The following is a 922746-nucleotide window of genomic DNA, read 5'->3' as shown; positions in this document are numbered from 1 at the left end:
TTTGCAGCAATAATGTGTACGCGTAGAAGTTTCATCCGCGCACCAGCTTAAATTTCATTGATTTCGCATTGTCATCGAAGAACTGCTTGAAACCAGATTTTTTATCGGCAAGCAGCCTGAAAAGTTCTTCCTTGAGTGACTCGTAGTCGCGAGAAGCCACTTGACTGAGCTCTTCGAACGTAAAGCCATCTTTCGGCATTTGGCCAACGATGTCTGACAGCTGATCCTTGGATGCGGACTTCAACAGCGCTCTCCTCAACGGCTTTTGATTCTTTGCAATGGGCTTTTGATTCGCCGCCATAACCGCGATGCGTTCGAGCATTTGACTGGCGGGTTCATCCGTCAGGTCTTGCCGCACCAATTCGCCACGAAATGCTTTTGCGAGTAACGCAGGGATCAATCCTTCAACCTGCGCGCTAGCGTTTTTATACTTAGCTTCAAGCGTATCAGCCAGTACAAAGAGGGATTCAACACGACGGACGATTTCCGCCTGTTCGTCGGCGGGAGGAATAGGTAGCAAAAAGTTACGGCATTGCGTAAGTGAAATGTTTGACTGACCGGCAGAGCCTCTTGTCTCGTGGGCGATTTCGGCAATGTTTGAACCTTCACAAAGAACGCAATACAACCAACCCGATGAAATCCGTTCGTTCGGTCTGAACAATGTAATCGCTTGGTTGATATTCCATTCCGGATACGTATTGGGAACGACAGCCACCTTTCCAAGCGGCGGCCCCACTATGTTCATCAACACATCTCCTGGGATAGCGAGCGACTTGGACATCGAACCCATGTGAATTTCATGCGTTATGTACTGAGGTTTGTAGTCGAAGGATACCTTCTGATTGACGATGTTATAAACCTTCAGAAAGGGTATGCCTGTCTGGGAAAACCCTTCTCGCGGTGTACCGCCACTTTGAACTTTCGAGCAAACATCCGCCGCACGTTCATGGGGCCATGCTGGCGGTAACCCGCTTCGCCACTCTTCAGTTAACGCCCCACTTCTGGCGGATGTTAAGACTGCCTGCCTGAAGCGCTTAAGTAACGATGGCACGCAATCTAGTACGCGGCGGCACGCATCAATACGGATCAGCAGAGCATCGAGCTTATCGGCGATACGCTTTTGCTCAGCAAGCGGAGCCAACAGAATGGGCGTTTCCCGCAGCTTAGGCTGCGAAAGATTGCGCATAGATTCACTGGTTCCGGTAGCTTGGGACTCCATGTGCATACGTGCACCGTGCGACCGCAACGCCTGTAATAGGTATCGAGGATCTACAGCTTCCCGCCTGTACAGCACGCGCAGGATTTTGTCCGGAAGCATTAGATACTCGTAGTCGCTATCAACTAATACTGGAGCGCCAACCAGAGCGGAAGTATTCGCCCGCGAAATTAGTAAATCACCAGCACGAACTATTTCGTGCTGTAGGGGAAGGTCAGCGGGGAAAAGCGCTTTATTCTTTTCTGGTTGAAAGCGCCCCCATGTCACTGCGCTGATCTTTAACACACCAAATTCGCCTTTTTGCGCAGGCGTACCTGAAGCTTGAAGACTCCTACCTGTCTCAAAGCCATTGATAAGCTGCCCCAAAGTACACTCAGTCCAACCCGGTGGCAGCCTGATCACGCCTCAACCTCAAATAGATCCTCGCCCAATTCAGCCAGGATTCCGCGCAACTCGTCCAAGGCCAGTTCTAATGCCTCCATTGCTTCACGCGCAAGCACAGCCGGTTCAGGTAGAACTTCACTTACCCCCTCGCTTTCATCCTTCAGCCATGCAAGATCGAGATTGTCCTCTCGAGCTGCAATCCATTCACGGCTGAATACGCGCCAACGCCCTAGCTCGCCCTGATCCTGACGTCTGGCCAAGCTTGCTGGCTGGCCCCACGGGTCGTCGCCAAAGGCCGACTCGAACTCCGCGAAGTTTTCGCGCGTAAGCTGAATGCGTTTGCCATACTGCGGCATATTGGTTCTTAAGTCGTATACCCACACTTGCTTAGTATTGGCCCTGTCCTTCTTACCGCGAGTAAAGAACAACACATTCGTCTTAACTCCTTGGGCATAAAAGATGCCTGTAGGTAGGCGCAGAATAGTGTGCAGATTGCACTTATCCATTAAGTCGCGTCGGATCTCGGCGCCCACATTGCTTTCGAACAGCACATTGTCGGGCAACACCACCGCAGCACGACCACCCGGCTTCAGCGAGCGCACGATGTGCTGCACGAAGCAGAACTGCTTGTTGCTGGTTCGGAAGGTGAAGTCAGTACGTGTAGGTAGGCCGCCCCCCTTTTTGGTACCAAAGGGAGGATTGGTCAAAATCAAGGTAGCGCCACCCTTGGCCAAGGCCTCACCATCGGGCCCCAGTGTGTCGCCATAATGGATGCCTCCATCCACAGGGCCGCTATCACCAGCACTCTCAATGCCGTGCAGCATGAGGTTCATCAATGCCAAGCGGTGCGTATCCTGCACATGCTCCATGCCGAAGAATGTGGCACGGCGCAGCTTACGCTGCTGGGACTCGGTGAGCGCGTCAAAGTCGTGGTGCTTTTTCAAGTAATGGTGCGCGGCAATTAGGAAACCACCAGTTCCGGCAGCCGGATCCTGTATACGATCGCTCAGCTTCGGCTGCATGACCGACACCATGCTATCGATCAGCACACGTGGAGTGAAATACTGTCCTGCGCCACTTTTTTTCTCGTTGGCGTTTTTTTCGAGAAGGCCCTCATAGATGTCACCTAGACCCTCTTGGCGGGCGCTGTACCAGTCGATCTTGTCTATTTCGGTAACCAAGGTGGACAGCGTAGTTGGTTTATTTATAAAACTACTAGCATTGGTAAAAATTTCTTTAACCAGCGGCGAGCCATGGCTACCCAAGCGAATCAACGTGACTTTATAGAATTCAAGGCGCTCCAGGGCGCTATGCGCTAGCAAATCAACCCAGTGGCATTTTGCAGGCAGCTGGCTCGCCTGGCCGGTCTCGTCTGCCATTTTCAGAAACAATAAATAAGTGAGTTCGGTGACGTACTGATGATATGTCACCCCGTCATCCTTGAGGACGTTGCACAGGTTCCAAAGCTTGCCGACAATGTCTTGGGTAGTCATACGAAATAAACTGAGAATAAAGCAACGAGCAACCTAAACAGGCCGCCAGCTGGGCAGGGATTTGTCGCCAAAGGCATAGTTGAAGCTTCCAAAGGTTGCAGCTAATGCCCGTCGAATATTTTGCCCAGAAGCGCTAAACCACGGCCAAGGGGCGTACCTATCGAAATCGCTCAGCGGTGGACGGTCGAAAAGGAGATGACCTGCTCTGAACAGCAATTCTCTTAAAAAGAGCTTGCTATAGCAGCCTGAAGTGTCTCAGTTCTGCCGAAAAATTGAAACAAGTGGCACAGATCACAACCAATTTCACTCGCTTTTGGCTCTAACGTGCGCCGACCCATCGTAAAGCCCGAAAGCAGCGCCTGAACGCACCTCAATACCGCTCGACTTCCGCCTTTAATCGAACGTTTCAGTCCGCAATCGGCACGATGATGAGCATGAAAGAACTGCCACCAGCGTGTCCTATCTCCTGGGCAAAGGGGTTATTTCCCTGTCACACCGGAGGTTTTATACCGTGGAGCGGTCATAGATCGTTGCGGTGCGCGTTGTGAACGGCCGGGTTGCGGAGCAAGTCGCTCGTATACTGGCTTCCTGGACGTCCATCATATACTGAGCGTTGAAGTCAGTGATCGAGTTTCAAACTGCGTTGCACTGCCATAGGGATGCACATTTCTCGGCGGATAGAGAAAGCTTGAACGACTCATTGCTCGTGGTCGCACGGCATCGACGCTAGTAGCCGTTGCATGCCTCAGCAATTGCCAGCATTCATCAGCATGTATGCCCACGTGTATGCCTAACCGAAACAAAACCAGCCACCCCCTTGCAAACGGGTGCCGCAGAGCTCAGTTCAAACGACGCCTGGGGGGCACCATATGTAGAAATGAGAAAGCCTCAGTCCGCAGGGGGCTGGGGCTTTTTTGTGGGCGCTGTATTTAGGGCGTCTAGCCGGAGTTGGTCGAGCCGCATCCGACCCGCAAGCAAAATATCGGCAATCACTCTTGAAAATGCCGACGCTTCTCGCTCCGAAGGCTCGGTTCTCACTACAAAACAAAAAATCGTGGAGGAGCGGCCTTCAATTGGGCTTGTTTATGAATTTGGTGGCGGCTGAATGTAAACGATTTGCTTATCTCGCCCCACTAACAAGCCGATGATAAGGAAGATAACTCCTAGGAAGAAGCCAACAAACCCTAGAAAGCCACTCACCAAGGTGCCACCGATGGCTGCTCCTGCCGCTTCCGCGCCCGAGTGAGCACCACTAATGGTGGCGATATGGCTACCCGTGAAAATGATACCGGATAAGGGGAGCATGAATGCAGCGATGCCTGAGGCGATTAGAAGTCGACGCCATGCCTTGCCAGGAGTGGGAGCGTAAACAGCTATGGCTGCTGCAATGATCCATGTTACGAAGAAAGCAATGACTCCTTTCAATCCGCTAACACTTGGCGATGCTGCGATTGCGATAACTACGAGCATCGAAACAAGAATGGCTAATATTAAACCTCCAACCAACCCTGCAAGAACCTTCATCGTGAGCTCCTTTTATTTGACGAGGCACTGAATATGCTCTTGTGCTGTATAGCAGCAGAACGCCACTGCTGCCATGCCGGGCGAGCTACTTGAGAATGCAGTTGTTCGGTTTAACCAAACAACTGCTACTGATAAAAAACCGCCGAAGCTGTTTTTGCGTTCTGTCCCCCCGGTCAAGACCTTATCGTCCTCGAAGTCGCCGCCTTCAGAATCATCCCTCTTCCGGCTGATTCTGAAGAAAATCCCTACGACTCTCGGAGGTTGCAGGAGATCAGCCTGCACGTTACCCTTCTGCCGTCGCTGCCAATTCAGCGACCGGGCTTGGTAACCCGAGAGTTAAGCGCAACAGCGCCCTCATTCAGATTTGCAGGCGTTTTTTTATGCCCGCAATTTTGAGTTATGGCGGCTGTGCGTGGGACGTCTTCGGGCGTGCCGGATTCCTTGACTCCCGGTTTACCAACCTGCGCACAGCTGCCACCCATTCGCTTGGTAACGAAAAAGTGGCAGTTCCTCGTCAAGGAGCTAGACCATGCGCAATATAAATCCGTACGAAATTAGGCTTATCCCTCACCGCGATTTCGAATCGCGCCCCCACCGCACCTCCGTCAATGGAGGTGGCAAATGACTGAACACTCAGAAGCAAAAACCATCGGCTACACGCCCTGCCTCTACTGTGCAGACGATCCGCTGTTTCATGTCAGCGCTGGGGTGCCTATTAGCAAAGCATTGGCGCAAGCGTCCGACCTGTTGTTCTTGGCCAAGTCGTTTGCTGAGGATGCTGCTTACGCGAAAGACACCGACCGCCACGCGTGGGCCGCGCATTATCTGACTGCGATGGGTAAGGCAGTGATTGATGATGTGGTGAAAGTTTTGACGCAACCACCGCAGGCGGCGACGCCACAAACCGCAGAATAGCGGCAACTCACCCTTGAATTGCGCCCCGATTTTTCGGGGCCTCCAAAACTGCCAGATGTGAGCGGAGGCGTGTTGATGCTGAGCTCTGGCGTCTACCTCTCATGCAACTGCATAGCCGTGCAATAGCAGTGGTCAAGCATGCGCCCGGTGTTGGTCAGAGCTTGGCGCAAGTTTCCAGATAATCAGTGACGGCCTCTTCAAATGCATTTCGAAGCTCCTGCACCGACTCGCCATGAAACCCAACGACATCTCTAATACCAGCAATACGGCCCACAAACAGGCCATCTTCCTGGCTGTATTCAATTCGGGCGGCATAGCCTTTGTAATTCATTACGTTCATGCCGTGACTCCTGCTTGTTCAGGGAAAGCCCGCGCATCACGAATCTGGTAGGGCTTTGCTTTCTTGTCCGGGTATGGTCAGTGAAAGATCCCGACCACACCGTTCAGCTCAAAGCGTACCCGGGACCCACCGCGATTGGTAAGGCGGAAAATCCCAGGCAACAAAAAACCCCTGAGCAGTCTCAGCACCGAAGCGCATCAACCGACAGGGGCCGTGTTGTGGGCGATTGTAAGGGTTGAGGACTTCTCGTCAACCGCCGGTAGGCACTGGTGATCCAGTCAAGGTAGAGGCAACCGTCAAGGAAAACTTGACAGTTCAAATCGCTGCCTCGCGTCAGGTCAGCTGCGTCACTACCAATGATCATCGCCGTAACAAACCATTTCTTGGGTAGTTTCTTGGGTAGTTCTTAGTAGTTCTTGGGTAGTCGGCGGCATTGCTGCTAGCGCTCCCCCCCACACCTGTTGCGTAAAACACGCATAAACACACCTTGATGAACTCCAGATCAAACAGCGTTTCTTTAATGGTAAAAAAACTGTCGAAGCGGTTTTCTCATTCTGTCGTCCAGTCAAACTCGTCGTAATCATCATCCTCTTCGTCCTCGACCACTTCATCATCAAGAACGTCTTCCTCAAGCGCTTCTTCTGCCTGCTTCGCCAGAAGAAACTCCTTACGACTCTCAGTCACTGCTCGCCGTAATTCCTCACCCTTCACCGGGCAGTTGAGCATTTGGGCGATGCGGTCGATTTTTTTTGCCACGGCATCCTCCAACGCATCGGCTATAGGCCGATAGTGCGCGCTTTCGGGTGTCGATGCCAAATTTGCCGACCGCTGTTCACCTCATTTCTTCTGCAAATCCTTGAGTCGGGCCGTGAGGTTTTCCTTGGGGAAGCGCTTGTGCAATGTCGCCATCAGCGCCTCGGCGGCTTGTGTCTGACCGGTCTCTTGCAGGCGTATCACTTCATGTAATTGATCATCCAGTGACTTGGCCGGCGCGGCTAAGCGTTTGCTGATTTTTGCTTCGTCAGCCATTTCGCTATTGATCGACTCGCGCTGCAACGGTGCAGAAAACTCCACCATTGGCGCAGCTGGCGCGGGCGCGGACATAGCACCGGCCGGTGCAGCCTGGGAGCGAGCAGCGGGTTCATTCGCTTCAGCGGCTTCCTGCTTGGCAACCGGTGCAGATGCTTTTGGCGCAGGGGCAAAGTCATAACTCGGCAGTTGCTCCGGCGTGCGTTGTACCAGCGCCAGCATCAGGGCCACGCCAACGAGGCTGGCGAATGCCACTTGCCAACGGGGTTGTTGGCAAGCGCGGAGCCAGCGCTGCCACAGGTTCGGCTTCGGTGTGGGGGCTTCGCGATGGGCCGTTGCGAGGATGAAGGCGTCGAGATGCGCCGGTGGTTCGCCGCTGCTGTGATCGCGAAAATGCTTGAGCACTTCATCGTCGGGCGATGGCGGTGTTTGTCGGGCGTCAGTCATGTCAGTACCTCCTCGGCCAGCAGCCGACGCAGTTTTTGCTGGGCGTAGCGCAAGCGGCTTTTAACGGTTTCCAGCGGTGTTTCGGTAAGGGTGGCGATCTGCGGCAGGTCGAGGTCGCCGTGGGCGCGCAGCAGGAACACTTCGCGCTGGTCGGCGGGCAAGGTTTGCAGGGCGGCTTCGAGGCGTTGGCTGTCGCGGCTCAGGCTCAGCAGTTGTTCGGGGTCGGCCGCGTCATCGATCAGGGCGTGAGCCTGTTCGTCATAGCTGTCGTGCAAGGGGTTGTGGATGCCGTGTTTGCGCCAGTGATCGATCAGTCGGTTGCGGGCAATCTGGTAGAGCCAGGTACGAAAGTTCGCCCGGCCTTGTGGCTGACTGGTGCTGCGGATCAGGCTCAGCCAGGTTTCCTGGTACACCTCTTCGGCCAGTTCGGGCTTGCCGCTGAGGCCGAGGAGGAATCGATAAAGGCCCTGACGGTGGCGGGCGTACAAAACTTCGAACGCCGGCCCGTCGCCCGAGCGATAACGCGCCAGCAGCGATTCATCGCTGCTGGCGGTTGAGCTGATTTCAGGATCGGACATGTCAGTGCTGGCCTCTTTCACTCTATCCGGTTGTCGTTGGGCTGTTGATTCGAGGCGGTCGGGGCCCGCAGGCTTTGCGCCAACTCCACCAATTGCACGAATTCACTGCGCAGGCCGAATTGATCATCGCCCCGTGCGCCACGGGCCAGGGCTTCGGTGTCTTTCAGGCTGAAATTACCGGTATAACGCCCGTCCTTGAGCTGCTGGGAAAAGGCCGCGACGGCGGCAGCAAAGCGCAGATCATCGCTGGCGGCCGAGAGTTTGCCGGCCTCACCCTTCAGTATTGGCCGCTCGCTCAAGCGACTGTTCCCACCTTCCGGCAACTGATAACGCACTCGCAGCATCGCCATTTCCCCGGTTTTTGCGGAAACATCGGCCCCAGCATTGCCATAGCGCAACGGCTCCAGCCAGCCCTTCTCGCCCTTGGGGACAATTTCATACAACGCGGTCACCGTATGCCCTGCGCCGATTTCTCCGGCGTCGATTTTGTCGTTGCTGAAATCCTCGCGTTTCAAGGCGCGATTCTCATAACCCAACAGCCGATATTCGCTGACCTGCGCCGGGTTGAACTCCACTTGCAGCTTCACGTTTTTCGCCACCACCGCCAAAGTCGAACCGAGCTGATCCACCAGCACTTTGCGCGCCTCGCGCAGGTTGTCGATGTAGGCGTAGTTACCGTCGCCAGCGTCGGCCAGTTGTTCCATCAGGTGTTCATTGTAGTTATCCACACCAAAACCCAGGGTGGTCAGAGAGACGCCGGTCTTGCGTTTATCCACAGCCATTTGCTTGAGGCTGTCGAAGTCGCTGATGCCGACGTTGAAGTCACCGTCGGTGGCCAGCAGGATGCGGTTGATGCCTTTGGGGATAAACGCCTGCTGGGCCATTTGATAAGCCAGTTCGATACCCGATGCTCCGGCGGTCGAGCCGCCTGCGGTCAATCGATCGATGGCGGTACGAATTTTCGCTTTTTCCCGTCCGGAAGTCGGCTCCAGCACCACGCGAGATTCTCCGGCATACACCACCAGTGAAACCCGGTCCTGCTCGCGCAGTTGATCCACCAGCAATTTCAGGGTGCTTTTGACCATGGGCAAGCCTTCGCGCCGGTCCATCGAGCCAGACACGTCCACCAGAAACACCAGGTTCGCCGGGGCCAGTTCCGCCACCGCGCGATCGGATGCCTTGATGCCGATACGCAGCAATCGGGTATGCGGGTTCCACGGTGATGGCGCCAACTCGGTGGTCACGCCGAATGGCGAGCCATCGGTGGGCAAGGCGTAGTCGTAAGGGAAGTAATTGACCATTTCTTCCAGCCGCACCGCCCCTTCGGGAGGCAAGCGCCCCTGATTGAGCAAGCGCCGGACGTTGGCGTAAGCGCCGGTGTCGACATCGGCACTGAAGGTCGAGACCGGTGCTTCGGCCACGCTGTGAATCGGGTTATCGGCCAGCGCCTGATATTGCTCCCGCTGCTCATCCCGATAGCCCTGTGGATAAGCCTCACCGGCCGGCATGGGCGCGAAAGCGACCGACGGTGCCGGTCGCGCGCTGCGCTTGGCCATCGCGGTATCTGCCATGATCGCCTCGCTACGCACCAACGCTTCAGTTTTCAGCGCCTCTTGAATCGGTGGCGCAACCGCTGCCGGGCTGTTCGTCTCAGAGTCTGGCGTGGATGAAGCGCCGCAACCGGCAACGGCCAGCAACAACCCGGCGGCGAAACCCTGGGCGGCCGGGCGGAGGTAGTGCAGAGGGAGGGACATGGGGGCTGACCTCAGGAGGAAATTGACTCATTCATCCTCTGAGACGGACAGCCCGGCAGGTTCGGGTTAATCGCCGGAAAAAATCTTCAGCGGTGATAACGCCGCACCACGCTGCTGTTTTTCAGCACATGGCCTTTGATTTGTTCCATCAGCTGCGCGCGGGTCAGGCCGGCAGGCAAGGCGTCTGGCGCCAGGTCCAGGGCGTAAAGCTGGATGATGTAGTGATGGGAGCTGTCGCCAATGGGCGGGCAAGGGCCGATGTAACCGGTGGTGCCTTTGCTGTTGCTGCCGCCCACGCCTTCGAGGGCGGATTTGGCACCGACACCGGCCGGGATCTGACGTGTCGCGGCCTTGATCCCGTAATGAATCCAGTGATCGACACCCAGGCCTTTCTGACCGTCCGGATCGTGCATGACGATGGCGTAACTGAGTGTGCCGGGAGGGCCGGCGTTCCAGCTCAGGGCCGGGGACTGGTTCTTGCCGCCGCAACCGCTGGCATCGCTGGCCGCCGCCGACGTGAACAGACGATTGTCCGAAACGCCGGGAATGCTGAGGGTGAAACGCTCCTGGGCCTGCGCCGGAAACTGCACGCAAAGGGCGACTGCAACGGCCGCCAGCCAAGGGTTCAAAAAGGTCAATCGGGTCATACCGGAGCACCTTGTGCGGGTGAGGCCGTCGTCGGCTGGCAAACTATAGCCGGACCGTTCGTGCGCTGGCAGCAGAATTGGCTGAACCTGGGAATAAGCGCCAAACTCCTAAGTGAAACACTTGCCAGGAGATCGATCATGGCCCTGCATCGCGTTGCCCGTTTCGCCGATGTGCCCCAAGACCGTGGCCTTGAAGTCCGGATCGATAAGACGAAAATCGTCTTGCTGCGGCTCGGCGATCAATTGCGCGCCTATCAGGGCAAATGCCCCCACGCCGGGGCTCCCTTGGCCAAAGGTGCGCTGTGTGAGGGGCGGCTGATCTGCCCGTGGCACAAGGCAGCGTACCGGCTCGAAGACGGCGCGTTATGCGAGCCACCGTCCCTGGACAGTCTGCGACGCTACCCGCTTGAAATCCGCGACGATGAGGTCTGGGTCGATGACCAGCCGATGCCCACCGCGAGCACCCCACCGGCGGACGATAAGCGAACCTTTGTGATCATCGGTGCCGGTGGTGCAGGTACGGCTTGTGCGGCGGCGCTGCGGGAGAAAGGTTTCGGCGGCCGGGTGGTGTTGATCGACCGCGAGTCCGAGGCCGGTTACGACCGTACGGTATTGAGCAAATTCGTGATTGCAGGCGAGATGCCGCCGGACGAAGTGCCACCTCTGCGGGATGAAAATTTTTATCAAGAACAGCGCATTGAACGGATAAACAGCGATGTGATGGGCCTGGATGCAGAGAACCGGACTCTGCGCCTGGCCGATGGTCAATCGTTGAGCTATGACGCCGCCGTGATTGCTACCGGCGGCATACCCAAAACCCTGTCGCTGCCTGGCGCCGATCTGCCGCAGGTATTCGTGCTGCGTTCGAAGGCACAGGCGCAGCGGATTCTGACGAGTGCAAAACCCGGTCAGCGGGCGGTGATTGTTGGTGACAGTTTCATTGCTCTGGAGTCCGCCTCTTCCCTGCGTCAGTACGGCCTGGAGGTCACCGTCCTGGCCCGCCATGCCATCCCGTTCGAGGCGCACTTCGGCGATGCCGTCGGCAAAGCGATTCGTGCCCTGCACGAGGCCAACGGCGTGGTGTTTCATACCGATGGCGAAGCGGCCCGGATCGAAGGCGCAGGCAAAGTCGAAGCAGTGCTGCTGGACAATGGTCAGCGCTTGCCGGCGGATCTGGTGCTGGTCGGCATTGGCGTCACCCCGGCAACGACCCCGTTTGCCGATTTGCCCAAAGAAAAGGATCTGTCGTTGAAGGTCGACGGCGGGATGCGCGTGACCGACGGGCTCTGGGCCGTTGGCGACATTGCGACCTTCCCGCTCAACGGCCAGCCCCAACGGATCGAGCACTGGCGCCTGGCCCAGCAACAGGCGCGGATTGCGGCGGCGAATATGCTCGGCGGCGATGAGCGCTACCTCGATGTACCGTATTTCTGGACCTGGCACTTCGGCAAAAACTACGACTACCTCGGTCACGCCCAGACTTGGGACGAGGTCGAGTTCAAGGGTGACCCTGACCATCCACCGTTTATCGGCCTGTTTGGCAAAAACGGCGTGGTGGCGGCGGCCGTTGCCTGCGACCAGGAGAGGGCCATGGCAATGCTTGCCGAACGGATGAAACAACCGCTGTCGGTGGATGAGGCGTGGCGGCTGATTCGGGATGTTGGCTGACCGACATCTTCCGCATTCCCCCGTAGGAGCTGCCGCAGGCTGCGATCTTTTGATCTTTGGCATTTTCAAAACCGCTGAAAATCAAAAGATCGCAGCCTTCGGCAGCTCCTACATAGAGCCGGCCATGCAATGCACTGAATGACACAACAGGAACATACTAGGCTCATACGTGGCTCATTGGCTCGCGGTTGTCGTCATCTTCGGCTGGCAGGCGGATTACCAGCGGATGCTCCAGCGGCGCCAAAGGCGGCGGTAGGTCAGCCGGGGCGACCGGGATGAAGTGCGTAACGACATGGCTGACATCGCCATCCTGATCGTTATGAATGGTTATCGAGCCCGGCGTGCGCAGTTTCGCCAATCGGTCGCCAGTCAGCTTGAAGCTTTTGCTGAGCCCCTGATCATCCACCGCCGGCGCCGGCAAACGGCGCTGGGCGAAGCTCTTGCTTTTGCGCTGTTGATAACGCGCCCATGTGATCAGGATCACCGCGTTCAACAACGCCACCCACAGGTAAATCTGCAACGTGCCGAGGGCGTCGAAAAACGACGCATCGATGCGCGGACCGGCATGGGTATCGATCAACGGCCACAACCCCCGCACCAGTAAATACAGCAGACCGATCCAGGCCAGCACGGTTAAGAAGACATCGATCACGACCAGAAAGGGCCGCTGCCGGGTTCTGATGATTTTCATTGGATGACTTCCTCTTCATCGTCATTCAGCGGCTTGATGCCCCGGTCCGGACTGACCCAACGCGCGCGCTTCTGATGTTGACCGAACAGCACTTTCGGGAAGCTGACCAGGGTGGTAAGCAGGCTGATGAACCAGAACACCAGCGGATACCAGACCACCCAGAACATGGTCTTGCCGAGGCCCTTTTCGTAACGGCGATCGATCAGGATGCTGACGGCGAATTGCACCAGGCAGACCACCGCCAGCAGCAGCCCGGTAAACGCCGGTGGCATCAGGTGATCGACGGCAATGGCGGGCGGCATCTCGATGAATTTGCCGACACCCCAGAAAATCACCGACAGCAGAAAGGTGAAGGCCCAGCCGGTGGACAGGCAGTATTCGAACAGCAGCGGCCAGAGGTAACGATGGCGGTATTGCCAGATGCCACGGATGTTTTTGAACAGCACCTCGGCGCCGCCCTGGGCCCAACGCAGACGCTGTTTCCACAGGCCGCCGAGGGTTTCCGGCATGAGGATCCAGCACAATGCGCGGGGCTCGTAGAAAATGCTCCAGTGATCCAGTTGCAGCTTCCAACTGATGTCGATGTCTTCGGTGATCATGTCCGGGCTCCAGTAACCGACCCGGTTCAGCGCCGTGCGACGGAAGGCGACAATCACTCCGGAGACGGTAAAGATCCGCCCGAACACCCGTTGGGTGCGCTTGATCAGCCCGATGATCGACGAGAACTCGCCGACCTGCACGCGGCCGATCAAGGTCGAACGGGTGCGGATTCGCGGGTTGCCGGTGACGGCGCCGAGGCGCGCGTTATCGAGCATCGGCGCCACCAGGTATGCCGCGGTGTTCGGCGCCAGCAGCGCATCACCGTCGATGCACACCAGATACTCGCTGCGCGCCGCAATGGCGCCCATGCGCAGGGCCACGGCCTTGCCCTGGTTCTCCGCCAGGTGCAGCACCCGCAGACGCGGATCCTGCAACGCCAGTGCATCGAGCACCGCGGCGGTGTTGTCCTTGGAGCCGTCGTTGATCGCAATCACTTCGATGTTCGGGTAATGCTGGGCCAGTGCCGCGTGGATGGTATCGGCCGCGTTGTCGCCTTCGTTGTAGCAAGGGATCAGGATCGAGATCAGCGGTTCGCCGGCCAGCGCTGGCGGCAACGTATCGTCCTGCCACGGCCAGTGCCGCTCCCAATGCAGCCAGAAATACAGGCCGCCGGCGATCCACAACCCCGACATGAACAGTGGATAAAAGAACACGAAGTCCATCAGGAATTGCCCGGTGAGCAGAAAGATCAGCCCGAGGGGAACCCCAAGGACGATCGCCAGAACCAGCAGGGCTAGAAGTCTGTCCAGCATGTTATGGATTCCACTTGTTGGAGAGCGCGGGCCGCACGGTTTTCAGGTCCGGCTGGTTCTCGAGGAAGTTGTCCGGGTAGTAGCCAAAACTGGTGGCGCCCTGACGCTTGAGGCGGCCCATCCACTCAGCCAACTGTTCGCCGTCGATGTCGGCGTCGGTATTTTTCGTCCAGTCACGGGCCTGCAATTCAAACACCGTGCGCTCGAGTGCGCCGGGGCGCGACTTGACCGTTGCCACCAGCGTTTCGAGCCAAGGGCCGGATTGTTGGCGGCTCTGTTTTTCCATGAATGGCATGGCCATCGGCGCCGTCCAGTCGTAGGCGCTCAGGAAGTCATCGAGGTTCTGCGCGAACCACGCTTCACTCTCGGGGTTGAGCATTGGCTCGGCGAAAATATTGCGCGCCGTTTTCACTTGCGGGCCACGAATGGCGCGAACCTTGGCGGTCAGTTCGTGAGTGAAATCGATCAGGTAGCGGCTCTTGAATCGCGTCCAGCGTTGCAAGGTGGCCGGATCGTCACGCAGGGCGGCAATCGAACCCGGCAGACCGTTGGCGGCATAGACCTTCAGGGCTTCGGGGCCGGCGTCTTCGAAGTCCGACAGCACCGCGTCATCGTGATAGAGGACGCCGTCGACCGAGGTCAGGCGCGCCATGTCTTCGTAGATTTCACCGATGATGCGCCGCACGTTCGGGTCGAATGGCGACAAGCGTTTGTACTGGTCCGGATCGATCGAGGTGACGCCGCTTTTCGGGTCCCAGCGAGTGACCCGTGGCAGCTTCGAATCCAGGGCAAAACTCAGCACCGGCATCCAGGCATAGACTTTGACCTGAGCCCGAGTGCGCAACTGCCAGGCCACGCGGTCGAAGATATCGGCGCGCATCGGCAGGTGCCGGTTGGGGAAATACAGCGAGTGCACCAGGCCATCGCCGGCAGGGTCGGCGAAGGCTTGCAGAAACACCGTATTGGCGCCCATGTCAGCCATGCGCTGGATCAGTTTGCCGAGGTTGATTTCCTGTTGGGCCGGGTCCGGGTCGTAGACGTTGTCCAGGTCCACATGCACCACGCGCATCGGCGATTCGGCCTGCACCGAGACGATGCTGTTGGCGAAGTGCTCACCATCTGGATCGGAGGCCACCAAAAAGCGCGGGCTGCTCATCAGGTTGTCGAGGGCATCGAGGCCGTCTTCCAGAGTCAGGGCCATCTGATAGCCCTGTTCGTTGATCACTTGCAGCGAGGTGCCGTCCGCCGCGCCGTACGGCCAGACCCAGACACGGGGCTTGTAACCGGTGACCTTGCGGATCTTCTCCGAGATGGCCGCCACGTCGGCGCGCATCCGGGCCTGGAATTGGGCTTCGGTTTCATAGCGACCGCTAGCCGCGTCATAGCGCCGGGTCGCGGCCGCCGGTTGCAGGTTGCCTTGCGGGTTGGCCAACACGCCTTTGTGGCTAGCGTCGGTGTGGGCGGCGATTTCCACCAGGCCGGATCGGGAAATCTCGCGGATCTGCTCCCAGGTCAGGAAGTCCGAACGCTTGCGCGGTGTGCCGGCGAAATCCACCGGCTGGTTCAGCGGCGTATCGATCCATACCCCGACCGGCGCCAGCAAGGCGGGCCAGTTATAGGCGCGCAGCACCGGCAACACGCGGGTGTAGAAGCTCGAATAGCCATCGTCGAAACTCAACACGATCGCCCGTGGCGGCAGCTCGGGGCCGCCGTTGCGCGCGGCCATGATCTGGTCGACGGTGACCGGCTTGTAGTTGTTCTCCCGCAGCCAAGCCAGTTGCTCGAGCAGACGCTCGGTGCGCACGGCCACCACCGCCTGATCGGGGTCGCGGTCCTCGACGTCGTGGTAAGAAATCCCCAATACGTGATTTTTTGGCCACGGCTTTTCATTGGCCGGCATCGGGCGTTCGGACGGCGGTGCGAAGGCCGGGGCTTGCTGGGCACAGGCGCTGATCAACAGCGCTCCCAGCAAAAGGATGAAACGCGAAATAAAAGGCATCTTCAAACTCTTCTAGAAGCGGTAAGTGAGGTCGACGAGCAGGCGCAGATCGGTTTCGCGGTCGCCGTCATAAGGCCGGTTGATCACGCTCAGCAGGCCGCCCACCTCGAATACGTCGTTCCAGCTGTAGCGCTGGCCGTAACCCAACAGGCCGACGCCGCCGGTGCCGTGATCGCGCTGGCTATAAGTGCCCGCACCGGCCTGGAATTGCTGGCTCCAGGAGGTTTCGTAGCGGTGGTAGAGCACGTGATTGACGTTCACCGTCGGCAGCACGCTGAAGTCGGATTTGGGGTTGAAATACGGCACGTCGTCGGACTTTGAGTTACGGCTGGTGCCGACCTCCAGGCCGAGGTCGACCTGCAACCCCGGCGCGCGGTAAACACCCTCGCGACCGGTGAGCAAGGCTTCGACACGGTTGTTGCCGTCGCTGAAGTGCGAGGGGCTGAGCGCCAGTCTCCACTCACGGCTCTCATTGGCGCGCCAACGGATGAAACCGCTGCCGCCGTTGGCGGTGATGTCGCTGTTCAAGGCTCGCAACGGCGTTTGCGCCGACAGGTATTCGAGACTGCCGCCGTACTGCCAGTGATCGTCGATGTCTCGGGCAATCGCCAGGCGCGCGCCCTGTTTGTCACCGAAGCCATAGGAATGGTTGGAGACTTCCGCCTCCAGGGTCATATCGCGAGTCCGGCGTTCTAGCCCGACGCGCTGAAAACGATGGTGGCCGGTGCCTTCCTGGAAGTCGCCGGTGGCGTAACCGGCACCGACGAACACGCGCCAGTCTTCATCGATAGGTGGGCTATACAGCGTGGTTTCGAGGCCGAAATCGCGACTGCCGTTGACCGCCCCGGCGTCGTCGTTGCCCCCGCCATAACTCTTGCCTCCGTAGGCCTCCACCCGCAGCTCGGCCATGTCATGGACCGCACGTTGGCGCTGCAAACGCTGGACCTGACGGTTGTCCGGAAAACGCGCGACCACATCGTCGGTCAGCGCATTCATCTGCCGCCATTCCTGCAAGTCCATGGCGGTGTGACCTTGCGCAACTTCCAGCCCGATGTCCCGCGGCGCCATGCTCTCGGTTTCCTTGAGCTGATTCTCGGCGCGCCGTGGCCAGTCCCGGGCCAGGTACAGATCGGCCTGGGCCAGACGCAGGCCGAGGTTGCCCGGGGCCTGATCCACCAGCGTCTGCAAACGCTGTTCGCCCGACGGCAGATCAGCGCCGTAGGTGCCGGCCTGGGCGGCGAGTTGCTGCGCGTCCATCCATTCATCGTTGGGATTGCCCACCGGCAAGCCCTTGAGCTCGATCCGTGGCTTCTGGGTCTTGGCCAAGTCCTCGGCGACCTGACGTGCTTCATCGGCCTTGTCGCTTTCGAGCAAGGCGTAATAGAGCGCGGTACTGTCTTCCAGACGGTCGCCGACGTCGGCATCCGGCGCGACCAGCACCTGACGATACAAATCAGTGGCGATTTCTGGCTGACGCTGGTCCAGATAAGACGACGCCACCCAACGCAGGGCATAGGTCGGAATATTCACGCCTTCGGCGAGCAATTTCTGGTATTCGGCGATCACATCAGCGGTGCGCGCGCGGGCCTTGAGGGCGCCCATGCGATCGATTCGCCAGCGGATGACGTCATCGTGGGCCTGAGGATCCGGCGTCCAGGTCGTCAGCAACTGGTCGTAATCGGCCAGAGCCCGATCAGCGATCAGATAACGTTCTTTTTCGCTGCGGGTGGCCAGCTCGGCCAAACGCACGCGTTCTGCGGCCAAGTCACCTTCAAGGCGGCGCAACGTGACCGGATCCAGCAACCCCGGCCGCTGACGCGCCAGGCGCAAGGCCGGTTCCGGCAGGCGGGCGCGTTGCAGGGCAATCACGTATTCCCGAGCGACGTCGGGCTTGCTGCCGGCGCGGACGAAGGCCTGATCGTATTCAAACAGCGCGTCGTAGATGGCTCCGGCGCGGGTCAAGGCGTAGGCCAGGGCCAAGCGGCGGGAAGGGTCATCCGGTTTCGCCGCCACCAGCGCCCTGGCGCGGGCAACCGCTTCATCAGGTTTACCGGCATCGGCCTGGGTCATCGCCAACCCCAGCTGCAGGTCGGCATTTTTCGGGTCAAGGGCCAGGGCCTTGTTGTATACCTGGGTCGCCGAGTCCCAGCGCTTGAGGTTGCGATAGGCACGCGCGGTGGCGGTCAGGGCCTGAACCGGCAGCGCCCGGTTGTGCCCCTGGGTTTCATAAACCCGAACCACTTCAGCGTCCAGACCTGCCCAGCTGGCGATCTGCAAGTGATCGCTGATCTGGCCGGTGGTGGCCTGGTTGACTGGCACCTGGCGCAATACAGCCAGCGCAGGCGTGTAGTTGCCGGCTCGTGCATCGCGAACCATTTGGTCATAAGGCGTATCGGCGAACGCCAGCACCGGCCACAGCAATTGGCCGCACAGGGCAACGCGAAACAAGGGGCGTAAACCACGATGAATAAAGGGACCAGCAATACACGGCATTCGTCAGCATCCTTACATGGCCAGCCGGGTCGCAATGTCCCCTTGCCCATTTGTAGCGGAAAGCCGGATCGAAAGACCCGGCCAGGCTTTATCGACGCAATTTTGCATGCAAGCGAAGTCAACTATTCAGAGCACAATAATTGTTCAGATTCGTGATGTTCAGGCCTTCTCTGGTACCAGTCAGCCAAGCGCAGCCCCTGTGCGAGCCTGCTCGCGATGACGGCGGTACATTCAGCATCAATGTTGGCTGACCCGCCGCTATCGCGAGCAGGCTCGCTCCCACAGAGGTTGCAGTGTTCATGTTCTTGACTGACAGGGCATCAGGGCCTCCTTCCCCCTCACCTCCTTTCGAAACCCCAGACAGCAAAACGCCCGGCGTCTGCGTGTTGCAGAGGCCGGGCGTTGCGGTGAGGCCTGCAGTTTTACTGGATGCTGACGTCGCCCGTGCCGCCAAGTTTGCTCATCACGAAGCCGACAAATTCTTCGAGGGTCATTTTCTGGCCGTTGAAGTCCACCTGATTGTTGGCGTAGTGCAGCTTGGTGACGACGTTGTTACCGTCCAGTTTCGCCAGTTGGGTGCCCACCGCCATGCTGCTGAACATGTCGGCGGTTGCGCTCGCCTGATCGGCAATGAGCTTGGCGTCGGTCTGGCCGTCGATTTGCGACTGCACGGTGAGCACGTCAACCAGCATTGGCTTGGACACCAAGAGGTTGAAGTCCAGCAGCGCAATCAACTGCTTGACCAACTGGTCTGGCGGCAAGTCCATGGACTGCGGTTTGGTCAGATCCAGCACCAGGTTGGCGCGGCTTTCGCCGTTGGTGGTGTTGAACGAGAGGTTTTCCAGAGCCACCTGGGGACCTGCGGCCAGCAGTTTCTCCAGGCCGGTCTTGACCTGCGCCTCTTCGGCCGGGGTCAGGTTCAGCTCCGGCGCCGGTAGACCGGCGGCAGCGGCTTCAGTGGCGGCCTTCTCGTACGGTTGCAGTTTGGTCTGGTAGATCTGCATCAGCGACATCGTTGACGGGATGTCGAGGTTTTTCAGGCTCATGGCCATTTGTGCAGAGCCGATAACCTTGCCGTTCAAGGACACTTCACCGACCTTGTAATCGGCACGCCCCGAAGCGTTGGTGCCCGATTCCTCGGTCTTGTTCTTCATTTCAAAGTTCTTGACGCCGAGTACCGACTGCTTGGCCCCGAAGGTGGTCTTGCTGTGGGTCAACTCGACGGTGTTTTCGCCGGTGTAATAGCCGTACGTGCTTTTGTTCAGGTTACTGGCCACGGTCAAGCCGTTGAGCTCGACCTGCACCGGGGTCTGATCTTCAGCCACGGTAGTCAGCTTCAGGCTGTCCATATAACCGTCTGCCTTGACCTTTTGCGCCTGGGCGCTGGCGGCTACATCGAGTTTCATACCGGAAAAGGTCAGATTGGATTTGTCATCCAGTGCGGTTTCCAGCGGCAGAAACTCGAGGGTGCCCTTGGTGGAATTGTCGTAGCCGATGTTAACCACGCCTTTGACCGGGGATTTGTCCTTGGCGGCAGCGAACCACTTTTCGGTCAGTGGGGTCTTTTCCAGCTCGTAGTGACTGGTCGCCAGGACCGGCAACCACTTCAGCGACACCAGACGCGAGAACGGCAGCGGACCGTGTTCGATGCGGTCGACGAACAGCAACTCGACCGGTGCTTCACCAAACATTTCGCCCTCACCCTTGAGGCGGTAGTGCGCGGTGCTGCTGAACACATGGCGATCCAGCGACACCAGTTCCAGCGACGCCGTGCCGTTGGAACCAGCCAGCGCGACTTGCAGCTCTTTGTTGGCGTCGGTGATCGAGGTGTTCAGCACCCCATCGAGTTTGCTGCCGGTGTACCACGCACCGCCGGCACTGATTGCACCGATGGCCACGACAATTCCTAGAAGCACGCCTGCTGATTTATTCATGAAGTACCCGTTCAATGTCCGTTGCTGAAAGTGTGGTCGTCTTCCCTGAACCCATGGCGGGTCGCGGTCACGACTGCGCTGAAAGTGGGATGGAGATTAGCATTTGCGCCGCAAAGCGGCTCAATGATTAAAGGTGAAAGAGTGTCTATGGGATATTGCTGCTTGTGGCCAACTGGCAAGGGTTGAGAGTTTCGGCGGTCATTCGATCGCCTTCGCGGGCAAGCCTCGCTCCTACAGGATTTGTGTCATTTGCGAAATTTGCGCACGACACAAATCCTGTAGGAGCGAGGCTTGCCCGCGATGGCGTCAGTCCAGCCAACCTCAATTCACGAATACTGCACTTCAATTTCATCAAGCTGATGATCAAAGCTTTTGAGCCGCGCCGTCCACGTATACACCAGCACTTCAAAATCCCGATTGATCACCGCCCCGCCGGTCACTTCCGCGCGCGGGTCGCAGAAATCCAGCTGATAGCGTTCACGGGCCATGGCGTTGGCGACATCGGACAGCTCTCGCGCATTGTTGAGCCAGTGCCACCCTTCATCGGCCACTTGCTTGTCCAGCGCCAGGCATTGTTTTTTCAAGGTTTCGAGGCTTTTTTCCAGCGGCGTGCCGGTGAGTTCGCCCATGACTTCCTGGAACGTGCGCCCCGGTTGCCAGTAACTGCCCCAGAAATACCGGTCGAACACCGTTTCGACGCGACGCAAAGCCACCTTGGTGTCCCAGATCAGCACCAGGGTCTTGCCTTGTTCAAGTTGTCGCTTCTTGATGCGCTGGTTCTGTAATGAAGCCCAGGCGACCACCACGATAGCCATCACGGCGATCAACGCCGCCGCGCTGTCGAGGAATATCAGCGCCGTGTCGAGCTGGTGGGCCAGCATGACGCCGTAGAAATAGGTGGCCGACAGCAAAACCAATGCCGCAATGGCGCACCAGAAGCCGGGAGCGTAAGGGTTTTTCATTATTAGATCCCCATGATCAACGCAAGCCTTGATCGACGGGTTCGCCACGCGCCCCCATCAAGTCAAAGCATAGCAACGGCCTCAGGGTTTGCCGGGGTGTGACCCTTGCGTTCGTCCGCTTTCCCGACCGCCACCCAAAGCAAGGAACAAATCGTTCTGGCTCATGGCGACTTGGGTATGGCCGAGGCCAGTTGCGCCGTACGTCGGGTCGACGCTTGAGCAGCAGCAAAAATAGGAGAGGTCTGAGAACTATCAGCGTTTCTTGGCTCGGTCGTACACATCGCTGCGTTCGCGCTTACCAATCGCCACCACAGAAACGACTACGCGCTCATCAAAAACTTGATACACAAGCCTGTATCCCGATGACTTCAATTTGATTTTGTAGCAATCAGGCATCCCATGCAGGGAGTCGGAAGGGATTCGAGGCAATTCAAGTCGTTCCGCCAATTTCTTTTTGAACTGCTCACGCAATGTATGCCCCAGCTTGTCCCACTCCTTGCGTGCGGAGGGCAGGAATTCAAGCTTATAGGTCATCCAGGTTTACCGGGACCGGCTTTTCATTTCTACGAGAGCGAACAATTTCCGCCAACTCGAAGTCATCGAGGCGCTCCATCATTTGCTCGAAAACATCGGCCGGAACCATGTATCCCATCACTCGGTTATGGTTCAGCACTGCCACAGGCCCACCGTGAGCACCGCTCAGAACTGCAGATGGGTTTTTCTTCAACTCAGACACGCTAACCGCCATGTCGGCCAGAACACTTTGCATAATTAAGACCTCAATTGAGGTCTTGATTCTGGTCTATTACCTGTTTCTGAGCAACCCTGGAAAAAGCTGACAAATTAAGTTTTTACTCGGATTTTTTTACCATTCACCAGTTTTTTTACATTTCGCCATTTTTCTCCAGATTTTTTTACACCCCCCGCCCCTTCCTCAGCAGCACATCCAGCTGATCCACCACCTCAGCCCAATCCGCATCATCCAGAATCTCCTCACGCAGCAGCTCTGCCTGGCTCTCGTTCCAGAAGAACGCGTCCGCCAGGTGCAGTTCGGGCTTGAGTGGTGAATGGGTGGCGATGAATTTATCAATGCTTTCGGCGTCATCCGGCAGGCCGAGTTGTTTGAACAGGGATGGGAGGCTGTGGGTTGGGGATTCCATGTCTGGTTCCTTCTTGATGGCTGAATGGGGTGACCGCTGCGCGGTCAATCGCGAGCAGGCTCGCTCCCACAGTTGATTGCGTTTCAATGTGGGAGCGGGCTTGCCCGCGATGACGGCAGTTATGTCGACTGCTATGCCGACTGACTCAACTCGCACACCTCGGCATGCGGCACCATTTTCAGAAATTCCGGCACGCTCATATGTACCAGATTGCTGTGGTTGCCGGCTTCGAGGTAGATGTCTTTCTGCCGGGTCAGCAGTGGGTCGATGACCATGTCCATTCCATAAGACTCGCCCAGTGCAGGCACGGCACCGCGTTCGCAATCGTCGAACAGGTGCGGCAGGTTGCTTTCACGGGTGACTTGCCATTCGCCGCTGCCACGTACTTTGCTCAGGTCCAGGTGACGGCTGGCGGGCAGTACGGCCATCAAGTAGTGGCCGTGGCTGTCGTCAAGAATCACCGATTTGGCGACCCGTTCGGCAGGAATGCCCGCGAGCCGAGCCGTTTCAAGGCTGCTGGCCGAGTGCGGGTGAGAAACGATGTCATATTCGCAGTGAGCCTTGTCCAGGCTGTTCTGCACGGTTTTTGCCATACGCATGATGCACCTCGGTGTCCGCAGCAACGAATCACGGACGATGGTTAACTTTTTTGTCTCCATTAAAAGTCTAGGCCCACCGAGGGGTTCCGACGGGAAATCCGCCCGTCGGACGCTTTCGACAACGGGTCAAAATTCATACCAATGCAAGGTCAACTAGACTTGTATACAGAGCCCTGAACGGCTCGCGGACGGATGACTCTCCCGGAGGGTCAAGTGAACATGCGTTGCTGTGCAATTGCGCTGTTGCTGGCCCTGAGCGGACCGGTTTTCGCGGCGGACACTCTCGTGGTGCTGGTTCCCGATCCCCTCGGGCTCTGGTTGATCACCTTCGGCATTGCGTTTCTGATCGCCGAGGCGGCCTTGCCCAATTACGGCGTGGTCGGCTTGGGCGGCCTTGTGATGTTCGTGATTGGGGCGGTGATTCTGACTAACGCCGAAGTCCCTGTTCCGTTGATGATCGGCTTGGGACTGATCAGCGCACTGCTACTGATTTTCCTGGTGATCCGCGCCTTGAAAACCCGACCGCGCCGCAACGTCAGCGGTGACGCCGAAATACTGGGCGCCGTAACGCCGATAACGTCGTTGCAGGCCGGTAACGCTTATATCGGCTGGGTGCACCTGCAAGGCGAGCAATGGCAGGCAATGAGCGAAACACCGCTGCAACCGGGTCAACAGGTCCGGGTAGTGGCACGTAAGGGTCTACTGCTGGAAGTGGTCGCGGCTGACGCGGCGCCCGTATGAACAATGATGGCGGAGAATAGTCATGGGTCTGCAACTGGGTTTTGCCGCGCTGCTGTTACTGCTGATTGCACTGGCGGGGTCGACCTTCCGCATCCTGCGCGAATACGAACGCGGCGTGGTGTTCCAGCTCGGACGCTTCTGGCAGGTCAAGGGCCCTGGCCTGATCCTGCTGATTCCAGTGGTCCAGCAAATGGTTCGCGTCGACCTGCGTACCGTGGTGCTCGACGTACCGCCGCAAGACGTGATCACCCGCGACAACGTCTCGGTCAAGGTCAATGCGGTGCTGTATTTCCGCGTGCTCGATCCGCAAAGGGCGATCATTCAGGTCGAAGACTTTCTCATGGCCACCAGCCAACTGGCGCAGACCACGTTGCGGGCGGTGCTCGGTAAACATGAACTCGATGAATTGCTGGCCGAACGGGAACGGCTGAACGTCGACATCCAGCAAGTGCTCGACGCGCAGACCGATGCCTGGGGCATCAAGGTGGCCAACGTCGAGATCAAGCACGTGGACCTCAACGAATCGATGATTCGCGCCATCGCCAAGCAGGCCGAGGCCGAACGGGAACGTCGGGCCAAGGTGATCCACGCCGAAGGCGAGTTGCAAGCCTCGGAAAAACTCATGCAGGCGGCTGAAATGCTCGGCCGTCAGCCGGGGGCCATGCAACTGCGTTACATGCAGACGCTGAGTTCGATTGCCGGGGACAAGAGTTCGACCATCGTCTTCCCGCTGCCGATCGAGTTGCTCAAGGGGATGGCGGACTTGTCGTCAAAATCTTGAGGAAATAATCTGCCGGCACAAAAGATCGCAGCCTTCGGCAGCTCCTACAAAAGCTCGGGGTACTCCTGTAGGAGCTGCCGAAGGCTGCGATCTTTTTCCAATGCCTCATAAGGCTCCCGCGCCCACTGATTCACCCGATCACGAAGCAGCACCGAGGCCTCTCGACGCTTGTCATCGCTGTCACCAACAAACCCCTGCGACGGCTGCTTGGCATGTTGCCCCACCGTCGCAAACACCTGCTTGCGCTGCTCGACATCCAATGCAAAGAACGTTGCCAACCGCCCCGCCATGGCCTGCGGCAGTTCGCTGTAGTTCACCGCCAGGCCGCCAAACGCCCGGCATTGCGTCAATCCCTGCGCCAGCAACCGCCCCAACCGCCGGGCGATGTAATCCTCACGGCCGCTGAACGGAAATTTCTCATCCAGCATGCTCGCCCCGATCATCCCCGGCACCATGTGCGTGCCCGGGCGACGCAGATGCGAAACGGCGATTTCCAGTGGATCGCGATAAAGAAACAACCACGGCGTTTCGGGGAAGCATTCGCGCAGTAACGGCAGTTCACCTATATTCCAGGCGTCGAGTTTGATCACCAGCCGTTGCTCCACGCCAAGCCGACGTTGCCCGTAAGCAGACAGCACCCCTTTGATGGCAGCACGGCGCTCGATGGCGGGCAAATCACTGCGCAACAACGCATCCAGCGGCGGTGGCTCGCTGACGACAATGTGGCTGTCGAGTTGCGCCAGCATCTGGCTGATCAGGGTCGAGCCACAACGGGAAGCATGGAAGATAAACGCACTCGGGGCCAGCCCAGGGCTGCAAACCTGCCAGTCAGCGAGGGTCGACAATGCAGATTTCCGGCGAAACGCCTGATTGAACGGCAGTCGCAGCGCGTCTTCCACGGCCTCACGAAAAAACGGCTGATGCAGCGGCGTGTCACCGAACCAGCACCAGTCGACTTGCCATTGCCCGGCCTCTTGCCACACGCGAATCGGCAACCAGCCTTCAAGGCTCAGGCGCTCCATTGTTGATTCCATTGACGGCGACCGTCGCGCATCGCTGCGCGCAGTTCTTCAGCGGTGAACGCAAGTCCACGCTCGGCGGACAGTTCCAGGGTACGGACGATAAAGGCTTCGTTGTCCTGCAACCCCTGCAAGGACTTGCACAGCTGCGGATCGCTGGCCACCAACGCCTGGAACTGCGCTAAAGCGTCATGACCGATTTGTGGCGACGGCGTGGTTGCCAACCCGTCGAGAATCGCTTGCTCCAGCCAGGTATCGGGCCGGCAATCGAGCACCAGATGAACCCGTGCCCGGATATCGCGATTGTCCACGCGATGCGGCCGCGACAGGTCGAGAAACCAGCATTCGCCAGCGGCCATCGGCATGCGCTGGCGGTCCAGCAGAAAGTCCACTCGGGGTGGACTGAGCAACGGGATATGCAGACGCAAGTCAGCGTCTGGCGCGCCCAGGTCATAGTCGCGATGTTCATGGATACGCCCGCCCGGGCCGAGCCGCAGCAGACGCGCGCAGACGATCTGCAGCGGCAGATCCCGCAGCCCTTGCTGCCATCGAGCATCTTGCAGCCAAGGCGCACGCAACAGCGTCTCGCCGCGACCGGGCGACAGTTCAGTCAAGGCATCGGCCGCGCAAATCAGTGCCACGCCGCTCCAGTCGCCAGCGTAATAATCGCTATTGAAGTGACTGAGCCAGTCGCCCTCGCCAATCGCCGTCAGTGCCTGCAACAGCAACGGTAAATCCACCGTTACCGGCAAGCGGGAGAAGGCCGGCCGACTCATCGTTTCGGCAGCACCGCGCATTCGCCGAGCCAGGTCAGCAAACGGTCGAGACAGGCCTCGACCGACTGCGCGCCTGTGTCGAGCACCAGCGACGCGCATGGCGGTGGTTCGTAAGGCGCGGAAATACCGGTAAACCCCGCCAACTCACCCCGTCGAGCCCGGGCGTAATGACCTTTGGGGTCACGCTGTTCACACACCGCCAACGAGGCGCTGCACCAGACTTCACGGTAATCCTCCCCCAATCGTCGGGCGAACAATTCACGCAACTCCACCAAAGGCGCGATCATCGCGAGGATGACGATCTGCCCGTTTTCGACCAACAGTGCCGCGAGTTCACTGGCGCGGCGGATGTTTTCCAGGCGATCGCTGTCGGTAAACCCCAAATCGCGATTGAGCCCGACCCGCAGTCCGTCGCCATCGAGCACCACACTCTGCACGCCGTGCTCGAACAACTCGGCGTGCAGCGCCTGGGCCAATGTTGACTTGCCCGCGGCCGGCAAACCGGTCAGCAAAATTGCCGTGCCGCGATGGCCGTTGCGGGTCTCCCGTTGGGCGCGGCTGATGCTCGCCGTCGGCGCCAGCAGATTATTGGACCGGGGCATGGGCCACCGGCACTGAGATGTTGCCCGCCGCCCAGGCCTCTTCGCGATTGGCCAGGGCCGTGGCGATGGACTGGACTTCGGTCGATTGCACTTCGTCCGGCAGCGGGTCGAGACCGGCGCTGGCGAAGATCTGCCCGTAAGCGTTGCGCAGGTCGGCGTAAGACAAGTCGCGTCGCAGATCGGCCTGCAAGGTGTTCAGCTCGCCCTGGATCAGGTCCAGTTCGCCCAGCCCGGCCGCCTGATAACGATTGCGCAGCTGGCCGACGATTTGCCCATCGATGTCTGACAGTTGCTGATTGGTCTTGAACTGCCGCATCGCCTCGCGATAGTTGGCGTTGGCCACGTAAAGCTGCGCCAGTATGGCAATCGACATCGCCTGCCTGCGCGCCGCGGCGACTTCTTCACCGGCCTTGGCAACGTCAATCGCGGCGGGCGCGGAAATCACATTGAACAGGTTCCAGGTGACTTTCACCCCATAATCCGCCCAGCCCTGCTCCACCAAAAACGAGTTGCTGTCGTAATGCCCACCAGCGGCAAACTCCAGCCCCGGCAGCAGACGCAGCATGGCTTTGCGGGTTTCGGCGGCGCTGATCCGGGTCTGGTAGTCCTGCTCGCGCAACTCCGGCCGACTGGTCAGGGCTTCCTGTTCCAGGCTGGCGAGATCGACGTTGAGTTCCGGGATGACGTAATCGTCCTGGGTCGCCAGCGTCAGCTCGGTGCTCAGCGGCAGGTTGATCAGGGTCGCCAATTCGGTTTTCGCCAACGACAGTGCGCGGCGTTGTTCTTCCAGTTGGCGGGTGGCTTCGATCAGCGAGCGTTGATAGCCCAATGCCTGAATCGGATCGCCAATACGCTGCTCGCTCATGCTCTGGCTATTGGTGCGAGCGGTTTCGACCCGGACCATGAGGCTGTCGATCTGTTTGAGCAAACGTTCGGCGGCCATGGCTCGCCAATAGGCCGAGCGCACGTCCTGCACGATGGTGTTGATAACCTTGCGCCGACGCTCCTGGACGATCAGTCGCTGGTCGCCCTGTTGCTTGGCGCTGATGTAGCTGACACCAAAGTCGAGCACGTTCCAGACCATGGTCAGGTCCGCCACTTCACGGTCACGGTCCTGGGAGGTCGACGGTTCCAGGGACTGGGCCCCGGTCTCGACGCTCTGGCTGCTGGAGGCGCTGACGTTGTTACGCCCCACGTAACCGGCGTCCAGCGCCATGCGCGGCAACATGTCGAAGCTGGCGAGGTCGAGTTGGCGCTTGGCCAAGGCCTCTTCCATGATCTTGAGCCGGCCTTCGAGGTTGTATTTCACCGCCCGGGCCATGGCCTGGTGCAGGGTCAGCGGGCCGCTGAGAGGCTCCTGCCCCTTGTACATGTTTTGCAGATCGCTTTGGGCGCGCTGTTGGCTGACGCTGCGTTCGATCGGTTCACTGGTGACTGCACACCCGCTGATCGCCAGCGCCAGCAGGCTGGCGCCGAATAACTTCTGACTTCTCTTCATCCTTGGAGCCCCCGGGTGCCGCCCTGCTTTAATGGTTTTTTCAGGCCTGCATTTCACTGATGCCGACCTGGTGCAAAGCCGCGGCCAGGCTTTCGATCTGCCGCTGCTCGGTGTCCTTGAGTTGTTGCAATTGCTGACCAAGACTCGGTGCGCCAAACACGCCGCGCAGCCCTTGGGAAGCATCTCCCATCCTGATTGAGTTATGGCCGAAGGCGTTCAGCGAGTCCCCCTCGTTGCCCGTGTCCTGATTGAACAAATTTGACAGCGTGCTGCTGCCAAAGACCCCGCCGTCGCCGCCGCCAAAACCGAGGAAGCCGTGACCTGAGCCATCGCCACCGTTTTCACTGCTGCTGAATACCTGCGCGATAAAGCTAGGCGTCAGCGCCCCGTGGCTCATGAAAATATCGCCCAAAGGCCGAATGCCGTTGCCGATCACTCGCTGTTCAAACAGCGGGGTAAAGGTCAGCGGCGAGCCGAGATCGCCAGTGGGCGCAGTGAAGATGATCGGTTGTAATGGCACGTTGGGCAGATCGGGCACGCTGACAGGAACCGTGACCCGGAACTCGGGTTCCGGCGGCACCACGACAGGCGGGGACGACGGTGCAACGACCGTATTGATCGCATAGCTGTTCGATAGGCTGACACCGCTGCCCGTGTTGCCTGCTGAATCGCTGACGCCAGCGACGTTCAGGCTGATCGCATTGTTGCCACTGCTGACATTCGCGTTCGGCGTCAGGGTCGCGGTCCAGGTTCTACCGCCATCGCTGCTGCTCAAACCGGACAAGCTGCCGTTCGCCACGCTGACGTCGGACAGGTCGAAGTCACTCACTGCTTCGTTGAAGGTGAAGGTCACCAATGAGGTCTGGCCCACGCCCAGGTTCGGGCTGGCAACCACCACCGTGGCCGTCGGCCGTTCGCCGTCGATGGCGTAGTTGTTGGATACCGCGACGCTGGCGCCGATGTTACCCGCCAGGTCCGTCACGTTGCTGGTGTCCAGTGCAATGAAATTGCTCGGGTCGGTGATGCTCGCGGTGGGAGTGAACGTTCCGGTCCAGGTCTTGCCGCCGTCGCTGCTGGCCAGATTGGTCAGCTCGCCGTTAGTGACGCTCAAGTCCGACAAATCGAAGTCGCTGACCGCCTCGCTGAACGTGAAGGTCACCAGCGTCGTCTGGCCAATGCCCAGGTTCGGGTTGGCAACCACGATGGTGACGGTCGGGCGGGCCGCATCGAGTGCGTAGTTGTTGGAAATGGCGATGCTGGCGCCGGCATTACCCGCCGCGTCGAGCACATTGCCGGTGTCGAGCAGGATCAGGTTGGTCGCATCGTTAAGGCTCGCGGTCGGTGTGAGTGTGGCGGTCCAGGTCACACCGCCGTCGCTACTGGCCAGGTTGGACAGCACGCCATTGGCCACGCTGAGGTCCGACAGGTCGAAACCGGACACCGCTTCGCTGAAGGTAATGGTCACCATGGTGGTTTCACCAATGCCCAGCTTATTGTCCGCCACCACAATGGTCGCGTCAGGGCGAACGGTATCAATCGCGTAGTTGTTGGAGTCGGTCACGCCGACGCCGCTGTTGCCCGACGCGTTGGTCACACCGCTGTTGTTCAGGCTGATCAGGTTAGTGGTGTCCGTCACGCTGACCGCAGGTGTAAAGGTCGCGGTCCAGGTCACGCCACCATCGACGGACGAAACGTTGCTGAGGGTGCCGTTGGCTATTGTCAGGTCAGCGTTGTCAAAACCACTGACCGCCGAGCTGAACGTGATGGTGACCAACGAGGTTTCCCCGACCTTCAGCGCATTATCGGCAACCACGATGGTCGAGGTCGGCACTTCGGTTTCCACCACATAATTGGCCGAGTTGGTGGTGCCAGACCCGGCATTGCCGGCCAGGTCCGAGATGCCGCCGTTGCTCAACGTGATGAGGTTGCTGGTATCGGTAATCCCGGCGGTCGGGGTGAAGGTCCCAGTCCAGATGATGCCGCCGTCGCTGCTGCTCACCGCGCTCAATGTGCCGTTGGCGATACTCAAGTCAGCGTTGTCGAAACCCGTTACCGCCTCGCTGAAGGTGATGGTCACCAGCGCGGTTTCGCCCGGTTTCAGGGTCGTGTCGCTCAGCACGATAGTGGCGGTCGGGCGTAGGCTGTCGATGGCGTAGTTATTCGAATCGGTGGTCCCGGTCCCCGTGTTGCCTGCCCCGTCGATCACTCCGGTGTTGTCCAGGGTAATCAGGTTGGTCGAGTCGGTGATGCTCGCCGTCGGCGTCAGGGTGGCGGTATAGGTGATGTTATCGCTGGTGCTCAGATTGCTCAGGGTACCGTTGCTCACGGTCAGGTCTGCGGTGGTAAAACCGGTCACCGCCTCGGAAAACGTGATGGTCACCACCGAGGTTTGACCTACCGCCAGCGCCGCGTCCGCGACCACGATGGTGGCCGTCGGACGCACGGTGTCGATGGCGTAGTTGTTGGAATCGGTGGTGCCGCTGCCGACGTTGCCCGAGCCGTTTTGTACACCGCTGTTATCCAGGGTGATGACGTTGCTGGTGTCGGTGATGGCAGTGGTCGGCGTGAAGGTCGCGGTCCAGGTAATGCCGCCGTCGCTGCTGCTCACGGCGGTCAAGGTGCCGTTGGCGATGGTCAGGTCGGCGTTGCTGAAACCGATCACCGCTTCGGAGAAGGTAATGGTCACCAGCGAGGTTTCACCGACGCTCAACGCAGTGTCCGCGACGACGATAGTGGCGGTCGGCAGCACCGTATCGATGGTGTAGTTGCCGGAGTTCGTGGTGCCGCTGCCGGTGTTGCCGGCCAGATCGGCCACACCGGTATTGGCCAGGGTAATGACGTTGCTCGGGTCATTCACGCCGACGGTTGGCGTGAAGGTCGCGGTCCAGGTGATGCCGCCGTCGCTGCTGCTCACGGCGGTCAAGGTGCCGTTGGCGATGGTCAGGTCGGCGTTGGTGAAACCGCTGACCGCTTCGCTGAAGGTGATGGTCACCAGCGAGGTTTCGCCCGCTGTCAGTGTTGTGTCGGCCAGCACAATCGTGGCGGTCGGGCGGACGGTGTCGATGGCGTAGTTGTTGGAATCGGTGGTGCCGCTGCCGGCGTTGCCCGCCAGATCCGCGATGCCCGTATTGTCCAGGGTGATCAGGTTGGTGGTGTCGTTGATGCTCGCGCTCGGCGTGAAGGTCGCGGTCCAGGTGATGCCGCCGTCGCTGCTGCTCACCGCGGTCAGGGTGCCATTGGCAATGGTCAGGTCGGCGTTGGTGAAACCAACGACCGCTTCACTGAAGGTGATGGTCACCAGCGACGTTTCGCCGATTCTCAGCGCCGTGTCCGTCACCACGATGGTTGCCGTTGGCCGCACGGTGTCGATGGCGTAGTTGTTGGAATCGGTGGTGCCGCTGCCGGCATTGCCCGAAGCGTTTTGCACACCGCTGTTATCCAGGGTGATCAGGTTGGTGGTATCGGTGATGGCGTTGGTCGGTGTGAAGGTCGCGGTCCAGGTGACGCCGCCGTCACTGCTGCTCACAGCGCTCAAGGTGCCGTTGGCGATGGTCAGGTCGGCGTTGCTGAAACCGCTGACCGCTTCGCTGAAGGTAATGGTCACCAGCGACGTTTCACCGATGTTCAACGCATTGTCGGCGACCACGATGGTGGCCGTCGGCAGCACCGTATCGAGGGTGTAGTTGCCGGAGTTGGTGGTGCCGCTGCCTGTGTTGCCGGCCAGATCGGCCACACCGGTATTGTTCAGGGTGATGACGTTGCTCGCATCATTCACACCGACGGTTGGCGTGAAGGTCGCGGTCCAGGTGATGCCGCCGTCGCTGCTGCTGACCGCGGTCAAGGTGCCGTTGGCGATGATCAGGTCGGCGTTGGTGAACCCGCTGACCGCTTCGCTGAAGGTGATGGTCACCAGCGAGGTTTCGCCCGCTGTCAGTGTTGTGTCGGCCAGCACAATCGTGGCGGTCGGGCGGACGGTGTCGATGGCGTAGTTGTTGGAATCGGTGGTGCCGCTGCCGGTGTTGCCCGACAGATCAGCCACGCCGGTGTTGTTCAGGGTGATCAGGTTGGTGGTGTCGTTGATGCTCGCACTCGGCGTGAAGGTCGCGGTCCAGGTGATGCCGCCGTCGCTGCTGCTCACCGCGGTCAGGATGCCATTGGCAATGGTCAGGTCGGCGTTGGTGAAACCAACGACCGCTTCACTGAAGGTGATGGTCACCAGCGACGTTTCGCCGATTCTCAGCGCCGTGTCCGTCACCACGATGGTTGCCGTTGGCCGCACGGTGTCGACCGCATAGTTATTGGAGTCGGTAGTGCCGCTGCCCACGTTACCGGTGGCGGCAGCCTGCACGCCGGTGTTGTCCAATGTGATCAGGTTGGTCGCGTCGGTAATGCTGACGGTCGGGGTGAAAGTGGCGGTCCAGGTGATGCCGCCGTCACTGCTGCTAACCGCGGTCAATGTGCCGTTGGCAATCGTCAGGTCGGCGTTGGTGAAACCGGTCACGGCCTGGTTGAAGGTGATGGTCACCAGTGACGTTTCACCGATTCTCAGCGCATTGTCGGCAACAACGATAGTGGCGGTCGGCAGCACCGTATCGAGGGTGTAGTTGCCGGAGTTGGTGGTGCCGCTGCCTGTGTTGCCGGCCAGATCGGCCACACCGGTATTGTTCAGGGTGATGACGTTGCTCGCATCATTCACACCGACGGTTGGCGTGAAGGTCGCGGTCCAGGTAATGCCGCCATCACTGCTGCTCACCGCACTCAGCGTACCGTTGGCGATGGTCAGGTCCGCGTTGGTGAACCCGCTGACCGCTTCGCTGAAGGTGATGGTCACCAGCGAGGTTTCGCCCGCTGTCAGTGTCGTATCGGCCAGCACAATCGTGGCGGTCGGACGCACCGTGTCGATGGCGTAGTTGTTGGAATCGGTAGTGCCGCTGCCGGCGTTGCCCGACAGATCAGCCACGCCGGTGTTGTTCAAGGTGATCAGGTTGGTGGTGTCGTTGATGCTCGCGCTCGGCGTGAAGGTCGCGGTCCAGGTGATGCCGCCGTCGCTGCTGCTCACCGCGGTTAGGGTGCCGTTGGTAACGGTCAGATCCGCGTTGGTGAAACCGCTGACCGCTTCGCTGAAGGTGATGGTCACCAGCGACGTTTCGCCGATTCTCAGCGCCGTGTCCGCAACCACAATAGTGGCCGTCGGGCGTACGGTGTCGACCGCAAAGTTGTTGGAATCGGTAGTGCCGCTGCCGGCGTTGCCCACCAGATCCGCCACGCCAGTGTTGTCCAGGGTGATCAGGTTGGTCGCGTCGTTGGTGCTCGCGGAGGGTGTGAAGGTCGCGGTCCAGGTGATGCCGCCGTCGCTGCTGCTCACCGCGCTCAAGGTGCCGTTGGCGATGGTCAGGTCGGCGTTGGTGAAACCGCTGACTGCTTCATTGAAGGTGATGGTCACCAGTGAGGTTTCGCCGACTCTCAGCGCATTGTCCGTCACCACAATGGTTGCGGTTGGACGAAGCGTATCGATCGCATAATTGTTCGAGTCGGTGGTACCGCTGCCGGCGTTGCCCGCCAGATCCGCTACGCCGGTGTTGTTCAGGGTGATCAGGTTGGTCGTGTCATTGACGCTCGCGTTCGGGGTGAACGTGGCGGTCCAGGTGAGGCCGCCGTCGCTGCTGCTGACCGCCGTCAAGGTGCCGTTGGCGATGGTCAGGTCGGCGTTGGTGAAACCGCTGACCGCTTCGGAGAACGTGATCGTCACCAGTGAGGTTTCACCAATTCTCAGCGCGGTGTCCGTCACCACGATGGTCGCCGTTGGCCGCACGGTATCTATGGCGTAATTGTTCGAATCGGTGGTGCCGCTGCCGGCGTTGCCCACCAGATCGCTGACCCCGGTATTGTCCAGGGTGATCAGGTTGCTCGTGTCAGTGATGCTCGCGCTCGGCGTGAAAGTCGCCGTCCAGGTGATGCCGCCGTCGCCGCTGCTCACCGAGGTCAAGGTGCCGTTGGCAATTGTCAGATCGGCATTGGTGAGATCGGTGACCGCCTCGTTGAAGGTGATGGTCACCAGGGACGTTTCGCCGACTTTGAGGGCCGTGTCGGTAAACACGATGCTGGCGGTCGGGCGTACGGTGTCGACCGTGTAGTTATTGGAGTTGGTGGTGCCGACGCCGGCGGTGCCCAGACCGTTTATCACCCCGGTATTGTCCAGGGTAATGACGTTGGTCGTATCGGAAAGACTGGCGGTCGGCGTGAATGTTGCCGTCCAGGTAATGCCGCCATCGCCGCTGTTTACCGCCGTCAACGTGCCGTTGGCGATGGTCAGATCCGCATTGGTGAGACCGGTCACCGCCTCGGAGAAGGTAATGGTCACCAGGGACGTTTCGCCGATGCTCAGTGTGGTGTCAGCGATCACAATCGTCGCGGTCGGCGGTGGCGAATACGCGGTGTTGAGTACACCACCGTCGTTGTAGATGGTCGCGACAGAGGTCGGCGAGGTGCCGGTTGTACCTCCGCCCTGCGCGGTACCGCCGGCACCACTGGCCGCGGCATTACCGGCCAGGGCCGCGAAGTTGGCGGCTGTGATCAGCAGCGTGCCTTTGTTCCAGATCGCACCGACGCCACGGCCACCAATGCCGCCATTGCTGGCATTGCTACCCTGACCACCGCCACCGCCACCGCCGCCACCAGCGCCGATGTTGTTGCTGATGGTCGACGTGCCGACGATGGTGATGGTGCCGCTGCTGGCGTTGTAGATCCCGCCCACCGCGTTGCCGCCGGCGCCACCCACCTTGTCCCAACCGGCCCCGCCGCCACCGCCGCCAATGGAAAGCGTGCCATTGGTGGCCGATGCACCGTTACCACCGTTGCTGTAATTGGAAACGCCTATGCCGCCAGCCCCGCCAGTGGTGGTACCGCCGCGACCGCCCATGTGGGTGGCGTCATAACCGCCGCCGTAACCACCAACACCGCCGCCGCCCGCCTGGCCGCCCAATGTGCCGGTGCCCGGCCCTGCCGAACCGCCATGCCCGCCGCCCTGGCCGCCCAAACCGCCGCCACCGCCACCGCCACCGCCGTAAAAAGCGCCGGTGACACCGCCGCCCCCGCCGCCGCCGGAAGCAGCGTTGGAGGTCACGGTAACGTTGTTCAGGGTCAGAATCCCTGCGTTGAAAATCCCCCCAGCCATCGAGCCCGTGGCACCGTAGCCTCCGTTGCCGCCCGTGCCCGACACCAGGCCGCGGGTGATCACCAGGCCATCGAGGGTCACGGTACTGCCAGCCGAAACTTCAATCACTCGGGTCTGATACTGACCATCGAGAATCACGTCAGCCGCACCGTCGTTGTTCAAGTCGCCATCAACGGTGATGTTCTTGTTGATTAGCAGCTCGGACGTCAGCTGCACCGTCATGCTGCCGTTGAAGGTGACAATATCGCCGTTCTGCGCCGAGGCGATGGCCGCGCGCAGCGAACCGACGCCCGTGTTGGCGTTGTTAGTGGCGGTCCAAGTAGCCAGACCCCACTGATAGTCGGTCATGGCCGTGGTCGAGAGGACGTTGGCGCTTTCGATGTTGCCAGTGGCGATTTCCAGATCCCAGTCGCCACCGAGCCCGGTGCGATCGCTGGAGGCGGCCACATCGCGGCCGGTCAATTGAGCCAGCGAGTCGATAAAATTCAAGCCGCGCTCGCCGTCGGCGGTATAGCAGCCGTAAATCAGGATGTCGCCGCCAACGTTTATGTCCTTGCCAATTTCCGCCAGCACCGCGCTGCGGTCCGCGACGTTGTCGGCAGACAAGTAGCTGTTGCCCAGCCACAAATCGCCCGCATTGCCGTGAGCAATGATCTGCACCGAGCTGATGCCCTGATGGCCGTCCAGATAGTCAGCGATTTGTTGCAGGCCATCTTTGCTGGCATCCAGCTGAACCACCTGGGTACCGGGAGCAATACCCTGAAGCAGACTGCCAGCGTCCTTGACCCGCGAATCGACGAACACCACGCTCTGCCCCGGCACCGCGGCGGGTGCTGACGCCGGTGTGGCATCGGCCTGGCCGTGGGTGTCTTTGCTGGCGACCGGTTGATCGGCTGTCGGTGCCTTGACCACCTCGGCGGTGGCATGGCTGTCGGCCTGGGCAGTGTCGGCGACCGTGGCGGCCACCGCGCCATCGAACAGCATGCGCGGCTCCAGGGACATGATCATTGGCGAGGCCAGCGCTCGTGCGCCTTCGGTAACCCGCGACTTGCCTTTGCTCCACCACATGCTGCTCACCCGGACTCGAACTTTCTGAGGCATCAATGAAAACGCCGCGATCAACTGATCGCGGCGTCGGCCTTCATACGAATGACATTGGCGGCGCTGGCTGAGCCATCGAGCCAAAAAGACAACTCGGCGTACTGCTTGAACAGGTCCGGCGGCAGGATCGTTCGCCTGGATTGCAATTGGACCTTGGCCTTCACCTTATGCAGCCCCGAGAGACCGAGCGCCTGGTCGAATTCCGGGGCGTCGTAGGCCAAATGATCGAAATCATGTTCGAACCAGGGTTCGCCGATGAAGTTGTAGACCAGGCGCATCACCCGCTCAGGCGCCTGGCTCAGCAGGTCGTAATCGATGATCAGCAACGAATCGGCGTGTTCGCCGTAATAGGCTTCCTTGAGGGCGGCCCAGGAAAACCCCACCAGCCGATTGCGCTGGGCCAGGGTTTCGCAGCGGCTATAGACCGTGTTGCGTTCGACCGCATCGCCGAACAGCTTGGTGTTTTCGAAGGGGTTGGCGCGGTACAGGCGCTCGATGCTGTCCATGACCCAAGCGACATTGCGCACGCAGGCAATGATTTTGGCTTGAGGGAACAGATCGCTGATCGCCGGCAGGCGCGAACTCCACAGGCGGTTCGTGTCGAACACCACCGGTTTGTCGGCCTTGTCGGCGTAGTAAGAATCGAACAGGCCGCGCAACAGACGGCGACGCAGGTCGGTGTCGATCACCGCACCGAATTCGCTGCCGGCGCTGCACTGTTCCAGAACACCGGAAAAGAGCGCACCCACGGGGCTGGTCATGCCGGCATGAAAGCGCGGATTCTGCAAAAGAATGGCAGAAAGCAGGGTCGAGCCTGAGCGCGGCAAGCCGGAAATAAAGTGAAAGTGCTGCATCCATTCACCCGTCGTAAGTCCTTTTGTATGACGAGCGTAGACCATGAATGGTGTTGCGACTAGTGGTGCTTTGATATCAAATCTGAGCTAAATCGACTGAAAAAACGATTGATATAACCGGCTGAAAGATGAATCGATTAAGCCTGTTAACACGACCTACTTCAGCACAGACAAGCGTGCCCTGGGCGCCTCCCGCCCCGGTTTCACTCAGGCGTTGCCAATCCTGGGGCAAAGGCGCGACGATTCGGTCGCCGGGGGCGAAGTGCTGGTTCACATAGCTGACCATGACACTGATCTGATCGCCGGTATCCACCGTGGCATTGTTTTTCAGCCCCACCAATTCGACGCCGACAAACAGCATCAGTACAGCCAGCGCCACTACCTTGAAGTCCGCGTACAAACGATCGATGGCCAGCGCCACAAGCATCGGCAAGCCCAAGGCATAAGCGCTCAGGTAGCGTTCGATGAATACCGGCGATATGAACGACACCGCAAATACCAACAACAACGGGAGAACGGTGTAGATCAGCGCCAGCACACTGCCACGGAAAACACTGCGATCGCGCGCCAGCGCCACGCCCGCCAGGCCCAGCAGCGCCAGTGGCAACGCAATAAAAATCAGTGTGGGCAGGTTCTCGCCATCGTCCTGGATCAGGAACGACCAGATCATTGAAGGCAGTGAGCCGAGCGTGACGGGCGCCTCCCACCCCACGTCGCCATTGGCTTTGAGCTGATCCATGTGCTGCACCAGATCGAACAGATTGGGCAGCCATGGCAGGTACAACGCCACAATCGCCATGTTGGCCAGCCACCAGCCAGAGCGCTGAATGTGCCGCAATCGATAGCCTGGCTGCACACGGATCAGTCCCAGATACAACCAGTGACACAGCACGCAAAACGCCGTGAAGTAATGGGTGTAGAACGCCGCACTCATCAGCAGAGTATAAATCACCAGGTAACGTGTGCTTTGCGGCCGCCTGATCCAATACATCAAGGCGATCGTGGCACCGATCAGCCACAGCCCCAGCAACGAATACATGCGCACTTCCTGGCTGTAATGTACCGCCGTGGGCAGCAGCGCCAGCAGGACCCCGGCCAGCAACGCGGCACGGCGGGTAGCGAGCAAGTCCACCAACCAGACGCCGAGCCCCACCGTGACAATCCCCGGCAGCGCACTCAGGCTGCGAATCGAAAAAATGCCATCTCCGAACAGGTCGATCCAACCGTGCAGCAGCATGAAATACAGGGGTGGATACACATCATGAGCCGCGTGCTCCCAGATCCCGGCCAGGGAATACTGGCTCAGCAACAGGCTGGACCCTTCGTCGCCCCGGATCGCTGCCGCCGTCAGGTGGTAAAAACGCACCAGCGTGGCCAATACCAGGATCGGCAACAGCCAGTGCTCCCGCGCCCATTGCAGCAAGCGACGGGCAGCCGCCCACGACCCCGGCATCGCATGCGGGTCCTGAGTATCGCCCAGCGGTGTTTCTCTGCGCGCCTCCATTACCTCCCCTTGCAACGGCCATGTGAAAACCGAAGCTTCCCCAGCACTGTAGGACAGGCGAGAGCCCGACGTCGATGCTGGCCTTGCGACGGACGACGTCCGGCAATCATTCCGATCAGCGTCTACGCTTTGGCGTGGCGTGACCCAGCCACGGAGATGAAAGGAGACGGCTGATCAGCGCGAACTGCCGGATAACCGGGCCTGCAACGTGACGTATCAGACACTAACCTGAGGGATGAGGAACCATGGAAGTATTCATCGGCACTATTCAGTCTTTCGCCTTTAACTTCGCGCCCAACGGCTGGGCCCTGTGTAACGGCCAGACGCTGAGCATCGCGCAATACAACACAGTTTTCGCACTGCTGGGAACCTACTACGGAGGCAATGGCACCACCAATTTCATGCTGCCCAACCTGCAAGGTCGCATGCCGGTCGCCATGGGCAACGGCCTGGGCCTGACCCCGCGCGTCATCGGCGAAGTTTCCGGCACCGAGAACGTCACCGCGACCATCAATAACCTGCCCAACCACACCCACGCCTTGTCCGGGCTCACCGCCACCACCACCCTGCAACTGGCCAGCCCGGCGAGCAACCCGGTCACCAACCCGACCGCCACCAACGCCTACATCGGCGCCTCCGGCGGCGGGCCGGGCTCGGCGAGTATTTACTCCGATCAGCAAGGTGCTGCGGCCGTACCGCTCAAGGGCGTGGCCACTACGGTAACGGGGGAAATCTCGTCCGCCGGCAACGGCTTGCCCATGGAGGTGATGAACCCGTTCCTGGTGCTCAACTTCAGCATCGCCCTGAACGGTCTTTTCCCTTCGCGCAACTGAGGGTCTGGCAGGGGGATGCAAATCCCCCGGCCACACTTTTGCTGATGGAGTGATGCCATGCTGCAACAGGTTCAAAGCCAACACTTTCAGGCACTGCTGGGTAAGACGGGGACGCTGCGACTGCCCGATGGCAGTGAACTGCCGATCCATATCGACACCCTTGCAGAAACGCCCCGCTCACAGCTGCCAAACAGCGAGCGCATGCCGTTCAACGTCGAGTTCAATAGCCTGCAACCCACTGACTTTGTCGATGGCTTGTGTGTGATGGAATTGCCGGAACTGGGCCGGGTAGAAGATATTTTTGTTTCGCGAGTACCGACCATGGGGCGTGATCCGCAACTGGGGTATTTCTACATCGCGTTCAACTAAAGAGCGACGCCTATTGCCTTATGTAGGAGCTGCCGCAGGCTGCGATCTTTTGATCTTGCTCTTTCAAGATCAAAAGATCGCAGCCTGCGGCAGCTCCTACGCCAGATTGTGGTGGGCTCGACCCCGGGGCTTGCCCCTCGCCATAGACCCGCTCTACTCAGTGAGCCTGACCATGCCACGGCACCAGTTTGCGTTGCAGGGCACGCAGGCCCATTTCCATGGCGAAAGCGATCAGCGCGATCACCAGAATCCCCAGCACCACCACATCGGTGACCAGGAATTGCGCGGCCGATTGCACCATGAAGCCCAAACCACTGGTGGCGGCGATCAACTCGGCGGCCACCAATGTCGACCAACCCACACCCAGACCAATCCGCACGCCGGTCAAAATGTCCGGCAAGGCACTGGGCAGAATCACATGCCGAATCAGCTGCGCCCGAGTTGCACCCAACGACTGGGCGGCGCGCAATTTCGCCGGGTCGACGGTGCGTACGCCAGTGGCGGTGGCAATCGCGATCGGCGCGAAGATCGCCAGGTAGATCAACAAGACTTTCGACAACTCACCGATGCCGCACCAGATCACGATCAGCGGCAGATAAGCCAGCGGCGGAATCGGGCGATAGAACTCGATCAGCGGATCAAGAATGCCGCGAGCGATGCGGTTGTGGCCGATGGCGATGCCGACCGGCACGGCGGTCAGCACGGCGAAGCCCAGGCCCAGGCCAATACGGCCAAGGCTCGCGCCCAAATGCTGCCACAAGGTCGAATCCATGTAGCCGGTGGTTACCAGCAGCCAGCCTTTTTGCAGCACGGCGGAGGGTGGCGGCAGGAACAGCGGTTCGATCAAACCTGTGGCCGTGACGGCCCACCAAATGGCAACGAGAGCGACCAGCGTCAGCGCGCTGATCCAGCGCGTGTTCAAACTGCGACGCAGCGCAATGACCGTCGAGCCCGACTTCACCGTATCGGCGGGAATTTCATAGGTGCTCATGCGCGCTCCTGCCGCTGGACGCCACTGCGTTGGGAGAACACTTTGGCGAGCACGTGTTCGCGGGTTTCGATAAAGCGCGGATCCGACTTGATCGAGCGAGCCGACTCACCGGCGGCATAACGCTGACCGAAATCCAGGCTCAGACGCTCGACGATTTGCCCGGGGTTGGGCGCCAGCAGAATCAGATCCGTGGCGAGGAACACCGCTTCTTCAATGTCGTGGGTAATCAGGAACACCGGTTTGGCGGTGCGCTGCCAGACTTGCAGCAACAGCTCCTGCATCTGTTCGCGGGTGAAGGCATCAAGGGCACCGAAGGGTTCATCCATCAGCAAAACCCGAGGGTCTGCTGCGAGGGCGCGAGCGAGGCCGACACGTTGTTTCTGCCCGCCCGAGAGCTGCCAGATTCGGCGATTTTCGAAACCGCAAAGGTCCACCATCGCGAGCATTTCCCGGGCACGGATTTCGCGTTTGTCCCGGGCGATGCCAGCCAGTTCCAGACCGAAGCCGACGTTGGCCAGCACGTCCTGCCAAGGCAGCAGGGCGTCGTCCTGGAACACCACGCCGCGCTCGGCGCTCGGGCCTTTGACCGGCACACCGTCAAGGGTGATGCGCCCGGCGCTGGGTTCGACGAAACCGGCAATCAGGTTCAACAGCGAGGTCTTGCCACTGCCGGACGGGCCGAGGGCAACCAGCAACTGCCGGGGTCCCAGGCTCAGGGAAATATCCGCCAGCACAGGTTCCGCTGCGCCGGGATACTGTGCGCAGATGCGCTCCAGCTGAAGCAAAGCCATCGCGGTTAACTCCCGATCAATTGGTGATGTATTTGGCGCTGACGTACGGCGCGTAATCCGGCAGCACAGCCTCGACCTTGCCCTGTTCCTTGAGGAACACCGCGGTGTCGGTGATGGCCTTGGTGGTCGGCGCGCCGAGGGTGAGCACCTGATCAGCCGCGAGCGGGAAGACGTTGCCTTGCAGCAGCAATGGAATGTCGCTGGCCTTGGCACCGGAGAGCTTCACCAGTTTGTCGACGTTGCTTTGGTTGGCGAGCCAGGCTTTTGGATCTTTGCGGTAGTCGGCGTAGGCATCGAGGGTCACTTTGGCGAACGCGGTGACGATTTCCGGGTGCTTCTCGGCGAAATCCTTACGCACGATCCAGGCATCGAAAGTCGGTGCGCCGAACTTGGCCAGTTCGCCCGAGGTGATCAGCACTTTGCCGTTCTCCTTGGCCACGCCGAGGGCCGGGTCCCAGACGTAGGTGGCGTCGATATCACCGCGTTTCCATGCAGCGATGATTGCTGGCGGCGCGAGGTTGAGCACGGTGACTTTCGATGGGTCGATGTTCCAGTGTTTCAGCGCGGCCAGCAGGCTGTAGTGGCCGGTGGAAACGAACGGTACGGCGATTTTCTTGCCGATCAGGTCTTGCGGGGTCTTGATCCCGGAACCGTCTCGCGCAACCAGCGCTTCGGCGGCGCCGATCTGGGTGGCGATGAGGAAGGTTTCTACCGGAACTTTGCGGGTGATTGCCGCCGTCAGGGGGCTGGAACCGAGGTAACCGATTTGCACATCGCCGGAAGCGATGGCGGCGATGATGTCGGCGCCGCTGTCGAATTTGCGCCAGTCGATGGTGGCGTTGGTGGCTTTTTCGTAGGTGCCGTCGGCTTGGGCGACTTTGGCCGGGTCAACGGTGGTCTGGTAGGCGACGGTCACATCTGCCGCCTGAGCCAGGAAACTCGCCGAAGCCAGGAATGCGGCGGCCAGAAGGCGAAGAGGAGAAGTCAGTTTCATCGGGAAAGCTCCTTGTCAGGCGACCGAGAGTCGGCGTGAAAAGGAGACTAAATGATATAAGAATACGAAAATAAATAACTTTTTCGAATTATCTTATGAGCGGAAAATTCTAAAGATCAAAAGATCGCAGCCTTCGGCAGCTCCTACAAAGGTAGCCCGTGGATCCAAAATTGCGTGGTGCGGGCAAAAAAAATCGCAACCTTGGCACCGTCCAGTAGGAGCTGCCGAAGGCTGCGATCTTTTGACAGGCGCCGCTTAGTTACTGATCGCCAGAATACTCGCCTGATACGACCCGACAAACACATCGAAATCGCCGACTTCGTTCTGTTCCAGCTCCACCTGCTGAGCCAGCGACGAACGTGCCAACTCTTCAAATCTAGCTTGTTCTTCGCCTGAAAGTGGCTCGCTGCGGAAAAACTCTGCATGCACCTGACTCTGACGCAAGGAGAACTGAGCAAAGCTTTCCTTGTGCTCGGCCATCGCCGCCAACACCTGAGCCGATGGCGTCAGGGACGGGTCCTTGACCTTGGCCAGCTGTGCGTCCAGTGCTTTGCTGTGAGTTTCGCCGCCATGGCTTTGGTCCAGTAACGCCGCCAATGGCGCAATCTTTTCCAGCAATTCGCTTGCCCATTCCTTCAGGTCTACCGGGTGCCCGTCGCGTTGCAACTGCAGGCCCGGACGACGACCTTCCTTGACCACGCTGAGGAAGTTCGACGTCGCATTGCCGCAGCTGGTGCTGGTCAGCAACGGGCTGTCGTTCAGCGCGCAGTACAACAGGAACGCATCAAGGAACCGCGACTCGGTGAGGTCGATGCCCATCGGCAGGAACGGGTTGATGTCCAGGCAACGCACTTCGACGTACTGAATGCCGCGGGCCACCAGCGCCTGGATCGGCCGTTCGCCGGTGTAGGTCACGCGTTTCGGACGGATGTTGGAGTAGTACTCGTTTTCGATCTGCAGGATGTTGGTGTTGAGCTGAACCCACTCACCATCCTGGTGTGTTCCGATCTCGACGTACGGCGGATACGGCGTGGCCACGGCTTTGCGCAGGCTGTCGGTGTAGCTGGTCAGATCGTTGTAGCAGGGCGTCAAACCGGCTTGGGCGTTGCTCTGGTAACCCAGGTCACTCATGCGCAGGCTGGTGGCGTACGGCAGGTATAACGTGTCCGGGTCCAGTTGTTCCAACTGATGCGAGCGACCGCGCAGGAAACCGGCGTCCAGCGCCGGCGAAGCACCGAACAGGTACATCAGCAGCCAGCTGTAGCGACGGAAGTTGCGGATCAGCGCGATGTAGGCCGACGACTGATAGTCGCGGTCGGTGCCGTCAAAGCCTTCAGCCTCTTTGAGCAGGGGCCAGAGCTTTTCCGGCAGGGAAAAATTGTAGTGGATCCCGGCGATGCACTGCATGGTCTTGCCGTAACGCAGCGCCAGGCCCTTGCGATAGACGTACTTGAGCTGACCGATGTTGGAGGTGCCGTAATAAGCGATCGGGATGTCTTCCTCGGCCGGCAACGGGCACGGCATCGATGGACTCCACAGGTACTCGTTGCCGAGCTTGCTGTAGGCAAACCGATGGATCTTATCGAGGCTCGCCAGGGTATCCGCCGGGTCTGGCAGGGCCGGCGTGATGAATTCCAGCAGCGACTCGGAATAGTCGGTGGTGATTTGTTCGTTGGTCAGCGCGGAACCCAAATCTTCCGGGTGCGGCGTTTGCGCCAGGCGCCCTTCGTCTGTCACGCGCAGGCATTCACGTTCGATGCCGTGAAGGCACTGTTCGAGCAGAGAGAGGTTAGCGCGCTCGCCGAGCAGAGCCAGGCGGCGGTTGAGAAGTTCGCTCAAGTTGGATTCCTTCACGCGTCAGTCGCCCCAATATGGGGGTGGGCAAGACGGTCTACAAGGGTGAAGTTAAAACTGGCGTTTTCGCCTGGTTTTGAGCCTGACAGGCCATATGCCGATTATTCAAGAACCGCACGATCCCTGTGGGAGCGAGCAGGCTCGCTCCCACAAGTTTCTTAGCGCCGAAATTAACTCAAATTGATGGCATTCATCTACAGGACAGCGAACGTGCCTTGTGCTTTTGCGACGAGTTTGTCGCCTTGCATCACGTCGGCTTCGACCACCAGCGTGCGCCGGCCCGGATGGATCACCCGTGCCGTGCACATCACTTCACCGTCGGCGACGGCGCGGATGTAGTTGATCTTGCACTCGATGGTTGCGCTCTGCTGGTCAAAGCCGTGGGTGCTGGAACAGGCCAGCCCCATGGCAATGTCCACCAGACTGAACAAAGCCCCGCCATGCAGCTTGCCGCCGCGATTGCGCAGTTCTGGCTCAAGCCCCAGGGCGACTTGCGCCACCCCGGTTTCCAAGCTGTGCAAGCGACATCCCAGCAGCTTGAAAAACGCGCTTTCGGTCAAGCCGGCCGGGATCTCCATCAGCGTTTTTTCAACTGTTTGGCGTTAGCGAACAGCGAGGCCATGGCGTTGTTGGCCGGGGCTGCTGCCGTGGTTTCCTTGCGCGGTGCAGTGTTCTGGGATGGGCGTGGTGCCGAACCCGGACGCGCGCCACGGGCACCGTCGATTTTCTCGCCTGGGGTGTCGCTCATGCGCATCGACAGGCCAACGCGTTTGCGCGGGATGTCGACTTCCATGACCTTCACCTTAACCACATCACCGGCCTTCACCGCTTCGCGCGGATCCTTGATGAACTTCTCCGACAGCGCGGAAATATGCACCAGACCGTCCTGATGCACGCCGATGTCGACGAAGGCGCCGAAGTTGGTCACGTTGGTGACCACGCCTTCGAGGATCATCCCCAGTTGCAAGTCCTTGAGGTCTTCGACGCCTTCCTGGAACTCGGCGGTCTTGAACTCGGGACGCGGGTCGCGACCGGGTTTTTCCAGCTCTTGCAGGATGTCGGTGACCGTTGGCAGACCGAACGTTTCGTCGGTGTACTTCTTCGGATCGAGACGCTTGAGGAAGCTCGCGTCGCCGATCAGCGAGCGAATGTCGCGATCAGTTTCAGCGGCAATGCGCTGCACCAGCGGATAGGCTTCCGGGTGAACCGCGGACGAATCCAGCGGGTTGTCGCCATTCATTACACGCAGGAAACCCGCAGCCTGTTCAAAGGTTTTTTCACCCAGACGCGCGACTTTCTTCAACGCCGCACGGGTTTTGAACGCGCCGTGCTCATCGCGGTGGCTGACGATGTTCTGCGCCAGGGTCGCATTGAGGCCGGAGATGCGCGCCAGCAGCGCCACGGAAGCGGTGTTGACGTCGACGCCCACGGCGTTCACACAGTCCTCGACCACCGCGTCCAGGCCGCGTGCCAGTTTCAGCTGCGACACGTCGTGCTGGTACTGGCCGACGCCGATGGATTTCGGATCGATCTTCACCAGCTCGGCCAGCGGATCCTGCAAACGACGGGCAATCGATACCGCGCCACGGATCGATACGTCGAGGTCCGGGAATTCCTTGGAAGCCAGTTCCGACGCCGAGTACACCGATGCGCCGGCCTCAGAGACCATGACTTTGGTCATCTTCATGGCTGGATATTTTTTGATCAGCTCAGCGGCGAGCTTGTCGGTTTCACGGCTGGCGGTGCCGTTGCCGATGGCGATCAGGTCCACCGAATGCTTGGCGCACAGGGCGGCGAGCACGGCGAGGGTCTGGTCCCACTTGTTGTGCGGCACGTGCGGGTAAACCGTGGCGTGATCCAGCAGCTTGCCGGTGGCATCGACCACGGCGACCTTGCAACCGGTGCGCAGGCCCGGGTCAAGGCCCAGGGTGGCGCGCGGGCCGGCCGGGGCCGACAGCAGCAAGTCGTGCAGGTTGTGTGCGAACACGTTGATTGCTTCGGTTTCTGCGCCGTCACGCAGCTCGCCCAGCAGGTCGGTTTCCAGGTGGGTGTAGAGCTTGACCTTCCAGGTCCAGCGCACTACTTCGCCCAGCCATTTGTCGGCGGCACGGTTCTGGTTCTGAATGCCGAATTGCTGACCGATCATGCCTTCGCACGGGTGCATGGTGCCCGGCAGTTCATCGCCGACTTTCAGCGCGGAGCTGAGAATGCCTTCGTTGCGGCCACGGAAAATCGCCAGCGCGCGGTGCGATGGCATGCTTTTCAGCGGTTCGTCGTGCTCGAAATAGTCGCGGAACTTGGCACCTTCCTCTTCCTTGCCGGCGATCACGCGGGCACTGAGGGTGGCTTCCTGCTTGAGGTAGTTGCGCAATTTGTCCAGCAGGCCGGCGTCTTCGGCGAAGCGCTCCATGAGGATGTACTTGGCGCCTTCAAGGGCGGCTTTCACATCAGCCACGCCTTTTTCGGCGTTGATGAAACGCGCGGCTTCGGTTTCAGGGTTCAGGGTCGGGTCGTTGAACAGACCGTCGGCCAGTTCGCCGAGGCCGGCTTCCAGGGCGATCTGGCCCTTGGTGCGGCGCTTCTGCTTGTACGGCAGGTACAAGTCTTCGAGACGGGTCTTGGTGTCGGCGAGTTTGATGTCGCGTTCGAGTTGCGGGGTCAGTTTGCCCTGCTCTTGAATGCTGGCAAGGATGCTGATCCGCCGTTCGTCGAGTTCTCGCAGGTAGCGCAGACGCTCTTCCAGATGACGCAACTGGATGTCATCGAGGCTGCCGGTCACTTCTTTCCGGTAGCGGGCGATGAAGGGCACCGTGGAGCCTTCATCGAGTAGCGCGACGGCCGCTTCGACCTGTTGTGGGCGTACACCGAGTTCCTCGGCGATGCGGCTGTTGATGCTGTCCATAAAACCACCTGACAAATTGTGAAAGCAGGCTCGCAGGCGCAGAGATAAAGGCTCGGCGAGTCTGGTTGAGCGGCCTGACGTGCGCCGCTACCTGAGCCAACAGGCTTCCCGTTGACCCGTGAAATCGAACAATTACTGCCGGCGCCATGAAAAAAAAGTGGCTGCTTACAGTAACGATCAGATGTTGCCTGACACAAAAGGCCGCGCATTATAACCAGCGTTCTATCCATTCGGGGCATCGCGGGTTGTAGGCACAATGCCCGGTTTTCTGGCGGTGAAGGAAAAATCTGCTAACAATGCACACGGTGCGTATAACGGCAGCTACGCCATAATGCGCGCCGAGATCAAAGGAGCATCCAATGAGCAGCACTGCAAACATTGCTGAAGGCGAAAAAATTCTTATTGTTGACGACGATCCCGGGTTGAGCAGCCTGCTGGAGCGCTTTTTCGTCAGCAAGGGCTACCGTGCCCGCGCCGTCCCGAACACGGAACAAATGGACCGCCTGCTGGCGCGTGAAGTGTTCAACCTGGTGGTCCTCGACCTGATGCTGCCCGGCGAAGACGGCCTGACCGCTTGCCGCCGCTTGCGCACGGCGAACAATCAGATTCCGATCATCATGCTGACCGCCAAGGGCGATGAACTTAGCCGCATCAAGGGCCTGGAACTGGGCGCCGACGATTACCTGGCCAAGCCGTTCAACCCGGATGAGCTGATGGCTCGGGTCAAAGCGGTTCTGCGTCGTCAGGCGGCACCGGTGCCGGGCGCACCGGGCAGCGAAGACGAAAGCGTGACCTTCGGTGACTACGAATTGTCCCTGGCCACCCGCGAACTCAAGCGCGGCGACGAAGTGCATATGCTCACCACCGGTGAGTTTGCGGTGCTCAAGGCGCTGGTCATGAACGCGCGTCAACCACTGACCCGCGACAAACTGATGAACCTGGCCCGTGGCCGCGAATGGGATGCCCTTGAGCGTTCCATCGACGTGCAGATTTCCCGTCTGCGCCGGATGATCGAGCCCGATCCATCCAAACCACGCTACATCCAGACTGTCTGGGGCGTGGGTTACGTGTTCGTTCCGGATGGCGCCGCCACGAAGTGATCGGTGATTTGTAGGAGCGGGTCTTGCGGGCAAGGGATCAGATGACCTTTCCCGCAGACCCGTGATCCGCAATATGCGAGCATGCTCGCTCCTGCAAGTATGTAGCGGTTACTCATGAAAACCCCTGTTTGGTTCCCCCAGAGCTTCTTCTCCCGCACCCTGTGGCTGGTGCTGATCGTCGTCCTGTTCTCCAAGGCGCTGACCCTGGTTTATCTGTTGATGAACGAAGATGTGCTGGTGGATCGCCAATACAGCCATGGCGTCGCCCTGACGCTGCGTGCCTATTGGGCCGCCGACGAAGAAAACCGCACCAAAATCGCCGATGCCGCGACCCTGATTCGGGTGGTGGGTGCCGGTGTGCCGGAAGGCGAACAACACTGGCCTTACAGCGAGATCTACCAGCGCCAGATGCAGGATGAACTGGGCGCCGACACCGAAGTGCGATTACGCATGCACTCACCGCCGGCGCTGTGGGTGCGCGCACCCAGCCTGGGCGATGGCTGGCTGAAAGTGCCGTTGTATCCGCACCCATTGCGCGGCCAGAAAATCTGGAATGTGCTCGGCTGGTTCCTCGCCATCGGTCTGCTGTCCACCGCCTCGGCGTGGATTTTCGTCAGCCAGCTCAATCAACCGCTAAAACGCCTGGTCTATGCCGCGAGGCAACTGGGCCAGGGCCGCAGCGTGCGCCTGCCGATCAGCGATACACCGAGCGAAATGACCGAGGTTTATCGCGCCTTCAACCAAATGGCTGAAGACGTCGAACAGGCCGGCCGCGAGCGAGAACTGATGCTGGCCGGGGTCTCCCACGACCTGCGCACGCCCCTGACCCGTTTGCGGCTGTCCCTGGAACTGATGGGTGCCCACAGTGACCTGACAGACGACATGATCCGCGACATCGAAGACATGGACGCGATTCTGGATCAGTTCCTGGCATTCATTCGTGACGGACGTGATGAGTCGGTGGAAGAAGTGGACCTGAGCGATCTGGTTCGCGAAGTTGCCGCGCCGTATAACCAGAACGAAGAGAGAGTGCGCTTGCGCCTGGAACCGATCCAGCCGTTCCCGCTACGGCGGGTGTCGATGAAACGGTTGCTGAACAACCTCATCGGCAATGCCTTGCATCACGCCGGCAGCGGCGTCGAAGTGGCGGCTTATGTGTCCGGGGATACCAGTGCGCCGTATGTGGTGCTGAGCGTCATGGACCGTGGAGCGGGAATCGACCCGTCGGAGCTGGAGGCGATCTTCAACCCGTTCACCCGTGGCGATCGGGCCCGGGGTGGTAAGGGGACCGGGTTGGGGTTGGCGATCGTGAAGCGGATCGCTTCGATGCATGGCGGGAATGTCGAGCTGCGCAACCGCTCCGGTGGTGGGCTGGAAGCGCGGGTGCGGTTGCCGCTTGGGTTGATGTTGCCGCGGGATGCGGTCTAACGGCTTTAAAGATCGCAGCCTCGCTTCGCTCGACAGCTCCTACGGGGGATCGTATTTTCCTGTAGGAGCTGTCGAGCGAAGCGAGGGTGCGATCTTTTCAGACTCACCCCTTCCCTTTGGTCCGAGTCATATTCGGCCCGCCATTCTTCTCCAGATGCTCAATAATGATCCCCGCCACGTTCTTCCCGGTGGTGGTTTCAATCCCTTCAAGCCCCGGCGACGAATTCACTTCCATCACCAGCGGGCCATGGTTGGAGCGCAGGATATCCACCCCCGCCACCGCCAACCCCATGACCTTCGCCGCTCGCAACGCAGTCATTCTTTCTTCCGGTGTGATCTTGATCAGGCTCGCACTGCCACCGCGATGCAGGTTGGAGCGAAACTCCCCCGGCTTGGCCTGGCGCTTCATCGCCGCGATCACCTTGTCGCCGACCACGAAACAACGAATGTCCGCGCCGCCGGCTTCCTTGATGTATTCCTGAACCATGATGTTTTGCTTCAGGCCCATGAAGGCCTCGATCACCGATTCCGCCGCCGTGGCCGTTTCACACAGCACCACACCGATGCCCTGAGTGCCTTCCAGCACCTTGATCACCAGCGGCGCCCCGTTGACCATCTCGATCAAGTCGGGAATGTCATCCGGAGAGTGGGCAAAGCCGGTGACCGGCAAACCGATCCCCCGACGCGACAGCAATTGCAGCGACCGCAGCTTGTCTCGCGAACGGGCAATGGCTACCGATTCGTTGAGCGGAAACACCCCCATCATTTCGAACTGGCGCAGCACCGCGCAGCCGTAAAACGTCACCGATGCACCGATCCGCGGAATCACTGCATCGAAACCCTCCAGCGGTTTGCCACGGTAGTGGATCTGCGGCTTGTGGCTGGCAATGTTCATGTAGGCGCGCAAGGTGTCGATCACCACCATTTCATGGCCACGCTCTATACCGGCTTCGACCAGACGACGGGTGGAATACAGACGCGGGTTCCGCGACAGCACAGCGATCTTCATGCAACACCTGTGGAGAAGGTAGATACCGGGAACACCGGCTTGTCTTGTACATATTTAATGCCCGGATTGACCACCAACTGGCCGTCGATCAGGGCTTTGGAACCAAGTAACAGGCGATAGCGCATGGACTTGCGGCAGGCGAGGGTGAACTCGACCCGCCAGACCCGATCACCGAGGGCCAGGGTGGTGCTGACCACATAGCGCATCTGCGCGTGGCCGTTGGAGCTTTTAATGGTTTTCCTCGTTACCAGCGGGGCTTCGCAGCGCCGGTGCCGCAGTTGCACCACCGTGCCCAGGTGCGCAGTGAAGCGCACCCACTGTTCCCCGTCGCGCTCGAATGGCTCGATGTCGGTGGCATGCAGGCTGGAGGTGCTGGCGCCGGTGTCGATTTTTGCCCGAAGGCCAGCGACTCCCAAATCCGGGAGCGCCACCCACTCGCGCAGACCGATAACGGTCAAATGGTCAAATGTCTTCAAAAGTGCTCAACCGGCAAAAACCGCTCAGACCGCGTGCGGCCGAATTCGCGGTATTCACGCAGAATAATGGGTAAAAGGCGACAGTTATCTACTGCCCGAATTTCCATCCCTCAATGTGCGGGGAATGCCTGCATTCTAATCCACAGCGTGGTGATTCATGGCACGACAGAAACGGTAGTACAGTTCATCGATATTTCAGAATGAGGTCATCCAATGGCACAAAAAAGCGAAGAGGACGACAAGGTCCGTCTCGATAAATGGTTGTGGGCCGCGCGTTTTTTTAAAACACGTGCCTTGGCCAAGGCCGCGATTGAGAGTGGCAAGGTGCATTGCCGGGGCGAGCGCTGCAAGCCAGGCAAGGAGCCGAGGGTCGGCGATGAGTTTCAGATTCGCACCGGCTTCGAGGAGCGCACGGTGGTGGTCCAGGCGCTGTCGATTGTGCGCCGTGGCGCGCCGGAGGCTCAGGCGCTCTATGCTGAAACCGAGGCCAGCATTGCCAAACGCGAAGCGGCTGCGGCCATGCGCAAGGCCGGAGCATTGGGCGTGAGCACCGATGGCAAACCGAGCAAGAAGCAGCGCCGGGATCTGTTCAAGTTTCGCGGTAACAGCAACGACGAGTAGTGATCGCCGTCGGGCACAGACTTGCAATCGCGCACCTGTGCAGCCATATGGGTGTACTCGACAGCGGCCAAATGAAAATACCGTTCGTCGAAAACCGAGGTTTGACCTTGCTTGGAACAACCCCGGATTGTTCATAAAATGCCCTTACGGCTGAACGTTGCCCGCCCAGAAATGCGGAAATGACGCGTTTTTTCTTTTTTGTCACCCTTTCAGATACCCAGACCTATGACCCATCTATCGGATAACGACTACACCCAACGCTTCATCTTCGATGACAGCGACACCCGCGGCGAGCTGGTTGGGTTGGAGCGTAGCTATGCCGAAGTCCTCGCCAAACACGCCTATCCGGAGCCGGTCGCACAACTGCTGGGCGAGTTGATGGCAGCGGCAGCGTTGCTGGTTGGCACCTTGAAGTTCGATGGCTTGCTGATTCTGCAGGCCCGTTCCGAAGGCCCGGTGCCGTTGCTGATGATCGAGTGCTCCAGCGAGCGCGAAATTCGTGGCCTGGCTCGTTACGAAGCCGACCGGATTGCCCCGGATGCGACCCTCGCCGACCTGATGCCCAATGGTGTCTTGGCGCTGACCGTCGACCCGACTCAGGGCCAGCGCTATCAGGGCATCGTCGATCTCGACGGTGAAACCCTGGCCGATTGCTTCACCAACTACTTCGTCATGTCCCAACAAACCAATACCCGCTTCTGGCTCTATGCCGATGGCCGTCGTGCCCGTGGCCTGTTGCTGCAGCAACTGCCTGCCGACCGTCTGAAAGACGAAGAAGAACGCGCCGCCAGCTGGCAGCACATCACCGCCCTGGCCAGCACGCTGACGGCCGATGAATTGCTGAGCCTGGACAACGAAACCGTGCTCCATCGTCTCTACCATGAAGAGCAAGTGCGCCTGTTCGATGTGCAGAAACTACGTTTCCGTTGCAGCTGCTCTCGGGAACGCTCGGGCAATGCGCTGGTCAGTTTGGGTCTGGAAGATGCTCAGAAGCTGGTCGTCGAACATGGCGGCCGTATCGAGATCGATTGTCAGTTTTGCAACGAACGTTACCTGTTCGACGCAGCCGATATCACCCAATTGTTTGCTGGTGCAGGGGTCGATACGCCGTCAGATACCCGTCACTAAAACGTTTCAGCGCAGGTAAATTCACTGCTTAACGCCGGAATAACGCCGTTCTGACGGGAGGACCCTACACTTTTTGGGCTTTTCTGGCATAATCCGGCCCACTTTTTTCGCGGTAGTAGTGCACGACTTTCTACTACAAAACGTTTGGAGCACTCGGCCACTGGCCGACGGGGAACCTCATGACGCAAGCCAATAACGCCGTGTACACCGATCTGAGTGTTGATGATCTGGTTAAAGAAGCCCTGAATCGCGGTGAAGGCGAGCTTGCCGATACCGGCGCGCTGGTTGTTCGCACCGGTCACCGTACCGGCCGTTCGCCAGTCGATCGTTTCATCGTTGAAGAGCCCACCACCCAGGACGCCATCGCCTGGGGCCCGATCAACCGCAAGTTCCCGGCCGACAAGTTCGATGCCCTGTGGGCTCGCGTCGAGGCCTTCAACAACGCGCAAGAGCATTTCGTTTCCCACGTGCACGTAGGTGCTGCCGAAGAGCACTACCTGGCCGTGAAGATGACCACCCAGACTGCCTGGCAGAACCTGTTCGGTCGTTGCCTGTTCATCAACCCGGCCCAGTACAACCCGGCTGGCCGTGAAGAGTGGCAAGTTCTCAACGTTGCCAACTTCGAGTGCGTGCCAGAGCGTGACGGCACCAACTCCGATGGTTGCGTGATCATCAACTTCGCCCAGAAGAAAGTGCTGCTGGCGGGCATGCGTTACGCCGGCGAAATGAAGAAAGCCATGTTCTCGGTGCAGAACTTCCTGCTGCCGGCCGCCGACGTGCTGCCAATGCACTGCGCTGCCAACATCGGCGAAGCGGGAGACGTGACCCTGTTCTTCGGTCTGTCGGGCACCGGCAAGACCACCCTGTCCGCCGACGAAAGCCGTTACCTGATCGGTGACGACGAGCACGGCTGGGGCGAGGGTGTGGTGTTCAACATCGAAGGCGGTTGCTATGCCAAGTGCATCGACCTGTCCGAGAAGAACGAACCCGTCATCTGGAAAGCCATCAAGCACGGCGCAGTCCTGGAAAACGTGGTGCTGGACGACGCCAAGAAGGCTGACTACGCCGACGGCAGCCTGACCCAGAACAGCCGCGCCGCCTACCCGCTGGAGCACGTCGAGAAGCGTTCCGAGAAGAACCTCGGTGGCGAGCCAAATGCTGTGATCTTCCTGACCTGCGACCTGACCGGCGTCCTGCCACCAGTCTCGATCCTCAGCGAAGAACAAGCGGCCTACCACTTCCTGTCCGGCTACACCGCTCTGGTGGGCTCGACCGAAATGGGTTCCGGCAGCGGCATCAAATCGACCTTCTCCACCTGCTTCGGCGCACCATTCTTCCCGCGCCCGGCCGGCGAATACGCAGAACTGCTGATCAAACGCATCCGCGGCTTCGGCTCCAAGGTCTACCTGGTCAACACCGGCTGGACCGGCGGCGGCTACGGCGTCGGCAAACGCTTCAACATCCCGACCACTCGTGGCGTGATCGCAGCGATCCAGAGCGGCGCGTTGGTCGGTGCCGAGACTGAGCACCTGGACACCATCAACCTGGACGTGCCACTGGCCGTACCGGGCGTTGAGACTGGCCTGTTGAACCCACGTAACACCTGGGCTGACAAGGCTGCTTACGATGAAGCCGCTAAAGCACTGGCTGGGTTGTTTGTTGAGAACTTCAAGAAGTTCGACGTGAGCGACGCGATCAAGGCTGCTGGGCCGAAGTTGTAAGTATCGGTAGTGGTTTGAGGTAAGAGAAAGCCGCCCTTTGAGGGCGGCTTTTTTGTGGGCGCGATTCGGACCATCAGAAATACAACTGCCATTATTCCAGCTGAAAAAGCGTTAAACAGCCAGAATAATGCCACTTACGCGTTCGAGCAGATGCCTTCCAACTCCTGCGTATCCCACCGTTGGACCTTGATCGCTCGATAGAGCATGCCAATAGTCAACGGCACCTTGTCACCGCGCCCCTTCGCCCGACGCTTGAGAAACACATCAAACCCTTCCGGCTGAAAGTAGCGATAGGCGTCGTAGTCCACGAAGTCGATGGCGAACTGTTCCTCCAATGCTTCCATCAGATGTCGCGCATCAGCGCCGTCGCAGCCTAGGTCGAAGTTGATCGAGGTGGTGAGGCTGATGGTTTTGCGTTCGGGTAGGCCGAGTTCTTCGTGCAGCAGCTGCATGAGCAGGTGCATGGTGTGGTCGTCGGGGAAGTTGGGGCCGAGGTTCATGATGGCGTCCAGTTGGAGAAAAGGCTGGCGCTGATGCGCTCAGCGCCCCCTTTCAATTAACGAGCGGTTGAGTCGACCTGTCGGAGAGTTCTTGTAGCCTTCAAAATTTAGGGTGATCCGGCGGTTGACCTAGTCATGGCCATTGTTGTCTCGCATGCAGTATCCGCATTATTTCTACCGTTTCAGCCAAGACCACATAGACCATAACGTAATTTGGTGTGGCGACTATTTCATGAGTGCCAAGAACTATGCCCTTTCTATAAAGCTTTGGTTGCTGGCCCGCTTGCTCTGCTTTGAGCTCAAAGACTTCGTCTAAAGCAATGGCCGCATCAGGGTTGTCCTGGCAAATATAATTCATGATGTTGTCCCGGTCAGTCATCGCCGAGGGACGCCAAACTACCTGCATCAGCGGGCTCGTTGACGTATGGCGTCACGTTTGGCAGCAAAGATTCGGCGTACCTCTTCGTCGCTTACGCTTGGCCTGGGATCATCAATGCTGGCCTGAACCTGCTTCTTGAACCACTCCTCGTAAGCAGCGGCTTCGTGAGCGTGCTTCATTGCCTCGGAACGGTCAGGGCGAGAATAGGTTTTTACTTGTAGAGGGTCATAGCCCGATGTATCGACATTGAAATGACTGATGCCTATTCCTTGCAAATAGATCACTAGGGTTTCGAGTCGCTTAAATAGGCGAATTTGCTGGCTGCGTTGCGCCGCCAGGGAATGTGTCTGTGATCCATGTTGAACTTGAACCGCCCACCCACCTTGCTTGGCAAAAATGTGAGTGGCGTTAACAGCGCCGCTTTCAACCAGTTTGACGAGCGCGGTGTGATCGATCGTTTCGGTTGTCATAAGAAGGAGCCCATGGCTGATCAGTGGCTCACATGCTACGCAATCAATAATAGTTTGCAATCTTCTGCCTCCATTAAGGATGTAGGTATTTGTATCCTTTTTGTGGGCAGCCAGCGCAGAGTGAAGCTGGCATGCCCCATGACCACGGTGTCTTAGGATGGTGCTTTCCAGCCCATCATGCGTTGCTGGGCGACTTTAAGCAGGTCGCAGCCGTCCTGTGTCAGTAAGTAGATCGCGTGGGTGATGTGCGGAATGTCTTCGACGTCACCGTGTTTGAAGCATTGGCAATGCAGGGTTTGGAGCAGGTCGCTGGAGGCTCGGATGCGCTGGAGGGCGGCTTCGAGAATGTCCTGGGGGTTTGCCTCTGTATCGATGATCAGGGGCGGGGAATCGGTGAGGTTGGTTTGCAGCGGAAGGTAACGATCGTTTGTAGACAGAGTCCATGTTTTCATTGGTTTTAGCCTCAAATGCATCAGGAAGAACCGCCACCGCCGTGACCAAGCGATGGGAGGCGGACTGTGTTCGGGTTGGTCAACCGATGAGGCTCACATCCCGGCACGCCCGAGGGCGTCCCAAACACAGCCACCATATAGCGTGCAGGCACTTGAAGTGCCGGCAGCATACAACGGACGCGTAGATATGAGCCATTCGGGTGACCAAGCCCGAGTCGCTGATTTGGCAGCGACGGTCACGACTATAGGTGCGAGCCACTGGGCAGCGATAGACGACAAGGAGTCCCCGCTTGTAGGAACCGGATGAGCCTTGGCTAGGCCGTTTCTATAGGAATTTTCCGCGACGCAATTTCTCGTATTTTTCCGCCATCCCGCGCCATCACCTCAACAAATATGCTGATACGCCGCAACATCCAGCACGCTGGTCGTCAGCCCAGTCGCCGGCGTGTAGATCGTGCCTTTCACCGCCGAGAAGTTGACCCCTTTGCTGCCCAGTGAAACGTAGCGTTCGCCTTGATCCAGTTCGGTGAAGTAGGTGTAGGAGTAGTTGTGCATCAGCCGGTACTTCGCTTCGGCGTCGACCATGGCTTTGCCAAGGTTCTCCAGATCGGCGTGGGTCAGGTTCAACGACTTGTCCAGTTGCACGCCCCAACGCTGGAGGCAGACTTCGGCAAAATGGCGGACGAACCGGCCTGGCTCGGCCAGGGTTTTCGGGCCGCTGACGCCGTCGGGGGAGGCGTTGCCTGCCACGGTGGCGTGACGACCGGGTATGGGGTAAATGTGGGTTTGGGTGCCGATGGCAGTTTGCGGGATGACGCAGCAGAAGCCTTTCGAGCGTTCGTCCCGGGCATAGAAACCTATATATTCTTTGACGTTGGCACCGAGTTTGACTTTGTCGTCCTGGAAGTTGCTAATGCCAGGCACCGGATCAATCGCAAAGATATTCACCGGAATGTTTTTAAGTGCGGTGTCCTTGAGCATGGCGTTGGCCAGCATGTGGCAACTAATGCCGCCGCGGCTCCAACCCACCAAATTAACCTGCGTAGGAATAACACCGTCCTTGCGGAAGGTTTTAATGATCTGTTCTTGCAACGCCTGCTGGGTCACGCTGCGATCGCCATAGTTGTATTTGCGCCAGAACCACGAGCCTTGAACTTTCACGTCTTCGATGGGGATGCCGGCCGCTTTGAGGCGGTTGTATTCTTCTTCGGTCAGTTGCTCGCGCTGCCAGTCACACTGGCCTTTGATGATGTTGATCGCATGCTGGACGTTTTGCTCCCAGCCTTTGCCGAACAGTGTGCCGCTGAGACCGTACTCCTCGGATTTGGTAAAGAGATCGTCGGCTTGCAGATTACCGCTGCCGGGACCATCGACCACGATCCATTCGGCGAACTCCCTGCCTAGATGGTGGGAGGCAAGTGTCGATACCAGTTCGCCATCCCAGTAATTTTCATTAGTGGTGTCGAATTTAGTTGAGCCGGTGCCGCAGAAAAAAATAGATAATACAGTCATTTGTGTTGCCCTTGTTTGATGTAAGAGCTGGCACGCTAGTTTGTATTGTTTGAATGGTGAAGTGATTAGTTGTTGCTGTTTTTGTGCGAGGTGTTAGTTGTTGTTTGAAAGTATTATTTGATGAGTTGTTTGGCGGTTTCAAGAAGTTGGCAGCCATCCTGGGTCAGCAAGTAAAGCGCGTTGACGATATTGGGAATGTCTTTCACGTCGGCCTGTTTGAAGCACAGGCAATAGAGTGTTTCGAGCAGGTCGCTGGCGGCGCGGATGCGTTGCTGGGCGGCGTCGAGAATCTCGTGAGGATTGGCTTGGGTGTCGATGACCAGCACGGGGGGTTCGCTGTAGCTGGTTTTGAGCGGGCGATAGCGGTTGGTTAACGGTTGGAACGTGTTCATCGAGGTCAGTCCTGTGGGAAATCGGGCAGGCTCGCCGGCGGGCCGACACAGTGTTTTCAGCCGAGTCGGAAACTATAGAGGGCGGCAGCGAGGCGTCGCAATAAGACGTAAATGGACGGGTTTTGTAGGGGGTTTACCGGCGCTATCGACCTTTGCCTACGCACGTTCCGACTATTTTTTAAGCTTTTCCCCCGAGAGGTCGATATTCCTACGGGATTGTCAGGCGTGGCGCACTGAACCTCCGTAGGGTGCGCGCCAGATTTTGTAGGACGTTTCGAAACGTCTGAGTCGACTCTTAAAGGGAATTAGGTATGCAATGGCTACGTATGGCCTCGATTTTGTTGTTATGGGCCGGTGTTTGGCGGATCGCGGGCGCTACCGATGCGGGTCATTCGCTGGCTCTTGAACATACCGGTTGGCCCGATGCCCTGACCACCCAGGCAGATGTCGACACTGCATCCCGCGCCGAGGTGTTGATGGTGGGCAAGGCGCTGCTGGCCAGCGAAGCGCTGGATGAACAGGGTCTGAAACAGCGACTGGGTGTGCAGGCTGTGAAGCTCAAATCGGTCAGACAAGTGCGTGACGGGTTGTGGGATCGGTTGCTGGTCACCTACCGCAATGCCAGTCAGGACTGCGACGGCGAACTCTTCTGCCCACGTGTGCGCAACGTCGCTGATTTGCGTCAGTTGGCGGCGGCGTTCACGGGCGAAATCAGCCCGGCTTATGCAGTTTGGGCGAGCAAGAGCCGAGTGTTTCATGAGCAGGCGCTGGATGAGCAGTTGCGGGTGGCGGTGTTGGTGCCATAGCCACCCGACATGGGTTAATGATGACTAGGTCTGTGAGGCGCCGCCCAGAGTTGTGGGCGTAGCGAGGAGCGGAGGTTCGTCAGGGAGCTTCATGCACCCGCTCAGCAGCAGAGATGCAAAGACAAGGACAATGGGTAAAAACTGAGTGTATGGCATGGTTGTTCCTTCATAAGAATCCGCGTGCGGGCGTCCTGCCTTGATGAAAACTTCGCGGATGATGGTTTTTCTCGGGGTGAACCTTACCGGCTGACAGGGGCTGATGTCAGGGGGGCAAAGTGCCTCGTTTGTTTCAATCCGTGGCGAAGGAATCAATGGGGTGACGCTGTATCATCCAGTATCGTTTTTACCCCCGACCTTTTCTCGACCCGCTGCGTTCGCCAGCTAGGCTTTGGGCTTCGCAGCGGTCAACGGAGTGACAGCTTATGCACAACACCCTGGAACAGGTTTTCGGTTACCCACAGTTTCGACCCGGCCAGGAGGCGGCGGTCAGTGCTGTGTTGGCCGGGCGCTCGGCGGCGGCGATTTTCCCGACCGGTTCGGGCAAGTCTCTTTGCTATCAACTGCCGGCCTTGTTGCTGCCGCACCTGACGTTGGTTGTGTCGCCCCTGTTGGCGTTGATGCAGGATCAGTTAGCGTTCTTGCAGCGCCACGGCATTGCGGCGGGCAGTATCGATTCGGCCCAGAGCCGCGATGACGCCAGCGATGTGATGGCCCGGGCAAAGTCCGGCGAGCTGAAGATTTTGATGATTTCCGTGGAGCGCCTGAAGAACGAGCGCTTCCGCCATTTTTTGCAGCAGGTGCCGATCTCGCTGCTGGTGGTGGACGAGGCCCACTGCATCTCTGAATGGGGCCATAACTTTCGCCCCGATTACCTCAAGCTGCCGGACTATCAGCGCCAGTTCAACATTCCTCAGGCGCTGCTGCTGACCGCCACCGCGACGCCCAAGGTGATCGCCGACATGCAGGCTAAATTCGCCATTGCCCCTGAGGATGTGGTGACGACCGGTTTCTACCGGCCCAACCTCAATCTGTTGGTGGAACCGGTACGCGGCCAGGACAAGCGACGACGCCTTGTCGAGTGGATGAGCCAGCGTCCCGGCCAGCCGAGTATTGTCTACGTCACCCTGCAGAAAACCGCCGAGCACATCGCCGAACATCTGGGGCGCAATGGCATTCAGGCCGAGGCCTATCACGCCGGTTTGCCGCACGAACAGCGCGAAGCAATCCAGCGGCGGTTCATGGGTGGGCAATCCAATTGCATCGTCGCCACCATTGCCTTCGGCATGGGCATCGATAAAAGCGATATCCGCAACGTGGTGCATTTCGACCTGCCTAAATCCATCGAAAACTACAGCCAGGAAATCGGTCGCGCCGGGCGTGACGGGCAGCCATCCGATTGCCTGGTGCTAGCCAACCGCGACAGCCTCAACGTGCTGGAAAACTTCGTCTATGGCGACACGCCGGAACGGGACGGCATTCGTTGCGTGCTCGACGAGTTGCAAGCCACTGCGCCCGAGGGGCAATGGGAGTTTCTGCTGGGACCTTTGGCCGATCAGAGCAACATTCGCCAGTTACCGCTCAAGACTTTGCTGGTGCAGCTGGAACTGCGCGCAATGATCGCCCCGCGTTATGCCTATTACGCCGAATACCGCTTCAAGTATTTGCAGGAACCCGAAGCATTGCTTGCCCGATTTGAAGGTGAACGAAAGGACTTCGTCTCGGCAATCATCCAGACCTCCAGCCGCGCACGGACCTGGGCCACGGTGAATTTCGATGCGCTGTATGAGCAGTATTCCGCCGAGCGCAGTCGGGTGGTCAAGGCGCTGGATTATTTTCAGGAAAAGGGCTGGGTCGAGGTCGAAAGCAAGCAGATGACCGAGGTCTACAGCCTACTGCAAGCGGACTTTGATTCCCAAACCCTGAGCGCTGAATTGCACGCCTACTTCACCCAACACGAGCGCACCGAGATCGCACGGATTCACGCCATGCTCGATCTGTTCGCTACCGACCACTGCCTGGGTTACCGCCTGGCCGAGTACTTCGGCGACGATCACGCACCCCGGCAGTGTGGGCATTGTTCCGTGTGTCACGGTCACGTGGCGCGATTGCCAGCGCCACCGGAATTGCCGGAGCTTGTGGATAAAAATTTCGAGGCGCTGTGTGGTGATTTTATCCACAGGCACGAGCAGCACACGGGGAGTGCTCCATCGGCAGAGCGCGTCACGCGGTTTCTGTGTGGGATCAGCGTGCCGCTGTTTACCAAGCTCAAGGCGCGCTCGATTCCGGGGTTTGCGGCGTTGGAGGATTATCCATATGCCGAGGTTCGGGGATGGGCTGAGGCGAACCTCTAACGTGTAGGAGCTGCCGAAGGCTGCGATCTTTTGATCTTTGGCGGTGCTGAAATTACCGAAGATCAAGATCAAAAGATCGCAGCCTTCGGCAGCTCCTACAGGGGGACTCAAATTTTCGACGTGCATCCATCCCCTGAATGTCGCTCATCACAGGAATAAACTTCAAAAAAGCCCGGCGCCTGACTATGGTGAGGACTGTCTTTGGATCGCTAACAAGAGAACAATCATGAGCCAGACACCGTTCGATATTCAGCGCGCCGCCGTGATCGGCGCCGGCACCATGGGCCGTGGCATTGTCATGTGCCTGGCCAACGCCGGGGTGCCGGTGCTATGGGTCGATAACAATCCGCAGATGCTTGAGCAAGCGCTGACCAGCGTGGCTGAGACTTACGCCCACAACGTGCGTCAGGGGCGGATCGATCAGGCCGAGGCGGATGCGCGCATTGCACGGGTAACGGCGGCTGCCGATTACGCAGCGATCCGCGATGTCGATCTGGTCATCGAAGCGGTCTACGAAAACCTCGAGTTGAAACAGAAAATCTTCCGCGAACTCGACGGCGTGATGAAACCTGAAGCGATTCTGGCCAGCAATACCTCGGCACTGGACATCGACGCGATGGCTGCTGTCACTCGCCGTCCGCAACAGGTCCTGGGCCTGCATTTCTTCAGCCCGGCGCACATCATGAAATTGCTGGAGATCGTGCGCGGCGCCCAGACGGAGCCGGCGGTACTCGATGCAGCCTTGGCCCTGGGCCAACGCATGGGCAAGGTCAGCGTGGTGTCGGGCAACTGTCATGGCTTCATTGGCAACCGCATGCTGCATCCGTACGTGCTCGAAGCGCGCAAGATGCTGCTGGAGGGCGCTTTGCCTTATCAGGTGGATGCGGCGCTGCAAGATTTTGGTTTCGCCATGGGGCCGTTCCGCATGTACGACGTGGTTGGCATCGACCTGGAGTGGCGCGCTCGGGAGTTGGCTGGCAAAGGCCAGGATGCGCCGGAGGTTCAAGTGGACAACCGCTTGTGCGAGCTGGGGCGTTTTGGTCAGAAGAGTGGCGATGGGTATTACCACTACGAACCGGGCAGTCGTCAGGCTGAGCACGATCTGGAAGTCGATGCGCTGGTGCTTGAAGTCAGCGAAGGGTTGGGGTTCCAGCGTCGCGAGATCGGCCCTGAAGAGGTTCTGGAGCGTTGTTTGCTGGCGCTGGTCAACGAAGGGGCGAAGATTCTTCAGGAAGGTATCGCGGCATCGGCGCATGACATCGACCTGGTCTATCTCAACGGTTATGGCTTCCCGGCGGACAAGGGCGGGCCGATGGCCTGGGCGGATCAGCAAGGGTTGGAAGCTATTCATCTGCGGTTGTTGCAGCTTGAGACCAAGCAGGGCGATCACTGGGCGCCGGCGCGGTTGATTGGTGAACTGGCGGCAGAGGGGCGAGGGTTCGCTGACATGTGATTTTATGTGGCGTTTGTGAAGGTCCCTTCGCGAGCAGGCTCGCTCCCACAGTTGATCTTCATTGATCACAGGTTTTGTGTACGACCGAGATCCAGGGTGGGAGCGAGTCTGCTCGCGAAGGGGAACGACGCGGTTTCACTTTAAACTAGCCATTCACCCCCAGGAACTGACGCTGATGTCCAACCCGATGCCCCAACGCACCGACTACCCGCACTTCCAGCCCATCACCACTCGCTGGCACGACAATGACGCCTACGGTCACGTCAATAATGTCACCTACTACAGTTTTTTCGATACGGCGGTAAACACCTACCTGATCGAAGTCGGCGGCCTGGATATCCATGACGGCGAGGTGGTGGGTTTTGTGGTGAGTTCGGCCTGCGACTACTTTGCCTCTATCGCTTTCCCGGACCGGATCGAGATCGGCCTGCGGGTCGGCAAGTTGGGCAACAGTTCGGTGCAATACGAATTGGCGGTGTTCAAGACAGGTGAAGATGATGCCTGTGCGGCGGGGCGCTTCGTGCATGTGTTCGTGGATCGGGGGTCGAATCAGCCGGTGGCAATTCCTGCCGGATTGCGCGGGGCGTTGGAGCGACTGGCGATCTGAGAGGCAAAAAAAATCGCAGCCCGAGGGCTGCGATTTTTTGATCTACCGGTAAACGAGGCGATTCAAGCCTCAGTCGCGATAGCGATGTTTATGCTTGCGATGGCCATAGGCATGACCACGACCTGGATGGCCGCGACGGTAGTAACCACGATCGTCATCATCATAACCACGACGATAGCGACGATCATCGTCGTCATCGCTCTTGTTGCCCATGTAGTTACCCAGCGCGCCACCGGCGCCGCCACCTGCTGCGGAGCCGATCAGGCTGCCGGTGGTGCCGCCCACGCTGCGGCCGACCACGTTACCGCCTGCTGCGCCCAACGCACCGCCAATGGCTGCTTCGCCACGGCTGCGTTTGTCTGCGCCGACTGCGCTACCACCCGCGCCGCCCAGGGCCGCGCCAATGGTTGAACCTGTATTGCCGCCTAACGATTGACCGACGACCGAGCCAAGAACCCCGCCCAATGCGCCGCCCACACCTGCTTCGGTGGTGCCGCCTGCAGAAGCGAAGCCACTGACCAGGCCAAGGGACAACAAGAGAATCGAGGAGAACTTCATAGAGGAACCTCAAGGGGATGACGGCGCGATCCTGAGGCTGTGTCATGGTTGTGACAATAGAAATCCGACGAGTAACACGACTTGAGCACAATTCTATAAGTTACTGTTTTTTGGGCGGAACTTAAGTGTTTTTCGCCGGTCTTTAACTACTTCGCAAAGGCCGTTTTGATACAGAAACGGCCTTTTTTGTGGGCGATTGGAAAGTGCGGACCGGAAGAATTTGGTGAATGCTCTACCGCCATCGCGATCAGGCTCGCTGCTACAGTGGAGTTTCGGTCGAACACAAATGCTGTATCCACTTGAAGACCGCGATGGGGCCAGATCAGACACCGCAGAACCTACCGCTGCATCCCCCACCGCTTCACCGTCACCCGCTCCAACGAATCAAACACCAGGTTCTCCACCAGCAACCCAATCAGGATCACCACCGCTAACCCGGCAAACACCTTGTCGGTATATAGCTCATTACGATTCTGGAAGATGTACCACCCCAAACCACCCTTGCCACTGGTAGCGCCAAACACCAGTTCGGCGGCGATCAGCGTACGCCAGGCGAAGGCCCAGCCGATTTTCAGCCCGGCAAGAATCGACGGCAACGCGGCCGGGATCAGGATGAACAACACGAAACGGATGCCCTTGAGGCCGTAATTGCGCCCGGCCATGCGCAAGGTTTCCGAGACACCGAGAAACCCGGCATAGGTGTTCAAGGCCAACGCCCAGAGCACCGAATGCACCAGTACAAAAATCAGGCTGTTCTGCCCCAGGCCAAACCACAGCAGCGCCAGCGGCAACAGGGCAATCGCGGGCAACGGGTTGAACATCGAGGTCAGCGTGCTCAGCAAATCGCGACCGAACCGGGTCGACACCGCCAGCGTCGTCAGGACAAACGCCAGAACGATGCCAATCAGGTAACCCTTGAGCAAAACAACCAGCGAAATCCACACCTTGCCCAGCAGTTCGCCGCTGAGCAGGCCGTCCTGCAGCGCGCTGGCGGTTTGCAAAAAGCTCGGCAGCAGCAGGTCGTTGTTCTGATATCGGGCAACGGCCTCCCAAAGCACCGCGAGCAAAATCAGGATCAGACTTTTACGCAGCCAGCCCTGCTGCCAGAGGCGCTGGCCGAGCGGTAATTCACGCTCCAGCGGTACGCTGGTCAGCGGCTGCAAAACAGTTTCGTACTCTTTACGCACAGATGATGAATTGCTCATCGGGCAATCCTCCAATGGCTCAATACGCGATGCGAATGTCGGCGAAATCCAGCGCACGCTCGGTTTCCGGCGACTGACCTTCATCGAACAACAGCCGATGAATCCGCCGCGCCGATTCCTGGAACGCCACGCCCCCCAAGCTGTGCAAGTCGTATTGATGGCTGTGGACTTCCGCCCGCACCCGACCCGGATGAGGCGACAGCAGCAAAATCCGGTTGCCCACCACCAACGCCTCTTCGATGGAGTGAGTGACAAACAGCAGCGTGAAACGCACCTCCTCCCAGAGCAGCAACAACTCTTCCTGCATCTTGCGTCGGGTCAGCGCGTCGAGGGCGGCGAAGGGCTCGTCCATCAACAGGATCTTCGGCTGCATCGCCAAGGCGCGAGCAATGGCCACGCGAGCTTTCATGCCGCCAGACAAGGTATGCGGATAGGCATCGGCAAACGCCGCCAGACCGACTTTGTCCAGATAGTGCAGCGCCCGCTCTTCAGCCTCTTTGCGCTTAAGGGTTTTGGAAGCGAGCAGCGCAAACATCACGTTCTGTTTGACGGTTTTCCACGGTGGCAGTTGATCGAACTCCTGGAACACCACGATCCGGTCCGGCCCTGGCGCATCGACCCGCTGGCCTTGCAGGCGAATCTCACCCTCACAGGGCGGGATGAACCCGGCAACGGCTTTGAGCAACGTCGACTTGCCGCAGCCCGAAGGACCGAGCAGCACAAAGCGGTCCGCCGGATCGATCTCGAAACTGACCTGATGGGTCGCTCGAACCACCCGCGCAGGCGTGCGGTATTCCAGGCTGACCTGGTCGACCGACAGCAGCGCTTGAGCTGCCACGATCGGTTTGCTGACCGTGTGGCCTTGCAAAGGGGCGTTCATGTCGGTCAGCTCCCTTGCAGCGGTTTGGTGTCTTGGAAGAAGTAGTCCTTCCACGAATCCGGTTTGTTTTTGATCGCACCGACGCGGAAGAGGAACTCGGCCATCGGGTAGGTGTTTTTCGGCGTGATGCTGAACTCGAACTGCGGGTTGTCGATGATTTTCAGCAACGCCGCACGATCGATTTTGGCCTTGGTGACGCGGATGTAAGTGTCGGCCGCCGCACCTTTATCGTTCTGCGCAAACTCGGCTGCTTCGGTCAGCGCGGCGATGAAGGCTTTGTAGGTTTTCGGGTTCTCGTTGCGGAATTTCTCGGTGGCGAACAGCACCGTCGGCGAGTTCGGACCCAGCAAGTCATAGGTGTTCAGCACCACATGCACGTTGGGGTTTTGCAGCGCCTGATCCTGGAACGGCGGGTTGGAGAAGTGCCCACTCAACTCGGTACCGCCGGCGATCAGTGCCGCGGTGGCATCCGGGTGCGGAACGGCGATGGTGTACTTGTCGAGGCGATTGAATTCCTTGTCGCCCCATTGCTTGGCCGCCGCGTATTGCAGGAAGCGCGACTGCACCGAGACCCCGACCGCCGGCACCGCAATGCGGTCCTTTTCGGTGAAGTCGGCGATGGTTTTGACCTTGGGATTATTGCTCACCAGGTAGTAAGGGAAGTTGCCCAGGGAGGCCACGGCTTTGACGTTTTGCTTGCCGTGGGTGCGGTCCCAAATGGTCAGCAGCGGGCCGACGCCGGCTCCGGCAATGTCGATGGAACCGGAAAGCAATGCATCGTTGACCGCAGACCCACCGGAAAGCTGGGTCCAGTCGACCTTGATGTCGATGCCTTCCTGCTTGCCATACTTCTCGATCAGGTTCTGATCGCGCACCACGTTGAGCAGCAGATAAACGATGCCGAACTGTTCGGCGATACGGATTTCACCTTCGGCGCGAGCCACGGTCGGCGCTACCAGGCTGCCGGCGAGCAGGCTGAAACCCAGGCCAATGGCCGCAGCCAAGGGTGCAAATGGAACACGTTTGGACATGGGAATTCTCCGAAATCAGAAAGGCGCGTCGCCCTGGATGGTGGTGCGATACAACTTGCGGCGCAGATGACTGGGGCATCCGGCGGCGAGGTGAATCAGCGAACGGTTGTCCCAGAACACCAGGTCGTGGGCCTGCCATTGATGGCGGTAAATGTTTTGCGCCAGCACGCTGTGGGCGTAGAGCTCGTCGAGCAATTGTTTGCTCTCGTCTTCCGGCAAACCGACGATGCGGGTGGTGAAGCCCTCGCTGACGAACAACGCCTTGCGCCCGTTTTCCGGGTGGGTGCGGACGACGGGGTGAACCACTTCGGCAACCTGAGCGAGTTGCTCCGGCGTCAGGGTCGGGCGCCAATTGCCTTCGAATTTGCTCTCGCTGTAACGCGCGGTATAGGAATGCGCGGCCGAGCGCCCTTTGACCGCTTTGCGCAGTGCTTCGGGCAGGCTGTCCCAGGCTTTGTGCATGTCGGCGAACAGCGTGTCGCCACCTTCGGACGGCAGCTCCTGGGCATGCAGCATCGAGCCCAGGCTCGGCAGTTCTTTATAGGACAGGTCCGAATGCCAGAACTTGCCGGCGTCACCGAGGCCAATGGATTGGCCGTTCTCGATGATGTTGGAAACGATGAGAATTTCCGGATGCCCTGCCAGCAGGAACTGCTTGAGCACGTGAATCTGCAACACACCGAAACGGCGGCTGAAGGCGATCTGCTGTTCGGGAGTAATGCGCTGGTCGCGGAACACCACCACGTGATGATCCAGGTGCGCACGATGGACACGGGCGAAGTCCCGGTCGTTGATCGGGCGGGACAGGTCCAAGCCGATGATTTCAGCGCCGACGGCGCCGCTGAATGGGCGGATTTCGAAGGATTGCGACGCGATGGCGGCGACGCTGGTTGACACAGGCTTTGGAGAAAAAGAGACAGCTGACATAAAAATCACTCCCACGCACAGCGCGCTCAAGGGCGCGCATCGATCAGAAACTCACGGAGGTCCCGTGTTGGTTCGTGTCGTGCGGCGCGCCGATTGGTCGGCAGGTACGCAGGGGAGTGACTTTATAGGTATAATAATTGAAATTTAAATACCGTTAGCGAATAACGATATGGCCGGAAAATCAAAAGATCGCAGCCTTCGGCAGCTCCTACAGATGTGCGCGAAACCCTGTAGGAGCTGCCGAAGGCTGCGATCTTTTCAGACTCCCCCGCAAAACTACCGCTCGTGCAACGCCTCGGCCCGAGCCCGAATAATCGGCTTGAGCAGATAACTGAGCACAGTCTTCTTGCCGGTAATGATATCCACCGACGCCACCATCCCCGGGATGATCAACAACGGCTTCTCATCCGTCCCGAGGTGGCTGCGCTCTGTGCGCAGTTTGATGATGTAGTACGTGGTCTTCTTGTCTTCGTCAGTGATGGTGTCGGCACCGATCTGCTCCAGCTTGGCTTTCAGGCCGCCGTAGATGGTGTAGTCGTAAGCCGTGAACTTCACCGTGGCGTCTTGCCCCGGGTGCAGGAACGCGATGTCTTGCGGACGAATTTTGGCTTCCACCAGCAAGGTGTCATCCAGTGGCACAATCTCCACCAGATCGCTGCCCGGCTGGATCACGCCGCCGATGGTGTTCACCAGCAACTTGTTGACGATACCGCGCACCGGCGATGTCACCAGCGTCCGGCTAACCCGGTCTTCCAGGGCCTTGCCAGTGGCTTGGGCCTTGTTCAGATCGGTGCGTGCTTCGTTGAGTTGGGTCAGGGCTTCGCTGCGGAATTTGCCGCGAGTCTCGTCAATCTTGCGCTGCACTTCCTTGATCGCCGATTCGGCCCGAGGAATCGCCAGCGTAGTGGCGTCCAGTTGGCCGCGGGTTTCGACCTCGGCACGCTTGAGTCGCAAAACCTCCACCGGCGACACCGCGCCCTGAGCCACCAACGGCTCGGACATGTTGATTTCCTGACGTTGCAGCGACAACGCGTTGCGGTACTGAGACTGTTTGGAGGTGAACTCACGCAGCTCTTGCTGACGCTGGATCAACTGCTCTTTCAAGCCACCGATTTCATCGTACAGTTGCTGACGACGGCTGATGTACAGCGACTCTTCACTGGCAGCCTGAGTAGGAACAGCCTTGAGCACGTCGGCGGGGAAGTTCAGCGCACGGTCATCGACCTCGGCGCTCAAGCGCTCCACACGCAGCAGCATCGACAGCCGATCGGCTTCGGTTTCACCGACATTGGAGGCAAACCGTGTATCGTCCAGACGAATCAGCGGCGCGCCAGCCTCGACGATCTGCCCTTCGGTGACGAACAACTCGGAGACAATACCGCCCTCAAGGTTCTGGATTTTCTGGATCTTCGACGACGGAATCGCCTTGCCGTCGCCCTTGGTGACTTCATCGATCACCGCAAAGTTGGCCCAGAGCATCAAGAATACGAAGAAGCCGATGATCGCCCAGATCGTCAACCGCACCACGCGCGGGGCGTCTTCGATCAGCGCTTTGTTGACCTCGGGAAGGGGCTGGCCTTGCAGCGATGCGGAGCCTTTGAAGTAGCGGCGGATGGAATCCTTGACCCCGGACTTAAGCAACACTGATCTGCCCCTTCTTCAACGCTTCCATCACGGCGGCTTTCGGGCCATCGGCGAGTATCTGCCCACGGTCGATCACCAACAGACGATCCACCAGCGACAACAGCGAAGCCCGGTGCGTTACCAGCACCACGGTCTTGTTCTCAACCACCGCAGCGAGGCGTTGCTTGAGGCGTTCTTCGCCGGTGTTGTCCATAGCGCTGGTCGGTTCGTCCAGCAACAGGATCGGCGGGTTGAGCAGCAGCGCTCGGGCCAGGGCGACGTTCTGACGCTGACCACCGGACAGGTTCTGCCCACGCTCACCGACTTGCAGCTCATAACCTTGCGGATGCAGACGGGCGAATTCGTGGACGCCGGCCAGTTCCGCGGCTTGCAGCACCAATTCGTCTTCGACATAGCGCGCGCCCGAGACCAAATTGTCGCGCAGGGTACCGGCGAGCAACTGGATGTCCTGGGGCACGTAGCCGATGTTGTGGCGCAATTCGCTGACGTCGATCTGACGGATATCCACACCATCCACCAGTAGCGCGCCGTCGTCCGGCTGATAGAGGCCCACCAGCAGTTTGGCCAGGGAGCTTTTGCCCGAGCCGCTGCGACCGATGATGCCGATCTTCTCGCCGGGCTTGATGATCAGGTTGATGTTCTTCAGCGCGGGGTTCTGCTGATCCGGGTAAGTGAAGCTCAGCTGACGGCATTCAATGGCGCCTTGCAGCACTTTGCGGCTCAGCGGGCGCTCGTCGAAATTGCGCTCCTGGGGCAGCTCCATCATCTGATCGACCGAGGTCATGGTCACGCGGGCCTGCTGGTAGCGGGTCAGCAGGCCGGACAACGAAGCCAATGGGCTGAGGGCACGACCGCTGAGCATGTAGCACGCGATCAAACCGCCCATGCTCAGGTGGCCGTCGATGATCTGGTACACGCCGAAGACGATCATGATCACCCCGGCCAGTTGCTGGATCAGCAAGGTGATGTTCATCGCCAGACCGGACAGCATTTTCACCCGCAGCTCGAGGCGGCTGAGGGTGCCGATGGTCTGCTCCCACTGATACTGGCGTTCGCTTTCGGCGTTGTTGACCTTCACCGCATCGAGGCCGGCGAGGGTTTCGATCAGGCTCGACTGACGCTCGGCGCCCAGGGCCATGGTTCGTTCCATGGTCGCCACCAGCGGCTTCTGCAAGGCATAACCGATCAGCAAGGCAATCGGGAACGCCAGCACCGGAATCCACACCAGATGCCCGCCCAGAATCGCGATGACCATGAAGATCAGCAGCGTAAACGGCAGGTCGATCAGGCTGGTGAGGGTCAGCGATGCGAGAAAGTCCCGCAGGCTCTGAAACTCATGGATGTTCTGGGCGAAGCTGCCAACACGGGCCGGGCGGTATTTCATGGCCATGCCGACGATGCGCTCGAACAGCGTCGCGGAGATGATCAGGTCGGTTTTCTTGCCGGCCAGGTCCAGGCACAGGCTGCGCAGGCTCTTGAGGATCAGGTCGAACAGATAAGCGCCCGTGATGCCGATGGCCAGTACCCACAGGGTCGACTCGGCCTGGTTCGGCACCACGCGATCATAGACATTCATCACGAACAGCGGCGCGGCCATGGCAATGATATTGATCAGAAAACTGGCGGCGATGGCGTCGGCGTACAGCCAGCGCGAACGCTTGAGGGTGTCGCGAAACCACGAACGCGCGCGCGGGATCAGCGTGCCGTGGTTAACGTCGAATTTATGTTGGGGTTGGGCGAAGAAGACTTTGCCGCTGTAATCGTCGGCCAGCAGTTCACGGCTGACACAGACCTCACCACCATCGCTTTCGCTAAGCAGCAGGCGGGCCTGGTCTTCAGCGTGCCAGCCGAGCAGCACCGCGCTGCGACCGTCCTTGAGCAGTAACAGCGCCGGCATGGCAATCGCCGGAATCTGCTCCAGCTTGCGTTGCAGCACCCGCCCTTGCAGCCCGGCGCGAGCGGCCGCGCGGGGCAGCAGTTCGACGCTCAGGCGTTGTTTGGGTAACGGCAGGCCGGTGGTCAGCATCGCGGCGCTGGCCGGTTTCTGGTGCAAAGTGCAAAGGGCTAGCAGGCCGTCCAGTAACGGATCGTCATGCAGCGCGCGCGGATCATGAATGAGTTGAACTCGACTGACTTCTGATTCCACGCTCGACACTCTTGGCTAACGATTAAAATGAGGCAGGACTCAATTCATCCCGGGCAACTGAACCTTGGGCTTCACGTCGTTTTGCACAACGGATGCCAACGGTGCGACTACGCCCTGACTTTTGAGCAATTCGCCCATGGTCGCCTTGATTCGGTACTGAGTAAATAACTGAATGTTTTTGATCTCGGCCAGCCGACGGGAAGCGCTGAACAGCTCGTTTTCACTGTCGAGCAGGTCGAGCAAAGTGCGTTCGCCGAGGCTGAACTGCTTCTGATACGCGCTACGTACGCTGGTGCTGCGATCGACATATTGCTGGGCGATCGGCACTTGAGCGTTGGCGTTGTTCAGAGCATTCCAGGCCAGGCCCAGTTCTTCGTTCAACACACGCAGGGCATTGTTGCGAATATCCAGCGCCTGGTTCGACAAGTAGGACTTGGATTCCAGATCAGCCTTGTTGCTGCCACCGGCGAACAAATTGAAGCGCATGCGCAGCATGGCCTGCCATTCGTTGCTGTGACCGTTCTGACCGTCGAGATCGTTATCGGCGCTGCGACCCAGTTCGGCATCGAAGCGCGGATAGAAGCTCGACTTGGCGGCTTCGTACTGTTTCTCGGCGGCAGCGATATCGGATTCGGCGGAGCGCAGGATCGGGCTATTTTCCAGCATCTGCGCCCGGGCTTCATTCAGGTTGGCCGGCAACAACGCCATGAAATCGGCGGGCCGCTCCAGTTGATCGGGCATCTGGCCGACGGCGCTGAGGAAGTTGGTTTCGGCATCGGCCAGATTGGTCTGTTCAGTGATCAGGTTGTTGCGGGCCTGGGCCATGCGCGCGTCAGCCTGATCAAGGTCGGCGCCGCTGCCGACGCCGCGCTGGGTGCGCAATTTGATCTGGTCGAGAATCCGTTCGTGGTTCTTCAGATTGTCTTCAGCCAGGCGCACGAATTCGCGGCGAGTCAATACATCGAGATAGACCTGAGCGACGGTCAGCCCGGTACGTTCCGACGTGCCCAGCAAGGAATAAGCGCGGGAATTAACGGTGGCTTGTTGACGCCCTACTTCGCTGGACGTCGCAAAACCGTCAAATACCATCTGCGACAGACGTAAACTTGACTCGCTACGGTTCAACGTTTCCCAGTGGTTATTGTTGCCAGCGGCGCGGGTGGTGACGCTGTCAGTGCCTTCGCGACCGTAACCACCGAGCAGATCGACCCTCGGCAAGTATCCACCTTTGGCGGCCTTTAACTGATAATCCGCGGCCAATCGGCTGTTAACCCCTGCCTGAATTTCCGGATGAACATCCAGCGCCTGCTGCATGGCCTGCGGGAGGCTTTGCGCCTGAACAAAGCTGGCGGCAAGGGCGAAGGGTAGAACCTTGAACAGGTGCAAACGCATAGTTGGAATTTCCCGGGACTTCTTGTCTTGAATCACTGCAGAACGTGGCGCTGCATCGGATGATGGCAACCGGAATGACCGTATGTCGGAAAGTTCAAAATCGGAACTGGATCACACGCTGCAGGACAGGTCGCCGTTTAAATATCAATGTGACATTACTGGGACGATTGTTTAGGATGGCTCCCCTAAGGTCAATAGTTTGGCATAAAGTTAATTTCGAAAAAATATAGCCAAATTATTGACGATTTACGCGTCAAACTTATGTAGCAAATATCTTGAAAGTACGTCCAGCCCCGATCGGCGATCACGCCGCGCGGTCCATGGAGGTCAACTGAACGTGACACCCGGAGAGTCTTCAATGAGCAGTGTTGTTGCCATCGTCAAAAGCATTGTTGGTCAGGTTTTCGCGGTGTCGCCAGAAGGCATCCGCCGCGTACTCGTTGAAGGCGACCGGTTGTTGGTCGGCGATCAGGTAGACACCGGTGCCGCCGGCGCCATTACGCTCGAACTGGCTGATGGCCGGACCCTGGACCTGGGCCGCGACACTCAGTGGAGCGGCAGCGATCCGGATTCCAGCACCGACCTTGCGCAAGCCACTGCACAAGCCGCGCCATCGGTTGACGAATTGCAACAAGCCATCGCCGCCGGTGTCGACCCGACCACCGCTCTTGAAGCCACCGCGGCCGGCCCTACGGCTGCGAGCTCAGGCGGCGCTGCCGGTGGTGGCCACAGCTTCGTGGCCCTGGAGGCAACCGCTGCCCGGGTCGACCCGACTATCGGCTTCCCGACTGAGGGTCTCGCCACTGCCGCGCTAGCAATACAAGACACCACCGGCGGCCAGACTGCCGACACCAGCGCCAATGCCCTGCGCGAATCGACCCTGAGCCTGAGCGCCACGCCGACCATCACCGAGGCCGGTGGCGTGCTGGTTTACACGGCGACCCTGACCCAGGCGCCGCTGACCGACCTGACCATTACCCTGTCCAATGGCTCGGTGATCGTGATTGCAGCCGGCCAAACCACCGGCACCGTCAACGTTCCGTTGGCACCGAACGACACGGTTTATAACGACTCGACCCAGATCAACGTGACCGTCATCGGCACCACGGGCGGCAGCGGTATCGTGGTCACCCCGCCGACCGTTCCGGCCGTGACCCAGGTCACCGACACCGTCGACACCACCACCGTCACACTGTCAGCGGGCTCGACCGTCACTGAAGGTGGCCAGATCACCTACACCGCGACATTGACCAACCCGGCGCAGACGCCGGTCACCGTCACCTTGTCCAACGGTTCGACCATCACCATCGCCGCCGGCAACACCACCGGCAGCGTCAACGTTCCGACGCCGGCCAACGACGTCTATAACAATGGCAGTACCGTCAGCACCACGATTACCGGCGCGACTGGCGGCAACTTCGAAAACCTGGTGCCGAATCCAACCCCGGCCGTCACCACCATTACCGATTCCGCCGACACCACCACCGTCACGCTGACAGCGGGCTCGACCGTCACCGAAGGCGGTCAGATCACTTACACCGCGACCCTGACCAACCCGGCGCAGACACCAGTCACCGTCACCCTGTCCAACGGTTCGACCATCACCATCGATGCCGGCCAGACCACCGGCAGCGTGAACGTTCCGACGCCGGCCAATGACGTCTACAACAATGGCAGCACCGTCAGCACCACGATCACCGGGACTACCGGTGGCAACTTCGAGAGTCTGGTGCCGAACCCGACTCCGGCGGTCACCACCATTACCGATTCGGTCGACACTACCGGCCTGAGCCTGACCGCCACCGGCAGCGTCACTGAAGGTGGCCAGATCACCTACACCGCGACCCTGACCAACCCGGCGCAGACACCGGTCACCGTCACCTTGTCCAACGGTTCGACCATCACCATCGAAGCCGGTAAAACCACGGGTTCCGTGAACGTCAACACCCCGGCCAATGACGTCTACAACAACGGCAGCACCGTCAGCACCACGATCACTGGCGCTACCGGCGGCAACTTCGAGAACCTGGTACCGAGCACCACGCCTGCCGTCACCACCATCACCGACTCGATCGACAATACCGGCCTGAGCCTCAGTGCCACCGGCACCGTCGTCGAAGGCGGCCAGATCACCTACACCGCCACCCTGACCAACCCGGCCGGCACGCCGATGACCGTGACCTTGAGCAACGGCTCGGTCATTACCATCGAAGCGGGCAAGACCACCGGCAGCGTGACCGTCGATACGCCGGCCAACGACGTCTACAACAATGGCAGCACCGTCAGCACTACGATCACCGGCACCAGCGGCGGCAATTTCGAACAACTGACCCCGAGTACCGAGCCGGCGCTCACCACCATTACCGATTCGAAAGATGACACCGGCCTGAGCCTGTCGGCGTCCACCGAAGTGGCCGAAGGTGGTCAGATTCTGTACACCGCGACGTTGACCAACGCCGCCGGGACTCCGGTCACCGTCACGTTGAGCAACGGCGCCGTGATCACCATTGCCGCTGGCGCGACCACCGGCAGCGTGAGCGTCGATGCGCCTGCCGATGATGTTTATATAGATGCCGGCAAGGTCGAAGCCACCATCGCGGACGCTGTCGGTGGCAACTTTGAGAACCTGGTGACGGACCCGCTGGCAGCGGTCACCGAGGTGACTGACACTCTCGACACTTCGACGGTTAATCTGACGGCGACGTCTACTGTCGCTGAAGGCGGGACCGTGGTTTACACCGCGTCCGTCAACGCACCGGTCACCGGTTCGCCAGTGGTTGTCACTCTGTCCAATGGCCAGACCATTACTATTCCGGTTGGATCGAGCAGCGGTTCTGTCAACTTCGTTGCGCCAAACGATGCGCTGGCCGGTGGCAGCTCGCTGAGCGTCAAGATCGACGATGCGAAGGGCGGTAACTACGAGAAGCTGGAAGTTGACGGCAAGTCGGCTGATACCTCGGTCACTGACACTGCGGACACCACCAACCTGTCGCTGACCGCCAGCGGTTCGGTGGATGAAGGCGGTCAGATCACCTACACCGCGACCCTGACCAATGCGGCCGGTACACCAGTGACCGTGACCTTGTCGAACGGCGCCGTGATCACCATCGAAGCGGGCAAAACCACTGGTTCCGTGACTGTCGATGCGCCGAAGGACGACGTCTACAAAGACACCGGCACCGTCGAAGCAACCATCAAAGGCGCGACCGGCGGCAATTTCGAGAACCTGGTCGCCAGCGATACACCGGCGGTGACCACCGTCAACGACACCATTGATACCAGCACTGTTTCGCTGAGTGCCACTTTGAGCGTCGCCGAAGGCGGCACCGTGGTTTATACCGCGTCCGTGTCGGCACCGGTCACCGGTTCGCCAGTGGTTGTGACCCTGTCCAATGGCCAGACCATCACCATTCCAGTCGGATCGAGCAGCGCTAGCATCAACTTCACCGCGCCGAACGATGCCCTGACCGGTGGAGGTTCACTGAGCGTCAAGATCGACGATGCCACCGGCGGTAACTACGAGAAGCTGGAAGTCGACGGCAAGTCGGCGGATACCTCGGTGACCGACACTGCGGACACCACCAACCTGTCGCTGACTGCGACCGGTGCCGTGGATGAGGGTGGCCAGATCACCTACACCGCAACCCTGACCAATGCGGCCGGCACACCAGTAACCGTCACGCTCAGCAACGGTGCTGTGATCACCATCGAAGCGGGTAAAACCACCGGCTCCGTGACCGTCGATGCGCCGAAGGACGACGTCTACAAGGACGCCGGCACCGTCGAAGCGACGATCACAGGTACGACCGGCGGTAACTTTGAGAAGCTGATCACCAGCGATACGCCAGCGGCGACCACTGTTAACGACACTATCGACACCAGCACCGTTTCGCTGAGTGCCACCGCGAACGTCGCCGAAGGCGAAACCGTGGTCTACACCGCGACGGTTAATGCACCCGTCACCGGTTCGCCAGTGGTCGTCACCCTGTCCAACGGTCAGACCATCACCATTCCGGTCGGATCGAGCAGCGCTAGCATCAACTTCACCGCGCCGAACGATGCCCTGACCGGTGGAGGTTCACTGAGCGTCAAGATCGACGATGCCACCGGCGGTAACTACGAGAAGCTGGAAGTCGACGGCAAATCGGCGGACACCTCGGTTACCGACACCGCGGACACCACCAACCTGTCGCTGACCGCGACCGGCACCGTGGATGAGGGTGGCCAGATCACCTACACCGCAACCCTGACCAATGCCGCTGGCACACCAGTGACCGTCACCCTGAGCAACGGTGCCGTGATCACCATCGAAGCGGGTAAAACTACCGGTTCCGTAACCGTTAATGCGCCAAAAGACGACGTCTACAAAGACGCCGGCCAAATCGAAGTGACCATTAAAGATGCCGTAGGCGGCAACTTCGAAAACCTGGCGACCAATCCGGCAGCGGCGGTCACCGAGGTGACTGACACCATCGATACCAGCACCGTTTCGCTGACTGCCACTTCGAGCGTCGCCGAAGGCGGTACCGTGGTTTACACCGCGTCCGTCTCCGCCCCGGTCACCGGCTCGCCGGTGGTTGTCACCCTGTCCAACGGCCAGATCATCACCATCCCGGTCGGCTCGAGCAGCGGCTCTGTCAACTTCGTTGCTCCAAACGATGCCCTCGCTGGTGGCGGCTCCCTGAGCGTCAAGATTGACGGCGCAACGGGCGGTAATTACGAGAAGCTGGAAGTCGACGGCAAATCGGCGGACACCTCGGTGACTGATACCGCTGACACCACCAACCTGTCGCTGACCGCGACCGGTGCCGTGGATGAAGGCGGCCAGATCACCTACACGGCAACCCTGACCAATGCGGCCGGCACACCAGTCACCGTCACCCTGAGCAACGGCGCCGTCATCACCATCGAAGCGGGCAAAACCACCGGCTCTGTGACTGTCGATGCACCGAAGGACGATGTCTACAAAGACACCGGCACCGTCGAAGCGACGATCACAGGTACGACCGGCGGTAACTTTGAGAAGCTGGTCGCCAGCGATACGCCAGCGGTGACCACTGTTAACGACACCATCGACACCAGCACCGTTTCGCTGAGTGCCACTTCGAGTATCGCTGAAGGCGGGACCGTGGTTTACACCGCGTCCGTGACTTCTCCAGTCACCGGTTCACCGGTGGTCGTCACCCTGTCCAACGGCCAGACCATTACCATCCCGGTCGGCTCGAGCAGCGGCTCTGTCGACTTCGTTGCACCGAACGATGCCCTCGCTGGTGGCAGCTCGCTGAGCGTCAAGATTGACGGCGCAACGGGCGGTAATTACGAGAAGCTGGAGGTCGACGGCAAGTCGGCGGATACCTCGGTGACCGATACCGCGGAAACCACCACCCTCAGCTTGAGCGCGACGGACTCGGTCGCTGAAGGCGGTTCCATCGCCTATACCGCGACCTTGACCAATGCGGCCGGCACGCCGGTCACCGTGACCCTGTCGAACGGCGCTGTGATCACCATCGCCGCCGGTGCGACTACCGGTTCTGTAACCGTCGATGCACCTAAGGACGACGTCTACAAAGACGCCGGCCAGGTCGAAGTCACGATCAAGGATGCCGCAGGCGGCAATTTTGAGAACCTGGTGACCAACCCGGCGGCTGCGGTTACCGACGTCACCGATACCATCGACACTACGACGGTCAACCTGACCGCGACGTCTACCGTTGCCGAAGGCGGCACTGTGGTTTACACCGCGTCCGTCTCCGCCCCGGTCACCGGCTCACCAGTGGTCGTCACTCTGTCCAACGGCCAGACCATCACCATCCCGGTCGGCTCAAGCAGCGGCTCTGTCAACTTCGTTGCGCCAAACGATGCGCTGGCTGGCGGCGGCTCCTTGAGCGTCAAGATCGACGATGCCAAGGGTGGTAACTACGAGAAGCTGGATGTCGACGGCAAGTCGGCCGACACCTCGATCACCGATACCCAGGACACCACCACCCTCAGCCTCTCGGCGACTGACTCGGTGGCTGAAGGCGGCTCGATCGTTTACACCGCGACCCTGACCAATGCGGCCGGTACACCGGTGACCGTGACCCTGTCGAACGGCGCGATCATCACCATTGCCGCCGGTGCGACTACCGGCAGCGTGACCATCGATGCGCCGAAGGACGATGTCTACAAAGACGCCGGCCAAGTTGAAGTCACCATCAAGGAAGCCGCAGGCGGCAACTTCGAAAATCTGGCGACCAACCCGGCGGCTGCGGTCACCGAGGTGACCGACACCCTCGACACCTCGACCGTGAACCTCACTGCAACCAGCACTGTGGCTGAAGGCGGCACCGTGGTTTACACCGCGTCGGTCTCTGCTCCGGTGACCGGCTCGCCGGTGGTTGTCACCCTGTCCAACGGTCAGATCATCACCATTCCTGTCGGCTCGAGCAGCGCCAGCGTCAACTTCACTGCGCTAAACGATGCCCTGGCCGGCGGCGGCTCCCTGAGCGTGAAGATCGACGATGCCAAAGGCGGCAACTACGAGAAACTGGAAGTCGACGGCAAATCAGCCGACACCTCAGTGACCGACACCGCTGACACCACCAACCTGTCGCTGACCGCGACCGGCACCGTGGATGAAGGCGGCCAGATCACCTACACCGCGACCCTGACCAATGCGGCCGGCACACCAGTAACCGTCACGCTTAGCAACGGCGCCGTGATCACCATCGAAGCGGGTAAAACTACCGGCTCCGTGACCGTCGACGCACCAAAGGACGACGTCTACAAAGACGCCGGCACTGTCGAAGCAACCATCAAAGACGCGACTGGTGGCAACTTCGAGAACCTGGTCGCCAGCGATACCCCGGCGGTCACCACCGTCAACGACACCCTCGACACCAGCACTGTTTCGCTGACTGCCACCTCGAGTGTCGCTGAAGGCGGCACTGTCGTTTACACCGCGTCCGTGACTTCGCCAGTTACCGGTTCGCCGGTGGTTGTCAGCCTGTCCAACGGCCAGACCATCACCATCCCGGTCGGGTCGAGCAGCGCCAGCGTCAACTTCACCGCGCCGAACGATGCTTTGGCCGGCGGTGGTTCACTGAGCGTCAAGATTGACGGCGCTACGGGCGGTAACTACGAGAAGCTGGACGTCGACGGCAAGTCGGCGGACACCTCAATCACTGATACCCAGGACACCACCACCCTCAGCCTCTCGGCGACTGACTCGGTCGCCGAAGGCGGGTCGATTGTTTACACCGCGACCTTGACCAACGCCGCTGGCACGCCAGTGACCGTCACCCTGAGCAACGGTGCCGTGATCACCATCGCTGCCGGCGCCACCAGCGGTTCCGTGACCATCGATGCGCCGAAGGACGATGTCTACAAAGACGCCGGCCAAGTTGAAGTCACCATCAAGGAAGCCGCAGGCGGCAACTTCGAAAGTCTGGCGACCAACCCGGCGGCTGCGGTTACCGAGGTGACTGACACCATCGATACTTCGACCGTGAACCTCACTGCAACCAGCACTGTGGCTGAAGGCGGTACCGTGGTTTACACCGCGTCCGTGACTTCTCCAGTCACCGGCTCACCAGTGGTCGTCACTCTGTCCAACGGCCAGACCATCACCATCCCGGTCGGCTCAAGCAGCGGCTCTGTCAACTTCGTTGCGCCAAACGATGCGCTGGCTGGCGGCACCTCCCTGAGCGTCAAGATTGACGATGCCAAGGGCGGCAACTACGAGAAACTGGAAGTCGACGGCAAATCAGCCGATACCTCAGTGACCGATACTGCGGACACCACCAACCTGTCGCTGACCGCGACCGGCACCGTGGATGAAGGCGGCCAGATCACCTACACCGCGACCCTGACCAATGCGGCCGGCACACCAGTAACCGTCACGCTTAGCAACGGCGCCGTGATCACCATCGAAGCGGGTAAAACCACCGGCTCCGTGACTGTCGACGCACCGAAGGACGATGTCTACAAAGACACCGGCACCGTCGAAGCGACGATCAAAGACGCGACTGGTGGCAACTTCGAGAACCTGGTCGCCAGCGACACCCCGGCGGTGACCACCGTCAATGACACCCTCGATGCCAGCATCGTTTCGCTGACTGCCACTTCGAGTATCACTGAAGGCGGGACCGTGGTTTACACCGCGTCCGTGACTTCGCCAGTCACCGGCTCGCCGGTGGTTGTCACCCTGTCCAACGGCCAGATCATCACCATCCCGGTCGGCTCGAGCAGCGGCTCTGTCAACTTCGTTGCGCCAAACGATGCCCTCGCTGGTGGCGGCTCGCTGAGCGTCAAGATCGACGATGCCAAAGGCGGCAACTACGAGAAACTGGAAGTCGACGGCAAGTCGGCGGATACCTCGGTGACTGATACCCCGAACACCACCAACCTGTCGCTGACCGCCACTGAATCGGTGGCTGAAGGCGGCTCGATCGTTTACACCGCGACCCTGACCAACGCCGCTGGCACGCCGGTCACCGTGACCCTGTCGAACGGTGCAGTGATCACCATCGCTGCCGGCGCAACCACCGGCAGCGTGACCGTCGATGCGCCGAAGGACGACGTCTACAAAGACGCCGGCCAGGTCGAAGTCACGATCAAGGATGCCGCAGGCGGCAATTTTGAGAACCTGGTGACCAACCCGGCGGCTGCGGTTACCGACGTCACCGATACCCTCGATACTTCGACCGTGAACCTCACTGCAACCAGCACTGTGGCTGAAGGCGGCACCGTGGTTTACACGGCGTCCGTAACCTCACCGGTCACCGGCTCACCAGTGGTCGTCACTCTGTCCAACGGCCAGACCATCACCATTCCGGTTGGCTCAAGCAGCGCCAGCATCAATTTCACCGCGCCAAACGATGCCCTGACCGGTGGCACCTCCCTGAGCGTCAAGATCGACGATGCCAAAGGCGGCAACTACGAGAAACTGGAAGTCGACGGCAAGTCGGCGGACACCTCGGTGACTGATACCCAGGACACCACCAACCTTTCGCTGACCGCGACTGGGACCGTGGATGAGGGCGGCCAGATCACCTACACTGCCACCCTGACCAACGCCGCCGGGACTCCGGTCACCGTCACGCTCAGCAACGGCGCCGTGATCACCATCGAAGCAGGTAAAACCACCGGCTCCGTGACCGTCGATGCACCAAAAGACGACGTCTACAAAGACGCCGGCACCGTCGAAGCAACCATCTCCACCGCCACCGGTGGCAACTTCGAAAACCTGGTGCCAAGCACTGCCCCAGCAGTAACCAGCATCACCGACACCCTCGACACCTCGACCGTCACCCTGAACGCCACCGCTTCGGCAACTGAAGGCGGTACCGTCACCTACACCGCGACTGTCGGTGCGCCCGTGACGGGCAGCCCGGTCACCGTGTCCTTGGCCAACGGCCAGACGATCACCATCGAAGTCGGTAAAACCACCGGTACCGTGACCACCGCCGTACCGAACGACGCATTGGCCGGTCATGCTCCGCTGACCAACTCGATCACCAGCGTCAGCGGCGGCAACTACGAGAACCTGGTGGCGGATAAAACGCCGGTCAGCACCACCGTGACCGACACCATCGACACCACCAACCTCAGCCTGAGCGCGACCAACTCGGTCGCCGAAGGTAGCCAGATCACTTACACCGCGACCCTGACCAACGCCGCCGGCACTCCGGTGACCGTGACGTTGAGCAACGGCGCCGTGATCACCATCGACGCCGGCAAAACCACTGGCACCGTGACTGTCGATGCGCCGAAGGACGACGTCTACAAAGACGCCGGCCAAGTCGAAGCAACCATCTCCACCGCCACCGGCGGCAACTTCGAAAACCTGGTTACCAGCAACACCGCTGCGGTCACGACTGTCACCGACACGATCGACAAGACCGAAGTCAGCATCAACGGCAGCACCTCGGTGACCGAAGGCCAGACTGCCAGCTACACCGTTAGCCTGACTCACCCGGCACAGACCGAAGTGACCCTGAAAATCGTCTACAGCGGCACCGCCGCCGACGGTTCGGACTTCACCGGCGTGTACACCGTGAAAATCCCGGCGGGCGCCAGCAGCGCGAACTTCAACGTCGCGACGCTGGACGACAAGCTCACCGAAGGCACCGAAAACTTCGTAGTCAAGATCGACTCGGCCACCGGGGGCAACTTCGAAAATCTCGCGGTCAGCACCACCAACGGCAGTGTCAGCACTTCGATCATCGACAACGATGCCGCGCCGGTCCTCGACCTGGACGCCAACAACTCCAGCGGTGCCACCGGGGCCAACTACAACGTGACCTTCACCGAAGGCACTACCGGCCAAGGCGTCTCAATTGGCGACACCGACCTGAAAATCACCGACCCGGACAGCACGATGCTGACCGGCGCGACCATCGTGCTGACCAACCGTCAGCCGGGCGATGCGCTGAACCTGGGCAACAGCGTCAATGGCATCAGCATCAACGCCAACAGCCAGGACGGCACGGTCACCCTGACCCTGTCGGGCAACGCGACGCTGGCCGACTACATGCAGCAGATCAAAAACATCAGCTTCACCAACAGCAGTGAAGATCCGAGCACCGTGCCGCGGATCATCACCGTGACGGTGACCGATGGCAGCAACTACTCCAACACCGCGACCACCACCGTCAACGTGGTGGCTGTGAACGACGCGCCGACCGCCGCACCGGTTAACGTCACCGGCACCGAAGACACCCCGCTGATTCTCGGCTGGTCGACCTTCGGCGTCAGCGATGTCGACAGCGCAACCGCCAACCTGGGGGTGAAAATCACTCAGCTGCCGGGCGACGGCAAGTTACAGTACCTGGACGGTGCGACCTGGAAAGACGTGGCGACCAACCAGACCGTCAGCAAGGCCGATATCGACGCCGGCAAGTTGCGCTTCACGCCAGATGCCAACGAATCGGGCATCGATGGTTACGGTGGCAGCGGCCTGGGCAACAAACAGGCTGACTACGCGCAGATCAAGTTCCAGCCCACCGACGGTCAACTGCTGGGCAACACCGGCACGGTGAAAATCGACATCACACCGGTTGCCGACGCGCCATCCCTGAGCGTCGCGGACAACAGCGTCAAGTCCACCGGGCTGATCAAGGAAGTCTGGACCGGTCTGTCGGGCCTTGGCACCGATGGCAGCGGCGCATCTTCCAGTACGCTGAAATCGGTCATCGACGGCGCGGGTACACCGAACTCCAGTGGCACCGTGACCAATGTGCAGTCCAACGGCAGTGTCACGGCCGGCACCGCCTCGAAAACCTCTGGCCTTATTTACCTCGAAGCCGGCAAGACGTACACCTTCAGCGGTACCGGTGACGACAGCCTGTTGGTGACCATCGGCGGTAAAAACGTGGCCGCAATCACTTGGGGCGCGGGCGGTAACCTGAACGGTTCGTTCATCCCGACCACCAGCGGTTATTACACCCTGGACATCTACCACCACAACCAGAACGGCCCGGGCAGCTATGACGTCAACCTGTCGGTCAACGGCGGTGCGGCGGTCGACTTGAGCAGTGCCGGCGTGCCGCTGTATACCGGCGTGGCGGATCTGGCCGCTTCTGGCGTGACGGTTTCCGAACTGCACGGCAGCAATGGCGAAGGCTACTACGACGGCTACAAACTCAACGAAGGCGCCGAAGGCACCAGCGTTCACCTGTCCGCGATCAAAACGGCACTGACCGACACCGATGGCTCTGAAAGCCTGAGCGTGAAGATCAGCGGCATACCGGCGGGCTCGGTGCTCACCGATGGCACGGGCCATACCTTCACCGCCACCACGACCAATGGCGAAGCCAACGTCACCGGCTGGAACCTCGGCACGCTGACCGTTACTCCGCCGCCGTACTACAACGGCCAGTTCACTCTGACTGTCACCTCGACGTCCACCGAAGTCCAAGGCGGTTCGGCACCGAGTACCGCGCAGATCCCGGTCACGGTGTACCCGTCGGTCTATAACGCGGTGACTGCCACTGCCGCCGACGACACCATCACCGGTACCAACGGCAACGACATCATGATCGCCGACATCGGTGGGCTGACGGTGGTGCCGGGCACCAACTACAACATCGCCTTCATGGTCGACAGCTCGGGTAGCATGAGCCCTTCTTCGATCAGCGCCGCCAAGGATTCGCTGACCGCGGTGTTCAACACCCTCAAGCAAAGCATGGGCGGCAACTCCGGGACAGTGAACATCTTCCTGGCGGACTTCGATAACCAGGTCAACAAATCGGTGTCGGTGAACCTGAATGACCCGAACGCTCTGACCTTGCTCAAATCCGTGCTGGACTCGATGTCGTCCGGCGGCGGCACCAACTACGAGGACGTGTTCAAAACCACGGCCAACTGGTTCCAGAGTGCCGATGCGATGGCCAACACCGGCGCGAAGAACCTCACGTACTTCATTACCGATGGCAAGCCGACCTACTACCAGAGTGGCGAGCAAACCAACCCGACCTTGTTCGGCAATGTGAGGCTCGATGACGTCATCACCACCACCAATTACAAGTTGGGGCAGACTTATTCCGACTACCTGGACAGCACTCACTACCTGACCATCGACAGCGCCGGCAACGTCACGCTGCAGACTCAGCAAAAAAAGGGCAACTGGCACAGTTCTGAACTGGGCACTCTCCATGCCGAGGGCAACGGCACCTATGAGCTGTCCTATCGCGATGGCACCGGCTACAGCACCGATTCCACCGCCATCGACAACTCCTCCAGCGGCTTCGCATTGCTGAGCAACGTGTCGACGGTGGAAGCGATCGGCCTGAACACAGACGTCACCCTCGGCGACCTCAAGCCGTACGATTCGGATCAAACGCCACAAACCAACATCGACCCGAAAGACCTGGCCAACTCGATCATCGGCCATACCGAAGCGACGATGCCGGGTGCCGACACGGTCAACGGCGGCGACGGCAACGACCTGCTGTTCGGCGATCTGGTGAGCTTCAACGGCGTTACCGGTGAGGGTTATCAGGCCATGCAGGCGTTCGTGGCCCAGCAGACCGGCGTCGATGTCAGCAAAGTCACCACCAGCAACGTGCACCAGTACATCACCGAGCATTACACCGAGTTCGACGTCTCTGGCGCCCACGATGGTAACGACACGCTGCTGGGTGGCGCGGGCAACGACATTCTCTTCGGCCAGGGTGGCAATGACCTCCTCGACGCCGACAAGGGCAATGACATCCTGCTCGGCGGCAGCGGCAATGACTCGTTGATCGGTGGTCAAGGCAATGACATGCTGATTGGCGGTTCGGGTGCCGACACCTTCATCTGGAAGGCTGGCGATACCGGCAGCGACGTGATCAAGGACTTCAAAGCCAGCGAAGGCGACCGCATCGACCTGCGTGATCTGTTGCAGGGCGAAACCGGCAGCACCATTGATAACTTCTTGAAGATCACCACGGTGGATGGTGTGTCGTCCCTGCAAGTCAGTTCTGGCGGCAAGTTCAACGGCGCCGACGCAGCAGCGGCCGCCCCGGACGTGACGATCAAACTGGAAGGCAACAATTGGTCCAGCGCCAGCATCAACTCGTTGATCGCCGGCAGTGACCCGACCATCAAGGTCGATCACAACAACAGCTGATCAGCAGTCTGACGGCCGCCCAAACCGGGCGGCCGTCACGTTTGCGCCCACCTCACGGGTGACGATTTCGTCGTCGCACCGCATACTCGCCTGCGTTGGCCTATGCTGCTGACAGCACGACGCTGGTCCATTTCCGAGGGATGCTCAATGTTTTACGTGCAACGCGATGCGCAAGGTCAGTTAGTGCGCGTGGAAGCCACGGCCTACGCCGAGGCCACGGAAACGCTGCCGGCCGACCACCATGAAATCCAGGCCTGGTTTGCCCACGAAGTGGTTGAGACCAGCCTCAAGCAGCTCAAGCAGAGCGACCTGGAAATGATCCGGGTACTCGACGACTTGATTCAGGTGCTGACCCAAAAAGGCGTGATCCGCGTTACCGACCTGCCGGCCGCCGCGCAGGCCAAGCTGATGGACCGGACCCAGGCCCGTGAAGCGTTGGGCGGGTTGAGCCAGTTGATCGATGATGATGAGACGGGGTTGATCTGAATCCCCGGTAAAGCAAAAGATCGCAGCCTTCGGCAGCTCCTACAGGGGTACGCATTCCTCTGTAGGAGCTGCCGAAGGCTGCGATCTTTTTTTTTCGCGTCACCACAATGCTCTGAATTACACCTCGGCCCGAGCCTGCATCTGCGGCGACTCAAGGTGATCCAGCGCCCGTTCCACCAACAACTGCACGCCATCGGCCATTCGGCTGAGGGCCAAGGCGACTGAGCGCCGTGAGCCTTCCACATCGTCCGCCAGGTCGGCGGCGATGGCGCTGATGGACAGCAAGTCTTCGGAGGCGTTGGCCAGAAGGGCTTCGGTGTCGATGTCGGGGGAGACAGTGAAGAGGTGGCCTTTGCGGGGCTCAGGCGGATTTGGAGTTACTTTGAACATAAGAAATACCCTAAACAGTAAGTTGGAGCCGTCACCGTTCGCTTGCACGCGAATAGGGTGGCGGCCGTGCGCAGGTGTGCAAGACCGGGACTGTTTAGGACACCCAGCAGATCCGAGGATCTCCTGCGCGCAGCCGCCATAAAGCAGTGAACATCGAAATGCTCATTGAGAGGAATGGCAGCACGCTACCTAAACAGTTTGGTCGGACTTGCACGTCCGTGTCACCGATTATTCAGTGACAAAGCCAGACTAGCCCTGAGTTTTGGCCAAAACAAGTTCACCAAAACCGCTACAACTTGAAGGAAATCTCCTAGGACTTTGCTACCGGAATAATCGGTGTCTGCACTGGCGCCATCGCGAGCAGGCTCGCTCCCACAGGGATCGGAGGTGAAGCAGGATTGTGGTACGACACAATTTCACTGTGGGAGCGAGCCTGCTCGCGATGACGGCATCAGTTTCACTGCCAAGGCTTAGGCTCACCAAACAACTGCCCCTGAACCCCATACAACCCCATCTCACGAATCACCGCCAACTCCCCTTCGGTCTCGACCCGCTCGGCAATCAGCGGCAAATCAATGCTATGCGCCGCCCGCTGAATCGCCTCGATGAACAGACGCTTGTCACTCTCCTGATCAATCGCCCGGATGTAACTGCCGTCGATCTTCAGATACGCCAACCCCAGCCGCGCCAGATTGCCGATCATGCTGAAACGTCCACCAAAACGCTGCAGGCTCAGCGAGAACCCAAGTTCGCGCAGACGCCGCGTCAGCTGCTCCAGCACTGCTTGCTCGGGCAATTGTTCTTCGCCGATTTCCAGGGTCAGTCGTTCCCCGAGATTCGAATGCTGACGCAGGATCTCGAACACTTTGTTCAGCGCCTGCGGATCCGCCAGTGTCGCCGAAGACAGGTTCAGCGCCAGCGACTCTTCATGGTCGGCCATCTGTTCAAGCACCAGTTCCAGCATCAAACGGTCCAGCCGCGCGGTCCAGCCGAAACGCTCGAGCCACGGCAGGAAACGCCCGGCGGGAATGGTCTGACCTTGCTCGTCGAGCAGACGCGACAGCACTTTGTAATGCAGCACCACCTGCGTGTCGTGGCTGGCCACCACCGGCTGGAAGTACAGCTCGAAACGCTGCTGATCCAACGCCTGATCCAGCAAGGTGTGCCAGGCATGGTGGTCATCGCCAACCCGGGCCGATGCACTGTGATCGAGGCACGCCCAGCTCGGTTCGCCCTGACTTTCCGCCTGGGCCAGTGCCTGATCCGCCAACCCGATCACTGCTTGTGGCGAGTCGCCATGGGCAAACGGCGCCAGCCCGATTGAAGCCACCGACGCCACGTCCGTGGCGCCCGTCGCATGCAGGCTCGCCAAGGCGCTGTCGAGGTTACTCGCCAGTTGCAGCGCTTCTTCGCGCACCAGCCCCGGCGCCAGCACGGCGAACTCACCGCCACGAATGCGCGTGACGAGGTTCTGGGTTTCCGGGTACTTGGCGCACTCACGGGACAACTGCTCGCCAACCGCTTTGAGCAATTCGTCAGTGCGCTGACCGCCCAGCCGCTGGTTCAAACCAGCCAGATCCTTGACCCGCAACAGCAGCAAATAGCCGGAACTGGCCTGCTCGGCATTGCTCACTCGCGCGTTCAATTGCATTTCGAAATAGCGCCGGTTGGCTAGGCCGGTCAGGTTGTCCTGATAGGATTCGGCCCGCAGTTTTTCACTGCGTTCAGCCTGTTCCTGGAACAGCGCCTTGAGCTTCTCGACCATCTGGTTCATGGCCTGCACCACCCGCCGCAGTTCCGGGGTGCGCGGCAGTTCCGGCAGGCTGAGGAATTCGCGGCGAGCAATGGCGTGGGATTGCTTGACCATGTAATCGAGCGGCTTCAGTTGCCGACGCAGCAACAACGCGCCCAGCACCGCACTCACCGCGCCGCAGATCAGCAGCCAGCCAAGGCTGCCCAATGCGCTCTGCCACAGCTTGGCCAACGCGAACATCGGATGGCTGACCACCTCCACCCGCGCGGCCTGTTCCCAGCCACGGCTGACAAGCGCGTCGCCACCGGCCGGTTCCAGGCCGATCAGTTTGACGAACCAGTCCGGCACGTTGGTGACCGCCGGGATGCCGCTGCGCTCGACAATTGTCTTGTCATTGGTCAGATCGACCACACGGATGCTCGCGTAATAACCGCTGTCGAAGATCGAACTGACCAGCAGCTCGACCATCGCCGGGTCATCGATGTTCGGTGTCAGAGACAGCGCCAACGCCGTGGCTGCGTCCTGGGCATGGGAGCGCAACTGGTTGACGTACTGGGTACGCGAGCTTTCCAGACTGACCATGAAGCTGCCGGTGAAGGCGACCACCAGGAACAGACAGATAGCGATCAACAGCTGTTTGAACAAGGACATCTGAGCGCGTGCTCCTAGTTAGTCGTCTCGACCGGAAAACCTTCGGCCTGCATTTTCTTCAACACATCCTGCCAGCGGGACAGGCGTTTGGTGTCTCCGACCTTTTTGTTGCCCTTGGCACCCGGCAACCACAACCCTTCGGCATTGAAAGAGTAGACCGGCAGCAAATCGGTTCGCTGGCTGGCAGGCTTGATCCCGTCGATCAGGCTGTCGAGCACCAAAGGCATGGCCTCGGGGCTCGAATAGTAGGTCAGCACCATGTGCGCGCGGTTCAGGCGCAAAGCCTTAACGTAGGTGATACGCAGCTTGTCACTGGAGACACCGAGATGGCGCAGGCTGAAATACTTGGCGATAGCGTAGTCTTCGCAGTCGCCAGCGCCTTTCCATAAGCCTTCGATCGGCGTTTCCCAATAATCGACCTCGTGCCACAGGTCGATGTCTTCTTCGTAGCGCATCTGCTTGTTGAAGAACCGGTTGACCACGTTGAGCTGTTCCAGCTCGCCAATCTGCTTCTGCGTGGCCAGCAATTGCTGCCAGGCATCGATGCGCTGCTGCCCTTCACCCAAAGGCCCGTACAATGCCTGCGCGCGGCGGCTGATCAACGAAAAATCCCAGTCGGCATGCAGCCCGCCGAGCATGACGCCGGCCAGCAGCAGCGCGCAGCCTAGCCAGCGCAAAGTCCGAGGGATCGCGAAACGTACCGCCAATGCGAGGCATCCAGGGTAGGCAGGTGGAAGTCGGTTGATGGTGCAGGTTAGCCCGGTAAAAAACAATGGCACGGTGAGATCACCGTCAGCACGCTAGACTTTAAAGTAATGCGATCTTTTGCCCGTTTGACAACCTGTCAGCCAGTCACTAGGGTCCATTTGGATCCAGAATTTATCAGCCAATCAGGGTGCGTTTGTTGTGACACAGAAGCCTAGCCCTCTCAGCAGTATCAAGGTCAACGGGCCGATTCCCGCTCATCTGGCACGCTCGGTGATCGAAGAAACCCTGCGCGCGGCCATCCTGGACGGACGCCTGCCGCGCAGTACCGCCCTGCGCCAGCAGGAACTGGCTGACCTGTTCGGCGTAAGCCGCATGCCGGTGCGCGAGGCATTGCGCCAGTTGGAGGCGCAATCACTGCTTAATGTGGTCCCGCACAAAGGCGCCGTGGTGGCCCCGCTGATCGACAACGATGCGGTCGAGACCTACGCCTTGCGCTCGGTGCTGGAGTCATTCGCTTTGCGCCTGTCCATTCCGCTGCTCGATGACAGCGACCTGGCGCGGGCGGCCCAATATATCGAGCAACTGGAAGCGCAAACCGATTACTCCGAGATCGGCAAGCTCAATCGGCTGTTTCACATGTCGCTTTACCACAAGGCACCTAACCGCAAGCTTCTGGGCCTGATCGAACGCGAGCTCAATGAAGAAGAGCGCTTCCTGCGCTTTCATCTGTCGTCCATGGGGCTGGGTAAACTCACCCAAGACGACCATCGCGCACTGCTCGAGGCCGTGATGGCCAAAGACATCGATAAAGCGGTTGCGTTGCTGGAGCAGCATCTGGAAAAAGCCTCCGCCACCATGCGGCGGTATCTGGAACAGACGAAACGTTGATCGCTCGCCGGCGACCTGGCCGGCGTATCACTTCCTTACAATATTCCCCCTCTCCATCTCCGCTCTTGCCTGGCGCGGCGAAGCCGTGCGCGCAACCGGTCGCCGCCATCAGTTCAATGGCACTGCCATTGATTTAGGCTCACTCTTGCGTTTATCGATTCAAACAGACCAAAAGAAGTCAGCGCCTGACAGAAAACCAGGCGAATCGAAGCCAATACGCAAGGAGCGGCGCCAACAGGCGGGATAATCGGAAGTCCGACCGATGTCCCGCCCATAAAACATCAAATCTTGATTCCCTGTTCCCTGAAGTGCTCTGAGTGAGGCATTCACTCAATCTATTCAATTCTGATGAATACAAATCGGAAGGAGCCACTTCGCCTGAATAAAACTTATATAAAAAGTTTTATAAGGCCACTTCATGCCCAATAAACCACCCACTTCAAATAATTAAAATATCGCTTGCCGCCTACTTGTTTCGTGTATTAGTTTTTTCTTCGTCGAGCCGTTATCGACCGCTCCTGCTTCCGGAAAATCCCCACCAGGCAAGACCTGCAAGGCCGGCACGGGCATTCAGAGCGAATATTTAAACAACTTTGGTACTCCATGGATTTCGGTTCAAGCGCCCGCTCGTCTTTATAAAAAAGCGGGTGACCTTGCCGCCAAACAACATTGATGAGGTCGTTCATATGCAGCCCACCAAAGAACAACTTTTTCTGAAAAAACACGAACTTGGTCAACACCCTGTTTTTTCCGAAATAACATCAATTAACTTATTGCGCCGTTTTATGGAAAGCCATGTTTTCGCCGTGTGGGACTTCATGTCCCTGACCAAACGGCTGCAACGTGAACTCACTTGTGTCCACCTGCCCTGGCTGCCGCCGGCGGACCCGCAAGCTGCACGCCTGATCAACGAAATCGTGCTGGGCGAAGAATCGGATGACCGCCCGGGGGCGGGGTATTGCAGTCACTTCGAACTGTATCTGGACGCCATGCGAGAGGTCGGCGCGGACACCCGGGCCATTGAGCGATTCATCGCGTTGCAACAGGAGGGCGTTAGCCCCGAGACCGCGCTGGACAGTGTCGAGGTTGAACCGGCGGCGGCCCGGTTCGTTCGCCAGACCCTGCACACCGCCCTGCACGCCCCGGCCCACAGTGTGGCTGCCGCGTTCGTGCATGGTCGTGAGAGCGTCATTCCGCAGATGTTCCAGCGCATGCTGGATGCCTGGGGCATTGGCCTGGATCAAGCCCCGACGTTTCGTTACTACCTGCAACGGCACATCGAAGTCGATTCCGAAGACCACGGCCCGGCGGCGGAAAAACTGCTGGCACGGCTGATCGATGGCGACCCGCAGCGCGAAACCGAAGTGCTGGCCGCCGCGCTCGCCGCTGTCCAAAGCCGCGCCGCCCTGTGGGACGGCTTGCGTCAGAGCATGACCCAACCAGTTGCGCAGGTGACGCCATGAACGCCGTCCACTACCAATCCTTCGCTGACGCCTGGGAAAGCCGCGCCACGATCCGCACCCGGCCACGGCGCCGGCTCGAAGACGACGACAAACTGATCTTCCCCATGAGCCGCCAACCCCTGGTCCACAGCCAGACCTTTCTCAGCCACTGCCCGCAGCTGCGCGACTTTGTGCTGGTGCAGAGCCTCTACAAGTTCATCAACGACGTGGTGATTTTCGAGACCGAGCTGGTGGACAACACCGCCCGCCGCATCGCCAAGAACAGCTTCGGCATTGAGTTCCCGTTCGCCTGCCGCTACGACGCGATGACGGTCGTGGTAGACGAGGATTACCACGCACTGGTGGCAATGGATTTCATGCAGCAGACCATCGACATGACCGGTATCGCACCGATCCCGTTGCCCATGCAGATCGAACTCAGCCGCGCGATACCGGCGACGCTGGCCCAGGCACCGAAGCACCTGCTCAGCGCCGTAGAGCTGATCTGCATCGCCATTGCCGAAAACACCGTAACCAATGAAGTGGCGGCCTTCGCCCGGGACGATTCGGTCAAGGCTTCGATCAAGGGTTTGATGGCCGACCACCTTATGGACGAGGGGCGTCACGCCGGTTTCTGGACGCGGCTGGTGCAGATTTACTGGCGCACCGCCCCCGAAGAGGACCGCCATGCGATAGCGCGATTGATGCCGGGTTTCATCGCCCAGTATCTGGCGAGCGATCTGCAGCAGGCGTTCGATTTCGAGCTGATCGCTCACCTGTCCGTCGATGAATCGGTACGCCAGTCGCTGCGTGAAGACGCCAGTGCGCTGGCCTACCCCATCAACCGGTTTCATCCGCTGGTGGGCAACATCACGCGCTTCTTTCGCAGCAGTTCGATGCTCGCCTCCCCCTGCGTGCGCGATGCCTTGGCCGATTACCTGACCCCTTGAGGATCCGTCCATGAGACGCCTTGAAATTGCAGTGTCTGGCAGCAGCCAGGCAATGGCTGATCTGACCCTTGAACTTGAACTGCACGGCCATGGTGTCGTGCGTATTGAATCGCCGGCCAGTCACGGCCCGGTGGATTTGTTGATCGACGACGGAACGGCGCCGTGCGACGGCGTCCAGGCCCGGTCTCGCCTGGAGGTACGCGTCTCACTCGATGCCCTGGCGGACGAGACGTTGCCGCAGCCGGTGGTGGTTTTTCGCGACGGTGCGCAGCGACTGTTATGGCGGCAGGTTATCGCTCCTGAAAGCGGCGGCAACGGCCAGTCCCTGCGCCTGCGCACACTGGCAGCGGTCGTCGAAAGTGGCGCACGGCTGGTCAGCCAGTTTTCCCGGGATGAGGCCTGTTTCGATCATTGGCCCACGGCGGAGGTCGGCGCTGCCGAGTCACTATTGCATGGGCTTGATGCACTGGAGATGCTGGCCTTCGAACACCGCCTCAATGCGCCTGCGGTGCCGTGGCTGCTGGCCGCCGCCCAAGTGCCGGTGATGCACAGCATTGAGCAGCGCATGCTCGATGACGCGACGCAACCGGCCCTGTGGGTCGATGGTTTGCTCGTCGATTACAAGTCCTTACGCAGCCTGGCGCTGAGCTTGCAACAACCGATGCTGGACGTGCTGCGCCATCGCGGCGTAACCGACCGCCCGGTGGTGATCGGCGTGTGCCTGCCCAAGTCGCTGCAACTGTACGCGGCGATTCTGGCGGTACTGGGTTGCGGCGCGGTGTACCTGCCGCTGGACCCGCAGCATCCGGCACAACGTCGGCGCTTCATTCTGGAAAACGCCAACGCAGACCTGCTGTTGCACGACGGCGCCAGCGAGTTGGGCGACGTCTCGCTGCCGATGCTGGACATTCGCCGTCTGCCTTCGCCCAAGCCCGGCCTCCCGGCCTCGCTGATCCGCCGCACGGTGAACATCGACGAACCGGCCGTGGCGATCTACACCTCCGGCACCACCGGCCAGCCCAAAGGCGTGTTGCTCAGCCATCGCAACCTCAGCCATTTCTGCGCTTGGTACGCCGACCATGTCGGGTTACAGCGCAGTAGTCGGTCGTTGCAGTTTTCCACCATCAATTTCGACGCGTCGCTGCTGGATATCCTGCCGACCTTTATCCACGGTGCGCGACTGGTGGTGCCCAGCGACGACCAGCGCCGCGATCCACAGCAATTGGTCGAGTTGATTCGCGGGCAGCAAGTGACCCACGCCTTCCTGCCACCGGCGCTGCTGAGCGTCATGCCGCTGCAAGCACCGCTGGGCCTTGAGCACTTGATTACCGGTGGCGATGTCTGCGAGCCGTTCGTGATCGCGCAGCTCGCACCGCAATGCCGATTCCACAATATTTATGGCCCGACCGAAACCACGGTGTTGGCCACCACGCGGCAATTTTTCGTCGGCGATAGCAATCGCAATCTCGGCATCCCCATCGCCAATGCCCGGGTGTTGATTCTGGATGAGCAACTGCAACCAGTGCCTCAAGGCACACCCGGCGAGTTGTATATCGCCGGGCCGGGCGTCGGCCTGGGTTATCTGAACGACCCGGCGCTAACGGCGGCGCGCTACCTCAACCTGACGCTGCCCAACGGGCAGGCGTTGCAGGTTTATCGCACCGGCGATATCGGCCAGTGGACCGACGACGGGATCGAGCTGAGTGGCCGTCGTGATAACCAGGTGAAGATCCGGGGCTTTCGGGTCGAGCCCGAGGAAATCGAGCATTGCCTGCGCGAAAGCCAGCTGTTTCGTCAGGTGGCAGTGGTGGTCGATGAACGGCGGCGGATCCTGGCGTACCTGGTTCACCCCAGGGAAGAGCAGCCCGGCACCGCCCTCTCGGCCTTGCGCGAGCATGTGCAAAACGCGCTGCCCGGTTACATGCACCCCGGCGCCTACATTGAACTGCCACGCCTGCCTTACACCAGTAACGGCAAGGTCGATCGACGGGCTCTGCTCGCGACATCAATACAGGTCCAGGTCGCCAGTCAGCGGCGCCAGCCGCAGAACCCGTTGCAGATGCAATTGCGCCAGCTGTGGGCCGAATTGCTTGAGCTGCCGGTCGAGGAGATCGCCACCGATGAAAGCTTCTTCAACCTGGGCGGGCATTCGATTCTGCTGTCGCAGCTGCTGCTGAGCATCCGCCAGGTGTTCGGTCGCAGCCTGTCGATCAATCGCTTCATCGAAGCGCCCACGTTGCTGACCCTCGCCAAGCTGCTCGATGGCCCCGAGCAAAGCGCAGCTTCGACACTCAGCCCCCAGGCCTTCATCGATGCCGCAGCCGAACTCAACCTTGATCCGCTGCCGGTCAGCCAGTGCGGTGATGTGCATAAAGTGCTGGTGACCGGCGCCAACAGCTTTCTCGGGGTACACATCGTCGAGGCTTTGCTGGCCTGGGGCGCCACCGAGGTCGCGTGCCTGGTGCGCGAATCCGGCGGACAAAGCGCGGCCGAACGTTTCGCCCAGGCCCTGCGGGATAACCGTCTCACCCATCTGGACCTGAGCCGGGTCAGCGTTTACGCCGCCGACATCACCCAACCGCAATTGGGTTTGCCGGACGACGTTTACGCACGCATCGACCGCACCTTCGGCGCATTGGTGCACAACGCCGCCAACGTCAATCACGTCCTCGATTACGAGTCGTTGGCGCGGGATAACGTCGAGCCGATTTTCGAGTGCCTGCGACTGTGTGAAGGGCGCAGCAAGAAGATCTTCAACTTCGTCTCGACGCTCTCGGCGTCCAGCACGATTTCCGACGATGGCCGAGTCCTGGAATTGCCCGCCGCGCAGACACCGCCGATCTACATCAAGAACGGCTACAACCTGTCGAAATGGGTCGGCGAGCGGATCCTCGAACGAGCGCGGGAGCGTGGGGTGCGGGTCAATCTTTATCGCCCCGGCAACATCAGCTTCAACAGCCTCACCGGCGTCTGCCAGCCCCACAAGAATCGCTTGATGCTGATGCTCAAGGGCTCGATCCAGCTCGGCCAGGTGCCGGAATTGGCGCTGAATTTCGACCTGATGCCGGTGGATTTCCTCGCCCGTTTCATCGCCTTCCACGCCAGCCGTTACCAGGCCGAAAAAGCCGTATTCAATCTGCACAACCCCGAGCCGCTGAGCTGGAACGCCTACGTGGCGCCATTTCGCGAGACCGGTCGGGAATTCGCCATGGTCAGCGTCGCCGACTGGCAGCAGCAACTGAGCCGCGTCGATAGCGAAAACGCGCTGTTTGGCGTGCTGGGTTTCTACCTCAACGGCTTCGAAGAAGACATCGGCGACATCTCGATGATCGGCCACGACAACGCCCAGGCCGGCGTGCGGCAGATGGGCGCGCACTACCCGGAAAAATCCCCGGCGCTGCTGCGGCGCGGCTGCGACTACCTCAAAGAAATCAACTTCATCTGATTCACCCTGACCCTGCACGGAGCAAAACCATGAATACTCTGCAACCCGATACCCTGATCAAAAATCCTCACGGCTGCCACGTTGTGTCTTCGGTGGAAGTACCGGCCGATGCGGCGAAAGTCTGGGCGGTGGTCGGTAACTTTGCCGGCTTCGATCGATTCATTCCGGCGCTGTCGCACATCGAGATGACCGGCGAAGGCGTGTCGTCACTGCGCAAGAAATTCTTCAAGGACGACAACCACCTGGTGGTCGAGCAGCTCAACTCTCGGGACGACCAGGCACTGAACATGACTTGGACCCTCATCTACAACACCTTGGGCATAGGCAATTTGTGGGCGGCGATGAGGGTGGAATCCATCGGCGCAGACAAATCGCGGGCTATCTGGACCATCATCGCTGAACCGGCTCAGGGCGGTGCCGAAGCCCTGCCGGGGTTCAAGGATTTCCTTCAGGGGTTTGCCAATGATGCGATGGGGAACGTGTTGAAGCTGTTTGTTTAAGGCTTCAGTTCAGCGGTGACTGGTACACCGCTATCGCGAGCAGGCTCGCTCCCACAGGGGTTCTCAGTCGTTCACAAATGTTGTGATCACGGAAAATTCTATGTGGGAGCGAGCCTGCTCGCGATTGAACGATAACGCGGTAGAGCTGACCTCAATCAGATCTTGAAACTATCAACCAACTGCTTCAACCGATTGGCCTGCTGGGACAGCGCATCGCAATCCTTCAATGTTTCATTGAGGTTGGCCACGCTCTGCTGGTTCAACAGGTTGATCTGGTTGACGTCGACGTTGAGGGTTTCCACCACAGCGGTCTGCTCTTCGGTCGCTGCGGCCACCGACTGGTTCATGCCGTCGATTTCGCCGATGCGCTGGGTCACGCTGACCAGACGCAGGCCGGCCTGGTTCGCCACTTCGACACTCTGCTCGCTGGATGCCTGACTGGCATTCATCGTGGTCACCGCTTCGCGAGAACCGATCTGCAGCGAGCTGATCATCTTGTGGATCTCTTCCGCCGACTCCTGGGTGCGATGAGCAAGGTTACGCACCTCGTCCGCCACCACCGCAAAACCACGACCGGCCTCACCGGCACGGGCCGCTTCGATGGCCGCGTTGAGCGCCAGCAAATTGGTCTGCTGGGAAATACCTTTGATCACATCGAGAATGTGGCCGATGTTGTCGGTGCTCGCGTTCAGGGTTTCGATCTGCGTGCAGGACAAGCTGATTTTCTGCGACAGCTCGGTCATGGCCAGGATGGTTTTTTCCACCACCTGACGACCGTCATCGGCCTGCTCGCTCGCGCCGCTGGCGTGTTGCGAAGCATCGGCGGCGTTGCGGGCGATTTCCTGGGTGGCGGCGCCCAATTGGTTGATCGCCGCAGCCACACTGTTGGTGCGGGCGCTTTGTTCGTCGGAGCCGACGATCGAAGCGTTGGACGATGCCATCACCCGTTGCGACAGGTCATGAACCTGACGGGTCGCCGAGGACACTTCGCAAATCGACGCGTGAATCCGCTCCACAAACTGGTTGAAAGAGCCGCCCAACTCGCCGAACTCGTCTTTGCTTTCTACCACCAGACGCCGGGTCAGATCGCCCTCGCCCTGAGCGATGTCCTGCATCGCACGACCCATCGTGGTCAGCGGACGCATCAGCACGCTGATCAGCAGACTCAGCAGTACTGCAATGGCGGTCACGGCGATGAACATCGCGATCAGCGCCGAGGTGCGGAACTGGCTCAGTGGTGCGTAGGCCTTGGCCTTGTCGATCGACAGACCGATGTACCACTCGGCATTTGGCAAACCACTCACCGGCGTGAACGAGAGGATGCGGTCCTGCTTGTTCAGTTCTACTTCCTGATTGCCTTTCCCGATACGGACACTGGAGCCCGGATAGATGTCTTTCAGGTTCTTCATCACCTGATCCTTGTCCGGGCTGACGATCACCTGACCGTCGGCGCTGACGAGGAACGCGTGACCGATGCCACCGAAGTCCACCGAGTTGATGATCTTCACCAGGGTTTCGAGACTCAAGTCGCCTCCGACGACGCCCAGCAGTTCGCCTTGCTTTTTCACCGGCATGGCGATGGTCACCACTAACCCGCCGACCGCTGCCATGTAAGGCGGGGTCAGCATGGTCTTGTCGGCGACCACGGCTTGTTTGTACCAGGGACGCTGACGCGGATCGTAGCCGTCCGGCATCTTCGCGTCAGGGCGCTGGGTGAACACACCATTGGCCTGCCCGACGTAGGTGAACTGGAAGTTCGAGGTGAGGGCAGGTTGATCGACCAGCCCCGGCAAATCGGCATTGGCGCCTTGATGAGCGACGTTCTGCGCGAGATTTTCCAGGACCAGCACCCGGCCGCTCATCCAGTTCTGCACGCTGCTGGCGGTCAGCTCGCCGGCTTGCTCAACGGATGACTCGAGGTTTTGCCGAATGGTGTTTCGCTGCAAATAGTCGTTGTACAAAGTGAACAACGCAAAAGCCAGCACCACGACGCCTGAAGCGGCCAGCAGGATTTTATGGCTGAACTTGAGATTCATTTCATGGGCTTCTTATGCAAAAAGTGGGGATGCGTTCCGGTTTCAACATTCCATGTAACCGTGCAGACGGCATTCTTGGGCCGCTCTACTTTGGTGCACGCATGTCTCACCAATCTGTCGGCACGAGCGAGAGAAATCTTAGGGATTTGTACGAAACCCGTCAGATACCCGCCGAACGGCGTGCTAGAGCGCCCAAGTAGGGGTGTTTACTGACGGTTGCTCGAACGGCAGTTGCAAATTTTCCGACCCTTGATGACAATGCGACTAATTATCATTTGTGACGTCGGGCTGTCGCGTTCATGTCTTCACCTGAGTTTGCAGTACAGGCGCTTTACAGCAGCCATCACGGGTGGCTCAACACGTGGCTACGTGCGCGATTGGGCAATGCAGCCGATGCGGCGGATCTGGCTCAGGACACGTTCGTCCGGCTGCTGCAAAGAACCGAACGCCTGGAGCTCAAGGCCCCCCGCGCTTTTCTACGAACCATTGCCCGCGGCCTGGTGATCGACCATTGGCGTCGAGAGGAAATCGAGCGTGCCTACCTGGAAACCATCGCCCATTTGCCTGAGGCCGAAACCCCGAGCGCCGAGGCGCGGGCATTGGTGCTCGAATTGCTGGAAAGCATCGCCCGTATGCTTGAAGGCCTGAAGCCGAAAGTGCGTCAGGCATTTCTGCTGGCCCAGTGCGAAGGACTTACCCACAAGCAGATCGCCGAACACATGGGATTATCCCTGCGTTCGGTGGAACGCTATGTGGCTGACGCGCTTTATCACTGCTATGTGCTGCGGTATGAAGCGTGATGCCTGCGGATAACTCAGCACTGAACCGCCGCGGTGCGCCGCATCAGCAGGTGGTTAAACAAGCCATCCATTGGTTGCTGCGCCTGCGTAACAACGCGACCAATCCCAGACTGCGCCAACAATGCGACGTCTGGCGGGCGGAACACCATGAACACGAACTAGCCTGGCAACGGGTGCAGTCCCTGCAAGCCGAGTTGAGCAGTAATCTACGCGCGGTGCCCGGCGCTCAAGTCGCTTTCAATACTTTGGAAAACAGCGCACAGGGACTCGGGCGGCGCCAGGCATTGAAGCTGCTGTCGGGCGCATTATTGATGGGTTCGGCGGCATGGCTGGGCAAGGATGCGATCGGCTGGCAACAATGGACCGCCGACTTCGCCACCACAACAGGCGAGCGACGCGGTTTCCAGTTACCGGATGGCACGCGCCTGGAGCTCAACACCGCCAGCGCGGTGGATCTGGACTACACCGCGCGGCAGCGCCTGATCAAACTGACTCGCGGCGAGATCGTCGTGACGTGCGGTGGGGCAAGTGAAGGGGTTTCGTTTGATGGACCGTTGCGGGTGCAAAGCCGTCACGGTGTGTTCGAAAGTGTGGCGGCGCGCTTCATTGTTCGTCAGGACGCCGACTGCACGCAGCTCAGCGTCACCAGCGGCGTCGTCGCAATCCATTCGCCACGGGCCGCCGATGGCCTGCCGATCCACGTGCAGGCCGGGCAGAGTTATTTGATCGATCGGAGTCGAGCGCAGTTGGCACCGCCGCAGGACATGGATGCGGGGGCCTGGGTGGATGGCCTGATCGTCACCCGCAACATGCGCCTCGGGGATTTCATTAATGAAGTCGGACGTTACCGTCCCGGCTATCTGACCTGCGCGGCCGACATTGCCCACTTGCGGCTGTCCGGGGTTTTCCGTCTCGAAGACACCGACAAACTACTGGCCATCCTGCCGCAAACCCTGGCGGTGCGACTGCGCTATCGCACTCGCTATTGGGTGACGCTGGAGCGGCAGGCCTGAATTATTTTTGGCGGGTTTTCTGAACAAGTCCGGCTTAGTCAGTAAGCACTTCAACTCTGCCTTCAGCGACTTCCTACGGAAACCTACAATGACTGTGCGCGCCATCAGTAAGAACCCTCTCCATTTCGCCGCGGAATCGGGCGTATTGCGCCACGCCATCCGCGCGGCGCTGTTCTCGACCGCATTGGGTGTCGGCCTGCTGCCGACACTTGGCGTTGCAGCACAGGGCAGCGAAGCCAGTAGCCACCGCTACAACATCGCCGCCGGCTCCTTGAGCGATGTGCTCAACCAATTCGCGCGTCAGGCGGGCATCACGCTGTCGACGACTCCGGCTCAAACTCAGGGCCTTCAATCGCCGGGATTACAGGGCGACTATTCGGCGGATCAGGCGTTGAGTCATTTGCTCAACGGCACAGGGCTTGTGGCCGTCAGTCAGGATGGCAGCAGCTATGTGCTGCGGCCCGTCGCTGAAACCGAAGCCCTGGCGCTGCCCACCACCGACATCAAAGGCTTCGCCCTGGGTAACGCGCTGGGCAGCATGGATGGCTACAACGCAACGCACAGCCAGATCGCCACCAAGACCAGTACCGCGCTGCTGGAAACCTCACAAAGCGTGTCCGTGGTGACCCGCGAGCAAATGGACGACCAAGGCTCGCAAACCGTGTCCCAGGCGATGCGCTACACCCCGGGCGTGCTGACCAACCCTTACGGCGCGACCCACCGTTACGACTACGTGGCGATGCGCGGTTTCAACGACGGCTCGGTGGATAACATCTATCTCGATGGCCTCAAATCCATGGGTGACAGCGGCACCTACAGCACCATGCAGGTAGACCCCTATTTCCTCGAACGAGTCGATATTCTCAAAGGGCCGTCGTCAGTACTCTACGGTCGCAGTTCGCCGGGCGGGCTGGTGGCGTTGACCAGCAAGAAACCGTTGTATGAGCCCTATCATCAGGTCCAGGCCACGGTGGGCACCCAAGGTCAGCGCGGCATGGGTTTCGACTTCAGCGGGCCGGTGGATGATGACAAGCGCATCGCCTATCGCCTGACAGGGTTGGCGGATCAGTTCGACACACAGTTCGACCACAATGAGGAAAAGCGCTTCGCCCTGGCGCCGACGGTGAGCATCGATTTCACCGAAGATACCTCGCTGACGCTGCAAGCCTATCTGCAACACGATCCCGACGGCGGCTATCACGGCGGCGTCCCGGCCGATGGCACGATCCATCAGCGCAACGGCAATCGGATCTCCCCCAACTTCTTCGAAGGCGAGCCGGGCGTTGATGGCTTCCAGCGAGATCAACAGTCCTTCGGTTATCAGTTCGAACATCGCTTCAACGACGTCCTCACCGCTCGGCAGAACTTCCGCTATCTCGACTCCAAGGTGAAGATCGATCAGGTTTATGCCTATGGCTGGACCACTCCCACCAGTAACGAGTTGAACCGCTATTACACCGGCGGCGACGAAAAGCTCCACGCCTTTATCGTCGATAACATGCTGCAAGCCGAGTTCTTCACCGGCGCAACCAAACACACCGTGCTGATGGGCGCGGACTACCAGCGGCGCAAGACGGTCGTCGACTGGACCAGTGGCGGTCTTGCGCCGATCGATGCGTTCAATCCGGTGTACGGCAATTCGGCCATCGACTTCTACAGCCCGACCAGCTATCTGCGGCGCCTGGAACAGACTGGCGTCTACCTGCAAGACTTGATCGAGATGGATAAGTGGCGCTTCTCTTTGGGCCTGCGTCAGGACTGGGTTGAAACCTCCGATGAAAATCGGCTGGCTGAAGCGGGACGCCCTGTAGGCACGGAAATCAGTGACAAACGCACCAAGCTGACGGGCCGAGCCGGGGCGTTGTATCTGTTCGATAACGGTATTGCGCCGTACATCAGCTACTCCGAGTCGTTCAACCCGAACTCCTACGCGGACAGCGCCGGCAATCCTCTGGCACCGACCGATGGCACCCAGTGGGAAGTGGGCCTGAAGTACCAGCCGCCAGGCACCGACAACTTGTTCACGGCGTCGCTGTTCCGCATCGATCAGGAAAACCTGGCGACCAAACTGCCGCAGGAAAACTTCTATCGCGCTGTAGGCGCCGTCCGCTCCCAAGGTCTGGAACTGGAAGCGCACATGCAGCTGACCGATAACCTGAAAGTCCTCGGCAGCTACACCTTCACCGACATCGAGTATTCGAAGTCGATGATCAGTACGTTGAGCACTGCAACCGACGTGATCGAAAACAAGGGCAACTCACCGACTCAGGCGCCACGTCATATGGCATCGGTATGGGCGGACTACAAGTTCGACAGCGCAGCACTTGATGGCCTGCGTCTGGGCGGCGGCGTGCGTTATGTCGGCTACAGCTGGGCCGATGCGGAAAACACTCTGAAGGTGCCGTCCTACACGCTGTTCGATGCGTCTGTCGGCTATGACTTGGGCAAGGTGGGCTTGAAGGGCGTGGACGTACGTTTGAATGCGAACAACCTGACCAACGAGTCCTACGTGGCCTCCTGTGCCAGCCTGAACTTCTGCTACCTGGGTGAAGAGCGCAACGTCGCCGCTACCGTGAGCTACCAGTTCTAACGACTCGTTATCCAAAAAAGCCAGCCCCTGAATTCAGGGGCTGGCTTTGTCGTCTCTGCAGGAAAATTCCATGCGTGCATTTCTGGTTTTACTTCATCGCTACATTGGTTTGGCGACTGCGTTGTTTCTGCTGATGGCGGGGCTTACGGGCAGCATCCTGGCGTTCAATCATGAGCTGGATGAGTGGCTCAATCCGGGGTTTTATTCAGCGTCTGCCGAAGGTCAGCGTTTGCCGCCCGGTGCTTTGGTCGACAAGCTGCAAACGGAGCATCCGAGGCTACAAGTCTGGTACATGGAGTACCCGTCAGAACAGGCTCATACCGCATTGCTGGCTGCGGTACCGCGTAATGATCCTGCGACCGGAAAACCTTTTTCCGAGCCCAATCAGGTGTTCTATCTGGACCCGGTCAATGGCGAGCAGAAAGGGCAGCGGTTCTGGGGAGAATGCTGCTTTCAGCGGGAGAACTTCATTCCGTTCATTCTGGAGTTTCACTACAACCTGGTCCTGCCGAATAACTGGGGATTGTTGTTAATGGGACTGGTCGCGATCGCCTGGGTTGTCGATTGTTTCATCGCGCTTTGGCTGACGCTTCCACGTGGGAAACCGTTCTGGAAGAAATGGTCGACGGCCTGGAAGATCAAGGGTGGGCATGCCTACCGGCTGAATTTTGACCTGCATCGGGCGGGTAGGTTGTGGCTTTGGTTGTTGCTGCTACCGATTGCGGTCAGCAGTGTCGCCATGAACCTGCCGAATCAGGTCTTCAAGCCTGTGGTTTCACTGTTTTCGCCGATTGAGCCGAGCGTTTACGAGGCCCGCGGACGCATGCCTGCTGAGGAGTTGGGAGTTACGCGGCTGAGTTATCAACAGGCTTATGAACGTGCGTTACAGGAAGGGCAAAAGCTAGGGCTGACCGCTGCAATCGGGGAGTTGTATTACAGCTTTGAGTACAACTTTTATGGGGCAGGGTTTGGGCAGCATGATACCGAGGCCCATGGAAAGTCCTGGCTGTTCTTCCATGGCACGGATGGACGTTTATTGGGGCAGGAAATCGCAGGACAAGGCACCCTGGGAGAGCGTTTTTATCGGCTGCAATTGCCGATACACGGAGGGCGGATCATTGGGCTCACCGGGCAAGTCATGATCGCGGTGCTAGGTGTTTTGATTGCAGTATTGTCAGTGACGGGAATCTATATCTGGTGGCGCAAGTTGCTGGCTCGAAGGAGTAGCAAGGCACGTAAGAGCAGGATGTGCCCCATTCCAGATTGAGGTTTCTATAGCCCAGAAAGACAAAACCCCTGTCTGCATAAGCAGACAGGGGTTTCGGAATTCAATCTTGACGATGACCTACTCTCACATGGGGAAACCCCACACTACCATCGGCGATGCATCGTTTCACTGCTGAGTTCGGGATGGGATCAGGTGGTTCCAATGCTCTATGGTCGTCAAGAAATTCTGTGACCAGCCCGTTACAGCGGTAACGTGCCAGCAAAATCGGTGACTTCTACTAAAACAAAACCCCCACCTGCATACGCAGATAGGGGTTTCGGAATTTAATCTTGACGATGACCTACTCTCACATGGGGAAACCCCACACTACCATCGGCGATGCATCGTTTCACTGCTGAGTTCGGGATGGGATCAGGTGGTTCCAATGCTCTATGGTCGTCAAGAAATTCGGTAGCCAGGTCGTGGGCCCTTGCGGGTTCACGCTCCAGCGAATGGGTATGCGATAGTTTGGTGTTTTGTGAGTATCTCGAACTTTCGGTTCGTTTCGTCTTCACACACCGCAATCTGGTGCCTCTTCAGGTCAGCAAATTGCTTGGGTGTTATATGGTCAAGCCTCACGGGCAATTAGTATTGGTTAGCTCAACGCCTCACAGCGCTTACACACCCAACCTATCAACGTCGTAGTCTTCGACGGCCCTTCAGGGGACTCAAGGTCCCAGTGAGATCTCATCTTGAGGCTAGTTTCCCGCTTAGATGCTTTCAGCGGTTATCTATTCCGAACATAGCTACCCGGCAATGCCACTGGCGTGACAACCGGAACACCAGAGGTTCGTCCACTCCGGTCCTCTCGTACTAGGAGCAGCCCCTCTCAAATCTCAAACGTCCACGGCAGATAGGGACCGAACTGTCTCACGACGTTCTAAACCCAGCTCGCGTACCACTTTAAATGGCGAACAGCCATACCCTTGGGACCGGCTTCAGCCCCAGGATGTGATGAGCCGACATCGAGGTGCCAAACACCGCCGTCGATATGAACTCTTGGGCGGTATCAGCCTGTTATCCCCGGAGTACCTTTTATCCGTTGAGCGATGGCCCTTCCATACAGAACCACCGGATCACTAAGACCTACTTTCGTACCTGCTCGACGTGTCTGTCTCGCAGTCAAGCGCGCTTTTGCCTTTATACTCTACGACCGATTTCCGACCGGTCTGAGCGCACCTTCGTACTCCTCCGTTACTCTTTAGGAGGAGACCGCCCCAGTCAAACTACCCACCATACACTGTCCTCGATCCGGATAACGGACCTGAGTTAGAACCTCAAAGTTGCCAGGGTGGTATTTCAAGGTTGGCTCCACGCGAACTGGCGTCCACGCTTCAAAGCCTCCCACCTATCCTACACAAGCAAATTCAAAGTCCAGTGCAAAGCTATAGTAAAGGTTCACGGGGTCTTTCCGTCTAGCCGCGGATACACTGCATCTTCACAGCGATTTCAATTTCACTGAGTCTCGGGTGGAGACAGCGCCGCCATCGTTACGCCATTCGTGCAGGTCGGAACTTACCCGACAAGGAATTTCGCTACCTTAGGACCGTTATAGTTACGGCCGCCGTTTACCGGGGCTTCGATCAAGAGCTTCGCGTTAGCTAACCCCATCAATTAACCTTCCGGCACCGGGCAGGCGTCACACCCTATACGTCCACTTTCGTGTTTGCAGAGTGCTGTGTTTTTAATAAACAGTCGCAGCGGCCTGGTATCTTCGACCGGCGTGGGCTTACGCAGTAAATGCTTCACCCTCACCGGCGCACCTTCTCCCGAAGTTACGGTGCCATTTTGCCTAGTTCCTTCACCCGAGTTCTCTCAAGCGCCTTGGTATTCTCTACCCAACCACCTGTGTCGGTTTGGGGTACGGTTCCTGGTTACCTGAAGCTTAGAAGCTTTTCTTGGAAGCATGGCATCAACCACTTCGTGTTCTAAAAGAACACTCGTCATCAGCTCTCGGCCTTAGAATCCCGGATTTACCTAAGATTCCAGCCTACCACCTTAAACTTGGACAACCAACGCCAAGCTGGCCTAGCCTTCTCCGTCCCTCCATCGCAATAACCAGAAGTACAGGAATATTAACCTGTTTTCCATCGACTACGCTTTTCAGCCTCGCCTTAGGGACCGACTAACCCTGCGTCGATTAACGTTGCGCAGGAAACCTTGGTCTTTCGGCGTGGGTGTTTTTCACACCCATTGTCGTTACTCATGTCAGCATTCGCACTTCTGATACCTCCAGCAAGCTTCTCAACTCACCTTCACAGGCTTACAGAACGCTCCTCTACCGCATCACCTAAGTGATACCCGTAGCTTCGGTGTATGGTTTGAGCCCCGTTACATCTTCCGCGCAGGCCGACTCGACTAGTGAGCTATTACGCTTTCTTTAAAGGGTGGCTGCTTCTAAGCCAACCTCCTAGCTGTCTAAGCCTTCCCACATCGTTTCCCACTTAACCATAACTTTGGGACCTTAGCTGACGGTCTGGGTTGTTTCCCTTTTCACGACGGACGTTAGCACCCGCCGTGTGTCTCCCATGCTCGGCACTTGTAGGTATTCGGAGTTTGCATCGGTTTGGTAAGTCGGGATGACCCCCTAGCCGAAACAGTGCTCTACCCCCTACAGTGATACATGAGGCGCTACCTAAATAGCTTTCGAGGAGAACCAGCTATCTCCGAGCTTGATTAGCCTTTCACTCCGATCCACAGGTCATCCGCTAACTTTTCAACGGTAGTCGGTTCGGTCCTCCAGTTAGTGTTACCCAACCTTCAACCTGCCCATGGATAGATCGCCCGGTTTCGGGTCTATTCCCAGCGACTAGACGCCCTATTAAGACTCGCTTTCGCTACGCCTCCCCTATTCGGTTAAGCTCGCCACTGAAAATAAGTCGCTGACCCATTATACAAAAGGTACGCAGTCACCCAACAAAGTGGGCTCCCACTGCTTGTACGCATACGGTTTCAGGATCTATTTCACTCCCCTCTCCGGGGTTCTTTTCGCCTTTCCCTCACGGTACTAGTTCACTATCGGTCAGTCAGTAGTATTTAGCCTTGGAGGATGGTCCCCCCATATTCAGACAAAGTTTCTCGTGCTCCGTCCTACTCGATTTCATGACCAAGAGATTTTCGCGTACAGGGCTATCACCCACTATGGCCGCACTTTCCAGAGCGTTCCGCTAATCTCAAAGCCACTTAAGGGCTAGTCCCCGTTCGCTCGCCACTACTAAGGGAATCTCGGTTGATTTCTTTTCCTCAGGGTACTTAGATGTTTCAGTTCCCCTGGTTCGCTTCTTAAGCCTATGTATTCAGCTTAAGATACCTAACTTATGTTAGGTGGGTTCCCCCATTCAGACATCTCCGGATCAAAGTCTGTTTGCCGACTCCCCGAAGCTTTTCGCAGGCTACCACGTCTTTCATCGCCTCTGACTGCCAAGGCATCCACCGTATGCGCTTCTTCACTTGACCATATAACCCCAAGCAATCTGGTTATACTGTGAAGACGACATTCGCCGAAAATTCGCGATTAAACTCACAAATTTTACCTTAGCCTGATCCACTACCAGTGAAAGTAGTGTTCAGTCTATCTTTCTATCACATACCCAAATTTTTAAAGAACGATCTAGCCAAAGACTAGAAATCAACATTCACCATCGTCACGATGGAATGCTCATTTCTAAGCTTTCAACAAACAGAAGCAGTAGTGGTGGAGCCAAACGGGATCGAACCGTTGACCTCCTGCGTGCAAGGCAGGCGCTCTCCCAGCTGAGCTATGGCCCCGTATTTCTACAGGCGTTTCCCACACAAAATTGGTGGGTCTGGGCAGATTCGAACTGCCGACCTCACCCTTATCAGGGGTGCGCTCTAACCAACTGAGCTACAGACCCAATTTCGAGCTACTAAGGCCGACCTCACCCTGCTCTTAACCACGAAGCATGGGGTGCGCTCTAACCAACTCAGCTACAACCTGATACAGGCTGCTTCTTTATCGTCTTCTTCAATGAATCAAGCAATTCGTGTGGGAACTTATGGAGCAGCTGATGTCGTCGATTAAGGAGGTGATCCAGCCGCAGGTTCCCCTACGGCTACCTTGTTACGACTTCACCCCAGTCATGAATCACACCGTGGTAACCGTCCTCCCGAAGGTTAGACTAGCTACTTCTGGTGCAACCCACTCCCATGGTGTGACGGGCGGTGTGTACAAGGCCCGGGAACGTATTCACCGCGACATTCTGATTCGCGATTACTAGCGATTCCGACTTCACGCAGTCGAGTTGCAGACTGCGATCCGGACTACGATCGGTTTTCTGGGATTAGCTCCACCTCGCGGCTTGGCAACCCTCTGTACCGACCATTGTAGCACGTGTGTAGCCCAGGCCGTAAGGGCCATGATGACTTGACGTCATCCCCACCTTCCTCCGGTTTGTCACCGGCAGTCTCCTTAGAGTGCCCACCATCACGTGCTGGTAACTAAGGACAAGGGTTGCGCTCGTTACGGGACTTAACCCAACATCTCACGACACGAGCTGACGACAGCCATGCAGCACCTGTCTCAATGTTCCCGAAGGCACCAATCCATCTCTGGAAAGTTCATTGGATGTCAAGGCCTGGTAAGGTTCTTCGCGTTGCTTCGAATTAAACCACATGCTCCACCGCTTGTGCGGGCCCCCGTCAATTCATTTGAGTTTTAACCTTGCGGCCGTACTCCCCAGGCGGTCAACTTAATGCGTTAGCTGCGCCACTAAGAGCTCAAGGCTCCCAACGGCTAGTTGACATCGTTTACGGCGTGGACTACCAGGGTATCTAATCCTGTTTGCTCCCCACGCTTTCGCACCTCAGTGTCAGTATCAGTCCAGGTGGTCGCCTTCGCCACTGGTGTTCCTTCCTATATCTACGCATTTCACCGCTACACAGGAAATTCCACCACCCTCTACCATACTCTAGCTCGTCAGTTTTGAATGCAGTTCCCAGGTTGAGCCCGGGGATTTCACATCCAACTTAACGAACCACCTACGCGCGCTTTACGCCCAGTAATTCCGATTAACGCTTGCACCCTCTGTATTACCGCGGCTGCTGGCACAGAGTTAGCCGGTGCTTATTCTGTCGGTAACGTCAAAACAATTACGTATTAGGTAACTGCCCTTCCTCCCAACTTAAAGTGCTTTACAATCCGAAGACCTTCTTCACACACGCGGCATGGCTGGATCAGGCTTTCGCCCATTGTCCAATATTCCCCACTGCTGCCTCCCGTAGGAGTCTGGACCGTGTCTCAGTTCCAGTGTGACTGATCATCCTCTCAGACCAGTTACGGATCGTCGCCTTGGTGAGCCATTACCTCACCAACTAGCTAATCCGACCTAGGCTCATCTGATAGCGCAAGGCCCGAAGGTCCCCTGCTTTCTCCCGTAGGACGTATGCGGTATTAGCGTCCGTTTCCGAGCGTTATCCCCCACTACCAGGCAGATTCCTAGGCATTACTCACCCGTCCGCCGCTCGCCACCAGGTACAAGTACCCGTGCTGCCGCTCGACTTGCATGTGTTAGGCCTGCCGCCAGCGTTCAATCTGAGCCATGATCAAACTCTTCAGTTCAAACATCTTTGGGTTTTTAAGAAACCCTAAACTTGGCTCAGCAATCGTTGGTTACATCTTTGATTTCTCGCGGAGTAACTTGTGATGCTGATAATCTTGTTGACTATCAGTCTGACTCCACAAGCACCCACACGAATTGCTTGATTCAGTTGTTAAAGAGCGGTTGGTTAAGATCTTTCGTCTCAACCGAGGCGCGCATTCTACAGCAGCCTCTGTTACTGTCAAGCGGTTATTTTCAGAAGTTTTCAAAGTTTCGCTTGGGAATCTTCAACAACTTCAACCACTTGCGCTTCCGATCTCTCGTTAGCGGGAGGCGAATTCTACAGCGTTACTCGCTGCTGTCAACACCTCTTTTTCTCCGCTTTCGACCGAGAAGATCGAACCGTCAATAAGGCGAAAACACACTGCCTTACCGACTCCTTCTGGCTTCGATGAACTGAAGCGTAACCGCTGCCGAAAACTGCGTAACTCTTTGTTTACCAAGGAGTTTTCCGTTTCGACTGCGCCGGAAGTGGGGCGAATTATAGACCTCCAGAATCTGCCGTCAACCTCTAATTACGCTTTTCTATCAATAACTTGCGGAACGCCGGAAAACTGCGCATTCCCCTCTATATAGGAGAGCAAAACCAGCCCTGCTATATAGAAGGAATGCTCAGAGCACTCCAGACGCCTTGAACCCAGCAACGACTCCGGCATCCAGACCCAACACCCGCTGCAGAACCTCCAGCGTGTGCTCACCCAACAAAGGAGGCGCACTACGGTACTCCACCGGCGTCTCGGACAGACGTATCGGGCTCGCAACCTGCGGCACCATCCCGGCCAAAGCATGAGGCAGCTCAATAGCCAACCCCCGCGCCTGAACCTGAGGATCGGCAAACATCTGAGCCAGATCATTGATCGGTCCGCATGGCACGCCTGCCTGCTCCAGCTGCACCACCCACTCAGCAGTAGTCTTGAACACGGTCACCTGACGAATCAGCGGAATCAATACTGCTCGGTTAGCCACCCGTAATTTGTTGGTCGCAAAACGTGGATCATCCGCCCACTGCGGCTGACCAGCCACCTGCGCAAACTTGCGGAACTGCCCATCATTACCCACAGTGAGGATGAAGTCGCCATCGGCTGTAGGAAAGTCCTGATAAGGCACGATATTCGGGTGAGCGTTGCCCAGGCGTTTAGGCGCAACGCCTGTAGTCAGGTAATTCATCGCCTGATTGGCCAGACAAGCCACCTGAACATCCAGCAATGCCATGTCTATATGCTGACCGCCACCGCCCTGATCCCGATGAGCCAAGGCCGCCAGGATCGCTACCGTTGAATAGAGACCGGTCAAAATATCTGTCAGCGCCACACCGACTTTCACCGGACCCGCGCCTTCATCGCCTTCGGGACGACCGGTCAAACTCATCAGACCGCCCAAGCCCTGGATCATGAAATCGTAACCCGCACGCTTGGCATACGGACCTGTCTGACCGAATCCAGTGATCGAGCAATAGATCAGCTTCGGATTAATCGCCCTGAGCGACTCATAGTCCAACCCATAAGCCGCCAGACCACCGACCTTGAAGTTTTCAATGAGGATGTCCGACTTCGCCGCCAACTCACGCACCAACTGTTGACCCTCTGGCCGCGTGAAGTCGATGGTCACTGATTGCTTATTGCGATTGGCGGACAAGTAATAGGCCGCCTCGCTGGTGTTCTCGCCATAGGCATCTTTAAGAAACGGAGGCCCCCAGGCGCGCGTGTCATCGCCATTGCCCGGGCGCTCGACCTTGATGACTTCGGCGCCAAGGTCCGCCAGGATCTGCCCGGCCCAAGGCCCGGCAAGCACCCGCGATAAATCCAGTACCCGTAGATGCGAAAGCGCGCCCATGACCGTTCTCCTATTAATAGAACGCCTGGATGCCGGTCTGCGCGCGACCGAGGATCAGTGCGTGGACGTCATGCGTACCTTCATAGGTATTCACCACTTCCAGGTTGACCAGATGCCGAGCGACACCGAACTCATCGGAGATGCCGTTGCCACCCAGCATGTCGCGCGCCATGCGAGCGATGTCCAGGGACTTGCCACAGGAGTTGCGCTTCATCATCGACGTAATCTCGACGGCAGCAGTGCCTTCATCCTTCATACGACCCAGACGCAGGCAGCCTTGCAGCGCCAGAGTGATTTCGGTCTGCATGTCAGCCAGCTTCTTCTGGATCAACTGTGTGGCCGCCAATGGACGACCAAACTGCTTACGATCCAGGGTGTACTGGCGAGCGGTGTGCCAGCAGAACTCGGCAGCGCCCAGCGCGCCCCAGGAAATGCCATAACGCGCCGAGTTAAGGCAGGTAAAAGGACCTTTCAAGCCCCGGACATCCGGGAAGATGTTCTCTTCAGGGACAAACACGTTATCCATGACGATCTCGCCGGTGATGGATGCACGCAGGCCAACCTTGCCATGAATCGCCGGAGCGCTAAGGCCTTTCCAGCCCTTCTCCAGAACAAAACCACGAATGTCGCCCGCGTCGTCCTTGCCCCAAACCACGAACACATCGGCGATCGGGCTGTTGGTGATCCACATTTTGCTGCCGGTGAGGCTGTAGCCGCCTTCCACTTTACGTGCACGAGTAATCATCGCGCCCGGGTCGGAACCGTGGTCAGGCTCGGTCAGACCGAAGCAACCGATCCATTCACCCGAGGCCAGCTTCGGCAGGTACTTCTGCTTCTGTGCTTCGGTACCGAATTCGTTGATCGGCACCATGACCAGCGAGGACTGCACGCTCATCATCGAGCGATAGCCGGAGTCGACACGCTCGACCTCACGGGCAATCAGACCGTAGCTGACGTAGTTAAGGCCGCTGCCACCGTATTGCTCAGGAATGGTCGCACCCAACAGACCCACTTCACCCATCTCGCGGAAGATCGCCGGGTCGGTCTTCTCATGACGGAAAGCTTCGAGAACACGCGGCGCAAGCTTCTGCTGAGCGAATTGCTGAGCCGTGTCGCGAATCATGCGTTCTTCTTCAGTGAGCTGTTGATCCAGCAGCAGGGGATCGATCCAGTTGAAGCTAGCTTTACCGCCCATGAGTGAGTCCTCTCGAATCGGGTCAAATAACGTGGAGTGATCCTAGGCCGGGTTTGGCTTCACGACAAACGAGGATTTTGCATACTGTTGTGCTAATTTCTCACTCCATAACGTCGCAAAAATAGCCTATATGCGATGTATTAGTGAGGTTGACGTACATGCGCAGGAAGATCCCCAGTACAACCGCCCTGATCAGTTTTGAAGCTGCAGCGCGCCACGAGAGCTTTACCAAGGCCGCCCAGGAACTTTCCCTCACGCAGGGAGCGATTTGCCGACAGATCGCCAGCCTTGAGGAGTTCCTCAGCGTCGAACTGTTCCGACGCTCGCGGCGCGGAGTGAAGCTGACGGAGGCCGGGCTTTCCTACAGCCGCCGAGTGGCCACCCAACTCGACGCGGTTGAACGGGACACCTTGTCAGTGATGGGCCAGCAAGGCGCCAACGTGATCGAGCTGGCGGTGGTACCCACCTTCGGCACTCAATGGCTGTTGCCGCGACTCAAGGATTTTCAGCACAAACATCCGGAAGTGACGGTCAACCTCACCAACCGCACCCGCCCCTTCCTGTTTGCCGACACCGACTTCGACGCCGCGATCTATTTCGGCGACGCCGACTGGCCGGGTACCGAATCCCACAGGCTAATGGGCGAAAATCCGATGCCGGTGTGCAGCCCCACGTTACTGGGCAAAAAAACCAACCTGAGCCCCAGTGAAATCGCCGAACTGCCCCTGCTACAGCAGACCACACGCCCTTATGCCTGGCGCCAGTGGTTCAACTCTCAAAGCCTGAATATCCCGCGAGACATGACAGGGCCGCGTTACGAGCTATTCTCCATGCTTGCTCAAGCTGCAATGCACGATATGGGGATCGCGCTGATTCCACCGTTCTTGATTCAGCGCGAATTGACAGAGAAGCGTCTGGTGATTGCCAACGCCCAGGCACTATCGAGCATCAAGGCCTACTACCTGATGATTCCCGAGCGAAAGGTCGAATCAGCCTCTTTAAAGGCATTTCGCGATTGGCTGGTGAATCAGGCACAAGGCTACAGCCTAGAAGGATAAAGGCTCACACTTATTAGCTGACCACGTAGTCAGGAAAACAAAAGCACTACAGATATAAGTATTTGTCGCATATTGGCAGACTGTACTGAGGAGTAGCACAAACGTCCTACAAAGGCCTGAATACGTGGCCTTGAGCCTCCATTGGAAGGCAATGACACCTCATTCACCGTGCCGATGTGTAAATTCTTGAATTTTGGACAGAATCCTCACAAGCCACGGCCTGCAAGGGATCGCACCGATCGGTGCGACATTCGGTCACGGGGTGACTTGTAGTTAATTTTCCGTCACCCGTCATAATCCCTTGAAGGGCACAAAGTTCGCCTGCAAAATGCCGCGCCCCGCCCTGATTTAGCGGGATCGTGCTGATCGGCCGCCCCAGCCGCACCATCCGAAGTGCCTGGGTTTACTCAATAAGATCACGCAGGAGATTTGACGTGCACATTGGTGTTCCTCTCGAAACCCAGACGGGTGAAACACGGGTTGCTGCAACCCCGGAAACCATCAAAAAGCTGATCGGCCAGGGTCATAAAGTCACTGTGCAAAGCGGCGCCGGTATTAACGCCAGCGTTGTCGACAGTGCTTATGAAGCGGTAGGCGCGACCATTGGCAGTGCCAATGATACATTTGGCGCAGAGCTGATTCTCAAGGTGGTCGCCCCCAGCGACAGCGAACTGACGCTGATAAAAAGCGGCACCGTTGTGGTGGGCATGCTCAATCCGTTCAGCAATGAAACCATTGCCAAGCTGGCTGAGTGCGGCATTACCGCTTTCGCACTGGAGGCCGCGCCGCGCACCTCCCGCGCTCAGAGCCTGGATGTGTTGTCCTCCCAGGCAAACATCGCCGGTTATAAAGCCGTGTTGTTGGCCGCCCACCACTATCCTCGCTTCATGCCGATGCTGATGACCGCTGCGGGTACCGTGAAAGCGGCACGTGTGCTGATTCTCGGTGCTGGCGTGGCCGGTTTGCAGGCGATTGCCACGGCGAAACGTCTGGGTGCAGTGATCGAAGCGTCTGACGTACGTCCTGCGGTAAAAGAGCAGATCGAATCCCTCGGCGCCAAGTTCGTCGACGTGCCTTACGAAACCGATGAAGAGCGCGAATGCGCCGTCGGCGTCGGCGGTTACGCACGCCCCATGCCTGCCAGCTGGATGCAGCGCCAGGCCTTGGCCGTGCACGAGCGCGCCAAGCAGGCTGACATCGTCATTACTACTGCACTGATCCCGGGCCGCAAGGCGCCGACGCTATTGAGCGCGGAAACCGTGGCACAGATGAAGCCAGGCTCCGTGGTCATCGACCTCGCGGCCGCTCAGGGCGGCAACTGCCCGCTGACCGTGGCCGATCAGGTCGTGATCGAGAATGGCGTGACCATTTGCGGCCCGACCAATCTGGCCGGCGCCGTCGCGGCCGATGCTTCGGCACTGTATGCACGCAACCTGCTGGACTTCCTGAAGCTGGTCTTCAACAAAGAAGGCCAGTTTGAAGTGAACCTCGAAGACGACATCGTCGCCGCGTGCCTGATGTGCCGCGACGGCCAAGTCATCCGCAAAAACGCCTAAGCAGGGATTCAGACGATGGAAGAGCTTATCTCCCCCGGTATCTACAACCTGATCATCTTCGTGCTGGCGATTTATGTCGGTTATCACGTGGTATGGAACGTTACACCTGCACTGCATACGCCGTTGATGGCAGTGACCAACGCCATTTCAGCGATTGTGATCGTCGGCGCCATGCTGGCGGCCGCGTTGACCGTGACCCCACTGGGCAAGACCATGGGCACCCTGGCGGTGGCTCTGGCGGCAGTGAACGTGTTCGGTGGTTTCCTCGTAACTCGCAGAATGCTTGAGATGTTCAAGAAAAAAGCCCCGAAAGCCGTAAAAGAAGAGGCGCCCAAGTAATGAGCATGAATCTGGTAACGACGCTCTACCTGATCGCGTCGATCTGCTTCATCCAGGCGCTTAAAGGCCTGTCACACCCGACCACATCGCGGCGCGGCAATGTCTACGGCATGCTCGGCATGGCGTTGGCGATCCTCACCACGGTCGGCCTCATTTATAAGCTGGGTGCGGAGCTTTCTACTGCGGGCATCGGTTACGTCATCGTCGGTCTGCTGGTTGGCGGCACCGCCGGTTCGATCATGGCCAAGCGCGTTGAAATGACCAAGATGCCGGAACTGGTCGCCTTCATGCACAGCATGATCGGTATGGCCGCAGTGTTCATCGCCATCGCGGCGGTGGTCGAGCCGCAATCGCTGGGCATCGTCAAGGAACTGGGGGATTCGATTCCTGCCGGTAACCGCCTGGAGCTGTTCCTCGGCGCTGCCATCGGTGCAATCACCTTCTCTGGTTCGGTGATCGCGTTCGGCAAGCTGTCGGGCAAGTACAAGTTCCGTCTGTTCCAAGGCGCACCCGTACAGTTCAGCGGTCAGCACAAGCTGAACCTGCTGCTGGGTCTGGCGACGCTGGCACTCGGCATCACCTTCATGCTGACCGGCAATCTAAGCGCGTTTGCTCTGATGCTAGCCCTGGCCTTCGTGATGGGCGTGCTGATCATCATCCCGATTGGCGGTGCAGACATGCCCGTCGTGGTGTCGATGCTCAACAGCTACTCCGGCTGGGCAGCAGCGGGAATCGGCTTTTCGCTGAACAACTCGATGCTGATTATTGCCGGCTCGCTGGTGGGCTCAAGCGGTGCGATCCTCTCGTACATTATGTGCAAGGCGATGAACCGCTCCTTCTTCAACGTACTGCTCGGCGGTTTCGGCAATACGGCAGACGCTGCCGGCCCGGCAGGTTCGAAGGAAGCCCGCCCGGTGAAATCCGGCTCGGCCGACGATGCGACCTTCCTGCTGACCAACGCCGACACCGTGATCATCGTTCCAGGCTACGGCCTGGCGGTCGCTCGGGCACAGCACGCTCTGAAAGAGCTGACCGAGAAGCTGACCCATCGCGGCGTGACCGTGAAGTACGCGATCCACCCGGTCGCCGGCCGCATGCCTGGGCACATGAACGTACTGCTGGCCGAGGCCGAAGTGCCTTACGACCAGGTGTTCGAGATGGAAGACATCAACTCCGAGTTCGGTCAGGCCGACGTGGTGCTGGTGCTGGGTGCCAACGACGTGGTTAACCCGGCGGCCAAGAACGATCCGAAATCGCCGATTGCCGGCATGCCGATTCTCGAAGCGTTCAAAGCCAAGACCATCATCGTCAACAAGCGCTCGATGGCCAGCGGCTACGCCGGTCTGGACAACGAGCTGTTCTACCTGGACAAGACCATGATGGTTTTCGGCGATGCCAAGAAAGTCATCGAAGACATGGTTAAAGCCGTCGAGTAATAATCTTCGGCAACCTGAACGCCCCGACTCGTCGGGGCGTTTTTGTTTGTGGCTGTTACCGATCCTGTAACGGTGTTTTGTCTGAAAGGCCCAGAATAGACAGGCCGAATGCGACCTTGGTAGCGGGACGGACACTGATCAAATTCACTAGACTGCGTACCTTGCTTCCGTTGCCCGAGATAACAATCCATGTACCGTGACCGTATTCGCTTGCCTTCGTTGTTGGATAAGGTGATGAGCGCCGCCGAGGCTGCCGCTCTGATTCAGGACGGCATGACCGTCGGCATGAGCGGCTTTACCCGAGCCGGCGAAGCCAAGGCTGTGCCTCATGCCCTGGCCGAGCGTGCCAAGGTCGCGCCGCTGAAAATCACCCTGATGACCGGTGCCAGCCTGGGCAACGACCTCGACAAACAACTGACTGAAGCCGGCGTACTGTCGCGACGCATGCCGTTCCAGGTGGACAGCACCCTGCGCAAGGCGATCAATGCCGGCGAAGTCATGTTCATCGACCAGCACCTGTCGGAAACCGTAGAGCTACTGCGTAACCAACAACTCAAGCTACCGGACATCGCGGTGATCGAAGCCGTGGCAATCACTGAGCAGGGCCATATTGTGCCGACCACCTCGGTAGGCAATTCGGCCAGCTTCGCGATTTTCGCCAAGCACGTGATCGTCGAGATCAACCTGGCGCACAACCCGAATCTCGAAGGCCTGCACGACATCTATATCCCGACCTACCGGCCGACCCGCACCCCGATTCCGTTGGTGAAGGTCGACGACCGCATCGGCAGCACCGCCATCCCGATACCGCCGGAAAAAATTGTCGCGATCGTGATTACTAATCAGTCTGACTCGCCGTCCACTGTCTTGCCGCCGGACAGCGACACACAGGCCATCGCGGACCACCTGATCGATTTCTTCAAACAAGAAGTGGCTGCCGGTCGCATGACCAACAAGCTCGGCCCGCTGCAAGCCGGTATCGGCACTATCGCCAATTCAGTGATGTGCGGCTTGATCGACTCGCCGTTCGAAGAACTGACCATGTACTCCGAAGTGCTGCAGGATTCGACTTTCGACCTGATCGACGCCGGCAAGCTGAGCTTTGCTTCCGGCAGTTCGATCACTCTGTCGAGCCGGCGCAATGCCGATGTGTTCGGGAATCTGGAGCACTATAAGGACAAGCTGGTCCTGCGCCCCCAGGAAATCTCGAACCATCCCGAAGTAGTGCGGCGCCTGGGCATCATTGGCATCAACACTGCGCTGGAGTTCGACCTGTACGGCAACGTCAATTCCACCCACGTCTGCGGCACTCGGATGATGAATGGGATCGGCGGCTCCGGCGATTTCGCGCGCAATGCGCACTTGGCGATCTTTGTCACCAAGTCGATTGCCAAGGGCGGCGCGATTTCCAGCGTGGTCCCCATGGTCAGCCACGTCGACCACACAGAACATGACGTGGACATTCTCGTGACCGAAGTAGGTTTGGCCGACCTGCGTGGCCTGGCACCGCGTGAGCGCGCCAGGGTCATCATCGACAACTGCGTTCACCCGGACTATCGACCAGCCTTGAATGACTACTTCACTGCCGCTTGCGCAGTCGGCGGGCATACCCCGCACATCCTTCGCGATGCCCTGAGTTGGCACATAAACCTGGAAGAAACCGGGCGCATGCTGGCGGTGTAATTGATACAGATTGCAGCTGACGCAAACACAGTTTCGTCAGCTTGCGGTGACAACGCTCCATCACGTCAAAAACTGTACTGCTGTACCGGTCTTTTCCTACGGCATTCACCTACCTTTTGCGTTGAAATGATCAAAAACGCACCTGTTTAGTGCGCATAGGTACAGTTGCCTCAATTTCGACCAGTACACTGCCTTTTAACAGTTAACTGGTCTCTCACAATACAGGTGAACTGTATCTACAGAGACTGGCCAAACGGGAGGATCATTGGCATCAGTTAAACCACTACCTAATCCCGCCATAAGCGGAAGGATGTCAACCATGGAACGTACACTCAGTTCCGAACTGTTCTTCGAAGATACTGCTGCAAAAACCCAGGCTTCCATGCCTCTGCGCGTTATCGCCAACCTGATGCTGTGGCAGCGCCGCATCTCCAGCCGCCATCAATTGGCTCGCTTGGATTCGCGTCTGCTGGCTGACGCAGGGATTAGCGAAGCACAACGCTACGAAGAGCTGAGCAAGCCGTTCTGGCGCTAAGTTAGCGTCGCTGGCTCTGATCCTCCGGATCCACCGCCAGCAACCCGAATTGAACAAACAAAACCCGTCGTGGGAAACCACGACGGGTTTTGTCGTTTTGGAGCGTTCACATTGGGCCGTACAGAAGACATAACCCTCAATAGGTACAGTTTATACATTCAATAAATTGAACCAGTACAATTTCATCGGAGTGTGTCTGGGCCACAGGCGTAGGCTCGAACCCGACGGTTGCTGGGCCAACTCAATGATCAACAGCTCTCGGATCTGGGCATCAGCCATGCCGAGCGCCTCAACGAAGTGGACAAACCATTCTGGCGCTAATTTCCTCCCTTGGCAGACAGGGCTGTTCTAACCGATATGCACAGGCCTAATATCCAGATAGAACGTGGCGATCGCTTTGCGACAGGCGTCTGATCCTGAGCCACTTCTAAATCGGTCTATCCAAAGGAGCTACCCCATGTCCCGTCTTCGTTTGCTCAGCGCTGCCGCCCTGCTCGCCGTTGCTGCCAATTCCCACGCCACCAGCTTTATCGTGACCACCGATTCCATTGTCGGTGGACTGAAGGCGTCCTCTGACGCAACGTCGGATGTCTCGTCTTCCTTTCGCGACGATAAAATCGTCCGTGCAGCCCGTGACGATGCCGCTAGCTTCGTTGCCAGTGAAGGCGCCATTCGTGGTGTGAAACTGGAAAGTGCTCTCGGCCATATCCGCCAACAGGCTCCACAACTGAATGCGACCGACGCACAGCTGGCCCAGGCCATCCTGACGATCTAAGCGACAGCTCTGAAGCGGGGCACGCCCTGATGCTGATCAGTTAAACGCAACCCGTATGGGAGCGGGCTTGCTCGCGAAGGCGTCGCACATCCAACATTGATGTCGCCTGACAGACCGCTTTCGCGAGCAAGCCCGCGCCTACAAGTGTCCCAATGTTTCGGCGCTGGCTCTAGCCCGGGCATTGCGCTAGCCTTGGGACTCGCTTTTAGCTATCGAGTCTCATGCGTTTTCTTTCAAGTATTTCGATCACTGCGGTTTTTCTTGCGGCTTGCTGGTCGGGTTCGGCCCATGCCTTCGATGCTTTCAACCTGTCTACGCAAGGCACCGTGGCCAGTGGTTATGCCACCAGCATGGTGACCTCCGCGCCCTTCGACCATAAACTGCTGATCGCCGCCCGGGATGACGCTGCCGCGTTCATTGCCAGTGACGGTCAACTGCGAGGATCACAACTGGAGGCCGCGTTGATTTACCTGCGCCGGACCCAGCCAAAACTTCACGCCAGCGACCTTGAACTGGCGCAAGCAATTCTCGTCCAATAGTTATCCCTTGTTCCTCCGGAGTCGTTCCATGCGTAGCCCGCTGATTGCTGCCACCCTTGGCCTGCTGTTGTTGGCCAATGTGGCCCAGGCGCAAACCCTGGTAGCCACCAGTAACATCATCATTCGTGCTTCCGAACGCACGCTTGATTTCACTTCCGACACCACCACGTCCATCCGCGATTCGAAGATCGTCCGTGAAGCCCACGACGATGCAGCCAGTTTCGTCGCCAGCGAGGGTGAAATCCGTGGTGCGCACCTGGAAGCGGCCTTCGACACCTTGCGCACTCGCGTGCCGGAAGCCCGCGACGCCAGTGATCAGGTTCTCGCCGAAGCCATTCTCGCACTGTGAAGTCGCTCGGCGCCTGGCTGCTGGCCGGGGTTGTGTTGCTGCTTGGCAACACAGCTCAGGCCAGCCTGCAACTACGGCTCAAGACCGACGGTCTGAGCCCCGCGCAACAGCAGGCCAGTCAGGCGCTGCTCGATGAAGCCATGCAGGCGTTACCGCCGCGCTTCATCGAGCAACTGGACCGGCGCATTGACGTCGGCTGGACCGACGACATGCCGAGCGATGCTTACGGCCAGGCATCACTGGTGTCCGAACTCGACCTGAACCGCAATTTGCTCGCCAGCCTCACCAATGGCAGCGCCGCGACCCAAAAAACGTATCGTCCCCACGGCACCGTCCGCCGGGAAATGCTCGCCACGGTGTTGCACGAACTCACCCATATTTATGACCGTGCGCGTCTGTGGCCAGACGCCGAGCGCACGCTGATCCAGCGCTGCAAGCAACGTAACAACAGCTCCGGGCTGATCGGCATCCCCGACCAATGCCGTGGGCAGACGGAGCGACGCTGGACCCTCAGCGATGACCCTCGTCTGCTGGATTTGGCCGGCTGGCCGCAATACGTCGGTCGGCGCGGCGAGCGCGAACAACACAACCGGCAGATTGCCCGCAGCCCGGACATCTACGAGACGAGCAGCCCGAAGGAGTTCGTCGCGGTCAACATGGAGTACTTCCTTCTCGACCCAAGCTATGCCTGCCGTCGTCCTGCGCTGTATCGCTACTACAAAGAACATTTCGGCTGGGCGCCCGCCGCCAAAGACACATGCGCCCAATCATTCGCCTTCCTCAATGCGGGTAACGACTTCGCCAAGCAGCCTCTGGGTCAGGTCGATCCGGAGCGGGTTTACGCGGTTGACTATCTACTGGCAGAAGCCAACCAGAACTGGGTCAGCCGCTGGGGTCACAGCATGCTGCGACTGGTGATCTGTGCACCGGGTCGGCCACGTGGGCCGGATTGTCGACTGGATCTGGATCAGCATCTGGTGTTGTCCTACCGCGCCTTCGTCGGTGACCTACAGCTGTCGAGCTGGGATGGACTGGTGGGTAAATATCCGTCGCGCCTATTTGTCTTGCCGCTGGCCCAGGTGATCGACGAATACACCAAAACCGAACTGCGCAGCCTGGCATCGGTGCCGCTGAACCTGTCGCACAGCGAGGTCGAAGACGTGGTGGAACACGCCGCGGAAATGCACTGGAGTTACGACGGCAACTATTTTTTCCTGTCCAACAACTGCGCGGTAGAAGGCCTGAAATTACTGCGCAGCAGCACCAACAATGCGCAACTGGTCGGCCTCGACAGCATCATGCCCAACGGTTTGCTGGAAGTGCTCAAGGGCCGCGGATTGGCAGACACCAGCGTGCTGGATGATCCCCGCGAAGCACTGCGCCTGGGCTATCGCTTCGACTCCTTCCGCGAGCGTTATCAAGCGATGTTCGAAGTGCTGAAAAAGCATTTACCGATCAAGCAGGACAAGGTCGAGGACTGGCTGTCCTTGAAAGCTGAAGAGCGTCGCAAATGGATTGATCAGGCTGATTTGCGCACCAGTGCGGCGTTACTGCTGCTGGAGCAGGCCAGTTTCCGTCAGCAGATGGTGCTGGCCCAGGACGAAGTGAAGCAACGTTATCTGGGCGCTCGGGAATTGAAGAATGGCGGCATGGATAAGGCCAATGCGACCTTGCAGGAGATTCTCGCCAACAGCGGCTTCCTCAGCCGTCCGGCCGAACTGCTCGGCAGCACCGGTGGTTATGGTTTGCCGCAACCGAACGAGTGGACGCGTCTGCAGTCGGAAAGCAACCTGCGCCAGAAGCAGCTGCAAGCGCTGACCGGGGATCTGGACAAAGAAGTCAGAGCACTGCTCGAACCGAGCCGTGCCGCCGAGATGGCCGCCAACGAAGCCAACCTGAAGCAGGTTGGCGAACATTTGCGCAAGCTGCACAAGGCCGCGGGTGGGTTGGAGTTGCCCTGAAAGCAAAAGATCGCAGCCTTCGGCAGCTCCTACAGAGGTATCGCATTCCCCTGTAGGAGCTGCCGAAAGCTGCGATCTTTTTGTGGGCTCCAGAACGTAGTCCTGAAGCCCTCGGTCTTGCTGTTTAGTCTGTGCCGCGAGGCTCTAATTCCTCTGTATCAGGAACTTTACCTTCAGCTGACCCGTGCTTTACGCACGCCTTCGGACAAGGCTGCGCACAAGCTGAGTACGCCCTCCACAGCCTGATCCGGTGTTGAGGCATTAGCGATGTGATCGATCAGCGCCGACCCCACCACCACACCGTCAGCCAGACGCGCGATGGACGCCGCTTGCTCTGGAGTACGGATACCAAAACCGATGCTGATCGGCAGATCGGTATGGCGACGCAGACGGGTGACGGCTTCTTCGACATGTTCCAGAGTCGCCGCGCCCGCACCGGTCACACCCGCCACCGACACGTAGTAAACAAAGCCGGAACTGCCGTTCAATACAGTCGGCAAGCGCACGTCATCAGTCGTCGGAGTGGTCAGGCGAATGAAGTCCAGGCCCGCCGCCTGTGCCGGGTCGCACAATTCACCGTTATGCTCGGGCGGCAAGTCGACCACGATCAGGCCATCAACACCGGCCTCTTTGGCTTCAGCGATGAAACGCGGCACGCCGTACATGTGAATCGGGTTGAAGTAACCCATCAGCACCAGCGGCGTCTCGCTATTGCCTTCGCGGAACTCGCGAACCATTTGCAGGGTTTTCGCCAGGTTTTGTTTGGCGCCCAAGGCACGGATGTTGGCCAGTTGAATCGCCGGGCCATCGGCCATTGGATCGGTGAAGGGCATGCCCAACTCGATCACGTCGGCACCCGCTCCCGGCAAGCCTTTGAGGATCGCCAGAGACGTGTCGTAGCTCGGGTCGCCAGCGGTCACAAAGGTCACCAGGGCGGCGCGGTTCTGTTCCTTGAGTTCGGCAAAACGCGTTTGCAGGCGGCTCATCAGTGTTTCTCCTGCTTGGATTGCTCTTGTTGAGAGTGTTCCATGTGGTGCATCACGGTCTGCATGTCTTTGTCGCCACGCCCGGACAGGTTGACCACCATCAGGTGATCTTTCGGCAACGTCGGTGCGCGTTTGAACACTTCGGCCAAGGCATGGGCGCTTTCCAGTGCAGGAATAATCCCTTCCAGACGGCAGCATTTGTGGAACGCATCCAGGGCTTCGTCGTCGGTCACCGAGGTGTACTGGACGCGGCCGATGTCATGCAACCAGGCGTGTTCCGGGCCGATGCCCGGATAGTCGAGACCGGCGGAAATCGAGTGAGCGTCGATGATCTGGCCATCGTCGTCCTGCAACAGGAACGTACGGTTGCCGTGCAGCACGCCTGGCACGCCGCCGTTCAGGCTGGCCGCGTGCTTACCGGTTTCGATGCCGTAACCGGCTGCTTCGACGCCGATGATCTCAACGCTCTTGTCATCGAGGAACGGGTGGAACAGGCCCATGGCGTTGGAACCACCACCGATGCACGCCACCAGGCTATCAGGCAGACGACCTTCCTGGGCTTGCAACTGCTCACGGGTTTCCTTGCCGATGACCGCCTGGAAATCACGAACCATGGCAGGGTACGGATGCGGGCCGGCCACGGTGCCGATCAGGTAGAAGGTGCTGTCGACGTTGGTCACCCAGTCACGCAAGGCTTCGTTCATCGCATCTTTGAGGGTGCCGGTGCCGGCCACCACCGGGATCACTTCAGCGCCCAGCAGCTTCATGCGAAACACGTTGGCTTGCTGACGTTCGATGTCGGTGGTGCCCATGTAGATCACGCAATCGAGGCCGAAACGTGCGGCCACGGTGGCGGTCGCCACGCCGTGCATGCCAGCGCCGGTTTCGGCAATGATGCGCTTCTTGCCCATGCGCCGCGCCAGCAGGATCTGGCCGATGCAGTTGTTGATCTTGTGCGCGCCAGTGTGGTTCAGCTCTTCGCGCTTGAGGTAAATCTTCGCGCCGCCGCAGAACTCTGTCAGACGCTCGGCGAAATACAGTGGGCTTGGACGTCCGACGTAATCACGCTGGAAGTAGGCCAATTCTTCTTTGAACGCCGGATCTTCCTTGGCCGCCTCGTATTCGCGGGCCAGATCGAGGATCAACGGCATCAGGGTTTCGGCAACGTAACGGCCACCGAACGCGCCGAACAGGCCGTTGGCGTCGGGGCCGTTGCGCAGATTAGTCTGGGTCATGGGTCGCTCCAGTGGTATTCGAGAGGTGACGATGGGGTTCACTCTACCCCTGACATCCCGCACTGAAAACCGATAAGATCGCCGCAACCTGTCAGGAAAACTCACAGATACCATGAGCCACGACCTTCCTCCGCTGAACGCCCTTCGCGCCTTCGAAGCCACTGCCCGCCTGAACAGCGTCAGTCAGGCCGCCGGACAGCTGCACGTCACTCATGGTGCGGTCAGCCGACAGCTCAAGGTACTGGAAGAACACCTCGGCGTGAGCCTGTTCATCAAGGATGGGCGCGGCCTGAAACTCACAGATGCCGGTGTCCGTTTGCGCGATGTCAGCGGCGAAGCCTTCGAGCGCTTGCGCAGCGTTTGCGCCGAATTGACCCAAAGTACCGCCGATGCGCCGTTCGTGCTCGGCTGCTCGGGCAGCCTGCTGGCGCGCTGGTTCATTCCGCGTTTGGGGCGGCTCAATGCGGATCTGCCGGATCTGCGTTTGCACCTGTCGGCTGGCGAAGGCGATCTCGATCCACGGCGGCCCGGCCTGGACGCTTTGCTGGTGTTTGCCGAGCCGCCATGGCCGGCGGACATGCAAGTTTATGAACTGGCCAGCGAACGCATCGGCCCGGTCATGAGCCCACGATTCGTCGGCTACGAAAGGCTGCGGAACGCACCGGCAAACGTCCTGCTGACCGAACCCTTGCTGCACACCACCTCACGTCCGCAAGCCTGGCCGAGTTGGGCACAGCAAAGCGGCCTCGACGCCAAGGCGCTGAGGTACGGTCAGGGTTTCGAGCATTTGTATTATTTGCTGGAGGCGGCAGTGGCCGGGCTGGGTGTGGCCATCGCGCCTGAGCCGCTGGTGGCAGAAGACTTGAAGGCCGGTCGCCTGGTTGCGCCATGGGGTTTCTGTGAAACCCCGGCGCAACTGGCGTTGTGGCTACCCAAGCGCGCCGCGGACGGGCGCGCTCGGCAATTGGCGCAGTGGCTTAAAAACGAACTGCGCCAGGCATCTTAATTACCGCGTTTGCACAGCAGATAGGCCGCCAAAAGACCCAGCGCACCGACTGCGACACCGGCTGTAGTCCAAGGGTGTTCCTGGGCGTAGTCACGTGTCGCGATCCCGGTTTCACGGGTTTTGACCTTGACCTCTTCATAGGCATCGGAGAGCAGATGACGCGAATGCTTCAGCGCGTTCTCGGCGTTGATTTTCAGCGTTTTAAGGGTTTTACGCGATTCGTCCGAGGCGTCGTCCTTCAGGCTTTCCAACGATTTCAGCAGACTCTCGATCTCGGCTTCCATGCTTTGCAATGAGGCTTTACGTAACGATGTGTTGGCCATGGTAAATCTCCTGCATTGTTTGAGTTGCGTGTGTTGGTTGGGACTTCAGGGGTTTGAGAAAGTGCAGTAAATCTGAATTCCCCTCGAATTGGTCGACAGAAGAAATAAGAAAAATCACTGCTAGGCTGTATTTCACACCCTTAGGAGAACGCCATGACTGACCATCACACCTACAAGAAAGTCGAGCTGGTCGGCTCATCCACAACCAGTATTGAAGACGCCATCAACAATGCCCTGGCCGAAGCCAACAAAAGTCTGAAGTACATGGAATGGTTCGAAGTGACCGAAACCCGCGGGCACATCAAGGACGGCAAAGCTGCACACTTCCAGGTGACGCTTAAAGTCGGATTCCGGATTGCCAGTAGCTGAGCTTAAGCTAGTCTTCTGAACTTGCGCGCCGGCCGAATGCCATAGGGAATGGCAAAGCGCTACGTGGTGAGTGCATCCGGCCGATAGCTGGATGCGCTCCCCCTATTGATCCGACCAGGGAGTGCACCCCATGAAGAAGTTTATTTTGGCGATAGGTTTGTTGAGCCTTGCGGGAACAGCCTTTGCCCAAGGCAAGTCGTGCGACGAGCTGAAAGCCGAAATCTCAGCGAAACTGGATGCCAAGGGCGTTTCTAATTACACCCTGGAGATCGTCGACAAAGGCGCTGCTGCTGACGGAAAAATCGTCGGCACCTGTGAAAAAGGCTCCAGGCAAATCGTCTACAAACAGGGCTGACCGCCCTCGAAAATGAAAAAGCCGACGCAATGGCGTCGGCTTTTTTGTAGGCGCTGCTTCGTCTCAGCCCTTCATGACCTGCGCCAGCAACTCATAGGAATGCAGGCGATCGGCATGTTCGTACAGGTCACAGGTAAAAATCAGCTCATCGGCCTGCGTCTGTTCGATCAGCACTTCCAGCTTGGCGCGAATTTTCTGCGGGCTGCCGACCATGGCAAGCCCCAGGAAATCACCGACCGCTTCTCTCTCATGGGGCAGCCATAGCCCATCCATGGTCTTCACGGGCGGGCGTTGCACCAGGCTTTGGCCACGCATCAACGCCAGAATTCGCTGGTAGACCGAAGTGGCCAGGTAATCGGCCTGCTCATCAGTGTCTGCAGCCACCAGTGGCACGCCGAGCATCACGTAAGGCTTATCCAAAACCGCTGAAGGCTTGAAGTGGTTGCGGTAGACGCGAATCGCCTCATGCATGAAGCGCGGTGCGAAATGTGAAGCGAAGGCGTAGGGCAAACCGCGCTCACCCGCCAACTGCGCACTGAACAGGCTCGAACCCAACAACCAGATCGGGACATTCGTGCCGGTACCCGGCATGGCAATGATCCGCTGGTCTGGCGTACGTGGGCCGAGGTAGCGCATCAGTTCAGTCACGTCTTGCGGGAAGTCATCGGCACTGCCGGAGCGCTCACGGCGCAAGGCGCGAGCGGTCATTTGATCGGAGCCAGGCGCACGACCCAGGCCCAGATCGATCCGCCCCGGATACAGGCTTTCAAGGGTGCCGAACTGCTCGGCGATCACCAGTGGCGCGTGGTTGGGCAGCATCACGCCCCCCGAACCGACACGAATGGTCGAAGTGCCGCCAGCCAGATAGCCCAGCAGGACCGAGGTCGCCGAACTGGCGATCCCGTCCATGTTGTGGTGTTCGGCGACCCAGAAGCGGTTGTAGCCGAGTTTTTCCACGTGCTGCGCCAAGTCCAGGGAATTATGCAGGGACTGGGCCGCACTGCCGTTCTCCCGCACGGGCACCAGATCCAGGGTCGAGAACTTGATATCGGATAGTCGTTTCATAAACCTGCTTCTCCAATGGGTAAGCAGGTTTTTTCACGAACGAAAACCTGCCGAGTCTATAAGCGTGTTCTATGCAATGAGGGCATATACCCGAGTTTCAATAGAAGAGACAAAATTCCTACGCAATTAGAAGACTGATCAGATGAGGTGAACTTTGCCGGACGGTCTATCCTCAGAACCCTGGTAACCGAAAACCACGAAGGTGTGACGTTTCGCACCGGATCTTGAGGAGGCAGACATGGCTATCACAAAGAAAGCATCGGCTCATTGGGAAGGTGATCTGAAAACCGGTATCGGCTCGATTTCCACGGAAACCGGCGTTCTCAGAGACGCGCCCTACGGCTTCAAGGCCCGTTTTGAAGGCGGTAAAGGCACCAATCCGGAAGAGCTGATCGGCGCGGCTCACGCGGGCTGTTTCTCCATGGCGTTTTCAATGATTCTCGGCGAGGCCAACCTTAAGGCCGACAGTATCGACACCAATGCCGAAGTTACCCTGGACCAGGTAGACGGTGGCTTTGCAATCACAGCGGTAAAGCTGATTCTCAAGGCGAAAATCCCCGGGGCGACCCAGGCGCAATTCGAGGAACTGAGCAATAAAGCCAAAGAAGGCTGCCCGGTGTCCAAAGTGCTGAATGCGAAAATCAGCCTGGATGCGACGTTGGTCAGCTGATAGTGGGTTGATACGCTAGCTGAGATCGCAGCCTTCGCGGGCTCCCTTGCGCAGGTTGCGGTCTTTTTTTGTCCTGAAACATAACCTGACTGACAAAACTGTGGTCGAATAAATGACAGCAGCTTCAGCGCATCACCATGCGCGCTGCCTTAAGGGAGCTTCAACCATGAAACGTTTTGCCTTGGCGGTTATCTGTTGCACGCTGGCCACATCGGCCCTCGCGGCACCGAAATCCTGTGAGGAACTCAAGGCCGAGATCGAAGCCAAGATCCAGGCCAACAACGTCTCGTCCTATACCCTGGAAATCGTCACCAACGACGAAGTGCACGATCAAAACATGGTCGTCGGCTCATGCGAAGGCGGCACCAAGAAAATCATCTATCAAAAAAATGATCGCTGATTCGTCTCACATGACGCAGTTGGCCAGCCGATCTTCGGCGACAATTTCCCGCTTGGCATTGTAAAGCCGGGCGCTGGGGGTGAACGCTATAGAACGCGCTTCCAACAGGTAGCGTTGGCCGGCCTCGAAATGGTCGTAATTGATGGTCAGGTAGCACAGCCGCTCCAGCGGAGCATTCATCAAGCCCGAGCCACCACCAAATACTTCAAAATCGAAACGTACTCTCAGTTCATGGCTACCCGGGGTGACCTGGAAGTAACGCCCGTCGCTCAGCCGCTGATTGTCCAGCCGATCGGCCATCAGCAGTTTCCCGCCGGGGCTCGGCGTAGCGAAGTCGACCCAGGCCATCTGCGGATTGACCGCCGGTAACGGACTCGTGCAACCGACAAAGGCGCCTGCAGCGAGCAACAGCAACAACCTGCGCATGATGAATTTCCCAAGGACTGATCATTCAGCATAGCGTCGATCAAGTACGTTGGCAGCCTGCCGGTGTGCCCTGTCCAATCACTTTTCGCTGTTGATCATAGAGCTTCGCCCACGGCCGAAAGCCGATATACCCCGCTTGCAGCTGATACCGCTGACCGGCGTTGAAGTCCTTGAATTTCACATTCAACTGGCAGTCGCGCCACAGCGGCTCGGCGTCGGGGCCAATGTTGGTCGGCTGGACAGCAAACAAGTAGCGAACCGTCAGCTCATGGCTACCGGGCTGCACCTCGAAGTAACGCTTGTCGATGGAAGCCTTGTCATCGACTTCTACCGCTTGCAGCGCGGTGTCTTCCTGCCGTGTATCCAGATCGATCCATGCCTGTGAAGGATCAGGGGTGGGTAGTCCAGCACAACCGGCCAGCATCAGCAGGCCTCCCGTCAGCATCAACTTGCGCATAGCGGAGCTCCAATAGGCGGGATAGTCTTGCGGGCAGACTTTCCAGGGATGATTCATTGTGATCAGGCCGCGTCCAAGCCTTGGGTTACTTGATCGCGTTTTACGCATTTTGTTTCCGGGGATGTTTCTTTTGTTATTTAACGGCTGCACCAGCATCAGCTATTACGGCCAACTGGCCAGTGGTCAGTTGCACTTGCTGCGAGCACGGGAGCCGGTTTCCAGTGTGATTGCCGATCCCGGTCGCGATCAGCAATTGCGCGCGCATCTGGCCCAATCACAAAAGGCCCGGACATTCGCCAGCCAACACCTGCACCTGCCGGACAACCAGAGCTACCGCCTGTATGCCGACATAGGCCGACCGTTTGTAGTCTGGAACGTCTTTGCCACGCCGGAGTTTTCGCTGAAGCCGCAGAACCATTGCTTCCCCATCGCTGGTTGCGTCGCCTATCGCGGGTATTACAGCCAGAGTGCTGCCCGCGGTGAGGCCGCTTTGCAACGATTGCAAGGTATGGACGTGTCGATTGGCGGCGTCGAGGCCTATTCGACGCTCGGTTGGTTCAACGACCCGATCATGAGCTCAATGATGGGTTGGGGCGACGAACGGTTGGCCACGCTGATTTTCCACGAACTCGCCCATCAACGTTTTTATGTGAAAGACGACACCGAGTTCAACGAGTCCTTCGCCACCTTCGTCGAGAAGGAGGGCACTCGTCAATGGCGTGCATTCCGTGGCCTGCCACCGGATAACCGAGCGTTGGAGCAGCAACGCGATCAGTTCATCCAATTGGTTCTGGACGCCCGCAAGAGACTGGAACAGCTTTACGCCTTGCCGCTTCCTGCCGAGCAAATGCGCGAGCGAAAAGCAGCAGAGTTCGAACAATTGCGCCGTGAATACCGGACGCTACGCGACAGCCAATGGGCGGGGAACAAACGCTACGATGCCTGGATCAACACCCCGATGAACAATGCCCGGCTGTTGCCGTTTGGTTTGTATGACCAATGGGTGCCGGCGTTTGCCGCGCTATTCAGACAGGTCGAGGGGGATTGGGTGAGGTTTTATGCGGCGGTGGAGAAATTGGGCGCGTTACCGGTCGGGGAGCGTAAGGCGGCGTTGAAAGTGTTGGCCGGATCAGCGAGTCCCGGTGGCTGAGCGGGCCTCTTCGCGGGCAAGCCCCCACATTAGATCGGAGTATGCCAATGCCCTTTGGCAAGACATAAAACCCTGTGGGAGCGAGGCTTGCCCGCGAAGGCAATTCAACTAACGCTGCAAAAACGCCTGATGCATCTCTTCCAGCGTTTCAAAGTGATACGCCGGTGCTTCGGCGCTCAACTCTTCCCGGCTACCAAACCCATAACCCACCGCCGCTGCGTCCAGTCCATTGCTGCGTGCGCCGATCAGATCGTGTTTACGGTCGCCAATCATCAGGGTATTGGCCGGGTTCAGGCCCTCTTCGTTCATCAAGTGCGCAATCAGCTCGACCTTATTGGTTCGCGTGCCATCCAGCTCGCTGCCGTAAATCACTTTGAAATGCTTGGCGAAGTCGAAGTGCCGGGCGATTTTCCGGGCGAAAACCCATGGCTTGGAAGTCGCGATGTACAGCTGTCGCCCTTGCCCACCGAGGGTTTCCAGCAGCGGCGTGACGCCGTCGAACATGCGGTTCTCATACAGGCCGGTGACCTTGAAGCGCTCGCGATAGAAATTCACCGCTTCCCAGGCCTTGGGCTCGTCGAAGTCGTAGAACTGCATGAACGCCTGCAACAACGGCGGACCGATGAAGTGCTCGAGCTTGGTCAGGTCCGGCTCATCGATCCCCAGTTTGCCCAAGGCGAACTGGATGGAGCGGGTAATGCCTTCGCGCGGGTCGGTCAGCGTGCCATCGAGGTCGAACAGTACGGTTTGGTAATGCATGAAAATTCCTGAGCAATAGCGAGACACTTTCCATTATCAAGCGGCTTAGAGTTGGTCGTAGCCTTCGGCCAGGTGCAGATCCTTCAGCTTCACGTAGTTCTCCGCGCTGTAGGTGAAAAAGGCTTTTTCCTTGTCAGTCAGCGGCCGGATCTGTTTCACCGGGCTACCAACATAGAGGAAACCGCTTTCCAGGCGCTTGCCCGGGGGTACCAGGCTGCCAGCGCCGATGATCACATCGTCCTCGACTACCGCGCCGTCCATGACGATGCTGCCCATGCCGATCAGAATCCGGTTCCCCACGGCGCAACCATGAAGCATGACTTTATGCGCGATGGTCACATCGTCACCGATCAGCAGCGGGAAGCCATCGGGGTTGAATGGTCCGGCGTGGGTAATGTGCAACACGCAGCCGTCCTGCACGCTGGTGCGTGCACCGATTCGGATGCGGTGCATGTCTCCGCGGATCACTGTCAGCGGCCAGACGGAGCTGTCTTCGCCGATTTCGACGTCGCCGATCACCACCGCCGAGCCGTCGACAAAGACGCCTTTGCCCAGCAGCGGCGTGTGGTTCTGATACTTGCGAAGGGTCACGATAGGCTCTCTCTCTTTTGCTGATAGCTGCGGTGAGCGTCGATTGTAATTAAGATGGGGCCATGTTTCTTCCCGCATGTTTTCCAGCCAAGGTGCCAACCGTGAGCGTGAACAACCCTCTTCTGCAGTCCTACGACCTGCCGCCGTTCTCGGCGATCCGTGCCGAACACGTGCAACCGGCCATTGAAAAGATCCTGGCTGACAACCGCGCTGCCATCGTCGACATCCTGAAAATCCAGGGCAAACAACCGACCTGGGCCGGCCTGGTGCTGGCGATGGATGAACTGAACGATCGTCTGGGCGCCGCCTGGAGCCCGGTCAGCCATCTCAATGCCGTGTGCAACAGCGCCGAGTTGCGCGAAGCCTACGAGTCCTGCCTGCCGGCCCTGAGCGCCTACGCCACCGAGCTAGGCCAGAACCGTGAACTGTTTCAAGCCTATGAAGCGCTGGCCAACAGCCCTGAGGCCGCCGGTTTCGATGTGGCGCAGAAAACCATCCTGGAACACGCTTTGCGCGACTTCCGTCTGTCGGGTATCGACCTGCCTGAAGCCGAACAAAAGCGGTACGCCGACGTGCAAAGCAAACTGTCGGAGTTGGGCAGTCGCTTCTCCAACCAGTTGCTCGACGCCACCCAGGCCTGGACCAAGCACGTCACCGACGAAGCCGCCCTCGCCGGCCTGACCGAATCGGCCAAGGCGCAAATGGCCGCCGCCGCGCAAGCCAAAGAGTTGGACGGCTGGTTGATCCCCCTGGAATTCCCGAGTTACTACGCGGTGATGACCTACGCCCAGGACCGCGCCCTGCGTGAAGAAGTCTATGCCGCCTACTGCACCCGTGCGTCGGACCAAGGCCCGAATGCCGGTCAGAATGACAACGGCCCGGTCATGGAAGAAATTCTCGACCTGCGTCAGGAACTGGCAAAACTATTGGGCTTCACCAGCTTCTCGGAGCTGAGCCTGGCCACCAAAATGGCCGAGTCCAACGATCAGGTGCTGAGTTTTCTGCGCGACCTGGCCAAACGCAGCAAGCCATTCGCCGCCCAGGATCTGCAACAGCTCAAGGCCTACGCCACCGAACAAGGTTGCCCGGACCTGCAAAGCTGGGACAGCGGTTTCTACGGTGAAAAACTTCGCGAACAGCGCTATAGCGTCGCCCAGGAAACCCTTCGCGCGTACTTCCCGATCGACAAGGTGCTGGGTGGGCTGTTCAGCATCGTCCAGCGCCTGTACGGCATCGAGATCGCCGAGCTGAAGGGCTTCGACACCTGGCACCCGGACGTTCGCCTGTTCGAAATCAAGGAAAACGGCCAGCACGTCGGCCGGTTTTTCTTCGACCTGTATGCCCGCGCCAACAAGCGCGGCGGGGCCTGGATGGACGGCGCCCGCGATCATCGCCGCACGATCAATGGCGTGCTGCAAAGCCCGGTGGCGAACCTGGTGTGCAATTTCACCCCGGCCGACAGCGGCAAACCGGCCCTGCTGACTCACGATGAAGTGACCACCCTGTTCCACGAATTCGGTCATGGCCTGCATCATCTGCTGACCCGCGTCGAGCATGCAGGCGTGTCTGGCATCAACGGCGTCGCCTGGGATGCGGTCGAGCTGCCAAGCCAGTTCATGGAAAATTGGTGCTGGGAGCCGGAAGGTCTGGCGCTGATTTCCGGTCACTACGAAACCGGCGAGCCGTTGCCTCAGGATCTGCTGGAGAAAATGCTCGCGGCGAAGAACTTCCAGTCCGGCCTGATGATGGTCCGCCAACTGGAGTTCTCGCTGTTCGACTTCGAACTGCATGCCACCCACGGCGACGGCCGCAGCGTGCTGCAAGTGCTCGAAGGCGTGCGTGACGAAGTCTCGGTCATGCGTCCGCCGGCCTACAACCGCTTCCCCAACAGCTTCGCCCACATCTTTGCCGGTGGTTACGCGGCGGGTTACTACAGCTATAAGTGGGCTGAAGTATTGTCGGCCGATGCCTTCTCGAAATTCGAAGAAGACGGCGTGCTCAATGCAGAGACCGGTCGCGCCTTCCGCGAAGCGATCCTGGCGCGGGGCGGTTCTCAGGAACCAATGGTGCTGTTCGTCGACTTCCGTGGCCGTGCGCCATCGATTGACGCACTCTTGCGCCATAGCGGCCTGAGTGAGGACGCGGCAGCATGAGTGAGGAATCTGTGATTACCAAAAAACGCTTTATCGCCGGGGCGGTCTGCCCGGCCTGCAGCGAGCCGGACAAGTTGATGATGTGGAGTGAAGACACCGTTCCGCATCGCGAGTGCGTGGCCTGCGGTTATTCCGACACGCTGAATGAACAAGGCCTGTCGGTGCCCAAGGAATTGGGCACGCGGGTCAATACTTCGGCATTGAAAGTGCCAGATGCAAAGGTTCAGGCAGTGCAATTCTTCCCGAACCCGAAGCTGAAGAAAAAGCCAGACGAGCAACACTGAATTCTGGAAATCACCTTCCACTGCGCAATGCAGTGGGAGGTATTACTTACTCGACATGGGCCGATTTGAACCAGTTCTTCATCGAACAACTGGCAAACGGATTGGTGCTGCAATCACCATTGGCCAGCGCCGTACGAAGTTTGTCGATATCGGCCTGCATCATGTAACGCACACCATCCTTGAAATGCGTGCTGCCACCAAAGCCGCCTTGGGTCATTTCGTTCAGGGCATCTTCCTTGCTCCAGCCTTGCACCACCACCCGGTACATCGCGGCCATCAGGCCAGTGCGGTCCGAGCCGTGTTTGCAGTGCATAAGCACCGGCCCTTTTGATTCGGCAGTTTGAATCGCACGCAGCACCTTGAGTACATCCGCATCATCCACATGATTGGTGCGATAAGGCAGTTGTACTTGAGTGATACCGGGTGCGGACAACCAGCTTGAGTCCGGTTCGGGCAGGAAGTTGATTACAGTCCCGACGTTGAGTTTTTCCAGCAATTGCACCGCGCCAGCGTCAGGCAATGCGCTGCGATAGAGCATCGGGGACATCTCAAAGAGATTGTGTTGCATCTCCACTGGTTGAGCCCACTCCGCAGGTCGGGGCAAGGAGCTGTCGTCAGCGAGAGCTAACGTCAGGTTGAACAATGAGACCAGCGACAAACACATCGCAGATATATAACGCGCTAGAGGCATGTTTGGGTAACTGTTCAGGAAGAGGTGGGAAGATGGCACCCAGCTTCAGTCCTGAACGGTCAAAGGTCTGTGAGCTGACCGTCAAAGAAATGTGAATCAGTCTTTTGAAGTTGCGTTGGTGGGAAATCCAGGTTTTATCCGCCAACTCGGTTTATCTTCAGTACTTAACCAACGGCTACTTGCAATCACGCCGCTAAGCATTAAATAAAACAAACCAATCCTGCATGAACTTTCATGCAGGCCTGGCACTATAAAGTCAAGGATTTACAATACTGGAATAAGCCTTGGCCAAAGCCAACAGTTTTTCCTTGTCGTCGCTGTCGATATCACCATCGCCGTCCACATCGCTGTTGACCGACTTTATGCTGAACGACCCGCCGCCATCGCTGGAGACGGCTTCTACGTAGACCGAATCGACCAAGGCCTCTGTCTGTACCTCGTTGACCTCATCCCAACCCAACTCTTTACGGGCAAGTTGCATCGATACTCGCGCTTGTTGTGGATCGACAACACTGGGGGCCAGTAATTGCAAAAAGATACCACGCTGATTAAAAAACGACATAAATTAATTCCTTTTAATAAGTATCCACGAGACTTCGTGTGCAGTCGATAATACTGAGCTTATTAATTTCAGACTATCCGTTATATATTTCATCGAGTTGCAGCAAGATGCAATTATTGAACAGTTAATGCAGACGTTCGATGCTGATCAAATGCTCAGGTGCCGAACGGCACTGGCCGCTTTTCTCTGCCTCGTTTACTGTATGTACATACAGTAAAGAGTATCAATCGATGAACACTCCCCTGCCACCCCGCGGTCGCGGCACCGCCACCAACCCGCACAATCGCTTCTCGCCCAATCGTTCGGTGGCCGAGGATGACGGCTGGTATCAGGAAGCGCCGATCACCCAAGGTACCGAGGTGCGCATCGAGACGGCAAAAACCATCATCACCCGCAATAACTCGCCAGACCTGCCGTTCGATCGCTCGATCAACCCCTATCGCGGCTGCGAGCATGGCTGCATCTATTGCTATGCACGGCCCAGTCACGCCTATTGGGATCTGTCACCGGGGCTGGATTTCGAAACCAGACTGATCGCCAAGACCAACGCCGCCGACGTGCTGGAAGAACAACTGTCCAAACGCGGCTATCAATGCGCGCCGATCAACCTGGGCTCCAACACTGACCCTTATCAGCCGATCGAGCGCGAACACAAAATCACCCGTAAAACCCTGGAAGTGCTGCTGCGTTACCGCCACCCGGTGACCATCATCACTAAAGGCTCGCTGATTCTTCGCGATCTGGACTTGCTGGCTGAACTCGCCGAGCAAAGGCTGGCGGCGGTAATGATCAGCCTGACCACGCTGGATGATGAACTCAAACGCATCCTCGAACCACGTGCCGCGGCGCCCAAAGCGCGACTGCGGGCGATCCGGGTGATGCGCGAGGCCGGTATTCCTGTGGGGGTCTTGTGTTCACCCATGATTCCGATGATCAACGACAGCGAACTCGAAAGCCTGCTGGCCGAAGCTCATGCTGCGGGTGCCCAGAGTGCGGCCTACATGATGCTGCGCTTGCCGCTGGAAGTGGCGCCGCTGTTCGAAGAGTGGCTGGCCGCCCACTATCCTCAGCGTGCAGCTCATGTGTTGAGCCTGATCCGCCAGAGCCGTGGTGGCGAGCTTTACGACAGCCGATTCGGTGCCAGAATGCGCGGTGAAGGGCCGTTTGCCGACCTGTTGGCGCAACGCTTTGCCAAAACCATCAAGCGCCTGGGGCTCAATCGTCGGGAAGGTTTCAATCTGGATTGCGAATCCTTTTGTCCGCCGGGCCGCCAAATGTCGTTGATTTAAGGACAATTGGCCCTATGGTTGAGTAGTGAACACGACACCGCGTTTCGCGCCGGTCACGTTTTTTGTGACCTGGAACACTCGTTCTAGAGCGTTTTATTCAGTTTGAGTTAAGTTTCAACGGCTACCTTGTTCATCGAGTGACTGACGGGTCTGGCTCTTCGACCTGGATGTTTTTTAAACAGCCACTGGCTTCACATCGGACAAAACGGGAAAATTCCCCTGACTCCGCCAAAGAGGATGAATCATGAGTGACAAGGATAAACAGCCGTTGGCTGCGTCGGCTTCAGCCCAACCGGAGGCGGAAACCGCCGATGCAGCGCTGCAGCATATTGTTGACGGCTTTTTGCATTTTCATCACGAGATCTTTCCGCAGCAGGAAGAACTCTTCAAAAAACTCGCCACGGCCCAGCGGCCTCGGGCGATGTTCATCGCGTGTGCCGATTCACGCATCGTTCCCGAACTGATTACCCAAAGCGCTCCCGGCGACTTGTTCGTGACCCGCAACGTCGGCAATGTCGTGCCACCTTATGGGCAAATGAACGGCGGTGTTTCCACGGCCATCGAATACGCGGTGCTGGCCCTCGGCGTACAGCACATCATTATCTGCGGGCACTCTGACTGTGGCGCCATGCGTGCAGTGCTCAACCCGCAGAGCCTGGAAAAGATGCCGACGGTAAAGGCCTGGCTGCGTCATGCCGAAGTGGCGAAAACCATGGTTCAAGACAACTGCCATTGCACGGATGAAAACGAGAGCATGCACATCCTCACCGAAGAGAATGTGATTGCTCAGTTGCAACATTTGCGAACGCACCCATCAGTGGCCTCGCGCATGGCAAACGGTCAGCTGTTTATCCATGGTTGGGTCTACAACATCGAAACCAGCGAAATCCAGGCTTACGATGCGGATCAGGGTTGTTTCCTGCCGCTCGATGGCAGCCATCCCATTCCGGTGGCGACGCCCAAAGCGCGCTTCTAAATCCTCCTAAGTATGGTTTAGCCGAGGCTGCCGATCTGGCGGTACGGCTTTGCCACGCCTGAAAAAAACTCCGGGAGAGTCACAATGCGTGCCGCTCAACTAAAAGCTGTTCTGCCACGGGAGCTGCTGGCTTCGGTGGTTGTATTTCTGGTCGCCCTGCCCTTGTGCATGGGCATCGCCATCGCCTCGGGGCTGCCGCCGTCCAAAGGCCTGATCACCGGCATTATCGGGGGCCTGGTGGTCGGCTGGCTTGCCGGTTCGCCGCTGCAAGTCAGCGGCCCGGCAGCGGGTCTGGCGGTATTGGTGTTCGAACTGGTGCGCCAACATGGCATTGCCATGCTCGGGCCGATCCTGCTGCTGGCGGGTTTTCTGCAATTGGTGGCCGGGCGTTTGAAACTGGGTTGCTGGTTTCGGGTCACCGCTCCAGCGGTGGTGTACGGCATGCTCGCCGGGATTGGGGTGCTGATCGTGCTGTCACAGGTGCATGTGATGCTCGATGCCGTGCCCAAGCCTTCGGGGCTGGATAACCTGGCAGCCTTCCCCGCTGCGCTGATTCAGGCTTTGCCGTCGTTTGGCTGGCAGGCGGGTTTGCTCGGACTGTTGACCATTGCCGTGATGTGGCTGTGGGAAAAATTCCGCCCGCACTCCCTGCGTTTCGTTCCCGGAGCCTTACTGGGGGTTGGTCTGGCAACGGTCGCCAGCCTGGTGCTCGCATTGCAAGTCAAACGTGTGGAAGTTCCGGCCAACCTGGCGGAAGCCATCGATTGGCTGCGCCCGGCGGATCTGCTCAACCTTGCAGACCCTGCTTTGCTGATCGCTGCCTTCGCCGTGGCCTTTATTGCCAGCGCCGAAACCCTGCTCTCGGCCGCAGCCGTCGACCGCATGCACAATGGCCAACGCTCGGACTTCGACCGCGAATTGTCGGCGCAAGGTGTGGGCAACATGCTCTGCGGGTTGCTCGGTGCGCTGCCGATGACCGGGGTGATTGTGCGCAGCTCGGCCAACGTTCAGGCCGGCGCCACCACCCGACTGTCGACGGTGTTTCATGGCCTGTGGTTGTTGGCGTTCGTGTTGCTGCTATCGAGCGTGCTGCAAAGCATTCCAGTGGCAAGTCTGGCAGGCGTCTTGGTTTATACCGGTTTCAAACTGGTGGACCTCAAGGCTTTTCGCGGTCTGGGTCGTTACGGCCGGATGCCGATGTTCACCTATGCGGCGACCGCTTTGGCAATCATCTTCACCGACCTGCTGACCGGCGTGCTGATCGGCTTCGGCCTGACACTGGCCAAACTGGCCTGGAAGGCTTCGCGCCTGAAAATCAGCCTGATCGATCTGCCGGCGGACGGAGAGATGGAGCTGCGACTGGTGGGGGCGGCGACCTTCCTCAAGGTACCGGCGCTGACCCAAGTGCTGGGGAGCATTCCCGCAGGTGCAACGGTGCATGTGCCGCTCAATAACCTGAGCTACATCGATCACTCGTGTCTGGAGTTGCTTGAGGAGTGGGGCCGGGCCAATGCGGCGAAGGGTTCGAAGCTGTTAATCGAAGCACGGGGGTTGAAGCGCAGGCTTGAAGGACGGTTACGTACCACAACCGGAGTAGGCTCAGCCGCTTAAGCCACTTGTAAGAGCGAGCGGTGCGGCGATCCGACTTGCCCGCGAAGGCGGCGTGTCAGTCGACATCAATGTTGAATGTCACGCCGCCTTCGCGGGCAAGCCTCGCTCCTACAGGTATTGCATAGACTTAGGCCGCTGGCTGATCCAGCTCAAGGCCCACGCCCAATTGGCGCGACAGGCACGGCCAGCGCTTCCACGCAGCACCGGTGTCCGGGCTGTTGAGTTTCTCGCGGTAGGCCTCTACCGACTCCAGCGCGAAACTTTCATCGTTAAGCATCTCGTCCACAGCGTGATGCACCGCCTCATCCAGTTGATTGGCAAATTCCTCGCCGATCAGTTGGTGGGCAATCAGGTTGGCAACTGTCATGTCCAAGGGGATCAGTGGCTGGCCAAAATGCTTGATGTACAGATCGTTGACCTCTTCGACCAACCGATGCGCCAGATAGGCTTCGTCCAGCAGGCTGTCCAAGCCCACGTGACCGGCCATGATTGCCGGCGGCTGGAGGAAAAACTGCTCGGCGATTGTCAGCACCGGCTTGATCTGCGATTCGATGCCCGCTTCCCTGGCAACTTCATTGGCTGCGTCCAGCAGGTCCGGCACTTGTTCTATATACGCGGCCACAAAACGCGTCATTACGCCGTTGGCATCGACATCCGGCAATTGGATGGCGGAGTGAAGGTGCGGCAGTTGGGTTTCCAGTTGTCGAGTTAACAGGCCGGTCTCGGCCTCGTGTTGTTGGGCTTTTTGGATCTGCTCGCGCAATGCGGCGGTGTTCATGAAAACTCCAGGAAACAAGGCAATGAAATAGGGAAGACATAACTTAGCTGGCTTATGAAAAAGCCTAAGACGCATTTGTCATAATTATTTCATCCTTGAGACATCTACGTTATATCGATTTGCCACCACTCGTCTGCATCCTTCTCCATTCGTGACATGGAACGCAAGTCCAACCTGTTTCAGTCGATTTACGTCATCGCATTGCGAGGTGGCAGTCGCTGTCTATACTCGGATCTGAATGGAGTTAGCTGATGACGCCCGACTGCATATGCAGCAAGGCTCGGCGATTCAAGTTCGTAGTCTGAAAAAGCCGCTCCCTTGCCGCAGGTGAAAGCCGGCGGGATAAAAAGAACTATAAGGGGAACCCGCAATGATGCGACATCCACATGTCTGGATGGGCCTCCTGTTGTGGTCGATTTTCAGTCAGGCGCAAGCGGCCTGGACTGTGAATATGGCGCCTGGAGCGACTGAAATCAGTCACGCAGTATTCGACCTGCACATGACCATTTTCTGGATATGTGTAGTGATCGGCATCATCGTCTTCGGCGCCATGTTCTGGTCGATGATGGTCCACCGCCGCTCTACCGGGCAGGTGGCCGCAAAATTTCATGAAAGCACCACCGTCGAAATTCTCTGGACCATCGTGCCCCTGCTCATTCTGGTGGCCATGGCGGTTCCCGCAACCGCCACCCTGATCCAGATGTACGACAACACTGAGCCGGATATCGATATCCAGGTCACTGGTTACCAGTGGAAGTGGCACTACAAGTACCTGGGTCAGGACGTCGAATTCTTCAGCAACCTGAACACCCCCGCCGATCAGATCAACAACAAGGAAACCAAGGGCGAGCATTACCTGCTGGAGGTCGACAAGCCGCTGGTGCTGCCGATCGGTGCCAAAGTGCGCTTTCTGGTGACTTCCGCCGACGTCATCCACTCCTGGTGGGTGCCGGCCTTCGCGGTCAAGCGCGATGCGATCCCGGGCTTCGTCAATGAATCCTGGACCCGTGTCGAAAAGCCCGGCATCTACCGTGGCCAGTGCGCCGAACTGTGCGGCAAGGATCACGGCTTCATGCCCATCGTGGTCGAGGTCAAGGAAAAGGCCGATTACGAAACCTGGCTGGGCGAGCGCAAGGCGGAAGCTGCGCAGCTCAAAGAGCTGACCAGCAAGGAATGGACCCTCGACGAGCTCAAGGAGCGCGGCGACAAGGTCTATCACACCACCTGCGTGGCCTGTCACCAGGCTGAAGGCCAGGGCCTGCCGCCGATGTTCCCGGCACTCAAGGGCTCGAAAATCGCCACCGGGCCGATCAAGGATCACCTGAACATCGTTTTCCACGGCAAGCCCGGCACCTCCATGGCGGCGTTCGGTAAACAGCTGTCGGAAGTCGATATCGCAGCAGTCGTGACCTACGAGCGTAACGCCTGGGGCAACAACAAAGGCGACATGGTCACCCCTAAAGAAGTGCTGGAGCTGAAACAGGCGGAAAGCAAATGACCCGGTTAATTGCGCATGTAAGGAACCGCTCGGGGCATGAAGCCCCGGCCCGCCCAGCCCATCCGTTTGCAGGAGACAGGACATGACTGCTGTAGTCGATGACCATGTTCATACCGGCACCGCCCACGCCCACGGCCCCGCCAAAGGCCTGATGCGCTGGGTGCTGACCACCAACCACAAGGATATCGGCACGCTGTACCTGTGGTTTGCGTTCTCCATGTTCCTGCTGGGTGGCTCGTTCGCCATGGTAATCCGTGCCGAACTGTTCCAGCCGGGACTGCAAATCGTCCAGCCGGAATTCTTCAACCAGATGACCACCATGCACGGTCTGGTGATGGTGTTCGGTGCGGTGATGCCGGCTTTCGTAGGCCTCGCCAACTGGATGATCCCGTTGATGATCGGCGCGCCGGACATGGCCTTGCCGAGGATGAACAACTTCAGCTTCTGGCTGTTGCCGGCAGCATTCCTGCTACTGGTATCGACCCTCTTCACCCCTGGCGGCGGGCCGAATTTCGGCTGGACCTTCTATGCCCCGCTGTCGACGACCTATGCGCCGGAAAGCGTGACGTTCTTCATCTTCGCCATCCACTTGATGGGGATCAGTTCGATCATGGGGGCGATCAACGTGATCGCCACCATTCTCAACCTGCGCGCCCCCGGCATGACGTTGATGAAAATGCCACTGTTCGTCTGGACCTGGCTGATCACCGCGTTCCTGCTGATTGCAGTGATGCCCGTGCTGGCCGGCTGCGTGACCATGATGCTGATGGACATCCACTTCGGCACCAGTTTCTTCAGTGCCGCCGGTGGCGGAGACCCGGTGTTGTTCCAGCATGTGTTCTGGTTCTTCGGTCACCCCGAGGTGTACATCATGATCCTGCCGGCCTTCGGTGCCGTCAGCTCGATCATTCCGGCCTTTTCGCGCAAGCCATTGTTCGGCTACACCTCGATGGTCTACGCCACGGCGAGTATTGCGTTCCTGTCGTTCATCGTCTGGGCGCACCACATGTTCGTGGTCGGCATTCCGCTGGTGGGCGAGTTGTTCTTCATGTACGCAACGCTGCTGATCGCGGTGCCCACCGGGGTCAAGGTGTTCAACTGGGCCAGCACTATGTGGCAAGGCTCGCTGACCTTCGAGACGCCGATGCTGTTCGCCGTGGCGTTCGTCATTCTGTTCTCCATTGGCGGGTTCTCCGGGTTGATGCTGGCCATCGCCCCGGCGGACTTCCAATACCAGGACACCTACTTCGTGGTCGCGCATTTCCACTACGTACTGGTGCCAGGGGCGATCTTCGGGATCTTCGCCTCGGCCTACTACTGGCTGCCCAAATGGACCGGCCACATGTACGACGAAACCCTCGGCAAGCTGCACTTCTGGCTCTCGTTCATCGGCATGAACCTGGCGTTCTTCCCGATGCACTTCGTGGGCCTGGCGGGCATGCCGCGACGGATTCCGGACTACAACCTGCAATTCGCCGACTTCAACATGGTGTCGTCGATCGGTGCGTTCATGTTCGGCGCCACGCAGATCTTCTTCCTGTTCATCGTGATCAAGACCATTCGCGGCGGCGAGCCGGCACCGGCCAAACCGTGGGACGGCGCCGAAGGCCTGGAGTGGAGCATTCCGTCGCCAGCGCCGTATCACACCTTCACCACGCCGCCGGAAGTGAAATGAAACGCCTTGCCTTTGTGGGAGCGAGCTTGTGTGGCGAGGGAGCTTGCTCCCGCTCGGCTGCGAAGCAGACGCAAAGCTTTTGGGGCCGCTTCGCGACCCAGCGGGAGCAAGCTCCCTCGCCACAAAGGCCCGCTCCAACCGGGTTATCCGTAGAGGTTGGAAGCCATGGCTGACTCTATTTCTTTGAAGAAACTGGTCACTCGCCTGTTGCTGGTGGTGGTGGCGATGTTTGTCTTCGGCTTTGCCCTGGTGCCGATCTACGACGTGATGTGCCAGGCGTTCGGCATCAATGGCAAAACCTCCGGACAGTATGAAGGCGAGCAAACGGTCGACGTCTCGCGGCAGGTTCGCGTGCAGTTTCTGTCGACCAACGCCGCCGACATGGCCTGGGATTTCTATCCCAAGGGCGATGAACTGGTCGCGCACCCCGGGGCGGTGAACGAGATGATTTTTATCGCCCATAACCCGACTGATCGCCCGATGAGTGCTCAGGCAGTGCCGAGCATCGCGCCCAGCAACGCAGCCGCGTACTTCCACAAGACCGAATGTTTCTGCTTTACCCAGCAAGTGCTGCAGCCCGGTCAGCGAATCGAGATGCCGGTACGGTTCATTGTTGACCGCGACATGCCCAAGGAAGTGAAGCACCTGACGCTGTCCTACACGCTGTTCGACATCACCGCACGTCATCCGCCCGTGGCTGTTGCAGCAAGCACCGGCGGCTAGACGTTAAAGCGTGCCCGATAAGGAGAACAATAAATGGCAACTCATGAACATTATTACGTTCCGGCCCAGAGCAAATGGCCGATTATCGCCACGGTCGGCATGTTCGTCACGGTGTTCGGCCTGGGCACCTGGTTCAACGACCTGAAGGCTGCGCGGCCGGAATCCCACGGTCCGCTGATCTTTTTCGTCGGCGGATTGCTGCTGGCCTACATGCTGTTCGGCTGGTTCGGCACGGTGATCAAGGAAAGTCGCCAAGGGTTGTACAGCGCACAGATGGACCGTTCGTTCCGCTGGGGCATGAGCTGGTTCATTTTCTCGGAGGTGATGTTCTTCATCGCCTTTTTCGGCGCGCTGTTTTATGTGCGCAACATCACGGGCCCGGCACTGGGCGGTGAAGGCACCAAAGGCCTCGCTCACATGCTGTGGCCGACGTTCGAATTCACCTGGCCGCTGCTGAACAACCCGGACCCGAAACTCTTTCCTCCCCCCAAGGAAGTCATCAGCCCCTGGGGCCTGCCGCTGCTCAATACCGTGCTGCTGGTGAGTTCCAGCGTCACCGTGACCATTGCTCACCACGCCTTGAAGAAGGGCCATCGCGGCGCACTGAAAATCTGGCTGGCGTTGACCGTGTTGCTCGGTTGCGCGTTCCTCGGTTTCCAGGCCGAAGAATACCTGCACGCCTACCACGAACTGGGCCTGACTCTGGGTTCCGGCATCTATGGCGCGACCTTCTTCATGCTCACCGGTTTCCACGGCGCCCACGTGACCATCGGCACGATCATTCTGTTCGTCATGCTGATGCGGATCATGCGCGGGCACTTCGATGCCGACCATCAATTCGCCTTCGAGGCGGCGAGCTGGTACTGGCACTTCGTGGACGTGGTGTGGATCGGTCTGTTCGTTTTCGTCTATGTGCTCTGAGCCTTGGCTTTCATGACTACCAAGGCACGTGAGACACCAACTGCCCGCTGAAAAAACCCCAGGCGATCAAGCCGACAGTGGTGGCGGCCAGCGCAACACGAACACTCAAGGCGATGACCAGGCGATTCGAGTGGCTGTCGTCCTTGACCAGAAAAAACAGGCCGCTGAACAGGCTGACAACCGTGGCAATCAGCATCAGGACGATGGCTGCTTTGAGCATGGTGACACTCCGGGGGACAGGCGATGCATTTGAGTATAGCTATCGCGATTACCGACTTTCTGGCAACGCCATGAAACGCTTCCGGCCGGGCCTCTTGCCGACCCTGGTGGTCGCGATGCTGCTGCCTTTGCTGGTGTCACTCGGTTTCTGGCAGTTGAGCCGGGGCGCGGAGAAAAGCGCGCTGCTGCAAAGCTACGCCGAGCGCCGGGCGGCCGAACCGATGGCCAGCACTGAACTGCAACACACCGAAGATCCGGCCTTCCGCCGGGTTCGCCTGCACGGTCAGTTCGATGCCGAACATAGCCTGCTGCTGGACAACCGTCAGCGCGACGGCAAGGTCGGGGTCGAGCTGCTACAACCGTTCCAGGACCGGGCAACCGGGCTCTGGCTGCTGGTCAATCGCGGCTGGTTGCCGTGGCCGGATCGGCGCACACCGCCGTCATTCACCACACCGACTCAGGCATTGAGCCTCGACGCCTGGGTCTACGTTTCCCCCGGCGCAACGTTCCAATTGCATACCGACCCAGACACCACGACCTGGCCACAACTGGTCACCGCCATTGAACCGGCCAGGCTCTGGGCGGCGCTTGACCGTGATGGTTTCGCCTACGAATTACGCGCACAAAGCGGCCCCGCGACCTACCAGGCCGATTGGCCGGTGGTGGCCATGGGGCCGGAAAAACACTTGGCTTATGCCGTGCAGTGGTTCGCCCTGTCGATAGCCCTGCTCGGCCTTTACCTCTATCTCGGCTGGCACAACGCAAAGGAGAACAATAATGGGAGCGGCCATGAATCCACTCGGCATGTCTGAGGCGAAAACGCCGGTAAATCGTCGGCGCGGGCGCTTGCAGTTGTTACTGATCCTGTTGGGCGTGGTGGGTCCGATGATCCTCGCCACCGGCATGTACAAATTGCAGTTCTGGGTGCCGGAGGGCCGCAGTTATCACGGTGAACTGATCGGCAATGGCCAGACCCGCGCCGACATCGGCGTACCGGCGCAAGAAGACCGCTGGCAGTTGCTGGTGACAGCGCCCAAGGACTGTTCGGTGGACTGCCAGCAGCTGGTGTATCTGGCGCGCCAGATCCAGATCGGCCTCGGTCGCGATGCCTCCCGCGCCAGCCATGCGCTGGCCATCGCACAGCCGCTGAACAGCGATTACGAGACTAAACTTCAACGTGAGTACCCGCAGCTGCAACGTTATTCCCTGGACCCGCCGACCTACAGCAAAGGCGCTCAGAGCAATGACACCCCGCACCTGTGGATCATCGACCCTCACGGCAACCTGGTGCTGCGCTACGACCCGACGGTGAAGGGCAAGGACCTGCTCAACGACCTGCGCCATTTGCTGAAACTGTCGAACATCGGATAAGGGCATCGTCATGGCCAAACCTGGATTTCGCCTCGCGCTGTTTGCCACCTTGCTGGCACTGATTGTGGTGTTGCTCGGCGCCTACACCCGCCTGACCCATGCCGGTCTTGGTTGTCCGGACTGGCCCGGCTGCTACAGCTTTATCAGCGTGCCGAACAGCGAAGCCCAACTGGCCCATGCTGAGCTGCATTTTCCCCACGCACCGGTGGAAGCCAACAAAGGCTGGAACGAGATGCTTCATCGCTACTTCGCCGGCACATTGGGGCTGCTGATCGCGGTGCTGGCGGGCCGCGCCTGGACCCATCGTCATCATCCGGGGCAGCCGGTGAAACTGCCGTTGTTTGTCCTGGCGGTGGTGCTCGCCCAAGCGGCATTCGGCATGTGGACGGTGACGCTCAAGCTCTGGCCGCAAGTGGTCACCGGGCATTTGCTCGGCGGCTTTGCGACCTTGAGCCTGTTGTTTCTGTTGACCCTGCGCCTGTCCGGCGTGTTGCCGGCGCTCACCGTGCCACGGCGTTTGCAGCACTGGGCGACCGCCGGCTTGTTGCTGGTGATCCTGCAAATTGCCCTGGGTGGCTGGGTCAGCTCCAATTACGCGGCGGTGGCCTGCATCGACTTTCCAACCTGCCACGGGCAATGGCTGCCACCGACTGATTTCGCCAACGGCTTTCACCTGACCCAACACATCGGCCCCAATTACCTGGGCGGGCAACTGGACAGCGATGCCCGCACCGCGATTCACCTGACTCACCGTATCGGCGCGCTACTGGTCACCCTCGTTCTGCTCGGTCTGGCCTGGCAACTGAAGGCCGTCGGCATGACGCGCCTGGCCGCCATGGTGCTGATCGCCCTGGCCGCACAAATCACCCTGGGCATCAGCAATGTGGTGTTCCACTTGCCGCTGCCGGTGGCCGTCGCCCACAACGCCGGCGGTGCAGCGCTGTTGCTGACGATGGTGCTGGTCAATTATCACGCGCGAACCAGCCTGGTTCGGGTCAAGCATCAGCCCCCAGTACGCTGGCGTCTCAGCCTGCGTAAACACTCGGCCGGGCCCATAACAATAAAAGGAGAAATGCCATGGCGACCCTGATCGGCGAACGTCACAGTCAGGCAATCTGGCGCGATTACCTGGAGCTGACCAAGCCGAAAGTGGTGGTGCTGATGCTCATCACCTCGCTGGTCGGCATGTTCCTCGCGACGCGCGCCGGGGTGCCGTGGACGGTGCTGGTGTTCGGCAATCTGGGGATTGCCTTGTGTGCCGGCGGTGCGGCGGCGGTCAACCATGTGGTGGACCGGCGCATCGACGCGGTCATGGCCCGAACTCGCAAGCGGCCCTTGGCCGAAGGTCGGGTTTCTCCAACCGCTGCGCTGACTTTCGCGCTGGTGCTGGCGCTGCTCGGCCAAGCTCTGCTGCTGGCCTTCACCAACCCGTTGACGGCATGGCTGACCCTCGCCTCCTTGCTCGGTTATGCCGTGGTTTACACCGGCTTCCTGAAACGCGCGACGCCGCAGAACATCGTCATCGGCGGCCTCGCCGGTGCGGCCCCGCCGCTGCTCGGCTGGACCGCCGCCACCGGTCATGTCAGCGCCGAACCGTTGCTGCTGGTGTTGATTATCTTCGCCTGGACTCCACCGCATTTCTGGGCGCTGGCGATTCACCGCAAAGAGGAATACGCCAAGGCTGACATTCCGATGCTGCCGGTGACCCATGGCGAGCACTACACCAAAGTCCACATCCTGCTTTATACCTTTGCGCTGCTGGCCGTCAGCCTGATGCCCTACGTGATCCACATGAGCGGCGTGCTCTACCTGATTTGTGCCCTCGCACTGGGCGCGAGGTTTCTGCAATGGGCCGTGGTGCTGTACCGTGGCACTCGGCCGCACGCGGCGATCAACACGTTCAAGTACTCTATTTACTACTTGTTCCTGCTGTTTATCGCGCTGCTCGTAGACCACTACTTACTGTTGAACCTATGACTCGAACCCAGAAAACCGTCTTCATTCTCGTCGCCTTGATCGCGCTGATCCTGGGCCTGACCATCAATAAAGTTCTGACCGGAAAAAACCAGGGCGACCCGACGGCACTGATCGATGCGGGGATCATCCTGTTGCCCCAAAGCCGTAACCTGCCGGACGTGAAGATGACCGATCAGGACGGTAAGCCGGTGGCGATCAACGAGCTGAAAGGCAAATGGAGTGTGTTGTTCTTCGGCTACACCTTCTGCCCGGACATCTGCCCGACCACCCTCGCCCAACTGCGGCAGATCAAGAGTGAACTGCCGGCGGATGCTGTGGACAAGTTGCAGGTCGTTTTGGTCAGCGTCGACCCGAACCGCGACACGCCCAAGCAACTCAAGCAATACCTGGGCTACTTCGATCCACAGTTCATCGGGCTGACGGCATCCTCGGTCGAAGACCTTCAGAAGCTGGCCAATGCGGTGAGTATTCCGTTTATTCCGGCGGACACCAGTAAGCCGAACTACACCGTCGACCACAGCGGCAACCTCGCAGTGATCGGGCCGGACGGGACTCAACGCGGGTTTATTCGTGCACCGTTGAACAATCAGAAGCTGGTGGCGCAGTTGCCGGTGATGCTCAAGCGCGAATAACCAACACAATGGGAGCGGGCTTGCTCGCGAAGAGGCCATAACATCCAACATCAACGTTGACTGTTACACCGCTTTCGCGAGCAAGTCGGATCGCCGCACCGCCGCTCCCACAGGTACGGTGTTTCAGGCATAAAAAAACGGGGACGCAATCAATGCGTCCCCGTTTTTGATCGTTCCCACGCTCCGCGTGGGAATGCAGCCAGGGACGCTCTGCGTCCCCTTCAACGTCAGAACGCCGGCACTACCGCGCCTTTGTACTTCTCGAGAATGAAGGCTTTCACTTCCGGGCTGTGCAGGGCAGCAACCAGTTTCTGCATCGCGGCGCTGTCCTTGTCGTCCGGACGAGCAACGAGGATGTTCACGTACGGCGAGTCGCTGCCTTCGATAACCAGCGCGTCCTTGGACGGATCAAGCTTGGCTTCCAGCGCGTAGTTGGTGTTGATCAGCGCCAGGTCGACCTGAGTCAGCACGCGCGGGATGGTTGCGGCTTCCAGCTCGCGGAATTTCAGGTCCTTGGTGTTCTCGGTGATGTCCTTCACGGTCGACAGGATGTTGTTCGAATCCTTCAACTTGATCAGGCCAGCCTTCGCCAGCAGCAACAGCGCACGACCGCCATTGGTGGCGTCGTTCGGGATCACCACGTTGGCGCCGCCCGGCAGTTCGGTCAGCGCTTTGTACTTGCTGGAGTAAGCGCCCAGCGGCTCCAGGTGCACACCGGCAACGCTGACAAGGTTAGTGCCCTTGGCCTTGTTGAACTCATCCAGGTACGGCTGGTGCTGGAAGAAGTTGGCGTCCAGACGCTTCTCGGCCACCTGCACGTTCGGCTGGATGTAGTCGGTGAAGACTTTGACCTTCAGATCCACGCCTTCTTTGGCCAGGGCCGGTTTAACAAACTCGAGGATTTCCGCGTGAGGCACCGGGGTGGCCGCGACGGTCAGGGTGTCGGCAGCGTGTGCGGAAAAGGCTGCAACGGCAGCGAACGCGACGAGTAGTTTTTTCATTCAGCTAACTCCTTGTGAGGCGCCCGTTTGGCGCCTGCCAGCGAATGGCCGGCTCATGACTTATTTACGTGAGAAGTGGACAACCAATTTGTCGCCAACGGTTTGCAACACTTGAACCAGCATCAGCAGCAACACGACCGTCACAACCATCACATCGGTCTGGAAACGCTGGTAACCGAAACGGATCGCCAGGTCGCCCAAGCCGCCAGCGCCGACCACACCGGCCATTGCCGTGTAGGACACCAGTGTAATCGCTGTCACCGTAATCGCCGCGAAGATGCCCGGGCGGGCTTCCGGCAGCAAGGCATTGATGATGATCTGACGTGTCGTCGCGCCCATGGCCTGGGTCGCCTCGATGATGCCGCGATCCACTTCACGCAAGGCGGTTTCCACCAGTCGCGCGAAGAACGGCGTGGCGCCCACCACCAACGGTGGAATCGCACCGGCGACACCCAGGGAGGTGCCCGTGATCAACACGGTGAACGGAATCATCACGATCAGCAAAATGATGAATGGCAGCGAACGCAGAATGTTCACCACCAGCGACAACATCGCGTACACGCCTTTGGCTTCCAGCAACTGGCGCGGGCTGCACAGGAACAACAGCACACCCAATGGCAGGCCCAGCAGCACCGTGAACAACAGCGAACCGCCGAGCATCAGCAGGGTGTCGCCGGTAGCCAGCCAGATTTCGTACCAATCGATATTGGAAAAGAAACTCATCAGGACGTCCATTAGCGCAGCACCTCCATGTGGACGTCAGCGGCGGTGAAGCGGGCAAACGCCGCTTCCATGTCGCCACCAGTAACGGCCAGGGTCAATTGCCCGTAAGGGACGTCTTTGATGCGATCGATGCGACCGGCCAGGATGCTGTAGTCCACGCCCGTTTCCCGGGCAACGGTACCCAGCAACGGCGCATAGGTCGCTTCGCCCTGGAAGGTCAGACGCACGATGCGCCCCGGTACGTGAGCGAAGTCGTCGCGCTGTTCGCTTTCGTCGATTTGCTCGTCTTCCTGCACGAAGCGCTTGGTGGTCGGGTGCTTGGGATGCAGGAACACCTCGGCCACCGAGCCTTGCTCGACGATCTTGCCGGCATCCATCACCGCCACCTGATCGCAGACTCGACGGATCACATCCATTTCGTGGGTGATCAGGACGATGGTCAGTTTCAGCTCGCGGTTGATCTCGGCCAGCAGTTGCAGGACCGACGCCGTGGTTTGTGGGTCCAGGGCACTGGTGGCTTCATCGCACAACAGGATTTTCGGTTTGGTCGCCAGGGCGCGGGCGATGCCGACACGCTGCTTCTGACCACCGGACAATTGCGCCGGGTACTTTTTCGCATGGTCGGACAGGCCGACCCGCGCCAACAACTCCGCCACACGCCGGTCGATTTCACTACGGGACAGTTCACCGGCGAGGGTCAGCGGCAGCGCGACATTGTCGGCCACGGTTTTGGACGCCAGCAGGTTGAAGTGCTGGAAAATCATCCCGACCTGCTGACGGAAGCGCCGCAGGCTATTGGCGTCCAGCGCGGTGACTTCTTCGCCATCGACGATGATCTTGCCGCCACTGGCGTTCTCCAGGCGGTTGATCAGACGCAGCAGGGTACTTTTCCCCGCGCCGGAATGGCCGATCAGACCAAAAACCTGACCATTCTCAATCGTCAGACTGGTCGGGTGCAGGGCGGGAATATCCTTACCGGCGACGCGGTAAGTTTTGTGGACGTTTTGAAACTCGATCACGTAGCGAACCTTGTGGGGCGCGTTAGAAAAGGATCAGCGGTTAGCCGGGCGCGCATTTTAGCCTGTCCGTATAGAGGTTCTTAGCATTTATTTCGCATTCAACCAGCGATTTGGCAATAACGCGATCAAAGGTAGGGGGCCAAAGGCCAAGGCGATTCCGGCTTGAGGATCTTTATCGAACAGGAGGACGCCTTCGCGGGCAAGCCTCGCTCCTACAGGTTCAGTGATCAACGAACAAACGTCAAAACTGTAGGAGCGAGGCTTGCCCGCGAAGCTTTTAAGGCTTACGCGGACTCAAAACCATCTGCGCCGGAATGTTGCGCAGAATCTGTTTCTCCAGCTTCAGATCAAACTCCGAATCCAGCTTCTTCACCCGTTTGGTCAGCAGCGTGGCCAGCCATGGGTAATCCTGGGTGCGCGGAGCCTGAATGCTCACGTCGCACTGATAATTCACCACATCGGCAGCGATGGCATCCAGTTGACGACGAAGCTTGCTCATATCGCTGAGGTTCAACGCCACCGTAGTGCTTTCAGCCGTCGGGTCGATGACTTTGGCCTGAGGTTTGGCTTCGGCAGCCTTGAGAGCTGCTTCGGCTTTATCCAGTTCAGCCTTTCGCGCATGGACAATGGCACTGTTGACGCCACCGGTCAGCGCCGGGGCCATGGGCATCAGCACCCGGGCACGGCTGAGAGCGGTGGCTGCTGCATTCACATCACCTTTTTGCAGCACGATCTGGCTACGCAGCAAATAAGCTTCGGCCAATTGCCGCTGGTATTGCTCGAGGGATTGATCGTTGGGCGACTCGGCCTGCAAAGCCGCCAATTGTCCTTCGGCGGTGGCCAGTTCGCTGCTGGCCAGGCTTTGTTCCAGCTGTGCGATCGCCGTGGCCCGCGCATCGGGGGTCTCGGTGGCCGCCGGTGGCGTGCTTTGGCAAGCGCCCAGCAGCAGCGAAAATGCGACAAGGAGCAGATAACGGGAGGCGAACGGCTTCATTCCTGCGACTCTCTATTTGCGCAAAAAACGAGCAAGTCTACACCCCTCGACGGGGCAGGACAAAACTCAGCAGAAACAGCGCGGCGGCCGTCACCACAATCGACGGGCCGGCCGGGGTGTCCTTGAACCAGGACAACGCCAGCCCGCCACACACCGCGAGCATGCCCAGCAAGCTCGCGCCCAATGCCATCTGCTCCGGCGAGCGGGCGTGACGCTGTGCCGCAGCCGCCGGAATAATCAGTAACGAAGTAATCAGCAACACGCCGACGATTTTCATCGCCACCGCAATCACCACGGCGATCAGCAACATCAGCGCCAGGCGCAACGCCGCCACTGGCAAACCTTCCACTTTGGCCAGTTCTTCATGCACCGTAATCGCCAGCAAAGGTCGCCACAGCGTGACAAGCAAGGCGAGCACCGCCGCGCTACCGCCGAGGATCCACGCCAGATCGGTCGGACTGATCGCCAACAAGTCGCCGAACAGATAGGCCATCAGGTCGATCCGCACTTCATGCATGAAGCTTAGTACCACCAAGCCAAGAGAGAGCGTGCTGGGTGCGAGAATTCCCAAAAGCGTGTCAGACGCCAGGGGCTGCCTTTGTTGCAACGTCACCAGCAATACCGCCAGCAACAAGCAGCCTACCGTGACGGCAACGGTCGGGCTGATATCCAGCAGAAAACCCAGCGCCACGCCGAGTAGCGCCGCATGGGACAGGGTGTCGCCGAAATAGGCCATGCGCCGCCACACCACGAACGAACCCAACGGCCCCGCGACCAGCGCCAGGGCCAGACCTGCAAGCAGGGCAAAGAGCAGAAAATCAGCCATGCTTGCAGCTATCTCCATGAACGTGAGTCGACGGGCCCGCGCTGACCACCGAGCCATGCAGGTCGTGGGCGTGGTCGTGATGGTGATGATAAATCGCCAGGCTTTGTGCGTTTTTTCCGAACAGCTCGACGAATGCGGGATCGCCGCTGACCTGCTCGGGATGTCCGGAACAGCAGACGTGGCGATTCAGGCACACCACCTGGTCGGTGGTGCTCATCACCAGATGCAAATCGTGAGAAACCATCAAAACGCCGCAACCATGACGATCACGCAAGCGTGTGATCAGGCTGTAGAGCTCGGCTTGACCCGCCACGTCGACGCCTTGTACCGGCTCATCAAGCACCAGCAATTCTGGCTCGCGCAGCAATGCCCGCGCCAGCAGCACTCGCTGCATTTCGCCACCGGAAACACTTTGCACCGGGCTGTCGATGACCTGTTCGGCACCGACCTCCTTGAGGGCGGCCAACGCCCGAGTCCGGTCCACGCCCGGCACCAGACGCAAGAAGCGCAGCACCGAAAGCGGCAGGGTTGGGTCGACATGGAGTTTTTGCGGCATGTAACCGACGCGCAACTTCGGCTTGCGCCAGACGCTGCCGCTGTCCGGTTTCAACAGGCCGAGCACCGCGCGCACCAGCGTGGTTTTGCCGGCACCATTGGGGCCGATCAAGGTCACGATCTGCCCCGGCTCGACACTCAGCTCGATGTTGTCCAGCACGTTTTGCCCGGCAAAGGTGACAGCCACCTGTTCGAGACGAATCAGCGCGTTGCTCATCAAGCCCCCTGGCAACCCGAGCAGAGACCGATGACTTCAACGGTCTGGGCTTCGACGATAAATCCGACATCTTTGGCGCTATCGATAATCGCGTCGCTGATGGATTTCTGTTCGAGTTCGATGGCGGCGTGGCATTTGCGGCAAATCAGAAACTGCCCCTGGTGGGCGTGTTCCGGGTGATTGCAGCCGACGAAGGCGTTCAACGAGGAGATGCGATGTACCAAGCCGTTTTCCAGCAGGAAATCCAGCGCGCGGTACACGGTAGGAGGCGCGGCGCGACGGCCGTCCTGCTCGCTGAGCACCGCCAGAATGTCATAGGCACCCAACGGTTTGTGGCTTTGCCATACCAGTTCCAGCACTCGCCGGCGCAAAGCGGTCAGACGCAGCCCCTGACGTGCGCACAGGACATCGGCCTCAGACAATGCGCTATGCACGCAATGAGAGTGGTCGTGGGGACGGCTGGCAATCGGTGTTTTAGGCATGAGCGGCGACGAGTTTTGTGAGAGACGTTATTATGTTACCCGTTCTCGCCTCTTTGAGTGGTCATCGTGTCCCGACTTTTTTCTATCTTTGTCGCATTTGTCGCCAGTTTTCTGCTGATCGGCTCAGCTCAAGCCGAGGTTAAAGTCCTCACCAGCGTCAAGCCTCTGCAGCTGATAGCCGCGGCGGTGCAGGACGGCGTAGCGGTTCCGGAAGTTTTGCTGCCGCCCGGTGCCTCGCCCCATAACTATGCCTTGCGCCCATCCGATGTACGGAAAGTGCAATCGGTGGATCTTCTGTACTGGATCGGCCCGGACATGGAAGGTTTCCTGCCCCGTGTGCTGAAAGGTCGTACGTTGCCCAGCGTCGCGGTGCAAGACTTGCCTGGCCTGAAACTGCGACACTTCGCCGAAGATAACCACTCCCACGCCGAAGAAGCCGACGAGCATGACCACGATCACCGCCCTGGCAATCTGGATGCGCATTTGTGGTTGTCACCGATCAACGCCCGCGTGATCGCTACCAAAATGGCCGCCGATCTGAGTGCCGCCGATCCAGCCAACGCAGCGCGCTACCAGAGCAATCTCAAGGTGTTCGATGAGCGTCTGGATGCTTTGGACCTGCGCTTGAAGGCTCGTCTGGCGGGTATCGCGGGCAAGCCTTACTTCGTGTTTCACGAAGCCTTCGACTACTTCGAAGACGCTTACGGCCTCAAGCACACTGGCGTATTCAGTGTCGCAGCCGAAGTACAACCCGGCGCCCAGCACGTGGCGGCGATGCGCACTCGGTTGCAGGAAGTGGGCAAGACTTGCGTGTTCAGCGAACCACCGCTGCGCCCGCGCCTGGCAGAAACCCTGGTGGCCGGGCTGCCGGTGAAACTGGCGGAGCTGGATGCGCTCGGCGGGTACACGCCAGCGACCGCTCAAGGGTATGAGCAACTGCTGGAAAAGCTGGGGAATGATTTGGCGGGGTGTTTGGAGTCGTTGTAAGCCCCTAAAAAGATCGCAGCCTTCGGCAGCTCCTACAGCGGTACACAAAACCCCCGTAGGAGCTGCCGAAGGCTGCGATCTTTTGACTTTAAAGCGCGAACGGCAGCGGTGTGTGGACCTTCTGCCGCTGCATCAGCCGCAACTGAAATTCCATCGGATCGTGAATCAACACGTCCTGCCCGGCGAAAGACTCCGCGGCGATCAACCGCGACAACCAGAACCGTACGCACGCCACGCGCAGCATGGTCGGCCATAGCTCGGCCTCGGCAGCGGTAAACGGTCTTAGCGCGGCATAAGCGCCCAGCAATGCCCGCGCCCGAGCGCCATCAAGCTGCCCTTGCTCGTCCGAGCACCAATCGTTCAAGGCAATCGCCACGTCATAGAGCATCGGCCCGGAACAGGCGTTGTAGAAGTCGATCAACCCGGTCAGGTGCGTGCCTTCGAACATCGCGTTATCGCGGAACAGGTCGGCGTGGATGTTGGCCCGCGGCAGCGCCAGAATTTTCGTCTTCTGCTGTGTGATTTCATCCAGCGCCCGTTGCAGCAAATCGCTTTGCTCGGCATTCAGGTGCGAAAGCAACTGCGTGCCCTCTTCCAGCATCCAGTCCAGGCCGCGATCGGTTTTGCGTTTGATCATGTTGGCTTGGGTCGCCAAGTGCAGATGAGCCAGCAGCTCGCCGACCTGAGCGCAATGCTGCGCGTTGGCGTCCTTGATGTGCTTGCCCGCCAGACGGGGCTGCAACAGCGCAGGTTTACCGGCCAGTTCGCGCAACGCGACGCCGTCGGTGGTGCGCAGGGCATAAGGCACCGGCAGGTTGGCGTCGTGCAGCACGTCGAGCAGTTCGATGAAAAACGGCATCTCCTGCACCGGACCGCGCTCGACCAGAGTCAGGACAAACTCACCCTGCTCCAGGCTGATAAAGAAATTGGTGTTTTCGCTACCGGCGGCGATCCCCTGGAAATCAAGCAGGCGGCCAAGCCCGTAAGGGGCGAGAAAGGTTTCCAGCTCGGGCCGAGCCAGGGGGGTGAACACAGACATGGTTAAAACTGCCAGTACGGGCGCCGCGACTGCCGGCGCCGATTTAAGTTAGGAGCGGTTTACCACTCGAATATTTTCCACGACGGAATCAGCATATCCGGCTGGTCCGAGCGGATGAAGTTACCGTCGGAGCCATCAGCGCGCACCAGGAAATACGGTTTGCCGACTTTCGGGGTCACCTTGATGGCATACAAAAAACCATTTTGCCGATACTCCTGAATGGTTTTATCGCCTTCCGTGCGGATTGTTACATCCGGGTCTGCCGAGGGCGCTTCGTCCGCCGCCATGACAGCCAATGGAGTGATTGCAAACAAGCCAGCCAGCAACAAGCGATTTAGTGTGCGCATGATAACCTTGTCCCTTTGTCGTCAACGGTCCCGCTATTCTAGCGCCGGACCCGCCGAAAAGGTTGATCCTGCTCATGAGCCAAGCCCCCCTCGTCCTGGTGGACGGTTCTTCTTATCTGTACCGCGCCTTTCACGCGCTGCCACCGCTGACCACGTCCAAAGGCCTGCCGACCGGAGCGGTCAAAGGCGTATTGAATATGCTCAAGAGTCTGCGCAAGCAGTATCCGGACAGCCCGTTCGCCGTGGTGTTCGACGCCAAGGGCGGGACGTTCCGCGACGCAATGTTCGCCGAATACAAGGCCAATCGCCCAAGCATGCCCGACGACATGCGGGTTCAGATCGAACCGTTGCACGCCAGCGTCAAGGCCTTGGGCTTTCCATTGCTGTGCGTGGACAACGTCGAAGCCGACGACGTGATCGGCACCCTGGCCCGCAGCAGCGCGGCCGCCGACCGTCCGGTGGTGATCTCCACCGGCGACAAGGACATGGCGCAACTGGTCGACGGGCACATTACCTTGGTCAATACGATGACCGGTAGCGCGCTGGACGTGGAAGGCGTGAAGGAGAAATTCGGCGTCGCTCCCGAGCAGATCATCGATTATCTGGCACTGATGGGCGATTCGTCCGACAACATTCCTGGCGTTCCGGGTATCGGTCCGAAGACCGCTTCCGGCCTGCTGGTCGGTGTGAACGGCGGCCTGGCCGAGCTCTATGCTCAGCTCGACATCGTCCCGACCCTGCCGATTCGTGGCGCCAAGACCCTGCCGGCCAAGCTTGAAGAACATAAGGAAATGGCCTTTCTGTCTTATCGCTTGGCAACCATCAAGATCGATGTACCGCTGGACTTCGGCCTCGATGACTTGCATATGGGGCCACCGGATCACGATAAACTCGCCGAACTGTATTCCCTGCTGGAGTTCAAGAGCTGGTTCGAAGAGAACCAGCGCGATGCCAAGCGCGCAGGTCAGGACATTGTCGAGGTCGTCCAGGAACAGCCGGGGGCCGCCGAAGCGAAGTACGAAACCATCCTCGACCAGAAGCACTTCGAGGCCTGGCTGGACAAGCTCGACAAGGCGCCGTTGATCGCCTTCGTCACCGAAACCAACGGCAGCGATGCCCAACATGCACAACTGGTGGGCCTGTCGTTTTCCGTCGCGGCCAACGAAGCGGCCTACATTCCGCTGACCCATTCCTACATGGGCGTGCCGGAGCAACTGGATCGCGACACTGTGCTGCTGGCGCTGAAGCCGCTGCTGGAAAACCCGAATAAGCTGAAAGTCGGCCAACACGCCAAGTTCGAAACCAACATTCTCGCCAACTGCGCCATCGGTGGCGATCAGACCAACGGGATTATTGTTCAGGGCATTGCCTACGACACCATGCTCGAGTCTTACGTCCTGGACTCGACGGCCACCCGCCACGACATGGACAGCCTGGCGCTCAAATACCTGGGCCAAAGCAAGACCGACATTCAAGGGATCGCGGGCAAAGGCGTCAAACAGCTGACTTTCGACCAGATCTCTCTTGAGCTGGCAGGCCCCTATGCCGCCGAAGACGCTGACGTCACCTTCCGTTTGCACTTGGCATTGCAGGAAAAACTGGCAGCAACGCCAAGCCTGGGCAAAGTGCTCAACGAGATTGAAATGCCGCTGATGCCGGTTCTGGCCCGAATCGAACGCCAGGGCGCGCTCGTGGATGCCAACCTGCTGGGCATCCAGAGCGTCGAACTGGGCGAGAAACTGGTCGCCCTTGAGCGCGAGGCCTTTGCCATTGCCGGTGAAGAGTTCAACCTGGGTTCGCCGAAGCAACTGGGCGTGATCCTCTACGAAAAGCTCGGCTTGCCCGTACTCAGCAAAACCGCCAAAGGCCAGGCCTCGACCGCCGAAGCGGTGTTGGCCGAATTGGCCGAACAGGACTACCCACTGCCCAAGGTGCTGATGCAATACCGCTCGCTGAGCAAGCTCAAAAGCACCTACACCGACCGTTTGCCAGAGCAGATCAACACTCGCACCGGGCGCATCCATACGTCTTACCAGCAAGCCGTTGCCGCCACCGGACGTTTGTCGTCCATCGACCCGAACCTGCAGAACATTCCGATTCGCACTGCCGAAGGTCGCCGGATTCGTCAGGCGTTCGTCGCGCCGAAAGGCTACAAGCTGCTGGCCGCGGACTACTCGCAAATCGAACTGCGGATCATGGCGCATCTGGCCAAGGACGAAGGTTTGCTGCATGCCTTCCGCAACAACCTCGATGTACACCGGGCAACGGCCGCAGAGGTGTTTGGCGTCGAACTGGACGCGGTCACCAACGATCAACGTCGTAGTGCGAAAGCCATCAACTTCGGTTTGATCTACGGCATGAGCGCGTTTGGCCTGGCCAAGCAGATCGGCGTGGACCGCAAACAGTCCCAGGCCTACATCGACCGCTACTTCGCCCGTTATCCCGGCGTACTGGAATACATGGAGCGCACGCGCGCCCAGGCCGCCGAGCAAGGTTTCGTCGAAACCATCTTCGGCCGTCGTCTCTACCTGCCGGAAATCAACGCAAAAAACCAGGCTCTGCGCAAAGCGGCCGAGCGCACGGCAATCAATGCCCCAATGCAAGGCACCGCGGCGGACATCATCAAAAAAGCCATGGTAACGGTGGATAACTGGCTGACATCGTCAGGCCTGGACGCCAAAGTCATCCTGCAGGTACACGATGAATTGGTGCTTGAGGTGCGTGAGGACCTGATCGAGCAGGTGCGTGAGGACATTCGCGTCCACATGAGTAGCGCCGTACAGCTGGATGTACCGCTTCTGGTCGAGGTAGGCGTAGGCAACAACTGGGATGAAGCGCACTGATCGGCCTGAACGACGCCTGTGCTGCGGCCTTATGCCGCAGCACAAAATAACGAAGGGCTATAGTGCGGAAAATGACATCGATTATTTCCAATGGTTTTTGAAAATAGTCTGAACTAAATCCGTGAACCGCCACTCAGAGATACTGAATGGCTGGTGAAGCCCTTCGATGCTCCTATGTTGTGTTAAGTGTTGGCAGATATCTGGACCCCGCCCTAGCGGTCCGGAACTTGAACCCCGGAACTTCTCCCTCCCCATATGAAGTCCGGGGTTTTTTTTGCCTGGCTTTTCACCTGTAAAACCTTACTCGGCAGCTTCGCTGCCCTTGTCCGCCAACTCCATCCAGCCCGCCAGTACAGTGTAGGCGTCTTCCAGCCCCATGCGTTTGGGTGCCGAAAACAGCTGGATAGTAATCGTATCGCCCCAGCCCTTGCGGATTTGCGCCTGAACCTTGAGCAGCGCGTTTTTCGCCGCGCCATAGGTCAGCTTGTCTGCCTTGGTCAGCAAAATATGCATCGGCATGCCGCTGGCGACGGCCCAATCGAGCATCAGCAGGTCGAAATCGGTCATTGGATGACGGATGTCCATCATCAGAATCAAACCTTTCAAACTCTCGCGACCGCCCAGATAGGCTTCCAGGTGACGCTGCCAGTGCAGCTTCAGCGGGATTGGCACTTTCGCGTAACCGTAACCCGGCAGGTCGACCAGACGGCGTTCATCGTCTAGCTTGAAGAAGTTCAACAGCTGCGTGCGACCCGGAGTTTTCGAGGTCCGCGCCAGGCTGGCGTGTGTCAGGGTGTTCAATGCGCTGGACTTGCCGGCGTTGGAACGCCCGGCGAAAGCCACTTCAAAGCCTTCGTCGTCGGGACATTGGTCGACTTTGGCGGCACTGAGCATGAAGGTGGACTGTTGGCACAGACCGAGGATGGGGTTCTTGAGTTGCATGGGATTTCCGATGTGGGCGGCGCCGGGAATGGACGCGGCAAGCTGTGTCGTTTCCGTTTCAGTGACGCCAGTATATAATGCCGCAGATTTTGTGTGCGCTTTGTCCCAGCGTAGGATGAAGTTCACGAGAGCGATTAACCTTGATTGCGCATTAGAACGCAGCACGCTCTCAACCCTGAAAAGGTCGTTTTATGACGAAATGGCTGCTAGCTGCCGGTGTCTTGATGCCGCTTTACAGCGCTCAGGCTACACAGGATCCGGAAGCTGTGTACAACCGTGTTTGTGGTGCCTGTCATTCCGGCCAACTACCCATGGCGCCCCGCAAGGGCGATCAGGAAGCTTGGACGCCGAGGTTGGCGAAAGGTATGGAGACGCTGGTGCAACACGTGACCCAGGGTTTCAAGGCGATGCCGCCGCGTGGTTTGTGCATGGACTGCAGTGCCGAGGATTACCGAGCCATCATCCACTGGATGAGCGAGTAAACCCGGCCCATAACTCTTTAACCCTTAGCCGTAGTTGGATTAGCTGATGAACAAACTGATCGTGAGTCTGCTGTTGACCGTGGGGATCTCCGGCATTGCCCATGCTGCAGGTGATGCAGCCGCCGGCCAGGCGAAAGCCGCCGTATGCGGTGCCTGCCATGGCCCGGATGGCAATAGCATGGCGCCTAACTTTCCGAAACTGGCGGGCCAGGGCGAGCGTTATCTGAACAAACAGCTGCACGACATCAAGTCCGGCAAGCGCACGGTGCTGGAAATGACCGGCCTGCTGACCAACCTGAGCGATCAGGACCTGGCTGATATCTCCGCCTACTTCGCCAGCCAGAAAGGCAGCGTCGGTGCCGCCGATCCGAAAGTCGTGGCGCGCGGTGAAGCGTTGTTCCGTGGTGGCGACCTGGCCAAGGGTCTGCCAGCCTGCACCGGCTGCCACTCTCCGGACGGCAAGGGCAACGCAGCTGCGGGCTTCCCGCATCTGGGCGGCCAGCATGCTCAGTACGTCGGCAAGCAACTGACCGACTTCAGGAAAGAAGAAGGTGGCCGGACCAACGACGGCGATACCAAACCGATGCAGAGCATCGCTAAAAAGCTGAGCGACGAAGATATCGCCGCAGTCTCCAGCTATATTCAAGGCTTGCACTGAGACTCATCGAACAAGCGTTGCTGGAGATGTACATCTCTTGCAACGTTAACACTCGATTAATCCGTCGATGCAAACATAAAAAGGGTGGCTTTGGCTGCCCTTTTTTGTGGCCGCTGCCGTTACACTACAAACTCAAGCCCGCCAGGATCTGTCTGAAAACAGGTCGCGCGAGGCGACCCAATTGTCCAGGAGTAAAGCATGCGTAATCTGATCATCAGCGCCGCGCTCGTCGCTGCCAGCCTGTTCGGCATGACTGCCCAAGCCGCCGAAAAACCTGCAGCGCCCTATGTCGAGCTGAGCAATCCGGTCCCGGTGGCCGTGCCTGGCAAGATCGAAGTCGTGGAGCTGTTCTGGTACGGTTGCCCGCATTGCTATGCCTTCGAACCCGTCATTAACCCATGGGTTGAAAAGCTGCCTTCCGACGTGAACTTCGTGCGCATTCCGGCCATGTTTGGCGGCCCTTGGGACGCACACGGCCAGATGTTCCTGACCCTTGAAGCCATGGGCGTCGAAAGCAAGGTTCACGCCGCAGTTTTCGAAGCGATTCAGAAAGAACACAAGAAACTGACCGACAAAGAAGACATGGCGGACTTCCTGGCGACCCAAGGTGTAGACAAGGACAAGTTCCTGGCCACCTTCGACTCCTTCGCCATCAAGGGCCAGATCAACAAAGCCAAAGAGCTTGCAAAGAAATATGAAATCTCCGGCGTGCCTACCATGGTCGTCAACGGCAAGTATCGCTTTGACATCGGCTCTGCTGGCGGTGCCGAACAAGCGCTGAAACTGGCCGACCAACTGGTTGCCAAAGAGCGAGCGGCAACCAAGGCCGTCGCCAACTAAGCGCGGCACCTGCCATGCGCCGCTGGGGAACTGAACGCATCGTTGGCCTGCATCATCCGCAGGTCAACGAGCATCACCTGGAATCGACGGGGTTGCCCGTGGACAGCCGTCTGCGTTTGCTCAGTTTCAATATCCAGGTTGGTATCAGTACCGAGCGCTATCGGCACTATCTGACCCGCGGCTGGCAGCATCTGTTGCCGCACACCGGGCGTGCCGACAATCTGCAAAAAATCGGTAATCTGCTGGGCGACTTCGATCTGGTCGCCTTGCAGGAAGCCGATGGCGGCAGTCTGCGATCAGGTTACGTCAATCAGGTCGAACACCTGGCGCAGCTCGGCGCCTTCCCCTACTGGTATCAACAACTCAATCGCAACCTCGGTCATCTCGGTCAGCACAGCAATGGCGTGCTCAGCCGACTGCGCCCGTGGGCGATTGAAGATCATCCGCTGCCGGGACCCAAGGGTCGCGGGGCCATTCTGGTGCGCTTCGGCGAAGGTCCGGAGGCACTCGTGGTGGTGATGATGCACCTGGCGCTGGGCGCTCGCGCCCGTAGCCTGCAACTGGCCTACATCCGCGAGTTGATTGGCGGTTATAAACACCAGGTGCTGATGGGCGACATGAATACCCATGCCAGTGACTTGCTGCAAAACTCCCCGTTGCGTGATCTAGGCCTGCTCGCGCCGCAACTTGAAGCGACCTTCCCCAGCTGGCGCCCGCAGCGTTGCCTGGACCATATTCTGCTCAGCCCCACCCTGACCCTTGAAAAGGTCGAAGTGCTGGCACAGCCCATTTCCGATCACCTGCCGGTCGCGGTAGAGATTCGTCTGCCGGGTTCGCTCACGGCCGATGCATTGCCCGCGTTGAGTCCTGCCTGAATGAGCGACGAAGCACAGCGCTGGAAAGAGAAATACCTCAAAAGCATCGAACAACAAGAAAAACTGGAACGTCGATGGGACGCCCGGCTTGATCTGTTGCGTCGCGGGCTGGTGCGCAGCACCCTGGCCGCGGAAGGAACCGATCGCGCCGTTGATCAATGCATGAAGGAAATGCGTGAAGTCGTACGCACCGATGATATGGACGCCGGCCTGGCAGCCTTGCTGCCACGCCTGGAAAGAGCCGTGCTCGACTCCGAGCAGCGCCGGGAAACCCGGGTCAATCAAGTCAGTGCCGCCCTGACAGCGCTGGTTTCTCAGTTGCAAGCGTTGCCGCTGCCCCGGGAAGTGAGTCGGCCACTGAAGAATTTCGCCAAGCAACTGGACGGACGCGTAAGCCAGGCTCGCGAAATCCCGTTGCTGCTTAGCGAGCTGAGCGGCTTGCAAGGCAAAGCCTTGAACCTGCTGGAGAACCCTGCCGAACCTGATCGCCCGGGTTTTCTGCAGCGGTTGTTCAGTAGGGAAACGGAAGAGACCGCGCCACAGCTCGCCGTCCCCGAATCGCATATGCCTGCCCCGCAACCTGTCGAACCGGCTGCAGCCTCGCCGGCCGAGCCCCCACAAGCGACGGTCAATCTCGCGCCAGCCGCCGATAAACCGCAAGGGGTATCGCCAACCGTCGAAGCCGCGATGCCCGCCGCTGCGCCCCCCGAGCCAGCGCAAATTGAGGCGCCCATAGCAATGGCGCCTGCGGCTGAAGTCGTGGCGTTTGAGCCACCCGTCCTTGAGCCAGAAGCTACGAGCAGCCAAGTCACGGAGCTACAAGCCCGCCCCGATATCGAGCAATCAGAAGAGCCGGTTCCGGCGATCGCCCTACCGGTCACTCAGGTTCTGTCGGCAATCAATCCCGATGAGCTCACTCCAATGGCCATCGATCCAGAGCCGTCCGGGCACGATATTCTGTATGCCCTGCCGGACTCGCCGGAGCCCTCCTATAGCTCTGTCGCCAAGCACATCGAGGACACCCTGCTGGGCCTGCTTGATGACCTGGCGCTGCCTGAGCGCCATCGTCCGCAAGCCGAGGCGATGCGCGATCGCCTTCAAAATGGCTTGAACTGGTACGAACTGCTGCCCATCCTCGATGACCTGGCCACATTGATGCTGGCAATCACCGACAGCGGCCAGCACGAATTCGAAGCCTATTTGAAGCAACTCAACGAACGCCTCGAGTCATTTCAGAGCAACCTGCAAGCCGCGAGCGAAGGCCACGCCGACAACCGATCGGCCGCGCGGGATATGGACACGCAGATTCGCGAGCAAGTCGACGGCTTGCAAAGCAGCATGCAGGAAGCGGCGGACCTTGATGATCTCAAGCATGTGCTGGAAAACCATCTCGAAGGCCTGCTCGGCACCATGGACCAACACCAGAAGCAGCGCGATGAGCGTGAGCAGGAAGTAGCGGCCCGTCTGCAATGCCTGGCCGAAAGGGTTGCCCACATGGAGCAGGAAGCCCTGGGCTACCGTGAGCATCTCGAAGAACAGCGTCAGAAGGCACTGATCGATCCACTGACGGGTCTACCGAATCGAGCAGCCTGGAGCGAACGCCTGGAGCACGAAATAGGTCAATGGCAACAACATGGCACTACCCTGTTACTGGCAATGCTCGACCTCGACCATTTCAAACGCATCAACGACAACTATGGCCATCTGGCAGGCGACAAGGTGCTGAAAATCATCGCCAGTGTTCTACGCAAGCGTCTGCGTGGGTCTGATTTCATTGCCCGATTTGGCGGTGAGGAGTTTGTGCTATTGATGCCTGCCACACTACCTATGGTCGGCGCAAAACTACTGGAAACCTTGCGCGCATCGATCGAAGCCTGCCCGTTCCACTTCAAGGGCGAGCGAGTCACCATCACCATTTCCATGGGATTGACCGCCTTCAGACCGGGCGAACACAGCGATGCGGTACTTAAAAGAGCCGATCAGGCGCTATATCGGGCGAAAAACAATGGCCGGAATCGAGTAGAAGCGGGCTGATAGCTAATTGTTCCATTTTGTTTAAAACAGCATTTTTTGCCATCTGCGCGCAAGGCAATACCGTTACACTGTTGCATTATTGTCTTGCGTGTACTGCCTCCCACCATGAAATGTCTTGCTCTTATTGCCTCGCTGCTTCTATTGGCCGGTTGTGCCAGCGGCCCCCGAATCGATACCAGCCACCGTTCAGCCAATTACGACAATCGTATTCAGTTCGTGGTGATGCATTACACCTCCGCATCCCTGGAAACCTCACTGCAATTGCTGACCCATGGCGAGGTCAGCAGCCACTACCTGATTAGCGACGACAAGCGCGCCACTATTTATAAGCTGATCGATGAAAATTTCCGGGCCTGGCACGCAGGCGAAAGCGAATGGCAAGGCCGGACCTGGCTGAACTCCAGTTCCATTGGTATCGAGATCGTCAATCAGGGCTTTGAGGACACCCCGAACGGGCGTCTTTGGTATCCCTACAGCGAAGCCCAGATTCAGTCGATGATCTTCCTGCTCAAAGACATCAGTAAGCGCCAAGGCATCAGCCCCCGTCATATCATTGGCCATAGCGACATCGCACCGATGCGCAAACTCGACCCCGGCCCACTGTTTCCCTGGAAGCGCCTGGCGGCCGAAGGCCTGGGAATATGGCCGAACGAGCAGGCCGTGGCGCGGCAGCAAGCGCAGTTCGCGGTGCAATTACCCAGCATCAGTTGGTTTCAGGCGCAGCTCGCCCGCTTGGGCTATGCCACGCCGCAAACCGGCGAACTGGATGTAGCGACACGCAATGTGCTGGCGGCCTTCCAGCTGCATTTTCGCCCTTCCCGTTTCGATGGGACACCGGACGCCCAGACCGCGGCGATTCTTCAGGTGTTGAATCAGACAAAATAATGACGCCCGCCCGACGGTCAGCGCTTTTTCCAAATCAGCAGCTATAACTCATTGGTAATTCTTCGGATATTCCATGATGCCTGCTGCTCGGGAGAGACTGCATAGCTGGTTCTATCGCCCTTGGTTTTTGGCGATGCTGGCTACTGCCTTGAGCGCAACACTTCTAACGGTTGGCAGTTTGTTCGTGGCGATGAATCAGGTCGAGCACAACGAAAGCCAGGAAATGAATGCCCAGGGAGAACACTTTCTGGTCCGGCTGGAGCAGCTGTTCGGGCAATTGCGCGAAAGCCTCGATGACCTGGAAGCCCAACCGCTGCGAGGTTGCGATGACGAAATGATCGCCACCCTGCAGCAGGTCAGCTTCAATTACCGCTTCGTTTATGAAGCCGCTTATATGGACACGTCGCGAATCTGCTCCAACCGCCCCCGCCAGGAAGGGGTATCGCTGATCCGACCGCCGGACATCAAGGGTCCCACCTACAGCTATTGGCTGAACACCACCACCGAACCCGATGAGAACCGCGCCGCACTGATGCTTGGGCGTGGCAATTTCCGGGTTGCGACGTCCCGCGGGCATTTGACCGACATGGTCGATCTGTCTCCGGGGAGCAGCCTGTTGGTGGTGCTCGACCATGGCACCCGGGCGATTCCGGTGCTCGGTGTCGCTCAGGCCTGGCCCCCCGCGGAGCCCTGGCCCCCGAAAAGCCCCGATGCGCTGCAAGTCACCCCTACCCGCCTGATTTACCGAATGCCCACTAACACCCCCGAATACCAACTGGTACTGATCACCCCACGTACCGGAATGCATGTACCGCCGGTATGGTGGTGGCTACTGCCGGCCAGCCTGGCGCTGAGTGCCTGTGTAGGCATTCTGGTGTTTTTGCTGGTACGCCAGCGTCAGTCGCTGGATGCCGAACTGCAAGGCGCTATGCGGCGAGGTGAGCTACAGGTGTTGTATCAACCGATCTTCGACCTCGACAGCCGCAACTGCGTCGGCGCTGAAGCCCTGCTGCGCTGGCGCAGGCCGGACGGCACGCTGACCAGTCCCGACCTGTTCATTCCGATGGCGGAGAATACCGGCCAGATTCGCCAGATGACCGACTTCGTATTACAGCGCCTGCTGGAACAGCTCGGGCAACTGTTGCGGTCCAATCCGCAGCTGTACATCTCGGTCAACCTGGCGGCCTGCGATGTCATGGTGCCGCGTATCGGTCAGGTGATGGCGCGATTGCTGAGCATGCACCGGGTGGCGGCCAGGCAAATTGCCTTTGAAGTGACCGAGCGCGGATTGGTGGACGTGGTGGTGGCCAGAGAAAACCTGCAAGCCCTGCGGGATGTCGGGCATCAAGTGCTGATCGACGATTTTGGCACCGGCTATTGCAGCCTCGCCTACCTGCAAACCCTACCGGTGGACTGCCTGAAAATCGACAAGGCATTTATCGACGCGCTGGGGCATGACGCCGCCAGCAGCGGCGTGGCACCGCACATTATTCGCATGGCTCAGGCCCTGCAACTCAAGGTGATTGCCGAAGGCATTGAACATGAAGCCCAAGCGGTGTTTCTGAGCAGCGAAGGGGTGAAATTCGGTCAGGGTTGGCTGTTCGCCCACGCCCTGAGCGCCGTGCAGTTCATCGAACTGATTACCCGTGGCCGCCGACTGACCACGCGACGCCAGGATGACGAAGCCTGAGAGGGCACCGGCTTATATCGCCAGCGCCATGTAGAACTGCGTCCCCTGCCCCGGCCGCGAATAGACACCCATCCGTCCGCCGTGCAACTGCACGATTTCCTTGCACAGCGCCAGACCCAGCCCGGCACCGCCCTTTTTGCGACCGACCTGAACGAAGGGCTCGAAGATCCGTCCCTGCTGGCCGTAGGCAATGCCTTCGCCGTTGTCCTCGACGCTGATAATCATCCGTTCACCATGGCGCCGAGCCTGCAAACGTATCAGTCCGTCGTGGGAAGTATGGCGCAAGGCGTTGTCGATCAGGTTGTCGAGCACCCGTTCCAGCTGCGCCTGATCGGCTTGCAACCGCGGCAACGGCCCCTGCACTTCCACCAGCAGTTCGATACCCTTTTCCTGCGCCAAGCAGGCAAAACGTGTCTGGGCCTGATCCAGCAAGTCTTCGATGGAGCAGGGTGCCAGGGTGAGTTTTTGCAGGCCGTTCTGATAGCGAGAGAAATTCAGCAAGTCATTGATCAACTGCATCAGGCGCTGCATTTCTTCGTTGACTGTGTCCAGCAGGTCAGCTTCGCGGGAGTCTTCGGCAAAATGCGTCCGCTCGCGGAACAGGCCGAATGCCATGTGCATCCCGGTAACCGGTGTGCGCAACTCATGGGAGGCGCGCAAGACGAACTCGCTGCGCACTCTTTCAAAGGCCCGCTGTTCGGTAACGTCATGCAACACCATCACGGCGCCGAGAATATGACCCTGGGTATGGCTGACCGGCGTCAGGCTATATGTCAGCAATCGCGACTCTCCATCGACTTCGATGCTCAGGTCGTCCGGCGCTCGTTCCAGGGTGCCACCGCGCAATACCAGTTGCAGTTGTTCATCCAGTTCGGGACGCTCAAGCGCCGTACCCAGCCCTTGGCCGAGACGATCGGTGTCCCAGCCTAACTGACGCTGAGCCACCGGGTTGAGGTGCTCAAGATGACCTTGACGATCAATGATCAGCAAACCGTCGTCGATGCTGTCGAGCACCGCTTGCAAGCGTTGCTGTCCGGCGAGCAGTTCGTCGATATTGGTAGCCTGGTGCTCACGCAAGGCCTCGGCCATGATGCCGAAACGCCGGGTCAGTTGGTTCATTTCCACCGCGGAGGAAATCGGCAGGGTCACTTCGAAATTACCCTGGCCGATGTTGTCAGCCGCTGCGGCCAAGGCCTCGATCGGAGCCCCGAACCGCCGGGCGATCGCATGGGCGGTAATGAAGCCGATGAACAACACCGCCACCCCGACCAACCCAAGCAGGCCGGCAATCAACAGTGCCCGCTCCCGGGCCTTGCGTTCGATCTCGGTGATGTTATTCAGTGCGCGTTTTTGTTCAGAGATCAAACCGTTACGCAACGCGTTGAATTTTTCCGCGAGATTCCCGTCACCACCGACTACCTGGATAGGAGCACTGGAAAGATCAAAGGATTGCAGTAGGTTCTGATAATCAGCCTTGGCCTTTTTGAAACCATACTGGGCACCTTCGCTGGACGGTTCGCGAGCAATGCCTTCGTCAAACAATTCAAGGGAATGCTGTTTGGACGCCTCGAACGCCGCAGGATCCGGTTGCTCGTCGAGCATGATGATCAGTTGATCACCCAGGGCCTGACGCAGCTTCAATCCCAGATCCAGCGTGACGAAGTTGTCACGGATCAGGGCTTCCTGAGTCCCTGCCATCTGCATCACGCCAACCAGCCCGAGCAAGAGCCCAAGCAGCGCCACCGTAATCAGTGCGGAAATACTCAGAAACAGCCGGGTGCGCAACGTCATCGCCAGTTTCATCGGTTACGACTCACAAGTTGTACTGCTTGCGTTTGCGGTACAGGGTCGAGGCATCGATACCCAAGGTTTTGGCCGCCTGATCCAGCGTGTCGGCCGTGGCGAGAACCGCGCCAATGTGAGCTTTTTCCAGTTCATCCAGGCTCAGCGCAGCACCAATGCGTGGCGTGTGGTTGGTCGGGGTTTCGGCCATGCCCAAGTGGCTGAGCTCTACCCGCTCCTGCGGACAAATAATGCTCGCGCGCTCCACCACGTTGCGCAGCTCGCGAATGTTGCCCGGCCAGCGGTAGCTGAGCAGCGCTTCGCGCGCCTCGTCGCTGAAACGCCGGGCTGGACGCGAGTATTCCTTGACGAAGCGCGCCAGGAAGCGGTCCGCCAGATTCAAAATATCTTCCCTGCGCTCGCGAAGCGGCGGCAGGTGCAAGGTGATGACGTTGAGACGATAGAGCAAGTCCTCACGAAAACGACCATCGCGAACCATGTCTTCCAGGTTGAGGTTAGTGGCGGCGAGGATTCGCACGTCGGCGCGACGGGTTACCGGGTCGCCCACGCGTTCGTATTCCTTGTCCTGAATGAAACGCAGCAATTTTGGCTGTAAGGTCAGGGGAAAATCGCCGATCTCGTCGAGAAACAACGTTCCGCCGTCGGCCTGATTGACACGACCCAACGTGCTTTCGCTGGCACCGGTGAACGCCCCCCGGCTGTGGCCGAAAAGTTCGCTGTCCATTAGTTCGGCAGTCAGGGACGGGCAATTGATGGTGACGCAGGACTTCTTCTGGCGTTTGCTCCAGCCATGAATTGCCCGTGACAGTTCACCTTTACCGGTGCCGGACTCGCCGAGAATCAGGATGTTGGCGTCAGTACTGGCGACCTGGCGTGCAGTTTCGAGCACCACTTTCATCGCCGGACTGTGGGAATCCAGCCCCTCCTTGGGTTTGCGCACTTCACCTTCGAGGGCTTCCAGACGCGCCGAGAGCTGCCGAACTTCCAGTTGTTTGGCAGTGGCCAGGCGCAACTGGTCGGGGCTGCAAGGTTTGACCAGATAGTCGGCGGCACCGGCCTGAATCGCATCCACGGCAGTGTCCACGGCCGAGTGAGCAGTGACAATCACCACCCGCATCCAGGGCGCCTGGATGCGCATCTGGGCCAGCACATCGAGCCCATTGTCTTCACCCAGGCGCAAATCGAGGAAGCACAGATCAAAAACCTGGCGCTGCAACAAGGCTTCAGCCTGAGCCGCGCTGGTCGCCGTAGCCACGCTATAGCCTTCGTCTTCGAGGCAATAGCGAAAGGTTCGAAGGATGGCGGACTCGTCGTCTACCAGCAGAATGCGGCCTTGATGCTCAGTGGCTGATTCCATGTTCCTACGCTCCTTTATTGTTGAAGTCGGTTAGGCCCGGAAAAATCGGGCAAGTTGCATGATTGATTGTGGCCGATTTCAGCCATATCAGCGGTGCTATCTACTTCACAACAAGATAACCCACTGATTTATTTAATTTTTTATTAATGAACCGTTCTTCGGCAATTGCCTGCGTCCCTTTCTGACATCCGCGCCCTTCCTTCAATTCCAAAAATATTGAAAGTTTTGGCGAATCCATCGTGCATTACGCACGGCCTTGAATGGGCCATCGTGCAGGATGCGTCCAAACCCATTTCCACAAACCATGTAACCAATTGATTTTAATCAGATTAAACCTGACAAAAAGGTGGCATGCAGGCTGCAGGTATCTGAGTAATCAGGGCATTTAATCAATCAGTGCCCGCCAACCTACCCCTAGAGGGAGGAACTTCAGGATGAATCGCCAAGGTGCCGCTCAATTGCGTATCTCGCCATTGCATATCCAGCAAGGTTTGTTTGCCCTGCTGACATTGTTGATCACCTTGATTGGCGGCCAGCAGTTCTTGCGCTGGGAACAGAGCCAGCAGCCAGAGACGCCGCACCTGTCGATTCCACACGCACCCCAAACCCATTTCAGCGCGGTCAGCAGCAACCTGGCTGACAGCGACTCGATGCGAATGATGGATGTCGACCAGGCCCAGCCTGTGGACGAGACGTCTCAGGAGCGTTGGGTGTTTTAAGTAAACGAACTTGGCGCGCTCAACGCGCCGGGATAAGCACCACAAGCAACACCTTTAAATAGAAGCGTAAGGAGAATCACCATGTTGAGCTGGGCAATCACATTCCTGATCATTGCCATCATCGCTGCAGTATTGGGCTTCGGTGGTATCGCGGGCACCGCCACGGGTATCGCCAAGATTCTCTTTGTCGTATTCCTGGTGATGTTCATTGCTTCCTTCTTCTTTGGCCGCCGCGGTCGAGGCTGAACATGAGCATTTCATTAAAGACAATGGCAGCCGCCCTGCTTCTGGGCGGCAGTGCCAATTAAAGAAGATCCAGACGGGTATTGAGTTTCGAAACACGAAAGAGGCCACAGCGCCTTTTTCCACTGCGCTACCCGAGGACGGTAGACGCATGACCAGGGGGTCGGGACGTTCTGACTGTTTCAGGGTCGGAGTGACCTACGGGTACAGGGAGTACCTGCGCAAGGGCCGGGTCAGGCAAAGCTGCGACGCAAGTTCGCCGGGGCCAGAGCGGCTCGACGAACTTGCGGAGAGCTTCAACGTGCAAAACGTTGATCTAGAGCATTCAGCTCATCTGCTATTGGTGCATATTCCCCGCAAAACCGTTTCGCGGTGTTTCTTCGTGACCGTATATCGAGAAAGCTCCGACTTTCCCGATAAGAGAATTCGCAGCCAAACGTAGGCTTTTTCCTAAATTTCCGCTTATTTAAAAACCTTCGTCCTGCGCTGAAATGGCCGGCATACGGCACTTATGCCCGCCTGAATGTCGCATTCAAACCGGTTGGGACGCGGGTTTCAGTAAGAAAATCTCATGCCGATTCGGCATAGGGTAGGCGTTTACGGCATTAGACGGCGCTTCCCTGCATCGGAATAGTTGCGCCTTTTTCGCTGCCTGAGAGCTGTAAATGCTCGCTCGCGGGGACCTTATACGGGGGCCGATGCAAGATTTGTTCGCCATTGAGCGTTTCAGTTCATGCATCAGCCTGAGTCAAACGCAAGTAAGGGTAAAGATATGAAGAAGGCAAAGCTTAGCCTCGCCTGGCAGATCCTCATCGGTCTGGTTCTGGGGATAGCAATTGGTGCACTGCTCAACCATTTCAGTGCCGAAAAAGCCTGGTGGATCAGCAACGTGCTGCAACCGGCAGGCGATATCTTTATCCGTCTGATCAAGATGATCGTGATCCCGATCGTGATCTCCTCGCTGATCGTCGGCATTGCTGGCGTGGGTGACGCGAAGAAACTCGGTCGCATCGGTCTGAAGACCATCATTTACTTCGAGATCGTCACCACCATCGCCATTCTGGTTGGTCTGGTGCTGGCCAACGTGGTCCATCCGGGCAGCGGCATCGACATGAGCACCCTGGGGACGGTGGATATTTCCAAGTACCAGGCCACTGCCGCCGAAGTTCAGCATGAACATGCGTTCATCCAGACCATCCTCAACCTGATCCCGTCGAACATTTTCGCGGCCATGGCCCGCGGCGAGATGCTGCCGATCATCTTCTTCTCCGTGTTGTTCGGTCTCGGTCTGTCGAGCCTGCAATCGGACCTGCGCGAGCCGCTGGTGAAGATGTTCCAGGGCGTATCGGAAAGCATGTTCAAAGTCACCCACATGATCATGAACTACGCCCCGATCGGCGTGTTCGCATTGATCGCGGTGACCGTGGCCAACTTCGGCTTCGCCTCTTTGCTGCCGCTGGCCAAACTGGTCGTTCTGGTTTACTTCGCCATCGCCTTCTTCGCCTTCGTGGTGCTGGGCCTGATCGCTCGTCTGTTCGGCTTCTCGGTGATCAAGCTGATGCGCATCTTCAAGGATGAGCTGGTCTTGGCCTACTCCACCGCCAGTTCCGAAACCGTGCTGCCGCGCGTGATCGAGAAGATGGAAGCCTACGGCGCGCCGAAAGCCATTTGCAGCTTCGTGGTGCCGACCGGCTACTCGTTCAACCTCGACGGTTCGACGCTGTACCAAAGCATCGCGGCGATCTTCATCGCCCAGCTCTACGGCATCGACCTGTCAATCAGCCAACAGTTGCTGCTGGTGCTGACGCTGATGGTCACCTCCAAAGGCATCGCCGGCGTACCGGGCGTGTCCTTCGTGGTGCTGCTAGCCACTTTGGGCAGCGTTGGTATTCCGCTGGAAGGCTTGGCGTTCATCGCCGGTGTCGACCGCATCATGGACATGGCCCGTACCGCGCTGAACGTGATCGGTAACGCCTTGGCCGTGCTGGTCATCGCACGTTGGGAAGGTATGTACGACGACGCCAAGGGCGAGCGCTACTGGAACTCCCTGCCGCACTGGCGCAGCAAGGAAAAGTTGCCGGTTGGTGAAATTTCCAGCAACTGATGCAAAAACCTGTAGGAGCATGGCTTGCCAGCGAAGAACGATAACGCCGTGTAACTGAAACACCGCAGTGTCCCATTCGCGGGCAAGCCTCGCTCCTACAGTACGAGGTAGCACGCACATTACGTGTATGACGCAATCTCGCAAACAAACCCCGGAGAAATCCGGGGTTTGTCGTTTCTGCCTACCCCGCTATCATTCGCCGCATTCTTCGGGGGATTTAACTGATGCTCAATGGCCTGTGGCTAAGCTTCTTCATCGTGGCTGCCGTTTCGGCACTGGCGCAATGGCTGATCGGCGGTAACGCCGGGATCTTCGCGGCGATGGTGGAAAGCATTTTCGCCATGGCCAAGTTGTCGGTCGAAGTCATGGTCCTGTTGTTCGGCACCCTGACCCTCTGGCTGGGCTTTCTGCGGATTGCCGAGAAGGCCGGGATCGTCGAGTGGCTGGCCAAAGCGCTGGGCCCGTTGTTCCTGCGGCTGATGCCGGGAGTGCCGGCCGGGCACCCCGCCATCGGCCTGATCACGCTGAACTTCGCCGCCAACGGCCTGGGCCTGGACAATGCCGCCACGCCAATCGGCCTCAAAGCCATGAAGGCGCTGCAAGAGCTCAACCCCAGCGACACCATCGCCAGCAACGCGCAGATCCTCTTTCTGGTGCTCAACGCCTCGTCCCTGACCCTGCTGCCGGTGACGATTTTCATGTACCGCGCCCAGCAAGGTGCGCCCGATCCGACCCTGGTGTTCCTGCCAATCCTGCTGGCCACCAGTTGTTCGACCCTGGTGGGCTTGTTGTCGGTGGCGTTCATGCAGCGTCTGCGCCTCTGGGACCCGGTGGTGCTCGCCTACCTGATTCCCGGTGCCTTGGCCCTCGGTGCGTTCATGGCGCTGCTGGCGACACTCTCGGCGACCGCTCTGGCGAGCCTGTCATCGATCCTCGGCAACGTGACGCTGTTCGGGTTGATCATGCTGTTTCTGGTGATCGGCGCATTGCGCAAAGTGAAGGTCTACGAGGCGTTCATCGAAGGCGCCAAAGAAGGCTTCGACGTGGCCAAGAACCTGCTGCCGTATCTGGTGGCGATGCTCTGTGCCGTGGGCGTGCTGCGAGCATCCGGGGCGCTGGATTTCGGTCTGGACGGGATCCGTCATCTGGTGGAGTGGGCCGGTTGGGACACCCGCTTTGTCGACGCGCTGCCGACAGCCATGGTCAAACCCTTCTCCGGTAGCGCCGCACGGGCAATGCTGATCGAAACCATGAAAACCTCTGGCGTCGACAGCTTCCCGGCGCTGGTGGCGGCGACGATTCAGGGCAGTACTGAAACAACCTTTTATGTACTGGCGGTGTACTTCGGCGCGGTGGGCATTCAGCGCGCGCGGCATGCGGTGGGGTGTGCGTTGCTGGCGGAGCTTGCCGGCGTGCTCGGCGCAATCGGAGTCTGTTACTGGTTCTTCGGTTAACCAAAAAACCTGTGGGAGCGAGCCTGCTCGCGATGGCGGTTTAACAGCCAACAGAATTGTTGAATGTGCCGACCTCATCGCGAGCAGGCTCGCTCCCACACTGATGTGTGTGTGTAGGTCTTCAAGGCCTCAGCGGCGGCGCAACTTTCTGACCTTGCTCCACCGTCCAAGCCACCACCTGCGCCGTCAATTGATCGCTGGCCTGACCAAAACCGGTCACCACCGCCGACACCTTCACATCGCTTAACGGCTGACGCACTTCAAAGCGTCGGCTGGCGAGGATTCGCTGGTCATACCCACGCACCAACAACGCATCCAGGCGCACGACCACGCTCGCCGCCGTGCCTTGGTACTCGGTCTGGAACGCTTGCAGGTTGCCGCCCAGTTCCAGGTCTGCCTGGAAATTACTGTCATCGGTGCTGAGCAACGGCACGCGACCGTCACGCTGGAAACCATCGAGCAGACGATTGCGCAACAGCACCGGTGCCGGATCGCTCCAGCGTGAAGCCTTGTAGCTGCTGATCAGATCACCCTGAGCGATTACGGCGATTTTCGGGTTGTTCAAGGCTTCGCTGGTTTGAGGCTTGGCCAGCCGCAACGACCAGCGCTGCGGCGTGCCGTGTTGGGCCGATGCTTCGCGCTGTGCCGACGGCAGTCGATAGACATCGGACGGCTCGGTCTTGGGGAAAATCGAACAGGAAGCGATCAACGCAAAACCGGCGAGGAGGGCGAGATGAGCCAGTTTCATGGCGTGAACTCCTTGTTCTTGTCACTGCCCAGCAGGTAACCGCTGGGGTTGGCCTCAAGCCGCTGGGAAATGGTCCGCAACGAACTCAAGGTGTCGCGCAGCTCGCGTACCGCCGGCGCCAGGCCATTGAGGCCCTGCATGCCGTTGTTGAGGGAATCCTGATTGGCGGAGAGCAACGTGTTGATGGTCGCGCTACTTTGTTCCAGGGACTTCATGGCTTGCTCGGCACTGCCGAACATCTGCTTGCCCTGATCGTTGAGCAGGCCGTTGGCATTGCGCATCAACGCGGTGGTCTGTTCCAGGGTGGCGCTGGCCTGCTTGCCAACCGAAGCCAGTTGCTCCATCGCCTGACGAATATCGCCGCGCTGATCGGCAATGGTGCCGGTGGTTTGCTCCAGGTGCTCCAGGGTGCTGCTGATACGCGCGACGTTCTGCGAGGAAAACAACTGATTGGCGTTGTGCATCAACACGTTCACGCCCGCCATCAGATCGTTACTGTCATTCATCAACCGGGCAATGGGCGAGGGCGATGCAACGATTGTCGGCAAATTGCCGTCCTTGCCCTTGAGCGTCGGACTTTGTGGCGTGCCGCCGCTGAGCTGGATGATCGAGGTCCCGGTGATCCCGGTCAGCGCCAGCTTGGCCTGAGTGTCTTCTTTGATCGGAGTGTCTCCGCCCAGGCGAATCCGCGCCAACACCCGGCGCGGATCGTTCGGGTCCAGGCGCAGCATCACCACGTCGCCGACCTTGATCCCGCTGTACTGCACGGCGCTGCCCTTGGACAAGCCGCTGACCGCCTCGTTGAAGACGATTTCGTAATCCTTGAATTCGGTATCGACGCTGGATTTGGCCAGCCACAGACCGAAGAGCAGGGCGCCTGCCACCACTATGACGGTGAACAGGCCAATCAATACGTGATGGGCTCGGGTTTCCATGTCAGACCTCGTTGAGCTGGTTAGCGGCCGTCAGCGCCGCGCGGCCGCGAGGGCCATGGAAGTATTCGTGAATCCACGCATCATCGGTTTCCGACACCTTGTCGATGGCGTCCGCCACCAGCACTTTCTTCTGCGCCAGCACCGCCACTCGGTCGGTGATGGTGTAGAGCGTGTCGAGGTCGTGGGTCACCAGAAACACGCTCAGGCCCAAGGCATCGCGCAGAGTCAGGATCAGTTGATCGAAGCCTGCGGCGCCAATCGGATCGAGGCCGGCGGTGGGTTCGTCGAGAAACAGGATGTCCGGGTCCAGCGCCAGTGCTCGGGCCAGGGCCGCGCGCTTGATCATGCCGCCGGACAGTGAAGCAGGGTATTTGTCGGCCGCCGACAACGGCAGCCCGGCCAACGCCATTTTTACTGCCGCCAGGTGCTCGGCGTCGGCACGGCTCAGGCCGGCGTGTTCAATCAGGGGCAGGGCGACGTTCTCGGTCACGGTGAGCGAAGAGAACAAGGCGCCTTTCTGGAACAACACACCGAACCGCCGTTCGACCAGCGAGCGCTCGTGTTCCGACAGGCTCGGCAAGTTCTTGCCGAAGACCTTCACCAGCCCTTCGCTGGGCTGACGCAGGCCGACAATGCTGCGCAGCAGCACCGATTTGCCGCTGCCGGAACCGCCGACCACCGCCAGAATCTCGCCCTTGTACAAGTCCAGGTCGAGGTTCTCGTGCACGCTCTGGCGGCCGAAGCGATTGCACAGCCCACGGACTTCGATCACTGCCTCTGAAGGCGCTCGGGGTAAACGACTCACCAGTCCATCTCCATGAAAAACAACGCAGCCACGGCGTCGAGCACGATCACCACGAAAATCGACTGCACCACACTGGACGTGGTGTGCGCGCCAACGGACTCGGCGCTACCGCTGACCTTGAAGCCCTCGAGGCAGCCGATGGCGGCAATCAGGAACGCAAAAATCGGCGCTTTGACGATCCCTACCAGGAAGTGCTGAACGCCAATGTCCGATTGCAGCAGTGACAGAAACATCGCCGGCGAGATATCCAGCGACAGCGCGCAGACTACGCCACCGCCGACAATCCCTGACAACATCGCCAGAAAGGTCAACATCGGCAGCGCCACCAGCAACGCCAGGACGCGGGGGACTACCAGCAACTCCATCGGGTCGAGGCCGAGGGTGCGGATCGCGTCGATTTCTTCGTTGGCCTTCATCGAACCGATCTGCGCGGTGAACGCACTGGCGGTGCGGCCGGCCATCAAGATGGCCGTGAGCAACACGCCGAACTCCCGCAGAAAAGAGAACGCCACCAGGTCCACGGTGAAAATACTCGCACCGAAACTCGCCAGCACCGTCGCCCCGAGAAACGCCACCACAGCGCCCACCAAAAACGTCAGCAAGGCGACGATGGGGGCGGCGTCGAGGCCGGTCTGTTCAATGTGAGCGACCATCGGTGTGAGGCGCCAGCGCTTTGGACGAAACAACCCGCGAGCGATGGTTTCCAGGATCAGGCCGACGAAACCCAACAGTTGCAAGGTGTCCTGCCAGACCGCGTCGACCGCACGGCCAATACGGGTCAGCAGTTGAATGCCGACGCTGATTTCCGGTTCTTTGATCGGCACGCAGAAATCGGTCAGCGAGCAGTACACCGTCTGCAACAAGGCGCGATCAGCGGAGGAAAGGGTGCAATCGGGGTGTTCGGCAGATTTGCCCAGACGCTCGGCGCCCAGCAACTCCACCAGCAATGACGCACCCGCCGTATCGAGCGCGCCGAGACCATTGAGATCGATGTGGGTGTTGTTGTCGTATTGGCCACGGAGCTTTTCACTCAGGCGGCTGAGATCGGCGTAATGGGCGAGCGTCCAGTCACCCGTGACCCGCAACAGGGCAGGGCTGTGCGAGGTGTCCAGTCGGGCACTGCCAGGCATTGTGCTGCTAGTCATAAGCTCCGTGCTTGTTCGGCTATTACGCAGATCTGACTAATAGCACGAACCGCGTTACTTTTCTTTGATGGGTGTGCTGTCCATGACTTTGAAGCGCAACACGCCAATCAACTGACCGTCTTCAGTCAGCACCCGAACCTGCCATTTGCCTGCGGGGTTGCCGGGGAAGTTCTGCTTGTGGGTCCAGGCGCGGTAGCCTTCCTTGCGCCCGCCGTGGATGTCCAGGGGAATACGGTCGACTTCTTTACCGTTGAATATCCAGACGTGATAAATCCGCTCGGCCAGACCCCGCGGAGCGTTGATCGCGGTGTACGCGTACAGCCCACCTCCGCGAATCTGCTCGGCGCTGACTTCTTCCAGGCTCTTGCCGGGGGTGCGGTCCTGCATTTGAGTGCTGATCGCCACATCGGTCATCCACAGCGTCGCCGGTGGAACCCAGGAGCGCAGCACCCAACCAGCGGCGCCGATGCCGACGGTGATGCTGAGGATCGCCAGCGCATTGCGCACAGTGCGAATCGGGAAGATCGAGGCCAGGCTCGGGAACGACAGCAGCATGGCAATGCCTAGCGCCAGCTTGAAGCTTTGGGCGGTGGTCAGGTGCAGGATGACGGGCAGGGCGGTCAACAGGGCCGCGAACAGGGTCAGTGTGTGCAGCGCCAGGAACGCCCAGCGGCGCGGTGCCAGCCATTTGTAGTAGAGCGGGTCAATGATCGAAATCAGCGCCGCCATGCTCAGTAATCCAGTGAAGAACAACTGGCCGCTGTTCCAAGTGGTGGTGATTAAAAAGAACGGCAGGACGAAGAACAGGCTTTCCTGATGGATCATCTGCGTTGCGTAACGCAGCAGTGGCTGGGGTATTTCGCGCTTGAAGACCCTGGCGAACAGCTTGGTGAGGCTGTTTTCCAGCATCAACCAGACCCAGCTGATCAGCATGATGGTGGTGATCCACGTCGCCAGACCTTGTTGGCGATCCACCAGCATGAAGCTGCCGACCCCTGAAATGAAACCGCCGAGCGCAATGACCCCGGGATAGCGCTTCATCAACTCCAGGAGGCGCTGTACGTACAGGGTCAGGTTCGGCATTCGGCGATTCACAATAGTCGTGGGGAAAATCCTCGACAGGGTACCGCCCGAGGGGCCCTGTGGCGAGGCTTGCGGTCACTTTGATCGAACCCAAAACCCTGTGGCGAGGGAGCTTGCTCCCGCTCGGCTGCGCAGCAGTCGCAATATCGGTGAATGCGGTGTGTCTGATAAACCAGGGTGCCGTTTTTCAGGGCCGCTTCGCAGCCCAACGGGAGCAAGCTCCCTCGCCACAGGGCCCCCTCACCACAGGGAAATCATTGCTTTCTGCGGTGAACGCGCCAACCCAATATTGCAAGCACCATCAGCCCAAATCCCCCGACAATCGTCCACATCACCTGGTCATAACTCATCAGCGGCTTCTCGATCCGCAGATACCCCGGTTGCAGCAGCAATTCGCGCATTGCCTTGTTCGCCTCGGCCAGTTTCACGTTTTGCAGTGCCTTGGCCGGGTTGATGAAATGGCCATCCTCGTAGTCGCCAAGGGCGCTCCAGTAATAGTCCGCCAGGGCGCTGTTGCCTTGCACGGCCCAGGCCTGGCGAGCGATGGCGGCTTGCTTGAGACGGGCGAAGGTGGCGGCGTCGAGGCCGTTCTTGAGCAGATCGGCTTTAAGCTCATCCAGCACCTGTTCCGCTGCCAGCACGTCGTCGCGATCGAGGTCGGCGTTCAGGCTCATGAAGCCCACCCCGCCAAATATCTCGCGCTCGGCCGAGGGACCGTAGGACAACCCATGGGCCAGGCGCAATTGGCGATAGAGCGCCCAGTCCAGATAGTCCTTGAGCAGGTCAAAGGTTTCGTCATGTAGGTCTTCCAGCACCGGCTCCGGCACCAGCCAATGCAATTTGGCACCACCGCCGACGAAACCGTTACTCAAATTGCGCTCGTGGGCCGCGCTGGCCTGAATGTCTGGCAGCGGCAGGTGAGCGCTAGGCTCAACCGCTTCGAGCGCACCATAGGCCCGTTCCAGATAGGCCGGCAGGAGGCGGTCGAGGTCGCCGACCACGATCAGGGTCATGTTGTTAGGCGCATACCAGTCCTTGCGCACCTTCTCCAATTGCTCGCGGGTCAGGTGATCGACTTGCGCGCGCTCGGGGCATTTGAGGCCCAGCTCCACCGCCAACTGATTACTGGCGGTATGACCCAGGTCCTGGCGATCCAGCCAGCGTTGCAGATGCGAGTAATGCCCGCCGTCTTCGCGCTCGACCACTTGCTTGGCGACGTTGATCGCAGGGTCGTCGATACGGGTCTGGGTCAGCAGCGCCAATAACAGGTCGAGGACCTTGCGCTGGTTATTCGCCGGAGCTTCGATGACGAAGGTCGTGTCGGCATTGTTCGTATAAGCATTCCACTCGCCGCCCAGGGCCTGCATGCGCTCTTCCAGACCGCCTTCGCCGGTGGCGTCGATGCCGCTGAACAGCAAGTGTTCGAGCAGATGCGGCAGCTCCTTGTCGGCACAGCTGAAATCATCCCGGCCTACGCCAACCACCAACCGGATCGCCACATGCCCGCGCTCCGTACCCGGTTTGAGGACCAATTGCAGGCCGTTGCGCAACGTGTAGCCCTCGACCTGAAAGCGATCCAGGGCGATTGAAGGCAGTGAACCGAGCAACAGACAAGCGAACAGCAGACAACGCATAACGAATTTCCGTACGACCCGCGTAAGTTCAACAGACTTCAGGCAACTGTGGACGTTCAGGGTGAATGAGTGATGTCAGTCAAATCGTCGACCGCCAGAGCACCGGTGTCCGACGTGCCCAACACTGCATAGGCGCTGCTGCAAAACAGTGAATTCAAGCGTCTCATGTCAGCAATCAGCTCCAGATGCAGTGAACTGGTCTCGATACTTTGTACGATCTTTCGGTTTAAACGGCTGACATGAGCGTGGGCCAGGCGGCGCTCCTGTGCGCGAAAGCGACGTTTCTCACGCAGTAACTGACGGGCACTTTCCGGGTCGGCACTAAGAAACACTGATAACCCCAGACGCAGATTGGAAATCAACTGACTGTGCAGCCCCGCCAACTCCTCCAGGCCCACCTCGGAAAAAGACCGGCGTTGCGAGGTTTTCTGCTGCTGAACCTTGCGCAGCATGCGCTCGATCAGATCGCTGGAGAGCTTCAGGTTGATCGCCAGCTCGATGGTTTCCGCCCAGCGCCGACTGTCCTGCTCGCTGAGGTCTTCGCGGGGCATTTGTGCCAGATAGAGTTTGATGGCGCTGTAGAGCGCTTCAACATCATCGGTCAGGCGACGAATTTCCTGGGTGACGGCGGTCTGCTTGCCGCGCAGCACGGCGAGCATGGCTTCGAGCATGCTGTCGACCAGATCGCCGATGCGCAGGGTTTCCCGGGCAGCATTGGCCAGCGCCAGACTCGGGGTGACCAATGCCGTCGGGTCAAGATGCCGTGGTTTGGCCGTGCCATTGATGTCCGGCCGCTCTGGCAGCAACCACGCACAGAGCTTGGCCATCGGCCCGACGCTGGGCAACAGGATCAGGCAACGCACGGTGTTGTAGAGCAGGTGGAAGCCGATGACCATTTCCTGAGGGCTGAAGTCGAGGCTGTCGATCCAGTGTACCAACGGGTCGAGCACCGGAATGATCAGTAGCAGGCCGATCAGTTTGTACAAGAGGCTGCCGAGCGCCACCTGACGGCCGGCCGCGTTCTGCATGCTGGTACTGAGGAAAGCCAGAATGCCGCTGCCGATGTTGGCGCCGATCACCAGGCCGATGGCCACCGGCAGGCTGATCACGCTGGCACCGGCGAGGGTCGCGGTCAGCAAAACGGCGGCCAGGCTGGAGTAGGAAATCATCGCAAACAGCGCGCCGACCAAGGCATCGAGCAGAATATCGCCGGTCAGGGAGGCGAAGATGACCTTCACCCCTTGCGCCTGAGTGATCGGCGCGGCGGCCTCGACGATCAGTTGCAACGCCAGAATGATCAGCCCCAGTCCGATACTGACCCGGCCCATCTGTCCGACCCGGGTCTGCTTGCGCGACAAAAAGAAAATCACCCCGAGGAAAATCAGCAGCGGCGAAAGCCACGACAAGTCGAGGGTCAGCACCCGCGCCATCAGCGCAGTACCCACGTCGGCACCGAGCATGGTCGCCAACGCCGGAGTCAGCGCCATCAGGCCCTGACCGACAAACGAGGTCACGAGCATGGCGGTGGCATTACTGCTCTGGACCATGGCGGTCACCATGATCCCGGCGACAAACGCCAGCCAGCGCCTGGACATGTTATGGGCGATCACATGACGCAAATTGGAGCCATAAACCCGCAAGATGCCGGTTCGGACGATGTGCGTGCCCCAGATCAAAAGGGCCACAGCGGATAGCAGATTGAGCAGGGTGAGCATACAGGCCCCCTGTGGTGGTAGCGCCCCAGTGGGGCAAATCAACGGTGCCGCGCGTTTTTCTACGTTCTGTACTTAAGCTGTAGTTGGCTAACGGTCTGGGCGCCAGCATCGCATAGCTAAAGAGGCGATTGAAACAAAACTGTCATGAAAACAGTTTGCTGTAGAGATGACAAAGGGGCCCGAAGGACGCTGCCGCTCAATTGAAAAGGTGCATGAACCCAACCCCTGTGGCGAGGGAGCTTGCTCCCGCTAGGCTGCGCAGCGGGGGAGATTTCAATTTGGGCAGCAGCGCTGCCGGTGGAATACCGACATCTGCGCCATCTGGTGGGACAAACCGCTGTATTTCAAGGCTGGGTGTATGTGCAAGACAACACCGGGTACACCAGTGAAGGCGGGAAAGTGACGTTTAGCCGGCTGGATATTGATCACAATACGTAATAGCGGATGGTTTTTGGTGCGGAAATGACGAAGGGCCAGACTTGGTGAGTCTGGCCCTTCGTGTTTATTTATAGGTGTACCTGGGAGGAGTCGAACTTCCGTCTCTCCCATGAAATGGGAGTATCCTATCCACTAGACGACAGGCACTGAACAAAACAACAATTCAAAATCACGGTTTCATCTTGCCTGCCGTTCACCCAAGTGCCTACTGTAAAAACTAATAGTTTTTTATAAATAAATGGCATTGGGTTAATAACCGATTGTGCTCATGACCACAGCGCCCATCTGTTTAAAAATTCAGACTCTTGATGCCGTGGCCGGGGAGGGGCATATGGTCGGGTCCGTGACGCGTGCAGCTGGTTTTCCAGACTTGCATTCCTTGTCATTGTCGTTTGACGCGAGTGGGGACGCTAACCATCGAAGTTCTGTGCGTCAACCTTTGAGGGTTCGGCATACCTTTTATAGCTGCGCGCGCGGGTGTGCTTGGGATGCAAAGAAAAAATCTGTCGGATAATTCCTCGATTATCTTGATGTGACTGGCGGTGAATCGAGCGCTGGATAACCTCGGTCCACCTGATTAGTGAGCAAAAAAATGTGGGAGCGAGCCTGCTCGCGATAAGGCCGTCACGTTCAACATTGATGTTGACTGACAGGCCGCTATCGCGAGCAGGCTCGCTCCCACAGATGTTGTGCACTGACTGATTCGTCAGTGCACAGCTTCAGGTTACTGCCCCGGAACATCCTTGCGCAGTTTCACTGGCTCCTGCTGCTTCCTCTTTTTCATCATCGCGGTGCGCATCTTGATGTTGATCGCTTCCACCGCCAACGAGAACGCCATGGCGAAGTAGACGTAGCCTTTTGGCAAGTGAACGTCGAGCGATTCGGCAATCAGCACGGTACCGACCAGCAACAGGAACGACAGCGCCAGCATCTTCAGCGACGGGTGCTTGTCGATGAACTCGCTGATGGTGCCAGAAGCCCACATCATCACTAGTACCGCTACGACAATCGCCGCAACCATGACCGGTACGTGGGACACCATGCCCACCGCGGTGATCACCGAGTCCAGCGAGAACACGATGTCGATGATCGCGATCTGGATGATGGTGTACAGGAAGTTGCCGCCCTTGCCCGAAGGCTCGTCGCCGACTTCATCTTCACCTTCCAGCGCGTGGTACATCTCTTGCGAGCTCTTCCACAGCAGGAACAGACCACCGAAGAACAGGATCAGGTCACGCCCGGAAATACCCTGGCCGAACACTTCGAACAGGTCGGAGGTGAGACGCATGACCCAGGTGATCGACAGCAGCAACAGGATCCGCGTGATCATGGCCAGCGCCAGGCCGAAAATCCGGGTGCGCGCCTGCATGTGTTTGGGCATGCGGCTGACCAGGATCGAGATCATGATGATGTTGTCGATGCCCAGGACGATCTCCAGGGCAGTCAGGGTGAAGAAGGCAACCCAGATTTCAGGGTTGGTCAGCCATTCCATGTGTATTCCTTTGAGCGAGTGTTTAAACCACAAAGGGCCCAGGCTTCAAACAACAAAGCCTGGACCCGTCATGGTGAGTCTTGGGCTTATAGAGTGCTGAACAGCGGGAAAATCCCCATCAGCAATGCAGCGACCAGTATGCACAGGCAAACCAGCACTGCCCACTTCAAGGTGAACCGCTGATGATCACCGAATTCGATACCGGCCAGCGCCACCAACAGATAAGTCGATGGTACCAGCGGGCTCAGCAAGTGGACGGGCTGACCGACGATCGAGGCACGTGCCATTTCCACCGCGGTTATACCGTAATGACTGGCGGCTTCGGCAAGTACCGGTAACACGCCGTAATAAAATGCATCGTTCGACATAAAGAACGTGAACGGCATGCTTACCAGCGCGGTAATCACAGCCAGGTACGGGCCGAGGAAATCGGGGATAACCGCCAGCAGGCTTTTCGACATGGCATCGACCATGCCGGTGCCCGACAGGATACCGGTGAAGATACCCGCGGCAAAGATCAACCCGACCACCGCCAGCACGCTACCGGCGTGGGCCGCAACGCGATCCTTCTGCATTTGCAGGCAAGGGTAGTTGACGATCATCGCGATACTGAACGCCACCATGAACAGCACCGGCAGCGGCAACAGGCCGGCGACCAGCGTGCACATCAGTCCCAGGGTCAAGGCGCCGTTGAACCAGATCAGTTTTGGACGACGGGCATCCGGGAACTGCGAAACGCTGATTTCGCTGTGATCGACTTCATCACCGACCAGGTGCAGTTCACCCAGACGTGCACGCTCGCGTTTACCGTAGAAGTAGGCAATCGCCAGGATCGCCACCACGCCGGCCAGCATCGCCGGAATCATCGGTACGAAAATGGCGGACGGGTCGACATGCAGAGCACTGGCCGCACGAGCCGTCGGGCCACCCCAAGGGGTCATGTTCATCACGCCGCCGGCGAGGATGATCAGACCGGCCATGATCCGCGGGCTCATGCCGATGCGGCTGTAGAGCGGCAGCATGGCGGCCACGCAGATCATATAAGTGGTCGCGCCGTCACCATCAAGGGAAACGACGAGCGCCAGTACGGCGGTTCCGACCGAAACTTTCAACGGGTCGCCCTTGACCAGTTTGAGGATCTTGCGCACGGCCGGATCGAACAGGCCGGAGTCGATCATCAGGGCGAAGTAGAGAATGGCGAACATCAGCATCACGCCGGTCGGCGCGAGTTTAGTGATGCCTTCGAGCATCATCGGGCCGATCTTCGGCGAGAAGCCGCCGAACAGGGCGAAGATGATCGGGATGATGATCAGAGCGATCAGCGCGGACAGGCGCTTGGTCATGATCAGGAACATGAACGTGATGACCATGGCGAAGCCAAGGAAAGTCAGCATAGGAATACTCCAGGCGTAGCGCGGCTAGGGAATGGCGAACCGGATGGGCTCAGCGCAGAACGGGAAGCACGAGACGTACGGGCGGAGTGACAGCGAAGAGGCGGGTAGTAGCGGACATCAGAATCACCATTGTTGTTGTTTAATGGACCGGGCGGGCGATAAAACACTCGCATTGGCCAACCGGTCTGTTGCCGGCAGTGAGGGCGATCCTAATCGGGGAAGCTTTCAGCCAGCTTTCGCGAGTGAAAGCATTGACCGAATGTACAACCGGTCGTCGGCCCGGTTGAAAGGCCGTAAACACGGGGTCAGGAGCAAAAGACATGGGCAAACTTCACACTGGCGGCTGCCACTGCGGACAAATGCGCTATCAATTCAGCGGGCCATTGCACGACATCGCTCACTGCCATTGCTCGATTTGCCGACGGGTCAGCGGCGGGATCGTGACCACCTGGATCACCGTGCCCGCCTCAGCATTTGCATGGGTGGCGGGTACGCCGTCCCGTTACGAGTCTTCGTCCACCTGCGTGCGATATTTCTGCCCAAACTGTGGGGCGCAATTGGCGCTGGTGACGCAGCTCAGCCCCGAGAGCATCGACGTGACCATCGCCACTCTCGACCATCCCGAGCAGGCGCCGGCCGAGCGGCATATCTGGACCGACAGTCGTTTGCCGTGGCTGCATCTGGACGAGCACTTGCCTGGTGAGGTCCAAGAACAACTCTGATCAGAAAACAGACAGGTTCAGCGGCCGGATTGCGCCCATCCAGATCGCGTGCTCGGTGTGGTCGAGCAGATCGTCGCCCGTGTCCGGGTGCAGGAATATCACTAATCCCTTGCGGTTGAGTGCCAGCCACGGCAACACCGCGCCGAGGTGTTGCGGCTCGAACGCCAATTGGCAGCTCCAGTCTGGATGCGGGCCGACCGGGCGTTCGTGCAGGCGACCCATCTTCAGCGGAAACAATTGCGCTGCCTGCTCACACAAGGCCCGTGCCTGCGGCAGGGTGCTGGCATCGAAATAGACATGGGCGTGGTAACCCTTGATCGTTTGCATCTGACTCCCTCTGAATCCTTGTCGAACCCTCGCCGCTTCCCGCAGGTCACACACCATATACGCCGAATAGTAGGGAGCACGGCCATGAAAAATGCCGAAACCCCGGTGGTGAAGGTAGTGCTTTATGGTGCCATGAGTAGCCTGGGCAGTGCGCTGATGGCTGAAATGCTGCGGCGCCAGCATGAAGTGATCGCGATTCTCGATGACCTGAACGCGCTCGCGCCGCGCCCGGGTTTACGCACCAAGGCTGGTGATCTGTTCGATGCCAAGCGGGTCAAGCAGAGCGTGGCCGGCTGTTCGGCGGTGATCTGCCTGCTCGATGCGCCAGGGTTGCCGATGAACAGTGAACACATCGAAAAATCCATCGTGCCCGGCCCGGTCGAAGAGGTGCTAGCGGTGGATGCACTGATCGACGGCATGCAGGCCGCAGGCATTTCCCGGCTGTTTGTGGTGGGCGATTTCGAGGTGCTGGACGACCCGGAAATCGAAGACCCGTTACAACGCCACGCCGCCGAAGAAATCCGCGAGTCTCTGCAAAGCAGCTCTTTGCACTGGACCTTGGTCAATGCACCACGCCGCGTGCCCGGGCTGACCATCGAGCATTTCAGTCACGTCAGCAGTAGCCTGGAACCAGGCCTGGCCGCTGCGCTGGAACGGCTGAACAGGGTAGCCACAGGGATTGCCGATGAGCTGCACCTGAACCTGCATGTGGGTGAGCATGTGAGTTTTATTGCGACGTCGGAATAGTAAAAGATCGCAGCCTTCGGCAGCGCCCACAGGCGCGTAGGAGCTGCCGAAGGCTGCGATCTTTTTGCATTCACACCGCAATCGAAGGCAAAGGAAGACCATTGAGCGATTGCGCACTGCTGGCCTGTTCCGCCATCAACCAATCCACAAACAGCTGAATCAACGCCCCACGCCGTTTGCGCTGGGGCAGGACCACGTAATAACCCAGCCTGGAAATCACCGTGTCGGCAATCGGGCGACACAAAAGACCTTGCGCCAACAAGTTATCCACAAGGTGCCGCCACCCGATCGCAACGCCCTGGCCGCCAATCGCCGCCTGAATCAGCAAGGTGTAATTGTCGAAGCGCAGTTGCCCCGGCGCTGGGGCCGAGGTGATTCCCAACTCGCGAAACACGCCGCTCCAGTCAAACCAGTTGCTGCTGTGTTCGCCTCGCAGGTGCAGCAGTGGAAACTCCAGCAATGACTGGGCCGGCAAGGGCAGGGCACGGTCCTTCAACAGCAGCGGGCTGCACACCGGAAACACTTCTTCGCTGAACAACCAATGGCTCTCGCCCTGCTTGAACCGGCCATCGCCGAACAGCACCGCCACATCAATATCGGTACGCAGCATGTTGTGGCTGCGTTCGCTGGTAACCAAGCTGACATCCACTTGAGGGTTGGCGCTATGGAAGCGGTGCAGACGCGGCATCAGCCAGTACGCAGCGAAGGCAAAATCGGTGGCCACTTGCAACACTTCGTGCTGTTTTTGTGCACTGATTGCGCTCAATCCTGCGTCGATATTCTGCAAACCGAGCTGAACTTGCTCGAACAGAATGGTCCCGGCCTCAGTCAGCTCAATACCGCGATAGATACGATCGAACAACCGTGTAGCGAGCTGTTCTTCCAATCGTTTGATCTGCTGGCTGATGGCCGGTTGCGTGGTGCCGAGCTCCACCGCGGCGGCGGTGAAGCTGCGCTGCCGGGCCGCGGCTTCAAAGGCACGCAGCAGGTCCAGGGACAAATCACCGAGGGCGTCATACATAAGCTGTGCTTATCCTAGTCATTGCCTGGCATGGGCTTTACCACAAAGATTATGGACTCCATGCTCGATCACAGCACTCTCACATAAATATCCACTATGGAATGCCGCGATCACATGAAGCGCAAAAATATTCTTTTCATCATGGCCGATCAAATGGCCGCGCCAATGTTGCCGTTCTACGGCCCTTCGCCTATCAGACTGCCGAATCTCAGCCGCCTCGCCGCTGAAGGCGTGGTGTTCGACGCCGCTTATTGCAATAGCCCTCTTTGCGCGCCGTCGCGTTTTACTCTGGTCAGCGGTCAGTTGCCGAGCAAGATCGGCGCCTACGATAACGCGGCCGACTTCCCCGCCGATGTACCGACCTATGCCCATTACCTGCGGCGCCTTGGTTACCGCACCGCGCTGTCGGGCAAGATGCATTTCTGCGGCCCGGACCAGTTGCACGGCTATGAAGAACGCCTGACCAGCGACATCTACCCGGCCGATTACGGTTGGTCGGTGAACTGGGATGAGCCGGATGTGCGTCCAACCTGGTATCACAACATGTCGTCGGTCCTGCAAGCCGGGCCCTGCGTGCGCACCAATCAGCTGGATTTCGACGAAGAGGTGGTGTTCAAGGCCCAGCAATACCTGTTCGACCACATCCGCGAGGAGGGCGATCAGCCGTTCTGCCTGACCGTGTCGATGACTCACCCACACGATCCGTACACGATTCCCAAAGCTTTCTGGGATATGTACGACGACGCCGACATCCCTTTGCCCGAGACACCTGCACAGGATCAACTTGATCCTCACTCCCAGCGATTACTCAAAGTCTATGACCTGTGGGACAAGCCGCTGCCTGTGGATAAGATCCGCGATGCGCGCCGTGCCTATTTCGGTGCGTGCAGCTATATCGACAGCAACGTCGGCAAACTTCTGCAAACCCTCGAAGAAACCGGACTGATCGATGACACCATCATCGTCTTCTCCGGTGACCACGGCGACATGCTCGGCGAGCGCGGCCTCTGGTACAAAATGCACTGGTACGAAATGGCTGCCCGTGTACCGCTGTTGATCAGTGCACCAGGGCAATTCGGGGCTGGGCGGGTCAGCGCAGCGGTGTCCACTGCCGACCTGCTACCGACCTTTGTGGAATTGGCCGGTGGCTCGCTGGAACCGGGTTTGCCGCTGGACGGCCGCTCGCTGGTTTCGCATCTGCAAGGGCAGGGCGGTCACGACGAAGTGTTCGGTGAATACATGGCTGAAGGCACCATCAGCCCGTTGATGATGATTCGCCGCGGCGCTTACAAATTCATCTACAGCGAAGACGACCCTTGCCTACTCTTCGATGTACATAACGACCCGAAGGAACAGGAAGAACTAAGTAAATCGCCGCAATATCGGCAGCTTTTCGAGGAGTTTCTCGCCGAAGCGCGGGCCAAATGGGATATCCCGGCGATCCACCAACAGGTGCTCGCCAGTCAGCGACGCCGGCGTTTCGTCGCCGACGCCCTGACCATCGGCAAGCTGAAGAGCTGGGATCACCAGCCGCTGGTGGACGCCAGCCAGCAGTACATGCGCAACCACATCGACCTCGACGATCTGGAACGCAAAGCACGTTATCCACAACCCTGCCAAAACCAATAATGTTAAGGGGAAGTCCATGCAAAGGTTATCCACAGTACTGACGGTCGGGCTTCTGGCTCTGGGCAGTGCCTCGGCCTATGCCGAGCAAAGCTGCGAGACGGTGAAAATGGCCGACCCTGGCTGGAGCGACATCGCTGCAACCAACGCCATCACCGGGTTTCTGCTGGACGGCATGGGCTACAAGGCCAAGGTCGACACGCTGGCAGTGCCGATCACCTTTGGCGGTCTGAAGGATGGCCAGGTGGACGTGTTCCTGGGTAACTGGATGCCGGCGCAGCAGGGTTTCTATGACAAGTTCGTGGCCAATGGCGACGTTACGCAACTGGCGAAGAACCTTGATGGCACCGAGTTCACGCTGGCGGTCCCGGATTACGTTTGGGACGCGGGTGTGCATAACTTTAATGACTTGAACAAGTACGCCGACAAGTTTGACAAGAAGATCTATGGCATCGGCTCAGGCGCCCCGGCGAACATTTCGCTGCAAGAGATCATCAAGAAGAATGACTTCGATATGGGTCAGTGGAAACTGATTGAGTCCAGTGAGCAGGCGATGCTGGCCGAAGTGGCTCGGGCGGTGAAGAAACAGAAGTTCGTGACCTTCCTCGGCTGGACGCCCCACCCGATGAACGTGCAGCTGAAAATGCATTACCTGAAGGGCGGCGAGAAGTACTTCGGTGACACCGGCAGCGTTTATACACTGACCCGCAAAGGTTATGCACAGGCCTGCCCGAATGTCGGCAAACTGCTCACCAACCTGAGTTTTACCCAGGAAATGGAGAACAGCATCATGGCTGAGGTGGTGAATAAAAAGGTCAGCAATGCCGAGGCGGCCAAGGCGTGGATCAAGGCTAATCCGGCGGTGCTGGATAAGTGGCTGGACGGGGTGAAGACAGTGGATGGAAAGGATGCGTTGCCGGCGGTGAAAGGCAAGTTGTAATAGTTACCTGTGGCGAGGGAGCTTGCTCCCGCTGGAGTGCGTAGCGCTCCCATTTCGGCAAAACACGGTTTATCTGTCTCACCGAGTTGTCCGGATTTGCGGCTGCTGCGCAACCGAGCGGGAGCAAGCTCCCTCGCCACAATGATCTGCCCACTGCAGACCAATGCTTTACCCTGACGATTTACCCCTTGCCGAGAGGACCCATGGCCTTCCCCAGCCGTCATTCACTCTTCCCCTTCCTGACCTGGTTGCCCCGGCAAACCCGCGCCAGCGTCGGCCGTGACCTGATCGTCGGCCTGAGTGGTGCGATTCTCGCGTTGCCACAATCCATTGCCTACGCCCTGATCGCCGGTCTCCCACCGGAATACGGGTTGTACGCCGCGATTATCCCGGTGCTGATCGCCTGCCTCTGGGGTTCGTCGTGGCATTTGATCTGCGGTCCTACGGCGGCCATTTCCATCGTCCTGTATGCCAGCATCAGTCCTCTGGCCGTCCCCGGGTCGCAGGACTACGTCACGCTGATCCTGCTTCTGACACTCCTGGCGGGCATTTTCCAGTGGCTGCTGGGTTTGCTGCGTTTCGGCGCCTTGGTGAATTTCGTCTCTCACTCGGTGGTGCTGGGCTTCACCCTTGGCGCAGCGGTGGTGATTGCCATTGGGCAACTGCCGAACTTGCTGGGGCTGGATGTGCCCAACCAGGCCACGGCGCTGAACAGCCTGCTGCTGCTGTTCAGTCATCTCAGTGAGGTGGACAAACCCTCGTTGGTACTGGGCCTGGCCACGGTCGGGGTGGGCATCGCGCTGAAACTGCTGGTGCCGCGCTGGCCGACGCTGTTGATCGCTCTGGCCTTGAGCGGATCGCTGGTGTGGCTATGGCCAGCGATGTTCGGCCATGTGCAGTTGGTGAGCGCCTTTGTCGGACGGCTGCCGCCCTTCAGCCCGCTGCCGCTGGATCTGGACCTGGTGTTGCGCCTGCTGCCCAGCGCGGTGGCGGTCGGCATGCTCGGGCTTGTGACGAGCCTGTCGATTGCCCGCTCCTTGTCGGCGCGTTCCCAGCAGTTGCTCGACGCCAATCAAGAAGTCCGCGCCCAGGGTTTTTCGAACATGGTCGGTGCGTTTTTTTCCGGCTCGCTGTCAGCTGGCTCCTTCACCCGCTCGGCCCTGAGCTACGACGCCGGTGCCTGCTCACCGCTGGCGGGGGTTTTTTCCGCGGTGTGGGTGGCGCTGTTCGCCATCTTCGGCGCGGTATTGATCGCGCACATCCCGATCCCGGCCATGGCCGGCAGCATTTTGTTGATCGCCTGGGGATTGGTTGACCATCGCGGCATTCGCGCCTTGCTGCGGGTCAGCCGTGCCGAGTTTCTGGTCATGGCGCTGACCTGTGTCGCGACGCTGTTGCTGGAGTTGCAAACAGCGATTTACGCCGGAGTGCTGGCTTCGCTGTTCTTCTACCTCAAACGCACCTCGCAACCTCGGGTGCAGCATTGGCGTGAGGGCGACGAAGACATTCTGCGAGTCGGCGGTTCGATCTTTTTCGGCGCCAGCCATTACCTGCAAGTGCGTTTGCAACGAATGCACGGCGCGCGGGTGGTGATCGAGGCGCAGCAGATCAACTTCATCGACTATTCGGGCGTGGAAATGCTGCACCAGGAAGCACGACGGCTGCTACGCCAGGATCGCAGCCTGACGCTGCGGCGGGCACGGCCGCAGGTGGTGGAGGAGTTGAGAAAGCTCGAAGGCGCGGAGAAGTGCCCGATCCGCTTCGAAGATTGAAACATCCCACCTTGGAATAAACACCGACCACTGTGGCGAGGGAGCTTGCTCCCGCTCGGGTGCGAAGCGCCCGCAGATTTTAGGATCGCTTCGCAACCCAACGGGAGCAAGCTCCCTCGCCACAGAGAACTAAGCGGCCAATTGCCGACGGAGTTCGGCCAATACCGGCGCGGTATCCGGTCGCACACCGCGCCACAGGTAGAACGCTTCCGCCGCCTGCTCGGCCAACATTCCCAAGCCATCCATCGCCACCGCCGCGCCGTGCTCGCTGGCCCAGCGGCAGAACGAGGTCGGGTCCTTGCCGTACATCATGTCGTAGCAAACCGTCTTGCCCGGCTCGATCAAACTGCTGGCAATCGGCGGTACATCGCCTGACAGGCTCGCCGACGTAGCGTTGATGATCAGGTCCACCGGCTCCTTCAACCAATCGAAACCACTGGCCGATACCGGCCCCAGATCCGCGAACAATTGCGCCAGCAATTCGGCTTTTTCCACCGTGCGGTTGGCGATGATCACTGACGCCGGTTGCTCCGCCAGCAACGGTTCCAGGGCCCCGCGCACCGCACCGCCGGCCCCGAGCAGCAGGATGCGTTTGCCCTTGAGACTGAAACCGGCATTGACCGTCAGGTCCCGCACCAGCCCGGCGCCATCGGTGTTGTCGCCCAGCAGGCTGCCATCGGCCAGTTTGCTCAGGGTATTCACCGCGCCGGCCCGCTGCGCCCGCTTCGTCAAGCTGTTCGCCAGGCGATAAGCGTCTTCCTTGAACGGCACCGTCACATTCGCCCCACGCCCTTCACGGAAAAATGCCCGGGCACAGCCGGAAAAATCATCGAGGGGCGCCAGCAAAGTGCTGTAATCGAGTTTTTGCCCCGTTTGCTCGGCGAACAAACGGTGGATCAGCGGCGACTTGCTGTGGCCAATCGGATTACCGAATACGACGTAACGATCCATCTACATTCCTCAACCGTAGGAGCTGCCGAAGGTTGCGATCTTGACGGCAACCCCGACGATGCAAAAACTCAAACCCTGGAATCAGGCCTTGGCCAACCAATCGCGGTCTTGCAGGAAGTACTCGGTCAGGCGCGCTTCTTCACTGCCCGGCTCGGCTTTCCAGTCGTAGGCCCAGCGCACTTGCGGCGGCAGCGACATCAGGATCGACTCGGTACGCCCGCCCGATTGCAGGCCGAACAGCGTGCCGCGGTCATAGACCAGGTTGAACTCGACGTAACGGCCACGGCGAAACTCCTGGAATTCACGCTGTTTGGCCGTGAACGCATCGTTCTTGCGGCGCTGCACGATTGGCAGGTAAGCGTCGATGAACGCATCGCCAATGGCGCGCATGAAGGCGAAGCTGGTGTCGAAGTCCCACTCGTTCAAGTCATCGAAAAACAAACCGCCGATGCCACGCGGCTCGTGGCGATGCTTGATGTGGAAGTAACTGTCGCACCAGGCTTTGTAGCGCGGGTAGACGTCTGGCCCGAACGGCGCGCAGGCCTGTTCGGCGACGCGGTGCCAGTGCACGCAATCTTCTTCATTACCATAATAAGGGGTCAGGTCGAAGCCGCCACCGAACCACCAGACCGGCTCTTCACCTTCTTTTTCAGCGATGAAAAAGCGCACATTGGCGTGGGACGTCGGTACATGGGGGTTGTGCGGGTGAATCACCAAAGACACGCCCAAGGCTTCGAAGCCTCGGCCGGCCAGTTCTGGCCGATGAGCGCTGGCGGAGGGTGGGAGACCGCTGCCAAAGACGTGGGAAAAGTTAACGCCGCCTTTTTCAATGACCGCGCCGTTTTCGATCACCCGGGTGCGACCGCCACCACCGGCAGGCCTGGTCCAGGCGTCTTCGACGAAACGCGCGCCGCCGTCTTCAGCTTCCAGGGCAGCGCAAATGCGGTCTTGCAGGTCGAGCAGATAGGCTTTTACGGCCTCGGTGCGGGTAGTCATGGCATCACCTTGAATCGGGCAAAGCTACGCGGCGTTCATACAGGCCGGCGGCAAATTGCTGCGTAGGATAACACCGCACCTTGTGCCGTCGCAGTTGACGAAGGTCAAGCTTGGGAGTTCGATAGGACGCTTGGCAAAATGATTTAAGGAAAGTGCAGATGGCAAAGCGTATCCAGTTCCGCGCCCATGGCGGTCCCGAAGTGCTTGAGCATGTCGATTACCAGCCTGCCGAACCCGGCCCGCTGCAGGTGCGCGTGACCAACAAGGCTATCGGCCTGAACTTCATTGACACCTATTACCGCGGTGGCCTCTATGCGCCACCCGCCTTGCCGTCGGGCCTGGGCGCTGAAGGCGCGGGCGTGGTCGAAGCAGTCGGAAGCGAAGTCACCCGCTTCAAGATCGGCGATCGCGTGGCGTACGGCAGCGGCCCATTGGGTGCTTATAGCGACGTTCATGTATTGCCGGAAGCCAATCTGGTACATCTGCCAGATGCCATCAGCTTCGAACAAGCCGCCGGCGTGATGCTCAAAGGTCTGACCGTGCAGTACTTGCTGCGTCAGACGTATGAACTCAAGGGTGGCGAAACCATTCTGTTCCACGCAGCAGCCGGAGGCGTCGGTTCCCTGGCCTGCCAATGGGCCAAGGCCTTGGACGTGAAGCTGATCGGCACAGTCAGTTCAGCAGAGAAAGCCGCCCTGGCGAAAGCCAATGGTGCCTGGGCGACCATCGATTACAGCCATGAAAACGTCGCACAACGCGTGCTGGAATTGACTGATGGTAAAAAAGTGCCGGTGGTGTACGACGGTGTAGGCAAAGATACCTGGCTGACATCGCTCGACAGCGTCGCGCCTCGGGGGCTGGTGGTGAGTTTCGGTAATGCTTCAGGCGCAGTGGACGGAGTGAATCTGGGGATTCTCGCGGGGAAGGGTTCGCTGTACGTGACCCGACCGACTCTGGCGACCTACGCCAACAACGCTGAAAACCTGCAAAGCATGGCCGATGAGCTGTTCGAGATGATCATCAGCGGGAAGCTTACGGTGGACATCAGTCAGCGGTATCCATTGGCTGAAGCGGCCAAAGCGCAGACCGAATTGTCGGCGCGGCGCACGACGGGCTCGACCGTTTTGTTGCCTTGAGGACGCCATCGCGAGCAGGCTCGCTCCCACAGTGGATCTTTGTTGAACCCAAAATCATGTCCACTGGAGACCTAATGTGGGAGCGAGCCTGCTCGCGATTGGCAGCGCTGCGGTCTTAATCCGGGCGCACAACGTGGCCGGTCGCCAGATCGCGAATGACGCTCGGATTCTTGCGCCCACCCAGATTGCCGCCCAGCACCCAATCAAGCTGCCCGCGGAAATACTGCTCCACACGAAGCCGCGTCCGCGCCGCCGGCCGCCCCTGAGGGTTGGCAGAGGTTGAAACCAACGGCCCGACCAACGCACACAAATCCCGCACCAATGGGTGATCGCTAACCCGCAACGCCACCGTTTCATGCACACCGGTAATCCACTGGGGCAACATATTTTGATGCGGCACCAGCCAGGTGTTGGGGCCCGGCCAGGTGCTGGCCATGCGGTCCATCCACAATTCAGGGAAGTCTTCGAAGAGGAAGTCGAACTGGCGAATATTGTCGGCCACCAGAATCAGACCTTTACCCACAGACCGTCCCTTGATCAGCAGCAGACGATCCACCGCCTCTTCGTTCCACGGGTCACAACCCAGGCCCCAGACAGCTTCGGTTGGATAGGCAATGACCGCCCCAGCGCGAACTTCTCGTGCGGCTTGTTGCACACGCCAACTGTTAACCATGAAAGACTCTCCGGAATAAGGCTCTGCGCAGTTTACCGATCTTCCATGCAAAACCTAGCGTCCCCGTGCAAGCCAGCGGCCACTTTCACAGACCGCACGGCCGTCCATTTCCAGTTCCGTCAGCGCTGCCAACACTTTCGACAATGCCCAGCCGCTGGTGATCGCCAAGGCTTCGCTGGTATGGGGCGCCGCGTGGAGCAATATAAGCAGCGGATGAGTCTCTGTCGTCTGCGGCGTTTCCGAGGATAACGGCAGCCGTTGCCAGCCGCGCAAGGCTTCGAGGATGTGCTCGATGGTTTCTACCAGCACCGCACCGTCGCGGATCAGTTGATGACAACCCTTTGCCCCAGGGTGATGGATCGACCCTGGAATCGCATACACCTCACGCCCCTGTTCCGCCGCCAGCCTGGCGGTAATCAACGAACCGCTGGCAACACTCGCCTCGACCACGAGCACGCCGAGGGACAAACCGCTGATGATTCGATTGCGCCGGGGGAAGTTGCTGGGGGAAGGGCCGGCGTCCAGCGGGAACTCCGAAAGGACCGCGCTTCCCGAGGCAATCATGGCGTCCGCCAGTCGCCGATTGTGCTGTGGATAAAAATTTTCCAGCCCCGTTCCAAGTACGCCGACCGTTTGCCCGCCAACGTCCAGAGCCGCCTGATGCGCGGCAGCATCGATGCCCAGGGCCAGACCGCTGGTGATAACAAAACCGGCGCCGGCCAGCGTGCGGGAAAACGCGGTGGCGGTGTCCATGCCCGGTCGCGAAGCACGGCGGCTGCCGACCATCGCCAGCTGTGGTTTTTCCAGAATTACCGGATCGCCCGCGACGAATAACAGCGGCGGCGCATCGCTGATTTGCGCCAGCAACGCGGGGTAGTCAGGTTGGTCCCACATCAGTAAATGCTGGCCCGGGCGCTCTAACCAGGCTAATGCATGACTGGCGCCGTCACGGACTTCAATAGAGCGCCGGCCCTCCGCGCAAGTGAGCGGCAGGCCCAATGCACGCCAGGCGCTAGCCGGTGCGCTGATGGCTTTGGAGGCAGAGCCGAAGGCCTCAAGCAACTTCTTGAAACGCGCAGGGCCGAGTTCCGGCAAACGGTGCAGGCGTAAACGGGCTTCCAGTTCCGCGGGGGAAACGGACATACAGGCAGACAGTGACATAGATCATCCTTGATCGTTATAGAGTCCCATCGAATCGGGAATAAGCTGTGGATAACTCTGTTGGTAACTTGTGAGCAGGCTTAAGGATTTCGCACCTTGTCCATCACCGCCAAGGAGCGCGATGCGTTAAGGACAAGCCCGTAGCTGAGCTTGTCGTAGGTGCGGAATACCATCAGCAGCCCGGCCCGCTCGTCGGGAATTTTCAATGGCTGGCCGGTGATCCGGTCACGCACGGTTTCACCGGTTTTCATCACCACCAGCACATTGCCTTCGGCCAGGCCATCGCGCTGCCCCTTGTTCAGCGTGACGACATCCAGTGCGCCGATCTGGGTGACCCCTCGCGGCACATCAATGATCAAGCCGTTGATTTCGGTTGTCGGGGCACTGGGCATGAAGGTCGAATTGATCGAGCGTTCTTCGCCGCCGAATAAGCGGTCGCCGAGTCGCACTTCCTGAGTGGTGCGTTGCAGGGCCAGGGTGGCGACGTCGCCTTCAGTGGCAATGATTTCGCCGCCACCGATGTCATCGGCGTTGATCCCCAGAAACTCCTTGCTCTGCGGATCGGTGTAGACCTTGCCCTGACGGAAGATGCCGTATACCGGTTGTGCCGGGTCGAAATGACCACGCGCGAATATTCGATCACCGGTGCCGCTGAGCACCCGTTCGGCATCGCCGGCGACGATGTAGGGCGCCTTGTCGAAATCCTCTGCCTTGTCGACGATGCGATTGCTCAGCAGAAAGCTGTTAATCGATTTCAGCGGAATGCTCGGAATGGCGTCGGCCACCGGCGAGCTGCGGATTCGTGGCGAAAGCTTGATGGTACCCCGGGAAGCGCCGCGATTGAGAGTCAGGCGTGGCTGACCGTTGATGTAGACCAGCGACAGCGTATCGCCCGGATAGATGAGATTGGGGTTTTCGATCTGTGGATTGGCCTGCCAAAGCTGCGGCCATTCCCACGGTTCACGCAGGTATTTGGCGGAAATGTCCCAGAGTGTGTCCCCTGCCACCACGGTATATTGCTGTGGAAAACCTTCCCTGAGTTGCACTTGCCCGTGCGCAAAACCGGCCGAGGCCAGAAGGAGCAAGGCGAGTAGTGATTTCCTCATGCGGTGAATCCCTTTATTATGTACGTTCGCGTGAAACGCCAGAGCCCTCGTGGCTCGCTTCCGGCTCATTAATGAAAAGCCGGAAGCTACGTTCACAACGGTAGCCTGCATCCTCGGACTCGCCAGGCCATCGACCCGACTTTACCTCACACGTGCAGCAATTGAGCTTATGGCCATTTTAGACATCCTCGAATTCCCCGACTCGCGCCTGCGCACTATCGCCAAACCAGTGGCTGTAGTGGACGACGAAGTGCGTCAGTTGGTCGATGACATGTTTGAAACAATGTATGAAGCGCCAGGCATCGGCCTCGCCGCGACCCAGGTCAACGTGCACAAACGTATCGTCGTAATGGACCTCTCCGAAGACCGCAGCGAACCGCGAGTGTTCATCAACCCCGAGTTCGAAGTCCTGACTGACGAGGTGGACCAGTACCAGGAAGGCTGCCTTTCGGTGCCGGGTTTCTACGAAAACGTCGATCGCCCGCAAAAGGTCAAGATCAAGGCCCAGGACCGCGACGGCCAACCGTACGAACTGGTCGCTGAAGGCCTGCTTGCGGTATGCATCCAGCATGAATGCGACCACCTCAACGGCAAATTGTTCGTTGATTACCTGTCCACGCTCAAACGCGACCGGATCAAGAAGAAACTGGAAAAGCTCCATCGCCAGAACGCTTGATGCCCTTCTTTCAAAGGCTTGCTGCGGCAAGCCTTTTTCTTTTGCGACTGCTTTGTAATTGAGAGCTTCCCATGACTGAGCCACTGCGCATTGTCTTTGCCGGTACCCCGGAATTCGCCGCCGAACACCTCAAGGCTCTGCTCGACAGTCCTTACGAAATCGTTGCGGTCTACACCCAACCGGACCGTCCGGCAGGCCGTGGGCAGAAACTGATGCCGAGCCCGGTCAAGCAGTTGGCGCTGGAAAACAACATCCCGGTGCTACAGCCGCCAACCCTGCGCAACGAAGACGCTCAGGCTGAACTGGCCGCACTGAAACCGGATTTGCTGGTGGTGGTCGCCTACGGGCTGATCCTGCCGCAAGTGGTGCTGGATATCCCGCGTCTGGGCTGCATCAACAGCCACGCTTCCTTGCTGCCACGCTGGCGCGGTGCGGCGCCGATCCAGCGCGCTGTGGAAGCAGGCGACAGCGAAAGTGGCGTGACGGTAATGCGTATGGAGCTGGGTCTGGATACCGGGCCGATGTTGCTGAAAGTCACCACGCCGATCAGCGCCCAAGACACTGGCGGCAGCCTCCACGATCGTCTTGCGGAGATGGGCCCACCGGCCGTGGTTCAGGCGATTGCCGGCCTGGCTGCAGGCACCCTGGATGGCGAAGTGCAGGACGACAGCCTCGCCACCTACGCACATAAATTGAACAAGGACGAAGCACGCATTGACTGGAGCCGCCCGGCGGTTGAGCTCGAACGTCTGGTTCGCGCCTTCAACCCATGGCCGATCACCCATAGCACGCTGAATGGCGAAGCGCTGAAGGTGCTTGAAGCCGAAGTGAAAGACGTTCCTTCAGAATCCACGTTTTATCCTGTAGGCCAAATCCTCAGCGCGACCAAAGATGGTTTGCTAGTCGCCTGTGGTAAACAGGCGCTGTGCCTGACCCGTCTGCAATTGCCCGGCGGCAAAGCGCTGAACTTCAGCGACTTGTTCAACAGCCGTCGTGAGAAATTCGCCGTCGGCACCGTTCTTGGTCAAACGGCGGACGCTCAATGAATCCACGTCTGGCTGCCGCCAAGGCACTTGCTGCTGTTCTTAACGGGAAAGCCTCACTCAACAGTTCTCTGCCGACGCAAATGGACAAGGTCGAAGACCGCGATCGCGGCTTCACCCAGGACCTGGCGTTCGGCACGGCTCGCTGGCAGCCACGTTTGTCGGCGCTGGCGGCTAAATTGCTGCAAAAGCCGTTCAAGGCAGCTGATGCCGATGTCGAGGCGCTGTTGTTGGTCGGTCTCTACCAACTGCTCTATACCCGGGTTCCGGCCCACGCTGCCATCGGCGAAACCGTCGGTTGCGCCGACAAACTGAAAAAGCCGTGGGCCAAAGCCTTGCTCAACGCCGTTTTGCGCCGCGCCCAACGGGAAAGCGAAGCGCTGCTGGCCGAGCTGGAGCACGACCCGGTGGTGCGCACCGCTCACCCGCGCTGGCTGCAAAAATCCCTCAAAGCCTTCTGGCCTGAGCAGTGGGAAGCCATTTGCGCGGCGAACAACGCGCACCCGCCGATGATTTTGCGGGTCAACCGTCGCCATCACACCCGCGATGCTTATCTCGGGTTGCTGACCGACGCGGGCATCGCCGCCACGCCGTGCATTTACAGTCAGGACGGCATCATCCTCGACGCAGCGGCCGACGTGCGCAGCCTGCCAGGTTTCGCCGAAGGCTGGATCAGCGTGCAGGACGAAGCCGCGCAACTGGCCGCCGATCTGCTGGACCTGGCGCCAGGCCAACGGGTGCTGGACGCCTGCTGCGCACCGGGCGGCAAGACCTGCCACATCCTTGAAGTCGAGCCCAAACTGGCCGGCGTGGTGGCGGTAGATCTGGAAGCCAAGCGTCTGGTGCGGGTGCGGGAAAACCTTGCACGCCTGGGCCTGAGCGCCGAACTGATCGCCGCCGACGGCCGCGACACCGCGACCTGGTGGGACGGCAAACCGTTCCAGCGCATTTTGCTGGACGCGCCGTGCTCGGCCACCGGGGTGATCCGTCGTCACCCGGACATCAAACTGACCCGCCAACCCGATGACATCGCCGCGTTGGCGGTGCTTCAAGGCGAGCTGCTCGACGCCCTGTGGATAACGTTGGAAGTGGGCGGCATTCTGCTTTACGCCACCTGCTCCACGCTGCCGACCGAGAACACCGAAGTCATCGAAGCGTTCCTCGCTCGCACGCCGGGTGCCCGTGAACTCGATATCGCCAGTCAGGCCGGCATCAAGCAGCCCCACGGTCGCCAATTGCTGGCACAGGAAGGTGGCCACGACGGGTTCTATTACGCCAAGCTGATCAAGATTGCCGCCGCGCGCGGTTAACCGGTTTTAAGGAGTGAATGGATGAAAATCATCATCCTCGGCGCAGGGCAGGTCGGCGGTTCGCTGGCGGAACACTTGGCCAGCGAGGCCAACGACATCACCGTGGTCGACACCGATGGCGAACGCCTGCGTGACCTCGGCGATCGGCTGGACATCCGCACCGTGCAGGGTCGCGGTTCGCTGCCGACCATCCTGCGTCAGGCCGGTGCCGACGACGCCGACATGTTGGTTGCAGTGACCAACAGTGACGAAACCAACATGGTGGCCTGTCAGGTCGCGCACACTCTGTTTCACACACCGACCAAGATCGCCCGGGTCCGCGAAGCCGCGTACCTGACCCGCGCCGAACTGTTCGATAACGAAGCGATTCCGGTCGACGTGCTGATCAGTCCGGAGCAAGTCGTTACCAACTACATCAAGCGCCTGATCCAGCATCCGGGTGCGTTGCAGGTAATCGACTTCGCCGAAGGCAAGGCGCAACTGGTGGCAGTGAAAGCCTATTACGGCGGTCCGCTGGTGGGTCAGCAATTGCGCCAGTTGCGTGAACACATGCCGAACGTCGAAACCCGCGTTGCGGCGATTTTCCGTCGTGACCGGCCGATCCTGCCCCAGGGCGATACGGTGATCGAGGCCGACGATGAAGTATTTTTCATCGCCGCCAAAGCGAACATTCGCGCGGTGATGAGCGAAATGCGCCGCCTCGATGAGAGCTACAAGCGTATCGTCATCGCTGGCGGCGGGCAGATTGGCGAGCGCTTGGCCGAGGCCATCGAAAGCCGTTATCAGGTGAAGATCATCGAGATGAACCCGGCCCGCTGCCGCCATCTCTCGGACACCCTCGACAGCACCGTGGTGTTGCAGGGCAGTGCCTCCGACCGCGACCTGCTGATCGAGGAGAACATCGCCGACGCCGATATCTTCCTGGCGCTGACCAACGACGACGAAGCCAACATCATGTCGTCGCTGCTGGCCAAGCGCCTGGGCGCGAAGAAGGTGATGACGATCATCAACAACCCGGCTTACGTCGACCTGATCCAGGGTGGCGACATCGACATCGCCATCAGCCCGCAATTGGCGACCATCGGCACCTTGCTGGCTCACGTGCGGCGCGGCGATATCGTCAGCGTGCACTCATTGCGTCGAGGTGCGGCGGAAGCCATCGAAGCCATCGCCCACGGTGATGAAAAGTCGAGCAAGGTGATTGGCAAGGCCATTGAAAATATAGGCCTGCCGCCGGGGACCACCATTGGCGCGATCATCCGCGACGAAGAAGTGATCATTGCCCACGACAACACGGTGATCGAAGCCGGCGACCATGTGATTCTGTTCCTTGTGGATAAGAAGCATATTCGGGATGTGGAAAAGCTGTTCCATGTGGGGTTGAGCTTCTTCTGATGATCGTTCCCACGCTCTGCGCGGGAATGCCTCAACAGACGCTCCGCGTTCGGCTTTGAATGGGACGCAGAGCGTCCCGGGCTGCATTCCCACGCGGAGCGTGGAACGATCACTGACTGAGGAAGCACCGATGATCGAATCCCTGGAAAAAATGCTCGCCAAGGGTGTGGATAACTCGCTGCTGCGCTTCGGCCTGGGCAAGGGTTATCTGGATCTGGGTGAAAATGCCAAAGCCGCAAAGCATTTCCAGCGCTGCGTCGAGTTCGATCCGAAGTATTCGGCGGCCTGGAAGCTATTGGGCAAGGCGCATTTGGCGCTGGCGGATTACGCGGCGGCGCGTCAGGCCTGGGAACAGGGCCTGGAAGCTGCCCGCAACCATGGCGACAAGCAGGCCGAGAAGGAGATGATGGTGTTTTTGAAAAAGCTTGAGCGTCAGGCGCACTGATCAGAGGCAACTCAGGCTAAAGATCAAAAGATCAAAAGATCGCAGCCTGCGGCAGCTCCTACGGGGTGTACGCCGCGCCTTTTGTAGGAGCTGGCGAAGCCTGCGATCTTTTGATTTTTACCGGGGGTTATCCACAGCAACATCAGTACCAGCGTTCTTCGCCCGGCGGACGCTTCTTGAAGCGCTTCATGCTCCACATGTACTGGCTCGGATAAGCTCGCACATAGCGCTCGACCACCTGGCTCATCGCCGCACAGGAGGTTTCAGTATCGGTGCTGTACATAGCCTCCGGGGCGGCTTCGAGGATCACTTTGTAACCCGAACCGTCCGGTAGTCGCAGGGCATGCAGGAACACACCGACCGCTTTGCCGCCGGCCAGCATGTTCGGCACGAATTTACTGGTCAGGGCCTGAGTGGCGAAGAAAGGCACGAAGATCCCGGCGGATTCGGCCGGTTCCGGGTCAGCCGGAATGCCCACTGCCCCCCCTTTGCGCACTTCCTTGATCACGCTGAGGATGCCTTCCTTGGTGGAAGCGGCCACCCGGTTACCCAATTGCACCCGCTGCTTGCGCAGCAACTCATCCACCGCCTTGAGCTTGGGCGGACGGTAGAAAATGATCGGTTTGCACTGGTTGCAATAGAAGTGGTTCAACACTTCCCAGTTGCCCAGGTGGCTGGTGATGCCGACCACACCTTTGCCGGAGGCGAGGGCGTCTTTAAGCACATCGAGACCTTCGACTTCGCGCACCAGGTCGATGGAACGCTGAGCCGGCCAGATCCATGCGCAGGCGCTCTCGGTCAAGGACTTGCCGATGTCTTTCAGGCTCTGTCCGACTAAACGCTCGCGTTCGGCGGGGTCCATTTGCGGAAAGCACTTGGCGAGGTTGATCCGTACCACGTCGCGGGAACGGTTGGGGGTTTTCCACATGATCCAGCCAATTGCTGAACCCACCGCCTGCACTGCCCGCCATGGCAGCAGGGCAAACAGACGCAGAGCGCCTACCAGCAAGGCGCCTTTCAACTTATCCACAGGTCACTCCTGATCTTGTGCTGTGCGCGAGGCGGCTATTCTAACCGCCGTTCGCCAAGGTGGCGTAGCGATCGCAATCCCGGGTGTGGTCCATGACCATGCCCGAGGCCTGCATCAACGCGTAACAAATGGTCGGGCCGACGAACGTGAATCCGGCCTTTTTCAGGCCTTTGCTCATCTCGACGGCAACCGGTGTCACGGCCGGCACTTCACTGCGATCCTTGAAATGATTGATCACCGGCGCTCCGCCGACGAACGACCAGAGAAACGCCACCGGGTCCTCCAGCGCCAGCCAGGCCTGGGCATTGCGCCGGGCGGCATTGAGTTTGAGGCGATTGCGGATGATCCCCGGATCGAGCATCAATTCATCGATTTCCGCGTCGCTCATCTGTGCCACACGCTGCACGTCGAAGCCAAACAGCACCTCGCGATAACGCTCTCGTTTGCGCAACACAGTGATCCAGGAAAGCCCGGCCTGGAACCCTTCGAGCAAAAGCAACTCGAACAAACCCTGCGCATCGCGTAGCGGCGTGCCCCACTCCTGATCGTGATAAGCCATGTACAGCGGATCTTCGGTACACCAAAAGCAGCGTGGCATAAGGCTCCAGGGGGCGTGCGCAGGACCGAATCGGGTATACTCCCGCTCTTTAAATCGCAGCCCAAGAAACAGGTGAATTTCGTGAGCCAGCCTACGCCAGCCGTGCGTACCTTCCAAGACTTGATCCTCGCCCTCCAGCAATACTGGGCCGAGCAAGGTTGTGTGGTACTTCAGCCCTACGATATGGAAGTAGGCGCCGGCACTTTCCACACTGCCACGTTCCTGCGCGCCATTGGCCCGGAAACCTGGAACGCCGCTTATGTGCAGCCCAGTCGTCGCCCGACTGACGGCCGCTACGGCGAAAACCCGAACCGTCTGCAGCACTACTACCAGTTCCAGGTAGTCCTGAAGCCGAACCCGGACAACTTCCAGGAACTGTACCTGGGCTCCCTCAAGCACGTGGGCCTCGACCCGCTGGTGCACGACATCCGTTTCGTCGAAGACAACTGGGAGTCGCCAACGCTGGGCGCCTGGGGTCTGGGCTGGGAAGTCTGGCTCAACGGCATGGAAGTGACGCAGTTCACTTACTTCCAGCAAGCGGGCGGCATCGAGTGCTACCCGGTGACCGGCGAGATCACTTACGGTCTGGAGCGTCTGGCCATGTACCTGCAAGGCGTGGACTCGGTCTACGACCTGGTCTGGGCTGACGGTCCGTTCGGCAAAGTGACCTACGGCGACGTGTTCCACCAGAACGAAGTGGAGCAGTCGACCTACAACTTCGAACACGCCAACGTCGAGAAGCTGTTCGAGTTGTTCGACTTCTATGAAAGCGAAGCCAAGCGCCTGATCGAACTTGATCAGCCATTGCCGTTGCCGAGCTACGAAATGGTGTTGAAGGCTTCCCACACCTTCAACCTGCTGGATGCGCGCCGGGCGATCTCGGTGACCGCGCGTCAGCAATACATTCTGCGTGTACGCACCCTGGCGCGTTCCGTTGCGCAAGCCTACTTGCTGGCTCGCGCCAAGCTGGGCTTCCCGATGGCGACCCCGGACCTGCGTGATGAAGTACTGGCCAAGCTGGAGGCTGCACAATGAGTGCTCAAGATTTTCTGGTTGAACTGGGCACCGAAGAACTGCCACCCAAAGCCCTGAACACCCTGGCCGAAGCGTTTATGGCCGGTATCGACAAAGGCCTGCAAGCTGCCGGCCTGAACTACGAAACCAAAACCGTCTATGCCGCGCCACGTCGTCTGGCCGTGCTGATTACCGCGCTGGCGACCCAGCAGCCAGATCGCAGCATCAACCTCGACGGCCCGCCACGTCAGGCCGCGTTCGATGCCGAAGGCAACCCGACTCAAGCGGCACTGGGCTTCGCCAAGAAATGCGGCGTCGACCTGAGCGAGATCGATCAGAGCGGTCCGAAACTGCGCTACAGCCAAAGCATCGCCGGCAAGCCGACCGCGAGCCTGATGCCGACCATCGTTGAAGACTCCCTGAACGACCTGCCTATCCCCAAGCGCATGCGCTGGGGTGCTCGCAAGGAAGAATTCGTTCGCCCGACCCAATGGCTGGTGATGCTGCTTGGTGACCATGTCATCGACTGCACCATCCTCGCCCAGAAGTCCGGCCGCGATTCCCGTGGTCACCGCTTCCACCATCCTGAAAGCGTGCGCATCACCTCGCCGGCCAACTACCTGAGCGATCTGCGTGCGGCTTATGTGCTGGCCGACGCCAACGAGCGTCGCGAGCTGATCAGCAAGCGCACCGAAGAACTGGCGACGCAGCAGGAAGGTACGGCCATCGTGCCGCCGGGCCTGCTCGACGAAGTGACCGCGCTGGTTGAATGGCCGGTGCCGCTGGTGTGCTCGTTCGAAGAACGCTTCCTGGACGTGCCGCAAGAAGCGCTGATCACCACCATGCAGGACAACCAGAAATATTTCTGCCTGCTGGATGCCGACGGCAAGTTGCTGCCTCGTTTCATTACCGTGGCCAACATCGAAAGCAAAGACCCGCAGCAGATCATCGCCGGCAACGAGAAAGTGGTTCGCCCACGCCTGACCGACGCCGAGTTCTTCTTCAAGCAAGACAAGAAGCAAAAACTCGAAGAGTTCAATCTGCGCCTGCAGAATGTGGTGTTCCAGGAAAAACTCGGCAGCGTCTACGACAAGGCCGAACGTGTTTCCAGACTTGCCGCATTCATTGCTCAACGCATTGGCGGCAACGCTGCATGGGCTTCCCGTGCCGGCCTGCTGTCCAAGTGCGACCTGGCGACCGAAATGGTCGGCGAGTTCCCGGAAATGCAAGGTGTCGCCGGTTACTACTACGCCCTGAACGACGGCGAGCCGGAAGAAGTCGCCCTGGCACTGAACGAGCAGTACATGCCGCGCGGTGCCGGTGCTGAACTGCCGACCACCCTGACCGGTGCGGCCGTGGCCATCGCCGACAAACTCGACACGCTGGTGGGTATTTTCGGTATCGGCATGCTGCCAACCGGGAGCAAAGACCCGTACGCCCTGCGCCGTGCTGCGCTGGGTGTGTTGCGCATCCTGATCGACAAGAAGCTCGACCTCGACCTGAACGACGCCGTAGCATTTGCCGTGAATGCGTTCGGTACCAAGGTCAAAGCTGCCGGCCTGAATGACTCGGTGCTGGAGTTCATCTTCGATCGTCTGCGTGCCCGTTATGAAGACGAGGGCGTTGATGTCGGGACTTACCTGTCGGTCCGTGCCCTGAAGCCGGGTTCGGCGCTGGATTTCGATCAGCGTGTACAAGCGGTAGAAGCGTTCCGCAAATTGCCGGAAGCCGCAGCCCTGGCCGCGGTGAACAAGCGCGTTTCGAACTTGCTGAGCAAGGTCGAAGGCTCTGTTCCTTCGGTCGTTGAAGCCAAGTACTTCGACAATGCCAACGAGTTCTCCCTGTATTCGGCGATCCAGCAGGCTGACCAGGCTGTCCAGCCGATGGCTGCGGCGCGTCAGTACAGCGAATCGCTGGCACGTCTGGCTGCCTTGCGCGAGCCGGTGGATGCGTTCTTCGAAGCGGTCATGGTCAACGCCGAAGATGCCAAGGTGCGAGCCAACCGTTATGCGCTGCTGGCGCGTCTGCGTGGCTTGTTCCTCGGCGTCGCCGACATTTCGCTGCTGGGCTAAGGGGCTGCTGTTGAAACTGCTGATTCTCGATCGGGACGGAGTGATCAATTACGACTCCGACGCATATATCAAGTCGGTGGAGGAGTGGATTCCGCTCCCCGGTTCGATCGAAGCGATCGCGCAGTTGAGCAAGGCCGGCTGGACGGTGGCGGTCGCTACCAACCAGTCGGGCATCGCTCGCGGCTATTACGACATCGCCACCCTGGATGCCATGCACGCTCGCTTGCGCGAGCTGGTGGCGGAGCAGGGTGGCGAAGTCGGGCTGATCGTCTATTGCCCGCACGGGCCAGACGATGGCTGCGATTGCCGCAAGCCAAAACCCGGGATGTTGAAAACCATCGCCGCGCATTACAACGTTTCGCTGACGAATCTATGGTTCGTCGGCGATACTCTCGGTGACCTGGAAGCCGCCAGAGCCGTCGACTGTCAGCCAGTTTTGGTAAAGACCGGGAAAGGCGAAAAGACTCAGGGCAAGACCCTACCGGCAGGCACCTTGATTTTTGACGATCTGGCGGCGATTGCCGCGGAACTTATCCACAACTAAGGCTCTTCTGACATCCTGGCCAAGGACTGATCGGGAGTGCGCTTGAATAGGCGGGCAGTGCCCGCAACGGTAAATATCGCCATGTCGATACTGCAGGCCATCAGAACTTTCCTCTTTTACCTGCTGCTGGGCACCAGCTCTTTGCTTTGGTGCACCCTGAGCTTTTTTATCGCGCCCTTTCTGCCGTTCAAGGCGCGTTATCGTTTTATCAACGTGTACTGGTGCCGCTGCGCCTTATGGCTGAGCAAAGTCTTTCTGGGTATCCGTTACGAAGTGAAGGGTGCCGAGAACGTGCCTGACCAGCCCTGCGTGATTCAGTCGAACCACCAGAGCACCTGGGAGACATTCTTTCTCTCGGCCTACTTCGAGCCGCTGAGCCAGGTGCTCAAGCGCGAACTGCTCTACGTTCCGTTCTTCGGCTGGGCCATGGCGATGCTGCGACCGATCGCCATCGATCGCGGCAATCCGAAAGCTGCGCTCAAGCATGTGGCGAAGAAGGGCGATGAGCTCCTCAAGGACAAGGTCTGGGTACTGATCTTCCCGGAAGGGACTCGCGTTCCCTATGGCACCATCGGCAAGTTTTCCCGCGGTGGCACCGCGTTGGCCGTCAATGCGTCATTACCGGTACTGCCGATTGCACACAATGCCGGCAAGTTCTGGCCAAAAACCGGTTGGGCGAAACAGCAAGGCGTGATCACCGTGATCATTGGCGCGCCGATGTACGCCGAGGGCAGTGGGCCGCGAGCCATTGCCGACCTGAATGATCGGGTGCAGGTCTGGAACGAACAGATGCAGCGCGAGATGGGCTCGCTGCCAGCAGCCCCGGCGGCCCCGAGTGCGACCGATCAAGTGGCTGTCTGAGATTCTGTGGATAACCTGTGTACCGTTTTGTTGAAAAACACTGAATTTAGTTCTTAAGTTTCTGATTTACATACATATTTCTTATGCAAGTAAAAAATCCGAAAAGGTGCATAAGTTTATTTCGGACGTAAAAAAACCGGCTGATATAGCCGGTTTTTTTATGCCCGTTGACAGCGTCTGGATCACTCGCTCAATAGCGGTAACTGGATGCTGAACGTCGAGCCTTGCCCCACCACGCTGCGACAGGAAATCCTCCCGCCATGACGATCCACCACCGCCTTGACCATGGACAAACCCAGTCCCAGGCCGTCACTGTCGTGAGCCGAGTTAAAACGCCGATACTGACTGAACAACTCAGGAAGTTCATCGACAGCAATCCCTCGACCCTGATCGGCGATCTCGCACAGTAGCCAACCTTCGGCATAACTCACCCGCACTGAGATCCGCGAGCCCGCCGGACTGTACTTGATGGCGTTTTCCAACAGGTTGAACAGAGCCCGTGTCAGTAGCGATTGATCGGCCAGGACCAGCGCTTCAGCGTCTTCGTCGAGGTCATGCAGTAATTGAATGTTCTTCAGATGAGCAATGCTGGAGGCCTGATCGAAGGTATCGAGCAACAACATCGCGAACATGCTCGGCTGAAACTGATAGGCCTCGGACTCGGCTTTTGCCAACTGCACAAAAGCCTCGGTCAGGTTCAGCGCCTTGCGCACTTGTAACTCGATCTGGTTGAACACTTGAGTGTCACCGGGCACCTGATGCCGCTGGACGTCGAGCAAGGCGAGTATCGCCGAATGGGGAGCCCTGAGGTCATGGGACAAAAAGCGCAGCAGTACGGCTCGCTGTTCTTCGGCGTCGCGCTCGACGCTCAAGTCAGTGAGGCTCAGTAGCCAGCCAATTACAGAGTCGCCTTCGGCCGGCAACAGCGGTGCCAGGTCCAGACGCAGGCTGCGTGCCTGGGTGTCACGAAACTCCAGCGGCTGCAGGGTCGACAACGCAGATGGCATTCCGTTGGACGGCACCGGGTAACCCAGGTCATTCAGTTGCTCGAGCATGTCCTCGCCCACCAGGCCACGACCAAATACCTCTCGAGCCTTGCGGTTGGCCAGCAGAATACGCCCGTGCGGATCGCTGATCAGCGTCGCCACCGGCAGGTATTCAAGCCCATCGGCGATGAAACGTCGGGTATCGCGGGTCCGGCTCATAGCCTGCTCCAGCGCGACGATTTGCCCTTGCAGCACATCACCGGCCGGGGCCTGGGTGCGACGACGTTCGGGAAAGACTTTTGGCTCGCTGTCCAGGCGCGCCAGTTCCCAGCCGAAATAAGCGAGCACCGCGTTCAGCCTTCGCCAATTCCAGATCAGGTAGCCCAGCATCATCCCTAGCAGGCTCGACGCTGGTGACCACCACCAGCCAAGCCGCAACAGTACACCCGAGCCCAGCAGAGCGGCGGCCATTGCACCCAGGGTCAGCCATAAGGCGCGACGCGGACGCACCAGCAACAGGCCCAGCAACTCACCGACAATCATCACCGATAGCAACGCCGCCAAGCGCTGGTCGAGAACCACGATGTTGCGCTGTTGCAGCAGCCCGTTGAGGATATTCGCCTGAATCTCAACACCCGGTGTAGTGCCGAGGCTCGCCGATTGCGGTGTCACGTAGCGGTCGCCCAGGCCTGGAGCGGTCGAGCCGATCAGGATCAAGCGATCGCGCAGCAACTCGGGCGGAACTTCGCCGCGCAATACACTGACGTAGGGCACAGTGGGAAAGCCCGCGTCGGAATGGATGAAAGGAATCCGTATTTCATGGGCTCGCTGCCAGCCTTGCTCCGATGGCGAGGCCGGGGTGCCGGGCATCAGTGCATGTCCCTTGTCGCCAAGGGCTTCTTCGTACAGCAGCCAGGCCAGTTGCGGGCGTGTTTTTTGCGCCGGGCCTTCGCTTAAATACACACTGCGCACGATCCCATCAGCGTCCGCTTCGGCATTGATGTGCCCGACGCCTTTAGCGCAATGGCTCAGCGCAGCCACCGGTTCAATTTCTCCCAAGGGCTGCCCATAACGTGCGACGCCTTCACGCAACAGCGGCACGAAAACATTCCCGGCCCGACAGACAGCCTGGGCCAAAAGCTGATCGTTGCCGGGATGGCTATCGGGCTCGCTGAAGATAACGTCGAACAGAACGCCTTTAACGTTCGCGGCGCTGAGCCGATCCAGCAGTTGCGCGTGCATGGCCCGCGACCATGGCCATTGGCCAAGCTGCTGCAAGCTGTAGTCATCGATCGTGACGATGAGTATTCGCGGATCCACCGGCAGCGGACTCAACCGACGCAGGTTGTCATACAGCAGATTGCTCAGGGCCAGCCCCTGATTCATGGACAGCATCGCCGTCAGCGGCAACAGGATCAGACAGACCCACAGCCACTCGCGGACCATCCGCTGAAACAATCGCTGAGCCTGGGTCGGCTCGCGGTCATCCTTCCTTGGTCGTCTCTTCATCGGTCGTCGGCCAGGGCGCTATTGGACACGCGTGGTCCTGGGGTAATAGAAAATGTCATACACCCCAGTCTCTCCCTCTAACCCCTGAGCGTCATAGGCCGACAGGCGAACATGGTAGAAAAACGCTTTCAGCCCGCGGAACTTGACCTCTGGTGTGCTGGAAAACTGCTCTTGCTTGATGTCCAGAAAGGCTGCGTCGGTCGCCACTTGCGCCCGATAACGCTTAGCCCCTTCGATGGGCTTCATGATCAATTGCCAGACAGGCACATTCCCCGTCTGACCGGCCTGCCCTAACAAACGTGGAGCGGGTAACAAGTCGATTGGCGTCAGCGTGCCTTGTTTCTGAATACGTAAACCCTGGCGGGCCATGACCTGGACTTCGTCAGCTTCAACGCCCTTGGGGCGTTTGGCAACGGGCCGGGCAGAGCGGAAACCCAACGTTTTTTCATCACGATTGACCGCCACTTGCCCGTTCAACACTTCCAGCAGCGCCTCGCCACCGTCATCGTTGCGCACCCGAAAGTGCGTACCCCTCACGCCCAGTACACCGACCGGCGTGACGATCTGAAAGCGATCATGGTCGCTGGCACGTTTGATCACATACGACTCAACCTGGCCCTGCTCAAGAATGACCTGAGGGATCGAATGTTCTTCATTGAGGCGCAGGGTGATATGGGAACTGGAGGGCAACACTACCCGCGAACCATCACCCAGGGACAGGCTGACAAATGCCGAAGGCGCGGTTTTGACGCCTTCCTGCTCGTCGATCGACATACCTTCCTGCAGCGGCGTCTGCTTGCCTTTGGCGTCCAGCTTCCAGGCTTCGCCAGTCAGATGCTCGACCGTTGCCGGCAGCGGTTGACCACGGCATTGTTGATTTTGATCGATATAAGGCAAGCGTTTTGCTAAAGAGACTGCCGCCGATGCACTCTGGGAGAGCAATCCCATCAGGCCGGCAACCAGTAAAAGACAGACGCCAGAATGGCGTGGGAGCAATAAGGTCATGGGGTTCATGGATTGGCTTTTATGCTCTTATGAAAATCACGCCGGATAACGCACACAAGTATTTGACGCACGATACCTGAGCGGACGCTCTGGCAGATAGCCATGGGAGCAAAGGATATTGGAGATGACACATCCCTGTGTCGGAGCCGAGCAGGCACTCCGTGTGTTTCCCCTGAGCAGGGTACCGCCGAAAACCGGCGATCGACGGGCCTGCAAAGTGACTTGGCGCTCCCTGCGCCGGAGCACATCCCGATGCCCCTGTGCCGCTCAGCGACAACGAATTTACCGGCATAAATGACCTTCGCAGCAATTCGCCACAATTGTTCAGATTCGATCAATCAGCCTAAACTCCCGTAGGAATTTTCACTAACGAGATGAAGGAACCACTCGGCATGCGTGTCGCAATACTGGATGACGAGCCCGCTGAACTGCGCCGGGTTGAACAGACACTGCGACAGATCCCCGTCACGGGTGAGCAGGCGTGGACGCTGCATTGTTTCGAGCGGGGAGAGGACTTGCGACGGCAACTCCGGCGCGAAACCTTCGATCTACTGATCCTCGATTGGCAACTGCCCGATATCAGCGGCCTGGCTTTGTTGCGTTGGACCCGTGAACACATGGATGTGCCGCCGGCCGCGATCATGCTCACCAGTCGTGATACCGAAAGCGATATCGTCCAGGCGTTGAACGCCGGGGCCGATGATTACGTGAGCAAACCGTTTCGTCCCAACGAACTGATGGCTCGAGTCAGCGCGGTGCTTCGTCGGCATGGGCTGCAACGCGCGGCGGCCACCGAAATACTGACCTTCAATGACCTTGAATTCGACGACGCCGAACTCACCGTCACCCGCGCCTCCACCCCCATCAGCCTGACCGAACGGGAATACCGTCTCGCCCGTTGCCTGTTCGCCAATCTGGGCCGACCTTTGTCCCGTGAATACTTGTATGAACGTTTTTGGACCCATGAAGAAATAGCGTCCTCCCGTCCGCTGGATACTCATATTTATCGCCTGCGCAACAAGCTGGGCCTGACGGCCGATCGCGGTTGGCAACTGCTGACGATTTACGGGTATGGGTATCGGCTCGAGAGCGTGGCCACTGCTAGCGAATGACGACCTTTCGACGATCAATAAAAAAGGCCAACGCTAAGCGTTGGCCTTTTTTATTTTAGCGGTCCTGCCGGATCAGAAGTCCAGGTTGGAAACCGCCAAGGCATTACTTTCGATGAAGTCACGGCGAGGTTCGACCGCATCACCCATCAGGGTGTTGAAGATCTGGTCTGCGCCAATGGCGTCTTCGATTGTCACTTTGAGCATCCGGCGCTGGCTCGGATCCATGGTGGTTTCCCACAGCTGATCCGGGTTCATTTCGCCCAGACCTTTGTAGCGCTGGATGGTATGACGCTTGGTGCTTTCAGCCATCAGCCATTCAAGTGCTTCCTTGAATTCGGTGACCGGCTTCTTGCGCTCGCCGCGCTGGATGTACGCGCCGTCGTCCAGCAAGGTGCTCAATTGAGCGCCCAGCGATACGACCGTCTTGTAATCGTTACTGCCGAAGAAATCGCGGTTGAACGTGATGTAGTTCGACAGGCCGTGGGAGATCAGCTCGACCTCTGGCAGCCAGACGTTACGTTCACGGTCTTCACGCAGGCTGGCTTTGTAAACCAGGCCGGATTTCTCGACGGTGCGCAGGCGAACTTCGAACTGCGCCATCCAATCCTGCATCGCTGCGTGATCGGACAGTTGCTCCATGCTCACCGCTGGCAGGTAGATGAAGTGCTCGGTCAGTTCCTGCGGGTACAGGCGCGACAAACGCTTGAGGGTCTTCATCACCAGACGGAAGTCATTCACCAGACGCTCGAGGGCTTCGCCGGAGATACCCGGGGCTTCTTCATTCAGGTGCAGGCTCGCGTCTTCCAGGGCCGACTGCGTCATGTACTCTTCCATGGCGTCGTCGTCTTTGATGTATTGCTCTTGCTTGCCTTTCTTGACCTTGTACAGCGGCGGCTGAGCGATGTAGATGTAACCGCGCTCGATCAACTCCGGCAACTGACGGAAGAAGAAGGTCAGCAACAGGGTACGGATGTGCGAACCGTCGACATCAGCATCGGTCATGATGATGATGTTGTGATAACGCAGCTTGTCGATGTTGTACTCGTCACGGCCAATGCCGCAGCCCAGCGCGGTGATCAAGGTGCCCACTTCCTGCGAAGAGATCATCTTGTCGAAGCGTGCCTTCTCGACGTTCAGGATCTTGCCCTTGAGCGGCAGAATGGCCTGGGTGCGACGGTTGCGTCCCTGCTTGGCGGAGCCGCCAGCAGAGTCACCTTCCACGAGGTACAGTTCGGAGAGGGCAGGGTCTTTTTCCTGGCAGTCAGCCAGTTTGCCCGGCAGGCCGGCGATGTCCAGCGCGCCTTTACGGCGGGTCATCTCACGGGCCTTACGAGCCGCTTCACGCGCACGCGCCGCGTCGATCATCTTGCCGACGACCAGCTTGGCTTCGTTCGGGTTCTCCAGCAAGAAGTCAGAGAAGTACTTGCCCATTTCCTGTTCAACAGCGGTCTTCACTTCGGAAGACACCAGCTTGTCTTTGGTCTGGGAGCTGAACTTCGGATCCGGCACTTTTACCGAAATGATCGCTGTCAGGCCTTCGCGGGCATCGTCACCGGTGGTGGCAACTTTGTGCTTCTTCGCCAGACCTTCAGCTTCGATGTAGGTGTTCAGGTTACGCGTCAGTGCGGAACGGAAACCCACCAGGTGAGTACCGCCATCGCGCTGAGGGATGTTGTTGGTGAAGCACAACAGATTCTCGTTGAAGCTGTCGTTCCACTGCAGGGCGATTTCCACGCCGATGCCGTCTTCACGCTGGATGTTGAAGTGGAACACCTGGTTGACCGCAGTCTTGTTGGTGTTCAGGTATTCAACGAACGCACGCAGGCCACCTTCATACTTGAACAACTCTTCTTTGCCGCTGCGCTCGTCCTTGAGGACGATGCCGACACCGGAGTTGAGGAAGGACAGTTCACGAATCCGCTTGGCCAGGATGTCCCAGCTGAAGTGGATGTTCTTGAAGGTTTCAGCCGAAGGCTTGAAGTGGATCTGGGTGCCAGTGGTTTCGCTTTCGCCAACGATTTTCATCGGCTCTTGCGGAACACCGTGGACGTAAGTCTGTTCCCAGATCTTGCCGCTGCGGCGAACGGTCAGGATCAGTTCTTTGGACAGTGCGTTCACCACCGACACACCTACACCGTGCAGACCGCCGGATACCTTGTAGGAGTTATCGTCGAACTTACCGCCGGCGTGCAGCACGGTCATGATGACCTCGGCCGCCGAGACGCCTTCTTCTTTGTGCACGTCTACCGGGATGCCACGACCGTTGTCGCGAACGGTGATGGATTCGTCCGGGTGGATGATGATGCTGATGTCGTCGCAATGGCCGGCCAAAGCTTCGTCGATCGAGTTATCGACCACCTCGAACACCATGTGGTGCAGACCACTGCCATCGTCAGTGTCACCAATGTACATACCGGGACGTTTGCGTACGGCATCCAGGCCTTTCAGCACTTTAATGCTCGTTGAGTCGTACGTATTTTCTTCGCTCAATGCCTTCACTCCCGATGGTCGTGGGTCTGGGTGATACGGCCCTGTTCCACGTGGAACAGAGCGACTGGCGTTTCCGTCTGCCAGCCTTCCCTCAATAATTCGTGATCTACACAGGTGATAAAGACCTGGCAGCGTAAGTCTTCCAGCAAGCGGCAAAGCGCGCGACGGTGGTGCTCGTCCAGTTCGGACGGCAGGTCATCCACCAGATAAATACACTGGCCGCGACGGGCCTGGCTAACCAGGTGCCCTTGGGCGATCCGCAATGCACAGACCACCAACTTCTGCTGGCCACGAGACAAGATGTCCGCGGCGTTATGTGCGCCCAATCTAAGACGCAAATCAGCGCGTTGTGGTCCGGCTTGGGTATGACCCATTTGCTGATCCCGTTGAAGGGACCCGGCGAGCACTGCACTCAACTCACGGTCTTTGTCCCAGCCTCGGTAATAGCTGAGCGTTAAGCCCTCAAGCTCAACCAGTTCGCTCAAGGTCTGTTCAAAGACTGGTTTCAAGGCTTTGATGTAAGCGCGGCGGTATTCATCTATTTCAGCGCTGGCCTGGCACAGTTCCCTGTCCCAAACCGCTTGCGAAACGGCGTCAAGTGTACCATGTCGCAGCCAAGAGTTTCTCTGGCGCAAGGCCTTCTGCAAGCGCTGCCACGTGGACATGAATCGGGGTTCCACGTGGAACACACCCCAGTCGAGAAACTGTCGGCGAATCTTCGGCGCACCTTCCAGCAGGCGGAAGCTGTCCGGGTTGATCAACTGCAACGGCAGGATCTCTGCCAGTTGCGCAGCACTTCGGGCGTTCTGCCCATCGATGCGGATCTGGAACTCACCCTGCCGGTCACGAGATATCCCTAATGCGCTGTGTCCACCCTCGGCCAGTTCGACCTGGCCAAACACCGTGCATGCCAATTGCTCGTATTGAATTACGGGTAACAGACGGCTGCTACGAAACGAACGGGCAAGCCCCAGCAGATGAATGGCTTCCAGAACACTGGTTTTGCCGCTGCCGTTGGCGCCGTAAAGAATGTTGATTCGGGGGGAAGGGGAGAAGGTCACCGGGTGCAGATTACGCACCGCGGTGACCGAGACGCGACTTAAGGACATCTAGGTTCTGCTGAGCATGTTTACAGACGCATCGGCATGACAACGTAAGCCGAGTCGTCGTTGTCGGACTCTTGTACCAGCGCACTGCTGTTGGAGTCGGACAGAATCAAGCGAACCTGCTCGGTGGTCATCACGCCCAGTACGTCGAGCAGATAGCTCACGTTGAAGCCGATTTCCAGAGAGCCGCCGTTGTACTCAACGCCCACTTCTTCTTCCGCTTCTTCCTGCTCCGGGTTGTTCGCCTGGATCTTCAGCTGACCATTGGCCAGTTGCAGACGGATGCCACGGTACTTCTCGTTGGACAGAATCGCGGTACGGCTGAACGCTTCACGCAAGGCCTGGCGATCGCCGAGTACCAGCTTGTCGCCGCCTTTAGGCAGAACACGCTCGTAGTCAGGGAATTTACCGTCGACCAGTTTCGAGGTGAAAGTGAACTCGCCGGTGGTGGCGCGAATGTGGTGCTGGCCCAGCACGATGCTGACATTGCCGTCCGGTTCTGTCAGCAGGCGCGCCAGCTCAAGGATACCCTTGCGTGGCACGATAACCTGGTGGCGATCAGGTTGGCCGATATCGGCCTGCATCGAACACATGGCCAGACGGTGACCGTCGGTGGCCACGGCGCGGATAATCCCGGCCGAGACTTCCAGCAGCATGCCGTTGAGGTAGTAGCGTACGTCCTGCTGCGCCATCGCGAAGCTGGTGCGTTCAATCAGACGACGCAGTTTGCTTTGCTCAAGGCTGCAGGTCAGCGAGCCTGGGCCTTCTTCCACCGTCGGGAAGTCATTGGCTGGCAGGGTCGAAAGGGTGAAGCGGCTTCGGCCGGCCTTCACCACGAGCTTCTGCTCGTCGACCTTGATGTCGATCAGCGCATCGTTCGGCAAGCTCTTGCAGATGTCCATCAGCTTGCGCGCAGGCACAGTGATGGAACCCGGGTCCGCAGGCTCTTCGAGTTGTACACGACCGACCAGCTCGACTTCCAGGTCGGTACCGGTCAGCGACAATTGCTGGCCTTCGACAACCAGCAGCACGTTGGAGAGCACCGGCAAGGTCTGTCGGCGCTCGACGACGCCTGCGACCAGTTGCAGGGGTTTCAACAGGGCTTCGCGTTGAATGGTGAAATGCATGGTCTAGTCCCTTGCCTTAATAAGCTGCGCTGGTGTTCATCAAGTAGTCAGTGTACGCAGCAGGTTCTTATAGTCCTCGCGGATGTCCGCGTCGGATTCCTTAAGCTCGTTGATCTTGCGGCAGGCGTGCAAAACAGTCGTGTGATCGCGGCCGCCAAACACATCGCCGATTTCCGGCAGGCTGTGGTTGGTCAATTCCTTGGACAACGCCATGGCGACCTGACGCGGACGTGCTACCGAGCGTGAACGACGCTTGGACAGCAAGTCGGAGATCTTGATCTTGTAATACTCGGCGACGGTGCGCTGAATGTTATCCACAGACACCAGTTTGTCTTGCAGCGCCAACAAGTCTTTCAGGGATTCGCGAATCAGCTCGATGGTGATATCGCGGCCCATGAAGTGCGAGTGGGCGATCACGCGTTTGAGCGCGCCTTCCAGTTCGCGGACGTTGGAGCGAATACGCTGGGCAATGAAGAACGCTGCGTCGTGTGGCAGATCGACTTTGGCCTGGTCGGCCTTTTTCATCAGGATCGCCACGCGGGTTTCCAGCTCTGGCGGCTCGACGGCAACCGTCAAGCCCCAGCCGAAACGTGACTTCAGGCGTTCTTCAAGGCCTTCGATTTCTTTCGGATAGCGGTCACTGGTAAGAATGACCTGCTGGCCACCTTCAAGCAGGGCGTTGAAGGTGTGGAAAAACTCTTCCTGGGAACGTTCCTTGCGGGCGAAGAACTGAATGTCATCGATCAGCAACGCATCCACCGAGCGGTAGAAGCGCTTGAACTCGTTGATCGCATTCAGCTGCAAGGCCTTGACCATGTCCGCGACGAAACGCTCGGAATGCAGGTACACAACCTTGGCATTCGGATTCTTCTTTAACAGGTGGTTACCCACAGCGTGCATCAAGTGGGTTTTACCCAAGCCGACACCGCCATAAAGGAAGAGCGGGTTATAGCCGTGCTTGGGGTTGTCCGCCACCTGCCAGGCCGCAGCCCGGGCCAGTTGGTTGGACTTGCCTTCGACGAAGTTCTCGAAGGTAAAGGTGCGGTTCAGGTAACTGGTGTGCTTGAGCGCGCCTTCGACCTGCACCGTACGCTGTTCGGAGCGAACCGGGGCTTGTTGCGAACTGGCGCCTGCCATTGGATCGAAGCTGTCGCGAGACGGCTCTTCACTGACCTCGGCTACTTTTTGTGTCGCACGTTTGGTCGATGCAGCTGCCGGGGCTGGCGCCGGAGCGCTGACAGGCGCTTGAGCGGCCTGAGCCTGAGACGCCGCGGCGGCCAATGGAGCATTAGGTGCCGCACGCGGTGCCGAACTGCGTTTGCTGCCTATTAATAAGGAGAGCGCCGGCGCCAGGCCATTGCCATGCTCATCGAGCAGTTCAAGGACGCGCCCCAGGTACTTTTCATTGACCCAATCGAGAACAAAACGATTCGGCGCATAGACACGCAGCTCGTCGCCTTCGGCTTCGACCTGTAGTGGACGGATCCAAGTGTTGAATTGTTGGGCAGGCAGCTCATCGCGCAAAAGCTCTACGCACTGCTGCCAAAGTTCCACTGACACGGATATCCCCTAAGTTGAAAGCCGGTGAGGCAAAAACAAGCAGTCATTGTAGCGACCAGTCGTCCACTTATCCACATGCAGGTTGCGCACAGGGCATGATTTATCAATGCGTTAACCCTCGAAAAGAAGACCAACGGTATGTGCATAAGCTCTGTGGATAACCGCCCATGAGGGCACTGGACAAGTGGGGGCGAAACTCGGTGGATAACCTTCCTGTGGATAACTGGCCTTTCCACACACAGCTTATCCGACAGCGCAGCACAGGCTGACCACCGTTTTCCACCGTAGTTGTCATTCTCTGTACATCACGGTTTAGAAGGGCTAAAGGCAGTTATCCACAGATGAACGTGCCTCTAGCTTTTATAAGCTTTACAGAAAAGCTTTAAATAATTCCCTTCTTTATTTCTATATCTGGCGAACGACCTTCGCCGGGTAAATCGTCTGGAGATCTATTTATAAGGAAACGCTGGTTGGAAATTGACCTAGAGGCTTGCTTTCTCTAGAATCCCCGGTCTCTTAAAACGGGGGCCATTCCGGCCCGTTGTGGACGAACCAGGTAACACGACAATGAAACGTACTTTCCAACCAAGCACTATCAAACGCGCTCGTACCCACGGTTTCCGTGCTCGCATGGCTACCAAGAACGGTCGTGCCGTTCTGTCGCGTCGCCGCGCCAAAGGTCGTGCGCGTCTGGCAGTTTGATAAGCCGGCACTGGAGGTGAGTCAGGACTTCAGTCGGGAAAAGCGTCTGCTTACCCCCCGGCATTTCAAGGCAGTCTTTGACTCCCCTACCGGCAAGGTTCCGGGGAAAAATCTCCTGCTCCTTGCGCGCAATAACGATCTTGATCACCCCCGTCTCGGGCTGGTTATCGGGAAAAAGAGCGTAAAGCTCTCCGTCGAGCGCAATCGCCTCAAACGTCTGATGCGCGAATCGTTTCGCCTGAACCAGGATTTACTGGTCGGTTGGGACATCGTTATCGTCGCGCGCAAAGGTTTGGGTGACGTAGAAAGCCCCGAATTGATTCAGCATTTCGACAAACTCTGGAAACGTCTGGCACGCAGCAAGCCGGTACCAGCAGTCAAAACCGAAACTGTAGGGGTAGACAGTACCGATGCGTAAACTGGCACTCGTTCCGATCCAGTTTTATCGCTATGCCATCAGTCCCCTGATGGCCAGTCACTGTCGTTTCTACCCCAGTTGTTCCTGCTACGCGTATGAAGCCATAGAAAATCATGGCCTTCTGCGCGGTGGCTGGCTGACCTTTCGTCGTTTAGGTCGCTGTCATCCGTGGAATCCCGGTGGTTATGACCCGGTTCCATCTATCCCTACCTCCCGTTCTTCTTCGATGGCCGAGTAATCATGGATATCAAACGCACGATCCTGATCGTCGCCCTGGCAATCGTGTCCTACGTTATGGTTCTTAAATGGAACCAGGACTATGGTCAGGCTGCCCTGCCGACTCAGAATGTTGCTTCCAGTACTACCGCACCGGGCCTACCGGATACGGCGACTGGCAATAATGCTTCTGTCAGTGACGACATTCCACGCGCCACAAGCGATACCAGTGCAACTGCACCTGCTGAAACACCAGTAGCTGCAAGCAAAGACCTCATCCAGATCAAAACGGATGTGCTCAACCTGGCAATCGACCCACAAGGTGGCGATGTTGCCCAGTTGACGTTGCCACTGTATCCACGTCGTCAGGATCATCCGGAAATTCCATTCCAGCTGTTTGATAACGGCAACGAGCGGACTTATCTGGCTCAGAGTGGCCTGATCGGCACCAACGGTCCGGACGCAAGTCCTGCCGGTCGTCCGGTTTACTCCTCCGAGAAGAAGATTTATCAACTGGCTGACGGTCAAGACCAATTGGTCGCAGACCTGAAGTTCAGCAAGGACGGTGTCAACTACATCAAGCGTTTCACGCTGAAACGTGGCCTGTATGACGTAACCGTTTCCTACCTGATCGACAACCAGAGCGCTCAGCCCTGGTCCGGTGCAATGTTCGCGCAATTGAAGCGTGATGCCAGCTCCGATCCTTCTTCCAGCACCGCCACCGGCACCGCGACTTACCTGGGCGCCGCCCTGTGGACAAGTAACGAGCCGTACAAGAAAGTGTCGATGAGCGACATGGACAAGGCTCAGCTGAAAGAAACCGTCACCGGTGGTTGGGTTGCCTGGTTGCAACACTACTTCGTGACTGCGTGGATTCCGGTCAAGGGCGAAAACAACATCGTCCAGACCCGTAAAGACAGCAAAGGCAACTACATTATCGGCTACACCGCCCCGGCAATGACTGTCGCGCCAGGTGCAAAAGCCGAAACCAGCGCCGTTCTGTACGCAGGTCCGAAAAGCCAGGCTGTCCTGAAAGAGTTGTCCCCAGGTCTGGAACTGACCGTCGACTACGGCATTCTGTGGTTCATTGCCCAGCCAATCTTCTGGTTGCTGCAACATATCCACGCGCTGGTTGGTAACTGGGGCTGGTCGATCATCTTCCTGACCATGCTGATCAAGGGGATTTTCTTCCCACTGTCGGCTGCCAGCTACAAATCCATGGCGCGCATGCGTGCAGTGGCACCGAAACTGGCCGCGCTGAAAGAGCAACATGGCGACGACCGGCAGAAAATGTCGCAAGCCATGATGGAGCTGTACAAGAAAGAGAAGATCAATCCGCTGGGTGGCTGCTTGCCAATCCTGGTGCAGATGCCGGTTTTCCTTTCGCTGTACTGGGTTCTGCTGGAAAGCGTGGAAATGCGCCAGGCGCCGTTCATGCTGTGGATTACTGACCTGTCGATCAAGGATCCGTTCTTCATTCTGCCGATCATCATGGGTGCAACCATGTTCATCCAGCAGCAGTTGAACCCGACTCCTCCGGATCCGATGCAGGCGAAGGTCATGAAAATGATGCCAATCATCTTCACCTTCTTCTTCCTGTGGTTCCCGGCGGGTCTGGTGCTGTACTGGGTAGTGAACAACGTATTGTCGATCGCCCAACAGTGGTACATCACGCGTAAGATCGAAGCGGCTACCAAAAAAGCCGAGGCGTAACTTACTCTGTGGATAACCACTCAAAACGCCCCCTAGTGGGGCGTTTTGCTATCTGTCACTTTTGTCTGGATACCGGTTTATGAGCGTTCCTCGTGAAACCATCGCTGCCGTCGCCACCGCTCAAGGTCGCGGCGGGGTGGGCATCGTCCGTATTTCCGGGCCGCTGGCGAGTCTGGCGGCCAAAGCCATCAGCGGCCGTGAATTGAAACCGCGGTTTGCCCATTACGGCCCGTTCCTCAGTGCAAACGAAGAGGTGCTGGACGAAGGCATCGCGCTTTATTTCCCTGGACCGAACTCGTTCACCGGCGAAGATGTGCTTGAACTGCAGGGCCACGGCGGGCCGATCGTTCTGGATATGTTGCTCAAACGTTGCCTGGAGCTGGGCTGTCGTCTGGCCCGACCAGGTGAATTCAGCGAGCGTGCCTTCCTCAACGACAAGCTCGATCTGGCTCAGGCCGAAGCCATTGCCGACTTGATCGAGGCAAGTTCTGCACAGGCGGCACGAAACGCCCTGCGTTCGTTGCAGGGTGCGTTTTCCCAGCGTGTGCATAACCTCACCGAACAACTGATAGGCCTGCGTATTTACGTCGAAGCAGCCATCGACTTCCCCGAAGAAGAAATCGACTTCCTCGCTGATGGTCATGTCCTGAGCATGCTCGACAAAGTGCGCGACGAATTATCCACAGTGCTGCGTGAAGCCGGGCAGGGGGCCTTGCTGCGTGACGGCATGACCGTGGTGATCGCCGGCCGGCCGAATGCCGGCAAGTCCAGCCTGCTGAATGCCTTGGCCGGACGTGAAGCTGCGATCGTGACCGAGATTGCCGGCACGACCCGGGATATTCTTCGCGAACATATCCACATTGATGGCATGCCGTTGCACGTGGTCGACACTGCCGGCTTGCGCGATACCGATGATCAGGTGGAAAAAATTGGCGTCGAACGGGCATTGAAAGCTATCGGCGAGGCAGATCGGGTCTTGCTGGTGGTCGATGCCACAGCTCCCGAGGCCCTTGATCCCTTTGCCTTGTGGCCTGAATTCCTCGAAACCCGCCCGGACCCGGCAAAAGTTACCCTTATCCGCAACAAGGCTGACCTGACGGGGGAAGCGATTGCCCTGGAGGTCAGTGGCGATGGCCATGTCACAATCAGTCTCAGTGCCAAATCCGCTGGCATGGGACTGGAACTGTTACGCGAACACCTCAAGGCCTGCATGGGTTACGAGCAAACCTCCGAAAGCAGCTTCAGTGCTCGCAGGCGTCACCTGGAGGCACTGCGTCATGCGAGTGCGTCCCTTGAGCATGGCCGTGCGCAGCTGACGTTAGCGGGTGCTGGTGAACTGTTGGCCGAAGATTTGCGGCAGGCGCAGCAGTCTTTGGGCGAAATCACCGGCGCATTCAGCTCCGATGATCTGCTGGGAAGGATCTTTTCCAGCTTCTGTATCGGTAAATAGTCCCTTCCGCAGTTCACAGACAGGCCACTCGGGCCTGTCTGCTCTCTCCTTTTCTGAAATTTTTTTACCAGTGCCGAAGCAGATTCTTCGCTTGAGCGGATTTCCCTTGCCCGGAATTTGCTCATTTGGCGGCTTTTCTGTGGATTAAGCCCTGTGAATAAGTGCCGCTAAGGGCAGTTGATAACAGGGCCTCAAAACTGAAGATAATCACCTCTGTGGATAACCACCCCTTTCATCCACAGGCTTACACCGGTTATCCAAGGGCCTCCTTGGTACATGACCACAGGGTTTTGAATCTCTGTACACATTGAAAATAAAGGGCTGTACCAATCTATCCACAGAAAGGTGGCTCAGTAGAAATAAACATAAAAACAAAGATTTAATAAATTTCTCTCTTTTTAATTTCTATAACCCCGACTTCTCCACAGCTGGTTAAATTTTGTGCAAAGGGTTCTTTAGGAAGGGCGAAGTCCCTATACTTGCCGACCAGGTCCAAAAACCTGAGCTCAAACTATTTCCGGATTACCTGACTGAAGCAGGCACGAGGTGCGTGGTGGATTTCCCTTCCCGTTTTGAAGTGATCGTCATCGGCGGCGGTCATGCCGGTACCGAGGCAGCACTGGCGTCAGCACGTATGGGGGCAAAAACCCTGTTGCTGACGCATAACGTGGAAACCCTCGGTGCCATGAGTTGCAACCCGGCCATTGGCGGGATCGGCAAAAGCCATCTCGTTAAAGAAATCGATGCCTTGGGCGGCGCAATGGCCATGGCTACCGATAAAGGTGGTATTCAGTTTCGCGTATTGAACAGCCGCAAAGGCCCAGCCGTGCGTGCAACCCGCGCTCAGGCAGATCGGGTTCTGTACAAGGCCGCTGTCCGCGAAGCTTTGGAAAACCAGCCGAACCTGTGGATATTTCAACAGGCTGCTGACGACCTGATCGTCGAGCAGGAACAAGTGCGCGGTGTTGTCACCCAAATGGGCCTGCGTTTCTTCGCAGATTCGGTCGTGTTGACCACTGGCACCTTCCTCGGCGGACTTATCCACATCGGCATGCAGAATTATTCCGGCGGTCGCGCCGGTGATCCGCCGTCGATTGCGCTGGCTCATCGTCTGCGTGAACTGCCATTGCGTGTCGGTCGCCTGAAAACCGGTACGCCGCCGCGTATTGACGGTCGCTCTGTGGATTTCTCGGTGATGACCGAGCAAGCGGGGGATACGCCGATTCCGCTGATGTCGTTCATGGGTTCCAAAGAGCAGCATCCGCAACAGGTCAGCTGCTGGATTACCCACACCAACGCCCGTACCCACGAAATCATTGCTTCGAACCTTGATCGTTCGCCGATGTATTCCGATGCGGGGTTGATCGAAGGCATCGGTCCGCGTTATTGCCCATCGATCGAAGACAAGATCCACCGCTTTGCCGACAAGGAAAGTCACCAGGTCTTCATCGAGCCGGAAGGTCTGACCACCCACGAGCTGTACCCGAACGGGATATCCACATCCTTGCCGTTCGATGTGCAATTGCAGATCGTTCAATCGATCCGCGGCATGGAAAACGCGCACATCGTTCGTCCGGGCTACGCCATCGAGTACGACTACTTCGACCCGCGTGACCTGAAGTACAGCCTGGAAACCAAAGTGATTGGCGGTCTGTTCTTCGCTGGGCAAATCAATGGCACCACCGGTTACGAAGAAGCTGGCGCCCAGGGTTTGCTGGCCGGAGCCAACGCCGCACTGCGTGCGCAGGGCAAAGACGCCTGGTGCCCGCGTCGCGACGAAGCGTACATCGGCGTTTTGGTCGACGACCTGATTACCCTAGGTACCCAGGAACCGTATCGGATGTTCACGTCCCGCGCCGAGTACCGTTTGATCCTGCGCGAAGACAATGCCGACCTGCGCTTGACCGAAAAAGGTCGCGAATTGGGTCTGGTGGATGACGTGCGCTGGGCAGCGTTCTGCAAGAAACGCGAAAGCATCGATCTGGAAGAGCAACGCCTGAAAAGTACCTGGGTTCGCCCGGGTACCGAGCAGGGCGATGCGATTTCCGAGAAATTCGGTACGCCGCTGACCCACGAATACAATTTGCTCAACCTGCTGAGCCGTCCGGAAATCGACTACGCTGGTCTGATCGCTGTGACCGGTGGGGGCGCAGAAGATCCACAGGTCGCCGAACAGGTCGAAATCAAGACCAAATATGCCGGTTACATCGATCGTCAACAGGATGAAATCGCGCGTCTGCGGGCCAGCGAAGACACCAAACTGCCTGTGGATATCGATTACACGAACATCTCCGGTCTCTCGAAAGAGATCCAGAGCAAGCTCGGCGCGACCCGTCCAGAGACTTTGGGCCAGGCGTCGCGTATCCCGGGCGTAACCCCGGCAGCGATTTCGCTGTTGATGATTCATTTGAAAAAACGCGGCGCGGGCCGTCAGTTGGAGCAAAGCGCTTGAGTTCGTTGGTTACCTCGCAACACGCCGAAGAGTTATCCACAGGCGCGCGCCAGCTCGGTGTCAACCTGACGGAAGCCCAGCATGCACGGCTGCTGGGTTATCTGGCCCTGTTGATAAAATGGAACAAGGCCTACAACCTCACGGCCGTGCGTGATCCGGACGAAATGGTTTCACGGCATTTGCTCGACAGCCTGAGCATTATGTCCTTCATCGAAAACGGTCGTTGGCTGGATGTGGGCAGTGGCGGCGGCATGCCAGGGATTCCCCTGGCGATCCTGTTTCCCGAGTCGCAAGTGACCTGCCTGGACAGCAACGGCAAGAAAACCCGCTTCCTGACTCAGGTCAAACTCGAACTCAAACTGGATAACCTGCAAGTTATCCACAGTCGCGTCGAAGCCTTCCAGCCTGAACTGCCATTCAACGGGATCATTTCCCGTGCGTTCAGCAGCATGGAGAACTTCAGCAACTGGACTCGCCATTTGGGCGACGCCGAAACACGTTGGCTGGCAATGAAGGGCGTTCATCCCGCCGATGAGCTGATAGCATTGCCGGCAGACTTCCACCTCGATAGCGAACACGCCCTGGCCGTACCCGGTTGCCAAGGCCAACGCCATCTGCTGATACTGCGCCGCACGGCATGATTGGGAACACAAGCAAGAATGGCTAAGGTATTCGCGATAGCGAACCAAAAGGGTGGTGTGGGCAAGACCACCACCTGCATCAACCTCGCAGCTTCCCTGGTCGCTACCAAGCGTCGGGTGCTGTTGATCGATCTCGATCCACAAGGCAACGCCACCATGGGTAGCGGTGTGGATAAACACGGCCTGGAAAACTCGGTCTACGACCTGCTGATCGGCGAATGCGATCTGGCCCAGGCTATGCACTATTCCGAGCATGGCGGTTATCAATTGCTGCCGGCCAACCGCGACCTGACCGCGGCCGAAGTCGTTCTGCTGGAAATGCAGATGAAGGAAAGCCGTCTACGCAGTGCGTTGGCGCCGATCCGTGAAAACTACGATTACATTTTGATCGACTGCCCGCCGTCGCTGTCGATGTTGACGCTCAATGCGCTGGTTGCCGCCGACGGGGTGATTATCCCCATGCAGTGCGAGTACTTCGCGCTCGAAGGGTTGAGCGACCTTGTGGATAACATCAAGCGCATTGCCGAACTGCTGAACCCGAATCTGAAAGTCGAAGGCCTGTTGCGGACCATGTACGACCCGCGTCTGAGCCTGATGAACGACGTATCGGCGCAGCTCAAGGAACACTTCGGCGATCAGCTCTACGACACCGTCATTCCACGCAACATCCGCTTGGCCGAAGCGCCAAGCTATGGCATGCCGGCGCTGGCGTACGACAAATCATCGCGGGGCGCGATTGCCTATCTGGCATTGGCTGGCGAGATGGTTCGCCGTCAGCGCAAAAACTCACGCATCGCCGCTGCTCAGGCAACTTAAGGAATTCCCATGGCCGTCAAGAAACGAGGTCTCGGACGTGGACTGGATGCACTGCTGAGTGGTCCGACTGTCAGCTCGCTGGAAGAGCAAGCAGTACAAGCCGATCAGCGTGAGCTGCAGCACCTGCCCCTGGACCTGATCCAGCGTGGCAAGTACCAGCCGCGTCGGGACATGGATCCTCAGGCGCTGGAAGAGCTGGCGCAGTCGATCAGGGCCCAGGGCGTGATGCAGCCGATCGTGGTGCGCCCGATCGGCAGCGGGCGCTTCGAAATCATCGCCGGCGAACGCCGCTGGCGTGCCAGCCAGCAGGCTGGCCAGGAAACCATCCCGGCAATGGTTCGCGATGTGCCGGATGAAACCGCCATCGCCATGGCGCTGATCGAGAACATCCAGCGTGAAGACCTCAATCCGATCGAAGAAGCGGTGGCCTTGCAGCGTTTGCAGCAGGAATTCCAGCTGACTCAGCAACAAGTTGCCGAGGCTGTGGGTAAGTCCCGCGTCACCGTGGCCAATCTGTTGCGTCTGATTGCGCTGCCGGAAGTCATCAAGACCATGTTGTCTCACGGCGACCTGGAAATGGGTCATGCCCGTGCCTTGCTCGGTTTGCCGGAAAATCAACAAGTTGAAGGGGCGCGACACGTTGTCGCACGGGGGCTGACTGTGCGCCAGACTGAAGCACTGGTTCGCCAGTGGTTGAGTGGCAAACCGGAGCCTGTGGAACCGGCAAAACCGGACCCGGATATCACCCGACTCGAGCAGCGTCTGGCCGAGCGCCTAGGCTCTGCGGTGCAGATCCGCCACGGAAAGAAGGGTAAGGGGCAGCTGGTGATCGGCTACAACTCTCTTGATGAGCTTCAAGGTGTGCTCGCACACATCCGCTGAAACAATTCCTCATGTAGCGTGAAGTCGGAAATCACTACCTGACAGTTGAATAGGGGCAGAACCGCCCCTATACTCTGCGCGCATTTTGTCGGCACAAATTATGCCAAGTTATTGAATTCTGGCAGCCGACCATTGGGGAGCAAAAGAGATGGAAAACCGCACGCCAGACCGCTTGCCGTTCCATCGCCTGGCAGTTTTTCCGGTGTTAATGGCTCAATTTGTCGTTTTGCTGATTGCCGCTTTGGCGCTCTGGCAATGGCATGGAGTCGTTGCCGGGTACTCGGGACTCTGCGGAGGCCTGATAGCCTTGCTTCCCAATATTTATTTCGCTCACAGGGCATTTCGGTTTTCCGGCGCCCGAGCAGCTCAAGCCATCGTCCGGTCTTTTTATGCCGGCGAGGCGGGCAAACTGATTTTGACGGCAGTGCTGTTTGCATTGACGTTCGCAGGTGTGAAGCCATTGGCGCCGTTAGCAGTATTCGGCGTCTTCGTGCTGACCCAACTGGTTAGCTGGTTCGCTCCCCTGCTAATGAGAACAAGACTTTCGAGACCTTAGGGCGTTTGAGGCAACCATGGCAGAGACAACCGCTTCGGGCTATATCCAGCACCACTTGCAGAACCTGACCTTCGGTCAGCATCCAACTGGCGGGTGGGGTTTTGCCCACACCGCAGCAGAAGCCAAAGAAATGGGCTTCTGGGCTTTCCACGTCGATACGCTCGGCTGGTCGGTCGCGTTGGGTCTGATTTTCGTTCTTCTTTTCCGCATGGCGGCAAAGAAGGCGACGTCCGGTCAGCCTGGTGCTTTGCAGAACTTCGTCGAGGTTATGATCGAGTTCGTTGACGGCAGCGTGAAAGATACTTTCCACGGCCGTAATCCATTGATCGCGCCATTGGCCCTGACGATTTTTGTCTGGGTGTTCCTGATGAACGCCGTCGACCTGGTACCGGTTGACTGGATTCCGAAGCTGGCTGCCATCATTACGGGCGACCCGCACCTGGTCTTCCGTGCCGTTCCTACCACTGACCCGAATGCGACCCTGGGTATGTCCCTGTCGGTATTCGCGTTGATCATTTTCTACAGCATCAAGGTCAAGGGCATCAGCGGTTTCATTGGCGAACTGACCCTGCACCCGTTCGGCAGCAAGAACATCTTCGTTCAAGCCCTGCTGATTCCGGTGAACTTCCTGCTGGAGTTCGTGACGCTGGTGGCCAAGCCAATCTCTCTGGCACTGCGTCTGTTCGGCAACATGTACGCCGGCGAGCTGGTCTTCATTCTGATTGCTGTGATGTTCGGCAGCGGTCTGCTCTGGCTTAGCGGCCTGGGCGTAGTTCTGCAGTGGGCGTGGGCTGTGTTCCACATCCTGATCATCACCCTGCAGGCGTTTATCTTCATGATGCTGACCATCGTCTACCTGTCGATGGCGCACGAAGAGAACCATTAAGACCAGTCTCGACTAGTCTGATGTCCCACCCGGTAAAACGGGTGGGTGCCCGAACAGGGCTATGAAACGATTTGTTTTACCGCTTTAAAATCTAAAAAACCTAAACCATACGACGTAAAAGTCGGGAGGAAAGATGGAAACTGTAGTTGGTCTAACCGCTATCGCTGTTGCACTGTTGATCGGCCTGGGCGCACTGGGTACCGCAATTGGTTTCGGCCTGTTGGGCGGCAAGTTCCTGGAAGGCGCAGCGCGTCAGCCAGAAATGGTTCCAATGCTGCAAGTCAAAATGTTCATCGTTGCCGGTCTGCTCGACGCCGTAACCATGATCGGTGTTGGTATCGCTTTGTTCTTCACCTTCGCGAACCCATTCGTTGGTCAACTCGCTGGCTAATCACTCGAACCTTCGAGTTGATTGGTGTGATGTGCAACGAACGAGCGAGGTGTTGGCGTGAACATTAATGCAACCCTGATTGGCCAGTCCGTTGCGTTCTTCATTTTTGTACTGTTTTGCATGAAGTTCGTGTGGCCTCCGGTCATCGCGGCTTTGCACGAACGTCAGAAGAAGATCGCGGATGGACTGGACGCTGCCAGCCGAGCAGCTCGCGACCTGGAGTTGGCCCATGAGAAAGTGGGTCAGCAACTGCGCGAAGCGAAAGCTCAGGCAGCTGAAATCATTGAGCAAGCCAAGAAACGCGGTAATCAGATCGTTGACGAGGCTGTTGAAAAAGCCCGTATCGACGCTGACCGTGTGAAGGTTCAGGCTCAGGCCGAGATCGAGCAGGAACTGAACAGTGTCAAAGACGCGCTGCGTGCCCAACTGGGTGCACTGGCTGTCGGCGGCGCCGAGAAGATCCTGGGTGCCACAATCGATCAAAACGCGCACGCGGAGCTGGTAAACAAACTGGCTGCTGAAATTTAAGCGAGGGCGATCATGGCAGAATTGACCACGTTGGCCCGACCTTACGCTAAGGCAGCCTTCGAGCACGCCCAGGCCCACCAGCAACTGGCCTCTTGGTCAGCCATGCTCGGCCTGGCTGCAGCAGTGTCGCAAGACGACACCATGCAGCGCGTGCTCAAGGCCCCGCGACTGACGAGCGCAAACAAGGCCGCCACGTTTATTGACGTGTGCGGCGACAAGTTTGATGCCAAGGCACAGAACTTCATTAACGTCGTTGCCGAAAACGACCGTCTCCCGCTTTTGCCGGAGATATCCGCTCTGTTCGATCTGTACAAGGCTGAACAAGAGAAGTCGGTAGACGTTGAAGTAACCAGTGCTTTTGCATTGAACCAAGAACAGCAAGACAAACTCGCCAAGGTTCTCAGTGCACGACTCAACCGGGAAGTGCGCCTGCAAGTCGAGGAAGACAAATCCCTGATTGGGGGCATTGTCATCCGCGCCGGCGACCTGGTTATCGATGGCTCGGTTCGCGGCAAACTCGCGAACCTTGCCGAAGCATTGAAATCTTGAGTTTGAAGGGGCAGCAGAGCAATGCAGCAACTCAATCCTTCCGAAATAAGTGAAATTATCAAGGGCCGCATCGACAAGCTCGATGTGACCTCTCAAGCCCGTAACGAAGGCACTGTCGTCAGCGTATCTGACGGTATCGTGCGGATTCACGGTCTGGCCGACGTCATGTACGGCGAGATGATCGAGTTTCCGGGCGGCGTCTTCGGTATGGCTCTCAACCTTGAGCAAGACTCTGTAGGTGCCGTTGTATTGGGCTCCTACCAGTCTCTGGCTGAAGGCATGAGCGCCAAGTGCACCGGCCGCATCCTCGAAGTTCCGGTTGGTAAGGAACTGCTGGGTCGCGTAGTCGACGCACTGGGTAACCCGGTTGACGGCAAAGGTCCGCTGAACAACACCGAGACCGATGCGGTCGAGAAAGTTGCTCCAGGCGTGATCTGGCGTAAGTCGGTAGACCAGCCTGTACAGACTGGCTACAAAGCTGTCGATGCCATGATCCCTGTCGGCCGTGGCCAGCGTGAGCTGATCATCGGTGACCGTCAGATCGGTAAAACCGCTCTGGCGATCGACGCGATCATCAACCAGAAAGACAGCGGCATTTTCTGCGTCTACGTAGCCATCGGTCAGAAGCAATCGACCATCGCCAACGTTGTTCGCAAGCTGGAAGAAAACGGCGCACTGGCTAACACCATCGTCGTGGCGGCGAGCGCTTCGGAATCTGCAGCACTGCAATTCCTGGCTCCGTACTCCGGTTGCACCATGGGTGAATTCTTCCGCGACCGCGGTGAAGACGCGCTGATCGTTTATGACGATCTGTCCAAGCAAGCAGTGGCTTACCGCCAGATTTCCCTGCTGCTGCGCCGTCCACCAGGCCGTGAAGCTTACCCAGGCGACGTGTTCTATCTCCACTCCCGTCTGCTGGAGCGCGCATCCCGCGTTTCGGAAGAGTACGTAGAGAAGTTCACCAACGGCGCAGTGACCGGCAAAACCGGTTCCCTGACCGCACTGCCGATCATCGAAACCCAGGCTGGCGACGTTTCCGCGTTCGTTCCGACCAACGTGATTTCCATCACCGACGGTCAGATCTTCCTGGAATCGGCCATGTTCAACTCCGGGATCCGTCCTGCAGTGAACGCCGGTGTTTCGGTATCCCGTGTGGGTGGTGCCGCTCAGACCAAGATCATCAAGAAGCTCTCCGGTGGTATCCGTACCGCTCTGGCTCAGTACCGTGAACTGGCGGCATTCGCCCAGTTCGCTTCTGACCTGGACGAAGCGACCCGTAAGCAACTTGAGCATGGTCAGCGCGTTACCGAGCTGATGAAGCAGAAGCAATACGCACCAATGTCGATCGCTGACATGGCGCTGTCGCTGTATGCCGCTGAGCGTGGGTTCCTGACTGACGTCGAAATCGCCAAGATCGGCAGCTTTGAACAAGCGCTGATTGCTTTCTTCAACCGCGATCACGCCGAATTGATGGCGAAGATCAACGTGAAGGGTGACTTCAATGACGAAATCGACGCTGGCATGAAAGCCGGTATCGAGAAGTTCAAGGCCACCCAAACCTGGTAAGCCGCAGCGGGAGCCGCAAGGCTCCCGCTTGCTAACCTGATAGGTGTTACATGGCAGGCGCAAAAGAGATTCGCAGTAAGATTGCGAGCATCAAAAGCACGCAAAAGATTACCAGCGCCATGGAAAAAGTGGCGGTCAGCAAAATGCGCAAGGCACAAATGCGCATGGCTGCTAGCCGTCCTTACGCGGAGCGCATCCGCCAGGTTATTGGCCATCTGGCCAACGCCAACCCGGAATATCGCCACCCATTCATGATCGACCGTGAAGTAAAGCGCGTCGGTTACGTTGTGGTGAGCAGTGACCGTGGTCTGTGTGGTGGCTTGAACACCAACCTGTTCAAGGCCCTGGTCAAGGACATGGCGGTAAACCGCGAAAACGGCGTCGAGATTGATCTGTGTGTAGTGGGTAGCAAGGGTGCGGCTTTCTTCCGCAACTTCGGCGGTAACGTCGTTGCAGCTATCAGCCACCTGGGTGAAGAGCCGTCGATCAATGATCTGATCGGCAGCGTCAAGGTGATGCTGGATGCCTACCTGGACGGCCGTATTGACCGCCTGTCCGTGGTGTCCAACAAGTTCATCAACACCATGACGCAATCGCCTACCGTGGAGCAGTTGATTCCACTGGTGGCAACCCCGGATCAAGAACTCAAGCACCACTGGGATTATCTGTACGAACCGGACGCCAAAGAGCTGCTTGACGGCTTGATGGTCCGTTACGTGGAGTCGCAGGTCTACCAGGCGGTGGTCGAGAACAACGCGGCTGAACAAGCTGCGCGGATGATCGCGATGAAGAACGCTACCGACAACGCCGGTGATTTGATCAGCGATTTGCAGCTGGTCTACAACAAGGCGCGTCAGGCTGCGATCACCCAAGAGATCTCGGAAATCGTCGGCGGCGCTGCCGCGGTTTAACGGTTCAAATATTCAGAGGATCCAGCTATGAGTAGCGGACGTATCGTTCAAATCATCGGCGCCGTTATCGACGTGGAATTTCCACGCGACAGCGTACCGAGCATCTACAACGCGCTGAAAGTAGTGAGCGCGGCCGAAACCACCCTGGAAGTTCAGCAGCAGCTGGGCGACGGCGTGGTTCGTACCATTGCGATGGGTTCCACCGAGGGCTTGAAGCGCGGTCTGGAAGTCAATGACTCTGGCGCAGCCATCTCCGTACCAGTCGGTAAAGCGACCCTGGGCCGGATCATGGACGTTCTGGGTAACCCGATCGACGAAGCTGGCCCGATCGACACCGAAGAGCGCTGGGGCATTCACCGTCCTGCGCCAACCTTCGCTGAACAAGCGGGCGGCAACGACCTGCTGGAAACCGGCATCAAGGTTATCGACCTGGTTTGCCCGTTCGCCAAGGGTGGTAAAGTCGGTCTGTTCGGTGGTGCCGGTGTAGGCAAAACCGTAAACATGATGGAACTGATCCGTAACATCGCCATCGAGCACAGCGGTTATTCCGTGTTCGCCGGTGTGGGTGAGCGTACTCGTGAGGGTAACGACTTCTACCACGAGATGAAGGATTCCAACGTTCTGGACAAAGTGGCACTGGTTTACGGTCAGATGAACGAGCCGCCGGGTAACCGTCTGCGCGTAGCACTGACCGGCCTGACCATGGCCGAGAAGTTCCGTGACGAAGGTAACGACGTTCTGCTGTTCGTCGACAACATCTATCGTTACACCCTGGCCGGTACTGAAGTATCCGCACTGCTGGGCCGTATGCCTTCCGCAGTAGGTTACCAGCCGACCCTGGCCGAAGAGATGGGTACTCTGCAAGAGCGTATCACTTCGACCAAAAACGGTTCGATCACCTCGATCCAGGCGGTATACGTACCGGCGGATGACTTGACTGACCCGTCGCCAGCGACCACCTTCGCCCACTTGGACGCCACTGTCGTTCTGTCCCGTGACATCGCTTCCCTGGGTATCTACCCGGCGGTCGATCCACTCGACTCGACTTCGCGCCAGCTGGACCCGAACGTAATCGGCCAGGACCACTACGACACTGCTCGCGGCGTACAGTATGTTCTGCAGCGTTACAAAGAACTGAAGGACATCATTGCGATCCTGGGTATGGACGAGCTGTCGGAAGCCGACAAGCAGTTGGTAAACCGTGCTCGTAAGATCCAGCGTTTCTTGTCGCAGCCGTTCTTCGTGGCTGAAGTCTTCACCGGTGCATCGGGTAAATACGTTTCCCTGAAAGACACCATTGCTGGCTTCAAAGGCATCCTCAACGGTGACTACGACCACCTGCCAGAACAAGCGTTCTACATGGTCGGCGGCATCGAAGAAGCGATCGAGAAAGCCAAGAAACTGTAATCCCGGCGCCCGGCAACGGGCGCTAATTTAGGTTGAGGCAATCAGATGGCTATGACAGTCCATTGCGATATCGTCAGCGCGGAAGGGGAAATCTTTTCCGGCCTGGTCGAGATGGTGGTTGCGCACGGTGCACTGGGTGATCTTGGTATCGCCCTGGGTCACGCGCCGCTGATCACCAATCTCAAGCCGGGTCCTATCCGCTTGATCAAGCAGGGCGGGGAAGAGGAGGTGTATTACATCTCCGGCGGTTTCCTCGAGGTTCAGCCGAACATGGTCAAGGTTCTTGCCGACACCGTGCAACGTGCTGCCGACCTGGATGAAGCCTCCGCTCGGGAAGCAGTTCAGGCTGCCGAGAAGGCCCTGCATGACAAAGGCGCAGAGTTCGATTACGGAGCTGCTGCCGCACGTCTGGCCGAGGCTGCAGCTCAGCTGCGCACCGTCCAGCAGATCCGCAAGAAGTTCGGCCACTAATAGGCCATCGACTTATTGCGCGATTGATTAAAAAGGGTAGCCTCGGCTACCCTTTTTTCTTTTCCGACTTTCATCACCCGGTCGCAGCCGCTGACCCCCCAGGATTAGTAGCCTGTCATGTCTCTTGAAATTGTTATCCTCGCTGCCGGCCAAGGCACGCGCATGCGTTCGGCCTTGCCTAAAGTCCTGCATCCTGTTGCCGGTAACTCAATGCTTGGCCATGTTATCCACACGGCCCGGCAACTAGATCCACAACGCATCCATGTGGTGATCGGACATGGTGCTGAAGCGGTGCGCGAGCGTCTGGCGGCCGATGACCTGAATTTCGTCCTGCAGGATCAACAGCTGGGTACCGGACATGCGGTGGCCCAGGCTGTGCCGTTCATCGAGTCCGATACCGTGCTGATTCTGTACGGCGACGTACCCTTGATCGAAGTCGAAACCCTGCAACGGTTGCTCAAGCTGGCTGCACCGCAGCAACTGGGCCTGTTGACTGTCGAGCTGGATGACCCTACGGGTTACGGCCGCATCGTCCGCGATGCCGCCGGGAAGGTGACCGCCATCGTCGAGCATAAAGACACCACCGAGCTCGAACGTGCGATCACCGAAGGCAATACCGGCATTCTGGCGCTGCCTTTCAAACGTCTGGGTGATTGGGTAAGTCGCCTTTCCAATAACAATTCCCAAGGCGAGTACTACCTGACCGACGTGATCGCCATGGCGGTCAGTGATGGTCTGGTGGTGGCTACCGAACACCCCCATGACGCTATGGAAGTGCAGGGCGCCAACGATCGCAAGCAACTGGCCGAGCTTGAGCGTCACTATCAGCTGCGCGCCGCTCGTCGTTTGATGGCTCAGGGCGTGACCCTGCGCGACCCGGCACGTTTCGATGTGCGTGGTGAGGTCTCCATCGGCCGGGATGTACTGATCGACATCAACGTCATCCTCGAAGGCAAAGTAGTCATCGAGGACGACGTGGTGATCGGCCCGAACTGCGTGATCAAGGACAGCACCTTGCGCAAAGGCGTGGTGATCAAGGCCAACAGCCATATCGAAGGCGCGATGCTCGGTGAAGGCAGCGATGCCGGCCCGTTCGCTCGTTTGCGCCCGGGTACGGTGCTGGAAGCTCGCGCGCATGTGGGTAACTTCGTTGAACTGAAGAACGCCCATATGGGCGAGGGCGCCAAGGCCGGTCACTTGACGTATTTGGGCGATGCCGAGATCGGTGCGCGCACCAACATTGGCGCAGGCACCATCACCTGTAACTATGACGGCGCCAACAAGTGGAAAACCGTGTTGGGCGAAGATGTATTCATCGGCTCCAACAATTCGTTGGTGGCGCCTGTGGATATCTCAGCGGGTGCGACCACGGCGGCGGGTTCGACCATTACCCAGAATGTGGATAAGGCTCAGTTGGCCGTGGGGCGGGCTCGGCAGAAGAACATCGATGGCTGGAAACGGCCGGAGAAGATCAAGAAGAGCTGAGTTATCCACAGATTGAAGATCAAAAGATCGCAGCCTTCGGCAGCTCCTACAGGATGAACACGAATCCTTTTGTAGGAGCTGCCGAAGGCTGCGATCTTTTTTATGGGTTATCCACACATCTTTTTTCTGACGCTGGCTTGACGAAGTTTCGTTAATGGGTTTTGATTGCTTACGTTATCTTTCGAATCGAAACTTATCCAATCATGTCAAAGCGCAACACGCCCCAACGCCGCCACAATATCCTTGCCTTGCTCAATGAGCAGGGTGAAGTCAGCGTGGATGAGCTGGCCAAGCGCTTCGAAACTTCGGAAGTTACGATTCGCAAGGACTTGGCCGCGCTTGAAAGCAACGGTCTGTTGCTGCGTCGTTATGGCGGGGCGGTCACCATGCCTCAGGAACTGGTCGCCGATCTCGGCCAACCGGTTTCCAAATACAAGCAGGCCATTGCCCGTGCCGCCGTCACGCGAATCCGCGAGCATGCGCGAATCATCATCGACAGCGGCAGCACCACCGCTGCAATGATCCCTGAACTCGGTCAGCAACCGGGTCTGGTGGTGATGACCAACTCCCTGTATGTCGCCAACGCTTTGAGCGAACTCGAGCACGAGCCGGTGCTGTTGATGACCGGCGGGACCTGGGACCCGCATTCCGAGTCCTTCCAGGGTCAGGTGGCCGAGCAAGTACTACGCTCATATGACTTTGATCAGCTATTTATCGGTGCCGATGGCATCGATCTGGTGCGCGGGACCACCACCTTCAATGAATTGCTGGGCTTGAGCCGTGTCATGGCCGAGGTTGCCCGCGAAGTGATCGTGATGGTCGAGGCCGACAAGATCGGCCGAAAAATTCCCAATCTGGAGCTGCCATGGAGCAGCGTCCATACCCTCATTACCGATGATCGTCTGCCACTTGCGGCACGCGATCAGATTCAGGCCCGCGGCATTAATTTGATTTGCGCCGCCGTCAGTCAGGAGAACTAGCATGTGTGGAATTGTCGGTGCAGTCGCAGAACGTAACGTTACCGCCATCCTGCTCGAAGGCCTCAAGCGTCTGGAATACCGCGGGTATGACAGCGCCGGTGTGGCGGTGTACACCAATGATGAAAAGCTCTTGCGCACGCGTCGTCCGGGCAAGGTCAGCGAGCTGGAACAGGCGCTGATCGAAGAGCCTCTGGTCGGCCGTCTGGGCATTGCCCACACTCGCTGGGCGACCCACGGCGCGCCGTGTGAACGCAATGCTCACCCGCATTTCTCAGGCGATCTGGCGGTGGTGCACAACGGCATCATCGAGAACCATGAAGCCCTGCGCGAGCAACTCAAGGCTTTGGGCCACGTATTCACGTCGGACACTGACACTGAAGTCATCGCGCATCTGCTGCACGAAAAACTCAAGCTGCAACCCGACCTGACAATAGCCCTGAAAGCGACCGTCAAAGAATTGCACGGTGCTTACGGTCTGGCGGTGATCAGCGCTCTTCAACCGGATCGCCTGGTGGCGGCCCGCAGTGGCAGCCCATTGGTGATCGGTCTGGGTATGGGGGAGAATTTCCTGGCTTCCGACCAATTGGCGCTACGTCAGGTCACTGACCGTTTCATGTACCTGGAAGAAGGCGATATCGCCGAAATTCGCCGCGACAGCGTGCAGATCTGGGATATCGATGGCGCGCTCGTCCAGCGTGAAAGCGTTCAGTACCGCGACGGTGCCGAAGCGGCTGACAAAGGCGAATTCCGCCATTACATGCTCAAGGAAATTCACGAGCAACCGGTCGTAGTACAGCGCACTCTCGAAGGTCGCCTGAGCCAAAACCAGGTGCTGGTCGAGGCATTCGGTCCCCAAGCTGCCGAGCTGTTTGCCAAGGTACGCAATGTACAAATCGTCGCCTGCGGCACCAGCTATCACGCCGGCATGGTTGCCCGTTACTGGCTCGAAGAACTGGCGGGTATTCCGTGTCAGGTCGAAGTCGCCAGCGAATTCCGCTACCGCAAGGTAGTGGTGCAGCCCGACACCCTGTTCGTGAGCATCTCCCAGTCAGGTGAAACCGCCGACACTTTGGCCGCGCTGCGCAATGCCAAGGAGTTGGGATTCCTCGCCAGCCTTGCAATCTGCAACGTCGGCATCAGCTCTCTGGTGCGTGAATCGGACCTCACCCTGCTGACCCAGGCCGGTCGCGAAATCGGCGTAGCCTCGACCAAAGCCTTCACCACTCAACTGGTTGGCTTGCTGTTGCTGACCCTGTCTCTGGGTCAGGTTCGCGGTACGTTGGCCGAAGGTGTCGAAGCCACACTGGTTGAAGAACTGCGTCGCCTGCCGACCCGTTTGGGCGAAGCCCTGGCCATGGACAGCACCGTGGAAAAAATCGCCGAGCTGTTCGCCGAGAAGAACCACACCCTGTTCCTCGGTCGCGGCGCGCAATTCCCGGTGGCGATGGAAGGGGCCCTCAAGCTCAAGGAAATCTCCTACATTCACGCGGAAGCTTATCCGGCGGGCGAACTGAAACATGGCCCATTGGCGCTTGTGGATAACGACATGCCCGTCGTCACTGTGGCGCCGAACAACGAATTGCTGGAGAAGTTGAAATCCAACCTCCAGGAAGTCCGCGCCCGTGGCGGTGAACTGATCGTCTTCGCCGACGAGCAGGCTGGCATGACCAATGGCGAAGGCACCCATGTCGTCCATATGCCGCACATCCATGACATCCTGTCGCCGATCCTCTACACCATTCCGCTGCAGCTGCTTTCGTACTATGTGGCCGTATTGAAAGGCACTGACGTTGACCAGCCGCGTAACCTGGCGAAGTCGGTGACGGTGGAATAAGTTATCCACAGGTGATCGAAACAATTGATTTAAAACTGTCGCTAGACAATAAAAACTGTCGCAGAGGGAGGGAGCCGTCCCAGCTCCCTTCATCGACACAGGCTCCCTTCCTTCTGTTGCGATGGCTGTAACCCCGCTTTGACCCTCGCCCATGCCTTTGAAAATTCAGCTCGACGAATCACTCGCCTCTTATGTGCGGCGGAACCTATTCCTCAACTGGAACGTAGATGTCGCACCAATCTTTGATCAGCTCGCGACACGTCACGTGTTGAAGAATATCGAGTTGAAAAGACTCTCAGCGGCGATGGGTTGGCAAGGATGCAACGGCTTCAATCGGCTGATTCAGCAACGCCAATTAGTTAAGCCGTAATGCGATCTGTAGCAACTGCCCAGTTCACGAGGCTGCTACAGCAAAGAGTGCGTCGCGGCTGAAATTGCTTAACTGACCTTCATCGGGCTTATGAGGGTGAGGATTAGTATCGATAGGTTGCCTGCACTGAAAATATATTCGCACTGTTTTCGTAATTAGCACTGTATTCAGGTTGAAGGCCGGAGTTGTTCGGTTGGTTTACCGAGGCTTTGGATTCCCAGAGATAACCATAAGCAAAGTCTATCGTCAGATCGGGACTCGGCAAATAAGCGCCACCCAGGGTCACGACTTGGCGGTTACCAACCGGAACGCGCACGCTACGATCGGCATTGCTGATTGGCGACGGATCGTAGGCGTAGCCTGCACGCAGCAGCCATTGTTGGTTCAATTGAAAGGATGCGCCAACGGCGGTGGACCACGTGTCGTGCCAGTTCAATGGTTCGCCCACACGCTCCAGACCCGCACTCTGGCCAAGGGCGGAAACATCGCTGTTGATTGCCTCGATCTTTTTCAGTCGACTCCAACGTTTCCAGGTGGTCCCCAGGTATCCCGTCCAGCGACTATTGAAATGATGGGTGATAGAGGTGTCCACGGATTCGGGCATCGTGATGTCTATCTTGTTGTCATACTTTCCGTCCAGCGGGATAACGCTCGGGGAGCCGGAAACCTCGGTATGCCCTTTGAGGTGATAGCTCACCTTCGAGTGATAGTTAATCCCCCAACTCGTTGCATCACTCAAGTCAACCAAGAGGCCGACGTTGTAGCCAATTGCCGTGTCATCGCCTTTGATGGTGACCCGTGTGTCCTGGCCGTTGTTCAGGGCGCCGGTGGCCAGGTAATTCTGAAGTTTTGCATCGAAATGGTTTATGGTCGGTCCGCCACCAATGGACACGTAATCATTGATCCGATAGGCGATGGTGGGCTGCAGGGTTACCTCCTTGGTCGAGCTATAGGAACCCTGGTAGCGGCCCTGAAAACTGCTCTCGTATTCATTGATCAGACCACTCGGAGCATAGAGACCCAGACCAATCGAAAAACGATCATCAAGCGGCGTCGACATATAGGCGAAGGGCACGACCGCCAAAGGTACCGAGTCCCCCTTATTCGTTCCTGCGACACTGCTCTGCGCATCACTAATGTCGTCGCTCCCCGAGATGATCGCGGCCCCGCCGGAAATCTCGGTACGTTTCAACTTGGTCAAGCCAGCAGGATTTCCGTAGATGGTGCTGGCGTCCAGTGCGGAAGACGACCTTCCCGCATAAGCAGTTCCCGCACTGCTGGCACTTTGTTCGTTAAGAGCAATGCCATTGGCGCCTGCAATTGTAGAGGCACTGAGCAGTGCCATGACACTGGTGTACTTAATCCATGCAGCACACTTTCGCTGAGCGGAGAGACACGGGATCGCACGGCTATTGAGTTTCATTTTCCACCTCTCGTTTATTGTTTTTGTTGATTGCACGCAGGCAAGGCTTCGCCTTCCTGTGCACTTTTGAGTGCCGGTTGGAGTTGATCGAAGTTGTGTAAAAGACCCTGACGGAACACCGCCAGGGCACGACTGCTGGACTTACAAATGCGAGTCAGGGACTCATTCGACTTGGAAGCTATAGCGCCCCAAGAGCGGCGCCAGGATTTCCTGGTTAGTTTCGGCCCGGATGCGGGCGACATGCCCACGGCCAGAAGCGGTCATTCGTTCAGGCTGCGACCCTGACCTAATGAAGCCTTGTCTTCATCGCTGAGCCTTACCGCTTCGGCGATTTTTCCAGCGTCGAAACCGATCCACTCGATAAGCCGGCGCAGCAAGCCTGGCGCTTTCGCCACCAGCACCTGGCTGCGTGGAACCGTCACCAAGTCATGCCGCTGCTCGATGCAGTCCACCAGGGCGGCCACCACCTGCTCCAACGCGACGAACTGCCAGACCCCCTGATGGTTATTCCAGACCAGGGTGGAGGACGGCCCATCAACGATCGCCTCCATCATCGGCGTTTGGAAGAAGGTCGGGTGGAACGAGCCGACACTCACGCCGTGCTGACGAAGCTCCAGGCGCAAGCTGTCACACAGGGCCCAGACTCCGGCCTTGCTGGCGGTGTAGGCCGTGTTCAACGGCGAATGAACGAAAGCCGCCATAGACGAGATGGCCAGTAGATAGCCCTGGCGTGCCTTCACATGGGGCAGTGAAGCGCGGAAGGTGCGCGCCACACCGTTGAGGTTGATATCGATGACCCGGTCAAACGTGGCGGGATCGATATACTCCAGGGCTACCACCGAGCTGACGCCAGCGCCGGCGACCACCACATCAATTCCGCCGAAATGCTGCGCGGCCTCTTTCAGCGCCGTTTCCAGACTCTCAATTGAGCGCACGTTGGCCACCCAACCGACAGCGACATTAGGCCCGCCCAGGGTGACAGCCATTGCATTCAGGCTATCCAGATCGAGATCCAGCAAGACCAGCTTCGCGCCTTTGTCGCGCAGGGCCTGCGCGGCGGCCCTGCCGAGACCACCCGTGGCACCAGTGATGGCGATGACGCGGTCGTTCAACGAGTAGCTTTTCATGGGTGAACCTTAAGCAAGTAGTGGGGCATCAACTAGGGCTCTGGGTGCGAACGGTTTCTTCTTCCAATTGGTGGAGCAACCGTTGCAGGCGGGCATCGCGTGTCAGATGCCAGTCCGTGAAAACGTTGAACAGGCCGCGCAACAGTGAGATGGGCGCCCAGCGAGCCGGTACAACGATGCGCGGCTGGCGCTTTTGTAGACCGCGCACCACGCCACGTGCCACCTGTTCCGGTGCAATCGCCCGATGCAGGAAGGCCGGCAATAGGGTCTCGTTCATCTGGGTGGCGATGGCGTTGCCACCGAAGGCGACCTTGGCGATGGCGGTCGCCGTCCAGCCGGGATAGAGCACGCTGGCGCTGGCCCCGGTTGCACTTAACTCGGCGCGCAGCGAGCGGGCCAGCGACTCCACCGCCGCCTTGCTCGCGGCATAGGGCGCGTTGGCCATGCCGTTCAAGTAGGCATAGGTCGACGACGTGACCAGCACTTGGCCCCGATTGCGCACGACCTCCGGCAGTGCGGCGCGCATCGCGTGCCACACCCCGAACAGATCCACCTCAATGATGCGACGGAACTCCGCTTCGTCGCAGGTGCGTAGGGTCGCCGGTACGCCTCGCCAGGAGATGCCGGCATTGGCGAAGGCCACATCGAGACGGCCGAAACGCTCGACTGCTTGGCGTATCACTGCCTTTGCCGCCTCGGCGTCGGTGACGTCGAACGCCAGCGGCAACACACGTTGGCTGTTGAACTCCTGGGCCAGCTTGTCCACCGCCTCCTGCGAGGTATCGGTCAGCACTAGGCTGGCGCCCTGCACATACAGTTCGCGTGCACTGGCGGCGCCGATGCCGCCAGCCGCGCCGGTGATCAGAACCACTTTGCCTTGAAGGTCGTACATATTCTTATCTCTTCGTTGGGGGGCTTGGCACGTTGCGCTTGAGGAAGTCGAGTTGATCACCCACCACCTGCTCGAAGGCTTCGCCCACATAAATATCGAAATGCCCATGGGCATAGCGATGGATCTCATGACGTGGCGCGCGCCGGGCGTGACGCAGCGTCTGCTTCGCCGGTGCCACGCTGTCGGGATCGCACACGCAAAACAGCACGGGGGCCTGGATACGAGGTGTACTGCGCCCGGGGTAGTAGCGAATGATGTCCAGGGCAAAGCGCGCGGCGGCCTCTTTGCGGATACGCGCACCTGACGGGATCAGCCCGTTATAGCCACTCCAGGCATCCGGCGAAGTCATGAATGCCGTATCGCCAGGTTGACCGGCGAGCGGAACCAGAATGGGTTTGGCGCCGAACCACGAGCCGATACGGTCGACCAGGGCCAGCAAGGTGAGGCGAAGTGACACCAGGAGTTCGGTGGCAAGACTGGAGCTCAGGCCGTCGGTGAAGGGACATTGGGAAATGACAGCGGCCACCCTGGCATCGTCGGCGGCGGTGGCCAGCACATGCCCGCCACCGAACGAGGTGCCCCAGATAACGACACGCTGCGGGTCCACATCCGCGAGGCGGCGGGCGTGATCTATCGCGGCTTTCCAGTCTTCGAGCTGGCGGTTGATATCCAGCAGTTGGCGAGGCTCGCCCTCGCTGTCGCCGAAGTGGCGATAGTCGAATACCAGGCAAGCGTAGCCGGCGGCGGCGAAGCGGGCGGCAAAGGCCGGCAAGCGCATCTTGCGCGTCCCGCCAAGCCCATGCGCCATCACCACCACCGGGAAAGGTCCTGCACCCAGTGGGCGGTAAAAGTCGGCAACGCAACGCGAGCCGTTGGAGAAGAACTGGATTGTCGCTGGTGCCAGAAGATCGGTGATCGTGTTCATGAACGGCATCTGCTGGAATGGCTGGAGTGCCGTCATTCTCGGCCGCTGCCGTTAGGAAGGCTTGACGGTATCCGACGACTTGCTTGACACTTTGCGTCAAACAACAAAAGGCCAACCCACCCAAAGAGGCCCGATGAGCCAGCCTTTGTATAGGCGCGTGGTGCCCGAGACCTACGTGCAACTGCTCTATGAATACCTGGAGGCGCTCGGTCATGAGCCCGAGTCGGTGCTTGGCCAGCCCTGGCCCACACCTGCCCAGGAGGGTGTCGGCGGCGTTGACGTGGGATGCTGGGATCGCCTGCTGGTGACGGCGGCGCAGGCACTGGACGACCCGCTGCTGGGCCTACACGTCGGTCAAACCATCAGCGCCCGGCATATCGGTGTGCTCGGCTCGGTGCTGCTGGCCTGCGGTAATCTCGGTACGGCTCTGCAACGCCTGGAGCGCTACATTCGCCTGGTGTACGACGTCATTCCCATGACTCGCCGCGACGGCGACGGCTGGTTCGAACTGGTCTGGGATGTCAGCCAGTACCAGCCCGGACCCTTGGTGAACGAAACCGGTATGGTTGCCATAGTGCAGTTCTGCCGTGCCCTAGTGCGCGGCACGGCCAACCCGTTGCGAATCGATTTCAATCATCCCAGCCCCCTCGACACCAGCCCGTACGAAGCCTTCTTCGGCTGCCCGGTACGCTTCGGTCAGGCCGAGGCGGTCCTGCGTTTCTCCGCGCAACTGCTCGAACTGCCCTTTAAGAGCCCCGACCCGGCGCTGGTCTCCCTGTTGGAACAACATGCGGATCGCCTGCTGGCCCAGTTGCCACAGCAGGATGAATTCGTGGAACAGCTGCGCAAGACCATCACCCATGCCTTGCGCGAAGGTGAGCCGAGCATAGAGCGGATAAGCCCCCAACTGGGCACCTCGTCACGCACGCTACAGCGCCGTCTACAAGAGGCCGGCACCAGCTTTCGCTATGAGCTGAACTTGGTCCGCCACGAACTAGCGTTGTCGTACCTGCGCGATCCACGCCTGCAAATCGTGGATATCGCCATGCTGCTGGGCTATTCGGAGCACAGCGCCTTCACTCGCGCCTTCAAGGAGTGGAGTGGAAGGTCGCCCCATGAGGCGAGGCAACTCAACTCGGAGAGTTACTGAGCGGGGAGTCCATGGAATTAGGGAAGGCTTCGGGAGCAGGCTCAGTCTCTGTTCGGCCTCGGGACATCAGGCCCTTTTTGAGTGGTCCATTGAGTGGCCGCAGCCCGAGCCTAACGGCTTCCGGTTAGGGGTCGTTAGGCTTGTGTGTTTTGGGGGAAGGAATTTCTCACCTTGTTATCAAAATATATTGTTGAAAATCTGGGTTGCTTTAGAGGCTTGAGCTGTTAAGTGTCAGAATGTTTACCCAGTGGCTTATTCGGAAATGCAGTTTAGCACCAGCTTTTGTTAGGCCGCTGGTGTCAAAATATTTTGTTCGGCACCACCCAAATGATGAGATGCGCCTGACAGCTCCGATCAGTGCAGCCTTAAAGTGGCGTAATCGACGTATAGGCTCGCGGTAAATCCATCTACCCGTAACCGGGGACAAACTATGTTGTCTTAAATTTTAACCGCGAGACAAATTTTCTGGCGTACCGGATAAACTATCTTGTGATTGATATCACCGTGTACCAGCAATTTGCCCTAGCATTTAGGCTATTAGCCGGACAAACTATGTTGTCAGGAGCCAAATGAAAAGACCGCAGCTTTGGCTGCGGTCTTTTTTTTAGGATCAGCTATTTCAAGTCCACCAATACCGCACAAGATGAAAGAAGATCGGTGCCGCAAAACACACTGAATCCAGTCGATCCAGCATCCCGCCGTGGCCTTCGATCATGTGTCCCCAATCCTTCACGCCCCGATCACGCTTGATTGCCGACATCACGATGCCGCCGGCAAACCCGAGCAGGTTGATCAGCAGCGCAATCAAGAACGACTGCCACGGGTTGAATGGTGTGGTCCACCACAAGGCTGCACCAATCAGCGAGGACAGCAAAACGCCGCCGACAAAGCCTTCAACGGTTTTCGACGGTGACAGAGTGGGCGCGATTTTGTGTTTGCCGAACAATTTGCCGCAGACGTACTGCAGCACGTCCGACAGCTGCACCACGATCACCAGATACGCGATCAGCAGCAGGTTGCGGCCTTCATAACCGACGATGTCCAGGGTCAGCAGGGCGGGTACGAACGACACGCAGAACACCGCGATCATCAAGCCCCATTGCACTTTCGACGCCCGCTCGAGGAAGTGCGTGCTGTCGCCGCCGAGAGACGCAAGGATCGGCAGCAGCAAAAATACGTACACCGGAATAAAGATCGAGAACAGTCCGTACCAATCGGAATAGATCAGCAGATATTGCAGCGGCAATGCCAGGTAAAACGCTGCCACCAGCGCCGGGTAGTCGCTGCGTCGGGTGGGCATGAGGGTGAGGAATTCGCGTAGCGCATAGAACGATACTGCGTAAAACAGCAGGATCACCGCGCCGGTGCCCAGCCAAAAAGCGATGCCGATCACTACCACCATCACCCACCAAGCGTTGATGCGGGCGTTGAGGTTCTCGATGACTGCATTGGGCGTGCCCCGGGTGCGCAGTTTGAGGATCAGGCCAATCAGTGAGGCCAGCACCAGGATCATGCCGATCCCGCCGAACAGCATCAGGGTTTGTCTGTCCATGTCAGGAATGCTCCGGAGCGAGGGCCAGCAGTGCGTCGCGGCTGCGTGAAAGGAACTGCTCTTTGCTCTCGCCTTCAGTCAGTTGCAGGGGCGCGCCGAAACTGGTGGTACACAACAGCGGCAGTGGCAGCACTCGGCCCTTGGGCATGACCCGGTTGAGGTTGGCGATCCACACCGGAATCACCTGGGCCTGTGGGTAACGTTTTGCCAAGTGGTACAAGCCGCTTTTGAACGGCAGCAAACCCTCTTCCAGATTGCGCGTGCCTTCGGGAAAGATGATTAACGAATCACCCTTCTCCAGGGCGTCGAGCATGGGCTGCAACGGGTTATCCACAGGGTTCTTGCGCTCACGGTCGATCAGCACGCCGTTGAACACCCGGCTGATGATGTAACGGCGTAAGGCGCTCTTGTTCCAATAGTCGCTGCCGGCCACCGGTCGCGTAAGTTTGCGCAGGGTGGAAGGGAGCGAGGCCCAGAGCAGCACGAAGTCGCCGTGGCTGCTGTGATTGGCAAAATAAATGCGCTGCACGGGATCCGGCGCGCAACCCATCCACAGGCTGCGGGCGCCAGTAACGGTTCGGGCCATGGAGGTGATGAGGAAGGCGACCACAGGTTCGAACATTAACGATTTCCTTATCCAGCGAAGGGCAGCCAAGGGCTGGCCAGAATGACAGCCAAGGGTGGCAGTACTTGGGCGGCCAGCAGGACAGCCTGTTTGCGCAGCAGTTTAAGCCCCCCGCGCTGACGTTCGGTCCAGGGCCGGCCGGCACGGTTGGCCGGTTGCAGGCCGAGGTTTTGCAGGGCCTGATCGAGGGCTTGAGTGCGGTCTGACAAAGCGTCAGCGTCGCGGGCCATCAGGGTAAACAGGTCAGCGTCGAAGGCCACCCGCAGCGCCCAGTATTTTTGCCATAACCCGAGGATGATCAGCCAGGCGCTGAGGATCAAGAACGGCGTAGTCGGGGTGATCAGCAGCAGTTGCAGCAGGCCGAACAACACACCCAGCAAGGTCAGCCCTGTGGATAACTGGTCGAGGGTGCGGCCCCGGCGCAGCAGGCTGGCGACCACGTGCAGTTCCATATCAATCGGCATAGGCGCTCTCCAGGGCTTGGCGATGGGCCGGATGCAGCACCACTTGCGGGCGCGCGGCCTGGATCATCGCCACGGCGGCATCGACAGTGGCCACTCGACCGCTGTGCAGCAACCAGGCCGCGATAGCGGTGGCGCTGCGTGAATAGCCCAAAGCGCAGCAGACCAGCAAGGGACCTTGCTGGCGCAGATGTTCAATGGCCTGAGCGGCGGCGAGACATTGCTCAGCGCTGGGCGCGGTCAGGTCGAGTATCGGAACGCTTTGATAGGCGCGGCCTTTCGGGTTGAGCGGCAGCTCAGCGCATAGATCGACCACAGCTTTGAACGGCGCCAACTGATCAGCGTCGGGAAGCCTGCCGAGCCAAACGTTATCCACAACCTCATTGGGTTGCGGATGCTTGCGGGTCCAAAGCCGTGAGTTGATCCACGCCGCTGCTACGTAAGGCGCAAATAACCAACGGGCGGCCGGGCTAAGGCGGCCGTCAGCGCGTTTCTGAAACCCGGCGGCGTCCAGCAACGTGTAGTTGAGCGCCACCAACAGCAATGCCACGGCGGGCCAGATCAGCCACAGCCATCCGCCGCCCAGGCCAAAGGCTGGAAGGGCGAATATCACCGCGCCGACGCCATAACGCAGGGCCAGGCGCCAGCGTTTCGGGTCCTTGGCCAACCGCAGGCTACTCAAGGGGCTGGGCCGATCCAGTGGCCACAACCACACGCACAGCCAGCCGGCGAGGGCGCCTGTGGGTAAGTCGATAAAGTGATGTTGATAAGTGGTCAGCACCGAAATCCCGATCAATGCGAACCAGCCGTGCACCAGCCAGCGCCACAGCCCTTGAGAGTGCCGTTGGTACATCACCCACAAAATCACCAGCAGGGCGATGTGTAGCGATGGCGCCTGATTGAACGGCTTGTCGAACCCGGCCAGGACCGCGAACAGCCAGCCGAACACTCCATCCAGTTCAGGCCGTTCAAAGGTGAAGCGCAGCGGCCATAACAGGAAACAACTGATAGAGATCACTTGAGCACTCAGCAGGCGCAAGGCGTGGCGCTTGAGTTCATGGCGACTATTGGGCAGCAGCAGCGAAAAACCGTACAGCAGATCTATCGTCCAGTAGGGGACGATGGTCCAGGCCCAGAAGGGCATGGCGGTTTCCCAATCGAAAACGAAGGTGGCGACATCGCTGCGCTGGGCCGTGACCCACGTGGCAAAGCCGTAACTGGCGAAAAACAGCGGTGCCAGCACCAGTAACCAGAGCACGGCGGGTTTGAGCAAACCCGGCTCTCTCGGGGCCGCCCCCATCATTGCACCCGTTGCGCGAGGGACACGGTGAAGATCCCCCATTCATCCACTCGCTGGGTGATTTTACGAAAACCCGCTGCTTCCACCAGTTGATCCATTTCCGCCTGGCTGCGCCGACGCATCACCCACGCCTGGCCTTGACGGTGACTGGTGAGGGCGCGGGCGATCAGTTCCAGCTGCGGGTGCCAGGGCTGACCGGTGTAGACCAGATAGCCACCAGGCTCCACGGCCTCGGCCAGGCCCGCGAGAGAGCCGCCGACCAGTGCATTGTCGGCAAACAGTTCATACAACCCGGACACCACCGCCAGTGTCGGCTTTGGGTCCAGTGCCGCCAGGTCGGCGCGGTCGAACGCGTCGCCTTTCACGAACTGCGCGATGTCTCCAAGGCCTTTATCGCGAATCAGCGCACCACCGTCACGCACATTGATGTCGCTGTAATCGCGCAACAGTATCGATTCCGGTAGCGGGCTGACGCCTTGCAAGGCTTCGAGAATGTAGCGGCCGTGACCGGCGGCGATGTCGACGATGCGCACCGGTTGGCCTTCTTGACGCAGCTTGGCCATGGTCAGGCGTAGCAGTTCTTCGACGTTGAGTTTGCGCTGGCGAATGCCGCGCCAGCCAATGGAATTCAGGTAGTTCTGATCAATCATCCGCCCGAGCCCGCCCTTGCCGGTGGGCTGGTTGCGGTACACGTAGTCCAGGGTGCTGCCGGAGTCGAAACCGGTGTCGAAGCCCAGCTTCACCCCGTCAGACAGCCGGCTGCCCAGGCGCATGCTGGCGCGGGTCATGCGCCAGTACAGGTCGCGCATCGAGTTGTGCGGCAGCGGGGCAGCGAGGGATTCGGATTCGGTGCAGGTCAGGCCGATCTTGTCGGCATCAAGCAGCGAGGCGCGGTCCAGCGGGTACTCAAAGTTTTGCAGGATAAAGCGTTTGGCGCTGGCTACGGCCACAGCGCGATCACGTTCCCCAAGCGTGTCGTGGAAGAAGCCCGGGAGAATGTGTTTTTCCTTTTTCAGGCTGCCCAGGCGTTCGAAAAACTGTTCCTGGGGTTTGCGGTGGACCACAAAATCCGAGCCGGAAATCAGCAGTTGGGTCGGCACTTGAATCGCCTGCGCATCGGCCACCACACGGTCGGCGGCTTCATACAAGCCGAGCAGCACATTCACCGAAATCGCCTTGGTGATCAGCGGATCGCTGTCGTAGGAGGCGACGCGTTCCGGGTCGTGGCTGAGGAACTTGGCCTTGACGTAGCTGTTGACGAAAAAGTTGCCGCGAAACTTGCGCATCAGCGCCAGGCCCGAACGGGCGAAAGGGACGTAGAGCTTGACCTTGAATGCGGGCGACGCGAGCACCAGCGAGCGGATGCGCGGTGCATAGTCGTGGACCCAGGTCGAGGCAATCACCGCGCCGACGCTCTGGGCGATCACGGCCATGTTCTCTTCATCGATCTGGTGGGTCGCGTTCAGGTGATCGCAAAAGGTCTGCACGTCACGCACGCTGGTGGCGAAACTCGGGCTGTCACCGCGAGCGCCCGGCGACTGACCATGGCCGCGCGCATCCCAGGCAAAGAAGTCGAACGCTGGCAGGTCCAGTTCATCCATCAGGTGGGCGATACGCCCCGAGTGTTCATGGCCGCGATGAAACAGCAGCACAGCCTTGCGCGGTTCGCCCGGATTACCCGCCGTAGCCGGCCAATGACGGTAGAACAGTTCAACGCCGTCGTGGGTAGTGAAGGTCTGATTCTGAGTTTCACGCATTGCACTTTCCTTATGCTTGGGGGCCTTACGCTGAGGCCTTATGCCGAGGGAGCGTTTTCCTGCACTTCTTTCAGGCCCAGACGGACCCGGTTGACCAAGGTGTAAGCCAGCAGGATGGCGACCACCGCAAACACAACGTTAATCCACAACGCGTTGATCCAGCCGATGGCAATGCCGGTGGCCAAGACGCCCAGTACAAACGCGCGATCGCTCTTGCCCATCGGGCCGTCATAACGCCGCGAGGCGCCGACCATCGGCCCGAGGACGCCACTGTACTCGCTGAACAATGCCAGCAGCGTGACCAACAGCACAATCAACACGCTCACGTCGGGAATCAGGGCAAAAGGCAGGATCAGCGCGCTGTCGGCAACGATATCGCACAGTTCATTAAGGTAGGCGCCAAGGCGCGACTGCTGGCCGAATTCCCGGGCCAGCATGCCGTCGATGGCGTTCAGCGCCATCCGCAGGATCATCCACACGGGAATTAGCAGAAATACCCACAGGTGATTGGCGAAACAGGCAATCGCGACGCCCGTCACGACCGAAATGACGCCGGCCAGCACGGTGATTTGATTGGCGGTGGTGCCGTTATCGAACAATCGCTGAACCAGCGGTCGCAACAGATTCTGGAAGGCAGGTTTAAGTTGGTAGATGGAGGGCATCTGGATACGGTCTCAGCAATTGAAAGCGTGAACGTTCAGGGTTATACGTCACAATAATCAGAATGCCAGTAAAACTGCACGGCTCATCCTCTTCCAGCGATATCCAGGTCCAATCGGGAACTGTCGGCCTCGCGTTTTTCAGTGCTCAGGAGTTAATCCATGGACCGCTTCCAGGAAATGCAAGTCTTCGCCACCGTCGCCCAGGAACAAGGCTTCTCGGCGGCGGCGCGGCGTTTGGGAATGTCGGCGGCCAGTGTCACTCGCGCCGTGGCGGCGCTGGAAAAACGCATTGGCACTCAACTGCTGACACGTACCACCCGCAGCGTGCATTTGAGCGAGGCGGGTCAGCGTTATCTGGAGGATTGTCGGAGAATTCTCACCGAGGTGCAGGAAGCGGAGGATTCGGCGGCCGGGAGCCACGCCCAACCCCGTGGGCAACTGACGATCACGGCGCCGGTGTTGTTCGGTGATTTGTTCGTTACGCCGGTCATGGTCGGTTACTTGTCTCAATTTCCTGAAGTCAGCATCAACGCTCTACTGGTCGACCGGGTGGTGAGCATGGTCGAGGAGGGCATCGATGTGGCTGTGCGCATCGGTGAGTTGCCTGACAGTAATCAACATGCAATTCGCGTGGGCGAAGTGCGGCGGGTGATCTGCGCGTCCCCTGGATTCCTGACTGACCATGGTCGGCCCCGGCATCCTGCAGATTTGAGCGCAGGCCCGATCATCGCGACCTCGTCCATCGGTCAGCACAGAAGCTGGCCGTTCATTGACGCGGGAGAGCCAATCAGCATTCGTCTGGAACCGCGCCTTGTGGTCACCGCCAATCAGGCAGCTATTACGGCCGCCGCCATGGGGCTGGGACTGACCCGAGTGCTGTCGTATCAAGTGGCGAGCAAAGTCGCGGCCGGTGAGCTGGAAATCGTTCTGGCTGACTTCGAACTGCCGCCATTGCCCATTCATGTGGTCTACCAGGGTGGGCGCAAAGCCCCGGTGCGGGTCCGTAGTTTTGTGGACTTCGCGGTGAACGTACTGCGCGAACACCCGGCCCTGCATGGTTAGTTATTGCACTGGCTGAAATAATGGATTGCGTTTGCTGGCTATTCTGTTGTTTTGGTTGGGGATGGAAGATGGCCCCCTATCGGCGCTGATCTTCCTGGACGGCGCCACCACCCAGCGGAGTCGACCATGCAAGCGATCAAACTCTACAACTTCCCCCGCTCTGGCCACGCTCACCGTGTGGAGCTGATGCTGTCTTTGTTGCAACTGCCGACCGAGCTGATCTTCGTCGATTTGGCCAAGGGCGCCCACAAGCAAGCGGATTTTCTGGCGCTCAACCCGTTTGGGCAGGTGCCGGTGATTGATGATCAAGGCGTGGTGCTGGCCGATTCCAACGCGATCCTGGTCTACCTTGCGCTGAAATACGGCAACGGTCGCTGGCTGCCAACCGACCCGGTCGGTGCGGCCAAGGTTCAGCGCTGGTTATCGGTCGCCGCCGGGCCGATTGCCTTTGGCCCTGGCAGGGCAAGGCTGATCACTGTGTTTGGTGCGCCTTACAACGCGCAGGAAGTAATCGCTTACGCCCACAGCTGGCTCAAAGTGATCGATCAGGAACTGGGCGCAACGCCCTATCTGGCCGGTGGCGAGCCGACCATCGCCGACATCGCCGCGTACAGCTACATCGCCCATGCCCCGGAAGGCAATGTGTCGCTGGATGACTACCCCAACATTCGGGCCTGGCTGACACGGGTTGAAGCCTTGCCAGGGTTTGTTGGCATGCCACGCACCGTCGCCGGTTTGCAAAAAACTGCCTGATGTTCACAGCCCGCCTCAGTCGGGCTGTTCTTGTTGCGCGATGAGCGCAGGGGAGAAGTCGTTATGGAACGTTCACCTTGGCACGCAGGCGAGACACAGTTGCAGGCTCATGTGGGTGTCGCCGAGCGAATGGAGGAGTTAGGTCGTAGGGTGATTCGCAGCGAGATGCCGGATCAGCACCGCACCTTCTATCAGCAACTGCCGTTCATGCTGTACGGCGCGGTGGATGCTGACGGCAACCCTTGGGCCAGCATTCTGGAAGGGGCGCCAGGTTTTGCCCGTTCTCCAGAACCTGCGCTGTTGCAGTTTGGCAGCTTGCCTGGCCACGACGACCCCGCGCAATTGCAAGAGGGCGCGGCGATCGGTCTGCTCGGTATTGAGCTGCACACGCGACGTCGCAACCGTCTCAATGGCCGAGTTGGCGCTGTGACAGCGAGCGGCTTCGAGGTGACGGTGCAGCAATCTTTCGGCAATTGCCCGAAATACATTCAATTGCGCCAATTTCGCTCGGTGCCCTTGGCGGATCCGGCGACCCGTGTCGCGCAGCACCTCAACGGGCTGGATGACGCGGCCATAGCCATGATCGCCGGCGCCGACACCTTCTTTGTCGCCAGTTATGTGGACGTCGATGGCCAACGCTCGGTGGACGTTTCTCACCGGGGTGGCCAGGCCGGTTTCGTCCAGGTAGAGGGCAATCGCCTGACCATCCCGGACTTCGCCGGCAACCTGTTCTTCAATACGTTGGGCAACTTGTTGGTCAATCCTCGAGCCGGTTTGCTGTTCATCGATTTCAATTCCGGTGACTTGCTGCACCTCAGCGGTCGCACGCAAATCATCCTCGAAGGCCCGCAAGTCGAAGCTTTTCAAGGGGCCGAGCGGTTGTGGACATTCGAGGTGCAGCGCATGGTGCGACGGCCCGCGGCGCTGGCCTTGCGCTGGCGCTTTGACGGTGTGTCACCCACCAGTTTGCTGACCGGGACCTGGGCGCAGGCGAATGCACGCCTGCAAGCCCAGGGTTCAGAGCCTTCGGTGCTCGACCTTTAGAAAAAGATCGCAGCCTTCGGCAGCTCCTACAGGGTGTAAACAAATCCTGCGTAGGAGCTGCCGAAGGCTGCGATCTTTTGATCTTCAGGCAGTCCTACAAACGATGATTTTGGGGGGGATGTTTCCGACAAGTTTTGACGGTTGTCGGGTGGGAAGTGGAGTGGATAGGCTTTGGGGGTCGCTGCACATCAGCGATCGGGTGTGGAAACCCGAAGAAAAAACCAGCATGTCCCCATGGCATACTGTGGCGCTTTTTTATGGCCATAGTTTTGAGTTATGGCGGCTGTGCGTGGGAGGCCTTCGGGCCTGCCGGGTTTTTCTCCGTTTTTCTCGGTTTTCCACCCTGCGCACAGCTGCCACCTATTCGTGTGGAAACGAAGTAGAGGCAGCTCCAATGACTTAAAAGGAGATCTTGCCATGATTAAAGAAACACCGAATCCCCCAGAAACCGACGACGTTTCCCCCTACGAATCCCTCGATTCAAAAAAACTCCACGAAGCCGCTAACCGCGCGCTCGATCACTACCTCAACCCCTCCGCCCTCAAATCCCCCGCGGTCCGCAAGCCGAGCACGATGTTTATCGTTGCGCCGGATATCAAAGACGAAGACCTGTTGGCCCACACCTGTGAATCGTTGGCCCAGGCCAGTGTGATGGCGAGTGATTTTGCGGGGTATCTGGAAGGACCGCACCGGCACACGGCGATGGCGATTCAACAGATCGTCATGCTGGCAGAACTGGCGGTGAACCGGATGCTGGATAACGTTGCCATACCAAAACCTGCGCCACACAGCTGATCCCCTGTAGAAGCGAACTGTGGCGAGGGGGCTTGTCGGAACGCCGCATCGCCCCGTTTGAGTGCGCAGCACTCACAAGATCTTTGGTATGTCAGAGATTTTGGGGCCGCTACGCAGCCCAGCGCGAGCAAGCTCGCTCGCCACAAAAGCCTGGGACCCGGTCGGTGAGTTATCCACAGATCGCAGCCTTCGGCAGCTCCTACAGGGTGTAAACAAATTCAGCGTAGGAGCTGCCGAAGGCTGCGATCTTTTGATCTTCGGGCAGTCCTACAAACAATGATTTTGGGGAATGTTTCCGACAAGTTTTGACGGTTGTCGGGTGGGAAGTGGAGTGGATAGGCTTCGGGGGTCGCTGCAAATTCAGTGATCGGGTTTGGTCGCCCAGGTTTAGAATGGCGCACTTTTATGCTTGCTTCATGGCGAGCTGTGCGTGGGAGGGCTTAGGCCCTGCCGGGTTCCATTCCCTGGTCGACCAACCCGCGTATGGTTCGCCACCCTTCTGCTTGGTCGCAGTGTTGGCGAACTCCAGTCCTCGAATGGAGTTTCACCATGTTCAAAGCAACCCCAAATCCCCCAGAAACCGACAACGTTTCCCCCTACGAATCCCTCGATTCCAAAAAATTCCACGATGCCGCTAACCGCGCGCTCGATCACTACCTCAACCCATCCGCCCTCAAATCCCCCGCGGTCCGCAAGCCGAGCACGATGTATATGGTCGCGCCGGATATCAAAGACGAAGACCTGTTGGCCCACACCTGTGAATCGTTGGCCCAGGCCAGTGTGATGGCAGGTGATTTTGCGGGGTATCTGGAAGGGCCGCACCGGCACACGGCGATGGCGATTCAACAGATCATCATGCTGGCAGAACTGGCGGTGAACCGGATGCTGGATAACGTCGGCGTACCAAAACCTGCGCCACACAGCTGATCCCCTGTAGATGCGAACTGTGGCGAGGGAGCTTGCTCCCGCTTGAGTGCGCAGCACTCACAAGATCTTTGGTATATCAGAGATTTGGGGCCGCTACGCAGCCCAGCGCGAGCAAGCCCCCTCGCCACAAAAGTCCGGTCCCGCAGGTTTAGGCGTAGGACAGGGATTTTTCTTCCAGCAGTTCTTCGTACAACGTCGTCCACTTGCGACCCATTTCTTCCGCCGTGAACAACTGCCGATAACGCGCCTCTGCCTTCACGCCCATTTCGGCTGCAAGCGTCGGGTTTTCCCAAAGTGTGCGCATGGCTTCACGGAACGCTTGTGGATGACTCGGCGGCACCACCAGCCCGGTTTCGTTGTGGATGTTGATGTAGCTGGTGCCGGTGCCGATTTCGCTGGAGATCATCGGTTTGCCGTACATCGCGCCTTCGAGCAGCGAAATGCCGAACGCTTCGGAGCGCAGGTGCGAAGGAAATACGATCGCGTAACTCAGTTGCAGCAGCGCGACTTTGTCTTCGTCGCCAAGACGCCCCAGAAAGTGAATATTGCGCAAACCCAACGCCGCGGCCTGGGCGTGCAGTTCGGCTTCCAGCGGCCCGGCGCCAACGATTACCACCGGGTAATCCACGTCTTTCAAGGCGTCGAGCAGAATGTGCAGGCCCTTGTAATAGCGCATCACGCCCACAAACAGGAAAAACTTATCCCCAAGCTTTTGCCGCCAATGGTCCATGCGTTCGTTATCGGCCTGTGGATAACCGGCCTTGTTCAGACCATAGGGAATGACGCGGGTCTTGTCCTGAAACTGCTGCAACACATCACTGGTGTGCAGATAGTTAGGGGAGGCGGCGACGATCCGGTCAGCGCTGGCGAGGAAGCGGTTCATCAGTGGCCGGTAAAGTTTGAGCAGGTGTTTCTGGCGAATGATGTCCGAGTGGTAGGTCACTACGCTGGGTTTGTTCATGGCGCTGAAGAAGTGCACCAGGTCCATGAACGGCCACGGGAAGTGGTAATTGACCACGTCTGCCTCAGCGGCCATTTCGCGAAATTGCTTGAAGACGCTGTAAGAAAAGCCTGTGGAAGCGAACTGAATGTCGAGTTTGGCCCGATGGACTTCGTGCTGCCCGAGTTGCACCACCGGCGGTGTCGGATCGGCACTGAGGGTCAACACCTGACTTTCAATGCCATGCTGGGCGCCGCTTTCACATAACTGGAAGATGACTTGTTCGATCCCGCCGACCGAGTCAGGCAGGTACGTCTTGAAAAAATGAAGAACTCGCATTCAACCTCCCATAGCCTGGCGGTAGGCGCGGGCGGTGATCTTCGCGCAGCGCTCCCAGGAAAAAAGCCTTGCCTGCTGCAATCCGGCTTTTCGGCATGCCTGCCAATGTGTTTGATCGTCGATCAGACGGCGCATGGCATCGCGCAAGCCGTCTGGATCGTCGGGTTCAATATAGTTGCCCGCAACGCCTGCGACTTCGGGCATGGCCGAACGTCGGGTCAGGATGACCGGCGTGCCGCTGGCCATGGCCTCCAGCACCGGTAGGCCGAAGCCTTCATAGCGCGACGGGAAAATCAGCGCCCGGGCGCCGGCCAACAGCTGCGCGACCTGCTCGTCGGGCAGGTAACCGAGCAAACACACATGACCATTGGCCAATGCCCGGCGCAGCTCATCGCTGAATTGTTCGCGTTGCCAGCCGGCCATGCCCACGATCAACAACGGAAAGCGCTGACGCAATGCTTCCGGAAGTTGGGCGTGGGCGCGCAGGGCCAGATTCAGGTTCTTACGTGGTTCCAGCGTGCCGACGCAGAGAAAATAATCCCGCATCTCGACCCCGTGGGCCTTGAGCATCGCATCGATGGCCTCGGGCTCGCGTGGGTGGAAACGTGCAGCCACGCCCAGCGGGGCAACTACAAAACGCTCGGCCGGCAGTGCGAAACAGGCTTGAGCCTCGTTGGCAATGTACTGCGAGTCGGTGAGAATCAGCTGCGCCTGTTGCACGCCATCGGCCAGTCGCCGCTCGATTTCTCGCAGGCGCGCCGGTGGTTGCGTCTCGGGATAGTGCAGGTGTGTCAGGTCATGCAGGGTGATGACCGTCGGGCCGTCGAACGACAACGGCCACAGACTGGGTTCGTGATAAAGGTCGATCGCCTGCGCGCGGCCTTGATCAAAGCGTTTCTGCGCCAGCCAGCGTCGAGCCTGATACGCCCCCGGTATCTGCCGCAGCAACGGCGTCAGGCGCGAGTAACCCGGCATGGCGGCATCGGGTAGCGAAGAACTCCAGCCCCAGCCATGGAACAGCGACAACTCGACATCGGGCTCACCGGCCAGGGCATTCACCAGTTCGGCGACGTAATGGCCGATACCGGTGCGTGGGGCCTGGAGGATTCGGGCGTTAAGGGCAATTCGCATGTTGCCTCTCTTGCACGACGGGTGTTTCCACAAGGTTGCGCAGGGTTCGCTCGGCCAGTTGCGCACTGGCTTCACGCCAGCCAATCCAGCGCCAGTCCGCCACATCGTGGGCGGCCGGGAATTGTTTGCTGCTCTCGAATCGGGCAACCAGATCGGCCAGGTTTTGTGGTTCGGCCAGGTCGAAGTACGCCATGAACTCGCCGCCTATTTCGCGGAAGACCGGGATGTCACTGCCCATGGCCGGCAAACCGCGTTGCATGGCTTCTACCAGTGGCAGGCCGAAGCCTTCGACGTAGGACGGAAACACCAGCGCACTGGCGTGGGAATAGGCATGTTCGAGGCTGGTGTCGCTCAGGTCGTTAAACATGAACAACCGCCTGTTCAGCTCCGGGTGATTGCGCATCCGGGCGAGCAGGGCATCGCATTTCCAGCCAATGCGCCCGGCGATGCACAGACGGGCAGTGGAGCCTGCGGCCCAGGCGAGTTCGAAGGCGTCCAGCAAGTAGTCGTGATTCTTGCGCGGCTCGATGGTGCTGACCATCAGGAACACCGGTTCGGGGGTATCGAACAGCCGGGTCAGGCGTGTTTCGACAGCGGCGGTTTCTTCGCGCAGGTCCAGCTCCGAGCCCAGGTGAAAGTAGTCGAACCACAAGGTGTCGGCTTTGGCAGGATCGACGCGACGATGCAATTCATCGCGCACCTGATCGCGCACCGTGGCGGAAATCGCCACGTAGCCGTCGGCGGTTTTGGCGATCCAATCGAACCACTCGTTGAAAATCTGCACCAGTCGCATGTCGTAGAACTGCGGGTGGGTCAGGGGAATCAGGTCGTAGATCACCGAGACAATGCCCACGCCTTCGCGTTTGAGTTGTTCGGCCAACGGGAAGAAATCGGCGTGCCAGGACGAATCCAGCAACACGAGTTGATCACCCGGTTGATGCTGCAGCGGCGAGCAACGTTTGGGCAGTTGATAGTGATTGATCTGATCAATCAGGCGCAGCGGTACGCTGAAACCCGCCAGCGCCGTGAGGCGGTAAGCCGCGTACAGCGCGCGCCGGGTCCATCGCGAGGTGCAGCGTTTGTCGAGGCGCTGGTGCAGTTGCCAGAAACGATGGGCCAATCGCTCCAGGCGCCCACCGAACTCCATCAGCCCATTGAAAAGCGGTGTGTCCAAAGGGGCCAGACTCAACACCCGGTAGAGCTTGCCCTTAAGCATCACCACCGGGATGCACTCAACGCCATCGACGCGTTCAGGCAACTGATTGATGACGTTGCGCACCACCCGCTGAATGCCCGAATTGACCTTGGGGTGCTGGAACACGTACGTGCACTCCACCAGTAGACGGGTCATGGCGTGTGCTCCGAAACAATCGATTCGGCGGCGCGAGTGATGGTGGTTTTCGCCCCCAGCCACGAACAGCCGACGAAGTCTTCGTGTCGGTTGTTGATCACATGGAACACCAAGCCGTAGTCGCGCCACTCGAAATTGCGGTCCAGGTGCGAGTCCAGTCGCGACAGGCTCAGGGCCACGGAATAGTTGCCCTTGCCCAGGCCCATGACGAAGGCAAAGCGGTAGGTCAGCCGCTCGCCGGCCTGCAGATCGGTGAGGGCGAGGTCCTGACGATGGGTATTGATGCCGTACATGGCCTGACCCAGGCGATCCTTGATCATGAAACCCAGCACCAGGCGTTCGATGTCCTGGCGCACTTCGACTTGCACCTCAAGCACTACCGACTGGCCGACTTCGGCGGCATCGATGGCACGTTCGCGCTCATCGAGCATGCGCACGCTGAGGATCCCGGCTTCACCGGTGCCGGAAACGGTTTGCACCTGGCCGTCCGCGAGCATTTCCTGACGCACCGTCTGGCCTTCGCGCTCGGCGAGCAGGGCGTTGTAGTAGTCCATGACGGCTTCGGGCTTGCCATGCATGGCCATGCGGCCGTTCTCCAGGAGAATCGCCGAGTCGCAGATCGACTGAATCGCCGAGCGGTCGTGGGACACGATCAGCAATGTGGTGCCGGCCCTGCGAAAGCTGCGGATGCGTTCGAAGCTTTTGTGCTGGAAGTAGGCGTCGCCCACCGACAACGCTTCGTCGACGATCAGGATATCCGGGCGCCGCGCGGTGGCCACGCTGAACGCCAGGCGCATCTGCATGCCGCTGGAATAGGTGCGCACCGGGTGGTCGATGGCTTCGCCGATTTCCGCGAAGTGTTCTATTTCCGGCATCAGGGTTTCGATTTCTTCGACCTGCATGCCCAGCAATTGCCCGGCCATGACCGCGTTTTGCCGGCCGGTGAAATCCGGGTGAAAGCCCATGCCCAGTTCCAGCAGGGCGGCGACGCGGCCTTCGAGCTGGATCTGCCCACAGGTGGGTTGGGTGGTGCCGGTGATCATCTTCAGCAAGGTACTTTTGCCGGCACCGTTGACCCCGACGATGCCCACCGCTTCACCGGGAGCAATTTCGAACGCTACGTCTTGCAGCACCCAGTGTTGGCGATGGCGGATCGGCGAAAACGGGATCAGCCACTCAGCCAGTCGGCTCCAGCGTGTGGGGTATTGCTTGTAGGCCTTGCCCAGGCCGGTCACGCGTATATATCCCATCAGAGTTCATCCACCATTTCGCCGACCCGCTGACGAAACAGTCGCAGCCCGATCACGCAGAACAACACACCGATCACGAAAATCGGCAGCAGCGAACGCCAGACCGGCCATTGGCCGTAGAGGAACAGGTTCTGGTAGCTGCCGATCAGGTTAGTCATGGGGTTGAGCTGCAACAACCGTTGCACCCACTCGGGCAGGATGCTCAGCGGGTACACGATCGGGGTCAGCCAGAACCAGAATTGCAGGCAGATGCCGAAGAATTGCCCGACATCGCGAAAGAACACATTCAACACGCCGAGGATCATTCCCAGACCGGCGCAGAACATGACTTGCAACGCCATCAGCGGGAGCAACGCCAGCAGAGCCATGCCCGGCAGGCGTCCGGTGATCAGCAGAAAGCCCAGGAACAGACCGATGATGATCGCGAAGTTGATGCCGGCGTTGAACAGCACGATCACCGGCAGACAGATTCTCGGGAAGCTGATTTTCTTCAGCAGGTTGGCGTTTTCCAGAAACATGTTCTGGCTGCGCAGAGTGATTTCCGAGAACAGGCCCCAGGTCAGCAACCCGGCGCAGAGGTAGATGCTGTAGGCCATACCGTCATCCACACCCGGCAAGCGTGCGCGCATGATGTGGGAAAAAATCACCGTGTAGACGACGATCATCGACAGCGGGTTGAGTACGGTCCATAGGGCACCGAACAGCGAATTGCGATAACGCGCTTGAAACTCTCGCTTGACGCTACCGAGGATGAAACCTCGATAGCTCCACAGCGAGCGATACAGGGAAAGCAGCATTCAAACCGTCCTGCCGTATTGGTCTTCGAAGCGAACGATATCGTCCTCCCCCAGGTATTCACCGCTTTGCACTTCGATGATCACCAGGTCGATCACGCCGGGGTTTTCCAGACGGTGCCTGTGCCCGGCGGCAATGAACGTCGACTCGTTCTTGGCCACCAGGTGCGATCCGGAACCGTTATTGGTGACCTTGGCCATGCCTTCGACCACCACCCAGTGTTCGTTGCGGTGGTGGTGCATTTGCAGTGACAACTTGGCGCCGGGTTTGACCACGATACGTTTGATCTTGAAGCGAGGACCTTCCTCGAGCACGGTGTAGGTGCCCCAAGGTCGGCTGACTGTGCGGTGCAGCCGATAGGCTTCGTGCTTTTCATCCTTGAGCTGCCGGGCCACCCGGCGCACATCCTGGGCGCGGTCGGCATGGGCGACCAGCACCGCGTCGGCGGTGTCGATGATGATCAGGTTATCCACACCCACGGCGGCGACCAACCGGTCTTCGCTCTGGACGAAGTTGTTGTGGCTGTCGATGAAGATCGCATCGCCGCTGGCGCGATTATTCTGCGCATCGGCCGGCAGCAGTGCCGCCACGGCGCCCCAGGAACCGATATCGCTCCAATCGAAATTGGCCGGTACCACGACCACTTTGTCGGAGCGCTCCATCAGGGCGTAGTCGATGGAGATGTCGGTGATGTCGGCGAAGTGCGTGGGCGACAGTTCCTGTTGCAGGCAACCGCCGGTTTCCACTGGCGCACTGGCCGCCATGCAGGCCCGAGCCTGTTCCAGCAATGCAGGGGCGTGAAGGTGCAACTCGGCCAGCAGCGTGGCGATCGAGAAGCAGAACATCCCCGAATTCCACAGGAAGTTGCCGCTCTCCAGATAATGCGTGGCGGTTTGCAGGTCGGGTTTCTCGACGAAGCGTTGCACCTTGGCGGCGCCTTTGTCGTCCAGCGGGGCACCGGTTTCGATGTAGCCGAAGCCGGTTTCCGGGGCTGTCGGCACCACGCCGAAGGTCACCAGATGACCAGCCTTGGCCAGCGCCACGGCGTGCTCGACCGCGCTTTTCAAGGCGTCTTCGTTGAGAATCAGATGGTCGGCGGGCATCACCACCATGATCGCGTCGTCGCCGTGCAGGGCTTGTAGCGAAAGGGCGGCCGCCGCGATGGCCGGGGCCGTATTGCGGCCCGTCGGCTCAAGCAGAAAATGCCCGCGATGGCGCTCCAGGCGCGCATCCTGATAGTGATCCTTGCTCTGGAAGTAATAGTCGCGGTTGGTCACCGTGACGATATCGCCCCAGCCATCGAGCAAGCCTGCCGCACGCCGATAGGTCTTGCTCAGCAGCGACTGACCGTCGGGCAGGGTCATGAACGGCTTAGGATGGCCTTCGCGGGACACCGGCCACAAACGAGTCCCGGCACCGCCGGAGAGAATCACGGGAATCAGCATGGCCTACTCCTTGGCAACGCGTTTCATGTCCGCATCCATCATCATGCGGATCAAGGTGTCCAGATCGGTTTTTGGCTTCCAGCCCAGTACGCGCTGGGCCTTGGCCGGGTTGCCAAGCAGCACTTCTACCTCGGCCGGGCGGAAAAACGCCGGGTCGATCTTCACGTAGTCGCGGTAGTTGAGGCCGATGTGATCAAAGGCGATGCGGCACATTTCGCGCACGGTGGTGGTCACGCCGGTGGCGACCACATAATCGTCAGGCTTGTCCTGTTGCAGCATCAGCCACATGGCTTCGACGTAGTCGCCGGCGAAGCCCCAATCGCGTTTGGCGTCGATGTTGCCCAGGCGCAGTTCCTGCTGTTTGCCCTGTTTGATGCGGGCGGCGGCGTCGGTGACTTTACGGGTCACGAACTCGATGCCGCGCAGCGGTGATTCGTGGTTGAACAGGATCCCGCTGCTGGCGTGCAGGTTGAAGCTTTCGCGATAGTTCACCGTGATCCAGTGGCCATAGAGTTTGGCCACGCCGTAAGGGCTGCGCGGATAAAACGGCGTGTTTTCATCCTGCTGTTCGGCCTGAATCAAGCCGAACATTTCGCTGGTGGACGCTTGATAGAAACGGGTGTGCGGACTGAACTGACGGATCGCTTCGAGCAGGTGAGTCACGCCCAGGCCGTCGACGATGCCGGTGGTTACCGGTTGATCCCAAGAGGCGGCGACAAAGCTTTGCGCGGCCAGGTTATAGACCTCGTCCGGCGCCGACTTGATCACCGCTCGCTGCACCGAGCAGGCATCGGCCATGTCGCCATCCAGATAAACGATATCGCCCTCGATCCCGGTCTCGCGAAGTCGCCAACGCGAATCGCTGCTGCGCCGCGCCACCAAACCGTGGACTTTGTAACCCTTGTCGAGCAACAGTTTGGCCAGATACGCGCCGTCCTGACCGGTGATCCCTGTGATCAATGCACTTTTTGTCATTCTTGTCGTACTCGCTTCTCCCAGTCGGACAGGATCGCCCGCAGGGATTGTTGTGTTGTGATTTCAGGCGTCCAGCCTGTGGTCTGGGCAAGCTTGGCATGGCTGCCACAAACGCGACGCTGATCCGCGCGGCGAAGACGCACCGGATCCTGAATCAGTTGCATATCGACCTGGGCGAGATTCCCCAGCTGCTCGATCAAGCTGCGAATGCTCTGCTCGCGCCCCGAGCAAATGTTGTAGACCTGTCCCGACATGCCGTTTTCCAGCAAGGCGAAGTAGGCCGACACCACGTCGCCCACATCGAGGAAATCGCGAGTGACGTCGATGTCACCGACTTCCAGTTGCGGTGTTTGCAGGCCTTGCTTGATTCGGCTGATCTGTCGCGCCGCGCTGGCAATGACGAAGCTGTCCTTCTGCCCGGTGCCGATATGGTTGAACGGGCGAGCGACCAGCACCGGCCAGCTTTCGCTCAGGCCCCATTGCAGGCTCAGGAACTCCGCCGACAGTTTGCTCACGGCATAAGGATTGCGCGGGCAGGGTGGCTGGCGTTCGGTGATGGGCAGATCGGCTTCGTTGACCTGGCCATAGACGTCACCGGAGCTGACGTACAGGAACGTACCGGCGAAGCCACGGGCTTTTAGGGCTTGAAGTAGGTTAAGGGTGCCCAGCAGATTGATATTCAGCGTACGTGCCGGATCACGAAAGGCTTCGGGGACGAAGGTCTGGCCGGCCAGATGAATGACCGCATCGGGCATCTCCGGCCACAGGCCTTCAAGGCTTTCTGGCTGTACGAGATCGTAACGGGAAGGGGCAGGCAGCAGTTCCCATTCCGAGGCATCAGCCTTCAGACGAGATTGGATGTGTTGTCCTACGAATCCACTCAGACCCGTTACGAACAGACGCTTTTTCAAGCAGCGGTCCCCTCAATTCTGAACTTCTGCCATTTCCCGCAGGCTTTAGGGAAAGTCTGTCAGACCGAAGAAAAACCTTCGTAGGAAGACAGGCGAAGTCGTTGTTGTAGTTGTTTGGTAGCCAATCTGTGCCAATTGCGCAGCAATTTCAACAGGTCTCACCGTGACCGGTCGGTTCTCGTTTTCGCAGGTCTATTTATTCTCGCCGAGCGGTTCACGAACCCTTAACGGATGTGTTTAGAATGCCCCTCGTCACGATCGCCCAGGGTTCGGCAGGGTTATTTTGAAACTCCGCGAAACTGACCACTAAAACAAGAACGTAGACGGACACGAAGACTATAGACGAGGGCAGGTACTTGCCGACTCAATCTGTGGTTTCGCCGTCATAGAGTGAGGTTGCCGGGATGGCGGCTTCATCGTGGGATGCCATGAATTTTATTCTTTACTCGGACGTCAACGACAGTTCCATCAGCCAGAGCCTCGGTCGTCCCGAATACAGTTATTACTTCGTGCTCAAGGCTTATCGCCCGGTGCTCGAAAGCCTTGGGCGGGTGTATGTGGTGTCCTCCACCGCCGAGGTCGATCCTCTCTACAGGCAACTGCGTGCCGCCGGCGAAAGCAGTCTGTTCCTGTCCTTCACCCCGCCGCAGAAAACCCCGAACGACCTTGAGTGCCCGACAATGTGCGTGGTGGCCTGGGAGTTCGATTCGATTCCCGATGAGCAGTGGGACAACGATCCACGGCAGGACTGGACCCGCATGCTGGCGCGCCAGGGCCGGGTGATTACGCTCTCCAGTCATACTGCCCGGGCGATCCGTCGGGCCATGGGCGAAGACTTTCCGGTGTTGGTCTTGCCGACCCCGTTGTGGGAAAACTTCGCGGCCATCCGTAACCGTCATACCAGCGCGGTCAATGCCGGTTCGACCCTCGACATCAAAGGCTGCATCCTCGATACCCGTACGCTGGGGCTGTCCGCCGACTCGCTGATTCCGCCACCGTTGACCGCTGAGCAACAGGCTGAACTCGAGGCCTTGCGCCCGCCGCCGCTAACCCTGAAGCGCCGCTTCGTTATCGCCAGGCACTACTTGCGCCTGTGGGCGCTGGACCTGGGCAAGGCGCAACCGGTGCCGGTCCATCGCACTCACTTTTTGAGCCAGTGGTACTGGGAGGGGATTCGCGATCTGTTGTCTGACCCGGCTCATTCCAGGCTCGCAAAATACTTCCCGCGCATTGCCGGTCCACAGTCGGTGCCGGTCCACGTACCCGCAGCCGTGGACCTTCCGGACACTACGGAGCAGGTTCAGACCCATGTCGACGGCGTGGTCTACGTCACCGTGTTCAATCCCAAGGACGGGCGCAAGAATTGGCATCAACTGATCAGCGCATTCTGCTGGGCGTTCCGTGACACCGCGGATGCCACACTGGTGCTGAAGATTACCCAGAGCGATCTGTCGTCCTATTACACCGAGTTGATGACCTTGCTGGCGCAACTGTCCCCGTTCGCCTGCCGGGTGGTGGTGATGCACGGTTACCTGGACGATCCGCAATATGCCCGGCTCTATGAGGCGGCGAGTTATTACGTCAACGCCTCGCGCTGCGAAGGCTTGTGTCTGCCGCTGATGGAGTTCATGGCCAGCGGCAAACCGGTGATCGCGCCGGATCACACGGCCATGGAGGATTACATCGATGAGCGCGTGGCGTTTGTGGTCAAGTCCAGCGAAGAGCTGACCATCTGGCCTCAGGACACCCGCATCATCTATCGGACCCTGCGTTATCGACCGGACTGGGGGGCGTTGAAAACGGCCTACGAAAACAGCTACCGGATCGCCAAGGAACAGCCGCTGGAGTATCAGCAGATGTCTCACGCCGCGGTCGAGCGCATGCACGATTACTGCGCCTTCGCTCCAGTGCAACAACGCTTGGCGGACTTTTTCGGGCTGGCGCCACACGGTGTGTCGGCAGCGACCGTCACGGATAACGCCTCATGCTGATCATCATTTATTCAGAAACCAACCAGCACACCATTGCCCAGAACCTGGGCCGTTCGGAATACAGCTACTACTTCGTGCTCAAAGAGTATCGACCGGTGCTGGAGCGACTGGGGCGGGTAGTGGAGGTCAGCGATCCGCAGACCGAAGTCGACGCCCTGTACCTCGACAGTCTGTCCCGTGGCGAAGACTGCGTGTTCCTGTCGTTCTCGCCACCGCATCGCACGCCGGTTCATTTTGCCTGTCCGACCCTGGCAGTGTTTGCGTGGGAATTCAGCACCATTCCCAATGAGCCGTTCGCCGGTGAACCGCGTAATGACTGGCGCACGGTATTGCGCGCGAGCGGTGCGGCAATCACCCATTCCAGCTACACCGTCAATGCCGTGCGCGAAGCCATGGGCGCCGACTATCCGATCGTCGCGGTACCGGCACCAGTGTGGGATCGCTTTGCCGCACGCGGTGCGCAATTGCAGCGTCAGCCAAAGGCCTGCCAGGTGCGATTGAAGATCAAAGGCTTGCTGGCGGACAGTCGCCAACTTGATCTGCGGGCCTTTGGTCCTGCGCATTTGCGTGCCGGCAAGGGCATCGACTTTCAGGCGCCCGCGGGTGAACAGGAGCTGGTGCTCGACGGTGTGATCTACACATCGGTGTTCAACCCCGGCGACGGGCGCAAGAATTGGGAAGACATGCTGAGTGCTTTTTGCGTGACCTTCCGCGAGGTAGAAGACGCCACGCTGGTGCTCAAACTGACGCATCACGATGCCGAAGAAGCGCTGACCGATATCCTTCATCACTTGTACAAAAACCAGTCCTACCGCTGCCGCATCGTGTTGATTTACGGCTACCTCGCGGATGCGGACTACGAACGTCTGGTGCAGGCCACGAGTTACGTGGTGAATACGTCCTACGGCGAAGGCCAGTGCCTGCCGCTGATGGAGTTCATGTCATGCGGCAAGCCGGCAGTGGCGCCGCGCACCACGGCGATGATCGACTATCTGGACGCGGACAATGCTTTCCTCATCGACTCCACGGATGAGCTGACGGCCTGGCCCCACGACCCGCGAAAGGCGTTTCGCACCCTGCGCTACATCACCAACTGGGCCTCGTTATGCACGGCCTATCGGGCCAGCTATGACGTGGCCAAAGACGACCCGCAACGCTACGCAAGGATGTCCGCCCACGCGGTGACCAGCCTGCAAAACTTTTGCAGCCAGGCAACCGCTGAACAGCGTCTGAAAGAATTCCTTGCCCGGCTATTCGAAACCCGCGCTGCGGCTGCCGTGGAAACCCCCGAGGCATGATCCGCGCATTGATGAGGCGGCTGCGTCCGGTGGCGCAACCCAAAGCTGTGCCTGCACCGGTTGCGCAAGACAGCGTATCGCCGCGCGATGTCGGCTTGCACGACGCCATCCTCGATGGCTGGTTTTTGAACGACAGCGGCGAATTGCTCAAGGGCTTTGCGATCACCGCGGACGACACTTTGCTGGATGTCGGTTGCGGTGAGGGCGTTGCGACGCTGTTTGCGGTACGTCAGGGCGCCTCAGTGATTTTCACTGACAGTGAACACGACAAGGTCCGAGACCTGGCCCGGCAAGTGGACGCGCAGACGGACAAACCCAACCTGGGGCTGGTCAGCAATAGCCTGCCGTTGCCGCTGGCCGATGGCTGCGCGAGCAAAGTCGTGTGCATGGAAGTGCTCGAACACATCGATCAGCCCGAGCCGTTCATGGCCGAGTTGGTGCGCATGGGCCGTCCGGGTGCGCAGTATCTGCTGAGCGTGCCGGCACCGGTGGGCGAGCATTTGCAACAGGGCATCGCCCCGGCCAGCTATTTCCAGTCGCCCAATCACGTACAGATTTTTACCCCGGAACGCTTCGCCGCGCTGGTGGAGGACGCGGGCCTGGTGATCGAGCATCGTCAGGCCACCGGGTTTTTCTGGGTGATGGGCATGATTTTCTTCTGGGCCAGCGAGCGCGCGGCCGGGCGCGACTTGGGCGGCGCGGTACGGGACCGGATTCAGGCGCCGTATCCGCCACTGATGGAGAGCTGGGCGAAAACCTGGCAAGACCTGCTGGCCCAACCCAATGGGCTGGCAATCAAGCAGATGCTCGATCAGTTCATGCCCAAGAGTCAGGTGATCATTGCACGTAAACCGATGGCGACCGATTCAAAGGCCGGGACTGCGTCATGAGCAGTCGACGGATTCTCGACATCGAGTTGTTGCGCGGGATCGCTGTGCTTGGCGTGCTGGTGCATCACCTGCAAACCATGCCATTTCCGGGTGGGCTGCCGGGTTTCGAATCGGGCACGGCCCACGGGCAATTCTGGTGGGGTGTGGACCTGTTTTTTGTCATCTCCGGGTTTGTCATCGCCCGAGGCTTGATTCCGCTGCTGCATGGTTGCCAGACACCGCAAGCCTTCTGGCTGGAAACCCGCGATTTCTGGATTCGTCGGGCCTTTCGTCTGTTGCCATCCGCCTGGTTGTGGCTGCTGCTGATGTTAGCGGGCGCACTGTTTTTCAATCATTCGGGCGCCTTTGGCACGGTGCAGGCCAATCTGCAGGCGACGCTGGCGGGCCTTCTGCAGTTTGCCAATTTGCGCTTCGCTGAAAGCTTCATGCGCTTCGAATACGGTGCCAGCTTCGTTTACTGGAGCCTGTCCCTTGAAGAGCAGTTCTACCTGCTGCTGCCCTTACTGATCCTCGTCTGCCGCAAGCGGTTGGTGTGGCTGTTGCTGGCCTTGGTTGCCGTGCAACTGTTCACTTGGCGTTCAGCGCTGTTGATGAGCATCAGGACCGATGCCCTGGCATTGGGCGTGTTGCTGGCGATGTGGAGCTCGAGGCCGAGCTATCTGACCTGGGAGCCACGATTGTTGCGCCGTCGTTGGTCAGGCCCGTTGACACTGATCGGCCTGGGGGCTGCACTGAGCGTGCTGGCGAGCACACCGTTCAACCTGGCGAGCTATCGGGTCGCCGCGATTGCCTTGTTGTGCGCGCTGCTGGTCTGGATCGCTTCCTACAATCGCGATTACCTGCTGCCCAAGGGCAAGCTCAAGCAAGTACTGGTCTGGTTGGGCGCCCGTTCCTACGGCATTTACCTGATTCACATTCCGGCGTTTTTTCTCGTGCGCGAAGGCTGGTTTCGTTACGAGCCCGCCGGTTGGCAGGACGTGGCGATGCAGCCGGCACTGGCGCTGTTTTGCGCCATGACCCTGATCGTGCTGCTGAGTGAACTCAACTACCGATTCATCGAGCTACCCATGCGCAACCGGGGTGCCCGTCTGTTGCATCACTTGCGCGTGTCCCGATCAGCCCTTCCATCCTCTGGAGCCACCTCATGCTGAGCCTTTTGAAGAAACTCACGGCGGGCACGTCCGCTGCCGCGCAGCCGCTGATGCCAGCACCCTCGGTGTCCGAGAAAGTCGACCCGTACATGCTCGGCCTGCACGACGCGATGCTCAGCGGCTGGTTCAACCAGCAAACCGGCGAGCTGTTCACCGGTTTCCCGGTCAGCCCCGAGGACACGCTGCTGGATGTGGGCTGCGGTGACGGGGGCAACGTTCATTTCTGCGGCATGCGCGGGGCGAAGATCATCATTGCCGACATCGACGCCGCCAAGGTCGAAGCGACTCGTCAGCGCCTGAGCGACACGCCGGCGCGGGGCATCGAGTGCCACGTCACGGACTGCAATCCGCTGCCGATTGCCGACGCGACCGCGACCCGGGTGGTGTCCACCGAGGTTATCGAGCACGTCGACGATCCGGCGCAGTTCCTCGCCGAACTGGTGCGGGTCGGCAAGCCCGGGGCGCTGTATTTGCTCAGTGTTCCGCACCCCAGTTCCGAAGACCTGCAAAAAGACATCGCCGCGCCGGAGTATTTCCAGAAGCCCAACCACATTCGCATCATCAGCGAAGAGCAGTTCAAGGCGATGGTCAGCGACGCCGGCCTGGAAGTCATCAGCCACAGCCAGTACGGGTTTTATTGGTCGATGTGGATGCTGTTGTTCTGGGAGGCCAAGGTCGATTTCAGCAACGCCGACCATCCGTTGCTCAACCATTGGGCCGACACCTGGCAAGCCGTGCTGTCCTCGCCACGGGGTGCGCAGATTAAACAGGCGCTGGATGCGGTTGTGGCGAAAAGTCAGGTGATCATTGCCCGCAAGCCAATGGCTGAGTAGGGTAATGAGCAGAGCGACAAAGGGCCTTCAGAGGCCCTTTTTGTATTTCAGGGATAAGGTTTTTCATGGCTTTTTTCACACGATTGATCGTTTTGCTGGCAGCGGTGTTGCTCAATGGTTGCGAGCAACCGGACGCGCCGCCGCTCGATCAGCAACTCTACGTCTGGCAACGCCAATGGACGCCGGCCCATGACGCCGCGCTGCGCGACAGCCGCGCCGATTTCTCGACCTTGCGCGTGCTGGCCTTGCAGGCCTTTCCGCAGGCTGGCTGGAGCCGGGCACGGATCGATCCGGTGCTGCTCAAGCGTGATGGCCGACCGCTGATTGCGGTGATTCGTCTGGATGGCCAGCTCCCGGCCCTGGATCAGGAGCAGGTCGCCGCACAAATCCAGCAAGTGCTCAGCGATTGGCAAGGGCAGGGGCTGATCCTCTCCGGCGTGGAAATCGACCACGATGCGGGCAACGTCCGGCTACCGGCCTACCGCGAATTCCTCACGCATTTACGCACCGTTCTGCCCGCTTCCTTGCCGTTGAGCATCACCGCGTTGCCGGCCTGGCTCGACAGCCCTGAATTGCCGGCGCTGCTGGCGACCGTCGACAGCAGCGTCTTGCAGGTGCACGCGGTGAGCGATCCACGGCGTGGCTTGTTCGACCCGGATCAGGCCCGGCAATGGGCCAGGGCCTGGAGCCGTGTCACGTCGAAACCGTTTTATCTGGCGCTACCGGCTTATGGCGTGGCGCTGTTGCCGGGGGACGGTGGTGCGCCGGTCGTGGAAAGCGAAGTGCCCATCGAGCGGGGCGGCAAACGCCGGGAGTTACTGGCGGATCCGCTGCAACTGAGCAAACTCGTCGCCGAGTTGCGCGCCGATCCACCGGCTCATCTGGCCGGGCTGATCTGGTTTCGCCTGCCGCTGGCCAATGATCGCAGGGCCTGGAGCCTGACGACGCTCATCGCCGTGGCGCGCGGCGATACGCTCGACAACCGCGTGGGGCTGAAGCTCTCGGCGCAGGACGGCCTCTACGACATCAGCGTCAGCAACCAAGGCAACCTCGACAGCGCATGGCCCGAACGCCTAACACTGGCGGTGCAGGGCTGCGATGGTGCCGATGCATTGGCCGGTTATGCATTGCAACAGCGCCCGGATCTGCTTACCTTCACCCGCCTGCGCGAGGGTCGAATCCCCGCCGGCGGGCAGCGCGCCATCGGTTGGGCCCGCTGCGCAACTATTGATCAAGGAGGTTCGAATGTTCACCCGTAACTGGCCCCGCCATCTGCTTTGCCTGAGCCTCAGCCTGCCGTTGGGTTCGGCGTTGGCCTGCGGGCCGGACTTCCCCATGCGCCTGCTGGACAACCGTGGCCAGTCGCTGGCGGAACTTCCGGAAGGCAACTTCAACTTTGAGATCAGTCGCCTCGGGCATGCCATCGCGGGACTGAAAAATGTCACGGCTGCCACCAACATTCCGGGGGACGGTTACGGCGATGCGCCGGATTACGCGGGGCAGCGCAACACCGCCGAACAGGCCGGCCTGACGCCTGAGCAGCAAGCGCTGGTGCAACAGCTGCGTAGCCTGACCGATGCCCGTCAGGTTGAAGAGCAAGGCGCGAGCCTGCCGACCGAGCACATGTTCTATCTGGCGGGCGCGGTGGCGTTCAACGCGGGTGACCATGGTTTGGCCGCCGAATATTTTCAGAAGGTGCTGGCGCTGCCGGCAGATCAACGCGCATTGCGCAGTACCTGGGCGGCTTACTCGTTGGGGCGGACGCTGTTTGCCATGAGTTCAGAGGCGGATGCCGGCTCGGACCTGTTGGCTCAGTCGCGCAAAGCCTTCGAGCAGACTCGTCAATTGAGTATCGACGGCTTCAGCGACCCGCTGGAACTGGGTGTTGCCAGCCTCGGCGAAGAAGCGCGAGTGGCCCTCACCGCTGGTGATTGGGATAGCTCCATCGAACTTTATGCGACGCAGAACCTCCACGGTTCGGCGGTGGGCTACAGCTCTTTGAAGTTGTTGATGGCCGATCTGATGGTAATGCCCGACGATCAACTGGCCGTGTTGCTCAAGGGCAAAGCGGTGCAGCAATTGGTGACGGCGTCGTTGATCAGTCGACTGGGCTGGTCATTCGGTGATCAACCACCGAACGAACAGAAACTGATCAAGCTGCTGCAAAACAGCACCCGTGGCAGCCTGGATAACGCGGATCGTCTGGCGGCGATGAATTATCAACAGGGCGATTACGCCAGTGCCAAAGCCTTCCTCGAACAGGCCGGTGACGGCGGCCTCGCGTGGTGGCTGCGGGCGAAACTGGCGTTGCGTGATGGCGACAAAAGCGCTGCCGCGGCGGCCTACGCCAAGGCCGCCCAGGCCTTCCCGCAGAATGAGTCCTGGGGCGAACGACGGACCCCGGACTGGGATTACGAAACGGTGCAGCCCAAGTGCCGGGTCGACGGCGAAAGCGCAATCCTGGCCCTGCAACGCGGCGATTATCTGCAAGCCTTTGACCAGCTCTATCGCAGCCAAAGCATTTATTGGTACGACGCGGCCACCGTTGCCGAGCGGGTGCTGACCCTCGATGAACTCAAGCAGTACGTCGACACTCAGGTGCCCGCACCGCCGCCGCTCAGCCAACAGGATCGCGACAATTATGTGCCGTTGCCGGTAGCCGCGAACCTGCGCAATTTGCTCGGGCGGCGTCTGTTGCGTGAAGGGCGTTATGACGAAGCGCCGGCTTACTTCGACAACGTCGATCTGCAGAACAAGGCCAAGGCGTATGGGCAGTTGCGTCAGGAGGCGGACGCTGCCTGGTGGCCGACCAAACGTGCCGCGGCGTTGTTCAACGCCGCTTCGACGGCGCGGCAATGGGGCATGGAGCTTCTCGGCTACGAAATGGCGCCGGATTACGCCACGTTCGGCGGTAATTACAGCCTTGAGAGCCGTGAGCTAAAGGTCGGCCCGTTAGTGGCTGAAGATGAGGTCGTGCGTCAGCAAGCCAGCGCCGCTCAACCCGATGAGCGCTATCACTATCGTTATGTCGCAACGGCTTTGGCCAGTCGTGCTGCCGATAATCTGCCTCATACCAGCCAGGCTTTTGCGGCGGTGTTGTGTGCGGCGGCGGGGTGGAACACCAGCCTTGAAGAAGAAAGTGCCTTCTACCAACGGTATGTGAAAGAAGGTCCGTACGTGGATTGGGCAGAGAACTTTGGTCACCAATGCCCTTATCCCGACTTTGAGAACGCCAGCAAACGTTATGTAACCCAAGCTACCGATGCTACGCGTTCGATGCTGCGGCCTTACAAGACGCCAGTGCAAGTAGGCGCTATTGTGGCGATCACGGCGGCGGCTTTGCTGCTGATCAGTCGCCGCCGTCGTAGAGCGCAATAACCCTCAAGCCTGCTGCACAAAAGTCAGCCGCACCGCAAAGCCGATCAGCAGGCTGCCGAACAACCACTGCTGCACCCGCTGGGCCGATGGACTGCGTTGCAGCCAGCGGCCCAGTGCGGCGCCGACCAACGCATAGGCACTGTCGAACAACAACCCGACACCGACCAGCATCACGCCCAGCGTTGTAAATTGCGCGAGCACTGGCCCGGCGTGAGGTTCGATGAACTGCGGCAACAGCACCGAACAGAACAGCAGCGCCTTGGGGTTGAGCAGATTGGTCAGCAAACCGCGCCGGATCGCCTCGCGCCAATGCGATTTTTCAGTCGTGGAACCTGCACTGTTCAAGCTCGGCAGCAGCGTGGTGCGCAGGCACTGAATGCCGATCCACAGCAGGTACGCGGCCCCGACCAGGCGCACCACGTCGAAGGTCCAGGGCGCCGTCTTGAACAGCGCCGCCAAACCCAGCGCCGCCAAGGCCACATGACAACCACGCGCTATGCCCAGCCCCAACGCCGTGGCCAGCGCCGCGCCTTTGCCCTGACGCGCGCCGGTCTGCAACAGCAGAATCATGTCCGGGCCGGGCAACAAGTACACCACCGCCAATGCCATGAAAAACAGCCAGAGTCCTGCCATGTTGCACCCCATTCGTTGTCGATTTGGTGAGGTCAGTCTATGGCTGAAGAGCAGGGCAGGTGGTTGCGTAGTCAGCTTCTAAAGCTTCGATATTTGGCATAACCTGCCATTTTGTGATGATCGAACTATCGGGATCTGCCAAACCATGAAACTAGACGCCTACGACCGCAAGATTCTCGCGGCGCTGCAACGGGACGGTCGCCTGAGCAACGTGCAATTGGCTGACGAAATCGGTTTGTCCGCCTCGCCCTGTTTGCGTCGAGTACGGATGCTGGAAGAAGCGGGAGTGATTCGCGGCTATCAGGCCAATCTGGATCGAGATGAAGTGGGCCTTGGGCTGACGGTGTTTGTCGGGGTCAAAGTTGAACGTCACAACGATGAACAGGCTGAAGCGTTTCGCCTGGCCGTGACGGCATTACCTGAGGTGATTTCGGCATTTCTGGTGTCAGGGGAATCGGATTTTCTGCTGCAAGTGGTGGTGCCGGATTTGCGCGCTTATGACCGTTTTCTCACCGGGCGATTGCTGAAATTGCCGGGTGTGAGCGACATTCGCAGCAACTTTGCGATTCACACGGTGAAGACCCCGGGGGCATTGTCGTTGGGGCATTTACCGCTTTAGATCGCGTCGACTGCATCGCGAGCAGGCTCGCTCCCACATTGGTTTTGTGAACGCCACAGATCAAATGTCGGAGCGAGCCTGCTCGCGATAGCGGTAGTTCAGTCTCCATCAACCTCCAGGCTTACATCTGTGTCGCCATCCCCTCCACATCCATTGCCGCCTGACGCAATGCTTCGGAGCGGGTCGGGTGTGGATGACAGGTCAGGGCGATATCTTCGGCCGAGGCACTGAACTCCATGGCTACGCAATATTCGCCAATCATCTCACTGACACTGGGGCCCACAAGGTGCACGCCGAGGACTTCGTCGGTGCGCTCATCGGCCAATACTTTGGCGAAGCCTTCGGTTTCGTGATTGATCTTCGCCCGGCTGTTGGCGGTGAAGGGAAATTTGCCGACCTTATAGGCGCGACCTTCGGCTTTCAGCTGTTCTTCGGTCTTGCCGACGCTGGCCAGCTCCGGTTTGGTGTAGATCACGTTCGGGATCAGGTCGTAATTGACCTCGCCGGCCTTGCCGACGATTTGCTCGATGCAGGCCATGGCTTCGTCTTCGGCCTTGTGGGCAAGCATCGGCCCAGACGTGACATCACCGATCACCCAGACGCCAGCGGCCTCAGTGCGGTGGCCCTTATTGGCGAGCATGCCGCGTTTGTCCGTGGAGAGACCGACGTTTTCCAGCCCCAGGCCTTGGGTATAAGGGCGTCGACCAATGGCCACCAACACGTAATCGGCTTCAAGTAACTCGGCGGTGCCACCCGCGGCCGGTTCGACGCTGAGCTGAACACCGCTCGCCGACGTCGTGGCGCTGGTGACTTTCGAACTCAACTTGAAGCTGATGCCTTGCTTGCTCAATGAGCGCTGAAGGGTCTTGCCTGCCTCGCCATCCACACCGGGGCAGATCCGGTCGAGAAATTCGACCACCGTCACTTGGGCGCCCAGGCGCCGCCATACCGAGCCCAGCTCCAGGCCGATCACCCCGGCACCAATCACCACCAAGTGCTTCGGCACTTCGCCCAGTGACAGTGCGCCGGTGGAGTCGAGAATGCGTTTGTTGTCGATGTCTACACCCGGCAGGGGAGTGGGCTCGGAACCGGTGGCGATGACGATGTCCTTGGCGCTCAGCTCGGTCTTGGTGCCCTGGCTGTCGGTCACCGTGACTTTGCCCGGCCCGTCGATGTGGCCCCAGCCCTTGATCCAGTCGACTTTGTTTTTGCGAAACAGAAACTCGATGCCCTTGGTCAGCCCGGTAACGCTTTCATCTTTTTGTTTCATCATCTGGGCCAGGTTGAGGACAGGTTTGACCTCAATCCCCAGGTTGGCGAATTCCGCCCCCATGGCCGCGTCGTAGAGTTCGGAGGCATGCAGCAGAGCCTTGGACGGCATGCAACCGACATTCAGGCAGGTCCCGCCCAGAGTGGCGCGGCCTTCCACGCAGGCTGCTTTCAGACCCAGCTGGCCGGCGCGGATCGCTGCGTTATAACCGCCGGGGCCTGCGCCCAGAATCACGACGTCATAGGTGCTCATAGTGGTACTCCTGATGAAAGGGGGCAGGATCGATAAAAGTAGCCTTTGGTAAAAATTACGAACGTAATATGTGCGTTTCGAGCCATTTCGGTCAAGGCTTCAGCTTGGCGACAGGTCCGGCGCTTTTAGATAGAGCAATTTACGACGAATATTTCACCACTTTCGTTATATCGTAACGAACTGTGATGTGAGCGATGGCTGGGGTGTTATGCAAGTCGATCTCGATGGCGATGGGGCACAAATAGCAGCGCTGCCGCGCTTTCAGCAGGCGGTCGTTCAAGGGCGTCGATTGCGGCAATTCGCAATGGGTTTGGGAGCCTTGGCGGCAATTGGGCTGGTACTGGCGTTTTTTGTCGGGCTATTTGCACCGCAGTCGCTCTGGCCGGCGTTGTTGGTCAATCAGAGCGCCGGTTTGCTGGTGCTGGTCGCCGGCCTGCAATCGGCCTGGTGGGTAACGCAGTGGCGCGCACGGGCGATGAATCCGGCATTGTCGGTGCCGGTGGTTGTCGCTGAGGAAGTCGTTGCCGCTGAAGGCTGGTACGAGCGGTTGCTGGACCGGATCAGCCAACGTTGGTTGCGCTTGCTGGGGCAGATCGGTGCGCCGACGCTATGGTTGGCTGGCTGGGCGTTATTGACGTTGTACAGCATCGAGCAAGTCTGGAATCTGACCTTGCCGCCCGCCGTGCTGGGATTGTCGGCCAGTGTCGGCGCCACACTATCGTTGCTGCTGGCTTTCGGTTTGCTGGTGCTGGAGCGGCAACTGGCACAGGAAAACGTCGCCCAGTGGCCCGAAGCAGGGCCGTTGGCGCAGCTGACACGGGTCGCGATTATTTGCCTGGTGCTCAGCGCACTGTGTTTGTTGTTCGGCAGCGAAACATCAGTCTGGCCGGCGCGTCTGGCGGTGCTGATCGGTTTGCTGCCGGGAATGGTCGCCGTCGAGTTGCTGCTGCGGGCCGTGTTGTCGCTGTTCAGTCCTCGTCGTGAACAGCTGGAACCGGCCTTGCTGGCTCGAAGCTTTGTCGCCGACATGCTGCGTTGGCCGCCGCAGCCTTTGCTCGCATTGCAGCACGAATTGCACAATCGCTTTGGTATCGACCTGCGACAAATCTGGGCCTTCACCTACATGCGCCGGGCGTTTTTGCCGGTGCTGGCAGTGGTGGCTATCGTCGGTTGGTCGCTCACCGGCATTCACGAAATTCCCCTGCAAGGGCGCGGTATCTACGAGCGTTTCGGCAAACCGGTGGAGGTGTTTGGTCCCGGTTTGCACGCCGGTTTACCGTGGCCGCTGGGCCGCGTGCTGAGCGTTGGAAACGGAGTGGTCCACGAGTTGGCCACCAGCGTTGGCGAAACGTCGGCGCCGGTCGCGGCCGAACCTGCCGAAGGCCCGGCACCGGCGATTGCCAATCGATTGTGGGACGCCAGCCATGTGAACGACAAATCCCAAGTCATTGCCAGCAGCCGCGCTGACAAACAGAGCTTCCAGATCGTCAACATGGACGTGCGCTTCATCTATCGCATCGGCTTGAGCGATCAGGCGGCATTAGCCGCAACGTACAACAGCGCCGATGTGCCAACGTTGATCCGCAGCACCGCCAGCCGGATTCTGGTTCACGATTTTGCCTCACGAACCCTCGATGGTTTGCTCGGCGAGGACAGGGTAGGGCTGGCCGAAGAGATCGGCCGTGCCGTGCAGGCTGACCTGCAAAAACTCGATAGCGGTGTGGAAATTCTCGCCACGGTGGTCGAGGCCATCCACCCGCCAGCGGGGGCAGCCAATGCTTATCACGGCGTGCAAGCGGCGCAGATTGCAGCTCAGGCGTTGATTTCCCGTGAGCGCGGGGCTGCGGCCGAGGCGACCAATCAGGCGCAATTGCAAGCCAGCCTCGCTCACGATCAAGCCACGGCCAGTGCTCATGAAATCAACTCGACCGCTCAGGCCGCCGACCTGAAATTTGCCGCCGAGCGAAAGGCTTATTCCAGCGCCGGCCAGGCCTTCGTGCTGGAGCAATACCTCAGCCAGCTGACCCAAGGTTTGGCCAACGCCAGGCTGCTGATTCTCGATCATCGTCTGGGCGGCAGCGGTAATGCGCCGACCATCGACCTACGTACATTCACGCTGCCGGCTGATCCTGCGCCGCCGCGTAATACCGTTCAGCCAGGAGCCGTCCATTGAGCCAGCCGACGCCTACACACAATCGCGATCACGATGACCACGCTGGCCACGATCACGGCCATGGCGGACATCACCACGGCCATCACCATCACCACCACGGTGATCCACACGAAGCTGGCCCTTTCCCGTGGCGGCGAATGGGTTGGGCGGCGCTGTTAGTGGCGTTTGCCATTGCGGCGGCGAGCCTGGTGCAAGTGCGCTCGGGGGAGGCCACGGTCATCACTCGCTTCGGCAATCCATCGCGGGTGTTGCTGGAACCCGGTCTTGGCTGGCGCTGGCCGGCACCGTTCGAAGCGGCGATCCCGGTGGATCTGCGGCTGCGCACCACCTCCAGCGGTTTGCAGGATGTGGGCACGCGCGATGGTTTGCGCATCATCGTGCAAGCTTACGTGGCCTGGCAGGTGCAAGGTGATCCGGACAACGTGCAACGCTTTATGCGCGCCGTACAGAACCAGCCGGACGAAGCCGCGCGGCAGATCCGCACCTTTGTCGGCTCGGCGCTGGAAACCACCGCCAGCAATTTCGATCTGGCCAATTTGGTGAACACCGATGCCAACCAAGTGCGCATCGCCGATTTTGAAGCGCAGTTGCGTCAGCAGATCGATCAACAGTTGCTCACCACCTATGGCGTGCGAGTGCTGCAAGTCGGCATCGAGCGTTTGACCCTGCCGTCGGTGACGCTCACCGCGACGGTCGATCGTATGCGCGCCGAGCGTGAAACCATCGCCACTGAACGCACGGCCATCGGCAAGCGTGAAGCTGCGCAAATTCGCTCGGCGGCCGAGCGTGATGCGCGAATCGTGCAAGCCGATGCGACGGTGAAAGCTGCAGACATCGAAGCCCAATCCCGCGTCGAAGCGGCGCAGATATACGGCCGTGCCTACGCCGGTTCGCCGCAGCTCTACAACTTGCTGCGCTCTCTCGACACCTTGGGCACTATCGTCACGCCAGGCACCAAACTGATTTTACGTACCGATGCCGCACCGTTCCGGGTGTTGGTCGACGGTCCGCCGACGCTCGATAACAAGTCCGGGTCGCAGCCATGAGTTTAGTTCCACGTGGAACAAATGAGTTGAGCAGCCCCTGGATTCAGGCCGGACGCTTGGCTTTTCTGGCGCTGTACGCCGTGACCGTGCTGGCTGCGTTGGCTTGGGCATTTTCCAATGTGCGGCAAATCGACCCGCAAAATCGTGCCGTGGTGCTGCACTTCGGCGCACTGGATCGGATTCAAAATGCCGGTTTGCTGTTGGCATGGCCGCGCCCGTTTGAGCAGGTCATCTTGTTGCCTGCGGCGGATCGGGTGATCGAGCGTCGGGTGGAAAGTCTGCTGCGCTCGGATGCTGCATTGCAGGCGGATCGAGTCGCGAGTTTCGCCACGCCCATCAGCGATGCGCTCGCCGGTTCCGGTTATCTGCTGACCGGTGATGCAGGCGTGGTGCAACTGGATGTGCGGGTGTTCTACAAAGTCACCGAGCCCTATGCCTTCGTTCTCCAAGGTGAACATGTGCTGCCGGCACTGGATCGGCTGGTGACGCGCAGTGCCGTGGCGCTCACCGCCGCGCGCGACCTGGACACCATCCTGGTGGCGCGACCGGAACTGATCGGCGCCGACAATCAGGCCGCTGAGCGCCGCGAACGTCTACGTGGCGATCTGGTGCAGGGCATCAATCAACGCTTGGCCGAACTGACGGCGACCGGGCAGGGGATGGGCATTGAAGTGGCGCGGGTCGATGTGCAATCGAGTCTGCCCGGCCCGGCGGTGAACGCGTTCAACGCGGTGTTAACCGCCAGCCAGCAGGCCGACAAAGCCGTGGCCAACGCGCGCACTGAAGCCGAGAAGTTGACTCAAAGCGCCACCGAACAAGCCGACCGCACGTTGCAAGTGGCTCACGCCCAAGCCAGCGAGCGCCTGGCAAAAGCCTCCGCCGACACCGCCACGGTACTGAGCTTGGCCAAGGCGCAACAGCAGGGCACCGACCCGCAAATGCTGCTGCGTATTTACCGTGAGCGGATGCCGAAGATTCTCGGGCAGGCTGGCTCGGTGACCACGGTCGATCCGAAAGATGATTCCCGCCTGATCATTCAGGGAGCAGCGCAATGACTGCCCAAACCGCCGCCGCGCCGAGCATGTTGTCCTCGGCTGAACAACGTAGCGCCGCGCGCCAGTTGACCTTGGCCATGCTTGCTCTGGGCTTGCTTGCGCTAGGCCTGATCTGGCGCTGGTTGTCGCCGGAGCAGACCGGTGTCAGTCAATTGTTGTTGGGTTTTGCTTCCTTGCTGGTAGCCGTGCCTGTCATGCGCTCGGCGTGGTATAGCCTGCGTTATCCGAGCCTGCATGGGATCACCGATCAACTGATCGCCCTGGCCATGCTCGGTGCCTGGGCCACAGGCGATCTGCTCACCGCGGCGTTGCTGCCGATCATCATGATCTTCGGCCACGTGCTGGAAGAGCGCAGTGTGATCGGTTCCCAGGAAGCCATTCATGCTCTGGGCAAACTGACTCGCAGCCATGCACGCAAGATTCAGGCTGATGGCAGCGTTGTTGAAGTCGACAACGGCACCCTCAAGGCCGGTGATCTCGTGGAGGTGCGTGCCGGTGATCGAGTGCCGGCGGATGGCCGGGTGTTGTCCGGTCAGGCAAGCCTCGACACCGCCTCGATCACCGGTGAGTCGGTGCCAATAGAAGCCGGTGTGGGCATGCCGGTGTTCGGCGGGGCGATCAATCTCGATGGCCTGCTGCGCATTGAAGTGACCCGCACCGGTCACGAGTCGACGCTGGGTAAAGTCATCGCGCTGATGCAAAGCGCCGAACGTTCCAAGCCGCCGATCACCCGATTGCTCGAACGCTACGCTGGCAGCTACATGCTGCTGGTGTTGTTGCTGGCGGCTGTGACCTGGTTCGTTACCAATAATGCCCAAGCGATGCTCGCAGTGTTGGTCGCGGCTTGCCCTTGCGCGCTGGTGTTGTCGGCACCGGCCACGGCCATTGCCGGGGTGGCGGTGGCGGCTCGGCACGGGATTCTGATTCGCAGCTCGGCGTTCCTCGAAGAGTTGGCTGACCTGACGTCCTTAGTAGTCGACAAGACCGGAACCCTGACATTCGGCACCTTGCGCCTGCAATCCATCGACAGTCCGCTGGAAGATCGCAGTCACGTACTGAAGCTCGCCGCCAGCCTCGGTTCCGCCAGCAGTCACCCGGTCAGCCGCGCCTTGGCCGGGTTGGTCACTCAGGAACATTTTCTGCTGCTCTCGGACATTCATGAGCGTCAGGGGCTGGGTGTCGTGGCGATGACCGAGCAGGGCGAAGCGGCCCTCGGTCGTCCGGAGCTGTTCGCACAATTGGGCATCGCCACATCAGCTGTGCCCGAACACGACGGCCCGATTGCCGGGCTGGCACTCAACGGTGAATTTCTCGCCTGGCTGTTGCTCGCTGACAGTATCAAACCCGAGGCACGGTTTGCCCTGAGTGAGTTGCGTGAACTGGGTTTGGGTCGTCAGTTGTTGCTCACCGGGGATCGGCAAAGCGTTGCGCACACGCTGGCCCGGGATGTGGGCATCAGCGATGTCGAAGCCCAGGCCTTGCCCGAGGACAAACTCAATCGTGTGCTGAAAGAAATCGGCAGCGGATTCCGCCCGATGGTGGTGGGAGACGGCATCAACGATTCCCTGGCGCTCAAGGCTGGTGTGGTCGGCGTGGCGATGGGCGCAGGCGGTGCGGACATCGCGCTGGCTTCGGCCGATATCGTACTGATCGGCAGCGACCTGCGCCGGCTCGGGACCTGTGTGCGCTTGAGTCGCCAATGCCGCCAAACCTTGCAAGTCAACGTGATCATCGGTTTGGGTTGGACCCTCGCCATCGTTGCGTTTGCCGCATTCGGCTGGCTTGGGGCGGCAGGGGCGATGATTGCCGCGCTGTTGCACAACTTGAGCACGTTATTAGTGCTCGGGAATGCCGGGCGTTTGCTACGCTTTCAGGAACCCCTACTCAAGCTTAAGGATGAGGTGTGAGCGTCTACAACTTTTCAGAACTGTGTACCGGATTTGTAGTCATCTAGGGTAAGGCGGTCATTTTCAACGATCGCCCGTTGGATGGTTTCAGTGTTGCAGGCAACACCGGGAATAGAAAAAGGCTATTAATTCGATAGCCTGCTATTTTTCAAGGATGGTCTACCCTCAGATTTGACGTCTGAAACAAGGGGGACTTTTCATGCTCGCGCAACTTCCACCGGCCTTACAGAACCTGCAATTACCGCTTCGCTTGCGACTCTGGGATGGCCATGAGTTCAATCTGGGGCCGACGCCCAGTGTCACCATTGTGGTCAAGGACCCCCACATGGTTACCCAGTTCACCCATCCTAGCCTCGACGCGTTGGGGGCGGCGTTCGTCGAGGGCAAGCTGGAACTGGAAGGTTCCATCAGCGACGTGATTCGTGTCTGCGATGAGTGGAGTCAGGCGCTGATCAACGAAGATCAAGATGCACAACCGGTGCGCACGGTTCATGACAAAGAGACCGATGCCAAAGCCATTTCCTACCACTACGACCTCTCCAACGCGTTTTATCAACTGTGGCTCGACAGCGACATGGCGTATTCCTGTGCCTATTTCGAGACCGGCAGTGAAACCCTCGAGCAAGCCCAACAAGCCAAGTTTCGCCACCTGTGCCGCAAGCTGCGGTTGCAGCCAGGCGAATATCTGCTGGATGTGGGTTGCGGCTGGGGCGGGTTGGCGCGGTATGCGGCTCGTGAGTTCGGCGCCAAGGTGTTCGGGATCACATTGAGTAAGGAGCAATTGGCGCTGGCCCGTGAACGGGTCAAAGCCGAAGGCCTGGAGGATCAGATCGAATTGCAACTGCTCGACTACCGCGATTTGCCTCAGGACGGGCGCTTCGACAAGGTGGTCAGCGTCGGCATGTTCGAACACGTTGGCCATGCGAATCTTGCCGAGTACTGCAAAACCTTGTTCGGCGCGGTGAAAGAGGGTGGCCTGGTGATGAACCACGGGATCACCGCCAAGCACACCGATGGTCGTCCGGTTGGGCGCGGCGCTGGTGAATTCATTGAGAAGTACGTGTTCCCCAACGGCGAGCTGCCGCACTTGGCGATGATCTCGGCCGAGATCAGCGAAGCGGGGCTGGAGATTGTCGATGTCGAGAGCTTGCGCCTGCATTACGCGCGAACCCTGGACCACTGGAGCGAACGCCTGGAAGATAATCTGGAAGCCGCCGGCAAACTGGTGCCAGAACAGGCTTTACGGATCTGGCGGTTGTACCTGGCGGGATGCGCCTATGCCTTCGCCAGGGGCTGGATCAACCTGCATCAAATCCTCGCGGTGAAAGCCCATCCCGATGGCAGCCATGAACTGCCCTGGACCCGCGACGACATTTACAACCCTTAAAGAATCGGTGAAATAAGCCGGGCGATCCGCATGCCGATCTGTTGCAGACGGTGGGTCTCCCGGCTTTCTTCTTTGGCGATTTCGTGAGCCTGGGCGAAGTCATCGTTGAGCATCTGTTCCACTTCGGCAGCAAACGCACTGTCGACCGTCAGCAACATCACTTCGAAATTCAGCCGGAACGAACGGTTGTCCATGTTGGCGCTGCCAATGGCGCTGATTTCGCTGTCGATCAGCACCACTTTCTGATGCATGAATCCCGGCTGGTAACGGAACAGGCGTACGCCAGCACGTACGGCTTCGAAGGCGTAAAGGCTGGACGCGGCGTAGACGATCCGGTGATCCGCCCGCGACGGCAACAAAATCCGTACATCCACACCACGCAATACTGCCAGCCGTAACGCGGCGAACACCGCTTCGTCGGGGATGAAGTAAGGGGTGGTGATCCACACCCGTTCCATCGCCGCATGGATGGCTTCGACGAAGAATAGCGAACAGGTTTCGTAGGAATCCGCCGGGCCGGTGGCCAGCAATTGGCAGAGCACGCCGTCATCCGGATAAACCTCCGGCAGGATCAACGGCGGCAGCGAACGGGCTGCCCAGAACCAATCTTCGGCAAAGGACTCCTGCATGCAGGCCACCACCGGCCCGCGCACTTGCACGTGGGTGTCGCGCCATGGCGCCAAGGGTGGTTTCTCGCCCATGTACTCGTCGCCGACGTTGAGCCCGCCGACAAAACCGACTATCCCGTCGACCACTACGATCTTGCGGTGGTTACGGAAATTGACCTGAAAGCGGTTGAGCCAGCCGCTGCGGGTGGCGAAGGCTTTGACCTCGATACCGGCATCGCGCAACGGTTGTACATAACCATGGGGCAGGGAATGGCTGCCGATGCGGTCGTAGAGCAAGTAAATCGCCACGCCTTCGGCAGCTTTCTTGGTCAGCAAGGTGTGCAGGCGTTGGCCGAGGCGATCGTCGTGGATGATGAAGAACTGGATCAACACCGCTTGTCGGGCGTTACTGATGGCGTCGAAAATCGCATCGAAGGTGGCTTGGCCATCAATCAATAGGTGTACTTCGTTATTCGCCAGGCACGGCATGCGCCCCAGTTTCGGCATGGCCCTCAACGACGCGTAGGCGCTGGAGGCACGAGCAGCCAGCGCCTCTTCTACCCAGGGGCGCCAGTTCAGCTCGGAGATGGCCTTGCGCATTTCCTCGTTGGCTTGCCGTCGGGCCTTGATATAGCCGTCGAAGGTGCTGCGGCCGAAGACCAGATAAGGGATAAGCGTGAGGTAGGGAATGAACAGCAGTGACAGGGCCCAGGCGATCGAGCCCTGAGCGGTCCGAACGGTCAATACGGCATGGATGGCGGCAATCGAACCCAGCGTGTGCAGGATTGCGATCAGATAACCGAAAACATGCGGTCCAAAATAATCCATGGGGCAGCCTTGCTCCTGAAGATTCAATGCTTAACAGACCATGTTCCGGGCAGAATGTCGCTATTTAATTGGCCCATGAACCGAAGCCCGTGGCTGACGTCTAACGGCCACTAATGATCAGGAGTTACTCGATGAACGTTCGTCTGCTGGGTTTGGCCATTGCGTTTGGTTTGACACTGCCTTTGGCTGCTCAGGCGCAGATGTTGCAGCCGGGCTTGTGGGAAATGACTTCAAGCAACATGAAGGTCGATGACCAGAACCTGCCCGATCTGCAACTGATCCTTGGCCAGATACAAAGTCAGATGACCCCTGAACAGCGCGCGCAGCTGGAGAAGCAGGGCATCACCATGGGCGGTAAGGGGATTCGGGCGTGCCTGACGCCCGAGCAGGTGAAAACCGATAACATTCCACTGACGGACCCACAATCGGGCTGCAAGCAGCAAATCACCGAACGTACCGGAAATCAGTGGAAATTCCGTTTCAGCTGCCCGAAGGCGCAAGGTGCGGGTGTCGCCACATTCCTCAGCGATCGTGAGTTCACCACCAAGGTCAACGGCACCTTCAACGCCACCGGCATTCAGCAGAAGGGTAGCCTCGATACTCGCGCTGTGTGGTTGGGCCAGGATTGCGGGACCGTTAAACCGCGGGCCTAAAAGCTTCGCGGGCAAGCCTCGCTCCTACGGGGTATCAATGTCGATCGTGCGAACGATACAGATGCTGTAGGAGCGAGGCTTGCCCGCGGAGGCGTCCGCTCAGGCACCTCCCGTCCTGGGCGGATTCAACAATTCACACACCGCCTCAATCCCTTTCTCCCCGAAATCCTCACCACTGCCGCTGCGCATGCTGACAAACCCGCCTTCCTTTTCCTTCTCTCCCACTACCAGCAGATACGGCACTTTCTGGCTGTGCTGGCGAATCTTGTGGCTGATTTTCTCGTTACGCAGGTCCGAGTTGGCGCGCAATCCGCGGCGGCGCAGCGTCTCGGTCACCGAGTGTGCATAAGCGCTCTGACGTTCATCGATGTTCACGACCATCACCTGCGACGGGGCTCGCCAGGTGTCCAGTTCCTGTTGGCTGGACCAGCATGTACCGTAGATCCGTTGCTCAGAGGTACCGCCAATATGATCCAGCGCAAAGGCCTGCAACACTTTGGTGGTGGGAACATGCGGACCTGCAGCAAAACTTTCAAAATCTCCCAAGCGATATAGCGATAACCGTTCGGTTGGTGTCGTCCGGGTAACTGTTTCCCGTCGGATCGAATGGTTGGTTGCCGCTAATGCATGCATGCGCGCTTCAATCAGGGGCAGCTCGGCCAACGTTAAAGAGCGCCGGAAAGCAAACTCATAAAAGAAACCGTCACCCAGCGACGTTCCGGCTCGCAACTGCACATTCGGATGAAGCTGTTTGACGGCCATGGCCAGCATCAGCGCGCAGGAACGGCGAAGGATCTCCAGGCCATCTGGCTCCTGAGGTGTGACGATACTCACCCGGGCATCGCCCTTGATCAGGAATCCACAATCCACCAACACGCCGTCGACCCGACCGGCCACCGCCGCGTTGGCCAACCCGAGACTGATACTCGCAGCGACTTCATACACAGTCAGTGGCTGATCGTACTCACGCAATGAACCATCGGGCAGGGTGATGTGGATCATGATCGTGTTCTCGAATGTTTTCGATAACGCGCGCTAGCGCATAAACCGTAGGGCTAAACCCTGGCAGCTGTCATTAAGACGTTGGTCGTGCCAGGCAATTTGCCCCGACACGACCGTAGTGGCGACGCTGTGGCGAAAACAGTGGTGGGTGAAGGGCGTCCAGCCGCATTGAGAGAGGATCGGTTGCCGGGAAACGGCAAGGCCATCAGGCTCGGGTTTGATCAACACCAGATCTGCCCAGTAGCCTTCGCGCAGGTAACCGCGGTCGGGGATGGCAAACAGATCGGCGACCCGGTGACTGGTCTTGGCCACGAGGGCGGTGATCGGCAATATCTCATCGGACACCAGCTCCAGCAACGCGGGCAGGGCGTGTTGTACCAACGGCAAACCGGACGGCGCCTGGCTGTAGGGCCGCTGTTTTTCAGCCCAGGTGTGAGGTGCGTGATCGCTGCCGATCACATCCAGTCGATTGCTCAACAATGCTTTGCGCAACGCATCGCGGTCGGCCTGAGTCTTGATCGCCGGGTTGCACTTGATCAGGTTACCGAGGCTCGGGTAGTCGCGATCATCGAACAGCAAGTGGTGCAGACAGACTTCGGCGGTGATGCGCTTCTGTGCCAGCGGCTGGTCTTCGAACAGCGCCAGCTCACGGGCAGTGCTCAAGTGTAAAACGTGCAGTCGGGTGCCGTGTTGCCTGGCCAGATCAACGGCCATTGAGGAGGAGCGAAAGCACGCTTCGGCGTTGCGGATCAGCGGGTGAGCGGCGGGCGGAAGGTGCTCGCCGAACAGCTCTCGCAGGTTCGCGGCATTGGTTTCGATGCTGGGTGTGTGTTCGCAGTGGGCCAACAAAATGGTCGGCACTTCGGCGAAGAGCCGCTCGAGAATCCGTGGATCGTCCACCAGCATGTTGCCGGTGGAGGCGCCCATGAACACTTTGACTCCGGCCACCTCACAAGGATTGAGCGCGGCGACGGTATCGAGATTGTCGTTGCTCACGCCGAAATGAAAACCGTAATTGGCCACTGAGCTGGTCGCCGCCCGACGCTTTTTGTCGGCCAGCGCGGCGAGGGTCAAGGTGGCCGGGGAGGTGTTGGGCATGTCCATGAAGCTGGTGATGCCGCCGGCAACTGCCGCCCTGGATTCGGTATGGAAGCTGCCCTTGTCCGGCGCTCCGGGGTCGCGGAAATGCACCTGGTCATCGATCATGCCCGGCAGCAGCCATTGGCCGTTGGCGTCGATTTCCACGGCGGCCGTTTCACCTTCGATACTGCTGGCGATCTTGACGATGCGGCCGTGGCTTACCAGCAGATCACCGTCGAACTCACGACCTTCATTGACCAGCCGGGCATTGCGAATCAGCACGCTGCTCATGGTCAGAATTCGTTTTGCAGGGCTTTGTAGCCCCGCACCAGATCGACGTTGGTGCGCGCCACGTCCTCGGAAAACTCCGAGGCGCTGACGCTCACCGGTGGGAACTGCGACAGGTCAGTGTTGGGGCCTATGCGTGTGGTGGAGGGCACGTAGAAGTCTTCAGGCAAGTCACGACCATCGACCACCGAGTTGTGCCGCACCACGCAACCGTCGCCCACCGTGCAGTTGAACAGCACGCTGTTGAACCCGATGAATACGCGATTACCAACGGTGCAGGGGCCATGCACGATGGAGCGGTGGGCGATGGAGCTGAACTCGCCAATGGTCACCGCCGCCCCCGACTTGGAGTGAATCACCACGCCGTCCTGGATGTTCGAATTGGCGCCGATGGTGATTGGTTCCATCTCGCCCGAATCATCCACTTCATCGGCGCGAATCACCGCGTAGGGACCGACGAACACGTTCGCGCCGATCACCACTTTGCCGCAGATGATGGCGGTTTTATCCACGTACGCGGACTCCGCAATCAGCGGCAGATCGCCGGAAGGATTCTTGCGGATCATGGCTTGCTCAACGCCTCATACAAGGTGTTGAGGTTGTATTCGAACAACCCGGCGAACGTGCTCGCCGGGCCTGTCGTCGCGAGGGCATCGGAGTACAGCGTGCCGCCGATATGCGCGCCGCTTTCATCGGCGATTTGCTTGAGCAGGCGTGCGTCCTTGATGTTTTCCATGAACACCGCTTTGACCTTGGCCTGACGGATCTGCGTGATCAGCGCAGCGACTTCGGCGGCCGACGGTTCACGTTCGGTGGACAAACCTTGTGGCGCCATGAAGTCGATGCCGTAAGCCTGACCGAGATAGCCGAAGGCGTCATGGGAGGTCACGATTTTGCGATTACCCGGCGGCAGCGAACCGAGCTTGGCTTTGGCCTCGGCGAGCAAGGCATAGATCTTTTTCAGGTAGGCCTGGCTGTTGTGTTCGTAGTCGGTTTTGTTGGCAGGGTCGGCGGCAATCAGCGCTTTGGTGATGTTGCTGATGTACAGCTCGGTGTTCGCCAGGTTGTGCCAGGCGTGTGGATCGGGAATGGTTTCGCCGTCTTCATCCAGCGAGCGTGGAATGACACCGCGGCTGGCACTAATGACCGCAGCTTTGGTCTCGGTGCTGGTCACCAGACGGTCCAGCCACGGCTCGAAACCTAGCCCGTTCTTGATGATCAATTTGGCTTTGAGCAATGCCTTGGCATCGTCCGGGGTCGGCTCATAGGTGTGGGCATCGGCGTCCGGCCCGACCATGTTGGTGATCTGGATATGGTCGCCGCCGACCTGATGGGTCATGTCGGCGAGGATGCTGAAGCTGGTGACTACCTGGAGTTTTTCCGCGGCAGACAGCGACATCGACAGCATCAAACTGAACAGCACGAGTAAAGCGCGCATCGGGTAACACCTCATTGGGATGTGAGCAAAGGCGGGCGGCGCAGCAAGCCGTGCACCGGACCGAACACCACGGACAGCAGATACAAACCGCCAGCCACCAGCACGATCGCCGGGCCGCTGGGTAGCGAGTAGTAGAACGACAGCAACAAGCCGAACCAGACCGAGAGGCAACCGAGCAGCGCGGCGATGGCGATCAGTACCGGCAAGCGACGACTCCAGAAGCGAGAAGCCGCGGCCGGCAACATCATCAAACCGACCACCATCAAGGCACCGATAGCCTGGAAGCCGATCACCAGATTCAGCACCACCAGGGTCAGAAATATCCCGTGAGCCAGTGGCCCGAGGCGGCTGACGGTTTGCAGAAAGAGCGGGTCGAGGGTGTCCAGCAACAGGGGTTTGTAGATGAGGGCCATGGCGATCAGGCTGAAGCCCGAGACCCAAATCATGCCGGTCAACGTCGGCCCGTCGACCGCGAGTGCCGAGCCAAACAACAGGTGCAACAGGTCCAGCCGCTTGCCGGCGATACCGAGGATCAGCACGCCGCTGGCCAGCGATATCGGGTAGATCGCGGCCAGGCTCGCGTCTTCTCGCAGGCCGGTGCGGCGGGTGATCCAGGCTGCCAGTCCGGCCATGCTCAGGCCAGCGGCGAGGCCACCGATGGTCAACGCGGGCAGACTCAACCCGGCGAACCAGAAGCCCAATGCGGCGCCCGGCAAGATGCCGTGAGCCACCGCGTCACCTATCAGGCTCATGCGCCGCAGGATCAGAAACACCCCAAGCGGAGCGGTGCTGCACGCCAGTACGAGGCCACCAAGCAACGCCCGGCGCATGAATACGAATTCGTGGAACGGTTGCCAAAGCTGAGCGGCAGCGATCATCAAGCCACCTGCGTCTGGGGTTGTTGGTAAATCAGATCGGTACTGAGGCCGAGCACGCAGCCGCTGCTTTTGATCAATAGGGCTTGTGGGATGTGTTGGCGCACGGCGGCCAGGTCATGACACACCACCACCAGCGTTCGGCCTTCGGCATGCCAGGCGTGGATGTGTTTCCAGAGCAGCATCTGGCCGAGTTCATCGAGTGCGGCGTGGGGCTCGTCGAGCAGCAGCAAAGGGGCTTCGGCGAGACTCAACCGGGCGAGCAGCGCACGTTGCAGTTCGCCTCCGGAGAGGGCCATCAATGGGCGATGTTCCAGGCCGGTCAGGCACCAGTCTTCCAGCGCAGACTTGAGGCGTTGGCTGCGAATCTGTGGAGCTTGTTTGCTGCCCCAGAAACCTGCGGCCACCAACTCTTGCAAGCTGATGGGGAATTGCCGGTCCAGATGTTGTTGCTGAGGCAGGAACGAAAGGCCGCCTTTGCGTGGAACATCAATGATGACTTTTCCGGTCAGTGGCTTTTGCAAACCGGCGATGACTTTCAGCAGGCTGCTTTTACCCGAACCGTTGGCACCGATGACAGCGGTCAGACTTCCTTTGGGTAACTGGAAATCCACCGATGGAGTGAGCGGTTGACCGGGAGCGCCCCAGCGCAAGGCTTGGCATTGGATCATGCGGCCTCCCAATTCCAGCGACTTTCGGCGACAGCATCGTGGGCATGAAGACTTTCGGCGTGAACGACTCGCACGTGAAAGGCGTTGATTCCGACGGAGCGTTTCAGGGCCAGGTTCAAGCGTCGAGCGGCGTCTTCGCAGAACATCAGGTTCTGTCCATTGGCGAGGGCGAAGGCTTGTTCGTCGGCGCGTTTAACGGCGGTTTGCACTGCGGTGCCGAGGGCTGCCTCCGCATCGTTGATCGCGGCGATCAGCGGCAGGTCATCCAGGTAGTCGTCCAGACGCAGTTGCAATTGCGCATTGCTGCGTTGGCTATGCGGCGTGGCGACGATGCCTTTCGTGGAACCGAGCCAAGCCAGAACGTCAGCGTGTTGAAGCGCTTTGTTGGCAAAGTCATCCACGAATTGTTGTTGAATCAACTGCCGCGAAAGTGCTGCTGAGCACGGGCAGGTTGAGGAATAAGGAACATCGATTTTTAGTTCCACGTGGAACATCGCGTTTTTCAAACTGGCTTCGATGCTCACCGGATAAGTTTTCCAACCGGTTAGCGGACTGATGAGCGCGGGTCTTTTGAGCAATAGTTCGCTGTGAATTTTTAGGTAAGCGTTGTGGGAAAGTCCTTCATGGGTCTCGAGAAAATTCTGCAAGACTCGCCGCAATAACGCGGGCGAAAGGTTTTCCTGCTCAAGCATTTCCAACGCCAGATACAGCCGCGACATATGGATGCCACGTGCCTCTCCATCGTCGAGGCTAACGCCAGCGTCGGCCTTTGCGCTCAGTCGTTGGCCATCGAGTAAAACAGGAAGAGCAATGCCGCACATGCCCACCCAATCGAGTGGCAGGGCTTGGCGTGAGGCCTGCGCGGCGATATCCGGCAGAGTCAGCGCATTCATGAGCAGGTCCATCGTGGGAGTTGATTTGGCATGTTATATTATAACAATAAACTCGACGATGCCTTTTTCGTGAGCGGGCTTTCACCATGTTCAGACGTCACTTGCTCATGCGGACGCGGCGCCGCGTCTCACTCGGACGGTCTCGAGGCCTAGCAGCCGGTCATCCGGCTACACGTGAACTTGCCGCTACTGCCGCCGGAGCTGGAAAACCGATTGATGGTTGTCCAGCCAACCCGGCGGTTGTAGCCGACCCAGGCTTCGCCATCGGACGCGATGCCCGTGAAGAATGTCAGTTGCCCGTAGCGGCTGTTGGTTTGCGCCCATTGGCGTTTGCCGGCTACTTCGAAGCCGCGCAGATAGATCGTGCTACCGACGGTGTTAACGCTGTAGGCATTGCCGTCGGCATCCACGCAGGCCAGCAGATTGGCGCTGCGAGTGCAGTTGGCCAGGCTCGGGACTTGTCCCCAGGCATCGGCCGCGATCAGCAGCGAAAGGCTCAACAGCGAGAATTTCAGCGCGTTTCCCATGGCATTTCTCAAGGGGGCGGACGGGCTAAAGCATCGTGCCCTTTGTCGTGAGGAACAAGAGGGGAGTGGCTTATTTGTGTTGTTATACTATAACATAAAAATACACCCGCTCTGATGATCCATCTCCATGACTGAACAAGAACTCCTCGCTCAACCCGCCGCCGATTACATGAACGACGCCCAGCAAGGCTTCTTTCGCGAGCTGTTGCTGGCTCAGCGCAGCGAGCTGCAGGAGCGCATTGCCGGCGAGTTTGACGCGTTACGCGAGCAGGAACCCCACAGCGATCCCGCTGATATCGGCAGCGCCGAAGAACAGCGCCAGTGGCAACTGCGCCTGCTGGAGCGGGAAAAGAAGCTCCTGGACAAGATCGACGAAGCCCTCGAACACCTGGCTCGCGGTGAGTACGGCTGGTGTCGCGAAACCGGTGAGCAGATCGGTCTCAAACGCCTGCTGCTGCGACCCACCGCCACTCTGTGCATTGAAGCCAAAGAACGTGAAGAGCTGCGCGAACGCCATCAACGGGCGATTTGACCGGCCACATCCTGATGAGGAATACCTGATGCCCAATCGTCTCCCCGTGACCGTCCTATCGGGCTTTCTCGGCGCCGGAAAAAGTACACTTCTTAATTACGTACTACGTAATCGCGAAAATTTGCGGGTCGCGGTGATCGTCAATGACATGAGTGAGATCAACATTGATGGCAGCGAAGTTCAGCGCGATGTCAGCCTGAACCGTGCCGAAGAAAAACTCGTGGAAATGAGTAACGGCTGCATCTGCTGCACCTTGAGGGAAGATTTGCTCGAAGAAGTCAGCAAACTCGCCAAGGAGGGTCGTTTCGATTATCTGTTGATTGAGTCCACGGGGATTTCCGAGCCTCTGCCCGTGGCAGAGACCTTCACGTTTCGCGATGAAGAAGGGCAGAGCCTGGCGGACATCGCGCGGCTCGATACCATGGTCACCGTGGTCGACGGCATGAATTTCCTGCTCGACTATCAGGCCGCCGAAAGCCTCGCTTCCCGTGGCGAAACCCTGGGCGAGGAGGACGAACGCTCGATCACCGACCTGTTGATCGAGCAGATCGAATTCGCCGACGTGATCCTGATCAGCAAGATAGATTTGATCGGCAGTAACGAGCGCCAGGAGTTGATCGCGATCCTTGAACGGCTCAATTCCCAGGCGGAAATCATTCCGATGGTCATGGGCGAAGTGCCGCTCAAGAAAATCCTCAACACCGGGCGCTTCGACTTCGAAAAAGCCGCTCAGGCACCGGGATGGTTGCAGGAATTGCGCGGTGAACGCGTGCCGGAAACCGAGGAATACGGTATCGCCTCCACGGCCTATCGGGCGCGGCGACCGTTTCATCCACAACGCTTCTTCAACTTCATCGACCGTCCGTGGGTGAACGGTAAATTGCTGCGGTCCAAGGGCTATTTCTGGCTGGCCAGCAAACACAGGGATGCTGGTAGCTGGTCCCAGGCCGGTGGTTTGATGCGCCACGGTTTTGCCGGGCGCTGGTGGCGTTTCGTGCCGAAAAACCAGTGGCCGCAAGACGAAGAAAGCACTGCCGGGATCATGGAAAACTGGACGGCCGCCACCGGTGATTGCCGTCAGGAACTGGTGTTTATCGGCCAGAACATCGACTTCGCGCAACTCGCCGCCGAACTCGATAACTGCCTGCTGACGGATGCTGAAATGGCCTTGGGTGTCGAGGGCTGGCAGTTACTGCCCGATCCGTTCGGTCCTTGGCACGAAGAGGCGGCCGCCTGATGTTGGCGCCCAGTCTTAAACTGCGACCGGTCATTCGTCAGGTTCAAGGTGATACGCCAAAAGCGCTGACCGGAATTCTGGACGACGGCGTAAACCTGGCCCTCTGGCAACGCCAACTCCCGGCGCACATTACCGATTTCGGTCGCTTGTTGTTGTCCCTGAATGAGCCGCTGGCCGAGTCGTTGTCCCTGGAAATGCCCGGCGAGGACGCCGAACCCAATCTCCACGGTTTAGCCTCAGGCTTCAGCGATCTGGAAGGCTACGAAGGCTTTATTGCCGATGTTTCCTGGCTGGTCAGTGCTTTCACCTGCCTGTTGGGCGCCCAGCGTATCGGCCTGCGCCTGCGGGTTCTGGACAAAGCCATGTGCCCGCGTTTCCACGTCGATCACGTGCCGGTGCGGTTGATCACCACCTACGCAGGTATCGGCAGCCAATGGCTGAAAGAAGGGGCGATGGATCGCCGGCAATTAGGCAAACCTGAGGCCGAACCGCAGGACGAGTCGCTGATCCAGCAAATCTCCAGTGGCGAAGTGGCGTTGCTTAAAGGGGAGAAGTGGCACGGCAACGAAGGCTTCGGTTTGATCCACCGCTCGCCGCAGCCGGCGCCAGGCGAGCGTCGTTTGATCCTGACCCTTGACTGGCTGAGCTAGCCGCTCAAGGTTTGAGCCAGGTTCCCTGGCTCTGGGCTTCGCAAAACGGCTTCAGATACGCCGCATCGGTGGCCACGCCGTAATAGTGAATATCCTGCTGGTAAGGCATATTGGCGACTTGAGCGTTGCTGCACACCCCGAACGCGCCGGTAGGGCATTGATCGACGTACTGCACCTCGACTTTCTGCCCAGGCAGGTTCGGCTGGCAGAATCCGTCGGCGAACAGTTTTTCCGGGATGTTGCGGTTTTGCTGGCAGACCTTCACGTCGAGCCGCTCAGCCGTGCTGTGCACCACGCAAGCCTGGGCCAGCGCTTCGCCCGATGTGAGCGCCAGCAGCAACGACCATCCCATCAACCGCATTCTTTACCTCCTCAGAAAACCTCGACCATGTTGCAGAACATTCCCACCCACGTCATTGCTGGCCCACTAGGTGCCGGCAAGACCAGCCTGATCAAGCACCTGCTGGCACAGCGGCCCGCGGGTGAGCGCTGGGCGGTGTTGATCAACGAGTTCGGCCAGATCGGTCTGGATGCCGCGCTGTTGACCCAGGATGCCGATGGTATCGCACTGGGGGAAGTGGCCGGGGGCTGTTTGTGTTGCGTCAATGGTGCCCCGTTTCAGATCGGCCTCGGGCGGTTGCTGCGCAAGGCACGACCGGATCGACTGTTCATCGAACCCTCCGGGCTAGGGCATCCGGCGCAGTTACTCCGGCAATTGAGTGAGGTTCCGTGGCAAGGTGTCCTGGCGGTGCAGCCGTGCGTGCTGGTGCTGGATGCTCAGGCGCTGGCGGCCGGAAAACCGTTGCCTGAGGCGCAACAGCAAGCCTTGGACAGTGCCGGGTTGCTGTTGCTGAACAAGGCAGAAAACATCAACGACAGCGATCGCCAACGAATCGCCGCACAGTTGCCGATGCGTCCTTTGTACTGGACGCAGCAAGCCGTCTTGCCGTTGAGCGAATTACCGGGGCTCGGGGCTCAGGCTGTCGGGGGTGTGGATAACTTTGTTGTGCCCAAGGGATTGGCGCAGATGCCGGCTATCTGGACTGACCCCACGCTGCCGATTTGCTTGAGTCAGGTGCAGGAGGGTGGCTGGAGCGTTGGATGGCGGTGGCATCCGAGTCAGATTTTCGATGCCGTATTGATCGGGAGATGGCTTGAGCGCCTTGAATGGCGGCGGGCGAAGCTGGTTATCCACAGCGCCGAGGGGTGGGTGTCGGCGAATGCGCTGGATAACTCGTTACTGGATTGGCAGATCAGTGAATGGCGTCGGGATTCGCGTATTGAGTTGATTTTCAGTGAGCCGCAGGCTGTTGAAGAGCTGCAAAGAGATCTGACCGACTGTCTGTCGGGTTGAAGATCAAAAGATCGCAGCCTGCGGCAGCTCCTACGCGCCTGTGGGCGCTGCCGCAGGCTGCGATCTTTTGATTTATGGACGCCATTTTGTGTGTTCTTGCCGCCACTGACTCAGTTCAATCACCTCGGCTCTGGGCTTCGCGATATCGACCACCGGCGGAGTGTCGTCGAACGGCATCGGGTAGGGCGCGAGCTCGATCTGTGCGCTATGGGCGCCGAATTGGGTGATGGTGCCGGTGTGGCGGGTTTCGCCGGTCACGGTGAATTCGAAGTTATACACACGGGCCAGGCGCCGACGGCCATTGGCGTCTTTAATGAAGGCGATCTTCTTCAAGGCTACGTTGCCGTCCAGCAGCTCGATCCGAAGCTTGGCGCAATGCTGCATGACCCGCTCCAACGCACGTTCGCGCAAGCCGTGGTTGTGCCACAACCACGCGCCACCGGTGGCGAGCAGCATCAACACGAGGATATTTCCGAGGGTCAGCATCAACAGGGTGCTCCAACAAGATAGTGCCAGCTTAACTGCGTCGCCGGTCTGTCGTACAGGCTGCGTTTAGTCGCATACTGCGCGGCTCGAATTTCAATCGTTTGACGGAAAACTCACCGCATGAAACGTACGCCCCATGTGCTCGCCATCCAGTCCCACGTGGTGTTCGGCCACGCTGGCAACAGCGCCGCGGTTTTCCCGATGCAGCGGGTCGGGGTGAACGTGTGGCCGCTCAATACCGTGCAGTTCTCCAACCATACGCAATATGGTCAGTGGGCCGGGGAAGTGCTGGCTCCGCATCAGATTCCGGAATTGGTAGAAGGAATCGCTGCAATTGGTGAGCTGGGCAATTGCGATGCCGTGTTGTCCGGCTACCTCGGTAGCGCGGCTCAGGGCCGGGCGATTCTCGCGGGCGTGGAACGAATCAAATCGATCAATCCCAAAGCGGTATACCTCTGCGACCCGGTGATGGGCCATCCGGAGAAGGGCTGCACCGTTCCAGCCGAGGTCAGCGATTTTCTGCTGGAAGAGGCGGCAGCGGTGGCCGACTTCATGTGCCCGAATCAGTTGGAGCTGAACAGCTTCTCGGGGCGCAAGGCGCAGTCATTGTTCGATTGCCTGGCCATGGCGCGAGCGCTGCTGGCTCGCGGTCCGAAGGCGGTGCTGGTCAAGCATCTGGACTATCCCGGAAAACCGGCGGAGGGCTTCGAGATGTTACTGGTGACCGCTGAAGGCAGCTGGCACCTGCGTCGGCCGCTGCTGGCGTTTCCGCGTCAGCCGGTGGGCGTTGGCGATCTGACTGCCGGGTTGTTCCTGGCGCGCGTGCTGCAGGGTGACAATCTGCTGAGTGCCTTCGAATTCACTGCGGCGGCGGTGCATGAAGTGCTGCTGGAAACCCAGGCTTGCACCAGCTATGAGCTGGAACTGGTGCGGGCGCAGGACCGGATCGCCCATCCGCGGGTGCGGTTCGAGGCAACCTCAATCAGCCTGTAACCGGGTGGTTGTCCCAATCGCGAGCAGGCTCGCCCCCACAAGGTTATCGCTGTACCTGTGGGAGCGAGCCTGCTCGCGATAGCGATCTGAAGAGCGCTGGATAACTGTCTGCTCAGGCGTCGCCCTTGATGTCCTGATAACGCTTTTCCAGTTCCTGACGAATCTGCCGACGCTGCTGGGCCTGCATGTACCGACGCTTGTCTTCACTGTTCTGCGGTTGCAGTGGCGGGACTGCAGCCGGTTTGCGCTGGTCATCCACTGCGACCATGGTGAAGAAACAGCTGTTGGTGTGGCGCACCGAGCGCTCGCGGATGTTCTCGGTCACGACCTTGATGCCCACCTCCATCGAGGTGTTGCCGGTGTAGTTGACCGAGGCCAGAAAAGTCACCAGTTCACCAACGTGAATCGGCTCGCGGAAAATCACCTGATCCACCGACAGGGTCACCACATAGCGGCCGGCATAGCGGCTGGCGCAGGCGTAAGCCACTTCATCGAGGTATTTGAGCAGGGTGCCACCGTGGACATTGCCAGAGAAGTTGGCCATGTCTGGGGTCATCAATACCGTCATCGACAGCTGGGCGTTTCCGGGTTCCATAACGTACTCACGGGTCAAGGCAGGATTTCTGGGTTGCACCTCTGTGGGTGCTTGGTTTTTCAAACCAACAGTTATCGGGACGCCGGGCGGGGGGCTGCCGTCACGCCTGGCTCTATCTGTTTCCATATATTGCACCGTCTTCCCGTCGGAAGTCGCGATGTTACCCTTCAAAAGCCCACCCAAGGAGCCACATGCCATGCACGCCATCAGTTTCATTCAGGATCTGGCAGTGATCATGTTGATCGCGGGTGTGGTGACCGTGCTCTTTCATCGTCTCAAACAACCGGTGGTGCTCGGCTACATCGTCGCCGGCTTCATCATCGGCCCGCACACGCCGCCGTTCAGCCTGATCCACGATGAAGCCACCATCAAGACCCTCGCCGAGCTCGGGGTGATTTTCCTGATGTTCTGCCTGGGCCTGGAGTTCAGCTTGCGCAAGTTGTTCAAGGTCGGTGCCACGGCGTTCATCGCAGCGTTCCTGGAAATCGTCCTGATGATCTGGATCGGCTACGAAATCGGCCGCTGGTTCGATTGGAATACCATGGACTCGCTGTTCCTCGGCGCGATCCTGGCGATTTCCTCGACCACCATCATCGTCAAGGCGCTCAACGACCTGAAGATGAAGAACGAACGTTTTGCTCAATTGATCTTCGGCGTGCTGATCGTCGAAGACATCCTCGGCATTGGCATCATCGCGTTACTGTCGAGCATCGCGGTCAGCGGAACCGTCAGTTCCGGCGAAGTGTTTTCCACGGTCGGCAAGCTGTCACTGTTCATGATTGTCGCACTGGTTATTGGCATTCTGCTGGTACCGCGACTGCTGGCCTACGTGGCCAAATTCGACAGCAACGAGATGCTGCTGATCACTGTGCTGGGCCTGTGTTTCGGTTTCTGCCTGTTGGTGGTCAAGCTTGAATACAGCATGGTCCTCGGCGCGTTCCTGATCGGCGCGATCATGGCTGAATCGCGGCAACTGCTGAAGATCGAGCAATTGATCGAGCCGGTTCGCGACCTGTTCAGTGCCATCTTCTTCGTCGCCATCGGCCTGATGCTCGACCCGATGATCCTGCTGCAATACGCCTGGCCGATCGCGGTGATCACCGTAGCAGTGGTGCTGGGCAAGATGCTTTCCTGCGGTCTCGGTGCTTTTATCGCCGGCAATGACGGACGCACCTCACTGCGCGTGGGGATGGGGCTCTCACAGATTGGCGAATTTTCTTTCATCATCGCGGCGTTGGGCATGACGCTGCAGGTCACCAGCAACTTTCTCTACCCGGTGGCGGTGGCTGTTTCGGTCATCACCACGCTGTTGACGCCGTATCTGATCCGCGCGGCCGATCCGCTGTCGATCAAGCTTGCGGCAGTGATGCCGCAGCGTCTGAGCCGTGTGCTCGGGATGTATGGCGAATGGCTGCGCAGCATTCAGCCTCAGGGCGAGGGTGCACTGTTGGCGTCGATGATCCGGCGGATTCTGTTGCAGGTAGGGGTCAATCTGGCGTTGGTGATTGCGATCTTTTTCTCGGGCGCGTTCTTCGCCGAGCGCATGTCCGTTTACCTGCAAGCCTGGATCAGCGACCCGAGCTGGCAGAAAGCGTTGATCTGGGGTGGGGCGTTGCTGTTGTCACTGCCGTTCCTGATCGCCGCCTATCGCAAGCTCAAGGCGCTGTCGATGCTGCTGGCAGAGATGGGTGTGAAGCCGGAAATGGCCGGCCGCCACACACAGCGAGTACGTCGGGTGATCGCTGAAGTGATTCCGATCCTCTCGCTGTCAGTGATTTTCCTGCTGCTGGCAGCCTTGTCGGCCAGTATTCTGCCGACCAACAAGTTGCTGGTGCTGATCGTCATAGTCGCGGCCGCGGTGGCGGCGCTGCTCTGGCGCTGGTTCATCCGTGTGCATACGCGAATGCAGGTGGCCTTGCTGGAAACGCTGGATAACCAAAACGATTCGACCGGGCATTGATTACAGCGGGCAGACGGCTCAGCTTTCCAGCCAGACGTCCCGCGCCCAGTGCCATACCGATTCCCAGGTTTCTTCGGCGAGCAACTCTTCTTCAGCCAGCCACAGCACGACGGTGCCGTCTTCTTCGACCAGGTAGTAATTGTCACCGTCCTGGCAGATCGGAATCATGCTGCGATCGACGCCAGCGTCCCAGGCGTTGGCGGCAACGTCCGGCAGGTAGGTATGGGACTGCGGATCGGTGACAGTCACTGGCTCCAGGCTGCCGTAGACCACGTCGCTGACGGTCAGCAAAAATTCTCTGAAGACGAATGGGATATCGATGAACAGTTGCTCTTCGATTTCCACAATCTGATCTTCGTCAGGCAATTCCAAGGGGACCGGTACCGGTTCGTTGGCTTCACGCAGTTGTTCGATGATTTCTTCCACGTCCGGGATCCTCTTGCTTGATGGCGCGGTTTAGTTGGGGCGGTTTATACAGTAGCTCGCTATAGATGCAACCGCGAAATAGAAAACCCCGGCCGAGGCCGGGGTTTTATTACAACAGGTGAAACGCGGGAATTGATCAGCCGTTCTGGCGGATACCGGCCACCAGCCAAGGCTGGTTTTCGCCCTGTGCACGTTCCATGTTCCAGCTTTCGCTGAACACTTCGCCCTGATCAAAGCGCGAGGACTTCGATACACCGCTGAAGGTCAGGGTGGCGACAGTCTTGTCCGCACGGTCATCAACGCCATCCAGTTGTACCTGGAGGTTATCGATGTAGGTCGACTGGAAGCCGTCGCCCAGATCGGCACGTTCGCGCTTGAGGAACTCCAGCAGTTGCGGAGTCACGAACTCGGCGATCTTGTCCATTTCGTTGGCATCCCAGTGTTGCTGCAGGGACTGGAAGTGGTTGCGGGCCGCTTCAATGAAGTTGTGTTCATTGAACCAGGCTGGCGCGTTGATCACCGGACGAGCGGCAGCAGGTGCAGCCGAACCGCCGAAGATCGAACCCATGGCTGTTGGTTTCTGTTCGAACACTTCACGCTGCATCGGCGCGCCGGCTGGAGCCATGTGCTCCTGCTGCTTGCGACGACGAGCGGCGATGAAACGGAAGACCAGGAAGGCGATGACCGCCATGATCAGGATGTCGAAGATCTGCATGCCCTGGAAGCCGTCGCCCATGAACATGGAGGCCAGCAGGCCACCGGCGGCGATACCGGCCAGAGGGCCGAGCCAGCGCGAAGCACCGCTGGCCTTGGTGGCGGCGCCAGCAGCACCGGCCGCACCCGCAGTGGCAGCAGCGCCGCCGGCAGGAGAAGAAGGAGCCATCTGGCTGGTCTGGTGAGTCGGCGCAGCGCCGGAGCTCTTGCCACCACCAAAGCGCTTGGCGGCATTGGCGTCGAGGCTCATCGTCAGGCCAATGCACAACGCCATGGCGATGCTAAGAAAACGTTTCATAAAGGGAATTCCCAATTTGTGGAAGGCACGCGCGCCATGTTGCACAGCTGAAGTGTTGCTGGCTAGCGGCAGAGTGTTTCGGGCTTTTGCCTGACAGGTAGTGTTCAGCTTCCGGTCACGCAATAAGACTTGATAACTTTGGTCTGTAGGACGAGTAGATAAGTTCTGTAGGAAGGATGCCTAGTCGGCCTTGGAAAAAGATCGCAGCCTTCGGCAGCTCCTACAGGGTGTACACATTCCCATGTAGGAGCTGCCGAAGGCTGCGATCTTTTCAGCTTTTAAACGGCTTCCAGCTTGGCGTAACCCAGCATCAACCACTTGCTGCCTTCGCTGAAGTTCACCTGTACCCGCGCCTGAGCACCGGCGCCTTCGAAATTCAGGATCACACCATCGCCGAACACCGAATGCCGCACGGTCTGGCCGAGGCTGAACCCGGTGTCCGGGATCTCGCTGCCGCCGAACAGGCTGCTGGAGCTCTGCTGCTGGCCACCGCCGAACGGACGGCTGACGCTGTTGGACAGCCGCACTTCCTGAATCAGGCCTTTCGGCACTTCACGTACGAAACGCGACACCTTGTTGTAGGTCTCGCTGCCGTACAGGCGGCGGGTTTCAGCATAGGTCAGCACCAGATTCTGCATCGCCCGGGTGATACCGACGTAGGCCAGACGGCGTTCCTCTTCAAGGCGGCCGGGTTCTTCCAGGCTCATCTTGTGCGGAAACAGGCCTTCTTCCATGCCCACCAGGAACACGTAAGGGAATTCCAGGCCTTTGGCGCTGTGCAGGGTCATCAACTGAATGCTGTCTTCGTGTTCGTCGGCCTGGGTGTCTCCGGCCTCCAGCGAGGCGTGACCGAGGAACGCTGACAGTGGAGACTGTTCTTCATCCTCTTCCGGGTTTTCGAAGTTACGTGCGGCGCTGACCAGTTCCTCAAGGTTTTCGACCCGGGCCTGTCCTTTCTCGCCTTTTTCCGCCTGGTGGTAGGCGATTAACCCCGACTGCTCGATGACGGTTTGGGTCATCAAGTGCAGCGGCATTTCCAGGCACTTGGCGGCGAGGTCCTCGATCAGCTCCATAAATGCCCCTATGGCACCAGCAGCGCGACCGGTCAGACCTTTGTTGGCCACCAGCTGACGCATGGCTTCCCACATTGACACATGGCTGTGGCGTGCATGATCGCGGATCGCTTCGACGGTTTTTTCGCCAATACCACGGGCCGGAACGTTGATCACCCGCTCAAGGGCCGCATCGTTGCCACGGCCTTCCAACAAACGCAGGTACGCCATGGCGTTCTTGATTTCTGCCCGTTCGAAGAAGCGCTGACCGCCATAAATGCGATACGGAATGCGCTCACGCAACAAGGCTTCTTCCAAAACGCGCGATTGGGCGTTGGAGCGGTACAAAATCGCGATATCGCTACGAGCCAGGCCGGTTTTCAGCGCGCTTTCGATGGTTTCAACCACGTAGCGTGCTTCATCGTGTTCGTTGAACGCGGCGTACAGATTGATCGCTTCGCCTTCGCCGCCATCGGTCCACAACTCTTTGCCCATGCGCCCGGTATTGTTGGCAATCAGGGCGTTGGCGGCTTTGAGGATCCCGGCGGTAGAGCGGTAGTTTTGCTCCAGACGAATGATCTGGGCATCGGGGAAGTCGTCGGAATACTGATAAATGTTCTCGATTTTCGCGCCGCGCCAGCCATAGATCGACTGATCGTCGTCGCCGACCACCATCAGGCTGTCGCCACCCTTGGCCAGCAGACGCAACCAGGCGTATTGCACGGCGTTGGTGTCCTGGAATTCGTCCACCAGAATGTGCCGGAAGCGCTTCTGATAATGGGCGAGCAGGCCCGGGTTATCGCGCCACAGATCGAGGGCGCGCAACAGCAGTTCAGAGAAATCGATGACGCCGGCGCGCAGGCACGCGGCCTCGTAGGCTTCATAAATGCTGCGCATGGTCGCCAGGAACAAGTCGCCGCTGGCTTGAATATGTTGCGGACGCAGACCTTCGTCTTTCTGCCCGTTGATGAACCACTGGGCCTGTCGGACCGGCCAGCGTTGCTCGTCCAGACCCAGCTCGCGGATCACCCGCTTGACCAGCCGTTGCTGGTCGTCGCTGTCGAGAATCTGGAAAGTCTGGCTCAGGCCGGCTTCCTGCCAGTGCGCCCGCAGCAAGCGGTGCGCCAGGCCGTGGAAGGTGCCGACCCACATGCCGGCCGGGTTGATACCCATCAGCTGCTCGATGCGATGACGCATCTCGGCAGCGGCCTTGTTGGTGAAGGTCACCGACAGAATGGAGTGGGGCGAGGCGTTTTCGACCTGGATCAACCAGGCGATACGGTGCACCAGCACTCGGGTTTTACCGGAGCCAGCACCGGCCAGGACCAACTGACGACCCACAGAGGCAGCTACGGCCTGACGTTGGGCATCGTTGAGGGAGTTCAGCAGAAGGGAGAGATCATCGCGCATCGGGGCATTCTAGGGTGCGCCGTCACACCGGGCAAACCGAGCTTTGCATTAGCCGATGAAAGAAGCACCGATGACGACCGGTCGGTCACCGGCTGCAAGCATTGGCGGAGCTCGTCTGGCGGCTTTTTTACCGAGGTGGACGGCTCAAACTTTCGTCTATTTTGTGACCTTGGGCTGTTTGGTCCGGGCATTTGCTTGTGTATGCTCCGTCCACAATTCGGGCTCGCATGCTCACTATAAGAACAAGAACATTGCCTATGACCCTCAGCTCCGACCTGTCGGGCCCCTCTGTGGAGCCCCGGGTTATCCGCAAACAGTACGCCATGGAAATGGCGGTCGAACGCACGCGCCTGCTGTACCAGGGCTCGCTTTTGCCTACGCTGTTCATGCTGATCAACGGTCTGGTGTGCGCCGGCCTGCTCTGGAGCCCGCAGCGCTACTTCGTGGTGAGCGTCTGGCTGATCTGGTTATTGTCGCTGGTGGCGTTGCGGGTGATTCAAGTCGCGGCTTTCGATTCGGCGATTCCCAACCGTCAGGCCCATCCGGTCTGGCGTCGCATGTTCATGCTCGGCTCTGCCATGACTGGCCTGACCCTGGCCGGTGCCGGCATTGCGTTGGTGCCCGCGGACAATTTCATGCAGCAAGCCTGGGTATTCGGGCTGATCGGCGCCGCGGCACTCTCGGCCAGCGTTGCTTATGCCGTCAGCCTGCCGGCTTTTCTGTCCTTTACCTTGCCCTGTCTGTTACCGGCCATCGGCTATCTGTTCTGGGGCGGGGATGAGCAGGAACAGGGCTGGGGCTGGTTTGGGCTGATATTGCTGGGTTCGTTGAGCGTGGTCGCCTGGCAGGTCAATCGGCTGATCAACCAGGGGTTGTTGCGGCGCTTTCAAAATCAGGCCCTGATCGAGCACTTGCAGCAGGCGCAATGTCGCAGCGATCAGCTCAACCACGAACTGGCCAAGGAAATCGACCAGCGCCGCCGCGCCGAAGACGAATTGCGCGAAACCCAGGTCGACCTCGAAAATCGCGTTGTCCAACGCAGTCTGGAGCTGGACGCCGCCAATCAGGCCTTGAGCAAAAGCGAAGCGCGGTTGGCGCTGGCGTTGAAGGCCAGCGAACTCGGGTTGTGGGACTGGAACCTGCAGACAGACGAAGTCCATCACACTCAGCTCCAGGAGCTGTTCGGGCTAGAGCCGGAATACGTGACGGCGATGCTCCGCCACCTCAAGCCGAGGCTGCACCCCGACGACTTGCCAGCGCTTAAGAGAGCGCTGGTCGAGCATTTGAAGGGCCGTACCGAGGATTATCAGATCGAGTATCGGGTACGACATGGTGATGGCCATTGGGTCTGGATCGAGGACCGCGGGCGAGCAGTTGAGCGCAGCGAAAACGGCCGGGTGATCCGCATGGTCGGCACCCGCCGCGACATCAGTGCCAGCAAGGGCCTGGAAGAACAGCGCCAACTGGCGGCGATGGTGTTCGAGGCGGCCAGTGAAGGCATCGTTATTTTCGACCCGAATTACGCGCTGATTGCCGCCAATCAGGCCTTCAGCCGAGTGACTGGCTATGACATCGACGACATGCTCGGGCGTAATGTGGTCGAGCTACCCTGCAGTCGCGACGCCCGCCGGCATTACGCGGCGATTCGTCAGGCGCTGGAGCAGCACGGTAGCTGGCAGGGCGAGTTGGTCGAAACGCGCAAGAATGGCGAGTTGTATCCGCAATGGCTGCAACTGAACGCCGTGCGCGATTCACGGGGAAAAGTTAGTCATATTGTCGGCTTCTTCGCCGATCTGTCTGCTCGGCGTGAGTCCGAAGAGCGCATGCGTTACCTCGCTCATTACGACGAACTCACGGGATTGGCCAACCGATCGTTGTTCCGCGAACGGCTGCACGAAGCTCATCAGCGGGTGCGTCAGGGCGGTCGGCGCAGCCTGGCGTTGCTGCATATCAATCTGGATCGATTCAAGCTGCTCAACGATAGCCTCGGCCACGAAATCGCTGATCAGTTATTGCAGAAAATGTCCCGGCGCCTGGTCAATGCGCTGCCGGAAGCAGACACCATCGCCCGGTTGTCCGGCGATGAATTTGCGGTGCTGTTCGATGCCTACGGCAATCTGTCGAGTCTGGCGCGCATGGCAACTCGTTTGTCGACCAAACTGTGTTTGCCGATCACTGTCGACGGGCATGAGCTGGTGATGAGCGCGTCCATGGGCATCAGCCTGTTACCGGACACCGCGCGGGAGATTTCTGCGTTGGTGAGCCAGTCGAACATGGCCATGCAGCATGCCAAACACTTGGGCGGCAACAACTTCCAGTTTTATACCGACAGCCTGCAAGCCAGCACGCTCGAGCGTTTGCAGCTCGAGAACCAGCTGCGCAAAGCCATCGAAGAAAAGCAGTTGAAAGTGTTTTATCAACCGAAACTCTGCCTCGCCACCGGCCGGCTGAATGCCGCCGAGGCATTGGTACGCTGGCATCACCCGATCCTGGGCCAAGTGCCGCCGGGGGATTTCATCGGCTTGGCCGAGGAAACCGGGTTGATCGGCGCTATTGGTGAGTTCGTTTTACGCCAGGCCTGTTGGCAAGCCTGCGAGTGGCAGCGTCAGGGACTGGAGCCGATTCGGGTGTCGGTCAATCTGTCGGTGCATCAGTTGCGTCAGGGGAAACTGGTGAGCCTGGTGCGCCAAGTGCTGGAGGAAACCGGTCTGGCGCCGCACTACCTGGAACTGGAGCTCACCGAAAGCCAGTTGCTGGACAGCGTCGAGCACATCATTGCGACCTTCCAGCAGTTGCGCGACCTTGGGGTGAAACTGGCCATCGACGATTTTGGCACTGGCTATTCGTCCTTGAGTTACCTCAAGCGCATTCCGGTGGATTACGTGAAGATTGATCAGGCGTTTATCCGCGGTCTGGGGGAGAGCAGCGAGGATGCGGCGATTACCCGGGCGATCATCGCCATGGCCCATGGCCTGTCGCTGAAAGTGGTGGCTGAAGGGGTGGAGCGGCCGGAACAGCTGGAGTTTCTGAAAGTCGAGCGTTGCGATGAAGTGCAGGGGTATTTGATCAGTCGGCCGGTCGAGGCCGCCAACCTGGCCGAGCTTTTACGTCGCGACGCCAACCCTTTGTAGAAGCTGGGCTTCGCCAGCTGCTACAAGGACCGAGAGGGCTACATGGAGCGCATGGCGCATGAAATGGGGACATTGAGTTACGCATTGAGCAGGCAAAAAGCCGATTCATGTAGTATAACTACAAGCGTGCTACATCCCCGGCACCTGCCAATAACAGAGTCCAGCCCCTTGAATCTGCTGCAACACATCGCCCAGTCCCGCCACCTGTTACGCAAGTCGGAGCTCAAAGTCGCCGACCACGTGCTGCTTGACCCTGCGGCGGTGATGCACAGCTCCATGGCCGACCTGGCCCACAGCGTGGGCATCAGCGAGCCGACCATCGTGCGGTTTTGCCGCGCCATCGGTTGCTCCGGGTTTCAGGATTTGAAGCTCAAACTGGCCCAGAGCCTGGCGGCTGGCGCGAGCTTCGGGCAGTTCGCGATCCATGAAGACGATTCAGTCGCCGATTACAGCCTGAAAATCTTCGACACCACCCTGCATACGCTGATGGAGGTTCGCGAGAAACTCGATCCGGTGGAGTTGCAGAGGGCGGTGTCGCTCATGTCTCAGGCCCAGCGTGTCGAGTTTTATGGCTTCGGTGCCTCGGGCGCGGTGGCGGCGGATGCCCAGCACAAGTTCTTCCGTTTACTGCTGACTGCAGCGGCGTATTCCGACCCGCACATGCAGGCGATGTCGGCGGTCACTTTGAAGCCGAGCGACGTGGCGATTTGTATTTCCCAATCCGGGCGTTCCAAGGACCTGTTGATCACGGCCAATCTGGTGCGCGAGAGCGGCGCTTCGTTGATCACGTTGTGCCCGAGCCAGACACCGTTGGCCGAGTTGTCGACCGTCAATCTGGCGATCGATGTGCATGAAGACACCGAAATCTATACGCCGTTGACGTCGCGCATTGCGCATCTGGTAGTGATCGATGTGCTGGCGATGGGCGTGGCCATGGCCCGCGGCCCGAGCCTGGTCAATCACCTGAAAAGCGTCAAACGCAGCCTTCGCAGCTTGCGGCTGTCGCCCAAATCGGTGAAAGCGCTGGATGATTGATTCATCGGGAAATGCTGGATTTGTGGCGAGGGAGCTTGCTCCCGCTGGGCTGCGAAGCGGCCCCACAACCATCTTGCTGCAGTATTTCTGATAAGCCGCATCAAACGATTTACGACTGCTGCGCAGTCGAGCGGGAGCAAGCTCCCTCGCCACAGATAAGCGCTAAGCCAGTTGATTTCATCAGTCTGTAACTTACCCGCCGCCAAACCGTCATCCCTCGCACCTATCTTGTAACTCCCGTACTCGCCTTGGGAGACTCGAAATGGCTCAGCCCTACGAAGAACGCAACAGCGCCGTCAAAACCCGTCGTCAGCAAGAAGATCAGCGCCGCATGGAATTTCGCCGCGCGATCGAAGATCGCAGCGAGCGCCGCCAGCTTCTGGCCGAAATTGGCGAATTTCCTGACGAACTGGAACTCAATTACTGGCAGGCGGCTCCCGCAACTTCCCGTCGAAACGCTCAACCAGCGCGCTGATCTGCGCCCGTTCGCTGCGGATAAACGCAAGGAATGCATGGGCCACCGGTGACAGCCGCTTGGCCTTGGCCTGCACCAGGCACCAACTGCGGTACAGCGGCAGCTCTTCGACTGGCAACTCGATCAATCCGCCGGTTGCCAATTCAAGGTTCAGGGCGTGGCGTGTCAACAGCGCCACGCCCAGACCCGCCAATACGCATTCACGCTGCGCTTCGGCCGAGGCCACCTCCTGGGTTTGGGTGAAGTGCACACGTTTCTCTTTGAAGTACTCTTCGCAAGCCAGTCGCGTGCCGGAACCGTGTTCGCGCAACAGCAACGTGTAGGGCTCAAGATCCTGCAAGCGCAGCGGGCCCATGTGACACAGTGGATGATCCGGCGGCGCCACGGCGACAATCGGGTTGTTGAGGAACGGTAGAAACTCCAGCCCCATGTCCTGTGGAACCATCGACATGATCACCAGATCATCACGGTTATCCGACAGGCGCCGAATGACCTGGCCACGGTTGACTACCGTCAGTTGCAGGTTCACCTCCGGGTGCTGGCGCTTGAACGCGGCAAACAGGTGCGGCACGAAATACTTGGCGCTGGATTCCACCGCCAGTTTCAGCTGACCCTGCAATGAGCCTTGCATGTCCGACAGCTGCATATCGAGGTTTTCCAGGCGCCCGAAAATATCCCGGCTGGCGCGCTGCAGTGCTTCGGCCGCCTCGGTCATGTAGAGTTTTTTGCCGACATAATCGAATAAAGGTTGGCCGATCAGCTCTTCGAGTTGACGAATCTGTAGGCTCACGGCAGGTTGTGTGAGAGACATTTCGTCGGCTGCACGGCTGTAGGACCTTAAGTCGCACACCTCATTGAAGATCTGCAATTGACGCAACGTCATACGCATCAATGACTTACGCATTTTCTAGAGACCCTGAGCGGAGGCTGATGTCTCAACTATAAGTCTTTGCTTATGTGTAACCCAATTATTATTCATTTTTGTTAATCCCTTGCGAAGGCTAGTGTGGAGCTGCGACTGAATTGAAACATTTGGTCACGCGTCGACCTGGTGTGACAGGTCGTGGGTACCACCGGCTCAAGGGAACCTCCAAGTGATAAAAAAGATCCTGATCGCCAACCGTGGTGAGATTGCCGTACGAATCGTGCGTGCCTGCGCCGAGATGGGCATTCGCTCCGTCGCGATCTATTCCGACGCCGATCGCCATGCCTTGCATGTGAAGCGTGCGGACGAGGCCCACAGCATCGGTGCCGAGCCACTGGCCGGCTACCTCAACCCGCGCAAGCTGGTGAACCTGGCGGTGGAAACCGGTTGTGATGCATTGCACCCCGGCTACGGCTTCCTTTCGGAAAATGCCGAGCTGGCAGACATCTGCGCCGAACGCGGTATCAAATTCATTGGTCCATCGGCTGAAGTGATTCGCCGTATGGGCGACAAGACCGAAGCGCGCCGCAGCATGATCAAGGCTGGCGTACCGGTCACCCCGGGCACCGAAGGCAACGTGTCGGGCATCGAAGAAGCCCTGACCGAAGGCGATCGCATCGGTTACCCGGTGATGCTCAAGGCCACCTCCGGTGGTGGCGGACGCGGCATTCGTCGCTGCAACAGCCGCGAAGAACTCGAACAAGCCTTTCCGCGGGTGATTTCCGAAGCCACCAAGGCTTTCGGTTCGGCGGAAGTGTTCCTGGAAAAATGCATCGTCAATCCGAAACACATCGAAGCGCAGATACTCGGTGACAGCTTTGGTAACGTGGTGCACCTGTTCGAGCGTGATTGCTCGATCCAGCGTCGCAACCAGAAGCTGATCGAGATCGCTCCGAGCCCGCAACTGACGCCGGAACAGCGCGCCTACATCGGCGACCTGTCGGTGCGCGCGGCCAAGGCCGTGGGATACGAGAACGCCGGCACCGTGGAGTTCCTGCTCGCCGAGGGCGAGGTGTACTTCATGGAGATGAACACCCGGGTGCAGGTGGAACACACCATCACCGAAGAAATCACCGGCATCGACATTGTGCGCGAGCAGATCCGCATCGCGTCCGGCCTGCCGCTTTCGGTGAAACAGGAAGACATCCAGCACCGCGGTTTCGCGCTGCAGTTCCGAATCAACGCCGAAGACCCTAAAAACAACTTCCTGCCGAGCTTCGGCAAGATCACCCGTTACTACGCGCCCGGCGGTCCTGGCGTGCGCACCGACACAGCGATCTATACCGGCTACACCATTCCGCCGTTCTACGATTCCATGTGTCTGAAACTGGTGGTGTGGGCGCTGACCTGGGAAGAGGCGATGGACCGTGGCTTGCGAGCTCTGGACGACATGCGTCTACAGGGGGTCAAGACCACCGCCGCGTATTACCAGGAAATCCTGCGTAACCCGGAATTCCGTAGCGGCCAGTTCAATACCAGCTTCGTTGAAAGCCACCCTGAACTGACCAACTACTCGATCAAGCGCAAACCCGAAGAGCTGGCCCTGGCCATCGCCGCCGCCATCGCCGCCCACGCAGGCCTGTGAGGAATAGAACAATGAGCAAACAAATCCACGTTACCGACACAATCCTGCGCGACGCCCACCAATCGCTGCTCGCCACCCGCATGCGCACCGAAGACATGCTGCCGATCTGCGACAAGCTCGACAAAGTCGGCTACTGGTCGCTGGAATGCTGGGGCGGCGCGACCTTCGACGCCTGCGTCCGCTTCCTCAAAGAAGACCCGTGGGAGCGTCTGCGCCAACTGCGCGCGGCCTTGCCTAACACGCGTCTGCAAATGCTCCTGCGTGGCCAGAACCTGCTGGGCTACCGCCACTACAGCGACGACGTGGTCAAAGCCTTCGTCGCCAAGGCTGCAGTCAACGGCATCGACGTGTTCCGCATCTTCGATGCGATGAACGACGTACGTAACCTGCGAGTGGCCATCGAAGCGGTGAAAGCCGCCGGCAAACACGCTCAGGGCACCATCGCCTACACCACCAGCCCGGTGCACACTATCGAGGCCTTCGTGGCGCAAGCCAAGCAAATGGAAGCCATGGGTTGCGACTCGGTGGCGATCAAGGACATGGCTGGCCTGTTGACCCCGTACGCCACAGGCGAATTGGTCAAGGCATTGAAATCCGAACAGTCGCTGCCAGTGTTTATTCACTCGCATGACACGGCTGGCCTGGCTGCAATGTGCCAACTCAAAGCCATCGAAAACGGCGCCGACCACATCGACACCGCGATCTCCAGCTTCGCCTGGGGCACCAGCCATCCAGGCACTGAATCGATGGTTGCTGCCCTTAAAGGCAGCGAATTCGACACCGGCCTGAACCTGGAGCTCCTGCAAGAGATCGGCCTGTACTTCTACGCCGTGCGCAAGAAGTACCACCAGTTTGAAAGCGAATTCACCACCGTAGACACTCGCGTTCAAGTGAATCAGGTACCGGGCGGGATGATTTCCAACCTCGCCAACCAGTTGAAAGAGCAAGGCGCGCTGAACCGCATGAGCGAAGTGCTGGCGGAGATCCCTCGCGTTCGCGAAGACCTCGGCTTCCCGCCGCTGGTAACGCCGACCTCGCAGATCGTTGGCACCCAGGCGTTCTTCAACGTGCTGGCCGGCGAGCGCTACAAAACCATCACCAATGAAGTGAAGCTCTACCTGCAAGGCGGCTACGGCAAAGCGCCGGGCACCGTGAACGAAAAACTGCGTCGTCAGGCGATCGGCAGCGAAGAAGTGATCGACGTGCGTCCGGCCGATCTGCTCAAGCCGGAAATGACCAAACTGCGCGCCGAAATCGGTGCCGTGGCCAAGTCTGAAGAAGACGTTCTGACCTACGCCATGTTCCCGGACATCGGCCGCAAATTCCTCGAAGAACGTGCAGCCGGCATCCTCGTACCGGAGGTGCTGTTGCCAATTCCGGAAGCGGGCGGCGTGACGTTGGCCGGCGGCGAAGGCGTGCCGACCGAGTTCGTCATCGACGTTCACGGCGAAACCTACCGCGTCGACATCACCGGTGTCGGCGTCAAGTCGGAAGGCAAGCGCCACTTCTATCTGTCCATCGACGGCATGCCGGAAGAAGTGGTGTTCGAACCGCTCAACGAGTTCGTCAGCGGCGGTAGCAGCAAGCGCAAACAAGCCACTGCACCGGGCCACGTCAGCACCACCATGCCGGGCAATATCGTCGATGTCCTGGTCAAGGAAGGCGACACCGTGAAAGCCGGCCAGGCCGTGCTGATCACCGAAGCGATGAAGATGGAAACCGAAGTCCAATCGGCCATCGCCGGCAAAGTCACCGCCATCCACGTGGCCAAGGGCGACCGGGTAAACCCGGGCGAGATTCTGATCGAGATCGAAGGCTGAGTTAACAGCCTCGATATACCGCTTTAAACCTCGGGGGAGCATGTGCTCCCCTTTTTTTTTCGCCCGGTATTTGGGAGTGCCACAATCCTTGTGTCGGAGCGAGCAAGCAGGATCGCCGCACCGCCGCTCCCACAAGGCTTACTGTGCTGATTCAGTGAGGACAAGGCGAGTGAATCCCGAGTAGGAGCTGCTGCCGAAGGCTGCGATCTTTTCGCTAACCCCGCTTCAAATACGCCTTCCCATAATGCCGCTCCATCCGCGCCTGAATCAGCTCCAGTCCAATCGACATCAGCCAATAAATAATCGCCGCGGTCGTGAGCATTTCGATATAGCGATAGCTCGAGCGCCCATACGATTGGGCCAGGAACATCACTTCCCAAACCCCCATCACCGAGATCAGAGACGAATCTTTGAGCATGGAGATGAACTGGTTGGTGGTGGGCGGGATGATGGTGCGCATGGCCTGGGGCAGGGTGACGCGCCAGAAGATCACGGTTTCGCGCATGCCTAACGCCAACGATGCTTCGCGTTGGCCATGGGGGACGCCGAGGATGCCGGCGCGGAAGATTTCGCTCAGATACGCGCCGTAGTTCAGCGACAGGGCGATGATCCCCGCGGCGATGGCACCGGGCACGATGCCAAGTTGTGGCAGGCCGAGGTAGATCAGCAGGATCTGGATCAGCAGCGGCGTGCCGCGAAAGAACGAGGCATAGAAGCTCGCAATGCCGAACGCCACCGCGCTTTTCGACAGCCGCGCCAAAGCCGTGATGAAGCCCAGCAGTGATGACGCCACGATTGAGCACAGGCACAAGAACAACGTCAGCGCTGCGCCTTGCAGAAAGCCGTTGGGCGCCAGGTGCAGGCCGATCAGGTTCGGCAGTTTGTCGAGGATGATCGAGAACTTCAGGTCGAAGCTCAGGAAGAAACTCGCGAACAAACCGAACATCGCTACCCAGGTCAGGTACAGCCGCGTGCGAAAACCGAAAATCCGTTGCAGCAGCGACTCAGCCACCGGTTGCGGCGGCTGAGGTGGTTTGGGGAAAGAAGTCATTTGCTGATGTCGGCGCCGATCCATTTTTGCGACAGCTTGCTCAAGGTGCCGTCCTGTTTCAACTGGGCAAACACATCACGCACTTTGGCGTCCCACTGGGCGTCGCCTTTTTCGATGGCCACCGAGTTCGGCTCCGAGTACAGCGGCTCGCCGGCGAGCTTGAAGCGCTTGTCTTCGTTCAGGCGCGGTTGCGCGGTCACCAGGTTGGTGAGAATCGCGTCCAGACGAACGCCAGCGCCCAGGCCCAAATCCTGGAACGCGACGTTGTCGGTGTCATAGGGGGCGATCTGCACATTCTCGAACGGGTACTGCAATTGGATGTCTTCGGCGCCTTCGATCACCAGGTTTTTGTTCAGGTAGCTTTCATAGCTGGAGGCGCTGGTGAGGCCGACTTTTTTGCCGCTCAGGTCCTTGGCGCTGTGAATGCTGTCGTCCTTGGCGTTGACCACGATCACGGCGGGGGAGGCGTAGTACTCGACCGGGAAATCGAAGACTTCGGCGCGGGCTTTGCTCGGGGTCATGGAGCAGATGCAGATGTCGTAACGCCCGCTCCAGCGCCCGGCGGCGATCACGTCCCAGGACGGCGTTTCGAGGCGCAGCTTGACGCCCAGTTTGTCCGCCACGGCCTTGGCCACGTCGACGTCGAAACCGTCGAGCTGGTTTTGATCGTTGAGAAACGAGAAGGGTGGATAGCTTTCCATCAGCACGCCCACCAGTTCTTTCTTTTGCTCGATGCGGTCCAGTGTGGCGCCCGCAAAGGCTTGAGTGGAGGCAGCCAGAATCGTCAGGCCCAGGGCCAGCAGTGGTTGAAATTTCACAGTTGATCCCTGAAAAAAGAGGTTGTTATTAACCGTACGGTGCGTATTAAATAGTTATAAGAACGACTCTGATAGTGAGTTATTTTCATAAGCTTATGAGTGAAAAGCATATGGGCGCAGGCAGCACGGTAATTCTGGATGGCGGCATGGGTCGTGAGCTGCAACGCCGAGGGGCGCCGTTCAGGCAACCCGAGTGGTCGGCGCTGGCTTTGAGCGAAGCACCGCAAGCGGTGGAGGCGGTGCACGCGGCTTATATCGAAAGCGGTGCCAACGTGATTACCAGCAACAGTTACGCGGTGGTGCCGTTCCATATTGGCGAAGAGCGGTTTGCCGCTGAGGGTCAGGCGCTCGCGGCGTTGGCCGGTGAGCTGGCCCGTCGTGCAGTGGATGCGGCGGGCAAACCGGTGCGCGTGGCCGGATCATTGCCGCCATTGTTCGGCTCCTATCGCCCGGACTTGTTCGATGCCGCGCGGGTGACTGAACTGCTGACGCCTCTGGTCAATGGCCTGGCGCCGCATGTCGACTTGTGGCTGGCTGAAACCCAGAGTTCGATTGTCGAGGCACGAGCGATCCATGCCGGTTTGCCAAAGGACGGCAAACCGTTCTGGCTGTCGTTTACCTTGAAGGATGAAGACACCGACGAAGTGCCGCGTTTGCGCTCCGGTGAGCCTGTGGCTGAGGCTGCCGCGGTGGCGGCCGAGTTGGGCGTCCAGACTTTGCTGTTCAACTGCAGCCAGCCAGAAGTGATCGGCGCTGCGATTGATGCGGCACGGGAAACCTTCGAACGCTTGGGGGTGAGGATTCACATTGGCGCGTACGCCAATGCCTTCCCGCCGCAGCCGAAAGAGGCCACGGCCAACGACGGGCTGGACCCGTTGCGCGACGATCTCGACCCGCCGGGGTATCTGCAATGGGCGGCCGATTGGCAGAAGCGTGGGGCCAGCCATTTGGGCGGTTGCTGCGGGATCGGGCCGGAGCATATTGCGGTGTTGGCGCAAAAGTTGGCTTAAAAAGAAAGATCAAAAGATCGCAGCCTTCGGCAGCTCCTACATGGGAACGCATTCCAATGTAGGAGCTGCCGAAGGCTGCGATCTTTTGCTATTGGGACTTTACCGGCACTCCACCAGAGTTTTCATCTGCCCCGACCCCGTCTGGTTTTCATCAGACAGCCATCGCTCGAATCCCGCGCCAATCGCTGGCCATTCCGAATCCAGAATCGAATACCACGCCGTGTCACGGTTCTGCCCCTTGACCACCATGTGCTGGCGGAACACCCCTTCAAAAGTGAACCCCAACCGCTGCGCCGCATACTTGGAACGGGCATTGCCGTTGTTGCATTTCCATTCCAGACGGCGGTAACCCAAGGCAAAGGATTCCCTGGCCAGCAGGTAAACCGCCTCGGTACTTTTCGGGGAACGCTGCATCGCTGCGCCGAAGGTCACATGGCCGATTTCGATGCGACCCTGAGCAGGGACAATCGACATCAGGCTGAGAATACCTTGCACGTCGCCGCTGGCGCGGTCGATCACGGTGAAGAAATACGGGTCGCTGTTGGCCGCATGGTTGTTCAGCCAATCGTTGAAAGCGCTGCGTTCCGGGAAAGGCCCATAAGGCAAATAATCCCAGAGTTTCGGATCCGCGCCCGGGCCTTCGAGGGCTTCCCACAAACCGTTGGCGTGACGGGCCGGGTCAAGTTTTTCCAGGCGGATGAAACGCCCTTCGATCAGTTGAACCGAGGGTGGCGGAACACCTTTCCAGTCCGCGAGTGAAGTCGACATGCTGCTCTCCTTGAACCTTAAAGGCCTTTGCGAAACTGGATGAAACCGGGGCGTTCGGCGATGCGCTCGTAGAGCTGGATCGCGGTGGCGTTGGTTTCGTGGGTCAGCCAATGAACCTTGCAGCACCCATCCGCCTTGGCCGTGGTATAGACGAATTCGATCAGTTGCCGACCGACACCGGTGCCGCGGGTTTCTGGCGTCACCAGCAAGTCTTGCAGGTAGCAGGAGTTTTCGATGCTCCAGTTCGAGCGGTGGTAGATGAAATGCACCATGCCCACCGCTTTGCCATCGGCCCAGGCCAGCGCCCCGTGAGTCGGTTCGCTCGGGTCGAGCAGGCGCTGCCAGGTGCTTTGGGTCACCGCCTCAGGCAGTTCGGTGTTGTAGAAGCGCAGGTAGGCTTGCCACAGCGGCAGCCAGGCAGCGTGATCGTCGGCGGTGACCTGGCGGATGTCGATCTGACTCATATTGATTCCTTAACGCATCAAGTGGGCGAGGGCCTGGTCGTGCACATCAGGGCTGGCGGTCAGCCCCTCGCGCACACCGGCGATGTCTGCGGCACTACGGTTCTGGCTGAGCTTGCGTTTGCCCTCCAGCCGCTGGATCGGCAAGGCAAAACCGACGATGGCCTTGAGCATGCCGTCGATATAGTCGGCGGGGGCATCGGCAACCTTCCACGGCTGGGCGCGACCGGTTTCATGGCGCTCGGTCAATGCGCTGACCAGATCGCGCAGGCGATCGGCGTCGGTGAAAACTTCGGCCATGCCATAGGTGTGCACGGCGACATAGTTCCAGGTCGGCACGACTTTCCCGTGCTCGGCTTTGCTCGGGTAAAACCCCGGGCTGACGTAAGCATCCGCACCAGCAAAAATCACCAGCGCCTCGGCGCCGTTCTGCAATTCCCGCCATTGTGGATTGGCACGGGCGAGGTGCCCGTAGAGAGTGCCATTCGGGCCGTGGTCGACATTTAGCAGCAGCGGCAAATGACTGGCTTGCAGGCCCTGTTCACCGTGGGTGACCAAAACGCCAAGACGGGCGCCGAGGATGTGCTGATGCAGCTCATTCAAATCATTGATGGCGAAATTGCTGGGCGTATACATGGAAATATTCCTTGGCGAATGCCTGCATCCTAGGCAGGCTATTGGTCTGTTGTAAGAGCCATTAATGACCAATTTCATAGGTCCATTACCATGTCGAACACGCCGCTTCCCTCGTCGTTCAATCCGGCGGGTATCGAACTCGACCGCCGCCAGGGCCTGAGTCGTCAGCTCTATCAAGCGCTGCGGGTGCGAGTGCTCGACGGACGACTGGCCAGCGGCACACGACTGCCCGCCAGTCGCGATCTGGCGGCGGCGTTATCGATTTCCCGTAACAGCGTGGTCCGTGCCTACGATCAGCTTTACGCTGAGGGCTTCATCGAGGGGCGTGTTGGCGACGGGACTTATGTCGCGCAATTGCCTCAAGCCGCGATGTCGGTGAAGAAATTATCCACAAAAGTATCCACAGGGTTTTCAACAGGGTTACCCACAGCCTTATCCACAAATTGGCTGGATTTACCTGTGGTTTCATCCAGTAAAGTTATCCACAGCGGTGCTTTGGGCCGGGTTGAAAAGAACCATTTGACCTTGCCTCCCAGTGGTCCACCTCGGGCATTTCGTGTCGGCGTTCCAGCCTTCGATCTGTTTCCTTTCGAGGTCTGGGCCAAGCTGAATGCGGCTTTCTGGCGTAAGCCGGATTTAGAGCAACTGTGTTACGGCGACCCAGCGGGTGATACGCGATTACGTGGGTTAATTGCTGCGTATTTGCGCAGTTCGCGGGGCATGCAGTGCTCGGCTGAGCAAATAGTGATCACCAGTGGCGCACAACAGGGGATTAGCCTTTGTGCACAGTTGCTGGTCGAGCCTGGCGATGGGGTAGGCATTGAAAATCCGGGGTATCGAGCGGCGGGTCATGCGTTCGCTGTAGCCGGCGCGCGATTGCACGGAATAGCGGTGGACAGTGAGGGCATCGACTGCACTGAATTGGCGGCGCTCAGCGATTGTCGTCTGGCTTATGTCACTCCTTCGCATCAATACCCGACCGGGGTGGTCATGAGTCTGGCGCGACGTCTTGAATTGTTGGCCTGGGCCGAACGCACCCAAGGGTGGATCGTCGAGGACGACTACGATGGCGAATACCGTTACAGCGGCGCACCACTGGCGCCGTTGGCTGCACTGGATCGACAGGGGCGGGTGCTGTATGTCGGAACCTTCGGCAAGGTCGCATTCCCGGCATTAAGACTGGGTTATCTGGTGTTGCCGCCCGGATTGGTTGAGGCGTTCTCCCAGCGTCGTGCGGTGGACGTACGGCATTCCGAGGTGAGCACCCAAGCAGTAATGGCTGAGTTTATGGCGGCCGGGCATTTCCAGCGGCATATCCGGCGTATGCGCCGTGCTGCGTTGAGTCGGCGTAACGTGTTGCTCAATGGCTGGCCTGTGGATATCCCGGGCGTCGGTAAGCTGCCCAGTGTGGCGGCCGGTTTGCACGTGACGGTACGTGTCGACAGCGTGACTCGTGAGCGCGAATTGATTGAACAAGCCACCAGCGTCGGGGTGGAGATCAATGGTTTGAGCAGTTACTGGCTGCCAGACACGACGCTTCCCGAGGACCAGCGAGCGGGGCTGGTCCTGGGGTTCGCCGCAGTGCCGGAGACGGCTATCGAAGCGGCACTGGCGAAGCTCAAAAAGATCTGGCGCCCGGTGTGAGTCGCGCTGCCCGGATCAGGTGCCGGACTTGATCTTGGTCCAGGCCCGGGTCCGCGCCCGCTCGGCATCACGCGGCAGCGGTTGCAGGGTGTAGAGCGTACTCATCGCCGCTTCGGTCGGGTACAGGTTCGGGTTGTTGCGGATCGCCGGGTCGACCATTTCCGTGGCGTCTTTGTTCGGGTTCGGGTAGCCGACGAAGTCGCTGACCGGTGCAATGACCTGAGGTTGCAGCAGGTAGTTGATGAAGGTGTAGGCATCTTCCGGGTTCTTCGCGCCTTTGGGGATCGCCAGCATGTCGAACCAGATCGGTGCGCCTTCTTTGGGCAGGCGCATGTCGACGATCACACCATTCTTGGCTTCCTTGGCGCGGTTGGCGGCCTGGGAGAAGCTGCCGGAGTAACCGACCGCCACGCAAATGTCACCGTTGGCAATGTCGGCCATGTACTTGGACGAATGGAAGTAGGTTATGTAGGGACGAATCTTCATCAGCAGCGCTTCAGCCTTGGCGTAGTCCGCCGGCTTCTTGCTGTTGGGGTCCAGGCCCAGGTGTTGCAGGGCCAGCGGCAGGATTTCTGACGGTGAGTCGAGCAGGGCCACTCCGCACTGCTTGAGCTTGCTGATGTTCTCTTCCTTGAAGATCAGGTCCCAGGTGTCCACCGGTGCGTTGTCGCCCAAAGCTGCCTTGATCTTGTCCGGGTTGAAGCCGATCAGAATGGTCCCGTACATGTAGGGCACGGCGAATTTATTGCCCGGGTCGTTGGCTTCGATCAGCTTCATCAGCTTGGGGTCGAGGTGGTTCCAGTTTGGCAGTTTGCTGCGGTCCAGCGGCTGGAACACCCCGGCCTCGATCTGCTTGGCGAGGAACACATTGGACGGCACCACCACGTCGTAACCGGAGTTGCCGGTCAGCAGCTTGGCCTCCAGCGCTTCGTTGGTATCGAAGATGTCGTAGACCAGTTTGGTCTGGGTGTTCTGGGTCTTGAAATCTTCCAGCGCTTTGGGAGTGATGTAGTCGAACCAGTTGTACACCCGTAACGTGCGCTCTTCGGCGTGAACGGCACCACTGAATACGGTGGCGTATAGCACTGGAACGATAAAACGCTTGAGTCGGTTCATTTGTTCTGATTCCTCATTGGGCGCTTTCAAAACCTTCGAGAACGTTCACGGCATTGATGCCGATTTCTTCCACCGCGTAACCACCTTCCATCACGAATAGCGTCGGCTTGCCGAGGCCAGCGATGCGCGCGCCCATCGCCAGGTAATCCGGGCTGTCGAGTTTGAACTGGGAGATCGGGTCGTCCTTGAACGTATCGACGCCCAGGGACACGACGATGATGTCGGCGCCATACTTTTCAATCTCTTTGCAGGCTTGTTCCAGTGCCGCGCTCCAACGGTCCCAGCCTGACCCGGCGGGAAGAGGGTAGTTGAAGTTGAACCCTTCGCCCGGGCCTTCACCGTGCTCGTCTTCGTAGCCGAGGAAGAACGGAAACTCGGCTTCCGGATGGCCGTGGATCGAGGTGAACAGCACGTCGCTGCGCTCGTAGAAAATCGATTGGGTGCCGTTGCCATGGTGGTAATCGACGTCGAGGATCGCGACCTTTTTGTGGCCTTGATCGAGGAATGCCTGAGCGGCGATGGCGGCGTTGTTGAGGTAGCAATAACCGCCCATCAAATCGCTGGCGGCATGGTGTCCCGGTGGACGGCACAAGGCGAAGGCACTGCGGGCACCGCGCTGGATTTGCGCTTGGGCCGTGAGCGCAACTTGCGCCGCGCTATACGCCGCTTGCCAGGTACCGGCGGTAATCGGTGCACCGCCGTCGAAGCTGTAATAGCCGAGCTGGCCGTGCAGGCTGGTGGGCATGATCCGGCGCAGGGTGCGGGCTGGCCAGGTGTAGGGCAGCAAGTCGCCGTCGGTATTGAACTCGGTCCAGCGTGCCCAGGCCCCTTTGAAGAAGTCGAGGTAGTCGCGGCTGTGGATGCGCTCGATCGGCCCGAGACCGAAATCCTGGGGTGCCTCGACCGGGCCCAGATGGCGGGACTGTACGCGTGCCAACACATGGTCGGCCCGCGAGGGCATTTCGAAGCAGGGCATCAATTGCCCGTCCATCAATTCGCAACGGCCGTGATGCAAGTGGTGATCGTCCGAGTAGATCGTCAGCATTCTTGTTCTCCGCAGGCTGATTCGGTTGCACACAGTCTTGCGGCGGGCGGCGTTTGGGAAAACGGCAGGAAAGGCCAAAAGGGGATCGATATGGCCAAAAGATTTGACCGAAATTCGCCCCTTAATGGCACACCGGCGCCCACGAATGACGCATTCGACCCCTCTAGGAGCTAGGCTTGCCGCGAAGCTTTTGGCGTACTTGAAGACGCCATCGCGAGCAGGCTCGCTCCCACAGTAGTTTTGCGCCGCACACAAATACGGGGTTCTCTGAAGATCCAATGTGGGAGCGAGCCTGCTCGCGATGGCGGCATTCAGGACGCCGCTATCCTCAAGGCCGGAACTGACTCGGCGCAACGCCACTCCAGCGCACAAACGCATGGCGGAAACTTGCGGTCTCGCTGAACCCCAACGCCTCGGCAATCCGATAGATCGGCAATTGATCTTCGCAAAGCAGTCGCTTGGCCTGCTCGAAGCGCAATTCATCGAGCAGTTCCTGATAGCTACAGCCCAAGTCCTTCAGATGTCGCCGCAGGGTGCGCGCCGAGCAGTTCAACTGTTTGGCCAGCCCATCCAGGCCCGGCGCCGCGCTCAGTTGCGCAGCGAGTAGTTGGCGGATACGCCCGAGCCAGGCCTGGCGCCCGGTGAATTCGGTGTTTTGCTTGCGACAGCGCTCGGCCATGGCCTGGTGCGTGATGGCGTCGGCCAGAGGCAGAGGTTGTTCGAGCCAGCGTTTGTCGAAAGCAAAGGCATTGGACACAGCATCGAACTGCAAGGGGCAGTCGAATCGCTCGGCGTAGCGCGCCTGATAATCCGGCGCCGGGTATTCGAAGCGGGCACCGAGCAGGGGCAGAGAGTGGCCGAGCAAGTCTTCGCAGGTGACTTTCATCGAGACCAGGCAAAACTCGACATTGAACGGCGCCAGCGCCGGATTTTCCCGATAGTCGTCGGCGCTGAGCCAGATGCGCTCGCCATCCTCCTCCAGGCTCAACTCGAACAGTGTTCCCAATAGCGCCGGATAGTGCAGCGCCAACCGCAAGGCGTCACCTAAAGTGGCGCTGGTGAGTAAGGCGTACCCGAGCATGCCGTAGGACGAAACATGCATTCGCCGGCCCAGTTCCAGGCCGATATCGCGGCGTAACGCGACGGCGTTGGCGCAAACCAGCATCTCTTGGTTGGTGGTGATGCGCGTGTCCGCCCGGCTCAGATCCGCCGCGCTGATACCGCTGCCGGCCAGCAATGCTTCACTGGACAGGCCTTCGGCCTTGAAGGTGTTGAGCACCAGGGAGACGGCATTGAGGGTGGTGAGGTGAGAGTGGAGCATGGGTGCTTCCAGCGTTGGGCGTGCCGGAAGGGGAGCAAGTTATATGCCTGATGGCCCCTGTAGGAGCGAGGCTTGCCCGCGAAGCTTTTGGCGCACGTGAGGACGCCTTCGCGGGCAAGCCTCGCTCCTACAGGGTTTTGTGTTGTGTCAGCTCAGTTCACCGCACAGATCGAGTTCAACCAGCCGTCGAACTTCAGCGGATTCAAGCCCTGCACCCAGCAGCCCATGCAGCTTGCCAAACGCCGCCTCGCGAGTCATGCCGCCACCGGACAACACACCGGCGTCACGCAAGCGGCTGCCCGCCTCGTACACGTCGAGCTGCACACCACCTTCATGGCATTGCGTAACCGCGACCACCACCACACCTTTGTCCCGCGCCCGTTCCAGGCTGGTGAGAAACGCGGGGTTGTCGCTTGGCCCGGTACCGCTGCCATAACATTCCAGCACCAGACCCTGAATACCGCTGTGGAGCAGGCCATCCAGTTGCTCGGCACCGATGCCCGGGAACAGCGGCAGCACCGCGACCTTCGCCAGCTGTTTAGGCTGGTTGTAGTTCAGCTGCGTCGGCACGGAAGTCGCTTTCACGCCGCCGCCCTGACGCTCCAGCCGTTTGAACGGATGACGGCCGAAACTGCGAACCTTGGCGCAGCGGGTCGGGTCGAGCAGTTCACCATGGAAGTACAGATGAACACCCGGTGCCAGGCCTTGGCCAAGGGCAACCAGCGCGCCGCTGAGGTTTTCCCAGGCATCGCTGTCGGTCACGCCGGCGGGCAACATGGAGCCGGTGAACACAACGCGGGCATGCAAGCCGAGCAACTGAAAGCTCATGGACGCGGCGCTGTAGGCCAGGGTGTCGGTGCCATGCAGGATCAACACGCTGTCGCAGCCCTGGACATCAACGGCGTCGACCACCGCTTCACGCAGTTGCTGCCAGTAGGCGGGCGTCATGTTGGCGCTGTCGATCAGCGGCGCCATCTCGCGAAAGCGCCACTGCGGTACCACCAGTTCGGGTTGGCTGTGCAGATACTCGCGCATCCGCGCTTCGAAACCGGACGCTGGCGCCAGGCCATGAGCACTGGCTTGCATGCCGATGGTGCCGCCGGTGTAGAGCACCATGACGTGCTGGGCGGCAGGAAAAGTCGAGGCATTCATGGAGGTTCTCCGAAAACTGTGGGAGCGGGCTTGCTCGCGAAGGCTGCGATGCAGTCTTGCAGGCTTGAACCCTGAGCGGCAGCCTCATCAAGCTGCCACAACATACGACCGAGCATGACGCCGGTCGCAAGCTGTGTCACGCCGGGCGCAGGGGATGCGCCCGGTTTTTTACCGATCAGCGTTGCGCTGCGGTCACGCCTTGCGGCTCGGCTGCGGCCGTAGGAGCGGCGGCTGGCGGATTGGCCGGCCAGGCTTTCAGGTCCAGGTCCAGATCCGGGAACTTGCTCGAATCGAACACCGGGGTCTTGATGCCGGCGGCGCGCTGGTCATCGTAGTCACGCAGGATGCGCATGCCGACCTTGAACAGCAGGAACAGCGCGATCAGGTTCACGAACGCCAGCAGGGTCATGGTGATGTCGGCGAACGCGAACACCGTGCTGAGGTTTTCGATGGCACCCCAGAAGATCAGTACCAGTACCAGCGCGCGATAGGCCATCAGTGCCTTGCGGTTTTCGCCGATCATGAAGCGCAGGTTGTTCTCGCCCAGATAGTAGTTGTAGAGGATCGAGGTGAACACGAACAATGCCAGGGCCACGGAGATGAACATCCGGCCCCAGTCACCGACCACGGCAGCCAGGGAGTTCTGGGTCAGGGCAATGCCGTCGCCTTCGAAACCCGGGGTGTAGAAGCCCGACAGCAGAATCAGCAACGCGGTGCAGGTGCAGATCACGAAGGTGTCGAGGAACACGCTGAACGCTTGAACCACGCCTTGCGAGACCGGGTGCTCGACCGAGGCCACTGCGGCCACGTTCGGCGCACTGCCCAGGCCCGCTTCGTTGGCGAATACGCCGCGCTTCACGCCCATGACGATGGCGCTGCCGATCAGGCCGCCGAACGCCTGGTCCAGACCGAAGGCGCTTTTGACGATGGTCATCAACATGCCCGGAACATGGTCGAACTGCAGCACGATCACGTAGATGGTCACGCCGATGTACACCAGGGTTTTCACCGGTACCAGCAGGTCAGCGACCTTGGCGATCCGCTTGATGCCGCCGATGAACACCAGACCCAGCAATACCGCCAGGCCCAGCCCGGTATACGTGGTGTCGAGGCCGAAGGCATTGTTCAGCGAGTGGGTGACGGCGTGGGCTTGCAGGCCGTTGAAGGCAAAGCCGAAGGTGATCAGCAGCAGGAACGCCATGATCATGCCCAACCAGCGTTTCTGCAGGCCGTGCTGAATGTAAAAGGACGGGCCGCCACGGAACTGGCCTTCGGAGTCGCAGCGCTTGTAGAGCTGGCCGAGGGAGCACTCGAAGAAGCTGCTGGACATGCCGACCAGCGCGGTCACCCACATCCAGAACACTGCACCGGGCCCACCAAGGGTCACGGCGATGCCGACACCTGCGATGTTGCCCGCACCGACACGGCCGGCCAGGCTGAGCATCAGGGCCTGGAAGGAACTGAGCTGGCCAGCGCTGCTTTTGAGGCTGTCGCGGAACACCGCGAACATGTGGAAGAAATGGCGGAACTGAACGAAACGCGAGCGGATCGTGAAGTAGCTACCGAGCCCGACAATGAGCACGATCAGTACTTTCCCTGAGAGGAAGTCGTTGATGACTTCGAGCATGGATTATTCCTCGCTATTTTTTGTGTGTGCAGATAATGGTGGACCGACACATCGCGTTACACCGGCTTGCGCGTGGCACAACAAGTGGATCGAGGTTCGTTCCGGTTCCATATCGCGGGTTTTATTAGTTCGGGTTTCGCATGGGTTTGGGCCTCGTTACCGACGACCGCTCACGCGAAGAGGGCCGGCACTATACATAGGAGAGTGCCTTCCGTCTGCACGGTTGTGGTGCAAGCGATGAAACGAGAGCGCTGCAAAGTCAAAAAATCGCAGCCTTCGGTAGCCTCTACAGGGGGGGCTCAAACCCGGTAGGAGCTGCCGAAGGCTGCGATCTTGGCGGAACTGAAAGCATTCAGCATATTCGAAAATCCGCAAAAGGGTTAAAAAAAAGGGCTTGAGGGAATAAATCCCCAAGCCCTCAAAAGGTGAGAGGTGTCTAGTCCCTCGACCTGGTGAGCGTGCTCTTCAAAAGAGCCGGCGTTTGGTCAAGCCTTCAGAGGCACCAGACGCGGAGCAATCATGTTTTCCGGGCGCAGGATGTCGGCGAGCATTTCTTCGTCGAGCAAGCCTTCTTCGCGCACCAGTTCCAGCACGCCGCGGCCGCTTTCAAGCGCGATACGGGCAATGCGGGTGGCATTTTCATAGCCGATGTACGGGTTCAGTGCTGTAACCAGGCCGATCGAGTGTTCGACCAGTTCACGGCAGCGCTCTTCGTTGGCGGTGATGCCGACGATGCAGTGCTCGCGCAGCATGTCCATGGCGCGCTGCAGCAGGCGGATCGAGTCGAAGATCTTGAAAGCGATCAGCGGCTCCATCACGTTCAGTTGCAGCTGGCCGCCTTCGGCCGCGATGGTCAGGGCCAGGTCGTTGCCGATGATCTGGAACGCCACCTGGTTCACGGCTTCCGGGATTACCGGGTTGACCTTGCCTGGCATGATCGAGCTGCCTGGCTGACGCGCTGGCAGGTTGATTTCGTTGATGCCGGTGCGTGGGCCGCTGGACAGCAGACGCAGGTCGTTGCAGATCTTCGACAGCTTGACCGCGGTGCGCTTGAGCATGCCGGAGAACAGCACGAAGGCGCCCATGTCGGAGGTGGCTTCGATCAGGTCGGCGGCTGGCACCAGTGGGTGACCGCTGATGGTCGCCAGGCGTTGCACGGCCAGGTGCTGGTAGCGCGGGTCGGCGTTGATGCCGGTGCCGATCGCGGTGCCGCCCAGGTTCACTTCGGTCAGCAGCTCTGGCGCCAGAGTCTTCAGGCGTGCCAGGTCTTCGCCCAATGTGGTGGCGAAGGCGCGGAATTCCTGGCCCAGGGTCATCGGCACGGCGTCTTGCAGCTGGGTACGACCCATCTTCAGAACGTGGCTGAATTCTTCACTTTTGGCGGCGAACGACTGGATCAGGCTGTCGAGGCTGGCCAGCAGCGCATCGTGACCCAGCAGCAGGCCCAGACGGATCGCGGTCGGGTAGGCGTCGTTGGTCGACTGCGCCATGTTGACGTCGTTGTTCGGGTGCAGGTACTGGTATTCGCCCTTGCTGTGGCCCATGGCCTCCAGCGCGATGTTGGCGATGACTTCGTTGGCATTCATGTTGGTCGAAGTGCCAGCGCCGCCTTGAATCATGTCCACCACGAACTCTTCGTGGAAATCGCCGCGGATCAATCGGGCACAGGCTTCGCTGATAGCAGCGTGCTTGGCTTCGCTCAGGTGACCCAACTCGCGGTTGGCGTCAGCGGCGGCCTGCTTGACCATTGCCAGACCGACAACCAGTTTCGGGTAATGCGAAATCGGAACGCCAGAGAGGCGGAAGTTGTTCACCGCTCGCAGGGTCTGGATGCCGTAATACGCTTGAGCAGGTACTTCGAGTACGCCAAGCAGGTCTTTTTCTGTGCGGAAAGATGCAGCGGAGGACATGATAGAAATCATCTCGATATGGACCCGGTCTGTGCCGGAACACTGCAAATGCTAGGCTTGTGAAGAATTTTGGGCCAATGCTGTTAAACACTAGCCTATGCACATTCGGCATAATGCCCGTGTGACGCCGCGTGTGCGGCGAGCGTGCGACCTAAATTGGTGCGTGTCCGGGAGGGCGTGATGAATCTGGAAAGTAAATGGCTCGAGGACTTTAGTGCTCTGGCCGCCACCCGCAGCTTCTCCCAGGCAGCTGAACGACGCTTCGTGACTCAGCCGGCATTCAGCCGACGGATCCGCAGCCTCGAAGCCGCGCTGGGGCTGACCCTGGTGAATCGCTCCCGCACGCCGGTCGAGCTGACGGCGGCGGGGCAGCTGTTTCTCGTTACTGCGCGAACCGTGGTCGAACAGCTGGGTGAAGTGCTGCGCCACCTTCATCACCTGGAAGGCGGGCAGGGCGAGGTGATGCAGGTTGCTGCCGCTCACTCTCTGGCACTGGGTTTCTTCCCGCGCTGGATCGCGCAGTTGCGCAACGAAGGGTTGAACATCGCCACGCGACTGGTGGCCACTAACGTTGGCGATGCGGTGCATGCATTGCGCGAAGGCGGCTGCGATTTGATGCTGGCGTTTTACGACCCGGATGCGGCCATGCAAATGGACCCGGAGATTTTCCCGTCGCTGCACTTGGGGGACACCGAAATGCTCCCGGTCTGCGCCGCCGATGCCGATGGCAAACCGTTATTCGACCTGGAAGGCGAAACCAGCGTGCCGCTGTTGGCCTATAGCGCCGGTGCGTTTCTTGGACGTTCGGTGAACATGCTGTTGCGCCAGCGGGCGCTGCGATTCACCACTATTTACGAAACCGCCATGGCCGACAGCCTGAAAAGCATGGCGCTGGAAGGCCTTGGCATCGCCTGGGTACCGCGACTGAGCGTGCGCGCTGAACTGGCTCGCGGTGAGTTAGTCGTCTGCGGTGGCCCGCAATGGCATGTGCCACTGGAGATCCGTCTGTACCGCTGCGCATTGGTGCGCAAGGCCAACGTGCGGTTGCTCTGGCGCAAGCTTGAAGGTGGCGCGGCGCAGAGTTCTTGAACATGTCGACTAACCTTGTGGGAGCGAGCCTGCTCGCGATAGCGGACTAATATTCAACACAAGTGTCGACCGGGCCGGCGCCATCGCGAGCAGGCTCGCTCCCACAAGTGGATTTGTGCTGCGTTTCAGCTGACCTCCGAGTCAATAAAACCGGCACTTTGCGCCGTATGACAGATGGTCGTATCGGGGGCTGTTTATCTGCTTCATTGAGGTATACTGCGCGGCCTTCGGCCGGTTCGTCCGGCCATTTTTCGTACAATCAAGCCACGCATTTCTGCGTGGCTTGTTGTTTTTTGACGCGCCTGCGGGCGCCCAGAGAGAAGAGGCACGACGATGAGTGCACTGGTTGGCGTGATCATGGGCTCCAAGTCCGATTGGTCCACCCTTAGCCACACCGCCGATATGCTGGAAAAGCTCGGCATCCCTTATGAGGTGAAAGTGGTCTCTGCCCACCGCACCCCGGACCTGCTGTTCCAGTACGCCGAAGAGGCTGAGGCCCGTGGTATCGAGGTGATCATCGCCGGTGCCGGTGGCGCGGCCCACCTGCCAGGCATGTGTGCGGCCAAGACCCACCTGCCGGTGCTGGGCGTACCTGTACAGTCGTCGATGCTCTCGGGCGTCGATTCGCTGCTGTCTATCGTGCAAATGCCTGCAGGCATTCCGGTCGCCACCCTGGCCATCGGCAAAGCCGGCGCGATCAACGCAGCGCTGCTCTCGGCGAGCATCCTGGGCGCCAAGCATCCGCAATTTCATACCGTGTTGAAGAAATTCCGCGCTGAGCAGACAGACAGCGTCCTGGACAATCCAGACCCACGCATCGCCTGAGGTTGTTGACGATGAAAATCGGTGTAATCGGTGGCGGCCAGTTGGGTCGCATGTTGGCGCTGGCGGGCACTCCGCTGGGCATGAATTTCGCTTTCCTCGACCCGGCGCCGGATGCTTGCGCAGCCGCGTTGGGCGAACACCTGCGGGCCGATTACGGCGATCAGGATCACCTGCGTCAACTGGCCGATGAAGTCGACCTGGTGACCTTCGAGTTCGAAAACGTCCCGGCTGAAACCGTGGCGTTCCTCTCGCAATTCGTGCCGGTCTACCCGAGCGCCGAAGCCCTGCGCATCGCTCGCGACCGCTGGTTCGAAAAGAGCATGTTCAAGGACCTGGGGATTCCGACGCCCGCGTTCGCCGACATCCAGTCGCAAGCCGACCTGGACGCCGCCGTGGCTTCGATCGGTCTGCCGGCCGTGCTGAAAACCCGCACCCTGGGTTACGACGGCAAGGGCCAGAAAGTCCTGCGCAAGCCTGAAGACGTGGTCGGCACTTTCGCTGAGCTGGGCAGCGTTGCCTGCCTGCTGGAAGGCTTCGTGCCGTTCACTGGCGAAGTCTCGCTGATTGCCGTGCGTGCTCGCGATGGCGAAACCAGGTTCTATCCACTGGTTCACAACACCCACGACAGCGGCATTCTCAAGCTGTCCGTGGCCAGCACCGATCACCCGCTGCAAGCGTTGGCTGAAGATTACTCCAGCCGGGTGCTCAAGCAGCTGGAGTACGTCGGCGTGATGGCGTTCGAGTTTTTCGAAGTCGACGGCGGCCTCAAGGCCAACGAAATCGCCCCGCGCGTACACAACTCCGGGCACTGGACCACCGAAGGCGCCGAGTGCAGCCAGTTCGAAAACCACCTGCGGGCCGTTGCCGGTCTGCCGCTGGGTTCGACGGCCAAGGTCGGCGAGAGCGCGATGCTCAACTTCATCGGTGTCGTGCCGCCAGTAGAAAAAGTGATCGCGATCGACGACTGTCATTTGCATCACTACGGCAAGGCTTTCAAGGTCGGCCGCAAGGTCGGTCATGCCAGTCTGCGCTGTGCAGACCGTGAGACGCTGGCTGCGCAGATCCTCAAGGTCGAAGCGCTGATCGCCGAATAGTTTCATGTGGCAACGGCGGAACCTTCAGGGGCCGCCGTTCTCTGATGGCAGGATGCCAAAGTCTGTCTAGGCTATAGCCAATTAATCAGAGGGATATGCCATGGGAATTATCGGAACCATCTTTATTGGCTTGATCGTCGGCCTGCTGGCTCGGTTTTTGAAACCGGGCGATGACAGCATGGGCTGGATCATGACCATCCTGCTCGGTATCGGCGGTTCGCTGGCGGCCACTTATGGCGGCCAGGCCCTGGGCATTTACCGCGCTGGCGAAGGCGCAGGTTTCATCGGTGCGCTGGTGGGCGCGGTGGTATTGCTGGTGATCTACGGCCTGATCAAAAAAAGAACTGATTGAAGTGACAAGGCCCTCTCTGCGCCATCGCCGGAGAGGGCTAGAATGCTTGGCGTTCAACCGTCCTTTCTTTTGCCGAGCACTTTCATGCGCCGTCTTCTGTTGACTCTTTTCTTCCTGGGCAGTGGTTTGGCCCATGCCGGCGAACTGCCGGAAACCGACTGGCTTGAACTGATGCCCAAGTCGGACCAGAAGGCCCTCGAGGCCATGCCCGAAATCGATCACAACTCACCGGAAGCCAACGGCACCTTTACCCAAAAGGGTGGCATGAAGCAGAGCAAGGGCTTGCCAGCGGTGATGTACTCGACCAAAACCGTGCCGTCGATGAACGACAAGCACATCCGCATTGGCGGTTATCCGGTACCGCTGGAATCCGACGCCAAGGGCCACAGCACACTGTTCTTCCTCGTACCGTATCCGGGCGCCTGCATCCACGTGCCGCCGCCACCACCTAATCAATTGGTGTTGGTGCGTTATCCAAAAGGCTTGAAGCTGAATGACATCTACACGCCGCTGTGGGTGACCGGCACGCTGAAGATCGAGACGGTCAACAACGACTTGGCGGATGCGGCGTATGCGCTGGACGCGGCGCAGGTGCGGGTGGTGCAGGAGTCTGATCTCTAGCAGCCACCGAATAACTGTGGGAGCCAGCCTGCTGGCGATAGCGGTCCGTCAGATACTTTCAAGTTGACTGACACGACGCCATCGCCAGCAGGCTGGCTCCCACATTTCATTGCGGTATGGCTTAGAGCGGTTTTGCGCCGACACTGACGCCCAAGGTATGACTTGCCCCCGGTGCCAGCGTCACCACATCCCCCATCACATTCGCCGTTTCAATGCACAGCATGCGCTGCCAGCCATCATCGGCCATGTCGTTGAACGCTGCCGCGCGGTCGATCCAGGGGTTCCAGATCACTGCCGAACGCGAACCGCTGCTGGTCAGCTCGATGCGTCGCTCCCAGTGCGGGTCTACGATGCTCAGCTTCGGTGGGGTATTGAGATAGATGCGGTCGGTCTCGCCGGTAAAATGCAGATCACCGGTCTGGGTGACGGTTTTCCAGTCGTCCAGGGTTTCGATATAGCTCAAGCCATCCAGCCCTTCGACATGTACGTTGCGCACATCGCTGACCGCGAAATAGCTATGCAGTGCCTGGCTGATGGTGACGTGTTCAGCGCCCTTGTTCTCGCTCGTCAGGCTGATGTGCAACTGCTCATCCAGACGAATGCTCAGCTTCAAGTCCACTTGATGCGGCCAGCCTGGCAGGCCGCCTTCGGGGTAGGGCAGATTGAATTCCACCTTCAGGCTTTCGCCCTCGGTTTCGATGCCGAGCAACTCCCAGTCCATCGCCCGCACCAGACCATGGGCCGGCGGCGGTTCATTGCCGACGCGCATGGCCTGGACACTCTGCGGGTTGCGCGACAGGTTGCCGAACCACGGCCAGCACACCGGCACGCCGGCGCGGATGCTTTTGCCAGCCTTGAACACCGCCTCGTCGTTGAGCCAGATCAGCGGCGGCTCGCCAGCCAGTTGATAACTGAGGATGTGCGCGCCTTGCTGGGCCACCAGCAATTCGGCCTGACCGTGGCGGATACGCCAGCAGTTCAGTTCATCCAGTTTCACGGCTTCAACGTTGGGCGTGCTCATGGGGCAACTCTCGATCAGGAACAGGACTGCAATGGACCGCAAAACGGTCGCCGGGTTTAACGCCCACTTTTTTTACGGGCTCCGGTTTTTACGAGCTCCGGTTTAACGGGCTCTAGGCGGAACCGAGCGAGTCCGGCCGCTGCCGTCGATGGCGACGAACACGAAGACGGCTTCGGTCACTTTACGCCATTCGCTGGACAGTGGATCGTCGCTCCAGACTTCGACCATCATCTGAATCGAGCTGCGACCGATTTCCAGGGCCTGGGTATAAAAGGACAGCTGCGCGCCCACCGCTACCGGCACCAGGAACGCCATGCGATCGATCGCCACGGTGGCTACGCGACCACCCGCCACCTTGCTGGCCATTGCAGTGCCAGCCAAATCCATCTGCGCCACCAGCCAGCCGCCGAAAATATCGCCAAAGCCATTGGTTTCGCGCGGAAGCGCGGTGATTTGCAGGGCCAGGTCGCCTTGCGGGATTGGATCTTCTTGTTCGAGCTCTATCATGCCGGGGGTGCCTCTGACCCGTGACTCTTCATGTATGTAGCGGGTGAATAGCCGTCTTACGGCTCCGCGCGCAAAGTGCCTGCGCTCGGTCATGCTGCGTTAAAAACAGGCTCGGACGCTCATTTACAGCAGCAAACTCCGCGTCCTCGCCTGTTTTTGCCTTGCCTGACCTTCGCTCGGCGACTTTGCGCACTGGAGCCTTGGAAAAACGATTCAGCCCCGAACATACTACGTTCGTCACGTTTTTCGTAAGGCGCCTAAAGGGAAACTCTGCGAAATCGGCTGACAGGTGCCAACGACGGTTTCGCACAGCAACCCCTTACAAGCCGTTGCAATATTGGGAGTATATCGATCGGTAGACTCCGAGACGACCGTCCGGTTCTCATTTCGACCGTCAAATACGCGCCTCTATGTGCTTTTTCGAACAATTTGCTATCGTGCCGAACCTGCCCAAGCCTCCGCCAGCGTTGTTGAGGTTGCAGATCCGACTATAAGAGAAACCCTTGCCATGACCACAGCGCCCTCGAGCATCGCGCAGCCCAGCCAATCCGCACGCCCGTTGACCCGCAACGACTATAAGACGTTATCGCTGTCTGCCTTGGGCGGCGCGCTGGAGTTTTACGACTTCATCATCTTTGTGTTCTTTGCCACGGTGGTCGGCAAACTGTTCTTTCCCCCCGACATGCCCGAGTGGCTGCGCCTGATGCAGACGTTCGGCATCTTCGCCGCCGGCTACCTGGCACGGCCATTGGGGGGCATCGTCATGGCGCACTTCGGTGATCTGCTGGGGCGCAAGAAGATGTTCACCTTGAGCATTTTCATGATGGCAGTCCCGACCCTGATCATGGGCTTGCTGCCGACTTACGCGCAGATAGGTATGTGGGCGCCGATCCTGTTGCTGTTGATGCGCGTAATTCAGGGCGCGGCGATTGGCGGTGAAGTGCCGGGAGCCTGGGTATTCGTTTCCGAACACGTGCCGCAGCGTCACATTGGCTATGCCTGCGGCACGCTGACCAGCGGCCTGACTGCCGGTATTCTTTTGGGCTCGTTGGTCGCTACCGCAATCAACAGCATTTACACGCCGGTGGAAGTGTCGGATTACGCCTGGCGAATCCCGTTCCTGCTGGGCGGCGTGTTTGGCCTGTTCTCGGTCTACCTGCGTCGCTGGCTCCACGAAACCCCAGTGTTTGCCGAACTGCAATTACGCAAAGCGCTGGCCGAAGAAGTGCCGCTGCGCGCCGTGTTGCGCGACCATCGCGGTGCGATTCTGATTTCCATGCTGCTGACCTGGCTGCTGTCCGCCGCCATCGTGGTGTTGATCCTGATGACCCCGACCGTATTGCAGACGGTCTATCACTTCGCGCCAACCACCGCCCTGCAGTCCAATAGCGTGGCGATAGTGCTGCTGAGCATTGGCTGCATCATTGCCGGCGCCCTGGCAGATCGCTTCGGCGCGGGACGAGTATTCGTGTTCGGCTGCGCCGCGTTGCTGGCCAGCTCCTGGACCTTCTACCACAGCCTGGCTGAGCATCCCGACTGGCTGTTCCCGATGTACGCCATAACAGGCTTGCTGGTGGGCACCATCGGTGCGGTCCCCTATGTCATGGTCAAGGCATTCCCGCCCGTGGTGCGCTTCAGTGGCCTGTCGTTTTCCTACAACGTCGCCTACGCCATTTTCGGTGGCCTGACGCCGATGATCGTCAGCCTGCTGCTCAAGGAAAGCCCGATGGGGCCTGCGTATTACGTAGCGGTTCTGTGTGGCGTCGGGATTCTGGTGGGGGCCTATCTCTGGAAGAAGGGTCGCTGAGCCGACCGACGTCTTCGCGGGCAAGCCTCGCTCCTACAGGTCATGCGCCAATTTTGAAATGACACTAATCCTGTAGGAGCGCGGCTTGCCCGCGAAGAACGATAACGCGGTCTGCCTGCGAAAAAAGCAAATGCTGGCCTTTCATCCAATTGTCATATTTCAGCCATAGAGTGTTCACACGGCCTGCTGATACTTGGCCCGACTTAACACACCTATCTGCTAGGAGTAAGGCATGAAACTGAAGCGTTTGATGGCGGCAATGACTTTTGTCGCTGCTGGCGTTGCGACTGCCAACGCGGTTGCCGCTGTTGACCCTGCTATCCCGAGCTACACCAAGACCACTGGTGTGTCGGGCAACCTGTCCAGCGTCGGCTCCGATACCCTGGCCAACCTCATGACCCTGTGGGCTGAGAACTACAAAAAAGAATACCCGAACGTAAACATCCAGATTCAGGCTGCCGGTTCTTCTACCGCGCCACCTGCGTTGACTGAAGGCACCGCTAACCTGGGCCCGATGAGCCGCAAGATGAAGGACAACGAGCTGCAAGCTTTTGAAACCAAGTACGGCTACAAGCCAACCGCTATCCCGGTTGCTGTGGATGCCTTGGCGGTGTTCGTACACAAAGACAACCCGATCCAGCACCTGACCATGGAACAGGTCGATGCGATCTTCTCCTCGACACGTCTGTGTGGCGCTAAAACCGATGTGAAAACCTGGGGTGATCTGGGTGTGACCGGCGACCTGGCCAACAAGCCAGTGCAACTGTTCGGTCGTAACTCGGTATCCGGCACATATGGCTACTTCAAAGAAGAAGCCCTGTGCAAAGGCGACTACAAGCCAAACGTCAACGAACAACCAGGCTCGGCTTCGGTCGTGCAGTCGATCAGCTCCTCGCTGAACGGCGTGGGTTACTCGGGCATCGGCTACAAGACCGCCAGCGTGAAGACCGTGGCCCTGGCCAAGAAAGGCAGCACCGAGTTTGTTGAAGACACTGAAGAAAACGCCCTGAACGGCAAGTATCCGCTGTCGCGTTTCCTCTACGTTTACGTCAACAAGGCTCCGAACAAGCCTCTGGCCCCGCTGGAAGCTGAGTTCGTGAAGCTGATTCTGTCCAAACAGGGTCAGGAAGTGGTTGTGAAAGACGGCTACATCCCGCTGCCAGCCAAGGTTGCTGCAAAAGCACTGGCTGACCTGGGTCTGCAAGAAGGCGGTAACGTCGCAAAAAAGTAAAACCCTAGGTCCGGGCTAAACCCGGACCTGTGTAGGAGCTGTCGAGGGAACCGAGGCTGCGATCTTTTGATCTGGCTTTCCAACTGCAAGATCAAAAGATCGCAGCCTCGGTTCCCTCGACAGCTCCTACACACCCCCAATTTTCGATCCACTGCCAGTTACCGCTGGCGGCGGATTTGTTGCGTCACTGCATTGTCATCTTTCTGTCATACAGGATCGCTAGGGTGTGCGCATGAATGATCTGGCCAACTCCACCATGACTACAAATCCCCCCAAGCGAATTGACTTCAATACGCCTGAGCTGCAACGCAAGCGCCGTATTCGTGCGCTGAAAGATCGCCTGACCCGCTGGTACGTCCTCGTCGGCGGCCTCGCCGTTCTTGCCGCGATCACCCTGATCTTTTTCTTCCTCGGTTACGTCGTCGCGCCGCTGTTCCAGGGGGCCGACCTGACCGCCAAAGACGCCATCACGCCCGCCTGGATGCAAGACGCCGGCAAGCCGCTGATGATCTCCATTGAAGAGCAGAACCAGGTCGCCATGCGGGTTTCCGACAAGGGCCAGGCATTGTTCTTTGATATCGACACCGGCGCCGAACTGCGCCGCGTCGACCTGCCGATCCCGGCCGGTACCAGCGTGACCTCCATCGGTGAAGATCAACCTGGCCAGCCATTAGTGGCCGTGGGCTTGTCCAACGGCCAGGTCCTGGTGTTCCGTCACACCTATAAAGTCAGCTACCCGGAAGGCAAGAAAACCATCTCGCCGGCCATTGAATATCCATACGGCGAAACGCCAATCATGCTGAACGAGGCGGGCGGCGCTCTGGAGCACGTCAGCCTCAACGCTACCGATTCGACCCTGCTGCTGGCCGGCTCCACGGCCGCGCAACTGCATGTCCTGTCGCTGACCAGCGAAGAAAACATGATGACCGGCGAAGTCACCAACGAGCAGACGCGCGTTGAGCTGCCGCAAATGACCGAGCCGGTGAAGAACATCTTCATCGACCCGCGTCAGCAGTGGTTGTACGTGGTCAATGGCCGCGCTCAGGCCGACGTTTTCAGTCTGCGCGACAAGAGCCTTAACGGGCGCTACAAATTGCTTGAAGACGGCAATACCGAAGTCACCGCTATTACCCAATTGCTGGGTGGCATCTCGCTGATCGTCGGTGACTCCAAAGGTGGTCTGGCCCAATGGTTCATGGCTCGCGACCCGGATGGCGAGCAGCGTCTGAAGCAGATTCGTACTTTCCAGATGGGCGCTGCGCCGATCGTTGAAATCACCGCTGAAGAACGTCGTAAAGGCTTCGTTGCCCTCGATGCGTCCGGCAAACTGGGCGTGTTCCACAGCACCGCTCACCGCACTTTGCTGGTGGATCAGGTGGTCGACGGCCAAGGCCTTTTCGGCATGTCGCCACGGGCCAACCGCGTGATCGTGGAGCAGGGCGGCAAGCTGCAACCGTTGCTGCTCGACAACCCGCACCCGGAAGTCTCGTGGAGCGCGTTGTGGAGCAAGGTCTGGTACGAGAACTACGACGAGCCTAAATACGTCTGGCAATCGACCGCGGCCAACACCGACTTCGAGCCCAAGCTGAGCCTCTCGCCGCTGACCTTCGGTACCCTGAAAGCTGCGTTCTACGCGATGCTGTTGGCCGCGCCACTGGCCGTTGCCGCGGCGATCTACACCGCGTACTTCATGGCCCCGGGCATGCGTCGCAAGGTCAAACCGGTGATCGAGCTGATGGAAGCGATGCCGACGGTGATCCTCGGCTTCTTCGCCGGCCTGTTCCTGGCGCCGTATGTCGAAGGACATTTGCCCGGCATCTTCAGCTTGCTGATGCTGCTGCCGATCGGCATTCTGGTGGCGGGTTTCGTCTTCAGTCGCCTGCCTGAGTCTATCCGCCTGAAAGTGCCGGACGGCTGGGAAAGCGCGATCCTGATCCCGGTGATTCTGTTTGTGGGCTGGTTGTCGCTGTACATGAGCCCATACATGGAAACCTGGTTCTTCGGCGGCGACATGCGCATGTGGATCTCCCACGACCTGGGCATCACCTACGACCAGCGCAACGCGTTGGTGGTCGGCCTGGCCATGGGCTTCGCAGTGATTCCGAACATCTACTCCATCGCCGAAGACGCCGTGTTCAGCGTGCCTCGGGGCCTGACCCTGGGCTCCCTGGCCCTCGGTGCCACGCCGTGGCAGACCATGACCCGCGTGGTGATCCTCACCGCCAGCCCGGGCATTTTCTCGGCGCTGATGATCGGCATGGGCCGCGCGGTGGGTGAAACCATGATCGTGCTGATGGCCACCGGTAACACCCCGGTCATGGAAATGAACCTGTTCGAAGGCCTGCGCACCCTGGCGGCCAACGTTGCGGTGGAAATGCCTGAGTCGGAAGTCGGCGGCAGCCACTACCGCGTGCTGTTCCTCTCGGCGCTGGTGCTGCTGTTGTTCACCTTCATCATGAACACCCTCGCGGAACTGATTCGTCAGCGTCTGCGCAAGAAATACTCGTCGCTTTAAGAAAGGTAGAAGTCTGTGAAACAGAACTCCCTGAATGGATGGTTCAAGAGCGGCGCCCCCGGCGTCTGGATCAGCGGTGGCGCGGTGTCCATTGCGGTCATCATGACCATTGGCCTGCTGGCGGTGATTGCCGTGCGCGGCCTGGGTCACTTCTGGCCGGCGGACCTGATCCACGCCAGTTACGACGTGCCGGGCCAAGCCAACCACCTCGTCATCGGCGAAGTGGTGCAGAAGGAAGAAGTGCCACGCGAGCGCCTGAAAAGCGCTGGCCTGCCGGTGCCCGATCAAGGCCCGGAGTTCATGACCCGCGAGCTGATCAAGGTCGGCAACCGTGATCTGAACGGCACCGACTTCACCTGGATTGTCGGCGAGTGGCTGACCAACCAGAAAACCCCGCCTGAGCTGATGGCCATCGAGCGTCGCGAGTGGGGCAATTTCTACGGCTACCTGGTCAACGTCAAACAGGACGGCAAGGTCATCGCTGAAGGCGAGGCCGCATGGCCTGAGTTGCAGGCGCGCGTGGATCGCGTCAACCAGCTCGCCGCACAGCTCAAGACCCTGGAAAAGGTCGACATCGGCGCGATCAACGCCGGTCTCGAACGTGTGCGTCTGCACGGTCGCAAACTGGAATTGGCCGGCCGTCTCGACGCTGCCGCGCAAGCGGATCTGGAGTCCGAGCGCGCCGAACTGAATGCCCGTTATCAGGACATCGAAGCGCGTCTGAACGACCTGCACGCTCAGTTCAACCGCGATAGCCTGACCGCTCGCGATGCCAACGGTAAAGAAGTCGAAATCGGCATTGGTAAAGTGGTTCACGCCTACCAGCCGAACGCCATGGGCACCTTCACCAAGATTGGCTTCTACTTCAGCAAGGTCTGGGAATTCCTCAGTGATGACCCGCGTGAAGCCAACACCGAAGGCGGGATTTTCCCGGCGATTTTCGGCACCGTGATGATGACGTTGATCATGGCGATGATCGTGACGCCGTTCGGTGTGCTGGCGGCGGTCTACCTGCGTGAATATGCACGTCAGGGGCCGATGACCCGGCTGATCCGCATCGCGGTGAACAACCTGGCGGGTGTTCCGGCCATCGTTTACGGCGTGTTCGGTCTGGGCTTCTTCGTCTACGTGCTCGGTGGTTCGGTCGACCGGTTGTTCTTCCCTGAAGCACTGCCGGCGCCGACCTTCGGTACGCCGGGCCTGCTTTGGGCCTCGCTGACCCTGGCGCTGCTGGCTGTGCCGGTGGTGATCGTGGCCACCGAAGAAGGCCTGGCGCGGATTCCTCGCACCGTTCGCGAAGGTTCGTTGGCTCTTGGCGCGACCAAGGCCGAAACTTTGTGGAAGATCGTGCTGCCAATGGCCAGCCCGGCGATGATGACCGGCATGATCCTCGCCGTGGCCCGTGCCGCCGGTGAAGTGGCGCCGCTGATGCTGGTGGGTGTGGTGAAACTGGCGCCGTCGTTGCCGCTGGATGGCAACTACCCGTACTTGCACCTGGACCAGAAGATCATGCACTTGGGCTTCCACATTTATGACGTCGGCTTCCAGAGCCCGAACGTCGAAGCCGCGCGGCCACTGGTCTACGCCACCGCATTGCTGCTGGTGCTGGTGATCGCCACGCTCAACTTGTCGGCGGTTTATATCCGTAACCATCTGCGCGAAAAATACAAAGCACTGGATAGCTGATTCATGCAGCACTGATTTCTATGTGGGAGCGAGCCTGCTCGCGATGGCATCACCGCGGTTTCACAGTTAAACCGCGTCGCCAGCATCGCCAGCATCGCCAGCAGGCTGGCTCCCACAAAAACGAACCGAATTTGTTAGCACAGGGAGCCTCCCATGCAGCACGAAGCACATACTCACGGCATCAACATGTCGGCCCTGGGCCGCGACAAACAGAGCCTGAGCCTCGAGCAGGAAACCGTGGCCATCGAAGTACCGGGCCTGAGCCTGTTCTACGGCGACAAACAAGCGCTGTTCGACGTCAGCATGAACATCCCGAAACAGCGCGTAACCGCCTTCATCGGTCCGTCCGGCTGCGGCAAGTCCACGCTGCTGCGCACCTTCAACCGCATGAACGACCTGGTGGATGGCTGCCGCGTCGACGGCGCAATCAACCTCTACGGCAACAACATCTACCGCAAGGGCGAGGACGTGGCCGAGTTGCGTCGCCGGGTCGGCATGGTGTTCCAGAAGCCTAACCCGTTCCCGAAAACCATCTACGAAAACGTGGTTTACGGTCTGCGCATCCAGGGCATCAACAAGAAACGCATCCTCGACGAAGCCGTCGAGTGGGCGTTGAAAGGCGCGGCGCTGTGGGATGAGGTTAAAGACCGTCTGCACGAGTCGGCACTCGGCCTGTCCGGTGGTCAGCAGCAACGTCTGGTGATTGCCCGCACCATCGCCGTGGAGCCGGAAGTATTGCTGCTCGACGAACCATGCTCGGCACTCGACCCGATCTCCACACTGAAAGTCGAAGAACTGATCTACGAACTGAAATCCAAGTTCACCATTGTTATCGTGACCCACAACATGCAACAGGCCGCGCGGGTTTCCGACTACACGGCGTTCATGTACATGGGCAAACTGGTGGAATTCGGCGACACCGATACTCTGTTCACCAATCCGGCGAAGAAGCAGACCGAAGACTACATTACCGGTCGTTACGGCTAGGAAGCTGTTGTTGCTCACTGAACTGACGCTGCGGTCCACCGCACCTTACCGGACGCTCCAAGGACGCCAACATGATTAGTAAAGAAGGCCTTACCCATCACATCTCCGCGCAGTTCAACGCTGAGCTAGAGGAAGTGCGCAGCCACCTCCTGGCCATGGGCGGGCTGGTCGAGAAGCAGGTCAACGACGCGGTCACCGCGCTGATCGAAGCCGACTCCGGCCTGGCCCAGCAAGTGCGTGAGATCGACGACCAGATCAACCAGATGGAACGCAACATCGACGAAGAATGCCTGCGCATTCTGGCCCGTCGCCAACCGGCGGCGTCGGACTTGCGTTTGATCATCAGCATCTCCAAATCGGTGATCGACCTGGAGCGCATCGGCGACGAAGCCACCAAGATCGCCCGCCGTGCCATTCAGTTGTGCGAAGAAGGCGAAGCGCCGCGCGGTTACGTCGAGGTTCGCCACATCGGCGACCAGGTGCGCAACATGGTTCGCGATGCGCTGGACGCGTTTGCCCGTTTCGACGCCGACCTGGCGTTGTCGGTGGCGCAGTACGACAAGATCATCGACCGCGAATACAAGACCGCACTGCGTGAACTCGCCACCTACATGATGGAAGACCCGCGCTCTATCTCGCGGGTCTTGAGCATTATCTGGGTACTGCGTTCCCTGGAGCGGATCGGCGATCACGCGCGCAATATCTCGGAGCTGGTGATTTACCTGGTGCGCGGCACCGACGTGCGTCACTTGGGCCTCAAGCGCATGAAGGAAGAAGTTGAAGGCACAAGTGCCGAAACCGCTAATGTTCCGGGCAAAGCTGACGATAAGTAAGATTGCCCAAGAAAAGCGCCCGGCCTTTTGGCTGGGCGTTTTTGTTTGTGTGGCTTTTGAATTGAAAAGCAGCACCCGCGAACGAAAAGTCCCGGCGTGACTGAAGAGTTTTGGCAAAGTGCCATCAGCCAGCGTTATGCTTGCCGGGATTTTTAAAGGGGTGTTGGATGAGCAAGATCAGTGTGTTGGTCGTGGACGATGCGTCGTTCATTCGTGACCTGGTGAAGAAGTGCCTGCGCAACTACTTCCCGGGGATCCGGACCGAAGATGCAGTCAACGGCAAAAAGGCCCAGGCCATGCTGGCCAAAGAAGCATTCGACCTGGTTCTGTGCGACTGGGAAATGCCGGAAATGTCCGGTCTGGAACTGCTGACCTGGTGCCGCGAGCAGGACAACCTCAAGACCATGCCGTTCGTGATGGTCACCAGCCGTGGCGACAAAGAGAACGTCGTCCAGGCGATTCAGGCCGGGGTTTCGGGCTACGTCAGCAAGCCGTTCACCAACGAGCAACTGCTGACCAAGGTCAAGCAGGCATTGAACAAGGTCGGCAAGCTCGACACCTTGATGAACAGCGCGCCGACCAAAATGAACTCGGCGTTCGGCAACGACTCCCTTAGCGCGCTCACGGGTGGCAAGGCAGCCGTGGTCACGCCATCGGCGGCACCGGTCAACCCATTCGCCAAACCTGTCGCCGCCGCGCCAGCCCCGGCCGCCGCACCGTCTCGCGGCTTGCTTAACAGCCCGCCGATCAAGGCGCCTGCTGCCGCCGCAGCATCATCTGGCGGTCGTGGTCAAGGCCAACTGCGCCTGCCAAGCGGCACCCAGCAATGCGTGATCAAGGCCTTGAGCATCAAGGAAGCGCTGCTGGTGGTGAAACGCACCGACACGCTGCCGCAAGTCCTCGACAGCGCCGTGCTCGACCTGGAGCAGGGCGATAACGCTGAAATCGCCCGCCTCAACGGCTACCTGCATGCCATCGTCGCCTTCGAGCCGAAACCTGACAGCGAATGGCTGCAACTGACTTTCCGCTTTGTCGACCAGGATGCGCAGAAGCTCGACTACATCTCCCGCCTGATCGCCCGTGGCACCGCGCAGAAGCATTTCGTACCGGGCGCGTAAGCGTCGCCCCCAAAAGATCGCAGCCTTCGGCAGCTCCTACAGGTGATCGCATTGCCTCTGTAGGAGCTGCCGAAGGCTGCGATCTTTTGATCTTGCTTCTTTCCCCGATTTTGAAACATCTGTCGACTACGCTGGTCCATTTCAGCTGCTAGGCTCCTTTCCAGGCCTTACTCGACAGAATCTTGCCCATGCTCGCGCGCCTGCTGTTTTTCTGTGGTCTGTTCATGGCCTCCACCTCGGCTGTGGCCATGACGATTTACCGGTCCACTGACGCCAGTGGCGTGGTCTCTTACAGCGACCGCCCCAGCAAAGGCGCGAAGGTGTTCGTTTTTCGCGACCGGATGGTCGAGCGCCTTGAGCGGCAGGTGTACCTCGATATCAAGAAGCAGAAGGGCATGGACAGTGTGTTCGTGCGCAACGATCTGTATGCGCCGGTCGAGATCGAGCTGAGCTTTTCCGGGCTGAACAATGTCAGCGGCGCGCCGAGCCGACCGATTCGGCGGGTCATGCCGGCACGCAGCAGCATTCGCCTTGCGCTGCTCAAGGCGACGAAGGCCGGAAGGCCGCTGGCGTATACCCCGAAGTTCGAATATTCCCTGGGCGACCCCGCAGGGGCTGCCATGGCCTATCGATATCCATTGCCTTGGCGTGGCGGGCCGTTTCGGCTGAGTCAGGGCGCCAATGGCCAATACAGCCACTATGGGCCGAAGAACCGTTATGCGATGGACATCGCCATGCCCGAAGGCACGCCGATCATCGCGGCGCGCGGCGGGATGGTGGTGAAAACCGAGAATGGCCAGACCGGGCGCGGCAACGATCCGTCGGGCAATTTCGTGCGGGTGTTGCACGATGACGGGACCATGGGTGTGTACCTGCACCTCAAGAAAGGTTCGGTCAGCGTACGGGAAGGTCAGCGTGTGGTGGTGGGCAGTGCGCTGGCGCTGTCAGGCAATACCGGCAACAGCAGCGGCCCGCACCTGCACTTCGTGGTGCAGCGCAATACCGGGTTGGGGTTGGTATCGATTCCGTACCAGTTCAATCAACCGGTAGGCGCGTTGCCCAACTTTGCGTTGGGCAAGAAGTAAAACGTCAAAGTCAAAAGATCGCAGCCTGCGGCAGCTCCTACAGGGATTGGCGTACATCTGTAGGATGTTGCGGAAGGCTGCGATCTTTTGGGGGGCAATGCGGTTTACCACATTGCACTTAATCGAGCATCAACACCTTCGCCAAAATGATCTTCGGCCCTTTCATCTTCTTGATGATGATCCGCAAGCCTTCGACTTCCAGCACTTCTTCCTCTTCCGGCACCCGTTTCAGGGTTTCGTAGACCAGCCCGGCGAGGGTTTCCGCTTCGATATGGTCCAGATCGATACCCAGCAGGCGTTCAACCTTGAACAGCGGCGTATCGCCCCGCACCAGCAGTTTGCCCGGTTGATACGCGAGGATCCCGCGTTCGGCCTTGCGGTGTTCGTCCTGAATGTCGCCCACCAACACTTCCAGCACGTCTTCCATGGTCAGGTAGCCGATGATGTTGCCGTCGGCTTCCTCGACCAGAGCGAAATGCGAACCGCCCTTGCGGAATTGTTCCAGCAACTGCGACAGCGGCATGTGGCGCGACACGCGCTCCAGCGGCCGGGTCAGTTCGGCGAGGTTGAACGACTCGGGAATGTGATCCAGCGCGGCCAGTTCCAGCAGCAAATCCTTGATGTGCAGCAGGCCGACGAACTCCTGGCGCTCGCTGTCATACACCGGGTAGCGGCTGAACTTGTGGCGACGGAACATCGCCAGAATTTCCTTGAGCGGCGCGTTGAACTCCAGCGTGACCAGGTCTTCCCGGGAGTTGGCCCAGTCGACCACTTCCAGCTCGCCCATTTCCACCGCCGAGGCCAACACGCGCATGCCTTGGTCGCTCGGGTCCTGGCCACGGCTGGAATGCAGGATCAGCTTCAGCTCTTCACGGCTGTAATGGTGCTCATGGTGCGGGCCAGGTTCACCTTGCCCGGCAATGCGCAGGATTTGGTTGGCGCTGGCGTTGAGCAGGTAGATGGCCGGGTACATGGCCCAGTAGAACAGGTACAGCGGCACCGCCGTCCAGAGCGACAACAGCTCGGGTTTGCGGATGGCCCAGGATTTCGGGGCCAGTTCGCCGACCACGATGTGCAGGTACGAAATGATGAAGAACGCCGTGAAGAACGAAACGGCCTTCACCACCTCAGCGGAATCCACGCCCACGGCACTCAGCACGGGTGCCAGAAGGTGCGCGAACGCGGGTTCGCCGACCCAGCCCAGGCCCAGCGAGGCGAGGGTGATACCCAATTGGCAGGCCGAGAGATACGCATCGAGCTGACTGTGCACGGTACGCAGGATATGCCCGCGCCAACCGTGCTTTTCAGCGATGGCTTCGACGCGGGTGGAGCGCAATTTGACCATGGCAAATTCTGCCGCAACGAAAAAGCCGTTGAGCAAAACCAGGATCAGAGCAAAAAGAATCATGCCGAAATCGGCGAATATTGTTGCGAGGGTCAAGCCAGGGGAAGGGTCCATGATGGAGTTTTGCGGGTTCCGTGTATTCGAAAGGAAAGAAAAAAGTGCGCCTGAAGGGCAGGCACAAGTCAGCCAATGTAGCGGCTGACCGGGTAATTGCCTAGTGGCGGGTGCTGGCCGGTATCAATCGGCGGCACTGATGACGCGGGATTTTGTCACTTGGGCTGGCGCAAAATGGCAAGTAAACGTGCTGCCGTGGCCCGGCACACTGCTGATTTCCATACGTGCCCGGTGGCGCAGCAACACATGTTTGACGATGGCCAGCCCCAGCCCGGTGCCGCCGGTGTTGGAGTTGCGGCTGGAATCGACGCGATAGAAGCGTTCAGTCAGGCGCGGCAAGTGTTTGCTGTCGATGCCGATCCCCGAATCCTGCACGCTCAGGTGTGCGCCTTGATCGTCACCCCACCAGCGAATGCGGATATTGCCCTCGGCCGGTGTGTACTTCACTGCGTTGAACACCAGGTTGGAAAACGCGCTACGCAATTCTGCTTCGCTACCCTTGAGCAGAATCGTCGGATCGGCTTCCAGGGTGATGTGCTGATTGCGTTGACCGGACAGTTGCTGAGCGTCGCCCTTGATCGATTGCAGCAGGCTGTCGACGGCCACCGGTTGGTTGTCCGACGGGTAATCGGTGGCTTCCAGTTTGGCCAGCAGCAGCAAATCGTTGAGCAAAGTCTGCATGCGTCCGCCTTGCTGTTGCATCTGCTGCAGGGCGCGGGTCCAGCGTGGGTTCACTTCCTCGACGTTGTCGAGCAGCGTTTCCAGGTAGCCGCAGATCACCGTCAGCGGTGTGCGCAGCTCATGGGACACGTTGGCGATGAAGTCTTTGCGCATCTGTTCCAGCTGATGGATACGCGTCACGTCGCGCACCAGCATCAAGTGTTCGTTGTTGCCGTAGCGGGTGATGTACAGCTGAATGCGCAGGCGATCATTGATCGGTGAAGGGATTTCCAGCGGCTCGGCGTAGCTGTCCTGCTCGAAGTACTCCTTGAAGCGCGGATGGCGCACCAGGTTGGTCACGGGCTGGCCGCTGTCCTGGGGGGTCTTGAGGCCCAGCAGGGTTTCGGCGGCGCGGTTCCACCATTCCAGGTTGCCGTCGCTGTCGAGCATGATTACCGCGTCTTTCAGCGCAGCGGTGGATTCCTGGACCCGGTCGATCACCGCTTGCAGGCGTCCGCGCACTCGTTGGTCGCGGCGTTGCAGGTGGTAAATGCTGTCGAACACTTCGCCCCACAGGCCATAGCCATCGGGCGGTGCTTCATCGGGTTTGTGCAGGCGTAGCCATTCGTGCAAACGCAGCAGTTGCTTGAGGGTCCAGGCCAGATAAAGGCCCAGGCCCACGGCGAGGCTCCAGCCGTAGTAGCCGGAAATCAGGCCGATCACCAGGCAGGCGGTGACCAGCAACAGCATGTGGCGAATCAGGGTGCCATGCCAGTTTTGGTTCACGGAAAATATGCGTCCTTGTCAGCGAGTCTGGCGGTCGGCTCAGGCTTTGGTGGAAAACCGGTAACCGGTGCCGCGCACGGTTTGTACCAGATTTTCGTAAGCATCGCCGAGGGCTTTGCGCAGGCGACGGATGTGCACATCGACGGTGCGCTCTTCGACATAGACATTGCCGCCCCAGACCTGATCCAGCAACTGCCCGCGGGTGTAGGCACGTTCCTGGTGGGTCATGAAAAATTGCAGCAAACGGTATTCGGTCGGGCCCATCTCGGCGGGTTTGCCGTCGATGGTCACGCGGTGGCTGATCGGGTCCAGCAGCAGGCCGCCAACTTCGATCGGCGCTTCGCCATCGGTCGGGCCGGCGCGGCGCAGTACGGCTTTCAGGCGGGCCACCAGTTCACGCGGGGAAAACGGTTTGGTGATGTAGTCATCGGCGCCGACTTCCAGGCCCTGGATTTTGTTGTCCTCTTCGCCCTTGGCGGTGAGCATGATGATCGGGATATCCCCGGTCAGCTCATCGCGCTTGAGGCGGCGGGCCAGTTCGATACCGGAGGTGCCGGGCAGCATCCAGTCGAGCAAAATAAGGTCCGGCTTACGGTCGACGATAATGGCATGGGCCTGCTGCGAGTTCTCCGCCTCCAGGCAGTCATAGCCGGCCATTTCCAACGCAACGGCGATCATTTCGCGAATGGGCGCTTCGTCGTCGACGATCAGAATGCTCCTGCCAACCATGCGTTAATCCTCTTGTCATTTAACTGTCTTGCGCCGCATTAGATAACGGAATTATTGCAGTCGTGTGACAGTATTTTAGCCGCCCTGCGATTGTCGTGATCCTGAACTAAGCTCTAAGTCCGAATCCTGACAACCACAAGAGGAAGGTTTCCATGAATTACATTGCGCAATCCTGGAAGGCCCTGCTGGTCGCGGCCGCGCTAACGCTGCCGTCCCTGGCCTTCGCGGCAGACCCCGCCATGATGAAAGACGGCATGATGGTCGACCACAAGGGCATGACCTTGTACACGTTTGACAAAGACAAGGAAGGCAAGTCGATGTGCACGGGTGAGTGTGCGACGAATTGGCCGCCTTTGATGGCGCCGATGGATGCCAAGCCCACAGGTGACTGGACGCCGATCAAGCGTGACGACGGCACGATGCAATGGGCTTATAAAGGCAAGCCAATGTATGGCTACAAAATGGACAAAAAGCCCGGGGATACGGAGGGTGAGGGTAAAGGCGGCTTCTGGCACATGTATCGACACTGAGTGATTGCCAAAAAGATCGCAGCCAGACGTCAGCTCCTACAGATGTCATCCGGCGTAGGAGCTGCCGAAGGCTGCGATCTTTTCCAGACGTCAGCGCAATGCGTAATCCAGCACAATCCCCACGAAAATCGCCAACCCCGCCCAGTGATTGTGCAAAAACGCCTGGAAGCAACGCATCCGGTCCTTGCTGCGGGTGTACCAGAACTCCCATGCAAAACAACCCGCCGCCGCCAGCAGCCCGAGGTGGAACCAGCCGCCGAGTTCGAATTTCGACCCGGCCAGCAGCAGGCAGCCCAGCGCCAAGCCCTGCAGGATCAGAATGATCACCCTGTCGGCGTCGCCAAACAGAATCGCCGTGGATTTCACGCCGATCTTCAGGTCGTCATCGCGGTCGGTCATGGCGTAATAGGTGTCGTAGCCAACGGTCCACAACAAGTTGGCGATCCACAATAACCAGGCCGCCGCCGGCAGTTCACCAGTTTCGGCGGTGAACGCCATGGGCATGCCCCAGGAGAACGCCGCGCCCAGCACCACTTGCGGGTAGTAGGTGTAGCGCTTCATAAATGGATAACTGAACGCCAGAGCCAAGCCGCCCAGCGACAGCCACACGGTCTTCGCGTTAGTACACAGCACCAGCAAAAAACTCACGCCCATTAGCACCGCGAAGAACACCAGGGCTTCTTTGGAGCTGATCTTGCCGCTTACCAGTGGCCGCTGTTCGGTGCGTTTCACGTGGCCGTCGACCTTACGGTCTGCCCAATCGTTGATCACACAACCGCCGGCACGGGTCAGTACCACGCCGAGCACGAAAATCACGATATTGGCCAATGAAGGCGAACCTTCACCGGCAATCCAGAGTGCCCACAACGTTGGCCACAGCAGCAAGTAAATGCCGATCGGCTTATCCATGCGGGTCAACTGAATGAAATCCCAGGCCCGAGGATTCACGCGGTTCAGGGACTTGAGCAGGCTCTGGTACATCAGCAATTCTCCGGATGGGCGCGGGCGGCGCTCCACAAGGTCGGCAGGAAGATCTCGGCCACCAGCACGCTCAAGGCGCCGCGGTCGAAACGCGAGCGCCGGCCCCATAATTCAGACGCCTGAGCATCCATGGGTAGCCATGCCTGAGGATAGTGACAAACCTCAATGGCCCGGCGCTGAAATGCCTGATCACAAAACAGCAATTCGCCCAGCGAACGGCTGCCCAATTCATCCATATGCAATCCATCGCCCTGCAACGCGCTACGCGCTGCCACGCTGCGGGCAAACACCCAGGCTTCACCGTGCCCGCGCAGATACACCTCGCGCACCCAGCCTTCACTGCCTTCGGCCAGCTCCAGCGCTGCACATTCGTCGGAGCGCAGCGATTGCCAGCCTTCGAACAGCGGCGTGACGCTGAAGCCATCATTCGACAGGCGGATCAAGCGCCGGGTCAGCGACCCTTCATCGAACAGCCAATCGAGCGTAGACGTGTCGGGAAGGGGCGTCAGTTGGCTGCGAGGGAGCCAGACCGGTATCGCGGAGGGGGATTTTGAGTGCGGCACAGTGAGTCATTATTGGCAGCAAATGAGGCGGCGAGCTTACCATGTCAGGCGGCGAATTTGATTGACCCCGCCTGCCGTTGCGCCGAACAGGCTTGCATCTGCCGGGCGCGATCAGTACAAAACGCCCTGAGCCGGACGGCAGCGCTCTACCCATCGACCGTTCGCGCCGGCAAAAGCCTGAATCCCGAGGAAATACCTGAATGAAAAAGTGGCAATGTGTGGTCTGCGGCCTGATCTATAACGAAGCCGAGGGCTGGCCGGACGACGGTATTGCGGCGGGCACGCCGTGGCAGGACGTGCCGGAAGACTGGCTGTGCCCGGATTGCGGCGTGGGCAAGATGGATTTCGAAATGATTGAAATCAACTAAGACAAGCAAGGAGCAAGGAATGAACGCACCTGTCGTGATCGTCGGCACTGGGCTGGCTGGCTACAACCTGGCCCGGGAGTTTCGCAAACTCGATGGCGAAACCCCGCTGCTGCTGATTACCGCAGATGACGGACGCTCCTACTCCAAGCCGATGCTCTCCACCGGCTTCGGCAAGAATAAAGACGCCGACGGCCTGAGCATGGCCGAACCGGGCGCCATGGCCGAGCAATTGAAGGCCGAAGTGCGCACCCACACGCGCATCAGCGGTATCGACCCAGGCCATAAGCGCCTCTGGATTGGTGAAGAGGCGGTGATCTACCGCGACCTGATCCTGGCCTGGGGCGCGGAAACCGTGCGGGTGCCGATCGAAGGCGATGCCGCTGACGCCGTTTTCCCGATCAATGATCTTGAAGACTACGCACGCTTTCGCGCGGCCGCGGCCGGCAAACGTCGGGTGTTGCTGCTGGGCGCCGGTTTGATCGGCTGCGAATTCGCCAACGACCTGATTCTCGGTGGTTACGAGGTGCAACTGGTTGCACCGTGCGAGCAGGTCATGCCGACCTTGCTGCACCCGGCGGCGGCCGCAGCAGTCCAGGCCGGGCTAGAAGGCTTGGGCGCGCGCTTCCACCTCGGGCCGGTGCTCAATCGCTTGCAGCGAGTGGCAGACGGCCTGGAAGCGCACCTGTCCGACGGCCAGGTCATCCCGTGCGATGTGGTGGTGTCGGCCATCGGTCTGCGTCCGCGCATCGACCTGGCGGCCGCTGCCGGGCTGCAGGTCAATCGCGGCGTAGTGGTCGACCGTCACCTGAAAACCTCTCACGCCAACATTTATGCCTTGGGCGACTGCGCCGAGGTCGATGGGCTGAATCTGTTGTACGTCATGCCCCTCATGAGCTGTGCGAGAGCGCTGGCCCAGACCCTCGCCGGAAACCCTACAGCGGTGAGTTATGGCCCGATGCCGATCACCGTGAAAACACCGGTCTGCCCATTGGTGGTTTCGCCGCCACCACGGGGCGAGGAGGGTGTCTGGACGGTCGAAGGGCAGGGCGCAGACATCAAGGTGCTGTGCCGCGACAGCGCCGGCAAATTGCTGGGCTATGCCCTGACAGGCGCGGCGGTGATGGAAAAACTCGCTCTGAACAAAGAGCTTCCGGCCTTGCTGGCGTAAATAGCGGTCGTTCTGTCGGAATCACCCCGCTTTTGCCCCCACAAAGGTCGCGGGGAGACTGGCGCCGCTCTGAAGCGCGTGCCATTCTCACTCCCGTCTGCCGCAGAGTAGAGCACCTGCGGCGCCTTAGGCGCTGTTCCAACGAGAACAGCACGGACATAACAACAAAAAACCGTCAAAGGGGCTTCACTAATGCGTAAACCAGAACTCGCCGCTGCAATTGCGGAAAAAGCAGACCTCACCAAAGAGCAGGCCAACCGCGTTCTCAACGCCGTTCTCGAAGAAATCACCGGCGCTCTGCACCGTAAAGACAGCGTCACGCTGGTGGGCTTCGGCACCTTCCTGCAACGCCATCGCGGTGCCCGTACGGGCAAAAACCCGCAGACCGGTGAGCCAGTCAAAATCAAGGCCAGCAACACTGTTGCGTTCAAGCCAGGCAAATCGTTGAAAGACAGCGTTAATCCGTAACACGCACCGACTTCCCGCACAGCGGGCGAGCGGGATAAAAAATGGGCACGCCAACGAGGTTGGGTGCCCATTTTTTCTGTCTGGCGGATCAGCCGACTCGGCTTTGTTTCCTGGCGAGAATCGCTGCTATTTCCGGCTCATTCAGGTGGTCCAGCGCTCGCTCCACCAACAAATGCACCCCATCGGCCAAGCGGCTGAGCGCCAGGGCTACGGAGCGGCGTGAACCGTCCACATCGTCGGCAAGGTCGGCGGCGATGGCGCTGATGGACAGGAGGTCTTCCGAGGCGTTGGCAAGAAGGGGTTCAGTGTTGATGCCCGGGCTGACGCTGAAGAGCTGGCCGTTGCGTTTGGGTGGTTTGGGGTCGGCTGGCGGGAAGTGATGGTCGAGGGCGCGCTCGGCGGCTTCGTTGAGTTTGTTTGAATCGGGGCTTTCGTAGGGGGAGACCGGGTCGGTGTCGGGTGGGTTGGGAGTAACCTTGAACATGATCTTCAATTCCTTGAGTGATGCTGACAACACTTCGCCGACTAAACGAAGGGGTGGCAGCTGTACGCAGGTTAGTCGGACCGGGGAATTGAAGAAGCCGGCGCACCCGAAGGTGCCCTACGCACAGCCACCATCAAATGCAGGTAGGAAATACCTGTCTGACGGACGCTTGTACAACTTCAATTACCAGCGGGCGACTAAACCCGACCACTGACGATCAGTGACACGAATCAAGTTACCGACCGGCCCCAAAGCGCACAAGCCGGCGGATTCTGGCGTAGCCGTAGGCAATGACGCAAGGTGTTGTAGCTTGCAGGAAGTAACCTTGAGGCGTTTTAAACAAGTGCGGGCAGGCACTAGAGCGTTTTGGGTCCTCAGGCACGGAGTTGAGTGAACCTTGAATAAAGAACGCAGGTATCAGAGAAAATTCGCCTCGCCATTTTTTGGATCAATCTCTTGACGCGAGGCTACTGCCAAGAGGAAAAGTCAGAAATATATATTTCATTTAGAATCAAATCCATAGGTATGTCCTTAATGCTATCGGCTATCTCATCATAAGGAGCGGGTAATACATAGGAAAATCCAAAGTCATCATCGATAATTACTGAACCATTAAAAACCCGTTGGCGCTTGGTAAGTTTTTTTATTTGGCCAAAAGACATTCCTGTAGAAAGTACACCTCTGTAAAGTCCTTGGTAATGTACATTGCAGCCAATTGAGAATATTGTTCCATCAGAAAGAGTTGCTATAGTGATGGTGTTATTTACTACATAAGCCACCCTCGTTTCACCGTCTGGTAGGCTATAGTTTTTTACCTTGATGCTATACGTTCTATATAATTCATCGATATAGCTGGAGATGTTTCCCCCTAATATGATGTTTGCTATGGAGTGTTTGGGTTTGATATCTGCTGTGAAGTCAATCATATTTAAGTTCCACCATTCATGAGAGTGCCATTAACATAAACTGGAGAGTCTTTTGTTAGGTCGAACCGCCCCATATCCGGATCATAAAGCCGGAACGTGTTGTAGTGCAGTCAGGTCTCTCGGTAGAAAAACTTATTCCCGTTTTTTATCCAAACATGCATGTTATGGTTTTCACTAAAAAGTAGAGCCGGAAGTTGTTTGGCTCTTCCGGCTCCTTTTCTAATCTAGTCTAGAAAGTCATCGTTTTCCAAATAATAAGTAACTGCTTTCAGTAGTTCTTCTTTGCTGGCGTTCGGATGATGTTCTGTTTTATTTTCAATGATCGCTTTGAGTATTGGAGACTCAAGGAATGTTCCGTATTTGTCATCGAGCTCCATTTCTTCGTCGTCATTTTTTGCAAGGTAATATTTTTTATTTAGGATGTCGTTTTTTGACTCCAAATCAAAATCAGTATCAACATATAACCATCCTACATTGGGTAGGTCATTACATTTTTGCAGAAGCTCGTCAAAGCCATTAATGGTTATCATAAGTACTCCTTATTTTCGACATTTCGTACCGCCGCCCCATTTATTTCGACCGCCTTTACCATCAGGGTGGTAGATTTTATGATACGTTTTATGATCATTGAAGTCGGCTGGCTGTAATGAGCCTGGTTTGTTTCCATGATGCCAAGTCATATTGGCTGGGGATGTTCCTCTGAACGTCCCATTCGGCCGTGGCTGCACATGCTCTACAGCACCAGGGTATTTAGTCTGCATTTGACGTTTAAAGTCCGGATCTGTTTGCATTCGTTTGTAAACAGATTCATTTGCGCGGCTAAAGTGCTCTGCGTCAGTCATTTTGTATTCGGACGCGTTCAGTGAGTGCTCATGGAATACATGATATTTCCCTAGGTCGCGAGATCCTTCACCATTGTATAGCCCAAGCGGATCTATCCAGGTCAGGGGGTTTGGGGCATAACTGTAAAAATTCAGTCCTCCCGCCAACCCAATCGGATCCGGCGTAGTAAACCGCCCCACATCCGGATCATAAAACCGGAACGTATTGAAATGCAGCCCCGTTTCCCGGTCCAGGTACTGCCCCTGAAACCTCAGGTGTCGGCCCTAGAGCCCTGGGCCATGGTCAGGCTTTTTTCTCTAAATAGAACTTCAGATATTTTTTTGGTCTTTCTTGAAAGGCTCGTGCCTTACCGAAGCTATAAGCATCGTCAAAGTATTTATAAGCCTGTGAATAATCTTTCAGTTCAAAGTAGACCATTCCCAAGTTGATCAACGGACCTGTATCGATATCTGACTCTCGGCCATCTAGGGTCTTTTGCGCCCAATTTTTAGCGGCTTCGAAGTCACCGTTGTCGAAGTGCAGGTTGAAAAAAGAACCTGTGACCCATGACGACAAAGGTGTCCATTCAAGTTTTGGCTCAGGAAGTAAGTCCCATGCTTTTTGGTACAAGGCCTGGGCTTCATTTTTTTTGTTTTGCTCATCGAGCTCATTGCCCGAGGCCATGATGGCCATTATTTCATCTGCCAACGTGGGGTTTTTATCTGCTAAATCTTTCATATAACAATCCTTTCCTAATATATGGGTTTTTCAGCTGGGCCGATAAAATCGCCGGAATCCCTGTATCGGTCCGTGAGTAGTGCACCTTTGGACCGGTTGTGGGAATAGTATTCCAGCTCATAGTTATCTGGGTCGCGCATCCATCCCCTCACTTCTTTGGTTTTGGCTCCATGGAAACCGCCTTTAGAGTTCCAATATTTAACGGCATCTGTTTTATGCGCCATGTCAGCGTCTTTAATCGAATACCATTTCTTGTCGGTGCTCTGGAATCTCATGTTTTTCCCGGAACCAATTATTTTACCTTCGGCTCTCATCCGCGCTATCACGGCTTTCCCCGTACGGCTGCTCTTCCCAGGCGTTCTGCCTACAGAGTTTAGGCGGCAAGACAGTCCCAGTGGATCGATCCATTCGAAGGGATTGGGGCTGTATACGTAAAAATTTAAACTGCCGTTTAGACCTATCGGATCCGGCGTCGTAAACCGCCCCACATCCGGATCATAAAACCTGAACGTATTGAAATGCAGCCCCGTCTCCCGGTCCAGGTACTGCCCCTGGAACCTCAGGTTCTGCTCTTCAATGTAATACGGCTCGCGCACCTCTTCTAACGTGTTGCCCCACACCCGATAAGTTGCCTGCCAGACGTTGTGGCCGTCCGCTTCGGTGAGTTGTTCCGGCAGGCCGTTGAGGTCGTTGTGGTAATAGCGGATTTTTTGCAGCGGGCCTGTCCCGTCAACCCGGGCGAGGGGATCGTAACCTTCGTCTTCGTAGAGGTAGAGGCTGGTCTGTTGATGGCGATGTTCCTGCAACAAGCGCAGGCCGTCCCAGGTGAAGCGGGTTTCTCCCAGTGGATAACCGTTGCTGTCGTGCTCGGTTTTTTCGATGCGTCGGCCCAGCGGGTCGTAGGTCATTCTGAGCACGCTGCCGTTGTCATTACGCACTTCAATCAATCGACTCTCGGCGTCGTAACCGAAGCGCTGCAGGCCCCGTTTAGCGCTGCGTTTTTCGATCATCCGGCCGAAGGCGTCGTAGCGGTAACGCTTGTCCTGGAAGGTCAGCAGTTTGTTGTGCATCACAAGCCCGGCGGCGGGCTGCGGGCCGTCCAGCAGGTTGGCGGCGGCGTCGTAGGCGAAGGTTTCGCGCTGGCCGTGCAGGCTGTCCTGGCTGGCGATGATGCGGCCGGTGGCGTCGTAGTGCAGCAGTTGGCGGTGTTGCGCGGCGGGTTGTTGGTCGAGTTTGCCGATCAGGTTGTCGGCGGGGTCGTACTCGAAATGTTTCTGCACGGCGGCCGGCATCAGCGAGGGCTGGCTGCTGTGTCGGCGTTGGCGTGAGCGTAAACGTCCGCTGCGGTCGTATTCGCTGCGGGTGCTGATCTGGCCTTGGGTGCGCAGCACTTCGCGGTGCAGGCGGTCGCGTTCGAAGTCACTGATGACCTGGCCGTCGAGGTTGATCTGGTGCAGGTGCCCGCTGCCGTAATACAGGCGGTTGATCCAGCGGCCGTCGGGCAGTTGGGTCTGGATCAGGTTGCCGAGTTCGTCGTAGTGGTGGTGCAGGCTGCCAGCCGCGCTCTGTTCTGCGAGCAATTGGCCGAGGGCATCGTAGGCGAAGCTCAGGGTTTGTGCGTTGCCGTGGTGGTCGGTGAAGGTGACGGCGGTGAGTTGGTCCAATGGGTCGTAGGTATAGTCGGTGCGGCCATCGTCGGTGATTTTGGCGATCAGCCGGCCGACAGCGTCGCGTTCCAGTCGATGAACGATGGGGGCCGGGGGCGTCTCGGGGACGATGGCCAAGCCGTTGCCGTAAGGCGCCGGAATAGCCGTCACCGCCGCGACGTTATCCAGCAGGTCATAGGTGTAGCGCTTGGCGCTGCCATCCAGATCCTGTTGTTCGGTCAGCCGATCGCCGGCATCCCAGGCAAACCGATAACTTTCGCCGTTCTCGTTGGTCAGCGCTTGCAGCCGCCCATAGCTGTCATACCCGAACTGCACCTGCCGGCCATGGGCGTCGGTGCGCTGGCGCACCTGGCCGCGACGGTTGTGTTGATAGAGCGTGGTGTGCCCGGCCGGGTCGGTATAACCGGTCAACTGGCCGCTGACGTCGCGCTGATACTGCTCGGTGCGCCCGTCCGGCAATTGGCTGCTGAGCAACCGCCCTTGGGCGTCATAGCTGAATTGGGTGCGTTCGCCGAGGGCATCGGTGATGGTTTGCAGATAGCCCCGATGGTCGTAGCTGAACCGCGTCGGATAACCCGAGCAATCAATGTGTTCGATCAATTGGCCGAATGGATTCCAACGCAGCTTTTTGCTTTTGCCGGTGGCGTCGATGATCTCGACGACCTGGCCGTGGGTGTCGTAGCGGTAGCGGGTGATGTGGCCCAGCGGATCGGTTTCGGCGATGCAGTTGCCGCGCTGATCGTAGCGATACTGCCAGCTGTTGCCGGCGGCGTCGGTGTCCACCAATGGCAAGGCCCAGTGCTCGAGCCAGAGGGTCGAGTCGCTGCGGCCTAGCGGGTCGGTTTCGCTGATCAGGTTGCCGGCGTCGTCGTAGCTGTATTCATAGCGACCGCCCTGTGGGTCGGTGGCGTTGAGCAACTGGCGCTCGTCGTTCCACTCGAACTGCCAGGTCTGGCCGAGGTTGTCGGTGTATTGGGTGATTTGGTGTTGAGTGTTCCAGCGCCGTGTACTGATGCGCTGCAAGCTATCGGTGATGCGCGTGACACCGGTGCCGAGGTCGTAGTCGAACTGGTAGGCGTCGCCTTCGTCGGTCCAGTGCCGGACCACGCGCCATTCAAGGTCTTCGATCAACGCCCATTCATAGAAACAGCGCAGCCCCGTGGGCAACTGATGCTCGACCATCCGCCGTCCGGCGTCGTAGCTGAAGCGCCGTTGTACCTGGCCAGCGGCGTCGCGCACTTCGGCCAGGTTGCCCGCTGCGTCGTAGCCATAACTGGCGAGTATTTCGCGGCGTTGATCGGGGTAGAGGCGTTCAACCCGAGCCATGCGGTCGCGTTCGCGAACCAGCTCGACCTGCACCAGATCGAAGGTGTCCCGCAGTCGCATCAAGCGTCCGGTTTCGTCATAGTCGAGGTAAATGCGGTTGTCGTTGCGATCGCCCAATTGATCAAGGCGCAGCAGCGCCGTATTGCCGGGCGTTGGATTGAACAAGCGATACACACCGTCATCGCTTTCAATCAACAACTGCCCATTAACATGGCGTCGAACACTAAGCCCTTCCCCCGCGCTGAACACCGCGCCGCCCAAGGGGATCGAACCCATGTCGATGCGCCGGCCCTGCTCATCGGTGTAGACCAGCGTTTCGCCGCCCTCGGGGTGAGGCAGGATTTCAACCCGCACCTCATAGGACACACTCCAACCCGCCCCAAACAACCCATCGCGACGTTCGTCACGGCTGTTGTAGAAGCGCTGCCAATCCATCGGCAAGATGCCGGGCAACACGAAATCCAGCTCGTCATCGCCACCCAGCACCTTGGCCCCGGTCGCCGCGTGCACCGGGTTCGACGAGCCCATGGCGGCGTTGGCCATGGCGCCCATCGCGCTGCTGACGGCCATCGACGTCGCGCCACCGATCAGCATGCACGGCAATTTGCTGAAGAACTTGCCTTTGCCGCCCTTGAGCATCAGCAACGCCGTGACCGCCAGCCCCACGCCCGGAGTTTTGCCGCTGCGGATCTCGCGCACCACCACCGAACCGCCGCCAATGGTCACGTTGGAGGAAATCAGCCCGGACGACACGACCTTGGCGTCGCAGGTACTGCGGTCGCCGCTACGCACGGCGGGCTGGCCGTTGATGGTGACCTTGTCCGAGCCCTCGGCCATAAACTGCGGCGGCATTGGCGGATGCTTCATGCAGACGAGCAGGTCCAGCGGCTTGGGTACCGTGCCGGGCGCGGGAGTGGCGACGGTGGGGCGCCACATCTGGGAGAAGAAGCTCTCGGCCATGTCCAGGTAGCTGGCTTCGGCTTCCGGCTCGGGTATTTCCAGCTCGGTGCCGGCGGGCGCGACATGGGACGGGATCGCCCCGGCAGCCCGGGCGGCGGGAATGTTGTTGGTGAGGGTGTTGGTGGAACCGGTGAGAATGTTCGCCTGCACCGTGGGTGGAAACAGCGCGTTGCTGAAGCTCTCGCACAGATTGCTTAAGCCTTTGTCGGCCCCGGTCTTGCTCATGGCGAGGCCGACGATCGTGCCCACCACCAGGCCGAGCACGAAGCACCCCAGCCCGCCGGTGACGACGGTGATGCCGGTGGCCGCCACCACGGCGGCAGTGGCCAGCGCGGTAATCGCGATGTTGGCTGCTACCTCGAGCACACCGCCGAGGATGTCGGCCATCATCGAGGTGTGATCGAGCGCGTCGCCCAGCCGGGCGGCCCAGAGTGCATCAGACATGCAGGGTGCTCATCAGGCCGGAACGTCGAACAACAGCGAACTCTTGATGATCGCCCAATGCGCGGCTTCGGCATCGCCAAGTTTCTCGGCCTTCGCATAGCTCAGGGCGAGCATCTTGCGGGTGCCGGGCAACACCAGTGCCAACTGGTATTGGAAAACTTTGTCGTTGCCCTTGTTGAACTGGCTGCGCAACTCGATGCCTTCGACTTCCTGGCTGGCCCCCAGACGCACGGCGACGCCCGGTTGAAAACGCAAGTCTTGCACTTGTTTTTCCAGACGCTTGAGCTGGTCGTCGAAGTTGCTTTGCAAGGTTTCGCCCTCGGCCAGCAAGCTGCGGCTGACAATCAGCGAAGTGCCCAGTTCAGGGAACTTGAGGATGTTGATCGACGCGTCTTGCAGTTCGCCTGCCGGCAGTTGGAACTGGAATTCATTGATTCGGTAAGTCATGGAACACAGATCTCGTGATTAGCCCTTGGGCTTGGGAAACGCGGCATTGATGTTGGCGTCGATGCTGGCCTTGACGCCTTGGCCATCAGGCGTGGCGCCAGCGCCGCCGCCGTTGTTCAGGTGCAGCACGCCGCCGGTGTTGAACTCGGCGTCACCGCTGGCATAGAAGCTGATCTGCACGCCGGTCAGGTTGATCTGGCCGCTGGCATTGAGCTCCAGGATGCTTTCACCACAGACCAGCCGCAGGTTCTCACCCACTTCAATGACGTAGCTCTGGCTGATGCTGTCGGTCTTGCGCTGGCCCACCGAAAGAATGTCTTCCTGTTTGACGATACGCAGACGGTTGTTGCCGATGGTCACCGTTTCGTTATGCCCGATGCTCTTGTTGCGGTCGTGGCCCACCGAGTGGCTTTCATCCACCTCGACCACGATGTCCTGATTGCGCTCGGCATGGATGTACAGCTGCTCGGCGCCTTTCTTGTCTTCCATGCGGATTTCGTTGAAGTTCGCCGGTGTGCCGCCCTTGCTCGAACGGCTTTTCATGCCGCTTTGGGTGGCGTTTTCCGGCAAGTCGTAAGGCACGGTTTGTTCGGCGTTGTAGACGCGGCCAGTGATGATCGGCCGGTCCGGGTCGCCTTCGAGGAAGCTGACGATCACTTCCTGGCCGATCCGCGGGATCTGCATCGAGCCCCAGTTTTTACCGGCCCAGGATTGCGACACGCGAATCCAGCACGAACTGTTTTCGTTGGACTGGTCGTGGCGGTCCCAATAGAAATGCACCTTCACCCGGCCGAACTGGTCGGTCCAGATTTCCTCGCCCTTGGGGCCAACCACCAGTGCGGTCTGCGGGCCTTTGACGATAGGGCGGTGGGTGTTGGGCAGGGGACGGTAGCTTTGTTGCGCGTCGATGCAGGTCAGGCTGCTTTCGAACTGCGCCGAAGCGCCAATGCCGCCGGTTTCCCCGCTTTCCTGGGCGACGTAGTAACGGGCGCCGACGATCAGGTATTCGCGGTTCTGGTCCTGGCGGCTGAAGCCCGTGAGGCTGAACAGATGTCCCGACCCCAGGCCCCGGGCGTTGCCGGCGAACTCGACCTGTTCGTGCAGGGTCTGCAAGGCTTCGATGCGGGTGCGGGCGTAATGTTCGCCGTCTGCGCTTTGCACATAGGTGCCGGGATAGTCGTACAGCGGATAGTCGCCGGCGGTGTGCGGACGAGGCATGGCCGAGCGCACGTCAATTCGCGCGCTGGGGCGCTGGAAGTCATAGTCGTTGAGTTCCAGCGAGCCCGGCTGGACTTCCTGGGCCAGGTGCCAATCGTGAATGTGATCGCGTTCGCGCTGCTGTTCATTCTTGGGGTAGTAAGGCACCGAAGCGTAGCCGGGCACGCTGGTATGGGCGCCGTAGGCATCGGCCAACACCAATACATGACGACCCTGTTCATGGCGGAAAAAATAGTAGATGCCTTCCTGCTCCATCAGGCGGCTGACGAAATCGAAGCTGGTTTCGCGATACTGCACGCAGTATTCCCATTCGCGATAGGGCCGGCTCAGGGCATCTTCGAAATCGGAAAAACCCAGGTCGCGAAACACCTGCTTGATGATCTGCGGGATGGTCAGGTTCTGGAAAATCCGGCAATCGGAGGTGCGGGTCAGCAGCCATAGCCAAGGCCGCAGCGTGACCTGGTAGCTGGCGAACTGGCCCTGGTCGACGTTCTGGCTGCAACGGGCAACGATGCCATGGAAATAGCGCTCGCCACCGCCGTCCAGTTGCAGGCTCAGGCACATGGGTTTGCCCAGCAACTGATTGAGGTCGATGGCGTTGTCCAGCGAGTGCAATTGCAGCTCATAGTTGAACAGCCGCCCCAGCTCTTCGCCGCCGCCCATGTCCTTGAGCAACAGCACATCCGGCCCCAGGGGGCTGGTGATTTTTGCCAAGCGTGAGAGTTGCTTGAATAGCATTAATTATCCCTTGTTGCCGCCTCATTTCCCGTAGGAGCTGTCGAGCGAAGTGAGGCTGCGATCTTTTCTCGATACCACTTGAGTCTCAAGCCGAAGAGCCAGATCAAAAGATCGCAGCCTTCGGCAGCTCCTACAAAGGCGGTTTGGCCTTAGGCCGCGTCGCTGAAGTCGTAGTGCAATTCGTTATCCCGGGCGCTGATCCGCACGCCTGCCAGCGCTTTGCCTTCGAGCATGCGGGTGAGGAACTCGCGGCTCATGTCCGGCAACAGGCTGTTGGTCAGAATGGTGTCGATCATCCGCCCACCGCTTTCGGTTTCGGTGCAGCGGGAGACGATCAGGTCGATCACCGCGTCGTCGTAATCGAAGGCCACTTTGTGGGTGTTCTCCACACGCTTCTTGATGCGGTTGAGTTGCAGGCGGGTAATGGCCTTGAGCATCTCGTCGCTGAGCGGGTAGTACGGAATGGTCACCAAGCGGCCCAGCAATGCCGGCGGGAAAATCTCCAGCAGCGGCTGGCGCAGGGCCTTGGCGATCTCTTCGGGCTCGGGCACGTTTTGCGGGTCTTTGCAGACCTGGGCAATCAGCTCGGTGCCAGCGTTGGTGGTCAGCAGGATCAAGGTGTTCTTGAAGTCGATCACCCGGCCTTCACCGTCCTCCATCACGCCTTTGTCGAAGACCTGGAAGAAGATCTCGTGCACGTCCGGGTGGGCTTTTTCCACCTCGTCCAGCAGCACCACGCTGTAGGGTTTGCGCCGCACGGCCTCGGTCAGCACGCCGCCTTCGCCATAGCCTATATAGCCTGGTGGCGCGCCCTTGAGGGTGGACACGGTGTGGGCTTCCTGGAACTCACTCATGTTGATGGTGATGACGTTCTGCTCACCGCCATACATAGCTTCGGCCAGGGCAAGGGCGGTTTCGGTCTTGCCCACGCCGGAGGTGCCCGCGAGCATGAATACGCCAATCGGCTTGCTCGGGTTGTCGAGGCCGGCCCGGGAGGTCTGGATGCGCTTGGCGATCATCTGCAAGGCGTGGTCCTGGCCGATGATGCGTTTCTTCAGGTGCTGGTCGAGGTTGAGTACGGTTTCCAGTTCGTTACGGGCCATGCGGCCCACCGGAATGCCGGTCCAGTCGGCGACCACCGAGGCCACGGCCTGGTAATCCACGGTCGGCAGGATCAGCGGGGTTTCCCCTTGCAGGGCACTGAGGCGCTGTTGCAGGTCCACCAGTTTCTCTCGCAGGACGTGGCTGTCTTCACTGCCAACGTCGCGGTCTACCACGCCGACGCTTTCGCGCAGGGTGGCGCGGGTGGCGAGCAGTTCGTCCACCAGGGTTTTCTCTTCGGCCCAGCGGCTTTCGAGTTCGGCCAGGCGTTCGCGCTCGGCGGCCAGCAGGTTTTCGCTGTTGCTCTGGCGGGCGCCGATGACGATGCCGATGGCGTGCTCGCGGGCGATGATTTGCAGTTCGGTTTCCAGCGCCTCGATGCGGCGACGGCTGTCGTCCACTTCGGCCGGCACGGCGTGCAGGCTGATGGCGACCCGGGCGCAGGCGGTGTCCAGCAGGCTCACGGATTTGTCCGGCAACTGGCGCGCCGGGATGTAGCGGTGGGACAGCTTGACCGAGGCTTCCAGGGCCTCGTCAAGGATCTGCACCTGATGGTGTTTTTCCATGGTCGAGGCCACGCCGCGCATCATCAGCAATGCCTTGTCTTCGGACGGTTCGGCGACTTGCACCACCTGGAAGCGGCGGGTCAGGGCCGGGTCTTTCTCGATATGCTTCTTGTACTCGGCCCAAGTCGTGGCCGCCACAGTGCGCAGGGTGCCCCGGGCCAAGGCGGGTTTGAGCAGGTTGGCCGCGTCCCCGGTGCCGGCGGCGCCACCGGCACCGACCAGCATGTGGGCTTCGTCGATAAACAGGATGATCGGTTTTGGCGAGGCCTGGACGTCTTCGATGACCTGGCGCAGGCGCTGTTCGAATTCACCTTTCATGCTCGCGCCGGCCTGCAACAGGCCGACGTCGAGGCTGCGCAGTTCCACGTCCTTGAGCGCCGGCGGCACGTCACCGGCGACGATGCGCAGGGCAAAACCTTCGACCACGGCGGTTTTACCGACACCGGCTTCACCGGTCAGAATCGGATTGTTCTGCCGACGGCGCATGAGGATGTCCACCAGTTGGCGGATTTCTTCGTCACGCCCGACAATCGGATCAAGCTTGCCGCTGCGGGCCTGCTCGGTGAGGTCGACGGTAAAACGCTTGAGCGCTTCCTGCTTGCCCATGGCGCTGGGGGCCATGGCGCCGCTGGCTTCACCAGGCACGCTGCCGGCGTTGAAACCGTCGCTGGCGCTGAGCGCATTTTCCGGCGAGTCACCGACGTATTCGTCAAAACGCTCGCTCAGGGCCTCGACCTTGATCTTGTCGAACTCTGCCGACAGCCCCAGTAGCCCATGGCGCAGGCTCGGCGTCTTGAGGATGCCCAGCACCAGGTAACCGGTACGCACCTGGCTTTCGCCAAACATCAGGCTGCCGTAGACCCAGCCACGCTCCACGGCTTCTTCCACATGGGAGGACAAGTCAGTGATTGAAGTCGAGCCCCGTGGCAAACGGTCCAGGGCGTCGGTCAGGTCCCGGGCCAGGCGCGCCGGCTCGATATTGAACTGGCGGATGAGGCGGTGCAGGTCCGAGTTCTGCAGTTGCAGCAACTGATGAAACCAGTGGGCCAGCTCCACATAAGGGTTACCGCGCAACTTGCAGAACACGGTGGCGGCTTCGATGGCTTTGTAGGCCACGCTGTTGAGTTTGCCGAATAACGCGGCGCGACTGATTTCACCCATGCTCTTGGCTCCTTGAGGTTTGTGAGGTGTTGGCCTGCTCGGCGTAATGCCGGGCCAGTATTAAGTCCTTGGCATCTTTTTCGGGCTTGCCCAGCCAGGTATTGAAACCCAGGCGGAACTGGCGATTGAGTTGCAGCGCCGGTACTTCGGGCTGTTTCAGAATCAGGTTCAGATCCCAGTCCAGTTCATGGCCCAGGTATTCGGCCACCCAGGCCACCAGCTCATTAAAGGGGTGGCTACCGGGTAGCATGCCCATGTAGTCATCGAGCTTGAGTGGCCCCAGGCGAATGCGGAATTTGTGCTGGCGATCCCAGACGTAACGGCCCAGGCAAAAATCCACGCCCAATTGATGGGCGCTGACGCCGACGCGGCTGCGTTCCGGCAGCTCCAGCCATTGGCCGACGTACTCTTCGATCTCCACCGGCAGGCCGAAGTACTCGCTGAGAATGGCTTTCAAACCGTCCGGGTAGCGGGTTTGTGCCGACAGATGACCGCTGTAATGCAACTTCGCCGTGTCGGGGATCAGCCCTTGTTTGAGCAGGCTCGGCATGCCGCGGCCGCTCAGTGCTGCCAGGCGTGCCGACCAGTAGTCATCGTCCGGGCGGTCATGGCTGACCGTCGGCCGCGCTTCGGCCCAGGCCCGATAAAACAGGCTCAGCAGGCGGTGATGGAACACATCCAGGAAGCGCTTGCTGGTGCTGTCGGCGTTGTTGCGCTGGCGTTCGCGCACATATTCGGTGATGTGCAGCGGCAATGGGCCGTTGGGGCCGCCGAGGCCGAAAAAGAACTGCTCCAGGCGCGCCGGCGCACCGTCGACGCCCGGCTGTACCGACGCCAGGGTCGCCGGGGCGAAGCTGCAATCGGCCTGTTGCCCAAGGCGCAGCGGATCATCGGCCAGACGCAACGAATGGCCCAGGCGCGGCAGTTCAGGCGATTCGCACTCGATGCGCCGCAACGCCTGGAAGAAGTCGTATTCCCAGGGTTCCTGGTGCATCGCGTCCAGGGTACTCACAGGGTCGGACGGCGTCCGGGCTTGGCTTTCCATCGCATGATCTCGCCGCGTTCGGTGGTACGGATCACCGTCTCGGTAAAACTGTTGATCGACACGTAGCGTGCCAGGAAGCGCTCGAACACTGCACCGAGCAAGAAGACTCCAGTGCCGCGAAACGCGTTTTCATCGAATTCCAGGGTGATCTCCAGGCCACGACCAAACACGATCGGGCCGGGCATCGGCAGCCGTCGGGTGCAGGCCTTGCTGCTGACTTCGCGCAGGCCTTCGATCTGCAATTGCAACGCCGCGTCGTTGCTGTCGCCGTACAGGCGCAGCAGTTCGCGCAGGGCGGCGGCGCCCTGGCCTTGTTCGCTGAGGGACAAGTAATTCAGCGAAAGCTGGCTGATCAACCGCCACGCCTTGGCGTCGTGGGCATGGCTGGCGCGTGGGCGGCTCGGGCCTGCCACGCAGCGCACCGCCGCCACAGGTGCGCTGTCGGCCAGGGTGAAGTCGGTCTTGCTGTTGCCCACACTCATGAACAGCGGCAGGTCGCGGTTGGTGCACAACGCTGTTACGCCCAGTTGGCGCAGGTCGTGGCGATAAGGCGCCTGCTGGCTGTCCACCAGGCTGACGAAGGTTTCGCTGCCGATGTACGTCGAACGCGGGCCGTTGCGCCGCTGTCCGCTGGACAGCACGCGGGGTTCACGTCGCACCGTGTACCAGGCCTGATCGCGACCGTAGCGAGACGGATCGCGTACCGCATAGAACGGCAAAAAAGGCTGCTCCGAGCCGGTGCCGTGGCCGGTGAGGGTGGTCAGGGAATGAATCTCGAAATCCATCGGCCGGGTACGGTCGGCGATTACATGGTGTTCATTGACCCGTTCCGACAGGTGAATGCGATCCAGGCGCTTGGGAAACAGGTTGATGGCCGGGGTGCAGAACGGCAGGAACTGCGCGGCGCCGACGCTGCCTTCCAGGCTTGGATCGTGGCGGTCGAACAGCACGATCAATTCCAGTTCCTGGCCGTCGCAGCGTTTGACTGCCCGGCTCAACTGGGTGAAGTCGACAAACAGAAAGCGATGGGGCAGGGCGAAGTATTCCTGCAACAGGCGATAGCCCTGGAAGGCCCGCGAGACCACTGGCAGTGCGGCGTCGGTATCGTCGAATCCCTGGGAACGCAGTGCGTCCTGCGGCAGGCGTTCCACCCAATCACCGCCGGGCTGACGGGCGAACACGGCGCAGGCGTTGCCCAGCAGCTGTTCGTAGAGGCGGAAGGGCTGCTCGTCTGCTCCATTGAGGTACAGCGGCAGGTTGTCCAGGGACAGACTGTTGAACGGTAGTTCGGCGCCGGTGCGCAGGGTCAGGCGCAGGCCGGCCTTGGCCTTGGGTTCGCTGGCGGCCAGGCGCCCTAGCACGGCGGACGGGTTGCCGAAGTACTCGGCCTGGCTGACCTGCAACGGCCACAACGTCACCGCATGGGCGGTGCGGTACTCGCAGCAGGTTTGGGTTTCGCGGCCCAGGGCGGCGCGCAGGACCGTGTCCCGGGGCAGCGGGAAGCCGCTGCTCAGCGAGCCTTCATCGGGGTCGGCCTGCAATTGCACCACGGTCATCGACGGTGTCGGCGCCAGGTAATGGGGGTACGCGATTTCCAGCAGGTTGTGGGTGAAGGTCGGGTATTCGGCATCGAGCTTGAGCTGTACCCGCGCCGTCAGATAAGCAAACCCTTCCAGCAAGCGCTCGACGTACGGGTCGGCGCAGTCCATGCCGGACAACGTCAGCCGACTGGCGATTTTCGGGTATTCCTGGGCGAACTCCGCTGCGCTTTCGCGCACGTGGTGCAATTCCTGGTTGTACAGTTCCAGCAGGCGCGGGTTCATGAGCGTCTCCGCTGATCGGCGTTGATCACTCGCACATGGCCGGATTCCAGGTCCAGGTCGGTTTGCAGCATCAGGCGCAGCGGCACTGGCTGAGCCCAGAGATCGCCTTCGATCTCGAAACTCAGGGCGTTGTGGTTCATCTCGGCGGATGCCCGGGCCCGCACGCGCAAGGTGTTACGCAGAATCCGCGGTTCGAACGTAGCGATGGCCTGGTGGATCAGCGCCTCAAGCGCCGCGATATCGACGTTCGACGCACTGTTGCCGGCCAAGGCTGGCAGCCCGAAGTTGACCACCGACGTGCCAGCCGGGGTGTGCAACGTCGCATCGGCGCTGAGCAATGAAGTGGTGTTAAGCAACCACGCCAGGTCGCGCAGCACCGAAGCTTTCAGTTGAGTCAGGGAGAGCACGCGCTTGTCGGCGCTTTCCTTGGGATTGCTCGGGTCGTCATCGGTCAACCGGTCCAGCAGGGACGGTTGCAGGCGATCGCGGGTAGCGATTTCGGTTACCACGAGAAATGTGCCACGAAACTTTTCTGGTCCATGACGCCGGTCATGCAGCCAGCACTATGAGCGACTTTCGACACTTCCATGGGCTGGCCTTTGATTTGGCGGATGGCTTGGTACTGAGCATCACAATCACGGCTCGGAGGGGGCTCGGGCGTGGAGTGCTCCACGATAATGATTTGGGCGTTGTTGAAGGTTTCGACCCGTGGCTGCCCCTTGCGGTCGACGCTCAGAAAACAAGGCCACGGCATGTCCAGTTTCAAGAGGCTTTGGTCCTGTTTGCGTAACGCACATTGCTGATCGTGGTTTTCCAGAGTCAATGTTTGTCCGGCAAAAATGACTTGGTTGCTGGGTGCCGCGAGTTGCTTTTGTTCGGCCCAGGCATTAGCGCTCAACAGGAGGCCGCTAGAGAGCAGAATCAACAGGGTTCGCTTAGTCATTTCAACCCTCAAAGCCAACCTGTCATGAGTGATACGCAAAGTCGTGGGCGATTGCATGTGAAGTCGCTTACCAAGTGAAAAGCGCTGTGTAGTCTTTCTGATCGCCTGCACCGCGCACGCAACTGGCACTGCGTGCGACGATCGAAGGTTCGAGCTGGCCGTTGATTTGACGAATGGCGCGGTACTCGGACCGGCATTCACGACTGTTCGCGGGGTCAACGTTCACATGCAGCACGATCACGATCGGTACGTTGTTGAAGGATTCGACGTGGGGTTTGCCCTGCCGGTCGACGGCAAATTGGCAAGGCCATGGCATCTCAAGTGGCAGCACGCTCTGGTCCGGTCTACGCAGGACGCAGCGCTGCTGGTCGTTTTCCAGCGTCAATTTCTGTTCGCCCAGGGCGACGACCTGATCCGCGGAGGCAGCCTGTTGGTCGGCACACGCGCACAGGCTCGCTAACACGCTGCACAGGGCTACCCAGTTTCGGCTGGACTTGATCATGAAAGCTCCCAGAACCAGATGGCTTTGGATCGGTAGGCAGGGTCGTTGTAGCGGCCAATAGTCAAGCCACGATTCCATAGGTCGATATGATCGCCGGTGCGACTGTCCGGTGACTCTCCTGCCTGCTGAAAACAATCCTTGAAGAAGATGAGCCCGGTCTTGTCTTGCAACTTGCGGCGTTCTTCGGCACTGCCACCGAGAATCTGTGGCCGCCCCAGATGATGCTTCCACAACCAGTTCGCCAGTGATTCGGCACCCCTGGCGTGCTCATGTGCACATTTGGGTTCGGTATAGGTGGATTTGTTGACCTTGATGGTCAGCTCTGCATTGAGCGTCATGCTCATGCGGATAGCACACTGGTTTGCCCAAGGCCCTTCACAGGGCTTTGCGTCAGGGTACTTAATCAGCAGATCGGAATACGCTTTCCACAAATTAATAAACGAAGGCTTGGCCATGACTCAGACACCGGAGGGAAAAGGATTGGATTCGAGCAAGCACCAAAACACCCCCGGCGCATAACACCGGGGGCATCTTCGATTACACCTTGACGTTCTGGCGGATGTTCCAGCCGAACTTGACCGGCCCGCCTTCCTTGGTGCCGTCGGCTTTTTGCGGCTGGTAATCCACCAGCACCTTGGCGAAGTTCAGGGTGAGGTTTTCGGTCAGGCGATCATCGCTACCCGAGCCGCCAGTGCTCAAGGAAGTGACCAGCACTTCTTCCAGGTTGATGATCATGTACTCGACCTGGCTTTCGCCGCCGGCCTTGCGCACGGTCAGCTTGACCTTGTCGATGTGCTTGCCGCTGGCGCAGTGCATCATCAGGTTCGGTGAGGCTTTGTCGACGTACTTGGTCAGCGACAGGTCCTGGATGTTCACCTTGCCGGCACCACCACCGCTGCCCACGTGCATGTTGCCGGACTGAGACATGCCCCAGCTCCAGTTCAAGACGTCGATCTCGTCCTTGTGGGCCTTGTCCATGGACTCGCCCTTGATGTCGCCGATCTTGATGAAAATATCAACAGCCATGTTTTCTCCCTGTGTGGTCTCTACCACATTGTTTGGTTAACGCCGACCTTGCGAAATCTGTTCTGCTGAAGGGGGTTCAAGGTGATCTCCAACCTAATGAAGACCCCTGTGGGAGCGAGCCTGCTCGCGATGGCGGAGTGTCAGGCAACACTGGTAGCGACTGATCCACCGCGATCGCGAGCAGGCTCGCTCCCACATTTACCGTGTACCGTTCAGCAGGTTTTTACGCGCCTTTGGCCGAAGGCAGCTTGGATACCAGGCGCAGCGACACGGTCAGGCCTTCGAGCTGATAGTGCGGGCGCAGGTAGAACCTGGAGTTGTAGTACCCCGGGTTGCCTTCCACGTCCTCGACGATCACTTCGGCCGCAGCCAATGGGTGCTGGGCCTTGGTGGTTTCGGTGGAGTGCGCCGGGTCACCGTCGACGTAGTTGAGGATCCAGTCCTGCAACCAACGCTGCATTTCGTCCTTCTCTTTGAAGGAGCCGATCTTGTCGCGCACGATGCACTTCAAGTAATGAGCGAAACGGCAGGTGGCGAACAGGTATGGCAGGCGCGCGGCCAGGTTGGCGTTGGCGGTGGCATCCGGGTCGTCGTACTCGGCCGGTTTCTGCAACGACTGGGCGCCGATGAACGCGGCGAAGTCGGTGTTTTTCTTGTGCAGCAGCGGCATGAAACCGTTCTTCGCCAGTTCCGCTTCGCGGCGGTCCGAAATGGCGATTTCGGTCGGGCATTTCATGTCCACGCCACCATCGTCAGTCGGGAAGGTATGCGCCGGCAGGTTTTCCACTTCACCGCCAGACTCCACGCCACGAATGCGCGAGCACCAGCCGAAGTGTTTGAACGAGCGGTTGATGTTCACCGCCATCGCGTAAGCGGCGTTGGCCCAAGTGTACTTGGAGCTGTCGGCACCGTCGGTGCTTTCTTCGAAGGCGAAGGCCTCCACCGGATCGGTCTTGGCGCCATATGGCAGACGCGCGAGGAAACGCGGCATGGTCAGGCCGATGTAGCGCGAGTCTTCCGATTCGCGCAGCGAGCGCCAGCCGGCATATTCCGGGGTGGTAAAGATTTTGGTCAGATCGCGCGGGTTCGACAGTTCCTGCCACGAGCCCATGCCCATCACGGTCGGCGATGCGGCTGCGATGAACGGCGAGTGCATGGCGGCGCAGACTTTTGACAACTCGCCCAGCAACTCGACATCCGGCGGCGACTGATCAAAGTAGTAGTCGCCCACCAGGCAACCGTAAGGTTCGCCGCCGAACTGGCCGTATTCTTCTTCATACATCTTCTTGAAGATCGGGCTCTGGTCCCACGCGGTGCCCTTGAATTTCTTCAGGGTCTTGTGCAGGTCGGTCTTGGAGATATTGAGCACGCGAATCTTCAGTTGCTCATCGCTCTCGGTGTTGTTGACCAGGTAATGCAGGCCACGCCAAGCGCTTTCCAGTTGCTGGAAATCGGGGTGGTGGATGACCTGGTTGACCTGGGCGGTGAGCTTGGCGTCGATGGCGGCGATGATTGATTCGATCGACTTGATGGCGTCGTTGGACACCAGGTCGGTCTGCGCCAGGGCCTGCTCGGCCAGGGTGCGCACGGCGGTCTCGACGGCTTCGCGAGCGCGTTCGGTCTTGGGTTTGAATTCTTGCAGCAGCAGGGAGGCGAACTCGCTGGCTTCTTCGGTGGTGCTCAGTGTCTGAGCGTCTGCACGTACTGAATCGGTCATGATCATTCGTCCTGATTAAGCCTGAGGCTCGGCTGGCTTCGGCGCACTGGCAAGCGCCTGGAGCAGCGCCGGATCCTTGATGGCCTTCATGATGATTTCTTCGGCACCGGTCTTGCCGTCCATGTAGGTCAGCAGGTTGGCCAGTTGGGTGCGCGCTTCGAGTAACTTGTTTAGCGAGTCGACCTTGCGCGCCACGGCGGCCGGGCTGAAGTCGTCCATGCTTTCAAAGGTGATGTCCAGGCTTAGGTTGCCTTCGCCGGTCAGCTCGTTGGGCACATGGAACGCGACGCGTGGCTGCATGGCCTTGAGGCGCGAGTCGAAGTTGTCGACATCCACCTCCAGGAACTTGCGATCGGCCACAGGTGCCAGAGGCTCGGCGGGCTTGCCGGCGAGGTCCGCCATGACGCCCATGACGAAGGGCAACTGGACCTTTTTCTCGGCGCCGTAGAGCTCGACGTCGTACTCGATCTGCACTCGAGGCGCACGGTTGCGCGCGATGAATTTCTGAGAACTTTGCTTCGCCACGTTGCTGCTCCTGGTCGCTCAAGCGACGGTGTTGGCGTCATCGGTGGTACCGGTGACGTGACTGCGTGATCCGTTCGCTTTTATTCGCTGTCTGGTCCGCGCAGGTTTTCAAATTGGCTCATGCCGTCGGGAATCAGGTTGCGCACGATGGCCGCAAAGTCGGCATGCACCAGATTCTTCGCCCGGTTCAACAGCACCGGCAGCGGGCTGGAGGGCTCATGACGGGTGTAGTACGCAAGAATCCGGTCCAGGCTGCGCAGCACGTCGTCGCGGTTGTTGATTTCGCCAGTGCTGCGCGGTGTGCTCGGCGCGGTGGCGTATTCAACCGGCGCGGGACTGTCGTCGCTGATGGCATCGGGCAGGGGGCTGTCGCCGCTCTGGGGGGCGAACTGGCCGAGAATCTGCAAGGCCATTTTGAGCGGTTGCTTCAACGGGCCAAGGTCAACGCCCTGGGCGGAGCCGATTTGTTCGCTGACCTGTTGCTCGATGGCCTCGGCGACGCTGCGGGCCTCGTGCAAAGCGGCGCGGGTGATTTCCAACTGTTCGGGATCGCTGTCCAGGAACGCCCCGGCGAGCTGCTCGGCGCCGAGGTTCTCGTCAGGGAAGCTTTGCAGGCCGCTGGCATTAGCGGCGGCGCGCAGGCTGACAGCACCAAAGGTTCGCGAACGGGCCAGGATGCTTTCGCGCAGCAGGCGAATGGTTGCATCGGACGTCAGGCCGGCGAGGGCATTGATGCGCACAGTGGGGTCGTTGTTGTCTTCGGCATCCAGACGCGGATGCAGGTCGGCCCAGTATTGCTTGAGCAATTCGCTGATCAGTGTCAGGACGCGAGCCAGGCCGGTAACGCCTTCAAGGGCAAGGGAGCTTTGCAAAAGGAAATGGGTGATACGCAGGTCTTTGCTGCGTTGCAACAAATCCAGACTTTGCTGCTGGATGCTGCGCCATTCAGGGGGGGCGGCAGGCAATATCGAATCGCCCATGCTGCGCTCGGGCTGGCCTTGGGAATCGCGTTCCAGGCGCAAAAAATCCGCGTCATATTCCAAATCTTCACCACAAGGCGAAGTCGCGGAAACGGCGGCGAGCAGCAAAGGCACTTCCACTGAATTTGATCTCCATATCGCCCGACTGACAGTCGGGCTGTTCACACGTTAGTTCCAAGTGGAACTTCACATGTTTCCTTGAGTGTAATGGCCCTTTGGATACGCAGTGATCTTAAAGTGCCATCATTGATATTCAAGAAGTTGTTCATTTTTGGTGTAGTACTTATGGCTTGTCAAGGTAAGCTATTTCCTCTGTGTGACAGATGTGAGGTGCTTAACAACCCGCGCGACTGATAGGTCGAAGCAGGCACTCATGCAGGTTTTTTTGTCACGCAGGCCGGTTAAGATCAGCAATCATGCTGGTAAAAAGCCGTTTCAAGGTTGTTTTTGCAAGGTTGTCGGAGCGAGTCTGGCGGGAGTGAATCCCGATTCGCCCGCGCGCAAAGTGTTCAGCAAGGAGGCAAGATGTCGCTGTGTTTGACTATCACTAGTTATCACAAAATTACCCCTGGCCAGTGCCCTGAGAAATCCATGGATCAGGGTGTGATGGCAATTGGCCGTAATTCTGATAATGACTGGGTATTGCCCGATCCAGAGCGTTTGGTGTCCGGCAAACATTGCGTTGTTCAATATAAAGATGGCCGGTATTACTTAACTGATAACAGCACTAATGGTGTGGAATTGGTCAAGGCCGGTATTCGTCTGCGCAAGGGCAACAGCGAGCCGTTGCAAGATGGCGAAGTTATCCGCATCGGTGATTATGAAATCCAGGCGCGTATCGATTTCAGTCTGCCGGTGACCGACGGCAACCCTTTCGCCGATTCGTCCAGCAGCTTCGAAGCCCTGATGGGGCGTCAGGGCGCCGTCGTGAATACGCCGACGTCGTTGCCCATGACGCCACCTGCACATTTTCAGGGCGTATCGGCCATGGACACGATGCCGGACCTGTTCGACTTTCTGACACCGACCAGCGTTCCGCCGGCCACCCAGCCCGACCATGTCCCGGCCGAGCAGCATGACTTCCGCCCACCGACTCCGATCCCCACCCCAACGCCCGTGGCCGGGCCTGCGCCGCTGGTGTCGGCCCCGGTGATTCCGGAAGATTGGGACCTGTTCAGCGACAAGCCTGCACCGGTGGCTATCGTCCCGCTGCCTGTTGCAGAGGTTGCGCCGCCACCCGTACCTCACATCAGGGTACCGATCGAACCGGCACCCCTTTGCGAACCGCCTGTGGCCGTCGTCGAACGCCTGGTCGATCCGGTCAGCCCGGCCGACAATTCTCAACCCGACCTGTTGCAAGCCTTTCTGCGCGGTGCCGGGCTGGATCAAGTGCGCCTGGACAAGGCTCAGGCCGAGGCACAAATGGAAAGCATCGGCCGCAGTTATCGGCTGATGGTCGAAGGCCTGATCGATGTCTTGCGCGCCCGTAGCAGCCTCAAGGGCGAGTTCCGCATTCAGCAGACGATGATTCAACCGGTGGAAAACAACCCGCTGAAATTCGCTCCCAACGTCGATGAAGCATTGCTGTTGCTGTTGCGCCACAGCAATCAGGCGTTCATGGCGCCGGACCTGGCAGTGCGCGACAGCTTTGATGACTTGCGTGCCCACCAATTGGCGGTGATGGCCGGCGTGGAAGCGGCGATCAAGCACCTGCTGACGCGCTTCGAGCCGGGGCAGCTGGAAGAGCGCATGGGCAAGCCCGGTGGCCTGTCGAGCATTTTCAGTGGCTCGCGACAGGCCCAGTACTGGCAGCAGTTCACCGAGCTCTACAGCAATATTTCCCGCGAGGCCCAAGAGGATTTCCAGGACCTGTTCGGTCGGGAATTCAGTCGCGCCTACGAAGAACACAGTACAAGGCAGCGCCGCGGCTGAGCGTCGCCATCGCATAGCGCCATTGATAGCAAAGAACGGAACAACGGATAGCTGAAACGTCATTGAGGACGCAGGATGATTCCCAGGTTTTTACTCGCAGTTGCCACCGCGCTTCTGCTGACCGCATGTGCCAAGGATGCGGCCAAACCCCAGCCCGAAGAGGCTGAGGCCGAGGCCGACACGGCCGCCGTCGAGTTGCACTTTCACGCCATTGCCGGGCTCAACCCCGGCGCTACTGGCCAGCCAGCCCCGGTCCGGGTGCGTATTTTCGAATTGAAAAATGCTGCCACCTTCGGCCGTTCCGATTATTTCGCACTGGCCGAACGGGCCCAGGCGACGCTCGGCGCCGATCTGATCGATCAGGACGAAGTGCTGATCCAGCCCGGCCAGCAGTTGAGCCTGCAGCGCGACCTCGACCCGGCCACCCGCCATATCGGCGTACTGGTGGGGTATCGCGAGCTGGATCAGTCGTTGTGGCGCGCGGTGATGAATGTCCCGCCGCGCCAATACACCGAATACCAGATCAGCCTCGACGTGCGAGCCGTGCGCAGCGCCGTCGTGGTTTCCCCATCCAGCCCTGCCCAATAAGCAATCGGAGCCCCCCATGTCCTGGAACAATCGTGTGGTCTGGTCGGAAGGCATGTTCATTGGAACGCAGCACTTTCAGCAGCATGACCGTTACCTGGAGAACCTCATCGACGCCCGGAGCCGCCCGTTGTCGGCCGGCGCCTGGGGTTTTTCCGAATTGCTGATCGACCAGGGCCTGCTGGCCCAGGGCAAACTGGCGATTATTTCAGCGCGCGGCCTGCTGCCGGACGGTACGCCATTCAACATCCCTCAGGATGACCTGGCGCCGAGCCCGCTGAACATCGACGATAATTTGCGCGATGGCCTGGTGTATCTGGCCTTGCCGCTCAAGCGCGCCGGGGCACGCGACACCGTCGATGAAGGTGAAGTGCCGGGCGCTGCGCGCTATGTAAGCCAGGTGCGCGAAGTGCGCGACGACAACGCCCCGTTCGAAAACCGCGCACCGGTGGCGGTGGGTTCGCGAGCGCTGCGATTGTTGGTCGCCCAGGATGGCATCAGCGACTACGCCGCCATCGGTCTGGTACGAATCAAGGAGAAACGTGCCGACCGGGCCTTGGTACTCGACGACACTTACATCCCGCCGCTGCTGGATGTGGCCGCATCCAAGCCCCTGGCCGCGTTTCGCAGTGAACTGCTGGGCCTGCTTCATCAGCGCGGCGAAGCCCTCGCCGGGCGGGTGGTGGCATCCGGTGCCGGCGGCGCCTCGGAGATTGCCGATTTCATGCTGCTGCAACTGGTCAACCATGCTCAGCCGTTGATTCAGCACTTGAGTCAATTGAGCCCGTTGCACCCCGAGCGGTTCTATAGCGAGCTGGTGAGTCTGGCCGGGGAATTCTCGACCTTTACCGCTTCCGGGCGGCGACCCCAGGAATACCCGCAGTACCAGCACGATGACTTGGCGCTGAGTTTCGCGCCGGTGATGCAAGCCCTGCGTGAGGCGCTGTCGATGTTGATCGACAGCAAGGCCACGCCGATTCCGATTGTCGAAAAAGCCTACGGCGTCCATGTCGCGATGCTGGCCGACAGGTCCCTGCTCGACAGCGCGAGCTTCATCCTGGTGGTGCGCGCCGACGTGCCCGCCGAAACCCTGCGCAGCCACTTTGGCCAACAGAGCAAGGTCGGCTCGGTGGAGCACATCCGCGACCTGGTCAACCTGCAATTGCCGGGCATTGTCCTGCTGCCGCTGCCGGTGGCGCCACGGCAGATTCCGTATCACGCCGGCTCCACCTATTACGAACTCGACCGGGGTAGCGAGCATTGGCAGCAATTGGCCAACTCAGGCGGTTTTGCGTTCCACATTGCGGGGCAATTTCCGGGGCTGAACCTGGCTTTCTGGGCGATCCGAGGATAAACCGCGATGAACAACGACGATCGTACCCAATTCATGCCGACACCCGGCGGCCGTGGCGCCGACCCGGCCCGCCCGGAGGCTGGTCGCGCCCAGCCCGCGCCACTGTTGATGCCGGCCGCGCCGCTTTTGACCAGCAAGGCCGAAGGTCTCAACCCCCTGGAAAGCGCCGCTGGCCCGTTGTTGGCTTTGCTGACCCGCTTGCGCAATACCATTGCCCACCCGGCACCGGCGAGCCTGCGGGCGCAATTACTGGCCTATCTGCGCCAGTTCGAAGAGCGCGCCGAGGCTGCCGGCGTGGTGCGCAACGATGTGTTGCTGGCCCGTTACGCCTTGTGCACCGCCCTGGATGAAGCGGTGTTGAGTACGCCGTGGGGTGGTGCCAGCGACTGGGGCAAACAGAGCCTGCTGATCACCGTGCATAACGAAGCCTGGGGCGGCGAGAAGGTGTTCCAGCTGTTGGAACATTGCCTGCAAAGCCCCCGCGAACGTTTGTATCTGCTGGAGCTGTTGTACCTGTGCATGTGCCTGGGTTTCGAAGGGCGTTATCGGGTCATGAACGATGGTCGCAGCCAACTGGAAGCCTTGCGTGAACGCACCAGCGCGGTCATCCGCAGCGCCCGTGGCGATTATGAGCGTGAACTGTCGCCCCATTGGCGCGGCGTCACCGTGGCCCGCGACCGGCTGGCGCAATTCATGCCGCCATGGATCGCCGTGGCCATCGGCGTGGCGTTGCTGCTGGCACTGCTGTTCGGCCTGCGCTTGAAACTGGCCGCCGATGCCGAGCCGGTGTTTAAAAATATTCATGCGCTGGGCGAGATCCCGGTGCAGGCCATCGACCGTCCGGTGGTGCAACCGAAACTGATCGAGCGTCCCCGCCTGGCAGGCTTCCTCGCTGATGAAATCAAGGCCGGTCGGGTCGCTGTGGAAGATGCCGTTGATCGTTCAGTGGTGACCATCCGTGGCGATGAGCTGTTCGCCTCGGGCAGCGCCAGCATCGTCGACAATTTCCAGCCGCTGATGCTGCGCATCGCCGATGCCGTTCGCAAGGTCAAGGGCCAGGTCCGGGTGACCGGCCACAGTGACAATCGCCCGATTGCCACCTTGCGGTTTCCATCGAATTGGGCCTTGTCCGAGGCGCGGGCCAATTCGGTACTGCAAATCCTTTCGGCCAAGACCGGCCAGCCCGAACGCTTCAGCGCCGAAGGCCGCAGCGACACCGAACCGTTGGCCTCGAACGCAACGACAGAGGGCCGCGCACGCAATCGTCGGGTCGAAATCACAGTGTTGGCGGAGGGGGTCGAGTGAAGGCGTTTTTCAGTTTTATCATCCGCTGGGTGATCCCGCTGCTGGGCCTGATCGCTCTGAGCCTGATCATCTGGTTTGTCGGGCCGCTGCTCGAATTGCTGGTGCCCGAAGGGCGGCGCTGGGCGCTGATCATTCTGGTGTTCACGGTGTGGATCGCCTACCGGGTGTTCCGCATCATCCAGGCACGCCGACAGGCCGCCGAAGTGATGCGCAGCCTGGCGGCGCAAACCTCGCCGGACCCGACCAGCATCGCCACAGCCGAAGAGCTCGAAACGTTGCGCCAGCGCATGGACGAAGCTCTGGCGCTGTTGAAGAAAGCCAAGCTGGGCGGTGACGAACGACGCAATCTCTATGAGCTGCCGTGGTACGTGATCATCGGCCCACCGGGATCGGGCAAGACCACCGCGCTGGTCAATTCCGGGCTGCACTTTCCCCTGGCCGCGCAGTTGGGCGCCGGAGCCGTGCGGGGCGTGGGCGGTACGCGCAATTGCGATTGGTGGTTTACCGATCAGGCCGTGCTGCTCGACACCGCCGGGCGCTACACCACCCAGGACAGCGACGCGACAGTCGATAAAGCAGCGTGGCTGGGTTTTCTCGGCCTGTTGAAAAAACAGCGGGCCCGGCGTCCGATCGACGGCGCGTTTATCGCCATCAGCCTCTCCGACCTGCTGCTGGGCAGCGACGCCGAGCGCGCCGCCCATGCCGCCGCGATCCGCCTGCGTATCCAGGAGCTGTACACGCAACTCGGTGTGCGCTTTCCGATCTACCTGATGCTGACCAAGCTCGATCTGGTGCCAGGGTTCATGGAGTATTTCGATACCCTGAGCAAGGAAGAACGGGCCCAGGTCTGGGGTATGACTTTTGCCCTGGACGACGGCAAAAACCATGACAGCCCACTGGCCCATCTGCAAAGCGAATTCACCGGCCTGGAACAGCGCCTCAACGATCGTTTGGTGGAGCGTTTGCAACAGGAGCGCGACCCGGCGCGGCGCGATCTGATCTACGGTTTCCCGCAACAGTTCGGCGCGTTGAAGGATTGCCTGCAAAGCTTCCTTGAGGGCGTATTCAAACCCAACGCCTTTGAAGAGCGGGTGCTATTGCGCGGGGTGTATTTCACCAGCGGCACCCAGGAAGGCAGCCCGATTGACCGGCTGATCGGCTCCATGGCCCAGAGCATGAACCTGGACCGCCAGCACCTGGCGCGCCAGAACGGCACCGGGCGCAGTTACTTCATCGAAAAACTCTTCAGCGCCGTGGCCTTTGCCGAGCGTGGGCTGGTGGGGGTCAACCCGAAAGTCGAATGTCGACGCAAGTGGATTGCCCGGGGTGTGCTGGCCTCGACCGTGGCCCTGGTGCTGGTGGTCGGGACCTTGTGGTGGGTCAGTTACCGCGCCAACCAGGCGTATATCACGCAAGTCGATCAGAAAGTCGCGCCCCTGGGCCAGGCCGTGCAGAACCTCAGCCCGGCACAACGGGACGTGCTTGCGGTGTTGCCTTTGCTCAACGCGGTGAAGCACCTGGCCGACGATTCGCCGAACTGGGCCGAAGGCCTGGGCCTGTATCAGGGCGACATGCTTGAAGCCGAGTCTGGCAGCGTCTATCGCAAGTTGTTGATCGCAGTCTTCGCGCCACGCTTGCTCACGCGCATCGAAGAGCAATTGCACGGTGGCGGCAATTCGGACTTCCTTTACGAAGGCTTGAAGGCCTACCTGATGCTCGCCGACAGCGAGCATTACGATGCCGACTTCATCAAGGCGTGGATCGCCCTGGACTGGGATCGCAGCCTGCCGCGCGACTTGCCGGCCGAGCAGCGTGTGGCCATGGAGGAGCACTTGCAGGCGCTGTTCGAGCGCCATCCGCCCACCGCACGTCTGGACCCGCGCCTGATCGACGACCTGCGTCGGCAGTTGCAGCAGCTGCCAGTGGCTCAGCGTGTCTATGACCGGGTCAAACGGCAGAAACTGCCGGACGGCATTCCGGACTTTCGTCTCAACGAAGCGGCCGGGCGTGATGCCGCGCTGGTGTTCAGCCGCAAGAGCGGCAAGCCGCTGGGCGAACCCTTGAGCGGCTTCTTCACGGCCAAGGGTTACCGCCAAGGGTTTTTGCTCACCAGCCTGAACCAGACCGGCACCCTGGCCGAGGAGCAGTGGGTGCTCGGTCGCGACCAGGCAGAACAACAGAACGTCGTCAGCCTGGCCGCCGACGTGCGCCGCCTGTATTTCCAGGATTACCAGCGCCAGTGGGATGCCTTACTGGCTGATATCGACTTCGTGCCGATCACCAGCGTGGCCCAGGCCGCCGATGTGTTGCGGGTGATTTCTGGCCCGACCTCGCCGTTGAAAAAACTGCTGGTAGCAGTGGCGAAGGAAACCGACCTGCAACAGGAAGAACGCCTGCTGGCCGCCAAGGGCGCGCCGGTGGAGGGCGGGGTCGACAAGCTCAAGGAGCGCTTGGGCAGCTTGCTCGGCCAGGAGCAGGCGACGCAACACACAGCGGATGCCAGTGAAGATCCCATCACCGCGCATTTTGCCGAACTCAACAGCATCGTCAGCAAAAACGAAGGCGAGCCGGCGGCCATCGACGGCCTGCTGGCCGACATGAATGCCCTGTATGTGCAGGTCAGCGCCATGGTCGGCGCCAGCGGCGACGCCTTGCTCGGCGAAGCCAAGAACCAGGCCGCCGCAGCTGCCACGCGGGTCAGCCTCAACGCCGAGCGGCAACCGCCGCTGGTGCAAGGCCTGGTCAAGTCGGTGGTCAACTCCACCACCAACAGCATGATGGGCGGGGTACGCAATCAACTGAACGCGGCCTGGACCAGCGAAGTGCTGAACATCTATCGCCAGTCCCTGGCCGGGCGTTACCCAATGTCGCCGGGCAGTGCGCGGGACGCGACCCTGGATGACTTCGGCCAGTTCTTCGGCGTGGGCGGGGTGATGGACAACTATTTCCGCAAATACCTGCAGCCGTACGTGGATACCTCGACCCAGGCCTGGCGTTGGCAGCCGGGCGCCGCACAGAAGCTCGGCATCGCCCCGGGCGTGCTGCAAACCTTCCAGCGGGCAGCGACCATCCGGGATGCATTTTTCCGTTCCGGCGGCACCCAGCCGATGGTGCGCTTCGAACTCAAGCCAGTGGCGATGGACGCCACCATCACCCAGTTTTTGCTCGACCTCGACGGCCAGCAATTGAGCTACGACCATGGCCCGAGCCGCCCGACCGCCATGCAATGGCCCAACCCCGGCAGCATCGGCGTGGTGCGGATTTCGATCATGCCGCCCTCGTCCAGCGGTCGTTCCGGGATCACCCTGGATGGGCCTTGGGCCTGGTTCCGCCTGCTGGAGCAATCGGACCTGACCGCCGGCAACTCGCCGGACCGCTTCAACCTGCGGCTGCGAGTCGACGGCGCCAGCGCCTCTTATGAGCTGCGGGCCAACAGCGCCTTCAACCCGTTCAAGAGTCGTGTGCTCAGTGGTTTCAGCCTGCCGGAGCGCTTATGAGCACGCCGGGCTTCTATGGAAAGCTGGCCAGTCGCGGGGACTTTGTCAGCCGTGGCTTGCCGCAGAGTTTTATCGGCCCTTGGGATTCGTGGCTGGCGGCGGGTCTGCTCGCCAGTCAAAGCCTGGGAGACCGTTGGCTGGATGCCTATCTGGTCAGTCCGTTGTGGCGCTTCATGCTCGGGCCCGGTTTATGCGGGCCGCAGGCCGCCGTTGGGGTGGTGATGCCGAGCATCGATCGGGTTGGCCGGTATTTTCCGCTGACCGTTGCTGTGCTGCTGGATCACGACGCTGATCCAGCGTCGGTGGTGGGTGGCTCGGATGTCTGGTTTGAGCAAGTCGAGCAATTGCTGTTGAGCACGTTAAGCGTGGAGGCGAGCTTCGAAGCCTTCGGTGCAGGACTGGAGATGCTGGGCGGCCCGGCGTACCTCCCACGCGCGCCAAGCAGCCGTTTTGCCGGCCTGCATCGTTTTGATGCCACCGACCCGAAGGCGCGAATGACCGCCCTCGCCGAACTGGCCTGCGAAGGCGCAAGCCTTTGGTGGGGCCAGGGTTCGGAGCGTATCGCCCCTGCTTTATTGCGGTGCCAGGGCCTGCCGGCCGCCGCTGATTTTGCGCAATTTTTGCTCGGCCAAGAAGGTGTTGTGTAGATGTGTCCAAGCGTTGGAAAGACGTTCAAGTCCGCAAGCAAGAGCCATGTCGGCATGGTCCGCCAGGTTAACGAAGATGCTTGCCTGGACCTGCCGGAAAACGGCCTGTGGGTGGTTGCCGATGGCATGGGCGGGCACGCGGCGGGCGACTACGTCAGCAGCCTGATTGTCGACAGTCTGCGTAGCATTGCCGTGGGCCGCTCACTGGATGAATACGTCGCGGCGCTGAAAACCGATCTGCTGCGGGTCAACGCTGCCGTGCGTGAAGAAACCGCCAACCGCGGCGTGACCATGATGGGCAGCACCGTGGTGGCGCTGGTGGCGCGTGACTTGCGCGGGGTGTGCCTGTGGGCGGGTGACAGTCGCTTGTATCGCCTGCGTAAAGGCCGGCTCAAAAGCATCTCGCGGGACCACAGTTACGTTCAGGACTTGCAGGACAGCGGCCTGCTCAGCGAAGCCGAAGCCCGGGTGCATCCTCGGGCCAATATTGTCACCCGCGCCGTCGGGGTCGGGGCACAACTGGAACTGGCGATAGTCGAGCTACTGTTGATGCCCGGCGACAGTTACCTGTTGTGCAGCGACGGGCTGAACAAAACCGTTACCGACCAAGAGATCAGTGAGGTGCTTGGCCATGATGAACCCAGTGAAATCGCCAGCAGCCTGGTGTCCCTGGGCCTGATGCGTGGCGCTCCGGACAACATCACCGTCATCGTCGTGAAGGTGCCGTCATGAATTCCACCCTGAGTATTCTGATCCCCGGTTATGACATCGACGGCGAGATCGGCGAAGGCGCCATGGCCAGCGTTTACCTGGCGACCCAGCGCTCGCTGGAGCGCAAGGTGGCGCTGAAGGTCATGGCTGCCGCGCTGGCGGCGGACCCGAGTTTCTGCGAGCGTTTCCTGCGCGAAGGTAAAACCTTGGCGCGTCTGTCTCACCCGCATACGGTCACCATCCATGACATCGGCCATGTCGGTGAGCTGTATTACATGGCCATGGAATTCCTGCCCAACGGCACGCTCAAGGAGCGCATCGCCGCCGGCCTGACGCCGGAGCAGGGCCTGATCTACATCCGTCATATCGCCTCGGCCCTGGGCTATGCCCATGGGCTGGGGCTGGTTCATCGCGACGTCAAACCGGCGAACATTCTGTTCCGTGCCGATGGCACGGCGGTGCTCTCCGACTTCGGCATCGCCAAGTCCATGGATGACCGCACCCAATTCACCCAGGCCGGTTTCGCCGTCGGTACTCCCAGCTACATGAGCCCGGAACAGGCGCGCGGCCAGGATATCGATGGCCGAGCCGATCTTTATGCCCTGGGCGTGGTGCTCTACGAAATCCTCGTCGGCAAACTGCCGTATACCGGCAACGACGCACTCTCCACGGCCCTGGCGCATTTGACCGAACCGTTGCCGGAGCTGCCAGTGCACCACGGTCGCTATCAAGAAGTGCTGCGCAAGCTGTTGGCCAAGGATCCGGCCGACCGTTTCCCGGACGCAGCGGCGCTGTTGCAGGCGCTGGATAATCTGCCTCGGGAATCGGTTGAAGCGACCACGATCCGGCCATTGCCAATTCCGGTAGTGCCGATTGCGGTGAGCAATGACCTGGCGGGATTGACGCCGGTGTCCATCGATATACCAACCGGCCCCGCGCAGCCACAACCTCGGCCCAATCCTGTTCCGCCGACTGTGAAGCCGACACCGTCGTCCACGGTCTCGGAACAGCGAAAGGGGCCGGTGTTCGCACTCGCCGCTGTCGCGGTGGCCGTGGCGCTGGTCTTGGGCGGCGCGGGTTATTGGTGGCTGTCCGGTGACGTCGAAGCCGACGCCAAGGTGCCGGTGGTTTCGGCACCGCCGGCCAGTGCGCCGCCGACCGTGGCGCCACCCGTAAAGCCCCCCGTGGCAACGGAGGTCGATGGCGGTCAGCGTCCGCTGCTGATGGCCGGCAAAAAAACCTTGTTCCAGCGGGTACTCAGCAAGCCGGGGGCGAAACTCGCCAGCGAACCGGGGGGCACACCCGACAAGGCCTTGCCGGCGTTCTCGGTGCTTTACGTCTATCAGCGCAAAGAGGTTGATGGCAGCCCGTGGCTGCGTGTCGGCGCCGCCACCGACGGGCGCAGTGACGGCTGGTTGCCGGCCGCGCAAGTCAGCGACTGGAAGCAAAGCCTGGTACTTAAGTTCACCGAACGCTCCGGCCGTGCGCCGGTGATGTTCCTGCGTCAGCCCGGCGAAGTGGAGAGGCTGCTGGCCGATCCGTCGGCGGCAAAAAACCTGCTGCTCAAGGCCCAGCAGAATCACGAAGACAACCAACAGGTGCTGGCTCTGGAACCGGCCGCCAGCGCGGTTCCGCAGAACCAGTTTTACCTATTGCCGATCTTCGATTCCCGCGAGAGCTTCGATGAGAACGGCCAGCCGGTGCAGTTGCTGAACGTGGCGTCCATCGACCCCGGCAATGCTCCAAAGGCCGCTGCCAACAACACGCCAATCACTACCGCTGACGCCGACGCGTTCCGCACCGCCGTGGTATTGGTCGTGGACACCACCGTGTCCATGCAGCCCTACATCGATCAGGTCCGCGACGTAGTACATCAACTGCAAACCCGCATCGCCGAGCGGGGCGAGCAGGACAGTGTCAGCTTCGGCCTGGTGGGGTTTCGAAGCAGCACCCAGAAAACCCCAGGCCTGGAATACGTCGCTAAAACCTTGATCACTCTGGACCAGGGCCGCGACCCACAGCGCTTCATGGACCTGGCGCGTCAGGTCAAGGCGTCCACGGTCTCCAGCCATTCGTTCAACGAAGATGCGTTTGCCGGTGTGATGGAAGCGGTCGAGCGCATGGACTGGTCCGGCTATGGCGGGCGCCTGATCCTGTTGGTCACCGATGCCGGTGCCTTGCGCAAGAACGACCCGTATGCCGCCACGCAAATGAACGAAGCCGAAGTGCGCCAGGCTGCGCTGGGCAAGCAGATCAAGATCTACGCCTTGCACCTGCTCAGCGATGCCGGCAAGAAAACCCACAGCGGTGCGCAAAGCCAATACCGCACCCTGACCGCCGACGCCAACCCACAGATCGGCGACCTGTACATTCCGGTGGCGGGCGCCGATGTACGCAAGTTCGGTGAGCGGGTGGACGAGATCGGTTCGGTATTTGCCGACCTGGTGCATCAGGTGCGTAGCGACAAGCCGCAAACCGTACCGCTGCTGAGCGCCGCGCCGAGCCTGAGCGACAAATCGGCGGCCGTCGGCTACGCGATGCACATGGACTTCCTGGGGCGTAGAGCCGCCAGCCAGGCGCCGCAACTGGTCAGCGCCTGGACCGCCGACCGCGACCTGACCAACCCGGCACTGCCGGCGTTCCAGGTGTGCGTGATGCTGACCAAGTTGCAGCTCAATGACTTGCAGCAATCGCTGAAACTGATTGTCGATGCCGCCCGCAAGACCCAGACCTCGCCGAAGAATTTCTTCCAGGAAATCGCCAGCGCCAGTGCCTACATGAGCCGCGATCCTTCGGCCTTGCGCAAGGGCGGCAACCTGGCCGATGGTGGGGTGCTGGGTGAGTACCTGGAAGGGCTGCCCTATCGCAGCAAGTCGTTGAACATGACCCAGGACTTGTGGCTTTCGTTGAGCGTGGCCGAGCAGGAAGACTTTATCGACGAGCTGGACTCGAAGATCCGCCTCTACGAAACCTTCCACAACGACCTGGCCAACTGGGTGCGTTTCGGCGATGCCGAACCGGGTGATGCCTTGTACCGCGTTCCGTTGTCGACGCTGCCGTGATGCTGAACATGAGCGCAGTGCACAAACACCGGGGCATCGGCAGCCAGCGTTACAGCCTGGTGATTCCACGGCTGCAACTGCATGCCGGTGAACAACTGGCGGTGGTCGGTCCCAGTGGCTGTGGCAAAAGCACGTTGCTCGATTTGCTGGCGCTGGTGCTGGCTCCAGATCAGGCCGGGCAGTTTGATTTTGCGCCTGGCCAAACCCCCACGGACATTACCGGGCTGTGGCGCGCAGATGCGCAAAGTGCCTTGGCGGACCTGCGCCGCCGGCACTTGGGCTACGTGCTGCAAACCGGTGGCCTGCTGGAGTTTCTGGACGTGCGCGGCAACATCGACCTGTCGCGCAAACTGCTCGGTTTGAAAGACGACGGCAGCGTGGATCGCCTGGCCGGGGTGTTGGATATCGTCGATCAACTGGGCAAGAAGCCGGGTGACTTGTCCGTCGGCCAACGGCAAAGGGTGAGTTGCGCCCGCGCCCTGGCCCATGGGCCGCGTTTGCTGCTGGCCGATGAACCGACCGCCGCCCTCGATCCGCTGAACGCGGAACGAGTGATGCAGTTGCTGGTGACCCAGGCCCGCGAACATGACGTGTGCTGCGTCGTCGCCACCCACGATGAATCACTGGCCCGGGCCAGCGGTTTGCAGGTGCGGCGCATCAGTTGTCATCGCGACGTTGATGGCGGTGTCACCGCCACCCTCGGGGAGGCCTGCTGATGCGCATCGCGCTGGTGGCTTCCCTGGCCTGGCAGGATTACCGCAACGATGCGTGGCTGTCGGCCTGTTCGGTTCTGGCGCTGGTGGCGGTGGTCGCACCGCTGCTGGTGCTGTTCGGCTTGAAATTCGGCCTGGTCAGCAGTTTGACCGAGCGCCTGGAAAACGACCCGGCCACCCGAGAAATCATTCCCTTGGGTGGCGGTCGGTTCAGTGCCGCGTTTATCGAACAGTTGAGCCGGCGCAGCGACGTGGCTTTCGCCTTGCCGCGCACCCGGCAGATTGCCGCGACGACGGATCTGACCGCTGGCGCTTCGACGGTGACCGTCGAAATGATCCCCACCGCCGCCAACGACCCCTTGCTCGGCAGTCTACCGGTGCCCCAAGGGCTGGATCAGGTGCTGCTCAGTCAGACCGTCGCCGAAAAGCTCGGGGCCAAGGCCGGTGATTGGCTGCAGGCCAGTGTCGGTCGGCAGGTGGCTGGTCGTGGCGAGGCGCAACGCACTCGCGTCCAGGTGCTGCACGTTCTGCCGCTGGAAGCCTTCGCCCGGGACGGATTGTTCGCGTCATTGGCGTTACTGGAAGCGGCTGAAGATTATCGGGACGGTCGTGCCGTGTCGGCGTTCAACTGGCCGGGCGAGTCGGTGGGTGTGACGGAGCAACGGGTGTACCCGGCGTTTCGTCTGTACGCCCGTCGTCTCACGGATGTCGAGCCGCTGCGTCAGTACTTCGCTGCGCAGAATCTGCTGGTCTCGACCCAGGCCCAGGCCATCGCCCAGGTGCAATCGCTGAGCCGCAACCTGTCGATCGTGTTCTGGATCATCGCCGGATTGGCTTTGTCGGGAGCATTTGCGGCGATTTTTGCCGGTGCGCTGGCGGCGGTCGAGCGCAAGCGTCGAGCGTTGTCGGTGTTGCGCCTGCTGGGGTTTTCCACGGCGGCGCTGTTGCTGTTTGTTGTGCTGCAGGCGCTGTACAGCGCCGGCCTCGCGGCCCTGTTGAGCGCCGGGCTGTATGGCCTGGCGCAATCGGGCCTGAACCATTTATTTGCGCAGGCGCCGGGCGAATACGCCAGTCATCTGCTGGCGCATCACTACGCGTGGGCCTTGGTAGCCGTGCTCGGCGTCAGCGTCGTGGCGGCGGCCTGTGGTGGCTGGCGAGTGGCGCGTATCCAGGCGTTTGAAGGAATCCGAGATGTATAAGTTATTGGGCGCCGCTATGGCGCTGAGCCTGGCCAGCATGGTCTGGGCCGATGAGAGCACCGACAAACTGGACAACCCCAAGCCGCTGGCCGACGACGTCAGCCTGCCGCTGCCGTGCGAAGGGCAGATGGTGTTCCGCTATGTGTACATCCTGGCGCAAGGCACTCTGGATGACCGCGAGATCAGCCTCGGCTATCCCTTCAGCGAGGGCGAGGCCGGTTATCAACAGTCGTTCATCTCCGGTTACCGCCGGGACTTTATCAACGGCCAGTTCACCCTCAAGGATCTGCCCAAGGATTGGGGCAAGACCATCACGCCGTTGATGCCCAAGACGGACGCCAAGACCCCGCTCAAACCGATGCTCTATTTCATCGGCAAATACGAAGTCACCGCCCGCCAATACGCCCAGGTCATGGCCCAGGCGCAATCGCTGGCCAGCGGCGAGCCGGCGCCGGCCTGCGAGGCACTGCAAGCCGAGGCGCCGCAAGGCATGGCCGGGCGTTTGCCCAAGGTGAAGTTGTCGCGCTTCGAGGCCGAACGCTTCTCGGCGGTGTACAGCGCCTGGCTGATGAAATACCACAAGGACCTGCTGCCGGTGAGCGGTCGCGGCACCTCGGCGGAGGACGGCGGGCTGGGGTTTGTGCGCTTGCCGACCGAAGTCGAGTGGGAATTTGCTGCCCGTGGCGGGCAGGCCATTAGCCGTCAGGATTTGGAAGGGCGCCTGTTTCCCCGGCGTCTGGAAGGCAGCGAAAGCGACGGGCCACTGGCCGATTGGGCGGTGTTCAACCAAGTCGCCGGCGGCACTGGTCAGGCAGCGCGGTTGATGCCGATCGGCACCAAACTGCCGAACCCCATCGGCCTGTTCGACGTGATCGGCAATGCCGCCGAAATGGTCCAGGAGTCCTTCCAGCTAGTACACGCCGGACGCCGCCAAGGCACCTACGGCGGCTTCGTGGTCAAGGGCGGCAACTATCTGGAAGGCGAAGGCACCTTGTTCACCGGGATGCGTCGCGAGTACCCGCTGTTCGCCGCCGACGGCACCGAGCAAAGCAACGAAACCACCGGATTCCGGGTGGCGATTGGCGCGTTGTCGGCGCCACGTTCGCGCTACAAGGAGCTGTTCGTCCAGTGGGAGAAAGAAGGTCGACTGGCTTCGCTGACCGATGCCATCGACGACGCCCAAGACCCGACCAAACGCCTGGACAGCATCATTGCTGCCAGCGTCGACCCGCGCCTGCAAGCGGAGTTGGGGCTGGTCAACGAAGAGCTCAAGCGCAACGTCTCGCTCATCGCCCAGCAGCGCGAGGAAGCGGCCGGCAACCTGATCCAGTCGGCGGCTCTGGTGGCCGAGACCGTCAACAACTACAACATTCGCCTGACCAATTTGCAGAAGAGTCGCCAGCAGGCCGTGGACGCCAAGGACGAGGCCAGCGCCAAGCTGTTCGCCACCGCCATCGACAATGGCCGCAGCGCGCTGGACGGCGCGGTGGCGATCTACATCGACAACCTGGCGACCGGCACGCGCTACACCGATGCCGTGATCCAGGCGCAGTTTCAACGCATCAAGGAAGAGTTGGAGCGCAAGCCGGTACTGGGCAAGAGCCTGGTCACGCGCGCAACGTTATTCGTTCGCCATGTCGGTGATTATCGTCAGCAACGACGAGCCGACCCGGCGGCGATATTGAAGGAATTGCTCGCATCGAACGCCCAGCGGTCTTGATCGTTCGTTGTACAGCGAGCTTGGAAGGGACTCAGGCGGCGGTTGGCCGTGCTGAGCTGGTCAAACTTAAAAGAGAACACAACTATGCTTTCCTCCCGTAAACCTGTTGCTTCGCTTTCCAAGCGTCACTTGCTGCTGATGGCCGTTGGCTTCAGCACCGTACTGACCGGTTGCGCCACATCGCCGACCTCCAAGGTCGCCTCGAGCACCAAGGTCGAGTACTACCCAAACTGCTACGAGCCAGTGCAGCACCTGCGTGCCACTGATTCGAACATGACCAAGTCGGTCGTCACCGGCGCGGCTGTCGGCGCTGTCGGCGGTGCACTGCTGGGCGCCCTGGTCGATTCCGAGAACCGTGGCCGCAACGCCGCCATCGGTGCAGCGGGCGGTGCCCTGGCGGGCGGCGCGGCCGGTTACTACACCGAGCGCCAGAAGCAGATCGCCGATGACAACCAGCGCATCGCGTCCTACGCCACCGACGTCAACAAAAGTGCCGCCGACATCGATCGCAGCACCGCGTACGCCAAGACTTCGCAGCAGTGCTACCAGAACGCGTTCACCAAACTGGTCGCCGACCGCAAGGCCAAGACCGTCAACGACACCGAAGGCCGCAAGCGCCTGGCAGAAATCGTCGCAGGCCTCAAAGAGTCCAACGACCTGATCGTCGCGGTGAACGGTAAAGCCAGCGAAGACCTGAACAACTACACCCAGGCCTACGAAAAAGACCTGCAGCAAGTCGGCGTGCAGCGCACTGACGTGGTCACCGTGGCAACCGCCGACACCACGCCAGTCGTGGCACCGACCAAGAGCAAAAAAGCGGTGAAACCGGCGAAAAAACCAGTGCTGCCAACCGTGCCGAAAGAAGCGGTCACCACCGAGAAAACCCTGCAGACCGCACAAGCCAAACAGGCGGAAAGCAAACAGGTCGCCAGCGCAGGCACCACTCAAGTCAACAGCATGTGCAAGAACCCGGACCTGGGCGACTGGGCACCGGTGCCTTGCCCGAATGCTTGATTGAGTTTTTGTAGGTCTTTGATCATTCCCACGCGCTTTGCGTGGGAGTGATCTGTACTGGTTACACCTTGGCGCTGTGCGCCGCCATCTCCTGCGTTTGCAGATGACCAAGCGCTCGTTTCACCGGCAAAGCTACACAATCGAATCAATATCCAGATGAAATGGCGTGCCTACGGCATGCCCTCCGGTCATTGCCGCAATGGCTGCGTCGTGGTCTTCGGCCACTGGTGGAATCATCGCCAACTGTTCCTGAACGATGTTTTCCGGATGGGCTTTCCAGCGCAGCAGATTTTCCTGTACCCACTCGGGCTGGTCGGCGTAGCTGCCATAAACATCAGCGTCGATGACTGTCCGCTTGTGCAGAGCTAGCAGACGGGCCTTGGTTTGGCCGATCTGTTCGACTTCTTTTTCAAGATCCCTTATCGCTTGGGCATCTCGCTGGGGATTGGCATGAGCACGGGAGAGTTTTTCGATTTTCGCTTTGAGTGCACTCAGCTGTCCTGAGACATTTGTCAGGGCGTCGCTGACCCATTGGAATTCAGTCAAAGTCACCAGCGAGCGTTTTTTTTCCAGCGCTTCCTGCCAGCGGCGCAGGCTGGCCCAGCAGCCGGGAATGTAGCTGCCGACCATAGAGTGATGGCCTCCATCTATCACCTGCCGCAGAAAGTTGCCGCGCTACGGTAAGCCATCAGTCTGTCGCAGCGCTTCGGCGTAACCATGATCGTTGATCGTGCTGCAACCCGGTTCCCAGAGGATGGAGGACCTGTGACCTTCGCCAAATTCCACCGGCATGAAGTGACGTAACTGACCGTGATGCCCATAGGGGGCACCCGTGAAGTTGATGATCCCGCCTACAAAAAATGCCAAACCACCCACCGGGTGAAGGGCAAGTACCGCCCCATGGGTGGCGTACATCGGAACGCGGTTGGACGGCGTGTTCATCCAGGTGGAAGGAACGCTCGGTACGGGGTCGTTGTGGAAAACGATGCGATGGTGGTTCAGTGGTTTTGCAGCTTCGATAAAGGTTGAGTCGGCGGTGCGGGGGGCGCCGTAGGTGTAAAGCACAATTTCCGGTTGATACCGATTATTGCGTCGCAGCATCTCAGCCAGTAACAGCGCTACCGCACCGCCGAGACTGTGTCCGCAAATCACCAGCTTTTGCCCGCTGTAGAACTTTTCCAAATACTTCACGGCAAACGTGTAGGCCACCTTCGCTGCCCGATAAAAACCGTTGTGCACTTTGCCATCCCCTTCCTCGAAGGGTACTTGGTGTGCATCCGCATCAAGCCAGGCGTCAGGTACTTTCTCACTGGTTCCCCTGACACTGATCAATATCAACTCGTCGTGATGGGTGATGAAAGCCTGTGTGTCCGAGCTTTCCTCTAGATTGCGATCATCAAGGAAATGCAGCTTGGCCGGGTTTTCCTGCTCATCACCCAATTTAGGGTCGTTAACCTCTGGGTACAACTGCGGGTCGAACGGCACCACTTCCAGACGTTTGGAGTAGGGCACCTCTTCATACAGCGGGTAGTACTTCTTCGTCTGCGAGGGATCGACTTTCCACAACTCATCAAATTGCGGCAGGGCATGACCGAACCAGTTGCCACTGCTGGGCCGCAGTGGAAATGTCACACTATCCGTTTCGACGGGTTGGGTATTCGGGTCTTGACCAAAGTCGGTGTAACTCAACGTCGACATCAGTGCCAGTTGATAGAGGTTTAGTGCGCAAAACTCGTTGCCAGTCGACAACATCGGCCGCAGCGCCCTCATCGGACGGACTTCCAGCACATGATGTTTGTTCGGCAGTAAGGCGATGCCTTTTGGCTTGGGCGGCGGCGGGGCAAACCCCAGTTCGGACATGCCCATGTCTGCTGGGGTCATGACAGCGCCCATTCCTCCATCCGTGGCACCTTTATTCTGAGGCGTGAATGATCTGGTTTTTGCGGGCTGTCGGAACAGCGTGTGTAACACCGTGTTGGGTGGGGAGCTGCGTGAGGCCAAGGGCGGCAAATGCGCAACGTGCTTGACCAGTTCGCTCACTTCAACCTGGTAATAGGCATCGGGATCTGCGAGGTCCTTCGCTGGATTTGCCAGAGTGCGTACGCCTGATTTGTCGACAAAGCGGGTTTTTTCGGCGCGTACTTGTAGTTCGGTGATGGGGAGCGGGTAGTGCGGTCTTTCACGTAAAAACGAGTATGTTTTTTCACTCCCTTGATATGGCTGATTCAGCTTGAGTAATACCGGGCCACAGAAGTGGTTGTCTACCTTTCCGGCCCCAGTTGCATCGAGCTTTCCGGTGTAGACGGCATCTTCGTAATCAGTAACCTCGTAGGGCAAACCGGCATAAGGCTTGCCATCACCGAACTCGTCCACTAATTGAAAGCTCGTCGAATGACCTCGCAGTGGGCAAGCGTGGATATTACCCCCCATAAATGGCACATCACTTACCGCTAAAGATTCAATACTCATGGGATTTGTTCCTTGTTTTCCGTGCATCCCGGGTAAATGGTGCAAGTCCGTTCATCCACCAACTTGAAGGTGCTGAAATCCTCGTGATTACCGAAGCAAAACGCGTATTGGTCTTCGAAGTTGTCGCCCATGCACCGTTTCCATCCACCGGGCACTTTCACCCAAGTATCACCAATCGCAGGTAGTTCTTCCTTGGCCAACTTGATCTTCAGCCTCACGGTTTTGCCAGGTAGCTGGTCCAGCGTGTATGCCGTGAAAGGACGACCTCGGGCGACATTTCCCTGTTCATCCATTTTTTTGCAGGTAAGCAGTTTTATCAGGTAGCGTTTGGGGCCGACTGTTCGAAAAGCCCACTGGCATTCACCAAAGAACTCACCTATGCCGTCAGTGTTGAAAGTGCCCATTTGTCGCTCTAACAACTCTGGACGCACGGCAATTGCGGCATAGTCAGTGCTTCTATCACTTCGTTCCGGGCCAAAGATGCCCGTCACCTCGACCTCCACACGGTTCAACGCCAGCGGACAGCCGCTCACGGTTCTGTAAAGCGGGATCTCGGAAGTCGCTTCGTATTCCATGTAGACCTTGTTGAAACCGAGATGAGTACCTTTCCCGCCCGGCACGGTGCACGTCTGCCCTTGGGCGGGCTCGTAGCTGGCTGTCAGTTCGTACTTGAAGTCAGGCGGAAAATCGGGAACGAAGGTGAAGCTGTCAGACTTGCCGAGCGCGGAACAACCGAGTGTCAGGGAGAGGCAACTGCCGAGGGTCAGGCTTTGAAAGATCCGTTTCATACAGGCGCATTTCCCTGCCAATAAAGCACTTGCTCATATACCCGCTCAAAATGCGCCGCTGGGTCTTCTTCGGGCTTGGGTAGCCAGGACCGGGGTGGAAGGTAACCCGGTGCCTTCAAGCACTGAGTCAGCAAAAAATGCACCTGCTCCGGTTGCTGCCAGCCCCACAAACGGGCCAATTGAATCTGGCCCCATAACCAGTCATCCACATTCAGCTGTGTGGCGAGGGTAGCCAGGGCTTCGGTGTGCTCGCGGACCAAGTAGCGGCGAGTGTTATCGAACTGCACGTTCGCGTAGACAATTTCCGGTGTCGGGGTTTTCAACCAGGCCGGAGCGAGCGGCAGTGGATGTTCGCCGGGGTCAGGGTTGTCAGTGACGGTCCATTGTTCAGCGTGCCAGTAGCAGACGCTGGCGATCGGTCCAAGGTATTCGGCGCGCTGCTCAGGTTGCAGATAGGTCAGGGCGCGCCCCAGTACGCGGTTATCATGGAAGCGATACACCGCTTGATTCGGTCGCTCACCGACTACCAACCGGTCGCGCCAGTGAATGACCAACGCATCAAGGTCAAAGTTGATCGCGCTCGCCAGCCAGCCCCAATGGCGCTCGGGCGAATCGAGCAGCGCCTGGATGAGCGGATGTTTGACGGTGCCAATATGGAAAAGAAAAGGGCCTGCTGGCGCCAATGAGTTGGCTGCCGTACCCACATACACATTGCGGTACTGATCGGCTCCCAGTTCCTTGGCCAACGCCATGCGCTCGTCGAGTTGACCGTCAGTGTCGAGCATCAGATAGAGATCCCGCCCGGATCGCGATTGTTCGTGTAGCCATCGTTCGAGTGCATTCATGCGACTTCTCCAATGCTGCATTGGCCAGCGAGACAAGCCTCGCAAAGCGGGCAGTAGTCCGCCGCCTGCTGGCGGGCGGCGGTGACGATAGACAGTGGGCTGGCGATGACGGGATTCGGATTGCTGGTCACAGCCTGAAGCGCCTGTAGTGGCGCAATACCCGCCAGTGGCGCACCGCCCTCGACCATGGCCACGCTGCTGAAAATCCCGCCGGCGTTGATGACGATGTGGTGACCACCCGCCTTGAGCGTCAGGCTCATGCCGGCATCGATCACCACATTAGTGGCGGTGACATGCGTCTGTTGCCCGGCCTGAATCACCAACGACCCCGCGGACGTCGTGCTGCTATTGCCGCTGATAGTGATCAGTTCATCACCGCCGATCACCGTGCTGCGCACGCCTTGGGTGGTGTGGAATTCCTCGCCCTTGATCAGGCTGGTGCTGTTGTTGTCCACCTGCTCGAAACGGTCGTTGCTGATCAGGCTGCGGCTGTCGTTGAGGATCAGTTGCTCGATGTCGCGTTGGGCGCGCAGGTAGATTTTTTCCTGCCCTGTGCGGTCTTCAATCGACAGTTCGTTGTAGCCGCCACTGCGCGGCGAGCTTTGGCTGCGCAGAACTGTTCTGGTCTTGTTCTCGGGCAACTGATGAGCGACGGACGTGACCTTGTTGACCACGCAACCGGTGATCAACGGTTGATCCGGATCGCCCTCCTGAAATGTCACGACCACTTCCATGCCGACGCGCGGGATGGTCACCGCCCCAAAACCTTCGCCCGCCAAACTGGATGCAACCCTTAACCAGCAACTGCTTTTTTCGCTGTTGAGTTCTGCCCGATCCCAAGGAAACTCGACACGAACCCTGCCGTACTCATCGCAAAAGATTTCCTCTCCGGGCGGCCCGGTGACACGCGCGGTCTGACAGACCAGCACAGGTTTTCGCACAGGCAGCGGCGGCCGATAAAACACATCCCAGGGAATCGCGCTGAAGCGGTTGCGGTAGCCCTGGGTAAAACCGTCCTCAGGTTCGGTAGCGCTGGTAACTGACTCTTCAAGCACCTGGGGTTGTTTTCCAGCGTGAGTGACACTGAGCAACAGCCATAGATCGTTGTAGGTTTCGCGTGGGTGTTGCGTCAGGCTAAAGAAATGACCGCTGCGCAGGGTCGGCTGGTCGCTTTCGCCTTCGGCCAATTGGTAATCGGTTCGGTGCCGTTCCAGCGCCTGCCGGGCGAGCTGTGTACCGCGTTTTTCGCTCTCGAAAAACAGCGGGTAGCGATAGTCTTCAAGCTCAGGAGTGAACTCGGCGGTGAAGCGACTTTCCAGCAACAGACTCGGGCGTTTCAGGTCGTAGTGTCGGCGGGTGGTCGTGCTGGGGCGGGTGCTGAAGCGCAGGGAGAACTGGCTGACCACCGAATGCTCCGCCACCAGGCCGGAGTCTTGCTGATAAGGGGTTTCGCCCAGCGTGGGGAAGAAGGTCTGGTCGTCGGTGAACACCAACAGGTGGCCTTCCCGGGAATGCTGGTGGTGCCAGGCGATGCCATCCTCGGCGCACAGCCGCTGAATGAACTCAAAATCACTTTCCCCGTATTGAGTGCAGTACTCGCGCTCGTGATTCGTTCCGATGTTAAAGGTGAACGCATCGGCCTGAATGCCATGCCCCTTGAGGACCTGAGCGATTATTTGCGGCACCGTCAGGTGCTGAAAAATCCGTTGGTTGTGGCTGAACTGCAAGTAGTAAAGCGCGGGCACCAGGGTCAGGTGATAACGGGTCAGGCGTTTACCGGCTTCACCGACGAGCGCATCTTCGATGCGGCCATGAATGCCTTCGCCATTGAGACCGAACTGGAGAAACGCCGGCTGGCTGAGCAAGCTTTCCAGATCGAAGTCAGGGTATTCGCTAACCAGCTCGATCTGGATCGAATACAAGGTGCTGATGGCTTCAGTGCCTCCAAAAGCCAGTACTTTGAAATCGTTGCGAACCGTTGGGATCAACAACGTGAAATGAGCAGCATTGGCCGGGGCGAACATGCGCTTATCCTTTTGCTTTCCGTGGCTCGTCCTTGAGCCGAAGAGGAGACAAATCGCGGTGCCCAAGCCATGCCCGGCGTGAGCAAACGCAAACTGTCCAGCACGCTAACAACAGAGAAAAAGAATGAATGTCGGACTCGTCCAGAAAGTACGTCAGAGTTTTCCGCATTTCAGAATGTTGCGGCAGCAATATGTGAATGGCTTTCGATACTTTTGTAAGAAGTTTGAGGCGAACTGAGTACGTATTTGTAGAAAATGGGTGAAACACAAAGTGCCATCATTTTGATGTTACTCCATATTGCTTATTGTCAGTTATCGCTATGTCCATGGATGACTGTAACTTTTAGGAAAGCTCCTACATTTTTTATGTTTTATTTTTGTCATGCTAGGTTCCGTTTCAGGGTGTGAATGTCCGGTGATTATTGGCTGGGTTGATGAACCGCTCTGGCTCAATGGTTACGGGGGTGATGCGTCGACGGAGGATAGGTCAAAACCGGCATCAGGGAATCCCCTGTCCCCTATAGGGTGATCTCCTACAGCAACAAAAAAGACGCAGTTTTATTGTTTAATTTGGTGCTTGCAAATGGCCATCATTGTGATTAGGATGCGCGCCTTGAAAGAGCGCGAACTCAATTGGATGAGACTCATCGCAGCTCTTTGATACTGTCCGGCGCCATTTCAACTCCAATGGCCGCATGACTGTAATTCTAATTAAAGGTCACGGATGTCCTACTCAAGCAAACTTTCCGCTCATTACCTTGAACTCGCAAAAGCCTCTGTTTCAAAGGAGAATTTCGCGGGTGAGGACGTTCGCTTTTCGAGCGAATATGAGGCGTTGGAGAGTGAGCTGGGTAAAGCCTCGTCCATGCACGAAAGCGGTCAGATCGACTGGCTGAAAATCCGCGAAAACAGTGAAAACCTGCTGCGCACGCAATCCAAGGATTTGCGTGTCGGCGCCTGGTTGACCTGGGCGCTGTACCAGCGTGAATCCTTCCCGGGGTTGCTGGCCGGCCTCGGTTTGCTGCACCACCTCTGTGAAAATCACTGGGCCGAGGTTCATCCGAAGAAGGCCCGCACCCGCGCCGCAGCCATCAGCTGGTTGGTGCCGCGTCTTGAGCAGGTGCTGAACGAAAACGTCGCGATCAAAGAGCAGTTGCCGCTGTTCCGCCGTCTGGTCGAGCATCTGGAAGGGCTCGACGCCGCGTGCACCGAGCATTTGGGCGACGACGCGCCGTTGCTGCTGCCGATTTCCCGTCGCTTGAAAAACATGGTCCAGCGCGCCGCCGACAACCAGCCGGAACCCGGTGTGGTGGGCGCCGCGGTCGCTCAGGTCAAGCAGGCCGCGACCCAGCTGTTCACCCCCGGCGCACCGATCGACAACGAAAAAGAAGCCCACAAGGCCCTACGTGCCCAGCAGGAAACTGCTCGTCCGTTGTGTGCCTGGTGGCTCAAGCAGAAAGCCACCGATCTGCGCGCCCTGCGCCTCAATCGCACGCTGCTGTGGCTGCCGATCGACGCGGTGCCCGAGCGTAACGCCGAGCAGATCACCGTTCTGCGTGGCTTGCCGGCGGACAAACTCAAGGCCTATCAGGACCGCTACGACCAGGGGAAATACGCAGATCTGCTGGTAGAGCTGGAGGCGAGCCTGGCGAAGGCGCCGTTCTGGTTCGATGGCCAGCGAATGGTCTGGGAATGCCTCCAGGGACTGAACGCCGAGATGGCGATGCGCGAAGTGGAAATCCACTTCGCGCTTTTGGTTCAGCGCCTGCCCGGCATCATCGAATTGCGTTTTCACGACGGCGCGCCGTTCGCCGATCCGGCCACCCGCGCCTGGATTGGCGCCCACGTCATGCCGCACCTGCAAAGCGCCAGTGCGCCGCGCAAGGTCGAGGTCGCCGATACCCAGCCGCCCTGGGAGCTGGCCCTTGAAGAAGTCTTGCCGGTTCTGCGCAAGGACGGTCTCAAGGCCGCCGTGCAGATTCTCAAGCAGGGCTTGCAAAGTGCCCACGGCGGACGGGTTCGATTCTTCTGGCAGTTCGCCCTCGCGCGGCTGTGTTTCATGGCCAAGAAATACGAACTGGCCAAGACCCAACTCGAAACCCTCGACCAAACATTACAGGACTCAGGCCTGCACGCCTGGGAGCCCGATCTTGCGCTGGAAGTGCTGCATTTGCTGCATAGCTGCTGCGAGTTGTTACCGCAGAACCATGCAGTGCGTGAACGCAAGGAAGAGATTTATCGCAGGCTGTGCCACCTCGATCTCGAAGTGGTACTCGAATAGGCCCCCGGGCCACAACCGCAAGGAGAAAAGCCATGGCCAAAGAAGGCTCGGTAGCCCCCAAGGAACGCATCAACGTCACCTTCAAACCCGCCACCGGCGGTGCTCAGGAAGAGATTGAACTGCCGCTGAAACTACTGGCAATCGGTGATTACACCCACCGCAAGGACGAACGCAAAATCGAAGATCGCAAGCCGATCAGCATCGACAAGATGACCTTCGACGAAGTGCTGGCCAAGCAAGAGCTGAGCCTGACATTGAGCGTGCCGAACCGTCTTCAGGAAGAAAGCGACACTGAAGAACTGGCCGTGAAACTGCGCGTCAACTCGATGAAGGACTTCAACCCGGCCTCGCTGGTCGAGCAAGTGCCTGAGCTGAAAAAACTGATGGAACTGCGCGACGCGCTGGTGGCCCTCAAAGGCCCGCTGGGTAACGCGCCTGCGTTCCGCAAAGCCATCGAAGGCGTGCTCGCCGACGACGAATCCCGCGGTCGCGTACTCGGTGAGCTGGGTTTGAACGCCACAGCCCAGGACGCCTGAGCCCCCATCAGCCAAGGAAGCCAACACAATGAGCACTAGCGCAGCACAGCAAAAAAGTAACGAGAACGGCGAATACAGCATTCTCGACAGCATCATCGCCGAAACCCGCCTGACGCCAGACGACGAAGCCTACGACATCGCCAAACGCGGTGTGTCGGCGTTCATCGAAGAGCTGCTCAAGCCGCAGAACAACGGTGAGCCGGTCAAGAAGGCCATGGTCGACCGCATGATCGCCGAGATCGATGCCAAGCTCAGCCGTCAGATGGATGAAATCCTCCACCACCCCGACTTCCAGTCCCTGGAATCGTCGTGGCGTGGCCTGCAGTTGCTGGTCGACCGCACCAACTTCCGCGAAAACATCAAGATCGAAATCCTCAACGTCTCCAAGGACGACCTGCTGGACGACTTCGAAGATTCGCCGGAAGTGATGCAATCGGGCCTGTACAAGCACATCTACACCGCTGAATACGGCCAGTTCGGTGGTCAGCCGGTGGGCGCGATCATCGCCAACTACTACATGTCCCCAAGCTCGCCGGACGTGAAACTGATGCAGTACGTGTCCAGCGTAGCCTGCATGTCCCACGCGCCGTTCATTGCTGCCGCCGGCCCGAAATTCTTCGGCCTGGAAAGCTTCACCGGCCTGCCGGACCTCAAAGATCTGAAAGATCACTTCGAAGGCCCGCAATTCGCCAAATGGCAGAGCTTCCGCCAGTCGGAAGACTCCCGTTACGTTGGCCTGACCGTGCCGCGTTTCCTGCTGCGTAACCCGTACGACCCGGAAGAAAACCCGGTCAAGTCGTTCGTCTACAAAGAAACCGTCGCCAACAGCCACGAGCACTACCTGTGGGGCAACACGGCCTACGCGTTCGGCACCAAGCTGACCGACAGCTTCGCCAAATTCCGCTGGTGCCCGAACATCATCGGCCCGCAGAGCGGTGGCGCGGTTGAAGACCTGCCGTTGCACCACTTCGAAAGCATGGGCGAAATCGAAACCAAGATTCCGACCGAAGTATTGGTTAGCGACCGTCGTGAATACGAACTGGCCGAGGAAGGCTTCATCTCCCTGACCATGCGCAAAGGCTCCGACAACGCGGCGTTCTTCTCCGCAAGCTCGGTGCAGAAGCCGAAGTTCTTCGGCATCAGCGCAGAAGGCAAGGCTGCAGAGCTGAACTACAAGCTCGGTACCCAACTGCCGTACATGATGATCGTCAACCGCCTGGCTCACTACTTGAAAGTGCTGCAGCGCGAGCAACTTGGTTCGTGGAAAGAACGTACCGACCTCGAGCTGGAACTCAACAAGTGGATCCGCCAGTACGTGGCCGACCAGGAAAACCCGAGCGCCGAAGTCCGTGGCCGTCGTCCACTGCGCGCCGCCCAGATCATCGTCAGCGATGTTGAAGGCGAGCCGGGCTGGTACCGCGTCAGCCTGAACGTGCGCCCGCACTTCAAGTACATGGGTGCCGATTTCACCCTGTCGCTGGTTGGCAAGCTGGACAAAGAGTAAGCGGAGCCTGACTCATGACTGGATACGGCAGCCTTTTCGAACGCCTGGGTGGCGACGCAGACAAACGCGTCGGCTGGAGCCGCGAGGTCTGCGCCATGGCGTCCGTGGCTGCCCATCTGGCCAAGATGCTCAGCACCCGAGCGGGCAGCGTGCAAACGCTGTCCGACTACGGGCTACCCGATCTCAATGACATGCGCCTGAGCCTGCACGACTCCCTGAGTCAGGCCCGTTTGGCCATCGAAAATTTCATCGAAGCCTACGAGCCACGCCTGAGCAATGTGCGTGTCATCTCCCTGCCGCGTGACAACGATCAGCTTCGCCTGTCCTTCAGCATCGAAGGCCTGCTGGAAGTTGATGGTTTCAAGCGCCAGGTCAGTTTCGCCGCGCGCCTGGATGGCAGCGGTCAAGTAAAGGTCAATTAAGGAGACTCCGATGTCCGGCAAACCCGCAGCACGTGTATCCGACCCCACCGCTTGCCCGCTCCCCGGCCACGGCACCAACCCGATCGTCGCTGGTTCCGGCGACGTGTTCTTCGACGGCCTCGCGGCCGCCAGCCAAGGCGATGCCTCGGCGTGTGGTGGTGCGATGGTTGGCGACCTTGCGACGACTGTTTTGATCAATGGTAAACCGGCGGCGACTGTGGGCTCAGCCGGCACTCATGGCAACAAGGTTACGGCCGGGTCCGGGACGGTAATTATCGGGAACTCGCATTCGCCGGCGCCGTTTGTGGCGCCGCTGCCGGTGGAGATCAAATGGCCGTTCGACGAGCACTTTGTAATCAATTGCAAAGACACCGGTGAGTCATTGGCTGGCGTTGCGTACACGCTAAAAACCGCTTCAGGAAAGATCATCAACGGTATTACCAGTGCTGATGGAAAGACTCAAAAAATTTCTTCCGGTCACGCTGAAGCTGTGGAGTTGGTGATTGAGCAGCAAACCGAAGTGATGATCGCGTAAGTATTTCGTTGTTTTTTTAGAAGTGAGTTTTTGACTCTGGGTTTTAAATTAAGGGTTTTGAAATGGCAGACACAGTAGTGGCATCTAGCTTGACTCCAGCGAGCAACAAAACTGGGCAGTCTACTGCTGTGCGTCATTTTAAAGTGAGCGATATTCCTGCTGCGATGGATAAGATGAAGTGGCCTGTGGCCGCGGCATTGATGCGTCACTGGTTTAAGGGTGAGCCATGGAAGAATGCCAGTGGCGGGATGGAGAAAGAAGAAAAAGAGCGTACTAGACCAGTGCCTGATCAGTACATCGAAGAAAATATAGTCAAGATGGACTGGGTGCTTAAATTTAAGAAGCCTAGTGAAACGCGTCAAGTGTTAAAAGAGGCATGGAATAACGAAAAAGCCATGCCTGAAATCCGCACAAAAATACTACGGACATTCGGCAAGTCTGGGCCAGGTTGTTATCCAGTGAAGTTCAATGGTAAGGGGCGTGCAGCCGAGAAATTCGGCTATTTTAATTCGCGATCTGTTAATTTCAGTCAGTTAGGTGGCGGTGAATTGGATGAGCTGCGTGGAGCATTGGCGAATTTCAATATGCGGGTTATCGCCGAAGGCGTTGTAAACGTCTTTGATAAGAAAGTCGTATTCGTCGCGGATCGCCTGGGTTACTACGTCGAAGATAACTATGATTTTAACGACGGTGACGATTTTGTCAGCCAACCTCTCGGATATTGGAATTTTGATGGTGTCGCTGGGGTTCTCGACGCTAACGCGCAAAACATGGCAATTGACCAAGAGACCGCTGGAATCGCGCGGTCATCCATATTCGGGATGAGTGAAGCATCAGAAAGACGGTTTGTGGAAGCAGCAAACAAACGATATTTCTTTATTCAGAACAAACATTTTGTGGAATACAGAAAGCTTCACTCCAAGGGTGGGGACTTCAGGCTTTTTTCTGATATTTTTTACGAAAGTATTGCTCCTGTTTCTATTGAGCTGGTGAAAAACTGATGAGCTCAAAGAAAATAGCTTTGTCACTATCCTTTTTGGTAATCGCGATCAGTGTTTTTTCTGTTTCGCTGAATAGCGTGCTTGAACGCAAGGCTAGTAGTTTTGTAGTTAGTGAATCAGGTAACTATCTAATTGAAAATGTGCCTGTTAGAGGTTTGCTCGTGCCCTTCGATGATTTGGCGTACTTGCGAATCACCGACAAAAGAGATTCAAACACAGTGTTTCGATCTCCTTTGTATTCGCGCAGCACTGTGGATATGAGTTCCCACGAGGATGATGTGATTGTGGGAATTGTCTGGATCGATTTTTACAAGCGCGATCAGCATTTTGGTATCAGGGTTCCGGACTGGAAAACGCATTGGCTCAATAGTTTTATCAGTAATACCCCATATGAAATTGTTGGGGGTGATTGAGGTGAGCGTCAGGGCGCTGGGAACGAAAAAGGGGACTGTCCCTAATATCCCCATAAACATGGCTGTCTTGTTATGTGGCTTGTTGATCGCTACTGCAATCATTGTGGTTGAAGTTTTAGCTCGTGCGCCAGACGTTTCGAAAAAAAGCCCGTCTGGGCAATATCTTATCGAGTCTGTTCCTGCAAGCTCGCTTTTGACTCCGCGAGACTTTGTCTATCTGCGATTCACCGATTTAAACAACCAAAATCAGGTTTACCGTACACCTCTTTTTTCCGAATTGGAGTTGGATATGCGCGCCGATGAAGATGAAAAAACGGTGGGTGTTGTATTTATAGAACTTGATAAGTCGAGCAAGTCTTTTACGTTGGGAATTTCCAGCCCGAAAAAGCACTGGTTGAATTTTTTTATCAGCAATACGCCTTACAGGGTTCTGGAAAATTGATGCTGGGGTCAGTGACCCAGCAAAAAGGGGACTGTCCCCGTCCCCGTTTTTCCGGGCGAACTGGATAAATATGGAATTTGGAATAAGCAGGTTGGCAAATAAATGAATAGTCAAATAGTCATAGGGTTCCTGATTCATTTTCTGGCATGTGCACTTTACATTGTCATGAATAATTATGCGGTGCCAATCTACAAAGAGATGGTGGGCGGGTTGACGTCTCGTGGTGTCGCTATCGGGATGGGGATGTATGTGATTTTTTACTTTTTTGTATTTTGTAATTTTATTATTGTTTTTGTTAAGAAGATACCAGTCAAAATTGGTATAGCCGTGTTTATGGTCTTGGCTATTTTGTATTACATGCTTCCACAATACCCTGTTCGAGGTATGGCATATAGTGCGCTGTCGGGGAGTTTGACTTTTATTGCAATTGCCATGTCCAGTCTGCTGGTGAGGGTTTGGACAAGGTTTTTCCAAAAACGTGAATCGCTGTGAGCAAGGTAGTGATATAGGTACAAAAAAGCGTTTAATTAATGGAGCTTGATGTGAATTCCAATTCGACACCGATGAGTTGCGCCGTTTCTAATGGTTCCCAGGTCGCGAAAATAACTTTCGGGGCTATTGCTTACTTGTTGGTGATCGTTTTGTATGTGTTTGTTCATGATCTTGGAGTTTCTTTTTATAAAGAACGAATGGGCGGCTTCACGGCGAGGGGTGTTGCTATTGGGATAACTGCTGAGCTGATGTTTGGATTTTTTATATTCATCAATGTAGTTGTTTTCGTGCTGCCTAGAATGGCTTTGAAGTTTGCAACGATAGTGCTGATGGTCGCGATCGTACTTTTCTATTTTCTTCCTGAGAATCCAGTTCGTGCGATGGCATACAGCATGCTGACAGGAGGTATGAGTGTCATCGCGTTATTCACACGCTCACTAGTTCATCGACTGATTGTCCGACGCTGGCTTCATGCTAGTGCGGTAACTTCACTAAATTCATGATCAGGCAACTACTCCATGTCCTTTAACCACTACTACCAAAGCGAACTCACCGCACTTCGCCAGTTAGGTCGTCGTTTCGCCGAGCGTAGCCCGGCGTTGGCGCCTTTTCTCGGGCAAGCCGGGCGGGATCCGGATGTGGAGCGGTTGCTGGAGGGGTTTGCCTTTCTGACCGGCCGCCTGCGCCAGAAGCTCGACGACGAGTTGCCGGAGCTCAGCCATTCCCTGATGCAGCTGCTGTGGCCCAACTACATGCGGCCGCTGCCGGCGTTCAGCATTTTGCAGTTCGATCCGTTGAAGCGTTCCGGGCCTGCGTTGAGGGTCGAGCGTGATACGCCGGTGGAGAGTGTGCCGGTCGATGATGTGCGCTGCCGTTTCCGTACGTGCTATCCGACCGAGGTGCTGCCGCTGGATCTGGCCGCGCTGACTTACTCGGTGAAGGGTGACGGTTCGCTGTTGAGCCTGCGTCTGGAGATGAGCGCCGATGGTCACCTCGGCGAGTTGGAGCTGAGTCGTCTGCGCCTGCACTTTGCCGGTGAGCGCTACATCAGCCAGATGCTTTACCTGAGTCTGCTGCGCAACCTTGAAGGTATCGAACTGATCCCGCTGGATGGCGCCGGCAAGCCCATCAACGGTGTGAGCGGCCAGCCGATGGCGTTCAAGATGCCCGGCGACCGCGTGCAGCCGGTGGGTTTTGCCGAAGAAGAGGCGTTGATCCCGTATCCGCTGAACACCTTCCGCGGCTATCGCTACCTGCAGGAATATTTCGCCTTCCAGGACAAGTTCCTGTTCGTCGACATCAACGGTCTGGACCTGCTCAAGGCACTTCCGGAAGACACGCTCAAGCAAATGCGCGGCCTCGAATTGCGCTTCGATATTCGCAAGAGCGGCATCATGCGTATGCGTCCGACCCTGGACAACGTGAAGCTCTACTGCACGCCGATCGTTAACCTGTTCGAGCACGATGCTTTGCCCATTCGCCTCGATGGCAAACAGGACGAATACCTGCTGTTGCCGGCCGAGTTCGACCTGCAAAACTGCGGCGTGTTCTCGGTGGAAACCGTGACTGGCTGGAAGCCCGGCGGCCTCGGTTATCAGGAGTACGTGCCGTTCGAATCCTTCGAACACGACCCGAGTTTCGATGTACCGACCAGCCGTCCGCATTACAGCATCCGCCAGCGTTCGTCCTTGCTGCACGACGGCCTCGACACCTACCTGAGCTTCGGCATCCGCCACACCGAAGCCCACGAAACCCTGTCGATCGAGCTGATGTGCACCAACCAGAACCTGCCGCGCAAGCTCAAGCTCGGCGACATCTGCATGGCCTGTGAAGAGACGCCGGAGTTTCTGAGTTTCCGCAACATCACCCCGGCCACCTCCAGTTTCGCACCGCCGCTGAACCGTGACTTCCTCTGGAAGCTGATCAGCAACATGTCGCTCAACTACCTCTCATTGGCCGACGTCAATGCGCTGAAGGTGATTCTCGAAACCTACGACCTGCCGCGCTACTACGACCAACACGCGGAAAAAGTCAGCAAGCGCCTGCTGGGCGGGCTCAAGTCGATCAAGCACCAACACGTCGACAGATTGCACCGAGGGTTGCCGGTACGCGGGTTGCGCACCGAGCTGACCATCGACCCGGAAGGGTATATCGGCGAAGGCGACCTGTTCGTGTTCGCTTCGGTTCTTAACGAGTTTTTCGCGCTTTACGCCAGTCTCAATTCGTTCCACGAGCTGCGGGTAAAAAGCACACAGGGAGAGGTGTACCAATGGACACCACGTATGGGCCTGCAGCCCCTGCTTTAAGCGGGCTGACCCGGGTAATACGCGAGTACTCGCTGTTTCAGGCCGTGCTGCTGGTGATTGACCGGCTGCGCGATGCGCACCCGTACCTGAGCGAAGACGACCTGTACGACCAGCTGGAATTCCAGGCCAATCCGAGCCTGGGTTTCCCTGGCAGCGACGTCGATCGCGTGGAGTTTTTCAAAGAGCATGGGCAGATGCGTGCGCGGTTGCGTTTCAACCTGATCGGCCTGGTCGGTTCCGGTTCGCCGCTGCCGGCGTTCTATGGCGAACAGGCCCTGGGCGACAGCGAAGACGGCAATCCGACCCGCAACTTCCTCGACCTGTTTCACCATCGCCTGCAACGGCTGATGCTGCCGATCTGGCGCAAGTACCGCTACCGCGCGAGCTTCCAGAGCGGCGCCCTCGACCCGTTTTCGGCGCAGCTGTTTGCCCTGATCGGCCTCGGTGGCGAAGAGATCCGCAAGGCCCAGGAACTGAACTGGAAACGTCTGCTGCCGTACCTCGGCCTGCTCAGCTTGCGGGCGCACTCGGCGGCGTTGATCGAAGCGGTGCTGCGCTACTACTTCAAGCACGCCGAACTGACCATCGAGCAGTGCATCGAGCGCCGCGTCGAGATCCTCGACGAGCAACGCAATCGCCTGGGCCGCGCCAACAGCATGCTCGGCGAAGACCTGGTGCTGGGCGAACACGTGCGCGACCGCAGCGGCAAATTCCGCATTCACATCCGCGAGCTTGACTGGCAACGCTTTCACGAATTCCTGCCGATCGGTTTCGGCTACCAGCCGCTGTGCGCGCTGGTGCGGTTCACCCTGCGCGACCCGCTCGATTACGACATTCGCCTGGTGCTGCGCCAGGAAGAAATCCGCGAACTGCGCATCGGTGAGCAGAACGCCTGTCGCCTGGGGTGGACCAGTTGGCTCGGCCGCGAGAAAGCGGACGGCGTGGTGACCCTGGGCAGCAAAATTCATTAAGGACAGATGACACATGATCAACGTAGACCTGCAACAACTGATCCAGGCGCTGGACGCCGAAACCCGTCGTGACCTGGAAAGTTCTGCCGAACGCTGCGTCGCCCGTGGCGGCAGCAAGATCCTCGTCGAAGACTTGCTGCTGGGCCTGCTGGAGCGCCCGCAAGGCCTGCTTGCACGGGCGTTGCAGGATGCCGAAGTGGACGCTGGCGAACTGAGCGCCGCGTTGCAATCGCGGGTCGAGCATAGCGCCTCGCGTAACCCGGTGTTCGCCCCGGAACTGGTGCAGTGGCTGCAAGACGCCTTGCTGGTGGCCAACCTCGAATTGGGCCAGAGCCAGGTCGAGCAAGCCGCGTTGATCCTCGCACTGTTGCGCAACCCGATGCGCTATGCCGGCAGCCGTTATCAGTCGTTGCTGGCCAAGCTGAACATCGAGCGCCTGAAAGAATTCGCCCTGTCGCAGAAAGAACAACCGGCCACCGGCAAACCCGCCGTGCCCGGCGAATCGCTGCTGCAGCGCTTCACCCACAACCTGACCCAACAGGCCCGCGACGGAAAACTCGACCCGGTGCTGTGCCGCGATGGCGCGATCCGCCAGATGGTCGACATCCTCGCCCGTCGCCGCAAGAACAATCCGATCGTAGTCGGTGAAGCCGGCGTCGGCAAAACCGCGATCGTCGAAGGCCTGGCCTCGCGCATTGCGGCCGGTGAAGTGCCGCAAGTATTGAAAGGTGTCGAGTTGCTGTCCCTCGACATGGGCCTGTTGCAGGCCGGTGCCAGCGTCAAAGGTGAGTTCGAACGTCGCCTCAAAGGCGTGATCGACGAAGTCAAAGCTTCGCCGAAACCGATCATCCTGTTCATCGACGAAGCCCACACCCTGATCGGCGCGGGCGGCAATGCCGGCGGCTCCGACGCGGCCAATTTGCTCAAGCCAGCCCTGGCCCGTGGCGAGTTGCGCACCATCGCCGCCACTACATGGGCGGAGTACAAAAAATACTTCGAGAAAGACCCGGCCCTGGCCCGTCGCTTCCAGCCGGTGCAACTGCACGAACCGACCGTCAGCGAAGCGGTGACCATCCTGCGTGGCCTGGCTCAGGTTTATGAGAAGAGCCACGGCATCTACCTGCGCGATGACGCGGTGGTTGCCGCGGCCGAACTGTCTGCTCGCTATCTCGCTGGCCGTCAGTTACCAGACAAAGCCGTCGACGTGCTCGACACCGCATGCGCCCGGGTGCGCATCAGCCTCGCCGCCGCCCCGGAAAGCCTGGAACGCCTGCGGGGTGAACTGGCCGAAGGTGGCCGTCAGCGTCAGGCCCTGCGTCGCGACGCCGAGGCCGGTCTGCTGATCGATCACGAAGCACTGGACGCTCTGGAAGATCGCCTGGCCGACGCCGAAGAAGAAATGGCCGCTCTGGAAACCCTCTGGATCGAGCAAAAAGCGCTGGCCGAGCGCCTGCTGGACCTGCGTCAGCAACTGGCCAAGGCCCGTGAAGCCGCTGCCGTCGAACCGACCATCACGGTTGAAGAAGACGCTGAAGGCACCGTGATTGAAACCCTGCCAATAGACGAAGCGCAAAGCGTCGCGTCCCTGGAAACTGCGCTGAACGAAACCCACCGCGCCCTGACCGATGCCCAGGTCAAAGAGCGTCTGGTGAGCTTCGAAGTCTGCCCGCGTTTGGTGGCCGAAGTGATCAGCGCCTGGACCGGCGTGCCGTTGGCGCAACTGGCCCGTGAGCACAACGCCAAAGTCGCGAGTTTCGCCACCGATCTGCGCACTCGCATTCGGGGTCAGGAGCAAGCGGTTCATGCCCTCGACCGTTCGATGCGCGCCACCGCCGCAGGCCTCAACAAGCCTGATGCACCGGTCGGCGTGTTCCTGCTGGTCGGCCCAAGCGGCGTCGGCAAGACCGAAACCGCCCTGGCTCTCGCCGATTTGCTGCACGGCGGCGATCGCTTCATCACCACCATCAACATGTCCGAGTTCCAGGAGAAGCACACCGTCTCGCGCCTGATCGGTGCGCCGCCGGGCTACGTCGGTTACGGCGAAGGCGGCATGCTCACCGAAGCCGTGCGGCAGAAGCCGTACTCGGTGGTGCTGCTCGATGAAGTCGAAAAAGCCGACCCGGACGTGCTCAACCTGTTCTACCAAATCTTCGACAAAGGCGTGGCCAACGACGGGGAAGGGCGCGAGATCGACTTCCGCAACACGCTGATCCTGATGACCTCGAACCTGGGCAGCGACCGCATCAGCGAACTCTGCGAAGACGGCGCGCGGCCGACCGCCGAAGTCCTCGAAGAAACCATTCGCCCGGTGCTCAGCAAGCACTTCAAACCGGCGTTGCTGGCGCGGATGCGCGTGGTGCCTTACTACCCGGTCGGTGGCCCGGTGCTGCGCGAGCTGATCGAAATCAAACTGGGTCGTTTGGGCGAGCGCCTGAATCGTCGTCAGCTCGATTTCACTTACTCCCAGGACCTCGTCGATCATCTGGCTGAACGCTGCACCCAAAGCGACAGCGGCGCACGCCTGATCGACCATTTGCTCGACCTGCATGTGTTGCCGCTGGTGGCCGACCGTTTGCTCGATGCCATGGCCACCGGTGAAAGCCTCAAGCGTGTTCATGCGACGCTCGACGGTGACGCCAGCGTGATGTGCGAGTTCGCCTGAGGTGGGTGTGATGTTCACTCAAGTGCCGCAACCGCTGGTCTATGCCGAAGCCTTGTTGGCGCAGTTCGCCAGCCTGTCGCGGGCGGCGGACGGTGCTGCGCTGCTGGGTGGCTTCGTGCGCGGTTTGGCCGAACTCAGCGGTTGTGAGCTGACGCAGCTGTACCTGCTGGACGCGACCCACACCTGCCTGGGGATGAACGCCGAGTGCCTGAACGGCATTCTGCAACCTCGGGAAGGGGCGAGCCTGCCGGCGGATTACAACGGTGAACAACTGCTGCAATTCTCCTTGTGCCAGAACCGCGTGGTGTGCCTCAGCGAGCTGAGCGGCAGCCTGCACGAAACCAGTTTCCTGCCGCTGCAAGCCACGCCCTGGCAGTCGCTGTTGTGCGTGCCGTTGGTCAATCAGCAAAAGGCTGTCGAAGGTTTGCTGCTGTGTGCCAGTCGCCGGCAGATCGACCTGCAAGGCTTTGCTGATTCCCTCGGTCAACTGGGCTCGTTCGTGCTCGGCCAATTGCACTTGTTGCAACGTTTGCGTCGGCCGGCCGGCGATACACGACCGGCGTCGGTCAGCGTCCCGAGCGTCAGCGGTTATGGCTTGATCGGCAAGAGCGCTGCGATGCGCCAGACCTATTCGCTGATCAGCAAAGTTTTGCACAGCCCGTACACCGTGCTGCTGCGCGGCGAAACCGGTACCGGCAAGGAAGTGGTGGCGCGGGCGATTCACGACTGCGGTCCGCGACGCTCCCAGACATTCATCGTGCAGAACTGCGCGGCGTTCCCCGAGAACCTGTTGGAAAGCGAGCTGTTCGGCTACCGCAAAGGCGCCTTCACCGGCGCCGACCGCGACCGTGCCGGGCTGTTCGACGCGGCCAATGGCGGCACCTTGTTGCTCGATGAAATCGGCGACATGCCGTTGTCCCTGCAAGCCAAGCTGTTGCGCGTGTTGCAGGAAGGCGAGATCCGCCCGTTGGGTTCCAACGACACCCACAAAATCGACGTGCGCATCATCGCTGCAACTCACCGGGATTTGGCGGTGCTGGTCAGCGAAGGCAAATTTCGCGAGGACTTGTACTACCGCCTCGCGCAGTTCCCGATCGAGCTGCCGGCCCTGCGTCAGCGCGAAGGCGACATTCTCGACCTGGCCCGGCACTTCGCCGACAAGGCTTGCGCGTTTCTGCAACGCGATGCCGTGCGTTGGTCAGACGCGGCGCTGGATCACCTGTCCGGCTATGCCTTTCCCGGCAACGTTCGCGAACTCAAAGGTTTGGTGGAACGCGCGGTGCTGTTGTGTGAAGGCGGCGAGTTGCTGGCCGAGCATTTCTCCCTGCGCATGGAAGCCATGCCGGAGGACAACAGTCTGAACCTGCGCGAACGCCTGGAGCAGGTCGAACGCAGTCTGCTGCTCGACTGCCTGCGCAAGAACGACGGCAACCAGACCCTCGCCGCCCGCGAACTCGGATTGCCGCGCCGCACGCTGCTTTATCGCCTCGGGCGCCTGAATATCAATTTGGGTGACTTTGATGGCTGACCCCATTTTTGAGCGGCGAAATCCTGTGGCGAGGGAGCTTGCTCCCGCTCGACTGCGCAGCAGTCGCAATCCAGCCAACACGGTCTGCCTGAATAAACGGGACAGCCGGTTTTGGGGCTGCTCCGCAGCCCAGCGGGAGCAAGCTCCCTCGCCACGAAGGCGCCGCTCAGGCCCTATGGCTAGAGCGCTCGGTTTTACCTCATTCGCTTTCTATAGCGCCGCCCAAACGGGTCGGCGCTTTGTGCTTTGTCTACCCCTGGAGACCCCTCTGATGCCTGTTCGTCACTGGCAAGCCGTCCTGCTGACCCTCGTCGTTCTATGCGGCCTCGGCGGCTGTAGCGGCAATTACAAATATAACGACAACACCTATCGCCCATTGGGTGATCCGCAGGCGGTCAATCGCGGCAAGTGACCGCAAGGAGTATCACCATGGAACTGGTTTTCGAAATGCTGAACACCAAGCAGTTCGTGCCCACGGATTTGTGCCAGAAGACCTTCAAGCAGGCCGGTGGCGTGATCGGCCGGGGCGAGGATTGCGACTGGATCATCCCCGACCGCAAGCGTCACCTGTCCAACCACCACGCGTTGATCAGCTACCGTGAAGGGACGTTTTTCCTGACTGATACCAGCAGCAACGGTATCCAGGACAGCGAGAGCGGTGCGCGTCTGCGCAAAGGCGAACCTATGCGTATCGAGCACGGCAGTGTGTACGTGCTGGGTGACTTCGAGATCCGCGCGCGACTGGTGCGCGACCCGGCGACCTTCGACGTTGAAGCCGGCCGTCCGCAAGCAGCCGGCAGCATCATTCCGGACGATGCGTTCCTCGACCTCGACCCGCTCAATGCCCTCGACCAGCAAGAGCGCGTGTACTCGGAAATCGATGAACTGATCTCCCCGAGCACCACTATCGAAGACACCCGTCAACGCGCCGACTACGCGCGCATCGACATGGAAAGCCTGATGGTCCCGGAGCTGATCAATGCCCCGGCAGAACCTGCGCCAGCGCCGCCGGCCAAAGCGGTCGAACGTCAGAGCGAAGGTTTCTGGGAACACTTCGGTGCCGCCCTCGGCGTGGATCTCAAAGGCCTTGACCACGACGCTCGTGAAGCCCTGGCGCTGAACGCAGCGCGCCTGCTCAAGCAGAGCGTCGGCGGTTTGCAGCAGAGCCTGCGCACCCGCAGTGAACTGAAAAACGAACTGCGCCTGGCTCAAACCACCGTGCAAGGCACTAACAAGAACCCGCTGAAATTTGCCGTCGATGCCGGCGAAGCGCTGGGCATTCTGTTGCAGGGCAACAAGCCGGGTCAGTTGCCGGCCGAGCAAGCGATCTCCCGTGCGTTCCGTGATTTGCAGGCGCATCAGGTGGCGTTGCTGACCGCCAGTCGCGCCGCCGTTCGCGGCACCCTGGAGCACTTCTCGCCGCAACAGCTGACCTTGCGCTTCGAGCGCGACAGCAAGCCGTTGCTCGCCACCTCCGGCAGCCGCTGGAGAGCCTACGGGCGTTATCACCAGGCTCTGCGTCTGGACGATGACTGGAGCGAACGCCTGCTGGCCCGCGACTTTGCCCAGGCCTACGAAGAACAGATCCGCCTGATTTCTACCCTTCACACCGACCACCAAGGATGATGCGCATGTCTCGCTGCTCGACCGCTTTTTTCAAGACGCTGACGGCGCTCATTGCCCTCGTGCTGTTGGCCGGATGCTCGTCGTTGTCGCCGTATTCCAAAGTGACCAAAGTCAACCTGAAGCTCACCGGCAGCGATCAGCTGAACCCGGACCTCAACGGGCGTCCGTCGCCGATTGTCGTGCGTCTGTTCGAGCTCAAGCACCCGGTGACGTTCGAGAACGCCGACTTCTTCAGCCTCTACGAACGCGCCAAGGAATCCCTGGTCCCGGATCTGGTGGCCAGCGAAGAACTCGAGCTGCGTCCGGGTGAAACCATCGAACTCAAACTCAGCGTGGAGGAGGGCAGCCGTTACGTCGGCGTGCTCGCGGCCTACCGCGACCTGCCGGAAACCAAATGGCGCTACACCGTGCAAATCACCCCGCTGGAAGTCACCGTGGCGGACCTGACCCTCGATCAGGCCGGCATCCGCAACACCCATGAAACGCTCGCCAAGGCGGATGACTGAACATGAATGCCCATAAAGTCATTTGGCAGGAAGGCATGCTGCTGCGTCCGCAGCACTTCCAGCACAACGATCGTTACTACGACCACCAGATGAAGACCCGTACCCAGTTGCTGGGCAGCTACATCTGGGGTTTCCTCAATCTGGAAATCGACTTGCAGTTCCTCAACATGGGCAAACTGGTGATCAGCCAGGCCTCGGGGATTCTGCCGGACGGCAGCCTGTTCGAACTGGGCGGCAACACCGAGCCGTTGGCCCTGGACGTGCCGCCGAACACTGGCAACACGCCGATCTATCTGGCGCTGCCGTTGGTCACCGGCAACCACATCGAATCTCGCCGCCCTGAGCAGTCCGACGTGCTGGCGCGCTACACCGCGTACGACGCGGAAGTCGCCGACTCCAATGCCGGCGACGACTCCGCCAGCCAGGTCAGCTGCGGTCGTCCGGACTTCAAACTGTTGCTCGGCGAGCAGCAGAGCGACCAGGCCTACGTGAAACTGAAGATCTGCGAAGTGCTCGACACCACGCCCGACGGCGTGATCAGCCTCGACCCCGACTTCGTGCCGACCTACATTCAGGCGCACTCGTCCAGCTACTTGCTGTCGTGCCTCAAAGAAGTCATCAGCATGCTCGGCCACCGGGGCGACACCATCGCCGAGCGGATCAGCTCCAACGGCAAGGTCGGTGGCGCGGAAATCGGCGACTTCATGATGCTGCAACTGATCAACCGCACCGAAATGCTGCTGCGCCATTACCTGGGCCTGGAACAGGTGCACCCGGAAGAGTTGTACCGCACGCTGCTGACCATGCTCGGCGATCTGGCGACGTTTTCCAGCGAGAGCAAACGCCCGCGTCTGGACAGCCGTTACCAGCACAGCGACCAGGGCGCGAGCTTCCGCAAACTGATGGAAGCAATCCGTCAGGTGCTGTCGATGGTGCTCGAACAACACGCCATCGAACTGATTCTGCAAGCGCGTCAGTACGGGATCATCGTGTCGCCGTTGCACGACCACAAACTACTGGGCTCAGCCTCGTTCGTACTCGCGGCCAGTGCCAACTGCGACTCCGAAGAACTGCGCCATCGCTTGCCGGCGCACCTCAAGGTCGGCCCGGTGGAGCGCATCCGCCAACTGGTCAACCTGCACCTGCCGGGCATCAAGGTCAAACCGTTGCCGGTGGCGCCACGGCAGATCGCGTTCCACTCCAACAAAACCTATTTCATCCTCGAACTCAGTTCCGAAGACCTGGCGCAACTCGAGCGCTCCGGCGGCTTCGCGTTCCACGTGTCCGGCGAATTCGCCGAGCTTGAACTGAAATTCTGGGCCATCAGGAACTGACCGACATGATCAAGGACATGGAATACAACCAGGACGACAAAACCGTCCTGCTCGACCGCCAGGGCCACGGCCCGGCGTCGAGTCCGCTGACTGACTTCGCTGCACCGCCGCGTTTTGAGCAGCTGGAAGAACGGATGATCTACGCCGCGCGCCTGCGCCCGGCCGAAGCGTTCAACATCAGCCTCAATTCGCTGGTGGCCGCGGCGTCCGAGCTGCTGTCGGAAGTGGTTCGACTCAAGCACAGCGACACCCGCGAAGACCTGTACGCGCTCAACGAGCGGCTGACCGCCGGGCTCAAACTGTTTGAAGTGCGTGCGCTGCATAACGGCGCTGAAAGCAGCCAGGTGATGGCCGCCCGTTACGTGCTCTGCACCGTGGTCGACGAAGCCGTCGTCACCACGCCGTGGGGCAACGAAAGCGAGTGGTCGCAGATGAGCCTGCTCAGCAGCTTCCACAACGAAACCTTTGGTGGCGAGAAGTTCTTCCAGCTGCTGGATCGCCTGTCGAAAAACCCGGTCAAGCACCTGCCAATGCTGGAGCTGATGTACTTGTGCCTGTCCCTCGGTTTCGAAGGCAAGTACCGGGTGCAAGCCCGCGGCATGCTCGAACTCGAAGGCATCCGCGATGCCTTGTATCGGCAGATTCGTCAACTGCGCGGCGATGTGCCGCGTGAGCTGTCGCCGCATTGGGAAGGCTTGAACGATCAGCGCCGCAGCCTGGTGCGCATCGTGCCGGCGTGGATGGTGGTGCTGTTCACCGTGGTCTGCCTGGTGGTGATGTATTCGGGCTTCGCCTGGGTGCTGGGCGAGCAACGCGAAACCGTTCTGCAACCTTACCAGCAGCTGGATCCGGTCGCGGTTCAGCCGCAGTCGAAGCCGTAAACAGGGACGTGTGATGAAAAAGTTTTTCAAGAAAGTCGGCGCATTCCTGCGCCAGACCTGGGTCTGGACCCTGCTGCTGGTGCTCTTTATCGCCCTGCTGGTGTGGTTCGTCGGGCCGCTGCTGGCGGTCAATGACTACAAGTTTTGGGAAGGTTCGACCTCCCGCCTGCTGACCATCAGTGTGCTGTTCCTGATCTGGGGCCTGACCATGGTCTTCGTCAGCTGGCGCGCCGGTGTGCGCAAGAAGGCCATCGAAGAAACCGAAGACGGCCAGGACCGTATCCGCCGTGAAGAGCTGATCGACGAAGAGCAGAAAGAACTTCGCGTACGCTTCAAGGATGCGTTGAAAACCCTGAAGACCTCGAGTCTCTATCGCGGTCGCAGCGAGCGCTGGCGCAGCGATTTGCCGTGGTACTTGCTGATCGGCCCGCAGGGCAGCGGCAAGACCAGCCTGCTGGACTTCTCGGGGCTTGAGTTTCCGATCAACAAGATCGACCGCAAACTCACCCGCGACACCCTCGGCACTCGGCATTGCGACTGGTACTTCGCCGACCACGGCGTGCTGATCGACACCGCCGGGCGTTACCTGACCCAGCCGGATGCGGAAGTTGATGGCAGCGCCTGGAGCACCTTGCTCGACCTGCTGCGCAAGCGTCGCCGCAACCGTCCGTTGAACGGTGTGCTGGTGACCATCCCGGTGGAAACCCTGCTGGGCGGCAGCGAGCAAGACCTCGACACCCTGGCTCGCCAGGTGCGTGCGCGTCTGCAAGACGTGCATCAGAAACTGCACGTCGACGTGCCGATTTATCTGGTGCTGAGCAAGGCCGATCGCCTGCTCGGTTTCGACGAGTTCTTCGATCAACTGACCCGCGAAGAAAGCGATCAGGTGCTCGGTACCAGCTTCCGCAAAGAGCAGAGCGGTACTGATGTGGCTGTGCTGCGCGCCGAGTTCGAAGAGCTGCTGCGTCGCCTGAACAGCCAGGTGATCATGCGCATGCACCAGGAGCGCGACACCCAGCGCCGTGGCCGCATCCTCGACTTCCCGCATCAACTGGGGCAAATCGGCGAGCGCCTGTGCCTGTTCGTCGACATGGCGTTCACCGGCAACCGCTACCAGCGTGTCAGCCAGTTGCGCGGTTTCTACCTGATCAGCGCACCGCACCTGACCGAACAGATGGATCAGACCACCGCCGGCATCGGCGCCAACCTGGGCATGAACGCCGGCGTGCTGCCGACTCTGCGCAGCGGCCGTTCGCGGTTCATTCACCACTTGCTCAGCCGGGTGATTTTCCCCGAGGCCGATCTGGCCGGTCTGGACAAGCGCGAGCGCAGCCGCATCCATTGGGGCCAACGTGCGCTGTATGTGGGCGCACTGGCGGCGCTGGCGCTGTTCGGCATGCTGTGGGCGGGCGGTTTCTCGGCCAACTATGAGCGTCTGGAAAACCTGCGTTCGTTGGCGCAAACCTGGAATCAGCAACGCTCGGCCCTGAGTGCGCGCGATGACTCCATGGCGGTGCTCAAGACCCTCGACACCCGCTACGCGGCGACCCAGGTCTTCCCGAACAAAGGTGACGTGTCGTACCACGAGCGCGGCGGCCTGTACCAAGGCGAAGACGCCAATCCGGTGGTCAACAGCGCCTACGAGCGTGAGCTTGAAGCGCAATTGCTGCCACGGGTTGCGACGCTGCTGGAAGGGCAGATTCGCGCCAACATGAAGGACCGCGAACGCCTGCTCAACAGCCTGCGTGCGTACCTGATGCTGAACATGAAGGATCGCCGCGATGCTACGTGGCTCAAGGATTGGGTCGCTACTGACTGGTCCTTGCGCTACGCCGGCAACACCGCGGTGCAGAACGGCTTGAACACCCACTTCGAGCGTTTGCTCAAGCAGCCGTTTATCTACCCGCTGAACGATCAGCTGGTGGCGCAGGCGCGTCAGGTTTTGCGCAGCGAGTCGCTGGCCAACGTGGTTTACCGGATGCTGCGCGAGCAGGCTCGCAATCTGCCGGAATACCGTTTCAGCCAACACTTGGGCCCGCAGGGTTCGTTGTTTGTCGGCACCGATTATGTGATTCCGGGGTTCTACACCCAACAGGGTTATCAGCAGTATTTCTCGGTCCAGGGCACGGCGCTGGTCACCGACATCCTGCGTGACAACTGGGTACTGGGCGAAGGCTCGGGCATCAGCGGCATGGACTTGCGTCGCCTGATGGTCGAGCTGGAGCAGCTGTATTTCCGCGACTATGCCAATTTCTGGAGCGAAGCGGTCGGTCAGGTGGCATTGCCACCGATCAACGACGCCGGTGAAGGGGCCGAGCAACTGGCGGGTCTGACGTCCGCCAACTCGCCGGTGCTGCAACTGCTGGTGGAAGTGCGCGAGAACACCCGTTTCCAGGTCATCGCAGACAGCGCTGATGAAGCCGCCGAGGCGGCTGACAAACTGGATGAGAAGGGCGGCAAGTTGGGCAAACTCGCTGCGGCCGCCGCGGACAAAGCGTCGGACATTGCGAAGAACTTGCCCGACACCGCGAAGAAATCCCTGCAACGTCGCTTCGAACCGCTGCACCGCTTGCTGGACGACAACAACGGCCCGGCCGCTGACCTGACCCCGGCACTGACAGCACTCAACGACCTGCAACTGCAACTGTCGAGCCTGGCCCGTGCCAGTGCGCCGGAACAGGCTGCGTTCGAAATGGCCAAGACCCGCATGAGCGGCCAGCGTGATGCGCTGAGCAACTTGCGCAATGCGTCGAACCGTTTGCCGCGCCCTGTCAGCGTGTGGTTCAACGTGCTGGCCGAAGACACCTGGCGTCTGGTGCTCAACGATTCCTACCAGTACCTGAACCAGCGGTATCAGAGCGAGCTGTACAGCTTCTACGGCAAGGCGATCAACAAGCGTTACCCGTTCAGCGCCCACAGCACCAGCGACGTTGCGATCAGCGACTTCCGCGAGTTCTTCAAGGTCCAGGGCATCGCCGACCGCTTCTTCGACAACTACATGCGTCCGTTCGTGAGTGGCGACCCAGGCAACTACCGCCTGCGCAGCATTGACGGTCACAGCATGCCGATCTCCAAGGTCTACCTCGACCAGATGGCCGCGGCACAAGTGATCCGCCAGAGCTTCTTCGCCAGTAACCCGGCCGAGCCGCAGGTGCAGTTCAAACTGGAGCCGTACACCCTCGACCCGGCCGTCAGCCGTTCCGAGTTCAAGTTTGGCGACAAGACTATTGAATACCGCCACGGCCCGATCGTGCCGGTGTCCTTCAAATGGCCGACCGACGCTGAAGACGGTCGCACCAGCCTGGTCCTCGACAAAATGACCGGCCGCCCGATCGGCATCGAGAAGAACTCCGGCCCATGGTCGCTGTTCCGTCTGTTCGATCTGATGCAGACCGAGTACCTGACCGGTCGCGACGTGCTGGTGCTCAAGGCTGACGTGGGTGGCCTGCGCGCCAACTACTTACTGTCGAGCCAGCGCACGCCGAATCCGTTCGACATGGGCGTGCTGCGTACTTTCCGTATGCCGGTGCAGCTCTGATGCTGGTTGCCAGTCCCTGGCGCAGCGCTGCGCGTACCGATCCGGGCAAGGTTCGGGCGCGCAACGAAGATGCTTTTCTCGACTGTCCACAGCAGGGGCTGTGGGTGGTCGCGGACGGCATGGGCGGTCATCAGGGCGGCGACATCGCCAGCCAGTTGATCGTCGCCAGCCTGGCGGAATTGCCGGTACAGGACGACTTCGACGAACGACTCAAAGGTATTCGCCAGTGCTTGCACTGGCTCAACCGCCGCTTGGGTCAGGAGTTGACCGTCACCGCCGGGCGCCACGACAGCATCATGGGCAGCACCGTGGTGGCGCTGCTCGTAGAAGGTAATCGCGCGGCCTGCATCTGGGCCGGCGACAGCCGCTGCTACCTGTGGCGCGGCCAGCGTTTGTATCAGCTGTCCAAGGACCATTCGCTGCAACAGCAACTGATCGACGAGCAGAACATGAGCGTCGAGCAAGCCCAGGCTCACCCTGCCGCTCACGCCCTGACCCGTGCGGTCGGGGCTGCCGAGCAGCTGACCCTGGACGTGCTCGAACTCGAGGTGTACCCCGGCGATGCGTTTTTGCTGTGCAGCGACGGTTTGTATCAAGGGCTGACTAGCGATGCCCTGGGCAACGCCCTGAGCCTGACCGCGCCGCACGTTGCGCTGGAGCGTCTGTTCGACGGCGCTCTGCGTGGCTCGGCCCGGGACAATCTGACAGCCGTGGTGATCCGCCAATGACTGAATTCATGCCGCTGATCGACGACCTGCTGGTGACCGAGGAAGAAGCCAATAACCTGACTTACTTCGCCTTCGCCACGCCTCTAAACGGAAAGCCGCATCAGGCCGAGCCTGCGCTGGCGCCGACCCGGGCCAGTATCGGCGAACTGCCGGACGTGCTGGCGGGACGTTACCGTATCGAGCGCCTGCTCGGTGCCGGTGGCATGGGCGCGGTTTACCGTGCACGGGACTTGCTGAGCGAACAGTTCGGCGATCCCGATCCTTACATCGCGCTGAAAATCCTCAGCGAAGAATTTGCCGAATCGCCGGACGCCAGTGCCTTGCTCTACTGCGAGTTCGCCCTGACCCGACGACTGCGCCACAACAACGTGCTGCGACCGCACACCTTTGAAGTGGATACCGACTGCCAGCGCGCCTTCATCACCATGGAACTCATGCGTGGGCTGACCCTGGACAAATTACTCTGCGAGCGGCCCCTGGGCTTGCCGTGGATAGAACTGCGCGACATCGCGCTACCGCTGCTCGACGCGCTGGCTTACGCCCATGCGCGCGGCGTGCTGCACGGCGACATGAAACCAAGCAACGTGATGCTCAGCGAAGACGGCGTGCGCCTGTTCGACTTCGGCCTTGGCCAAGCGCAAGAGGGCATCTTGCCCGGCCTGCCGCACCTGAGCCGCAACCGCTTCAACGCCTGGACCCCCGGCTACGCCGCTCCCGAACTGCTCGAAGGCCAACCGCTGTCGGCCAGCGCGGATGTGTACGGCGTGGCCTGCGTGATCTACGAACTTTCGGGCGGCAAACACCCGTTCCGCCGCTTGCCCTCGACCGAGGCCCGCGACGGGCACCTCGAACGCGAACTGCAAGCACCCAAGCATCTACCGAAACACTGCTGGCCAGCGCTGCGAACGGCGCTGGCTTTCGATGCGGCCAAGCGCACCATCACCGCCGCCCAATTGCGTGACGCCTTGGGCGCCACTTCGTCCTGGCTACAACGTCTGCGACTTCGGGCGTAACGGATGACATTCGAACAGGGAGCACTTTATGTTCAACCCAGCTAACGAAACGCACTTCAGCCTCACAGTCGAAGACTACGTCGGCGACCTGCAAGTGCTGTCGTTCACCGGCACCGAAGGCATCAGCCAGCCGTATCGCTTCGACCTCGAACTGGTCAGCGAAAACCCCGACCTGGACCTGGAAAAGCTCCTGCACAAGCAGGCGTTCCTCGCATTCGACCCGAAAGGCAGCGGCATCCACGGCCAGATCTACCGCGTCGCCCAAGGCGATGCCGGCAAGCGCCTGACCCGCTACAAAGTCTCCCTGGTGCCGCAGCTGCAATACCTGCATCACCGCACCAACCAGCGCATCTACCAGCAGATGTCGGCGCCGAAAATCATCGCGCTGATCCTCGAAGAACACGGCATCAAAGGCAACGCCTACAAATTCCAGTTGAGCCAGCCGTGCCCGGACCGCGACTACTGCGTACAATACGACGAAACCGACCTGCACTTCGTCCAGCGCCTGTGCGAAGAAGAAGGCATTCACTACCACTTCCAGCACAGCGAAAAAGCCCACCTGCTGGTATTCGGCGACGACCAGACCGTGTTCCCCAAACTCGGCCAGCCAACGGCTTATGTACAAGGCAGCGGCATGGTCGCCGATGAACCGGTAATCAAAGGCTTCAAACTGCGCCTGGAAACCCGCACCGGTCGTGTCACCCGCCGCGACTACGACTTCGAAAAGCCCAACCTGCGACTCGAAGCCGGCTATAAACCCGACGGCGAAAGCACCGAACCGGACCTCGAAGACTACGACTACCCTGGCCGCTTCCTCGACCGCGCGCGCGGCAAGTTCCTCAGCCAACGCGCCCTCGAACGCCACCGCGCCGACTACCAGCAAGCCGAAGGCCATGGCGACCAGACCACCCTCGCCAGCGGCCACTTCCTGGAAATCTCCGATCACCCGCGCACCGAGTGGAACGACCTCTGGCTACTCACCGAAATCGTCCACGAAGGCAAACAGCCGCAAGTGCTCGAAGAGTCCGTGACCAGCGACACCACCAACAACAAAGACGACTTCCACCAGGGCTACCGCAACCGCTTCCTCGCCACCCCGTGGAACGTCTTCTACCGCCCCGCCCTGGAACACCCCAAACCCCGCGTCCTCGGCAGCCAGACCGCCATGGTCACCGGCCCCAAAGGCGAAGAAATCCACTGCGACCAATACGGCCGCATCAAAGTGCAATTCCACTGGGACCGCGAAGGGTTGGCGGATGACAAAACCAGCTGTTGGATGCGCGTCTCCTCCAGCTGGGCCGGCGACCGCTACGGCGCCATCGCCATCCCGCGCATCGGCATGGAAGTGCTCGTCACCTTCCTCGAAGGCGACCCCGACCAACCGCTGGTGACCGGTTGCCTGTACCACAAGGAAAACCTCGTCCCCTACGACCTGCCCGCAAACAAAACCCGCACCGTATTCAAAACCCTCAGCTCACCGGGCGGCGGCGGGTTCAACGAACTGCGGATTGAAGACAAGAAAGGCGCTGAGCAGATCTTTATTCATGCCCAGCGGGATTGGGATGAAAACATCGAGCACGACCAGAAGATTCGCGTGGGGAATGAACGCCACGACACGGTGGTGAAGAACACCTACACCGAGCTGAAGGCGGAAGAACATCGCACCACGATTGCTGATCGCAAGACAGAAGTGCGGATGGATGATCACCTGACGATTGGGCAGAACCAGCATGTGAAGTTGGGGACTGCGCAGCTGACCAGTGCGGGGAAGGAAATACATCTCAAGGCTGGGGACAAGATTGTTATCGAGGCCGGGATGGAGCTCACGGTTAAGGCCGGTGGGAGTTTTATCAAGCTCGATGCCGGTGGTGTGACGGTTGTTGGGCCGGTGGTGAAGATTAATGCCGGTGGGTCGGCGGGGAGTGGGACTGGAATTGGGATTAAGCCGCCGGTGCTGCCGGGGGCTGCGGATAAGGATAAGGCGGGGAGTTTGATGGATCAGGCGGTGGGGAATGCGGTGCCTGAGCAGGTTAAGCCGAAGGCTTTTTTTGTGTTTTCTGAGTGATGAGTTTCGTGATGACAACAAACAAACACGTAAGGCAGATGAAGTGGTTTTCCATTGCACTGTTGAGCTTGGGGATGAGCTCCGGTGCCTTTGCCTCGTCGCCCCGCGACGCTCAATGTCCGAGCAGCAACTTTGCTGATTTCGTCAAAGCTTTTTCATCCGAACCAGAGGTACAGAAAGCTTTTATCGCGTCCCCTGTGAAGCAGGTTCACGTAATAGCTGATGGCAACATACCAAAGGTTGTTGAGCGGAGCCTGAAGGAGTTGGCCACCGACGAATTGAAAGTGCTGCTTCCGGAAAATGCCGCCAAATCGAATTTCACGATCGAGATCAATTTGCCGAACAGGGTGATTGTCCGCGATCAAACGGGCCAGTTTTTGAAGGTTTTCGTCTTCAAGCATGGCGATTGTTGGGTTCTAAACCGTGTTGAAGATTGGTCGCTCGAAGCGGTGATGGATGAAGTTGCTCGATCAGAGGAACCAGAGCCCGGTGAGCGAGAACTGAAGAAAGGCGTGATATTCGACAGGCTGGTTAATAAGGCATCTCCCGAGTCAGGTGTCTATTTGTACGCGGCGGCATTGGATAGCTATTTAGATGGCGCCCGAAAAGGTTCGGCCCAAGCTGCAGTCGCTGCTGCAGGAATCAGTCTTTCTGGGCAAGCACCGCGATTGGAGAACTCCAAAATACTGGAGCTTTTGATCCAGGCTTCAGAGCGCATTCCGGACGCGGGTTTGACGCTCGCAGATTTTTACTGTGATGAGGGTGAATACGACGAAAATCACGTTTGTATCAACCCGAAGCAGTCGATGGCCACATTGGAGCGTGCCGCCATCCAGGGGTCAACTAACGCACGGATTCGATTGGGCGAGGCGTACGAAATGGGCTCGTTAGTTCCTGCTGACCTTCCTCGTGCAATGGCGTGCTTTCGAGAGGCTCAAAAATCTGATCTTGAGGCCGGTACTAGTGCTGTTGACCGCTTGGCGACCCAAGGTGTCGTCAGTGATGGTTCAATTCAATGTATTAAAGCAGGAAGCTTCCGATGAGTACTGGACTACTTGAGCAGCGGGATAAATACCGCAGCGGTTATGAATATGGCCCCCATAAGGGCGACATCGATCATAATAATAACGGTAAGAAAGAGATTGATTGTTCCAATCTTTTGTACCAAATGCTGAAGGATGCGGGGTATACAATCCCGTACATGACAACGGCACAGCTAAATACGGACACTAATTATTTCGACGTAATTCCGCTCGCGAGTGTCGAGCCTGGTGATGTTGCACTTTGGATCGTATTTCACGGGCATACAGGAGTTATTGAAGACATCGTTAGCCCCAGTCGCGATAGGGGAAATTTTTTCGGGTCGCAATCCTCAAACGGACCGAAATCCGCAAAATACGGTGAAGGTAGTCGCTACTGGCCAATGCCAGAAAAGTTTTTGCGTCCAAAATCCCAATTTAGAGGTGCCCAGCCAGCGCCTACGGCTGCGCCAGCTCCTGCTCCAACAGCACAGGCCGCTTCGCCGCTGATGAATTTTCAGTATCCATTCCGCAAAGCTGACGGTGAGCAGTTCACCGACGCCGAAGATGTCTACAAAGCGCTCGAAAATGAAATGTCAGGGCATTACCTGCTGGGGAGCAACAAGTTTTGGCATGGTGGTATTCATATAAGCGAGCTGAGTGCGCCCCAATGTACGGGTGACCAGCCTGTTCGGTGTATTGCTGATGGGGTGGTGGTCGCCTACCGCTTAAATGAAAATTACGTCAAGTCAGAATTTGAGCAGGGTGAAACCAAGACAGACTTGAACTATTCAAGTTCATTTTGCTTGGTGAGGCATGACTATAAGGTACCTGGAAAGTCTAATGAAAAAGTTAGCGCGGTATCAGAAAATGTAATGACTTTTTTCAGTCTTTATATGCACCTTTTACCTTATGCGCACTATCCATCAGAGGCTAAGGTTGAGAGATTGAGGCCTGTATATTGGCAGGGTAAAGTCCGGGCCACAGTTACTGCGAAGGGCCTACAACTGCGTAATCCGCCAGAGTCACAAGTCAATGGCGCGAAAGCAGGTGACCCAATAAGCGCCGACATGATCTTGTGTACTTCTAGTGTTATTGAGTTTGATAGCGAAAAGGTTCTAAACTTAAATGTAAAAGGTAAACTGCTAAAAATGGCTGAGTGCACTTTTGTGCCTAGTAACTCAGAGACTCCTACCGGATTGAAAAAAGGTGGTTCAGTTCCACCTACATTCTGGGCTTGTGTGGAAAATGATAAGTCCAATCATCTTGTTGATTGGGCACCTGTTACACCAACAAATTTTGACAATGTGGTGCTTACGAATATTGCAATCAAAGCAGGAGATCCGGTTGGTTACCTTGGTTTAAATGAGGTGTTGGCAGGGCCTGCTGGCGGAAAATCAAGCAAACATCAGGTTCATCTTGAGGTTTTTAGTAGCGATGATATCGCTAGTCTTATAAAGAACTCGAAGGGGTTGACGAGTGGAAATCAGCATCTTGTTCTTGATGTTGGTACAGATTTATATAAGAAGTCTGAGATGGATGGCAAAGTATCATTCTCTCCAAAACAGTCACCTCTTACAGAAAAAATAATTGTTCCTGTGGGCAAGGCGAAAGTTGCGAAAGACTCAAGCGGGAAAGAGTGGTTTGGGCTTTCCATTAAAGGCGGGCCTTCTTCATTGGAAGGCTTCTTGAAAAAAGAAGGTGCCGCGATCCTTAGTCAGCATGACTGGGAAAAACTAGGATTCAGTATCGTCAAAGAAGGTAATGAAAGTGCTGATGGTTTTTTAGATGTTGATGCGATGCCGGATTTTTTTAAGACAATCTACTCCGAAATTGAGAGTAAGGGAGTGGCCGACGGTAATGTCACTGTTGAAGAATTGCAGGCGGCACTTCGAGATGCAGAACTCCGTAGTCGCTGGACTAAACTTATTGCCTATCATCCTACGGAGTGGCAGGCAAAATCATCTGAGCCGAAGTGGGCACGACTGAAGGAGCTTCTTTTAGAAACTCCCGCAGTACTGAAGCACGAGCAAGAAAGGATAGATAAACTTGTCTTCTGGGACGAAATGGCAGGGGCTATGCAGATTGCATTGCCAAAGTCTATTTACCACTTCCATCCAATAGCATTTATCGATAACTTGAAGAAAATCCATGTTATGACCCTTGAAGAGGCCCGTATTCGGGCTTTCTTGAGAATGCTGAAGATTGGGGAAGGGACTACTGGTCTGATAGGGTATGAGCATTTGTTCGGTGGAGAGTCCTTTATTAAGGACTATGGAAAAACGTTTGCAGATCACCCTGATTTAACAATGATTAAAACCGTTAAAAAAACGGGGAAAAAAATATGGTCAAGCGCCGCCGGTGCCTATCAGGTCATGGGGTATGTGTGGAAAGACAAAGGTACGATCAAGCTACGGAAAGAATATGGGATTACAAGTTTTTCGCCTGAGATGCAAGACAGATTTTGTGTCCTAGTGCTGAAGTTTCGCAGAAAGGCACTTGCTGAGATAATGCGTGGAGATATCAACGCTGCGATTGATTTGTGCAAGGAGGAATGGGCGAGTTTGCCTGGATCGCCTTATGGGCAGCCCACCGTGAAACTCGATGATACGTTGCGGGCATACCACGAACTTGTAGAACAAGAGTTAGCTGGTGAAAGTGACTTACCTATGAAGGTGGGTTTTATTTCAGATCTTATGGAGTAGGAGTTTTTGCAGATGTTCAAAGGTAGAGTAATTTTCTTTTTGTTGTTGTCTTTGTCGTCAGGAATAGCTGTGTCTTCTCCAGGCACTGAGTCGTATGTAAAGAAAGATGTAATGGATTGTGATGGAGTTAAAGTTGAGTTGGTATCAAGTTGCCAGAAAGATACAGTAGAGATATCCCAGGCGCATGGGGGGTTGCCTGTATGTACTGATCAGGTTATCAAGATCAATGGTAAAGAAAGTCGTCGTAAAATTGATAAAGTCTCTCAGCTCACAGATGCTGGGAGAAGTGTGAAGTCTTTATCAAATGTAGTTGTCTCTATGGCTTGTATAAAAGGTAGTAAGGGGAGCGTAGTTTCTATAGGTGGTTTTGGGGGGTGTGGTTCTTGCCCGGAGTGGCACGGTTATTACTCGAAGGAAGGAGAGTTGATTTATTATAGCTTTAGTAATTCATATCGCTCATTTGGTTCTTCTGGGTCTTTTGATGACTTAATTAATAAGTATGGCATTAAGGATAGGGATCTAATTGATGAGAGTCGGTTTGCACAAGAAGTGATATATGACAATCCTTGATTTCTTATGAGGTGTTTGAATCTGGGGCAGGGTACTTACGATTACTGTAGGGTTTTCGTTTGCCAACCCAATACAGGCACTTTCGAGGAGCTGTGTCCCGATTGCGGCGATGGTTTCGTCAATCTCCGGGTTGAGAGCAAGCGCGTTGATCAGTACTTGCTGGGAAATAAATGTGCCGAAGCAATGCATAACCCGGTTTCCGAAGTGCTGAGTCTGAATGAATCAAGGATTGAAAAAAGTGAAACGCGTTTTGCAGAGCTTTCTCTGCGCATTAGCTTGCTACGTCAACGTGCCGGGCTCTCCCGCGCTTGCTGCGCCACAAGTCCTAAAGGAAATCCCGGCAAGCTTGCTGGGTGACGCGTCGCGCCAAAACGTGTTTGTGCTGACGGGGGATGCGGATGAGGCTTTCCACCGATTGCTGATCGCGCCGGTGCAAGCGCGCAATGAGGAGATATTGCTCGATACGTCCAAGGCACTGCCTCTGATCAAGAGTCAGTACTCGTCTGATCTTCTGGATGGTTTTAGTGTCCGGGTTCTCAAAGGTCAGTCTGGTGCCATGACGGTTGTTAATGCACAGGATGAAGAGGTTCTGGTTAAGCAGCGGTTCGTTGAGGCAGGGGACTACATTGCGCTGGTGACCAACGAGGAAGCTAACGCGGTTTACAACTTCAATCTGTTGTTCGCGTTCAATAGAAACTCAAAGCAGTTTGAGCTGAAAGATGTGCTGCTGGTGACCAACAACGACTCCTGTGATCGATCGCTTGTCAGCGTAGCGGAGCTGCCCGCAGAGACATTCAGCTCAGTCACTCTTGCTTCTTTTGATGGGTTCGAAGCCCTTCAAAAATTGCAGGCAGCACTCGTTGGTGCTCCTCAGGGCGGTTATAAAAAACTGATGACCGTCGATTCGGCTGACCTGCTGGATATGGCGTTGGCAGCCTTCCGAAAGGGTGATAACAGTTCCTTCAAGGATGTGATGGGTTATGCATTGATGGGTGGTGGCGCGCATGACACTTGCTCTCCGGAAAGCTATATCGTCGGAAAGTACTACTATCCGCAGCGCCCTGGCTGGTCCAACGATCTCGGCTTTCTACTGGGCGAGGCGGGTTACCACGCTGAGTCCATTGAGCTGCTGAATGCGGTGATTGCGAACAATCCAGAGCGGACGGTTGCTTACCTGAATCTCGCTGATAGCTATTGGGCTGTGAACGATAAAGAGCGAGCGGTGGCGGCATACAAGCAATATGCATCGAGAATGTCTGGTGCGGGAAAAGCTTCGAAGATTCCTTCGCGGGTGGCTGAACGTAGCGCTGGAGTACCCGAATCATGATCAAACTCAAAACACTCTTTGAGCTGGTCGCAGTTGCTTCATTGGCTGCTTTGTCAGTTCCTGCGCACGCCCAGGAAGTCTGCAACCCCGACAGCTTTACCAATCGCGATTTGATCATTTGCGGTCAGCAGACTTTCGAGAAAGTCGATGCCTTGTTGAATGAGTACTACAAGAAAGCGCTGGCCAGTTTGGCGCCAGCCGACAAGAAACAACTGACCGATGTGCAGAAGAAGTGGGTGCGCTTCAAAGAGGCTTATTGCGAGGATATCTATCAATCCGCTGTGCCCGGCGCAGAGGCGCCCATCGAAAGGCTTGGGTGTCTGGTGCAAACAACCAATGCCCGGTTGGGTGAGTTGGTTTCTCTACAGACTGGCGTGCCAATTGATGGTTTTTACAAAGCTGCATCCGTCATGGCTGGGGAGAATCGGGAAAAAGGGTTGGTGGCCTCTATGGAGCGATTGGGAGGGGCTGATTTCGACGATCCGCTTTGGAGGCAATACTCTGATGGGCACTGTGAAATGAGCGAACGTGTGTTCCGGGAAGACTTCGCTTCTTGCGCTGTGCGAATGCGCTTTCAGCTGCCTCTGAACCGATCGAATTGAAATCAATGCAAGTGTTGTTTGTTGCGCTGCTGTTTCTCTTTCCTCTGGCGGCTCACAGTGAGGTCACAACGGAGGTTTATTGCTTCCGCTCGCAAGAGGGTAAAAGCATCAATTTCGAATTCAGAACCTATTACGACTCCGTCTCCAAATGGAGCGGCGCGGGGGTTAGGTATAGCAAGTCGAAGAAGGCCATTTCTCTAGTCCATCGAAGCACCGAGCAAGAAATCCTGGCAGAGGATCGGCCCTATGAATTCACGACAACTTGGGTGGAAGTTTCCGAGGGTGCCCTGACGGGTGAGTATGAGATGGTCAGTCAGGGGGCTCGGATCTATGGGATGACCTATACGAATTACAAATCCGGGAAGAAGTATTCGTTTGAGCAAGATATCAGTATGGACTCGCCACCCGAGACAGGCTGCCAGTGGTGAGCCAGGGGTCATCAAGAAAGGGGACTTAACGTCCCCTTTCTCTTTCCGCGATTTCGCTACGTCTTCGCCCGATGCTCCGCCGGATTCGGCGAATCAATGTGATCCAGCGCTCGCTCCACCAACAACCGGACCCCATCCGCCAATCTGCTGAGCGCCAAGGCTAAGGAGCGCCTTGCACCGTCCACGTCGTCGGCCAGGTTGGCGGCGATGGCGCTGATGGACTTCAGGTCTTCGGAGGCGTTGGCCAGGAGAGCTTCGGTGTCGGCTTGATCATAGATGTAGCTTCCTGGAATTAAGAGGCTGACACCGTTTCGCTTTGCACTTCGAAGAGGTGGCAGCTGTGCGTTGGTGTGCAAGACCGGTCCAGGTGCCCGGCAGACCCGAAGGTCTCCGACGCACAGCCGCCATAACGATCAGCGAGCATAGGAAAACGCTCGATGAATTGCTATCAACGATTATGCACCTGAACCGGACTTGCACGTCCGAGTCACCGATTTTGCGGTGACGAACAGAGGTTATCGATGAGGGACCAAGCTGCCTAGTTCATGGACAGCCCGGCGTTTTGAAGGAAATGTCCGATAAGTTTGAGGGCATCAAGATCAAAAGATCGCAGCCTTCGGCAGCTCCTACAGGAATGTGTTTCTTCAGGTGTAGGGCGGGTGTTGGGTGTGACGCGGAGCGTCATGGGATGCGTTCCTACGCGGGAGCGTAGGAACGATCAAGGTGGAAGCGGGGAAAGCGTGACTTGGTGGTCATCATGCTGGAAAAGCGGTTCATCTTCTTCTAACGCAACCCGACGGTGGCGTTCTCGCTTGAAGCCGCTACACTGCGCCAGCCGTTCACTTTTCTCTTGAGGCTGTGCGCATGAAATTTCGTTTTCTTCTGTGGATGCTGGGTTTGTTGATGGGTAAGGCCAGTCGGACTAATCCTGCGTTTCAGCAGCAGTTGGGTGACAAGGCATTGGTGTTTCAGCTACAGACCCTGGACGGGAAAGTGGCGCGGCATTTCTTTGTGAAGGATCAGCGCATTACCAGTAAGTCGGGTGTGTATGCCGAGCCGGCGTTTGCGATTGCCTTTAAAGACGCGGCGTATGGCTTTGCCACGATGCAGGCGAAGAACAAGCAGCTGGCGTTTATGACGGGGATTCAGGACAAGTCGATTCAGATCAAGGGCAACCCGGCGCTGGTGATCTGGTTTCAGGGGTTGACCAAGTATTTGAAGCCGCGGAAGGCGAAGGCTAAGGCTTGAGTTTCGCGTGATGCGGTGACGCGGAGCGTCACGGGATGCATTCCCACGCAGAGCGTGGGAGCGATCAGTGGGGTCAGGTAGACCGAGGTGGACTCATCGCGAGCAGGCTCGCTCCCACAGGATTTAGGTGATCTCTGTGGGAGCGTGGCTTGCCCGCGATGTTTTTAGGCTTGGCTGAATTGCGAAGCCAGTTCGCGCAACAGGACTTCTGCCTCAAGCACTTTGCTGACGACGTCGTTGGCTTTGTCGCGAGTCAAGCCAACACGCTCCAGCAATGCATCGGGGATGTCTTCGTCCGGGCCGGAGCCGATGCCGCGGCTGCGCAGCAGGCGCACGGCCAGGCAGACGAGGTTCGGGTATTCGGCGTAGTCGCCGTCGTAGCTTGGGTCGTGCTGGAAGCGCAGGGCGGTGGCCAGTTCGTCGGGCATGTCCCAGAAGCGCATCAGCCATGAGCCGATTTGTTCACGGCTGATGCCCAGCAGGTGTTGTTCCACGTAGCTGTGGCACAGGTGCGGGTTGACTTCCAGGTGGCGGCAGATCAGCGAGAAGTGCGGCGGAAACACGTGGGCCAGCAGCAGGTAACCGAAGTTGTGCAGCAGGCCGGCGAGGTAGGTCAGGCCTGCTTCCGGGCGCTGGGCGCGGGGCATGGCGCGGGTCAGGCCTTCGATGACGGCGGCGGTGTAGATCGATTGCTGCCAGTACGGCGTGGTGTGTTGCGGGTGGTCTTTGGGCAGGCTCAGGGTTTTGCCCAGGGCCAGGCCCAGCGCCAGGTTGATCACCAGGTCGAAACCCAATACCCGCACGATGGCGTCTTCCACTGAACGAATCTTGCCCGGCGAGGCGTAGTACGGCGACGCTGCCCAACTGACGACTTGTGCGGCCAGGGCCGGGTCGGTTTCGACCACGCCGGTGATGTCGTCGATGGTGGCATTGGGGTCGACCCGCAGTTTGATGATTTTCTGCGCGGTTTCGGCCAGCGGCGGAATCTCGATGGTTTCTTCCAGGCGCTGCTGGATGCGCCGTGCGGTGAACGCTTGCACGGCCTGGGTGATTTCCTCGCGGTCATCGTCGGGGCGATCGAGGTTTGGACGGATGCGGTTCACGGCTTCGCCGAAATTGCCGGCGCTGGCCTTGGTGAGCATGGCTTTGAAATCGTCGCTGGAGATTTCCAGCAGCACGCCCGGCTCGCCCGAGTTGATCAGCAACGTCGGTTCGCGCAGCAGGCTTTCTTCATACAGGCACGGCGAACTGGTGAGCGCCGGCAGGCCGGGCAGCAGGCTCAGGCTGTGTTTGCCGAGCATTTTTACCAGGCGTTCGGTGGATACAGCAGTCAACCGGCGGCCGGTGAGTTCGGCGAGGCGGTTGAGGTCCAGCAATTGGCTCTGGGGGAACAGCACCATGAGCGCGCCGACCGCATCGTCGAGCAAGACCGCCTGCACTTTACGCGCGGCGTTCAGGCCGTGATGGTCGAGGACTTCTTTGTAGGCGATGCCCAGCTTGCCGAGCAGCAGCCGAATAACAGACGGAGCGTGCGGGGTTTCGGGGGCGAGGGCAGCTTCTGTCATGGTCTGTATCCGTTTGCAAACAATTGCAGGAGTATAACCAGCTTGATTAACGCCAGGGTCCAGAAACTGCGACAGTGCTCACACTTGGCCGTATTGCTGCCCATGGCGTAGCCAGCGGTCGAGCAGCGGGCTGACGTGATCCGGCCAGCGCTCGAGCAAAGCCTGGGCGGCGTCGCGCACGGCGGGCAGCAAGTCGGCGTCGCGCATCAGGTCCGCGACCTTGAATTGCAGCAGGCCGGTCTGCCGTGTGCCGAGCATTTCGCCGGGGCCACGCAGTTCGAGGTCTTTTTCGGCGATGACAAAACCGTCGTTGGTTTCGCGCATGATGCCCAGGCGCTGACGGCCGATCTGCGACAGCGGCGGATGGTAGAGCAGCACGCAATGGCTGACGGCGCTGCCCCGACCGACACGGCCACGCAGTTGGTGCAGCTGCGCGAGGCCGAGGCGTTCGGGGTTTTCGATGATCATCAGGCTGGCGTTGGGCACGTCGACGCCGACTTCGATCACGGTGGTGGCGACCAGCAGTTGCAGGTTGCCGGCCTTGAACTCGGCCATCACCGCAGCTTTCTCGGCGGGCTTCATGCGGCCGTGGATCAAACCGACTTTCAACTCGCCGAGGGCGGCGGTGAGGTCTTCAAAAGTGGTTTCGGCGGCCTGGCAGGTCAGCTCTTCAGACTCTTCGATCAGCGTGCACACCCAATAAGCCTGTCGCCCTTCGGCACAAGCGCCGCGCACCCGTTCGATCACTTCGACGCGACGGGTGTCGGTGACCAGCACCGTGTTTACGGGCGTACGGCCGGGTGGCAGCTCGTCGAGGATCGAGGTGTCGAGGTCGGCGTAGGCGCTCATGGCCAGCGTCCGGGGGATCGGCGTGGCGGTCATGATCAGCTGGTGTGGACACATCCGCCCGCCGACGCCTTTCTGTCGCAATGCCAGGCGCTGCTGCACGCCGAAGCGGTGCTGTTCGTCGATGATCGCCAGCGCCAGGTTTTTGAACTGCACCTCTTCCTGAAACAGCGCGTGGGTGCCGACCACCATTGGCGTACCGTTGGCGATTTGCTCCAGTGCGGCGACGCGGTTTTTGCCCTTGAGCTTGCCGGCCAGCCACGCGACTTCGATGCCCAGCGGTTCGAGCCAGCGCTTGAAGGTGATGAAATGCTGCTCGGCGAGAATCTCTGTGGGCGCCATCAATGCGACCTGATAACCGGCCTCTAGCGCTTGCAGTGCGGCGAGGGCAGCGACCACGGTTTTGCCGGCGCCGACGTCGCCCTGGATCAGCCGCAACATCGGCTCGTGCTGACTGAGGTCGTAAGCGATTTCGTTGCCGACCCGTTGTTGGGCGCCCGTTGGGGTGAAGCCGAGGTTGGCCAAATACTGTTGTGGCAGCTTGGTGGCTTTTGGCATCGATGGCGCGCGCAGGGCACGCATGCTTTCGCGAAGGCGCTGCTGGGATAGTTGATGGGTCAGCAGTTCTTCGAAGGCCAAACGGTGTTGGGCCCAGTGATGACCGAGGGCGAGCTCATCGACATCGGCATCGGCGGGCGGGTGATGCAGGTAGCGGATCGCATCGGCCAGCGGCGCCAGTTGATAGTCCCGGGCCAGTTCTTTAGGTAGCCAGTCGGGCAGGCTGCTGGGGCCAAGCAGGGTCAGGGTTTGCATGCACAACTGGCGCAAGCGCTGTTGAGTCAGGCCTTCGGTGAGCGGGTAAACCGGGGTCAGGGTTTCATCCACTGGCGGCGGCTCGTCGCCGGTGATGGCGCGGTATTCCGGGTGGTAGATCTCCAGCCCCGACGCACCGGGCCGCGCTTCGCCGTAGCAGCGAATGCGCGTGCCGCGTTTGAGGCCTTCTTTCTGGGCGTTGCTGAAATGGTAGAAGCGCAGGCTGAGCCCGCCGGTGCCATCTTGCAGACGGACAACCAGGCTACGGCGCCGGCCCATGACCACGTCGGCGCCGCTGACGGTGCCTTCGATCACCGCATCCTGACCCGGTCGCAAATGGCCGATCGGGACCACGCGGGTGCGGTCCTGATAACGCAGCGGCAGGTGGAACAGCACGTCCTGGAGATTCTCCAGGCCGACCTTGGCCAGTTTCTCGGCCATGGCTTCGCCGACACCCTTGAGTGCCGTCACCGACACTTGCGACAACTCGGTCATGGCAGCGACTTAACCGGCCACCACCGGCGCTGGCGGCTTGGCCACCGAGCACAGGCGAATGGAGTCGGCGAGGATTTCAATCGCCTTCGGCCGCGGAAAGCTCGCGCGCCAAGCGATGGCCACGGTGCGAAACGGCACCGGCGCGCTCAGTGGACGCACTTCGATCACGCCTGGGGCGTAGTGATGGCTGTCGACTGCCGACAGCGGCAGGATCGAAATGCCCAGGCCGGAGGCGACCATGTGGCGAATGGTTTCCAGCGAGCTGGATTCCACCGTGGTGTGCTTGGCGCCGTCGTTGCCTTTGGCCAGGGTCGGGCAGGCTTCCAGCACTTGATCACGGAAGCAGTGGCCTTCGCCGAGCAGCAGCAGGCTCTTGTCGTTGAGCAGAGCGGCGTCGATGGATTCTTTTTGGGTCCACGGGTGCTGGGCCGGCATCAGGACGTAGAACGGCTCGTCGTAGAGCTGCAAGGTCAGCACGTCGGCTTCGTTGAACGGCAGGGCGATGATGATCGCGTCGAGCTCACCGTTGCGCAGTTTGTCGCGCAGCACGTGGGTGAAGTTTTCTTCGATGTACAACGGCATCTGCGGGGCGACCCGGTGCAGTTGTGGAATCAAGTGCGGAAACAGGTACGGGCCGACGGTGTAGATCGCGCCGACTTTCAGCGGGGCGGTCAACTGGTTCTTGCCGGCCTGGGCCAGTTCGCGGATGCCTTGGGCCTGTTCCAGGACTTTCTGCGCCTGGGCGACAATGCCTTCGCCGACCGGAGTCAGGCGCACGGCGCTCTTGCTGCGCTCGAAAATCAGCACACCGAGTTCGTCTTCAAGCTTTTTCACGCCCACCGACAGGGTCGGTTGGCTGACGTGGCAACGCTCGGCCGCGTGGCCGAAGTGCTGCTCTTGGGCGAGGGTAACGATGTAGCGTAATTCTGTCAGAGTCATAGCAAGCGTCCATGAAGTTGCGGGCCAAGCATACCGGCTGCAATCGATAGACGCACGTTATCAGACTGAGTGGGTTGAGTGACACTGGGCAATGCAGGTTTGCCGTTGCCAGATATGCAAAAGGCACCTTTCGGTGCCTTCTATAGGTTGTTACATAACCCTGTGGGAGCGAGCCTGCTCGCGATGGCGGTTTAACAGTCAATGAGGATGTTGAATGCTATGGCCTCATCGCGAGCAGGCTCGCTCCCACATTGGTTCGGCAATGTCTTAACGACGGCGTTCCAGCGAGTAAACAAACGGTGCAACGATTTCGATGGAGCCGTTGTTCAGCATATCGGCCGGTGGTTTGGGCAGCGGCTGTGCGCGGCGGATCATTTCCAGGGTGGCCCGGTCCAGATCGGCGTTGCCGGAGCGGCCCACCAGTTCGAACGACAACACGTTCCCTTCGGCATCCACCACGAAGCGCAGACGGTTCAAGCCTTCCTTGCCCCGCTGCTGTGCACTGGCCGGGTACTTTTTGTACTTGGCCAAGTGCGCGAGCAGGGTGCCTTGCCAGCTGGCCTTGGCCGCTTGCTGCGCGGGCGATGGGCCGGGTGCCGGCTGAGCGGATTTCTCCGTCGGTGCCTGGGTCGGTTGCGCGTCGCTCGGTTTTTCCTCGGAAGGTTTCTCCTTCGGCGGTTCCGGCTTTTTCTCCACAGGCTTGGGCGGTTGAGGCTTGGGCTTGGGCTTGACCGGTTTCGGTACGGCGATCTCGGCCTTCGGCGCTTCAGCCAATTTCGGTATCGGCAGTTCTTCCACCGGGGCCGGTGGCTGTGGCGGCGTGATCACTTTCGGCGGTGCGGGCGGTGGCGGGGCCGGAACCGGCGCCAGCTCGACCATCATCGCTTGCGGCGGCAGCTCGATCGGCGGGCGCGACGTCCAGTTCAGCGCCAGCGCAATGGCCAGCGCATGAACGCCCAGCACCACGGCCAGGCTCCCGCTGTAACGCGTCAGCTTTTGGCGCGTGTTGATCATTTCTTGGCTGCCGTCTCGAGTCCGACCAGGCCGACCTTCAGGTAGCCGGCGGCGCGCAGGGCGTCCATCACGCTCATCAGGTCGCCGTAGTCCACGCCTTTATCGGCCTGGAAGAAGATCGTCGTGTCTTTCTTGCCCTGGGTCTTGGCGTCGAGTGTGGCACCGAGGGTCTCGGCCTTCACTTCGTCTTCGCCGAGGAACAGGCGCTGGTCAGCTTTTACGCTGAGGAACACCGGTTTCTCTGGCCGCGGCGCCGGTTTGGCGGTAGAGGCGGGCAGGTCGACCTTGATGTCCACGGTGGCCAGCGGCGCCGCCACCATGAAGATGATCAACAACACCAGCATCACGTCGATGAACGGCGTGACGTTGATTTCGTGGTTCTCGGCCAGATCGTCGTCTGCGCCTTCTTTCAAATGCAGGCCCATGGCCGATTACCCCACTTTCACCATGTGCGGTTGCGAGCTGCGCTGCTCGGTCGGCAGGTGGTCGAGATCACGGCTGACCAGCAGCAGGACTTCTGCCGAGGCGTCGGACACTTGTGCCTTGTAACCGGCGATGGAGCGGGCGAAGACGTTGTAGATGACCACTGCAGGAATCGCTGCAACCAGGCCCAGCGCGGTTGCCAGCAAGGCTTCGGCGATGCCGGGAGCCACGACGGCGAGGTTGGTGGTCTGGGTTTTGGCGATGCCGATGAAGCTGTTCATGATGCCCCACACGGTACCGAACAGGCCGACGAACGGCGCGGTGGAACCGATGGTGGCGAGTACGCCGGTGCCGCTGCTCATGTTGCGACCGCAGGCAGCGACAAGGCGCTCCAGGCGGAAGCTCACGCGCTCCTTGATGCCTTCCTTCTCGCGGCTGTTGGCCGACAGGCGCATTTCTTCCAGCGCGTCGTGAACCAGCAGGTTGGCGAGGGTGCCTTCCTTGGCTGCCGTTGCGCTGGCTTCTTTAAGGGTGGCGGCTTTCTTCAGGTGGACGATTTCAGTGCGCAGACGACGCTTGGCGCCCATCAGCTCGAAGCCCTTGGCGATCCAGATGGTCCAGGTGATGATCGAGGCGATGGCCAGGCCGATCATCACGATCTTCACGATGATGTCGGCGTTCTGGTACATGCCCCACGGCGACAAGTCATGGGCCATGCCCAGCGTATTGTCGGCTTCGAGGACTTCCGGCACGTCAGCGGCGTCTATGGCCTGGACCGGATCGGTCGCGGCAGGTGTCACGGCAGGCGCGGCGGGTGTTTGAGCGGCAGCAGGCTGGGTGGCCGGCGCTTGTGCATCGGCGAAGGCGGCGGTCGGCGCCAGCATCAGGCTGAGCAGCAGGGCGGCCACCGCGCTCCAGGCGCGAGGTCGTTTGGTTGGCGAAGCGGGGAATTGATTGGGTGTCATGCTGGCCGGACCTGAAAGGAAAAAAACGGTAAATGTTCTTCCAGGCCTCGTGAGGCCGAGAACAAAAGTGGCAGGCATTATTGCAAGTAATTCTTGTTAACAAAAGTAATAGAGTATCTTTTTTTCCTTCATTGCTAGCCGCGTGTCCTTTGCCGACGCTAGTCTGTAGCTTTCCGATAGGAGTTTTCTGATGTCCGCGCCTTCTGTTTTGATCGCCGGCTGCGGTGATGTCGGCAGTCGTCTGGCTACGCAATTGCTGGCTTGTGGGTGGGAGGTTCACGGCTTGCGGCGTGATGTCTCACGCCTGCCACAGGGCGTGATTGGCGTTGCCGGCGACTTGTTCAGTAAAGACTGCCCGGCGACTTGGCCAGTCGGTGCGGTGGATTACCTGGTGTATTGCGCGGCTGCCACCGATCACGATGAGGCGGGTTACCGCGCCGCTTATGTGCAGGGTTTGCAGCACGTGCTGGAATGGCTGAACGACTATGGGCAAGTACCCAATCGACTGCTGTTCGTTTCCAGCAGCAGCGTTTACGGCCAGCAGGATGGCGAGTGGGTCGATGAAACATCGCCGACGGTGGCGGGCGGTTACTCGGGTCGTTTGATGCTCGAAGCTGAGCAGGTGGCGCTCGATAGCGGCATCCCGGCCAGTCTCGTGCGCCTGACCGGTATTTATGGTCCGGGTCGAGAGAGGCTGCTGACCCAAGTCCGCCGCGGCTATCGCGTGGCGATCGATCCACCGTTGTACGCCAACCGCATTCATGTCGATGATGCGGCGGGATTGCTGGCGTTTCTGCTTGAGGCGGATCGACGCGGGATGGCGCTGGATGATTGCTATATCGGCGTCGACGATGCGCCAGCACCACTGGCAGAAGTGGTGGGCTGGCTACGAGAGTATTTAGGCGTGACCGAATGGGATGACGACGCGAGCGTGCGGCGCACTGGCAGCAAGCGCTGCAGCAATGCGCGGGCCAAAGCCTTGGGCTGGACACCGATGTACCCCAGTTACCGCGAAGGTTATGCCGCGATACTTGCTCAGGGGCGTTGAACTGAGCGCGCCTCTAAACAACAGGCGCCTGCGGGCGCCTTTGTTTTTGGGTCATTGTTTTACCAGCAGCCACTGGCGTGGGCCGGGGGTGAAGTGGGGGATTTCGTCTGGCCGGGATTGATTGATTGCCTGGAAAATCTCCAGTCGCTTGCCTTTGCGAACGAAAATCCATGTGTCACTCAGGTCGTCCATGCCCAGATACAAGGTGTCATTGCCTGCGCCTTGGCTGGCGCAATCACCGTCCAGGCATAACTCGTATCGATCGGTTCCCGGTAACCCTGAAACATGGCCATCTTCCGTAAACTCGACCCGCTGGCCTGCTCCGTGACTGTCGATGATTTTCCACTGCCCGCCCATATAGGCAGCGTTCAAGGCGCTCCGGAAGGTATCAACCCACCCTGTTTTCGTTTTGGCGGTCTTGCTGGGGCGACTGAACACCTGCTGGGGGACGTACTCCTTGGCCAGTTGAGTCAGTTGCTTGCCATCCAGGCGCAGCTCGTCAGTGCCGTAGCCGTTGTAGTCGACGGTCCAGGCATTGGGTGACGTTTGCAGCAGTTGGCCTTCGCCCCTCTCAAAACCGCTGCTCACTTGCGCCTTGCCGGTGTGGGTGTTGATGTCCCATTCCAGATTCCGGCCATGAGTGTTTAAGGATTCATGTAAAGACTGGCCTTGGGCCGCTGCATCGATGGCCGCCTGATTGATCCAGATACCGCTGATATCCGTTTCTGCGGGCATAGAGGTGCAGCCGCCCAGCAGCAACAGGCTTAGGATAAGTAGTTGGCGCATGATCAATCCTTGAGCAGGAGGCAAAGAATTCGACGGTGCAGGCTAAAGAAAAAGGAGCCCGTAGGCTCCTGTATTCTGTATCACTGTTTTTCCAGCAACCACTTACGATCACCCGGCGTAAACGAAGGCATCTCGTCCGCCAGTGCGGTATTCACCGTCTGGAAAATCTCCAGTTCCTTGCCCTTGCGCGCAAAGATCCAGGTATTGCCTTGGCCGTTCACCTGCAGCCAGATGTTGTCGTTGCCGCCGCTCATCGACGCGCAATCGCCCGCCAGGCACAGGGCATAACGATCAGCACCGGGCAGGCCGGCGACCTGGCCATCGGCCTGGAATTGCACGGTGTTGCCTTCGCCGGGGCCGCTGACGATTTTCCAGCTGCCGCCCATATAAGCCGAATACAGCGCTCGCTCGAAACTCGCGCCAATCGGTGCGCCTTCGGGTACCGGGACCGATGCACGGTCGAAGACTTGCTCCGGCTCGTTGTCGTTGGCGGCCTGGCTCAGTTGCTTGCCATCACGCTTCAGCTCGCTGGCGGAGCTGCCATAAAAGTCGACTTTCCACGCGCCGGACTCTTCGCCCAGCAGCTTGCCTTCGACGTTTTCAAAACCATTGGTGTAGCGGGCCTGACCGGCTCGGGTGTTGACGTCCCATTCCAGGTTCGGGCCATAGGCCTGGAGCGCTTCCCGCAGGGGGCCGCCCTTGGATGCAGCATCGATCGCCGACTGATTGATCCAGGTGCCGCTGATATCACGATCGGCAGGATCGCTGGCACAACCGCCCAAGAGAAGGGCGACCAGCGAGAGAGCTAGCGCTTGGCGCATGGTGGAATCCTTTCAAAACAAGATCGGCGCAGCCTTTAGCGGGCTGCGCCGCACGTTTACTCGATGACCAGAATGGCATCCATTTCAACCTGCGAACCCTTTGGCAGGGCTGCTACGCCGATGGCGGCGCGGGCTGGGTAAGGTTGCTCGAAGTACTTGCCCATGATCTCGTTGACCTTGGCGAAGTGGCTCAGGTCGGTGAGGAAGATGTTCAGTTTGACGATGTCCTTGAACGAACCACCGGCCGCTTCAGCCACGGCTTTGAGGTTCTCGAACACCTGGACGGTCTGGGCTTCGAAGCCTTCAACCAGTTCCATGGTTTTTGGGTCCAGAGGAATCTGACCCGACATGTAAACGGTGTTGCCAGCCTTGATCGCCTGGGAATAAGTACCGATGGCGGCCGGGGCCTTGTCGCTGTTGATAACGGTCTTGGTCATGTATGACTCCTTGTGAAGGGTGGGCTACGCGCGCATGCGGGTGATGCGAATCACCCCGGTCAGGGCGCGCAGTTTCTTGATCACGCGGGCCAGGTGCACGCGGTCGTGCACACTGACCACCAGTTGGACCACGCTGATACGACCGTCGCGTTCGTCCATGCTGATTTTTTCGATATTGCCGTCGGCCGCGTTGACGCTGCTGGCCAGCAGGGCGATCAGGCCGCGCTGGTGTTCCAGTTCGACGCGCAGCTCGACATTGAATTCGCCGGTGACATCCTTGGCCCACGAGAGCTGGATGCATTTTTCCGGGTTGTGGCGGATTTCGCTGATGTTGCGGCAGTTGTCCAGGTGCACCACCATGCCTTTACCGGCGGACAGGTGACCGACAATCGGGTCTCCCGGGATCGGCGTGCAGCACTTGGCATAACTGAGCACCAGACCTTCGGTGCCACGAATCGCCAGCGGACCTTCCGGGCTTGGCAATTGCTCGCCTTCGCCGAGCAGGCGACGGGCGACCACGTAAGCCATGCGATTGCCCAGGCCAATGTCTTCGAGCAGGTCTTCGATCAGTTCGAGGCGGTATTCGTGGAGCATCAACTGCACGCGCTCGGCCGGGACTTTTTCCAGGGAGCTGTCGAAGCCGTTGAGCACCTTGTTCAGCAGGCGTTCGCCGAGGCTGATGGACTCGGAACGGCGTTGCAGTTTCAGCGCATGGCGGATATGAGTCCGCGCCTTGCCGGTGACCACGAAGTTGAGCCATGCAGGGTTCGGCCGCGCGCCGGGGGCGCTGACGATCTCGACCGTGGAGCCGCTTTGCAGCGGTTCGGACAGTGGTGCGAGACGACGATTGATCCGACAGGCAATGCAGCTGTTGCCCACGTCGGTGTGCACCGCGTAAGCGAAGTCGACCGCCGTGGAGCCTTTGGGCAGCTCCATGATCCGGCCTTTGGGCGTGAACACGTAGACCTCGTCCGGGAACAGGTCGATCTTCACGCTCTCGATGAATTCCAGCGAGTTGCCGGCCCGTTGCTGCATTTCCAGCACGCCTTTGACCCACTGACGGGCGCGGGCGTGAGTGCTTTTGGGCTGTTCGTCGCCGCTGGATTTGTACAGCCAATGGGCGGCGATGCCGTTGTTGGCCATCTCTTCCATTTCACGGGTGCGGATCTGAATCTCGATCGGTACACCGTGCATGCCGAACAGCGTGGTGTGCAGCGACTGGTAGCCGTTGGCCTTGGGGATCGCGATGTAATCCTTGAAGCGCCCCGGCAACGGTTTGTACAAATTGTGTACGGCGCCTAGCACGCGGTAGCAGGTATCGACCTTGTCGACGATGATCCGGAACGCGTAGACGTCCATGATCTCGTTGAAGGCCCGACGCTTGCCGCGCATTTTCTTGTAGATGCCGTAGAGGTGTTTCTGACGACCGCTGACCTCGCCCTGAATGCCGTCGATGGCCAGGCAGTGGCTGAGAGATTCTTCGATCTTGTTGACGATTTCCTTGCGGTTGCCCCGGGCGCGTTTGACCGCCTGGTTGATCCGTGCGGAACGCATCGGGTGCATGGCCTTGAAGCCGAGGTCTTCGAATTCTATGCGGATGGCGTGCATACCCAGCCGGTTGGCGATGGGCGCATAGATTTCCAGGGTTTCCTTGGCGATCCGCCGGCGCTTTTCGCCGGACAATACTTCCAGGGTCCGCATGTTGTGCAGGCGGTCGGCCAGCTTGACCAGGATCACGCGAATATCGCGCGCCATGGCCATGGCCATTTTCTGGAAATTTTCGGCCTGGGCTTCGGCTTTGGTTTCGAAGTTCATCTGGGTCAGTTTACTGACCCCGTCGACCAGTTCGGCCACGGTTTCGCCGAACTGCGCTTGCAGCGCTTCCTTGGCAATACCGGTGTCTTCGATCACGTCATGCAGCATGGCCGCCATCAGGCTCTGATGGTCCATATGCATGTCGGCAAGAATATTCGCAACCGCGAGTGGGTGCGTGACGTACGCCTCACCGCTGCGGCGGCGTTGGCCATCGTGGGCTTGTTCGGCGTAGAAGTACGCTCGGCGGACCAGGTTGACCTGGTCCTTGCCGAGGTAGGTCGATAAGCGATCGGCGAGGGCGTCTATGCTCGGCATGATAATTCCTGCCGTTCGTTGTGACCCCGCGCCGTGCTACGTCGACCAGGCATGGACTTATACTGCCTCGTTGGACTCGTCCTCGAACGCTGCGAACAGCGGTTCGTCTTCGACGATTTCTGCGTTGGCGATGAACTCGTAGCTCATCAGGCCTTCAGCGATTTCACGCAACGCTACAACAGTAGGCTTGTCGTTTTCCCACTGGACCAGGGGCTCTTTGCCGCCGGTGGCCAGTTGACGGGCACGCTTGGTGGACAGCATGACCAGCTCAAAACGGTTTTCCACGTGGTTCAGGCAGTCTTCAACGGTTACGCGGGCCATGGTATTCCTCGGAGCGAATGCAATATGCGCGCTGCCCGGGTGGGCGAGCGGACTCAACAGTTTAAAAAATCACCAGCGATTAGGGAAGCGCTGATTTTTTGACCAGACTCTTCAACGCGCTATAAGTGCCAATGTAAAGCCCTTGCAGCGGTTTTGGGAAGAGCTGTTTAGCCGAGCAATTCAGCCAATAATTTGCCATGACGCTGCTGCTGACGCTTCTGATGCAGCTGATTGGCGCGGAAAATCGCCTTCAGATCGTCCAGTGCGTGGGCGAAATCGTCGTTGATAATCAGGTAGTCGTAGTCGACGTAGTGGCTCATCTCGCTGACGGCTTCACGCATCCGGCCTTCGATGACCTCGTTGCTGTCCTGGCCGCGATTGTTCAGGCGCTGACGCAAGGCTTCCAGGGATGGCGGCAGAATGAAGATCGAGCGGGCCTGGGGCATCAACTTGCGCACCTGTTCGGCACCCTGCCAGTCGATTTCCAGAATCAGGTCGTGGCCTTCGTCCAGGGTTTGCTGCAGGTGGCTTTGCGAGGTGCCATAGAGATTGCCGAACACTTCGGCGCGCTCGAGGAAATCCCCGTGCTCGATCATCTTCACGAACTCGCTGCGTTCGACGAAGTGATAGTTCACGCCGTTCACTTCACCGGGGCGCATGGCGCGGGTGGTGTGGGAGACCGAGACACGGATCTCCTGGTCGGCGTCGGTCAGAGCCTTGACCAGACTGCTCTTGCCCGCGCCCGAAGGGGCGGAAATGATGTACAGGGTGCCGGTGCTGTGGGTCATGTCGGGTTTGCCTTACTCAATATTCTGCACTTGTTCGCGCATCTGCTCGATCAACACTTTGAGGTTGACCGCCGCTTGGGTGCTGCGCGGGTCGAAGGCTTTGGAGCCCAGTGTGTTGGCTTCGCGGTTGAGTTCCTGCATCAGGAAGTCCAGGCGCCGACCGGCAGCGCCGCCGGACTTGAGCACCCGGCGAACTTCAATGATGTGAGTGCTCAGGCGATCCAGTTCTTCGGCGACGTCGCTCTTTTGCGCGAGCATGACCATTTCCTGTTCCAGTCGCTGCGGGTCGAGGTCGGCCTTCATGTCGGTAAAGCGGTCGAGAACTTTCTGGCGTTGGGTGGCCAGCATCTGCGGGACCAGCTCACGCAGGATCACCACATCCCCTTCAATAGAGGTCAGGCGCTCGTCGATCAATCGCGCCAGCTCAGTGCCTTCGCGCTCGCGACCGGCCTTGAGTTCTTTCAGGCCCTGATGGAACAGCGCCAAGGCTTCGGCATTCAGCGCTTGCGGGTCGGCGGCGTCGGCCACCAATACGCCGGGCCAGGCCAGGACTTCCAGCGGGTTCAGTGCGGCGGGGTTCTTGATCAGGCTGGCGACCGTCTCGGCGGCAGCGACCAGTTGCGCGGCGCGCTCGCGGTCCACTTGCAGCGGTTTGCCGGTGCTTTCTTCGGTAAAGCGCAGGGTGCATTCGAGCTTGCCCCGGGACAGTTCCTGGCGCAGGGCTTCGCGGACCGCGCCTTCGAGGTCGCGGAAAGATTCCGGCAGACGCAGGTGGGGTTCCAGGTAGCGGCTGTTGACCGAGCGCAATTCCCAGCTCAGGGTGCCCTGGACACCGGCTTTCTCTACGCGGGCGAAGGCGGTCATGCTGTGCACCATGGAGGTACCTCGCAATGCAGGTCGGCGCGTAACCCATGGTTGCGCGGACCCGCTATCTGTGAATTAAAGCCGACAGGCAGCAAAGGCGCAGGATTGTAGCGCAGTGGGGCGGATGCGCCCAAACACACGCTGTGACAAAGAGCTGCAGGCCGTCGGCTAAGCTCTATTCAGGGGCTTCAATCGTCGGGCGATTTTTTTAGAAGTGCCCACTCGCGGCCCGCGGCTCTATAATGCTCGGCAGTTTTCCGTCCTCCGTACAGGTAATCCCTATGAAACGTCCAAGTGGTCGCGCTGCCGATCAGCTCCGCTCGATCCGCATTACCCGCAACTACACCAAACACGCCGAGGGATCTGTACTGGTCGAGTTCGGTGATACCAAAGTCATCTGCACCGTCAGCGTCGAGAACGGCGTGCCGCGTTTCCTCAAAGGTCAGGGTCAGGGTTGGTTGACCGCCGAATACGGCATGCTGCCGCGCGCCACCGGCGAGCGTAACCAGCGTGAAGCGAGCCGCGGCAAGCAAGGCGGCCGTACGCTGGAAATCCAGCGTTTGATCGGCCGTTCCCTGCGCGCTGCGCTGGACATGACCAAGCTGGGCGACGTCACCCTGTACGTCGACTGCGACGTGATCCAGGCCGATGGCGGCACCCGCACCGCGTCCATCACCGGTGCGATGGTTGCACTGATCGATGCCTTGAAAGTGATCAAGAAGCGTGGCGGCCTCAAAGGTGGCGACCCGCTCAAGCAAATGATCGCTGCCGTTTCGGTGGGTATGTACCAGGGCGAGCCTGTGCTTGACCTCGACTACCTGGAAGATTCGGCTGCCGAGACTGACCTCAACGTGGTGATGACCAGCACTGGCGGCTTCATCGAAGTACAGGGCACTGCCGAAGGCGCGCCGTTCCAGCCGGAAGAGCTGAACGCGATGCTGGCACTGGCGAAGAAAGGCATGATCGAGATTTTCGAACTGCAGAAGGCCGCACTGGCCGACTGATCGGACCTGCTCCACGCAAGGAGGACGCCATGAGTGACGAGCAACTGCCGCTACCCACACCGAGCCGAGAGGTTCGTCAGTGGGCGATGTTTTGTCACCTGTCCGCCTTTGCTGGGGATCTGGCTGCCATTTGGCACGCTGATCGGGCCGCTGATTCTCTGGCAGATGAAGCGCGAGTCCGACCCGTTCATCGACGCGCAAGGCAAGGAGGCGCTGAACTTTCAGATCACCGTCGCCATTGCTTCCGCCATCTGCTTCCTGCTGATGGTGGTGATCATCGGGTTTTTCCTGTTTGGTCTGGTCGCGATTGGTGCGCTGGTGCTGACGATCATTGCTGGCGTTAAAGCCAATGAAGGGTTCCCTTACCGGTATCCGTTCACCTGGCGGCTGATCAAGTAAACGCCGCATCCCCTGTAGGAGCGAGGCTTTCCCGCGAAAGCGATTTAACAGCCAGCATCCATGTTGAATGTGATGACCTCTTCGCGGGCAAGCCTCGCTCCTACAGGATTGAGGCGTGCACAAAAAAGCCGACAATGAAGTCGGCTTTTTTGCATTTGCGAAAAGACGCTTAGATCGTCAGCGTCCAGTCGTAGTCCACGATCAGCGGTGCGTGCTGAGAGAACCGTGGCTGACGTGGCAGGCGTGCGCTGCGTACGAAGCGGCGCAGGCCAGGGGTCAGCAGCTGGTAGTCGAAACGCCAGCCCAGGTTGAGCATCTCGGCCTGTTCGTTGTCCGGCCACCAGCTGTACTGGTCGCCTTCACGGCTGACTTCGCGCAGGGCATCGACATAACCCATGTTGCCGACAATCTCGTCCATCCAGGCACGCTCAGGTGCCAGGAAGCCCGGGGATTGCTGGCTGTCGCGCCAGTTCTTGATATCCAGCTTCTGTTGCGCCACGTACAGCGAGCCACAATAAATGTACTCGCGACGTTTGCGCCGCTGTTTATCCAGATAACGGGCGAAGTCGTCCATTAGCTTGAACTTCTGGTTCAAATCTTCATCGCCGTTCTGCCCCGAAGGGAGCAGCAAGGTCGCGATGCTGACCTTGTCGAAATCGGCTTGCAGGTAACGCCCGTAGCGGTCGGCTGTCTCGAAGCCGAGACCGCTGATGACTGCCTTCGGTTGCAACCGCGAGTACAAAGCCACGCCACCTTGGGCGGGAACTTCAGCTTCGCAGGCATAAAGGAAGTAGCCATCCAGTTGGAAGGCTGGATCGTCCAGTTCAAAGGCGGAGGCGCGGGTGTCCTGCAGGCAGATGACGTCGGCATTCTGTGCTTGCAGCCAACTGAGCAAACCACGCTCGACTGCAGCCTGAATACCATTGACGTTCACACTGATGATCCGCATAAGTGGCCCCAAAAATCGCGTGCGGGTATGATACACGGCGTCTACCTAATTAGCTAAATCCGTGGTATTTGGGGTTTTTTTCATGCAAGCGTATCAGCGCGACTTCATTCGTTTTGCCATTGATCGTGGCGTTTTGCGCTTCGGTGAGTTCACCCTGAAGTCCGGGCGCACCAGTCCTTACTTCTTCAATGCCGGCCTGTTCAACTCGGGTTCTGCCCTGGCGCAGCTGGGTCGTTTCTATGCGGCAGCCATCGTCGAGAGCGGTATTTCGTTCGACGTGCTGTTTGGCCCGGCCTACAAAGGCATCCCGTTGGCGGCGACCACCGCCGTGGCGCTGGCCGAACATCATGGCCGTGATCTGCCATGGTGCTTCAACCGCAAGGAAGCCAAGGCCCACGGTGAAGGCGGCAGCCTGGTCGGCGCGCCATTGACCGGCGACGTGCTGATCATCGACGACGTGATCACCGCAGGCACTGCCATCCGTGAAGTAATGCAGATCATCGCTTCCCAGGATGGCGCCAAGGCTGCCGGCGTGCTGATCGCCCTGAACCGTCAGGAACGTGGCAACGGCGAATTGTCGGCCATCCAGGAAGTGGAGCGTGACTTCGGCATTCCGGTGATCAGCATTGTTTCGCTGAATCAGGTGCTCGAGTTCCTGGCGGATGACCCGCAGCTCAAGCAACACCTGCCGGCGGTTGAAGCCTACCGCGCACAATTCGGCGTCTAACCGCATCCCTTGTGGGTGCGGGCTTGTGTGGCGAGGGAGCTTGCTCCCGCTGGGCTGCGTAGCAGACCCAAGGATTTTGTGAGTGCTACGCACTCAAGCGGGAGCAAGCTCCCTCGCCACAAAAGGTGGATTGTCACAGGGATTGCAGGCAAAAAAAGACCCCGCTCAGCCAGGCTGAGCGGGGTCTTTTTGTTTGTGTGGCTTAGTGACGCTTGCGATTACTGATCAGCGTACCCACACCCGTGTCGGTGAAGATTTCCAGCAGAATCGCATTCGGCACTCGACCATCGATGATCAACGAGCTGCCCACGCCGCCTTGTACCGCTTCCAGCGCGCAACGAATCTTCGGCAGCATGCCGCCATAGATAGTGCCGTCGGCGATCAGGTCGTCGACCTGTTGAGTCGTCAGGCCGGTCAGAACCGTGCCCGACTTGTCCATCAGGCCGGCGATGTTGGTCAGCAGCATCAGCTTCTCGGCTTTCAGTGCCTCGGCCACTTTACCGGCCACCAGATCAGCGTTGATGTTGTACGACTCGCCGTTGGCGCCGACGCCAATTGGCGCGATCACCGGGATGAAGTCGCCTTTGACCAGCAGGTTCAACAGGTCGGTGTTGATCCCGACCACTTCGCCGACGTGGCCGATGTCGATGATTTCCGGCTGGGTCATTTCCGGCGTCTGACGGGTGACGGTGAGCTTTTTCGCGCGAATCAGCTCGGCGTCTTTACCGGTCAGGCCGATGGCGCTGCCGCCATGACGGTTGATCAGGTTGACGATGTCCTTGTTGACCTGGCCGCCGAGGACCATTTCCACCACATCCATGGTTTGCGCGTCAGTCACGCGCATGCCATCGATGAAGTGGCTCTCGATCGACAGACGCTTGAGCAGGTCGCCGATTTGCGGGCCGCCACCGTGAACCACCACTGGATTGATGCCCACGGCTTTCATCAGCACGATGTCGCGGGCGAAGCCGGTTTTCAGCTCCTCGCTTTCCATCGCGTTGCCGCCGTATTTGATCACCAGCGTCTTGCCGACATAGCGGCGAATGTAAGGCAGCGCTTCGGACAGGACCTTGGCGGTGTTGGCGGCGGCTTCGCGTTCGAGGGTCATTCAGGGCTCCGGGTGTTTCTATAGATCAAAACGGTAATTGGAGATCAGGTGCAACGCGTTTCAGCTGGACGTGGAACACATCCTTGATGCGCTGCAATTCAGCCTCGTCATCGGCCTCGAAGCGCAGCACCAGCACCGGTGTGGTGTTGGAGGCGCGAACCAGGCCCCAGCCTTTGGCATAGTCGACTCGCACGCCGTCAATGGTGGTCAGGTCGGCGCCTTCACCCCATTGCGCATCGTGCAATGCATCAATGATGCTGAATTTGCTCTCTTCGGTCACATGGATATTGATCTCTGGCGTAGAAATATCGTTCGGGAAGGTCGCGAACAACTCTTCCGCGGTGGATTTTTCCTTGCTGAGGATCTCCAGCAGCCGTGCGGCGGCGTAAATGCCATCGTCGAAACCGAACCAGCGCTCCTTGAAGAAGATGTGCCCGCTCATTTCGCCGGCCAACAGGGCGCCGGATTGTTTCATTTTCTTTTTGATCAGCGAGTGACCGGTTTTCCACATCAGCGGCCGACCGCCATATTCCTTGATCAGCGGGATCAGGCGACGGGTGCATTTGACGTCAAAGATGATTTCTGCGTTCGGGTTGCGCGCCACGACGTCGCGGGCGAACAGCATCAACAGGCGATCAGGGAAAACGATGCTGCCGGTGTTGGTCACGACGCCCACGCGGTCGCCGTCGCCGTCGAAGGCCAGGCCCAGGTCGGCGTTGGTTTCCTTGACCTTGGCGATCAGGTCCACGAGGTTTTCAGGCTTGCCCGGGTCCGGGTGATGGTTCGGGAAGTTGCCGTCGACTTCGCAGAACAGCGGGATGACTTCGCAGTTCAGGGCTTCGATCAGCTGCGGGGCGATCACGCCGGCCGCGCCATTACCGCAATCGACCACCACTTTCAGGCGGCGGGCCAATTTGATGTCCTGGACGATTTCGGTGTTGTAGCGGTCGAGGATCTCGACCTGGGTGATGCTGCCCTTGCCGCTGCTCAGGTTGTTGGTCTTGAGGCGTTCGTGCAGGGCCTGGATCTGTTCGTTGGCCAAGGTGTCGCCAGCGATGACGATCTTGAAGCCGTTGTAATTCGACGGGTTGTGGCTGCCGGTGAGCATCACGCCGGATTTGCCGGCCAGAACGTTAGCGGCGTAGTACAGCGTAGGGGTTGGCACCAGGCCGACGTCGCTGACGTGGCAACCGCTGTCGGCCAGGCCCTGGATCAGTTGTTCGACCAGTTCCGGGCCGGACAGGCGACCGTCGCGACCGACTGAAACGTTCGGTTCATCCTGGGCCAGGCTTTGGGAGCCGATGGCGCGACCAAGCCAATAAGCTGTTTCGGCGTTCAAGAATTCCGGGACGGTGCCACGAATGTCGTAGGCGCGGAAGATGCTGTCGGGGAACTTGGGTGCGACTTGGGCTGGGGTGCTCATCTGTAGGAATGCTCCATCTCGAAAGTGGCTGGACCCGCCAGCGAAAAACTCGTTGGCAGGCTCAAACTGAAGGGTATGACGGCGTTTTCCACTGAGAGTTCGTGGTGTGAAAAGGCCATGCCATCAGCATCGGCGAGCAATTGGCTGTTCAATGCCTTGATTTTCAGTGGTAAACCTTCCAGATGACGACTGTGCAATTTGTGGTGAGAGAGCTTGCTCCCGCTTGAGTGCGTAGCACTCACAAAAAGCGGTAATGACTCACAGAGTTTAGGGCCGCTTCGCTGCCCAACGGGGGCAAGCCCCCTCGCCACAGGGTTGCCATCTTTCGGATCAGTGGCTGCCGGAATGGCCGAAACCGCCGGTACCACGCTGGGTTTCGACGAACTCTTCGACCATTTCAAAATGCGCTTGAACGACCGGTACCAGCACCAATTGGGCCAGGCGTTCGCCTACCACCATGTTGAAATCGGTCTGGCCACGGTTCCAGCACGACACCATCAGCGGGCCCTGGTAATCGGAGTCGATCAGGCCGACCAGATTGCCCAGCACGATGCCGTGCTTATGGCCAAGGCCTGAGCGCGGCAGGATCAGCGCGGCCAAACCTGGATCGCCAATGTAGACAGACAGGCCCGTCGGAATCAGCAGGGTTTCGCCCGGCTTGATGACGGTGTCTTTTTCCAGCATGGCGCGCAGGTCGAGGCCGGCGGAGCCTGGCGTGGCGTACTGCGGCAGCGGGAATTCAGTACCGATGCGGGGGTCGAGGATCTTGGCTTGCAAAGCGTGCATGTAAATTAAACCTGGTTCAGACGTTCGGCGATAAAAGTGATCAGCTGGCGAGCAATCTTGCTCTTGCTGGTCTGGGCGAAGAGTGTGGCGTGCAGCTCACGGTCGATCACGCTGCAGGCGTTTTCTTCGCTGTTGAAGCCAATACTCGGGTTCGCGACGTCGTTGGCGACGATCAGATCGAGGTTCTTGTCTTTCAACTTGCGAGCAGCGTAATCGAGCAGGTGTTCGGTTTCGGCAGCGAAACCGACACTGAACGGACGGTCGGGACGGGTGGCGATGGTGGCCAGGATGTCCGGGTTGCGCACCATCTGTAGCAACAAGCCGTCGCCGTTCGTAGGGTCTTTCTTGAGTTTCTGTGGGGCGACGACTTCTGGACGGTAGTCCGCGACCGCAGCAGAGGCGATGAACAGGTCGCAAGGAATCGCCGCTTCGCAGGCAGCGAGCATGTCCCGGGCACTGACCACGTCGATACGCGTGACGCGATCCGGGGTCGGCAGGTGCACGGGACCTGTGATCAGGGTTACGCGGGCGCCGGCTTCTACCGCGGCTTCGGCCAGGGCAAAGCCCATTTTTCCGGAGCTGTGGTTGGTGATGTAGCGCACCGGGTCGATGTTTTCCTGGGTCGGGCCGGCGGTGATCAGCACGTGTTTGCCGGTCAGCGCCAGGCGCTGGAAGCAGTCTGCCGCGCACTGGGCGAGGTCGGTGGCTTCGAGCATGCGGCCCATGCCGACGTCGCCACAGGCCTGGCTGCCGGAGGCCGGGCCGAAGACCTTGAGGTCACGGCTTTCGAGGGTTTGCAGGTTGGCCTGGGTCGCCGGGTCGCGCCACATGGCCTGGTTCATCGCTGGCGCCACGGCGACCACCGCGTCGGTGGCCAGCACCAGCGTGGTCAGCAGGTCGTCGGCAATGCCTTGGGCCAGGCGGGCGATCAGGTCCGCGGTGGCGGGGGCGATCAGCACCAGGTCGGCCCATTTGGCCAGCTCGATGTGTCCCATCGCGGCTTCGGCCGCCGGGTCCAGCAAATCGAGATGGACCGGATGCCCGGACAAGGCCTGCATGGTCAGCGGGGTAATGAATTCGCTGCCGCCGCGGGTCATGACCACGCGCACTTCGGCGCCCTGGTCGATCAGGCGGCGAACCAGCTCGGCGCTCTTGTAGGCAGCAATACCGCCGCCGACGCCCAGAACGATGCGTTTCCGATACAGCCGCTGCATAGGTCTGCCTTTCATTTCGTTGATGACTGCATGGCGATACCCCCTCCCCAGGAGTGAAATCGCCCGCAAAAAAGATGGGCTACGATATCACAGCGACCGCTACGGAACAGCGGCGCCCACAGACATGGAGGTGTTATGAGCATTCGCGATTGGCCGGCGGCCGAGCGGCCGCGGGAGAGGTTACTGGAGTTAGGCTCGGGGAGTCTTTCGGACGCCGAACTGCTGGCGATTTTTTTGCGTACCGGCGTATCCGGCAAAAGTGCGGTAGATCTGGCGCGACACTTGTTGACTCAGTTTGGCGGCCTGCGTTCGCTACTGGAGGCTGATCAAAAAACATTCAGCAAACAATTAGGACTCGGACCCGCGAAATTCGCTCAGTTGCAGGCAGTTCAGGAAATGGGCAGACGGCATTTGGCTGAACGCTCGCGCTACAAGTCGGCGTTGGAAAATCCGCAGGCTGTGCGTGATTATCTGAAGTCGATGCTCCGCCATGAGCCCCACGAGGTGTTTGGCTGCCTGTTTCTGGACTCCAAGCACCGGGTATTGGCGTTCGAAGCGCTGTTCCGCGGCTCCATCGACAACACCAGCGTCTATCCACGGCAGGTGGTCAAACGCGCTCTGGCCCATAACGCCGCAGCGCTGATCCTGTGCCACAACCACCCGTCGGGCAATCCTGACCCCAGTCAGGCCGACCGAATGCTGACCAAGCGCCTGCAAGAGGCGCTGGACCTGATCGATGTGCGGGTACTCGATCATTTCATCGTCGGTGACGGCGATCCGCTGTCCATGGCCGAGTATGGGTGGATGTAGAGGACTAAGAACCCCTGTGGGATCGGGTTTGTGTGGCGAGGGGGCTTGCCCCCGTTTGAGTGCGAAGCACTCACAAAATCTTTGGTGCATCAGAGATTTTAGGGCTGCTTCGCAGCCCAACGGGGGCAAGCCCCCTCGCCACAAGCCCGCTCCCACAGGTTTTATGGTGACGCTAATTACTTTAGCTTGACCTTCGAATAGTCCTGCCGGCCAAACGGGCTGACCGAGTAACCCTGAACATCCTTACGTGTCAGCGCGAAGGCCGTCGGGTGCACCAGTGGCAGCCACAACGCCTGTTGCTGGATCTGCGCCTGGGCCTGTTCGTAGAGCTTGGTGCGTACACCTTGCTCGCCGGTGGTCTTGCCGGCGCTGATCAGCTTGTCCAGGTCCTGGTTGCAGTAACGGGCGAAGTTGGTGCCGGATTTGACCCCCGCGCAGGAAAACTGCGGCGTGAGGAAGTTATCCGGGTCGCCGTTGTCGCCAGCCCAGCCCATGAACAGTAGATCGTGCTCGCCGGCCTTGGCGCGGCGAATCAGTTCGCCCCATTCGATCACCCGAATTTCGGCCTGGATGCCGATTTCCGCCAGGTCAGACTGAAGTAATTGCGCGCCGAGGCTCGGATTGGGGTTCAGCAGGCTGCCGGAAGGGCGGGTCCAGATGGTGGTCTGGAAACCATTCTTGAGCCCTGCCTTGGCCATCAGCGCACGGGCCTTTTCGACGTCATGCGAATAGCCCGGCAAGCCTTTGGCGTAGCTCCAGGTGTTGGGCGGGTAGGGGCCGTTGGCGGGTTCGGCGGTGTCTTCGAACACGGCTTTGACGTAGTTAGCCTTGTCGAACGCGAGATTGATCGCCTGGCGTACTTCAGGTTTATCCAGCGGCGGATGTTGGCTGTTGATGCCAACGAAGGCGGTCATGAAGGCATCGGTCTTTTCGACTTTCAGGGTTGGCTCTTTCAGCGCCGCCTGTACGTCCAGAGGCTTGGGTGACAGGGCGATCTGGCACTCGTTGCGGCGCAACTTCTGCAACCGCACGTTGGCATCCGGGGTGATGGCGAAGATCAACGGGTCTACCGATGGCTTGCCGCGGAAGTACTCACTGTTGGCCTTGTAGCGAATCGAGGCATCTTTCTGGAAGCGCGTGAAGATGAACGGGCCGCTGCCGATCGGCTGGCTGTTGAGTTTCTCCGGGGTGCCGGCCTTCAGCAGTTTGTCCGCGTACTCGGCCGAATAGATCGAGGCGAAACCCATGCTCAGGGTGGGCAGGAAAGTCGAGTCCGGGTGGTCGAGGGTGAAGCGGATGGTAAGCGGGTCCAGTGCGTCGATCTTCTTGATCAACGCCGGTAACTGCATCGACTGGGCGTGCGGGAAGCCGCTCTGGGCGACTTTGTGCCACGGGTTCGCAGGGTCGAGCATGCGGTCGAAGCTGAACTTCACGTCTTCGGCGGTCAGTTCTCGCGTCGGGCTGAAGTATTCGGTGCGGTGAAATTTCACCTGCGGGTGCAACTTGAAGACGTAGGTCAGGCCGTCGGGCGTGACTTCCCAGCTGTCCGCCAGGCTGGCGACCACTTTGCCGCTGGCCGTGTCGAAGTCCACCAAGCGGTCCATCAGCACGTCGGCCGAGGCGTTGGTGGTGGTCAGCGAGTTGTATTGCACCACATCGAACCCTTCCGGGCTGGCTTCGGTGCAAACGCTCAGGGCGGCAGCCATAGCCTGTGGGCTCAATAGAAGCGGGGCGAGCAGCAGCGGTAGGGCAGCGAGGCGCATGGTCGGATTCCTTTACAGATCGAAGGCCCATCTGCAAGTGCAGTCTGGAAAAGGCTTACCCTAGTGGGCTCTTTTGCAAATGACTATCCCCTTTTTCATTTTAAGGGGACTATGGGCGCTTGTTTCGGTGATGCGGACCGAGGAAAACCCGGAATCGGTCGGTTGGCCGATTCTCTGCGACGAGCGGTCTTAATCGGCGACAGCCTTTATCCAAGGCGCCCGGTGGCCGAAAAATGGGGAATTTATCAAGTCCGCGCACACGGAATGTTGTTGCTCTCCAGTCTTTCTGGTATAAAGCAGCGCTCTTTTCTAGGGGCCCGGTTCCTTCACTGTAGGTGTAGCCGGTAAGACCTCTAAAGAAACGCGGCGCCTGGCGCCAAATGACTGAGAGATTAAGCGGCCAACCCATGCCGGGTTGGGCATGTGGTTTTAGAGGGCTGAGGCATGTCGAGAGTATGTCAAGTTACCGGTAAGGGTCCGGTGACTGGGAATAACATTTCCCACGCAAACAACAAAACCCGTCGTCGTTTCCTGCCGAACCTGCAGCATCACCGCTTCTGGGTTGAAGAAGAGAAACGTTTCGTGCGTCTGCGCGTATCTGCCAAAGGCATGCGTATCATCGACAAGCGTGGCATCACTGTCGTGCTGGCCGAAATCCGCAAAGCCGGCAAGATCTAAGGGAGCTAATCATGCGTGAATTGATTCGTTTGATTTCGAGCGCCGGTACTGGTCACTTCTACACTACCGACAAGAACAAGCGCACTACTCCGGACAAAATCGAGATCAAGAAATTTGATCCGGTTGTTCGTAAGCACGTGATCTACAAGGAAGGCAAAATCAAGTAATTGATTTTTCCTTACTTACGAAAAAGGCCCGTATCGCGAGATACGGGCCTTTTTTGTTGCCTGTCGGTTATGCGTTGGCTGCCAGTGCGCCTTCGCGGGCAAGCCTCGCTCCTACGGAGCCCACGAGCCTGTAGGAGCGAGGCTTGCCCGCGAAGAGGCCGGCCCAGCTAACACAAATCCTCAGGCCTTCTGTTCAAACACTACATAAATCTTGCGGCAAGGCTCCAGCACTTCCCAAGTACCACGAAACCCTGCCGGGATCACGAAGCGATCACCTACACGCAAGGTCTTGGCATTGCCATCATCGTCACGCAGCACTGAAACCCCCTGAACGATTTCGCAGTATTCGTGCTCGGTGTAGTTCACTAGCCATTGGCCGACTTCGCCTTCCCAAACACCCGCACTCATTTGGCCGCACGGGCTATTGTAGTGGTTATACACCGCTTGTTCGGGGTCACCCTTGAGGACTTTTGCAGGGTCGGGCCGATAACGATCGGGCTGGGTGTTGGCCTGGCTGAAATCGACGATATCCTGAATGCTCATGCCGGTATTCCCCCGTGATTGCGCTGGAAAATTGAAAGTCTATGTTTATTAAAATGAACATCGCAAGGCCGTTTGCCCGCCTTGTGTCAAATATATTGAAACTTCACCGGCCGCTGGTTTAGGGTAACGGTTGCCTTGAGCCGAAAAGCAGGCTGGCCGGGCAGAATTCCTGACAGCGCCCGCATAGAACGCGGGGCACTCGTATTCAATAAGAGGAGGACACTCGAATGACCACCCTGACTCGTGCCGACTGGGAACAACGGGCTCGCGATCTGAAGGTCGAAGGCCGCGCCTACATCAATGGCGAATACACCGATGCAGTCTCTGGTGAGACCTTCGAGTGCATTAGCCCCGTCGATGGCCGTCTGCTGGGCAAGATTGCCAGCTGTGACGCCGCCGACGCCCAGCGTGCCGTGGACAACGCCCGCGCCACTTTCAATTCCGGCGCCTGGTCGCGCCTGGCACCGACCAAACGCAAAGCCACCATGATCCGTTTCGCCGGCCTGCTCAAACAGCACGCCGAAGAGTTGGCCCTGCTCGAAACCCTGGACATGGGCAAGCCGATCAGCGATTCCCTGTACATCGACGTTCCCGGCGCGGCGCAAGCCCTGAGCTGGAGCGGTGAAGCCATCGACAAGATCTACGACGAAGTCGCTGCCACCCCGCACGATCAGCTGGGTCTGGTGACTCGCGAGCCGGTCGGCGTGGTCGGCGCGATCGTGCCGTGGAACTTCCCGTTGATGATGGCCTGCTGGAAGCTCGGGCCGGCGCTGTCCACCGGTAACTCGGTGATCCTTAAACCGTCTGAAAAGTCGCCGCTGACCGCGATCCGCATTGCGGCGCTGGCGGTTGAGGCCGGTATTCCGAAAGGTGTGCTGAACGTGTTGCCGGGTTACGGTCACACTGTCGGCAAGGCCCTGGCCCTGCACAACGACGTCGACACGTTGGTGTTCACCGGTTCGACCAAGATCGCCAAGCAACTGCTGATCTACTCCGGCGAATCGAACATGAAGCGCGTCTGGCTGGAAGCTGGCGGCAAGAGCCCGAACATCGTGTTCGCCGATGCGCCGGACCTGCAAGCCGCCGCCGAAGCCGCTGCCGGTGCCATCGCCTTCAACCAGGGCGAAGTCTGCACCGCCGGTTCGCGCCTGCTGGTCGAGCGTTCGATCAAGGACAAATTCCTGCCGCTGGTGATCGAGGCCTTGAAAACCTGGAAGCCGGGCAACCCGCTGGACCCGGCAACCAATGTCGGTGCGCTGGTGGACACCCAGCAGATGAACACTGTGTTGTCCTACATCGAGTCCGGTCACACCGACGGCGCCAAACTGGTGGCGGGCGGCAAGCGTATTCTTCAGGAAACCGGTGGCACTTACGTTGAGCCGACGATTTTCGATGGCGTGAGCAACGCGATGAAAATTGCTCAGGAAGAAATCTTCGGTCCGGTGTTGTCGGTCATCACCTTCGACAGCGCTGAAGAAGCCATCCAGATCGCCAACGACACGCCTTACGGTCTGGCCGCTGCAGTCTGGACTGCCGACATCTCCAAGGCTCACCTGACCGCCAAGGCTTTGCGTGCCGGTAGCGTGTGGGTCAATCAGTACGACGGCGGCGACATGACCGCGCCGTTCGGTGGCTTCAAACAGTCCGGCAACGGTCGCGACAAATCACTGCACGCGTTCGACAAATACACCGAGCTGAAGGCGACCTGGATCAAGTTGTAATGTGTAGCAGGGCTCCGGTTCATATCCGGGGCCCGATGCAACATAGATCCCTTGTGGGAGCGAGCCTGCTCGCGATAGCGGTCTGACAGTCGACGTCAATGTTGAATGTTGCTCCGTCATCGCGAGCAGGCTCGCTCCCACAGTGTTTTGCGCTGTACATAAAAATATCCACAGGAGCGTGGAACATGCGTTGGGCGACGTATTTCGCCGTTTTGGCATCTGTCTTGAGTGTCGGCCTGGCCCTGGGTGTCAGCATGCCGTTGGTGTCGCTGCGTCTGGAAGGCTGGGGGTACGGCTCGTTCGCGATCGGCGTGATGGCGGCGATGCCGGCTATTGGCGTACTGCTGGGGGCGAAGATCTCCAGCCACCTCGCGGCCCGTCTTGGCACGGCCAATCTGATGCGCCTGTGCCTGTGGGCCGGGGCGGTATCCATCGGTTTGCTGGCAGTGTGGCCGAGCTATCCGGTCTGGTTGGTGTTGCGGTTGATGATTGGGGTGATCCTGACCCTCGTCTTTATCCTCGGTGAAAGCTGGATCAACCAACTGGTGGTTGAGCAATGGCGCGGTCGACTGGTGGCGCTGTACGGCAGCAGTTACGCGTTGAGTCAGCTGGCCGGGCCGTTACTGTTGGGGGCGTTGGGCACCGAGCATGATTATGGTTTCTGGGTCGGCGTCGGTTTGCTGATGACGTCACCGTTCCTGCTGTTGGGCCGCGGCGGCGCACCCTCCAGCGAAGCTTGCAGCGTAACCCTCGGTGACTTGTTGACCTTCTGCCGCGGCTTGCCGGCGATTGCCTGGGCGGTGTCGCTGTTCGCGGCGTTCGAAGCGATGATCTTGACCTTGTTGCCGGTCTACTGTCTGCGTCAGGGCTTTACCACGGAAATCGCCTTGGCGATGGTCAGCACAGTGGTGGTGGGTGATGCCTTGCTGCAATTGCCGATTGGCGCGCTGGCCGATCGCTTGTCGCGACGTACATTGTTTACCGGTTGCGCGATGCTCTTGCTGCTGTCGAGCCTGGCGATTCCGTTGCTGATCGACACGCTGTTGATCTGGCCGCTGTGGGTATTGTTTGGCGCCAGTGCCGGCGGTTTGTTCACCTTATCGCTGATCTTGATTGGCGAGCGTTATCGCGACGATGCCTTGGTGCGCGCCAATGCCCATATAGCACAGTTATGGGGAATTGGTTGCCTGATCGGGCCTTTGGCAGCTGGTGCCGGGAGTCAGTGGATCAGCGGGCATGCCTTGCCGTTGCTGATGGCGGCGGGCGCGTTGGGGCTGGTGATTCTGGTATCGCGGCAAGGGGCGTTTGGTGTGGTGCAGCCGGTATAGATCAAAAGATCGCAGCCTTCGTCAGCTCCTACAGTTGAAATGCGATCCCTGTAGGAGCTGCCGAAGGCTGCGATCCTGGCAATTGAAGCTACAACATCCGCTCCAGGCCGACCATGCTGCTGAGCCATGAATTGAAGTGTCGCCACCAACCTCCCGGTTCTTTGGTCAATGTGTGCTGCTTGCCGTCATCTTCGGTGACCCAGACGATCTGACCCTTTTCCAGCCGGGCCTGATAGCTGAGGGCAGGCGCCATACCCTCCAGTGCCAGTTCGCGCACCCGCCCGGCGAGCTGCGGGTTGTCCACCAGTACCCCGACTTCGGTGTTCCACAGTACCGAGCGCGGGTCGAAATTGAACGAGCCGATAAAGGCTTTCTGTCGGTCGAAAATCATCGCCTTGCTGTGCAGGCTGGAGTCGGAACTACGGTAGGAGCTGCTGCCGCCGTGAAACAGGTTCGATCCGCTACCGCCGTTGTCTCCATTGTCGCCGGGCTGACGGCGTAATTCGAACAGCTGCACCCCATGCTCCAGCAAGGCTTTGCGATAAGGCGCGTAACCACCGTGCGTGGCCGGTACGTCGGTGGCTTCCAGTGAGTTGGTCAGCACACTGACCGATACGCCGGCATCGGCGCGACCGGTCAGGTAAACCAGCCCCGGTTGGCCAGGTACGAGGTAGGCCGAGACCATGATCAGCTCTTTGCTGACCCCATTGAGCTCGGGCGCCAACTGGGTGGTCAGCAGCAAGTGCGGGTCAGGTTCGCCATCGGACAGCACCTTGCTCGGTGCGTCCCACAATGCCTGGTTCCAGGCCCAGATCAGCTCCCGGCGCCAGACATCCAGACGCGGTTGAGTGGTGTAGGCCATCAACTGCTGATAAAGCGCGTGATTCTGTTTGCGCGTTTCCTCCAGGGATTCGTCCAGCCGGGTCCGGGTGTTTTTCAGATCCCTGGCTGTCGGCTTGGTCGAGAGAAACTGCTCGATCGGCTTGCTCAGGGCGCTGTTCCAGTACTGGTCGAAGCTGTGCCCCAGTTGCTCTGCAACCGGGCCGACACCAAGCATGTCGATGTCGGTGAAATTCAGGTTGGGCTCGGCATCGAAATACTCGTCTCCCAGGTTGCGCCCGCCAACGATCGCCGCGCTGTTGTCCGCCACCCACAGTTTGTTATGCATGCGCCGGTGTTGCTGCGACAGGTTAAAGAACCGGCCCATCGTTCGCGTAACGACGGTGCTGCGGCCCAGGTGCAGCGGGTTGAACACGCGGATCTGAATCTTCGGATGGGCGGCGAGGGTCGCGATGATCCGGTCCAGGCCATCGCTGGTGGTGTCGTCGAGCAGAATCCGCACCCGCACGCCGCGGTCGGCGGCCTTGAGCAGCTCGCTCACCAGTATTCGTGTGCTGATGCCGTCATGGACGATGTAGTACTGCAGATCGAGGCTGCTTTGAGCGTTGCGAATCAGCTCGGCGCGCGCGGTAAAAGCCTCGGCGCTGTCGGAGAGCAAGCGAAAGCCCGATTGGCCCTCATGGGGGGCAGCCTGTGCCTGGATCGACCGCCCGAACGCCGAGTTCGCCGCCGGTAGGGCCTGACTCGATTCGCGGACGACATCAAGGCTGGTGCAACTGCCGAGCAACAAGGCGAGCAACAAAGCGAAGGGCCGGACCGGAATGAGTATCAAGGCAGGATTTCTCGCGTCGGGGTCACGGAAGTATGGCACGGCATTGGGATCACACACGTTTGAAGGGTGGCATGACTGTGATTGATCGGATCCATCGGTGAGAACCGAAAAGAGCCACAGGTGCTGTCGTCGATGCCAGTTGATATGGCGACTTTTCCTACATAAAAAACCTACAAGAAACGGAATGATCGCCGGGTATTCGACGTGTCGGAAGAAGGCCTGATTTCCCGCTGCATTCGACGCGTTGGTGCTTTCATCCATTCACAGGTAAGTGTTTATGAAGAAGCTTTTTTTGATGGCCGCTTTAACAGCAGCCATCGCTCCATTAGCCGTTCAAGCGGCAAGTGTCGATCTGAACGTCAGCGGTACGGTCATTCCGACTTCCTGCATTCCTGCTTTCGCCGGTGGCAGTAACATCGATCTGGGGCGGATCTATTCCTCGACGTTGAGCGCGACAACACAAAACGATCTCCCGCCGCGAGACATCACTTTGAAGATCGCATGCGACGCACCCGCAGCGGTGGAGATTGCAGTCACGGATAATCGTGGTGGTACCAAAGTGCCGGGCCTCACGTTCAATAGCCGCACCGGTGATCACCTTTACTATGGCCTCGGCAGCACGAATGGCGTCGGCATCGGCGGCTTTGGCCTGCTGACCGGCCAGCCCTTGACCGATGGCAACCCGCAGACTTTCCTGGTGCGCTCTCCGGCCAATCCGGTATGGCGAGTTCCGGTCAGCGGCCTGATGTCCAACGCCCCGGTTTCCTATTCCTGGGGGCCTGGTGCAGCAGCCGGCCCGGCCGCCGCGCGTCTGCATGTCTTTCCTATGAAAGTGGCTGCGGCTATTCGCCCGACCTCCGAACTGCCCGCGACCACCGACGAGTTTCACCTCGACGGTTCGGTGACGTTCGACGTGTTCTACCTCTGAGCCGACGCTGCATAACGGGCTGACGGTCATACCGCTATTGGCCGTTTCCTGGCGTGTCATCGGGCATCGACAGGCATTGCGTTCGCCGTGCTGGTCGATGCCCTCTGGAGAATTTCATGTGTCCCCCTAAATCTTTGCAGGCGCTCGGTGCCATTGCGGCCCTGTGCCTGTCATTTTTCAGTGCGCTGGCGATGGCGGCTGGCATGGTGCCGCAAACCCCTGTCGTAATAGTCGATGAGGCATTGGGCGAAGCGACCCTCAATGTCAAAAACTCCGACGAACAACCGGCATTGCTCCACAGCACGATCGAACACATCGCAGAGGATGACGAACCGCTGTTGCTGCTGACTCCGCCCGTGGCCCGGGTTGAGCCTGGGCAGAGTCAGCAGGTCAGGTTCATCTTGCGCAGCACCAAACCTCTGGAAACCGAACGCCTGAAACGGGTGGTGTTCGAGGGGATAAAGCCTCGTCAAGGCGCAGACGGTGCTCGGCTCAGCCTGGGCGTGCGGCAGAACATTCCGGTGATCCTGCGCCCGGCCAACTTGGCAGTGGACCGCGCGCCCTGGAAACATCTGCTCTGGAGCGTTGTTGGCGACCGGGTGCAGGTGAGCAATCCCGGCCCCTATGTAGTGCGGCTCGCCAAATCGGTGAGCTTGATCCCCAGCGGCGTGATGCTCGATCTCGGGCGCACCTACATTCTGCCCGGCGAAGTACTGACGCTCACCGCCGTGTCGACGTTGGGCACCCATGTGCGGATTTTTCCCGCGACGACTTATGGATTCGCGGTCGACAGCCATGATGCGCCGTTGAGCAGCCGATAATGAGTCGCCGCAAGCCTTGGTATGGCGGCTCACGTTGCTGGGTCGGCAGTCTGGTTCTGGTGATTGATGTGACAGGAAAAGCCTGGGGCGAAACGCCGATCGAATTCGATCGCTCGGTGCTTGAGGCCCGGGGTATCGACCCGAAAGTCGCCGAGCATTTTCGCGATTTACCCCGTTTTCAGGCCGGCCGTACGCGAGTCCTCTTGCAGGTCAATGGCTCGCCCATCGGGCAGGTGCTGGCCACCTTCGATGACGAAGGCCAGTTATGCCTTGATGCGAACCTGCTCGATTATGCCGGTATTGCTGCGCCGCCAAGTTTGCCCGACAGTGCTGACGACAAAGCGTGTTTACGGGCAACCGAGGGGATAGCCGCTGCGCAAGTGCGACTCTCTCCAAGCCAGCAACAAGTGGCGCTTTTGGTTCCCACTGATCTGTTGCTCGCGCAGCCTCGGCTGCAGCGAAACTGGGCGTCAGGCGGTGTGGCGGGGGTGTTGAACTATGACGCGCTAGTAGTTTCCAGCTCAGGCGCGGACGCCTCCAGGCAGTATCGCAACCTGGGAACGGAACTGGGATTCAATGCCGGAGACTGGGTCGTGCGCAGTCGCCAGAATTACACCGCCTTCGAGGGGGTGGCGCGGTTCGAGACGTTGTACACCCAGGCATCGCGAACCTGGGAGCGTTATCAGGCCAATGTACAACTTGGCCAGCTCAATATGCGTTCGTCGCTGTTTGCCGGTGAGCCCTTTACCGGCATCCAGGTCCTGCCGGAAACAGCGTTCGCCTTGCGCAGTCAGGAAGGCCTCGGCGTCGGAACGGCGGTTGAAGGGATAGCTTACTCACCGTCACGGATAGAAGTGCGCCAAAGCGGTGTCGTGATTTACACCACCCTGGTTCCCGCCGGGCCATTCACCTTGCGTGATCTACCTGTACTCAGCCTTCAACTGGACCTTGAAGTCACAGTCATCGAAGAAAGCGGCGAACAGCGCCACTTCCGGGTGCCGGCAGCCAATGTGCGTCCGCTGAGTGGGTTGACTCCACCGGGCTTCGCCATCGCGGCGGGCCAGGTACGGCGGTTCACCCATGACGAACGTGAGACACCCTCGTTTTTTGCCGCCAGCAAGGATTGGCAGTGGGGCTCGGACTCGTTATTCACCGCCGGTTGGATGGGGAGCAGCGCCTATCAGTCATTGGGCTGGGGGGTGCAACATGCCTTGACGCGCGACTCGATGGTGAGCATTCAGCACTTGAGTTCGCGTACAGCATCAGCGGGGCAGGGTCAAAGCCTGCAGGCGACTTTCAGCACCTCGTTGGGCCCCGGCTTGTCCGCCAGCTTGACCGCATCTCAACGCAATAACGGGTTTCGAACCTTGGCGGACATCGGGTCGGAATCTCTGACCGATGACCCTTATGGCCGGGCAGAACGTCAATGGGGTGCTTCAGTTAATTATTCAGATCGGCATTGGGGCGCGTTCAGCGGTTCGATGACCCGCTATGCCATGGCCGGTAGTCCGGATCGATCGCGGATCAGTGCTTCATGGTCTCGAGAATTCGGTGCTGCCAATCTGTCGCTGAATGTGCAACGCGAAAGTGGTGACGATGCTCGCGGTACGGGCATTTACGCCACCCTTGGCTTTCCCCTCGGGCGAAACCGTAGTCTGAGGGTATACGGTCGTCAGGATCGCCAACAGGGGATGCGCACCGGCGCACGTTACAACGAGCAAGTCAGCGAGACCTCGAGCTACAGCATCAATGCCGAGCGGGCCGATACCGGCCAGACAAATCTCGACGGGCGCATCAGTCTGCTGCCTCGTTACACCAGTGTCGACCTCGGCTATTCGCGCAGCAGTGTCGGCACCCGTAGTTATGATTTCGCGTTGCGCGGCGGTGTGGCTGTTCACGAAAGTGGACTCACGCCATCACCTTATGCGCTGCGCGATACTTTTGGTCTGCTGAAGATTGGCTCCGATGCCGGGATAAAAATCAGCACGCCTCAGGGACCGGTCTGGACCGATGGCACTGGCAGGGCGGTAGCGGCCAGTCTGCCGGCGTACCAGAGCAGTCGTCTGGAAATAGACACCGTCAGCCTGCCGCGTAATGTCGAAGTGCTCAATGGTTTTCAGGAAATCGAAACCGGACGCGGCGCGGTACCTCGACTCGACTTTAAGCTGAGCAGCGCTCGCCGGCTGATGCTGCATGTGCGGACCGATGCCGGGCAGTGGGTCACCAAAGGAGGGGCGGTGTACGACAGCGAGGGTGTGTACCTGACCAGTGTGGTTGAGACCGGTCTGGTGTACATCGCCGATGCTCCTGAGTGGCTTGGGCTGCAATTGACGTTGCCCGACGATCGTCGCTGCCTGCTTGAGTTCGACACCCGCCAACTCCCGGAAACCACCGCGCCTTACCAGGCCGTCGAAGTGACTTGTCGGGCGGGTGAAAGTTGATCCAGAGGACGTTCATGAAAGATTTTGTCAGGCTGTGGTTGCTGGCATTGTGGCCGGTCGCGCTACCGAGTTACGCGCAGGCGGATTGCACGATGCAACTCAATCCCATGGTGCTGGATTATGGTTCGCATACCCGTGATGGCTTGCAGGCGTCAAATATGGGGTCGGCTCTGAGTTTCGGTATTCGGCGGATATATCTGAACGTGCAATGCGGCGAGCCGCAACCGATGACGCTGCGGTTCGAGGCGCCGGCTGTCGACGCGCAGCACTATCGGTTCGGGCCGGGCATTATGCAGCTGCGTCTGGTTGCTGCACGACTCGATGGCCAGGCAGTCAACTGGCTAAGAGAATCCGACGGCGCGCACAACGTAGCGCTGCTGCAGCCAGGCGATCGCATCCAACCCAGGCTCGACGGTCAGCCTCTGGCTGGCCAGCATTGGCGCCTGGAACTGGATATCGAAACCCTCGTCCCCCCACAAGCGACACGCGTTCGTGACATAACCCCGTTCCAGGCATGGGGGCGATTTCAGCTGGACTGATCGTTCAGCCTTCAGCTAGCAGTTTGATAGCTGTCGCACCGACCTTGCGCACGGCTTCTTCGATCTGCGGGGTTGTTTTGGCCGCGTAGTTCATCCGCAGGCAATTGCGATATTTGCCCGAGGCGGAAAAGATACTGCCGACTGCAATCTGAACGCCTTGATCATGCAGCGCCCGATTGAGTTTCAGGGTATCGAAGCCCTCCGGCAGTTCGACCCACAGCATGAAGCTGCCTTGCGGACGGCTGGCCCGGGTGCCAGCGGGGAAATAGCGGGTCACCCAGTCGATCATCGCGTCGCGATTGCGCTGGTATTGGGTGCGCATCTTCCGCAAATGCGGTTCGAAGTGCCCGGCTTTGAGGAATTCGGCAATCGCAATTTGCGGTTGCGGCGCGGTGGAGCCGGTGCTGATGTACTTCATGTGCAGCACCCGTTCCAGATAACGGCCCGGTGCGACCCAACCAATGCGCAGGCCTGGTGCCAGGGTCTTGGAAAAAGAACTGCAGAGCAGGACGCGGCCGTCTTCGTCGAAGGATTTGATCGTGCGTGGGCGCGGGTAGGTGTAGGCCAGTTCGCCATACACATCGTCCTCGATAATCGCCACGTCAAAACGCTGTGCGAGTGTCAACAGCGCACGTTTGCGCGCCTCCGGCATGATGTAGCCCAACGGGTTGTTGCAGTTGGGGGTCAACTGTATGGCTTTGATCGGCCATTGCTCCAACGCCAGTTCCAAAGCATCGAGGCTGATGCCGGTGAGCGGGTCGGTGGGGATTTCCAGGGCCTTCATGCCCAAGCCTTTGAGCGTCTGCATGGCGCCGTGAAAGCTCGGCGAATCCACCGCCACGATGTCACCCGGCTCGCAAATGGCGCGGATGCTGGTGGACAGCGCTTCGTGGCAACCGGTGGTAACCACCAGATCGTTGGCGCTCAACTGGCATCCGGAATCGAGCATCAGCCGCGCGATTTGTTCGCGCAATTCGAGGGTGCCGTAGATGTTGTCGTAATACAGGCCGGGCATGTCCTGCCGACGGCTGATTCGCGCCAGGCTGCGAAGCAGCGGTTTCATGGTCGGCGTGGTGATGTCCGGCATGCCGCGCCCCAGTTGCACGACGTCCTTGCGCGGTACGGCGCGGATCAGTTCCAGCACTTGATCCCACTGCGAAATATCCACCGGCCGTTGGGCCGGTCGGCCAACCGCTGGCAGCTCCGGCAGTTCGCGACTCACCGGTACGAAGTAACCGGACTTGGGTTTGGGCATCGCCAGACCAACGTCTTCCAGCACTCGATAGGCCTGCTGCACCGTGCTCAGGCTGACCCCGTGTTCGACACTCAGTGCTCGCACCGAGGGCAACCGGTCGCCGGGGCGATAGAAGCCCTGTTCGATACGGGTGCCGAGCAATTCGGCGAGATTGACGTAGAGGGTCATGGCGCAGTCTCGGTGTGAGTGATTCGGTTAACCAGTACAGATGAGGCAAAAATATGTGATTCAGAGGCAGAAACAGAAAATCTGTATGGAGTTAATACACCATCGTTGAATCTGTAATGCTTTTCGCCGTCCGCGCATCATGAAAGCTCTGGCTACCCAAGTAAACAGGAGCAATGAAAATGAACGGCTTGAGCGATGTGCGGCTGACGTTACACAGTCAGGAACTGGCGGCAGGGCAAAAAAACGGCGCACGCGAGGCGGTGATGCGCAACGCACCGTCCGGCCTGGGTCGCTGGGGTCTGTTCTGGCATCGTCTGCACACGCGCAAGGTGTTGCTGACGCTGACGCCGGAGCAGCTCAATGATGTCGGGTTGAGTCGGGAGCAGGCGCGGGAGGAGGGGCTTAAGCCGTTCTGGCGTCTGTGAGATGAACCGCGATCCCTTCTTGTAGGAGCTGCCGAAGGCTGCGATCTTTTGATGTTGAAACAAGATCAAAAGATCGCAGCCTTCGGCAGCTCCTACAGGGGGTCAGGCCAGTTCTTTAAGACGATGCCAAAGCATCCCCAGCGCCAGCAGTGGCGAACGCAAATGCTTGCCACCCGGGAAGGTGATATGGGGCACCTTGGCAAACAGATCGAAACCACCGCCCTGCTGGCCGCTAATAGCCTCAGCCAACAACTTGCCCGCCAGATGCGTGGCGTTCAGCCCATGACCGGAATAAGCCTGGGCGTAATACACATTCGGCTGCTCCTTGAGCCGACCGATCTGCGGCAGGCGATTGGCGCCGATACCGATCATCCCGCCCCATTGATAGTCGATTTTCACCCCGGCCAGTTGCGGGAACACCGCCAGCATCTTCGGTCGCATGTACGCGGCGATGTCTTTCGGGTCGCGTCCTGAATAATGGCAGGCGCCGCCGAACAGCAAACGTCGGCCGGCCGAAAGTCTGTAGTAATCCAGCGTCACCCGTTGATCACAAACCGCCATGTTTTGCGGTAGCAAGGCGTGAGCCTGTTCTGCACTCAAGGGTTCGGTGGCGATGATGTAACTGCCGGCGGGCAGCACCTTGCCGCTGAGTTGCGGGTTGAGATCGTTGAGGTAGGCGTTGCAACCCAGCACCAGCGTCTTCGCGCGAACTGTGCCCTGGGCGGTGTGGACTTTGACCTCGGGGCCGTAATCGATGCGGGTCACCGCCGATTGTTCGAACAGCTTCACACCCAATTGCCCGGCGGCTGCCGCTTCGCCGAGTGCCAGGTTCAAGGGGTGCAGATGCCCGGAGCCCATGTCGATCAAGCCGCCGACATAGCGATCGGAACCCACCACGCTTTGCATTTCGTGGGCTTGTAGCAGACGGGTTTCGTAACGGTAACCGAGGCTGTGCAGCTCGATGGCGTCTTCGGCGAAGCCTTCCAGTTCGTGAGCCTTGTTGGCGAGGTCGCAGTAGCCCCAGGTCAGGTCGCAAGGGATCTGAAAACGCTTGATCCGCTGTCGGACGATTTCCACCGCTTCCAGGCCCATCAGTTTCATCTGACGCACACCGTCGACGCCGATCACGTTGGCGAACTGATCGAGGCCGTGCCCGACGCCTCGGATCAACTGCCCGCCATTGCGTCCGCTGGCGCCCCAACCGATCTTGTGCGCTTCCAGCAGCACCACGCTAAAACCCCGTTCGGCCAGTTCGAGGGCGGTGTTCAGCCCGGAGAACCCGCCGCCCACCACGCACACGTCCGCCACCAGCTCACCTGTGAGTCCCGCAAGATCGGGCTGCGGCAGGCTGCTGGCGGCGTAATAAGAAGCCGCGTGTTGATGGCTCGAGGCAGGTTGCTGAACGGGGGCGTTCATGTGCGTCATCCTGGGGGCATGTGTTTGAAAAAGTTGACGGAGCATAAGCCGCCGCTTCGGACGCGGGCAACACCGGTCGGTTGGCGCTGTCTGAATCGGGGTTTTTGCGTCAGAATCCCGGTCTATTCCGCATTCGGTCACCGCTTCAATGAGTTGCAACAGTCAGAAAATTCGCACGCTGCGCCAACAGATTCCCTCTTTCGAGTGCGTGCCCGGCTGCCATGACTGCTGTGGGCCGGTGACCACCTCGCCCGAAGAAATGTCCCGCCTGCCGCGCAAGACCCGGGCGGAGCAGGATGCGGCGATGGATGAACTCAATTGCGTTCATCTGGGCCCCAATGGCTGCACGGTGTATGACGAACGACCACTGATCTGTCGGCTGTTCGGTACCACCAAAACGTTGCCATGCCCTAACGGGAGACGGCCGGTGGAGCTGATCCATCCGCGGGTCGAGAAGCAGATTCATGAGTACATGGCTTCTACCCGACAGGTGTTGGTTTAGCGTTGCCAGCTAAAAGATCGCAGCCTTCGGCAGCTCCTACAGAGGACCGCGTACACCCGTAGGAGCTGCCGAAGGCTGCGATCTTTTGATCTTTGCTTTTCAATCCGGAATCGGCAGGTTCAAGCTCTCTTTCACTTCTTCCATCACGATATAGCTCTTGGATTCGCGCACATGCGGCAGCTTGAGCAGGATGTCGCCCAGCAGTTTGCGGTACGAGGCCATCTCGGAAATCCGTGCTTTCACCAGGTAATCGAAATCCCCTGACACCAAATGGCATTCCAGTACGTGGGGCAGTTTCAGCACCGCGCGTCGGAACTCTTCGAAAGTATCGCCGGATTTGTAGTCGAGGCTGATCTCGACGAACACCAGCAGGCTACCCTTGAGGTGCTGCGGATTCAGGCGGGCGTTGTAGCCCATGATGATCCCTTCGCGCTCCAGTCGCCGTACCCGCTCGGTGCAGGGCGTGGTGGAGAGGCCGACCTTTTCCCCGAGCTCGGTGAAGGAAATACGCCCGTCCGCTTGCAGGATCCGCAGGATGTTGCGGTCGATCTTGTCCAGCTCACGTTTGGTCTGAGTGTTGGTTCGCATAGGGGATGCGCCTCCGTGAAAAGGGTTTTTGCCGAGAATTGTCGCCAAATATAGGCACTTATATAGTGAAAAGCACTGGCTAATCTTTTTTAAACTGCCCACATCTTCGGTCTGCACAATAAACGTCAGCGGTAAGCCGCGATGAGGGATATGAAAATGCGCGTTCTGGTCTTGGGTAGCGGCGTTATCGGTACCGCCAGTGCCTATTATCTGGCACGGGCTGGCTTTGAAGTGACGGTTGTTGACCGTCAACCAGCGCCGGCCATGGAAACCAGTTTCGCCAACGCCGGGCAGGTTTCGCCGGGTTATGCCTCGCCGTGGGCCGCGCCGGGCGTGCCGCTCAAAGCCATCAAGTGGCTGTTGCAGCGTCACGCGCCATTGGCGATCAAGGCCACCGCCGATATCGACCAATACCTGTGGATGGCGCAGATGCTGCGCAACTGCACTGCCAGCCGTTATGCGGTGAACAAGGAGCGCATGGTGCGCCTGTCCGAGTACAGCCGTGACTGCCTCGACGAATTGCGCGCCGAAACCGGTATTGCCTACGAAGGCCGCAGCCTCGGTACTACCCAACTCTTCCGCACCCAGGCGCAGCTTGATGGCGCCGCCAAAGACATCGCCGTGCTGAAAGAGTCCGGTGTGCCGTTCGAACTGCTCGACCGCGCCGGCATTGCCCGGGTTGAGCCGGCCCTGGCCAGCGTCACCGACATCCTCGCCGGTGCCTTGCGCCTGCCGAATGACCAGACCGGCGACTGCCAGATCTTCACCACCCGCCTGTCCGAAATGGCCACGAAACTGGGTGTGGAATTCCGTTTTGGCCAGGACATCCAGCGCCTCGACTTCGCCGGTGATCGCATCAACGGCGTATGGATCGACGGCAAGCTGGAAACCGCCGACCGCTACGTGCTGGCGCTGGGCAGCTACTCGCCGCAATTGCTCAAGCCGCTGGGCATCCGGGCGCCGGTGTATCCGCTCAAGGGTTACTCGCTGACCGTGCCGATCATCAACCCGGCGATGGCCCCGACGTCGACCATTCTCGACGAGACCTACAAGGTCGCGATCACCCGTTTCGACAACCGCATCCGCGTCGGCGGCATGGCGGAAATTGCCGGTTTTGACCTGTCGTTGAACCCGCGTCGACGCGAAACCCTGGAGATGATCGTCAACGACCTTTATCCTCAGGGCGGCGATCTGCCCCAGGCGAGCTTCTGGACCGGCCTGCGTCCGACCACTCCGGACGGCACCCCGATTGTCGGCGCCACGCCGTTCAAAAATCTGTTTCTGAATACGGGCCACGGCACGCTCGGCTGGACCATGGCCTGTGGTTCCGGTCGTTTGCTGGCCGATCTGATGGCGAAGAGAACACCTCAGATCAGCGCCGAAGGCCTCGATATTTCCCGTTATGGCAACAAACTTCAGGAGTCCGCAAAACATGTCAATCCAGCGCCAGCTCACCAATGAGCGCATGAGCCAGATCGTTGTCCACAACAGTACGGTGTATCTGGCAGGGCAGGTCGGCGATGACATGAGCGCCGGGATTGAACAGCAGACCCGTGAAACCCTCGCCAATATCGAGCGTTTGCTGGATCTGGCCGGGACCGACAAGAACCGTCTGCTGTCGGTGACGATTTACCTGAAAGACATCGATGCGCACTTCGCAGGCATGAATTCGGTGTGGGACCAGTGGCTGCCAAAAGGTGTCGCCCCGGCCCGCGCTACCGTTGAATCGAAGCTATGCGAACCGCAAATTCTGGTCGAGCTGTCGGTTGTCGCCGCGCTGCCATAACGCTCAGCCAGAAAGATCCCTCTCCCGGCGCTGTTGGCGGTTCACGCTGTCAGCCAGCGCCGGTTTTTTTTCAATGACCGACTAGAAGTCTGCCGCCATGCGTCCAGCCCGTGCCCTGATCGACCTTCAAGCCCTGCGCCACAACTACCGGATCGCCCGTGAAGTCACGGGGGCAAAAGCCCTCGCAGTGATCAAGGCCGATGCCTATGGTCATGGCGCGGTACGCTGCGCCCAGGCGCTGGAAGCCGAGGCGGACGGGTTTGCCGTGGCGTGCATCGAAGAAGCGTTGGAGCTGCGCGTCGCCGGCATTCGTGCGCCAGTTTTGCTGCTGGAAGGTTTTTTCGAAGCCGATGAACTGTCGCTGATCGTCGAGCATGACTTCTGGTGCGTGGTGCATTCGCTGTGGCAGCTCGAGGCCATCGAAAAAGCCGCGCTGAGCAAACCGATCACGGTATGGCTCAAGCTCGACTCGGGCATGCATCGGGTTGGCTTGCACCCGGCGGATTACCAGGCGGCCTATCAACGGCTGTTGGCCAGCGGCAAAGTGGCGAAGATCGTGCTGATGAGTCACTTCGCTCGCGCCGATGAGCTGCACTGTCAGACCAGCGCCGAGCAGGTTGCGGTGTTCGAGGCGGCGCGTCGGGGGTTGTCGGCCGAAATCAGCCTGCGTAATTCGCCGGCGGTGCTCGGTTGGCCGCAGATTCCGAGCGATTGGGTGCGCCCAGGCATCATGCTCTACGGCGCAACGCCTTTCGAAGAGGCCAATGCCGTGGCGTCTCGCCTGCAACCGGTGATGACCCTGGAATCGAAAGTGATTTGCGTGCGTGAACTGCCGGCTGGCGAACCGATTGGTTACGGCGCGAAATTCGTCACCCCCAAGCCGATGCGCGTTGGCGTGGTGGCGATGGGGTATGCCGACGGTTATCCACGTCAGGCTCCGACCGGTACGCCCGTGATGGTCGCCGGGCAGCGCAGCCAGTTGATTGGCCGCGTGTCGATGGACATGCTCTGCATCGACCTGACCGACGTGCCGCAAGCTGGCCTTGGTTCGACCGTCGAATTGTGGGGTAAAAATATCCTCGCCAGTGACGTCGCGACGGCCGCTGGCACGATTCCTTACCAGATCTTCTGCAACCTGCGTCGAGTGCCGCTGCTCTATTCCGGGGCCTGACGAAAAACGTTCCCGACCGAAAGTCGCTTCGCCAAACAGGATTCAGGCCCAAGTGTTGTAAATACTGAACGCTGTCGCCATGATAACGCTCAATATTTCTACAACCTGAACCCCTGGAGGCTCCAGCATTGGACGTCGGTGAACGACTGCAATCGATCCGTAAGCTCAAAGGTCTTTCCCAGCGTGAGCTCGCCAAACGCGCGGGTGTTACCAACAGCACCATTTCGATGATCGAGAAGAACAGCGTCAGCCCCTCGATCAGTTCGCTGAGGAAGGTACTTGGCGGGATTCCCATGTCCATGGTCGAGTTCTTTTCCGAAGAAATCCTGCAGGAAATCCCGACTCAGATCGTCTACAAGGCCCACGAGCTGATCGACATTTCCGATGGGGCAGTGACCATGAAACTGGTCGGTCGGGCTCACCCGAGCCGGGCTATCGCGTTCCTCAATGAAATCTACCCGCCAGGCGCCGACACCGGTGAGGAGATGCTCACCCATGAGGGCGAGGAAACCGGGATTCTGGTGGAAGGTCGGCTGGAACTGGTGGTCGGGCTCGAAACATTTGTGCTCGAAGCCGGCGACAGCTACTACTTTGAAAGTACCAAGCCACACCGTTTCCGTAATCCGTTCGATGCTCCGGCGCGACTAATCAGCGCAGCCACTCCAGCGAATTTCTAAGAGAAGAGGCGTCCTGCCCGGATTGCGCAGACGCCCCTGCTGTATTTCCTTCCCACGACAAGACCCCTTCGACTTTGGGGTTGTTTCAGTGTGACGGGCTTACCGCTATACTTGCGCCCGCCTGCGAACCGTGGCCGTGGGCGTGACTAGCCACCATTGAGGGTGTACGCGTGAACCTAATTATGAAAATGCTGGCCGCACCAGCAACCGTATTGGCCCTTTGGGCAGTCAGCGCACAAGCTGCGACCAACGACGATATCGCTAAACGTCTTGAACCCGTTGGCCAGGTTTGTGTGCAGGGCAAAGAGTGCAAGGGGATGGAAGTCGCTGCTTCTGCGGGTGGCGGTGATGCCAAAACCCCTGACTCAGTGATTGCAAAACATTGCAACGCATGCCACGGCACCGGCCTGTTGGGCGCGCCGAAAATCGGCGATGCCGCCGCCTGGGGCGAGCGCGCCAAGAAAGAAGGCGGCCTCGACGGCTTGCTGGCGAAAGCAATCTCCGGCATCAACGCAATGCCGCCAAAAGGCACCTGCGCCGATTGCTCTGATGGCGATCTCAAGGGCGCCATCCAGAAGATGTCCGGTTTGAAATGACTGGAAATGCGGTAGCGTAACGACAAAGAGCGAGTTCATAGCTATTGAACTCGCTCTTTTTATTTGAGTTCAGGTATTTTTTAAGTCGTTGCCGCCTGAAGCTATCACCGGAGTGCTTTTCGTTTAGCAGTTAAAATCCCTCCTTCCGTAGTTGTGACTTGGTCCTCAAGCCAGAGTGGCATTTCAATACCATTCGTCGGGAAGTGGATGAGGGTTCTACTTACCTGTCAGATTTGACAGTAGACAATTTTACTTGCTCTCCCCTTAATACCTTGGCGTGATTATTTTAAGGAAGGAGATACGGAAATGAACACACCAACAGAACCTAAAAAATTCAATGCCAAAGGTAATGTAGAAGCATCAATAGTAGAGGATCCAGATTTCTACAGTGAAACAGTGAACGTCTACCAATCTGGACTTACATTTACGATTGCCGGAAATCCCCAAGAAAACGAAATAAGGACGATGGACTTCCATTTTCGTCGTCATACTTCTTTTGAAGATGGCTCATATGAAATTCCTTTTATTGATCAATACAATTATGTCAGATATGTTCATCCTGGCGTAAACTACTATTACACTGGGAATAATTCTAAGATTTTATATCTTACGGTGAAGAATAACGGCACTCATTACAGCGGATATTTTGAAGGCGTAGAGTTCACTAGCCACGAAGATTCGTGGCCAATAGTGACGCGCATGATTTCGGCCTCTTTTGACGTTGAAATCGGCGATCAACAATCCTGAGTGTTACAAGAGTCGATTGTTTTAGTTAATAGATTGAGGGGAGTTCTGAAGCTTTTGATTGTTCTCGCTGCTTGAGTTAAAAACAGGGTTTATTGAACAATAGAACTTCCCTTTTTTTATTTTGTGAGTTGTTTTAGCGTGTATTTCGGGGGGGCGAAAATATTCAGCAACCGTTTTCAAGCTTTCCTGAAGTAGGGCGATGTGAGTCAGGTCGACAAACTTCAAAAGCGCACTTTTGCCAAGCCAAACTAACGCTTTATTATTCGAAATAGATGTTCAGCTTTGGCGTCACTCTTGATATCTGTCTGGGATGTCCATCTTTCTGAAATATCATTGAAATTTGATTGGGGACTATTCTTTGCAGCAAATCCCCGGCAAGCTCGATCCAACCCCAACTCATGGAACGGCGGGAGGATCAGATGGTGCAGTTGTGTTCTATCGAGCAGGCGGTCGATGACGTCCTGGCGCGGTTGCCGGCGCATATCCACATGGGATTGCCGCTGGGGCTGGGCAAGCCCAATCACTTCGTCAACGCGCTGTATCAACGGATCGCGCAACTGCCCGAGCGGCAGCTGACGATTTACACCGCCCTGTGCCTCGGACGCCCGCCATTGGGCGATGGCTTGCAAAAGCGCTTCCTCGAACCTTTCATCGAGCGAGTGTTCGGCGATTATCCGGAGCTGGATTTTCTCGCCGACCTGCATCGCGACAGCCTGCCGGCCAACATTCACGTCCATCAATTCTTCCTGCAGCCAGGCAGCCTGCTGAACAGCGCATCGGCCCAGCAGGATTACGTCAGCAGCAATTACAGCCACGCGGCCCGGGACATCAATGCCGCCGGCTTGAACCTGATCGCGCAACTGGTCGCCAGCCACAGCGAGCATCCCGATCGCCTGAGCCTGAGCTGCAACCCGGACATCACCCTCGATCTGTTGCCGATGATTGCCAAGCGCCGGGCGGCGGGGGAAACGATCCTGATGGTGGGGCAGGTACACAACGATTTGCCGTATATGCCCGGCGATGCGGAAATCGGCATCGACACCTTCGACCTGCTGATCGACGCGAAGGACAACACCACGCTGTTTTCCACGCCGAACATGCCGGTGGGTTTTCAGGATCATTTCATCGGTCTGCACGCCAGCACGCTGGTGCGCGACGGCGGCACCTTGCAGATCGGCATCGGCGCCATGGGTGATGCCCTGACGGCAGCGTTGCTGGCGCGGCAGGCTGACAGTGACGGTTACAAGGCGTTGCTGGCAGATCTGAATCTCAGCCAATGGGCGCAGTTGATTGAGCGCGAAGGGGGTATCGAACCGTTCGCCAAGGGCCTTTACGGTTGCAGCGAAATGTTCGTCAACGGCTTGCTGGTATTAGCGGACGCCGGGATCGTGCGGCGCAAGGTCTACCCGGACGTGGCGACCCAGCAGCAGGCGAATGCCGGGACGCTGGACGAGGCCGCGCAGACTGACGGCATCTCGGTGCATGGCGGGTTTTTCCTCGGGCCGCGCAGTTTCTACGAGCGCTTGCGCGAGTTGCCGCAGGCTAAGCGGCTCGAATTCAACATGACCCGCATCAGCTACATCAACGAGCTCTACGGTCAGGAAGAACTCAAACGCTTGCAGCGCCTTGATGCGCGCTTCATCAACACTGTCTTCACCATGACCTTGCTCGGCGCCGGCGTGGCCGATCAACTCGAAGACGGGCGGGTGCTGAGCGGTGTCGGCGGGCAGTACAACTTCGTCGTCCAGGGCCATGCGCTGGAAGGCGCGCGTTCGATCCTGCTGCTGCGCAGTTGGCGTGAGTCGGGCGGTGAAGTCAGTTCGAATATCGTCTGGGAATACGGTCACTGCACGATCCCACGGCATTTGCGCGATATCGTCGTCACCGAATACGGCATAGCCGATTTACGGGGCAAGACCGACGCGGCGGTGATCGAAGCATTGCTGAACATCAGCGACTCACGCTTCCAGCCGGGGCTGATCGAGCAGGCGCAGAACGTTGGCAAATTGCCGAAGCATTTTCGCCTTGATCCACGCTTCGCTGACAACAGTCCGCAGCGCTTGCGGGCCATTCAGGCGCGGCATACGCAGTTGTTTCCAGAGTATCCGTTGGGCTGTGATTTCACTGCAGAGGAGAAGGATCTGTTGCGGGCGCTGAACTGGCTGAAGAGCAAGTTCAAGCTCACGGAAATTCTGGAACTGGGCAAGGCAGCGCTGGATGCGCCGGAGCCTTCATCGTTTCCCGAACATCTGGAGCGGATGCAGCTGACCAACCCGGAAGGGCTGAAGGAGGATTTGTTTCAACGGCTACTGCTCACCGGCCTCAAAGCCACCGCACAGTAACAGCCAACAAAAAAACACTGTGGGAGCCAGCCTGCTGGCGATGGCGTCGTATCAGTCAAAACCTTCATGACTGACAGACGGCCTTCGCCAGCAGGCTGGCTCCCACAGGGGAAATGCGGTGTTGCTGGCTAGTCGATGAACGTCACGACGCCGCCAGCCAGCGACTGAACGCGGGCCAACGATTCAACGCGATAACCCTGGGCATCCAGTTCTGCACGACCACCCTGGAACGACTTCTCGATCACGATACCCAAACCGGCCACGGTCGCGCCGGCCTGTTTGATGATCGAGATCAGCGCTTGCGAGGCCTTACCGTTGGCCAAAAAGTCGTCGATGATCAGCACGCGGTCGCTGCTGGTCAGGTGGCGCGGGGAGATCGCCACGGTGCTTTCAGTCTGCTTGGTAAACGAGTAAACGGTCGCCGATAGCAGGTTTTCAGTCAGGGTCAGGGACTGATGCTTGCGGGCGAAAATCACCGGTACGCCAAGGTTCAGGCCGGTCATGATCGCCGGCGCAATGCCCGAGGCTTCAATGGTGACGATCTTGGTGATGCCCGAGTCCTTGAACAGCGTGGCGAATTCGTCGCCGATCAGCTTCATCAGGGCCGGGTCGATCTGGTGGTTCAGAAAGGCGTCGACTTTCAGGACCTGGTCGGAAAGCACGATGCCTTCTTCGCGAATTTTCTTGTGCAGTGCTTCCATGAAGCTTTCCTCTACTGACGCCATGTGCGCCTGGCGTGTAAAAAGTGTGCGGTTAAAAAGTGCTCAATTCTAGCGCTTTAACATCGCGCGTATATCCGCTAATGCGGTATTACCGCGGACGGCTTTGACTTCAACAGGGGTGTCGTCATTGCCTTCCCAGGCCAGGTCGTCCGGCGGCAGTTCATCGAGGAAGCGGCTGGGCGCGCAGTCGATGATCTCGCCGTATTGTTTACGCTTGGCGGCGAAGGTGAACGCCAACGTCTGACGCGCCCGGGTAATCCCGACGTAGGCCAGGCGGCGTTCTTCTTCGATGGTGTCGGCTTCAATGCTGGAGCGGTGCGGCAGGATTTCCTCTTCCATGCCCATGATGAACACGTAGGGAAACTCCAGACCCTTGGAGGCGTGCAAGGTCATCATCTGCACGCCTTCGGCGCCGTCTTCCTCTTCCTGCTGACGCTCGAGCATGTCGCGCAGGACGAGTTTGCCGATGGCGTCTTCGACGGTCATCTCGCCTTCTTCGTCTTTCTCCAGGGTGTTCTTCAGCGCCTCGATCAGGAACCAGACGTTACCCATGCGGTAATCGGCGGCCTTGTCGCTGGAGCTGTTGGTGCGCAGCCAGTTCTCGTAGTCGATGTCCATGACCATGCTGCGCAGGGCGGAGATCGGGTCCTCGCCGGCGCATTGCTCGCGGACCTTGTCCATGAAGCGCTTGAAGCGTGACAGGCGATCGGTGAAGCGCGTGTCCAGATGCTCGCCCAAACCGATTTCGTCGGTGGCAGCGTACATCGAGATTTTTCGCTCCGTGGCGTAGTTGCCCAGCTTCTCCAGCGTGGTCGAACCGATCTCCCGGCGTGGGACGTTGATCACCCGCAGGAAGGCGTTGTCATCGTCCGGGTTCACGATCAGGCGGAAGTAGGCCATCAGGTCTTTCACTTCCTGACGTCCGAAAAAGCTGTTGCCGCCAGACAGGCGATACGGAATCTGGTGGTGCTGCAGCTTCAGCTCGATCAGCTTGGCCTGGTAGTTGCCGCGATACAGGATCGCAAAATCGCTATATGGTCGATCCGTGCGCAGGTGCAGGGTCAGCAGTTCCACGGCCACGCGCTCGGCTTCGGCGTCTTCGTTGCGGCAACGGATCACGCGGATTTCGTCGCCGTGGCCCATCTCACTCCACAGCTGCTTTTCGAACTCGTGCGGGTTGTTCGAGATCAGCACGTTGGCGCAGCGCAGGATGCGACTGGTGGAGCGGTAGTTTTGCTCGAGCATGACCACTTTCAGGGACGGATAGTCGTCCTTGAGCAGCATCAGGTTTTCCGGGCGGGCGCCGCGCCAGGCGTAGATCGACTGGTCGTCGTCGCCCACCACGGTGAACTGGTTGCGTTTACCGATCAGCAGTTTCACCAGCAAATACTGGCTGGCGTTAGTGTCCTGGTATTCGTCCACCAGCAGGTAGCGGACCTTGTTCTGCCATTTTTCCAGGATGTCGTCGTGTTCCTGGAACAGTTTTACCGGCAGCAGGATCAGGTCGTCGAAGTCCACCGCGTTGAACGCCTTGAGCGTGCGCTGGTAATGGGTGTAGACGATGGCGGCGGTCTGTTCCTTGGGGTTGCGTGCGTTTTCCAGGGCTTCGGGCGGCAGGATCAGGTCGTTTTTCCACGAGCCGATCATGTTCTTGATCTCGTCGACGCCGTCGTCGCCCGAGTATTCCTTCTGCATGATGTCGGTCATCAGGGCTTTGACGTCGGTTTCATCGAAGATCGAGAAACCCGGTTTATAGCCCAGCCGCACGTGTTCCTTACGGATGATGTTCAGGCCCAGGTTGTGGAAGGTGCAGACCGTCAGGCCGCGGCCTTCACCACCCTTGAGCAGCGTGCCGACCCGTTCTTTCATCTCGCGCGCGGCCTTGTTGGTGAAGGTCATGGCGACAATGTATTGGGCGCGGATGCCACAGTTCTGGATCAGGTGCGCAATTTTGCGGGTGATCACGCTGGTCTTGCCGGAACCTGCGCCGGCGAGCACCAAAAGAGGGCCGCCGACGTAGCTCACGGCTTCTTGCTGCCGGGGATTGAGTCGGGACATACGAAATCAGGGAGTCATTAGCGAAATGGGCCGGCATTTTAACAGGCTCAGCGAATTGTGCTGCTCTCTCCGACTTGTGACGTAACACGCGATCTCTAATTGCCGGTTTTGATACTTTCACGCAGGATGCGTAGTGAATTTGCGTCTAATGTTCGTATTCAAGACGCAAAAGCCGTGTTTGATAACCGATGTCATTTGGTCATTGGTTACCCGCGCGGCATAATGCCCGCCGCCTACATCTTTGCAGAGTCTAGGAGCTAGCTTGTCTACGCCTGTCGAACCCTTGCGTTTGCTGCTACTGGCCGAAGAGCCAGCGTGGGCAGCGTTGTTGCGCGAGTGTCTGGCTCCGATGGGGAGTTCGGCTGTGCTGCTCAGCGCGCCGAGCTGGGAGTCGGTCAGTAGCCTGTTCGATGACAACCGCAGCGCGGTGTTGTTGACGATTCCCGCTCTGCAGCCAGCACCCGGCCGTTGCAACCTGCCGACGGTGTTGCTGCTCGAACACGAGCCGCTGGCGCCGCCCGACGGTGTGAGCGACTGGCTGGTGCGCAATCTGCTGGACCCCGGCATGTTGCGCCGCTGCCTGCGCCATGTGCGTGAGCGCGGCGTGCTGGAAAACACCTTGCAGCGCCTGGCCGAGCAGGATCCGTTGACCGGTATCGCCAACCGTCAGGGTTTCCAGACCTTGCTGGCGGCGCGCCTGGCCGACAACGATGGTCGGGGCCTGGCCCTCGGTCACCTCGACCTCGACAACTTTCGACACGCCAACGACGCGCTCGGTCATCAGGCTGGCGATCGGCTGATCCTGCAAGTGGTCTCGCGGCTGAAAAGCCAACTGGAGGCCAGCGATCAACTGGCGCGGCTGGGCAGCGATGAGTTCGCCCTGCTGATCGACACCCGCCGCGCCCCTCAGCGCGCCGAATGGATGGCCGAACGCATTACCGAAGCCCTGTCCGAACCCTATTGGATCGACGGCGAAAGCCTGTTGATCGGTTCCAGCCTCGGCATCGCCCATGCACGAGCGCAGGCCGGCGCCGACCCGTTGATGTGGCACGCGCACATTGCCATGCAGCAGGCCAAGAGCACTCAGGGCTGCACGTTTCACGTCTTCAACGAACGGATCAATCGCAATGCCCGCAGCATCGCCGACCTCGAAAGCGAACTGCGCCGGGCCTTGCGCCGCGATGAACTGGAGCTGCATTACCAGCCACGCCTGAACCTTGAAGACGGCCAGATCGTCGGCCTCGAAGCATTGGTGCGCTGGCGTCATGGCGAACGTGGCTTGCTGCCCCCCAGCGAATTCGTGCCATTGGCCGAGCAAAGCGGCTTGATCGTGCCGCTGGGTTACTGGGTGATTTCCCGGGCCCTGCGAGACATGCAAGCGTTGCGCGAACGAGGTCTGCCAGCGCTGCACATGGCAATCAACCTGTCGTTCCGGCAGTTTCAGGACAGCCAGTTGCTGTCGACCCTGAGCCGGCTGATTGCCGAGCGAGGCGTCGAGGCGCAATGGCTGGAATTCGAGCTGACCGAAACCGCGGTGATGCGTCGCAGCGATCTGGTCAAGCAAACCATGGACGCCCTCGGGCGTTTGGGCGTGCGCTTCTCGCTGGACGATTTCGGCACCGGATTCTCTTCGTTCGTGCACCTCAACAGCCTGCCGATTGCGTTGTTGAAGGTCGACAAGAGCTTTGTCGGCGGCATGGAAGAGCGGGAAGAGAATCGCAAACTGGTGCACGCGATGATCAACCTGGCACACAACCTCAACCTCGAAGTGGTCGCCGAAGGCGTGGAAACACCAGAGCAGCTGGATTTGTTGCGCGGCTTTGGTTGCGATCAAGTGCAGGGGTACCTGATCAGCAAGCCGTTGCCGTTGGCGGAGCTGGTTGAATATTTGACCTTCGGTTCCAGTCAGCAGGTTGTGGTTGAAGCCGTTTAAAAGATCGCAGCCTTCGGCAGCTCCTACAAAAGCGCGGTCGTGCGCGATCCTGTAGGAGCTGCCGAAGGCTGCGATCTTTTGATCTTAATCTGGCTGAATCACCTGAAAGCTGCCTTGCGCTGATGGCTCACGCCGAATCATCCGCTTCATCTTCCACTCAAACGCCAGTGTCAGGCTCACCGCCGCACACGCCAGCCCCAGCGCCAGACCCCACCAGACCCCCGTTGGCCCCCAGTTCAAATGGAAGGCCATCCACCAGGCGGCCGGTGCGCCGATCAGCCAATAGCAACCCAAACCCACCAGGAACGTGGTCTTGGCATCCTTGAGCCCGCGGATGCAGCCCATGGCAATGGTTTGTGTGCCGTCGAACAGCTCGAACCACGCCGCCACCGCCAACAGGCTCACGGCCAGGTTGATGACTTCGCGGAACGCCGGGTCGTTGTGGTCCAGGAACAAGCCGATCAATTGATGCGGCAGCAGCCAGAAGACCATCGCAAAACCCAGCATTGCCGCCGCACCAAAGGCGATCCCGACCCGTCCGGCCAGCCGGGCATCGAGCAATTGCCCGGCGCCGTAATGTTGGCCGATGCGCATGGTGATCGCGTAGGAAAGCCCCGCCGGAATCATGAACGCCACCGAGACGATTTGCAGGGCGATCTGGTGCGCCGCCAGTTGCGTGCTGCCCATGGTGCCCATGCACAGCGCTGCGAAGGCAAAGAGGCCGACTTCCACCGCATAGGTGCCGCCAATCGGCAGGCCCAGGCGCCACAATTCCTTCAAGTACTGACGGTTGGGCCGCGACAGACCCTGGCGCAATGGATACGCGTCGTAGGCCGGATGCCGACGAATATGCAGCGCGAGCGCCAGCGCCATCAGGTTGGCAACGATCGCCGTGACCAGACCGATGCCCACCAGACCCATTTTCGGCAGGCCGAACATGCCAGTGATCAACGCATAGTTGAGCAGGAAGTTGGCCACGGTGCCGGCGAGGCTGATGACCATTACCGGTGTCGCCCGGCCGATGGCGCTGGTGAAACCGCGCAGCGCCATGAAGCTCAGGTAGCCGGGCAGGGCGAACGGCAGGATCAACAGAAACTGGCCGGCAGCCTGGACGTTGGTTTCGGTCTGGCCGAACAGCAGCAACACCGGTTTGAGGTTCCACAGCAGCAAACCCGCCACCAGCGCCATTAACCAGGCCAGCCACAAACCGGCCTGGGTCAGCCGCGCCGCGCCGATAATGTCGCCCGCGCCCTGACGGATCGCCACCAGGGTGCCGACGGCGGCGATCACGCCGATGCAGAAAATCGATACGAACGAATACGTCGCCGCGCCCAGGCCGCCGCCGGCCAGTGCTTCGGGGCTCAGGCGCGCCATCATCAACGTGTCGGTGAGGACCATCAACATGTGCGCCAACTGCGAGGCAATCAACGGCCCCGCCAGCCGCAGGATGGCCCAGAGTTCACTACGCGCTGGATGCTGCATGATCATCACGCTCGATATCAAAGAGAACAGGAAACGTCGATTCTCGGCGCTCTGCGGGGTTTGCACAAAGGGATAAAAAGGATGGGTGGCATGATTAAAACTCATGCTGTGGAGTTTCTGATAAGTTGGTGCGATCGCGCTAAAGGAGCCTGCCTGATGTCCCGTCGTCTTCCTCCCTTGTATGCCCTTCGAGCATTCGAAGCAGCAGCGCGGCATAGCTCGTTTACCCGCGCCGCCGAAGAACTGTCGATCACCCAAAGTGCGGTCAGTCGGCACATTCGTACGCTCGAAGAGCATTTCGCCTGTCGGCTGTTTCATCGCAGCGGGCGCAACCTGCAACTGACCGAATCGGCGCGGCTGATCCTGCCCGGCATTCGCGAAGGCTTCACCGCCCTCGAGCGGGCCTGCAATACCTTGCGTGCCGAGGACGACATTCTGCGCATGAAAGCCCCATCGACCCTGACCATGCGCTGGCTGTTGGCGCGGCTCAGTCGTTTTCGGCACCTGCGACCGGGCAACGAGGTGCAATTGACCAGCGCCTGGATGGACATCGATAGGGTGGACTTCAACCATGAACCCTTCGACTGCGCCGTCATCCTCAGCAACGGACATTTCCCCCCGGACTGGGAGGCGACTTTCCTGTTCCCCGAAGAGCTGATTCCGGTGGGTGCGCCGAATCTTCTGAAGGATCAACCGTGGGACGTTGCACGCCTGGCCAGTACCGAGTTGCTGCACCCGACGCCGGACCGCCGTGACTGGCGCAATTGGCTGGAGCGCATGGGCCTGACCGATCAAGTCTCGCTCAAAGGTGGGCAGGTGTTCGACACGCTGGAGTTGGGCATGATTGCCGCCGCCCGAGGTTACGGCGTGTCCATGGGCGATTTGCTGATGGTGGCGGAGGATGTTGCGCAGGGACGTCTGAGTTTGCCGTGGCCGACGGCCGTCGCCAGTGGTGAGAATTATTATCTGGTTTGGCCGAAAACCCGCCCCGGCGGCGAACGTTTGCGCCGCCTCAGCGATTTCCTGCAGGGCGAAGTCCGGGCCATGGAATTACCGGATGTCGAACGCTTGGGCTGAATCGATGGAGCCGCCGCAATGGCGGCCTTGAGCCATATCCCCGTTAATTACTCAAGTATTCAGCTTTGCCGCCGAAAATCTGCTGATAGGACCTTCGTGCAGGTTCCGCGTTTTCCCCACCATCAGAAATTTTGCCGAGTGTGCGATGGGATCAGAATGATCCGGCCACTGGGTCAGGAGCTGTCATGTCTCAACCTCGTGCTCGGATTGCCTCACAGCTGGGTCTTGCGCTTGCCGTGATTCTGGCGATTGTCATCAGTGGCAGTACCGTGTTCGCCCTGCGCTCGCTGGATACCGCGAACCTCGCCACCCGCGAAGAGCATCTGGCCAGTGAGGCCCGCTTGCTTGCCGATCAGTTGAGCACCTTTCACGGCACTTTGCGTGAAAGCACCCAGCGCCTGGCCGGTCTGTTCGAGAAGCGCTTCAGCGCCGGTTTGAGCGTGCATCCGGATGAGCCGGTGAACGTGGCGGGTGTGCAGACCCCGGGCCTGCACTTGGGCAGTGAAGTGTTGAACAACAACTTCGCGGAAGTCGACGAGTTCAAGCAGATGACCGCAGGCGTCGCGACCGTATTCGTGCGCAGTGGTGAGGAGTTCATTCGGGTCAGCACGAATGTCACCAAACAAGACGGCAGCCGTGCTATTGGCACGCTGCTCGACCACGCGAACCCGGCTTACGCCCGTTTGATGGCGGGGCAGAGTTATGTGGGGCGAGCGTTGCTTTTCGAACGCTTCTACATGTCGCAGTACACCCCCGTACGCGACAGCAGCGGCAAGATCATTGCCGTGCTGTACGTAGGATTCGATTACACCGACGCGCAGAACGCGCAGTTCGCCAACCTCAAACGCTTCCGCATCGGCCAGACCGGCTCCCTGGCGTTGCTGGATGAACAAGGCAAATGGCTGGTGCCGATTGCCGGTGTACAAGCGCTGGATCAGGCGGTCCCGAGCATTGTCGGTCTGGCCAAGACGCCGGGCAAAGGCGACTTCTGGAACGACACGTCGCAAGATTTTTACAGTGTTGCCGTGCCGTTCGAAGGCGGGCCGTGGTCGGTGGTGGCGAGCATGCCGAAAACCGAAATCCGCGCGGTGACCTGGAGCGTCGGTATTCAATTGGCGATCGGCAGCCTGCTGGCGATGTTGCTGGCAGTCGGCTCGGCTGTCTGGTTGCTGCGCAGCAAACTGGCGCCACTGGGTGATCTGGTGCGTCAAGCCGAAGCCTTGGGTGCCGGTGATTTGAGTGTGCGCCTGAACGTGTCGAGCAATGACGAAATCGGCCAACTGGCCCGCGCCTTCAACCAGATGAGCCAGGCCCTGTCGACCATGGTCGAGCACATCCGTAAGGCCTCGGGAGAGGTCAACAGCCGTGCCCAGGCGTTGTCCGGTTTGTCCGGTGGCGCTTATGAAGGGATGGAACAGCAGTCCGGCGAAATCACCAGCATGGCCGGCGCCGTAGAAGAATTCAGCGCCACCTCGTTGAACATCGCCGACAATATGGGCAACACCCAGCGACTGGCGCAGGAAAACGCACAGCAAACCCAGATCGGTCGTACGTCGATGGACGAAGCGTCCTCATCCCTGGAGCAAATCGCCGGTGCACTGAACAGCACCGCGACGGTGATCAATACCTTGGGGCAGCGCTCCCAGGAAATCGGCGGCATTGTCGGGGTGATTACCGCGATCGCCGAGCAAACCAACCTGCTGGCGCTCAACGCCGCCATCGAAGCCGCCCGCGCCGGTGAACAAGGTCGTGGGTTTGCGGTGGTGGCCGATGAGGTGCGCAACCTGGCCTCACGTACCCGCCAGGCCACAGACGAAATCTCCGGGATGATCCAAAGCATTCAGCAGGAAACCGGCAACGCCATTAGCACCATGGAGCAGGGCAACGTGCTGATGCAGGAAGGCCTGTCGCGCAACGCCAACGTCGCTTCGGCGCTGGCACGGATCGATGAACAAAGCCGTTCGGCCGGTCAGCAATTCGCCGCCATCACCACCGCGACCCAGGAACAAAGCAGCACCGCGACCTTGCTCAGCAGCAATCTGCAAAGCATCGCCTTGGCGAACAGTGAACAGCGCGAAGTGGTGTCGAACCTGGCTGTGACTGCTAAAGAGCTGGAGAAGCTGGCGGCGGACTTGCGGCATGAGGTTGACCGGTTTCGTTGAGTCGCTGCCGAAATCGCCATCGCGAGCAGGCTCGCTCCCACAGTTGATCTCGGGTGTTCACAAATTTTGTGTTCACTTCGATCCAATGTGGGAGCGAGCCTGCTCGCGATGGCATCGACTCAATTCCCGATTTGCCAAATCTGCGGATCAATTCCTCTCTAGTGGTCGTCCTTGGAATTTAGCACCAGTGTCTCGATTTTTATGCTTGCTGAAACGTTTCTTCAAGTCTATAAAATTGGCACAACTCCAAGAAAGGCTGCTGCCATGACCCCGCTCAAACTCTTCGTTGCCCTCAGCGCACTGTCCGCTGCATCCCAAGCCTTGGCCTGGGATTACGTCCTGCTCGACACTGACAAAGCCGCCCAGAACTGGCAAATCACCAGCCAGCAACTCGGCGTGAAAACCGACAAACCCTTCAGTGTCACCCTGCGCACTTTGCACGGGGGGCGGCAGGAGGGCGTCAGTATCGTCGACATCGATAACGGCACAATGAAACTCTCGGTGGTGCCGACTCGTGGCATGAACGTCTTGCAGGCCTCGGTCGGCAATGTGCGCATGGGCTGGGATTCGCCGGTCAAGGAAGTGGTCAATCCAGCCTTCATCGAACTCAACGGCCGCGGTGGCCTGGGCTGGCTGGAAGGTTTCAACGAACTGGTCACCCGCTGCGGCTACGAATGGGTCGGCCACCCCGGCATCGGCAACGGCGAACTGCTGACCCTGCACGGTCGCGCCGCCAACATTCCTGCGAACAAAGTCACCCTGCACATCGATGAAAAACCGCCGTACGCCATCACCCTGCGCGGTGAGCTGAAAGAGCAGGCGTTCAAGAAAGTCGACTTCTCCGTCGCAACCGAACTGGTTACCGAACCCGGCAGCGTAGCGTTCGCCCTCAACGACACCCTGACCAACAACGGCGACTATCCGAAGGAATACCAGGCGCTGTATCACAGCAACTTCAGCACCCCGTTCCTGGAACAGGGCGCCCGCTTCGCCGCGCCGGTGAAACAGGTGTCGCCGTTCAACGACAAGGCCAAAGGCGATCTGCCGGACTGGCAAACCTACCGCGCACCGACCAAGGACTACGACGAAACGGTTTACAACGTGGTGCCGTATGCCGATGCCAAGGGCGATACGTTGACCGTGCTGCATAACAAGGCCGGTAGCCTGGGGGTTTCGGTCGGCTTCAATACGCAAACACTGCCCGTGTTCTCCCTGTGGAAAAACACCGATACCCAAGGCCAGGGCTATGTCACGGGGCTGGAGCCGGGGACGAGTTTTTCCTACAACCGCCGGTATCAGCGGCCTCTGAACCTGGTGCCGACGATTGGGCCGAAGGAACAGAAGCAGTTCGGGATCAGCTACAGCTTGTTGGCGGATAAGGCGGCTGTGGATAAGGCGTTGCAGCGGGTGAGCGAGATTCAGGGTGGGCGGGAGACTGAGGTGCGGCAGACGCCGTTGGTTGATCTGACCAAGGGGTGATGCTGACTCTATGCCTTGGGCCACTGGCCGCTTGACGCTGCTCTACCTGGTTTTCAGCGCATTGGCCAGGCGCAGCATGGCGGCTTCGATTTCATAAGCGGTCAAGGACGAGTAACCCAATAGCCAACCTTGTTTCTTCTGATCGCCGGCGTACAACCGGCTGAGGCCGGAAAGCCGCACGCCCGCGCTGGCTGCCTGGCGGATGGTTTTTTCCTCCGACCAGCCATCATGCAGCAGGCAGGGAATTTGCAGCCCGCCCTGGGGGCGCAAGGCGGTCACGATGCCGTCCAAATGCTTGCCAATGGCGTCGAGCATGATGGTTCGGCGCCCGGCATAGAGCTTGCGCATGGCCCGGACATGGGCGTTGTAATGGCCGTCTTCCATAAAACGCGCCAGGGTCAGTTGCAGGATTTGGGGCGTATGGCCGTCCATCATGCTGCGCGCGTAGGTGAAGGCTTTGATCAACTCGTGGGGCAAGACCATGTAGCCCATTCGCAACCCGGGGTAGAGGGTCTTGCTGAAGGTGCCGAGGTAGAGAGTGCGCTGGTACTTATCGAGGCCCTGCACGCAGGCGGTCGGCTGCCCGTCGTAATGAAACTCGCTGTCGTAGTCATCTTCGAGGATCCACTTGCCCTTCTCTGCGGCCCAGTTGATCAGCTCGAGCCGGCGTTCCAGCGGCAAGGTCGCGCCGGTGGGGTATTGATGAGAAGGCGTGACATAGACGCAGTTGGCGCCGCTGCGATCGGCGTACAGCAGGTCGGTGCGTATGCCCAGTTCATCGACATCGATGGGCAGAACCTTGGTCTCGGCGGTTTCAAAGGCTTTCCTGGCACCAAAATAACCCGGGTTTTCCAGCAGGATCGGTTTGCCGGCGTCCACCAACAACTGCGCACACAGAAAGAGGGCTTGGCGAGTGCTGCTAAGCACCAGGATCTGGTCGGCGGAGCACTTGGCCCCACGTTCGAGGTTCAAGTAGGTGGCGATGGCCTTGCGCAGCGGCTCGGCACCTTGCGGGTCGCCGTGCAGCAGCACGTTGGCGCGATAGTCCTTCATCACCTGGCGTTGCAGGCGCTCCCAGACATCGGTGGGGAAAGTGCGGGTTTCCGGCAGGCCGGTCGCAAACGCCTTGATCACCTGCTGATCAGTCACACCGCCACTGTCGAAGATCATCCGCCCGCGCTGGCTCAATCCAGCCCCCGGTGCCGCCTGGTTGCTTTTGACTTCTTGCGCCTTGATGCGTCGGCGGGCTGCGCCGCGCAATTCGGTACCCAGCGTTTCACAGACATAACTGCCAGCCCCCTCGCGCCGCACGATAAAACCGTCGCGGTGCAGTTGCACATAGGCGTTCTCAACGGTATCGCGGGCAATCCCCAGTGACTTGGCCAAAACCCGAGTCGCAGGCAGCTTCAAGCCTGGGTCAAGGGCGCCTTCGAGGATCAATGCACGTAATGCGCGTTGAATCCGCTGGTGCAGATCCAACAGCTGAAACTCGACATCGCTGAGGCGCATTTTGAGCGTTTCCAGTTCGAACGTTCTAGCCATGCGGTCTGCCCTGATTGAATAAATTGGCCTGTAGTAGCAGGCCATCCTATCCGTAGAATCCGCCCCTCGCCACTGCCTCTGCGCTCGGTCATTTCAGCGCTATAAATCCCCTCGCCCGGGCCAACACCTCGTTTTGCAAGGAGCAAAGCAATCGTGTCTTCTTCAGCATCCCCATCGCCCCTGCGTTTACGCGATCTTCTGCATCCGATCGTCGCCGGGCTGATTTCAGTCATCGTCAACTATGGCGGCACGTTCATCCTGGTTTTTCAGGCTGCCAAAATCGCCGGGCTCAGCCCCGAGATGACAGCGTCGTGGGTATGGTCGGTGTCAATTGGCGTGGGTATTACCGGGCTGTTTCTCAGTTGGGTGAGTCGTGAGCCGATCATCACTGCCTGGTCGACACCCGCCGCGGCCTTTTTGGTCGTCGCGCTGTCGACTACGCCCTACGCCGAGGCAGTAGGTGCGTACATCATTTCAGCCGCCGCCTTCGTGCTGCTGGGTTTGTCCGGCTGCTTCGAAAAAGTCATCCGCCTGATTCCGCCGGGTGTGGCTGCGGGTCTGCTGGCCGGCATCTTGTTGCCGTTCGGTATCGGCGCATTTGGTGGCATGAGTCTTGACCCGGTGTTGGTCGGGTTGCTGATTGCCGCTTACGTTGTGCTCAAGCGCTTTACCGCGCGCTACGCGGTGGTGGGCATTCTGGTGCTGGGGTTGGCGTTTCTTCTGACGCAGGGCCGTGTAGAACTGTCGGGACTGGCGCTGCAATTCGCGGCTCCGGTATTCACCCAGCCTGAGTTTTCGATCAATGCGCTGCTCAGTGTGGCGCTGCCGCTGTTTCTGATCACCCTCACCGGCCAGTACATGCCGGGCATGCTGGTACTGCGCAACGATGGTTTCAGTACCAGCGCTAACCCTATCCTGACTGTCACGGGGCTGGGCTCACTGCTGATGGCACCCTTCGGTTCCCACGCCTTCAACGTCGCGGCGATCACTGCGGCCATCTGCACCGGCAAGGAAGCCTCGGAGGATCCGTCCAAGCGCTGGGTCGCCGGGGTTGCCGCGGGATTGTTCTACATCCTCGTAGGGATTTTCGGGGTGACCCTCGCTGCAGTGTTCATGGCGTTCCCGCCCACCTTCATTACGACGCTGGCCGGGCTGGCCCTGCTCGGCACTATCGGCGCCAGCCTGACCAGTGCCATGGCTGACGTCAAAACCCGCGAAGCCTCGCTGATCACCTTTCTGGCGTGCGCCGCGAACATCACCTTGCTGGGAATCGGTGGGGCGTTTTGGGGATTGCTGATCGGTCTGGCGGCCTACGCCTTACTCAATGGGCGCTTGCCGCGTCGCGAGGCAGTGGTCATTCCGGCTGCCGACGCTGTTGCGACGACCAAAGGAGTCACCCACTGATGCTCGATCAATTGGAAGAAACCGTCACCCTTCACGAGCGTCATGACCGTTACCCACAGGCCACCAGCGTTGAGGACTTTCGCCGCAACCTGGCAGCCGTGCAGCAGCGAATCGCCAATGCCTGTCAGCGGGTCGGACGTGATCCGGCGAGTGTGCGCCTGCTGCCGGTCAGCAAAACCTTTGACGAAGCTCATCTGCGTCTGGCCCACGCCGCCGGCTGCCGGCTACTGGGTGAGAACAAAGTGCAGGAAGCGCAGCGCAAATCGCAGGCCATGGCCGATCTGGCCGATCTGCAATGGTCGGTTATCGGCCACCTGCAAACCAACAAGGCCAAGCAGGTGGCGCGTTTTGCCAGTGAGTTTCAGGCGCTGGACAGCCTGCGAGTGGCCGAGGCTCTGGATCGTCGCCTGCACATCGAGGGGCGCCAGCTGGATGTGTTCGTTCAGGTCAATACCTCCGGCGAAGCCAACAAATACGGCTTGGCGCCCGAAGCCGTCGCGGACTTTTTGTACGCCCTGCCGGCGTTCTCTGCGTTACGGGTGCGTGGTTTGATGACACTGGCGCTGTTTTCGGCCGACGTGGTCCGTGTCCGCCCTTGCTTTGTACGGCTGCGCGAACTGCGCGAGCGCTTGCGCCAGCACGCCCCGGCGGGCGTCGGGCTGGAGGAACTGTCCATGGGCATGTCAGGTGATTTCGAAATCGCCATTGAAGAAGGGGCGACCGTGGTGCGTGTCGGTCAGGCCATCTTCGGCGCACGTGCCATGCCGGATGCCTACTACTGGCCGACCGCGGATGCCCGTCCGGGAAGTGATGAGCACACAGGAAGCCATCCGATGCCCTCTGCACCGTTGTAAACCGGCTTACTTTCCCAACCAAGGACCCCTTCATATGTACGACTCAACGCTGACCCTTGAAGCATTCGACGCCGAGCTGTGTGAGGCGATTCATAGCGAAGAACATCGTCAGGAAGACCACGTCGAACTGATTGCTTCCGAAAATTACGCCAGCCCTCTGGTGATGAAAATCCAGAGCACCGTGCTCACCAATAAATATGCCGAAGGCTATCCAGGCAAGCGCTACTACAGCGGCTGCGAATATGTCGATGTGGCCGAGCGCCTGGCCATCGAGCGGGTCAAGGCCCTGTTCAACTGCGACTACGCCAACGTGCAGCCGCATGCGGGTGCACAGGCGAACGCCGCGGTATTCCTGGCGTTGATCAATCCCGGCGATACGGTGATGGGCATGAACCTGGCCCAAGGTGGCCACCTGACCCACGGCAACCCTTCAAACTTCTCGGGCCGTCATTACAAGATCGTTCCTTATGGCCTTGACCCGGAGACGGGCTTTCTTGACTACGACGAGATGGAGCGTATCGCGCTGGAAACCCGGCCGAAGATGCTGATCGGTGGTTTTTCCGCCTACTCCCGGTACAAAGACTGGGCGCGCATGCGGGCGATTGCCGACAAGGTCGGAGCCATTTTCTGGGTCGACATGGCCCACGTCGCAGGGTTGGTCGCCGCAGGAGAATACCCGGACCCATTGCCGCATGCTCATGTGGTCACCAGCACCACGCACAAGACCCTGCGGGGCCCACGGGGTGGCTTGATTTTGTCCAAGGGGCAAGATGATGCCTTCTACAAAAAACTCGATTCTGCGGTATTCCCGGGTGTTCAGGGCGGCCCATTGATGCACCAGATCGCCGCCAAAGCCGTCGCTTTCAAGGAAGCACTGAGGCCCGAGTTCAAAACCTATCAGACCCAAGTGGTGATCAACGCCCGGGCCATGGCGGCCGTGCTGCAGGAGCGGGGTTACAAGATCGTCTCCGGTGGCACCGACAATCACATGATGCTAATCGACCTGTCCGACAGGCCCTATACCGGCAAGGAAGCCGATGCGGCCCTGAGCAATGCCTACATCACCGCTAACAAGAACTCGGTGCCCAACGACCCGCGCTCACCGTTCGTGACTTCCGGGCTGCGCATCGGTACCCCAGCCATCACCACCCGTGGTTTCGGCGTGATCGAATGTGAACAATTGGCGGGCTGGTTGTGCGACGTACTGGAAGCCCTGGAAAACGGCGACAGCGAAAGGGTCGGGCACCACGTGCGCGAACAGGTGGTGGAGCTCTGCCGCCGTCATCCTGTCTATCGTTAACCCTGTTACTCCGGGCTATTACCAGGCTGATGTCCATCATTGGGCGAAAAACCAGGCGCGCGGCAAGGCGCCTGGGACGAACGGGTGCATCCGATGCCAACCTGTTGCGTCTCTAGCTGGGGGCTGATGGCCGATATTGCAGTGCTTCGGCGACGTGGCTGCGACTGATAGCGTCTACTTGTTCCAGATCCGCCAGGGTGCGAGCAACTTTCAGTAGGCGGTGAGCTGCACGAAGCGAAAGGGTTAGTCGCTCGCAGGCGCTTTCCAGCCAGCCTTCATCTGCTTTGGATAACGCGCAATGCAGGCGTAGCCCTGGCAGGTCGAGAAAGGCGTTGGCGCAGCCCTGACGCTGCTGCTGACGCTCCCGGGCCTGGGCGACCAGGGCAGAAGCGCTGGCAGTGTCGTCACCGGCCTTGATCGGGTTCAGCGCCGTGCTTTCCCGGGCTACGGTCAAATGCAGGTCGATGCGGTCCAGCAGTGGTCCCGACAGTTTGTTGCGGTAACGCTGGACCATGTCCGGCGTACAACTGCATTTACCACTGGGCTCGCCAAGATATCCACAGGGGCAAGGATTCATCGCCGCGACTAGTTGAAAGCGTGCCGGGAAGCGTACGCGGTCCTTGGCACGGGAAATCACGATGTGGCCGGATTCCAGTGGCTCTCTCAACACCTCCAATACCTTGCGATCAAATTCCGGAAGCTCATCGAGGAACAGCACGCCATGGTGGGCGAGGGTGATTTCGCCGGGTTGCGGTTTCGAACCGCCGCCTACCAGCGCCGGGCCTGAAGCGGAGTGGTGCGGCTGTCGGAAGGGGCGCTGTGGCCAATGACTCAACGGCACACAACTGGCGACCGATTGAATCGCCGCGACTTCCAGTGCTTCACTCTCGGCCAATGGCGGTAATAGCCCTGGCAGACGACTCGCCAACAACGTTTTTCCCGTTCCTGGCGGTCCGCTGAACAGCAAGTTATGAGCGCCCGCCGCCGCAATCAGCAAGGCTCGCTTGGCCGCAAGTTGCCCTTGCACTTCGTTCAAGTCTGGATAGGGTTTGCTGGCGTAGAGCAAACCGTTGGAAGCGTAGGGGGCGATGGGCGTGTGGCCATTGAAATGCGCGACCGCTTCCAGCAAATGATCCACCGCAATCACCTTCAACCCCGAAGCCAGGCAGGCCTCCTCGGCATTTGCCCGCGGCACCACCAGCGTGCGCCCGGCCTTGCGCGCCGCCAGCGCTGCCGGCAACACCCCACGAACCGCCCGCACCGCGCCCGACAGCGCCAGCTCTCCCAGGCACTCCACATCATCCAGCGTCAATGTCGGCACTTGCACACTGGCCGACAGAATTCCCAGGGCAATCGCCAGATCGAACCGCCCGCCATCCTTTGGCAGGTCGGCCGGGGCGAGATTCAAGGTCTGCTGAAATGTAGCTTGGTCGATGAGCAAGGTAGCTGAAACCTGCTATCCCTAAGTACATGCCCTGTCATCCCCACTCTGGTTGAGCAAAGCTATGTGTCCAAGCCTTTCAATCCCCTGCACCAACATAGTGTATGGCCGCACGTACTTCAATGAGGTCGAGATGGAGTGGGACGAAGCAGTCCTACCAGAAGGGGCATGGTTTATAGAGGCAATAGAAGCTTTTTTTGCTGTACGGTCAGAAAGAAGGTCCCTGGCCGGACATGTTCATTCTTTGAGGTATGTCGTCAAGCTTGCAGAGGCGAGTCAGGAAATCGCTGTGCTGCTCAAACCCACCAAGGATGAAGTCGATGTGAGCCAAATGTCATATCTTTTCGGATTGATAGAGTCGGCTCTCAAATCGGAAAATATGTCCGAGAGGCATAAGTACACTGTGTCGAAAGATTTTAGGCATGTTTGCTGTAAAGGACTGGGGCAGATTTTTCCCGACAGCGAACTGGATAGACGAGCATTAAAGTTTAAGACATCACTTGTATACCCGAGAGCTCCGAGTACTTTGCTTAGTGACTACCTAGTAGAGGGTGCAGATGGGCTCTGTAAAGAACCTTTGGGCGCCTTGTCTCATGAAACTTACCAAGAACTGTATATTAAGACGAAAGAGAAAGTTTCCGCGGATCTAGAGCGCCTTAAAAGTGCTTGTTACGAAGATGTACAATTCTTTAAAAAGGCACGCGATAAGCTCAATGCCCTGAAAGAGCAGCGCGCTCCTCGTGAATTGATAAAATTGGTCGAAAGGCAAATTATACACAAAGCAATTAACTCTAAGTGGTTTCAAGAAAGGGCTAAGTATAGTGATGAACAAATAGTCTCGGCTTATATGGAGGTCTATGAGTCTAACGGAGGCGAAAGCTTACAGTTCGAGCAGTCGCAGTTCTTTTCTAAACTTGACGAGGTCTTGAAGCGTGTCCTGGGTGACTACTCACCATATTTCAAGAAGTCGGGTCTCTGTCTTCATATACCGTATAGATGTATTGGTGCAGAACTTCAGTCGATATTTATTTTGTTGCTGTGCACAAGTGGTTGGAATGCCGGGGCGCTTATCGGCATGGAGAAAGATAACGTTGAGGACAAGGGTCGATATTGGAAGCTGCAGGGTTTCAAAGAAAAGACGGATGATTTCACACCGTCCGTCTACATTGAAAGTGATATGAAGCCAGCATATGACGCAATGAAAACTCTAATGTGGCACAGGGATTCATTGGTGAAGCAGGGTCTAATAACGCCAGAGGAACAGTTATTTTGGTTTGTTGGAGTAAATAAAGCAAGTTATGCAAAGCAGGCTATAGGGATCATACCAAAGAAAAATTTCTATTCTAGGCATCGAATACCTCCTTTCTCGTATGGTGATATAAGAAATCAAGTATTTGAGAGAGACAGGCTGGAGGGGAGAAACGTTGAGAGCATTCGGCGTAAAGCTGGGCATCGAAGCAGAAATACAACAGTAGGTTATTTAGATAGTCTAGTAAGTCGCAGGATGTTTTCATCAATGAATCTTGAGTTTTCACGCAGGCTCGAGAGCACGGTGATATTCAGATTGGTGGAAAGTGGTAAAGGTAATTTTGAATTTGATGCTGGTCGCGTTAAGCCGGAGCTCTTTAGTGCGATTGGAGATGGTTCCTATTGCATCGATAAGTTTAATCCGCCAGATAATGCTCTAGTCTTCGACGGAGTGTGTGCCGCGTTAACCTGCCATTGTAGCGGGGGGTGTAAGAATCGGAAAATCATAATTGACAATAATTCGATAAGAGATTTGGTGCGCAAAAAACACTATTATTTGAATAACTGGCGCCGCCTTGAAAGTAGCAATTCAGCATCATTTCAAAAATACCATTTTGATGCAATGGCCTATGTGTTGAGTCTTTTTGATTATATTAAGAATTCAAGGTATAAAGCGATCCTAGATGAGGCGGAAGAGGCGGTGAGAAATGAGTAAGCAATCGGCGGGCTTCAGTGTTTATGTAATAGAGCAAATAGAAAGGCTTGGTCTGCACCCTGATCTAAAACTTGATGCAGTTGGGGTTGTAAAAATAAAGCGCCATGACACAAGAGTCGATGAGCCACATAAAGATTTCGCTGTATTCGACCTTAAAATATTTTGGCTTCCTCCTAACGATGTTTATGATTTGCCAACCTCGTTATTGTCCAGAGATGATTTGACCTGCGCAGTTATACTGTTCTTGAACGATTTTATGTTCAGGACTAGATCTTCCAAAGGGCGCCATGATCGCGCAAGGGTACAAGCAAGGCAGTGCATAAAGTTTTTTGAATATTTTTGGATGATGAACTATCTACAGTTGTCTTCAGTTCCTCACGATTTTATGCGTACGTTTGCAGAAGTTATCTCGCAGATTGGGTGGATAGGGATTTTAAATATAGAGGCAAGGATTGATCGTGTTGTCTCCCAATCCACCGGCTCGATTTTATCTAAAAGTGAATTTGGATGTGCGCTATCGACCAATATAGACGGAGCAGACTTCGGACTAATTTTTCAGCATTACAATTCGAGGTTTTCGGAAGGAGATTGTTTGGAGTTAATTATGAAGCCGCTTGGTTACAGCTCTATGCGGCACCTTCTTGGGGCATTGAATAATCTTCACGGATTGGCGGGTGGTATTGGCCTTAAACAATATCCATATTTGAATATTCTTGCACTTTGTAGAGCCTTAACGTCTATTCCTTTAAGGACGCCAAATATAGGTCCAAAAGATGCTGCGTCATTATTCGCTGGATCCTTCGAAATTATATTGTCATTGGCTGATGGGTTGGTGTTGTTGCTCGGAAATATTTCTAAGTCGGTGATTAAGAATTTTAAGCTAGGAAGATTCGAACTGGGTTCCGAAATAGAGAAAATTGTATTGGAGTCTGGGATGGATAAATTGATCCCCCCCAACAAAATAGGGAAGGGTAATAATGTTAATGTTGGCGGTAATTATGTCTGTGGTTTGATTTTGTTGTTGATGAATGCATGCTTTGTTGTATTGGCTGTTTGCAACGCACGTAGACGCGATGAAATACAGCACAAAAAATTCGGTGTTCATTATGGCTGCGCTACGGTCATGAGTGAAGAATTGGATTTGTATGTTGCCGAGTTTTATATTGAAAAAACGCTATTAGATTATTCTGTTTTTTTTATAAACGGTATCAGCTATCGCGCAATAAAGGTGCTCGAGTTAATTCAGGATCAGTTTACAAAGGTTGATCGTGCGCTTGGACGGGAAGCGGAAATCATCAGTGACAGAGAAAAAAACCTTTTTTGCTATCGGCGTCTTGGTGAGCGTGAGGGCATAGGCCAGGAGCCATGCTGGTTCATTTTTAGTGACTCGAGGCGTGGTTATGTTGCGCAGTTCTTTGATTATATTTTTCCTGAGGGTCACTCACTTGAAGTGTCTGCACATATGTTTAGGCGCCTTTATGGTCTTTTGTTTATGTATCGGCATGAACTTCCTGAAGTGCAGGCTTTATCGTATCAGTATCAACACGACTGCTTTACGGCAACCGTTACATATATAACTGATCCAGCGGTTGAGGGAGAATTAAATTCAATTTTCAATTTATATGGGGTCAATCCTGCGACAGTACGAAAGGCTTACACTGAACATTGCGAGGATCTGGAAGAATCTCTTTTGGATGTAGCAAAAGACCGAATGGCAGAGCTTGTAGAGTACACGTTGAGTGGTGGAAATGGGCGTGGTGGTTTTACAAAGTTTTTGAAAACCGTATACAGGAAGTATTTGAACTCAGTGGAGTTTGTCAACCTTACTAGTAACGAGCAAGCTAAAGTGGTATCTGATCGGTTTTTAAGTAGGGGGCATCTTCCTAACCCTTTTCGCCATAGTCTATGCGTGGCATCGCCGAGCAGGCACAGTACATCTGCTCGCTGCAGCTCCCCAGTGACCAAAATACTGCGCCCTGAGTTAGCTAGCCCTACAGTGTGCCATGGTTGCCCATTTCAATATTTAAATGAGTACCATATACAAAATATGGTTAAAGATCATGTGTTTTTACTTTCAGAGTTAGATCGTGCACAAAAAGGTTCAGCTATAGCACAGCATTTAATTCGTGAGATAGCGAACCTCGATAGAATCATACAGTTTCATAGTGAGAGTAAAACTCATGAATAGAGGTGAGATCAATAAGCAAGCAGCACTGCAAAATATAATACTCAAAAAGGAAATTCTTCAGACGTGGACGCAATCGATACCCCTCGATTCCGAAGGCAGGGCTGAATACTATCCAAATACAATTAGACAATTCAATGGGTGGGATTTATCTCAAAATAGCCCTGTAGTCCGTAGTTTTCTTCCTCCTATTTTTAGAAATGCTAATGATACTATAAATAATTATCCGGCGTTGAGAGCAGAAGTACAGGTAACGATCGCATTACTGGCGAAAACTGTGCATAAGACTCGCGATAAAGGGGAGCGTTTAAAGGGGCTTAAACGTGAGATTTCAGAGCTCAACAATTATATTCGTGCCCTAGAAGAAGAATTGATTAGCCTCCGGATGGAACATTCAGATTGGACTCAGAGAACCATCGCCTCCCAGGAAAAATACCAAGCGCTAGTAGATGATTTTCGCAGTTTTCGAGATTCCTCGGGAAAAGAATACGAAGCCATTAAAAATGAGAATTGCGAGTTGAAAAAAAAATTGACGAAGGTAACGGGTTTGCGAGTAGTCCATAATGCCCCCAATAAAAATTAGCTGGCTCGATGTAAAAGGGGGACGCTACGTTGTGGCGCGATGGCGAAACAACGGAAAAATAATTCTGGAATTAACGGATTATTCCATTTACTTGGGTCGTCAATGTGCCTTGTCCAATTTAACGGTTGAGACAGCCATATATAATGTCGTAAGGCTTATGAGTTTCTGTTGCGAGAACTCTGTCTGGTTGACAGATATAGACGATGTGAAACTTAGGAAGTTTCGGGAGTCAGAATTCGAACGTTTGAGAGATCGAATAGGTCATCGAGTCTCTGAGAAGGTGCAAAGACGAACTGTCAATAGTCGCCTAAAATCCGTTTACAATTTTATGTTATGGTATCAGGAATATCGCCTTGGTCCGAAAAATTTAATTGGTCCATCAGGCTGCAACATTCGTTCAAGTATGAACTCATCTGCTGGTAAACATGACAGGAACCGCACGCAAAAACTGATGTACCCCTTACTATTCCCGTTAAGTGGCGCTTCAAGCAAGCATCGACCAGTGAAGGCTGCAACTGGTAAGGTCAAAGAAGAAATGGTTTCTCATTTCAATAACCTCACTGATGACTATCTTGCTTCGCGCAACACTTTGGTTCTCGATATTGCTGATACTTTGGGAATGCGCAGGGCATCTATTAATTCACTGACTTGCGCGCAATTTTTTACAGCCTTGGAAAATGAGGAAGCCTTAGTTGATCTAGTTGTTGTGCCTTCATCTCAAAAATTTGGCTATCAGTTTTCGTATATTTTTCCTTTTCAGTTAGTTTCGTCCATCCTCCAATATATCGAGGGGCCTCGAAAGGCGCTCCTCGGACGACTCAAAGTGCCGGCATTTGTTACACAAGATAGGCTTTTTATTTCAAGTAGGACCGGTAAGCCACTTACGAATAGAGCCATAACAGGATTTATCGCATCGGCCATGCGTTTATCGGGTATGCCGAAAGGATCAATACATGTATTTCGTCATAAATTTATAAACGACGAGGTTGAGCGTGAAATTATGCTTAGAATAGAACTAAAGTTGGACACCTCTATTGAGTCCGTTGCGGCAGCTGTAGCTCTTAAAGTTGGTCAGGCAAACCATAATTCGCTCTATACATATATTTCTGACGCATTTTCTAGGCTTGATAAAAAGCTGCCAAAAGACACTAAGTCAAAAATAAAACATTTAGAGAAAGAAATTTCTGAGCTTAATCGACAATTGCAGCTTTTGCGTGAATTGACCGTGAATCAATAACGCGATCTTATTTTTATGACACTCTGATCCTAAAGTAATTTGTTTGACACGGTCTAGCCGGGTAAAACCATACTCTGAAAATCTAAATATCGTGCATCTGCTTTTTTGCGTCGAGCGCCTGATATGAGATCTAGATGAAGGCGGCTTCAGGTCCTCAAGTTCTCTTTTAGACCAGGTTTGACGGTCACAGTCAGGCAACCAGGTCTGCGCCTTTGCTCCCAATAGGAATGTGTCAAAAAGTCTTGTTATTTCAACGGCACCGACTCTCCCTCTGACAATGTGATCGATTACGGGGCAATTTAGGCCATGCACAGGGCCTGATGGATTGCGTCGTTGAGCACGTCGAATGCAAATGGGTCGTCGAGTCGAGTGCACTTCGCATGTTATGCCCGAACACAATATTTATGACACTCCCGAATGAACAGCCACCGAACTCTTTTGAGCTTTATCCTAGGCCGTCCTCTACTAAACATCTCCTACCCTCTACCCTCAGTCGAACAGAGACGCAGGTAAGAATCTAATCCTTCAGGGCGGTCTTAAGCCGTTCTCGCAGTACCGGCAACTCCGACGTGGTCAAGGGAGGAGGTGAGAGCTTGGGAGAGTTAAGTGTGCGCGGAGAACGATCAGATGATTTTTGCCGATGAACGGCCGCTTTCAGATTGGGAGTTGGCAAAAACGTCAAACGCAGGCTCGCTTGCGTCGGAAGCGAGGCCAGGGACGCGCCGCATTTGTAGGTTTTGAAAATAGATGCAAATTTTTCGAGTTAAATGCGACCGACTTGGGCTTTTGTCATCTGGCTCCGTTCCAAGCAGGAGAAGGATCGATGAATGCTAATCCATCGAAGGCACAGAGCGATTCGCAGATTTACTAGGCGAAAGTGCCGCTGCAATAAGCTCTTCCAATGCTTCTACCAACTTAGTCACAGCTGGCTCACATCCTGGGGCAACTCGAAGCAGCTCGTCCACTTTTTGCCCTAAGCTCGCGGTACCGGTTGAATACTGCTGCGGATCTTCTTTAATTTGCAGAAATGTGCATATTTTATGCAAATTTTTGCCGATGCTGCTCATCTGCCCCCGCTCGTAACGAGAAATCTGAGAATGGTGTACGTTGACGGCGCGGCCAAGGTCTACAAGCGTAAGACCTTTGCTTAGGCGGGCTTGACGAATTTGGCCCCCAACGAGGGCTACGTCTGATGAGGAGTTGAATTTTTTTCCCATAATGTGCAAAATATTTGCACATATTTTCACAGAAGGCGAGCAGTATGGCGGTCTACGTGGATTCAGAAGAGATCCTGTGGCGGGGCAAACTCTGGTGCCACCTGGCAGCGGATACCCTGGATGAACTTCACTCGTTCGCCACTCGGTTGGGCCTGCGCAAAAGCTGGTTCCAATCCAAGGGCTATCCGCACTACGATGTGACCGTTTCGGTGCGTGAGCGCGCGCTGAGAATGGGGGCAATCGATGCTGATCGCGAGACAATCGTCGGTCGCTGCAAGCAGCTGAAGATGGAGCTACGGCAGCAGTTGCTGGCATTAGCCTGAAGCAGCATAAATATGATCAAGGAGGATAGATGGCGCCCGTACCTCAGCCGCGCCCTGTGGCACTTACCGTAGCCAAGTACATGCTCAAAGCGCGGGAGAGCATGCGCTTCCAGGACGATGCCGATAGCCTCCAATACATTCGTTTCGGATATTTTGGCGAGATTGGTGGCTTACTTTCCTCCGTGAAAAAAGCAGGTCGTGACCGCTTGCAGGCCGCACAAAACGACTTGGCCGCAGAAGAACTGGGCGACGCGCTGTGGTACTTGACCATTGCGGCGCACCTTCTGAAAATCCCCGCCGACGCTCTCGGGGAGCACTGCATCCTTGTCCTTCGCGATGAATTCGGCGAAAGCAAGAAAGCTCCCGCGCCGCCCATTACGTTCCGTCAGATAGACGGTCTTATCGAAACACAGCGCGATGAGGATACAATCCCCCGCCCAACGCAGCTGGGTAAGCTTGCGCTAAGCGCCGGCGTGCTGGCTGAAATGTCGCATGCCAGCTTGGCAAGTATGGCGCCACCCAAGCGCGAGGCTTATTTCGGACAGCTGTTGTCGGAGCTCGCCAAGACCTGCTCCAGCTTCAACCTGAACCTTGAAGATGTGGCCTTGGGAAACCTGGAAAAAACGGCCAGTCGCTGGCCAAGTGACCAGAAGCGTGAATTTCCACTTTTCGATGAAGGCTTTCCGGAGCATGAGCAGTTCGAGCGCGAATTCACTATCGAATTCATTGAACGCGGCGAAGGCCAGAACAAGCATGTGGTTCAGCGCCTGAATGGCGTCTATATCGGTGACCGCCTTACAGACAACAGCAACGAGCCTGACGACTATCGCTTCCACGATGTCTTCCATTTGGCTTATGTGGCGTATCTGGGTTGGTCACCAGTGTTGCGAGCACTGCTCAAGCGCAAACGGAAATCCGACCCCGCCAAGGATGAGAACGACGATGGCGCTCGCGCAGCGATCATTGAAGAAGGCATCGCCACTTGGATTTTCGATCACGCGAAAAAATATGACTACTACGCAGCAACTCAACCTGGACGTCTCGACTACGGCCTACTCAAGCAGATCCAAGGGATGGTTCGGGGTTACGAGGTTGAGCGATGCAAGCTTTGGCAGTGGGAGCTTGCCATCATCGAAGGTTTCAGAATGTTCCGCGAACTGCGCGAGCATCGAGGAGGCTCGGTGGTAGTCAACATTACTGAAGGGACGCTGACTTTTCACAAGCCCCTCAAAGAGGCCTAAACGCAATGACCCCTACATCCTTCGTAAAGGCCTTGTCTGAATTCAGCCTCGACAATGTGTTCAACCCGTACGCAGACACCTGCCCTGTGCATGATCGCGCGGGCGCGGCCGCCTCTCGTCGCAAAAACCTGAAAACCTATCTTCAGGCTGTATCCGATCTAGGCACCGACACCATCTGGATGGGTCGTGATCTGGGATATCGCGGTGGACGTCGGACCGGGCTGGCCCTTACCGACGAATTCCACCTTTGCGAAATGACACGCGTGTATCCAGGATGTGAGTCACAACAGGCAACCCGAGGACCAGCAATCGCCGAACGGACTGCTGCAGAGATCTGGGCCGTCCTGAAGGCCATCGATATTCCTCCCCTGCTGTGGAATGTGTTCCCATTTCATCCACATGAACCCGGCAACCCATTCACCAACCGCAAATTCAGCGCAAAAGAACTGGCTTTGGTGGATGAGCTTAATAGCGAGCTTTTCAGCTGGCTTAGGATCAGGAAGATTATCGCGATTGGCCAGGACGCCGCGCACTATGCGTCGCGCTTCGGCCTGCCCATAGAAACCATTCGCCATCCGAGCTACGGGGGAGTCCGAGACTTCCGCGCAGGGATGGCCAAACTTTACGATCTGCACCCTCAGTTTTCCCAAGAAAGTCGTCAGGCTTCGCTGCTCTGACGATTGCCTTCAACCAGGTAGAGCAGCCAAGAGATCTTTGGTGACACTCACCTTGCCAAAGGTCTCCGTATCCAAATACGCATGCGTTGCGATACAGGTAAGCACTCCACACTCATATTTGGATTCCTTGCCCACAAACGAGTGAAGCTGGCTCAACCCGACAAGGTTGCCCAGCGCACGCTGGCAGTACCACTGAGAGCGGTAGATCGCGGTCAGATCCAGCTTGCCATCTGTAATTTTGAAGCTCAGATGACTCAAGCAAGGGACGTTGAGGGGTTTTGCATCTCGAGATGGGTCGAACACCGGTAATTCATACCCATGTCCGTCGAGTGGCGGTGCCAGATCAATATCGGGATCGCTGACCCCCAGCTCGAACGCCGATTGATACTTGGTACCGTTGTGCGTTTGAAGCAGACGCTCAATCAGGTCGTCCAATGGATTGATGGTCCCTGTCCCGTTTCGGCTCGGACGACTCATCATGCGCTGAGCATACGTGCCCCACGAACTGCGCTTTTTGCCCTTGGCCAGCAACGCCAAGTAATTTGTGTATAGCTCAGGGCGAGAAAATCGTCGGGCCAACCCATTGGGGAAAATGGTGCCCGCCACGGTCTCGACACTCAGGTCCTCACGACTGCTGCGCAACACCGCATCCACAGCCTTGATGATTTTCAGATCATCCTTGCCCAGCTTCTGAGGAGCGCTGATTTCCAGGATCAAATTCCGATCCTTGCGCTGCTTGCATCCCGCCAGATGTCGCGCCGCAGCCACCCAAGCCTGCCCCAAACTTTCAGATGCGATCAGTTTTGCCATTCTCTACTCCAAAAGCACATTCGGCATGCGCGCTTACATAGGCGCCTGAAATCCAGGCGTGTCCGTCTACACCCCATTGGGGGCCCCAGCTATTGCGCACGTAGAACCATGGCGCACTATTTCCATCTTCATGCCCCACGCCAATAGCGACTACCGCATGCAGAAGCCCTGGCATGACCTGTTCACCGAAAGCCACCAGGCCCCCTTCAGGTTTGAAGAATTCGGGCGTTACCCGCAGACCCAATCCGATCGGCTGACCGGCACTTATAAAACAGGCGATATCGGTAGGGTCAGCCGATACACGCTGCAATAAGTCACCGTAGTGCTGAAGTCCCGAGGGCAGATCGGAAATTGGGAACGAAGGCTCTTCAGAGCAGTAGGGGAACGCGGCTTCCTCAGGCTGACCGACACGAGATGCCTCTCGCATCGCATCAAAAGTGATTCCGCCGCCCGGCGCCCACCCCGGCGTCAAAATGGCGGCCGCCCGATAAAGGTATTCAGGACTCAAATCGGCGGGAGATTTCGGTCGATTCAGATCCGATAATGCAAATGCCAGGCAGGTCGGACGTCGCCCCTGAGGCCTTGCTGGCGAACCGAAGCCATCGAGCAACACCTTAGGGACGATCACGCTAGCCCGTCCTTGAGCAACTGTTTACGCGAGTGCGGTGTCAGCCCGAGATTCAACGGCTCAAACTTGGCGCATGATCTGAATGTATCGGTGGCTGAGCTCGAGGCATCCCATGGCGCGCGCTCCGAGAGCCGCACGCTTACGGGCTCTGAATCGCTAGTCCTTCCGCCAGTAAGGAGGTAGTCCATCATCTCTGTACCGCCGAAAACCGGCGACTTACCCACTGAAGACGTCGAGGGTACAGTCAACGGCTCCAGCTGAAATCCCTGCGCCTTTAACTCTTCGGAATCGGCTTCCCAGAGATATCCTGACGGTGCACGGCTTGGCAATCGAACAACCAGCTGGTCATCCGGGCGAGGCTCAAGGATTGAAGTTCGATCATCGCTGTCGAGCAGCCACACCTCTTTGCGGGTATCCACCAAACGGTCGCCGAGCAGCGCTTTTTTGATCATCGCGGGCTTGGTCCGCAACATTTCCCGGACTTGATCAGTGCTCATGACGCCATGCCGGCTGAGCGACCATGCCGCCGCTTCGTAGCTGACCCCCATGCGTAACGCCAGTTGATAAAGGACGTCAGGCCGGAACAGCGCCTGCTTGGTCCATTGCTTGCGCTGCATGATTTTGACGATCAGTTTGCGAGGCACCAGCAGGTTGTACCCGAACTGATCCGCTTCCTGCTCGACGAGCGCAGCCTGAGAACCGTAATAGATTTTCTCGTCGGCACTGCTTCCGTGGCCCATGAAAAAATGACCCAGCTCGTGGGCACAGGTCATATGAACCAAGCCTGCTGGGCGATCCACATTGACCAATATTCCAGGCGTTTCATCACCCAGAAACGCCCCGAGCAGCTTCTCCATAGGGCGCAGCATGACCATCACCCCAGAATCAGCAGCGATCTGGAAAGGGTCTATTCGCGTGTATCCGTCCTGCTCGATGCGGGCCATCGCACCGCTCTCATCGATGACCTCGACCGCACGCTGTGCGGCTCGCAAAACAACATCGCGGAAGCCCATTCACTGTCCCTTGTGCTTGAGAAACTCGGCGAAGCGAGCTACCTCATCAATATCCTGCTGCGAAAGTCCATTTACTGCTCTGGCCAGAAACGCGAGCTGAGTGGGACCGGAAGGCATTGGGTCTCTTCCGGTCATCAGGTACTCCATAGACTTGCGATAGAGTTTGGCCAGTTTGCTCAGCTCCGTGGCCTCAACCTTACGGTTGCCCGATTCTATGTTGGTCACAGCAGGGCGAGATAGCCCAAGCGCATGAGCCACCTCATCTTGGGATAGCCCGACGTATTCCCGAGCATCCCGCAGGCGCTCAGCCAGGCGAAGCCTGTCTTGATCCTCCATCAACGAGCTATTCATGGGTCTTGTCCTTCAGATGCTTAAGGATTCCCGACGTGACCAAGTTGACGAACTGTTCTTTGGTTTCGTAGCCGCCGTTGCGGATCACGACATCCACCGGAATTTTGACTTTCAACATTTTCCCGATATCAACAAGCGCCTCGATAGCCATTACCGATTCCATCGGCGCACCCAAGTCATCAACCGACAACGGGTCATCAACGATTTCGAGCGCACGCTTATCCCAAAACTGGCCAAGGTGTTTCTCAATTTCGTCTTTCATTTCGATGGTTCCGAGGTAAGAAAATCGTACATTCGATGTTTGAATTTAAGTCGATGCTGTGGAATTTGCAAGGTCTTCCGTTGCGCCAAGCTCTGGATTCAGTTTCCCAGCGTCGTACTCCACCTTGTTAAACAGGAAAGCGTCCGCGAAACCCGTCGAATGAGACCCACTGAACGCCATCACCGAAGTTCAGGCTGGCAACCACTTCTATGTTGCCAGCATAACTTTCAGCCTTAAGGGCCTGCTCAACATCCGTAGCTCGGTTGTGGATCTGCGATGATTGCTTTCGCATCTGCACCATCGACGAACCAATGAAGTCTCTCTAACCTCACAATCTGGCGCAGTACGTCGGATACCGTACCGACCCGCGCTCATCGATCATCGATGCGCTGTCGACCATGGTCATCAACGGTACCCAGGTCAAACTCTATGCCTGGTACGACAACGAATGGGGCTATGCCAACCGCACTGTCGAACTGGCCAAAATGGTCGCTCTGGCAGTCTAAGGAGCGGTCATGAAAGCGTTGTCAGCCCTCGCTCCGGAAGTGCGGCAGTACCTGCTCGTGACGGGCAACTACTGGGCCTTCACCCTCACCGACGGCACTTTGCGCATGTTGGTGGTGCTGCATTTTCACGCATTGGGCTAGCCCTCTTCAAATCGCGGCGTTGTTCCTGTTCTACGAACTCTTTGGTGTGATCACCAACCTGGTGGGTGGCTACCTTGGCGCCCGGTTGGGGCTGAACCGCACCATGAACATCGGGCTGGGCATCCAGGTCGCTGCGCTGTTGATGCTGACAGTTCCTGTGGCTTGGCTGACCATCCCATGGGTGATGGGCGCTCAGGCGCTGTCGGGGGTCGCAAAAGACCTGAACAAGATGAGTGCCAAAAGCTCTATCAAGCTCCTGGTCCCCGATGGGCAGCATGGCAAGCTCTACAAGTGGGTGGCGATCCTCACCGGCTCGAAGAACGCACTCAAGGGCGTCGGCTTCTTTCTGGGTGGAGCCTTGCTGGCATTGATCGGCTTCAAAGGTGCCTTGCTGGTCATGGCGGGTGTCCTGGCACTGATCTGGATCAGCAGCTTGATCCTGTTGAAGAAGGACCTGGGCAAGGCCAAAGCCAAGCCCAAGTTTCGCGACATCCTGTCCAAGAGCCGGGCGATCAATATCCTCTCAGCGGCCCGAATGTTCCTGTTCGGCGCCCGCGATGTCTGGTTTGTGGTGGCCTTGCCGGTGTACCTGAGCAGCGTCTTCGGCTGGGACTTCTGGAAGGTTGGTGGCTTCCTTGCGGCCTGGGTATGGCTACGGCATCGTGCAGTCCTTTGCGCCCAACATCACCGGCAAAAAACGTGGGCACGTACCTTGCGCTGGCGGGGCTGCCCGCGGCAATTGCCCTTGGGCTGAACACCGGGCTGTCGCAACAGGTGGTGCTACTAGGCGGATTAATGGTGTTCGGTGCGCTGTTCGCGGTGAATTCGTCGCTGCACAGCTACTTGATCGTGTCCTACGCCAAGGAAGACGGCGTGTCGCTGGATGTGGGTTTTTATTACATGTGGAACGCCAAGGGGCGGTTGATAGGCTCGGTGCTCTCCGGTTGGGTTTATCAGGTGTATGGGCTGAGTGCGTGTTTGTGGATATCGAGCGCATTTGTGCTGCTTGCAGCTTTGATTTCAATTGCATTGCCTCGTCATGCGTCTAGTGAACGACCGCTTCGAGGCAAGGTGTATGGAAATTAGCGAAATTATGTCCGGAGCATAAACTCGCTAATTTCGATACATATGCTGGTTGGGAACTTGAACAAGCTTGTCGCTAGCTTCGATTTAATGCCTGTAATGCTGGCTTAATTCTGGTGCGGTTTTATCGCCTGAGTAAGGTCCCTTAGCATGCCGTTTATGCGATGCATCCAATTGTAAGAGCAATTTTCAGCGACTACACTCCAGCCCATGAAACGCTATCTGCGGTTTTGCATCATCTTCATGATCAGCTTGGCGCTTCCCCTCAGCGGGATGGCGGGCGTTCAGGCACCGACAGAACCCTGCCCAATGAAGACGATGGGCATGGCGATGATGGACGACATGGGCATGGACTGCTGCAATGATATGAAAAGCCCTTCCGAGCACGGTAAACCTTGTAAGCCGGGCCAGGAATGCAAGACGGGCGGCATGCTGCAAGTCTCGATCTTCAAGCCTCCTGTAACCGTATTCAGTCCTGTAGTGCTTTCCTTCTTCATCGATTCTCTACCCGTACAGAGCCCGTCCGGGGTATGGCGACCGCCTCGCGTTTGATTCCTGTCCCACATTGAGCCTCATTCCGCGTTAGCGGGATGGACTAGCTGCGCGCATGTCTTTTGACGCGAGCAGTGGATGATCACAGGAATCGTAAACATGAACTCCAAGTGCTATTGCACAGGTTGGTCCCTCGTGGCCGGTCTGGCGGCAAGCGTACTGGCATTGCCGAGCTTCGCTGCCGCATTGACACTCGATGAAGCGTTGCGGCTGGCGGAAAACAATGCACCGTCGCTGACCGCACAAGACGCCAAAATTCAGGCTGCCAGCAGTGCAGCCATCCCAGCTGGTGAACTTCCGGATCCCAAGTTACTGCTGGGTGTTCAGAACTACCCCATTGGCGGTCCGGATCGCTGGAGCATCGACCAGGACTTCATGACCATGCAAATGGTCGGGGTCAGGCAAGAAATGCCCAACAGCGACAAACGCAAAGCGCGTATTGAAGTTGCCGATGCAGCTGTTGATCGCGCCGCTGCGGAGCGTCGAGTCGAACGTCTGAAAGTACGCCAGTCCACGGCGTTGGCCTGGATCAGCAGTTACTCAGTTGAGCGCAAAGATGTGCTGTTCCAGGACTTCTACAAAGAAAACCGCCTGCTGAGCGATACCGTCCGGGCCCAGATTGCCGGTGGCCGCGCTCAACCCGCCGATGCGGTGACACCCAAGCAGGAAGCAGCTCAACTGGCGGAGCAACAGGACGATCTGATTCTCCAGAGAACACAGGCTCGAGCGGCCCTCAAACGCTGGATTGGCTCCGCCGCCAACGACAAGCCTGTGGGCAGCTTGCCTGAATGGCCCGTCGATACCTCAAGCTACTCCCATAAACTGCAACATCATCCCGAGTTAGCAGCGTTTGCGCCGATGACCCGCGAGGCGCAAGCCAAGGTTCGTGAAGCCGTGTCGGAAAAGCAGTCGGACTGGAGCTGGGAACTGGATTACCAGCGCCGTGGCCGTGAGTTTGGCGATATGGTCAGCGTGCAATTTTCCTGGGACCTACCGCTGTTCCCTGACTCTCGCCAAAATCCCAAAATCGCAGCCAAACAGGCTGAACTCAGCCAGCTTGAGGCCGAGCGCGAAGCCCTGTCACGCGAACACACTCAGCAACTGGAAAACGAACTGGCTGACTATGAGCGCCTGAATCGTGCTGTGCGCCGCAACCAGGAAAGCCTGTTGCCGCTGGCCAAGGAAAAGGTCGAACTCAGCATGGCCAGTTATCGTTCCGGCAAAGGCGATCTGGACGCCGTTGTTGCCGCCCGACGTGAACTCATTGAAGCCCGCCTTAAACAGATCGACGTGGAAGAGCAGCGAGCACTGACCAGTACGCGGCTGTATTTTGCTTATGGGGAGTCCAGCCAATGATCCTTAAAAAAGGGAACGAGACATTGCTGGTAGGCCTCTCGCTGGCATTGGGTGTTGCCGGTGGCTACTGGTTCGCGCAGCAGCGCATGAGCGGAGTACCAGTTTCCACCCCAGAGCAGAGCCTCAATTCACCGGGCGAACGTAAAGCACTGTATTGGTACGACCCCATGTACCCGCAGCAAAAGTTCGACAAGCCGGGTAAGTCTCCCTTCATGGACATGCAACTGGTCCCGCAGTACGCCAGCGGTGCAAGGGATCATGCGAGCGTCAGCATCGATCCAAGTCTGACCCAAAATCTCGGTCTGCGTTTTGCGACAGTCACCCGTGGGATCTTTGATTCCAGCCTCGACGTCATAGGAGTCTTGGGATTCAACGAGCGCGATGTAGCGGTGATTCAGGCCCGCACCACAGGCTTTGTGGAGCGGGTCTATGCCCATGCTCCCGGCGATGTACTCAAAGCCAACGCGGCGTTGGCGGATATTCTGGTGCCTGAGTGGGCCGCTGCCCAGACAGAGTTTCTTGCCCTGAGGCGCAATGGAGATGCTGACTTGTTGGTTGCGGCCCGACAACGACTGCGGCTCACAGGGATGCCGGCAGCACTGATTACTGAGGTAGAGCGTGGCGGTAAGGTTCAGCCGTACCTGACTCTTACCAGCCCCATTGGCGGTGTGCTGCAAGAATTGAACGTACGTGCGGGTATGACCGTGGCGACTGGCGATACTCTGGCACGCGTCAATGGCTTGAGCAGTGTCTGGCTAGCCGTGGCCGTTCCAGAATCGGATGCCGGATCAATCACAGTGGGGCAGGCGGTCGAAGCGCGACTGCCAGCCTTCCCAGGGACAACGCTCAGTGGCAAGGTCAGCGCGATTTTGCCCGAGACCAATCCGGATACTCGCACCCTTCGTGTGCGAGTGGAGCTACCCAACCCGGACGGACGCCTCAGACCGGGTTTGACGGCGCAGGTACGCCTGAATCGTTCGACCGAGCAGAGTGTGTTGTGGGTGCCGAGCGAGGCGGTGATTCGCACGGGCCGACGTGCCTTGGTGATGCTCGCCGAAGACGCAGGCCGCTACCGCCCTGTTGAAGTGCAACTCGGGCAGGAAAGTGATGGCAAGACGGCGATATTGAAAGGCCTGGAAGAAGGCCAGAAGGTGATTACGTCTGGCCAATTCCTGCTCGACTCAGAGGCCAGTCTTAAGGGCATCGTTGCAAGCTCGGAGGTAGAGTCATCACCCAGCGCAGCAGCCTCCAGCTTTCATGAAGCGGATGGGCAGATTGTTGAGATCAACGATAAAGAAGTCACGCTTGCCCATGGTCCCTTCAAGACGCTGGGCATGCCTGGTATGACGATGACGTTTCCACTCGCTAGTCCGGCGCTGATGCAGGGCCTCAAAACGGGCGATAAGGTTCGGATTGCGGTTAGCCAGACCGATGATGGTTTGCGTGTTGAGCGTCTGAACAAATCGGGGAGCCAGCCATGATCGCTGCCCTGATTCGTTGGTCAGTGGCCAACCGATTTCTGGTGCTACTGGCGACGCTGTTTGTCACGGCTTGGGGCATTTGGTCGGTGCAGAGCACGCCCATCGATGCGCTGCCAGATCTCTCGGATGTTCAGGTGATCATCCGCACCCCTTATCCTGGACAAGCGCCGCAGATCGTCGAGAACCAAGTGACGTATCCGTTGGCCACTACCATGCTCTCAGTACCGGGAGCCAAGACTGTGCGTGGCTATTCCTTCTTCGGTGACAGTTTCGTTTACGTGCTGTTCGAAGACGGCACTGACTTGTACTGGGCTCGCTCGCGGGTGTTGGAGTATCTGAGCCAAATACAAAGTCGCTTGCCGGCCAGCGCCAAGCCGGCGTTGGGACCGGATGCGACGGGGGTGGGCTGGATCTATCAGTACGCACTGGTGGATCGCAGTGGCGGACACGACCTGGCGCAGTTACGCGCACTTCAGGACTGGTTCCTCAAGTTCGAACTCAAGACTCTGCCCAATGTTGCAGAAGTTGCCACCGTGGGCGGCATGGTCAAGCAGTACCAGGTGCAGCTTGATCCGCTCAAACTGGCCAGCCTCGGCATCACTCAGGCTGAGGTGACCGAAGCTATCGGCAAGGCCAATCAGGAAACAGGTGGCGCTGTGCTGGAGATGGCAGAGACCGAGTTCATCGTGCGCGCTTCGGGCTATCTGAAGACGCTCAATGACTTCCGGGCGATCCCGCTCAAGCTTGGCTCGGGCGGTGTGCCGGTGACCCTTGGCGATGTCGCCACAATCCAGTTGGGACCGGAAATGCGGCGTGGTATTACTGAACTCGACGGCGAAGGCGAGACCGTCGGCGGCGTGGTGATTTTGCGCAGTGGCAAGAATGCTCGCGAGACCATTGCGGCAGTCAAGACGAAACTCGACGAACTGAAAAGCAGTCTGCCGGCCGGGGTGGAAATCGTCACCACCTACGACCGCAGCAAGCTGATCGACCGTGCTGTGGAAAATCTCAGCCACAAACTAATCGAAGAGTTCATCGTCGTCGCGTTGGTGTGTGGGATCTTTCTCTGGCACCTGCGCTCATCCCTGGTGGCGATCATCTCCCTGCCTGTTGGTGTGTTGATTGCCTTCATCGTCATGCGCTATCAAGGCATCAACGCCAACATCATGTCCTTGGGAGGGATTGCCATCGCCATCGGCGCCATGGTCGATGCTGCTGTGGTGATGATCGAGAACGCTCACAAGAAGATTGAGGCTTGGCACGTGGCCAATCCTGGGGAGGAACTGAAGGGTGAGCGTCATTGGCACGTGATGACCGAAGCGGCGGCAGAGGTCGGGCCTGCGCTGTTCTTCTGTTTGTTGATCATCACCCTGTCGTTCATTCCGGTGTTCACCCTGGAAGCTCAGGAAGGACGACTGTTCGGCCCTTTGGCTTTTACCAAGACCTACGCCATGGCCGCAGCGGCGGGATTGTCAGTGACCTTGGTGCCTGTGCTGATGGGTTACTGGATTCGAGGACGAATTCCCAGTGAACAACAAAACCCGTTGAACCGCTGGTTGATTCGGATCTATCAGCCAGCTCTGGACGCAGTCTTGCGTCGACCAAAGATCACGCTGCTGGTGGCGCTGTTGGTTTTTGTCAGTGCGCTATGGCCAATGTCGCGTCTGGGTGGCGAGTTTCTCCCACCGTTGGATGAGGGTGATCTGCTCTATATGCCTTCGGCTCTTCCAGGGCTGTCGGCGCAGAAGGCGGCGCAACTGCTGCAACAGACCGACCGCCTGATCAAAACGGTGCCCGAGGTCGAACACGTCTTCGGTAAAGCGGGGCGTGCCGAAACTGCCACCGACCCGGCACCGCTGGAAATGTTCGAAACTACGATTCAGTTCAAACCACATGAGCAATGGCGTCCAGGCATGACCCAGGAAAAGTTGGTGGAAGAACTGGATCGAGTGGTACGAGTCCCTGGGCTGACGAATATCTGGATACCACCGATTCGTAACCGTATCGACATGCTGGCCACGGGGATCAAGAGTCCAATCGGAGTGAAAGTTGCCGGCACCAACCTAACGGAGATCGATGCCGCAACTCAGGCCGTCGAGCGAGTGGCCAAGGGCGTACCCGGCGTCAGTTCGGCTCTGGCCGAGCGACTGACCGGTGGCCGCTATATCGATGTGGATATCGACCGCAAAGCCGCCGCCCGTTATGGACTGAATATCGCCGATGTGCAGTCCATCGTGGCCGGCGCTATCGGTGGTGAAAACGTCGGCGAGACCATTGAAGGGCTCGCACGCTTCCCGATCAACGTGCGTTACCCACGGGAGTGGCGTGACTCGCTCGGTGCCTTGGAGCAATTGCCGATCTACACCCCACTAGGGAGCCAGATCACCCTCGGCACTGTGGCGAAGGTCAAGGTCACGGACGGCCCCCCGATGCTCAAGAGTGAGAACGCTCGGCCTTCAGGCTGGGTGTACATCGATGTGCGTGGTAGGGACATTGCCTCGGTGGTCGCCGATTTACGCCGGGTCGTCAGCGAGCAGGTCAAGTTGCAACCCGGTATGAGCTTGAGCTACTCGGGACAGTTCGAATTTCTCGAACGGGCCAACGCACGACTCAAACTGGTGGTGCCTGCCACGCTGTTGATCATTTTCGTGTTGCTCTACCTGACATTTGCCCGCTTCGATGAGGCCTTGCTGATCATGGCCACTCTGCCATTCGCCCTTACTGGCGGGGCATGGTTCCTCTATCTGTTGGGATTCAACTTGTCAGTCGCCACCGGGGTCGGCTTTATCGCCTTGGCCGGTGTTTCCGCCGAATTTGGCGTGATCATGCTGCTCTACCTGAAGAACGCCTGGGCCGAACGTGAAGACCTCGGCGACAGCACTGAGCGCGGTCTGGTTGCGGCGATTCGTGAAGGCGCCGTGCAGCGTGTGCGACCCAAGGCCATGACCGTGGCCGTCATCATTGCCGGCTTGTTACCCATCTTGCTGGGCAGCGGGACCGGCAGCGAGGTGATGAGCCGAATTGCTGCACCCATGGTCGGCGGTATGGTCACGGCACCCTTGCTTTCCCTGTTTGTCATTCCGGCGGCCTATCGCCTGATGCGTCGCCGCCACCTCTCAGTTGAACCCATCAACCCTCAAGGAAAAGTCGTATGAAACTGACCCTGATTGCAGTTGCAAGCACCGTATTTACGCTGTCTCTTTCGGCCCACGCAGAGGATATGCCGGGCATGAAAATGGACGGAATGGAGGGCATGCAGATGGAGCAGAAAACCGAACAGGCTCCAGTCGCTAACGCCGAGGGAACGATCAAGGCTATCGATACTACGAAGAATACGGTGACCATCTCCCACGGAGCTGTTCCAGCCGTACAGTGGCCGCCAATGACCATGGCGTTTTCTGTAACGGTGGATCAACTCAAAGGCCTGACAGTCGGAGACCACGTTTCGTTTTCGTTTCGGCTAGAGGGTGGCCGAGCCACCCTTGTATCCATCAGAAAATAAAATAATGGAAGTGACCGGCATGCTTGCTTACACCGGTCACCACCGGTTAATCCATTGGGTGGAAAAAGAGGTAGGTCCGAAGAATGCTCAATGACTGCTTCTGGCCGATTTCTGCCTGTCGCCACCCTCAGTTATGTGGCTTGGGCTGGCGACCAATTAACATTGAGAGCGGTATGGAGTGATGATGTTAAATCCAGTCCGGGATACAACTACCGACCCCTAATGTTTGAGGCTTCATTCGACACGAACCTGTTGGGTGATCCGCGGTAACCGAATGCGGTTTAATGCCCAGGTGGGCAAGCCAAGTGGAAGTACTCACTTACATCGACTTGACCGATACCACTTCCACAAACCTGAATTTTTTTCTGGCCGTCTTGGTAGCTTCTTGTTCTGCAACTAGGGAGCTCAGCGTATCGGCCTCATGTACCATCTCGTGCATCTCGCCTTCAAATTCATTTCCCACACGGAGCGTGACTCTCAACCTAGGTGTGAAGCCTTTTGAGACTGTCTTTTTCTTCGCTGCCTTCACCGGTTGCACGATCACAACATCCGGGACTGTGTCCTGCACGTCAGAGTGAATTGCCGGCGCAGAGGGCTCAGGATCACCGAATAGCGCCCGGCGCATCTCATCTTCCATCAATTCTGTATTCATACCATTTCTCAGAAAGGTGTTATCTATAACCTGGTCGATTCTATCAGGATGGCCAGATTCTATTGTAAACGCTGGGATGAGACCTCAAGTGGTAAGGGCCAGCAGATACTGGCGAGCGTCAGCGTCTCCATCTGCCGCCAATCATTGCGGGCAGCTGTCGGCCAGAAGCAATGGGATGGACTCCTCCTCACTCAGCATCTTGAGTGCCAGACTGAAGGTGCGAACCACAGTCAATAGTGAGAAGGAGTCCACACATGAAGCTTATGCGCATTGGGGTCGACTTGGCCAAGAACGTGTTTCAGATTCACGGTGTGGATCGTCATGAGCAGCCAGTCTGGCGGCAGCGTTTACTTCGCGATCGCTGGCTTCAAACGGTGCTGGAGAAGATCGAGCCTGGTTGTAAATCGGCGTGGAAAGTTGTGGCGGTGCACACCATTGGGCACGGCAGCTACAGGCACGCGGATTTAGGGTGAGACTGATCGCGCCGCAGTTCGTCAAACCGTACGTCAAGAGCAACAAGAACGACGCCAACGATGCCGAGGCAATCTGTGAGGCGATGAGCCGCCCCAGCATGCGCTTCGTCGCCGTCAAGACTATCGAACAACAGGATATTCAGGCGACGCATCGCATCCGGGCCGGCTTAATCGAACAGCCGACGCATCGGCCGTCCGTTTGCAACAGCTGCGTGGCGTCGGCCCGATGATTGTCACGGCGCTAGTTGCTGCCATCGGTGATGCCAGTCATTTTGCTAACGGCCGACATCTGGCCGCCTCGCTAGGGCTGACGCCAAAGCAATACAGTTCTGGCGGCAAGGATCGACTGCTGGGCATCAGCAAAAGTGGGAATGCTTATCTGCGAACGCTGATGATCCACGATGCGCGGTCGGCACTGCGCACAGCCAAATCCAAAGACGATCGACTCAGCCAGTGGGCGTCCGTTTAGCCGAGCGCTCACATCCCAACGTGGCTCCCAATCGCTTCTACGTGTTTTACGCACCTGGACATTAGAGGTTTTTACCGACGCCGGCTCGACCCGTTTGCCATTGCTCGGGTTGGTTCGCAATCGTGATGTGGGGTGATTCTCTCGGGATGAATAGGTCAGGCCCCTGCCCGATCCGGTTGGTAATCCGTTGCGCAGCATCGACTAAGCCATCCGCGCAGTTCACCTGTTCATCCATACAGTTAAGATATTGTTGTCAATGTTCATTATTGGGCCTCGGGTTAGGGTCTGGCAATTTGATGGTTTCTATCCGGCTCAATACTGCCGATCTGCAAGAGCTCGCTGGCTTGAAGAAGGCTAACGGCTTTACTGAAATAAAAGCCCTGCGCCGTTAAAGGCGAGCCTGTAGAGATCAATGAGTCGCGTTGTTTTTGAGTTTCCACGCCTTCGGCGATGACCCCGATCCCCATTTCACGGGCGAAGTTGATGATTGCGCGTAGGGTTGTAGCGCTGGCCGGGTCGCGGATGGCGTCGTCGATGAAGTTCTGGGCGATCTTGATGTGGTTGATCTTATAAGTCTTGAGGTAGTCAAACGACGAGTATTCGGTGCCGAAATCGGCGATGGCGACTTTCACCCCCAGCGCGCACAAACGCGGCAGCACATCGTTGTGGCTCCACTTGGTCTGCGCCAAGGTCGCTTCGGTGACGTCGAACCGCAGATCCCAGGGACAAATGTTCCAGTGTACAGTGGTGCGCAGCACGTCATAAATGAGGTCCGGGCCGCTTTTTAGCTGGGCTAGGGACAGGTTGATCGCGATCACCGGCGGCGCCATGTCCCGGTCCCGCCACTGCCGCATCTGCTGGCAGGCCCGGTCCAGCAACCAATGCCCCAGGGCAATGATGGCGCCGGTTTTTTCCGCGGCGGGCAGGAAGATGTCAGCATTCAGCAGCCCCCGCTGAGGGTGGTTCCAGCGCACCTGGGCCTCCATACCCAGAATCCTGCCTGAACTCAGGTCCACCTCGGGCAGGTAGTGCAATTCGAGTTCGTTCCGCTCGATGGCCAGTTTCAATTCGTTGGCGATAGTGAACCGGTCAAGCACTTCCTGATTGATCTCCTCGGAATGAAAGTTGTATTGGTTGCCGCCCTGATCCTTGGAGCGGTACAGCGCCATGTCGGCCTGGTCCAGCAGGCTGTCGGCACTGACGCTGCTGCTGGTATAGGTGCTAATCCCGATGCTGATCGAGTTGCGCAGGTTGTTGCCATCGATCGAATAGGGATGCACCAATGTCTCGCGAACCTTGGCGGCCAGGGTCGCCGCCTGGGTCGGGTCGCTGACATTGAGCTGAAGAATCGTGAATTCGTCACCGCCCATGCGTGCCACCACGTCGTTTTCTCGCACACAAGCCTTGATGCGACGGGCAACCTCCTGCAACAGCAAATCCCCCACTGTGTGGCCGAAGCTGTCGTTGATCCGTTTGAAGTGATCCAGGTCCAGATAGAGAACCGCAAACCCCGTCGCGCCACGGCGGGCGGCGGCGAAGGCTTGGTGCAGACGCTCGTTGAGCGTCGCGCGGTTGGCCATCCCGGTCAGCGCGTCGGTACGTGCCTGCTGGGTGATGTGTTCTTCGGCCTGCTTGCGTTCGGTAATGTCGATGATGATCCCTTCAACTTCGAGCAAACGCCCGTCGTCATCGCGTACCGGCACATAGCGATTTTCCACCCAGCGCCACAAGCCATCACCGGTACGTAGGCGGAACTCGATGGAGGCGCCAGCGGCATGCCGGTCCAGAACCTGGGCCATGGCCGTGTCGAGTTTTTCCAGGTCTTCGGAATGAATCAACTCTCGAGCCCAGTTGGCAGAGGCCACCAGATTGGCCGCGACATGACCGAACTTGGTGATGTTGTGAGAGATATACGTCAAGGGGAAGGATGGTTCCCCGCGCAGCCGATACAGAATGGTCGGGCTGTTCTGCACAATGATGTTAGCGTCGGACAGCTCGCGGGTCCTTTCTTCGACAGCCTGTTCCAGCAGGTTCATTTTAAGGGCGGCGTCTTCGGCCATTTGCCATTTGACCGTCAGCGCACAGGCCATCTGACGGATCTCGATGGCATCGAAAGGCTTTTTCAGGATTAGCAGGCGATCACCCAGTTCTAGGCGTTCGGTGATGTTTTCCCAGGAGTGATCGGAATACGCGGTGCAGAGTACGACTTGCAATTTGGGGTCGACCTGCCAGAGCCGTTCGATGGTTTCCAGGCCGTCCCAGCCGGGGGGCATGCGCATGTCGATGAAGGCCATGGCATAGGGTAGGTCCTTGGCCAAAGCTGCTTCGACCTTGTCCAAGGCTTCGAGGCCCTGAAAGGCGGAGTCGAGTTCAAAGACTTGCATCGCGGCGGCTGGAGTGCTGCCAAATAGGACTTCTTCAGCAGACGCCCAGCCATTTTCGGGACTCGCTGCCGGGCCGAGAGTCTTGCGGAAATCGTCATGAATTGACGGCATGTCGTCCACGATCAAGATGCGCCGATTGACGCAAGTTACCAAGCTGCTCATTCGGCCACTCCAATTAAGTTCTGGATATAAAGAAATGAATACATACAGGTTCCATCCTTCGTGGCCATTAATGCCAGCGTAAGCATAGCTCAACGAATTCACTTCGATGGCAAAGTAGCGACTATTGAGTAAAGAGCGAAGCAACTGGTAAATTCAATATTGAAGGCTAGATTCCCATTTAAGTCAAAAGTGATGTATTGAATCTTGCACTTAACTAAATTCTAGGGGCGGTAAGACTCACCCTGAACCAAGGTTCAATCAGTTTGGCCGACATCTCAATCACGATTTATGTAGCAGTGATCGAGCGCAATATTGGAATGGTTAGTGGCGAGTCCAATCACCTAGTCAGCTAAAACCGCCTCCTCCCACGATAAACCGTGCCACAGGTCCACTGATTACACGAAAGGTAGCCCTTCGTCTCAAGGAAGCTGACTTGACATGTTGTTTGTCCCCTTGGCTGGATGTTTTTTCCTTGGGTGCTAACCTCAACTCGAGAATCCCCCCTCAAAAGGATTGAGGTTGTGAATGGACTTAGGTTTTTGGCGGTCATGAGCATGATGCTCAGTGCGACGGCATTGGCTACGGAGTTTCAGGTTGAAGTCCGGGTCAATGTGCTGCGCGGATGCCAGTTGGTCGGTCAACAGCGCGAGGCGGGCGTCGAGCAATTAGGGGTGCTCGACTTCGGCAGCGCCGCGCGCCTGGATGACCCGGCCGGGCCGTTGGGGGCAGCATTGTTTAACACACGCCTGCCACGCCTCGAATGCAATCCCGATACCCCTTACCAATTACAGGTCGACGGCGGACTGCATGGCGGCGTCGGCGAGGTCCGTTATCTGGCGGGCAGCGCAGAGCACAGCAAACCCATTCCTTATCGCCTCTATCAAGACGCCGCACGGCAGATTCCGCTGCCGGTGAATGTGCTCTTGAGTGGACGGGTACCGGATTCAGGTACGGTGGATTTGCCTCTGTATGCCCGTATCGAACGGTTGGCCGAGATCCCCCGCGTCAGCCGTTATTCCGATCTCTTGAAAGTGACCGTGAGCTGGTAACAGGCATTGAGTGACACCTGCCCGATGGATTCGGGCAGTACAAGGAAACGTCGTTCGCAAGCGGACGGCCAATGTTTGAATCCTGATGGAATTAGGATCGGTGCGAGACGATGAAGAGTTGGGTGGTGATAGCCCTTGGCACAGTTCTACTGCTGGCTGAGGAGGCGCAAGCGGCGATGAGCGGGCAGATTGATGCGCGGCTCACCATCATCGCCAGTTGTGAAGTGACCAATGGCGCCACCAACCCTGGCAGTTCGGTCAGCGATTTCGGCCTGCTGGATTTTGGTGCGCAAGGTCCGACCTGGACCAACCCGATCAATGCCAACCTGAGTGATGCCGGCAACGGCACGCTGGAAGTCTCCTGCAATCCTTCGGTCACCGGTTTCACCGTGACCATCGATGGCGGCACCCATGGCGACGGCACCACGCGGCGTCTGAGCAACGGTACCCAGACCATTCCTTATCAATTGTTCCTCGATGCTTCCGGTGGCGACAGCTACAGCATCGGTCAACAACGCAATTTCGCTGTTACCAATGGAGCCCAGATACCAATCCCGGTATTCGGCTCGGTGGTAGCGAATACCCGCGCGGTCCCAGCAGGAGTCTATACCGACACCCTGAAGGTCACGCTGGATTGGTAAACCTCAGAGGATGAACATCATGCATATGCTTGTATCAAGGATTGGTTTGTCGGTGCTCGTTCTGGCGCTGGCCAGCAATGCTCAGGCAGACACGACGACCGGTCAGATCACCTCCAGCATGACCCTCAGCAACAGTTGTCAGGTCAACGGTGCTGGGGGGACTAGCGGGGTGGACTTCGGTGCACTGGACTTCGGCACCACCGGCAGTCTATTCACCACGGCGAACGGTGCAGTGCTCGCCGGTGGCGGCGGCGCGCTGTCGATTCTCTGCTCCAGCGGCACCATACCGACCGTCACAGTCAGAGCTGGCACCAATGACGGCGAATCTGTCGGGGGCACCCGAGCATTGGCCGATGGTAGCGGCAATTTCGTGCCTTACGACCTGTACACCGACGCTGGTCGTACACAGGTCCTGGCGATCGACGGGGTGATCGCGCTTGCAGAAAGTACCGGTGCAGCCCAGACCGTGAACATCTATGGCAAGGCCCTGGGCAAGGCAGGCTTGCCCGCCGGTACCTATACAGATTCCGTCGCTGTTGAATTGACCTTCTAGTGCGATGGCCAATTATGGTTGTGCCGCCTTGATCCTGCTCTGCGCGGCCAGCTTGCCATTGCCATTATCGGCGGTGACCAGCGAGAGCTTTCAGGTGAGCGCAACAGTGACGGCGGGGTGCCTGGTGACGGGTGGTGGTTCCAATTATGGCGACCTCAACTTTGGCACCCAATCGGCGCTGGCGACCAACACCGTGCAAGTGCAATTGAGCGGCGGTGTGCAGTTGCAATGCACGCCAGGCGTGACCCTGAACATGAGCGTCGATGGTGGCCAGTACAACAGCAGTGGGCGGCATCTGCAGCTCAATAGTGGCAGTGCTCGGGTGGCTTATCAGTTGTTCAGTGACGCAGCCTTCAGTGAGAGCCTGGGTATCGGTCAGAGCGTTGCAGTAGCCTACAGCGACGCGAATAACATCCGATTGCCTATTTACGGACAAGTACAGTTACCGGGTGATCAGCCTGGGGGGACTTATAGCGACGTGCTGCAGGTGCTGCTGTCTTGGTAGTTCGGCGATTTAGATCAAGCCTGTCAGGCATAAGGAGTAGGCATATGTATTCACCTTTCCGCAGGTTACCGGTCGCGCGTTGCGCTGTGCTGGCGATGGTCTTGCTGGGCGGGGTCAAGGTGCAGGCGGCCAGTTCGGTGCTGATCTGGCCGATTGATCCGGTGCTCGAGGCTGATCAACAAGCGAGTGCGCTGTGGCTGGAAAATCGCGGCAATGAAACGGCCAATCTACAGATCCGCGTGTTTGCCTGGAGCCAGAATGGTTTCAGCGATCAATATCAGAACCAACGCGATGTCATTGGCAGCCCGCCGGTCGCGAAGATCCAACCCGGCCAGAAGCAGCTCGTGCGCCTGACTCGTACCCGCGACATACCGCCGGGGCAGGAGTTGGCCTACCGCATCATTATCGATGAAATCCCGTCGGCCAGACCCGTGACGGCTGAAGATGGCAAAACCGCTGCAGCCATTCGGTTCCAGATGCGTTATTCGGTGCCGCTGTTTGCCTACGGCGTCGGTTTGTGGAGCAAAGAAGACATGACCCGAAAACGCGACCCCAAAGGTGCCGGCGTGCCTGATCTGAGCTGGCGAAAAGTGGTGGTCGATGGCCGTTCCTACATGGAGGTGCGCAATCAGGGCGCGGTGCATGCACGATTGACCGATGCTGCGTTCAAACAGGGTGGACAGACACGGCCAGTGGTTGAAGGGCTGCTCGGCTATGTATTGCCGGGAGCGATCATGCGTTGGCCAGTATCAGAACCGGTAAGTGGGGATCAGGCATTGCAAGCGCGGGTGAATGGCGCGCCGCAGGTTCAGAGTATTGCGCCAAGGCAGTGGTAGCAGTGTGGACCGTACCCCCTAAATTATCAGTTTACGCAAAATCCGGAGCTGCCGCAGGCTGCGATCTTTTTGGGGCTGTCAGGACTTGACTGACAGTCACCAAACCAAGGCCGTGTGCCACAGGAAGGAAGTGTCCATTGACGGACCTAAAGCAGTGGTGAGCCAGGATCGGGCTCGTGATGTCAGGCCTCCGCTGTGGGTCGCGACCGGGTTGTGCTGTCTGATATTCGTCCACCATGGTCTGGCGGGTGACCTGCCGCCACCGCCCAGCGGCACGGAGTCGATTGCCGACGCACAGTTGTTTCTGGAACTGGTGATCAACCAAATGAACACCGGGCGTGTGGTGGCAGTGCAGCAGCGTGGCGGGCGCTTCTTTGTACCGGTCGCGGCGTTACGCGAAATCGGTATGAAATTGCCGCAAGCACTCAACGCTGAGGTCGCCCTCGACAGTCTGCAAGGTTTGACAAGCGACTATGACAGACAGGGGCAGCGGCTTTTGTTGACCGTCCCGCCGGACTGGTTGCCGGAACAATTTGTCGGCAGCCAAGAGGCGTATCCGCGCACCGCGGCGTTGAGCAGTTTTGGTGCCTTGCTCAACTACGACTTGTACCTCAATGACACCGACGACAGCGGCACCTACCTTGCGGCCTGGAACGAAGTGCGACTATTTGACAGTTGGGGCACGCTGTCCAACACCGGGCAATACCGGCGCACGATTTCCGGAATCAGTAACGACACCCTGAACAATGGTTATCGGCGTTACGACACCACCTGGCGTTATTCCGATGATGAACGCCTGCTGACTTACGAAGCGGGCGACCTGATCAGTGGTGCCTTGCCCTGGAGCAGTTCGGTGCGTTTGGGCGGTGTGCAAGTGTCGCGCGATTTCGGCGTGCGTCCGGATCTGGTGACCTACCCCTTGCCACAGTTCGCCGGGGAAGCGGCGGTGCCGTCCTCGGTCGACCTGTTCATCAACGGCTACAAATCCAGCAGCGCCGAGCTGCAGCCCGGTCCTTATACGCTGACCAACATTCCGTTCATCAACGGGGCCGGCGAAGCGGTGGTGGTCACGACCGATGCTCTCGGTCGACAGGTCTCGACCACCGTGCCGTTTTATGTCACCAGCACCCTGCTGCAAAAAGGTCTGATGGACTTCTCGGTGGCCGCCGGTACCCTGCGCCGTGACTTCGGGATCCGCGATTTCGGATACGGTCCGGGTGTGACCTCCGGCAGCCTGCGTTACGGCCTGAGCGACAGTCTGACCCTCGAAAGCCATGCCGAGGCCTCGGACGCGCTGGCCCTTGGTGGCGTTGGCGGCAACCTGCGCCTGGGCAATTTCGGCGTGCTCAACACGGCGGTCAGTCAAAGCCGGTTCGACGGCAATAGCGGTCAGCAAGTCAGCCTCGGTTATCAATACAGCAGCCAGCACTACAGCGTTGCCTATCAGCGTATGCAGCGCCGCGACCAGTACGCCGACCTGACCGTGGTCGACAGCCCCTTTGTCAGTCTCAGCCAGCGTAGCGAGCAATTGACCCTGAGTGTCAGTCTCAATGGCTGGGGCAGCCTCGGCGCGGGCTATTTCGATGTGCGGGCGGCGGATGATTCGCGCACCCGGTTACTCAATCTGACCTGGAGCAAACCATTGTGGCGCAATACCAGTTTTTACTTGTCGGCCAATCGAGAGATCGGCAATAGCGACTGGGCAATGCAGGCGCAACTGGTCATTCCCTTCGACCTGCATGGCAGCCTGAGTGTGAGTGGCGAGCACAGCAAGACCGGTGAAAACCGCCAGCGCGTCAATTACAGTCGCGCCGTGCCCAGCGCAGGCGGCGTGGGCTTCAACCTCGGTTATGCCCACGGCGAAGGCCCGGATTATCGTCAGGCCGACCTGACCTGGCGCTTGCAATCGGTGCAATTGCAGGCTGGGGTTTATGGCACTAGTGAGGCCGAAACCCGCTGGGCCGATGCCAGTGGTTCGCTGGTATGGATGGACCACCAAGTGTTCGTCGCCAATCGTATCGATGATGCCTTCGTCGTGGTCAGCACCGGTGGTTATGCAGATATTCCGGTGCGTTACGAAAATCAACGGGTGGGTCAGACGGATAAGAATGGTCATCTGCTGGTGCCATGGAGCAGCGCCTATTACCGCGGCAAATATGAAATCGACCCACTGAATTTGCCGACCAATGTGCAGAGTTCGAATGTTGAACAACGGGTCGCGGTGCGCCGTGGCAGTGGTTACCTGCTGGAGTTTCCACTGAGCCGGATCATTGCCGCGAGTATCGTGCTGGTGGACGCGCAGCAGCACGAATTGCCCTTGGGCAGCCGCGTGCGGCATGAGCAGAGCGGAACGGATGCGGTGGTTGGTTGGGACGGGCTGGTCTATCTGGAAAACTTGGAAGCGCACAACAGTTTGCAGGTGACCTTGGACGATGGCCGGACCTGCCAGGTGCAGTTCGCGCTGGACATGCAACAGAACCAGGTGCCGTTGATCGGGCCGCTGCTGTGTCAACCGCATTGAATGGAACAGGGAGGTAGGTGTGCAATTTTCTGATCGATGGCCGGGCAAACTGCTCGGACTGCTGGCGATTTTTCTGCCATTTCAGGCTTATGCCTTGTGCTCGGTGGTCAGCACTTCACCGGCGGGTTTTGGCTCGCTCAGTTCGATCGCGGTGCGTACCACTTCACAACCCAGTTCCACCACCAATGCCGGTTTGAGTTGCACCGGTTCGTTGGTGTCGCCGTTGGCCAGCGACGATCATTTCTATGCCACCATCACGTCGGCGACCTCAGGGTTGGTCGGGCCGACCAGTGATGTGATCGGTTACACGCTGTTTGCCAACAACAGCACCAGCCATCCGATCACTCGCGGCGTGGCATTCGACTTCGCGAGAAACTCGATCATTGATGACCTCGGCCTGCTGTCTAACCCTGTCGTGGCCAAAACCGTACCAATCTACCTGGAGACGATTATCGGTAGCAACGTGGCGGCCGGGGTTTACTCTGAAACCCTGAACATTTTCTGGAACTGGGATTATTGCTACGACCGTGATGGAGGCGGCAGTTGTCAGGGGCGGGACATCAACAGCGGTTCCACCAGCCTGACTGTCAATATGACCGTGGCCAACGACTGCACGATCACTGCGCCGAACATCAGTTTTGGCAGCGCTCCAGTTATCAGTGCGTTCGCCACCGTCACTGGCCAGACGATCAACCTGGTCTGCACCAAGGGCAGTGCTTACACCGTGGGCCTGGACGATGGCCAGCATGCCGTCAGCGTGGGCGGGCGCAGACGGATGATCTCGGGTAGCAATTACCTGGCTTACGACATCTTCAAGAGCGCCGGAACCACCCGTTGGGGTAGCGTCAGCACGGCGCGCCGCGCCAGTTCCGACGCCGAGGTCAACCCTGGCAACGGCCTGGGCACTGGCAGCCAAGTCTTCAACTACAACGCCAAAATCTACACCGACCAGAGCACGCCACCACCGGGAACCTATCTGGACAGTGTGGTGCTGGATGTGGGGTTTTAGAAAGAACTTGGATACAGGATTGCGACCGTTGTAGCAGGGGGCGCGAGCCTGAGTTCGACCAGACTCGCGTTCAAGAGCGGGATTCTCGATTTAATACATAGAGATCAAGAGTCCGAAAAGGAGCAATCCTCCCATACTTAAAAAAATGATCGAAGTAACGATTTGTGAGTCCATTCTAATAGTTCTCCAAGAGCGCAGGCAAAAATGAGTGATGCAGGCTCGTCTAGCCTAGACCATAAAAAATTAATAATGATGCTTCTGGATTGGATTAGGTGGCCTGAGAACGTTTTTACACAGCCTGGGCCAATAGCGGACGGTCCGCTGAGTTAGATTGGTTCTACTAAGGAGGAAGGGGTTAGGGCAAAATTATGGCAGATTTAGGGCTGCCATAAACCGCTGTACGCCATTGGCAGAGAGGAAAAATACCTATTTGATGGTCTGGAGCGGTTCTCAGGAATGTGCGAAGGGGTTCGAATCCGTGTCCGCCCAAAGGTCACGCCAATTAGTGCATACGACCATTGTGGTCGTTTAGCGCCACAGAAGACGCCCCTCTACTGTCCGATCAAGGTTTCAAGAATCTAGGGGTAATTTCATTCGATCAACTGAAGTAGGCCGCAGAATATTATGGCCATGCGAGATAACCGGGTCCAGTAACGTGCAGATTGACGCAGGCACTCAAAAAATAGCTCTAGATATTTTTGACTTCCGAATGCAAAGCCAAGCAGCAGTCTGTGATATATCACGAAACTAGGCGCTCAATGCTGGAGGCTACAGGATAGGGACTGTCGATACCTATTGTAGTGGTCTAATGAAACCGGACACCCATTTAGGCGAGAATGCTCGCCAGATCGAGGTGTCAGATGACCAAACAACGCCGTTCCTTTTCTGCTGAATTCAAACGCGAGGCTGCCGACCTCATGCTCAAGCAAAACTACAGCTACATCGAAGCCAGCCGTTCACTCGGCGTCGGCGAGTCGGCGCTACGCCGCTGGGTTGAGCAGGTTCAGAAGGAACGCCAAGGCGTCACCCCGCAAAGCAAAGCGCTGACCCCGGAACAGCAAAAAATTCAGGAGTTGGAAGCCCGGATCGCCCGCCTTGAACGGGAAAAATCGATATTAAAAAGGCTACCGCGCTCTTGATGTCGGAAGATCACGAGCGTACGCGCTGATCAACAGCTTAGTGTCCATGAGCCGATTGATTGGCTGTGCAAAGTGTTTGAGATCAATCGATCAAGTTATTACGCCCACCGCCTCAAGCGCCGAATGCCTGATGTCGAACGGCTTCGGCTGCGCAGTCGGGTGAGCGAGTTGTTTTCACAAAGTCGCAGCGCTGCCGGCAGCCGTAGCATTCTCTCGTTGATGCGTGACGATGGTGAGCAACTCGGTCGGTTCAAAGTGCGCAGCTTGATGCGTGAGCTTGAGCTCGTGAGCAAACAGCCAGGTTCTCATGCCTATAAACGAGCGACAGTCGAACGGTTGGATATCCCGAACATCTTGAATCGGGAGTTCGATGTCCCGGCAGCCAACCAGGTGTGGTGCGGCGACATCACCTACGTTTGGGCCCAGGGGAAATGGCACTATCTGGCGGTCGTGCTGGATCTTTGCGCGCGCCGGGTGGTGGGCTGGGCGTTGTCGGAGAAGCCGGACGCCGAGCTGGTTATCAAGGCGCTGGATATGGCTTACGAGCAACGAGGAAGGCCTCAGGGTCTGCTGTTTCACTCGGATCAAGGGTCGCAGGGCGAATTCAACCGGTCGTCGCAACACCTTTGATCGAGGTGTTTATGGGGCGACCCGCAGGATGGATGCAAAAATTGACGGGCCGGGGAGCGATGCGTTCGCCAGGGGCGCCGTCACTTCGTAGTGAGATCGAGCGGCTGTTTTGGGTGCAGATCGCAACCGGCATCACAAGCGAAAAGGCAGCACAGGTTGTTGGCATCTCATCAGCGGTAGGCACACGCTGGTTCCGTCATCGGGGCGGGATGCCATTATTCATGTCGAACCAGATATCAGGAAGGTACCTATCGTTCGCAGAGCGAGAAGAGATTGGGTTGCTTCGGGCGCAAAGTGTTGGCGTGCGTGAGATTGCCCGTCGCCTTGGACGAAGCCCATCGACAATTTCACGGGAGCTGACGCGTAATGCTGCAACTCGCTGCGGTCGGTTTGAGTATCGAGCTTCAGTCGCGCAATGGAAGGCAGAGCTGGTGGCCAAGAGGCCGAAGCCAGCGAAACTGGTGACTAACCCGCGACTGCATCACTACGTGCAAGACCGTCTGGAGGGTAAGGTTCACGACGCTGATGGCCGTGAGATTGCTGGGCCTCGACAAGCGCCCTTCAAAGGCCGAAATAAACCACATCGCAGTGACCGTAAATGGGTCAATGGCTGGTCGCCCGAACAAATTACCAACCGGCTCCAGATCGATTTTCCGGACGATGAATCCATGCGCATCTCTCACGAAGCCATATATCAGGCGCTCTACATTCAGGGCCGAGGGGCTCTCAAGCGCGAACTGGTGAGCTGCCTGCGCACAGGGCGAGCATTGCGCGTGCCGAGAGCCAGGGCGCAGGCCAAAGCGTGGGCGCACGTCAGCGAGGATGTCATGATCTCAAGTCGCCCTGCGGAGGTGGAAGACCGAGCTGTACCGGGGCATTGGGAGGGCGACCTGATTATCGGTCTGAATCGTTCTGCGATTGGAACGCTGGTCGAACGCTCAACTCGATTTACCATGCTCGTCCATCTACCTCGCGAGGAAGGTTATGGGCTAATTCCCCGGACGAAGAACGGTCCGGCGCTGGCCGGCTATGGGGCTGTTAGTATGGCCAATGCATTGAAAAAGACGGTGACTAATCTTCCCATCGAACTGTGGCGATCTTTGACCTGGGATCGTGGGAAGGAGCTGTCGGATCACGCTCGATTTAGCATCGAGTCTGGAGTGAAGGTTTTCTTTGCTGACCCCCATAGTCCATGGCAGCGCGGCACGAACGAAAATACGAACGGCCTTCTACGGCAATACTTCCCGAAAGGCACCGACCTGTCTCGTTGGAGTGCCCAAGAGATCCAAGCAGTAGCCCACGCACTTAACACGAGGCCCCGAAAAACACTCGGCTGGAAAACACCTGCCGAAGCACTGAATGAGTATCTAAAATCTGTCCAACAATCCGGTGTTGCGACGACCGGTTGAATTCGCCCAGTATGCGAGTCGTTTATTTCGCCAGCGATTGTGGCGTTATCGCATGCGCCAGAGCATGAGTCGCCGGGGGAATTGCTGGGACAACGCGCCAATGGAGCGCGTGTTCCGCAGCTTGAAAACGGAATGGATACCGGCCACGGGTTACAGAACGGCTCAAGAAGCCCAGCGCGATATCAGCCACTTCTTGATGCATCGGTACAACTGGGTTCGCCCCCATCAATTCAACGGCGGGCTGGCGCCAGCTCGGGCCGAAGAAAAACTTAACGTCGTGTCCGGGATTAGTTGACCACTACACTTGCGAGTGATCCGCAAGGTCGGTTCCTTTCGGGAAGTACTGCCTTAACAACCCGTTGGTGTTCTCATTCGATCCCCGTTGCCAAGGACGATGGGGATCGCAGAAGTAGACCTTTATGTCGGTAGCCACCGTAAAGCGCTTATGGTCAGCCATCTCTTTGTAGAGTTCTTGGGGTAAGTTACGGGCGTTTTCGATCAGGGCGCTGATGACTGTCTCGCTATCCTTACCGTCAAATTTCACCAGCATTACCTAGCGGGTATGACGCTCAACAAGAGTGGCAATTTGGCTGTTCCTGCTACCGCACAGCAGGTCGCCTTCCCAGTGACCTGGCACCGCCCGATCCTTCGCCGCGGCCGGGCGTTCGCGGATCGATACCGCGTCAGTGATTCGACCGTGATTTTCTTTCTTTTGCGTGTGATGGCGCGAGCGACGCATAGCCCGCGTGCGCCGTAAATGCTCAAGCAACTCCTTCTTCAGAGCCCCGCGAGCCTGTATGAAGAGCGTGCGATAGATCGTCTCGTGTGACACCTGATAGCTCGTATCGTCCGGGTAGGTACGCTTCAACCAAACGACAATTTGTTCCGGTGACCACTGCAATTGAAGCTTGTCTGCAACAATTTGCGCCACCGTTCGGTTCTCAACAAGTTTGCAGACCTTAGGTCGATTTGCGCGATCCCAGGCAGCCTGATCAGCTCGATTAGCATCCTTGGCCACCGTTGCGTCTGATCTCACGACTGATCGTAGAGGCTGCTCGCCCTAGCAGTGCGGCCATGGAACGGATCGAGTTACCTGCCACCACTGCACGCGAAATCTCTTCGCGCTCAGCCAACGTCAGCGCCAATCTGGACCTGCGGCGTACAGCGGGTCTGATACCGCCTGTTTCCGCCAAGATGCGCTGTATCGATGGATGGTTTCGATCAAATAGTTGGGCGATGTGCTGGAGAGAGTCGCCTTTCTGCCAGTGATCCCACATCAGTTTTTCTGGCTTTCGGTGTAATAGATCCGAGGTCTCTGCTTCATCTGCAACACTCCTTCTGCTTACACAGAATTTAGTTGTGTTGCATCGACCGGTTGAATCCACAGTTGATTTCCGTCAGTCGTGACAGGCAGAAATCGGCCGACAGCAGTCACTCGCGAGCGGCTATTCGAAACGTTTCTGATCGTTTAAGGCTATCGTTCGGCAGGCAGTTAACTAGACTCCGATCTTCAAGTAGGTTGGACTTATGGGAAGGCAGGGGCTAGCCATGCCGGGAGAAGTACTACGTGACCAAGCTGGTGCCAAATCGAGGTGGATCTATGAAAGGCAAGCGCAAAGCAAAAACAACAAAGTGGTTACTTTCCGAGCAATGCAGGGTTGAAGCTTGTGTGATTCTTGATAGCCGGTCTGCAAAAGCTAGCCGATTTTTGGACTTAGCTCTTTCCGTTGGTCCAGATGCCGAGCCGTGCGGATTGTTGGCGGGTAGCCTGCGTCATTCATAGCTAAATGTTTCTGATGCGGCTTACAATCATCATCCATTGGCTTTAGGCGATCAGCGACTGTGGAAATGATAAGATCTTAGAGATTTTCACGGCAGGATTAGCTTGATCGGCAAAGCTCTAAACGCTAACGGAACCAGATCCCAACACACGGACCGTTTCCACCACCAAATCAGCAGGATCGCAATGTAACGCGCTAGCGAGGGACAGGAGTGTTTCTAATGTAGGCTGGTTATGTCCGCGTTCCATCAAGCTGATGTAATTCCGCTGATAACCACACTGAAGAGCTAGTTGCTCCTGCGTGAGGTTTGCTCGCTTTCTCACATTTCGTAAGACTAATCCAAAAGCTGTAGCGACGTTCACAAACCCCTCCATTGAGGGGAGGAACTGTGGTCCACCTTGCCGTTACAGTCTTCACAGTATAATGTGAATTTTGCCCTAACCTTACAGAAATACGAGAGAACCAATGTTCAACGTAGTGGATCAATTCGGCATGCTTTGGGACGTTCTCGGCGACAGCGAGGAATTTTATGATGCAGAACGTACTGTCCGTCGTGTTGAGTACGATAGAGGCGATCCGATCTTTTTGATTTTCTATTGGCATGGCGATGAGTCAAATACCAGTCGGCGGCTTTCGATTGTAGCCGATGCTCAAGAGCTTCAAAATATTACGCGCTCCTACTCATTCAGCCAAAAAGTGGGTATTGATCAAGTGTTTATCGCATTACCAGAAAGAGTCACGAAAGCGTCGCCCTGGGTAATTGAAAAGCTTATATCTGCTAGTTTTTTAATAGATCACGATACTCGGGGCTTTGGGTATCGCTACGAGACGGATAAAGGTACTTATATCGACAGCTTGTCCTTAGATACATGCAGTATGGAATCATATTCGCTGTACTCGATTTGAATGTTAAAAAATGTTGAAGCTACATTCTCCTTTTATGTGTCAGAAAATAACGTAACGAATGGCTGACGCAAAGTCATGCTTTGCCATGTAACGTGCGGGAATTAACACACTATGAAATTTGCAAGGTACACAGATCAAGCGATTGCAAAAGAGGTGGGAGCGTATATCCAGGCAATACGTCTGAAAAAAAATATGAGCTTGGAAGATTTAGCAAAAGGGTCTGGTGTAAGTCGTCAGACTCTTAACCTATTGCTTAATCATGGGAAGGGGACGGTGGTAAATTTGATAGCTATTCTTCGAGCTGTGAAGGAGCTTGAGCGATTGAGTTCATTGCTGGAAGAAGTGCGCCCTAGCCCGTTGCAAATTGTCTTAATGGAAGGCCGGAAACGTCAGCGTGCTACGGGTAGTCGCAAAGCATCTGATAAGAAGGATGTCGACGTTCCTATCCCGAAAAATCGCGATTGGTAACTGGACGCCTCGGTCCGATTCAGCCTCCACTGTCACTCACTTTGTTCATTTTTTAAGAAAAGTGCTTGACTACATTAGATACGCCGCGCCGGAAATTGCAGGCCGGAATTGATGATCGCGCTGCGTACCCGATCCTTGCTTTCCTTCACCGCCGCCTCAGGCAGCCCGACCATGGTCAGCGACGGTAAGCCGTTGGCCAGGTGCACTTCTACGGTGACGGCGGGTGCTTCCACGCCAACCTGGGCGCGACTGTGGACGATGGAGAGGGACATGGTCGTTCCTTGAGCTGACGAGGACCGCTTCCTGCGGTTTTTTGAAGGGTAGTCGTGGGCGGATGATTTAGCGTGGCGGCGGAGTAACCAAACTTTCGCAGGATGTTGCTGGGGGAGCTGATTCCAGTCAGTTAAGCCGTAACGCAATCCGTAGCAGCTGGCGGAGCCTGCGTTCGACTGCGCAGCAGTCGTAAATGCAAGTTGTGCGGTCTGCCTGATGCACCGCGTGATCTGATTTCACGACTGCTTCGCAGCCGAACGCAGGCTCCGCCAGCTGCTACAAGGGTTTATGTAGCGGCTGGTATTTAGGCGTAATCAGCGGCGGCAGCTATTTTTTTTGTAGGACCGGTCTTGGATAAATGAAGGACTTCGGTGAAAGCTCAAGGACGCACTTGTCGGATCGACGTGGCTGCTTATGATCACAGCTGATCGAGCCCTCAGGAGGGGAAATGAGCAATTCTGGAATGCGGCCGATTCATCCTGGCGAAATCCTTGAAAAGGAGTTTCTAGTGCCTCTGGGCATTACGGCGGCTGGGCTAGCTAGCTTGTTGAATGAAGGCGCGGGTGACGTGAGAGCCCTTGTGATGCAGGAGGATGGTATCAGTCCTGAGCTCGCAATGAAGCTCTCGCTCTACCTGAAAACCACGCCCGAGTTCTGGCTAAACCTGCAATCGACCTACGATCAGCGCAGAGCCGAAATCGAGCGTGGGTGAGCTTCGGGTAATTAAAAAGACTGCAGCACCCGCGAAGCACGCTTCCACCACGGCGCATTGACCGGACTTCGCGGTCGTTCCTCATTCGGCAGCAGCTGCGGAACATCCTGCAACCGAATCCACGGCTGGTTATTCCAGTGCAGCAAATTCAACGACATCTGCGGCCAATTCAGCAGGCTCAGTATCGGGCGTTCGGTTGAGGTGGGTTGTTGGGCGTCTCTGAGGGCTGGCACTACGTCGTGGGTCAGCCATTCGCGCAGGCCTCGGTATTCGGGGCAGTAGTGGTAGATCAGTAACGCGTAGACGCCGGATTCGCTGATCAGCAGAGTGTTTTCGATGGCTCCGTGGATGAGCATTTGTACGGTTTGGTGTTGGTCGGGATCGAGTTTGCGTAGCGCTCGTTCGTCGAGGAAGAGACGTAGCAGTCGGCCAAGGTCTCGGGCGCTGAACCAGGGTTGGTTTTCCAGGAGGAGGGCGTGGAGGTGGAGTTTGTGGCGGGTGAAGATGTGTGGAGTCAGATAGTTTTCGTCCATGGTGCAGTTCTCGGGGTCGAGTGGAGAAAAACTGCCTCTGATCGTCGCCAAACGAAAAGGGTGGCAGCTGTGCGTGGGTTGGCGAACCGGCGACACCCGAATTCCGGCAGACCCGAAGGTCTCCCATGCACAGCCGCCATAAATCAAGACGGGAAATTTCCCTGTCCGAATGTGTCGTGCTGCATCGGGGTATCCAGGTCGCCAAACCCAGTGCTGAACATTCAGCATTGGGTGAGCTTAGAAACCGGGGCTTTGCGGCGCAATCGGACGGCGGTGGTTTTCTTGTAGGACGTTGCCGGGGTTATTGAGGGCTTAAAGATCAAAAGATCGCAGCCTTCGGCAGCTCCTACAGGGGTGGTCTGTCCAGTGTGGATGGCTGGTAGACCGAGGCGACCCCATTCGCGGGCAAGCCCGCTCCCACAGGGGATCGCATTTCACAGAGGGGTTGGTGCGTTACTCGGCAGGTGGATTGAGCTTCGCTTCCAGCTCCGCCACTTTCGCCTCCAGGCTCTCCAACCGTGCCCGGGTGCGTGCCAGTACGACCATCTGGCTATCGAATTCTTCCCGGCTCACCAGGTCCAGCTTGCTGAAGCCGCTCTGCAGCAGCGCCTTGAACTGGCTTTCGATTTCGCTTTTTGGCAGTGGGGTGTCGCCGCTGAAGAGGCGGGAGGCGGTGCCGCTCAGGGCGTCGAGGAAGTCTTTGGGCGCGAGCATGGGGAATGTTCCTATCAACAATGGCGGGCAGTGTACCACGCAGTGTCTATAGTCAATCTCGGCAGCTGCGATGCACGCTTTTCGCGCAGTCGAGTGGGCAGTCGCGCACTGTTGTTGTGCGTAACGGTTGCCTTAATCGGGCGGAAGGCTCTTGGGCCGCGGCCAAGACATTGAAATCAATGGGTTTTGGATAGATGGCAAGCTTTCTGCTTAGTCGCTGGTGACCCATGCACTGATGCAGTCGCTGTGACGAATGCAGTGCGCCAAGCGGAACGGGGGAAGTTTCGTGCGGAGTGGTTAGCTGGCGTCGGACGGGCAGGTAAGGCCGAACGATGCGTTACAAAGCCAGGCACTGCGCTTAGACTTGAGTCGGGTTTGTTTTCCTGGGGCAAGTCCACCAATTCGGGAGAGAGTTTTCATGAAGCTAGTCACTGCCATCATCAAGCCGTTCAAACTGGACGACGTGCGCGAGTCGCTGTCCGAGATCGGCGTGCAGGGCATTACCGTTACTGAGGTCAAAGGCTTCGGTCGGCAGAAGGGTCACACCGAGCTGTATCGCGGCGCGGAGTACGTGGTCGATTTTCTGCCCAAGGTGAAGATCGATGTCGCCATTGACGACAAGGATCTGGACCGGGTTATCGAGGCGATAACCAAGGCTGCCAACACCGGCAAGATCGGTGACGGCAAGATCTTCGTGGTCAATCTGGAACAGGCGATTCGCATCCGTACCGGCGAAACCGATACCGACGCAATCTAAGCCGCCACAAACCCAACGCCCCAGGAGAAAACAATATGACTCTGCGTAAAATCGCAGGGCTAGGAGCCCTGTTGTCCCTCGTAATGCCCGGCCTGGTCATGGCGGCAGACGAAGTGGCGGCCCCAGTCCTCAACTCCGGCGATACCGCCTGGATGATGACCTCGACAGCCCTTGTGCTGTTCATGACCATTCCCGGTCTCGCGCTGTTCTACGGCGGCATGGTTCGCTCGAAAAACATTCTTTCCGTGATGATGCAGTGCTTCGCCATTACCGGTCTGATCAGCATTCTGTGGGTCATTTATGGCTACAGCATTGCGTTCGACACCACCGGCATGGAGCAGGGCGTCGTCAACTTCAACTCGTTCTTCGGCGGCATGGGCAAGGCGTTCCTCGCCGGTGTCACGCCTTCGAGCCTGACCGGCCCCGCGGCGCTGTTCCCCGAGGCGGTCTTCATTACCTTCCAGATGACTTTCGCCATCATCACTCCAGCGTTGATCGTCGGTGCTTTCGCCGAGCGGATGAAGTTCTCCGCCATGCTGATCTTCATGGGCATCTGGTTCACCCTGGTTTATGCACCGATCGCGCACATGGTCTGGTCCGGTAACGGCGGCCTGATGTGGGACTGGGGCGTTCTCGACTTCGCCGGCGGCACCGTGGTGCACATCAACGCCGGTGTGGCCGGTCTGATTGCCTGCCTGGTGTTGGGCAAGCGTAAAGGTTTCCCGACCACCCCGATGGCCCCGCACAACCTCGGCTACACCCTGATGGGCGCCGCGATGCTGTGGTTCGGCTGGTTCGGCTTCAACGCCGGTTCCGCTGCCGCCGCCAACGGCACTGCCGGTATGGCGATGCTGGTCACCCAGATCGCCACCGCTGCTGCGGCGCTGGGCTGGATGTTTGCCGAGTGGATCACCCACGGCAAACCAAGCGCACTGGGTATCGCTTCGGGTGTTGTGGCCGGTCTGGTTGCAATCACTCCGGCGGCAGGCACCGTGGGCCCGATGGGCGCTCTGGTGATCGGTCTGGCGGCGGGTGTGGTGTGCTTCTTCTGCGCCACCACCCTGAAACGCAAACTCGGTTATGACGATTCCCTGGATGCCTTCGGCGTGCATGGTATCGGCGGTATTCTCGGCGCAATCCTGACCGGTGTGTTCGCGGCACCATCGCTGGGCGGTTTCGGCACCGTTACCGACATCGCTGCTCAAGTCTGGATTCAATGCAAAGGCGTTGGCTTCACGGTGATCTACACCGCGATCGTCACGTTCATCATCCTCAAGGTCCTGGACGCTGTCATGGGTCTGCGTATCACGGAGGAAGAAGAAGCTGTCGGCATCGATCTGGCGCTTCACAACGAACGCGGCTACAACTTGTAAGCACGCGCATGAAAAATTTGCCCGGCTTGCCGGGCATTTTTTTGTCTGGAATTTGTCAGTGAAGGAAGGGCTGAAAGGTTTTTTCATACACGTTCAGTCCCGTTTACGACGGGCGTTTTTCTGCGGCCAATGGCTTACACGATTGAAGGAATATTAGGGCCTTTGTTTTTTTCCAGAGCGCGCTAGAATGCGCCCCGAACGTGCGGAGAACAGTATGTGGCAACAGACTCTGATCACCTTGCGAGCACGGTCCCGGGGCTTTCATCTGGTAACGGACGAATTACTCGCCGGCTTGCCTGAACTCAAGGCGTGTCGGGTCGGTCTGTTGCATTTGTGGCTACAGCATACCTCGGCGTCGTTGACCATCAACGAGAACGCCGATCCGGCGGTACGTCGCGACTTCGAACGATTTTTCAATCGTCTGATCCCACAAGGAACAGACGGCTATGAGCATAACGACGAAGGCCTGGACGACCTCCCGGCGCACTTCAAGGCCAGCGTACTTGGCTGTCAGCTCAGTTTGCCGATCTCGGCAGGCCGACTGGCGTTGGGGATCTGGCAAGGTGTTTATCTGGGCGAGCACCGTGATCACGGCGGTGCCCGTAAAGTCCTCGCCACCGTGCACGGTGAAGGGGCATGAAAACCGCTGGTTACCAGTGGTGGTTGATTTTTTTCCGGCAGCCGTCGACAGACAGCAAAGCTGGGCTATAACTAATCTGCTTTTCGCAAGTCATGAGGTAGAACATGAGCGACGATGATCTGGAAAACGACGACCTCGAAGTAGGCGACGAAGACGAAACCGAAGAAGGCCTTGAAGCGGCGGCAGAAGACGTCGCTGAAGACGACAGCGGTGATGTGCCCGTTCCGACTGCCAAAGGCAAGGTCAAGGCTGCGGTATCGGTCGATGAGCTGCCGAGCGTCGAAGCCAAGAACAAGGAACGCGATGCCCTGGCCAAGGCCATGGAAGAGTTTCTGGCACGGGGCGGCAAGGTGCAGGAAGTGGAGGCCAATGTGGTCGCCGATCCTCCCAAGAAGCCTGATAACAAGTACGGCAGCCGGCCTATCTAAGCGCCTGCTTCTTGCTTGCTGAAAAAGCCCGCCGTCGCTGCGGGCTTTTTCATGGGTGAAACAAAATCAAAAGATCGCAGCCTTCGGCAGCTCCTACATTATTGATGGTGTACACCTGTAGGAGCTGCCGAAGGCTGCGATCTTTTCGAGATCACCTCAAAACTAAACTGTATTCCACCGCGCCAACAACCCCGGCAACTCGTTCAGGCTACGAATCTCTGCATCTGGCGCCTTCTCGGCTTCCCACACCTTGCCCGCCGGGTTAAACCAGATCGCACGCAACCCCGCCTGCTGGGCGCCGGCAATGTCATCGCCGGGATGGTCGCCAATATGCACCGCTGTTTCGGCAGTCGCGCCGCCACGCTGTAGCGCTTCATGAAACAGTCGCGCATCGGGCTTGGCGATGCCGATGTCTTCGGCGCACAGGGCAAACTTGAAGTAGTCCGCCAGCCCCAATCGACGCACATCGGCATTGCCGTTGGTCACCACGCCAAGCGCATAGTGATTGGCCAGAATTTCCAGGGTCGGTTGCACCTCCGGGAAGATCTCCAGCTGATGCCGTGCATGCAGAAACACTTCAAAACCCTGATCGGCCAGGTCGGATGCTTCAGCATGTCCATAACCGGCTTCTTCCAGTGCATGGAACAGCACCCGCCGACGCAAGGCACTGATGCGGTGTTTGAGGCTCGGTTCGTGGCTCAGCACCCGTTCGCGAATCGACCACAGGTGTTCCACCGGCACTGCGCCAAGGCTCGGTGCTTGCTCGGTCAGCCATTCACGCAATACGACTTCGGCGCTGGCGATCACCGGGGCGGTGTCCCACAGGGTGTCGTCGAGATCGAAGGTGATCAATTGGATGGTCATGAATCATCGCCTTTAATGCGTTTGGCCCGTGGATGGGCGCTGTCGTAGACCGTCGCCAGGTGCTGGAAGTCCAGGTGGGTATAGATCTGGGTGGTCTTGATGTCCGAGTGGCCGAGCAGTTCCTGCACCGCCCGCAAGTCCTGAGAGGACTCCAGCAAGTGGCTGGCGAAGGAATGTCGCAACATGTGCGGGTGCAGGTTCTGCCCCAGCTCGCGCTCACCGGCAGCCTTGACCCGTACCTGGATCGCCCGAGGGCCGAGGCGTCTTCCTTGCTGGCTGACAAACACTGCGTCGTCCGCCGGGTTGGTCATGGCCCGCAGCGGCAGCCACAACTCCAGTGCTTCGCGAGCCTTTTTGCCCACTGGCAACAGTCGAGTCTTGCTGCCCTTGCCGAGCACCTGGACCATTCCTTCAGCCAGATCCAGCTGATCAAGATTGAGCCCGGTCAATTCAGAAAGCCGCAGGCCGGAGGAATAGAACAGTTCCAGAATCGCCTGATCCCGACGCGCCAGAAAATCATCCTCTACCGCGCCCTCAAGCAATTGCAGCGCGCGGTCAGTGTCGAGGGTTTTCGGCAGGCGACGTTCGCCCTTGGGCGGTGCCAGGCCATTGGCCGGATCGTGGTCGCACAGTCCTTCGCGGTTCAGATAGTGATAGAGCCCACGCACCGCCGACAGCAACCGCGCCAGACTGCGGGACGATTGGCCTTGGGAGTGCAGGCGCGCGATCAGGCTGCGCAGGCGCTGGATGTCCAGTGCGGCCCAGCTGTCGATGTTCTGTTTGGCGCACCAGCCCAGCACTTTGTCGAGGTCGCGGCGGTAGGCGTACAGCGTGTGCGGCGACACCTGCCGCTCACTGCGCAGGTGTTCGCAGTAAGCGTCCAGTTGTCGTTCCATGGTCAGCGTACCGAGCGCAGGGAGCTGTTGACCCGTGGCAGCACGCGGCCCATGACTTCGGCGATGTAACTCAGGAACAGCGTGCCCACCGAGCTCTTGTAGTGCTGCGGATCGCGGCTGGCGATGGCCAGGACGCCATGGATGCCCTGATGGCTGATGGCGACAACGGCGGTGGAGCCGATCTGCTTGCGCTGTTCTTCACCGAACAGGAAGTCCAGTTCATGCTCGCGCAGGCTGCCGCTGACGCTTTTGTCTTCCGAGAGCAAACCGCCAATGGCCGTTTGCGCCTCGGCATGCGTCACCCACCGGCCCACCGGCATCGGGTTGTCGCCGAGAAGGATCAGACTGACGAAGGGCACCTGGAAGTCTTGCCGCAGGCTGTCTTCAACGCTGATCACCACATCTTCCAGGCTGGTGGCGTCCATCAGCGCGAGGATCAGGCGGCGGGTCTTGTCAAAGAGTCGATCGTTGTCGCGGGCCACGTCCATCAAGTGCGAGAGGCGATGACGCAACTCGATGTTGCGGTCGCGCAGAATCGTCATCTGGCGTTCGACCAGCGAAATGGTGTCGCCGCGCTGGTGCGGAATGCGCAGGGCCGGGAGCAGTTCTTCGTGCTCGATGAAGAAATCCGGATGAGCCTCCAGGTACGCGGCAATCGCTGCCGCCTCAAGGCTTTCGGAAGGGGATTCGTCGGGCTGTAGGGCGGGAACCTGGGGCTTGTCGGTCATGGATTTCGCTCACTCAAAGACGCACTTGTCCTTCGTATACGCGCACTGCCGGGCCAGTCATCATGACCGGTTGGCCAGGGCCTGCCCATTCAATGGACAGACGCCCGCCGGGCAGGTCGATCAATAGCGGCGAATCCATCCACCCCTGGCTGATCGCGGCCACTGCGGCAGCACAGGCGCCGGTTCCGCATGCCTGGGTTTCCCCGGCCCCGCGTTCCCAGACGCGCAACTGCGCGCGGCTCCGGTCGATGACCTGGAGAAAACCGACATTGACCCGCGCCGGGAAGCGCGGGTGATGTTCGATTTTCGGCCCCAGTTCATGCACCGGTGCGTTGTTGATGTCGCTGACCCGCAACACGGCATGGGGGTTACCCATGGACACTGCGGCCAGTTCGACCATGGTGCCGTCGACGTCGACCTGATAGCTCAGGGACTGGCTCGGGGCGTCGAATGGAATCTCGGCCGGCACCAGGCGCGGGGCGCCCATGTTGACGCTGATCTGGCCATCGTTGCGGATGTCCAGTTCGATGATGCCGCTTTTGGTCTCGACGCGAATCAGCCGCTTGGCGGTCAGGCGCTTGTCGAGCACGAAGCGGGCGAAACAGCGCGCACCGTTGCCGCACTGTTCCACTTCGGAGCCGTCGGCGTTGAAGATCCGATAGCGGAAATCCACGTCCGGGTTGCTGGGCGCCTCAACGATCAGCAACTGGTCGAAGCCGATGCCGGTGTGCCGATCGCCCCATTGCTTGGCGTGCTTGGGCAGGATGTGCGCGTGCTGGCTGACCAGGTCGAGGACCATGAAATCATTGCCCAAGCCGTGCATCTTGGTAAAACGCAGCAGCATGGTTTTACTCCGGCAGCAGGCTTTCGCCAGCAAACAACTCGGCTACCGTCTCACGGCGACGCACTTCAAATGCCTGATCACCGTCCACCAACACTTCAGCGGCGCGGCCACGGGTGTTGTAGTTGGAACTCATGACAAACCCATAGGCACCGGCCGAATGCACGGCCAGCAGATCGCCTTCTTCCAGGGCCAGTTGACGATCCTTGGCCAGGAAATCGCCGGTTTCGCAGATCGGGCCGACGATGTCGTAGGCGCGAGCGGCGCTGTTGCGCGGGCGCACGGCGGTGACGTCCATCCAGGCTTGATACAGCGCCGGGCGGATCAGGTCGTTCATGGCCGCGTCGACGATGGCGAAGTCTTTGTGCTCGGTATGCTTGAGGTACTCGACCTGGGTCAGCAGCACGCCGGCGTTGGCGACGATGAAACGACCCGGCTCGAACACCAGCGCCAGGTCACGACCGTCGAGACGCTCGCGCACGGCTTTGATGTAGTCGGCAGCCAATGGCGGCTCTTCATCGCGATAACGCACGCCCAAACCACCACCGAGATCGATGTGGCGCAGGTAGATGCCGCAATCGCCGAGGCGGTCGACCAGGCCCAGCAGGCGGTCAAGGGCATCGATGAATGGCGGTAGGGTGGTCAGTTGCGAACCGATGTGGCAATCGACGCCGACCACTTCCAGGTTAGGCAGTTGCGCGGCACGGATGTACACGTCTTCGGCGTCGGCGATGGCGATGCCGAACTTGTTCTCTTTAAGACCAGTGGAAATGTACGGGTGGGTGCCGGCGTCGACATCCGGGTTCACGCGCAGCGAGATCGGCGCGCGAACGCCCAGCTCGGCGGCCACTACTTGCAGGCGTTCGAGCTCATCGGTGGACTCGACGTTGAAGCAGTGCACGCCGACTTCCAGCGCACGACGCATGTCGTCACGGGTCTTGCCGACACCGGAGAACACGATCTTGTCAGCAGTGCCGCCAGCGGCCAGCACGCGTTCCAGCTCGCCACGGGAAACGATGTCGAAACCGGCGCCCAAACGTGCCAGGACATTCAGTACGCCCAGGTTGGAGTTGGCCTTGACCGCAAAGCAGACAAGGTGCGGCATGCCGGCCAGCGCATCGGCGTAAGCCAGGTACTGGGCTTCGATGTGGGCGCGGGAGTAGACGTAAGTCGGTGTACCAAAGCGCTCGGCGATGGCGGACAGGGCAACACCTTCCGCGAACAGCTCACCGTCACGGTAGTTAAAAGCGTCCATAGCGTTCCCTTAGTAGACGTCGTGCTTGTGGGCTTTCGACGGAGTCTGCTGCGACGATTTGGCTTGCTCTGCAGGGTCCTGGTTTTCATCAGGCAGGTACAGCGGGCCTTTTTGACCACAAGCCGATAATAAGCTGACAAAAGCGACGAGCGAAGCGAGCGCAGCAAGGGAAGAGATCAGGCGCTTCATGGCGAAATCCTTGAAAATGCGTTAATTGCGCCGGAGTATACCGGCCACCCGGCAGCTTGCCTATGCGACGCGGCTCCCGTCCGGCGGGGCTTGGCACGATGTCGGTCAGCCAAGCGCAATCCCTGTGGGAGCGAGCCTGCTCGCGAAGGCGTAGTGTCAGTCAGCATTGATGTTGAATATGATGGCCTCTTCGCGAGCAGGCTCGCTCCCACAGGTTTCGTGATCGCCATGGGTCGTTATCCTTTGCAATCACCGGAGCTCGCCCGTATCTTGCGGCGCTTGAGCGTGAGTAGACACTTTTTGAGGTTCCCGCAATGAGTTTGACCGAAGCCCGTTTCCACGATCTGGTCGATGCCACCCAGCAGACGCTGGAGGATATTTTTGACGAGAGTGACCTGGATATCGATCTGGAGAGCTCGGCCGGTGTGCTCACCGTCAAGTTCGAAAACGGCAGCGCGCTGATCTTCAGTCGCCAGGAACCGTTGCGGCAGCTGTGGCTGGCGGCGGTGTCCGGCGGCTTCCACTTCGACTACGACGAAGAGAGCGAGCGCTGGATGTGCGACAAGAGCGAAGAGCAACTGGGCGAAATGCTTGAGCGCATCGTCAAGCAGCAAGCCGACGTCGAACTCGATTTCGAAGGCCTGTGAGATCGTGACCCAGCCGACACCCGTTCGTCCGCCCAAACCGCTTTACAGCAATGTCAGCCCGGCGGTGCCTTCGCCGTGCAGCGGTGTATGCCGGCTGGATGAGCAGAAGGTTTGTCTGGGGTGTTTCCGTCATGTCGAAGATATTCGCGAATGGCGCTCGGCGGATGATGAGCGGCGGCGGGTGATTTGTGCGCAGGCCCTCGACCGCAAAACCAAAGGCTAACCCGACCCCTGTAGGAGCTGCCGAAGGCTGCGATCTTTTGATGTTTATAAGTCGCGCCGATGGAAGATCAAAAGATCGCAGCCTTCGGCAGCTCCTACAGGGGCGTGGGGCCTTCGGGCCATGACTTGTATATTTATTGAGCTGTGATAGTGTCCAGAGACGCCTCAACCCATCGAGGCTCGTGAAAACCCCGCCTTTTTCTGGCGGGGTTTTGCTTTTTTCGTGCAGAAGAAAGGAGTCTGCCCTGATCATGACCGCACCTTCCATCACCCTTACCCGTCTGGACGTGCAACGTCTGGAGCGCCTGATCGACAGCCTGGATGACACGCTGCCGGGCGTTATCGCGCTGCAAACCGAACTGGATCGCGCCGATACCCTGGTCGGTCACGATGAAGTGCCCGCCGATGTCGTGACCATGAATTCCCGTGTGCATTGCCGTGAAGAGAGCAGCGGCAAGGACTATCACCTGACCCTGGTTTACCCCAAGGATGCCAACGCCGACGAAGGCCGGATTTCCATTCTGGCGCCGGTGGGCAGTGCTTTGCTGGGCTTGAAAGTCGGTCAGCACATCGACTGGCCGGCTCCGGGCGGCAAAACGCTGAAACTGACCCTGCTAGAAGTGGAATCGCAGCCTGCCGAGGGCGGCCACTTTCCGGAATAAACCCCTCAGACCTGCTCGAGCGCCTCGTTCAGTGCGCGTTCCAGGTCGGCCTTGTAGCGCAGATACAGCTGGCTTGAACCCTGACCATCACCGAGCAGGCCCGACAGGTCCAGGTCGGTGATGTAGCAGCGATAGCGTTCGGTCTTGCGGCGCTGCTCGACGATTTCCCGGGCGACCACGCTGAACAGTTGGTCGCCATATTCCAGCTCGGAAAATTCCCGCTGATTGCAATACAACGTGACCTGCACCTGCCCTGGTGCGGCTTTGCCGACGATGGCTTGTACGTCATAGAACGGTTTGTCGACCGGATTTTGCGGTGCTGGCCGAGCTTCGACCCGACGCGCCCGTGCGGTGCCTGAAGGCAACAACTGGTAATACAAAGTCTCCAGACTCAATGGCTGGGCGGCGTCCATCGGTAGCAAGGCATCGCGCCGGTACTGGATCGATTGCAGGAAGCGTTGCAGCGGCACCAACAGGCTTTGTTCGTCGTGATAAGGCAAGCGCTGCTGCCACAGGGCATTGAATTCATCCAGAACATACACATCGGCCTGGTGTTCGTTGATCCGGTAGAACACCTGAACGCAGTCGGGTTGCCCCATGGGCAGGATCAGCGCCAGGTCGTGGTCTTCCAGTGCCATCGGGTCCAGATGAAACGGGCTGTAGCTCGCCAGTTCTTCGCCGAGGTAATCGAACAGCGCCGGCAGGGTGGTGAGGGCAATGTGATTGACCTGGCCCGGCACCAGCTCCAGCACGTGGTAGTGCTGCTGGACCTGAATCAGGTAACGATGATTGAGTTTGCTCAGCAGCAGGGTCTGCGCGGTGTCGAGGATTTCTTCGACTCGCCGGGCAATGAATTGGGCGCGGTTGTGGCAGAAACAGCGCACCCGCAGCTTGGGCTGTTGTGGCCCGTCCGGCAGGGTATTGAGGTAATCGCGCAGGCAGTCGAGCAGGGCGTGGGGACCGTCAAAGCGGCTGACCAGCACTTCGTTCCAGCTATTGAGCGTGACCTGATCCAGGGTCAGCACCAGGTTTTCTCGCACGCCGGCGTAACTCAGGGAATCGGTGCGCTCGGTGGTCATCAGGATGTTCAGGTCGCGATGGTGCTTGAGCGGGTCGATGCCGACGTTCACCAGAATCAATACTTCGCTCGGCACACTGGCGTGCAGCAAAGGCTCTTCGGCGACAGTGGTCAGAGGCAGGGCGATGCTTTGTTGCAGGCTGCCGAGCAGGTTGAACAGTTCGAACTCGCTCAAATCGCTGGTGCCGGGGTGCAGGGCCAGGCGGGTGCTGCTGTCGATCACGCCGTTGCGGTGGCACCAGGTGAGCAGTTCCAGCAGTTGGCGGCTGCGTTTGATCGGCGCGAAATGCTCCCATTCGTGGGCGGCCAGGCTGCCGTTGTACAAGCCCCATTGGGTCTGCCCCGGTTCTTTCTTGTTTGGCGCCTGCACCAGTGTCAAGGTGTCTTCGGCCAGATCGGGGGCGATGCCCGGGTTGATGAATTCGACCTTGTCGGCCTTGCGCTCGAAGGCCGCGTACAGCCGCCGGCCCAGCACATTGAGGTCGCGCTTGTTGATCAGGCTGACGGTCTGCTCGTTGCGGGCAAACTGCGTCAGGAAGCGGTAGCTGTAATTCAGCTCGCCAACCAGGGCTCGGCGTTCGGCGCTGACCTGGCGGACTTTCCACTGGCTGCGGCTGTCGAGCAACGCGAGCTGACGCTGATCCCACTGCCATTCATGGGCCAGGCGTTCGAGCAACGAACGCTGCCAGTTCTGGGTGCGACCACTGCTGCCGGTGAGTTTGCGATTGACCTTCAAGTACAGCGCGCGGCGTACCAGCTCCAGGCGTTCCGGTTCGCCCCGGGCCGTGAGGTATTCCTCGATGCGACGGTACACCACGACGTATGGATCCAGTTCGTCGAGGTCCAGTTGATTGGCAAATACCGCCTGCTTGAAGCGCAGGCTCAGGCAGTGGACCTTGGGGTGTTCGCTGGCATAGACCTCGGTCAGCAGCAGTTTGAGCACTGATTTGTAGGGTGATTCGATGCCTTTGAACAATTGCCAGAGCCCGGCACCGATGAATTCCCCGGGCGGGATGTACGCCAGATGCCCCAGGTCCAGAGTCTCGTCGGCACGGATGAAGCGCTTGGATAACAGCGTGTGGGTATAACGGTCGTACGCCGCCTCTTCATAAACCGGCACCAGCCACCAGATGGGTGTACGGCCAGCCAGCCAGATCGCGGTGCGGTAGAACTCGTCCAGCAGCAGATAGTGCTGGGTGGTGCCACAGTCTTCCGAACTCAGTTGGGTATCGCGCTCACCGAGTATGAAGCGAGCCGGGTCGATCAGGAAGAAATGTGCCTCGGCACCCTGGCTGGCGGCCCATGTCTCAAGCAACTGGCATTTCTTGCGCAGTTCTGTGAGCTCGCTTTCGCTCAAGTCCGGCCCGTGACAGACCCAGACGTCCATATCGCTCTGATCGGCCTGGGCCAAGGTACCGAGGCTGCCCATCAGGAACAGGCCGTGAATCGGTCGTGGCGGATTGCTGCCGTGGCGCGGCTTGTAGGAAAACGAGCGGGTCAGGCGCTGGGCTTCGGCAAGGGCGTTGGCGTCAGGTTCGAAATTCGACAGCCCGGCCGGGGTGCTACCCGAAACATAACCCGGCAACAGCGGATGATTGACGTGGAAAAACAGCGGCAGCAAGGTCAGCACCGTTTGCTGGCGGGTTGACAACCCTTCCATGGCACGGGCCATGCGGCCCTCGTTGAGCTTCAGAAAACGGGCGCGCAGCTGGCTGAGAACCTTGCGGTCGATTCCCTCGTCCAGATCGGGGCGGATTTCATGGGTGCGGGTCATGTCAGCTCAATCCGGCTCGCGGGGCTCGGACGTGGAGGGCTCGGGATGAGGGGCAGTTTAGCGCCTCGGCCCCGGGACTTTTAAGCTGATTTTGTATTTCTGGCGTCAGGTTTCTATCGCACGGCGACAGCGGGCACCAAAGTGTGCCCGCGGAAATCCCGTGACAGAGGTTTCCGTGGGCGATGCGGTGAGGCTCAGGCTGTTTCGCGCACGGACAGAATGGTTAGAACGGTTTGCACATTTTGTGCAGCGTCACGCCCCAGGCTGGTCAGATAACCGCCATCGGGCTGGGTGATCAATTCTTTATCGAACAGTCTTTGGGCGGCGGCAATGGCTTTCGGGGCAGCGGTCTGATGAATTTTCAAACCTTCCTGGGAACTGTCCAGGTTGAAGAGGGCGAGGATTTCCAGTTCGGCAACCAACTCAGGGGTAAGCGACATAAGGACTCCAGACTTTCTAGGAATTGGACGATAGCGCTCCTAAGGTGAGCCCACTCGCGCAGCATGTCCAGTGCTCGTAACAGGGTTTTTTCGCCTTGGGGTGGTTTCCAGTTTAGTCAGCGTCTGGGGTAAGGCGGTACTGATTGGTGACAATCTATGTGGAGGCGGGGTTTTGTGGCGAGGGAGCTTGCCCCCGTTCGGTTGCGTAGCAGCCGCAAAGCTTTTGGGGCCGCTTCGCGGCCCAACGGGAGCAAGCTCCCTCGCCACAGGCAAACCCCCTGGCCATAAGAGCCCCGTGACAGGGCTGGCTTATTTCTTTTCCGGTGGCAACTCTGGCAGAGCGCGCAGCGCAGCTTCGTACCATTCGGTGTTGAACGCGCGGTCTTCTTCGAGGATCGCGTCGATTTCCACCGCCAGCACGTGGGCCATCAGGTTGAGGATTTCTTCACGCTCGTAACCGACCAGGGTCAGCTTGTTGAAGGTCGCCTTGGCCGCTGGCGGGTTATCGCTTTCGATCTGGTTTTCGATGGCTTCGATCAGGGTGTTTTCGGCGAACTCTTCTTCGTCGATCTCGATATCAGTTGGCTCGCTCATGGCAGGCTCCTCAAGTTAAGGCGGCCAGTTTACCTGCATTCAACGTTGTGATGCTGCTGGCAAGAAGTGCCCGGGCGTTCTATAACTGGCGCTGCCAACCCCCTGCACGGCCTGGAGGCTAACGAATGCTCAAGCTTTATGGATTTTGCGTCAGCAACTATTACAACATGGTCAAGCTGGCGTTACTGGAGAAGGGATTGCCATTTGAAGAGGTGCCATTTTACCCAGGCACTACCCCCGAGACGTTAGCCATCAGCCCTCGCGGAAAGGTCCCGGTGCTGGGCGTCGAACAAGGTTTCATCAACGAAACCAGCGTGATTCTCGAGTACATCGAGCAGAGCCAGAATGGCAAGGCGTTGCTGCCGAACGAGCCTTTCGAGCGAGCGCAGGTTCTGGCCCTGGCCAAGGAAATCGAGCTGTACATCGAGTTGCCGGGCCGCGCGTGCTATGCAGAGGCGTTCTTCGGTATGGCCGTGCCGGACGCGATCAAAGAGAAAACCAAGGCCGAGTTGCTGCTGGGCTTTGCTGCCCTGAGCAGGCATGGCAAGTTCGCTCCCTATGTGGCGGGTGACAGTCTGAGCGTGGCTGACTTGTATTTCCTCTACAGCGTGCCGATGGCCCGTGCCGTGGCGCAGAAGCTGTTTGATATCGATCTGTTGGCCGAAATGCCGGCGGCCAGGGCGCTGCTGGAGCGTCTGGAGCACAATCCGCATGTGCAGCGGATTGCGGCAGACAAGGACGCAGCAATGCCCGCGTTTCTGGCGATGGTCGCGTCCAAAAAGTAGACGTGTAACGATCTTGAGAATGCCTTCGCGGGCAAGCCTCGCTCCTACGGTCTGTAGGAGCGAGGCTTGCCCGCGAAGCTTTTAACGGCTGGCGAGCAACGCCTGGCCGCGAGCCACGGCTTTCTTGACCTGCGCCGGCGCAGTCCCGCCGATATGGTCACGGGCATTCACCGAGCCTTCCAGGGTCAGCACGGCAAATACATCCTGCTCGATCTGATCGCTAAACTTGCGCAGTTCTTCCAGGCTCATTTCCGCCAGGTCCTTGCCGCTTTCCACGCCATACTTTACCGCGTGGCCAACGATTTCGTGGCAATCACGGAACGGCAGGCCACGACGTACCAGATAGTCAGCCAAGTCGGTGGCGGTGGAGAAACCGCGCAGGGCCGCTTCGCGCATCATCGCGTGTTTCGGCTTGATCGCCGGGATCATGTCGGCGAAGGCGCGCAGCGAATCGCGCAGGGTGTCGGCGGCGTCGAACAGCGGTTCCTTGTCTTCCTGATTGTCCTTGTTGTAGGCCAGTGGCTGGCCTTTCATCAGGGTCAGCAGGCCCATCAGCGCGCCGAATACCCGGCCAGTCTTGCCGCGAACCAGCTCTGGCACGTCCGGGTTTTTCTTTTGCGGCATGATTGAGCTGCCGGTGCAGAAACGATCCGGCAGATCGATGAACTGGAACTGTGCGCTGGTCCATAGCACCAGCTCTTCGGAGAACCGCGACAAGTGCATCATCGCGATACTCGCGGCCGAGCAGAACTCGATGGCGAAGTCGCGATCGGACACGTTGTCCAGGGAGTTACCGCCGACCGCGTCGAAGCCCAGCAGTTGAGCGGTGTACTCGCGATCGATCGGGTAAGTAGTGCCGGCCAGTGCGGCGCTGCCCAGCGGCATGCGGTTGGTGCGCTTGCGGCAGTCGACCAGACGCTCGTAGTCGCGGCTGAGCATTTCGAACCAGGCCAGCATGTGATGCCCGAAGGTCACTGGCTGCGCGGTTTGCAGGTGAGTGAAGCCCGGCATGATGCTGGCGGCTTCGCGCTCGGCCTGCTCCAGCAGGCCTTGTTGCAGACGGGTTATTTCGCCCAGGATCAGGTCGATCTCGTCACGCAGCCACAGGCGGATGTCGGTGGCGACCTGGTCGTTACGGCTGCGGCCGGTGTGCAGCTTTTTACCGGTGACGCCGATGCGGTCGGTCAGGCGCGCCTCGATGTTCATGTGCACGTCTTCAAGGTCGATGCGCCAGTCGAACTGGCCGGCCTCGATTTCACCCTGGATGGTGTTCAGGCCATCGATGATGCTGTCGCGCTCGGCATCGGTCAGCACGCCGACCTTGGCCAGCATGCTGGCGTGGGCGATCGAGCCCATGATGTCGTGGCGATACAGGCGCTGGTCGAAGGTGACGGAGGCGGTGAAGCGGGCGACGAAGGCGTCGACGGGTTCACTGAAGCGGCCGCCCCAGGACTGATTGGTCTTGTCAGTGCTCATGAATTCGCTCGTATCGGCTTGAAGAAAGATGGCGTGAAACGCTGACGCGGATAATAACAGGGTTGCCAATCCTGTCGCTGACACTGGTCGACAGGTTTTTTTCTTATCGCGCCACCCCTGCTCGAAGCAAGCGATGCGGAAATTGCGCAACGATATTTCTCAATTGAGCAATATCGTCCCGGCAACCGTCTACAGTTGGACAGAGGATCAGCGCACTTCTCGATGCTGCAGCTGACTATAGAGAGAAGAGGGGTGTTCATATTGTGTATCAGCAAACCCTACGGCGATGCCTCGCCAGTGCGGGCCTGGGCCGCCAGTCACGCGGCAGATAAAAATTTAGCCGCCGGTCTCGCGGCACTTTTTGGCCCTCGCGCTAGTCTTAGCGTGGATCGCGGTGACGGACGTCACTTCACCTGTCTACGCTATCCTTGTGCGAGACTCACGCAGGAATCCAGCGCAATATGAATGTCCTGATCGTTGATGACGAACCCCTGGCCCGCGAGCGCCTGAGCCGAATGGTCGGCGAACTCGAGGGATACAATGTCCTGGAGCCCAGCGCCACGAACGGCGAAGAGGCGTTGGCACTGATCGACAGTCACAAACCGGATATCGTGCTGCTCGATATTCGCATGCCGGGCCTCGATGGCCTGCAAGTGGCTGCACGATTGTGCGAACGCGAAACCCCGCCCGCCGTGGTGTTTTGCACCGGGCCCGATGAATTTGCCGTGGAAGCCCTGCAGGCTAGCGCCGTGGGCTATCTGGTGAAGCCAGTGCGCACAGAACAGTTACACGAAGCATTAAAGAAAGCCGAGCGACCCAATCGCGTCCAGCTCGCGGCCTTGACTCGCCCGGCGGCCGAAACCGGCAGCGGCCCGCGCAGCCACATCAGCGCCCGCACCCGAAAAGGCATCGAGCTGATTCCGTTGGGTCAGGTGGTCTACTTCATCGCCGACCACAAGTACGTCACCTTGCGTCATGAAGGTGGTGAAGTGCTGCTCGACGAACCACTCAAGGCCCTCGAAGACGAATTTGGCGACCGTTTCGTGCGGATCCACCGCAATGCACTGGTGGCTCGCGAACGCATCGAGCGGCTGCAACGCACGCCCCTGGGGCATTTCCAGCTGTTTCTCAAAGGCCTGAACGGCGATGCCCTGATCGTCAGCCGACGCCATGTGGCCGGCGTGCGCAAAATGATGCAACAGCTTTAAAGGTGGATTTGCAGCCTGTTACCGGACATCAAGGGCCAGGGAGGCCACGCAGTTTCTGATACAAGTCAAAGTGGATTTGGCTGAGCTGTTATTATCTGCCGTATCTATTCAAGTACGGATTGATCCATGTCCTCTCGCGAAATCCGCATCGCCACCCGCAAAAGTGCTCTCGCCCTGTGGCAGGCCGAATACGTCAAGGCTCGTCTGGAAGAGGCCCATCCGGGCCTGCTCGTGACGCTGGTGCCTATGGTCAGTCGCGGCGACAAGCTGCTCGATTCGCCGCTGTCGAAAATCGGCGGCAAGGGCCTGTTCGTCAAGGAGCTGGAAACTGCGCTGTTGGAAAACGCAGCCGACATCGCCGTGCATTCCATGAAAGACGTGCCGATGGACTTCCCCGAAGGCCTCGGTCTGTTTTGCATCTGCGAGCGCGAAGACCCGCGCGATGCCTTTGTCTCCAATACCTACACCAGCCTGGATGAGTTGCCGCCAGGCAGCATCGTCGGCACCTCCAGCCTGCGTCGTCAGGCTCAGCTGCTGACCCGCCGCCCGGACCTGGAAATCCGCTTCCTGCGCGGCAATGTCAACACTCGCCTGGCCAAGCTCGATGCCGGCGAATACGACGCCATCATCCTCGCCGCGGCGGGTTTGATTCGCTTGGGCTTCGAAGACCGCATCGCCTCGGCCATCAGCGTCGAAGACAGTCTGCCGGCCGGTGGCCAGGGCGCGGTCGGTATCGAATGCCGTAGCGCCGACACTGAGATCCACGCGCTGCTGGCGCCACTGCATCACCAGGACACGGCCACTCGTGTTACTGCCGAACGTGCTCTCAACAAACATTTGAATGGCGGCTGCCAGGTGCCAATCGCTTGCTACGCCGTGCTTGAAGGCGAGCAGATCTGGTTGCGTGGTTTGGTGGGTGATCCGAGCGGCGGCCTGTTGCTCAGCGCCGAGGCCCGTGCGCCACGGGCTGATGCCGAGGCATTGGGTGTGCAAGTGGCCGAAGACCTGCTGAGCCAGGGCGCCGCCGACATTCTGAAAGCAGTCTATGGCGAGGCAGGGCACGAGTGACTGGCTGGCGCCTGTTGCTGACACGCCCTGCGGATGAATCGGCGGCGCTTGCCCGTGTGCTGGCCGACGCGGGGGTTTTCAGCAGCAGCTTGCCGCTTTTGGATATCGAGCCGATTCCCGCCTCTGACACAATGCGCGAAGTGATTCAGAACCTGGATAGTTATTGCGCAGTGATCGTGGTCAGCAAACCGGCCGCCAGAATCGCTGTCAATCTGCTCAACCAGTATTGGTCGCAACCACCGTGCCTGAAGTGGTTCAGCGTGGGCGCGGCGACGGCGCAGATTCTCGAGGATCGCGGGCTGGATGTGAGCTTCCCGGTCGACGGCGACGACAGCGAAGCCTTGCTTGAGCTTGCGCCGTTGCGCGAGGCTGTCGCCGGTCCCGATCCGCGAGTGCTGATCCTGCGGGGGGAGGGTGGGCGTGAGCTGCTGGCTGAGCGTTTACGCGAGCTTGGTGCTAGTGTCGAGTATCTGGAGTTGTACCGACGCGGTTTGCCGCAGTACCCGTCGGCAACGCTGCCAGACCGGGTCAAGGCGGAACGCTTGAACGGGCTGGTGGTCAGCAGTGGACAGGGTTTTGAGCACCTGCACCGATTGGCTGGCGATGCCTGGCCGAGCATGTTGCGGCTGCCGTTGTTTGTTCCAAGCCCCAGGGTCGCCGAGCTGGCACGTGCCGCCGGGGCCCAAACAGTTGTGGATTGTCGTGGCGCCAGTGCCGCGGCCTTGCTGGCGGCGTTACGGGAACACCCCGTGCCCGTTTTCTAATGCAAAGGATGGATACGTGAGCGAAACAGCCTTGCCTAAAGATGACGTCCGGCCCGTGCTTGATGCACCGGCTGATGCACCGGTTGAAACTGCGCCACCTGCTGTTGAGCAGCGCCGAGGCAACGGGTTGGCAATCGTCGCGCTGCTGTTGGGCGCTGCCGGTGTTGCCGTGGGCGGTTGGGGAGTCTGGCAGGTGCGTCACCTGCAAGCCAATAACCAGCAACAGTTGACTCAGGTACAGGCGTTGAACGATCAGGCGCAGAGCCTGAAGCTCAACGAGCAACGCCTGACGGCTCGCCTCGAGCAAATGCCGGCCGCCGAGGAGCTCGACGCGCGCAGTCGTTTGGTCACTCAACTCCAAGGCGATCAGCAACGCCTGAATCAACGCCTGGAAACCGTCCTCGGCGCGAGCCGCAAGGATTGGCGTCTGGCCGAAGCCGAGCACTTGCTGCGCCTGGCCAGCCTGCGTCTGTCGGCATTGCAGGACATCAGCAGCGCCCAGGCCCTGGTGCAGGGCGCCGACGAAATTCTTCGTGAACAGAACGACCCTGGGGCTTTCGCCGCTCGCGAGCAAGTGGCCAAAACCCTGGTAGCCCTGCGCAGTACCGAACAGCCGGATCGCACCGGGTTGTTCCTGCGACTGGGTGCCTTGCGTGACCAGGTGATCAACCTCACCGAGTTGGCGCCTGAGTACAAGGATCGTGGCGAATCCCTGCTGGGCCTGACCGCTGATGGCGACGGCGCCAGTCGCTGGGCGCAATGGTGGGATCAGATCTCGCGTTATATCCGCATCGATTTCAACGCCGACAAGAATGTCCGGCCGTTGCTGGCAGGGCAGAGCTTGAGCCAGGTGCGTCTGGCCCTGAGCCTGGCGCTGGAGCAGGCGCAATGGGCCGCGCTCAATGGCCAGGCCGCGGTTTACACCCAAGCGCTGGCCGAAGCCCGGGATGTGCTCAAGAACAACTTCAACCCGGACAACCCTCAGAGCAAAGTCATGCTGGAGCAGGTGGCCGAGTTGAGCAAGCAGCCAGTCACGGTGGTCACGCCAGATCTGACGGGCACGTTGAATACGGTTCAGGCCTATCTTGAGCGTCGTAACATCAACGCCGAGGAGTCGGTGAAACCTCTGGCCAAACCTGCCGCAAGCACGACGCAGGAGGCCACGCCATGAAGCGCCTCTATGTGATCGTGTTCGTGGTCATCGCGGCGGCTGCCGCGCTGGGGCTGGCGATTGCCGAGCATTCCGGCTACGTGCTGATCGCCTACAAAACTTTCCGTTACGAATCGAGCCTGTGGGCCACCCTCGCCCTGGTGGCTGTGCTGTGGCTGGTGTTCTGGGGCATCAAGGCGCTGATCGAGCTGGTGACGACTTCCGGTGGTGTGGTCAATCCATGGTCCCGGCGCAATCGCAGTCGGCGGGTGCAAGTGGCGATAGAACACGGTCAGCTGGATTTGGCCGAGGGCCGCTGGGCCAGTGCGCAGCGTCATTTGTATCGCGCAGCGGAAGCCGAGCGCCAGCCGCTGCTCTACTACCTCGGTGCCGCCCGCGCCGCGAACGAACAAGGTCACTACGAGCAAAGCGACAACCTGCTGGAGCGCGCCCTCGAGCGGCAGCCCCAGGCCGAGCTGGCGATTGCCTTGAACCATGCCCAGTTGCAGACTGACCGCGGCGACACTGAAGGCGCGCTGGTAACCCTGCAAGCCATGCACGAGCGTCACCCTCATAACGTCCAGACCTTGCGCCAGTTGCAGCGCCTGCTTCAGCAGCGGGGCGACTGGTCGGCAGTGATTCGCTTGTTGCCGGAGTTACGCAAGGACAAGGTATTGCCACCGGCCGAACTGGCTGAGCTGGAGCGCCGTGCCTGGGGTGAAAATCTTTCGTTGGCGGCGCAGCGGGAAGAGGACGGAACGGTCGGTTTGCAATCGCTCAATCGCGCCTGGCAGCAACTCACCGCCGCTCAGCGCCAGGAACCGCAACTGGTGCTGGCCTATGCCGAGCAATTGCGACAACTAGGGGCACAGGTCGAGGCAGAGGAAGTCCTGCGCACAGCCCTCAAGCGCAAATACGACAGCCATCTGGCACGCCTTTACGGGCTGGTTCGCGGCAGCGATCCGGCCAGGCAACTGCACACCGCCGAGGGCTGGCTCAAGGATCATCCCGCCGACCCGAGCCTGCTGCTGACATTGGGCCGTTTGTGCCTGCAAAGCAGTCTGTGGGGCAAGGCCCGGGATTATCTGGAGAGCAGCCTGCGCGTGCAGCGCAACCCTGAAGCCTGCGCCGAGCTGGCGCGGTTGCTGGCGCAACTGGGTGACACCGAACGCAGTAATCAGCTGTTCCAGGAGGGCTTGGGTCTACTGGATGAGCGTTTGCTGGCGGCACCGCTGCCAGTGTCGGCTCACGCCTGATTCCCGCGCCAGACCTTATGTAGGAGCTGCCGAAGGCTGCGATCTTTTGATGTTCTTATAAGAGCGCAGTCGCTTCGAATCCGCCAGTGTTTCAGCGTTGTAGTCCTTCGCCGGCAAAGTCCTACAGAGGACTACATCAAATCCTCTCGACACTGTCGGGAATTCCCTACACTTCTGGTGAAGTGTCCGTGGGGGCCTGCCTTGAAAGGCTGCTGCGCTTTCCTCTACCGTAACCGCCTGTCTCTACTGTTACGGAAAAGCCATGTCTTTGGCCTGCTCACGCTCCTTGTTTTTCATGGTTTTCATTGCAGGTGCCCTGGCCTTGGGCGTTTCCTATCACCTGGAATATGTGGTCGGTCTCAAGCCATGCGGGTTGTGCCTGTTGCAGCGGGTTTGCCTGGCGCTGCTGACGGGTGTCTGCCTGGCGGCTTCAGTGCAGGGACCTGGACGCTTTGGATCCTTCCTGTATTGGTTGCTGGGTCTGTTCTGCAGTCTGGCGGGCACCATCACGGCGTGGCGGCAGGTGGTGTTGCAGAGCGATCCGGTGCATCAGTTATCGACATGTTCGCCTGATCTGGCCGATCTGTTCGCCAGTACACCCTGGTTGTGTGTCGTGCAGCGAATGTTCCAAGGAACCGCCGATTGCGCGGAAATTTCCTGGACGCTGTTCGACCTGAGCATCCCGGAGTGGAGTTTGCTGTTCTTCGTTGCGATGATGATTCTGGGCGGGTATCAGTTGCTGCGCCTTGTCTGGATCGCGTGTCAGCGACCGCTCAGCGGCGAGTCGTCGCACCGGGCATTGGCGGGTGATTAAACACTTGTATGAACTTTATCTCCTGCGTACCTTGAAGCCATAAGCGCGCGGGCATAATCTGGCCCGCACGTGTCATTGGATTTATGTTGCTCGAATGACGCTCTGCCTGGTCGATTCTTGATCTTCAAGTGTGCGACAGGTGTAGAGCAGCATGACCCACAAGGGAAGAGAGAATCACCATGCTCGAAAGTTGTCAGAATGCTCAGGAACGTTGGGGTGGAGTGCATCTGCTGATCGATCGCTGGTTGCAGGAGCGTCACGAACTGGTTCGGGCCTATGACGCTCTCGGCGCCAAGCCCGAAGCTTTGGGCGAGAACCGAAAACCGTTGCAGGAATTCTGCGGTGTGCTGGTTGACTACGTGTCTGCCGGGCATTTCGAGATCTACGAACAACTGACGGGCGAAGCCAAGGCGTTCGGTGATACTCGTGGTCTGGAGTTGGCCGAGACAATTTACCCGCGCATCGACGTCATCACCGAGAAGCTGCTGGCGTTCAACGACCTGTGTGACGCCGGCAAGTGTGTCGCGGAGAAATTCAAGGAACTGGGTGGCTTGTTGCACGAACGCTTCGAACTGGAAGATTGCCTGATCGAAGTGCTGCACACCGCCCACAAGGAAGAGGATTCGGTTCAGGCCTGAACCTTATCCGGCAACACCCTCAAAACGGTGCGCAAATGCGCGCCGTTTTTCGTTTCCGGTTTTCAGCTTTTAGCACCGCGCAATTCGACCTCGAATACCAGTGGCGTGAATGGCGCAATCAGGTCGCCGGCACCGTCGGCACCATAGGCTTGGGCCGATGGGATCACCAGGCGCCATTTCGCGCCGACCGGCATGTTTTGCAGCGCACTGCGCCAACCCGTGATCACACTATCCAGACTGAACCACTGCGCCTCGCTGTTTTGGTCGAACACTGAGCCGTCAGGCAGGCGTCCGATATACAGCACCTGGACCTTGCCATTCGGACCGGCCTTGGCACCGGTGCCCGGCGCCAACTCTGTCAGCAATATTCCATCGGCCAGTTCGCGAACGCCGGGTTTGGCTTTTTCTTCAACGAGAAACCGTCGCTCGTTTTCCAATGCCAATTCGCTTTGCGGCTCAGGCGACTGCATGGCAACCCGGGCTTCATGCTCAGCCAGAATCTGTTCGATCCGCTCATCTTTCAGTGCCAGCGGCTTGCCTTGGTAGGCTTGCTGCAAACCTTCGAGCAGGGCCTGAAGTTGCAGGTCCGGAACTTCCTGGCGCAAGCGTTCGCCAAGGCTTGCGCCCAAGCTGTAAGCGAGATCGTGAGTGTCATTTGCGGCGGTTTTTTCGGCGGCCTGGGCCACGGAAAAAAACACGCACAGCGATAAAAATAGGTAGCGCGACATGGGCACTCTCCGACCTGAGATGCGCAGGATTATGCCAGTGTGAATGCGTTCAAAGGTGAACTGGTTTTGCGCAAGCACAGAACATTTTTACTTCGTTGCAACGTAGTGCTTTCGATACTGTCAACATGCCCTAGCGGCGGTTGCAGCAGAGGTCTAGTATGAGCCGCATTCACGTCAGCCAGGAGGTAAACCATGTCGGCCACCAAGAAGCCAGTAAATACTCCGTTGCACTTACTCCAACAACTCTCGGGCAGCCTGCTCGAGCATTTGGAAAACGCTTGTTCCCAAGCCTTGGCTGATGCTGAAAAACTGCTCGCCAAACTGGAGAAGCAGCGCGGAAAAGCACAGGAAAAGTTGCACAAATCCCGGACCAAATTGCAGGACGCTGCGGCGGCCGGCAAAGCCAAGGCGCAAGCCAAGGCCAAGGAGGCGGTGAAAGAACTTGAGAACTTGCTCGATGCCCTCAAGGATCGCCAGTCCGAAACGCGCAGCTACATCCTGCAACTCAAACGCGACGCTCAAGAAAGCCTGAAACTGGCCCAGGGTGTCGGTCGTGTCCAAGAGGCTGTCGGCAAGGCGTTGTCCCTGCGTTCGGCCAAGCCTATTGCGGCTCCTGCCAAGAAAGCCGCTGCCAAACCGGCTGCTGCAAAAGCACCGGCCAAGTCTGCTGCCAAACCGGCTGCCAAAGCACCGGTGAAAGCCGCAGCAAAACCTGCCGCTAAACCTGCGGCGAAAAAAACAGTCGCTGCAAGCGCTGCAAAACCGGCTGCAAAACCTGCCGCCAAGCCAGCCGCTGCCAAAACAGCTGCCGCTAAACCGGCTGCAAGAACCGCTGCTGCTAAACCCGCGGTGGCGAAAACTGCAGCGGCGAAAGCAGCTGCCAAACCGGCCGCAAAACCAGCTGCAAAAACTGCCGCTGCGAAACCTGCTGCCAAGCCAGCCGCGAAATCAGTCGCGACTAAAACAGCTGCCAAGCCAGCTGCAAAAGCTGCAGCCAAACCGGCTGCCAAAACTGCTGCTGCAAAACCTGCTGCAGCCAAGCCAGCTACTGCTGCAAAACCTGCCGCAGCGAAACCAGCAGCCAAACCTGCCGCTGCCAAACCGGCTGCAAAACCAGCGGTGAAGAAACCAGTTGCCGCCAAGCCGGCCGCCGCGCCAGTTGCCAAGCCAGCCAACCCGGTTCCGGCGGCAACGTCTGCTTTAGCAGCAGCCACCTCGACAACGCCGCCAGCGCCAACGCCGGCCGCCGCATCGATCGCAGCAACCACCCCAACCAGCGCTTCCTAAGTGCCGGTTACCGCGACGCGCAGCTGATGCAGCGCGTCGCGGTCCAGGTGGGCGGCGCCTGCCGTTACACCTTCCAGCCAGGCCGATAGATCGGTCGCCTCACTTTGCGGCCAACTCAGCGCCGATCGTTCCAGTCGCACCAACAGATGTCGCTCGGCATCCAGTTCGAGTGCCTTCACTTGCTCGCGCAACGCATTCAGTTCGCTATCGCCGATGGCAACGACTTTCCAATTCACCCGCAAGGCTCGCAGCGGTTGCACCACGTCTGCGTCCCACGGCTCCGCCACGCTACGCAGTTGCTGCAATCGGTCTTCGTTACAGGCGACGCCACGTTCTCCCAGCCATAACCCGCAGAGCAGCAAGCACACATTGATACCCGCCGACTGCAATTGCAGGCATGCGGGTTCAACGCCGGGACGGGCGTAAGTGCCAAGGGAAAAGCTCCACAGGTCAGAGGACATAGTGCTACTCGCGCCAGTTGCGAGCGAAGCTGGTAGACTCCGCCGCCATTATGATTCGACTTCAGAACCTCACTTTACAGCGTGGCCCGCAACGTCTGCTAGAAGACGCCGAGCTGACCCTGCACGCCGGCCACAAAGCCGGCCTCATCGGTGCCAACGGCGCCGGCAAATCGAGCCTGTTCGCCTTGATTCGTGGCGAACTGCACCCGGACTCGGGTGACTGCTTCCTGCCGGCCGACTGGCGCATCGCCCACATGCGTCAGGAAATCGAGACACTCGAACGCCTGGCGGTCGACTACGTGCTCGATGGCGACCTGCGCCTGCGCGAGGTGCAACGCGACCTCGCCGCAGCCGAAGCGGCCCATGACGGTGCCGCTCAGGCCCGCCTGCACTCGGAACTCGACAGCGCCGACGGCTACACCGCCGATGCCCGGGCTCGAAAGCTGCTGGCCGGCCTTGGGTTCACCAACGAGCAGATGGATCGGCAAGTGGGAGATTTCTCCGGTGGCTGGCGGATGCGTCTGAATCTGGCGCAGGCTTTGATGTGCCCTTCGGACCTGTTGCTACTCGACGAACCGACCAACCACTTGGACCTCGACGCCATCATCTGGCTCGAAGAGTGGCTTAAAAGCTACCCCGGCACCTTGCTGCTGATTTCCCACGACCGGGACTTCCTCGATGCCGTGGTCGATCACGTAGCCCACGTCGATCAACGCAAGATCACCCTGTATCGCGGTGGTTACAGCGCTTTCGAACGCGCCCGTGCCGAACGTCTGGCCCAGCAGCAACAGGCTTACGAGAAGCAGCAGGCGCAACGTGCGCACATGGAAAGCTACATCGCCCGCTTCAAGGCCCAAGCCACCAAGGCCCGTCAGGCCCAGAGCCGGATTAAGGCACTGGAGCGGATGGAAGAGCTGTCCGCCGCCCACGTCGATTCGCCGTTCGACTTCGTCTTCCGCGAGTCGACAAAAATTTCCAGCCCGCTGATCGACCTGTCGGATGCTCGACTGGGTTACGGCGACAAAGCCGTGCTGGAGAAGGTCAAGCTGCAACTGACCCCCGGCGCGCGGATCGGTTTGCTTGGCCCGAACGGCGCGGGTAAATCGACCCTGATCAAAAACCTCGCCGGTGAGCTTGAGCCGTTGGCCGGTCGCCTGACGCGTGGTGAAAACACCGTCGTTGGCTACTTCGCCCAGCATCAGCTGGATTCTCTCGACTCCAAGGCCAGCCCGTTGCTGCACTTGCAGCGCCTGGCGCCGACCGAGCGGGAGCAACCCTTGCGCGACTTCCTCGGAGGGTTCGACTTCCGCGGCGCGCGTATCGATGAGCCGGTACTGAATTTCTCCGGCGGTGAGAAGGCGCGTCTGGCCTTGGCATTGATCGCTTGGGATCGACCAAACCTGTTGCTGCTCGACGAACCAACCAACCACCTGGATCTGGAAATGCGTCTGGCGCTGACCATGGCCCTGCAGGAATTCAGTGGCGCGGTACTGGTGGTCTCACACGATCGCCATCTGCTCAAAAGCACCACTGACAATTTCTATCTGGTGGCAGACGGCAAGGTCGAGGAGTTCGACGGCGACCTGGAAGACTACGCCCGTTGGCTGGTCGAATATCGTCAACGCAATGCCCCGGTCAGCAATACCCCGGTCAATCCGGACAAGACCGACAAGAAGGCCCAGCGCCAGGCTGCCGCTGCGTTGCGTCAGCAACTGGCACCGCACAAGCGTGAGGCTGACAAGCTTGAAGCCGAGCTGGGCAAGCTGCATGAGAAACTGGCAAAGATCGATGCCAGCCTTGGCGACAGCGACATTTACGAGCCGATGCGCAAGAACGACTTGCGTGATCTGCTGGCTGAACAGGCCAAGCTGAAGGTGCGTGAAGCCGAGCTGGAAGAAGCCTGGATGGAAGCGCTCGAATTGCTCGAAAGCATGCAGGCGGAGCTGGAGGCACTGTCCTGATGGAAGCCTACAAGCTGCCGCTGCCGGCTGGGTGGGGCGAGCCGCTCTGGCTGGTCGTGCAAATTCTGCTGATCCTGCTGGCCGGTTATATCGCCCAGCGCGTCGTCGCTAAATGTCTGACTCGATTGGGTGAGCGCTACCCGTTTCCGCCGCAGTTTTTCATGCCGCTGCGCGGCGGTTTGCGCTGGCTGATCATGGGCAGCGCGCTGATCTTCGTGCTGGAGCGCCTTGGCGTGTCGGCCACGGTGCTCTGGACGGCGTTGTCCGGTTTCGTTGCGGTGGCCGCCGTGGCGTTTTTCGCCATGTGGAGCGTGCTGTCCAACCTGCTATGCGCAATTCTGATCTTCACCGTCGGCCCGTTCCGTATCGGCGATGTGGTCGAGTTGGTGGATACCACCGATAAGCCCGGCGTCAAAGGCCGGGTGGTGGCGATCAATCTGCTCTACACCACGCTGATCGAAGCCGAAGAACTCGGCACCGGCAGTGCCATGGTTCAAGTGCCCAACAGCCTGTTCTTCCAGCGCTCGGTTCGACGCTGGCGTGGGACGGATGTGTTTCCTTCGAACGGTTTCGAAAAATAGGCGTTACCTCTTAGATAGAGGTTGTCTGATAAACCGCCATCGCGAGCAGGCTCGCTCCCACAATGGTTTGCGGCGATCACAAACTCCATGTGGGAGTGAGCCTGCTCGCGGTAGGGGGCTGAAAGTTGTAAACGCTGGTCGGCAGTCGGCATGTCCTGTAAAAAATCGGTAGTCATCGGCCCAAAGGCGCATTAGCTTAGACGTCTGTCACGAGTCTGAATCGAGGTGTGCGATGCTGCTTCAAACATGGCTGGCGTTTTTTGCCGCCTGCTGGGTGATCAGTCTTTCTCCCGGTGCCGGCGCCATTGCGTCGATGTCCAGCGGTTTGCGCTACGGTTTCTGGCGCGGTTACTGGAATGCTCTGGGCCTGCAACTGGGCCTGGCCTTGCAGATCGCGATTGTCGCTGCCGGTGTGGGTGCGATCCTCGCGGCCTCCGCCACGGCGTTCTATGCGATCAAATGGTTTGGTGTGGCCTACCTGGTCTACCTCGCGGTCAAGCAATGGCGCGCGCTGCCCAATGACATGAGCGACGACGCCGCCATCCGGCAGATCGGCAAGCCAATGGCGCTGGTGTTCCGCGGTTTTCTGGTGAACATCAGCAACCCCAAGGCCTTGGTGTTCATGCTTGCGGTGCTGCCGCAATTCATCGACCCCCACGCGCCGCTGGTGGTCCAGTACCTGATCCTCGGCGTGACCATGATCTGTGTCGACCTGATCGTCATGGCCGGCTACACCGGGCTGGCGGCCAAGGTGCTGCGTTTGCTGCGCACGCCCAAGCAGCAACAACGCATGAACCGTACTTTTGCCGGGCTGTTCATTGGCGCGGCGGCGTTCATGGCGACCCTGCGCAAAGCCGCGGTGTAAAACCTTCAGGCACAAAAAAAGGCGACCTCTTCAGGTCGCCTTTTTCATTGTGGCGAGCGAGCTTTTGTGGCGAGGGAGCTTGCTCCCGCTCGGCTGCGCAGCAGTCGTAAAACCGGCTGATACGGGTTGCCTGACTACTGGGGCCGCTTCGCGGCCCAACGGGAGCAAGCTCCCTCGCCACAAAGCCTCTCGCCACAGATGGCCAGCCTGAGATCAGTGCAGAATGACTGGCGCCGTATCCTGCGGCAGGTTATTGCGCAGCGGCGCTTGCCTCGGCTGCTCATAGCCACCATCGCCACCGAGCTGTTGGCTCAATTGCGCAGCCACATCCTCACCCAGCGCCTTGGACACGTCACGTACCACCCGTGGACGGTTCAGCGAGATCTTGATGTCCCGACCATTCACCAGTTTGGTGTCCTGACCTTCGCCCATCGCCGTGAAAGCCGAGGTGATTTCAAAGGTCTTGGTGTTGATCAGGCTGAAGTCCGCCACCAGCGTCAGCCCCAGCACCGCCGAATAGCTATTGGTGTTGGCCAGCTCGTTCATGTCGCGGGTGAAGTCGATGTCTGACACGGTGCCGAACAGCACGTAGTCGGCACCCTTGAAGCTGCCGGCCTTGATCCGCTTGATCACGTCATACACGTCACCCTTGGACGATGCTGTGTAAGGCGTGCCCTGCACCAGCTGGAACATGCCGGTGCGCAGAATCTCGCCCTTGATGTCGCCGGTGAATTTACGCAGCTCGCCTTGCTCGATGTAGCTGCTGGTCGCTTCGATCTCGTTGTAACTCGAAGAGCCGCTGGCGCCGTAGTAACTCTGGCTGTGGTTGCTCTGTGCCGAAACGATGTGGATGTATTGCTCCACTCGCTCCTGATACGCCAGATCCGTCACCGCGACTTTCGGGGCCGCTTGCACGCTGAACGCGCAAGCCAGGGCCATCATGCCAATCCATGTGCGCATCGATTAACGCTCCGTGGTCTTGCGGATCTCTTTTTCGTCCATCCACTCGGCCAGGCCGCTTTCAACGTCGATCAACTGCAGGCTGAATTTGTAGAAGACGTCCTTGTAATCGCTGCTGCGCTTGACGATCGAGCTGATCGAACCTTCAAGACGGTATTGGGCGGCGATCATGTTGCCCGTCTTGGCCACGGTGCTTTTCTTGTACAAACCGCTCTGGTTTTGCAGCTTGAGCTGGTCAACCTGGCTTTGCATGGCGGTGTTGTCGCTGGCGAAGCGGGCAGTGCCGGACTTCATCAGTTGGGTCTTGATGCTGGTGGTGATTTCGCGGGTATCGATGTACTCGCTGGTCTTGTTCTTCACGTCGTAGACCTGAACCACCGGACGGCCTTGCAGGATGCCGGACTGGGCCAGGGAGCGGGTCATGGATTCGGCGATCATCTGCAGGTCGGTGGAACCGAACTCGTTGGTCACGGTTTCCACGGCCTTGGTGTCACCGTAGCTGATGTTTTTGCTGCCAAGCGTTGGCGAAGTGTTGGCGCAACCGCTGGCCAGGAGGGCGATGACGGCGATGAACGAAAAGCGTGCAAACATGGGAATGCTCTCTAGAACTGAACGAATAGGGTGTCGGGCTTAAGGCGTTTTGATTTCGAGACGGAAATCCACGGCTTTGGCGGTTGGCGCAATCGCCTGAATGAAACTGGTCTGCTCGCCGTACATCATCTGGCTTTTCCAGGTTTCTTCTTCGGCAACCGGGAAACCTTCAGGGCCGAGCCAGGCAAAACGGTAGTAGAAAGTCTTGTTGTTGTAGCTGGTGTTGCTCAGCTGCGCATTGACCGTCATGAAGCCGTTTTCCCGGGCCACGCGCATGGCGCCGACCACGATGTTCTTGAGCTTGCCCATGGCTACGACCTTGCTGGCCGCGCTGCCTGGCTCCGGCGGTGGCGGGGTGGCGCAGCCAGCCAGCAAGGCCAGGGCGACGACAGCGATGAATTTGAAACGCATGCAAAGACTCCGTTCTTAAGGTTGTTTGAGGCTGGCCACGGCGGTCGGGTTGGCGCTCGGGATCACGTGCGCAGCCACGCCGCTGGCGAATACTTGATTGCCCACGGCGCGCAGGGTGATGACCTGAAAGCGCTGATCGACGGTGACCTTGACCACCGAGCCGCCCACGGCGCTCGGCAGCGTGACGCTGTGCTCGCCTTTCTTCAAACGCAGACGCACCACCTGAGTGTTGTCCGGCAGCGTGCGCCACGTACGGGTATCGGCGCCTTCGAGTACAGCTGAAGTGATGCCGACGGCAAGACCCGCCAGCGGGTTGGTTTCATTGATCTGCTTCTGTGCCACACCACGGGTGATCGCCCGCACGGTGGTGCGCAGGATGATGCCTGGCATGTCATCACGCAGCGCGCGACGGGACATGGCAGTGGTGCTGTTGAGTTGCGTCAGGTCCAACTGCTGACCGTCCACGCCGATTTGGGCGAACACGGCGGTGGAGGTATCCGGCTTGATGATCGGGAACGACAGCGGCGTAATTACCACGTTATTGCTGATCGGCAACGGCAGCGGAATGCGGATCGAGTCGCGGGACGGCGCCAGACCGCTTTGCACCACGATCAGGATGTCGCTGTCCTCGTTCCTGGCGGGTTTATCGAGATTCACCAGCGCCTGCTCCAGCAGTGGCGTGTTCGGACGCAGCTCGGCAGCCTTGCGATAACCTGGTGCCGCCAGATCTTTCTCGCCCAGGGCTTCATAGACGAAGCCGGCCAGATAATGGCTGAACGCACTCTGGTAGCTGTTTTTCAGGCTGACCACTTCCGGCGCGTCGAGGCTCGCCACCGGATAACCCTGCAAATCCTTGTACTGGGTTTTGACGCCTTCTTTCTCAGCTTGCTCTTCGCTCTTGAGGTATTCCTTGTCACGCAGGTCGGCAATCACCGCTTCACGTTCGTGAGTCTTCTTGATCGCGGTGCGCGCGCCATCGAAGTCATTCACCGCCAGCAGGTTGAGGGCCATCTGCGTGGTCAGCATGACTTTTTCGTAGTCGTAGCCTTCGTAGCGACGAACCTTGTCGTTGACCAGGAAGCTGCCGAACTGAGCCAGGTACTTGTCGGTGTCGAGCTTGACCGCGTCTTCCCACTTGCCCACCACCTGATCGGCACTGGTCCAGGCGTTCTGGCTGCCGGACAAGTCGCCCTTGGCGCGCAGCAGTTCACCTTTCTCGAAGTAATAGAGCAGGTCTTTGTCTTTGCTGGTGTTGTTCTTTTCCAGCAGGGTCAAGGCGGCGTCGACGTTGCCGGAGGCCAGTTGCTGGTTGGTTTGTGCAAGTTCCGAATCGTAGTTACGAAAGGCCGAGCAGCCGGAAAGCAATGTGACAGCGCTGAGCGCGATCAAGATGGGGGAACGGAATGCCATAAGGGGTACGTCTTCCCTGAGTTTAAGCAGCCGCGTGCTGGTCGGGCTGTTGGGACCCATCGGCAGGGCTGTTGGCCTCCTGCCAATTCCTCATAAAAAAAGGAGCTTAAATGCCATATCGCAATAACGACGGCGCGGCATTATAAACAGGGATGCTGGCCATGTAATGGCTTTTTAATCGCATCTTTTCACAAAGTGCCACTACTTATTTCAGACCGGGCACCACAGTGCTTTCCCAGGAAATTTCAACAAAGCTTGAGCGAAACTGATTGGAAGTGAACAATGTGTTACTTCGTATTTCCATTTGAGAGTTATTCATGACTGCCTCCTCTCGTTTTCTGGCGTGGCTCGTGCTGCCGATGATCGCGCTCTGCAGCTTCAATGCGCTGGCCGAAACCGCAGAAGGTGCGCCCAAGGCCCTGCATTTGCTCGATTACATCGGCGCCGATTATCCGGCGACGGTGGAGGCGGGCAACGTCATCGATGAGTCTGAATACCGCGAACAGCAGGAATTCCTGAAAGTGCTGCAAGGTTTGATCGCCGATTTGCCGGCCAAACCCGAACGCGCAGAGCTGGAGCAGGGCGTCGGCAGCCTTGGCGCTGCCATCGCCGCTCGCAAGGATGGCGCGGATGTTGCCCGTCAGGCGCGGCAGCTGGGGGCAAAACTGGCGGTGACCTATGAGGTCAGCCAGGCCCCGGTTATCACTCCAGATCCGACTCGCGGCGCGCCGCTGTATACCCAGCAATGCTCGGTGTGCCATGGCGATGCGGGCGCTGGTGACGGCCCGGCGGGTGTCGGCATGACGCCACCGCCGGCCAATCTGCGCGATGCCGTGCGACTGGACCGTCTGAGCCTCTATGCGATCTACAACACGTTGAGCATGGGCGTTGAAGGTACCGACATGCCGGCTTTCGCCGATCAGTTGGATGATCGTCAACGTTGGGACCTGGCGACCTATATCGCCAGCTTCAGCGCCGATCCGGCTGCGGCCAAATCCGAGAAAACCTACAACATCGCCGACCTGGCACGTCAGACGCCAGCCGAAGTGCAGGCCGCTGAAGGTCCGCAAGCGGCCGCCACTTTCCGAGCGCAACGAGCGCAACCGCCCCAGGTCAAGCGTGGTCCGGGACAGTTGCTTGATTACACGGCGGCCACCCTGGACAAGAGCATCGCAGCCTACCGCGCCGGCGATCACGATCAGGCTTATGACTTGTCGGTAGCGGCCTATCTGGAAGGCTTCGAACTGGTCGAAAGCTCTCTGGACAACGTCGACGCCAACGTGCGCAAAGACACCGAAAAATCCCTGATGGCGTACCGTCAGTCCTTGCAGGACGGTTTGCCGGTGGCCCAGGCCGAGCAGCGCCTGGAAGCGGCCAAAGCCAAGTTGAAAGAGTCCGCTGGCCTGCTGGGCAGTGATGGCTTGAGCTGGTCGCTGAGCTACATTTCCGGTCTGTTGATTCTGCTGCGTGAAGGTCTGGAAGCGATTCTGGTGCTCGCGGCGATCCTCGCATTCCTGCGCAATACCGGTCAGCAATCGGCGGTACGCAGCGTCAACATCGGTTGGGGCCTGGCACTGCTGGCCGGGCTGGCGACCTGGGCGGTTGCGGCTTATGTGATCGACGTCAGCGGCGCCCAGCGTGAACTGCTGGAAGGCGCGACGGCGTTGTTTGCCAGTGTCATGGTGCTCTGGCTCGGCGTGTGGATGCACGACCGTCGCCACGCAGCGGCCTGGCAGGATTACATCAAGAGCAGCCTGGTGAGTGGTGGCGGGCGTTTCGGCTTTGCGATCCTGGCGTTCTTCTCGGTGTATCGCGAACTGTTCGAAGTGATCCTGTTTTACGAAACCCTGTGGTTGCAGGCCGGGCCGGCAGGACACAACGCCGTAATGGCGGGCGGCGCAACGGCGCTGGTAATGCTGATCGGTCTGGCCTGGGTGATTCTGCGTGGCTCGGCGAAACTGCCGCTGGCGTTGTTCTTCAGTATCAATGCCGGTTTGCTCTGCGCGTTGTCGGTGGTGTTTGCCGGCCATGGCGTGAAGGCGTTGCAGGAAGCCGGGATCTTCGGCACGCGGCCGGTGCCGTTCTTTGACTTCGACTGGCTAGGGATCCACGCTGATGCGTATTCCCTGAGTGCTCAGGTCGTGGCGATCATTGCGATCATCGTGTTGTACAGCCGTAGCCGGATGGCCGAGAAGCGGCGGGTGTCGGTTTCTTAAAAGCATTCGCTGCGCTCATAATCGCGAGCAGGCTCGCTCCCACAGGATTGCGTATAACCTGTGGAAGCGAGCCTGCTCGCGATTTTTTGGAAGAGGAAAACACTATGCGCGTGTGGATCGATGCCGACGCCTGCCCTCGGGCAGCCAAGGATCTGGTGGTGAAGTTCGCCCTAAAGCGCCAGTTCGAAGTGGTGCTGGTGGCCGGCCAGCCGCAGATTAAACCGGGCCTCGCGCTGGTGAAGTTGATCGTAGTACCCAGCGGCCCGGATGCCGCTGACGATTACCTGGTGGAACACGCGGCGCCGGGTGAGCTGGTAATTTGCAGCGATGTGCCGCTGGCGGACCGGTTGGTGAAGAAAGGCGTGGCGGCGCTGGATCCGCGGGGCAAGGAGTTCGATGCGCAGAACATGGGCGATCGGCTGGCGGTGCGTAACCTGTTCACCGATCTGCGCGAGCAGGGCCAGATGAGCGGCGGGCCGGCGCCGTTTGGCGAGCGCGAGAAGCAGGCATTCGCCAATGCGCTGGACCGGATACTTACGCGGTTGTCGCGCAAAGCCTGAAAAGATCGCAGCCTGCGGCAGCTCCTACATGGACCGTGACCGACGCAAATTATGGGTCAGTGCAAAAATCCTGTAGGAGCTGGCGAAGCCTGCGATCTTTTGATCTTGCTTCTTTACTCGTCGTTCTCGTGGGTCAGTTCCAGCACGCGGTCGACCAGTTTGTTGATGCCGGAAGCGGCCTCGCTTATCGATTGCGCCAGCATGTACGCCGGCGTGCTCACCAGCTTGCGCGCCTTGTCTTCGACGATGTCGGTCACCGCGCACTCGGCATGGGTAGCGCCCATCTTGTTCATCGCGGCGGCGGTATCGGCATCGTTGCCGATGGTGCAGGTCACGCCCGGGCCGTAGATCTTGGCCGCCAGGGCCGGCGAGATGCAGATCAGCCCCACCGGCTTGCCGGCCTCGGCGAACGCTTCGGTCAACGCCAGAACGTCAGGCTGAACACTGCATCCGGCACCCTCGACGGCAAAGTTCGACAGATTCTTGGCCGAGCCGAATCCGCCGGGAACGATCAGCGCATCGAAGTCTTCGACGCTGGCTTCACGGATATCCTTGATGTTGCCCCGGGCGATCCGTGCCGATTCCACCAGCACGTTGCGCGCCTCGGGCATTTCTTCGCCGGTCAGGTGGTTGATCACATGCAACTGCGCGATATTGGGTGCGAAACACTGCACCTGGGCGCCGCGCTGGTCCAGCCGCAGCAGGGTGATCACGCTTTCGTGGATTTCGGCGCCGTCGTACACGCCGCAGCCGGAAAGGATCACTGCAATTTTTTTGCTCATGGGCTTTTCTCCAGATTCATGGCGTTAAATGTCCACTAATTTGTCACTCGTTGCCATAGGGTTAATACGCGGCTACACCTAATCTCTGCTGAACGATTCTGATCAGGGCGCGTCATGGACTTCATTCTGTATGCGGTGCCGTTTTTCTTTGTGTTGATTGCGGTCGAGCTGCTGGCCGACCGTTGGCGCGGGGTGAGCAATTACCGCGTGGCAGACGCGATCAACAGCATCAGCACCGGCGTACTGTCGACCACCACGGGTCTGTTGACCAAAGGCGTCGGTCTGGTGACTTATGCCTTCGCCCTGAAGCATCTGGCCGTGATTGAGCTGTCGGCCGACAGCGTCTGGGTCTGGGTGTTTGCTTTCGTCTTCTACGACTTCTGCTACTACTGGCTGCACCGCATGGGCCACGAACGCAACATCCTCTGGGCTGCCCACTCGGTGCATCATCAGAGCGAGGATTACAACCTCTCCACGGCCTTGCGCCAGACCAGCACCGGGTTTGTGTTGAGCTGGATTTTCTACCTGCCCATGGCCGTGCTCGGCGTTCCACTCGTGGTGTTCGTCAGCGTTGCGGCGCTGAATCTGCTGTACCAATTCTGGGTGCATACCCGGCACATTCCCAAGCTCGGCTGGTTCGAATGGGTCTTCGTCACGCCGTCCAATCATCGGGCTCACCATGCACAGAACGCTCTTTACATGGATCGCAACTACGGCGGGGTGTTCATTATTTGGGACCGTCTATTTGGCTCGTTCCAGGAAGAGGACGATAACGAGCCGGTGATTTTCGGCGTGACCACACCGCTGGCGAGCTGGAATCCGTTGTGGGCGAACGTGCAGTTCTATGCGCAGCTATGGGATGACGCACGGCGCGCCGAAAGCGGATGGGACAAGCTGCGGATCTGGTTCATGCGCACCGGTTGGCGGCCGGCAGATGTGGCGGCCAAATACCCGATGAACAAACCGGACCTGAGCCAGTTCCGCAAATTCGAGGTACCGCTGGACGGGCGCCAACAGTGGTATGTGGCGCTGCAGTTCTGCGTCTACATCGCCTTGGGCAGCTACTTGATGAACCTGGAGCAAAGTCTGCCAACCGCAGCCCTGGTGTTGGGCTGGGGCGCCGTTGCACTGGGGCTGTTTGTGTTGGGCGTGGCCCTGGAAAATCGCCCGCAGGCGTTGAAGCTGGAGCTGTTGCGGCTGGCGTCGAACCTGCCGTTGGTGTGGCTGGCGCCAATGGTCGGGTTATGGCCGGACAGTGTAATGGGCAATGCGGTGGGCTGGGTGGGGCTGCTCAGTTACAGCCTGCTCAGCGGGATCGGTCTCTATTGTTGTAGAAACCGCTTCACTCGATGGGCGTCGTAGGTTCGCTGGACTTGGCCTGTTCGGCTTTCAACGCTTGCTCGTCGGCATAGATCTTCTTCGCCAGACGGGCATTCTTGAAGCGCCGCCGCAGCCACAGGCAAAAGCCCAGTACCAGCAAGGCGCCCAGCACCCACAGCTCATACTTCTTGACGCTGCCCAACATGCCTTCGAGCACTGCGCCGAAATGATAGGCGGCGGAAGCCAGCGCGGCGGCCCAGATGGCTGCGCCAATCCCGTTGAGCAGCAGATAACGTCCCGGCGGATAGCCCGACAGACCGATCGCCACTGGCATCACGGTGCGCAGTCCATAGACAAAGCGGAAGCTCAGCACCCAGATGTCCGGGTGCTTGCGGATATGTTCCAGCGCCCGATCGCCCATCAGTTGCCAGCGCGGTTTGCGCGCCAGCAGTTTGCGCCCGTGCTTGCGTCCCAGGAAATACCACAGCTGATCGCCGGCATAACTGCCGAGGAATGCCACGAGCATCACCACCTTGATGTCCATGTATCCACGGAACGCAAGGAAACCCGCGAGCACCAGGATGGTTTCGCCTTCGAAGAACGTGCCGAGAAAGAGGGCGAAGTAGCCGAATTCCTGAAGAAATTGTTGGAGCATTGTCTGGGTGCTGGCGAAATGAACGCGCAGCCTAACCCCTCGGACACATTCAGGAAAGTGTCAAAATGTGTCTCGACGTGAACATTTCCTACAAGGACAATGGAATGCGGCTTCCTGAAGCACAACTGTCATCCGTTCGTCATAATGGCCGCTTATAACTGTCACGCTCGCCCGCCAGCGCGGGCTCAGGAGTCTGCCGTGAGCTTTACCCCCGCCAATCGTTTGTTTCCTGCAACCCGCCTGCGTCGCAACCGTCGTGATGATTTCTCGCGTCGACTGGTCCGTGAAAACGTACTGACCGTCGATGACCTGATCCTGCCGGTGTTCGTGCTGGACGGTGAAAACCGTCGCGAAGCGGTGGCGTCGATGCCGGGCGTCGAGCGCCTGACCATCGACCTGTTGCTGGAAGAAGCGGCCAAGTGGGTTGAGCTGGGGATTCCGGCCCTGGCATTGTTCCCGGTGACGCCGTCGGAGCTCAAATCCCTGGACGCCGCTGAAGCGTGGAACCCCAACGGCATCGCCCAGCGCGCCACCCGAGCCCTGCGTGACCGGTTCCCGGAGTTGGGGGTGATCACCGACGTCGCCCTGGACCCGTTTACCACCCACGGTCAAGACGGCATTCTCGATGAAGAAGGCTACGTGCAGAACGACATTACCGTCGACGCACTGGTTAAACAGGCCCTGTCCCACGCCGAAGCCGGCGCTCAGGTGGTGGCGCCTTCGGACATGATGGACGGGCGCATTCAGGCGATCCGCGAAGCGCTGGAGCTGGCCGATCACGTCAACGTGCGGATCATGGCTTACTCGGCCAAATACGCCAGCGCCTATTACGGCCCGTTCCGTGATGCGGTGGGTTCGGCGCTGAACCTGGGCAAGGCCAACAAGGCCTCCTATCAGATGGACCCGGCCAACAGCAACGAAGCCCTGCACGAAGTGGCGGCGGACTTGTCAGAAGGCGCGGACATGGTCATGGTCAAGCCAGGCATGCCGTATCTGGATATCCTTTACCGGGTCAAAGAAGAATTTAAAGTGCCGACCTTTGTCTATCAGGTCAGCGGTGAATACGCCATGCACATGGCAGCGATCCAGAATGGCTGGTTGAGCGAAGGGGTTATCCTCGAATCCCTGACCGCTTTTAAACGTGCAGGCGCTGATGGCATCCTGACTTACTTTGCCGTCCGTGCTGCTCAATTGTTACGAGAGCAAAAATAGCCCTCCCAGGAACATTCGATGAATACCGAAGGACTCACTGAAGTTGCCGTAAAAGACGCTCAACCTGTGGTGGAGCCAATCGCCGAAACCCCGCCGGAGCTGGAGCCTGCTCCTCCCGCGGTGGTGGCCGAGCCCGTTGTTGCGGCGCCAGCGATTGCCATTCCCGGCCTGGATGACAGCAGCCTGTACATCCATCGTGAGCTCTCGCAACTGCAGTTCAACATCCGCGTGCTGGAACAGGCGCTGGATGAGTCCTACCCATTGCTGGAGCGGCTGAAGTTTCTGCTGATCTTCTCCAGCAACCTGGACGAGTTCTTCGAGATTCGTGTGGCCGGCCTGAAGAAGCAGATCACCTTCGCCCGTGAACAGGCTGGCGCCGATGGCCTGCAACCGCACCAGGCCCTGGCTCGCATCAGTGAACTGGTGCACGGCCACGTCGATCGCCAATACGCGATCCTCAACGAAATTCTGTTGCCGGAACTGGAAAAACATCAGGTCCGCTTCATCCGTCGCCGCTACTGGACCACCAAGCTCAAGACTTGGGTTCGTCGTTATTTCCGCGACGAGATCGCCCCGATTATCACCCCGATCGGCCTCGACCCGACGCACCCGTTTCCGTTGCTGGTGAACAAGAGCCTGAACTTCATCGTCGAGCTCGAAGGCATCGACGCCTTCGGTCGCGACTCCGGTCTGGCGATAATCCCGGCGCCGCGTCTGCTGCCGCGGATCATCAAGGTGCCGGAAGAAGTCGGCGGTCCCGGCGACAACTATGTGTTCCTGTCGTCGATGATCCACGCCCACGCCGATGACCTGTTCCAGGGCATGAAGGTCAAGGGCTGCTACCAGTTCCGCCTGACCCGAAACGCCGACCTCGCGGTCGACACCGAAGATGTCGAAGACCTGGCCCGCGCCCTGCGCGGCGAGTTGTTCTCCCGTCGTTACGGTGACGCAGTGCGGCTGGAAGTGGCCGATACCTGCCCGAAACACTTGTCCGACTACTTGCTCAAGCAGTTCAACCTGCATGAGACCGAGTTGTATCAGGTCAACGGCCCGGTCAACCTGACCCGGCTGTTCAGCATCACTGGCCTGGACAGTCATCCGGAGCTGCAATACAACCCGTTCACCCCGCAGATCCCGAAACTGCTGCAAAACAGCGAGAACATTTTCAGTGTGATCAGCAAGCAGGACATTCTGCTGCTGCACCCGTTCGAGTCGTTCACCCCGGTGGTCGACTTGCTGCGTCAGGCAGCGAAAGACCCGCACGTGTTGGCGGTACGCCAGACGTTGTATCGAAGCGGCGCCAACTCCGAGATCGTCGATGCGCTGGTGGACGCTGCGCGTAACGGCAAGGAAGTGACGGCAGTGATCGAATTGCGCGCGCGGTTCGATGAAGAGTCCAACCTGCAACTGGCCAGCCGTCTGCAAGCGGCCGGTGCGGTGGTGATTTACGGCGTGGTCGGTTTCAAGACCCACGCCAAGATGATGCTGATTTTACGCCGCGAGGCGGGCGAGATTGTCCGCTACGCCCACTTGGGGACCGGCAACTATCACGCGGCCAACGCCCGTCTGTATACCGACTACAGCCTGCTGACCTCCGACGATGCCTTGTGCGAAGACGTCGGCAAACTGTTCAGCCAGCTGATCGGTATGGGCAAGACCCTGCGCATGAAGAAACTGCTGCACGCACCGTTCACGTTGAAGAAGGGCATGCTTGATATGATTGCCCGGGAGACGCAATTCGCCCTCGACGGCAAACCGGCGCACATCATCGCCAAGTTCAACTCGCTGACCGACCCGAAGGTCATCCGCGCGTTGTATAAGGCCAGTCAGTCCGGGGTGCGTATCGATCTGGTGGTGCGTGGCATGTGCTGCCTGCGACCAGGCATCGCCGGCGTGTCCCACAACATCCACGTGCGCTCGATCATCGGCCGCTTCCTGGAACACACCCGGGTTTTCTACTTTCTCAACGGTGGCGAAGAGCAGATGTTCCTGTCCAGCGCCGACTGGATGGAGCGCAACCTCGACAAGCGCGTCGAGACTTGCTTCCCGGTCGAGGGCAAGAAGCTGATTTTGCGGGTCAAGAAAGAGCTGGAGCTTTATCTCACCGATAACACCCACAGCTGGAGCCTGCAGTCGGACGGTCGCTACATCCGCAACACGCCGACCGGCAACCAGAACCCGCGCAGTGCCCAGGCAACCTTGCTTGAGCGTTTGGGTAGCCCGATTCTGGCAGTTCGCTAAGACCAGTCTCCCGGGTAGCCATTCAAAGGCTGCCCGGGGACGAATTCCCCCGTAGGAGCTGCCGAAGGCTGCGATCTTTTGATCTTGGCGCCCATTCAGACAACGAGTTGTCTGTGGGAAAGATCAAAAGATCGCAGCCTGCGGCAGCTCCTACGGGATTTTCGGCAGCCTTCTGATTAGCGCACGTTCAGCACGAAGCTGACGCGAGTCAGCCATTCCGCTTCGAGGGCGAAGTCGGCCTGGGTCAGTTGATTGTCGTCCAGCCAGTGTTCCGGGAACAACACGTCCAGGCTGTCGCCATTGGCGTGCAGCACGACCTGTGGCATTTCCTGGATACCGCGGATGTGATGGAACAGAATCGCAAAACGCAGTAGCACGCACAGGCGAATCAGCTTGATGCCGTCGTCGCCGAATTCGGCGAACTTGTCCTTGGGAATGTTGCGTCGGTGGCCACGTACCAGTAGCGCGAGCATTTGCTGGTCTTCGCGGGAGAATCCGGCCAGGTCCGAGTGCTCGATCAGGTAGGCGCCGTGCTTGTGGTACTGATAGTGGGCGATGTCCAGGCCCACTTCATGGACCTTGGCGGCCCAGCTCAGCAGTTCGCGCCAGACACCGTCATCCAGCTGCCAATCCTCGGCCACCTGATCGAAGGCATGCAGTGCCTTGCGTTCGACCCGAGCGGCTTGTTCCAGGTCAACGTGGTAACGCTCCATCAGCGAGCTGAGAGTGCGCTCACGCACGTCTTCATGATGATGACGGCCCAACAGGTCGTAGAGCACGCCTTCGCGCAGGGCGCCTTCACAGTGGTCCATGCGTTGCAATTCGAGGGCGTCGAAGATCGCTTCGAGAATCGCCAGCCCGGCGGGGAAAATCGCCCGGCGGTCGGGCTTGATGCCTTCGAAATCGATTTTCTCGGCATCGCCGAGTTTGAACAGCTTGCGCTTGAGCCAGGCCAGGCCTTCGGCATTCACTTCGCCAGTGCCATGCCCGCCGGCCTTCAGCGCCATGCCAATGGCGCGAATGGTACCCGAGGAGCCGATGGCTTCATCCCAGGTCAGGCGGTGCAGGGCGTGCTCGATGCTCATGATCTCCAGCCGCGCCGCGGTGTACGCCTGGGCATAGCGGGCCGGGGTGATCTTGCCATCCTTGAAATAGCGCTGGGTATAGCTGACGCAGCCCATTTGCAGGCTTTCGCGCAGCAGCGGTTCGAAGCGCTGGCCGATGATGAATTCGGTACTGCCGCCGCCGATGTCGGCTACCAGGCGCTTGCCCGGCGTGTCGGCGAGGGTGTGGGAGACGCCGAGGTAAATCAGGCGCGCTTCTTCACGGCCAGAGATGACTTCTACCGGATGGCCAAGAATTTCTTCGGCGCGGTGGATGAATTCGGCGCGGTTACGGGCTTCGCGCAGGGCGTTGGTGCCGACGATCCGCACCGTGCCGGGCGGCATACCGCTGATCAGTTGGGCAAAACGCTTCAGGCAATCGAGCCCGCGCTGCATGGATTCTTCGCTGAGTTGGCGCTCTTCGTCGATGCCGGCGGCCAGCTGAACCTTCTCCCCGAGACGTTCGAGAATCCGGATTTCGCCGTTCTGGGCCTTGGCCACGACCATGTGAAAGCTGTTGGAGCCCAGGTCGATTGCGGCGATCAGGGACAGATTCTTGGCTTGGGATTGCGGCATGGTCAGGGGGTCTCGGTCGATAACCTCGACATCCTGCCACGATCAAACGCTGCCGCCAACGCGTACGGTTCAAAGCTTTGATCCGACGCAGGAAAGTGGGTGACCGCTGCGCGGTCAATCGCTAGCAGGCTAGCTCCCACATTGGAATGCGTACCCCTGTGGGAGCTAGCCTGCTAGCGATGAGGGGATTAAAGACACTGAGACTCTTTCAGGCTGTCGCTTCAACAGTGCCAATGAAATTCGCCAGCTCCGCTGTCTGCGGGTTGGCAAACAACACCTTCGGATCCCCCACCTCATGCACCTTGCCATGGTGCATGAACACCAATTTGTCCCCAACCTCTCGGGCAAAGCGCATTTCATGGGTGACCATGATCAGCGTCATGCCCTCCTTGGCCAGTTGCCGGACCACGCTCAGCACTTCGTTGACCAGTTCCGGGTCCAGCGCCGAGGTGATTTCATCGCACAACAGCACCTTCGGCGACATCGCCAGCGCCCGGGCAATCGCCACCCGCTGTTGCTGGCCGCCAGACAGTCGGTCGGGAAAGGCATCGAATTTCTCCCCCAGCCCCACCCGTTCCAGCATCTGCCGCGCCAGTTCGGCGGCTTTGGCTTTCGGCACTTTCTGCACCACTTGCGGCGCGAGCATGACGTTTTCGCCCACAGTGAGGTGCGGGAACAGATTGAACTGCTGGAACACCATCCCGACTTTCTGCCGCAGGCTGCGCAGGTCGGCGCGGGCGGCGTCGAGGTATTCGCCGTCGACTTCGATCACGCCGTCATTGATCGACTCCAGACCATTGAGGGTGCGCAGCAAGGTGGATTTGCCCGAGCCGCTACGGCCGATGATCGCCACCACCTGGCCTTCGTCGACACTCAGGTCGATGCCTTTGAGCACATGGTGGTCGCCGTAATACTTATGCAGGGCGGAAATTCTAAGCAGAGGCATGCAGTCTCCTTTCCAGATAGCGCGCACTGAGGGACAAGGGGTAGCAGAGCAGGAAGTAACCGAGCGCCACCAGGCCGTAGACCATGAAGGGCTCGAAGGTCGCGTTGGCGAGCATGCCGCCGGTCTTGGTCAGTTCGGTGAAGCCGATGATCGAAGTGACGGCGGTGCCTTTGACCACTTGCACGGAGAAGCCCACGGTCGGCGCCACGGCGATGCGCAAGGCTTGCGGCAGGATCACGTAACGCAGTTGCTCCAGCGGATTGAGCGCCAGGCTCGACGAGGCTTCCCATTGGCCATTGGGAATCGAATCGACACAACCGCGCCAGATCTCCGCCAGGTAAGCGCTGGTGAACAGCGTCAAGGCAATCGCCGCGGCCATCCACGGCGAAATCTCCACACCAGCCAACGCCACACCGAAGAACACCAGAAACAGCTGCATCAATAGCGGCGTGCCCTGGAACAGTTCGATGTAGGTGCGGGCGAAGTGGCTGGGCAGGGATTTTTTTGAAATCCGCATCACCATGATCAGCAAACCGATCAGCCCGCCGCCGATAAACGCCACCAGCGACAACGCCAGGGTCCATTGCAGGCCCGTGAGCAGGTTGCGCAGGATGTCCCAGAAGGTGAAATCGCTCATTGGCTGCTGCTCCTTGCTATGTAGCGCCGGCCGATCCAGTTCAGCAATTGGCGGATCAGCAGCGCCATGCACAGGTAGATCAGTGTGGTCAGGGCATAGGTTTCAAAGGCGCGGAAGTTGCGCGATTGAATGAAGTTGGCGGCGAAGCTCAGCTCTTCGGTGGCGATCTGCGAGCAGACCGCTGAACCGAGCATCACGATGATGATCTGGCTGCTCAGGGCCGGCCAGACCTTACCCAGCGCCGGCAACAGAACCACGTGGCGGAAGGCTTCGAAGCGAGTCATCGCCAAGGCCGCCGCGGCTTCCAGCTGTCCGCGAGGGATCGCTTGAATGCCGGCGCGGATGATTTCGGTCGAGTAGGCGCCAAGGTTGATCACCATCGCCAGCACCGCCGCCTGCCATTCGGAAATCTGCAGGCCCAGCGACGGCAAACCGAAGAAGATGAAAAACAACTGCACCAGGAATGGCGTGTTGCGGATCAACTCGACGTAGACCCCGAAAATGCCGGCGAACGGGCGGATGTTCCACGCCCGCACCAGCGCCCCGACGATGCCCAGGCCAACCCCGAACACCGCGCCAATCGCCGTCAGCTCAAGGGTGAACAGCGCACCGCGCAGCAGCAGGTCGGTATTTTCCACCACCGGCAAGAAATCGAACTGATAAGCCATAAATCGTCTCCCGCGCGAACGATCAGAGATCGGCCGGCAGCGGCTCTTTCAGCCAGGTTTGCGAATTTTTTTCCAGCGCACCATCAGCCTTGGCCGTGGTGAGGATGTCATTGACCTTGGCCAGCAATGCCGGCTCGTTTTTGTTCACGCCAACGTAAACCGGCGAATCCTTGAGCTTCACTTTCAGCGCCGGCACACGTTTCGGGTTTTTCTCACTGATTGCCACCATCACCACGTTGCCGCTGGCGATCAGGTCGACTTGCCCTGCGAGGTAAGCGGCGATGGTCGAGTTGTTGTCTTCGAAGCGTTTGATGGTCGCGCCTTCGGGAGCGACTTTGGTCAGTTCGATGTCTTCGATGGCGCCACGGGTGACGCTGATGGTTTTGCCCTTGAGATCGTCCAGGCCCTTGATGGCGGCGTCTGGCGGGCCGAATACGGCGAGGTAGAACGGCGCGTAGGCACGGGAGAAGTCGATGACCTTTTCGCGCTCAGGGTTCTTGCCGAGGCTGGAAATCACCAGGTCGACTTTGCCGGTGGTCAGGAACGGAATGCGGTTGGTGCTGTTGACCGGGGTCAGCTCGAGTTTGACCTTGAGTTGGTCGGCCAGCAGTTTGGCGGTGTCGATATCGAGGCCGCGAGGTTTCATGTCCGGGCCGACCGAACCGAACGGCGGGAAGTCCTGGGGCACGGCGACTTTGAGGGTGCCGCGCTTGACCACATCCTCCAGACCGTCGGCGTGGGCGGGTGCCTGGCTCAGCATCAGGCTGGCAAACAAGGCGGCGAGGAGGACGCTGTAACGCATGGTCATGGCAAATCTCCGGATCGGCGGGAAGTGATTTCTGCGGATCGACAGAGCACGGGCCATGCCAAGATTGGTTTTTGGGGGGCGCAGGCCACGGTTTTGCTGGTGTCGCTCGGTCTTACTGGTCTGAACAGTTGAGTGGCATTTCGCACCCTGATGGCGCACCCGTGAAAATTCCCGAACCCCCATGGGGCACGACTTGCCGGACGTCGCGAATAGCTTTACAACTAGCCGCTCATTGGCCTGGCTCGTCTGAAAAAACCATGAACTCGATCTCCCGCGCCGTACCCGAAGTGGCGCTGCAAGCCATCCGCAAACTGATCACCGAGCAAGGTTTCGGGGCGGGGGATGCCTTGCCCTCACAACGGGACCTGGCGGTGCAATTGGGGGTCAGTCGGGCGTCGTTGCGTGAGGCGTTATCGTCCCTGAGCGCACTGGGCGTGATCAGTATCCAGCCGGGCAAGGGCGTGTTTGTGCAGTCACCGGTCGATCTGCCCCGGGGCGATGCGGCGCCGGGCTGGCCGTTCGCGGCTCAGGCATCGCCGCTGGACATCTTCCAGTTGCGCTACGCGCTGGAAGGTTTTGCCGCCGGGCTGGCGGCCGTGACCCTGAGCACTGATGAACTTGATGTCCTGGAAGACAATGTCGCCGCCATGCGCAACGAACTGCGTGCCGCCGACTTCGATGCGGCGGCACGCCTGGACTTCGAGTTTCACCGGCGCATCCTCCTGGCCAGCGGCAATCAGGCGATGCTGAGCATTCTGACCGCCAGCGCCGACATCTTCCTGGAGAGCCAGAAGCTACCGTTCATCCGGGCCGAACGGGCCATGGAAACCTGGCAGGAACACCGTAAAATTCTCCGCGCACTGGCTCGTCGGGCCTCTGGCGCCGCGCAGAAGGCCATGCAGGAGCATGTGCGCAACGCCGCCCTGCGTACCGGAATTGCTTTCGTCGCTCCCGCCACCTCATGACTTGAGCTATACCCAAACTCATGGGCCACCATAGCGAGACTCAATCATCTGCGGCTTCCTGAACACGGGAAGGGCGGCTATGATGGGCCACGTTTTTTATTGCTTACAACCCGGAGACATCCATGAGCAGCGATCTTATCAAGCACGTCACCGACGCGAACTTCGAAGAAGAAGTACTGAAGGCTGCTGGCCCTGTGCTTGTTGACTACTGGGCTGAGTGGTGCGGCCCTTGCAAAATGATCGCCCCGGTTCTGGACGAGATCGCTGGCACCTACGCTGGCAAGCTGACCGTCGCCAAGCTGAACATCGACGAAAACCAGGAAACCCCGGCCAAGCACGGCGTGCGCGGTATCCCGACGCTGATGCTGTTCAAGAACGGCAACGTCGAAGCCACCAAGGTCGGTGCGCTGTCGAAGTCGCAACTGGCTGCTTTCCTCGACGCCAACATCTAAGCGTTGTTATAAAGCGTCATGAAAAGGCCCCGCATAATGCGGGGCCTTTTCGTTATTGAGGGCTAGACGCTCCGAAACTCAGGTGGTACATTCGGCCCCGCACTGGTTTCTCCACTGCCCCCTGCTAGCCGTCGCCGACGCACTCCTTTTCGAATTAGTACGCGATCCTGTCGCCTTCTCTGCGGCGCGGCCTCATTAAGCCAAAAGCTTAATTTCCCCCCTCCATAAATGATTACGTCATTCCTATATGAATCTGACTGAACTCAAGCAAAAGCCGATTACCGAACTGCTCGAATTGGCCGAACAGATGGGCATAGAAAATATGGCCCGTTCGCGCAAGCAGGACGTGATTTTCTCCCTGCTCAAAAAGCACGCTAAAAGCGGCGAGGAAATCTCCGGTGATGGCGTGCTGGAGATTCTCCAGGACGGCTTCGGCTTCCTGCGCTCCGCTGACGCTTCCTATCTCGCCGGCCCAGACGACATCTACGTCTCGCCGAGCCAGATCCGCCGCTTCAACTTGCGCACCGGTGACACCATCGTTGGCAAGATCCGCCCTCCAAAGGAAGGCGAGCGTTATTTCGCACTGCTCAAGGTCGACACGATCAACTACGATCGCCCCGAGAACGCGAAAAACAAGATTCTCTTCGAGAACCTGACCCCGCTGTTCCCGACCGTGCGCATGAAGATGGAAGCCGGCAACGGTTCCACCGAAGACTTGACCGGTCGTGTCATCGACCTGTGCGCCCCGATCGGCAAAGGCCAGCGCGGCCTGATCGTTGCACCGCCGAAAGCCGGTAAAACGATCATGCTGCAGAACATCGCGGCGAACATCGCGCGTAACAACCCTGAAGTTCATCTGATCGTGCTGCTGATCGACGAACGTCCGGAAGAAGTGACCGAGATGCAGCGCACCGTGCGCGGCGAAGTGGTTGCCTCGACGTTCGACGAGCCGCCAACCCGCCACGTGCAGGTTGCCGAAATGGTGATCGAGAAGGCCAAGCGCCTGGTCGAACACAAGAAGGACGTGGTGATCCTGCTCGACTCCATCACCCGTCTGGCGCGTGCCTACAACACCGTGATCCCGAGCTCCGGCAAGGTGTTGACTGGTGGTGTCGATGCCCACGCCCTGGAGAAACCGAAACGTTTCTTCGGCGCTGCGCGGAACATCGAAGAAGGTGGCTCGCTGACCATCATCGCTACCGCGCTGGTTGAAACCGGCTCGAAGATGGACGAAGTGATCTACGAAGAATTCAAAGGCACCGGCAACATGGAACTGCCTCTGGATCGCAAGATCGCTGAAAAACGTGTGTTCCCGGCCATCAACATCAACCGTTCCGGTACCCGCCGCGAAGAGTTGCTGACGGCCGACGACGAACTGCAGCGTATGTGGATTCTGCGCAAGCTGCTGCACCCGATGGACGAAGTCTCTGCCATCGAGTTCCTGGTCGACAAGCTGAAACAGACCAAGACCAACGACGAGTTCTTCCTGTCGATGAAGCGCAAGTAAATCGCAGAAAGTCAGCAAAAGCCGGGGAAACCCGGCTTTTTGCTATCTGATTTTTGATGAACCGGCAGTTCGTGGTTCTGAATAGAGGGGTTCGGCGCTAAACTGCCTGCCCCGAACGCCACGGCCAACATGAGGCTCACGCATGCAGTATCGCGACTTGCGCGACTTTATCAGCGGCCTGGAAAAGCGCGGCGAACTCAAGCGCATCCAGGTTCCAGTGTCCCCAGTGCTCGAAATGACCGAGGTCTGCGATCGAACGTTGCGCGCCAAGGGCCCGGCGCTGCTTTTCGAAAACCCTACCGGTTATGACATTCCCGTACTAGGCAACCTGTTCGGCACCCCCGAGCGCGTGGCGCTGGGCATGGGCGCAGAAGCGGTCAGCGAGCTGCGCGAAATTGGCAAACTGTTGGCGTTCCTCAAAGAGCCCGAGCCGCCGAAGGGCCTGAAGGACGCCTGGTCAAAGCTGCCGATCTTTCGCAAGATCATTGCCATGGCACCGAAAGTCGTTAAAGACGCGGTCTGCCAGGAAGTGGTCATCGAAGGCGACGATGTCGATCTGGCGATGTTACCGGTACAGACCTGCTGGCCGGGCGACGTCGGTCCGCTGATCACCTGGGGCCTGACTGTCACCAAAGGTCCGAACAAGGATCGCCAGAACCTCGGCATCTATCGTCAGCAAGTGATCGGCCGCAACAAGGTGATCATGCGCTGGTTGAGCCACCGTGGCGGCGCGCTGGATTACCGTGAATGGTGCGAGAAACACCCCGGCCAGCCGTTCCCGGTCTCCGTGGCCCTGGGCGCTGACCCGGCAACCATTCTGGGGGCTGTGACGCCGGTGCCGGACAGTCTTTCCGAATATGCTTTCGCCGGTCTGTTGCGCGGCAACCGCACCGAACTGGTGAAGTGCCGCGGCAACGACCTGCAAGTGCCGGCCACTGCTGAAATCATTCTGGAAGGCGTGATCCATCCGGGTGAAATGGCCGACGAAGGCCCGTATGGCGACCACACTGGCTATTACAACGAAGTCGACAGCTTCCCGGTGTTCACCGTCGAGCGCATCACCCATCGAATCAAACCGATCTATCACAGCACCTACACCGGCCGTCCGCCGGATGAGCCGGCGATTCTCGGTGTGGCGCTGAATGAAGTGTTCGTGCCGATCCTGCAGAAGCAGTTTCCGGAGATCACCGACTTCTACCTGCCGCCCGAAGGCTGTTCGTACCGCATGGCCATCGTGACCATGAAGAAGTCGTATCCTGGGCATGCCAAGCGGGTAATGCTCGGTGTCTGGTCGTTTTTGCGACAGTTCATGTACACCAAGTTCGTTATCGTCACTGATGACGATATCAACGCACGGGACTGGAACGACGTGATCTGGGCCATCACCACGCGCATGGACCCCAAGCGCGACACGGTGATGATCGACAACACGCCGATCGACTACCTCGACTTCGCCTCGCCGGTTTCCGGCCTGGGTTCGAAGATGGGGCTCGATGCCACGCATAAATGGCCTGGCGAAACCACTCGCGAGTGGGGCCGGGTCATCGTCAAGGATGAAGCCGTTACCCAACGGATCGATGCCATCTGGAATCAGTTAGGAATAGATTGATGCGTGTAACCTTGCAGCCCTCCGGAGCAGTGCTAGAGATTCTGCCCGGCGAGCGGATTCTCGATGGCGCGCGGCGCCTGGGCTATGAATGCCCGCAAAGCTGTCGTAACGGCAATTGCCATGTGTGTGGCGCGTTGCTGGTGGAAGGGCGGGTCGAACAAGCCGGCGATGTGCGTGACCATGGCGAGTTCTACACTTGCATTGCAGAGCCGCTGGAAGACTGCATCGTGCTGTGGGATGGCGTGCTCGCGCTGGGAGAATTGCCGGTGCGCAGCGTGTCGTGTCAGGTTATTGAATGCAGGGATGTTGGCGGCGATACCTGGCGCGTGCGTCTGCGTGCGCCGGCGGGCAAGCCGCCGCGCTATCATGCCGGTCAGTACCTGATGATCGAGCGAGAGAACGGCGAGAAATCCGCCTTCTCCCTGGCCTCTGCACCGCATTCCGGGCGCGATCTGGAAATTCATGTACTGGCGCGCGAAACCAGTGCGCTGAGCCTGATCCAACAGCTTCAGCGCAACGCGATGGTGCGCATCGAAATGCCGTTCGGCGATACCCATCTGGCGGAACTGCCGGACGGTCCACTGGTACTGATTGCTGCCGGTACCGGCATGGGCCAGATCCACAGCCTGATCGAACATTGCCGGGCCGCGGGGTTCAAGCATCCGGTGCATCTGTATTGGGGCGTGCGTCGTCCCGAAGACTTTTACGACATCGAACATTGGGATGAATGGGAAAAACTGCCCAATCTGTTCCTGCATAAAGTCGTCAGCGATCAGTGTGGCTGGGGAGGGCGCTGCGGCATGTTGCATGAGGCAGTGTGTGAAGATTTCCCTGACCTGAAAGCCCTGCATGTCTATGCCAGTGGCTCTCCGGCCATGGTCTATGGCACGCTGGATGCCCTGGTCGAAGCGGGGATGGATGCCCATCAAATGCGCGCGGATGTGTTCGCTTACGCCCCCCGATCTTGATTCGCGATCTTAAATCGTTATAACTCACCATATAGCCGATCGGTATTTATAGATTTATATAAATGCCGGTAGGTTATATCTCATTCAGGCAATAAGTTTTAGAGCGCCGCCCTGGCACTTAAATTGCGTTGAAACATATGTGCCTTATTGTTACAGCGGTGCGTTCTATTAAGTAATTCTTCACCCGCGGGGAGCTGAACGCTATTCGCCATGAGCGCCATTGAATCTGCTTTTTTGAATCTGGCTTACCCTCCGCAGCTCGATCTGGGGCCGCAGCTCACGCACGAACAATTACTCGGCTCAATGCAGGCGACCATGGCGCGCCACAAGGGTGGGCCGGTCTGGCTATTCGCTTATGGTTCGCTGATCTGGCGCCCTGAATGTGCGGCGGTTGAGCGAGTGCGCGGTCGTGTGCATGGCTACCATCGCGGTTTATACCTGTGGTCCCACGAACATCGCGGTACACCGGAAGTGCCCGGGCTGGTATTTGGCCTGGATCGCGGCGGCTCATGCAGCGGGTTTGCCTATCGCTTGCCCGAAGAACAACTCGACGCTTCGCTGTATGCACTCTGGCAGCGTGAAATGCCATTCCCGTCCTATCGCCCACATTGGCTCAACTGCCGTCTCGAAGACGGAAACCAGGTCCAGGCATTGGGATTCGTATTGGAGCGGCACCTGCCCAGCTATGCCGGCAACTTGCCGGATCATGTGCTGAGTCAGGTATTCGACAGCGCTTGCGGGCGTTACGGCACCACTCGCGAATATGTCGAGCAGACCGCTCACGCCCTGCGTAGCCACGCCATGCCAGACCGGAATCTGGAGGCGCGGCTCAAGCGCTGCAAATCAAAGACCGATCAGGCGATCGCTTCGCGGCTCTGACTGGCGACGTTCTTGTGGCCCAGGGTGGGCGCCAGAAACGCCATCGCCAGCAGGCAGGCGACGACCAGCAGGATGAAGCCGCCATCCCAGCCGAAGTAGTCCACCGTGTAGCCCATCAGGGCACTGGCCGCGACTGAACCACCCAGGTAACCAAACAAACCAGTGAAACCGGCAGCCGTGCCCGCGGCTTTCTTGGGCACCAGCTCCAGCGCCTGCAGACCCACCAGCATCACCGGGCCATAGATCAGGAAGCCGATGGCGAACAGCGAGATCATGTCGACCATCGGATTACCCGGCGGATTGAGCCAGTAAACGATCGTCGCAACGGTCACCAGTGCCATGAACACCATGCCCGTCAGGCCACGGTTGCCCCGGAAGATCTTGTCCGACATCCAGCCGCACAGCAGCGTGCCGGGAATGCCTGCCCACTCGTACAGGAAGTAAGCCCAGGACGTCTTGTCGAAGTCGAAGTGCTTGACCTCTTTAAGGTAAGTCGGCGCCCAATCCAGAATGCCGTAGCGCAACAAGTAGACGAAGACGTTGGCCAACGCGATGAACCAGAGCATTTTGTTGCGCAGCACATATTTGACGAAGATGTCCTTGGCGCTGAATTCTTCTTCGTGGCTGGCGTCGTAGCCTTCCGGGTAATCGTTCTTGTACTTCTCGATGGGCGGCAAGCCCGTCGATTGCGGGGTATCGCGCATGACAATGAAGGCAAATACAGCGACCAGCAACGCCACCGCTGCCGGTACGTAGAACTTGCTGTGCCAGTCGTTGAACCAGCCCATACCGAGTATCGCCAGAGGGCCGATCAAGCCGCCGCCGACGTTATGCGCGGTGTTCCATACCGAAACCACACCGCCGCGTTCTTTCTGCGACCACCAGTGCACCATGGTGCGCCCGCTCGGTGGCCAACCCATGCCTTGCGCCCAGCCGTTGATGAACAACAGGATGAACATCATGGTCACGCTGGACGTTGCCCACGGTGCGAAACCGAAAACGAACATCACCCCAGCGGACACAATCAGGCCAAAGGGCAGGAAGTAACGAGGGTTGGAGCGGTCGGACACGATGCCCATCAAAAACTTGGAAAGGCCGTAGGCGATTGCAATCGCCGACATCGCCACCCCGAGTTGGCCTTTTGTATAGCCTTGGGCGATCAGATCCGGAAATGCCAGGGTGAAGTTCTTGCGCAGCAGGTAGTAACCCGCATACCCAATGAAAATCCCGGCGAAGATCTGCCAGCGAAGGCGTTTGTAGGTGTCGTCTATTTTTTCTTCAGGCAATGGAGCCTGATGTGCGGCAGGACGAAAGAAAGCAAACATTCAAAGGCTCCAGATTTCTTGTTTTGACTGCGGATGCGAATGTTACAGTTTCGTTACCGAAAATAGCACCGGTTCGCATCAGCCAAACAGTGGAAATGTTGGAGATTGCATGTTCTTTTATGAACATGTCGCTCAGGTATAAATGCAGGGCGGTATGGGGATGGCGTAACCGGGTCGCAGGGCTGCGACCCGGTTCGGGTCAAGCAGGTCAGGCAAACAATCAGCGAACCTGAACCACCACTTTCCCGACCGCCTTGCGCTGGCCAAGATCATTGATGGCCTGCGCCGCATTACTCAGCGGATAAACCTGAGACACCAGCGGCTTTAGCTTGCCCTCGGCAAACCAGCCAAACAACTGCTGGAAGTTTGCTGCGTTGTCCTGTGGTTGGCGCTGGGCAAAGGAGCCCCAGAACACGCCGACCACTGCTGCGCCTTTGAGCAGTGCCAGGTTCACTGGCAGCTCAGGGATTCGTCCGCTGGCGAAGCCGACTACCAGTAGACGGCCGTTCCAGGCAATGGCGCGGATCGCCTGGTCGAACAGGTCACCACCCACCGGATCGTAGATCACGTCGGCGCCTTGGCCGTCGGTCAGGCGTTTGATCTCGTCCTTGAGGCTGGTTTCGCTGTAGTTGATCAACTCATCGGCGCCGGCTGCCTTGGCCACCGCGAGTTTTTCCGCGCTGCTGGCGGCAGCGATCACCCGGGCGCCCATGGCTTTGCCGATTTCCACCGCGGCAAGGCCGACGCCGCCGGAGGCGCCGAGTACCAGCAAGGTTTCGCCAGGTTGCAGGTTGCCCCGTTGTTTGAGGGCGTGCATCGACGTGCCGTAGGTCATGCTGAATGCGGCGGCGGTGTTGAAGTCCATCGAGGGCGGGATCGGCAGCACGTTGTAGCCCGGCACCGCGACCTGCTCGGCAAAGCTGCCCCAGCCAGTCAGGGCCATGACCCGGTCACCGACCTTGAGGTGGCTGACCTTTTCGCCCACTGCGCTGACCACGCCGGCCGCTTCGCCACCCGGAGAAAACGGGAAGGGCGGCTTGAACTGATATTTGCCCTCGATGATCAACGTGTCCGGGAAATTCACCCCAGCCGCATGCACATCCAGCAGGATTTCATTCTTCTTCGCGACAGGACTGGCGACGTCTTCCAGCACCAGCGATTCGGCAGGGCCGAAGGCTTTGCACAGCACGGCTTTCATCAGGGCTATTCCTTTGGGAGTGATGGCCGATAAGTGTAGGTGTGTGAGTCATCGGGTCAACGAGCATGCCCGACCCTGATAGTCAGCCATAAGCTTGTGCTTGAGCGGCGGGTCGTTATGCTTGGCCGCAAACCGGATAAGGAGCGAATTGTGAAAGCGTGGATCATGTTGATGCTGGCCCTGTCTCTGCCTGTGGCAGCGATGGCCGAAGAAGCCAAAGAAGGTGAGGCCCCGAAGGTCAACTACATCACCCTGAGCCCGCCATTCGTGGGCAACTATGGGTTGGACGGTACGCCGAAGCTCAAGGTCTACAAGGCCGATGTGGCGTTGCGGGTGACCGGTGACGAGGCGACCAAAGCGGTAAAGGCCAATGAGCCATTGATCCGTAACAAGCTGGTGGCGTTGTTTGCGCAGCAGACCACTGAAGCCATGAACAACGTCGAAGCCAAGGAAAAGCTGCGTCAGGAAGCCTTGAAGCAGACTCAGCAAGTGATGAACGACGAAACCGGCAAGCCAGTGGTTGAGGATTTGTTGTTCAACAACCTGATCATCCAGTAAGACTTCTGTTGTCTGATTGATTGCCAAGATCGCAGCCTTCGGCAGCTCCTACGCCGAACGAGTTTCCCTGTAGGAGCTGCCGAAGGCTGCGATCTTTTAACGATTTTCAACGTAATGCGATAACCGTCGCCCATTGCTCAGCGGTGACGGGCATCACTGACAATCGCGAGCCTTTTTGCACCAGTGGCATCTCGGTCAACGCCGTTTGCTGCTTCAGATAATCCAGCTTCAGCACCCTGGAAAACGTCTCGACGTGAGCAACATCAATCGCGCTCCAGGCGTTTTTCTCGGCAGTGGCCTTCGGATCGAAGTAATGACTCTCAGGCTCCAGCGCCGTCGGGTCCGGGTACGCGGCTTCGACAATCTTGCCGATCCCGGCAATCCCCGGCTCCGGGCAGCTGGAGTGATAGAAGAAAAACTCGTCACCCACCGCCATGGCCCGCAGGAAGTTACGCGCCTGGTAGTTGCGAACCCCGTCCCAGCGCGCTCGGCCAAGCTTCTCCAGGTCTTTGATCGAGAGTTCGTCGGGCTCGGATTTCATCAGCCAATAGGCCATGGTTTTGCTCCTTGCGAGGTGAGTGGGCAAGCGGTCGGGCAATTTTATGACAAACCGACAGTCGGTTGACGCCAGCGTTTGCGTGTCGGTTCACGTTGTCGCAAAATGCCGGCCTTCTAAGCTTGACGCTGCTGCACGGCCTACACCTACAACGGAAACCGCTGCTGTCATCGTGTTGATGTGCCTTTGGGGGGCAATCGATGAAACGCAAACCGGATTTACTATGGATTTTGGTTATTTTATTCGGCCTTGGTGTCGTGACCACCGGCTATGCCCAAAGCCTGTGGAACAACAAACCCGATGCTCCGGTCGAGATCGCGCAGCAACAGCCGTCGGCCTTCAAGCGCTGAACCTGTCTTTCGACGCCGCTGAAATCAGTGGCGTCTAGTCCGCGAAATACCATGCCTTGTCCGTGACCGTTCCCTGCAGCGGCACATCCCAGCTCGCCTGAGCCAATCGTTGAACCTTCTGACATTCATGGGCCAGGCCCAGAAGCGTCGGCTTGCGCCAGTTTTTGCGGCGCGCCAGGTACGCCAGGCTTCGATCGTAGAAACCACCGCCCATTCCCAGGCGTCCGCCGACATCGTCAAACCCCACCAGCGGTAACAACACCAGATCCAGCGCCCAGACTTTGCGTTGTCGGGCGATGTTGTGGCGAGGTTCGGGGATGCGAAAACGGTTGGGTTTGAGCTTTTCGCCGGGGCGAATCCGCTGGAACACCATTTTGGTTCGCGGCCAGGCACTGAGCACCGGCAGATACGTCGCCTTGCCCCGACGTTGCGCGGCACGCATCAGCAGGCGCGGATCGATTTCACCGTCGTTGGGCAGGTACAGAGAGATGTGTTTTGCGCGGCGGAACAGCGGGTGCTGGATCAATTGCTTATACAGCCCGCGAGCGGCCTCGCGCTGCTGACTGGGTGTCAGTGCGCGGCGGGCCTTGCGCAGCATGCGTCGAAGTTGCGGGCGGGGCAGCAGCGCAGGTTCGGTCATGGGTTCAGGCTTCAGAAGTGCGAGTACCAAAGCGTACCCGTAAAAAAGCCGATGCCGGTATTTAAACCGGCATCGGACTGGAATCAGGCTCCCCGGATGAACCGCTGTCGACTTAGCCCTTGAACCCGAAAGTTCAAGGTGGAAGATGCAGTAGGCTTTAAGGCTTTCCGTCTAGCGGACATGCACACCAGCCCAACGTGCAACCTCCAGGGTAGTGCGAATCGGCTCAGGGACGTCGTCAACTGGCAAGCACCCCAGGGAGTGATGCGAGTATACCCCAAGCGGTTTCGCGTTTCAGCCCTTGGTGACATCCGGATCGGTCGACAGCACCAGATCGACGCGGTCCAGCAGATCGCGAACCTGCTCGCGGGTCGAGCCGCTGGCCTGCACATCCGGGCGTTCTTCCTTGTGCAGAAGATCGTGCGTGATGTTCAGCGCGGCCATCACGGCGATGCGGTCGGCGCCGATGACTTTGCCGCTGCTGCGAATTTCGCGCATCTTGCCGTCCAGGTAACGGGCAGCGCTCACCAGGTTGCTGCGCTCTTCCTGGGGGCAGATGATCGAATATTCTTTGTCGAGGATCTGCACGGTAACGCTATTGCTTGAACTCATGAGTCTTGCTCCAGGGCCTTGAGGCGCGAAATCATCGATTCGACCTTACGCCGGGCGATTTCATTTTTTTCAATGAGATGCGCGCGTTCCTCGCGCCAGCTCTTTTCCTGAGCTAATAGGAGTCCATTCTGACTCTTTAGTTGCTCGACTCGAGTAATTAGCAGCTCGAGTCTGGCCATCAGCGCTTGCAGGTCGGTGTCTTCCATTTTGTCCACTGGTTGTGTCTGATGCGTGATAGCTGGCGGACAGCCTTTAATAGTCTTGGCGAGTCTGTCGATGTAGGATACAAGGCCTTCATTCTAGACATAGCGCCGTCTGGCGCCTAGCTGCCCATGCCCATTCAGAATTCTCCGTACCAAGCCTTCGCCACCCTGCTGAGCACCAGCGGCCATCCCGTCTCGCCTGCCGAACTGCACGGCCTGTTGCTCGGTCGCAGTTGCGCCGGTGCCGGCTTCGAAGCCGACAGCTGGTTGGCCGACGCCGCCGAGCTGCTCGAAGGCGAGCCACAAGACAACGTTCGCAACGCCTTGATCGGCCTGCAAGAGATGGTCAAGGGCGAGCTTACCAGCGACGACATGACCGTTGTTCTGCTGCTGCCGACCGACGACGCGCCGCTCACCGAGCGCGCGGCTGCACTGGGCCAGTGGTGCCAGGGCTTTCTTACCGGCTTCGGTCTGACCCGCCGCGAATATGCCTTGAGCACTGAAGCCACCGAAGTGCTGCAGGATCTCGCCGCCATTGCCCAGGTACAGGACGCGCTGGAAGAGTCCGACGACGGCGAAAGCGACTACATGGAAGTGATGGAGTACCTGCGCGTCGCTCCGTTGCTGCTGTTCACCGAAACCAAGAAAACCGACGAAGCGGCTGCCAAACCGTCGTTGCATTAATCGCGTGCCAGGGAAAGCCGTCTGCCCATGATTCATATCCCGAAATCGGAATACAGCCGTCGCCGCAAGGCCCTGATGGCGCAGATGGAACCCAACAGCATCGCCATCCTGCCCGCCGCCGCAGTGGCCATCCGCAACCGCGATGTCGAGCACGTCTACCGTCAGGACAGCGATTTCCAGTACCTCAGCGGTTTCCCCGAGCCTCAAGCCGTCATCGTCTTGATGCCCGGCCGTGAGCACGGCGAATACGTGCTGTTTTGCCGGGAACGTAATGCCGAACGGGAATTGTGGGACGGCCTGCGCGCCGGCCAGGAAGGCGCGATCCGCGACTTCGGCGCCGACGACGCATTCCCCATCACCGACATCGACGACATCCTGCCGGGCCTGATCGAAGGCCGCGACCGGGTGTATTCGGCCATGGGCAGCAACCCGGAATTCGATCGGCACTTGATGGACTGGATCAACGTGATCCGCTCTAAAGCGCACCTCGGCGCCCAGCCGCCGAACGAATACGTTGCCCTGGATCATCTGCTTCACGACATGCGCCTGTATAAATCGGCGGCAGAAGTGAAGGTGATGCGCGAAGCCGCACGGATTTCCGCCCAAGCCCATATTCGTGCGATGCAGGCCAGCCGTGCCGGTTTGCATGAGTTCAGCCTCGAAGCCGAGCTCGATTACGAATTTCGCAAGGGCGGGGCGAAGATGCCGGCTTACGGCTCGATCGTCGCCGCCGGGCGCAACAGCTGCATCCTGCATTACCAGCAGAATGACGCCGTGCTCAAGGACGGTGATCTGGTGCTGATCGACGCCGGTTGCGAGATCGACTGCTACGCCAGCGACATCACCCGCACCTGGCCGGTCAACGGCAAGTATTCACCGGAGCAGAAGGCGATTTACGAGTTGGTGCTGGCTTCCCAGGAAGCGGCGTTTGCCGAAATCGCACCGAACAAACACTGGAATCAGGCGCACGAAGCCACGGTCCGGGTGATTACCACTGGTCTGGTGAAGTTGGGCCTGTTGCAGGGCGACGTCGACGAGTTGATCGCCAGCGAAGCCTACAAGGCGTTTTACATGCACCGCGCCGGCCACTGGCTGGGCATGGATGTGCACGACGTTGGCGAGTACAAGGTCGGTGGCGAATGGCGCGTGCTGGAGGTCGGCATGGCGCTGACGGTCGAGCCGGGCATTTACATTGCGCCGGACAACCAGAACGTGGCGAAGAAATGGCGCGGCATTGGCGTGCGCATCGAGGACGACGTGGTGGTCACCAAAACCGGTTGTGAAATCCTGACGAACGGCGTGCCGAAAACGGTCGCCGACATCGAGGCATTGATGGCCGCAGCACGGACACAAGCGGCATGAGTCGAGTCAATCTGGCAATCATCGGCGGTGGCCTGGTCGGCGCCAGTCTGGCGTTGGCGTTGCAGGCCGGGGCCAAGGCCCGTGGCTGGAAGATCGTGCTGATCGAACCGTTTGCCCCCGGCGACAGCTATCAACCGAGTTATGACGCCCGTTCTTCGGCGTTGTCCTTTGGTGCCCGGCAGATTTATCAACGGTTGGGTGTGTGGCAGGAAATCTCCCGCCGCGCCGAGCCGATCAAGCAGATTCATGTCTCCGACCGTGGACGTTTCTCCACCGCGCGGCTGTCGGCGATGGAAGAGGGCGTTCCGGCGCTGGGTTATGTGGTGGAAAATGCCTGGCTCGGCCAGTGCCTCTGGCACAGTCTGGACAAGGACGTGATCAGTTGGCGTTGCCCGGCGGAGGTCACCGGCATGGAACCGCTGACCGACGGCTATCGCCTGACGCTCAACGATGAAACCCTGGTGGAATGCGACCTTGCGGTATTGGCCGATGGCGGCCGTTCCGGCTTGCGTGAGCAACTGGGAATCGGCATCAAAAAACGCCCGTATAACCAGAGCGCACTGATCGCCAACATCACCCCCAGCGAAGCGCACAACGGCATGGCCTTCGAACGTTTCACCGACGATGGCCCGATGGCCTTGCTGCCGTTGCCGGACAATCGTTGCGCGCTGGTCTGGACCCGTTTGGGTATGGATGCGCAACGGCTGGCAGCCCTTGATGACCGCAGCTTTCTCACTGAGCTGCAGGGCATCTTCGGTTATCGCCTCGGCACGTTGAAGCAGGTCGGCGCACGGCATTTGTATCCACTGTCGCTGATCGAAGCCGAGGAACAAGTCCGCCCGCATCTGGCGATCCTCGGCAACGCCGCCCACAGCCTGCATCCGATTGCCGGGCAAGGGTTCAACCTGTCGTTGCGTGACGCCCAGGCGCTGGCCGACAGTTTGTTGGGCAGCGAGACATCGCCCGGCGATTTCGCCACCTTGCAGGCCTACCGCGAGCGTCAGCGCATGGACCAGAACCTGACCGTGGGCTTCTCCGATCAGGTCACCCGGTTATTCGGCAGCACGCAGCCGCTGGTTTCCCTGGGCCGCAACATCGGCCTGCTCGGCCTCGATTTGTTGCCGCCGGCCAAACGCTGGTTCGCCCGGCAGGCCATGGGCCTGGGTACGCGTCCCGATGATTAAGCGAAAACCAGGCAGGGTGCACCTGCAAGTCGATATTCATGACGGCGCGAGCACTTGGGTGACGCGGGTCGAGAAAAACCTTTATGAGCGGCTCAAGCCGCAAGCGAGACAGGCTTAAAGCATGGAAATGCGCGCAGATCTGCTGATTGTCGGGGCCGGAATGGTCGGCAGTGCCCTGGCGCTGGCGTTACAAAACAGTGGACTCGAAGTCCTGCTGCTGGACGGTAGCCCCCTGAGCGTCAAACCCTTCGAGGGGCAGGCTCCGTTCGAACCGCGGGTGAGCGCTTTGTCGGCGGCCAGCCAGCGAATACTCGAACGTCTGGGCGTTTGGGATGGCATCGTCAGCCGGCGCAGCAGCCCCTATACGGACATGCATGTCTGGGATGGCAGCGGCACCGGGCAGATCCATTTCTCGGCGACCAGCGTGCATGCCGAAGTGCTCGGGCATATCGTCGAGAACCGCGTGGTTCAGGACGCCTTGCTCGACCGACTGCACGACTGCGATCTCGGGATGCTGGCCAATGCGCGTCTGGAACAGATGCGCCGCTCCGGTGACGACTGGCTGCTGACCCTGGCCGATGGCCGCACCTTGCGGGCACCTTTGGTGATCGCGGCGGATGGCGCCAACTCGGCCGTTCGGCGCCTGACCGGTGTTGCGACTCGCGAATGGGATTACATGCACCACGCGATCGTTACCAGCGTGCGCAGCTCAAAACCCCATCGAATGACTGCGTGGCAACGATTCACTGACAACGGTCCGCTGGCGTTTCTGCCACTGGAGCGGGACGGTCAACAGGATTGGTGCTCGATCGTCTGGTCGACCACGCCGAGCGAAGCCGAACGCCTGATGGCGCTGGATGACGAAGGCTTCTGCAAGGAGCTGGAACGGGCCTTTGAAGGCTGCCTCGGCACAGTGCTCAGCGTCGACCCGCGTTTGTGTGTGCCGCTGCGTCAGCGTCATGCAAAACGTTACGTGGCTGAAGGCCTGGCGCTGATCGGCGACGCGGCCCATACCATTCATCCGCTGGCCGGGCAGGGCGTGAACCTCGGTTTCCTCGATGCCGCGGTGCTGGCCGAAGTGCTGCTGCAAGCGGCCGCGCGTGGCGAGCGGTTGGCGGACGTGAAAGTGCTCAGTCGTTTCGAGCGTCGGCGCATGCCCCACAACCTGGCATTGATGGCGGCGATGGAAGGGTTCGAGCGGTTGTTCCAGGCCGATCCGTTGCCGGTACGCTGGTTGCGTAATACCGGGTTGAAGATGGTCGACCAGATGCCCGAGGCCAAGGCGTTGTTCGTGCGTGAAGCGCTTGGGTTGATTGGGGATCTGCCGGCGTTGGCCAAGGCTTGATTGCCCCTGCAGGAGCTGCCGAAGGCTGCGATCTTTTGCTCTTGATCCTTTCTGGGCCTTTGAAAAGCAAGATCAAAAGATCGCAGCCTTCGGCAGCTCCTACTGCAACATCCGGTAACGCCTCCACCCACTGTCCGATTGAGATGCGAAATGTGAGTCCTTATCATTCGCTCTCACTTCCCCATTCGAGAGACCGCTTCCATGTTGGCACCCAAGCGTCTACTGACCGCACTGGCACTGACCCTGATTGGCAGCACCGCCGCCCAGGCCGCTGACGAGGTGGTGGTTTATTCCTCGCGTATCGATGAATTGATCAAGCCAGTCTTCGATGTCTACACCCAGAAAACCGGCGTGCAGGTGAAGTTCATCACCGACAAGGAAGCGCCGCTGATGCAGCGGATCAAGGCCGAGGGCGAAAACGCCACTGCCGACCTGCTGCTGACCGTCGATGCCGGCAACCTCTGGCAGGCCGAGCAGATGGGCATCCTCCAGCCGTTCACTTCCAAGGTGATCGACGCCAACATCCCGTCGCAATACCGCGCGTCCTCCCATGCCTGGACCGGCCTCAGCCTGCGGGCACGGACCATCGCCTATTCCACCGACCGGGTAAAACCCGGTGAACTGACCACCTACGAAGCGCTGGCCGACAAGCAATGGGAAGGTCGCCTGTGCCTGCGCACGGCGAAGAAGGTCTACAACCAGTCCCTGACCGCCACCATGATCGAAGTCCATGGCGCCGAGAAAACCGAGAAAATCCTCAAGGGCTGGGTCAACAACCTGTCCACCGATGTGTTCTCCGACGACATTGCCGTGCTGGAGGCGATCAACGCCGGCCAGTGCGACGTCGGCATCGTCAACACTTACTACTACGGCCGTTTGCACAAACAGAAACCAGACCTGCCGGTGAAGCTGTTCTGGCCGAATCAGGGCGACCGTGGCGTGCACGTCAACCTGTCGGGCATCGGCCTGACCAAACACGCTCCACACCCAGAAGCCGCCAAGGCGCTGGTGGAGTGGATGACCACGCCTGAAGCGCAGAAGATTTTCGCTGACGTGAACCAGGAATTCCCGGCCAACCCTGCCGTTCAACCTTCAGCTGAAGTCGCGAGCTGGGGCAAGTTTAAGGCCGACACCTTGCCGGTGGAAATCGCGGGCAAGCGTCAGGCTGAAGCGATCCGGATGATGGATCGGGCTGGCTGGAACTGAGTCTGCTGTTGTAAAGGTCAAAAGATCGCAGCCTTCGGCAGCTCCTACCGGGTGTACATCATCCCAACGTAGGAGCTGCCGAAGGCTGCGATCTTTTTGCATTTTTTCCTTACACTTCACGATTTCCTTGCGAGACACCTTCCTTGGCCCACCCCGCCCAACGCCGCTGGTATCCCTTGGTCTTCGCCATTGCTGCGCTGGTCCTGCTGCCCCTGAGCGTCCTGCTTCTTTCCTGGCAAACCATCGATCAGCAGATCTGGTCCCACCTGTGGGACACCCAGATGCCGCGACTGCTGGGCAATACCCTCACGCTGGTCCTCGGTGTCGGTTTCGGCGTAACGCTGCTGGGCGTCAGCCTGGCCTGGTTCACAAGCCTCTGCGAGTTTCCCGGGCGGCGTTGGCTGGACTGGGCGCTGATGCTGCCCTTTGCGATTCCTGCTTATGTGCTGGCATTTGTTTTCGTCGGCCTGCTGGACTTCGCCGGCCCCGTGCAAACCTTGCTGCGCGAATGGTTCGGCAGTGGCCTGAGGCTGCCCCGAGTGCGCTCCACCGGCGGTGTGATTCTGGTACTGGTGCTGGTTTTTTATCCGTACGTTTACCTCTTGGCACGTAGCGCATTCCTGGCTCAGGGCAAAGGCTTGATGGAAGCAGCGCGAGTCCTTGGGCAATCCCCGTGGCAGGCGTTCTGGCGAGTGGCATTGCCGATGGCACGTCCGGCCATTGGCGCGGGCGTGGCGTTGGCGCTGATGGAAACCCTGGCGGATTTCGGTGCCGTGTCGGTGTTCAACTTCGATACGTTCACCACCGCTATCTACAAAACCTGGTACGGCTTTTTCAGTCTTTCCACGGCTGCGCAACTGGCCAGCCTGTTGCTATTGGTGGTGATGGTCGTGCTGTATGGCGAGCGCCGTGCCCGCGGGGCCAATCGGGCGAGCAACGAACGGCCACGGGTCAAGGCGTTGTATCACCTGCGCGGGCTCAAGGCGCTGGCGGCCATGAGCTGGTGCGGTCTGGTATTTGCCTGCGCCTTCGTCATTCCCGTGCTGCAACTGGTGGTGTGGTTCTGGCAACGTGGGCGCTTCGATCTGGATGAGCGTTATGCCGGATTGATCATCCATACCCTGTACCTGGGCGGCATGGCAGCATTGATCACCGTCAGTGTCGCTCTGGTGCTGGCCTTTGCCCGTCGATTGGCGCCGACCCGGGCGATCCGCTCCGGCATCAGTCTGGCCAACCTTGGCTACGCCTTGCCAGGCTCGGTGCTGGCGGTGTCGATCATGCTGGCGTTCAGTTACCTGGATCGCGAACTGGTGATCCCGCTGTCAGGCTGGCTTGGCGGCGCGGGCAAACCGTTGCTGTTGGGCAGTCTGTCGGCGTTGTTGCTGGCCTATCTGGTGCGTTTTATCGCGGTGGCCTATGGCCCGCTGGAAAGCAGCCTGGCGCGAATACGGCCCTCTTTGCCCGAAGCAGCACGTAGCCTTGGCGTCAGTGGGCCACGACTGTTTTTCAAAGTGTATCTGCCGCTGCTGCTGCCGGGCACATTGAGCGCGGCGTTGCTGGTGTTCGTCGACGTGCTCAAGGAAATGCCCGCGACCCTGCTGATGCGCCCGTTTGGCTGGGATACGCTGGCGGTGCGGATCTTTGAAATGACCAGCGAGGGCGAGTGGGCGAGAGCCTCGTTGCCAGCATTGACCCTGGTGTTGGTCGGGCTGTTACCGGTCATCGGATTGATCCGACGTTCGGCGCACCGAAACGCGTAGGTGTCAGTCCTACACCTTGCGGCTACAATGCGCGGCATTCGGTGCGGTCCGTCCTCGGATCGGGTTGCTGAAATCGGCTGAAAGCCATTTATTTCAAGGCATTTCATCCCATGCAGCGCCTGCCCGCACCTTCGCCACGCCCGGAAGGAGAAACCCATGGGACAGCGTACGCCTCTGTACGACCTTCATCTCGCCCTCGGCGCGAAGATGGTCGATTTTGGCGGTTGGGATATGCCTCTGCATTACGGCTCGCAGGTCGAGGAACACCATCAGGTGCGCCGCGATTGCGGGGTTTTCGATGTATCCCACATGACCGTGATCGATGTTGACGGCCCCCAGGCCAAGGCCTGGCTTCAGTATTTACTGGCCAATGACGTCGAGCGTCTGCACAGCCCCGGCCGTGCCTTGTACAGCGCCATGCTCAACGAGCACGGCGGCATCGTCGACGACATGATCGTCTATCGTCTCGAGGACGGTTATCGCCTGGTGGTCAACGCCTCCACCCGTAATCAGGACCTGGCCTGGATGCAGGCTCATCTCGGCGACTTCCAGGTGCAGCTCAACGAGCGTTCCGAGCTGGCGATGCTGGCCATTCAAGGGCCTCACGCCCGGCACAAGATTGCCGAACTGGTGACTCAGTCCCGCGGCGCGCTGATTCAGCAGCTCAAATATTTCGAAGGTCAGACCGACGGTGACTGGTTCATCGCGCGCACCGGTTACACCGGTGAGGATGGTCTGGAAATCGTGCTGCCGGCCGATCAGGCACCAGGCTTTTTCAACGATCTGGTGGGCGCGGGTATTTCCCCGATCGGCCTCGGCGCGCGCGATACCTTGCGTGTCGAAGCCGGCATGAACCTCTACGGTCAGGACATTCATCAAGAAGTTTCGCCATTGGCCTCCAACATGGCCTGGAGCATTGCCTGGGAACCGGCCACGCGCCAGTTCATTGGCCGCACTGCCCTGGAAGCCGAACGGGCCAATGGCGTACAGCACAAACTGGTGGGTCTGGTCCTGGAAGAACGTGGGGTTTTGCGGGCGCATCAGGTGGTTCGCATCGCCAATGTTGGCGAAGGGGAGATCACCAGTGGTAGTTTCTCTCCTACGCTTAGCAAGTCGATTGCACTGGCGCGTGTACCGGTGGCCACCGCCGACCGCGCCGAAGTGGAAATCCGTGGCAAGTGGTACCCGGTTCGAGTGGTCAAACCGACCTTCGTACGCCACGGCAAAACCTTGATCTAACTTTTTTTGGCGGGCAATGACCGCTGACATTTTTCTTGAGGACACAGAACATGAGCGAAATCCCTGTCGACCTGCGTTTTGCCGAAAGTCACGAATGGGCCCGTCTAGACCATGATGGCGGCGTGAAAGTGGGTATTTCAGACCATGCTCAGGAAGCCTTGGGTGACGTAGTGTTCGTTGAGCTGCCGGAAATCGGCAAAGTGTTCGCTGCCGGTGAGGCTGCGGGTGTCGTCGAGTCGGTCAAGGCCGCGTCGGATATCTACTCGCCAGTTTCCGGCACAGTCATTGCCGTCAACGAAGAGTTGGCCGACAACCCGGAACTGGTCAACAGCGCGCCTTATGACAGCTGGTTCTTCAAGCTCGAGCCAAGCGATACCACCGAACTGGACAATCTGCTGCTCGATGCAGTTGCCTACAAGGCCATCATCGGCGAGTAATGCTCGCCCCGTGTAGGAGCTGCCGAAGGCTGCGATCTTTTGATCTTGTTTTTAAAAATCAAGATCAAAAGATCGCAGCCTTCGGCAGCTCCTACACCGTTCTTGTATGACTCTCAATGGCTCCCCGACATCGACTGCTATGCTGGTTTGACCGCATTGCATCGACGCCGAGCGCCAGTCAAGAGAGAGCCCGTCATGTCCCAGTTGCCGTCCCTGAGCCAGTTACGCGACCCCAATACCTTCCTGCGCCGCCATCTGGGCCCCGATGCCGCCGAGCAGCAGGCGATGCTCGACAGCCTTGGTCTTGGCAGCCGGGTCGAACTGATCGAGCAGACGGTTCCGCCGGGAATCCGCCTCAACCGGCCGTTGGATCTGCCGCCGGCCCTCGACGAAGAAGCCGCGCTGGCCAAGCTGCGGGGCTACGCCGAGCAGAACCAGGTCTGGACCAGCCTGATCGGCATGGGATACCACGGCACTCTCACGCCGGCCGTCATCCTGCGCAACGTGCTGGAAAATCCCGGTTGGTACACCGCCTATACCCCCTATCAACCGGAGATCGCTCAAGGCCGGCTCGAAGCGTTGCTGAATTTCCAGCAGCTGACCATCGACCTGACCGGCCTGGAACTGGCCAACGCCTCGTTGCTGGATGAGGCCACGGCGGCAGCTGAGGCCATGGCACTGGCCAAGCGCGTGGCCAAATCCAGAAGTAACCTGTTTTTTGTCGATGAGAATTGCCACCCGCAGACTATCTCCGTCGTGCGGACCCGAGCCGAAGGGTTCGGTTTCGAGTTGATCGTCGATGCTGTGGATAACTTGAAAAAACACCAGGTGTTCGGCGCGTTGCTGCAATATCCCGACACCCACGGTGAAGTGCGCGATCTGCGTCCATTGATCGATCATCTGCATGCCCAGCATGCCTTGGCCTGTGTGGCAACCGATCTGCTAAGCCTGCTGTTGCTGACCCCTCCGGGGGAGTTGGGCGCCGACGTGGTGTTCGGTTCGTCCCAGCGATTCGGCGTACCCATGGGTTACGGGGGGCCCCACGCGGCGTTTTTTGCCAGTCGCGATGAGTACAAACGGGCGATTCCCGGGCGGATCATCGGCGTGTCGAAAGATGCGCGCGGAAACGTCGCTCTGCGCATGGCCCTGCAAACCCGCGAGCAACATATCCGCCGGGAGAAGGCCAACTCCAACATCTGCACCGCTCAGGTGCTGCTGGCCAACATCGCCAGTTTCTACGCGGTCTACCATGGCCCGGAAGGGCTCAAACGGATTGCCCAGCGCGTCCATCGGCTGACCTGCATCCTCGCCGCCGGCCTGGAGCGTCACGGGATCACCCGTCTCAACCAGAATTTCTTCGACACCCTGACCCTGGAGGTGGGGGGAACTCAGACGGCGATCATCGAAAGTGCCCAGGCGGCGCAGATCAATTTGCGCATTCTCGGCCGTGGGCAGCTGGGCCTGAGCCTCGACGAAACCTGTGACGAAACCACCGTGGCGAAGCTGTTCGATGTGTTTCTCGGTGCCGATCATGGGCTCAACGTCGACGACCTGGACGCTGAAACGCTGGTATCCGGCATTCCTGCCGGGTTGCAGCGCAGTACACCTTATCTGCGTCATCCGGTGTTCAACGCTCATCACAGCGAAACCGAAATGCTGCGTTACCTCAAACAGCTGGAAAACAAAGACCTGGCACTCAATCAATCGATGATTCCGCTGGGCTCTTGCACCATGAAGCTCAACGCTACCAGCGAGATGATCCCCATCACCTGGCCGCAGTTCGCCAACCTACATCCGTTTGTGCCGAAAGAGCAGGTGGTGGGTTATTCCTTGATGATCGAGGAGCTGGAGCGCTGGCTCTGCGCGATCACCGGTTTCGATGCAATCTGCATGCAACCCAACTCGGGCGCTCAGGGCGAGTACGCCGGGTTACTGGCGATTCGCAAATATCACGAGAGCCGCCATCAGGGCGCGCGGGATATCTGCCTGATCCCGTCATCGGCCCACGGCACCAACCCGGCTTCGGCACAGATGGCCGGGATGCGGGTGGTGATCGTCGAGTGCGATGAGGCGGGTAATGTCGATCTGGATGATCTGAAGGAAAAGGTCACGGCGGCGGGGGATAAACTCGCCTGCCTGATGGCGACTTATCCTTCGACCCACGGGGTTTACGAGGAAGGCATCAGCGAGATCTGTGAAGTTATCCACAGCCATGGCGGTCAGGTGTATATGGATGGTGCCAACCTCAACGCGCAGGTTGGATTGGCACGGCCGGCAGACATCGGTGCCGACGTGTCGCACATGAACCTGCACAAAACCTTCTGCATTCCCCACGGCGGTGGCGGGCCCGGCATGGGGCCGATTGGCGTTCGGGCGCACTTGGCGCCGTTCGTTGCCAATCACCCGGTAGTGCCCATCGACGGCCCGCTGCCGGAGAACGGCGCGGTGAGCGCGGCACCTTGGGGCAGCGCGAGCATTTTGCCCATCAGCTGGATGTACATCGCCATGATGGGGCCGCAACTGGCGGATGCGAGCGAGGTGGCGATCCTCGCCGCGAATTACCTGGCGCAGCATTTGGCCGGCGCATTTCCAGTGCTCTACACCGGGCGCAACGAGCGAGTGGCCCACGAATGCATCCTCGACTTGCGGCCGCTCAAGGCGCAGACCGGAATCAGTGAAGAGGACGTTGCCAAACGCCTGATGGACTATGGCTTCCATGCGCCGACCATGTCATTCCCGGTGCCGGGGACGTTGATGGTCGAACCGACCGAGAGTGAATCGAAGGCGGAGCTGGACCGTTTTATCGGCGCGATGCTGAGTATTCGCGCGGAAATCACCGAGGTGCAGAACGGCAACTGGCCGGCGGAGGACAACCCGCTGAAGCGTTCGCCACATACCTTGGCCGACATCACCGGGGTTTGGGAGCGCCCGTACAGCATCGAGCGGGCGGTGACGCCGGATGCTCACACCAAGGCCCATAAATATTGGCCGGTGGTGAACCGGGTGGACAATGTCTACGGTGACCGCAATCTGTTTTGCGCGTGTGTGCCGGTGGATGAATACCGCTGAATTTACGGAACACACAAACCCAATGTGGGAGCGAGCCTGCTCGCGATAGCGGCCTTATAGTCGACATTTCTGTTGAGTGTGCTGGCCTCATCGCGAGCAGGCTCGCTCCCACAGTGAATTGCGTCAGGCAAAAAAATGCCGCTCATGAGAGCGGCATTTTGTTAAGCAACGAACCTTATTTCGAGGCGATGGCATTCTTCGCCAGGATGGCGTTCGCCAGTTCCATGTCCGTGGCTTGCAGGCCAGGGTTGTCGGCGCGGACTTTCTGTATCGCAGCTTCCAGATAGGGGCCGCGAATGGCGCCGTCACTGGCGACAAAGCTGCCGGCGTCGTCCTGGGCGGCGACGACCAGCTTGTGATCCCTGGAGGTCAGGTAGGAGGTACCGGTGGTGGCACCGGAAGTAAGGACGTTACGCAAAAAGCTGTCATCAGCCATCGCCGAACCGACTGGAAGGGACAACACGGCGAAGGTAGCGACAGCAAGTTTGAGACGCATAAAAGGTGACTCCACTGGGTTTTAACTGCGGGCTTTGATTGCCAATAACCCAATCGAGTTCCGTGACGACTGTAGGAGCTGCCGCAGGCTGCGATCTTTTGATCTTGTTTTTAAAGCGAAAATCAAAAGATCGCAGCCTGCGGCAGCTCCTACGAGGAATGCAGGCTTCGCAGCTGCTACAAACAAGGAGTGTGTAGCGGTTGAAATGGCCTACTTCTGCTCACTTTGGGGCGTCACTCGCAACACCTCTTCGACCGTCGTCAAACCCGCCGCCACTTTTTGCGCCCCCGACAAGCGCAAACTGCGCATGCCTTCCTTGAAGGCCTGACGCCGCACCGCGAGCAAATCGGTATCAGGGTTGATCAGCGCTTTGATGCCATCAGTCAGTTGCATGATTTCGTACACGCCGGCGCGGCCGCGATAGCCGGTTTCGCGGCATTCCAGACAACCGATGGCGCGTTGTGCGTTACCTGGCAGTGGCGCTTGCCAAGGCCGGGTCAGGGTTTGCCAGTCGTCCTCGCCCAAAGTTAATGGCGCCTTGCAATGCGGGCAGAGGGTCCGGACCAGACGCTGGGCCATGACCCCGAGCACCGTGGCCTTGATCAGGTAATGCGGCACGCCGAGCTCCAGCAGGCGGCTGATGGCGCTCGGGGCGTCGTTGGTGTGCAACGTCGACAGCACCAAGTGGCCAGTGAGTGCGGCCTGAATCGCCATCTCGGCGGTTTCGAGATCGCGGATCTCGCCAATCATGATGATGTCCGGGTCTTGCCGCATGAGTGCGCGCACGCCGGCGGCAAAGGTCAGGTCAATGTTGTGCTGGACCTGCATCTGATTGAATGCTGGCTCGACCATTTCGATCGGGTCTTCAATGGTGCAGAGGTTGACCTCCGGCGTCGCCAGTTTCTTCAGGGTGGTGTACAGCGTGGTGGTCTTGCCTGAACCAGTCGGCCCGGTCACCAGAATGATGCCATTGGGCTGGCGGGTCATGTCTTGCCAGCGACGCAGGTCATCGGCGGAAAAACCCAGCTGATCGAAGTCCTTGAGCAGCACTTCCGGGTCGAAGATCCGCATGACCATTTTTTCGCCGAACGCGGTCGGTAATGTCGACAGCCGCAACTCGACTTCGCCGCCATCCGGGGTTTTGGTTTTGACCCGGCCGTCCTGGGGTTTGCGCTTTTCTGCGACGTTCATCCGCCCCAGGCTTTTCAGGCGGCTGACGATGGCCATGGTCACCTGCGGCGGGAATTGATAGACGTTGTGCAGCACGCCGTCGATGCGAAAGCGCACCGTGCCTTGCTCGCGCCGGGGTTCGATGTGGATATCGCTGGCCCGTTGCTGGAACGCGTACTGGAACAGCCAGTCGACGATGTTGACGATATGCGCATCGTTGGCGTCCGGCTCCTGGTCGCTGGCGCCGAGGTTGAGCAACTGTTCGAAGTTGCCCAGGGTGCTGATTTGCTGGTCGGCGTTGGTGGCGCCGCTGACCGATTTGGCCAGGCGGAAAAACTCCACGCTGAAGCGCTGGATGTCCACCGGGTTGGCCACTACGCGCTTGATCGGCACCTTCAGCACGTGGGTCAGGTCGGCTTCCCAGCTGCTGACGAAGGGCTGGGCGCTGGCCACGGTGACGGCGTCGCGGTCGATGGATACCGCCAGAATCTTGTGGCGTTGGGCGAAGGCATAGGACATCAACGGCGTGATGGCCGCGACGTTGATTTTCAGCGGGTCGATGCGCAAGTAAGGCTGACCGGCCCGCTGAGACAGCCAGAGCGTCAGGCTTTCCAGATCGAGGTGTTTGCCGGGACAACTGAGGTCGTCCAGGTGTTGGCTGGCGATGAATTCCAGCGGGTGCTGTTGACCATTTATGGCGTGACGGCGGCGGGCGTTGAGCGCGTGCTCGGCCGAATCCTGGCTGATAAAGCCTTGGGCGACCAATTCACGCAGCAAATCATTGAGATCCAGCCAGCGGTCCTGAGTGGCGAGTTGAACGGACATGCGGGCTCCTTTTGAACAACCGTTCGCAAAGGATAGTCGCGCACCCGCAGACCGTTGGGCCACTACCCGACCAAGGCGTGACGTTTCTTTTCAGCCTGCCGCCTGAGCCGGCTCTTCCCACGCAGAATCAGCCGCTTGCAGGTTTACCGAGCAGACGCTGATCAGGTTACGTAATTTTTCCGCGATCACTTGAGCACGGTGCCAGCTCAGGCCGTCCATGACGATGTCGATCGACAGCAGATCGTCCATGCGCTGTACGTTGACCTGCTGCGGCGTCAGAAACTGCAAGGCGAAAAGATTGAGCGCCCGACACAGCAGATCCGGCTCGGCCTCGGCCAGTAATTGATAGTGAACGCGGCAGTGGGCGTTGCTGACGTTCCAGACATCGGCGCGGGCAGGTGAGGTGTTCACGGCTTCTAAATGCGGCATGGTCGGTCTCCAAAATCACTGGAGGAATTTTTACATTCGGTGCCGGGCATTTCTTATCTATGATTGGGCTTATTGATCATTTATCGAATCGATCAATTCGATTTGGTACCCACTATAGGTTTTTCTATGCACAGCGAGCTGGATGGCTACGACCGCAAGATTCTCGCGTTGCTGCAAGAGGACGCTTCGCTCTCCAGCGCGCAGATCGCCGAACAGGTGGGGCTCTCGCAGTCGCCGTGCTGGCGGCGGATTCAGCGGATGAAGGAGGAGGGGATCATTCGCGCTCAAGTGACGTTGCTTGACCGCAAGAAAATCGGCCTTAACACGCAGATCTTCGCCGAGATCAAACTCAACGCCCACGGACGTTCGAACTTCACCGAGTTCACCGAGGCGATTCGCGGTTTTCCCGAAGTGCTGGAATGTTATGTGCTGATGGGGTCGGTGGATTTCTTACTGCGGATCGTCACGGCGGACATCGAGGCTTATGAGCGCTTCTTCTTCGAGAAGCTGTCGATGGTGCCGGGGATTCAGGAGGTCAACTCGATCGTGGCGTTGTCCGAAATCAAGTCCACGACGAGTTTGCCGGTCTGAAGTTTTTGCGGTGAATGTGCTGGCCTCATCGCGAGCAGGCTCGCTCCCACATTTGATCTTCAGCGAACACAAAATATGTGTACGACAGATAACTCATGTGGGAGCGAGCCTGCTCGCGATGGCGGTATCACAGACGCAGCAAAGTTTTCCAGGCTCGATTCTGATACACCGCGATCGCCTGCTGCTTACGCGCATCCAGCGATTCATCGGTAATCGGCTCGTTGGCCAGTTGCGTCAGTTTGTTCAACTCACCGTACAGGCGATCCATTTCCGGGATCTCCAGTACGCCGCGGGCATGGTGCAGCCAGGCCTGGATGCGCTCGATACGCGGCAGTTGCTCGGCCAGGTCTTCCGGCTGTTGCTGGTAACGCTGCAATTGCAGCGAGTTGGCTTCTTCGCCCAGCATGCGCGGCAGCCAGCTGCCCAGTTGTGCAGCACCCTGGCGATTACCGCGGACGTTGCGATCGGCGGCCCAGGTGCGGGCCAGCAACCAGCGCGAAGTGTTCAGTGAGAACAGGCCCCAACGTGGGTCTTCCAGCTCTTCGAGGAACTGCTCCGGCGCAGCTTTACGTACGTCTTCGTCGTCCAGGCCGGCCTGTACCAGCGGTCGCCAGTCTTCCAGCAGGGCATCCAGCGCGACCCGCAGATCGTGAGTCGACTGACGCGGTGCGGCCTGACCGAGGCTGCTGATCAACGCGCGCATTTCAGCGAGGTTCTCGACCCAGTCCTGCAACAGGCGCCAGTGGCCATTGAAACGATATTGCTCGGCCAGACGCTGGCTGCTGCTCAGCAAATGCCAGCTCAACGCGGCGAATGCATCGTCCAGCGGCATTTCGGCGGTGATCTGCGGCGCTGCCAAGCTCAGTGAGTAACTGTTGGCGTCGAACAGGCGATAACCGCGCTCGGCCTTGCTGATGTCACACGGCATCAGCGGGAGGGTCGCTGCCAGTTCGGCAGCCAGTTCCAGCAGCGCGGCCGGTTCGCCTTCGCGCAGCTCCAGCTCCAGCTCGCAGATTTCTTCTTTCTGCTTGCCGACCACTACGTGGCCCAGGTCCAGCGCGGCTTCGATGACCACTTTGGTCTTGCCACGGCCCCAGGCGATTTCTGCGCGTTCGCGAACGAAATCGGTGGTGAAGATGGCTTTCAGGGTTTTCTTGTCCAGCTCGGCCAGCTCTTCGGGCCAGCATTCACCGTCGAGTTTCTTCACGTCGAGCTTGGCTTTGGCCAGAGGCCAGTCGTACTCGTGACGCTCGGACAAACCGGCGACGCTCTGGCCACGGGTCTTGAGGGTCTGAATCACTTCGTCGCCATCGCGGCGCAAGCGCAGGGCAACCTTGGCGCGGGCCAGGTCGCGCTCAGGCGTGTCGAAGTACTGGTTCATCAACTCACGGCGTTCCCAGCCACTTTTGTTGCGTTTTTTCAGTAACGGGTGCTCGCGCAGGGCGGCGAGGGTTTCGCGGCTGACGCGGAGTTTGATTTCGGTTTCTTTCTGCATGGCCGGAAAATCCAGGATCGGGAGCGCAGCCGGGGGAATGTGTGGCTGCCAAGGTCGTGCAGTGTACAGGACTCATTCGAGATAGGGTCTGTTGACACCCTACGCGCCGCGACGGTTTATTCCTGTCGCCGGATGGTTCTATGATGGACTTCAATTCGGGAGTTGGGAGTCAGCGATGCCTTTGCCGTCCATGAAAGATCAGTTCGCTGCGCTGATCGCCGCGCCGTCTGTCAGCTGTACCCAACCCAGCCTGGATCAAACCAATCGGCCGGTCATCGACTTGCTGGCGACTTGGCTCGGGGACTTGGGTTTTGCCTGCGATATCCAGCAGGTCAGCCCCGGCAAATTCAATCTGCTGGCCAGTTTTGGCTCGGGCCCCGGCGGGCTGGTGCTGGCCGGTCACAGCGATACGGTGCCCTACGACGAGGCGTTGTGGCAGACCGACCCGCTGAAACTGACGGAAGTGGACGGTCGTTGGGTCGGCTTGGGCAGTTGCGACATGAAGGGCTTTTTCGCCCTGGCTATCGAAGCCGTCAAACCCTTGCTCGACCAACCGTTCAAGCAACCCTTGCTGATCCTCGCCACCTGCGATGAAGAGAGCTCGATGTCTGGCGCTCGCGCTCTGGCCGAAGCCGGGCGGCCCTTAGGTCGCGCGGCGGTGATCGGCGAGCCGACCGGGCTGAAGCCGATCAGGATGCACAAAGGCATCATGATGGAACGCATCGACATTCTTGGTCAGAGTGGCCATTCCTCGGACCCGCGTCTGGGTCACAGCGCCCTCGAAGCCATGCACGACGCCATGGGCGAACTGCGCGGCCTGCGCCTGGCGTGGCAGCGCGAGTTTCGTAACCCACAGTTCAGCGTGCCGCAGCCGACCCTGAATTTCGGTTGCATCCATGGGGGCGACAATCCCAACCGAATCTGCGGCCAGTGTTCGCTGGAATTCGACCTTAGGCCTTTGCCAGGCATGGACCCCAAAGCGTTGCGCGCAGCGATTCTGCAGAAGCTCAATCCGATTGCCGAACGGCATCAAGTGAAGATCGATTACGCACCGCTGTTCCCCGAAGTGCCCCCCTTCGAGCAGGCCGAAGACTCGGAATTGGTGAGGGTCGCTGAAAAGCTCACCGGTCATCGCGCCGAAGCAGTGGCGTTCGGCACAGAAGCGCCTTATCTTCAGCGTCTTGGTTGTGAAACACTGGTATTGGGACCGGGCGACATCGCCTGCGCACACCAACCGGGGGAATACCTCGAAATGTCACGTTTGCAGCCTACCGTGCATCTATTACGTCAACTGATTGAACATTACTGCCTGACACCGGCCAAAACGGTGTAGGAGCTGCCGAAGGCTGCGATCTTTTGATCTTTGCATTTTAAAAACAAGATCAAAAGATCGCAGCCTTCGGCAGCTCCTACAGAGAGTGTGTATAAATTGCCGATGTCCCAACCCGTATTCATGAGGAGAGCGCGCGTGTCGCCAAGCCTGTTCCGACGATAACCATCAGCCCGCTGTGCGTTTACTGCTTTACCCTTTTTTCGGCTGCTATTTATTACAGGCCCAGGTTCATGCCCGAATACGTCAATTGGCTTCGTCACGCTTCGCCTTACATCAACGCCCACCGCGATTGCACTTTCGTCGTCATGCTGCCCGGCGACGGCGTGGAGCACCCGAACTTCGGCAACATCGTCCACGACCTGGTGCTGCTGCACAGCCTGGGTGTGCGACTGGTGCTGGTTCACGGTTCGCGCCCGCAAATTGAAACCCGCCTCGCCGCTCGCGGCCTGACTCCGCATTACCACCATGGCATGCGCATCACCGATGCGGCGACGCTTGAGTGCGTGATTGATGCGGTCGGTCAACTGCGCATCGCCATCGAAGCCCGGCTGTCCATGGACATGGCCTCATCGCCAATGCAGGGTTCGCGCCTGCGGGTGGCCAGCGGCAATCTGGTCACGGCACGGCCGATCGGCGTACTTGAAGGTGTCGACTATCACCACACCGGCGAAGTGCGCCGGGTCGACCGCAAGGGCATCAATCGCCTGCTGGACGAACGCTCCATCGTGCTGTTGTCGCCGTTGGGTTACTCGCCGACCGGTGAAATCTTCAACCTCGCTTGCGAAGATGTCGCCACCCGTGCAGCTATCGATCTGGGGGCGGACAAGCTGCTGCTGTTCGGCGCCGATTTGGGCTTGATCGACGAAAATGGCCGGCTGGTCCGCGAATTGCGCCCGCAGCAAGTGCCGGCGCATTTGCAGCGTTTGGGCAACAACTATCAAGCTGAGCTGCTGGATGCGGCCGCTGAAGCGTGCCGGGGCGGGGTGGCGCGCAGTCACATCGTCAGCTACGCCGAAGATGGCGCGCTGCTGACCGAACTGTTCACCCGTGACGGTGGCGGTACGCTGGTGGCCCAGGAGCAATTCGAAGTTGTACGCGAGGCGGCCATTGAAGACGTCGGCGGTTTGCTGGACTTGATCAGCCCGCTGGAAGAGCAGGGCATTCTGGTACGGCGTTCCCGCGAGGTGCTGGAGCGTGAGATCGAGCAGTTCAGCGTGGTCGAACGCGAAGGCATGATCATCGCCTGCGCCGCGCTGTATCAGATTGCCGATTCGGATGCGGGGGAGTTGGCGTGTCTGGCGGTGAACCCGGAGTACCGCCATGGCGGTCGCGGAGATGAATTGCTGGAACGCATCGAAACCCGCGCCCGGGCTCAAGGGCTGAAAACCTTGTTCGTACTGACGACCCGGACGGCCCACTGGTTCCGTGAACGGGGCTTCGTGCCAAGCAGCGTCGAACGCCTGCCATCGGCGCGGGCGTCGCTTTACAACTATCAGCGTAATTCGAAGATCTTCGAAAAAGCCCTCTGACGGGGGGCTGTCCGTGTTGGCTTTTGTGGCGAGGGAGCTTGCTCCCGCTGGGCAGCGAAGCGGCCCCAAAACCAGCGAACGCGTTATGACTGATTCACCGCGTTGTTGGATGGGGGAGTCCTCCGGCCTCCAGCGGGAGCAAGCTCCCTCGCCACGGGTTTGGGATGTTATTCAGTGACGAATTTCGCGCTGACATACGGCGAATAATCCGACTGTATCTCGACCTTCTCTTGTCCCCTCAAAGCACTTCGCCCTTTCGCCCTTCGCCTAGGCTGGAAATGCCGAGCTGACCAGCAGCTCCGGCACATCATTGGCGCCGGTTATCGCGGCGTAAATCCTTGCGAACGCCCCAATACGTCGGCGGAAAAAGAAAATATCAGCGATACACAAACTGTAACAATTTGACTAGATAGTGCGCGTTTGGCCATCATGGCGTCGCCTTTTCGAAAGTGATTGACGTATGGGGAATACGTCGAAAGCTAATCGATCTAGAAAAACGTCAATAAATACCATTTAGGAATTAGCTTATGAGCCGATACCGTGTATCCCGGTTCGGATCCCGGTCATAACGGTATATTCCTAAAAGATATTAAAAAGAATGAAATAATTCTTTTTGGATTTATATGGAGATCATTACCCTGCAGGGACCAAATCATTGCGGTTAGACCTTGGTCGTAGACACACATGGTTACGATTGACTTGTCAGTCATGGACCAGTGCTAATCGCGCATCTGTGGATCTGGGGCGTTAGACCCGAGACCAAAGAGCATAAAAATTAGAACGAGAGGAGCGAAACAATGAAGAAGTCCACCTTGGCCCTGGCAGTGGCCGTAGGGGTTTTGGCGCAGCAGGCAGGCGCCGCCGGTTTCATCGAAGACAGCAAGGCGTCCGTCAGTTCCCGTACCCTGTATTTCAATAACGATAACCGTGAAGGCGGTTCCGATCAGCGCGAAACAGCTACCGGCCTGAAGTTCGACTATAAGTCCGGCTTCACCCAAGGCGTTGTAGGTTTTGGTATCGACGCCCAGGCCTTGGTCGGTATCCACCTCGATGGCGGCAAAGGTCATCACCCGGATAACAACTCCTTTGTTCCAAGCGACACCGACGGTTCGGCCGTACACAATTGGAGTCGTCTGTCTGGCAACGTAAAGGCACTTTTCTCGAAGACCGAGGCTCACTTAGGTGGTGCCCTGGCGCCTAACCTGCCAATTCTGATCGCGAGTGATGGTCGTCTGCTGCCACAAACCTTTGAAGGCGGCACTATCACCTCCAAGGAAATCGACAACGTAACCTTCAACGGCGGTCAATTGGAGCATGCCGTAGGCCGTGCGGGAACCAACAGCACCGGCCTGGCAGTGAGTGGCGGTACTCAGGACAGCAACCAGTTCCGTTATGGTGGTGCGGACTGGAAGGTCACCAAAGACCTGACCCTGCAGTACTACTACGCCAACCTGCAAGACTATTACAAACAGCACTTCCTGGGCGCGGTACATGTTTTCCCGATTACCGAAGGCCAGTCGTTCAAGACTGACTTGCGTTACTTCGACAGCAGCTCAGATGGTCGCAACGGTGACGCCGGCTATCGGTTCAACAACAACGGTGGCTATGCCAAGACCCCGGGCGAGGTCGATAACAAGACCTGGAGCGCCATGTTCACCTATACCCTGGGTGGCAGCGCATTCTTGTTGGGACACCAGCAAGTCGGTGATGACGGCGGCTTCGTCTACCTGAACCAGGGCAGCCTTTTGAATGACAGCGGTCGTAACGAAGGGGCTGGCGGCTCAAGTTTCTACCTGTTTACCGATAGCATGATCCATCAGTTTGTCCGCGCAGGTGAGAACACCACGTTCGGTCAATACTCCTATGATTTCACCGCACTGGGCGTTCCGGGTTTGAAGGCTGCAATTGCCTACCTCCACGGCGATGACATCAAATCCGCCACTGGTGGAAGCGATTCGTCCGAGTGGGAACGCGACATGCGCCTGGACTACGTTGTCCAGCAAGGCCCTCTGAAAGGCTTTGGCACTACCTTGCGTCACGGCACCTACCGTGGCAGCAGTACCGGTATCGCCGATCAGGATCAGACTCGCCTGATCTTCAACTACACTTACAACTTCATGTAAAACGTAGAAAAAAAAAGCCCCGCCCGGCATCTCGCCGGGCGGGGCTTTTGCGTTTTCAAAGCGAGGTCACCCCCGTAATCCCGCCTTGAAAATCCACTCTTTGCAGCAACTCAAGGCCTTCTCGAACCTTGTCGGCGATGTTCGTCCTCATGTGCATTCAGGTCCAGTGAACAGATATTTAATATTCACTTATGATCTAAATAAATCGATATTTATTCTTTTTGTTCTCTAAGGAATGCGGGCACTGTTGAGCTCAACAAGCACTCACAAGGAGCAGCACCATGAGCCTCAGACTTGGCGATATCGCCCCCGATTTCGAACAGGATTCCAGCGCCGGCACTGTCCGTTTCCACGAATGGCTAGGCGATAGCTGGGGCGTGTTGTTTTCCCATCCGGCGGACTTCACGCCAGTGTGCACCACCGAGCTGGGCTTCACCGCCAGGCTCAAGGATGAATTCACCCAGCGCGGCGTCAAAGCCATTGCTCTGTCGGTGGACCCGGTGGACTCGCATCACAGGTGGATCGAGGACATCAACGAAACCCAAAACGCCATCGTCAACTTCCCGATCCTCGCCGATGCGGACCGCAAAGTGTCCGACCTGTATGACCTTATCCATCCGAATGCCAACGACACCCTGACCGTACGTTCTCTGTTCGTGATCGATCCGAACAAGAAGATTCGGCTGACGATTACTTACCCGGCGAGTACCGGCCGTAACTTCAATGAAATTTTGCGGGTGATCGATTCGCTGCAGCTCACCGACAACTACAAAGTGGCCACCCCGGCCAACTGGCAAGACGGTGATGAGGTGGTGATCGTGCCGTCGCTCAAGGACGAAGATGAAATCAAGCGACGTTTTCCCAAGGGTTATCGCGCGGTGAAGCCGTACCTGCGCCTGACGCCACAGCCGAATCGTTAAACGTCAAAAGATCGCAGCCTTCGGCAGCTCCTACATGGATTGGCGTACACCTGTAGGAGCTGCCGAAGGCTGCGATCTTTTCCAGGCATCAACCAAAGCAGGGGATTTTTGGCCGTTTCGACGGCCTTTTTTTTGTCCGGAAAAAGACAATTGCTATATTCATTTAAAGTATAACAAAATGAATAAATATGATTTATGGATATATAAATCAGCTGTTAAGGTCACTCTATCAACGCGAGATCGCAAGCCGCGAATCGCTAACGCCGCTCAAGGAATTGTCTGAATGCTGGTCGTCTCACTCGGTGGCAGTCCCAGCCCACGCTCCCGTTCCGGGGTTTTGCTGGAGCGCTCGCGACGCTGGTTGCAAGAGCAAGGTGTGGAAGTGGTGAGTTACCAGGTACGGGACTTCCCGGCCGAAGATTTGCTGCATGCCCGCTTCGACAGCCCGAAAGTGATCGACCTGTTGCAACAGATTGAAAACGCCGATGGCTTGCTGATCGCCACGCCGGTTTACAAGGCGTCGTTCTCCGGTGCGCTGAAAACCTTGCTCGATCTGCTGCCCGAACGTGCCCTCAGCCACAAGGTGGTTTTGCCGATGGCTACCGGCGGCAGTATCGCCCACATGTTGGCGGTGGATTACGCGCTCAAACCGGTGCTCTCGGCGTTGAAAGCCCAGGAAATGCTGCAGGGGATTTTCGCCGTGGACAGCCAGATCGCTTACGGCGAAGGCAGCGCCCAGGCGCAATTGGCGCCGGAGCTGGCGCAACGATTGTTTGAAGCGCTGGAGCAGTTTTTCAGCGCCATGGCTCGTCGGCCCAAGCCGCTCGATCCGAACCTGTTGAACGAACGTTTGTTGAGTGCTCGCTGGAGCATTTAAGCCAGCCCTCAAACCACATCTGAATTTGAAGTACTCCACCTTACTGGCCCGCTAACGGGCAAGCAGGTGCAGCCAAAACCCAACTGCAAAAAGGAGAGCGCTATGCGCACTGTCATTTTGCGTCGTGGTCTGGTCGCTCTGTTTGCTGCGGCTGTAACCTTCGGCGCCATTACTCAAGCTCAGGCCGAGACACTCCGGATCGGTTATCAAAAGTACGGCACTCTGGTGCTGCTCAAAGCCAAAGGTACTCTGGAAAAACGCCTCGCCGCCCAAGGCGTGGACGTGCAATGGACTGAATTCCCCGGTGGCCCGCAACTGCTCGAAGGCCTGAACGTCGGCTCCATCGACTTTGGTGTCACCGGTGAAACGCCGCCCGTATTCGCCCAAGCCGCCGGCGCCGATCTGCTTTATGTCGCCTACGAACCACCAGCGCCACACAGCGAAGCGATCCTGGTGCCGAAGGACTCGCCGATCAAATCGGTGCAGGACCTCAAGGGCAAGAAAGTCGTGCTCAACAAAGGCTCCAACGTGCATTACCTGCTGGTGCGTGCGCTTGAAGACGCCGGCCTCAAATACACCGACATCCAGACCGTGTTTCTGCCGCCAGCCGATGCCCGTGCCGCGTTCGAGCGTGGCAGTGTCGATGCCTGGGTGATCTGGGACCCGTACCAGGCCGCCGCCGAACAGCAACTGCAAGCACGCCCTCTGCGCGACGGCAAAGGCCTCGTCGACAACCATCAGTTCTACTTGGCGACCAAACCTTACGCGCAGAAAAATCCTCAAGTGATCAAGGCTCTGGTGGAAGAAGTACGCGCGGTTGGCGAATGGTCCAAGGCCAATCCCGAGGACGTGACCAAGCAAGTTTCGCCACTGCTCGGCCTGCCAGCGGACATCACCCTGACCTCGATGAAACGCCAGGGCTACGGCGCGCTGTTCCTTACGCCGGAAGTAGTCGCCGCCCAGCAAAAAATTGCCGACAGCTTCTACCAGCTCAAGCTGATTCCCAAACCCTTGAGCATCAAAGACGTGATCTGGACGCCACCTGCCACCGTGGCCAAAGCGCCGTAATTCGATTTCCTGAGGAGACCACTCCATGAGCCTTAATATCTTCTGGTTCCTACCTACCCATGGCGATGGCCATTACCTTGGCACCGCTGAAGGCGCTCGCGCCGTCGACCACGGTTACCTGCAACAGGTCGCGCAAGCGGCGGATCGTCTGGGCTTTGGCGGGGTGCTGATTCCCACCGGGCGCTCCTGCGAAGACTCGTGGCTGGTAGCCGCGTCGCTGATCCCGGTGACCCAGCGTTTGAAATTCCTTGTCGCCCTGCGCCCCGGGATCATTTCCCCGACGGTGGCGGCGCGTCAGGCCGCGACACTGGATCGTCTGTCCGGCGGTCGGGCGCTGTTCAACCTGGTCACTGGCGGCGATCCGGAAGAACTGGCCGGCGACGGTTTGTTCCTCAGTCACGAAGAGCGCTATCAGGCTTCGGTGGAATTCACTCGCATCTGGCGCCGGGTGCTGGAAGGTGAAACCGTTGATTACGACGGTCAGCACATCAGCGTGAAGGGCGCCAAGTTGCTCTATCCGCCGATCCAGCAACCGCGCCCGCCGCTGTATTTCGGTGGTTCGTCGGAAGCCGCCCAAGACCTCGCGGCAGAGCAAGTCGAGATGGTTCTGACCTGGGGCGAGCCACCGGCCGCCGTGGCAGAAAAAATCGAGCAGGTTCGTGCCAAAGCGGCGAAGCTCGGTCGCACCGTGCGCTTCGGTATTCGTTTGCATGTGATTGTTCGCGAAACCAATGCCGAGGCATGGCAAGCGGCGGATCGACTGATCTCGCATCTGGACGATGACACCATTGCCCGTGCCCAGGCGTCTCTGGCGCGTTTCGATTCGGTCGGCCAGCAACGGATGGCCGCGTTGCATGGTGGCAGTCGCGACCATCTGGAAGTCAGCCCCAACCTTTGGGCCGGTGTTGGTCTGGTGCGCGGCGGTGCCGGTACGGCGCTGGTCGGCGACGGTCCGACCGTGGCCGCTCGGGTGAAGGAATACGCGGACCTGGGCATCGATACGTTCATCTTCTCCGGTTATCCACACCTGGAAGAGTCCTATCGGGTGGCTGAGTTGTTGTTCCCGCACTTGGATATCGAGCGTCCGGAACTGCCGAAAAGCGCCGGTTACGTCAGCCCGTTCGGCGAGATGGTAGCCAACGACATTCTTCCCAAAGCCGCGTCCCAGAGCTGAGGCGCCGCCATGAAGAAAATCATCCACAACCTCGCGCCCTGGGCGCTGCCGGTCTTGTTACTGGCGGTGTGGCAGTTGTCGGTGTCGGCGGGCTGGTTGTCGACGCGGATTCTGCCGGCGCCGATCGCGGTGATCGAAGCCGGTGTGAGCCTGGTCAGCAGCGGTGAAATCTGGACTCACTTGGCCATCAGCGGCTGGCGCGCGGCGCTCGGTTTCGTCATCGGCGGCGGCATCGGTCTTGCGTTGGGCTTCATCACTGGCCTGTCGACGTGGGGCGAACGCCTGCTCGACAGTTCGGTGCAGATGATCCGCAACGTGCCGCACCTGGCGTTGATTCCGCTGGTGATCCTGTGGTTCGGCATCGACGAGTCGGCGAAGATTTTTCTGGTGGCGTTGGGTACGTTGTTCCCGATTTACCTCAACACGTATCACGGCATTCGCAACGTCGATCCGGCGCTGGTGGAGATGGCGCGCAGTTATGGCTTGTCCGGTTTCAGCCTGTTTCGCCAAGTGATTTTGCCGGGTGCGCTGCCATCGATTCTGGTCGGTGTGCGTTTTGCGCTGGGCTTCATGTGGTTGACATTGATCGTGGCGGAAACCATTTCCGCGAGCTCGGGCATTGGCTATCTGGCGATGAATGCCCGGGAGTTTTTGCAGACCGACGTGGTGGTGCTGGCGATTCTTTTGTACGCGGTGCTCGGCAAGCTGGCCGACCTTGCGGCGCGTGGGCTTGAACGCGTGTGGCTGCGCTGGCATCCGGCTTATCAGGTTGCCAAGGGAGGTGCCGCATGACGGCTCAACAACCTCCACGCCTGCTGCGCGGTATTCCGCTGGTGGTGCGCAAGCTGCAAAAAACCTTCGGTTCACGGCAGGTGCTGCGTGAAATCGACCTGCACATTCCGGCCGGGCAGTTTGTCGCGGTGGTCGGGCGTAGCGGCTGCGGCAAAAGTACCTTGCTGCGCTTGCTCGCCGGTCTCGACAAGCCCACGGGGGGGCAGCTGCTTGCAGGCGCAGCGCCACTGAATGATGCGCGGGAGGACACTCGACTGATGTTCCAGGAAGCACGTCTGCTGCCGTGGAAAAAGATCATCGACAACGTCGGTCTCGGGCTCAAGGGCAACTGGCGGCCGCAAGCATTGCAAGCGCTCGAAGCGGTCGGCCTGGCGGATCGCGCCAACGAATGGCCGGCAGCCTTGTCCGGCGGGCAGAAGCAGCGTGTGGCTCTGGCTCGCGCGTTGATTCATCAACCGCGCTTGCTGTTGCTTGACGAACCGCTGGGCGCATTGGATGCCCTGACCCGAATCGAAATGCAGCAGCTGATCGAACGGCTCTGGCGACAGCATGGCTTCACCATGTTGCTGGTGACCCACGACGTCAGCGAAGCAGTGGCGATTGCCGATCGGGTGATCCTGATTGAAGAGGGCGAAGTCGGCCTCGACCTGCATGTGGAACTGCCGCGCCCTCGGGTCCGTGGCTCCCATCGGCTGGCGGCGCTGGAAACCGAAGTGCTCAACCGCGTGCTGTCCCTGCCTGGCCAACCGCCAGAACCGGAACCTGTTTCACCACTGCCTGCGCAATTGCGTTGGGCTCAATAACTTAAAGATTCATCCAACGACAGGAATCAACATCATGACTATCAAAGCCATCAACGTTCGTAACCAGTTCAAAGGCTCGATCAAGGAAATCGTGCTGGGTGACGTGCTGTCGGAAATCGACGTGCAGACGGCCTCCGGCATCGTCACTTCGGTGATTACCACCCGTTCGGTGAAAGAGCTGGAACTGGTGGTCGGCAGTGAAGTAATCGCGTTTGTGAAATCCACCGAGGTGTCGATCGCCAAGTTGTAAGTGCGTGCGTAAACAACAACCCTGGAGGGTGTGAGCCCTTCGGGGTTTTTTATGCATGCAGATGTAGTGATGGTGTATCCGAAGTCGCCAAGATCGCAGCCTTCGGCAGCTCCTACAGAGGAATGCGTGCCCCTGTAGGAGCTGCCGAAGGCTGCGATCTTTTAAAGCACTTCGCGCTTGGGCAAATAGGGCGGCAGATAAAGCCCCAGATACGCATCAAACACCCGCATCCCTTCCTCGGCCATGCGCGACGTGATCTGCCCATGCTGTTGCACCGAGCGTGCATACACCCGATCGCCCAGCTCCATGGCCAGCGCAAATACATCGACATCACTCGGCAGGCTCGGCAATTCGAAGTGGTGGTCGAACAGCTTGTGCATCAGGTCGCCGAGTTCGATGTCGTGCTGGCGGTCGGCCTGGGTGACTTCAGTCAGGCCGTGCTGGGCGAGGATCAGTTGGCGGGCGGCGGCGTCTTCGTCGTAGATGGCGAGCATGCGTTGTTCCACCAGGCGTGACAGATCACGCCAGCCGTTGAGGGCATGGTGATCGATGGGTGCTTGCAGGCAGGCGCGGAATGCGGCGTGGACGTCGGCGGTCAGGGCTTCAAGCAGGGCCGGGACGCTGGCGAAAAAATGGTAGACGGAGGAGGGCGGGATCTCCGCGCGTTCGGCGACGCTGTAGATCGACAGGCTGGCCACGCCCTCGGCGGCCAGCAACGTGCGGGCGGCATCGAGTATCGAATCGATCCGGGCCTGACTGCGGGCGCGGGGTTTGCGAATGGTGGCGGTGCGCGTCATTGAAGTCTCCTGCGGGGCAGCGGGCATTGTACGAGCAGGGTTTGATGTTGTCTGCCCGGACGCCATCGCTAGCAGGCTAGCTCCCACAGGGATTTCCGGTGTACACAGAATGTATGTTCACTGGAGATCAACTGTGGGAGCTAGCCTGCTAGCGATCCGCCGAAGGCGGCCATAAAAAAACGCCGCTGGCTGCGAGAGCCAACGGCGTTTTTTCAGATCGGCAATCCGCTTAAACGGTATGCAGGTACCAGTTGTACTCAAGGTCGGAGATGGAGTGTTCGAACTCCTCCAGCTCGCTCTCTTTACAGGCGACAAAAATGTCGATGTATTTCGGATCGATGTACTTGGCCATGACTTCGCTGTCGTCCAGCTCACGCAATGCATCACGCAAGTTGTTTGGCAGGCTTTGCTCGTTCTGCTCGTAGGAGTTGCCTTCCACGGGTGCGCCCGGCTCGATCTTGTTGGTCAGACCGTGATGTACACCGGCCAAAACAGAAGCCATCAACAGATACGGGTTGGCGTCGGCGCCGGCGACACGGTGTTCGATGCGCACGGCATCGGAGGAACCGGTCGGTACGCGGATGGCCACGGTACGGTTGTCCAGGCCCCAGCACGGCGAGTTCGGCACGTAGAACTGTGCGCCGAAACGACGGTAGGAGTTGACGTTCGGGCAGAGGAAAGCCATCTGCGCCGGCAGGGTCTCGAGCACACCGCCGATCGCGTGACGCAGTGCGGCGTTCTGCTCGGGATCCTCGCTGGCAAAAATGTTTTTGCCATCTTTATCAAGAATCGAGATGTGGACGTGCAGACCGTTACCCGCCTGGCCTGGGTAAGGCTTGGCCATGAAGGTGGTGTCCATCTCATGGTCGTAGGCGATGTTTTTAATCAGACGCTTGAGCAGGACCGCATAGTCGCAGGCCTTGATCGGGTCGGCCACGTGGTGCAGGTTCACTTCGAACTGTGCCGGGGCACTTTCCTTGACGATCGCGTCGGCAGGGATGCCTTGCTCTTTCGCACCTTCCAGAATGTCCTGGAGGCAGTCGACGTATTCGTCGAGGTCGTCGATCAGGTAGACCTGTGTCGAATGCGGGCGTTTGCCGGAGATCGGCGAGCGCGGCGGTTGTGGGCGGCCGTTCACGTTCTCCTGGTCGATCAGGTAGAACTCCAGTTCGAACGCAGCGCAGATGGTCAGGCCCATCTCGTCGAACTTGGCTACGACTTGTCGCAGGACTTCGCGCGGGTCGGCGAAGAAAGGATCACCTTCGAGTTCGTGCATGGTCATCAGCAGTTGCGCGGTCGGGCGCTTCTGCCAGGGCTCATTGCACAGGGTGTCGGGGATTGGATAGCAGATTCGGTCAGCATCGCCGATGTCCAGGCCCAGGCCGGTGCTTTCCACCGTCGAGCCATTGATATCCAGAGCAAATAGAGAGGCCGGCAGGTTGATGCCTTTCTCGTAAACCTTGTGGAGGCTGGTGCGTTCAATGCGCTTGCCGCGCACCACACCATTCATATCCGCAATCAGAAGGTCAACGTACAGAACCTCAGGATGTTCCTTAAGGAACGCGTTCGCTTCGTTAAGCTGAACGGCACGCGGGGGTACCGACATGATGCAACACCTTTGTTGTTAAAAATATCAATCATTGATCTCTTCGGATTCCAGTCAACCCGAACGGCATGCCGAAGTCAAGCGAGGCCTTTTTTGCCCTAAAAAAGCACTCGCGGGGCTTTTTTGAGGCACTTTGGGGCGTTTTTTTGCCTTCAGTCGTCTTGGCGCCCGCGAGCTTGAGCGGGCCGTGTTGTATTTTTTACGGGGGTGTTGTGTAAAAAAATGAACAAGGCTAAGCTCGATTTAAACCCATAACAGCAATAATACCGGGGTGCTTCATGTCTCGCCTGCCGTTAATCGGCGTCACCGCCTGCTCAAAGCAGATCGGTCTGCATGCTTATCACATCAGTGGCGACAAATACGTACGCGCCGTGGCTTCAGCTGCCAAGGGCCTGCCGTTGATTCTTCCATCCCTGGCGGATCAGCTGGCGCCGTCCGAAATTCTGGACGCTCTGGACGGCATTCTCTTTACAGGCTCTCCTTCTAATATAGAACCGTTTCACTATAACGGCCCGGCCAGTGCGCCAGGTACTGCTCATGACTCTGCACGCGATGCCACCACTCTCCCGCTGATCCGCGCCGCTGTCGAGGCCGGTGTTCCCGTGCTCGGCATTTGCCGCGGCTTCCAGGAAATGAATGTGGCGTTCGGCGGCAGTCTGCATCAGAAGGTTCACGAGGCCGGTCCGTTCATGGATCACCGTGAAGACGACAGCCTGCCGCTGGAAGGGCAGTACGCGCCAAGTCACCCGGTGCACGTTCAGCCAGGCGGTGTACTTGCCAGGCTGGGCCTGAAGAGCGAGATTCAAGTCAATTCGATTCATGGTCAGGGTATTGAGCGTCTGGCGCCTGGCCTTCGTGTGGAAGCGGTGGCACCCGACGGGTTGATCGAAGCCGTCTCTGTTATCGAAGGCAAGGCTTTTACTTTAGGTGTGCAATGGCATCCCGAATGGCAGGTAAGCTTGAATCCTGACTACCTTGCGATCTTCCAGGCATTTGGCGATGCCTGCCGCAAGCACGCTCTACAACGCGACGCCGATGCGTCAAACAACGCCTGACTTATAAGAGTCAGGAAACTCAGCCTAAGAGGCATTTATGAGTAACAACCTCGACCAGCTCACCGATTGGTTGAAAGACCACAAGATCACAGAAGTCGAATGCATGATTGGCGACCTGACCGGCATCACCCGGGGCAAGATCTCGCCGACCAACAAGTTCATTGCCGAAAAAGGCATGCGCCTGCCCGAAAGCGTTCTGTTGCAGACCGTGACTGGCGACTATGTCGAAGACGACATCTATTACGAACTGCTCGACCCGGCCGACATCGACATGATCTGCCGCCCCGACCAGAACGCTGTGTTCCTGGTGCCTTGGGCCATCGAGCCCACCGCCATCGTGATCCACGATACCTACGACAAGCAGGGCAATCCGATCGAGCTGTCGCCGCGCAACGTGCTCAAGAAGGTGTTGAAGCTCTACGCCGACCACGGCTGGCAGCCGATCGTGGCGCCGGAAATGGAGTTTTACCTCACCAAGCGCAGCGATGACCCGGACTACCCGCTGCAACCGCCGATTGGCCGCTCCGGTCGCCCGGAAACCGGTCGCCAGTCGTTCTCCATTGAAGCGGCGAACGAATTCGATCCGTTATTCGAAGACGTCTACGACTGGTGTGAACTGCAGGAACTGGACCTCGACACGCTGATCCACGAGGACGGCACGGCACAGATGGAAATCAACTTCCGTCATGGCGATGCCCTGTCCCTGGCCGACCAGATTCTGGTGTTCAAACGCACCATGCGTGAAGCCGCGCTCAAGCACAACGTGGCGGCAACCTTCATGGCCAAACCCATGACCGGCGAGCCGGGCAGCGCCATGCACTTGCACCAGAGCATCATCAGCATCGAGACCGGCAAAAACGTTTTCTCCAATGAAGACGGGACCATGAGCCAGTTGTTTCTCAATCACATCGGCGGCTTGCAGAAATTCATTCCTGAGCTGCTGCCGCTGTTCGCCCCCAACGTCAATTCGTTCCGCCGCTTCCTGCCGGATACCTCGGCACCGGTGAACGTGGAGTGGGGCGAAGAGAACCGCACCGTGGGCCTGCGAGTTCCGGATGCCGGGCCGCAGAACCGTCGGGTGGAAAACCGTCTGCCGGGTGCCGATGCCAACCCATACCTGGCTATCGCTGCCAGCCTGTTGTGCGGGCTGATTGGCATGGTCGAAGGGCATAACCCGAGTGCTCCGGTCGTGGGTCGTGGTTACGAGCGGCGCAACCTGCGCTTGCCATTGACCATCGAAGACGCCCTGGAACGGATGGAAAACAGCAAGACCATCGAAAAATACCTGGGCAAGAAATTCATCACGGGCTACGTCGCGGTCAAGCGGGCCGAGCATGAAAACTTCAAGCGCGTGATCAGTTCGTGGGAGCGGGAGTTCCTGCTCTTCGCCGTCTGATGCGCCGGGCGCGGCTGTAAATCGCCGCGCCTTCACTGGAATCCAAGGAGAATTCGCATGACCAGCAACAACCCGCAAACCCGTGAGTGGCAAACCCTGAGCAGCGATCACCACCTGGCCCCGTTCAGCGACTTCAAACAGCTGAAAGAGAAAGGCCCGCGGATCATCACCAGCGCCAAGGGCGTTTACCTCTGGGACAGCGAAGGCAACAAGATCCTCGACGGCATGGCCGGCCTGTGGTGCGTCGCGATCGGCTACGGTCGCGATGAGCTGGCCGATGCCGCCAGCAAACAGATGCGCGAACTGCCTTATTACAACCTGTTCTTCCAGACCGCTCACCCGCCGGTGCTGGAGCTGGCCAAGGTCATCGCCGACGTTGCGCCTGAAGGCATGAATCATGTGTTCTTCACCGGTTCCGGCTCCGAAGGCAACGACACCATGCTGCGGATGGTTCGCCATTACTGGGCGATCAAAGGCCAGCCGAAGAAGAAAGTCATCATCAGTCGCAAGAACGGTTATCACGGTTCCACCGTGGCCGGCGCGAGCCTGGGTGGCATGACGTACATGCACGAACAGGGCGACTTGCCGATCCCGGGCATCGTCCACATCGCACAGCCGTACTGGTTCGGCGAAGGCGGTGACATGACCCCGGACGAGTTCGGTATCTGGGCGGCCAATCAGCTGGAAGAGAAGATTCTGGAAGTCGGCGTCGACAACGTCGGAGCCTTTATTGCCGAGCCGATCCAGGGCGCCGGCGGCGTGATCATCCCGCCAGACAGCTACTGGCCACGCATCAAGGAAATCCTCGCCAAGTACGACATTCTGTTCGTCGCCGACGAAGTGATCTGCGGTTTCGGCCGTACCGGCGAGTGGTTCGGCAGCGATTTCTACGACCTCAAACCCGACATGATGACCATCGCCAAGGGCCTGACGTCCGGCTACATCCCGATGGGCGGTCTGATCGTGCATGACGACGTGGTCGAGGTGCTCAACGAAGGGGGTGATTTCAACCACGGTTTCACCTATTCCGGGCACCCGGTGGCCGCTGCGGTAGCGCTGGAAAACATCCGCATCTTGCGCGATGAGAAAATTGTCGAGCGCGTGCGCACAGAAACGGCACCTTATTTGCAAAAGCGTCTACGGGAACTGAGCGATCACCCGTTGGTGGGGGAAGTGCGTGGAGTCGGTCTGTTGGGGGCCATCGAACTGGTTCAGGACAAAGCCACCCGCAAACGTTACGAAGGCAAGGGCGTTGGCATGATCTGCCGCACGTTCTGCTTCGAAAACGGCCTGATCATGCGCGCCGTCGGCGACACCATGATCATTGCTCCGCCACTGGTGATTACACCGGCTGAAATCGACGAGTTGGTGACCAAGGCGCGCAAGTGCCTGGACCTGACCCTGAGTGCGTTGCAGGGCTAAGTGCTAGGCTCTGAGCGAGGTGCAATGTTTGCACTTCGTTCCGTGCAAACAAAGGATGGGTCTTTCCTTGAAAGCCAGCCTTGGATCTTGCCAGACTAACGGTTGTTCGGATGCCCGTTAACCGGCCACTGAGCACGTGGTTAAAAAGAAAAATTGGAGCATTACCCATGAAGGCATTAGGTATGAAGATAGCTGGCAAGACCCTCCTCGCCATGTCCCTGATGGGCGTGATGGCGGGCGCCGTTCAGGCCGACAACAAAGTGCTGCACGTGTACAACTGGTCCGATTACATCGCGCCGGATACCGTCAAGAAGTTCGAGGCCGAGTCGGGTATCAAAGTTGTCTACGACGTGTTCGACAGTAACGAAACCCTTGAAGCCAAGTTGCTGGCAGGCAAGTCCGGCTATGACATCGTCGTGCCGTCGAACAACTTCCTGGCCAAGCAGATCAAGGCCGGCGTTTACCAGAAGCTGGACAAGTCCAAGCTGCCTAACTGGAAAAACCTGAACCCGGATCTGCTTAAAGCAGTATCGGTAAGCGACCCGGGTAACGAACACGCGTTTCCTTACATGTGGGGTTCGATCGGTATCGGTTTCAACCCTGACAAGGTCAAGGCTGCACTGGGTGCCGATGCGCCGACCAACTCCTGGGACTTGCTGTTCAAACCTGAAAACGCTGCCAAGTTGAAGTCGTGCGGTATCAGCTTCCTCGATTCGCCAACCGAGATGATTCCGGTGGCGTTGCATTACCTGGGCTATCCAACCGACACCCAGGACAAGAAACAACTGGCTGAAGCCGAAGCGCTGTTCCTGAAGATTCGTCCTTCGGTGGGCTACTTCCACTCGTCCAAGTACATCTCCGACCTGGCCAATGGCAACATCTGCGTCGCCGTGGGTTACTCGGGTGACATCTACCAGGCCAAGGCGCGCGCCGCTGAAGCCGGTGACAAGGTGAAAGTCAGCTACAACATTCCCAAAGAAGGTGCCGGCAGCTTCTACGACATGGTCGCCATCCCTAAAGATGCCGAAAACGTCGAAGGCGCCTACAAGTTCATGACCTTCCTGCAGAAGCCGGAAATCATGGCTGAAATCACCAACGCCGTACGTTTCCCGAACGGTAACGCGGCGTCTACCGCACTGGTCGATAAAGAAATCACCAGCGACCCAGGCATCTACCCGCCAGCGGAAGTGTTGGCCAAGCTGTACGCGATTGCCGACTTGCCGGCCGCGACCCAGCGGATCCTGACTCGCAGCTGGACCAAGATCAAATCCGGTAAATAAGTAATAAACCCTGTAGCAGCTGCCGAAGGCTGCATCCAACCGCGCAGCGGTTGCTCTCAAGAACGCGGGAAGGTCCTTCGGACCTTAACGCAGCCTTTGGCAGCTGCTACAGGGTTCTGCATAAAAGTTTTGCTGGAACGGTTTTTCGAGGGTAAGTTGCGCGCCGGTTTTGTTGCCAGGCAGCCATGGCTGTCATGTAACGCGGGGCAACTTGGGCCCAACTAATTTTAGAGGACCTCCACTTGCCTATTTTTTCTTTGTTGCGCAATGCACTGCTGGTCGGTGCCGGGCTGACACTCGCTGTCAGTGTTCAGGCCGCTGGCACAGTGCATATTTATAATTGGTCGGACTACATCGGTGAGACCACTCTGGCCGACTTCCAGAAAGAAACCGGCATCAAGCCGGTATATGACGTATTCGATTCCAACGAAACCCTGGAAGGCAAGTTGCTGGCCGGGCGTACCGGATATGACGTGGTCGTGCCGTCCAACCACTTTCTTGGCAAGCAGATCAAGGCCGGGGCTTTCCAGAAGCTCGATAAATCGAAGCTGACTAACTATTCCAACCTCGACCCGGTACTGCTCAAGCGCCTGGAACAGAACGATCCGGGCAATCAGTACGCCGTACCGTATCTGTGGGGCACCAACGGCATCGGTTACAACGTCGACAAGGTCAAGGCCGTGCTGGGCCTCGACAAGATCGATTCGTGGGATGTGGTGTTCGAGCCGCAGAACATCAAGAAGCTGCACAGCTGTGGCGTGGCGTTCCTCGACTCCGCCGATGAAATGATGCCCACGGTCCTCAACTACATGGGCCTGAACGCCAACAGTACCAACCCTGAAGACTACAAAAAGGCCGAAGCCAAATTGCTGGCGGTGCGGCCTTACGTGACGTATTTCCATTCGTCCAAATACATCGCAGACCTGGCCAATGGTGACATCTGTGTGGCGATCGGTTTCTCCGGCGATATGTTCCAGGCCAAGGCCCGCGCGGCTGAAGCCGGCAAAGGCATGAACATCGCCTACTCGATTCCGAAAGAAGGCGGCGCGCTATGGTTCGACATGCTGGCGATCCCCAAGGATGCGGCCAACGCCAAAGAAGCCCATGCCTTCATCAACTATTTGCTGAAACCCGAGGTGATTGCCAAGGTCAGCGATTCCGTAGGCTACGCCAACCCGAACCCCGGGTCGGACAAACTGATGGAACAGTCCATACGCACCGACGCATCGGTCTATCCACCGCAAGCGGTCCTCGACAAGACATACGTCTCCATCGAGTTGCCACCGAACATTCAACGTTTGATGACGCGCAGCTGGACCAAGGTCAAATCGGGCAAATAGCTTCAAACTATCCAGGTTCGCCACGTTGAGCGAACTGCAAATTCTGTTGGGAGTTTCGTAAATGGCAGTTGCCTCCGGCGCCTATAAGAAAGCCCTCGAGGGCGATCAGACACCTAAACAGGTGCTGGTCAAAATCGACCGGGTCACCAAAAAGTTCGACGAGACGATTGCCGTGGACGACGTGTCCCTGGAAATCAAGAAAGGCGAAATCTTCGCCCTGCTCGGCGGCTCGGGTTCGGGCAAATCCACCTTGCTGCGGATGCTGGCAGGTTTCGAACGGCCCACGGAGGGGCGCATTTACCTCGATGGCGTAGACATCACGGACATGCCGCCGTACGAGCGGCCGATCAACATGATGTTCCAGTCCTACGCCTTGTTCCCGCACATGACCGTGGCGCAGAACATCGCCTTCGGCCTCAAGCAGGACAAGCTTCCCGCCGCTGAAGTCGATGCACGTGTGGCCGACATGCTCAAGCTGGTGCAGATGAGCCAGTACGCCAAGCGCAAACCGCATCAATTGTCCGGTGGCCAGCGTCAGCGTGTGGCGCTGGCGCGTTCTTTGGCCAAGCGACCGAAGCTGTTGCTGCTCGACGAACCGATGGGCGCGCTGGACAAAAAACTGCGCTCGCAAATGCAACTGGAACTGGTCGAGATCATCGAACGGGTTGGCGTGACCTGCGTGATGGTGACCCACGACCAGGAAGAAGCCATGACCATGGCCGAGCGCATCGCGATCATGCACCTGGGCTGGATCGCCCAGATCGGCAGCCCGATCGACATCTACGAAACCCCGACCAGCCGCCTGGTCTGCGAGTTCATCGGCAACGTCAACATCTTTGACGGTGAAGTGATCGACGACGCCGAAGGCCACGCGATCATCACCTGCAAGGACCTGGACCGGCAGATTTATGTGGGCCACGGCATCAGCACTTCGGTGCAGGACAAATCCGTGACCTACGCGATCCGTCCGGAAAAGCTGCTGGTGACGCCGACCATGCCGACCTGCGAATACAACTGGTCCAGCGGCAAAGTGCATGACATCGCCTACCTCGGTGGCCACTCGGTGTTCTACGTCGAACTGCCGAGCGGCAAGATCGTCCAGTCGTTCGTCGCCAACGCTGAGCGCCGTGGCCAGCGGCCGACCTGGGGTGATCAGGTTTACGTGTATTGGGAAGATGACAGCGGCGTGGTACTTCGCTCATGAACCTGCGCAAATTCAAACGCCGGCTCAATCGAATAATTCCCGGTGGCCGTCAGTTGGTCATCGGGGTTCCGTTCATCTGGCTGTTCATGTTCTTCATGTTGCCGTTCTTCATCGTCTTGAAGATCAGCTTCGCCGAAGCCGACGTGGCCATTCCGCCGTACACCGAGATCTACAGCTTCATCGACCAGAAGCTCCAGGTGCTGCTTAACCTGAGCAACTACGCGATGCTGGGCGATGACGAGTTGTACATCGCCGCTTACCTCGGTTCGCTGAAGATGGCGCTGATCAGCACCGTCCTCTGCCTGTTGATCGGCTACCCGATGGCCTACGCCATTGCCAGTGCCCGCAAAGAACTGCAGACGGTGCTGGTGTTGCTGATCATGATGCCGACCTGGACCGCGATCCTGATCCGCGTGTATGCGTGGATGGGCATCCTCAGCAACAACGGCCTGCTTAACGGCTTTTTGATGAGCATGGGCTGGATCGACGAGCCGCTGCAGATCCTCAACACCAACCTCGCGGTTTACATCGGGGTCGTTTACTCCTATCTGCCTTTCATGATCCTGCCGCTCTACGCCAACCTGGTCAAACACGACACCAGCCTGCTGGAAGCCGCGTCGGATCTCGGTTCGAGCACCTTCAACAGTTTCTGGAAGATCACCGTGCCGCTGTCCAAGAACGGCATCATCGCCGGCTGCATGCTGGTGTTCATCCCGGTCGTGGGCGAGTTCGTGATCCCGGAACTGCTCGGCGGTCCGGAAACCCTGATGATTGGTAAGGTGCTCTGGCAAGAGTTCTTCAACAACCGTGACTGGCCGGTGGCATCAGCGCTTGCGGTGGTGATGCTGGCGATCCTGATTGTGCCGATCATTCTGTTCAACCGTAGTCAGGCCAAAGAAATGGAGGGCAAGGAATGAAGCGCTTCCGTTTCTCAAGTTTCATGCTGGTAGCGGGTTTGCTGTTTATCTACGCGCCGATGCTGATCCTGGTGATCTACTCGTTCAACGCCTCGAAACTGGTGACGGTGTGGGGCGGCTGGTCGATCAAGTGGTACGTGGGGTTGATGGACAACACCCAACTGATGGGCTCGGTGGTGCGCTCGCTGGAAATCGCCTGCTACACCGCGATTGCAGCGGTGGCACTGGGGACGCTGGCGGCGTTCGTGCTGACGCGAATCACCCACTTCAAGGGCCGCACGCTGTTCGGTGGCCTGGTCACCGCACCGCTGGTGATGCCGGAAGTGATCACCGGTCTGTCGCTGTTGCTGCTGTTCGTGGCCATGGCGCAGATGATCGGCTGGCCGCAGGAACGCGGCATCGTCACCATCTGGATCGCCCACACCACGTTCTGTGCGGCGTATGTGGCGGTGGTGGTGTCGGCGCGCTTGCGTGAGCTGGACCTGTCCATCGAAGAGGCGGCCATGGACCTGGGCGCACGGCCGTGGAAGGTGTTCTTCCTGATCACCATTCCGATGATCGCGCCGTCGCTGGCGGCGGGCGGGATGATGTCGTTCGCCTTGTCGCTGGATGACCTGGTGCTGGCGAGCTTCGTGTCCGGTCCGGGTTCCACGACCCTGCCGATGGAAGTGTTCTCCGCGGTGCGCCTGGGCGTGAAGCCTGAGATCAACGCCGTGGCCAGCCTGATTTTGCTGGCGGTGTCGCTGGTGACGTTCCTGGTCTGGTACTTCAGCCGTCGTGCCGAAGAGATTCGCAAGCGTGCGATCCAGCAGGCCATCGAGGAAGGCGCCGCCGATTCCTGGAAACAACCGGACGTGCGCCGGGCCCAGGCGCCGGAAGCGGTTTGAGCTTGATGCCGGGTTGACCACGTCTGTGTGGCCAACCACAGATCCAATGTGGGAGCGAGCCTGCTCGCGATAGCATCACCTCGGTTTCCTGCTTGCACCGAGTTGCCTGCATCGCGAGCAGGCTCGCTCCCACAGGATCTGTGGCAGACACAAAATTTATGTTCACTGAAGATCCCTTGTAGGAGCGAGGCCTGCTCGCGATGAGGCCCGCCGTCACACCACAAAATTAATGAGCAGCCCTGGCCGGCAACAGCTTCAAGGTACTACGGGTATTGGCCGTCACTTCTTCATCATTGAAATGCGCCTGGTAGTAAACCCCCTCGATATACGCCTCGGCCTGGTCGTCATAGTGACGGTCGAACGGCACGCCGCTCTGGCCGACCGGGTTGATGGTCAGGCTGTGGGCGGGGTCGGCGAAGTCGATCAGCCGCCGCGTCGACGGGCCGTAAGTCACAGGCCACGGCGCCGTGCCGATCTTCGCCGAGAGGTTGTTTGGCACTTCGTGGGTGCCGGGCGCCGCGAACGGCCCGACGTTGAAGATCCGCTCCAGCGGTTTTTGCGTCCCCAGCGGATGGCCGTGAGTCAAGGTGTGCGCCTTGCCCCACTGCCATTGTGTGGAGTCGTCGCCCAGGGTGGTTTTGAGGTGAGCCATGCTCGCTTGCCAGGCAACCTTGACCGTATCGGCGCGGGTTTCCTTGCCGGGGGTGTTGCGGTTGTCCCACCACGGTGAGTCGGCGGAGGCTGCCAGCCGCGGTAGTGCGGCATCGATCACCCGGGTCGGCAGCAGCGTTTCGAAGAAGTCGTTGCCCAGTTCATCGCGCATCGCCGCGTCGGTGAGGTTGAACAAAAACTGGTTGAACAGCGTGGCACTGATGGAGTCCAGCGGATAATCGCCGCTCCACTGCGTCAGTTGCTCCACGAATTTGAGCTCGGCGGGATCGCTCACCACTTCATGCAGTACCGGTAGCAACGGCGCCAGCAAGCGCGGACCGTAGTCGGTGGTGGTACCCAGTTGCAGCTTCTGGCTGGACTCGTTGTCCCACTTCACGTTCTTGTCGCTGAGCTGACGATTGAGCTGCTGACCGCGATCAGCGAGGTTGTAGTAACCGGGAATTTCCATGCCGGTCGGCGACACCGGTTGGAAGTTGGCCGAGACGATATAGCCCCGCGCGGGGTTCTCTTCCTGTGGGTTGGCGCTGAACGGGTAAAAACCTTCCTTGTCCGCCTGAGGGGTGCTGCCGTCGAGGATGAAACCGGGCTTCACCCCGGCCGGGCGCTTGGGCAGCAGCGCCGAGGCCCACCAACCGATGTCGCCCTTGGCATTGGCGTAGACGATGTTCAGCCCCGGAGCCTGAACCTTGGCCGAGGCGGCGCGGGCCTTGGCCAGGGTGTCGGCGCGGTTGAGCTGGTAGAAGCCGTCGAGGATCGGATTCGGCGTCTCGAGGAAGGCCCACCACATGGCGACCGGCGTTTTGCCGGCGGCAGTGCCGAGCGCATCGTTGATGATCGGGCCGTGGGGCGACTGGCGCAGGGTCAGGGTGACCGGTGACTGGCCTTTGACCGCGATCTGTTGTTCGGTGTTGACCATGTCGACCCACTGGCCGCGATACCAGACCTGGTTCGGGTTGTCCGGGTTGACCTTCTCGGCGATCAGGTCCAGATCGTCGTTCTGGAACATGGTCAGGCTCCAGCCGAAGTCCAGGTTGTGGCCCAGAAACGCAAACGGCACCAGCGCCTGATGGTAACCGTAAAGCTCGAAACCCGGCGCCGACAGGTGCGCTTCGTACCACACCGACGGCGCCGAGAAGCGAATGTGCGGGTCACCGGCCAGCAGTGGCTTGCCGCTTTTGCTGCGGCTGCCGGAAATCACCCAGGCATTGCTGCCTTCGAATTGCGGCAGGCCATTGTCGGCCAATGCCTGCTCACTCAAACGGGCGAGGGCGTTCAGATCCTTCCAGTCATTGGCGGTGAGGGCCGGTGCAGGGTTGGCGCGTCTTTTGGCCAGCACGCCCTTGGGCTGCCAGTCGAGATCAAAGATATTCAGATACTCGGCGCCCAGTTGGTCACGCACGTAAGTCAGCAAGGGTTCGGTGCGAAACGCCGCGGCAAAGCTGTAGGCCATGTAGCCGGCGATGCTGATGCTGTCTTCGGCAGTGAAAGGGCGCTCGGGGATCCCCAGCACATCGAACTCTACCGGCGCAGCGTGGCTGTCCTGATATTGATTGATGCCGTCCAGATAGGCTTGCAGGGCCTTCCAGGCCGGCGACTGACGATCCAGCGCGGCGACGTAGCTTTCAGCCCGCTCGCGGATGCGCAGGCTGCGAAACAGTTTGTCGGTGTCGATCAGTTTCGGGCCGAGGACTTCGGCCAGCTCACCACGGGCCAGGCGCCGCATGGCTTCCATCTGGAACAGTCGGTCCTGGGCATGCACATAGCCAAGGGCGCGGTAGAGGTCGGTTTCGTTTTCGGCACGGATATGTGGCACGCCGCGCACGTCGTAGCGCACGGTCACCGAACCTTGCAGGTGCTGCAATTGCACCTGGCCCTGGCGCGTCGGTTGCTTGCTGTACACATACCAGCCGCCCCCGGCGACGAGTACGACAATCAGCAAGGCAAGTACGGTCAGGACGCGTTTCATGGTGACTCCTTGTTCTTACGGGATTGCCGCCAGTGTGGGCTGCAAACGTGTAGCACAGACCTCCTGTGCCGGGCATCGCGGTCCTGGAAAAGTCAGGAATGCCTTACTTCACCTCAGCAGGCCACGGACAGTAGCAACCCACCGCCAGCGTATGGGTGGCGTTCACCGCCCGGCCTTCATTCAGCGCTTGCAGAATGGGCTCGATAAAACTGTTGCTCGAATTGCAGGTCAGGCCTTCGCTGTACGGCCCGAAATACGCCAGCCTGCCACTGCGGTCCCAGATCGCCACCGCCGGGCTGGCAGGGATCTGTTCGGAACCTGGCAGGACAGTGATGGTTTTAAGGCGACTCAACGTGCCGGGCAATTGACCATGGCTGCCGGGTTTTTGGACCGCATAGAACTCGACGCCCTGCGGTACATACCGCTCGACCAGTTCGGTCAGGTGTTGTTGGTTGCCGACATTGCACGGGCAGGCCGGGTCCCAGAAGTGCACCAGGCGAATGGCGCCGGGGCCGGCAAGTTCGTCTGGCAGGCGCAATGGGTCGCCGGAGAACACCGCAGTGTGCGAGCTGAAGGCACGCAAGTAGCGCCCCTGAAACCAGTCATAGGCGGCCCACAGCACGCCGGCACACACAAGGGCGAGCAGGCTGGCAAGCAATGTGGTGCGGTAGTCCGGGCGCATGGGTTTCAATCCTCGAAGGTCGGCTAGCTTGCCATGCTTGCCGCGACAGATGAATATCGCAGGCCCATAAAGTCAGTTTCGCGCTCTGGAATAGCCCATGTCTGCCACTTTCGACCCCGATCATTTGCGTGCCAGCCTGCGGCCATTGGCCGAGTGGCAGCCGCTGTCGACCGAGGCCATGGCCTATCAGCATTTTTATGGGCTGGATTTCCCCCGGCGAAACCTGCGCAGTGGCCTGGGGCGTTTCGAGGTCGATGGTTATGAAGTGGTCAGCCAGCTCTGGTGGCCCGAACGGGCGAAGGCAACGCTGTTTTTGTTTCACGGTTTCTACGATCACACCGGGCTCTATCGGCATGTGATCGAGTGGGCGCTGGACCAGGGTTTTGCGGTGATCGCCTGTGACCTGCCGGGGCATGGTTTGTCCAGTGGCGAACGGGCGAGCATCAAGGACTTCGCCGAGTATCAGAGCACCCTGCAAGGGCTGTTGGCCGAGGCGCAATCGCTGGGCCTTCCGCAGCCCTGGCACCTGTGCGGGCAAAGCACCGGCGGGGCGATCGTGATTGATCATGTGCTCAATCAGGGCGCGAACAGTCCCGCCCAAGGGCAGGTGATTCTGCTGTCGCCACTGGTGCGGCCGCGAGCCTGGGGTTGGTCGCAGCTCAGTTATTACCTGCTCAAGCCGTTCGTAAAAGGCATCGCCCGGCGTTTCAGCGAGAACTCCAACGACCCCGACTTCCTGACGTTCCTGCAAGCCGATCCACTGCAGCCGCTGCGCCTGCCAACGGCCTGGGTTGGTGCGCTGGGGCGGTGGATCAAGCGTATCGAAGCGGCCCCGAGCAGCCCGCGGCAGCCGCTGATCGTGCAGGGGCAGGCGGACATGACCGTGGATTGGAAGCACAACCTTGATGTCTTGCGGGATAAGTTCGATCGGCCGCAGGTGCTGATGTTGCCCAAGGCGCGGCATCATCTGGCGAATGAGTCAGCGGGATTGCGGCAGGAGTATTTCGGGTTTTTGAGCAAGCGGATGAGTCGTCAGAATCGATGAGGCAAGATCAAAAGATCGCAGCCTTCGGCAGCTCCTACAAAAGCATGCCGTGCACCCCGTAGGAGCTGCCGAAGGCTGCGATCTTTTCGGGAGCGGCGCTATTTCACTGGGCAAGGCTCGACGTACTCTGCCCCACCGCCAACCCCGCCCGAATCGCCGCCAATGCCGCCTGGTAGTAAGCCTTGCCTTCAGTGGACTCGGCGAATGTTGCGAACTCTTCCAGTTCTTCATCCGACAGGTCGCGATAGACATACAGCAGCGTGTTGTTCAGGTCAGCGCCGATCTGCTCCATCAGGCGCTGGCGCTGGCCGTTCAACATGCCTTGAGCCTGACCGCCACCGAGCAGGCCGGGGATCATCGAGCTCAGGCTGTCGGCCGCCACGCCCGCAATCGCCAGGCTGACTTCAGCACCGGCCTCGCGGGCAGGCAGGGCTTGGGCCAGGTGACCAATGATCAGCTGACGGGTATCGCTGGCCTGCATTTTCGGCAAGCCCTTGGCGTTTTTGGCCAATTGATCGCGACGGGTCGCCAGCAGTTCGGCGGGCGACGATCTTCTTGCCCAAGGGCGATTGGAAGAAGGTCAATGCAGGTTTCGGATCGGCAAGCTTTTTGCGCAGCTGCGCTTCGGCACGCTGATCCATGGCTTTGGGCGCAAAGCGCTGATTACTGTTGTTGAGCAGAGCCTGAAACACCGCCGGCGGCAGGCTGTTCTGGTAACGCTGCTGAGCGGCAGAGAGAGCATCGTTGAAATGCGCACGTTGTTCTGGCCAACCGGCGACCTTGTACAACTGGTCGTGGCCGTCTGCCCAGGCGGGCAAAACACAGAACATCAGCAGTGAAAAAAGCAAACGGCGCATAGGGACTCCTGTCAGCAGGCGACTATTCTCCGTGCGGCATTCGTACTTGTCGAGAATTCGTATCAGGTTGCGTGCCTTATCCGACCAATCCTCCGCTGCGCGGCTCTGTCGGATTTGCGGGTACAGGAATACTATGCGCGCCATGCAAATATCCTCTGATCATCCGCTGCTGTTACGTATCGTCGACGACCTGGCTGAGCGCGGCTGGTCGCAGCAGAATATTTTCCTGCCTCTGGATCTGACCCAGGCGCTGGCGGCCGAGTGTCGCAAACGTGCCGCTGAGGGCGAGCTCGCCCCGGCCGCCGTAGGGCGCGGGCCGTTTTCGGAGATCCGCGAGGGCATTCGCGGTGACCATATCCAATGGCTCGAACCCGGTCAGGTCGAGGCCTGCGACAGTTATCTGGGGTTGATGAACAGCCTGCGTGAGGCGATGAATCGCAGTTTGTTTCTGGGTCTGGAAGATTTCGAAAGCCATTTCGCCCTGTACCCGCCTGGCGCTTTCTACCTCAAGCATGTCGACCGTTTCCGCGATGATGATCGGCGCATGGTCTCGGCGGTGATCTACCTCAATGACGCCTGGCTGCCCGAGCATGGCGGTCAGTTGCGCATGTACCTGGACGAAGGCGTCGAACATGATGTGGTGCCCACTGGCGGATGCCTGGTGGTGTTCCTGTCGGGCGAAGTCCCCCACGAAGTCCTGCCCGCAACCCGAGATCGCCTGTCGTTGACGGGCTGGTTCCGCCGTCGTGGCAACGAGCCGTTCTGATCATGCAAAAGATTCTGGTAAGCCGCTGTTTGCTTGGTCACCGCGTCCGTTACGACGGCGGCGCCAGTGGACCGTTCAATCTATTGGAGCAGTGGATTGCCGAAGGCCGGGTGGTGCCGTTGTGCCCGGAAGTTGCCGGTGGTTTGCCGACGCCAAGAGCCGCGGCGGAGATTCCGGGCGGGCAGGGCGGTGAAGTGCTTGATGGCCTTGCATCGGTCCTCACCACTGAAGGCGAGGACGTTAGTGCCGAGTTTCTTTCGGGGGCTTATCAGGCGCTGGAGCTGGTGCAGCAGCACGGCATTCGTATCGCCGTGCTCAAGGCCAACAGCCCGTCTTGCGGGAATCTGTTGACCTATGACGGGACGTTCAGTGGCGTGAAGGTCAACGGTGAGGGTGTTACCGCGGCATTGCTCAAGCGCCATGGCGTGCAGGTTTTCAGCGAGCTGGAGTTGGCTGAAGCGGCGCAGGCACTGGCAACCCTCGACTAACGACAAACCCAGATCCACTGTGGGAGCGAGCCTGCTCGCGATAGCGGTCTTACATTCAATATCAATGTTGACTGTTATGACCCCATCGCGAGCAGGCTCGCTCCCACAGGTTTCTCCGCGATTTCAGGGTTTCGGCGCCACACTCGTATCCGCCCCGAACCACTTCTGCGACAACGCTTCCAATCGGCCATCTCCCTTGATCCGCTGCAAGGCGTTTTCCAGGCTGGCATGGAACGCCGGGTTACCCTTCTGAAACGGAATGGCCATGCTCACAGCCGGGGCGGCTTTCGGCTTTTCTTCCGTCAGCGACTGCACCAACAGGATTGAACGCGGCTGCTCTTCTTTCTGCGCGATCAATTGCGCATTGGTGTGAATGTAAGGTTCGGTGAAGTCGAAACGATCCTTCAGCTCCGGGGTCTGTGCTATGTGATTGATGGCGACGTCGTACTTGCCGCTTTCGACGCCGGCCAGCAGGTCGACGGAATCGGTGACGACGAAGTCGGCCCTTACATCCAGCTCACCGGCCAGCAGTTGACCCAACTCGACCTCGAAGCCGGTCAGTTTGTCATCATCCTTGTAATTGAAGGGCGGGGTATTGGCCTCAAGGGCAATGCGCAGTTCGCCGCGGTCGTTTACATCGTCCATCAGTTCGGCATGAGCCAAAGGGCTCAAAAGGGGTAGCAGGCAGATCAGGCCAGGCAAAAAGCGCATGGTCACTCCTTTGAATTCATTTATCGCGACGCGCTGTTCAGGCTCGCTTTGCTATGGTTGTCGTGTGCCTTCGACAACGAATGGCCGTGAAGTTGTCACGGTCGAGCGAATTTTACGGAAAAACTGGAGAAGAGAATGAAAAGCTTTATGTCACGAGCAGCGCTGGCTGGACTGTTGCTGGGTGCATCGATGCTGGCAACGGCTGCCACACCTGCTCCCAAAGGTGCACAAGTGTCCATCGTTTCTCCTGCGGACGGAGCCACGGTTCCGCAAACTGTCGTCGTCAAGTTCGCTGTCGAGAACATTGCGCTGGCGCCGGCGGGCGATGTCACCAAGAACACAGGCCATCACCACTTGCTGATCGATGTCGATAAACTGCCAGCCGCCGGTGCACCGATCCCCAACGATGCCAACCACCTGCACTTCGGCAAGGCGCAGACCCAGGCTGAAGTAAAGCTGACGCCGGGCAAACACACCTTGCAGCTTGAGCTGGGCGACAGCGGTCACATGCCGTTCGATCCGCCGATCGTGTCGGAGAAAATCACCGTCAACGTTAAGTAACATCAGTCACGCCCATGAAAAAGGAGACCCGAAGGTCTCCTTTTTTGTCACTCAAGTCACTATCAGAACAACACGCGGCAACGAATGGTGCCGTTGATGTGCTGCAGCTTCTCTTGCGCCATTTCCGAGTATTCGGCATCGACGTCGATCACGACGTAGCCGACTTTCTCGTTGGTCTGCAGGAACTGACCGGAAATGTTGATGCCGTTTTCGGCGAAGACCTTGTTGATCTCGCTCATCACACCCGGAATGTTCTCGTGGATGTGCAGCAGACGGTGCTTGCCAGGGTGAGCCGGCAGGGCCACTTCCGGGAAGTTCACGGACGATACCGACGTACCATTGTCGCTGTACTTGACCAGTTTTTCCGCCACTTCCAGACCAATGTTGGCCTGCGCTTCAGCGGTGGAACCACCGATGTGCGGGGTCAGGATCACGTTGTCCAGGCCGCGCAGCGGGCTTTCGAACTCTTCTTCGTTGGAGCGCGGCTCCACCGGGAATACGTCGATGGCCGCGCCGATCAGGTGCTTGTCCTTGATCGCGTCCGCCAGGGCGTCCAGTTCAACAACAGTGCCGCGAGCAGCGTTGATCAGAATGCCGCCCTTCTTGATGGCGCGGATTTCCTTCTCGCCGATCATCCACTGGGTGGCTGCGGTTTCCGGAACGTGCAGGGTGACGATGTCGGACATGCCCAGCAGCTCGTGCAGGTTGCCGACCTGGGTGGCGTTACCCAGTGGCAGCTTGGTCACGGTGTCGTAGAAGTACACCTGCATCCCCAGGCCTTCAGCCAGAACCGACAGCTGAGTACCGATCGAGCCGTAACCGACGATGCCAAGCTTCTTGCCACGGATCTCGAAGGAGTTGGCTGCACTCTTGATCCAGCCGCCACGGTGGCAGGAAGCGTTCTTCTCAGGGATGCCGCGCAGCAACAGGATCGCCTCGGCCAATACCAGCTCGGCTACGGAGCGAGTGTTTGAGTACGGCGCGTTGAATACCGCGATGCCGCGTTCGCGAGCCGCGTTGAGGTCGACCTGGTTGGTGCCGATGCAGAAACAGCCGACAGCCACCAGTTTCTTCGCGTGATCGAAGATCTCTTCGGTCAGTTGAGTGCGGGAGCGAATGCCGATGAAGTGCGCATCAGCGATCTTTTCCTTGAGCTGGGCTTCCGGCAGAGAACCTGTGAGGTACTCGATGCTGGTGTAGCCCGCCGCCTTGAGGACGTCGACAGCCGATTGGTGGACGCCTTCGAGAAGAAGGAACTTGATCTTGCTCTTATCGAGAGAAGTCTTGCTCATCTGCGTAAACCTGTATCCCGGAGAAAAATGGCAGGAAATGGTCAACAGATGCTGACCCGGACGGCAAGAAAGCCGTCGCCGCAGGACAGCCGTTGGGCACTATGCTGCGGGGTCGATATGCTAGCATATGCACCCCGCTAAACACTCATTCCTGCGACGTGAAGCGTTCTCAGGATGACCATGAATTGTTCGAGAGTTCTGTCGATGACCGATCCTGCGCTGATTGATGAGCTGAAGACCCTGGTTGAGTCTGGCAAGGTCCTGACCGACGCCGACTCCCTGAATGCTTACGGTAAGGATTGGACCAAGCATTTCGCCCCGGCCCCGACCGCCATCGTGTTTCCCAAGACGATCGAGCAGGTCCAGGCCATTGTCCGTTGGGCCAATGAACACAAGGTTGCGCTGGTGCCCTCTGGTGGTCGTACCGGGCTTTCGGCTGCGGCCGTGGCAGCCAATGGCGAAGTGGTCGTGTCCTTCGACTACATGAATCAGATCCTCGACGTGAACCTGACTGACCGCACGGCCGTTTGTCAGCCGGGCGTGGTCACCGAGCAATTGCAGAACAAGGCTGAAGAGCACGGTTTGTATTACCCGGTGGACTTCGCGTCGGCAGGTTCCAGCCAGATTGGCGGCAACATCGGCACCAATGCCGGCGGGATCAAGGTAATTCGCTACGGCATGACCCGCAACTGGGTGGCCGGCATGAAAGTCGTCACCGGCAAGGGCGATCTGCTGGAACTGAACAAAGACCTGATCAAGAATGCCACTGGTTACGACCTGCGCCAGCTGTTCATCGGCGCCGAAGGCACGCTGGGCTTTGTGGTCGAGGCCACCATGCGTCTGGACCGTGCGCCGAAAAACCTCACCGCGATGGTCCTCGGCACTGCCGATTTCGATTCGATCATGCCGGTATTGCACGCGTTCCAGAGCAAGCTTGACCTGACTGCCTTCGAATTCTTCTCCGATAAAGCCTTGGCCAAGGTTATGGCGCGCGGTGACGTACCGGCGCCGTTCGAATCCGATTGCCCGTTCTACGCGCTGCTGGAATTCGAAGCGACCACCGAAGAAGTGGCCAATCATGCCCTGGAAACCTTCGAGCACTGCGTCGAGCAGGGCTGGGTACTGGACGGCGTGATGAGCCAAAGCGAAACCCAGTTGCAGAACCTTTGGAAGTTGCGCGAGTACATCTCCGAAACCATCTCCCACTGGACGCCGTACAAGAACGACATTTCGGTCACTGTGTCGAAAGTCCCAGCGTTCCTGAAAGAAATCGACGCGATCGTCGGCGAACATTACCCGGATTTCGAAATCGTCTGGTTCGGCCACATCGGCGACGGCAACCTGCATTTGAACATCCTCAAGCCGGACAACCTGAGCAAGGACGAGTTCTTCGCCAAATGCGCGACCGTCAACAAGTGGGTGTTCGAAACCGTGGAGAAGTACAACGGTTCGATTTCCGCCGAACATGGCGTGGGCATGACCAAACGTGACTACTTGACCTACAGTCGCTCGCCGGTTGAGATCGAGTACATGAAAGCCGTCAAAGCGGTGTTCGACCCGAACGGCATCATGAACCCGGGCAAGATTTTCGCTGTTTGACTTTTGAATTTAAGAGCTACGAAACAGGAGTCGGTAATGAGCTATCAGCACCAGTATGTCGACGGTACGCGTATTCACTTCCCGTTGGGGAAAGTGGTGTGCATCGGCCGTAACTACGCCGAACACGCCAAGGAGCTGGACAACCCGGTGCCTACTGAGCCACTGCTGTTCATCAAACCGGGCAGTTGCGTGGTGCCGCTGGAAGGCGGTTTCAGTATTCCGACCGAACGTGGCTCGGTGCATTACGAAGCGGAAATCGCCGTGTTGATCGGCAAGCCACTGTCGACCAAGCCGAGCCGTGAAGAAGTGCTGGATGCCATCTCCGGCATCGCCCCGGCTCTTGACCTGACCCTGCGCGACAAACAGGCCGAGCTGAAGGCCAAGGGTCTGCCGTGGGAAATCGCCAAGTCCTTCGACGGCGCGGCAGTGATTGCGCCGTTCGTGGCTGGCAGCACCTTCGCCGACCTGAGCGACATTGGTATCCGCCTGACCATCAATGGTGAAGTGCGCCAGGATGGCAACAGCAAGGACATGCTGAATCCGATCGTGCCGATGATCCAGTACATGGCCGGCTGCTTCTCGCTGCAGGCCGGTGATGTGATCCTCACCGGTACGCCGGTGGGTGTTGGCCCGCTGAATGTCGGTGACGAACTGGTGCTCGAACTGCCAGGCGCCAGCCGCTTTACCAGCAGCGTCCGCTAAAAAAGCAAAAGATCGCAGCCTTCGGCAGCTCCTACACCAATCTCTGTAGGAGCTGCCGAAGGCTGCGATCCTTTGATCTTGGCTGCCCGCAAAGGGCTTTCCCGCCATTTCCCGTTTTTTTCACATGTTGTCCGGATAATTCCAAGGCTGCTGGCGTCTGAGCCAGTCCCAATGTGCTATTACCCATAGCCTGAATTTCTGGAACGCATCCCTGCATGGCCACCCAACCGCTGTCCAAGCTGAAAACTGCCCGCCGCTCGCGCTTTGTCATGCGTTGGTATTCCTGGCTTTTGCTGGTAGCGGCTGCTGTGTATGGCCTCGTGTTTGCGATGCACTGGGATGATCGCGGCGTGCTCTGGGTGATGGAGCGCTTTGAAAGCCCGGCCGAGCGAAAAGAGAGTATCTGGCTGCCGGACTACCGGGCGGTGATCGACGCCAAGTTGCTGCCGGGCATGGAGAAGGACGAAGCGTCAGATGTTTCTTATGACCCGCAGACCAAAACCCTGTTTGCGGTGATGGGCAAGAACCCGTTCCTGGTCGAGCTGACGTTGCAGGGCGATGTGTTGCGCAAGATGCCGCTGGTGGGTTGGGGCAACCCGGAAGCGGTGGCGGTCATGGGCAACGGTTTACTGGCGATTACCGATGAGCGCAAACACCTGCTTTCCATCGTCAAGGTCGATGCCAATACCCGGGAACTGAATATCGCCAGTTTTCCGAAATACGACCTGGGCCCGTCGAAAAACCAGAATAAGGCCTTCGAGGCGATCGTTTGGGATGCGCGTAACCAGCAACTGCTGCTGGGCGAAGAGCGTCCGCCGGCGCTGTTCAGCTGGAAAAGCGATGGCAGCCAAATCCTCAAGGGCGACAAGCAAAAGCTGGCCAGCGACGAACTGGATATCCGCAACCTGTCGGCCCTGGCCATCGATCCGCGCACGGGCCACACCCTGGTGCTGTCCGCTGATTCGCATTTGTTGCTGGAATTGGACGAGAACGGCGAGCAGGTTAGTTTCATGACCCTGCTAGGTGGTTTCAATGGTCTGAAAAAAACCATTCCCCGTGCCGAAGGCGTGACCATGGACGAAGCGGGCACGTTGTACATGGTGAGTGAGCCGAACCTGTTCTATCGCTTCGAAAAACACCCGTAGGAGCTGCCGAAGGCTGCGATCTTTTGATCTTTTGGCGCAGGCAAAATTGTTGAAAGTCAAAGATCGCTACGGGTTCGGCAATTGTCGTCAAAGGCCATTGGCCATTAAGCTTGAATTCATACTGCCGTGGTATTTCATCCACCCGTCTTGTTTCCGAGCCCGCCTGAATGCGCCGACTTGCCCGTCCCAAACCCCTGATACTGATCCTGTCGGTCATTGCGCTGATCATGCTGGTTGCCGTCGGCCAATACCTGCGCCTGTTCGAGCGCACCTGGTTCAATGTGCAGACGCTATGGCAGCCGATGAATGCCCAGTCCATTGGCCTGGATCAATATCAGGTAACGATCGAGGCGCAAGTCATTGAGGGGCTGGACGATGATGTTTCGGCGCTGACCTTCGATCCCGTGCGCAAAAGCCTGTTCACGGTTACCAACAAAAATGCCGAACTGATCGAATTGTCCCTGGAAGGCAAAATCCTGCGGCGTGTGGCACTGATCGGGTTTGGCGACCCGGAGGCGGTGGAGTTCATCAGCGCTGACACTTACGTGATCACCGACGAGCGCCAGCAACGGTTGATCAAGATTCATCTGGAGGCGGACACGACGTTCCTTGATGCCGCCGACGCTGAACAGATCACCCTCGGCGTGCACATGCGTGGCAATAAGGGTTTCGAAGGGTTGGCCTATGACTCGGTGGGCAAGCGCTTGTTCGTCGCCAAGGAGCGCGACCCGATGCTGATCTACGAAGTGCAGGGCTTCCCGCACTACAACCCGGAGAAGTCCTACGCGGTGCATGTGGTGAACAACCCCAAGCGCGATGCCGGGATGTTCGTGCGAGACCTGTCGAGCCTGCAATACGATGAGCGTAGCGGCCATCTGCTGGCGCTGTCCGATGAATCGCGACTGATTCTGGAACTGGATGTCGATGGGAGGCCGCTGACCACCCTGTCACTGAGCAAGGGGCGTCAGGGGTTGCAGAAGACTGTGCCGCAAGCGGAAGGCATCGCCATGGACGATGACGGTACCTTGTACCTTGTCAGCGAGCCGAACCTGTTCTACGTCTTCAAAAAAACACCGCAACCCTGATGGGCACACCCAACAACCAATGTGGGAGCGAGCCTGCTCGCGATAGCGGTCTGTCATTCAGCATTGATGTTGAATGAAATGGCCTCATCGCGAGCAGGCTCGCTCCCACAGGTTTTGCTTTGTGTATGCCTTATTGGGCGCGCAGGGTTTTCACGCCTTCGCTCGTCCCCAGCAGCAGCAAATCGGCCGGGCGGGCTGCGAACAAACCGTTGGTGACTACGCCGACGATGGCATTGATCTGTGTTTCCAGCTCCACCGGGTTGGTGATCTGCATGTTGAACACGTCGAGGATGATGTTGCCGTTGTCGGTCAGCACGCCTTCACGGTAAACCGGGTCGCCGCCGAGCTTCACCAGTTGGCGGGCCACGTGGCTGCGGGCCATCGGGATCACTTCCACCGGCAGCGGGAACGCACCAAGCACCGGCACCAGTTTGCTGGCGTCGGCGATGCAGATGAAGGTCTTGGCCACGGCCGCAACAATCTTCTCGCGGGTCAGGGCCGCGCCACCACCCTTGATCAGGTGCAGGTGCTCGTCGCTTTCATCGGCGCCGTCGACGTAGAACTCCAGGTCGCTGACGGTATTGAGCTCATACACCGGAATGCCGTGGCCTTTGAGGCGGGCGGCGGTGGCTTCGGAGCTGGCGACCGCGCCATCGAACGCGCCTTTGTGCTTGGCCAAGGCATCGATGAAGCAGTTGGCGGTGGAGCCGGTGCCGACCCCGACGATGCTCTTGTCGTCGAGTTTCGGAAGGATGAAGTCGACGGCGGCCTGAGCCACTGCCTGTTTGAGTTGATCCTGGGTCATGCGGGCTCCGAAGTGCCGAAGAGGGGACGAAAGGCCGGCATTATAGGCCTCGCGAATGGGACAGGTCATTGTCCAATCGGCAGACGGAGCAGATTTGCTTTTGTGGCGAGGGAGCTTGCTCCCGCTGGAGTGCGAAGCGCTCCCCGGCACTCTTTCAGACGTACCGCACAAGCAGGTTTTACGGCTGCTGCGCAGCCGAGCGGGAGCAAGCTCCCTCGCCACAATGAGTCTCTTGCGCTCCCGAGCGGCTAAAACCACCTGTTTAGTGTGGTCGCCCGCCCAAAAGCCGGGTTAGACTCCTTGGCCCTGCCCAACCCGCTCAGTGATGCTTTCCGATGCTCGAACAGTACGTCAAAAAGATCCTCACCTCGCGCGTTTATGACGTTGCCGTAGAAACCCCATTGCAGACTGCCCGCCAGCTCTCCGAGCGGCTGGGCAACGATATCTGGCTCAAGCGTGAAGACTTGCAGCCGGTGTTCTCGTTCAAGATTCGCGGCGCCTATAACAAGCTGACGCAGCTGAGCGATGAAGAGCGCGCTCGCGGCGTGGTCACCGCGTCGGCGGGCAACCATGCGCAAGGCCTGGCCCTGGCGGCCAAGGTTCTGGGCGTGAAAGCGACCATCGTGATGCCTAAGACCACCCCGGAAATCAAGGTCGAAGGCGTGCGCTCGCGTGGCGGTAAAGTGGTGCTGCACGGGGATTCGTTCCCGGAAGCCCTGGCCTACTCGCTGAAACTGGTCGACGAAAAAGGCTACGTCTACATTCACCCCTACGACGATCCTCACACCATTGCCGGGCAGGGCACGGTGGCCATGGAGATTCTGCGCCAGCACCCGGGGCGTCTGGATGCAATCTTCGTCCCGGTGGGCGGCGGCGGGTTGATCGCCGGGATCGCGGCATACGTGAAGTACCTGCGGCCTGAAATCAAGATCATCGGCGTCGAGCCGGACGACTCCAACTGCCTGCAAGCCGCCATGGCCGCTGGCGAACGCGTGATCCTGCCGACCGTGGGCCTCTTCGCCGACGGCGTCGCGGTGGCGCAGATCGGCCAGTACACCTTTGATATCTGCAAAGACTACGTAGACGAAGTGATTACTGTCAGCACCGACGAGATCTGTGCGGCAATCAAGGATATCTACGACGATACCCGCTCGATCACTGAACCTGCCGGCGCCTTGGGCGTGGCCGGGATCAAGAAGTATGTCGAGCAACGCGGTGTCACCGGCCACACCTTCGTGGCCATCGATTCCGGTGCCAACGTCAATTTCGACCGCCTGCGCCACGTGGCCGAGCGCGCTGAACTGGGCGAGGGTCGTGAAGCCATCATTGCCGTGACCATCCCCGAGAAACCGGGCAGCTTCAAGGCGTTCTGCGAAGCCATCGGCAAGCGCCAGATCACCGAATTCAATTACCGCTACAACACCGGCAGCGAAGCGCACATCTTTGTTGGCGTGCAGACGCATCCGGAAAACGACCCGCGCAGTGCGCTGCTCGCCAGTCTCACTGAGCAGGGTTTCCCGGTGCTCGATCTGACCGACAACGAACTGGCCAAGTTGCACATCCGCCACATGGTCGGCGGGCGTGCCGCCCAGGTGGTCGATGAAGTGGTGCTGCGCTTCGAGTTCCCGGAGCGTCCGGGTGCGTTGTTCAATTTCCTCAACAAGCTCGGCGGGCGCTGGAACATTTCGATGTTCCACTACCGCAACCACGGCGCGGCCGATGGCCGTGTAGTCGCGGGCCTGCAAGTGCCGCACGACGAGCGTCATCTGGTACCGGCCGCGCTGGAAGAAATCGGCTACCCGTACTGGGACGAAAGCGACAACCCGGCCTATCAGCTGTTTCTCGGCTGAGCGGCTACGCTGATCGGCAGGCCATAAGGAAATCGAACAATGGAAACGTTAACCGCCCTGAAAATCGCTCATAGCGTGGCGACGGTGTTGCTATTGATCAGTGTGCTGGGGTTGGCGATCTGGGTCTGGCGCGCCCGCCGTAACGGCGACGCGAGCGCTCACACTCGTACCTTGCAACGACCGCTGGTGTTCATCTGGCTATTGATGGGCCTGGCACTGCTGAGCATGCCGTTCACCGGTTGGTGGATGGTGCATCTGGTGGGCTGGCCGTTGGGGCAGACCTGGCTGCTGGCCTCGAGCGTGCTGTACAGCGTGGCGGCGCTGGCATGGTTCTGGTTGCTGGTGCGTTTGAATCGCTTGCGCAAAGCGCCGGGCGGAGTGGGGCGGTTCAGCCTGGGTCTGGCGTTGCTGGGTTTTGTGTGTTTTGTGGCAATTGCCGGGTTGATGGAGGCCAAGCCGGTGTGAAGCGAAAAGATCGCAGCCTTCGGCAGCTCCTACATGGAATGTGAACACCTGTAGGAGCTGCCGAAGGCTGCGATCTTTTGATCTTCAATCGCGCAACGAAATCACCGGCCAACCCCGCTTCTCGGCCTCGGCCCGCAGATTCACGTCTGGATCAACAGCAATCGGATTCGCCACCTTTTCCAGCAACGACAAGTCATTCATCGAATCGCTGTAGAAATAGCTGTCTTCCAGATTGTGGCCAGTCTCTTCCAGCCAACGATTCAACCGGGTCACCTTGCCTTCACGGAAGCACGGGACATCGGTGCTGCGTCCGGTGTAACGGCCGTCGATCATTTCGCATTCGGTGGCGATCAGGGTTTCAACGCCTAAACGTGCTGCAATCGGCCCGGTCACAAAGCGGTTGGTGGCGGTGATGATCACCAGTTTGTCGCCGGCCTCACGGTGTTTGGCCAGCAGTTCGATGCCCTTGGGCAGCACGATCGGTTCGATGCAGTCGCGCATGTAGTCCAGGTGCCATTGATCCAGCGTGGCCATCTCGGTGCGGCCGAGAACTTCCAGGCAGAAGTTCAGGTACGCGTCGTTATCCAGCTTGCCGGCCAGGTAATCCTGATAGAACTCGTCGTTGCGTGCCTTGTAGGCGACGGCGTCGAGGAAACCGCGTTCGCACAGATAATCGCCCCAGGCGTGGTCACTGTCACCGCCCAGAAGCGTGTTGTCCAAGTCGAATAAAGCCAGCCGCATTGCAGTTACTCGCTGAAAAGTCTGTAGAAAGGTGTCCAGAATACGGACTTTTCACAAGAGTGCACATAAGGTAGGTCGGCTCGTTGCTGCTTTCACAACCTTTGTGGAACAATGCGACGACATGCGTTTGCGAGGTTGTTGCCGTGATCGACCCCGATGGTTTCCGCCCCAATGTCGGGATCATTCTGACGAATGATGCCGGCCAGGTGCTATGGGCTCGCCGTATCAATCAAGATGCCTGGCAGTTTCCACAGGGAGGGATCAACCCCCAGGAGACGCCGGAAGACGCCTTGTACCGCGAGTTGAACGAAGAAGTGGGCCTGGAGCGCGAAGATGTTGAAATACTCGCCTGCACCCGGGGCTGGTTGCGCTATCGTTTGCCGCAACGTCTGGTCAGGACGCACAGCCAACCGCTGTGCATCGGCCAGAAGCAGAAATGGTTTCTCCTGCGCCTGATCTCCAACGAGCAGCGGGTGCGGATGGATTTGACCGGTAAACCGGAATTCGATGGCTGGCGCTGGGTCAGTTATTGGTATCCGTTGGGCCAGGTGGTGACATTCAAGCGCGAGGTTTATCGCCGCGCTCTCAAAGAGCTTGCCCCGCGCCTTTTAGCGCGCGACTGACGACGGAGTTCGACCCCGAGCCATGCTCAATACGCTGCGCAAGATCGTCCAGGAAGTTAACTCCGCCAAGGATCTCAAGGCGGCGTTGGGGATTATTGTGTTGCGCGTCAAAGAGGCCATGGGCAGCCAGGTCTGCTCGGTCTACTTGCTTGACCCCGAGACCAATCGCTTCGTGCTGATGGCCACCGAGGGCTTGAACAAGCGCTCGATCGGCAAAGTCAGCATGGCACCCAACGAAGGTCTGGTCGGCCTGGTCGGCACGCGTGAAGAACCCCTGAACCTCGAAAACGCCGCGGATCACCCGCGCTACCGTTACTTCGCCGAGACCGGTGAAGAGCGCTACGCCTCGTTCCTCGGGGCGCCAATCATTCACCACCGTCGCGTTGTCGGCGTGTTGGTCATTCAGCAAAAAGAACGCCGCCAGTTCGATGAAGGTGAAGAAGCCTTCCTCGTGACCATGAGCGCGCAACTTGCCGGCGTTATCGCCCACGCCGAGGCCACCGGTTCGATCCGTGGCCTGGGTCGGCAGGGCAAAGGTATCCAGGAAGCAAAGTTCGTCGGGGTACCGGGTTCGCCGGGCGCGGCGGTCGGAACCGCGGTCGTCATGCTGCCGCCGGCCGATCTGGATGTGGTGCCGGACAAGACTATCGCCGACATTGACGCAGAGCTTGCGCTGTTCAAGACCGCCATCGAAGGCGTGCGCGCCGACATGCGTGCCTTGTCCGCCAAGCTGGCGACCCAGCTGCGGCCTGAAGAACGGGCGCTGTTCGACGTTTACCTGATGATGCTCGACGATGCCTCGCTCGGCAGCGAAATCACCACGGTGATCAAGACTGGTCAGTGGGCTCAGGGCGCGTTGCGTCAGGTGGTCACCGAACACGTCAACCGATTCGAATTGATGGACGACGCCTACTTGCGTGAGCGCGCCTCGGACGTCAAGGATCTCGGTCGGCGCTTGCTGGCTTATCTGCAGGAAGAGCGGCAGCAGACCCTGGTCTACCCCGACAACACCATTCTGGTCAGCGAAGAACTGACGCCGGCGATGCTCGGCGAGGTGCCGGAAGGCAAGCTGGTCGGTCTGGTGTCGGTACTCGGTTCCGGCAACTCCCACGTGGCGATCCTGGCGCGCGCCATGGGTATTCCGACGGTGATGGGCCTGGTCGACTTGCCGTACTCCAAGGTCGACGGCATCCAGATGATCGTCGACGGCTACCACGGTGAGGTCTATACAAACCCCAGTGACGTGCTGCGCAAGCAGTTCGCCGAGGTGGTCGAGGAAGAGAAACAGCTGGCCCTCGGGCTGGATGCATTGCGGGACTTGCCGTGTGTAACGGTCGACGGTCACCGCATGCCGCTGTGGGTCAACACTGGCCTGCTGGCGGACGTGGCACGGGCGCAGAAGCGCGGTGCCGAAGGCGTGGGTCTATACCGCACCGAAGTGCCGTTCATGATCAACCAGCGCTTTCCGAGCGAAAAGGAGCAGCTGGCAATCTATCGCGAGCAGCTCGCCGCGTTCCATCCGCAACCGGTGACCATGCGCAGCCTGGACATCGGCGGCGACAAGGCGCTGTCGTACTTCCCGATCAAGGAAGACAACCCGTTCCTCGGCTGGCGCGGCATTCGTGTGACCCTCGACCACCCGGAAATCTTCCTGGTGCAGACTCGCGCAATGCTCAAGGCCAGCGAAGGCCTGAACAACCTGCGTATTCTGCTGCCGATGATTTCCGGCATCCATGAACTGGAAGAAGCCCTGCACCTGATTCATCGGGCCTGGGGCGAAGTCCGCGACGAAGGCACCGACGTGCCGATGCCGCCGGTTGGCGTGATGATCGAGATTCCGGCGGCGGTGTATCAGACCAGGGAACTGGCGCGACAAGTGGACTTCCTGTCGGTCGGCTCCAACGACCTGACCCAGTACCTGCTGGCCGTGGACCGCAACAACCCGCGGGTGGCCGATCTCTACGACTACCTGCACCCGGCAGTGTTGCAAGCCTTGCAGAACGTGGTGCGTGATGCCCATGCCGAAGGTAAGCCCGTGAGTATCTGCGGCGAAATGGCCGGTGACCCGGCGGCGGCGGTGTTGTTGATGGCGATGGGCTTCGACAGCCTGTCGATGAACGCCACCAACTTGCCGAAAGTGAAGTGGATGCTGCGTCAGATCAACCTGAGCAAGGCCAAGGAATTGCTGGCGGAGCTGATGACCATCGACAACCCGCAAGTTATCCACAGCTCACTGCAGTTGGCGCTGAAGAACCTTGGGTTGGCGCGGATGATCAATCCGGCTTCGGTCAAGACCCTCTAACCGAGTGGACGCAAAAAGATCGCAGCCTTCGGCAGCTCCTACAGGTGTACGCAAAACCCTGTAGGAGCTGCCGAAGGCTGCGATCTTTTAGATTTTGATCTCTACTTCCCCAAGATGCCCCCCATACGGCCCGAAACTCCTTTCGACCATATGCCTTCCCCCATCCGCCTGAACAATCAACGCCGTGCTCGCCCGTGTCCCGTAAGTCGGGCTCTTGATAAACACGCTCGACAACAACGTCTCGGTAGCCTGCCCCACGCCAGTGTCCGGCAGTTCGGCAAGCGGTGCCGTCTGCGGATCGCTTAGCAAAGCCAATAGCGCCTGCGGCTGCGGATCGTCCAACACCTCGCTCAATGCTGCCTTGGCCTTGAGCACTTTCGGCCACGGCGTATCCAGCCCTGCGTTAGATAACCCATAAATGCCCGGTTGGAGCATGACTGCCTCCGTCTCCCGGGCATTGAAGTGCCATAGCTCGTTGGCATTGCCAATCAACAGATTAAACCCGGCATATTCAGGTGAACGTCCGACAACGTCCGTTAAATAGTCGTCAATCGACATGTCCCCGCTGAGAAACTGCGCCACCAGTTCGCCTCGCGACTTGCGCGCCGGCGGCTGAAGGGGATCACGGATGTTGGTCAGCGCGGCGAAGCGCCCATTGGCGCCGACCCCGAGCCACGTACCGCCAGCCTCAAGGTCGCGACCGGCGTACACGTGCGGGGCATGTGGCCATTGCGCCAGGGGCTGGCTGGGACGGGCATAGAATTCGTCGCGGTTGGCCGCCACGATCAGCGGCTGGGCATGACCTGGCCGCCAGGCAAAAACAATCAGGCACATAAGGTGGTCCTTGTGTGTTTTTTGCTCACTCTACGCAGACATCGCTCATCGATCCATCGCCATCCACAGTGGAGCCAGAGGCCATGCTTCCGTTACCATGCCGCTCCTGATTCGGGATGCTTGGGGATGTGGCCATGGAATTTCTGCTCTATCTGGCGCTAGGCGCCTGTGCGGGCGTGCTGGCCGGGCTGTTCGGGGTAGGCGGCGGGATCATCATTGTCCCGGTGCTGGTGTTCAGTTTCACCTTGCAGGGATTTGATGCGTCGATCCTGACGCATCTGGCAGTCGGCACCTCCCTGGCGACGATCATCTTTACGTCGATCAATGCGGTCCGCGAGCATCATCGCCGCGGCGCCGTACGTTGGCCGATTTTTGCCTGGATGACGCTAGGTATTCTGATCGGTGCCGGTTTCGGCGCGCTGACTGCCGAAGCGATTTCCGGGCCGAATTTGCAGAAGATCATTGGTGTATTTGCGCTGATCATCGCCGTTCAACTCGCTTTGGACTTCAAACCCAAAGCCAGCCGAACGGTGCCGGGCAAAGTCGGTCTGACCGTGGCTGGCAGCGTCATTGGCTGGGCCTCGGCGATTTTCGGGATCGGCGGCGGCTCGTTGACCGTGCCGTTCCTGACCTGGCGCAGCGTGCCGATGCAGCAGGCGGTGGCCACTTCGTCGGCCTGTGGCCTGCCAATCGCCCTGGCCAGTGCATTAAGTTTCATGATTCTGGGGTGGCACGATTCACTGCTGCCGGCCCATAGTCTCGGTTTTGTTTATTTGCCGGCGCTGCTGGGGATCGCCCTGACCAGCATGGTATTCGCCCGCCTCGGTGCGCGACTGGCTCACACGCTGTCGCCGCGCTTGCTGAAAAGACTGTTTGCCGCTTTGCTGTTTTGCGTCGGCTTGAGCTTCTTGCTCTGACGCATAGCGCAATCCTGGCTTAATCCTGGCGTGACAGCGTCGCCCGGGCATTTGAAGGTTTCAACTCTAACGAGGAGTCGCAATGCTGCCTTACCCGCAGATCGACCCGGTGGCCCTGGCCATCGGTCCGCTGAAAATCCACTGGTACGGCCTGATGTACCTGATCGGCATCGGCGGCGCGTGGTGGCTGGCATCACGCCGGCTGAACCGCTTCGACCCGACCTGGACCAAGGAGAAACTCTCCGACATGGTCTTCTGGATGTCGATGGGGGTCATTGTCGGTGGACGTTTGGGTTATGTGCTGTTTTACGATCTGAACGCCTATCTGGCCAACCCGACCCTGATCTTCGAAGTGTGGAAGGGCGGCATGTCGTTCCACGGCGGGTTTATCGGTGTAATGCTGGCGGCGCTGTGGTTCGGTAAAAAGAACGACAAGTCGTTCTTCCAGCTGATGGACTTCGTCGCGCCGATGGTGCCGATCGGCCTGGGTGCCGGGCGCATCGGTAACTTCATCAACGCCGAGTTGTGGGGCAAGGCGACCGACGTGCCGTGGGCGATGGTCTTCCCGACCGATCCGGCGCAACTGGCGCGTCACCCGTCGCAGCTGTACCAGTTCGCGCTGGAAGGTGTGGCGCTGTTCGCGATCCTCTGGCTGTTCTCGCGCAAGCCGCGGCCGACCATGGCGGTGTCCGGGATGTTCGCGCTGTTCTATGGCATCTTCCGCTTCATCGTCGAATTCGTTCGCGTGCCAGACGCGCAACTGGGTTATCTGGCCTGGAACTGGCTGACCATGGGCCAGGTGCTGTGCGTACCGATGATCGTCGGCGGGCTGTTCCTGATCTGGCTGGCTTATCGACGCGCTCCGGCGGCCCCCGCAGCTGCTGTATAAAAAGCAGGCGCTATAAATTCGAACCCCGGGGCGACGGTCCCGGGTTCAAGGACACAGGTAATTCATGAAGCAATATCTCGAACTGGTCGCCCACGCCATCAAGAACGGCACCAAACAGGCCAACCGTACCGGCGTGAACACCATCAGCTTTCCGGGCGCGATGCTGCGCTTCGATCTGCAGGAAGGTTTCCCGGCGATCACCACTCGCAAGATGGCCTTCAAATCCGCCATCGGCGAGATGTGCGGTTTTCTGCGCGGGGTGAACAACGCCGCCGAATTTCGTGCGCTGGGCTGCAAGGTCTGGGACCAGAACGCCAACGAAAACGCGCAGTGGCTGGCCAACCCGTTCCGTCAGGGTGAAGACGACCTCGGCGAGATCTACGGCGTGCAATGGCGCAAATGGCCGGCGTACAAGCAGATTCCGGTCAGCAATCAGGCCGCCATCGAGCAGACCCTGAGCCAGGGTTATCGTCAGATTGCCGAAGGCGAAGAAGACGGTCAGGCCTATGTGGTGCTGTACAAGGCGATCGACCAGGTCCGCCAGTGTGTCGACACCATCATCAAGGACCCGGGCAGTCGTCGCATCCTGTTCCACGGCTGGAACGTCGCGCAGCTCGACGAAATGGCCTTGCCGCCGTGCCACTTGCTGTACCAGTTCCACCCGAATGTCGAGACCAGGGAAATCTCCCTGACCCTCTACATCCGCTCCAACGACCTGGGCCTTGGCACGCCGTTCAACCTCACCGAAGGCGCCGCGCTGCTGAGCCTGATCGGTCGCCTGACCGGTTACACACCGCGCTGGTTCACCTATTTCATCGGCGATGCCCACGTCTACGAAAACCACCTGGACATGCTCAACGAACAGCTCAAGCGCGAGCCGTTCCCGATGCCCAAACTGGTGATTTCCGACCGCGTGCCGGAGTTTGCCAAGACCGGTGTTTATCAACCGGAATGGCTGGAGCAGATCGAGCCAAGCGATTTCTCGCTGGAAGGCTATGAACACCATGCGCCGATGACCGCGCCGATGGCGGTCTGAAGCGTCACGCCAACCCCCTGTAGGAGCTGCCGAAGGCTGCGATCTTTTGATCTTTGACGGTATTGAAGCCGCCGAAAAACAAGATCAAAAGATCGCAGCCTTCGGCAGCTCCTACAGAGTTGTGGTGTTCTTAGTGGCCGTGACTACGCCCGACATGGGAATGCTCAACCTCCGTCGCCACAACCCCGCCGCTCACTTCCAATCGCTGCAAAATCCCGCACTGATCGATATCCGGCCCTTCGCTGCAGCGTTGGCGCAGGTCGAGCAGTTGTGTCTGCAAGGCCAGCAAACCATCGATTCGAGCCTTCACATGGTGGATGTGTTCGTCGATCAACGCGTTGACGTTTTCGCATTGATCCTGCGGGCTGTCGCGCAGGGCCAGCAGGCTGCGGATTTCCTCGAGGGTCATGTCGAGGGTGCGGCAGTTACGGATGAAAGTCAGGCGCTCGGCGTGGGCCTGGGTGTAGACGCGGTAATTGCCGTCGCTGCGGGCCGGCTCCGGCAGCAGGTTTTCGCGCTCGTAGTAGCGGATGGTTTCCACGGCGCAGTCGGTGAGTTTCGCCAGTTCTCCGATTTTCATCGCAACAATCTCCAAAAGGGTGCTTGACCCTATAGTGGCTACAGGGTCTTTACTTGGCAACAGGCACCTTCATGGACGCGACCAATGAGCGATTCTCTTCACACCCACAAACCCGGGCACGATCACAGCCACAAGCTGCAGCCTGTGCACAAGCATGAGCATGGCGGCCACGGGGATTCCTGCTGTTCCTCCAAAGCAGCAGCGCCGTCGCTGATCAAGTTGAGCGAGACGCCGACCGCCGGTGCGCGGCTGAGCAGTTTCCGTATCGAGGCCATGGACTGCCCGACCGAACAGACGCTGATCCAGAACAAACTCGGGAAGCTGTCGGGTGTGCAGCAACTGGAATTCAACCTGATCAACCGGGTGTTGGGCGTGACCCATGACCTGCCAGGCACCGCGCCGATCATCGATGCGATCAAGTCGCTCGGCATGCACGCCGAGCCGCTGGAGCCGGGCGTCGAAGCGCCAATTCCGGCGCCTGAGAAAAAGCCCTGGTGGCCATTGGCATTGTCCGGCGTCGGGGCGCTGGCCGCCGAGCTTATCCACTTCACCAGTGCGGCGCCAAACTGGGTGGTGGCAGTTATCGCGCTGATCTCGATTCTCAGCGGTGGCCTCAGCACTTACAAAAAGGGCTGGATCGCCCTGAAAAACCTCAACCTGAACATCAACGCGCTGATGAGCATCGCGGTGACCGGCGCGATTCTGATCGGTCAATGGCCGGAAGCGGCGATGGTGATGTTTCTGTTCACCGTGGCCGAATTGATCGAAGCCAGGTCTCTGGACCGGGCGCGCAACGCCATTGGCGGGCTGATGCAGATGACCCCCGAGCAAGCCACGGTGCAGCAGGCCGACGGCAGTTGGGTCGCACAATCGGTCAAAAACATCGAACTGGGTGCGCGGGTGCGGGTGCGTCCCGGCGAGCGGATCGGTCTGGACGGCGAAGTGCTGTCCGGCAACTCGACCATCGATCAGGCGCCGATCACCGGTGAAAGCCTGCCGGTGGAGAAAGCCATCGGCGACAAAGTATTCGCCGGCACCATCAACCAGTCCGGTTCGCTGGAATACACGGTAACCGCGGCGGCGAACAATTCGACCCTGGCGCGGATTATTCACGCCGTGGAACAGGCTCAGAGTGCACGCGCCCCGACCCAGCGTTTCGTCGACGCCTTCTCGAAAATCTACACCCCGGCAGTGTTCATCCTGGCCCTGGCCGTGGCGGTGATTCCGCCGCTGTTCATGGATGCGCTGTGGTTCGACTGGATCTACCGGGCGCTGGTGTTGCTGGTGGTCGCCTGCCCGTGTGCCTTGGTGATTTCCACCCCGGTGACCATCGTCAGCGGTCTCGCGGCCGCGGCGCGCAAAGGGATTCTGGTCAAGGGTGGCGTCTATCTGGAGCACGGTCACAAACTCGATTACCTGGCCCTCGACAAGACCGGCACCCTCACGCACGGCAAACCGGTGCAGACCGACTATGTGTCCCTCGATCCAATCGCTGATGCAATTGCCCCGGCCATTGCGGCGGCACTGGCCGGTCGTTCGGATCACCCGGTGTCGCTGGCCATCGCCAGCGCGGCTGTGGATAAGCATCCGGTGCCACTGACTGTGGATAACTTCGAAGCTCTGGCGGGGCGTGGTGTGCGCGGCGAGATTAACGGTGAGCTCTACCACTTGGGCAATCACCGCCTGGTGGAAGATTTGGGCCTGTGTTCGCCAGCGCTGGAAGAGCAGCTGTTTGCTCTGGAGAAACAGGGCAAATCCGTGGTGCTGTTGCTCGACAAGTCGGGTCCCTTGGCGCTGTTTGCCGTCGCGGACACCGTGAAAGCGTCCAGTCGCGAAGCGATCCAGCAGTTGCATGAGTTGGGCATCAAAACCCTGATGCTGACCGGCGACAATGTTCACACCGCTCAGGCCATCGCCGCCCACGTGGGCATCGATCAGGCGCAGGGCGATCTGTTGCCGACTGATAAGCTGCAAGCCATCGAAACGCTGTATGCCCAAGGCCATCGGGTCGGGATGGTCGGCGACGGCATCAACGACGCACCGGCTCTGGCGCGGGCCGAGATCGGTTTCGCCATGGCGGCGGCCGGCACCGACACCGCCATCGAAACCGCTGATGTCGCCCTGATGGACGACGATCTGCGCAAGATTCCGGCTTTCATCCGCCTGTCGCGGCAGACTTCGAATATCCTCAAACAGAACATTGCCCTCGCATTGGTCATCAAAGCGATCTTTCTTGGGGTAACCTTCGCCGGGATCGCCACCATGTGGATGGCGGTGTTCGCTGACATGGGCGTGAGCCTGTTGGTGGTGTTCAACGGTTTGCGCCTGTTGCGCAAATAGACGATGAGGGAAGGGTGTGCTGAGTGCCGAGCTGAAGGCGTTTTACATGGTTGCCCGGTTGGGCAGCATTACCCTGGCGGCGAAAAAGCTCGGCCTGAGCCAACCGACGGTAACGACCCAGATTCGGCATCTGGAAAGCCAGTACTCGGTTGAGCTGTTCTACCGTGGCGGTCGCCGCCTCAGCGTCAGCGACGAAGGCGCGCGGTTGTTGCCGATGGTCAAGGCGCTGTTGCAGCAGGAAGCCGACATTGAGTTCTTCCTGCGCAACAGCGGTCAGGTCCAGGGCACATTGCGCATCGCTGCCACGGCGCCGTATTACATCCTCGATCTGGTGAAGACCTTTCGCGAGCGCTTGCCGCAAGTGGAGGTGTCGGTGGAAATCGGCAACTCCCAACAGGTGCTCGAGGCGCTGGAGGATTACCGGGTCGATGTCGCGGCGTCCTCGCAGCTGCTGGACGATGCGCGGTTGATCCGCCGGGTGCTCGGCAGCGATCCGTTGGTGCTGGCGGTGCATCGCAATCATCCGCTGGCGGTGCATGATCATGTGTCGCTCAGTGCCTTGGCGGGGCATACCTTGTTGATGCGCGAATCGGGCTCGACCACTCGGCGCTTGACCGAAGAGTTGCTGGCCGGCGCCGGGGTGAGTTTCGGGCCGCTGCTGGAGATTGGCAGCCGCGAGTCGATTCGTGAGGCGGTATTGCGCAACATTGGTATCAGCATCATTGCTCGGCAGGAAGTGCCTCACGATCCGCAATTGCGGGTGCTGAGCATCGAAAATGCGCCGCAGATTCCTGAGTATCTGTATTGCCTCAAAGAGCGAAAAGGTGCGCGGCTGCCGGCGGCGTTTCTGGGGTTGGCGCAGGAAATGGCCCCGGCATAAAGGTTGTGGTGACCGGGCTGTCCCCATCGCGAGCAGGCTCGCTCCCACAGGGGGAATGCATTTCAAATGTGAGAGCGAGCCTGCTCGCGATGGCGTCCGTCCGGTCGCCGCCGCATCCAACCCAAATCCCCGAATACCACTATCGGTCGTTTTTGCCTCGCTGCCACATGACGGACGCATTGCAAACCTAGGATGGCCCTCATCTGCTTGATGAGGTCTGTCCATGAACCACTCGACTGCAACTGCCCTGACCAACCCCGGTGCGCCGATGAAAGTGCGCGGTGTGCAGAAACGCTTCGGTGCGTTCACCGCGCTGGATAACGTCTCCCTCGACGTGGCGGCCGGTGAGCTGGTGTGCCTATTGGGGCCGTCGGGCTGTGGCAAAACCACCTTGCTGCGCTGCATCGCCGGCCTTGAGAAACAAGACAGCGGCGAGTTGTACCTCGGCGATCGCGACGTTTCCCACCTGGCACCTCAGGCTCGGGATTACGGCATTCTCTTCCAGTCCTACGCCCTGTTCCCCAATCTGACCGTCGAAGCGAACATTGCCTACGGCCTAGCCGGCATCGGTCGCGATGAAGTGCGCCAGCGCATCGGTCAGATGCTGGAGCTGGTCGGCCTGATCGGCAGTGAGAAAAAATACCCGGGTCAGTTGTCCGGCGGTCAGCAGCAGCGAGTCGCACTGGCTCGAGCCCTGGCGCCGGCCCCTTCATTGTTGCTGCTGGACGAACCGATGTCGGCGCTCGATGCCCGGGTCCGCGAGCATCTGTGCACCGAACTGCGCCAATTGCAGCGCAACCTCGGCATCACCACCCTGATGGTTACCCACAATCAGGATGAAGCCATGCTGATGGCCGACCGCATCGCCGTGATGAACAACGGCAAGGTCGAGCAGTACGCCACACCGCAGGAAATCTACGACCGCCCGGCCACACCGTTTGTGGCGGAGTTCGTCGGTCAGGGCAACTGGTTGCCATTCCACCGGAGCAGCGACAGTCATGCCCAGGTCGGCGGGATGAACATGCGTCTGGCCGAAGGCAGCGCTAAAACCGCGTCTGGACGTTTGTTCTGCCGCCCGGAAGCGATCAACGTCAACCCGCCGGTGCATGAAGAAAACCTGTTCTCGGCCAAGGTTCGCGAGATTACTTTTCTCGGCAACCGCTGCCGCATGAGCTTCGAACTCGATCAACTGCCGGGTCATGCGCTACTGGCGGAACTGGCGCCGGAAGCCATGCCGCGTCTTGGCGCGCAGCAGATCATGGTCGCCTTGCCGCCGCGCAGCCTGCAGGTGTTTGCCTGATGAGCGCGAACGTCGCGCTGCCGATACCGCACAAGCAGGTTCGGCAGACCTCCCGTGCCGAGATCGGCGATCGGCTATTCGTGGTCGGCGGCAAGGTTCTGTTGCTGGTGTTGCTTGGCGTTGCGGTGTTGATGCCGTTACTGGCGATCTTCTGGCGCGGTTTCAGTTCCGAAGCCGGGCAGGGCGGTGGTCTGGTGGCTGCCCGTGAACTGCTGACCAGTGCGAATTTCCACTGGTTGCTCGGCAATAGTCTGAAAGTGTCTGTCAGCGTCGCGGCCATTGTCGTACCGCTGGCTTATCTGTTTGCCTACGCGCTGCAACGTACATTGATTCCCGGCAAAAGCATCTGGCGCGGCATGTCGCTGTTGCCGCTGATGGCGCCGTCGATGCTGCCGGGCATTGCGCTGGTTTACCTGTTCGGCAACCAGGGCATGTTGCGCGGTTTGCTCTCGGACAATATCTACGGCTTCTGGGGCATTGTTCTGGGCGAGGTCATCTACACCTTCCCACACGCCTTGATGATTTTGCTGTCGGCGCTGTCCCTGGCGGATGCACGACTGTTCGATGCAGCTTCCAGCATGGGCGCCAGTCCGGCGAAAGCTTTTCGCAGCATCACCTGGCCGGCGACCCGTCAGGCGGTGTTCGCGGCGTTCTGCCTCGTCTTTACGCTGACCATCACCGACTTCGGCGTGCCTGTGGTGGTCGGTGGCGACTATCAAGTGCTGGCGCTGGAGGCCTACAAAGCCGTGGTCGGCCAGCAGCAATTCGGTCGCGGTGCGTTGATCGGCATGGTCCTGCTGTTGCCGGCGCTGTTCAGCTTCGGTGTCGACGCCTGGCTGCGTCGGCGTCACGGCGACTCCATGAGCGGTCGGGCGCAGGTCTTTCAACCGGCGCCATCGACGCTGCGCGACGCTTGTTATCTGGCCATCGTGCTGTTGATCTGCGCGGTGTTGTTGCTGGTGTTTGGCATGGCGGTGTTCTCATCACTGGTGAAGTTCTGGCCGTACAACCTGTCGCTGTCGCTCAATCATTACCAGTTCAACGACACGGCAGGTGGCGGCTGGCTGGCCTATGGCAACAGCGTGAAGATGGCGTTGTGTACGGCGTTGATCGGCAGCGTACTGATCTTCACCGGGGCTTACCTGATGGAAAAAACCAAGGGTCAGCGCGGACTGAATCTGACACTGCGCATGCTCAGTTTCGTACCGATGGCGGTGCCGGGTCTGGTGCTGGGCCTGGGTTACGTCTTCTTCTTCAATCTGACCGGCAACCCGTTGCATGTGCTCTACGGGACCATGACCCTGCTGGTGGTCTGCACCATTGCTCACTATTTGACCACCGCACAAATGAGCGCCACCACCGCGCTGCGCCAACTCGATGCCGAGTTCGAAGCCGCCGCGCTGTCGCTCAAGGCGCCGCTGTACCGGCACTACCTGCGGGTCACCGTGCCGATCTGCCTGCCGGCATTGCTGGACATCGTGCGTTACCTGTTCGTCTCGGCCATGACCACCGTTTCGGCGGCGATCTTCCTCTACAGCCCCGATACCATCCTTGCGGCGGTGGCGGTGCTGAACATGGACGACGCCGGCAACGTCGGCGGCGCGGCGGCGATGTCGACCCTGATTCTGTTCACCTCGGCGGGCGTGTCCCTGCTGCTGGCCTGGGCTTCGCGAGGTTTGTTGCACCGCTCCCAGGCCTGGCGGCAGACCGCGCCCAGTCATTGATTTACCCCCCCACACCTCAACTCAAACAGGAAAAGATCATGTTCAAGCCTTTGGCCCTGGCCGCTGCTGTCCTCACCGCTTTCAGCCTGAATGCCTTTGCGGCGAAAACCGAGTTGACGGTGTACACCGCCCTCGAAGCCGAACAACTGAAGACCTACAAAGAGGCTTTTGAAAAGGCCAATCCGGACGTCGAGATCAAGTGGGTGCGCGATTCCACCGGCATCATCACCGCCAAACTCCTGGCCGAAAAAGCCCGCCCGCAGGCTGATGCGGTGTGGGGCCTGGCGGCGTCGAGCCTGGCGATTCTCGATCAGCAAGGGATGCTGCAAAGCTACGCACCGAAAGACCTGGGCAAGATCGGTGGTAACTATCGCGACGCGGCCAACCCGCCAGCCTGGGTCGGCATGGACGTCTGGGCGGCGACCATTTGCTTCAATACCGTCGAGGCCGAAAAACAGGGTTTGAGCAAGCCCGTGAGCTGGCAGGACCTGACCAAGCCTGAATACAAAGGCAAGATCGTCATGCCCAACCCGGCCTCGTCCGGCACCGGTTTCCTCGATGTCAGCGCCTGGCTGCAAACCTTCGGCGAGAAGCAGGGCTGGCAGTACATGGACGACCTGCACCAGAACATCGGCCAGTACGTTCACTCCGGTTCCAAGCCGTGCAAGCTTGCGGCCGCTGGTGAATTCCCGATCGGCATTTCCTTCGAATACCCGGCCGTTCAGTTGAAGCGCCAGGGCGCGCCGCTGGACATCATCCTGCCGAAAGAAGGCCTGGGCTGGGAGATCGAAGCCACCGCCGTGATCAAAGGCACGCCCCACGAAGACGCGGCGAAGAAGCTGGCGGACTTCTCTGCAAGCCCGGCGGCGATGGAGCTTTATAAAGAGAACTTCGCCGTGCTCGCGCAACCGGGTATCGCCAAGCCGCAGACCGAACTGCCGGCGGATTATGAGCAGCGACTGATCAAGAACGACTTTGCTTGGGCCTCGAAGAATCGTGACGAAATCCTGACCGAGTGGCGCAAGCGCTATGACGGCAAGTCCGAGAAAGTGGCGGCTAAGTAAATCTTCGTAGGCTGACAGGGCCCCATCGCGAGCAGGCTCGCTCCCACATTGGATCTCCAGTGGATGGAGATTTGGGGTTGTCCCCAATCAACTGTGGGAGCGAGCCTGCTCGCGATAGCGGTCGTGAATTCAGGACAAAACCCCATGACACAACACAGCGACATGCTGATCGTCGGTGCCGGCATCCTCGGTCTGTCCCACGCCTACGCCGCCGCCAAGCGCGGTCTGAAAGTCACCGTTTTTGAACGCAGCGAAACCCCTTTGGGCGCCTCGGTACGCAATTTTGGCCAGGCACTGGTCACCGGCCAGCCACCCGGCCCAATGCTTGAACTGGCCAAGTCCAGCCGCGACATCTGGGGCCAATGGGCACAACTGGCGGGCCTGCAGCTCAAGCGCAACGGCTCGTACCTGTTCGCCCGCACCGAAGCGGAAGAACACCTGTTGGAAGCCTTCTGCGCCGGCCGCGCCATGCAGCACGGTTACCGCGTCGACCTACTGCGTGGTGCGGCGTTGCGCGATTTATACGGCGGCCAGTTCAGCCATCACCGTGCCGCGCTGCACGGCATGGACGACCAGCAGCTGTATTCGCGCGAAGCGATTCCGGCGTTGATCGACTACCTGCGCCGCGAGTTAGGCGTCGAGTTCCACTTCTCTACGCTGGTGCGCGACATAGAGCCGGGGCGCTTGCACAGCACCGCCGGTACCTTCAGCGCCGAGCAGATCATCGTCTGCTCCGGTCACGATTATCAAACGCTGCTGGCCGAGCCGATTGCCGAGTTGAATCCGCAAATCTGCCGCCTGCAAATGCTCCGCGCCCGACCGCAGATTAACCTCAACCTGCAACACGCACTGCTCACCGGCCTGAGTTGCGTGCATTACGGCGCCTTCGCCGATCTGCCGGAAGCCGCCGCGGTGCAGGCGCAGATTCTGCGTGAGGCACCCCATCTGCATGAAAATGGCATTCACCTGCTGATCAGCCCGACGCCTTACGGTGAGTTGATCATCGGCGACTCCCACCATTACGGCAGCGATCCATCACCGTTCAATGCCGAGCAGGTGGATGACTGGATGATTGAACTGGCCGAGCAGACATTGGGCTGCAAGGTGCAAGTGATCGAACGCTGGCAGGGCGTCTATGGTTCACGCGGACCGGGGCCGTTCTCCTTTCTGCAGCCGATGCCAGGTGTGAGCGTGGCGCTGATGCACACCGGTGTCGGCATGAGCGTCGGGCCGGCGATGGCCGAACGTAACGTTGCGACTTTATTGGGAGACAGTTGATGGGCCGCCATGAGCAAGTGATCGCCGAGGTGTTCGGTCTGTACGAGCGTTTTGGCGACAACGATTACATCGGCGAACCGGTGTCGCAGATCGAGCACATGTCTCAGGCGGCGGAACTGGCGATGGCCGAGGGGTTCGATGATGAAGTGGTGCTGGCGGCGTTCTTTCATGACATCGGGCATCTCTGCGCCGAGGGTGCCGAGAGCATGGGTGGTTTTGGGATCGTCAGCCACGAGCGACTGGGGGCGGATTACTTGCGTCGCGCCGGCTTCAGCGAACGCCTGGCGCGGCTGGTGGAGTACCACGTTCAGGCCAAGCGTTATCTGACGCTCAAAGAGCCCGGGTACTACGAGCGCTTGAGCGAAGCTAGTCGGCGCACGCTTGAGTATCAGGGCGGGGTGATGACGGCTGCCGAGGCTGAGGCGTTTGAGCAGGATCCGTTGTGTGCCGTCAGTTTGCAGATGCGTCAGTGGGATGAGTTGGCCAAGGAGATGTGGGTGCCGGTGATGAATCTTGGGCTGTTGAAGGAGAAGGCGTTGCGCCTGCTAGCCGCGTAGAGCCTCGGAACCGAGTGGCTGCCATCGCGAGCAGGCTCGCTCCCACATTGGATCTGTGAACGACGCAAATCCCCTGTGGGATCAGCCTGCTCGTGATGGGGCAATCCAAACACCAAAATTACCCCGGTTTTTACAACTGCTGCGCCAACACCTCAATCTGCTCCTGCCGCTCCCCCTGACTCAACTTCGAATTCGGATTAAGCGACGACCACTGCGGATGCGCCCGCGCCTTGTTCAGCGCTTCCGGCAGTTTGCCTTCGCGCCAGGTTTTGTCCTGTGGTGTGGCGACCTGAATGCTGTCCATCGCTGCGTGTCCACGGGAACTCAGCGCTTGTAGCAATTGCCGCTGACGCAACGCCAACAACCGTAGCACGCCGTCGTCGACGGTCAGTTCTCGCTGCCCCTTTATCTTGCCCAGCAAACGGCTGCCGTAACTGCGGGCAGTTTGCAGGGCGCCACCGGCAATCGCTCCGGCCAGTGCCGCTGCGCCGAGGGTCAGGCCGCCCACCAGCAGATCGACCCCGGCCCCGGCCGCCGCGCCGGCCGCGATGCCGCCGCCGACCCGCACACCGAGCTGCTTCAGGGTTTCCGGGTTGAACAGGTCATCGCCCCAGCGGCCATCGAGCAGCGGCAAGTCACTGGCCGCCGCATCTTGTGGGCGGAAGGCGTAGAGCTTGAGCAGCGCCTCGACGCAGCGTTGTTCGCGCTGACGCACCGCTTTGCGCAGTTCGCTGATCGCTTGCTGTTCCTGCTCCACCTCGCTGACCACACTGCGCCGGCAGGCGGCGCAATCGATCAATAAATCGGCGATCAGCCGCACTGCACTTTGCTGACGGGCCAGGCGTTGGGCCTGCTGGTCGGCGATCAAACGCTCAAGCTGTTCGCGGGAGTTTTCCAGCAGCAGCGCGAGGCTTTCGTAGAGTCGACGTTCGCCATCTTCCGGTGGCGCGACGCTGTCGAAACGCACCAAGGCATGTAAACCGAGACGCGCCAGGGCTTCACGCCAATCAGGTTCGCGATGCTGGGCGCTGCTGACAAAATTCAGCACCGGCAACAGCGGTTTGCCGCAACTGGCCAACACTTCCAGTTCGTCGCGGTACTTGGCCAGCACCGGTTCCCGGGCGTCGATCACATAGAGCCCGGCGTCCGAGGCGAGCAGTTGCCGCAGCACCTTGGCTTCCTGTTCGAAGCGCTGCCGGGCTTCGCTGCCCTCAAGAAAACGCGCCAGTCGTGCCGGGCCGTCGAGGCGTTCGCCGGGGCGTTCCAGGCGCTCGAGGTAGTCGAGCAGGGCGATGGCGTCTTCCAGGCCCGGAGTGTCGAAGAGATCGAGCAACGGCTCGCCGTCTACCGACAATCGCGCGCCTTCGACGTGGCGAGTGGTGCTGGGGCGATGGGACACTTCGCCGAAGCCGACGTCTCGCGTCAGCGTTCGCAGCAACGAGGTTTTGCCGACATTGGTGTGGCCGACCACGGCAAGCTTCAAGGGCTGTTTCCAGGCATCAGTCATGACCCGTCTCCAGCCAGTTCAACGGCGCGCAATCGGCGAACGGCAGGTCCAGTTGTCGTAGCGCAACATGCCAGTCGCCCAGGCGTTCGGCATCCAGCGCTTCGCCGGGCGGCGCTTGCAGCAACCACACACGGGTGGCGGTAGCGCTGCGAGACAGTTCGGCAATCAGCGCCAGACTGCCACGGTCCGGCGAACGCCGTGGGTCACAGGCGATGGCCAGCCGGGCCGGGGGAAAACGACTCAACTGTTCGAGCAGTTTGTGCCGGGATTCGCGGCTGTCGAGGACGCCAGCGTTGTTGACGTTTTTCGGCAACTGCGGCGGCCAGGGGCGTTGGTCGTCCAGCTCGATGGCCACCAATAGCGAGCCATCGCTTTGCAGATCGCTGGCAGCGCTTTCAACCCGATGAAGTTGTTCTGGCGCAGCATCGCTGATGCCCAGGCGTTCGCTGGTGGGCATCAGCCGTTCGCGCAGTTGGGCGTAGCCGGGCAGGTTCAAATCCAGATGCAGGGCTGCTTGACCGGTTTTCCAGCGCCACAGGCAGAACAATGCGAGCAGCAATCGCGGCAAAACACCGTACACCAGCAGAACCCCAACCAGCCACGCCGCCCAGGCCTGTCGGGCACTTTCGATGTTCAGCGCAGCATCGCCGCTGGCCCGGATCATCTCCACGCTGGGCACACTGAAACCGAGCAAGGCCGGCAGGGCGCCGAGGGCTTGGGTCATGGCGACGAAGGTGTCGCCGCCGAGAAGGGTGGTTTCCCAGACGAAGCCGTAACGCCGGGTCGCCATCAGCGTCAGCACCATTACCAAGGCGCTGAGCATCGCCAGCAACCACAACCCGTTGACCAGCACGCCCAGCGTCCAGCGATTGAGTTTCTGCCGTTGCAGCAACAGCAACAGGGCCGGCGCCAGTTGCGCGGCGTTGGCATCGCGGGCGAGTTTTTCACTGAGCCACAACCACAAGCGTCCAAGGGCGGCGCCCTGTTCACCGGCAAACACCAGACCCAGGGCCCAACTCAACAATAGAATCAGATTCAGCCCGAGCAGACTGCCCAACGCCCAGAACACATTGACCGGGGACTGGCCGTCGCCCAGCGCGGCAAACGCCAGGCCGGCGCCGCTGATTATGGCGAGAACGGCCAGCACGATCAGCGCCAGTCGCGCGCCTTGCAGCCAATGTTTGAGGGCGTGGGTCTGCCCGTCGCGCTCGGCCAGCCACAGGGCGCGGCGTTGAATGCGCGTCGGCAGGTCGCCGCCGGCGCTACGGGCGATTCGATTGGCTTCCAGATCGTCCAAGGGGCCGGCGTGTTCTTCACGCAGGCGCACGGTTTCGCTCAGCCAGAGGTTTTGCAGTGGGGTCAGTTCAGTCACGCGGCATCCCGTCGCTTAATTGAGCGGTGAGCATAACCGCTGTGACGCTTATCGGGGTAAGGGAGGCTCTGGTATCCTCGCCGACATGACTAAATCACTCCCCCTCAGCCTGATCGCAGCCCTCGGTGAAAACCGTGTGATCGGCGTCGACAACAGCATGCCCTGGCACTTGCCGGGGGACTTCAAATACTTCAAGGCCACCACCCTTGGCAAACCGATCATCATGGGGCGCAAGACCTGGGATTCCCTCGGTCGTCCTCTGCCGGGCCGGTTGAACATCGTGGTCAGCCGTCAGGCGGATCTGCAGCTGGAAGGCGCGGAGGTTTATCCGTCGCTGGAGGCTGCCGTCGTTCGGGCGCAGGAATGGGCGAACGAGCAGAGCGTCGATGAGGTGATGTTGATTGGCGGGGCGCAGTTGTATGCGCAAGGGTTGGCACAGGCTGATCGGCTGTACCTGACGCGTGTGGCGCTGAGCCCGCAAGGGGATGCGTGGTTTCCGGAGTTTGATTTGAACCAGTGGAAGCTGGTGTCGAATGTTCCGAATCCGGCGGAAGGCGACAAGCCGGCCTACAACTTTGAAGTTTGGGAAAAGGCCTAAAAGCATCGCCAGCAGGCTGGCTCCCACAGTGGGTTTGAGGTGAAACACGGATTGCGTGAACACGCAAAACCCCTGTGGGAGCCAGCCTGCTGGCGATGAGGCCAGATCAGGCGCTAAAAATTTAAGCGTGAGCCAACTCCGAATGCTCATCCGCATCCAGCAGTTCTTTATCCGTCTGCTGCATAATCTGGCTGGTGATCGCCCCAGCGGTGATCGAACCACTCACGTTCAACGCCGTACGCCCCATATCAATCAGCGGCTCAACCGAAATCAGCAACGCCACCAGTGACACCGGCAAACCCATGGCCGGCAGCACGATCAACGCGGCGAAGGTCGCGCCGCCACCAACCCCGGCCACACCGGCCGAACTCAGCGTCACAATCGCCACCAACGTCGCGATCCACAGCGGGTCCAGCGGGTTGATGCCCACGGTCGGCGCGACCATCACCGCCAGCATTGCCGGGTACAGACCGGCACAACCGTTCTGGCCAATGGTTGCGCCAAACGAAGCGGCGAAACTGGCGATGGACTGTGGAATCCCCAAACGGCTGGTCTGAGCTTCGATGCTCAGTGGAATGGTGGCGGCGCTGGAGCGGCTGGTGAAGGCAAACGTCAGCACCGGCCAGATCTTGCGGAAGAAGCGCAGCGGGTTGATCCCGGCTGCCGACACCAGCATGCCATGGACCACAAACATCAAGCCCAGGCCAATGTAGGACACCACCACAAAACTGCCGAGCTTGAGGATGTCTTGCAGGTTGGAGCCGGCAACCACTTTGGTCATCAGCGCCAATACGCCGTACGGGGTCAGCTTCATCACCAGACGCACCAAGCGCATCACCCAGGCTTGCAGGGTGTCGATGGCGTTGATCACTTTCTGACCTTTCTCGACATCATCCTTAAGCAGTTGCAACGCTGCGACCCCAAGGAACGCGGCGAAGATCACCACGCTGATGATCGAGGTCGGCTTGGCGCGAGCCAGGTCGGCGAACGGGTTCTGCGGGATGAACGACAGCAGCAGTTGCGGCACATTCAGGTCAGCGACCTTGCCCGCATAGTCGCTCTGAATGGTTTGCAGGCGAGCCATTTCCTGGGTGCCGGCGACCAGGCCTTCGGCGGTGAGGCCGAACAGGTTGGTCAGGCCGATGCCGATCAGCGCCGCGATGGCGGTGGTGAACAGCAGCGTGCCGATGGTCAGGAAGCTGATCTTGCCCAGCGACGAAGCGTTGTGCAGGCGCGCCACGGCACTGAGGATCGAGGCGAACACCAGCGGGATCACGATCATTTGCAGCAACTGCACGTAACCGTTGCCCACCAGATCGAACCAACTGATCGAGGCTTTCAATACCGGGTTGCCCGCACCATAAATCGTGTGCAGAGCGACACCAAATGCCACGCCCAGTACCAGCGCGAGCAGAACCTTTTTGGCCAGGCTCCAGGTGGTGTGGCGGGTTTGCGCCAGGCCAAAGAGCAAGGCGAGGAACACCAGCAGATTGAGAATCAGCGGCAGATTCATAGAGGCTCCATAGACTTGTGCCAGCCACCTTCGTGTGTGACTGCGAACCGGCAAGCCTAACAGCTTGATATGTAATGATTTAATATCAAAAACAGCGGTTGACTGTCGTTTTTGGAATAAGCCGATGCCGCTGTGAGGAATGCAGTTGGCGGAATCAGGATGCAAGCGGTCGCGGGCAGGCGGGGACTGTCATACAGATTTGTTAGCGTCGATATCTTTGAATCAGGGAGAAACGCAGATGAAGCTCGCACCGAAATTTCTGGCTGCCGTATTCTGCTTGGGCCTTGCCGGCCAGGCGTTCGCTACGGACCTGAAACACTGGCCAGCCGATCAGGCCAAGGCGCTGGACGTGATGATCGCGGCCAATGCCAACAAAGGTAACTTCGCGGTGTTCGACATGGACAACACCAGTTACCGCTACGACCTCGAAGAGTCCTTGTTGCCGTTCATGGAAAACAAGGGCCTGATCACCCGCGAGAGCCTCGATCCCTCCCTGAAACTGATCCCGTTCAAGGACACCGCCGACCATAAGGAAAGCCTGTTCAGCTATTACTATCGCCTCTGTGAAATCGACGACATGGTTTGCTATCCATGGGTCGCCCAAGTGTTTTCCGGCTTCACGCTTCAGGAGCTCAAGGGCAACGTCGATGAGTTGATGGCGTCTGGCAAACCGGTGCCGAGCACTTATTACGATGGCGACGTGGTCAAGACCATCGACGTCAACCCGCCGAAAATCTTCACCGGTCAGAAAGAGCTCTACAACAAGCTGATGGAGAACGGCATCGAGGTCTATGTGATGACCGCCGCCTCCGAAGAACTGGTGCGCATGGTCGCCTCCGATCCGAAGTACGGCTACAACGTCAAGCCGCAGAACGTGATCGGCGTGAGCCTAATGCTCAAGGACCGCAAGACCGGCGAGTTGACCACGGCACGCAAGCAGGTCACCGCGGGCAAGTATGACGAGAAGGCCAACCTGGGCCTCGAACTGACCCCGTACCTGTGGACCCCGGCCACCTGGATGGCGGGTAAACAGTCGGCGATCCTGACGTATATCGATGAATGGAAAAAACCGGTCCTGGTGGGCGGCGATACCCCGACCAGCGATGGCTACATGCTGTTCCACAGCGTCGACGTGTCCAAGGGCGGTATCCATTTGTGGGTCAACCGCAAAGACAAATACATGACCCAGATTAACGGCATGATGGCCAAAAACGCAGCAGCCCAGGCGAAAGAAGGGTTGGCGGTGACGGCGGACAAGAACTGGGTGATCGTCAAACCTGAAGAGATTCAGTAAGCACCGAGGATCCAAATGTGGGAGAGAGCCTGCTCGCGAAGGCGGTGTGTCATTCAGCATTGATGTTGACTGACCCGGCGCTTTCGCGAGCAGGCTCGCTCCCACAGTTGATCTCCAGTGTTTGGGGGATTTTGGTCAAAAAAATGCCCCGCACTTGGCGGGGCATTTTTTTGTTCGACGGTTAAGTATTACAACCCGTCAAGCATCGCCTTGTTACGTACCGCACCCTTGTCGGCGCTGGTGGCCAACAGGGCATAGGCTTTGAGCGCCGTGGTCACTTTACGTGGGCGCACTTCCACCGGTTTCCAGCCTTTCTTGTCCTGCTCGACACGGCGGGCGGCCATTTCTTCATCGCTGATCAACAGGTTGATCGAGCGGTTCGGAATGTCGATCAGTACCTTGTCGCCATCCTGTACCAGACCGATCGCGCCGCCAGCAGCGGCTTCTGGCGAAGCGTGGCCGATGGACAGGCCCGAAGTGCCGCCAGAGAAGCGGCCGTCGGTGAGCAGGGCGCAGGCTTTGCCCAGGCCTTTGGATTTCAGGTAAGACGTCGGGTAGAGCATTTCCTGCATGCCCGGGCCGCCTTTCGGGCCTTCGTAACGAATGATCACGATGTCGCCGGCCTTCACTTCATCGGCGAGGATGCCGCGTACGGCGCTGTCCTGGCTTTCGAAGATCTTCGCGTTGCCTTCGAAGACGTGGATCGACTCGTCGACGCCGGCGGTTTTCACCACGCAGCCGTCCAGAGCGATGTTGCCGTACAGAACGGCCAGGCCGCCTTCTTTCGAGTAAGCATGTTCGACACTGCGGATGCAGCCATTTTCACGGTCGTCGTCCAGGGTTTCCCAACGGGTCGACTGGCTGAACGCGGTTTGCGTCGGGATGCCTGCCGGGCCGGCCTTGAAGAAGTGATGCACGGCTTCGTCGGTGGTCTGGGTGATGTCCCACTTGGCGATGGCTTCTTCCATGCTGCGGCTGTGCACGGTCGGCAGGTCGGTGTGCAACAGACCTCCACGGGCCAGGGAGCCGAGGATGCTGAAGATCCCGCCGGCACGGTGCACGTCTTCCATGTGGTACTTCTGGATGTTCGGCGCGACCTTGCACAGTTGCGGCACATGGCGGGAGAGACGGTCGATGTCGCGCAGGTCGAAATCGATCTCGGCTTCCTGGGCCGCGGCCAGCAAGTGCAGGATGGTGTTGGTGGAACCGCCCATGGCGATGTCCAGGGTCATGGCGTTTTCGAACGCCTTGAAGTTGGCGATGTTGCGCGGCAACACCGACTCGTCGTTCTCGCCGTAGTAACGCTTGCACAGCTCGACAATGGTGCGGCCGGCCTGCAGGAACAGCTGTTCGCGGTCGCTGTGGGTGGCCAGGGTCGAACCGTTGCCCGGCAATGCCAGGCCCAGGGCTTCAACCAGGCAGTTCATCGAGTTGGCGGTGAACATGCCGGAGCACGAGCCGCACGTCGGGCAGGCGCTACGCTCGTACTCGGCGACTTTCTCGTCGGAGGCGCTGGAGTCGGCGGCAATCACCATGGCATCGACCAGGTCGAGACCGTGGCTGGCCAGTTTGGTCTTGCCGGCTTCCATCGGGCCGCCGGACACGAAAATCACCGGGATGTTCAGGCGCAGGGCGGCCATCAACATGCCGGGGGTGATCTTGTCGCAGTTGGAGATGCAGACGATGGCATCGGCGCAGTGGGCGTTGACCATGTATTCGACGGAGTCGGCGATGATCTCGCGGCTCGGCAGCGAATAGAGCATGCCGTCGTGGCCCATGGCGATGCCGTCATCCACGGCGATGGTGTTGAATTCTTTGGCGACGCCGCCGGCCCGTTCGATTTCGCGAGCGACCAGTTGCCCCAAGTCCTTGAGGTGCACATGACCCGGTACGAACTGGGTAAAGGAGTTGGCAATGGCGATGATCGGCTTCTTGAAGTCGTCATCTTTCATCCCCGTGGCGCGCCACAGTGCGCGGGCACCGGCCATGTTGCGGCCGTGGGTGGATGTTTTCGAGCGGTAATCAGGCATGAAGCACTCCGGGCGGCTAATCAGGTATCAAAAGGGGAAGTGAGCTTCTATTGACGTCTGGAACACTCAGAAATGGCCGTGTGTCCGGAAGTTGCCGATAACTTTGCGGGATCGCCGCGCGCTTCAGCTTGAGCTCATAAACCCGCCGGGGGATGAATGGCGATGAATCTCGCGATTCTACACCGCTGGCGTCAGGAGGGAATGCCGGAAAACGTTGATCCAGCGCCGATGAAGCATATGGGGTGACGATCGGCGGCGTTATTCGATGCCTGGGCTGGCTCTTGGGGTTTTGGCACGTTGATTGATACGACTGTTGAGCGCCAGCGCCACGCTGCTCAGGAGGACGAAGCTGTATCCAAGGGTGGATTGCAGGTTGGCCGGCCCCAAGCTGATGAGCGCACTGATCAACCCGCCGCAGATGAAAATCACCGTGCTGCCGGCCGACGCCGAGGTTCCCGCACTTTCAGGGAACAGGCTCATGGCTTTGGAGGTGGCGGCCGGTCGGGCAATGGTGGTGCCGGCGGTGCAGATGAGCATCGGTACCAGGACGGTGACCGATGACAATGCAACGTGGTTTGAAAGGTAAAGCATGATGAGACCGGACAGCAGGATCAGGCTCAACCCGCTGATGATCTGATGACGGGGACTGATGCGTTTGCACAGCACAATCGCAGCCATGCCGCCGACGATGTAGGCGCCGCCGTATACCAGCAGGATCAGCGAGTAGTCATAGGCCGATAACTGGAGTTGGTCCATGAAGATCAGCGGCGAAATCACGATGAATGAGAAATGGCAGGCGAAAGCAAAGCCTGAAATCAACCAGTAGGGCAGGAAGTCGGCATCACGCAGGACCCCACTGTAGGACTGGAGGATATTCGGCCGCGCGCGGGTTGCTGCCGGGCGGGTATTGTCGAGAAACAGCCAGGCTTTGAGCAGTACCACGCCGGCCAGTGCGGTAAACACCCAGAAGCTGCCCTGCCAGCCCAGCGTGGCTTGCAGGAATGTACCGGCCAACGGCGAGACCGAGATGAAAATGCCGGTGGCGGTGACCATCAGGATCCGCAACCGGTCACGTTCCTCACCCTCGAACAGATCCTGAATCAGTGCTTGTGACAGCACGAAACACCCGCAGCCGAGCGCCTGAATGACACGCAGCAACAGGAAATGGACATAGTCCGTGGTCAGTACGCAGCCCACCGCCCCCAGCATCGAAACGGTGATTCCGGCGAGCAACAACCTTTTGCGTCCGATCACATCCGACAGCGGCCCGATCAGCAGTTGAGAGGCGGCGATGCCGACGGCAAACAGACTGATCGACAGCGCAACGTCGGCGGACGTGCTGCGAAAGTGTTCGGCGAGTGCAGGGAACGAGGGAAGCAGGACATCCAGCGGGAATACGCCAAGCAGCACCATTGCCAACAACAGGCTGACCGCCCCACGACGCTGTCTGGCGGTTGCCGCAGAATGTCCTTCATTCATCGATAAGTCCTGCCTTCATGAACAGCTGCTGGTTGTATGGCAGGGCGAAGAATCCGGCTTTTTTCAAAGCATCAAGCGTCGCGCCACTGCCGGATCGCGCACGCTGAAGGGTGGCTTGGCGGCTAGTCAGTTCTCCGAGAATCTCTGTGACGGCGGTCTCGTCGATACCCGCGCTGTGCAGGCTTTCCCGCATCCATCGCTCATCGGCTTCGAAGAAAATCCGGACGATGTCCAGCAGCAGCCTGCTGGCGAACGTGCGTTGACGGCTGTTCAGGGTCAACCACAGGTAATGGAACACTTCAGAGAAATAGCGGCTGTGAAGCGCCTCGTCCGAGAGGTGGTCCCTGAGCATTGCCTCGACGCTGGACACCAGGTCGTTACGGCAGATGTCGAGCAGATCCTTGGCAATGATCGTCTCCGACACGAACCCGACGAGAAACCAGGCCAGTGCCCTGTTTTTTTCAGGTGTGCGGTCGAGCAAGGTGTTCAACCGCGTGATGCGGTGAGGCATGACCGGGCGCGGACTGATCCCGTAAACCCCGGCAACCTGCTCGGCAAGGCTGTTGGAGAACAGTGCGTGATAACCCTCGTCGGTATAAAGCTGAAGTGCGGCGGTCTTCATCCGCGGGGGGACGCAGGCTTTCAGTTCACCGTGGATGATGGTTTCCACGGATCGGTTGACGATGCGGTGTTCGAGCAAGGTGGTGTAGTCGAGGAAATACACCAGATGATTGGCCGACAGCCGATGGATGACGGTTTGGCCCAGCGCTTCGATAGCCGGGTGCTTCAGGTATGCGAGGAAGGCCGGAGGAAACCAGTGGCGTGTTTCCAATTGTTATTCCAGGTCTGGCGGCAATAGATAGTCGTGCTCGCTGGTTCGCACCGACGCGCGGGTATTCCAGTCACCGAGGGTGAAACGCCGCGCCCAGGAAAGGGGGCGATCTACCGGCGCAATGATGGGGGCGGTCATTGTTGCGGCTCCCGACTGCTCAGCAGATCCTTCAATTCCTTGCACATCACTTGTCCGTCGCTGTGGCCACAGCCAACAAAAAACAAGGGTTGTTCTGGATTGTTCTCAAGCCCCAGCAATGTTTCGACCTGATCGTCCGTCAGAGCTCCTGTCAGCCATGTGTTCAGCCCCAGTGCAGTGGCCACCAGTTGAAAGGTCTGGGAAACATGCCCCGCCTCCACGAAAGCCATTCGGTAGGCTCGTGAGTGTTCATATTTCCACCACAACTTGTCGAAGCGAGCGGTAATGAACAGACCCACCGGCAGGTTATTGATGAAATGTTGGCCACACAGCAACTGCCCCAGGGGCGAATCAGGTGCCGGGTTGATGAAGCTCAGTGCATGGTCGACGGGATGATAGGCGTAGAACCCGGGTTCAAGGCCGCTGACGTTTTGTACATGAAGAAAGCCTTCGCAGGCATTCAGCCCGCCGCCGGACGGGCTGCTGCGTCGGGCACCGAGACCTTCGACAATGGTTTCGTCGACGTCATTTTCGCGTTCATGCAAGTAGCCCAGGGACAGGTAAAGCAGTGTGCCGACATCTTCTAGCGAAACCGCTTCATCCGTGAAGGTGCGGCAGGTTTTGCGGCCGATCAGGACGCTGGCAAGCGAACCTTGCGGCAGGCAGGAGGTTTTTGGCAGGGCAATCAGCTCGCGCGCCTGGTGTTCTTTGAGCCTGGTGCCCGGCGCGGGTGCGGCCAGTACTTCGGTGCAATGGTCCAGATAGTGCCTCGACCATTCATGAATGTTCTGAGGGACATGTTCGCAGGGAATGTTCTTGGTGCCGATATGGAATATCTTCGACAGTTCATCCCAACCCCATTCAATAGTGTCTTGTGTTGAATGGGTCAATATTCCGGAGTTCAGAAGTTGAGTGTCTATTCTATTGCTGTCGTCATACAGTTTGGGGTTATTGATAAGTTGTGCAAGTCGGGTTGAATATTCCAGGTTAAGTTCAAATTGTTTATGGTTTTTGTAATCCCAGACTATTTGGCCGGGCGTACGCGGAAGTATGAACAAGTATGGGTTTATCTGCATGATGGACAGTTCGCTCTGGACATGACTACAGAAAACGCTGGGTAGCCGGCACTCCCCAGCGCTTCATTTACTTAGCGGGTTTTTGGCGCAACCAGAAAAGCCAGGTTAGCGATTTTGTTTGTTTCCAGAGTAATTGCTTTCATGTTTTTGACTCCTTGTCATTGATAGTGAGTGTCACTTCGCGGTGACAACTCAATCATAGGCTGTAATGAGCCCTTATCAAGGGGATATTAAGTAGGAAGGTTCTAGTAATTTTGTCGGAGCGATCTGACGGTAGGAGTAAGTTTGTAAGTTATATTCTTTTAAATAAAGGATGCAGGGAAACGTCCTGCAAGTCAGTAGGACCGCAAGAGTAAGAAGCAGAGGCTGAAGAGTGGATGGTGTGGCCTTGAAACGGCTGACGGAGAGCCTGTTGGCTCCCCGTCAAACCAGCGTACTCAGCTGTTTGGCAGCAGACGGCAGGTGATGCTCTTGATGTAGCGAGTCTCGGCAATCGCTGGGTGTACCGGGTGATCCGGGCCCTGACCGCCGCGCTCCAGCATCTGGATGTTGCGGTCCAGGTGACGGGCGCTGGTCAACAGAATGTTCTGCAGATCGTCTTCCGGCAGGTGCATCGAGCACGAAGCGCTGACCAGGATGCCGTCCTTGCTAAGCAGGCGCATGGCTTGCTCATTCAGGCGGCGGTAGGCGCCTTCACCGTTTTTCATGTCTTTCTTGCGTTTGATGAAGGCAGGAGGGTCGGCCACGATGACGTCGAAACGCTCTTCGCTGGCTTTCAGTTCCTTCAGGGCTTCGAATACGTCGCCTTCGATGCAGGTCATTTTTTCGGCGACGCCGTTCAGTGCGGCATTGCGCTCGACGCCGTCGAGGGCGAAGGCCGAAGCATCGACGCAGAACACTTCACTGGCGCCGAACGCCGCCGCTTGCACGCCCCAGCCGCCGATGTAGCTGTACAGGTCGAGTACGCGCTTGCCTTTGGCATAAGGGGCCAGGCGCGCGCGGTTCATGCGGTGATCGTAGAACCAGCCGGTTTTCTGTCCCTGGATGACTGGCGCTTCGAATTTCACGCCGTTCTCTTCCAGAGCAACCCATTCCGGCACCAGGCCGAATACGGTTTCGACATAGCGGTTGAGGCCTTCGGCATCACGGGCAGCGGAGTCGTTCTTGAACAGAATGCCGCTTGGCTTGAGCACTTGGGTCAGTGCCGCGATCACGTCGTCTTTGTGAGCTTCCATGGTCGCCGAGGCGATCTGCACCACCAGGATGTCGCCAAAACGGTCGACCACCAGGCCTGGCAGCAGGTCGGAGTCGCCGTAGACCAGGCGATAGAACGGCTTGTCGAACAGGCGATCGCGCAGGGACAGGGCAACATTCAGGCGATGCACCAGCAGCGACTTGTCCAGCGGCAACTTGATGTCACGCGACAGCAGGCGGGCGCAGATCAGGTTGTTCGGGCTCATGGCAACGATGCCCAGCGGCTTGCCGCTGGCGGCTTCGAGGATCGCCTGGTCGCCAGCCTTGAAACCGTGCAAAGGCGTAGCGGCTACATCGATCTCGTTGCTGTAGACCCATAGGTGGCCGTTTCGCAGGCGACGGTCGGCGTTGGCTTTAAGGCGCAGGCTAGGCAGGGACATGACGTCGCTCCGGAAAAAAGAGCGGGAGTATAGCGTGTTGCGCAAGGGCTCGGCTTGGCGGATGGACATGCGGTGAGGGGGGCTGCAACTTGTGGGAGCGAGCCTGCTCGCGATGACGGCAGTACATTCAACATCAATGTTGGCTAATCCGACGCTATCGCGAGCAGGCTCGCTCCACAGGGAGTGCATTTGTTCTGGGCAATAAATGAAATTTCGGCGACATAGCTGCGAGTGTGTCAGATCCATCTTTTTAAGGGTTAGAATCCCCGCCTGACCCGGAGTGTGTACTTATGTCCCAAGAGTTGACGACCGAACAGATTCAACAGTCCCTGCAAGGCATCAGTGTGCCGCCTCAGCCGCAGATCATGGTGGATCTGCAGATGGAGCAGTACATGCCCGACCCGGATCTGGAAGTGATCGCGAAGCTGATCTCCCAGGACCCAGGCCTCTCCGGCGCCTTGCTGAAAATCGTCAATTCGCCGTACTACGGCTTGAGTAACAAGATCACCGCGATCCAGCGGGCAGTGAATCTGTTGGGCAGCCGCTCGATCATCAACCTGATCAATGCGCAGTCGATCAAGGGCGAGCTGAACGATGATGCCATCGTTACACTCAACCGTTTCTGGGATACGGCGCAGGACGTGGCGATGACGTGCCTGACCCTGGCCAAGCGCGTCGGTGTCCAGGCCGGTGATGAAGCCTATGCGCTGGGCCTGTTCCACGATTGCGGCATCCCGTTGATGATCAAGAAATTCCCCGACTACATGAAAGTGCTGGAACAGGCCTATGCCAATGCCAGTGCCGAATGCCGGGTGGTGGATACCGAAAACAAGCAATACAACACCAACCACGCCGTGGTCGGGTATTACACCGCCAAGTCCTGGCGCCTGCCGGAACATGTCACCCAGGCCATTGCCAACCATCACAACGCCCTGGCCATTTTCAGCGATGAATCGTCACGCAACACGCCGCTGAAAAACTTGCTGGCGATCCTGAAGATGGCCGAACACATTTGCACCTCCTTCCGGGTACTGGGCAACCAGTCCGAAGACCACGAATGGAACAGTGTCGGGCCCCTTGTGCTCGATTACATCGGCCTATCGGAATACGATTTCGAAACCCAGAAACAAGAGATTCGCGACCTCGCCACGCGTTGAGTGTCGAACCTCGCCTGATTCGAGAGCCCCATGCCTGAACTGCCGGAAGTCGAAACCACCCGCCGCGGGATTGCACCGCACCTGGAAGGCCAGCGCGTCAGCCGGGTGATCGTGCGTGAGCGCCGTCTGCGCTGGCCGATCCCCGAAGACCTGGATGTGCGGCTGTCCGGTCAGCGCATCGTGCTGGTGGAACGGCGCGCCAAATACCTGCTGATCAACGCCGAAGTCGGCACGCTGATCAGTCATTTGGGGATGTCGGGCAATCTGCGGCTGGTGGAAGTCGGCCTGCCGGCGGCCAAGCATGAGCATGTGGACATTGAACTGGAATCGGGTCTGGCCCTGCGCTATACCGACCCGCGACGCTTTGGCGCGATGCTCTGGAGCCTGGACCCACTCAACCATGAACTGCTGATTCGACTCGGGCCGGAGCCGTTGACTGACCTGTTTGACGGCGAACGTCTGTTCCAGCAATCCCGCGGGCGTTCCATGGCGGTCAAACCGTTCATCATGGACAACGCGGTGGTGGTCGGCGTCGGCAATATCTACGCGACAGAAGCGTTGTTTGCCGCCGGCATCGACCCGCGCCGTGAAGCCAAGAGCATTTCTCGGGCGCGCTATTTGAAGCTGGCGATTGAGATCAAGCGCATCCTTGCCCTCGCCATCGAGCGCGGGGGCACCACGTTGCGGGACTTTATCGGTGGCGACGGTCAACCGGGTTACTTTCAGCAGGAACTGTTCGTGTACGGCCGTGGTGGTGAACACTGCAAGGTCTGTGGCACAGGGCTGCGGGAAGTCAAGCTTGGGCAGCGCGCCAGCGTCTTTTGTCCGCGTTGTCAGAGCTGATACCGGCTACGGTCTATAGTCAGTGTTCACACTGCCTAGCCGAAGGACCGTGCCATGAATCCGTTTCGAACCCTTGTTGTTGCGCTGCTGCTGAGCGTCGGTGCGTCCGCGCTGGCGGCTGAGAACGGCAGCGGCGATCCGCGTTACACCATCCAGAACCCACCGGCCTACGCCATGCTTGGCGACTTGCTGATTGCTCGACCTTTGTTGGTGGCGGCGACGGTGATCGGTGCCGGGGCGTTTGTGCTGTCATTGCCGTTTACCGCGTTGGGTGGCGGCATTGGCGATGCGGGGCAAGCGTTGGTGGTCGATCCGGCGAAAGCCGCATTTGTGCGGTGCCTGGGGTGCATCGGGGAGGGGTTTGAACAGCAGGAGTGAGGCAGAATCAAAAGATCGCAGCCTTCGGCAGCTCCTACTGGTGTACGCATTCCAGGGTAGGAGCTGCCGAAGGCTGCGATCTTTTCAGGCTTTCAAGCCTTACCGGTAATCTTGCGGTACTTCTCCATCAACTGTTCTTCAGTCTCCGGATGAGCCTCGTCCAGCGGGATGCAATCCACCGGGCAGACCTGCTGGCACTGCGGTTCGTCGTAGTGGCCGACACATTGTGTGCACAGGTTCGGGTCGATCACGTAGATCTCTTCGCCCTGGGAGATGGCGGCGTTCGGGCACTCGGGTTCGCAGACGTCGCAGTTGATGCAATCGTCGGTGATGATCAGGGACATGCTAACTCCAGCCAGGGCGGCAGGCCCGGGCGCAATAAATCAATGCGCACAATTGTGCCGCATTGGCGCCCGCAGTGCACGCGGGCGCGATCAAGTGCAGCGATCGAAGATTGCGGTAGCCGTAAAAGATCGCAGTCTTCGGCAGCTCCTACTTTTTAAAGCGTAGGGTGAGGGCGTCGGCCACCGCCGGGTGGACGAACTTGGTGATATCGCCACCCAGGGCTGCGATTTCACGCACCAGCGTCGAGGAAATGAACGAATAACGCTCGGACGGCGTAAGAAACAGGCTTTCCACATCCGGTGCCAGTTGGCGGTTCATGTTGGCCAGCTGGAATTCGTATTCGAAGTCCGATACCGCGCGCAAACCACGCAGGAATACGTTGGCGTTCTTCTCTTTGGCGAAGTGCGCGAGCAGCGTCGAGAAGCCGACGACTTCAACGTTCGGCAGATGTTTAGTGACCTCGCGGGCCAGCTCCACACGTTGTTCCAGGGGAAACAGCGGGTTTTTTTTCGGGCTGGCAGCGACGGCGATGATCACATGATCGAACAGGCGCGAGGCGCGTTCGACCAGATCGCCATGGCCCTTGGTAATAGGGTCGAAGGTACCTGGGTACAACACTCGGTTCATCGCGTCGTCCTGGCGGGAGTCCGTTGGGGAGTCGGATGGTATCGCAGCCTTCCCGGTCGGCCAAGTCGCCTGTTGGGTAAGAAAGCACTATAGACGATGGGAATATTCCGCGTTTTCATGGGTTTTTCAAACGTTCGGCCAGCGAAGTAGCCAATTGTGCCGTCAGTCCGTAGACCGACAATTGCGGGTTTGCCCCAATGCTGGTGGGGAAAAGCGAGCCGTCATGAATCGACAGATTGGCGAGTTGGTGATGTTGGCCGAGGCTGTCGGTCACGGCATTTTTCGGGTCTTCACCCATGGCACAACCGCCCATCACATGAGCACTGCCCAGGCGCGTGCGATACAACTCAAGGCTCAGGTCATCAATCAGCGTGCGTGCTTCGGCCAGGGTTTTCACGTAACGAGCGTCGGCGTGCATCGGCATCACGGCGTTGGCGCCACCGGCGAACTGGATCTCGGCCATGCTGTGGAAAGCCCGGCGCAACCCGTCCCAGGCGTAGGGTGAAACCTGATAGTCGAGCACAGGTGTGCCGTCACCGCGCAATTCAACGCCGCCGCCAGGGCTGTCCGGGTGAAAACCGTCCCGCAGCAATGCCAGCATGGCGTGGGTGTGCGGCAGGTTTGCCATATGCCGGGCGCTTTCCGTGCCAAAACCACCGAGTAACGTGCTGGCCAGCGCCGGATGCAGGGGTGGAACTTCAAGTTTGTAAGACATCTTGCCGGTGGCGCCATCCTGCCACTGGAAATGGTCGGAGTAGATCGACTGCGGCGCGCCGTAGAATGGGTTGATCACCTCATCAAACAGCCCGGCCGACATGTTTACCAGGTGTAGGAACGTCCGTTTACCCAGCCGCTCGTGAGGATCCGGCGCTTCGGAGCGCAATAGCAGCGCCGGGCTGTTGATCCCGCCGCCGGCCAGTACGTAATGCCGCGCCTTGACCGTAATCGTGCGTCCGGTGGGCGCGACGCAACGCTCATCCATCGCCACGCATTGCAGCCCCGTAACCCTGCCGTCTTTGAGCGACAGCTTTTCTGCACGGGCCAGATAGAGCAGCTCGCCACCTTTTTCCAGGGTCGCCGGGATGGTCGTGACCAGCATCGATTGCTTGGCATTGGTCGGGCAACCCATGCCGCAGTAGCCGATGTTCCAGCAGCCGCGCACGTTGCGCGGAATCACATGCCAGGCGTAGCCGAGTTTTTCGCAGCCCTTGCGGATGACCTCGTTGTTGGCGTTGGGTGGCACCCTCCAAGGGGCGACACCCAGGCGTTGCTCCATTTTCTCGAACCAGGGCGCCATCTCGGCCGGCGTGTGGCCTTTGACGTCGTGCTCTTTGGCCCAGTGTTCCAGCGTCGGGTCCGGGGTGCGAAAGCTTGAGGTCCAGTTGATCAGCGTGGTGCCGCCCACTGCCCGGCCCTGGAGGATGGTGATCGCACCGTCCTTGCTCATGCGCCCGATGCCTTCCTGATAGAGGCTGGTGTAGGCCTGGTCTTCGAGCATCTTGAAGTCGCTGCTGGTCTTGAGCGGGCCTTCTTCGATCAGCAACACCTTGTAGCCGGCGGCGCTGAGGATTTCGGCGGTGGTTCCACCGCCGGCACCGCTGCCGATGATTGCCACGTCCGCTTCGAGGGTCAGGTCCTCGGTCAGTTGGGCGCCGTTGTAGGTTTTCCAGCCACGGGCCAGGCCTTCGCGGAACGGATCGGGTACGGGCATGTCTGGGGTTCTCTTATTATTTTGGATTCTGTGGTGAGGCAGCAGACGCTATCGCGAGCAGGCTCGCTCCCACATGGATCGCGTAACCCCTGGGAGCGAGCCTGCTCGCGATAGGGTCGCCACGATTTCAAACCGTAGGCGGCCCCGGATACCCGCAATGCGCCCACGACTCCGCCCGGCTGTACCACGCCATCATCACCATTTGCAGCAACGAGCTGTGGCCCATGCGCAGCAGGCTCAATGAGCTGTTTTGCCAACGGTCGAAAAAGTGCCGGATCTGTTCGCTGCTGGCGTTTTCCCAGCTACCCCAGATCCCGGTCAGTGGCCCGCGAGTCACGGCCATTCCCAATACATCGAACAATTGCCGGGTCAGTTTGAGCATTTCCGGCGACAGGTGATTCAGGCCGTTATCCAGGCTGTGCAGAGTCTCGGCGACGGCGGTCGGCATTTTTTCGACGGCCACGGCGCCGCCGAGCATCACTGGAATCACTGCCCGCAGAAACAGCAGGTCGCCGCTGCGCAGAATCGCGAAACCGCTGGCCGGCGTATTCGACGAGCAGCCGCTGAGGCTCGCGCCTAATCCGGCCGTGGCCAGAAAGGCGCTGGCGCCGAGGCTGAATTTAAGCAGGCCGCGCCGTGACAGCGCGGGTGTATCGGACAGGCTTGGGCTCATTGTTGTTATTACCCAGCGGTGAGGATGTTTAGCGGATAAACAGCTTCTGGATCAGTTTCTGAATGGACTTGCCGTAGGGCGGATAGATCAATTTCGCCGCATTGAAACGCTGTTTGATCAGCACGCCTTTGGCCTTGCTGAAGGTCAGGAAACCCTCGTGGCCGTGGTAGTGGCCCATGCCCGAGGCACCAATGCCGCCAAACGGCATGTCGTCCTGAGCAACGTGCAGCAAGGTGTCATTGAGGCAAACGCCGCCGGAATGGGTTTCGTGGAGGACGCGGTTTTGCTCGCGCTTGTCGTAGCCGAAGTAATACAGCGCCAGTGGGCGAGGCCGTTGGTTGATGTAGGCAAACGCTTCATCGAGATCCTTGTACGGCACGATTGGCAGCAACGGGCCGAAGATTTCGTCCTGCATCACTGTCATGTCGTCGCTGACGTTGAGCAACAGGCTATGGCTCATGCGTCGGCCCTGGCCCTGATCGAACAGCGGAATCAGCAGCGCGCCCTTGCTGGTGGCATCGCTGAGGTAGCCATTGAGCCGTGCCAGCTGCCGGTCGTTGATGATGGCGGTGTAGTCCGGGTTGTCGGCCAGCGTCGGATAAAACCCGCGAACAGCCTGACGATAGGCTTCGACGAAAGAGCCGACGCGGTCTTCCGGCACCAGCACGTAGTCCGGGGCGACACAGGTTTGCCCGGCATTGAGGGTCTTGCCGAAAGCGATGCGTTCGGCGGCGTCCTTGAGCGGCACATCGCGGGAAACGATGGCCGGGGACTTGCCGCCCAGCTCGAGGGTCACCGGGGTCAGGTTCTCGGCCGCCGCGCGCATCACGTGTTTGCCGATGCTGGTGGCGCCGGTGAACAGCAAGTGATCGAAACGCAACCGTGAGAACGCCACACCGATATCAGCCTCGCCCAGCACCACGCAGACCAGGTCCTGGGGAAAGATTCGGCCCAGCAACTCCTTGAGCAGCAAACCGGTGGCGGGGGTCGATTCGCTGAGTTTGAGCATCACCCGGTTGCCTGCCGCCAACGCACCCACCAGCGGCCCGATGGCCAGGTAAAGCGGGTAGTTCCACGGCACGATCACTCCGACCACGCCCAACGGCTGATAAACCACTTTGGCCGACGCTGGTTGAAAGGCGAGGCCGACTTTGCGTCGCGAGGCTTTCATCCAGTCTTTGAGGTGCCGGCTGGCGTAGTGAATGCCGTGCAGGCTGGGCATCAGTTCGGCGAGCAGGGTTTCATCGGCGCTGCGGTGGCTGAAATCCTGGCTGATCGCATTGATCAGGGCCTGGCGCTCGTTGCTCAGCAGGTCCTTCAACGCCTTTAGCCATTGTTGGCGCTGAGCTGCGGGTGGCATCGGGTTGGCGGCATACGCCGCGCGTTGAGCATCGAACAGGGTTTGGAGTTCGTCCAGAGGCTGCTGCAGGTTCTTCAGGTAGGCAATGTCTGCAGGCATGGTCGGCTCCGGATTTATTGTAATGAGGAACTTTTTAGAGTCTATACTCTAGAAAGTCAAATAGCACTTTGGTACAGCTTTGTTTTATCCATGCGCGGATAGGTCGTAAGATGCCCCTCATCGCACTCTGAATTAAAGCTCAAGCCATGGCCCCTCGGATCAAAACCAGCGAGCGCATCGTGCAGAACAGCCTGGAGCTGTTCAATCAACAGGGCGAGCGCAGTATCAGCACCAACCACATTGCTGCCCACATGGAAATTTCCCCGGGCAACCTGTACTACCACTTCCCCAACAAGCAGGCGATCATCGCCGTGTTGTTCAGTGAGTACGAAAACCTGGTGGACAGCTTCCTGCGTCCGCCCCAGGGCCGCGCAGCGACAGTCGAAGACAAGCGCTTCTACCTCAAGGAACTGCTCGCCGCCATGTGGCAATACCGCTTCCTGCATCGCGACCTCGAGCATTTGCTCGACAGCGATCCTGAGCTGGCTGCCCGTTACCGGCGTTTTTCCCAGCGCTGCCTGATCCAGGGCACACACATCTACGCGGGTTTCGTCGAGGCCGGCATTCTGTGCATGGACAAGGTTCAGATCGAATCCCTGACCCTCAATGCCTGGATCATTCTCACCTCGTGGGTGCGTTTTCTGTGCACGACGCGGGAAAATTCCAACCATCTGAGCGAACAGGCCATCAAACGAGGCGTGTATCAGGTGCTGGTGCTGGAGGCCGGGTTCGTCACCGATCAAGCTCACGATGCGGTGAATGCACTGTTCGAAGAGTTTTATGTGCCGCTGGCCCAGGCGCTGGAAGAAGTGGGATAAAGAGTGCAGTAGGATTCGAGACAGACAAAATCACAGGAGCCCGTTATGCCCATTGCGCAACTGATCAGCCCGCAAGCGTTGGACCTGAAAAAGGAGACGCTGGGGCTGGTGATTCTGGATTGTCGTTTTGCCCTCGAAGACCCTGATTACGGGCAGCGCAGCTACGCCGAAGGGCATATTGCCGGATCGAGCTTTGCCGATCTTGAGCGTGATTTGAGCGGGACAGTGGTCAAGGGGATTACCGGGCGTCATCCATTGCCTGAGCCCGCCGACTTGATCGAACGCTTTCAAGCCTGGGGCATCAATGCCGACAGCGAAGTGGTTTTGTACGATGACGGTCCCGGCGCCTACGCGGCGCGGGCGTGGTGGTTGCTGGCGTGGCTGGGTAAACGCGACGGTGTGTTTATTCTCGATGGCGGGCTGAAAGCCTGGCACGCCGCCGGATTGCCCCTGAGTCTTGATCCGCCGTCGGTTACCCGTGGCACCTTCACCGGGACGCCGGATGCTTCGTTGGTGCTCAGCACCGAACAACTCCAGCAACGTCTCGGCCAGTCCGCGTTAACCTTGCTCGACGCCCGCGGCTTGCCGCGCTTCAAGGGCGAAGTGGAGCCGATCGATCCGGTTGCCGGACACATTCCCGGCGCACAATGTGCCGCGTTCACCGATAACCTGGGCAGCGACGGGCGCTTCCTGCCGGCCGAACAGCTCAAGCAGCGGTTTGCCGCGAAGCTCGGTGATCGTTCACCGACGGAGTTGGTCGCGTATTGCGGTTCCGGCGTGACCGCCTGCCACAACCTGTTCGCCCTGTGCCTGGCGGGTTATCCGTTGGGGTCGTTGTATGCCGGGTCGTGGAGCGAGTGGATCAACGATCCTGCGCGAGGCGTCGCCAAGGGCGAATGAAAGATCAAAAGATCGCAGCCTTCGGCAGCTCCTACCTGAAACGCATCTCCCTGGAGCTGCCGAAGGCTGCGATCTTTTAGCGGCACATTGTTATTCCAGGCGGGCGCTGCGATACGCCCCCGGTCCTACGCCGTAAACCTGTTTGAATTGCCGGCTCAGATGGCTCTGGTCGGCAAAACCCAGTTGCGTCGCGACTTCCAGTGGCAGGCAGCCGCGCTTTAACAGCGCCCGGGCCCGGGCGATACGCTGCTGCATCAACCAGGTGTGTGGCGGCATGCCGGTGGCCCTGCGGAATACTCGGGCGAAATGGAAGGGCGACAGGTTCACCGTCGTCGCCAGTTCTTCCAGCGAGGGCGGCGCCGCCAAGCGTGATTGCAGCAGCTCCTTCGCCAAGGTCACCGCCCGGTGTTCCTTGCCGGGTTTACCGGCAATTGGAACGGCTGCGTGACGTTGCAACAGCGACAGCATCATTTCCCGCCAAGCCGTTTGCTGCTGCAGCGCCGTGGACGGGCTCTCCAGCAAACAATGCAGTTGGCAGAATCCCTTCACAAGATCCGGATCGCGATACAACGTGGCACCAAACGCCGGCAAGGTATCGGTCGGCAGTTCGAGCTCGTCCAGCAGTGAAAGAATCTGCCCACTGTCGGGATAAAACGCCCGGTACAACCAACCGTCTTCGGTGCCTTTGTGGCCGGTGTGCAGTTCATCCGGGTTGATCAGCACCAGGGTGCCGCTGCCCGCCAGATGCTCGGCACCTCGATAGCGATAACGCTGGGCGCCAGCCATGATCATGCCGATCACATAGCCGTCATGCACATGGGGGGCGAAGCGGTGTTCGATGTAGCGTGCGGACAACAGCTCGACCCCGGCCAACGGCGCCGTTTGCCAGAAGTGAATCGACTCGCCCTGATCCAGCCCCATGGGTTACTTGCGCCCTGTGGTGGCGAGCCATTGGGGAATGCGCCGTTCCAGGTAATAACCCGGCTGCCGAAACGTGCCCTCGACGAAGCCGACATGCCCGCCCTTGGCCTGCAACTCGAATTGAGTGCAGGCAGACAATTCGTCGGCATGCGGCAGGCTATGAGGAAAGACAAACGGGTCGTCGGCCGCCTGGATAATCAGGGTCGGTGTGCGAATCTCCCCAAGGAAATAACGACTCGAAGCGCGGCGATAATAATCCGCGGCATCGGCGAAACCATTCAGCGGCGCGGTGACCCGGCCATCGAAGTCCCAGAAGGTGCGCATGTTTTCCAGCGAGCCCAGCGCAGCCAATGCCGCCAAGCCATCCTGATGCCCTTCATGCTGGAACCTGCGCTGCTTGTTCTTGATGTACGCGACCATCTCCCGCATGAAATGCGCTTGATAGAATTTTGAGAAACCCTGGCTGATACGATCGGCGCACTGATCGAGCCGAAACGGCACCGACACCGCCACCGCGCCAAGTACGCCGCTGTTGCTGCCGGTTTCGCCCAGGTGCTTGAGCAACACATTGCCGCCCATGGAATAACCGACCGCATACAGCGGTGCGAGAGGGCGCTGGGTTCGCAGGTGCTTGATGGTTTCGGCCAGGTCTTCGCTGGCCCCGGAATGGTAACTGCGCGGCAGCAGATTGGGTTCGCCGGAACAGCCTCGCCAGTTCAGCGCGACGCTGGCCCAACCCTGGGCGCCCAGCGCCTTCTGCACACCGGCCACGTAAGGTGAATTCGATGAGCCAGTCAGGCCGTGCAGCACCAGCACCAGTGGCACATTCGCGCTGTGGGGGCCATGCCAGTCCAGGTCAAGGAAGTCGCCGTCTTCGAGCCATAAGCGTTCGCGCTCGCGGTCCAGGTGTGTGGTTTTGCGCCATAGCGGTCCCCACAAGGTTTGTAAATGCGGATTGCCCAGGCCGTAGGCGGGGGTGAAACGTTCTGGCAGATGGGACACGATTGCTCTCGATGCAGCGGTGCTTACCCGCAGCGTTAACTGACTGAGCTTCGCACCGTTTTTACAGGCCGGACTAACCGGCGATCCCTGCCATACGTTGCCACAACGCGTAGTAAACCCGTCCTGATTTTTGCTCCCGATGCAGGCGCCAATTTTCTGGCAAACCCAATATCGACGGTGCCGTTTCGCTTTCAGTGTAGACCCACGCATCGTCACTCAGCCACTGACGCTCTTCGAGCAAAGTGCAAACGGCAGGCAACAGATTCTGATTGAACGGCGGGTCGAGAAACACCAGATCGAACGCCGTGGCCGGTTGGGTTTCGAGATAGCGCAAGGCGTCGGCGGTTTGTACCTGGCCGGTCGTGCAACGCAGGGTGCCCAGATGTTCCTTGATGCTCGCTACCGCAATGTTGCTGGCATCCAGTGCCTGGCCCATTGCTGCGCCACGGGACAAAGCCTCGAGAAACAATGCGCCACTACCGGCAAAGGGGTCGAGTACCTTGGCCCCGGCGACATAGGGCGCGAGCCAGTTGAACAGGGTTTCACGGACTCGGTCCGGCGTTGGACGCAAGCCTGGCGCATCGGGGAAGCTCAGCTTTCGGCTGCCCCATTCACCGCCGATGATGCGCAGTTGATTCACACCGTTATGCACGTTGTGAACAGGTTTTTTAGGACGCGATGGACGAGGGCCGGTCATCAGTTATTTCCTGTGTCGCGTTGTTGTCTGAAAGCGGGCCAGGCAAGGCGCAGTCCGCTGGTAATGTTTGTTCCCTTGCCAAGGACTGCAACGCAGCCTGGCCCGCTTTCAGACACAACCCGAAGGGCCGGGCCTGCTGTGGCGCAGGGCTGCGTTACTCGGAGCTTATTTGGAATGACCAAACCACGCTCCTCGCGCCTTGCCCTGCACCACAGCAGGCCCGGCGCGACACAGGAAACAACTGATGACCGGCCCATCATTAATGCTCCGGAACCCCGAGCGGTTGCTCGGCAGGTTTGTCAGTAGGGGCCGGTAACGGCTTTTGCGGCACGGTCGGGCCAGCGCTGACGATGACTAGTTTGTCCGTGCTCAGGTGTTTGTTCAATGCGGTTTTGACTTGCTCGACGGTCAGGCTCTGGGACTGTTGCATGAAGTCTTCCAGGTAGCTCAGCGGCAAGTTGTAAAAACCCATGGCGCCGAGCTGCCCGACGATATCGGCGTTGCTGGCGGTGGACAGCGGGAAGCTGCCGGCCAGTTCACGCTTGGCATCGTCGAGTTCTTTCTCGGTGGGGCCGGTTTTAAGGTAGTCGGCGAGCACGTCCTGCACCAGTTTCAGCGTACCTTCGCTCATCTCGGCGCGGGTTTGCAGGTTGATCATGAACGGCCCGCGAGCCTGCATCGGGCTGAAACCCGAATACACGCCATAGGCCAGGCCGCGCTTCTCGCGCACTTCGCTCATCAACCGGGTGCCGAAGCCACCGCCGCCAAGGATCTGATTGCCCAGCGACAGCGCTGCGTAATCCGGATCGTCACGGTCGATGCCCAGTTGCGCGATCATCAGGTTGGTTTGCTTGGACGGAAACTCGATGTGGCCGATGCTGGGCTTGGGGTCGGTCGGTTGTTCGATTTTCGCCAGGGCCGGCCCTTTGGGCAGGTCGGCGGACACTTGTGCGGCAACCGCCTCGGCCTCGGAGCGGGACAGGTCGCCCACCAGCGCGATCACCACGTTACCGGCGGCGTAGGCTTTCTGATGGAAGGCCCGCAACTGCGCCAGGGTAATCGGTGGAATGCTTTTCGCCGTGCCATCGCTGGAATGCGCGTACGGGTGATCGCCATACAAGCGGTTCATCAGCTCCAGGCTGGCGAGTTTGCCGGGGTTCTGTTTCTGGTATTCGAAGCCGGCCAGCATCTGGTTCTTGATGCGTGCAAAGGAATCGGCGGGGAGGGTCGGTTTGCCGACCACTTCAGCAAACAGCTTCAAGGCAGGCTCGCGTTTATCCGCGGCACTGAGGCTGCGCAGCGAGGCAATCGCCATGTCTTTATAGGCGCCGTTGCCGAAGTCGGCTCCCAGGCCTTCGAAGCCCTGGGCAATAGCGCTGACATCCTTGCCGGCCACACCTTCATTGAGCATGGCATTGGTCAGCAGTGCCAGGCCGGGAGCATCGCCGTCCTGGCTGCTACCGGCAGCGAAGATCAGGCGCATGTCGAACATCGGCAGCTCCCGGGCTTCGACGAACAATACCTTGGCGCCTTCGGCGGTGTTCCAGGTTTGCACGTTCAGCGAGCGATGGCTTGGGGCCTTGCCGTCGAGTTCTGCCAACGATTGCAGTTTCTGGCTGGCTTTTGCTTTGTCGAGGGCTTCGCTGGCGCTGGTTTTGTCAGACTTGGAGAAATAGAAGACGCCAGACCCCAGCAACGCAATGACGATCAGGCCGATCAGGGCCAGGCGCGGTTTTTTACGCTCACTCATGAGTCGTCTCCTGTGGCAGTACATGGGCGACGCTGAGACGTGCGCGAGTGAAGTACAGCTTGGCGGCCTTCTGGATGTCTTGCGGGGTCACGCTTTCCAGTTCGGCGAGTTCGGTGTCCATCAGTTTCCAGGACAGCCCGACAGTTTCCAGTTGGCCAATGGCGGTGGCCTGGCTGGTAATCGAGTCACGCTCGTAGACCAGGCCGGCAATGACCTGCGCTCGCACGCGCTCCAGCTCTTCAATGGACGGCGCGGTGGTTTTAAGCTGTTCAAGCAGTTTCCAAAGGCCGGCTTCCGCCTGGGCCATTGTTTTCTTTTTCTGGGTGTTCGGCGTAGCCGACAAAGTGAACAGACTGTCGCCGCGGGTGTAGGCGTCATAGCTCGACGAACCGCCGGACACCAGCTCTTCGCCGCGTTCCAGTTGCGTCGGGATCCGGCCGCTGTAGCCGCCATCGAGCAGTGCGGAAATCAGGCGCAGAGCGTTCACCGAGCGCTTGTCTTCAGCGGTGGCGATGCTCGGCACATTGAAGGCCAGCATCAGGCTCGGCAATTGAGTCTGCACATGCAGGGTGATCTTGCGTTCGCCGGGCTCGGCCAGCTCCAGCGGGATTTTCGCGGATGGCACGGCGCGCTTGGCGATCGGGCCGAAGTAGCGCTGGGCCAGGGTTTTGACTTCGTCCGGGGTGACGTCACCGACCACCACCAGAGTGGCGTTGTTCGGCACATACCAAGATTGATACCAGTGGCGCAGTTCTTCGATCTTCATGCGGTCGAGGTCCGCCATCCAGCCGATTGTCGGCGTGTGATAACCGCTGGCGGGGTAGGCCATGGCCACGAAGCGCTCGTAGGCCTTGGACATCGGCTTGTCATCGGTGCGCAGGCGACGTTCTTCCTTGATCACCTCGATCTCGCGGGTGAACTCGTCGGCCGGCAGGCGCAGATTGGCCATGCGGTCGGCTTCCAGCTCGAAGGCCACGCCCAGGCGGTCACGGGCCAGTACTTGGTAATACGCGGTGAAGTCATCGCTGGTGAAGGCGTTCTCTTCGGCACCGAGGTCGCGCAGGATCAGCGACGCTTCGCCGGGGCCGACCTTCTCGCTGCCCTTGAACATCATGTGTTCCAGCGCATGGGACAGCCCGGTCTGGCCTGGGGTCTCATAGCTTGAGCCGACCTTGTACCAGACCTGGGAAACGACGACTGGCGCACGATGGTCTTCGCGCACGACAACCTTCAGGCCGTTGTCGAGGGTGAATTCGTGGGTGGGTTGTGGATCGGCAGCCAGGGCTGAAAGTGGCAGACAAACTGTACTGAACAGCAGGCCTGCAGCGCGGCGGGCTAGAGCATTCATTCGTTTTTAAACCTGTTGGGCTGCCCGCTTGGTCTTAGCGTCGGCGGGCGAGAGGGTGCTAGGATACTGATCCGTTTTACTGGCGGCCACGCCTATCAGGCCTTTACGTTTGATCAGGTTGTATGGGTTTACGGCTTGGGCTTTGAGTTTGTCAGCTAAACTCTGCGTTTTCGCCGACGATGCCGTTCCAGTCCTTCGTATTAATCAACCTTTGAGGTGCCGTTGGTACCTCGACAAAATGTTGCGCGTGAACAAGCTGGATGAATCGCAGTCTGTTCTGCATCGAATTATTTATTGCCGAGGCGCCCTTTGGCGCGTCGCTACCGTGAGATAGCCGTCCTCCATGTTTGGTTCCAACGACGACAAGAAGACCCCAGCTGCGGCTGGCGAGAAGAAAAGCCTGTTCGGATGGCTGCGCAAAAAGCCGCAGGAACCCGTTGTCGAACAGCCACAACCACTTCCTGAGCCAACACCTGCGCCAGTCGTGGAAGAAGCTCCCGCGCCGGTTGTCCTGCCGATCGCCGAGCCGGTGCTGCAATCCGCGGCCGAGCCTGTTCCTGTTCCTGAAACCGAAGTCGTGGCCCCGTTGCCGCTGACGCCTGCCGCCGAGCCGTGGCTGACGTTGCCGGTGGCGGAAGAGCCGGTGGCATTGGTCGAAGATGAGCAAGCAGCTCATATCACGCCGCCGATTCCGGCCCCGACTGCGTTTGCGCCTGAGCCGGTTCAGGCGCCAGTGGTTGAGCCTGTGTTCGTGGCCGAGCCTGCACCGGTTGCTCCAGAGCCTGTAGCGCCGGCATTTGTTGCTCCTGCTCCGATTGTTCAAGCGCCAGAGCCTGCACCTGCACCGGTTATCGCTCCTGTCGCCACCACGCCTGCACCCGTCGAAACTCCGGTCGAGCCGGTGCGAACCGAAGAGACCAAGGCTGGTTTCTTCGCCCGTCTCAAACAAGGCTTGTCCAAGACCAGCGCCAGCATTGGCGAGGGCATGGCCAGCCTGTTCCTCGGCAAGAAAATCATCGATGACGAGTTGCTCGAAGACATCGAAACCCGTCTGCTGACCGCCGATGTCGGCGTCGAAGCGACCTCGGTGATCATTCAGCGCCTGACCCAGAAAGTCGCCCGCAAAGAGCTGGCTGATGCCGACGCGTTGTACAAATCCTTGCAGGCGGAGCTGGCGGCGATGCTCAAGCCCGTCGAGCAGCCACTGAAAATCAACTCGCAGAACAAGCCGTTCGTGATTCTGGTGGTGGGCGTCAACGGCGCCGGCAAGACCACCACCATCGGCAAACTGGCGAAGAAGCTGCAGCTGGAAGGCAAGAAAGTCATGCTCGCCGCTGGTGATACTTTCCGTGCCGCCGCGGTCGAGCAATTGCAGGTCTGGGGCGAGCGCAACAAGATCCCGGTGATCGCCCAGCACACCGGCGCCGACTCGGCTTCGGTCATCTTCGATGCCGTGCAGGCCGCCAAGGCCCGTGGCATTGACGTGCTGATCGCCGACACCGCCGGTCGCTTGCACACCAAAGACAACCTGATGGAAGAACTGAAAAAAGTTCGCCGGGTGATCGGCAAGCTTGATGCCGACGCGCCCCATGAGGTGCTGCTGGTGCTTGACGCCGGTACCGGCCAGAACGCCATCAACCAGGCCAAGCAATTCAACCAGACCGTCGAACTGACTGGCCTGGCGCTGACCAAACTCGATGGCACCGCCAAGGGCGGGGTGATTTTCGCCCTGGCCAAGCAGTTTGGCTTGCCGATTCGCTATATCGGCGTCGGCGAAGGCATCGATGATTTGCGTACTTTTGAAGCAGAACCCTTTGTCCAGGCATTGTTTGCCGAGCGGGAGCGTTCATGATTCGTTTCGAACAGGTCGGTAAACGCTACCCGAATGGTCACGTCGGCTTGCATGAGCTGAGTTTTCGAGTCCGTCGGGGTGAATTCTTGTTTGTCACCGGCCATTCCGGCGCCGGTAAAAGCACCTTGTTGCGCCTGCTGCTGGCGATGGAACGTCCGACCACCGGCAAATTGCTGCTGGCAGGGCAAGACCTGAGCACCATCAGCAATGCGCAGATTCCATTCCTGCGCCGTCAAATCGGCGTGGTGTTCCAGAATCACCAGCTGCTGTTCGATCGCACGGTGTTCAACAACGTCGCGTTGCCGCTGCAGATCCTTGGCCTGTCCAAGGCCGAAGTCGTCAAGCGCGTGGACTCGGCCCTGGAGCGCGTGGCGCTCTCGGACAAAACCGATCTCTACCCCGGCGACCTGTCCACCGGCCAGCAACAGCGGGTCGGCATCGCTCGCGCCATCGTTCACCGTCCGGCCTTGCTGCTGGCGGACGAACCGACCGGTAACCTCGACCCGCGTCTGGCGGCAGAAATCATGGGCGTGTTCGAAGACATCAACCGTTTGGGCACCAGCGTGCTGATCGCCAGTCACGACCTGGCTCTGATTGCCCGCATGCGTCATCGCATGCTCACCCTGCAGCGTGGCCGATTGATCGGCGACGGGGAGGCTGGCGTATGAGTGCAACACGTAGCCCCAAGGTTTCCGAGCGCGTGGCCCCGAAAGCCGCCGATCCGCAACCGCAGCAGCAGAAGAAAAAGCGCGACGATGACGATGGCCCGGATTTCCCTACGCTGTTCCGTGCCTGGATCGAAAGCCATCGCGCCAGTCTGCTGGACAGCTTGCGCCGCTTGGGCAAACACCCGATCGGCAGCTTTTTCACCTGCATGGTGATGGCAGTTGCCCTGAGTTTGCCGATGGGCCTGTCACTTTTGCTAAGTAACGTCGAGCGTCTCGGCGGTTCCTGGCAGCGTGCGGCGCAGATTTCCCTGTACCTGCAACTCGATGCCAGCCCTGAACAGGGCGAGTCATTGCGTGAGCAGATCAAGGGCATGCCGGGCGTGGCCGAAGCCGAATACGTGGGACGCGATCAGGCGCTGGAAGAGTTCCAGCAGCAGTCCGGGCTAGGCGAAGCGCTCAAGGAACTCCCGGAAAACCCGCTGCCGGGCGTGGTCCTGGTGACCCCGAACGAGGTCGACAAGCCTGCGCTTGAAGCATTGAGACAAAAACTTTCCGAATTGCCGAAGGTACAACAGGCGCAACTTGATCTAGTCTGGGTCGAGCGTCTGGCAGCCATCCTCAAGCTGGGCGACCGATTTGTCTTCGGTCTGACCGTGCTTTTGGTTTCTGCATTACTTTTGGTGATAGGCAATACCATTCGTCTTCATATTGAAAACCGCCGCACAGAGATAGAAGTGATTAAACTCGTCGGCGGCACTGACAGCTATGTGCGCAGGCCCTTTCTGTATATGGGCGCGCTTTATGGCTTTGGTGCGGGGATTCTTTCCTGGGGTGTATTGGCGTTCGGCCTGAACTGGCTGAACGACGCGGTGGTTGGACTGGCCGGTTTGTACGGCAGTGATTTTGCGCTGGCCGGAGTGCCAGTTGCCGACGGTCTATCGCTCTTGCTTGGCGCGGTGCTGTTGGGGTATATCGGTGCATGGATTGCAGTCGCACGCCACCTGCGGGAGCTTGCGCCAAAGTAATATCATTTTGCTCGTATTGACCTTTCAGCGTTTATGGGAACTTGTCTTTTGGTTTCCGGTCAATTTTCGCAGTGCTGAACTGCACGAGTTATGTAAGTCGGAGGTTTTTTCGTATGACCAATTCTTTGCAGCCTGCATATGCTCTGGTCCCGGGTGCGAACCTGGAGGCCTATGTGCACACGGTGAACAGCATTCCATTGCTGACGCCGGAGCAGGAGCGTGAACTGGCCGAGAGTCTCTATTATGAGCAGGATTTGGGGGCGGCTCGGCAGATGGTGCTCGCCCACCTGCGTTTTGTCGTACACATTGCCCGTAGCTATTCCGGCTACGGCCTGGCCCAGGCTGACCTGATCCAGGAAGGCAACGTCGGCCTGATGAAAGCGGTCAAGCGTTTCAACCCGGAAATGGGTGTACGCCTGGTGTCCTTTGCGGTGCACTGGATCAAGGCGGAAATCCACGAGTTCATCCTGCGCAACTGGCGGATCGTGAAAGTCGCGACCACCAAGGCCCAGCGCAAGCTGTTCTTCAACCTGCGCAGCCAGAAGAAACGTCTGGCCTGGCTGAACAACGAGGAAGTCCATCGTGTGGCGGAAAGCCTCGGCGTAGAGCCGCGGGAAGTGCGCGAGATGGAAAGTCGCCTGACCGGCCATGACATGGCCTTCGACCCGGCCGCGGAAGCGGACGACGACAGTGCATTCCAGTCGCCGGCCAACTACCTGGAAGACCACCGGTACGATCCGGCCCGTCAACTGGAAGACGCCGACTGGAGCGATAACTCAAACCACAACCTGCACGAAGCGCTTGAAGTGCTGGACGACCGCAGCCGCGACATCCTCTACCAGCGCTGGCTGGCAGAAGAAAAAGCTACGCTGCACGACCTGGCGCAGAAGTACAACGTGTCGGCCGAGCGTATTCGTCAGCTCGAGAAGAGCGCGATGAACAAGCTCAAGTTGTCGATCGCCGCATAACCGCAGCTCAGGCATAAAAAAACGTCCCGATCATTGATCGTCGATCATTGATCGGGGCGTTTTTGTTGGTGCCCGATTTCCGGTTTTGCGTCGACCTTGTGGGAGCGAGCCTGCTCGCGATAGCGGTTGATCATTCAGCATTCATAGCGACTGACCTGACGCTATCGCGAGCAGGCTCGCTCCCACAGGGGGCTTCGATATCATTGGGCCCAAGGTGCCCGGCGCGAATCGTTGAGCCCGAGCAGATAACTGTCCCCGCCCAACTGACTCATCTGCTGGCGAATCCACCCGGCCCGTCTTGCAACGTAAGAGGTTGGATGACTGGCGCTCCACACCCGCGGGTTCGGCAGTACCGCAGCCAGTAAACTTGCCTGCTGTCGGGATATCGAGCGAGCGCCTACACCAAAGTGATGCCGAGCCGCCGCTTCGGCGCCAAACACGCCTTCATCCCACTCGACGCTGTTGAGGTACACCTCAAGAATCCGCTGTTTGGGCCAGAGCACCTCGATCAGCCCGGTAAACCAGGCCTCCAGGCCTTTGCGCAGCCAGCTGCGGCCAGACCACAGAAACAGGTTCTTCGACACTTGCTGGCTCAGAGTGCTGGCACCACGAATCGAGCCGCCGCGCTCGTTATGCGCAAACGCTGCCTGAATTGCGCCGAAATCGAAGCCCCAATGCTCGGGAAACTTCTGATCTTCGCCGGCAATCACTGCGACTTTCAGGTCGTCAGAGATTTCATCCCAGGGTTTCCAGGTGCGTTGCAGGTCGATGGGTTCGCCGTCGAACCAGGATTCGATCTTGCGCTCGACCATCAACGCCGTTCCCGGTGGCGGTACCACCCGGAACAGCAACACCAGCAATATGCTGCCAGCCGCGAACCAGAGCAGGGCCTTTGTGAAACGACGGAAAATTAACTGCAGCATAGAGATGGCTTGGCCGAACCCGTTGAGCCGGCCATTATACAGACCCTGTTGATCGAGTCTGACTGGAGTTCTTCATGTTGCGTGGCTTCCTGATGCTGGCTGCTTTTTTCGGCTTCACCGGTGTTGCCTTGGGCGCATTCGCCGCCCATGGCCTGAAAAGCCGCCTGAGCGCCGAGTACCTGGCGATTTTCCATACGGGCGTCACCTATCAACTGGTGCATACCCTGGCGCTGCTGGGTGTGGCGCTGCTCGCCACGCAAATTCCCGGTCGACTGATTACTTGGGCCGGCGCATCCTTTGCTATCGGCATTCTGTTGTTTTCCGGCAGCCTGTACCTGCTGACGATCACCGGCATCAGCAAGCTCGGGATCGTTACGCCCATCGGTGGCCTGGCGTTCCTGGTCGGCTGGGTTTGCCTGGGGCTTGCCGCCTGGCGGCTGTAGGAGCGAGGCTTGCCCGCGAAGGCGTCGTATCAGTCACCTTCTTCGTTGACTGACACCATGCCTTCGCGGGCAAGCCTCGCTCCTACGGGATCGGGTTTCAAGACGAATGGCTTGGGTCGGCCTGAGTGATCGGGCTAGAATGCCAGCCCCTAAAAATGATGGCGGCATTCGGTATGCGCATTCAATTGAACGGCGAATCCCTTGAACTGCCCGACGGTGAAACCGTTGCGGCCCTGCTGACCCGTCTGGAACTGACCGGACGCCGGGTGGCGGTCGAGCTCAATCTGGATATCGTCCCGCGCAGCCAGCACGCAGAAACCACACTGAACGACGGCGATTCCGTTGAAGTGGTCCATGCCATCGGCGGCGGCTAGTCGCCCGGCCCTGATGGGCACAGAATTCTGCAAGAACCTCACCCCTACAGAGGATTTCCCATGAGCATCGTTCGTAGCGACAAGCCCTTCGTCCTGGCCGGTCGTACTTACCAGTCGCGTTTGCTGGTAGGCACCGGCAAGTACCGCGACATGGAAGAAACCCGCCTGGCCATCGAAGCCTCGGGTGCCGAGATCGTCACCTTCGCCGTGCGCCGCACCAACCTCGGCCAGAACCCGGGCGAACCGAACCTGCTCGAAGTCCTGTCGCCGGAACGCTACACCTTCCTGCCTAACACCGCCGGTTGCTTCGACGCTACCGAGGCTGTGCGCACCTGCCGTCTGGCCCGTGAGCTGCTCGGCGGCCACAACCTGGTGAAGCTGGAAGTGCTGGCGGACCAGAAAACCCTGTTCCCCAACGTGATCGAAACCCTCAAGGCCGCCGAAGTGCTGGTCAAGGAAGGTTTCGACGTGATGGTGTACACCAGCGATGACCCGATCATTGCCCGTCAACTGGCGGAAATCGGCGTTATCGCGGTGATGCCGCTGGCCGGTCTGATCGGCACGGGCCTGGGGATCTGCAACCCGTACAACCTGCAGATCATCCTCGAAGAAGCCAAGATCCCAGTGTTGGTGGATGCCGGTGTCGGTACCGCCTCCGACGCCACCATCGCCATGGAGCTGGGTTGCGAAGCGGTGCTGATGAACTCGGCAATCGCCCATGCCCAGCAGCCGATCATGATGGCAGAAGCCATGAAACACGCCATCGTTGCAGGTCGCTTGGCCTACCTCGCCGGCCGCATGCCGAAAAAACTCTATGCCAGCGCCTCCTCGCCGCTGGATGGTCTGATCAAGTAAGAGCCATTGATGACTGAATCAAACGAAACGCCTATCCAGCAGGAAGAAGGCGAAGAGCGCCAACACCGTCGCATCAAGAGTTTCGTGATGCGCGCCGGGCGCATGACCGAAGGCCAGCAGCGCGGTCTGGACCAAGGCACACCGCTGTTCGTACTGCCTTTGGCCGATGAGCCGGTGGACTTCGATCAGGTGTTCGGGCGTTCGGCGCCACGTTCGCTGGAAATCGGCTTTGGTATGGGCCATTCGCTGCTGGAAATGGCCGCGGCCTCGCCGGAGCAGGATTTCATTGGCGTTGAGGTTCACCGGCCGGGTGTCGGCGCGCTGCTCAATGGCGTGCTGACACAGGGGCTGACCAACCTGCGCGTCTACGATTGCGATGCAATCGAAGTGCTCAACCGTTGCATCGCCGACAACAGCCTCGATCGCCTGATGCTGTTTTTCCCGGACCCGTGGCACAAGAGCCGTCACCACAAGCGTCGTATCGTTCAGGCGTCGTTCGCCGAACTGGTGCGCAGCAAGTTGAAGGTCGGCGGTGTGTTGCACATGGCCACCGACTGGGAACCGTACGCCGAGTACATGCTGGAAGTGATGAACGTCGCCCCGGGCTACCGCAACCTCGCCGAAGACGGCAAATGCGTCCCACGCCCGACCGAACGCCCGATCACCAAGTTCGAACGCCGCGGCGAACGCCTTGGGCATGGCGTGTGGGATCTGAAGTTCGAAAAACAGTCCTGAGCCCTACGCAATAAAAACTGTGGGAGCGAGCCTGCTCGCGATGGCGTCATAACATTCAACATCTTTGTTGACTGTCAGACCGCTATCGCGAGCAGGTTCGCTCCCACAGTTGTTTTCGGTTGTAACTGAAATCAGCGGCGGTCGGCTACAACGCCAATCAACACCAGCACCACCAACAACACCGGTGCCAGGCTGTAGTTGTTGAACTGGCTCAGGCCTTTGATGATCCATGGCGTTGCATAGATCAGCGCCACGCCACTGCCGACCATGCACAGCAGGGCCATCAGCGGGACGCGCAAAGCGCCGGCGATGCTGCCCAGGCGTTGGTCGACCCAACCTTTGATGTCGGCGCCAAACAGCACCAGCAGGCAGCCCACCAGCGCCAGAGAGATTTCCGACAGGTTGCTACGGCTCCAGCGGGACACGGTGGCGAGCAGGTCGAGTACCAGATCCATTCGATTTCCTTATGTCAGAAATTTTTGCAGCAAGTCATTGAGAAAGAGTTGTCCGCGCAGCGTGGCCGCCAGACGTGACGGTTCGACCTGCAACAAGCCACTTTGTTCGGCCTCGCGACGGCCTTCGGCGAGGCTTTCCAGAGGTAACCCGGTGCGCTCCGGATACAACTGCGCTTCGACGCCCTCGGTCAGGCGCAAGGCGTTCATCAGGAACTCGAACGGCAGTTCTTCGTCGGGCAGCGCTTTCTCGCCAGCCTTGAAGCTTTTGGCCGGATTGAGGTAGTCCTTCGGCAGGCGGGTCTTCCAGGTGCGCACGATGCGCCCGTCCGGGTGACTGAGTTTGCCATGGGCGCCGGCACCGATGCCGATGAAGTCGCCAAAACTCCAGTAATTGAGGTTATGCCGCGCCGGACGGCCGGGCAGGGCATAGGCCGAGACTTCGTATTGCGCGTAACCGTGTTCGGCCAACAGCGCCTGACCGGCCTCCTGAATGTCCCACAGGGTGTCGTCTTCCGGCAGCGTTGGCGGCTGGTTCCAGAACACCGTGTTCGGTTCCAGCGTCAGTTGATACCAGGACAGGTGCGTCGGCTTCAGGGCAATGGCCTGGCGCAGGTCGTTCAGGGCATCGTCCAGGGACTGATCGGGCAAACCATGCATCAGGTCGAGATTGAAGTTATCGAAACCGGCCTGGCGGGCCATGCCGGCGGCACGTACGGCTTCATCGCCGTTGTGAATTCTCCCCAGGGCCTTGAGTTTCTCTTCCTGAAAGCTCTGGATGCCGATCGACAGGCGATTGATGCCCAGCGCCCGGTAGGCGCGGAATTTCTCCTGCTCGAAGGTTCCGGGGTTGGCTTCCAGGGTGATTTCAATGTCGCTGGCAAACGGAATTCGTTGCTCGACGCCCTTGAGCAGGCGACCCAGCGCCTTGGCACTGAACAGGCTCGGCGTGCCGCCACCGAAGAAGATCGAACTCAGCTCACGGCCATAGACCGCATGCAGGTCTTGATCGAGGTCGGCCAGCAGGGCGTCGACATATTCTTCTTCCGGCAGCACGGGGCTGGCGGTGTGGGAGTTGAAGTCGCAATAAGGGCATTTGCGTACACACCACGGGATGTGGATGTACAACGCCAGGGGCGGCAGCACGGGCAGGGCCGCTCGAGGCGATTGGGCGGCGCCGCCGAAGATCAGCGGCGACGCGGACGAGTCATGGGTCATTTCAGGCCCAGACGCTGGCGCAGCAGATCCATTGCACGGGCGCGGTGACTGATCTGGTTCTTGTCGCTCGGGCTCAGTTCGGCGCTGGAGCACTCGCGCTCCGGCACCCAGAACAGCGGGTCGTAGCCAAAACCGTGTTCGCCGCTGGCCTGGGTCAGGATGCGCCCATGCCACAGGCCTTCGCAGAGAATCGGCAACGGATCGTCGGCATGACGCACCAATGCCAGCACGCAGACGAATTGCGCGCCGCGCTCGGCTTCGGGCACGTCTTGCAAGACGTCGAGCAGTTTGGCGTTGTTCGCCGCATCGCCGTTACCGTCAGCATAGCGGGCCGAGTAGATACCCGGCGCACCGCCAAGGAAATCCACTGCCAGCCCCGAATCATCGGCCAAGGCTGGCAGACCGGAAATGCGCGAGGCATTACGGGCCTTGAGAATGGCGTTCTCGACGAACGACAGGCCGGTTTCTTCAGGCTCGACGCTGCTGAACTCGCCGATCGAGCGCAAGTGCACCGATTCGCCGAGCATGGCCTGGAGTTCCTTGAGTTTGCCGGCGTTGTGGCTGGCCAGTACGAGTTGGGTGAAATTCATCATTGGCCAGGGAAAAGCTCTTGTTGGAAACTGATGGTGTTGGTTTTGTCGCCGGTCTGCACTTTGATGTCAAAGGTGCGGATTTCCTGCTGATCCACCGGGAACTGGGCGATGTAGTACACCGCACCTGTTTCGGTGATCTGTTTGAACTTCAGCGGGATGCTTTGGCTGGTCAGGTCTTTGACCGTGCCGCTGACCTGAGCCGTCTGTGGTTTACCTTCCTTGAGTACCGAGACGTTGATCACGCCCTGATTCTTGCTGCGAGTCAGCTCCGCCGCTTTGGCGATCTCCGGCGTCAGGAAGGTGGAATTGAAGGTGTTGTAATGCACCGTCACGTCGCCAAAGGTTTCCTTGCGCTCGCCCTTGATGACGTCGGCGGCCATGGCGGTGACGCTCAGGCAGGCAGTAAGTAAAAACAGTGCTAGACGACCCATGATCGTTCTCCTCGAAGTGTCGTGATTCAGACCGCGACCTTGTGGTCCGGCAGACCGGGGCTGCTGACGCGGTAGATGCCGATCTCACCTAACAGATTAGGCCATAGCTTACTGGCCCACCCATGCCGATGCTGTTGATCCACGGCAAGCCGATCAATGACCTTGGCTTCACGTTCGCGACACAGCGCTTCAAAGTCTTCGAAAGTGCAGAAGTGGATGTTCGGCGTGTTGTACCAGGTGTACGGCAGAAACTCCGAAACCGGCATCCGGCCCTTGCTCGCCAGGTACCAGCGGCAGCGCCAGTGACCGAAGTTGGGGAAGGTGATAATGCACTGGCGACCGACGCGCAGCATTTCGTCGAGGATCCTGTCCGGGTAGTGCACAGCTTGCAGGGCCTGGGTCATGACCACGATGTCGAAGCTGTTGCTGGCGAAGTTGCCCAAGCCCTTGTCCAGGTCCTGCTCGATGACGTTGATGCCCTTGGCCACGCACTCGGCAATGTTGTCCGGGTCGTTTTCCAGGCCATAGCCGGTAACCTGTTTGTGGTCACGCAGCCAGGTCAGCAACTCGCCATCACCGCAACCGAGGTCGAGCACGCGGCTGCCGGCGGGGATCCATTCCTGGATGATTTCCAGATCGGCTCTCATGTCTTCCTCAAAGCGCTATACGGTTCATGTAATTGCTGAAGGCCTGCAAGTAACGCGGGATCGGAATCAGGAAGGCGTCGTGGCCTTGCGGAGCATCGATCTCCAGGTAGCAGACGTCTTTCCTGGCCGCCATCAGCGCGTCCACCAGTTCCCGCGAGCGGGCAGGGGAGAAGCGCCAATCGGTGGTGAAAGACATCACGCAGAACCTGGCCTGGGCATTGGCGAAGGTTTTCGCCAGGTCATTGTCGAAGTTCGCCGCCGGGTCGAAGTAGTCCAGTGCCTTGGTCATCAGCAGGTAGGTGTTAGCGTCGAAACGTCCGGAAAACTCTTCGCCCTGATAGCGCAGGTAGCTTTCGACCTGGAACTCGACGCTGTGGAAGTCGTAGTTGAGCTTTTCGCTCTTCAGGCCGCGACCGAATTTCTCGCCCATGGAGTCGTCGGACAGGTACGTGATGTGCCCGACCATCCGCGCCAGCATCAGCCCGCGCTTGGGGATTACACCTGCTTCCTGGAACGAGCCGCCGTGGAACTCCGGGTCGGTGAGGATCGCCTGGCGTGCGACTTCGTTGAACGCGATGTTCTGCGCCGACAGTTTCGGTGCCGAGGCGATGGCCAGGCAGTGCCGCACGCGGTCCGGGTAGGTGATGGTCCACTGCAAGGCCTGCATGCCGCCGAGGCTGCCGCCAATCACCGCCGCCCATTGATGGATGCCGAGCAAATCAGCCAGACGCGCCTGGCTGTGGACCCAGTCTTCCACAGTCAGGACCGGGAAGTCGGCGCCGAATGGCTTGCCGGTTTCCGGATTGACACTGCTGGGGCCGGTGGAACCATTGCACCCGCCGAGATTATTCAGGCTGACCACGAAGAACTTGTTGGTGTCGATCGGCTTGCCGGGGCCGATGCAGCTGTCCCACCAACCGGGTTTGCGGTCGTCGGGGCTGTGGAAGCCGGCAGCGTGATGGTGACCGGACAAGGCGTGGCAGATCAGCACGGCGTTGCTCGCCGTAGCGTTCAGCGTGCCGTAGGTTTCGTAGATCAGGTCATAAGCGGGCAGCGAACGTCCGCAGGCCAAGGCCAGGGGTTCACTGAAGTGCGCCACTTGCGGCGTCACCAGACCAACAGAATCGGGGGGGAAGGCAGCTGGCATCGACCCTGCTCTCATTGAAATGAGGCGTAAGTCTAAAGACCGCTGTGGCTAGCGGCAAGCAAAGGCCGGGCCTGATTTTTTCCCGATGTACCTGTGGCGAGGGAGCTTGCTCCCGTTGGGGCGCGAAGCGGCCCCGTAGGAGCTGTCGAGTGCAACGAGGCTGCGATCTTTCCCCTACCAATTGAGTTCAAAGCGAAAGATCAAAAGATCGCAGCCTTCGGCAGCTCCTACAGGGCGCAGCCCAGTAGGGATAAATCCCCTCGCCACATTGGTCAGGCCGGGCGCACCAGATCCGGCAAATCCGGCAGCTTCTTCGGCGAACAAATCCGCACCCGTTTCTGCCGGTTCAGCTCTCCGCTGATCAAACTCACCTGACTCTTGGAAACCCCGAACGCCTTGGCCAGAAACGCCATCAGGTACGCATTGGCCTTGCCTTCAACCGGCGGTGCGGTCAGGCGGATCTTCAGGCGATCGCCATGCAGCCCGCAGAAATCATCGCTGCGGGCCGCAGGTTGCAGGTGACATTCCAGAATCAGGTCATCACCGTCCCAGCGAAAATAGCTCATCAGATCAGGCCGAGCAGCCCCTGCGGCATGAGGGCATAGTACGCAAGTCGCGGGATCAGCCAGCTTTGCAGTAACTGGATCGCGATAAACGCGAAGATCGGCGAGATGTCGAGGCCGCCCAGGTTCGGAATGATACGGCGGAACGGGGCGAGTACCGGTTCGGTGATCTGCTGTACCAGCTCTGCGCCCGGATTGTGGCTCCCCGGGGCGACCCAGGACAGGATCACGCTGATGATCATCGCGTAGAACAGAACACTCAGAAACAGCGAGAAGACTGCGATCAGTGCCCAAGGCACTAAAAACAGCAAGTCGACCTCGAAGCCTTTGAGCAGCAGGATGACCGCTATCAGCACCATCTGCACGATCAACGCCAGTACCAGTGACGACATGTCCAGCCCGAACATGCTCGGGATGACCCGGCGCAGGGGCTTGAGCAGCGGTTGAGTGGCTTTCACGATGAACTGGCAGAGCGGGTTGTAAAAATTCGCCCGAACCAATTGCAGGATGAAGCGCAGTAGCACGATCAGCAGGTACAGGCTGCCCAGGGTTTTGATGATGAAAATGGCAGCGTCATTGAGTCCGAGCATCATTGATTCCTTTGTAAGAGCTGATTAGCGACCGAGTTGCTCAGCCATCTCGGCCGAGCGGTGCGCAGCGGCGCCGAGTGCTTTTTCTACCAGGGCTTCGAAGCCGTCGGCCTGGAACGACTTGATCGCCGCTTCGGTGGTGCCCGCAGGCGACGTCACGCGACGACGCAGTTCAGCCGCGTCGACATCGCTGGCGACCGCCATGTGTGCAGCACCCAAAGCGGTTTGCACGGTCAGTTGCGCGGCGATGTCCGCTGGCAGGCCGAGCTTCACGCCCGCGGCGGTCATGGCTTCGATCAGCAGGAAGAAATATGCAGGGCCCGAGCCGGAAACGGCGGTGACCGCGTCCAGTTGCTGTTCTTCGTTCAGCCACAGGGCAATGCCAACCGCCGACAGCAGCTCTTCAGCTTGCTGGCGTTGCTCGACGCTCACTTCGCTGGTGGCGAACAAACCGCTTACGCCCTGACGCAGCAGCGCCGGGGTGTTAGGCATGCAGCGCACGATGGGCTGGGCGCCAAGCCAGTTGTGCATGCTGGCGCAGGTGATGCCTGCCGCAATCGAGACCACCAGTTGATTCGGCGCAAGGCTTGGGCGAATGGCTTCGCACACGGCTTTCATCGCCTGGGGTTTGACCGCCAGCACGATCACGTCCACGCCCTGAATGGCGTCGGCGTTGTCGGCGAACACTTCGATGCCGTGTTCGGCACTCACGCGGGCACGGGTTTGTTCACCCGGATCACTGGCGCGGATTTGCGCGGCGTCCAGACCTTTGGCGCGCAGGCCGCCGATCAGGCTGGCGGCCATGTTGCCGGCTCCGATAAAGGCAATACGAGTCTTGCTCATGTCAGGTCCTTATAAAGAGAGGTGTCAGCCATTGTTCAAGACTGGCCGTAGTCGCGGGCACCAAAAAGGGCCGTTCCGATACGGACCCAAGTGGCGCCCATGGCAATGGCTGACTCGAGGTCGTGGCTCATGCCCATGGAAAGTGTGTCGAGTGGCAGGTTCAGGCTGGCTTGCAGGCTCTGTACGGCAGCAAAAGCCGCGTCCTGGGCGGCGCGATCTTCAGTCGGCTCGGGAATCGCCATCAAACCGCGCAATTTCAAGCGCGGCAGAGCGCTGATCGCATTGGCCAGGGCGGGCAGGTCAGCCGGGGTGCAGCCAGACTTGCTGGCTTCACCACTGACGTTGACCTGGATGCAGATGTTCAAGGGAGGCAAATCGGCGGGACGTTGTTCGGACAGCCGTTGTGCGATTTTCAAGCGATCCACGGAATGCACCCAGTCGAAATGCTCGGCGATAGCGCGAGTCTTGTTCGATTGAATGGGGCCGATGAAGTGCCAGATCAAGGGCAGGTCGGCCAATTCGAGCTGTTTGCCCAAGGCTTCCTGCAGGTAGTTTTCGCCAAAGTCGCGGATCCCGGCGGCGTAGGCTTCACGCAGGGCTTCGGCGGGTTTGGTCTTGCTCACGGCCAGCAGCTGGATGCTGTTCTCATCGCGGTGGGCGGCTTTGGCTGCTGCCTGGATGCGTGAACTAACCTGAAGAATGTTGTCTGCTATCGTGGACATCAAGAGGCGCCAGCGGTCTGAAGGTTCGCGGCATTCTACTGGAATTGAGGAGCGCTATGGATATCACTGAGCTGCTGGCTTTCAGCGCCAAACAAGGCGCGTCTGACCTGCACCTGTCCGCCGGCCTGCCACCGATGATCCGTGTCGACGGCGATGTGCGACGCATCAACCTGCCGGCTCTGGATCACAAGGAAGTGCATGAGCTGATCTACGACATCATGAACGACCTCCAGCGGGTGGACTTCGAGAAGCATCTTGAAACCGACTTTTCCTTCGAAGTGCCCGGCGTGGCGCGTTTTCGGGTCAATGCCTTCAACCAGAATCGGGGGGCGGGCGCGGTATTCCGGACCATTCCGTCCAAGGTTCTGAGCATGGACGATCTGGGGATGGGGGAAGTGTTTCGCAAGATTACCGAAGCCCCCCGGGGCCTGGTGCTGGTGACCGGCCCGACCGGTTCGGGCAAGTCCACCACATTGGCGGCGATGATCGATTACCTGAACAACCATCGCCATCACCACATCCTCACCATCGAAGACCCGATCGAGTTCGTCCATGAATCGCGCAAATGCCTGATCAATCAGCGCGAAGTCCATCGCGATACCCGCAGCTTCGCCACGGCGCTGCGCTCGGCCCTGCGCGAAGACCCGGACGTGATTCTGGTGGGGGAGATGCGTGATCTGGAGACTATTCGGCTGGCATTGACTGCCGCCGAGACCGGTCACCTGGTATTCGGCACGCTGCACACCACGTCGGCGGCGAAAACCATCGACCGGGTGGTGGACGTGTTTCCGGGCGACGAAAAATCGATGGTGCGCTCGATGCTTTCCGAGTCATTGCTGGCGGTGGTGTCGCAGACATTGATCAAGAAAATCGGCGGCGGGCGAGTTGCCGCCCACGAAATCATGCTTGGCACTTCGGCGATCCGTAACCTGATCCGCGAAGACAAGGTGGCGCAGATGTATTCGTCGATTCAGACCGGAGGGTCGCTGGGGATGCAGACGCTGGATATGTGCCTGAAGGAGTTGGTGACCAAGGGCGTGATCAGTCGCGAGCATGCGCGGGAGAAGGCGCGGTCGCCGGATAATTTTTGAGAAGGGAGGCCGTCTGAAAGCAAAAGATCGCAGCCTTCGGCAGCTCCTACATGGGAATACGTGTTCCCGTGTAGGAGCTGCCGAAGGCTGCGATCTTTTGATCTTGCTTGAAATCAGCGCTGAACAACCCGCAATGCGTTCTGTTCTTTCGGCAGAACCCGCTTGGCAACCACGTAGTGGCTTTCCCAATACGGTTTCTTCAGGGTGTCGATGCTCACCGACTTGCCACGGCGGGGTGCGTGGATGAAGCGGTCGTTACCCAGGTAGATGGCAACATGATTGACCCGGCGGCTCTTGATGTTGAAGAAAATCAGGTCGCCTGGCTTCAGATCATTGCGATCGACCTTCTCGCCATGACCACTGGCCATGGCGTTGGAGGTACGTGGCAGGTCAAACGTGGCGTCATTGAACGCGTATTTCACCAGACCGCTGCAATCGAACCCTTTACTTGGGCTGCTGCCGCCCCAACGATAAGGCGTACCGAGCACGTTTACCGCGCGGCTCAACACGTTGCTGCTTTCCTTGCTGGCCATCGGCGGGACCAGCTTGCTGTTTACGCTGCTCAATTGGCTGGAGCGTTTTACTGTTTGTTTGTTTTTGCTCGAAGGAGCAGAAACGTGGGATTTTGGGGTGTAACCATTAACGCTAGGAAGACGTTGCTCACGATTGGTGGCGTGGGCGGCCAGGGGCAATAATAGGCAAATGGTTAGCCATGTCTTGAAAAATGGACGCATTAGGCAAGGCTCATATGGGTGAACGCGCAACTTTATAACAGCTTTTTTGGCCCTTCCGAGGCCGTTGGTCGATTCAAACGGCGGGCCGCGGAACTAAAAATCGGCAAAGTTGACGTGGGTTGTCTGACAAAAGTCAGGTATTACAAGGCTTTGGCAGGAGTGAAGTTAGCATTTGCCGTATGTCGGCCGCCTGTAAAAAAGTCACAAAGAATTCAAGAATATTTCTCTATCGTGTGAGTCGAGGTCATCCATGAACACCTATCAACACCCCGTTTCAGAGCAAGACACACACAGCAAAGTGATTGGTTACCTGTTGTGGATTTTCGGTTTTACCGGGGCTCACCGCTTCTATTACGGCAAGCCGGTGACCGGGACAATCTGGTTTTTTACCTTCGGCTTGCTGGGTATCGGCTGGTTGATCGACCTGTTTCTGATCCCCTCCATGGACCGTGAAGCGGACCTGCGCTTTACCGCTGGCCCCATCGAATACAACGTTGCGTGGATTCTACTGACGTTTCTGGGGGTATTCGGTGTGCACCGGATGTATCAGGGGAAATGGATCAGCGGGTTGCTGTATCTGGTGACAGGCGGGTTGTTCTTTCTGGGGGTGTTGTATGACTTCTGGACGTTGAATGACCAGGTGTCGATTCGCAATGCCCAGAATAGAGGCGCCTTCCAGTAAGCCTTCGCGAGCAAGCCCGCTCCCACATGTGTTTTCGGTCGTACACAAATTCTGTGTTCGCTGAAGGTCAAGTGTGGGAGCGGGCTTGCTCGCGAATGCAGGCAGCGCGGTGTTAAGCCTGGTGACTGATCCGTCCATCCACCAGGGTGTAACGCACCACACCCGGCAAGCTATGGCCAACGAACGGACAGTTTTCGCCCTTCGACAACCAGTTCTCACCGGCCACGGTCGAGGCTGCAGGGTCGAACAGCACGATATCTGCCGGCCCTCCCACCGCCAATTTTCCCGCTGGTAAACGCAACGCTTCGGCAGGACCGGCGCTCAAGCGTGCGAGCAGCGTCGGCAAGTCGAGCAAACCGTCTTCCACCAAGGTCATCGCCAGCGGCAGCAGCAGTTCAACACTGCTGATGCCCGGTTCGGTGGCACCGAACGGCGCCAGTTTGGCATCGCGTTCATGGGGCTGGTGATGGCTGGAGATGGCTGACACCACCCCCGACTTCACCGCTGCCCGCAGGCCGTCGCGGTCCGCACGAGTGCGCAGCGGCGGTTGGACGTGATAGAGGCTGCTGAAGTCGATCAGCGCTTCGTCGGTGAGGATCAGTTGATACAACGCCACGTCCGCCGTGACCTTCAGGCCACGGGCCTGGGCTTGGGCGATCAGCGCCACACCGCGGGCGCTGGTGAGCTGGCTGAAGTGCGCACGCACGCCGCTTTGCTCGACCAGCAGCAGGTCCCGGGCCAGGGCCACGGTTTCAGCGGTTTCCGGAATGCCCGGCAAACCGAGGAAACTCGCCGTCGGACCTTCGTGAGCCAAGCCACCTTCGGCCAGATCATGGTCTTGCGAGTTGAAAATCACCGTCAGATCGAACGTCGCTGCGTATTCCAGCGCCCGACACAGGGTGCGGGTGTTGCGGAAGCTCTCCAGACCGTTGCCGAAGGCCACGCAGCCGGCATCGCGCAAGGCGACCAGTTCGGCCAGCTGTTCGCCATCCAGGCCTTTGCTCAGGGCGCCGATCGGGAAGACTTTGGTGTTGCCGGCTTCGCGGGCGCGGTCGAGGATCAGTTCGGCCACGGCCGAGGTGTCCAGCACCGGTTTGGTTTTCGGTGGGCAGCACAGGCTGGTCACGCCACCGGCCGCCGCGGCGCGGGTTTCGCTGGCAATCGAGCCTTTGCGGCTGTAACCCGGCTCGCGTAGGGCGACGTTCAGGTCAACCAGGCCGGGGGCGGCAACCAGGCCTTTGGCGTCGATGGTGTCTACTGCAACGAAACCTGCTGGAGCGGCGCCGAGGGCGACGACCTTGCAGGCTTCAACGTGGATATCAGTCACTTGATCCAGGCCGCTGGCCGGATCGATAACGCGTGCGCCGAGAATGCTGAGCTTCACTGGGCGTTCTCCTGCTCGAATTGGCGCTGGGCTGTTTGCCCGCTCATGGCCATGGACAGCACAGCCATACGAATCGCGATGCCGTAGGTCACCTGGTTGAGGATCACCGAGTGCGGGCCGTCGGCCACCGCCGACTCAATTTCCACCCCGCGGTTGATCGGCCCCGGGTGCATGACGATGCAATCCGGTTTAGCCCCGGCCAGACGCGCGGTGGTCAGGCCGAACAGGCGGTAGAACTCGCCTTCGCTCGGCAGCAGGCCGCCGGTCATACGTTCACGCTGCAGGCGCAGCATGATCACCACGTCGACGTCTTTCAGGCCTTCGGTCATGTCGGTGTACACCTTCACGCCGTATTGCTCGATGCCGATCGGCAGCAGGGTTTTCGGCGCAATCACGCGGATGTCCGGGCAGCCAAGGGTTTTCAGGGCCAGCATGTTCGAGCGCGCTACCCGCGAGTGCAGGATGTCGCCGACGATGGCTACCGAAAGGTTTTCGAAGCCGCCCTTGTGCCGACGAATAGTGAGCATGTCGAGCATGCCCTGGGTCGGGTGGGCGTGACGGCCGTCGCCGCCGTTGATGATCGCCACTTGCGGGCAGACATGCTCGGCGATGAAGTGCGCCGCGCCGGAATCACCGTGACGCACGACAAACATGTCGGCGGCCATGGCTTCCAGGTTGCGCAGGGTGTCGAGCAGGGTTTCGCCCTTGCTCGCCGACGACGTGGACACGTTCAGGGTGATCACGTCAGCCGACAGCCGCTGAGCCGCCAGTTCGAAGGTGGTGCGGGTGCGGGTGGAGTTCTCGAAGAACACGTTGCACACGGTTTTGCCGCGCAGCAACGGGACTTTCTTCACCGCCCGGGCGCCAACCTCGAGGAACGAGTCGGCGGTGTCGAGGATTTCCGTCAGCAGCTCGCGGCGCAAACCGTCGAGCGAGAGGAAGTGGCGCAGCTGGCCCTGTTCATTGAGCTGCAGCGGGCGCTTGGTTTCTAGAGGCGTCATCGCGAGGGGGACTCTCAATAGGGCGAATTAAAGGGCGAGGTCTTGAAGTTCGAGCTTGAGTTCCGGGCCGGACAACTTCACGCGCTCATGGGCTGCCAGCGACAGCGTCGCGCCAACCACGTTCGGCCGGATCGGCAGTTCACCGGCGTCCAGGTCCAGCAGGCATACCAGCGTCACGCTGGCCGGGCGGCCGTAGTCGAAGAGTTCGTTCATTGCAGCGCGGATGGTCCGACCGCTCATCAGCACGTCATCGATCAGCACCAGGTGCTGGCCTTCGATCTCGAACGGTAGCGCCGATGGGCGTACTTGTGGGTGCAGGCCGTTCTGGCTGAAGTCGTCGCGGTAGAACGAAACGTCCAGGGTGCCCAGGGGCGAATCGCTGCCCAGTTCATCGAGCAACGCCTGCGCGACCCAGACGCCACCGGTCCGAATGCCGATGTAGCGCGGTTCACTGATGCCACGGTTTTCCAGATAAGCCTTGAGACGGATCGCCATCTGGCTGATCAGTTCGGCGGGATTGGGCAGGCTCATGGTTTGCTCCTTCTTTGTCCCGAGCCGGATGCTGCTTGAGGGGTGGCTCGGGTTGTAGCTAAGGGAGACGCCGCAGCGGCTCTTCAGAATTAGGTGCGGTCAGGATTCGAACAGCGCGGTGTTTTCGTCGAGCCAGCCTTGCAACAGCAGCGCGGCGGCGATGGCATCGACCGGGTTGTCGCGGTAACTGCCTTTCTGGCCGCCACGGACCAGGCGTTCGCCCTTGGCCTCGAAAGTGGTCAGGCGTTCGTCATGCGTATAAAAGGGCAGGTTGTAGCGGCCGTTCAGGCGCCGGGCGAACTTTTCGGCCCGCAGGCACATGTCGCTCGGCGTGCCGTCCATGTTCAGCGGCAGGCCGACCACCACAGCGTCGGGTTTCCATTCTTTAATCAGGGCTTCGACCTGATTCCAGTCAGGAATGCCGTTTTGTGCCTTCAAGGTGCACAGCTCGCGGGCCTGACCGGTAATCACCTGACCGACCGCAACGCCGATCTGTTTGGTGCCGTAGTCGAAACCCAAAATCAACCGCAGGGCCATCAGGCGTGCCCCGCCTGGTTGGTAAGCAGGCTGAGATTGACGCCCAGGTGTTTGGCCGCCGCTTCAAGACGTAATTCGCTGCTGGTGTTGAACAGGATGTCGGCATCGAACGGGCAGGTCAGCCAGGCGTTGTCGGCCAGTTCGGCTTCCAGTTGCCCGGCTTCCCAACCGGCGTAGCCGAGGGTGATCAGGCTTTTCGCGGGGCCGACGCCGTCGGCGATGGCGAACAGCACGTCCTGGGAGGTCGACAGGGACAAGTCGCCTTCCAGATCAACGGTCGCCTGAAAAGATTTGCCCGATGGGTGCAGGACAAAACCGCGATCGGTTTGCACCGGGCCACCCATAAAGATCGGCACGTGCTGGCAGAGCACTGGTGGTTCGATATCGGGGCGCAATTGCTCGAGAATATCGGCCAGGTTCAGGTCCTGCGGGCGGTTGACCACCAGCCCCATGGCACCATTGGCCGTGTGCTCGACGATGTAGGTCAAGGTGTGCGCAAAGTTCGGGTCGGCCATGTGAGGCATGGCGATCAGGAAGTGATGCTTGAGGTAGCTGGGGCTGACGTTCTTCATGAGCGCTAGTGTGGCGTTGGAGGGGCGAACTGACAAGCCGAGGATGCCGCAATTTGGCAGTCGGCATAGACCAAATGTGGGAGCGAGCCTGCTCGCGATGACGGCGGTACGTTCAAAATTGAGGTGTCAGGCAGACCGCCATCGCGAGCAGGCTCGCTCCCACAGGGATTTGTGGGGTGTCAGTTGCTGGAGAGCTTGTCCCCACGCGCAAACTTCCACGTCCGAATAATTTCCAGACGATCGATGTCTGACAGATCCCCGGTAAACGGTGCAAACGGCGCCGCGAGCCTTACGATGCGCTGCGCCGCCTGGTCCAGCAGTGGCTGGCCGGACGATTCCAGCACCAGCACTTCATACAGCGAGCCATCGCGGTTGATCGAGACCATCAGTCGCAAATTGCCGTAAATCTGTTTGCGCCGGGCTTCGTCGGGGTAGTTGAGGTTGCCGATGCGCTCGACCTTCTTGCGCCATTCATCTTTGTACCAGGCACCCTTGTCGCGCATGGTCGATGCGGCACTCAAGCGGTGGATGCGCGGGCGCTTGGCGTAAAGCTGTTGTTCACTGGCCAGTTCCGCTTCCAGGCTGGCGATGTCGCTGGACAGCTGCGCGCTGTCGAAGGTCGGTGCCACGACCTTGGGTTTGGTATCGGTCTTGATCTCTTCGCGCTTGGTCGCGGTTTTTTTCGGTTTCGGCGCGACGGTCGTCACGGCTGCCTTGGGGGCTGCTTCAGGCACTGGCGGCGTGGCGGTTGGCGGTGGGGTGACTGGCTGCACCTTGTTGTCCTGGAAGGGCGCGACCTCGGTGGTCTTGGGCGTCGCCTTTTTTTCCAGGGTGCCGCTGCCTTCCTGATTTTCCTGGGCGAGAAAGTCAGCTTTTTCCGGCTTCTTTTCGCTTTTGAACGTGGCGAGGGTGATTTCCAGGGTTTTGCTGATTTGCTGGGGTTCGACCATGGAGAACCCGACGCCCAACAGCAAGGCCAGGTGGATCAGCACCGCGAGAAACAGGGTGAAACCGAGGCGATCAGCCGGACGCACGCCACGGTGGGCGAGTTCAGGGGGCAGATCGGACGGGAGTGTCATAACAAGAAAACCAACATCGCGTTTTTTACAAGCCGGGGATGATAACGCAATGTTGGTTGTCTCTATCAACGAGCCTTGAGCTTCTGATCGATGGCATCCATCAGAAGGCCACCAATGTCGGTGCCGAACGCGTTATCGATCTCGCGAATGCAGGTCGGGCTGGTGACGTTGATTTCGGTCAGATGCTCACCGATTACGTCGAGACCGACGAACAGCAAGCCCTTCTCACGCAGGGTCGGGCCGACTTGCGCGGCGATCCAGCGATCCTTCTCGGTCAGCGGTCGGGCTTCGCCACGGCCACCGGCGGCGAGGTTGCCACGGGTTTCACCGAGCGCGGGAATCCGCGCCAGGCAGTAATCCACTGGTTCGCCGTCGATCATCAGGATGCGCTTGTCGCCATCAATGATCGCCGGCAGGTAACCCTGGATCATGATCTGCTGCCGGCCATGCAAGGTCAGGGTTTCGAGGATTACCGACAGGTTCGGGTGGCCAGCGGTGTGACGGAAGATCGACGAGCCGCCCATGCCGTCCAGCGGCTTGAGGATCACGTCACCGTGATGGTCGGCGAATTCACGCAACACGTCGGGGCGACGGCTGACGATGGTCGGCGGTGTGCACTGCGGGAACAGCGTGGCGAACAGCTTTTCGTTGCAGTCACGCAGGCTTTGCGGCTTGTTGACCACCAGTACGCCGGCATTTTCCGCTTGTTCCAGCAAATACGTGGAATAGACGAATTCCATGTCGAACGGCGGATCCTTGCGCATCAGGATCACGTCCAGATCGCTCAGCAGTGCATCGCTTTCGGCGCCCAGCTCAAACCATTTTTCCGGGTTGGCGAACACCTTCAGCGGACGCATCCGCCCGCGAGCCTCGCCTTCAGCCTGATACAAATCGCGCTGTTCCATATAGAACAGTTCCCAGCCACGCTTTTGCGCGGCCAGCAGCATGGCCAGCGAGCTATCCTTTTTATAGGAGATGCTGGCGATAGGATCCATGACAATCCCGACGCGAACGCTCATGGGGTTTTCCTCGAAATTGGGGTGGAAAGTGTTGTGAAAAAGTGGCGTCAGAGTGGCGCTGAGTGTGTTCCCGGTCAAGGAAAAACCACCGCCAGGGTCGCCCGATAGATTGGATGGGGAGACTGTGCTAAAAAGACTGCCATGCCCTGTTGGCCCTTAAGTATCAAGGGTTTCGAGCCGGCGATGAGCGGCAAACGGACAAATTGATTCACAAAGGCGACGGTAGAGCCACTATGGAACAGCATTCCAGCGCCTTGAAGGTCATGGTGATCGATGATTCGAAAACGATTCGTCGCACCGCCGAAACGCTGTTGAAAAACGTGGGCTGTGAAGTCATCACCGCAATCGATGGTTTCGATGCCCTGGCCAAGATTGCCGACAATCACCCCGGCATCATCTTTGTCGACATCATGATGCCGCGTCTGGATGGTTATCAGACCTGCGCTTTAATCAAGAACAACAGTGCGTTCAAGTCCACGCCAGTGATTATGCTGTCGTCCAAGGACGGGTTGTTCGACAAGGCCAAGGGGCGGATCGTCGGTTCCGACCAGTTTTTGACCAAGCCTTTCAGCAAGGAAGAACTGCTGAACGCGATTCAGGCCCATGTACCGGGCTTCACCGCCGTTTCGCCGCAGTAGGACACGCACAGTGACACTCGGCCATGGGGCCCGGTGTCGACAAGAATGGGGAAGACCATGGCACGTATTCTGATCGTCGATGACTCGCCGACCGAAATGTACAAACTGACCGGCATGCTCGAAAAGCACGGTCATGAAGTGTTGAAAGCCGAAAACGGCGCCGACGGCGTGGCGCTGGCCCGTCAGGAAAAACCCGACGCGGTGCTGATGGATATCGTCATGCCCGGCCTCAACGGTTTCCAGGCGACCCGTCAGCTGACCAAAGACCCGGAAACCGGGCACATTCCGGTAATCATCATTACCACCAAGGATCAGGAAACCGACAAGGTCTGGGGCACGCGCCAGGGCGCCAAGGACTACCTGACCAAACCGGTCGACGAAGAGACCCTGATCAAAACCCTGAACAACGTGCTGGCCGGTTGATCGTCCGGTCATGACCGAGTCGCTAACGGCTTTCGAACTGCTGCTGCAGATTGACCAGCGCTGTCGTCTGCTGGCGGCGGACCTGCCGTCCCAGCAGACCCGACAGGACAGCTGGAGCGGCATCGGCTTTCGCTTGGGCGAGCATTGGTACGTCGCGCCCATGGGCGAAGTCAGCGAAGTCCTGCACGAACCGCGCGTTACCCAATTGCCGGGGGTCAAGCCCTGGGTCAAGGGCGTGGCGAACCTGCGCGGGCGCCTGCTGCCGATCATGGATTTGAGTGGCTTCATCGGTCATGAACTGTCGAATCTGCGCAAGCAGCGGCGGGTTTTGGTGGTGGAGCACAACGAGGTGTTTGCCGGGTTACTGGTCGATGAAGTGTTTGGCTTGCAGCACTTTGCCCAGGACAGCCTGGAACCGGTAGATACCTTGAGCGGCCCGATTGCACCGTTCATCAAAGGCCGGTTTCAGCGTGAGCAGAATTGGCAGGTATTCAGTCCGTTTGCGTTGGCGCAGTCACAGAGTTTCATGAACGTAGCGCTGTAAACCCTGTGGGAGCGAGCCTGCTCGCGATTGAACGATAACGCGGTGCTTCCTGATACATCGCGGCGCCTGAATCGCGAGCAGGCTCGCTCCCACAGGTTCTTCGGCAAGCTTTACAGGGTGTTGGTTAACAGGCGAGAACCGATGATAAAAGCAAAAACAGGCAAGCCAGAAGGGTCGCGCAGTCGGTCGCAGATCATTGCGCTGTTCATCGCGTTGATCGTCTTCATCATGCTGCTGTTCGCCAACTTCGCGTACCTCAACACCCAGGCGAATTACGATAAACAGTACATCGGCCACGCCGGTGAGCTGCGCGTGTTGTCCCAACGCATCGCCAAGAACGCCACCGAAGCCGCCGCCGGCAAGGCCGCGGCGTTCAAGTTGCTCAGCGATGCACGCAATGACTTCGCCCAGCGTTGGGGTTACCTGAAGAAAGGCGATCCTTCCACCGGCCTGCCGCCGGCACCGTCCACCGTGCGCCCGGAAATGCGCGCCGTGCAGCTGGATTGGGAGCGTCTGCTGAAAAACACCGACGCTATCCTCTCCAGCGAACAGACCGTGTTGTCCTTGCATCAAGTCGCCGCAACGCTGGCCGAAACCGTGCCGCAGTTGCAGGTCGAGTATGAAAAGGTCGTCGAAACCCTCCTGCAACGTGGCGCCCCGGCCACTCAAGTGGCGATGGCCCAGCGTCAGTCGCTGCTGGCCGAGCGGATTCTTGGTGCGGTGAATACCGTGCTGTCCGGTGATGAAAATTCGCAGCAGGCGGCCGACGCTTTCGGTCGCGACGCGGCGCGTTTCGGCCTGGTGCTCAACGGCATGCTTCAAGGCAACGCGGCGCTGAAAATCAGCCAGGTCGAAGACCGCGATGCGCGCGCCCGGTTGACCGAGATATCCGAGCTGTTCGAATTCGTATCCGGTTCGGTGGATGAAATCCTCGAAACGTCGCCACAACTGTTCAAGGTCCGTGAATCGGCCACCAACATTTTTACCCTGTCGCAAACCCTGCTCGATGAGGCTTCGCAACTGGCCAGCCGTTTCGAAAACCTCGCCGGCGGGCGTAACACCGGCACTATCGGTGGTTATGTACTGGGCTTGCTGGCGCTGATGTCGATCATCCTCATCGGCCTGGTGATGGTGCGCGAAACCAACCGTCAACTGCGTGAAACCGCCGAGAAGAACGAGCGCAACCAGAACGCGATCATGCGTTTGCTGGACGAAATCGAAGACCTCGCCGACGGCGACCTGACCGTGACCGCCTCGGTGACCGAAGACTTCACCGGGACCATCGCTGATTCGATCAACTATTCCGTCGACCAACTGCGCGATCTGGTGGCGACCATCAACCTCACTGCCGGCCAGGTCGCCGCCGCTGTGCAGGAAACCCAGGCCACTGCCATGCACTTGGCCCAGGCCTCGGAGCATCAGGCGCAGCAGATTTCCGAAGCCTCCACGGCCATCAACGACATGGCCCAGTCCATCGATCAGGTCTCGGCCAACGCCGCCGAATCCTCTGCGGTGGCCGAACGCTCGGTGGAAATCGCCAACAAGGGCAACGAAGTGGTGCACAACACCATTCATGGCATGGACAATATTCGCGAGCAGATTCAGGACACCGCCAAGCGCATCAAGCGGCTGGGTGAGTCTTCTCAGGAAATCGGCGACATTGTCAGCTTGATCGATGACATTGCCGATCAGACCAACATCCTCGCCCTCAACGCGGCGATTCAGGCCTCCATGGCCGGTGACGCCGGGCGCGGTTTTGCGGTGGTGGCTGACGAAGTGCAGCGTCTGGCCGAGCGTTCGTCCGCGGCGACCCGGCAGATCGAAACGCTGGTGCGGGCGATTCAGGCCGACACCAACGAAGCGGTGATTTCCATGGAACAGACCACCACCGAAGTGGTGCGCGGCGCGCGTCTGGCGCAGGATGCCGGGGTGGCCCTGGAAGAAATCGAAGGTGTATCGAAGACCCTAGCGGCATTGATCCAGAGTATTTCCAACGCCGCGCAGCAACAGACTTCGTCGGCCGGCCAGATTTCCCTGACGATGAACGTGATCCAGCAGATCACCACGCAGACCTCGTCCGGCTCCACCGCCACCGCCGAGAGCATTGGCAACCTGGCGAAAATGGCCAGCCAGCTGCGGCGTTCGGTGTCCGGTTTCACCTTGCCGGCCAAGTCTGCGGACAACGCTTGAACCGCCTCTGGGCGGATGCATCTTGATTGGAGTGGTTATGGGTGATCGGCACGACTATGTGGCCCTCGAGTGGGTCAAAGGCGAGATTGCCGAAACGCTGAAACAGGCTCATCAGGCGATCGAAACCCTGATCGACGATCCACAGGCGACGCACACGCTGAGTGAGTGTCTGGCCTGTGTCCATCAGGTTCACGGTAGTTTGCAGATGGTCGAGTTTTACGGCGCGGCCTTGCTCGCCGAAGAGATCGAGCAGTTGACCAGCGCCCTTCAGCAGAACCGCGTCAGCCATCGCGACGAGGCGATCCACCTGTTACTGCACGCCCTGGGGCAATTGCCGACTTACCTCGACCGGGTGCAAGGCGCCCGTCGTGACTTACCGCTGGTGGTGTTGCCGCTGCTCAACGACCTGCGCAGCGCCCGTGGCGAAAGCCTGTTATCGGAAACCAGCCTGTTCAGCCCGCAACTGCCGGAGCTGCTACCTCTGGGCCCAGAGGCCTTGGCGCTGCTGGAACCGTCCGACTTGCCGAATGTGCTGCGCAAATTGCGGCAGATGTTGCAGATGGCCCTGGTCGGTTTGTTGCGCGAGCAGGATGACGAAACCCACTTCGGTTATCTGGCCCGGGTGTTTGCGCGCCTCGAAGCGCTGTGCGACAACGCGCCCCTGAGCCCGTTATGGCAAGTCGCTTCGGCGCTGGTCGAGGGCATGCGTAATGGCTCGATCGCCAACAGCCCGGCGTTGCGCAGCTTGTTCAAGGACGCCGATAAAGAGCTCAAACGTTTGCTCGAACAAGGCATGCCTGGAATCAATCAACCGGCACCGCCGCAGCTGCTCAAGAGTTTGTTGTTCTATATTGCCAAGGCCGAACACCCCACCGGGCAGATGCTGACCATGAAAGATCGCTACTCACTTGACGACGCGTTACCCGACGGCGCGATGGTCGATGAAGAACGGGCACGACTGGCCGGCCCTGACCGCGACGCCATGCGCTCGGTATTGTCGGCGCTGTGCGAAGAGCTGGTGCGGGTCAAGGAGCGCCTGGACTTGTTCGTGCGCAGCGACCGTCAACACACCTCGGACCTCGAAAGCCTGCTGGCGCCTTTGCGGCAAATCGCCGACACCCTGGCGGTGCTCGGTTTCGGCCAGCCACGCAAGGTCATCATCGATCAACTGGCGGTGGTGCTGAGCCTCGCTCAGGGCCAGCGTGAACCCAACGACGCGACCCTCATGGACGTCGCCGGGGCCTTGCTCTACGTCGAAGCGACCCTGGCCGGCATGGTCGGCACCGTGGAGCCGCAAAGCCAGGAAGACAGCCGTCTGCCGACCACCGATCTGACGCAGATCCACCAGATCGTGATCAAGGAAGCGCGCATTTGCCTGCAACAGGCCAAGGACATGATCGTCGACTACATCGACGCCGACTGGGACCGCCAGCATTTGCAACCCTTGCCGGCGTTGCTGACCCAGGTGCGCGGTGCGTTGGCGATGATTCCGTTGGCCCGCGCGGCGAGCCTGGTCGAGACCTGCAACGGCTTCATCCGCGAACATCTGCTGGTGGACCCGGGCCAGCCCGGCTGGGAGCAACTGGACAGTCTGGCCGACGTCATCACCAGCATCGAATATTACCTGGAGCGCCTCAGCGACGACCCCGAAGCACCGGGGGAACACCTGCTCGATGTCGCGGAAAAAGGCCTGGCCTCGCTCGGCTTCTTCCCCATTGAACAGCAGGTGCCGATGCTCAAGGATGTGCTCAGCCCCAGTGAAGCGCTGGTTATGCAGGACATGCAGGAGCTGGATGACCCCGAAACCGTTCAGTCCCTGGCCGATGTGCTGGCCAGCCCCGTATCGTCCGTCAACCCGCCAGCCCTGACCACACCGGGCAGCCTGTTGCCGCCGCCCGCCGGTGAAGAGCCGGTGGACGATGAGCTACGGGACGTCTTCCTCGAAGAGACTGACGAGGTGCTGGAAATCCTTGAGGAGTATCTGCCGCGCTGGTCGGCCAACCCCGACAGCACATCGGCCTTGAGTGAACTACGCCGCGCCTTCCACACCCTCAAAGGCAGTGGCCGAATGGTCCGCGCGCTGGTGCTGGGTGAATTGGCCTGGGCGGTGGAAAACCTGCTCAATCGCGTGCTGGAACACAGCGTTGCACCTTCGCCTGCGGTGCAACAACTGGTGGGCGATACGCTGAAGCTGCTGCCGGATCTGGTGGCCGAGTTCGCCGCCAATGCCCAGCGCCAACGCAACGATGTCGATCAACTGGCCGCCCGCGCCCATGCCCTCGCCAAGGGTGATAAACCGGTGCCCGATGAGGATGTGCAGGATGTCGCGGCGCTCGATCCACTGTTGCTGGAGATCTTCCGCAACGAAGCCGAAACCCATTTGAGCAGCCTCAATCGCTTCCTCGACCAAGCCGCCGAACACGTACCGCTTCAGGCCAGCGACGAGTTGCAGCGGGCGTTGCACACCCTGAAGGGCAGCGCCTCGATGGCCGGCGTGCTGCCGATTGCCGAGCTGGCGGCGTCGCTGGATGAACTGGCCCGGGAGTACAAGGCGCACCGGATTGCCCTAGACCTGGACGAAGTTGAATTGCTGCTGGAAGCCGAAGGGCTGTTCCGCCTTGGGCTGCGACAACTCAAGAGCGATCCGCTGGCTGAAATCCCCGACGCCCGCTCGCTGATCGAGCGCACCCACGCAGTGCTGGCCGAGCGTCTGCACAGCCTGTTGAGCACGCCCAATACGAAGCTGCGGATCAAGCGCGATCCGCAACTGATCAACAACTTCCTTGCCCAGGGCATGGACATCCTGCTGGACGCCGAAAGCCTGTTACAGCGCTGGCAGCAGCATCCCGGCGAGCGACAGGAACTCAGCGCGCTACTGGACGAACTGACCACCCTCGGCGAAGGCGCGCACCTGGCCGATCTGCATCCGGTGGATGAACTCTGCGAAGCTTTGCTCGACCTGTATGGCGCTGTGGAAGAAAGCAGCCTGGCGGTCAGCGACCGGTTTTTTCATGAGGCGCAAAGTGCCCATGAAGCGCTGATCAATATGCTCGACGAACTGGCCGCAGGCCAGGAAGTCACTGCGCAACCGCAGCGGGTGCGTGCCTTGCGCGACTTGCTCGATGAGAGTCTCGATCCCTCGTCCATGGGCCTGATCCGCAGTGACGGCAGTCGCACCCTGAGCATCCGCGAACTGGGCAGCGCCACCGCCGAGCTGGAGCAGAGCGCGACGCAGGTGGAGCTGGACGACGAAATCGTTTCGATCTTCCTTGAAGAGGCGGTGGATATCCTCGAAAGCGCCGGCCAGGCTTTGCAGCGCTGGCTGAGTGCCCCGGACAACGCCGCGCCGCTGTCGTCCTTGCAGCGCGATTTGCACACCCTCAAGGGCGGTGCGCGGATGGCCGAGGTCGAGCCGGTCGGCGATCTGGCCCATGAACTGGAAAACCTTTACGAAGGCCTGGTGGACCGCCGTTACAGCCACAGCGAAGCGCTGGCGCAATTGCTGCAACAGAGCCATGACCGACTGGCCCTGTTCCTTGATCAGTTGCAGCACAACCGTCCGTTGGGTGATCCGGGTGAGTTGATCGCGGCCATTCGTGAGTTTCGCCAGGGCAATGCCGGCAGCGCCGAGGCGATCGAACCAGCGGTCAGCCATGACTCGGCGGGTCATGATTCCGAGCTTCTGGAGATCTTCCTCGAAGAAGGTTTCGACATCATTGAGAACTCCGGCGCGGCGCTGTTGCGCTGGCAGGCCGAGCCGTCGAATCGCCAGGAAATGGAAACCCTGCTGCGCGACTTGCACACCCTCAAGGGTGGCGCGCGGATGGTGGAGATTGTGCCGATTGGCGACCTGGCCCATGAGCTGGAATTCCTCTACGAAGGCTTGTCGGCGGGCGTGCTGCAACCTACCGCCGAGCTGTTTTCGCTGTTGCAACGCAGCCATGACCGACTGGCGCAGATGCTCGACGCCACACGCGCCGGTCAGCCATTGCCGCCGGCCGATCGGCTGATCGACGCGATCAAGAATTTCAGCCATCCGGCAGTGCCCGAAACATCGGCACCCGTGACGCTGCCCGTAGCGCCCAAAGCCGAGCCAACCGCGCTGCAACCGGAAGGCACCGATACGGTCAAGGTTTCGGCGGAGTTGCTCGATGATCTGGTCAACCTGGCCGGGGAAACTTCAATCTTCCGTGGCCGCATCGAACAACAGGTCAACGATGCACGGGTGGCCCTGAGCGAGATGGAAACCACCATCGAGCGCATGCGCGATCAATTGCGCCGCCTCGATACCGAAACCCAGGGGCGGATTCTCAGCCGTCAGCAAGTCGACGCCGAACGCCTGGGCTACGAAGAATTCGACCCGCTGGAGATGGACCGTCACTCGCAGCTGCAACAGTTATCGCGGGCACTGTTCGAGTCTGCCTCCGACCTGCTCGACCTCAAGGAAACCCTCGAGCGGCGTAATCAGGACGCGGAAAACCTGCTGCAACAGCAGGGCCGCATCAACACCGAATTGCAGGAAGGCCTGATGCGTACGCGCATGGTGCCGTTCGAGCGAATGCTGCCGCGCTTGAAACGCATCGTTCGGCAGGTCGCCAGCGAACTGGGCAAGGACGTGGACTTCATCGTTGGCAACGCCGAAGGCGAGATGGACCGCAACGTCCTCGAACGCATGGCCGCGCCGCTGGAACACATGCTGCGCAATGCCGTCGACCATGGGCTGGAATCGGCCGAGGTGCGTATCGCGGCGGGTAAACCGGCCCAAGGCAAGATCACCCTCGACCTGTCGCGAGAGGGTGGTGACATCATTTTCGACATCCGCGACGACGGTGCCGGCGTGCCTTTGGACGCCGTGCGGCGCAAGGCGATCAAGCGCGGGTTGCTCGACCCGGACAGCGACATCAGCGACCGCGACGTGCTGCAATTCATCCTGCAACCGGGGTTCTCCACCGCCGAGAAAATCACCCAGATCTCCGGGCGTGGCGTGGGCATGGACGTGGTTCACGAAGAAGTCCGGCAGCTCGGCGGCAGTATGACCATCGACTCGGTGCCAGGGCAGGGTGTGCACTTCCGGATTCGCTTGCCGTTCACCGTATCGGTCAACCGCGCGCTGATGGTGCAGTGCGGGGAGGATCAATACGCGATCCCGCTGAACACCATCGACGGCATCGTGCGGGTGTTGCCCAACGAACTCGAAGGACATTACCGGCTCGATCCGCCGACCTACGAATACGCCGGGCAACGTTACGAGTTGTGCTATCTCGGCGAGCTGCTGAAAACCAGCACCCGCCCAAAACTGCTGGGCCAGAGCCTGCCGTTGCCGGTATTGCTGGTGCAATGCAACGAGCGGCACGTCGCGGTGCAGGTGGATGCCATGGCCGGCACCCGGGAAATCGTGGTCAAAAGCCTTGGCCCGCAGTTCGCCGCGGTGCAGGGTTTGTCCGGCGCGACAATTCTCGGCGATGGCCGGGTGGTGCTGATTCTCGACTTGCTGGCGCCGATCCGCGCGATGCAAGCGCGGGTGCCGCAACGACCAGTGACACAGGACGTAGAGCCCGAATCGCAACGGCCGCTGCTGGTGCTGGTGGTCGACGATTCGGTCACCGTGCGCAAGGTCACCAGCCGTTTGCTGGAACGCCACGGCATGAACGTGCTGATCGCCAAGGACGGTGTCGACGCCATGTTGCTGCTCGAAGAACACATGCCCGACCTGATGCTGCTGGACATCGAAATGCCGCGCATGGACGGCTTCGAAGTGGCGACCCAGGTGCGCGCGGACGAGCGCTTGCGGCATCTGCCGATCATCATGATCACCTCCCGTACCGGCCAGAAACACCGCGATCGTGCCATGGCCATCGGCGTCAACGACTACCTCGGCAAGCCGTACCAGGAATCGGTGCTGCTCGACAGCATCGCCCGGTGGAGCAAAACCCATGTATGAACACCGCTCCAGCAACCTCACTGGGCTGCTACTGCCCCTGGCTGACCGCAACCTGATCCTGCCTAACGTCGCTGTCGCTGAACTCATCGATTACCAACCCGGCGCCTTCGACCTCGACACACCTCCGTGGTATCTGGGGTTGGTGAAGTGGCGGGATCGGCAGATTCCGTTGCTTAGTTTTGAGTCGGCGTGTGGCAACAAAGTGGTGATCGGTGAGCGAGCACGGATTGTCATCCTCAACGCCCTCGGCGGGCGGCCAGAGTTGAAGTTCATTGCGCTGCTGGTGCAGGGGATTCCGCGGTCTTACAAGCTGGATAGCCAGTTGAGTTATGTCGATGTGCCGTTGTGCGCGCTGGAGCAGGCGGCGGTGCAGGTGGGGGAGCAAGTGGCCAAGGTGCCGGATTTACTCGCGCTGGAAGAACTGCTTGTCAGTGCCGGTCTGGTCTGACCGGATCCCTGTGGCGAGGGAGCTTGCTCCCGCTGGGTCGCGAAGCGGCCCTAAAACCTGCAATCGAGGTGTATCAGGTACACCGAGAACAATGGTTTTACGACTGCTTCGCAGCCGAACGGGAGCAAGCTCCCTCGCCACGGGGGTTTCTGCGTTAAACCCCAGCCCGAGCCTTCATCTGCAACGACTCATGATGATCCAGCACTCGCTCCACCAACAACTGCACGCCATCTGCCAAACGGCTGAGCGCTAAAGCTACAGAACGGCGTGAGCCTTCTACATCGTCCGCCAGGTCGGCAGCAATGGCGCTGATGGACAGCAGGTCTTCGGAGGCATTGGCCAGAAGGGCTTCGGTGTCGATATCGGGGGCGACGGTGAAGAGCTGGGACTTACGGCGTTTGGCCGGTTTTTCGTGGGGTGACGGGAAGTAATGGGAGAAGGCGCGGTCGGCGGCTTCCTTCATTTTTTCTGCATCGAGGGATGCTTGGGAATCGGTCCCGGATTCTGGCGGGTTGGGAGTAGCTTTGAACATTGTGTATCTCCAGTAATGAGTTTCAGCTGCTCCATCGGTTCCAAGCGAAGGGGTGGCAGCTGTACGCAGGTTGGAACCCGAGGTGGAGAAAACCCGGCAGACCCGAAGGTCTCCCGCGTACAGCCGCCATAACGGAATACACACATTAAAGGTGCGCAAGCATACGTCATGAGGGGCGCTTTTGCGTCTTCTACACCTCGGGGTTCCAAACCCGGTCGCTGAATTGGCAGCGACACGCAAACGATAAAGATCAACGCAAAAGCGCACCAGTCAGCGGGTTCCGGCATTGCTGTAGGCAGCAACGCCAGACTGCGTAGCCTCTCACCGTTCCTGCGGACAAACTTCTAAACACAAAACCTCAGGCGGTCGGACCTTCCAACAAGCCCCTGGCCACAAAGGTTTCTGTATCAGGTTGAAGATTCCCAAAAAGGGACCTAGCGTTCCGCGTCCTCAACCCGACGCTCTACACCCCCGACGACTGGGCCGCCAAACTGGTGGCTGAAAATAGTTTTGTCGTGCGGGTAGCGCAGCAGGACAAGATCAATCTGATGGGGGGAAACCCTGTAGGAGCTGCCGAAGGCTGCGATCTTTTGATCTTCCGGTGCGAGCAATGACGTAAAGATCAAAAGATCGCAGCCTGCGGCAGCTCCTACAGTGAGATTGGTGTCACCCTCAAAACCTGTGGGAGTGGGCTTGTCCGCGAAGAATGATAACGCGGTCAGTCTGACAGACCGCTAAAGCCTGTATTACGGCTTAAGTGACTGGCATTAGGCCTCTCACCTATCCTTCTGGTCCTCACTCTTCAGTCTGGTCAATACGATGACTCCGTTGGTGCTTGAAAAGAACGCATACCAGGAATTCCATGCAATGCATCGTGCAGGAAACTTCAGCGGCCAGCGGCTTGGGCAAGCGTTCTACAACCACTTCAAACTGCACCGTCTTTCTGACCAGCAGCAATTGAAAGGTTTGTATGAAGCTGACGGGAAGTCGGCTCTCAAGATCATCGAACGAGTATTCACGCTCAGTTAGTACCTTTTTATGCCTGCGAGAGATTGGTTGGCTGTCGGGCCCCATCGCGAGCAGGCTCGCTCCCACAGGGGTGACGCGTTCCAATGTGGGAGCGAGCCTGCTCGCGATGGCGTCGGCACTGACAACCATTACCCTGACCGTAACAATCCAACACGCTGCTTGATTGATGCTCCCACCCAACGCTCCTAAGGTGACCCCCACGACAGCGAACCCGTGGAGTGGTCATGACAACAACAATATCCCCCGACTCGCGATGGACGCGGCGGCGCAGCGAAAAGCAGCGGCGCCTCGAATTGGTGAAGGGGCTTGCCGACGGTGTGGTGTTGCCCACCGACAAGATCGTTGCGGCGCTGGAGGCGTTGATTTTGCCCGGCGACCGTGTGGTGCTGGAGGGCAATAACCAGAAGCAGGCGGATTTCCTCTCCCGCTCCCTGGCCAAGGCCGATCCGGGCAAGCTGCATGACTTGCACATGATCATGCCCAGCGTCGGGCGTTCCGAGCACCTGGACCTGTTCGAGCGTGGTATCGCCCGCAAGCTCGACTTCTCTTTTGCCGGCACCCAAAGCCTGCGCATCAGTCAGTTGCTCGAAGACGGCCTGCTGGAAATCGGCGCGATCCACACCTACATCGAGCTCTATGCGCGACTGGTGGTCGACCTGATTCCCAACGTCGTGCTCTCGGCCGGTTTCATGGCCGACCGCGCCGGCAACATCTACACCGGCCCGAGCACCGAAGACACCCCCGCATTGATTGAACCGGCGGCGTTCAGCGATGGCATCGTCATCGTGCAGGTCAACCAATTGGTGGACGACGTCAGCGAACTGCCCCGTGTCGACATCCCTGCGTCTTGGGTCGACTTCGTGGTGGTGGCCGACAAGCCGTTCTACATCGAACCGCTGTTCACCCGCGACCCACGGCACATCAAGCCTGTGCACGTGTTGATGGCGATGATGGCGATCCGCGGGATCTACGAAAAACACAACGTCCAATCCCTGAACCACGGCATCGGTTTCAACACCGCGGCCATCGAACTGATCCTGCCGACCTACGGCGAATCCCTCGGTTTGAAGGGCAAGATCTGCCGCAACTGGACCCTCAATCCTCACCCAACCCTGATCCCGGCCATCGAAAGCGGCTGGGTCGAAAGCGTGCATTGTTTCGGCACCGAGCTGGGCATGGAAAACTACATCGCTGCCCGGCCTGATGTGTTCTTCACCGGCCGCGACGGCTCCCTGCGCTCCAACCGGATGTTCTGCCAACTGGCCGGACAGTACGCGGTGGACCTGTTCATCGGCGCAACCCTGCAAGTCGACGGCGACGGCCATTCCTCCACTGTGACGCGCGGTCGCCTGGCCGGTTTCGGGGGGGCGCCGAACATGGGCCACGACCCGCGCGGTCGCCGCCATGGCACGCCGGCCTGGCTCGACATGCGTCACGACGATGCACCTGAAGCCTTGCTGGAACGCGGCAAAAAACTCGTGGTGCAAATGGTCGAGACCTTCCAGGAGGGCGGCAAACCGACCTTCGTCGAAACCCTCGATGCCGTGGAAGTGGCGAAGAAAAGCGGTATGCCGCTGGCGCCGATCATGATTTACGGCGACGACGTCACCCACCTGCTCACCGAAGAAGGCATCGCCTATTTGTACAAGGCCCGTTCCCTCGAAGAGCGTCAGGCGATGATCGCGGCCGTGGCCGGGGTGACCGCCATCGGCCTGCGACACAACCCGAAAGACACCGCCCGTATGCGCCGCGAAGGCCTGATCGCTTTGCCCGAAGACCTCGGCATCCGCCGCACCGACGCCACCCGCGAGCTGCTCGCAGCGAAAAGCGTGGCCGATCTGGTGGAGTGGTCCGGTGGCCTCTACAACCCACCCGCCAAGTTCAGGAGCTGGTAATGCACGCATTCAACCTGCAACCGAAAACGTTAACCCTGGCCGAACGGCTGGCGGATCTGGCGGTGGACGCGCTGATCGACGAAGCGGATCTGTCGCCGAAACCGGCGCTGGTGGATCGTCGCGGCAATGGTGCGCACACCGATTTACACCTGAGCCTGATGCACGCCTCGGCGCTGTCGTTGTGGCCGGCGTTCAAAGCAATGGGAGAAGCGGCCATCGAATTTGGCGAAGTCGGTTTACCCCTGCGCGAAGCCCTCGGGCGGATTGGTCGTAACGGTGAGCAAACGATGCTCGCCACCACCGACGGTGTGAATACTCATCGTGGGGCGATCTGGGCGTTGGGGCTGTTGGTTGCTGCGGTGGCGCTGGAGTGCACGAATACCAAAGCCAGCGCCGTGACCTTGCGCGCCGCACGTCTGGCCTTGCTCGACGACCGTTACGCGCCGCGTCCTCTGAGCCATGGCGCTCAAGTCGCCCAGCGTTACGGTGCTCGCGGTGCACGCGAAGAAGCACAGCTTGGTTTCCCGGCAGTGATTCAACGCGCACTGCCGCAACTCAAACGCAGCCGCGCCGCCGGCCATGGCGAACAGAACGCCCGGCTCGATGCCTTGCTGGCGATCATGACGACACTGGCCGACACCTGCGTGCTCTACCGCGCGGGCGAACAAGGCCTGCAGACCATGCAACTTGGCGCTCAAGCGGTGCTCGACGCTGGCGGCAGTGCGAGCCTGGCCGGTCGCCGCCGTTTGCATGAGCTGGACCAACAATTAATCGCGTTGAATGCCTCGCCCGGCGGCGCTGCGGACTTGCTCGCAGCCTGCCTGTTTATCGACCGTATCGACTCGGGCGACGGCGTCCTCCAGGGAGCGTTTTGATGGAAACCTTATCCTTTGAATTCCCCGCCGGGCAGCCGCCACGGGGCAGGGCGCTGGTGGGCTGCGTGGGCTCGGGCGATCTGGAAGTGCTGATCGAACCGGGGCTGGCCGGCAAGCTGACGATCCAGGTGCAGACCTCGGTCAACGGCAGCGAACAACGCTGGCAGCATCTGTTCGCGCGGATGTTCGACGGCCAGACACCGCCCGCGATGGCGATTGATATCCACGATTTTGGCGCCACTCCCGGCGTGGTGCGTTTGCGCCTGGAACAAGGCTTCGAGGAGATCAGCCATGACTGACAGCGCAGCGCTTCTCAGCAAACATAGCTTCGTCGAACTCGGCGCCCGGCAACGAGCGAAAGCCTTGCTCGACGCGGGTACTTTTCGTGAACTGCTCGACCCGTTTCAGCGCGTCATGTCGCCATGGCTGTCACGCCAGGGCGTGGTGCCGCAAGCCGATGACGGCGTGGTGATCGCCAAGGGCAGCATCGGCGGTTTGCCGGTGGTGATCGCTGCCATCGAAGGCGCGTTTCAGGGCGGCAGCCTGGGAGAAGTCGGCGGAGCGAAGATTGCCGGTGCGCTGGAACTGGCCGCCGAGGACAACCGCAAAGGCATTCCCACTCGCGCCGTGTTGCTGCTGGAAACCGGTGGCGTGCGTTTGCAGGAGGCCAATCTCGGGCTGGCGGCGATTGCCGATATTCATGCGGCGATTGTCGATTTGCGCCAGTACCAACCGGTAGTTGGCGTGGTCGCCGGCAGCGTCGGTTGCTTTGGCGGCATGTCGATTGCCGCCGGGTTGTGCAGCTATTTGCTGGTGACTCAGGAAGCGCGCCTTGGCCTCAACGGCCCTCAAGTGATCGAGCAGGAAGCCGGACTTGAGGAATACGACTCCCGCGATCGCCCGTTTATCTGGAGCCTGACCGGCGGCGAGCAACGTTTCGCCAGTGGTCTGGTGGATCGCTACGTGGCTGACGACGTGGCGCAGATTCAGCTGCAGGTTAGCGAATTGCTCCAGCAGGGTTTGCCGGCGCAGCAACGTAGTCGCCAGTCCGAATGGTTTCTGCAACGGCTGGCCAGCCTGGATGCTGAACCACAAATCGAACCGGCGACGGTTCGCGATCTGTATCAAGGAGAGCGCTCATGAGTTCGTATTCCCTGAGAGGCTTGAACTGGTTCAACGCCTTGAGTGCCGGCGCGAAACCGGTCGCGGATTTGCCGGCGTCGTTGAAAGTCGCCGATGGTGCGCTGGGTGACCAGCCCGTGCGATTTATTGCGGTGGTGGCCGATCCCGACAACCGTTTCGTCCGCGCCCGCAATGGCGAGGTCGGTTTGCTGGAAGGCTGGGGCCTGGCCAAAGCGGTGGATGACGCCATTGCCGCGGATAACGACAAACCTCAAAAACGCGCCTTGATCGCCATCGTCGATGTGCCGAGCCAGGCTTACGGCCGGCGCGAAGAAGCCCTCGGCATTCATCAAGCCCTAGCCGGTGCTGCGGACAGTTATGCCCGCGCCCGACTGGCCGGGCATGCGGTGATCGGTTTACTGGTGGGCAAGGCGATGTCTGGCGCCTTCCTCGCTCATGGCTATCAGGCCAACCGGCTGATCGCGTTGCGCGATCCGGGCGTGATGGTGCATGCGATGGGCAAGGCGTCGGCGGCGCGTGTGACGTTGCGCAGTGTCGAAGAGCTTGAAGCCTTGGCCGCCAGCGTGCCGCCGATGGCCTATGACATCGACAGCTTTGCCAGCCTGGGTCTGCTCTGGGAAACCTTGTCGGTGGATCAGATTGAGCAGCCGACGACGGCGGATCTGGCGCGGGTGAACGAGTGTCTGGTTCAGGCGATTGAAGATGTCGGGGCTGGTCGTCGCGATTTGAGCGGCCGCTTGGGTGCGAACAATCGCGCCGCGTCGAGCAAGGTTCGCCAACTGCTGAGAGAGCAGTGGTGAGCACGCTTCTGGCCCACGACCTGCTGTGGGGGATGACCCCGGAGCAGTTGCCTGCGGATGCGCCTGCGTGGGTGATCGAGTCGATCAGCGCGGGTCAGCCGGTGGTGGTTCGGCGTGCGATGACTGCGCCGGATCAAATCGCGGTCGGCGTGCGCGGACGCTTGCGTGAGCAGCGTTATGCAACGTCGATGGCGATCACGGCGATTGCACGTCGGGTAAGGCCGGAAGAGCTGTGTCATGTCGAGGCGACTCGGGACCTGCGGGCCCTGCGAGCGCTGGCGCAATTGCGACCAATGCTCGACGCCTGCGGTTGGGTGTGGGGTGTCAGCGGCAGCGCCGGGTTTGAATTGGCCAGTGGTTTTGCGGCGTTGCATGAGCGCAGCGATCTGGACTTGATCCTGCGTACACCGCAACTGCTGGGCCGTACTCAAGCGCAGGAATTGGTGACGCTTCTCGGCGCCGCTGAGTGTCTGGTCGACATGCAATTGCAGACACCTTATGGCGCTGTGGCCTTGCGTGAATGGGCCGGCCCGTCGCAGCGGGTGCTGCTCAAAAACGCTCAGGTCGCCTGCCTGGTCACCGATCCCTGGAACCCGCAGGAGCAAGCAGCGTGAGCAGTTTGCTGGTGTTCCCCGGTCAGGGCGCGCAACAACCGGGCATGCTTCATCGTTTGCCTCGGGAAACGCTGATCGAGGCGAGCGAGGTGCTGGGTGAAGATGTTTTGTTGCTCGATTCTGCCGAGGCGTTGCAGTCGACGAGGGCGGTTCAGTTATGCCTGCTGATCGCCGGAGTCGCCGCTTCACGTCAGTTGTTATTGAGCGCGGATTACGTGGCCGGATTGTCCATCGGCGCCTATCCAGCGGCGGTGGTCGCCGGCGCCTTGAGCTTCAGCGATGCGCTGCATCTGGTCAGCCTGCGCGGTGAGCTGATGCAGCAGGCTTATCCTCAGGGCTATGGCATGACCGCGATCATCGGTCTGGATCTGGCGACGGTGGAAAGGTTGCTGGCGCAGGTTCACAGCGTCGATACACTGGTTTACCTGGCCAATATCAACGCCGATAACCAGGTAGTCATTGCTGGCAGCGACGAGGCGATGAAAGCGGTTGCCGAGTTGGCGAAAGGGCGTGGCGCCGGTCTGGCCAAGCGTCTGGCGGTCAGCGTGCCGTCCCATTGCCCGCTGCTGGAAGCACCGGCAAAAACCCTGGCCGAAGCTTTCGCCAAGGTGCAGTTGAAAACGCCGACCGTGGGTTACCTGAGCGGCAGTCGCGCCCGGCCCGTTATCAATCCCGAGGCGTTACGCGACGACCTGGCCTTCAACATGTGCCGTGTGGTGGATTGGCGCGGCACGGTACAAAGCGCCTACGAGCGCGGCGTACGTCTACAGATCGAACTGCCGCCCGGTGCGGTGTTGACCGGGCTGGCGCGCCGGGTGTTCGAGCAGGGCACCGTGATTGCCTTCGACGGTGCGCGGCTCGATACCTTGCAGGCGCTGTTGCGTGAGGAGGGAAGACGCCAACCCTAGAACTCAGGCTGCGAACGACAAAAACAACAATTCCGACGATGCACTTTGAGGACTACAACAATGATTATTTACGGTGTGGCGCTGTTGGCGATCTGTACGCTGGCAGGGGTGATCATGGGTGACATGCTCGGCGCATTGCTGGGCGTGAAATCCAACGTCGGCGGGGTCGGGATCGCGATGATCCTGCTGATTTGCGCGCGGTTGTGGATGCAAAAACGCGGCGGCATGACCAAGGATTGCGAGATGGGCGTCGGCTTCTGGGGCGCCATGTACATTCCGGTGGTGGTGGCGATGGCCGCGCAACAGAACGTCGTTACCGCTCTACACGGCGGCCCGGTGGCGGTGCTGGCGGCGATCGGTTCGGTGGTGCTCTGTGGCTGCACCATTGCCCTGATCAGCCGGACCCACAAAGGTGAACCCTTGCCCGATGAACCGGCGGACATAACGTCGGTTGGCGCACCGGCAGGAGGTCGCTGATATGTGGGATCTCATCGAGAAAGGTCTGGAACATAACGGTCTGATCACGGCGTTCGCCTTCGTTGGCGTGATCATGTGGGTGTCGGTGGTGTTGTCCAAGCGCCTGACCTTCGGACGGATTCACGGCTCGGCGATTGCCATCGTCATCGGCCTGGTGCTGGCCTGGGTCGGCGGCACCATGACCGGCGGGCAAAAAGGCCTGGCGGACTTAACGCTGTTCTCTGGCATCGGCTTGATGGGTGGCGCGATGCTGCGTGACTTTGCCATTGTCGCCACGGCGTTTGAGGTGCAGGCCACGGAAGCGAAAAAGGCCGGGATGATTGGTGTTATCGCGCTGCTGCTGGGCACGATTCTGCCGTTCATTGTCGGGGCGAGCATGGCCTGGGTATTCGGTTATCGCGATGCGATCAGCATGACCACCATTGGCGCGGGCGCGGTGACGTACATCGTCGGGCCAGTGACCGGGGCCGCGATTGGTGCCACGTCCGATGTGATGGCGTTGTCGATTGCCACCGGGCTGATCAAGGCGATTCTGGTGATGGTCGGCACACCGATGGCGGCGCGCTGGATGGGGCTGGATAACCCGCGCTCGGCGATGGTGTTTGGCGGCCTGGCCGGGACGGTGAGTGGGGTGACCGCAGGGTTGGCGGCGACGGATCGGCGGCTGGTGCCGTATGGCGCGTTGACCGCGACGTTCCACACCGGGCTTGGGTGCTTGCTTGGGCCTTCGTTGCTGTACTTCATTGTTCGCGGGATTGTCGGCTAACGAATGACTGCTTCTTGTGGCGAGGGAGCTTGCTCCCGCTGGGTTGCGCAGCAGCCCCAATTTCTGACACCAAGGTGTATCAGGTAAATCCGGTGGTCTGATTTTGCGGGCGCTACGCACCCGAGCGGGAGCAAGCTCCCTCGCCACACTCAAGCCTGCCGATTGGCATACATCCGACACTCCGCCAGCAACGCCAGCAAATTCGGGTCACGCTCCTTGGCCTTCAGGAACACCACCCCGATGTGCTGCTGTAACCGATACTTTTCCTGCAACGGAATCAGCTTCACCCGGTTCTCATACACCGCCGCAATCCTTCCCGGCAGCAACGCATAACCGACCCCGGAGCTGACCATGCTCAGCAGGGTGAAGATGTCGTTGACCTGCATCGCCACCTTTGGCTCGAACCCCGCCTGCTTGAACACCCGAATACCGTCCTGGTGCGTGGCGAAGCCTTGGGTCAAGGTGATGAATGTCTCGTCGCGCACCTCGGCCAGATCGACTTCGGTCCGCTGGGCAAAGGGCGAATCCGCCGGGGTGGCGAGGAAGATGTCATCGGAAAACAACGGAATCTGCTCGCAGTCCGGGTCATTCACGCTGTCATCCAGCGACACCAGGATCGCGTCGACTTCCATGTTCTTGAGCTTGTACAACAGGTCGATATTCGAGCCCAGGATCAGGTCGATATTGAGTTCGCTGCGGCGAATTTTCAGGCCCATGATCAGCTGCGGCACGGTCTTCACCGTCAGCGAATACAGTGACCCGAGTTTGAAACGTTCGGCGGAGAAACCGGCCGCTTCGCGGGTCAGGCGCACGCTTTCGAGCACGTCCTGAATCAGCTTCTGCGCCCGTTCTTCCAGCACATAAGCGCTTTCGAGTGGGGTCAGGTTGCGGCCTTCGTGTTTGAATAGCGGGCAACGCAGGGCGCTTTCCAGAGAGTGGATAGCGCGGTGCACGCTGACGTTGCTGGTTTGTAACTCGGCAGCGGCGCGGGTCAGGTTGCCGGTGCGCATGAAGGCCAGGAACACCTCGAGTTTTTTCAGGGTCAACTCTTCATCGATCAGCATGGGCGTGACTCTTATTCGAATCGTTCGATTGTGCCCAATTGGCTGACGTTTGGCTCGATGGCTTTCGTAGGAGCTGCCGAAGGCTGCGATCTTTTGATCTTCGGCATCTTTAAGGGCACCTAGAATCAAGATCTGAGGTTTGGCTCGATGGCTTTTGTAGGAGCTGCCGAAGGCTGCGATCTTTTGATCTTTGGCATCCTAAGATCAAGATCAAAAGATCGCAGCCTCGTTTCACTCGACAGCTCCTACACAGCTCCTACACAGCTCCTACACAGCTTCTACGCCGGTCCTACAGGGCTTTGTGTTAATGAATTTTTAAGGTGAGCAACGCATGTATCACGGGGAAAGATTGAACGCCTGGACGCATCTGGTCGGGGCGGTGGCGGCGTTTGTCGGCGGCGTGTGGCTGTTGGTGATTGCCAGTATGGATGGCAGTCCGTGGAAGATCGTCAGTGTGGCGATTTATGCGTTTACCTTGCTGGTGCTCTACAGCGCCTCGACCGTGTACCACAGCGTGCGCGGGCGCAAGAAAGCGATCATGCAGAAGGTTGATCACTTTTCGATCTACCTGTTGATTGCCGGCAGTTACACACCGTTCTGCCTGGTCACCCTGCGCGGGCCGTGGGGCTGGACGTTGTTCGGGATCGTCTGGGGGCTGGCGCTGATCGGCATCCTGCAAGAGATCAAACCCCGCTCGGAAGCGCGGATTCTGTCGATCGTGATTTACGCGGTGATGGGCTGGATTGTGTTGGTGGCGGTCAAGCCATTGCTGGCGGCGCTGGGGCCAGTCGGCTTTACCTGGCTGGCGACGGGCGGGGTGTTGTACACCGTGGGGATTATCTTTTTTGCCCTCGATAATCGCTTGCGGCATGCGCATGGGGTCTGGCATCTGTTTGTGATTGCCGGGAGCTTGCTGCACTTTGTGGCGATTCTGTTTTATGTCTTGTAGATCGCACTGCAGCTCAAAATCTGTAGGAGCGAGCGGTGCGGCGATCCGACTTGCCCGCGAACAAGGCCCCCGCGATATATCAGGTACACCGCGTCATCGTTCTTCGCGGGCAAGCCTCGCTCCTACATTAGGGGACACAAGCGATCCAATTGCGCCTGCGCCCGTCGGCTGAACACCTGCAACAAGTCGCTCAAGGTGTGTGGCGGCGGTTCATCTGCGCGGGTCACCGCGTACAGGGTGATCGGTAGCGCCGGCGCCAGAGGGCGAATCGCCGTGGTGGCGGGGGACGCGCCGAGCGCGGTGAACGGGTCGATCACTGCTAGCCCGGCACCGGATTCAACCATCGCCCGCGCCAGCGAATAAGTCTGCACCGCGATGCGTACCCGGGGTGGCGGATCGACCGCCTCAAGGTAGCTGTCGAGTCGGGCGGCCAGCGGGTCGGCGCTGGACAGGCCGATCAGCGGCGCACCGGCCAGTTCGATCAACGGCAGCGGTTTACCGTGAGTGTCGTCGGCCCAAAAGCCCTTTGGCGCCAGCGCCACCAGCATCCCGCAGGCCAGGGCCTGCGCCTTCAGGCCTGGATGATCGGGCAGTTGCAACGTCAGAGCGACATCCACTTCGCGCATCAACAGGTTCTGCATCAGCTCACGGCTGTGGGCGCTGGACAATTCGCAGGCGATTTGCGGGTAGCGTTGCGTCCATTCGTTGATCGCCGGCGGCAGCAGCGACAAGGCCAGCGCCGGGATCGCGCCGATCCGTACACTGTGGCCCGGCTCGCGGCGCAGGCTCTGGGCCAGACGTCGCACGCCTTGCAGGCTTTCGGTGACCTTGTCGACCTCGCGCTCAAGCTCCAGGGCTTCGGGCGTCGGCTGCAATTTACCGCGCACCCGCAGGAACAACGCAAAGCCCAGTTGCTGTTCGGCGTGTTGCAGCACTTTGCTCACCGCCGGCTGCGACACGTGCAGCAACTGGGCGGCGCCACTGACCGAACCGGTCTGGCGAATGGCCTGGAAAATTTCGATGTGTCGCAGTCGCATGGCAAGTCCATAACCTTTGTTTATGGCTCAGGCATCTTTATGCATTGTTCAGCGTCTGTCACCTGGTCCTAAGCTGAGGGCACGTTTCAACAACGCTTAAGGACTGACATGGCTCAGCGGGTTTGCATCATCGGTGGCGGCGTCATCGGGCTGACAACGGCTTACGCACTGGTTCGCGACGGCATCGACGTGACGCTGATCGAGGCCCGGGATTCGTTTGCCAGCGAGACCAGTTTCGCCAACGGCGGCCAGTTGTCCTACCGCTATGTCGCGCCACTGGCCGATGCCGGCGTACCGTTGCAGGCACTGGGCTGGATGTTGCGCGGTGACTCGCCGTTGAAGCTGCGCCCGCGCCTGGACCCGGCGCAATGGCGCTGGATGGCGGCCTTTCTGGCGGCTTGCCGGCGTTCGGTGAATCAGCGCAACGGCGCCCATCTGCTGCGCCTGGCGCTGCTGAGCCAGGCCACGCTGCAAGGCTGGCGCGACGAAGACCGTCTCGACGGTTTCGACTGGCGGCGCAACGGCAAACTGGTGACGTTTCGGGAAGCCGCGAGTTTCGAGCATGCGCGCCAAGGGCTGGCTGATCCGCGACAGCAACAGGTGTTGTCCCGGGCCGAGTGCGCACAGTTGGAGCCGGCGCTTGCCGATGCGCCGTTTGTAGGGGCGATCTACACGCCCGATGAAGAAGTCGCCGACTGCCATGCGTTCTGCCAGCAACTGGTGGCCCGGCTCAAGGCGTCGGGGCGTTGCGAGTTTTTGCCGGGGCGCACGGTCACCGGCATTCGCCATGGGGACGGCGCGGTGCAGGCTGTTGAAATGGGCGCGCAGGTATTGCCGGTCGAGCAACTGGTGATCGCTGCCGGTCATCGCAGCCCGGCGCTGGCGTTGCCGGGCATGAACCTGCCTCTGTATCCGCTCAAGGGCTACAGCCTGACCATGCCGATCCGCGCCGAACACCGCGCGCCAGAGCTGAGCATCACCGATTACAACCGCAAGATCGTTTACGCCCGCATCGGTGCACAACTGCGGGTGGCGGCGATGGTCGACATTGTCGGTTTCGACCCGGCACTCGATCCCAAGCGTCTGGCGCTGATCAAACGCCAGGCGCAGGAAACCTTGCCCAATGCCGGCGATTATGACGCCGCCATCGAATGGGCCGGCATGCGCCCGGCGACCCCAAGCGGCGTGCCGTTGATTGGCGCCACGGCGTACCGCAACCTCTGGCTCAACCTCGGCCATGGCGCCTTGGGCTTTACTTTGGCCTGCGGTAGCGCGCGGCTGCTGAGTGAGTTGATTGCCCGGCGCGCACCCTCGATCGAAATGCAGGGCCTCGCACCCCGCGTCGCCTGACTGGAAAAGGAAGAACCGATGAGCATCAAGCGTTTCAACAGCAACAGTCGACTCTCTGGCGCCGTGACCTTTGGCGAACTGGTGTTTCTATCGGGCCAGGTGCCGGGTGACAGCCGCGACGCTGCAGGCCAAACCGCAGAGGTGCTGGCGAAAATCGATGGGTTGCTGGCCGAGGCTGGCAGCGACAAGGATCACTTGCTCAACGCGACCATTTACCTGAGCGACATTGGCCGCGACTTCGCCGCCATGAACGAGGTCTGGTCACAATGGCTGTCGCCGGACAAGGCACCGACCCGCACCACGTTGCAGGCGCAACTGGCCCATCCAGAGGTCCTGGTGGAAATCACCGTGATCGCCGCCCGCCGCTAATTCGATCTACCCACAACGGAGAATAACAAATGCAAAAAATCACGTTGATCGGCTGCACCCTCGGCCTGCTGTTCGCCAGTCAGGTCCAGGCCAATGAAGCGCCGCTGACCGGCACGCTGAACAAGGTCGCCAATGCCAAGAGCATCACGCTGGGCTATCGCGATGCGTCGGTGCCGTTCTCTTACGTGGGTGATCACACGGGGCAGCCGATGGGCTATTCGGTGGACCTGGCGAGCAAGATTGTCGAGCGCATCAAGCAAAAACTCGAACTGCCGGATCTGCAGGTGAAGTACAACCTGGTGACTTCGCAAACACGCATTCCACTGGTGCAGAACGGTACGGTCGACCTTGAATGCGGCTCCACCGGCGTGACCGCCGAGCGCATGCAGCAAGTGGCGTTTTCCTACGGGTTTATCTATGTGAAGGGGCAGTTGCTCACGGCGAAGGACAGCGGCATCAAAAGCTTCGCCGACCTGCGCGGCAAGAACGTTGTGACCACCGCCGGCACCACCAATGAGCGGTTTCTGAAGAGCTACAACGTCGATCACAAGATCGACATGTTCGTGATCAGCGCCAAGGACCATGGCGAAGCCTTCCAGATGCTGCAGTCAGGGCGGGCGGCGGCGTTCTATATGGACGATGCGTTGCTTTACGGTGAACGCGCCAAGGCTCGTGATCCGCATAAATGGGTCGTGGTGGGCGAGGAGCAATCGCGGGAAATCTACAGCTGCATGGTGCGCAAGGGCGATCCGCAATTTCTCGAGTTGGTGAATTCGACGCTCGCCGATTTGTACAGCTCAGGGGAAATCAATGGCATCTACAACCGCTGGTTCCAGCAGCCGATTCCGCCTAAAGGTTTGAACCTTGAGTTTCCGATGACCAGCGAGTTGAAAGCGATCATTGCGAAGCCGGTGAGTGATCCGGTGCAATAGATCAAGATCAAAAGATCGCAGCCTTCGGCGGCGCCCACCGGGCGCGTAGGAGCTGCCGAAGGCTGCGATCTTTTAAAAATCCCCCCACAACTGCTGAGCCACCGCCAACGCCACCACCGGTGCGGTTTCAGTGCGCAACACGCGAGGGCCGAGGCGGGCGGCATGAAAACCGCCGGCCTTGGCCTGTTCGACTTCAGCGTCGGACAACCCGCCTTCCGGGCCGATCAGAAACGCCAGTGTCGCCGGTTTCGCATGGCTCACCAGCGGCTCGGCCACCGGGTGCAACACCAGCTTCAATTCGGCTTCCGTCTGTTTCAACCAATCGGTCAACAGCAGCGGCGGATGAATCACCGGTACCTGTGAACGCCCGCATTGCTCGCAGGCGCTGATCGCCACCTGACGCCAATGCATCAGGCGTTTGTCGGCGCGCTCGTCCTTGAGGCGGACTTCGCAGCGGTCGGTGAAGATCGGGGTGATTTCGCTGACGCCCAATTCGGTGGCTTTCTGAATCGCCCAGTCCATCCGCTCGCCACGGGACAAGCCCTGGCCGAGATGGACCGCTAGCGACGATTCGACCTGCCCGGCGAAGCTTTCATCGATTTGCACTACGACGCGCTTCTTGCCGACTTCCGCCAGCGTGCCGCGAAACTCATGGCCCGAGCCGTCGAACAATTGCACCGCATCACCCTCGGCCATGCGCAGCACGCGGCTGATGTAATGGGCCTGGGCCTCGGGAAGCTCGTGTTCGCCGATGCTCAAGGGGGCGTCGATAAAGAAGCGGGACAGTCTCATGCTGGGTCTCTGTAAAAAGTCGAATGTAGCAGCGTGCGCAATCAGCTTTTGTGGCGAGGGAGCTTGCTCCCGCTGGGTTGCGAAGCAGCCCCGAACCCGGCGACCGCGTTTTGTCAGTTAAAACGCGCAAACCGGGTTACGACTGCTTCGCAGCCGAGCGGGAGCAAGCTCCCTCGCCACAGGGTTACTCAGTGGCTGTTAGCCCGGATCACGGTAGCCCGGATGAAAGTCCTTCGGCACTGCCACGCTGATGCTGTCACGGGTAGCGATGTCGATGCCTTCGCTGGCCACCTCGGCCAGAAAATCGATCTGCTCCGGGGTAATCACGTACGGCGGCAGGAAATACACCACGCTGCCCAACGGCCGCAGTAAAGCACCACGCTCCAGCGCATGCTGGAACACCCTCAAACCACGACGTTCCTGCCACGGGTAAGCGGTCTTGCTGGCCTTGTCCTTGACCATCTCGATGGCCAGGACCATGCCGGTCTGGCGCACTTCGGCAACGTTCGGGTGGTCGACCAAGTGCGCGGTGGCGGTGGCCATGCGTTGGGCCAGAGCCTTGTTGTTCTCGATGACGTTGTCTTCTTCGAAGATATCCAGCGTCGCCAACGCCGCCGCGCACGCCAGCGGATTGCCGGTGTAACTGTGGGAGTGCAGAAAGGCGCGCAGGGTCGGGTAGTCGTCGTAGAAAGCGCTGTAGACCTCATCGGTGGTCAGCACCGCCGCCAACGGCAGGTAACCACCGGTCAGGGCCTTGGACAGGCAGAGGAAATCCGGGCGGATGCCGGCCTGTTCGCAGGCGAACATCGTTCCGGTGCGGCCGAAGCCGACGGCGATTTCATCGTGGATCAGGTGAACGCCATAACGATCACAGGCGTCGCGCAGCAACTTCAGGTACACCGGGTGGTACATGCGCATGCCGCCAGCGCCCTGAATCAGCGGCTCCAGAATCACCGCGGCCACGGTGTCGTGGTTGTCGGCCAGGGTCTGCTCCATGGCGGCGAACATGTTGCGCGAGTGTTCTTCCCAGCTCATGCCCTCGGGGCGCAGATAGCAATCGGGGCTCGGCACCTTGATGGTGTCCATCAGCAGGGCTTTGTAGGTTTCGGTAAACAGCGGCACGTCGCCCACCGCCATCGCCGCCATGGTCTCGCCGTGGTAACCGTTGGTGAGGGTGACGAAGCGCTTCTTGTTCGGCTGGCCGCGGTTGAGCCAGTAGTGAAAGCTCATTTTCAGCGCGACTTCGATGCACGACGAACCGTTATCGGCGTAGAAGCACCGGGTCAGGCCTTCGGGCGTCATCTTCACCAGACGCTCCGACAACTCAATCACCGGCTGATGGCTGAAACCGGCGAGGATCACGTGTTCCAGCTGATCGACCTGATCCTTGATGCGCTGGTTGATCCGCGGGTTGGCGTGGCCGAACACGTTGACCCACCAGGAGCTGACCGCGTCGAGGTAGCGTTTGCCTTCGAAGTCTTCCAGCCAGACGCCTTCGCCGCGCTTGATCGGGATCAGCGGCAGCTGTTCGTGGTCTTTCATCTGGGTGCAGGGATGCCACAACACCGCGAGATCGCGTTGCATCCACTGATTATTCAGGCCCATGTTCAGTCTCCTCGAGGCGGCTCGCTTGGTGCGCGGGCAAACAATCGCGCAAGCCTATGCAATGCGCGTCATCGGGACAACCCATTGTGTCGATTGAGCTACTTTGTATAAGGCGGTAGACGTCGCTGGCGGCGTTTTGATGGCTGACGTATTCTTCGCGGTTCTTTGAGTCGTCTGACTCGTAAAACCGCTATTTCCTCGTGTATTTCCGGAGTTCGCTGAATGTCTGCTGGTTGGCTGCGCGCCTGTGCGCTGGTGATGTTGGGGCTGTTCAGCGTTTCGGCGCTGGCCAAGGATAAAACGGTGATCGTGGTCGGCGGCGGGCTCTCGGGCCTCACCGCGGCGTACGAGCTGCAGAACAAAGGTTGGCAGGTCACCCTGCTGGAAGCCAAACCGACGTTGGGCGGTCGCTCCGGCATGGCCACCAGTGAGTGGATCGGCAACGACAAGACCCAACCGGTTTTGAACAAGTACATCTCGACGTTCAAGCTGACCACCACGCCAGCCCCTGAATTCGTGCGGACGCCGAGCTACCTGATCGACGGTGAATATTTCACCGCCGCCGATCTGGCGACTAAACAGCCGGCCACCGCCGAAGCGCTGAAACGCTACGAAAAGACTCTGGATGATCTGGCGCGTTCGATCGAAGACCCGCAGAACCCGGCCGCCAACAGCACACTGTTCGCACTGGACCAGATCAACGTGTCCAACTGGCTCGATCGCTTGAATCTGCCAGCCACTGCGCGTCAGTTGGTGAATCAGCAGATTCGTACCCGCTATGACGAACCTTCGCGCCTGTCGCTGCTGTACTTCGCACAACAGAGCCGCGTCTACCGTGGCGTTGCCGACCGTGACCTGCGCGCCTCGCGTCTGCCTGGCGGCAGCCCGGTGCTGGCTCAGGCCTTCGTCAAACAACTGAAAACCATCAAGACCAGCTCTCCGGTTTCGGCCATTACTCAGGACAAGGACGGCGTGACCGTGAAGGTCGGCAGTGTTGGCTATCAGGCCGACTACGTTGTGCTGGCCGTGCCATTGCGGGCACTGAACAAGATCCAGATGACCCCGGCGCTGGATGCCCAGCACCTGGGCGCCATCAAAGGCACCAACTACGGCTGGCGTGACCAGATCATGCTGAAGTTCAAGACGCCAGTGTGGGAAAGCAAGGCGCGCATGTCTGGCGAGATCTACAGCAACACCGGCCTGGGCATGTTGTGGGTCGAGCCGGCCCTGAAGGGCGGCGCCAACGTGGTGATCAACCTGTCCGGCGACAACGCGCGTGTGATGCAGGCCTTCGGCGACAAGCAGATGGTTGATCAGGTACTGATTCGCCTGCATGCGTTTTATCCACAGGCACGCGGTTCGTTCACCGGTTATGAAATCCGTCGCTACAGCACCGATCCGTCGATGGGTGGCGCATACCTGGCCTTCGGCCCGGGTCAGATCAGCAAGTACTGGCGCCTGTGGGAGCGTCCGCTGCAACGTGTAGCCTTTGCCGGCGAACACACCGACGCCTTGTACCCAGGCACTCTGGAAGGCGCATTGCGCACCGGTCAGCGTGCGGCCAGTCAGGTAGAAGACCTGGCGGCGGGCAAGTCGTTTGAACCGGTGAAAGTTGTTCCGGCGGCGACCGCAGCAGCGGCAGGTGCAGTGGCGGCGAAGAAAGGTAACTTCTTTACCAACCTGTTCGGTGGTTCTGACGACAAACCGGAACCGGCCAAGGCGCCAGCACCCGTGGCACCGGTTGCTCCGGCACCCGCCCCTGTACCTGCGCCGACTCCAGCGCCAGCACCGGTTGAGGCGCCGAAGCCTGCGGCACCGGTGAAAGCAGAACCTGCCAGGAAAGCGCCGGCCAAAGCGCCAGTGAAAAAGCCTGCGGCCAAAACCGAGTCCAAAAAAGCCCCGGTCAAGGCGACGGTGAAAAAGACTGAGCCGGTGAAGAAGCCAGCGGTCAATACTGCTGCGAAGACCCCAGTGACGAGTGAAACCAAGACGCAGTAAGTTCTGGAATCAAAAAAAAGCGCGGCAGTGATGCCGCGCTTTTTTTATATCTTGCGTATGTCGCTCTAACGCCGGTTGCTGTGTGCGTTGACGCTAAGCCAGATCAACGATATGGACTTCGTCGCTTTGGTAGTCGCTGATATAGGCACGGTTATGTTGATCAAGAACCATGTCATACGGCCCGCAAGCATCAGGAATGGCAGTCCTGCGGACAATCTCACAAGTGTCGGTATTAACTTCCACGACCTCTTTTCCAGTTTGATCAACGGCATAAGCATTTTTGTCGCCGAACACTATTTTTCCTTCGCAATTCACAAAATCGAAAAGCCTGGTGGTCGATGACCGGGTGTCCAGCACGGTGAGTTTTTGAGCGTCCAGGCCCACGATATAGACTTTCCTGCCATCGGGACTGACGCTAACCGCTGACGGATACCTTGCGGTTCTGATGATGTTAATGACTTCGAACGTCTTGCTGCTGATGACCGTGAGCGCGTCTTGATAAGGGCCGTCAGGAGAGTTGGTGCTGGAAATATACAGGCGCGAATTGTCCGGGCTGATATCCACACTTATGGAGGGAGAGGGCAATCCTCGCACTCTGCTTACGGCATAAGTGCGGGTGTCAATAATTGCCAGCCACTCTTTATCTTGTCGAACGGTGACGTAAACATGCTTCCCGTCCCGGCTTACTACGATTGCCCAGGGATGCCTTCCCACCCCGACGTGACCCACCTTATAGGTTTTGGTATCAATAACCGAAACCGAACTTGAACCGTAGTTGGTCACGTAAGCCCTTTTACCCCGATGGCCAAGAGCGATACTTTGGGGGTAACGCTCGACGGCAATGGTGCGGATTACCTTTTTGTTCAGGGTGTCGATGACTGACACATTGCCTGAAATGTAATTGCAAACAAAAACCCGGGACCCATCGTCGTTGATGGCTATCCCTCGCGGTCCTTCCCCTACGGGTATCGAATTGGATCGGTTGCGCGTAATGACGGGGGATGAGCTCGAATGGTGACTCATGGTAGAACTCCTGTTCAGACGCTCGGACAAACGCCCGAGATCAGGTTCATCAATGACCTGCAATGTTGGCTACTGTCAGATATGACAGTTCTGACGAGTGGTAAAGGCTTTTTTAAGTGGGAATGGGGACGGCATTTGTAGGTTTTTTCGTTCGGTTAACACTCTCTTAACATCTCAACCGCAAGGTCTTGATCGTATTTCTCGATATTTCAGAGCGAAATTTTCCGCTTTAAATCGATAGATAACTCGATAGTCTTGGGCGAAGTTCTTACAGGATTTGGGCAATGCAACTACGTAACTCTTCTTCCCGCTACGGTTGGATCAGCATCTTCGTGCATTGGGGTGTGGCGCTCGCGGTCTATGGTCTGTTCGCGTTGGGGTTGTGGATGGTGGGTCTCGACTACTACAGCGCCTGGCGCAAAGATGCGCCGGATCTGCACAAGAGCATTGGCCTGCTGTTGTTCGCGGTCATGTTGCTGCGGGTGTTGTGGCGCTTCATCAGTCCACCGCCGCCGGCCCTGCAAAGTTATAGCCGCATGACGCGTCTTGGTGCCGTGTTCGGCCATGCCTTCCTCTATCTCGCGCTGTTCGCTGTGATGATTGCCGGTTACCTGATTTCCACCGCAGACGGTGTTGGGATCCCGGTGTTTGGCCTGTTTGAAGTGCCTGCACTGGTTTCCGGACTACCGGACCAGGCAGACACCGCGGGTGTGATCCATTTGTACCTGGCCTGGGCGCTGGTAATTTTTTCCGGCCTCCATGCGTTGGCAGCATTGAAACACCACTTTATCGATCGTGATGCGACCCTGACACGAATGCTGGGTCGCAAAGCCTGATGTTCAACCTCGACTCCAAAGGAATAGAAAGCATGTTGAAAAAGACGCTCGCCGCCCTGGCAATCGGTTCTGCTCTGCTGTCCGCTAACGTAATGGCGGCCGATTACGTTGTCGACAAAGAAGGCCAGCACGCCTTCGTTGACTTCAAGATCAGCCACCTGGGGTACAGCTACATCACCGGTACCTTCAAGGACATCGACGGCAAGTTCAGCTTTGACGCTGCCAAGCCTGAAGACAGCAAGATCGAGTTCAATGTGAATACCGCCAGCGTGTTCACCAACCATGCCGAACGCGACAAGCACATCGCCAGCAAAGACTTTCTGGACGTGGGCAAGTTCGGCAAGGCGACTTTTGTTTCCACCAGCGTCAAATCCACCGGCAAAAACGCCGCTGGCAAAGACACTGCCGACGTAACCGGTAACCTGACCTTGCTGGGTGTGACCAAGCCAATCGTGGTCAAAGCCACCTTCCTGGGTGAAGGCAAGGATCCATGGGGCGGCTACCGTGCCGGCTTCGAAGGCACCACCAGCATCAAGCGTTCCGATTTCGGCAAGCAGAAAGAACTTGGTCCACAGTCTGACGCGGTCGAGCTGTACATTACGTTTGAAGGTGTGAAAGCGAAGTAATGCTGAGACGTAGGAGCTGCCGAAGGCTGCGATCTTTTCAGAATCACCGCTGATAAGGGCAAGATCAAAAGATCGCAGGCTTCGCCAGCTCCTACAAAAGCAGTTTGCAGCGCCCAAAAAAATGCCCCGGATCGTGAGAACCGGGGCATTTTTCATATCAGCGATAAATCAGCGATTGCGTGTCAGCAAGGCTGGTTTTTCGCCGCGTGGACGGCCTGGCAGTTGATCCAGTTGCTCAGGTGTCGGGAAGCGATCGCTTTTCGACTCCTTGTGAATGATCTTCGGTGCCGGGCCCCGCGGGTTCTGCACGGCCGGTTCCGAACGAGGCTGCTCATCACGGGCCGGGCGGCGGTTGCGGGACTCTTCGCGACGGGCCTGGCCGTCACGTGGGGCACCGTTGCGTGGGCCGCTGCGCTTGGCCGGTGGGGTGCCGGTGGTTGCGCCGCTGCTGTTGCGCGGACCATTTTGGCGACCTTGTGGCTGACCGGTACGCGGAGCACCTGCGCCTTGTGCCGGAGCGCCCGGACGGCGGCCACGGCCCTGGGCCGGTTTGGCTTGAGGCACGTAGTCGACGCGGTTGCCGAAGTTATCGACATCGTCGTCCAGGAACTCGTCCGGAGCACGGTCTGCGGCGGCACGAGGTGCCGGACGCTGTTGCTCACGGGCCGGGGTGCCTTCGCGAGGCTTGTGTTCACGGGCAGGGCGATCGCCACGGCCAGTGGCAGCAGGTTTTTCCTTGCCGCCCTTGTCCTTGCCTTTGTCTTTACGACCGCCACCACCACCGCTGCCGTTCGGGCCATCGCCGCGCGGGCCACGTGGGTTGCGCGGATTACGCACATCCGGACGCTCGCGAACTTCAGGTTTCTCGGCTTCCACAGCGCTGGAGTCGAAGCCCATCAGATTGCCGTCGGCAATCTTCTGCTTGGTCATGCGCTCGATGCTTTTGAGCAGCTTTTCTTCGTCCGGAGCGACCAGCGAGATCGCCTCGCCCGAACGACCGGCGCGGCCGGTACGGCCGATACGGTGCACGTAATCTTCGTCGACGTTCGGAAGTTCGAAGTTGACCACGTGGGGCAACTGGTCGATGTCCAGGCCGCGAGCGGCGATGTCGGTGGCGACCAGGATGCGCACTTCACCGGCCTTGAAGTCGGCCAGGGCTTTGGTGCGGGCGTTCTGGCTCTTGTTACCGTGGATGGCGACGGCGGTGAGGCCGTGTTTGTCCAGGTACTCGGCCAGGCGGTTGGCGCCGTGCTTGGTGCGGGTGAACACCAGCACCTGTTCCCAGGCGCCAGCGGTGATCAGGTGCGCCAGCAGCGAACGCTTGTGGTTGGCTGGCAGACGGAATACGCGCTGTTCGATCCGCTCGACCGTGGTGTTCGGCGGCGTGACTTCGATGCGTTCCGGGTTGTGCAGCAGCTTGCCGGCAAGGTCGGTGATGTCTTTGGAGAACGTCGCCGAGAACAGCAGGTTCTGGCGTTTGCTCGGCAGGCGGGCGAGGACCTTTTTCACGTCATGGACAAAGCCCATGTCGAGCATGCGGTCGGCTTCGTCCAGCACGAGGATTTCCACGTGGGACAAATCGACGCTGCCTTGGCCTGCGAGGTCGAGCAGGCGACCGGGGCAGGCCACCAGCACGTCGACACCGCGGGACATGGCCTGAACCTGTGGGTTCATGCCGACGCCGCCGAAGATGCAGGCGCTGACGAACTTCAGGTCACGGGCATAGACCTTGAAGCTCTCGTGCACCTGGGCCGCGAGTTCGCGGGTTGGGGTCAGGACCAGCACGCGCGGTTGGCGCGGGCCGTGACGCTGGGATTTGTCCGGGTGACCGTTGGGGAACAACCGCTCCAGAATCGGGAGGGCGAAACCACCGGTTTTACCAGTACCTGTCTGTGCCGCAACCATCAGGTCGCGACCTTGCAACACGGCGGGAATGGCCCGCTGTTGCACCGGAGTAGGCTCGGTATAGCCCGCTGCCTCGATGGCGCGGACTAAAGCCTCGGAGAGACCGAGGGAAGCAAAGGACATGAGTAATCCTGTTTTAGTTAGGGCTTGGCCCAATGGGAGTCTTGCCTGGCGCGAATCGCGTTTAAGAGGACGCAATCCCGTCCGGTCCTGCTGGGCCTCGAAGGCTCGTCTGGAGCGCTCGCGCGGGCTGAAAAGCTGCGCTGTAGCGGGATCGAGATGCCTTGAACAAGTCCGAGCGTCCGGGCGTGAGCCTGGCGGGAAGGCCGGAGTATAACAGAGCAATCACTGCGCGCCGCTTTCCTGCTGCTCAACGGTTTTTCCGTCGGTTGCGGTGGCGCTGGCGGCCCGTGCTTCGGGGGGCGGGCCGGCGCCGTAGCGGGCGCTCAGTTCGGCGTAGGCCGGCTCGCGCTTGAAGCGCTTGAGCTCGGCACCGAAACGCTGCACCAACAAATCCATCCCGGCATTGCGGCGTACCGCCAGAAACTGGCTTTGCTGGCTGATGATGATCGGGTTCTCGGTGATCTTGTCGCGGATGTTCAGTTGATCGAGCAAATGCTGGCCAACCCGGCGATCAGTGATCAGCAGGTCGATGCGGCCGCGCACCAGTTTGCCGAAGTTGGCTTCATGGGTGGGTGCCGGCTCTTGGGTGAACAGCGTCGATTCGCTGAAGTCCTTGCTGTACAGGTAGCCCGGCGAGGTGCCGATGGTCAGGCCTTTCAGATCGTCCAGGGTGCGAAACGGATACGGTCGCTCGTTGGCGTAGAACATCACGAACTCGACTTGCGAGAGCGGTTCGCTGGGGTAGAGCAGGGTCGCGTCGCGTTCAGCGCTGTGGAAGATATCCAGCACGCCATCTGCCTGGCCTTGCTCAAGCATCGACAGGCAGCGTTTCCATGGCAGGAACTGCCATTCCACGTCGATTCCGAGGCGTTTGAAGACAATGGCGGTGGTTTCATAGTCAAGCCCCAAAGACTTGCCGTTTTCCTCATACACGTAAGGTGCCCAGGGCTCGGTGACAATACGCAACTTCTCGCCCCGAGCAGTGAGGCTCAGGCAAGTGAACAGAAGCACGGTCAGTAACTGAGCGATCAAAGGCATGGGGTTGAGATTACGACGAGAAATCATAAAGAGCCAGAAACCGGATCCAGAAGCTCTGGTTCAGGGTATGGCTGCACAATAAAGGGGCGCCGGAAAGCAAAAGATCGCAGCCTTCGGCATTTCCTACAGGGGGATACGTACCTCTGTAGGAGCTGCCGAAGGCTGCGATCTTTGATCTTGCTTTAACGACGATTAACGCGGCAACTTCAGGTTATTCCACACCGCCAGGCTCGGCTCAGCCTGGTTCAGCGTGTAGAAATGCAGCCCTGGAGCGCCACCCTGCAGCAGGCGTTCGCACATCTGGGTGATGACTTGCTCACCAAAGCCTTGAATGCTTTGGGTGTCGTCGCCGTAGGCTTCCAGTTGCTTGCGGATCCAGCGCGGGATTTCCGCACCGCAAGCGTCGGAAAAACGCGCCAGCTTGCTGTAGTTGGTGATCGGCATGATCCCTGGCACGATCGGGATGTTCACACCCTTGGCCTGTACACGCTCGACGAAGTAGAAATAACTGTCGGCGTTGAAGAAGTACTGGGTGATCGCACTGTTGGCGCCGGCGTTAGCCTTGCGCACGAAGTTGTTGAGATCGTCTTCAAAGTTGCGCGCTTGCGGATGCATCTCCGGGTAAGCGGCGACTTCGATGTGGAAATGATCGCCGGTTTCTTCACGAATGAATTCAACCAGGTCATTGGCGTGACGCATCTCGCCGCTGGCCATGCCCATGCCCGAGGGCAGGTCACCGCGAAGCGCAACGATACGCTTGATGCCGGCTGCCTTGTACTGGCTCAGCAGGCCGCGCAGGTCGTCCTTGCTATCGCCCACGCAAGACAAATGCGGTGCGGCAGGGACTTTGACTTCGCTTTCAAGCTGCAACACGGTGTTGAGGGTGCGATCACGGGTCGAACCGCCAGCGCCATAGGTGCAGGAGAAGAAGTCGGGATTGAAGGTCGCCAGGTGACGGGCAGTGGCGATCAGTTTTTCATGCCCAGCATCGGTCTTCGTCGGGAAGAATTCGAAACTGTAGCGACGGTCTTGGGACATGGTCATATCCTTGGAAACACGTAAGCCGGACGCTGGCCCCTGTAGGAGCTGCCGCAGGCTGCGATCTTTTAAGATCAAAAGATCGCAGGCTTCGCCAGCTCCTACAGAGAGCGGTCAGTCAGCGCCAATCAGTAGCGGTAAGCGTGCGGCTTGAACGGGCCTTCGACGGTCACGCCGATGTAGTCAGCCTGTTGCTTGGTCAGTTGAGTGACCACGCCACCGAAACCGCGGACCATTTCCAGGGCCACTTCTTCGTCGAGTTTCTTCGGCAGTACTTCAACGGTCAGACGCTCGGCTTTCTGGGCTGGCGACAGGTCGGCGTACTTCTGGCCGAACAGGAAGATCTGCGCCAGAACCTGGTTGGCGAACGAACCGTCCATGATGCGGCTTGGGTGGCCAGTGGCGTTGCCCAGGTTAACCAGACGGCCTTCGGCCAGCAGGATCAGGTAGTCGTCGTTCTGAGCGTCGAAAGCGCCCGGACCGGTGCGGTGAACCTTGTGAACCTGTGGCTTCACTTCTTCCCATGCCCAGTTCTTGCGCATGAAAGCGGTGTCGATTTCGTTGTCGAAGTGACCGATGTTGCAGACCACAGCGCGCTTCTTCAGGGCTTTGAGCATGTTTGCGTCGCAAACATTGACGTTGCCGGTGGTGGTCACGATCAGGTCGATCTTGCCCAGCAGCGCTTTGTCGATGCTGGCTTCGGTACCGTTGTTGATACCGTCGATGAACGGCGAAACCAGTTCGAAACCGTCCATGCAGGCTTGCATGGCGCAGATCGGGTCGACTTCGGAGACTTTAACGATCATGCCTTCCTGACGCAGGGACTGGGCCGAGCCCTTGCCCACGTCACCGTAACCGATGACCAGCGCTTGCTTGCCGGACAGCAGGTGGTCGGTGCCGCGCTTGATCGCGTCGTTCAGGCTGTGACGGCAGCCGTACTTGTTGTCGTTCTTGCTCTTGGTCACCGAGTCGTTGACGTTGATGGCCGGGATTTTCAGCTCGCCCTTGGCCAGCATGTCCAGCAGACGGTGAACGCCGGTGGTGGTTTCTTCGGTGACGCCGTGGACGCGGTCCAGGATCGCCGGGTATTTCTTGTGCAGCAGCTCGGTCAGGTCGCCGCCGTCGTCGAGGATCATGTTGGCATCCCAAGGCGCGCCATCTTTGAGGATGGTTTGCTCCAGGCACCATTCGTACTCTTCTTCAGTTTCGCCTTTCCAGGCGAAAACCGGGATACCGGCAGCAGCGATAGCGGCAGCGGCCTGGTCTTGAGTCGAGAAAATGTTGCAGGACGACCAACGCACTTCGGCACCCAGGGCAACCAGGGTTTCGATCAGCACGGCAGTCTGAATGGTCATGTGGATGCAGCCGAGAATCTTCGCGCCTTTGAGCGGTTGCTCGGCGGAGTATTTGCGGCGCAGACCCATCAGGGCTGGCATTTCGGATTCGGCGATGATGGTTTCGCGACGGCCCCAGGCGGCCAGGGACATGTCGGCGACTTTGTAATCGTTAAAATCTACAGGCGTGATAACAGCGCTCATGATGAGCCTCCATTCGTAATGTATGCGAATGGGCGCCGTTGTGCGTTTAGTGTCTGGCCGTGGCCAGTCAACGCCCCATCCGAGCCTGACAGGTCGAACCTGCTGCAGCGCCCCTCGGACAGGTGGCGGGAAAACGGTAGCAAGTGAACATTACCGTTTTGAAACGGGGGCGATTATAGCGGGCTATGCTGATCTTCCAAAGCGTTTCTGTTGGTCAATGCCCGAACGGTAATCGAGACCATAGTCGATGCTTGATAGAGCTCTAGTCCGGGCTCTGCCATGATGGCCGGCATCAATCGGCAAGACGGTCAGGAGTGAGTATGAATTTCCACACCCGCAAATGGGTAAAACCCGAAGACCTCAACCCCAACGGCACGCTGTTCGGCGGCAGCCTGTTGCGCTGGATCGACGAAGAAGCGGCGATCTACGCCATCGTCCAGTTGGGCAATCAGCGTGTGGTCACCAAGTACATTTCCGAAATCAACTTCGTCAGCGCCTCGCGCCAGGGCGACATCATCGAACTGGGCATCACCGCCACCAAGTTCGGTCATACCTCGATCACGCTGACTTGCGAAGTGCGCAACAAGATCACCCGCAAGAGCATCCTGACGGTAGAGAAGATGGTTTTCGTGAACCTGGGCGAAGACGGCCTGCCCGCGCCGCACGGCCGGACCGAGATCAGGTACGTCAAAGACCAGTTCAAGGATGATGACATCGGCGGGTAAGCGAACCCCGGAAATCGGCGGTTAACCGATCCCGTAGGAGCTGCCGAAGGCTGCGATTTTTTGATCTTGGGAAGGTGTGGATTTTCAGGATCAAAAGATCGCAGCCTTCGGCAGCTCCTACAGAACGGACCTGACCCCGGCGTGTCGTAGTTAAACGACCACCACTGGTTCAGGAGCTTTATGCAGACGCCTCAAGACGGCAAGACCCCGGACCTCTCGGCGCAAGAACAGCGCGAGGTCGACAAGAACCAGCCACCACGCGCGGCGGTGCTGCACGAAATCATTCGCACCCAAGGTGATAAGGAACTCGAGCGCAGCGTTGCGGCGCTGTGGTGGTCGGCCCTGGCTGCGGGCTTGACCATGGGCTTGTCGCTGATGGGCATGGGGCTGCTCAACTCGCGTCTGCCGGACGGCGAAGGCTTCAAGGTGATCGCCAGTTTCGGTTACTGCGCAGGTTTTCTCGCTGTGATTCTCGCCCGCCAGCAACTCTTCACCGAGAACACCCTGACGGCCGTGCTGCCGATCATGAGCAAGCCTACGCTGGGTAATTTCGGTCGGTTGCTTCGGCTGTGGTCGGTCGTGCTGGTGGGTAACCTCTGCGGCACTTTGCTGGTGGCGTATGTGATGCTGCACCTGCCGATTTTCGACACCAAGACCGATCTGGCCTTCCTCGACATCGGGCGCAAGGTCATGGAGAACGACGCGAGCAAAATGTTCGCCAAAGGCATCATCTCCGGCTGGATGATCGCCACCATGGTCTGGATGATCCCGTCCATGGAAAGCGCCAAGATGTGGATCATCATCCTCATCACCTATTTCATGGCGCTGGGAGATTTCACCCACATCGTGGTCGGATCGGTCGAGGTCTCGTATCTGGTGTTTGCCGGCGAGTTGCCGTGGAAGGATTTCTGGCTGGTGTTTGCAGGACCCACGCTGGTGGGGAACATCATCGGTGGCAGTTTTATCTTCGCGCTGATCAGTCACGCGCAGATTCGCAGTGAAAGCGGGCCGCCGAAGAAGAGCACGGATCAAACCCCGGATCCACGCAAACCTAAAGAGGAGTGAAGTGAGGTGCACCGCGTAAGCTTCATCGCGAGCAGGCTCGCTCCCACCGGGAAATACGCTGTCCAAGTGGGAGCGAGCCTGCTCGCGATAGCGGTTTGCGCAACTATGCAGTCAATCAGCCGGACACATTGACCGCGACAGCACTGCGACGCTGCAGGTAGATGAAAAACAACGCCGTCAGTACCGTCAACCCACTGACCAATGCGCCGGTCCACGGCAAGTCCGCCAGGTCCGCGCCACTGGCTACAACCAGTCCGCCAATCCACGCACCGGCTGCGTTGCCGAGATTGAATGCGCTTTGATTCAACGTCGACCCGAGGTTCGGCGCTTCATGAGCCTGATCGATGATCAGCAATTGCAGGATCGGGCACAGCGCAAACGCGAAGATACCCCACAATACCAGCGTGATCGCCGCCGGGATCACTGAGTGACTGGTCTGACTGAAAGCGGCCAGCACGACGACCACCGCCAGTGCCATACCCACCAGAGAAGGCAGCAAGCGACTGTCCGCCAACCGGCCGCCGAGCATGCTGCCCGCCGTCAGACCGACCCCGAACAATAGCAACATGATCGTCACGCCATGCGGGCTGACACCGGTGATGTCTTGCAGGATCGGCGCGATATAGGTGAACACGCTGAACAGACTGGTGGACGCCAGCACGCTCATGCCCAGCGCCAGCAGCACATTGACCTTGCCCAGCACTTTGAACTCGCTGGCCAGGTTGGCCTTGTCCATGGGGATGTCCTTGGGCAGCCAAACCCACTGTGCGATGGCCGCAATCACTCCAATCACCGAGACCGCCCAAAATGTCGAGCGCCAGCCGGCGTATTGCCCCAGCGCGGTGCCCAATGGAACGCCCAGCACGTTGGCCAGCGTCAGGCCGGTGAACATCATGGCAATCGCCTGGGCTCGTTTGTTCGGTGCCACCAGACCGGCGGCGACCACTGAACCGATGCCGAAAAACGCGCCGTGGCACAGCGCCGTGATCACCCGCGCGGCCATCAAAGTGGCGTAGTTCGGCGCCAGGGCGCAGAGGATATTGCCGAGAATGAACATCAGCGTCATGCCGAGCAATGTGGCTTTGCGCGGCATGTTGGCGGTCCCGACCGCGAGGATCGGCGCACCGAACACCACGCCCAGGGCGTAACCGGTGATGAGCAGCCCCGCGTGAGGAATGCTCACGGCGAGGTCGCGGGCGACATCGGGCAGCAAGCCCATGATGACGAATTCGGTGGTGCCGATGCCGAAGGCGGCAACAGCCAGTGCAAGCAAGGCGAGTGGCATGCGCAAGGTCTCTGTCGGTAGTCTTGACGCTTTGATCAGGCATACGCAGGCCGACGACCGTTCTCGGTGAGAGCGGGCAGAGGCAGGAATTATTGGAATTAGGTGTGCGCAACTGAGTGCGGCGTGGTCGCTTGCAGTATAAACAGCTGCGGACATATGGCGAATCAATTCTCTGCCCCGCCCATGTAGGAGCTGCCGAAGGCTGCGATCTTTTGATCCTGAAAATCAAAATCAAAAGATCGCAGCCTTCGGCAGCTCCTACGGGGTGGGTGGGGGGGAAATAGGGAGTGTGCCGTGCTTGCGACGGTTCTGGTGTTGGTGGCAGCGCTGTTGCACGCGGCGTGGAATACCCTGATCAAATTCAGCGCGGAGCGGCTGTTGGTGGTGGCCTGCATGGACAGCGTGGCGCTGCTGTTTGTCGCCCTGATGCTGCCCTTCGCGGAGCTGCCGCCACTGGAGATGTGGTCGTGGATTCTCGCGTCAGCGGCATTCGAGTTGCTCTATCGCTACCTGTTGATCCAGGCCTATCGGGTCGGCGATCTCGGCCTGGTCTATCCGTTGATGCGTGGACTGTCGCCGCTGGTGGTGCTGGCACTGACGCTGATCTTCGCCGGGGAAGTGCTGACGGCTCAGCAGATCTTCGGCATTTTGCTGATCCCGCTCGGCATGTTGTGCCTGCTCTGGCAGGGCGGTGGCGGGGTGCGTCTGCCGTGGTCGATGCTGCCGGTGGTGGCGCTGATCGGGTTGTGCATCGGTTGTTACACCTTCATCGATGGCCAGGCCCTGCGGCGCTGGTCCCATCCATTGGATTACCTGGTTTGGGTCACATTACTCAGTGCCTGGCCGTTCCCGTTGCTGGCGCTGGTGCGTAAGCGCCCGGCGTTCATGCTGTTCTGGCGCGAGCAGTGGCGGTTGGGCTTGGCGGTCGGGTTTTGCGTACTGTTCAGCTACGCTCTGGTGCTGTGGGCGATGCAGCTCGGCTCGATTGCTGAAGCCGCGGCGCTGCGCGAAATCAGTGTGATTCTGGTGGTGCTGTTTGGGATGCGCTATCTGAAAGAACCTTTCGGCAAGCCCCGGCTCTTAGCCTGTGGGCTGGTGCTGATCGGCATGTTGGTGATGAAGTTTTAGTCACCCTTGATGGAACTCGACTCTCTATAACTTGAAAGAAGGGACTGCGTTATGACGGTTGCTCTGTGGTGCATTTTGATTGCGATCTGCTTGCCATATCTATGCACAGGCGTCGCCAAGTTCAGCGGCGGCAAGTTCGGGCTGAAAGAGAATCACGATCCGCGGGCGTTTCTGGATTCGCTCCAAGGCGTGGCCAGGCGTGCGCATTCGGCGCAGTTGAACAGCTTCGAAGTGACACCGGCGTTTGCGGCGGCGGTGATCGTCGCGCACCTGGCCGGTAATGCCGATCTGGTGACGATCAATGTGCTGGCGGTGTTGTTTATCACCAGTCGGCTGCTCTACATCATTTGCTATCTGGCGGACTGGGCGATTCTGCGGTCGTTGGTGTGGGCCATTGGAGTGGGGTTGATTGTCAGTTTCTTTGTGGTGTCGGTTTAAAGGCAAGACCAAAAGATCGCAGCCTTTGGCAGCTCCTACAGGAATCGATGTTCGTCCGCGATATTGCGGCGCACGCGGTCAATGCAGGAGCTGGCGAAGCCTGCGATCTTTTGCTTTTAAAGTGTGTCAGCCACCTGCGGCACTTGCGGCAACGCCGCCCCTTTTGGCCAAAGCATCCAGATCTGCCCCTGCTGTTTCATGTCGCCGGCCAATTGCCCGGCCGCATCCCCCGTGCCCCAGAACAGGTCCGCGCGGACCTCGCCGGCAATCGCGCCGCCAGTATCTTGCGCGGCCACCGGACGTACCAGTGCGCTGCCATCCGGGCGTGTGGTCGATAACCACAACAGGCTGCCGAGTGGAATCACCTTACGGTCCACCGCCGCGCTATAACCTGCGGTCAGCGGGACATTCAGCGAGCCGCGCGGTCCTTCGTTGCTGTCGGGGTTGCGGGTAAAGAACACGTAGCTGGGGTTACTGCCGAGCAGTTCGGGAATGCGCGTCGGATTAGCCTTGGCCCAAGTGCTGATAGCACCCATGGTCACGTCTTCTTTCTTCAGCTCACCCTGGTCCACGAGCCAGCGGCCGATGGGGCGATACGGGTGGCCGTTCTGATCGGCGTAACCGACACGCAACTGACGACCGTCATCAAGCTGGATGCGACCCGAACCCTGGATTTGCAAAAACTGCAGGTTCATCGGGTCGGTCAGCCAGGCAATCACCGGCGCCTTCACGCCTTTGGTTTCAATGGTTGCCGCATCGTCGTATGGCTTGAGTACGCGACCTTCGAGCCTTCCCCGCAGGCGCTTGCCTTTGAGTTCCGGATAGATACTGTCCAGCGAGACGATGATCATATCCTCGGGTACACCGTACACCGGGATGTTGGCTTCCTCGGTCTGGGTCAGACTGCCGGGGTACACCGGTTCGTAGTAACCGGTAATCAGGCCGTTGGGGTTGTCATTGGCGGCACGCAGGCCATAGACGTCCAGGTTCTGTTTGAGGAAACCGCGGATGTCTTTGGCGGTTGGCTGCACATTGGCGGAAGCCGCACAGGTGCCGCCCCAGACCGGGTCGGCCTTTAGCCGGATGCAGGCGCTGCGCCACGAGCCGAAGCCGGCGACGAGGTCGTTGTCGGACACTGCCGGAAGCGCTTCCCAGGTGGCGCTGGAGTAGGTCGCCAGTGCGTGGGTTTTCGGTTTGCTGTCGCCGCCGGTGCAACCTGCCAGCACGGCCACCATCGGAAGGGTCCAGGCCAGATTGTGACGCCATGCCTTGAAACGGCTGTTCATGGAGTAATTCCTTTGTCGGTTGCCTGAGTGCTCCATGCGCTCAAACAACCCGTATTGATAATAGGGCTATTGGTCTTTGCCGGTGACGCGAGGATACTGGCCGCCGTTTCCAGTGACCTGAAGCCACCATGATTCTTAAAAGACTTTCCGTTGTATTGCTGGCCTGCCTGACCTTGTCCGCCTGCGGGGGTGTCGACCCGAACTCGCCGCTGGGTCAGCGCAAGGCGATCTTCAAGCAAATGCTCAAGATCGGCGAAGACCTGGGCGGTATGTTGCGTGGGCGTATTCCGTTCGATGGCCCGAAATTCGTCGACGGCGCCGTGAAACTCGACGCGTTGTCCCGTGAGCCGTGGAAACATTTCCCGCAGGTGCGCGAAGAGGATCACACCAGCGCCAAGGACGATGTCTGGCAGAAGCAGGCACGTTTCCAGGAGCTGGCCCGCACCCTTGAAGGCGCCACCGGTGAACTGGTGATTGCCAGCAAGGTTCAGCCCTACAAGGTCAGCAACCTGGGGCCGGCGGTGCAGAAAGTCGAAGATGCCTGCAGTGCCTGCCATAAAGAGTTTCGGGATCATTGATTGCAGAAAAGATCATTTATTTATCCAGCTCATCCAGTGCTTCCTGCAACTCCTTGCGTGATTGAGCCAGTTTGTCTTTGCGCTTGTTGATCTTCTCGGCGTCGCCTTTTTTCATCGCCTTCTCGAGGTCGGCCTGACGCGTGCTGACTTCGTGCTTGGCGTCGAGCACCTTGTTTTCCCGTTCCTTCTTCAAGGAAGCGTCGGTGCAATGGGCAGTGACTTCGTTCAGGGCGGTTTCCAGGCCTGCCTGTTGATCGGCGTTGCCGCGGGACTTGGCCAGTTCGATCTGGTTGATGATGCCTTGTTTTTTGGCGGCGCAGCCGGTCAGGCCCGGGGCATCTTCGTCGGCCATCAATGGAGCGGCCATCACGCTGCACAGGGTCAACACGGCAAGCGGTGAAAGAAGTTTCATAAAAGCTCCAGGTGAAAAATTCGATATAGCGATGGGCTGTTTGAGCGCATCGGCACCTTTGGGTTCCCGGTTCTCAGAGCGGGCTGGCGTCTAGAAACCGTCAATCCCGGCAACACGTAATGTCTCACTCAAGGCCAGGACCTGCGGGTCGCGGAAAAATGCGCTCAATTGCGCTGCGCGCCCCGGGCCGATGCCGGCTTCGGCCTGCCATTGTTCGGTGTTTCGTTGTGCCAGCGCCTGCCATGAGTCGGCGAGGCGTGCCTGGCCAGTCGGCGGCAAACCCAGGGCTTTGAGCCAGCGAGCGAATGGGCGTTGCCGGGCGCTGTTGAAACTGTCCAAAAGGCGAGCACTGCTGCGCTCACCGAAGCCGTCAATCTTAGCAAGCTCTTGCTCATCAAGGGTCAACCAATCGACCAGGCTGTCGAGGCGTTCGGCCTTGAGCAGTTTCTCCCAAGTGCCCGGCCCGACATGAGGCAAGGCCAGCCCCTGTTTGCCACTGAGCCAGCTCAGACGTGCGAGGAATTGGCTTTCGCATCCGGGTGTGGGCTGCCAGCAGCTTAAAGAATGAAACTCTGCCGCCAGCGGTACGTTCAATGCCGGGCGTTCGGTGCTGCGCAATACGACCCCATCGAGCCTGGGGATGGTCAGCCCCGCCAGGCTGATGGCGACCTGATCGCCGGGTCGGATGTCCAGCGCTTCCCAGCGTTGCAGGGAGCTGACACTGACGCGCCTGATCTGCCGGTCGTCGAGCATCACCGGTATCAGATCCAGCACCGGTGTGATCCGGCCGGTTCGTCCAATTTTGAAGTGGACCTTGCGCACCTCGGCCAGCGCCTGGGCAAAGGGGTATTTCCAGGCGACGCTCCAGTAAGGCGTTTTCGCCTGCCAGCGCTCGGCCGGTGGGCGTTGGTCCTGGCGCAGCACGACCCCATCGCTGGCAAAGGGCAGGGGCGAGCGATACCAGTGATCGCGCCAGCGTTCGGCATCGGCAAATGCCTCGATCGGCTGACTGTAGGGTGCCGTACTCGGGAACCCCAGCTTGTCCAGGGCTGCAACCCGGTCGGGCAGGCTTTTCGGGCCTTGCGGCCAGTCCCAGACAAACAAACCGATACCGGCGGCCTGCTCGGCGCTCAGCGCCTTGCGTGCCATCAACCCGGCCACCGTGGCGCGGGCATTGAGGCTGCCGGCCTCGGCTTGTACGTGTTCGGTCAGGCGCCAATAGAGTTCGCCTTGGAGCAGCAAGTCCAGCGACTGCGAAAGTTTTTGAGGGATGGCGGCGATCTGGCGTGCCGAGGCAGTCCAGTCCTGGCCGTTTACCCCGTCCCCCCGACTGATCGCCCGGTGCAACCAGCCATTGCGATAAATCAACGTCACCGCCACACCGTCAACCTTGGGCTGAATCCACACCTCGCCCCGATCTTTCAGCCAGGCTTCGACGGCGCGCCCATCGCGCAGTTTTTCCAAACCGGTGTGGGCGATGGGGTGAGCAACCGTGCCGCCGGCCGTACGCAATGGTTCGTCGGAGGGGGCTGAATCAAAACACTCGCGCCATTCGGTCAGTCGTGCACGGGACTGATCATAGAGTTCATCGGCGATCAGCGATTGGCCTTCACGGTGGTAGCTATCGTCCCAGCGATCGATTTGCAGTTGCAGGGTGGTGATTTCTTTCTGTGCGCGAACCGGTGGCCAATCGGGGCATTCGGCGGCATTGGCGGTCTGGCTGGCGAAGGTCAGCAGGAAAGCGAAAAACAGGCGCAGGTTGGGGAGCATCGAGAGCGTCCTTGCTCAGTGGGATGCTTGAAGGCTAGTCAGTTTTCGGGTGTGAGTTGCGAGGGTGTAATTCTGGGTGTTTCCAAATGCGAAGATCAAAAGATCGCAGCCTTCGGCAGCTCCTACAGGTGTACGCCAAGGCTGCGATCTTTTGAGCTTTCTCATGAAAAAGCCCCGCACGGCGAACCGTGCGGGGCTTTGGGTACCGCAGGAAAAGTCTTACAGGCCGGCGGCGACACGCAGGTCGTCGGCGCGGTCGGTTTTTTCCCAAGTGAAAGTGGTGAACGTATCGTCGCCCACAGTCTTGGTAGCCGGAGTGCGACCGAAGTGGCCGTACGCAGCGGTTTCCTGGTACATCGGGTGCAGCAGGTCAAGCATGGTGGTGATCGCGTATGGACGCAGGTCGAACACTTCGCGAACCAGTTTGACGATCTTGTCGTCGCTGATTTTGCCGGTGCCGAAGGTGTTCAACGAAATCGACGTAGGCTGGGCAACACCGATCGCGTAGGAAACCTGAATCTCGCAACGCTCGGCCAGGCCGGCCGCGACGATGTTCTTGGCCACGTAACGACCGGCGTAGGCCGCCGAACGGTCAACCTTCGATGGATCCTTGCCGGAGAACGCGCCACCGCCGTGACGGGCCATGCCGCCGTAGCTGTCGACGATGATCTTGCGACCGGTCAGGCCGCAGTCGCCCACCGGGCCGCCGATGATGAATTGGCCGGTCGGGTTGATGTGGAACTGGGTGTCTTTGGACAGCAGTTCGGCAGGCAGTACGTGCTTGACGATCAGTTCCATCACGCCTTCGCGCAGGTCTTTGTAGGACACGTCAGGGTTGTGCTGGGTCGACAGTACAACGGCGTCGATACCGACAACCTTGCCGCCTTCGTAGCGGCAAGTCACTTGCGACTTGGCGTCTGGGCGCAGCCAAGGCAGCAGGCCGGATTTACGGGCTTCAGCCTGGCGTTGAACCAGTTGGTGCGAGAAGGTGATCGGCGCTGGCATCAGCACGTCGGTTTCGTTGCTGGCGTAGCCGAACATCAGGCCCTGGTCGCCGGCGCCCTGGTCTTCAGGCTTGGCACGGTCAACGCCCTGGTTGATGTCGGGGGACTGCTTGCCGATGATGTTCATCACGCCGCAAGTTGCACCGTCGAAGCCAACATTGGAGCTGTTGTAGCCGATGTCGAGAATCACGTTACGGACGATGTCTTCCAGATCGACCCAGGCCGACGTGGTGACTTCACCTGCGATGATTGCAACGCCGGTTTTTACCAGTGTCTCGACCGCTACACGGGCGAATTTGTCTTCAGCAATGATGGCGTCCAGCACCGCATCGGAAATCTGGTCGGCGATTTTGTCCGGATGCCCTTCAGACACGGACTCGGAGGTGAAGAGGGAGTATTCGCTCATCTCGATTTTTTCCTGAATTTACCGATGGTGAGTGTCGCCAGTCGGTCGCTGAAAATGGCGGACCTGAATCTGGAAACCATTACGTAAGCCTACATAGAGGCTTTCCCCGGGAATGAGTCCCGCAGCGGTGGCCCAACGGGCCAGATCGTCCTGTTCAAACCCCAACCACAGATCACCGCAGGCCTCCCTGGCCCAACTCTGGTTGTGGCTACATAACTCTGTCACGAGCAGGCTACCGCCCGGTTGCAGCAAGTCGGCCATGCGCTTGAGTGCTTCGGCCGGTGCGGCGAAATGGTGCAGTACCATGTTCAGTACAACGCAATCAGCCTTGAGGCTTACGCCGTTCAATGCATCGGCCAATTGCAGGCTGACGTTAGCCAGCATTTCACGTTCGCAGACTTGACGGGCCAGATCGAGCATCGCCGGGCTGTTGTCCAGCGCCGTGACTTGAACGAAACGATGCGCCAGCTCCGGCAGAAAACCGCCATCGCCGGGGCCTACTTCGATCGCCGTGGCGCCAGGGCCGAAACTCAGCTTGTCGAGCAGTGCCACCACGCTTTCGCGGTATTGCGCCAGGCCGGCAATCAAGTCTTGCTGGGCGCGAAACTTCTCTGCGACCCGTGAGAAAAAGTCCTGGCTGGCCGCCGCTCGCTGCCCGTGGACCTGACCGATCCGCGACTGAACGTCAGTCGGCAGGGTCAGGTTGTCCACTTCTTCCAGCAGTGCGGCATGCAGCTTGCCGCCCAGCAGATCGGTGTGGGGCAGGGCGCGGCGGTAGAAAATCGCATTGCCTTCACGACGGGTCGCCACCAGATCGGCCTGGGCCAAAACCTTGAGGTGATGACTCATGCCAGACTGGCCAATGCCGAAGATCTGCGCCAGTTCAAGTACGCCGAACGAATCGTTGGCCAGCGCGCGCAATACATTCAGACGCAGAGGATCGCCGCCGGCCTTGCACAGGGCCGCCAGTTCATCGCAATCGTCATGTCGAATGGAAGGCACGCGTAAATTCATAAGGCCAGCAGTCTAGTGACGGTCGGAAATCATCGCAATAGCAATATCAAAAAGTTTTGATATTGCTCGATGGGTGGCACTTTTCAGCGTTAGGTTTAGTCAGCAAACGAACAGCGGAAAGGTTTCATCAGTCGAATACGCTGTTATCCATTGGAAAAACGCCTTCGGATGACTATCTGTCATTGCCCCGAAGGCGGTCGGTGAGGGAAAATGCTCGCCTTTTTTCCGTTTCGTTTTATTAACTCTCGATTCAATATCCGCAGGAGAACAGCGATGCCCAGCCGTCGTGAGCGTGCCAACGCCATTCGTGCCCTCAGCATGGATGCCGTGCAAAAAGCCAACAGCGGCCATCCCGGTGCCCCTATGGGTATGGCGGATATCGCCGAAGTACTTTGGCGTGACTACCTGAAGCACAACCCGAGCAATCCATCGTTCGCCGACCGTGACCGCTTCGTGCTGTCCAACGGTCACGGTTCGATGTTGATCTACTCGCTGCTGCACCTCACCGGTTATGACCTGTCGATCGATGACCTGAAAAACTTCCGCCAGCTGCACAGCCGCACTCCGGGTCACCCGGAATACGGCTACACCCCGGGCGTCGAAACCACCACCGGCCCACTGGGCCAAGGCCTGGCCAATGCCGTGGGTTTCGCGTTGGCGGAAAAAGTCCTGGCGGCGCAGTTCAACCGTCCCGGCCATAACGTCGTTGATCACCACACCTACGTATTCCTGGGTGATGGCTGCATGATGGAAGGCATTTCCCACGAAGTCAGCTCCCTGGCTGGCACCTTGGGTCTGGGTAAACTGATTGCCTTCTACGATGACAACGGCATTTCCATCGACGGCGAAGTCGAAGGCTGGTTCACCGACGACACGCCGAAGCGTTTCGAGGCCTACAACTGGCAGGTGATCCGCAACGTCGACGGTCATGACCCGGAAGAAATCAAGATCGCCATCGACACGGCCCGCAAAAGCGAGCAGCCGACGCTGATCTGCTGCAAGACCACCATCGGTTTCGGTTCGCCGAACAAGCAGGGCAAGGAAGACTGCCACGGTGCCCCGTTGGGTGACGCGGAAATCGCTCTGACCCGTGAATCACTGAAGTGGAACCACGGCCCGTTCGAAATCCCGGCCAATATTTATGCCGAGTGGGACGCCAAGGAATCCGGTCGCGCTGCCGAAGCCGAGTGGGATCAGCGCTTCGCTGCTTACTCCGCGGCCTTCCCGGAGCTGGCCAACGAACTGATTCGTCGTCTGAGCGGTGATCTGCCAACTGACTTCGCTGAAAAAGCGGCTGCTTACATCGCTGAAGTCGCGGCCAAGGGCGAAACCATCGCCAGCCGTAAAGCCAGCCAGAATGCCCTGAACGCGTTCGGCCCGCTGCTGCCGGAACTGCTGGGCGGTTCGGCTGACCTGGCCGGTTCCAACCTGACCCTGTGGAAAGGTTGCAAAGGCGTCACCGCCGAAGACGCCAGCGGCAACTACATGTACTACGGCGTTCGCGAGTTCGGCATGAGCGCGATCATGAACGGCGTGGCCCTGCACGGCGGCCTGGTGCCGTACGGCGCGACCTTCCTGATGTTCATGGAATACGCCCGCAACGCGGTGCGCATGTCGGCGCTGATGAAGAAGCGCATCATCTATGTGTTCACCCACGACTCCATCGGTCTGGGCGAAGACGGCCCGACTCACCAGCCGATCGAGCAACTGGCCAGCCTGCGCTGCACGCCGAACCTCGACACCTGGCGTCCAGCCGATGCCGTTGAATCGGCAGTGGCCTGGAAATGCGCGCTGGAGCGTGACGACGGTCCGTCGGCACTGATCTTCTCCCGTCAGAACCTGCAGCACCAAACCCGTGATGCCGTGCAGATCGAGTGCATCAATCGCGGCGGCTACGTGCTGAAAGACTGCGCAGGCGAGCCTGAGCTGATCCTGATCGCCACCGGTTCGGAAGTCGGCCTGGCCGTTCAAGCCTTCGACAAACTGACCGAGCAAGGTCGCAAGGTGCGTGTTGTTTCGATGCCGTGCACCAGCGTCTTCGAAGCCCAGGACGCCGGCTACAAGCAAGCGGTTCTGCCATTGCAGGTCAGCGCGCGTATCGCCATCGAGGCCGCCCATGCGGACTACTGGTACAAGTACGTGGGCCTGGAAGGGCGTGTGATCGGCATGACCACCTACGGCGAGTCGGCGCCTGCGCCTGCCTTGTTCGAAGAGTTCGGCTTCACCCTGGAAAACATCCTGGGTCAGGCTGAAGAGCTGCTGGAAGACTAAAACACGACGCGGTGGCCCTGGCTGCCGCGTTTCCCTGTAGGAGCTGCCGAGAGAAACGAGGCTGCGATCTTTTGATCTTGTTTTTTTAGATCAGGATCAAAAGATCGCAGCCTCGTTTCACTCGACAGCTCCTACCAGGGAATTGTGTTGTTAATGAGACTTCGTCTGCTTGCGTCTATCGAGAACCCCATGCCTCAACCGCGTCCTTACAAAGTTGCACTCAACGGCTACGGCCGGATTGGTCGTTGCGTCTTGCGTGCGTTGTTCGAGCGAGGCTCGACGGCAGGGTTCGAAATTGTCGCGATCAACGATCTGGCCGACATGGCCAGCATCGAATACCTGACACGCTTCGACTCCACACACGGGCGGTTTCCCGGTGAAGTGAGGGTCGAGGGTGATTGTCTGCATATTAAAGGCGACTGCGTGAAGGTCCTGCGCAGTGCCACCCCCGAAGGCATCGATTGGGCGTCACTGGGCGTCGATCTGGTGCTGGAGTGCTCCGGCGCTTACCACACCCGTCAGGATGGCCAGCGCTTCCTCGACGCTGGCGCGTCACGGGTGCTGTTCTCCCAGCCGATGGCCAGCGAGGCAGATGTCGACGCCACCATCGTCTATGGCGTGAACCAGGATTGCCTGACCGGCGATGAGCTGCTGGTATCCAACGCTTCCTGCACCACCAACTGCGGCGTGCCGCTGTTGCGCCTGCTGGATCAGGCCATTGGTCTGGAATACGTGTCGATCACTACCATCCACTCGGCGATGAACGATCAACCGGTCATCGACGCCTATCACCACGAAGACCTGCGCCGCACCCGGTCAGCGTTCCAGTCGGTGATTCCGGTGTCCACTGGTCTGGCGCGAGGCATTGAACGCCTGCTGCCGGAACTTGCCGGGCGAATTCAGGCCAAAGCCGTGCGGGTGCCGACGGTTAACGTGTCCTGCCTCGACATTACGATGCAGACCGTAAGCGATACCGACGCCACCGAGGTCAACCGGATTCTGCGCGAGGCCGCCACCCATGGCCCGCTCAAGGGCCTTCTGGCCTACACCGAGTTGCCTCACGCCAGTTGTGATTTTAATCATGACCCACATTCGGCCATCGTCGATGCCAGTCAGACCCGCGTTTCCGGCCCTCGGCTGGTGAACATCCTGGCCTGGTTCGACAACGAATGGGGTTTTGCCAATCGAATGCTGGACGTTGCAGAACACTATTTGCAAACAGCTGCACCACAACCAAAACCTGCTCTCTAAAACAGCTATCCAGGAAATGCGACCCATGACCGTGTTGAAGATGACCGACCTCGATCTGCAAGGTAAGCGCGTACTGATCCGCGAAGACCTCAACGTCCCAGTCAAGGACGGTGTTGTCACCAGCGATGCGCGAATCCTGGCTTCGCTGCCGACCATCAAGCTGGCCCTGGAAAAAGGCGCGGCCGTGATGGTCTGCTCGCACCTTGGCCGTCCGACCGAAGGCGAGTTCTCGGCCGAAAACAGCCTCAAGCCAGTCGCTGACTACCTGAGCAAAGCCCTGGGCCGCGAAGTGTCGCTGGTGTCCGATTACCTGGGCGGCGTCGACGTGAAAGCCGGCGACATCGTGCTGTTCGAAAACGTGCGCTTCAACAAGGGCGAGAAAAAGAACGCTGACGAACTGGCCAAGCAATACGCCGCCCTGTGCGACGTGTTCGTGATGGACGCCTTCGGCACCGCTCACCGTGCCGAGGGCTCGACCCACGGCGTGGCCAAGTTCGCCAAAGTCGCTGCTGCTGGCCCGTTACTGGCCGCCGAACTGGACGCACTGGGCAAAGCCCTGGGCGCCCCGGCTCAGCCAATGGCCGCTATCGTTGCCGGTTCCAAAGTGTCGACCAAACTCGACGTGCTCAACAGCCTGAGCCAGATCTGCAACCAGCTGATCGTCGGCGGCGGCATCGCCAACACCTTCCTGGCCGCTGCGGGTCACCCGGTCGGCAAATCCCTGTACGAGCCGGATCTGCTGGATACCGCCCGTGAAATCGCTGCCAAGGTCAGCGTGCCACTGCCGGTGGACGTGGTGGTTGCCAAGGAATTCGCTGAAAGCGCGACCGCGACTGTCAAGCTGATCGCTGACGTGGCCGCAGACGACATGATCCTGGACATCGGCCCACAGACCGCGGCGAATTTCGCCGAGCTGTTGAAGTCGTCCAAGACCATCCTGTGGAACGGCCCGGTGGGCGTGTTCGAATTCGACCAGTTCGGTAACGGCACCAAAGTGCTGGCCCAGGCCATCGCAGAAAGCTCGGCGTTCTCCATCGCTGGTGGCGGCGACACTCTGGCAGCCATCGATAAATATGGCGTTGCCGAGCAGATCTCCTACATTTCTACCGGCGGCGGCGCGTTCCTCGAATTCGTCGAAGGCAAAGTGCTGCCGGCCGTTGAAGTCCTGGAAAGTCGGGCCAAGGCCTGAGGCCGCGCATTTGACCAGGCAAAGGAGTGTTCACATGGTCAGGATCTTAATGCTGTTGATTGCCGCGGGTATGCTGGCGGCTTGCGGGAGTAACCCGAAAGCCACGCCGGAACCCGCGCCACAGTCACAGGAAAAAGGCTGCTACCAAGCGGATTGGCAAGCGGAAACCAACCCGGTGATCAACAAGCGCTCCGGGCCCGACGGCTTGGACAAATACGAGACACAGGTCCCGGCCAAGGAACATGGTTGCCCTTGAGGGGTCAGACTCTTTACTCAAGGCGGGCGGCGTGCGCCGTCAGCCGAGGAACACGGATGAAAGGCTTTATCGCCGTTGCGGCATTGGCATTGCTGGCAGGTTGCGCCAATTTGAACCTGTTCAACGCTGCCGAGCCAGCGGGCAGCTGGACCACCTGGACCTGCGACAGCCAGGCCAAAGTGCTCTGGCGCTACACTGACATCAACCGCAAGGAAGTCGACGTTCGCCCGGGCGGTGCTGATCAGGTCTACCGTTTGAAGCTTGAACCGGGCGCCGAAGGTTCGCTGTACAGCAACGACATGCTGGCATTTCACGTAAAAGGTGAGGAAGGCCTGGTTTACTGGGTCGCCACCAATGATTTGATTGGCCGCGGTTGTAAAGCCGAGTAATTGAAGGCTTGCGCAAAACCTGTAGGAGCGAAGCTTGCTCGCGAAGAGGTCATCACATTCAACACATGTGGTGTCAGTTAAAGCGCTTTCGCGAGCAAGCTTCGCTCCTACAGGAAATCGTCAGCTGTTAGAGATAGACGCACCACCGAATTCGCAGCCCGGGCCAACCCCCGATCTGCAATAACTTGAATAGCCGCCGCCGCTACGGCAGGCTGGCACGATTAACGACCCTCAACCGGGAGAGACACACACAATGGCACTTATCAGCATGCGCCAGATGCTGGACCACGCAGCCGAGTTCGGCTACGGCGTTCCAGCCTTCAACGTCAACAACCTTGAGCAGATGCGCGCCATCATGGAAGCCGCTGACAAGACTGACTCCCCGGTGATCGTCCAGGCTTCGGCCGGTGCTCGCAAATACGCAGGCGCCCCGTTTCTGCGTCACCTGATCCTGGCAGCCATCGAAGAATTCCCGCACATCCCGGTGTGCATGCACCAGGACCACGGCACCAGCCCTGACGTCTGCCAGCGTTCGATCCAACTGGGCTTCAGCTCGGTGATGATGGACGGCTCCCTGGGCGAAGATGGCAAGACCCCGACCGACTACGACTACAACGTCCGTGTTACCCAACAAACCGTGGCCATGGCTCACGCCTGCGGCGTTTCGGTAGAAGGCGAGCTGGGCTGCCTGGGTTCGCTGGAAACCGGCATGGCCGGTGAAGAAGACGGCATCGGCGCCGAAGGCGTTCTGGATCACAGCCAAATGCTGACCGACCCGGAAGAAGCCGCTGACTTCGTCAAACGCACCCAGGTCGATGCCCTGGCCATCGCCATCGGCACCAGCCACGGCGCCTACAAGTTCACCAAGCCACCTACCGGCGACGTGCTGGCCATCGACCGCATCAAAGAAATCCACAAACGCATCCCGAACACCCACCTGGTAATGCACGGCTCGTCTTCGGTTCCCCAAGAGTGGCTGGCGATCATCAACCAGTACGGCGGCGACATCAAAGAAACCTACGGCGTACCGGTTGAAGAAATCGTCGAAGGCATCAAGCACGGCGTGCGCAAGGTCAACATCGACACCGACCTGCGCCTGGCCTCCACCGGTGCGATGCGTCGCCTGATGGCTACCAACCCAAGCGAGTTCGATCCGCGTAAGTTCTTCGGCGCGACCGTGACCGCAATGCGTGATGTGTGTATCGCACGTTATGAACAGTTTGGTACGGCGGGTAATGCTTCGAAGATCAAGCCGATCTCGTTGGAAGCGATGTATCAACGGTATTTGAAGGGTGAGTTGAACGCTAAGGTCAACTAAGCCTTCTGCGTTTGAGTTGCACGAAAAACCCGCCGAGAGGCGGGTTTTTTTGTGGGCGTAACCTTCACTTTAAGATCGGGGGTTAATTTATTTCTGTTATCGCCAAAACGTATTAAAAACTGTTATTTCTTGCAGGTGATCTGATCGCTGCGATTGCCTATTCTTTTCCATGCAATTCCAAGGAGGGAGTGGATTAGAAGTGTTGCATTTTTCTCTCTTTCTTCTCTATCTATTTTTTGTTGAGGTCGAAAATGAAATCTATAGAAAAACATATGAGTGCTCTGGATCTGGAAAAGCTAAAGAAGGAGGAGTTCAAGCTGGCAGGAATCGTGACGGCGACGGTAGTGGATTCTGAAGGCAAAGAATCTAACTTCCAATCAGAATCTATTTATGGGAACTATTATAATGATGAGAGAGTTTATGTTAGAGCTGCAGGAAGTGACCGCCTATTAGATATTTATTTCGTGATTCCGAGAGAGTTTATTGGCGATAATCCTATTACGGATGAGGGGTATATTATGTTTCAGGTTCAGTCCTCACCTTCGGCGCAATGGTATGCTCAGTATGGAACCGTGAATATCGAAAATAATATTATTACTGATTACCGTGGTAAATTTAATGTGCGCAAACGTAAGGAGGGTGATCCTGATATGTCGGCTGCTCTGAACGGAAGTTTCAGCGTTAACTTTGAGGCAAAGATGAGCAGTAAGTAATGACTGAATGCCGGTAAAGGGGGTGGAAAGGGGATTATTTAATTGTCCCCTTTTTGTGACAAGCCAAACTGTAAAAGGGGACTGACTGTAAAAGGGGACAGATCTATTTAATCGATGGCTACCAACCCAAGCGAGTTCGATCCGCGTAAGTTCTTCGGCGCGACCGTGACGGCGATGCGTGATGCGTGATGCGTGATGTGTGTATTGCACGTTATGAAGCGTTTGGTACGGCGGGTAATGCTTCGAAGATCAAGCCGATCTCGTTGGAAGCGATGTATCAGCGGTATTTGAAGGGTGAGTTGAACGCTAAGGTTAATTGAGCCTGAGCCTGAGCGTTAAACAGCGTTGATAAGAAACCCGCCGAGAGGCGGGTTTTTTATTGGAAGCAAGTTTGCTCGCCTTGCTCCAACCAGAGACGCGATTACTCCTTCAATTCGACGTGGTCCAACGCCTGGTTCACCGCCAGTTCGCCGAGCATGACCACTTGGGCGATGCCCAGTAGGGTCTTGCGATTGGACCTAAAAGGGGACAGATCTATTTGATCGTCCCCTGGAACACCTAATCGAGTTGTTTCGCAGGCCTACCTCGAGCTCGATGCGATATTCGCAATCCAGTGATTTGTTCAATTTCGTCTATAAATCGAGGATTGCCTGTCAGTTGGCCGCGCTGGAGGGCACCTCTGATCAACTGCAATTCTGAGGACGGAATCGTCTGTTCCATAAATGAGGTATAGCGAGCCAAGCGCTCGGTATAGCTTTTGCCGAGTTCGTTGAAGCAAAGGTCTTCATCCAGCCAATGGTTTTCTGTAGTTTCGTTGAGACGCAGGTGCAAGCTCGACCAAGGGTAATCTTGAGCATGCTGCACCATTTGCGCTCGCACCGGGTTTAGCTCGATGTATCGACTACAAGCCAGCAGGTAGGTGTCGGTTTGAACCACGCTGGATTTGTATCGACTCTCCCACAAGGTACCGGAGCGTCCCTCCAGCTTGTTGCGATACCGAGTCGCGCGGCCCGCCAGGCCTTTCATCAATTGCCCGAGACTCGCAACGGAGTCTCCAGGTGCGAGCAATAGATGGACATGGTTGGTCATCAAGCAGAAGGCATACACTTTCACGTCGAATAGCGTTTTGAGTTCTCGCAGATCGTCGAGGTAGCGCTGATAGTCGCTCGGCTCGGCGAACACAACCTGCCGGTTGTGGCCGCGTTGCACGACATGGTGCGGATAATTGGGTAACACAATACGTCCCATTCTGGGCATATAGCTTCCTACTTCCTTGTAGTGATGGGGGAAGCGTAGCAGCAATGGACGTGCTCCTGCCGGAAAAGCTGTTTCCAGTATTTCTTTAAAGTTATAGCTGTTATCGCAAAGGCGTATTAAAAACAGTCATTTATTACAGGGCTTTAATGCTGGCTCCTGCCTATTGTTTAAATGCGTAAGGCGAGAAGCGAGGTAGATTAAATAGATCTGACCCCTTTTTCAAAACTTATTAAAAACTGTAATTTATTATAGGTGCTTTAATGCTGGCTCCTGCCTATTGTTTAATGCCTAAGGCGAGAAAGACAAGCGAGGTAGATTAAATAGATCTGTCCCCTTTGTTGTCTAGAGCCTGAGCGTTAAGCTGCATTGATAAAAAACCCGCCGAGAGGCGGGTTTTTTATGGGCGGAATTTTATCTGGGCGCTGTCTGTTTTTGATGTCTTGTTAGTTCAGCTACTTCAGGTGCAGCGTTTTGACTTATCCCCTGTAAATCGAAGATGCCATCCTTAATATCTAAGTCACCCTCTTCTGAACTCGCAACCCCGTGAAATGTTCCTTTGAAATGTGCAGTCTTAGAATCAGATGACGTTAAAGTGAAATTACCACCTGTAATCCGACCCCCAGCAATACTCAAGCCATCATGGCCTATGAGTAGTGCTAGACAGTTGACTTTATTTTTACCAAATGCAGAACTTCCCGTGAATGTGCTGGGGAAGTCGATTCTCAATACGTAGTATTTATCCGAACGGTCATCCTTAGTAGTGCCGTGTATGGTGCGAGTTTCACTTTCCCCGAATAGATTGGCTTTTAAGTTAACCAGGCTACCGTTGATGGTGGCAGAAAATTTTCCTTTCGTACCATTTCTATCATTGCTGCTCATAGTGCTAACCCCTTGCGTAGAGTGGTCTGATCATGGTGAGTTCTCCTGCTCGCAAGAACAACTGTCAAATCTGATAGTTGTTTAGATGTTTTTGTAATTAGAAAAGGTGGTCTTGCTATAGAAAGGTAGAAAATAGGAAAGAGGACAAGTAGGGAGGAAAGAGGGAGGAAAGGGGACAGATCTATTTAATTGTCCACTAGAACACCTAATCGAATTGTTTCGCAGGCCTACCTCGAGCTCGATGCGATATTCGCAATCCAGTGATTTGTTCAATTTCGTCTATAAATCGAGAATTGCCTGTCAGTTGGCCGCGCTGGAGGGCGCCTCTGATCAACTGCAATTCTGAGGACATGAGGTATAGCGAGCCAGGCGCTCGGTATAGCTTTTACCGAGTTCGTTGAAGCAAAGGTCTTCATCCAGCCAATGGTTTTCTGCAGTTTCGTTGAGACGCAGATGCAAGCTCGACCAAGGGTAATCTTGAGCATGTTGCACCATTTGCGCTCGCACCGGGTTTAGCTCGATGTATCGACTACAAGCCAGCAGGTAGGTGTCGGTTTGAACCACGCTGGATTTGTATCTACTCTCCCACAAGGTACCGGAGCGTCCCTCCAGCTTGTTGCGATAGCGCGTCATGCGGCCTGCCAGACCTTTCATCAGTTGTCCGATAAGAAAAGGGGGCACCCATTAGCCGGTCTCAAGTCAAGGTTAAAAGCCTCCGCACCCTGCGGTTTTTAACTGCAGGGATTGCTCTTTAACTCAACCTGATCGGTTGAACCCGTCGAACCCGTTTCCTCTTCATTGGCTACGACCGAGTCGTGCCTGACACCCATGTGGATCAAGCGGTAGCGATACAGCGAGCACCGCCCTGGCAGTCAACTGCCCCAGAGAAACGTTGGTGCCGCCAATGTGGCCAAAACGTGTCACAGAACTGTGGCTCGTGCAAAAACACGTCCAGTCTCAGCGGGCTCACATGGCGGACGACCCGGTACAACACACTCAGGCGGTGACAGCCGGTCGCCACTCAGATTTCATGGTTCACGCCCAGTCCCTTTTTGGTTGATCGGCCATCACCTTAATCCGCCCCTTCAGGCGAAACAGCGCTTGGCATCAAATGGCTGTTTCTCCTTCAGGATGTGATAACTCGCCCGCGCCAGTTTGTGCGCCAGCGCTTTCGTGGCGACCACGGCATTGGTCTTGGCTTTCTTTTTCTCGAAAAAACGTTTGGCCTCTTCACTGAAACGCCGAGCAAAATTCGCCGCTTCGATAAAGGCCCAAATCAAGTAAGCGTTGCCGTTCTTGGTGTTGCCTTCGCCCTTTTTCTTACCATTGGAGTAATGCGCACTCTTTACGCACCGGGCATAGGAGGCGAAGTTGCCCACATCGGCAAAGCGCTCGATATCACCGGTTTCCAGCATGATGACCGTGGCCAGCACTTCGCCGATTCCAGGCATCGTTTTTAACAAGCAGAACTCCGGCCGCAGGCGAGCTTCATGCAGTAGGCGGTCCTCAAGGATATCAATCTGAGCCTGCACTGCCTGGATGATCGCGACATTGGCTTTCATCGCCAGAGCGACATCCGTGGTCAGGCCAAGTCTGTCCACGGATGTCGCTGACAGGCCTTTGACTTCATTGCAGCTCAACCCGTGGCCAAACTGGCGCGCCATGATGTTCTCCACCGCAAGAATGTGCTGCGTCCTACTGCGGACCAACTGAATACGTTTACGTGCCAAATCGCGCAGTGCCCGTTCTTGCGGCGGATGGATATAGCCGGTCGGCAATATCCCGAGTCGCAATAAATGCGCCAGGAACGCCGCATCATCCTTATCGTCAGAATGCTTTAAACCGTCGTAGCGTTGCATCGCCACGGGGTTGGCCAGCTTTACCTCGAAGCCTGCCGCCTTGAGACCATCGACCAGCCAATACCAGTTGTAGGTCGACTCGACCACGACACCGAGCAATTCGGCACGATGCGGTTCGAGCAGCGGGAGGATTTTTGTCAGCTCATTAGGACAGCGCCGACTGAGCAGGACCCGGTCCGTTTCGTCGGTAACCACTACAACGCTGTTGTTTGAATGCAGGTCTATGCCACAGAATTTCATCACGGCCTCCTCACAGCAAAAGTCTAAGTTCGCACCTTGAATTTTGCGCCACCTCCGTGAGGTGGGGAGGCCGGCTAGATGATTCTCAGATTTATTTAATCGTCCCTTGTTCAGTGAGTTGAGCGCTAAGGTGAATTGAGCCTGAGCGTTAAGCTGCGTTGATAAAAACCCGCCGAGAGGCGGGTTTTTATTGGGGGCAAGTTGTTCGCATCAGCCGAGCCGCGATTACTCCTTCAATTCGACGTGGTCCAGCGCCTGGTTCACCGCCAGTTCGCCGAGCATGACCACTTGGGCGATGCCCAGCAGGGTCTTGCGATGGGAGGTTTCCAGCAGCGCCGCGAAATTGTTGAGCATGGTGGTGGCCGAGCCCAATGTTTCGCTGGCGTTGGCCAGCAGGGATTCGGTGTTGTACTTCGGATTGGCCAAGTACATGGGCTCGGGTTCGTTGGTGGTGGCCATGATTTTTGCGGCCGGGTTGAGGTAATGGTCGAGGGCGCGTTCGGCGGCTTCGTGGAATTTTTTTGAATCGGGGGATTCGTAGGGGGATGCCGGGTCTGTGACCGGCGGATTAGGCGTTACCTTGAACATAAGCTGAAAACTCCTGAATGGAGCTGCTTACCTTCTCTACTAAAAGAAGGGTGGCAGCTGTGCGCAGGTTAGTAGACCGGGGAGTTATCAGCATTAACCGGCGCGCCGAAGCGCCCTGAGCACAGCCACCATCACGTTCAGACAGGAACATCTGATGGACAGAGCTTTGCACCTAACTGAAAAAACACCACGGGCTACTAAACCCGATCACTGGAAATCAGTGACGCGAATCAAGTTACCGGTGGGCTTCAAGGCGCACAAGCCGGCGGATTCTGGCGTACCTGTAGGCGGTGACGCAAGCCGTTGTAGGCTTCATGAAGTAACGCTGAGTGTCTTTAAACGTTGGCGTTTAAGTGGGGCCAGATGCCGGTCAGTGAAGAGATGGCGTTGGACATAAAGCACCTGTGGCGAGGGAGTCTTGCTGCTGCTGGGGCGCGAAGCGGCCCCCTAAAAAGAGGGACTGCTGCGCAGCCCAACGGGAGCAAGCTCCCTCGCCACAATGGGTGGATTCCTGCGAGGTTTTCGGAGCTGAAGATCAAAAGATCGCAGCCTTCGGCAGCTCCTACGGCGCGCGCGAGGGCTGCGATCTTTTAGGGATTAGGTGTCGTGATCGATATCCAGCTTGCTGAACGTCACTTCCCCGCCTTCGCTGGTGTACCCGGTGTTGTCCTGCACATAGACACCGGCCTTGAAGTACAGCGGTTTATCACGCCACATCGCGCTGATGTCGGTGTCCCACTGGTAGCCCGCCGCACTGATGCCCAATGCGCCGCCGGGGCTGAGGTGGATGAGGTAGGAAAATTCACGATCGAGTTTTACGCCAGTGGCGATGGTGATGACCCGGGCGGTGTCGTCGTCGGGGTGCATGCGGACTTTGGCGACGATGTTTCCGGTCTCGCTGTAGTCTTTATATTGATATTCGAGTTTTACCATCGGCTTTTGGCTTTTGTAGGCGTGGATCTGGCCAATGACGATCTTGCCCGTGCTGGGTACCTTGCTGACCGTAAGGGTCGCACGCAGAAAGTTGTCCGCGTCGGGGTAGTACCAGTTTTTCAGCGTGCCATTGCTGTAGGTTTCACGCAGTTCGGTGCGAGGGTAAATCGCGTTTTCAGTGCGGGTGCCGGTTACCGGGGACCAGAAAAACAAGGTGCCGGTGTCGGAGTGGAAATATTGATCCTTGAAGCCGTCCACCAGTTTGGTTGTTTCAACGGTGTACGGCGGACTGCCGACAGGAACGCTGAGGTTCCAGGTTGCGAGATCGATCATATTCAAGCTTCCACTTTGTTCTGTACGCGCGTGCCAGAAGCTCTAGCCCGCGCCTTCGGGCTGTCTTTATAAGCGTAGAACGGTTGTTTGTTAATGCCCGTTTGGCAGATGGTTGACGTCAACATCCTGTCGAAATGCCATCTTTCCCGGTTTACGGGGCCTGTAGGACTGACCGTTAGTCGGCTATATGAAACTTACTGAAGTGATGGCACACCGGTAGCTTCTGCTTTTGTGGATCCAGGTCTAGAGTGAAGTCGCATTATGTGTCCGGTTTTCACAAGAGGCCGGCCTGAGGTCCCGAACAAGAGATGCAGCATGGAATGCGCACAACCTATGCCAGCTGAAGGCAGCTCAATCCTTTTAATTGTTGATGATTACCCCGAAAACCTGATCAGCATGCGCGCGTTGTTACAGCGCCAGGATTGGCAGGTCATCACCGCGGCTTCCGGGTTTGAAGCGCTCAGCCTGTTGCTCGAACACGATGTCGACCTGGTACTGCTGGACGTGCAGATGCCGGGTATGGACGGTTTCGAAGTGGCGCGCCTGATGCGTGGCAGTCAGCGAACCCGCCTCACGCCGATCATTTTCCTTACCGCCAACGAACAATCCCAGGACGCCGTGATCAAGGGCTACGCCAGTGGCGCGGTGGATTACCTGTTCAAACCGTTCGACCCGCAAATTCTCAAACCCAAAGTCCAGGCCCTGCTCGAGCATCAGCGTAATCGCCGTGCCTTGCAGCAGTTGACCCATGACCTGGAAGTCGCTCGTGCCTTCAATGCCTCGGTGCTGGATAACGCCGCCGAAGGCATTCTGGTGGTGGGGGAGGATGGGCTGATTCGCTTTGCCAATCCGGCGATGTCCCGCTTGCTCAATGCCACGGTGCATGAGCTTCAAGGCAAGGAGTTTCTGGATTTCCTGCAAAAGCCGCACATCCCGATCTGGGCCGACTCCGAATTGTTTGCCGGCTACAAGCGCGGTGAAACCCTGCGCCTGCACGATGCGTTGCTGCGTACCGCGCCCGGCCAGCAGGTGCCGGTGGCGTTGTCCTGCGCGCCTTTGCCCACCGAACAACGTGCCATGGTGGTGACGGTGCTGGACATGTCGGTGGTGCACCATCTGCATCAGCAGCTGGAGTTTCAGGCGGTGACCGATCCACTGACCGGGCTGCTCAATCGCCGGGGTTTCTATCAGACCGTTGAAAACCTGCTGCTGCGCGGCGAACGCTCCAATAGCACGTGGGTGCTGTTGTACCTGGACCTCGACGGCTTCAAGCGGGTCAATGATTCCCTCGGCCACGATGCTGGCGACCGGGTGCTGCGATGGGTGTCCGAGCAGCTTAAGGCGTGTCTGCGGCCCTTCGATATTCTGGCGCGGATGGGTGGTGATGAGTTCACCGCGCTGCTGGATCTTGAGCTCCCCGAGCATGCGGCAAAGATTGCCGAGAAGCTCATCGAGCGGGTGTCGATCTGTCAGCAGATCGAAGGCATGGACATCGCCTTGGGCGCCAGTATCGGCATCGCCACTTATCCCGATTGTGGGGCTAATCTCGACGGGTTGATGCGCGCGTCCGACATCGCCATGTACGAAGCCAAGCGTGCCGGGCGTCAGCAATATCGCTTCTACGATCACGAAATGAATGGCAGGGCGCGCTCGCGGCTGATGCTCGAAGAGAGCGTGCGCACGGCCATCGAGAACCGTGATTTCAACCTGGTGTACCAGCCTCAGGTGGCCATTGCCGACGGGCAGATTCGCGGGTTCGAGGCGTTGCTGCGCTGGCAGCATCCGAGTGTTGGCGATGTACCGCCGGGGCTGTTTTTGCCGTTGCTGGAAGAGGCGCGGTTGATCAGTCGCCTGGGCAGCTGGATTTACCATCGTGGGGCCAAACAGCGAAAAGCCTGGGAAATTTTGTTTGCCGAAGATCTGGTGCTGGGCGTCAGTTTGAGCAGCACGCAATTCGGTTTGCCCAATCTGGTTACCGAGCTGCGCCAGGTGCTGGAGCGCCATGGTTTGAAGGCGCGGCAGTTGGAGGTCGAGGTCACGGAAGAGGCCTTGATGCTTAACCCCGACGAAACCCGCAAGCAGCTGCGTTTGCTGCGCAATTTGGGAGTGCGGGTGGCGCTGGATGATTTTGGTTCCGGGGCTTGTTCGCTGGCGCACTTGCGCGACCTGGAACTGGACACGCTCAAACTCGACCGGCATTTGATCGCCCGGTTGCCGGGATCCGAACGGGATGCAGCGCTGGCGCGCAGTGTCATCGATTTGTGCAAACAGTTCGGTCTGTTAGTCATCGCTGAAGGGGTGGAGACCGTGGCGCAATATGAATGGCTGCAAGCCAACGGTTGCCAGTATGTGCAGGGGTTTCTGGTCGCGCGGCCGTTGATGGCCGAGGACACCCGTCACTTTGTCGAGCCGTTCGACTGGAGCGCGCTGACGAGTTGAATTCGTTACACTGGCGGCCTTTTCGTGACTCGTGTTGCCGCCCCAATGACCGCGTTGAAATACCTCCAGGCCTATCCCGCTACGTTGCAGGACCAGGTGCGCCAGCTGATCGCCGAAGGTCGGCTGGGCGACTACCTGAGCCAGCGATATCCGCAAAAGCACGGGGTGCAGAGCGACAAGGCGCTGTACACCTATGCCCTGGACCTTAAGCAGGAATACCTGCGTAATACCCCGGCGATCGACAAGGTGTTATTCGACAACCGTCTGGACCTGACCCACCGCGCGCTCGGCCTGCATACCGCGATCTCCCGGGTACAGGGAGGCAAGCTCAAGGCCAAGAAAGAAATTCGCGTGGCATCGTTGTTCAAGGACGCGCCCTCCGAGTTTCTGAAAATGATCGTGGTGCATGAGTTGGCGCACTTCAAAGAGTCGGATCACAACAAGGCGTTCTACAAGCTGTGCGAACACATGTTGCCGGGGTATCACCAGGTGGAGTTCGATTTGCGGGTGTACCTGACGTGGCGGGATATGCACTGAAGGATCAAGATCAAGATCAAGATCAAGATCAAAAGATCGCAGCCTTCGGCAGCTCCTACGCGCCTGTGGGCGCTGCCGAAGGCTGCGATCTTTTGATCTTCTTTTGACCTTCTAATAAGGAGCGCATGGATGGACGTGAGCAAGACCAAAAGCAGCTTCTACCGCCGGTTGTACGTGGCGTACCTGATCGACAGCGGGCTGGCCAGCAGCGTCCCGGCGTTGACCGAAGTCACCGGCATGCCTCGGCGCACGGCCCAGGACACCATCGCGGCATTGGCGGATCTGGATATCGTTTGTGAATTCGAGCAGGAAGAAGGCGCGCGCAACCATGCGGGGCGCTATCGGATTCGCGAGTGGGGGGCGATTGATCGGGGGTGGATCGAGCGCAATCTGCGGCAGATCAAAGCGGTGTTGGAGTATCCCTGAATTTCTGCGGCGACAGGGCTGACGCCTTCGCGGGCAAGCCTCGCTCCTACAGGGGCGGAAGTGGCCGACACATAATCTGTAGGAGCGAGGCTTGCCCGCGAAGAGGCCCTCAGGAACGACGCATCCCGATATGCGGAATGTCATCTTCCAGATATTCCTCACCCACCACCACAAACCCGTACCGCCCGTAATACCCCTGCAAATGCGCCTGGGCCGAGAGGTAGACGGGCACTTCGGGCCAGCGTTTGGCGGCCTGTTTCAACGCCTGGCTCATCAACTCATGCCCAAGCCCGGTGCCGCGTGCAGCGGGAGCAATGATCACTCGGCCGATTACCACATCGCCGCCCTGTAACTCCGGGTCGAGCAAGCGCAGGTAAGCCACCAGACGATCCCCGTCCCAGCCCATCAGATGGCAAGTGTCACCTTCCAGATCCTGGTCGTCGATGTCCTGATAAAGGCATTTCTGCTCGACGATGAACACCGCGGCGCGCAGCTGCAAAATGGCATAAAGCTGCTCTTTACCCAGATCGCTGTGGTGCTTGCAGACCCAATCGATTGTCATCTTCAGATTCCTTGAACAACGTGCTCCGATACTAAGCGTCCTGAGGCGGGATGTCTTTATGGCAAAAAAATCTGTGACAAAGGCCAAAATGCCATCATTCATTTCTCGCGAGATTGTCTTCTTTGTGTAATCTGCGATGCAGCGCTGTGCAATGTCGTCGATAAGCTAATGTTAGGACCTGGGTTTCGCCGCTAAAGGGGCCTTGGAGTTTTGGCTGAAAACACGTCGGGCAACCCGCCCGCTAAGGATTTTCTGGCATGCCGCGATTGCATCGAGCGTTTGCTTTGATTGGATTGCTGTTGCTGACACAGAGTGCGGCAGCGCAAAAGCTGCGCCTGGTAGCCGATGCCTGGCCGCCCTTTACCGACGCCACGCTGGTCAATGGCGGACTGGCCACGGACATCGTTAGCACCGCGCTGGCCCGGGCCGGTTATGCCAGTGATTTCGAACAGGTGCCGTGGGCGCGAGCCTTGTTTGGGGTAGGCGAGGGGCGTTACGACGTGCTGGTCAACGCCTGGTACACCGATGAGCGCACGAAGCTGGGGCAGTTTTCCGGCGAGTACCTGCTCAACCGCGTGCGCTTTCTCAAGCGCAAAGACACGCCGATCGAATTCAACAACCTGCAACAACTGCACACTTTCCCGATAGCGGTAGTACGCGGTTATGCCTATTCGCAAGCATTCGACGACGATGTGTCGCTGCAGAAAGTCCCCGTGCATAGCTTCGCCATGGCCGTGCGCATGGTCGCGGCCGACCGGGTCAAGCTGACTCTGGAAGACGAGTTTGTCGCCCGGTATTACCTGGCTCGGGAGTCATTCAAGGTACGCAATTCCGTGGAGTTTTTACCCAAGCCATTGAGCGAGAACAGCCTGCATATTCTGGTGAGCCTGAAGAACCCGCAGCATGAACAGATCGTTGCCGGGTTCGACCGTGAGATTGCGGCGATGAAAGCTGATGGGAGTTATGAGAAGTTGCTCAAGCAGCATGGGATGTGAGCGGGTTTTGTGGTGTGGCTGATGGCCTCATCGCGAGCAGGCTCGCTCCCACAGGGGTTGCGGTATATCGCTGATCTGTGCCTGACACAGATCCAATGTGGGAGCGAGCCTGCTCGCGATGAGGCCCGCCCAATCACCACAAATCTCAGGCTTCGCTAGTGTCTTTAATGAGATGCGCCGCCAACGTCCGCAACGGCCCCAGCTGCCGGCAGATCAACGCCAGTTGCGTCTGCACCAACCGCTGCCCTTCGTCGATCTCATCCGGCATTTGTTCCAGCCCATTGGCCAGCGCTTCTTCCTCATCACTCTGAATCGCAATCGGCTGTTTGCTCGCCAGGCCTTGGGCGATTTCGTCGAGGCTGGCAGCCAGGCTCACGCCGGCGCCGTCGATCAAATGCTCGCGCACCTCCGTTGGCAGTTGGGTTTCGCGGTGTGCCCCCAGCCCCGACAAATAGCTGAGCAAGGTGTGCGACAGCACCAGGAAACGGAACCCGACGTCCGCTTCCTTACGAAAGTGCCCCGGCTCCATCAGCATGTTGGCCAGCGTCGTCGACAATGCGGCGTCGGCGTTGTGCGCGTTGCGCCGGGCCAGGCGATAAGCCAGGTCGTCGCTTTTGCCGGCGGCGTATTGCTGCATGATCTGGCGCAGGTAAATGCTGTTGCAGGTGAGGGTGTTGGCCAGCACTTTGTTCAGGCGTCGACCCTGCCAGTCCGGCAGGAACAGGAATACCGCGAGCCCGGCGATCAGACTGCCGAGCAAGGTATCGAACAGTCGCGGCAGAAGCAGCCCATAACCATCGCCCACCTGGTTGAAACAGAACAGCACCATGAGCGTGATCGCGGCAGTCGCCAAGGTGTAGCGGGTGGTGCGATTGGTAAAGAACACCACTCCGGCAACGATCGCGAAGCAAGACTGGATCAACGGGTTCGGGAACAGATCGAACAACGCCCAGGCCACGGTCAGGCCGATGGCGGTGCCGATGATCCGCTGCCCGAGTTTGCGGCGAGTGGCGCCGTAGTTCGGCTGACAGACAAACAGCGTGGTGAGGATGATCCAGTAACCCTGCGACGGGTGGATCAAATGCACCATGCCATAGCCAATGCTTAACGCCAGGGGCAGGCGCAGGGCATGGCGGAACAGCAAGGACGTCGGCGTCAGCTGCGTGCGCAAACGTACCCAGACATCCTTGAGGCTGCGTGGCGAACGGTCGAGCAAGCTGCTGTCGGTGGCGTCTGCGAGCGCATCGGGGTTGCTGGCGTCGCTGAGCAAACGGTCGAGGGTACCGAGATTGGCGGCCAGCGCTCGCAACGAACGCAACAGGCCGCGCCAGGCCGGATTGCTCTGGATACGAAGGTGTTCGAGGGAGGCGTGCAGGTCGCTCAGGGCCTCGGCGAAGCTTGCGTCGTAGGTGAACGGCTGGCGCATCTGGATCGATTCGGCCAGCGCGCGGCAAGCCTTGCCTTGCTGGCGCAGCAGGCGCTGACAGCGGAACAGCACGTCGCTGTGGAAGAACGCTTCGGCCAGCGCGTTATAGGGGTAGTGCGAGGAACTGGCTCGCTCGTGAATGTCCTGGGCGAGGAAGTACAGCTTCAGATAACGGCTGACTTTCACCCCCGGCCGACCGTCGCCGACCCGATGCAGAATGATTTCCTTGGCGGCGTTCAGGGCTGCCACCACCCGACCATTCTGTTGGGCCAGTTCCAGGCGCTGCGCTTGCACGTCCATCTGCCGGATCGGTTCGAACAGCGACGATTTCAGCTTCAAGTAATAACCCAGTTCACGGAACAACCGCGCCAGGCTTTGCTGCACCGGCTGGTTGGAAAACAGCGCCTGCCACAGCACCGAGAGCAAGCCGTACCAGGCCGCACCGGCCACCAGCAGCACCGGTTCGTGCCAGAAATCAGTGACCGCGCCACCGCGCTGGTCCACGCCGATCATGGTGTAGACCGACAGAATCAACGTTGCCGAAGCAATCGCGCCATAACGTTCGCCCAGCGCGCCGAGCATGGTCAGGCAGAAGCTGGCCAGGGCAAAGGCGATGATAAAAAGGACGGGGTAGGGGAAGAGCAGTTCGACGGACAGGGCCGCGACCATGAAACACACCAGCGTCACGGCCAGCGCGTTGAGGCGACCCTGCCAACTGTCGTCGGTCTCGGCCAGGGCGCTGGCGATGATCCCCAGGAACAACGGGATCAGCAGCCCCATTTCATCCTGATACCAACACAGCGCCATGCTGCCGGTCAGGGCGATGAATACCCGCACGCTGTAGCTGAATTTATCCAGCGCCCAGAGGCGGCGCAGAGACTGCCGAAATGTGGTCGATGACATGAAGTGCGAAGGCCTTCCGAGGCAATGACGCTAAATTGAGCCACTAATGACGCCGACGCAATGGCGCCGATCACATCTGACAGCAAAATCTGTTCCTTCCCTGGCGAACATGGGTTTATCACCTTGAAATGAAATCCCCTGTAGGAGCTGTCGAAGGCTGCGATCTTTTGATCTTGCGTTTAAAAAGCAAAGTCAAAAGATCGCAGCCTCGTTTCACTCGACAGCTCCTACACAGCTCCTACACAGGCCTGCAGCGAGTGGTGTGGTCAGACGTATTGCGCGGCAGCGTAACCAGAGGCCCAAGCCCACTGGAAATTGAATCCGCCCAGATGCCCGGTAACGTCGAGCACTTCACCGATGAAATACAGGCCCGGGCTTTTCAGCGATTCCATGGTCTTGGACGATACTTCGCGAGTGTCAACGCCGCCCAGGGTCACTTCGGCAGTGCGGTAGCCTTCAGTGCCGGCCGGCACGACTTTCCAGCTCGCCAGTTTTTCGGCGATGTCTGCCAGTTCGGCGTGGGTGTACTGCTTCATCGGTTTGGAGACGAACCAGTTGTCCGCCAACAGGTTGGCCATTTTCTTGGTGAAGATTTCACCGAGCAGGGTTTTCAACTCGCTGTTGGGACGTTCGGCCTGCTGCTGTTGCAGCCAGGTCGGCACGTCGTGATCCGGCATCAGATTGATTTCCACCGTATCGCCGGATTCCCAGAACGACGAAATCTGCAAGATCGCCGGTCCGCTGAGGCCTCGGTGGGTGAACAGGATGTTTTCGCGGAAACTCTGGTCGTTGCAGCTCACCAGGCAGTCCACCGACGTACCGGACAGCTCGGTGCAAAGCGCCTTGAGCTGATCGGTGATGGTGAACGGCACGAGGCCGGCGCGGGTCGGCAGTAAGTCGTGACCGAACTGTTTGGCCACTTGATAACCGAAACCGGTGGCACCGAGGGTCGGAATCGACAAGCCGCCAGTGGCGATCACCAGGGATTCACACGTGACCTGGCCCAGCGTGGTATCCAGCAGATAACCGCTTTCCAGCTTCTCGATGGTCTGAATCGAGGTGTCCAGGTGCAGGCTGACGCCGACCTGATCGCACTCCTCGAGCAGCATTTGGAGGATGTCGCTGGATTTGTTATCGCAGAACAACTGGCCGAGTTTCTTCTCGTGGTACGGCACGCCATGTTTGGCCACCAGACCGATGAAATCCCACTGGGTGTAGCGCGCCAGCGCGGATTTGCAGAAGTGCTCGTTCTGCGAGAGAAAATTGCCCGGTTCGGTGTACATGTTGGTGAAATTGCAGCGGCCACCGCCCGACATGAGGATTTTCTTGCCGGCCTTGTTCGCATGGTCAAGCAACATCACTTTGCGCCCGCGCCCGGCGGCGGTCAGCGCACACATCAACCCTGCGGCGCCAGCGCCAATAATCACGACTTCGGTAGAGCGCAAAACGGTGTCCTCAAAAGAAACCTGTAGGAGCTGTGTAGGAGCTGTGTAGGAGCTGTCGAGTGAAACGAGGCTGCGATCTTTTGATCTTGATCTTGTTGTTGAGATCAAGATCAAGATCAAAAGATCGCAGCCTGCGGCAGCTCCTACAGGGGATGTTCGTTGTTCTTACAGAATGCGCACGCGCAGCGAACGGCCTTTGATTTTACCGTCGTTCAGGCGCTGCAAGGCTTGCTTGGCGATCCCGCGTTCCACGGCCACATAGGCCTGGAAGTCGAAAATTGCAATCTTGCCGACCTGGGCGCCCGGGATGCCGGCATCGCCGGTCAGCGCACCGAGAATGTCGCCCGGACGTACTTTGTCTTTACGGCCCGCACCAATGCACAGCGTGCTCATCACTGGCAGCAGCGGTGCGCCACCCTGGGACTTGAGGTTGCTCAGCTGATCCCAGCTCAACGGCGACTTCTGCAGTTGCTCGATGGCTTGGGCACGGTGGGCTTCGGACGGGGCGACCAGGCTGATCGCGATGCCTTTCTCGCCCGCACGGCCAGTACGGCCGACACGGTGGATGTGGATTTCCGAATCACGGGCCAGTTCGACGTTGATCACCATATCCAGCATATCGATGTCCAGACCGCGCGCGGCGACATCAGTGGCAACCAGCACCGAAGTGCTGCGGTTGGCGAACATGGCCAATACCTGATCGCGGTCACGCTGTTCCAGATCACCCTGCAGACCGACGGCGGAGATGCCTTTGGAGGTCAGGTGATCAACGGTTTCCTGAACCTGCTGCTTGGTGAAGCAGAAGGCAACGCAGGACGCCGGACGGAAATGCGCGAGGACTTTGACCACCGCGTCCATGCGCTCCTCCGGGGAGATCTCGTAGAAGCGCTGCTCGATCTGCGTATCGTCGTGGAACGCCTCGGCCTTCACGATCTGAGGGGTGCGCATGAATTTCGACGCCAGTTGCTTGATGCCCACCGGGTACGTGGCGGAGAACAGCAGGGTCTGGCGGCGCTCCGGGGTCTGGGCGATGATTTCTTCGATGGAATCGTAGAAACCCATGTCGAGCATGCGGTCGGCTTCGTCGAGGATCAGCGTGTTCAGGCCATGGAGCACCAGCGAACCCTTGCGCAGGTGCTGCTGGATACGCCCCGGGGTGCCGACGATGATGTGCGCGCCATGCTCCAGCGAGCCGATCTGCGGGCCGAAGGACACGCCGCCACACAGGGTCAGGACCTTGATGTTGTCTTCGGCGCGGGCCAGACGACGGATTTCCTTGGCGACCTGGTCAGCCAGCTCGCGAGTCGGGCAAATGACCAGCGCCTGGCAACCGAAGAAGCGCGGATTGATCGGGTTCAGCAGGCCGATACCGAAGGCGGCGGTTTTGCCGCTGCCGGTCTTGGCCTGGGCGATCAGGTCCATCCCCTTGAGGATCACCGGCAAGCTTTGCGCCTGGATCGGCGTCATCTGGGCATAACCGAGGGAGTCGAGGTTAGCCAGCATGGCGGCGGACAGCGGCAAAGTATTAAAAGCGGTGGCGATGGTGGTCACGGGACTGGCCTGCAAAACAAAATGTCGCGCAGTGTATCAGTCTCATGGCCATTCGCCTGAAGTTTCCGGACGAGAAGTCGTAGCAGCTGCCGAGGCATGAGGCTGCGTCGGGCTGCGAAGCGGCCGCCGAGGGTGGTTCTGCGGACACGCAACGTAGCCTCGTGCCTCGGCAGCTGCTACGGGTCAGTGCTCGATATCGTGCTCTCGGCTGACCATCCGTCGGCCATCCTTGGGCGAAAGCTGCGAGAAGATGGTTGCAGCCAGCATCGCCATGATTCCGACCGTCACAAATGTCAGCTGGAACGCGCCCAGAACCGTGTCCACGCCGTCATTGCCGATCTCCGCCGTGAAGCCGCCGAGCAGGGCGCCGGCGCAGGCCACACCGAGGCTCAGGGACAATTGCGCGACCACCGACAGCAAACTGTTGCCGCTGCTGGCGCTGGCGTCGTCGAGGTCGATCAGGGTGACGGTGTTCATCGCGGTGAACTGCAAGGAGTTGATCGCCCCCAGAACTGCCAGCTGAGCCAGCAGCAGCCAATACGGCGTCTGCTCGCTGACCAGGCCCATGCTGGCCAGCATGATCCCCAGCGCCAGTGTGTTGCCGGTCAGCACGCTGCGGTAGCCGAAACGTTCGATCAGCGGCCGCGCCACCGACTTGGCAACCATCGCGGCCGCAGCCAGGGGCAGCATGCTCATCCCGGCCTGTGACGGCGAATAACCCAGCGCCACTTGCAGCAGCAGCGGCACCAGAAAGGGCAGGGCGCCGCTGCCGAGGCGAGCGAACAGGTTGCCAAGGATGCCCACGGCGAAGGTCCGGGTCTTGAACAGCGAGGGCGCAAACAGCGGATTGTCGATGTGCCCGGCCCGCAGCCAATACGCCGCCAGACACGCCATGCCGCCAAACAGCAGCAACATCACCCGCAAGTGCGGCAGGTGCAGTTCGCCGAGGCCTTCCATGGCGATGGTGATCAATACCATCGCCGCGCCGAACAGCAAAAAACCCAGGCTATCAAAGCGCGTGCGTTCGCTGCCGCGCAGGTCAGGGATGAATTTCCACACCGCGTAGCAACCGAGGATGCCCACCGGCAGGTTTATCAGGAAGATCCAGTGCCAGGTCAGGTATTGCACCATCCAGCCGCCCATGGTCGGGCCCATCAGCGGGCCGAGCAGGCCGGGAATGGTGATGAACCCCATGATCCGCACCAGTTCCGAGCGCGGATAGGCGCGCAGCACCACCAATCGACCGACCGGCAGCATCAACGCGCCACCGAGGCCCTGAATCACCCGGGCGCCGATGAGCATGCTCAGCGTGTTGGACAAGGCGCAGAGCAATGAGCCGAAGCTGAACAGGAGGATCGCGCCGAAGAAGATTTTCCGGGTGCCGAAGCGATCGGCGATCCAGCCGGAGGCGGGGATCAGTAAGGCGACGGTAAGCATGTAGGCGATGATGACGCCCTGCATGCGCAACGGGTCTTCGGCCAAGTCCCGGGCCATAGCGGGGAGGGCGGTGTTGAGGATCGTCCCGTCGAGGGACTGCATGAAGAAGGCAATGGCCACAACCCACGGTACCCAGCGGGCGGTGACGGCATCGAGAGGTGGGCGGTTGGGCATGGGACCTCTTGTGGGGGCTGGTCGAGCTCGATCCCTGTGGTGAGGGATCCATTGAGATGAGAAACCTTTGTGGCGAGGGGGCTTGCCCCCGTTCGGCTGCGAAGCAGTCGTAAATCCGGCGAATGCGGTATGTCTGATAGAGCCGCGTTTGCTGATCCAGGGGGCTACTTCGCAGCCCAACGGGGGCAAGCCCCCTCGCCACAGGTTTTGTGTTTACAGCGTCAACGTCAGTCGGCTGACGAGCGCACCGGGCAATAACGCCGAGGCAGTCGCCCGCTGACTGTAGGTGCTGGCTGAAAGCAGCAATTCACGTTCCTCGGTCAACGCTTCGAGCTGCGAACCGAGCAGGCTGTAGACGCTGTCATCAAACCGCATGGTGCTGACCGGTGCCTGAATCTCGCCGTTCTCAACCCAGAAGGTCGCAAACCGCGTCATGCCGGTCAGGCGCGCCGCCGGTTGGTCCGAGTAGTTCAGGTACCACAGGTTGCTGATGTAGAGCCCGGTGCCGAGGCGCTTGAGGATGTCCTTCTGCTCCAGATCGCCGCCGTTCATGACCAGCGCCGTCGGGTATTCATGGCTGCTGGCGCCGTTGGCAGCGAGGCCGTATTCGGCGGCGCTGCGGGAATTGATCAGTCGGGCATTGGCCATGCCTTTGGCGATCAACCCCAGATCATCGCGGGGATAACCTTCGTCGGAAAACGCCGGGCTCAAGGAACCGCTGACCTGCTCACTCAACCATACGTTGGGGCTGAAGCAGGCTTCGCTGGCGTAGAACTTCTGCAATGGGCTCTGTTTGCTGGCAATCGCCTGGGCCGAAAACCCGCCCCAGCTCAGCATGCCCATGATTTCTTCCAGCGCTGCCGGCGCCAGGTAGGCGCGGTATTCGCCGGGCGGCAGCGTGCGCAACGGCCGACCCAGAAACGCCAACTGCTCGCGGGCCTGCTGGAAGCGCCTGGCAAAGCCTTCGCTGTTCCAGTCGTTCCCGGCATAGCTGGCTTTCACCGCCTGACCGTTTTCATGGAACAGGCTGAAATCGAAGTTGAAGCTGTTGGCCTGATGCCAGCCGAACGCGCCCGAGGAACTGGCGAAACCGCGACTGATCGGCCCGGCGGCATAGAAGCCGACCAGATCCAGCCCTTCGGCAGCTTGAGTGATTTCAGCGACCACTTGCTCGGTGTCCGGCAGCGGATGCTCCTGCACGTTGTTGCTCTGCCAGTCGTTCTGGTTAAGCAGCAGGTATGGATCCTGAGGCAACAGTGGCAGGGTTTCGCGCAACTGTTGCAGGCCTTCGGCCAGACGCTGAAGATCAACTTCGTGGTCGCCCGACAGCGTGATATTCAGATCGGCATGACGACCATCGTTAATCAGTTTGAACCCGACACTCGCCTGCTGCACCTGCCCGGCTTGACGGACTTTGGCATGGTTGAAGCGCACGAAGGCCGACGACTCGGCGGCGTAGCTGAGGGTGAATTGCTCCGGCGTGCGCAGTGCATCGCGCAGCCAATTGACCAGGTCCTTGAACGACTCGGCCTGGCTATTTGAAGTGCTCGTGGCAGTACTCATCAGGCATCTCCCCCAAACACATCCACATTGCTGAACACACAGGCCGGCGACGCATGGCCGACGCGGATCACTTGGTTCGGTTCGCCCTTGCCGCAGTTCGGCGTGCCTAGCACTTTGACGGTGTTGGCATCGCCGACAGCGCTGAGGCTTTTCCAGAATTGTGCGGAAATTGCCCGGTAGTTCGGATTCTTCACCACACCCTTGAGTTCGCCGTTTTCGATCAACTGGCCCCATTCGCAGCCGAACTGGAACTTGTTGCGCGCATCGTCGATGGACCACGAACGGTTGGTGCTCATCAAAATGCCGTGCTCGATGTTGCCGATCAGCTGTTCCAGCGGCTGATCGCCGGGCTCGATGTTGAGGTTGGCCATGCGGTCGATCGGCGGACGGTTCCAGCCGCAGGCGCGGCTGTTGGCAACGCCATCCATGCCGGCGCGAAATTGCGACAGCGCACCGCCCAATGGCCGCAGCAGCAAACCTTCCTTAATCAGAAATTGTTTGCTGGCGGCGCTGCCGTCGTCGTCATGGCCGTAGCTGGCGAGCTGTTCGGGGATGTCCGGGTCGAAGGTCACGTTGAGCAGTTTGGAGCCGTATTGCAGGCTGCCGAAGTCTTCTGCCTTGACGAAACTGGTGCCGGCGTAATTGCGCTCATCGCCCAGGATGCGGTCCAGTTCCAGCGGGTGACCGATGGACTCGTGGATCTGTAGCATCATTTGGTCAGGCATCAGCAGCAAGTCGCGGGGGCCTTGCGGGGTGTTTGGCGCCAGCAGCAATTGCAGCGCCTGATCGGCGACTTTCGGGCCGGCACCGATCAGGCCGCAACGGCTGATCACATCAAAGCCGCCCTGCTGGCCGAAGTTCTCGCGGCCCAGGCTACGGGTCTGGCTGTCGCTGCCGTCGAAGGCGGTGACGTCCATGCTCGGGTAGACGAAACGCTGGGCCTGACGCAATTCGGCACCGGCGCTGTTGAGGTAGATTTGCTCGACGTTGGTGATGCCGATGCTCGCCTGCCAGTTCACCAATCGCTCGTCCTTGGGCACGGCGGCAGATTCGGCGCCGAGCAACTGGTAGCAATCGCTCAGGGACGGGAAGGGCTGGTCGAGATTGGGTGATAAGTAGTCGGCGCGGTCGCTGGAGACGGCTTGCTCGCGCAGGTCGAGCAGGGCGTGAGGTTTGAGTCGACGGGCTTGTTGCTCGGCCTTCTCCAGTGCGGCCTGAAGGCCGGATTGGGACAGGTCGTTGGTCGCGGCGTAGGCTTCGACGCCGTTGACCCGAACGGTCAGCATCACGCCTTCATCACGGCTCAGACTCGGCGGTTCGGCGACGTTCTTGCGCACTGACAGGTACTGGCCAGACTCGCGTACATAACGCAGCGAAAAGAATTCAGCGCCCGTGCGCAAGGCAGCGAAGCGCTGCTTGAGCTGGGGGTGGAAATCGAACATTCGGGAACCTCCTTGGCATGGAGTTGCGATGCATCGGTATTGCGAGGGGGTGAAGCGTTTGCGTGGCGCTAGATTAGGCCTGGGCGGGGGGTAGATCAAGGGCGCAGCAGTGTAGGGAGGGATTGCAAGGATGCGTCAGGTCGAGATGTGTTGTCTGGTCGGGCTCTATCGCGAGCAGGCTCGCTCCCACAGGGACCCAGGTAGATCACAAATTTGCAATCCAACCCGGAACTTGTGGGAGCGAGCCTGCTCGCGATGGCTGCACCACGGTGTAGCGGTTATGGCGCGGTAGGGCTCACATCCCGCAACGGCTTGCCACGCACCGGTGCATCACCGGCCACGTAGTAAGCGGCGTTGCTACGCGGCAACGGCTTGCGACCGCGGATCTTGTCAGCGATTTTCTCGGCCATCATGATCGTTGGTGCGTTCAGGTTGCCGGTGGTGATGATCGGCATGATCGAGGCATCGACCACGCGCAGGGCTTGCATGCCATGCACACGACCTTCGCCATCGACCACGGCCATCTCGTCGGTGCCCATCTTGCACGAGCAGGACGGGTGGAACGCGGTTTCGGCGTGTTCGCGGATGAACTTGTCCAGCTGCTCATCGGTTTGCACGTCAATGCCCGGGCTGATTTCGCGGCCACGGAAGGCGTCCAGTGCTGGTTGCTGCATGATTTCACGGGTCAGGCGGATGCCATCGCGAAATTCCTGCCAGTCCTGCTCGGTGGCCATGTAGTTGAACAGGATGCTCGGGTACTCGCGCGGATCCTTGGACTTGGCCTGAATGCGACCACGGCTTGGCGAACGCATGGAGCCCATGTGCGCCTGGAAGCCGTGCTTTTTCACACCGTTGCTGCCGTTGTAGTTAATCGCCACCGGCAGGAAGTGGTACTGAATGTTCGGCCAATCGAATTCCGGACGGGTGCGGATGAAGCCGCCGGCTTCGAACTGGTTGCTGGCGCCGATGCCGGTGCCGTTGAACAGCCACTCGGCACCGATGGCCGGCTGGTTGTGCAGCAACAACGACGGGTACAGCGAGACCGGTTGGGTGCAGGCGTATTGCAGGTACAGCTCAAGGTGATCCTGCAGGTTTTCACCAACGCCTGGCAGGTCGTGGACCACCGGGATGTCGAGTTTCTTCAGCAGTTCGGCCGGGCCGACGCCGGAGCGTTGCAGAATCTGCGGCGAAGCGATGGCGCCGGAGCACAGCAGTACTTCTTTGCGGGCGCGGGCTTCAACGCGCTCTTCAGCGGCGCCGATCAGGTAACGCACGCCGACCGCGCGCTTGCCTTCGAACAGAATCTTGTCGGTCAGGGCGTGGGTGACGATGGTCAGGGTCGAACGCTTCTTGGCGACGTCCAGGTAACCGCGAGCGGTACTGGCGCGACGGCCGTTCGGCGTCACGGTGCGGTCCATCGGGCCGAAACCTTCTTGCTGGTAGCCGTTCAGGTCTTCGGTGCGCGGGTAACCGGCTTGCACGCCGGCTTCAACCATCGCGTGGAACAACGGGTTGTTGCCGGCTTTCGGCGTGGTCACGCTGACCGGACCGTCGCCACCGTGGTAGTCGTTCGGGCCGATGTCACGGGTTTCCGCCTTGCGGAAATACGGCAGGCAGTCGAGGTAGGTCCAGTCTTCCAGACCGGGCAGCTTCGACCAGTTGTCGTAGTCCATTGCGTTACCACGGATGTAGCACATGCCGTTGATCAGCGAAGAACCACCCAGGCCCTTGCCGCGACCGCATTCCATCCGGCGACCGTCCATGTGTGGCTCTGGATCGGTTTCATAGGCCCAGTTGTAGCGACGACCTTGCAGCGGGAATGCCAAGGCGGCCGGCATTTGCGTGCGGAAGTCGAGACGGTAATCCGGGCCGCCCGCTTCGAGCAGCAGGACAGTGACGCCTTCGTCTTCAGTCAGACGGGTCGCCAGGGTGTTACCGGCCGAGCCGGCACCGATGATGATGTAATCGAATTCTTGGGACATTGAATGCACCCTCTTTGAAGTTGGTCAGGTCGGCGAGTGCTGCGCACTCGATCGCCAGCAGGCTGGCTCCCACATTGGAATGCGTACTCCTGTGGGAGCCAGCCTGCTGGCGATGACGGCCTCGCAGGCGAAGCGAATATCGCCTTAGAACACCGAGGCGTAATCGCCCAGTTCGACCTGTACCGATTTGATGCGTGTGAAGTTGTTCAGCGAGCTGATGCCGTTCTCACGACCCACGCCCGACTGCTTGTAGCCGCCGACCGGCATCTTGGCGTCGGACTCGCCCCAGGCGTTGATCCAGCAGATACCGGCTTCCAGTTGATGGATCACACGGTGAGCGCGGTTCAGGTCTTTGGTGACGACACCAGCGGCCAGGCCGAACTCGGTGTTGTTGGCGCGACGGATCACTTCTTCTTCGGTTTCGTAGGTCAGGATGCTCATCACCGGGCCGAAGATTTCTTCGCGAACGATGGTCATCTCGTCGGTGCAATCAGTGAACACGGTCGGTGCCACGAATGCGCCTTTGGCGAATTCGCCTTCGGTCAGACGGCTGCCGCCGCACAGAACGCGAGCGCCTTCTTCCTTACCTTTGGCGATGTAACCCAGCACGCTTTCCATGTGGGCGAAGCTGACCAGCGGGCCGAAGTTGGTGTTTTCGTCTTCCGGGTTGCCGACGCGGATGCGGGCAACGCGTTCAACGATCTTGGCTTCGAAAGCGGCTTTCAGGTGGCTCGGTACGAACACGCGAGTGCCGTTGGTGCAGACCTGACCGGAGCTGTAGAAGTTGGCCATCATCGCGGTGTCGGCGGCGCGATCCAGGTCGGCGTCGTCGAAAATGATCAGCGGGGACTTGCCGCCCAGTTCCATGGTCACGTCTTTGAGCGACGAAGCGGAAGCGCTGGCCATCACCTTCTTGCCGGTGTCGGTGCCGCCGGTGAAGGAGATTTTTTCGATGCGCGGGTGTTCGGTCAGCCAGGTGCCGACTTCACGGCCACTGCCGGTCAGAACGTTGAACACGCCAGCCGGAACGCCAGCTTCGGTGTAGATCTCGGCCAGTTTCAGGGTAGTCAGGGAGGTGACTTCGCTTGGCTTGAAGATCATCGCGTTACCGGCCGCCAGGGCCGGTGCGGATTTCCACAAGGCGATCTGGATCGGGTAGTTCCATGCGCCGATACCGGCCACGACGCCCAGCGGCTCGCGACGGGTGTAGACGAAAGACGTGGTGCGCAGCGGAATCTGCTCGCCTTCGATGGCCGGCACCAGGCCTGCGTAGTACTCCAGCACGTCAGCGCCGGTGACGATGTCGACGTAACGGGTTTCGGAGTACGCCTTGCCGGTGTCCAGGGTTTCCAGGGCGGCCAGTTCATCGTTGCGCTCGCGCAGGATGTCGACGGCACGACGCAGGATGCGCGAACGCTCCATGGCAGTCATCGCAGCCCAGATTTTCTGACCCTTTTCGGCGCTGACCACAGCGCGCTCAACGTCTGACTGGGTCGCACGTTGTACGGTTGCGAGGACTTCACCGTTAGCCGGGTTGATGGCTTCGAAGGTGGCGTCGCTGCTGGCGTCACTGTAGCCGCCATCGATGTAGAGTTTTTGCAGTTCGAAACGGGCCATAAAGTCCTCGCAAGTGCATAAGTGGTTGGCGTTGACCACCGGGCGAGCCGTGTAGCAGTGGCGTCGCGGTCGGTAGCGGTTCAGGTGCTGAGCGGTTCTGTGTGCTCTAACTCACCTGCTTGGCCAGTTGGAAATCCATGTATTCGTAAGCGATCTGGTGCGCCTGCCCGGTGTCGAAAGCATCTCCCGACAGCGCGCCGCGCAACCACAAACCGTCAATGAGGGCTGCCAGGCCGCGGGCGGCGCTGCGCGCTTGATCAAGCGGCAACACACGGCGGAACTGGCAGCACAGGTTGGAATACAGACGGTGATCGTTGATCCGCTGCAACCGGTGCAAAGACGGGTGGTGCATGCTGGTGGCCCAGAAGGCCAGCCAGGTTTTCATTGCCGGGCCATTGACCTGGCTGGCGTCGAAGTTGCCTTCGATAATCACCTGAAGGTGAGCCCGTGGGCTGGTGTCCTCCAGCGCCTGACGGCGCGCGGTGACGTTCTCGCTCAGGACATTCATCAGATACTGCGCCGTGGCGGCGATCAGGCCGTTCTTGTCCTGAAAGTAGTGACTGATGATGCCATTCGAGACACCGGCCAAACGGGCGATCAGCGCAATGCTGGCGTCCCCCATGCCGACCCGATCGACCGCCTGTAATGTGGCTTCGATCAATTGCTGGCGGCGGATGGGTTGCATACCGACCTTGGGCATCTTGCACATCTCCTTAGGCCTTCCGGTGGACGAAAAACGGCTACCGGGTTAAAGGCCAGTCTATTTTGTTTTGATTGAACGTTCAATCAACAAAGAATAAGATCTGCGACAATTCGTCGCTGCCTACAGGTTTTTCCTACACGTAGTTGGCGGAAAAACGACATCTGAAAATGCTCGAAACCCACACGCTCAGGCGTTCAGGGGTTTCGGGCTTTTTTCGGGCTGTCTTTATATCACCCGCCGGTCGGCTGCCAACTAACCGAATGGTCGGGTAACGCGTTGCCTTGTGTTCTTCTCTCGCACTGCCTGGAGCATCTGTGCCATGAGTTCTGCCTCTCTAATAAAGACCCCACCCGAGAAGGTGACGGTCAACGGTTGGGTGTTTTACACCTCTACCGCGCTGATCCTGCTGTTGACCGCCATTCTGATCATTGCCCCGCAAGAGGCCGGCAGAATGCTCGGCATTGCCCAGGCCTGGTTGTCCCGCAGCTTCGGCTGGTACTACATGGTGGTGATCGCCGCTTATCTGGTTTTTGTGGTTGGCCTGGCGTTTTCGTCCTACGGCAAGCTCAAGCTGGGCAGCAAGGACGACACCCCGGACTTCAGCTACGGCGCCTGGGCGGGGATGCTGTTCTCGTCGGGTATCGGCATCTCGTTGCTGTACTTCGGTGCTTCCGAACCGCTGGATCATTACTTCAATCCGCCGGAAGGCGTGGCTGGCAGCAATCTCGCGGCTCGTCAGGCGGTGCAACTGACGTTCCTGCATTGGGGCCTGCATGGCTGGGCGATCTACGCACTGGTCGGCCTGGCCGTGGCGTACTTTGCTTACCGTCATAACCAGCCGCTGGCGTTGCGGTCGGCGCTGTATCCGCTGGTCGGCGAGCGTTGGGTCAAAGGCGCGGCCGGTCATGCGGTGGACGGCTTCGGCATGTTCGTGACCTTGCTGGGGCTGGTGACGAACCTGGGGATTGGTTCGCTGCAAGTATCGTCGGGGCTGGAAAACCTGTTCGGCATGGAGCACAGCAACACCAATCTGCTGATCGTGATCATCGTGATGAGCACCGTGGCGACCATCGCCGCTGTGTCTGGCGTGGAAAACGGCATTCGCCGTCTGTCCAACCTGAACATCGTGTTGTTCAGCGGTCTGCTGATTTTCGTGCTGCTGTTCGGCCCGACCCTGCACCTGCTCAACGGCTTTGTGCAGAACATCGGCGACTACCTGAACGGCGTGGTGCTGAAGACGTTCGACCTCTATGTGTATGAAGGCGACAGTGAGAAGTCCGACCGCTGGCTGGGCCTGTGGACTCTGTTCTACTGGGCCTGGTGGATTTCCTGGGCCCCATTCGTCGGCATGTTCATCGCGCGTATTTCCCGTGGTCGCACGGTGCGTGAGCTGGTGGCCGGCGTGTTGCTGATTCCGCTGGGCTTCACCCTGGCATGGCTGTCGATCTTCGGTAACTCGGCCCTGGACCTGGTGATGAACCATGGGGCGGTGGAACTCGGGAAGACGGCGCTGGAACAGCCGTCGATGGCGATCTACCAGTTGCTTGAGCATTACCCAGCGTCGAAGATCGTGATCGGCGTGTCGATTTTTGTCGGTTTCGTGCTGTTCCTGACCCCGGCGGATTCCGGCGCGGTGATGATGGCCAACCTTTCCTGCAAGGGCGGCAATGTTGACGAAGATGCGCCGCACTGGCTGCGGATTTTCTGGTCGGCGGTGATCACTCTGGTGACCATCGGTCTGTTGTTCGCCGGTAACTTCGAAGCCATGCAAACCATGGTGGTGCTGGCCGGTCTGCCGTTCTCCGTAGTGCTGGTGTTCTTCATGTTCGGCTTGCACAAGGCCATGCGCCAGGACGTGCAAATCGAACAGGAGCAAGCGGAACTGGCAGCGCGTGGTCGTCGTGGTTTCAGCGAGCGTCTGACCCAGCTGGATCTGCAACCGAACCAGTCGATCGTTCAGCGTTTCATGGACAAGCGCGTCAGCCCGGCACTGGAAGACGCGGCTGTGCAATTGCGTGCTCAGGGCCTGGATGTGCAGACGTTGCTGGGTAAGGCCAAGCGCTGCATGGGCGTGCGGATCGAGATGGAAGAGGGCAACCCTTTTGTCTACGAAGTGAGCCTGGACGGTTATCTGGCGGCGGCAAGTGACACGGTGTCGGCCGAAAGTGCCGATGAACCGCGCGCACGTTACTACCGCGCCGAGGTGTACCTGCATAACGGCAGCCAGGATTACGATCTGATGGGCTTCACGCAGGATCAGATCACCCGTGACGTGCTCGATCAGTTTGAAAGCCATCGGCAGCTGCTTGGCCGGGTTTATAGCTGAGTAATCGAGGACGCGGTGTTTCGGTCCGAAGCACCGCGTCGGCTTCATCGCCAGCAGGCTGGCTCCCACAAGAGATGCAATCCAATGTGGGAGCCAGCCTGCTGGCGATGGGGTCTTCAACTCCAAAACTGCATTACCCGATATCCCATAAACAAAAACGCCGCGATCTCTCGCGGCGTTTTTGTGTCTGCTGCTTCTTACCCCAGGTTCTTGCCGAGCAGCGCGTGGTACAGCTCGCTGTCGCCAAGAATCCCGACAACCTTGTTGTTGTCATGCAACACCAGCTTATTGCCGGTCTGGTAACGAATCTGCAACGCATCGCGCATGCCGATGTTGGAATCCACCAATGTTGGCCGACGGCCCAAACCTTCAACCGCTTGCCCCGGTATCCAGTTCTGCAGGTCCAGGCTCGAACCGTTCTGGCGGGCGCCTTTGATGGTGTTGCCTTCGGCCAGGTCCAGCCACGAATCGCCGCCCGGATCCAGGCACACCGAACCGTTGATGCGTTTGCAGTTGTCCAGGGTGCGCATCAGGCTGCGACCGCACAATACGTTCAACGGATTGGTGTGGGCGACGAAGGTGCGCACGTAATCGTCCGCAGGATTGAGGACGATTTCTTCCGGTTTGCTGTACTGGATGATCCGGCCGTCTTTCATGATGGCGATACGGCTGCCGAGCTTCAGGGCTTCATCGAGGTCGTGGCTTACGAAAACGATGGTCTTGCTCAGTTTACGTTGCAGTTCCAGCAGTTCGTCTTGCAGGCCTTGGCGGATCAGCGGGTCGAGGGCCGAGAACGGTTCGTCCATCAGCAGAATGTCGGCGTCCATCGCCAGCGCTCGGGCCAGGCCGACACGCTGTTGCATACCACCGGATAGCTCATTGGGTTTCTTGTTGCGCCACTGGGTCAGGCCCACCAGTTCGAGTTTTTCATCGACCAGTTTTTTCCGTTCCTTCTCCGGCCGGCCCTGCATTTCCAGACCGAAGCTGATGTTCTCGCGCACCGTCAGCCAAGGCATCAGGGCGAACTTCTGGAACACCATCGCGATGCGCTTGGTGCGCATCATTTTCAGTTCCGCCGGCGTGCACGAGGCGATGTCGATCTGCTTGCCTTCGTGCTCGACGAACAACTTGCCACGGCTGACGGTGTTAAGGCCGTTGATGCAGCGCAACAGGCTGGATTTACCGGAGCCGGACAGGCCCATCAGTACGCAGATTTCACCTTTTTCGACGTCCAGGCTGGCCTTTTCGACACCGACGATTTGCCCGGTCTTTTTCAGAATCTCGTTGCGGGTCATGCCCTGGTCGAGGAGTTTGAGCGCCTCGCGCGGGTCTTTGGAGAAGATCACGTCCACGTCTTCGAAGCGAATAATGCTCATGCGTCACCCCCTACTTTAGCGTCGGGTTGTTTGCAGATACGGTCGAGCATGATCGCCAGCAGTACGATCGCCAGGCCTGCTTCGAAGCCCAGTGCGATATCAGCAGTGTTCAGTGCGTTGACCACGGGTTTGCCCAGGCCATCGGCGCCCACCAGTGCCGCAATCACCACCATCGACAACGACAGCATGATGCACTGGGTGATACCGGCCGCGATGCTTGGCATGGCGTGGGGCAGTTCAATTCGCGAGAGCAGCTGACGGCGCGAGCAGCCAAAGGCCTTGCCGGCGTCCATCAGTTCGTCCGGAACATCGCGGATACCCAGGTAGGTCAGGCGGATGGGCGCGGCAATCGCGAACACCACCGTCGAAATCAGACCCGGGACCACACCCAGACCGAAGAGGGTCAGGGTAGGAATGAGGTACACGAAGGTCGGCACGGTCTGCATCAGATCGAGCACCGGCCGCATCACTGTGTAGAACATCGGTTTGTGCGCGGCGACGATGCCCAACGGCACGCCGATCAGCACGCACACCAGGGTGGCGAACAACACCTGGGCGAGGGTTTCCATGGTTTCCTGCCAGTACCCCAGATTGAGGATCAGCAGAAAGGAGGCGATGACGAAAACGGTCAGGCCCCATTTGCGTTGGATGAAGTGTGCCAGTAGCGCGATGAGGCCGATCAATGCCAGCGGGTTGAACCAGGTCAGCGCAAAAGTCACACCGTGGATCATCGTTTCCAGTGACACGGCGATTGCGTCGAAGGTGCTGGCGCCGTTTTGCGTCAACCATTCAACGAAGCCCGCGATGTACTGGCCTAAAGGTATTTTCTGATCAATCAGCATGGTAGTGAACGTCCGCATGCAAGGGAATAAACAGCCCGGGCGAGCGAACTCGCCCGGCGTAAGCATTACTGCGCAAGCTTGGCTTTCACGGCCTCCAGGCCAGGTTTACCGTCAATGGTGGTCACGCCAGCAAGCCAGGTATCGAGCACCTGTGGATTCTTTTTCAGCCAGGCCTTGGCGGCCGCGTCAGGCTTCATTTTGTCGTCCAGGACGTTGCCCATCAGCGTGCTTTCCATGTCGAGGGTAAACACCAGGTTTTTCAGCAACTGACCGACGTTGCTGCATTCCTGTGCGTAACCCTTGCGGGTGTTGGTGTAGATGGTCGCCTGGCCGAAGTTCGGGCCGAAGTATTCGTCGCCGCCGGTCAGGTACTTCATCTTGAATCGCGTGTTCATCGGGTGCGGTTCCCAGCCCAGGAACACCACGGCGGTGTTGCGGCGCTGGGCGCGATCGACTTGCGAGAGCATGCCTGCCTCGCTGGACTCGACCACCTTGAAGCCGGCGTCTTTCAGGCCGAAGGCGTTCTTGTCGATCATGCTCTGGATCAGGCGGTTGCCGTCGTTACCCGGTTCGATGCCATAGATCTTGCCGTCGAGTTCTTTCTTGAACTTGGCGATGTCGGCGAAATCTTTCAGACCTTTGTTATACAACTCTTCGGGGACGGCGAGTGTGTATTTTGCGTTTTCCAGATTAGCGCGCAGGGTGTCCACGGTGCCGGCATCGCGATAGGCCTTGATGTCGTTTTCCATGGTCGGCATCCAGTTACCGAGGAACACGTCCATGTTCTTGCCGTCGGCCAGGGACTTGTAGGTCACCGGCACGGAAATCATCGTGGTTTTGGTCTTGTAGCCCAAGGCATCAAGAACGACGCTGGTGGTGGCGGTAGTGACGGTAATGTCCGTCCAGCCGACATCGGAGAAGTTTACGGTGCTGCATTGGGCCGGTTCTGCGGCTTGAGCCAGAAACGGCAGACTCAGCATGGCGGCCAACAACAACGACGGGGAACCTTTCATAAGGGGCGACTCCTTGGTGTTTTTTTTGGCAGTGTTCCGACTGGACCACCGCACTTATCTGTTGCGGTTGGATGGCGTTTTGGAGACAGCTCTACCACGGCGCCTTGCAATCGAGTCGATACGATCATGTACCAGTGAAAATCTGACGCCTACAGGGTGCGTCGTAACCAGTACAGGGATGGTCGCATCCAGTGTCGGTAACGTCGTTTACAGCTTTTTTCAGCCCGTTTTGCCCCGCTGATCCGCAAAAAAACGGCGAAAACACTGCGTAAGCGGCTTGCGGCGCTAGCGGGCATGAGTGCGTCGGTGTGAGACGTTGAACGACATGACAAAAGCCTGATGATGCGGCCATCTCGGCGGATTGCAGCTTGAGCGTAGCAGCTCCGTCACTGGGCGCTTTTGCGCCTGGAGCAGGCACATCCAGGAGTTCAGCAGTAATGGCTATCAGCGTTTTCGACTTGTTCAAAATCGGCATCGGCCCTTCCAGTTCGCACACCGTGGGGCCTATGCGCGCCGCGGCGCTGTTCGTGCAAGGTTTGCGTGAACAGAGTCTTTTGGAACAAGTAAGGCGTGTCGAAGTTCAGCTTTATGGTTCGTTATCTGCCACCGGCATCGGTCATGGCAGCGACAACGCGGTGATCATGGGGCTGATGGGCGAGTGGCCGGACGCGATCGATCCGTCGCAAATCGGCATCCGCATCGAGACCCTGCGTGAAACCGACACGCTACTGCTCGACGGTCGCTTGTCGGTTCCGTTCATCTGGGCCCGGGACATGCGCCTGATCGACGAGAACCTGCCGTTCCATCCCAACGCCATGACTCTGGTTGCCGAAGGCGATCACGGTGAACTGCATCGCGACACCTACTATTCCATAGGCGGCGGTTTTGTCGTCGATGAAGCACAGGCTTCCAGCGGCGTGGTGGATCTGGATAGCACCGTGCTGCCTTACGACTTCTCCAGTGCCGTCGAGCTGCTCAGTCTCTGCAAGCAGCACAACCTGCGCGTTGCAGAGCTGATGATGGCCAACGAGAAAGTCTGGCGCAGCGAAGAGGAAATTCGCGCCGGCCTGATGAAACTCTGGCGCGCGATGCAAGATTGCGTGGAGCAAGGCCTCAAGCACGAAGGCATCTTGCCCGGTGGCCTGAATGTGCGTCGTCGCGCGGCCAAACTGCACCGCAGCCTGCAAGAACTGAACAAGCCCAACGTGATCGGCTCGACCTTGAGCGCCATGGAGTGGGTCAACCTGTTCGCCCTGGCGGTCAACGAAGAAAACGCTGCTGGCGGGCGCATGGTTACGGCGCCGACCAACGGCGCGGCGGGGATCATTCCGGCGGTGTTGCACTACTTCATGAAGTTCAGCGAGGCAGTGACCGACGCCAACGTGGTCGATTACTTCCTCAGTGCCGCGGCGGTGGGGATTCTGTGCAAGAAGAACGCCTCGATTTCCGGTGCCGAGGTCGGTTGCCAGGGTGAAGTCGGTTCGGCCTGCGCCATGGCGGCGGCCGGGTTGGCGGAGATTCTCGGGGCCACACCGGAGCAATTGTGCAACGCGGCGGAAATCGGCCTGGAACATAATTTGGGCCTGACCTGCGATCCCGTGGGTGGGCTGGTGCAAGTGCCGTGCATCGAGCGCAATGCGATTGCCGCAGTGAAAGCGATCAACGCGGCGCAGATGGCGCTGCGGGGTGACGGTCAGCACTTTATCTCGCTGGATCGGGTGATCCGCACCATGCGTGATACCGGTGCCGACATGCACGACAAATATAAAGAGACATCGCGCGGTGGGTTAGCGGTTAGCGCGGTTGAGTGTTGAATCAGTAATACCGAGTCGCCTGCTTCGCGAGCAAGCCCGCTCCCACATTGGATTTGTGCATGACGCTGATTAAATGTGGGAGCGGGCTTGCTCGCGAAGGGGCCAGACCAGTCAAAACTGCGCACTAAGTGAACACCTGCACCAAAACGCGCCACCTTTTAGCGCGTCGCAAACAGGTAAGCCTGTCTCCCCCAGTCAGGGATCCAATTCAAGCCTGACCGTCCGTCACCTGTGCTTGCGGTGACACTCTCCCCAGGAGCGTCGCAGCCCTGTTCCCACAAGTGCTACCGATTTGCTCACAGGCAACGGGGTAGCGGGTTTGCGGCCTCTAATGGCACTTATGACCTCTTATCTCTGCGCGCCATATCTAGACGCATCGCGACGTCGTTTTCAGGAGTTATTGAACACGCATTCAAGTTTAGGCATGGCAATTGCTCTGTCATTACAAAGCCCGTCTCCCACGCGAGAACGATGGCAATAAAAAGAGCCTCCGCCTGAGGCCAACACCCGCTTTGTGTGAGGAGATACCGCGATGACGACGTTCAACTCCGGGGCTCAACCCCAGAACCGTGCGCCTCAATCCATCGGCTTTTTGCTGCTGGACAATTTCACGCTTATTTCTCTGGCCTCCGCAGTGGAACCTCTGCGCATGGCCAACCAATTGTCCGGCCGCGAGCTGTATCGCTGGACCACACTCACCGTCGATGGCGGTCAGGTCTGGGCCAGTGACGGACTGCAAATCACCCCCGACGCCTCCATGCACAAAGCGCCTCCCCTGGACACTGTCATTGTCTGCGGCGGCATCGGTATTCAGCGTACTGTTACCCGTGAACACGTGTCGTGGCTGCAAAGCCAGGCGCGTCAGCACCGTCGTCTCGGCGCGGTCTGCACCGGCAGCTGGGCCCTGGCTTGCGCCGGTCTGCTGGACGGTTTCGATTGCAGCGTGCACTGGGAATGCCTGGCGTCGATGCAGGAAGCTTTCCCGCGGGTGGCCATGAGCACTCGTCTGTTCACCCTCGATCGCAACCGTTTCACCAGCTCCGGCGGCACCGCGCCGCTGGACATGATGCTGCACCTGATCAGCCGCGATCACGGTCGTGAACTGTCGGCCGCGATCTCGGAAATGTTCGTCTACGAGCGCATCCGCAACGAGCAGGATCACCAGCGCGTGCCGCTCAAGCACATGCTCGGCACTAACCAGCCGAAGTTGCAGGAAATCGTCGCGCTGATGGAAGCCAACCTCGAAGAGCCGATCGACCTCGACGAACTGGCGGTGTACGTCGCTGTTTCGCGTCGTCAGCTGGAGCGGTTGTTCCAGAAATACCTGCACTGCTCGCCGTCGCGTTACTACCTGAAACTGCGCCTGATTCGCGCCCGGCAGCTGCTCAAGCAAACGCCGATGTCGATCATCGAAGTGGCGTCGGTATGTGGTTTCGTGTCTACGCCGCACTTCTCCAAGTGCTACCGCGAATACTTCGGCATTCCGCCGCGCGACGAGCGCGTGGGTTCCAACACCACGCAACAAGTGGCGATGATGCCGTTGCCGCAAGCGCTGGTGCTGTCGCCATTGTCCGGGCCGCTGTCGGCGTTGAGTCAGGCGCGCAATGAGTCGACTTTCGCGAGCGTAAGGCTCTAAACCGAGGCGCTCCATTCGCGAGCAAGCCCGCTCCCACATTCGACCGAGCTCTCTCAGGGGAACGCGGTCGAATGTGGGAGCGGGCTTGCTCGCGAAGGCGGTTTATCAGGCGCTACGGCTTTGCTGATACTCCGCCAGCGCAGGCAGCAATTGCCTGTCGATGGCCTGGCGCACGGCCGGCAGGATGGTCGCGCTGCTGGTATACATCTGCTTCACCATAGTGCGCAGCGTCATCGCCCGCTCATCGTTCAAGCCTCGCACCGCACACTCGCAAGCCTGCTCGGCTGTAGAGCCATTCGGCACTTGAAAACCCAACGATTTCAGCTGGCCCAACAGGTCTTCCTGGTCAATCAAATCGGCGTGCATCATGACGCAATCCTTCTTCAGGGAACGGTGTCGTGGCTCGATTCTGGTAGGGGCTGGGGATGGCGGCAAGGACGATTTGTCGCAATGGCCGCAATACCTATGAACAGGTCGCTTTCGGCTAACTTGCGAATGATGGGAGTGGGCACACTGGACTCAGCTGGCTTCACGAAGGTTTGGTCACCCTCGCGCAACAGCTCCTCAACAGTACCCTCCTCAGCTCCGATCCTGTCACGGCTTGATCGGGGTTTTTTTTGCCTGTGAATCAGCTGGAAACTTGGTGTCTGGGCGGGCGCCATCGCGAGCAGGCTCGCTCCCACAGGTGACCTGCAGCGGCCTCATTATTTGTGTACGACACAAATCCAATGTGGGAGCGAGCCTGCTCGCGATGAACGATGACGCGGTCTACCGTTGCAACACCAAAATCCGCGACAACAACTCATCCCGGTCGACATAACACCCCTGGAAATGCCGGCCACCGGTAGCGGGGTCGAAAGCGTTGCGGGCGTGCAGGGTGCGGCGGTTGTCGAAGCACCACAGCTCACCGGGTTTGAGCCGCGTCATTACCCGGAAGCGCGCCTCGCGGGTCATCGCAATGAAGCGCCGATACGCGCGATACAGCTTGGGCATCTGCTCGACTGAAGCATCGAACGGCCCACGCAGAAAGTTCGCCATGCGGATTTCCGACACCTGCCCGAAAGCATCCAGCGCGATGATTGGCGCCAGACAGCGGTAGTCGCTGTGGCGGTCCTTGTTGCGGAACTCCACGGGAATTTCACACAAGGCTTGAAACGCCTCGGGATCTTCCTGGCGCAAGGCTTGGGCGATGGCAAAACCGTCGACGAAAATGCTCTCGCCACCGTCTGCATCATTGACCAGGCAATGCAGAAATTGCAGCCCCGGTTGCAACTCTCGGGTTGGCAGGTCGCTGTGCAGCGGCAGGTTGAAGGCGGTGTAGGCATTGCTGTCGGCATCGGCCTTGGATTGCACGTTGAACAGCACACCGAAATTGCTCTCACGGATGAACGAAATCCGTTGGGCGATCAGCTTCAGCGAGCCCGGCTCAGTCGGTACGCCGCGAACCTGGGTCAGGCCGATGTCGCGCACGGCCAGCAACCATTGCAGCAAGGCGTCGTCGTCATCCATCAACGCCTGATAGTCGAACACCGGCAACTTCAGCTGGCTGTCCCATAGCTTGCTTTTCGGTTTGGTGGCCCGGCGTTCGGCGCGGGACTCATCGTCATACGCGTGAGCTCGCAGCCAGCCCGGATCGAAGCGGCTGAGATGGCCGTCCTGCCAAGCGACACACAGACAACCTTCGGCATCGATTCGTGCACTGTCGGGGATCAGATTTTCCGCGACATCGACGATTTCCAGCACTTGCTCGCGGGTCACCGAGTAGACGCACTGCGGGCACGGGCAGTTGTCCCGTAGCCATTGATGATGAAAAGGGCTGACCCGACCGTCCGCCCACTGCACTTGAATGCGGTCCGCCAGGGTGTGCACGGCGGTCAACGCGCTGATCAACGGATAGGTGCGGAAATCGGCAAAAGCGGCGGCGGTGTTCATGACGAGCTCCTTGTTATTTTTCGGGCGGTAAAGCGATCACTCGGCCGATGAAGGCGGGGGCGGGCAGGTCGGCTTGCTCGGCAACAATGGCTTGCAGCTTGCTCAAGGTTTCATCGCTGAACGGTGCGGATCGCGGCCCGGCGAGGTCGACGTGCAGCAGCATTTGTTCATTGCCCGCCAGCTCCTTGTCACCGCCCACCAGATGCAGGCTGTGGTAGAGGTGCAGGCGCTTGCGGTCATGGCCGATGATCTGGGTGTGCACTTCGACGTCGGCATCGAGCTTCACTTCGTGCAGGTAGTTGAGGTGCAGCTCGAGGGTGAACAGCGAATTGCCGCTGGCTTCGCGGTTGTTGCTGTCCATGCCCAGACGATCCATCAGCGCGTCGGTGGCGTAGCTGAAAATCAGCAGATAGAAGGCATCGCGGAGATGGCCGTTGTAGTCGACCCAATCGGGGATGATTTTGGTTTGGTAGGTGGTGAGGGTGGGCATGGTGAGTGATCCAAAATAAAGGGTGACTGGACTACCGCAATCGCGAGCAGGCTCGCTCCCACAGGGGATATTCTGGGTGACATGGATTGTATTCACACCTCAAATCAACTGTGGGAGCGAGCCTGCTCGCGATGGGGCCAGACCCGCTGGCCCGATAAGCATAGGGTTACTCGCTGAACGCCATCCCATGCTTCTCTTTGGTGGTCTTCACCGCTTCCAGCACCGCCAGCAAGCAATCATCACGATAGCGCTCCAGCGCCGAGATGCTGTGCTTACCCAGTTGATCACTGGTGCCATCCACCACATCATCAATCAATTTGTCGGTCAGCTCCGGTGCAGGCAGATAGGTCCAGGGCAACTGCAGCGCCGGCCCGAATTGCGCCATGAAGTGCCGCATGCCGGCGTCGCCGCCCGCCAGGGTGTAAGTCAGGAAAGTGCCCATGAATGACCAGCGCAGGCCCGCGCCAAAACGAATCGCATCGTCGATTTCACCGGTGGTCGCCACACCGTCGTTAACCAGATGCAACGCCTCACGCCATAGCGCTTCGAGCAAACGGTCGGCGATAAATCCAGGGACTTCCTTGCGCACATGCAGCGGGCGCATGCCCAAGGATTCATAGACTTTCATTGCCGCTTGAACCGCTTGCGGCGCGGTATTTTTGCCACCGACCACTTCCACCAATGGCAGCAGGTAAACCGGGTTGAACGGATGCCCGACCACGCAGCGTTCCGGGTGCGTCGAGCTCTCGTAGAACTCGCTCGGCAACAGCCCCGACGTACTGGAACCGATCAAGGCATTGGGCTTGGCCGCCGCGCTGATTTTGCTGTGCAATTCCAGTTTCAGCTCCAGTCGTTCTGGAGCGCTTTCCTGGATGAAATCCGCGTCGCGAACGCATTCTTCGATAGTGGCGACAAAGCGCAGACGATCCTGCGACGCGCCGGGTGCCAGGCCTTGCTTCTCCAGTGCGCCCCAGGCATTGGCGACGCGTTTGCGCAGCGCCGCTTCGGCTCCGGGCGCCGGGTCCCAGGCCACCACGTCGAGGCCGTGGGCGAGGGCGCGGGATACCCAGCCGCTGCCGATGACACCGCTGCCCAGAGCGGCGAAGGTTTTGATATCAGTGATAAAGCTCATGGTCACTTCCTGAATTTGGCTCGGAAAAAACTGTGGGAGCGAGCCTGCTCGCGATGGCGTCGGTACATCCGATGCATCAATTGAGGCAGGTAAACCGCTATCGCGAGCAGGCTCGCTCCCACAGGGGGAAAGTGCGTAAGGGTTAACCGCGCTTGGTCAGGCCCATTTTTGCCCGGCCTTCAGCTGGGGTCAGAACACGGGCACCGAGGCGGCTGAGGATTTCGCTGGCGCGCTCGACCAGTTGGCCGTTGGTCGCCAATACGCCCTTGTCCAGCCACAGGTTGTCTTCCAGACCGACCCGCACGTTGCCACCCAGCAGCACCGCTTGCGCCGCCATTGGCATTTGCATGCGACCGATGCCAAACCCGGCCCAGACCGCATCGGCCGGCAAGTTGTCGACCATGGCTTTCATGGTGGTGGTGTCGGCCGGCGCGCCCCATGGGATGCCCAGGCACAGCTGAAACAGCGGGTTATCGAGCAGGCCTTCTTTGATCATCTGTTTGGCGAACCACAGGTGGCCGGTGTCGAAGATTTCCAGCTCGGCCTTCACGCCCAGTTCTTGAATGCGTTTGGCGCCAGCGCGCAGCTGCGCCGGGGTGGAGACGTAAATGGTGTCGCCATCGCCGAAGTTCAGAGTGCCGCAATCGAGCGTGCAGATTTCCGGCAGCAGTTCTTCGACGTGGGCCAGACGGGTCAGCGGGCCGACCAGGTCAGTGTTCGGGCCGAACTCCATAGGGTTCTCGCCCGCGCCGATTTCCAGGTCTCCGCCCATGCCGGCGGTGAGGTTGACGATGATGTCGACGTCGGCCTCGCGGATACGCTCCATCACTTCGCGGTACAGCGCCACGTCACGGCTGAACTTGCCGGTTTGCGGGTCGCGAACGTGGCAGTGGACCACGGTGGCGCCAGCCTTGGCGGCTTCCACGGCGGCCGCGGCGATTTGTTTCGGGGTGACCGGCACGTGTGGGCTTCTGGCGGTCGTGTCGCCAGCACCGGTGAGTGCGCAGGTGATGATGACGTCGTGGTTCATGAGGCGGGTTCCTTACAGGCGTGATTTTTGGGTGTAGCTCAGGGCGTGACGATTCCGTTCGCAGCCCGGCCGGGCTGCGATTCGGTGGTTCATTTCGGGTTTATTTACTGGTCAGTTTCAGGTTTTCAGCCGCCGGTTTGCCGTCGAAGGTGGTCACGCCTTCGAGCCAGCGTTGCTTGTCTTGCGGGTGATCTTTCAGCCATTGCTTGGCCGATTCGAAAGCGTCTTTGTGATCGAGCAACGGCTGCATCATCCGGCTCTCGTCTTCGGCGGTGTAGGTCAGGTTGCTCAGCAAACGACCAATGTTCGGGCATTGCTCGGCGTACTTCGGCGCGGTGACCGTCCAGACGGTGGCCATGCCTTCGTTCGGGCCCAGAGCGTCTTCGCTGCCGGTGAGATAAGTCATTTGCACGTTGACGTTCATCGGGTGCGGTGCCCAGCCGAAGAACACCACGGCTTCCTTGCGCCGCACGGCGCGATCCACCGCCGCAAGCATGCCGGCCTCGCTGGACTCGACCAGCTGGAACTTGCCCAGGCCAAATTGATTCTTGGTGATCATCGCCTTGATCTGAGTGTTGGCGCCCGAGCCAGGCTCGATGCCGTAGATCTTGCCGCCCAGTTCTTTTTCGAACTTGGCGATGTCGGCGAAGGTTTTCAGGCCTTTGTCGGCGAGGTAAGTCGGCACGGCGAGGGTGGCGCGGGCATCCTTGAGGCTTGGTGCCTCCAGAACTTCGACCTGCTTGGCATCGACGAACGGGGTGATGGTCTGGGTCATCAGCGGGTTCCAGTAGCCCAGGAACAAGTCCAGACGCTGGTCGCGAATGCCGGCAAAGATGATTTGCTGGGAGGCGCTGGTCTGCTTGGTGTTGTAGCCGAGGCCATCGAGCAACACCTGGGTCATGGCGCTGGTAGCGATCACGTCGGTCCAGTTCACTACACCCATGCGCACGTTCTGGCACGACGCGGGTTCGGCCGCCATGACGCTGGCGCTCAAGAAAGCGGTACCGCTGAGTGCAAGAACACAGCTGCTGATCAGTCGTTTCATGTCGGGTTCCTCGGCAGGTCGTTATTGTGGGTCCGGTCATCTTTGTGTGCCGGTGATGCCAAGTTACGCAGCAAAGCCCCCGTGAAAACGCACTGCGGCGACCAGCTCTTGCACTGCAGCGACCTGCGCCCTTGAATGCTCGTTGCAAGTGGCGTATCAACGTCCACACGTTAACCGCCCTCTCGTTACCTGGCCTCTTTTTACCTGCTAAGCGAGTGCGCTCCATGTCCCAGGATTTCTACTTCTTGTTGATGCCGGGTTTTTCGGCGATCGGTTTTATCTCGGCCATCGAGCCGCTGCGGGTCGCCAATCGCTTTCGAGGCGAGCTGTACCGCTGGCATGTGTTGAGCGCCGATGGCGGGGCGGTGTTGGCCAGTAACGGCATGTCGGTCAACGCCGATGCAGCGCTGGAACCGCTGAAGAAAGGCGCTACCTTGCTGGTGGTCGCCGGTTTCGAGCCGCTGAAGTTCGCCACTCCGGCACTGGAGCATTGGTTGCGTCGCCTGGATAACGAAGGCGTGACCCTCGGCGCCATCGACACCGGCAGCTTCATCCTCGCTGAAGCCGGTCTGCTCGATGGCCATCGCCTGACCTTGCACTGGGAAGCCATCGACGCCTTCAAGGAGTCTTATCCACAACTCAGCGTCACTCAGGAGCTGTTCGAGATCGACCGCCGACGCATCACCTCTGCCGGCGGCACGGCCTCCATCGACCTGATGCTTGACCTCATCGGCCAGGCCCATGGCCCGGAACTGGCGATTCAGGTCAGCGAACAATTCGTGCTCGGGCGCATTCGCCCGCGCAAAGACCACCAGCGCATGGAAGTTGCCACGCGGTATGGCATCAGTAACAAGAAACTGGTGCAGGTGATCGGGGAGATGGAGCAGCACAGCGAACCGCCGCTGAGTACGCTGGCGCTGGCGGAATCGATCAAAGTGACCCGGCGTCAGTTAGAGCGGTTGTTTCGCCTGCATCTGAACGACACGCCGAGCAATTTCTACCTGCGGTTAAGGCTGGAGAAGGCGCGGCAGTTGCTGCGTCAGACGAACATGAGTGTGTTGGAAGTGAGTATTGCGTGCGGGTTTGAATCGCCGTCGTATTTCACCCGAAGCTATCGGGCGAGATTCGAGCGCTGCCCGCGTGAAGACCGACGACGGCTCGGAGATGGGCGGGAGCTGGTCTGAACTTAAGTTTTGACAACACCAGAGAATCCTGTGGGAGCGAGCCTGCTCGCGATGGCGGTCTGTCATTCAAGTTGATGTCGACTGATCCACCGCTATCGCGAGCAGGCTCGCTCCCACAGTTTTGATCTGTCTTACTTTTTCATCAGCGCCGAGCACGCCGCCTTGTAAGCCTCATGCTGATACTTGTTCAGCGTCTCCGGCAGTGCAAAGTCGAACTTCTTGTTCTGCGCATTGATGGTCTGCGGCGACAGCAGCGTCACCTCGCAATTTTCCAGCAGCTGGAAAATCCCCTCAATCTTGAACGTAGTCGGCCCACCGGCGAACTCGCCTTTCTTGCTGCGCTTCTTGATAGCGATCCGGTCGATTGAGTTCTCACGAACGAACGACGCCACCTGAGCGGCGAAGACTTTGACGTTGGCGGCTTCGTCGTCCTCGTCGAGGGCGATTTTCCTGGTGGCGAGGGCGACGTGACTGAGCGCCTGACCGTCGAGGGAGGCCACGGCGATGATCGCTTCGCTGCCTTTGATTTCGATGCCGCAGATTTTCATTTCAATCCCTTTTCCTGATGCTGGCGTTCAGCTTACAACGCTAGTTGGCTGGCGGTGATGCCAAAAGCTGCGGCAATTTTTTCACGGGTTGCCTTGCGGGGCTTGGCGACCGTCTCTTGCTGGGCGAAAGCCGGTTGGGAAATGCCCATGCGTTTGGCAACTTCATCCTGCGTAAGGTTCAGGTGTTCGCGCCAGGCGCGAATAGGCGTCGCACCATCGACGATGCGACTGACCACTTCGTGTGGGATCAGATCGGGCTCGATCTTCTGCGCCACATACTGCGCGTAGGGAATGACCACGAACGCCGGTTTTCCCTCCGCGTCGTTGATGATTTGAATCTCAGTAGGTGCGTTCATCGCGTTTTTTGACCTCTTGAATACTGACCACTTTGATCGCGCCATCCCAGTCGAACATAACCCGATAACTACCGACTCGCAGTCGATAGGCGTAGTCATGACCGACCAGTGCTTTGACGTTGCCTACATCAGGCATGCCAGCTTGCGCCGTGATGGCATCACGAACCTGGATCTGATGAACGGAATGCAATTTCAAGAGCTGCTTAACGGCCTTTCGAGTCCAGTGAATGCTGTTCATGGAAAAATATAAGTCTTTTATAAGATTTGCGAATCTTTGCTTATATTTTTCAGGTGGCCAACAAACGAAATTTGTCGGGATGTTGCTCGAAAAAACTGCTTTAACCCTTACCCGGCGGGAGTTGTAGGTTTGCTCGGTGAACCCTGTGGGAAAGGTCTTGATTGAAGGTAAAAGCTGGTAGGGCTACCAGCTTTCGACGGACGATTCAGGATCACTCCTGCCCAATCGACTCCAAAAACTCCGACCGCTCGTCACTCATCCGCGCCACGCAATCATTCTGCGCAATGGTGAACGCTTTGCTACCGCTGGTCGCCGGGAATGCGTCCACTGCGCAATCGGCATCCCGGGTTTTCAGCCATTGCTGTTGCGCGGTTTTGATTTTGGCGGTGATGTCGGTCAGTTGCGCCTTGTTGTTGCCGTAAAGCGTTTGCATGCGCTCGGTCAGGCTCTGATAGTTGTCGCTCAGCAGCTGTTCGGCGGTGGTTCTGCTGTAGGCCGAGCATTCCAGGGTCTGGATTTCGTTTTCGACGGCGTCGCAGGGGTTGTCGTCGGCCTCTTCAGCTGCGTGTACGCCAGTCGCTATCAGTGCCAAAGCCAGGAAGATCGATTTCATTGCGTCGCCGCCCTTAATTCAGTGATTACACCCAGTGATGCGGCGAATTCTGGCCCAAGCGGGCGGTGTTGGATAGGTAGGCAATGACGCCTGTTGACGACCCTTTGTCGCGGATTGACGCTTTCGGCAAACCCCCTGTCGTTTTTGCACCCGGCTACCCCTGCACCGAGGCATATGCTGGCCCCAAAGCGCCGGCACACGATTCGGCGCATGAATCGCTAATAGGGGACAGCCTGATGAGCCCAGCCGAATTGCACGCCGACAGCATCGTTATCGACGGGCTGATTATTGCCAAGTGGAACCGCGAGCTGTTTGAAGACATGCGCAAAGGCGGTCTGACCGCGGCCAACTGCACCGTGTCGGTGTGGGAGGGCTTCCAGGCCACTGTCAACAACATCGCCGCCAGCCAGAAGCTGATCCGCGAGAACAGCGACCTGGTGATTCCGGTGCGCACCACCGCCGATATCCGCAAGGCCAAGGAGCAGGGCAAGACCGGTATCCTCTTTGGCTTCCAGAATGCTCACGCGTTTGAAGACCAGATCGGCTATGTCGAGGTCTTCAAGCAGCTCGGCGTCGGTATTGTGCAGATGTGCTACAACACCCAAAACCTGGTCGGTACCGGTTGCTACGAGCGCGACGGCGGCCTGTCGGGTTTCGGTCGTGAAATCGTCGCTGAAATGAACCGCGTCGGCGTCATGTGCGACCTGTCCCACGTCGGCTCGAAAACGTCCGAAGAAGTCATCCTCGAATCCAAGAAGCCGGTTTGCTACTCCCATTGCCTGCCGTCGGGTCTGAAAGTACACCCGCGCAACAAATCCGATGAAGAACTGAAGTTCATCGCTGATCACGGCGGTTTCGTGGGTGTGACCATGTTCGCGCCGTTCCTGGCCAAGGGCATCGATTCGACCATCGACGATTACGCCGAAGCGATCGAATACACCATGAACATCGTAGGCGAAGACGCCATCGGCATCGGCACCGACTTCACCCAGGGCCATGGCCAGGACTTCTTCGAATACCTGACCCATGACAAGGGCTACGCCCGCCGTCTGACCAGCTTCGGCAAGATCATCAACCCGCTGGGCATCCGCACCGTGGGCGAGTTCCCGAACCTGACCGAAACCCTGCTCAAACGCGGCCATTCCGAGCGCGTGGTGCGCAAGATCATGGGCGAGAACTGGGTGAATGTCCTGAAAGACGTTTGGGGCGAATAAGCCACCGCACCTCTGAATACTTTCCCCCGGCCGTCCGTGCCGGGGGCAACACAACGAATTTTCTGGAGTTAAGTTTCCATGGCCAAGATCGCCCCGCAATTGCCAATCGAAGTCGACAGCGAAACCGGTATCTGGACTTCCGACGCCCTGCCGATGCTGTACGTACCGCGTCACTTCTTCGTCAACAACCACATGGGCATCGAGGAAGTGCTGGGCGCCGACGCCTACGCTGAAATCCTCTACAAGGCCGGCTACAAGTCCGCCTGGCACTGGTGTGAAAAAGAAGCCGAATGCCACGGCCTGGAAGGCGTCGCAGTGTTCGAGCACTACATGAAGCGTCTGTCGCAACGCGGCTGGGGCCTGTTCAAGATTCAGGACATCGACCTCGACAAAGGCACCGCCAGCGTCAAGCTCGAACACTCCGCATTTGTCTACGTGTACGGCAAGGTCGGGCGCAAGGTCGACTACATGTTCACTGGCTGGTTCGCCGGTGCGATGGACCAGATTCTTCAGGCCCGTGGCAGCTCGATCCGCACCGTTGCAGAACAGGTTTACGGTGGCTCCGAAGAAGGCCACGACGACGGTTTGTTCACCGTCAAGCCGTTGTAAGTCGAGGAACCCGCCATGGCTTTCGAAGCAATGTTTCAACCGATTCAAATCGGCAAACTGACCATCCGCAACCGCGTGCTCAGCACCGCGCACGCCGAGGTCTACGCCACCGACGGCGGCATGACCACCGACCGGTACGTCAAGTATTACGAAGAGAAAGCCAAGGGCGGGATCGGCCTGGCGATTTGCGGCGGCTCCTCCAGCGTGGCCATCGACAGCCCGCAAGGCTGGTGGAAGTCGGTCAACCTGGCCGACGACCGGATCATTCCGCACTTCCAGAACCTGGCCGATGCCATGCACAAGCATGGCGCCAAGATCATGATCCAGATTACCCACATGGGCCGACGCTCGCGCTGGGACGGCGAGCATTGGCCAACCCTGCTGTCGCCGTCGGGCATCCGTGAACCGGTGCACCGCGCGACCTGCAAAACCATCGAGCCGGAAGAAATCTGGCGGGTGATCGGCAACTACGCAAGCGCAGCCGCGCGGGCCAAGGCCGGTGGCCTGGACGGCGTCGAGCTGTCTGCCGTGCACCAGCACATGATCGACCAGTTCTGGAGCCCGCGGGTCAACAAGCGTACCGATGAATGGGGCGGCAGCTTCGAAAACCGCATGCGTTTCGGCCTGGAAGTGATCAAGGCTGTGCGCAAGGAAGTCGGTCCGGACTTCTGCGTCGGCATCCGTCTGTGCGGTGACGAGTTCCACCCGGATGGCTTGTCCCACGAAGACATGAAGCAGATCGCCAAGTACTACGACGACACCGGCATGATCGACTTCATCGGCGTCGTGGGCTCGGGTTGCGACACCCACAACACCCTGGCCAACGTTATTCCGAACATGAGTTATCCACCGGAGCCATTCCTGCATTTGGCCGCCGGTATCAAGGAAGTGGTGAAGGCCCCGGTACTGCACGCGCAGAACATCAAGGACCCGAACCAGGCGACCCGTATTCTGGAAGGCGGTTACGTCGACATGGTCGGCATGACCCGCGCCCACATTGCTGACCCGCACCTGATTGCCAAAATCAAAATGGGTCAGGTCGACCAGATCAAGCAATGCGTCGGCGCCAACTACTGCATCGACCGTCAGTACCAGGGCCTGGACGTCTTGTGCATCCAGAACGCCGCGACTTCCCGTGAATACATGGGCGTGCCACACATCATCGAAAAATCGACCGGTGTAAAGCGCAAAGTCGTGGTGGTCGGTGCCGGTCCTGCCGGGATGGAAGCGGCTCGCGTGTCGGCCGAACGTGGCCACGACGTGACCCTGTTCGAGAAGAAAGAATTCATCGGCGGGCAGATCACTACCGCGTCGAAAGCTCCACAACGGGACCAGATCGCCGGTATCACTCGCTGGTTCCAGCTGGAACTGGCGCGCTTGAAAGTCGATCTGCGCCTGGGCGTGGCGGCGGATGCGGCGACTATTCTCGACCTGCGTCCGGACGTGGTGGTGCTCGCCGTTGGCGGTCATCCGTTCCTGGAGCAGAACGAGCATTGGGGCGCGGCTGAAGGCCTGGTGGTCAGCAGCTGGGACATCCTCGACGGCAAGGTTGCGCCGGGCAAGAACGTGCTGGTCTACGACACCATTTGCGAGTTCACCGGGATGTCGACGGCTGACTTCCTCGCCGACAAGGGTAGCCAGGTCGAGATCGTCACCGACGACATCAAACCGGGCGTGGCCATCGGCGGTACGTCGTTCCCGACTTACTACCGCAGCATGTACCCCAAAGAAGTGATCATGACTGGCGACATGATGCTGGAGAAGGTCTACCGCGAAGGCGACAAGCTGGTGGCGGTGCTGGAAAACGAATACACCGGCGCCAAAGAGGAGCGGGTGGTGGACCAGGTCGTCGTCGAAAACGGTGTGCGTCCGGACGAAGAAATCTACTACGCGCTGAAGGAAGGCTCGCGCAACAAAGGCCAGATGGACATCGAAGCCCTGTTCGCGATCAAGCCGCAACCTTCGTTGAGTCAGGCAGGCGACGGTTACTTGCTTTTCCGCATCGGCGACTGCGTGGCCCAGCGCAACACCCACGCGGCGATCTATGACGCGTTGCGGTTGTGCAAGGATTTCTAAGCCACTGACGCATCCCCTGTGTAGGAGCTGCCGAAGGCTGCGATCTTTTGACTTTGTTTTTTAAGATCCAGATCAAAAGATCGCAGCCTTCGGCAGCTCCTACATCGACCGCGTTTCTCCAAGATGTTTTGGTGGGAGCTTCACCATGTTGAACACCCTTCTTCCAATCCTGTTGTTCGCTGCCTTGGGCCTGGCTGTCCTGGGCGCGTTGCGGCGGGTGGCTATGTGGCGTCAGGGCCGGGCTTCGAAAGTCGACCTGCTCGGCGGTCTGTTCGCCATGCCCAAACGCTACATGGTCGATTTGCACCACGTCGTCGCGCGGGACAAATACATCGCCAACACCCACGTCGCCACGGCCGGTGGTGCGGTGGCGTCCATTGTGCTGGCGATTCTGGTGCATGGTTTTGGCCTGCATAACCGCATCCTCGGTTATGCACTGCTGCTGATGTCGGCGGTGATGTTTGTCGGCGCGATCTTTATGTTCCTGCGCCGTCGCAACCCACCGGCCCGGTTGTCCAAAGGCCCGTGGATGCGCCTGCCGAAAAGCCTGATGGCGTTCTCGGCATCGTTCTTCCTGCTGACACTGCCGGTCGCCGGCATCCTTCCGGAAAACTTCGGTGGTTGGGTGGTCGCTGCGATCCTCGGCGTCGGTGTGCTGTGGGGCGTTAGCGAACTGTTCTTCGGCATGACCTGGGGCGGGCCGATGAAGCACGCCTTTGCCGGCGCACTGCACCTGGCCTGGCACCGTCGCGCCGAACGCTTTGGCGGCGGTCGTTCCACCGGCTTGAAGCCGCTGGACCTGAATGACCCGAACGCGCCACTGGGCGTGGAAAAACCCAAGGATTTCACCTGGAACCAGCTGCTCGGCTTCGACGCCTGCGTGCAGTGCGGTAAATGCGAAGCCGCGTGCCCGGCGTTCGCCGCCGGCCAGCCGCTGAACCCGAAAAAACTGATTCAGGACATGGTCGTTGGCCTGGCCGGTGGTACCGATGCCAAATTCGCTGGCAGCCCATATCCGGGCAAAGCAATTGGCGAACACGGTGGCAATCCGCATCAACCAATCGTCAACGGTCTGGTGGACGCTGAAACCCTGTGGTCCTGCACCACTTGCCGTGCCTGCGTCGAGGAATGCCCGATGATGATCGAGCATGTCGACGCCATCGTCGACATGCGTCGCCATCTGACCCTGGAAAAAGGCGCGACCCCGAACAAGGGCGCCGAAGTCCTGGAAAACCTGATCGCCACCGACAACCCTGGCGGCTTCGCGCCGGGCGGGCGGATGAACTGGGCGGCGGATTTGAACCTGAGCCTGCTCAGCGAGAAGAAATCCACCGACGTGCTGTTCTGGGTCGGGGACGGTGCCTTCGACATGCGCAACCAGCGCACCCTGCGTGCCTTCGTCAAAGTGCTGAAAGCGGCCAAGGTCGACTTCGCGGTGCTGGGGCTTGAAGAGCGCGACAGCGGTGACGTGGCCCGGCGTCTGGGTGATGAAGCGACCTTCCAGCTGTTGGCCAAGCGCAACATCCAGACTTTGGCCAAATACAGCTTCAACCGCATCGTCACCTGCGACCCGCACAGCTTCCACGTGCTGAAAAACGAGTACGGCGCCTTCGACGGCAACTACCTCGTGCAGCACCACAGCACCTACATGGCGGAGATCATTGGCGAAGGCGCCCTGAACCTCGGCCAGCACAAAGGCAGCAGCGTGACCTATCACGACCCGTGCTACCTCGGTCGCTACAACGGCGAATACGAGGCGCCGCGTGAAGTACTGCGCGCCCTGGGCATCGAGATCAAGGAAATGCAACGCTCCGGTTTCCGTTCACGCTGCTGCGGCGGCGGTGGCGGTGCACCGATCACCGACATTCCGGGCAAGCAGCGGATCCCCGACATGCGCATGGAGGACATCCGCGAAACTGGCGCCGAACTGGTGGCCGTGGGTTGCCCACAGTGCACTGCGATGCTCGAAGGCGTGGTCGAACCGCGTCCACTAATCAAGGACATCGCCGAACTGGTGGCCGACGCCTTACTCGAAGACGCCGCGCCGGGAAAGCCTTCGGCACCGGCCAAACGTGAACCTGCGGAGGTGCATTGATGAGCGACATTATCCGCCGCGACCCACGCGCCGAATGGATCGCCCGCAACCGTCTGCACCCGCTGCACGCGGCCATGCAACCGGCACAACACAGCTGGATGGGGCCTAACGGTGTCATCCGCAAGAACCCTCACGGGATCGGTTTTATCGGCCCCAACGGCATCAAGCGAATCGACCGCAGCGGCGCTCAGCAGGGCGGGGCGACCAAACGCTCGGCCGCGGTTGAAGTGCAATTGCCGCTGCATCAAGTGCCGCAACCTGCGTTCTACATCAGCGTGGTGCCGGACATGGTCGGCGGCCGCTTGAGCAGCCACGACCGCGATTTGCTTGGCCTGGCCCATCAGTTGGCCGGCAAGGACGGCGCGGTACTGGCGGTGGTCTTCGGTGAGCACAAGGAAAACGCCTTCGCCACGGCGGGCGTTGACCGCTTGCTGGTACTGGAAGGCGACGAATTCAGCGGTTATGCACCGGAGCAACGCGTCCAGGGCCTGCGGGCTGTGGATAACCAGTTCAGCCCCCGTCACTGGTTGCTGCCGGACAGCCGCAGCGGTGGTGGCGAACTGGGTCGACGCTTTGCCGCCGCACTGGGCGAACGCCCGGCCACGCGGGTCTGGCAGGTCAAGGATCAGGAATGCATCGGCCGCGCCGGTGCTGGTTTGCAGGACCTTGCACGTCCGGTCGCTCGCCTGATTCTGGCCGCTGCCGAATGCGCCGAACCGGTCAGCGAAACCCGTCACGAAGCCTTGCCGGTGGAGTTATCCACAGCGGTCGCCCGCAGCCTGTCGCGGATCGAAGATCTGGGCGCGGTGGCGGTGGACCCGGCGGCGATTCCGATGGCCGAAGCGGAGTTCATCTTCTCCGGCGGCAACGGGGTCAAGGACTGGGGACTTTTCCACAGGACGGCCGAAGCGTTGGGCGCGACCGAAGGTGCATCGCGAGTGGCGGTGGATGACGGCTTCATGGCTCGCGACCGTCAGGTCGGTGCGTCCGGTACTTGGGTGACGGCACGGGTTTATGTGGCGGTGGGCATTTCCGGGGCGATCCAGCACCTGCAAGGCATCGGTGCCTGCGACAAGGTGGTGGCGATCAACCTCGATCCTGGCTGCGACATGATCAAACGGGCCGACCTGTCGGTGATCGGTGAGAGCGCCGAGATTCTTCAAGCCTTGATCGATGCGGTAGAGGCTTACCGCAACGAAGCCAAGCGCGATGCGGCTTAAGGGAAGGAAAGGGTTATGAGCACGAAAATCATCAGCCTGGTGTCCATCGGCGCCCACCCGACCTCCGGCCGGCCACGCCGCGCCGAGCAGGATGCACGAGCGGTTGAACTGGGCCTGCAACTGGCTGGGGATAACCTGCAAGTGCTGCATGCCGGCGACGTCGCGGAACCGGCATTGCGCGCTTATCTGGGCATGGGCCTGGAGCAGCTGCATGTGCTGGAACAACCGGAAGGTGCTGACGCGCTGCCGGCGTTGACCGCGTATTTGCGTGATGCCGGGGCGCAAGTGGTGCTGACCGGCAGCCAGGCGGAAACCGGCGAAGGCTCGGGCATGTTGCCGTTCCTGCTGGCGGAAAGCCTTGGCTGGCCGCTGGTGGTGGGGTTGGCGCAGGTCGAATCCATCGACGGCGGTTCGGCGCTGGTGCTGCAGGCCTTGCCGCGCGGGCAGCGTCGGCGCTTGAAAGTACGCCTGCCGTTTCTGGCGACTGTGGATAACGCGGCGCCCAAGCCTCGGCAGAGTGCCTACGGTCCGGCACGTCGTGGGGTATTGCAGGCGGATGAAGTCGAAGTAATCGACGATGAACTGCTGGCGGTGGCCACGCTGCAACCGGCCAAGCCACGGCCAAAACGCTTGAAAGTAATCAAGGCCAAGAGCGGTGCAGACCGCATGAAAGCCGCGACAGCCAAGGCCAGTGGCGGAGGCGGGCAAGTACTCAAGGGCGTGACCGCGCAGGCGGGCGCTGAAGCCATTCTCAAGTTGTTGATTGAAGAAGGCGTGGTTCGCTAACAGTCCTGTGGAGTCCCGTAAATGGCAGTTGAGTTTCGTTCGGCCCTGCGCACGGATGCGCGGGAGATTGCTCGCTTGTTTCAGATTTCATCAGAAGGTGCGGCGGATTACATCTGGAGCCAACTGGCGCAGCCCGGCCAGGACCTGCTGGAGGTCGGTGCCAGTCGTTACGCCCGTGAAGATGTCGATTTTTCCTATCAGAACTGCCTGATCGCGCAGGCCGAGGGAGAGGTCATCGGCATGCTGCACAGCTACGTGATGCGCCACGATCCTCAAGCCGCTCCCGTGACCGATCCGGTCCTGGCGCCGTATGCCACGATGGAAATCCCCGACACCCTTTATATTTCGAGCCTGGCCCTGCATGAGGGCTGGCGCAATCAGGGCTTGGGCCAACAATTTCTCGCCTACGCTTACGACCGTGCCAACCGGTTGGGGCTCAACGGCTTGAGCCTGATCGACTATGCGGTGAACACCGGCGCCCGGCGGTTTTATGAGCGCCATGGCTTCCGGATCGTCGATACCTGCCAGATCACGCCCCACCCAATGATTCGGGTTACGGGTGAGGCTTATTTGATGTATCGGCCGTAAGTACATCGAACACCTGTGGGAGCGAGCCTGCTCGCGATGACGGACTGACATTCACCATCGATGTTGCCTCACCTGGGGTTGCGCATTTACCCACAATCCCTGTTAGCGCTTCTGTGGATAACATGTTCGCGCCTCGCTACACCCCATACCCAGCAAGCCCTTCAGCCCTCCGTACAAAAAACAACCAGTCTAAGCCACGGTTTTTTCGAGCTTTTTCCACAGAACGACTTCGTGCGTAAGCCGATACTTGCCCCCAATCTCTGTTGGCGCTTCTGTGGATAAGATGTTCGCTGTCCGCTACAGGCTATATAAACCGTGGCTTTCAGTGAGTTGATCAAATAATGTTCAATTTGCCGTTTCCCTTCGTTAATCCTCCCGCAAACCCCGAATTCTCACGGCTTTCAGCGGTTTTCCACAGAGCCTGCAAAGTTGCCCCCAAAGTCTGTTGGCGCTTCTGTGGATAAGGTGTTCGCCATCCTCTACACGTCATATAAACCGTGCCCTGCGGACTTCTGATCAAAAAACGATCAGCGGCTGCATAAAACCCTGCTTCCGGATAAGTCACGGTTTTTCTTCACTTTTTGTGAATAAATTTGGGCTGTCGTCCACAGTTGTCCCCAATAGCTGTGGGTGGAGATGTGGATAACTTGTTCGCTAAACCCTGCAAGCCACGGCCCCTATAGGCCACAACGCGATAGATCAGATTTCATACAGTTCTAAGGCCCTTCTTGACTTCGATCTGTCGCCTGTCTTCACTCTCATGGCACAAGGACAGCCGTCACTTATCCACATCTGGTTCAGGGAGAACGCGTGATGGATAGCCAGCCACATCGCTCGCACCCAAACCCTTGCGTGACCTGTGTACCGACACCCGCCACCTTGCTGCGTAAACGGATTCACCGTCGCGCCGCCAATCAGCGCGCTCGCCTATAGCGCCTGAAGCCTTTCCCCATACCCTGACGCCGCTGCCATTGAGGCCCGACCGTGCCCGGTGACCAGGCGTTTGTTCGTCTATCGATTGCAGGCAACCACAGAGTTGCCATCTGCCTGAGAGGAAATGACCCATGACACGGATCGCCACGCCCATCAGCGACATCAAGGAACATTACGACGTGATCGTCATCGGCTCCGGCTACGGCGGCGGGATCGCGGCGTCGCGCCTGTCCCGGGCCGGCAAGCGGGTGTGCCTGCTGGAGCGGGGCCGGGAAATCCAGCCGGGCGAATACCCCAACACGATGCTGGCGGCCACCGAAGAGCTGCAAGTCCATGACCCGGACGGGCACATCGGTTCGCGCACCGGGTTGTTCGACCTGCACGTCAATGCCCAGCAGAACGTGGTGGTCGGTTGCGGCTTGGGCGGCACGTCGCTGATCAACGCCAACGTCGCCCTGGAACCGGAGCCCGGCGTGTTCGACGATCCACGCTGGCCGCTGGCGGTGCGTGAACACCGCGACACGCTGCTCAAGGATGGGTACGCCCGGGCTCGGGAGATGCTCAAGCCCAATCCCTACCCAAGCACCTCTCCGGTGCTGCCGAAACTGGAAGCCAACAAAAAATCTGCGGACTACCTCAAGCAAGGGGCGCATTTCTACAAGCCGCCGATCAACGTGACCTTCGACAAACTGCCGAACAACCTCAACCACGTCGGCGTCGAGCAGCTGCCGTGCAACCACTGCGGCGACTGCGTGTCGGGCTGTAACAACAAGGCCAAGAACACCACGCTGATGAATTACCTGCCGGACGCCTGGAACCACGGCGCGGAGATTTTCTGCCAGGCCGAGGTTCGGCATCTGGAGCGCGACGGCGATGGCTGGATCGTGCACTTCCAATACCTGGACAGTGGCCGCGAGAAGTTCTCGGCACCGACGCTGTTCGTCAAAGCTGACATTGTCGTGGTGTCGGCGGGCACCCTGGGCTCCACCGAAATCCTCCTGCGCTCTCGGGACAAAGGCTTGTCGACGTCCAATCAGCTTGGCGAGAACATGAGCGGCAACGGTGACATTCTCGGTTTCGGCCACAACTGCGACCAAGCGATCAACGGCATCGGTTTCGGCGCGCATCCGGCCAGTGAAATGAAACCGGTCGGCCCGTGCATCACCTCGATCATCGACATGCGCACCGAAGGCGACTGGCGCAGCCGCATGGTCATCGAAGAAGGCTCGATCCCCGGCGCGCTAGGCCGGCCGATGGTGCCGAGCATGGCCGCTTTCGCCGGGTTGATCGGCAAGCCCACCGATGACAGTTTCACCGGCAAGCTCAAGTACGCGGAGCGCGAAACCGAAAGCTTCCTGCGCGGCCCATATCATGGCGCCCTGCACAACATGCAGACCTACCTGATCATGAGCCACGACGACGGCAAGGGGCGCATGGTGCTCGACAGCAAGGATCAGCTGCGCATCGACTGGCCGGGTGTTGGCGAGCAGGAAAACGTCAAACTCGGCAACGAGCGACTGCACCAGAGCACCAAGGCATTAGGCGGGATTTGGGTCGAGAATCCGATCTGGACCGAGCTGCTCAAACACAGCATCGTTTCCGTCCACCCGTTGGGCGGTTGCGTGATGGGCGAGGACGCGGAGCAGGGCGTGGTCAACCACAAGGGCCAGGTATTCAGCAGCGCCAGTGGCACCAATGTCTATGCCGGGTTGTATGTGGCCGACGGTGCGGTGATTCCGACTTCCCTGGCGGTCAATCCGCTGCTGACCATCTCCGCCGTGAGCGAGCGCAACATGGGCCTGCTGGCGGCCGATCGCGGTTGGCACATCGACTACACGCTGCCCTCGGCACCGCGCAAACAGGTGGCGCCACCGACCCTCGGCGTGCAGTTCACCGAAACCATGAAGGGCTATTTCTCCAAAGACTTCACTCAGCCTCAAGGCACTGATCTCAAACTCTACGAAGCGGCGGCCAAACGTGGCGAGTCGGAGAACTCGCCGATCGAGTTCACCCTGACCATCACCGCCAACGACCTCAACCGCATGATCAAGGAGCCGGAACACGCTGCGACGCTGGTCGGCACGCTCAATGCGCCGGGTCTGTCGCCGGAACCGCTGACCGCCAGCAATGGCGTGTTCAACCTGTTCGAGGAGTATCAGGAACAGGTCGGCGTGCGGCACATGAATTACGACATGAAACTGACCGCCGAGGACGGCAGCGATTATTACTTCAGCGCGTTCAAGACCGTGCCCGAAGACAACGGCGTGCTGAACGTCTGGCACGACACCAGCACCCTCTACGTGACGCTGTATCGCGGGTCGGACAAGACCGGTGAAGTGCTGGGTTCGGGGGTGATGCACATCCATCCAGCCGATTTCGCCAAGCAGATGACCACCATGAAGGTGCTCAACGCGCGCAACGAACGCGAGCGCATCGACGGTCTGGCGCGGTTCGGCAAGTTCTTCGCCGGCATCTTGTGGGAGAGCTACGGTGGGGTGTTCGCCGGCGACATCTACTTCAACCTCGATGCACCTGCGCGGCAGAAACGCCCATTGGATGCACCGATCCCGAGCGTGCAGTTCTTCCAGACCGAAGACAACGTACAGCTACGCCTGACCCGCTATCAGGGTGGCAGCAAAGGGCCGGTGATGCTGGTGCATGGCTTGGGCGTGGGCTCGAATATTTTCTCCACCGACACCATCCAGACCAACCTGCTGGAGTTCTTGTGCAAGCACGAGTACGACGTCTGGCTGCTGGATTTGCGGGTGAGCATTCTGTTGCCTGCAAGCAAGAAGGAATGGAACGGCGACCAGATTGCGCAGTACGACTTCAAGGCTGCCATCGCGCAGATTCAGCAGGCGACCAAGGCGGCGGACGTGCAATGTGTGGTGCATTGCTACGGCGCGACGACTTTCTTCATGTCGTTGCTGGCCGGGTTGCAGGGCGTGCGTTCGGTGGTGTGTTCGCAGATCGCCGCGGATACGGTGGTCGCCACGGCAACCGGGCTCAAGGCCGGTCTGCACCTTCCGGGGATGCTCGACGCCATCGGCATCAAATCCCTCACCGCGTATGCCGACAACAAGGAGAGCTGGTTCAACAAACTCTACGACAAGGCCCTCAACGGGTATGCCCGCATCGAGGCTCAGGGCTACTGCACCAATCCGGTGTGCCATCGCATCACCTTCATGTACGCGTCGCTGTACCGCCACGACACGCTCAACGACACCCTGCACGACAACCTGCATGAGCTGTTCGGCGAATCGAACATGCAGACCTTCGAGCACTTGGCGCTGATCCTGCGCAAAGGCCATCTGGTGGATTTCAAGGGCCAGGACGTTTATATGCCGCACTTCGACCGGCTGACCATGCCGATTTGCTTCATCAGCGGCGAAGACAACCAGTGCTACCTGCCGGAAAGCACGCTCAAGACCTATGAGCGCGTGTGCAAAGCCCATGGACCGGAGCGCTACAGCCGCCATGTGGTGCCGGGTTACGGGCATATCGACTGCATGTTCGGCAAGAATGCGGTGCTCGATGTGTACCCGATCATCCTGCAACACCTGGAGAAAACCGCTCAGGGTTGACGCACTCACCGTAGGAGCTGCCGCAGGCTGCGATCTTTTGATCCTGATCTTTTAAAGGCAAAAGATCGCAGCCTGCGGCAGCTCCTACGGGGGCGGTGTCGCGCGCGAAATGGACAAAAGGAAATGGATGCCATGGACAGTTACATCCGCTGGTTTCAACGCTTCATCTGGCTAGGCATCGTGATGAATATGGTCTTCGCGATTCCGGCGCTGTTCGCGCCGGCGTTGCTGACTTCGATGCTCGGGATGCCGCCGCAACTCTCCGATCCGTGGCTGGAAAACGCCGGCATGCTGCTGGTGGGGATCAGCCTGTTCTACATGCCGTCAGGCTTCAACGCACCGCGGTACGTCGTGCATTCGTGGCTGTGCGTGTTGTCGCGACTGGTCGCCGTGGCGTTCTGGATCTACCTGATCAACACCAGCAACCAGGCTCAGGTATTCGTGCCGATGCTGCTGGGTGATCTGAGCATGTTCCTGATCCTCGGGGTTCTGCTGTACCTGGGCAGCGCGCCGGCCAATCGGCCCCTGGCGTTACTTCGCGACGGCTGGCATGCGTGGCGCGTAGCCTGGGCGCGACGCTGGCAGCGGCACAGCTTCAAAGTCGCCACGCTGGTCGTGGTGCTGGCGCTGGGGTTTATCGGCTACGAAACCTGGTACCAGATGCTGCGGGTGGTGCCGGCAGAGCAATACGCCTCCGATGAGGACCACTACAAATACGGCGCCATCGGCCTGGGCATCGAAGCGCGGATTCCCTATTACCTGTTCGCCGTGTTACCGCAGATGTGCCCGGATAAGCTGCCGAAACCCGGCGGCTACGAAGTTTTCGGTTTCCTCTACGAGAACGGCAAGGACCTGCCGATCGGTATGGCCAAGCGGCAGATCGGCTACCCGACCGTGGAGCCCAACTGCGCCCTGTGCCACACCGGTTCCTACCGGGCCACTACCAGCGACGTCGCCATCCCGGTGGCCACCGCGCCGGCCAATACCCTGCAACTGCAGGCCTTCCAGTGGTTCGCCTACAATTGCGCCAGCGACCCGACATTCACCCCCGACGCGGTGATGACGGCGATCAACAGCAAGTTCCAGCTCGGGTTTTTCGAGCGCTTGTACAACCGTTACGTGATCATTCCGATGGCCACGAGCGCGCTGGTCAAGCAGAAACAGGCCTATGCCTGGCAACGTCTGCGCGCACCGCAAGGGCCGGGGCGCACCGACACCTTCAACCCGACGAAAATGGTGGTGTTCGGCTTCCCGGATGACTCGACCATCGGCACCGTCGACTTGCCGCAAGTGTGGAACCAGAAGCCTCGGGAGTCGCTGTACCTGCACTGGGACGGCAACAACAACGACATCCATGAGCGTAACTACGCGGCGGCCATGGCCGTGGGCGCAACGCCGGAGTCGGTGTTGCCGGCCAGCTTCAATCGAGTGACCAACTGGCTGCTGGGCCACAAGGCGCCAGCCTGGCCGTTCGCGCTGGATAAGGCCAAGGTTGCACAGGGCAAGCCGGTCTGGGAAAACAACTGCGCCGGTTGTCATGATTTCGGCCGCACCGACACCGGTCAGGTCACCACCAACATTGAGGAACTGGGCACCGATCCCCATCGGCTGAACTCGTTCACCAATGGTTTAGTGACGGCTTTCCATGGCTTCAAGAAATCACCGTTCGACTTCGGCGCCTATCGCAAGACCCAGAGCTACAGCAACACGCCCACCGACGGCGTCTGGTTGCGCGCGCCGTACTTGCACAACGGTTCGGTGCCGACCCTGTGGGACTTGCTGCAACCACCGGAAAAGAGACCGCTGGTGTTCTTCACCGGCTCCGATGTGTACGACCAGGACAAAGTCGGCTTCGTCACCAGTGGCCAGCAGATGAAGGCTTCGGCGGACTTCAAATACGACACGCGCCTGGAGGGCAACCACAACGGCGGCCACCTGTACGGCACGCAACTGTCGGAGCTCGATAAGCGGGCGCTCATCGAGTTCATGAAAACCCTGTAATTCCACTACGGATGGAGGAAGACGACATGTCATTGGTCAGTCATTGGGAACACGAGTACGTCAAGGTCAAGCTGCGCTTTCACGGCTTGTTCACCCGCCTGGAAATGGCCTGGAAAAAGCTCGTCAGCGAGCTTGAACCGGAGGAGTTCGAGGCCATCGTCGAGCTGCTGCAACGGGGCCACGATCAGGCGCAATACGTGCTCAAGCACGGCGATGTGCCAGACGATCAGCCGAGTGTGCCGTGGGAGTTGGCGCATGGCTTGTCGATCCTGCACATCGGCAACGCCAGCCCCTTGCCGCAATCGGTAGACGAACTGCAAACCCGAGTGCTCAAGGACGGCAGCTTGCTCGGTTGTCGCAAATGGGAACTGCTGGATCTGCTGTGGAGCGAGGCGCTGCTCAAGTGGATCGAGAACCTGCGGCATCACGCGCCGTTCGCTACCAACCCGGCGCTGATGCGCATGGACAGTGACGTGACCCTGGCCATCGCCGGCGACTGGGGCACCGGGCCGTTCGACAGCCATGCGCCGGCGGTGTCGGTGGCCAATCAGATGCAACTGGCTCAGGCCGATTTCACCGTTCACTTGGGGGACGTGTATTACGCCGGTACCCACTCCCAGGAAGACGTCGACATGGTCGGCTGGCCCATGGGCAAGCACGGCTCGTTCACCCTCAACTCCAACCACGAGATGTACAGCGGCGCTCATGGCTATTTCAAGGAATTGGCCAAGCGTTTTCCGGCGCAGCAGGGCACCAGCTATTTTGCGTTGTACAACGATGACTGGCTGGTGATCGGCCTCGACACGGCGTATGCCTCGGATCCGATTAACCTGTACATGGACGGTGCGCTGAACAAGGAGCAGATCGACTGGATGAAAGGGCTGCCTCAGCGCAAGAAAATCATGGTGCTCAGTCATCACCAGGGTTTCGACATTACCGGGCACAACAAGACGGCGCTGTATCAACCGGTGTGCGATGCCTTGGGGCGTGAGCCGGATTACTGGTATTGGGGGCATTTGCACAACGGCATCTGCTACGCCGCTCAAGGCGGGTTGCATGCACGCTGCGCCGGGCACGGGGCGATTCCCTACGGCAATGCCAGTGAGCTGAACGGGCATTCGCGGGTGCTGTGGTCGGAAACGCAAAATGCGCGGGATGAGGCGTACCCATTACGGGTGCTGAATGGTTATGTGAAGGTGCGGCTGGTGGGGGAGAACATCGAAGAGACGTTTATTGGGGAGGATGGGTCGGTGCGGTGGTCTTCGTCAGCCCATTGATTTGTGGTGACGGGTAGGCCGTCATCGCGAGCAGGCTCGCTCCCACAAGGGATCTTCAGTGCATATAGATCCAGTGTGGGAGCGAGCCTGCTCGCGATGCTTTTGCTCTTAGCCTTGAACCGGAACCCCTTTGAGGTAAGGCGCAGGCTCGGCCCCAAGGTTGTTCAGCAACCGCTCGCTGTACCAATCCACAAAGTTCACCACGCCAAACTCATAGGTCTTGGAGTAAGGCCCTGGCTGGTACGCGGTGGAGTTGATCCCGCGCTGGTTCTCTTCGGCCAGGCGACGGTCCTGGTCGTTGGTCGCATCCCAGACCTGGCGCATACGCTCCACGTCGTAGTCCACGCCTTCGACCGCGTCCTTGTGGACGATCCACTTGGTGGTGACCATGGTTTCCTGAGCGCTGATCGGCCACACAGTGAACACGATGATGTGGTCGCCCATGCAGTGGTTCCATGAGTGCGGCAGGTGCAGGATGCGCATCGAGCCCAGGTCCGGGTTCTTGATGCGGCCCATGAGTTTGGCGCAGCCCTGTTTGCCGTCCAGGGTCATCGACACGGTGCCCTTGAGCAGCGGCATGCGCACGATGCGGTTACGCAGGCCGAAACTGGCGTGGGCGTAAGGGATCTTCTCGGCTTCCCAGGCAGCGGCCGAAGCTGCGACGTGGTCCTTGAAGGCCTGGTCGGCACGCGGGTCGGTGACGTCGTCCCATTCCAGCAGGGTTTTCAACAGTTCCGGGTGCGACGCGTTGCAGTGGTAGCACTCGCGGTTGTTTTCCAGCACCAGTTTCCAGTTGGCTTTCTCCATCAAGGTGGTTTGCACCGCCACCTTGGTGTTTTCCATGTCGTACGGTTCCATGTAATGGCTGAGCGTCGACAGGAAGTCATCAATGGCTGGCGGGTTCTCCGACAGGCTGATGAAGATGTAGCCGCCAGCGGTCTTCACGTTTACCGGCTTGAGGCCGTACTGCTTCATGTCGAAGTCGGCGCCCATTTCGGTACCGGCGAACAGCAGGCGACCGTCCAGCTCATACGTCCACTGGTGGTAGTGGCAAACCAGTTTGGCGACTTTGCCTTTTTCACTGGTGCATAGCCGTGAACCGCGGTGACGGCAGACGTTGTGGAACGCATGGACCACGCCGTCGGCGCCACGAATCACGATGATCGGGTTCTTGCCGACTTGCAGGGTCAGGTAGTTGCCCTTGGTCGGGATTTCGCAGGTCATGCCGGCGATCAACCACTCTTTCTGAAAGATTTCCTGCATGTCGATATCAAACAGCCGCTCGTCAGAGTAAAACGGCTGCGGCAGCGAGAAAGTGCGCTCGCGCTCTTGCAGCATCTGCGCGGTGGCCTTGCGTGCGGGTTCCAGCGGATCGCCCAGGCTGATTTTTGCGGTGACGTCCATCGATTTGATCCTCAAGGCCATTCTGTGTGGCCGGCGAAAGTGGCTAATCAGGTTTGCTACGCAAGGTGTAAAGATTATGTCTTGGTATGGGGCGAGTGTGGGGCCGGCGCTCGCCAGAACCTTATCCATGGGCGACATGGCCCAATCTGTTCCCGACGCGCAACCCCCGGTAATTGGGGGCTGGTCGCGATAAGTATGTGAATGTCGCAGATAGGTAAATGGAGGGGCTGCGCTATACGCAGAATCGCCAACATAAAGGCCGGTAGTCGGCCGTGGAGAACAGCATGTCCAACAGCTTCCTGAATCCGGTAACCACCCAGACCTGGGCCAATGGTCGACACATTGTCCGTTGCGTCAAAGTCATCCAGGAAACCTGGGATGTGCGCACCTTCTGCTTCATGGCCGACCAGCCGATCCTGTTCTTCTTCAAGCCCGGGCAGTTCGTCACCCTGGAGCTGGAAATCGACGGCGTGCCGATCATGCGCTCCTACACCATTTCCAGCTCGCCGTCGGTGCCGTACAGCTTTTCGGTGACCATCAAGCGCGTGCCGGGGGGCAAGGTCTCCAACTGGCTGCACGACACTCTGCATGAAGGCCAGGAGCTGGCGGTGCACGGGCCGGTCGGGCTGTTCAACGCCATGGACTTCCCTGCGCCGAAAGTGCTCTACCTCAGCGGTGGCGTCGGTATTACGCCGTGCATGTCCATGGCCCGTTGGTTCTACGACACCAACGGCAATGTCGACATGGTATTTATCCACAGCGCCCGTTCACCGAAAGACATCATTTACCACCGCGAGCTGGAACACATGGCGTCGCGGATCGATAACTTCAGCCTGCACCTGATCTGCGAGAAGCATGGTCTGGGCGAGCCGTGGGCCGGTTATCGCGGTTACCTGAACCACAAGATGCTCGAACTGATGGCGCCGGACTTCCTCGACCGTGAAGTCTTCTGCTGCGGCCCGACCCCGTACATGAACGCGGTCAAGCGCATGCTTGAGGCGGCGGGTTTCGACATGAAGCGTTATCACGAGGAATCCTTCGGCGCGACGCCAGCGGAAGCCCGTGCCGATGCGGTGGAGCAAGCCGAAATCGCAGCAGACGCACCGGAAGTCGACATTGCAGATCTGCATCAGGTGGAATTCACCGCGTCCGGCAAAAGCATTCGCGTGGCGCCAGGGGAGACCGTGCATGCGGCGGCGGCCAAACTTGGCCTGCTGATCCCGAAAGCCTGCGGGATGGGGATTTGCGGGACGTGCAAGGTGATGAAGTTGGGCGGCGAGGTTGAAATGGACCACAACGGCGGGATTACCGAGGAAGACGAAGCCGAAGGGTTCATCCTGTCGTGCTGCAGCGTGCCGAAGGGCGACGTGCGGATCGAGTTCTAAGTAACGCTTCATCTTTGATGGCTGCCGAATATCCCTGTAGGAGCTGCCGAAGGCTGCGATCTTTTGATTTTGCTTTTTAGGATCAAGATCAAAAGATCGCAGCCTTCGGCAGCTCCTACAGAGCGTTGTGGATAGCCGTGCCGAGTCAGTCGACAAACAGATCCGTCATCAGTTTGTCGGTGGAATCAGGCGCAAACCGATACCCTTCAAAATCCGTCACCCCCTGCTCACCCAGAATCTCCTCATCAATCAGCAACCGCCCGGTGATGCTGCGACCACTGCTGCTCAGAATCGCGCAAGCAGCATCCGCCATGATCGCCGGCGTGCGCGCATGTTTGAACGACTCGCGTGACCCCAGCTGAAACTCGATGGCAGCCGTGGCGATCATGGTCTGTGGCCACAGGGAATTGACGCTGATGCCGTAGTTGGCAAATTCCTCACTCATGCCTAACGTCAGCATACTCATGCCGTATTTGGTCACCGTGTACGGGCTGTACTGGGCGAACCACTTGGGGGCCAGATTCAGCGGCGGCGACAGATTGAGAATGTGCCCGGCGGATTTCTTCAGATGGGGCAGGGCTGCCTGACTGCACAGCAGCACGGCGCGGGTGTTGATCTGGTGCATCAGGTCGAAGCGCTTGAGTTCGATGTGTTGCACACCGGTCAGCTTGATCGCCCCGGCATTGTTAATCAGCGCATCGATGCCGCCGAAATGTGCGCTGGCGTCGGCCATGGCCTGGCGCACGGCAACTTCATCACGCACATCAACCTGCAAGGCCAATGCCTTGCCTCCCGCGGCTTCAACTTCCGCCGCCACGCTGAAAATGGTGCCGGGCAGTTTGGGGTGAGGGGTGGCGCTTTTGGCGGCAATCACGATATTGGCCCCGTCCTTTGCTGCCCGCAGCGCAATCTCACGGCCGATGCCACGGCTGGCGCCGGTGATGAACAGGGTTTTGCCTTGTAATGTCATGCGTACGCTCCTGATTGTTGTTATCTGAGCGGATCGAAACAGCTCGCCAGTCAATGTAGACCAACTCTTGCGGGATCATTTTGCATGAAGGCTGTATGTGGCGAGGGGGCTTGCCCCCGTTGGGTTGCGCAGCAGCCCTTAATCCTGAGAGTGCGGTCTGTCAGGCAGACCGCATTGGTTGGTTTTTTACGACTGCTGCGCAGCTGAACGGGGCGATGCGGCGTTCCGACAAGCCCCCTCGCCACTGGGTTTTATTTCAATCAGATAGTAGAGATCGAACACAGAATCTGTGGCGAGGGAGCTTGCTCCCGCTGGGTTGCGAAGCAGCCCCAAAGCCTGAGCATGTGGTCTGTCAGGTAGACCGCGTTGGCTGGTTTCACGACTGCTGCGCAGCCGAGCGGGAGCAAGCTCCCTCGCCACAAAAGCTTGCGGGCTTCAGGCCGACATCACGTGCCGAATATCCGCCGCCAATTCCCGCACACGCTCTTCTTCGGTGTCCCACGAGCACATGAAGCGTGCGCCGCCGTTGCCGATGAAGGTGTAGAAGCGCCAGCCCTTGGCGGTCAGCGCGGCGATTGCCGGCTCCGACAGTTGCAGGAACACGCCGTTGGCCTGCACCGGGAACATCAGTTCCACGCCAGGAATATCGCTCACCAGTTCGGCCAGCAGCTGTGCGCAGTGGTTGGCGTGGCGGGCGTATTTGAGCCAGGCGTCGTTTTCCAGGATCCCGACCCACGGCGCCGAGAGGAAGCGCATCTTCGAGGCCAGTTGACCGGCCTGCTTGCAGCGGTAATCGAAGTCTTCAGCCAGTTTGTGATTGAAGAACAGAATCGCTTCGCCCACCGCCATGCCGTTTTTCGTGCCGCCGAAGCACAGCACGTCAACGCCGGCCTTCCAGGTCAGGTCGGCTGGCGAGCAGCCAAGAAATGCGCACGCATTGGAGAAGCGTGCGCCGTCCATGTGCAGGTTCAGGCCCAGTTCTTTGCAGGTGGCACTGATGGCGCGGATTTCTTGCGGGGTGTACACGCTGCCGACTTCGGTGGCCTGGGTCAGGGTCACGACACGGGGTTTGGGGTAGTGGATGTCCTGGCGCTTGAGGGCGATTTCGCGGATCGACTCCGGCGTCAGCTTGCCGTTTTCGGTGCGGGCGATGAGCAGCTTGGAGCCGTTGGAGAAAAACTCCGGCGCGCCGCATTCGTCGGTTTCGACGTGGGCGGTTTCCGAGCAGATCACGCTGTGGTAACTCTGGCACAGTGACGACAGGGCCAATGAGTTGGCCGCGGTGCCGTTGAAGGCGAAGAACACTTCGCAGTCGGTTTCGAACAGTTTGCGGAATTGATCGGACGCGCGTGCGGTCCACTCATCGTCGCCATAAGCGCGCTGGTGGCCGTGGTTGGCCTGTTCCATGGCAGCCCAGGCTTCAGGGCAGATACCGGAATAGTTGTCGCTGGCGAATTGTTGGCTCTTATCGGTCATGGCCGGCTTCCGTGGTCGAGGCTCTTATGGTGAAGAGCATCGTGGTCAATGATGGTGCGCACTTTACCGAAGATCGTCCGGGGAGCACACGGGATGTTGCTGTCAGAAAAATACACGGTTGACGGGCAATTATGCACATGACGCAACGGGATGGGGCGCTGGATCTGCTCAAGTGGCTGGCGCTGCTGAGCATGGTGCTCGATCACCTGCGATATGTCGGTTATTCCGTCGATATTCTGTATGTGCCGGGCAGGTTGGCGTTCCCGTGGTTCTGTCTGGCGATGGCGGCGAACCTGTCGCGAGTCCGTGCAGTCACGGCCGACGGCCAGTGGCGTTACCTCGGTTGGTTGTTGCTGTTTAGCGCTGTAAGCGAAATCCCCTACCGGATGTACATTCCTGATCTCAAAACCTTAAACGTATTGCCCACGTTGATTCTGGGGCTGTTGGTTGCGCTTGGCTGGCAGAACCGGATGCTTGAATCGCGACTATTGGCGGCCGGTGCCTTGTTGTTGGCGGCGCTGTTCCCGGAACGACTGATGTTCGGTTTCTTCGGCGTGCTGTTGCCGCTGGCGATGTTGCTGGTGATCAGGCGTCCCTGGTATTTCAGCCTGCTGCCGGGGCTGGTCTGCCTGGCGGCCAATCAATGGCAAGTGCTGTATTACGCCGCACGACTTCACAGCAATGCAGCCATCCTCGGCATTGCCGCTTGTCTGATTGCGCCATTGTTGGGGCTGTTGCTATTACGACACGCTCGAGGCATTCAACCACCGCCGATGCGCCGTTGGGCGTATGCGCTCTATCCCGTGCATTTCCTCGTGCTTCTGGCCTTGCGCCAACTCATCGCCTGACCCCTGTAGGAGCTGCCGAAGGCTGCGATCTTTTGATCTTCTATAGAGCAAAGTCAAAAGATCGCAGCCTTCGGCAGTTCCTACAGGGGCATGCAAAACCCTGCTCTCTCGGCCCATGTCGTAAACGCACCTTTGCGTGGCGTCCATAGGCATTTGACCTGTCTGCGCCGGTCATACCATCGCTTCCAAAGGGCACTGCCGTAACGCCAGTGCCTTACCGAGACGAATGGCGCATAGATGCCGCTGGGAGAGACGCGATGTTCAGCAAGCAAGACCAGATCAAAGGTTACGACGATGCACTGCTGGCGGCGATGAATGCCGAGGAGCAACGCCAGGAAGATCACATCGAGCTGATCGCGTCCGAGAACTACACCAGCAAGCGCGTGATGGAAGCGCAAGGCAGCGGCCTGACCAACAAGTACGCCGAAGGCTATCCGGGCAAGCGCTACTACGGTGGCTGCGAGCACGTCGACAAGGTCGAAGCCCTGGCCATCGAGCGCGCCAAGCAATTGTTTGGTGCCGACTATGCCAACGTTCAGCCGCACTCCGGCTCTTCGGCCAACAGCGCCGTGTACCTGGCCCTGCTGCAAGCCGGCGACACCATTCTCGGCATGAGCCTGGCCCACGGCGGCCACCTGACCCACGGCGCCAAAGTGTCGTCCTCGGGCAAGCTGTACAACGCCGTGCAGTACGGCATCGACACCAAGACCGGCCTGATCGATTACGACGAAGTCGAGCGCCTGGCCGTCGAGTGCAAGCCGAAAATGATCGTCGCCGGCTTCTCTGCCTACTCCAAGACCCTGGACTTCCCACGCTTCCGTCAGATCGCCGACAAGGTCGGTGCGCTGCTGTTCGTCGACATGGCCCACGTTGCCGGTCTGGTCGCTGCCGGCCTGTACCCGAACCCGCTGCCTTACGCCGACGTGGTCACCACCACCACCCACAAGACCCTGCGCGGTCCGCGTGGTGGCCTGATCCTGTGCAAGTCCAACGAAGAAATCGAGAAGAAGCTTAACGCTGCCGTATTCCCCGGTGCTCAGGGCGGCCCGCTGATGCACGTCATCGCCGGTAAAGCCGTGTGCTTCAAGGAAGCGCTGGAGCCTGGCTTCAAGGCTTACCAGCAACAAGTGATCGACAACGCCCAAGCCATGGCCGGCGTATTTATCAAACGCGGCTACGATGTAGTGTCCGGCGGTACCGATAACCACCTGTTCCTGGTCAGCCTGATCCGTCAGGGCCTCACCGGTAAAGAGGCGGACGCAGCACTCGGTCGCGCCCACATCACCGTGAACAAGAACGCTGTCCCGAACGATCCACAGTCGCCGTTCGTGACCTCCGGCCTGCGCATCGGCACCCCGGCGGTGACCACTCGCGGCTTCAAGGTTACCCAGTGCGTTGAACTGGCCGGCTGGATCTGCGACATCCTCGACAACCTCGGTGACGCCGATGTCGAGGCCAATGTCGCGCAGCATGTGGCAGCCCTGTGCGCGGACTTCCCGGTTTATCGCTGAGCGCGGTTTTGGAGTAAATGACTATGCAACGCTATTCGGGCTTCGGCCTCTTCAAACACTCCCTCAGCCATCACGAAAACTGGCAGAAGATGTGGCGCACGCCGACCCCGAAAAAGGTCTATGACGTGGTCATCGTCGGCGGTGGCGGGCATGGTCTGGCGACCGCCTACTACCTGGCCAAGGAACACGGCATCACCAACGTGGCTGTGGTCGAGAAAGGCTGGCTGGGCGGCGGTAACACCGCGCGCAACACCACCATCGTTCGCTCCAACTACCTGTGGGACGAGTCGGCGCACCTGTACGAACACGCGATGAAATTGTGGGAAGGCCTGTCCCAGGACCTGAACTACAACGTGATGTTCTCCCAGCGTGGCGTTTACAACTTGTGCCACACGCTTCAAGACATTCGTGATTCCGAGCGTCGGGTCAGCGCCAACCGCCTCAACGGCGTGGACGGTGAGCTGCTCGATGCCAAACAGGTAGCCGACGAGATTCCGTACCTCGACTGCTCCAAGAACACTCGCTATCCGGTGATGGGCGCAACCGTCCAGCGTCGCGGCGGCGTGGCCCGTCACGATGCCGTGGCGTGGGGCTTTGCCCGTGCCGCCGATGCCTTGGGCGTGGACCTGATTCAACAAACCGAAGTGATCGGTTTCCGTAAGGAAAACGGCGTGTGCATCGGTGTTGAAACCAACAAGGGCTTCATCGGCGCCAAACGCGTCGGTGTGGTCACCGCCGGTAACTCCGGGCACATGGCCAAACTCGCCGGTTTCCGTCTGCCGATCGAATCGCACCCGCTGCAAGCGCTGGTGTCCGAGCCGATCAAGCCGATTATCGACAGCGTAATCATGTCCAACGCCGTACACGGTTACATCAGCCAGTCCGACAAGGGCGACCTGGTGATCGGCGCCGGTATCGACGGCTACAACGGCTACGGCCAGCGTGGTTCGTACCCGGTGATCGAGCACACCATCCAGGCCATTGTCGAGATGTTCCCGGTGTTGTCCCGTGTACGCATGAACCGTCAGTGGGGCGGCATCGTCGACACCACGCCGGATGCATGCCCGATCATCTCGAAAACCCCGGTACCGAACATGTTCTTCAACTGCGGTTGGGGCACCGGTGGCTTCAAGGCAACACCTGGCTCGGGCAACGTGTTTGCCGCGAGTCTGGCCAAGGGTGAAATGCACCCATTGGCTGCACCTTTCTCCATCGACCGTTTCCATAGCGGTGCGTTGATCGACGAACACGGCGCTGCAGCAGTCGCCCACTAACAGGAGAAATCCCTATGTTGCATATCTTCTGTCCTCACTGTGGCGAACTGCGCTCCGAAGAGGAATTCCATGCATCCGGCCAGGCGCACATCCCGCGTCCACTGGATCCGAACAGCTGCACCGACGAGGAGTGGGGCGACTACATGTTCTTCCGCGATAACCCTCGCGGTCTGCACCACGAGCTGTGGGATCACGTCGCCGGTTGCCGTCAGTACTTCAACGTCACCCGTGACACCGTGACCTACGAGATTCTCGAAACCTACAAGATCGGCGCCAAGCCGCAGTTCACCGACAAGACCGACAGCCCGAAAGCGGCCGCCACGGCTCTGGGAGAGAAGGTATGAGCCAGATCAATCGCCTGTCCAACGGCGGACGCATCGACCGCAACAAAGTGCTGAGCTTCACCTTCAACGGCCAGGTCTACAAAGGCTTTGAAGGCGACTCCCTGGCCGCAGCCCTGCTGGCCAACGGTGTCGACATCATCGGCCGCAGCTTCAAGTACTCGCGTCCACGCGGCATCTTCGCCGCCGGTGCCGAAGAGCCGAACGCTGTGCTGCAGATCGGTGCGACCGAAGCCACGCAGATCCCCAACGTGCGCGCCACGCAACAAGCGCTGTATCAAGGCCTGGTCGCCACCAGCACCAACGGCTGGCCAAGCGTGAACAACGACATGATGGGGATTCTCGGCAAGGTCGGCGGCAAGCTGATGCCGCCGGGCTTCTACTACAAAACCTTCATGTACCCGCAATCGTTCTGGATGACTTACGAGAAGTACATTCGTAAGGCTGCCGGCCTTGGCCGTTCGCCGACCGAGAACGATCCGGACACCTACGACTACATGAACCAGCACTGCGACGTGCTGATCGTCGGCGCTGGCCCGGCGGGTCTGGCGGCTGCACTGGCGGCTGCCCGTAGCGGTGCGCGTGTGATCCTGGCCGATGAGCAGGAAGAGTTCGGCGGCAGCCTGCTCGATTCCCGCGAAAGCCTCGACGGCAAGCCTGCCACCGAGTGGGTCGCCAGCGTCATCGCCGAGCTGAAAAACACCCCGGACGTGTTGCTGTTGCCGCGCGCCACGGTCAACGGTTACCACGACCATAACTTCCTGACCATTCACGAGCGCCTCACCGATCACCTCGGTGACCGTGCCCCGATTGGCCAGGTGCGTCAGCGCATCCACCGGGTTCGCGCCAAGCGTGTAGTGCTGGCGACCGGTACTCACGAACGTCCACTGGTTTACGGCAACAACGACGTGCCGGGCAACATGCTCGCCGGCGCTGTGTCGACTTATGTTCGTCGTTACGGCGTGGCACCGGGCAAGAAGCTCGTGCTGTCGACCAACAACGATCACGCTTACCGCGTGGCGCTGGATTGGCTCGACGCCAGCCTGCAAGTGGTTGCGATCGCCGACGCCCGCAGCAACCCGCGTGGTGCGCTGGTGGAAGAAGCGCGCGCCAAAGGCATCCGCATCCTGACCGGCAGCGCCGTGATCGAGGCCCGTGGCAGCAAGCACGTCACCGCTGCTCGCGTTGCCGCGATTGACGTAAAAGCACACACCGTCACCAGCCCGGGCGAATGGCTCGAATGCGACCTGGTCGCCAGTTCCGGCGGTTACAGCCCGGTGGTTCACTTGGCATCGCACTTGGGCGGCAAGCCGATCTGGCGTGAAGACATCCTCGGTTTCGTACCGGGTGAAGCACCGCAGAAACGCGTGTGCGTCGGTGGCATCAACGGCGTCTACGGCCTCGGCGACTCGCTGGCCGATGGTTTTGCAGGTGGTGCTCGCGCCGCCAGCGAAGCCGGTTTCAGTGTGGTCGAAGGCACCTTGCCGAAAGCCCTGAGCCGTCTGGAAGAGCCGACGCTGGCGCTGTTCCAGGTGCCTCACGAAAAAGCCACTGCCCGTGCGCCGAAGCAATTCGTCGACCTGCAGAACGACGTCACCGCTGCCGCCATCGAACTGGCGACCCGCGAAGGCTTCGAGTCGGTCGAGCACGTCAAGCGCTACACCGCACTGGGCTTCGGCACCGATCAGGGCAAGCTCGGCAACGTCAACGGTCTGGCCATTGCCGCCCGTTCGCTGAACGTGACCATCCCGCAGATGGGCACCACCATGTTCCGCCCGAACTACACGCCGGTGACTTTCGGCGCCGTGGCCGGTCGTCACTGTGGGCACATCTTCGAGCCGGTTCGTTTCACCGCGCTGCATCACTGGCATGTGAAAAACGGTGCTGAATTCGAAGACGTCGGTCAGTGGAAACGTCCTTGGTACTTCCCGAAAAACGGTGAAGACCTGCACACCGCCGTGAAGCGCGAATGCAAAGCCGTGCGCGACAGCGTCGGCCTGCTGGACGCTTCGACCCTGGGCAAGATCGACATCCAGGGCCCGGATTCGCGTGAGTTCCTCAACCGCATCTACACCAACGCCTGGACCAAGCTCGATGTGGGCAAGGCCCGTTACGGCCTGATGTGTAAAGAAGACGGCATGGTGTTCGACGACGGCGTGACTGCATGCCTGGCCGACAACCATTTCGTGATGACCACCACCACCGGCGGCGCTGCACGCGTGCTGCAATGGCTGGAAATCTACCACCAGACCGAATGGCCAGAGCTGAAGGTGTACTTCACTTCGGTCACTGACCACTGGGCGACCATGACCCTGTCGGGGCCGAACAGCCGCAAGCTGCTCAGCGAAGTCACCGACATCGACTTGAGCAACGAAGCCTTCCCGTTCATGACCTGGAAAGAAGGTCTGGTCGGTGGTGTGCCGGCGCGGGTGTTCCGGATTTCGTTTACCGGTGAGCTGTCGTACGAAGTCAACGTTCAGGCCGACTACGCCATGGGCGTGCTGGAAAAAATCGTCGAGGCCGGCAAGCAGTACAACCTGACCCCGTACGGCACCGAAACCATGCACGTTCTGCGTGCGGAGAAGGGCTTCATCATCGTCGGTCAGGACACTGACAGCTCGATGACCCCGGACGACCTGAACATGGGCTGGTGTGTCGGTCGCACCAAACCGTTCTCGTGGATCGGCTGGCGTGGCATGAACCGCGAAGACTGCGTGCGTGATCAGCGCAAACAGCTGGTCGGTCTGAAGCCGATCGATCCGACCAAATGGCTGCCGGAAGGGGCGCAACTGGTGTTCAACACCAAGCAAACCATCCCGATGACCATGGTCGGTCACGTGACTTCCAGTTACCTGCACAACTCCCTGGGCTATTCGTTTGCCATGGGTGTGGTCAAGGGCGGCTTGAAGCGCATGGGTGAGCGGGTGTTCGCACCGCTGGCCGACGGCAGCGTGATCGAGGCGGAAATCGTTTCTTCGGTGTTCTTCGATCCGAAAGGCGATCGCCAGAATATTTGATGGCCTCGAGATCTGTGGGTGGGCTACCAATCGCTAGCAGGCTAGCCCCCACAGGGAAACGCGGTCGAATGTGGGAGCTAGCCTGCTAGCGATGACGGCAGTGCAGCCACCACAGGAACCAACAGAATTCAGGAAAGGTGCTTTATGACCGCAGCCAATGTTTACCAACAACGCCCAACCACCGGGGCCAAGGCCGAGTCGTCGCTGCATCATGCCGACCTCGCCAGCCTGGTGGGCAAGGGCCGCAAGAACGCCGGCGTGATCGTGCGTGAGAAAAAACTCCTCGGTCACCTGACCATCCGTGGCGATGGTCACGATGCCGCGTTCGCCGCCGGCGTGCATAAGGCCCTCGGCCTGGAACTGCCCGCCGCGCTGACCGTGGTGATCAAAGGCGAAACCAGCCTGCAATGGATGGGGCCGGATGAATGGCTGCTGATCGTGCCAACCGGTGAAGAATTCGCTGCCGAGAAAAAGCTGCGTGAAGCACTGGGCGACCTGCACATCCAGATCGTCAACGTCAGCGGTGGCCAGCAAATCCTCGAGCTCAGCGGCCCGAACGTACGCCAGGTGCTGATGAAATCCACCAGCTATGACGTGCACCCTAACAACTTCCCGGTGGGCAAGGCTGTCGGCACGGTGTTCGCCAAGTCGCAATTGATGATCCGCCACACCGCCGAAGACACCTGGGAACTGCTGATTCGTCGCAGCTTCTCGGATTACTGGTGGTTGTGGTTGCAGGATGCGGCGGCTGAGTACGGGCTTAGCGTCCAGGCGTAATTGTGGCGAGGGAGCTTGCTCCCGCTCGGCTGCGCAGCAGTCGTAAAACCTGAGTCCGCGTTCCTTCTGCAGGAATGCGGTTGCTGAAAAAGGGGTTGCTTCGCAACCCAGCGGGAGCAAGCTCCCTCGCCACAGGTCTTCGCAGTCGCGTAGGTATTTTCGAACAGGAGTCACCGCATTATGAGCCGCGCCCCAGACACATGGATTCTGACCGCCGATTGCCCTAGCGTCCTCGGCACCGTGGATGCGGTGACCCGCTTTCTGTTCGAGCAGGGCTGCTACGTCACCGAGCACCATTCCTTTGATGACCGGCTCTCGGGTCGTTTTTTCATTCGCGTGGAATTCCGTCAGCCCGACGGCTTCGACGAACAAGCCTTTCGCGCAGGTCTGGCGGAACGTGGTGACGCCTTCGGGATGGTCTTCGAACTGACCCCGCCGCATCACCGGCCGAAAGTGGTGATCATGGTGTCCAAGGCCGATCACTGCCTCAACGACTTGCTCTACCGTCAGCGCATCGGCCAGTTGTCGATGGACGTGGTCGCCGTGGTTTCCAACCACCCGGACCTCAAGCCGTTGGCCGACTGGCATCAGATTCCGTACTACCATTTTCCGCTGGACCCGAACGACAAGCCCTCGCAGGAGCGTCAGGTCTGGCAGGTGGTCGAAGAGTCCGGCGCCGAACTGGTGATTCTTGCGCGCTACATGCAGGTTCTGTCCCCAGAGTTGTGCCGCAAACTCGACGGCAAGGCGATCAACATTCATCACTCCCTGCTGCCGGGTTTCAAGGGTGCCAAGCCCTATCACCAGGCCTACAACAAGGGCGTGAAACTGGTCGGCGCCACGGCGCATTACATCAACAACGACCTGGACGAAGGCCCGATCATCGCCCAGGGCGTGGAGGCTGTGGATCATAGTCATTACCCCGAAGATTTGATCGCCAAGGGGCGGGATATCGAAGGGCTGACCCTGGCGCGGGCGGTGGGCTATCACATTGAACGACGGGTGTTTTTGAACGCCAATCGCACGGTCGTTCTTTAGATCGCCATCGCTAGCAGGCTAGTTCCCACATTGAAATGCGTACCCTTGTGGGAGCTAGCCTGCTAGCGATGGCGCCATAACAAACAACACAAGACACACAGGCAATAACCCGAGCAATCAACGCGCCGCCGCTCCATGGCGACGCGACCGCTACATAAAAACAACAGCGAGGTGAAAGCATGTCTGGTAATCGTGGTGTGGTGTATCTCGGCGCTGGCAAGGTCGAAGTACAGAAAATCGACTATCCCAAAATGCAGGACCCGCGCGGCAGGAAGATCGAGCACGGCGTCATCCTGCGCGTAGTGTCCACCAATATCTGTGGTTCCGATCAGCACATGGTGCGCGGTCGCACCACCGCTCAGACCGGTCTGGTGCTGGGCCACGAGATCACGGGTGAAGTGATCGAGAAGGGCAGCGGTGTCGAGAACCTGCAGATCGGCGACCTGGTGTCGGTTCCTTTCAACGTTGCCTGTGGCCGTTGCCGTTCGTGCAAAGAGCAACATACTGGCGTCTGCCTGAGCGTTAACCCGGCGCGTCCGGGCGGTGCCTATGGTTACGTCGACATGGGTGACTGGACCGGTGGCCAAGCCGAATACGCGTTTGTGCCGTATGCCGACTTCAACCTGCTGAAACTTCCAGATCGCGATCGGGCCATGGAAAAAATCCGTGACCTGACCTGTCTCTCCGACATCCTGCCCACTGGTTACCACGGCGCAGTGACTGCCGGCGTTGGCCCTGGCAGCACCGTGTACATCGCCGGCGCCGGCCCGGTTGGCCTGGCAGCTGCCGCTTCCGCTCGTCTGCTGGGTGCTGCGGTGGTGATCATCGGTGACGTCAACCCGATCCGCCTGGCCCATGCCAAGGCTCAGGGTTTCGAAATCGCCGACCTGTCGACAGACACCCCACTGCACGAACAAATCGCTGCACTGTTGGGCGAACCGGAAGTGGACTGCGCCGTCGATGCCGTAGGCTTCGAAGCTCGCGGTCACGGCCATGCCGGCGTGAAGCACGAGGCTCCGGCCACCGTGCTCAACTCGCTGATGGGCGTGGTTCGCGTGGCGGGCAAAATCGGTATTCCTGGCCTGTACGTCACCGAAGATCCGGGTGCAGTGGACGCTGCCGCGAAAATGGGCAGCCTGAGCATCCGCTTCGGTCTGGGCTGGGCCAAATCCCACAGCTTCCACACCGGCCAGACCCCGGTGATGAAGTACAACCGCCAACTGATGCAGGCGATCATGTGGGATCGCATCAAGATTGCCGACATCGTTGGTGTGGAAGTCATCAGCCTGGATGATGCGCCACGTGGCTATGGCGAGTTCGATGCGGGCGTGCCGAAGAAGTTTGTGATCGATCCGCACAAGATGTTCAGCGCGGCGTAAAGCTTGGAGCAAGACGGAAAAAGGGGCGACAGTGATGTCGCCCTTTTTTATGGAGCATCGCAGCCTGCGCTTTCAGGTTCTGCCGGATTGCTCACAGGCCTGTTCGGCGGGAGCGGGCGTGCCATTCATCGCATGGATTCAGGGTTTCACGACCCGGGGGAACATGCCAGCAGATGCCCGGTCAAATCGGCAGTTTTGCTGCCCTACCGGGTGGTTCTCATGGCACAAGAGGATGTCTGGATGAATGTTTCACGCGGTTTTGCGCTGGCATCGCTCATGGCTGTCGCTTCATTGACGACGCTGGCCGCCAGCCCGGCCTTTGCACAGTTCAGCCTCAGCGATGCAGCCAGTGCGATTTCGGCGATGCAGGGCGACCAAAGCAATGAGGGCGATGGCGCTGTGGCGGCGGCACCCAAGGCGGCCGGTTTGCTCAATACCCTGGGCTCGCAGCTCGATATCACCCCCGAGCAGGCCGTGGGCGGTGCCGGTGCGATGTTGGGGTTGGCCAGGAATCAACTCAGCGGCGACGATTTCTCCGAGCTGAGTAAAAACGTGCCGGGCCTCAGTCAAATCGCTGGCAACAGCGCCATCGGTGGCCTGAACGGGCTGGGTGGGCTGCTCGGCGCGGGTTCGGACAAGAATGCGTTGCTTGATGGCTTGCTGGGTAACGTCAAGGACACCAACGACCTGAACAACGCCTTCAGCGCGTTGGGCATGGACACTGGCATGATCGGCCTGTTTGACCCAGTGATTCTGCAATACCTCGGTCAGCAAGGCGTCGCCGGTTCGCTGCTGCAAAATCTTGGCGGGATCTGGGGCACTGGCACCGGCATAGGTAGCTGAGTCAGCCCTCGGCGCGTAGCGCCTTGATGCGCCGGTCCTTCTCGATCCAGAGCTGGTTGACCCAGTTCTGGACGTGTTCGCGAAACACCGGATCGTTTTCGTAATCGCCTTGCCACAGCGCCGGGTCCAGTTCGCGGGTCTGGATGTCGATGATCACCCTGGGCACGTTGCCGCTGATCAGATCCCAGAACCCAGGGATTTTCTGCTGTGGATACACCACTGTCACATCGAGAACGGCATCCAGCTGTTCACCCATCGCCGCCAGCACAAAAGCCACGCCGCCAGCCTTGGGCTTGAGCAGGTGGGTGAACGGTGACTGCTGTTGGGCGCTTTTCGCCGAGGTGTAGCGGGTGCCTTCCAGGTAATTGACCACCGTCACTGGCTGACGCTTGTACAGCTCGCAGGCCTCTTTGGTGATTTCCAGGTCCTTGCCGGCCAGCTCCGGGTTCTTTGCCAGAAACGCCTTGGTGTAGCGCTTCATGAACGGATAGTCCAACGCCCACCAGGCCAGGCCCAGGAACGGCACCCAGATCAGTTCTTTCTTGAGGAAGAATTTGAAGAACGGCGTGCGCCGGTTAAGCGTCTGGATCAGCGCCGGGATGTCGACCCAGGATTGATGGTTACCGATCACCAGATACGAGGTATCGCGGCGCAAATCATCGCCGCCGCGGATGTCCCATTGGGTGGGAATGCACAGTCTGAAGATCAGTTTGTCGATTTCGGCCCAGGTTTCGGCAATCCACATCACCGCCGTCGAGGCGTAATCGCGAAAACGCCCGGGCAAGAGCAGTTTCAGCAGGGCGAACACCATCAAAGGCCCGAACAGGACCAGGGTGTTGAGCAATAGCAGCAGGGTAACGAAACAGCCGGTGAGCAGGCGGCGCATAAGTCACTCTTGAAAGCGTGTGGGCGCGCCATGATAAGCAGCTTCGTACGGCAGGCCAAATCGATGGTGACGAATGTTTCACGCTTGTGGCGGTATGCTGCGCGCAGGCGGAAAAGATCGCAGCCTTCGGCAGCTCCTACAAAAGCATGCCGTACATCTGTAGGAGCTGCCGAAGGCTGCGATCTTTTGATCTTGAATGCGCCGAACGAATTCACAGGTAACGGTCTAAAATCCCGCTGCCCACTCTTCAAGGAAGCCCATTACGTGAAATCTCTCCTTGCACTGCTTTCCCTCGTGGCCCTTCCGGTCCTGGCCGCTGAGCCGACCCTGTACGGGCGTTACGAATACATCGCGCTGCCGGAAATCGGCGGCGAAGTCCTCAAGGCCAAAATGGACACCGGCGCCCTGACCGCGTCGCTGTCGGCCAAGGACATCGAAACCTTTACCCGCGACGGCGACGAGTGGGTGCGTTTTCGCCTCGCCACCAAAGGCGCGAGCAACAAGGTTTACGAACACAAGGTCGCGCGGATCAGCAAGATCAAGACTCGCTCCGAAGAAGACGACGATGACAAAGAAGCGATCGAACCCACCAAACGGCCAGTGGTAGATCTGGAACTGTGCCTGGGCAACGTCAAGCGCACCGTCGAAGTCAACCTCACCGACCGCAGCAGCTTCAATTACCCGCTGTTGATCGGCGCCAAAGCACTGCGTGAATTCGGTGCGGCGGTGAACCCGGCACGGCGTTTTACGGCAGACAAACCCGACTGCTGATTGACGGCGAATCAGCCTTGGGGCACCGTTCGGCAACTTAACTGCCGGGCTGGGATGCCATGCCTCATATCCTGATTGTCGAAGACGAAGCTGCGATTGCCGATACCCTGATTTTCGCCTTGCAGGGCGAGGGGTTCACCACCACGTGGCTGAGCCTTGGCGCGGCGGCGCTGGAGCATCAGCGGCAGACGCCGGCTGATTTGATCATTCTCGATATCGGCCTGCCGGACATCAGCGGCTTTGAAACCTGCAAGCAATTACGCCGCTTCAGCGAAGTGCCGGTGATTTTCCTCAGCGCCCGTGACGCAGAGATCGATCGGGTGGTGGGCCTGGAAATCGGCGCCGATGATTACGTAGTCAAACCGTTCAGCCCCCGGGAAGTGGCGGCGCGAGTCCGGGCGATTCTCAAGCGCGTGGCGCCACGACCGGTGGCGGAGGCGGCGCCAGCAATGTTTCGCATCGACAGCGAACGGGTGCAGATCAGCTATCGCAGCCAGCCGTTGAGCCTGACCCGCCATGAATTTCGTTTGCTGCAATGCCTGCTGGAACAACCCGAGCGAGTCTTCAGCCGCGAGCAATTGCTCGATGCGCTGGGCGTGGCCGCCGATGCCGGTTACGAGCGCAGCATCGACAGCCACATCAAGAGCGTGCGCGCCAAGTTGCGTCAGGTGAAAGCCGACGCTGAGCCAATCCAGACTCACCGCGGTCTCGGTTACAGCTATAGCCCGGGGCACAGCTGATGCCACTGGGAATCCGGATTTTTCTGGTTTATGTACTGTTCATCGGCCTGACCGGCTACTTCGTGCTCAACACCGTGATGGAAGAAATCCGCCCCGGCGTGCGTCAGTCCACCGAAGAAACCCTGGTCGATACTGCCAACCTGATGGCCGAGATCCTGCGTGACGACTTCAAGGCCGGCACCCTCAGCCAGAACCGCTGGCCCGAGTTGCTCAAGGCTTACGGTGAACGGCAACCGAAGGCAAATATCTGGGGCATGCCGAAGAATCAGGTCAACCACCGCATTTATGTCACCGATGCCAAGGGCATCGTGGTGCTGGATTCCAGCGGCATCGCGGTGGGCCAGGACTACTCGCGCTGGAACGACGTCTACCTGACCCTGCGCGGCGAATATGGCGCTCGTTCGACGCGCAGAAATCCGGACGATTCGAACTCATCGGTGATGCATGTCGGGGCACCGATTCGCGACAACGGCCAGATCATCGGCGTGGTGACGGTGGCCAAGCCCAACAGCTCACTGCAGCCTTACGTTGATCGCACCGAGCGGCGATTGCTGGCTTATGGCGCGGGGCTGATTGGCCTCGGTTTGCTGTTCGGTGCGCTGTTGTCATGGTGGCTGAGCGCGGCGTTGCGGCGACTGACCGCATATGCCCAGGCCGTCAGTGAAGGCCGTCGGATCGAGGTGCCGCATTATCGTGGCGGCGAGCTGGAACAACTGGCCACGGCGGTGGAACAGATGCGCACCCAGCTTGAAGGCAAAGCCTACGTCGAGCGTTATGTGCATACCTTGACCCATGAACTGAAAAGCCCGCTGGCGGCGATCCGTGGCGCGGCGGAGTTATTGCAAGGTGAGATGCCGCTGGCTCAGCAGCAGCGTTTCGTCAGCAACATCGACAGCGAAAGTGCGCGCATGCAGCAGTTGATTGAACGACTGTTGAACCTCGCGCAAGTGGAACAGCGCCAAGGACTGGAAGAGCGGGTGGCCGTACCGTTGGCGGGTTTGGTGGATGAACTGTTAAGCGCGCAGGCTGCGCGAATCGAAGGCAAGCAGTTGCGTGTGGAACTGCAAATTGCAGCGGATCTGAACCTGCTCGGCGAGCCGTTTCTGTTGCGCCAGGCGCTGGGTAATCTGCTGGAGAATGCTCTGGATTTCACCCCGGATCGTGGCTTGCTGCGATTCAGTGCCGCAAAGCTCGGTGAGCAAATCGAATTCAAGCTTTTTAACCAGGCCGAGGCGATTCCCGACTATGCGTTGCCGCGCTTGAGCGAGCGCTTCTACTCACTGCCGCGTCCGGACAGTGGGCGTAAGAGTACCGGGTTGGGGCTTAACTTCGTTGAAGAAGTGGTCAAGTTGCATGGTGGGGCGATGAGTATCGGTAATGTCGATGGCGGCGTGCAGGTGAGTTTGCATCTGCCTTTAGCCCGATAAAGATCGCAGCCTTCGGCAGCTCCTACATGGGTACGCGTTCGGCGTAGGAGCTGCCGAAGGCTGCGATCTTTTCAAAAATCCACACACTCTCCACATTCCCCCCACAAAACCCCCACACACCGACCCCAGACTTTCCCCATCCAAACAGGGAGAGTCCCATGAACCGTAGCCTGACCCTAAAACTGGGGGCGATTGCCCTTTTGATTCTGTTGCTGCTGATCCCGTTGCTGATGATCAACGGCGTGATCCAGGAGCGGCAGCAACTGCGCGACGGTGTGCTCGAAGACATCGCCCGCAGTTCCAGTTACAGCCAGCAACTGAGCGGCCCGCTGATGGTGGTGCCCTATCGCAAAACGGTGCGCACCTGGAAAACCAACGAAAAAACCAACCAGCGTTACCAGGACGTTCGCGAGGAACGCGGCCGTTTGTATTTCCTGCCGGAGCGCTTCGAACTGGACGGCCAGGTCCAGACCGAACTGCGTGCCCGGGGTATCTACGAGGCGCGGCTGTTCCACGCCGATAACCGTATCAGCGGGCATTTCTCGGTCCCGGCACAATTGGGCATCAAGGAAGACTTCGCCGATTACCGCTTCGATCAACCGTTCCTGGCCGTCGGCATCAGCGACATTCGCGGCATCGAGAATGCGCTGAAGCTCGAACTCAATGGCCAGAGCCTGGATTTTGTACCGGGTAGCCAGGTGGGCTGGTTGGGCGAGGGTGTGCATGTGATGCTGCCAGCGCTGGACACCCAACAGGCTACGGAACTAGCCTTCGGTTTCGACTTGCGCCTGCAAGGCACCGGCCAGTTGCAGGTTCTTCCGGTGGGCAAGACCAGCAAGGTTTCACTGGCCGCCAATTGGCCGCATCCCAGCTTCATCGGCAACTACCTGCCGGCCCAGCGTGAAATCACCGATCAGGGTTTCACCGCCCATTGGCAAACCTCGTTTTTCTCCACCAACCTGCAAGAGGCCCTGAGCAGCTGTGTGTCTGGGGGCCAGTGCGAGGCGTTCAGCGCTCGCAGCTTCGGCGTAAGTTTCATCGAGCCGGTGGACCAATACCTGAAAAGCGACCGGGCAATCAAATACGCGCTGCTGTTCATCGTCCTGACCTTCGCCGGTTTCTTCCTCTTCGAAGTGCTGAAAAGCCTGGCGATCCACCCGGTGCAATACGCTTTGGTGGGCGTGGCGCTGGCGTTCTTCTACCTGTTGCTGCTGTCGCTGTCCGAACACATCGGCTTTGCCCTGGCGTATCTGCTGTCGGCGAGTGGTTGTGTGGCGTTGATCGGGTTTTATGTCTGCCATGTGCTGCGCAGCGTGCGTCACGGCTTGAGCTTTTCGGCGGGGTTGGCAGCGTTGTATGGCTTGCTCTACGGTTTGCTGAGCGCCGAGGATTACGCGCTGCTGATGGGCTCGTTGCTGTTGTTCGGGCTGCTGGGCGTGTTCATGGTGCTGACCCGCAAGCTGGACTGGTACGGGATCGGGCAGAAACCGGCCAAGCCGCTGGCCTTCGATATTGGAGCCGTGGAATGAGCCGGTCGTTGGGGTTGCGCGAGGATCAGCGGGTGGGCGAGATGTTGGCGACGCGGATTGCCGGGTTGTTTGCACAGAGATCAAAAGATCGCAGCCTGCGGCAGCTCCTACAAGAGCATGCGTTCGGCGTAGCAGCTGCCGAAGGCTGCGATCTTCTGAGGCCGGCATGGCCGACCAAAGATCAAGCCTTGGGCATCGTCGCAATCATCGATGGCCGCTGACTCACTTCAAAATACCAGTCCGCCAGCTTCGGATTCTCTTTGCGCCATTCCAGATCCGGATGGCGCAGATCCAGGTAACCCAAGGCACAGGCCACACTGATCGCCGCCACATCGAAATGGCTGGTCAGCTCGGCAATCGCGTCGGCTTCCAGCAGGGAAAGGGCGCGACGAATCTTGTCGCGCTGACCGTCGAGCCATTCGTCCCAGTGCTTTTCCGGGACGCGCAGGGCCACTTCATAGCGAATCATCACCGCGGCATCCATGATCCCGTCTGCCAGAGAAGCCAGGGTCAGACGCCGCCAGCGTGCCGAGCCTTCACGAGGAATCAGCGGATTGCCGACGTGCTGATAGTCGAGGTAATCGAGGATCACCCGGCTGTCGTACAACACATTGCCGTCGGTCAGGCGCAGCGCCGGAATCTTGCCTAGCGGGTTGTCTTTGTTGAGGGCCAGATCCGGGCTGACCGGCGTGAGCTGGCTGGCTTGCAGCGCCACGCGGTTCGTTTGCCCGGTTTCGTGCAGCAGCACCATGACTTTGCGAACGAAGGGCGACGCGGGGTTGTGGAACAAGGTCATGCTGGGGGCGGACATGGCAACCTCTCGATCGTGGGCAGTGTCGGCAGCATAGCGCGTTGACCCGATAGCTCAAGATGGCTTTAACCCTTGTAGGTTTTTAGCGGTGTTGCAGAAATCCGCGCAAGGCGAGGACCGCGGGGATGCCCAGCCCGAGCCAGCTCAATGCATCCCACACGCCATCGCCCAGCAACGCGGCAAACAGCCCCGCGGCGCTGAGCAGGGCAATGACGGTGGGCGTGGCGAAGACCTTCCAGAAGTTCGACTGTCTCGGTCTCATGCCGGGCTCTCCACGTTTTCGAGTACAGGTTTCGCCACCTTGCGCCGCACCACCCACAGATAAACCCCACTGCCGAGCACGATGATGGTCAGCACATCGAGGATCGCCCAGAGGATTTTCATCGGCATGCCGCCGTAATCACCGAAGTGCAGCGGCTGCGACATGCCCATGGCGTCCATGTACCACGGCCGTTCGGCCACCGCCGTGACTTGCAGGGTGCTGGCGTCGATCAACACCGGCGTCAGCAGGTGCGAGGTCAGGTGAGTGCTGCCTTTCATAAACACGGCGTAATGGTGTTCGCTGGAAAACCGCGTGCCGGGGAAGGCGATGAAGTCGGGCTGCATGCCCGGCGCGACGTCTTTGGCGATGTCGAGCAAGCGAGTCGCAGGCGCCAATTGAGTCAACGGCGGCGCATCGCGGTAAGGCGCGATCATCGCGCTCAGGCTGTCGCTGCGCCACGCGGCGATCAACAAGTCGGCGCAGGCACTGATCACGCCAGTCACGCCGACCACCAAGGCCCAGGTCAGCGTCACCACGCCGATCAGGTTATGCAGGTCGAGCCAACGCAGGCGGGTGGATTTGTCGTGGCGCACGGTGGCGAACTTCAAGCGCCGCATGAACGGCAGGTACAGCACCGTCCCGGAGACAATCGCCAGCACAAACAGAATCCCCATGAACGCCAGCAGCAACTTGCCCGGCAGGCCAGCGAACATGTCCACGTGCAGGCGCAGCATGACCATCATCAGGCCGCCATTGGCCGAGGGCATTTCCAATGCTTCGCCGGTGCGAGCGTCGAGCATGAAGGTGTGGGACGCGTTCGGCTCGGTGCCGGCAGTGGGCGCCATGATCGCGATGACGCCGTTGGGGTCTTCGTCGTCGTAGCCGAAATACTGCACGACGTCGCCAGGACGATGCTTTTCAGCCGCTTGCACCAACTGCTGCGAATTCAGCTGCGGGGTATCGGCCGGCATGGATTTCAACTCGGCGGCATCGCCCAGCAGATGGTCGATCTCGTGGTGGAATATCAACGGCAGGCCGGTGAGGGCCAACATCAGCAGGAATACCGTGCAGATCAGACTGGTCCAGGTGTGAACGAATGACCAGCGGCGGATGGTTTTGCTTTTCATTTCACTTCATAGCCTTCAGAAATACCAAAGCCGTCCAGGTAGGACGGCTCGGGTCTTGGGCGTGTCAGTTCAGGCGATTACCACTTGTACGTAGCACTGGCGACGACGCTGCGTTGGTCGCCGTAGTAGCAGTAGAAGCTGTCGCAAGTGGAGATGTAGTCCTTGTCGAACAGGTTGGTGGCATTCAGTGCCAGTGATGCACCTTTCAGACTGTTATCCAGACGGCCCAAGTCGTAATGAACCGCCGCATCGAACACCGTGTAGGCATCAGCCTTGCCCAGCCAGGTGTTGCCCTGGTCGCCATAAGTATTGCCGGTATAACGTGCGCCGGCACCGATGCCGAAACCATCCAGCACACCGTTGTGCCAGGTGTAATCGGCCCACAGCGAGGCTTGCTGGTTAGGCATCAGTTGCAGGCGATTGCCCTTGAAGTCACCCTTTTGTACTTCGGACTTGGCCAGGGTGTAGGCGGCGATGACTTTCAGGTTGTCGGTGACGTCGGAAAGGGCTTCCAGCTCCAGGCCTTTGACCTTCACTTCGCCGGTCTGGCTGGTAATCGAGACATTGTCCGCGTTGGTCGTGGTGACGGAGACGTTTTTCTGGGTCAGGTCATAGACCGCAGCCGTCAGCAGGGTGTTGCTGCCTGGCTGTTGGTACTTGATGCCCAGTTCCCACTGTTTGCCTTCAGTCGGCTTGAACGACTCGGTTGGCGATGCCGTGGCTTTGCTGGTCGGCTGGAACGACTCGGCGTAGGACAGATAGGGCACAAAGCCCGAATCGAACACATAGCTGATCGCCGCATTGCCGCTGAATTTCTTGTCCCGTTCGGTGTTGGTGGCATCAGCCTTGTTGAAGAATTTGGTGCCCGTGTGGACCCAGTCCTCACGACCGCCGAGGGTCAGACGCCATTGGTCGAGGGCCATTTGGTCCTGGACGTACAAACCGGTCTGGTAGGTCTTCTGGTCGTAGTCATAGAACGCCGTCGAGCGCGCCGGGCGAACGATTGGCTGGCCATAGATCGGGTTGTTGACGTTGGTGGTCAGACCGTCGCCGAAGATCGAGGTGTAGTTGGTATTGGTGCGCTGGTGATCGAGGCCGATCAGCAGGGTGTGGCGGATGTCGCCGGTCGCGAAGTCGCCCTGGAAGTTGTTATCCACGGCGAACTGGCTGATGTCCTCGTCGACACTGGTGCTCGAACGGCCAACATTGCCCTCGGCATCCACTTGGGTGAACGGGTAGGCGCCGGGGGTGAGGGCCTGGAAGGACAGGTCCGACTTGGTGTAACGCAGGTTCTGCTTGAACTGCCAGACATCGTTCAAGCGATGTTCAAAGGCGTAACCCAGTGCGTAATAGGTGCGGTCGTAGAATTCCCAGTCCGGGTCGCCGAGGTTCTTGTGATGGGAAATCTTGCCGAGTGGCGAATGGATCTTGGTGCCTTGCACAGGCAGAAACTGGCTGGTGATGCCGGTATCGTCGCGGGTGAATTGCGTCAGCAGGGTGAATTTGGTGTCTTCGTCGATGTTCCAGGTCAGGCTCGGCGCGATGTTGTAGCGTTTGTTATCGATGTGATCGACCTGTGTGCCGCTGTCGCGCAATACACCGCTCAGACTATAGATAAACCGACCTTCGTCATCGATCTTGCCGGTGCTGGCGAAGTTAATCTGGCGATGATTGTCGCTGCCGTATTGCACCTGGATTTCGTTGCTCGACTCGGCGCTGGGACGGCGGCTGACCATGTCCAGCAGACCGCCCGGCGGGGTCTGGCCGTAAACCGAAGAGGCCGGCCCGCGCAACAGGGCAAGGCGATCAAGGTTCCAGGTTTCCTGTTTCGGATTGGCGTACACGCCTTTTGGCAGTGGCAGGCCATCGAGGAATTGTGTCGGTTCGAAACCGCGCACGAGCAACCAGTCGGCGCGGGTGTCGCTGCCGAAGCTGCTGGCGACGATGCCAGGCATGTAGCGCACAGCGTCATCGAGGTTTTGCACACCGCGATCTTCCATTTGCTGGCGGGTGGCGACGGAAATCGAACGCGGCGCTTCGACGAGCGCGGTGTCGGTCTTGGTGCCAGCGGCGGTGCGCGTGGCCACGTAACCTTCGACCGGGCTCCAGGCAGTTTCCGCATTTTCCAGGCCAATGACGGCGGTTTCCGGCAAGGCCATTACGCCCTCGGGTACGGCCACCAGGCTGTAGGTGCCGGCGCTGCTCTGTTCCAGCTGCAGACCGGTGCCGCGCAGGGCTTCACGCAGGGCGCCGGTGGCGTCGAACTGGCCCTTCACAGGCGCCGAGGTCTTTCCCGCCGCCAGCGACGGATTCAACGACAGCGCCAGACCGGCCTGGCTGGCGATCTGGTTCAGGGTGCTGGCCAAAGACGCAGCGGGCAGGTTGTAGGCGCGAACGCTGGACGCCTGTTCGGCGGCAATCAGTGGGCCGCTGGCCAAAGGGGCGCAAAGGGCAATGGCGACCGCCAGCAAACGGGGGCGCAACACGGTGTCTAGCGAACGGGGCATACAGCGGCTCCTGAATGGAAATATTTCTCAATTGCCTAGGTGCCGGACGAGAATTCAAAAGTGATAGGGCTGATTGAAAATAATTTAGATTCGGTGATTGCCCGCCTTTGTAGGAACCGTGTAGGAGCTGTCGAGTGAAACGAGGCTGCGATCTTTTGACTTTGTTTTTTAGGAGCAGATCAAAAGATCGCAGCCTCGTTTCACTCGACAGCTCCTACGGGCTTGGCCTCAGTCTTCGCCGCCACCGTTACCCACCATGGCGTGTGCTGTTCGATCTGCACCGGCAGGGTCGGTAAAAGCGCATTCAACGCCTTGTCGGTATCGTTCAGCGGGAAGCTGCCGGTGATGCGCAGGTCGGCGACCTCTGGCGTGACGCCAAGATGCCCGCGACGATAGCGGCCGAGTTCGTGGACCAGATCCTCCAATCGCGCGTTGTCCACCACCAGCATGCCGCGGGTCCAGGCATCGGCGCCGAGGTTGAGGGCGATGATGGGGTCCAGGCCATTGCTGCGCATCAGCACTTGCTGGCCTTCGCGCAGGATCTGTTCCTCGGGGCTCGATTCGGGATGGGCGGCTACCGCTGATTGCAACACGCTCAGGCGCGTTCCTTGATCTTCACGCTTGACCAGGAACCGTGTCCCCAGTGCTCGCATGCTGCCTTCGCGGGTCTCGACAATAAACGGCCGGGCATCGCCATGGCCGGTTTCGACGAGGATTTCTCCTTCCTGGAGGACGATCAGCCGCTGATTCTCATCGAAGCGCACATCCACTGCGCTGTGGGTGTTGAGGCTGATCTGCGTGCCGTCGCTCAGGCGCAGGGTGCGCTGCTCGCCGGTAGCGGTGCGCTGGTCGGCCAGCCAATAGTCGATGGGCAGATAACGATCACCGGCGAACAGCGCCAGGCCGATCACCGCGACGACGCTGGCCAGGCCGCTGCCAAGCTTGCGCACCCGGCGCCGGATGCTTTCGCGCGATTGCAGCAAGGCTGTGCGGGCCGGGCCGTTGGCGACGCTGAAACGCTGGTCGAGCATGCCCAACTGACGCCACGCCCGAGCATGTTCTTCGTGGGCGGCGTGCCATTTGGCGAATGCTTCGCGCTCGACCGCGTTACCGGAATCCAGCGACAGTTGCCAGGCAATCGCGGCATCCAGCACCTGCGCCGACACGGGCTTGGAACTGACCGGGCTCATACCGGTTCACCATACAACGCGATGTAGCACTGGCGAATGCCCTGGGCCAGGTACTGACGAACACGTGGCACCGACACCCCCAGACGCAGAGCGATTTCGGCGTGACCGAGGCCATCGAGACGGTTATAGAGAAACGCCGCCCGGGCCTTGCTCGAGAGCTTGCCCAGCAGATGGTCGATGGCTTTGAGGTCTTCGAGGATCAGTTGCTGTTCTTCCACCGAGGGTTGTTCGCCTTCGGGGATCAGCATCAATTCGGTGAGGTAGGCCTGTTCCAGTGCGGCACGGCGGAAATAGTCGAACAGCAGGCCTTTGGCGATCGCCACCAGAAATGCCCGAGGTTCGCGAGGCGCCTTCAGTTCGTCACGGCCCAGCAAGCGCACGAAAGTGTCCTGGCTCAGGTCTTCGGCCCGTTGCGGGCAGGCCACGTTGCGCCGTAGCCAAGCTAATAGCCAACCGCGATGGTCGCGATACAACGCACCAACGAGCTCACTCTGGGGGCTTTGGACTGACGACACGCAACATCACCGAAGGGGAAGTGTTAAGTAACGAGAATTGTTCGCGATTGTGGCAGAGGTGGGGGAGGTAAGCAATTGGCGCTGGTCGGGCGGTTTTGACCACAAAGTTCGAAGGTGAACACTAACCTGTGGCGAGGGAGCTTGCTCCCGCTCGGCTGCGAAGCAGTCCGCAAAATCAGCGAACACAGCGTGTCAGGGGGAATGTGGTGAATGGTTTTAGGGGCGCTGCGCGCCCCAGCGGGAGCAAGCTCCCTCGCCACAGAGATGTATGAAGGGCCTAGAACGAAGGAGCCTGCCGCCGCCGCTTCCACTGACTCAGCCGCTGCTGCAAATTCAACGGGCTATGAATCTGCTGCTGTCGCGCCCGGCTGAACAAAATCAGCACCAATTCCGCCGTCGCCAACGCATCGGCACTGGCGTTATGCCGCTCGAAAACCTCCAGTTTGAACCAGTCGATCCACTCGTCCAGCCCGGCCTCGCGAATGTGTGCCTGTGGACAAAGCAGCGGCGCGATGTCGGCCACGTCCAGAAACGGATGCTGCAACTTGTAGCCCAGATGTTCTTTTAGCGCACGCCCCAGCATGTGCTGGTCGAACGGCGCATGAAACGCCAACACCGGACTGTCGCCGACGAACTCCATGAACTCGAGCAAGGCTTGCGTGGGGTCGCTGCCGGCGGCAATGGCGCTCGGGCCCAGACCGTGAATCAACACGCTGGGGCCGAGTTTGAGTTCGGTGCATTGCAGCGTGCGTTCGAACTGCTGGCTGAAATCGATCGCCCCGTCCTCGATCACCACCGCGCCGATGGACAATAGCCGATCTTTATTCAGGTTCAGCCCGGTGGTTTCCAGGTCGAGTACTACCCAGCGTTGTTCGCGCAGGCTGCAATCGCCCAGCTCGGCCACGGCAGGCAAGCACTCCAGACGTTGTTGCAGTTCGCCGGGCAAAATGGGGCTTACCGGCCGCAGCCATGAAAACAGGCTCATAACTGATACCGCAGGGTCAGGCTGCTTTGCAGGCGTTGGGCCTGGCGCAGGGATTCACGCAGGATGCGTCGGTCCAGATGATTGAGGCTGTCGGGATCGACGCGGTTGGAGTAGGGAAAATTCTCCCGGGTCTGTAGCTGATGTTGCTGCATGCGGGTTTGCTGGATGAAGTGATACGCCTCTTCATACGCCGCGCCGTCCAGCCGCTCAATGACCTCTTTGTCTACCAGTTGGCGAAAGCGCTCCAGGGTATTGTTGGCGTCGATGCCGTGGGCCAGGGCCAGCACTCGAGCGCCATCGACGAAAGGGGTCAAGCCCTGGAGCTTCAGGTCGAGGGTGGCTTTTTCGCCATTCTTGCGAGCCAGCACGAATTCGCGGAAACGGCCTACGGGCGGACGGTTGCGCAGGGCGTTTTCGGCCATCATCCGCTGGAACAAGCGGTTGTCGCCGACCTGATCGAGAATGCCTTGGCGCAGTTGCTCGCAGCCTCGCTCGTCGCCCCAGACCACGCGCAGGTCGAAATAGATGCTCGAACCCAGCAGGTTTTCCGGAGTCGCCTCGCGGATAAACGCCGCAAAACGTCGCGCCCATTCGGCCCGGGACAAACACAGCTCGGGGTTGCCGGCCATGATGTTGCCTTTGCACAGGGTGAAGCCGCACAGCGCCAGGTTCTGATTGATCTGCTGAGCGATGGGCAGCAACTTGCCGCGAATTTCGGCGGCGTGGGCCGCGTCGCGGGCTTCGAACAGAATGCCGTTGTCCTGATCGGTGTGCAGCGTCTGCTCGCGGCGGCCTTCGCTGCCGAAACATAACCAACTGAACGGCACGCCGGGGTCACCTTTCTCGGCGAGCACCAGTTCGATCACCCGGCACACGGTGTGGTCGTTGAGCAAGGTAATGATGTGGGTGATCTGGGTCGAGGACGCGCCATGGGCCAGCATCCTCTCTACCAATTGGCCGATTTCGCCGCGCATCGCCACCAGGTTTTCCAGCTTCTGGGCACTGCGAATAGTCCGCGCCAGATGCACCAGATCGACCCGTTGCAGGGAAAACAGGTCACGTTCCGAGACCACGCCGCACAGGCGCTGATCCTTGACCAGGCAGACGTGGGCGATGTGCCGTTCGGTCATGGCAATCGCGGCATCGAAGGCGCTGTGGTCCGGCGTCAGGTAAAACGGCGCCCGGGTCATGTGTCCTTCGATGGCTTCATTGAAGTCGCTGGTGCCGTTGGCCACCACATGTCGCAAGTCGCGCAGGGTGAAAATGCCCAGCGGCGCCTTTTGCTCATCAACCACCACAATGCTGCCGACTTGTTGATTGTGCATCAGCGTTACGGCTTCACGTAGCGCAGTACTAGGACTGCAAGTCACCGGGTGACGCATGGCCAGTTCACCCAGTCGGGTATTGAGCGAGTACTGGGTGCCGAGGGTTTCCACGGCTTTTTGCTGGACTTGCTGGTTGACCTGATCCAGCAAACTGCTGACTCCGCGTAGGGCAAAGTCGCGAAACGGGCTGGAAAGTGCGAACAGTTTGATGAACGCCAGCTTATTCAGCTGTAGGCAAAAGGTATCTTCGGCCGCCAGATGTTCGGTGCGAGTCGCCCGTTCCCCCAGCAGCGCGGCGAGGGGGAAACATTCGCCGGTGGTGATTTCGAAGGTAGTTTCCGTCCCGCCCTTGGCCGTGTGCGGGCGTTCGCCCACGACCCGGCCCTGTTTGACGATGTAGAAATGCTCAACCGGGCCATCGGCGGGTTTGATGATGCTTTCGCCGGGGGCATAAAAACGCAGCTGACATTGCTCGACCAGATAGGCCAGGTGGGCGTTTTCCATCTGATTGAACGGCGGGAAGCGCTGTAGGAATTGCAAAGTGCCCTGGATGTTCTGCAACACCGCGGTTTTCCCTGCCTGGGTGAAGGCGTCCGCTTTACTCATAACCATTACCGCAGTCTTTTTCGAATTGTTGTGTCGGATTGTTCCAGCCATGGTCGACCCCTATGGGGCGGGTGCCCATTGGACGTAAGTCTAGGTAGGCAGTGCTACGGTCGGAATATGGGAAATGTCTGACACAACTGTGGGAAAAACCTCCTACATTGTCTATTGGAAAAGTTTCCGACGAAGTGCACATTGAAGTCTGCTGAGCGATGTCTGACCACTGTGTCAGGGATCGAATCGAAAACGTTGAGAAAGCCATGTCCGACCACGATATTTTGAGTGATGCCGAGCGCGAGGCGCTTAGTGCCGTCATGTTGGAACCCGACTTGCCGCCGCAACGGGTGCTGATCGTCGATGACGATAAAGACTCCAGGGAATTGCTGTCGGAAATTCTGGGGCTGGACGGCATTCACTGCATGATGGCGGCCAGTGGCGAAACGGCGCTCAAATTACTGGAGACGAAGTCATCAATCGGGTTGGTGATTACCGACCTGCGAATGGGGCACGTCGATGGTCTGGATTTGATCCGTCAAGTGCGGGAGTCGGCGCGTGCGGCGTTGCCGATCATCATCGTCTCCGGCGACGCCGACGTGAAGGATGCGATCGAAGCCATGCACTTGCACGTAGTGGACTTTCTGCTCAAGCCCATCGATAGCGGCAAACTGCTTGAATTGGTCAAGCATGAGCTGGGGATGGATGGCTAAAAGATCGCAGGCTTCGCCAGCTCCTACAGGATTTGTGTTCGCCTGATGATTCGCGGGTGTACACGATTCCCTGTAGGAGCTGCCGAAGGCTGCGATCTTTTGATTCTGCCTTTCAAATGAAAAAGCCCTGATCTTTCGATCAGGGCTTTTTCATATCCGGCGTCAGCGTTTACTCAAAGGCCATTGGCAGCCTTGAATTCGCGACGACGACGGTGCAGAACCGGCTCGGTGTAGCCGTTTGGTTGTTTGGTGCCTTCGACCACCAGTTCGACCGCCGCCTGGAAGGCGATGTTGCTGTCGAAATTCGGTGCCAGCGGACGGTACAGCGGGTCGTTGGCGTTCTGACGGTCAACCACCGGCGCCATGCGCTTGAGGCTTTCCATCACCTGATCTTCAGTGACGATGCCGTGGCGCAGCCAGTTGGCGATGTGCTGGCTGGAAATACGCAGCGTCGCACGGTCTTCCATCAGGCCGACGTCATTGATGTCCGGCACTTTCGAGCAACCCACACCCTGGTCGATCCAGCGCACCACGTAGCCAAGAATGCCCTGGGCGTTGTTGTCCAGTTCGTTCTTGATCTGCTCCGTGGTCCAGTCTGGATTGACGGCCAACGGGATGGTCAGGATGTCGTCCACCGAAGCGCGAGCACGTTTGGTCAGTTCGGCCTGACGGGCGAACACGTCGACCTTGTGGTAATGCAGCGCGTGCAGCGCGGCGGCGGTCGGCGATGGAACCCAGGCGGTGTTGGCACCAGCCATCGGGTGAGCGATTTTCTGTTCGAGCATTGCTGCCATCAGGTCCGGCATGGCCCACATGCCTTTACCGATCTGGGCGCGACCTTGCAGGCCGGTGCTCAGGCCAATATCGACGTTCCAGTTCTCGTAGGCGCTGATCCACTTCTCGGCCTTCATGTCGGCCTTGCGCACCATCGGGCCGGCTTCCATGGAGGTATGGATTTCATCGCCCGTGCGGTCGAGGAAGCCAGTGTTGATGAACACCACGCGTTCGCTGGCAGCCTTGATGCAGGCCTTGAGGTTAACCGTGGTGCGGCGCTCCTCATCCATGATCCCGACTTTGAGGGTATTGCGTGGCAAGCCCAGCACGTCTTCGATGCGACCGAACAGCTCGTTGGTGAACGCCGCTTCTTCCGGGCCGTGCATCTTCGGTTTCACGATATAGACCGAACCGGTACGGCTGTTCTTGCGCGAGCTGTTGCCGTTGAGGCTATGGATCGCGGCGAGGCAAGTCACCAGGCCATCGAGAATACCTTCAGGCACTTCGTTTCCGTCTTTATCGAGGATCGCGTCGATGGTCATCAGGTGACCGACGTTGCGCACGAACAACAGCGAGCGACCGTGCAGACTCAGTTCTTTGCCATCGACACCGGTGTAGGTGCGATCGGCGTTCATGGTGCGGGTAAAGGTCTGACCGCCCTTGGCGACTTCTTCCGACAGATCGCCCTTCATCAAGCCGAGCCAGTTGCGGTAGATCACCACTTTGTCATTGGCATCGACGGCGGCAACCGAGTCTTCGCAGTCCATGATGGTGGTCAGCGCGGCTTCCATCAGGATGTCTTTGACACCGGCAGCGTCGGTCTGGCCAACGGGGGTGCTGGCGTCGATCTGGATTTCGAAGTGCAGGCCGTTGTTTTTCAGCAGGATCGCAGTTGGAGCCGCTGTATCGCCGTGGAAACCGATCAGTTGCGCATCGTCGCGCAGGCCGGTGTTGCTGCCGCCTTTGAGGGCGACCACCAGTTTGCCGTCAATGATCTTGTAGCCTGTGGAATCGACGTGGGAGCCGGCAGCCAGTGGCGCGGCTTCGTCGAGGAAGGCGCGGGCGAAGGCGATGACCTTGTCACCGCGAACCTTGTTGTAGCCTTTGCCTTTTTCCGCGCCGTCCGCTTCGCTGATGGCGTCGGTGCCATAGAGCGCGTCATACAGCGAACCCCAGCGGGCGTTCGAAGCATTGAGCGCGAAGCGCGCGTTCATCACCGGTACCACCAGCTGTGGACCGGCCATGCGGGCGATTTCGTCATCGACGTTTTGCGTCGTTGCCTGGAAATCAGCCGCTTCTGGCAGCAGATAACCGATGTCTTGCAGGAAGGCTTTGTAGGCCACCGCATCGTGCGCAACACCTGCACGAGCCTGGTGCCAGGCATCGATACGTGCCTGGAAATCATCGCGTTTGGCGAGTAGGGCTTTGTTCTTCGGCGCCAGGTCATGGATGACCTTGTCGGCACCGGCCCAGAACGTGTCGGCGGTGAGGCCGGTACCGGGAATGGCTTCGTTGTTCACGAAGTCGAACAGGACTTTGGCGACCTGCAGGCCACCGACTTGAACGTGTTCAGTCATTGCTTGCCTCACTCTGCTCAGCTATTTCGCTTTTCAGCTCTTCAATTTTGACAATGAAGCCTCTGGCCATTTAAACCACAAACCCTTCTACCAGTACATGCCATTGCTGACGGCTGGGTTCGATCCGATCAACGGCTTTGCGGCCTTGCTGACAGGGCTTTCAGGGGTTGCGACGGACCTGCGGCAGACATCGATCCAGCGTTATGTAGTGCGCGCTGCGGCATACTACATGATGAATTGCGGTTGTGAAAATTAGACTAACTTATGTCGTTCTGCGACCCCATGACGCATTGCGGTCATGGCGAGGAACGGGATGTTCTCAAAAAACTATTGGATTGTTCCAGTTAAATATAAAAACTTGTACACATAATCTTCGAAGCCCTGCTATGGGGCACTGCTCTTTGTGGCGAGGGAGCTTGCTCCCGCTGGGGCGCGAAGCGGCCCTCTGCATCTCTCCGAACAGTCCGCATTTTGGCAATTTGGCGACTGCTGCGCAGCCGAACGGGGGCAAGCCCCCTCGCCACAACCAGCCCCTTGCCTATACTTGTTTTTCTATAACAAAAGTCATGACAAGAGGGCTGCGCCATGAACCACCTCGTACTCACGGTATTCGCTCTGGACAAGCCCGGGCAGGTCGAGCGCATTGCCCAATGCATTGCCGAGCATGGTGGCAACTGGCTGGAGAGCCGCATGTCGCGGATGGCCGGGCAGTTCGCCGGGATCCTTCGGGTGGGGGTACCGGCCGAGGCTTACGATGAACTGGTAGACGCCCTACAGGGACTGTCGGCCCAGGGGATTCGCGTGATGATCGCCGAAAGCGGCATCGAACAATCCTGCACCTGGAAGCCGATTGCCATGGAACTGGTGGGCAATGATCGTCCGGGCATCGTGCGAGACATTACGCGTCTGCTGAGCGAACAGGGCGTGAACCTGGAAAGTCTGGTGACCGAAGTACGCCCGGCGCCGATGAGCAGCGAGCCGCTGTTCCATGCCGAGGCGATTCTTGCGGTGCCACTGACCTTGTCGCTGGAGGTGCTGCAATCGCGCCTGGAAACCCTGGCGGACGATCTGATGGTCGAATTGGTGCTGCGCAGCGAACCCTGAAAAGGTTATCCAAGTTATACGTGCACCTGCCTGTGGATAACCTGTAGAGACACCTCGCCAGGCCACGTCGGCCGGTGCTCTTCAGGATCTGATCAAAAAACCAGCAGTTTCAGTGACTTGCGCACAAACGCCGGGGATCACACTGTGGATAACCTTGGGAAGGATTGATGCAGGCCACGGGATACGTGGCCTGTAGAGATTTGTACGTTTTCTGATCAGCTGCGGCGGCGCAGACTTATCCACGCATCGACGCTGTAAACCGCCAGACCGGCCCAAATAAAGATGAACGCCACCAGCGTGCTGGACGACAAGTGTTCGCCAAACAGCAGAACGGCTTGCAACAACACCAGCGTCGGCGCCAGGTACTGGAGAAATCCGAGGGTGGTGTAGGGCAAATGCCGGGCGGCGGCGTTGAAACACACCAGCGGCACCAGCGTCACCGGACCTGCAGCCACCAGCCACCAGGCTTCAGAGGTGGTCCAGAATTCGGCTTGCGCGCTGCTCGCCGTCGGATTGAACAGCAGCCAGGCGACAGCAATCGGCACCAGCATCCAGGTTTCCACCACCAGCCCCGGCAGCGCCTTGACCGGGGCCTGCTTGCGGATCAGTCCGTAGAAGCCGAAGGTCAATGCCAGCACCAGCGACACCCACGGCAGGCTGCCGACTTGCCACACTTGCTGCGCAACACCGATCGCCGCCAGGCCAACCGCCAGCCATTGCATGCGCCGCAGTCGTTCGCCGAGGATCAGCATCCCCAGCAGCACGTTCACCAGCGGGTTGATGTAGTAACCGAGGCTGGCTTCGAGCATTCGTCCGTTGTTCACCGACCAGACATAGGTCAGCCAGTTGGCGGCGATCAACGTGCCGCTCAGGGCCAGGATTGCCAGCCGTCGCGGGTTCTCACGCAGCTCGCGCCACCAGCCGGGATGCTTCCAGACAAGCAGCAGCAAAGCACCAAACAGCGCGGACCACAGCACTCGGTGGATGATGATCTCCACGGCGGGCACGTTGGCGATGGCTTTGAAGTAGATCGGGAACAGGCCCCAGATGATGTAGGCACTCAGGCCCAGGATGTACCCGCGACGCGGGTTGGCGGCTTGCATGAGAATCCTTGCTTAGGCAGCTAACAAAGAGGGGATTGTAAGGAGGTTGTATAGATGTGTCGTGTCTGAAAGCAAAAGATCGCAGCCTTCGGCTGTTCCTACGGAGGAATTGCGTACCCCTGTAGGAGCTGCCGAAGGCTGCGATTTTTTGATCTTGAATTTAAAAGAGCTTCAGTGGCTCTTCATTGAGCGCAGCCAATTGTTCACGCAGCGCCAGCACTTGATCGCCCCAATAGCGCTCGGTGCCGAACCACGGAAAGCTGCGAGGGAAGGCCGGGTCATCCCAGCGACGGGCGAGCCAGGCGCTATAGTGCATCAGGCGCAAGGCGCGCAGCGGTTCGATCAGCGCCAGTTCCCGCGGGTCGAAGTCGTGGAATTCGTTGTAGCCGTCCATCAATTCCGACAACTGCCCCAGACATTCCTGACGATCACCCGCCAACATCATCCAGATATCCTGCACCGCCGGGCCCATGCGGCAGTCGTCAAGGTCGACGATGTGGAACATCTCGTCGCGGCACATCATGTTGCCGGGGTGGCAATCGCCGTGCATGCGGATGTTCTGGTGCGGCGTGGCCTTGTAGACCTCTTCGACCCGCTTGAGCAGGTCGCGGGCAACGGACTCGTAGGCCGGCAGCAAGCTTTTGGGTACGAAATTGCCTTCGAGCAGGGTCGTCAGCGAGTCCTGACCGAAGTTCTTTACTCCCAGCGCTTCACGGTGTTCGAACGGTTTGGTTGAACCGACCGCGTGCAGCCGACCCAGCAGTTGCCCCAGGCGATACAGTTGATCGAGATTGCCCGGTTCCGGCGCACGGCCGCCACGGCGGGGGAACAGGGTGAAGCGGAAACCGTTGTGTTCGTGCAGGCTGGCACCGTTGTGAATCATCGGCGCGACCACCGGTACGTCGCATTCGGCGAGTTCAAAGGTGAATTGGTGCTCTTCGAGAATCGCTTCGTTGGTCCAGCGCTGCGGGCGGTAAAACTTGGCGATCAGCGGTTCGGAGTCTTCGATGCCGACCTGATAGACACGGTTCTCGTAGCTGTTGAGCGCCAGAATGCGGGCGTCGCTGAGAAAGCCGATGCTTTCGACGGCATCGAGCACGAGGTCTGGGGTGAGCGTTGCAAACGGGTGGGCCATGCTGACTCCTGCGCGCAGCAGGCTGCCGCGTCGGGCCAAACATGGTAGCGCAGACGGGGCTTCTTTAGGGGGATCGTTCCTATGGGATCGTTCCCACGCTCTGCGTGGGAACGCCTCGCCGGACGCTCCGCGTCCGATTTTGGGACGCAGAGCGTCCCTTGCTGCATTCCCACGCAGAGCGTGGGAACGATCATGAGGGGGCGCTTATCAGGCGCCGACGACCCCGCCATCCTCGCGGGAAATCGCCATCACCGAAGACCGCGGCTTGCCGTTGGGCAGATGCTCAGGGAACGTCGATCCACCGTTTTCCCCCGGATGCTGAATCCCGACAAACAAGGTTTTCTGATCCGGCGAGAAGCTGATCCCCGTCACCTCGCAGCCCACCGGGCCGACCATGAAGCGGCGGATCTCGCCGGTCACCGGGTCGGCACAGAGCATCTGGTTATTGCCCATGCCCGCGAAATCGCCTGCGTTGCTCGAGTCGCCATCCGTGAGGATCCACAGGCGACCGGCCATGTCGAAGCCCAGCCCGTCCGGGCTGTTGAACATGTTCTGCGGGGTGATGTTGGACGAGCCGGCCTTCGGCGTGCCGGCGTGGACGCCCGGGTTGCCGGCGACGACAAACAGGTCCCAGGTAAAGCTTTTCGAGCCGTGATCGTCACGGTCAGTGCGCCAGCGCAAAATCTGCCCGTAGACGTTCTTCTCGCGCGGGTTCGGCCCGCCCACCGGTTGCCCGTCCTCGCCACGCTTGGCGTTGTTGGTCAGCGTGCAATAGACCTGGCCATCCTTGGGGCTGACGACGATCCATTCCGGGCGGTCCATGCGCGTAGCTTTCACCACGCTGGCCGCGAGGCGGGCGTGAATCAACACTTCGGCCTGATCGGCGAAACCGCTGCTGGCGTCGATGCCGTTTTTGCCGTGAGTCAGTTCGATCCACTCGCCCTGGCCTTTCGGGTGATCGGCATTGCCGTCGCCCGCATCGAAGCGCGCCACGTACAAAGTGCCGTGGTCCAGCAGGTCGCGGTTGGTCTTGGGGTTTTTATGGTTGATCTTGTCGCGGCTGACAAATTTGTAGATGAACTCGCCGCGCTCATCGTCGCCCATGTACACCACGGCGCGACCGTCATTGGTTTCGGCCAGTGCGGCGTTTTCATGTTTGAAGCGGCCCAGCGCGGTGCGTTTGACCGGCGTCGACTGAGGATCGAACGGGTCGATTTCCACCACCCAGCCATGACGATTGAGTTCGTTGGGGTTTTTCGCCAGGTCGAAGCGCGGATCGTGTTGATGCCAGTTGATTTCTTTACTGGCCGCCACCGCGCCGTAGCGTTTCTGCGCGGCATCGAACTTCTGCTCGGCATTGCTACTGCCGAAGCAGTCGGTGAAGTTCTCTTCGCAGGTCAGATAAGTGCCCCACGGCGTCTTGCCGTTGGCGCAGTTCTGGAAGGTGCCGAGGACGTCCTTGCCGTGTTTGTCGGCGCTGGTTTTCATCAGCTCGTGACCTGCCGCCGGACCGCTCAGGCTGATCGGCGCGTTGCCGTGAATGCGCCGGTTGTAGCGCGAGCCCTGGACGAACTGCCACTGGCCGTTCTTGCGCTGCACTTCGATGACCGACACACCTTCGCAGGCCAGGGCCTTGCGCACATCTTCCGCCGATTGCGGCATACCGCCGTGGGGGTAGAGGTAGCGGTAGTTGGTGTATTCGTTGTTGATCGCCATCAGCGCCCGGTCTTTTTCACCGGGGAATTCGAACAGGCTCATGCCGTCGTTGTTGTCGCCGAACTGGACTTCCTGCGCCTGGGCCGTGCCGTTGCCGCTCGGGTCGAACGCCGGGCCATTTTTTTGCAATGGCTGGCCCCAGCTGATCAACACCGAAGATTTGTAGCCCGGCGGCAGGGTGATGGTATCGGTCGTGGCGGCGGCGATGCTGTCGAAACCCAACAGTTTGCTGGAACCGGCGCTGACGCTGGCGGCCAGCACGCTGCGACTCAGCAGGTTGCCACCGAGAAACATCGCCGCACCGCAGAGGGCGCCCGCGCTGATGAAGCCACGACGGCTGAGGCCGACCATTTTTTCGAGGTCGGTGGGTTGGTTGTCTTCTAATAAGCTCACATCAGGCTCCCTGCGGGTTTTTGCAGCCACCTTAATGGTGGTCGATGAAGCTTTTGTTGCAGCCGATGCTTTGATCTTCGTAGGAGCTGCCAAAGGCTGCGATCTTTTGATCTTAAATTCAGGATCAAAAGATCGCAGCCTTCGGCAGCTCCTACAGCGGAGTGCCCAGCAGAATGTTGGATGGCGCGAATTGCACCAGCACCGGTTTTCCGGCGGTGAGTTCGAGGGTCTTCAGGTGCAGCGGCTCGGCCAGGGCGCAGAGTGTCTGGCTGTTGGGCAGGCCGATGCGCACTTCGCTCGGGCCGTCGTCGGCGTCGAGGATTTCTTCGATCATGCCCTTCAGGCAATTGTTGCCGGGCGTTGCGGTTTGATCGATGCCCAGCAGTTCCAGCCAACCGGCCTTGATCAGCGCCACTACTTCGGTGCCGGTCTGCAGTTCCAGGCGCAGAGTGCTGTCGTGGGTGATCTGCGCATCGATCCGCAAACCTTCGGCCAGTTCAAGACGGATGCGGTCGTTGCGTCCTTGTGCATCGATCGCCACGACCTTGCCGTGCAGTTGGTTGCGCGCGCTGGTTCTGAGCATCAGGCGACCGAGCAGGTCCAGGTCACTGGCTTCTTCGGCGGCTTCCAGCACCTGAGTCTGCAAGGCTTGCAGCTTTTGATACAGGCGCAACACGCGCTCACCTTCGCTGGACAGTTTGGCGCCGCCACCGCCCTTGCCGCCGACGCTACGCTCCACCAGCGGTTTCTGCGCGAGGTTGTTCAGCTCGTCGATGGCGTCCCACGCCGCCTTGTAACTCAGGCCGGCGCTTTTCGCGGCGCGGGTGATCGAGCCTTGTTCGGCGATGTGTTGCAGCAACGCGATGCGCTGCGGGCGACGGGCAATGTGCTGGGACAACAACGTAGGCAAGGACATGGCGAGACGCTTTGGGCTGTGATGATGGGCAGGACGTTGGCGGCTGAAAGCCTGGGAGTCAAGTCAGACCCTATCCTTGTGGGAGCGAGCCTGCTCGCGATGACGGCTTAACATTCAACGTTGCAGCTGACTGTCAGACCGCTATCGCGAGCAGGCTCGCTCCCACACTGAATACCGTTGAGTCAGGTACCGTCGCCAGGTTTTGGGGTACGGGCCAGGCAGTAGACATCGACCCGCGCGGCGCCCGCGTCCATCAACAGGCGAGCCAGGGCCTGGGCGGTGGCGCCGGTAGTCAGCACATCGTCGACCAATGCGAAATGGCAACCCTTGATTGAGGCCGCGGGCGCCAGGGCAAAGGCGTTCCGCAGGTTCTTTTTACGGGCGTCGGCATTCAGCTCTTGTTGCGCGCTGGTGTCCTGAATCCTCAGCAACAGCGTTTCATCGCAAGGAATGTCGAGGCTGACGCTGAGCCAGCGGGCGAGCATTGCCGCCTGGTTGAAACCCCGCTGGCGCAGACGTTTGGCGGCCAGCGGTACGGGTATCAGCACATCGGGCCGATCCAGATCTTCATCGAAGCGATGTTGCAGAAACTGAGCGAGAAGTTCGGCGAGCAGGCGGCCAAACGGCCACTTCGCGCTGTGCTTGAAGCGGGTGATCAAACTGTCGATCGGAAAACTGTAAGTCCAGGGCGCGGCGACTCGCTCGAAGGCCGGCGGTTGTTTCAAGCATTGGCCGCAGGTCAGGCCCGTGGAAGGCAGGGGCAGGGCGCAGGTTTGGCAGTGCTCGCCCAGCCAGGGCAACTCGGTTTCGCAGGCCATGCAGATTGGGGTGATGTCGTCCGCGGCTTCTGCGCAGAGTAAACAGATTTGTTTGTTTTTTAACCAGATGTAAACCGGTCCTTCGTATCGTGGTTGACAGCGCATCGCTCTTCCTTAAATATGCCGAACATCCGTGTCGCGTCTGTGGGTATTCCATTCCCCAGCCGCTTGCCAAGCATAAACAAGGAAACGCCCATGAGCGCCAGCACCACTGCAACCCTGCGTCATGACTGGTCTTTGGCCGAAGTCAAAGCTCTCTTCGTTCAGCCATTCAACGACCTGCTGTTCCAGGCGCAGACGGTGCACCGCGCGCATTTCGACGCTAACCGTGTCCAGGTTTCGACGCTGCTGTCGATCAAGACCGGTGCTTGCCCGGAAGATTGCAAATATTGTCCGCAGTCCGGTCACTACAACACCGGCCTGGAAAAAGAAAAACTGATGGAAGTGCAGAAGGTCCTCGAAGAGGCCGCTCGTGCCAAGGCCATCGGTTCGACCCGTTTCTGCATGGGCGCGGCGTGGAAACACCCGTCGGCCAAAGACATGCCGTACGTGTTGGAAATGGTCAAAGGCGTGAAAGCCATGGGCCTGGAAACCTGCATGACCCTGGGTCGTCTCGATCAGGACCAGACCGTCGCCCTGGCCGAAGCCGGCCTGGATTACTACAACCACAACCTCGACACCTCGCCGGAGTTCTACGGCAGCATCATCACCACCCGTACGTACAGCGAGCGCCTGCAAACCCTGGCTTACGTGCGTGATTCGGGGATGAAGATCTGCTCCGGCGGCATTCTCGGCATGGGCGAATCTCTCGACGACCGCGCCAATCTGCTGATCCAGCTGGCCAACCTGCCTGAGCATCCAGAGTCGGTGCCGATCAACATGCTGGTGAAGGTCGCCGGTACGCCGCTGGAAAATGCTGACGACGTCGACCCGTTCGACTTCATCCGCATGCTCGCTGTCGCACGGATCCTGATGCCAAAATCCCACGTGCGCCTGTCCGCCGGCCGTGAAGCGATGAACGAACAGATGCAAGCCCTGGCGTTCTTTGCCGGCGCCAACTCGATTTTCTACGGCGAAAAACTGCTGACCACCGCCAACCCGCAGGCGGACAAGGACATGCAACTGTTCTCGCGTCTGGGGATCCTGCCGGAAGCCCGCGAAGAGCACGCCGACGAAGTGCATCAGGCCGCCATCGAACAAGCGCTGGTGGAGCAGAAGAGCAGCGAGCAGTTCTATAACGCGGCTGTCTGAAACCTTCACCGATTTCTCTGAAGGAATGCAAAACCCTGTGGGAGTGAGCCTGCTCGCGATAGCAATTAGATATTCAACACAGATGTTGGATGTCATGGCCTCATCGCGAGCAGGCTCGCTCCCACAAGGAACTGCGTAGAACCTGTGGGAGCGTGGCTTGCCCGCGATGGCTGCTGCTCGGTTTGCAGCCAAGTCCATTGTTCCTGCATCAGATTGTCAAATGACCTTCGAGGCCTGCATGTCTTTCGATCTCGCCGCACGCCTTGCTGCCCGTCGTGCCGAAAATCTTTATCGCCAGCGTCCATTGCTCGAAAGCCCCCAAGGCCCGGAAGTGGTGGTCGATGGTCAGCCGTTGCTGGCGTTCTGTAACAACGATTACCTGGGCCTGGCCAATCATCCGCAAGTGATCGAAGCCTGGCGCGCTGGCGCGTCGCGTTGGGGCGTGGGCGGTGGTGCTTCGCATCTGGTGATTGGTCACAGCGGCCCGCATCACGCACTGGAAGAAGCCCTCGCCGAGTTCACCGGCCGCCCGCGAGCCTTGCTATTCACCACCGGTTACATGGCCAACCTCGGCGCGGTCACCGCATTGATCGGGCAGGGCGATACGGTGCTGGAAGACCGGCTCAATCACGCGTCGTTGCTGGACGCGGGGTTGTTGTCCGGTGCGCGTTTCAATCGCTATCTGCATAACGATGCGGCCAGTCTGACCAAGCGCCTGGAGAAGGCCACCGGCAATACGCTGGTGGTCACCGACGGCGTGTTCAGCATGGATGGTGACGTCGCCGATCTGCCGACGCTGGCGCGGGAAGCCAAGGCCAAAGGCGCGTGGCTGATGGTCGATGACGCGCACGGTTTTGGTCCGCTGGGCGCGAATGGCGGCGGGGTCGTCGAGCATTTCGGTCTGAGTCAGGAAGATGTGCCGGTGTTGGTCGGCACCCTTGGCAAGGCTTTCGGTACGGCCGGTGCATTTGTGGCTGGCAGTGAAGAGCTGATCGAAAGCCTGATCCAGTTCGCTCGGCCTTACATCTACACCACCAGCCAACCGCCGGCGCTGGCCTGCGCAACGCTGAAAAGCCTGGAGCTGTTGCGCGGCGAACACTGGCGACGTGAACATCTGCAGACGCTGATTCGCCAGTTCCGTCATGGCGCTGAACAGATTGGCCTGGAGTTGATGGAAAGCTTCACGCCGATCCAGCCGATCATGATTGGCGATGCCGGGCGCGCAGTTCGACTGTCGCAGATGTTGCGCGAACGCGGGCTGATGGTGACTGCGATTCGTCCACCGACTGTGCCCGCGGGCAGCGCACGTTTGCGCGTAACCCTGACCGCCGCTCACAGCGAGGCGCAGGTACAGCTATTGTTAAATGGACTGGCCGATTGTTTTCAACAACTGGGACCGGAGCCAAGCCATGCGTGATCGTCTGATTCTGCTGCCCGGTTGGGGTCTCGGGATTTCGCCGCTGGAACCTTTGGCGGCTGCCTTACAGGGTTTGGACGAACACCTGCGTGTCGAGATCGAGCCGTTGCCGGAACTGGAATCGAGCGACCTTGAAGAATGGCTCGATGAGTTGGACTCGACGCTGCCACAGGATGCCTGGCTCGGTGGCTGGTCATTGGGTGGCATGCTGGCGTCCGAATTGGCGGCACGACGCGGTGACCGCTGCTGCGGCCTGGTGACCCTGGCGAGTAACCCTTCTTTTGTCGCCCATGAACAATGGTTAAGCGCGATGCCCGGTGAAACCTTCGATGCGTTTCTGGCCGGCTGCAAGGCTGACTCGCGCATGACGTTGAAACGCTTTTCGCTGCTGTGCGCCCAAGGTGCCGAAGACCCGCGCGGGATATCGCGGCTGTTGCTCGCTGGCGCACCGCATACGTCTTCGCCGGTGCTGATGAGCGGCCTGGAGTTGCTTGCCCAGCTGGATACCCGGCAAGCGTTGCAAGCGTTTCGCGGTCCGCAATTGCACTTGTTCGCCGGCCTCGACGGGCTGGTCCCGGCCGAAGCAGCGGGGGACTTGCTGACGCTGCTGCCGGATGTCGAAATCGGTCTGATTGAACAGGCCAGTCACGCGTTTCTTCTGGAAGACCCCCACGGTGTGGCGGGGGCGATTCAGGCCTTTTTGCATGAGTTCGGTGATGACTGATTTATCCCTTCCCAACCTGCCCGGCGGCTTGCCCGACAAACGCCAGGTGGCGGCGTCCTTTTCCCGTGCGGCGGCGAGCTACGACAGCGTGGCTGAATTGCAGCGCGATGTGGGCAGCGAGTTATTACGTCGGTTACCGGAAGATTTTGTTCCTGCTCGTTGGCTGGATATGGGCTGCGGCACCGGGTATTTCAGCCGAGCCTTGGCGCAGAAGTTTCCCGTGAGCGCTGGCGTGGCGCTGGACATCGCAGAAGGCATGCTCAATCACGCCCGTCCCTTGGGCGGCGCGACCCATTTCATCGCGGGCGATGCCGAGCGCTTACCGTTGCAGGACTCGACCTGCGATCTGGTCTTCTCCAGCCTGGCGGTGCAATGGTGCGCGGATTTCGCCTCGGTGCTCAATGAGGCGTATCGGGTACTGAAACCGGGCGGTGTTTTCGCGTTTGCTAGTCTGTGTGTAGGCACGCTGTACGAATTGCGCGACAGCTGGCGTCAGGTGGATGGCATGGTGCACGTCAACCGCTTCCGCGAGTTCGGTGTTTATCAACAGCTTTGCGCGGGCAGCGGCTTGAAGGTCGTCAGCCTCGAAACGCAGCCGCATGTGTTGCATTACCCCGATGTCCGCAGCCTGACCCATGAGCTGAAGGCGCTTGGGGCGCATAACCTGAACCCCGGTCGGCCGGGCGGTTTGACCGGCAGGGCGCGGATCCTCGGCCTGATCGAGGCTTACGAGCAGTATCGTCAGGCACAGGGACTGCCGGCGACTTATCAAGTGGTTTACGCCGTGTTGGAGAAACCCTTATGAGTGCAGCCTATTTCATCACCGGTACTGACACCGATGTCGGCAAGACCACCGTCGCCGCAGGTTTGCTGCATGCCGCGCGGTTGGCGGGCTTGAGTACGGCAGCGGGCAAACCGGTGGCCTCCGGCTGCGACCTGACGCCCAAGGGGTTGCGCAACGCCGATGCGCTGGCCCTGTTGGCCGAGTGCTCGATACCGTTGACCTACGATCAGGTCAATCCGGTCGCGTTCGAACCGGCGATTGCACCGCATCTGGCGGCGCGAGAGGCTGGCGTGGCATTGACCGTGCAATCGCTGCTAACACCGATGCGGCAGATTCTCGATATGCAGGCGGACTTCACGTTGATCGAAGGTGCTGGCGGCTGGCGAGTGCCGTTGGCGGATCAGGACAATCTGTCGGACCTGGCGATGGCGCTGGGTCTGCCGGTGATCCTGGTGGTCGGCGTACGGCTGGGTTGCATCAATCATGCGCTGCTGACAGCCGAGGCGATCGCCCGGGATGGTTTGCAGTTGGCAGGGTGGGTGGCCAACATCATCGATCCGAAGACGTCGCGCCTGGAAGAGAACCTCGCGACATTGGCCGAGCGCATCCCCGCGCCATGCCTGGGGCGAGTGCCAAAACTCAAGGCGGTGACAGCCGACGCGGTGGCCGCGCATTTGCAACTGGACCTGCTGGACTGAATTTGTTGGCTTGGGTTTTAGCTATGACAAGGCACTGTGCCATTAGTGTTTTTGTCGGGCCTTTTGTCGGCGTGTCTGGTTCAATGGCCGCTGTTGATCCTTTGTCGGACGAGTTCCCCCATGGAAATCTCAGGAAACACCGCTTTTTATGCCGGTCTGAGCACTATTCAGACCGGGCAGAACCGTGTCGATCAGGCGTCGGGTCAGATCGCCAACAACACCATCGAGCGTTCGGTCACCAGTCAATCCTCCGAGGTTCAGGTTGATCGCCTGCGTTCGGTAGACCGCAGCCAGCAATCGGACTTGGCCAGCAATATGGTCGAGATGTCCCAAGGCAAGTTCCAGGTGGAACTGGGCGTCAAAGTCGCCAAGGCATCCGATGAAATGCTCGGTACGCTGATCGATACATTTGCCTGAGCCCTCGCTGAATCCGCTACTCCAACGCCGCGCCTGTTCGCGGCGTTTTTCTGCGTAAGTCCTTCTGCCTCAACTAATCTCTCCTACATGGCGTGTTGCTCAGTCAACGGCGTTGCGCAACTGTGTGGCCGAGGTTTTCATGGTGCGATGACGAACGGCAAAAGATCGGCGCTTGACAAGAATTGGGCGTAAACGTATGTTTCAAACAACTGTTTGACCGCCACAACAAATCAACGCGGTCGTTCATTCCCGGTTACATCAGCAGAGGTTTATCGCTATGCCTGACTACAAGGCCCCCTTGCGTGATATTCGCTTCGTTCGTGACGAACTGCTCGGCTACGAAGCGCACTATCAGAGCCTCCCGGCTTGTGCAGACGCAACTCCAGACATGGTTGACGCCATTCTCGAAGAAGGCGCCAAGTTTTGTGAGCAGGTGCTGGCTCCGCTGAACCGCGTGGGTGACACCGAAGGCTGCACCTGGAGCGAGTCCGGCGTTAAAACCCCGACCGGTTTCAAAGAAGCCTACAAGCAATTCGTCGAAGGTGGCTGGCCAAGCCTGGCTCACGACGTAGAGCACGGCGGCCAAGGCCTGCCAGAGTCTCTGGGGCTGGCTGTCAGCGAAATGGTTGGCGAAGCCAACTGGTCGTGGGGTATGTACCCAGGCCTGTCCCATGGCGCGATGAACACCATTTCCGAACACGGTACGCCTGAGCAACAAGAGGCTTACCTGACCAAACTGGTTTCCGGCGAATGGACCGGCACCATGTGCCTGACCGAACCGCACTGTGGCACCGACCTGGGCATGCTGCGCACCAAAGCCGAGCCACAGGCCGACGGTTCCTACAAAGTGTCTGGCACCAAGATCTTCATCTCGGCCGGCGAACACGACATGGCCGACAACATCGTCCACATCGTTCTGGCACGTCTGCCGGATGCACCGGCCGGCACCAAAGGCATTTCCCTGTTCATCGTTCCGAAGTTCCTGCCCAACGCAGACGGCTCGATTGGCGCACGCAACGCTGTGACCTGCGGTTCCCTGGAACACAAGATGGGCATCCACGGTAACGCCACTTGCGTGATGAACTTCGACGCGGCCACCGGTTACCTGATCGGCCCGGCGAACAAAGGCCTGAACTGCATGTTCACCTTCATGAACACCGCACGTCTGGGTACCGCGCTGCAAGGTCTGGCTCACGCCGAAATCGGTTTCCAGGGCGGCCTGAAATACGCTCGCGATCGTCTGCAAATGCGCTCCCTGACTGGCCCGAAAGCGCCGGACAAAGCCGCTGACCCGATCATCGTTCACCCTGACGTACGTCGCATGCTGTTGACCATGAAGGCGTTCGCCGAAGGCAACCGTGCGATGGTTTACTTCACCGCCAAGCAAGTCGACATCGTCAAGTACGGCGTCGATGAAGAAGAGAAGAAGAAAGCCGACGCACTGCTGGCCTTCATGACGCCGATCGCCAAAGCCTTCATGACCGAAGTCGGTTTCGAATCCGCTAACCACGGCGTACAAATCTACGGCGGCCACGGCTTCATCGCCGAGTGGGGCATGGAGCAGAACGTTCGCGACAGCCGCATTTCGATGCTGTACGAAGGCACCACCGGTATCCAGGCACTCGACCTGCTGGGCCGTAAAGTGCTGATGACTCAAGGCGAAGCGCTCAAAGGCTTCACCAAGATCGTCCACAAGTTCTGCCAGACCAACGAAGGCAACGACGCGGTCAAAGAGTTCGTCGAGCCATTGGCTGCGCTGAACAAAGAGTGGGGCGAGCTGACCATGAAGGTCGGTATGGCCGCCATGAAAGACCGCGAAGAAGTTGGCGCCGCGTCGGTGGACTACCTGATGTACTCCGGTTACGCCTGCCTTGCCTACTTCTGGGCTGACATGGCGCGTCTGGCTGCCGAGAAACTGGCTGCCGGCACTACCGAAGAGGCGTTCTACACCGCCAAGCTGCAGACTGCGCGCTTCTACTTCCAGCGCATTCTGCCGCGTACTCGCACTCACGTTGTAACCATGCTGTCGGGCGCCAACAACCTGATGGAGATGAAAGAAGAAGACTTCGCGCTGGGTTACTAAGCCTCACGCTGTCGCTTCATAAAGCCGCTGCTTCCTCGGGAGCAGCGGCTTTTTTGTGCGCGCCAGACGCGCAACGCTGCAGTATCCATTAAGGCGTCGGGATAAAAGGCGTGCCGTCGCAATAGAAGTTCCCCGGCAAAACACCCCTGACCGGTACGGCCACCGGGGCTGACCGAATCGCGTGCCCCTGCGCATTGAGCGTCGTATAGAAGACGTACATTACCCCTCTGCCAATCTGCCCCATGGTCAATGGATACGGCACGTTCAAGGTCTGACCCTGCGTCGGAGCGTCGGCTGACAGCAAGGTGGAGACGGTGACTGGCGGATTGATCAGCGTCGAGCCATCGTCCTGTCGACTGAGTGCACAGTTCACAGTAACGGTCGCATTGGCCCGCAAGAGCACCGAGGGAGGGATATACACCTCAATGAAACGGTTGGAATAGGGCAGGTTGCCGGGTTGTGGGGAGTTGCAGGTGAGATTGCCGTCGTTCAGGTTTCTCACCACTGGCGGCAGCAACTGCATGAAGGTCGACAGATTGAAGATCAGATTCCTGGCGTCCAGCCCGTCGAAGTTTCGCCCGCCACTGATGATCCTGAACCTGACGGAGGCCGGCGTATCATTGGTGGTGGCTCCCGGAACAGCGGCTTGCACGCGTGCCGCAGGTACCACCAACCGCATCGGCAACGACTGCCCTGCATACACAACAACCAATGCCGCCAGCGCACCGACGAGCACCGTGATGGAGTCGCCGATCTGCAAACCGTCAACACTGTCCAGCCACACCTCCATCCCGGCCGGCTCACTTTGGTTGATATCCCCCAGAGTCACTGTGTTGTCGGGCGCAATCGCCAGAGGCACCCGGGGTATGGCGATGTTCGTAGGGGTGATTCGCACGGCTACCTTGATCTCAAGTATCTGCGAGTCCCGCGCACGGTTACCCGCCTGGTCAATGAGGCGGTAGGTCAGTTGCTGCGTGCCGTTGCCACGGTTGCGAATAGTGGCCGCCGACACGGGAATAAGGCGATCAGCCGGCAAGTCAGGCAGGGTAATCGGTGGGGTATACGGCACCTGCATGTGGACGTCGGTGTGTCCGTAGTAGAACACTCCGCGCAACGCTGTCTGGTTGTTGATCTCTGCATGTTCAGGAATCCGAAACAAGACAGGGTCATTGTTGGCCAGGTATTCATCGGTAATCAGTGGCGTCGCCAGATTCTCCGGCGGCAGTGGGCGCGGTGGTGTGATGGACAGGTAACCAAAAGGTGCAGTCTTCTTAATCAGCAACCGGGTGCTGGCGGTGGCGCTCAGTCGATTGTCGCCGTCATCCAGAACGTACGTGAGCCGATACTCGCCTTCACTGCCGACCTTACGGCGCGGTACAAGCACCTCGAAATTCCCGGTGGGATACGCCGCCATTTGATGGTGGGCAAGGATTTCATACTCACCCGGAGACGGTAACTCTGCGTATATCCGGATAATGGGGCGCGACCCGGCGGGACCGGGCTGTGGCAATGCCGGGATGACAATACGCAGGTCACGTGCCGCCGCCGTCAGGGGAATCAAGTTACCGGAATTGGGTATGGCTTCCGCCACGCTCAGCGGTAGCAGCCTGGGTATCGCATCACGAATCAGAGCAAGTGAAGTGGTGCTGACTGCCCCGATAATTGGCTCTTCCATACGTGTCACTCCTGTCAGGTTCGGACGACACTCTCCTATCCCGAAAGTGGTGGTCGGGCTCCGGTGAGTGGTGCAGGGAATTAAACGCCGTTAAAACAACGACCGATACTGTCAGAAATGACAGTTGTAAGTGGCGCGCATGTTGCATGAGGCATGGTATTGCCAAACGCCAGGCTCTGAAGGCTTTCCTGCTCCGGCGATCCAAAGTCTGTCAAAAGCCATGGTTGATCGATCTAATGGCTATCAGCCACTTTTTTTCTGAAATACCTGGCAAATCGCTCAGAAAAACCGAATTCCTGCCGTTATAGAGGGTGTGGTGTGATGCAGATCACATTGCGTGTGCCTAATTGCGCCAAGTGAAGGCACAATGCCATCCTTGATTTGCCCGGGCCGGAGCTCAACCCCTTGCCGCGTTCTTCTGCTGTTCATATCAACCATTTCCTGCCGTCGCTGGTCCTGTTACTGGCGGGGCTTGCCGCGGCCTACGTCAAGGATCTCAACGTCTTCTTCACCTCGCTGTTCAACGTGCTGCCTACGCTGGTGCTGTTGCTCGGCGGGGCGTATTGCGCAGTTTACCGACGTCAGCGTGAACTGTTTCTGATGGTCACGGTGTACATCGCCTACTTTCTGCTCGACACTCAGACCGACTACTACCGCGACAACGGTAAAGTCCGTGACGATGCCGCCGTGGTCTTCCATCTGTGCTGTCTGTTGCTGCCATTACTCTTCGGCTTGTTCGCCGCCTGGCAGGAGCGTACCCATCTGTTTCAGGACATGGTGGCGCGTTTCGCCGTGTTGCTGGCGTTCGGCAGCGTGGCGCTGGGGCTGGAACAGAGTTACCCACAGGCGCTGTTGATGTGGCTCTCGGAGATCCGCTGGCCAGCCCTGCATGGCGCCTGGATGAGTCTGATCCAGTTGTCCTACCCGGTATTCATCGCCTCGTTCCTGTTGCTGGCCTGGCAATACTGGCGCAACCCAAGACCTTTGCACGCTGCGCAACTGGTGGGGCTGTTGGGATTGTTCTGGATGTTGCCGAAGACCTTCATCCTTCCTTTCACCCTGAACATCATGTGCAGCCAGGTGATGTTGATGATTGCCGCTGCAGTTGCCCATGAAGCCTATCAGATGGCGTTCCGCGATGAGCTCACCGGCCTGCCGGGTCGCCGCGCCCTGAACGAACGCATGCAACGGCTGGGGCGCAATTACGTGCTGGCCATGGGCGACGTCGATCACTTCAAGAAATTCAACGACACCCATGGCCACGATGTCGGCGATCAGGTGTTGCGCCTGGTCGCCAGCAAGCTGTCGAAAATCAGCGGGGGCGGTAGGGCATATCGCTACGGCGGTGAAGAATTTGCTCTGGTGTTCGCAGGCAAAACCCTCGAAGAGTGTATGCCGCACCTGGAAGTCATCCGCGAATCCATCGCCACCTACAACATCCAGCTGCGCAATCAGGACAGTCGTCCCCAGGATGACCAGCAGGGACGCCAGCGCCGCGCGGGTTCAGGCGCCTCGAGTGTATCGGTCACCGTCAGCATCGGTGTCGCCGAGCGGTTGGAGCAGCGCACGCCGGAAGAAGTGCTCAAATCCGCTGACCAGGCGCTCTACAGCGCCAAAGGCGCGGGGCGAAACTGTGTGATGGCTTTCGGTCAGAACCGTCGTGGGGCGGTGCGCATGGACGCCGCTGCGGGTTGAGTGATGATGGCGCATTCAGCGTCTGGACTGTGATTGTGAGGCGTGGTGCGCGGCAGTAGGTTTGAGCAATCTGCTGCCGGAGAAATGACTATGCCTGAGTACAAAACTCCCCTGCGCGATATGCGCTTTCTGATCGACCACGTCTTCGATTTTCACAGCAACTACGCCGCGCTGGGCGCCACAGATGCCAGCCCGGACATGATTAATGCGATCCTTGAAGAAGGCGCGAAATTCTGTGAGAACGTTCTCGCACCGCTGAACCGAAGTGGCGACGAGGAAGGCTGCCATTTCGACAACGGCTTGGTCACAACGCCTACAGGTTTCAAGCAGGCTTTCGCACAGTACGTGGAAGGCGGCTGGCATGGTCTGGCGGCAGATCCGGCTTACGGCGGCCAGGGTTTACCCAGTTCTTTGGGGCTGGTCATCAGTGAAATGGTCGGTTCCAGCAATACCTCCTGGGGCATGTACCCCGGCCTGACTCACGGTGCGATGTCGGCGATTCACGCCCATGGCACCGAAGAACAGAAACAAACCTATCTGAGCAAGCTCACCGCTGGCCAATGGACCGGCACCATGTGCCTGACCGAAGCCCATTGCGGCACCGATCTGGGCATCATCAAGACCCGCGCCGTGCCTCAGGCTGACGGCAGTTACGCGATCTCCGGCAGCAAGATTTTCATTTCCGCCGGCGAACACGACATGAGTGACAACATCATTCATCTTGTGCTGGCCAAACTGCCGGACGCACCTGCCGGTACCAAGGGCATTTCGCTGTTTATCGTTCCTAAATTCCTACCCAATGCCGAGGGCGAGGCGGGCGAGCGCAATGGCGTTTCCTGCGGTTCGATCGAACACAAAATGGGCATCAAGGCCTCGGCCACCTGTGTGTTGAATTTCGACGACGCCAAGGGTTTCTTGATCGGTGAGCCGAACAAGGGCCTGAACTGCATGTTCACCATGATGAACCACGCGCGGCTCGGCACCGGCATGCAAGGTCTGTGTCTGGGTGAAGCAAGTTTCCAGGGCGCGATCAAATACGCCAACGACCGCCTGCAAATGCGCTCGCTGACCGGCCCGAAAGCACCGGAAAAAGTCGCCGACCCGATCATCGTTCATCCCGATGTGCGCAGAATGTTGCTGACCATGAAGGCCTTCAATGAAGGCAACCGAGCGCTGACTTATTTCACCGCGCAGTTGCTGGACGTCGCTCATCTGAGCCTGGATGAAACGGCGCGTCAGGATGCCGAAGACCTGTTGGCATTCCTGACGCCGATCTGCAAAGCTTTCATGACCGACACCGGGCTGGAGGTGACCAACCTCGGCATGCAGGTGTTTGGCGGCCACGGTTTCATTCGTGAGTGGGGCATGGAGCAGTTGGTTCGCGACTGCCGGATCGCGCCGATCTACGAAGGCACCAACGGCATTCAGGCGCTGGACTTGCTTGGGCGCAAAGTCCTTGGCAGTCAGGGAAAACTGCTGCGCGGCTTCACCAAAATCGTCCACAAATTCTGCGCGGCAAACGCTGAGCATCCGCAACTCGGCAGCTATGTGGCGCAGCTCAACAGTCTGAATCAGCAGTGGGGCGAGTTGACCGCCAAGGTCGGCATGGCGGCGATGAAAAATCCGGATGAAGTCGGCGCTGCCTCGGTGGATTACCTGATGTACAGCGGCTACATCATCCTCGGCTACCTGTGGCTACGCATGGCGTTGGTGGCCCAGGCGCAGTTGGAGGCGGGCGGCGGCAATGCGGATTACTGCCAGGGCAAGCTGGCGACCAGCGAGTTTTACTTCAAGCGTTTACTGCCACGTACAGCCGCACATCGGGCAGCCATCGAGGCGGGCAGCGATTGCCTGATGAAGCTGCCGGCGGAGTTGTTTGCGCTCTGAGGAACATTTGAAAAGCTTAGCGGGCAAGCTTCGCTCCTACGGTTTTATGTCGTTCACGTGAAATGCGTGCGACATGATCTGTAGGAGCGAGGCTTGCCCGCGAATGCGTTCTGGCAGGCGAGAACCATCTCAGCTGAAAGGCTGGTGACTAAAAATAACAAAACGGTCATGGGCTGACCCTATGTGTCGTAAAAGTTGTTGAGGTACACTCGGACACAACGAAATCACTATTCTACGAACCACCTGTTTAGATCTTGCGAGGTTTGCCATGGCTGACTACAAAGCGCCCCTGCGCGATATGCGCTTCGTCCTCAATGAAGTTTTCGAGGTCGCCAAACTCTGGGCCGAATTGCCTGCGCTGGCCGAGGCTGTCGATGCGGAAACGGTCGAAGCCATTCTGGAAGAAGCCGGCAAGGTCACCAGCAAAAGTATCGCGCCCCTGAGCCGCGCGGCCGACGAAGAAGGTTGCCACTGGGCCGACGGTGCCGTCACCACCCCGGCCGGTTTCCCACAGGCTTATCAGACTTACGCTGAAGGCGGTTGGGTTGGTGTCGGTGGCGATCCGACCTATGGCGGCATGGGCATGCCCAAGGCGGTTTCGGCGCAGGTCGAAGAAATGGTCAACTCCGCGAGCCTGTCGTTCGGTCTGTACCCGATGCTGACCGCCGGCGCTTGCCTGTCGATCAACGCCCACGCCAGCGAAGAGCTGAAAGCCGCGTACCTGCCGAACATGTACGCCGGTGTATGGGCCGGTTCCATGTGCCTGACCGAGCCGCACGCCGGTACTGACCTGGGGATTATCCGCACCAAGGCCGAGCCTCAGGCCGACGGTTCCTACAAAGTCAGCGGCACCAAAATCTTCATCACCGGCGGTGAACACGACCTGACCGAGAACATCATTCACCTGGTACTGGCCAAGCTGCCGGACGCACCGGCGGGGCCGAAGGGCATATCGCTGTTCCTGGTGCCGAAGTTCATGGTCAATGCCGATGGCAGCCTGGGCGCGCGTAACCCGGCGAATTGTGGTTCGATCGAACACAAGATGGGCATTCAGGCGTCCGCGACCTGCGTGATGAACTTCGACGAAGCCGTGGGTTACCTGGTCGGCGAGCCGAACAAAGGCCTGGCGGCGATGTTCACCATGATGAACTACGAGCGTCTGGGCGTCGGCATCCAGGGCCTGGCCACTGGCGAGCGCTCGTACCAGAACGCTATCGAATACGCTCGCGACCGTTTGCAAAGCCGCTCGCCGACCGGTGCGCAAAACAAAGATAAGGTCGCTGACCCGATCATCGTCCACCCGGACGTGCGTCGCATGCTGCTGACCATGAAAGCTGCGAACGAAGGCGGCCGTGCTTTCTCGACTTACGTGGCGATGCAGCTGGACACCGCCAAATTCAGCGAAGACGCCACCACCCGCAAGCGCGCAGAAGACCTGGTTGCCTTGCTGACCCCGGTGGCCAAGGCATTCTTGACCGACCTGGGTCTGGAAACCACGGTTCACGGCCAGCAGGTGTTTGGCGGTCACGGCTACATCCGTGAGTGGGGCCAGGAGCAACTGGTGCGCGATGTTCGCATTACGCAAATCTACGAAGGCACCAACGGTATTCAGGCGCTGGACCTTGTAGGACGCAAAATCGTCGGCAGCGGCGGGGCGTTTTACAATCTGTTCGCTGATGAGATTCGTCATTTCATCGGGACAGCCAATGCTGACCTGGCGGAATTCACCCAGCCGCTGAATGACGCGGTGGACACCCTCGACGAACTGACTGCGTGGTTGCTGGACCGTGCGAAAAACAACCCGAACGAGATCGGCGCGGCGTCGGTGGAGTATCTGCAAGCATTCGGTTACATGGCCTACGCCTACATGTGGGCACTGATGGCCAAGGCAGCCTTCGGTAAAGAAGCGCAAGACGAATTCTATGCGAGCAAACTCGGCACGGCGCGGTTCTATTTCGCACGTCTACTGCCGCGTATTCACTCATTGAGCGCGTCGGTAAAGGCAGGCAGCGAATCGCTGTTCCTGCTGGACGCAGGACAATTCTGATCCTTTGACGTTATGTAAGCATTCTCTTACATAACGTGCTGCTGTTTTCCCATAGGCGAAGATTGGATCCAGAGCTAATCTACTTCACATGGACGTCGCGCAGGAAGCGCAAAGCAACAACACGGACACGTAGGATTCTGCCAGGATGGCGGAGTGAAATGGATGTCAGGGAAACAGTCTGCAAAGCCCCGCTTCGGCGGGGTTTTCTTTTGTCCGCAAAAAAGTATTCAGCTCAACCCATCCAATATCGCCGGGCTGCTCAGGTAATCCTCCAGATCTCTATTTCCTCCAGCAAAGTCCGCGACTAAGGGCTGTAATCCGAACTCACACTGAACCCTGAAGAACACCGCAGTGTCGATAAACTGTATGGCCCATAGAGCCAACATCAATCAGGAGCTACCTCATGGATTTTATACGCATCATCATCGCCATTCTGTTGCCGCCACTGGGTGTGTTTCTGCAAGTCGGTTTCGCTGGGGCGTTCTGGCTGAACATTCTGCTGACGTTGTGCGGTTACATTCCGGGGATCGTGCATGCGGTGTATATCATCGCCAAGCGCTGAGTCTGGCCGCGCCGATTAGATCGCATTCGCGAGCAAATACCTGCATTGAGCGAAGACTTCAGCCCGCCAACTCCATCACCCGCCGATAAAACAACCACTCCTGCTCCAGCGCATGGGCCTGATTGCCGGCCTTGCGAAAGCCATGGCGCTCGTCGGCGTAGTAATGCGCTTCGACCAGAATGCCGTTGTCCTGTAGCGCAGTGACCATGTCGCGGGTCTGTTGCGGCACCACCACGGCGTCCAGTTCACCCTGAAAGAAAATCACCGGAACGCTGATGTTGTTCGCGTGCAGCAATGGCGTGCGTGCGGCGTAGCGTTCGGCGTCTTGTTCCGGGTCACCGATCAACCAATCCAGATAATCACCTTCGAACTTGTGCGTAGCACGGCCTAGCGCAACGGGATCGCTGACGCCATACAGGCTGGCGCCCGCACGAAAGACCTTGTGAAAGGCCAGTGCGCACAACGTGGTGTAGCCACCGGCGCTGCCTCCACGGATAAACGCTTTGTCGCCGTCGATCAGTCCACGTTCGGCGAGGTAGGCCACCACCGCACAGGCATCTTCCACATCCACGTCACCCCAGCTCAGATGCAACGCCTGGCGATACGCCCGGCCATAGCCACTGCTGCCTCGGTAATTGAGGTCGGCCACGGCGAAGCCGCGTTGTGCCCAATACTGGATTCGCGGGTCGAACATCGGGTAGCAGGCTGAAGTCGGGCCGCCGTGAATGAACACCACCAACGGTGGTTTCGTGTCGTTGGTCATCGCCGGGTAGAAGAAACCATGGGCCTCGCCCGAGCCGCTCGGATAGCGCAGGGTTTGCGGGCGGCTGATCTGTTCGGCGGGCAGCGGTGCAATACCGCCGGCCACATCGTTGACATGGTGTGTTTCACGGTCGATGGCAATGATTGCCGATGAACTGACCGGTGAAGCGGCGATGCAGTAGATGAACTGCTTATCCTGTGCGAGATGGCGGAAACGGCTGTAGTCGCCAGTGAAATCGTCACGGGAACCATCGCCATGACAAAGCCCCAGTCGACCAAAACCACCCTCGGTCCAACTCGCCAGATAAGTGTCTTCGTCCAACGGCAACCAGGTGCAACCACCCAGTTGCCACGGCGCCGGTCCATGGTCGGCGGCAGCGCTTGGGAGTGGGCTCAAGCCGTTGCCGGACTCCACCCACGGCTGCCAGAAACCGCCGCGATCGGTCAGACAAAACAAACGGCTGCTGTCATCGAATCGAGGTTGTTGCAGTGACTCCTGGGCGCCGTCACCCGCCACACAGCGCGGTTGCGCAAAGGTGAGATCGCTCTGGCGTTCGGCAACCATCAGGCGGGTAGCGGTCCAGGGCTGATCCGGGCGATTCCACTCGATCCAGGCCAGACGTCGACCGTCAGGACTCACGGTCGGTGCAGCATAGAAATCGGCGCCTTCGGCCAGCAGATGACGTTGGCCGTCAGTCAGATTGATAGCCACCAGGCGATGTCGATCACGGTTCTCTTCCACCGCCAGCACCTGCCCGTTGGCGAAGTGCAAATCGCCGTAGCGGCATTCATTTGAAGTCAGCACCTCAGGAGCCTCACCCGTCAGCGATTGCCGATACAGCTGCTGATCGGCCTCGTTGACGAAAACCAGCCCGTCATCGGTCAGACAAAACGCGCCGCCGCCATATTCATACACCCGGCTGCGCACACTGAAGGTAGGCGGCGTCAGGCAACGAGCCTGGCCGTCGCGCCACCGCCAGATCCGGCAGGCGGCATCCTCGGGGCGGTATTCGTTCCAGAACAGGCCATGTTGCCCGACCTGTAACTCGGCGAAGTCGATGCCGGCCGCGACAGCCCTGGCGGCGCTCAAGGGTTCAGCTTTTGGCGATGAGGCGTGAGTTTCGTTCATTGCGAAAGGCCAGTTGTTCGATGGTCTGGGTCGCGTGTTCGGCTTCTTCGCGGGCCTTGAGAATCACGCCGTGATGTTCCGACTTGCTGCACACCGGGTCGGCGTTGCTCGCGTCACCCGTGAGCATGAACGCCTGGCAGCGGCAGCCGCCGAAATCCTTTTCTTTCTCGTCGCAGGAACGGCACGGCTCGGGCATCCAGTCGTAGCCGCGAAAGCGGTTGAAACCGAACGAGTCGTACCAGATGTGCTGCATGCTGTGGTCGCGCACGTTGGGAAACTGCACCGGCATCTGTCGGGCACCGTGACAAGGCAGGGCGGTTCCGTCCGGCGTGACGGTCAGAAAAATGCTGCCCCAACCGTTCATGCAGGCTTTCGGGCGTTCTTCGTAATAGTCCGGCGTCACGAAAATCAGCTTGCACGGATGCCCTTCGGCTTCCAGTTTGGCGCGGTATTCATTGGTGATACGTTCGGCGCGCACCAATTGTTCTTTGGTCGGCAACAGGCCAACCCGATTGAGCTGGGCCCAGCCGTAGAACTGGCATGTCGCGAGTTCGACGAAGTCCGCTTCAAGGGCAATGCACAGCTCGATGATCCGGTCGATCTTGTCGATGTTGTGCCGATGGGTGACGAAGTTCAGCACCATCGGATAGCCGTGAGCCTTCACCGCGCGAGCCATTTCGAGTTTCTGCGCGAAGGCTTTTTTTGAGCCGGCCAGCAGGTTGTTCACTTGCTCGTCGCTGGCCTGGAAACTGATCTGGATGTGGTCCAGACCGGCCTTCTTGAAGTCGCTGATTTTCTGCTCGGTGAGACCGATACCGGAGGTGATCAGGTTGGTGTAGAAGCCCAACTTGCGCGCTTCAGCGATGAGTTCGGCGAGGTCTTGGCGCACCAGCGGCTCACCACCGGAAAAACCCAGCTGCGCCGCACCCATCTCCCGGGCTTCGCGAAAGACTTTGATCCACTGCTCGGTGGACAACTCTTTGCCTTGCTCGGCGAAATCCAGAGGATTGGAGCAGTACGGACATTGCAACGGGCAGCGATACGTCAGCTCGGCCAGCAACCACAGTGGCAGGCCGATTTCAGGCTTGGGCGGTAACTTGATTGACGTGGAGTCAGGCAAGTTCGATCCAGTGCTGAGCACGGGCAACCTCCATGAATTGCTCGATGTCGTCACCGAGCTCAGGCACGCCGGGGAACTGCGCGTCCAGTTCGGCAATGATCGCCGCGACGTCCCGCTGGCCATCAATCAAGCCGCCAATCAGCGCGGCGCTGTCGTTGAGTTTGATCATGCCTTCCGGGTAGAGCAGCACATGGCCTTTTTGCGCCGGTTCGTACTGGAAACGGTAGCCGGTGCGCCATGTCGGGGTTTTGCTGCGATCGAAACTCATACGATGATTCCTTTATGCCAGACCCGCTGTTCGGTCACGCTGTGGTAGGGCGGGCGGTTCAGTTCGTAAGCCATGCTCATGGCATCGAGCATGCTCCAAAGAATGTCCAGTTTGAACTGGAGAATTTCCAGCATGCGCTCCTGGCCTTCCCGCGTAGTGTAGTGCTGCAAAGTGATCGCCAGACCGTGCTCTACATCCCGGCGCGCCTGGCCCAGACGCGTACGGAAATATTCGTAACCGGCCGGGTCGATCCACGGGTAATGCTGCGGCCAACTGTCGAGACGCGATTGATGGATCTGCGGCGCGAACAGCTCGGTCAGCGAACTGCTGGCGGCTTCCTGCCAACGGGCTCGGCGGGCGAAGTTGACGTAGGCATCCACGGCAAAACGCACGCCGGGCAGCACCAGTTCCTGAGAGCGCAGTTGATCCGGGTCGAGGCCGGCCGCTTGGCCGAGGCGTAGCCAGGCTTCGATGCCACCCTCTTCGCCGGGGGCGCCGTCGTGGTCCAGCAGGCGCTGAATCCACTCGCGACGAATCTCGCGGTCCGGGCAGTTGGCCAGGATCGCGGCGTCCTTGAGCGGGATGTTCACCTGATAATAGAAACGGTTGGCGACCCAGCCCTGGATCTGCTCGCGCGTCGCCCGGCCTTCATACATCGCCACGTGATACGGGTGATAGATATGGTAGTAGGCACCCTTGGCGCGCAGGGCCGCTTCGAATTCGGCGGGGGACATTGCGGTGTCAGTCATTGCGTTTCTCCGGGAAACAAACCTAGATGTGTAGCGCTTGTGCGGGCCTCATCGCGAGCAGGCTCGCTCCCACAGGGTTTCGCGTGGCAACCCCATCCAGTGTGGGAGCGAGCCTGCTCGCGATAGACCGCGCAGCGGTCTCGGTTTCCTACAACACAATACTCATGCCGTCATACGCCACTTCAACCTCGCGCCGAGCCAGCTCCGCACGCTCCGGCGAATCTTCATCGAGAATCGGGTTGGTGTTGTTGATGTGGATAAGCACTTTGCGTTGCTTGGGCAGCTGTTCCAGCACTTCGAGCATGCCGCCAGGGCCGTTCTGCGCCAGGTGGCCCATTTCCCGGCCAGTGCGGGTGCCGACGCCACGGCGCTGCATTTCGTCGTCGTCCCACATCGTGCCATCCACCAACAGGCAATCGCTGCTGGCCATGATCTTCAGCAGCGATATGTCGACCTTGCCCAGGCCCGGTGCATAGAACAGTTTGCCGCCGGTGCTCAGGTCTTCGACGATCAGGCCGATGTTGTCGCCCGGATGCGGGTCGAACCGATGCGGCGAGTACGGTGGTGCAGCGCTACGCAGGGGCAGCGGGGTGAAGCGCAAATTCGGGCAGGCCGGGACGGTGAAGCTCTGATCGAGTTCGATACGGTTCCAGTTCAACCCGCCATTCCAGTGAGTCAGCATGGTGAACAGCGGGAAACCGGTGCTCAGGTCTTCGTGGACCATGTCGGTGCACAAGACCTGATGCGGGCAACCTTCGCGCAGGCTGAGCAGACCTGTGGTGTGATCGATCTGGCTGTCCATCAGGATGATTGCGCTGATGCCGGTGTCACGCAGCGCGCGGCCCGGCTGCATTGGCGCAAAACTCTGGAGCTGGGCGCGGATGTCCGGCGAAGCATTGCACAGCACCCAGTTCACGCCGTCATCGGAAATAGCGATGGACGACTGGGTACGTGCCTCGGCCCGCAGGCTGCCGTCGCGAAAACCTGCGCAGTTCACGCAGTTGCAGTTCCACTGGGGGAAACCGCCGCCGGCGGCGGAACCTAGAATCTGGACAAACATGGCCGCTCCATCATTGAAAGCTGAAAATAAAAACGCCCCGGCGAGCCGAGGCGTAGCACTGCATTCTCTACCAGGCGGCAGAGCTTAGCGGCTTGCGAAGTACATGGTGACTTCGAAGCCGATACGCAGGTCGGTGTAAGCAGGTTTGGACCAGGACATAGAAGCGCTCCTTCAGGTGGATGGGACAGTTGAGACCTATACATATAGTCCACCTCCTGCTGGAGATGTTCAGATAGTTAGGTGGCTATGTTACTCAAAATTACAGAGCGATTGGCCACGAATCTTTGAGAAAGCTAATTGCAGCGCCGGTAATGATCATTTTGCCACTTGCCAAGGCGCCCCGGAACAAGGCCCGCTGGCCAGACAGCGCCATCCACCATCGGCCCGATTCAGTCGTTGGGCCGCCGCCAGCAAGGCTTCACGGTCGGTCATCAGAATTGCCTGAGGCAGACGCTGCAGGTAATCAGACGAATGGCCGGCCAGTTTGCCTTGCCAGAGCAGTTCGGCGGCTTGGGCATTGGGCAGGGCGATGCTGTCGAATTGATCGGCCAGGGCTTGGCGCTGAGCAATGAAGGTCGCGTCATCGATACTTTCGATCATCCCTTCCAGTTTGCTGAGGAACTGTTCGATGTGTTCCAGTAAATCCATGGGCGCGACGCTCGGCGATTGCACGCCGAACAGCAGCCCGGTCTGACCGTTTATCTGGCGTAGTCCGCTGAACACGGCATACCCAAGTTGCAACTCTACTCGGAGGCGCTGGTAGAACGGCGTCTGGCACACGTGTGCGAGCACACGCCAGGCGGCCTCATCGGCGATGTCATGGGTTGCTGTCGGACAGAAGAGTAGCAGCGCGTGTTCGCTGGAGCCGGTATCGACGGAGTTCCAGAGATGCTGCGACCGAATCGACGGCGGTGGCGTCAGTTGACTGTTCGCAGTGCCGGGAATACGACTCAAGGCAAGCCCCATTGCTGCTTGAGTCTGGGCAGACAGGCCTGTGGCCAGGCCATCCCAGCGTGCGCTCGACCAGAGTTGCTGTAGGTCATCTGAGGCTACGCTGTGCTCATGGCATAGATCGGGCAATGCTTTGAGAAGCTGTCGAATCGGCATCAATGCAACAGCCGCCGGCTCTTCCTGTGAGAAATCGGCATCAGGTTTTGTCAGTTCTTTCAGCGCATGTTCGAGGACTGTCGGCATCGGTTCCTGCAGGCCCGTCATTTTCAACAGCCATTCATTGCCTGATGTGCTGAAGGAAAAGTCGACACCGGCCTGACGCGCATCTTCGCGCAGCAACCGCAGGTTGTTTTCCAGATTCGACTGAAGGCGACTGTGAGGCGCGAACTCCAGGCGCCAGCGCAGATAAACCGCACCTTCATCCGTGTTATCCGGCAACGCCTGACTGAACTGCATCGGCGAACGTTCGCGGCGACTGCGTGAGCGATCCTGGGCAAACGTCCGCAGGCCGCGGTGGGCGCTGGTCTGGCCGCGAATCAATCCGGCATTCGGGGCTGGCGTCTCGGCGCGCAAAAACGGGTTGGGAGTCGGCAGTTGCCACTGGCCGGTAAAGTTATCCACAGCGCCGATTTGTTTGAGGATTGCCTTGAGGGCGACAACGCCCTGTTCGGACAGCCCGACTTCAAGCTGTTCGCTGTCTCGTCGGGCCAGTTGCAAGGCGCTGCTGACTTGCTGTTGGCGCTGCAGCAGGGCTGCATACTCTTCGCGCAATTCGGCCCAATTCTGATGAGAGGCAAAAAAGCCCAGCCAATCCAGGAGCCGTTCGCGAATCACGTTGTCCGGTTGCGTGGCGTGGGCGGATCGTGTGAATTCGATGTGCAGCAGGGCTTGGCCAGCGTAGTGATAGAGCAGCGCGGCTTTCAAGTTGTCCGCCATCCCATGCTCTCGCAGCTGCGCCACCAGGCCGCCGGGTTTTTCGGCGTTCAGCCAATGGCACAGGAACGCCAGCGCTTCGGGCGATGAGTCGGGCAGCGCTTCGAAGGTGAACAGCAGATCCAGTCGACGTTCTCCAGCCTGTTGATAACTATTGTCTGAAGAATCCATCAACAGGGTGGGTTTTGTCTGAGGGACTTTCTCGCCGGGGGGAATAGCAACGGCAAACGCCTGTGCCATCCGCTTCAATTCATCGAGACTCTGTGGGCCAGCCAAGCTTAGCGTCATCTGCCCGCTCTGATAAAACCGCTGATAGAAGTCCTTCAGCGCTTGCTGGAATTCGGGCTGCGGCACCGGCAGGCTGTAACGGTTTCCCGCGTGAAATGCCCGCAAAGGGTGAGCCGCCGAGAGCCCATCGAACAGCGCAAACTGCTGTTGGGCCGTCGCATCCCGCGACCAGGCGACAAATTCGGCATGCAGCACTTCCCGTTCCCGCCGCTGATCGTCCGGATTCATACGCGGATGAGCGAGCATGTCTGACAGACGCTCCAGCCCACCCCTGAACGCTTGAGGTGGCAGCTCGAAAAAGAAGTCCGTCGTACGTTCGCTGGTTCGCGCATTCACCTGCCCGCCATGACCTACCACGTAGGCCATCAGCCCTTGGCCTGCGGGAAAGCGCTCTGTACCCAAGAACAGTAAATGCTCAAGGAAGTGCGCCAGCCCCGGCCAGGCCAGTGGCACGTCGTGACTGCCAGCGGCGACCCGCAACGCAGCGGCGCAACGTTTCAAATCCGGCGCGTGACGCAGCGTCACCCGCAGGCCATTGGCGAGGGTTTCAGTGTGGAGGCGAGGGTGATTCAGCGCAGGCATGAGCACTTCCAGAACAGAGAAGCGCTAATGCTAGCGGATTAGGGCTTGTTCAGCTCGCCGTATAGCTCGGGACGGCGGTCGAGGAAGTAGCGATTGGCGGCGCGGGAATCGATCATCAGCTGACGATCCAGTTCACCGACAATCAGTGCTTCATCAAGTCCGGCCTGGGCGATGCGGCTGCCATCCGGCGCGGCGATGCTGCTTTGGCCGCAATACTGGATGTCGTCTTCGTGCCCGCAATAGTTGGCGTAAGCCACATAACACTGGTTTTCGAAAGCCCGTGCGCGGACGGTGACATCGGCAATGAAATCGTAGGGAATCATGTTCGCCGTCGGTACCAGGATCAGCTCGGCACCGGCCAATGCCAGGCGCCGGGCGTTTTCCGGGAACTCCAGGTCGTAGCAGATCAAAAAGCCAAGCGTCCAGCCGTTGAGTTCAACCAGCGCAAACTCATCCGGCCCAGGGCTGAACATCGAGTGATCGAGGTCGCCGAACAAGTGAGTCTTGCGGTAGTTGCACAACCGCTCGCCATGGGCGTCGATCAACTGCACGGCATTGTAGATCTGCCCGTCTTCGGTACGCTCCGGGTAGCCATACAAAATGGCGATCCCCGTCGTTTTGGCAATGCGCGCGATTTGCTGCGCCGATTCACCGTTATGCACCTCCGCCAGCACACTGACCGCATCGATGCCGATGTTGTAGCCGGTCAGGAACATTTCCGGCAGCACCAGCAAGTCCGCGCCCTTGGCCTCCAGCGCCAGTTGATGCAGGCGTTGCAGATTACCTGCGACATCCAGGGGCAGCGGTGGGCATTGGTAAAGGGCTACGCGCATTTCGGATTCCTCTTACTCGGGCAGGGCGATCGGACCGATCTCGTTGAACACATCTCCTGGACCCGGGTTTTCGGCGTGAGTTTCACCGCCGAAGTGTTTCATGATCCCCCACACCGCGTTGAGCGACGTCTGCACCGCGCCTTCGACCCATGCCGGCGTCCAAGAAACGTCGTCGCCGGCGATGAAAATCCCGCGCTGCTCGGCCGGCATGTCGTCCTGCATGAAGTGCGCGTACATGCGCTGATTGTAGCGGTAGTGGCCGGGCAGGGCGCCTTTGAAAGCGCCGAGGAAATGCGGGTCGGCTTCCCACGACACAGTGATCGGATCACCGATGATCCGCGCGGCGATGTCGACTTTCGGATAGATCTTCTTCAATGCATCCAGCGCCAGCTTCACGCGTTTTTCCACCGGGTGCGGGAGCATTTTCAGGGCGTCGCTCATCCACGAGTACGACAGGCAAATCACCCCTGGTTTGTCGTCGCCGTTATCGAACAGGTACGTGCCGCGGGTCAGGCGATCAGTGAGAGTCATGCTCATCAGATCGCGGCCTGTTTCCGGGTCCTTGTCCTTCCAGAATGGGCGATCGACCATCACAAACGTCTTCGACGATTGCATGTAGCGGGTGCGGTCCAGGGCCATCCACATCTTTTGCGAGAACAGGCTTTCGTCGCATTCGATCTGGGTGGTCAGCAGCCAGCTCTGGCAGGTGGTCAGTACGGCCGCGTATTCGCGTGTGTCGCCGTAGTTATCGGTGACCGTAAAACGCCCGTTCGGCGCGTGGGCAATTTTCTTCACGCCGGAACGTGGCGCGCCGCTGTGCAACGAACTGAGACTGGTGCCTTCAGGCCAATGCACGCAACGCTCCGGCACATGGCGCCAGATGCCCAGCGGCACTTGTTCCACGCCGCCGACTACCAAGTGCTGGTGATCGTCGCAGTTGGTCATCACCACGCGGAAGATTTCCAGCATCGAGTTGGGGAAGTCCGAGTCCCAGCCGCCAGTACCGAAACCGACTTGGCCGAACACTTCGCGGTGATGGAACGAGAGCTTGGCGAAGGCTTCGGAGGTGGCGACGAAATCATAGAACGTGCGGTCGTCCCACAGCGGCACCAAGGTGTTCCACAATTCCTTGAGGCGCGGCACGTCGCGGTCGCGGATGGCTTGCTGGATATCGGAGAACTGCGAGCCGGCTTCCAGAGCATCGGCCCAGGCGTCAGCGACTTCCTGGAACAGTGCAGGAAGATCCGACAGTTTCTGTGCGTAATGAGTTTTACCTTCCAGATCGATTACCGTGCTGCCCGACGCAGGCGTCAGCGGGTTCGGGAAGGGCTTGGTCTGGAGGCCGAGCTTGTCGACGTAGTGATAAAACGCAGTGGACGATACCGGGAAACGCATACCGCCGAGCTCGGCGATGATGCCTTCAGCGCCATTGAAGGCCTGCGAACGCAGACGGCCGCCCATCTTCGAGGCTTCGTAGACGACGGGTTTAAGGCCCAGCTTCATCAATTCGTAGGCGGCCACCAGGCCTGCAATGCCGGCGCCGACAATCGCCACTTCGGCGCCGTGATTGTGTGCCGGAATGCTGCCCAGCCCGGCCGGGTGCTCGATCCAGTCGTCGAAAGCGAAAGGAAAGTCCGGGCCGAAAACGGTGACCGGTTTTTTACCGTCTGCAGGATGGCGATTGTTCTTGTTCATGGCTGACCTTGCTGGCGACCTGACGCAGAGTGCGCGTCTGAGTATAGGAAAAGATGGCAGCCATTCTAGAGAGCGTAGAACACGTTAATAAGACGCAATGTGTCGTCATTTTGCTAATTACTTGATCAATATGACGACGCACCACTACACACTGTTCAATGTGGGAGCGAGCCTGCTCGCGATGAGGCTCGATCAGGCAATGGAATTATCGGTTGAAACTCAAACCGGCTGCCCCCGATCAATCTTGCTGCTCAAGATGATCGAAGTCGTCGTCTTCTCCACCCCGTCCACACTGCCGATCTGATCCAGCAACTGATCCAGCTGCTCCGGCGAATCGGTGCGCAACCACGCCACATAATCGAATTCGCCACTCACCGCGCACAACTGCTGAACCTGCGCCATGGCGCTGAGACGACGCAGCACTTCCTTGCCGGACCGTGGTTGCACCGTAATCCCGACGTATGCCTGCAATCCACCATCCACCACGCGCTGTCCCAGGCGCACACCGTAACCGGTGATTACCTTGGCCTTTTCCAGCCGCGCCAGGCGCGACGTGACGGTGGTGCGGGCGATGCCCAGTTGCCGGGCGAGCATGGCGACACTTTCGCGCGCGTTGATTTGCAAGGCCGCGATCAATTGGCGGTCGATTTCGTCAAGGACGGGAGGGCGGGTGTCAGGCAAAGGGGCATCTCCAGCGGTATAGAGCAATGGGCAGGCATGTTACAGGCACTCCATGCCCTCAACGGGTTAATTGGATGGACACAAATTGTCACTCGTAGTCGAATGCGCAACCAAGGGCTGTGAAAGCGAGGGGATCGAAATGAAGAGCATGCCAGCGGCTCTGCGAGACTATGCACTGCAGATTGCGAATCATGAAATGGGGCACTACGTAGTCGCCCGAGCCCTGGGCTTTGAAACGGGTGATGTGACCCTGAAAGTTACCATGGGCCTGACCCATCATGGAGGGGCCTCCATTACCTTGACGCGGTCAATTTCGTCGATCGACGGCATGAAGGAACATTTGGAGGCTCGGATAATGGTCCTCTTCGCCGGCTCCATGGCGCAGACATTACCTGCAAAGCAATCGCCCGAGAAACGCGTCGATAAGTCGAAAGCGGCAGCCATCCTGAAAGGAGAGTTTGGTGCGGAACAGGATCACGCAAAAATAAGAGAGTTGCGGTACTTGCTTCGAAATATCGCCTACCCCGATACGGATCCAGCATCGTCTGACAGCATCATTACTGAGCTGACAGATATTAATGATCGCTTGTGGTTGCGGACTCAAAAAATCGTGGAGGAATTGGCCGATACGATTACCGGATTGGCAGGGGTTCTGGTAGACCGCATGGTCCTCGTGGACCTGTGGGGGAGGGCCGGGGATTCGTATGAGGTTGTGTTGACGGGGGAAGTGCTTGAAGGGCTGGTGCCCGTGCAGGCGATACCAGCGTTGAGTGTTTGGGAGTAAGTATCCAGGTGGCCGCTGGGCGCAGTGAAGATCGGGCATTTCAAGGGATGAGCTGCCGCTATTGTTCGGATTCCATCGTCGTTCCTCAACAACAGAAACCTACGCGTCAGGCACAAAGAAGCCGCGAAGTGCGCGGCTTTGACTAGGGTGGTCAGCCGAATCAGCAGCCTGGCGTGGGCAACTCCGAGCCGATCGTGATAGCCGTGACCTGCACCGCCTGAAAGCTCTTCTGCGCCGGCGCATCGAACGTTCGCTCGCAGTTGAAACGAGTGTCCATGACAAAATCTTCGCCCTTGGCTTTAGTCATGCTGGCTTGCCACTGGTTGGAAGCTTGCAGCGCTTGATCGCTGACCAGTGCAACTTCCAATAACACTTGACGGAAACCCACCGCGCGCGGCCCGTCCCATAAGGCATAAACGGACGGCTCGGCAGCATTGCCACACATAGTCAAACAGTCAGCATAGAAATTGAGATCGCCAGCGGCTTCTTGAAAGTTACCGAAGGTCAGCGGCTTGTTGGCGGCTGGTGCGAACGAGTCACCGATGAAGGACTTCAAATCGGCCCGGCAGTCAGGTGAAAGCTCCATGCGCAACGCGTTGATCGTCCCGCCACCCGCCGTCGCCGTGATCTGACAGCCCTCGACCCTATAGGTGTGCTGATCACCGGAGCTTTTTCGCGCAATGCCCGCAACCGATTCAAAATAACGCAGGTTCGTGCCGAGCATTTCCCCGTTGAACACTTCGGCAATACTGGCCTTTGCCTGGGCAATTGCGGGGCTGCTGGTAGCAATCACCGCCGTGAACAGGCTCGTGAAAATGGCTTTCTTCATCTGCAAATTCCTTTTTGTCTCGATTGAGTCGAACATGTTCTTCGATGCCGAGGCGCAACCATAACCAAAGTTGATGAATATTGGCCAGTAGTGAGTGTTCGCGTGGGGAATCGTAAATGAGCGGCTGATATTCATATTCACAAGAAGCCTTGGTGAGAGCACCGGAGCTTTTGGTTTTCTATTGAATTATTCAGCTATTTTCCAGAACGGGTCTTGGTGCCAGTCTTGTGGAAACCCCATTGCTCGCTGATTCACATTTGGAAACTCTTGCATCAAGTCCCGCAAGCGATGATCCCAGCTGGTGTGTGGGCTCACTTGGCGCATCAGGTGACTGAGAATGCACAAAACCGAAAAAATCCGTGGATGCTGTGCCTGCTGAAGTAATGCAAGCGGCCACGAGAAGCCAGTTTTCTTAGGCAGTTCTGGCCGTATACCCAGCTCTCGATTCCACAGCCTCGCATGATGGGCGCAAATATTGCGGATGGTCGTCAATGTATGCAGCCATGACTGCAACAGTGGTGCTGGCAGTTCGAGGCATCTGGCGATGACTTTCTTGTCGGCGTCTCGCGCCAGACCTTTATAAAGATGTGACAGATCACCCAAGGTCAGTTCTTCCAGCATGGCCCATCCGGGCATCAGTGACGGCTGGTCGTACGTTACTGGATAGTGCCGCGCGTAGCTTTCCTTGGCTCGTTGGTGTTTTAGATGATCCTTTCGCCCTTCATCGGTTTGTAAGCGATCTATCCGTTGACACTCTTTTTCGTAATCGCGTCTAGCAGCATTTTGCTTGGTACGGATGGTTTCCAGCAATCGAGCATGGTCGTAGGAGTGCTGAAACAACCGCGCCTCCATGTACCAGTGCCCACCATGATTCGGTCCCATGTGATTGCTGATCAGTGAGCGAACTGCAACCTCGACGCGTTCGATGGCATCCATGACAAGTAGGCGCAGGCGACGGTCGAAATCATAAAGCGTGGTCAGGTCACGAAATCCAGCGCCTTTGCGGAAGGGGTGGTCTTCGTCCTCCGCTTGCTGGAAAGTTCGCATGTAGGGGGTTAGGCGGAAGAAACTCACTGCCTGTAAAAAGTGGCGAGCCCGTGTGTCATCCTGAATATGCAACCCACGCTGCTTGAGCAATTCGATCTGTGCGGTGATATCGATGACGGGCTTATGGAAAACTCTCATGCCCTAAAAGCTCCGGGCAAAAAAAACCCGCGCAATTTGTGCTTAGCTGCTGAAGCAACCATAGGCATGGCGGGTGTGTTGCGGGCAAGACTAGGTTCAACCGCATTGGTTTGCAAGTTTTTTGCTGAAGGCTCGATAGGCGGATGTACCTGGTTTTGCATGAGTGATCTCGATGCTCTTGTTGGCGGGGAACTGATCTTTTTCAGGTGAAAGCCACGCATTGCGTGGCTTTCTGATTGGTCCGACTAAACCTCGGATTCGTCTTTGGTCCGAGTCGGTCGCGGCGTAAGAACCTTTACCACATCATCAATCACCGCTTTGCTCATCGCCGTCAGATAGTGCGCGGCCCAGGCGTGCGTCCTCGGCAAATGATTTGGCGAGGAACAGCAGATCGGAGGCCTGAGTCAATGCGTCGAGGATGGGGACGCCAGCGCTGACGTGGAACAGTGGCTGATCCGAGCAATAGGTGAAGGGCGTGAAACCGATGGTTTTTAGTTCTGAAGTTGCGGATGGATTTGTTTTGGTCATGGTTTTACTCCTGGGTTCGAGGAGCTGCCCTTTTCGTTACCACACGAAAAGGTGGCAGCTGTACGCAGGGTGGTAAACCGGGAACCAAGGAAACCGGCACGCCCGAGGGCGTCCCACGCACAGCCGCCATATCAAGATCACAGGCATAAAAACTGCCTGTATCCGTAATGAGTGCACTGTTGCGCTGGTTTCACCGAGTTACCACACCCGATCGCTGCATTTGCAGCGACGTCCGGAGAGTATCCCGTCGAAGAAAAGCCCAACAAGGCGGAAAAGCGCCTAAACGCACCCATTACGCAATTCTCGGAGTTTGCCTACAAGGTCTGCGGGCGTCATCCGATATTGCGACACCTTCAGCAAAACAAACCTACACGTCAGGCACGAAAAAGCCGCGCAGTGCGCGGCTTTGAGTATGGTGGGCCCAGTAGGACTCGAACCTACGACCAAGGGATTATGAGTCCCCTGCTCTAACCAACTGAGCTATAGGCCCTCAGTAGGCCGCGGATTATAGCGATGGTTTCTCGGCTGTGCTATCCGAAAAATCCAATATGGCTGTACGAAGAAACGTCGCGGCGAATTCGTCCGGTGGCAAGGGCAGGCTGACGATGTAACCCTGGACCTGTTCGCAGCCTTCGGCGGTGAGAAATTGCTGCTGCGCCTGGGTTTCGACGCCCTCGGCGATGACGGTGAATTGCATGCTGCGGCCCAGGGCGATGATTGCGCGAACAATGGCCGCGTCGTGTGGGTCGTCGGGCAGGCCGCGGACGAAGGATTGGTCGATCTTGAGGATGTCCAGCGGCAGGCGTTTAAGGTAGCTCAGGGACGAATAGCCGGTGCCGAAATCATCGATCGCCAGTTGCACACCCAGGCGTTTGAGTTGATGCAGCACCGCCAGCGCTTCTTCGGCCTGGCTCATGATGAAGTTTTCAGTGATTTCCAGTTGCAGGAAGCCGGGATTGAGGTGGTTGTCTTTGAGTAATTGCTCGATCCGGCCGAGCAGGTTCGGCTGACGCAGTTGCGCGCCTGCGAGGTTGACTGAGAGTGGGCCCAGGCACTCATAGACCTGATTCCACTCGTACATCTGTCGGCAGGCTGTCTCAAGTACCCAATCGCCGATTTGCAGAATCATGCCGTTTTCTTCAGCCAGGGGAATGAAGTGCTCGGGAGGTACATCGCCAAAAGTGGGGTGATGCCAGCGGATCAGCGCTTCGGCACCCACCACTCGATGGTCATTCAGACTGATTTTGGGCTGGTAGTACAAAAACAGCTCATTGCGCTCGATGGCGCGCCGCAGTTCATGTTCTAGCGCCACGCGCTCACTGGCTTGGGCGGTGAGGTCGCGGGTGTAGCTTTCAACCCGGTTACGACCCTTGGCCTTGGAACGATACATCGCTGCATCGGCGTTCTTGACCAGCGTGGCGACGTCGCAGCCGTCCTTGGGGTACAGGCTGGTGCCGATGCTGGCGCTGATGAAAAACTCGTGTTCACCGGCCTGGAAAGGGGCGGCGAAGCAGTTCAACAGCTTGGTGGCAATGTTGTCGGCATCGCTGGATTGTTGCAGGCCCGGGAGCAGAATGATGAATTCATCGCCACCCAGCCGCGCCACGGTATCGATATCGCGCAGCTGCTCCTTGAGGCGCACGGCGATGCCTTTGAGCAGCAGATCGCCGACCGGGTGGCCGAGGCTGTCGTTGATGTGCTTGAAGCGGTCCAGGTCAAGGAACAGCACTGCGCCTTGGCCGCCGTTTTCCTGCTGGCTGTTCAGTGCGGTCAGCAGCCGACTCTCGAATAATGTGCGGTTTGGCAGGCCGGTCAGCGGGTCGTGGTGCGCCTGGTAGTCGAGTTTGGCCTGAGCATGCTTGAGGCTGGAAATGTCAGCGAACACCGCAACAAAGTGGGTGATGAATTTGTCCCGGTTGCGCACTGCGCTGATAGTCAGCCAGCTCGGGTAGAGCTCGCCATTCTTGCGCCTGTTGGAAATCTCGCCCTGCCAATGACCGTCGGCGGTCAACTGATGCCACATCGCCGCATAAAATGCGCTGTCATGCAGGCCCGAGGCGAGCAGGCGAGGAGTATGGCCCAGCGCTTCGCTCTCGCTGTAGCCGGTTATTTCGGTGAATGCACGATTGACCGCACTGATGTGCTGCTGGGTGTCGGTGATCAATACACCCTCGGCAGTGCTCTCGAACACTGTGGCGGCCTGCTGCAGTTTCTCCTGCATCAGATGCCGCTCGGTAATGTCCCGGGCAATGGTCAACATGCAGTCTTCATCGCCGATGGGCAACGGCCGGCTTGAAACCTCACAAAGCCGGATCTGCCCGTCTTTGCGGCGGATGTGGCAACTGAAGTCGCGCACAAAACCATCCCGGTGCAACAGCTCGAGCATCTGCTTGCGTTCGTTGAGATTGACCCAGATCCCCAGGTCCAGGGCCGATCGATCCACGGACATCGCGCTGTTGAAACCGGTAATACGGCTGAAGCCTTCGTTGACTTCCAACAGCAAACCGTCGCTCTGCCGGGACAAGAGCAAGCCGTCGGGAGACGCATGAAAGGCTTTGGCGAATTTCTCTTCGGAGGTTTGCAGTTGTTGCTGGGTCTCTTTGAGCTGACTGATGTCCCGCACGACGACCACCAGGGCCGGGGTCGTATCGAGATCGAAAGGCTCGGCGGAAATCAGGCCGGTAAACACCTGGCCATTGCTGCGGCGAAAGGGCATCTCCAGGTTGCGGATGCTGCCGGCCTGCAAACGCTGCAACAAACCTGGGCCCACGCCGGGTACGCCCCAGATGTTCAGGTCGGTGGCGGTCTGGCCTATGACGTCTTCGGCCTTGAGACCGATCTGTTCTTCGAACGCTTCGTTGACTTCCAGCAGACAACCGTCGGAAAGCCGGGCGATCACCAGAATATCCGGGCATTGCTGGAACACTGAAGCGAACTTCTGTTCCGACAGGCGCAACGCCTCTTCGGTGCGCTTGGCTTCGCTGATGTCGATCATCAGCCCGCGCAGTACCGGTTCATGGGCGTGCTCGATCAGGCTGACGATATCGCGGACCCACAGGCAGCGGCCGTCGGCGGTGATGACCCGGTAATCGACGCTGTGATCGCGCCCGGCTGCCACTTCACGGTCGCAGAAGGTTTGGGCCCGGGTCAGATCCGCCGGGTGGATGATGTTGCGCCAGAAGCCCGGAATCAGCCAGTGGGGCAATGGGTAACCAAGGAGCTCCTCAGCATGAGGTGACACGTAGCTGTAGGTGTAATCGCTGATCCGGGCTTCCCAGGCGATGGCCGAAAGACTCTCCACCAGCCCGCGATAATGGTATTCGCTGCTGCGCAGCTCCTGTTCCAGAGCGACCCGACGGGCAATTTCCGAACTGAGTCGGCGGTTGATCCGGATAACCACTGCCAGCACGATCATCAGAAACAGTAATCCAGGCAGGCCGTAAATCAGCACGTCGAGCCAGATGGTTCGATGGTCCAGGACGTTACCGACCCAATGTTCCTGGATAGCACTGATTTCACTGGGGGTCATGTCTGCCAGGACTTTGTCCAGGATGCTGACCAACAGCTTGTTGTTCGGTGGCACGGCCATCGCCAATTGGTAGCGATAGGGTGTTTCACCGCTGACGTAAAGCCCGTCGAGCTTGAGCTGGCGCAGGCTCCAGACACTGGAGGCGAGATCGCCTACTACGGCGTCGACGGCGTCGGTGGCGAGCGCTTGCAGCGCCGAGCTGACGTTGGGCATCGCCACCAGATTCAGGTCGGGATGGCGGGTGCGCAATAGTTCATGGGGGGCGTAGTTTTCCACCACGGCGATCTTCAGCCCGTACAGGTCTTCGAGTTTGCGCGGTTGGGGGCCTCCGACGTGAGCCAGAATGACAATCGGAAAGTCGAGATAGGGGCGGGTGAACGACAGATACGTCTGACGCTCGGGAGTCGACATAATGCCCGGCAAGATGTCTAGCTTGCCTTGTTTGGCCTGCTGCAAGACTTCAGTCCAGCTGACCGGCTCGATGGGCGTGAGTTTGATGGCCAGCCGTTGACGGATGACGTTGATGTAGTCCGCTGCCAGGCCCTGATAACGCCCGTGCTCGTCGCGAAACTCAAACGGCGGCCAGGACGCGTCCACGCCCAGGCGCAGTTCCGGATGAGCCGTTAGCCAGCTACGTTCTTCGTCGGTCAGAGTCAACGCGCCAGCCGTTGCGGTCCAGGTCATCAGCGACAGCAAAAAAAACACGGTCGGCCATCTGGGCATAACGGTCTCGTTACGGCTTGGGGGAATGCTTCGAGTGTAGACGGGCTATGCGGCGGGGGGGATGTACGGGGCATTTAATCTGCATAAAGCAAAACCCCCGGCCTGGGCCGGGGGTTCTGTGATCACTCGTCGAGGAAGGAGCGCAAATGCTCGCTTCTCGTCGGGTGGCGCAGCTTGCGCAGCGCCTTGGCTTCGATCTGACGAATCCGTTCACGGGTCACGTCGAACTGCTTACCAACCTCCTCAAGGGTGTGGTCGGTATTCATGTCGATACCGAAGCGCATGCGCAGAACCTTGGCTTCACGGGCAGTGAGGCCGGACAGGACTTCGCGAGTCGCTTCTTTAAGGCTCTCAACAGTGGCGACATCGATTGGCGACTGCATGGTCGAGTCTTCGATGAAGTCACCCAGATGAGAATCTTCGTCATCACCGATCGGGGTTTCCATGGAGATCGGCTCTTTAGCGATCTTCAATACCTTGCGGATCTTGTCCTCAGGCATTTCCATGCGTTCGCCCAGCTCTTCCGGGGTCGGTTCGCGACCCATTTCCTGCAGCATTTGCCGGGAAATACGGTTGAGCTTGTTGATCGTCTCGATCATGTGCACCGGAATACGGATGGTGCGGGCCTGGTCGGCGATCGAGCGAGTGATCGCCTGACGGATCCACCAGGTGGCATAAGTCGAGAATTTGTAGCCGCGGCGGTATTCGAACTTGTCTACCGCTTTCATCAGACCGATGTTGCCTTCCTGGATCAGATCGAGGAATTGCAGGCCACGGTTGGTGTACTTCTTGGCGATGGAGATCACCAGACGCAAGTTCGCTTCGACCATCTCTTTCTTCGCGCGGCGGGCCTTGGCCTCACCGATCGACATGCGACGGTTGATGTCCTTGATCTCGGCGATCGTCAAACCGGTTTCGGTTTGCAGCGCGGTCAGCTTCTGCTGGCAACGAATGATGTCCGGTTGCAGACGACCAATGGCTTCAGCGTATTTGCTTTTGCCTTTGGCCAGTGCGTCGGTCCAGCTTTCGTCGACTTCGTTGCCCGGGAACTGGCGCAGGAAGTCGGCACGCGGCATGCGGGCATCACGTACGCAAAGTTGCATGATCGCGCGCTCTTGCTGACGCAGACGATCCAGGGCACTGCGAACACGCTCGACCAGGCCTTCGAATTGCTTCGGCACCAGTTTGATCGGCATGAACAGCTCAGCCAGGACTACCAGCTCGGCAATTGCCAGCTTGTTGCCACGACCGTGCTTTTTCAGGGCCTTGCGGGTGATTTCCATCTGATCGGCGACAGCGCCAAAGCGCTGTGCGGCGATGACCGGATCCGGACCGCTTTCGGCTTCTTCTTCGTCATCGCTCGCTTCGGCGTCATCGTCGTCGGTGTCGTCGTCCGCTTTCACGGCTTTCGGGTCGACAGGCGGTGGCACTTCGGCTGCAGGCGGCGCAATGCCGTCGTCCGGGTCGATATAACCGCTCAGGACGTCGGACAGGCGGCCACCTTCGGTGGTGACGCGAGTGTACTCGGAGAGAATATGGTCAACCGTGCCAGGGAAGTGCGCAATTGCGCCCATCACTTCGCGGATGCCCTCTTCAATACGTTTGGCGATTTCGATTTCGCCTTCACGTGTGAGGAGCTCTACCGTACCCATTTCACGCATGTACATGCGCACTGGGTCGGTGGTGCGACCAATGTCGGTCTCGACCGCTGCCAACGCTGCTGCTGCCTCTTCGGCCGCGGCTTCGTCGGTATCGGCGTCGGCCAGCATAAGGGAATCCTTATCTGGCGCAACCTCGAATACGTTGATCCCCATGTCATTAATCATGCGGATGATGTCTTCCACCTGTTCCGGATCTGAAATATCCTCCGGCAGGTGGTCGTTGACCTCCGCGTAAGTCAGGTAGCCCTGCTCACGACCAAGTGTGATCAACTCTTTGATACGAGACTGCTGTTGCGCTTTTCCGGACATAACACCCTATCCACTGAAGGTCTTGGCGGGCAAAAAACAAGCCGAGGATTATACCTGAGCTATGACCTCACGCGCCAGTTGAGGTCGGGCTTGATGCGGAAACATTGCGACTTAAAAGGTCGCGCAGTTGATTTTTCTCTTCGGTGCTCAATTCACTTTGACGTGCTTTTCGAAGAAGTTGTTCCAGGTTTCGCTCGCGTTGGCGGGCTGACAAGCTAGTAATGGTGTCGAAAAACTGTTGTTCAAGGTTATCTCCATCAATCAGCCATTCCTTTTCTGCCAGCGCTTTGAGCAGTCGGCCTTGTTCGGTGCCGTGCCAGCGCGCAATCAGTTGAAATGAGTTTAGCTTGGGATTCTTCTGTACGGCTTCGAGCAGGGCGACCAACAGTTGTGTGTTGGTATGGTCCTCGGCAGCGAAGTGCCCGGCATCCTCGACTTTCTCAGCCAGTTGCGGGTGATGCAGCAACGTGCGCAAGGCGGCCAGGGTAGGTGGCTCTACAGCGGCCGGAATCCGTGGCGCACGCGGTTGATCGCGATCACCGCCGCGTTTGCCATTCTTGTCCCACGGCTTCTTGTCCCATTTCTTGCCGCCTGCGCCAGGCTTCTTCGGCGTCCACTCCTGCTGCGGCGCGTACATCTCTTGTGCCTGCGGCTGATGGTAGTCGCTGTAATCCGGCATGGCGTCGTAATCGATGCCTGGATCGTAAGCGGGTGGGGCTTCCTGAGGCTGAGGCGTGCTTTGCAACAGTTGGCTCACGGCTTCACCGCTAAGCCCGGTAATTTCGCTCAGGCGCTGGCGCATCAAGATACGCAGGTTGGCGCCCGGGACTTTGTCGATCAGCGGCGCGGCGAGGGTGGCCATATGGGCCTTGCCTTCGAGGGAGCGCGGGTCCGATTCTTCGGTCAGCTGTTGAAAAAAGTAATCGGCCAGCGGCTGGGCGTGCTGATTGATCCGTGCGCGGAAGGCGTCAGTGCCCTCGGAGCGGACCA

The 922746-nt window shown here is 59.1% G+C and carries 804 protein-coding genes, 4 tRNA genes, 4 rRNA genes, 1 other RNA gene, 26 pseudogenes and 1 riboswitch (2 of these 840 only partly in view); of the genes and pseudogenes, 441 read left to right on the top strand and 398 right to left on the bottom strand.

The genetic code is table 11. From position 1 onward, the window contains the following. The 4 genes from ACZ89R_RS19355 to ACZ89R_RS19340 form a co-directional block, all read right to left on the bottom strand. On the bottom strand, window positions 1-35 hold the 5' end (the start) of the coding sequence (locus tag ACZ89R_RS19355) for a restriction system-associated AAA family ATPase (protein WP_429544892.1). 1603 nt of this gene lie to the left of the window's left edge; the window shows 35 of its 1638 coding nt (coding positions 1-35); it begins with the start codon at window positions 33-35; the stop codon falls past the left edge of the window. Further along, window positions 32-1582, bottom strand: a complete 1551-nt coding sequence (locus ACZ89R_RS19350; protein ID WP_429544893.1) for a restriction endonuclease subunit S — start codon at window positions 1580-1582, stop codon at window positions 32-34. The genes ACZ89R_RS19355 and ACZ89R_RS19350 overlap by 4 nt, the downstream gene beginning before the upstream one ends. A gap of 32 nt (window positions 1583-1614) precedes the next feature. Beyond that, window positions 1615-3093, bottom strand: coding sequence for a class I SAM-dependent DNA methyltransferase (locus ACZ89R_RS19345; RefSeq protein ID WP_429544894.1), 1479 nt, complete (start codon window positions 3091-3093; stop codon window positions 1615-1617). Between the two features lie 1083 nt (window positions 3094-4176). Beyond that, window positions 4177-4617 (bottom strand): hypothetical protein, encoded by a 441-nt coding sequence (locus ACZ89R_RS19340; protein WP_429544895.1) that lies wholly within the window; start codon window positions 4615-4617, stop codon window positions 4177-4179. A gap of 621 nt (window positions 4618-5238) precedes the next feature. Here ACZ89R_RS19340 and ACZ89R_RS19335 point away from each other — a divergent pair. Then, on the top strand, window positions 5239-5532 hold the full coding sequence (locus ACZ89R_RS19335; protein WP_007899610.1) for a DUF3077 domain-containing protein: 294 nt from the start codon (window positions 5239-5241) through the stop codon (window positions 5530-5532). Between the two features lie 157 nt (window positions 5533-5689). Here ACZ89R_RS19335 and ACZ89R_RS19330 read toward each other — a convergent pair. The 7 genes and pseudogenes from ACZ89R_RS19330 to ACZ89R_RS19300 form a co-directional block, all read right to left on the bottom strand. Continuing rightward, window positions 5690-5872, bottom strand: a pseudogene (locus ACZ89R_RS19330) (type II toxin-antitoxin system HicB family antitoxin); the annotation flags it as partial. Then, window positions 5869-6060, bottom strand: a pseudogene (locus tag ACZ89R_RS19325) (type II toxin-antitoxin system HicA family toxin). The pseudogenes ACZ89R_RS19325 and ACZ89R_RS19330, both read right to left, overlap by 4 nt. 361 nt (window positions 6061-6421) lie before the next feature. Further along, on the bottom strand, window positions 6422-6688 hold the full coding sequence (locus ACZ89R_RS19320) for a hypothetical protein (protein ID WP_429544896.1): 267 nt from the start codon (window positions 6686-6688) through the stop codon (window positions 6422-6424). A 21-nt stretch (window positions 6689-6709) separates the two neighbouring features. After that, window positions 6710-7348 carry a hypothetical protein gene (locus ACZ89R_RS19315; RefSeq protein WP_429544897.1) on the bottom strand — a complete coding sequence of 213 codons (639 nt, stop codon included), beginning with the start codon at window positions 7346-7348 and terminating at the stop codon, window positions 6710-6712. Beyond that, the gene (locus tag ACZ89R_RS19310) at window positions 7345-7926 is read right to left on the bottom strand and encodes an RNA polymerase sigma factor (RefSeq protein WP_429544898.1); all 582 of its coding nucleotides are present in this window, start codon (window positions 7924-7926) and stop codon (window positions 7345-7347) included. The genes ACZ89R_RS19315 and ACZ89R_RS19310 overlap by 4 nt, the downstream gene beginning before the upstream one ends. 17 nt (window positions 7927-7943) lie before the next feature. Next, entirely contained in the window at window positions 7944-9680 is a 1737-nt protein-coding gene (locus ACZ89R_RS19305; RefSeq protein WP_429544899.1) for a vWA domain-containing protein, read from the bottom strand. 86 nt (window positions 9681-9766) lie between these two features. Further along, window positions 9767-10327: a YbhB/YbcL family Raf kinase inhibitor-like protein gene (locus ACZ89R_RS19300; RefSeq protein ID WP_401171844.1), complete on the bottom strand. Its 561-nt coding sequence runs from the start codon at window positions 10325-10327 to the stop codon at window positions 9767-9769. A 138-nt stretch (window positions 10328-10465) separates the two neighbouring features. Here ACZ89R_RS19300 and ACZ89R_RS19295 point away from each other — a divergent pair, with 138 nt between their 5' ends. Next, window positions 10466-11995 (top strand): FAD-dependent oxidoreductase, encoded by a 1530-nt coding sequence (locus ACZ89R_RS19295; protein WP_429544900.1) that lies wholly within the window; start codon window positions 10466-10468, stop codon window positions 11993-11995. A 163-nt stretch (window positions 11996-12158) separates the two neighbouring features. Here the strand turns inward: ACZ89R_RS19295 and pgaD are convergent, their stop codons facing one another. The 11 genes and pseudogenes from pgaD to ACZ89R_RS19240 all read right to left on the bottom strand — a co-directional run bounded on the left by pgaD (window position 12159) and on the right by ACZ89R_RS19240 (window position 23185). Further along, window positions 12159-12686, bottom strand: a complete 528-nt coding sequence (pgaD, locus tag ACZ89R_RS19290) for a poly-beta-1,6-N-acetyl-D-glucosamine biosynthesis protein PgaD (RefSeq protein WP_429544901.1) — start codon at window positions 12684-12686, stop codon at window positions 12159-12161. Further along, the gene (pgaC, locus tag ACZ89R_RS19285; protein ID WP_429544902.1) at window positions 12683-14038 is read right to left on the bottom strand and encodes a poly-beta-1,6-N-acetyl-D-glucosamine synthase; all 1356 of its coding nucleotides are present in this window, start codon (window positions 14036-14038) and stop codon (window positions 12683-12685) included. The genes pgaD and pgaC overlap by 4 nt, the downstream gene beginning before the upstream one ends. 1 nt (window position 14039) lies before the next feature. Beyond that, window positions 14040-16037, bottom strand: a complete 1998-nt coding sequence (gene pgaB / locus ACZ89R_RS19280; RefSeq protein WP_429544903.1) for a poly-beta-1,6-N-acetyl-D-glucosamine N-deacetylase PgaB — start codon at window positions 16035-16037, stop codon at window positions 14040-14042. A gap of 12 nt (window positions 16038-16049) precedes the next feature. After that, window positions 16050-18530, bottom strand: a complete 2481-nt coding sequence (gene pgaA / locus ACZ89R_RS19275) for a poly-beta-1,6 N-acetyl-D-glucosamine export porin PgaA (RefSeq protein ID WP_429544904.1) — start codon at window positions 18528-18530, stop codon at window positions 16050-16052. Window positions 18531-18952: 422 nt separating this feature from the next. Continuing rightward, a complete protein-coding gene (locus ACZ89R_RS19270) occupies window positions 18953-20464 on the bottom strand; it encodes a YdgA family protein (protein WP_429544905.1) in 1512 nt (503 codons plus the stop codon). Window positions 20465-20790: 326 nt separating this feature from the next. Continuing rightward, window positions 20791-21426, bottom strand: coding sequence for a hypothetical protein (locus ACZ89R_RS19265; RefSeq protein WP_008068581.1), 636 nt, complete (start codon window positions 21424-21426; stop codon window positions 20791-20793). 81 nt (window positions 21427-21507) lie between these two features. Continuing rightward, window positions 21508-21677 (bottom strand): annotated as a pseudogene (locus tag ACZ89R_RS19260) (TolC family protein); the annotation flags it as partial. Between the two features lies 1 nt (window position 21678). Continuing rightward, window positions 21679-21960 carry a type II toxin-antitoxin system RelE family toxin gene (locus ACZ89R_RS19255; protein ID WP_429544906.1) on the bottom strand — a complete coding sequence of 94 codons (282 nt, stop codon included), beginning with the start codon at window positions 21958-21960 and terminating at the stop codon, window positions 21679-21681. After that, complete coding sequence (locus ACZ89R_RS19250) at window positions 21950-22195, bottom strand: type II toxin-antitoxin system Phd/YefM family antitoxin (protein ID WP_123498221.1); 246 nt, start codon at window positions 22193-22195, stop codon at window positions 21950-21952. Before ACZ89R_RS19250 ends, ACZ89R_RS19255 begins: the two co-directional genes overlap by 11 nt. A gap of 145 nt (window positions 22196-22340) precedes the next feature. Beyond that, window positions 22341-22586 (bottom strand): DUF2789 domain-containing protein, encoded by a 246-nt coding sequence (locus tag ACZ89R_RS19245; protein ID WP_030128603.1) that lies wholly within the window; start codon window positions 22584-22586, stop codon window positions 22341-22343. A 131-nt stretch (window positions 22587-22717) separates the two neighbouring features. Beyond that, entirely contained in the window at window positions 22718-23185 is a 468-nt protein-coding gene (locus tag ACZ89R_RS19240; protein WP_429544907.1) for an aminoacyl-tRNA deacylase, read from the bottom strand. A gap of 213 nt (window positions 23186-23398) precedes the next feature. On the opposite strand from ACZ89R_RS19240, the gene ACZ89R_RS19235 reads away from it, so the two are divergent. Further along, complete coding sequence (locus ACZ89R_RS19235) at window positions 23399-23926, top strand: NfeD family protein (RefSeq protein ID WP_192346451.1); 528 nt, start codon at window positions 23399-23401, stop codon at window positions 23924-23926. 22 nt (window positions 23927-23948) lie between these two features. Beyond that, window positions 23949-24707: a slipin family protein gene (locus ACZ89R_RS19230; RefSeq protein WP_007899545.1), complete on the top strand. Its 759-nt coding sequence runs from the start codon at window positions 23949-23951 to the stop codon at window positions 24705-24707. 44 nt (window positions 24708-24751) lie between these two features. Here the strand turns inward: ACZ89R_RS19230 and ACZ89R_RS19225 are convergent, their stop codons facing one another. The 7 genes and pseudogenes from ACZ89R_RS19225 to ACZ89R_RS19195 form a co-directional block, all read right to left on the bottom strand. Then, window positions 24752-25729: a sulfotransferase family protein gene (locus ACZ89R_RS19225; RefSeq protein WP_429544908.1), complete on the bottom strand. Its 978-nt coding sequence runs from the start codon at window positions 25727-25729 to the stop codon at window positions 24752-24754. Beyond that, window positions 25717-26502, bottom strand: coding sequence for an aspartyl/asparaginyl beta-hydroxylase domain-containing protein (locus ACZ89R_RS19220; RefSeq protein ID WP_429547835.1), 786 nt, complete (start codon window positions 26500-26502; stop codon window positions 25717-25719). Before ACZ89R_RS19220 ends, ACZ89R_RS19225 begins: the two co-directional genes overlap by 13 nt. Next, complete coding sequence (gene cysC / locus ACZ89R_RS19215; RefSeq protein WP_429544909.1) at window positions 26499-27104, bottom strand: adenylyl-sulfate kinase; 606 nt, start codon at window positions 27102-27104, stop codon at window positions 26499-26501. The genes ACZ89R_RS19220 and cysC overlap by 4 nt, the downstream gene beginning before the upstream one ends. Beyond that, window positions 27088-28602 (bottom strand): TolC family protein, encoded by a 1515-nt coding sequence (locus tag ACZ89R_RS19210; protein WP_429544910.1) that lies wholly within the window; start codon window positions 28600-28602, stop codon window positions 27088-27090. Before ACZ89R_RS19210 ends, cysC begins: the two co-directional genes overlap by 17 nt. 40 nt (window positions 28603-28642) lie before the next feature. Continuing rightward, window positions 28643-36844 (bottom strand): Ig-like domain-containing protein, encoded by an 8202-nt coding sequence (locus ACZ89R_RS19205; RefSeq protein ID WP_429547836.1) that lies wholly within the window; start codon window positions 36842-36844, stop codon window positions 28643-28645. 50 nt (window positions 36845-36894) lie between these two features. Then, entirely contained in the window at window positions 36895-37731 is an 837-nt protein-coding gene (locus ACZ89R_RS19200; protein WP_429544911.1) for a sulfotransferase family protein, read from the bottom strand. Between the two features lie 238 nt (window positions 37732-37969). Further along, window positions 37970-39235 (bottom strand): annotated as a pseudogene (locus tag ACZ89R_RS19195) (glycosyltransferase family 39 protein); the annotation flags it as partial. A 245-nt stretch (window positions 39236-39480) separates the two neighbouring features. Here ACZ89R_RS19195 and ACZ89R_RS19190 point away from each other — a divergent pair. Both ACZ89R_RS19190 and ACZ89R_RS19185 read left to right on the top strand, forming a co-directional pair. Further along, window positions 39481-40068, top strand: coding sequence for a phage tail protein (locus tag ACZ89R_RS19190; RefSeq protein WP_123498204.1), 588 nt, complete (start codon window positions 39481-39483; stop codon window positions 40066-40068). A 57-nt stretch (window positions 40069-40125) separates the two neighbouring features. Continuing rightward, the gene (locus ACZ89R_RS19185) at window positions 40126-40437 is read left to right on the top strand and encodes a DUF6916 family protein (RefSeq protein WP_429544912.1); all 312 of its coding nucleotides are present in this window, start codon (window positions 40126-40128) and stop codon (window positions 40435-40437) included. A 157-nt stretch (window positions 40438-40594) separates the two neighbouring features. On the opposite strand, the gene tauC is transcribed toward ACZ89R_RS19185, so the two are convergent. The 6 genes from tauC to ACZ89R_RS19155 form a co-directional block, all read right to left on the bottom strand. Next, the gene (gene tauC, locus ACZ89R_RS19180; protein ID WP_429544913.1) at window positions 40595-41428 is read right to left on the bottom strand and encodes a taurine ABC transporter permease TauC; all 834 of its coding nucleotides are present in this window, start codon (window positions 41426-41428) and stop codon (window positions 40595-40597) included. Beyond that, window positions 41425-42219 carry a taurine ABC transporter ATP-binding subunit gene (tauB, locus tag ACZ89R_RS19175; protein WP_429544914.1) on the bottom strand — a complete coding sequence of 265 codons (795 nt, stop codon included), beginning with the start codon at window positions 42217-42219 and terminating at the stop codon, window positions 41425-41427. Before tauB ends, tauC begins: the two co-directional genes overlap by 4 nt. 16 nt (window positions 42220-42235) lie before the next feature. Continuing rightward, window positions 42236-43213 carry a taurine ABC transporter substrate-binding protein gene (gene tauA / locus ACZ89R_RS19170; RefSeq protein ID WP_429544915.1) on the bottom strand — a complete coding sequence of 326 codons (978 nt, stop codon included), beginning with the start codon at window positions 43211-43213 and terminating at the stop codon, window positions 42236-42238. A gap of 255 nt (window positions 43214-43468) precedes the next feature. Next, window positions 43469-45052 (bottom strand): glutamate--cysteine ligase, encoded by a 1584-nt coding sequence (gshA, locus tag ACZ89R_RS19165; protein WP_429544916.1) that lies wholly within the window; start codon window positions 45050-45052, stop codon window positions 43469-43471. Between the two features lie 209 nt (window positions 45053-45261). Then, the gene (locus tag ACZ89R_RS19160; protein WP_429544917.1) at window positions 45262-45645 is read right to left on the bottom strand and encodes a PaaI family thioesterase; all 384 of its coding nucleotides are present in this window, start codon (window positions 45643-45645) and stop codon (window positions 45262-45264) included. Beyond that, complete coding sequence (locus tag ACZ89R_RS19155; RefSeq protein WP_429544918.1) at window positions 45645-47969, bottom strand: Tex family protein; 2325 nt, start codon at window positions 47967-47969, stop codon at window positions 45645-45647. The genes ACZ89R_RS19160 and ACZ89R_RS19155 overlap by 1 nt, the downstream gene beginning before the upstream one ends. Before the next feature lie 359 nt (window positions 47970-48328). Here ACZ89R_RS19155 and ompR point away from each other — a divergent pair, with 359 nt between their 5' ends. Both ompR and ACZ89R_RS19145 read left to right on the top strand, forming a co-directional pair. Next, complete coding sequence (ompR, locus tag ACZ89R_RS19150) at window positions 48329-49069, top strand: osmolarity response regulator transcription factor OmpR (RefSeq protein WP_007903084.1); 741 nt, start codon at window positions 48329-48331, stop codon at window positions 49067-49069. A 114-nt stretch (window positions 49070-49183) separates the two neighbouring features. Next, on the top strand, window positions 49184-50497 hold the full coding sequence (locus ACZ89R_RS19145) for an ATP-binding protein (protein ID WP_008076561.1): 1314 nt from the start codon (window positions 49184-49186) through the stop codon (window positions 50495-50497). A gap of 103 nt (window positions 50498-50600) precedes the next feature. Here ACZ89R_RS19145 and rimK read toward each other — a convergent pair whose 3' ends face one another. Continuing rightward, entirely contained in the window at window positions 50601-51506 is a 906-nt protein-coding gene (gene rimK / locus ACZ89R_RS19140; RefSeq protein WP_007903081.1) for a 30S ribosomal protein S6--L-glutamate ligase, read from the bottom strand. Continuing rightward, the gene (gene rimB, locus ACZ89R_RS19135; RefSeq protein ID WP_007903080.1) at window positions 51503-51982 is read right to left on the bottom strand and encodes a retropepsin-like aspartic endopeptidase RimB; all 480 of its coding nucleotides are present in this window, start codon (window positions 51980-51982) and stop codon (window positions 51503-51505) included. The genes rimK and rimB overlap by 4 nt, the downstream gene beginning before the upstream one ends. Before the next feature lie 213 nt (window positions 51983-52195). On the opposite strand from rimB, the gene ACZ89R_RS19130 reads away from it, so the two are divergent. From ACZ89R_RS19130 to ACZ89R_RS19120, 3 genes are all read left to right on the top strand, one after another. Then, window positions 52196-52603 (top strand): RNA-binding S4 domain-containing protein, encoded by a 408-nt coding sequence (locus tag ACZ89R_RS19130; RefSeq protein ID WP_429544919.1) that lies wholly within the window; start codon window positions 52196-52198, stop codon window positions 52601-52603. A gap of 225 nt (window positions 52604-52828) precedes the next feature. Continuing rightward, entirely contained in the window at window positions 52829-53731 is a 903-nt protein-coding gene (gene hslO / locus ACZ89R_RS19125; protein ID WP_123498184.1) for an Hsp33 family molecular chaperone HslO, read from the top strand. A 179-nt stretch (window positions 53732-53910) separates the two neighbouring features. Then, window positions 53911-55452, top strand: a complete 1542-nt coding sequence (locus ACZ89R_RS19120) for a phosphoenolpyruvate carboxykinase (protein WP_401171787.1) — start codon at window positions 53911-53913, stop codon at window positions 55450-55452. Between the two features lie 134 nt (window positions 55453-55586). Here the strand turns inward: ACZ89R_RS19120 and ACZ89R_RS19115 are convergent, their stop codons facing one another. From ACZ89R_RS19115 to ACZ89R_RS19090, 6 genes are all read right to left on the bottom strand, one after another. Further along, window positions 55587-55952, bottom strand: coding sequence for a DUF1493 family protein (locus tag ACZ89R_RS19115; RefSeq protein ID WP_429544920.1), 366 nt, complete (start codon window positions 55950-55952; stop codon window positions 55587-55589). A 133-nt stretch (window positions 55953-56085) separates the two neighbouring features. Further along, window positions 56086-56358: a type II toxin-antitoxin system RelE/ParE family toxin gene (locus tag ACZ89R_RS19110; RefSeq protein WP_429544921.1), complete on the bottom strand. Its 273-nt coding sequence runs from the start codon at window positions 56356-56358 to the stop codon at window positions 56086-56088. Further along, entirely contained in the window at window positions 56358-56861 is a 504-nt protein-coding gene (locus tag ACZ89R_RS19105) for an antitoxin PaaA2 family protein (RefSeq protein WP_429544922.1), read from the bottom strand. Before ACZ89R_RS19105 ends, ACZ89R_RS19110 begins: the two co-directional genes overlap by 1 nt. A 92-nt stretch (window positions 56862-56953) precedes the next feature. Continuing rightward, window positions 56954-57253 (bottom strand): hypothetical protein, encoded by a 300-nt coding sequence (locus ACZ89R_RS19100; protein ID WP_429430199.1) that lies wholly within the window; start codon window positions 57251-57253, stop codon window positions 56954-56956. Window positions 57254-57637: 384 nt separating this feature from the next. Continuing rightward, the gene (locus ACZ89R_RS19095; RefSeq protein WP_429544923.1) at window positions 57638-58765 is read right to left on the bottom strand and encodes a hypothetical protein; all 1128 of its coding nucleotides are present in this window, start codon (window positions 58763-58765) and stop codon (window positions 57638-57640) included. Window positions 58766-58878: 113 nt separating this feature from the next. Beyond that, complete coding sequence (locus tag ACZ89R_RS19090; protein WP_429544924.1) at window positions 58879-59157, bottom strand: hypothetical protein; 279 nt, start codon at window positions 59155-59157, stop codon at window positions 58879-58881. Between the two features lie 311 nt (window positions 59158-59468). Here ACZ89R_RS19090 and ACZ89R_RS19085 point away from each other — a divergent pair, with 311 nt between their 5' ends. The 4 genes from ACZ89R_RS19085 (at window position 59469) to ACZ89R_RS19070 (ending at window position 64374) form a co-directional block, all read left to right on the top strand. Beyond that, the gene (locus tag ACZ89R_RS19085; protein ID WP_192346418.1) at window positions 59469-59963 is read left to right on the top strand and encodes a polysaccharide deacetylase; all 495 of its coding nucleotides are present in this window, start codon (window positions 59469-59471) and stop codon (window positions 59961-59963) included. Between the two features lie 422 nt (window positions 59964-60385). Further along, window positions 60386-62314, top strand: a complete 1929-nt coding sequence (locus ACZ89R_RS19080) for a RecQ family ATP-dependent DNA helicase (RefSeq protein WP_429544925.1) — start codon at window positions 60386-60388, stop codon at window positions 62312-62314. Between the two features lie 226 nt (window positions 62315-62540). After that, window positions 62541-63767: a 3-hydroxyacyl-CoA dehydrogenase gene (locus ACZ89R_RS19075; protein WP_429544926.1), complete on the top strand. Its 1227-nt coding sequence runs from the start codon at window positions 62541-62543 to the stop codon at window positions 63765-63767. A gap of 175 nt (window positions 63768-63942) precedes the next feature. Next, window positions 63943-64374: an acyl-CoA thioesterase gene (locus ACZ89R_RS19070; protein WP_429544927.1), complete on the top strand. Its 432-nt coding sequence runs from the start codon at window positions 63943-63945 to the stop codon at window positions 64372-64374. 69 nt (window positions 64375-64443) lie between these two features. Here the strand turns inward: ACZ89R_RS19070 and ACZ89R_RS19065 are convergent, their stop codons facing one another. From ACZ89R_RS19065 to ACZ89R_RS19030, 8 genes are all read right to left on the bottom strand, one after another. Beyond that, on the bottom strand, window positions 64444-64932 hold the full coding sequence (locus ACZ89R_RS19065; protein WP_123498159.1) for a glycine zipper domain-containing protein: 489 nt from the start codon (window positions 64930-64932) through the stop codon (window positions 64444-64446). Between the two features lie 338 nt (window positions 64933-65270). Further along, entirely contained in the window at window positions 65271-66137 is an 867-nt protein-coding gene (locus tag ACZ89R_RS19060; RefSeq protein ID WP_429544928.1) for an ABC transporter permease, read from the bottom strand. Between the two features lie 19 nt (window positions 66138-66156). Then, on the bottom strand, window positions 66157-67017 hold the full coding sequence (locus ACZ89R_RS19055; RefSeq protein ID WP_429544929.1) for an ABC transporter ATP-binding protein: 861 nt from the start codon (window positions 67015-67017) through the stop codon (window positions 66157-66159). Between the two features lie 5 nt (window positions 67018-67022). Beyond that, window positions 67023-68048 (bottom strand): ABC transporter substrate-binding protein, encoded by a 1026-nt coding sequence (locus tag ACZ89R_RS19050; RefSeq protein WP_429544930.1) that lies wholly within the window; start codon window positions 68046-68048, stop codon window positions 67023-67025. Window positions 68049-68063: 15 nt separating this feature from the next. Further along, window positions 68064-68975 carry a TauD/TfdA dioxygenase family protein gene (locus ACZ89R_RS19045; RefSeq protein ID WP_429544931.1) on the bottom strand — a complete coding sequence of 304 codons (912 nt, stop codon included), beginning with the start codon at window positions 68973-68975 and terminating at the stop codon, window positions 68064-68066. A 276-nt stretch (window positions 68976-69251) separates the two neighbouring features. Continuing rightward, window positions 69252-70619: an HlyD family type I secretion periplasmic adaptor subunit gene (locus ACZ89R_RS19040; RefSeq protein ID WP_429544932.1), complete on the bottom strand. Its 1368-nt coding sequence runs from the start codon at window positions 70617-70619 to the stop codon at window positions 69252-69254. Continuing rightward, entirely contained in the window at window positions 70609-72765 is a 2157-nt protein-coding gene (locus tag ACZ89R_RS19035; RefSeq protein ID WP_429544933.1) for a type I secretion system permease/ATPase, read from the bottom strand. Before ACZ89R_RS19035 ends, ACZ89R_RS19040 begins: the two co-directional genes overlap by 11 nt. A 39-nt stretch (window positions 72766-72804) precedes the next feature. After that, a complete protein-coding gene (locus tag ACZ89R_RS19030; RefSeq protein ID WP_123498151.1) occupies window positions 72805-74157 on the bottom strand; it encodes a TolC family outer membrane protein in 1353 nt (450 codons plus the stop codon). A gap of 358 nt (window positions 74158-74515) precedes the next feature. Here ACZ89R_RS19030 and ACZ89R_RS19025 point away from each other — a divergent pair, with 358 nt between their 5' ends. Then, complete coding sequence (locus tag ACZ89R_RS19025; protein WP_429544934.1) at window positions 74516-87751, top strand: retention module-containing protein; 13236 nt, start codon at window positions 74516-74518, stop codon at window positions 87749-87751. A gap of 147 nt (window positions 87752-87898) precedes the next feature. Further along, window positions 87899-88237: a hypothetical protein gene (locus ACZ89R_RS19020; protein WP_007896114.1), complete on the top strand. Its 339-nt coding sequence runs from the start codon at window positions 87899-87901 to the stop codon at window positions 88235-88237. 117 nt (window positions 88238-88354) lie between these two features. On the opposite strand, the gene ACZ89R_RS19015 is transcribed toward ACZ89R_RS19020, so the two are convergent. From ACZ89R_RS19015 to lapG, 3 genes are all read right to left on the bottom strand, one after another. Next, window positions 88355-88627, bottom strand: a complete 273-nt coding sequence (locus tag ACZ89R_RS19015) for a DUF6124 family protein (protein WP_429544935.1) — start codon at window positions 88625-88627, stop codon at window positions 88355-88357. Window positions 88628-89084: 457 nt separating this feature from the next. Beyond that, complete coding sequence (lapD, locus tag ACZ89R_RS19010; RefSeq protein ID WP_429544936.1) at window positions 89085-91031, bottom strand: cyclic di-GMP receptor LapD; 1947 nt, start codon at window positions 91029-91031, stop codon at window positions 89085-89087. A 14-nt stretch (window positions 91032-91045) separates the two neighbouring features. Beyond that, the gene (gene lapG / locus ACZ89R_RS19005) at window positions 91046-91738 is read right to left on the bottom strand and encodes a cysteine protease LapG (protein WP_429544937.1); all 693 of its coding nucleotides are present in this window, start codon (window positions 91736-91738) and stop codon (window positions 91046-91048) included. Between the two features lie 199 nt (window positions 91739-91937). On the opposite strand from lapG, the gene ACZ89R_RS19000 reads away from it, so the two are divergent. The 5 genes from ACZ89R_RS19000 to ACZ89R_RS18980 all read left to right on the top strand — a co-directional run bounded on the left by ACZ89R_RS19000 (window position 91938) and on the right by ACZ89R_RS18980 (window position 98964). Then, window positions 91938-92627 (top strand): GntR family transcriptional regulator, encoded by a 690-nt coding sequence (locus ACZ89R_RS19000; protein ID WP_429544938.1) that lies wholly within the window; start codon window positions 91938-91940, stop codon window positions 92625-92627. Window positions 92628-93313: 686 nt separating this feature from the next. Next, window positions 93314-94090, top strand: coding sequence for a DUF3050 domain-containing protein (locus ACZ89R_RS18995; RefSeq protein ID WP_429430364.1), 777 nt, complete (start codon window positions 93314-93316; stop codon window positions 94088-94090). Continuing rightward, window positions 94087-95019 (top strand): diiron oxygenase, encoded by a 933-nt coding sequence (locus ACZ89R_RS18990; protein ID WP_429544939.1) that lies wholly within the window; start codon window positions 94087-94089, stop codon window positions 95017-95019. The genes ACZ89R_RS18995 and ACZ89R_RS18990 overlap by 4 nt, the downstream gene beginning before the upstream one ends. 10 nt (window positions 95020-95029) lie before the next feature. Further along, on the top strand, window positions 95030-98464 hold the full coding sequence (locus ACZ89R_RS18985; protein ID WP_429544940.1) for a non-ribosomal peptide synthetase: 3435 nt from the start codon (window positions 95030-95032) through the stop codon (window positions 98462-98464). A 29-nt stretch (window positions 98465-98493) separates the two neighbouring features. Further along, window positions 98494-98964 carry an SRPBCC family protein gene (locus tag ACZ89R_RS18980; protein WP_429544941.1) on the top strand — a complete coding sequence of 157 codons (471 nt, stop codon included), beginning with the start codon at window positions 98494-98496 and terminating at the stop codon, window positions 98962-98964. Window positions 98965-99119: 155 nt separating this feature from the next. Here ACZ89R_RS18980 and ACZ89R_RS18975 read toward each other — a convergent pair whose 3' ends face one another. Continuing rightward, window positions 99120-101000: a methyl-accepting chemotaxis protein gene (locus tag ACZ89R_RS18975; RefSeq protein WP_429544942.1), complete on the bottom strand. Its 1881-nt coding sequence runs from the start codon at window positions 100998-101000 to the stop codon at window positions 99120-99122. 299 nt (window positions 101001-101299) lie between these two features. Between ACZ89R_RS18975 and ACZ89R_RS18970 the strand changes: the two genes are divergently transcribed. From ACZ89R_RS18970 to ACZ89R_RS18955, 4 genes are all read left to right on the top strand, one after another. Next, window positions 101300-101800 carry a sigma-70 family RNA polymerase sigma factor gene (locus tag ACZ89R_RS18970; protein WP_008005709.1) on the top strand — a complete coding sequence of 167 codons (501 nt, stop codon included), beginning with the start codon at window positions 101300-101302 and terminating at the stop codon, window positions 101798-101800. After that, window positions 101800-102813, top strand: coding sequence for a FecR domain-containing protein (locus ACZ89R_RS18965; protein WP_429544943.1), 1014 nt, complete (start codon window positions 101800-101802; stop codon window positions 102811-102813). Before ACZ89R_RS18970 ends, ACZ89R_RS18965 begins: the two co-directional genes overlap by 1 nt. Window positions 102814-102901: 88 nt before the next feature. Beyond that, on the top strand, window positions 102902-105403 hold the full coding sequence (locus ACZ89R_RS18960; RefSeq protein ID WP_429544944.1) for a TonB-dependent siderophore receptor: 2502 nt from the start codon (window positions 102902-102904) through the stop codon (window positions 105401-105403). Window positions 105404-105473: 70 nt separating this feature from the next. After that, entirely contained in the window at window positions 105474-106670 is a 1197-nt protein-coding gene (locus ACZ89R_RS18955; protein WP_429544945.1) for a PepSY-associated TM helix domain-containing protein, read from the top strand. Between the two features lie 65 nt (window positions 106671-106735). Here ACZ89R_RS18955 and rrf (ACZ89R_RS18950) read toward each other — a convergent pair. The 8 genes from rrf (ACZ89R_RS18950) to ACZ89R_RS18915 all read right to left on the bottom strand — a co-directional run bounded on the left by rrf (ACZ89R_RS18950) (window position 106736) and on the right by ACZ89R_RS18915 (window position 115316). Continuing rightward, window positions 106736-106851, bottom strand: a 5S ribosomal RNA gene (gene rrf / locus ACZ89R_RS18950). A 107-nt stretch (window positions 106852-106958) separates the two neighbouring features. Continuing rightward, window positions 106959-107074, bottom strand: a 5S ribosomal RNA gene (gene rrf, locus ACZ89R_RS18945). Between the two features lie 160 nt (window positions 107075-107234). Next, window positions 107235-110126, bottom strand: a 23S ribosomal RNA gene (locus ACZ89R_RS18940). A gap of 236 nt (window positions 110127-110362) precedes the next feature. Next, a tRNA-Ala gene (locus ACZ89R_RS18935) sits at window positions 110363-110438 on the bottom strand. Window positions 110439-110468: 30 nt separating this feature from the next. Continuing rightward, window positions 110469-110545 (bottom strand) — tRNA-Ile (locus ACZ89R_RS18930). Window positions 110546-110709: 164 nt separating this feature from the next. Continuing rightward, window positions 110710-112248 (bottom strand): 16S ribosomal RNA (locus ACZ89R_RS18925). The 16S, 23S and 5S rRNA genes sit together here with 2 tRNA genes alongside, the layout of an rRNA operon. A 652-nt stretch (window positions 112249-112900) precedes the next feature. Further along, window positions 112901-114121, bottom strand: a complete 1221-nt coding sequence (locus ACZ89R_RS18920) for a CaiB/BaiF CoA transferase family protein (RefSeq protein ID WP_429544946.1) — start codon at window positions 114119-114121, stop codon at window positions 112901-112903. Window positions 114122-114134: 13 nt separating this feature from the next. Continuing rightward, the gene (locus ACZ89R_RS18915; RefSeq protein ID WP_030129615.1) at window positions 114135-115316 is read right to left on the bottom strand and encodes an acyl-CoA dehydrogenase; all 1182 of its coding nucleotides are present in this window, start codon (window positions 115314-115316) and stop codon (window positions 114135-114137) included. 158 nt (window positions 115317-115474) lie between these two features. Here ACZ89R_RS18915 and ACZ89R_RS18910 point away from each other — a divergent pair, with 158 nt between their 5' ends. The 11 genes and pseudogenes from ACZ89R_RS18910 to ACZ89R_RS18860 all read left to right on the top strand — a co-directional run bounded on the left by ACZ89R_RS18910 (window position 115475) and on the right by ACZ89R_RS18860 (window position 125547). Then, the gene (locus ACZ89R_RS18910; RefSeq protein ID WP_429544947.1) at window positions 115475-116374 is read left to right on the top strand and encodes a LysR family transcriptional regulator; all 900 of its coding nucleotides are present in this window, start codon (window positions 115475-115477) and stop codon (window positions 116372-116374) included. 434 nt (window positions 116375-116808) lie between these two features. Next, window positions 116809-117930 (top strand): Re/Si-specific NAD(P)(+) transhydrogenase subunit alpha, encoded by a 1122-nt coding sequence (locus tag ACZ89R_RS18905; RefSeq protein ID WP_429544948.1) that lies wholly within the window; start codon window positions 116809-116811, stop codon window positions 117928-117930. A 15-nt stretch (window positions 117931-117945) separates the two neighbouring features. Further along, window positions 117946-118269 (top strand): NAD(P) transhydrogenase subunit alpha part 2, encoded by a 324-nt coding sequence (locus tag ACZ89R_RS18900; protein WP_003187010.1) that lies wholly within the window; start codon window positions 117946-117948, stop codon window positions 118267-118269. Beyond that, window positions 118269-119705 carry an NAD(P)(+) transhydrogenase (Re/Si-specific) subunit beta gene (locus tag ACZ89R_RS18895; RefSeq protein WP_429544949.1) on the top strand — a complete coding sequence of 479 codons (1437 nt, stop codon included), beginning with the start codon at window positions 118269-118271 and terminating at the stop codon, window positions 119703-119705. The genes ACZ89R_RS18900 and ACZ89R_RS18895 overlap by 1 nt, the downstream gene beginning before the upstream one ends. Window positions 119706-119894: 189 nt before the next feature. Continuing rightward, window positions 119895-121388: an acetyl-CoA hydrolase/transferase family protein gene (locus tag ACZ89R_RS18890; protein ID WP_429544950.1), complete on the top strand. Its 1494-nt coding sequence runs from the start codon at window positions 119895-119897 to the stop codon at window positions 121386-121388. A gap of 319 nt (window positions 121389-121707) precedes the next feature. Then, complete coding sequence (locus ACZ89R_RS18885) at window positions 121708-121923, top strand: DUF1127 domain-containing protein (protein ID WP_007902752.1); 216 nt, start codon at window positions 121708-121710, stop codon at window positions 121921-121923. Between the two features lie 213 nt (window positions 121924-122136). After that, a pseudogene (locus ACZ89R_RS18880) lies at window positions 122137-122244 on the top strand (DUF1127 domain-containing protein); the annotation flags it as partial. Window positions 122245-122380: 136 nt separating this feature from the next. Next, a complete protein-coding gene (locus tag ACZ89R_RS18875; protein ID WP_429544951.1) occupies window positions 122381-122698 on the top strand; it encodes a DUF2388 domain-containing protein in 318 nt (105 codons plus the stop codon). Window positions 122699-122919: 221 nt separating this feature from the next. Then, window positions 122920-123237, top strand: a complete 318-nt coding sequence (locus ACZ89R_RS18870) for a DUF2388 domain-containing protein (RefSeq protein ID WP_007902758.1) — start codon at window positions 122920-122922, stop codon at window positions 123235-123237. Between the two features lie 28 nt (window positions 123238-123265). Next, entirely contained in the window at window positions 123266-123586 is a 321-nt protein-coding gene (locus tag ACZ89R_RS18865) for a DUF2388 domain-containing protein (protein WP_007902760.1), read from the top strand. Next, entirely contained in the window at window positions 123583-125547 is a 1965-nt protein-coding gene (locus ACZ89R_RS18860) for a DUF7844 domain-containing protein (RefSeq protein ID WP_429544952.1), read from the top strand. Before ACZ89R_RS18865 ends, ACZ89R_RS18860 begins: the two co-directional genes overlap by 4 nt. 173 nt (window positions 125548-125720) lie before the next feature. Here ACZ89R_RS18860 and trpA read toward each other — a convergent pair whose 3' ends face one another. Further along, entirely contained in the window at window positions 125721-126533 is an 813-nt protein-coding gene (gene trpA, locus ACZ89R_RS18855) for a tryptophan synthase subunit alpha (RefSeq protein WP_192345250.1), read from the bottom strand. After that, window positions 126533-127768 carry a tryptophan synthase subunit beta gene (trpB, locus tag ACZ89R_RS18850; RefSeq protein ID WP_007902766.1) on the bottom strand — a complete coding sequence of 412 codons (1236 nt, stop codon included), beginning with the start codon at window positions 127766-127768 and terminating at the stop codon, window positions 126533-126535. The genes trpA and trpB overlap by 1 nt, the downstream gene beginning before the upstream one ends. 112 nt (window positions 127769-127880) lie before the next feature. Here trpB and ACZ89R_RS18845 point away from each other — a divergent pair, with 112 nt between their 5' ends. Next, window positions 127881-128774, top strand: a complete 894-nt coding sequence (locus ACZ89R_RS18845) for a LysR family transcriptional regulator (RefSeq protein WP_429544953.1) — start codon at window positions 127881-127883, stop codon at window positions 128772-128774. Here the strand turns inward: ACZ89R_RS18845 and ACZ89R_RS18840 are convergent. Beyond that, window positions 128771-129097, bottom strand: a complete 327-nt coding sequence (locus ACZ89R_RS18840) for an ElaB/YgaM/YqjD family protein (protein ID WP_007902771.1) — start codon at window positions 129095-129097, stop codon at window positions 128771-128773. The two genes, ACZ89R_RS18845 and ACZ89R_RS18840, sit on opposite strands and share 4 nt — an antisense overlap. Window positions 129098-129250: 153 nt before the next feature. On the opposite strand from ACZ89R_RS18840, the gene ACZ89R_RS18835 reads away from it, so the two are divergent. Next, a complete protein-coding gene (locus ACZ89R_RS18835) occupies window positions 129251-129466 on the top strand; it encodes a dodecin (protein ID WP_007902773.1) in 216 nt (71 codons plus the stop codon). A gap of 130 nt (window positions 129467-129596) precedes the next feature. Beyond that, a complete protein-coding gene (locus ACZ89R_RS18830) occupies window positions 129597-129821 on the top strand; it encodes a DUF1161 domain-containing protein (RefSeq protein ID WP_429544954.1) in 225 nt (74 codons plus the stop codon). Between the two features lie 63 nt (window positions 129822-129884). Here the strand turns inward: ACZ89R_RS18830 and ACZ89R_RS18825 are convergent, their stop codons facing one another. Then, on the bottom strand, window positions 129885-130886 hold the full coding sequence (locus tag ACZ89R_RS18825; RefSeq protein ID WP_429544955.1) for an LLM class flavin-dependent oxidoreductase: 1002 nt from the start codon (window positions 130884-130886) through the stop codon (window positions 129885-129887). Between the two features lie 238 nt (window positions 130887-131124). Here ACZ89R_RS18825 and ACZ89R_RS18820 point away from each other — a divergent pair, with 238 nt between their 5' ends. Next, window positions 131125-131556 (top strand): OsmC family protein, encoded by a 432-nt coding sequence (locus ACZ89R_RS18820; protein ID WP_007902777.1) that lies wholly within the window; start codon window positions 131125-131127, stop codon window positions 131554-131556. 166 nt (window positions 131557-131722) lie between these two features. Then, window positions 131723-131956: a DUF1161 domain-containing protein gene (locus tag ACZ89R_RS18815; RefSeq protein ID WP_048397315.1), complete on the top strand. Its 234-nt coding sequence runs from the start codon at window positions 131723-131725 to the stop codon at window positions 131954-131956. A 6-nt stretch (window positions 131957-131962) separates the two neighbouring features. Here ACZ89R_RS18815 and ACZ89R_RS18810 read toward each other — a convergent pair whose 3' ends face one another. Beyond that, window positions 131963-132382 (bottom strand): PA0061/PA0062 family lipoprotein, encoded by a 420-nt coding sequence (locus tag ACZ89R_RS18810; RefSeq protein WP_007902779.1) that lies wholly within the window; start codon window positions 132380-132382, stop codon window positions 131963-131965. Between the two features lie 40 nt (window positions 132383-132422). Then, window positions 132423-132839 carry a PA0061/PA0062 family lipoprotein gene (locus ACZ89R_RS18805; RefSeq protein WP_427627812.1) on the bottom strand — a complete coding sequence of 139 codons (417 nt, stop codon included), beginning with the start codon at window positions 132837-132839 and terminating at the stop codon, window positions 132423-132425. A 58-nt stretch (window positions 132840-132897) separates the two neighbouring features. Between ACZ89R_RS18805 and ACZ89R_RS18800 the strand changes: the two genes are divergently transcribed. Beyond that, a complete protein-coding gene (locus tag ACZ89R_RS18800; RefSeq protein WP_429544956.1) occupies window positions 132898-133989 on the top strand; it encodes an aminopeptidase in 1092 nt (363 codons plus the stop codon). Between the two features lie 108 nt (window positions 133990-134097). On the opposite strand, the gene ACZ89R_RS18795 is transcribed toward ACZ89R_RS18800, so the two are convergent. Next, window positions 134098-134748, bottom strand: coding sequence for an HAD family hydrolase (locus tag ACZ89R_RS18795; RefSeq protein ID WP_429544957.1), 651 nt, complete (start codon window positions 134746-134748; stop codon window positions 134098-134100). A gap of 45 nt (window positions 134749-134793) precedes the next feature. Then, entirely contained in the window at window positions 134794-135339 is a 546-nt protein-coding gene (locus ACZ89R_RS18790) for a gamma carbonic anhydrase family protein (protein ID WP_429544958.1), read from the bottom strand. A 101-nt stretch (window positions 135340-135440) separates the two neighbouring features. Here ACZ89R_RS18790 and prlC point away from each other — a divergent pair, with 101 nt between their 5' ends. Together prlC and ACZ89R_RS18780 are read left to right on the top strand one after the other, a co-directional pair. Then, the gene (gene prlC / locus ACZ89R_RS18785) at window positions 135441-137492 is read left to right on the top strand and encodes an oligopeptidase A (RefSeq protein ID WP_476241475.1); all 2052 of its coding nucleotides are present in this window, start codon (window positions 135441-135443) and stop codon (window positions 137490-137492) included. Further along, window positions 137489-137776 (top strand): YheV family putative zinc ribbon protein, encoded by a 288-nt coding sequence (locus ACZ89R_RS18780; protein WP_429430415.1) that lies wholly within the window; start codon window positions 137489-137491, stop codon window positions 137774-137776. The genes prlC and ACZ89R_RS18780 overlap by 4 nt, the downstream gene beginning before the upstream one ends. Window positions 137777-137822: 46 nt before the next feature. Here the strand turns inward: ACZ89R_RS18780 and ACZ89R_RS18775 are convergent, their stop codons facing one another. Further along, on the bottom strand, window positions 137823-138467 hold the full coding sequence (locus tag ACZ89R_RS18775; RefSeq protein WP_429544960.1) for a dual specificity protein phosphatase family protein: 645 nt from the start codon (window positions 138465-138467) through the stop codon (window positions 137823-137825). A gap of 256 nt (window positions 138468-138723) precedes the next feature. Then, window positions 138724-139029 (bottom strand): hypothetical protein, encoded by a 306-nt coding sequence (locus tag ACZ89R_RS18770; protein WP_429544961.1) that lies wholly within the window; start codon window positions 139027-139029, stop codon window positions 138724-138726. Between the two features lie 230 nt (window positions 139030-139259). On the opposite strand from ACZ89R_RS18770, the gene ACZ89R_RS18765 reads away from it, so the two are divergent. From ACZ89R_RS18765 to ACZ89R_RS18755, 3 genes are all read left to right on the top strand, one after another. Further along, entirely contained in the window at window positions 139260-140318 is a 1059-nt protein-coding gene (locus ACZ89R_RS18765; protein ID WP_429544962.1) for a PA0069 family radical SAM protein, read from the top strand. A gap of 244 nt (window positions 140319-140562) precedes the next feature. Then, on the top strand, window positions 140563-141294 hold the full coding sequence (locus tag ACZ89R_RS18760) for a carbonic anhydrase (protein ID WP_008076209.1): 732 nt from the start codon (window positions 140563-140565) through the stop codon (window positions 141292-141294). Window positions 141295-141378: 84 nt separating this feature from the next. Continuing rightward, entirely contained in the window at window positions 141379-142905 is a 1527-nt protein-coding gene (locus ACZ89R_RS18755; protein ID WP_429544963.1) for a SulP family inorganic anion transporter, read from the top strand. 127 nt (window positions 142906-143032) lie between these two features. Here ACZ89R_RS18755 and ACZ89R_RS18750 read toward each other — a convergent pair whose 3' ends face one another. Beyond that, window positions 143033-143683, bottom strand: a complete 651-nt coding sequence (locus ACZ89R_RS18750; RefSeq protein ID WP_192345237.1) for a hypothetical protein — start codon at window positions 143681-143683, stop codon at window positions 143033-143035. Between the two features lie 370 nt (window positions 143684-144053). On the opposite strand from ACZ89R_RS18750, the gene coxB reads away from it, so the two are divergent. From coxB to ACZ89R_RS18730, 4 genes are all read left to right on the top strand, one after another. Further along, complete coding sequence (gene coxB / locus ACZ89R_RS18745; protein ID WP_123500542.1) at window positions 144054-145181, top strand: cytochrome c oxidase subunit II; 1128 nt, start codon at window positions 144054-144056, stop codon at window positions 145179-145181. A gap of 82 nt (window positions 145182-145263) precedes the next feature. Continuing rightward, the gene (ctaD, locus tag ACZ89R_RS18740; RefSeq protein WP_050681399.1) at window positions 145264-146856 is read left to right on the top strand and encodes a cytochrome c oxidase subunit I; all 1593 of its coding nucleotides are present in this window, start codon (window positions 145264-145266) and stop codon (window positions 146854-146856) included. A 165-nt stretch (window positions 146857-147021) separates the two neighbouring features. Then, window positions 147022-147579, top strand: coding sequence for a cytochrome c oxidase assembly protein (locus ACZ89R_RS18735; protein ID WP_429544964.1), 558 nt, complete (start codon window positions 147022-147024; stop codon window positions 147577-147579). Between the two features lie 33 nt (window positions 147580-147612). Then, entirely contained in the window at window positions 147613-148500 is an 888-nt protein-coding gene (locus ACZ89R_RS18730) for a cytochrome c oxidase subunit 3 (protein ID WP_123500540.1), read from the top strand. 16 nt (window positions 148501-148516) lie between these two features. On the opposite strand, the gene ACZ89R_RS18725 is transcribed toward ACZ89R_RS18730, so the two are convergent. Further along, entirely contained in the window at window positions 148517-148720 is a 204-nt protein-coding gene (locus ACZ89R_RS18725; protein ID WP_030129650.1) for a twin transmembrane helix small protein, read from the bottom strand. Window positions 148721-148790: 70 nt separating this feature from the next. Here ACZ89R_RS18725 and ACZ89R_RS18720 point away from each other — a divergent pair, with 70 nt between their 5' ends. Genes ACZ89R_RS18720 through ACZ89R_RS18700 form a run of 5 tightly spaced genes read left to right on the top strand, consistent with a single transcriptional unit; the run spans window position 148791 to window position 152699 of the window. Then, window positions 148791-149531 (top strand): SURF1 family protein, encoded by a 741-nt coding sequence (locus ACZ89R_RS18720; protein WP_123500538.1) that lies wholly within the window; start codon window positions 148791-148793, stop codon window positions 149529-149531. Further along, the gene (locus tag ACZ89R_RS18715; protein WP_123500536.1) at window positions 149497-150090 is read left to right on the top strand and encodes a hypothetical protein; all 594 of its coding nucleotides are present in this window, start codon (window positions 149497-149499) and stop codon (window positions 150088-150090) included. The genes ACZ89R_RS18720 and ACZ89R_RS18715 overlap by 35 nt, the downstream gene beginning before the upstream one ends. Window positions 150091-150100: 10 nt before the next feature. Further along, window positions 150101-151180 carry a COX15/CtaA family protein gene (locus tag ACZ89R_RS18710; protein ID WP_429544965.1) on the top strand — a complete coding sequence of 360 codons (1080 nt, stop codon included), beginning with the start codon at window positions 150101-150103 and terminating at the stop codon, window positions 151178-151180. Beyond that, the gene (cyoE, locus tag ACZ89R_RS18705; RefSeq protein WP_429544966.1) at window positions 151168-152067 is read left to right on the top strand and encodes a heme o synthase; all 900 of its coding nucleotides are present in this window, start codon (window positions 151168-151170) and stop codon (window positions 152065-152067) included. The genes ACZ89R_RS18710 and cyoE overlap by 13 nt, the downstream gene beginning before the upstream one ends. Further along, window positions 152064-152699, top strand: a complete 636-nt coding sequence (locus ACZ89R_RS18700; protein ID WP_063341991.1) for an SCO family protein — start codon at window positions 152064-152066, stop codon at window positions 152697-152699. The genes cyoE and ACZ89R_RS18700 overlap by 4 nt, the downstream gene beginning before the upstream one ends. Window positions 152700-152926: 227 nt before the next feature. Here the strand turns inward: ACZ89R_RS18700 and ACZ89R_RS18695 are convergent, their stop codons facing one another. From ACZ89R_RS18695 to zur, 7 genes are all read right to left on the bottom strand, one after another. Beyond that, window positions 152927-153700 (bottom strand): MetQ/NlpA family ABC transporter substrate-binding protein, encoded by a 774-nt coding sequence (locus tag ACZ89R_RS18695; RefSeq protein WP_123500530.1) that lies wholly within the window; start codon window positions 153698-153700, stop codon window positions 152927-152929. Window positions 153701-153760: 60 nt separating this feature from the next. Beyond that, window positions 153761-154435 carry a methionine ABC transporter permease gene (locus ACZ89R_RS18690; protein ID WP_429544967.1) on the bottom strand — a complete coding sequence of 225 codons (675 nt, stop codon included), beginning with the start codon at window positions 154433-154435 and terminating at the stop codon, window positions 153761-153763. Then, window positions 154435-155442, bottom strand: coding sequence for a methionine ABC transporter ATP-binding protein (locus ACZ89R_RS18685; RefSeq protein ID WP_429544968.1), 1008 nt, complete (start codon window positions 155440-155442; stop codon window positions 154435-154437). Before ACZ89R_RS18685 ends, ACZ89R_RS18690 begins: the two co-directional genes overlap by 1 nt. A 277-nt stretch (window positions 155443-155719) precedes the next feature. Further along, window positions 155720-156436, bottom strand: a complete 717-nt coding sequence (locus ACZ89R_RS18680; protein WP_429544969.1) for a PA5502 family lipoprotein — start codon at window positions 156434-156436, stop codon at window positions 155720-155722. A gap of 37 nt (window positions 156437-156473) precedes the next feature. After that, window positions 156474-157262 carry a zinc ABC transporter permease subunit ZnuB gene (znuB, locus tag ACZ89R_RS18675; protein ID WP_429544970.1) on the bottom strand — a complete coding sequence of 263 codons (789 nt, stop codon included), beginning with the start codon at window positions 157260-157262 and terminating at the stop codon, window positions 156474-156476. Next, on the bottom strand, window positions 157255-158034 hold the full coding sequence (gene znuC, locus ACZ89R_RS18670) for a zinc ABC transporter ATP-binding protein ZnuC (protein ID WP_429544971.1): 780 nt from the start codon (window positions 158032-158034) through the stop codon (window positions 157255-157257). Before znuC ends, znuB begins: the two co-directional genes overlap by 8 nt. Next, on the bottom strand, window positions 158034-158516 hold the full coding sequence (gene zur / locus ACZ89R_RS18665; protein ID WP_429544972.1) for a zinc uptake transcriptional repressor Zur: 483 nt from the start codon (window positions 158514-158516) through the stop codon (window positions 158034-158036). Before zur ends, znuC begins: the two co-directional genes overlap by 1 nt. 66 nt (window positions 158517-158582) lie before the next feature. On the opposite strand from zur, the gene ACZ89R_RS18660 reads away from it, so the two are divergent. Then, window positions 158583-159503, top strand: a complete 921-nt coding sequence (locus ACZ89R_RS18660) for a zinc ABC transporter substrate-binding protein (protein WP_192345224.1) — start codon at window positions 158583-158585, stop codon at window positions 159501-159503. Between the two features lie 88 nt (window positions 159504-159591). Here ACZ89R_RS18660 and ACZ89R_RS18655 read toward each other — a convergent pair whose 3' ends face one another. Together ACZ89R_RS18655 and ACZ89R_RS18650 are read right to left on the bottom strand one after the other, a co-directional pair. Beyond that, the gene (locus ACZ89R_RS18655) at window positions 159592-160542 is read right to left on the bottom strand and encodes a homoserine kinase (RefSeq protein WP_008076252.1); all 951 of its coding nucleotides are present in this window, start codon (window positions 160540-160542) and stop codon (window positions 159592-159594) included. A gap of 59 nt (window positions 160543-160601) precedes the next feature. Further along, the gene (locus tag ACZ89R_RS18650; RefSeq protein WP_123500518.1) at window positions 160602-160889 is read right to left on the bottom strand and encodes a DUF2782 domain-containing protein; all 288 of its coding nucleotides are present in this window, start codon (window positions 160887-160889) and stop codon (window positions 160602-160604) included. Between the two features lie 74 nt (window positions 160890-160963). On the opposite strand from ACZ89R_RS18650, the gene polA reads away from it, so the two are divergent. Then, window positions 160964-163732 carry a DNA polymerase I gene (gene polA / locus ACZ89R_RS18645; RefSeq protein WP_429544973.1) on the top strand — a complete coding sequence of 923 codons (2769 nt, stop codon included), beginning with the start codon at window positions 160964-160966 and terminating at the stop codon, window positions 163730-163732. A gap of 300 nt (window positions 163733-164032) precedes the next feature. Here the strand turns inward: polA and yihA are convergent, their stop codons facing one another. Further along, on the bottom strand, window positions 164033-164674 hold the full coding sequence (yihA, locus tag ACZ89R_RS18640) for a ribosome biogenesis GTP-binding protein YihA/YsxC (protein ID WP_123500515.1): 642 nt from the start codon (window positions 164672-164674) through the stop codon (window positions 164033-164035). Window positions 164675-164865: 191 nt separating this feature from the next. Between yihA and ACZ89R_RS18635 the strand changes: the two genes are divergently transcribed. From ACZ89R_RS18635 to ACZ89R_RS18605, 7 genes are all read left to right on the top strand, one after another. Next, on the top strand, window positions 164866-165156 hold the full coding sequence (locus ACZ89R_RS18635) for a c-type cytochrome (protein WP_038980343.1): 291 nt from the start codon (window positions 164866-164868) through the stop codon (window positions 165154-165156). Between the two features lie 46 nt (window positions 165157-165202). Beyond that, on the top strand, window positions 165203-165814 hold the full coding sequence (locus ACZ89R_RS18630) for a c-type cytochrome (RefSeq protein ID WP_123500513.1): 612 nt from the start codon (window positions 165203-165205) through the stop codon (window positions 165812-165814). Between the two features lie 198 nt (window positions 165815-166012). Next, window positions 166013-166654, top strand: a complete 642-nt coding sequence (gene dsbA / locus ACZ89R_RS18625) for a thiol:disulfide interchange protein DsbA (protein WP_429544974.1) — start codon at window positions 166013-166015, stop codon at window positions 166652-166654. A gap of 14 nt (window positions 166655-166668) precedes the next feature. After that, window positions 166669-167529: an endonuclease/exonuclease/phosphatase family protein gene (locus tag ACZ89R_RS18620; RefSeq protein WP_192345218.1), complete on the top strand. Its 861-nt coding sequence runs from the start codon at window positions 166669-166671 to the stop codon at window positions 167527-167529. Then, on the top strand, window positions 167530-169563 hold the full coding sequence (locus ACZ89R_RS18615) for a GGDEF domain-containing protein (protein ID WP_429544975.1): 2034 nt from the start codon (window positions 167530-167532) through the stop codon (window positions 169561-169563). A 105-nt stretch (window positions 169564-169668) separates the two neighbouring features. Then, entirely contained in the window at window positions 169669-170448 is a 780-nt protein-coding gene (locus tag ACZ89R_RS18610) for an N-acetylmuramoyl-L-alanine amidase (RefSeq protein ID WP_429544976.1), read from the top strand. A 73-nt stretch (window positions 170449-170521) separates the two neighbouring features. Continuing rightward, complete coding sequence (locus ACZ89R_RS18605; protein ID WP_429544977.1) at window positions 170522-172138, top strand: EAL domain-containing protein; 1617 nt, start codon at window positions 170522-170524, stop codon at window positions 172136-172138. Between the two features lie 12 nt (window positions 172139-172150). Here the strand turns inward: ACZ89R_RS18605 and ACZ89R_RS18600 are convergent, their stop codons facing one another. Both ACZ89R_RS18600 and algB read right to left on the bottom strand, forming a co-directional pair. Beyond that, window positions 172151-173941, bottom strand: coding sequence for an ATP-binding protein (locus tag ACZ89R_RS18600; RefSeq protein WP_429544978.1), 1791 nt, complete (start codon window positions 173939-173941; stop codon window positions 172151-172153). Window positions 173942-173951: 10 nt separating this feature from the next. Then, window positions 173952-175298 carry a sigma-54-dependent response regulator transcription factor AlgB gene (gene algB, locus ACZ89R_RS18595; RefSeq protein WP_008076269.1) on the bottom strand — a complete coding sequence of 449 codons (1347 nt, stop codon included), beginning with the start codon at window positions 175296-175298 and terminating at the stop codon, window positions 173952-173954. Window positions 175299-175732: 434 nt separating this feature from the next. On the opposite strand from algB, the gene ACZ89R_RS18590 reads away from it, so the two are divergent. The 4 genes from ACZ89R_RS18590 (at window position 175733) to ACZ89R_RS18575 (ending at window position 179818) form a co-directional block, all read left to right on the top strand. Continuing rightward, on the top strand, window positions 175733-176017 hold the full coding sequence (locus tag ACZ89R_RS18590; protein ID WP_429544979.1) for a hypothetical protein: 285 nt from the start codon (window positions 175733-175735) through the stop codon (window positions 176015-176017). Between the two features lie 81 nt (window positions 176018-176098). After that, on the top strand, window positions 176099-176263 hold the full coding sequence (locus tag ACZ89R_RS18585; protein WP_003177151.1) for a DUF1328 domain-containing protein: 165 nt from the start codon (window positions 176099-176101) through the stop codon (window positions 176261-176263). A 769-nt stretch (window positions 176264-177032) separates the two neighbouring features. Continuing rightward, window positions 177033-178364 carry a glutamate/aspartate:proton symporter GltP gene (gene gltP, locus ACZ89R_RS18580; protein ID WP_123500496.1) on the top strand — a complete coding sequence of 444 codons (1332 nt, stop codon included), beginning with the start codon at window positions 177033-177035 and terminating at the stop codon, window positions 178362-178364. Between the two features lie 224 nt (window positions 178365-178588). Continuing rightward, window positions 178589-179818: a nucleoside recognition domain-containing protein gene (locus tag ACZ89R_RS18575; RefSeq protein WP_429431054.1), complete on the top strand. Its 1230-nt coding sequence runs from the start codon at window positions 178589-178591 to the stop codon at window positions 179816-179818. 121 nt (window positions 179819-179939) lie between these two features. On the opposite strand, the gene ACZ89R_RS18570 is transcribed toward ACZ89R_RS18575, so the two are convergent. From ACZ89R_RS18570 to ACZ89R_RS18540, 7 genes are all read right to left on the bottom strand, one after another. Then, a complete protein-coding gene (locus ACZ89R_RS18570) occupies window positions 179940-180566 on the bottom strand; it encodes an ABC-type transport auxiliary lipoprotein family protein (protein ID WP_429544980.1) in 627 nt (208 codons plus the stop codon). After that, on the bottom strand, window positions 180563-181501 hold the full coding sequence (locus tag ACZ89R_RS18565; protein ID WP_429544981.1) for an MlaD family protein: 939 nt from the start codon (window positions 181499-181501) through the stop codon (window positions 180563-180565). Before ACZ89R_RS18565 ends, ACZ89R_RS18570 begins: the two co-directional genes overlap by 4 nt. A gap of 1 nt (window position 181502) precedes the next feature. Continuing rightward, window positions 181503-182306 (bottom strand): ABC transporter ATP-binding protein, encoded by an 804-nt coding sequence (locus ACZ89R_RS18560; RefSeq protein ID WP_063342006.1) that lies wholly within the window; start codon window positions 182304-182306, stop codon window positions 181503-181505. Next, window positions 182303-183451, bottom strand: a complete 1149-nt coding sequence (locus ACZ89R_RS18555) for an ABC transporter permease (protein WP_427626068.1) — start codon at window positions 183449-183451, stop codon at window positions 182303-182305. Before ACZ89R_RS18555 ends, ACZ89R_RS18560 begins: the two co-directional genes overlap by 4 nt. Window positions 183452-183505: 54 nt before the next feature. Further along, the gene (locus ACZ89R_RS18550) at window positions 183506-184534 is read right to left on the bottom strand and encodes a DUF5924 family protein (protein WP_123495538.1); all 1029 of its coding nucleotides are present in this window, start codon (window positions 184532-184534) and stop codon (window positions 183506-183508) included. Window positions 184535-184788: 254 nt separating this feature from the next. Further along, complete coding sequence (locus ACZ89R_RS18545) at window positions 184789-186168, bottom strand: M16 family metallopeptidase (protein WP_429544982.1); 1380 nt, start codon at window positions 186166-186168, stop codon at window positions 184789-184791. 56 nt (window positions 186169-186224) lie between these two features. After that, window positions 186225-187883 (bottom strand): Na/Pi cotransporter family protein, encoded by a 1659-nt coding sequence (locus tag ACZ89R_RS18540; RefSeq protein ID WP_429544983.1) that lies wholly within the window; start codon window positions 187881-187883, stop codon window positions 186225-186227. 310 nt (window positions 187884-188193) lie between these two features. Between ACZ89R_RS18540 and ACZ89R_RS18535 the strand changes: the two are divergent. Then, window positions 188194-188321: pseudogene (locus tag ACZ89R_RS18535) on the top strand (polysaccharide lyase family 7 protein); the annotation flags it as partial. A gap of 75 nt (window positions 188322-188396) precedes the next feature. Here the strand turns inward: ACZ89R_RS18535 and ACZ89R_RS18530 are convergent. The 3 genes from ACZ89R_RS18530 to ACZ89R_RS18520 form a co-directional block, all read right to left on the bottom strand. Continuing rightward, window positions 188397-188468, bottom strand: a tRNA-Glu gene (locus ACZ89R_RS18530). 577 nt (window positions 188469-189045) lie between these two features. Then, entirely contained in the window at window positions 189046-189813 is a 768-nt protein-coding gene (locus ACZ89R_RS18525) for a TerC family protein (RefSeq protein ID WP_192345206.1), read from the bottom strand. 86 nt (window positions 189814-189899) lie between these two features. Then, window positions 189900-191207 carry a CitMHS family transporter gene (locus ACZ89R_RS18520; RefSeq protein WP_429544984.1) on the bottom strand — a complete coding sequence of 436 codons (1308 nt, stop codon included), beginning with the start codon at window positions 191205-191207 and terminating at the stop codon, window positions 189900-189902. Window positions 191208-191527: 320 nt separating this feature from the next. On the opposite strand from ACZ89R_RS18520, the gene ACZ89R_RS18515 reads away from it, so the two are divergent. After that, complete coding sequence (locus ACZ89R_RS18515; protein ID WP_429544985.1) at window positions 191528-191929, top strand: GFA family protein; 402 nt, start codon at window positions 191528-191530, stop codon at window positions 191927-191929. Here ACZ89R_RS18515 and ACZ89R_RS18510 read toward each other — a convergent pair whose 3' ends face one another. After that, window positions 191930-192256 carry a DOPA 4,5-dioxygenase family protein gene (locus ACZ89R_RS18510; protein WP_052963539.1) on the bottom strand — a complete coding sequence of 109 codons (327 nt, stop codon included), beginning with the start codon at window positions 192254-192256 and terminating at the stop codon, window positions 191930-191932. An 84-nt stretch (window positions 192257-192340) separates the two neighbouring features. On the opposite strand from ACZ89R_RS18510, the gene ACZ89R_RS18505 reads away from it, so the two are divergent. Continuing rightward, window positions 192341-193003: an NAD(P)-dependent oxidoreductase gene (locus ACZ89R_RS18505; protein WP_429544986.1), complete on the top strand. Its 663-nt coding sequence runs from the start codon at window positions 192341-192343 to the stop codon at window positions 193001-193003. Between the two features lie 70 nt (window positions 193004-193073). Here ACZ89R_RS18505 and ACZ89R_RS18500 read toward each other — a convergent pair whose 3' ends face one another. Continuing rightward, complete coding sequence (locus tag ACZ89R_RS18500) at window positions 193074-194024, bottom strand: choline sulfate utilization transcriptional regulator (protein ID WP_429544987.1); 951 nt, start codon at window positions 194022-194024, stop codon at window positions 193074-193076. Between the two features lie 114 nt (window positions 194025-194138). Here ACZ89R_RS18500 and betC point away from each other — a divergent pair, with 114 nt between their 5' ends. From betC to ACZ89R_RS18485, 3 genes are all read left to right on the top strand, one after another. After that, complete coding sequence (gene betC, locus ACZ89R_RS18495) at window positions 194139-195653, top strand: choline-sulfatase (RefSeq protein WP_429544988.1); 1515 nt, start codon at window positions 194139-194141, stop codon at window positions 195651-195653. Window positions 195654-195669: 16 nt separating this feature from the next. Continuing rightward, a complete protein-coding gene (gene choX, locus ACZ89R_RS18490) occupies window positions 195670-196590 on the top strand; it encodes a choline ABC transporter substrate-binding protein (protein ID WP_429544989.1) in 921 nt (306 codons plus the stop codon). A 203-nt stretch (window positions 196591-196793) separates the two neighbouring features. Further along, a complete protein-coding gene (locus tag ACZ89R_RS18485; RefSeq protein WP_218395733.1) occupies window positions 196794-198362 on the top strand; it encodes a SulP family inorganic anion transporter in 1569 nt (522 codons plus the stop codon). A gap of 129 nt (window positions 198363-198491) precedes the next feature. On the opposite strand, the gene aroE is transcribed toward ACZ89R_RS18485, so the two are convergent. Together aroE and hemF are read right to left on the bottom strand one after the other, a co-directional pair. Beyond that, complete coding sequence (gene aroE, locus ACZ89R_RS18480) at window positions 198492-199313, bottom strand: shikimate dehydrogenase (RefSeq protein ID WP_429544990.1); 822 nt, start codon at window positions 199311-199313, stop codon at window positions 198492-198494. 81 nt (window positions 199314-199394) lie between these two features. Next, window positions 199395-200309, bottom strand: a complete 915-nt coding sequence (hemF, locus tag ACZ89R_RS18475) for an oxygen-dependent coproporphyrinogen oxidase (RefSeq protein ID WP_007902928.1) — start codon at window positions 200307-200309, stop codon at window positions 199395-199397. A gap of 158 nt (window positions 200310-200467) precedes the next feature. Between hemF and ACZ89R_RS18470 the strand changes: the two genes are divergently transcribed. Then, the gene (locus ACZ89R_RS18470; protein ID WP_429544991.1) at window positions 200468-201445 is read left to right on the top strand and encodes an NADPH:quinone reductase; all 978 of its coding nucleotides are present in this window, start codon (window positions 200468-200470) and stop codon (window positions 201443-201445) included. A gap of 115 nt (window positions 201446-201560) precedes the next feature. Here ACZ89R_RS18470 and tsaC read toward each other — a convergent pair whose 3' ends face one another. The 3 genes from tsaC to ACZ89R_RS18455 all read right to left on the bottom strand — a co-directional run bounded on the left by tsaC (window position 201561) and on the right by ACZ89R_RS18455 (window position 204385). Further along, on the bottom strand, window positions 201561-202118 hold the full coding sequence (gene tsaC / locus ACZ89R_RS18465; protein WP_429544992.1) for an L-threonylcarbamoyladenylate synthase type 1 TsaC: 558 nt from the start codon (window positions 202116-202118) through the stop codon (window positions 201561-201563). A gap of 54 nt (window positions 202119-202172) precedes the next feature. Continuing rightward, a complete protein-coding gene (gene dprA / locus ACZ89R_RS18460; RefSeq protein ID WP_429544993.1) occupies window positions 202173-203279 on the bottom strand; it encodes a DNA-processing protein DprA in 1107 nt (368 codons plus the stop codon). Window positions 203280-203359: 80 nt separating this feature from the next. Then, the gene (locus ACZ89R_RS18455; protein ID WP_429544994.1) at window positions 203360-204385 is read right to left on the bottom strand and encodes a LysM peptidoglycan-binding domain-containing protein; all 1026 of its coding nucleotides are present in this window, start codon (window positions 204383-204385) and stop codon (window positions 203360-203362) included. Window positions 204386-204554: 169 nt separating this feature from the next. Here ACZ89R_RS18455 and def point away from each other — a divergent pair, with 169 nt between their 5' ends. The 5 genes from def (at window position 204555) to ACZ89R_RS18430 (ending at window position 209254) form a co-directional block, all read left to right on the top strand. Continuing rightward, entirely contained in the window at window positions 204555-205061 is a 507-nt protein-coding gene (gene def / locus ACZ89R_RS18450) for a peptide deformylase (RefSeq protein WP_429544995.1), read from the top strand. Between the two features lie 71 nt (window positions 205062-205132). After that, window positions 205133-206107 (top strand): methionyl-tRNA formyltransferase, encoded by a 975-nt coding sequence (gene fmt / locus ACZ89R_RS18445; protein WP_429544996.1) that lies wholly within the window; start codon window positions 205133-205135, stop codon window positions 206105-206107. Further along, complete coding sequence (gene rsmB / locus ACZ89R_RS18440) at window positions 206104-207414, top strand: 16S rRNA (cytosine(967)-C(5))-methyltransferase RsmB (RefSeq protein WP_429544997.1); 1311 nt, start codon at window positions 206104-206106, stop codon at window positions 207412-207414. The genes fmt and rsmB overlap by 4 nt, the downstream gene beginning before the upstream one ends. Window positions 207415-207435: 21 nt before the next feature. Beyond that, entirely contained in the window at window positions 207436-208809 is a 1374-nt protein-coding gene (trkA, locus tag ACZ89R_RS18435; RefSeq protein ID WP_429544998.1) for a Trk system potassium transporter TrkA, read from the top strand. A gap of 130 nt (window positions 208810-208939) precedes the next feature. Beyond that, window positions 208940-209254, top strand: coding sequence for a tetratricopeptide repeat protein (locus ACZ89R_RS18430; protein WP_429544999.1), 315 nt, complete (start codon window positions 208940-208942; stop codon window positions 209252-209254). A gap of 142 nt (window positions 209255-209396) precedes the next feature. Here ACZ89R_RS18430 and ACZ89R_RS18425 read toward each other — a convergent pair whose 3' ends face one another. Together ACZ89R_RS18425 and tag are read right to left on the bottom strand one after the other, a co-directional pair. Continuing rightward, window positions 209397-210284: a lysophospholipid acyltransferase gene (locus ACZ89R_RS18425; protein WP_008007909.1), complete on the bottom strand. Its 888-nt coding sequence runs from the start codon at window positions 210282-210284 to the stop codon at window positions 209397-209399. Window positions 210285-210324: 40 nt separating this feature from the next. Beyond that, a complete protein-coding gene (gene tag, locus ACZ89R_RS18420; protein WP_063342022.1) occupies window positions 210325-210882 on the bottom strand; it encodes a DNA-3-methyladenine glycosylase I in 558 nt (185 codons plus the stop codon). A gap of 81 nt (window positions 210883-210963) precedes the next feature. Here tag and glyQ point away from each other — a divergent pair, with 81 nt between their 5' ends. The 4 genes from glyQ to ACZ89R_RS18400 all read left to right on the top strand — a co-directional run bounded on the left by glyQ (window position 210964) and on the right by ACZ89R_RS18400 (window position 215373). Continuing rightward, entirely contained in the window at window positions 210964-211917 is a 954-nt protein-coding gene (glyQ, locus tag ACZ89R_RS18415; protein WP_003213601.1) for a glycine--tRNA ligase subunit alpha, read from the top strand. Next, window positions 211914-213968, top strand: coding sequence for a glycine--tRNA ligase subunit beta (gene glyS / locus ACZ89R_RS18410; protein ID WP_429545000.1), 2055 nt, complete (start codon window positions 211914-211916; stop codon window positions 213966-213968). The genes glyQ and glyS overlap by 4 nt, the downstream gene beginning before the upstream one ends. Window positions 213969-213972: 4 nt before the next feature. Further along, on the top strand, window positions 213973-214512 hold the full coding sequence (gmhB, locus tag ACZ89R_RS18405) for a D-glycero-beta-D-manno-heptose 1,7-bisphosphate 7-phosphatase (protein WP_429547837.1): 540 nt from the start codon (window positions 213973-213975) through the stop codon (window positions 214510-214512). 81 nt (window positions 214513-214593) lie between these two features. Then, window positions 214594-215373, top strand: a complete 780-nt coding sequence (locus tag ACZ89R_RS18400) for a lysophospholipid acyltransferase family protein (RefSeq protein ID WP_429545001.1) — start codon at window positions 214594-214596, stop codon at window positions 215371-215373. Window positions 215374-215555: 182 nt separating this feature from the next. On the opposite strand, the gene ACZ89R_RS18395 is transcribed toward ACZ89R_RS18400, so the two are convergent. Both ACZ89R_RS18395 and ACZ89R_RS18390 read right to left on the bottom strand, forming a co-directional pair. Further along, on the bottom strand, window positions 215556-217868 hold the full coding sequence (locus tag ACZ89R_RS18395; RefSeq protein ID WP_429545002.1) for a CHASE2 domain-containing protein: 2313 nt from the start codon (window positions 217866-217868) through the stop codon (window positions 215556-215558). Between the two features lie 18 nt (window positions 217869-217886). Next, the gene (locus ACZ89R_RS18390) at window positions 217887-218873 is read right to left on the bottom strand and encodes a FecR family protein (RefSeq protein ID WP_429545003.1); all 987 of its coding nucleotides are present in this window, start codon (window positions 218871-218873) and stop codon (window positions 217887-217889) included. 392 nt (window positions 218874-219265) lie between these two features. Here ACZ89R_RS18390 and ACZ89R_RS18385 point away from each other — a divergent pair, with 392 nt between their 5' ends. After that, entirely contained in the window at window positions 219266-219985 is a 720-nt protein-coding gene (locus ACZ89R_RS18385) for a response regulator transcription factor (RefSeq protein ID WP_429545004.1), read from the top strand. A gap of 72 nt (window positions 219986-220057) precedes the next feature. Here ACZ89R_RS18385 and gyrB read toward each other — a convergent pair whose 3' ends face one another. The 4 genes from gyrB to dnaA are packed head-to-tail and all read right to left on the bottom strand — an operon-like array spanning window position 220058 to window position 226268. Beyond that, window positions 220058-222475, bottom strand: a complete 2418-nt coding sequence (gene gyrB, locus ACZ89R_RS18380) for a DNA topoisomerase (ATP-hydrolyzing) subunit B (protein ID WP_007902994.1) — start codon at window positions 222473-222475, stop codon at window positions 220058-220060. A gap of 5 nt (window positions 222476-222480) precedes the next feature. After that, on the bottom strand, window positions 222481-223584 hold the full coding sequence (recF, locus tag ACZ89R_RS18375; RefSeq protein WP_008007898.1) for a DNA replication/repair protein RecF: 1104 nt from the start codon (window positions 223582-223584) through the stop codon (window positions 222481-222483). A gap of 20 nt (window positions 223585-223604) precedes the next feature. After that, window positions 223605-224708 (bottom strand): DNA polymerase III subunit beta, encoded by a 1104-nt coding sequence (gene dnaN / locus ACZ89R_RS18370; RefSeq protein WP_007903001.1) that lies wholly within the window; start codon window positions 224706-224708, stop codon window positions 223605-223607. A gap of 39 nt (window positions 224709-224747) precedes the next feature. Next, entirely contained in the window at window positions 224748-226268 is a 1521-nt protein-coding gene (dnaA, locus tag ACZ89R_RS18365) for a chromosomal replication initiator protein DnaA (RefSeq protein ID WP_008007897.1), read from the bottom strand. 567 nt (window positions 226269-226835) lie between these two features. Here dnaA and rpmH point away from each other — a divergent pair. The 21 genes from rpmH to glmS all read left to right on the top strand — a co-directional run bounded on the left by rpmH (window position 226836) and on the right by glmS (window position 247122). Next, window positions 226836-226970, top strand: a complete 135-nt coding sequence (gene rpmH / locus ACZ89R_RS18360) for a 50S ribosomal protein L34 (RefSeq protein ID WP_003213577.1) — start codon at window positions 226836-226838, stop codon at window positions 226968-226970. A 16-nt stretch (window positions 226971-226986) separates the two neighbouring features. Next, entirely contained in the window at window positions 226987-227388 is a 402-nt protein-coding gene (gene rnpA / locus ACZ89R_RS18355; RefSeq protein ID WP_032830545.1) for a ribonuclease P protein component, read from the top strand. Beyond that, on the top strand, window positions 227381-227626 hold the full coding sequence (gene yidD, locus ACZ89R_RS18350) for a membrane protein insertion efficiency factor YidD (RefSeq protein WP_052966011.1): 246 nt from the start codon (window positions 227381-227383) through the stop codon (window positions 227624-227626). Before rnpA ends, yidD begins: the two co-directional genes overlap by 8 nt. Before the next feature lie 2 nt (window positions 227627-227628). Beyond that, entirely contained in the window at window positions 227629-229317 is a 1689-nt protein-coding gene (gene yidC, locus ACZ89R_RS18345) for a membrane protein insertase YidC (protein ID WP_123495588.1), read from the top strand. 79 nt (window positions 229318-229396) lie between these two features. Beyond that, the gene (mnmE, locus tag ACZ89R_RS18340) at window positions 229397-230767 is read left to right on the top strand and encodes a tRNA uridine-5-carboxymethylaminomethyl(34) synthesis GTPase MnmE (protein WP_123495590.1); all 1371 of its coding nucleotides are present in this window, start codon (window positions 229397-229399) and stop codon (window positions 230765-230767) included. Between the two features lie 553 nt (window positions 230768-231320). Further along, window positions 231321-233219 (top strand): tRNA uridine-5-carboxymethylaminomethyl(34) synthesis enzyme MnmG, encoded by a 1899-nt coding sequence (gene mnmG / locus ACZ89R_RS18335; RefSeq protein ID WP_429545005.1) that lies wholly within the window; start codon window positions 231321-231323, stop codon window positions 233217-233219. After that, window positions 233216-233860 (top strand): 16S rRNA (guanine(527)-N(7))-methyltransferase RsmG, encoded by a 645-nt coding sequence (gene rsmG, locus ACZ89R_RS18330; protein ID WP_429545006.1) that lies wholly within the window; start codon window positions 233216-233218, stop codon window positions 233858-233860. Before mnmG ends, rsmG begins: the two co-directional genes overlap by 4 nt. 18 nt (window positions 233861-233878) lie before the next feature. Further along, a complete protein-coding gene (locus tag ACZ89R_RS18325) occupies window positions 233879-234676 on the top strand; it encodes a ParA family protein (protein ID WP_008007890.1) in 798 nt (265 codons plus the stop codon). 9 nt (window positions 234677-234685) lie between these two features. Further along, complete coding sequence (locus ACZ89R_RS18320; protein ID WP_123495596.1) at window positions 234686-235558, top strand: ParB/RepB/Spo0J family partition protein; 873 nt, start codon at window positions 234686-234688, stop codon at window positions 235556-235558. A gap of 148 nt (window positions 235559-235706) precedes the next feature. Continuing rightward, window positions 235707-236114 carry a F0F1 ATP synthase subunit I gene (locus tag ACZ89R_RS18315; RefSeq protein ID WP_007903021.1) on the top strand — a complete coding sequence of 136 codons (408 nt, stop codon included), beginning with the start codon at window positions 235707-235709 and terminating at the stop codon, window positions 236112-236114. Window positions 236115-236130: 16 nt separating this feature from the next. Next, window positions 236131-237000, top strand: a complete 870-nt coding sequence (gene atpB, locus ACZ89R_RS18310) for a F0F1 ATP synthase subunit A (RefSeq protein WP_123495598.1) — start codon at window positions 236131-236133, stop codon at window positions 236998-237000. A gap of 133 nt (window positions 237001-237133) precedes the next feature. Then, the gene (atpE, locus tag ACZ89R_RS18305) at window positions 237134-237391 is read left to right on the top strand and encodes a F0F1 ATP synthase subunit C (RefSeq protein WP_002555987.1); all 258 of its coding nucleotides are present in this window, start codon (window positions 237134-237136) and stop codon (window positions 237389-237391) included. A 57-nt stretch (window positions 237392-237448) separates the two neighbouring features. Continuing rightward, on the top strand, window positions 237449-237919 hold the full coding sequence (locus ACZ89R_RS18300; protein ID WP_063342029.1) for a F0F1 ATP synthase subunit B: 471 nt from the start codon (window positions 237449-237451) through the stop codon (window positions 237917-237919). A 12-nt stretch (window positions 237920-237931) separates the two neighbouring features. Then, window positions 237932-238468: a F0F1 ATP synthase subunit delta gene (locus tag ACZ89R_RS18295; RefSeq protein ID WP_007903030.1), complete on the top strand. Its 537-nt coding sequence runs from the start codon at window positions 237932-237934 to the stop codon at window positions 238466-238468. Between the two features lie 21 nt (window positions 238469-238489). Continuing rightward, the gene (atpA, locus tag ACZ89R_RS18290; protein ID WP_007903032.1) at window positions 238490-240034 is read left to right on the top strand and encodes a F0F1 ATP synthase subunit alpha; all 1545 of its coding nucleotides are present in this window, start codon (window positions 238490-238492) and stop codon (window positions 240032-240034) included. Between the two features lie 50 nt (window positions 240035-240084). Next, a complete protein-coding gene (atpG, locus tag ACZ89R_RS18285) occupies window positions 240085-240945 on the top strand; it encodes a F0F1 ATP synthase subunit gamma (RefSeq protein WP_007903034.1) in 861 nt (286 codons plus the stop codon). Window positions 240946-240972: 27 nt separating this feature from the next. Next, entirely contained in the window at window positions 240973-242352 is a 1380-nt protein-coding gene (atpD, locus tag ACZ89R_RS18280; protein WP_008007883.1) for a F0F1 ATP synthase subunit beta, read from the top strand. 45 nt (window positions 242353-242397) lie between these two features. Continuing rightward, complete coding sequence (locus ACZ89R_RS18275; protein WP_007903037.1) at window positions 242398-242823, top strand: F0F1 ATP synthase subunit epsilon; 426 nt, start codon at window positions 242398-242400, stop codon at window positions 242821-242823. A gap of 117 nt (window positions 242824-242940) precedes the next feature. After that, window positions 242941-244308, top strand: coding sequence for a bifunctional UDP-N-acetylglucosamine diphosphorylase/glucosamine-1-phosphate N-acetyltransferase GlmU (gene glmU / locus ACZ89R_RS18270; RefSeq protein WP_429545007.1), 1368 nt, complete (start codon window positions 242941-242943; stop codon window positions 244306-244308). 200 nt (window positions 244309-244508) lie between these two features. Further along, complete coding sequence (locus tag ACZ89R_RS18265) at window positions 244509-245288, top strand: DeoR/GlpR family DNA-binding transcription regulator (RefSeq protein WP_429547838.1); 780 nt, start codon at window positions 244509-244511, stop codon at window positions 245286-245288. 1 nt (window position 245289) lies between these two features. After that, the gene (gene glmS, locus ACZ89R_RS18260; protein WP_429545008.1) at window positions 245290-247122 is read left to right on the top strand and encodes a glutamine--fructose-6-phosphate transaminase (isomerizing); all 1833 of its coding nucleotides are present in this window, start codon (window positions 245290-245292) and stop codon (window positions 247120-247122) included. A gap of 473 nt (window positions 247123-247595) precedes the next feature. On the opposite strand, the gene ACZ89R_RS18255 is transcribed toward glmS, so the two are convergent. From ACZ89R_RS18255 to ACZ89R_RS18240, 4 genes are all read right to left on the bottom strand, one after another. Next, window positions 247596-248915: an outer membrane protein transport protein gene (locus tag ACZ89R_RS18255; RefSeq protein ID WP_429545009.1), complete on the bottom strand. Its 1320-nt coding sequence runs from the start codon at window positions 248913-248915 to the stop codon at window positions 247596-247598. Window positions 248916-249175: 260 nt separating this feature from the next. Next, complete coding sequence (locus tag ACZ89R_RS18250; RefSeq protein ID WP_429545010.1) at window positions 249176-250042, bottom strand: SDR family NAD(P)-dependent oxidoreductase; 867 nt, start codon at window positions 250040-250042, stop codon at window positions 249176-249178. A 28-nt stretch (window positions 250043-250070) separates the two neighbouring features. After that, entirely contained in the window at window positions 250071-250934 is an 864-nt protein-coding gene (locus ACZ89R_RS18245; protein ID WP_057396520.1) for an SDR family NAD(P)-dependent oxidoreductase, read from the bottom strand. 4 nt (window positions 250935-250938) lie between these two features. Continuing rightward, on the bottom strand, window positions 250939-251859 hold the full coding sequence (locus ACZ89R_RS18240; RefSeq protein WP_429545011.1) for an alpha/beta hydrolase: 921 nt from the start codon (window positions 251857-251859) through the stop codon (window positions 250939-250941). A 133-nt stretch (window positions 251860-251992) separates the two neighbouring features. On the opposite strand from ACZ89R_RS18240, the gene ACZ89R_RS18235 reads away from it, so the two are divergent. Then, window positions 251993-253009 carry an AraC family transcriptional regulator gene (locus tag ACZ89R_RS18235; protein ID WP_401172887.1) on the top strand — a complete coding sequence of 339 codons (1017 nt, stop codon included), beginning with the start codon at window positions 251993-251995 and terminating at the stop codon, window positions 253007-253009. Between the two features lie 619 nt (window positions 253010-253628). Here ACZ89R_RS18235 and ACZ89R_RS18230 read toward each other — a convergent pair. From ACZ89R_RS18230 to ACZ89R_RS18205, 6 genes are read right to left on the bottom strand one after another with little or no spacing between them, the layout of a single operon-like run. After that, window positions 253629-254561 (bottom strand): phosphatidate cytidylyltransferase, encoded by a 933-nt coding sequence (locus tag ACZ89R_RS18230; protein WP_007896595.1) that lies wholly within the window; start codon window positions 254559-254561, stop codon window positions 253629-253631. A gap of 1 nt (window position 254562) precedes the next feature. Beyond that, window positions 254563-255183, bottom strand: a complete 621-nt coding sequence (locus tag ACZ89R_RS18225) for a lysophospholipid acyltransferase family protein (RefSeq protein WP_427626350.1) — start codon at window positions 255181-255183, stop codon at window positions 254563-254565. Between the two features lie 11 nt (window positions 255184-255194). Continuing rightward, the gene (locus ACZ89R_RS18220) at window positions 255195-255650 is read right to left on the bottom strand and encodes a hypothetical protein (RefSeq protein ID WP_429545012.1); all 456 of its coding nucleotides are present in this window, start codon (window positions 255648-255650) and stop codon (window positions 255195-255197) included. Continuing rightward, window positions 255640-256950 carry a phosphatase PAP2/dual specificity phosphatase family protein gene (locus ACZ89R_RS18215; RefSeq protein ID WP_429547839.1) on the bottom strand — a complete coding sequence of 437 codons (1311 nt, stop codon included), beginning with the start codon at window positions 256948-256950 and terminating at the stop codon, window positions 255640-255642. Before ACZ89R_RS18215 ends, ACZ89R_RS18220 begins: the two co-directional genes overlap by 11 nt. Beyond that, entirely contained in the window at window positions 256947-258704 is a 1758-nt protein-coding gene (locus ACZ89R_RS18210) for a bifunctional alpha/beta hydrolase/class I SAM-dependent methyltransferase (RefSeq protein WP_429545013.1), read from the bottom strand. The genes ACZ89R_RS18215 and ACZ89R_RS18210 overlap by 4 nt, the downstream gene beginning before the upstream one ends. A gap of 38 nt (window positions 258705-258742) precedes the next feature. Beyond that, complete coding sequence (locus tag ACZ89R_RS18205; protein WP_429545014.1) at window positions 258743-259366, bottom strand: CDP-alcohol phosphatidyltransferase family protein; 624 nt, start codon at window positions 259364-259366, stop codon at window positions 258743-258745. A gap of 159 nt (window positions 259367-259525) precedes the next feature. Between ACZ89R_RS18205 and ACZ89R_RS18200 the strand changes: the two genes are divergently transcribed. From ACZ89R_RS18200 to ACZ89R_RS18180, 5 genes and pseudogenes are all read left to right on the top strand, one after another. Further along, window positions 259526-260428 (top strand): LysR family transcriptional regulator, encoded by a 903-nt coding sequence (locus tag ACZ89R_RS18200; protein WP_429545015.1) that lies wholly within the window; start codon window positions 259526-259528, stop codon window positions 260426-260428. A 126-nt stretch (window positions 260429-260554) separates the two neighbouring features. After that, window positions 260555-261181, top strand: coding sequence for a glutathione S-transferase family protein (locus tag ACZ89R_RS18195; RefSeq protein WP_123495612.1), 627 nt, complete (start codon window positions 260555-260557; stop codon window positions 261179-261181). 63 nt (window positions 261182-261244) lie between these two features. Beyond that, a pseudogene (locus ACZ89R_RS18190) lies at window positions 261245-262195 on the top strand (hypothetical protein); the annotation flags it as partial. 447 nt (window positions 262196-262642) lie between these two features. Next, entirely contained in the window at window positions 262643-263020 is a 378-nt protein-coding gene (locus tag ACZ89R_RS18185; protein ID WP_429545016.1) for a DUF6124 family protein, read from the top strand. Between the two features lie 549 nt (window positions 263021-263569). Further along, window positions 263570-263947 (top strand): DUF6124 family protein, encoded by a 378-nt coding sequence (locus ACZ89R_RS18180; RefSeq protein WP_429545017.1) that lies wholly within the window; start codon window positions 263570-263572, stop codon window positions 263945-263947. Window positions 263948-264095: 148 nt separating this feature from the next. Here the strand turns inward: ACZ89R_RS18180 and ACZ89R_RS18175 are convergent, their stop codons facing one another. Genes ACZ89R_RS18175 through ACZ89R_RS18140 form a run of 8 tightly spaced genes read right to left on the bottom strand, consistent with a single transcriptional unit; the run spans window position 264096 to window position 273084 of the window. After that, a complete protein-coding gene (locus tag ACZ89R_RS18175) occupies window positions 264096-265226 on the bottom strand; it encodes a glycosyltransferase family 4 protein (RefSeq protein ID WP_429545018.1) in 1131 nt (376 codons plus the stop codon). Further along, window positions 265227-266357, bottom strand: coding sequence for a glycosyltransferase family 4 protein (locus tag ACZ89R_RS18170; RefSeq protein WP_429545019.1), 1131 nt, complete (start codon window positions 266355-266357; stop codon window positions 265227-265229). Beyond that, complete coding sequence (locus ACZ89R_RS18165; protein ID WP_429545020.1) at window positions 266341-267708, bottom strand: glycosyltransferase family 4 protein; 1368 nt, start codon at window positions 267706-267708, stop codon at window positions 266341-266343. The genes ACZ89R_RS18170 and ACZ89R_RS18165 overlap by 17 nt, the downstream gene beginning before the upstream one ends. Beyond that, window positions 267705-268958 carry an ABC transporter ATP-binding protein gene (locus ACZ89R_RS18160; protein ID WP_429545021.1) on the bottom strand — a complete coding sequence of 418 codons (1254 nt, stop codon included), beginning with the start codon at window positions 268956-268958 and terminating at the stop codon, window positions 267705-267707. Before ACZ89R_RS18160 ends, ACZ89R_RS18165 begins: the two co-directional genes overlap by 4 nt. Continuing rightward, complete coding sequence (locus ACZ89R_RS18155) at window positions 268958-269755, bottom strand: ABC transporter permease (protein ID WP_429545022.1); 798 nt, start codon at window positions 269753-269755, stop codon at window positions 268958-268960. Before ACZ89R_RS18155 ends, ACZ89R_RS18160 begins: the two co-directional genes overlap by 1 nt. Further along, window positions 269756-271198, bottom strand: a complete 1443-nt coding sequence (locus ACZ89R_RS18150) for a mannose-1-phosphate guanylyltransferase/mannose-6-phosphate isomerase (RefSeq protein ID WP_429545023.1) — start codon at window positions 271196-271198, stop codon at window positions 269756-269758. Between the two features lie 3 nt (window positions 271199-271201). Continuing rightward, complete coding sequence (gmd, locus tag ACZ89R_RS18145; RefSeq protein ID WP_030132531.1) at window positions 271202-272173, bottom strand: GDP-mannose 4,6-dehydratase; 972 nt, start codon at window positions 272171-272173, stop codon at window positions 271202-271204. Next, on the bottom strand, window positions 272170-273084 hold the full coding sequence (locus ACZ89R_RS18140; protein ID WP_429545024.1) for a GDP-mannose 4,6-dehydratase: 915 nt from the start codon (window positions 273082-273084) through the stop codon (window positions 272170-272172). The genes gmd and ACZ89R_RS18140 overlap by 4 nt, the downstream gene beginning before the upstream one ends. 428 nt (window positions 273085-273512) lie before the next feature. On the opposite strand from ACZ89R_RS18140, the gene ACZ89R_RS18135 reads away from it, so the two are divergent. The 7 genes from ACZ89R_RS18135 to ACZ89R_RS18105 all read left to right on the top strand — a co-directional run bounded on the left by ACZ89R_RS18135 (window position 273513) and on the right by ACZ89R_RS18105 (window position 282625). Further along, window positions 273513-275075, top strand: a complete 1563-nt coding sequence (locus ACZ89R_RS18135; protein WP_429545025.1) for a glycosyltransferase — start codon at window positions 273513-273515, stop codon at window positions 275073-275075. After that, window positions 275069-276373 (top strand): glycosyltransferase, encoded by a 1305-nt coding sequence (locus ACZ89R_RS18130; RefSeq protein WP_429545026.1) that lies wholly within the window; start codon window positions 275069-275071, stop codon window positions 276371-276373. The genes ACZ89R_RS18135 and ACZ89R_RS18130 overlap by 7 nt, the downstream gene beginning before the upstream one ends. After that, the gene (locus ACZ89R_RS18125; RefSeq protein ID WP_429545027.1) at window positions 276370-277263 is read left to right on the top strand and encodes a class I SAM-dependent methyltransferase; all 894 of its coding nucleotides are present in this window, start codon (window positions 276370-276372) and stop codon (window positions 277261-277263) included. Before ACZ89R_RS18130 ends, ACZ89R_RS18125 begins: the two co-directional genes overlap by 4 nt. Next, window positions 277260-278414, top strand: a complete 1155-nt coding sequence (locus ACZ89R_RS18120) for an acyltransferase family protein (protein WP_429545028.1) — start codon at window positions 277260-277262, stop codon at window positions 278412-278414. Before ACZ89R_RS18125 ends, ACZ89R_RS18120 begins: the two co-directional genes overlap by 4 nt. Continuing rightward, window positions 278408-279247, top strand: a complete 840-nt coding sequence (locus ACZ89R_RS18115; RefSeq protein ID WP_427626314.1) for a class I SAM-dependent methyltransferase — start codon at window positions 278408-278410, stop codon at window positions 279245-279247. The genes ACZ89R_RS18120 and ACZ89R_RS18115 overlap by 7 nt, the downstream gene beginning before the upstream one ends. A gap of 65 nt (window positions 279248-279312) precedes the next feature. Beyond that, window positions 279313-280506 (top strand): DUF3142 domain-containing protein, encoded by a 1194-nt coding sequence (locus tag ACZ89R_RS18110; RefSeq protein ID WP_429545029.1) that lies wholly within the window; start codon window positions 279313-279315, stop codon window positions 280504-280506. After that, window positions 280493-282625, top strand: coding sequence for a hypothetical protein (locus tag ACZ89R_RS18105; protein ID WP_429545030.1), 2133 nt, complete (start codon window positions 280493-280495; stop codon window positions 282623-282625). Before ACZ89R_RS18110 ends, ACZ89R_RS18105 begins: the two co-directional genes overlap by 14 nt. Before the next feature lie 3 nt (window positions 282626-282628). Here ACZ89R_RS18105 and ACZ89R_RS18100 read toward each other — a convergent pair whose 3' ends face one another. After that, on the bottom strand, window positions 282629-283258 hold the full coding sequence (locus tag ACZ89R_RS18100) for a LysE family translocator (RefSeq protein ID WP_429545031.1): 630 nt from the start codon (window positions 283256-283258) through the stop codon (window positions 282629-282631). A 145-nt stretch (window positions 283259-283403) separates the two neighbouring features. On the opposite strand from ACZ89R_RS18100, the gene ACZ89R_RS18095 reads away from it, so the two are divergent. Further along, the gene (locus ACZ89R_RS18095) at window positions 283404-283877 is read left to right on the top strand and encodes an Lrp/AsnC family transcriptional regulator (protein ID WP_429545032.1); all 474 of its coding nucleotides are present in this window, start codon (window positions 283404-283406) and stop codon (window positions 283875-283877) included. A gap of 121 nt (window positions 283878-283998) precedes the next feature. On the opposite strand, the gene lpdA is transcribed toward ACZ89R_RS18095, so the two are convergent. Further along, window positions 283999-285399 (bottom strand): dihydrolipoyl dehydrogenase, encoded by a 1401-nt coding sequence (lpdA, locus tag ACZ89R_RS18090; RefSeq protein WP_429545033.1) that lies wholly within the window; start codon window positions 285397-285399, stop codon window positions 283999-284001. 208 nt (window positions 285400-285607) lie between these two features. Between lpdA and hflK (ACZ89R_RS18085) the strand changes: the two genes are divergently transcribed. The 5 genes from hflK (ACZ89R_RS18085) (at window position 285608) to cfaB (ending at window position 292967) form a co-directional block, all read left to right on the top strand. Continuing rightward, complete coding sequence (hflK, locus tag ACZ89R_RS18085; RefSeq protein WP_429545034.1) at window positions 285608-287572, top strand: protease modulator HflK; 1965 nt, start codon at window positions 285608-285610, stop codon at window positions 287570-287572. Further along, a complete protein-coding gene (hflC, locus tag ACZ89R_RS18080) occupies window positions 287569-288618 on the top strand; it encodes a protease modulator HflC (protein WP_429545035.1) in 1050 nt (349 codons plus the stop codon). The genes hflK (ACZ89R_RS18085) and hflC overlap by 4 nt, the downstream gene beginning before the upstream one ends. Then, a complete protein-coding gene (hflK, locus tag ACZ89R_RS18075; protein ID WP_429545036.1) occupies window positions 288615-289673 on the top strand; it encodes a protease modulator HflK in 1059 nt (352 codons plus the stop codon). The genes hflC and hflK (ACZ89R_RS18075) overlap by 4 nt, the downstream gene beginning before the upstream one ends. Then, entirely contained in the window at window positions 289670-291580 is a 1911-nt protein-coding gene (locus tag ACZ89R_RS18070) for a heavy metal translocating P-type ATPase (protein ID WP_429545037.1), read from the top strand. The genes hflK (ACZ89R_RS18075) and ACZ89R_RS18070 overlap by 4 nt, the downstream gene beginning before the upstream one ends. 199 nt (window positions 291581-291779) lie before the next feature. After that, a complete protein-coding gene (cfaB, locus tag ACZ89R_RS18065; protein WP_429545038.1) occupies window positions 291780-292967 on the top strand; it encodes a C17 cyclopropane fatty acid synthase CfaB in 1188 nt (395 codons plus the stop codon). On the opposite strand, the gene cls is transcribed toward cfaB, so the two are convergent. Beyond that, the gene (cls, locus tag ACZ89R_RS18060; protein WP_429545039.1) at window positions 292964-294403 is read right to left on the bottom strand and encodes a cardiolipin synthase; all 1440 of its coding nucleotides are present in this window, start codon (window positions 294401-294403) and stop codon (window positions 292964-292966) included. The two genes, cfaB and cls, sit on opposite strands and share 4 nt — an antisense overlap. A 131-nt stretch (window positions 294404-294534) precedes the next feature. Between cls and ACZ89R_RS18055 the strand changes: the two genes are divergently transcribed. Continuing rightward, a complete protein-coding gene (locus ACZ89R_RS18055; RefSeq protein WP_429545040.1) occupies window positions 294535-295056 on the top strand; it encodes a DUF3617 domain-containing protein in 522 nt (173 codons plus the stop codon). A 99-nt stretch (window positions 295057-295155) separates the two neighbouring features. Here the strand turns inward: ACZ89R_RS18055 and ACZ89R_RS18050 are convergent, their stop codons facing one another. The 8 genes from ACZ89R_RS18050 to ACZ89R_RS18015 all read right to left on the bottom strand — a co-directional run bounded on the left by ACZ89R_RS18050 (window position 295156) and on the right by ACZ89R_RS18015 (window position 301830). Continuing rightward, on the bottom strand, window positions 295156-296058 hold the full coding sequence (locus tag ACZ89R_RS18050) for a His/Gly/Thr/Pro-type tRNA ligase C-terminal domain-containing protein (RefSeq protein WP_429545041.1): 903 nt from the start codon (window positions 296056-296058) through the stop codon (window positions 295156-295158). Between the two features lie 33 nt (window positions 296059-296091). Continuing rightward, complete coding sequence (locus ACZ89R_RS18045) at window positions 296092-297429, bottom strand: dihydroorotase (protein WP_429545042.1); 1338 nt, start codon at window positions 297427-297429, stop codon at window positions 296092-296094. Window positions 297430-297431: 2 nt separating this feature from the next. Continuing rightward, window positions 297432-297992, bottom strand: a complete 561-nt coding sequence (locus ACZ89R_RS18040; protein ID WP_429545043.1) for a gamma carbonic anhydrase family protein — start codon at window positions 297990-297992, stop codon at window positions 297432-297434. Beyond that, entirely contained in the window at window positions 297989-298864 is an 876-nt protein-coding gene (locus tag ACZ89R_RS18035; protein ID WP_429545044.1) for a metal ABC transporter substrate-binding protein, read from the bottom strand. Before ACZ89R_RS18035 ends, ACZ89R_RS18040 begins: the two co-directional genes overlap by 4 nt. Window positions 298865-298875: 11 nt before the next feature. Next, window positions 298876-299742 carry a metal ABC transporter permease gene (locus ACZ89R_RS18030; RefSeq protein ID WP_429545045.1) on the bottom strand — a complete coding sequence of 289 codons (867 nt, stop codon included), beginning with the start codon at window positions 299740-299742 and terminating at the stop codon, window positions 298876-298878. After that, window positions 299742-300410 (bottom strand): metal ABC transporter ATP-binding protein, encoded by a 669-nt coding sequence (locus ACZ89R_RS18025; protein ID WP_429545046.1) that lies wholly within the window; start codon window positions 300408-300410, stop codon window positions 299742-299744. Before ACZ89R_RS18025 ends, ACZ89R_RS18030 begins: the two co-directional genes overlap by 1 nt. Next, on the bottom strand, window positions 300407-301303 hold the full coding sequence (folE2, locus tag ACZ89R_RS18020) for a GTP cyclohydrolase FolE2 (RefSeq protein ID WP_429545047.1): 897 nt from the start codon (window positions 301301-301303) through the stop codon (window positions 300407-300409). The genes ACZ89R_RS18025 and folE2 overlap by 4 nt, the downstream gene beginning before the upstream one ends. Before the next feature lie 149 nt (window positions 301304-301452). Next, complete coding sequence (locus ACZ89R_RS18015; RefSeq protein ID WP_192345148.1) at window positions 301453-301830, bottom strand: glutamine synthetase; 378 nt, start codon at window positions 301828-301830, stop codon at window positions 301453-301455. Window positions 301831-301957: 127 nt separating this feature from the next. Between ACZ89R_RS18015 and dksA the strand changes: the two genes are divergently transcribed. Genes dksA through ACZ89R_RS18000 form a run of 3 tightly spaced genes read left to right on the top strand, consistent with a single transcriptional unit; the run spans window position 301958 to window position 304249 of the window. After that, entirely contained in the window at window positions 301958-302362 is a 405-nt protein-coding gene (gene dksA, locus ACZ89R_RS18010) for an RNA polymerase-binding protein DksA (RefSeq protein WP_429545048.1), read from the top strand. A 28-nt stretch (window positions 302363-302390) separates the two neighbouring features. Continuing rightward, complete coding sequence (gene zigA / locus ACZ89R_RS18005; RefSeq protein ID WP_429545049.1) at window positions 302391-303599, top strand: zinc metallochaperone GTPase ZigA; 1209 nt, start codon at window positions 302391-302393, stop codon at window positions 303597-303599. Continuing rightward, window positions 303599-304249, top strand: coding sequence for a DUF1826 domain-containing protein (locus ACZ89R_RS18000; protein ID WP_429545050.1), 651 nt, complete (start codon window positions 303599-303601; stop codon window positions 304247-304249). Before zigA ends, ACZ89R_RS18000 begins: the two co-directional genes overlap by 1 nt. A 4-nt stretch (window positions 304250-304253) precedes the next feature. Here ACZ89R_RS18000 and ACZ89R_RS17995 read toward each other — a convergent pair whose 3' ends face one another. Beyond that, window positions 304254-304610, bottom strand: coding sequence for an NADH:ubiquinone oxidoreductase (locus ACZ89R_RS17995; RefSeq protein ID WP_429545051.1), 357 nt, complete (start codon window positions 304608-304610; stop codon window positions 304254-304256). 27 nt (window positions 304611-304637) lie between these two features. On the opposite strand from ACZ89R_RS17995, the gene ACZ89R_RS17990 reads away from it, so the two are divergent. Beyond that, window positions 304638-305603, top strand: coding sequence for a CobW family GTP-binding protein (locus tag ACZ89R_RS17990; protein WP_429545052.1), 966 nt, complete (start codon window positions 304638-304640; stop codon window positions 305601-305603). Window positions 305604-305675: 72 nt separating this feature from the next. Here the strand turns inward: ACZ89R_RS17990 and ACZ89R_RS17985 are convergent, their stop codons facing one another. After that, the gene (locus tag ACZ89R_RS17985; RefSeq protein WP_095052328.1) at window positions 305676-306089 is read right to left on the bottom strand and encodes a DUF3301 domain-containing protein; all 414 of its coding nucleotides are present in this window, start codon (window positions 306087-306089) and stop codon (window positions 305676-305678) included. Window positions 306090-306209: 120 nt separating this feature from the next. Here ACZ89R_RS17985 and pdxY point away from each other — a divergent pair, with 120 nt between their 5' ends. After that, window positions 306210-307082, top strand: coding sequence for a pyridoxal kinase PdxY (gene pdxY, locus ACZ89R_RS17980; protein WP_429545053.1), 873 nt, complete (start codon window positions 306210-306212; stop codon window positions 307080-307082). Window positions 307083-307194: 112 nt separating this feature from the next. Here the strand turns inward: pdxY and ACZ89R_RS17975 are convergent, their stop codons facing one another. After that, window positions 307195-307677, bottom strand: a complete 483-nt coding sequence (locus ACZ89R_RS17975) for an acyl-CoA thioesterase (protein WP_007896533.1) — start codon at window positions 307675-307677, stop codon at window positions 307195-307197. A 196-nt stretch (window positions 307678-307873) separates the two neighbouring features. Between ACZ89R_RS17975 and ACZ89R_RS17970 the strand changes: the two genes are divergently transcribed. Next, window positions 307874-309637: a cation:proton antiporter gene (locus tag ACZ89R_RS17970; RefSeq protein WP_429545054.1), complete on the top strand. Its 1764-nt coding sequence runs from the start codon at window positions 307874-307876 to the stop codon at window positions 309635-309637. An 18-nt stretch (window positions 309638-309655) separates the two neighbouring features. Here the strand turns inward: ACZ89R_RS17970 and ACZ89R_RS17965 are convergent, their stop codons facing one another. From ACZ89R_RS17965 to uvrD, 3 genes are all read right to left on the bottom strand, one after another. Further along, a complete protein-coding gene (locus ACZ89R_RS17965) occupies window positions 309656-310063 on the bottom strand; it encodes an SMI1/KNR4 family protein (protein ID WP_008073570.1) in 408 nt (135 codons plus the stop codon). Window positions 310064-310199: 136 nt separating this feature from the next. Beyond that, the gene (locus ACZ89R_RS17960) at window positions 310200-311075 is read right to left on the bottom strand and encodes a Tim44 domain-containing protein (RefSeq protein ID WP_429545055.1); all 876 of its coding nucleotides are present in this window, start codon (window positions 311073-311075) and stop codon (window positions 310200-310202) included. Window positions 311076-311353: 278 nt separating this feature from the next. Continuing rightward, entirely contained in the window at window positions 311354-313537 is a 2184-nt protein-coding gene (gene uvrD, locus ACZ89R_RS17955; RefSeq protein ID WP_429545056.1) for a DNA helicase II, read from the bottom strand. Window positions 313538-313794: 257 nt separating this feature from the next. On the opposite strand from uvrD, the gene ACZ89R_RS17950 reads away from it, so the two are divergent. The 3 genes from ACZ89R_RS17950 (at window position 313795) to ACZ89R_RS17940 (ending at window position 318178) form a co-directional block, all read left to right on the top strand. Continuing rightward, window positions 313795-316668 carry an EAL domain-containing protein gene (locus ACZ89R_RS17950; protein WP_429545057.1) on the top strand — a complete coding sequence of 958 codons (2874 nt, stop codon included), beginning with the start codon at window positions 313795-313797 and terminating at the stop codon, window positions 316666-316668. A gap of 168 nt (window positions 316669-316836) precedes the next feature. Further along, a complete protein-coding gene (hexR, locus tag ACZ89R_RS17945) occupies window positions 316837-317703 on the top strand; it encodes a transcriptional regulator HexR (RefSeq protein WP_007896526.1) in 867 nt (288 codons plus the stop codon). 262 nt (window positions 317704-317965) lie between these two features. Next, window positions 317966-318178 carry a PA3496 family putative envelope integrity protein gene (locus ACZ89R_RS17940; RefSeq protein WP_123495694.1) on the top strand — a complete coding sequence of 71 codons (213 nt, stop codon included), beginning with the start codon at window positions 317966-317968 and terminating at the stop codon, window positions 318176-318178. Here the strand turns inward: ACZ89R_RS17940 and ACZ89R_RS17935 are convergent. Further along, window positions 318120-319082: a LysR family transcriptional regulator gene (locus tag ACZ89R_RS17935; protein ID WP_192345136.1), complete on the bottom strand. Its 963-nt coding sequence runs from the start codon at window positions 319080-319082 to the stop codon at window positions 318120-318122. The genes ACZ89R_RS17940 and ACZ89R_RS17935 overlap by 59 nt on opposite strands. 190 nt (window positions 319083-319272) lie before the next feature. On the opposite strand from ACZ89R_RS17935, the gene ACZ89R_RS17930 reads away from it, so the two are divergent. Beyond that, entirely contained in the window at window positions 319273-320688 is a 1416-nt protein-coding gene (locus ACZ89R_RS17930) for an acetyl-CoA carboxylase biotin carboxylase subunit (RefSeq protein ID WP_007896523.1), read from the top strand. An 11-nt stretch (window positions 320689-320699) separates the two neighbouring features. Further along, window positions 320700-322508 carry a sodium-extruding oxaloacetate decarboxylase subunit alpha gene (oadA, locus tag ACZ89R_RS17925; protein WP_429545058.1) on the top strand — a complete coding sequence of 603 codons (1809 nt, stop codon included), beginning with the start codon at window positions 320700-320702 and terminating at the stop codon, window positions 322506-322508. Between the two features lie 214 nt (window positions 322509-322722). On the opposite strand, the gene ACZ89R_RS17920 is transcribed toward oadA, so the two are convergent. Together ACZ89R_RS17920 and ACZ89R_RS17915 are read right to left on the bottom strand one after the other, a co-directional pair. Beyond that, a complete protein-coding gene (locus ACZ89R_RS17920) occupies window positions 322723-323559 on the bottom strand; it encodes an amino acid ABC transporter permease (RefSeq protein WP_429545059.1) in 837 nt (278 codons plus the stop codon). Continuing rightward, a complete protein-coding gene (locus ACZ89R_RS17915; protein WP_218395619.1) occupies window positions 323556-324377 on the bottom strand; it encodes an ABC transporter substrate-binding protein in 822 nt (273 codons plus the stop codon). Before ACZ89R_RS17915 ends, ACZ89R_RS17920 begins: the two co-directional genes overlap by 4 nt. Window positions 324378-324487: 110 nt before the next feature. Here ACZ89R_RS17915 and ACZ89R_RS17910 point away from each other — a divergent pair, with 110 nt between their 5' ends. Beyond that, window positions 324488-325387, top strand: a complete 900-nt coding sequence (locus tag ACZ89R_RS17910; RefSeq protein WP_429545060.1) for a homocysteine S-methyltransferase family protein — start codon at window positions 324488-324490, stop codon at window positions 325385-325387. A 99-nt stretch (window positions 325388-325486) separates the two neighbouring features. Here ACZ89R_RS17910 and ACZ89R_RS17905 read toward each other — a convergent pair whose 3' ends face one another. From ACZ89R_RS17905 to ACZ89R_RS17895, 3 genes are read right to left on the bottom strand one after another with little or no spacing between them, the layout of a single operon-like run. Then, complete coding sequence (locus tag ACZ89R_RS17905) at window positions 325487-326155, bottom strand: GNAT family N-acetyltransferase (RefSeq protein ID WP_429545061.1); 669 nt, start codon at window positions 326153-326155, stop codon at window positions 325487-325489. A gap of 17 nt (window positions 326156-326172) precedes the next feature. After that, window positions 326173-326619 carry a GNAT family N-acetyltransferase gene (locus ACZ89R_RS17900; RefSeq protein WP_007896516.1) on the bottom strand — a complete coding sequence of 149 codons (447 nt, stop codon included), beginning with the start codon at window positions 326617-326619 and terminating at the stop codon, window positions 326173-326175. Window positions 326620-326628: 9 nt separating this feature from the next. Further along, on the bottom strand, window positions 326629-327252 hold the full coding sequence (locus ACZ89R_RS17895; protein WP_429545062.1) for an FMN-binding negative transcriptional regulator: 624 nt from the start codon (window positions 327250-327252) through the stop codon (window positions 326629-326631). A 90-nt stretch (window positions 327253-327342) separates the two neighbouring features. On the opposite strand from ACZ89R_RS17895, the gene pdxR (ACZ89R_RS17890) reads away from it, so the two are divergent. After that, the gene (pdxR, locus tag ACZ89R_RS17890; RefSeq protein ID WP_429545063.1) at window positions 327343-328896 is read left to right on the top strand and encodes a MocR-like pyridoxine biosynthesis transcription factor PdxR; all 1554 of its coding nucleotides are present in this window, start codon (window positions 327343-327345) and stop codon (window positions 328894-328896) included. A 15-nt stretch (window positions 328897-328911) separates the two neighbouring features. Here the strand turns inward: pdxR (ACZ89R_RS17890) and ACZ89R_RS17885 are convergent, their stop codons facing one another. The 6 genes from ACZ89R_RS17885 to aspA all read right to left on the bottom strand — a co-directional run bounded on the left by ACZ89R_RS17885 (window position 328912) and on the right by aspA (window position 337067). Then, on the bottom strand, window positions 328912-330012 hold the full coding sequence (locus ACZ89R_RS17885) for a polyamine ABC transporter substrate-binding protein (protein ID WP_429545064.1): 1101 nt from the start codon (window positions 330010-330012) through the stop codon (window positions 328912-328914). Window positions 330013-330025: 13 nt separating this feature from the next. Further along, complete coding sequence (locus tag ACZ89R_RS17880) at window positions 330026-331057, bottom strand: histone deacetylase family protein (protein ID WP_429545065.1); 1032 nt, start codon at window positions 331055-331057, stop codon at window positions 330026-330028. Between the two features lie 328 nt (window positions 331058-331385). Beyond that, a complete protein-coding gene (locus ACZ89R_RS17875; RefSeq protein WP_429545066.1) occupies window positions 331386-332378 on the bottom strand; it encodes an AraC family transcriptional regulator in 993 nt (330 codons plus the stop codon). Between the two features lie 147 nt (window positions 332379-332525). Beyond that, window positions 332526-333530 carry an asparaginase gene (locus tag ACZ89R_RS17870; protein WP_429545067.1) on the bottom strand — a complete coding sequence of 335 codons (1005 nt, stop codon included), beginning with the start codon at window positions 333528-333530 and terminating at the stop codon, window positions 332526-332528. Between the two features lie 175 nt (window positions 333531-333705). Beyond that, a complete protein-coding gene (locus ACZ89R_RS17865; RefSeq protein ID WP_192345124.1) occupies window positions 333706-335157 on the bottom strand; it encodes an alanine/glycine:cation symporter family protein in 1452 nt (483 codons plus the stop codon). Window positions 335158-335642: 485 nt separating this feature from the next. After that, complete coding sequence (gene aspA, locus ACZ89R_RS17860) at window positions 335643-337067, bottom strand: aspartate ammonia-lyase (protein ID WP_429545068.1); 1425 nt, start codon at window positions 337065-337067, stop codon at window positions 335643-335645. A gap of 180 nt (window positions 337068-337247) precedes the next feature. Between aspA and ACZ89R_RS17855 the strand changes: the two genes are divergently transcribed. The 5 genes from ACZ89R_RS17855 (at window position 337248) to ACZ89R_RS17835 (ending at window position 341048) form a co-directional block, all read left to right on the top strand. After that, complete coding sequence (locus tag ACZ89R_RS17855; RefSeq protein ID WP_429545069.1) at window positions 337248-338156, top strand: LysR substrate-binding domain-containing protein; 909 nt, start codon at window positions 337248-337250, stop codon at window positions 338154-338156. 333 nt (window positions 338157-338489) lie between these two features. Continuing rightward, a complete protein-coding gene (gene purE, locus ACZ89R_RS17850) occupies window positions 338490-338981 on the top strand; it encodes a 5-(carboxyamino)imidazole ribonucleotide mutase (protein WP_003196369.1) in 492 nt (163 codons plus the stop codon). A gap of 11 nt (window positions 338982-338992) precedes the next feature. Then, complete coding sequence (locus ACZ89R_RS17845; RefSeq protein ID WP_429545070.1) at window positions 338993-340075, top strand: 5-(carboxyamino)imidazole ribonucleotide synthase; 1083 nt, start codon at window positions 338993-338995, stop codon at window positions 340073-340075. 100 nt (window positions 340076-340175) lie between these two features. Next, the gene (locus ACZ89R_RS17840; RefSeq protein WP_192345121.1) at window positions 340176-340427 is read left to right on the top strand and encodes a GlsB/YeaQ/YmgE family stress response membrane protein; all 252 of its coding nucleotides are present in this window, start codon (window positions 340176-340178) and stop codon (window positions 340425-340427) included. 84 nt (window positions 340428-340511) lie between these two features. Next, the gene (locus ACZ89R_RS17835) at window positions 340512-341048 is read left to right on the top strand and encodes a DUF3299 domain-containing protein (RefSeq protein ID WP_429545071.1); all 537 of its coding nucleotides are present in this window, start codon (window positions 340512-340514) and stop codon (window positions 341046-341048) included. Between the two features lie 121 nt (window positions 341049-341169). Here ACZ89R_RS17835 and ACZ89R_RS17830 read toward each other — a convergent pair whose 3' ends face one another. Continuing rightward, a complete protein-coding gene (locus ACZ89R_RS17830; RefSeq protein ID WP_429545072.1) occupies window positions 341170-342069 on the bottom strand; it encodes a D-hexose-6-phosphate mutarotase in 900 nt (299 codons plus the stop codon). Window positions 342070-342171: 102 nt separating this feature from the next. Next, window positions 342172-342576 (bottom strand): acyl-CoA thioesterase, encoded by a 405-nt coding sequence (locus tag ACZ89R_RS17825; protein WP_007896491.1) that lies wholly within the window; start codon window positions 342574-342576, stop codon window positions 342172-342174. Window positions 342577-343084: 508 nt separating this feature from the next. On the opposite strand from ACZ89R_RS17825, the gene ACZ89R_RS17820 reads away from it, so the two are divergent. The 8 genes from ACZ89R_RS17820 (at window position 343085) to ACZ89R_RS17785 (ending at window position 353838) form a co-directional block, all read left to right on the top strand. Beyond that, window positions 343085-344383, top strand: coding sequence for an MFS transporter (locus tag ACZ89R_RS17820; protein ID WP_429545073.1), 1299 nt, complete (start codon window positions 343085-343087; stop codon window positions 344381-344383). 232 nt (window positions 344384-344615) lie between these two features. Then, window positions 344616-345614 carry a phosphate ABC transporter substrate-binding protein PstS gene (locus ACZ89R_RS17815; RefSeq protein WP_192345117.1) on the top strand — a complete coding sequence of 333 codons (999 nt, stop codon included), beginning with the start codon at window positions 344616-344618 and terminating at the stop codon, window positions 345612-345614. Between the two features lie 481 nt (window positions 345615-346095). Next, window positions 346096-348129, top strand: a complete 2034-nt coding sequence (locus ACZ89R_RS17810) for an ABC transporter permease subunit (protein ID WP_192345261.1) — start codon at window positions 346096-346098, stop codon at window positions 348127-348129. Window positions 348130-348144: 15 nt separating this feature from the next. After that, window positions 348145-349815 (top strand): phosphate ABC transporter permease PstA, encoded by a 1671-nt coding sequence (gene pstA / locus ACZ89R_RS17805; protein WP_063342079.1) that lies wholly within the window; start codon window positions 348145-348147, stop codon window positions 349813-349815. Window positions 349816-349968: 153 nt separating this feature from the next. Beyond that, complete coding sequence (pstB, locus tag ACZ89R_RS17800) at window positions 349969-350802, top strand: phosphate ABC transporter ATP-binding protein PstB (protein ID WP_095052363.1); 834 nt, start codon at window positions 349969-349971, stop codon at window positions 350800-350802. A gap of 71 nt (window positions 350803-350873) precedes the next feature. Beyond that, the gene (gene phoU, locus ACZ89R_RS17795) at window positions 350874-351635 is read left to right on the top strand and encodes a phosphate signaling complex protein PhoU (protein WP_007896483.1); all 762 of its coding nucleotides are present in this window, start codon (window positions 350874-350876) and stop codon (window positions 351633-351635) included. A 167-nt stretch (window positions 351636-351802) separates the two neighbouring features. Further along, on the top strand, window positions 351803-352753 hold the full coding sequence (locus tag ACZ89R_RS17790) for a response regulator (protein WP_429545074.1): 951 nt from the start codon (window positions 351803-351805) through the stop codon (window positions 352751-352753). 188 nt (window positions 352754-352941) lie between these two features. Continuing rightward, window positions 352942-353838, top strand: a complete 897-nt coding sequence (locus ACZ89R_RS17785) for a peptidoglycan DD-metalloendopeptidase family protein (protein WP_429545075.1) — start codon at window positions 352942-352944, stop codon at window positions 353836-353838. 118 nt (window positions 353839-353956) lie between these two features. Here ACZ89R_RS17785 and ACZ89R_RS17780 read toward each other — a convergent pair whose 3' ends face one another. The 3 genes from ACZ89R_RS17780 to phoB all read right to left on the bottom strand — a co-directional run bounded on the left by ACZ89R_RS17780 (window position 353957) and on the right by phoB (window position 357472). Further along, window positions 353957-355297 (bottom strand): hemolysin family protein, encoded by a 1341-nt coding sequence (locus ACZ89R_RS17780; RefSeq protein ID WP_095632861.1) that lies wholly within the window; start codon window positions 355295-355297, stop codon window positions 353957-353959. A 123-nt stretch (window positions 355298-355420) separates the two neighbouring features. Beyond that, on the bottom strand, window positions 355421-356707 hold the full coding sequence (gene phoR, locus ACZ89R_RS17775; protein ID WP_259698718.1) for a phosphate regulon sensor histidine kinase PhoR: 1287 nt from the start codon (window positions 356705-356707) through the stop codon (window positions 355421-355423). 75 nt (window positions 356708-356782) lie between these two features. Beyond that, on the bottom strand, window positions 356783-357472 hold the full coding sequence (gene phoB / locus ACZ89R_RS17770) for a phosphate regulon transcriptional regulator PhoB (protein ID WP_007896474.1): 690 nt from the start codon (window positions 357470-357472) through the stop codon (window positions 356783-356785). 152 nt (window positions 357473-357624) lie between these two features. On the opposite strand from phoB, the gene ACZ89R_RS17765 reads away from it, so the two are divergent. Further along, complete coding sequence (locus ACZ89R_RS17765) at window positions 357625-358002, top strand: COG4315 family predicted lipoprotein (RefSeq protein ID WP_429545076.1); 378 nt, start codon at window positions 357625-357627, stop codon at window positions 358000-358002. A gap of 90 nt (window positions 358003-358092) precedes the next feature. On the opposite strand, the gene ubiA is transcribed toward ACZ89R_RS17765, so the two are convergent. Then, entirely contained in the window at window positions 358093-358983 is an 891-nt protein-coding gene (gene ubiA, locus ACZ89R_RS17760; RefSeq protein ID WP_429545077.1) for a 4-hydroxybenzoate octaprenyltransferase, read from the bottom strand. Continuing rightward, window positions 358983-359546, bottom strand: a complete 564-nt coding sequence (locus tag ACZ89R_RS17755; protein WP_429545078.1) for a chorismate--pyruvate lyase family protein — start codon at window positions 359544-359546, stop codon at window positions 358983-358985. Before ACZ89R_RS17755 ends, ubiA begins: the two co-directional genes overlap by 1 nt. 200 nt (window positions 359547-359746) lie before the next feature. Here ACZ89R_RS17755 and ACZ89R_RS17750 point away from each other — a divergent pair, with 200 nt between their 5' ends. From ACZ89R_RS17750 to ACZ89R_RS17740, 3 genes are all read left to right on the top strand, one after another. Further along, entirely contained in the window at window positions 359747-359914 is a 168-nt protein-coding gene (locus ACZ89R_RS17750) for a rubredoxin (protein WP_007896465.1), read from the top strand. Window positions 359915-359933: 19 nt separating this feature from the next. Continuing rightward, window positions 359934-361082 carry an NAD(P)/FAD-dependent oxidoreductase gene (locus tag ACZ89R_RS17745; RefSeq protein ID WP_429545079.1) on the top strand — a complete coding sequence of 383 codons (1149 nt, stop codon included), beginning with the start codon at window positions 359934-359936 and terminating at the stop codon, window positions 361080-361082. Window positions 361083-361274: 192 nt separating this feature from the next. Next, window positions 361275-361550 carry an HU family DNA-binding protein gene (locus tag ACZ89R_RS17740; protein WP_003213368.1) on the top strand — a complete coding sequence of 92 codons (276 nt, stop codon included), beginning with the start codon at window positions 361275-361277 and terminating at the stop codon, window positions 361548-361550. A gap of 88 nt (window positions 361551-361638) precedes the next feature. On the opposite strand, the gene ACZ89R_RS17735 is transcribed toward ACZ89R_RS17740, so the two are convergent. From ACZ89R_RS17735 to tssA (ACZ89R_RS17640), 20 genes and pseudogenes are all read right to left on the bottom strand, one after another. After that, window positions 361639-362034, bottom strand: coding sequence for a DUF6124 family protein (locus tag ACZ89R_RS17735; protein WP_429545080.1), 396 nt, complete (start codon window positions 362032-362034; stop codon window positions 361639-361641). Window positions 362035-362501: 467 nt separating this feature from the next. Then, window positions 362502-362960, bottom strand: a complete 459-nt coding sequence (locus tag ACZ89R_RS17730) for a hypothetical protein (RefSeq protein WP_429545081.1) — start codon at window positions 362958-362960, stop codon at window positions 362502-362504. A gap of 224 nt (window positions 362961-363184) precedes the next feature. Continuing rightward, window positions 363185-363490 carry a DUF7716 domain-containing protein gene (locus tag ACZ89R_RS17725; RefSeq protein ID WP_429545082.1) on the bottom strand — a complete coding sequence of 102 codons (306 nt, stop codon included), beginning with the start codon at window positions 363488-363490 and terminating at the stop codon, window positions 363185-363187. A gap of 9 nt (window positions 363491-363499) precedes the next feature. Continuing rightward, entirely contained in the window at window positions 363500-363898 is a 399-nt protein-coding gene (locus ACZ89R_RS17720; RefSeq protein WP_476241496.1) for an HNH endonuclease, read from the bottom strand. After that, window positions 363884-364063, bottom strand: a pseudogene (locus ACZ89R_RS17715) (RHS repeat-associated core domain-containing protein); the annotation flags it as partial. The gene ACZ89R_RS17720 and the pseudogene ACZ89R_RS17715, both read right to left, overlap by 15 nt. A 22-nt stretch (window positions 364064-364085) precedes the next feature. Then, entirely contained in the window at window positions 364086-364520 is a 435-nt protein-coding gene (locus ACZ89R_RS17710) for a tetratricopeptide repeat protein (RefSeq protein ID WP_429545083.1), read from the bottom strand. Window positions 364521-364534: 14 nt separating this feature from the next. Further along, window positions 364535-368917: an RHS repeat-associated core domain-containing protein gene (locus ACZ89R_RS17705; RefSeq protein ID WP_429545084.1), complete on the bottom strand. Its 4383-nt coding sequence runs from the start codon at window positions 368915-368917 to the stop codon at window positions 364535-364537. A gap of 12 nt (window positions 368918-368929) precedes the next feature. Then, window positions 368930-369364: a DcrB-related protein gene (locus ACZ89R_RS17700; RefSeq protein ID WP_429545085.1), complete on the bottom strand. Its 435-nt coding sequence runs from the start codon at window positions 369362-369364 to the stop codon at window positions 368930-368932. Window positions 369365-369382: 18 nt separating this feature from the next. Continuing rightward, window positions 369383-371320: a type VI secretion system Vgr family protein gene (locus ACZ89R_RS17695; protein WP_429545086.1), complete on the bottom strand. Its 1938-nt coding sequence runs from the start codon at window positions 371318-371320 to the stop codon at window positions 369383-369385. 149 nt (window positions 371321-371469) lie between these two features. Further along, window positions 371470-374148 (bottom strand): type VI secretion system ATPase TssH, encoded by a 2679-nt coding sequence (gene tssH / locus ACZ89R_RS17690; RefSeq protein ID WP_429545087.1) that lies wholly within the window; start codon window positions 374146-374148, stop codon window positions 371470-371472. Beyond that, complete coding sequence (tssG, locus tag ACZ89R_RS17685) at window positions 374141-375193, bottom strand: type VI secretion system baseplate subunit TssG (protein WP_429545088.1); 1053 nt, start codon at window positions 375191-375193, stop codon at window positions 374141-374143. Before tssG (ACZ89R_RS17685) ends, tssH (ACZ89R_RS17690) begins: the two co-directional genes overlap by 8 nt. Beyond that, window positions 375157-377016 (bottom strand): type VI secretion system baseplate subunit TssF, encoded by a 1860-nt coding sequence (gene tssF, locus ACZ89R_RS17680; RefSeq protein WP_429545089.1) that lies wholly within the window; start codon window positions 377014-377016, stop codon window positions 375157-375159. Before tssF (ACZ89R_RS17680) ends, tssG (ACZ89R_RS17685) begins: the two co-directional genes overlap by 37 nt. Further along, window positions 377013-377525, bottom strand: a complete 513-nt coding sequence (tssE, locus tag ACZ89R_RS17675) for a type VI secretion system baseplate subunit TssE (RefSeq protein WP_123500805.1) — start codon at window positions 377523-377525, stop codon at window positions 377013-377015. Before tssE (ACZ89R_RS17675) ends, tssF (ACZ89R_RS17680) begins: the two co-directional genes overlap by 4 nt. Next, a complete protein-coding gene (locus ACZ89R_RS17670; protein ID WP_429545090.1) occupies window positions 377519-378016 on the bottom strand; it encodes a hypothetical protein in 498 nt (165 codons plus the stop codon). Before ACZ89R_RS17670 ends, tssE (ACZ89R_RS17675) begins: the two co-directional genes overlap by 7 nt. Before the next feature lie 10 nt (window positions 378017-378026). Further along, window positions 378027-378461 (bottom strand): hypothetical protein, encoded by a 435-nt coding sequence (locus tag ACZ89R_RS17665; protein WP_429545091.1) that lies wholly within the window; start codon window positions 378459-378461, stop codon window positions 378027-378029. Beyond that, entirely contained in the window at window positions 378458-378916 is a 459-nt protein-coding gene (locus tag ACZ89R_RS17660; protein WP_429542290.1) for a T6SS effector amidase Tae4 family protein, read from the bottom strand. The genes ACZ89R_RS17665 and ACZ89R_RS17660 overlap by 4 nt, the downstream gene beginning before the upstream one ends. Window positions 378917-378998: 82 nt before the next feature. Continuing rightward, a complete protein-coding gene (locus tag ACZ89R_RS17655; RefSeq protein ID WP_007894494.1) occupies window positions 378999-379487 on the bottom strand; it encodes an Hcp family type VI secretion system effector in 489 nt (162 codons plus the stop codon). A gap of 223 nt (window positions 379488-379710) precedes the next feature. Continuing rightward, window positions 379711-381204 carry a type VI secretion system contractile sheath large subunit gene (gene tssC, locus ACZ89R_RS17650; protein ID WP_007894498.1) on the bottom strand — a complete coding sequence of 498 codons (1494 nt, stop codon included), beginning with the start codon at window positions 381202-381204 and terminating at the stop codon, window positions 379711-379713. Between the two features lie 15 nt (window positions 381205-381219). Then, a complete protein-coding gene (gene tssB, locus ACZ89R_RS17645; protein WP_007894500.1) occupies window positions 381220-381729 on the bottom strand; it encodes a type VI secretion system contractile sheath small subunit in 510 nt (169 codons plus the stop codon). A gap of 80 nt (window positions 381730-381809) precedes the next feature. Further along, on the bottom strand, window positions 381810-382829 hold the full coding sequence (gene tssA / locus ACZ89R_RS17640; protein ID WP_429542291.1) for a type VI secretion system protein TssA: 1020 nt from the start codon (window positions 382827-382829) through the stop codon (window positions 381810-381812). Between the two features lie 405 nt (window positions 382830-383234). Between tssA (ACZ89R_RS17640) and tagH (ACZ89R_RS17635) the strand changes: the two genes are divergently transcribed. The 12 genes from tagH (ACZ89R_RS17635) to tagQ all read left to right on the top strand — a co-directional run bounded on the left by tagH (ACZ89R_RS17635) (window position 383235) and on the right by tagQ (window position 400448). Beyond that, complete coding sequence (gene tagH, locus ACZ89R_RS17635) at window positions 383235-384641, top strand: type VI secretion system-associated FHA domain protein TagH (protein WP_429545092.1); 1407 nt, start codon at window positions 383235-383237, stop codon at window positions 384639-384641. A 75-nt stretch (window positions 384642-384716) separates the two neighbouring features. After that, the gene (tssJ, locus tag ACZ89R_RS17630) at window positions 384717-385229 is read left to right on the top strand and encodes a type VI secretion system lipoprotein TssJ (RefSeq protein WP_007894506.1); all 513 of its coding nucleotides are present in this window, start codon (window positions 384717-384719) and stop codon (window positions 385227-385229) included. 16 nt (window positions 385230-385245) lie between these two features. Continuing rightward, window positions 385246-386580 carry a type VI secretion system baseplate subunit TssK gene (gene tssK / locus ACZ89R_RS17625; RefSeq protein WP_429545093.1) on the top strand — a complete coding sequence of 445 codons (1335 nt, stop codon included), beginning with the start codon at window positions 385246-385248 and terminating at the stop codon, window positions 386578-386580. A gap of 6 nt (window positions 386581-386586) precedes the next feature. Continuing rightward, the gene (locus tag ACZ89R_RS17620; protein ID WP_429545094.1) at window positions 386587-387885 is read left to right on the top strand and encodes a DotU family type VI secretion system protein; all 1299 of its coding nucleotides are present in this window, start codon (window positions 386587-386589) and stop codon (window positions 387883-387885) included. Further along, window positions 387882-391382 carry a type VI secretion system membrane subunit TssM gene (gene tssM, locus ACZ89R_RS17615; protein WP_429545095.1) on the top strand — a complete coding sequence of 1167 codons (3501 nt, stop codon included), beginning with the start codon at window positions 387882-387884 and terminating at the stop codon, window positions 391380-391382. The genes ACZ89R_RS17620 and tssM (ACZ89R_RS17615) overlap by 4 nt, the downstream gene beginning before the upstream one ends. After that, a complete protein-coding gene (gene tagF / locus ACZ89R_RS17610) occupies window positions 391379-392029 on the top strand; it encodes a type VI secretion system-associated protein TagF (RefSeq protein ID WP_429545096.1) in 651 nt (216 codons plus the stop codon). Before tssM (ACZ89R_RS17615) ends, tagF begins: the two co-directional genes overlap by 4 nt. Continuing rightward, the gene (locus ACZ89R_RS17605) at window positions 392030-392761 is read left to right on the top strand and encodes a PP2C family protein-serine/threonine phosphatase (RefSeq protein ID WP_429430727.1); all 732 of its coding nucleotides are present in this window, start codon (window positions 392030-392032) and stop codon (window positions 392759-392761) included. It begins immediately after the preceding gene. Next, a complete protein-coding gene (locus ACZ89R_RS17600) occupies window positions 392758-395802 on the top strand; it encodes a serine/threonine-protein kinase (protein WP_429545097.1) in 3045 nt (1014 codons plus the stop codon). Before ACZ89R_RS17605 ends, ACZ89R_RS17600 begins: the two co-directional genes overlap by 4 nt. Next, window positions 395802-396518, top strand: a complete 717-nt coding sequence (locus ACZ89R_RS17595; protein ID WP_429545098.1) for an ABC transporter ATP-binding protein — start codon at window positions 395802-395804, stop codon at window positions 396516-396518. Before ACZ89R_RS17600 ends, ACZ89R_RS17595 begins: the two co-directional genes overlap by 1 nt. Further along, on the top strand, window positions 396518-397714 hold the full coding sequence (locus ACZ89R_RS17590) for an ABC transporter permease (RefSeq protein WP_429545099.1): 1197 nt from the start codon (window positions 396518-396520) through the stop codon (window positions 397712-397714). Before ACZ89R_RS17595 ends, ACZ89R_RS17590 begins: the two co-directional genes overlap by 1 nt. Next, window positions 397707-399434, top strand: coding sequence for a formylglycine-generating enzyme family protein (locus ACZ89R_RS17585; protein ID WP_429545100.1), 1728 nt, complete (start codon window positions 397707-397709; stop codon window positions 399432-399434). The genes ACZ89R_RS17590 and ACZ89R_RS17585 overlap by 8 nt, the downstream gene beginning before the upstream one ends. An 84-nt stretch (window positions 399435-399518) precedes the next feature. Next, window positions 399519-400448 (top strand): type VI secretion system-associated lipoprotein TagQ, encoded by a 930-nt coding sequence (tagQ, locus tag ACZ89R_RS17580; RefSeq protein WP_429545101.1) that lies wholly within the window; start codon window positions 399519-399521, stop codon window positions 400446-400448. A 132-nt stretch (window positions 400449-400580) separates the two neighbouring features. On the opposite strand, the pseudogene ACZ89R_RS17575 reads toward tagQ, so the two are convergent. The 4 genes and pseudogenes from ACZ89R_RS17575 to ACZ89R_RS17560 form a co-directional block, all read right to left on the bottom strand. Then, window positions 400581-402917 (bottom strand): annotated as a pseudogene (locus tag ACZ89R_RS17575) (lipase family protein). After that, window positions 402914-403705 carry a hypothetical protein gene (locus ACZ89R_RS17570; RefSeq protein WP_429545102.1) on the bottom strand — a complete coding sequence of 264 codons (792 nt, stop codon included), beginning with the start codon at window positions 403703-403705 and terminating at the stop codon, window positions 402914-402916. The pseudogene ACZ89R_RS17575 and the gene ACZ89R_RS17570 overlap by 4 nt, the downstream one beginning before the upstream one ends. Further along, entirely contained in the window at window positions 403702-404550 is an 849-nt protein-coding gene (locus ACZ89R_RS17565; RefSeq protein WP_429545103.1) for a DUF4123 domain-containing protein, read from the bottom strand. Before ACZ89R_RS17565 ends, ACZ89R_RS17570 begins: the two co-directional genes overlap by 4 nt. Continuing rightward, on the bottom strand, window positions 404547-406574 hold the full coding sequence (locus tag ACZ89R_RS17560) for a type VI secretion system Vgr family protein (RefSeq protein ID WP_429545104.1): 2028 nt from the start codon (window positions 406572-406574) through the stop codon (window positions 404547-404549). Before ACZ89R_RS17560 ends, ACZ89R_RS17565 begins: the two co-directional genes overlap by 4 nt. 724 nt (window positions 406575-407298) lie before the next feature. Between ACZ89R_RS17560 and tssA (ACZ89R_RS17555) the strand changes: the two genes are divergently transcribed. The 29 genes from tssA (ACZ89R_RS17555) to ACZ89R_RS17415 all read left to right on the top strand — a co-directional run bounded on the left by tssA (ACZ89R_RS17555) (window position 407299) and on the right by ACZ89R_RS17415 (window position 440009). Then, window positions 407299-408855, top strand: coding sequence for a type VI secretion system protein TssA (gene tssA / locus ACZ89R_RS17555; protein ID WP_429545105.1), 1557 nt, complete (start codon window positions 407299-407301; stop codon window positions 408853-408855). 32 nt (window positions 408856-408887) lie between these two features. After that, a complete protein-coding gene (tssB, locus tag ACZ89R_RS17550) occupies window positions 408888-409391 on the top strand; it encodes a type VI secretion system contractile sheath small subunit (protein WP_123499384.1) in 504 nt (167 codons plus the stop codon). Between the two features lie 28 nt (window positions 409392-409419). After that, window positions 409420-410895, top strand: a complete 1476-nt coding sequence (gene tssC, locus ACZ89R_RS17545; RefSeq protein ID WP_019580436.1) for a type VI secretion system contractile sheath large subunit — start codon at window positions 409420-409422, stop codon at window positions 410893-410895. Window positions 410896-410909: 14 nt separating this feature from the next. Next, complete coding sequence (tssE, locus tag ACZ89R_RS17540; protein WP_429430746.1) at window positions 410910-411317, top strand: type VI secretion system baseplate subunit TssE; 408 nt, start codon at window positions 410910-410912, stop codon at window positions 411315-411317. A 10-nt stretch (window positions 411318-411327) separates the two neighbouring features. Next, a complete protein-coding gene (locus ACZ89R_RS17535) occupies window positions 411328-411852 on the top strand; it encodes a PAAR domain-containing protein (RefSeq protein ID WP_192345078.1) in 525 nt (174 codons plus the stop codon). 62 nt (window positions 411853-411914) lie between these two features. Continuing rightward, window positions 411915-412853, top strand: coding sequence for a DUF6402 family protein (locus ACZ89R_RS17530; protein WP_192345077.1), 939 nt, complete (start codon window positions 411915-411917; stop codon window positions 412851-412853). Beyond that, entirely contained in the window at window positions 412853-413266 is a 414-nt protein-coding gene (locus ACZ89R_RS17525; RefSeq protein ID WP_192345076.1) for a hypothetical protein, read from the top strand. The genes ACZ89R_RS17530 and ACZ89R_RS17525 overlap by 1 nt, the downstream gene beginning before the upstream one ends. Continuing rightward, window positions 413244-413708 carry a hypothetical protein gene (locus tag ACZ89R_RS17520; protein WP_192345075.1) on the top strand — a complete coding sequence of 155 codons (465 nt, stop codon included), beginning with the start codon at window positions 413244-413246 and terminating at the stop codon, window positions 413706-413708. The genes ACZ89R_RS17525 and ACZ89R_RS17520 overlap by 23 nt, the downstream gene beginning before the upstream one ends. Window positions 413709-413810: 102 nt before the next feature. Next, window positions 413811-414200: a hypothetical protein gene (locus ACZ89R_RS17515; protein ID WP_429545106.1), complete on the top strand. Its 390-nt coding sequence runs from the start codon at window positions 413811-413813 to the stop codon at window positions 414198-414200. 50 nt (window positions 414201-414250) lie between these two features. Beyond that, the gene (locus tag ACZ89R_RS17510; protein ID WP_429545107.1) at window positions 414251-414703 is read left to right on the top strand and encodes a hypothetical protein; all 453 of its coding nucleotides are present in this window, start codon (window positions 414251-414253) and stop codon (window positions 414701-414703) included. Between the two features lie 15 nt (window positions 414704-414718). Then, window positions 414719-416506: a type VI secretion system baseplate subunit TssF gene (gene tssF, locus ACZ89R_RS17505; RefSeq protein ID WP_429545108.1), complete on the top strand. Its 1788-nt coding sequence runs from the start codon at window positions 414719-414721 to the stop codon at window positions 416504-416506. Further along, window positions 416470-417477: a type VI secretion system baseplate subunit TssG gene (gene tssG / locus ACZ89R_RS17500; protein ID WP_192345072.1), complete on the top strand. Its 1008-nt coding sequence runs from the start codon at window positions 416470-416472 to the stop codon at window positions 417475-417477. Before tssF (ACZ89R_RS17505) ends, tssG (ACZ89R_RS17500) begins: the two co-directional genes overlap by 37 nt. Window positions 417478-417490: 13 nt before the next feature. Next, complete coding sequence (tssH, locus tag ACZ89R_RS17495; protein WP_429545109.1) at window positions 417491-420139, top strand: type VI secretion system ATPase TssH; 2649 nt, start codon at window positions 417491-417493, stop codon at window positions 420137-420139. Between the two features lie 10 nt (window positions 420140-420149). Further along, window positions 420150-421667, top strand: coding sequence for a sigma-54 interaction domain-containing protein (locus ACZ89R_RS17490; protein WP_429545110.1), 1518 nt, complete (start codon window positions 420150-420152; stop codon window positions 421665-421667). A gap of 271 nt (window positions 421668-421938) precedes the next feature. Beyond that, a complete protein-coding gene (locus ACZ89R_RS17485; RefSeq protein ID WP_007894589.1) occupies window positions 421939-422079 on the top strand; it encodes a hypothetical protein in 141 nt (46 codons plus the stop codon). A gap of 17 nt (window positions 422080-422096) precedes the next feature. Continuing rightward, window positions 422097-423293, top strand: coding sequence for a type VI secretion system-associated FHA domain protein TagH (gene tagH / locus ACZ89R_RS17480; protein ID WP_429545111.1), 1197 nt, complete (start codon window positions 422097-422099; stop codon window positions 423291-423293). Between the two features lie 5 nt (window positions 423294-423298). Then, window positions 423299-423799 carry a type VI secretion system lipoprotein TssJ gene (gene tssJ, locus ACZ89R_RS17475; protein WP_429545112.1) on the top strand — a complete coding sequence of 167 codons (501 nt, stop codon included), beginning with the start codon at window positions 423299-423301 and terminating at the stop codon, window positions 423797-423799. Between the two features lie 2 nt (window positions 423800-423801). Beyond that, window positions 423802-425133, top strand: a complete 1332-nt coding sequence (gene tssK / locus ACZ89R_RS17470) for a type VI secretion system baseplate subunit TssK (protein ID WP_429375834.1) — start codon at window positions 423802-423804, stop codon at window positions 425131-425133. Window positions 425134-425138: 5 nt separating this feature from the next. Then, entirely contained in the window at window positions 425139-426014 is an 876-nt protein-coding gene (gene icmH / locus ACZ89R_RS17465; protein WP_429375835.1) for a type IVB secretion system protein IcmH/DotU, read from the top strand. A 13-nt stretch (window positions 426015-426027) separates the two neighbouring features. Beyond that, a complete protein-coding gene (gene tssM / locus ACZ89R_RS17460; RefSeq protein ID WP_429545113.1) occupies window positions 426028-429552 on the top strand; it encodes a type VI secretion system membrane subunit TssM in 3525 nt (1174 codons plus the stop codon). Beyond that, window positions 429552-430280, top strand: coding sequence for a PP2C family protein-serine/threonine phosphatase (locus tag ACZ89R_RS17455; protein ID WP_008007637.1), 729 nt, complete (start codon window positions 429552-429554; stop codon window positions 430278-430280). Before tssM (ACZ89R_RS17460) ends, ACZ89R_RS17455 begins: the two co-directional genes overlap by 1 nt. After that, window positions 430277-431293 (top strand): serine/threonine-protein kinase, encoded by a 1017-nt coding sequence (locus tag ACZ89R_RS17450; RefSeq protein WP_429545114.1) that lies wholly within the window; start codon window positions 430277-430279, stop codon window positions 431291-431293. The genes ACZ89R_RS17455 and ACZ89R_RS17450 overlap by 4 nt, the downstream gene beginning before the upstream one ends. 28 nt (window positions 431294-431321) lie before the next feature. Next, complete coding sequence (locus ACZ89R_RS17445) at window positions 431322-433358, top strand: type VI secretion system Vgr family protein (protein WP_429545115.1); 2037 nt, start codon at window positions 431322-431324, stop codon at window positions 433356-433358. 11 nt (window positions 433359-433369) lie between these two features. Beyond that, window positions 433370-434401, top strand: coding sequence for an SEL1-like repeat protein (locus tag ACZ89R_RS17440; RefSeq protein WP_429545116.1), 1032 nt, complete (start codon window positions 433370-433372; stop codon window positions 434399-434401). Next, window positions 434398-437082, top strand: a complete 2685-nt coding sequence (locus ACZ89R_RS17435) for a glycoside hydrolase family 24 protein (protein ID WP_429545117.1) — start codon at window positions 434398-434400, stop codon at window positions 437080-437082. Before ACZ89R_RS17440 ends, ACZ89R_RS17435 begins: the two co-directional genes overlap by 4 nt. 12 nt (window positions 437083-437094) lie before the next feature. Beyond that, window positions 437095-437652, top strand: coding sequence for a hypothetical protein (locus tag ACZ89R_RS17430; protein WP_429545118.1), 558 nt, complete (start codon window positions 437095-437097; stop codon window positions 437650-437652). Between the two features lie 217 nt (window positions 437653-437869). Next, window positions 437870-438979 carry a tetratricopeptide repeat protein gene (locus ACZ89R_RS17425; protein ID WP_429545119.1) on the top strand — a complete coding sequence of 370 codons (1110 nt, stop codon included), beginning with the start codon at window positions 437870-437872 and terminating at the stop codon, window positions 438977-438979. Beyond that, entirely contained in the window at window positions 438976-439581 is a 606-nt protein-coding gene (locus ACZ89R_RS17420) for a lysozyme inhibitor LprI family protein (protein ID WP_429545120.1), read from the top strand. Before ACZ89R_RS17425 ends, ACZ89R_RS17420 begins: the two co-directional genes overlap by 4 nt. Window positions 439582-439586: 5 nt before the next feature. Further along, entirely contained in the window at window positions 439587-440009 is a 423-nt protein-coding gene (locus tag ACZ89R_RS17415) for a hypothetical protein (protein WP_429545121.1), read from the top strand. Between the two features lie 56 nt (window positions 440010-440065). Here the strand turns inward: ACZ89R_RS17415 and ACZ89R_RS17410 are convergent, their stop codons facing one another. Beyond that, window positions 440066-440365, bottom strand: a complete 300-nt coding sequence (locus ACZ89R_RS17410; protein ID WP_429545122.1) for a DUF6124 family protein — start codon at window positions 440363-440365, stop codon at window positions 440066-440068. 508 nt (window positions 440366-440873) lie between these two features. Here ACZ89R_RS17410 and ACZ89R_RS17405 point away from each other — a divergent pair. Continuing rightward, complete coding sequence (locus tag ACZ89R_RS17405; protein ID WP_008073421.1) at window positions 440874-441257, top strand: hypothetical protein; 384 nt, start codon at window positions 440874-440876, stop codon at window positions 441255-441257. Window positions 441258-441421: 164 nt separating this feature from the next. Here the strand turns inward: ACZ89R_RS17405 and ACZ89R_RS17400 are convergent, their stop codons facing one another. From ACZ89R_RS17400 to exbB, 6 genes are all read right to left on the bottom strand, one after another. Beyond that, a complete protein-coding gene (locus ACZ89R_RS17400; protein WP_429545123.1) occupies window positions 441422-442822 on the bottom strand; it encodes an aminoacyl-tRNA deacylase and HDOD domain-containing protein in 1401 nt (466 codons plus the stop codon). A gap of 78 nt (window positions 442823-442900) precedes the next feature. Then, window positions 442901-444976 carry an ATP-dependent DNA helicase RecG gene (recG, locus tag ACZ89R_RS17395; RefSeq protein ID WP_429545124.1) on the bottom strand — a complete coding sequence of 692 codons (2076 nt, stop codon included), beginning with the start codon at window positions 444974-444976 and terminating at the stop codon, window positions 442901-442903. A gap of 9 nt (window positions 444977-444985) precedes the next feature. After that, complete coding sequence (locus ACZ89R_RS17390; RefSeq protein WP_008007618.1) at window positions 444986-445915, bottom strand: hydrogen peroxide-inducible genes activator; 930 nt, start codon at window positions 445913-445915, stop codon at window positions 444986-444988. Window positions 445916-446182: 267 nt separating this feature from the next. Beyond that, on the bottom strand, window positions 446183-446929 hold the full coding sequence (locus tag ACZ89R_RS17385; RefSeq protein WP_007894649.1) for an energy transducer TonB family protein: 747 nt from the start codon (window positions 446927-446929) through the stop codon (window positions 446183-446185). Further along, window positions 446926-447354: a TonB system transport protein ExbD gene (gene exbD / locus ACZ89R_RS17380; RefSeq protein WP_007894651.1), complete on the bottom strand. Its 429-nt coding sequence runs from the start codon at window positions 447352-447354 to the stop codon at window positions 446926-446928. The genes ACZ89R_RS17385 and exbD overlap by 4 nt, the downstream gene beginning before the upstream one ends. A 6-nt stretch (window positions 447355-447360) precedes the next feature. Beyond that, window positions 447361-448317, bottom strand: coding sequence for a tonB-system energizer ExbB (gene exbB, locus ACZ89R_RS17375; protein WP_008073416.1), 957 nt, complete (start codon window positions 448315-448317; stop codon window positions 447361-447363). A 190-nt stretch (window positions 448318-448507) separates the two neighbouring features. On the opposite strand from exbB, the gene ACZ89R_RS17370 reads away from it, so the two are divergent. Continuing rightward, window positions 448508-449365 (top strand): SDR family oxidoreductase, encoded by an 858-nt coding sequence (locus ACZ89R_RS17370; RefSeq protein WP_429545125.1) that lies wholly within the window; start codon window positions 448508-448510, stop codon window positions 449363-449365. A 51-nt stretch (window positions 449366-449416) separates the two neighbouring features. On the opposite strand, the gene ACZ89R_RS17365 is transcribed toward ACZ89R_RS17370, so the two are convergent. The 7 genes from ACZ89R_RS17365 to ACZ89R_RS17335 all read right to left on the bottom strand — a co-directional run bounded on the left by ACZ89R_RS17365 (window position 449417) and on the right by ACZ89R_RS17335 (window position 455524). After that, window positions 449417-450151: a hypothetical protein gene (locus ACZ89R_RS17365; RefSeq protein WP_429545126.1), complete on the bottom strand. Its 735-nt coding sequence runs from the start codon at window positions 450149-450151 to the stop codon at window positions 449417-449419. An 80-nt stretch (window positions 450152-450231) separates the two neighbouring features. Further along, window positions 450232-450972, bottom strand: a complete 741-nt coding sequence (locus ACZ89R_RS17360; RefSeq protein WP_123499443.1) for a hypothetical protein — start codon at window positions 450970-450972, stop codon at window positions 450232-450234. A gap of 56 nt (window positions 450973-451028) precedes the next feature. Then, window positions 451029-451409, bottom strand: coding sequence for a RidA family protein (locus tag ACZ89R_RS17355; protein WP_095633622.1), 381 nt, complete (start codon window positions 451407-451409; stop codon window positions 451029-451031). A 24-nt stretch (window positions 451410-451433) separates the two neighbouring features. Next, window positions 451434-453539 (bottom strand): bifunctional GTP diphosphokinase/guanosine-3',5'-bis pyrophosphate 3'-pyrophosphohydrolase, encoded by a 2106-nt coding sequence (spoT, locus tag ACZ89R_RS17350; protein ID WP_123499445.1) that lies wholly within the window; start codon window positions 453537-453539, stop codon window positions 451434-451436. Window positions 453540-453596: 57 nt separating this feature from the next. Continuing rightward, entirely contained in the window at window positions 453597-453860 is a 264-nt protein-coding gene (gene rpoZ, locus ACZ89R_RS17345; protein ID WP_007894670.1) for a DNA-directed RNA polymerase subunit omega, read from the bottom strand. A gap of 167 nt (window positions 453861-454027) precedes the next feature. Continuing rightward, window positions 454028-454648, bottom strand: coding sequence for a guanylate kinase (gmk, locus tag ACZ89R_RS17340; RefSeq protein WP_429545127.1), 621 nt, complete (start codon window positions 454646-454648; stop codon window positions 454028-454030). Window positions 454649-454660: 12 nt separating this feature from the next. Further along, window positions 454661-455524: a YicC/YloC family endoribonuclease gene (locus ACZ89R_RS17335; protein ID WP_123499449.1), complete on the bottom strand. Its 864-nt coding sequence runs from the start codon at window positions 455522-455524 to the stop codon at window positions 454661-454663. A 269-nt stretch (window positions 455525-455793) separates the two neighbouring features. Here ACZ89R_RS17335 and rph point away from each other — a divergent pair, with 269 nt between their 5' ends. Together rph and ACZ89R_RS17325 are read left to right on the top strand one after the other, a co-directional pair. Then, window positions 455794-456516: a ribonuclease PH gene (gene rph / locus ACZ89R_RS17330; RefSeq protein WP_008007612.1), complete on the top strand. Its 723-nt coding sequence runs from the start codon at window positions 455794-455796 to the stop codon at window positions 456514-456516. Between the two features lie 29 nt (window positions 456517-456545). Next, window positions 456546-456915, top strand: a pseudogene (locus ACZ89R_RS17325) (DUF4870 domain-containing protein). Window positions 456916-457084: 169 nt separating this feature from the next. On the opposite strand, the gene ACZ89R_RS17320 reads toward ACZ89R_RS17325, so the two are convergent. Next, window positions 457085-457864 (bottom strand): exodeoxyribonuclease III, encoded by a 780-nt coding sequence (locus ACZ89R_RS17320; protein ID WP_007934608.1) that lies wholly within the window; start codon window positions 457862-457864, stop codon window positions 457085-457087. An 82-nt stretch (window positions 457865-457946) separates the two neighbouring features. Between ACZ89R_RS17320 and pyrE the strand changes: the two genes are divergently transcribed. Continuing rightward, complete coding sequence (gene pyrE / locus ACZ89R_RS17315) at window positions 457947-458591, top strand: orotate phosphoribosyltransferase (protein ID WP_007894680.1); 645 nt, start codon at window positions 457947-457949, stop codon at window positions 458589-458591. Window positions 458592-458793: 202 nt separating this feature from the next. Here pyrE and argB read toward each other — a convergent pair whose 3' ends face one another. The 4 genes and pseudogenes from argB to coaBC form a co-directional block, all read right to left on the bottom strand. After that, window positions 458794-459699 (bottom strand): acetylglutamate kinase, encoded by a 906-nt coding sequence (gene argB / locus ACZ89R_RS17310; RefSeq protein ID WP_007894690.1) that lies wholly within the window; start codon window positions 459697-459699, stop codon window positions 458794-458796. Window positions 459700-459724: 25 nt separating this feature from the next. After that, window positions 459725-461101, bottom strand: a pseudogene (locus tag ACZ89R_RS17305) (phosphomannomutase/phosphoglucomutase); the annotation flags it as partial. A gap of 351 nt (window positions 461102-461452) precedes the next feature. Then, window positions 461453-461908 (bottom strand): dUTP diphosphatase, encoded by a 456-nt coding sequence (gene dut, locus ACZ89R_RS17300; RefSeq protein WP_007894692.1) that lies wholly within the window; start codon window positions 461906-461908, stop codon window positions 461453-461455. 5 nt (window positions 461909-461913) lie between these two features. Next, window positions 461914-463122, bottom strand: coding sequence for a bifunctional phosphopantothenoylcysteine decarboxylase/phosphopantothenate--cysteine ligase CoaBC (coaBC, locus tag ACZ89R_RS17295; protein WP_429547840.1), 1209 nt, complete (start codon window positions 463120-463122; stop codon window positions 461914-461916). Between the two features lie 135 nt (window positions 463123-463257). On the opposite strand from coaBC, the gene radC reads away from it, so the two are divergent. Beyond that, window positions 463258-463932, top strand: a complete 675-nt coding sequence (radC, locus tag ACZ89R_RS17290; RefSeq protein ID WP_063342133.1) for a RadC family protein — start codon at window positions 463258-463260, stop codon at window positions 463930-463932. Window positions 463933-464108: 176 nt separating this feature from the next. Here the strand turns inward: radC and ACZ89R_RS17285 are convergent, their stop codons facing one another. Continuing rightward, window positions 464109-465695, bottom strand: coding sequence for an ABC transporter substrate-binding protein (locus tag ACZ89R_RS17285; RefSeq protein WP_429545128.1), 1587 nt, complete (start codon window positions 465693-465695; stop codon window positions 464109-464111). Window positions 465696-466139: 444 nt separating this feature from the next. Between ACZ89R_RS17285 and rpmB the strand changes: the two genes are divergently transcribed. Both rpmB and rpmG read left to right on the top strand, forming a co-directional pair. Further along, the gene (rpmB, locus tag ACZ89R_RS17280; protein ID WP_007894701.1) at window positions 466140-466373 is read left to right on the top strand and encodes a 50S ribosomal protein L28; all 234 of its coding nucleotides are present in this window, start codon (window positions 466140-466142) and stop codon (window positions 466371-466373) included. A gap of 11 nt (window positions 466374-466384) precedes the next feature. Further along, a complete protein-coding gene (gene rpmG / locus ACZ89R_RS17275; protein WP_007894709.1) occupies window positions 466385-466540 on the top strand; it encodes a 50S ribosomal protein L33 in 156 nt (51 codons plus the stop codon). 180 nt (window positions 466541-466720) lie between these two features. Here rpmG and ACZ89R_RS17270 read toward each other — a convergent pair whose 3' ends face one another. Continuing rightward, the gene (locus ACZ89R_RS17270) at window positions 466721-467083 is read right to left on the bottom strand and encodes a cupin domain-containing protein (RefSeq protein WP_429430814.1); all 363 of its coding nucleotides are present in this window, start codon (window positions 467081-467083) and stop codon (window positions 466721-466723) included. A 227-nt stretch (window positions 467084-467310) separates the two neighbouring features. Between ACZ89R_RS17270 and ACZ89R_RS17265 the strand changes: the two genes are divergently transcribed. Both ACZ89R_RS17265 and ACZ89R_RS17260 read left to right on the top strand, forming a co-directional pair. Further along, window positions 467311-468804: an aldehyde dehydrogenase gene (locus ACZ89R_RS17265; protein ID WP_429545129.1), complete on the top strand. Its 1494-nt coding sequence runs from the start codon at window positions 467311-467313 to the stop codon at window positions 468802-468804. Window positions 468805-468989: 185 nt separating this feature from the next. Then, window positions 468990-470132, top strand: coding sequence for an MFS transporter (locus tag ACZ89R_RS17260; RefSeq protein WP_429545130.1), 1143 nt, complete (start codon window positions 468990-468992; stop codon window positions 470130-470132). Window positions 470133-470220: 88 nt separating this feature from the next. Here the strand turns inward: ACZ89R_RS17260 and ACZ89R_RS17255 are convergent, their stop codons facing one another. Then, the gene (locus ACZ89R_RS17255) at window positions 470221-471804 is read right to left on the bottom strand and encodes a phospholipase D family protein (RefSeq protein WP_123499465.1); all 1584 of its coding nucleotides are present in this window, start codon (window positions 471802-471804) and stop codon (window positions 470221-470223) included. Window positions 471805-472081: 277 nt separating this feature from the next. On the opposite strand from ACZ89R_RS17255, the gene ACZ89R_RS17250 reads away from it, so the two are divergent. From ACZ89R_RS17250 to ACZ89R_RS17235, 4 genes are all read left to right on the top strand, one after another. Beyond that, complete coding sequence (locus tag ACZ89R_RS17250; RefSeq protein WP_123499467.1) at window positions 472082-472732, top strand: DUF1120 domain-containing protein; 651 nt, start codon at window positions 472082-472084, stop codon at window positions 472730-472732. Between the two features lie 116 nt (window positions 472733-472848). After that, entirely contained in the window at window positions 472849-473553 is a 705-nt protein-coding gene (locus tag ACZ89R_RS17245) for a fimbria/pilus chaperone family protein (protein WP_429545131.1), read from the top strand. Then, window positions 473553-475994 (top strand): fimbria/pilus outer membrane usher protein, encoded by a 2442-nt coding sequence (locus tag ACZ89R_RS17240; RefSeq protein WP_429545132.1) that lies wholly within the window; start codon window positions 473553-473555, stop codon window positions 475992-475994. The genes ACZ89R_RS17245 and ACZ89R_RS17240 overlap by 1 nt, the downstream gene beginning before the upstream one ends. A 14-nt stretch (window positions 475995-476008) precedes the next feature. Next, window positions 476009-476533: a DUF1120 domain-containing protein gene (locus ACZ89R_RS17235; protein WP_429545133.1), complete on the top strand. Its 525-nt coding sequence runs from the start codon at window positions 476009-476011 to the stop codon at window positions 476531-476533. Window positions 476534-476537: 4 nt separating this feature from the next. Here ACZ89R_RS17235 and ACZ89R_RS17230 read toward each other — a convergent pair whose 3' ends face one another. After that, window positions 476538-477956 carry an aminotransferase-like domain-containing protein gene (locus ACZ89R_RS17230; RefSeq protein ID WP_429545134.1) on the bottom strand — a complete coding sequence of 473 codons (1419 nt, stop codon included), beginning with the start codon at window positions 477954-477956 and terminating at the stop codon, window positions 476538-476540. 179 nt (window positions 477957-478135) lie between these two features. Between ACZ89R_RS17230 and ACZ89R_RS17225 the strand changes: the two genes are divergently transcribed. Then, the gene (locus ACZ89R_RS17225) at window positions 478136-478381 is read left to right on the top strand and encodes a DUF1127 domain-containing protein (protein ID WP_429545135.1); all 246 of its coding nucleotides are present in this window, start codon (window positions 478136-478138) and stop codon (window positions 478379-478381) included. 102 nt (window positions 478382-478483) lie between these two features. Here ACZ89R_RS17225 and ACZ89R_RS17220 read toward each other — a convergent pair whose 3' ends face one another. Next, window positions 478484-479797, bottom strand: coding sequence for an NAD(P)/FAD-dependent oxidoreductase (locus ACZ89R_RS17220; RefSeq protein ID WP_429545136.1), 1314 nt, complete (start codon window positions 479795-479797; stop codon window positions 478484-478486). A 148-nt stretch (window positions 479798-479945) separates the two neighbouring features. Between ACZ89R_RS17220 and ACZ89R_RS17215 the strand changes: the two genes are divergently transcribed. Further along, window positions 479946-480299, top strand: coding sequence for a YkgJ family cysteine cluster protein (locus ACZ89R_RS17215; RefSeq protein WP_007894729.1), 354 nt, complete (start codon window positions 479946-479948; stop codon window positions 480297-480299). 99 nt (window positions 480300-480398) lie between these two features. Here the strand turns inward: ACZ89R_RS17215 and ACZ89R_RS17210 are convergent, their stop codons facing one another. After that, complete coding sequence (locus ACZ89R_RS17210) at window positions 480399-480887, bottom strand: Lrp/AsnC ligand binding domain-containing protein (RefSeq protein WP_003206849.1); 489 nt, start codon at window positions 480885-480887, stop codon at window positions 480399-480401. Window positions 480888-481043: 156 nt separating this feature from the next. On the opposite strand from ACZ89R_RS17210, the gene dadA reads away from it, so the two are divergent. The 7 genes from dadA (at window position 481044) to ACZ89R_RS17175 (ending at window position 488206) form a co-directional block, all read left to right on the top strand. Beyond that, the gene (dadA, locus tag ACZ89R_RS17205; RefSeq protein ID WP_429545137.1) at window positions 481044-482348 is read left to right on the top strand and encodes a D-amino acid dehydrogenase; all 1305 of its coding nucleotides are present in this window, start codon (window positions 481044-481046) and stop codon (window positions 482346-482348) included. Further along, the gene (locus tag ACZ89R_RS17200) at window positions 482320-482673 is read left to right on the top strand and encodes a RidA family protein (RefSeq protein ID WP_007894740.1); all 354 of its coding nucleotides are present in this window, start codon (window positions 482320-482322) and stop codon (window positions 482671-482673) included. Before dadA ends, ACZ89R_RS17200 begins: the two co-directional genes overlap by 29 nt. A 97-nt stretch (window positions 482674-482770) precedes the next feature. Further along, window positions 482771-483844, top strand: a complete 1074-nt coding sequence (gene alr / locus ACZ89R_RS17195; RefSeq protein ID WP_429545138.1) for an alanine racemase — start codon at window positions 482771-482773, stop codon at window positions 483842-483844. A 128-nt stretch (window positions 483845-483972) separates the two neighbouring features. Beyond that, window positions 483973-484521, top strand: a complete 549-nt coding sequence (locus ACZ89R_RS17190) for a cupin domain-containing protein (RefSeq protein WP_008073360.1) — start codon at window positions 483973-483975, stop codon at window positions 484519-484521. Between the two features lie 182 nt (window positions 484522-484703). After that, a complete protein-coding gene (locus ACZ89R_RS17185) occupies window positions 484704-485117 on the top strand; it encodes a c-type cytochrome (RefSeq protein WP_032830531.1) in 414 nt (137 codons plus the stop codon). Between the two features lie 306 nt (window positions 485118-485423). Beyond that, on the top strand, window positions 485424-485864 hold the full coding sequence (locus tag ACZ89R_RS17180) for a hypothetical protein (protein WP_429545139.1): 441 nt from the start codon (window positions 485424-485426) through the stop codon (window positions 485862-485864). A gap of 419 nt (window positions 485865-486283) precedes the next feature. Next, window positions 486284-488206 (top strand): acetyl-CoA hydrolase/transferase C-terminal domain-containing protein, encoded by a 1923-nt coding sequence (locus tag ACZ89R_RS17175; RefSeq protein WP_429545140.1) that lies wholly within the window; start codon window positions 486284-486286, stop codon window positions 488204-488206. Window positions 488207-488334: 128 nt separating this feature from the next. Here the strand turns inward: ACZ89R_RS17175 and ACZ89R_RS17170 are convergent, their stop codons facing one another. Both ACZ89R_RS17170 and rep read right to left on the bottom strand, forming a co-directional pair. Next, window positions 488335-488907: a xanthine phosphoribosyltransferase gene (locus ACZ89R_RS17170; protein WP_223490427.1), complete on the bottom strand. Its 573-nt coding sequence runs from the start codon at window positions 488905-488907 to the stop codon at window positions 488335-488337. Window positions 488908-488976: 69 nt separating this feature from the next. Beyond that, window positions 488977-490986, bottom strand: coding sequence for a DNA helicase Rep (gene rep / locus ACZ89R_RS17165; RefSeq protein ID WP_192345040.1), 2010 nt, complete (start codon window positions 490984-490986; stop codon window positions 488977-488979). A 262-nt stretch (window positions 490987-491248) separates the two neighbouring features. On the opposite strand from rep, the gene ACZ89R_RS17160 reads away from it, so the two are divergent. Further along, window positions 491249-492919, top strand: a complete 1671-nt coding sequence (locus tag ACZ89R_RS17160) for a putative bifunctional diguanylate cyclase/phosphodiesterase (RefSeq protein WP_429545141.1) — start codon at window positions 491249-491251, stop codon at window positions 492917-492919. A gap of 84 nt (window positions 492920-493003) precedes the next feature. On the opposite strand, the gene ACZ89R_RS17155 is transcribed toward ACZ89R_RS17160, so the two are convergent. Next, complete coding sequence (locus ACZ89R_RS17155) at window positions 493004-494401, bottom strand: NorM family multidrug efflux MATE transporter (RefSeq protein WP_429547841.1); 1398 nt, start codon at window positions 494399-494401, stop codon at window positions 493004-493006. Between the two features lie 156 nt (window positions 494402-494557). On the opposite strand from ACZ89R_RS17155, the gene ACZ89R_RS17150 reads away from it, so the two are divergent. From ACZ89R_RS17150 to ACZ89R_RS17140, 3 genes are all read left to right on the top strand, one after another. After that, entirely contained in the window at window positions 494558-495478 is a 921-nt protein-coding gene (locus ACZ89R_RS17150) for a LysR substrate-binding domain-containing protein (protein WP_048396276.1), read from the top strand. A 185-nt stretch (window positions 495479-495663) separates the two neighbouring features. Continuing rightward, the gene (locus tag ACZ89R_RS17145; protein WP_429545142.1) at window positions 495664-497640 is read left to right on the top strand and encodes a methyl-accepting chemotaxis protein; all 1977 of its coding nucleotides are present in this window, start codon (window positions 495664-495666) and stop codon (window positions 497638-497640) included. 264 nt (window positions 497641-497904) lie between these two features. Further along, on the top strand, window positions 497905-499119 hold the full coding sequence (locus tag ACZ89R_RS17140; RefSeq protein ID WP_429545143.1) for an aldose 1-epimerase family protein: 1215 nt from the start codon (window positions 497905-497907) through the stop codon (window positions 499117-499119). Window positions 499120-499161: 42 nt separating this feature from the next. On the opposite strand, the gene pdxR (ACZ89R_RS17135) is transcribed toward ACZ89R_RS17140, so the two are convergent. Further along, a complete protein-coding gene (pdxR, locus tag ACZ89R_RS17135) occupies window positions 499162-500661 on the bottom strand; it encodes a MocR-like pyridoxine biosynthesis transcription factor PdxR (protein WP_429545144.1) in 1500 nt (499 codons plus the stop codon). Window positions 500662-500814: 153 nt separating this feature from the next. Between pdxR (ACZ89R_RS17135) and ACZ89R_RS17130 the strand changes: the two genes are divergently transcribed. From ACZ89R_RS17130 to glyA (ACZ89R_RS17120), 3 genes are read left to right on the top strand one after another with little or no spacing between them, the layout of a single operon-like run. Then, window positions 500815-502065: a benzoate/H(+) symporter BenE family transporter gene (locus ACZ89R_RS17130; protein ID WP_429545145.1), complete on the top strand. Its 1251-nt coding sequence runs from the start codon at window positions 500815-500817 to the stop codon at window positions 502063-502065. Continuing rightward, window positions 502065-502919, top strand: a complete 855-nt coding sequence (locus tag ACZ89R_RS17125; RefSeq protein WP_429545146.1) for a YggS family pyridoxal phosphate-dependent enzyme — start codon at window positions 502065-502067, stop codon at window positions 502917-502919. The genes ACZ89R_RS17130 and ACZ89R_RS17125 overlap by 1 nt, the downstream gene beginning before the upstream one ends. 34 nt (window positions 502920-502953) lie before the next feature. Then, window positions 502954-504219 (top strand): serine hydroxymethyltransferase, encoded by a 1266-nt coding sequence (gene glyA, locus ACZ89R_RS17120; RefSeq protein ID WP_429545147.1) that lies wholly within the window; start codon window positions 502954-502956, stop codon window positions 504217-504219. 112 nt (window positions 504220-504331) lie between these two features. Here the strand turns inward: glyA (ACZ89R_RS17120) and ACZ89R_RS17115 are convergent. After that, window positions 504332-505630, bottom strand: a pseudogene (locus ACZ89R_RS17115) (YifB family Mg chelatase-like AAA ATPase); the annotation flags it as partial. Window positions 505631-505793: 163 nt separating this feature from the next. Here ACZ89R_RS17115 and ACZ89R_RS17110 point away from each other — a divergent pair. From ACZ89R_RS17110 to ACZ89R_RS17095, 4 genes are read left to right on the top strand one after another with little or no spacing between them, the layout of a single operon-like run. Further along, window positions 505794-507623 (top strand): hypothetical protein, encoded by a 1830-nt coding sequence (locus ACZ89R_RS17110; RefSeq protein ID WP_429545148.1) that lies wholly within the window; start codon window positions 505794-505796, stop codon window positions 507621-507623. Further along, window positions 507616-509811, top strand: a complete 2196-nt coding sequence (locus ACZ89R_RS17105; protein WP_429545149.1) for a hypothetical protein — start codon at window positions 507616-507618, stop codon at window positions 509809-509811. Before ACZ89R_RS17110 ends, ACZ89R_RS17105 begins: the two co-directional genes overlap by 8 nt. Beyond that, window positions 509804-510391: a hypothetical protein gene (locus tag ACZ89R_RS17100; RefSeq protein ID WP_429545150.1), complete on the top strand. Its 588-nt coding sequence runs from the start codon at window positions 509804-509806 to the stop codon at window positions 510389-510391. The genes ACZ89R_RS17105 and ACZ89R_RS17100 overlap by 8 nt, the downstream gene beginning before the upstream one ends. Continuing rightward, on the top strand, window positions 510372-511628 hold the full coding sequence (locus ACZ89R_RS17095; RefSeq protein WP_429545151.1) for a hypothetical protein: 1257 nt from the start codon (window positions 510372-510374) through the stop codon (window positions 511626-511628). Before ACZ89R_RS17100 ends, ACZ89R_RS17095 begins: the two co-directional genes overlap by 20 nt. An 830-nt stretch (window positions 511629-512458) precedes the next feature. On the opposite strand, the gene ACZ89R_RS17090 is transcribed toward ACZ89R_RS17095, so the two are convergent. Continuing rightward, a complete protein-coding gene (locus ACZ89R_RS17090) occupies window positions 512459-512845 on the bottom strand; it encodes a helix-turn-helix domain-containing protein (RefSeq protein ID WP_429547842.1) in 387 nt (128 codons plus the stop codon). 44 nt (window positions 512846-512889) lie between these two features. On the opposite strand from ACZ89R_RS17090, the gene ACZ89R_RS17085 reads away from it, so the two are divergent. Genes ACZ89R_RS17085 through ACZ89R_RS17075 form a run of 3 tightly spaced genes read left to right on the top strand, consistent with a single transcriptional unit; the run spans window position 512890 to window position 515086 of the window. Further along, window positions 512890-513168, top strand: coding sequence for a DUF4031 domain-containing protein (locus ACZ89R_RS17085; protein WP_046718789.1), 279 nt, complete (start codon window positions 512890-512892; stop codon window positions 513166-513168). A gap of 29 nt (window positions 513169-513197) precedes the next feature. Then, on the top strand, window positions 513198-514409 hold the full coding sequence (locus ACZ89R_RS17080; protein ID WP_429545152.1) for a nucleoside triphosphate pyrophosphohydrolase family protein: 1212 nt from the start codon (window positions 513198-513200) through the stop codon (window positions 514407-514409). Between the two features lie 5 nt (window positions 514410-514414). Then, window positions 514415-515086, top strand: coding sequence for a uracil-DNA glycosylase (locus ACZ89R_RS17075; protein WP_429545153.1), 672 nt, complete (start codon window positions 514415-514417; stop codon window positions 515084-515086). A gap of 9 nt (window positions 515087-515095) precedes the next feature. Here ACZ89R_RS17075 and ACZ89R_RS17070 read toward each other — a convergent pair whose 3' ends face one another. From ACZ89R_RS17070 to ACZ89R_RS17050, 5 genes are read right to left on the bottom strand one after another with little or no spacing between them, the layout of a single operon-like run. After that, a complete protein-coding gene (locus ACZ89R_RS17070; protein ID WP_429545154.1) occupies window positions 515096-515896 on the bottom strand; it encodes a thymidylate synthase family protein in 801 nt (266 codons plus the stop codon). Beyond that, on the bottom strand, window positions 515874-516524 hold the full coding sequence (locus tag ACZ89R_RS17065) for a C1 family peptidase (protein WP_429545155.1): 651 nt from the start codon (window positions 516522-516524) through the stop codon (window positions 515874-515876). The genes ACZ89R_RS17070 and ACZ89R_RS17065 overlap by 23 nt, the downstream gene beginning before the upstream one ends. Continuing rightward, window positions 516521-517537 carry an ImmA/IrrE family metallo-endopeptidase gene (locus tag ACZ89R_RS17060; RefSeq protein WP_429545156.1) on the bottom strand — a complete coding sequence of 339 codons (1017 nt, stop codon included), beginning with the start codon at window positions 517535-517537 and terminating at the stop codon, window positions 516521-516523. Before ACZ89R_RS17060 ends, ACZ89R_RS17065 begins: the two co-directional genes overlap by 4 nt. Continuing rightward, on the bottom strand, window positions 517538-517888 hold the full coding sequence (locus ACZ89R_RS17055) for a helix-turn-helix domain-containing protein (protein ID WP_429545157.1): 351 nt from the start codon (window positions 517886-517888) through the stop codon (window positions 517538-517540). Then, a complete protein-coding gene (locus tag ACZ89R_RS17050) occupies window positions 517881-518150 on the bottom strand; it encodes a hypothetical protein (protein ID WP_429545158.1) in 270 nt (89 codons plus the stop codon). Before ACZ89R_RS17050 ends, ACZ89R_RS17055 begins: the two co-directional genes overlap by 8 nt. A gap of 347 nt (window positions 518151-518497) precedes the next feature. Between ACZ89R_RS17050 and ACZ89R_RS17045 the strand changes: the two are divergent. From ACZ89R_RS17045 to ACZ89R_RS17015, 7 genes and pseudogenes are all read left to right on the top strand, one after another. Beyond that, window positions 518498-518656, top strand: a pseudogene (locus ACZ89R_RS17045) (type I glyceraldehyde-3-phosphate dehydrogenase); the annotation flags it as partial. A gap of 9 nt (window positions 518657-518665) precedes the next feature. Then, a pseudogene (gene arsJ / locus ACZ89R_RS17040) lies at window positions 518666-519883 on the top strand (organoarsenical effux MFS transporter ArsJ). A 207-nt stretch (window positions 519884-520090) separates the two neighbouring features. Continuing rightward, window positions 520091-520432 (top strand): hypothetical protein, encoded by a 342-nt coding sequence (locus ACZ89R_RS17035; protein ID WP_429545159.1) that lies wholly within the window; start codon window positions 520091-520093, stop codon window positions 520430-520432. 99 nt (window positions 520433-520531) lie between these two features. Further along, window positions 520532-521788, top strand: a complete 1257-nt coding sequence (locus tag ACZ89R_RS17030) for a TolC family protein (protein ID WP_429545160.1) — start codon at window positions 520532-520534, stop codon at window positions 521786-521788. After that, complete coding sequence (locus ACZ89R_RS17025) at window positions 521785-523269, top strand: efflux RND transporter periplasmic adaptor subunit (protein ID WP_429545161.1); 1485 nt, start codon at window positions 521785-521787, stop codon at window positions 523267-523269. The genes ACZ89R_RS17030 and ACZ89R_RS17025 overlap by 4 nt, the downstream gene beginning before the upstream one ends. Further along, entirely contained in the window at window positions 523266-526424 is a 3159-nt protein-coding gene (locus ACZ89R_RS17020; protein ID WP_429545162.1) for an efflux RND transporter permease subunit, read from the top strand. The genes ACZ89R_RS17025 and ACZ89R_RS17020 overlap by 4 nt, the downstream gene beginning before the upstream one ends. After that, window positions 526421-526771 (top strand): copper-binding protein, encoded by a 351-nt coding sequence (locus ACZ89R_RS17015; RefSeq protein WP_429545163.1) that lies wholly within the window; start codon window positions 526421-526423, stop codon window positions 526769-526771. The genes ACZ89R_RS17020 and ACZ89R_RS17015 overlap by 4 nt, the downstream gene beginning before the upstream one ends. Window positions 526772-527090: 319 nt before the next feature. Here the strand turns inward: ACZ89R_RS17015 and ACZ89R_RS17010 are convergent, their stop codons facing one another. Beyond that, window positions 527091-527423 (bottom strand): hypothetical protein, encoded by a 333-nt coding sequence (locus ACZ89R_RS17010; protein ID WP_429545164.1) that lies wholly within the window; start codon window positions 527421-527423, stop codon window positions 527091-527093. Window positions 527424-527677: 254 nt separating this feature from the next. On the opposite strand from ACZ89R_RS17010, the pseudogene ACZ89R_RS17005 reads away from it, so the two are divergent. Continuing rightward, window positions 527678-528353 (top strand): annotated as a pseudogene (locus ACZ89R_RS17005) (transposase); the annotation flags it as partial. A 290-nt stretch (window positions 528354-528643) separates the two neighbouring features. Here ACZ89R_RS17005 and ACZ89R_RS17000 read toward each other — a convergent pair. Then, window positions 528644-530911, bottom strand: a complete 2268-nt coding sequence (locus ACZ89R_RS17000; RefSeq protein ID WP_429545165.1) for a GGDEF/EAL domain-containing response regulator — start codon at window positions 530909-530911, stop codon at window positions 528644-528646. A 548-nt stretch (window positions 530912-531459) separates the two neighbouring features. Between ACZ89R_RS17000 and ACZ89R_RS16995 the strand changes: the two genes are divergently transcribed. The 10 genes and pseudogenes from ACZ89R_RS16995 to ACZ89R_RS16950 all read left to right on the top strand — a co-directional run. Continuing rightward, window positions 531460-531960, top strand: a complete 501-nt coding sequence (locus ACZ89R_RS16995; RefSeq protein ID WP_429547843.1) for a Csu type fimbrial protein — start codon at window positions 531460-531462, stop codon at window positions 531958-531960. 110 nt (window positions 531961-532070) lie between these two features. Then, the gene (locus ACZ89R_RS16990; protein ID WP_429545166.1) at window positions 532071-532601 is read left to right on the top strand and encodes a Csu type fimbrial protein; all 531 of its coding nucleotides are present in this window, start codon (window positions 532071-532073) and stop codon (window positions 532599-532601) included. A gap of 19 nt (window positions 532602-532620) precedes the next feature. Then, window positions 532621-533154, top strand: coding sequence for a Csu type fimbrial protein (locus tag ACZ89R_RS16985; protein WP_429545167.1), 534 nt, complete (start codon window positions 532621-532623; stop codon window positions 533152-533154). Between the two features lie 4 nt (window positions 533155-533158). Further along, entirely contained in the window at window positions 533159-533659 is a 501-nt protein-coding gene (locus tag ACZ89R_RS16980; RefSeq protein WP_429545168.1) for a Csu type fimbrial protein, read from the top strand. A 44-nt stretch (window positions 533660-533703) separates the two neighbouring features. Continuing rightward, window positions 533704-534495, top strand: a complete 792-nt coding sequence (locus tag ACZ89R_RS16975; protein ID WP_429545169.1) for a fimbrial biogenesis chaperone — start codon at window positions 533704-533706, stop codon at window positions 534493-534495. A 157-nt stretch (window positions 534496-534652) separates the two neighbouring features. Beyond that, window positions 534653-537016 carry a fimbria/pilus outer membrane usher protein gene (locus ACZ89R_RS16970; protein ID WP_429547844.1) on the top strand — a complete coding sequence of 788 codons (2364 nt, stop codon included), beginning with the start codon at window positions 534653-534655 and terminating at the stop codon, window positions 537014-537016. 49 nt (window positions 537017-537065) lie between these two features. Beyond that, entirely contained in the window at window positions 537066-538025 is a 960-nt protein-coding gene (locus tag ACZ89R_RS16965) for a Csu type fimbrial protein (RefSeq protein ID WP_429547845.1), read from the top strand. A gap of 860 nt (window positions 538026-538885) precedes the next feature. Beyond that, window positions 538886-539761 (top strand): annotated as a pseudogene (locus ACZ89R_RS16960) (IS3 family transposase); the annotation flags it as partial. A 65-nt stretch (window positions 539762-539826) separates the two neighbouring features. After that, window positions 539827-541203 (top strand): IS30 family transposase, encoded by a 1377-nt coding sequence (locus ACZ89R_RS16955; RefSeq protein WP_429545170.1) that lies wholly within the window; start codon window positions 539827-539829, stop codon window positions 541201-541203. Window positions 541204-541210: 7 nt separating this feature from the next. Further along, window positions 541211-541498, top strand: a pseudogene (locus ACZ89R_RS16950) (integrase core domain-containing protein); the annotation flags it as partial. A gap of 9 nt (window positions 541499-541507) precedes the next feature. Here the strand turns inward: ACZ89R_RS16950 and ACZ89R_RS16945 are convergent. Beyond that, window positions 541508-542527: pseudogene (locus ACZ89R_RS16945) on the bottom strand (IS30 family transposase); the annotation flags it as partial. A gap of 576 nt (window positions 542528-543103) precedes the next feature. Continuing rightward, complete coding sequence (locus ACZ89R_RS16940) at window positions 543104-543358, bottom strand: helix-turn-helix domain-containing protein (RefSeq protein ID WP_131698661.1); 255 nt, start codon at window positions 543356-543358, stop codon at window positions 543104-543106. A 91-nt stretch (window positions 543359-543449) separates the two neighbouring features. Between ACZ89R_RS16940 and ACZ89R_RS16935 the strand changes: the two genes are divergently transcribed. Together ACZ89R_RS16935 and ACZ89R_RS16930 are read left to right on the top strand one after the other, a co-directional pair. Then, complete coding sequence (locus tag ACZ89R_RS16935; RefSeq protein ID WP_429545171.1) at window positions 543450-543890, top strand: hypothetical protein; 441 nt, start codon at window positions 543450-543452, stop codon at window positions 543888-543890. Window positions 543891-544001: 111 nt separating this feature from the next. Then, a complete protein-coding gene (locus ACZ89R_RS16930; RefSeq protein WP_429545172.1) occupies window positions 544002-544358 on the top strand; it encodes a helix-turn-helix domain-containing protein in 357 nt (118 codons plus the stop codon). A 77-nt stretch (window positions 544359-544435) separates the two neighbouring features. Here ACZ89R_RS16930 and ACZ89R_RS16925 read toward each other — a convergent pair. Beyond that, window positions 544436-544630 (bottom strand): annotated as a pseudogene (locus ACZ89R_RS16925) (magnesium chelatase domain-containing protein); the annotation flags it as partial. 449 nt (window positions 544631-545079) lie between these two features. On the opposite strand from ACZ89R_RS16925, the gene ACZ89R_RS16920 reads away from it, so the two are divergent. Beyond that, entirely contained in the window at window positions 545080-545343 is a 264-nt protein-coding gene (locus ACZ89R_RS16920) for a HigA family addiction module antitoxin (protein WP_429545173.1), read from the top strand. An 11-nt stretch (window positions 545344-545354) separates the two neighbouring features. Here ACZ89R_RS16920 and ACZ89R_RS16915 read toward each other — a convergent pair whose 3' ends face one another. Together ACZ89R_RS16915 and ACZ89R_RS16910 are read right to left on the bottom strand one after the other, a co-directional pair. After that, window positions 545355-545876, bottom strand: a complete 522-nt coding sequence (locus ACZ89R_RS16915) for a BRO-N domain-containing protein (protein ID WP_429545174.1) — start codon at window positions 545874-545876, stop codon at window positions 545355-545357. Window positions 545877-546329: 453 nt separating this feature from the next. After that, entirely contained in the window at window positions 546330-546590 is a 261-nt protein-coding gene (locus ACZ89R_RS16910; RefSeq protein WP_008076132.1) for an accessory factor UbiK family protein, read from the bottom strand. Window positions 546591-547008: 418 nt separating this feature from the next. On the opposite strand from ACZ89R_RS16910, the gene glnK reads away from it, so the two are divergent. The 4 genes from glnK (at window position 547009) to sutA (ending at window position 549788) form a co-directional block, all read left to right on the top strand. Continuing rightward, window positions 547009-547347, top strand: coding sequence for a P-II family nitrogen regulator (gene glnK, locus ACZ89R_RS16905; RefSeq protein ID WP_002555808.1), 339 nt, complete (start codon window positions 547009-547011; stop codon window positions 547345-547347). Window positions 547348-547382: 35 nt separating this feature from the next. Next, window positions 547383-548720: an ammonium transporter gene (locus ACZ89R_RS16900; RefSeq protein WP_429545175.1), complete on the top strand. Its 1338-nt coding sequence runs from the start codon at window positions 547383-547385 to the stop codon at window positions 548718-548720. Window positions 548721-548934: 214 nt separating this feature from the next. Then, entirely contained in the window at window positions 548935-549360 is a 426-nt protein-coding gene (locus tag ACZ89R_RS16895) for a secondary thiamine-phosphate synthase enzyme YjbQ (RefSeq protein WP_429545176.1), read from the top strand. Between the two features lie 104 nt (window positions 549361-549464). Further along, window positions 549465-549788, top strand: coding sequence for a transcriptional regulator SutA (gene sutA, locus ACZ89R_RS16890; RefSeq protein WP_123500482.1), 324 nt, complete (start codon window positions 549465-549467; stop codon window positions 549786-549788). A gap of 162 nt (window positions 549789-549950) precedes the next feature. Here sutA and ACZ89R_RS16885 read toward each other — a convergent pair whose 3' ends face one another. From ACZ89R_RS16885 to lptM, 6 genes are read right to left on the bottom strand one after another with little or no spacing between them, the layout of a single operon-like run. Further along, entirely contained in the window at window positions 549951-550652 is a 702-nt protein-coding gene (locus ACZ89R_RS16885) for an HAD family hydrolase (RefSeq protein ID WP_429545177.1), read from the bottom strand. Next, window positions 550649-551548, bottom strand: coding sequence for a tyrosine recombinase XerC (xerC, locus tag ACZ89R_RS16880; RefSeq protein WP_429545178.1), 900 nt, complete (start codon window positions 551546-551548; stop codon window positions 550649-550651). Before xerC ends, ACZ89R_RS16885 begins: the two co-directional genes overlap by 4 nt. A 2-nt stretch (window positions 551549-551550) precedes the next feature. Further along, window positions 551551-552276 carry a DUF484 family protein gene (locus tag ACZ89R_RS16875; RefSeq protein WP_192345026.1) on the bottom strand — a complete coding sequence of 242 codons (726 nt, stop codon included), beginning with the start codon at window positions 552274-552276 and terminating at the stop codon, window positions 551551-551553. Between the two features lie 13 nt (window positions 552277-552289). Then, window positions 552290-553120, bottom strand: a complete 831-nt coding sequence (dapF, locus tag ACZ89R_RS16870; protein ID WP_429545179.1) for a diaminopimelate epimerase — start codon at window positions 553118-553120, stop codon at window positions 552290-552292. Window positions 553121-553124: 4 nt separating this feature from the next. Next, window positions 553125-554372: a diaminopimelate decarboxylase gene (lysA, locus tag ACZ89R_RS16865; protein ID WP_038980781.1), complete on the bottom strand. Its 1248-nt coding sequence runs from the start codon at window positions 554370-554372 to the stop codon at window positions 553125-553127. A 9-nt stretch (window positions 554373-554381) separates the two neighbouring features. Beyond that, window positions 554382-554561, bottom strand: a complete 180-nt coding sequence (lptM, locus tag ACZ89R_RS16860; RefSeq protein ID WP_063342161.1) for an LPS translocon maturation chaperone LptM — start codon at window positions 554559-554561, stop codon at window positions 554382-554384. 314 nt (window positions 554562-554875) lie between these two features. Between lptM and cyaY the strand changes: the two genes are divergently transcribed. The 3 genes from cyaY (at window position 554876) to rnk (ending at window position 556092) form a co-directional block, all read left to right on the top strand. Continuing rightward, window positions 554876-555208 carry an iron donor protein CyaY gene (gene cyaY, locus ACZ89R_RS16855; RefSeq protein WP_429375863.1) on the top strand — a complete coding sequence of 111 codons (333 nt, stop codon included), beginning with the start codon at window positions 554876-554878 and terminating at the stop codon, window positions 555206-555208. 4 nt (window positions 555209-555212) lie between these two features. Beyond that, entirely contained in the window at window positions 555213-555431 is a 219-nt protein-coding gene (locus ACZ89R_RS16850) for a DUF1289 domain-containing protein (protein ID WP_429545180.1), read from the top strand. A 250-nt stretch (window positions 555432-555681) separates the two neighbouring features. Continuing rightward, window positions 555682-556092, top strand: coding sequence for a nucleoside diphosphate kinase regulator (rnk, locus tag ACZ89R_RS16845; RefSeq protein ID WP_123500472.1), 411 nt, complete (start codon window positions 555682-555684; stop codon window positions 556090-556092). Window positions 556093-556097: 5 nt separating this feature from the next. Here rnk and ACZ89R_RS16840 read toward each other — a convergent pair whose 3' ends face one another. The 3 genes from ACZ89R_RS16840 to ACZ89R_RS16830 form a co-directional block, all read right to left on the bottom strand. Beyond that, window positions 556098-558944, bottom strand: a complete 2847-nt coding sequence (locus ACZ89R_RS16840; RefSeq protein ID WP_429545181.1) for a class I adenylate cyclase — start codon at window positions 558942-558944, stop codon at window positions 556098-556100. A gap of 194 nt (window positions 558945-559138) precedes the next feature. Then, complete coding sequence (locus tag ACZ89R_RS16835; protein WP_007894898.1) at window positions 559139-559384, bottom strand: TIGR02647 family protein; 246 nt, start codon at window positions 559382-559384, stop codon at window positions 559139-559141. Window positions 559385-559693: 309 nt separating this feature from the next. Then, window positions 559694-559978: a hypothetical protein gene (locus tag ACZ89R_RS16830; protein WP_123500468.1), complete on the bottom strand. Its 285-nt coding sequence runs from the start codon at window positions 559976-559978 to the stop codon at window positions 559694-559696. A 125-nt stretch (window positions 559979-560103) separates the two neighbouring features. Here ACZ89R_RS16830 and ACZ89R_RS16825 point away from each other — a divergent pair, with 125 nt between their 5' ends. Next, entirely contained in the window at window positions 560104-560763 is a 660-nt protein-coding gene (locus ACZ89R_RS16825) for a glutathione S-transferase family protein (RefSeq protein WP_429545182.1), read from the top strand. A gap of 81 nt (window positions 560764-560844) precedes the next feature. On the opposite strand, the gene argH is transcribed toward ACZ89R_RS16825, so the two are convergent. After that, window positions 560845-562239 carry an argininosuccinate lyase gene (argH, locus tag ACZ89R_RS16820; RefSeq protein WP_123500464.1) on the bottom strand — a complete coding sequence of 465 codons (1395 nt, stop codon included), beginning with the start codon at window positions 562237-562239 and terminating at the stop codon, window positions 560845-560847. A 461-nt stretch (window positions 562240-562700) separates the two neighbouring features. Between argH and ACZ89R_RS16815 the strand changes: the two genes are divergently transcribed. From ACZ89R_RS16815 to ACZ89R_RS16785, 7 genes are all read left to right on the top strand, one after another. Beyond that, on the top strand, window positions 562701-563447 hold the full coding sequence (locus tag ACZ89R_RS16815; RefSeq protein WP_007899317.1) for a LytR/AlgR family response regulator transcription factor: 747 nt from the start codon (window positions 562701-562703) through the stop codon (window positions 563445-563447). Between the two features lie 126 nt (window positions 563448-563573). Continuing rightward, window positions 563574-564515, top strand: a complete 942-nt coding sequence (gene hemC, locus ACZ89R_RS16810) for a hydroxymethylbilane synthase (protein ID WP_429545183.1) — start codon at window positions 563574-563576, stop codon at window positions 564513-564515. Next, window positions 564512-565279, top strand: a complete 768-nt coding sequence (locus tag ACZ89R_RS16805) for a uroporphyrinogen-III synthase (RefSeq protein ID WP_429545184.1) — start codon at window positions 564512-564514, stop codon at window positions 565277-565279. Before hemC ends, ACZ89R_RS16805 begins: the two co-directional genes overlap by 4 nt. Window positions 565280-565295: 16 nt before the next feature. Next, window positions 565296-566450, top strand: coding sequence for a uroporphyrinogen-III C-methyltransferase (locus tag ACZ89R_RS16800; RefSeq protein ID WP_429545185.1), 1155 nt, complete (start codon window positions 565296-565298; stop codon window positions 566448-566450). Beyond that, window positions 566447-567685, top strand: coding sequence for a heme biosynthesis HemY N-terminal domain-containing protein (locus ACZ89R_RS16795; RefSeq protein ID WP_476241474.1), 1239 nt, complete (start codon window positions 566447-566449; stop codon window positions 567683-567685). The genes ACZ89R_RS16800 and ACZ89R_RS16795 overlap by 4 nt, the downstream gene beginning before the upstream one ends. A gap of 262 nt (window positions 567686-567947) precedes the next feature. Then, window positions 567948-568499: a disulfide bond formation protein B gene (locus tag ACZ89R_RS16790; protein WP_123500455.1), complete on the top strand. Its 552-nt coding sequence runs from the start codon at window positions 567948-567950 to the stop codon at window positions 568497-568499. 179 nt (window positions 568500-568678) lie between these two features. After that, window positions 568679-569137, top strand: coding sequence for an Rsd/AlgQ family anti-sigma factor (locus ACZ89R_RS16785; RefSeq protein WP_007899333.1), 459 nt, complete (start codon window positions 568679-568681; stop codon window positions 569135-569137). Between the two features lie 62 nt (window positions 569138-569199). On the opposite strand, the gene ACZ89R_RS16780 is transcribed toward ACZ89R_RS16785, so the two are convergent. Next, on the bottom strand, window positions 569200-569865 hold the full coding sequence (locus tag ACZ89R_RS16780; protein WP_429545186.1) for an FKBP-type peptidyl-prolyl cis-trans isomerase: 666 nt from the start codon (window positions 569863-569865) through the stop codon (window positions 569200-569202). 192 nt (window positions 569866-570057) lie between these two features. Here ACZ89R_RS16780 and ACZ89R_RS16775 point away from each other — a divergent pair, with 192 nt between their 5' ends. Then, window positions 570058-571152 carry an AlgP family protein gene (locus ACZ89R_RS16775; protein ID WP_429545187.1) on the top strand — a complete coding sequence of 365 codons (1095 nt, stop codon included), beginning with the start codon at window positions 570058-570060 and terminating at the stop codon, window positions 571150-571152. On the opposite strand, the gene ACZ89R_RS16770 is transcribed toward ACZ89R_RS16775, so the two are convergent. Beyond that, window positions 571149-571613 (bottom strand): TIGR02444 family protein, encoded by a 465-nt coding sequence (locus ACZ89R_RS16770; RefSeq protein ID WP_429545188.1) that lies wholly within the window; start codon window positions 571611-571613, stop codon window positions 571149-571151. The genes ACZ89R_RS16775 and ACZ89R_RS16770 overlap by 4 nt on opposite strands. A 50-nt stretch (window positions 571614-571663) precedes the next feature. On the opposite strand from ACZ89R_RS16770, the gene ACZ89R_RS16765 reads away from it, so the two are divergent. From ACZ89R_RS16765 to ACZ89R_RS16755, 3 genes are all read left to right on the top strand, one after another. Beyond that, window positions 571664-573574, top strand: coding sequence for an ATP-binding cassette domain-containing protein (locus ACZ89R_RS16765; protein WP_429545189.1), 1911 nt, complete (start codon window positions 571664-571666; stop codon window positions 573572-573574). Further along, the gene (locus ACZ89R_RS16760; protein WP_123500445.1) at window positions 573574-574155 is read left to right on the top strand and encodes a mechanosensitive ion channel family protein; all 582 of its coding nucleotides are present in this window, start codon (window positions 573574-573576) and stop codon (window positions 574153-574155) included. The genes ACZ89R_RS16765 and ACZ89R_RS16760 overlap by 1 nt, the downstream gene beginning before the upstream one ends. Before the next feature lie 232 nt (window positions 574156-574387). Then, the gene (locus ACZ89R_RS16755; RefSeq protein ID WP_429545190.1) at window positions 574388-575020 is read left to right on the top strand and encodes a LysE family transporter; all 633 of its coding nucleotides are present in this window, start codon (window positions 574388-574390) and stop codon (window positions 575018-575020) included. 213 nt (window positions 575021-575233) lie between these two features. On the opposite strand, the gene ACZ89R_RS16750 is transcribed toward ACZ89R_RS16755, so the two are convergent. Genes ACZ89R_RS16750 through ACZ89R_RS16735 form a run of 4 tightly spaced genes read right to left on the bottom strand, consistent with a single transcriptional unit; the run spans window position 575234 to window position 578392 of the window. Next, window positions 575234-575980, bottom strand: a complete 747-nt coding sequence (locus tag ACZ89R_RS16750; RefSeq protein WP_429545191.1) for a penicillin-binding protein activator LpoB — start codon at window positions 575978-575980, stop codon at window positions 575234-575236. A gap of 3 nt (window positions 575981-575983) precedes the next feature. After that, window positions 575984-576571, bottom strand: coding sequence for a penicillin-binding protein activator LpoB (gene lpoB / locus ACZ89R_RS16745; protein WP_123500440.1), 588 nt, complete (start codon window positions 576569-576571; stop codon window positions 575984-575986). Window positions 576572-576610: 39 nt separating this feature from the next. Further along, window positions 576611-576982: a YcfL family putative periplasmic lipoprotein gene (locus tag ACZ89R_RS16740; protein ID WP_007899347.1), complete on the bottom strand. Its 372-nt coding sequence runs from the start codon at window positions 576980-576982 to the stop codon at window positions 576611-576613. Between the two features lie 15 nt (window positions 576983-576997). Further along, a complete protein-coding gene (locus tag ACZ89R_RS16735) occupies window positions 576998-578392 on the bottom strand; it encodes a COG3014 family protein (RefSeq protein WP_429545192.1) in 1395 nt (464 codons plus the stop codon). A gap of 317 nt (window positions 578393-578709) precedes the next feature. On the opposite strand from ACZ89R_RS16735, the gene ACZ89R_RS16730 reads away from it, so the two are divergent. Together ACZ89R_RS16730 and ACZ89R_RS16725 are read left to right on the top strand one after the other, a co-directional pair. Continuing rightward, entirely contained in the window at window positions 578710-580608 is a 1899-nt protein-coding gene (locus ACZ89R_RS16730) for an FTR1 family protein (protein ID WP_429545193.1), read from the top strand. A 104-nt stretch (window positions 580609-580712) separates the two neighbouring features. Next, a complete protein-coding gene (locus tag ACZ89R_RS16725) occupies window positions 580713-581168 on the top strand; it encodes a YaiI/YqxD family protein (protein WP_183680748.1) in 456 nt (151 codons plus the stop codon). 113 nt (window positions 581169-581281) lie between these two features. Here ACZ89R_RS16725 and elbB read toward each other — a convergent pair whose 3' ends face one another. Then, window positions 581282-581950 carry an isoprenoid biosynthesis glyoxalase ElbB gene (gene elbB, locus ACZ89R_RS16720; protein ID WP_052964543.1) on the bottom strand — a complete coding sequence of 223 codons (669 nt, stop codon included), beginning with the start codon at window positions 581948-581950 and terminating at the stop codon, window positions 581282-581284. Window positions 581951-582064: 114 nt separating this feature from the next. Between elbB and ACZ89R_RS16715 the strand changes: the two genes are divergently transcribed. Next, a complete protein-coding gene (locus ACZ89R_RS16715) occupies window positions 582065-583312 on the top strand; it encodes a sterol desaturase family protein (protein ID WP_429545194.1) in 1248 nt (415 codons plus the stop codon). Here ACZ89R_RS16715 and ACZ89R_RS16710 read toward each other — a convergent pair. Beyond that, a complete protein-coding gene (locus ACZ89R_RS16710) occupies window positions 583293-583925 on the bottom strand; it encodes a DedA family protein (RefSeq protein WP_008076083.1) in 633 nt (210 codons plus the stop codon). The genes ACZ89R_RS16715 and ACZ89R_RS16710 overlap by 20 nt on opposite strands. Window positions 583926-584123: 198 nt before the next feature. Between ACZ89R_RS16710 and hemB the strand changes: the two genes are divergently transcribed. Both hemB and ppk1 read left to right on the top strand, forming a co-directional pair. Continuing rightward, the gene (gene hemB / locus ACZ89R_RS16705; RefSeq protein WP_123500430.1) at window positions 584124-585137 is read left to right on the top strand and encodes a porphobilinogen synthase; all 1014 of its coding nucleotides are present in this window, start codon (window positions 584124-584126) and stop codon (window positions 585135-585137) included. Window positions 585138-585155: 18 nt separating this feature from the next. After that, window positions 585156-587378: a polyphosphate kinase 1 gene (ppk1, locus tag ACZ89R_RS16700; protein WP_429545195.1), complete on the top strand. Its 2223-nt coding sequence runs from the start codon at window positions 585156-585158 to the stop codon at window positions 587376-587378. 176 nt (window positions 587379-587554) lie between these two features. On the opposite strand, the gene ppx is transcribed toward ppk1, so the two are convergent. The 5 genes from ppx to ACZ89R_RS16675 all read right to left on the bottom strand — a co-directional run bounded on the left by ppx (window position 587555) and on the right by ACZ89R_RS16675 (window position 592116). Next, window positions 587555-589057: an exopolyphosphatase gene (gene ppx / locus ACZ89R_RS16695; RefSeq protein ID WP_429545196.1), complete on the bottom strand. Its 1503-nt coding sequence runs from the start codon at window positions 589055-589057 to the stop codon at window positions 587555-587557. Window positions 589058-589265: 208 nt separating this feature from the next. Next, on the bottom strand, window positions 589266-590003 hold the full coding sequence (locus ACZ89R_RS16690) for an amino acid ABC transporter ATP-binding protein (protein WP_063342180.1): 738 nt from the start codon (window positions 590001-590003) through the stop codon (window positions 589266-589268). Then, window positions 589990-590640 (bottom strand): amino acid ABC transporter permease, encoded by a 651-nt coding sequence (locus tag ACZ89R_RS16685; protein WP_007899375.1) that lies wholly within the window; start codon window positions 590638-590640, stop codon window positions 589990-589992. The genes ACZ89R_RS16690 and ACZ89R_RS16685 overlap by 14 nt, the downstream gene beginning before the upstream one ends. Next, window positions 590637-591308: an amino acid ABC transporter permease gene (locus tag ACZ89R_RS16680; RefSeq protein WP_429545197.1), complete on the bottom strand. Its 672-nt coding sequence runs from the start codon at window positions 591306-591308 to the stop codon at window positions 590637-590639. Before ACZ89R_RS16680 ends, ACZ89R_RS16685 begins: the two co-directional genes overlap by 4 nt. A 22-nt stretch (window positions 591309-591330) precedes the next feature. Continuing rightward, a complete protein-coding gene (locus ACZ89R_RS16675) occupies window positions 591331-592116 on the bottom strand; it encodes a transporter substrate-binding domain-containing protein (RefSeq protein ID WP_429545198.1) in 786 nt (261 codons plus the stop codon). A gap of 257 nt (window positions 592117-592373) precedes the next feature. On the opposite strand from ACZ89R_RS16675, the gene ACZ89R_RS16670 reads away from it, so the two are divergent. From ACZ89R_RS16670 to ACZ89R_RS16645, 6 genes are all read left to right on the top strand, one after another. Further along, window positions 592374-593081, top strand: a complete 708-nt coding sequence (locus ACZ89R_RS16670; protein WP_192344990.1) for a FadR/GntR family transcriptional regulator — start codon at window positions 592374-592376, stop codon at window positions 593079-593081. A 122-nt stretch (window positions 593082-593203) separates the two neighbouring features. Further along, the gene (gene trxA, locus ACZ89R_RS16665; protein ID WP_007899382.1) at window positions 593204-593533 is read left to right on the top strand and encodes a thioredoxin TrxA; all 330 of its coding nucleotides are present in this window, start codon (window positions 593204-593206) and stop codon (window positions 593531-593533) included. 247 nt (window positions 593534-593780) lie between these two features. Next, window positions 593781-595040, top strand: a complete 1260-nt coding sequence (gene rho / locus ACZ89R_RS16660; protein ID WP_007899384.1) for a transcription termination factor Rho — start codon at window positions 593781-593783, stop codon at window positions 595038-595040. A 142-nt stretch (window positions 595041-595182) separates the two neighbouring features. Continuing rightward, the gene (ubiD, locus tag ACZ89R_RS16655; protein WP_007899385.1) at window positions 595183-596649 is read left to right on the top strand and encodes a 4-hydroxy-3-polyprenylbenzoate decarboxylase; all 1467 of its coding nucleotides are present in this window, start codon (window positions 595183-595185) and stop codon (window positions 596647-596649) included. Then, window positions 596649-597617 carry a CDP-6-deoxy-delta-3,4-glucoseen reductase gene (locus ACZ89R_RS16650; RefSeq protein WP_429545199.1) on the top strand — a complete coding sequence of 323 codons (969 nt, stop codon included), beginning with the start codon at window positions 596649-596651 and terminating at the stop codon, window positions 597615-597617. Before ubiD ends, ACZ89R_RS16650 begins: the two co-directional genes overlap by 1 nt. A 210-nt stretch (window positions 597618-597827) precedes the next feature. Further along, entirely contained in the window at window positions 597828-598496 is a 669-nt protein-coding gene (locus tag ACZ89R_RS16645; protein ID WP_429545200.1) for a gamma-glutamylcyclotransferase, read from the top strand. Here the strand turns inward: ACZ89R_RS16645 and glpT are convergent. Both glpT and ACZ89R_RS16635 read right to left on the bottom strand, forming a co-directional pair. Further along, window positions 598472-599821, bottom strand: coding sequence for a glycerol-3-phosphate transporter (glpT, locus tag ACZ89R_RS16640; RefSeq protein ID WP_052964553.1), 1350 nt, complete (start codon window positions 599819-599821; stop codon window positions 598472-598474). The genes ACZ89R_RS16645 and glpT overlap by 25 nt on opposite strands. Window positions 599822-600041: 220 nt before the next feature. Beyond that, window positions 600042-601019, bottom strand: coding sequence for an NADPH:quinone oxidoreductase family protein (locus ACZ89R_RS16635; RefSeq protein WP_007899393.1), 978 nt, complete (start codon window positions 601017-601019; stop codon window positions 600042-600044). Between the two features lie 150 nt (window positions 601020-601169). Between ACZ89R_RS16635 and ACZ89R_RS16630 the strand changes: the two genes are divergently transcribed. Next, on the top strand, window positions 601170-601577 hold the full coding sequence (locus tag ACZ89R_RS16630; protein ID WP_095633149.1) for a flagellar basal body-associated protein FliL: 408 nt from the start codon (window positions 601170-601172) through the stop codon (window positions 601575-601577). A 106-nt stretch (window positions 601578-601683) separates the two neighbouring features. Here the strand turns inward: ACZ89R_RS16630 and ACZ89R_RS16625 are convergent, their stop codons facing one another. After that, window positions 601684-602133 carry an EVE domain-containing protein gene (locus ACZ89R_RS16625; protein WP_429545201.1) on the bottom strand — a complete coding sequence of 150 codons (450 nt, stop codon included), beginning with the start codon at window positions 602131-602133 and terminating at the stop codon, window positions 601684-601686. Between the two features lie 200 nt (window positions 602134-602333). Between ACZ89R_RS16625 and ACZ89R_RS16620 the strand changes: the two genes are divergently transcribed. After that, window positions 602334-602483: a hypothetical protein gene (locus ACZ89R_RS16620; RefSeq protein WP_018927582.1), complete on the top strand. Its 150-nt coding sequence runs from the start codon at window positions 602334-602336 to the stop codon at window positions 602481-602483. Between the two features lie 34 nt (window positions 602484-602517). Here ACZ89R_RS16620 and ACZ89R_RS16615 read toward each other — a convergent pair whose 3' ends face one another. The 4 genes from ACZ89R_RS16615 to ACZ89R_RS16600 all read right to left on the bottom strand — a co-directional run bounded on the left by ACZ89R_RS16615 (window position 602518) and on the right by ACZ89R_RS16600 (window position 603941). Beyond that, window positions 602518-603123, bottom strand: a complete 606-nt coding sequence (locus tag ACZ89R_RS16615; protein ID WP_123500408.1) for a 5-formyltetrahydrofolate cyclo-ligase — start codon at window positions 603121-603123, stop codon at window positions 602518-602520. Window positions 603124-603208: 85 nt separating this feature from the next. Continuing rightward, a non-coding RNA gene (gene ssrS, locus ACZ89R_RS16610) (6S RNA) lies at window positions 603209-603387 on the bottom strand. A 30-nt stretch (window positions 603388-603417) separates the two neighbouring features. Beyond that, window positions 603418-603735 (bottom strand): cell division protein ZapA, encoded by a 318-nt coding sequence (locus ACZ89R_RS16605; protein WP_007899404.1) that lies wholly within the window; start codon window positions 603733-603735, stop codon window positions 603418-603420. Continuing rightward, complete coding sequence (locus ACZ89R_RS16600; RefSeq protein ID WP_007899405.1) at window positions 603732-603941, bottom strand: TIGR02449 family protein; 210 nt, start codon at window positions 603939-603941, stop codon at window positions 603732-603734. Before ACZ89R_RS16600 ends, ACZ89R_RS16605 begins: the two co-directional genes overlap by 4 nt. 126 nt (window positions 603942-604067) lie before the next feature. On the opposite strand from ACZ89R_RS16600, the gene ACZ89R_RS16595 reads away from it, so the two are divergent. The 10 genes and pseudogenes from ACZ89R_RS16595 to gcvP all read left to right on the top strand — a co-directional run bounded on the left by ACZ89R_RS16595 (window position 604068) and on the right by gcvP (window position 616224). Beyond that, entirely contained in the window at window positions 604068-604622 is a 555-nt protein-coding gene (locus ACZ89R_RS16595; RefSeq protein ID WP_008012538.1) for a YecA/YgfB family protein, read from the top strand. A gap of 27 nt (window positions 604623-604649) precedes the next feature. Further along, window positions 604650-605984, top strand: coding sequence for a Xaa-Pro aminopeptidase (gene pepP, locus ACZ89R_RS16590; protein WP_192344983.1), 1335 nt, complete (start codon window positions 604650-604652; stop codon window positions 605982-605984). Then, the gene (gene ubiH / locus ACZ89R_RS16585; RefSeq protein ID WP_429545202.1) at window positions 605981-607168 is read left to right on the top strand and encodes a 2-octaprenyl-6-methoxyphenyl hydroxylase; all 1188 of its coding nucleotides are present in this window, start codon (window positions 605981-605983) and stop codon (window positions 607166-607168) included. Before pepP ends, ubiH begins: the two co-directional genes overlap by 4 nt. 22 nt (window positions 607169-607190) lie before the next feature. Continuing rightward, window positions 607191-607286: pseudogene (locus tag ACZ89R_RS16580) on the top strand (tetrameric acyl-CoA thioesterase); the annotation flags it as partial. A gap of 9 nt (window positions 607287-607295) precedes the next feature. Further along, the gene (locus ACZ89R_RS16575; RefSeq protein ID WP_429547846.1) at window positions 607296-608513 is read left to right on the top strand and encodes a 2-octaprenyl-3-methyl-6-methoxy-1,4-benzoquinol hydroxylase; all 1218 of its coding nucleotides are present in this window, start codon (window positions 607296-607298) and stop codon (window positions 608511-608513) included. 201 nt (window positions 608514-608714) lie between these two features. Continuing rightward, window positions 608715-609719, top strand: a complete 1005-nt coding sequence (locus ACZ89R_RS16570; RefSeq protein ID WP_429545203.1) for an extracellular solute-binding protein — start codon at window positions 608715-608717, stop codon at window positions 609717-609719. 143 nt (window positions 609720-609862) lie between these two features. After that, the gene (locus tag ACZ89R_RS16565; RefSeq protein ID WP_429545204.1) at window positions 609863-611479 is read left to right on the top strand and encodes an ABC transporter permease; all 1617 of its coding nucleotides are present in this window, start codon (window positions 609863-609865) and stop codon (window positions 611477-611479) included. Window positions 611480-611635: 156 nt separating this feature from the next. Next, window positions 611636-612718, top strand: a complete 1083-nt coding sequence (gene gcvT, locus ACZ89R_RS16560; protein ID WP_429545205.1) for a glycine cleavage system aminomethyltransferase GcvT — start codon at window positions 611636-611638, stop codon at window positions 612716-612718. Between the two features lie 50 nt (window positions 612719-612768). Next, window positions 612769-613155, top strand: a complete 387-nt coding sequence (gene gcvH, locus ACZ89R_RS16555; RefSeq protein ID WP_429545206.1) for a glycine cleavage system protein GcvH — start codon at window positions 612769-612771, stop codon at window positions 613153-613155. 195 nt (window positions 613156-613350) lie between these two features. Next, window positions 613351-616224 (top strand): aminomethyl-transferring glycine dehydrogenase, encoded by a 2874-nt coding sequence (gene gcvP / locus ACZ89R_RS16550; RefSeq protein WP_429545207.1) that lies wholly within the window; start codon window positions 613351-613353, stop codon window positions 616222-616224. Between the two features lie 175 nt (window positions 616225-616399). Here gcvP and ACZ89R_RS16545 read toward each other — a convergent pair whose 3' ends face one another. The 3 genes from ACZ89R_RS16545 to ACZ89R_RS16535 all read right to left on the bottom strand — a co-directional run bounded on the left by ACZ89R_RS16545 (window position 616400) and on the right by ACZ89R_RS16535 (window position 619144). Next, window positions 616400-616720 carry a DUF2388 domain-containing protein gene (locus ACZ89R_RS16545; RefSeq protein ID WP_429388440.1) on the bottom strand — a complete coding sequence of 107 codons (321 nt, stop codon included), beginning with the start codon at window positions 616718-616720 and terminating at the stop codon, window positions 616400-616402. A 210-nt stretch (window positions 616721-616930) separates the two neighbouring features. Continuing rightward, window positions 616931-618715 carry a type IV pilus assembly ATPase TfpB gene (tfpB, locus tag ACZ89R_RS16540; protein WP_429545208.1) on the bottom strand — a complete coding sequence of 595 codons (1785 nt, stop codon included), beginning with the start codon at window positions 618713-618715 and terminating at the stop codon, window positions 616931-616933. Between the two features lie 90 nt (window positions 618716-618805). Continuing rightward, window positions 618806-619144: a hypothetical protein gene (locus ACZ89R_RS16535; protein ID WP_429388445.1), complete on the bottom strand. Its 339-nt coding sequence runs from the start codon at window positions 619142-619144 to the stop codon at window positions 618806-618808. 126 nt (window positions 619145-619270) lie between these two features. On the opposite strand from ACZ89R_RS16535, the gene ACZ89R_RS16530 reads away from it, so the two are divergent. Next, window positions 619271-619735: an Lrp/AsnC family transcriptional regulator gene (locus ACZ89R_RS16530; RefSeq protein ID WP_123500382.1), complete on the top strand. Its 465-nt coding sequence runs from the start codon at window positions 619271-619273 to the stop codon at window positions 619733-619735. Between the two features lie 127 nt (window positions 619736-619862). Here the strand turns inward: ACZ89R_RS16530 and ACZ89R_RS16525 are convergent, their stop codons facing one another. Further along, window positions 619863-621230: a CYTH domain-containing protein gene (locus ACZ89R_RS16525; RefSeq protein WP_429545209.1), complete on the bottom strand. Its 1368-nt coding sequence runs from the start codon at window positions 621228-621230 to the stop codon at window positions 619863-619865. Between the two features lie 175 nt (window positions 621231-621405). Here ACZ89R_RS16525 and argE point away from each other — a divergent pair, with 175 nt between their 5' ends. The 11 genes from argE (at window position 621406) to ACZ89R_RS16470 (ending at window position 632099) form a co-directional block, all read left to right on the top strand. Beyond that, the gene (gene argE / locus ACZ89R_RS16520; protein ID WP_429545210.1) at window positions 621406-622563 is read left to right on the top strand and encodes an acetylornithine deacetylase; all 1158 of its coding nucleotides are present in this window, start codon (window positions 621406-621408) and stop codon (window positions 622561-622563) included. 230 nt (window positions 622564-622793) lie between these two features. Next, on the top strand, window positions 622794-624092 hold the full coding sequence (gene argA / locus ACZ89R_RS16515) for an amino-acid N-acetyltransferase (protein ID WP_123500376.1): 1299 nt from the start codon (window positions 622794-622796) through the stop codon (window positions 624090-624092). A gap of 797 nt (window positions 624093-624889) precedes the next feature. Further along, entirely contained in the window at window positions 624890-626215 is a 1326-nt protein-coding gene (locus tag ACZ89R_RS16510) for an OprD family outer membrane porin (RefSeq protein ID WP_123500374.1), read from the top strand. A gap of 281 nt (window positions 626216-626496) precedes the next feature. Continuing rightward, the gene (locus ACZ89R_RS16505; protein WP_429545211.1) at window positions 626497-627135 is read left to right on the top strand and encodes a peroxiredoxin; all 639 of its coding nucleotides are present in this window, start codon (window positions 626497-626499) and stop codon (window positions 627133-627135) included. Window positions 627136-627169: 34 nt separating this feature from the next. After that, a complete protein-coding gene (locus ACZ89R_RS16500; RefSeq protein WP_429545212.1) occupies window positions 627170-627418 on the top strand; it encodes a hypothetical protein in 249 nt (82 codons plus the stop codon). Next, entirely contained in the window at window positions 627419-628012 is a 594-nt protein-coding gene (ssuE, locus tag ACZ89R_RS16495; protein WP_007899466.1) for an NADPH-dependent FMN reductase, read from the top strand. It abuts the gene before it with no gap. 102 nt (window positions 628013-628114) lie between these two features. Continuing rightward, window positions 628115-629080, top strand: a complete 966-nt coding sequence (locus ACZ89R_RS16490; protein ID WP_429545213.1) for a sulfonate ABC transporter substrate-binding protein — start codon at window positions 628115-628117, stop codon at window positions 629078-629080. 25 nt (window positions 629081-629105) lie between these two features. Next, window positions 629106-630254, top strand: coding sequence for an FMNH2-dependent alkanesulfonate monooxygenase (ssuD, locus tag ACZ89R_RS16485; protein WP_008067973.1), 1149 nt, complete (start codon window positions 629106-629108; stop codon window positions 630252-630254). 9 nt (window positions 630255-630263) lie between these two features. Then, complete coding sequence (gene ssuC / locus ACZ89R_RS16480; protein WP_429542372.1) at window positions 630264-631046, top strand: aliphatic sulfonate ABC transporter permease SsuC; 783 nt, start codon at window positions 630264-630266, stop codon at window positions 631044-631046. Then, on the top strand, window positions 631043-631849 hold the full coding sequence (gene ssuB, locus ACZ89R_RS16475) for an aliphatic sulfonates ABC transporter ATP-binding protein (RefSeq protein WP_429545214.1): 807 nt from the start codon (window positions 631043-631045) through the stop codon (window positions 631847-631849). The genes ssuC and ssuB overlap by 4 nt, the downstream gene beginning before the upstream one ends. A gap of 34 nt (window positions 631850-631883) precedes the next feature. Then, on the top strand, window positions 631884-632099 hold the full coding sequence (locus ACZ89R_RS16470) for a TOBE domain-containing protein (protein WP_003229256.1): 216 nt from the start codon (window positions 631884-631886) through the stop codon (window positions 632097-632099). Window positions 632100-632260: 161 nt separating this feature from the next. Here ACZ89R_RS16470 and ACZ89R_RS16465 read toward each other — a convergent pair whose 3' ends face one another. Together ACZ89R_RS16465 and ACZ89R_RS16460 are read right to left on the bottom strand one after the other, a co-directional pair. Next, window positions 632261-632896, bottom strand: a complete 636-nt coding sequence (locus ACZ89R_RS16465) for a TetR/AcrR family transcriptional regulator (RefSeq protein WP_429545215.1) — start codon at window positions 632894-632896, stop codon at window positions 632261-632263. 229 nt (window positions 632897-633125) lie between these two features. After that, a complete protein-coding gene (locus tag ACZ89R_RS16460; RefSeq protein WP_007897683.1) occupies window positions 633126-634502 on the bottom strand; it encodes a glutamine synthetase family protein in 1377 nt (458 codons plus the stop codon). Window positions 634503-634780: 278 nt separating this feature from the next. Here ACZ89R_RS16460 and ACZ89R_RS16455 point away from each other — a divergent pair, with 278 nt between their 5' ends. The 8 genes from ACZ89R_RS16455 (at window position 634781) to ACZ89R_RS16420 (ending at window position 644003) form a co-directional block, all read left to right on the top strand. Beyond that, window positions 634781-635557 carry a gamma-glutamyl-gamma-aminobutyrate hydrolase family protein gene (locus tag ACZ89R_RS16455; RefSeq protein ID WP_429545216.1) on the top strand — a complete coding sequence of 259 codons (777 nt, stop codon included), beginning with the start codon at window positions 634781-634783 and terminating at the stop codon, window positions 635555-635557. Window positions 635558-635594: 37 nt separating this feature from the next. Next, complete coding sequence (locus ACZ89R_RS16450; protein WP_429545217.1) at window positions 635595-636953, top strand: glutamine synthetase family protein; 1359 nt, start codon at window positions 635595-635597, stop codon at window positions 636951-636953. A 57-nt stretch (window positions 636954-637010) separates the two neighbouring features. Further along, complete coding sequence (locus tag ACZ89R_RS16445; protein ID WP_429545218.1) at window positions 637011-638375, top strand: aspartate aminotransferase family protein; 1365 nt, start codon at window positions 637011-637013, stop codon at window positions 638373-638375. Between the two features lie 182 nt (window positions 638376-638557). Next, window positions 638558-639655 (top strand): polyamine ABC transporter substrate-binding protein, encoded by a 1098-nt coding sequence (locus ACZ89R_RS16440; protein WP_429547847.1) that lies wholly within the window; start codon window positions 638558-638560, stop codon window positions 639653-639655. A 242-nt stretch (window positions 639656-639897) separates the two neighbouring features. Next, complete coding sequence (locus ACZ89R_RS16435; RefSeq protein WP_050682232.1) at window positions 639898-640995, top strand: polyamine ABC transporter substrate-binding protein; 1098 nt, start codon at window positions 639898-639900, stop codon at window positions 640993-640995. A 61-nt stretch (window positions 640996-641056) separates the two neighbouring features. Continuing rightward, window positions 641057-642199: an ABC transporter ATP-binding protein gene (locus ACZ89R_RS16430; RefSeq protein ID WP_008067988.1), complete on the top strand. Its 1143-nt coding sequence runs from the start codon at window positions 641057-641059 to the stop codon at window positions 642197-642199. Between the two features lie 35 nt (window positions 642200-642234). Then, window positions 642235-643116 (top strand): ABC transporter permease subunit, encoded by an 882-nt coding sequence (locus ACZ89R_RS16425; protein ID WP_177319477.1) that lies wholly within the window; start codon window positions 642235-642237, stop codon window positions 643114-643116. After that, the gene (locus tag ACZ89R_RS16420; RefSeq protein ID WP_050682234.1) at window positions 643113-644003 is read left to right on the top strand and encodes an ABC transporter permease subunit; all 891 of its coding nucleotides are present in this window, start codon (window positions 643113-643115) and stop codon (window positions 644001-644003) included. The genes ACZ89R_RS16425 and ACZ89R_RS16420 overlap by 4 nt, the downstream gene beginning before the upstream one ends. Window positions 644004-644229: 226 nt before the next feature. On the opposite strand, the gene ACZ89R_RS16415 is transcribed toward ACZ89R_RS16420, so the two are convergent. Continuing rightward, window positions 644230-646641, bottom strand: a complete 2412-nt coding sequence (locus tag ACZ89R_RS16415; protein ID WP_429545219.1) for a penicillin acylase family protein — start codon at window positions 646639-646641, stop codon at window positions 644230-644232. A gap of 103 nt (window positions 646642-646744) precedes the next feature. Beyond that, window positions 646745-647323 (bottom strand): DUF6436 domain-containing protein, encoded by a 579-nt coding sequence (locus tag ACZ89R_RS16410; RefSeq protein ID WP_429545220.1) that lies wholly within the window; start codon window positions 647321-647323, stop codon window positions 646745-646747. A gap of 97 nt (window positions 647324-647420) precedes the next feature. Between ACZ89R_RS16410 and bipL the strand changes: the two genes are divergently transcribed. Further along, window positions 647421-648368 (top strand): phospholipase BipL, encoded by a 948-nt coding sequence (gene bipL / locus ACZ89R_RS16405; protein ID WP_429545221.1) that lies wholly within the window; start codon window positions 647421-647423, stop codon window positions 648366-648368. 103 nt (window positions 648369-648471) lie between these two features. Here the strand turns inward: bipL and ACZ89R_RS16400 are convergent. After that, window positions 648472-649225: pseudogene (locus tag ACZ89R_RS16400) on the bottom strand (DUF2059 domain-containing protein). Between the two features lie 133 nt (window positions 649226-649358). Here ACZ89R_RS16400 and ACZ89R_RS16395 point away from each other — a divergent pair. Together ACZ89R_RS16395 and ACZ89R_RS16390 are read left to right on the top strand one after the other, a co-directional pair. Beyond that, window positions 649359-649991, top strand: a complete 633-nt coding sequence (locus ACZ89R_RS16395) for a 2OG-Fe(II) oxygenase (protein ID WP_429545223.1) — start codon at window positions 649359-649361, stop codon at window positions 649989-649991. Window positions 649992-649993: 2 nt separating this feature from the next. Further along, window positions 649994-650479: a 2-thiouracil desulfurase family protein gene (locus tag ACZ89R_RS16390; RefSeq protein ID WP_192344958.1), complete on the top strand. Its 486-nt coding sequence runs from the start codon at window positions 649994-649996 to the stop codon at window positions 650477-650479. Window positions 650480-650602: 123 nt separating this feature from the next. Here the strand turns inward: ACZ89R_RS16390 and ACZ89R_RS16385 are convergent, their stop codons facing one another. After that, a complete protein-coding gene (locus tag ACZ89R_RS16385) occupies window positions 650603-651190 on the bottom strand; it encodes a transporter substrate-binding domain-containing protein (protein ID WP_429545224.1) in 588 nt (195 codons plus the stop codon). A 135-nt stretch (window positions 651191-651325) separates the two neighbouring features. Between ACZ89R_RS16385 and ACZ89R_RS16380 the strand changes: the two genes are divergently transcribed. Further along, window positions 651326-651751, top strand: coding sequence for a DUF4399 domain-containing protein (locus tag ACZ89R_RS16380; protein ID WP_218395339.1), 426 nt, complete (start codon window positions 651326-651328; stop codon window positions 651749-651751). 62 nt (window positions 651752-651813) lie between these two features. On the opposite strand, the gene serA is transcribed toward ACZ89R_RS16380, so the two are convergent. Further along, complete coding sequence (serA, locus tag ACZ89R_RS16375) at window positions 651814-653043, bottom strand: phosphoglycerate dehydrogenase (protein ID WP_007897715.1); 1230 nt, start codon at window positions 653041-653043, stop codon at window positions 651814-651816. Window positions 653044-653247: 204 nt separating this feature from the next. Between serA and ACZ89R_RS16370 the strand changes: the two genes are divergently transcribed. From ACZ89R_RS16370 to ACZ89R_RS16355, 4 genes are all read left to right on the top strand, one after another. Then, entirely contained in the window at window positions 653248-654642 is a 1395-nt protein-coding gene (locus ACZ89R_RS16370) for an FAD-binding oxidoreductase (RefSeq protein WP_429547848.1), read from the top strand. 36 nt (window positions 654643-654678) lie between these two features. Then, on the top strand, window positions 654679-655344 hold the full coding sequence (locus tag ACZ89R_RS16365) for a fumarylacetoacetate hydrolase family protein (protein WP_429545225.1): 666 nt from the start codon (window positions 654679-654681) through the stop codon (window positions 655342-655344). A 215-nt stretch (window positions 655345-655559) separates the two neighbouring features. Beyond that, window positions 655560-656489, top strand: coding sequence for an SdiA-regulated domain-containing protein (locus ACZ89R_RS16360; RefSeq protein ID WP_429545226.1), 930 nt, complete (start codon window positions 655560-655562; stop codon window positions 656487-656489). Between the two features lie 167 nt (window positions 656490-656656). After that, entirely contained in the window at window positions 656657-657574 is a 918-nt protein-coding gene (locus tag ACZ89R_RS16355) for an SdiA-regulated domain-containing protein (RefSeq protein WP_429545227.1), read from the top strand. Between the two features lie 130 nt (window positions 657575-657704). Here ACZ89R_RS16355 and rpiA read toward each other — a convergent pair whose 3' ends face one another. Next, the gene (rpiA, locus tag ACZ89R_RS16350) at window positions 657705-658379 is read right to left on the bottom strand and encodes a ribose-5-phosphate isomerase RpiA (RefSeq protein ID WP_052964602.1); all 675 of its coding nucleotides are present in this window, start codon (window positions 658377-658379) and stop codon (window positions 657705-657707) included. A 335-nt stretch (window positions 658380-658714) separates the two neighbouring features. Between rpiA and ilvA the strand changes: the two genes are divergently transcribed. Further along, window positions 658715-660229 carry a threonine ammonia-lyase, biosynthetic gene (gene ilvA, locus ACZ89R_RS16345; protein WP_429545228.1) on the top strand — a complete coding sequence of 505 codons (1515 nt, stop codon included), beginning with the start codon at window positions 658715-658717 and terminating at the stop codon, window positions 660227-660229. Between the two features lie 39 nt (window positions 660230-660268). After that, entirely contained in the window at window positions 660269-660694 is a 426-nt protein-coding gene (locus ACZ89R_RS16340) for a DUF2269 domain-containing protein (RefSeq protein WP_429545229.1), read from the top strand. An 84-nt stretch (window positions 660695-660778) separates the two neighbouring features. Here the strand turns inward: ACZ89R_RS16340 and ACZ89R_RS16335 are convergent, their stop codons facing one another. Further along, complete coding sequence (locus tag ACZ89R_RS16335; protein WP_429545230.1) at window positions 660779-661435, bottom strand: histidinol-phosphatase; 657 nt, start codon at window positions 661433-661435, stop codon at window positions 660779-660781. 143 nt (window positions 661436-661578) lie between these two features. Between ACZ89R_RS16335 and ACZ89R_RS16330 the strand changes: the two genes are divergently transcribed. Both ACZ89R_RS16330 and ptsP read left to right on the top strand, forming a co-directional pair. Continuing rightward, window positions 661579-662058 (top strand): RNA pyrophosphohydrolase, encoded by a 480-nt coding sequence (locus tag ACZ89R_RS16330; RefSeq protein ID WP_007897732.1) that lies wholly within the window; start codon window positions 661579-661581, stop codon window positions 662056-662058. A gap of 22 nt (window positions 662059-662080) precedes the next feature. Beyond that, window positions 662081-664360, top strand: coding sequence for a phosphoenolpyruvate--protein phosphotransferase (ptsP, locus tag ACZ89R_RS16325; protein WP_192344949.1), 2280 nt, complete (start codon window positions 662081-662083; stop codon window positions 664358-664360). 87 nt (window positions 664361-664447) lie between these two features. On the opposite strand, the gene ACZ89R_RS16320 is transcribed toward ptsP, so the two are convergent. Continuing rightward, window positions 664448-665194, bottom strand: a complete 747-nt coding sequence (locus tag ACZ89R_RS16320) for an NRDE family protein (protein WP_429545231.1) — start codon at window positions 665192-665194, stop codon at window positions 664448-664450. Between the two features lie 134 nt (window positions 665195-665328). Between ACZ89R_RS16320 and ACZ89R_RS16315 the strand changes: the two genes are divergently transcribed. The 3 genes from ACZ89R_RS16315 (at window position 665329) to ACZ89R_RS16305 (ending at window position 668036) form a co-directional block, all read left to right on the top strand. Then, entirely contained in the window at window positions 665329-666111 is a 783-nt protein-coding gene (locus ACZ89R_RS16315; protein WP_429545232.1) for a sulfite exporter TauE/SafE family protein, read from the top strand. A gap of 82 nt (window positions 666112-666193) precedes the next feature. Further along, window positions 666194-667000 carry a prolipoprotein diacylglyceryl transferase gene (lgt, locus tag ACZ89R_RS16310; RefSeq protein WP_008007345.1) on the top strand — a complete coding sequence of 269 codons (807 nt, stop codon included), beginning with the start codon at window positions 666194-666196 and terminating at the stop codon, window positions 666998-667000. Between the two features lie 64 nt (window positions 667001-667064). Further along, on the top strand, window positions 667065-668036 hold the full coding sequence (locus tag ACZ89R_RS16305; RefSeq protein ID WP_429545233.1) for a thymidylate synthase: 972 nt from the start codon (window positions 667065-667067) through the stop codon (window positions 668034-668036). Window positions 668037-668166: 130 nt separating this feature from the next. Here the strand turns inward: ACZ89R_RS16305 and cadR are convergent, their stop codons facing one another. Next, window positions 668167-668616, bottom strand: coding sequence for a Cd(II)/Pb(II)-responsive transcriptional regulator (gene cadR, locus ACZ89R_RS16300; RefSeq protein ID WP_007897786.1), 450 nt, complete (start codon window positions 668614-668616; stop codon window positions 668167-668169). A gap of 84 nt (window positions 668617-668700) precedes the next feature. On the opposite strand from cadR, the gene ACZ89R_RS16295 reads away from it, so the two are divergent. The 7 genes from ACZ89R_RS16295 (at window position 668701) to ACZ89R_RS16265 (ending at window position 677759) form a co-directional block, all read left to right on the top strand. Then, window positions 668701-670956 carry a heavy metal translocating P-type ATPase gene (locus ACZ89R_RS16295; RefSeq protein ID WP_429545234.1) on the top strand — a complete coding sequence of 752 codons (2256 nt, stop codon included), beginning with the start codon at window positions 668701-668703 and terminating at the stop codon, window positions 670954-670956. Window positions 670957-670972: 16 nt separating this feature from the next. Continuing rightward, window positions 670973-671836, top strand: coding sequence for a LysR family transcriptional regulator (locus ACZ89R_RS16290; RefSeq protein ID WP_476241473.1), 864 nt, complete (start codon window positions 670973-670975; stop codon window positions 671834-671836). 223 nt (window positions 671837-672059) lie between these two features. Continuing rightward, window positions 672060-673136 (top strand): putative 2-aminoethylphosphonate ABC transporter ATP-binding protein, encoded by a 1077-nt coding sequence (locus tag ACZ89R_RS16285; RefSeq protein ID WP_429545235.1) that lies wholly within the window; start codon window positions 672060-672062, stop codon window positions 673134-673136. Further along, on the top strand, window positions 673136-674860 hold the full coding sequence (locus ACZ89R_RS16280; RefSeq protein ID WP_429545236.1) for a putative 2-aminoethylphosphonate ABC transporter permease subunit: 1725 nt from the start codon (window positions 673136-673138) through the stop codon (window positions 674858-674860). Before ACZ89R_RS16285 ends, ACZ89R_RS16280 begins: the two co-directional genes overlap by 1 nt. Window positions 674861-674898: 38 nt before the next feature. Then, a complete protein-coding gene (locus ACZ89R_RS16275; protein ID WP_123719723.1) occupies window positions 674899-675924 on the top strand; it encodes a putative 2-aminoethylphosphonate ABC transporter substrate-binding protein in 1026 nt (341 codons plus the stop codon). A 144-nt stretch (window positions 675925-676068) separates the two neighbouring features. Continuing rightward, window positions 676069-677202: a TIGR03364 family FAD-dependent oxidoreductase gene (locus tag ACZ89R_RS16270; protein ID WP_429545237.1), complete on the top strand. Its 1134-nt coding sequence runs from the start codon at window positions 676069-676071 to the stop codon at window positions 677200-677202. Further along, window positions 677202-677759: a phosphonate degradation HD-domain oxygenase gene (locus tag ACZ89R_RS16265; protein ID WP_429545238.1), complete on the top strand. Its 558-nt coding sequence runs from the start codon at window positions 677202-677204 to the stop codon at window positions 677757-677759. Before ACZ89R_RS16270 ends, ACZ89R_RS16265 begins: the two co-directional genes overlap by 1 nt. 130 nt (window positions 677760-677889) lie before the next feature. On the opposite strand, the gene ACZ89R_RS16260 is transcribed toward ACZ89R_RS16265, so the two are convergent. Next, complete coding sequence (locus tag ACZ89R_RS16260) at window positions 677890-679266, bottom strand: GTPase/DUF3482 domain-containing protein (protein ID WP_429545239.1); 1377 nt, start codon at window positions 679264-679266, stop codon at window positions 677890-677892. Beyond that, a complete protein-coding gene (locus tag ACZ89R_RS16255; protein ID WP_429545240.1) occupies window positions 679259-680638 on the bottom strand; it encodes a DUF2868 domain-containing protein in 1380 nt (459 codons plus the stop codon). The genes ACZ89R_RS16260 and ACZ89R_RS16255 overlap by 8 nt, the downstream gene beginning before the upstream one ends. Before the next feature lie 85 nt (window positions 680639-680723). On the opposite strand from ACZ89R_RS16255, the gene ACZ89R_RS16250 reads away from it, so the two are divergent. Beyond that, on the top strand, window positions 680724-681236 hold the full coding sequence (locus tag ACZ89R_RS16250) for a dihydrofolate reductase (protein WP_429545241.1): 513 nt from the start codon (window positions 680724-680726) through the stop codon (window positions 681234-681236). Between the two features lie 121 nt (window positions 681237-681357). Here ACZ89R_RS16250 and ACZ89R_RS16245 read toward each other — a convergent pair whose 3' ends face one another. Next, complete coding sequence (locus ACZ89R_RS16245) at window positions 681358-682749, bottom strand: L-cystine transporter (protein WP_429545242.1); 1392 nt, start codon at window positions 682747-682749, stop codon at window positions 681358-681360. 238 nt (window positions 682750-682987) lie between these two features. Here ACZ89R_RS16245 and ACZ89R_RS16240 point away from each other — a divergent pair, with 238 nt between their 5' ends. Next, window positions 682988-684043, top strand: a complete 1056-nt coding sequence (locus ACZ89R_RS16240; protein ID WP_429545243.1) for an HAD family hydrolase — start codon at window positions 682988-682990, stop codon at window positions 684041-684043. A gap of 188 nt (window positions 684044-684231) precedes the next feature. Here the strand turns inward: ACZ89R_RS16240 and ilvD are convergent, their stop codons facing one another. From ilvD to ACZ89R_RS16215, 5 genes and pseudogenes are all read right to left on the bottom strand, one after another. Then, window positions 684232-686073: a dihydroxy-acid dehydratase gene (ilvD, locus tag ACZ89R_RS16235; protein WP_429545244.1), complete on the bottom strand. Its 1842-nt coding sequence runs from the start codon at window positions 686071-686073 to the stop codon at window positions 684232-684234. A gap of 258 nt (window positions 686074-686331) precedes the next feature. Then, on the bottom strand, window positions 686332-687552 hold the full coding sequence (locus ACZ89R_RS16230; protein WP_429545245.1) for a multidrug effflux MFS transporter: 1221 nt from the start codon (window positions 687550-687552) through the stop codon (window positions 686332-686334). Continuing rightward, window positions 687545-688522, bottom strand: a pseudogene (locus ACZ89R_RS16225) (diiron oxygenase). The gene ACZ89R_RS16230 and the pseudogene ACZ89R_RS16225 overlap by 8 nt, the downstream one beginning before the upstream one ends. Next, a complete protein-coding gene (locus tag ACZ89R_RS16220) occupies window positions 688519-689598 on the bottom strand; it encodes a SagB family peptide dehydrogenase (RefSeq protein WP_429545246.1) in 1080 nt (359 codons plus the stop codon). Before ACZ89R_RS16220 ends, ACZ89R_RS16225 begins: the two are co-directional and overlap by 4 nt. A gap of 437 nt (window positions 689599-690035) precedes the next feature. Further along, window positions 690036-691232 (bottom strand): class I SAM-dependent rRNA methyltransferase, encoded by a 1197-nt coding sequence (locus tag ACZ89R_RS16215; protein WP_007897847.1) that lies wholly within the window; start codon window positions 691230-691232, stop codon window positions 690036-690038. Window positions 691233-691576: 344 nt separating this feature from the next. On the opposite strand from ACZ89R_RS16215, the gene ACZ89R_RS16210 reads away from it, so the two are divergent. The 3 genes from ACZ89R_RS16210 to ACZ89R_RS16200 are packed head-to-tail and all read left to right on the top strand — an operon-like array spanning window position 691577 to window position 693610. After that, entirely contained in the window at window positions 691577-692389 is an 813-nt protein-coding gene (locus ACZ89R_RS16210) for an HDOD domain-containing protein (RefSeq protein WP_429547849.1), read from the top strand. 30 nt (window positions 692390-692419) lie between these two features. After that, window positions 692420-693232, top strand: a complete 813-nt coding sequence (gene mutM / locus ACZ89R_RS16205) for a bifunctional DNA-formamidopyrimidine glycosylase/DNA-(apurinic or apyrimidinic site) lyase (RefSeq protein WP_008068069.1) — start codon at window positions 692420-692422, stop codon at window positions 693230-693232. 54 nt (window positions 693233-693286) lie between these two features. After that, window positions 693287-693610 carry a multidrug transporter gene (locus tag ACZ89R_RS16200; protein WP_429545247.1) on the top strand — a complete coding sequence of 108 codons (324 nt, stop codon included), beginning with the start codon at window positions 693287-693289 and terminating at the stop codon, window positions 693608-693610. Window positions 693611-693702: 92 nt separating this feature from the next. On the opposite strand, the gene ACZ89R_RS16195 is transcribed toward ACZ89R_RS16200, so the two are convergent. The 5 genes from ACZ89R_RS16195 to ACZ89R_RS16175 all read right to left on the bottom strand — a co-directional run bounded on the left by ACZ89R_RS16195 (window position 693703) and on the right by ACZ89R_RS16175 (window position 698425). Continuing rightward, complete coding sequence (locus ACZ89R_RS16195) at window positions 693703-693954, bottom strand: YfhL family 4Fe-4S dicluster ferredoxin (protein WP_003195146.1); 252 nt, start codon at window positions 693952-693954, stop codon at window positions 693703-693705. Between the two features lie 148 nt (window positions 693955-694102). Beyond that, entirely contained in the window at window positions 694103-694582 is a 480-nt protein-coding gene (gene coaD / locus ACZ89R_RS16190) for a pantetheine-phosphate adenylyltransferase (RefSeq protein ID WP_007897855.1), read from the bottom strand. 115 nt (window positions 694583-694697) lie between these two features. Further along, entirely contained in the window at window positions 694698-696293 is a 1596-nt protein-coding gene (locus ACZ89R_RS16185; protein WP_476241472.1) for a GMC family oxidoreductase, read from the bottom strand. Between the two features lie 127 nt (window positions 696294-696420). Then, window positions 696421-696966, bottom strand: coding sequence for a twin-arginine translocation pathway signal protein (locus ACZ89R_RS16180; RefSeq protein ID WP_429545248.1), 546 nt, complete (start codon window positions 696964-696966; stop codon window positions 696421-696423). Window positions 696967-696994: 28 nt separating this feature from the next. Next, window positions 696995-698425 (bottom strand): coniferyl aldehyde dehydrogenase, encoded by a 1431-nt coding sequence (locus ACZ89R_RS16175; protein ID WP_429545249.1) that lies wholly within the window; start codon window positions 698423-698425, stop codon window positions 696995-696997. Between the two features lie 146 nt (window positions 698426-698571). On the opposite strand from ACZ89R_RS16175, the gene ACZ89R_RS16170 reads away from it, so the two are divergent. After that, window positions 698572-699243, top strand: coding sequence for a TetR/AcrR family transcriptional regulator (locus ACZ89R_RS16170; protein WP_192344927.1), 672 nt, complete (start codon window positions 698572-698574; stop codon window positions 699241-699243). Window positions 699244-699288: 45 nt separating this feature from the next. Next, window positions 699289-700143 carry a sulfurtransferase gene (locus ACZ89R_RS16165; RefSeq protein WP_429545250.1) on the top strand — a complete coding sequence of 285 codons (855 nt, stop codon included), beginning with the start codon at window positions 699289-699291 and terminating at the stop codon, window positions 700141-700143. Window positions 700144-700233: 90 nt separating this feature from the next. Here the strand turns inward: ACZ89R_RS16165 and ACZ89R_RS16160 are convergent, their stop codons facing one another. The 5 genes from ACZ89R_RS16160 to ACZ89R_RS16140 all read right to left on the bottom strand — a co-directional run bounded on the left by ACZ89R_RS16160 (window position 700234) and on the right by ACZ89R_RS16140 (window position 705861). Beyond that, the gene (locus ACZ89R_RS16160) at window positions 700234-701064 is read right to left on the bottom strand and encodes an AraC family transcriptional regulator (protein ID WP_429545251.1); all 831 of its coding nucleotides are present in this window, start codon (window positions 701062-701064) and stop codon (window positions 700234-700236) included. A 3-nt stretch (window positions 701065-701067) separates the two neighbouring features. Beyond that, on the bottom strand, window positions 701068-702066 hold the full coding sequence (locus tag ACZ89R_RS16155) for a hydrolase (protein ID WP_429545252.1): 999 nt from the start codon (window positions 702064-702066) through the stop codon (window positions 701068-701070). A 73-nt stretch (window positions 702067-702139) separates the two neighbouring features. Next, a complete protein-coding gene (gene rsmD / locus ACZ89R_RS16150) occupies window positions 702140-702763 on the bottom strand; it encodes a 16S rRNA (guanine(966)-N(2))-methyltransferase RsmD (RefSeq protein WP_429545253.1) in 624 nt (207 codons plus the stop codon). Window positions 702764-703022: 259 nt separating this feature from the next. Continuing rightward, window positions 703023-704513, bottom strand: coding sequence for a M16 family metallopeptidase (locus ACZ89R_RS16145; protein ID WP_429545254.1), 1491 nt, complete (start codon window positions 704511-704513; stop codon window positions 703023-703025). Then, on the bottom strand, window positions 704506-705861 hold the full coding sequence (locus tag ACZ89R_RS16140; RefSeq protein ID WP_429545255.1) for a M16 family metallopeptidase: 1356 nt from the start codon (window positions 705859-705861) through the stop codon (window positions 704506-704508). The genes ACZ89R_RS16145 and ACZ89R_RS16140 overlap by 8 nt, the downstream gene beginning before the upstream one ends. Window positions 705862-706204: 343 nt before the next feature. Here ACZ89R_RS16140 and ftsY point away from each other — a divergent pair, with 343 nt between their 5' ends. The 4 genes from ftsY to rpoH all read left to right on the top strand — a co-directional run bounded on the left by ftsY (window position 706205) and on the right by rpoH (window position 710374). Beyond that, complete coding sequence (gene ftsY, locus ACZ89R_RS16135) at window positions 706205-707713, top strand: signal recognition particle-docking protein FtsY (protein ID WP_429545256.1); 1509 nt, start codon at window positions 706205-706207, stop codon at window positions 707711-707713. Further along, entirely contained in the window at window positions 707710-708381 is a 672-nt protein-coding gene (gene ftsE / locus ACZ89R_RS16130; protein WP_018928694.1) for a cell division ATP-binding protein FtsE, read from the top strand. Before ftsY ends, ftsE begins: the two co-directional genes overlap by 4 nt. Further along, window positions 708378-709406 carry a permease-like cell division protein FtsX gene (gene ftsX / locus ACZ89R_RS16125; protein ID WP_429375892.1) on the top strand — a complete coding sequence of 343 codons (1029 nt, stop codon included), beginning with the start codon at window positions 708378-708380 and terminating at the stop codon, window positions 709404-709406. Before ftsE ends, ftsX begins: the two co-directional genes overlap by 4 nt. Window positions 709407-709519: 113 nt before the next feature. Continuing rightward, window positions 709520-710374 carry an RNA polymerase sigma factor RpoH gene (rpoH, locus tag ACZ89R_RS16120; protein ID WP_007897890.1) on the top strand — a complete coding sequence of 285 codons (855 nt, stop codon included), beginning with the start codon at window positions 709520-709522 and terminating at the stop codon, window positions 710372-710374. A 200-nt stretch (window positions 710375-710574) separates the two neighbouring features. Here the strand turns inward: rpoH and mtgA are convergent, their stop codons facing one another. Continuing rightward, window positions 710575-711297, bottom strand: coding sequence for a monofunctional biosynthetic peptidoglycan transglycosylase (gene mtgA, locus ACZ89R_RS16115; protein ID WP_429545257.1), 723 nt, complete (start codon window positions 711295-711297; stop codon window positions 710575-710577). A 74-nt stretch (window positions 711298-711371) separates the two neighbouring features. On the opposite strand from mtgA, the gene ACZ89R_RS16110 reads away from it, so the two are divergent. From ACZ89R_RS16110 to trmB, 4 genes are all read left to right on the top strand, one after another. Next, the gene (locus ACZ89R_RS16110; protein ID WP_218395307.1) at window positions 711372-711740 is read left to right on the top strand and encodes a DUF423 domain-containing protein; all 369 of its coding nucleotides are present in this window, start codon (window positions 711372-711374) and stop codon (window positions 711738-711740) included. A 173-nt stretch (window positions 711741-711913) separates the two neighbouring features. After that, complete coding sequence (gene thiS / locus ACZ89R_RS16105; RefSeq protein WP_007897898.1) at window positions 711914-712114, top strand: sulfur carrier protein ThiS; 201 nt, start codon at window positions 711914-711916, stop codon at window positions 712112-712114. Window positions 712115-712174: 60 nt separating this feature from the next. Continuing rightward, complete coding sequence (locus ACZ89R_RS16100) at window positions 712175-712969, top strand: thiazole synthase (RefSeq protein WP_218395306.1); 795 nt, start codon at window positions 712175-712177, stop codon at window positions 712967-712969. A 9-nt stretch (window positions 712970-712978) separates the two neighbouring features. After that, window positions 712979-713704, top strand: a complete 726-nt coding sequence (gene trmB, locus ACZ89R_RS16095) for a tRNA (guanosine(46)-N7)-methyltransferase TrmB (protein ID WP_429545258.1) — start codon at window positions 712979-712981, stop codon at window positions 713702-713704. Between the two features lie 131 nt (window positions 713705-713835). Here the strand turns inward: trmB and ACZ89R_RS16090 are convergent, their stop codons facing one another. The 10 genes from ACZ89R_RS16090 to ACZ89R_RS16045 all read right to left on the bottom strand — a co-directional run bounded on the left by ACZ89R_RS16090 (window position 713836) and on the right by ACZ89R_RS16045 (window position 720910). Further along, window positions 713836-714159, bottom strand: coding sequence for a DUF3392 domain-containing protein (locus ACZ89R_RS16090; protein ID WP_007897907.1), 324 nt, complete (start codon window positions 714157-714159; stop codon window positions 713836-713838). Window positions 714160-714168: 9 nt separating this feature from the next. Next, window positions 714169-715374 carry a radical SAM family heme chaperone HemW gene (hemW, locus tag ACZ89R_RS16085; RefSeq protein WP_429545259.1) on the bottom strand — a complete coding sequence of 402 codons (1206 nt, stop codon included), beginning with the start codon at window positions 715372-715374 and terminating at the stop codon, window positions 714169-714171. Further along, window positions 715371-715967: an RdgB/HAM1 family non-canonical purine NTP pyrophosphatase gene (gene rdgB / locus ACZ89R_RS16080; protein ID WP_429545260.1), complete on the bottom strand. Its 597-nt coding sequence runs from the start codon at window positions 715965-715967 to the stop codon at window positions 715371-715373. Before rdgB ends, hemW begins: the two co-directional genes overlap by 4 nt. Continuing rightward, window positions 715964-716398 (bottom strand): DUF4426 domain-containing protein, encoded by a 435-nt coding sequence (locus tag ACZ89R_RS16075; protein ID WP_063342254.1) that lies wholly within the window; start codon window positions 716396-716398, stop codon window positions 715964-715966. Before ACZ89R_RS16075 ends, rdgB begins: the two co-directional genes overlap by 4 nt. Before the next feature lie 26 nt (window positions 716399-716424). Further along, entirely contained in the window at window positions 716425-717045 is a 621-nt protein-coding gene (gene metW / locus ACZ89R_RS16070; protein WP_052964988.1) for a methionine biosynthesis protein MetW, read from the bottom strand. 7 nt (window positions 717046-717052) lie between these two features. Beyond that, window positions 717053-718192 carry a homoserine O-succinyltransferase MetX gene (gene metX, locus ACZ89R_RS16065; RefSeq protein ID WP_218395303.1) on the bottom strand — a complete coding sequence of 380 codons (1140 nt, stop codon included), beginning with the start codon at window positions 718190-718192 and terminating at the stop codon, window positions 717053-717055. 272 nt (window positions 718193-718464) lie between these two features. Then, window positions 718465-718758: a DUF167 domain-containing protein gene (locus ACZ89R_RS16060; protein WP_018928703.1), complete on the bottom strand. Its 294-nt coding sequence runs from the start codon at window positions 718756-718758 to the stop codon at window positions 718465-718467. Next, complete coding sequence (locus tag ACZ89R_RS16055) at window positions 718758-719345, bottom strand: YggT family protein (protein ID WP_429545261.1); 588 nt, start codon at window positions 719343-719345, stop codon at window positions 718758-718760. The genes ACZ89R_RS16060 and ACZ89R_RS16055 overlap by 1 nt, the downstream gene beginning before the upstream one ends. Before the next feature lie 24 nt (window positions 719346-719369). Continuing rightward, window positions 719370-720188, bottom strand: coding sequence for a pyrroline-5-carboxylate reductase (gene proC, locus ACZ89R_RS16050; protein ID WP_429545262.1), 819 nt, complete (start codon window positions 720186-720188; stop codon window positions 719370-719372). A gap of 35 nt (window positions 720189-720223) precedes the next feature. Further along, window positions 720224-720910, bottom strand: coding sequence for a YggS family pyridoxal phosphate-dependent enzyme (locus ACZ89R_RS16045; protein ID WP_429545263.1), 687 nt, complete (start codon window positions 720908-720910; stop codon window positions 720224-720226). Window positions 720911-720966: 56 nt separating this feature from the next. On the opposite strand from ACZ89R_RS16045, the gene ACZ89R_RS16040 reads away from it, so the two are divergent. Then, complete coding sequence (locus ACZ89R_RS16040; protein WP_123500239.1) at window positions 720967-722001, top strand: type IV pilus twitching motility protein PilT; 1035 nt, start codon at window positions 720967-720969, stop codon at window positions 721999-722001. 113 nt (window positions 722002-722114) lie between these two features. Here the strand turns inward: ACZ89R_RS16040 and ACZ89R_RS16035 are convergent, their stop codons facing one another. Beyond that, window positions 722115-722735: a C40 family peptidase gene (locus ACZ89R_RS16035; protein WP_218395299.1), complete on the bottom strand. Its 621-nt coding sequence runs from the start codon at window positions 722733-722735 to the stop codon at window positions 722115-722117. 250 nt (window positions 722736-722985) lie between these two features. Between ACZ89R_RS16035 and ACZ89R_RS16030 the strand changes: the two genes are divergently transcribed. Next, a complete protein-coding gene (locus ACZ89R_RS16030; protein ID WP_192344910.1) occupies window positions 722986-723417 on the top strand; it encodes an NINE protein in 432 nt (143 codons plus the stop codon). 112 nt (window positions 723418-723529) lie between these two features. Here ACZ89R_RS16030 and ACZ89R_RS16025 read toward each other — a convergent pair whose 3' ends face one another. From ACZ89R_RS16025 to gshB, 7 genes are all read right to left on the bottom strand, one after another. Continuing rightward, complete coding sequence (locus ACZ89R_RS16025) at window positions 723530-724801, bottom strand: dihydroorotase (protein ID WP_429545264.1); 1272 nt, start codon at window positions 724799-724801, stop codon at window positions 723530-723532. Continuing rightward, window positions 724798-725802 (bottom strand): aspartate carbamoyltransferase catalytic subunit, encoded by a 1005-nt coding sequence (locus ACZ89R_RS16020; protein ID WP_123500233.1) that lies wholly within the window; start codon window positions 725800-725802, stop codon window positions 724798-724800. Before ACZ89R_RS16020 ends, ACZ89R_RS16025 begins: the two co-directional genes overlap by 4 nt. Before the next feature lie 27 nt (window positions 725803-725829). Beyond that, window positions 725830-726333, bottom strand: coding sequence for a bifunctional pyr operon transcriptional regulator/uracil phosphoribosyltransferase PyrR (pyrR, locus tag ACZ89R_RS16015; protein WP_007897945.1), 504 nt, complete (start codon window positions 726331-726333; stop codon window positions 725830-725832). Window positions 726334-726432: 99 nt separating this feature from the next. Further along, on the bottom strand, window positions 726433-726870 hold the full coding sequence (gene ruvX / locus ACZ89R_RS16010) for a Holliday junction resolvase RuvX (RefSeq protein ID WP_007897947.1): 438 nt from the start codon (window positions 726868-726870) through the stop codon (window positions 726433-726435). Further along, window positions 726870-727442: a YqgE/AlgH family protein gene (locus tag ACZ89R_RS16005; RefSeq protein ID WP_429545265.1), complete on the bottom strand. Its 573-nt coding sequence runs from the start codon at window positions 727440-727442 to the stop codon at window positions 726870-726872. The genes ruvX and ACZ89R_RS16005 overlap by 1 nt, the downstream gene beginning before the upstream one ends. 179 nt (window positions 727443-727621) lie before the next feature. Beyond that, window positions 727622-728521 carry an energy transducer TonB gene (locus ACZ89R_RS16000; protein ID WP_429545266.1) on the bottom strand — a complete coding sequence of 300 codons (900 nt, stop codon included), beginning with the start codon at window positions 728519-728521 and terminating at the stop codon, window positions 727622-727624. 65 nt (window positions 728522-728586) lie between these two features. Then, window positions 728587-729540: a glutathione synthase gene (gene gshB, locus ACZ89R_RS15995; protein WP_429545267.1), complete on the bottom strand. Its 954-nt coding sequence runs from the start codon at window positions 729538-729540 to the stop codon at window positions 728587-728589. A 233-nt stretch (window positions 729541-729773) separates the two neighbouring features. Here gshB and pilG point away from each other — a divergent pair, with 233 nt between their 5' ends. The 6 genes from pilG (at window position 729774) to ACZ89R_RS15965 (ending at window position 739724) form a co-directional block, all read left to right on the top strand. Next, window positions 729774-730178, top strand: coding sequence for a twitching motility response regulator PilG (pilG, locus tag ACZ89R_RS15990; protein ID WP_008068133.1), 405 nt, complete (start codon window positions 729774-729776; stop codon window positions 730176-730178). A gap of 57 nt (window positions 730179-730235) precedes the next feature. Then, window positions 730236-730601 carry a twitching motility response regulator PilH gene (gene pilH, locus ACZ89R_RS15985; protein WP_008068134.1) on the top strand — a complete coding sequence of 122 codons (366 nt, stop codon included), beginning with the start codon at window positions 730236-730238 and terminating at the stop codon, window positions 730599-730601. Window positions 730602-730611: 10 nt separating this feature from the next. Further along, a complete protein-coding gene (locus ACZ89R_RS15980) occupies window positions 730612-731145 on the top strand; it encodes a chemotaxis protein CheW (protein WP_429545268.1) in 534 nt (177 codons plus the stop codon). Between the two features lie 141 nt (window positions 731146-731286). After that, a complete protein-coding gene (locus tag ACZ89R_RS15975; protein WP_123500223.1) occupies window positions 731287-733335 on the top strand; it encodes a methyl-accepting chemotaxis protein in 2049 nt (682 codons plus the stop codon). 37 nt (window positions 733336-733372) lie between these two features. After that, complete coding sequence (locus tag ACZ89R_RS15970) at window positions 733373-739276, top strand: Hpt domain-containing protein (RefSeq protein WP_429545269.1); 5904 nt, start codon at window positions 733373-733375, stop codon at window positions 739274-739276. Beyond that, on the top strand, window positions 739269-739724 hold the full coding sequence (locus ACZ89R_RS15965) for a chemotaxis protein CheW (protein ID WP_429545270.1): 456 nt from the start codon (window positions 739269-739271) through the stop codon (window positions 739722-739724). The genes ACZ89R_RS15970 and ACZ89R_RS15965 overlap by 8 nt, the downstream gene beginning before the upstream one ends. 154 nt (window positions 739725-739878) lie before the next feature. On the opposite strand, the gene ACZ89R_RS15960 is transcribed toward ACZ89R_RS15965, so the two are convergent. After that, entirely contained in the window at window positions 739879-740256 is a 378-nt protein-coding gene (locus ACZ89R_RS15960; protein ID WP_427624964.1) for a DUF6124 family protein, read from the bottom strand. 795 nt (window positions 740257-741051) lie between these two features. Beyond that, on the bottom strand, window positions 741052-741414 hold the full coding sequence (locus tag ACZ89R_RS15955; RefSeq protein ID WP_429545271.1) for a hypothetical protein: 363 nt from the start codon (window positions 741412-741414) through the stop codon (window positions 741052-741054). Between the two features lie 95 nt (window positions 741415-741509). Between ACZ89R_RS15955 and mdcA the strand changes: the two genes are divergently transcribed. The 9 genes from mdcA to madM are packed head-to-tail and all read left to right on the top strand — an operon-like array spanning window position 741510 to window position 748763. Further along, window positions 741510-743180 (top strand): malonate decarboxylase subunit alpha, encoded by a 1671-nt coding sequence (mdcA, locus tag ACZ89R_RS15950; protein ID WP_008007455.1) that lies wholly within the window; start codon window positions 741510-741512, stop codon window positions 743178-743180. Then, entirely contained in the window at window positions 743180-744055 is an 876-nt protein-coding gene (locus ACZ89R_RS15945) for a triphosphoribosyl-dephospho-CoA synthase (protein WP_429545272.1), read from the top strand. The genes mdcA and ACZ89R_RS15945 overlap by 1 nt, the downstream gene beginning before the upstream one ends. Continuing rightward, window positions 744055-744354, top strand: a complete 300-nt coding sequence (locus ACZ89R_RS15940) for a malonate decarboxylase subunit delta (protein ID WP_007897982.1) — start codon at window positions 744055-744057, stop codon at window positions 744352-744354. The genes ACZ89R_RS15945 and ACZ89R_RS15940 overlap by 1 nt, the downstream gene beginning before the upstream one ends. Beyond that, window positions 744347-745198, top strand: coding sequence for a biotin-independent malonate decarboxylase subunit beta (locus ACZ89R_RS15935; protein ID WP_429545273.1), 852 nt, complete (start codon window positions 744347-744349; stop codon window positions 745196-745198). Before ACZ89R_RS15940 ends, ACZ89R_RS15935 begins: the two co-directional genes overlap by 8 nt. Beyond that, window positions 745195-745998: a biotin-independent malonate decarboxylase subunit gamma gene (gene mdcE, locus ACZ89R_RS15930; protein WP_429545274.1), complete on the top strand. Its 804-nt coding sequence runs from the start codon at window positions 745195-745197 to the stop codon at window positions 745996-745998. The genes ACZ89R_RS15935 and mdcE overlap by 4 nt, the downstream gene beginning before the upstream one ends. After that, on the top strand, window positions 745992-746612 hold the full coding sequence (locus ACZ89R_RS15925; protein ID WP_401173680.1) for a malonate decarboxylase holo-ACP synthase: 621 nt from the start codon (window positions 745992-745994) through the stop codon (window positions 746610-746612). The genes mdcE and ACZ89R_RS15925 overlap by 7 nt, the downstream gene beginning before the upstream one ends. Then, entirely contained in the window at window positions 746609-747520 is a 912-nt protein-coding gene (mdcH, locus tag ACZ89R_RS15920) for a malonate decarboxylase subunit epsilon (protein WP_429545275.1), read from the top strand. Before ACZ89R_RS15925 ends, mdcH begins: the two co-directional genes overlap by 4 nt. Window positions 747521-747580: 60 nt before the next feature. Continuing rightward, complete coding sequence (gene madL / locus ACZ89R_RS15915) at window positions 747581-747997, top strand: malonate transporter subunit MadL (RefSeq protein WP_007897996.1); 417 nt, start codon at window positions 747581-747583, stop codon at window positions 747995-747997. A gap of 1 nt (window position 747998) precedes the next feature. Then, entirely contained in the window at window positions 747999-748763 is a 765-nt protein-coding gene (gene madM / locus ACZ89R_RS15910) for a malonate transporter subunit MadM (RefSeq protein ID WP_007897997.1), read from the top strand. Window positions 748764-748912: 149 nt separating this feature from the next. Here the strand turns inward: madM and ACZ89R_RS15905 are convergent, their stop codons facing one another. Further along, window positions 748913-749827 carry a LysR family transcriptional regulator gene (locus tag ACZ89R_RS15905; RefSeq protein ID WP_123500196.1) on the bottom strand — a complete coding sequence of 305 codons (915 nt, stop codon included), beginning with the start codon at window positions 749825-749827 and terminating at the stop codon, window positions 748913-748915. Window positions 749828-750158: 331 nt separating this feature from the next. Here ACZ89R_RS15905 and trhA point away from each other — a divergent pair, with 331 nt between their 5' ends. Next, window positions 750159-750776, top strand: a complete 618-nt coding sequence (trhA, locus tag ACZ89R_RS15900; RefSeq protein WP_429545276.1) for a PAQR family membrane homeostasis protein TrhA — start codon at window positions 750159-750161, stop codon at window positions 750774-750776. Window positions 750777-750898: 122 nt separating this feature from the next. On the opposite strand, the gene ACZ89R_RS15895 is transcribed toward trhA, so the two are convergent. Further along, the gene (locus ACZ89R_RS15895; RefSeq protein ID WP_429545277.1) at window positions 750899-751813 is read right to left on the bottom strand and encodes a LysR family transcriptional regulator; all 915 of its coding nucleotides are present in this window, start codon (window positions 751811-751813) and stop codon (window positions 750899-750901) included. Between the two features lie 108 nt (window positions 751814-751921). Here ACZ89R_RS15895 and ACZ89R_RS15890 point away from each other — a divergent pair, with 108 nt between their 5' ends. Genes ACZ89R_RS15890 through ACZ89R_RS15880 form a run of 3 tightly spaced genes read left to right on the top strand, consistent with a single transcriptional unit; the run spans window position 751922 to window position 754464 of the window. Continuing rightward, the gene (locus tag ACZ89R_RS15890; RefSeq protein ID WP_429545278.1) at window positions 751922-753163 is read left to right on the top strand and encodes a D-amino acid dehydrogenase; all 1242 of its coding nucleotides are present in this window, start codon (window positions 751922-751924) and stop codon (window positions 753161-753163) included. Between the two features lie 18 nt (window positions 753164-753181). After that, on the top strand, window positions 753182-753532 hold the full coding sequence (locus ACZ89R_RS15885; protein WP_429545279.1) for a RidA family protein: 351 nt from the start codon (window positions 753182-753184) through the stop codon (window positions 753530-753532). Between the two features lie 29 nt (window positions 753533-753561). Beyond that, window positions 753562-754464 carry a transporter substrate-binding domain-containing protein gene (locus ACZ89R_RS15880; RefSeq protein ID WP_429545280.1) on the top strand — a complete coding sequence of 301 codons (903 nt, stop codon included), beginning with the start codon at window positions 753562-753564 and terminating at the stop codon, window positions 754462-754464. 72 nt (window positions 754465-754536) lie between these two features. On the opposite strand, the gene ACZ89R_RS15875 is transcribed toward ACZ89R_RS15880, so the two are convergent. Both ACZ89R_RS15875 and ACZ89R_RS15870 read right to left on the bottom strand, forming a co-directional pair. Then, window positions 754537-755256 carry a 16S rRNA (uracil(1498)-N(3))-methyltransferase gene (locus tag ACZ89R_RS15875; RefSeq protein ID WP_429545281.1) on the bottom strand — a complete coding sequence of 240 codons (720 nt, stop codon included), beginning with the start codon at window positions 755254-755256 and terminating at the stop codon, window positions 754537-754539. A gap of 198 nt (window positions 755257-755454) precedes the next feature. Beyond that, a complete protein-coding gene (locus tag ACZ89R_RS15870; protein WP_429542407.1) occupies window positions 755455-756861 on the bottom strand; it encodes an adenosylmethionine--8-amino-7-oxononanoate transaminase in 1407 nt (468 codons plus the stop codon). Between the two features lie 222 nt (window positions 756862-757083). Between ACZ89R_RS15870 and ACZ89R_RS15865 the strand changes: the two genes are divergently transcribed. Next, window positions 757084-758859, top strand: coding sequence for an FAD-dependent oxidoreductase (locus ACZ89R_RS15865; RefSeq protein ID WP_429545282.1), 1776 nt, complete (start codon window positions 757084-757086; stop codon window positions 758857-758859). 93 nt (window positions 758860-758952) lie between these two features. Here the strand turns inward: ACZ89R_RS15865 and ACZ89R_RS15860 are convergent, their stop codons facing one another. Continuing rightward, on the bottom strand, window positions 758953-759882 hold the full coding sequence (locus tag ACZ89R_RS15860; RefSeq protein ID WP_429545283.1) for a YncE family protein: 930 nt from the start codon (window positions 759880-759882) through the stop codon (window positions 758953-758955). Window positions 759883-760166: 284 nt separating this feature from the next. On the opposite strand from ACZ89R_RS15860, the gene ACZ89R_RS15855 reads away from it, so the two are divergent. Together ACZ89R_RS15855 and ACZ89R_RS15850 are read left to right on the top strand one after the other, a co-directional pair. Next, a complete protein-coding gene (locus ACZ89R_RS15855) occupies window positions 760167-760718 on the top strand; it encodes a cytochrome b (protein WP_429545284.1) in 552 nt (183 codons plus the stop codon). 32 nt (window positions 760719-760750) lie between these two features. After that, a complete protein-coding gene (locus ACZ89R_RS15850) occupies window positions 760751-761344 on the top strand; it encodes a YceI family protein (RefSeq protein WP_429545285.1) in 594 nt (197 codons plus the stop codon). A 168-nt stretch (window positions 761345-761512) separates the two neighbouring features. On the opposite strand, the gene ACZ89R_RS15845 is transcribed toward ACZ89R_RS15850, so the two are convergent. The 4 genes from ACZ89R_RS15845 to ahcY all read right to left on the bottom strand — a co-directional run bounded on the left by ACZ89R_RS15845 (window position 761513) and on the right by ahcY (window position 766986). Then, window positions 761513-763372 (bottom strand): RNA helicase RhlE2, encoded by a 1860-nt coding sequence (locus ACZ89R_RS15845; protein ID WP_429545286.1) that lies wholly within the window; start codon window positions 763370-763372, stop codon window positions 761513-761515. A gap of 222 nt (window positions 763373-763594) precedes the next feature. Further along, the gene (locus ACZ89R_RS15840) at window positions 763595-764410 is read right to left on the bottom strand and encodes a substrate-binding periplasmic protein (protein ID WP_429547850.1); all 816 of its coding nucleotides are present in this window, start codon (window positions 764408-764410) and stop codon (window positions 763595-763597) included. Between the two features lie 192 nt (window positions 764411-764602). Beyond that, window positions 764603-765448 carry a methylenetetrahydrofolate reductase [NAD(P)H] gene (metF, locus tag ACZ89R_RS15835; protein ID WP_123500174.1) on the bottom strand — a complete coding sequence of 282 codons (846 nt, stop codon included), beginning with the start codon at window positions 765446-765448 and terminating at the stop codon, window positions 764603-764605. A gap of 128 nt (window positions 765449-765576) precedes the next feature. After that, window positions 765577-766986 (bottom strand): adenosylhomocysteinase, encoded by a 1410-nt coding sequence (gene ahcY / locus ACZ89R_RS15830; protein WP_007898042.1) that lies wholly within the window; start codon window positions 766984-766986, stop codon window positions 765577-765579. 23 nt (window positions 766987-767009) lie between these two features. Further along, window positions 767010-767108: riboswitch (S-adenosyl-L-homocysteine riboswitch) on the bottom strand. A gap of 198 nt (window positions 767109-767306) precedes the next feature. Between ahcY and ACZ89R_RS15825 the strand changes: the two genes are divergently transcribed. Together ACZ89R_RS15825 and ACZ89R_RS15820 are read left to right on the top strand one after the other, a co-directional pair. Next, complete coding sequence (locus ACZ89R_RS15825) at window positions 767307-767711, top strand: acyl-CoA thioesterase (RefSeq protein ID WP_429545287.1); 405 nt, start codon at window positions 767307-767309, stop codon at window positions 767709-767711. Between the two features lie 180 nt (window positions 767712-767891). After that, a complete protein-coding gene (locus tag ACZ89R_RS15820; protein ID WP_429545288.1) occupies window positions 767892-768776 on the top strand; it encodes a formate/nitrite transporter family protein in 885 nt (294 codons plus the stop codon). Between the two features lie 115 nt (window positions 768777-768891). On the opposite strand, the gene ACZ89R_RS15815 is transcribed toward ACZ89R_RS15820, so the two are convergent. Continuing rightward, entirely contained in the window at window positions 768892-770061 is a 1170-nt protein-coding gene (locus ACZ89R_RS15815; protein ID WP_401175156.1) for an MFS transporter, read from the bottom strand. 294 nt (window positions 770062-770355) lie between these two features. Here ACZ89R_RS15815 and ACZ89R_RS15810 point away from each other — a divergent pair, with 294 nt between their 5' ends. Both ACZ89R_RS15810 and ACZ89R_RS15805 read left to right on the top strand, forming a co-directional pair. Next, window positions 770356-771189: an EamA family transporter gene (locus ACZ89R_RS15810; RefSeq protein ID WP_429545289.1), complete on the top strand. Its 834-nt coding sequence runs from the start codon at window positions 770356-770358 to the stop codon at window positions 771187-771189. A gap of 51 nt (window positions 771190-771240) precedes the next feature. Beyond that, window positions 771241-771627 (top strand): MAPEG family protein, encoded by a 387-nt coding sequence (locus tag ACZ89R_RS15805; RefSeq protein WP_429545290.1) that lies wholly within the window; start codon window positions 771241-771243, stop codon window positions 771625-771627. Between the two features lie 116 nt (window positions 771628-771743). Here the strand turns inward: ACZ89R_RS15805 and mltA are convergent, their stop codons facing one another. After that, entirely contained in the window at window positions 771744-772913 is a 1170-nt protein-coding gene (gene mltA, locus ACZ89R_RS15800; RefSeq protein WP_429545291.1) for a murein transglycosylase A, read from the bottom strand. 128 nt (window positions 772914-773041) lie between these two features. Here mltA and ACZ89R_RS15795 point away from each other — a divergent pair, with 128 nt between their 5' ends. After that, window positions 773042-773491 carry a c-type cytochrome gene (locus tag ACZ89R_RS15795; protein WP_429545292.1) on the top strand — a complete coding sequence of 150 codons (450 nt, stop codon included), beginning with the start codon at window positions 773042-773044 and terminating at the stop codon, window positions 773489-773491. A gap of 16 nt (window positions 773492-773507) precedes the next feature. Here ACZ89R_RS15795 and ACZ89R_RS15790 read toward each other — a convergent pair whose 3' ends face one another. The 4 genes from ACZ89R_RS15790 to ACZ89R_RS15775 all read right to left on the bottom strand — a co-directional run bounded on the left by ACZ89R_RS15790 (window position 773508) and on the right by ACZ89R_RS15775 (window position 778097). After that, window positions 773508-773903 (bottom strand): DUF1090 domain-containing protein, encoded by a 396-nt coding sequence (locus ACZ89R_RS15790; RefSeq protein WP_007894925.1) that lies wholly within the window; start codon window positions 773901-773903, stop codon window positions 773508-773510. Window positions 773904-773993: 90 nt separating this feature from the next. Further along, window positions 773994-775673, bottom strand: a complete 1680-nt coding sequence (gene ligB, locus ACZ89R_RS15785) for an NAD-dependent DNA ligase LigB (protein WP_429545293.1) — start codon at window positions 775671-775673, stop codon at window positions 773994-773996. 219 nt (window positions 775674-775892) lie between these two features. Further along, a complete protein-coding gene (gene metK, locus ACZ89R_RS15780; RefSeq protein WP_123500165.1) occupies window positions 775893-777083 on the bottom strand; it encodes a methionine adenosyltransferase in 1191 nt (396 codons plus the stop codon). 18 nt (window positions 777084-777101) lie between these two features. Next, entirely contained in the window at window positions 777102-778097 is a 996-nt protein-coding gene (locus tag ACZ89R_RS15775; protein ID WP_218395266.1) for an ArsR/SmtB family transcription factor, read from the bottom strand. 273 nt (window positions 778098-778370) lie between these two features. Between ACZ89R_RS15775 and tkt the strand changes: the two genes are divergently transcribed. From tkt to ACZ89R_RS15735, 8 genes and pseudogenes are all read left to right on the top strand, one after another. Then, on the top strand, window positions 778371-780368 hold the full coding sequence (gene tkt, locus ACZ89R_RS15770; RefSeq protein ID WP_429545294.1) for a transketolase: 1998 nt from the start codon (window positions 778371-778373) through the stop codon (window positions 780366-780368). A gap of 189 nt (window positions 780369-780557) precedes the next feature. After that, the gene (gene epd / locus ACZ89R_RS15765) at window positions 780558-781619 is read left to right on the top strand and encodes an erythrose-4-phosphate dehydrogenase (RefSeq protein WP_429545295.1); all 1062 of its coding nucleotides are present in this window, start codon (window positions 780558-780560) and stop codon (window positions 781617-781619) included. A gap of 25 nt (window positions 781620-781644) precedes the next feature. Next, window positions 781645-782808, top strand: coding sequence for a phosphoglycerate kinase (locus ACZ89R_RS15760; protein WP_429545296.1), 1164 nt, complete (start codon window positions 781645-781647; stop codon window positions 782806-782808). A gap of 34 nt (window positions 782809-782842) precedes the next feature. After that, complete coding sequence (locus ACZ89R_RS15755) at window positions 782843-783064, top strand: hypothetical protein (protein WP_429545297.1); 222 nt, start codon at window positions 782843-782845, stop codon at window positions 783062-783064. Between the two features lie 56 nt (window positions 783065-783120). Next, window positions 783121-783453, top strand: coding sequence for an MliC family protein (locus tag ACZ89R_RS15750; RefSeq protein ID WP_429545298.1), 333 nt, complete (start codon window positions 783121-783123; stop codon window positions 783451-783453). A gap of 253 nt (window positions 783454-783706) precedes the next feature. Continuing rightward, window positions 783707-784771 (top strand): class II fructose-bisphosphate aldolase, encoded by a 1065-nt coding sequence (gene fba / locus ACZ89R_RS15745; RefSeq protein ID WP_007894938.1) that lies wholly within the window; start codon window positions 783707-783709, stop codon window positions 784769-784771. Between the two features lie 251 nt (window positions 784772-785022). Next, entirely contained in the window at window positions 785023-785484 is a 462-nt protein-coding gene (locus ACZ89R_RS15740; RefSeq protein WP_429545299.1) for a hypothetical protein, read from the top strand. 114 nt (window positions 785485-785598) lie between these two features. Further along, window positions 785599-785804 (top strand): annotated as a pseudogene (locus ACZ89R_RS15735) (fructose-1,6-bisphosphate aldolase); the annotation flags it as partial. A 101-nt stretch (window positions 785805-785905) separates the two neighbouring features. On the opposite strand, the pseudogene ACZ89R_RS15730 reads toward ACZ89R_RS15735, so the two are convergent. From ACZ89R_RS15730 to ACZ89R_RS15700, 7 genes and pseudogenes are all read right to left on the bottom strand, one after another. Then, window positions 785906-786001: pseudogene (locus tag ACZ89R_RS15730) on the bottom strand (DUF6124 family protein); the annotation flags it as partial. 41 nt (window positions 786002-786042) lie between these two features. Continuing rightward, window positions 786043-786741: a transposase gene (locus ACZ89R_RS15725; protein ID WP_429547851.1), complete on the bottom strand. Its 699-nt coding sequence runs from the start codon at window positions 786739-786741 to the stop codon at window positions 786043-786045. A gap of 411 nt (window positions 786742-787152) precedes the next feature. After that, a complete protein-coding gene (locus ACZ89R_RS15720) occupies window positions 787153-787620 on the bottom strand; it encodes a hypothetical protein (protein ID WP_429545300.1) in 468 nt (155 codons plus the stop codon). Window positions 787621-787825: 205 nt separating this feature from the next. Next, window positions 787826-788286, bottom strand: a pseudogene (locus ACZ89R_RS15715) (transposase); the annotation flags it as partial. Between the two features lie 419 nt (window positions 788287-788705). Continuing rightward, window positions 788706-789719 carry an IS110 family RNA-guided transposase gene (locus ACZ89R_RS15710; protein ID WP_429545301.1) on the bottom strand — a complete coding sequence of 338 codons (1014 nt, stop codon included), beginning with the start codon at window positions 789717-789719 and terminating at the stop codon, window positions 788706-788708. A 225-nt stretch (window positions 789720-789944) separates the two neighbouring features. Beyond that, complete coding sequence (locus tag ACZ89R_RS15705; RefSeq protein ID WP_429545302.1) at window positions 789945-790307, bottom strand: DUF6124 family protein; 363 nt, start codon at window positions 790305-790307, stop codon at window positions 789945-789947. A gap of 597 nt (window positions 790308-790904) precedes the next feature. After that, window positions 790905-791573, bottom strand: a complete 669-nt coding sequence (locus tag ACZ89R_RS15700) for a polysaccharide lyase family 7 protein (RefSeq protein ID WP_429545303.1) — start codon at window positions 791571-791573, stop codon at window positions 790905-790907. A gap of 315 nt (window positions 791574-791888) precedes the next feature. On the opposite strand from ACZ89R_RS15700, the gene ACZ89R_RS15695 reads away from it, so the two are divergent. The 3 genes from ACZ89R_RS15695 to ACZ89R_RS15685 all read left to right on the top strand — a co-directional run bounded on the left by ACZ89R_RS15695 (window position 791889) and on the right by ACZ89R_RS15685 (window position 794975). Further along, complete coding sequence (locus ACZ89R_RS15695; RefSeq protein ID WP_429545304.1) at window positions 791889-794012, top strand: putative bifunctional diguanylate cyclase/phosphodiesterase; 2124 nt, start codon at window positions 791889-791891, stop codon at window positions 794010-794012. 45 nt (window positions 794013-794057) lie between these two features. Next, on the top strand, window positions 794058-794549 hold the full coding sequence (locus ACZ89R_RS15690; RefSeq protein ID WP_429547852.1) for a M48 metallopeptidase family protein: 492 nt from the start codon (window positions 794058-794060) through the stop codon (window positions 794547-794549). Window positions 794550-794678: 129 nt separating this feature from the next. After that, entirely contained in the window at window positions 794679-794975 is a 297-nt protein-coding gene (locus tag ACZ89R_RS15685; RefSeq protein WP_007894945.1) for a winged helix-turn-helix domain-containing protein, read from the top strand. Window positions 794976-795084: 109 nt separating this feature from the next. Here the strand turns inward: ACZ89R_RS15685 and ACZ89R_RS15680 are convergent, their stop codons facing one another. Further along, window positions 795085-795537: a GNAT family N-acetyltransferase gene (locus ACZ89R_RS15680; protein ID WP_429545305.1), complete on the bottom strand. Its 453-nt coding sequence runs from the start codon at window positions 795535-795537 to the stop codon at window positions 795085-795087. Window positions 795538-795794: 257 nt separating this feature from the next. Between ACZ89R_RS15680 and ACZ89R_RS15675 the strand changes: the two genes are divergently transcribed. Further along, window positions 795795-796532 (top strand): substrate-binding periplasmic protein, encoded by a 738-nt coding sequence (locus ACZ89R_RS15675; RefSeq protein ID WP_429545306.1) that lies wholly within the window; start codon window positions 795795-795797, stop codon window positions 796530-796532. A gap of 145 nt (window positions 796533-796677) precedes the next feature. Here ACZ89R_RS15675 and yccS read toward each other — a convergent pair whose 3' ends face one another. The 9 genes from yccS to betI all read right to left on the bottom strand — a co-directional run bounded on the left by yccS (window position 796678) and on the right by betI (window position 810772). After that, window positions 796678-798861 (bottom strand): YccS family putative transporter, encoded by a 2184-nt coding sequence (yccS, locus tag ACZ89R_RS15670; RefSeq protein ID WP_429545307.1) that lies wholly within the window; start codon window positions 798859-798861, stop codon window positions 796678-796680. 266 nt (window positions 798862-799127) lie between these two features. After that, complete coding sequence (locus ACZ89R_RS15665) at window positions 799128-800306, bottom strand: BaiN/RdsA family NAD(P)/FAD-dependent oxidoreductase (RefSeq protein ID WP_429545308.1); 1179 nt, start codon at window positions 800304-800306, stop codon at window positions 799128-799130. Window positions 800307-800471: 165 nt separating this feature from the next. After that, window positions 800472-801809: an ATP-dependent RNA helicase DbpA gene (gene dbpA / locus ACZ89R_RS15660; protein ID WP_238542572.1), complete on the bottom strand. Its 1338-nt coding sequence runs from the start codon at window positions 801807-801809 to the stop codon at window positions 800472-800474. A 231-nt stretch (window positions 801810-802040) separates the two neighbouring features. Next, on the bottom strand, window positions 802041-803516 hold the full coding sequence (gene mdtD, locus ACZ89R_RS15655; RefSeq protein ID WP_429547853.1) for a multidrug transporter subunit MdtD: 1476 nt from the start codon (window positions 803514-803516) through the stop codon (window positions 802041-802043). A 165-nt stretch (window positions 803517-803681) separates the two neighbouring features. Then, window positions 803682-805031 (bottom strand): TldD/PmbA family protein, encoded by a 1350-nt coding sequence (locus ACZ89R_RS15650; RefSeq protein WP_429545309.1) that lies wholly within the window; start codon window positions 805029-805031, stop codon window positions 803682-803684. Further along, window positions 805031-806473: a TldD/PmbA family protein gene (locus tag ACZ89R_RS15645; RefSeq protein WP_429542417.1), complete on the bottom strand. Its 1443-nt coding sequence runs from the start codon at window positions 806471-806473 to the stop codon at window positions 805031-805033. Before ACZ89R_RS15645 ends, ACZ89R_RS15650 begins: the two co-directional genes overlap by 1 nt. A gap of 278 nt (window positions 806474-806751) precedes the next feature. Continuing rightward, entirely contained in the window at window positions 806752-808455 is a 1704-nt protein-coding gene (betA, locus tag ACZ89R_RS15640) for a choline dehydrogenase (protein ID WP_429545310.1), read from the bottom strand. A 144-nt stretch (window positions 808456-808599) separates the two neighbouring features. After that, a complete protein-coding gene (betB, locus tag ACZ89R_RS15635) occupies window positions 808600-810072 on the bottom strand; it encodes a betaine-aldehyde dehydrogenase (protein WP_429545311.1) in 1473 nt (490 codons plus the stop codon). Between the two features lie 106 nt (window positions 810073-810178). Continuing rightward, on the bottom strand, window positions 810179-810772 hold the full coding sequence (betI, locus tag ACZ89R_RS15630) for a transcriptional regulator BetI (protein WP_429545312.1): 594 nt from the start codon (window positions 810770-810772) through the stop codon (window positions 810179-810181). Between the two features lie 379 nt (window positions 810773-811151). Here betI and ACZ89R_RS15625 point away from each other — a divergent pair, with 379 nt between their 5' ends. Further along, window positions 811152-813101, top strand: coding sequence for a BCCT family transporter (locus ACZ89R_RS15625; protein WP_229768770.1), 1950 nt, complete (start codon window positions 811152-811154; stop codon window positions 813099-813101). A gap of 197 nt (window positions 813102-813298) precedes the next feature. Here ACZ89R_RS15625 and choV read toward each other — a convergent pair whose 3' ends face one another. The 3 genes from choV to ACZ89R_RS15610 all read right to left on the bottom strand — a co-directional run bounded on the left by choV (window position 813299) and on the right by ACZ89R_RS15610 (window position 816332). Continuing rightward, window positions 813299-814477 carry a choline ABC transporter ATP-binding protein gene (gene choV, locus ACZ89R_RS15620; protein WP_052966693.1) on the bottom strand — a complete coding sequence of 393 codons (1179 nt, stop codon included), beginning with the start codon at window positions 814475-814477 and terminating at the stop codon, window positions 813299-813301. Continuing rightward, on the bottom strand, window positions 814474-815319 hold the full coding sequence (gene choW / locus ACZ89R_RS15615) for a choline ABC transporter permease subunit (protein WP_007907521.1): 846 nt from the start codon (window positions 815317-815319) through the stop codon (window positions 814474-814476). Before choW ends, choV begins: the two co-directional genes overlap by 4 nt. Before the next feature lie 65 nt (window positions 815320-815384). Next, on the bottom strand, window positions 815385-816332 hold the full coding sequence (locus ACZ89R_RS15610) for a choline ABC transporter substrate-binding protein (protein ID WP_008072543.1): 948 nt from the start codon (window positions 816330-816332) through the stop codon (window positions 815385-815387). 437 nt (window positions 816333-816769) lie between these two features. Between ACZ89R_RS15610 and ACZ89R_RS15605 the strand changes: the two genes are divergently transcribed. Both ACZ89R_RS15605 and gbdR read left to right on the top strand, forming a co-directional pair. Further along, window positions 816770-818146 carry an L-serine ammonia-lyase gene (locus tag ACZ89R_RS15605; RefSeq protein ID WP_429545313.1) on the top strand — a complete coding sequence of 459 codons (1377 nt, stop codon included), beginning with the start codon at window positions 816770-816772 and terminating at the stop codon, window positions 818144-818146. Window positions 818147-818678: 532 nt separating this feature from the next. Then, window positions 818679-819782, top strand: coding sequence for a choline metabolism transcriptional regulator GbdR (gene gbdR, locus ACZ89R_RS15600; protein WP_008072536.1), 1104 nt, complete (start codon window positions 818679-818681; stop codon window positions 819780-819782). A 105-nt stretch (window positions 819783-819887) separates the two neighbouring features. On the opposite strand, the gene ACZ89R_RS15595 is transcribed toward gbdR, so the two are convergent. The 6 genes from ACZ89R_RS15595 to ACZ89R_RS15570 form a co-directional block, all read right to left on the bottom strand. After that, on the bottom strand, window positions 819888-820151 hold the full coding sequence (locus tag ACZ89R_RS15595; RefSeq protein ID WP_123359165.1) for a hypothetical protein: 264 nt from the start codon (window positions 820149-820151) through the stop codon (window positions 819888-819890). Window positions 820152-820550: 399 nt separating this feature from the next. After that, the gene (locus tag ACZ89R_RS15590) at window positions 820551-821714 is read right to left on the bottom strand and encodes a gamma-butyrobetaine dioxygenase (protein WP_429545314.1); all 1164 of its coding nucleotides are present in this window, start codon (window positions 821712-821714) and stop codon (window positions 820551-820553) included. A 13-nt stretch (window positions 821715-821727) separates the two neighbouring features. After that, window positions 821728-822204, bottom strand: a complete 477-nt coding sequence (locus tag ACZ89R_RS15585; RefSeq protein ID WP_429545315.1) for a thioesterase family protein — start codon at window positions 822202-822204, stop codon at window positions 821728-821730. 166 nt (window positions 822205-822370) lie between these two features. Then, on the bottom strand, window positions 822371-823336 hold the full coding sequence (locus ACZ89R_RS15580; RefSeq protein WP_429545316.1) for an L-carnitine dehydrogenase: 966 nt from the start codon (window positions 823334-823336) through the stop codon (window positions 822371-822373). A gap of 142 nt (window positions 823337-823478) precedes the next feature. Beyond that, window positions 823479-824366, bottom strand: a complete 888-nt coding sequence (cdhC, locus tag ACZ89R_RS15575) for a 3-dehydrocarnitine:acetyl-CoA trimethylamine transferase CdhC (RefSeq protein WP_008008106.1) — start codon at window positions 824364-824366, stop codon at window positions 823479-823481. A 100-nt stretch (window positions 824367-824466) separates the two neighbouring features. Continuing rightward, window positions 824467-825411: a choline ABC transporter substrate-binding protein gene (locus ACZ89R_RS15570; protein WP_429545317.1), complete on the bottom strand. Its 945-nt coding sequence runs from the start codon at window positions 825409-825411 to the stop codon at window positions 824467-824469. Window positions 825412-825635: 224 nt separating this feature from the next. On the opposite strand from ACZ89R_RS15570, the gene ACZ89R_RS15565 reads away from it, so the two are divergent. Beyond that, complete coding sequence (locus tag ACZ89R_RS15565) at window positions 825636-826595, top strand: GlxA family transcriptional regulator (protein WP_429545318.1); 960 nt, start codon at window positions 825636-825638, stop codon at window positions 826593-826595. 131 nt (window positions 826596-826726) lie between these two features. Here the strand turns inward: ACZ89R_RS15565 and ACZ89R_RS15560 are convergent, their stop codons facing one another. The 4 genes from ACZ89R_RS15560 to ACZ89R_RS15545 all read right to left on the bottom strand — a co-directional run bounded on the left by ACZ89R_RS15560 (window position 826727) and on the right by ACZ89R_RS15545 (window position 828350). After that, on the bottom strand, window positions 826727-827143 hold the full coding sequence (locus ACZ89R_RS15560) for a DUF3010 family protein (protein WP_008008110.1): 417 nt from the start codon (window positions 827141-827143) through the stop codon (window positions 826727-826729). A 32-nt stretch (window positions 827144-827175) separates the two neighbouring features. Beyond that, window positions 827176-827499 (bottom strand): helix-turn-helix domain-containing protein, encoded by a 324-nt coding sequence (locus ACZ89R_RS15555; RefSeq protein WP_429545319.1) that lies wholly within the window; start codon window positions 827497-827499, stop codon window positions 827176-827178. Further along, window positions 827483-827737 (bottom strand): type II toxin-antitoxin system RelE family toxin, encoded by a 255-nt coding sequence (locus ACZ89R_RS15550; RefSeq protein ID WP_429545320.1) that lies wholly within the window; start codon window positions 827735-827737, stop codon window positions 827483-827485. The genes ACZ89R_RS15555 and ACZ89R_RS15550 overlap by 17 nt, the downstream gene beginning before the upstream one ends. Window positions 827738-827948: 211 nt before the next feature. Beyond that, window positions 827949-828350 carry a lysozyme inhibitor LprI family protein gene (locus ACZ89R_RS15545; protein ID WP_429545321.1) on the bottom strand — a complete coding sequence of 134 codons (402 nt, stop codon included), beginning with the start codon at window positions 828348-828350 and terminating at the stop codon, window positions 827949-827951. A 236-nt stretch (window positions 828351-828586) separates the two neighbouring features. On the opposite strand from ACZ89R_RS15545, the gene ACZ89R_RS15540 reads away from it, so the two are divergent. The 10 genes from ACZ89R_RS15540 (at window position 828587) to ACZ89R_RS15495 (ending at window position 844733) form a co-directional block, all read left to right on the top strand. After that, the gene (locus ACZ89R_RS15540; RefSeq protein ID WP_007907542.1) at window positions 828587-829564 is read left to right on the top strand and encodes a dipeptidase; all 978 of its coding nucleotides are present in this window, start codon (window positions 828587-828589) and stop codon (window positions 829562-829564) included. 78 nt (window positions 829565-829642) lie between these two features. Further along, entirely contained in the window at window positions 829643-830173 is a 531-nt protein-coding gene (locus tag ACZ89R_RS15535) for a DUF5943 domain-containing protein (protein WP_084381872.1), read from the top strand. A 15-nt stretch (window positions 830174-830188) separates the two neighbouring features. Further along, the gene (gene dgcA, locus ACZ89R_RS15530; protein WP_008008115.1) at window positions 830189-832249 is read left to right on the top strand and encodes a dimethylglycine demethylation protein DgcA; all 2061 of its coding nucleotides are present in this window, start codon (window positions 830189-830191) and stop codon (window positions 832247-832249) included. A gap of 145 nt (window positions 832250-832394) precedes the next feature. Beyond that, window positions 832395-834344, top strand: coding sequence for a dimethylglycine demethylation protein DgcB (dgcB, locus tag ACZ89R_RS15525; protein ID WP_429545322.1), 1950 nt, complete (start codon window positions 832395-832397; stop codon window positions 834342-834344). Then, window positions 834344-835564, top strand: a complete 1221-nt coding sequence (gene etfA, locus ACZ89R_RS15520) for an electron transfer flavoprotein subunit alpha (protein ID WP_429545323.1) — start codon at window positions 834344-834346, stop codon at window positions 835562-835564. Before dgcB ends, etfA begins: the two co-directional genes overlap by 1 nt. 15 nt (window positions 835565-835579) lie before the next feature. Beyond that, on the top strand, window positions 835580-836350 hold the full coding sequence (gene etfB, locus ACZ89R_RS15515; RefSeq protein ID WP_030128552.1) for an electron transfer flavoprotein subunit beta: 771 nt from the start codon (window positions 835580-835582) through the stop codon (window positions 836348-836350). A gap of 21 nt (window positions 836351-836371) precedes the next feature. Further along, window positions 836372-836938 carry a GNAT family N-acetyltransferase gene (locus ACZ89R_RS15510; protein WP_429545324.1) on the top strand — a complete coding sequence of 189 codons (567 nt, stop codon included), beginning with the start codon at window positions 836372-836374 and terminating at the stop codon, window positions 836936-836938. Window positions 836939-838002: 1064 nt separating this feature from the next. Next, window positions 838003-841455, top strand: a complete 3453-nt coding sequence (locus tag ACZ89R_RS15505; protein ID WP_429545325.1) for a GMC oxidoreductase — start codon at window positions 838003-838005, stop codon at window positions 841453-841455. A gap of 132 nt (window positions 841456-841587) precedes the next feature. Next, the gene (locus ACZ89R_RS15500; protein WP_429545326.1) at window positions 841588-843456 is read left to right on the top strand and encodes a c-type cytochrome; all 1869 of its coding nucleotides are present in this window, start codon (window positions 841588-841590) and stop codon (window positions 843454-843456) included. Between the two features lie 26 nt (window positions 843457-843482). Next, window positions 843483-844733 (top strand): metallophosphoesterase family protein, encoded by a 1251-nt coding sequence (locus ACZ89R_RS15495; protein WP_429545327.1) that lies wholly within the window; start codon window positions 843483-843485, stop codon window positions 844731-844733. Window positions 844734-844841: 108 nt separating this feature from the next. Here the strand turns inward: ACZ89R_RS15495 and gbcA are convergent, their stop codons facing one another. Beyond that, a complete protein-coding gene (gbcA, locus tag ACZ89R_RS15490; protein WP_429545328.1) occupies window positions 844842-846137 on the bottom strand; it encodes a glycine-betaine demethylase subunit GbcA in 1296 nt (431 codons plus the stop codon). Between the two features lie 284 nt (window positions 846138-846421). On the opposite strand from gbcA, the gene gbcB reads away from it, so the two are divergent. Further along, on the top strand, window positions 846422-847522 hold the full coding sequence (gbcB, locus tag ACZ89R_RS15485; RefSeq protein ID WP_429545329.1) for a glycine-betaine demethylase subunit GbcB: 1101 nt from the start codon (window positions 846422-846424) through the stop codon (window positions 847520-847522). Window positions 847523-847667: 145 nt separating this feature from the next. Here the strand turns inward: gbcB and ACZ89R_RS15480 are convergent, their stop codons facing one another. Both ACZ89R_RS15480 and ACZ89R_RS15475 read right to left on the bottom strand, forming a co-directional pair. Further along, window positions 847668-848492, bottom strand: coding sequence for an SDR family oxidoreductase (locus ACZ89R_RS15480; RefSeq protein ID WP_429545330.1), 825 nt, complete (start codon window positions 848490-848492; stop codon window positions 847668-847670). Between the two features lie 435 nt (window positions 848493-848927). Next, window positions 848928-849968, bottom strand: a complete 1041-nt coding sequence (locus tag ACZ89R_RS15475; protein ID WP_429545331.1) for a threonine aldolase family protein — start codon at window positions 849966-849968, stop codon at window positions 848928-848930. A gap of 131 nt (window positions 849969-850099) precedes the next feature. Here ACZ89R_RS15475 and ACZ89R_RS15470 point away from each other — a divergent pair, with 131 nt between their 5' ends. From ACZ89R_RS15470 to ACZ89R_RS15430, 9 genes are all read left to right on the top strand, one after another. After that, on the top strand, window positions 850100-850816 hold the full coding sequence (locus ACZ89R_RS15470) for a TraX family protein (RefSeq protein WP_429545332.1): 717 nt from the start codon (window positions 850100-850102) through the stop codon (window positions 850814-850816). Between the two features lie 257 nt (window positions 850817-851073). Then, window positions 851074-852327, top strand: coding sequence for a serine hydroxymethyltransferase (gene glyA / locus ACZ89R_RS15465; RefSeq protein ID WP_123497291.1), 1254 nt, complete (start codon window positions 851074-851076; stop codon window positions 852325-852327). A 23-nt stretch (window positions 852328-852350) separates the two neighbouring features. Further along, the gene (locus ACZ89R_RS15460; RefSeq protein ID WP_007907561.1) at window positions 852351-853601 is read left to right on the top strand and encodes a sarcosine oxidase subunit beta; all 1251 of its coding nucleotides are present in this window, start codon (window positions 852351-852353) and stop codon (window positions 853599-853601) included. A 14-nt stretch (window positions 853602-853615) separates the two neighbouring features. Next, window positions 853616-853945 carry a sarcosine oxidase subunit delta gene (locus ACZ89R_RS15455; RefSeq protein WP_008008142.1) on the top strand — a complete coding sequence of 110 codons (330 nt, stop codon included), beginning with the start codon at window positions 853616-853618 and terminating at the stop codon, window positions 853943-853945. Next, window positions 853942-856959 carry a sarcosine oxidase subunit alpha gene (locus ACZ89R_RS15450; RefSeq protein ID WP_429545333.1) on the top strand — a complete coding sequence of 1006 codons (3018 nt, stop codon included), beginning with the start codon at window positions 853942-853944 and terminating at the stop codon, window positions 856957-856959. Before ACZ89R_RS15455 ends, ACZ89R_RS15450 begins: the two co-directional genes overlap by 4 nt. Before the next feature lie 144 nt (window positions 856960-857103). Continuing rightward, on the top strand, window positions 857104-857736 hold the full coding sequence (locus ACZ89R_RS15445; protein ID WP_038981143.1) for a sarcosine oxidase subunit gamma: 633 nt from the start codon (window positions 857104-857106) through the stop codon (window positions 857734-857736). A 180-nt stretch (window positions 857737-857916) separates the two neighbouring features. Continuing rightward, a complete protein-coding gene (gene purU, locus ACZ89R_RS15440; protein WP_007907570.1) occupies window positions 857917-858774 on the top strand; it encodes a formyltetrahydrofolate deformylase in 858 nt (285 codons plus the stop codon). Between the two features lie 179 nt (window positions 858775-858953). Next, window positions 858954-860153 (top strand): formaldehyde dehydrogenase, glutathione-independent, encoded by a 1200-nt coding sequence (fdhA, locus tag ACZ89R_RS15435; RefSeq protein ID WP_007907573.1) that lies wholly within the window; start codon window positions 858954-858956, stop codon window positions 860151-860153. Window positions 860154-860393: 240 nt separating this feature from the next. Further along, window positions 860394-860996: a DUF2780 domain-containing protein gene (locus ACZ89R_RS15430; RefSeq protein ID WP_429545334.1), complete on the top strand. Its 603-nt coding sequence runs from the start codon at window positions 860394-860396 to the stop codon at window positions 860994-860996. A gap of 1 nt (window position 860997) precedes the next feature. On the opposite strand, the gene ACZ89R_RS15425 is transcribed toward ACZ89R_RS15430, so the two are convergent. After that, window positions 860998-861882, bottom strand: coding sequence for an acyltransferase (locus tag ACZ89R_RS15425; protein WP_429545335.1), 885 nt, complete (start codon window positions 861880-861882; stop codon window positions 860998-861000). A gap of 264 nt (window positions 861883-862146) precedes the next feature. Here ACZ89R_RS15425 and rloA2 point away from each other — a divergent pair, with 264 nt between their 5' ends. The 5 genes from rloA2 (at window position 862147) to ACZ89R_RS15400 (ending at window position 866570) form a co-directional block, all read left to right on the top strand. Next, window positions 862147-862653, top strand: a complete 507-nt coding sequence (rloA2, locus tag ACZ89R_RS15420; protein WP_007904116.1) for a retropepsin-like aspartic peptidase RloA2 — start codon at window positions 862147-862149, stop codon at window positions 862651-862653. A gap of 59 nt (window positions 862654-862712) precedes the next feature. Then, the gene (gene creB / locus ACZ89R_RS15415) at window positions 862713-863393 is read left to right on the top strand and encodes a two-component system response regulator CreB (protein ID WP_429545336.1); all 681 of its coding nucleotides are present in this window, start codon (window positions 862713-862715) and stop codon (window positions 863391-863393) included. Continuing rightward, on the top strand, window positions 863393-864820 hold the full coding sequence (creC, locus tag ACZ89R_RS15410; protein ID WP_429545337.1) for a two-component system sensor histidine kinase CreC: 1428 nt from the start codon (window positions 863393-863395) through the stop codon (window positions 864818-864820). Before creB ends, creC begins: the two co-directional genes overlap by 1 nt. Window positions 864821-864978: 158 nt before the next feature. Further along, entirely contained in the window at window positions 864979-866349 is a 1371-nt protein-coding gene (gene creD, locus ACZ89R_RS15405; protein ID WP_429545338.1) for a cell envelope integrity protein CreD, read from the top strand. Further along, window positions 866346-866570, top strand: coding sequence for a hypothetical protein (locus ACZ89R_RS15400; RefSeq protein WP_429545339.1), 225 nt, complete (start codon window positions 866346-866348; stop codon window positions 866568-866570). Before creD ends, ACZ89R_RS15400 begins: the two co-directional genes overlap by 4 nt. On the opposite strand, the gene ACZ89R_RS15395 is transcribed toward ACZ89R_RS15400, so the two are convergent. From ACZ89R_RS15395 to ACZ89R_RS15360, 8 genes are all read right to left on the bottom strand, one after another. After that, window positions 866531-867160 carry a glutathione S-transferase gene (locus ACZ89R_RS15395; RefSeq protein ID WP_429545340.1) on the bottom strand — a complete coding sequence of 210 codons (630 nt, stop codon included), beginning with the start codon at window positions 867158-867160 and terminating at the stop codon, window positions 866531-866533. The genes ACZ89R_RS15400 and ACZ89R_RS15395 overlap by 40 nt on opposite strands. Window positions 867161-867242: 82 nt before the next feature. Next, the gene (locus ACZ89R_RS15390) at window positions 867243-867422 is read right to left on the bottom strand and encodes a hypothetical protein (protein ID WP_429545341.1); all 180 of its coding nucleotides are present in this window, start codon (window positions 867420-867422) and stop codon (window positions 867243-867245) included. Then, window positions 867419-868549, bottom strand: coding sequence for a PepSY-associated TM helix domain-containing protein (locus tag ACZ89R_RS15385; protein ID WP_429545342.1), 1131 nt, complete (start codon window positions 868547-868549; stop codon window positions 867419-867421). The genes ACZ89R_RS15390 and ACZ89R_RS15385 overlap by 4 nt, the downstream gene beginning before the upstream one ends. A gap of 77 nt (window positions 868550-868626) precedes the next feature. Next, window positions 868627-871056, bottom strand: a complete 2430-nt coding sequence (locus ACZ89R_RS15380) for a TonB-dependent siderophore receptor (protein WP_429545343.1) — start codon at window positions 871054-871056, stop codon at window positions 868627-868629. 200 nt (window positions 871057-871256) lie between these two features. Next, window positions 871257-872246, bottom strand: coding sequence for a FecR domain-containing protein (locus ACZ89R_RS15375; protein ID WP_429545344.1), 990 nt, complete (start codon window positions 872244-872246; stop codon window positions 871257-871259). Then, the gene (locus ACZ89R_RS15370; RefSeq protein ID WP_429545345.1) at window positions 872243-872761 is read right to left on the bottom strand and encodes an RNA polymerase sigma factor; all 519 of its coding nucleotides are present in this window, start codon (window positions 872759-872761) and stop codon (window positions 872243-872245) included. Before ACZ89R_RS15370 ends, ACZ89R_RS15375 begins: the two co-directional genes overlap by 4 nt. A gap of 277 nt (window positions 872762-873038) precedes the next feature. Further along, a complete protein-coding gene (locus ACZ89R_RS15365) occupies window positions 873039-873746 on the bottom strand; it encodes a 3'-5' exonuclease (protein ID WP_429545346.1) in 708 nt (235 codons plus the stop codon). Continuing rightward, window positions 873743-875683 carry a putative nucleotidyltransferase substrate binding domain-containing protein gene (locus ACZ89R_RS15360; protein ID WP_123497319.1) on the bottom strand — a complete coding sequence of 647 codons (1941 nt, stop codon included), beginning with the start codon at window positions 875681-875683 and terminating at the stop codon, window positions 873743-873745. The genes ACZ89R_RS15365 and ACZ89R_RS15360 overlap by 4 nt, the downstream gene beginning before the upstream one ends. 251 nt (window positions 875684-875934) lie before the next feature. Between ACZ89R_RS15360 and ACZ89R_RS15355 the strand changes: the two genes are divergently transcribed. Then, on the top strand, window positions 875935-876381 hold the full coding sequence (locus ACZ89R_RS15355) for a response regulator (protein ID WP_429545347.1): 447 nt from the start codon (window positions 875935-875937) through the stop codon (window positions 876379-876381). Between the two features lie 173 nt (window positions 876382-876554). On the opposite strand, the gene ACZ89R_RS15350 is transcribed toward ACZ89R_RS15355, so the two are convergent. Further along, window positions 876555-878732, bottom strand: coding sequence for a malate synthase G (locus ACZ89R_RS15350; RefSeq protein WP_429545348.1), 2178 nt, complete (start codon window positions 878730-878732; stop codon window positions 876555-876557). A gap of 585 nt (window positions 878733-879317) precedes the next feature. On the opposite strand from ACZ89R_RS15350, the gene ACZ89R_RS15345 reads away from it, so the two are divergent. Further along, complete coding sequence (locus ACZ89R_RS15345) at window positions 879318-879836, top strand: glycine cleavage system transcriptional repressor (protein WP_123497323.1); 519 nt, start codon at window positions 879318-879320, stop codon at window positions 879834-879836. A 215-nt stretch (window positions 879837-880051) separates the two neighbouring features. On the opposite strand, the gene rarD is transcribed toward ACZ89R_RS15345, so the two are convergent. The 5 genes from rarD to ACZ89R_RS15320 form a co-directional block, all read right to left on the bottom strand. Further along, complete coding sequence (rarD, locus tag ACZ89R_RS15340) at window positions 880052-880939, bottom strand: EamA family transporter RarD (RefSeq protein WP_429545349.1); 888 nt, start codon at window positions 880937-880939, stop codon at window positions 880052-880054. Between the two features lie 160 nt (window positions 880940-881099). Beyond that, window positions 881100-882074 carry a serine/threonine protein kinase gene (locus tag ACZ89R_RS15335; RefSeq protein WP_192344821.1) on the bottom strand — a complete coding sequence of 325 codons (975 nt, stop codon included), beginning with the start codon at window positions 882072-882074 and terminating at the stop codon, window positions 881100-881102. Between the two features lie 207 nt (window positions 882075-882281). Continuing rightward, window positions 882282-884183: a PhoX family protein gene (locus ACZ89R_RS15330; protein ID WP_429545350.1), complete on the bottom strand. Its 1902-nt coding sequence runs from the start codon at window positions 884181-884183 to the stop codon at window positions 882282-882284. A gap of 151 nt (window positions 884184-884334) precedes the next feature. Then, a complete protein-coding gene (locus ACZ89R_RS15325; protein ID WP_429545351.1) occupies window positions 884335-885099 on the bottom strand; it encodes a TOBE domain-containing protein in 765 nt (254 codons plus the stop codon). A 182-nt stretch (window positions 885100-885281) separates the two neighbouring features. Then, on the bottom strand, window positions 885282-886022 hold the full coding sequence (locus tag ACZ89R_RS15320; RefSeq protein ID WP_429545352.1) for a ComF family protein: 741 nt from the start codon (window positions 886020-886022) through the stop codon (window positions 885282-885284). A gap of 90 nt (window positions 886023-886112) precedes the next feature. Here ACZ89R_RS15320 and bioB point away from each other — a divergent pair, with 90 nt between their 5' ends. From bioB to ACZ89R_RS15285, 7 genes are all read left to right on the top strand, one after another. Next, a complete protein-coding gene (bioB, locus tag ACZ89R_RS15315; RefSeq protein ID WP_008008198.1) occupies window positions 886113-887168 on the top strand; it encodes a biotin synthase BioB in 1056 nt (351 codons plus the stop codon). A gap of 238 nt (window positions 887169-887406) precedes the next feature. Continuing rightward, window positions 887407-888585 carry an 8-amino-7-oxononanoate synthase gene (bioF, locus tag ACZ89R_RS15310; RefSeq protein WP_429545353.1) on the top strand — a complete coding sequence of 393 codons (1179 nt, stop codon included), beginning with the start codon at window positions 887407-887409 and terminating at the stop codon, window positions 888583-888585. Next, window positions 888578-889309 carry an alpha/beta fold hydrolase gene (locus ACZ89R_RS15305; RefSeq protein WP_192344816.1) on the top strand — a complete coding sequence of 244 codons (732 nt, stop codon included), beginning with the start codon at window positions 888578-888580 and terminating at the stop codon, window positions 889307-889309. Before bioF ends, ACZ89R_RS15305 begins: the two co-directional genes overlap by 8 nt. Then, window positions 889302-890114, top strand: coding sequence for a malonyl-ACP O-methyltransferase BioC (gene bioC / locus ACZ89R_RS15300; protein WP_429545354.1), 813 nt, complete (start codon window positions 889302-889304; stop codon window positions 890112-890114). Before ACZ89R_RS15305 ends, bioC begins: the two co-directional genes overlap by 8 nt. Beyond that, complete coding sequence (gene bioD, locus ACZ89R_RS15295) at window positions 890111-890791, top strand: dethiobiotin synthase (RefSeq protein WP_429545355.1); 681 nt, start codon at window positions 890111-890113, stop codon at window positions 890789-890791. Before bioC ends, bioD begins: the two co-directional genes overlap by 4 nt. 120 nt (window positions 890792-890911) lie before the next feature. After that, window positions 890912-891208, top strand: coding sequence for a hypothetical protein (locus ACZ89R_RS15290; protein ID WP_008076394.1), 297 nt, complete (start codon window positions 890912-890914; stop codon window positions 891206-891208). A 277-nt stretch (window positions 891209-891485) separates the two neighbouring features. Next, window positions 891486-893291: a phenylacyl-CoA dehydrogenase gene (locus ACZ89R_RS15285; RefSeq protein WP_008076391.1), complete on the top strand. Its 1806-nt coding sequence runs from the start codon at window positions 891486-891488 to the stop codon at window positions 893289-893291. An 88-nt stretch (window positions 893292-893379) separates the two neighbouring features. Here the strand turns inward: ACZ89R_RS15285 and ACZ89R_RS15280 are convergent, their stop codons facing one another. After that, window positions 893380-894966, bottom strand: a complete 1587-nt coding sequence (locus ACZ89R_RS15280; RefSeq protein WP_429545356.1) for a hypothetical protein — start codon at window positions 894964-894966, stop codon at window positions 893380-893382. 405 nt (window positions 894967-895371) lie between these two features. On the opposite strand from ACZ89R_RS15280, the gene ACZ89R_RS15275 reads away from it, so the two are divergent. The 4 genes from ACZ89R_RS15275 to ACZ89R_RS15260 all read left to right on the top strand — a co-directional run bounded on the left by ACZ89R_RS15275 (window position 895372) and on the right by ACZ89R_RS15260 (window position 901157). Further along, window positions 895372-896661 carry a GGDEF domain-containing protein gene (locus tag ACZ89R_RS15275; RefSeq protein ID WP_429545357.1) on the top strand — a complete coding sequence of 430 codons (1290 nt, stop codon included), beginning with the start codon at window positions 895372-895374 and terminating at the stop codon, window positions 896659-896661. Between the two features lie 90 nt (window positions 896662-896751). Continuing rightward, window positions 896752-898548 carry an acyl-CoA dehydrogenase C-terminal domain-containing protein gene (locus ACZ89R_RS15270; RefSeq protein ID WP_429545358.1) on the top strand — a complete coding sequence of 599 codons (1797 nt, stop codon included), beginning with the start codon at window positions 896752-896754 and terminating at the stop codon, window positions 898546-898548. 268 nt (window positions 898549-898816) lie between these two features. Next, window positions 898817-900595 (top strand): acyl-CoA dehydrogenase C-terminal domain-containing protein, encoded by a 1779-nt coding sequence (locus ACZ89R_RS15265; RefSeq protein WP_429545359.1) that lies wholly within the window; start codon window positions 898817-898819, stop codon window positions 900593-900595. Between the two features lie 403 nt (window positions 900596-900998). Next, window positions 900999-901157, top strand: a complete 159-nt coding sequence (locus tag ACZ89R_RS15260; RefSeq protein WP_007904205.1) for a YqaE/Pmp3 family membrane protein — start codon at window positions 900999-901001, stop codon at window positions 901155-901157. Window positions 901158-901215: 58 nt separating this feature from the next. Here ACZ89R_RS15260 and ACZ89R_RS15255 read toward each other — a convergent pair whose 3' ends face one another. The 10 genes from ACZ89R_RS15255 to ACZ89R_RS15210 all read right to left on the bottom strand — a co-directional run bounded on the left by ACZ89R_RS15255 (window position 901216) and on the right by ACZ89R_RS15210 (window position 912208). After that, on the bottom strand, window positions 901216-903048 hold the full coding sequence (locus ACZ89R_RS15255; protein ID WP_476241471.1) for a S9 family peptidase: 1833 nt from the start codon (window positions 903046-903048) through the stop codon (window positions 901216-901218). After that, window positions 903014-904150 carry a pyrroloquinoline quinone biosynthesis protein PqqE gene (gene pqqE / locus ACZ89R_RS15250; protein ID WP_429547854.1) on the bottom strand — a complete coding sequence of 379 codons (1137 nt, stop codon included), beginning with the start codon at window positions 904148-904150 and terminating at the stop codon, window positions 903014-903016. Before pqqE ends, ACZ89R_RS15255 begins: the two co-directional genes overlap by 35 nt. A gap of 10 nt (window positions 904151-904160) precedes the next feature. Next, a complete protein-coding gene (pqqD, locus tag ACZ89R_RS15245) occupies window positions 904161-904436 on the bottom strand; it encodes a pyrroloquinoline quinone biosynthesis peptide chaperone PqqD (RefSeq protein WP_429545360.1) in 276 nt (91 codons plus the stop codon). Then, window positions 904433-905185 carry a pyrroloquinoline-quinone synthase PqqC gene (pqqC, locus tag ACZ89R_RS15240; RefSeq protein ID WP_429545361.1) on the bottom strand — a complete coding sequence of 251 codons (753 nt, stop codon included), beginning with the start codon at window positions 905183-905185 and terminating at the stop codon, window positions 904433-904435. The genes pqqD and pqqC overlap by 4 nt, the downstream gene beginning before the upstream one ends. A gap of 148 nt (window positions 905186-905333) precedes the next feature. Beyond that, on the bottom strand, window positions 905334-906245 hold the full coding sequence (pqqB, locus tag ACZ89R_RS15235) for a pyrroloquinoline quinone biosynthesis protein PqqB (RefSeq protein ID WP_429545362.1): 912 nt from the start codon (window positions 906243-906245) through the stop codon (window positions 905334-905336). 84 nt (window positions 906246-906329) lie between these two features. Beyond that, on the bottom strand, window positions 906330-906404 hold the full coding sequence (gene pqqA, locus ACZ89R_RS15230; protein WP_009045898.1) for a pyrroloquinoline quinone precursor peptide PqqA: 75 nt from the start codon (window positions 906402-906404) through the stop codon (window positions 906330-906332). Between the two features lie 156 nt (window positions 906405-906560). Further along, entirely contained in the window at window positions 906561-908999 is a 2439-nt protein-coding gene (gene pqqF, locus ACZ89R_RS15225; RefSeq protein WP_429545363.1) for a pyrroloquinoline quinone biosynthesis protein PqqF, read from the bottom strand. 38 nt (window positions 909000-909037) lie between these two features. Then, a complete protein-coding gene (locus tag ACZ89R_RS15220) occupies window positions 909038-909832 on the bottom strand; it encodes a carbon-nitrogen hydrolase family protein (protein ID WP_429545364.1) in 795 nt (264 codons plus the stop codon). A 12-nt stretch (window positions 909833-909844) separates the two neighbouring features. Continuing rightward, a complete protein-coding gene (locus ACZ89R_RS15215; RefSeq protein WP_429545365.1) occupies window positions 909845-911527 on the bottom strand; it encodes a flavin monoamine oxidase family protein in 1683 nt (560 codons plus the stop codon). A 219-nt stretch (window positions 911528-911746) separates the two neighbouring features. Beyond that, a complete protein-coding gene (locus ACZ89R_RS15210; RefSeq protein WP_007980298.1) occupies window positions 911747-912208 on the bottom strand; it encodes an Lrp/AsnC family transcriptional regulator in 462 nt (153 codons plus the stop codon). 139 nt (window positions 912209-912347) lie between these two features. Between ACZ89R_RS15210 and ACZ89R_RS15205 the strand changes: the two genes are divergently transcribed. Next, the gene (locus ACZ89R_RS15205; protein WP_429545366.1) at window positions 912348-912992 is read left to right on the top strand and encodes a peptidase M41; all 645 of its coding nucleotides are present in this window, start codon (window positions 912348-912350) and stop codon (window positions 912990-912992) included. 160 nt (window positions 912993-913152) lie between these two features. On the opposite strand, the gene ACZ89R_RS15200 is transcribed toward ACZ89R_RS15205, so the two are convergent. Together ACZ89R_RS15200 and ACZ89R_RS15195 are read right to left on the bottom strand one after the other, a co-directional pair. Continuing rightward, a complete protein-coding gene (locus ACZ89R_RS15200; RefSeq protein WP_429545367.1) occupies window positions 913153-913956 on the bottom strand; it encodes a hypothetical protein in 804 nt (267 codons plus the stop codon). Window positions 913957-914007: 51 nt separating this feature from the next. Then, window positions 914008-915006, bottom strand: a complete 999-nt coding sequence (locus ACZ89R_RS15195; RefSeq protein ID WP_429545368.1) for an Abi family protein — start codon at window positions 915004-915006, stop codon at window positions 914008-914010. Between ACZ89R_RS15195 and ACZ89R_RS15190 the strand changes: the two genes are divergently transcribed. Continuing rightward, on the top strand, window positions 914992-915216 hold the full coding sequence (locus ACZ89R_RS15190; RefSeq protein ID WP_429542457.1) for a hypothetical protein: 225 nt from the start codon (window positions 914992-914994) through the stop codon (window positions 915214-915216). The two genes, ACZ89R_RS15195 and ACZ89R_RS15190, sit on opposite strands and share 15 nt — an antisense overlap. Before the next feature lie 35 nt (window positions 915217-915251). Here the strand turns inward: ACZ89R_RS15190 and ACZ89R_RS15185 are convergent. From ACZ89R_RS15185 to dnaG, 5 genes and pseudogenes are all read right to left on the bottom strand, one after another. Continuing rightward, a pseudogene (locus ACZ89R_RS15185) lies at window positions 915252-915534 on the bottom strand (DUF3077 domain-containing protein). A 413-nt stretch (window positions 915535-915947) separates the two neighbouring features. Next, a tRNA-Ile gene (locus ACZ89R_RS15180) sits at window positions 915948-916024 on the bottom strand. Between the two features lie 15 nt (window positions 916025-916039). Then, window positions 916040-919786, bottom strand: coding sequence for a bifunctional diguanylate cyclase/phosphodiesterase (locus ACZ89R_RS15175; RefSeq protein WP_429545370.1), 3747 nt, complete (start codon window positions 919784-919786; stop codon window positions 916040-916042). Between the two features lie 122 nt (window positions 919787-919908). Continuing rightward, window positions 919909-921756 (bottom strand): RNA polymerase sigma factor RpoD, encoded by a 1848-nt coding sequence (rpoD, locus tag ACZ89R_RS15170; protein WP_123497377.1) that lies wholly within the window; start codon window positions 921754-921756, stop codon window positions 919909-919911. A 67-nt stretch (window positions 921757-921823) separates the two neighbouring features. Then, on the bottom strand, window positions 921824-922746 hold the 3' portion of the coding sequence (gene dnaG / locus ACZ89R_RS15165; RefSeq protein WP_429545371.1) for a DNA primase. The gene runs 1051 nt beyond the window's last position; 923 of the gene's 1974 nt are visible here — the last part of the coding sequence; its start codon lies beyond the right edge, outside the window; the stop codon is at window positions 921824-921826.

It is taken from the genome of Pseudomonas sp. TE3728 (genome assembly GCF_056279145.1).
Note: the sequence above shows the minus strand (reverse complement) of the source record. Positions and strands in the feature narration are given on the sequence as shown.

Coding starts and splice junctions, on each gene's coding strand:
- ompR (WP_007903084.1), top strand. CDS start 48,329: ATGAGCAGCACTGCAAACATTGCTGAAGGCGAAAAAATTCTTATTGTT.
- glnK (WP_002555808.1), top strand. CDS start 547,009: ATGAAGCTAGTCACTGCCATCATCAAGCCGTTCAAACTGGACGACGTG.
- spoT (WP_123499445.1), bottom strand. CDS start 453,539: ATGCCGAGCATAGACGCCCTCGCCGATCGCTTATCGACCTACCTCGGC.
- phoU (WP_007896483.1), top strand. CDS start 350,874: ATGATTAGTAAAGAAGGCCTTACCCATCACATCTCCGCGCAGTTCAAC.
- ACZ89R_RS16530 (WP_123500382.1), top strand. CDS start 619,271: ATGCACAGCGAGCTGGATGGCTACGACCGCAAGATTCTCGCGTTGCTG.
- ACZ89R_RS18095 (WP_429545032.1), top strand. CDS start 283,404: ATGAAACTAGACGCCTACGACCGCAAGATTCTCGCGGCGCTGCAACGG.
- ACZ89R_RS16600 (WP_007899405.1), bottom strand. CDS start 603,941: ATGGAAGACACCGACCTGCAAGCGCTGATGGCCAGACTCGAGCTGCTA.
- ACZ89R_RS15390 (WP_429545341.1), bottom strand. CDS start 867,422: ATGAGACCGAGACAGTCGAACTTCTGGAAGGTCTTCGCCACGCCCACC.
- ACZ89R_RS18805 (WP_427627812.1), bottom strand. CDS start 132,839: ATGCGCAAGTTGATGCTGACGGGAGGCCTGCTGATGCTGGCCGGTTGT.
- tkt (WP_429545294.1), top strand. CDS start 778,371: ATGCCCAGCCGTCGTGAGCGTGCCAACGCCATTCGTGCCCTCAGCATG.
- ACZ89R_RS15425 (WP_429545335.1), bottom strand. CDS start 861,882: ATGCGCCGCCTGCTCACCGGCTGTTTCGTTACCCTGCTGCTATTGCTC.
- hflK (WP_429545034.1), top strand. CDS start 285,608: ATGCAAGTCGATCTCGATGGCGATGGGGCACAAATAGCAGCGCTGCCG.
- ACZ89R_RS15825 (WP_429545287.1), top strand. CDS start 767,307: ATGAATTTCCACACCCGCAAATGGGTAAAACCCGAAGACCTCAACCCC.
- fba (WP_007894938.1), top strand. CDS start 783,707: ATGGCACTTATCAGCATGCGCCAGATGCTGGACCACGCAGCCGAGTTC.
- ACZ89R_RS18710 (WP_429544965.1), top strand. CDS start 150,101: ATGGCCAAACCTGGATTTCGCCTCGCGCTGTTTGCCACCTTGCTGGCA.
- tauB (WP_429544914.1), bottom strand. CDS start 42,219: ATGGCTTTGCTTCAGCTGGAGCGCATCTGCGCACAGTATCCCGGCGCA.
- ACZ89R_RS18470 (WP_429544991.1), top strand. CDS start 200,468: ATGGCAAAGCGTATCCAGTTCCGCGCCCATGGCGGTCCCGAAGTGCTT.
- ACZ89R_RS17185 (WP_032830531.1), top strand. CDS start 484,704: ATGAAAATGCTGGCCGCACCAGCAACCGTATTGGCCCTTTGGGCAGTC.
- ACZ89R_RS16365 (WP_429545225.1), top strand. CDS start 654,679: ATGAGCTATCAGCACCAGTATGTCGACGGTACGCGTATTCACTTCCCG.
- ACZ89R_RS17865 (WP_192345124.1), bottom strand. CDS start 335,157: ATGCTCGAAGTCATCAACGACTTCCTCTCAGGGAAAGTACTGATCGTG.
- ACZ89R_RS16510 (WP_123500374.1), top strand. CDS start 624,890: ATGAAGAAGTCCACCTTGGCCCTGGCAGTGGCCGTAGGGGTTTTGGCG.
- trpA (WP_192345250.1), bottom strand. CDS start 126,533: ATGAGCCGCCTGCAAACGCGTTTTGCCGAACTCAAGGAACAGAACCGC.
- ACZ89R_RS17010 (WP_429545164.1), bottom strand. CDS start 527,423: ATGAATACAGAATTGATGGAAGATGAGATGCGCCGGGCGCTATTCGGT.
- ACZ89R_RS17150 (WP_048396276.1), top strand. CDS start 494,558: ATGTCCCGTCGTCTTCCTCCCTTGTATGCCCTTCGAGCATTCGAAGCA.
- aroE (WP_429544990.1), bottom strand. CDS start 199,313: ATGGATCGTTACGTCGTATTCGGTAATCCGATTGGCCACAGCAAGTCG.
- ACZ89R_RS16955 (WP_429545170.1), top strand. CDS start 539,827: ATGCAAAAATTGACGGGCCGGGGAGCGATGCGTTCGCCAGGGGCGCCG.
- ACZ89R_RS17435 (WP_429545117.1), top strand. CDS start 434,398: ATGAGTACTGGACTACTTGAGCAGCGGGATAAATACCGCAGCGGTTAT.
- ACZ89R_RS16285 (WP_429545235.1), top strand. CDS start 672,060: ATGAACCACTCGACTGCAACTGCCCTGACCAACCCCGGTGCGCCGATG.
- ftsX (WP_429375892.1), top strand. CDS start 708,378: ATGAGTGCAACACGTAGCCCCAAGGTTTCCGAGCGCGTGGCCCCGAAA.
- ACZ89R_RS17700 (WP_429545085.1), bottom strand. CDS start 369,364: ATGACTTACCGAATCAATGAATTCCAGTTCCAACTGCCGGCAGGCGAA.
- ACZ89R_RS17050 (WP_429545158.1), bottom strand. CDS start 518,150: ATGAAAGACGAAATTGAGAAACACCTTGGCCAGTTTTGGGATAAGCGT.
- ACZ89R_RS18500 (WP_429544987.1), bottom strand. CDS start 194,024: ATGTATGACGCCCTCGGTGATTTGTCCCTGGACCTGCTGCGTGCCTTT.
- algB (WP_008076269.1), bottom strand. CDS start 175,298: ATGGAATCAGCCACTGAGCATCAAGGCCGCATTCTGCTGGTAGACGAC.
- ACZ89R_RS18210 (WP_429545013.1), bottom strand. CDS start 258,704: ATGCGTGAAACTCAGAATCAGACCTTCACTACCCACGACGGCGTTGAA.
- ACZ89R_RS16760 (WP_123500445.1), top strand. CDS start 573,574: ATGGAAGCCTACAAGCTGCCGCTGCCGGCTGGGTGGGGCGAGCCGCTC.
- tssM (WP_429545113.1), top strand. CDS start 426,028: ATGAAAAAGTTTTTCAAGAAAGTCGGCGCATTCCTGCGCCAGACCTGG.
- ACZ89R_RS17390 (WP_008007618.1), bottom strand. CDS start 445,915: ATGACTCTGACAGAATTACGCTACATCGTTACCCTCGCCCAAGAGCAG.
- purE (WP_003196369.1), top strand. CDS start 338,490: ATGAGTGCACTGGTTGGCGTGATCATGGGCTCCAAGTCCGATTGGTCC.
- ACZ89R_RS15645 (WP_429542417.1), bottom strand. CDS start 806,473: ATGTTCGATTTCCACCCCCAGCTCAAGCAGCGCTTCGCTGCCTTGCGC.
- ACZ89R_RS18510 (WP_052963539.1), bottom strand. CDS start 192,256: ATGCAAACGATCAAGGGTTACCACGCCCATGTCTATTTCGATGCCAGC.
- rimK (WP_007903081.1), bottom strand. CDS start 51,506: ATGAAGATCGCTGTGCTGTCGCGGAACCCGCGTCTGTATTCCACCCGT.
- ACZ89R_RS15965 (WP_429545270.1), top strand. CDS start 739,269: ATGTATGAACACCGCTCCAGCAACCTCACTGGGCTGCTACTGCCCCTG.
- ACZ89R_RS17140 (WP_429545143.1), top strand. CDS start 497,905: ATGACCCCGCTCAAACTCTTCGTTGCCCTCAGCGCACTGTCCGCTGCA.
- ruvX (WP_007897947.1), bottom strand. CDS start 726,870: ATGGCCCTGCGGTTGATTTTGGGTTTCGACTACGGCACCAAACAGATC.
- ACZ89R_RS18385 (WP_429545004.1), top strand. CDS start 219,266: ATGCGTGTCGCAATACTGGATGACGAGCCCGCTGAACTGCGCCGGGTT.
- ACZ89R_RS17670 (WP_429545090.1), bottom strand. CDS start 378,016: ATGCAATCGCCCACGACTTTGCGTATCACTCATGACAGGTTGGCTTTG.
- ACZ89R_RS18155 (WP_429545022.1), bottom strand. CDS start 269,755: ATGCTGCTTTCCCTGTATCGCTCGCTGTGGAGCTATCGAGGTTTCATC.
- ACZ89R_RS17455 (WP_008007637.1), top strand. CDS start 429,552: ATGCTGGTTGCCAGTCCCTGGCGCAGCGCTGCGCGTACCGATCCGGGC.
- purU (WP_007907570.1), top strand. CDS start 857,917: ATGAGCCGCGCCCCAGACACATGGATTCTGACCGCCGATTGCCCTAGC.
- ACZ89R_RS17035 (WP_429545159.1), top strand. CDS start 520,091: ATGAAACGCTATCTGCGGTTTTGCATCATCTTCATGATCAGCTTGGCG.
- ACZ89R_RS19060 (WP_429544928.1), bottom strand. CDS start 66,137: ATGAGCAATTCATCATCTGTGCGTAAAGAGTACGAAACTGTTTTGCAG.
- ACZ89R_RS16770 (WP_429545188.1), bottom strand. CDS start 571,613: ATGTCCTCTGACCTGTGGAGCTTTTCCCTTGGCACTTACGCCCGTCCC.
- cadR (WP_007897786.1), bottom strand. CDS start 668,616: ATGAAAATCGGAGAACTGGCGAAACTCACCGACTGCGCCGTGGAAACC.
- ACZ89R_RS18570 (WP_429544980.1), bottom strand. CDS start 180,566: ATGAAACTGGCTCATCTCGCCCTCCTCGCCGGTTTTGCGTTGATCGCT.
- dgcA (WP_008008115.1), top strand. CDS start 830,189: ATGGCTTTCGAAGCAATGTTTCAACCGATTCAAATCGGCAAACTGACC.
- ACZ89R_RS16975 (WP_429545169.1), top strand. CDS start 533,704: ATGTATTCACCTTTCCGCAGGTTACCGGTCGCGCGTTGCGCTGTGCTG.
- ACZ89R_RS15890 (WP_429545278.1), top strand. CDS start 751,922: ATGGCTCAGCGGGTTTGCATCATCGGTGGCGGCGTCATCGGGCTGACA.
- fdhA (WP_007907573.1), top strand. CDS start 858,954: ATGTCTGGTAATCGTGGTGTGGTGTATCTCGGCGCTGGCAAGGTCGAA.
- ACZ89R_RS16000 (WP_429545266.1), bottom strand. CDS start 728,521: ATGACACTCCCGTCCGATCTGCCCCCTGAACTCGCCCACCGTGGCGTG.
- ACZ89R_RS17520 (WP_192345075.1), top strand. CDS start 413,244: ATGAAATTGTTGGGGGTGATTGAGGTGAGCGTCAGGGCGCTGGGAACG.
- ACZ89R_RS18615 (WP_429544975.1), top strand. CDS start 167,530: ATGAGCGACGAAGCACAGCGCTGGAAAGAGAAATACCTCAAAAGCATC.
- yidD (WP_052966011.1), top strand. CDS start 227,381: ATGCGTAAACTGGCACTCGTTCCGATCCAGTTTTATCGCTATGCCATC.
- ubiA (WP_429545077.1), bottom strand. CDS start 358,983: ATGTACCAGAGCCTGCTCAAGTCCCTGAACCGCGTGAATCCTCGGGCC.
- gcvT (WP_429545205.1), top strand. CDS start 611,636: ATGGGACAGCGTACGCCTCTGTACGACCTTCATCTCGCCCTCGGCGCG.
- ACZ89R_RS17875 (WP_429545066.1), bottom strand. CDS start 332,378: ATGCTCCACTCTCACCTCACCACCCTCAATGCCGTCTCCCTGGTGCTC.
- ACZ89R_RS16035 (WP_218395299.1), bottom strand. CDS start 722,735: ATGCGTCCATTTTTCAAGACATGGCTAACCATTTGCCTATTATTGCCC.
- ACZ89R_RS19210 (WP_429544910.1), bottom strand. CDS start 28,602: ATGAAGAGAAGTCAGAAGTTATTCGGCGCCAGCCTGCTGGCGCTGGCG.
- ACZ89R_RS15470 (WP_429545332.1), top strand. CDS start 850,100: ATGCACATGACGCAACGGGATGGGGCGCTGGATCTGCTCAAGTGGCTG.
- ACZ89R_RS16075 (WP_063342254.1), bottom strand. CDS start 716,398: ATGGGTCGTCTAGCACTGTTTTTACTTACTGCCTGCCTGAGCGTCACC.
- ACZ89R_RS18795 (WP_429544957.1), bottom strand. CDS start 134,748: ATGCATTACCAAACCGTACTGTTCGACCTCGATGGCACGCTGACCGAC.
- ACZ89R_RS18275 (WP_007903037.1), top strand. CDS start 242,398: ATGGCTATGACAGTCCATTGCGATATCGTCAGCGCGGAAGGGGAAATC.
- ACZ89R_RS16440 (WP_429547847.1), top strand. CDS start 638,558: ATGAAGATAGCTGGCAAGACCCTCCTCGCCATGTCCCTGATGGGCGTG.
- creD (WP_429545338.1), top strand. CDS start 864,979: ATGAACCGTAGCCTGACCCTAAAACTGGGGGCGATTGCCCTTTTGATT.
- ACZ89R_RS17935 (WP_192345136.1), bottom strand. CDS start 319,082: ATGCGTAAGTCATTGATGCGTATGACGTTGCGTCAATTGCAGATCTTC.
- ACZ89R_RS17745 (WP_429545079.1), top strand. CDS start 359,934: ATGAACGCACCTGTCGTGATCGTCGGCACTGGGCTGGCTGGCTACAAC.
- ACZ89R_RS17070 (WP_429545154.1), bottom strand. CDS start 515,896: ATGGCAAAACTGATCGCATCTGAAAGTTTGGGGCAGGCTTGGGTGGCT.
- ACZ89R_RS18875 (WP_429544951.1), top strand. CDS start 122,381: ATGTCCCGTCTTCGTTTGCTCAGCGCTGCCGCCCTGCTCGCCGTTGCT.
- ACZ89R_RS18040 (WP_429545043.1), bottom strand. CDS start 297,992: ATGATCCGCAAGAATCCTTCCGGCGATCTGCCGCTGATTGCGGAGTCC.
- pdxY (WP_429545053.1), top strand. CDS start 306,210: ATGAAACGTACGCCCCATGTGCTCGCCATCCAGTCCCACGTGGTGTTC.
- ACZ89R_RS15775 (WP_218395266.1), bottom strand. CDS start 778,097: ATGAATTTACGCGTGCCTTCCATTCGACATGACGATTGCGATGAACTG.
- ACZ89R_RS17620 (WP_429545094.1), top strand. CDS start 386,587: ATGAACAACGACGATCGTACCCAATTCATGCCGACACCCGGCGGCCGT.
- ACZ89R_RS16715 (WP_429545194.1), top strand. CDS start 582,065: ATGGACTTCATTCTGTATGCGGTGCCGTTTTTCTTTGTGTTGATTGCG.
- dut (WP_007894692.1), bottom strand. CDS start 461,908: ATGCACGCTTTGCAAGCCAAGATCCTCGACCCCCGCATCGGTACTGAA.
- ACZ89R_RS17145 (WP_429545142.1), top strand. CDS start 495,664: ATGTCTCAACCTCGTGCTCGGATTGCCTCACAGCTGGGTCTTGCGCTT.
- ACZ89R_RS18220 (WP_429545012.1), bottom strand. CDS start 255,650: ATGCCGATTGATATGGAACTGCACGTGGTCGCCAGCCTGCTGCGCCGG.
- tssG (WP_429545088.1), bottom strand. CDS start 375,193: ATGGAAAGCCAAGCCCGGACGCCGTCCGACCCTGTGAGTACCCTGGAC.
- pdxR (WP_429545063.1), top strand. CDS start 327,343: ATGTCGAACACGCCGCTTCCCTCGTCGTTCAATCCGGCGGGTATCGAA.
- ACZ89R_RS18840 (WP_007902771.1), bottom strand. CDS start 129,097: ATGGCCAACACATCGTTACGTAAAGCCTCATTGCAAAGCATGGAAGCC.
- ACZ89R_RS17790 (WP_429545074.1), top strand. CDS start 351,803: ATGAGCAAGATCAGTGTGTTGGTCGTGGACGATGCGTCGTTCATTCGT.
- ACZ89R_RS16160 (WP_429545251.1), bottom strand. CDS start 701,064: ATGGGGCTGGATCAGGGCGAGTCGATTCACTTCTGGCAAACGGCGCCG.
- ACZ89R_RS15450 (WP_429545333.1), top strand. CDS start 853,942: ATGAGCCAGATCAATCGCCTGTCCAACGGCGGACGCATCGACCGCAAC.
- ACZ89R_RS16390 (WP_192344958.1), top strand. CDS start 649,994: ATGCAAAAGATTCTGGTAAGCCGCTGTTTGCTTGGTCACCGCGTCCGT.
- ACZ89R_RS15885 (WP_429545279.1), top strand. CDS start 753,182: ATGAGCATCAAGCGTTTCAACAGCAACAGTCGACTCTCTGGCGCCGTG.
- ACZ89R_RS17260 (WP_429545130.1), top strand. CDS start 468,990: ATGCGTTGGGCGACGTATTTCGCCGTTTTGGCATCTGTCTTGAGTGTC.
- polA (WP_429544973.1), top strand. CDS start 160,964: ATGAGCCAAGCCCCCCTCGTCCTGGTGGACGGTTCTTCTTATCTGTAC.
- ACZ89R_RS16230 (WP_429545245.1), bottom strand. CDS start 687,552: ATGAATGAAGGACATTCTGCGGCAACCGCCAGACAGCGTCGTGGGGCG.
- ACZ89R_RS18110 (WP_429545029.1), top strand. CDS start 279,313: ATGGCTTTTTTCACACGATTGATCGTTTTGCTGGCAGCGGTGTTGCTC.
- ACZ89R_RS15555 (WP_429545319.1), bottom strand. CDS start 827,499: ATGAACGCACCTACTGAGATTCAAATCATCAACGACGCGGAGGGAAAA.
- ACZ89R_RS16040 (WP_123500239.1), top strand. CDS start 720,967: ATGGATATCACTGAGCTGCTGGCTTTCAGCGCCAAACAAGGCGCGTCT.
- ACZ89R_RS16275 (WP_123719723.1), top strand. CDS start 674,899: ATGTTCAAGCCTTTGGCCCTGGCCGCTGCTGTCCTCACCGCTTTCAGC.
- ACZ89R_RS19300 (WP_401171844.1), bottom strand. CDS start 10,327: ATGACCCGATTGACCTTTTTGAACCCTTGGCTGGCGGCCGTTGCAGTC.
- ACZ89R_RS19015 (WP_429544935.1), bottom strand. CDS start 88,627: ATGTTCAAAGTAACTCCAAATCCGCCTGAGCCCCGCAAAGGCCACCTC.
- ACZ89R_RS15855 (WP_429545284.1), top strand. CDS start 760,167: ATGCAACTACGTAACTCTTCTTCCCGCTACGGTTGGATCAGCATCTTC.
- ACZ89R_RS17585 (WP_429545100.1), top strand. CDS start 397,707: ATGTATAAGTTATTGGGCGCCGCTATGGCGCTGAGCCTGGCCAGCATG.
- pqqD (WP_429545360.1), bottom strand. CDS start 904,436: ATGAGTTTCGATCGCAGCAAAACCCCGACATGGCGCACCGGCTACCGT.
- ACZ89R_RS16265 (WP_429545238.1), top strand. CDS start 677,202: ATGGGCCGCCATGAGCAAGTGATCGCCGAGGTGTTCGGTCTGTACGAG.
- ACZ89R_RS17025 (WP_429545161.1), top strand. CDS start 521,785: ATGATCCTTAAAAAAGGGAACGAGACATTGCTGGTAGGCCTCTCGCTG.
- ACZ89R_RS19255 (WP_429544906.1), bottom strand. CDS start 21,960: ATGACCTATAAGCTTGAATTCCTGCCCTCCGCACGCAAGGAGTGGGAC.
- ACZ89R_RS18135 (WP_429545025.1), top strand. CDS start 273,513: ATGAATTTTATTCTTTACTCGGACGTCAACGACAGTTCCATCAGCCAG.
- fmt (WP_429544996.1), top strand. CDS start 205,133: ATGACTGAGCCACTGCGCATTGTCTTTGCCGGTACCCCGGAATTCGCC.
- dgcB (WP_429545322.1), top strand. CDS start 832,395: ATGTTGAACACCCTTCTTCCAATCCTGTTGTTCGCTGCCTTGGGCCTG.
- recF (WP_008007898.1), bottom strand. CDS start 223,584: ATGTCCTTAAGTCGCGTCTCGGTCACCGCGGTGCGTAATCTGCACCCG.
- ACZ89R_RS18505 (WP_429544986.1), top strand. CDS start 192,341: ATGAAAAATGCCGAAACCCCGGTGGTGAAGGTAGTGCTTTATGGTGCC.
- ACZ89R_RS17055 (WP_429545157.1), bottom strand. CDS start 517,888: ATGAATAGCTCGTTGATGGAGGATCAAGACAGGCTTCGCCTGGCTGAG.
- serA (WP_007897715.1), bottom strand. CDS start 653,043: ATGAGCAAGACTTCTCTCGATAAGAGCAAGATCAAGTTCCTTCTTCTC.
- mnmE (WP_123495590.1), top strand. CDS start 229,397: ATGAGCGTTCCTCGTGAAACCATCGCTGCCGTCGCCACCGCTCAAGGT.
- ACZ89R_RS16570 (WP_429545203.1), top strand. CDS start 608,715: ATGTTGGCACCCAAGCGTCTACTGACCGCACTGGCACTGACCCTGATT.
- ACZ89R_RS18115 (WP_427626314.1), top strand. CDS start 278,408: ATGCTGAGCCTTTTGAAGAAACTCACGGCGGGCACGTCCGCTGCCGCG.
- ACZ89R_RS19245 (WP_030128603.1), bottom strand. CDS start 22,586: ATGGAATCCCCAACCCACAGCCTCCCATCCCTGTTCAAACAACTCGGC.
- ACZ89R_RS16395 (WP_429545223.1), top strand. CDS start 649,359: ATGCGCGCCATGCAAATATCCTCTGATCATCCGCTGCTGTTACGTATC.
- ACZ89R_RS16940 (WP_131698661.1), bottom strand. CDS start 543,358: ATGGAGGGGTTTGTGAACGTCGCTACAGCTTTTGGATTAGTCTTACGA.
- yidC (WP_123495588.1), top strand. CDS start 227,629: ATGGATATCAAACGCACGATCCTGATCGTCGCCCTGGCAATCGTGTCC.
- ACZ89R_RS16175 (WP_429545249.1), bottom strand. CDS start 698,425: ATGCCTGCAGACATTGCCTACCTGAAGAACCTGCAGCAGCCTCTGGAC.
- ACZ89R_RS17570 (WP_429545102.1), bottom strand. CDS start 403,705: ATGAAACGGATCTTTCAAAGCCTGACCCTCGGCAGTTGCCTCTCCCTG.
- metX (WP_218395303.1), bottom strand. CDS start 718,192: ATGCCAGCTGCCTTCCCCCCCGATTCTGTTGGTCTGGTGACGCCGCAA.
- trpB (WP_007902766.1), bottom strand. CDS start 127,768: ATGACCCAGACTAATCTGCGCAACGGCCCCGACGCCAACGGCCTGTTC.
- ACZ89R_RS16420 (WP_050682234.1), top strand. CDS start 643,113: ATGAAGCGCTTCCGTTTCTCAAGTTTCATGCTGGTAGCGGGTTTGCTG.
- ACZ89R_RS15475 (WP_429545331.1), bottom strand. CDS start 849,968: ATGACCGATAAGAGCCAACAATTCGCCAGCGACAACTATTCCGGTATC.
- ACZ89R_RS15345 (WP_123497323.1), top strand. CDS start 879,318: ATGAACCACCTCGTACTCACGGTATTCGCTCTGGACAAGCCCGGGCAG.
- ACZ89R_RS18390 (WP_429545003.1), bottom strand. CDS start 218,873: ATGACCTTATTGCTCCCACGCCATTCTGGCGTCTGTCTTTTACTGGTT.
- ACZ89R_RS17155 (WP_429547841.1), bottom strand. CDS start 494,401: ATGCAGCATCCAGCGCGTAGTGAACTCTGGGCCATCCTGCGGCTGGCG.
- ACZ89R_RS18000 (WP_429545050.1), top strand. CDS start 303,599: ATGTTGGCGCCCAGTCTTAAACTGCGACCGGTCATTCGTCAGGTTCAA.
- ACZ89R_RS18455 (WP_429544994.1), bottom strand. CDS start 204,385: ATGAGGAAATCACTACTCGCCTTGCTCCTTCTGGCCTCGGCCGGTTTT.
- ACZ89R_RS17895 (WP_429545062.1), bottom strand. CDS start 327,252: ATGTATACGCCCAGCAATTTCGCCATCAATGATTTGAATGAGCTGCAT.
- ACZ89R_RS16500 (WP_429545212.1), top strand. CDS start 627,170: ATGGATTGGCGTACACCTGTAGGAGCTGCCGAAGGCTGCGATCTTTTC.
- madM (WP_007897997.1), top strand. CDS start 747,999: ATGTGGGATCTCATCGAGAAAGGTCTGGAACATAACGGTCTGATCACG.
- ACZ89R_RS15505 (WP_429545325.1), top strand. CDS start 838,003: ATGACACGGATCGCCACGCCCATCAGCGACATCAAGGAACATTACGAC.
- ACZ89R_RS18715 (WP_123500536.1), top strand. CDS start 149,497: ATGGGAGCGGCCATGAATCCACTCGGCATGTCTGAGGCGAAAACGCCG.
- cls (WP_429545039.1), bottom strand. CDS start 294,403: ATGGATTATTTTGGACCGCATGTTTTCGGTTATCTGATCGCAATCCTG.
- ACZ89R_RS17405 (WP_008073421.1), top strand. CDS start 440,874: ATGAAATTTCGTTTTCTTCTGTGGATGCTGGGTTTGTTGATGGGTAAG.
- ACZ89R_RS15935 (WP_429545273.1), top strand. CDS start 744,347: ATGACTGACAGCGCAGCGCTTCTCAGCAAACATAGCTTCGTCGAACTC.
- ACZ89R_RS17855 (WP_429545069.1), top strand. CDS start 337,248: ATGAATCTGGAAAGTAAATGGCTCGAGGACTTTAGTGCTCTGGCCGCC.
- ACZ89R_RS15535 (WP_084381872.1), top strand. CDS start 829,643: ATGGCCAAGATCGCCCCGCAATTGCCAATCGAAGTCGACAGCGAAACC.
- ACZ89R_RS15605 (WP_429545313.1), top strand. CDS start 816,770: ATGGCTATCAGCGTTTTCGACTTGTTCAAAATCGGCATCGGCCCTTCC.
- pgaB (WP_429544903.1), bottom strand. CDS start 16,037: ATGCCTTTTATTTCGCGTTTCATCCTTTTGCTGGGAGCGCTGTTGATC.
- ACZ89R_RS17565 (WP_429545103.1), bottom strand. CDS start 404,550: ATGAATGCACTCGAACGATGGCTACACGAACAATCGCGATCCGGGCGG.
- ACZ89R_RS18820 (WP_007902777.1), top strand. CDS start 131,125: ATGGCTATCACAAAGAAAGCATCGGCTCATTGGGAAGGTGATCTGAAA.
- ACZ89R_RS17170 (WP_223490427.1), bottom strand. CDS start 488,907: ATGGAAGCACTGCACAAGAAAATTCGCGAAGAAGGCATCGTGCTTTCC.
- atpG (WP_007903034.1), top strand. CDS start 240,085: ATGGCAGGCGCAAAAGAGATTCGCAGTAAGATTGCGAGCATCAAAAGC.
- ACZ89R_RS17735 (WP_429545080.1), bottom strand. CDS start 362,034: ATGTTCAAGGTTACTCCCAACCCACCCGACACCGACCCGGTCTCCCCC.
- ACZ89R_RS16980 (WP_429545168.1), top strand. CDS start 533,159: ATGGCCAATTATGGTTGTGCCGCCTTGATCCTGCTCTGCGCGGCCAGC.
- ACZ89R_RS16410 (WP_429545220.1), bottom strand. CDS start 647,323: ATGCGCCCGGACTACCGCACCACATTGCTTGCCAGCCTGCTCGCCCTT.
- bioC (WP_429545354.1), top strand. CDS start 889,302: ATGACTGATTTATCCCTTCCCAACCTGCCCGGCGGCTTGCCCGACAAA.
- alr (WP_429545138.1), top strand. CDS start 482,771: ATGCGTCCAGCCCGTGCCCTGATCGACCTTCAAGCCCTGCGCCACAAC.
- ACZ89R_RS15550 (WP_429545320.1), bottom strand. CDS start 827,737: ATGAACAGCATTCACTGGACTCGAAAGGCCGTTAAGCAGCTCTTGAAA.
- mtgA (WP_429545257.1), bottom strand. CDS start 711,297: ATGCTGCAGTTAATTTTCCGTCGTTTCACAAAGGCCCTGCTCTGGTTC.
- ACZ89R_RS15290 (WP_008076394.1), top strand. CDS start 890,912: ATGGAAATCTCAGGAAACACCGCTTTTTATGCCGGTCTGAGCACTATT.
- gbdR (WP_008072536.1), top strand. CDS start 818,679: ATGACGACGTTCAACTCCGGGGCTCAACCCCAGAACCGTGCGCCTCAA.
- ACZ89R_RS17000 (WP_429545165.1), bottom strand. CDS start 530,911: ATGAGCAGCTTGGTAACTTGCGTCAATCGGCGCATCTTGATCGTGGAC.
- ACZ89R_RS15815 (WP_401175156.1), bottom strand. CDS start 770,061: ATGCCACTCGCCTTGCTTGCACTGGCTGTTGCCGCCTTCGGCATCGGC.
- ACZ89R_RS18655 (WP_008076252.1), bottom strand. CDS start 160,542: ATGTCTGTGTTCACCCCCCTGGCTCGGCCCGAGCTGGAAACCTTTCTC.
- ACZ89R_RS16370 (WP_429547848.1), top strand. CDS start 653,248: ATGACCGATCCTGCGCTGATTGATGAGCTGAAGACCCTGGTTGAGTCT.
- ACZ89R_RS19090 (WP_429544924.1), bottom strand. CDS start 59,157: ATGAACACGTTCCAACCGTTAACCAACCGCTATCGCCCGCTCAAAACC.
- ACZ89R_RS19080 (WP_429544925.1), top strand. CDS start 60,386: ATGCACAACACCCTGGAACAGGTTTTCGGTTACCCACAGTTTCGACCC.
- cyaY (WP_429375863.1), top strand. CDS start 554,876: ATGAGTTTGACCGAAGCCCGTTTCCACGATCTGGTCGATGCCACCCAG.
- ACZ89R_RS18845 (WP_429544953.1), top strand. CDS start 127,881: ATGAGCCACGACCTTCCTCCGCTGAACGCCCTTCGCGCCTTCGAAGCC.
- tssK (WP_429545093.1), top strand. CDS start 385,246: ATGTCCTGGAACAATCGTGTGGTCTGGTCGGAAGGCATGTTCATTGGA.
- ACZ89R_RS17740 (WP_003213368.1), top strand. CDS start 361,275: ATGCGTAAACCAGAACTCGCCGCTGCAATTGCGGAAAAAGCAGACCTC.
- dbpA (WP_238542572.1), bottom strand. CDS start 801,809: ATGCTGGCTAACCTCGACTCCCTCGGTTATGCCCAGATGACGCCGATC.
- ACZ89R_RS17225 (WP_429545135.1), top strand. CDS start 478,136: ATGAACGGCTTGAGCGATGTGCGGCTGACGTTACACAGTCAGGAACTG.
- mdcA (WP_008007455.1), top strand. CDS start 741,510: ATGACAACAACAATATCCCCCGACTCGCGATGGACGCGGCGGCGCAGC.
- ACZ89R_RS18725 (WP_030129650.1), bottom strand. CDS start 148,720: ATGCTCAAAGCAGCCATCGTCCTGATGCTGATTGCCACGGTTGTCAGC.
- recG (WP_429545124.1), bottom strand. CDS start 444,976: ATGACCGAGTTGTCGCAAGTGTCGGTGACGGCACTCAAGGGTGTCGGC.
- ACZ89R_RS16245 (WP_429545242.1), bottom strand. CDS start 682,749: ATGAATCTGCCGCTGATTCTCAATCTGCTGGTGTTCCTCGCCTTGCTC.
- ACZ89R_RS16460 (WP_007897683.1), bottom strand. CDS start 634,502: ATGTCGGTACCCCCGCGTGCCGTTCAGCTTAACGAAGCGAACGCGTTC.
- tssB (WP_123499384.1), top strand. CDS start 408,888: ATGGCCAAAGAAGGCTCGGTAGCCCCCAAGGAACGCATCAACGTCACC.
- dsbA (WP_429544974.1), top strand. CDS start 166,013: ATGCGTAATCTGATCATCAGCGCCGCGCTCGTCGCTGCCAGCCTGTTC.
- tagH (WP_429545111.1), top strand. CDS start 422,097: ATGGAACTGGTTTTCGAAATGCTGAACACCAAGCAGTTCGTGCCCACG.
- ACZ89R_RS17600 (WP_429545097.1), top strand. CDS start 392,758: ATGAATTCCACCCTGAGTATTCTGATCCCCGGTTATGACATCGACGGC.
- hflK (WP_429545036.1), top strand. CDS start 288,615: ATGAGTTTAGTTCCACGTGGAACAAATGAGTTGAGCAGCCCCTGGATT.
- ACZ89R_RS16900 (WP_429545175.1), top strand. CDS start 547,383: ATGACTCTGCGTAAAATCGCAGGGCTAGGAGCCCTGTTGTCCCTCGTA.
- coaD (WP_007897855.1), bottom strand. CDS start 694,582: ATGAACCGAGTGTTGTACCCAGGTACCTTCGACCCTATTACCAAGGGC.
- ACZ89R_RS18755 (WP_429544963.1), top strand. CDS start 141,379: ATGCGTGCCGCTCAACTAAAAGCTGTTCTGCCACGGGAGCTGCTGGCT.
- cysC (WP_429544909.1), bottom strand. CDS start 27,104: ATGCCCCGGTCCAATAATCTGCTGGCGCCGACGGCGAGCATCAGCCGC.
- ACZ89R_RS19200 (WP_429544911.1), bottom strand. CDS start 37,731: ATGCAGCACTTTCACTTTATTTCCGGCTTGCCGCGCTCAGGCTCGACC.
- ACZ89R_RS16635 (WP_007899393.1), bottom strand. CDS start 601,019: ATGAAAGCCGTGCTGTGCAAAGCCTTCGGCCCTGCCGAATCGCTGGTG.
- choX (WP_429544989.1), top strand. CDS start 195,670: ATGCAAAGGTTATCCACAGTACTGACGGTCGGGCTTCTGGCTCTGGGC.
- ACZ89R_RS18320 (WP_123495596.1), top strand. CDS start 234,686: ATGGCCGTCAAGAAACGAGGTCTCGGACGTGGACTGGATGCACTGCTG.
- ACZ89R_RS15360 (WP_123497319.1), bottom strand. CDS start 875,683: ATGGTTATGAGTAAAGCGGACGCCTTCACCCAGGCAGGGAAAACCGCG.
- ACZ89R_RS19160 (WP_429544917.1), bottom strand. CDS start 45,645: ATGGAGATCCCGGCCGGCTTGACCGAAAGCGCGTTTTTCAAGCTGCTG.
- ACZ89R_RS16110 (WP_218395307.1), top strand. CDS start 711,372: ATGTTGCGTGGCTTCCTGATGCTGGCTGCTTTTTTCGGCTTCACCGGT.
- ACZ89R_RS18540 (WP_429544983.1), bottom strand. CDS start 187,883: ATGCTCACCCTGCTCAATCTGCTATCCGCTGTGGCCCTTTTGATCTGG.
- ACZ89R_RS16835 (WP_007894898.1), bottom strand. CDS start 559,384: ATGTCGCTTACCCCTGAGTTGGTTGCCGAACTGGAAATCCTCGCCCTC.
- ACZ89R_RS16790 (WP_123500455.1), top strand. CDS start 567,948: ATGTCTTTGGCCTGCTCACGCTCCTTGTTTTTCATGGTTTTCATTGCA.
- ACZ89R_RS17230 (WP_429545134.1), bottom strand. CDS start 477,956: ATGACCCTCTACGTCAATCTCGCCGAATTGCTCGGCACCCGTATCGAA.
- ACZ89R_RS17175 (WP_429545140.1), top strand. CDS start 486,284: ATGGTGCAGTTGTGTTCTATCGAGCAGGCGGTCGATGACGTCCTGGCG.
- mdcE (WP_429545274.1), top strand. CDS start 745,195: ATGAGTTCGTATTCCCTGAGAGGCTTGAACTGGTTCAACGCCTTGAGT.
- ptsP (WP_192344949.1), top strand. CDS start 662,081: ATGCTCAATACGCTGCGCAAGATCGTCCAGGAAGTTAACTCCGCCAAG.
- ACZ89R_RS18720 (WP_123500538.1), top strand. CDS start 148,791: ATGAAACGCTTCCGGCCGGGCCTCTTGCCGACCCTGGTGGTCGCGATG.
- ACZ89R_RS15460 (WP_007907561.1), top strand. CDS start 852,351: ATGCAACGCTATTCGGGCTTCGGCCTCTTCAAACACTCCCTCAGCCAT.
- betA (WP_429545310.1), bottom strand. CDS start 808,455: ATGTCCCAAGAATTCGATTACATCATCATCGGTGCCGGCTCGGCCGGT.
- ssuE (WP_007899466.1), top strand. CDS start 627,419: ATGCTGGTCGTCTCACTCGGTGGCAGTCCCAGCCCACGCTCCCGTTCC.
- ACZ89R_RS19045 (WP_429544931.1), bottom strand. CDS start 68,975: ATGTCAGCTGTCTCTTTTTCTCCAAAGCCTGTGTCAACCAGCGTCGCC.
- ACZ89R_RS18400 (WP_429545001.1), top strand. CDS start 214,594: ATGTCGATACTGCAGGCCATCAGAACTTTCCTCTTTTACCTGCTGCTG.
- ACZ89R_RS15650 (WP_429545309.1), bottom strand. CDS start 805,031: ATGAGTACTGCCACGAGCACTTCAAATAGCCAGGCCGAGTCGTTCAAG.
- ACZ89R_RS19230 (WP_007899545.1), top strand. CDS start 23,949: ATGGGTCTGCAACTGGGTTTTGCCGCGCTGCTGTTACTGCTGATTGCA.
- ACZ89R_RS19085 (WP_192346418.1), top strand. CDS start 59,469: ATGCAATGGCTACGTATGGCCTCGATTTTGTTGTTATGGGCCGGTGTT.
- exbD (WP_007894651.1), bottom strand. CDS start 447,354: ATGGGCCTGCATTTGAAAGAAGGCGCAGACGACGATCTGGCCGAGAAC.
- ACZ89R_RS16380 (WP_218395339.1), top strand. CDS start 651,326: ATGAAAAGCTTTATGTCACGAGCAGCGCTGGCTGGACTGTTGCTGGGT.
- ACZ89R_RS18600 (WP_429544978.1), bottom strand. CDS start 173,941: ATGAAACTGGCGATGACGTTGCGCACCCGGCTGTTTCTGAGTATTTCC.
- ACZ89R_RS15865 (WP_429545282.1), top strand. CDS start 757,084: ATGTCTGCTGGTTGGCTGCGCGCCTGTGCGCTGGTGATGTTGGGGCTG.
- ACZ89R_RS17085 (WP_046718789.1), top strand. CDS start 512,890: ATGGCGGTCTACGTGGATTCAGAAGAGATCCTGTGGCGGGGCAAACTC.
- ACZ89R_RS15585 (WP_429545315.1), bottom strand. CDS start 822,204: ATGCCCACCCTCACCACCTACCAAACCAAAATCATCCCCGATTGGGTC.
- argB (WP_007894690.1), bottom strand. CDS start 459,699: ATGACCCTCGAACGCGAAGCCGCCGCCAACACCGCCAAGGTCCTGTCC.
- etfB (WP_030128552.1), top strand. CDS start 835,580: ATGAGCACGAAAATCATCAGCCTGGTGTCCATCGGCGCCCACCCGACC.
- ACZ89R_RS17445 (WP_429545115.1), top strand. CDS start 431,322: ATGTTCAACCCAGCTAACGAAACGCACTTCAGCCTCACAGTCGAAGAC.
- zur (WP_429544972.1), bottom strand. CDS start 158,516: ATGCCTAAAACACCGATTGCCAGCCGTCCCCACGACCACTCTCATTGC.
- ACZ89R_RS17810 (WP_192345261.1), top strand. CDS start 346,096: ATGCAAGACGCCGGCAAGCCGCTGATGATCTCCATTGAAGAGCAGAAC.
- ACZ89R_RS16450 (WP_429545217.1), top strand. CDS start 635,595: ATGAGTAACAACCTCGACCAGCTCACCGATTGGTTGAAAGACCACAAG.
- ACZ89R_RS19115 (WP_429544920.1), bottom strand. CDS start 55,952: ATGAACCTCGGCCCCAACTTCCCCGACGACCACACCATGCACCTGCTC.
- ACZ89R_RS18025 (WP_429545046.1), bottom strand. CDS start 300,410: ATGATCCAATGCCAAGCCTTGCGCTGGGGCGCTCCCGGTCAACCGCTC.
- ACZ89R_RS17820 (WP_429545073.1), top strand. CDS start 343,085: ATGACCACAGCGCCCTCGAGCATCGCGCAGCCCAGCCAATCCGCACGC.
- ACZ89R_RS18240 (WP_429545011.1), bottom strand. CDS start 251,859: ATGAACACGATCACCGATCTTCTGGCACCAGCGACAATCCAGTTCTTC.
- ACZ89R_RS16750 (WP_429545191.1), bottom strand. CDS start 575,980: ATGCGCACATGGATTGGCATGATGGCCCTGGCTTGCGCGTTCAGCGTG.
- ACZ89R_RS17525 (WP_192345076.1), top strand. CDS start 412,853: ATGAGCTCAAAGAAAATAGCTTTGTCACTATCCTTTTTGGTAATCGCG.
- ACZ89R_RS15955 (WP_429545271.1), bottom strand. CDS start 741,414: ATGGTTGTCAGTGCCGACGCCATCGCGAGCAGGCTCGCTCCCACATTG.
- gbcA (WP_429545328.1), bottom strand. CDS start 846,137: ATGGACGTCACCGCAAAAATCAGCCTGGGCGATCCGCTGGAACCCGCA.
- ACZ89R_RS15880 (WP_429545280.1), top strand. CDS start 753,562: ATGCAAAAAATCACGTTGATCGGCTGCACCCTCGGCCTGCTGTTCGCC.
- glmS (WP_429545008.1), top strand. CDS start 245,290: ATGTGTGGAATTGTCGGTGCAGTCGCAGAACGTAACGTTACCGCCATC.
- ACZ89R_RS19145 (WP_008076561.1), top strand. CDS start 49,184: ATGAAAACCCCTGTTTGGTTCCCCCAGAGCTTCTTCTCCCGCACCCTG.
- rpoZ (WP_007894670.1), bottom strand. CDS start 453,860: ATGGCCCGCGTAACCGTTGAAGACTGCCTGAACCACGTGGAAAACCGT.
- ACZ89R_RS15190 (WP_429542457.1), top strand. CDS start 914,992: ATGGAAAACTCTCATGCCCTAAAAGCTCCGGGCAAAAAAAACCCGCGC.
- ACZ89R_RS18525 (WP_192345206.1), bottom strand. CDS start 189,813: ATGGAATGGCTGACCAACCCTGAAATCTGGGTTGCCTTCTTCACCCTG.
- ACZ89R_RS17870 (WP_429545067.1), bottom strand. CDS start 333,530: ATGAATGCCTCGACTTTTCCTGCCGCCCAGCACGTCATGGTGCTCTAC.
- ACZ89R_RS18620 (WP_192345218.1), top strand. CDS start 166,669: ATGCGCCGCTGGGGAACTGAACGCATCGTTGGCCTGCATCATCCGCAG.
- choV (WP_052966693.1), bottom strand. CDS start 814,477: ATGAGCATTATTCGCTTCGAAGACGTGGACGTGATCTTCTCCAAAGAC.
- ACZ89R_RS16765 (WP_429545189.1), top strand. CDS start 571,664: ATGATTCGACTTCAGAACCTCACTTTACAGCGTGGCCCGCAACGTCTG.
- ACZ89R_RS18485 (WP_218395733.1), top strand. CDS start 196,794: ATGGCCTTCCCCAGCCGTCATTCACTCTTCCCCTTCCTGACCTGGTTG.
- ACZ89R_RS18295 (WP_007903030.1), top strand. CDS start 237,932: ATGGCAGAATTGACCACGTTGGCCCGACCTTACGCTAAGGCAGCCTTC.
- ACZ89R_RS18680 (WP_429544969.1), bottom strand. CDS start 156,436: ATGAAGCCGTTCGCCTCCCGTTATCTGCTCCTTGTCGCATTTTCGCTG.
- ACZ89R_RS17985 (WP_095052328.1), bottom strand. CDS start 306,089: ATGCTGACCCTCGGAAATATCCTCGTGTTGATGCTGCTCGCCACCGGT.
- ACZ89R_RS15175 (WP_429545370.1), bottom strand. CDS start 919,786: ATGCCCAGATGGCCGACCGTGTTTTTTTTGCTGTCGCTGATGACCTGG.
- ACZ89R_RS16295 (WP_429545234.1), top strand. CDS start 668,701: ATGAGCGATTCTCTTCACACCCACAAACCCGGGCACGATCACAGCCAC.
- ACZ89R_RS17950 (WP_429545057.1), top strand. CDS start 313,795: ATGACCCTCAGCTCCGACCTGTCGGGCCCCTCTGTGGAGCCCCGGGTT.
- ACZ89R_RS15850 (WP_429545285.1), top strand. CDS start 760,751: ATGTTGAAAAAGACGCTCGCCGCCCTGGCAATCGGTTCTGCTCTGCTG.
- ACZ89R_RS15760 (WP_429545296.1), top strand. CDS start 781,645: ATGACCGTGTTGAAGATGACCGACCTCGATCTGCAAGGTAAGCGCGTA.
- sutA (WP_123500482.1), top strand. CDS start 549,465: ATGAGCGACGATGATCTGGAAAACGACGACCTCGAAGTAGGCGACGAA.
- phoB (WP_007896474.1), bottom strand. CDS start 357,472: ATGGTTGGCAGGAGCATTCTGATCGTCGACGACGAAGCGCCCATTCGC.
- ACZ89R_RS18585 (WP_003177151.1), top strand. CDS start 176,099: ATGTTGAGCTGGGCAATCACATTCCTGATCATTGCCATCATCGCTGCA.
- tssF (WP_429545089.1), bottom strand. CDS start 377,016: ATGAACCCGCGCCTGCTGGAACTGTACAACCAGGAATTGCACCACGTG.
- uvrD (WP_429545056.1), bottom strand. CDS start 313,537: ATGCGCGATGATCTCTCCCTTCTGCTGAACTCCCTCAACGATGCCCAA.
- ACZ89R_RS15940 (WP_007897982.1), top strand. CDS start 744,055: ATGGAAACCTTATCCTTTGAATTCCCCGCCGGGCAGCCGCCACGGGGC.
- ACZ89R_RS16200 (WP_429545247.1), top strand. CDS start 693,287: ATGAATCCGTTTCGAACCCTTGTTGTTGCGCTGCTGCTGAGCGTCGGT.
- ACZ89R_RS15375 (WP_429545344.1), bottom strand. CDS start 872,246: ATGAGCCCGGTCAGTTCCAAGCCCGTGTCGGCGCAGGTGCTGGATGCC.
- metW (WP_052964988.1), bottom strand. CDS start 717,045: ATGAGAGCCGATCTGGAAATCATCCAGGAATGGATCCCCGCCGGCAGC.
- ACZ89R_RS18255 (WP_429545009.1), bottom strand. CDS start 248,915: ATGAAACTCAATAGCCGTGCGATCCCGTGTCTCTCCGCTCAGCGAAAG.
- ACZ89R_RS17415 (WP_429545121.1), top strand. CDS start 439,587: ATGCAAGTGTTGTTTGTTGCGCTGCTGTTTCTCTTTCCTCTGGCGGCT.
- glyA (WP_429545147.1), top strand. CDS start 502,954: ATGTACGACTCAACGCTGACCCTTGAAGCATTCGACGCCGAGCTGTGT.
- ACZ89R_RS16470 (WP_003229256.1), top strand. CDS start 631,884: ATGACTATCAAAGCCATCAACGTTCGTAACCAGTTCAAAGGCTCGATC.
- betC (WP_429544988.1), top strand. CDS start 194,139: ATGAAGCGCAAAAATATTCTTTTCATCATGGCCGATCAAATGGCCGCG.
- ACZ89R_RS15795 (WP_429545292.1), top strand. CDS start 773,042: ATGATTCTTAAAAGACTTTCCGTTGTATTGCTGGCCTGCCTGACCTTG.
- ACZ89R_RS18760 (WP_008076209.1), top strand. CDS start 140,563: ATGAGTGACAAGGATAAACAGCCGTTGGCTGCGTCGGCTTCAGCCCAA.
- ACZ89R_RS19185 (WP_429544912.1), top strand. CDS start 40,126: ATGCTGCAACAGGTTCAAAGCCAACACTTTCAGGCACTGCTGGGTAAG.
- ACZ89R_RS16415 (WP_429545219.1), bottom strand. CDS start 646,641: ATGAAACGCGTCCTGACCGTACTTGCCTTGCTGATTGTCGTACTCGTC.
- ACZ89R_RS16060 (WP_018928703.1), bottom strand. CDS start 718,758: ATGAGCTATTTTCGCTGGGACGGTGATGACCTGATTCTGGAATGTCAC.
- ACZ89R_RS17940 (WP_123495694.1), top strand. CDS start 317,966: ATGGCTCAGCCCTACGAAGAACGCAACAGCGCCGTCAAAACCCGTCGT.
- tagH (WP_429545092.1), top strand. CDS start 383,235: ATGTCGCTGTGTTTGACTATCACTAGTTATCACAAAATTACCCCTGGC.
- tssG (WP_192345072.1), top strand. CDS start 416,470: ATGGACACCACGTATGGGCCTGCAGCCCCTGCTTTAAGCGGGCTGACC.
- ACZ89R_RS18920 (WP_429544946.1), bottom strand. CDS start 114,121: ATGGGCGCGCTTTCGCATCTACGGGTACTGGATTTATCGCGGGTGCTT.
- ACZ89R_RS16740 (WP_007899347.1), bottom strand. CDS start 576,982: ATGCGTTTCAAATTCATCGCTGTCGTCGCCCTGGCCTTGCTGGCTGGC.
- ctaD (WP_050681399.1), top strand. CDS start 145,264: ATGACTGCTGTAGTCGATGACCATGTTCATACCGGCACCGCCCACGCC.
- ACZ89R_RS18550 (WP_123495538.1), bottom strand. CDS start 184,534: ATGCCGAACCTGACCCTGTACGTACAGCGCCTCCTGGAGTTGATGAAG.
- cfaB (WP_429545038.1), top strand. CDS start 291,780: ATGCTCGCGCAACTTCCACCGGCCTTACAGAACCTGCAATTACCGCTT.
- ACZ89R_RS17420 (WP_429545120.1), top strand. CDS start 438,976: ATGATCAAACTCAAAACACTCTTTGAGCTGGTCGCAGTTGCTTCATTG.
- ACZ89R_RS16240 (WP_429545243.1), top strand. CDS start 682,988: ATGAAGCTCGCACCGAAATTTCTGGCTGCCGTATTCTGCTTGGGCCTT.
- ACZ89R_RS15205 (WP_429545366.1), top strand. CDS start 912,348: ATGAAGAGCATGCCAGCGGCTCTGCGAGACTATGCACTGCAGATTGCG.
- ACZ89R_RS15200 (WP_429545367.1), bottom strand. CDS start 913,956: ATGAATATCAGCCGCTCATTTACGATTCCCCACGCGAACACTCACTAC.
- ACZ89R_RS15705 (WP_429545302.1), bottom strand. CDS start 790,307: ATGTTCAAGGTAACGCCTAATCCGCCGGTCACAGACCCGGCATCCCCC.
- ACZ89R_RS16005 (WP_429545265.1), bottom strand. CDS start 727,442: ATGAAGAACGTCAGCCCCAGCTACCTCAAGCATCACTTCCTGATCGCC.
- ACZ89R_RS16755 (WP_429545190.1), top strand. CDS start 574,388: ATGCTGCTTCAAACATGGCTGGCGTTTTTTGCCGCCTGCTGGGTGATC.
- ACZ89R_RS17960 (WP_429545055.1), bottom strand. CDS start 311,075: ATGAAACGTTTTCTTAGCATCGCCATGGCGTTGTGCATTGGCCTGACG.
- ACZ89R_RS19100 (WP_429430199.1), bottom strand. CDS start 57,253: ATGAAAACATGGACTCTGTCTACAAACGATCGTTACCTTCCGCTGCAA.
- ACZ89R_RS17090 (WP_429547842.1), bottom strand. CDS start 512,845: ATGGGAAAAAAATTCAACTCCTCATCAGACGTAGCCCTCGTTGGGGGC.
- ACZ89R_RS18070 (WP_429545037.1), top strand. CDS start 289,670: ATGACTGCCCAAACCGCCGCCGCGCCGAGCATGTTGTCCTCGGCTGAA.
- ACZ89R_RS15960 (WP_427624964.1), bottom strand. CDS start 740,256: ATGTTCAAAGCTACTCCCAACCCGCCAGAATCCGGGACCGATTCCCAA.
- ahcY (WP_007898042.1), bottom strand. CDS start 766,986: ATGAGCGCTGTTATCACGCCTGTAGATTTTAACGATTACAAAGTCGCC.
- ACZ89R_RS16090 (WP_007897907.1), bottom strand. CDS start 714,159: ATGGATCTGGTACTCGACCTGCTCGCCACCGTGTCCCGCTGGAGCCGT.
- ACZ89R_RS19340 (WP_429544895.1), bottom strand. CDS start 4,617: ATGAAGGTTCTTGCAGGGTTGGTTGGAGGTTTAATATTAGCCATTCTT.
- tssC (WP_019580436.1), top strand. CDS start 409,420: ATGAGCACTAGCGCAGCACAGCAAAAAAGTAACGAGAACGGCGAATAC.
- ACZ89R_RS15590 (WP_429545314.1), bottom strand. CDS start 821,714: ATGAACACCGCCGCCGCTTTTGCCGATTTCCGCACCTATCCGTTGATC.
- ACZ89R_RS15820 (WP_429545288.1), top strand. CDS start 767,892: ATGCAGACGCCTCAAGACGGCAAGACCCCGGACCTCTCGGCGCAAGAA.
- ACZ89R_RS19155 (WP_429544918.1), bottom strand. CDS start 47,969: ATGGACAGCATCAACAGCCGCATCGCCGAGGAACTCGGTGTACGCCCA.
- tssJ (WP_429545112.1), top strand. CDS start 423,299: ATGTCTCGCTGCTCGACCGCTTTTTTCAAGACGCTGACGGCGCTCATT.
- rph (WP_008007612.1), top strand. CDS start 455,794: ATGAAACGTCCAAGTGGTCGCGCTGCCGATCAGCTCCGCTCGATCCGC.
- ACZ89R_RS17660 (WP_429542290.1), bottom strand. CDS start 378,916: ATGGCCAAGCCTTCGTTTATTAATTTGTGGAAAGCGTATTCCGATCTG.
- ACZ89R_RS16445 (WP_429545218.1), top strand. CDS start 637,011: ATGACCAGCAACAACCCGCAAACCCGTGAGTGGCAAACCCTGAGCAGC.
- ACZ89R_RS18980 (WP_429544941.1), top strand. CDS start 98,494: ATGAATACTCTGCAACCCGATACCCTGATCAAAAATCCTCACGGCTGC.
- ACZ89R_RS18055 (WP_429545040.1), top strand. CDS start 294,535: ATGAACGTTCGTCTGCTGGGTTTGGCCATTGCGTTTGGTTTGACACTG.
- ACZ89R_RS18985 (WP_429544940.1), top strand. CDS start 95,030: ATGAGACGCCTTGAAATTGCAGTGTCTGGCAGCAGCCAGGCAATGGCT.
- ACZ89R_RS18250 (WP_429545010.1), bottom strand. CDS start 250,042: ATGAAAAGCTACTCGTTGAACGACCGCGTCATCGCCATCACTGGTGCC.
- lptM (WP_063342161.1), bottom strand. CDS start 554,561: ATGAAGCGCCTGATCTCTTCCCTTGCTGCGCTCGCTTCGCTCGTCGCT.
- metK (WP_123500165.1), bottom strand. CDS start 777,083: ATGAGCGAATACTCCCTCTTCACCTCCGAGTCCGTGTCTGAAGGGCAT.
- ACZ89R_RS15560 (WP_008008110.1), bottom strand. CDS start 827,143: ATGAAAATCTGCGGCATCGAAATCAAAGGCAGCGAAGCGATCATCGCC.
- folE2 (WP_429545047.1), bottom strand. CDS start 301,303: ATGAATGCGCTGACTCTGCCGGATATCGCCGCGCAGGCCTCACGCCAA.
- ACZ89R_RS18545 (WP_429544982.1), bottom strand. CDS start 186,168: ATGCGTTGTCTGCTGTTCGCTTGTCTGTTGCTCGGTTCACTGCCTTCA.
- ilvA (WP_429545228.1), top strand. CDS start 658,715: ATGCTCGAACAGTACGTCAAAAAGATCCTCACCTCGCGCGTTTATGAC.
- atpD (WP_008007883.1), top strand. CDS start 240,973: ATGAGTAGCGGACGTATCGTTCAAATCATCGGCGCCGTTATCGACGTG.
- ACZ89R_RS19190 (WP_123498204.1), top strand. CDS start 39,481: ATGGAAGTATTCATCGGCACTATTCAGTCTTTCGCCTTTAACTTCGCG.
- ACZ89R_RS15500 (WP_429545326.1), top strand. CDS start 841,588: ATGGACAGTTACATCCGCTGGTTTCAACGCTTCATCTGGCTAGGCATC.
- ACZ89R_RS18910 (WP_429544947.1), top strand. CDS start 115,475: ATGCGCAGGAAGATCCCCAGTACAACCGCCCTGATCAGTTTTGAAGCT.
- ACZ89R_RS17905 (WP_429545061.1), bottom strand. CDS start 326,155: ATGTCGACTTCACTCGCGGACTGGAAAGGTGTTCCGCCACCCTCGGTT.
- ACZ89R_RS16055 (WP_429545261.1), bottom strand. CDS start 719,345: ATGCTCGGACTCAATGACGCTGCCATTTTCATCATCAAAACCCTGGGC.
- tauC (WP_429544913.1), bottom strand. CDS start 41,428: ATGAGCACCTATGAAATTCCCGCCGATACGGTGAAGTCGGGCTCGACG.
- pgaC (WP_429544902.1), bottom strand. CDS start 14,038: ATGCTGGACAGACTTCTAGCCCTGCTGGTTCTGGCGATCGTCCTTGGG.
- oadA (WP_429545058.1), top strand. CDS start 320,700: ATGAGCAAACAAATCCACGTTACCGACACAATCCTGCGCGACGCCCAC.
- ACZ89R_RS15255 (WP_476241471.1), bottom strand. CDS start 903,048: ATGAACGAAACTCACGCCTCATCGCCAAAAGCTGAACCCTTGAGCGCC.
- ACZ89R_RS17595 (WP_429545098.1), top strand. CDS start 395,802: ATGCTGAACATGAGCGCAGTGCACAAACACCGGGGCATCGGCAGCCAG.
- ACZ89R_RS17075 (WP_429545153.1), top strand. CDS start 514,415: ATGACCCCTACATCCTTCGTAAAGGCCTTGTCTGAATTCAGCCTCGAC.
- ACZ89R_RS16795 (WP_476241474.1), top strand. CDS start 566,447: ATGAAGCGCCTCTATGTGATCGTGTTCGTGGTCATCGCGGCGGCTGCC.
- tssF (WP_429545108.1), top strand. CDS start 414,719: ATGTCCTTTAACCACTACTACCAAAGCGAACTCACCGCACTTCGCCAG.
- ACZ89R_RS15895 (WP_429545277.1), bottom strand. CDS start 751,813: ATGCGACTGCGACACATCGAAATTTTCCAGGCCATTCGCCAGACCGGT.
- madL (WP_007897996.1), top strand. CDS start 747,581: ATGATTATTTACGGTGTGGCGCTGTTGGCGATCTGTACGCTGGCAGGG.
- radC (WP_063342133.1), top strand. CDS start 463,258: ATGAGCATTCGCGATTGGCCGGCGGCCGAGCGGCCGCGGGAGAGGTTA.
- ACZ89R_RS15495 (WP_429545327.1), top strand. CDS start 843,483: ATGTCATTGGTCAGTCATTGGGAACACGAGTACGTCAAGGTCAAGCTG.
- ACZ89R_RS15750 (WP_429545298.1), top strand. CDS start 783,121: ATGAAAGGCTTTATCGCCGTTGCGGCATTGGCATTGCTGGCAGGTTGC.
- dprA (WP_429544993.1), bottom strand. CDS start 203,279: ATGTCACTGTCTGCCTGTATGTCCGTTTCCCCCGCGGAACTGGAAGCC.
- ACZ89R_RS18750 (WP_192345237.1), bottom strand. CDS start 143,683: ATGAACACCGCCGCATTGCGCGAGCAGATCCAAAAAGCCCAACAACAC.
- ACZ89R_RS17765 (WP_429545076.1), top strand. CDS start 357,625: ATGAATTACATTGCGCAATCCTGGAAGGCCCTGCTGGTCGCGGCCGCG.
- ACZ89R_RS19065 (WP_123498159.1), bottom strand. CDS start 64,932: ATGAAGTTCTCCTCGATTCTCTTGTTGTCCCTTGGCCTGGTCAGTGGC.
- ACZ89R_RS18735 (WP_429544964.1), top strand. CDS start 147,022: ATGGCTGACTCTATTTCTTTGAAGAAACTGGTCACTCGCCTGTTGCTG.
- ACZ89R_RS18515 (WP_429544985.1), top strand. CDS start 191,528: ATGGGCAAACTTCACACTGGCGGCTGCCACTGCGGACAAATGCGCTAT.
- ACZ89R_RS15975 (WP_123500223.1), top strand. CDS start 731,287: ATGATAAAAGCAAAAACAGGCAAGCCAGAAGGGTCGCGCAGTCGGTCG.
- ACZ89R_RS15570 (WP_429545317.1), bottom strand. CDS start 825,411: ATGAAACGACTGATCAGCAGCTGTGTTCTTGCACTCAGCGGTACCGCT.
- ACZ89R_RS17370 (WP_429545125.1), top strand. CDS start 448,508: ATGTCCGCGCCTTCTGTTTTGATCGCCGGCTGCGGTGATGTCGGCAGT.
- ACZ89R_RS16775 (WP_429545187.1), top strand. CDS start 570,058: ATGTCGGCCACCAAGAAGCCAGTAAATACTCCGTTGCACTTACTCCAA.
- znuC (WP_429544971.1), bottom strand. CDS start 158,034: ATGAGCAACGCGCTGATTCGTCTCGAACAGGTGGCTGTCACCTTTGCC.
- pyrE (WP_007894680.1), top strand. CDS start 457,947: ATGCAAGCGTATCAGCGCGACTTCATTCGTTTTGCCATTGATCGTGGC.
- ACZ89R_RS15220 (WP_429545364.1), bottom strand. CDS start 909,832: ATGCGCGTAGCCCTTTACCAATGCCCACCGCTGCCCCTGGATGTCGCA.
- mutM (WP_008068069.1), top strand. CDS start 692,420: ATGCCTGAACTGCCGGAAGTCGAAACCACCCGCCGCGGGATTGCACCG.
- ACZ89R_RS16220 (WP_429545246.1), bottom strand. CDS start 689,598: ATGCAGATAAACCCATACTTGTTCATACTTCCGCGTACGCCCGGCCAA.
- lpoB (WP_123500440.1), bottom strand. CDS start 576,571: ATGTTTGCACGCTTTTCGTTCATCGCCGTCATCGCCCTCCTGGCCAGC.
- ACZ89R_RS16455 (WP_429545216.1), top strand. CDS start 634,781: ATGTCTCGCCTGCCGTTAATCGGCGTCACCGCCTGCTCAAAGCAGATC.
- ACZ89R_RS18045 (WP_429545042.1), bottom strand. CDS start 297,429: ATGAGCAGCGTGCTGATTCGCAATGCCCGGCTGGTCAATGAAGGTCGT.
- epd (WP_429545295.1), top strand. CDS start 780,558: ATGCCTCAACCGCGTCCTTACAAAGTTGCACTCAACGGCTACGGCCGG.
- ACZ89R_RS16710 (WP_008076083.1), bottom strand. CDS start 583,925: ATGCTCCAACAATTTCTTCAGGAATTCGGCTACTTCGCCCTCTTTCTC.
- ACZ89R_RS17710 (WP_429545083.1), bottom strand. CDS start 364,520: ATGAAAGATTTAGCAGATAAAAACCCCACGTTGGCAGATGAAATAATG.
- atpB (WP_123495598.1), top strand. CDS start 236,131: ATGGCAGAGACAACCGCTTCGGGCTATATCCAGCACCACTTGCAGAAC.
- ACZ89R_RS16735 (WP_429545192.1), bottom strand. CDS start 578,392: ATGGCATTCCGTTCCCCCATCTTGATCGCGCTCAGCGCTGTCACATTG.
- gmk (WP_429545127.1), bottom strand. CDS start 454,648: ATGACCCACAGCACCGGCACCCTGTACATCATTTCCGCCCCTTCGGGC.
- ACZ89R_RS16930 (WP_429545172.1), top strand. CDS start 544,002: ATGAAATTTGCAAGGTACACAGATCAAGCGATTGCAAAAGAGGTGGGA.
- ftsY (WP_429545256.1), top strand. CDS start 706,205: ATGTTTGGTTCCAACGACGACAAGAAGACCCCAGCTGCGGCTGGCGAG.
- ACZ89R_RS17995 (WP_429545051.1), bottom strand. CDS start 304,610: ATGCGGTTGATGGGATGGTCGTTGCTGCTGGCGCTCACATCGGGCGAA.
- aspA (WP_429545068.1), bottom strand. CDS start 337,067: ATGTCCTCCGCTGCATCTTTCCGCACAGAAAAAGACCTGCTTGGCGTA.
- ACZ89R_RS18975 (WP_429544942.1), bottom strand. CDS start 101,000: ATGAATCTCAAGTTCAGCCATAAAATCCTGCTGGCCGCTTCAGGCGTC.
- ACZ89R_RS16535 (WP_429388445.1), bottom strand. CDS start 619,144: ATGCCGCATTTAGAAGCCGTGAACACCTCACCTGCCCGCGCCGATGTC.
- ACZ89R_RS19205 (WP_429547836.1), bottom strand. CDS start 36,844: ATGTGGTGGAGCAAAGGCAAGTCGCGGGTTACCGAAGGCGCACGAGCG.
- ACZ89R_RS15740 (WP_429545299.1), top strand. CDS start 785,023: ATGAAATCTATAGAAAAACATATGAGTGCTCTGGATCTGGAAAAGCTA.
- ACZ89R_RS16825 (WP_429545182.1), top strand. CDS start 560,104: ATGCTCAAGCTTTATGGATTTTGCGTCAGCAACTATTACAACATGGTC.
- rpoD (WP_123497377.1), bottom strand. CDS start 921,756: ATGTCCGGAAAAGCGCAACAGCAGTCTCGTATCAAAGAGTTGATCACA.
- rpmB (WP_007894701.1), top strand. CDS start 466,140: ATGTCGAGAGTATGTCAAGTTACCGGTAAGGGTCCGGTGACTGGGAAT.
- ACZ89R_RS16165 (WP_429545250.1), top strand. CDS start 699,289: ATGCCCATTGCGCAACTGATCAGCCCGCAAGCGTTGGACCTGAAAAAG.
- glpT (WP_052964553.1), bottom strand. CDS start 599,821: ATGTTTGCTTTCTTTCGTCCTGCCGCACATCAGGCTCCATTGCCTGAA.
- ACZ89R_RS15700 (WP_429545303.1), bottom strand. CDS start 791,573: ATGATCGATCTCGCAACCTGGAACCTCAGCGTTCCTGTCGGCAGTCCG.
- argH (WP_123500464.1), bottom strand. CDS start 562,239: ATGAGCACTGACAAGACCAATCAGTCCTGGGGCGGCCGCTTCAGTGAA.
- ACZ89R_RS17100 (WP_429545150.1), top strand. CDS start 509,804: ATGAATAGAGGTGAGATCAATAAGCAAGCAGCACTGCAAAATATAATA.
- ACZ89R_RS15755 (WP_429545297.1), top strand. CDS start 782,843: ATGGTCAGGATCTTAATGCTGTTGATTGCCGCGGGTATGCTGGCGGCT.
- ACZ89R_RS15595 (WP_123359165.1), bottom strand. CDS start 820,151: ATGATGCACGCCGATTTGATTGACCAGGAAGACCTGTTGGGCCAGCTG.
- ACZ89R_RS19020 (WP_007896114.1), top strand. CDS start 87,899: ATGTTTTACGTGCAACGCGATGCGCAAGGTCAGTTAGTGCGCGTGGAA.
- ACZ89R_RS16990 (WP_429545166.1), top strand. CDS start 532,071: ATGAAGAGTTGGGTGGTGATAGCCCTTGGCACAGTTCTACTGCTGGCT.
- ACZ89R_RS18205 (WP_429545014.1), bottom strand. CDS start 259,366: ATGCCCTCCATCTACCAACTTAAACCTGCCTTCCAGAATCTGTTGCGA.
- choW (WP_007907521.1), bottom strand. CDS start 815,319: ATGCTGATTGATCAGAAAATACCTTTAGGCCAGTACATCGCGGGCTTC.
- ACZ89R_RS18120 (WP_429545028.1), top strand. CDS start 277,260: ATGAGCAGTCGACGGATTCTCGACATCGAGTTGTTGCGCGGGATCGCT.
- rpiA (WP_052964602.1), bottom strand. CDS start 658,379: ATGACCCAGGATCAACTCAAACAGGCAGTGGCTCAGGCCGCCGTCGAC.
- ACZ89R_RS15325 (WP_429545351.1), bottom strand. CDS start 885,099: ATGTCCTTGCCTACGTTGTTGTCCCAGCACATTGCCCGTCGCCCGCAG.
- dapF (WP_429545179.1), bottom strand. CDS start 553,120: ATGCTGCTGCGTTTTACCAAGATGCACGGCTTGGGCAATGATTTCATG.
- ACZ89R_RS18175 (WP_429545018.1), bottom strand. CDS start 265,226: ATGCGAGTTCTTCATTTTTTCAAGACGTACCTGCCTGACTCGGTCGGC.
- ACZ89R_RS17655 (WP_007894494.1), bottom strand. CDS start 379,487: ATGGCTGTTGATATTTTCATCAAGATCGGCGACATCAAGGGCGAGTCC.
- proC (WP_429545262.1), bottom strand. CDS start 720,188: ATGAGCAAGACTCGTATTGCCTTTATCGGAGCCGGCAACATGGCCGCC.
- ACZ89R_RS18690 (WP_429544967.1), bottom strand. CDS start 154,435: ATGGACGTCCTGATGAGTTTCTTTTCCAATATCGATTGGTACGAAATC.
- ACZ89R_RS16935 (WP_429545171.1), top strand. CDS start 543,450: ATGTTCAACGTAGTGGATCAATTCGGCATGCTTTGGGACGTTCTCGGC.
- ACZ89R_RS18990 (WP_429544939.1), top strand. CDS start 94,087: ATGAACGCCGTCCACTACCAATCCTTCGCTGACGCCTGGGAAAGCCGC.
- ACZ89R_RS15395 (WP_429545340.1), bottom strand. CDS start 867,160: ATGTCCGCCCCCAGCATGACCTTGTTCCACAACCCCGCGTCGCCCTTC.
- ACZ89R_RS18830 (WP_429544954.1), top strand. CDS start 129,597: ATGAAGAAGTTTATTTTGGCGATAGGTTTGTTGAGCCTTGCGGGAACA.
- rho (WP_007899384.1), top strand. CDS start 593,781: ATGAATCTGACTGAACTCAAGCAAAAGCCGATTACCGAACTGCTCGAA.
- ACZ89R_RS18035 (WP_429545044.1), bottom strand. CDS start 298,864: ATGCGCGCTTTACTCGTGCTGTTCAGTTTGATGCTGTCGATGTCGCTG.
- ACZ89R_RS19335 (WP_007899610.1), top strand. CDS start 5,239: ATGACTGAACACTCAGAAGCAAAAACCATCGGCTACACGCCCTGCCTC.
- ACZ89R_RS17970 (WP_429545054.1), top strand. CDS start 307,874: ATGCACGCCATCAGTTTCATTCAGGATCTGGCAGTGATCATGTTGATC.
- ACZ89R_RS19070 (WP_429544927.1), top strand. CDS start 63,943: ATGTCCAACCCGATGCCCCAACGCACCGACTACCCGCACTTCCAGCCC.
- ACZ89R_RS17845 (WP_429545070.1), top strand. CDS start 338,993: ATGAAAATCGGTGTAATCGGTGGCGGCCAGTTGGGTCGCATGTTGGCG.
- ACZ89R_RS15980 (WP_429545268.1), top strand. CDS start 730,612: ATGACCGAGTCGCTAACGGCTTTCGAACTGCTGCTGCAGATTGACCAG.
- ACZ89R_RS15685 (WP_007894945.1), top strand. CDS start 794,679: ATGGACGTGAGCAAGACCAAAAGCAGCTTCTACCGCCGGTTGTACGTG.
- ACZ89R_RS17785 (WP_429545075.1), top strand. CDS start 352,942: ATGCTCGCGCGCCTGCTGTTTTTCTGTGGTCTGTTCATGGCCTCCACC.
- ACZ89R_RS16595 (WP_008012538.1), top strand. CDS start 604,068: ATGCCCATTCAGAATTCTCCGTACCAAGCCTTCGCCACCCTGCTGAGC.
- ACZ89R_RS19345 (WP_429544894.1), bottom strand. CDS start 3,093: ATGACTACCCAAGACATTGTCGGCAAGCTTTGGAACCTGTGCAACGTC.
- ACZ89R_RS18565 (WP_429544981.1), bottom strand. CDS start 181,501: ATGGAAACCCGAGCCCATCACGTATTGATTGGCCTGTTCACCGTCATA.
- ACZ89R_RS17590 (WP_429545099.1), top strand. CDS start 396,518: ATGCGCATCGCGCTGGTGGCTTCCCTGGCCTGGCAGGATTACCGCAAC.
- tauA (WP_429544915.1), bottom strand. CDS start 43,213: ATGAAACTGACTTCTCCTCTTCGCCTTCTGGCCGCCGCATTCCTGGCT.
- ACZ89R_RS15580 (WP_429545316.1), bottom strand. CDS start 823,336: ATGAGCTTTATCACTGATATCAAAACCTTCGCCGCTCTGGGCAGCGGT.
- ACZ89R_RS18235 (WP_401172887.1), top strand. CDS start 251,993: ATGAGCCAGCCTTTGTATAGGCGCGTGGTGCCCGAGACCTACGTGCAA.
- tfpB (WP_429545208.1), bottom strand. CDS start 618,715: ATGTCCGTTCAACTCGCCACTCAGGACCGCTGGCTGGATCTCAATGAT.
- ACZ89R_RS18695 (WP_123500530.1), bottom strand. CDS start 153,700: ATGAAAAAACTACTCGTCGCGTTCGCTGCCGTTGCAGCCTTTTCCGCA.
- ACZ89R_RS15335 (WP_192344821.1), bottom strand. CDS start 882,074: ATGGCCCACCCGTTTGCAACGCTCACCCCAGACCTCGTGCTCGATGCC.
- ACZ89R_RS16180 (WP_429545248.1), bottom strand. CDS start 696,966: ATGAGCCCAAGCCTGTCCGATACACCCGCGCTGTCACGGCGCGGCCTG.
- dadA (WP_429545137.1), top strand. CDS start 481,044: ATGCGCGTTCTGGTCTTGGGTAGCGGCGTTATCGGTACCGCCAGTGCC.
- ACZ89R_RS18395 (WP_429545002.1), bottom strand. CDS start 217,868: ATGAAGAGACGACCAAGGAAGGATGACCGCGAGCCGACCCAGGCTCAG.
- ACZ89R_RS17270 (WP_429430814.1), bottom strand. CDS start 467,083: ATGAGCATTCAGGATATCGTCGATTTCAGCCAGGCCAACACCCAGCCC.
- ACZ89R_RS18150 (WP_429545023.1), bottom strand. CDS start 271,198: ATGCTGATTCCCGTGATTCTCTCCGGCGGTGCCGGGACTCGTTTGTGG.
- ACZ89R_RS19075 (WP_429544926.1), top strand. CDS start 62,541: ATGAGCCAGACACCGTTCGATATTCAGCGCGCCGCCGTGATCGGCGCC.
- ACZ89R_RS17095 (WP_429545151.1), top strand. CDS start 510,372: ATGCCCCCAATAAAAATTAGCTGGCTCGATGTAAAAGGGGGACGCTAC.
- ACZ89R_RS17665 (WP_429545091.1), bottom strand. CDS start 378,461: ATGATCAAGTCCAGCCGAAACTGGGTAGCCCTGTGCAGCGTGTTAGCG.
- ACZ89R_RS19095 (WP_429544923.1), bottom strand. CDS start 58,765: ATGACTGTATTATCTATTTTTTTCTGCGGCACCGGCTCAACTAAATTC.
- ACZ89R_RS18230 (WP_007896595.1), bottom strand. CDS start 254,561: ATGGACAGACAAACCCTGATGCTGTTCGGCGGGATCGGCATGATCCTG.
- ACZ89R_RS17355 (WP_095633622.1), bottom strand. CDS start 451,409: ATGACCAAGACCGTTATCAACAGCGACAAGGCCCCGGCCGCCATCGGT.
- bioD (WP_429545355.1), top strand. CDS start 890,111: ATGAGTGCAGCCTATTTCATCACCGGTACTGACACCGATGTCGGCAAG.
- ACZ89R_RS16430 (WP_008067988.1), top strand. CDS start 641,057: ATGGCAGTTGCCTCCGGCGCCTATAAGAAAGCCCTCGAGGGCGATCAG.
- rpmG (WP_007894709.1), top strand. CDS start 466,385: ATGCGTGAATTGATTCGTTTGATTTCGAGCGCCGGTACTGGTCACTTC.
- ACZ89R_RS18810 (WP_007902779.1), bottom strand. CDS start 132,382: ATGCGCAGGTTGTTGCTGTTGCTCGCTGCAGGCGCCTTTGTCGGTTGC.
- rep (WP_192345040.1), bottom strand. CDS start 490,986: ATGTCCCGACTCAATCCCCGGCAGCAAGAAGCCGTGAGCTACGTCGGC.
- ACZ89R_RS16045 (WP_429545263.1), bottom strand. CDS start 720,910: ATGTCCACGATAGCAGACAACATTCTTCAGGTTAGTTCACGCATCCAG.
- ACZ89R_RS18165 (WP_429545020.1), bottom strand. CDS start 267,708: ATGACCCGTCTACTGGTGGAGTGCACGTACGTGTTCCAGCACCCCAAG.
- ACZ89R_RS18050 (WP_429545041.1), bottom strand. CDS start 296,058: ATGATCCACATCACCCTGCCCGATGGTTCATTGCGTGAGTACGATCAG.
- ACZ89R_RS16525 (WP_429545209.1), bottom strand. CDS start 621,230: ATGCAGAAAGAAACCGAAATCAAACTCCGCGTCAGCCGCGAAACCCTC.
- gcvH (WP_429545206.1), top strand. CDS start 612,769: ATGAGCGAAATCCCTGTCGACCTGCGTTTTGCCGAAAGTCACGAATGG.
- tssK (WP_429375834.1), top strand. CDS start 423,802: ATGAATGCCCATAAAGTCATTTGGCAGGAAGGCATGCTGCTGCGTCCG.
- ACZ89R_RS17515 (WP_429545106.1), top strand. CDS start 413,811: ATGAATAGTCAAATAGTCATAGGGTTCCTGATTCATTTTCTGGCATGT.
- ACZ89R_RS15320 (WP_429545352.1), bottom strand. CDS start 886,022: ATGCGCTGTCAACCACGATACGAAGGACCGGTTTACATCTGGTTAAAA.
- ACZ89R_RS15695 (WP_429545304.1), top strand. CDS start 791,889: ATGGAATGCGCACAACCTATGCCAGCTGAAGGCAGCTCAATCCTTTTA.
- ACZ89R_RS16280 (WP_429545236.1), top strand. CDS start 673,136: ATGAGCGCGAACGTCGCGCTGCCGATACCGCACAAGCAGGTTCGGCAG.
- ACZ89R_RS19120 (WP_401171787.1), top strand. CDS start 53,911: ATGACGCAAGCCAATAACGCCGTGTACACCGATCTGAGTGTTGATGAT.
- ACZ89R_RS18885 (WP_007902752.1), top strand. CDS start 121,708: ATGGAACGTACACTCAGTTCCGAACTGTTCTTCGAAGATACTGCTGCA.
- ACZ89R_RS16680 (WP_429545197.1), bottom strand. CDS start 591,308: ATGGCTTATCAGTTCGATTTCTTGCCGGTGGTGGAAAATACCGACCTG.
- ACZ89R_RS15680 (WP_429545305.1), bottom strand. CDS start 795,537: ATGACAATCGATTGGGTCTGCAAGCACCACAGCGATCTGGGTAAAGAG.
- ACZ89R_RS16020 (WP_123500233.1), bottom strand. CDS start 725,802: ATGACGCCTCTAGAAACCAAGCGCCCGCTGCAGCTCAATGAACAGGGC.
- rnk (WP_123500472.1), top strand. CDS start 555,682: ATGACCGCACCTTCCATCACCCTTACCCGTCTGGACGTGCAACGTCTG.
- ssuB (WP_429545214.1), top strand. CDS start 631,043: ATGACGGCTCAACAACCTCCACGCCTGCTGCGCGGTATTCCGCTGGTG.
- ACZ89R_RS16670 (WP_192344990.1), top strand. CDS start 592,374: ATGAACTCGATCTCCCGCGCCGTACCCGAAGTGGCGCTGCAAGCCATC.
- ACZ89R_RS18015 (WP_192345148.1), bottom strand. CDS start 301,830: ATGGGAAACGCGCTGAAATTCTCGCTGTTGAGCCTTTCGCTGCTGATC.
- ACZ89R_RS15805 (WP_429545290.1), top strand. CDS start 771,241: ATGACGGTTGCTCTGTGGTGCATTTTGATTGCGATCTGCTTGCCATAT.
- ACZ89R_RS16780 (WP_429545186.1), bottom strand. CDS start 569,865: ATGTCGCGCTACCTATTTTTATCGCTGTGCGTGTTTTTTTCCGTGGCC.
- ACZ89R_RS16995 (WP_429547843.1), top strand. CDS start 531,460: ATGAGCATGATGCTCAGTGCGACGGCATTGGCTACGGAGTTTCAGGTT.
- gltP (WP_123500496.1), top strand. CDS start 177,033: ATGAAGAAGGCAAAGCTTAGCCTCGCCTGGCAGATCCTCATCGGTCTG.
- ACZ89R_RS15270 (WP_429545358.1), top strand. CDS start 896,752: ATGCCTGAGTACAAAACTCCCCTGCGCGATATGCGCTTTCTGATCGAC.
- ACZ89R_RS17840 (WP_192345121.1), top strand. CDS start 340,176: ATGGGAATTATCGGAACCATCTTTATTGGCTTGATCGTCGGCCTGCTG.
- phoR (WP_259698718.1), bottom strand. CDS start 356,707: ATGCTGTTGCTGGTCACCGCCTGCCTGGTGATCGGCCTGATTTCCGGC.
- ACZ89R_RS17385 (WP_007894649.1), bottom strand. CDS start 446,929: ATGATCAACACGCGCCAAAAGCTGACGCGTTACAGCGGGAGCCTGGCC.
- ssuD (WP_008067973.1), top strand. CDS start 629,106: ATGAGCCTTAATATCTTCTGGTTCCTACCTACCCATGGCGATGGCCAT.
- rpoH (WP_007897890.1), top strand. CDS start 709,520: ATGACCAATTCTTTGCAGCCTGCATATGCTCTGGTCCCGGGTGCGAAC.
- ACZ89R_RS17235 (WP_429545133.1), top strand. CDS start 476,009: ATGAAAGATTTTGTCAGGCTGTGGTTGCTGGCATTGTGGCCGGTCGCG.
- def (WP_429544995.1), top strand. CDS start 204,555: ATGGCCATTTTAGACATCCTCGAATTCCCCGACTCGCGCCTGCGCACT.
- pilH (WP_008068134.1), top strand. CDS start 730,236: ATGGCACGTATTCTGATCGTCGATGACTCGCCGACCGAAATGTACAAA.
- argE (WP_429545210.1), top strand. CDS start 621,406: ATGCCTTTGCCGTCCATGAAAGATCAGTTCGCTGCGCTGATCGCCGCG.
- ACZ89R_RS15355 (WP_429545347.1), top strand. CDS start 875,935: ATGTCCGACCACGATATTTTGAGTGATGCCGAGCGCGAGGCGCTTAGT.
- icmH (WP_429375835.1), top strand. CDS start 425,139: ATGATCAAGGACATGGAATACAACCAGGACGACAAAACCGTCCTGCTC.
- ACZ89R_RS18765 (WP_429544962.1), top strand. CDS start 139,260: ATGAACACTCCCCTGCCACCCCGCGGTCGCGGCACCGCCACCAACCCG.
- ACZ89R_RS18610 (WP_429544976.1), top strand. CDS start 169,669: ATGAAATGTCTTGCTCTTATTGCCTCGCTGCTTCTATTGGCCGGTTGT.
- ACZ89R_RS18605 (WP_429544977.1), top strand. CDS start 170,522: ATGATGCCTGCTGCTCGGGAGAGACTGCATAGCTGGTTCTATCGCCCT.
- ACZ89R_RS16185 (WP_476241472.1), bottom strand. CDS start 696,293: ATGCCCGTACCCGATCCGTTCCGCGAAGGCCTGGCCCGTGGCTGGAAA.
- ACZ89R_RS16615 (WP_123500408.1), bottom strand. CDS start 603,123: ATGACCGAACCTGCGCTGCTGCCCCGCCCGCAACTTCGACGCATGCTG.
- ACZ89R_RS18225 (WP_427626350.1), bottom strand. CDS start 255,183: ATGTTCGAACCTGTGGTCGCCTTCCTCATCACCTCCATGGCCCGAACC.
- atpA (WP_007903032.1), top strand. CDS start 238,490: ATGCAGCAACTCAATCCTTCCGAAATAAGTGAAATTATCAAGGGCCGC.
- thiS (WP_007897898.1), top strand. CDS start 711,914: ATGCGCATTCAATTGAACGGCGAATCCCTTGAACTGCCCGACGGTGAA.
- ACZ89R_RS19295 (WP_429544900.1), top strand. CDS start 10,466: ATGGCCCTGCATCGCGTTGCCCGTTTCGCCGATGTGCCCCAAGACCGT.
- ACZ89R_RS17440 (WP_429545116.1), top strand. CDS start 433,370: ATGACAACAAACAAACACGTAAGGCAGATGAAGTGGTTTTCCATTGCA.
- ACZ89R_RS16305 (WP_429545233.1), top strand. CDS start 667,065: ATGAAGCAATATCTCGAACTGGTCGCCCACGCCATCAAGAACGGCACC.
- pgaA (WP_429544904.1), bottom strand. CDS start 18,530: ATGCCGTGTATTGCTGGTCCCTTTATTCATCGTGGTTTACGCCCCTTG.
- hemW (WP_429545259.1), bottom strand. CDS start 715,374: ATGACCCATGACTCGTCCGCGTCGCCGCTGATCTTCGGCGGCGCCGCC.
- ACZ89R_RS17110 (WP_429545148.1), top strand. CDS start 505,794: ATGGAGTGGGACGAAGCAGTCCTACCAGAAGGGGCATGGTTTATAGAG.
- pyrR (WP_007897945.1), bottom strand. CDS start 726,333: ATGAGCCTGCCCAATCCCGCCGAACTGATCAGCCAGATGGCGATCCGT.
- ACZ89R_RS18170 (WP_429545019.1), bottom strand. CDS start 266,357: ATGCGAATTGCCCTTAACGCCCGAATCCTCCAGGCCCCACGCACCGGT.
- ACZ89R_RS17180 (WP_429545139.1), top strand. CDS start 485,424: ATGAACACACCAACAGAACCTAAAAAATTCAATGCCAAAGGTAATGTA.
- gcvP (WP_429545207.1), top strand. CDS start 613,351: ATGTCCCAGTTGCCGTCCCTGAGCCAGTTACGCGACCCCAATACCTTC.
- ACZ89R_RS17990 (WP_429545052.1), top strand. CDS start 304,638: ATGTTGCAGAACATTCCCACCCACGTCATTGCTGGCCCACTAGGTGCC.
- ACZ89R_RS15610 (WP_008072543.1), bottom strand. CDS start 816,332: ATGAAAGGTTCCCCGTCGTTGTTGTTGGCCGCCATGCTGAGTCTGCCG.
- ACZ89R_RS15380 (WP_429545343.1), bottom strand. CDS start 871,056: ATGCCCCGTTCGCTAGACACCGTGTTGCGCCCCCGTTTGCTGGCGGTC.
- ACZ89R_RS18195 (WP_123495612.1), top strand. CDS start 260,555: ATGCAAGCGATCAAACTCTACAACTTCCCCCGCTCTGGCCACGCTCAC.
- ACZ89R_RS15545 (WP_429545321.1), bottom strand. CDS start 828,350: ATGAAATCGATCTTCCTGGCTTTGGCACTGATAGCGACTGGCGTACAC.
- ACZ89R_RS17825 (WP_007896491.1), bottom strand. CDS start 342,576: ATGATAGAGCTCGAACAAGAAGATCCAATCCCGCAAGGCGACCTGGCC.
- ACZ89R_RS18215 (WP_429547839.1), bottom strand. CDS start 256,950: ATGATGGGGGCGGCCCCGAGAGAGCCGGGTTTGCTCAAACCCGCCGTG.
- ACZ89R_RS16100 (WP_218395306.1), top strand. CDS start 712,175: ATGAGCATCGTTCGTAGCGACAAGCCCTTCGTCCTGGCCGGTCGTACT.
- ACZ89R_RS17750 (WP_007896465.1), top strand. CDS start 359,747: ATGAAAAAGTGGCAATGTGTGGTCTGCGGCCTGATCTATAACGAAGCC.
- ACZ89R_RS18870 (WP_007902758.1), top strand. CDS start 122,920: ATGCGTTTTCTTTCAAGTATTTCGATCACTGCGGTTTTTCTTGCGGCT.
- gmd (WP_030132531.1), bottom strand. CDS start 272,173: ATGACAAAAAGTGCATTGATCACAGGGATCACCGGTCAGGACGGCGCG.
- ssuC (WP_429542372.1), top strand. CDS start 630,264: ATGAAGAAAATCATCCACAACCTCGCGCCCTGGGCGCTGCCGGTCTTG.
- ACZ89R_RS18895 (WP_429544949.1), top strand. CDS start 118,269: ATGAGCATGAATCTGGTAACGACGCTCTACCTGATCGCGTCGATCTGC.
- ACZ89R_RS19310 (WP_429544898.1), bottom strand. CDS start 7,926: ATGTCCGATCCTGAAATCAGCTCAACCGCCAGCAGCGATGAATCGCTG.
- ACZ89R_RS18700 (WP_063341991.1), top strand. CDS start 152,064: ATGACTCGAACCCAGAAAACCGTCTTCATTCTCGTCGCCTTGATCGCG.
- cdhC (WP_008008106.1), bottom strand. CDS start 824,366: ATGAACCACGACGTCATCATCACCTGCGCACTCACCGGTGCTGGCGAC.
- ACZ89R_RS18630 (WP_123500513.1), top strand. CDS start 165,203: ATGAACAAACTGATCGTGAGTCTGCTGTTGACCGTGGGGATCTCCGGC.
- ACZ89R_RS17360 (WP_123499443.1), bottom strand. CDS start 450,972: ATGCGCCAAGCGCTAGCTCTCTCGCTGGTCGCCCTTCTCTTGGGCGGT.
- lysA (WP_038980781.1), bottom strand. CDS start 554,372: ATGGACGCTTTTAACTACCGTGACGGTGAGCTGTTCGCGGAAGGTGTT.
- ACZ89R_RS17245 (WP_429545131.1), top strand. CDS start 472,849: ATGTGTCCCCCTAAATCTTTGCAGGCGCTCGGTGCCATTGCGGCCCTG.
- ACZ89R_RS19030 (WP_123498151.1), bottom strand. CDS start 74,157: ATGCGTTTGCACCTGTTCAAGGTTCTACCCTTCGCCCTTGCCGCCAGC.
- ACZ89R_RS18130 (WP_429545026.1), top strand. CDS start 275,069: ATGCTGATCATCATTTATTCAGAAACCAACCAGCACACCATTGCCCAG.
- ACZ89R_RS19225 (WP_429544908.1), bottom strand. CDS start 25,729: ATGGAGCGCCTGAGCCTTGAAGGCTGGTTGCCGATTCGCGTGTGGCAA.
- coaBC (WP_429547840.1), bottom strand. CDS start 463,122: ATGCAGCGGCTGTATCGGAAACGCATCGTTCTGGGCGTCGGCGGCGGT.
- ppx (WP_429545196.1), bottom strand. CDS start 589,057: ATGCCGCAATCCCAAGCCAAGAATCTGTCCCTGATCGCCGCAATCGAC.
- ACZ89R_RS19110 (WP_429544921.1), bottom strand. CDS start 56,358: ATGCAGGTAGTTTGGCGTCCCTCGGCGATGACTGACCGGGACAACATC.
- ACZ89R_RS16195 (WP_003195146.1), bottom strand. CDS start 693,954: ATGTCCCTGATCATCACCGACGATTGCATCAACTGCGACGTCTGCGAA.
- ACZ89R_RS15840 (WP_429547850.1), bottom strand. CDS start 764,410: ATGCCTTTGATCGCTCAGTTACTGACCGTGCTTCTGTTCACTTGCCTG.
- ACZ89R_RS16250 (WP_429545241.1), top strand. CDS start 680,724: ATGACTAAATCACTCCCCCTCAGCCTGATCGCAGCCCTCGGTGAAAAC.
- ACZ89R_RS17215 (WP_007894729.1), top strand. CDS start 479,946: ATGAGTTGCAACAGTCAGAAAATTCGCACGCTGCGCCAACAGATTCCC.
- ACZ89R_RS16360 (WP_429545226.1), top strand. CDS start 655,560: ATGGCCACCCAACCGCTGTCCAAGCTGAAAACTGCCCGCCGCTCGCGC.
- trxA (WP_007899382.1), top strand. CDS start 593,204: ATGAGCAGCGATCTTATCAAGCACGTCACCGACGCGAACTTCGAAGAA.
- tag (WP_063342022.1), bottom strand. CDS start 210,882: ATGCCACGCTGCTTTTGGTGTACCGAAGATCCGCTGTACATGGCTTAT.
- ACZ89R_RS17885 (WP_429545064.1), bottom strand. CDS start 330,012: ATGAACCGACTCAAGCGTTTTATCGTTCCAGTGCTATACGCCACCGTA.
- ACZ89R_RS19025 (WP_429544934.1), top strand. CDS start 74,516: ATGAGCAGTGTTGTTGCCATCGTCAAAAGCATTGTTGGTCAGGTTTTC.
- zigA (WP_429545049.1), top strand. CDS start 302,391: ATGCCCAATCGTCTCCCCGTGACCGTCCTATCGGGCTTTCTCGGCGCC.
- rsmB (WP_429544997.1), top strand. CDS start 206,104: ATGAATCCACGTCTGGCTGCCGCCAAGGCACTTGCTGCTGTTCTTAAC.
- ACZ89R_RS15445 (WP_038981143.1), top strand. CDS start 857,104: ATGACCGCAGCCAATGTTTACCAACAACGCCCAACCACCGGGGCCAAG.
- ACZ89R_RS16490 (WP_429545213.1), top strand. CDS start 628,115: ATGCGCACTGTCATTTTGCGTCGTGGTCTGGTCGCTCTGTTTGCTGCG.
- creB (WP_429545336.1), top strand. CDS start 862,713: ATGCCTCATATCCTGATTGTCGAAGACGAAGCTGCGATTGCCGATACC.
- ACZ89R_RS17210 (WP_003206849.1), bottom strand. CDS start 480,887: ATGCGAACCAACACTCAGACCAAACGTGAGCTGGACAAGATCGACCGC.
- ACZ89R_RS18100 (WP_429545031.1), bottom strand. CDS start 283,258: ATGGCAGGACTCTGGCTGTTTTTCATGGCATTGGCGGTGGTGTACTTG.
- ACZ89R_RS18185 (WP_429545016.1), top strand. CDS start 262,643: ATGATTAAAGAAACACCGAATCCCCCAGAAACCGACGACGTTTCCCCC.
- ACZ89R_RS16545 (WP_429388440.1), bottom strand. CDS start 616,720: ATGCGTCTCAAACTTGCTGTCGCTACCTTCGCCGTGTTGTCCCTTCCA.
- ACZ89R_RS17430 (WP_429545118.1), top strand. CDS start 437,095: ATGTTCAAAGGTAGAGTAATTTTCTTTTTGTTGTTGTCTTTGTCGTCA.
- ubiD (WP_007899385.1), top strand. CDS start 595,183: ATGCAGTATCGCGACTTGCGCGACTTTATCAGCGGCCTGGAAAAGCGC.
- ACZ89R_RS19250 (WP_123498221.1), bottom strand. CDS start 22,195: ATGCAAAGTGTTCTGGCCGACATGGCGGTTAGCGTGTCTGAGTTGAAG.
- ACZ89R_RS17695 (WP_429545086.1), bottom strand. CDS start 371,320: ATGCTATTCAAGCAACTCTCACGCTTGGCAAAAATCACCAGCCCCCTG.
- ACZ89R_RS16385 (WP_429545224.1), bottom strand. CDS start 651,190: ATGCGCTTTTTGCCTGGCCTGATCTGCCTGCTACCCCTTTTGAGCCCT.
- ACZ89R_RS16685 (WP_007899375.1), bottom strand. CDS start 590,640: ATGAGCGATTTCACCTTCTGGGACATCCTGCGCAACCTGCTCACGGGC.
- ACZ89R_RS17535 (WP_192345078.1), top strand. CDS start 411,328: ATGTCCGGCAAACCCGCAGCACGTGTATCCGACCCCACCGCTTGCCCG.
- ACZ89R_RS18865 (WP_007902760.1), top strand. CDS start 123,266: ATGCGTAGCCCGCTGATTGCTGCCACCCTTGGCCTGCTGTTGTTGGCC.
- ACZ89R_RS16645 (WP_429545200.1), top strand. CDS start 597,828: ATGAGCGCCATTGAATCTGCTTTTTTGAATCTGGCTTACCCTCCGCAG.
- ACZ89R_RS17780 (WP_095632861.1), bottom strand. CDS start 355,297: ATGGACCCTTCCCCTGGCTTGACCCTCGCAACAATATTCGCCGATTTC.
- ACZ89R_RS16650 (WP_429545199.1), top strand. CDS start 596,649: ATGCGTGTAACCTTGCAGCCCTCCGGAGCAGTGCTAGAGATTCTGCCC.
- ACZ89R_RS15710 (WP_429545301.1), bottom strand. CDS start 789,719: ATGAAATTCTGTGGCATAGACCTGCATTCAAACAACAGCGTTGTAGTG.
- ACZ89R_RS17880 (WP_429545065.1), bottom strand. CDS start 331,057: ATGCTGACGATCTACTCGGACGATCACCACTTGCATCACGGCCGTTGC.
- ACZ89R_RS18995 (WP_429430364.1), top strand. CDS start 93,314: ATGCAGCCCACCAAAGAACAACTTTTTCTGAAAAAACACGAACTTGGT.
- rarD (WP_429545349.1), bottom strand. CDS start 880,939: ATGCAAGCCGCCAACCCGCGTCGCGGGTACATCCTGGGCCTGAGTGCC.
- ACZ89R_RS16910 (WP_008076132.1), bottom strand. CDS start 546,590: ATGCTCGCGCCCAAAGACTTCCTCGACGCCCTGAGCGGCACCGCCTCC.
- ACZ89R_RS18180 (WP_429545017.1), top strand. CDS start 263,570: ATGTTCAAAGCAACCCCAAATCCCCCAGAAACCGACAACGTTTCCCCC.
- pstB (WP_095052363.1), top strand. CDS start 349,969: ATGCAGCACGAAGCACATACTCACGGCATCAACATGTCGGCCCTGGGC.
- lpdA (WP_429545033.1), bottom strand. CDS start 285,399: ATGAGCACCTATGACGTCGTGATTCTGGGCGCAGGCCCCGGCGGTTAT.
- ACZ89R_RS16505 (WP_429545211.1), top strand. CDS start 626,497: ATGAGCCTCAGACTTGGCGATATCGCCCCCGATTTCGAACAGGATTCC.
- ACZ89R_RS17725 (WP_429545082.1), bottom strand. CDS start 363,490: ATGATAACCATTAATGGCTTTGACGAGCTTCTGCAAAAATGTAATGAC.
- ACZ89R_RS18815 (WP_048397315.1), top strand. CDS start 131,723: ATGAAACGTTTTGCCTTGGCGGTTATCTGTTGCACGCTGGCCACATCG.
- ACZ89R_RS17485 (WP_007894589.1), top strand. CDS start 421,939: ATGCCTGTTCGTCACTGGCAAGCCGTCCTGCTGACCCTCGTCGTTCTA.
- bioB (WP_008008198.1), top strand. CDS start 886,113: ATGAGCGCCAGCACCACTGCAACCCTGCGTCATGACTGGTCTTTGGCC.
- betI (WP_429545312.1), bottom strand. CDS start 810,772: ATGCCCAAGGTCGGTATGCAACCCATCCGCCGCCAGCAATTGATCGAA.
- hemF (WP_007902928.1), bottom strand. CDS start 200,309: ATGACTACCCGCACCGAGGCCGTAAAAGCCTATCTGCTCGACCTGCAA.
- ACZ89R_RS16895 (WP_429545176.1), top strand. CDS start 548,935: ATGTGGCAACAGACTCTGATCACCTTGCGAGCACGGTCCCGGGGCTTT.
- tssH (WP_429545087.1), bottom strand. CDS start 374,148: ATGGGTGAAATCAGTCGCGCCGCGTTATTCGGCAAACTCAACAGCGTG.
- ACZ89R_RS16170 (WP_192344927.1), top strand. CDS start 698,572: ATGGCCCCTCGGATCAAAACCAGCGAGCGCATCGTGCAGAACAGCCTG.
- ACZ89R_RS17705 (WP_429545084.1), bottom strand. CDS start 368,917: ATGTCTGATGCACTCTGGGCCGCCCGGCTGGGCGACGCGCTCGATCAC.
- dksA (WP_429545048.1), top strand. CDS start 301,958: ATGACTGAACAAGAACTCCTCGCTCAACCCGCCGCCGATTACATGAAC.
- ACZ89R_RS17730 (WP_429545081.1), bottom strand. CDS start 362,960: ATGATTGACTTCACAGCAGATATCAAACCCAAACACTCCATAGCAAAC.
- creC (WP_429545337.1), top strand. CDS start 863,393: ATGCCACTGGGAATCCGGATTTTTCTGGTTTATGTACTGTTCATCGGC.
- ACZ89R_RS18315 (WP_007903021.1), top strand. CDS start 235,707: ATGGAAAACCGCACGCCAGACCGCTTGCCGTTCCATCGCCTGGCAGTT.
- ACZ89R_RS17250 (WP_123499467.1), top strand. CDS start 472,082: ATGAAGAAGCTTTTTTTGATGGCCGCTTTAACAGCAGCCATCGCTCCA.
- ACZ89R_RS17080 (WP_429545152.1), top strand. CDS start 513,198: ATGGCGCCCGTACCTCAGCCGCGCCCTGTGGCACTTACCGTAGCCAAG.
- ACZ89R_RS16985 (WP_429545167.1), top strand. CDS start 532,621: ATGCATATGCTTGTATCAAGGATTGGTTTGTCGGTGCTCGTTCTGGCG.
- metF (WP_123500174.1), bottom strand. CDS start 765,448: ATGTCCCAAGACCGTCGCTACAGTTTCGAATTCTTCCCGACGAAGACC.
- pepP (WP_192344983.1), top strand. CDS start 604,650: ATGATTCATATCCCGAAATCGGAATACAGCCGTCGCCGCAAGGCCCTG.
- pqqC (WP_429545361.1), bottom strand. CDS start 905,185: ATGACTGACACCGCAATGTCCCCCGCCGAATTCGAAGCGGCCCTGCGC.
- ACZ89R_RS15725 (WP_429547851.1), bottom strand. CDS start 786,741: ATGCCCAGAATGGGACGTATTGTGTTACCCAATTATCCGCACCATGTC.
- ACZ89R_RS17830 (WP_429545072.1), bottom strand. CDS start 342,069: ATGAGCACGCCCAACGTTGAAGCCGTGAAACTGGATGAACTGAACTGC.
- ACZ89R_RS18030 (WP_429545045.1), bottom strand. CDS start 299,742: ATGATCGCTGCCGCTCAGCTTTGGCAACCGTTCCACGAATTCGTATTC.
- ACZ89R_RS18825 (WP_429544955.1), bottom strand. CDS start 130,886: ATGAAACGACTATCCGATATCAAGTTCTCGACCCTGGATCTGGTGCCC.
- ACZ89R_RS16315 (WP_429545232.1), top strand. CDS start 665,329: ATGGAATTTCTGCTCTATCTGGCGCTAGGCGCCTGTGCGGGCGTGCTG.
- ACZ89R_RS19305 (WP_429544899.1), bottom strand. CDS start 9,680: ATGTCCCTCCCTCTGCACTACCTCCGCCCGGCCGCCCAGGGTTTCGCC.
- ACZ89R_RS18780 (WP_429430415.1), top strand. CDS start 137,489: ATGAGTGAGGAATCTGTGATTACCAAAAAACGCTTTATCGCCGGGGCG.
- ACZ89R_RS15510 (WP_429545324.1), top strand. CDS start 836,372: ATGGCAGTTGAGTTTCGTTCGGCCCTGCGCACGGATGCGCGGGAGATT.
- ACZ89R_RS17900 (WP_007896516.1), bottom strand. CDS start 326,619: ATGAGTCAGATCGACATCCGCCAGGTCACCGCCGACGATCACGCTGCC.
- ACZ89R_RS16605 (WP_007899404.1), bottom strand. CDS start 603,735: ATGAGTTCAAGCAATAGCGTTACCGTGCAGATCCTCGACAAAGAATAT.
- ACZ89R_RS15195 (WP_429545368.1), bottom strand. CDS start 915,006: ATGAGAGTTTTCCATAAGCCCGTCATCGATATCACCGCACAGATCGAA.
- ACZ89R_RS17605 (WP_429430727.1), top strand. CDS start 392,030: ATGTGTCCAAGCGTTGGAAAGACGTTCAAGTCCGCAAGCAAGAGCCAT.
- exbB (WP_008073416.1), bottom strand. CDS start 448,317: ATGACACCCAATCAATTCCCCGCTTCGCCAACCAAACGACCTCGCGCC.
- ACZ89R_RS16320 (WP_429545231.1), bottom strand. CDS start 665,194: ATGTGCCTGATTGTTTTTGCCTGGCGGCCAGGTCATGCCCAGCCGCTG.
- ACZ89R_RS19270 (WP_429544905.1), bottom strand. CDS start 20,464: ATGAATAAATCAGCAGGCGTGCTTCTAGGAATTGTCGTGGCCATCGGT.
- ACZ89R_RS16730 (WP_429545193.1), top strand. CDS start 578,710: ATGACTGCCTCCTCTCGTTTTCTGGCGTGGCTCGTGCTGCCGATGATC.
- ACZ89R_RS16840 (WP_429545181.1), bottom strand. CDS start 558,944: ATGACCCGCACCCATGAAATCCGCCCCGATCTGGACGAGGGAATCGAC.
- ACZ89R_RS15365 (WP_429545346.1), bottom strand. CDS start 873,746: ATGAGCCTGTTTTCATGGCTGCGGCCGGTAAGCCCCATTTTGCCCGGC.
- ACZ89R_RS17490 (WP_429545110.1), top strand. CDS start 420,150: ATGTTCACTCAAGTGCCGCAACCGCTGGTCTATGCCGAAGCCTTGTTG.
- ACZ89R_RS17060 (WP_429545156.1), bottom strand. CDS start 517,537: ATGGGCTTCCGCGATGTTGTTTTGCGAGCCGCACAGCGTGCGGTCGAG.
- ACZ89R_RS17365 (WP_429545126.1), bottom strand. CDS start 450,151: ATGCGCCAACTACTTATCCTAAGCCTGTTGCTGCTGGGCGGCTGCACC.
- ACZ89R_RS15860 (WP_429545283.1), bottom strand. CDS start 759,882: ATGAGTCACCATTCGAGCTCATCCCCCGTCATTACGCGCAACCGATCC.
- tsaC (WP_429544992.1), bottom strand. CDS start 202,118: ATGGTTAACAGTTGGCGTGTGCAACAAGCCGCACGAGAAGTTCGCGCT.
- ppk1 (WP_429545195.1), top strand. CDS start 585,156: ATGAATACCGAAGGACTCACTGAAGTTGCCGTAAAAGACGCTCAACCT.
- trhA (WP_429545276.1), top strand. CDS start 750,159: ATGTATCACGGGGAAAGATTGAACGCCTGGACGCATCTGGTCGGGGCG.
- ACZ89R_RS18770 (WP_429544961.1), bottom strand. CDS start 139,029: ATGTCGTTTTTTAATCAGCGTGGTATCTTTTTGCAATTACTGGCCCCC.
- argA (WP_123500376.1), top strand. CDS start 622,794: ATGCCCGAATACGTCAATTGGCTTCGTCACGCTTCGCCTTACATCAAC.
- ACZ89R_RS15565 (WP_429545318.1), top strand. CDS start 825,636: ATGTCCCAGGATTTCTACTTCTTGTTGATGCCGGGTTTTTCGGCGATC.
- ACZ89R_RS17125 (WP_429545146.1), top strand. CDS start 502,065: ATGCTCGATCAATTGGAAGAAACCGTCACCCTTCACGAGCGTCATGAC.
- gshB (WP_429545267.1), bottom strand. CDS start 729,540: ATGAGCGTTCGCGTCGGGATTGTCATGGATCCTATCGCCAGCATCTCC.
- xerC (WP_429545178.1), bottom strand. CDS start 551,548: ATGGAACGACAACTGGACGCTTACTGCGAACACCTGCGCAGTGAGCGG.
- ACZ89R_RS19130 (WP_429544919.1), top strand. CDS start 52,196: ATGGCACAAAAAAGCGAAGAGGACGACAAGGTCCGTCTCGATAAATGG.
- cyoE (WP_429544966.1), top strand. CDS start 151,168: ATGGCGACCCTGATCGGCGAACGTCACAGTCAGGCAATCTGGCGCGAT.
- ACZ89R_RS18730 (WP_123500540.1), top strand. CDS start 147,613: ATGGCAACTCATGAACATTATTACGTTCCGGCCCAGAGCAAATGGCCG.
- tssA (WP_429545105.1), top strand. CDS start 407,299: ATGTCCTACTCAAGCAAACTTTCCGCTCATTACCTTGAACTCGCAAAA.
- znuB (WP_429544970.1), bottom strand. CDS start 157,262: ATGGCTGATTTTCTGCTCTTTGCCCTGCTTGCAGGTCTGGCCCTGGCG.
- ubiH (WP_429545202.1), top strand. CDS start 605,981: ATGAGTCGAGTCAATCTGGCAATCATCGGCGGTGGCCTGGTCGGCGCC.
- dnaN (WP_007903001.1), bottom strand. CDS start 224,708: ATGCATTTCACCATTCAACGCGAAGCCCTGTTGAAACCCCTGCAACTG.
- ACZ89R_RS19265 (WP_008068581.1), bottom strand. CDS start 21,426: ATGAAAAACCCTTACGCTCCCGGCTTCTGGTGCGCCATTGCGGCATTG.
- ACZ89R_RS17015 (WP_429545163.1), top strand. CDS start 526,421: ATGAAACTGACCCTGATTGCAGTTGCAAGCACCGTATTTACGCTGTCT.
- glyA (WP_123497291.1), top strand. CDS start 851,074: ATGTTCAGCAAGCAAGACCAGATCAAAGGTTACGACGATGCACTGCTG.
- ACZ89R_RS15480 (WP_429545330.1), bottom strand. CDS start 848,492: ATGACATTACAAGGCAAAACCCTGTTCATCACCGGCGCCAGCCGTGGC.
- ACZ89R_RS18575 (WP_429431054.1), top strand. CDS start 178,589: ATGCTCAATGGCCTGTGGCTAAGCTTCTTCATCGTGGCTGCCGTTTCG.
- ACZ89R_RS16260 (WP_429545239.1), bottom strand. CDS start 679,266: ATGACTGATGCCTGGAAACAGCCCTTGAAGCTTGCCGTGGTCGGCCAC.
- ACZ89R_RS17335 (WP_123499449.1), bottom strand. CDS start 455,524: ATGGTGCACAGCATGACCGCCTTCGCCCGCGTAGAGAAAGCCGGTGTC.
- glmU (WP_429545007.1), top strand. CDS start 242,941: ATGTCTCTTGAAATTGTTATCCTCGCTGCCGGCCAAGGCACGCGCATG.
- tssJ (WP_007894506.1), top strand. CDS start 384,717: ATGATTCCCAGGTTTTTACTCGCAGTTGCCACCGCGCTTCTGCTGACC.
- ACZ89R_RS15265 (WP_429545359.1), top strand. CDS start 898,817: ATGGCTGACTACAAAGCGCCCCTGCGCGATATGCGCTTCGTCCTCAAT.
- pdxR (WP_429545144.1), bottom strand. CDS start 500,661: ATGGCTAGAACGTTCGAACTGGAAACGCTCAAAATGCGCCTCAGCGAT.
- ACZ89R_RS18970 (WP_008005709.1), top strand. CDS start 101,300: ATGTCTTCACCTGAGTTTGCAGTACAGGCGCTTTACAGCAGCCATCAC.
- ACZ89R_RS17450 (WP_429545114.1), top strand. CDS start 430,277: ATGACTGAATTCATGCCGCTGATCGACGACCTGCTGGTGACCGAGGAA.
- coxB (WP_123500542.1), top strand. CDS start 144,054: ATGATGCGACATCCACATGTCTGGATGGGCCTCCTGTTGTGGTCGATT.
- ACZ89R_RS18900 (WP_003187010.1), top strand. CDS start 117,946: ATGGAAGAGCTTATCTCCCCCGGTATCTACAACCTGATCATCTTCGTG.
- ACZ89R_RS15675 (WP_429545306.1), top strand. CDS start 795,795: ATGCCGCGATTGCATCGAGCGTTTGCTTTGATTGGATTGCTGTTGCTG.
- ftsE (WP_018928694.1), top strand. CDS start 707,710: ATGATTCGTTTCGAACAGGTCGGTAAACGCTACCCGAATGGTCACGTC.
- ACZ89R_RS16465 (WP_429545215.1), bottom strand. CDS start 632,896: ATGACGCGCACCGCCACCATTCGCAAACCCCGCGCCCGCAGTCAGGCC.
- ligB (WP_429545293.1), bottom strand. CDS start 775,673: ATGCTCCCCAACCTGCGCCTGTTTTTCGCTTTCCTGCTGACCTTCGCC.
- elbB (WP_052964543.1), bottom strand. CDS start 581,950: ATGAGCAAAAAAATTGCAGTGATCCTTTCCGGCTGCGGCGTGTACGAC.
- ACZ89R_RS15945 (WP_429545272.1), top strand. CDS start 743,180: ATGCACGCATTCAACCTGCAACCGAAAACGTTAACCCTGGCCGAACGG.
- glyS (WP_429545000.1), top strand. CDS start 211,914: ATGAGTGCTCAAGATTTTCTGGTTGAACTGGGCACCGAAGAACTGCCA.
- ACZ89R_RS15455 (WP_008008142.1), top strand. CDS start 853,616: ATGTTGCATATCTTCTGTCCTCACTGTGGCGAACTGCGCTCCGAAGAG.
- ACZ89R_RS16885 (WP_429545177.1), bottom strand. CDS start 550,652: ATGACCATCCAATTGATCACCTTCGATCTCGACGACACCCTGTGGGAC.
- ACZ89R_RS16690 (WP_063342180.1), bottom strand. CDS start 590,003: ATGCCTCTGCTTAGAATTTCCGCCCTGCATAAGTATTACGGCGACCAC.
- ACZ89R_RS18650 (WP_123500518.1), bottom strand. CDS start 160,889: ATGCGCACACTAAATCGCTTGTTGCTGGCTGGCTTGTTTGCAATCACT.
- ACZ89R_RS16785 (WP_007899333.1), top strand. CDS start 568,679: ATGCTCGAAAGTTGTCAGAATGCTCAGGAACGTTGGGGTGGAGTGCAT.
- ACZ89R_RS17030 (WP_429545160.1), top strand. CDS start 520,532: ATGAACTCCAAGTGCTATTGCACAGGTTGGTCCCTCGTGGCCGGTCTG.
- ACZ89R_RS15720 (WP_429545300.1), bottom strand. CDS start 787,620: ATGAGCAGCAATGATAGAAATGGTACGAAAGGAAAATTTTCTGCCACC.
- pgaD (WP_429544901.1), bottom strand. CDS start 12,686: ATGAAAATCATCAGAACCCGGCAGCGGCCCTTTCTGGTCGTGATCGAT.
- ACZ89R_RS18160 (WP_429545021.1), bottom strand. CDS start 268,958: ATGGGATATATACGCGTGACCGGCCTGGGCAAGGCCTACAAGCAATAC.
- lapD (WP_429544936.1), bottom strand. CDS start 91,031: ATGTCCTTGTTCAAACAGCTGTTGATCGCTATCTGTCTGTTCCTGGTG.
- ACZ89R_RS17835 (WP_429545071.1), top strand. CDS start 340,512: ATGCGCCGTCTTCTGTTGACTCTTTTCTTCCTGGGCAGTGGTTTGGCC.
- ACZ89R_RS17400 (WP_429545123.1), bottom strand. CDS start 442,822: ATGACAGAAGCTGCCCTCGCCCCCGAAACCCCGCACGCTCCGTCTGTT.
- ACZ89R_RS18890 (WP_429544950.1), top strand. CDS start 119,895: ATGTACCGTGACCGTATTCGCTTGCCTTCGTTGTTGGATAAGGTGATG.
- ACZ89R_RS18960 (WP_429544944.1), top strand. CDS start 102,902: ATGACTGTGCGCGCCATCAGTAAGAACCCTCTCCATTTCGCCGCGGAA.
- ACZ89R_RS17560 (WP_429545104.1), bottom strand. CDS start 406,574: ATGTTCGCCCCGGCCAATGCTGCTCATTTCACGTTGTTGATCCCAACG.
- ACZ89R_RS17815 (WP_192345117.1), top strand. CDS start 344,616: ATGAAACTGAAGCGTTTGATGGCGGCAATGACTTTTGTCGCTGCTGGC.
- ACZ89R_RS16875 (WP_192345026.1), bottom strand. CDS start 552,276: ATGACCGACAAGCCCCAGGTTCCCGCCCTACAGCCCGACGAATCCCCT.
- yihA (WP_123500515.1), bottom strand. CDS start 164,674: ATGCAACTCAAGAACCCCATCCTCGGTCTGTGCCAACAGTCCACCTTC.
- rpmH (WP_003213577.1), top strand. CDS start 226,836: ATGAAACGTACTTTCCAACCAAGCACTATCAAACGCGCTCGTACCCAC.
- ACZ89R_RS16915 (WP_429545174.1), bottom strand. CDS start 545,876: ATGGACGAAAACTATCTGACTCCACACATCTTCACCCGCCACAAACTC.
- ACZ89R_RS19315 (WP_429544897.1), bottom strand. CDS start 7,348: ATGACTGACGCCCGACAAACACCGCCATCGCCCGACGATGAAGTGCTC.
- trmB (WP_429545258.1), top strand. CDS start 712,979: ATGACTGAATCAAACGAAACGCCTATCCAGCAGGAAGAAGGCGAAGAG.
- tssE (WP_429430746.1), top strand. CDS start 410,910: ATGACTGGATACGGCAGCCTTTTCGAACGCCTGGGTGGCGACGCAGAC.
- ACZ89R_RS18105 (WP_429545030.1), top strand. CDS start 280,493: ATGTTCACCCGTAACTGGCCCCGCCATCTGCTTTGCCTGAGCCTCAGC.
- ACZ89R_RS18915 (WP_030129615.1), bottom strand. CDS start 115,316: ATGGGCGGTAAAGCTAGCTTCAACTGGATCGATCCCCTGCTGCTGGAT.
- etfA (WP_429545323.1), top strand. CDS start 834,344: ATGAGCGACATTATCCGCCGCGACCCACGCGCCGAATGGATCGCCCGC.
- ACZ89R_RS16725 (WP_183680748.1), top strand. CDS start 580,713: ATGCGCGTGTGGATCGATGCCGACGCCTGCCCTCGGGCAGCCAAGGAT.
- ACZ89R_RS16355 (WP_429545227.1), top strand. CDS start 656,657: ATGCGCCGACTTGCCCGTCCCAAACCCCTGATACTGATCCTGTCGGTC.
- tagQ (WP_429545101.1), top strand. CDS start 399,519: ATGCTTTCCTCCCGTAAACCTGTTGCTTCGCTTTCCAAGCGTCACTTG.
- ACZ89R_RS17200 (WP_007894740.1), top strand. CDS start 482,320: ATGTCAATCCAGCGCCAGCTCACCAATGAGCGCATGAGCCAGATCGTT.
- ACZ89R_RS16145 (WP_429545254.1), bottom strand. CDS start 704,513: ATGAGTGAGCGTAAAAAACCGCGCCTGGCCCTGATCGGCCTGATCGTC.
- ACZ89R_RS18955 (WP_429544945.1), top strand. CDS start 105,474: ATGCGTGCATTTCTGGTTTTACTTCATCGCTACATTGGTTTGGCGACT.
- ACZ89R_RS16575 (WP_429547846.1), top strand. CDS start 607,296: ATGCGCGCAGATCTGCTGATTGTCGGGGCCGGAATGGTCGGCAGTGCC.
- ACZ89R_RS17020 (WP_429545162.1), top strand. CDS start 523,266: ATGATCGCTGCCCTGATTCGTTGGTCAGTGGCCAACCGATTTCTGGTG.
- ACZ89R_RS15215 (WP_429545365.1), bottom strand. CDS start 911,527: ATGAACAAGAACAATCGCCATCCTGCAGACGGTAAAAAACCGGTCACC.
- ACZ89R_RS16675 (WP_429545198.1), bottom strand. CDS start 592,116: ATGACCATGCGTTACAGCGTCCTCCTCGCCGCCTTGTTTGCCAGCCTG.
- ACZ89R_RS19240 (WP_429544907.1), bottom strand. CDS start 23,185: ATGCGTATGGCAAAAACCGTGCAGAACAGCCTGGACAAGGCTCACTGC.
- atpE (WP_002555987.1), top strand. CDS start 237,134: ATGGAAACTGTAGTTGGTCTAACCGCTATCGCTGTTGCACTGTTGATC.
- ACZ89R_RS17285 (WP_429545128.1), bottom strand. CDS start 465,695: ATGCGCCTCGCTGCCCTACCGCTGCTGCTCGCCCCGCTTCTATTGAGC.
- ACZ89R_RS18520 (WP_429544984.1), bottom strand. CDS start 191,207: ATGCTGACTTTCCTTGGCTTCGCCATGGTCATCACGTTCATGTTCCTG.
- ACZ89R_RS16030 (WP_192344910.1), top strand. CDS start 722,986: ATGAACACCTATCAACACCCCGTTTCAGAGCAAGACACACACAGCAAA.
- ACZ89R_RS15790 (WP_007894925.1), bottom strand. CDS start 773,903: ATGAAACTTCTTTCACCGCTTGCCGTGTTGACCCTGTGCAGCGTGATG.
- yccS (WP_429545307.1), bottom strand. CDS start 798,861: ATGTCATCGACCACATTTCGGCAGTCTCTGCGCCGCCTCTGGGCGCTG.
- ACZ89R_RS15285 (WP_008076391.1), top strand. CDS start 891,486: ATGCCTGACTACAAGGCCCCCTTGCGTGATATTCGCTTCGTTCGTGAC.
- ACZ89R_RS17320 (WP_007934608.1), bottom strand. CDS start 457,864: ATGCGGATCATCAGTGTGAACGTCAATGGTATTCAGGCTGCAGTCGAG.
- ACZ89R_RS17920 (WP_429545059.1), bottom strand. CDS start 323,559: ATGACTTCTTTCCCCAAACCACCTCAGCCGCCGCAACCGGTGGCTGAG.
- ACZ89R_RS16625 (WP_429545201.1), bottom strand. CDS start 602,133: ATGGCCTATTGGCTGATGAAATCCGAGCCCGACGAACTCTCGATCAAA.
- ACZ89R_RS16140 (WP_429545255.1), bottom strand. CDS start 705,861: ATGAATGCTCTAGCCCGCCGCGCTGCAGGCCTGCTGTTCAGTACAGTT.
- ACZ89R_RS17265 (WP_429545129.1), top strand. CDS start 467,311: ATGACCACCCTGACTCGTGCCGACTGGGAACAACGGGCTCGCGATCTG.
- ACZ89R_RS18325 (WP_008007890.1), top strand. CDS start 233,879: ATGGCTAAGGTATTCGCGATAGCGAACCAAAAGGGTGGTGTGGGCAAG.
- ACZ89R_RS15870 (WP_429542407.1), bottom strand. CDS start 756,861: ATGGGCCTGAATAATCAGTGGATGCAACGCGATCTCGCGGTGTTGTGG.
- betB (WP_429545311.1), bottom strand. CDS start 810,072: ATGGCCCGTTTCGAACTGCAAAAACTCTACATCGATGGCGGCTACAGT.
- bioF (WP_429545353.1), top strand. CDS start 887,407: ATGTCTTTCGATCTCGCCGCACGCCTTGCTGCCCGTCGTGCCGAAAAT.
- ACZ89R_RS15385 (WP_429545342.1), bottom strand. CDS start 868,549: ATGAAAAGCAAAACCATCCGCCGCTGGTCATTCGTTCACACCTGGACC.
- ACZ89R_RS16335 (WP_429545230.1), bottom strand. CDS start 661,435: ATGCGGCTGGCTTTATTCGACTTGGACAACACGCTTCTGGGCGGTGAC.
- ACZ89R_RS17910 (WP_429545060.1), top strand. CDS start 324,488: ATGGGCGCAGGCAGCACGGTAATTCTGGATGGCGGCATGGGTCGTGAG.
- bipL (WP_429545221.1), top strand. CDS start 647,421: ATGTCTGCCACTTTCGACCCCGATCATTTGCGTGCCAGCCTGCGGCCA.
- pqqB (WP_429545362.1), bottom strand. CDS start 906,245: ATGTTTGTCCAGATTCTAGGTTCCGCCGCCGGCGGCGGTTTCCCCCAG.
- ilvD (WP_429545244.1), bottom strand. CDS start 686,073: ATGCCTGATTACCGCTCGAAAACATCCACCCACGGCCGCAACATGGCC.
- ACZ89R_RS18245 (WP_057396520.1), bottom strand. CDS start 250,934: ATGTACGACCTTCAAGGCAAAGTGGTTCTGATCACCGGCGCGGCTGGC.
- rsmD (WP_429545253.1), bottom strand. CDS start 702,763: ATGACCGGCCCTCGTCCATCGCGTCCTAAAAAACCTGTTCACAACGTG.
- ACZ89R_RS18775 (WP_429544960.1), bottom strand. CDS start 138,467: ATGCCTCTAGCGCGTTATATATCTGCGATGTGTTTGTCGCTGGTCTCA.
- ACZ89R_RS15845 (WP_429545286.1), bottom strand. CDS start 763,372: ATGTCCTTTGCTTCCCTCGGTCTCTCCGAGGCTTTAGTCCGCGCCATC.
- ACZ89R_RS18200 (WP_429545015.1), top strand. CDS start 259,526: ATGGACCGCTTCCAGGAAATGCAAGTCTTCGCCACCGTCGCCCAGGAA.
- ACZ89R_RS15970 (WP_429545269.1), top strand. CDS start 733,373: ATGGGTGATCGGCACGACTATGTGGCCCTCGAGTGGGTCAAAGGCGAG.
- mltA (WP_429545291.1), bottom strand. CDS start 772,913: ATGAACAGCCGTTTCAAGGCATGGCGTCACAATCTGGCCTGGACCCTT.
- ACZ89R_RS15905 (WP_123500196.1), bottom strand. CDS start 749,827: ATGCTGATCGATGAAGAGTTGACCCTGAAAAAACTCGAGGTGTTCCTG.
- ACZ89R_RS18555 (WP_427626068.1), bottom strand. CDS start 183,451: ATGACTAGCAGCACAATGCCTGGCAGTGCCCGACTGGACACCTCGCAC.
- ACZ89R_RS16620 (WP_018927582.1), top strand. CDS start 602,334: ATGAAACGCAAACCGGATTTACTATGGATTTTGGTTATTTTATTCGGC.
- tssC (WP_007894498.1), bottom strand. CDS start 381,204: ATGACCGATTCAGTACGTGCAGACGCTCAGACACTGAGCACCACCGAA.
- pilG (WP_008068133.1), top strand. CDS start 729,774: ATGGAACAGCATTCCAGCGCCTTGAAGGTCATGGTGATCGATGATTCG.
- ACZ89R_RS17105 (WP_429545149.1), top strand. CDS start 507,616: ATGAGTAAGCAATCGGCGGGCTTCAGTGTTTATGTAATAGAGCAAATA.
- ACZ89R_RS19220 (WP_429547835.1), bottom strand. CDS start 26,502: ATGAGTCGGCCGGCCTTCTCCCGCTTGCCGGTAACGGTGGATTTACCG.
- rdgB (WP_429545260.1), bottom strand. CDS start 715,967: ATGATGAATTTCACCCAACTCGTACTGGCCAGCCACAACGCCGGCAAA.
- ACZ89R_RS18635 (WP_038980343.1), top strand. CDS start 164,866: ATGACGAAATGGCTGCTAGCTGCCGGTGTCTTGATGCCGCTTTACAGC.
- ACZ89R_RS15540 (WP_007907542.1), top strand. CDS start 828,587: ATGAGCCCAGCCGAATTGCACGCCGACAGCATCGTTATCGACGGGCTG.
- ACZ89R_RS15305 (WP_192344816.1), top strand. CDS start 888,578: ATGCGTGATCGTCTGATTCTGCTGCCCGGTTGGGGTCTCGGGATTTCG.
- ACZ89R_RS16920 (WP_429545173.1), top strand. CDS start 545,080: ATGAGCAATTCTGGAATGCGGCCGATTCATCCTGGCGAAATCCTTGAA.
- ACZ89R_RS17425 (WP_429545119.1), top strand. CDS start 437,870: ATGAATCAAGGATTGAAAAAAGTGAAACGCGTTTTGCAGAGCTTTCTC.
- ACZ89R_RS15430 (WP_429545334.1), top strand. CDS start 860,394: ATGAATGTTTCACGCGGTTTTGCGCTGGCATCGCTCATGGCTGTCGCT.
- ACZ89R_RS15875 (WP_429545281.1), bottom strand. CDS start 755,256: ATGAGACTGTCCCGCTTCTTTATCGACGCCCCCTTGAGCATCGGCGAA.
- ACZ89R_RS18430 (WP_429544999.1), top strand. CDS start 208,940: ATGATCGAATCCCTGGAAAAAATGCTCGCCAAGGGTGTGGATAACTCG.
- hemC (WP_429545183.1), top strand. CDS start 563,574: ATGTCCTCTCGCGAAATCCGCATCGCCACCCGCAAAAGTGCTCTCGCC.
- ACZ89R_RS16215 (WP_007897847.1), bottom strand. CDS start 691,232: ATGTCCCTGCCTAGCCTGCGCCTTAAAGCCAACGCCGACCGTCGCCTG.
- ACZ89R_RS15350 (WP_429545348.1), bottom strand. CDS start 878,732: ATGACTGAACACGTTCAAGTCGGTGGCCTGCAGGTCGCCAAAGTCCTG.
- pqqF (WP_429545363.1), bottom strand. CDS start 908,999: ATGCCTGCGCTGAATCACCCTCGCCTCCACACTGAAACCCTCGCCAAT.
- ACZ89R_RS16815 (WP_007899317.1), top strand. CDS start 562,701: ATGAATGTCCTGATCGTTGATGACGAACCCCTGGCCCGCGAGCGCCTG.
- ACZ89R_RS15400 (WP_429545339.1), top strand. CDS start 866,346: ATGAGCCGGTCGTTGGGGTTGCGCGAGGATCAGCGGGTGGGCGAGATG.
- ACZ89R_RS17975 (WP_007896533.1), bottom strand. CDS start 307,677: ATGGAACCCGGAAACGCCCAGCTGTCGATGACGGTATTGATGACCCCA.
- ACZ89R_RS16270 (WP_429545237.1), top strand. CDS start 676,069: ATGACACAACACAGCGACATGCTGATCGTCGGTGCCGGCATCCTCGGT.
- ACZ89R_RS16340 (WP_429545229.1), top strand. CDS start 660,269: ATGGAAACGTTAACCGCCCTGAAAATCGCTCATAGCGTGGCGACGGTG.
- ACZ89R_RS19050 (WP_429544930.1), bottom strand. CDS start 68,048: ATGTCCAAACGTGTTCCATTTGCACCCTTGGCTGCGGCCATTGGCCTG.
- ACZ89R_RS18590 (WP_429544979.1), top strand. CDS start 175,733: ATGAATCGCCAAGGTGCCGCTCAATTGCGTATCTCGCCATTGCATATC.
- ACZ89R_RS15690 (WP_429547852.1), top strand. CDS start 794,058: ATGACCGCGTTGAAATACCTCCAGGCCTATCCCGCTACGTTGCAGGAC.
- ACZ89R_RS18835 (WP_007902773.1), top strand. CDS start 129,251: ATGACTGACCATCACACCTACAAGAAAGTCGAGCTGGTCGGCTCATCC.
- tssH (WP_429545109.1), top strand. CDS start 417,491: ATGATCAACGTAGACCTGCAACAACTGATCCAGGCGCTGGACGCCGAA.
- ACZ89R_RS17530 (WP_192345077.1), top strand. CDS start 411,915: ATGGCAGACACAGTAGTGGCATCTAGCTTGACTCCAGCGAGCAACAAA.
- ACZ89R_RS18965 (WP_429544943.1), top strand. CDS start 101,800: ATGCCTGCGGATAACTCAGCACTGAACCGCCGCGGTGCGCCGCATCAG.
- ACZ89R_RS17240 (WP_429545132.1), top strand. CDS start 473,553: ATGAGTCGCCGCAAGCCTTGGTATGGCGGCTCACGTTGCTGGGTCGGC.
- ACZ89R_RS17220 (WP_429545136.1), bottom strand. CDS start 479,797: ATGAACGCCCCCGTTCAGCAACCTGCCTCGAGCCATCAACACGCGGCT.
- trkA (WP_429544998.1), top strand. CDS start 207,436: ATGAAAATCATCATCCTCGGCGCAGGGCAGGTCGGCGGTTCGCTGGCG.
- lgt (WP_008007345.1), top strand. CDS start 666,194: ATGCTGCCTTACCCGCAGATCGACCCGGTGGCCCTGGCCATCGGTCCG.
- ACZ89R_RS19055 (WP_429544929.1), bottom strand. CDS start 67,017: ATGAACGCCCCTTTGCAAGGCCACACGGTCAGCAAACCGATCGTGGCA.
- gbcB (WP_429545329.1), top strand. CDS start 846,422: ATGTCCAACAGCTTCCTGAATCCGGTAACCACCCAGACCTGGGCCAAT.
- ACZ89R_RS16830 (WP_123500468.1), bottom strand. CDS start 559,978: ATGAGCGAGCCAACTGATATCGAGATCGACGAAGAAGAGTTCGCCGAA.
- hslO (WP_123498184.1), top strand. CDS start 52,829: ATGACCCATCTATCGGATAACGACTACACCCAACGCTTCATCTTCGAT.
- ACZ89R_RS18125 (WP_429545027.1), top strand. CDS start 276,370: ATGATCCGCGCATTGATGAGGCGGCTGCGTCCGGTGGCGCAACCCAAA.
- tagF (WP_429545096.1), top strand. CDS start 391,379: ATGAGCACGCCGGGCTTCTATGGAAAGCTGGCCAGTCGCGGGGACTTT.
- ACZ89R_RS15260 (WP_007904205.1), top strand. CDS start 900,999: ATGGATTTTATACGCATCATCATCGCCATTCTGTTGCCGCCACTGGGT.
- ACZ89R_RS15280 (WP_429545356.1), bottom strand. CDS start 894,966: ATGGAAGAGCCAATTATCGGGGCAGTCAGCACCACTTCACTTGCTCTG.